The organism is Streptomyces calvus (assembly GCF_006782915.1).
In the GTDB taxonomy this organism is placed as follows: domain Bacteria; phylum Actinomycetota; class Actinomycetes; order Streptomycetales; family Streptomycetaceae; genus Streptomyces; species Streptomyces calvus.
Genome location: NZ_VCNP01000056.1, coordinates 111,355 through 1,034,100, shown reverse-complemented (window position 1 = coordinate 1,034,100; position 922,746 = coordinate 111,355). Strand labels below are relative to the sequence as shown.

The 922,746-nt window shown below is 73.0% G+C and carries 780 protein-coding genes, 1 tRNA gene, 3 rRNA genes, 12 pseudogenes and 6 riboswitches (2 of these 802 cut by a window edge); of the genes and pseudogenes, 340 read left to right on the top strand and 456 right to left on the bottom strand.

What is annotated here, in order from left to right; genetic code table 11:
* Nucleotides 1-737, top strand: partial view of a S1 family peptidase gene (locus FGW31_RS32915; RefSeq protein ID WP_182675005.1) — the 3' portion only. Its footprint begins 637 nt before the window's first position; 737 of the gene's 1,374 nt are visible here — the last part of the coding sequence; its start codon lies beyond the left edge, outside the window; the stop codon is at nt 735-737.
* Between the two features lie 75 nt (nt 738-812).
* On the opposite strand, the gene FGW31_RS32910 is transcribed toward FGW31_RS32915, so the two are convergent.
* The 5 genes from FGW31_RS32910 to FGW31_RS32890 form a co-directional block, all read right to left on the bottom strand.
* Complete coding sequence (locus FGW31_RS32910) at nt 813-998, bottom strand: hypothetical protein (protein WP_142197202.1); 186 nt, start codon at nt 996-998, stop codon at nt 813-815.
* 154 nt (nt 999-1,152) lie between these two features.
* Nucleotides 1,153-1,848, bottom strand: a complete 696-nt coding sequence (locus FGW31_RS32905; RefSeq protein WP_142197201.1) for a L,D-transpeptidase family protein — start codon at nt 1,846-1,848, stop codon at nt 1,153-1,155.
* Between the two features lie 146 nt (nt 1,849-1,994).
* Complete coding sequence (locus FGW31_RS32900) at nt 1,995-2,909, bottom strand: SDR family oxidoreductase (protein WP_142197200.1); 915 nt, start codon at nt 2,907-2,909, stop codon at nt 1,995-1,997.
* 101 nt (nt 2,910-3,010) lie between these two features.
* A complete protein-coding gene (locus FGW31_RS32895; RefSeq protein WP_142197199.1) occupies nt 3,011-3,640 on the bottom strand; it encodes an MBL fold metallo-hydrolase in 630 nt (209 codons plus the stop codon).
* Nucleotides 3,640-4,725, bottom strand: coding sequence for an S-(hydroxymethyl)mycothiol dehydrogenase (locus FGW31_RS32890; RefSeq protein WP_142197198.1), 1,086 nt, complete (start codon nt 4,723-4,725; stop codon nt 3,640-3,642). Before FGW31_RS32890 ends, FGW31_RS32895 begins: the two co-directional genes overlap by 1 nt.
* A 133-nt stretch (nt 4,726-4,858) precedes the next feature.
* Here FGW31_RS32890 and FGW31_RS32885 point away from each other — a divergent pair, with 133 nt between their 5' ends.
* Both FGW31_RS32885 and FGW31_RS32880 read left to right on the top strand, forming a co-directional pair.
* Nucleotides 4,859-6,613: an ABC transporter ATP-binding protein gene (locus tag FGW31_RS32885; protein WP_142197197.1), complete on the top strand. Its 1,755-nt coding sequence runs from the start codon at nt 4,859-4,861 to the stop codon at nt 6,611-6,613.
* 158 nt (nt 6,614-6,771) lie between these two features.
* On the top strand, nt 6,772-7,137 hold the full coding sequence (locus FGW31_RS32880; RefSeq protein ID WP_142197196.1) for a nuclear transport factor 2 family protein: 366 nt from the start codon (nt 6,772-6,774) through the stop codon (nt 7,135-7,137).
* On the opposite strand, the gene FGW31_RS32875 is transcribed toward FGW31_RS32880, so the two are convergent.
* Nucleotides 7,100-7,810 (bottom strand): TetR/AcrR family transcriptional regulator, encoded by a 711-nt coding sequence (locus FGW31_RS32875; protein ID WP_142197195.1) that lies wholly within the window; start codon nt 7,808-7,810, stop codon nt 7,100-7,102. The two genes, FGW31_RS32880 and FGW31_RS32875, sit on opposite strands and share 38 nt — an antisense overlap.
* A 184-nt stretch (nt 7,811-7,994) precedes the next feature.
* Between FGW31_RS32875 and FGW31_RS32870 the strand changes: the two genes are divergently transcribed.
* Nucleotides 7,995-9,257, top strand: a complete 1,263-nt coding sequence (locus tag FGW31_RS32870) for a YncE family protein (protein WP_142197194.1) — start codon at nt 7,995-7,997, stop codon at nt 9,255-9,257.
* Nucleotides 9,258-9,290: 33 nt separating this feature from the next.
* On the opposite strand, the gene FGW31_RS32865 is transcribed toward FGW31_RS32870, so the two are convergent.
* The 6 genes from FGW31_RS32865 to FGW31_RS32840 all read right to left on the bottom strand — a co-directional run bounded on the left by FGW31_RS32865 (nt 9,291) and on the right by FGW31_RS32840 (nt 16,446).
* A complete protein-coding gene (locus FGW31_RS32865; RefSeq protein WP_142197193.1) occupies nt 9,291-11,273 on the bottom strand; it encodes an elongation factor G in 1,983 nt (660 codons plus the stop codon).
* Nucleotides 11,274-11,564: 291 nt separating this feature from the next.
* Entirely contained in the window at nt 11,565-12,065 is a 501-nt protein-coding gene (locus FGW31_RS32860; RefSeq protein ID WP_142197324.1) for a metallophosphoesterase family protein, read from the bottom strand.
* A 26-nt stretch (nt 12,066-12,091) separates the two neighbouring features.
* Nucleotides 12,092-13,072, bottom strand: coding sequence for a dTDP-glucose 4,6-dehydratase (gene rfbB, locus FGW31_RS32855; protein ID WP_142197192.1), 981 nt, complete (start codon nt 13,070-13,072; stop codon nt 12,092-12,094).
* A 79-nt stretch (nt 13,073-13,151) separates the two neighbouring features.
* The gene (locus FGW31_RS32850; protein ID WP_142197191.1) at nt 13,152-13,331 is read right to left on the bottom strand and encodes a hypothetical protein; all 180 of its coding nucleotides are present in this window, start codon (nt 13,329-13,331) and stop codon (nt 13,152-13,154) included.
* Nucleotides 13,332-13,477: 146 nt separating this feature from the next.
* On the bottom strand, nt 13,478-13,897 hold the full coding sequence (locus FGW31_RS32845) for a CBS domain-containing protein (protein WP_142197190.1): 420 nt from the start codon (nt 13,895-13,897) through the stop codon (nt 13,478-13,480).
* 107 nt (nt 13,898-14,004) lie between these two features.
* Nucleotides 14,005-16,446, bottom strand: a complete 2,442-nt coding sequence (locus FGW31_RS32840; protein ID WP_142197189.1) for a SpoIIE family protein phosphatase — start codon at nt 16,444-16,446, stop codon at nt 14,005-14,007.
* 246 nt (nt 16,447-16,692) lie between these two features.
* Between FGW31_RS32840 and FGW31_RS32835 the strand changes: the two genes are divergently transcribed.
* A complete protein-coding gene (locus FGW31_RS32835; protein ID WP_142197188.1) occupies nt 16,693-18,837 on the top strand; it encodes a SpoIIE family protein phosphatase in 2,145 nt (714 codons plus the stop codon).
* 71 nt (nt 18,838-18,908) lie between these two features.
* On the opposite strand, the gene FGW31_RS32830 is transcribed toward FGW31_RS32835, so the two are convergent.
* Nucleotides 18,909-20,216: a S1 family peptidase gene (locus FGW31_RS32830; RefSeq protein WP_142197187.1), complete on the bottom strand. Its 1,308-nt coding sequence runs from the start codon at nt 20,214-20,216 to the stop codon at nt 18,909-18,911.
* Nucleotides 20,217-20,781: 565 nt separating this feature from the next.
* Here FGW31_RS32830 and FGW31_RS32825 point away from each other — a divergent pair.
* From FGW31_RS32825 to FGW31_RS32790, 9 genes are all read left to right on the top strand, one after another.
* The gene (locus FGW31_RS32825; RefSeq protein ID WP_142197186.1) at nt 20,782-20,997 is read left to right on the top strand and encodes a type A2 lantipeptide; all 216 of its coding nucleotides are present in this window, start codon (nt 20,782-20,784) and stop codon (nt 20,995-20,997) included.
* A gap of 111 nt (nt 20,998-21,108) precedes the next feature.
* Nucleotides 21,109-21,915, top strand: coding sequence for an HlyD family efflux transporter periplasmic adaptor subunit (locus tag FGW31_RS32820; RefSeq protein ID WP_142197185.1), 807 nt, complete (start codon nt 21,109-21,111; stop codon nt 21,913-21,915).
* Nucleotides 21,912-24,134 carry an NHLP family bacteriocin export ABC transporter peptidase/permease/ATPase subunit gene (locus tag FGW31_RS32815; RefSeq protein WP_142197184.1) on the top strand — a complete coding sequence of 741 codons (2,223 nt, stop codon included), beginning with the start codon at nt 21,912-21,914 and terminating at the stop codon, nt 24,132-24,134. Before FGW31_RS32820 ends, FGW31_RS32815 begins: the two co-directional genes overlap by 4 nt.
* Nucleotide 24,135: 1 nt before the next feature.
* The gene (locus tag FGW31_RS32810) at nt 24,136-26,961 is read left to right on the top strand and encodes an NHLP bacteriocin export ABC transporter permease/ATPase subunit (RefSeq protein ID WP_142197183.1); all 2,826 of its coding nucleotides are present in this window, start codon (nt 24,136-24,138) and stop codon (nt 26,959-26,961) included.
* A 201-nt stretch (nt 26,962-27,162) separates the two neighbouring features.
* The gene (locus FGW31_RS32805; protein ID WP_142197182.1) at nt 27,163-28,173 is read left to right on the top strand and encodes a Ppx/GppA family phosphatase; all 1,011 of its coding nucleotides are present in this window, start codon (nt 27,163-27,165) and stop codon (nt 28,171-28,173) included.
* 66 nt (nt 28,174-28,239) lie between these two features.
* Nucleotides 28,240-28,416: a hypothetical protein gene (locus FGW31_RS35195; RefSeq protein WP_167530159.1), complete on the top strand. Its 177-nt coding sequence runs from the start codon at nt 28,240-28,242 to the stop codon at nt 28,414-28,416.
* A 146-nt stretch (nt 28,417-28,562) separates the two neighbouring features.
* A complete protein-coding gene (locus FGW31_RS32800; RefSeq protein WP_142197181.1) occupies nt 28,563-29,570 on the top strand; it encodes an iron-containing redox enzyme family protein in 1,008 nt (335 codons plus the stop codon).
* Nucleotides 29,571-29,592: 22 nt separating this feature from the next.
* A complete protein-coding gene (locus tag FGW31_RS32795; protein WP_142197180.1) occupies nt 29,593-30,246 on the top strand; it encodes a HemK2/MTQ2 family protein methyltransferase in 654 nt (217 codons plus the stop codon).
* Entirely contained in the window at nt 30,227-30,424 is a 198-nt protein-coding gene (locus FGW31_RS32790; protein WP_142197179.1) for a CDGSH iron-sulfur domain-containing protein, read from the top strand. Before FGW31_RS32795 ends, FGW31_RS32790 begins: the two co-directional genes overlap by 20 nt.
* A 170-nt stretch (nt 30,425-30,594) precedes the next feature.
* On the opposite strand, the gene FGW31_RS32785 is transcribed toward FGW31_RS32790, so the two are convergent.
* Nucleotides 30,595-31,023, bottom strand: a complete 429-nt coding sequence (locus FGW31_RS32785) for a subtilase-type protease inhibitor (protein WP_142197178.1) — start codon at nt 31,021-31,023, stop codon at nt 30,595-30,597.
* A gap of 397 nt (nt 31,024-31,420) precedes the next feature.
* Here FGW31_RS32785 and FGW31_RS32780 point away from each other — a divergent pair, with 397 nt between their 5' ends.
* Nucleotides 31,421-32,116 (top strand): alpha/beta fold hydrolase, encoded by a 696-nt coding sequence (locus FGW31_RS32780; protein ID WP_142197177.1) that lies wholly within the window; start codon nt 31,421-31,423, stop codon nt 32,114-32,116.
* Between the two features lie 172 nt (nt 32,117-32,288).
* Nucleotides 32,289-33,470, top strand: coding sequence for a lactate 2-monooxygenase (locus FGW31_RS32775; protein WP_142197176.1), 1,182 nt, complete (start codon nt 32,289-32,291; stop codon nt 33,468-33,470).
* A 60-nt stretch (nt 33,471-33,530) separates the two neighbouring features.
* Here FGW31_RS32775 and FGW31_RS32770 read toward each other — a convergent pair whose 3' ends face one another.
* From FGW31_RS32770 to FGW31_RS32755, 4 genes are all read right to left on the bottom strand, one after another.
* Complete coding sequence (locus FGW31_RS32770; RefSeq protein ID WP_142197175.1) at nt 33,531-35,168, bottom strand: RICIN domain-containing protein; 1,638 nt, start codon at nt 35,166-35,168, stop codon at nt 33,531-33,533.
* 340 nt (nt 35,169-35,508) lie between these two features.
* Nucleotides 35,509-35,886 (bottom strand): toxin Doc, encoded by a 378-nt coding sequence (locus FGW31_RS32765; RefSeq protein WP_142197174.1) that lies wholly within the window; start codon nt 35,884-35,886, stop codon nt 35,509-35,511.
* 3 nt (nt 35,887-35,889) lie between these two features.
* Nucleotides 35,890-36,135 (bottom strand): hypothetical protein, encoded by a 246-nt coding sequence (locus FGW31_RS32760; RefSeq protein WP_142197173.1) that lies wholly within the window; start codon nt 36,133-36,135, stop codon nt 35,890-35,892.
* Nucleotides 36,136-36,408: 273 nt separating this feature from the next.
* Nucleotides 36,409-38,652 (bottom strand): glycoside hydrolase family 9 protein, encoded by a 2,244-nt coding sequence (locus tag FGW31_RS32755; protein WP_142197172.1) that lies wholly within the window; start codon nt 38,650-38,652, stop codon nt 36,409-36,411.
* Between the two features lie 350 nt (nt 38,653-39,002).
* Between FGW31_RS32755 and FGW31_RS32750 the strand changes: the two genes are divergently transcribed.
* On the top strand, nt 39,003-41,378 hold the full coding sequence (locus FGW31_RS32750) for a SpoIIE family protein phosphatase (RefSeq protein WP_142197171.1): 2,376 nt from the start codon (nt 39,003-39,005) through the stop codon (nt 41,376-41,378).
* A 13-nt stretch (nt 41,379-41,391) separates the two neighbouring features.
* The gene (locus FGW31_RS32745; protein ID WP_142197170.1) at nt 41,392-42,066 is read left to right on the top strand and encodes a DUF4232 domain-containing protein; all 675 of its coding nucleotides are present in this window, start codon (nt 41,392-41,394) and stop codon (nt 42,064-42,066) included.
* A gap of 75 nt (nt 42,067-42,141) precedes the next feature.
* Here the strand turns inward: FGW31_RS32745 and FGW31_RS32740 are convergent, their stop codons facing one another.
* Together FGW31_RS32740 and FGW31_RS32735 are read right to left on the bottom strand one after the other, a co-directional pair.
* On the bottom strand, nt 42,142-42,708 hold the full coding sequence (locus tag FGW31_RS32740) for a flavoprotein (protein ID WP_142197169.1): 567 nt from the start codon (nt 42,706-42,708) through the stop codon (nt 42,142-42,144).
* A gap of 187 nt (nt 42,709-42,895) precedes the next feature.
* Nucleotides 42,896-43,579 (bottom strand): thioesterase II family protein, encoded by a 684-nt coding sequence (locus FGW31_RS32735; protein ID WP_233452610.1) that lies wholly within the window; start codon nt 43,577-43,579, stop codon nt 42,896-42,898.
* 1,052 nt (nt 43,580-44,631) lie between these two features.
* Between FGW31_RS32735 and FGW31_RS32730 the strand changes: the two genes are divergently transcribed.
* A complete protein-coding gene (locus FGW31_RS32730; protein ID WP_182675009.1) occupies nt 44,632-59,046 on the top strand; it encodes a type I polyketide synthase in 14,415 nt (4,804 codons plus the stop codon).
* A 317-nt stretch (nt 59,047-59,363) separates the two neighbouring features.
* Here FGW31_RS32730 and FGW31_RS32725 read toward each other — a convergent pair whose 3' ends face one another.
* Entirely contained in the window at nt 59,364-60,635 is a 1,272-nt protein-coding gene (locus FGW31_RS32725; protein WP_142197166.1) for a PucR family transcriptional regulator, read from the bottom strand.
* Between the two features lie 451 nt (nt 60,636-61,086).
* On the opposite strand from FGW31_RS32725, the gene FGW31_RS32720 reads away from it, so the two are divergent.
* Nucleotides 61,087-61,719: a LysE family transporter gene (locus FGW31_RS32720; protein WP_142197165.1), complete on the top strand. Its 633-nt coding sequence runs from the start codon at nt 61,087-61,089 to the stop codon at nt 61,717-61,719.
* 469 nt (nt 61,720-62,188) lie between these two features.
* On the opposite strand, the gene FGW31_RS32715 is transcribed toward FGW31_RS32720, so the two are convergent.
* Nucleotides 62,189-63,145 (bottom strand): cation diffusion facilitator family transporter, encoded by a 957-nt coding sequence (locus FGW31_RS32715; RefSeq protein WP_233288753.1) that lies wholly within the window; start codon nt 63,143-63,145, stop codon nt 62,189-62,191.
* A 100-nt stretch (nt 63,146-63,245) separates the two neighbouring features.
* On the opposite strand from FGW31_RS32715, the gene FGW31_RS32710 reads away from it, so the two are divergent.
* On the top strand, nt 63,246-64,271 hold the full coding sequence (locus FGW31_RS32710) for a glutathione S-transferase family protein (protein ID WP_142197163.1): 1,026 nt from the start codon (nt 63,246-63,248) through the stop codon (nt 64,269-64,271).
* A gap of 126 nt (nt 64,272-64,397) precedes the next feature.
* Nucleotides 64,398-64,709: a DUF4235 domain-containing protein gene (locus FGW31_RS32705; RefSeq protein WP_142197162.1), complete on the top strand. Its 312-nt coding sequence runs from the start codon at nt 64,398-64,400 to the stop codon at nt 64,707-64,709.
* A gap of 70 nt (nt 64,710-64,779) precedes the next feature.
* On the opposite strand, the gene FGW31_RS32700 is transcribed toward FGW31_RS32705, so the two are convergent.
* Nucleotides 64,780-65,172, bottom strand: a complete 393-nt coding sequence (locus FGW31_RS32700) for a VOC family protein (protein ID WP_142197161.1) — start codon at nt 65,170-65,172, stop codon at nt 64,780-64,782.
* Between the two features lie 313 nt (nt 65,173-65,485).
* Here FGW31_RS32700 and FGW31_RS32695 point away from each other — a divergent pair, with 313 nt between their 5' ends.
* Nucleotides 65,486-66,517 carry a 7-epi-alpha-eudesmol synthase gene (locus FGW31_RS32695; RefSeq protein WP_142197160.1) on the top strand — a complete coding sequence of 344 codons (1,032 nt, stop codon included), beginning with the start codon at nt 65,486-65,488 and terminating at the stop codon, nt 66,515-66,517.
* A 45-nt stretch (nt 66,518-66,562) separates the two neighbouring features.
* Here FGW31_RS32695 and FGW31_RS32690 read toward each other — a convergent pair whose 3' ends face one another.
* Genes FGW31_RS32690 through FGW31_RS32670 form a run of 5 tightly spaced genes read right to left on the bottom strand, consistent with a single transcriptional unit; the run spans nt 66,563 to nt 70,892 of the window.
* Nucleotides 66,563-67,801, bottom strand: a complete 1,239-nt coding sequence (locus tag FGW31_RS32690; protein WP_142197159.1) for a cytochrome P450 — start codon at nt 67,799-67,801, stop codon at nt 66,563-66,565.
* Complete coding sequence (locus FGW31_RS32685; protein ID WP_233288752.1) at nt 67,798-68,403, bottom strand: GTP-binding protein; 606 nt, start codon at nt 68,401-68,403, stop codon at nt 67,798-67,800. The genes FGW31_RS32690 and FGW31_RS32685 overlap by 4 nt, the downstream gene beginning before the upstream one ends.
* Nucleotides 68,384-68,755: a DUF742 domain-containing protein gene (locus tag FGW31_RS32680; protein ID WP_142197157.1), complete on the bottom strand. Its 372-nt coding sequence runs from the start codon at nt 68,753-68,755 to the stop codon at nt 68,384-68,386. The genes FGW31_RS32685 and FGW31_RS32680 overlap by 20 nt, the downstream gene beginning before the upstream one ends.
* Entirely contained in the window at nt 68,752-69,162 is a 411-nt protein-coding gene (locus tag FGW31_RS32675; protein WP_142197156.1) for a roadblock/LC7 domain-containing protein, read from the bottom strand. The genes FGW31_RS32680 and FGW31_RS32675 overlap by 4 nt, the downstream gene beginning before the upstream one ends.
* Complete coding sequence (locus FGW31_RS32670; RefSeq protein WP_142197155.1) at nt 69,159-70,892, bottom strand: ATP-binding protein; 1,734 nt, start codon at nt 70,890-70,892, stop codon at nt 69,159-69,161. The genes FGW31_RS32675 and FGW31_RS32670 overlap by 4 nt, the downstream gene beginning before the upstream one ends.
* A 358-nt stretch (nt 70,893-71,250) precedes the next feature.
* Between FGW31_RS32670 and FGW31_RS32665 the strand changes: the two genes are divergently transcribed.
* The 3 genes from FGW31_RS32665 (at nt 71,251) to FGW31_RS32655 (ending at nt 72,980) form a co-directional block, all read left to right on the top strand.
* Nucleotides 71,251-71,625, top strand: a complete 375-nt coding sequence (locus tag FGW31_RS32665; protein WP_142197154.1) for an anti-sigma factor antagonist — start codon at nt 71,251-71,253, stop codon at nt 71,623-71,625.
* Nucleotides 71,626-71,756: 131 nt separating this feature from the next.
* A complete protein-coding gene (locus FGW31_RS32660) occupies nt 71,757-72,419 on the top strand; it encodes a DUF4230 domain-containing protein (RefSeq protein ID WP_142197153.1) in 663 nt (220 codons plus the stop codon).
* A gap of 84 nt (nt 72,420-72,503) precedes the next feature.
* On the top strand, nt 72,504-72,980 hold the full coding sequence (locus FGW31_RS32655; RefSeq protein WP_142197152.1) for a VanZ family protein: 477 nt from the start codon (nt 72,504-72,506) through the stop codon (nt 72,978-72,980).
* A gap of 36 nt (nt 72,981-73,016) precedes the next feature.
* On the opposite strand, the gene FGW31_RS32650 is transcribed toward FGW31_RS32655, so the two are convergent.
* Nucleotides 73,017-73,295: a hypothetical protein gene (locus FGW31_RS32650; protein ID WP_142197151.1), complete on the bottom strand. Its 279-nt coding sequence runs from the start codon at nt 73,293-73,295 to the stop codon at nt 73,017-73,019.
* A 76-nt stretch (nt 73,296-73,371) separates the two neighbouring features.
* The gene (locus FGW31_RS32645; RefSeq protein WP_142197150.1) at nt 73,372-74,181 is read right to left on the bottom strand and encodes an SDR family oxidoreductase; all 810 of its coding nucleotides are present in this window, start codon (nt 74,179-74,181) and stop codon (nt 73,372-73,374) included.
* Nucleotides 74,182-74,338: 157 nt separating this feature from the next.
* Between FGW31_RS32645 and FGW31_RS32640 the strand changes: the two genes are divergently transcribed.
* The 5 genes from FGW31_RS32640 (at nt 74,339) to FGW31_RS32620 (ending at nt 79,116) form a co-directional block, all read left to right on the top strand.
* A complete protein-coding gene (locus FGW31_RS32640) occupies nt 74,339-75,379 on the top strand; it encodes a PHP domain-containing protein (RefSeq protein WP_142197149.1) in 1,041 nt (346 codons plus the stop codon).
* A gap of 42 nt (nt 75,380-75,421) precedes the next feature.
* Nucleotides 75,422-76,078, top strand: coding sequence for an HAD family hydrolase (locus FGW31_RS32635; RefSeq protein WP_142197148.1), 657 nt, complete (start codon nt 75,422-75,424; stop codon nt 76,076-76,078).
* A gap of 46 nt (nt 76,079-76,124) precedes the next feature.
* The gene (locus FGW31_RS32630; RefSeq protein ID WP_142197147.1) at nt 76,125-77,339 is read left to right on the top strand and encodes an aromatic acid exporter family protein; all 1,215 of its coding nucleotides are present in this window, start codon (nt 76,125-76,127) and stop codon (nt 77,337-77,339) included.
* Nucleotides 77,340-77,721: 382 nt separating this feature from the next.
* Complete coding sequence (locus FGW31_RS32625) at nt 77,722-78,753, top strand: SDR family oxidoreductase (RefSeq protein WP_142197146.1); 1,032 nt, start codon at nt 77,722-77,724, stop codon at nt 78,751-78,753.
* A gap of 78 nt (nt 78,754-78,831) precedes the next feature.
* Nucleotides 78,832-79,116 (top strand): hypothetical protein, encoded by a 285-nt coding sequence (locus FGW31_RS32620; protein WP_142197145.1) that lies wholly within the window; start codon nt 78,832-78,834, stop codon nt 79,114-79,116.
* A gap of 15 nt (nt 79,117-79,131) precedes the next feature.
* Here the strand turns inward: FGW31_RS32620 and FGW31_RS32615 are convergent, their stop codons facing one another.
* Nucleotides 79,132-80,421: an ROK family transcriptional regulator gene (locus FGW31_RS32615; protein ID WP_142197144.1), complete on the bottom strand. Its 1,290-nt coding sequence runs from the start codon at nt 80,419-80,421 to the stop codon at nt 79,132-79,134.
* Nucleotides 80,422-80,731: 310 nt separating this feature from the next.
* Between FGW31_RS32615 and FGW31_RS32610 the strand changes: the two genes are divergently transcribed.
* The 3 genes from FGW31_RS32610 (at nt 80,732) to FGW31_RS32600 (ending at nt 83,873) form a co-directional block, all read left to right on the top strand.
* Complete coding sequence (locus FGW31_RS32610; protein ID WP_142197143.1) at nt 80,732-81,220, top strand: FBP domain-containing protein; 489 nt, start codon at nt 80,732-80,734, stop codon at nt 81,218-81,220.
* Nucleotides 81,221-81,317: 97 nt separating this feature from the next.
* Nucleotides 81,318-82,553, top strand: coding sequence for an aromatic acid exporter family protein (locus FGW31_RS32605; RefSeq protein ID WP_142197142.1), 1,236 nt, complete (start codon nt 81,318-81,320; stop codon nt 82,551-82,553).
* A gap of 123 nt (nt 82,554-82,676) precedes the next feature.
* A complete protein-coding gene (locus FGW31_RS32600; protein WP_142197141.1) occupies nt 82,677-83,873 on the top strand; it encodes a lactonase family protein in 1,197 nt (398 codons plus the stop codon).
* Here the strand turns inward: FGW31_RS32600 and FGW31_RS32595 are convergent.
* Both FGW31_RS32595 and FGW31_RS32590 read right to left on the bottom strand, forming a co-directional pair.
* A complete protein-coding gene (locus tag FGW31_RS32595; RefSeq protein WP_142197140.1) occupies nt 83,841-84,569 on the bottom strand; it encodes a DUF2470 domain-containing protein in 729 nt (242 codons plus the stop codon). The genes FGW31_RS32600 and FGW31_RS32595 overlap by 33 nt on opposite strands.
* Before the next feature lie 87 nt (nt 84,570-84,656).
* Complete coding sequence (locus FGW31_RS32590) at nt 84,657-85,265, bottom strand: TetR/AcrR family transcriptional regulator (protein WP_142197139.1); 609 nt, start codon at nt 85,263-85,265, stop codon at nt 84,657-84,659.
* A gap of 109 nt (nt 85,266-85,374) precedes the next feature.
* Between FGW31_RS32590 and FGW31_RS32585 the strand changes: the two genes are divergently transcribed.
* A complete protein-coding gene (locus FGW31_RS32585; protein WP_142197138.1) occupies nt 85,375-86,874 on the top strand; it encodes a cytochrome P450 in 1,500 nt (499 codons plus the stop codon).
* Between the two features lie 40 nt (nt 86,875-86,914).
* Here the strand turns inward: FGW31_RS32585 and FGW31_RS32580 are convergent, their stop codons facing one another.
* From FGW31_RS32580 to FGW31_RS32535, 10 genes are all read right to left on the bottom strand, one after another.
* Nucleotides 86,915-87,805 carry a sigma-70 family RNA polymerase sigma factor gene (locus tag FGW31_RS32580; protein WP_373303415.1) on the bottom strand — a complete coding sequence of 297 codons (891 nt, stop codon included), beginning with the start codon at nt 87,803-87,805 and terminating at the stop codon, nt 86,915-86,917.
* A gap of 5 nt (nt 87,806-87,810) precedes the next feature.
* Nucleotides 87,811-88,554, bottom strand: a complete 744-nt coding sequence (locus FGW31_RS32575; RefSeq protein WP_142197136.1) for a PIG-L deacetylase family protein — start codon at nt 88,552-88,554, stop codon at nt 87,811-87,813.
* A gap of 80 nt (nt 88,555-88,634) precedes the next feature.
* Entirely contained in the window at nt 88,635-89,936 is a 1,302-nt protein-coding gene (locus FGW31_RS32570; RefSeq protein ID WP_142197135.1) for an alpha/beta fold hydrolase, read from the bottom strand.
* 100 nt (nt 89,937-90,036) lie between these two features.
* Nucleotides 90,037-91,062, bottom strand: coding sequence for a LacI family DNA-binding transcriptional regulator (locus tag FGW31_RS32565; protein ID WP_142197134.1), 1,026 nt, complete (start codon nt 91,060-91,062; stop codon nt 90,037-90,039).
* Between the two features lie 80 nt (nt 91,063-91,142).
* Nucleotides 91,143-92,567 carry a BNR repeat-containing protein gene (locus FGW31_RS32560; protein WP_142197133.1) on the bottom strand — a complete coding sequence of 475 codons (1,425 nt, stop codon included), beginning with the start codon at nt 92,565-92,567 and terminating at the stop codon, nt 91,143-91,145.
* A 13-nt stretch (nt 92,568-92,580) separates the two neighbouring features.
* A complete protein-coding gene (locus tag FGW31_RS32555) occupies nt 92,581-92,901 on the bottom strand; it encodes an L-rhamnose mutarotase (protein WP_142197132.1) in 321 nt (106 codons plus the stop codon).
* 31 nt (nt 92,902-92,932) lie between these two features.
* Nucleotides 92,933-94,012, bottom strand: coding sequence for a rhamnose ABC transporter substrate-binding protein (gene rhaS / locus FGW31_RS32550; protein ID WP_142197131.1), 1,080 nt, complete (start codon nt 94,010-94,012; stop codon nt 92,933-92,935).
* A gap of 28 nt (nt 94,013-94,040) precedes the next feature.
* On the bottom strand, nt 94,041-95,054 hold the full coding sequence (locus FGW31_RS32545; RefSeq protein ID WP_142197130.1) for an ABC transporter permease: 1,014 nt from the start codon (nt 95,052-95,054) through the stop codon (nt 94,041-94,043).
* Entirely contained in the window at nt 95,047-96,087 is a 1,041-nt protein-coding gene (locus FGW31_RS32540) for an ABC transporter permease (RefSeq protein ID WP_142197129.1), read from the bottom strand. Before FGW31_RS32540 ends, FGW31_RS32545 begins: the two co-directional genes overlap by 8 nt.
* Nucleotides 96,084-97,601, bottom strand: coding sequence for a sugar ABC transporter ATP-binding protein (locus FGW31_RS32535; protein ID WP_142197128.1), 1,518 nt, complete (start codon nt 97,599-97,601; stop codon nt 96,084-96,086). Before FGW31_RS32535 ends, FGW31_RS32540 begins: the two co-directional genes overlap by 4 nt.
* Nucleotides 97,602-97,861: 260 nt before the next feature.
* Here FGW31_RS32535 and rhaI point away from each other — a divergent pair, with 260 nt between their 5' ends.
* The 10 genes from rhaI to FGW31_RS32485 all read left to right on the top strand — a co-directional run bounded on the left by rhaI (nt 97,862) and on the right by FGW31_RS32485 (nt 110,149).
* A complete protein-coding gene (gene rhaI / locus FGW31_RS32530; RefSeq protein ID WP_142197127.1) occupies nt 97,862-99,022 on the top strand; it encodes an L-rhamnose isomerase in 1,161 nt (386 codons plus the stop codon).
* A gap of 108 nt (nt 99,023-99,130) precedes the next feature.
* On the top strand, nt 99,131-101,170 hold the full coding sequence (locus FGW31_RS32525) for a bifunctional aldolase/short-chain dehydrogenase (RefSeq protein ID WP_142197126.1): 2,040 nt from the start codon (nt 99,131-99,133) through the stop codon (nt 101,168-101,170).
* Nucleotides 101,167-102,615: a rhamnulokinase gene (locus FGW31_RS32520; protein WP_142197125.1), complete on the top strand. Its 1,449-nt coding sequence runs from the start codon at nt 101,167-101,169 to the stop codon at nt 102,613-102,615. The genes FGW31_RS32525 and FGW31_RS32520 overlap by 4 nt, the downstream gene beginning before the upstream one ends.
* Nucleotides 102,616-102,739: 124 nt before the next feature.
* Nucleotides 102,740-103,495 (top strand): (Fe-S)-binding protein, encoded by a 756-nt coding sequence (locus tag FGW31_RS32515; protein ID WP_142197124.1) that lies wholly within the window; start codon nt 102,740-102,742, stop codon nt 103,493-103,495.
* Nucleotides 103,492-104,970 (top strand): LutB/LldF family L-lactate oxidation iron-sulfur protein, encoded by a 1,479-nt coding sequence (locus tag FGW31_RS32510; RefSeq protein ID WP_142197123.1) that lies wholly within the window; start codon nt 103,492-103,494, stop codon nt 104,968-104,970. Before FGW31_RS32515 ends, FGW31_RS32510 begins: the two co-directional genes overlap by 4 nt.
* Complete coding sequence (locus FGW31_RS32505) at nt 104,967-105,608, top strand: LutC/YkgG family protein (RefSeq protein ID WP_142197122.1); 642 nt, start codon at nt 104,967-104,969, stop codon at nt 105,606-105,608. The genes FGW31_RS32510 and FGW31_RS32505 overlap by 4 nt, the downstream gene beginning before the upstream one ends.
* Nucleotides 105,609-105,734: 126 nt before the next feature.
* Nucleotides 105,735-106,526, top strand: coding sequence for an ABC transporter ATP-binding protein (locus FGW31_RS32500; RefSeq protein ID WP_142197121.1), 792 nt, complete (start codon nt 105,735-105,737; stop codon nt 106,524-106,526).
* Nucleotides 106,527-106,529: 3 nt separating this feature from the next.
* Nucleotides 106,530-107,840 carry an FtsX-like permease family protein gene (locus tag FGW31_RS32495; RefSeq protein ID WP_142197120.1) on the top strand — a complete coding sequence of 437 codons (1,311 nt, stop codon included), beginning with the start codon at nt 106,530-106,532 and terminating at the stop codon, nt 107,838-107,840.
* 90 nt (nt 107,841-107,930) lie between these two features.
* Nucleotides 107,931-108,788 carry an AAA family ATPase gene (locus FGW31_RS32490; RefSeq protein ID WP_142197119.1) on the top strand — a complete coding sequence of 286 codons (858 nt, stop codon included), beginning with the start codon at nt 107,931-107,933 and terminating at the stop codon, nt 108,786-108,788.
* Nucleotides 108,785-110,149, top strand: a complete 1,365-nt coding sequence (locus FGW31_RS32485) for a vWA domain-containing protein (RefSeq protein ID WP_142197118.1) — start codon at nt 108,785-108,787, stop codon at nt 110,147-110,149. The genes FGW31_RS32490 and FGW31_RS32485 overlap by 4 nt, the downstream gene beginning before the upstream one ends.
* A gap of 184 nt (nt 110,150-110,333) precedes the next feature.
* Here the strand turns inward: FGW31_RS32485 and FGW31_RS32480 are convergent, their stop codons facing one another.
* The 8 genes from FGW31_RS32480 to FGW31_RS35185 form a co-directional block, all read right to left on the bottom strand.
* Entirely contained in the window at nt 110,334-110,693 is a 360-nt protein-coding gene (locus FGW31_RS32480; protein ID WP_142197117.1) for a cupin domain-containing protein, read from the bottom strand.
* Between the two features lie 158 nt (nt 110,694-110,851).
* Complete coding sequence (locus FGW31_RS32475) at nt 110,852-111,466, bottom strand: sigma-70 family RNA polymerase sigma factor (RefSeq protein ID WP_142197116.1); 615 nt, start codon at nt 111,464-111,466, stop codon at nt 110,852-110,854.
* A 153-nt stretch (nt 111,467-111,619) separates the two neighbouring features.
* Nucleotides 111,620-112,276, bottom strand: a complete 657-nt coding sequence (locus FGW31_RS32470; protein WP_142197115.1) for a hypothetical protein — start codon at nt 112,274-112,276, stop codon at nt 111,620-111,622.
* A 204-nt stretch (nt 112,277-112,480) separates the two neighbouring features.
* Complete coding sequence (locus tag FGW31_RS32465; RefSeq protein ID WP_233452609.1) at nt 112,481-114,607, bottom strand: DUF4185 domain-containing protein; 2,127 nt, start codon at nt 114,605-114,607, stop codon at nt 112,481-112,483.
* Nucleotides 114,608-114,638: 31 nt separating this feature from the next.
* Nucleotides 114,639-116,762 (bottom strand): N-acetylmuramoyl-L-alanine amidase, encoded by a 2,124-nt coding sequence (locus FGW31_RS36290; protein WP_373303414.1) that lies wholly within the window; start codon nt 116,760-116,762, stop codon nt 114,639-114,641.
* Nucleotides 116,763-116,817: 55 nt separating this feature from the next.
* A complete protein-coding gene (locus FGW31_RS32455; RefSeq protein ID WP_142197114.1) occupies nt 116,818-118,305 on the bottom strand; it encodes an FG-GAP repeat domain-containing protein in 1,488 nt (495 codons plus the stop codon).
* A 34-nt stretch (nt 118,306-118,339) separates the two neighbouring features.
* Nucleotides 118,340-119,830 (bottom strand): peptidoglycan DD-metalloendopeptidase family protein, encoded by a 1,491-nt coding sequence (locus FGW31_RS32450; protein WP_142197113.1) that lies wholly within the window; start codon nt 119,828-119,830, stop codon nt 118,340-118,342.
* Complete coding sequence (locus tag FGW31_RS35185) at nt 119,800-122,625, bottom strand: FG-GAP-like repeat-containing protein (RefSeq protein WP_182675017.1); 2,826 nt, start codon at nt 122,623-122,625, stop codon at nt 119,800-119,802. The genes FGW31_RS32450 and FGW31_RS35185 overlap by 31 nt, the downstream gene beginning before the upstream one ends.
* A 402-nt stretch (nt 122,626-123,027) precedes the next feature.
* Between FGW31_RS35185 and FGW31_RS32440 the strand changes: the two genes are divergently transcribed.
* Nucleotides 123,028-123,375: a tetratricopeptide repeat protein gene (locus FGW31_RS32440; RefSeq protein WP_142197112.1), complete on the top strand. Its 348-nt coding sequence runs from the start codon at nt 123,028-123,030 to the stop codon at nt 123,373-123,375.
* 69 nt (nt 123,376-123,444) lie between these two features.
* On the opposite strand, the gene FGW31_RS32435 is transcribed toward FGW31_RS32440, so the two are convergent.
* Nucleotides 123,445-124,854: a PepSY-associated TM helix domain-containing protein gene (locus FGW31_RS32435; protein ID WP_142197111.1), complete on the bottom strand. Its 1,410-nt coding sequence runs from the start codon at nt 124,852-124,854 to the stop codon at nt 123,445-123,447.
* Between the two features lie 129 nt (nt 124,855-124,983).
* On the opposite strand from FGW31_RS32435, the gene FGW31_RS32430 reads away from it, so the two are divergent.
* Nucleotides 124,984-125,628, top strand: coding sequence for a peptide deformylase (locus FGW31_RS32430; RefSeq protein WP_142197110.1), 645 nt, complete (start codon nt 124,984-124,986; stop codon nt 125,626-125,628).
* A 174-nt stretch (nt 125,629-125,802) separates the two neighbouring features.
* On the opposite strand, the gene FGW31_RS32425 is transcribed toward FGW31_RS32430, so the two are convergent.
* Entirely contained in the window at nt 125,803-127,248 is a 1,446-nt protein-coding gene (locus tag FGW31_RS32425) for a dihydrolipoyl dehydrogenase family protein (RefSeq protein ID WP_142197109.1), read from the bottom strand.
* Nucleotides 127,249-127,367: 119 nt separating this feature from the next.
* On the opposite strand from FGW31_RS32425, the gene trxA reads away from it, so the two are divergent.
* From trxA to FGW31_RS32410, 3 genes are all read left to right on the top strand, one after another.
* Nucleotides 127,368-127,775 (top strand): thioredoxin, encoded by a 408-nt coding sequence (trxA, locus tag FGW31_RS32420; RefSeq protein ID WP_142197108.1) that lies wholly within the window; start codon nt 127,368-127,370, stop codon nt 127,773-127,775.
* A gap of 193 nt (nt 127,776-127,968) precedes the next feature.
* A complete protein-coding gene (locus FGW31_RS32415) occupies nt 127,969-128,748 on the top strand; it encodes an alpha/beta fold hydrolase (RefSeq protein ID WP_142197107.1) in 780 nt (259 codons plus the stop codon).
* A gap of 101 nt (nt 128,749-128,849) precedes the next feature.
* Nucleotides 128,850-129,806 carry an IS481 family transposase gene (locus FGW31_RS32410; protein WP_142197106.1) on the top strand — a complete coding sequence of 319 codons (957 nt, stop codon included), beginning with the start codon at nt 128,850-128,852 and terminating at the stop codon, nt 129,804-129,806.
* Nucleotides 129,807-129,930: 124 nt separating this feature from the next.
* Here FGW31_RS32410 and FGW31_RS32405 read toward each other — a convergent pair whose 3' ends face one another.
* The 3 genes from FGW31_RS32405 to FGW31_RS32395 all read right to left on the bottom strand — a co-directional run bounded on the left by FGW31_RS32405 (nt 129,931) and on the right by FGW31_RS32395 (nt 133,300).
* The gene (locus tag FGW31_RS32405; protein ID WP_142197105.1) at nt 129,931-131,364 is read right to left on the bottom strand and encodes an aldehyde dehydrogenase family protein; all 1,434 of its coding nucleotides are present in this window, start codon (nt 131,362-131,364) and stop codon (nt 129,931-129,933) included.
* A 176-nt stretch (nt 131,365-131,540) separates the two neighbouring features.
* The gene (locus FGW31_RS32400) at nt 131,541-132,578 is read right to left on the bottom strand and encodes a LacI family DNA-binding transcriptional regulator (RefSeq protein ID WP_142197104.1); all 1,038 of its coding nucleotides are present in this window, start codon (nt 132,576-132,578) and stop codon (nt 131,541-131,543) included.
* 59 nt (nt 132,579-132,637) lie between these two features.
* On the bottom strand, nt 132,638-133,300 hold the full coding sequence (locus tag FGW31_RS32395; protein ID WP_142197103.1) for a TetR/AcrR family transcriptional regulator: 663 nt from the start codon (nt 133,298-133,300) through the stop codon (nt 132,638-132,640).
* A 122-nt stretch (nt 133,301-133,422) separates the two neighbouring features.
* On the opposite strand from FGW31_RS32395, the gene FGW31_RS32390 reads away from it, so the two are divergent.
* Nucleotides 133,423-133,986: an NAD(P)H-dependent oxidoreductase gene (locus tag FGW31_RS32390; RefSeq protein WP_142197102.1), complete on the top strand. Its 564-nt coding sequence runs from the start codon at nt 133,423-133,425 to the stop codon at nt 133,984-133,986.
* Between the two features lie 348 nt (nt 133,987-134,334).
* Here FGW31_RS32390 and FGW31_RS32385 read toward each other — a convergent pair whose 3' ends face one another.
* The 4 genes from FGW31_RS32385 to FGW31_RS32370 are packed head-to-tail and all read right to left on the bottom strand — an operon-like array spanning nt 134,335 to nt 139,157.
* A complete protein-coding gene (locus tag FGW31_RS32385; protein ID WP_142197101.1) occupies nt 134,335-135,474 on the bottom strand; it encodes an XdhC family protein in 1,140 nt (379 codons plus the stop codon).
* Nucleotides 135,467-137,602 (bottom strand): xanthine dehydrogenase family protein molybdopterin-binding subunit, encoded by a 2,136-nt coding sequence (locus FGW31_RS32380; RefSeq protein ID WP_142197100.1) that lies wholly within the window; start codon nt 137,600-137,602, stop codon nt 135,467-135,469. Before FGW31_RS32380 ends, FGW31_RS32385 begins: the two co-directional genes overlap by 8 nt.
* A complete protein-coding gene (locus FGW31_RS32375) occupies nt 137,599-138,591 on the bottom strand; it encodes an FAD binding domain-containing protein (RefSeq protein WP_142197099.1) in 993 nt (330 codons plus the stop codon). The genes FGW31_RS32380 and FGW31_RS32375 overlap by 4 nt, the downstream gene beginning before the upstream one ends.
* Nucleotides 138,588-139,157 (bottom strand): 2Fe-2S iron-sulfur cluster-binding protein, encoded by a 570-nt coding sequence (locus tag FGW31_RS32370; protein ID WP_142197098.1) that lies wholly within the window; start codon nt 139,155-139,157, stop codon nt 138,588-138,590. Before FGW31_RS32370 ends, FGW31_RS32375 begins: the two co-directional genes overlap by 4 nt.
* A gap of 266 nt (nt 139,158-139,423) precedes the next feature.
* Between FGW31_RS32370 and FGW31_RS32365 the strand changes: the two genes are divergently transcribed.
* Nucleotides 139,424-140,020: a TetR/AcrR family transcriptional regulator gene (locus FGW31_RS32365; RefSeq protein ID WP_142197097.1), complete on the top strand. Its 597-nt coding sequence runs from the start codon at nt 139,424-139,426 to the stop codon at nt 140,018-140,020.
* 25 nt (nt 140,021-140,045) lie between these two features.
* Here FGW31_RS32365 and FGW31_RS32360 read toward each other — a convergent pair whose 3' ends face one another.
* Nucleotides 140,046-140,951 carry a LysR family transcriptional regulator gene (locus FGW31_RS32360; RefSeq protein WP_142197096.1) on the bottom strand — a complete coding sequence of 302 codons (906 nt, stop codon included), beginning with the start codon at nt 140,949-140,951 and terminating at the stop codon, nt 140,046-140,048.
* 134 nt (nt 140,952-141,085) lie between these two features.
* Between FGW31_RS32360 and FGW31_RS32355 the strand changes: the two genes are divergently transcribed.
* Both FGW31_RS32355 and FGW31_RS32350 read left to right on the top strand, forming a co-directional pair.
* Nucleotides 141,086-141,322 carry a hypothetical protein gene (locus FGW31_RS32355; protein ID WP_142197095.1) on the top strand — a complete coding sequence of 79 codons (237 nt, stop codon included), beginning with the start codon at nt 141,086-141,088 and terminating at the stop codon, nt 141,320-141,322.
* A 78-nt stretch (nt 141,323-141,400) separates the two neighbouring features.
* The gene (locus FGW31_RS32350) at nt 141,401-142,591 is read left to right on the top strand and encodes a CaiB/BaiF CoA transferase family protein (protein WP_142197094.1); all 1,191 of its coding nucleotides are present in this window, start codon (nt 141,401-141,403) and stop codon (nt 142,589-142,591) included.
* Between the two features lie 8 nt (nt 142,592-142,599).
* Here FGW31_RS32350 and FGW31_RS32345 read toward each other — a convergent pair whose 3' ends face one another.
* Nucleotides 142,600-143,247: a phosphoribosyltransferase gene (locus tag FGW31_RS32345; protein ID WP_142197093.1), complete on the bottom strand. Its 648-nt coding sequence runs from the start codon at nt 143,245-143,247 to the stop codon at nt 142,600-142,602.
* Nucleotides 143,248-143,397: 150 nt separating this feature from the next.
* Between FGW31_RS32345 and FGW31_RS32340 the strand changes: the two genes are divergently transcribed.
* Together FGW31_RS32340 and FGW31_RS32335 are read left to right on the top strand one after the other, a co-directional pair.
* On the top strand, nt 143,398-143,850 hold the full coding sequence (locus FGW31_RS32340) for an archease (protein WP_142197092.1): 453 nt from the start codon (nt 143,398-143,400) through the stop codon (nt 143,848-143,850).
* Nucleotides 143,851-143,890: 40 nt separating this feature from the next.
* Nucleotides 143,891-144,343 (top strand): YbhB/YbcL family Raf kinase inhibitor-like protein, encoded by a 453-nt coding sequence (locus FGW31_RS32335; RefSeq protein WP_142197091.1) that lies wholly within the window; start codon nt 143,891-143,893, stop codon nt 144,341-144,343.
* Nucleotides 144,344-144,349: 6 nt separating this feature from the next.
* Here FGW31_RS32335 and FGW31_RS32330 read toward each other — a convergent pair whose 3' ends face one another.
* The 3 genes from FGW31_RS32330 to FGW31_RS32320 all read right to left on the bottom strand — a co-directional run bounded on the left by FGW31_RS32330 (nt 144,350) and on the right by FGW31_RS32320 (nt 146,690).
* Nucleotides 144,350-144,775: a CBS domain-containing protein gene (locus FGW31_RS32330; RefSeq protein ID WP_142197090.1), complete on the bottom strand. Its 426-nt coding sequence runs from the start codon at nt 144,773-144,775 to the stop codon at nt 144,350-144,352.
* Nucleotides 144,776-144,896: 121 nt separating this feature from the next.
* Nucleotides 144,897-145,325, bottom strand: a complete 429-nt coding sequence (locus FGW31_RS32325) for a VOC family protein (protein ID WP_142197321.1) — start codon at nt 145,323-145,325, stop codon at nt 144,897-144,899.
* Between the two features lie 558 nt (nt 145,326-145,883).
* Nucleotides 145,884-146,690 (bottom strand): nucleotidyltransferase domain-containing protein, encoded by an 807-nt coding sequence (locus tag FGW31_RS32320; protein ID WP_142197089.1) that lies wholly within the window; start codon nt 146,688-146,690, stop codon nt 145,884-145,886.
* 151 nt (nt 146,691-146,841) lie between these two features.
* Between FGW31_RS32320 and FGW31_RS32315 the strand changes: the two genes are divergently transcribed.
* Nucleotides 146,842-147,288: a type II toxin-antitoxin system PemK/MazF family toxin gene (locus FGW31_RS32315; protein WP_142197088.1), complete on the top strand. Its 447-nt coding sequence runs from the start codon at nt 146,842-146,844 to the stop codon at nt 147,286-147,288.
* Here the strand turns inward: FGW31_RS32315 and FGW31_RS32310 are convergent.
* Nucleotides 147,242-148,132, bottom strand: coding sequence for a TIGR02452 family protein (locus FGW31_RS32310; protein ID WP_161175033.1), 891 nt, complete (start codon nt 148,130-148,132; stop codon nt 147,242-147,244). The genes FGW31_RS32315 and FGW31_RS32310 overlap by 47 nt on opposite strands.
* Before the next feature lie 304 nt (nt 148,133-148,436).
* On the opposite strand from FGW31_RS32310, the gene egtA reads away from it, so the two are divergent.
* The 4 genes from egtA to egtD are packed head-to-tail and all read left to right on the top strand — an operon-like array spanning nt 148,437 to nt 152,876.
* Nucleotides 148,437-149,798, top strand: coding sequence for an ergothioneine biosynthesis glutamate--cysteine ligase EgtA (gene egtA, locus FGW31_RS32305; RefSeq protein ID WP_233288750.1), 1,362 nt, complete (start codon nt 148,437-148,439; stop codon nt 149,796-149,798).
* Entirely contained in the window at nt 149,795-151,111 is a 1,317-nt protein-coding gene (gene egtB, locus FGW31_RS32300) for an ergothioneine biosynthesis protein EgtB (protein ID WP_142197086.1), read from the top strand. The genes egtA and egtB overlap by 4 nt, the downstream gene beginning before the upstream one ends.
* The gene (egtC, locus tag FGW31_RS32295) at nt 151,111-151,917 is read left to right on the top strand and encodes an ergothioneine biosynthesis protein EgtC (protein ID WP_142197085.1); all 807 of its coding nucleotides are present in this window, start codon (nt 151,111-151,113) and stop codon (nt 151,915-151,917) included. Before egtB ends, egtC begins: the two co-directional genes overlap by 1 nt.
* Entirely contained in the window at nt 151,914-152,876 is a 963-nt protein-coding gene (gene egtD / locus FGW31_RS32290; protein ID WP_142197084.1) for an L-histidine N(alpha)-methyltransferase, read from the top strand. The genes egtC and egtD overlap by 4 nt, the downstream gene beginning before the upstream one ends.
* Before the next feature lie 28 nt (nt 152,877-152,904).
* Here egtD and FGW31_RS32285 read toward each other — a convergent pair whose 3' ends face one another.
* Complete coding sequence (locus FGW31_RS32285; RefSeq protein ID WP_142197083.1) at nt 152,905-154,158, bottom strand: extracellular solute-binding protein; 1,254 nt, start codon at nt 154,156-154,158, stop codon at nt 152,905-152,907.
* A 230-nt stretch (nt 154,159-154,388) separates the two neighbouring features.
* Between FGW31_RS32285 and FGW31_RS32280 the strand changes: the two genes are divergently transcribed.
* Nucleotides 154,389-154,604, top strand: coding sequence for a dodecin (locus FGW31_RS32280; RefSeq protein ID WP_142197082.1), 216 nt, complete (start codon nt 154,389-154,391; stop codon nt 154,602-154,604).
* A gap of 27 nt (nt 154,605-154,631) precedes the next feature.
* Here the strand turns inward: FGW31_RS32280 and FGW31_RS32275 are convergent, their stop codons facing one another.
* A complete protein-coding gene (locus FGW31_RS32275; RefSeq protein WP_142197081.1) occupies nt 154,632-155,123 on the bottom strand; it encodes a phosphatase domain-containing protein in 492 nt (163 codons plus the stop codon).
* Nucleotides 155,124-155,213: 90 nt separating this feature from the next.
* On the opposite strand from FGW31_RS32275, the gene FGW31_RS32270 reads away from it, so the two are divergent.
* A complete protein-coding gene (locus FGW31_RS32270) occupies nt 155,214-156,233 on the top strand; it encodes an LLM class flavin-dependent oxidoreductase (protein ID WP_142197080.1) in 1,020 nt (339 codons plus the stop codon).
* A gap of 56 nt (nt 156,234-156,289) precedes the next feature.
* Here the strand turns inward: FGW31_RS32270 and FGW31_RS32265 are convergent, their stop codons facing one another.
* From FGW31_RS32265 to FGW31_RS32240, 6 genes are all read right to left on the bottom strand, one after another.
* Nucleotides 156,290-157,339 (bottom strand): DUF2382 domain-containing protein, encoded by a 1,050-nt coding sequence (locus tag FGW31_RS32265; RefSeq protein WP_142197078.1) that lies wholly within the window; start codon nt 157,337-157,339, stop codon nt 156,290-156,292.
* Nucleotides 157,340-157,429: 90 nt separating this feature from the next.
* Nucleotides 157,430-158,242 carry a lysophospholipid acyltransferase family protein gene (locus FGW31_RS32260; RefSeq protein WP_142197077.1) on the bottom strand — a complete coding sequence of 271 codons (813 nt, stop codon included), beginning with the start codon at nt 158,240-158,242 and terminating at the stop codon, nt 157,430-157,432.
* Nucleotides 158,242-159,021 carry a GNAT family N-acetyltransferase gene (locus FGW31_RS32255; protein ID WP_142197076.1) on the bottom strand — a complete coding sequence of 260 codons (780 nt, stop codon included), beginning with the start codon at nt 159,019-159,021 and terminating at the stop codon, nt 158,242-158,244. The genes FGW31_RS32260 and FGW31_RS32255 overlap by 1 nt, the downstream gene beginning before the upstream one ends.
* A 227-nt stretch (nt 159,022-159,248) precedes the next feature.
* The gene (locus tag FGW31_RS32250; RefSeq protein WP_142197075.1) at nt 159,249-159,998 is read right to left on the bottom strand and encodes a succinate dehydrogenase/fumarate reductase iron-sulfur subunit; all 750 of its coding nucleotides are present in this window, start codon (nt 159,996-159,998) and stop codon (nt 159,249-159,251) included.
* On the bottom strand, nt 159,995-161,944 hold the full coding sequence (locus FGW31_RS32245) for a fumarate reductase/succinate dehydrogenase flavoprotein subunit (protein WP_142197074.1): 1,950 nt from the start codon (nt 161,942-161,944) through the stop codon (nt 159,995-159,997). The genes FGW31_RS32250 and FGW31_RS32245 overlap by 4 nt, the downstream gene beginning before the upstream one ends.
* Before the next feature lie 2 nt (nt 161,945-161,946).
* On the bottom strand, nt 161,947-162,618 hold the full coding sequence (locus tag FGW31_RS32240) for a succinate dehydrogenase (protein ID WP_142197320.1): 672 nt from the start codon (nt 162,616-162,618) through the stop codon (nt 161,947-161,949).
* Nucleotides 162,619-162,737: 119 nt separating this feature from the next.
* On the opposite strand from FGW31_RS32240, the gene FGW31_RS32235 reads away from it, so the two are divergent.
* Nucleotides 162,738-163,622 (top strand): LysR family transcriptional regulator, encoded by an 885-nt coding sequence (locus FGW31_RS32235; protein ID WP_142197073.1) that lies wholly within the window; start codon nt 162,738-162,740, stop codon nt 163,620-163,622.
* Between the two features lie 14 nt (nt 163,623-163,636).
* Here FGW31_RS32235 and FGW31_RS32230 read toward each other — a convergent pair whose 3' ends face one another.
* On the bottom strand, nt 163,637-164,527 hold the full coding sequence (locus FGW31_RS32230; RefSeq protein WP_142197072.1) for an NAD(P)H-binding protein: 891 nt from the start codon (nt 164,525-164,527) through the stop codon (nt 163,637-163,639).
* A gap of 166 nt (nt 164,528-164,693) precedes the next feature.
* On the opposite strand from FGW31_RS32230, the gene FGW31_RS32225 reads away from it, so the two are divergent.
* Nucleotides 164,694-165,554: a LysR family transcriptional regulator gene (locus tag FGW31_RS32225; protein WP_142197071.1), complete on the top strand. Its 861-nt coding sequence runs from the start codon at nt 164,694-164,696 to the stop codon at nt 165,552-165,554.
* A gap of 147 nt (nt 165,555-165,701) precedes the next feature.
* On the opposite strand, the gene FGW31_RS32220 is transcribed toward FGW31_RS32225, so the two are convergent.
* The 5 genes from FGW31_RS32220 to FGW31_RS35180 all read right to left on the bottom strand — a co-directional run bounded on the left by FGW31_RS32220 (nt 165,702) and on the right by FGW31_RS35180 (nt 170,951).
* Nucleotides 165,702-166,076 carry a nuclear transport factor 2 family protein gene (locus FGW31_RS32220; RefSeq protein WP_142197070.1) on the bottom strand — a complete coding sequence of 125 codons (375 nt, stop codon included), beginning with the start codon at nt 166,074-166,076 and terminating at the stop codon, nt 165,702-165,704.
* Nucleotides 166,077-166,280: 204 nt separating this feature from the next.
* Nucleotides 166,281-168,425, bottom strand: a complete 2,145-nt coding sequence (locus FGW31_RS32215) for a putative bifunctional diguanylate cyclase/phosphodiesterase (RefSeq protein WP_142197068.1) — start codon at nt 168,423-168,425, stop codon at nt 166,281-166,283.
* Nucleotides 168,422-169,234: an SAM-dependent methyltransferase gene (locus tag FGW31_RS32210; RefSeq protein WP_142197067.1), complete on the bottom strand. Its 813-nt coding sequence runs from the start codon at nt 169,232-169,234 to the stop codon at nt 168,422-168,424. The genes FGW31_RS32215 and FGW31_RS32210 overlap by 4 nt, the downstream gene beginning before the upstream one ends.
* 330 nt (nt 169,235-169,564) lie before the next feature.
* Nucleotides 169,565-170,500, bottom strand: a complete 936-nt coding sequence (locus tag FGW31_RS32205) for an SCO0930 family lipoprotein (protein ID WP_142197319.1) — start codon at nt 170,498-170,500, stop codon at nt 169,565-169,567.
* A 202-nt stretch (nt 170,501-170,702) separates the two neighbouring features.
* The gene (locus FGW31_RS35180; protein WP_182730487.1) at nt 170,703-170,951 is read right to left on the bottom strand and encodes a hypothetical protein; all 249 of its coding nucleotides are present in this window, start codon (nt 170,949-170,951) and stop codon (nt 170,703-170,705) included.
* A 217-nt stretch (nt 170,952-171,168) separates the two neighbouring features.
* Between FGW31_RS35180 and FGW31_RS35175 the strand changes: the two genes are divergently transcribed.
* Together FGW31_RS35175 and FGW31_RS32195 are read left to right on the top strand one after the other, a co-directional pair.
* Complete coding sequence (locus FGW31_RS35175; protein ID WP_182675065.1) at nt 171,169-171,306, top strand: hypothetical protein; 138 nt, start codon at nt 171,169-171,171, stop codon at nt 171,304-171,306.
* 25 nt (nt 171,307-171,331) lie between these two features.
* The gene (locus tag FGW31_RS32195) at nt 171,332-172,096 is read left to right on the top strand and encodes a bestrophin-like domain (protein WP_142197065.1); all 765 of its coding nucleotides are present in this window, start codon (nt 171,332-171,334) and stop codon (nt 172,094-172,096) included.
* A gap of 95 nt (nt 172,097-172,191) precedes the next feature.
* Here the strand turns inward: FGW31_RS32195 and FGW31_RS32190 are convergent, their stop codons facing one another.
* Nucleotides 172,192-172,689 (bottom strand): hypothetical protein, encoded by a 498-nt coding sequence (locus FGW31_RS32190; RefSeq protein ID WP_142197064.1) that lies wholly within the window; start codon nt 172,687-172,689, stop codon nt 172,192-172,194.
* A gap of 335 nt (nt 172,690-173,024) precedes the next feature.
* On the opposite strand from FGW31_RS32190, the gene FGW31_RS32185 reads away from it, so the two are divergent.
* Complete coding sequence (locus FGW31_RS32185) at nt 173,025-173,693, top strand: class F sortase (RefSeq protein ID WP_142197063.1); 669 nt, start codon at nt 173,025-173,027, stop codon at nt 173,691-173,693.
* 29 nt (nt 173,694-173,722) lie between these two features.
* Here the strand turns inward: FGW31_RS32185 and FGW31_RS32180 are convergent, their stop codons facing one another.
* Nucleotides 173,723-174,553, bottom strand: coding sequence for a polysaccharide deacetylase family protein (locus tag FGW31_RS32180; protein WP_182675024.1), 831 nt, complete (start codon nt 174,551-174,553; stop codon nt 173,723-173,725).
* Nucleotides 174,554-174,699: 146 nt separating this feature from the next.
* On the opposite strand from FGW31_RS32180, the gene FGW31_RS32175 reads away from it, so the two are divergent.
* Both FGW31_RS32175 and FGW31_RS32170 read left to right on the top strand, forming a co-directional pair.
* Nucleotides 174,700-175,161, top strand: a complete 462-nt coding sequence (locus FGW31_RS32175; RefSeq protein WP_142197062.1) for a universal stress protein — start codon at nt 174,700-174,702, stop codon at nt 175,159-175,161.
* 107 nt (nt 175,162-175,268) lie between these two features.
* A complete protein-coding gene (locus FGW31_RS32170) occupies nt 175,269-176,681 on the top strand; it encodes an amino acid permease (protein ID WP_142197061.1) in 1,413 nt (470 codons plus the stop codon).
* Here FGW31_RS32170 and FGW31_RS32165 read toward each other — a convergent pair.
* Complete coding sequence (locus FGW31_RS32165) at nt 176,678-177,493, bottom strand: alpha/beta fold hydrolase (protein WP_142197060.1); 816 nt, start codon at nt 177,491-177,493, stop codon at nt 176,678-176,680. The two genes, FGW31_RS32170 and FGW31_RS32165, sit on opposite strands and share 4 nt — an antisense overlap.
* Nucleotides 177,494-177,550: 57 nt before the next feature.
* Between FGW31_RS32165 and FGW31_RS32160 the strand changes: the two genes are divergently transcribed.
* From FGW31_RS32160 to FGW31_RS32145, 4 genes are all read left to right on the top strand, one after another.
* Nucleotides 177,551-178,027 (top strand): MarR family winged helix-turn-helix transcriptional regulator, encoded by a 477-nt coding sequence (locus FGW31_RS32160; protein WP_142197059.1) that lies wholly within the window; start codon nt 177,551-177,553, stop codon nt 178,025-178,027.
* A 186-nt stretch (nt 178,028-178,213) separates the two neighbouring features.
* On the top strand, nt 178,214-178,759 hold the full coding sequence (locus FGW31_RS32155; RefSeq protein WP_142197058.1) for a sigma-70 family RNA polymerase sigma factor: 546 nt from the start codon (nt 178,214-178,216) through the stop codon (nt 178,757-178,759).
* A 136-nt stretch (nt 178,760-178,895) separates the two neighbouring features.
* Nucleotides 178,896-179,417: a hypothetical protein gene (locus FGW31_RS32150; protein ID WP_142197057.1), complete on the top strand. Its 522-nt coding sequence runs from the start codon at nt 178,896-178,898 to the stop codon at nt 179,415-179,417.
* 173 nt (nt 179,418-179,590) lie between these two features.
* On the top strand, nt 179,591-180,244 hold the full coding sequence (locus FGW31_RS32145; RefSeq protein WP_142197056.1) for an anti-sigma factor family protein: 654 nt from the start codon (nt 179,591-179,593) through the stop codon (nt 180,242-180,244).
* 119 nt (nt 180,245-180,363) lie between these two features.
* Here the strand turns inward: FGW31_RS32145 and FGW31_RS32140 are convergent, their stop codons facing one another.
* Entirely contained in the window at nt 180,364-181,227 is an 864-nt protein-coding gene (locus FGW31_RS32140) for an Fpg/Nei family DNA glycosylase (protein ID WP_142197055.1), read from the bottom strand.
* 31 nt (nt 181,228-181,258) lie between these two features.
* Nucleotides 181,259-183,355 (bottom strand): SpoIIE family protein phosphatase, encoded by a 2,097-nt coding sequence (locus FGW31_RS32135; protein ID WP_142197054.1) that lies wholly within the window; start codon nt 183,353-183,355, stop codon nt 181,259-181,261.
* Nucleotides 183,356-183,495: 140 nt separating this feature from the next.
* On the opposite strand from FGW31_RS32135, the gene FGW31_RS32130 reads away from it, so the two are divergent.
* The gene (locus tag FGW31_RS32130) at nt 183,496-184,917 is read left to right on the top strand and encodes a lipase maturation factor family protein (protein WP_142197053.1); all 1,422 of its coding nucleotides are present in this window, start codon (nt 183,496-183,498) and stop codon (nt 184,915-184,917) included.
* Here the strand turns inward: FGW31_RS32130 and FGW31_RS32125 are convergent.
* The 4 genes from FGW31_RS32125 to FGW31_RS32110 are packed head-to-tail and all read right to left on the bottom strand — an operon-like array spanning nt 184,905 to nt 188,828.
* Entirely contained in the window at nt 184,905-185,744 is an 840-nt protein-coding gene (locus FGW31_RS32125) for an amidohydrolase family protein (protein WP_142197052.1), read from the bottom strand. The genes FGW31_RS32130 and FGW31_RS32125 overlap by 13 nt on opposite strands.
* Nucleotides 185,741-186,733 carry an aldo/keto reductase gene (locus FGW31_RS32120; protein WP_142197051.1) on the bottom strand — a complete coding sequence of 331 codons (993 nt, stop codon included), beginning with the start codon at nt 186,731-186,733 and terminating at the stop codon, nt 185,741-185,743. The genes FGW31_RS32125 and FGW31_RS32120 overlap by 4 nt, the downstream gene beginning before the upstream one ends.
* Nucleotides 186,730-187,485, bottom strand: coding sequence for an SDR family NAD(P)-dependent oxidoreductase (locus tag FGW31_RS32115; protein ID WP_142197050.1), 756 nt, complete (start codon nt 187,483-187,485; stop codon nt 186,730-186,732). Before FGW31_RS32115 ends, FGW31_RS32120 begins: the two co-directional genes overlap by 4 nt.
* A complete protein-coding gene (locus FGW31_RS32110; protein WP_142197049.1) occupies nt 187,482-188,828 on the bottom strand; it encodes an enolase C-terminal domain-like protein in 1,347 nt (448 codons plus the stop codon). Before FGW31_RS32110 ends, FGW31_RS32115 begins: the two co-directional genes overlap by 4 nt.
* A gap of 183 nt (nt 188,829-189,011) precedes the next feature.
* Here FGW31_RS32110 and FGW31_RS32105 point away from each other — a divergent pair, with 183 nt between their 5' ends.
* Nucleotides 189,012-189,713, top strand: a complete 702-nt coding sequence (locus FGW31_RS32105; protein ID WP_142197048.1) for a FadR/GntR family transcriptional regulator — start codon at nt 189,012-189,014, stop codon at nt 189,711-189,713.
* A gap of 4 nt (nt 189,714-189,717) precedes the next feature.
* On the opposite strand, the gene FGW31_RS32100 is transcribed toward FGW31_RS32105, so the two are convergent.
* On the bottom strand, nt 189,718-192,732 hold the full coding sequence (locus FGW31_RS32100) for an alpha-mannosidase (RefSeq protein ID WP_142197047.1): 3,015 nt from the start codon (nt 192,730-192,732) through the stop codon (nt 189,718-189,720).
* Nucleotides 192,733-193,264: 532 nt separating this feature from the next.
* Between FGW31_RS32100 and FGW31_RS32095 the strand changes: the two genes are divergently transcribed.
* Nucleotides 193,265-193,660: a VOC family protein gene (locus FGW31_RS32095; RefSeq protein WP_142197046.1), complete on the top strand. Its 396-nt coding sequence runs from the start codon at nt 193,265-193,267 to the stop codon at nt 193,658-193,660.
* 51 nt (nt 193,661-193,711) lie between these two features.
* Here the strand turns inward: FGW31_RS32095 and FGW31_RS32090 are convergent, their stop codons facing one another.
* The 7 genes from FGW31_RS32090 to FGW31_RS32060 form a co-directional block, all read right to left on the bottom strand.
* Nucleotides 193,712-194,194, bottom strand: coding sequence for a GNAT family N-acetyltransferase (locus FGW31_RS32090; protein WP_142197045.1), 483 nt, complete (start codon nt 194,192-194,194; stop codon nt 193,712-193,714).
* 30 nt (nt 194,195-194,224) lie between these two features.
* A complete protein-coding gene (trxB, locus tag FGW31_RS32085; RefSeq protein ID WP_142197044.1) occupies nt 194,225-195,196 on the bottom strand; it encodes a thioredoxin-disulfide reductase in 972 nt (323 codons plus the stop codon).
* Entirely contained in the window at nt 195,193-196,488 is a 1,296-nt protein-coding gene (locus FGW31_RS32080) for a S8 family peptidase (protein WP_142197043.1), read from the bottom strand. The genes trxB and FGW31_RS32080 overlap by 4 nt, the downstream gene beginning before the upstream one ends.
* Nucleotides 196,489-196,666: 178 nt before the next feature.
* On the bottom strand, nt 196,667-197,110 hold the full coding sequence (locus FGW31_RS32075; protein WP_142197042.1) for a thioredoxin family protein: 444 nt from the start codon (nt 197,108-197,110) through the stop codon (nt 196,667-196,669).
* Between the two features lie 70 nt (nt 197,111-197,180).
* Nucleotides 197,181-197,534, bottom strand: a complete 354-nt coding sequence (locus tag FGW31_RS32070; RefSeq protein WP_142197041.1) for a rhodanese-like domain-containing protein — start codon at nt 197,532-197,534, stop codon at nt 197,181-197,183.
* An 18-nt stretch (nt 197,535-197,552) separates the two neighbouring features.
* Nucleotides 197,553-198,944 (bottom strand): purine-cytosine permease family protein, encoded by a 1,392-nt coding sequence (locus FGW31_RS32065; protein WP_220450328.1) that lies wholly within the window; start codon nt 198,942-198,944, stop codon nt 197,553-197,555.
* Nucleotides 198,931-199,671 (bottom strand): tRNA-dependent cyclodipeptide synthase, encoded by a 741-nt coding sequence (locus FGW31_RS32060; protein WP_142197040.1) that lies wholly within the window; start codon nt 199,669-199,671, stop codon nt 198,931-198,933. The genes FGW31_RS32065 and FGW31_RS32060 overlap by 14 nt, the downstream gene beginning before the upstream one ends.
* 263 nt (nt 199,672-199,934) lie before the next feature.
* On the opposite strand from FGW31_RS32060, the gene FGW31_RS32055 reads away from it, so the two are divergent.
* A complete protein-coding gene (locus FGW31_RS32055) occupies nt 199,935-200,849 on the top strand; it encodes a LysR family transcriptional regulator (RefSeq protein WP_142197039.1) in 915 nt (304 codons plus the stop codon).
* Entirely contained in the window at nt 200,846-201,844 is a 999-nt protein-coding gene (locus tag FGW31_RS32050) for a LysR family transcriptional regulator (RefSeq protein WP_182675028.1), read from the top strand. Before FGW31_RS32055 ends, FGW31_RS32050 begins: the two co-directional genes overlap by 4 nt.
* 14 nt (nt 201,845-201,858) lie before the next feature.
* Here FGW31_RS32050 and FGW31_RS32045 read toward each other — a convergent pair.
* A tRNA-Cys gene (locus tag FGW31_RS32045) sits at nt 201,859-201,929 on the bottom strand.
* A 288-nt stretch (nt 201,930-202,217) separates the two neighbouring features.
* On the opposite strand from FGW31_RS32045, the gene FGW31_RS32040 reads away from it, so the two are divergent.
* On the top strand, nt 202,218-203,780 hold the full coding sequence (locus FGW31_RS32040; RefSeq protein WP_233452608.1) for an MFS transporter: 1,563 nt from the start codon (nt 202,218-202,220) through the stop codon (nt 203,778-203,780).
* Between the two features lie 39 nt (nt 203,781-203,819).
* Here the strand turns inward: FGW31_RS32040 and FGW31_RS32035 are convergent, their stop codons facing one another.
* Complete coding sequence (locus FGW31_RS32035; RefSeq protein WP_142197037.1) at nt 203,820-203,996, bottom strand: hypothetical protein; 177 nt, start codon at nt 203,994-203,996, stop codon at nt 203,820-203,822.
* A 470-nt stretch (nt 203,997-204,466) separates the two neighbouring features.
* Here FGW31_RS32035 and FGW31_RS32030 point away from each other — a divergent pair, with 470 nt between their 5' ends.
* Entirely contained in the window at nt 204,467-204,916 is a 450-nt protein-coding gene (locus FGW31_RS32030; protein WP_142197315.1) for a hypothetical protein, read from the top strand.
* Between the two features lie 22 nt (nt 204,917-204,938).
* On the opposite strand, the gene FGW31_RS32025 is transcribed toward FGW31_RS32030, so the two are convergent.
* The 6 genes from FGW31_RS32025 to FGW31_RS32000 all read right to left on the bottom strand — a co-directional run bounded on the left by FGW31_RS32025 (nt 204,939) and on the right by FGW31_RS32000 (nt 214,429).
* Entirely contained in the window at nt 204,939-206,432 is a 1,494-nt protein-coding gene (locus FGW31_RS32025) for an SDR family NAD(P)-dependent oxidoreductase (RefSeq protein WP_142197036.1), read from the bottom strand.
* A 72-nt stretch (nt 206,433-206,504) separates the two neighbouring features.
* Nucleotides 206,505-207,965 carry a wax ester/triacylglycerol synthase family O-acyltransferase gene (locus FGW31_RS32020; protein ID WP_142197035.1) on the bottom strand — a complete coding sequence of 487 codons (1,461 nt, stop codon included), beginning with the start codon at nt 207,963-207,965 and terminating at the stop codon, nt 206,505-206,507.
* A gap of 301 nt (nt 207,966-208,266) precedes the next feature.
* A complete protein-coding gene (locus tag FGW31_RS32015) occupies nt 208,267-210,897 on the bottom strand; it encodes a PA14 domain-containing protein (RefSeq protein WP_142197034.1) in 2,631 nt (876 codons plus the stop codon).
* 293 nt (nt 210,898-211,190) lie between these two features.
* Nucleotides 211,191-212,411 carry a glucose-1-phosphate adenylyltransferase gene (gene glgC / locus FGW31_RS32010; RefSeq protein ID WP_142197033.1) on the bottom strand — a complete coding sequence of 407 codons (1,221 nt, stop codon included), beginning with the start codon at nt 212,409-212,411 and terminating at the stop codon, nt 211,191-211,193.
* Nucleotides 212,412-212,462: 51 nt separating this feature from the next.
* Entirely contained in the window at nt 212,463-213,614 is a 1,152-nt protein-coding gene (gene glgA, locus FGW31_RS32005) for a glycogen synthase (RefSeq protein ID WP_142197032.1), read from the bottom strand.
* A 38-nt stretch (nt 213,615-213,652) separates the two neighbouring features.
* On the bottom strand, nt 213,653-214,429 hold the full coding sequence (locus FGW31_RS32000) for a (2Fe-2S)-binding protein (RefSeq protein WP_142197314.1): 777 nt from the start codon (nt 214,427-214,429) through the stop codon (nt 213,653-213,655).
* A 228-nt stretch (nt 214,430-214,657) separates the two neighbouring features.
* On the opposite strand from FGW31_RS32000, the gene FGW31_RS31995 reads away from it, so the two are divergent.
* Nucleotides 214,658-215,827 carry a DMT family transporter gene (locus tag FGW31_RS31995; protein WP_182675030.1) on the top strand — a complete coding sequence of 390 codons (1,170 nt, stop codon included), beginning with the start codon at nt 214,658-214,660 and terminating at the stop codon, nt 215,825-215,827.
* Here FGW31_RS31995 and FGW31_RS31990 read toward each other — a convergent pair.
* Complete coding sequence (locus tag FGW31_RS31990; RefSeq protein WP_142197030.1) at nt 215,817-217,139, bottom strand: transglycosylase family protein; 1,323 nt, start codon at nt 217,137-217,139, stop codon at nt 215,817-215,819. The two genes, FGW31_RS31995 and FGW31_RS31990, sit on opposite strands and share 11 nt — an antisense overlap.
* Before the next feature lie 724 nt (nt 217,140-217,863).
* On the opposite strand from FGW31_RS31990, the gene gndA reads away from it, so the two are divergent.
* Nucleotides 217,864-219,303 (top strand): NADP-dependent phosphogluconate dehydrogenase, encoded by a 1,440-nt coding sequence (gene gndA / locus FGW31_RS31985; protein ID WP_142197029.1) that lies wholly within the window; start codon nt 217,864-217,866, stop codon nt 219,301-219,303.
* 852 nt (nt 219,304-220,155) lie between these two features.
* On the opposite strand, the gene FGW31_RS31975 is transcribed toward gndA, so the two are convergent.
* From FGW31_RS31975 to panD, 3 genes are read right to left on the bottom strand one after another with little or no spacing between them, the layout of a single operon-like run.
* On the bottom strand, nt 220,156-220,794 hold the full coding sequence (locus FGW31_RS31975) for an aspartate/glutamate racemase family protein (RefSeq protein WP_142197027.1): 639 nt from the start codon (nt 220,792-220,794) through the stop codon (nt 220,156-220,158).
* Nucleotides 220,795-220,811: 17 nt separating this feature from the next.
* A complete protein-coding gene (locus FGW31_RS31970; RefSeq protein ID WP_161176052.1) occupies nt 220,812-221,156 on the bottom strand; it encodes a GNAT family N-acetyltransferase in 345 nt (114 codons plus the stop codon).
* A gap of 34 nt (nt 221,157-221,190) precedes the next feature.
* Entirely contained in the window at nt 221,191-221,610 is a 420-nt protein-coding gene (panD, locus tag FGW31_RS31965; RefSeq protein ID WP_142197025.1) for an aspartate 1-decarboxylase, read from the bottom strand.
* A 458-nt stretch (nt 221,611-222,068) separates the two neighbouring features.
* On the opposite strand from panD, the gene FGW31_RS31960 reads away from it, so the two are divergent.
* The gene (locus FGW31_RS31960; protein ID WP_142197024.1) at nt 222,069-223,469 is read left to right on the top strand and encodes a hypothetical protein; all 1,401 of its coding nucleotides are present in this window, start codon (nt 222,069-222,071) and stop codon (nt 223,467-223,469) included.
* Nucleotides 223,454-223,801, top strand: coding sequence for a PDDEXK family nuclease (locus FGW31_RS36285; RefSeq protein ID WP_373303353.1), 348 nt, complete (start codon nt 223,454-223,456; stop codon nt 223,799-223,801). Before FGW31_RS31960 ends, FGW31_RS36285 begins: the two co-directional genes overlap by 16 nt.
* 344 nt (nt 223,802-224,145) lie before the next feature.
* Here FGW31_RS36285 and FGW31_RS31950 read toward each other — a convergent pair whose 3' ends face one another.
* Nucleotides 224,146-224,694 carry a GNAT family N-acetyltransferase gene (locus FGW31_RS31950; RefSeq protein WP_142197023.1) on the bottom strand — a complete coding sequence of 183 codons (549 nt, stop codon included), beginning with the start codon at nt 224,692-224,694 and terminating at the stop codon, nt 224,146-224,148.
* Between the two features lie 94 nt (nt 224,695-224,788).
* Here FGW31_RS31950 and FGW31_RS31945 point away from each other — a divergent pair, with 94 nt between their 5' ends.
* Nucleotides 224,789-225,271 (top strand): hypothetical protein, encoded by a 483-nt coding sequence (locus FGW31_RS31945; protein WP_233452607.1) that lies wholly within the window; start codon nt 224,789-224,791, stop codon nt 225,269-225,271.
* On the opposite strand, the pseudogene FGW31_RS36280 reads toward FGW31_RS31945, so the two are convergent.
* Together FGW31_RS36280 and FGW31_RS36275 are read right to left on the bottom strand one after the other, a co-directional pair.
* Nucleotides 225,263-225,567 (bottom strand): annotated as a pseudogene (locus FGW31_RS36280) (transposase); the annotation flags it as partial. The gene FGW31_RS31945 and the pseudogene FGW31_RS36280 overlap by 9 nt on opposite strands.
* Nucleotides 225,547-226,041 (bottom strand): annotated as a pseudogene (locus tag FGW31_RS36275) (IS701 family transposase); the annotation flags it as partial. The pseudogenes FGW31_RS36280 and FGW31_RS36275, both read right to left, overlap by 21 nt.
* 391 nt (nt 226,042-226,432) lie before the next feature.
* On the opposite strand from FGW31_RS36275, the gene FGW31_RS31935 reads away from it, so the two are divergent.
* Complete coding sequence (locus FGW31_RS31935) at nt 226,433-227,749, top strand: hypothetical protein (protein ID WP_142197022.1); 1,317 nt, start codon at nt 226,433-226,435, stop codon at nt 227,747-227,749.
* Nucleotides 227,750-228,002: 253 nt separating this feature from the next.
* On the opposite strand, the gene FGW31_RS31930 is transcribed toward FGW31_RS31935, so the two are convergent.
* The 3 genes from FGW31_RS31930 to FGW31_RS35810 all read right to left on the bottom strand — a co-directional run bounded on the left by FGW31_RS31930 (nt 228,003) and on the right by FGW31_RS35810 (nt 229,951).
* A complete protein-coding gene (locus FGW31_RS31930) occupies nt 228,003-228,746 on the bottom strand; it encodes a hypothetical protein (RefSeq protein WP_142197021.1) in 744 nt (247 codons plus the stop codon).
* Between the two features lie 160 nt (nt 228,747-228,906).
* On the bottom strand, nt 228,907-229,071 hold the full coding sequence (locus FGW31_RS35160) for a hypothetical protein (protein WP_182675034.1): 165 nt from the start codon (nt 229,069-229,071) through the stop codon (nt 228,907-228,909).
* 454 nt (nt 229,072-229,525) lie between these two features.
* Nucleotides 229,526-229,951: a hypothetical protein gene (locus FGW31_RS35810; RefSeq protein WP_233452606.1), complete on the bottom strand. Its 426-nt coding sequence runs from the start codon at nt 229,949-229,951 to the stop codon at nt 229,526-229,528.
* Between the two features lie 126 nt (nt 229,952-230,077).
* Between FGW31_RS35810 and FGW31_RS31920 the strand changes: the two genes are divergently transcribed.
* Complete coding sequence (locus tag FGW31_RS31920) at nt 230,078-230,488, top strand: FKBP-type peptidyl-prolyl cis-trans isomerase (RefSeq protein WP_142197020.1); 411 nt, start codon at nt 230,078-230,080, stop codon at nt 230,486-230,488.
* 245 nt (nt 230,489-230,733) lie between these two features.
* On the opposite strand, the gene FGW31_RS31915 is transcribed toward FGW31_RS31920, so the two are convergent.
* From FGW31_RS31915 to FGW31_RS31900, 3 genes are all read right to left on the bottom strand, one after another.
* Nucleotides 230,734-232,464: an endo-1,4-beta-xylanase gene (locus tag FGW31_RS31915; RefSeq protein WP_182675036.1), complete on the bottom strand. Its 1,731-nt coding sequence runs from the start codon at nt 232,462-232,464 to the stop codon at nt 230,734-230,736.
* 135 nt (nt 232,465-232,599) lie between these two features.
* A complete protein-coding gene (locus tag FGW31_RS35155; RefSeq protein ID WP_182675038.1) occupies nt 232,600-233,112 on the bottom strand; it encodes a hypothetical protein in 513 nt (170 codons plus the stop codon).
* 630 nt (nt 233,113-233,742) lie between these two features.
* A complete protein-coding gene (locus FGW31_RS31900) occupies nt 233,743-234,360 on the bottom strand; it encodes a TetR/AcrR family transcriptional regulator (RefSeq protein WP_142197018.1) in 618 nt (205 codons plus the stop codon).
* A gap of 153 nt (nt 234,361-234,513) precedes the next feature.
* Here FGW31_RS31900 and FGW31_RS31895 point away from each other — a divergent pair, with 153 nt between their 5' ends.
* Nucleotides 234,514-235,374 (top strand): enoyl-CoA hydratase/isomerase family protein, encoded by an 861-nt coding sequence (locus FGW31_RS31895; protein ID WP_142197017.1) that lies wholly within the window; start codon nt 234,514-234,516, stop codon nt 235,372-235,374.
* Here the strand turns inward: FGW31_RS31895 and FGW31_RS31890 are convergent.
* Nucleotides 235,286-235,975, bottom strand: coding sequence for an ATP-binding cassette domain-containing protein (locus FGW31_RS31890; RefSeq protein WP_373303362.1), 690 nt, complete (start codon nt 235,973-235,975; stop codon nt 235,286-235,288). The two genes, FGW31_RS31895 and FGW31_RS31890, sit on opposite strands and share 89 nt — an antisense overlap.
* Before the next feature lie 325 nt (nt 235,976-236,300).
* The gene (locus FGW31_RS31885; protein WP_142197016.1) at nt 236,301-236,942 is read right to left on the bottom strand and encodes a superoxide dismutase; all 642 of its coding nucleotides are present in this window, start codon (nt 236,940-236,942) and stop codon (nt 236,301-236,303) included.
* 650 nt (nt 236,943-237,592) lie between these two features.
* Between FGW31_RS31885 and FGW31_RS31880 the strand changes: the two are divergent.
* The 4 genes and pseudogenes from FGW31_RS31880 to FGW31_RS31865 form a co-directional block, all read left to right on the top strand.
* A pseudogene (locus FGW31_RS31880) lies at nt 237,593-237,970 on the top strand (tRNA (adenosine(37)-N6)-threonylcarbamoyltransferase complex transferase subunit TsaD); the annotation flags it as partial.
* Nucleotides 237,970-238,542 carry a GNAT family N-acetyltransferase gene (locus FGW31_RS31875; protein WP_142197015.1) on the top strand — a complete coding sequence of 191 codons (573 nt, stop codon included), beginning with the start codon at nt 237,970-237,972 and terminating at the stop codon, nt 238,540-238,542. The pseudogene FGW31_RS31880 and the gene FGW31_RS31875, both read left to right, overlap by 1 nt.
* Before the next feature lie 93 nt (nt 238,543-238,635).
* Nucleotides 238,636-238,917 (top strand): hypothetical protein, encoded by a 282-nt coding sequence (locus FGW31_RS31870; RefSeq protein ID WP_142197014.1) that lies wholly within the window; start codon nt 238,636-238,638, stop codon nt 238,915-238,917.
* 691 nt (nt 238,918-239,608) lie between these two features.
* The gene (locus FGW31_RS31865) at nt 239,609-240,883 is read left to right on the top strand and encodes a hypothetical protein (RefSeq protein ID WP_142197013.1); all 1,275 of its coding nucleotides are present in this window, start codon (nt 239,609-239,611) and stop codon (nt 240,881-240,883) included.
* Between the two features lie 245 nt (nt 240,884-241,128).
* Here the strand turns inward: FGW31_RS31865 and FGW31_RS31860 are convergent, their stop codons facing one another.
* A complete protein-coding gene (locus FGW31_RS31860; protein ID WP_142197012.1) occupies nt 241,129-242,559 on the bottom strand; it encodes an endo-1,4-beta-xylanase in 1,431 nt (476 codons plus the stop codon).
* Between the two features lie 726 nt (nt 242,560-243,285).
* Between FGW31_RS31860 and FGW31_RS31855 the strand changes: the two genes are divergently transcribed.
* Nucleotides 243,286-244,752, top strand: a complete 1,467-nt coding sequence (locus FGW31_RS31855; RefSeq protein ID WP_142197011.1) for a non-reducing end alpha-L-arabinofuranosidase family hydrolase — start codon at nt 243,286-243,288, stop codon at nt 244,750-244,752.
* Nucleotides 244,753-245,257: 505 nt separating this feature from the next.
* On the opposite strand, the gene FGW31_RS31850 is transcribed toward FGW31_RS31855, so the two are convergent.
* Nucleotides 245,258-246,427, bottom strand: coding sequence for a cellulose-binding domain-containing protein (locus FGW31_RS31850; RefSeq protein WP_142197010.1), 1,170 nt, complete (start codon nt 246,425-246,427; stop codon nt 245,258-245,260).
* A 101-nt stretch (nt 246,428-246,528) separates the two neighbouring features.
* Nucleotides 246,529-247,887, bottom strand: a complete 1,359-nt coding sequence (locus tag FGW31_RS31845) for a cellulase family glycosylhydrolase (protein WP_233288745.1) — start codon at nt 247,885-247,887, stop codon at nt 246,529-246,531.
* 268 nt (nt 247,888-248,155) lie between these two features.
* Here FGW31_RS31845 and FGW31_RS31840 point away from each other — a divergent pair, with 268 nt between their 5' ends.
* The 4 genes from FGW31_RS31840 (at nt 248,156) to FGW31_RS31820 (ending at nt 250,680) form a co-directional block, all read left to right on the top strand.
* Nucleotides 248,156-248,647 carry an SRPBCC family protein gene (locus FGW31_RS31840; RefSeq protein WP_142197008.1) on the top strand — a complete coding sequence of 164 codons (492 nt, stop codon included), beginning with the start codon at nt 248,156-248,158 and terminating at the stop codon, nt 248,645-248,647.
* Complete coding sequence (locus tag FGW31_RS31835; protein WP_142197007.1) at nt 248,644-249,000, top strand: ArsR/SmtB family transcription factor; 357 nt, start codon at nt 248,644-248,646, stop codon at nt 248,998-249,000. Before FGW31_RS31840 ends, FGW31_RS31835 begins: the two co-directional genes overlap by 4 nt.
* 143 nt (nt 249,001-249,143) lie before the next feature.
* Nucleotides 249,144-249,908, top strand: coding sequence for a DUF899 family protein (locus tag FGW31_RS31825; protein ID WP_142197005.1), 765 nt, complete (start codon nt 249,144-249,146; stop codon nt 249,906-249,908).
* A 211-nt stretch (nt 249,909-250,119) separates the two neighbouring features.
* Complete coding sequence (locus FGW31_RS31820; protein WP_233452617.1) at nt 250,120-250,680, top strand: rhomboid family intramembrane serine protease; 561 nt, start codon at nt 250,120-250,122, stop codon at nt 250,678-250,680.
* Nucleotides 250,681-250,684: 4 nt separating this feature from the next.
* On the opposite strand, the gene FGW31_RS31815 is transcribed toward FGW31_RS31820, so the two are convergent.
* The gene (locus FGW31_RS31815; protein ID WP_142197003.1) at nt 250,685-251,593 is read right to left on the bottom strand and encodes a Vgb family protein; all 909 of its coding nucleotides are present in this window, start codon (nt 251,591-251,593) and stop codon (nt 250,685-250,687) included.
* A 392-nt stretch (nt 251,594-251,985) separates the two neighbouring features.
* On the opposite strand from FGW31_RS31815, the gene FGW31_RS31810 reads away from it, so the two are divergent.
* Complete coding sequence (locus tag FGW31_RS31810) at nt 251,986-252,366, top strand: hypothetical protein (protein WP_142197002.1); 381 nt, start codon at nt 251,986-251,988, stop codon at nt 252,364-252,366.
* Nucleotides 252,367-252,678: 312 nt separating this feature from the next.
* Entirely contained in the window at nt 252,679-254,568 is a 1,890-nt protein-coding gene (locus tag FGW31_RS31805; protein ID WP_182675040.1) for an ATP-binding cassette domain-containing protein, read from the top strand.
* Nucleotides 254,569-254,606: 38 nt separating this feature from the next.
* Here FGW31_RS31805 and FGW31_RS31800 read toward each other — a convergent pair whose 3' ends face one another.
* Together FGW31_RS31800 and FGW31_RS31795 are read right to left on the bottom strand one after the other, a co-directional pair.
* Nucleotides 254,607-255,020, bottom strand: coding sequence for a (2Fe-2S) ferredoxin domain-containing protein (locus FGW31_RS31800; protein WP_182675041.1), 414 nt, complete (start codon nt 255,018-255,020; stop codon nt 254,607-254,609).
* Between the two features lie 438 nt (nt 255,021-255,458).
* A riboswitch (cobalamin riboswitch) is annotated at nt 255,459-255,646 on the bottom strand.
* Between the two features lie 80 nt (nt 255,647-255,726).
* Nucleotides 255,727-256,809: a ferric reductase-like transmembrane domain-containing protein gene (locus FGW31_RS31795; protein ID WP_142197001.1), complete on the bottom strand. Its 1,083-nt coding sequence runs from the start codon at nt 256,807-256,809 to the stop codon at nt 255,727-255,729.
* 313 nt (nt 256,810-257,122) lie between these two features.
* Nucleotides 257,123-257,357: riboswitch (cobalamin riboswitch) on the top strand.
* A gap of 128 nt (nt 257,358-257,485) precedes the next feature.
* Between FGW31_RS31795 and FGW31_RS31790 the strand changes: the two genes are divergently transcribed.
* The 10 genes from FGW31_RS31790 to FGW31_RS31745 all read left to right on the top strand — a co-directional run bounded on the left by FGW31_RS31790 (nt 257,486) and on the right by FGW31_RS31745 (nt 267,694).
* Nucleotides 257,486-258,451 carry a GHMP family kinase ATP-binding protein gene (locus FGW31_RS31790; RefSeq protein ID WP_142197000.1) on the top strand — a complete coding sequence of 322 codons (966 nt, stop codon included), beginning with the start codon at nt 257,486-257,488 and terminating at the stop codon, nt 258,449-258,451.
* The gene (locus tag FGW31_RS31785; RefSeq protein ID WP_142196999.1) at nt 258,448-259,470 is read left to right on the top strand and encodes a cysteine synthase family protein; all 1,023 of its coding nucleotides are present in this window, start codon (nt 258,448-258,450) and stop codon (nt 259,468-259,470) included. Before FGW31_RS31790 ends, FGW31_RS31785 begins: the two co-directional genes overlap by 4 nt.
* Nucleotides 259,467-260,702 carry an ATP-grasp domain-containing protein gene (locus FGW31_RS31780; protein ID WP_142196998.1) on the top strand — a complete coding sequence of 412 codons (1,236 nt, stop codon included), beginning with the start codon at nt 259,467-259,469 and terminating at the stop codon, nt 260,700-260,702. Before FGW31_RS31785 ends, FGW31_RS31780 begins: the two co-directional genes overlap by 4 nt.
* Nucleotides 260,695-261,957, top strand: coding sequence for an MFS transporter (locus FGW31_RS31775; RefSeq protein WP_233288744.1), 1,263 nt, complete (start codon nt 260,695-260,697; stop codon nt 261,955-261,957). Before FGW31_RS31780 ends, FGW31_RS31775 begins: the two co-directional genes overlap by 8 nt.
* Nucleotides 261,926-262,675: a class I SAM-dependent methyltransferase gene (locus FGW31_RS31770; RefSeq protein ID WP_142196996.1), complete on the top strand. Its 750-nt coding sequence runs from the start codon at nt 261,926-261,928 to the stop codon at nt 262,673-262,675. Before FGW31_RS31775 ends, FGW31_RS31770 begins: the two co-directional genes overlap by 32 nt.
* Before the next feature lie 51 nt (nt 262,676-262,726).
* Nucleotides 262,727-262,909, top strand: a riboswitch (cobalamin riboswitch).
* Between the two features lie 28 nt (nt 262,910-262,937).
* Nucleotides 262,938-263,966 (top strand): ABC transporter substrate-binding protein, encoded by a 1,029-nt coding sequence (locus FGW31_RS31765; RefSeq protein WP_142196995.1) that lies wholly within the window; start codon nt 262,938-262,940, stop codon nt 263,964-263,966.
* Nucleotides 263,967-264,046: 80 nt separating this feature from the next.
* Nucleotides 264,047-265,078 (top strand): FecCD family ABC transporter permease, encoded by a 1,032-nt coding sequence (locus tag FGW31_RS31760; protein ID WP_202432142.1) that lies wholly within the window; start codon nt 264,047-264,049, stop codon nt 265,076-265,078.
* The gene (locus FGW31_RS31755; RefSeq protein ID WP_142196993.1) at nt 265,075-265,941 is read left to right on the top strand and encodes an ABC transporter ATP-binding protein; all 867 of its coding nucleotides are present in this window, start codon (nt 265,075-265,077) and stop codon (nt 265,939-265,941) included. Before FGW31_RS31760 ends, FGW31_RS31755 begins: the two co-directional genes overlap by 4 nt.
* A gap of 330 nt (nt 265,942-266,271) precedes the next feature.
* Entirely contained in the window at nt 266,272-266,790 is a 519-nt protein-coding gene (locus tag FGW31_RS31750; RefSeq protein ID WP_142196992.1) for a toxin-antitoxin system HicB family antitoxin, read from the top strand.
* A gap of 55 nt (nt 266,791-266,845) precedes the next feature.
* Nucleotides 266,846-267,694 carry a DUF4097 family beta strand repeat-containing protein gene (locus tag FGW31_RS31745; RefSeq protein WP_142196991.1) on the top strand — a complete coding sequence of 283 codons (849 nt, stop codon included), beginning with the start codon at nt 266,846-266,848 and terminating at the stop codon, nt 267,692-267,694.
* Here the strand turns inward: FGW31_RS31745 and FGW31_RS31740 are convergent.
* Nucleotides 267,658-268,584, bottom strand: a complete 927-nt coding sequence (locus tag FGW31_RS31740) for an alpha/beta fold hydrolase (RefSeq protein WP_233452605.1) — start codon at nt 268,582-268,584, stop codon at nt 267,658-267,660. The genes FGW31_RS31745 and FGW31_RS31740 overlap by 37 nt on opposite strands.
* Between FGW31_RS31740 and FGW31_RS35805 the strand changes: the two genes are divergently transcribed.
* From FGW31_RS35805 to FGW31_RS31710, 7 genes are all read left to right on the top strand, one after another.
* Nucleotides 268,513-268,671 carry a helix-turn-helix domain-containing protein gene (locus FGW31_RS35805; protein WP_233452604.1) on the top strand — a complete coding sequence of 53 codons (159 nt, stop codon included), beginning with the start codon at nt 268,513-268,515 and terminating at the stop codon, nt 268,669-268,671. The genes FGW31_RS31740 and FGW31_RS35805 overlap by 72 nt on opposite strands.
* Before the next feature lie 290 nt (nt 268,672-268,961).
* Complete coding sequence (locus tag FGW31_RS31735; RefSeq protein WP_142196989.1) at nt 268,962-269,519, top strand: winged helix-turn-helix domain-containing protein; 558 nt, start codon at nt 268,962-268,964, stop codon at nt 269,517-269,519.
* A gap of 12 nt (nt 269,520-269,531) precedes the next feature.
* Complete coding sequence (locus tag FGW31_RS31730) at nt 269,532-270,764, top strand: acyl-CoA dehydrogenase family protein (protein ID WP_142196988.1); 1,233 nt, start codon at nt 269,532-269,534, stop codon at nt 270,762-270,764.
* A 68-nt stretch (nt 270,765-270,832) separates the two neighbouring features.
* Nucleotides 270,833-271,291 (top strand): RrF2 family transcriptional regulator, encoded by a 459-nt coding sequence (locus FGW31_RS31725; protein ID WP_142196987.1) that lies wholly within the window; start codon nt 270,833-270,835, stop codon nt 271,289-271,291.
* Nucleotides 271,292-271,702: 411 nt separating this feature from the next.
* Nucleotides 271,703-272,806 carry an aliphatic sulfonate ABC transporter substrate-binding protein gene (locus tag FGW31_RS31720; protein WP_142196986.1) on the top strand — a complete coding sequence of 368 codons (1,104 nt, stop codon included), beginning with the start codon at nt 271,703-271,705 and terminating at the stop codon, nt 272,804-272,806.
* 43 nt (nt 272,807-272,849) lie between these two features.
* The gene (locus FGW31_RS31715; protein WP_142196985.1) at nt 272,850-273,656 is read left to right on the top strand and encodes an ABC transporter ATP-binding protein; all 807 of its coding nucleotides are present in this window, start codon (nt 272,850-272,852) and stop codon (nt 273,654-273,656) included.
* Nucleotides 273,643-274,581 carry an ABC transporter permease gene (locus FGW31_RS31710; RefSeq protein WP_142196984.1) on the top strand — a complete coding sequence of 313 codons (939 nt, stop codon included), beginning with the start codon at nt 273,643-273,645 and terminating at the stop codon, nt 274,579-274,581. Before FGW31_RS31715 ends, FGW31_RS31710 begins: the two co-directional genes overlap by 14 nt.
* Nucleotides 274,582-274,655: 74 nt before the next feature.
* Here FGW31_RS31710 and aztD read toward each other — a convergent pair whose 3' ends face one another.
* The 4 genes from aztD to aztB are packed head-to-tail and all read right to left on the bottom strand — an operon-like array spanning nt 274,656 to nt 278,962.
* Nucleotides 274,656-275,858, bottom strand: coding sequence for a zinc metallochaperone AztD (aztD, locus tag FGW31_RS31705; RefSeq protein ID WP_142196983.1), 1,203 nt, complete (start codon nt 275,856-275,858; stop codon nt 274,656-274,658).
* Between the two features lie 27 nt (nt 275,859-275,885).
* A complete protein-coding gene (gene aztC / locus FGW31_RS31700; RefSeq protein WP_142196982.1) occupies nt 275,886-276,845 on the bottom strand; it encodes a zinc ABC transporter substrate-binding protein AztC in 960 nt (319 codons plus the stop codon).
* Nucleotides 276,842-278,074, bottom strand: coding sequence for a hypothetical protein (locus FGW31_RS31695; RefSeq protein ID WP_182675063.1), 1,233 nt, complete (start codon nt 278,072-278,074; stop codon nt 276,842-276,844). The genes aztC and FGW31_RS31695 overlap by 4 nt, the downstream gene beginning before the upstream one ends.
* Before the next feature lie 33 nt (nt 278,075-278,107).
* Nucleotides 278,108-278,962, bottom strand: a complete 855-nt coding sequence (gene aztB, locus FGW31_RS31690; RefSeq protein WP_142196981.1) for a zinc ABC transporter permease AztB — start codon at nt 278,960-278,962, stop codon at nt 278,108-278,110.
* Nucleotides 278,963-278,976: 14 nt separating this feature from the next.
* Here aztB and aztA point away from each other — a divergent pair, with 14 nt between their 5' ends.
* From aztA to FGW31_RS31670, 4 genes are all read left to right on the top strand, one after another.
* Nucleotides 278,977-279,720: a zinc ABC transporter ATP-binding protein AztA gene (gene aztA, locus FGW31_RS31685; protein ID WP_142196980.1), complete on the top strand. Its 744-nt coding sequence runs from the start codon at nt 278,977-278,979 to the stop codon at nt 279,718-279,720.
* A 231-nt stretch (nt 279,721-279,951) separates the two neighbouring features.
* Nucleotides 279,952-280,122 (top strand): 50S ribosomal protein L32, encoded by a 171-nt coding sequence (gene rpmF / locus FGW31_RS31680; RefSeq protein ID WP_142196979.1) that lies wholly within the window; start codon nt 279,952-279,954, stop codon nt 280,120-280,122.
* Nucleotides 280,123-280,127: 5 nt separating this feature from the next.
* Nucleotides 280,128-281,297: a GTP-binding protein gene (locus FGW31_RS31675; RefSeq protein WP_142196978.1), complete on the top strand. Its 1,170-nt coding sequence runs from the start codon at nt 280,128-280,130 to the stop codon at nt 281,295-281,297.
* A gap of 44 nt (nt 281,298-281,341) precedes the next feature.
* Nucleotides 281,342-281,803: a Fur family transcriptional regulator gene (locus FGW31_RS31670; protein ID WP_142196977.1), complete on the top strand. Its 462-nt coding sequence runs from the start codon at nt 281,342-281,344 to the stop codon at nt 281,801-281,803.
* Between the two features lie 147 nt (nt 281,804-281,950).
* Here FGW31_RS31670 and FGW31_RS31665 read toward each other — a convergent pair whose 3' ends face one another.
* Complete coding sequence (locus FGW31_RS31665) at nt 281,951-282,253, bottom strand: hypothetical protein (RefSeq protein WP_142196976.1); 303 nt, start codon at nt 282,251-282,253, stop codon at nt 281,951-281,953.
* A 150-nt stretch (nt 282,254-282,403) separates the two neighbouring features.
* Between FGW31_RS31665 and FGW31_RS31660 the strand changes: the two genes are divergently transcribed.
* The gene (locus FGW31_RS31660) at nt 282,404-282,964 is read left to right on the top strand and encodes a GNAT family N-acetyltransferase (RefSeq protein WP_233288741.1); all 561 of its coding nucleotides are present in this window, start codon (nt 282,404-282,406) and stop codon (nt 282,962-282,964) included.
* A 15-nt stretch (nt 282,965-282,979) separates the two neighbouring features.
* On the opposite strand, the gene FGW31_RS31655 is transcribed toward FGW31_RS31660, so the two are convergent.
* The 15 genes from FGW31_RS31655 to FGW31_RS31590 form a co-directional block, all read right to left on the bottom strand.
* A complete protein-coding gene (locus tag FGW31_RS31655; protein ID WP_142196974.1) occupies nt 282,980-283,759 on the bottom strand; it encodes a class I SAM-dependent methyltransferase in 780 nt (259 codons plus the stop codon).
* Nucleotides 283,760-283,843: 84 nt separating this feature from the next.
* Nucleotides 283,844-285,064 (bottom strand): aminotransferase class V-fold PLP-dependent enzyme, encoded by a 1,221-nt coding sequence (locus FGW31_RS31650; RefSeq protein WP_142196973.1) that lies wholly within the window; start codon nt 285,062-285,064, stop codon nt 283,844-283,846.
* The gene (locus tag FGW31_RS31645; RefSeq protein ID WP_142196972.1) at nt 285,061-286,398 is read right to left on the bottom strand and encodes a pyridoxal-phosphate dependent enzyme; all 1,338 of its coding nucleotides are present in this window, start codon (nt 286,396-286,398) and stop codon (nt 285,061-285,063) included. Before FGW31_RS31645 ends, FGW31_RS31650 begins: the two co-directional genes overlap by 4 nt.
* Entirely contained in the window at nt 286,395-287,894 is a 1,500-nt protein-coding gene (locus FGW31_RS31640; RefSeq protein WP_233452602.1) for a Y4yA family PLP-dependent enzyme, read from the bottom strand. The genes FGW31_RS31645 and FGW31_RS31640 overlap by 4 nt, the downstream gene beginning before the upstream one ends.
* 109 nt (nt 287,895-288,003) lie before the next feature.
* Complete coding sequence (locus FGW31_RS31635) at nt 288,004-289,758, bottom strand: ABC transporter ATP-binding protein (protein WP_142196971.1); 1,755 nt, start codon at nt 289,756-289,758, stop codon at nt 288,004-288,006.
* Nucleotides 289,755-291,497 carry an ABC transporter ATP-binding protein/permease gene (locus tag FGW31_RS31630; protein WP_142196970.1) on the bottom strand — a complete coding sequence of 581 codons (1,743 nt, stop codon included), beginning with the start codon at nt 291,495-291,497 and terminating at the stop codon, nt 289,755-289,757. The genes FGW31_RS31635 and FGW31_RS31630 overlap by 4 nt, the downstream gene beginning before the upstream one ends.
* The gene (locus FGW31_RS31625) at nt 291,494-292,885 is read right to left on the bottom strand and encodes a nitroreductase family protein (protein ID WP_142196969.1); all 1,392 of its coding nucleotides are present in this window, start codon (nt 292,883-292,885) and stop codon (nt 291,494-291,496) included. Before FGW31_RS31625 ends, FGW31_RS31630 begins: the two co-directional genes overlap by 4 nt.
* 10 nt (nt 292,886-292,895) lie before the next feature.
* The gene (locus FGW31_RS31620) at nt 292,896-294,275 is read right to left on the bottom strand and encodes a YcaO-like family protein (RefSeq protein ID WP_142196968.1); all 1,380 of its coding nucleotides are present in this window, start codon (nt 294,273-294,275) and stop codon (nt 292,896-292,898) included.
* Nucleotides 294,272-295,753: a CocE/NonD family hydrolase gene (locus FGW31_RS31615; protein WP_142196967.1), complete on the bottom strand. Its 1,482-nt coding sequence runs from the start codon at nt 295,751-295,753 to the stop codon at nt 294,272-294,274. Before FGW31_RS31615 ends, FGW31_RS31620 begins: the two co-directional genes overlap by 4 nt.
* Nucleotides 295,750-296,586: a hypothetical protein gene (locus tag FGW31_RS31610; protein ID WP_142196966.1), complete on the bottom strand. Its 837-nt coding sequence runs from the start codon at nt 296,584-296,586 to the stop codon at nt 295,750-295,752. The genes FGW31_RS31615 and FGW31_RS31610 overlap by 4 nt, the downstream gene beginning before the upstream one ends.
* A 92-nt stretch (nt 296,587-296,678) precedes the next feature.
* Nucleotides 296,679-296,792 (bottom strand): streptamidine family RiPP, encoded by a 114-nt coding sequence (gene amiA, locus FGW31_RS36020; RefSeq protein WP_241270818.1) that lies wholly within the window; start codon nt 296,790-296,792, stop codon nt 296,679-296,681.
* A gap of 58 nt (nt 296,793-296,850) precedes the next feature.
* Entirely contained in the window at nt 296,851-297,672 is an 822-nt protein-coding gene (locus FGW31_RS31605; RefSeq protein ID WP_142196965.1) for an ABC transporter ATP-binding protein, read from the bottom strand.
* Between the two features lie 20 nt (nt 297,673-297,692).
* A complete protein-coding gene (locus FGW31_RS31600; protein WP_142196964.1) occupies nt 297,693-298,700 on the bottom strand; it encodes a FecCD family ABC transporter permease in 1,008 nt (335 codons plus the stop codon).
* On the bottom strand, nt 298,697-299,815 hold the full coding sequence (locus tag FGW31_RS31595; protein ID WP_233452615.1) for a FecCD family ABC transporter permease: 1,119 nt from the start codon (nt 299,813-299,815) through the stop codon (nt 298,697-298,699). Before FGW31_RS31595 ends, FGW31_RS31600 begins: the two co-directional genes overlap by 4 nt.
* Before the next feature lie 89 nt (nt 299,816-299,904).
* Complete coding sequence (locus tag FGW31_RS31590) at nt 299,905-300,885, bottom strand: ABC transporter substrate-binding protein (RefSeq protein ID WP_142196963.1); 981 nt, start codon at nt 300,883-300,885, stop codon at nt 299,905-299,907.
* Nucleotides 300,886-300,976: 91 nt separating this feature from the next.
* On the opposite strand from FGW31_RS31590, the gene FGW31_RS31585 reads away from it, so the two are divergent.
* The 3 genes from FGW31_RS31585 (at nt 300,977) to FGW31_RS31575 (ending at nt 304,492) form a co-directional block, all read left to right on the top strand.
* A complete protein-coding gene (locus FGW31_RS31585) occupies nt 300,977-302,194 on the top strand; it encodes a hypothetical protein (RefSeq protein ID WP_142196962.1) in 1,218 nt (405 codons plus the stop codon).
* A 64-nt stretch (nt 302,195-302,258) separates the two neighbouring features.
* Entirely contained in the window at nt 302,259-304,034 is a 1,776-nt protein-coding gene (gene polX / locus FGW31_RS31580; RefSeq protein WP_142196961.1) for a DNA polymerase/3'-5' exonuclease PolX, read from the top strand.
* Between the two features lie 26 nt (nt 304,035-304,060).
* A complete protein-coding gene (locus FGW31_RS31575) occupies nt 304,061-304,492 on the top strand; it encodes a DUF2267 domain-containing protein (protein WP_142196960.1) in 432 nt (143 codons plus the stop codon).
* Between the two features lie 101 nt (nt 304,493-304,593).
* Here the strand turns inward: FGW31_RS31575 and FGW31_RS31565 are convergent, their stop codons facing one another.
* Nucleotides 304,594-305,535 (bottom strand): RNA polymerase sigma-70 factor, encoded by a 942-nt coding sequence (locus tag FGW31_RS31565; RefSeq protein WP_267905363.1) that lies wholly within the window; start codon nt 305,533-305,535, stop codon nt 304,594-304,596.
* A gap of 180 nt (nt 305,536-305,715) precedes the next feature.
* On the opposite strand from FGW31_RS31565, the gene FGW31_RS31560 reads away from it, so the two are divergent.
* A complete protein-coding gene (locus FGW31_RS31560) occupies nt 305,716-306,204 on the top strand; it encodes a carboxymuconolactone decarboxylase family protein (RefSeq protein ID WP_142196957.1) in 489 nt (162 codons plus the stop codon).
* Nucleotides 306,205-306,397: 193 nt separating this feature from the next.
* Here FGW31_RS31560 and FGW31_RS31555 read toward each other — a convergent pair whose 3' ends face one another.
* Nucleotides 306,398-306,751, bottom strand: a complete 354-nt coding sequence (locus FGW31_RS31555) for a hypothetical protein (protein ID WP_142196956.1) — start codon at nt 306,749-306,751, stop codon at nt 306,398-306,400.
* A 993-nt stretch (nt 306,752-307,744) separates the two neighbouring features.
* On the opposite strand from FGW31_RS31555, the pseudogene FGW31_RS31550 reads away from it, so the two are divergent.
* Nucleotides 307,745-307,879: pseudogene (locus FGW31_RS31550) on the top strand (IS5/IS1182 family transposase); the annotation flags it as partial.
* Here FGW31_RS31550 and FGW31_RS31545 read toward each other — a convergent pair.
* Nucleotides 307,842-308,435, bottom strand: a complete 594-nt coding sequence (locus FGW31_RS31545; protein WP_142196955.1) for an SMI1/KNR4 family protein — start codon at nt 308,433-308,435, stop codon at nt 307,842-307,844. The pseudogene FGW31_RS31550 and the gene FGW31_RS31545 overlap by 38 nt on opposite strands.
* 279 nt (nt 308,436-308,714) lie before the next feature.
* Here FGW31_RS31545 and FGW31_RS31540 point away from each other — a divergent pair, with 279 nt between their 5' ends.
* The 3 genes from FGW31_RS31540 (at nt 308,715) to FGW31_RS31530 (ending at nt 310,979) form a co-directional block, all read left to right on the top strand.
* Complete coding sequence (locus tag FGW31_RS31540) at nt 308,715-309,173, top strand: hypothetical protein (protein WP_142196954.1); 459 nt, start codon at nt 308,715-308,717, stop codon at nt 309,171-309,173.
* Between the two features lie 727 nt (nt 309,174-309,900).
* Nucleotides 309,901-310,764 (top strand): helix-turn-helix domain-containing protein, encoded by an 864-nt coding sequence (locus FGW31_RS31535; RefSeq protein ID WP_142197306.1) that lies wholly within the window; start codon nt 309,901-309,903, stop codon nt 310,762-310,764.
* A gap of 2 nt (nt 310,765-310,766) precedes the next feature.
* Entirely contained in the window at nt 310,767-310,979 is a 213-nt protein-coding gene (locus FGW31_RS31530; RefSeq protein WP_142196953.1) for a DUF397 domain-containing protein, read from the top strand.
* A 54-nt stretch (nt 310,980-311,033) separates the two neighbouring features.
* On the opposite strand, the gene FGW31_RS31525 is transcribed toward FGW31_RS31530, so the two are convergent.
* Genes FGW31_RS31525 through FGW31_RS31510 form a run of 4 tightly spaced genes read right to left on the bottom strand, consistent with a single transcriptional unit; the run spans nt 311,034 to nt 316,501 of the window.
* Nucleotides 311,034-313,415 (bottom strand): beta-xylosidase/alpha-l-arabinosidase, encoded by a 2,382-nt coding sequence (locus FGW31_RS31525; protein ID WP_142196952.1) that lies wholly within the window; start codon nt 313,413-313,415, stop codon nt 311,034-311,036.
* Nucleotides 313,412-314,233 (bottom strand): carbohydrate ABC transporter permease, encoded by an 822-nt coding sequence (locus FGW31_RS31520; RefSeq protein WP_142196951.1) that lies wholly within the window; start codon nt 314,231-314,233, stop codon nt 313,412-313,414. Before FGW31_RS31520 ends, FGW31_RS31525 begins: the two co-directional genes overlap by 4 nt.
* The gene (locus tag FGW31_RS31515) at nt 314,230-315,186 is read right to left on the bottom strand and encodes a carbohydrate ABC transporter permease (RefSeq protein WP_142196950.1); all 957 of its coding nucleotides are present in this window, start codon (nt 315,184-315,186) and stop codon (nt 314,230-314,232) included. Before FGW31_RS31515 ends, FGW31_RS31520 begins: the two co-directional genes overlap by 4 nt.
* Before the next feature lie 10 nt (nt 315,187-315,196).
* Nucleotides 315,197-316,501 (bottom strand): ABC transporter substrate-binding protein, encoded by a 1,305-nt coding sequence (locus tag FGW31_RS31510; protein ID WP_142196949.1) that lies wholly within the window; start codon nt 316,499-316,501, stop codon nt 315,197-315,199.
* 138 nt (nt 316,502-316,639) lie between these two features.
* Between FGW31_RS31510 and FGW31_RS31505 the strand changes: the two genes are divergently transcribed.
* The 4 genes from FGW31_RS31505 (at nt 316,640) to FGW31_RS31490 (ending at nt 319,509) form a co-directional block, all read left to right on the top strand.
* On the top strand, nt 316,640-317,755 hold the full coding sequence (locus FGW31_RS31505) for a LacI family DNA-binding transcriptional regulator (protein WP_142196948.1): 1,116 nt from the start codon (nt 316,640-316,642) through the stop codon (nt 317,753-317,755).
* A gap of 215 nt (nt 317,756-317,970) precedes the next feature.
* Entirely contained in the window at nt 317,971-318,291 is a 321-nt protein-coding gene (locus tag FGW31_RS31500) for a DUF2795 domain-containing protein (RefSeq protein WP_142196947.1), read from the top strand.
* 125 nt (nt 318,292-318,416) lie between these two features.
* Entirely contained in the window at nt 318,417-318,842 is a 426-nt protein-coding gene (locus FGW31_RS31495) for a DUF2267 domain-containing protein (RefSeq protein ID WP_142196946.1), read from the top strand.
* Between the two features lie 13 nt (nt 318,843-318,855).
* Nucleotides 318,856-319,509 (top strand): dienelactone hydrolase family protein, encoded by a 654-nt coding sequence (locus FGW31_RS31490; RefSeq protein WP_142196945.1) that lies wholly within the window; start codon nt 318,856-318,858, stop codon nt 319,507-319,509.
* 211 nt (nt 319,510-319,720) lie between these two features.
* On the opposite strand, the gene FGW31_RS31485 is transcribed toward FGW31_RS31490, so the two are convergent.
* The 6 genes and pseudogenes from FGW31_RS31485 to FGW31_RS31460 form a co-directional block, all read right to left on the bottom strand.
* A complete protein-coding gene (locus FGW31_RS31485) occupies nt 319,721-320,713 on the bottom strand; it encodes a polysaccharide deacetylase family protein (protein WP_142196944.1) in 993 nt (330 codons plus the stop codon).
* 26 nt (nt 320,714-320,739) lie between these two features.
* A pseudogene (locus FGW31_RS31480) lies at nt 320,740-320,919 on the bottom strand (glycoside hydrolase family 11 protein); the annotation flags it as partial.
* Between the two features lie 396 nt (nt 320,920-321,315).
* Nucleotides 321,316-321,939, bottom strand: coding sequence for an Rv1733c family protein (locus FGW31_RS31475; protein ID WP_142196943.1), 624 nt, complete (start codon nt 321,937-321,939; stop codon nt 321,316-321,318).
* Between the two features lie 43 nt (nt 321,940-321,982).
* Nucleotides 321,983-322,786 (bottom strand): rod shape-determining protein, encoded by an 804-nt coding sequence (locus FGW31_RS31470; protein WP_142196942.1) that lies wholly within the window; start codon nt 322,784-322,786, stop codon nt 321,983-321,985.
* On the bottom strand, nt 322,783-323,157 hold the full coding sequence (locus FGW31_RS31465; protein WP_142196941.1) for a TraR/DksA family transcriptional regulator: 375 nt from the start codon (nt 323,155-323,157) through the stop codon (nt 322,783-322,785). The genes FGW31_RS31470 and FGW31_RS31465 overlap by 4 nt, the downstream gene beginning before the upstream one ends.
* 43 nt (nt 323,158-323,200) lie before the next feature.
* Complete coding sequence (locus tag FGW31_RS31460; RefSeq protein WP_142196940.1) at nt 323,201-323,545, bottom strand: TraR/DksA family transcriptional regulator; 345 nt, start codon at nt 323,543-323,545, stop codon at nt 323,201-323,203.
* A 280-nt stretch (nt 323,546-323,825) separates the two neighbouring features.
* Between FGW31_RS31460 and FGW31_RS31455 the strand changes: the two genes are divergently transcribed.
* The 4 genes from FGW31_RS31455 to secD (FGW31_RS31440) are packed head-to-tail and all read left to right on the top strand — an operon-like array spanning nt 323,826 to nt 328,424.
* Nucleotides 323,826-324,794 carry a HAMP domain-containing sensor histidine kinase gene (locus tag FGW31_RS31455; protein ID WP_142197305.1) on the top strand — a complete coding sequence of 323 codons (969 nt, stop codon included), beginning with the start codon at nt 323,826-323,828 and terminating at the stop codon, nt 324,792-324,794.
* Nucleotides 324,791-325,477 carry a response regulator gene (locus tag FGW31_RS31450; RefSeq protein WP_142196939.1) on the top strand — a complete coding sequence of 229 codons (687 nt, stop codon included), beginning with the start codon at nt 324,791-324,793 and terminating at the stop codon, nt 325,475-325,477. The genes FGW31_RS31455 and FGW31_RS31450 overlap by 4 nt, the downstream gene beginning before the upstream one ends.
* Nucleotides 325,474-326,070 carry a hypothetical protein gene (locus tag FGW31_RS35800; protein ID WP_233452601.1) on the top strand — a complete coding sequence of 199 codons (597 nt, stop codon included), beginning with the start codon at nt 325,474-325,476 and terminating at the stop codon, nt 326,068-326,070. The genes FGW31_RS31450 and FGW31_RS35800 overlap by 4 nt, the downstream gene beginning before the upstream one ends.
* A 59-nt stretch (nt 326,071-326,129) precedes the next feature.
* Nucleotides 326,130-328,424 carry a protein translocase subunit SecD gene (secD, locus tag FGW31_RS31440; RefSeq protein WP_182675047.1) on the top strand — a complete coding sequence of 765 codons (2,295 nt, stop codon included), beginning with the start codon at nt 326,130-326,132 and terminating at the stop codon, nt 328,422-328,424.
* A 77-nt stretch (nt 328,425-328,501) separates the two neighbouring features.
* Here secD (FGW31_RS31440) and FGW31_RS31435 read toward each other — a convergent pair whose 3' ends face one another.
* The gene (locus FGW31_RS31435) at nt 328,502-330,631 is read right to left on the bottom strand and encodes an ABC transporter ATP-binding protein (RefSeq protein ID WP_233452614.1); all 2,130 of its coding nucleotides are present in this window, start codon (nt 330,629-330,631) and stop codon (nt 328,502-328,504) included.
* A gap of 309 nt (nt 330,632-330,940) precedes the next feature.
* Here FGW31_RS31435 and FGW31_RS31430 point away from each other — a divergent pair, with 309 nt between their 5' ends.
* The 3 genes from FGW31_RS31430 to FGW31_RS31420 all read left to right on the top strand — a co-directional run bounded on the left by FGW31_RS31430 (nt 330,941) and on the right by FGW31_RS31420 (nt 335,881).
* The gene (locus tag FGW31_RS31430; protein ID WP_142197304.1) at nt 330,941-331,840 is read left to right on the top strand and encodes a lysylphosphatidylglycerol synthase transmembrane domain-containing protein; all 900 of its coding nucleotides are present in this window, start codon (nt 330,941-330,943) and stop codon (nt 331,838-331,840) included.
* Between the two features lie 369 nt (nt 331,841-332,209).
* Nucleotides 332,210-333,307, top strand: a complete 1,098-nt coding sequence (locus FGW31_RS31425) for a mechanosensitive ion channel family protein (RefSeq protein ID WP_142196937.1) — start codon at nt 332,210-332,212, stop codon at nt 333,305-333,307.
* 354 nt (nt 333,308-333,661) lie between these two features.
* The gene (locus FGW31_RS31420; protein ID WP_142196936.1) at nt 333,662-335,881 is read left to right on the top strand and encodes an NADP-dependent isocitrate dehydrogenase; all 2,220 of its coding nucleotides are present in this window, start codon (nt 333,662-333,664) and stop codon (nt 335,879-335,881) included.
* Nucleotides 335,882-336,005: 124 nt separating this feature from the next.
* Here the strand turns inward: FGW31_RS31420 and FGW31_RS31415 are convergent, their stop codons facing one another.
* Nucleotides 336,006-337,841, bottom strand: coding sequence for a flavin-containing monooxygenase (locus FGW31_RS31415; protein WP_142196935.1), 1,836 nt, complete (start codon nt 337,839-337,841; stop codon nt 336,006-336,008).
* Nucleotides 337,842-338,010: 169 nt separating this feature from the next.
* Between FGW31_RS31415 and FGW31_RS31410 the strand changes: the two genes are divergently transcribed.
* A complete protein-coding gene (locus FGW31_RS31410) occupies nt 338,011-339,048 on the top strand; it encodes an SMP-30/gluconolactonase/LRE family protein (RefSeq protein WP_142196934.1) in 1,038 nt (345 codons plus the stop codon).
* Nucleotides 339,049-339,060: 12 nt separating this feature from the next.
* Here FGW31_RS31410 and FGW31_RS31405 read toward each other — a convergent pair whose 3' ends face one another.
* The 9 genes from FGW31_RS31405 to gntD form a co-directional block, all read right to left on the bottom strand.
* The gene (locus FGW31_RS31405; protein ID WP_142196933.1) at nt 339,061-339,654 is read right to left on the bottom strand and encodes a TetR/AcrR family transcriptional regulator; all 594 of its coding nucleotides are present in this window, start codon (nt 339,652-339,654) and stop codon (nt 339,061-339,063) included.
* Between the two features lie 69 nt (nt 339,655-339,723).
* Nucleotides 339,724-341,046 carry a cytochrome P450 gene (locus tag FGW31_RS31400; RefSeq protein ID WP_142196932.1) on the bottom strand — a complete coding sequence of 441 codons (1,323 nt, stop codon included), beginning with the start codon at nt 341,044-341,046 and terminating at the stop codon, nt 339,724-339,726.
* Nucleotides 341,030-344,341: a non-ribosomal peptide synthetase gene (locus FGW31_RS31395; protein WP_142196931.1), complete on the bottom strand. Its 3,312-nt coding sequence runs from the start codon at nt 344,339-344,341 to the stop codon at nt 341,030-341,032. Before FGW31_RS31395 ends, FGW31_RS31400 begins: the two co-directional genes overlap by 17 nt.
* Nucleotides 344,338-345,480, bottom strand: a complete 1,143-nt coding sequence (gene vioD, locus FGW31_RS31390) for a capreomycidine synthase (protein WP_142196930.1) — start codon at nt 345,478-345,480, stop codon at nt 344,338-344,340. The genes FGW31_RS31395 and vioD overlap by 4 nt, the downstream gene beginning before the upstream one ends.
* A complete protein-coding gene (locus tag FGW31_RS31385) occupies nt 345,477-349,583 on the bottom strand; it encodes a non-ribosomal peptide synthetase (protein WP_142196929.1) in 4,107 nt (1,368 codons plus the stop codon). Before FGW31_RS31385 ends, vioD begins: the two co-directional genes overlap by 4 nt.
* 125 nt (nt 349,584-349,708) lie before the next feature.
* Nucleotides 349,709-352,984, bottom strand: coding sequence for a non-ribosomal peptide synthetase (locus tag FGW31_RS31380; RefSeq protein ID WP_142196928.1), 3,276 nt, complete (start codon nt 352,982-352,984; stop codon nt 349,709-349,711).
* Nucleotides 352,981-354,300 (bottom strand): MFS transporter, encoded by a 1,320-nt coding sequence (locus FGW31_RS31375; RefSeq protein ID WP_142196927.1) that lies wholly within the window; start codon nt 354,298-354,300, stop codon nt 352,981-352,983. The genes FGW31_RS31380 and FGW31_RS31375 overlap by 4 nt, the downstream gene beginning before the upstream one ends.
* Nucleotides 354,297-355,514: a pyridoxal-phosphate-dependent aminotransferase family protein gene (locus FGW31_RS31370; RefSeq protein ID WP_142196926.1), complete on the bottom strand. Its 1,218-nt coding sequence runs from the start codon at nt 355,512-355,514 to the stop codon at nt 354,297-354,299. Before FGW31_RS31370 ends, FGW31_RS31375 begins: the two co-directional genes overlap by 4 nt.
* An 86-nt stretch (nt 355,515-355,600) precedes the next feature.
* On the bottom strand, nt 355,601-356,623 hold the full coding sequence (gntD, locus tag FGW31_RS31365) for a guanitoxin biosynthesis L-enduracididine beta-hydroxylase GntD (protein WP_142196925.1): 1,023 nt from the start codon (nt 356,621-356,623) through the stop codon (nt 355,601-355,603).
* Nucleotides 356,624-356,923: 300 nt separating this feature from the next.
* Between gntD and FGW31_RS31360 the strand changes: the two genes are divergently transcribed.
* Both FGW31_RS31360 and FGW31_RS31355 read left to right on the top strand, forming a co-directional pair.
* Complete coding sequence (locus FGW31_RS31360; RefSeq protein ID WP_142196924.1) at nt 356,924-357,136, top strand: MbtH family protein; 213 nt, start codon at nt 356,924-356,926, stop codon at nt 357,134-357,136.
* A gap of 6 nt (nt 357,137-357,142) precedes the next feature.
* Nucleotides 357,143-358,111, top strand: coding sequence for a D-2-hydroxyacid dehydrogenase (locus FGW31_RS31355; protein WP_142196923.1), 969 nt, complete (start codon nt 357,143-357,145; stop codon nt 358,109-358,111).
* Between the two features lie 89 nt (nt 358,112-358,200).
* Here the strand turns inward: FGW31_RS31355 and FGW31_RS31350 are convergent, their stop codons facing one another.
* Complete coding sequence (locus tag FGW31_RS31350) at nt 358,201-359,196, bottom strand: TauD/TfdA family dioxygenase (RefSeq protein WP_142196922.1); 996 nt, start codon at nt 359,194-359,196, stop codon at nt 358,201-358,203.
* A 287-nt stretch (nt 359,197-359,483) separates the two neighbouring features.
* Between FGW31_RS31350 and sbnA the strand changes: the two genes are divergently transcribed.
* Nucleotides 359,484-360,500, top strand: a complete 1,017-nt coding sequence (gene sbnA / locus FGW31_RS31345; RefSeq protein WP_233452599.1) for a 2,3-diaminopropionate biosynthesis protein SbnA — start codon at nt 359,484-359,486, stop codon at nt 360,498-360,500.
* The gene (sbnB, locus tag FGW31_RS31340; protein WP_142196920.1) at nt 360,493-361,491 is read left to right on the top strand and encodes a 2,3-diaminopropionate biosynthesis protein SbnB; all 999 of its coding nucleotides are present in this window, start codon (nt 360,493-360,495) and stop codon (nt 361,489-361,491) included. The genes sbnA and sbnB overlap by 8 nt, the downstream gene beginning before the upstream one ends.
* A gap of 155 nt (nt 361,492-361,646) precedes the next feature.
* Here sbnB and FGW31_RS31335 read toward each other — a convergent pair whose 3' ends face one another.
* Nucleotides 361,647-362,342, bottom strand: coding sequence for a LuxR C-terminal-related transcriptional regulator (locus FGW31_RS31335; RefSeq protein ID WP_142196919.1), 696 nt, complete (start codon nt 362,340-362,342; stop codon nt 361,647-361,649).
* Nucleotides 362,343-362,513: 171 nt separating this feature from the next.
* On the opposite strand from FGW31_RS31335, the gene FGW31_RS31330 reads away from it, so the two are divergent.
* Both FGW31_RS31330 and FGW31_RS31325 read left to right on the top strand, forming a co-directional pair.
* Entirely contained in the window at nt 362,514-362,918 is a 405-nt protein-coding gene (locus tag FGW31_RS31330; protein WP_142196918.1) for a nuclear transport factor 2 family protein, read from the top strand.
* A gap of 114 nt (nt 362,919-363,032) precedes the next feature.
* Nucleotides 363,033-366,011 (top strand): AfsR/SARP family transcriptional regulator, encoded by a 2,979-nt coding sequence (locus FGW31_RS31325; protein WP_142196917.1) that lies wholly within the window; start codon nt 363,033-363,035, stop codon nt 366,009-366,011.
* Nucleotides 366,012-366,033: 22 nt separating this feature from the next.
* Here the strand turns inward: FGW31_RS31325 and FGW31_RS31320 are convergent, their stop codons facing one another.
* The 6 genes from FGW31_RS31320 to FGW31_RS31295 form a co-directional block, all read right to left on the bottom strand.
* The gene (locus tag FGW31_RS31320) at nt 366,034-366,228 is read right to left on the bottom strand and encodes a hypothetical protein (protein WP_142196916.1); all 195 of its coding nucleotides are present in this window, start codon (nt 366,226-366,228) and stop codon (nt 366,034-366,036) included.
* Between the two features lie 172 nt (nt 366,229-366,400).
* Nucleotides 366,401-367,183 (bottom strand): thioesterase II family protein, encoded by a 783-nt coding sequence (locus FGW31_RS31315; RefSeq protein WP_202431461.1) that lies wholly within the window; start codon nt 367,181-367,183, stop codon nt 366,401-366,403.
* A gap of 16 nt (nt 367,184-367,199) precedes the next feature.
* A complete protein-coding gene (locus tag FGW31_RS31310) occupies nt 367,200-367,961 on the bottom strand; it encodes a thioesterase II family protein (protein WP_142196915.1) in 762 nt (253 codons plus the stop codon).
* Between the two features lie 55 nt (nt 367,962-368,016).
* Nucleotides 368,017-369,342 (bottom strand): cytochrome P450, encoded by a 1,326-nt coding sequence (locus FGW31_RS31305; protein WP_142196914.1) that lies wholly within the window; start codon nt 369,340-369,342, stop codon nt 368,017-368,019.
* A gap of 2 nt (nt 369,343-369,344) precedes the next feature.
* Nucleotides 369,345-371,723, bottom strand: coding sequence for a non-ribosomal peptide synthetase (locus FGW31_RS31300; protein WP_233452598.1), 2,379 nt, complete (start codon nt 371,721-371,723; stop codon nt 369,345-369,347).
* A 362-nt stretch (nt 371,724-372,085) separates the two neighbouring features.
* Complete coding sequence (locus FGW31_RS31295; protein WP_142196913.1) at nt 372,086-375,859, bottom strand: non-ribosomal peptide synthetase; 3,774 nt, start codon at nt 375,857-375,859, stop codon at nt 372,086-372,088.
* 254 nt (nt 375,860-376,113) lie between these two features.
* Between FGW31_RS31295 and FGW31_RS31290 the strand changes: the two genes are divergently transcribed.
* Nucleotides 376,114-378,108: a carbamoyltransferase C-terminal domain-containing protein gene (locus FGW31_RS31290; RefSeq protein WP_142196912.1), complete on the top strand. Its 1,995-nt coding sequence runs from the start codon at nt 376,114-376,116 to the stop codon at nt 378,106-378,108.
* A gap of 265 nt (nt 378,109-378,373) precedes the next feature.
* On the opposite strand, the gene FGW31_RS31285 is transcribed toward FGW31_RS31290, so the two are convergent.
* The 4 genes from FGW31_RS31285 to FGW31_RS31270 form a co-directional block, all read right to left on the bottom strand.
* On the bottom strand, nt 378,374-379,228 hold the full coding sequence (locus FGW31_RS31285; RefSeq protein ID WP_142196911.1) for a cytochrome c oxidase assembly protein: 855 nt from the start codon (nt 379,226-379,228) through the stop codon (nt 378,374-378,376).
* The gene (locus FGW31_RS31280) at nt 379,225-379,635 is read right to left on the bottom strand and encodes a DUF2243 domain-containing protein (protein WP_233452597.1); all 411 of its coding nucleotides are present in this window, start codon (nt 379,633-379,635) and stop codon (nt 379,225-379,227) included. The genes FGW31_RS31285 and FGW31_RS31280 overlap by 4 nt, the downstream gene beginning before the upstream one ends.
* A gap of 307 nt (nt 379,636-379,942) precedes the next feature.
* The gene (locus FGW31_RS31275; protein ID WP_142196909.1) at nt 379,943-380,335 is read right to left on the bottom strand and encodes a hypothetical protein; all 393 of its coding nucleotides are present in this window, start codon (nt 380,333-380,335) and stop codon (nt 379,943-379,945) included.
* Nucleotides 380,336-380,442: 107 nt separating this feature from the next.
* Nucleotides 380,443-382,056 (bottom strand): caspase family protein, encoded by a 1,614-nt coding sequence (locus FGW31_RS31270; RefSeq protein ID WP_142196908.1) that lies wholly within the window; start codon nt 382,054-382,056, stop codon nt 380,443-380,445.
* A gap of 306 nt (nt 382,057-382,362) precedes the next feature.
* Here FGW31_RS31270 and FGW31_RS31265 point away from each other — a divergent pair, with 306 nt between their 5' ends.
* The 5 genes from FGW31_RS31265 (at nt 382,363) to FGW31_RS31245 (ending at nt 385,925) form a co-directional block, all read left to right on the top strand.
* The gene (locus FGW31_RS31265; protein WP_182675049.1) at nt 382,363-383,397 is read left to right on the top strand and encodes a transposase domain-containing protein; all 1,035 of its coding nucleotides are present in this window, start codon (nt 382,363-382,365) and stop codon (nt 383,395-383,397) included.
* A 219-nt stretch (nt 383,398-383,616) separates the two neighbouring features.
* The gene (locus FGW31_RS31260; RefSeq protein WP_142196906.1) at nt 383,617-384,492 is read left to right on the top strand and encodes a S8 family peptidase; all 876 of its coding nucleotides are present in this window, start codon (nt 383,617-383,619) and stop codon (nt 384,490-384,492) included.
* The gene (locus FGW31_RS31255) at nt 384,489-384,707 is read left to right on the top strand and encodes a hypothetical protein (RefSeq protein WP_142196905.1); all 219 of its coding nucleotides are present in this window, start codon (nt 384,489-384,491) and stop codon (nt 384,705-384,707) included. The genes FGW31_RS31260 and FGW31_RS31255 overlap by 4 nt, the downstream gene beginning before the upstream one ends.
* 24 nt (nt 384,708-384,731) lie before the next feature.
* On the top strand, nt 384,732-385,610 hold the full coding sequence (locus tag FGW31_RS31250) for a cyanobactin maturation protease PatG family protein (protein ID WP_167530143.1): 879 nt from the start codon (nt 384,732-384,734) through the stop codon (nt 385,608-385,610).
* A 33-nt stretch (nt 385,611-385,643) separates the two neighbouring features.
* Nucleotides 385,644-385,925, top strand: a complete 282-nt coding sequence (locus FGW31_RS31245; RefSeq protein ID WP_142196904.1) for a hypothetical protein — start codon at nt 385,644-385,646, stop codon at nt 385,923-385,925.
* Between the two features lie 334 nt (nt 385,926-386,259).
* Here the strand turns inward: FGW31_RS31245 and FGW31_RS31240 are convergent, their stop codons facing one another.
* Together FGW31_RS31240 and FGW31_RS31235 are read right to left on the bottom strand one after the other, a co-directional pair.
* Nucleotides 386,260-387,624 carry a hypothetical protein gene (locus tag FGW31_RS31240; RefSeq protein ID WP_142196903.1) on the bottom strand — a complete coding sequence of 455 codons (1,365 nt, stop codon included), beginning with the start codon at nt 387,622-387,624 and terminating at the stop codon, nt 386,260-386,262.
* Between the two features lie 14 nt (nt 387,625-387,638).
* Complete coding sequence (locus tag FGW31_RS31235; protein ID WP_220450330.1) at nt 387,639-389,261, bottom strand: S8 family peptidase; 1,623 nt, start codon at nt 389,259-389,261, stop codon at nt 387,639-387,641.
* A 295-nt stretch (nt 389,262-389,556) separates the two neighbouring features.
* Between FGW31_RS31235 and FGW31_RS35150 the strand changes: the two genes are divergently transcribed.
* Nucleotides 389,557-389,721 (top strand): hypothetical protein, encoded by a 165-nt coding sequence (locus tag FGW31_RS35150; RefSeq protein WP_161175499.1) that lies wholly within the window; start codon nt 389,557-389,559, stop codon nt 389,719-389,721.
* Nucleotides 389,722-390,512: 791 nt separating this feature from the next.
* Entirely contained in the window at nt 390,513-391,898 is a 1,386-nt protein-coding gene (locus FGW31_RS31230; RefSeq protein WP_142196902.1) for an MFS transporter, read from the top strand.
* A 128-nt stretch (nt 391,899-392,026) separates the two neighbouring features.
* On the opposite strand, the gene FGW31_RS31225 is transcribed toward FGW31_RS31230, so the two are convergent.
* The 4 genes from FGW31_RS31225 to lnt (FGW31_RS31210) all read right to left on the bottom strand — a co-directional run bounded on the left by FGW31_RS31225 (nt 392,027) and on the right by lnt (FGW31_RS31210) (nt 397,105).
* Nucleotides 392,027-394,015, bottom strand: coding sequence for a helix-turn-helix domain-containing protein (locus tag FGW31_RS31225; RefSeq protein WP_142196901.1), 1,989 nt, complete (start codon nt 394,013-394,015; stop codon nt 392,027-392,029).
* An 87-nt stretch (nt 394,016-394,102) separates the two neighbouring features.
* Nucleotides 394,103-394,903 (bottom strand): 3-hydroxybutyrate dehydrogenase, encoded by an 801-nt coding sequence (locus FGW31_RS31220; protein ID WP_142196900.1) that lies wholly within the window; start codon nt 394,901-394,903, stop codon nt 394,103-394,105.
* A gap of 55 nt (nt 394,904-394,958) precedes the next feature.
* Nucleotides 394,959-395,438, bottom strand: coding sequence for an NUDIX hydrolase (locus FGW31_RS31215; protein ID WP_142196899.1), 480 nt, complete (start codon nt 395,436-395,438; stop codon nt 394,959-394,961).
* A gap of 56 nt (nt 395,439-395,494) precedes the next feature.
* Nucleotides 395,495-397,105 carry an apolipoprotein N-acyltransferase gene (gene lnt, locus FGW31_RS31210; RefSeq protein WP_142196898.1) on the bottom strand — a complete coding sequence of 537 codons (1,611 nt, stop codon included), beginning with the start codon at nt 397,103-397,105 and terminating at the stop codon, nt 395,495-395,497.
* Nucleotides 397,106-397,471: 366 nt separating this feature from the next.
* Between lnt (FGW31_RS31210) and FGW31_RS31205 the strand changes: the two genes are divergently transcribed.
* On the top strand, nt 397,472-398,485 hold the full coding sequence (locus FGW31_RS31205; RefSeq protein WP_142196897.1) for an O-antigen ligase family protein: 1,014 nt from the start codon (nt 397,472-397,474) through the stop codon (nt 398,483-398,485).
* Between the two features lie 257 nt (nt 398,486-398,742).
* Here FGW31_RS31205 and FGW31_RS31200 read toward each other — a convergent pair whose 3' ends face one another.
* Nucleotides 398,743-399,288 carry a hypothetical protein gene (locus FGW31_RS31200; protein ID WP_142196896.1) on the bottom strand — a complete coding sequence of 182 codons (546 nt, stop codon included), beginning with the start codon at nt 399,286-399,288 and terminating at the stop codon, nt 398,743-398,745.
* A 50-nt stretch (nt 399,289-399,338) separates the two neighbouring features.
* A complete protein-coding gene (locus FGW31_RS31195; protein WP_182675051.1) occupies nt 399,339-400,133 on the bottom strand; it encodes a glutamate racemase in 795 nt (264 codons plus the stop codon).
* Nucleotides 400,134-400,149: 16 nt separating this feature from the next.
* Between FGW31_RS31195 and FGW31_RS31190 the strand changes: the two genes are divergently transcribed.
* Nucleotides 400,150-401,367: a glycosyltransferase gene (locus FGW31_RS31190; protein WP_142196894.1), complete on the top strand. Its 1,218-nt coding sequence runs from the start codon at nt 400,150-400,152 to the stop codon at nt 401,365-401,367.
* Between the two features lie 6 nt (nt 401,368-401,373).
* Here FGW31_RS31190 and FGW31_RS31185 read toward each other — a convergent pair whose 3' ends face one another.
* Nucleotides 401,374-402,699 carry a TerD family protein gene (locus tag FGW31_RS31185; protein ID WP_142197299.1) on the bottom strand — a complete coding sequence of 442 codons (1,326 nt, stop codon included), beginning with the start codon at nt 402,697-402,699 and terminating at the stop codon, nt 401,374-401,376.
* Nucleotides 402,700-402,995: 296 nt separating this feature from the next.
* Between FGW31_RS31185 and FGW31_RS31180 the strand changes: the two genes are divergently transcribed.
* The 4 genes from FGW31_RS31180 (at nt 402,996) to FGW31_RS31165 (ending at nt 407,572) form a co-directional block, all read left to right on the top strand.
* The gene (locus tag FGW31_RS31180; protein ID WP_142196893.1) at nt 402,996-403,424 is read left to right on the top strand and encodes a DUF6643 family protein; all 429 of its coding nucleotides are present in this window, start codon (nt 402,996-402,998) and stop codon (nt 403,422-403,424) included.
* Between the two features lie 41 nt (nt 403,425-403,465).
* Entirely contained in the window at nt 403,466-404,290 is an 825-nt protein-coding gene (locus FGW31_RS31175; RefSeq protein WP_142196892.1) for an MOSC domain-containing protein, read from the top strand.
* Nucleotides 404,291-404,386: 96 nt separating this feature from the next.
* On the top strand, nt 404,387-404,992 hold the full coding sequence (locus FGW31_RS31170) for an Rv1733c family protein (protein WP_142196891.1): 606 nt from the start codon (nt 404,387-404,389) through the stop codon (nt 404,990-404,992).
* Nucleotides 404,993-405,118: 126 nt separating this feature from the next.
* Nucleotides 405,119-407,572 (top strand): right-handed parallel beta-helix repeat-containing protein, encoded by a 2,454-nt coding sequence (locus tag FGW31_RS31165; protein ID WP_182675053.1) that lies wholly within the window; start codon nt 405,119-405,121, stop codon nt 407,570-407,572.
* Between the two features lie 188 nt (nt 407,573-407,760).
* Here FGW31_RS31165 and FGW31_RS31160 read toward each other — a convergent pair whose 3' ends face one another.
* Nucleotides 407,761-409,974 carry a lipase family protein gene (locus tag FGW31_RS31160; RefSeq protein WP_233452613.1) on the bottom strand — a complete coding sequence of 738 codons (2,214 nt, stop codon included), beginning with the start codon at nt 409,972-409,974 and terminating at the stop codon, nt 407,761-407,763.
* Nucleotides 409,975-410,385: 411 nt separating this feature from the next.
* Here FGW31_RS31160 and FGW31_RS31155 point away from each other — a divergent pair, with 411 nt between their 5' ends.
* A complete protein-coding gene (locus tag FGW31_RS31155) occupies nt 410,386-411,225 on the top strand; it encodes a DeoR/GlpR family DNA-binding transcription regulator (RefSeq protein ID WP_142196889.1) in 840 nt (279 codons plus the stop codon).
* A gap of 66 nt (nt 411,226-411,291) precedes the next feature.
* A complete protein-coding gene (locus tag FGW31_RS31150) occupies nt 411,292-411,762 on the top strand; it encodes an SRPBCC family protein (protein WP_142196888.1) in 471 nt (156 codons plus the stop codon).
* On the opposite strand, the gene cds1 is transcribed toward FGW31_RS31150, so the two are convergent.
* The gene (gene cds1 / locus FGW31_RS31145) at nt 411,763-412,890 is read right to left on the bottom strand and encodes an L-cysteine desulfhydrase Cds1 (RefSeq protein ID WP_142196887.1); all 1,128 of its coding nucleotides are present in this window, start codon (nt 412,888-412,890) and stop codon (nt 411,763-411,765) included. It abuts the gene before it with no gap.
* Nucleotides 412,891-413,212: 322 nt separating this feature from the next.
* Between cds1 and FGW31_RS31140 the strand changes: the two genes are divergently transcribed.
* On the top strand, nt 413,213-413,536 hold the full coding sequence (locus FGW31_RS31140; protein ID WP_142196886.1) for a hypothetical protein: 324 nt from the start codon (nt 413,213-413,215) through the stop codon (nt 413,534-413,536).
* A gap of 183 nt (nt 413,537-413,719) precedes the next feature.
* Entirely contained in the window at nt 413,720-414,265 is a 546-nt protein-coding gene (locus FGW31_RS31135; RefSeq protein ID WP_182675057.1) for an ATP-binding protein, read from the top strand.
* Between the two features lie 170 nt (nt 414,266-414,435).
* Here the strand turns inward: FGW31_RS31135 and FGW31_RS31130 are convergent, their stop codons facing one another.
* From FGW31_RS31130 to FGW31_RS31120, 3 genes are read right to left on the bottom strand one after another with little or no spacing between them, the layout of a single operon-like run.
* Nucleotides 414,436-416,997, bottom strand: coding sequence for an ABC transporter permease (locus FGW31_RS31130; RefSeq protein ID WP_142196884.1), 2,562 nt, complete (start codon nt 416,995-416,997; stop codon nt 414,436-414,438).
* Nucleotides 416,994-417,755 carry an ABC transporter ATP-binding protein gene (locus FGW31_RS31125; RefSeq protein WP_142196883.1) on the bottom strand — a complete coding sequence of 254 codons (762 nt, stop codon included), beginning with the start codon at nt 417,753-417,755 and terminating at the stop codon, nt 416,994-416,996. Before FGW31_RS31125 ends, FGW31_RS31130 begins: the two co-directional genes overlap by 4 nt.
* Complete coding sequence (locus FGW31_RS31120) at nt 417,752-418,033, bottom strand: SHOCT domain-containing protein (protein ID WP_142196882.1); 282 nt, start codon at nt 418,031-418,033, stop codon at nt 417,752-417,754. Before FGW31_RS31120 ends, FGW31_RS31125 begins: the two co-directional genes overlap by 4 nt.
* 184 nt (nt 418,034-418,217) lie before the next feature.
* Between FGW31_RS31120 and FGW31_RS31115 the strand changes: the two genes are divergently transcribed.
* Nucleotides 418,218-418,796, top strand: a complete 579-nt coding sequence (locus tag FGW31_RS31115; RefSeq protein WP_142196881.1) for a TetR/AcrR family transcriptional regulator — start codon at nt 418,218-418,220, stop codon at nt 418,794-418,796.
* Between the two features lie 40 nt (nt 418,797-418,836).
* Nucleotides 418,837-419,421, top strand: a complete 585-nt coding sequence (locus FGW31_RS31110) for a DUF4865 family protein (RefSeq protein ID WP_142196880.1) — start codon at nt 418,837-418,839, stop codon at nt 419,419-419,421.
* 93 nt (nt 419,422-419,514) lie between these two features.
* Here FGW31_RS31110 and FGW31_RS31105 read toward each other — a convergent pair whose 3' ends face one another.
* The 4 genes from FGW31_RS31105 to FGW31_RS31090 form a co-directional block, all read right to left on the bottom strand.
* Nucleotides 419,515-419,937 carry a PPOX class F420-dependent oxidoreductase gene (locus tag FGW31_RS31105; RefSeq protein WP_142196879.1) on the bottom strand — a complete coding sequence of 141 codons (423 nt, stop codon included), beginning with the start codon at nt 419,935-419,937 and terminating at the stop codon, nt 419,515-419,517.
* 41 nt (nt 419,938-419,978) lie between these two features.
* Nucleotides 419,979-420,869 (bottom strand): NAD(P)-dependent oxidoreductase, encoded by an 891-nt coding sequence (locus tag FGW31_RS31100; protein WP_142196878.1) that lies wholly within the window; start codon nt 420,867-420,869, stop codon nt 419,979-419,981.
* Entirely contained in the window at nt 420,866-422,140 is a 1,275-nt protein-coding gene (locus tag FGW31_RS31095) for an ROK family protein (protein WP_142196877.1), read from the bottom strand. Before FGW31_RS31095 ends, FGW31_RS31100 begins: the two co-directional genes overlap by 4 nt.
* A gap of 61 nt (nt 422,141-422,201) precedes the next feature.
* Complete coding sequence (locus FGW31_RS31090; protein WP_142196876.1) at nt 422,202-422,852, bottom strand: alpha-ketoglutarate-dependent dioxygenase AlkB family protein; 651 nt, start codon at nt 422,850-422,852, stop codon at nt 422,202-422,204.
* Between the two features lie 68 nt (nt 422,853-422,920).
* Between FGW31_RS31090 and FGW31_RS31085 the strand changes: the two genes are divergently transcribed.
* The gene (locus FGW31_RS31085) at nt 422,921-424,054 is read left to right on the top strand and encodes a methyltransferase (protein WP_142197297.1); all 1,134 of its coding nucleotides are present in this window, start codon (nt 422,921-422,923) and stop codon (nt 424,052-424,054) included.
* On the opposite strand, the gene FGW31_RS31080 is transcribed toward FGW31_RS31085, so the two are convergent.
* On the bottom strand, nt 424,044-424,919 hold the full coding sequence (locus tag FGW31_RS31080; RefSeq protein WP_142196875.1) for a class II fructose-bisphosphate aldolase: 876 nt from the start codon (nt 424,917-424,919) through the stop codon (nt 424,044-424,046). The two genes, FGW31_RS31085 and FGW31_RS31080, sit on opposite strands and share 11 nt — an antisense overlap.
* 20 nt (nt 424,920-424,939) lie before the next feature.
* On the bottom strand, nt 424,940-425,821 hold the full coding sequence (locus FGW31_RS31075; protein ID WP_142196874.1) for an SIS domain-containing protein: 882 nt from the start codon (nt 425,819-425,821) through the stop codon (nt 424,940-424,942).
* A 123-nt stretch (nt 425,822-425,944) separates the two neighbouring features.
* On the opposite strand from FGW31_RS31075, the gene FGW31_RS31070 reads away from it, so the two are divergent.
* The 3 genes from FGW31_RS31070 (at nt 425,945) to FGW31_RS31060 (ending at nt 429,517) form a co-directional block, all read left to right on the top strand.
* Nucleotides 425,945-426,724 (top strand): DeoR/GlpR family DNA-binding transcription regulator, encoded by a 780-nt coding sequence (locus tag FGW31_RS31070; RefSeq protein ID WP_142196873.1) that lies wholly within the window; start codon nt 425,945-425,947, stop codon nt 426,722-426,724.
* 157 nt (nt 426,725-426,881) lie between these two features.
* Nucleotides 426,882-428,717 (top strand): glycoside hydrolase family 15 protein, encoded by a 1,836-nt coding sequence (locus FGW31_RS31065; protein WP_142196872.1) that lies wholly within the window; start codon nt 426,882-426,884, stop codon nt 428,715-428,717.
* 137 nt (nt 428,718-428,854) lie between these two features.
* Entirely contained in the window at nt 428,855-429,517 is a 663-nt protein-coding gene (locus FGW31_RS31060) for a phosphatase PAP2 family protein (RefSeq protein WP_142196871.1), read from the top strand.
* 565 nt (nt 429,518-430,082) lie between these two features.
* On the opposite strand, the gene FGW31_RS31055 is transcribed toward FGW31_RS31060, so the two are convergent.
* The 4 genes from FGW31_RS31055 to FGW31_RS31040 form a co-directional block, all read right to left on the bottom strand.
* Complete coding sequence (locus tag FGW31_RS31055) at nt 430,083-430,838, bottom strand: cupin domain-containing protein (RefSeq protein WP_373303355.1); 756 nt, start codon at nt 430,836-430,838, stop codon at nt 430,083-430,085.
* Nucleotides 430,839-430,888: 50 nt separating this feature from the next.
* Entirely contained in the window at nt 430,889-431,821 is a 933-nt protein-coding gene (locus FGW31_RS31050; protein ID WP_142196869.1) for a DUF6807 domain-containing protein, read from the bottom strand.
* Nucleotides 431,818-432,945, bottom strand: a complete 1,128-nt coding sequence (locus tag FGW31_RS31045) for a Gfo/Idh/MocA family protein (protein ID WP_142196868.1) — start codon at nt 432,943-432,945, stop codon at nt 431,818-431,820. The genes FGW31_RS31050 and FGW31_RS31045 overlap by 4 nt, the downstream gene beginning before the upstream one ends.
* A gap of 140 nt (nt 432,946-433,085) precedes the next feature.
* Nucleotides 433,086-433,967 carry a response regulator gene (locus FGW31_RS31040; protein ID WP_142196867.1) on the bottom strand — a complete coding sequence of 294 codons (882 nt, stop codon included), beginning with the start codon at nt 433,965-433,967 and terminating at the stop codon, nt 433,086-433,088.
* Between the two features lie 318 nt (nt 433,968-434,285).
* Here FGW31_RS31040 and FGW31_RS31035 point away from each other — a divergent pair, with 318 nt between their 5' ends.
* The 5 genes from FGW31_RS31035 (at nt 434,286) to FGW31_RS31015 (ending at nt 440,668) form a co-directional block, all read left to right on the top strand.
* Nucleotides 434,286-435,269, top strand: a complete 984-nt coding sequence (locus FGW31_RS31035) for a Bug family tripartite tricarboxylate transporter substrate binding protein (RefSeq protein WP_161175987.1) — start codon at nt 434,286-434,288, stop codon at nt 435,267-435,269.
* On the top strand, nt 435,266-435,805 hold the full coding sequence (locus FGW31_RS31030; protein WP_142196865.1) for a tripartite tricarboxylate transporter TctB family protein: 540 nt from the start codon (nt 435,266-435,268) through the stop codon (nt 435,803-435,805). Before FGW31_RS31035 ends, FGW31_RS31030 begins: the two co-directional genes overlap by 4 nt.
* Nucleotide 435,806: 1 nt before the next feature.
* Nucleotides 435,807-437,300, top strand: a complete 1,494-nt coding sequence (locus tag FGW31_RS31025; protein ID WP_142196864.1) for a tripartite tricarboxylate transporter permease — start codon at nt 435,807-435,809, stop codon at nt 437,298-437,300.
* A 173-nt stretch (nt 437,301-437,473) separates the two neighbouring features.
* Nucleotides 437,474-438,586 carry a GDSL-type esterase/lipase family protein gene (locus FGW31_RS31020; protein WP_142196863.1) on the top strand — a complete coding sequence of 371 codons (1,113 nt, stop codon included), beginning with the start codon at nt 437,474-437,476 and terminating at the stop codon, nt 438,584-438,586.
* Nucleotides 438,587-439,024: 438 nt separating this feature from the next.
* Nucleotides 439,025-440,668: a cellulase family glycosylhydrolase gene (locus tag FGW31_RS31015; protein WP_142196862.1), complete on the top strand. Its 1,644-nt coding sequence runs from the start codon at nt 439,025-439,027 to the stop codon at nt 440,666-440,668.
* Between the two features lie 52 nt (nt 440,669-440,720).
* Here FGW31_RS31015 and FGW31_RS31010 read toward each other — a convergent pair whose 3' ends face one another.
* From FGW31_RS31010 to FGW31_RS30995, 4 genes are all read right to left on the bottom strand, one after another.
* On the bottom strand, nt 440,721-441,347 hold the full coding sequence (locus FGW31_RS31010; RefSeq protein ID WP_142197296.1) for a class F sortase: 627 nt from the start codon (nt 441,345-441,347) through the stop codon (nt 440,721-440,723).
* 213 nt (nt 441,348-441,560) lie between these two features.
* On the bottom strand, nt 441,561-442,022 hold the full coding sequence (locus tag FGW31_RS31005) for a hypothetical protein (protein WP_233288735.1): 462 nt from the start codon (nt 442,020-442,022) through the stop codon (nt 441,561-441,563).
* Nucleotides 442,023-442,547: 525 nt separating this feature from the next.
* On the bottom strand, nt 442,548-443,594 hold the full coding sequence (locus FGW31_RS31000) for an N-acetylmuramoyl-L-alanine amidase (RefSeq protein ID WP_142196861.1): 1,047 nt from the start codon (nt 443,592-443,594) through the stop codon (nt 442,548-442,550).
* Entirely contained in the window at nt 443,594-443,866 is a 273-nt protein-coding gene (locus FGW31_RS30995) for a hypothetical protein (RefSeq protein ID WP_142196860.1), read from the bottom strand. The genes FGW31_RS31000 and FGW31_RS30995 overlap by 1 nt, the downstream gene beginning before the upstream one ends.
* 705 nt (nt 443,867-444,571) lie before the next feature.
* Here FGW31_RS30995 and FGW31_RS30990 point away from each other — a divergent pair.
* Both FGW31_RS30990 and FGW31_RS30985 read left to right on the top strand, forming a co-directional pair.
* A complete protein-coding gene (locus tag FGW31_RS30990; RefSeq protein ID WP_142196859.1) occupies nt 444,572-445,450 on the top strand; it encodes an SDR family oxidoreductase in 879 nt (292 codons plus the stop codon).
* A gap of 69 nt (nt 445,451-445,519) precedes the next feature.
* Nucleotides 445,520-446,266, top strand: coding sequence for a maleylpyruvate isomerase family mycothiol-dependent enzyme (locus FGW31_RS30985; protein WP_142196858.1), 747 nt, complete (start codon nt 445,520-445,522; stop codon nt 446,264-446,266).
* An 18-nt stretch (nt 446,267-446,284) separates the two neighbouring features.
* On the opposite strand, the gene FGW31_RS30980 is transcribed toward FGW31_RS30985, so the two are convergent.
* The 4 genes from FGW31_RS30980 to FGW31_RS30965 form a co-directional block, all read right to left on the bottom strand.
* A complete protein-coding gene (locus FGW31_RS30980; protein ID WP_142196857.1) occupies nt 446,285-446,677 on the bottom strand; it encodes a MarR family winged helix-turn-helix transcriptional regulator in 393 nt (130 codons plus the stop codon).
* A gap of 128 nt (nt 446,678-446,805) precedes the next feature.
* Complete coding sequence (locus FGW31_RS30975) at nt 446,806-447,471, bottom strand: response regulator transcription factor (RefSeq protein WP_142196856.1); 666 nt, start codon at nt 447,469-447,471, stop codon at nt 446,806-446,808.
* Nucleotides 447,468-448,769: a sensor histidine kinase gene (locus FGW31_RS30970; protein ID WP_373303356.1), complete on the bottom strand. Its 1,302-nt coding sequence runs from the start codon at nt 448,767-448,769 to the stop codon at nt 447,468-447,470. The genes FGW31_RS30975 and FGW31_RS30970 overlap by 4 nt, the downstream gene beginning before the upstream one ends.
* A 257-nt stretch (nt 448,770-449,026) precedes the next feature.
* Nucleotides 449,027-450,265 carry a geranylgeranyl reductase family protein gene (locus FGW31_RS30965; protein WP_142196854.1) on the bottom strand — a complete coding sequence of 413 codons (1,239 nt, stop codon included), beginning with the start codon at nt 450,263-450,265 and terminating at the stop codon, nt 449,027-449,029.
* 194 nt (nt 450,266-450,459) lie between these two features.
* On the opposite strand from FGW31_RS30965, the gene FGW31_RS30960 reads away from it, so the two are divergent.
* Together FGW31_RS30960 and FGW31_RS30955 are read left to right on the top strand one after the other, a co-directional pair.
* Nucleotides 450,460-451,821 carry a dipeptidase gene (locus FGW31_RS30960; protein WP_142196853.1) on the top strand — a complete coding sequence of 454 codons (1,362 nt, stop codon included), beginning with the start codon at nt 450,460-450,462 and terminating at the stop codon, nt 451,819-451,821.
* Between the two features lie 75 nt (nt 451,822-451,896).
* Nucleotides 451,897-452,649, top strand: a complete 753-nt coding sequence (locus FGW31_RS30955) for an MBL fold metallo-hydrolase (RefSeq protein ID WP_142196852.1) — start codon at nt 451,897-451,899, stop codon at nt 452,647-452,649.
* Nucleotides 452,650-452,901: 252 nt separating this feature from the next.
* Here the strand turns inward: FGW31_RS30955 and FGW31_RS30950 are convergent, their stop codons facing one another.
* From FGW31_RS30950 to FGW31_RS30940, 3 genes are all read right to left on the bottom strand, one after another.
* Nucleotides 452,902-453,942: an NUDIX hydrolase gene (locus tag FGW31_RS30950; RefSeq protein WP_142196851.1), complete on the bottom strand. Its 1,041-nt coding sequence runs from the start codon at nt 453,940-453,942 to the stop codon at nt 452,902-452,904.
* Nucleotides 453,943-454,085: 143 nt separating this feature from the next.
* On the bottom strand, nt 454,086-454,277 hold the full coding sequence (locus FGW31_RS30945) for a hypothetical protein (protein ID WP_142196850.1): 192 nt from the start codon (nt 454,275-454,277) through the stop codon (nt 454,086-454,088).
* Nucleotides 454,278-454,906: 629 nt separating this feature from the next.
* Nucleotides 454,907-455,860: an ROK family protein gene (locus FGW31_RS30940; protein WP_142196849.1), complete on the bottom strand. Its 954-nt coding sequence runs from the start codon at nt 455,858-455,860 to the stop codon at nt 454,907-454,909.
* Nucleotides 455,861-456,073: 213 nt separating this feature from the next.
* Between FGW31_RS30940 and FGW31_RS30935 the strand changes: the two genes are divergently transcribed.
* Nucleotides 456,074-457,150, top strand: coding sequence for a LacI family DNA-binding transcriptional regulator (locus tag FGW31_RS30935; RefSeq protein ID WP_161175384.1), 1,077 nt, complete (start codon nt 456,074-456,076; stop codon nt 457,148-457,150).
* A 57-nt stretch (nt 457,151-457,207) separates the two neighbouring features.
* On the opposite strand, the gene FGW31_RS30930 is transcribed toward FGW31_RS30935, so the two are convergent.
* From FGW31_RS30930 to FGW31_RS30895, 8 genes are all read right to left on the bottom strand, one after another.
* Entirely contained in the window at nt 457,208-458,923 is a 1,716-nt protein-coding gene (locus FGW31_RS30930) for a serine/threonine-protein kinase (protein WP_142196847.1), read from the bottom strand.
* A gap of 50 nt (nt 458,924-458,973) precedes the next feature.
* The gene (locus FGW31_RS30925; protein ID WP_142196846.1) at nt 458,974-459,213 is read right to left on the bottom strand and encodes a helix-turn-helix domain-containing protein; all 240 of its coding nucleotides are present in this window, start codon (nt 459,211-459,213) and stop codon (nt 458,974-458,976) included.
* Entirely contained in the window at nt 459,213-459,710 is a 498-nt protein-coding gene (locus FGW31_RS30920) for a DUF2975 domain-containing protein (RefSeq protein ID WP_142196845.1), read from the bottom strand. Before FGW31_RS30920 ends, FGW31_RS30925 begins: the two co-directional genes overlap by 1 nt.
* A 92-nt stretch (nt 459,711-459,802) precedes the next feature.
* On the bottom strand, nt 459,803-461,107 hold the full coding sequence (locus FGW31_RS30915; RefSeq protein ID WP_142196844.1) for a DUF6986 family protein: 1,305 nt from the start codon (nt 461,105-461,107) through the stop codon (nt 459,803-459,805).
* Nucleotides 461,108-461,277: 170 nt separating this feature from the next.
* On the bottom strand, nt 461,278-462,240 hold the full coding sequence (locus tag FGW31_RS30910) for an electron transfer flavoprotein subunit alpha/FixB family protein (protein WP_142196843.1): 963 nt from the start codon (nt 462,238-462,240) through the stop codon (nt 461,278-461,280).
* 61 nt (nt 462,241-462,301) lie between these two features.
* Nucleotides 462,302-463,090 carry an electron transfer flavoprotein subunit beta/FixA family protein gene (locus FGW31_RS30905; protein WP_142196842.1) on the bottom strand — a complete coding sequence of 263 codons (789 nt, stop codon included), beginning with the start codon at nt 463,088-463,090 and terminating at the stop codon, nt 462,302-462,304.
* Between the two features lie 218 nt (nt 463,091-463,308).
* Complete coding sequence (locus tag FGW31_RS30900; RefSeq protein ID WP_142196841.1) at nt 463,309-463,818, bottom strand: flavin reductase family protein; 510 nt, start codon at nt 463,816-463,818, stop codon at nt 463,309-463,311.
* 217 nt (nt 463,819-464,035) lie between these two features.
* On the bottom strand, nt 464,036-464,434 hold the full coding sequence (locus FGW31_RS30895; protein WP_373303358.1) for a TlpA family protein disulfide reductase: 399 nt from the start codon (nt 464,432-464,434) through the stop codon (nt 464,036-464,038).
* Nucleotides 464,435-464,631: 197 nt separating this feature from the next.
* On the opposite strand from FGW31_RS30895, the gene FGW31_RS30890 reads away from it, so the two are divergent.
* Both FGW31_RS30890 and FGW31_RS30885 read left to right on the top strand, forming a co-directional pair.
* Nucleotides 464,632-465,360 (top strand): lysophospholipid acyltransferase family protein, encoded by a 729-nt coding sequence (locus FGW31_RS30890; protein WP_142196839.1) that lies wholly within the window; start codon nt 464,632-464,634, stop codon nt 465,358-465,360.
* A gap of 105 nt (nt 465,361-465,465) precedes the next feature.
* Nucleotides 465,466-466,485 (top strand): hypothetical protein, encoded by a 1,020-nt coding sequence (locus FGW31_RS30885; RefSeq protein ID WP_142196838.1) that lies wholly within the window; start codon nt 465,466-465,468, stop codon nt 466,483-466,485.
* A gap of 30 nt (nt 466,486-466,515) precedes the next feature.
* On the opposite strand, the gene FGW31_RS30880 is transcribed toward FGW31_RS30885, so the two are convergent.
* From FGW31_RS30880 to FGW31_RS30850, 6 genes and pseudogenes are all read right to left on the bottom strand, one after another.
* Nucleotides 466,516-467,688 (bottom strand): hypothetical protein, encoded by a 1,173-nt coding sequence (locus tag FGW31_RS30880; protein WP_142196837.1) that lies wholly within the window; start codon nt 467,686-467,688, stop codon nt 466,516-466,518.
* A 10-nt stretch (nt 467,689-467,698) separates the two neighbouring features.
* Nucleotides 467,699-468,412, bottom strand: coding sequence for a B3/B4 domain-containing protein (locus FGW31_RS30875; protein ID WP_142196836.1), 714 nt, complete (start codon nt 468,410-468,412; stop codon nt 467,699-467,701).
* Nucleotides 468,409-468,992 (bottom strand): annotated as a pseudogene (locus FGW31_RS30870) (transglutaminase domain-containing protein). Before FGW31_RS30870 ends, FGW31_RS30875 begins: the two are co-directional and overlap by 4 nt.
* 260 nt (nt 468,993-469,252) lie before the next feature.
* A complete protein-coding gene (locus FGW31_RS30860; RefSeq protein ID WP_142196834.1) occupies nt 469,253-470,323 on the bottom strand; it encodes a threonine aldolase family protein in 1,071 nt (356 codons plus the stop codon).
* Nucleotides 470,320-471,066: an SDR family NAD(P)-dependent oxidoreductase gene (locus FGW31_RS30855; protein WP_182674879.1), complete on the bottom strand. Its 747-nt coding sequence runs from the start codon at nt 471,064-471,066 to the stop codon at nt 470,320-470,322. The genes FGW31_RS30860 and FGW31_RS30855 overlap by 4 nt, the downstream gene beginning before the upstream one ends.
* Before the next feature lie 38 nt (nt 471,067-471,104).
* Nucleotides 471,105-472,502, bottom strand: a complete 1,398-nt coding sequence (locus FGW31_RS30850; protein WP_142196832.1) for a DUF6421 family protein — start codon at nt 472,500-472,502, stop codon at nt 471,105-471,107.
* A 253-nt stretch (nt 472,503-472,755) separates the two neighbouring features.
* On the opposite strand from FGW31_RS30850, the gene FGW31_RS30845 reads away from it, so the two are divergent.
* On the top strand, nt 472,756-473,439 hold the full coding sequence (locus tag FGW31_RS30845) for a glycerophosphodiester phosphodiesterase (RefSeq protein ID WP_142196831.1): 684 nt from the start codon (nt 472,756-472,758) through the stop codon (nt 473,437-473,439).
* Here FGW31_RS30845 and FGW31_RS30840 read toward each other — a convergent pair.
* Nucleotides 473,429-474,004, bottom strand: a complete 576-nt coding sequence (locus FGW31_RS30840; protein ID WP_142196830.1) for a GNAT family N-acetyltransferase — start codon at nt 474,002-474,004, stop codon at nt 473,429-473,431. The genes FGW31_RS30845 and FGW31_RS30840 overlap by 11 nt on opposite strands.
* A 91-nt stretch (nt 474,005-474,095) precedes the next feature.
* Here FGW31_RS30840 and FGW31_RS30835 point away from each other — a divergent pair, with 91 nt between their 5' ends.
* Both FGW31_RS30835 and FGW31_RS30830 read left to right on the top strand, forming a co-directional pair.
* Nucleotides 474,096-474,494, top strand: a complete 399-nt coding sequence (locus FGW31_RS30835; RefSeq protein ID WP_142196829.1) for a VOC family protein — start codon at nt 474,096-474,098, stop codon at nt 474,492-474,494.
* Nucleotides 474,495-474,594: 100 nt separating this feature from the next.
* Nucleotides 474,595-475,359, top strand: a complete 765-nt coding sequence (locus FGW31_RS30830) for a VOC family protein (RefSeq protein ID WP_142196828.1) — start codon at nt 474,595-474,597, stop codon at nt 475,357-475,359.
* A gap of 356 nt (nt 475,360-475,715) precedes the next feature.
* On the opposite strand, the gene FGW31_RS30825 is transcribed toward FGW31_RS30830, so the two are convergent.
* Both FGW31_RS30825 and FGW31_RS30820 read right to left on the bottom strand, forming a co-directional pair.
* On the bottom strand, nt 475,716-476,297 hold the full coding sequence (locus FGW31_RS30825) for a MarR family winged helix-turn-helix transcriptional regulator (protein ID WP_142196827.1): 582 nt from the start codon (nt 476,295-476,297) through the stop codon (nt 475,716-475,718).
* The gene (locus tag FGW31_RS30820) at nt 476,294-478,033 is read right to left on the bottom strand and encodes an FUSC family protein (protein WP_142196826.1); all 1,740 of its coding nucleotides are present in this window, start codon (nt 478,031-478,033) and stop codon (nt 476,294-476,296) included. Before FGW31_RS30820 ends, FGW31_RS30825 begins: the two co-directional genes overlap by 4 nt.
* Before the next feature lie 169 nt (nt 478,034-478,202).
* On the opposite strand from FGW31_RS30820, the gene FGW31_RS30815 reads away from it, so the two are divergent.
* The 4 genes from FGW31_RS30815 (at nt 478,203) to FGW31_RS30800 (ending at nt 481,493) form a co-directional block, all read left to right on the top strand.
* Nucleotides 478,203-478,757: a DUF5134 domain-containing protein gene (locus tag FGW31_RS30815; RefSeq protein ID WP_142196825.1), complete on the top strand. Its 555-nt coding sequence runs from the start codon at nt 478,203-478,205 to the stop codon at nt 478,755-478,757.
* A 95-nt stretch (nt 478,758-478,852) separates the two neighbouring features.
* A complete protein-coding gene (locus FGW31_RS30810; RefSeq protein WP_142196824.1) occupies nt 478,853-479,788 on the top strand; it encodes a M56 family metallopeptidase in 936 nt (311 codons plus the stop codon).
* 97 nt (nt 479,789-479,885) lie between these two features.
* Complete coding sequence (locus FGW31_RS30805; RefSeq protein ID WP_142196823.1) at nt 479,886-480,557, top strand: phosphatase PAP2 family protein; 672 nt, start codon at nt 479,886-479,888, stop codon at nt 480,555-480,557.
* Nucleotides 480,558-480,776: 219 nt separating this feature from the next.
* Complete coding sequence (locus tag FGW31_RS30800) at nt 480,777-481,493, top strand: TetR/AcrR family transcriptional regulator (RefSeq protein WP_142196822.1); 717 nt, start codon at nt 480,777-480,779, stop codon at nt 481,491-481,493.
* Here the strand turns inward: FGW31_RS30800 and FGW31_RS30795 are convergent.
* A complete protein-coding gene (locus tag FGW31_RS30795; RefSeq protein ID WP_142196821.1) occupies nt 481,481-482,983 on the bottom strand; it encodes an LVIVD repeat-containing protein in 1,503 nt (500 codons plus the stop codon). The two genes, FGW31_RS30800 and FGW31_RS30795, sit on opposite strands and share 13 nt — an antisense overlap.
* A gap of 192 nt (nt 482,984-483,175) precedes the next feature.
* Between FGW31_RS30795 and FGW31_RS30790 the strand changes: the two genes are divergently transcribed.
* Complete coding sequence (locus tag FGW31_RS30790; RefSeq protein WP_142196820.1) at nt 483,176-483,838, top strand: DUF305 domain-containing protein; 663 nt, start codon at nt 483,176-483,178, stop codon at nt 483,836-483,838.
* A 27-nt stretch (nt 483,839-483,865) separates the two neighbouring features.
* Here the strand turns inward: FGW31_RS30790 and FGW31_RS30785 are convergent, their stop codons facing one another.
* A complete protein-coding gene (locus FGW31_RS30785; RefSeq protein ID WP_142196819.1) occupies nt 483,866-484,330 on the bottom strand; it encodes a DUF6214 family protein in 465 nt (154 codons plus the stop codon).
* Nucleotides 484,331-484,531: 201 nt separating this feature from the next.
* Here FGW31_RS30785 and FGW31_RS30780 point away from each other — a divergent pair, with 201 nt between their 5' ends.
* Nucleotides 484,532-485,914, top strand: coding sequence for an FAD-dependent oxidoreductase (locus FGW31_RS30780; protein ID WP_142196818.1), 1,383 nt, complete (start codon nt 484,532-484,534; stop codon nt 485,912-485,914).
* Nucleotides 485,915-486,080: 166 nt separating this feature from the next.
* Here the strand turns inward: FGW31_RS30780 and FGW31_RS30775 are convergent, their stop codons facing one another.
* Nucleotides 486,081-486,440 (bottom strand): ArsR/SmtB family transcription factor, encoded by a 360-nt coding sequence (locus FGW31_RS30775; protein ID WP_142196817.1) that lies wholly within the window; start codon nt 486,438-486,440, stop codon nt 486,081-486,083.
* 125 nt (nt 486,441-486,565) lie between these two features.
* On the opposite strand from FGW31_RS30775, the gene FGW31_RS30770 reads away from it, so the two are divergent.
* From FGW31_RS30770 to FGW31_RS30740, 7 genes are all read left to right on the top strand, one after another.
* Nucleotides 486,566-487,645 (top strand): NADH:flavin oxidoreductase/NADH oxidase, encoded by a 1,080-nt coding sequence (locus FGW31_RS30770; RefSeq protein ID WP_142196816.1) that lies wholly within the window; start codon nt 486,566-486,568, stop codon nt 487,643-487,645.
* Nucleotides 487,646-487,924: 279 nt separating this feature from the next.
* Entirely contained in the window at nt 487,925-488,728 is an 804-nt protein-coding gene (locus FGW31_RS30765; RefSeq protein WP_142196815.1) for a pectate lyase, read from the top strand.
* A gap of 231 nt (nt 488,729-488,959) precedes the next feature.
* Complete coding sequence (locus tag FGW31_RS30760) at nt 488,960-491,068, top strand: HEAT repeat domain-containing protein (RefSeq protein WP_142196814.1); 2,109 nt, start codon at nt 488,960-488,962, stop codon at nt 491,066-491,068.
* A gap of 100 nt (nt 491,069-491,168) precedes the next feature.
* Entirely contained in the window at nt 491,169-492,323 is a 1,155-nt protein-coding gene (locus FGW31_RS30755) for a WD40/YVTN/BNR-like repeat-containing protein (RefSeq protein WP_142196813.1), read from the top strand.
* A gap of 73 nt (nt 492,324-492,396) precedes the next feature.
* A complete protein-coding gene (locus tag FGW31_RS30750; RefSeq protein WP_142196812.1) occupies nt 492,397-493,074 on the top strand; it encodes a uracil-DNA glycosylase in 678 nt (225 codons plus the stop codon).
* The gene (locus FGW31_RS30745; protein ID WP_142196811.1) at nt 493,071-494,078 is read left to right on the top strand and encodes an N-acetylglucosamine kinase; all 1,008 of its coding nucleotides are present in this window, start codon (nt 493,071-493,073) and stop codon (nt 494,076-494,078) included. The genes FGW31_RS30750 and FGW31_RS30745 overlap by 4 nt, the downstream gene beginning before the upstream one ends.
* Nucleotides 494,079-494,162: 84 nt before the next feature.
* A complete protein-coding gene (locus FGW31_RS30740; RefSeq protein ID WP_142196810.1) occupies nt 494,163-495,086 on the top strand; it encodes a sirohydrochlorin chelatase in 924 nt (307 codons plus the stop codon).
* Between the two features lie 289 nt (nt 495,087-495,375).
* On the opposite strand, the gene FGW31_RS30735 is transcribed toward FGW31_RS30740, so the two are convergent.
* Nucleotides 495,376-496,863 (bottom strand): FUSC family protein, encoded by a 1,488-nt coding sequence (locus FGW31_RS30735; protein ID WP_142196809.1) that lies wholly within the window; start codon nt 496,861-496,863, stop codon nt 495,376-495,378.
* Between the two features lie 205 nt (nt 496,864-497,068).
* Here FGW31_RS30735 and FGW31_RS30730 point away from each other — a divergent pair, with 205 nt between their 5' ends.
* The 4 genes from FGW31_RS30730 to FGW31_RS30715 all read left to right on the top strand — a co-directional run bounded on the left by FGW31_RS30730 (nt 497,069) and on the right by FGW31_RS30715 (nt 502,304).
* Nucleotides 497,069-497,548: an Lrp/AsnC family transcriptional regulator gene (locus FGW31_RS30730; protein WP_142196808.1), complete on the top strand. Its 480-nt coding sequence runs from the start codon at nt 497,069-497,071 to the stop codon at nt 497,546-497,548.
* A 20-nt stretch (nt 497,549-497,568) separates the two neighbouring features.
* Nucleotides 497,569-498,264 (top strand): HAD family hydrolase, encoded by a 696-nt coding sequence (locus FGW31_RS30725; RefSeq protein ID WP_142196807.1) that lies wholly within the window; start codon nt 497,569-497,571, stop codon nt 498,262-498,264.
* 182 nt (nt 498,265-498,446) lie between these two features.
* Nucleotides 498,447-501,284, top strand: a complete 2,838-nt coding sequence (locus tag FGW31_RS30720) for a beta-L-arabinofuranosidase domain-containing protein (RefSeq protein ID WP_142196806.1) — start codon at nt 498,447-498,449, stop codon at nt 501,282-501,284.
* Between the two features lie 270 nt (nt 501,285-501,554).
* On the top strand, nt 501,555-502,304 hold the full coding sequence (locus tag FGW31_RS30715; protein ID WP_142196805.1) for a DUF4142 domain-containing protein: 750 nt from the start codon (nt 501,555-501,557) through the stop codon (nt 502,302-502,304).
* 13 nt (nt 502,305-502,317) lie between these two features.
* Here the strand turns inward: FGW31_RS30715 and FGW31_RS30710 are convergent, their stop codons facing one another.
* Entirely contained in the window at nt 502,318-503,082 is a 765-nt protein-coding gene (locus FGW31_RS30710; RefSeq protein ID WP_142196804.1) for a LysR family transcriptional regulator substrate-binding protein, read from the bottom strand.
* A gap of 58 nt (nt 503,083-503,140) precedes the next feature.
* On the opposite strand from FGW31_RS30710, the gene FGW31_RS30705 reads away from it, so the two are divergent.
* The 3 genes from FGW31_RS30705 (at nt 503,141) to FGW31_RS30695 (ending at nt 505,390) form a co-directional block, all read left to right on the top strand.
* Nucleotides 503,141-503,533 carry a DUF5997 family protein gene (locus tag FGW31_RS30705; RefSeq protein WP_142196803.1) on the top strand — a complete coding sequence of 131 codons (393 nt, stop codon included), beginning with the start codon at nt 503,141-503,143 and terminating at the stop codon, nt 503,531-503,533.
* A 132-nt stretch (nt 503,534-503,665) separates the two neighbouring features.
* Nucleotides 503,666-504,154: a hypothetical protein gene (locus FGW31_RS30700; RefSeq protein WP_142196802.1), complete on the top strand. Its 489-nt coding sequence runs from the start codon at nt 503,666-503,668 to the stop codon at nt 504,152-504,154.
* Nucleotides 504,155-504,292: 138 nt separating this feature from the next.
* Nucleotides 504,293-505,390, top strand: coding sequence for a DNA polymerase III subunit beta family protein (locus tag FGW31_RS30695; RefSeq protein WP_233452596.1), 1,098 nt, complete (start codon nt 504,293-504,295; stop codon nt 505,388-505,390).
* A 98-nt stretch (nt 505,391-505,488) separates the two neighbouring features.
* Here the strand turns inward: FGW31_RS30695 and FGW31_RS30690 are convergent, their stop codons facing one another.
* Entirely contained in the window at nt 505,489-506,736 is a 1,248-nt protein-coding gene (locus FGW31_RS30690; protein WP_142196801.1) for a cation:proton antiporter, read from the bottom strand.
* Between the two features lie 4 nt (nt 506,737-506,740).
* A complete protein-coding gene (locus FGW31_RS30685) occupies nt 506,741-507,211 on the bottom strand; it encodes a cation:proton antiporter regulatory subunit (RefSeq protein WP_161174623.1) in 471 nt (156 codons plus the stop codon).
* A gap of 347 nt (nt 507,212-507,558) precedes the next feature.
* Here FGW31_RS30685 and FGW31_RS30680 point away from each other — a divergent pair, with 347 nt between their 5' ends.
* Nucleotides 507,559-508,395, top strand: coding sequence for a universal stress protein (locus FGW31_RS30680; RefSeq protein WP_182674882.1), 837 nt, complete (start codon nt 507,559-507,561; stop codon nt 508,393-508,395).
* Nucleotides 508,396-508,506: 111 nt separating this feature from the next.
* Here FGW31_RS30680 and FGW31_RS30675 read toward each other — a convergent pair whose 3' ends face one another.
* The gene (locus tag FGW31_RS30675; protein WP_233452595.1) at nt 508,507-508,995 is read right to left on the bottom strand and encodes an ATP-binding protein; all 489 of its coding nucleotides are present in this window, start codon (nt 508,993-508,995) and stop codon (nt 508,507-508,509) included.
* Nucleotides 508,996-509,344: 349 nt separating this feature from the next.
* Between FGW31_RS30675 and FGW31_RS30665 the strand changes: the two genes are divergently transcribed.
* Complete coding sequence (locus FGW31_RS30665; RefSeq protein ID WP_233452594.1) at nt 509,345-512,056, top strand: helix-turn-helix transcriptional regulator; 2,712 nt, start codon at nt 509,345-509,347, stop codon at nt 512,054-512,056.
* Nucleotides 512,057-512,113: 57 nt separating this feature from the next.
* Here FGW31_RS30665 and FGW31_RS30660 read toward each other — a convergent pair whose 3' ends face one another.
* Entirely contained in the window at nt 512,114-512,536 is a 423-nt protein-coding gene (locus FGW31_RS30660) for a YjbQ family protein (RefSeq protein ID WP_142196799.1), read from the bottom strand.
* A 158-nt stretch (nt 512,537-512,694) separates the two neighbouring features.
* Between FGW31_RS30660 and FGW31_RS30655 the strand changes: the two genes are divergently transcribed.
* Nucleotides 512,695-513,810: an NAD(P)-binding domain-containing protein gene (locus tag FGW31_RS30655; RefSeq protein ID WP_182674885.1), complete on the top strand. Its 1,116-nt coding sequence runs from the start codon at nt 512,695-512,697 to the stop codon at nt 513,808-513,810.
* Between the two features lie 84 nt (nt 513,811-513,894).
* On the opposite strand, the gene mltG (FGW31_RS30650) is transcribed toward FGW31_RS30655, so the two are convergent.
* Nucleotides 513,895-514,740 carry an endolytic transglycosylase MltG gene (gene mltG, locus FGW31_RS30650; RefSeq protein WP_142196797.1) on the bottom strand — a complete coding sequence of 282 codons (846 nt, stop codon included), beginning with the start codon at nt 514,738-514,740 and terminating at the stop codon, nt 513,895-513,897.
* 43 nt (nt 514,741-514,783) lie between these two features.
* A complete protein-coding gene (locus FGW31_RS30645; RefSeq protein WP_142196796.1) occupies nt 514,784-516,586 on the bottom strand; it encodes an ABC transporter ATP-binding protein in 1,803 nt (600 codons plus the stop codon).
* Nucleotides 516,587-516,695: 109 nt separating this feature from the next.
* Between FGW31_RS30645 and FGW31_RS30640 the strand changes: the two genes are divergently transcribed.
* From FGW31_RS30640 to FGW31_RS30620, 5 genes are all read left to right on the top strand, one after another.
* Nucleotides 516,696-517,169 carry a MarR family winged helix-turn-helix transcriptional regulator gene (locus FGW31_RS30640; protein ID WP_142196795.1) on the top strand — a complete coding sequence of 158 codons (474 nt, stop codon included), beginning with the start codon at nt 516,696-516,698 and terminating at the stop codon, nt 517,167-517,169.
* Nucleotides 517,170-517,396: 227 nt separating this feature from the next.
* Nucleotides 517,397-519,421, top strand: coding sequence for an ABC transporter transmembrane domain-containing protein (locus tag FGW31_RS30635; RefSeq protein ID WP_233452593.1), 2,025 nt, complete (start codon nt 517,397-517,399; stop codon nt 519,419-519,421).
* Complete coding sequence (locus tag FGW31_RS30630; RefSeq protein ID WP_142196794.1) at nt 519,418-521,199, top strand: ABC transporter ATP-binding protein; 1,782 nt, start codon at nt 519,418-519,420, stop codon at nt 521,197-521,199. The genes FGW31_RS30635 and FGW31_RS30630 overlap by 4 nt, the downstream gene beginning before the upstream one ends.
* A gap of 547 nt (nt 521,200-521,746) precedes the next feature.
* Complete coding sequence (locus FGW31_RS30625) at nt 521,747-522,217, top strand: DUF5709 domain-containing protein (RefSeq protein ID WP_142196793.1); 471 nt, start codon at nt 521,747-521,749, stop codon at nt 522,215-522,217.
* 51 nt (nt 522,218-522,268) lie between these two features.
* Nucleotides 522,269-522,523 carry a type B 50S ribosomal protein L31 gene (locus FGW31_RS30620; RefSeq protein WP_142196792.1) on the top strand — a complete coding sequence of 85 codons (255 nt, stop codon included), beginning with the start codon at nt 522,269-522,271 and terminating at the stop codon, nt 522,521-522,523.
* 20 nt (nt 522,524-522,543) lie between these two features.
* Here FGW31_RS30620 and FGW31_RS30615 read toward each other — a convergent pair whose 3' ends face one another.
* Complete coding sequence (locus tag FGW31_RS30615) at nt 522,544-523,338, bottom strand: metal-dependent hydrolase (RefSeq protein WP_142196791.1); 795 nt, start codon at nt 523,336-523,338, stop codon at nt 522,544-522,546.
* A gap of 145 nt (nt 523,339-523,483) precedes the next feature.
* Here FGW31_RS30615 and FGW31_RS30610 point away from each other — a divergent pair, with 145 nt between their 5' ends.
* Together FGW31_RS30610 and FGW31_RS30605 are read left to right on the top strand one after the other, a co-directional pair.
* Nucleotides 523,484-525,997: a DEAD/DEAH box helicase gene (locus FGW31_RS30610; RefSeq protein ID WP_161175865.1), complete on the top strand. Its 2,514-nt coding sequence runs from the start codon at nt 523,484-523,486 to the stop codon at nt 525,995-525,997.
* Between the two features lie 19 nt (nt 525,998-526,016).
* Entirely contained in the window at nt 526,017-526,883 is an 867-nt protein-coding gene (locus FGW31_RS30605) for an acyl-CoA thioesterase (RefSeq protein ID WP_142196790.1), read from the top strand.
* Nucleotides 526,884-527,028: 145 nt separating this feature from the next.
* Here the strand turns inward: FGW31_RS30605 and FGW31_RS30600 are convergent, their stop codons facing one another.
* Nucleotides 527,029-527,952, bottom strand: coding sequence for a DUF6397 family protein (locus tag FGW31_RS30600; RefSeq protein WP_220450331.1), 924 nt, complete (start codon nt 527,950-527,952; stop codon nt 527,029-527,031).
* 125 nt (nt 527,953-528,077) lie between these two features.
* Complete coding sequence (locus FGW31_RS30595; protein WP_142196789.1) at nt 528,078-528,485, bottom strand: roadblock/LC7 domain-containing protein; 408 nt, start codon at nt 528,483-528,485, stop codon at nt 528,078-528,080.
* A 211-nt stretch (nt 528,486-528,696) separates the two neighbouring features.
* Here FGW31_RS30595 and FGW31_RS30590 point away from each other — a divergent pair, with 211 nt between their 5' ends.
* The gene (locus FGW31_RS30590) at nt 528,697-529,296 is read left to right on the top strand and encodes a class I SAM-dependent methyltransferase (protein ID WP_142196788.1); all 600 of its coding nucleotides are present in this window, start codon (nt 528,697-528,699) and stop codon (nt 529,294-529,296) included.
* A 75-nt stretch (nt 529,297-529,371) separates the two neighbouring features.
* On the opposite strand, the gene FGW31_RS30585 is transcribed toward FGW31_RS30590, so the two are convergent.
* Nucleotides 529,372-530,253 (bottom strand): oxygenase MpaB family protein, encoded by an 882-nt coding sequence (locus FGW31_RS30585; protein WP_142196787.1) that lies wholly within the window; start codon nt 530,251-530,253, stop codon nt 529,372-529,374.
* Between the two features lie 96 nt (nt 530,254-530,349).
* Between FGW31_RS30585 and FGW31_RS30580 the strand changes: the two genes are divergently transcribed.
* The 3 genes from FGW31_RS30580 to FGW31_RS30570 all read left to right on the top strand — a co-directional run bounded on the left by FGW31_RS30580 (nt 530,350) and on the right by FGW31_RS30570 (nt 533,234).
* Nucleotides 530,350-530,667, top strand: a complete 318-nt coding sequence (locus FGW31_RS30580; protein WP_142196786.1) for a hypothetical protein — start codon at nt 530,350-530,352, stop codon at nt 530,665-530,667.
* Nucleotides 530,668-530,800: 133 nt separating this feature from the next.
* Complete coding sequence (locus FGW31_RS30575; protein ID WP_142196785.1) at nt 530,801-531,664, top strand: hypothetical protein; 864 nt, start codon at nt 530,801-530,803, stop codon at nt 531,662-531,664.
* 184 nt (nt 531,665-531,848) lie between these two features.
* Complete coding sequence (locus FGW31_RS30570; protein ID WP_142196784.1) at nt 531,849-533,234, top strand: tannase/feruloyl esterase family alpha/beta hydrolase; 1,386 nt, start codon at nt 531,849-531,851, stop codon at nt 533,232-533,234.
* Nucleotides 533,235-533,238: 4 nt separating this feature from the next.
* Here the strand turns inward: FGW31_RS30570 and FGW31_RS30565 are convergent, their stop codons facing one another.
* A complete protein-coding gene (locus FGW31_RS30565; RefSeq protein WP_142196783.1) occupies nt 533,239-533,421 on the bottom strand; it encodes a hypothetical protein in 183 nt (60 codons plus the stop codon).
* 536 nt (nt 533,422-533,957) lie between these two features.
* On the opposite strand from FGW31_RS30565, the gene FGW31_RS30560 reads away from it, so the two are divergent.
* Nucleotides 533,958-536,903: a DEAD/DEAH box helicase gene (locus FGW31_RS30560; protein ID WP_142197288.1), complete on the top strand. Its 2,946-nt coding sequence runs from the start codon at nt 533,958-533,960 to the stop codon at nt 536,901-536,903.
* Nucleotides 536,900-538,318: an SWIM zinc finger family protein gene (locus tag FGW31_RS30555; protein WP_142196782.1), complete on the top strand. Its 1,419-nt coding sequence runs from the start codon at nt 536,900-536,902 to the stop codon at nt 538,316-538,318. The genes FGW31_RS30560 and FGW31_RS30555 overlap by 4 nt, the downstream gene beginning before the upstream one ends.
* 34 nt (nt 538,319-538,352) lie before the next feature.
* Here the strand turns inward: FGW31_RS30555 and FGW31_RS30550 are convergent, their stop codons facing one another.
* Complete coding sequence (locus tag FGW31_RS30550; RefSeq protein ID WP_142196781.1) at nt 538,353-538,841, bottom strand: hypothetical protein; 489 nt, start codon at nt 538,839-538,841, stop codon at nt 538,353-538,355.
* Between the two features lie 429 nt (nt 538,842-539,270).
* The gene (gene xylA, locus FGW31_RS30545) at nt 539,271-540,437 is read right to left on the bottom strand and encodes a xylose isomerase (RefSeq protein WP_142196780.1); all 1,167 of its coding nucleotides are present in this window, start codon (nt 540,435-540,437) and stop codon (nt 539,271-539,273) included.
* Between the two features lie 113 nt (nt 540,438-540,550).
* Between xylA and xylB the strand changes: the two genes are divergently transcribed.
* Nucleotides 540,551-541,996 carry a xylulokinase gene (gene xylB / locus FGW31_RS30540; RefSeq protein WP_142196779.1) on the top strand — a complete coding sequence of 482 codons (1,446 nt, stop codon included), beginning with the start codon at nt 540,551-540,553 and terminating at the stop codon, nt 541,994-541,996.
* 68 nt (nt 541,997-542,064) lie between these two features.
* On the top strand, nt 542,065-543,273 hold the full coding sequence (locus FGW31_RS30535) for an ROK family transcriptional regulator (protein ID WP_142196778.1): 1,209 nt from the start codon (nt 542,065-542,067) through the stop codon (nt 543,271-543,273).
* 44 nt (nt 543,274-543,317) lie between these two features.
* Here FGW31_RS30535 and FGW31_RS30530 read toward each other — a convergent pair whose 3' ends face one another.
* Nucleotides 543,318-543,689, bottom strand: a complete 372-nt coding sequence (locus FGW31_RS30530; protein WP_142196777.1) for a DUF4180 domain-containing protein — start codon at nt 543,687-543,689, stop codon at nt 543,318-543,320.
* A gap of 115 nt (nt 543,690-543,804) precedes the next feature.
* Here FGW31_RS30530 and FGW31_RS30525 point away from each other — a divergent pair, with 115 nt between their 5' ends.
* Nucleotides 543,805-544,203, top strand: a complete 399-nt coding sequence (locus tag FGW31_RS30525; protein WP_142196776.1) for a luciferase domain-containing protein — start codon at nt 543,805-543,807, stop codon at nt 544,201-544,203.
* A 21-nt stretch (nt 544,204-544,224) separates the two neighbouring features.
* Here the strand turns inward: FGW31_RS30525 and FGW31_RS30520 are convergent, their stop codons facing one another.
* From FGW31_RS30520 to FGW31_RS30495, 6 genes are all read right to left on the bottom strand, one after another.
* Nucleotides 544,225-544,419, bottom strand: coding sequence for a hypothetical protein (locus FGW31_RS30520; RefSeq protein WP_030865562.1), 195 nt, complete (start codon nt 544,417-544,419; stop codon nt 544,225-544,227).
* Nucleotides 544,420-544,521: 102 nt separating this feature from the next.
* Nucleotides 544,522-545,385 (bottom strand): phosphatidylinositol-specific phospholipase C/glycerophosphodiester phosphodiesterase family protein, encoded by an 864-nt coding sequence (locus FGW31_RS30515; protein WP_142196775.1) that lies wholly within the window; start codon nt 545,383-545,385, stop codon nt 544,522-544,524.
* Between the two features lie 199 nt (nt 545,386-545,584).
* Nucleotides 545,585-546,679: an acyl-CoA dehydrogenase family protein gene (locus FGW31_RS30510; RefSeq protein WP_142196774.1), complete on the bottom strand. Its 1,095-nt coding sequence runs from the start codon at nt 546,677-546,679 to the stop codon at nt 545,585-545,587.
* On the bottom strand, nt 546,676-547,860 hold the full coding sequence (locus FGW31_RS30505; protein ID WP_142196773.1) for an acyl-CoA dehydrogenase family protein: 1,185 nt from the start codon (nt 547,858-547,860) through the stop codon (nt 546,676-546,678). Before FGW31_RS30505 ends, FGW31_RS30510 begins: the two co-directional genes overlap by 4 nt.
* Nucleotides 547,857-548,834, bottom strand: coding sequence for an NADPH:quinone oxidoreductase family protein (locus tag FGW31_RS30500; RefSeq protein ID WP_142196772.1), 978 nt, complete (start codon nt 548,832-548,834; stop codon nt 547,857-547,859). The genes FGW31_RS30505 and FGW31_RS30500 overlap by 4 nt, the downstream gene beginning before the upstream one ends.
* A gap of 115 nt (nt 548,835-548,949) precedes the next feature.
* Nucleotides 548,950-549,522 carry a helix-turn-helix domain-containing protein gene (locus tag FGW31_RS30495; protein WP_142196771.1) on the bottom strand — a complete coding sequence of 191 codons (573 nt, stop codon included), beginning with the start codon at nt 549,520-549,522 and terminating at the stop codon, nt 548,950-548,952.
* A 77-nt stretch (nt 549,523-549,599) separates the two neighbouring features.
* Here FGW31_RS30495 and FGW31_RS30490 point away from each other — a divergent pair, with 77 nt between their 5' ends.
* The 5 genes from FGW31_RS30490 (at nt 549,600) to FGW31_RS30470 (ending at nt 554,654) form a co-directional block, all read left to right on the top strand.
* On the top strand, nt 549,600-550,556 hold the full coding sequence (locus FGW31_RS30490; protein WP_142196770.1) for an NAD(P)/FAD-dependent oxidoreductase: 957 nt from the start codon (nt 549,600-549,602) through the stop codon (nt 550,554-550,556).
* Nucleotides 550,557-550,930: 374 nt separating this feature from the next.
* The gene (locus FGW31_RS30485; protein ID WP_142196769.1) at nt 550,931-552,469 is read left to right on the top strand and encodes an ATP-dependent DNA ligase; all 1,539 of its coding nucleotides are present in this window, start codon (nt 550,931-550,933) and stop codon (nt 552,467-552,469) included.
* The gene (locus tag FGW31_RS30480; protein WP_142196768.1) at nt 552,466-552,930 is read left to right on the top strand and encodes an NUDIX domain-containing protein; all 465 of its coding nucleotides are present in this window, start codon (nt 552,466-552,468) and stop codon (nt 552,928-552,930) included. Before FGW31_RS30485 ends, FGW31_RS30480 begins: the two co-directional genes overlap by 4 nt.
* Nucleotides 552,931-553,006: 76 nt before the next feature.
* Nucleotides 553,007-554,392: an NADP-dependent succinic semialdehyde dehydrogenase gene (locus FGW31_RS30475; protein ID WP_142196767.1), complete on the top strand. Its 1,386-nt coding sequence runs from the start codon at nt 553,007-553,009 to the stop codon at nt 554,390-554,392.
* A gap of 25 nt (nt 554,393-554,417) precedes the next feature.
* Complete coding sequence (locus tag FGW31_RS30470) at nt 554,418-554,654, top strand: DUF6213 family protein (RefSeq protein ID WP_142196766.1); 237 nt, start codon at nt 554,418-554,420, stop codon at nt 554,652-554,654.
* A gap of 350 nt (nt 554,655-555,004) precedes the next feature.
* Here the strand turns inward: FGW31_RS30470 and FGW31_RS35795 are convergent.
* Nucleotides 555,005-555,173 (bottom strand): annotated as a pseudogene (locus FGW31_RS35795) (maleylpyruvate isomerase N-terminal domain-containing protein); the annotation flags it as partial.
* Between the two features lie 152 nt (nt 555,174-555,325).
* On the opposite strand from FGW31_RS35795, the gene FGW31_RS30455 reads away from it, so the two are divergent.
* Nucleotides 555,326-556,228 (top strand): hypothetical protein, encoded by a 903-nt coding sequence (locus tag FGW31_RS30455; protein WP_233452592.1) that lies wholly within the window; start codon nt 555,326-555,328, stop codon nt 556,226-556,228.
* A 115-nt stretch (nt 556,229-556,343) separates the two neighbouring features.
* On the top strand, nt 556,344-556,997 hold the full coding sequence (locus FGW31_RS30450; protein WP_411757118.1) for a transposase: 654 nt from the start codon (nt 556,344-556,346) through the stop codon (nt 556,995-556,997).
* On the opposite strand, the gene FGW31_RS30445 is transcribed toward FGW31_RS30450, so the two are convergent.
* Nucleotides 556,952-557,617, bottom strand: coding sequence for a thiaminase II/PqqC family protein (locus tag FGW31_RS30445; protein ID WP_142196765.1), 666 nt, complete (start codon nt 557,615-557,617; stop codon nt 556,952-556,954). The genes FGW31_RS30450 and FGW31_RS30445 overlap by 46 nt on opposite strands.
* Before the next feature lie 107 nt (nt 557,618-557,724).
* Nucleotides 557,725-558,951, bottom strand: coding sequence for an acyl-CoA dehydrogenase family protein (locus tag FGW31_RS30440; protein WP_142196764.1), 1,227 nt, complete (start codon nt 558,949-558,951; stop codon nt 557,725-557,727).
* Between the two features lie 172 nt (nt 558,952-559,123).
* Here FGW31_RS30440 and FGW31_RS30435 point away from each other — a divergent pair, with 172 nt between their 5' ends.
* Entirely contained in the window at nt 559,124-559,765 is a 642-nt protein-coding gene (locus FGW31_RS30435) for a TetR family transcriptional regulator (protein ID WP_142196763.1), read from the top strand.
* Nucleotides 559,766-559,890: 125 nt separating this feature from the next.
* Here FGW31_RS30435 and def read toward each other — a convergent pair whose 3' ends face one another.
* The gene (gene def, locus FGW31_RS30430; protein WP_142196762.1) at nt 559,891-560,439 is read right to left on the bottom strand and encodes a peptide deformylase; all 549 of its coding nucleotides are present in this window, start codon (nt 560,437-560,439) and stop codon (nt 559,891-559,893) included.
* A 147-nt stretch (nt 560,440-560,586) separates the two neighbouring features.
* Here def and FGW31_RS30425 point away from each other — a divergent pair, with 147 nt between their 5' ends.
* The 5 genes and pseudogenes from FGW31_RS30425 to FGW31_RS35790 form a co-directional block, all read left to right on the top strand.
* On the top strand, nt 560,587-561,825 hold the full coding sequence (locus FGW31_RS30425; protein ID WP_142196761.1) for a Mur ligase family protein: 1,239 nt from the start codon (nt 560,587-560,589) through the stop codon (nt 561,823-561,825).
* A 23-nt stretch (nt 561,826-561,848) separates the two neighbouring features.
* Nucleotides 561,849-562,577 (top strand): type 1 glutamine amidotransferase, encoded by a 729-nt coding sequence (locus tag FGW31_RS30420; protein WP_142196760.1) that lies wholly within the window; start codon nt 561,849-561,851, stop codon nt 562,575-562,577.
* A gap of 244 nt (nt 562,578-562,821) precedes the next feature.
* Complete coding sequence (locus tag FGW31_RS30415) at nt 562,822-563,847, top strand: 6-phosphofructokinase (RefSeq protein WP_142196759.1); 1,026 nt, start codon at nt 562,822-562,824, stop codon at nt 563,845-563,847.
* A 168-nt stretch (nt 563,848-564,015) separates the two neighbouring features.
* Nucleotides 564,016-564,966, top strand: a complete 951-nt coding sequence (locus tag FGW31_RS30410; RefSeq protein ID WP_142196758.1) for a cytochrome c oxidase assembly protein — start codon at nt 564,016-564,018, stop codon at nt 564,964-564,966.
* Nucleotides 564,967-565,051: 85 nt separating this feature from the next.
* Nucleotides 565,052-565,993 (top strand): annotated as a pseudogene (locus FGW31_RS35790) (DUF6777 domain-containing protein); the annotation flags it as partial.
* A gap of 68 nt (nt 565,994-566,061) precedes the next feature.
* Here the strand turns inward: FGW31_RS35790 and FGW31_RS35785 are convergent.
* Nucleotides 566,062-566,319 carry a hypothetical protein gene (locus FGW31_RS35785; protein ID WP_233452620.1) on the bottom strand — a complete coding sequence of 86 codons (258 nt, stop codon included), beginning with the start codon at nt 566,317-566,319 and terminating at the stop codon, nt 566,062-566,064.
* A gap of 245 nt (nt 566,320-566,564) precedes the next feature.
* On the opposite strand from FGW31_RS35785, the gene FGW31_RS30400 reads away from it, so the two are divergent.
* Complete coding sequence (locus FGW31_RS30400) at nt 566,565-568,376, top strand: serine/threonine-protein kinase (RefSeq protein WP_142196756.1); 1,812 nt, start codon at nt 566,565-566,567, stop codon at nt 568,374-568,376.
* A 13-nt stretch (nt 568,377-568,389) separates the two neighbouring features.
* Nucleotides 568,390-568,566 (top strand): hypothetical protein, encoded by a 177-nt coding sequence (locus FGW31_RS30395; RefSeq protein ID WP_142196755.1) that lies wholly within the window; start codon nt 568,390-568,392, stop codon nt 568,564-568,566.
* 23 nt (nt 568,567-568,589) lie between these two features.
* Here the strand turns inward: FGW31_RS30395 and FGW31_RS30390 are convergent, their stop codons facing one another.
* From FGW31_RS30390 to FGW31_RS30375, 4 genes are read right to left on the bottom strand one after another with little or no spacing between them, the layout of a single operon-like run.
* Nucleotides 568,590-569,795, bottom strand: a complete 1,206-nt coding sequence (locus FGW31_RS30390; protein ID WP_142196754.1) for a sensor histidine kinase — start codon at nt 569,793-569,795, stop codon at nt 568,590-568,592.
* Nucleotides 569,792-571,504 (bottom strand): sodium/solute symporter, encoded by a 1,713-nt coding sequence (locus FGW31_RS30385; RefSeq protein ID WP_142196753.1) that lies wholly within the window; start codon nt 571,502-571,504, stop codon nt 569,792-569,794. The genes FGW31_RS30390 and FGW31_RS30385 overlap by 4 nt, the downstream gene beginning before the upstream one ends.
* A gap of 19 nt (nt 571,505-571,523) precedes the next feature.
* A complete protein-coding gene (locus FGW31_RS30380; protein WP_142196752.1) occupies nt 571,524-571,883 on the bottom strand; it encodes a hypothetical protein in 360 nt (119 codons plus the stop codon).
* A 10-nt stretch (nt 571,884-571,893) separates the two neighbouring features.
* Nucleotides 571,894-572,682, bottom strand: a complete 789-nt coding sequence (locus FGW31_RS30375) for a LytR/AlgR family response regulator transcription factor (protein WP_142196751.1) — start codon at nt 572,680-572,682, stop codon at nt 571,894-571,896.
* A 111-nt stretch (nt 572,683-572,793) separates the two neighbouring features.
* Between FGW31_RS30375 and FGW31_RS30370 the strand changes: the two genes are divergently transcribed.
* The 5 genes from FGW31_RS30370 (at nt 572,794) to FGW31_RS30350 (ending at nt 579,553) form a co-directional block, all read left to right on the top strand.
* Nucleotides 572,794-573,297, top strand: coding sequence for an Lrp/AsnC family transcriptional regulator (locus FGW31_RS30370; RefSeq protein WP_142196750.1), 504 nt, complete (start codon nt 572,794-572,796; stop codon nt 573,295-573,297).
* Between the two features lie 124 nt (nt 573,298-573,421).
* On the top strand, nt 573,422-574,234 hold the full coding sequence (gene ddaH / locus FGW31_RS30365; RefSeq protein WP_142196749.1) for a dimethylargininase: 813 nt from the start codon (nt 573,422-573,424) through the stop codon (nt 574,232-574,234).
* Nucleotides 574,231-575,457 carry an ornithine--oxo-acid transaminase gene (gene rocD, locus FGW31_RS30360; RefSeq protein WP_142196748.1) on the top strand — a complete coding sequence of 409 codons (1,227 nt, stop codon included), beginning with the start codon at nt 574,231-574,233 and terminating at the stop codon, nt 575,455-575,457. Before ddaH ends, rocD begins: the two co-directional genes overlap by 4 nt.
* 401 nt (nt 575,458-575,858) lie before the next feature.
* Complete coding sequence (locus FGW31_RS30355; protein ID WP_142196747.1) at nt 575,859-578,312, top strand: SpoIIE family protein phosphatase; 2,454 nt, start codon at nt 575,859-575,861, stop codon at nt 578,310-578,312.
* A gap of 11 nt (nt 578,313-578,323) precedes the next feature.
* On the top strand, nt 578,324-579,553 hold the full coding sequence (locus FGW31_RS30350; RefSeq protein WP_142196746.1) for a PP2C family protein-serine/threonine phosphatase: 1,230 nt from the start codon (nt 578,324-578,326) through the stop codon (nt 579,551-579,553).
* Nucleotides 579,554-579,576: 23 nt separating this feature from the next.
* On the opposite strand, the gene FGW31_RS30345 is transcribed toward FGW31_RS30350, so the two are convergent.
* Nucleotides 579,577-580,032, bottom strand: a complete 456-nt coding sequence (locus FGW31_RS30345; protein ID WP_142196745.1) for an RpiB/LacA/LacB family sugar-phosphate isomerase — start codon at nt 580,030-580,032, stop codon at nt 579,577-579,579.
* 193 nt (nt 580,033-580,225) lie between these two features.
* Between FGW31_RS30345 and FGW31_RS30340 the strand changes: the two genes are divergently transcribed.
* Complete coding sequence (locus tag FGW31_RS30340) at nt 580,226-580,951, top strand: lysophospholipid acyltransferase family protein (RefSeq protein WP_142196744.1); 726 nt, start codon at nt 580,226-580,228, stop codon at nt 580,949-580,951.
* A gap of 71 nt (nt 580,952-581,022) precedes the next feature.
* On the opposite strand, the gene FGW31_RS30335 is transcribed toward FGW31_RS30340, so the two are convergent.
* From FGW31_RS30335 to FGW31_RS30300, 8 genes are all read right to left on the bottom strand, one after another.
* Nucleotides 581,023-582,624, bottom strand: a complete 1,602-nt coding sequence (locus tag FGW31_RS30335) for an alpha/beta hydrolase (RefSeq protein ID WP_142196743.1) — start codon at nt 582,622-582,624, stop codon at nt 581,023-581,025.
* Between the two features lie 118 nt (nt 582,625-582,742).
* On the bottom strand, nt 582,743-583,522 hold the full coding sequence (locus tag FGW31_RS30330) for an urease accessory protein UreD (protein ID WP_142196742.1): 780 nt from the start codon (nt 583,520-583,522) through the stop codon (nt 582,743-582,745).
* Nucleotides 583,510-584,193 carry an urease accessory protein UreG gene (gene ureG, locus FGW31_RS30325; RefSeq protein WP_142196741.1) on the bottom strand — a complete coding sequence of 228 codons (684 nt, stop codon included), beginning with the start codon at nt 584,191-584,193 and terminating at the stop codon, nt 583,510-583,512. The genes FGW31_RS30330 and ureG overlap by 13 nt, the downstream gene beginning before the upstream one ends.
* A gap of 207 nt (nt 584,194-584,400) precedes the next feature.
* The gene (locus FGW31_RS30320; RefSeq protein WP_142196740.1) at nt 584,401-585,075 is read right to left on the bottom strand and encodes an urease accessory protein UreF; all 675 of its coding nucleotides are present in this window, start codon (nt 585,073-585,075) and stop codon (nt 584,401-584,403) included.
* Nucleotides 585,075-586,796, bottom strand: coding sequence for an urease subunit alpha (locus tag FGW31_RS30315; RefSeq protein ID WP_142196739.1), 1,722 nt, complete (start codon nt 586,794-586,796; stop codon nt 585,075-585,077). Before FGW31_RS30315 ends, FGW31_RS30320 begins: the two co-directional genes overlap by 1 nt.
* Nucleotides 586,789-587,100, bottom strand: a complete 312-nt coding sequence (locus FGW31_RS30310) for an urease subunit beta (protein WP_142196738.1) — start codon at nt 587,098-587,100, stop codon at nt 586,789-586,791. The genes FGW31_RS30315 and FGW31_RS30310 overlap by 8 nt, the downstream gene beginning before the upstream one ends.
* Before the next feature lie 15 nt (nt 587,101-587,115).
* The gene (locus FGW31_RS30305; protein ID WP_142196737.1) at nt 587,116-587,418 is read right to left on the bottom strand and encodes an urease subunit gamma; all 303 of its coding nucleotides are present in this window, start codon (nt 587,416-587,418) and stop codon (nt 587,116-587,118) included.
* Between the two features lie 166 nt (nt 587,419-587,584).
* The gene (locus FGW31_RS30300; protein ID WP_142196736.1) at nt 587,585-588,214 is read right to left on the bottom strand and encodes a TetR/AcrR family transcriptional regulator; all 630 of its coding nucleotides are present in this window, start codon (nt 588,212-588,214) and stop codon (nt 587,585-587,587) included.
* Nucleotides 588,215-588,320: 106 nt separating this feature from the next.
* On the opposite strand from FGW31_RS30300, the gene FGW31_RS30295 reads away from it, so the two are divergent.
* Complete coding sequence (locus FGW31_RS30295; RefSeq protein WP_142196735.1) at nt 588,321-589,331, top strand: ABC transporter permease; 1,011 nt, start codon at nt 588,321-588,323, stop codon at nt 589,329-589,331.
* An 88-nt stretch (nt 589,332-589,419) separates the two neighbouring features.
* On the opposite strand, the gene FGW31_RS30290 is transcribed toward FGW31_RS30295, so the two are convergent.
* A complete protein-coding gene (locus FGW31_RS30290) occupies nt 589,420-589,707 on the bottom strand; it encodes a type II toxin-antitoxin system Phd/YefM family antitoxin (RefSeq protein ID WP_142196734.1) in 288 nt (95 codons plus the stop codon).
* A gap of 67 nt (nt 589,708-589,774) precedes the next feature.
* Between FGW31_RS30290 and FGW31_RS30285 the strand changes: the two genes are divergently transcribed.
* The 3 genes from FGW31_RS30285 (at nt 589,775) to FGW31_RS30275 (ending at nt 591,739) form a co-directional block, all read left to right on the top strand.
* Nucleotides 589,775-590,410, top strand: a complete 636-nt coding sequence (locus FGW31_RS30285) for an ATP-dependent Clp protease proteolytic subunit (RefSeq protein ID WP_142196733.1) — start codon at nt 589,775-589,777, stop codon at nt 590,408-590,410.
* A 7-nt stretch (nt 590,411-590,417) separates the two neighbouring features.
* A complete protein-coding gene (locus tag FGW31_RS30280; protein WP_142196732.1) occupies nt 590,418-590,726 on the top strand; it encodes a hypothetical protein in 309 nt (102 codons plus the stop codon).
* A gap of 343 nt (nt 590,727-591,069) precedes the next feature.
* Nucleotides 591,070-591,261, top strand: a riboswitch (cyclic di-AMP (ydaO/yuaA leader).
* A gap of 4 nt (nt 591,262-591,265) precedes the next feature.
* Entirely contained in the window at nt 591,266-591,739 is a 474-nt protein-coding gene (locus FGW31_RS30275; protein WP_142196731.1) for a C40 family peptidase, read from the top strand.
* An 18-nt stretch (nt 591,740-591,757) separates the two neighbouring features.
* Here the strand turns inward: FGW31_RS30275 and FGW31_RS30270 are convergent, their stop codons facing one another.
* A complete protein-coding gene (locus FGW31_RS30270; RefSeq protein WP_142196730.1) occupies nt 591,758-592,252 on the bottom strand; it encodes an ATP-binding protein in 495 nt (164 codons plus the stop codon).
* 212 nt (nt 592,253-592,464) lie between these two features.
* On the opposite strand from FGW31_RS30270, the gene FGW31_RS30265 reads away from it, so the two are divergent.
* Together FGW31_RS30265 and FGW31_RS30260 are read left to right on the top strand one after the other, a co-directional pair.
* On the top strand, nt 592,465-593,325 hold the full coding sequence (locus FGW31_RS30265) for a helix-turn-helix domain-containing protein (protein WP_142196729.1): 861 nt from the start codon (nt 592,465-592,467) through the stop codon (nt 593,323-593,325).
* Between the two features lie 9 nt (nt 593,326-593,334).
* On the top strand, nt 593,335-593,559 hold the full coding sequence (locus tag FGW31_RS30260) for a DUF397 domain-containing protein (RefSeq protein ID WP_142196728.1): 225 nt from the start codon (nt 593,335-593,337) through the stop codon (nt 593,557-593,559).
* A gap of 180 nt (nt 593,560-593,739) precedes the next feature.
* Here FGW31_RS30260 and FGW31_RS30255 read toward each other — a convergent pair whose 3' ends face one another.
* The gene (locus FGW31_RS30255) at nt 593,740-594,867 is read right to left on the bottom strand and encodes an 8-amino-7-oxononanoate synthase (protein ID WP_142196727.1); all 1,128 of its coding nucleotides are present in this window, start codon (nt 594,865-594,867) and stop codon (nt 593,740-593,742) included.
* Between the two features lie 145 nt (nt 594,868-595,012).
* Here FGW31_RS30255 and bioB point away from each other — a divergent pair, with 145 nt between their 5' ends.
* The 4 genes from bioB to FGW31_RS30235 all read left to right on the top strand — a co-directional run bounded on the left by bioB (nt 595,013) and on the right by FGW31_RS30235 (nt 598,938).
* Nucleotides 595,013-596,179: a biotin synthase BioB gene (gene bioB, locus FGW31_RS30250; protein ID WP_142196726.1), complete on the top strand. Its 1,167-nt coding sequence runs from the start codon at nt 595,013-595,015 to the stop codon at nt 596,177-596,179.
* On the top strand, nt 596,172-597,452 hold the full coding sequence (locus tag FGW31_RS30245) for an adenosylmethionine--8-amino-7-oxononanoate transaminase (RefSeq protein ID WP_142196725.1): 1,281 nt from the start codon (nt 596,172-596,174) through the stop codon (nt 597,450-597,452). The genes bioB and FGW31_RS30245 overlap by 8 nt, the downstream gene beginning before the upstream one ends.
* A gap of 1 nt (nt 597,453) precedes the next feature.
* The gene (bioD, locus tag FGW31_RS30240) at nt 597,454-598,170 is read left to right on the top strand and encodes a dethiobiotin synthase (RefSeq protein ID WP_142196724.1); all 717 of its coding nucleotides are present in this window, start codon (nt 597,454-597,456) and stop codon (nt 598,168-598,170) included.
* 66 nt (nt 598,171-598,236) lie between these two features.
* Nucleotides 598,237-598,938, top strand: a complete 702-nt coding sequence (locus tag FGW31_RS30235; protein WP_142196723.1) for a class I SAM-dependent methyltransferase — start codon at nt 598,237-598,239, stop codon at nt 598,936-598,938.
* Here the strand turns inward: FGW31_RS30235 and FGW31_RS30230 are convergent, their stop codons facing one another.
* Both FGW31_RS30230 and FGW31_RS30225 read right to left on the bottom strand, forming a co-directional pair.
* Entirely contained in the window at nt 598,939-599,313 is a 375-nt protein-coding gene (locus FGW31_RS30230; protein WP_142196722.1) for a fic family toxin-antitoxin system, toxin component, read from the bottom strand.
* Between the two features lie 4 nt (nt 599,314-599,317).
* The gene (locus FGW31_RS30225) at nt 599,318-599,557 is read right to left on the bottom strand and encodes a toxin-antitoxin system HicB family antitoxin (protein ID WP_142196721.1); all 240 of its coding nucleotides are present in this window, start codon (nt 599,555-599,557) and stop codon (nt 599,318-599,320) included.
* 212 nt (nt 599,558-599,769) lie between these two features.
* Between FGW31_RS30225 and FGW31_RS30220 the strand changes: the two genes are divergently transcribed.
* The 8 genes from FGW31_RS30220 (at nt 599,770) to mug (ending at nt 609,214) form a co-directional block, all read left to right on the top strand.
* Nucleotides 599,770-600,582: an ABC transporter ATP-binding protein gene (locus FGW31_RS30220; protein WP_142196720.1), complete on the top strand. Its 813-nt coding sequence runs from the start codon at nt 599,770-599,772 to the stop codon at nt 600,580-600,582.
* Between the two features lie 4 nt (nt 600,583-600,586).
* A complete protein-coding gene (locus FGW31_RS30215) occupies nt 600,587-603,154 on the top strand; it encodes an ABC transporter permease (RefSeq protein WP_142196719.1) in 2,568 nt (855 codons plus the stop codon).
* Nucleotides 603,155-603,224: 70 nt separating this feature from the next.
* Complete coding sequence (locus FGW31_RS30210) at nt 603,225-603,650, top strand: GNAT family N-acetyltransferase (protein WP_142196718.1); 426 nt, start codon at nt 603,225-603,227, stop codon at nt 603,648-603,650.
* 158 nt (nt 603,651-603,808) lie between these two features.
* Nucleotides 603,809-605,176 (top strand): hemolysin family protein, encoded by a 1,368-nt coding sequence (locus tag FGW31_RS30205; protein ID WP_142196717.1) that lies wholly within the window; start codon nt 603,809-603,811, stop codon nt 605,174-605,176.
* Nucleotides 605,173-606,186, top strand: coding sequence for a hemolysin family protein (locus tag FGW31_RS30200; RefSeq protein WP_142196716.1), 1,014 nt, complete (start codon nt 605,173-605,175; stop codon nt 606,184-606,186). Before FGW31_RS30205 ends, FGW31_RS30200 begins: the two co-directional genes overlap by 4 nt.
* 174 nt (nt 606,187-606,360) lie before the next feature.
* Nucleotides 606,361-607,137 (top strand): SGNH/GDSL hydrolase family protein, encoded by a 777-nt coding sequence (locus tag FGW31_RS30195; RefSeq protein ID WP_142196715.1) that lies wholly within the window; start codon nt 606,361-606,363, stop codon nt 607,135-607,137.
* A gap of 92 nt (nt 607,138-607,229) precedes the next feature.
* The gene (gene purB, locus FGW31_RS30190; RefSeq protein WP_142196714.1) at nt 607,230-608,672 is read left to right on the top strand and encodes an adenylosuccinate lyase; all 1,443 of its coding nucleotides are present in this window, start codon (nt 607,230-607,232) and stop codon (nt 608,670-608,672) included.
* Between the two features lie 44 nt (nt 608,673-608,716).
* The gene (mug, locus tag FGW31_RS30185) at nt 608,717-609,214 is read left to right on the top strand and encodes a G/U mismatch-specific DNA glycosylase (RefSeq protein WP_233288727.1); all 498 of its coding nucleotides are present in this window, start codon (nt 608,717-608,719) and stop codon (nt 609,212-609,214) included.
* Between the two features lie 173 nt (nt 609,215-609,387).
* On the opposite strand, the gene FGW31_RS30180 is transcribed toward mug, so the two are convergent.
* The 3 genes from FGW31_RS30180 to FGW31_RS30170 are packed head-to-tail and all read right to left on the bottom strand — an operon-like array spanning nt 609,388 to nt 611,532.
* On the bottom strand, nt 609,388-609,828 hold the full coding sequence (locus FGW31_RS30180) for a hypothetical protein (RefSeq protein WP_142196712.1): 441 nt from the start codon (nt 609,826-609,828) through the stop codon (nt 609,388-609,390).
* A gap of 55 nt (nt 609,829-609,883) precedes the next feature.
* The gene (locus FGW31_RS30175; RefSeq protein WP_142196711.1) at nt 609,884-610,609 is read right to left on the bottom strand and encodes an ABC transporter permease; all 726 of its coding nucleotides are present in this window, start codon (nt 610,607-610,609) and stop codon (nt 609,884-609,886) included.
* Between the two features lie 2 nt (nt 610,610-610,611).
* Nucleotides 610,612-611,532 (bottom strand): ABC transporter ATP-binding protein, encoded by a 921-nt coding sequence (locus tag FGW31_RS30170; protein ID WP_142196710.1) that lies wholly within the window; start codon nt 611,530-611,532, stop codon nt 610,612-610,614.
* A 109-nt stretch (nt 611,533-611,641) separates the two neighbouring features.
* On the opposite strand from FGW31_RS30170, the gene FGW31_RS30165 reads away from it, so the two are divergent.
* From FGW31_RS30165 to FGW31_RS30155, 3 genes are all read left to right on the top strand, one after another.
* Nucleotides 611,642-612,796, top strand: a complete 1,155-nt coding sequence (locus FGW31_RS30165) for a sensor histidine kinase (protein WP_142196709.1) — start codon at nt 611,642-611,644, stop codon at nt 612,794-612,796.
* A gap of 83 nt (nt 612,797-612,879) precedes the next feature.
* Nucleotides 612,880-613,542, top strand: coding sequence for a response regulator transcription factor (locus tag FGW31_RS30160; RefSeq protein ID WP_142196708.1), 663 nt, complete (start codon nt 612,880-612,882; stop codon nt 613,540-613,542).
* 97 nt (nt 613,543-613,639) lie between these two features.
* On the top strand, nt 613,640-614,797 hold the full coding sequence (locus FGW31_RS30155; RefSeq protein ID WP_142196707.1) for an ROK family transcriptional regulator: 1,158 nt from the start codon (nt 613,640-613,642) through the stop codon (nt 614,795-614,797).
* A 308-nt stretch (nt 614,798-615,105) separates the two neighbouring features.
* On the opposite strand, the gene FGW31_RS30150 is transcribed toward FGW31_RS30155, so the two are convergent.
* Together FGW31_RS30150 and FGW31_RS30145 are read right to left on the bottom strand one after the other, a co-directional pair.
* Entirely contained in the window at nt 615,106-615,867 is a 762-nt protein-coding gene (locus FGW31_RS30150; protein WP_142196706.1) for a GntR family transcriptional regulator, read from the bottom strand.
* A 171-nt stretch (nt 615,868-616,038) separates the two neighbouring features.
* A complete protein-coding gene (locus FGW31_RS30145; RefSeq protein ID WP_142196705.1) occupies nt 616,039-616,926 on the bottom strand; it encodes an RNA polymerase sigma-70 factor in 888 nt (295 codons plus the stop codon).
* A 152-nt stretch (nt 616,927-617,078) separates the two neighbouring features.
* On the opposite strand from FGW31_RS30145, the gene FGW31_RS30140 reads away from it, so the two are divergent.
* From FGW31_RS30140 to FGW31_RS30130, 3 genes are all read left to right on the top strand, one after another.
* A complete protein-coding gene (locus FGW31_RS30140) occupies nt 617,079-617,909 on the top strand; it encodes an alpha/beta fold hydrolase (RefSeq protein WP_182674891.1) in 831 nt (276 codons plus the stop codon).
* 189 nt (nt 617,910-618,098) lie between these two features.
* Nucleotides 618,099-619,685: an alkaline phosphatase D family protein gene (locus tag FGW31_RS30135; protein ID WP_142196703.1), complete on the top strand. Its 1,587-nt coding sequence runs from the start codon at nt 618,099-618,101 to the stop codon at nt 619,683-619,685.
* A gap of 97 nt (nt 619,686-619,782) precedes the next feature.
* Nucleotides 619,783-621,036 carry a GNAT family N-acetyltransferase gene (locus tag FGW31_RS30130; protein ID WP_182674894.1) on the top strand — a complete coding sequence of 418 codons (1,254 nt, stop codon included), beginning with the start codon at nt 619,783-619,785 and terminating at the stop codon, nt 621,034-621,036.
* A gap of 272 nt (nt 621,037-621,308) precedes the next feature.
* On the opposite strand, the gene FGW31_RS30120 is transcribed toward FGW31_RS30130, so the two are convergent.
* A complete protein-coding gene (locus FGW31_RS30120) occupies nt 621,309-622,484 on the bottom strand; it encodes a trans-sulfuration enzyme family protein (RefSeq protein WP_233288726.1) in 1,176 nt (391 codons plus the stop codon).
* A 72-nt stretch (nt 622,485-622,556) separates the two neighbouring features.
* Between FGW31_RS30120 and FGW31_RS30115 the strand changes: the two genes are divergently transcribed.
* A complete protein-coding gene (locus FGW31_RS30115) occupies nt 622,557-623,048 on the top strand; it encodes an Lrp/AsnC family transcriptional regulator (protein WP_142196700.1) in 492 nt (163 codons plus the stop codon).
* A gap of 33 nt (nt 623,049-623,081) precedes the next feature.
* Nucleotides 623,082-624,770, top strand: coding sequence for a DUF885 domain-containing protein (locus FGW31_RS30110; RefSeq protein WP_142196699.1), 1,689 nt, complete (start codon nt 623,082-623,084; stop codon nt 624,768-624,770).
* 185 nt (nt 624,771-624,955) lie between these two features.
* Here FGW31_RS30110 and FGW31_RS30105 read toward each other — a convergent pair whose 3' ends face one another.
* On the bottom strand, nt 624,956-625,801 hold the full coding sequence (locus tag FGW31_RS30105) for an SDR family oxidoreductase (protein ID WP_142196698.1): 846 nt from the start codon (nt 625,799-625,801) through the stop codon (nt 624,956-624,958).
* Between the two features lie 150 nt (nt 625,802-625,951).
* A complete protein-coding gene (locus FGW31_RS30100) occupies nt 625,952-626,464 on the bottom strand; it encodes an immunity 21 family protein (protein WP_142196697.1) in 513 nt (170 codons plus the stop codon).
* Nucleotides 626,465-626,754: 290 nt separating this feature from the next.
* Here FGW31_RS30100 and FGW31_RS30090 point away from each other — a divergent pair, with 290 nt between their 5' ends.
* Both FGW31_RS30090 and FGW31_RS30085 read left to right on the top strand, forming a co-directional pair.
* On the top strand, nt 626,755-626,991 hold the full coding sequence (locus tag FGW31_RS30090) for a hypothetical protein (protein ID WP_142196695.1): 237 nt from the start codon (nt 626,755-626,757) through the stop codon (nt 626,989-626,991).
* Between the two features lie 79 nt (nt 626,992-627,070).
* Nucleotides 627,071-628,690 carry an ABC-F family ATP-binding cassette domain-containing protein gene (locus tag FGW31_RS30085; RefSeq protein WP_142196694.1) on the top strand — a complete coding sequence of 540 codons (1,620 nt, stop codon included), beginning with the start codon at nt 627,071-627,073 and terminating at the stop codon, nt 628,688-628,690.
* Between the two features lie 182 nt (nt 628,691-628,872).
* Here the strand turns inward: FGW31_RS30085 and FGW31_RS30080 are convergent, their stop codons facing one another.
* The 14 genes and pseudogenes from FGW31_RS30080 to FGW31_RS30015 all read right to left on the bottom strand — a co-directional run bounded on the left by FGW31_RS30080 (nt 628,873) and on the right by FGW31_RS30015 (nt 677,853).
* Nucleotides 628,873-629,673: a GNAT family N-acetyltransferase gene (locus FGW31_RS30080; protein ID WP_182674897.1), complete on the bottom strand. Its 801-nt coding sequence runs from the start codon at nt 629,671-629,673 to the stop codon at nt 628,873-628,875.
* Nucleotides 629,674-629,918: 245 nt separating this feature from the next.
* Nucleotides 629,919-632,912: an AAA family ATPase gene (locus FGW31_RS30075; RefSeq protein WP_142196693.1), complete on the bottom strand. Its 2,994-nt coding sequence runs from the start codon at nt 632,910-632,912 to the stop codon at nt 629,919-629,921.
* Entirely contained in the window at nt 632,909-634,072 is a 1,164-nt protein-coding gene (locus FGW31_RS30070) for an exonuclease SbcCD subunit D (RefSeq protein ID WP_142196692.1), read from the bottom strand. Before FGW31_RS30070 ends, FGW31_RS30075 begins: the two co-directional genes overlap by 4 nt.
* Before the next feature lie 653 nt (nt 634,073-634,725).
* Nucleotides 634,726-635,499 (bottom strand): helix-turn-helix transcriptional regulator, encoded by a 774-nt coding sequence (locus FGW31_RS30065; RefSeq protein WP_142196691.1) that lies wholly within the window; start codon nt 635,497-635,499, stop codon nt 634,726-634,728.
* 742 nt (nt 635,500-636,241) lie between these two features.
* On the bottom strand, nt 636,242-638,314 hold the full coding sequence (locus FGW31_RS30060) for a HelD family protein (RefSeq protein ID WP_182674900.1): 2,073 nt from the start codon (nt 638,312-638,314) through the stop codon (nt 636,242-636,244).
* 236 nt (nt 638,315-638,550) lie between these two features.
* Nucleotides 638,551-640,128, bottom strand: coding sequence for an MFS transporter (locus FGW31_RS30055; protein ID WP_142196690.1), 1,578 nt, complete (start codon nt 640,126-640,128; stop codon nt 638,551-638,553).
* Between the two features lie 464 nt (nt 640,129-640,592).
* Nucleotides 640,593-652,082 (bottom strand): annotated as a pseudogene (locus FGW31_RS30050) (type I polyketide synthase); the annotation flags it as partial.
* A gap of 26 nt (nt 652,083-652,108) precedes the next feature.
* A complete protein-coding gene (locus FGW31_RS30045; RefSeq protein ID WP_142196688.1) occupies nt 652,109-670,699 on the bottom strand; it encodes a type I polyketide synthase in 18,591 nt (6,196 codons plus the stop codon).
* A gap of 259 nt (nt 670,700-670,958) precedes the next feature.
* A complete protein-coding gene (locus tag FGW31_RS30040) occupies nt 670,959-672,500 on the bottom strand; it encodes a long-chain-fatty-acid--CoA ligase (RefSeq protein WP_142196687.1) in 1,542 nt (513 codons plus the stop codon).
* Nucleotides 672,497-673,786 carry a 5-aminolevulinate synthase gene (gene hemA / locus FGW31_RS30035; RefSeq protein WP_142196686.1) on the bottom strand — a complete coding sequence of 430 codons (1,290 nt, stop codon included), beginning with the start codon at nt 673,784-673,786 and terminating at the stop codon, nt 672,497-672,499. Before hemA ends, FGW31_RS30040 begins: the two co-directional genes overlap by 4 nt.
* Nucleotides 673,787-673,841: 55 nt before the next feature.
* Complete coding sequence (locus FGW31_RS30030; protein ID WP_142196685.1) at nt 673,842-675,410, bottom strand: class I adenylate-forming enzyme family protein; 1,569 nt, start codon at nt 675,408-675,410, stop codon at nt 673,842-673,844.
* A 497-nt stretch (nt 675,411-675,907) separates the two neighbouring features.
* On the bottom strand, nt 675,908-676,534 hold the full coding sequence (locus FGW31_RS30025; protein WP_142196684.1) for a YigZ family protein: 627 nt from the start codon (nt 676,532-676,534) through the stop codon (nt 675,908-675,910).
* Between the two features lie 54 nt (nt 676,535-676,588).
* Nucleotides 676,589-677,131 carry a SixA phosphatase family protein gene (locus FGW31_RS30020; RefSeq protein WP_142196683.1) on the bottom strand — a complete coding sequence of 181 codons (543 nt, stop codon included), beginning with the start codon at nt 677,129-677,131 and terminating at the stop codon, nt 676,589-676,591.
* Nucleotides 677,128-677,853 carry a hypothetical protein gene (locus FGW31_RS30015; RefSeq protein ID WP_233288725.1) on the bottom strand — a complete coding sequence of 242 codons (726 nt, stop codon included), beginning with the start codon at nt 677,851-677,853 and terminating at the stop codon, nt 677,128-677,130. The genes FGW31_RS30020 and FGW31_RS30015 overlap by 4 nt, the downstream gene beginning before the upstream one ends.
* A 204-nt stretch (nt 677,854-678,057) precedes the next feature.
* Here FGW31_RS30015 and FGW31_RS30010 point away from each other — a divergent pair, with 204 nt between their 5' ends.
* Together FGW31_RS30010 and FGW31_RS30005 are read left to right on the top strand one after the other, a co-directional pair.
* On the top strand, nt 678,058-678,465 hold the full coding sequence (locus FGW31_RS30010) for a CoA-binding protein (protein WP_142196682.1): 408 nt from the start codon (nt 678,058-678,060) through the stop codon (nt 678,463-678,465).
* A 60-nt stretch (nt 678,466-678,525) separates the two neighbouring features.
* Complete coding sequence (locus tag FGW31_RS30005) at nt 678,526-679,743, top strand: 4-hydroxybenzoate 3-monooxygenase (protein WP_142196681.1); 1,218 nt, start codon at nt 678,526-678,528, stop codon at nt 679,741-679,743.
* A 122-nt stretch (nt 679,744-679,865) separates the two neighbouring features.
* On the opposite strand, the gene FGW31_RS30000 is transcribed toward FGW31_RS30005, so the two are convergent.
* Nucleotides 679,866-680,225, bottom strand: a complete 360-nt coding sequence (locus tag FGW31_RS30000) for an ArsR/SmtB family transcription factor (protein ID WP_167530138.1) — start codon at nt 680,223-680,225, stop codon at nt 679,866-679,868.
* A 60-nt stretch (nt 680,226-680,285) separates the two neighbouring features.
* On the opposite strand from FGW31_RS30000, the gene FGW31_RS29995 reads away from it, so the two are divergent.
* Nucleotides 680,286-681,527, top strand: a complete 1,242-nt coding sequence (locus FGW31_RS29995) for a cation diffusion facilitator family transporter (protein WP_233452591.1) — start codon at nt 680,286-680,288, stop codon at nt 681,525-681,527.
* Between the two features lie 6 nt (nt 681,528-681,533).
* Here FGW31_RS29995 and FGW31_RS29990 read toward each other — a convergent pair whose 3' ends face one another.
* From FGW31_RS29990 to FGW31_RS29980, 3 genes are all read right to left on the bottom strand, one after another.
* Nucleotides 681,534-682,091 (bottom strand): YbaK/EbsC family protein, encoded by a 558-nt coding sequence (locus tag FGW31_RS29990; protein ID WP_142196679.1) that lies wholly within the window; start codon nt 682,089-682,091, stop codon nt 681,534-681,536.
* Between the two features lie 43 nt (nt 682,092-682,134).
* Nucleotides 682,135-682,707, bottom strand: a complete 573-nt coding sequence (locus FGW31_RS29985) for a helix-turn-helix domain-containing protein (RefSeq protein WP_142196678.1) — start codon at nt 682,705-682,707, stop codon at nt 682,135-682,137.
* Between the two features lie 127 nt (nt 682,708-682,834).
* Nucleotides 682,835-683,698, bottom strand: a complete 864-nt coding sequence (locus FGW31_RS29980) for an acyltransferase (protein ID WP_142196677.1) — start codon at nt 683,696-683,698, stop codon at nt 682,835-682,837.
* Between the two features lie 110 nt (nt 683,699-683,808).
* Between FGW31_RS29980 and FGW31_RS29975 the strand changes: the two genes are divergently transcribed.
* On the top strand, nt 683,809-684,339 hold the full coding sequence (locus FGW31_RS29975; protein WP_142196676.1) for a gamma carbonic anhydrase family protein: 531 nt from the start codon (nt 683,809-683,811) through the stop codon (nt 684,337-684,339).
* 24 nt (nt 684,340-684,363) lie between these two features.
* Here FGW31_RS29975 and FGW31_RS29970 read toward each other — a convergent pair whose 3' ends face one another.
* Together FGW31_RS29970 and FGW31_RS29965 are read right to left on the bottom strand one after the other, a co-directional pair.
* Nucleotides 684,364-685,002: a DedA family protein gene (locus FGW31_RS29970; protein WP_142197281.1), complete on the bottom strand. Its 639-nt coding sequence runs from the start codon at nt 685,000-685,002 to the stop codon at nt 684,364-684,366.
* 173 nt (nt 685,003-685,175) lie between these two features.
* The gene (locus FGW31_RS29965) at nt 685,176-685,613 is read right to left on the bottom strand and encodes a DUF4442 domain-containing protein (protein WP_142197280.1); all 438 of its coding nucleotides are present in this window, start codon (nt 685,611-685,613) and stop codon (nt 685,176-685,178) included.
* A gap of 137 nt (nt 685,614-685,750) precedes the next feature.
* On the opposite strand from FGW31_RS29965, the gene FGW31_RS29960 reads away from it, so the two are divergent.
* Entirely contained in the window at nt 685,751-686,761 is a 1,011-nt protein-coding gene (locus tag FGW31_RS29960; protein WP_142196675.1) for a hypothetical protein, read from the top strand.
* Nucleotides 686,762-686,779: 18 nt separating this feature from the next.
* Entirely contained in the window at nt 686,780-688,153 is a 1,374-nt protein-coding gene (locus FGW31_RS29955; RefSeq protein WP_233477927.1) for an MFS transporter, read from the top strand.
* A gap of 150 nt (nt 688,154-688,303) precedes the next feature.
* On the opposite strand, the gene FGW31_RS29950 is transcribed toward FGW31_RS29955, so the two are convergent.
* The 3 genes from FGW31_RS29950 to FGW31_RS29940 all read right to left on the bottom strand — a co-directional run bounded on the left by FGW31_RS29950 (nt 688,304) and on the right by FGW31_RS29940 (nt 691,620).
* Nucleotides 688,304-689,149, bottom strand: coding sequence for a spermidine synthase (locus tag FGW31_RS29950; RefSeq protein ID WP_142196673.1), 846 nt, complete (start codon nt 689,147-689,149; stop codon nt 688,304-688,306).
* Nucleotides 689,150-689,218: 69 nt separating this feature from the next.
* On the bottom strand, nt 689,219-690,388 hold the full coding sequence (tuf, locus tag FGW31_RS29945; RefSeq protein ID WP_142196672.1) for an elongation factor Tu: 1,170 nt from the start codon (nt 690,386-690,388) through the stop codon (nt 689,219-689,221).
* A 497-nt stretch (nt 690,389-690,885) separates the two neighbouring features.
* A complete protein-coding gene (locus tag FGW31_RS29940; RefSeq protein ID WP_142196671.1) occupies nt 690,886-691,620 on the bottom strand; it encodes a DNA alkylation repair protein in 735 nt (244 codons plus the stop codon).
* A 49-nt stretch (nt 691,621-691,669) separates the two neighbouring features.
* Between FGW31_RS29940 and FGW31_RS29935 the strand changes: the two genes are divergently transcribed.
* Nucleotides 691,670-692,455: a TVP38/TMEM64 family protein gene (locus FGW31_RS29935; protein ID WP_142196670.1), complete on the top strand. Its 786-nt coding sequence runs from the start codon at nt 691,670-691,672 to the stop codon at nt 692,453-692,455.
* A gap of 16 nt (nt 692,456-692,471) precedes the next feature.
* Here FGW31_RS29935 and FGW31_RS29930 read toward each other — a convergent pair.
* Nucleotides 692,472-693,640, bottom strand: a pseudogene (locus FGW31_RS29930) (thiolase family protein).
* 131 nt (nt 693,641-693,771) lie between these two features.
* Here FGW31_RS29930 and FGW31_RS29925 point away from each other — a divergent pair.
* The 3 genes from FGW31_RS29925 (at nt 693,772) to FGW31_RS29915 (ending at nt 695,579) form a co-directional block, all read left to right on the top strand.
* Entirely contained in the window at nt 693,772-694,242 is a 471-nt protein-coding gene (locus tag FGW31_RS29925) for a winged helix-turn-helix transcriptional regulator (RefSeq protein WP_142196669.1), read from the top strand.
* A gap of 185 nt (nt 694,243-694,427) precedes the next feature.
* The gene (locus FGW31_RS29920) at nt 694,428-695,303 is read left to right on the top strand and encodes an undecaprenyl-diphosphate phosphatase (RefSeq protein WP_142196668.1); all 876 of its coding nucleotides are present in this window, start codon (nt 694,428-694,430) and stop codon (nt 695,301-695,303) included.
* A 96-nt stretch (nt 695,304-695,399) separates the two neighbouring features.
* Nucleotides 695,400-695,579, top strand: coding sequence for a hypothetical protein (locus tag FGW31_RS29915; protein WP_142196667.1), 180 nt, complete (start codon nt 695,400-695,402; stop codon nt 695,577-695,579).
* A gap of 205 nt (nt 695,580-695,784) precedes the next feature.
* Here the strand turns inward: FGW31_RS29915 and FGW31_RS29910 are convergent, their stop codons facing one another.
* Both FGW31_RS29910 and FGW31_RS29905 read right to left on the bottom strand, forming a co-directional pair.
* The gene (locus tag FGW31_RS29910; RefSeq protein ID WP_142196666.1) at nt 695,785-696,525 is read right to left on the bottom strand and encodes an SDR family NAD(P)-dependent oxidoreductase; all 741 of its coding nucleotides are present in this window, start codon (nt 696,523-696,525) and stop codon (nt 695,785-695,787) included.
* Between the two features lie 381 nt (nt 696,526-696,906).
* Nucleotides 696,907-697,527 (bottom strand): dihydrofolate reductase family protein, encoded by a 621-nt coding sequence (locus tag FGW31_RS29905; RefSeq protein ID WP_142196665.1) that lies wholly within the window; start codon nt 697,525-697,527, stop codon nt 696,907-696,909.
* A 171-nt stretch (nt 697,528-697,698) separates the two neighbouring features.
* Between FGW31_RS29905 and lnt (FGW31_RS29900) the strand changes: the two genes are divergently transcribed.
* Complete coding sequence (gene lnt / locus FGW31_RS29900; protein ID WP_142196664.1) at nt 697,699-699,255, top strand: apolipoprotein N-acyltransferase; 1,557 nt, start codon at nt 697,699-697,701, stop codon at nt 699,253-699,255.
* Here the strand turns inward: lnt (FGW31_RS29900) and FGW31_RS29895 are convergent.
* Entirely contained in the window at nt 699,179-700,084 is a 906-nt protein-coding gene (locus FGW31_RS29895; protein WP_142196663.1) for a Gfo/Idh/MocA family protein, read from the bottom strand. The genes lnt (FGW31_RS29900) and FGW31_RS29895 overlap by 77 nt on opposite strands.
* Nucleotides 700,085-700,291: 207 nt before the next feature.
* Here FGW31_RS29895 and FGW31_RS29890 point away from each other — a divergent pair, with 207 nt between their 5' ends.
* Nucleotides 700,292-700,804, top strand: a complete 513-nt coding sequence (locus FGW31_RS29890) for a DinB family protein (protein ID WP_142196662.1) — start codon at nt 700,292-700,294, stop codon at nt 700,802-700,804.
* A 152-nt stretch (nt 700,805-700,956) separates the two neighbouring features.
* Nucleotides 700,957-701,400 (top strand): hypothetical protein, encoded by a 444-nt coding sequence (locus tag FGW31_RS29885; RefSeq protein ID WP_233452590.1) that lies wholly within the window; start codon nt 700,957-700,959, stop codon nt 701,398-701,400.
* 132 nt (nt 701,401-701,532) lie between these two features.
* On the opposite strand, the gene FGW31_RS29880 is transcribed toward FGW31_RS29885, so the two are convergent.
* From FGW31_RS29880 to FGW31_RS29870, 3 genes are all read right to left on the bottom strand, one after another.
* Entirely contained in the window at nt 701,533-702,048 is a 516-nt protein-coding gene (locus tag FGW31_RS29880) for a hypothetical protein (RefSeq protein WP_142196661.1), read from the bottom strand.
* Between the two features lie 237 nt (nt 702,049-702,285).
* Complete coding sequence (locus FGW31_RS29875; protein ID WP_142196660.1) at nt 702,286-703,062, bottom strand: hypothetical protein; 777 nt, start codon at nt 703,060-703,062, stop codon at nt 702,286-702,288.
* Between the two features lie 227 nt (nt 703,063-703,289).
* Nucleotides 703,290-704,024: an ALF repeat-containing protein gene (locus tag FGW31_RS29870; RefSeq protein WP_142196659.1), complete on the bottom strand. Its 735-nt coding sequence runs from the start codon at nt 704,022-704,024 to the stop codon at nt 703,290-703,292.
* A gap of 580 nt (nt 704,025-704,604) precedes the next feature.
* Here FGW31_RS29870 and FGW31_RS29860 point away from each other — a divergent pair.
* Nucleotides 704,605-705,006 (top strand): hypothetical protein, encoded by a 402-nt coding sequence (locus FGW31_RS29860; RefSeq protein ID WP_142196658.1) that lies wholly within the window; start codon nt 704,605-704,607, stop codon nt 705,004-705,006.
* A gap of 399 nt (nt 705,007-705,405) precedes the next feature.
* Here the strand turns inward: FGW31_RS29860 and ung are convergent, their stop codons facing one another.
* From ung to fabG, 4 genes are all read right to left on the bottom strand, one after another.
* Nucleotides 705,406-706,089, bottom strand: coding sequence for a uracil-DNA glycosylase (gene ung / locus FGW31_RS29850; RefSeq protein WP_142196656.1), 684 nt, complete (start codon nt 706,087-706,089; stop codon nt 705,406-705,408).
* 90 nt (nt 706,090-706,179) lie between these two features.
* Nucleotides 706,180-707,769, bottom strand: coding sequence for an ABC transporter substrate-binding protein (locus tag FGW31_RS29845; RefSeq protein WP_142196655.1), 1,590 nt, complete (start codon nt 707,767-707,769; stop codon nt 706,180-706,182).
* A 261-nt stretch (nt 707,770-708,030) separates the two neighbouring features.
* Nucleotides 708,031-708,789, bottom strand: coding sequence for an SDR family oxidoreductase (locus tag FGW31_RS29840; protein WP_142196654.1), 759 nt, complete (start codon nt 708,787-708,789; stop codon nt 708,031-708,033).
* A gap of 23 nt (nt 708,790-708,812) precedes the next feature.
* Nucleotides 708,813-709,574, bottom strand: coding sequence for a 3-oxoacyl-ACP reductase FabG (gene fabG, locus FGW31_RS29835; RefSeq protein WP_142196653.1), 762 nt, complete (start codon nt 709,572-709,574; stop codon nt 708,813-708,815).
* Between the two features lie 313 nt (nt 709,575-709,887).
* Between fabG and FGW31_RS29830 the strand changes: the two genes are divergently transcribed.
* The gene (locus FGW31_RS29830; protein ID WP_142196652.1) at nt 709,888-710,442 is read left to right on the top strand and encodes an excalibur calcium-binding protein; all 555 of its coding nucleotides are present in this window, start codon (nt 709,888-709,890) and stop codon (nt 710,440-710,442) included.
* Nucleotides 710,443-710,448: 6 nt separating this feature from the next.
* On the opposite strand, the gene FGW31_RS29825 is transcribed toward FGW31_RS29830, so the two are convergent.
* The gene (locus FGW31_RS29825) at nt 710,449-710,832 is read right to left on the bottom strand and encodes a DUF3037 domain-containing protein (RefSeq protein ID WP_142196651.1); all 384 of its coding nucleotides are present in this window, start codon (nt 710,830-710,832) and stop codon (nt 710,449-710,451) included.
* On the bottom strand, nt 710,829-711,593 hold the full coding sequence (locus tag FGW31_RS29820) for a HipA family kinase (RefSeq protein ID WP_142196650.1): 765 nt from the start codon (nt 711,591-711,593) through the stop codon (nt 710,829-710,831). Before FGW31_RS29820 ends, FGW31_RS29825 begins: the two co-directional genes overlap by 4 nt.
* 289 nt (nt 711,594-711,882) lie before the next feature.
* Here FGW31_RS29820 and FGW31_RS29815 point away from each other — a divergent pair, with 289 nt between their 5' ends.
* Together FGW31_RS29815 and FGW31_RS29810 are read left to right on the top strand one after the other, a co-directional pair.
* A complete protein-coding gene (locus FGW31_RS29815) occupies nt 711,883-712,377 on the top strand; it encodes a Rieske (2Fe-2S) protein (RefSeq protein WP_142196649.1) in 495 nt (164 codons plus the stop codon).
* Nucleotides 712,378-712,448: 71 nt separating this feature from the next.
* Entirely contained in the window at nt 712,449-712,919 is a 471-nt protein-coding gene (locus FGW31_RS29810) for a pyridoxamine 5'-phosphate oxidase family protein (RefSeq protein WP_142196648.1), read from the top strand.
* 115 nt (nt 712,920-713,034) lie between these two features.
* Here FGW31_RS29810 and FGW31_RS29805 read toward each other — a convergent pair whose 3' ends face one another.
* A complete protein-coding gene (locus FGW31_RS29805) occupies nt 713,035-713,988 on the bottom strand; it encodes a LysR family transcriptional regulator (protein WP_142196647.1) in 954 nt (317 codons plus the stop codon).
* A 75-nt stretch (nt 713,989-714,063) separates the two neighbouring features.
* On the opposite strand from FGW31_RS29805, the gene FGW31_RS29800 reads away from it, so the two are divergent.
* On the top strand, nt 714,064-715,011 hold the full coding sequence (locus FGW31_RS29800; protein ID WP_142196646.1) for a DMT family transporter: 948 nt from the start codon (nt 714,064-714,066) through the stop codon (nt 715,009-715,011).
* 60 nt (nt 715,012-715,071) lie between these two features.
* On the opposite strand, the gene FGW31_RS29795 is transcribed toward FGW31_RS29800, so the two are convergent.
* Complete coding sequence (locus FGW31_RS29795; RefSeq protein ID WP_142196645.1) at nt 715,072-716,409, bottom strand: aminotransferase class I/II-fold pyridoxal phosphate-dependent enzyme; 1,338 nt, start codon at nt 716,407-716,409, stop codon at nt 715,072-715,074.
* A gap of 35 nt (nt 716,410-716,444) precedes the next feature.
* Between FGW31_RS29795 and FGW31_RS29790 the strand changes: the two genes are divergently transcribed.
* Entirely contained in the window at nt 716,445-717,122 is a 678-nt protein-coding gene (locus tag FGW31_RS29790) for a pyridoxamine 5'-phosphate oxidase family protein (protein ID WP_142196644.1), read from the top strand.
* Nucleotides 717,123-717,478: 356 nt separating this feature from the next.
* Here FGW31_RS29790 and FGW31_RS29785 read toward each other — a convergent pair whose 3' ends face one another.
* From FGW31_RS29785 to paaA, 13 genes are all read right to left on the bottom strand, one after another.
* Nucleotides 717,479-718,432: a DMT family transporter gene (locus FGW31_RS29785; protein WP_142196643.1), complete on the bottom strand. Its 954-nt coding sequence runs from the start codon at nt 718,430-718,432 to the stop codon at nt 717,479-717,481.
* A gap of 221 nt (nt 718,433-718,653) precedes the next feature.
* On the bottom strand, nt 718,654-719,655 hold the full coding sequence (locus FGW31_RS29780; RefSeq protein WP_142196642.1) for an EamA family transporter: 1,002 nt from the start codon (nt 719,653-719,655) through the stop codon (nt 718,654-718,656).
* A gap of 46 nt (nt 719,656-719,701) precedes the next feature.
* Nucleotides 719,702-720,256 carry a Clp protease N-terminal domain-containing protein gene (locus FGW31_RS29775; protein ID WP_233288723.1) on the bottom strand — a complete coding sequence of 185 codons (555 nt, stop codon included), beginning with the start codon at nt 720,254-720,256 and terminating at the stop codon, nt 719,702-719,704.
* A 160-nt stretch (nt 720,257-720,416) separates the two neighbouring features.
* Nucleotides 720,417-721,055, bottom strand: coding sequence for a PadR family transcriptional regulator (locus FGW31_RS29770; protein WP_142196640.1), 639 nt, complete (start codon nt 721,053-721,055; stop codon nt 720,417-720,419).
* A 167-nt stretch (nt 721,056-721,222) separates the two neighbouring features.
* Nucleotides 721,223-722,509 carry a kynureninase gene (locus FGW31_RS29760; RefSeq protein WP_142196639.1) on the bottom strand — a complete coding sequence of 429 codons (1,287 nt, stop codon included), beginning with the start codon at nt 722,507-722,509 and terminating at the stop codon, nt 721,223-721,225.
* Complete coding sequence (locus FGW31_RS29755) at nt 722,506-723,351, bottom strand: alpha/beta hydrolase family protein (protein ID WP_142196638.1); 846 nt, start codon at nt 723,349-723,351, stop codon at nt 722,506-722,508. Before FGW31_RS29755 ends, FGW31_RS29760 begins: the two co-directional genes overlap by 4 nt.
* Entirely contained in the window at nt 723,341-724,189 is an 849-nt protein-coding gene (locus FGW31_RS29750; protein WP_142196637.1) for a tryptophan 2,3-dioxygenase, read from the bottom strand. The genes FGW31_RS29755 and FGW31_RS29750 overlap by 11 nt, the downstream gene beginning before the upstream one ends.
* Nucleotides 724,190-724,223: 34 nt before the next feature.
* Nucleotides 724,224-725,000 carry an SDR family oxidoreductase gene (locus FGW31_RS29745; RefSeq protein WP_142196636.1) on the bottom strand — a complete coding sequence of 259 codons (777 nt, stop codon included), beginning with the start codon at nt 724,998-725,000 and terminating at the stop codon, nt 724,224-724,226.
* Between the two features lie 69 nt (nt 725,001-725,069).
* Nucleotides 725,070-726,323: a ferredoxin--NADP reductase gene (locus FGW31_RS29740; protein ID WP_142196635.1), complete on the bottom strand. Its 1,254-nt coding sequence runs from the start codon at nt 726,321-726,323 to the stop codon at nt 725,070-725,072.
* A gap of 8 nt (nt 726,324-726,331) precedes the next feature.
* Nucleotides 726,332-726,865, bottom strand: a complete 534-nt coding sequence (paaD, locus tag FGW31_RS29735) for a 1,2-phenylacetyl-CoA epoxidase subunit PaaD (RefSeq protein ID WP_220511074.1) — start codon at nt 726,863-726,865, stop codon at nt 726,332-726,334.
* Nucleotides 726,859-727,668 carry a 1,2-phenylacetyl-CoA epoxidase subunit PaaC gene (gene paaC / locus FGW31_RS29730; RefSeq protein ID WP_142196634.1) on the bottom strand — a complete coding sequence of 270 codons (810 nt, stop codon included), beginning with the start codon at nt 727,666-727,668 and terminating at the stop codon, nt 726,859-726,861. Before paaC ends, paaD begins: the two co-directional genes overlap by 7 nt.
* Nucleotides 727,652-727,963, bottom strand: a complete 312-nt coding sequence (gene paaB / locus FGW31_RS29725) for a 1,2-phenylacetyl-CoA epoxidase subunit PaaB (RefSeq protein ID WP_142196633.1) — start codon at nt 727,961-727,963, stop codon at nt 727,652-727,654. The genes paaC and paaB overlap by 17 nt, the downstream gene beginning before the upstream one ends.
* Nucleotides 727,960-729,099, bottom strand: coding sequence for a 1,2-phenylacetyl-CoA epoxidase subunit PaaA (paaA, locus tag FGW31_RS29720; RefSeq protein ID WP_310740018.1), 1,140 nt, complete (start codon nt 729,097-729,099; stop codon nt 727,960-727,962). The genes paaB and paaA overlap by 4 nt, the downstream gene beginning before the upstream one ends.
* A 369-nt stretch (nt 729,100-729,468) precedes the next feature.
* Here paaA and FGW31_RS29715 point away from each other — a divergent pair, with 369 nt between their 5' ends.
* Both FGW31_RS29715 and FGW31_RS29710 read left to right on the top strand, forming a co-directional pair.
* Nucleotides 729,469-729,717 (top strand): acyl carrier protein, encoded by a 249-nt coding sequence (locus FGW31_RS29715; protein ID WP_142196632.1) that lies wholly within the window; start codon nt 729,469-729,471, stop codon nt 729,715-729,717.
* Nucleotides 729,717-731,201 carry a class I adenylate-forming enzyme family protein gene (locus tag FGW31_RS29710; RefSeq protein WP_142196631.1) on the top strand — a complete coding sequence of 495 codons (1,485 nt, stop codon included), beginning with the start codon at nt 729,717-729,719 and terminating at the stop codon, nt 731,199-731,201. The genes FGW31_RS29715 and FGW31_RS29710 overlap by 1 nt, the downstream gene beginning before the upstream one ends.
* Before the next feature lie 60 nt (nt 731,202-731,261).
* On the opposite strand, the gene ccrA is transcribed toward FGW31_RS29710, so the two are convergent.
* The 3 genes from ccrA to FGW31_RS29695 all read right to left on the bottom strand — a co-directional run bounded on the left by ccrA (nt 731,262) and on the right by FGW31_RS29695 (nt 745,126).
* A complete protein-coding gene (ccrA, locus tag FGW31_RS29705; RefSeq protein ID WP_142196630.1) occupies nt 731,262-732,491 on the bottom strand; it encodes a crotonyl-CoA carboxylase/reductase in 1,230 nt (409 codons plus the stop codon).
* A gap of 73 nt (nt 732,492-732,564) precedes the next feature.
* Nucleotides 732,565-736,368, bottom strand: coding sequence for a type I polyketide synthase (locus FGW31_RS29700; protein ID WP_142196629.1), 3,804 nt, complete (start codon nt 736,366-736,368; stop codon nt 732,565-732,567).
* Nucleotides 736,361-745,126: a non-ribosomal peptide synthetase gene (locus FGW31_RS29695; RefSeq protein WP_142196628.1), complete on the bottom strand. Its 8,766-nt coding sequence runs from the start codon at nt 745,124-745,126 to the stop codon at nt 736,361-736,363. The genes FGW31_RS29700 and FGW31_RS29695 overlap by 8 nt, the downstream gene beginning before the upstream one ends.
* 473 nt (nt 745,127-745,599) lie before the next feature.
* Between FGW31_RS29695 and FGW31_RS29690 the strand changes: the two genes are divergently transcribed.
* Complete coding sequence (locus FGW31_RS29690) at nt 745,600-746,937, top strand: phthiocerol/phthiodiolone dimycocerosyl transferase family protein (protein ID WP_142196627.1); 1,338 nt, start codon at nt 745,600-745,602, stop codon at nt 746,935-746,937.
* Between the two features lie 48 nt (nt 746,938-746,985).
* Nucleotides 746,986-747,504 (top strand): RNA polymerase sigma factor, encoded by a 519-nt coding sequence (locus FGW31_RS29685; RefSeq protein ID WP_142196626.1) that lies wholly within the window; start codon nt 746,986-746,988, stop codon nt 747,502-747,504.
* Between the two features lie 64 nt (nt 747,505-747,568).
* Here the strand turns inward: FGW31_RS29685 and FGW31_RS29680 are convergent, their stop codons facing one another.
* On the bottom strand, nt 747,569-748,288 hold the full coding sequence (locus FGW31_RS29680) for a helix-turn-helix transcriptional regulator (protein ID WP_142196625.1): 720 nt from the start codon (nt 748,286-748,288) through the stop codon (nt 747,569-747,571).
* 670 nt (nt 748,289-748,958) lie between these two features.
* On the opposite strand from FGW31_RS29680, the gene FGW31_RS29675 reads away from it, so the two are divergent.
* A complete protein-coding gene (locus FGW31_RS29675; RefSeq protein WP_142196624.1) occupies nt 748,959-750,254 on the top strand; it encodes a helix-turn-helix domain-containing protein in 1,296 nt (431 codons plus the stop codon).
* Nucleotides 750,255-750,329: 75 nt separating this feature from the next.
* On the top strand, nt 750,330-751,139 hold the full coding sequence (locus tag FGW31_RS29670) for a PhzF family phenazine biosynthesis protein (protein WP_142196623.1): 810 nt from the start codon (nt 750,330-750,332) through the stop codon (nt 751,137-751,139).
* A 50-nt stretch (nt 751,140-751,189) separates the two neighbouring features.
* Here the strand turns inward: FGW31_RS29670 and FGW31_RS29665 are convergent, their stop codons facing one another.
* A complete protein-coding gene (locus tag FGW31_RS29665; protein ID WP_142196622.1) occupies nt 751,190-751,987 on the bottom strand; it encodes a CPBP family intramembrane glutamic endopeptidase in 798 nt (265 codons plus the stop codon).
* 83 nt (nt 751,988-752,070) lie between these two features.
* On the bottom strand, nt 752,071-753,588 hold the full coding sequence (locus tag FGW31_RS29660) for a glutamate-cysteine ligase family protein (protein WP_142196621.1): 1,518 nt from the start codon (nt 753,586-753,588) through the stop codon (nt 752,071-752,073).
* 562 nt (nt 753,589-754,150) lie between these two features.
* Here FGW31_RS29660 and FGW31_RS29655 point away from each other — a divergent pair.
* From FGW31_RS29655 to FGW31_RS29625, 7 genes are all read left to right on the top strand, one after another.
* Nucleotides 754,151-754,738 (top strand): hypothetical protein, encoded by a 588-nt coding sequence (locus FGW31_RS29655; RefSeq protein ID WP_142196620.1) that lies wholly within the window; start codon nt 754,151-754,153, stop codon nt 754,736-754,738.
* Nucleotides 754,739-755,065: 327 nt separating this feature from the next.
* Nucleotides 755,066-755,266, top strand: coding sequence for a DUF5999 family protein (locus FGW31_RS29650; RefSeq protein ID WP_142196619.1), 201 nt, complete (start codon nt 755,066-755,068; stop codon nt 755,264-755,266).
* 238 nt (nt 755,267-755,504) lie between these two features.
* Nucleotides 755,505-756,539 carry a LacI family DNA-binding transcriptional regulator gene (locus FGW31_RS29645; RefSeq protein WP_142196618.1) on the top strand — a complete coding sequence of 345 codons (1,035 nt, stop codon included), beginning with the start codon at nt 755,505-755,507 and terminating at the stop codon, nt 756,537-756,539.
* A gap of 168 nt (nt 756,540-756,707) precedes the next feature.
* The gene (locus FGW31_RS29640) at nt 756,708-757,103 is read left to right on the top strand and encodes a TOBE domain-containing protein (protein WP_142196617.1); all 396 of its coding nucleotides are present in this window, start codon (nt 756,708-756,710) and stop codon (nt 757,101-757,103) included.
* Nucleotides 757,104-757,285: 182 nt separating this feature from the next.
* Nucleotides 757,286-758,080, top strand: coding sequence for a molybdate ABC transporter substrate-binding protein (modA, locus tag FGW31_RS29635; protein ID WP_142196616.1), 795 nt, complete (start codon nt 757,286-757,288; stop codon nt 758,078-758,080).
* Nucleotides 758,077-758,904, top strand: coding sequence for a molybdate ABC transporter permease subunit (modB, locus tag FGW31_RS29630; protein ID WP_142196615.1), 828 nt, complete (start codon nt 758,077-758,079; stop codon nt 758,902-758,904). Before modA ends, modB begins: the two co-directional genes overlap by 4 nt.
* A gap of 4 nt (nt 758,905-758,908) precedes the next feature.
* Complete coding sequence (locus FGW31_RS29625) at nt 758,909-760,000, top strand: ABC transporter ATP-binding protein (RefSeq protein ID WP_142196614.1); 1,092 nt, start codon at nt 758,909-758,911, stop codon at nt 759,998-760,000.
* Nucleotides 760,001-760,054: 54 nt separating this feature from the next.
* Here FGW31_RS29625 and gcvP read toward each other — a convergent pair whose 3' ends face one another.
* A complete protein-coding gene (gene gcvP, locus FGW31_RS29620; RefSeq protein WP_142196613.1) occupies nt 760,055-762,940 on the bottom strand; it encodes an aminomethyl-transferring glycine dehydrogenase in 2,886 nt (961 codons plus the stop codon).
* A gap of 173 nt (nt 762,941-763,113) precedes the next feature.
* Nucleotides 763,114-763,210, bottom strand: a riboswitch (glycine riboswitch).
* Between the two features lie 114 nt (nt 763,211-763,324).
* Between gcvP and FGW31_RS29615 the strand changes: the two genes are divergently transcribed.
* Entirely contained in the window at nt 763,325-763,699 is a 375-nt protein-coding gene (locus FGW31_RS29615; protein ID WP_142196612.1) for a PRC-barrel domain-containing protein, read from the top strand.
* Between the two features lie 21 nt (nt 763,700-763,720).
* Here the strand turns inward: FGW31_RS29615 and FGW31_RS29610 are convergent, their stop codons facing one another.
* The 13 genes from FGW31_RS29610 to FGW31_RS29550 all read right to left on the bottom strand — a co-directional run bounded on the left by FGW31_RS29610 (nt 763,721) and on the right by FGW31_RS29550 (nt 779,109).
* Complete coding sequence (locus tag FGW31_RS29610; protein WP_142196611.1) at nt 763,721-765,118, bottom strand: DNA polymerase IV; 1,398 nt, start codon at nt 765,116-765,118, stop codon at nt 763,721-763,723.
* 38 nt (nt 765,119-765,156) lie between these two features.
* Complete coding sequence (locus FGW31_RS29605; RefSeq protein ID WP_142196610.1) at nt 765,157-765,840, bottom strand: MerR family transcriptional regulator; 684 nt, start codon at nt 765,838-765,840, stop codon at nt 765,157-765,159.
* A gap of 191 nt (nt 765,841-766,031) precedes the next feature.
* Nucleotides 766,032-766,505 carry a bifunctional nuclease family protein gene (locus tag FGW31_RS29600; RefSeq protein ID WP_142196609.1) on the bottom strand — a complete coding sequence of 158 codons (474 nt, stop codon included), beginning with the start codon at nt 766,503-766,505 and terminating at the stop codon, nt 766,032-766,034.
* 85 nt (nt 766,506-766,590) lie between these two features.
* Nucleotides 766,591-767,325, bottom strand: coding sequence for a transcriptional regulator FtsR (gene ftsR, locus FGW31_RS29595; protein WP_142196608.1), 735 nt, complete (start codon nt 767,323-767,325; stop codon nt 766,591-766,593).
* A gap of 38 nt (nt 767,326-767,363) precedes the next feature.
* Nucleotides 767,364-768,323 (bottom strand): FHA domain-containing protein, encoded by a 960-nt coding sequence (locus tag FGW31_RS29590; RefSeq protein WP_161174116.1) that lies wholly within the window; start codon nt 768,321-768,323, stop codon nt 767,364-767,366.
* A 61-nt stretch (nt 768,324-768,384) separates the two neighbouring features.
* Entirely contained in the window at nt 768,385-769,278 is an 894-nt protein-coding gene (locus FGW31_RS29585) for a DUF881 domain-containing protein (protein ID WP_142197277.1), read from the bottom strand.
* A 5-nt stretch (nt 769,279-769,283) separates the two neighbouring features.
* On the bottom strand, nt 769,284-769,616 hold the full coding sequence (locus FGW31_RS29580; RefSeq protein WP_003988855.1) for a small basic family protein: 333 nt from the start codon (nt 769,614-769,616) through the stop codon (nt 769,284-769,286).
* A complete protein-coding gene (locus FGW31_RS29575) occupies nt 769,613-770,509 on the bottom strand; it encodes a DUF881 domain-containing protein (RefSeq protein ID WP_233452587.1) in 897 nt (298 codons plus the stop codon). Before FGW31_RS29575 ends, FGW31_RS29580 begins: the two co-directional genes overlap by 4 nt.
* Before the next feature lie 107 nt (nt 770,510-770,616).
* Complete coding sequence (locus FGW31_RS29570) at nt 770,617-773,112, bottom strand: mannose-1-phosphate guanyltransferase (RefSeq protein WP_142196605.1); 2,496 nt, start codon at nt 773,110-773,112, stop codon at nt 770,617-770,619.
* A 115-nt stretch (nt 773,113-773,227) separates the two neighbouring features.
* Nucleotides 773,228-773,836 carry a CDP-alcohol phosphatidyltransferase family protein gene (locus tag FGW31_RS29565; protein WP_142196604.1) on the bottom strand — a complete coding sequence of 203 codons (609 nt, stop codon included), beginning with the start codon at nt 773,834-773,836 and terminating at the stop codon, nt 773,228-773,230.
* A 109-nt stretch (nt 773,837-773,945) separates the two neighbouring features.
* Nucleotides 773,946-774,062: ribosomal RNA gene (rrf, locus tag FGW31_RS29560) — 5S ribosomal RNA — on the bottom strand.
* A gap of 84 nt (nt 774,063-774,146) precedes the next feature.
* A 23S ribosomal RNA gene (locus FGW31_RS29555) occupies nt 774,147-777,269 on the bottom strand.
* A 314-nt stretch (nt 777,270-777,583) separates the two neighbouring features.
* Nucleotides 777,584-779,109: ribosomal RNA gene (locus tag FGW31_RS29550) — 16S ribosomal RNA — on the bottom strand.
* Together the 16S, 23S and 5S rRNA genes form the textbook arrangement of a ribosomal RNA operon.
* Before the next feature lie 572 nt (nt 779,110-779,681).
* Between FGW31_RS29550 and FGW31_RS29540 the strand changes: the two genes are divergently transcribed.
* Both FGW31_RS29540 and ptsP read left to right on the top strand, forming a co-directional pair.
* A complete protein-coding gene (locus tag FGW31_RS29540) occupies nt 779,682-780,131 on the top strand; it encodes a PTS sugar transporter subunit IIA (protein ID WP_142196603.1) in 450 nt (149 codons plus the stop codon).
* A gap of 76 nt (nt 780,132-780,207) precedes the next feature.
* The gene (gene ptsP / locus FGW31_RS29535) at nt 780,208-781,878 is read left to right on the top strand and encodes a phosphoenolpyruvate--protein phosphotransferase (protein WP_142196602.1); all 1,671 of its coding nucleotides are present in this window, start codon (nt 780,208-780,210) and stop codon (nt 781,876-781,878) included.
* Between the two features lie 78 nt (nt 781,879-781,956).
* Here ptsP and FGW31_RS29530 read toward each other — a convergent pair whose 3' ends face one another.
* Nucleotides 781,957-782,847, bottom strand: coding sequence for a hypothetical protein (locus tag FGW31_RS29530; RefSeq protein ID WP_142196601.1), 891 nt, complete (start codon nt 782,845-782,847; stop codon nt 781,957-781,959).
* Nucleotides 782,848-782,953: 106 nt separating this feature from the next.
* Nucleotides 782,954-784,930, bottom strand: coding sequence for an acetoacetate--CoA ligase (locus tag FGW31_RS29525; protein WP_142196600.1), 1,977 nt, complete (start codon nt 784,928-784,930; stop codon nt 782,954-782,956).
* 213 nt (nt 784,931-785,143) lie between these two features.
* Here FGW31_RS29525 and FGW31_RS29520 point away from each other — a divergent pair, with 213 nt between their 5' ends.
* A complete protein-coding gene (locus tag FGW31_RS29520; protein ID WP_142196599.1) occupies nt 785,144-787,519 on the top strand; it encodes a glycoside hydrolase family 31 protein in 2,376 nt (791 codons plus the stop codon).
* On the opposite strand, the gene FGW31_RS29515 is transcribed toward FGW31_RS29520, so the two are convergent.
* A complete protein-coding gene (locus tag FGW31_RS29515; protein ID WP_142196598.1) occupies nt 787,513-788,046 on the bottom strand; it encodes an NUDIX domain-containing protein in 534 nt (177 codons plus the stop codon). The two genes, FGW31_RS29520 and FGW31_RS29515, sit on opposite strands and share 7 nt — an antisense overlap.
* Nucleotides 788,047-788,093: 47 nt before the next feature.
* Nucleotides 788,094-788,903, bottom strand: a complete 810-nt coding sequence (locus FGW31_RS29510) for a M15 family metallopeptidase (protein WP_142196597.1) — start codon at nt 788,901-788,903, stop codon at nt 788,094-788,096.
* 149 nt (nt 788,904-789,052) lie between these two features.
* Between FGW31_RS29510 and FGW31_RS29505 the strand changes: the two genes are divergently transcribed.
* The 3 genes and pseudogenes from FGW31_RS29505 to FGW31_RS29495 all read left to right on the top strand — a co-directional run.
* Nucleotides 789,053-790,678 (top strand): GGDEF domain-containing protein, encoded by a 1,626-nt coding sequence (locus FGW31_RS29505; protein WP_142196596.1) that lies wholly within the window; start codon nt 789,053-789,055, stop codon nt 790,676-790,678.
* A gap of 323 nt (nt 790,679-791,001) precedes the next feature.
* Nucleotides 791,002-791,193 (top strand): annotated as a pseudogene (locus FGW31_RS29500) (aquaporin); the annotation flags it as partial.
* A pseudogene (locus tag FGW31_RS29495) lies at nt 791,189-791,358 on the top strand (glycerol kinase); the annotation flags it as partial. The pseudogenes FGW31_RS29500 and FGW31_RS29495, both read left to right, overlap by 5 nt.
* A 78-nt stretch (nt 791,359-791,436) precedes the next feature.
* Here the strand turns inward: FGW31_RS29495 and FGW31_RS29490 are convergent.
* From FGW31_RS29490 to FGW31_RS29470, 5 genes are read right to left on the bottom strand one after another with little or no spacing between them, the layout of a single operon-like run.
* The gene (locus FGW31_RS29490) at nt 791,437-792,039 is read right to left on the bottom strand and encodes a GTP-binding protein (protein WP_142196595.1); all 603 of its coding nucleotides are present in this window, start codon (nt 792,037-792,039) and stop codon (nt 791,437-791,439) included.
* Nucleotides 792,020-795,700 (bottom strand): hydantoinase B/oxoprolinase family protein, encoded by a 3,681-nt coding sequence (locus FGW31_RS29485; protein WP_142196594.1) that lies wholly within the window; start codon nt 795,698-795,700, stop codon nt 792,020-792,022. The genes FGW31_RS29490 and FGW31_RS29485 overlap by 20 nt, the downstream gene beginning before the upstream one ends.
* Nucleotides 795,701-795,724: 24 nt before the next feature.
* Complete coding sequence (locus FGW31_RS29480) at nt 795,725-796,120, bottom strand: DUF742 domain-containing protein (protein WP_142196593.1); 396 nt, start codon at nt 796,118-796,120, stop codon at nt 795,725-795,727.
* A 9-nt stretch (nt 796,121-796,129) separates the two neighbouring features.
* Nucleotides 796,130-796,564 (bottom strand): roadblock/LC7 domain-containing protein, encoded by a 435-nt coding sequence (locus FGW31_RS29475; RefSeq protein ID WP_142196592.1) that lies wholly within the window; start codon nt 796,562-796,564, stop codon nt 796,130-796,132.
* A complete protein-coding gene (locus FGW31_RS29470; RefSeq protein ID WP_142196591.1) occupies nt 796,561-799,554 on the bottom strand; it encodes a sensor histidine kinase in 2,994 nt (997 codons plus the stop codon). The genes FGW31_RS29475 and FGW31_RS29470 overlap by 4 nt, the downstream gene beginning before the upstream one ends.
* A gap of 417 nt (nt 799,555-799,971) precedes the next feature.
* Here FGW31_RS29470 and FGW31_RS29465 point away from each other — a divergent pair, with 417 nt between their 5' ends.
* Together FGW31_RS29465 and FGW31_RS29460 are read left to right on the top strand one after the other, a co-directional pair.
* The gene (locus FGW31_RS29465; protein ID WP_142196590.1) at nt 799,972-800,595 is read left to right on the top strand and encodes a hypothetical protein; all 624 of its coding nucleotides are present in this window, start codon (nt 799,972-799,974) and stop codon (nt 800,593-800,595) included.
* A gap of 144 nt (nt 800,596-800,739) precedes the next feature.
* Nucleotides 800,740-801,537, top strand: coding sequence for an IclR family transcriptional regulator (locus tag FGW31_RS29460; RefSeq protein WP_182675271.1), 798 nt, complete (start codon nt 800,740-800,742; stop codon nt 801,535-801,537).
* A 159-nt stretch (nt 801,538-801,696) separates the two neighbouring features.
* Here the strand turns inward: FGW31_RS29460 and FGW31_RS29455 are convergent, their stop codons facing one another.
* From FGW31_RS29455 to FGW31_RS29440, 4 genes are all read right to left on the bottom strand, one after another.
* Nucleotides 801,697-806,385 carry a hypothetical protein gene (locus FGW31_RS29455; RefSeq protein WP_142196589.1) on the bottom strand — a complete coding sequence of 1,563 codons (4,689 nt, stop codon included), beginning with the start codon at nt 806,383-806,385 and terminating at the stop codon, nt 801,697-801,699.
* A 119-nt stretch (nt 806,386-806,504) separates the two neighbouring features.
* The gene (locus tag FGW31_RS29450) at nt 806,505-807,386 is read right to left on the bottom strand and encodes a hypothetical protein (RefSeq protein ID WP_142196588.1); all 882 of its coding nucleotides are present in this window, start codon (nt 807,384-807,386) and stop codon (nt 806,505-806,507) included.
* 337 nt (nt 807,387-807,723) lie between these two features.
* Nucleotides 807,724-809,250, bottom strand: coding sequence for a hypothetical protein (locus tag FGW31_RS29445; RefSeq protein ID WP_142196587.1), 1,527 nt, complete (start codon nt 809,248-809,250; stop codon nt 807,724-807,726).
* Nucleotides 809,251-809,354: 104 nt separating this feature from the next.
* The gene (locus FGW31_RS29440) at nt 809,355-810,059 is read right to left on the bottom strand and encodes a GntR family transcriptional regulator (protein ID WP_142196586.1); all 705 of its coding nucleotides are present in this window, start codon (nt 810,057-810,059) and stop codon (nt 809,355-809,357) included.
* 134 nt (nt 810,060-810,193) lie between these two features.
* On the opposite strand from FGW31_RS29440, the gene FGW31_RS29435 reads away from it, so the two are divergent.
* The 5 genes from FGW31_RS29435 to FGW31_RS29415 are packed head-to-tail and all read left to right on the top strand — an operon-like array spanning nt 810,194 to nt 814,641.
* On the top strand, nt 810,194-811,513 hold the full coding sequence (locus tag FGW31_RS29435; protein ID WP_142196585.1) for an MFS transporter: 1,320 nt from the start codon (nt 810,194-810,196) through the stop codon (nt 811,511-811,513).
* Entirely contained in the window at nt 811,510-812,355 is an 846-nt protein-coding gene (locus FGW31_RS29430; RefSeq protein WP_142196584.1) for a putative hydro-lyase, read from the top strand. Before FGW31_RS29435 ends, FGW31_RS29430 begins: the two co-directional genes overlap by 4 nt.
* A 35-nt stretch (nt 812,356-812,390) precedes the next feature.
* The gene (locus FGW31_RS29425; RefSeq protein WP_142196583.1) at nt 812,391-813,149 is read left to right on the top strand and encodes a LamB/YcsF family protein; all 759 of its coding nucleotides are present in this window, start codon (nt 812,391-812,393) and stop codon (nt 813,147-813,149) included.
* Entirely contained in the window at nt 813,146-813,775 is a 630-nt protein-coding gene (locus FGW31_RS29420; RefSeq protein ID WP_142196582.1) for a 5-oxoprolinase subunit B family protein, read from the top strand. The genes FGW31_RS29425 and FGW31_RS29420 overlap by 4 nt, the downstream gene beginning before the upstream one ends.
* Nucleotides 813,772-814,641, top strand: coding sequence for a 5-oxoprolinase subunit C family protein (locus FGW31_RS29415; protein ID WP_142196581.1), 870 nt, complete (start codon nt 813,772-813,774; stop codon nt 814,639-814,641). Before FGW31_RS29420 ends, FGW31_RS29415 begins: the two co-directional genes overlap by 4 nt.
* 176 nt (nt 814,642-814,817) lie before the next feature.
* On the opposite strand, the gene FGW31_RS29410 is transcribed toward FGW31_RS29415, so the two are convergent.
* The 5 genes from FGW31_RS29410 to FGW31_RS29390 form a co-directional block, all read right to left on the bottom strand.
* A complete protein-coding gene (locus tag FGW31_RS29410) occupies nt 814,818-815,669 on the bottom strand; it encodes an SGNH/GDSL hydrolase family protein (RefSeq protein WP_142196580.1) in 852 nt (283 codons plus the stop codon).
* Nucleotides 815,666-816,871, bottom strand: coding sequence for a glycosyltransferase (locus FGW31_RS29405; protein ID WP_142196579.1), 1,206 nt, complete (start codon nt 816,869-816,871; stop codon nt 815,666-815,668). Before FGW31_RS29405 ends, FGW31_RS29410 begins: the two co-directional genes overlap by 4 nt.
* Nucleotides 816,868-817,992, bottom strand: a complete 1,125-nt coding sequence (locus FGW31_RS29400; RefSeq protein ID WP_142196578.1) for a glycosyltransferase family 4 protein — start codon at nt 817,990-817,992, stop codon at nt 816,868-816,870. The genes FGW31_RS29405 and FGW31_RS29400 overlap by 4 nt, the downstream gene beginning before the upstream one ends.
* Nucleotides 817,993-818,154: 162 nt before the next feature.
* Nucleotides 818,155-819,573 carry a HEAT repeat domain-containing protein gene (locus FGW31_RS29395; protein ID WP_142196577.1) on the bottom strand — a complete coding sequence of 473 codons (1,419 nt, stop codon included), beginning with the start codon at nt 819,571-819,573 and terminating at the stop codon, nt 818,155-818,157.
* A gap of 299 nt (nt 819,574-819,872) precedes the next feature.
* On the bottom strand, nt 819,873-820,265 hold the full coding sequence (locus tag FGW31_RS29390; RefSeq protein ID WP_142196576.1) for an ankyrin repeat domain-containing protein: 393 nt from the start codon (nt 820,263-820,265) through the stop codon (nt 819,873-819,875).
* A gap of 270 nt (nt 820,266-820,535) precedes the next feature.
* On the opposite strand from FGW31_RS29390, the gene FGW31_RS29385 reads away from it, so the two are divergent.
* Both FGW31_RS29385 and FGW31_RS29380 read left to right on the top strand, forming a co-directional pair.
* Nucleotides 820,536-820,730 carry a hypothetical protein gene (locus FGW31_RS29385; protein WP_030867896.1) on the top strand — a complete coding sequence of 65 codons (195 nt, stop codon included), beginning with the start codon at nt 820,536-820,538 and terminating at the stop codon, nt 820,728-820,730.
* Between the two features lie 49 nt (nt 820,731-820,779).
* The gene (locus FGW31_RS29380) at nt 820,780-822,525 is read left to right on the top strand and encodes an ATP-binding cassette domain-containing protein (protein WP_142196575.1); all 1,746 of its coding nucleotides are present in this window, start codon (nt 820,780-820,782) and stop codon (nt 822,523-822,525) included.
* A 91-nt stretch (nt 822,526-822,616) separates the two neighbouring features.
* Here the strand turns inward: FGW31_RS29380 and FGW31_RS29375 are convergent, their stop codons facing one another.
* Nucleotides 822,617-824,116: an SCO1417 family PLP biosynthesis transcription factor gene (locus FGW31_RS29375; RefSeq protein WP_142196574.1), complete on the bottom strand. Its 1,500-nt coding sequence runs from the start codon at nt 824,114-824,116 to the stop codon at nt 822,617-822,619.
* A 100-nt stretch (nt 824,117-824,216) separates the two neighbouring features.
* On the opposite strand from FGW31_RS29375, the gene yczE reads away from it, so the two are divergent.
* From yczE to FGW31_RS29355, 4 genes are all read left to right on the top strand, one after another.
* Nucleotides 824,217-824,882 (top strand): membrane protein YczE, encoded by a 666-nt coding sequence (yczE, locus tag FGW31_RS29370; RefSeq protein WP_142196573.1) that lies wholly within the window; start codon nt 824,217-824,219, stop codon nt 824,880-824,882.
* The gene (locus tag FGW31_RS29365) at nt 824,879-825,646 is read left to right on the top strand and encodes a glycerophosphodiester phosphodiesterase (RefSeq protein WP_142196572.1); all 768 of its coding nucleotides are present in this window, start codon (nt 824,879-824,881) and stop codon (nt 825,644-825,646) included. The genes yczE and FGW31_RS29365 overlap by 4 nt, the downstream gene beginning before the upstream one ends.
* A gap of 49 nt (nt 825,647-825,695) precedes the next feature.
* Entirely contained in the window at nt 825,696-827,042 is a 1,347-nt protein-coding gene (locus FGW31_RS29360; protein WP_142196571.1) for an MFS transporter, read from the top strand.
* 277 nt (nt 827,043-827,319) lie between these two features.
* Nucleotides 827,320-827,694, top strand: a complete 375-nt coding sequence (locus FGW31_RS29355) for an RNA polymerase-binding protein RbpA (protein ID WP_003977404.1) — start codon at nt 827,320-827,322, stop codon at nt 827,692-827,694.
* A gap of 132 nt (nt 827,695-827,826) precedes the next feature.
* On the opposite strand, the gene fxsA is transcribed toward FGW31_RS29355, so the two are convergent.
* The 4 genes from fxsA to FGW31_RS29335 form a co-directional block, all read right to left on the bottom strand.
* Entirely contained in the window at nt 827,827-828,408 is a 582-nt protein-coding gene (gene fxsA / locus FGW31_RS29350) for an FxsA family membrane protein (RefSeq protein ID WP_142196570.1), read from the bottom strand.
* A 53-nt stretch (nt 828,409-828,461) separates the two neighbouring features.
* Nucleotides 828,462-829,268, bottom strand: a complete 807-nt coding sequence (locus FGW31_RS29345) for a polyprenol monophosphomannose synthase (protein WP_142196569.1) — start codon at nt 829,266-829,268, stop codon at nt 828,462-828,464.
* Nucleotides 829,269-829,983: 715 nt separating this feature from the next.
* Nucleotides 829,984-831,588, bottom strand: coding sequence for an amidohydrolase (locus FGW31_RS29340; protein WP_142196568.1), 1,605 nt, complete (start codon nt 831,586-831,588; stop codon nt 829,984-829,986).
* Between the two features lie 66 nt (nt 831,589-831,654).
* On the bottom strand, nt 831,655-832,095 hold the full coding sequence (locus FGW31_RS29335; protein WP_142196567.1) for an Lrp/AsnC family transcriptional regulator: 441 nt from the start codon (nt 832,093-832,095) through the stop codon (nt 831,655-831,657).
* Between the two features lie 288 nt (nt 832,096-832,383).
* Between FGW31_RS29335 and FGW31_RS29330 the strand changes: the two genes are divergently transcribed.
* Entirely contained in the window at nt 832,384-832,818 is a 435-nt protein-coding gene (locus FGW31_RS29330) for a hypothetical protein (protein ID WP_142196566.1), read from the top strand.
* 363 nt (nt 832,819-833,181) lie between these two features.
* Here FGW31_RS29330 and FGW31_RS29320 read toward each other — a convergent pair whose 3' ends face one another.
* Nucleotides 833,182-834,354, bottom strand: coding sequence for an acyl-CoA dehydrogenase family protein (locus FGW31_RS29320; RefSeq protein ID WP_142196564.1), 1,173 nt, complete (start codon nt 834,352-834,354; stop codon nt 833,182-833,184).
* Between the two features lie 340 nt (nt 834,355-834,694).
* Here FGW31_RS29320 and FGW31_RS29315 point away from each other — a divergent pair, with 340 nt between their 5' ends.
* Nucleotides 834,695-835,933 (top strand): glycoside hydrolase family 18 protein, encoded by a 1,239-nt coding sequence (locus FGW31_RS29315; RefSeq protein WP_142196563.1) that lies wholly within the window; start codon nt 834,695-834,697, stop codon nt 835,931-835,933.
* A gap of 69 nt (nt 835,934-836,002) precedes the next feature.
* Here the strand turns inward: FGW31_RS29315 and FGW31_RS29310 are convergent, their stop codons facing one another.
* The 4 genes from FGW31_RS29310 to FGW31_RS29295 all read right to left on the bottom strand — a co-directional run bounded on the left by FGW31_RS29310 (nt 836,003) and on the right by FGW31_RS29295 (nt 839,425).
* Complete coding sequence (locus FGW31_RS29310) at nt 836,003-836,656, bottom strand: TetR/AcrR family transcriptional regulator (RefSeq protein WP_142196562.1); 654 nt, start codon at nt 836,654-836,656, stop codon at nt 836,003-836,005.
* Nucleotides 836,657-836,744: 88 nt separating this feature from the next.
* Nucleotides 836,745-836,885: an SCO1431 family membrane protein gene (locus FGW31_RS29305; protein WP_142196561.1), complete on the bottom strand. Its 141-nt coding sequence runs from the start codon at nt 836,883-836,885 to the stop codon at nt 836,745-836,747.
* Between the two features lie 143 nt (nt 836,886-837,028).
* On the bottom strand, nt 837,029-838,390 hold the full coding sequence (locus FGW31_RS29300) for a peptidase C39 family protein (RefSeq protein ID WP_142196560.1): 1,362 nt from the start codon (nt 838,388-838,390) through the stop codon (nt 837,029-837,031).
* Nucleotides 838,391-838,651: 261 nt separating this feature from the next.
* The gene (locus FGW31_RS29295) at nt 838,652-839,425 is read right to left on the bottom strand and encodes a class I SAM-dependent methyltransferase (RefSeq protein ID WP_142196559.1); all 774 of its coding nucleotides are present in this window, start codon (nt 839,423-839,425) and stop codon (nt 838,652-838,654) included.
* A 130-nt stretch (nt 839,426-839,555) separates the two neighbouring features.
* Between FGW31_RS29295 and FGW31_RS29290 the strand changes: the two genes are divergently transcribed.
* Together FGW31_RS29290 and FGW31_RS29285 are read left to right on the top strand one after the other, a co-directional pair.
* A complete protein-coding gene (locus FGW31_RS29290; protein WP_142196558.1) occupies nt 839,556-840,176 on the top strand; it encodes a uridine kinase family protein in 621 nt (206 codons plus the stop codon).
* Nucleotides 840,177-840,608: 432 nt separating this feature from the next.
* Nucleotides 840,609-842,471, top strand: coding sequence for an AAA family ATPase (locus FGW31_RS29285; protein ID WP_142196557.1), 1,863 nt, complete (start codon nt 840,609-840,611; stop codon nt 842,469-842,471).
* Between the two features lie 118 nt (nt 842,472-842,589).
* Here FGW31_RS29285 and FGW31_RS29280 read toward each other — a convergent pair whose 3' ends face one another.
* The 9 genes from FGW31_RS29280 to FGW31_RS29240 all read right to left on the bottom strand — a co-directional run bounded on the left by FGW31_RS29280 (nt 842,590) and on the right by FGW31_RS29240 (nt 850,079).
* Nucleotides 842,590-843,669, bottom strand: a complete 1,080-nt coding sequence (locus tag FGW31_RS29280; protein WP_142196556.1) for a hemolysin family protein — start codon at nt 843,667-843,669, stop codon at nt 842,590-842,592.
* Nucleotides 843,666-844,997: a hemolysin family protein gene (locus FGW31_RS29275; RefSeq protein ID WP_142196555.1), complete on the bottom strand. Its 1,332-nt coding sequence runs from the start codon at nt 844,995-844,997 to the stop codon at nt 843,666-843,668. The genes FGW31_RS29280 and FGW31_RS29275 overlap by 4 nt, the downstream gene beginning before the upstream one ends.
* Nucleotides 844,998-845,278: 281 nt before the next feature.
* Nucleotides 845,279-845,749, bottom strand: coding sequence for a PH domain-containing protein (locus tag FGW31_RS29270; RefSeq protein ID WP_142196554.1), 471 nt, complete (start codon nt 845,747-845,749; stop codon nt 845,279-845,281).
* A gap of 20 nt (nt 845,750-845,769) precedes the next feature.
* Nucleotides 845,770-846,654 carry an ATP phosphoribosyltransferase gene (gene hisG / locus FGW31_RS29265; RefSeq protein ID WP_142196553.1) on the bottom strand — a complete coding sequence of 295 codons (885 nt, stop codon included), beginning with the start codon at nt 846,652-846,654 and terminating at the stop codon, nt 845,770-845,772.
* 47 nt (nt 846,655-846,701) lie between these two features.
* On the bottom strand, nt 846,702-846,974 hold the full coding sequence (locus FGW31_RS29260; RefSeq protein WP_004990764.1) for a phosphoribosyl-ATP diphosphatase: 273 nt from the start codon (nt 846,972-846,974) through the stop codon (nt 846,702-846,704).
* A 34-nt stretch (nt 846,975-847,008) separates the two neighbouring features.
* Nucleotides 847,009-847,494, bottom strand: coding sequence for a 6,7-dimethyl-8-ribityllumazine synthase (ribH, locus tag FGW31_RS29255; protein WP_142196552.1), 486 nt, complete (start codon nt 847,492-847,494; stop codon nt 847,009-847,011).
* Nucleotides 847,495-847,513: 19 nt separating this feature from the next.
* The gene (locus FGW31_RS29250; protein ID WP_142196551.1) at nt 847,514-848,830 is read right to left on the bottom strand and encodes a bifunctional 3,4-dihydroxy-2-butanone-4-phosphate synthase/GTP cyclohydrolase II; all 1,317 of its coding nucleotides are present in this window, start codon (nt 848,828-848,830) and stop codon (nt 847,514-847,516) included.
* A complete protein-coding gene (locus FGW31_RS29245; RefSeq protein ID WP_142196550.1) occupies nt 848,827-849,468 on the bottom strand; it encodes a nicotinamide mononucleotide transporter family protein in 642 nt (213 codons plus the stop codon). Before FGW31_RS29245 ends, FGW31_RS29250 begins: the two co-directional genes overlap by 4 nt.
* A complete protein-coding gene (locus tag FGW31_RS29240; protein ID WP_142196549.1) occupies nt 849,465-850,079 on the bottom strand; it encodes a riboflavin synthase in 615 nt (204 codons plus the stop codon). The genes FGW31_RS29245 and FGW31_RS29240 overlap by 4 nt, the downstream gene beginning before the upstream one ends.
* Nucleotides 850,080-850,224: 145 nt before the next feature.
* A riboswitch (FMN riboswitch) is annotated at nt 850,225-850,355 on the bottom strand.
* 616 nt (nt 850,356-850,971) lie between these two features.
* Here FGW31_RS29240 and FGW31_RS29235 point away from each other — a divergent pair.
* On the top strand, nt 850,972-851,721 hold the full coding sequence (locus FGW31_RS29235) for an SDR family oxidoreductase (protein WP_142196548.1): 750 nt from the start codon (nt 850,972-850,974) through the stop codon (nt 851,719-851,721).
* A gap of 58 nt (nt 851,722-851,779) precedes the next feature.
* On the opposite strand, the gene FGW31_RS29230 is transcribed toward FGW31_RS29235, so the two are convergent.
* Nucleotides 851,780-852,964 (bottom strand): ROK family transcriptional regulator, encoded by a 1,185-nt coding sequence (locus FGW31_RS29230; RefSeq protein WP_142196547.1) that lies wholly within the window; start codon nt 852,962-852,964, stop codon nt 851,780-851,782.
* A 152-nt stretch (nt 852,965-853,116) separates the two neighbouring features.
* Between FGW31_RS29230 and FGW31_RS29225 the strand changes: the two genes are divergently transcribed.
* Nucleotides 853,117-854,322 carry an MFS transporter gene (locus tag FGW31_RS29225; RefSeq protein WP_142196546.1) on the top strand — a complete coding sequence of 402 codons (1,206 nt, stop codon included), beginning with the start codon at nt 853,117-853,119 and terminating at the stop codon, nt 854,320-854,322.
* On the opposite strand, the gene FGW31_RS29220 is transcribed toward FGW31_RS29225, so the two are convergent.
* Entirely contained in the window at nt 854,282-854,740 is a 459-nt protein-coding gene (locus tag FGW31_RS29220; protein ID WP_142196545.1) for an acyl-CoA thioesterase, read from the bottom strand. The genes FGW31_RS29225 and FGW31_RS29220 overlap by 41 nt on opposite strands.
* Nucleotides 854,741-854,915: 175 nt before the next feature.
* Here FGW31_RS29220 and FGW31_RS29215 point away from each other — a divergent pair, with 175 nt between their 5' ends.
* Complete coding sequence (locus FGW31_RS29215; RefSeq protein WP_142196544.1) at nt 854,916-856,325, top strand: uracil-xanthine permease family protein; 1,410 nt, start codon at nt 854,916-854,918, stop codon at nt 856,323-856,325.
* Here FGW31_RS29215 and FGW31_RS29210 read toward each other — a convergent pair.
* Nucleotides 856,307-857,458: a glycoside hydrolase family 6 protein gene (locus FGW31_RS29210; protein WP_142197275.1), complete on the bottom strand. Its 1,152-nt coding sequence runs from the start codon at nt 857,456-857,458 to the stop codon at nt 856,307-856,309. The genes FGW31_RS29215 and FGW31_RS29210 overlap by 19 nt on opposite strands.
* Nucleotides 857,459-857,630: 172 nt before the next feature.
* Here FGW31_RS29210 and FGW31_RS29205 point away from each other — a divergent pair, with 172 nt between their 5' ends.
* The gene (locus tag FGW31_RS29205; RefSeq protein ID WP_142196543.1) at nt 857,631-858,317 is read left to right on the top strand and encodes a DUF5995 family protein; all 687 of its coding nucleotides are present in this window, start codon (nt 857,631-857,633) and stop codon (nt 858,315-858,317) included.
* A gap of 149 nt (nt 858,318-858,466) precedes the next feature.
* On the opposite strand, the gene FGW31_RS29200 is transcribed toward FGW31_RS29205, so the two are convergent.
* The 12 genes from FGW31_RS29200 to fmt form a co-directional block, all read right to left on the bottom strand.
* The gene (locus FGW31_RS29200; protein WP_142196542.1) at nt 858,467-860,164 is read right to left on the bottom strand and encodes a flavin monoamine oxidase family protein; all 1,698 of its coding nucleotides are present in this window, start codon (nt 860,162-860,164) and stop codon (nt 858,467-858,469) included.
* Between the two features lie 37 nt (nt 860,165-860,201).
* Complete coding sequence (locus FGW31_RS29195) at nt 860,202-860,990, bottom strand: carbon-nitrogen hydrolase family protein (RefSeq protein ID WP_142196541.1); 789 nt, start codon at nt 860,988-860,990, stop codon at nt 860,202-860,204.
* A gap of 231 nt (nt 860,991-861,221) precedes the next feature.
* A complete protein-coding gene (locus tag FGW31_RS29190) occupies nt 861,222-862,424 on the bottom strand; it encodes an MFS transporter (RefSeq protein ID WP_142196540.1) in 1,203 nt (400 codons plus the stop codon).
* Between the two features lie 161 nt (nt 862,425-862,585).
* Nucleotides 862,586-863,038 (bottom strand): Lrp/AsnC family transcriptional regulator, encoded by a 453-nt coding sequence (locus FGW31_RS29185; RefSeq protein WP_142196539.1) that lies wholly within the window; start codon nt 863,036-863,038, stop codon nt 862,586-862,588.
* 10 nt (nt 863,039-863,048) lie between these two features.
* The gene (locus tag FGW31_RS29180) at nt 863,049-864,527 is read right to left on the bottom strand and encodes an amino acid permease (RefSeq protein ID WP_142196538.1); all 1,479 of its coding nucleotides are present in this window, start codon (nt 864,525-864,527) and stop codon (nt 863,049-863,051) included.
* Nucleotides 864,528-864,849: 322 nt separating this feature from the next.
* The gene (locus FGW31_RS29175) at nt 864,850-866,292 is read right to left on the bottom strand and encodes a GuaB1 family IMP dehydrogenase-related protein (protein ID WP_161175415.1); all 1,443 of its coding nucleotides are present in this window, start codon (nt 866,290-866,292) and stop codon (nt 864,850-864,852) included.
* A gap of 107 nt (nt 866,293-866,399) precedes the next feature.
* The gene (locus FGW31_RS29170; RefSeq protein WP_142196536.1) at nt 866,400-866,753 is read right to left on the bottom strand and encodes a barstar family protein; all 354 of its coding nucleotides are present in this window, start codon (nt 866,751-866,753) and stop codon (nt 866,400-866,402) included.
* Nucleotides 866,750-867,136 (bottom strand): guanyl-specific ribonuclease, encoded by a 387-nt coding sequence (locus FGW31_RS29165; protein WP_142196535.1) that lies wholly within the window; start codon nt 867,134-867,136, stop codon nt 866,750-866,752. The genes FGW31_RS29170 and FGW31_RS29165 overlap by 4 nt, the downstream gene beginning before the upstream one ends.
* Nucleotides 867,137-867,176: 40 nt before the next feature.
* Entirely contained in the window at nt 867,177-868,220 is a 1,044-nt protein-coding gene (locus FGW31_RS29160) for a sugar-binding transcriptional regulator (RefSeq protein WP_142196534.1), read from the bottom strand.
* A 78-nt stretch (nt 868,221-868,298) separates the two neighbouring features.
* Complete coding sequence (rpe, locus tag FGW31_RS29155; protein ID WP_142196533.1) at nt 868,299-868,985, bottom strand: ribulose-phosphate 3-epimerase; 687 nt, start codon at nt 868,983-868,985, stop codon at nt 868,299-868,301.
* 117 nt (nt 868,986-869,102) lie between these two features.
* The gene (locus tag FGW31_RS29150; RefSeq protein WP_142196532.1) at nt 869,103-870,521 is read right to left on the bottom strand and encodes an RsmB/NOP family class I SAM-dependent RNA methyltransferase; all 1,419 of its coding nucleotides are present in this window, start codon (nt 870,519-870,521) and stop codon (nt 869,103-869,105) included.
* 75 nt (nt 870,522-870,596) lie between these two features.
* Nucleotides 870,597-871,529: a methionyl-tRNA formyltransferase gene (gene fmt / locus FGW31_RS29145; protein ID WP_142196531.1), complete on the bottom strand. Its 933-nt coding sequence runs from the start codon at nt 871,527-871,529 to the stop codon at nt 870,597-870,599.
* A gap of 229 nt (nt 871,530-871,758) precedes the next feature.
* Here fmt and FGW31_RS29140 point away from each other — a divergent pair, with 229 nt between their 5' ends.
* On the top strand, nt 871,759-872,307 hold the full coding sequence (locus FGW31_RS29140) for a hypothetical protein (protein ID WP_142196530.1): 549 nt from the start codon (nt 871,759-871,761) through the stop codon (nt 872,305-872,307).
* A gap of 285 nt (nt 872,308-872,592) precedes the next feature.
* Here the strand turns inward: FGW31_RS29140 and FGW31_RS29135 are convergent, their stop codons facing one another.
* The 14 genes from FGW31_RS29135 to pyrR form a co-directional block, all read right to left on the bottom strand.
* Nucleotides 872,593-874,740 carry a primosomal protein N' gene (locus tag FGW31_RS29135; RefSeq protein ID WP_142196529.1) on the bottom strand — a complete coding sequence of 716 codons (2,148 nt, stop codon included), beginning with the start codon at nt 874,738-874,740 and terminating at the stop codon, nt 872,593-872,595.
* A 111-nt stretch (nt 874,741-874,851) separates the two neighbouring features.
* Nucleotides 874,852-876,060, bottom strand: coding sequence for a methionine adenosyltransferase (gene metK, locus FGW31_RS29130; protein WP_142196528.1), 1,209 nt, complete (start codon nt 876,058-876,060; stop codon nt 874,852-874,854).
* 238 nt (nt 876,061-876,298) lie between these two features.
* Nucleotides 876,299-877,501 carry a bifunctional phosphopantothenoylcysteine decarboxylase/phosphopantothenate--cysteine ligase CoaBC gene (gene coaBC / locus FGW31_RS29125; RefSeq protein WP_142196527.1) on the bottom strand — a complete coding sequence of 401 codons (1,203 nt, stop codon included), beginning with the start codon at nt 877,499-877,501 and terminating at the stop codon, nt 876,299-876,301.
* Nucleotides 877,502-877,622: 121 nt separating this feature from the next.
* Nucleotides 877,623-877,895, bottom strand: coding sequence for a DNA-directed RNA polymerase subunit omega (gene rpoZ / locus FGW31_RS29120; RefSeq protein WP_004933985.1), 273 nt, complete (start codon nt 877,893-877,895; stop codon nt 877,623-877,625).
* Between the two features lie 62 nt (nt 877,896-877,957).
* Nucleotides 877,958-878,551 (bottom strand): guanylate kinase, encoded by a 594-nt coding sequence (gene gmk, locus FGW31_RS29115; protein ID WP_142196526.1) that lies wholly within the window; start codon nt 878,549-878,551, stop codon nt 877,958-877,960.
* A gap of 37 nt (nt 878,552-878,588) precedes the next feature.
* Entirely contained in the window at nt 878,589-878,912 is a 324-nt protein-coding gene (locus FGW31_RS29110; protein ID WP_003977346.1) for an integration host factor, read from the bottom strand.
* 256 nt (nt 878,913-879,168) lie between these two features.
* The gene (pyrF, locus tag FGW31_RS29105) at nt 879,169-880,014 is read right to left on the bottom strand and encodes an orotidine-5'-phosphate decarboxylase (RefSeq protein ID WP_142196525.1); all 846 of its coding nucleotides are present in this window, start codon (nt 880,012-880,014) and stop codon (nt 879,169-879,171) included.
* Entirely contained in the window at nt 880,011-881,117 is a 1,107-nt protein-coding gene (locus FGW31_RS29100; protein ID WP_142196524.1) for a quinone-dependent dihydroorotate dehydrogenase, read from the bottom strand. The genes pyrF and FGW31_RS29100 overlap by 4 nt, the downstream gene beginning before the upstream one ends.
* Nucleotides 881,118-881,167: 50 nt before the next feature.
* The gene (gene carB / locus FGW31_RS29095; protein ID WP_142196523.1) at nt 881,168-884,476 is read right to left on the bottom strand and encodes a carbamoyl-phosphate synthase large subunit; all 3,309 of its coding nucleotides are present in this window, start codon (nt 884,474-884,476) and stop codon (nt 881,168-881,170) included.
* Complete coding sequence (carA, locus tag FGW31_RS29090; protein WP_142196522.1) at nt 884,469-885,611, bottom strand: glutamine-hydrolyzing carbamoyl-phosphate synthase small subunit; 1,143 nt, start codon at nt 885,609-885,611, stop codon at nt 884,469-884,471. The genes carB and carA overlap by 8 nt, the downstream gene beginning before the upstream one ends.
* Nucleotides 885,608-886,168, bottom strand: coding sequence for a PH-like domain-containing protein (locus FGW31_RS29085; RefSeq protein ID WP_142196521.1), 561 nt, complete (start codon nt 886,166-886,168; stop codon nt 885,608-885,610). The genes carA and FGW31_RS29085 overlap by 4 nt, the downstream gene beginning before the upstream one ends.
* On the bottom strand, nt 886,165-887,451 hold the full coding sequence (locus FGW31_RS29080; protein WP_142196520.1) for a dihydroorotase: 1,287 nt from the start codon (nt 887,449-887,451) through the stop codon (nt 886,165-886,167). Before FGW31_RS29080 ends, FGW31_RS29085 begins: the two co-directional genes overlap by 4 nt.
* Before the next feature lie 5 nt (nt 887,452-887,456).
* Nucleotides 887,457-888,446 carry an aspartate carbamoyltransferase catalytic subunit gene (locus tag FGW31_RS29075; protein ID WP_142196519.1) on the bottom strand — a complete coding sequence of 330 codons (990 nt, stop codon included), beginning with the start codon at nt 888,444-888,446 and terminating at the stop codon, nt 887,457-887,459.
* A 103-nt stretch (nt 888,447-888,549) separates the two neighbouring features.
* On the bottom strand, nt 888,550-889,110 hold the full coding sequence (gene pyrR / locus FGW31_RS29070) for a bifunctional pyr operon transcriptional regulator/uracil phosphoribosyltransferase PyrR (protein WP_142196518.1): 561 nt from the start codon (nt 889,108-889,110) through the stop codon (nt 888,550-888,552).
* A 262-nt stretch (nt 889,111-889,372) separates the two neighbouring features.
* Between pyrR and bldD the strand changes: the two genes are divergently transcribed.
* A complete protein-coding gene (gene bldD / locus FGW31_RS29065; protein WP_142196517.1) occupies nt 889,373-889,876 on the top strand; it encodes a transcriptional regulator BldD in 504 nt (167 codons plus the stop codon).
* Between the two features lie 112 nt (nt 889,877-889,988).
* Here bldD and nusB read toward each other — a convergent pair whose 3' ends face one another.
* The 7 genes from nusB to aroC all read right to left on the bottom strand — a co-directional run bounded on the left by nusB (nt 889,989) and on the right by aroC (nt 896,180).
* Complete coding sequence (nusB, locus tag FGW31_RS29060; RefSeq protein ID WP_142196516.1) at nt 889,989-890,420, bottom strand: transcription antitermination factor NusB; 432 nt, start codon at nt 890,418-890,420, stop codon at nt 889,989-889,991.
* A 2-nt stretch (nt 890,421-890,422) separates the two neighbouring features.
* A complete protein-coding gene (efp, locus tag FGW31_RS29055; RefSeq protein ID WP_059420847.1) occupies nt 890,423-890,989 on the bottom strand; it encodes an elongation factor P in 567 nt (188 codons plus the stop codon).
* Between the two features lie 63 nt (nt 890,990-891,052).
* Nucleotides 891,053-892,159, bottom strand: coding sequence for an aminopeptidase P family protein (locus FGW31_RS29050; RefSeq protein ID WP_142196515.1), 1,107 nt, complete (start codon nt 892,157-892,159; stop codon nt 891,053-891,055).
* A gap of 79 nt (nt 892,160-892,238) precedes the next feature.
* Entirely contained in the window at nt 892,239-893,183 is a 945-nt protein-coding gene (locus FGW31_RS29045; RefSeq protein WP_142196514.1) for an AAA family ATPase, read from the bottom strand.
* A gap of 209 nt (nt 893,184-893,392) precedes the next feature.
* The gene (gene aroB, locus FGW31_RS29040) at nt 893,393-894,487 is read right to left on the bottom strand and encodes a 3-dehydroquinate synthase (protein WP_142196513.1); all 1,095 of its coding nucleotides are present in this window, start codon (nt 894,485-894,487) and stop codon (nt 893,393-893,395) included.
* The gene (locus tag FGW31_RS29035) at nt 894,484-894,999 is read right to left on the bottom strand and encodes a shikimate kinase (RefSeq protein WP_142196512.1); all 516 of its coding nucleotides are present in this window, start codon (nt 894,997-894,999) and stop codon (nt 894,484-894,486) included. Before FGW31_RS29035 ends, aroB begins: the two co-directional genes overlap by 4 nt.
* Complete coding sequence (aroC, locus tag FGW31_RS29030) at nt 894,996-896,180, bottom strand: chorismate synthase (protein ID WP_142196511.1); 1,185 nt, start codon at nt 896,178-896,180, stop codon at nt 894,996-894,998. The genes FGW31_RS29035 and aroC overlap by 4 nt, the downstream gene beginning before the upstream one ends.
* Nucleotides 896,181-896,530: 350 nt before the next feature.
* On the opposite strand from aroC, the gene FGW31_RS29025 reads away from it, so the two are divergent.
* Nucleotides 896,531-897,493: an IS481 family transposase gene (locus tag FGW31_RS29025; RefSeq protein WP_142196510.1), complete on the top strand. Its 963-nt coding sequence runs from the start codon at nt 896,531-896,533 to the stop codon at nt 897,491-897,493.
* Nucleotides 897,494-897,675: 182 nt separating this feature from the next.
* On the opposite strand, the gene FGW31_RS29020 is transcribed toward FGW31_RS29025, so the two are convergent.
* The 11 genes from FGW31_RS29020 to FGW31_RS28965 all read right to left on the bottom strand — a co-directional run bounded on the left by FGW31_RS29020 (nt 897,676) and on the right by FGW31_RS28965 (nt 909,716).
* Nucleotides 897,676-898,506 (bottom strand): shikimate dehydrogenase, encoded by an 831-nt coding sequence (locus tag FGW31_RS29020; protein WP_142196509.1) that lies wholly within the window; start codon nt 898,504-898,506, stop codon nt 897,676-897,678.
* Nucleotides 898,496-900,142, bottom strand: coding sequence for an endolytic transglycosylase MltG (gene mltG, locus FGW31_RS29015; protein ID WP_142196508.1), 1,647 nt, complete (start codon nt 900,140-900,142; stop codon nt 898,496-898,498). Before mltG (FGW31_RS29015) ends, FGW31_RS29020 begins: the two co-directional genes overlap by 11 nt.
* Before the next feature lie 125 nt (nt 900,143-900,267).
* Complete coding sequence (gene ruvX / locus FGW31_RS29005; RefSeq protein ID WP_142197274.1) at nt 900,268-900,732, bottom strand: Holliday junction resolvase RuvX; 465 nt, start codon at nt 900,730-900,732, stop codon at nt 900,268-900,270.
* A 35-nt stretch (nt 900,733-900,767) separates the two neighbouring features.
* Nucleotides 900,768-903,440, bottom strand: a complete 2,673-nt coding sequence (alaS, locus tag FGW31_RS29000) for an alanine--tRNA ligase (protein WP_142196507.1) — start codon at nt 903,438-903,440, stop codon at nt 900,768-900,770.
* Entirely contained in the window at nt 903,440-903,811 is a 372-nt protein-coding gene (locus tag FGW31_RS28995; protein WP_142196506.1) for a hypothetical protein, read from the bottom strand. Before FGW31_RS28995 ends, alaS begins: the two co-directional genes overlap by 1 nt.
* Nucleotides 903,812-903,818: 7 nt before the next feature.
* Nucleotides 903,819-904,262 (bottom strand): DUF948 domain-containing protein, encoded by a 444-nt coding sequence (locus tag FGW31_RS28990; RefSeq protein WP_142197273.1) that lies wholly within the window; start codon nt 904,260-904,262, stop codon nt 903,819-903,821.
* Between the two features lie 224 nt (nt 904,263-904,486).
* Nucleotides 904,487-905,101 carry a 30S ribosomal protein S4 gene (rpsD, locus tag FGW31_RS28985; RefSeq protein WP_142196505.1) on the bottom strand — a complete coding sequence of 205 codons (615 nt, stop codon included), beginning with the start codon at nt 905,099-905,101 and terminating at the stop codon, nt 904,487-904,489.
* Between the two features lie 300 nt (nt 905,102-905,401).
* Complete coding sequence (locus FGW31_RS28980; RefSeq protein ID WP_142196504.1) at nt 905,402-906,757, bottom strand: replication-associated recombination protein A; 1,356 nt, start codon at nt 906,755-906,757, stop codon at nt 905,402-905,404.
* Between the two features lie 44 nt (nt 906,758-906,801).
* Entirely contained in the window at nt 906,802-907,470 is a 669-nt protein-coding gene (locus FGW31_RS28975) for a vitamin K epoxide reductase family protein (protein WP_142196503.1), read from the bottom strand.
* Between the two features lie 265 nt (nt 907,471-907,735).
* Nucleotides 907,736-908,998, bottom strand: coding sequence for a histidine--tRNA ligase (hisS, locus tag FGW31_RS28970; RefSeq protein WP_142196502.1), 1,263 nt, complete (start codon nt 908,996-908,998; stop codon nt 907,736-907,738).
* A gap of 13 nt (nt 908,999-909,011) precedes the next feature.
* Nucleotides 909,012-909,716 carry an MBL fold metallo-hydrolase gene (locus tag FGW31_RS28965; RefSeq protein ID WP_142196501.1) on the bottom strand — a complete coding sequence of 235 codons (705 nt, stop codon included), beginning with the start codon at nt 909,714-909,716 and terminating at the stop codon, nt 909,012-909,014.
* Nucleotides 909,717-909,899: 183 nt separating this feature from the next.
* Between FGW31_RS28965 and FGW31_RS28960 the strand changes: the two genes are divergently transcribed.
* A complete protein-coding gene (locus FGW31_RS28960) occupies nt 909,900-910,721 on the top strand; it encodes a peptidylprolyl isomerase (RefSeq protein WP_142196500.1) in 822 nt (273 codons plus the stop codon).
* Between the two features lie 138 nt (nt 910,722-910,859).
* Nucleotides 910,860-912,089: a DUF349 domain-containing protein gene (locus tag FGW31_RS28955; protein ID WP_142196499.1), complete on the top strand. Its 1,230-nt coding sequence runs from the start codon at nt 910,860-910,862 to the stop codon at nt 912,087-912,089.
* Between the two features lie 67 nt (nt 912,090-912,156).
* On the opposite strand, the gene relA is transcribed toward FGW31_RS28955, so the two are convergent.
* The 10 genes from relA to pdxT form a co-directional block, all read right to left on the bottom strand.
* The gene (gene relA / locus FGW31_RS28950) at nt 912,157-914,679 is read right to left on the bottom strand and encodes a GTP pyrophosphokinase (RefSeq protein WP_142196498.1); all 2,523 of its coding nucleotides are present in this window, start codon (nt 914,677-914,679) and stop codon (nt 912,157-912,159) included.
* A 194-nt stretch (nt 914,680-914,873) separates the two neighbouring features.
* Complete coding sequence (locus FGW31_RS28940) at nt 914,874-915,422, bottom strand: adenine phosphoribosyltransferase (protein WP_142196497.1); 549 nt, start codon at nt 915,420-915,422, stop codon at nt 914,874-914,876.
* A complete protein-coding gene (gene secF / locus FGW31_RS28935) occupies nt 915,419-916,531 on the bottom strand; it encodes a protein translocase subunit SecF (RefSeq protein ID WP_142196496.1) in 1,113 nt (370 codons plus the stop codon). The genes FGW31_RS28940 and secF overlap by 4 nt, the downstream gene beginning before the upstream one ends.
* A 3-nt stretch (nt 916,532-916,534) precedes the next feature.
* A complete protein-coding gene (gene secD, locus FGW31_RS28930) occupies nt 916,535-918,325 on the bottom strand; it encodes a protein translocase subunit SecD (protein ID WP_142196495.1) in 1,791 nt (596 codons plus the stop codon).
* A 131-nt stretch (nt 918,326-918,456) separates the two neighbouring features.
* Complete coding sequence (yajC, locus tag FGW31_RS28925; protein WP_142196494.1) at nt 918,457-918,954, bottom strand: preprotein translocase subunit YajC; 498 nt, start codon at nt 918,952-918,954, stop codon at nt 918,457-918,459.
* A gap of 165 nt (nt 918,955-919,119) precedes the next feature.
* A complete protein-coding gene (ruvB, locus tag FGW31_RS28920) occupies nt 919,120-920,190 on the bottom strand; it encodes a Holliday junction branch migration DNA helicase RuvB (RefSeq protein ID WP_142196493.1) in 1,071 nt (356 codons plus the stop codon).
* Nucleotides 920,191-920,218: 28 nt separating this feature from the next.
* A complete protein-coding gene (gene ruvA, locus FGW31_RS28915; RefSeq protein ID WP_142196492.1) occupies nt 920,219-920,824 on the bottom strand; it encodes a Holliday junction branch migration protein RuvA in 606 nt (201 codons plus the stop codon).
* Nucleotides 920,821-921,387, bottom strand: a complete 567-nt coding sequence (gene ruvC, locus FGW31_RS28910) for a crossover junction endodeoxyribonuclease RuvC (protein WP_142196491.1) — start codon at nt 921,385-921,387, stop codon at nt 920,821-920,823. The genes ruvA and ruvC overlap by 4 nt, the downstream gene beginning before the upstream one ends.
* Nucleotides 921,388-921,494: 107 nt before the next feature.
* The gene (locus FGW31_RS28905) at nt 921,495-922,247 is read right to left on the bottom strand and encodes a YebC/PmpR family DNA-binding transcriptional regulator (RefSeq protein WP_142196490.1); all 753 of its coding nucleotides are present in this window, start codon (nt 922,245-922,247) and stop codon (nt 921,495-921,497) included.
* A 48-nt stretch (nt 922,248-922,295) separates the two neighbouring features.
* Nucleotides 922,296-922,746, bottom strand: partial view of a pyridoxal 5'-phosphate synthase glutaminase subunit PdxT gene (pdxT, locus tag FGW31_RS28900; RefSeq protein ID WP_142196489.1) — the 3' portion only. It continues 158 nt past the right edge of the window; 451 of the gene's 609 nt are visible here — the last part of the coding sequence; its start codon lies off the right edge, out of view — the gene reads right to left on this strand; it ends in the stop codon at nt 922,296-922,298.

Here is a 922,746-nt window from a genome sequence, read left to right as displayed (position 1 = left end):
CGGTGTGGTTCGCGGACGCCGCGGCCCGTCAGGAGGTCGGCACGACGGTCCGCGGCAGCTTCCCCGGTGACGACTACTCGCTGATCGCGTACGCGGACGGCCGGGCCGGCGAGGGCGCCGGTGTGGTGGCGGTCGGCGGCGGCAAGGGGGTGCGGATCACGGGGGTGGCGGATCCGAAGGTCGGCCAGCGGGTGTTCCGCAGCGGCAGCACCAGCGGGCTGCGCGACGGCGTGGTGACGGCGGTCGACGCGACGGTGAACTACCCGGAGGGCACGGTCAGTGGTCTCGTCGAGTCCGACGTGTGCGCCGAACCCGGGGACAGCGGCGGCCCGATGTTCTCCGAGGGCATCGCGCTCGGTGTCACCTCGGGCGGCAACGGCGACTGCCGCCGCGGAGGCACGACGTACTTCCAGCCGGTGACGGAGGCGCTGACGCGGCTCGGTGTGCGGCTGATCGTCGCGCCCGGCGACGACGGTGCCGCGGCGCCGCCGTCCCCGGCGCCGCCGCAGGCCCGGGACGCCGCTCCGGACGCGGCCTCACCGGGGTCGTCGACGCCGGTGCGCGGGATCCTGCCGGACCCGTCGACGCTGCTGTCCCGGCTGGCCGATCCGCGCAACGTCGGTCCCGGTCTGCTGGTGATCGCGGGCAGTCTGGTGGCCCTGGTGGCGACGCGCTGGATCCGGGCGGAGCAGGACCGCAGGGCGTACCGGCGGCGGTACTCGGCGACGTGGGGCTGAGGGAGAGGTGAGAGGGGGCACCCGCTGTGGGTCACGGGTGCCCGGTCGGCCGGAGCCGTGGAGTCGAGGCGGCGCTCAGGCCGCCCTGACCGGCTGCGTGAGGGCGGAGGCCCACTCCTGGACCAGGCGCTGGTACTCCTCGCGCTGTTCGACGCTGAGTGTCCCGCCCGACCGGAGCCACAGGGCCCGGATCTCCTCGTTGACCTCGGCAGCCGATCGCTCGGAGGAGGGTTCAACACTGGTGGACATGCTGTGAAGCATACGGCGCCGGACGTGAAGGCGCTGTGAGTAATCGCACGCTCATCGGACATTTCCGACAGTGTTGCTGATCACGTCCATCTGCCAAGCAACGTGGGCGAGTTCACACCCCGGCCGCTCCCGGGCCCCCGGTCCGCACCGGGGGCCCGGGAGGGGTTCAGGTGCCCGGCTTGCGGCCGTACACGTGGACGTCGTCACCGTTCTTCAGCAGCGACCAGTACTTCTTGGCGTCGGTCTTCGTCATGTTCACGCAGCCGTGCGAGCCGGGCGGGTTCCACATGCTCACGCCGGCCGAGTGGAAGGCCTGGCCGCCGTCGAAGAACTGACTGTAGGGCATCGGCACGTCGTAGATGGTCGAGACGTGGTCGATGTTGCGCCAGTAGATCTTCTTCGCCCCGGTGCGGGTCTCGTGGCCGTCACGGCCGGTACGGACGGGCACCGGCCCGTACACGAGCTTCTTGCCGTCCTGGATCCAGCTGAGTTGCAGCGTGAGGTCCACACAGGCGATGCGACCCTTGTTGACCGGGCACTTGCCCGACTTGTTGGGGTTCTTCCCGACGGCCTTCTGCTTGTTCATCAGGTTCATCACGCCCCAGGTGACGGGACCGGCGTACCCGATGTTCGGTGTGATGCCGTGCTTGGTCTGGAAGGCGCGGATGGCCTTGCAGTCGGCGGAGGACTGCTTGCCGTCGACCGGGCGGCCGAGGAACTTCTCCACCTGCTTCTGGTACGGGCCCGCGGTCGTGGTGCAGCTCGCGGCCTGCGCCGGGGCCGCGCCCAGCGCGAGTGTGAGCGGAGCCACCAGCGAGGTGACTCCGAGGGCGACGACACCGCGTCTACGTATGTCCCCCATGGTCCGTTTTGCCTTTCCCGTGGAAGTGAGCGCCGGCCTGCGCACTCTGCCAGGAAGACGGCTTGAGGGGAAGTTCGGTTGTACGGGCGGGCCGGCCGCGACGAAACGGTGACACGCGTCACGGCTCGGCCCGCCGCCGGCCGGGATCAGCGGTAGCCGGTGGTGTCCGCGGGCCGGCCCGCGTCCTGCACCTCCACGAGGTAGCGCCAGGCGTCCGGGCGGCTGCCGTCGAGGTCGGTGAAGCCGTACTCGCGGGCGAGGCCGCCGCTGGAGAGGGAGGTGCCGTTGAAGCGGGCCACGTCCGTGTCGGCGGCGAGGGCGGCGACGGCCCGTCCGACGTAGCGCGGGGTCTCCGAGATGGCGAAGTGCGGGACCTCCGCGAGGGCGTCGCGCCAGTTGTCCTCGCGCACCCCGAAGTGGTCGAGCATGATCTCCGAGCGCAGCCAGCCCGGGGTCAGGGCGAGGGCGGTGGCGCCGCGCGGCCCGAGTTCGTGGCCCAGGGCGAAGGCCATGCGCAGCACGGAGGACTTCGCGAGGTCGTAGAAGAAGGAGTTGCGGTAGTGGTCGCGGTTGTAGTCGTCGGTGCCGTCGGTCACCTCGACGACGAGACCACCGGGGTGGCGCAGCAGCAGGGGCAGCGCGTGGTGGCTGGTGACGGCGTGGGTCTCCACCGCCAGGCGCAGCAGCCGCAGCCCCTTGTCCAGGTCGTGCTCCCAGACCGGTGCCTCCCACTCGAAGAGCGTCTCGCCGCCCCAGATGTCGTTGACCAGGACGTCCAGCCGGCCCTGCTCGGCGGCGATGCGGTCGACCAGGGCCTTCACCTGGGAGGGCTCCAGGTGGTCGGTGGGTACGGCGATGCCCTCGCCGCCCGCCTCGGTGACCAGGTCGGCGGTGTCCTCGATGGTCTCGGGCCGGTTGTACTCGGAGCGGCGGGCGCGCGTGCTGCGGCCCGTGACGTACACGGTCGCGCCCGCCGCCCCCAGCTCCACGGCGATGCCCCGTCCGGCGCCCCGGGTCGCCCCGGCCACCAGCGCGACCCTGCCCTTCAACTGCTCCGACATGTACGGCCTCCCGTCACTCGCGATGTGCTGTCGTTACGAGAGTGACGGGTAAGCCGGACATCTTCTGTCACCTTTTCGCGCCGGTCACCCGGGCGGCGTGCTCAGTGGCCGCGGGCGATCCATTCCTCCAGGTGCGGGGCCTCCGCGCCGATCGTGGTCGGGTCGCCGTGGCCGGTGAGGACCTTCGTCCCGGGCGGCAGGGTCAGCAGCCGGTCCCGGATCGAGTCGATGATCGTCGGGAAGTGGGAGAAGGAGCGGCCGGTGGCGCCGGGACCGCCCTGGAAGAGGGTGTCGCCGGTGAACACGGTCGCGAGCCCCGGGTCGTACAGGCAGACGGCGCCCGGCGCGTGGCCGGGGGTGTGCAGCACCGTGAGGTCGGCGCCGCCCGCCTCGATCACCTGGCCGTCGACCAGCCAGGAGTCGGGGTCGCGGTCGGGATGGGTCTGCTTCCACAACGGCAGGTCGTCGGGGTGCAGCCAGATGGTGGCGCCGGTGCGCTCGGCGAGGGCGGGCGCGGCGTCGATGTGGTCGTTGTGGGCGTGGGTGCACACGATGGCGGTCAGGCGCCGGTCGCCGACGGCCTCGGCGATGGCGTCGGCGTCGTGCGCGGCGTCGATGACGACCGCCTCGTGGTCGTCGCCGACGATCCACACGTTGTTGTCGACGTCCCAGGTGCCGCCGTCGAGGCTGAACTGCCCGGAGGTGACGAGGCGTTCGATGCGGGCCGCCATCACAGCACCACCACCGAGCGCAGCACGTCGCCGCGGTGCATCCGCTCGAACGCCTTCTCCACCTCGTCCAGTTGGATGGTCTCGGTGACGAACGCGCCCAGGTCCAGGCGGCCCTGGAGGTGGAGGTCGATCAGCATCGGGAAGTCACGGGAGGGCAGGCAGTCGCCGTACCAGGAGGACTTCAGCGCGCCGCCGCGGCCGAAGACGTCGAGGAGCGGCAGTTCGAGCTTCATCTCGGGAGTGGGCACGCCCACCAGGACGACCGTGCCGGCCAGGTCGCGGGCGTAGAACGCCTGCCGGTAGGTCTCGGGGCGGCCGACGGCCTCGATGACGACGTCGGCGCCGAAGCCGCCGGTGAGTTCGCGGATCGCCTCGACGGGATCGGTCTCGCGCGAGTTGACGGTGTGGGTGGCGCCCATGGAGCGGGCGGTGTCGAGCTTGCGGTCGTCGATGTCCACGGCGATGATCTTCGCCGCTCCGGCGAGCCGGGCCCCGGCGACCGCCGCGTCCCCGACGCCGCCGCAGCCGATGACCGCGACCGAGTCGCCCCGGCCGACGCTGCCGGTGTTGATGGCGGCGCCGATGCCGGCCATCACGCCGCAGCCGAGGAGCCCGGCGACCTCGGGGGCGACGGCCGGGTCGACCTTGGTGCACTGCCCGGCGGCGACCAGCGTCTTCTCGGCGAAGGCGCCGATGCCCAGGGCCGGGGAGAGTTCGGTGCCGTCGGTGAGGGTCATCCGCTGCTTCGCGTTGTGGGTGTCGAAGCAGTACCAGGGGCGTCCGCGCAGACAGGCGCGGCACTTCCCGCACACCGCACGCCAGTTCAGGATCACGAAGTCACCGGGTGCGACGTCGGTGACGTCGTCGCCGACCGACTCCACGACGCCCGCCGCCTCGTGGCCGAGCAGGAAGGGGAAGTCGTCGTTGATGCCGCCCTGTTTGTAGTGCAGGTCCGTGTGGCACACACCGCACGCCTGGACCCGTACGACCGCCTCACCGGGGCCCGGGTCGGGTACGACGATCGTCTCGATCCGTACCGGCTCGTCCTTGCCGGGTGCGATCACACCGCGTACTTCCTGCGCCATCGCGCTGATCCCTTCGTCGGCCGGGGTCGGTCCGGGAACGACCCTACGCGCGAATGATCCATTGTGCCGCCCACCGTGCCGCGCGCCCACCCTCGCGACGTAGCCTGAACGCTCCGACCCGTGAAGGAGCGACGTGAGCATCGCAGCGCAGGAGCCCGTCCCGCCCGCCCGGCGGCTGCTTCTCGGATACGTCCGGCCGCACCGGTGGGCCCTGCTGGGCGGCGCCGGACTCTCCCTGCTGACCGGCGCGACCGGCCTGATGCTGCCGCTGGTGGCCCGGGACCTGATGGGCGACCTCTCCGACGACCGGGCCATCACCGGCGCGTTGCTGCTGATGTCGGCCCTCGTCGTCGCCAACGCCGTGCTGGGCGCGCTCGGTTCGTACGTGCTGCGGCGCACCGCCGAGTCGGTGGTGCTCGGGGCGCGGCGCTCGCTGACGTCGTACCTGCTGCGGCTGCGGATCACCGCCGTGGACCGCACCGAGCCCGGTGATCTGATGGCGCGCGTCACCTCCGACACGACGCTGCTGCGCGAGGTCACCACGGACTCGCTGGTGGGTCTCGGCACGGGTGGTCTCACGCTGGTGGCGACCGTGGCGCTGATGGGGTTCGTGGACCCGGTGCTGCTCGGTGTCACCCTCGCCGTGATCGCGCTCGCGGGCACGGTCCTCGGGGTGATCGTGCCGCGCATCAACCGGGCGTCGCGGCGGGCGCAGGACGCGGTCGGCGTGATGGGGGCCTCGCTGGAGCGAGTGCTGGGCGCGCTGCGCACGGTGAAGGCGTCGGGCGCCGAGCCCCGGGAGGAGCGCACGCTGCACGAGGCGGCGCAGGAGTCGTGGCGGCAGAGCGTGCGCGCCGCCAAGTGGTCGGCCGCGGCGGGCAACACGGCCGGGCTGGCCATGCAGATCGCGTTCATCACGGTGCTCGCGGTGGGCGGCGCGCGGGTGGCGACCGGCGCCATCGACATCGGGACGCTGGTGGCGTTCCTGCTGTTCGTCTTCTATTTGATGGCGCCGATCCAGCAGGTCGTCGGCGCGATCACGCAGTACCAGACGGGCAGTGCCGCCCTCGCCCGGATCCAGGAGGCGCTGCGGATGCCCGCCGAACCGGCCGCGCCTCCCGCGCCACTGCCCGCGCCCGGCACGGCGCCCGCCGCGCTCGCCTTCGAGGACGTCCGCTTCCGGTACGCCGACGACCTGCCGTACGTCCATCACGGGGTGACGTTCTCCGTGCCCGCGCAGGGCATGACCGCGTTCGTCGGCCCGTCCGGCGCGGGCAAGACCACCGTGTTCTCCCTCATCGAGCGGTTCTACGAACCCGACTCCGGGGTGATCACGCTCGACGGGCGGGATCTCGCCGACTGGGAGCTGCCGCGGCTGCGGGCCTCGATCGGCTACGTGGAGCAGGACGCGCCGGTGCTGTCGGGCTCCCTGCGGGACAACCTGCTGCTCGGCAACCCCGGGGCGGACGACGCGACGCTGGCACGGGTGCTGAAGACGACGCGGCTGGACGGCCTGGTGTCCAGGCTGCCGGACGGTCTGGACACCCTGGTCGGGCACCGCGGCACCAAGCTGTCCGGCGGCGAGCGCCAGCGGGTCGCCATCGCCCGCGCGCTGCTGCGCCGGCCCCGGCTGCTGCTGCTCGACGAGGCCACCTCGCAGCTCGACGCGGTGAACGAGGCGGCGCTGCGGGACACCGTCGCCGACGTGGCCCGTACGACGACGGTGCTGGTCGTGGCGCACCGGCTGTCCACGGTGACGGCGGCGGACCGGATCGTGGTGATGGACGCCGGGCGGGTCCGTGCGGTCGGTACGCACCGGGAGCTGGTGGCCGCCGATCCGCTGTACGCCGAGCTGGCGGCGACGCAGTTCCTCGCGACGGGTGAGTGAGCGGCGCGGCTGGGTGGGCGGCGCGGGGAGTGAGCGGCGTGGGCGGGGGTGTTCCGGTCCTGGCTTGCCGTGCCCGCACGGCCGGAGGAGTCTCGTAGGTGGGGCCGTGCCGGCCCGCCCGTGGACCGGGCCGCGGCCTCGTCAGGAGGTAGGTCATCATGGGAACCGCGGCACAACCGGTCTTCGGCACCGACACACTGCGCCGGGGCGTCGAGGCGGACACGTCGGCCATGCTGGTGTCGCTCTACGCGGACGACGCGGAACTGCTCATCGTGGACCGCAACACCCAGCCCAGCCATCCCAAGGTCCTGCGCGGCCGGGACGAGATCGCCGCCATGCTCGACGACGTCTACAGCCGCGACATGACGCACAAGCTCGAGGAGTGCGTGGTCCAGGGCGACCGGGCCGCCTACTGCGAGAGCTGTGTGTACCCGGACGGGGTGCGGGTGCTCTCGGAGTCGATGCTCACCCTGCGGGACGGCCGGATCACCGGGCAGACGATGATCCAGGCGTGGGACGAGTAGCCGGGCCCGGTCGGTTCGTCCGCCCGGTCCATCCCGGTGGGCGCAGGATGCCCAGTAGTTGGCGGACCAGTTCCTCCACGACCTCGTCCAGGGTGGCGTCCACCCATCCGGCGTTCCAGTCGTGGAGCAGTCCGTTGACGCTGCCGATGAATCCCGTCGCGGCGAGGCGGTAGTCGCGGGGCGCCGCCTCGCCGCGCTCGGCGGCCGCCCGCGCCTCGGCGCAGATCAGGTCGACCCAGTGGGCGCGGCGGGCGAGACGCTGTTCCTCCAGGCGCGCGCTGACGCCGATGATCTCCACGAAGGCGATGCGGATGCGCCGGGGGTCGCCGGTGACGTCGGCGGCGTAGGCGTGGAAGATCGCGCTCACGCGTTCGGTGAGCGGGGCGTGCGCCGTCTCGGCGGCGGCGGCCCGGACGGCCGCCGCGGCCCGGTCGTTGACCTGGAGGTGCAGCGCGGCCAGCACGTCCTCCAGGCTGCGGAACTCCTCGTAGAACTGACGGGTCGACAGTCCTGCGGCCTCGCTGAGGGCGGCGACGGTGGTGGCCCGGTAGCCGGGCCGTGCGCCGAAGAGTTCGAGCCCGGCGTCGAGGAAGCGCCGGCGCCGCTCGGCCTTCCGCTCCTCGGCCGTCTTCCCGGCGTAACGGCCGCTCGGTGCCCTCAGTCTGCCCGGCACCGGCCCTCCCCTCGTCGTACGCACCCGCAATTTTGGCGTGTCCACGGTCTTGTGGAGAAGGCCACCCGTCCTTACTTTTCAGTAAGTTGATTCTGAAAGCACGCGTGTTCAGATTCCCACCCCTCCCCTGCCTTGGCATGCCCAACTCACAACGCCGCCCCCACCCGCGAAGGAGTAAGCAGTCATGCCGACCCGCAGAACCAGGTCCCTGTGCGTCCTCGCCGCCGCCCTCGCCCTGACCGTCACCGCGCCCGCCGCCGTCGCCACCGCCGCCGGCCCCGCCCCGGGCTCCTCCGCCGCCCTGAACGAGGTGATGTTCGTCGGCAACAACTGGGACGGCACCGCCGATGTCATCGAGTCCACCGGCGACTTCGCGCGGATCGGCCGGATCGACGTCGTCCCCGACAAGGACGAGCGGATGGCCGAGATCAACGCCGACCCGATCCACTGGATCTACTTCATGGCCATCCGCAACAGCGTCGGCGAGGGCCACGACCAGTTCGTCGACGACATGTACTCCACACCGGACGGCACCTCCGTGGTGGTCTCCCGGCCGAGCTTCGCCGACGTGGTCTCCCTCGACCTCGCCACCGGCCGGATCAACTGGCGTTTCCCGGTGTCCGGTTACCGCTCCGACCACATGGCGGTCTCCCCCGACGGCCGGCGCGTCGCCGTCTCGGCCTCGACCTCGAACCGGGTGCACGTCCTCGACATCGGGACCGGCGAGGAACTCGGTTCGTTCGCCACGGGCGACAAGCCGCACGAGAACGTCTTCAGCAGCGACGGCAAGTACATCTGGAACATGGCCATCGGTGACGTCAACACCGCGCTGGACGCGACCTGGCTGGACTGGACGAAGGGCGACCGCCGCATCACCGTCGTCGACGCCACCACGTTCGAGCAGGTCAAGGTGATCGACATGCGCGAGCGGCTCGACGCCGTCGGCCTGAAGGACCACTCCGACGCGGTCCGCCCGGCCGCCTTCTCCCCGGACGAGTCGAAGCTGTACTTCCAGGTGTCGTTCTTCAACGGCTTCTTCGAGTACGACGTCGCCACCGACCGCATCACCCGCACCAAGACCCTGCCGAAGAACCCGGCCACCAGCGACGACCGCACCACCTGGGTCAACGACTCGCGCCACCACGGCATCACCATGAAGCCCGACGGCACCAAGCTCTGCGTCGCGGGCACCATGGACGACTACGCGACCGTCGTCGACCGCGCCACCCTTCAGGAGGGCCCGCTGGTCAGCGTCTCCAAGCCGTACTGGGCGACCGTCAGCGGTGACGGGAAGTCCTGCGTGGTCTCCGAGAGCGGCGCCGACCAGGTCACCGCCATCGACTTCAGGACCGGCGAGAAGACCGTCTCCGTGCCCGTCGGCGACCATCCGCAGCGGGTGCGCCTGGGGCACGTGGTGGCCGGCTGGACCGGCCCGTCCGCCGGATAGGCGCGCCGGGACGCGGAGAGCGGGCGGTGCCGGTCAACCGCCCGTTCTCCGCGCCACGTTGAGCAGGTACTCCTTCCGGTTCAGCGGATTGTGGTCGGTGCGCGGACGCTCCGGCACCGGACCGTGGGCGACCGGGGCGTAGTGCCCGAAGGCGCTCTCCAGTTCGCCCTCGCCGCGGGTCAGGCCCGGCAGCCGCTGCTCCAGGGCGTGCACCCGGGCCGCCGGCACCGAGCCCTCGAGCACACAGAGCGCACCGTGGGTGCGCGTGGTGTCCGGTACGGCCTCCAGCCCGGCCAGCACCGGCAGCAGGGCACCCAGGGTGTCCGCCGGGGCCTCGACGCGGAAGCGGTGCACGGGCTGGTGGACCACGGTGCCCGCCCGCCGCAGCGCCTCCACGAGGACCAGCGGCGTCAGCCCCCGGAAGTCGGCGCCGGTGCTCGACATGCTCTTGTCGAAGCCCTGGTGCGCGTGGCTCTGCCGGGGCGAGTAACCGCAGTGGGTCAGGGTGACCGTGCAGTCGGTGACTCGCCAGCCGCGCAGCCCCTGCTCCAGGGTCTCGCGCACGGTGTCCTCGACCGCCTTGAAGAACGCGTACGGCATCGAGCCCAGTTCCACCTCCAGCCGGAAGGCGACCCCGGATCCGGCCGGAGCCGGGTCCACCCGCAGACCGACCGTGGCGAGGAAGGGGTTGCCGTCCTTGCGGTTGAACTCCACGGCCGCCCCCGGCCCGGCCGGACGCTCCACGCACAGGGGCGTCGTCGCGCGGAAGGCGACGTCGAGCCCGTGCTCCTCGGCGAGGGTCGCCTGCAACACCTCCTTCTGCACCTCCCCGTAGAGCGACACGGAGATCTCGCGGCGCGCCTCGTCGTGGCGCAGGCCGATCAGCGGGTCCTGTTCGGCCAGCCGGGTGAGGGCGAGATGCAGCGCCCCCGGATCCGTTCCGGGTCCGGGAACGACGACGGTTTCCAGGGTGGGCGGGGCGAAGAACCGTTCGCCGGCCGTGCGCGGCTCGCCGATCACATCGCCGATCCGGACGTCGGCCAGCTCCCACAGCCGGGCGATCCGCCCCGCCGGCACGGCATCGGCGCGGGCGCCCGTCCCCCGGTCGAAGACGCTGATCCCGGTCACCCGGCCCTGCGCACGGCCCGGACCGCCGTCCGGGCCGAACGGGACCCGGTCGCGGACGCGCAGGGTGCCGGAGAACATCCGCGCGTACGCGATCTTCTCCCCGGTCCCGCCGCGCTCCACCTTGAACACGGTGGCACTGACCGGCCCGTCGGGGTCGCCGTCGGCCGGGGGCAGCAGGTCCCGGACGCCGGCCAGCAGCGCGTCGACGCCGGCGCCGGTGGCGGCGGAGCCGAAAAAAACGGGGTGCACCCGGGCCTGCCGGGTCCCCGCGGTGAGCGCCTCCCGCAGCCGGGACCGTGTGACGGTGCCCTCGACGTACGCGGCGAGCAGGTCGTCGTCCAGGGCGGTGAGGACGTCCGGCGCCGTCGGGGACAGGCCCGGCACGCAGCGGGCCCCGGGGGTGCCGAGGTCCTCGGTCGTCGCCATGGGCACGATCGCGGGGGTCAGCCGGGCCGAGATCTCCCGCAGCACGTCCGCCTCGCGGGCGCCGCGCCGGTCGATCTTGTTGACGAAGAGCAGGGTCGGCAGGGACAGCCGCCGCAGGGTCCGCATCAGCACCCTGGTCTGCGCCTGCACCCCCTCGACGGCGGAGACCACCAGCACGGCGCCGTCCAGCACGCCGAGCACCCGCTCCACCTCGGCGATGAAGTCGGGGTGGCCGGGGGTGTCGATCAGGTTGACCGTCACGCCGTCCAGCGGGAACGAGACGACGGCGGACTTGATGGTGATGCCGCGCCGCCGCTCCAGCGCGAGGGTGTCGGTGGTGGTGTTGCCGTCGTCGACGCGGCCGACCTCCTCGATCACCCCGGCGGAGTGCAGCAGCCGCTCGGTCAGGCTGGTCTTACCGGCGTCGACATGGGCGAGGATTCCCAGATTGAGCACGTGCACGAAGCGTCATGTCCTTCGGAGAGTGAGCCGTTTCTTCCTGGGGGGACATGAACGGTGCTCGCACTGCTGCTCCTCGGGACTCGACTGCGCCGTCCCGGGCAGTGCAGCAGAACCGCGCGGACGCCCGCAACGCATTAAGCCGCGTCCCGGGACCCTTCGGGCACGGGTGTGTGAGTCCGTGCGGAAGGGGTAGTCGCCCGATATCACCTCCGATCGTGGGAAGGAGGTCCGTGAAAGCGCACGTACTCACAGCGCCGGGCCGCTTCCGTCGGGAGGAAGCGGCCCGGACCGTCAGCGCGGGGGCAGCCGGTGGAGCACCACGTCCGACAGACCGCTCCCGGTGACCGTGGCGGTCATGTAGGTGCAGTGCGGCTGCCGGCGGCGGTCCGTCGGTGAGCCCGGATTGAGCAGACGCAGTCCCGTGGGAGCGGTGGTGTCCCACGGGATGTGACTGTGTCCGAACACGAGCACGTCGAGGCCGGGGAAGCGCGCGGCGCACCGGGCCTCGCGGCCCCGCGCCGGCCCCGTCTCGTGGATCACCGCGAAGCGCAGCCCGCCGAGGTCCGCGTACGCGATCTCCGGCAGCCGGGCGCGCAACTCGGGCCCGTCGTTGTTGCCGTACACCGCGACCAGCAGGCGGCTGCGGCTCTCCAGCAGGTCGAGGGTGGCGGTGTCGACCCAGTCCCCGGCGTGGACGACGACGTCCGCGTGCGGGAGTTCGTCGAGCAGCGGCGCGGGCAGCCGCTTGGCGCGGCGGGGCAGGTGGGTGTCGGACATCAGGAGCAGTCGCAGGCCGGCGGCCGGGCCGGCCGCGCCGGTCACGGCCGCTCCGCGTCGGTGCGCCGCTCGAGCGGTTCCCACCGGGCGCGGTGGTCGCGGTACCAGGCGACGGTCTCGGCGAGGCCGGTGTCGAAGTCGCGGCGCGGCCGGTAGCCGAGTTCGTCGCGGGCCTTGCTCCAGTCCACGGAGTAGCGCAGGTCGTGGCCCTTGCGGTCCTCGACGTGCACCACCCGGTCCCAGCCGGCGCCGCAGGCTTCGAGGAGGCGGCCGGTGAGCTCCCGGTTGGTGAGTTCGGTGCCGCCGCCGATGTTGTAGACCTCACCGGGGCGTCCCGCGGTGCGGACGAGATCGACACCGGCGCAGTGGTCGTCGACGTGGAGCCAGTCGCGGACGTTGAGTCCCTCGCCGTAGAGCGGGACCTTCCGCCCGTCGAGGAGGTGGGTGACGAAGAGCGGGACGATCTTCTCGGGGAACTGGTGCGGTCCGTAGTTGTTGGAGCAGCGGGTGACGCGGACGTCCAGGCCGTGGGTGCGGTGGTGGGCGAGCGCGAGCAGGTCGGCGGAGGCCTTGGACGCGGAGTACGGGGAGCTGGGCCGGAGCGGGTGCGTCTCGGTGGCCGAGCCCGAGGTGATCGATCCGTACACCTCGTCGGTGGAGACGTGCACGAAGGGCCCCACTGAGTGGCGCACGGCGGCGTCGAGCAGGACCTGGGTGCCGACGACGTTGGTGAGGACGAAGTCGGACGCGGCCCGGATGGAGCGGTCGACGTGGGACTCGGCGGCGAAGTGCACCACCTGGTCGGTGTCGGCCATCAGCTTGTCGACGAGTTCCGCGTCGCGTATGTCGCCGTGGACGAACTCCAGCCGCGGGTGGCCGGGTTCGAGGTTGCGGAGGCTTCCGGCGTAGGTGAGTGCGTCCAGCACGGTGATGCGCGGCGCGTCGGGCGCGTCGGAAGCGAGCAGCATGCGGACGTAGCGGGAGCCGATGAAGCCGGCGGCTCCGGTCACGAGGAGGTTCATGAGGGCCATCCGTACCTTGCCGTGGCCCGCCGGGGCGAACCGCACCGCGTGGCCGGGCGGTCCCGGTGCGGGGACGGTCCTAGTCCTCGCCCCGCACGATGTTGGCCTCCGCGCCCGGGGTCGGGGCGGGGTCACCGGTGCCGCGGTCCACGGCGGGCAGACAGGTCCGCAGCGCGTCCTTGCCGCGCAGCCGCCGGGCGCGGGCCCAGCCGGTCTCCGCCCGGCGGGGCCGGGGTTCGTCACTGATCTCCGAGGTCACGTCGCATCATCTTCCTTCTGCTGCGCTGCCGTCCGGGTCCCCGGCTCGCCGCGGGCCAAACACCCGCCCCCGTACGGCCGTCGGCGCGTGCGGACACCGCGGCCCGGCCGGGCGGTCGTCCGCCCGGCCGGAGTGCCCGGATGCGCTCAGGTGTTGGGCCGGGCCACGCTGATGTCGCCGAGCGCCGAGTCCGGGTCGCGTTCCATGGCGGCGTCGCCCAGCGAGAGGATCCCGACGGGGTGTCCGTCCTCGACGACGGGGACCCGCCGCACGGCGTGCTCGCGCATCAGCCGCACGGCCCGGTCCAGATCGTCGTCCGGTCCCACCGTCACCAGGTCCTCGCTGCACGCGTCCGCCACCGTGGTCTCCTCCGGGTCGCCGCCCCGGGCGACCGAACGCACCACGAGATCACGGTCGGTGACCAGCCCGCGCAGCCGGTCTCCGTCGGTCACCAGCACGGACCCGAGGTCCCGGTCCCGCATCACGCGGGCCACCTCCGCCACGGAGGTGTACGGTCCCACGGTCACCGGCGCGCCGGTCATGATGTCGCGGACGTGCTGCGGCATGGCGTCTCCTTCCTCCGTCCTGCGGCCGGTGCACCGGGTACCCGCCGGAGCCGGACGGTCACCGGGCGCGGGCCGGAAGGTGCGGGAACGGCGGCCGGGCGCGGCGGTCAGTGCCGCAGGACGAACTCGGCCCACACCTGTTTGCCGCCGCTGACCGGCAGGGTGCCCCAGGCCGCCGAGACGGCCTCGACCAGCAGGATGCCCCGGCCCCCGGTGGCCTCCCAGCCGATGCTGGTGGGTTTCACGGGCGTACGGGGCGAGGCGTCGGCGACGGCGAGGCGCAGCCGGCCGTTGACCAGGGTGAGGTCGAGGCGGACCTGGCCGTCGGTGTGCACCAGGGCGTTGGTGACCAGTTCGGAGACGACCAGCAGGGCGGCGTCGACGTTCTCGGAGACACCCCAGGAGCGCAGGGTGCGCCGGGTGAAGCGGCGGGCGTGCCCCACCGCCTGCGGCACCCGCCACACCGTCCAGCTCTCCCGCAGCGGGCGCGCGGCCATGCCGTCGTAGCGCACCAGCAGCAGGGCGACGTCGTCGCTGCGCGGGGCCTTGCCGAGCAGGGCGTCCGCGACCGGCTCGAGATGGGCGGGGTCGGCGGCGGCCAGTTGCCGCGCGAAGCGGTCCATGCCCTCGTCGATGTCGATGTCCGGGGACTCGACCAGTCCGTCCGTAGTGAGCGCGACCATGGTGCCGGGCTGCAGTCTGAGCGGGCTCATGGGGAAGTCGCTCTGCCGTATCACGCCCAGCGGCGGGCCGCCCTCGGCCTCCGCGATCTCGGTGCGGCCGTCCGGGTGGCGCAGCACCGGCGGGAGGTGGCCGGCCCGGACGCACCAGGCGAACCCCTCCTCCATGTCGATGTCGACATAGCAGCAGGTGGCGAACAGGTCGGTCTCCATGTCCATGAGCAGCCGGTTCGCGTGGGACACCACGACGTCCGGGGGGTGTCCCTCGACGGCGTAGGCGCGCAGCGCGGTGCGCATCTGGCCCATGAGGGTGGCGGCGCCGGCGCTGTGGCCCTGGACGTCGCCGATGACGAGGGCGACGTGGTTGTCCGGCAGCGGGATCACGTCGTACCAGTCGCCGCCGAGCTCCAGGCCGGCGGTGCTGGGCAGGTAGCGGGCGACGGCGACCGCGCCCGGCAGCCGGGGCAGGCGGCGCGGCAGCAGCTGGCGCTGGAGCATGCCGACCAGTTCGTGCTCGGCGTCGAAGGCGCGGGCGCGCATCAGGGCCTGTCCGGCGAGGCCGGCGGCCGCGGTGAGCAGGGCGCGTTCGTCGGCGCCGAAGTCGTGCGGGGTGTCCCAGCCGATCAGGCAGGCGCCGGCCATCCGGTTCCCGGCGGGCAGCGGCAGCATGGCCAGGCCGCCCGGGCCGACGTCGGCGAGGGTTTCCTCCAGCGAGGAGCCGGCGGGCCAGATCCGGGCGCGGCCCTCGCGCAGGGCGGCCGCGAGGGTGGGCATGGTGCGCACCGGCGCGTCGGGCCACTCGGTGCGCCACTCCGCGCGCCACAGCGCCGGCCAGGCGTCCGGTTCGGGCGGGTCGAGGACGGTGACGACGAGCCGGTCGCCCTCCAGCTCGGCGAGCGCGATCCGGTCGGCGCGCAACGGCCGGCGCAGCGCGGCGACCACGGCCTTGCCGACGTCACGGACGGTGACCGCGGTGGCGAGGGCCGCGGCGAGGCGCTGGACGCGGGCCACGTCCGTGATGTCGGAGCGCAGCGTGGAGGCGTCGGCGACGGTGCCGACGAGGCGGGCGGGACGTCCCTCGCCGCCGGGCACCAGGCGGCCGCTCAGCCGGAGCCACTTGGGCGGGCCGGTGGGCTGGAGCACCCGGAACTCCAGCTCGCGGTCGCCGATCGTCATGTGGTCGGCCTCGACGACGGACATCAGCGAGGGCAGGTCCTCGGGGACCGTCAGACCGAGCAGGGTCTCCACCCGCCCGTCGAAGTCGTCCGGGTCGAGCCCGAAGAGTTCCAGGATGTTCTCGTCGACCCGGACCCGGCCGGTGTCCATGGCGAGGCTGAAGCCGCCGTGCGGCAGGTCGGCGCCGTCGGTGGCGGCAGGCGGCTCGGGGAAGGCGACGGCGTCGGCGACGAGGCCCAGGCAGACCCGGTCGTCGGCGTCGAACCCGTGGGCGCGTTCACTGACCGCGAGCAGGCAGCCGCCGCCGCGCACGGGCAGCGCCGCGAGGAAGAAGGCGCGGCTGGGCACCCGCCGCGACTGGGCCTGCGCGGCGAGGTCCTCCGGCCCCAGCCACACCGGCCGTCCGCGGTGCGCCTCGGCCACCGGGGCCCGCCCGGCGACCGGATAGCTGTCCCGCACCCCGCACAGCGTCCTGGGCACGCCGGCGGACTCCGCCAGGTACAGCAGCTCACCGTCGGCGCTGGGGGCGTACAGGGCGGCGAAGGCGGCGCCGGCGAAGACGAGGGCCTGCTCCAGGGTTCTGCGCAGCCGTTCGGTGGACGCGCGGTCGGCCGCGATCGCCCTGAGGGCGCCTTGCGCACGCAGCGTCCTCGTGCTGCCTCCCGCAGCGCCCTCACCGACCACGTTGGCCATTACAGCGCTAATGGGACACCCGCGCAGCCCCTGTGAAGCGTCCGGCTGCGCCCGCGCGGGCCCCGGCGTGGGGGCCCGGGACGGGGGTAAACGGGAGGGGTGCGTGATGGGTCGGGCGGTGGCGCGTCCGCCGGGGCCCGGCGTCCCGTCCGGTCCTCCGCCGTCGGCTCGTCGTGCGCGAGGGCCGACGAGGGGGGAGATTGGGTCCCGGGGTCGGTGGCGCGGCCGTACGAGGAGGTGGTCGGCGTGTCGGAGGGGCAGTCGTCCGCGCAGGCGCCGTCGGGTGCGCGTCCCCGGGTCGGCCGTCCGATGCTGTCGCTGACGCTGGCCTCGATGATGGACGAGGTCCATGCCCACTCCGGCGCGGTGTACGTGCTCTCACCGGACCGGTCGGTGCTGGAGATGGCGGTGATGGCGGGGCTGCCGCGGGCCTTCGCGGCCCCGTGGGAGCGGGTGGGGCTGAGCGCGCCGATCCCGGTCTCCGACGCGGTGCGCGAGCGGCGGCTGGTGTGGGTGGGCGGCGAGGAGGAGATGGCCCGCCGCTACCCGCGCATCGCGATGGTGCTGCCGTATCCGTTCTCGCTGGCCGCGCTGCCGGTGGCGACCGCGACCAGGGCGTACGGCGCGGTCTTCGTGACCTGGCCCGGTACGCACCCGCCGGAGCTGTCCGACTGGGAGCGTGATCACCTCAGCGCCGCCTGCGACCGGCTGGCGGTGCGGCTGGAGCGGGCCGCCGAACAGAGCCTGCCGCTGCCGCCCGAGCCGGATCTCGTGGCCGCGCCGCTGGTGGGAGGCATGGCGGGCACGCTGGGCACGGTGGAGGCGGCGCGGCTGGTGTCGCGGCTGCCGTACGGCCTGTGCTCGCTGGATCTGCACGGGCGGGTCGGTTTCGCCAACGCCGCCGCGGCCGACCTGCTGGGCGTGCCGGTCAACCGGCTGCTCGGCGCCCAGCTGTGGGCGTCGGTGCCCTGGCTCAACGACCCGGTGTACGAGGACCGCTACCGGGCCGCCCTGTTCAGCCAGCACGTCACCTCGTTCGTGGCGCTGCGGCCGCCCGGCGAGTGGCTGTCGTTCCGGCTGTACCCGAGCACGACCGGTCTGAGCGTGCGCATCAGCCGGGCGCGCGCGGTGGCGGAGATGGACCGCGCCGCGCCGCGGCCCGGCCCCTCGGCGGCGCGGCTGGTCACCATCTCCCAGGTGCTGAGCCTGGCCGGGGCGCTGACCGAGGCGGTCGGCGTGGAGGACGTGGTGCAGCTGGTCGCGGACGAGATCGGGCCGGCCGTGGGCAGCCAGGGGGTGGTGCTCCTCGGTTCGCGGGCGGGCCGGCTCCAGGTGCTGGGCCACCACGGTTACGCCGATCCGCGGGTCGTGGAGCGGTTCGACGGCATGCCGCTGTCGCGGCAGATCCCCGGCGGCCAGGTGCTGCGCTCGGGTGTGCCCGCGTTCTTCGAGAGCCGTGCGGAGATCGAGCGCCTGTATCCGGTGCTGCTGGTGGACCCGTCGGAGTTCTCGGCGTGGGCGTATCTGCCGCTGATCGCGTCGGGGCGGCCGGTGGGGACGTGTGTGCTGTCGTACGCGGCGCCGCACCACTTCGCGACGGAGGAGCGGGCGGTGCTGACCAGTCTGGCGGGTCTGATCGCCCAGGCGCTGGAGCGGGCGCTGCTGTACGACGCCAAGCACCGGCTGGCGCACGGGTTGCAGGAGGCGCTGCTGCCGCACACGCTGCCGTCGATCGCCGGCATCGAGGCGGCGGCCCGCTATCTGCCGGCCACTCAGGGCATGGAGATAGGCGGCGACTTCTACGACCTGGTGGCGACCCGGGGGACGGCGGCGGCGGTGATCGGGGACGTGCAGGGGCACAACGTGACCGCGGCGGGCCTGATGGGTCAGGTGCGCACCGCGGTGCGCGCGTACACGACGGTGGGGCAGGCACCGGAGGAGGTCATGCGCAGCACCAACCGGCTGCTGGTGGACCTGGGTTCGGACCTGTTCGCGAGCTGTCTGTACCTGCGGCTCGATCCCGCGCACGGGCGGGCCGTGATGTCCCGTGCGGGTCATCCGCCGCCGCTGCTGCGCCGGCCGGACGGGCGGGTCCGGGTGCTGGACCTGGCGGGTGGTCCGCTGCTGGGCATCGACGCCTCGGCGACGTACCCGACGACCGAGGTCGACTTCTCCCCCGGTTCGCTGCTCGTCCTGTACACCGACGGGCTGGTCGAGTCCCCCGGCACCGACTTCGAGGACGCCCTCGCGGATCTCGGGCGGCGTCTGACCGAGCTGGGCGACCGGCCGCTGGACGACCTCGCCGACGCGCTGGTCCGGCCCCGCGCGGACGCGGAGGGCCGGCTGGACGACATCGCGCTGCTGCTGCTCAGGGCGCTTCCGGAGGGCTGAACCGGCGTGCGGCGGTCCGGTCCCGCCACGGTGGGTGACGGGGCCGGACCGGGGGCGGTGCTTCGGCGGTGTCAGTGGGTGCCGGCCGGGCCGGAGTCCTGACCCGTGCCCGCTCCGGGGTCCCGGCCGGCCCCGGTCTCCGCGCCGCCGGCCCGGTCGCCGGTGCCGTCGCCGCCGGGCTCCTGACCCGCGCCGGCTTCCCCGCCCGCTCCGGGAGCCTGCTCGCCGCCCGCCTGCTCGCCGCCCGCGTCGCCGAGGGTCGCGCCGACGGCCTCCAGGGCCGTGGTGACCGGCTGGAAGAACGTCTCGCCGCCGGAGGTGCAGTCGCCGCTGCCCCCGGAGGTCAGGCCGATGGCCAGCCCGTCCCGGGTGAACATCGCACCGCCGCTGTCCCCGGGCTCGGCGCAGACGTCGGTCTGGATGAGGCCGGTGACCGTGCCCTCGGGGTAGTTCACCGTGGCGTTCAGGCCGAGCACCTGCCCGTCGGCGAGCCCGGTGGTGCTGCCCATCCGGAACACCTCCTGGCCGACGGCCGCCTGAGCGGCCTGCGAGATCGCAAGGGTCGCCTCGCCGAGGTCCACCTCGCTCGGCGCCACGGTGGCGGGGTCGTCGTAGCGGACGAGCGCGAAGTCGCCCGCGCCGGGGAAGACCGCCTGGTCGACCGTGGCGATCGGCTGACCGCCCTGTGTGTCCGACCACTGCTCGGCCGCGACACCGCAGTGACCGGCCGTCAGGAACGCGGGGGTCCCGTCGCCCGCGGTGACGTTGAAGCCGAGCGAGCAGCGGGAGCCGCCGGCGAAGATGGCGTCGCCGCCGGACGCGAACGTCCTGAAGGTGCCCTGCGACTTCCTGATCGTCGCCAGGCCGGGGCCGAGGCCGCGCACGGTGGACTCCAGCCTGTTCCACCGGTCACCGGTCACCGTGCTGTCGGCGGTGACGAGGATCTTGTTGGTGCGCGGGTCGACGGCCCACGAGGTGCCCGGGACGGCCGCTTCCGCCGTCAGTGTCCGTGTCCCTGCGTCCAGTTCGGTCATGCTGTTGTCGACCTCGCGGACGACCGCGCCCGCCCGCTTCGCCCGCTCGGCCGCGGTGCCGTCGCCGTCCGGTACGACGTTGACGACGAGCCGCCGGCCGGCGCTGTCGTAGTAGGAGCCGGCGAACGCGTCGCCGAGCTGTCCGGCGAGTCGCGCGGCGAGGCCCGGCGCGTCCGTCGCGCCGAGGGTCCTCGGTGCCGTCGCGGCGCCCTGCGACGCGCCGTCCTGGGACGCGCCGTCCTGGGACGCGTTGGCGTGTGGGAGCAGGATCGCGGCGGCGCCGAGCGCCAGCACGCCGCCCGCCGCAAGAGCGGTCCTGCGCTTCGGAATTCGCTGGTGACTCAAACTTCTCGACCTCCTGGAGGGACCGGAGTGGTGCCGCCGTGCGGCGGCCGTCGGGGCGCCCGGATGGCTGGTGGTACGCGTGTGCCGCGGGAGGTGTTCAAACCGGACCGATCCTCACGCTCAGCAATCGGTCATGTGCGATCAGTTGTGATCACGCAGCGGAATTTCAGCTTCAGCGAATCTACACATCGAATGCTCAACCCGGTCACCGGATCGAAAACGCGTCCGACGATCGACGGTCCGCGGGAGACCCGTTTCCGGTGTGCAGGATGTTGCAACAGGGGCGTCAAGTGACCGGATGAGCCGATGCCGTGGGGCATGTGAAGAAGTCGCCGCCGAGCCGTGACCTCTTCTGCACGCTTGAACGCCTGCTGGACGCAAGTTGCCTGGTGAGGCGTTTGGTTGATTGGAAGCCCGCGCCCGCAGCGTGCTTTGATCCATCGCACCGCAAGGCCGTTCCGGGCTCCCGGCGACGGGCGTCCGGCGCCCGCGGTCGCGGCTTCATCTGTCCCCAGAGGGGGCCGCTCCCCCCTTGTGAAATATCCATACGAAGGGAAGTTCCATCATGAACTCCACCCCCCAGGTTGAGACCGTCGAGATCTCCGACGCCGACCTCGACAACGTCTCCGGCGGCCTGTCCGTGAACGCCGTGAACACCCTCACTGGCGCGGTGGACAGCATCGCCCCCGTCTCCGGCCTGGTCGACACGGCCGTCGGCACCGTCGAGGGTGTCACCGGCCTGAACACGGCCCCGGTCACCAGCCTGGTCGCCGGTCTCTGATCGCGCCCTTGTGTCACTGAGTCCCGGAGCCGCACCCCGGCTCCGGGACTCAGTGATGCGCCCACGGTCCCCGAGTTACGTCGCTCAGCTCACTCAGGTGAGGGAAGACACGTGCAGTTCCGTCAACAGGCCCTCGCCAAGCTCCAGTCACCGGAGGAGCTGGATCTCCCGGTGCGCTTCGCCCGACCCCAGGGCTGGCTCGTGCTGTCCGTGACGGTGATCGCGATGGCGGCCGCCTCGGTGTGGGCGGTGACCGGCTCCGTGGCCTCCACCGTCAGCGCGCCCGCCGTCCTCACCCACGGACAGGGCAGTTACATCCTGCAGAGCCCCGTCGCCGGCCAGGTCACCGCCGTGCTCGCCGAGGAGGGCGAGCAGGTGCCCGCCGGCTCCCCCGTCCTGAAGGTGCGCACCGAACAGGGCGAGAGCGTGGTGCGCTCCCTCGACGCCGGCCGGATCAGCGCGCTCGCCGCCACGGTCGGACAGATCATCCGGCCCGGTGCGAACGTCGCCGCCGTGGAGAAGGTCGCCCGCGCGAAGGCCCCCCTGTACGCGACGGTCTACGTCCCCGCCGAGAGCGCCGCCGGCATCCCCGCGCACGCCTCCGTCGACCTCACCGTGCAGTCGGTGCCCAGCCAGGAGTACGGGGTGCTGCACGGCGAGGTGAAGTCGGTGGACCGCTCGGCGCAGTCCGCCCAGCAGATCGCGGCGTTCCTCGGCGACAGCCAGCTCGGCGAGCAGTTCACGAAGGAAGGCAGGCCGGTGGCCGTCACGGTCGAGCTGAAGAAGTCGCCGACCACCGACAGCGGGTACGAGTGGTCCTCCGCGGACGGTCCGCCGTTCGCGCTCACCTCGATGACCCTGGCCACGGGTTCGATCCGGCTGGCCGACCGCCGCCCCGTCGACTGGCTGCTGCCGTGACCGCCGTCCAGGAGACCCGCGGCAGACGCCGTGCCGCGCCGCCCAAGCGCAAGGTGCCCAAGGCCCGCTCGAAGACCGTCCGTACGCCCACCGTGCTCCAGATGGAGGCCGTGGAGTGCGGCGCCGCCTCCCTGGCGATGGTGCTCGGCCATTACGGCCGGCACGTCCCGCTGGAGGAACTGCGCATCGCCTGCGGTGTCTCCCGCGACGGCTCGCGCGCCAGCAACCTGCTGAAGGCGGCCCGCAGTTACGGGCTGACCGCCAAGGGCATGCAGATGGACCTGGCGGCCCTCGCCGACGTGGCCGCGCCGGCCATCCTGTTCTGGGAGTTCAACCACTACGTCGTCTACGACGGCATGGGCCGCCGGTTCGGCCGCCGCGGCGTGTACATCAACGACCCCGGCAAGGGGCGGCGGTTCGTGCCGCTGGAGGAGTTCGACGGCAGCTTCACCGGTGTCGTCCTGGTGATGGAGCCCGGCCCGGACTTCAGCCGGGGCGGGCGCAGGCCGGGTGTGCTCGGCGCGATGCCCGCCCGGCTGCGCGGCACCGCGGGCACCATGCCCGCCGTGGTGCTCTCCAGCCTGCTGCTGGTCGCGGTCGGCGCGGCCGTGCCCGGACTCAGCCGGACCTTCATCGACGAGTTCCTGATCGGCGGCCGCACCTCCCTGCTCGGCGTGCTGTTCACGTCGATGGCCGCGTGCGTGCTGCTCACGCTGGTGCTGACCTGGCTCCAGCAGGCCAACCTGCTGCGCGGCCGGCTGATCTCCTCGACGCTGTCCAGCGCGCGCTTCCTGCGCCATCTGCTGCGCCTGCCGGTGACGTTCTTCTCCCAGCGCAGCCCGGCGGACCTGGTGCAGCGGCTGCAGTCCAACGACGCGGTGGCCGAGACCCTGGCCCGCGACCTGTCGGCGGCCGGCGTGGACGCGGTGGTGGTCGTGCTGTACGCGGTGCTGCTGTACACGTACGACCCGCAGCTGACGTTCATCGGCATCGGCGTGGCGCTGCTGAACATCGTGGCGATGCGGATCGTCATCCGGCTGCGCGCCACGCGTACGGCGAAGCTGCGCGCGGACTCCGCACGGCTCACCAACACGGCGTACACCGGACTGCAGCTGATCGAGACGCTGAAGGCGACCGGCGGGGAGGACGGCTACTTCCGCAAGTGGGCCGGTCAGCACGCCACCACCCTGGAGGAACAGCAGCGGCTCGGCGTGCCGAGCGCCTGGCTCGGCATCGTCGCGCCGACGCTCGCCACCCTCAACAGCGCGCTGATCCTGTGGATCGGCGGCATGCGGGCCGTCGAGGGGCACATCTCGGTCGGTCTGCTGGTCGCCTTCCAGGCGCTGGTCACCCGCTTCACCGCCCCGCTGACCCGGCTGAACGGCGTCGCGGGCCGGATCCAGGACTTCGCCGCGGACGTCGCCCGGCTGAAGGACGTGGAGAACTTCCGGGCGGACCCGCTCTACGGCCGTCCCGGAGCCGGTGAGTCGACCCGCCGCCTGCACGGGCACGTCGAGCTGCAGAACCTCACCTTCGGCTACAACCCGCTGGACAAGCCGCTGCTGACCGGCTTCGACCTGACCGTCGGCCCCGGCCGGCAGGTGGCGCTGGTCGGCGGCTCCGGCAGCGGCAAGTCCACGGTGTCCCGGCTGATCTCGGGCCTGTACACGCCGTGGGAGGGCGTGATCCGCATCGACGGGCAGCGCATCGAGGACATCCCGCGCGGCGCGCTGGCGGCCTCCGTCTCCTTCGTCGACCAGGACGTGTTCCTGTTCGAGGGCACGGTCCGCGACAACGTGGCGCTGTGGGACCCGTCGATCCCGGACGAGGCCGTGGTGGAGGCGCTGAAGGACGCGGCGCTGTACGACGTGATCACGCGCCGGCCGGGCGGCATCCACAGCCCGGTCGAGCAGGACGGCCGGAACTTCTCCGGCGGCCAGCGCCAGCGCCTGGAGATCGCGCGGGCGCTGGTGCGGCGGCCGAGCATCCTGGTGCTCGACGAGGTGACCAGCGCGCTGGACGCGGAGACGGAACTGGTCGTGATGGACAACCTGCGCCGCAGGGGCTGCGCCTGCGTGGTGATCGCGCACCGGCTGAGCACGGTCCGCGACAGCGACGAGATCGTCGTCCTGGACCACGGCACGGTCGTGGAGCGCGGACGGCACGAGGAGCTGGTGGCGCGCGGCGGCGCGTACGCGGCGCTGGTCAGGGAGCGATGAGATGACGACCGTGCACGACGGGCAGAGCGGTGACCTCGTCCTCGGCGCGCTCGGGTCGCTGGGCACGCCCATCGACTGTTCCGGGTTCGGCCGCCTGGACCTGGAGGGGCCGCAGGTGCTGTGGCTGATCGCGTCCGGTGCCGTGGACCTGTTCGCGGTCGACGCCGAGCAGCAGGGCCACTGGCACCACCTGGGCCGGCTGGAGGCGGGCTCGCTGGTGCTGGGCCCCGTCGCGGGTCCGGCCCACACGCTGGTGGCGCGCCCGCTGCGGGACTGCGTGGTGCACCGCATCGGCCTGCGCGAGCTGTACCAGCCGGCCGCCACCCAGACCTGGTCGTACGACGAGTACGGCAATCCGCAGTACGTGCCGCCGACGACGAGCCCGCTGGAGTACGCCCTCGCGCTCGGTGTGGGCCGCAGCCTCTCGGTGCTGTTCCAGGCGCCGATGGCCACCGACCGGGCCGCCGCGCCGTCGGACGACGACGTGTTCTGGATGCAGGTGCCGCCGGGCAGCGTGCAGTACGGCTCGCTGTACGGCGCGGACGCGGCGGCCGACCTGCTGATGGACCCGGCGCTGTGGCAGAGCATGGTCGACCAGCAGTACCGGCTGATGACGACGCTGGACCGGTGGATCGAGCAGCTGGAGCACACCCACGAGACGCGCACCGCCGAAGGCATCAAGGCCGGCGAGGCGGTGCGGGCGCAGGCCGACCGGACGCTGCTGGCCGCCATCGGCAAGCGGTCGGGGCAGCGCACCACGGCCGCCGACGCGGACGCCACGTACGCGGCGTGCAAGCTGGTGGCGCGGGAGGCCGGCATCACGCTCGCCGCGCCGGCGCAGTCCGGCACCGGCGGTGACCGGCTCGATCCGGTCGAGCAGGTCGCCCTGGCCTCGCGGGTCCGCACCCGTGTCGTCCGGCTGTCCGGCCGCTGGTGGCGCGACGACGTCGGCCCGCTGGTGGGCCACCGGGCCCTGTCGGGCGCGCCGGTGGCGTTGCTGTGGCGGCGCGGCGGCTACGCGGCGGTGCATCCCGCGACCGGCCGGGAGACCCCGGTCGAGAAGGCGAACGCGGAGGAGTTCGAGCCGCGCGCGGTGATGTTCTACCGCCCGCTGCCCGAGCGCCGCCTGAGCCCGCTGAGGCTGCTGCGGTTCTGCATGACGGGCACGCGCGGCGATCTGACCGGGCTGCTGCTGAGCGGTCTGGTGACGGTGGCGATCGGGGCCCTGGTGCCCCTGGCGACCGGCAAGGTCCTCGGCGAGTACGTGCCGAAGGCGCAGACCGAGCTGATCGTGCAGGTGTGTCTCGCGGTGATCCTCAGCAGTGTGGTGGCCGCCGCCTTCATGCTGCTGCAGAACCTCACCCTGCTGCGGCTGGAGGGCCGGGTGGAGGCGACGCTCCAGCCGGCCGTGTGGGACAGGCTGCTGCGGTTGCCGACCCGGTTCTTCACCGAGCGGTCCACGGGCGAGCTGGCGAGCGCCGCCATGGGTATCAGCGCGATCCGCCGGCTGCTGGCCGGGGTCGGGCCGACGGTGGCGCAGTCGGTCACCGTCGGCGCGATGAACCTGGGGCTGCTGCTGTGGTTCAGCGTGCCGATGGCACTGGCCGCGATCGGGATGCTGGTCGTCATCGCGGGCGTGTTCCTGGCGCTCGGGCTGTGGCAGGTGCGCTGGCAGCGACGGCTGGTGGTGCTCACCAACAAGCTGAACAACCAGGCCTTCCAGACGCTGCGCGGGCTGCCGAAGCTGCGGGTGGCGGCGGCGGAGAACTACGCGTACGCCGCGTGGGCGTCGGAGTTCGCCCGCAGCCGCGAGCTGCAGCAGAAGGCGGGCCGGATCAAGAACCTGACGGCGGTGCTGGGCGCGGTCTACCTGCCGGTGTGCACGCTGGCGATGTTCATGCTGCTGGCCGGGCCGGCCCGCGGCTCGATGACGGCGGCGGAGTTCCTCACCTTCAACACGTCGGTGACGATGGTGCTGACCTCGGTCACCCAGCTGACCGGCGCGTTCGTCTCGGGCGTGGCCGCGCTGCCGCTGTTCGAGCAGATCAAGCCGGTGCTGGACGCCACGCCCGAGGTGCGCACCGCGAGCACGCGGCCGGGCCCGCTGTCCGGCGCGATCGAGGCGCGGCGGCTGTCCTTCCGCTACTCCGACGACGGGCCGCTGGTCCTGGACGACGTGTCGTTCGAGGTGCGGCCGGGTGAGTTCGTGGCGATCGTCGGGCCGAGCGGCTGCGGCAAGTCCACGCTGCTGCGGCTGCTCATCGGCTTCGACAAGCCGGTCTCCGGCAGCGTGCTGTACGACGGGCAGGACCTGGCCGCGCTGGACCAGTCGGCGGTGCGCCGCCAGTGCGGTGTGGTGCTCCAGCACGCCCAGCCGTTCACGGGCTCGATCCTGGACGTCATCTGCGGATCGGAGCCGTACACGCCGGAGGAGGCGATGGCGGCGGCGGAGATGGCGGGGCTGGCCGAGGACATCAAGCGCATGCCGATGGGGCTGCACACGATCGTCTCCGGCAGCGGGGCGGTCTCGGGCGGCCAGCGGCAGCGGCTGATGATCGCCCAGGCGCTGATCCGCCGGCCGAGGATCCTCTTCTTCGACGAGGCGACCAGCGCCCTGGACAACGAGACGCAGCGCACGGTGATCGAGAGCACCAAGGCCCTCCAGGCGACCCGCATCGTCATCGCGCACCGGCTGTCGACGGTGCTGGACGCGGACCGGGTCGTGGTGATGGAGGGCGGCAAGGTGGTGCAGCAGGGTCCGCCGGCCCAGCTGCTCGCCGACACCGGCGGCCGGCTGCACGAACTGGTGCGGCGGCAGATGACCTGACGGGCCGGGCAGCGTCCGTGCCCGGGACCGGCGCCTGAGAGGGCACGCCCGCCGTAGCGCCCGCCGGGGCGTGGGCCGCGACGCGGAGTCCGGCCGACGGAAGTCAACGGAACGTTACCCTCCGGTCACACCTGGGTCGTGTCTTCGCCATCCTCCGTGCCCCGACCGTTGGCCCGGGCCGTAAGTGGGTACCCACCGGCCATGCGGACCAGCGTGGTGGATGTGGGATCGAAGACCGTCAGACTCGTCGTCTCGGACACGGAGGGCGGTGCGCCGCTGCCGGTGCACACGGCCAAGTGGCCGCTCCGGCTGTCCGAACAGGTCACCCCCGGCGCGCCGGTGCCGGAGCGGGCCGTGGAGGACCTGGTGGAGGCCGTGGCCGCGGCCAACCGCACCGCCGCGCGATGGGGCGCGTCGGGCCCGCTGGCCTTCGCGACCGCCGTGGTGCGCGGCGCCCCGAACCGGCAGGAGGTACTGCGCGCGGTGCGCGAGGGCACGGGCGTCGACCTGTGCACCCTGCCGGGCGACGTCGAGGCCGAGCTCACCTTCCTCGCGGCGCGCCGCTGGATGGGCTGGCGCTCCGGCCCGCTGGCGCTGCTCGACATCGGCGGCGGGTCGCTGGAGGCCGCGTTCGGGCGGGGCCGGCTGCCCGACTTCGCGGCCTCGCTGCCGCTGGGGGCGGCCCGCCTCACCCACGAGTACTTCGGCGACCAGGACCCGCCCACACCGGAGCAGATCCGGGCGCTGCGCCGCAGGGTGCGCCACCAGCTGCGGGACGTGGCGGCCCGCATCCGCTGGGAGGGTCCGCGCACGGCGGTCGCCACCTCGCGCACCTTCCAGCAGCTGGGACGGCTGTGCGGGGCGGCGCCCGGCCGGCACGGCCCGTTCACGGACCGGCAGCTGTCCAGCATCGACCTGCGCGGCGCGATCGACCGGCTGGCCGCGCTGCCCGCCGCCGAACGCGCCCGGCTGCCCGGCATCTCCGCCCCGCGGTCCGTGCAGAGCCTGGCGGGCGCGGTCGTGGCGCACACCGCCATGAAGCTGACCGGGTTGAAGACGGTGACCATCTGCCCGTGGGCGCTGCGCGAAGGGGTGCTGTTGCGCCACATCGAGGACGGCCCGTCCTGGTGGGCGGAGATCAGCCGGCTCAACGCCAAGGAGACGGACGCCACCGAGCCCGTCCCCCTGCGTGTGGCCGGCCCGCTCGGCTGACCGGGCCGGACGGGCCGCACGACGACGCAGAGACGTACCGGACGCAACGAAACGAAGGAGAGCCACGTGTCCGAGCGCGACGACCGCGACAAGAAGCCCGCGACGGCCGCCGAGGAGGTGCTGCGCGAGGTGGAGGAGGCCGCACGCCGCACCCGGGACTCCGACGAGCGCCACCACCGCGGCGAGGCCGGCGACACCGTCACCCCGAACACACACGCGCAGGAGCAGGCGAAGGGCGAGTAGAGCCCACGCCGAGCGGTCCCTGCTGCGTCGGCGGGCTCTCGCGGGTGCGGTCGTTCACCGGCGCCTTCAGGTCGTCATCGGGCAGCCCGAGGGCCCGGCGCCGCCGGTGCGGGGATGGCCCCGCACCGCCCGGGTACCCGGGGCGCATGGAAGACACCGGCAAGGAACCCCTGCTGCCCGCACCGCGCGGCCCCCTCAGCACCGCCGTGGCGAACCACCTGCGGGGCATCGGCCCCCTGCCCCACGACGAGGAGGTCGCCGCCGCACCCGTGTACGGCGACGACTTCCAGCTGGCTCTGTACCTCTGCTACGAGCTGCACTACCGCGGGTTCGCGGGCGTCCCCGCGGACCTCGAGTGGGACCCCGACCTGCTGCGCACCCGCGGCGCCCTGGAGCGCCGTTTCCTCGCCGCGCTCCGCGCGGACGCCCGGCGCCACGACCGTCTCGACGACGCGCTCGCCGGGCTCCTGGTCGAACCGGTGGACGGCACCGGCGTCAGCCACTTCCTGCGCGACAAGGGCGAGCTGTGGCACCTGCGCGAGTACGCCGCCCAGCGCTCCCTCTACCACCTCAAGGAGGCCGACCCGCACGCCTGGGTGCTGCCCCGGCTGTGGGGGCGGGCCAAGGCGGCGATGGCGGCCGTGGAGTTCGACGAGTACGGCGGCGGCCGGGGCGACCGGGTGCACGCCCGGCTGTTCGCCGACCTGATGCGTGACCTCGACCTGGACCCGACGTACGGGCGCTACCTGGACGCGGCCTGCGCCGAGCTGCTGGTCACGGTGAACCTGATGTCGCTCTTCGGGCTGCACCGCTCCCTCAGGGGCGCGCTGGTGGGTCACTTCGCGACGGTGGAGATCACCTCCTCGCCCGGTTCCCGGCGGCTCGCCGAGGCGATGCGCCGCACCGGCGCGGGTCCGGCCGCCGTGCACTTCTACGACGAGCACGTGGAGGCGGACGCCGTGCACGAGCAGGTGGTGCGCCACGACGTCATCGGCGGCCTGCTGGAGGAGGAGCCGCAGCTCGAGGCGGACATCGCCTTCGGCGTCGACGCCACGGTGTTCGTCGAGGACCGGCTCGGCGACCGGCTCCTCGCCGACTGGCGGGCGGGCCGGTCGTCCCTGCGCACGGCACGGGATCGTGAGTTCACGTCGTGATCCCCGGGGTACCCGGCGTTCCGTGAAATCGCTTGCACCACCGGGTGTGTACGCCCCCCAGGAAGACACCGAGCTGCTGGCCGGCGCGCTGTCCGAGGAGCCGGTCCCGCCGGGCGCCGACGTCCTCGATGTCGGCACCGGATCGGGCGCTCTCGCCGTGGCGGCCGCCCGGCGCGGCGCCCAGGTCACCGCCGTCGACGTCTCCCGCCGCGCGGTGTGCGCGGCCCGGCTGAACGCACTGCGGGCCGGGGTGTCCGTGCGCGTCCGGCGCGGCAATCTGTTCGCGCCGGTGCGGGGCCGGTCGTTCGATCTGATCCTGGCCAATCCCCCGTACGTTCCGGCGCCCGGGGAGCGTGGGCTGCCGCGCGGGCCGGCCCGGGCCTGGGACGCGGGCAGTGACGGACGGCTCGTCCTGGACCGGATCTGCCGGGAGGCTCCCGCGCTGCTGCGGCCCGGCGGTGTGCTGCTGCTGGTGCAGTCGGCGCTCAGCGACCCGGAGCTGACGCTCGCGCGGCTGCGGGAGGCGGGTCTGAAGGCCGCGGTGACGCGGCGCCGTCGGATCGCGTTCGGCCCGGTGCTGCGGGCCAGAGAGCACTGGCTGCGAGAGCGCGGGCTGCTGACCGCGACGGAGAACAGGGAAGAGCTGGTGGTGATCCGTGCCGAACTCCCCGTCTGACACGCCGCGCCGCGTGACCGTGCGGCGCAAGGGACCGCTGCTGGTCGAAGGGCCGGTGGAGGTGGAGCTGGAGGACGGCACCGTCGTGTCCTCCGACCGCTTCCGGGTGGCGCTGTGCACCTGTCGCCGCAGTCGCCGCTTCCCCTGGTGCGACACCAGCCACCGGGCCCGGTCGTGAGCCGGTGCCCCGTTCCGGTGCGGGCTGCGTAGAAGCCCCCCCGGGGGGCGGGGGGGCCCCCCCCCCCCCCCCGCCGGCCTCCTTGCGCGGGACCGCACGTTCCGCGTGGTGGCCACTCTCCCCAGATCCGCGAGCCACCGCGCGGTCACGGGAACCGTGCGATCCCGGTCTCAGAACGCGAAGACGCTCGAACCGTGAGCGTTCATCACGCAGGTGTTGGGGAAGATCCGCTCGTAGGAGACGCGCTGGCCCTGCCACACGCCGTCGACGGTGACCAGCACGGGGTCGTACTGCCTGGTGCAGTAGACGCCCTCTCTCATCGTCAGGGCGTCCAGGTCGCCGTCGATGCCGTTCAGCTCCGCGCAGGCGGAGGCGGCGGAGGGGTGGGTGCCTCCGGGGCCGGGGGCACAGCTCAGGGTGACCGCGCGTTCCGGTGTGGCGGTGGCGGTGCTGTCGCCGTGGCCCAGGGTGAGCACCAGGGCCGAGGGGGCGTAGAGGGCGGTGGTTCCGTCGGCGCCCGATGCGGCGCCGGCCAGGGGTGCGCAGACGGCTGCGGCCGTCAGGCCGAGGGTGGTGGCCCAGCGCGCGGTGTTCCGCATTGTGTGCATCCTTCCGCTCGTGTCGACGAGGTGCCGGCCCGTGCTCGGTCGGTGCCGAACCGGCGAGCGGGAGTCTGCCGAGTCCGCGGCGGAAACACACGTCGACCGTGCGGATTTCGGTAACCTTGCGTATTGAATCAGTGGCGCGAAGTAACAAGACCGGTGGGGCTCGGCCCGGCAATCGCACGGCCGCCGCATATGCGAAGTGGCCAGATGGCCGAAAACCCATCGCTCGGCAATCGGCCTGAAACATTCCGATTACGTCGGCGGAAGACCGTTCGACGCCGCCTTCCGTTCATGAAACGCACCGGCGCCGGTCACCGCCGCACCTGCCCACTCGGGCCCGGCGACGACGCCAGGAGGACGCGTTGTCAGTGGTGTTGGCTACGGTGCCGGCATGACTCGATTCGTTTTGGTGGCCGGGGCCTGGCTGGGCGCGTGGGCGTGGGACGAGGTCGCGGCCGAGCTGCGCGCGGCGGGGCACGCGGCGCATCCCCTGACGCTGTCCGGGCTCGCCGAGAAGCGGGATGCGCCGGCCGGGCAGCGGACCCACGTCCGGGACGTCGTGGACGAGGTGGAGCGCCTCGGCCTGCGGGACGTCGTGCTCGTCGGGCACAGCTACTCCGGCGTCCCGGTCGGCCAGGCGGCCGGACTGATCGGCGACCGGCTGCGGCGGATCGTGTTCGTCGACGCGAACGTGCCGGTCGACGGCGAGCCGGACCTCGCGGCCTGGCCCAGCGACCACGTCCGGCGCGCGATCGGGGCCAACGGCGGCTTCTGGCCGCCCCCGGAGGCGGACGACTTCGCGGGCCAGGACCTGACGGACGATCAGATCGGCCGTTTCACCGCCGGTGCGACCCCGCACCCGGGTGCCACGCTCACCGAACCGGCCGCGCTGAACCGGCCGTTGGGTGAGCTGCCCGGGACGTACGTCAAGTGTCTGCTGGACGGCGAGGAGCCGCCGCCGGCCGCGGCGGAGCTGCTGGAGAGCGGGAACTGGGAGCTGGTGACGATGGCCACCGGGCACTGGCCGATGTTCTCCCGGCCGCGCGAACTGGCCCGGATCCTGCACGAGGCGGCCACCGCCCGCTGACCCGGCCCGCTCCCCACCGGACGCGCCCCGGTCACCGCCCTTTCGTCGGTCGGCGCCGCTCCGGACGCTCCCCCGGTCACCACCCCCGGTTCCGCTCCGCGCTGGACGCGCCCGCACTTACTCGCCAGTATGCGTCGGGACGGCGCGGCTCGACGAGGAGAGGCGGGGACGGATGGCCAGGCACTGGGCCGACTTCCAGTACGAGATCTACCTGAACGGATTGACGGGCGCGGTGCCCCGGCTGCCGACCGATCTGACCCGGCTGGAGGAGCTGACCGAGCAGCGTCTCGGCCCCGGGCCCGTCGGGTACGTCGCGGGCAGCGCGGGTGACGGCAGCACGGCGCGCGCCAACCGGGCCGCGCTGGAACGCCGGAGGATCGTGCCGCGGATGCTGCGGGACGTGCACGAGCGTGACCTGTCGGTGGAGGTGCTGGGCCGGACCCTCCCGGCGCCGCTCGCGCTCGCTCCGGTCGGGGTGCTGTCGCTCATGCATCCGGACGCCGAGTCCGCCGCCGCCCGGGCGGCCGCCGCGCAGGGCGTGCCGTTCGTGCTGTCGTCGGCGTCCAGCACCCCGATGGAGCAGGTGGCGGAGGCGATGGGCGAGGGCGAGCGCTGGTTCCAGCTGTACTGGCCGAAGGACGTGGAGGTGGCCCGGAGCTTTCTGCAGCGGGCGCGGGCCGCCGGGTTCACGGCGCTCGTCGTCACGCTCGACACTCCCCTGCTGTCGTGGCGGCCGCGCGACCTCGACCAGGCGTTCCTGCCGTTCCTGCGCGGGGTGGGCACGGCCAACTACTTCTCCGACCCGGCCTTCCGGGCGGGACTGGCCAAGCCGGTGCACGAGGATCCCGACGCGGCGGTGATGCACTTCGTCTCGATGTTCGCCGATCCCGCGAAGACCTGGCCGGACCTGGCGTTCCTGCGGGAGAACTGGGACGGCCCGATCGTCCTCAAGGGCGTGCTCCACCCCGACGACGCCCGGCTCGCGGCGGACGCCGGCATGGACGGGGTGGTGGTGTCCAACCACGGGGGACGTCAGGTGGCCGGGGCGATCGCGGCGGCGGACGCGCTGCCGGGCGTGGCGGCGGCCGTCGGGGACCGGCTCACCGTGCTGTTCGACAGCGGCGTGCGCACCGGCGACGACGTCTTCAAGGCCCTCGCCCTGGGCGCGCGGGCGGTGCTGCTCGGGCGTCCCTACGTCTACGGGCTGGGCCTCGACGGCCGGGCGGGCGTGGAACACGTGATCCGGTGCCTGCTCGCCGAACTCGACCTCACCCTGGCGCTGTCGGGCCACGCCACACCGGCCACGGTCGGTCCCGGCGACCTCGTGGAGGGGCCCGCCCGACCGTCCTCGTGAAGGCCCCGGCCCGTCCGTCCGGCCGGGACGGGGCGACCGGTCCGTCCCGGCCGGGCGCGCTCACGTCACCGGCTCGGTGAGGTCCGCGTACCGGGCCGCGGGGGTCCCGGTGCCGCTGATGGAGAGCGAGCCCGTGGCCGTGCGGACCGGCTCGGCGCTCCAGCGCTGGTCCACGGTCCGGTCGCGCACCTTGACGACGATGTCGGCGTTCGCGTCGGGGGTGGCCGGAGCGAGGGCCAGCTGTCCGTCCCAGCGGGTCAGCAGTTCGCCGGGGGCGGTGAGGTCGTAGCGCACGTCGCCGCTGCGCGGGTCGCCGGCGTCGGCGCAGGTGCCGAGGACGACGACACCGGCGTCCTTGTGGGAGTCCAGGCACAGACCGGGGTCGGCGACGCTGCGCAGCAGCCCGTCGTCCTCGTACGTCCACTGCTGGGTCCACGCCGAGGAGCACTCGGCGAGCCGGGTGCCGGAGCCGTCCCGGGGCTCGCCGCGGGTGTCGAGGCACAGGCCGGAGGCGGCGTTGCGCAGCCGGGTCCGTCCCGGTACGGAGGGGACGGCCGCGGCGCCGGTCGGGGCGGCCGACGGCACGGAGGCGCGGCCGCCCGCCGCGCCGGTGGAGCCCGTCGGGTCGGCCCCGCCGTCCGGGCTGGAGGAACCGGCGATGAGCACGCTCATCAGGACGCCCGCCGAGACGGCCCCGAGTCCGGTGAGCAGGGTCCTGGTGGAGCGCACCGGGTCGGGCATCCGGAGGCCGGTGAGGCGGTCGGGGACGGGGATCCGGGACAGCAGGCGGTTCCGGCCGCTGCCGTGCCGTCCGTCGCCGCCCCGGCGCCGGCGGGCGGCACGGCCCGCGCGCGGGCCGCCCGCGGTGCGTCCCGGCCGCGAGTCGAGGTAGCGCCGGGCCCCCCACCCGAGCACCGCCTCGGCGATCAGCGTGTCCAGTCCGCTCTCGAAGTGGCCCAGTTGCTCCGCCGCGTGCCGGCAGTGACGGCACTCCGCCAGGTGCCGGCGGACGTCGGGCAGCAGGGCGCCGCCCCGGCGGATGGGCACGTCGAGGAGACGGTTGTGGAAGCGGCATTCCTTGGTCGGCGCCAGTTCCTGATGCGCTTGTACACATGCCTGACGGAATGCGGCACGCGCCTGTTCGAGTGCGCCCGATGCGATGTCCGGATCCATGCCGAGCAGTCCGGCCGGGACGGAAATCGGCTCGGCCTCGACCTCGGCGTGCCAGAGCAAACAGCGGGCGCGCGCGGGCAAGGAGCGGAATGCCCGACCGGCGAGTGCGCGGTTTTCCGGAGTCATGGTGGTCGCCGCGCGCATGCCGCGCCCGCCGGCCGGTTTCTGCAACTCCGGCAGAACCGCCGCTGTTCGGTCGTCGGCGGCCCACTCGCGGACCGTGTCCCGCACCCGCACCAGCAGCGCCGGCCGGAGCGCGACGGCCGGTTCGCCGACGGCGATCCGGTCCAGGACGTGGTGCAGGGCGGCCGCGGTGACCATGGCGGCGGCCTGCCCCGACGAGGCGAGGCAGACGGTCGCGTAGTCGTGGGCCGACCGCCAGTGCCGGGCCGTCAGCAGTGCGACGGCGTGGGCGGACTCGCCCTCCGGACGGCCCCGCAACCGGGCGGCGAGGAACTCGTCGGATTCCCCGGGGTCCCCGCCGGGCGGGGGATACGGGGGCCGAGGGGGGTGGGGGGTGTGCACTGAGACGGTTCCTTCCCACAGCGCATGTGCCATTCGAGCGTTCACGACGCCGAAAAGGAGCCCGGATTGGTGCATACCTCTTTGGCGTGGCGCGGGGTGTGAATTCACGTCGGCGGATCCGACCCGGTTCCTCAACTCGCGTGCGTTCCCGGCCTTTACCTCCCGCGCGGGTGGCTCACTCTCGCACAACCCGCGCGGGGCCAACAAGGCGCTTGGGCAAGTTCCGGGCATTGACAGAAAGTCAGAAAGGGAAGGCGGTCCGCGGCCCTCGCGCACGCCTTTCGGGCGCGGTTTTCCCGATGGTTCACATCGGATCGGTAAAGCAAGTGGCGGCGCCGTCTCAGATCTGCCAGGAGCGCAGGCGGTCGGCGGCGCCGTACACATCGGCCTCGCCGCTGATCAGGTCGCGGGCGAGGTCGACGAGGGCGCCGTAGGGCGGGTCGATGCCGACGCCGCTGACGAACATGTAGGCCACGGCCGTGGCGCAGGCGAACCGGGCGTTGGCCGCGGGCAGCGGACGGAGCACGGCCAGCGTGTGCAGGAGGGCCGCCGCCCGCCAGGCCGGGTCGGAGTCGACGCCCAGCCGGGGCGGGTCGACGCGGTGCCGGGCGACGGCGGCGACCAGGGCGGAGAAGTCGTTGATGGTGGGCTGGTCCGGGAGGACCTCCTCGTGCCGCTGGAGCAGCCAGGGCACGTCGATGTGCAGCACGGACGCCATCGGTCAGGCGGCCCGTCCCGCGCCCTTGCCGGAGGGTTCGTCGTCCGGGAAGGCGGCGGCGAACTCGTCGGCGTGCGTGGCGAAGAAATGCCGGAAGGCCTCCGCGCCCTCCTGCAGGGCCCGGTGGCGGGCGATGTCCGCCGCGGCCGCCTCCCGCACGAGCGCCTTCATGGACGTACCGCGTTCCCTGGCGATCTGCCTCAGGTCCTCGAGCTCGCGGTCGCTGAACTCCACGTTGAGAGCTGGCATGCCCTCACGGTACCGCTCGGGTACTTACTCGTAAATATCCGCAGGTCAGAGCAGGTGCTGCCGGGTACCTCCGAGCAGAACGCAGGCCGGTACGGATGAGACGTGGGTCACCTGCGGGCAGGCACTCGGGGGCCGTGGTGACGGGCCGGCGGCCGGTCGGCCGCCGGCCCGGCGGGGCGGTGACCAGGGCTCGCCATTCGGATCGTCCCGGTGTCGCGGGATCCGGCCGCGAGGCGTTCCACCTCGCAGCCGGGCCGATCCGAGCGACAGACCCTAACCCTGGTCGGCCACGAAGGAGGCCATCCGGGTCAGTGCGGCGTTCCAGTTGATCGTGTGCTCGTTGGTGGACCAGGACTGGATGTCGTCGATGAAGCAGAACTGGCCGACGCAGCCCTGGAGCTTCGACTGGGCGAACGGGTCCTGGATGCTGGAGTTGGGACCGCCGGAGAGCGTGCCGGCCGGCGGGTTCGGCAGGTTCGGGTCGAGCTGGCGGGCGTACCAGCGGCTGTGCTGGTTGTGCGCGTTGACCTCGCCGTAGCCGGTGACGTACGACATGTTCAGGGCGTTGCGGCCGAGGATGTAGTCCATGCTCTGCAGCGCGCCGTCACGGTACTTCGTGGCGCCCGTGAGGTCGTAGGCGGTGGCGAGGACGACCGCGTTGTTCAGCACCTGGTGGCTGGAACCCCAGTCGTAGACGTTGCCCTCGGGCGCGTACGGCATGCCGTAGGGGTGGGCCTTGAGGGTGGCCAGGTAGCGGTCGGCGCCCTTGACGACGGAGGCGCGCACCTTGTCCCGGCCCGGCAGCCCGTTCGGCACCGTCGCGAGGTCGAGGCGGCCGGCCGCGGCGGTGCGGGCCCAGTCGAAGCCGGTGGGGCCGAAGATGTCGGCGGTGTGCACCGGCGAGTTCAGGACGTGGTCCCTGAACTGCCGCTCCCCCGTGGTCAGGTACAGCTCGGCGGCCGCCCAGTAGAACTCGTCGGCGACGGTGTCGTCGGGGTAGGCGCCGCCGCCGATGCCGTCGTCCGGGTCGGCGAGGACGTCGGGATGGGCGAGGGCCGCCGTCCATGCCTTGCGCGCCGCCGCCAGGGTCCGGGCCGCGAACTCCTTGTCGTGGGAGCGGTACAGGCGTGCCGCCTGGGCGGCCGTGGCCGCGAGGTTCAGGGTGGCGGCGGTGGTCGGCGGGTGCAGTTCCCGCTTCTGCGGGTCGTCGCTCGGCAGCAGCGGCAGCCCGGTCCACTGCTCGTCGTGGATCTTGTGGTGGGCCATGCCGGCCAGCGGCTCACCGTCGGGGACCTGCATCTTCAGCAGGAACTCCACTTCCCAGCGGGCCTCGTCGAGGATGTCGGGGACGTTGTTGCCGCTCTCCGGGATGTCCAGCGTGCCGTCGCCGAGCTTGTCCGCCTCGCCGGTGCGGGCGTGCCGGGCGCGTTCGTAGGTGCTGAGCACCTCCCAGGTGCTGATGCCGCCGTTGACGACGTACTTGCCGTGGTCGCCGGCGTCGTACCAGCCGCCGCTGACGTCCAGCGTGTAGTCGCAGACGCCCGGCTGACAGGGCACCTCGCCGTCGCCCTGGTTCGGCGCCACGCCCACGTGTCCGGCCGGGCGGCCGTAGCCCGGCCGCAGGTCGTCGCGGATCTCGATGCCGCTGCGCTGGGTGTAGTAGTACTTCGCCGAGTCCAGCCGGAGCCGCTCGTAGGCGCTCGCGTCGATGTCGAAGGGCCGGCTGGTCTCGCCGTCCGCGACCAGGGTGTAGCCCGTGCCGCGGGTGCGGTGGGCGCCGAAGTCGATGGAGTGGACGTTCTGCCCGGAGGAGCCGTCGACGCCGCGCGGCACGGTCCAGCCCTGCCGGACCACCCGTCCGTCGGCGTCCTTCAGCTTCCAGGGCAGCCGCTCGGTGGCGTCGGTGACCACGGTGGCGTTCTTCGGCCCGGCGGGCAGGTAGCCGACCTGGTTGACGCGCACCCGGGGCCCGGTGTCGGGCACGTGCGGCTCGGGGGCGACGCCGCCCAGCAGGGACACGTCGTCCGTGCAGAACCGCCAGGGGTCGGCGCTGCCGCCGAGCTGGAAGCCGACCTGGGCACGGTCGGTGTCGACGGGCGAGGTGAAGGTGTACGCGTAGGTGTCCCCGGAGACGCTGAGCTGCGGGGACACCTCGTAGTAGGTGTCGTACGGCTCCACCTGGAGGCCGACGATCGCCCGCACGACATGGCCCGCGGGCGTGCCGGTCGCGCTGAAGGAGAAGCGGTACGACTCGCCCTTGACCAGGGTGATGTCGTTCTGGCCGACGGACGCGTCCCAGCGGTTGGTGGTGCCGCCGGGCACGTCGGCGCACAGGCGGCCGTCGGACGGGCCGGCGGTGACGTTGGCGGAGGCCCACCAGGAGTCGATGCCGGAGTCGAAGGTCCCGTTGCGGACCTGTTCGACCTCGTCCGCCCCGGCCTGCGCGGCGGGCAGCGCGGTGAGCGCCGTCGCCAGGAGGCCGGTCAGGGACAGCAGGGCGATGCTGCGTCTGTTCACGTCTGGGCTCCTCTTGGGGAGGTGCGGGGTGGTGTGAGCGGATATCGGAGATTTCATGGGAGCGCTCCCATTGACGTACGGGGACCATGGTTGTGGCACCTGTGACGGCGCGTCAACGGTTGGGACAGGACTGGCGGCGACCGGCCCTCAGGCCGCCGGCCCGCGTGCCCCTCCCCCGGCTGCCCGTGCGGTGGGCGGTCACCGGGTCGCGGCGGGTTCCGACCCACGGGCCCTGCCGTCACAGGACCGTCGTCCGTCCGAAGGGCGGGCGGGAACGTGACGACAGGGCCTAGGCTGGAACTCAGGCGATACACCGGTTAACGGTGAGTGTGCGCGATGGAGTGGCGACGATGAGGCCGGACGACCCGTTCGACGATGCCGTGACGGCCAGAGCCGTCATCGCCGCCGACGGCACGCTCGCGCGGTGGAGCGAGGGTGCGCGACTGCTGCTGGGCCACCGGGCCGAGGACGTCGTCGGCCGCCCGGCGGCCGACCTGCTGGCCGACGGCGCGGGCCCGCCCACGCTTCCGGCGGCCCGCTGGAGCGGCACGCTCGCGCTGCGCCACCGGGACGGCGGCACCGTCACGGCGTGGGTGCTCGCCCACCACCGGCAGCCCTCCGGCGACGGCCCGGGCGACTGGCTCGCCGTGACGCCGCTGGAGGCCACGGACCAGGAGCTGCCCGACGACCCGCTGGTCCGCACGGCCGTGTTCCAGTCGCCGTGCGCGGCGATGGTCTTCGACGAGGGGCTGCGGCTGCGCGGCGTCAACGACGCCATGGCCCACCTCCTCGGCCTGCCGGCCGGCCACCTGCGGGGACTGCGGCCGACGGACATCGGCGGCCGCCCGCAGCACGCCGAGCTGGAGCGGCAGTTGCGCCAGGTGCTGCGCACCGGCCGGCCGACCGAGATGCAGACGTGCATGAAGGCCACCGGCGAGAGCCGCGCGCACGCCTGGCTGGCCCGGCTCGCGCCGCTCACCGACCAGTCCGGCCGGGTGCGGGGCGTGTGCGCGACGGCCCACGACTTCACCGAGCAGTACCGGGCGCGGGAGCGGCTGCAGCTGGTCAACGAGGCCAGCATCCACATCGGCACCACGCTGGACGTCACCCGTACGGCGCAGGAGCTGGCCGAGGTGTGCGTGCCGGCGCTGGCCGACTTCGTCAGCGTGGACCTGCTGGAGCCCGACGAGCCCGGAGGAGAGCCCGCGGGGCCGCTGACCACGCCGGTCGCGCTGCGCCGGGTCGCCCACCAGTCCCTCCTGCCGGGCAGCCCCGAGTCGGTCGCCGAGGTGGGCGAGCTGGTCGTCTACCCGGCGGCCGCGCCGCAGGCCGACTCGCTGATGGCGGGCCACAGCATCGTCGCCTCGGTCCCCTCCGGGGATCTCGACCCGTGGCTCGCGGTGGACGAGGCGCGCGCCCGGCAGGTCCGCGAGTACGGCGTGCACTCCATGCTGTCCGTGCCGCTGCAGGCGCGCGGCGTCACCCTCGGCGTCGCCGCCTTCACCCGGTTCAGCCGCCCCGAGGCGTTCACCCACGACGACGTGCTGCTGGCCGAGGACGTCACCGCGCGCGCCGCCGTCTGCATCGACAACGCCCGCCGCTACTCCCGCGAACGCGAGACCACCCTCACCCTCCAGCGCAGCCTGCTCCCCCGCACCCTGCCGCGCACGGCCGCCGTGGAGGCGGCCACCCGCTATCTGCCCGCGGCGCGCTCCGGGGTCGGCGGCGACTGGTTCGACGTGATCCCGCTGTCCGGGATGCGGGTGGCCATGGTGGTGGGGGACGTCGTCGGGCACGGCATCCAGGCCTCGGCGACGATGGGCCGGCTGCGCACGGCGGTGCGCACCCTCGCCGACATCGACCTGGCCCCCGACGAACTGCTGACCCACCTGGACGACCTGGTGCTGCACCTGTCGCAGGAGTCCGGCGACAACGGTCCCGGCGAGGTCGGCGCGACCTGTCTGTACGCGGTGTACGACCCGGTGTCCCGGCGCTGCACGCTGGCCCGGGCCGGGCATCCGCCGCCGGTGCTGGTCACGCCGGGCGGCCCGGCCCGGCATCTGGACCTGCCGTCGGGGCCGCCGCTGGGCATGGGCGGGCTGCCGTTCGAGTCGGCCGAGCTGGAGCTGCCCGACGACGCGGTGCTGGCGTTCTACACCGACGGGCTCGTCGAGTCCCGCGGCCGGGACACGGAGGTGGGGCACGCCCTGCTCCGGGAGGCGCTGTCGCACTCCGACGGCCCGCTCGACGAGACCTGCGACCGTGTGCTGCACACCGTGCTCGTGCCGGGCGGCGCGACGGACGACGTGGCCCTGCTGCTGGCCCGTACCCGCGGGCTGCCGTCGGCGCAGGTCGCCACCTGGGACATCCCCGCCGATCCGGCGCTGGTCGCGCCGATCCGCAAGCAGGTGGTCGACCAGCTGGCCGCGTGGGCGCTGACGGAGGCGTCGTTCACGGCGGAGCTGGTGGTGAGCGAGCTGGTCACGAACGCCATCCGGTACGGCGCCCCGCCCATCCGGCTGCGGCTGATCCACGACGCCGCGACGCTGATCTGCGAGGTGTCCGACACCAGCCACACGGCCCCGCACCTGCGGCGGGCCAAGACGTGGGACGAGGGCGGGCGCGGTCTGCTGCTGGTCGCCCAGCTCACCCAGCGCTGGGGCAGCAGGCACACGGCCGACGGCAAGACGATCTGGGCGGAAATGTCACTGGTCGACGAGATGTGAGACGGGGTGGGCCATGGCGAACAGGGCACGGTACGCGGTCGCTTCGGTGACGGGTGCGCTGGTGGTACTCGGGACGCTGGCCTCCTGCGGCACGGGGGACGGCACCGCCGGCGCCTCGCCGCAGCCGCCGGCGAGCGCCGGCCGGACGGCCGGTGACTCCCCACCCCGCACCGCCACGTCGCCGGACGGCACGGTCGTCTCCCCGAGCGGGACGGCCGCTTCCCCGAGCGACCGCGCCCCGACGGCGCCCGGGCGGACGGACCGCCCCGGCACCCGGTGTCGCACCGCCGAACTGAGCGCCGCCGTCGGCCGCATGGACCCCGGTGCGGGGCAGCGCAACTTCCCGGTGGTCCTGACGAACGTCTCCTCCCGCACCTGCACCGTGTACGGCTATCCGGGCGCCGCCTTCGTGGACGCCGCCGGCGAGCAGCTGGGCCGGGATCCCGAGCGCACCGCCGGCGACGCGACGACCGTCACCCTGGCCCCGGGCGAGAGCGCCTGGTCGGGGCTGCGGTACGCGAGCCCCGGGGTGAGCGGCGCCCGCACGGCCACCCCGGCGACGCTCCTCGTCACCCCGCCGGACGAACGGCAGCCCCTCGAGGTGCCGTGGCGGTCCGGCCCGGTCCCGGTGTCCGGGAACGCGTCCTCGGTGTTCCTCACGGTGCTCCAGCCGGGCAGCGGCCCCTGACGTCACCGTCCGGGCGCGGCACCTCGGACGCCTCGGGAGGCCCGGCGGTGGTGCGCGCAGCCCGTGGGTGCACGGTCAGGGGCCCAGGAGGTCCAGGGCGCGCTCCCAGCGGAACTCGGGCCGTCCTCCGTCGGGGTCCGGCTCTCCCGCGTGCGGATCACCGAAGCGCACGCCCATGCCGCGCAGCCGCGTGAGGCTGTCGCGGTAGGCGGGATGGGCGGCCAACGCGTCGGCCACGCAGGGCAGTACGGCGATCGGGACGCCGAGACCGGCCACCTCGCACAGCGTGCCCAGGGCCAGGGTGTCCGCGATGCCGGCGGCCCACTTGTTGACGGTGTTGAAGGTGGCGGGCGCGACCACCACCGCGTCCGGCGGCGGGAAGGGCCGGGGTTCGCCCGGGGTGCGCCAGGCCGACCGGATCGGGCGGCCGGTCTGCGCCTCGACGGCGGCGGAGTCGAAGAAGCCGTTCATGGCGACCGGCGTCGCGATGACACCGACCTCCCAGTTCCGTTCCTGCGCGGCGGTGATGAGTTTGCTGACGCCCGTGGCGACACCGGCGGCGCAGACCACGACGTACAGGAAGGGGCTTCTGCGTGGCTCGTGCCGCGCGGCGTGCTCGTGCTTCTCGGCCTGTTGGGTCACCCCGGAAACCCTAGTGGGGCTCGGTCGGGTGGGCAGTGGTGCGGGCAGGTCGCGGGGTCAGGTGGGACAGGCGGCGGTCCAGGTGGTGAGGAGTGTCCGTAATCCGGGGCGACTTGGTGGAGGGCCGGCGCCGGAGGCCGGGTGGCGGCGTCGGTGTGCGGCCCGACTGTCCGCCGAGGCGGCCGGATCAGTGGGTCAGTGCGATGACGTGGTCGCGGACGACGGACGTCACGGCTTCGGAGTGGTCGGCCAGGTAGAAGTGACCGCCGGGGAAGCCGCGTACGTCGAACTGTGCCGATGTCCGGGCGGCCCAGTGGCGCATCTCCGCCGGGGACGCCACTGGATCGGCTTCGCCGGCCAGGGCCAGCACGGGGCAGGAGAGCCGCGGCCCCTCGGTGTGCCGGTAGGTCTCCACGGCCTGGTAGTCGGCACGGAGCGTCGGCAGCAGCAGGGCCCGCATGTCCGGGCTTTCGAACACGCGCATGTCCGTCCCGCCCAGTCTTCCGACCTCGGCCAGGAGACCGTCGTCGTCCCGCAGGTGCACCTCGTCGCTTCGCTCGTCACCCGGCGCGCGACGGCCGGAGACGACGAGAGTGACCGGCGGGCTGCCGGCCGCGGTGAGTCGTTTGGCCACCTCGTAGGCGACCACCGCTCCCATGCTGTGCCCGAACAGGGACAGCGGGCGGTGAGCCCACGGCTCCAGTGCCTCCAGGCTGTCGTCGACCAGGTGGTCGATGGTGCCGGCAAGGGGCTCGGTCCTGCGGTTCTGACGCCCGGGGTACTGGACCGCCAGGACGTCGATGTCAGGACTCAGCGCGGCGGAGAACGGCCGGTAGTAGCCCGCGGCGCCACCGGCGTGCGGAAAGCACACCAAGGTTGCTTTCGCGCCGGGCGACGGATGCAAGCGCTGTATTCCCTTGCTCGTGACGTGGTCGGCGTGGCTCACCATGGTTGCTCCTCGGCGGTAAGTCCGTACGGGCGGCACACCCGCCGGGGGATTCCTGACGGGAGGGCCGTCGGGGCGTTGCTGTGCCCCTCCGTCTTCAATCGGGCACCCGACGGGCAGCGAAATACCGAAAACGGGCCGGTGGCGGGCATGCTCGGCTTCTCGGCGAATCCGGTTGCGGGGGACGGGGGTTCGGGGCGCTGTCGCGGCCGGAAAGACGGGTTCGGACCGAATGGCCGGCGCCACTGACGTGGCCGGAACGGTCCGGTGAGGCGTGGACCGGGCCATTGTTCACTCGCCTCCGCCGATCTGTCCAATGGCCCCGGACGGGTGGAGACTCCCCCGGTGAGAAGTGCCCCGCAAAGTGCGGGGACGGGCCGGTGGTTCCGGCTTCGGAACACCGGACGAACCGTCCGGCCTCCACCCGCCGCGGCGGACCCGGCCGCATGGTGGCGGTGCGGGTCGCTCGTCCGCGAAAGCCGCATCGCACCGGGTCAGATGGTGGATGACACCACCGAGCGGTGTAGGCAGAGCCCCTTGATGACAGATCGACAGCACGCATAACGTGATCACGCACGCCGCTCGCACTAAGACCTGTGGGCGCCGACCGATTGTTCGCGGTGAGGCCGGTAAGCCGCCCGACGGCAGGACACCTGTAGACGGAAGCTCGCCTTTTCGGTGATACCTCGAAGTAATTCATTGACCGTTCGGAACTGTCTCTCCTTGCGGCACGGCCGTGAAGGGGTGTCCGTCCCCCCGCAGGGTGGTGTCTGTTTCCTGGTGACGTCGCCGTGAGCGCCCGGAATTCACACGCGGCCCGGTCGCTTCGTTTCCACGCCCCTCGCCCCTCTGCCCCCCTCGGCCCCTGTCCCTCCGCCACGCATTCCGCCTCCACATTCGTGTCCTCCTCGCACGGTGTGTGCCCCCATGCGCCCCCGCAGGATTCCGTACCGCAAGATGGGAACAGTGCAATGAGCATGTCTCCAGAAGCCCCCAGCTCTCGCGATGACATCGCGGTCATCGGACTGTCGTGCCGCCTGCCCGGCGCAACTGATCCCCATGCCTTCTGGCGCCTGCTCAGCGCCGGTGAGACCGCGGTCACCGACATGCCGGAAGAGCGGTGGGACACGGCGTCGCGCCACGACTCCGGCTCCACCGGCCCGAGGGGGAACGATGCGCGCCGGGGCGGTTTCCTGGAGGACGTCGGCCACTTCGACGCGGAGTTCTTCGGCATCTCCCCCCGTGAGGCCGCGGCCATGGACCCGCAGCAGCGGCTGATGCTCGAACTCGGCTGGGAGGCCCTGGAGAACGCCGGCGTGCTGCCCGACACGCTGCGCGGAGCACCCGTCGGCGTGTTCGCCGGCGCGATCGGCGCCGACTACGCGACGCTCAGCGGGCAGCAGGGACCGGAGGGCGTCGACCACCACACCATGGTCGGTCTGAGCCGTGGCCTCATCGCGAACCGCGTGTCCTACGCGCTGGGACTGCGGGGTCCCAGCTTCGTCGTGGACTCCGCCCAGTCCTCCTCGCTCGTCGCCGTGCACCTGGCCTGCGAGAGCCTGCGGTCGGGCGAATCCGAACTGGCGCTGGCCGGTGGCGTGCACCTGAACCTCGCGCCCGACAGCACCGTCGCCGCCTCGAAGTTCGGCGGGCTGTCGCCCGACGGGCGCTGTCACACCTTCGACGAGCGGGCCAATGGTTACGTCAGGGGCGAGGGCGGCGGCCTGGTCGTCCTGAAGCCCCTGCGGAAGGCACTGGCCGACGGCGACACGGTGTACTGCGTGATCCGCGGCAGCGCGGTGAACAACGACGGGGCGAGCGACGGTCTCACCACCCCCGACGTCTCGGCGCAGGAGTCCGTCCTGCGGACGGCGTACGAGCGGGCGGGCGTCGAGCCGAGCAGCGTGCAGTACGTCGAACTGCACGGAACCGGCACCAAGGTCGGCGACCCGATCGAGGCCGCCGCGCTGGGCGCGGTGACCGGCCCCGGGCGGGCGGACGACATGCCGCTCGCCGTGGGATCGGCCAAGACGAACGTCGGCCACCTGGAGGGCGCCGCGGGTGTCACCGGGCTGCTCAAGGCGGTGCTGGCGATCCGGTACGGCCAGCTGCCGCCGAGCCTGAACTTCGAACGGCCCAATCCCCGCATCCCCTTCGCGGAACTCGGGCTGCGCGTCCAGACGGACCTCGCAGACTGGGGCCGCCCGGCCCACGAGCGGCTGGCCGGCGTGAGTTCCTTCGGCATGGGCGGCGCCAACTGCCACGTCGTCCTGGCCGGCCCGCCCCGGACGACACCCACCGCCCCCGTCGAGGTGCCCGCCACCCCGGCGGTCCCCGGTGACACACCGGTGCCCTACGTGCTCAGCGCCAGGAGCGCGGCAGCCGTGCGCGGCCAGGCCGGGCGACTGCACGCGTTCCTGGCACGACGGCCCGACGCCGACCCCGTCGGCGCCGCCGTCACGCTGCTCGACTCCCGCACGCTCTTCGACCACCGGGCCGTCGTCCTGGCTCCGGACCGGGACGCGCTGCGGGCGAGTCTCGACCGGATCGCGCACGGTGTCCCCGGTGAGGGTGCCGTCGTGGGACGCGCGGACTCCTCGCGTGACACCCGCAATGTCTTCGTCTTCCCCGGCCAGGGCGCCCAATGGGTGGGCATGGGCAGGGAACTCCTCGTCTCCTCCCCCGTGTTCGCCGACTCCATGGCGCGCTGCGACCGGGCACTCGGCGCCCACGTGGACTGGTCGTTGACCGAAGTGCTGGCCAACGGGGAAGGACTGGAGCGGGTCGACATCGTCCAGCCCGTCTCGTGGGCCGTCATGGTGTCCCTGGCAGCCATGTGGGAGGCGGCAGGCGTGTCGCCCGACGCCGTGGTCGGTCACTCCCAGGGGGAGATCGCGGCGGCCGTCGTCGCGGGCGCGCTGTCCATGGAGGACGCCGCGAAGGTCGTGGTACTGCGCAGCAGGCTGATCGCCGACCGGCTGGCCGGGAAGGGAGCCATGACCTCGGTCGGCCTGCCGGCCGACGAGGTACGTGCGCGGATCCGGTCCCACCCCGGCGTCTCGGTGGCCGTGGTCAACGGCCCCAGGTCCACCGTGCTCTCCGGCGATCCGGAGGTTCTCGAGGGCCTGGAGGCCGAATGGGACCGGACCGGCGTCAAGGTCTGGCGCATCGCCGTGGACTACGCCTCGCACAGCCCGCAGGTGGACTCCCTGCGGGACGAACTCCTCGACGACCTGGCCGGCATCGCACCGGTCGCCGGGCGGGTGCCCCTGATGTCGACGGTGGAGTGTGCCTGGGTGGACGGTGACACCCTGGACGCCGAGTACTGGGCGCGCAATCTGCGCGAGCCGGTGCGCTTCAGCACGGCGGTCCAGGAGCTGCTGGCCGCGGGGCACACGCATTTCATCGAGTGCAGTCCGCACCCCGTTCTGACCGCGGCCGTCGCCGACATCGCCGACGAAGCAGCCGTGGCGGGCGTCTTCGCGACCGGTTCGCTGCGGCGCAACGAAGGGGGACTTGAGCGGTTCCTCACCTGCCTCGCGGACATGTACGTGCGCGGCGCTCGCGTCCGCTGGACCGAGTTCCTTCCCGACGGCATCGAGCCGTTGCCGGCGCACGAGCTTCCGACGTACGCGTTCCAGCGGCGGCGGCACTGGATGGACGCCGGGCCCTCACGCCCGAACGGCCCCGCGCCGGCCGTCACCGCGCCGTGGCAGGCGGACGCCGAGCCGAAGCGACAGGAGACCGACGCGCTGGTCCCCGCGCTCGACCTCGTCCGTGCGCAGACCGCCCTGGTCCTGCGCACCGATCCGGCGGACATCCAGGTCAACCGGTCGTTCAAGGACCATGGTTTCGACTCGGTCATGGCCGTGGAGCTGCGCAACCGGCTCAACGCCGCCACCGAACTCGCGCTGCCGTCCGGCGTCGTCTTCGACCACCCCACCCCTGAGCGCCTGGCCGGAGAGCTGGAGGCCCGCCACCGCGGTCCGGGCGGTGCTTCCGTGGCGGTGGTCGAGGCCGTGCGGGCCTCGACGATACCGGTCGAGGACGATCCCATCGCCATCGTCGGCATGAGCTGCCGGTTCCCCGGGGGCGTCCGGTCCCCGCAGGATCTGTGGCGACTGGTGGCTGACGCGGAGGAGGCCCTGGGCGACTGTCCCACCGACCGCCACTGGGACGTGCTGGATCCCCTCGTCGAGGGTGCGGCCGGTGAGGGACGTCCCCGCAAGGGCGGTTTCCTGTACGACGCCGCCGGGTTCGACGCCGAGTTCTTCGGCATCGCACCGCGCGAGGCACTCGCGATGGACCCCCAGCAGCGACTGCTGCTGGAGACGTCGTGGGAGGCTCTGGAGGCGGCTGGCATCGTGCCGGACACCCTTCGGGGCAGCCGTACGGGAGTCTTCGCCGGGGCCATGGCCGGGGACTACGGGACACGTCTGCACGAAAGCCCGGACCATGTCGCCGGGCATCTCCTGACCGGCCTGGCGAGCAGCGTGGTGTCCGGCCGGGTGGCGTACAGCCTCGGGCTCGAAGGGCCCGCGCTCACGGTGGACACGGCGTGCTCGTCGTCCCTCGTCGCGCTCCACCTCGCCGCCCACGCGCTGCGTCAGGGCGAGTGCTCCCTCGCGTTGGCCGCAGGCGTCACGGTGATGAGCACGCCCGGGATGTTCACCGAGTTCGGACGTCAGCGGGCACTTGCCGCGGACGGCCGCTGCAAGGCGTTCTCGGACGCGGCGGACGGCACCGGATGGGCGGAGGGCGTCGGTGTCCTCGTGGTGGAGAGGCTGTCCGACGCCCGGCGCAACGGTCACCGCGTCCTTGCGGTGCTGCGCGGGTCCGCGGTCAACCAGGACGGCGCCTCCAACGGCCTGACCGCGCCGAACGGAGTCTCGCAACAGCGGGTGATCCGGCAGGCGCTGGCCGGTGCCGGCCTGTCGGCGGCCGAGGTCGACGCGGTGGAGGCACACGGCACGGGTACCACGCTCGGCGACCCGATCGAGGCGCAGGCACTTCTGGCGACCTACGGACAGGAACGCGACGTCGAGCATCCCCTGTGGCTCGGCTCCCTGAAGTCGAACATCGGGCACACCCAGGCCGCGGCAGGCATCGCCGGCGTGATCAAGATGGTCATGGCCCTGCGACACGGCGTACTGCCCCGGACGCTGCACGTGCAGGAGCCCTCACGGAAGGTCGACTGGTCCGCCGGTTCCGTCGCGCTGCTCACCCAGGCACAGCCCTGGCCCGAGGGTGAGCGGGCCCGGCGTGCGGCTGTCTCCTCCTTCGGCATCAGCGGAACGAACGCCCACGTCATCATCGAGCAGGCGCCGTCGGACGAGCCGGTCGCCGGGCGGAGCGCGCAGCTCCCGACGACGGCGCGGACGGCCCTTCCGTGGGTGATCAGCGGGAAGTCGCCGGCCGCCGTGGCGGCCCAGGCGGAGCGGTTGCGCTCCTTCGTCGGGGCGCGGCCCGAACTGCGGCCGTCGGACGTCGCGTACTCACTGGCCACGACGCGTACCGCCTTCCCGCACCGCGCCGTCGTGGTCGGCCGCGACCACGAGGAGCTGCTGTCGGGCCTGGAGGCCCTGGCGGGCGGCCGCAGCGCTCCGGGCGTGGGCGAGGGACGCGTCGTGCCGGAGGGCGGACTGGCCTTCATGTTCACCGGTCAGGGTGCCGAGCGCCTGGGTATGGGCCGGGAACTGCACGCCGAGCACCCGGTGTTCGCCGCCGCGTTCAACGCCGTGGCGGACGAGCTGGACCGGCATCTGGACCGTTCGCTGCGCGAAGTCGTCTGGGGCACGGACAGGAAACTGCTCAACCGCACGGTCCACACCCAGGCGGCGTTGTTCGCCGTCGAGGTGGCGCTGTACCGGCTGTTGGAGGACTGGGGGATCCGGCCGGACTACGTCACCGGCCACTCGATCGGAGAACTGACGGCCGCCCATGTGTCCGGTGTGCTGTCCCTGCCGGACGCGGCGCTGCTGGTCGCGGAGCACGGCCGTCTGATGCGGCAACTGCCCGCGGACGGCGCCATGGTCGCCGTTCGGGCTCGCGAGGACGAGGTCCTGCCGCACCTCACCGACCGGGTGGGCGTCGCGGCCGTCAACGGCCCCGAGTCGGTCGTCCTGTCCGGTGACGAGAAAGCCGTACTCGCGCTCGCCGACGAGTGGGCGCGACGGGGCCGCAGGACGCGCAGGCTGGCGGTCGGCCACGCCTTCCACTCGCCCCTGACGGAGCCCATGCTGGAACGTTTCCGCAGCGTTGCGGAAGGTCTCACCTACGGCACCCCGGACATCCCCCTCGTGTCGAACCTCACCGGGCGCGGCGCCTCCGCACAGGAACTCGGTGACGCCGAACACTGGGTCAGGCACGCACGGGACACCGTGCGCTTCGCCGACGGCGTCCGCCACCTCAGGGAACAGGGCGTCACCCGCTTCCTCGAACTCGGCCCGGACGGCGTGCTGAGCGCGATGGCACAGGACTGCCTGGGCGACACCGACCAGCTGATCCTGCCGGTGCTCCGGGGGGACAGGCCCGAGCGGACAGCACTGGCCCTCGCCGTCGGCCAGTTGCACGCGTCGGGCACGGAGATCGACCGGACCGCCTGCTTCTCGGGCACGGACGCCCGCGTGGTGGAACTGCCGACGTACGCGTTCCAGCACGAGCGTTACTGGCTGGAACCGCTCGCCGGGGAGACGGACCTCGCGTCCGCCGGCCTGATCCCGATGGGGCACCCGCTGCTGGCGGCGGCCGTGCAGCTGGACGACGGAGCGGTGCTCACCGGCCGGCTCGGCACCCGGCGCCTCCCCTGGCTCGTCGACCACCGGGTGGGCGGTGCCCTCGTGGTGCCGGGTACGGCCCTGCTGGAGACGGCGGCGCGGGCCGCCGAGCAGACCGGCCACGGCGAGGTCACGGAACTGCTGCTGCACGCTCCGCTGGTCATCGCCGACGGTGAGGCGACCGACGTACAGGTGAGGATCGAGGCGACGGGCACCCCCGGTGTCTCCGCGCTCCACCTGCTCGCCCGGTGTGCCGGTGCCGACCGGTGGACCTCGCACGCCACGGGGACGCTGGGCGGGGAGCCGGCAGCCGCACCGGAGGGCGCGGAGTCCTTGACCGCGTGGCCTCCGGCGGGCGCCGTGGCAGTGGACGTCGGGCACCACTACGACGAACTGGCGGCACGCGGCCTCACGTACGGTCCGGCCTTCCGCGGCGTGCGGGCGGTCTGGCGCGACGACGACGAGCTGTTCGCCGAGGTGCGGCTGGCGGACGCCGACGCGGCGCAGTCCGGCGCGTACCTGCTGCACCCCGCGTTGCTGGACGCGGTGCTGCACCCGCTCGCCGCGGGTGAGCTGTTGCCCGACGCGCAGGGCGCGCGGCTGCCGTTCTCCTGGTCCGCCGTACGCCACCATGCCCGCGGAGCCTCGGCCCTGCGGGTGCGGATGCGGAGGGAAGGGCCCGACACGGTCCGCCTGACGGCCTGGGACACGCAGGGCGGCCCCGTCCTCGAGGCCGGTGTGGTGCTGCGGCCGGTGTCGGCGGAGAAACTTCGGCTGGCGCTGTCCGCCGGCCGCGAGGAGCCGCTGTACCGGATGGTGTGGGAACCGCTCGGGGCCGCGACCGCGGGCGGTGGGCAGGCTACGGCGGCGCAGCGATGCTTTCTGGTCGGCGACGGTCCCGGCGTCGAGGCGGCCCACGACCACCTGGCCGGTGCCGTCGCGGCGGTCGACCGCGTCGGCGGTTTCGCGGGGACGACACCCGAGCGGGTGCGCGCCGGGCTGACCGCGGTGCTGGAGCGGATCCAGGCGTGGCTCGCCGGGCCACGGCATGAGGGCGAGTGCCTGGTGGTGATCACCCGGCAGGCGTGTTCGACCGGTCCCGACGCGACGGTCGACCCGGTGCACGCGGCCGTCTGGGGACTGGTCCGGACGGTGCAGACCGAGCACCCCGGGCTGGTGCGGCTCATCGACACGGACGGGACGCCGGAGGTGCCCGAAGGGCTCTCCTCGGCCGTGGCCGCCGCGGCACCGCAGCTCGCGGTGCGGGGCGGTGAACTCCTCGTCCCGCGACTGGAGCACGTCGGGGCATCGGCCGGCGCACCGTCGCCGGCGGCCGACCCGGGCGGTGACGCCGGATCAGGGTGGGCGGACTCCTCGGTGCTGGTGACCGGGGCGGGAGGCGTGGTGGGTTCGGCGCTCACCCGTCATGTCGTAGCCACTCATGGGGTCGGCCATGTCGTCCTCATGAGCCGGCGTGGCGCGGCGGGACCGGGCGTGAGCGAACTCGCCGACGAGCTCCGGGAGCTGGGGGCCACGGTCACCGTCGCCGCCTGTGACGCGGCCGACCGCGGGCAGGTCTCCGCGGTCCTGGCGGACATCCCCGCCACGCACCCGCTGCGGGGCGTCATCCACGCCGCGGGAACGCTGGCGGACAACCTCGTCGACACTCTGACTCCCGACCGGTTGAACGCCGTGCTCGGCGCCAAGGTGGACGCGGTGCACGTGCTCGACGCGGCCACCCGGGAACTGGAGCTGGACTGGTTCGTGGCGTGCTCGTCCGTCGCCGGCTGGTGGGGAACCGCCGGACAGGCGAACTACGCGGCGGCGAACGCGTGTGTGGACGCGCTGATCGAGGACCGGCACCGTGCGGGTCACCGCGCGCTGTCGCTCGCCTGGGGGCTGTGGGAGGAGAAGAGCGAACTCTCCGGGCACCTGAGCGACGTGGACATCCGCAGGATGGCACGTGTGGGGATCGAGCCGCTGTCCACGGCGGACGCGCTGCGGGCGTTCGACCGTGCGCTGGCGCGGCGGGAACCGGTCCTCGCACCGGTCCGGCTGGGCCTGCCGGGTGCCGCCACGGAATCCCTTCCGCCCTTCCTCGCGGCGCCCGCCTCCGGTGCGCGCGTCCCGGCCCGTGTGCACGCGGCACAGCCGCAGCCGACGAGTACGGCCCCCGTCCCGGCCGACCCCTCGCCCATGGCACTGCCGCCCGTGGCGGAGCAGCGGCGCCGGACCCTGACGGACCTCGTCCGCACGAGCACCGCCGCGGTCCTCGGACGGCAGGACCTTCGTGAGGACCAGTGGGAAGCGTCGTTCTCGGAGCTGGGTGTGGACTCGCTGATGTCCCTCGAGCTGCGCAGGATCCTGAACGACGCCACGGGGCTCCGGCTGCCGCCCACCTTGCTGTTCGACCGGCCCACCCTCTCGTCGCTGGCCGATCACCTCGTGCAGGCCCTCGACGCAGGGGAGGAGCCGGCGGCGGCCCGGGTGCCGCAGACCGGTGCCGCCACGGCCGTGGAGGACGACCCGGTCGTCATCGTGGGCATGGCGTGCCACTACCCCGGAGGCGTCGATTCCCCCGACGACCTCTGGAACCTGGTGGTGAGCGGCTCCGACGGCGTGACGCCGTTCCCCACGGACCGCGGCTGGGACTTCGAGACACTGTTCGCCGACGATCCGGACCTGCCGGGCACCAGCCACACACGGTCCGGTGGATTCCTGCACGACGCCGCGATGTTCGACGCCAAGTTCTTCGGCATCTCCCCGCGTGAGGCGCTCGCCACCGACCCGCAGCAGCGACTTCTGCTGGAGACGTCCTGGGAGGCGCTGGAGCACGCGGGCATCAACCCGCAGACGCTCAAGGGCTCACCGACCGGCGTGTTCGCCGGCGTCATGTACCACGACTACGGCTCCCGCCTCCACGAGACCCCGGACGGCATGGAGGGCTACCTGATCAACGGCAGCCTGGGCAGCGTGGCGTCGGGCAGGGTCTCGTACGTCATGGGGCTGGAGGGTCCGGCGATGACGGTGGACACCGCGTGCTCGTCCTCCCTGGTCGCGTTGCACCTGGCGAGTCGGGCACTGCAGCAGGAGGAGTGCTCGCTGGCTCTCGTGGGCGGGGTGACCGTGATGTCCGTCCCCAGCACGTTCATCGACTTCAGCCGGCAGCGGGGGCTCGCCCCGGACGGACGCTGCAAGTCCTTCTCGGCCGACGCGAACGGCACCGGATGGGCCGAGGGCGTGGGTGTGCTCGTCGTCGAGAAGCTGTCGCAGGCCCGGCGCAACGGCCACCGGGTCATGGCCGTCGTGCGTGGTTCCGCAGTGAACCAGGATGGTTCCTCCAACGGTCTGACCGCCCCGAGCGGTCTCGCCCAGCAGCGCGTCATCCGGCAGGCCCTCGCCGACGCGGCGCTGTCCCCCGAGGACATCGACGTGGTCGAGGCGCACGGCACGGGCACCGTCCTGGGTGACCCGATCGAGGCCCAGGCACTCCTGTCGGCGTACGGACACGACCGTGAACGACCCCTGTGGCTGGGTACGCTGAAGTCCAACATCGGGCACAGCCAGGCGGCCGCCGGGGTGGGCGGCGTCATCAAGACCGTCATGGCGATGCAGCACGGTGTCATGCCGCAGACGCTGCACGTGAGTGAGCCCACACCGCACGTCGACTGGAGCTCCGGGGCGATCCGGCTGCTGACCGAGGAGCGGACGTGGCCGGCGGACCACGGCCCGCGGCGAGCGGCCGTCTCCTCCTTCGGCATCAGTGGCACCAACGCACACGTGATCCTGGAACACCCGGCGGACCCCGCTCCGGCGGACCCCGCCCCGCAGCGGCCCGCGACGAACGTGCTTCCCTGGGTGCTCAGCGGCACGACGCGCAATGCCCTCGTGGCCCAGGCGACCCATCTGCTCGATTTCGTCGACGGGCGGCCCGAGGCGGACAGCCGCGCGGTCGCCGCGACACTGGCCTCGGGGCGCGCGACCTTCAGGCACCGCGCCGTGATGCTCGGCACCGGTCACGAGGAGCTCGTCAGCGGACTGTCCGCCGCAGCGCGGAGGGAACCGCATCCGCACGCCGTTCTCGCCGACGACACCCGCGAGGCGGGCAAGACCGCGTTCCTGTTCTCCGGGCAGGGAAGTCAGCGGCCGGCGATGGGCCGCGAGCTGTACCGGGCGTTCCCCGCGTACGCCGAGGCGTTCGACGCGGTGAGCGCGGCCCTGGAGGTCCATCTGGACCGCCGGCTGTCGGACGTCGTCTTCGCGGACGCCGACGATCCCGAGGCGGCCGCGGTGCTGAACCGCACCGAGTACGCGCAGCCGTGCCTGTTCGCCCTGCAGGTCGCCCTCTTCCGGCTGGTCACCTCCTGGGGAGTCACTCCGGCGTACCTGGCCGGCCACTCCGTCGGCGAGATCGCGGCGGCGCACGTGTCCGGCGTCCTGTCGCTGCCGGACGCCGCCGCACTGGTCACGGCGCGTGGCCGTCTGATGCAGGGACTGCCCGACGGCGGCGCCATGGTCACGGTCCAGGCTCCGGAGGACGAGGTCAGGGCGCTGCTGGCGGGTCACGAGGCCGTCGGCGTCGCGGCGGTCAACGGGCCCGCCGCCACGGTCGTGTCGGGCGACAGCGAGCAGGTCGCGGACATCGTCGGACAACTGGAGCGGCGCGGTCGCAGGACCCGTGCGCTGCGGGTGAGCCACGCGTTCCACTCGCCGCTCATGGAGCCCGTGCTCGACGGCTTCCGCGCCGTCGTGTCCCGGCTCGACTTCGGCGAGCCGCAGATCCCGCTGGTCTCCACCCTCACCGGCGCGCAGGCCGGGCCCGGCGACTTCACCTCGGCCGAGTACTGGGTGACGCACGTGCGTGAGCCGGTCAGGTTCCACGACGGCGTGCGCGCGCTGGAAGCGCAGGGAGTGCGGACGCTCGTGGAGCTGGGTCCGGACGGAACGCTGTCCGCCCTGGCCGCGGGGTGCCTGCAGGACCCGTCCGGTGCCACGCTGGTCCCCCTGCTGCGCAAGGACCGGCCGGAGGACAGGGCGCTGCTCGAGGCGGTGGCCCGGCTGTTCGTGCAGGGCGCACCCGTGCAGTGGGGTGCGGTGCTCGGTGAGGCGGGGACGGCACAGCCGCCCCTGCAACTGCCCACGTACGCCTTCCAGCGTGAGCGGTACTGGCTCGACCCCTCTCCTGCCCCCGCCGCCCGCCGCGCCGCGGACCTGCCCGGTGAGCTGGGCCATCCGGTACTGGGGGCGGCGATCCGCCTCGCGGGCGGCGCGGTGGCCCTGACCGGCCGGCTGTCCACCGCGGACGCGAAGTGGCTGCCGGACCATCAGGTGGGCGGTGCCGTTGTCGCGCCGAGCACCGCGATCCTGGAGATGCTGGCCTCGGCCGGCCAGCAGGTCGGTGCCCCGCGGGTCGCCGAACTCGTCCTGCGCGCACCGATGGTGATACCCCCGGACGACGACCTGGACGTCCAGCTGTTCGTGTCGCCGTCCGACGGTCAGGGGCTGCGCGAGGTGAGCGTGCACTCCAGGCCCGCCGGGGCCGGGGACGACGCGCCGTGGACCGACAACGCGACGGCCCGGCTCACGGAGCAGGGCGCCGGGGCGACTCCGCAGGCCGAGCCGATGCCGGCGTGGCCGCCCGGCGGAACGGAGAGCCTCGACCTGGAGGGGGCGTTCGCCGACCTCGAATGGCAGGGCCTTCGCTACGGACCCGCTTTCCGGGGCGCCGGCGCCGTCTGGGGCCGGGACGGCGAGGTCTTCGCCGAGGTCGAACTGCCGGAGCAGGTGGCGCAGGAAGCGGGGACGTATCTGCTGCATCCGGCCCTGCTCGACGCGGCGCTCCATCCGCTGACGGCGCCCGGGGTGCTGCCGGACGCCGCAGGACTGCGGCTGCCGTTCTCCTGGACGGGTGCGCAGATCCACAAGCACGGCGCCACGCGCCTGCGCGTCCGGCTCGCACGGACCGGTGACACCACCGTGGCGTTCACCGCGTGGGACCCGGACGGCGATCCGGTGATGACGGCCGACGGCCTGACCCTGCGGGTGATGGGACCGGACGAACTCGGGGCTCTGCGGAGCACACCGCAGCAGAGCCTCTACGAGGTGCGGTGGACGCCGGTCCAGGCGGCCTCGCCGACGGCCGACGCCCCGGCACACCGGTACCTCGTGCTGACCGGGGACGCCGAGGCGGACACGGTGGCCGACCGTGTGGCGCGCGGTGGCGGCGACGTGCGCCGGCTGAGGTGCCTCGACGGTGACGCCCCGGTGCCCGCGCGGGTGCGGGCCGCGCTCTCCGGCGTCCTGGCGGAGGTGCAGGCGTGGCTGGCCGAGGAGCGGGATCCGCAGGAGCGTCTGGTCGTCGTCACGCAGTACGCGGTCGTGACGGACGGTCAGTCCCGGGGCGGTGACCCCGCGCAGGCCGCGGTCTGGGGCATGCTGCGCACGGCGCAGACCGAACACCCCGGACGTCTGCTGCTGGTCGACGTCGACGCGGATCCCGCGTCGGTCGACGGGCTCGCGGCGCTGCCGGCGGACGGTGAGCCGCAGATCGCCGTCCGGGCCGGGAGGGCGCACGCTCCGCGGCTGGTGACGGCGACCGCGGACGCTCCCGGACAGGCGACGGACGGCGCCCTTCCGGCGGACTCCGGCACGGCCTGGGCGACTGCCTCCCTGCTGGTGACGGGAGCGGGCGGCGTGGTGGGCTCGGCGCTCGCGCGGCACGCGGTCCGGTCGCACGGTGTGGGCCACGTGGTCCTGCTCAGCCGACGCGGCGAGCATGCCCCGGGCATGGCGGAGTTGGCGGACGACCTGCGCGGCCTCGGTACCACGGTCTCGGTCGAGGCATGTGACGTCGGTGATCGCGGCCGGCTCGAGAGCGTGCTGGCGCGCATTCCGGCGGACCGTCCGCTGCGCGGTGTCGTCCACGCGGCCGGCACGACCCGGGACGGCACCTTCCGCGCACTGGAGTGGGAGGCGCTGGAGGGACTGCTGCCGTCGAAGGTGGACGCCGTGCACCACCTCGACGAGCTGACCCGGCATCTCCCGCTGGACTGGTTCGTCGTGTGCTCGTCGGCCGCGGGCTGGTGGGGCAGCGCCGGACAGGCGAACTACGCGGCGAGCAACGCGTGCGTCGACGCCATCGTGCAGCGACGCCGTGCGGCGGGACACGCGGGGCTGTCCCTGGCCTGGGGGCTGTGGGCGCAGCGCAGCGAGCTGAGCGGTCATCTCGACCGTGGCGACCTGCGCCGGCTCGCCCGTCTCGGTATCGCTCCCCTCGCCACCGCCGACGCGCTGACGGCCTTCGACACGGCGCTGGGCGCGCAGAATCCGGTGCTGCTGCCGCTGCGGCTGGACACCCGGAACCTGTCCGACTCCGAGGCGTCGCCCCTCACGCCGCTGCTGCGCGACCACCTGCGTCCGGCGTCGAACGCGGCGGCGTCGACGGGCCGCACGGAGGCCGTGCCGCTCGAGGAGCTGCTGGCCCCTCTGGACGAGGACGGCCGGGCGAAGCTGCTGGAGTCGGTGGTGGCGGAGGAGGTCGCGGCGGTCCTCGGGTTCACCACCACGAAGGACGTCGAGGCGGACCGCAACTTCTTCGAGTTCGGGTTCGACTCGCTGACCGCTCTCGAACTGAGGAACCGCATCGAGAAGCTGATGGGACGGCCCCTCCCGGCCACCGTCGTCTTCGACCACCCCAGTCCGGCCGGCCTGGCCCGGTACCTGCACACGCAGATCACCGTCCCGGCCGAGGAACCGAGGCCGTCGGTGGAGGTCGTCGAGCGCCGGCACGCAACTCCTGCGGTGCCCGAGCCCGTGCTTCCTCTGAAGGGACGGACCGTCCTGCTGACGGGGGCCACCGGGGCGCTGGGGCAGCTGTTCGCGACGGCGATGGCGGACGCCGGGGCGAACCTGGTGGTCACCGGACGCGACGTGGACACGCTCGACCGTCTCTCGCACGAGCTGCGGGAACGGCAGGCCGAAGTCCTCGCGCTGCCGACGGACCTGGGTGATCGCGAGTCGATGCCGCGGCTGCTGGCGGCGGTCGGTGAGCGGTTCGACGCGGTCGACGTCCTGGTGAACAACGCGGGAGTGACCGGCCCGGCCGGCCCTCTGTGGGAGACGGACGACGACGCGTGGTGGCACGCCATGGAGGTCAACCTCCGCGGCAGCACCCGTGCCTGCCGGGCCGTCCTGCCGGGCATGATCGAGCGGCACGGCGGCCGTGTCGTCAACATCGTCAGCTCGGCGGGCAAGCACCGTTGGCCTCTGGTGTCCGGATACTCCGTCTCGAAGGCCGCGTTGATCAAGCTGGGTGAGAACCTGGCGCCCGAACTGGAGGGGACGGGTGTGACGGTGTTCAGCTACCACCCCGGCCTGGTCGACCTCGGCATCACCCACCGGCAGATCGAGGGCGGGATGACCGGGGAGCGGTGGAGCGACGAGGTCAGGGCGTGGCTGCTGGCCCAGCGCGAGAGCCGACGGCTCGTCGACCCCCGTCGTTCGGCGGAGATGCTCGTCCGCCTGGCCTCGGGTGAAGCCGATCCGCTGTCCGGCCGGTACCTCACCGTGGACGACGACATCGCCTCTCTGCTGCGGACCCGGCGGTCGGGCAGGTGAGCGGCACGGACATCGGTCAGGTGGTCACGGGAAGGTGACGGAGGCCGACCCGACGCAGTCGGCGCGCCGGCCGGTGATGCGGTTCCTCCTCATGGGGGTTCCGCGTCGCCGGCCGCGGCAATGCGGGCCTCGGCCCTGCGAGGAGCGCGCCCGACCGGCTGTGCGAGTGCGTGGGGCAGGTCGTGTACGGGGGACGGGTCAACGGCGAAAGGTTTCCCCTTCGGCCGACCAGGTGGAACGTGAGAAATTCCCCTCCGTGCGCCTGACGCTCAAGGGCTCGAGGCCTCGCCCGGCACGCCCCACCGTTCGTCAGCCGATCAGTGGCCTTCCTCGGGAAGCCCGCTCGCACCGTCTCCGTGATGACCCCTGGACAACTCGAAGGCGAAACGGAAGGCGAAGTCTCCGGCGTGCAGGGGCCGGGCCACTATGTCCGAAGCCCGATTGAGGCGCTTGACGAGGGTGTTGACGTGAACGTTGAGGCGTCGGGCGGCCCGGGTGGGGCTGCCGAGTTCTTCGAACCAGACACGCAGGGTCTCGCGCAGGACCGAGTGGCGCGGTTCGACGAGTTCCCCGAGCTGGCTCCGGACGAAGTGCCGCGCCAACTCCACGTCACGGTCGGCGAAGACCAGCGCGACGACGTCGCGGAAGGAGACGATGCTGTCGGCGACGGCCGGCCCGTCGGGGCGCACGGGCTGCGGTACGGCCCGATCGGCGAGGGACTGGGTCTCCAGCGCCTCACGGTGGGTGATCCGGAATCCGTCGCTGCCGTGGTGGGGCGCGCCGAGAGCGATGCGGACGCCGGCAGGCGGGGACAGGCGGGCACGCAGTGCGTCCACATCGGTTGCGTGCTGCGGGACGCCGAGCCATCCGTGCACGGCACGCCCGTCCGGCTGCACCACCAGGTCCTGATGTGCTCGCAGTTCGGTGCGCAACTGCGCCGCGACGTCCCGCAGAACGGCTTCGGCGACGTCATGGCCCCACACCACGAAACCCATGTGGCGTGCCTTCATCCGGTACCCCAGCCGCCGTTCCGCCTCGGCGTCGCCCAACTCGCCCGCCAGCACCTGCCGGACGGTGGCCGGCACGTCGGGGACCTCGCTGCGCCGCAGCAGCTTCTGCTCCTGGCGGTAGACCGCCATCGCCTGGGACAGCGCGGCCTGGCGGAACCGGAACAGCCGGCCCATCACCACCGACAGCATGTCGGCACGGTCGCTGTCCGACCAGCAGGAACTGACGCGCAGTTCCCTGCCGAAGCCGTCGAGCAGTTCGTTGCCCGCGACGTCGTAGGTGAGGACGAGGTCGACGAGCTTGATCCCGGCCGCGGGGAGCCGACGTGTCAGGTGCTCCGCCGCTGCGGGGAGCAGAGGCCCGGGGGCGAACTCTCCTGTGGACACCGCCCTGCTGACGCCCGGCAGGAACGAGAAGCACGTCGCACGGAATGCATGCTCGATCTCACGGCCGTTCGTCGTGAAGGAAGGAACGGCCGTGACGCAGGCTTGGAACACCCTGTCCGCGACCTCGTCCGCATGCTCGTCGATCCATTCGGCGAATGCGGTGACGCGGTGGATGTCAGGCGAGGTGGTACTCATGCGTAGGCAATCTACTACCGTGGGTATGCACGGTGGAGCGGTGGCCAGGTAACGGTGCGGTGAACTTTGTTGCGTATGCAACTATGCCCGGTGTGCCGCTGAACACCGCCAGGACACCGGCAGTTGGACACACCGCTCGGAGTAGGCCCCGCCCGCACCGATGCCCCGGCCGATCGGAACGCCGGGGTGGCGGCGACGCCGACCACACCGTTCCCGTCTGCGACGGTTACCGGCGGCCGGGTGGGCAGCGGGACCCACCGGTGAGCGCGGTATGGCCCGGGCGAGCCGCCCGGCGGTCACTCCCGGGAAAACCGATTGCCCGGCACGGCGCGAGGGCCCAGGATCCAGCCATGCGTACCCACTTCTTCCCGCTGCCGCCGTCCGTCACCGCGTCCGCCGCCGGACGACAGCAGCAGTCCGGACGGCGTGGAGCACCGACACCGCCACGCCCGTGACGGCGGCCCTGCTCGCCGGGCTGCTGGCCGGGTACGGCATCGCCGTCCCCGTGGGAGCGGTCGGCACGTACCTCGTCTCCCTCACCGCCCGCACCTCCCTGCGCACCGGCGTCTGCGCGGCGCTCGGCGTCGCCACGGCCGACGGGCTCTACGCGCTGGCGGCCACGGCCGGCGGGTCGGCCCTCGCCTCGGCGCTGCGGCCGGTGCTGGGGCCACTGCGCTGGATCTGCGTCCTGGTGCTGCTCGCGCTGGCGGCGTGGGGCGCGGCCACCGCCGTACGGCGCTACCGGGACCGCCGGCTCACCGGACGTGCGCAGGCCGCGCCGCCGAGCCCCGCCCGGGCGTTCCTGACGCTGCTCGGCATCACGCTGCTCAACCCGACCACCGTCGTCTACTTCGCGGCGCTCGTGCTCGGCTCGCAGGGCGGGGAGGCGGCGGGGCTGTCGGAGCGGGCCGTGTTCGTGACGGCCGCCTTCGCCGCGTCCGCGAGCTGGCAGGTGCTGCTCGCCGGGGGCGGCGCCCTGCTGGGCCGGACGCTGACCGGCCACCGGGGCCGGCTGGTGACCGCGCTGATCGCGAGTGGCGTGATGACGGCACTCGCGGTCCGCATGGCCCTGGCCCCGGCCTGACCGCGGCCGCGGCCCCGGGCAAACCGCCCCGGACTCGCGGGCGCGATCGGCCTCACGGACCCAGCCGGCCCGGCCGGGACCCGCGGACCCAGTCGGCGCGGTCGGACTCGCGGACACAGCCGGCGCGGCCGGACCCGCGAACCCAGCCGGACCCGCGGACCCAGCCGGCCCGATCGGACCCGCAAACCCAGCCGGCCCGGCCGGACCCGCGGACCCAGCCGGCCCGATCGGACCCATGAACCCAGCCGACCCAGCCGGAACCGCAAACCCAGCCGACCCAGCCGGACTCGCGGGCCTGATCGGCCGCGCGGGATTGAACGGACTTACAAGTCAAGGGAGTTCGTGGCTCCGGCGGTCCCGGGTCGGCCGGGGTGTTCCTGCGGCCCGGCGCCCATCACCCCGGGCACCATGCCGGGGTAAAAACTTCCGGCGGACGCGCATGAAGTGGTCGCCGGCGGGCAGCCGTGTGTCAGGCCCCGCCGCGTTCCCCCGTCGCGGCGGGGCTTTCCCATGCCTCGCGCGCCTCCGGGGCACCGCGCTCGGTGACGTCGAGGAAGATCTGGTCGGCCTCGGGAACCCCACGGGCGATGGACTGCTTGATGCGGACGGCGACCTGTTCGACCCGTTCGCTGTCCAGCCCGGGCACCAGGTCCACGCGGGCGGCGACCAGGGCGGTGTCCAGACCGGTCTTCATCGTGAACAGCGCCTCCACGCTGTCGATCTCGGGCTGTGCCCGCAGCAGTTCCCGGATCCGCCGGCTCGCCTCCGGGTCGGCGGCCTCGCCGATCAGCTGGTCGCGGGCGTCCCGTCCGAGCCGGTAGGCGACGTGCACCAGCAGCGCGCCGATGGCGAGCGAGGCGGCCGCCTCCCACACCACCTGCCCGGTGACCATGTGCAGCGCCATGCCCACCATGGCCAGAGTGACACCGACCACCGCCGTGCCGTCCTCGGCGACCACCGTGCGCAGGGCCGGGTCACGCAGTCCGCCGCCCTGACGGCGCACCTGGTACAGGGCCCGCAGCAGTGAGGCGCCCTCGGCGAGCAGGGCCACGGCGAGCACGATCAGCCCGGCCACGTAGCCCTCACGGTCCTCGCCGCCGCCCTCCACGAGGGCCTCGACGCCCTGGAAGAAGGAGAAGCAGCCGCCCATCACGAAGATCCCGACGGCGGCGAGCAGCGCCCAGAAGAACCGCTCCTTGCCGTAGCCGAAGGGGTGCCGCCGGTCGGCCGGGCGCCTGCTGCGCCGCAGCGCGGCCAGCAGGAACACCTCGTTGAGGCTGTCGGCCACCGAGTGGGCCGCCTCCGACAGCAGGGCCGGAGAGGACGCCACCACACCACCGACCGCCTTGGCGGCGGCGATCACCAGATTGGCTGCGAGCGCCACCAGCACGGTGACGCGGGTTCTGCGATCCGATCGTGTACTCACTCCCGGCGATTGCCCCGGTCGGCCTAGGTCACACCGTGCCGTCGGCGCAAAACGGGGAACGCGGTCACAGGAGTGTTCCGACGGCGACAAGGAGAGCACCATGGGCCGCGACGACGGGGCCGGCGGCAACGACGCCTACGGCAGGAAGGCGTTCAAGAGGTCGAAGGCGCACTTCGCGGACCGGATCACCGCGGACGGCCGGGACGGATGGCCGGTGGAGGCCGGCCGCTACCGGCTCGTGGTGAGCCGTGCCTGCCCGTGGGCGAGCCGGGCGCTGGTGTCGCGGCGGCTGCTCGGCCTGGAGGACGCGCTGTCGCTGGCCGTCGCCGATCCCGTGCAGGACGACCGCAGCTGGCGCTTCACCCTGGACCCGGACGGCCGTGACCCGGTGCTGGGCATCCGGTACCTGAGCGAGGCGTACGACCGGCGGGAGGCGGACTACCCGGGCGGGGTGAGCGTACCGGCGATCGTGGACGTGCCCAGCGGGAAGCTGGTCACCAACGACTACCAGCGCATCACCCTGGACTTCGCCACCGAGTGGACGGAGCTGCACCGGGACGGGGCGCCCGACCTGTATCCGGCGGCGCGCCGCGACGAGATCGACTCCATGACGGAGGACGTCTTCCAGGACGTCAACAACGGCGTGTACCGGGCCGGTTTCGCCACCGGGCAGGAGGAGTACGAGGCCGCGTGCACGGCGTTGTTCCGGCGTCTGGAGCTGCTCGCGCGGCGGCTGGAGAAGCAGCGGTACCTCGTCGGCGACACCATCACGGAGGCGGACGTCCGGCTGTTCACCACGCTGGTGCGGTTCGACGCGGTCTATCACGGCCACTTCAAGTGCAACCGCTGGAAACTGACGGAGAACCGGGTGCTGTGGGCGTACGCCCGCGATCTGTACCAGACGCCCGGCTTCGGCGACACCGTGGACTTCGACCACATCAAGCAGCACTACTACCGGGTGCACACCGGTATCAACCCGACCGGCATCGTGCCCCTCGGCCCCGACCTGTCCGGCTGGACGACGCCGCACCACCGCGAGGAGCTGGGCGGCCGGCCGTTCGGGGACGGCACTGCGCCGGGGCCGGTCCCGGCCGGTGAGGAGGTGCCGGCGCGGGGACGCCCCTGAGGGCGCTCCCGCGCGACCACCGGTCCGACGGTCCGTCCACCGACGACGGTCCCGCGTTCCGCCCGCGGAGCGCGGCCCCACGTTCCATCCGCTGACGACACGACGAAGCCGACCTAGGAGATCCACGTGGCGAAGAAGAGCAAGAAGGCGAAGAAGAAGCTGCCCATGGCGTACAAGCCCATCGGGTTCGCGCTGGGCTGGACGAGCGGCACCTTGGCGGGGATGGCCTTCCAGAAGACCTGGAAGGTGATCCGGCACGAGGACGACGCGCCGGACGCGCTGGACCGGGACCGCCGGTGGGGCGAGATCCTGCTGGCCGCGGCGATCCAGGGCGCCATCTTCGCGGTGGTGCGCAGCGCCGTGGACCGGGCGGGCGCCAAGGTGATCGAGCGTTCCACGGGCACCTGGCCGGTGCCCGAGAAGGGCGGCCGCGACTGACCCGCCGGTACGGACACCGCGCGCGGCCGCCGGTGTCCGTACCTCCGCCCCGCCGTCCCCGACGGCGGGCTCACCCCTGTTTGGGGGCCGTCGCGGTGCCGCGGCGGACGGTGAAGGAGTGGCCCGCCGGGTCCGCGTAGCCGCGCTCCTCGGTGGGGCCCGACGCGTCGCCCGTCTCCATCGGGCGGCCGCCGAGGCCGACGATCCGGCGTTCCACCTCGTCCAGGTCGTCGGCCTCGAACTCCAGGTGCGCCTGGAGGGAGTTCTCGGGGCGCGGCCAGCTCGGCGCGGTCGCGTTGACGTCGCGGCGCAGGGCGAGGCGGAAGCCGTCGGCGGACCGTATCTCCACCCGGTTGACGTGGGCGTCGACCTGCGTCGCCTCCAGCAACTCCGCGTAGAATCCGGCGAGTTTCTCGGGCTCGGCGCAGTCGAGCACCACGACTCCCCCGGTCACCAGTGCCATGTCTCCTCCTTGTGGTCCGCAGACGGGGCCCTGCTGCCCCGCCCGGTAGGTGACACCTGTCCCCGCTCGCCGGTTTCAGTCGGGGTACGGCGCGGTGGATGCCGGGCGTCGGGGCGGGTCCGTGACCCGGGCGGCCCGTGGAGTAACGGAGATCACGACGGAGCCGTCGCGTAGATCATTTACGCTCGGAGGAGCCTCGTTCCGCTTCTCAACTTCCGTTGTGGAAAGCGGAGTTCGAGTGCGCGGGTGGCCGTCACGACCGCTCGCCCGCAGGGCCGGGGGACTCTGCGTTCCGTCTCCCGAAAGGAAGCACATGCCTCAGGACGTCCGGTTCGACCTGCCCTTCGACACCCCCGTCAGCGGCCATCTGGAGTACGCCCGGGCGCGTCATCTGCGCTGGGTGTGGGAGATGGGTCTGGTCCGCAGCCGGGACGGGTTCGAGGAGTACCGGTCCTGGGACCTGCCGCAGGCCGCCGCCCGCACCTATCCGCACGCCTCGGCGCAGGACATGGTCGTCCTGATGAACTGGTTCTCCCTGGCCTTCCTCTTCGACGACCAGTTCGACGCCGGCCGGCCGGACCGCGCGGACCGGATAGCCGAGGTGGCGCGGGAACTCGTCGTGACCCCGCTGCGGCCGGCGGGGAGCCGTCCCCGGGTCGTCTGTCCCATCACGCTGGCCTGGACCCAGGTCTGGGAACACCTCTCCGACGGCATGTCCCTGACCTGGAGAACCCGGTTCGCCGCCTCCTGGGGCCGGTTTCTGGTGGCGCACTGCGAGGAGGTCGACCTGGCGGCCCGGGGACTGGCCGGAACGCTGGGCCTGGAGGAGTACACCGCGTTCCGGCGCCGTACCGTCGGCATCCACCACAGCATCGACGCCGGCGAGCGCAGCCGGGGCTTCGAGGTGCCGGCGCAGGCCATGGCGCATCCGCTGATGGAGCGCCTGCGCGATCTGGCCTCCGACACCATCGGGTTCATGAACGACATCCACTCCTTCGAGCGGGAGCGGCGCCGCGGCGACGGCCACAACCTCATCGCCGTGCTGCACCGCGAGCGCGGCTACTCCTGGCAGGAGGCCGCCGACGAGGCGTACGCCATGACGACCGCGTGCCTGGCGGAGTACGTGGAACTCGAGGCGCGGGTGCCCGCGATGTGCGACGAGCTCGGGCTCGACGCGGACGGGCGGGACCGGGTGCGCCGGGGAGTCGAGGCCATCCAGCACTGGATCAACGGCAACTACGAGTGGGCGCTGACCAGCGGCCGCTACGCGGCGTCCAAGGACGGGCCCGTCGCCACCGCCGAGCAGGCCGGGCGAGGCTCGGTGGACGATCTGCTGACGGTGTGAGACGGCGGTGCTGCCCGGCCGTCGGTGCCGTGCCGGGCAGCGGCGTCACACGCCGAACTCCACGGGCAGCGAGTCCAGCCGGGACTCCCAGGTCGAGGCGGTGGAGCTGAGGTCCTCCGGCGGCACCGCCAGCCGCAGCCCGGGCAGCCGGTGCAGCAGCACGTCGACGGCTGTCTGGATGACGGCCTGGCCGATGTTCTGCCCGGGACACTCGTGGGGTCCCGAACTGAACGCCAGATGCGCCTGGTTGCCGTGCACGGGCCCCCCGGTGTCCGGGCGGATCTCGGGGTCGAGGTTGCCCGCGGCCAGTCCCAGCACCAGCAGGTCGCCCTCCTGGATGCGGTGGCCGCCCAGTTCGAGGTCGCTGGCGGCGAAGCGGCCCGGCAGCACGGCCAGCGGCGGGCTGTCCCACATGACCTCCTCCACCACCTCGGAGACGTTCAGCTGACCGCTGATCAGCCCGGCGAGCCGGGAGGTCTCGGTGAGGACCAGTTGCAGCACGCGGGCCAGCAGGTTGCTGGTGGTGGTGTGGGCGGCGATCAGCACCAGGCGCAGATGGCTGACGATCTCGTCCTCGTCCAGCCCGGCGTGGTGCTCCAGCAGGGCGGTGGCGAGGTCGCCGCCGGGCTCGGAGCGCTTGCGCTCCACGAGCCGGGCGAGGATCTCCTGGATGCGCGCGTCGTGCGTGACGGCGTCCTCGCCGCCTCCGAGGACCTGGGCGCAGGACTCGACCAGGTCCCGTCCCTCCGCCTCGGGCAGTCCGAGGATGCGGCTGAGGACCAGCATCGGGAGGTACTCGGCGTAGTCGCCGACCAGGTCGGCGCGGCCGGCGTCCACGAAGGCGTCGATCTGCCGGTTGGCGTAGTGGGTGGCGTGGCGGCGGACACCGCGCCCGGCGGCCGCCCGGAGGCCGTCGGTGACGGCGGCGCGGAGCCGGCGGTGCGGTTCGCCGTCCTGCGAGACGCAGTCGGGCCGCCAGCCGAGCATCGGGATCAGCGGTGAGGTCTCCTCGACGAGTCCGTCGCGCCAGTCCCGCCAGATGCGGGCGTCCCGGGTGAACTGACGGGGGTTGTCCAGCACCCGCCGGGCGTCCCGGTAGCCGAGCACCAGCCAGGCCGGCACCTCGCCCTCCAGCAGCACCGGCGCCACCGATCCGTGCTCCTTGCGCAGCCGCTCGTAGATGCCGGCCGGGTCGGTGGCCGCCTCCGGCCCGTACAGCCTGGCGAGTTCCGCGCCGTGGTGGGCGACGGGGCAGCCGCGCGGGCTGTCGGAGGAGGCGCTCATCGGGACTCCACCGGCACGGCCGAGCGTTCCTTCAGGTGCCGGATGAGGGCGAGCAGGACGTCACGGCTGGCGGCGCGGTCGCGGGCGTCGAAGGAGACGACCGGGATGTGCGCGGGGATGTCCAGCGCGTCGCGGATCTCCTCCTCCGGGTAGTCCTTGGAGTCGGGGAAGACGTTGAGCGCGATGACGAACGGCACCTTCTGCCGTTCCATCTCCTCGATCGCCCGGAAGCTGGAGGCCAGCCGGCGGGTGTCGACCAGGACGACCGCGCCGAGCGCGCCCTTGAACAGGCCGTTCCACAGGAACCAGAACCGCTCCTGCCCGGGCGTGCCGAACAGGTACAGCACCAGGCTGTCGTTGAGGCCGATCTTGCCGAAGTCCAGGCTGACGGTGGTCTGCGACTTCTCGGCGACCCCGATGAGGTCGTCGACGCCGACGCTGGCCTGGGTGAGGGTCTCCTCCGTGGTGAGCGGCCTGATGTCGCTGACCGAGCGGACCATGGTGGTCTTCCCGGTGCCGAATCCGCCGGCGATCATCACCTTCACCGAGCGGATGTCCCCGCCGGCGTGCCGACCGGGTCGGTCAAAGCCTTTCAAGTCCACTGAGTACCTCCTCAAGGAGCGCGAGGTCGGGCCCGCGGCCGGCCACATGGGCCGGGATCGGGTCACGGGCTTCGACACGGCCTGCCTCCAGCAGGTCCGACAGCAGCACCGCGAGAATGTTGAACGGCAGTCCGAGGTGGGCGCCGAGTTCGGCGACCGAGAGCGGTTCCCGGCACCGCCGGATGATCTCCTCGTGCTCGTGCTGCAGGCCCGGGACGGGACCCGAGCGGGAGACGACGAGGGTGGCCACGTCGAGGCCGGCGGCCGCACCGCCCGGTCCGCTGCGCCCGCCGGTGAGGACGTAGTAGCGCTCGAGACCGGACGGGTCCGCCGGTCGGCGGGGAGCACTCATCCAGAGTGCTCCTCCAGGCGCGGAGTGGTGCCGAGGAGCTCGCCCATTCTGCGGGCGAGATCCCTCATCTGGTGTCCGAGCAGCCCTTGGTCCAGGCCCTCCCGCGCGAGGACGCCGAGATAGGTCTCCACTCCGGCGCGGACCACGAAGAGGTGGCCGCCGTCGACCTCGATCATCGCCAGCCGCAGCTGTCCCGCGTAGGCGGGGAACTGCTCGGCGACCGGCTGGGCCAGGGCCTGCAGTCCGGCCACGACGGCCGCGAAGCGGTCCACGTCGTCGGGGTCGTCGGCCCCGTAGGAGGTGATGGCCTTGCCGTCGCTGGAGGCCACGAGGGCGAATCGGATCTCCTTGATGCTCTCGACGAGATCGCGGAGCGCCCAGCTCACGTCGGTTCCCTGCTGCGTCATCTGGTCTGGTCGCTCTCTTCGGTGCGGTGCTCGGTGGACTCGCGTCCGGTGGGGGTGTGGGATTCGCCGCCGGTGCGGGGTGTCCGGTCGGCGGGACGTCCGGCGGCGGCGAAGGCGGCGAGGCCGGCGAAGGACGAGTCCGGCGGTACGGCGCAGACGCCGCCGTACTCGGCCGGTTCGGTCCGGGTGCCGTGCGGCGGGGTGTCCGCCGTGGTCCGCCGGCTGCCGCTGCGGCGCCGGGGCAGCCCGCCGGGGGTGGTGTCGGCCGGCTCCGCGTGGTCGTCGGCGGGCGGCGCGGTGGTGCCGGCGGCCGCCCGGCCGGGCTCGGTGGCGCCTGCTTCCGGTGCGGTGGTCGTGGCGGGCAGCGGACTGAAGTACTTGTGCGGCACGACGACCACCACGGAGGTGCCGAGCCACGGCGAGTCCGCGAAGGTGACGCGGATGCCGTAGCGGCGGGCGAGGATGCCGACGACCCTGAGTCCGATGTTCGCGTCCTCGCTGATGCCGCCGATGCCCGCACCGGGCGCGGTGCCGGCGAGGGCGTGCTCGGCCTCGCGCTTCTTCTCCTCGCTCAGGCCCTTGCCGGAGTCCTGGATCTCGATGCCGACGCCGTTGGGGACCTCCCGGCCGGAGACCACCACGGGCTCGGTGGGTGGCGAGTAGCGGGCCGCGTTGTCGAGGAGGTGGGCGAAGATCAGCGTGAGGTGGTCCACCAGGCCGCCGTCCACGCCGAGTTCGGGCAGCCGGCTCAGCTGGACGCGGTGGAAGTCCTTGATGCGGCCGATGCCGCCGCGGACGACGCTGAGCAGCCGCTGCGGTTCCTGCCACTGCCGGCCGGGCCGGTCCGAGCCGCCGAGCACGCCGATGCTGGCGGCCAGGCAGTCGGCGGGGCCGATCTGCTGGTCGAGTTCCATCAGCCCCCGGGCGACGACCGGAAGCCGGCCGTGTTCGCCCTGCATCTCGTGCAGCCGGCCGCGAAGCTTGCTGGTGAGGACGTGGATGCGGTTGCCGATGCTGATGACGGCCTGTTCGGCGGAGGTGGAGCGGTCGAACTCCTCCTCCAGGCCGCGCAGCGCGGTGCGCAGGATCTTGCGGAGTTCGGCCTGGAGGTCGGCGCCGACCTCGGCGCACTGCTCGACGCTCGGCAGCAGGTCGTCGATGGCGTCACCGGCGCGCAGCCGGCGGATCGCGGCGGGCAGTTGCTCGTCGGCGAGGCGGCTGATCGCGGCCACCTGGTGGGCCAGCCGTTCCTCCCACGCCCCGGTCTGTCCGGCGAGCTGCGCCTCGTGGGTGCGGGCCTGCTCGGCCAGCCGCTCCTCGAACGCCTCGGTGTGGTCCGCGAGCCGTGCCTCGTAGGTCGCGCCCTGTTCGGCGAGCCGGCGTTCGTAGGCGGCGGCCTGCTCGGTGAGGGCGTCCTCCCGCGCGGCGCGTTCGGCGGTGAGCCTGCGCTCCTGACCTGCCAGGTGCTGCTGCCACTGCTGGGTGTGCTCGGTCTGCGAGGTGCGGAACTCGGCCTGTGTGCGCAGCAGTTGGACCCGGCTGCGGAGCAGCAGCCGGACACACACGGCGCAGGCGGTCGTCGCGGCCGCGCCGAGGACGGCCGTGGTGATCCGGTCCGAACTCATCGACGCGGCGGCGATCGTCCCGCCACCGAGGCCGAGCGGCATCAGCCACCAGCTGCGCCAGGTGACAGGTGGCCGCGCCGCCGGTGGCGGAGTGGCGAGTTCCATCAGCATCCTTCGAAGACACGGTCGAAAGGGGGGGTGTGCAAGGGACCGCCCTCATGAGTACGCACCGTGGAGTGACCCGTCGCGATACGGGTCAACTCACGGCGCTTGCAAGGAGCTTAACCGGTCGGCGGCCTCGAGGATCAAGTTCGACCGCTGCCCGACGTGAGGATTCCGTCACGCTCCGAAGAGGGCCGTTCCGGCCGCCCGGAGCGATCCGAAAGAACTCGGTCGCAATTCGAAGACATATGACAAACGAACATGCTCAAATGCACTCGACCGAAGGTAACTTGCGGTGCGGGAAAGGGTGTTGAGCGCTTTCCCCACCCGTAGCACGGAGCGAGCTGGAGGCGATGGCGTCGTGCGGTACGGACCTGCACCGCTGACCCGGCATCTGCGCGTCCGCCAGGACCGGGGGCACACGGTGCTGGAGTTCCGCGGTGAGATCGACATCGCCGCGGCCGCGGAGATCGCCCCGCACCTGGACGCGGCGACCGCCGGGACGGACGCCCGGGTGGTGATCGACCTGACCCGTGTCGAGTTCTTCGACCTGTCCGGTCTGCGCCTGCTCTACCGCGCCCGGCACCGCGTCACGGAGGGCCCCGGCCGGCTGCTCCTCGTCTGTGCCCATCCGCTGACCCTGCGCATGCTGCGCATCACCGGCCTGTCCCGGCGGCTGCCCCCGTGGCCGACGCTCGACGCGGCCCTGGAGCAGCCCGGCCCCGCTCCGGAGTGACGGCACTCCCGCACGCCGGAGCACCCTCCGTGCGCCCCCGCGTGCTTCCGATGCGGCCGTCCGTTCCTCGACTCCCCTGCCTGTTCCCGGATTCGGCGGGCATCCGCTCCCGAGGAAGGAGGGCCGTCACCATGACCGCTCCCGTGAAGCGACTGCCCGCACGGCTGCCGGGCTGGGCGAAGGTGCTCGGCGCGGTGGTGCTGCTGTTCGCCGTGCTGTTCGCCGGGATCCGGCTGAGCGTGCTGCCGGGCCTGAAGGACGTGTTCGGCACCGAGACCCGGGACCGTTCCGGGCCCGCGCTCCTGGAGTCCGTCCGGGACATCAGCCGCTACGAGGCCGCCTCGGGCAGTTTCCAGGTGGTGGTGGACCTGGAGAAGGACACGAAGTTCCTGCCGGACGCGGTCCGCGGCAGCCGCACGCTGTACGTGGGCGCGGGCACCGTCGACGCCTACGTGGACCTCGGCTCGCTGGACGGGGACGACGTGCGCGTGGACGAGGACCGCACGTCCGCCACGCTGCGGCTGCCCCACGCCCGTCTCGGCACGCCCGCCCTGGACCCCGGGCGCTCCTACGCCGTCTCCAAGCAGCGCGGGCTGCTCGACCGGCTCGGTGACCTCTTCTCCGACAACCCCAACAGCGAACAGGCCGTGCAGCAGCTCGCGGTGCGCCACATCGGTGACGCGGCGAAGGAGAGCGGCCTCACCGCGCGGGCGGAGAGCAACACCACGGAGATGCTCGAAGGCCTGCTGCGCTCCCTGGGGTTCGAGCGGGTGCGGGTCACCTACGGCGACTGACCGGTACGGCGGCGGGCCGGAGTGAGGACCCGATGCGGGGGTAACCGGCCGTGCACACGCAGAAGTTGACGAACGGAGGATCACATGGCCCGCGCCGCCCCACGCCCCCTCCCCCTGCCCCTGCGGCTGCTGGCGATGGTGTGCGCCTTCGCCGTGATGGTGGTCTTCGCGGTGGTCCTGGCCCGGCTCACGCTGCAGCCCTCACCCGCCTCGGAGGCGCTGACCCACACCAATCTGCGGCCCGGCCGCTCCCTGCAGGCGTACCTGGACCAGCCCGCGCTGCGCGACGCCGTGCGCCAGATCGGCGGGAACATCCTGCTCGGCGTGCCCTTCGGCGTCCTCGCGCCGGTCGTCGCGCCGCGCACCCGCGGGTTCCTGCGGGTGCTGGTGCTCACGGCCGTCGTGATGCTGCTGGTGGAGGTGGCGCAGGGCCTGCTGGTGACCGGACGCGCCTTCGACATCGACGACGTCATCCTCAACACCGGCGGGGCACTGGCCGGTTACCTGCTCGTGGGCCGGCGCCTGGGCCGCACCGTGCACGCGCGCAGGCCGAAGACCTGACCGCCTCCGGCCACCCGCTCCGGCGCCGTACCGACGCTAGGTGCGCCGCCCGCTGCGCTCACGAGGAGGGCGTGGGCCGCGGCGTACGGTCCAGGTGAACTTGTCGCCGCCCACCCAGCGGATCACGTCCGGGTCGTCCAGGTCGTGGACCGTGATCCCGAACGCGGCGGCGGCGTGCAGGACGTCGGTGACGGTCCTGGCCTCGCCGACCACCTCGCCGTCGATCTCCACGATGCGGAACGGCGGAGTGCCGGGCTGGACCCCGAGCACCATGATCCGCGGGTGCGACATGTACGGGCTCGCGCTTTCGGTCATGCATCGAGGGTAGGCCGCAAACCGCTCGAACGCGGCAAAGAGGGCGTCCTCGGGTGCGTGACGGGAGCGCTCGGGCTCAGGGCCGGCGCCAGTCGTCGCTCGTCAGGTGGGAGCCGGCCTGCGGACCCATGCGGAGCATTCCGCCGTCCACGCTCCAGGAGGCGCCGGTGACGTACGAGGCGTCCGGCCCGGCGAGGAAGGCGATCACCGCCGCGACCTCGCGGGCGTCGCCGGGCCGCCCCAGCGGCACACCGGGGCGGCGCTCGGTGTGCGGATCGGTGTCCTCCTGGCCGGTCATGGGGGTGGCGATCTCACCCGGGGCGACCGCGTTGACGGTGATGCCGTGCTCGGCGAGTTCCAGCGCCATCACCTGGGTGAGCAGCCCGAGACCGCCCTTGGCGGCGCAGTACGGCGCTGCGCCCACCCGTGGCTGGTGCTCGTGCACGGACGTCACGTTCACGATGCGGCCGCCCTCGCCCTGGCGGATCATGTGCCGGGCCGCCTTCTGCCCGCACAGGAACGGCCCGACCAGGTCGACGTCCAGGACCTCGCGCACCGTGGGCAGGTCCAGGTCGAGGAACGGCGTCATGGTGCCCGTGCCGGCGTTGTTGACGAGCACGTCGAGGCGGCCGAGCCGGTCGCACAGCTCGTCGATCGTGTCCGCGGCCGCGGGCAGCCGGGTGAGGTCCATCGGGGCCACCTCGGCCCGCCTGCCGTGCGCCCGCACCTCCGCCGCCGTCTCCTCGGCGCCCTCCCGGTCGCTGTGCCAGGTGATGCCGACGTCCATGCCCGCGGCGGCCAGACGTACGGCGGTGGCCCGGCCGATGCCGGAGTCGGCGCCGGTGACCACGGCGGCCTTGCCGCCCGGTGCGGTGGGAACGGACATGCGGACCTCCTGGGTCGTACGCCGGAACGCCGGAGTGCCGGAGTACCGGACGGGAACGGAACGACGCATCGCAGTACCCCGGTGCGCACCGGGCCAACCCCCGCTTCCGCCGTGCGGCCGAACGCGCCCTGGGCAACTCTGGAGCGAGGAGGTGGCGATGGACCCCGTCGAGGCGCTGGACCGGATCGCCTTTCTGCTGGAGCGCTCACTGGCACCGACGTACCGCGTCCGTGCCTTCCGCACGGCGGCCCGGGCGCTGTCGGAGCTGGGCGAGGAGCAGGTGCGCGCGCGGGTGGAGGCCGGGACGCTGGAGGCGCTGCGGGGCGTCGGGCCGAAGACCGCCCAGGTGGTGGTGGAGGCGCTGGCCGGGGAGGTGCCCGGCTATCTGCGGCGGCTGGAGGACGAGGCCGGCGCGGCGCCCGCCGACCGGGACGGGCGGGAGCTGCGGGCGCTGCTGCGCGGGGACTGCCATCTGCACTCCGACTGGTCCGACGGGGGCAGCCCGATCGAGGAGATGGGCCGCACCGCGGCGCGGCTCGGCCACGAGTGGGCCGCCCTCACCGACCACTCGCCCCGGCTGACGGTGGCGCGCGGGCTGTCCGCCGACCGGCTGCGCGCGCAACTGGACGTGGTGGCGGAGCTCAACGAGACCTGGGCGCCGTTCCGGCTGCTCACCGGCATCGAGTGCGACATCCTCGAGGACGGATCCCTGGACCAGGACCCGGAACTCCTCGCACGGCTCGACGTCGTGGTGGTGTCCGTGCACTCGAAGCTGCGGATGGACGCCAGGTCCATGACCCGGCGCATGGTGGCCGCGGTGCGCGACCCGCACTCCGACGTGCTCGGGCACTGCACCGGGCGGCTGCTGACCGGGCGCGGGCGGCCGGAGTCGTCGTTCGACGCGGACGAGGTCTTCGCGGCGTGCGCCGAGACCGGCACCGCGCTGGAGATCAACAGCCGGCCCGAGCGGCTCGACCCGCCGCGCCGCCTGCTGCGCCGCGCGGTGGACGCGGGCGTGCTGTTCTCCGTCGACACCGACGCGCACGCGCCGGGCCAGCTGGACTGGCAGATCCTCGGCTGCGCCCGCGCGCAGGAGTGCGGCGTGCCGCCCGGGCGGGTGGTGACCACCTGGTCGCTGGAGCAGGTCCTGGCGTGGACGCGCGAGCGGAAGGTGCCCTCCGGAGTGACGGGCGCCTGACGTGGTACCCGGACCGTCCGCGAGGAGAGGAAGGGACCACCTGTGGAACGGGCGGCCGTGTTCGACGTCGACGGCACTCTGGTCGACACCAATCACCTGCATGTGACGGCCTGGTGGGAGGCGCTCCGGCAGGCGGGCCACCTGGTGCCGATGCACGCCGTGCACCGGGCCGTGGGCCTGCCCTCCACCGATCTGGTCGCCCATCTGCTGGGTGACGACCGGGACACCGGGCGCGACGCGGAGCTGAGCGCCGCGCACAAGGCGCTGTACGGGCAGTACTTCGACCGGCTGCCCGCGCTGCCGGACGCCGGGCGGCTGCTGAAGCGGCTGCACCGGGACGGCTGGACGGTGGTGCTGGCCACCTCGGCCGGGGGCGCGGAGCTGGAGGCGCTGCGCCGCGCGATCGACGCGGACGAGGCGATCGACGCGACGGCGAGCGCCGACGACGTCGATCAGGGCAAGCCCGCTGCGGAGCCCGTCGAGCACGCGCTGGAGCTGGCCGGGGTGCCCGCGGAGCGGGCGGTGTTCGTCGGTGACACGGTGTGGGACATGCGGGCGGGCAGCCGGGCCGGCGTGCGGTGTGTGGGGGTGCTGTGCGGCGGCATTCCGCGCCGCGATCTGGAGGAGGCAGGAGCGGACGCGGTCTACGACGACCCGGCGGCCCTCCTGGCGGCGCTGCCGCGGAGCCCTCTGGCATGAGCTTCCACCGGCATGGGACCCGGTGCGACCGGGAAACCCGCAGGTCATGGCGCGTATGACCGAGGAGGCGCGGCAGGAGCGTGCCGCGGAACGGGTGGGCCGGGCGGCCCGGGTGGCGGAAGCGGTACGGCGGGACGTGCGGTCCTGCGGCCGGGCGGCGCGGGCGGCGTGGCGGGGGCCCGGGCGGGAGCGGGATCTGCTGGTGCAGTCGCTGAAGGCGGCCGCGGCGGCGCTGCTGGCGTGGGTGGTGGCGCGGATCTGGCTCGACGACCCGATGGCCCTGATGGCGCCCTGGGTGGCGCTGGTCCTGGTGCAGGCGACCGTCTACAGCTCGCTGGTGCAGGGCGCGCGGCAGTTCACCGCCATCTGTGCCGGGGCGCTGGTGGCGTCGGGGGCGCAGGCGGTCACCGGCGACACGACGGGTGCGCTCGCGCTGTCGGTGCCGGTGCTGATGCTGCTGTCGAACTGGCCGCGCTTCGGTGACCAGGGCATCTACGCGGCCACCACGGCGGTGTTCACCATCGCCTCGGGCACGGTGAGCGCCGTCGCCGTGGGCCACCGGCTGGGACAGGCGGCGCTCGGCGCGGTCATCGGCGTCGCGGTGAACGCGCTCGTCCTGCCGCCGATCCACCTGCGGGACGTACGGGAGAACCTGGCGGCGCTGGCCCGGGAGGCCGGTGACGTGCTGCACGCCGTCGCGCGGGACCTGCGGGAGGGCGAGTGGGACGCGCAGACCTCCGCCCGCTGGCTGGACGCGTCGGCGCGGCTGCGGGACCGGGTGGACGCGCTGCGGTCGGCCCGCGGCTGGAGCCGGGAGAGCCTGCGCCTGACGTCCGGTGCCCTGCGCGCCCTGCACCGGGCGCCGACCGCGGCGGTCCCGCCGGAGGCGGAGGACGACCGGTTCGGGCAGGTGACGGGGCACGTCACCGCGCTGACCCGGACGCTGGCGGTGGCCGCCGACGAGGAGCGCACGCCGGCCGCGCCGGACGCGTCGGTGCTGCGCCGCTACGCGGAGCTGCTGGAGCTGATCGGCGACGCCTGCCACGGCGAGGCCGACCGGCTGCTGGACGGCGGTGCGCGGCCGGACCGCCTGCTGGACGGGCGGACGGAGGAGGTCATGCGGGAACTGCACACGGAGCTCCAGGAGGGGCTGCGGGAGCAGGCGGGGCAGGGGGCCGCGCGGGCGGCGGTCCTCGGCACGCTGCTGCTGCAGGCGGAGAACCTGTGGGCCGACCTCGACCCGGGTGCGCGGGGACGCTGACGGCCGGGCCCGCGCTCCGGCCGTTCCTCCGGTGACGCACCTCACCCGCGCGGCGCGGCGACGGCGGAACAGATGAGGACGCTCGTCCGTTGAAGAGGGTGTGGGTACGGACGGAACAGTGTCCCCGGGCCTCACCATCCGCCCACAGGGACGATCGTTCGGCTGAAGCCCTGTGGAGCCTTCCGCCGAGAGGCGACCGCCGTCCGTGCCCGCCCTCTGGCCGCCCCGGCCGTGATTCCCCCGTCGCGGTCGGGGCTTTTCCCTGCCCGCTCGTCCCTGCCCGCTCGTCCCTGCCGCTCGCGCGCGGCGCCGCCGGGGTCGGCCGCCGGAACCGGGGGTACCCGGTCCGCTCCGTGGAGCGTACGGCCGAGAGGAGCGGACGGTGAGCAGCACAGCGGGCAGGAGGATCGTCGTCACGGGCGCGACGGGCAATGCCGGGACGAGCGTGGTGCGGGTCCTCTCGGAGGATCCGGAGGTCGGGTCCGTGCGGGGTCTGGCCCGGCGGGTCCCTCGGTGGTCGCCGCCGAAGACCGAGTGGGCGGCGGTCGACGTGGCCTCGGGCCGGTTCGACCTGGCGGAGGAGTTCGCCGGTGCGGACGCGGTGATCCATCTGGCCTGGGCGTTCCAGCCGACGCACGACCCGGCGAGCACCTGGCGGACCAATGTGCTCGGCAGCCTGCGGGTGTTCGACGCGGTGGCCGCGGCCGAGGTGCCGGTGCTGGTGCACGCCTCGTCGGTCGGGGCGTACTCGCCGGGCCCGAAAGACCGGGCGGTGACCGAGTCGTGGCCGACGCACGGCTGGCCGGACGCCGCGTACTGCCGGGAGAAGGCCTATCTGGAGCGGGTCCTGGACACCTTCGAACGGGACCGTCCGGCGGTCCGGGTGGTGCGGATGCGGCCCGCGTTCCTGTTCAAGCGGGAGTCTGCGAGCGAGCAGCGCCGGATCTTCGGGGGCCGTCTGCTGCCGGGTCCGCTGGCGCGGCCCGATCTGCTGCCCTTCGTCCCCGACATTCCGGGACTGCGGGTGCAGGCGCTGCACACCGACGACGCCGCCCACGCCTACCGGCTGGCCGTGCTGTCCGCCGAGGCCCGCGGTGCGTTCAATCTCGCGGCCGAGCCGCCGCTCGACGCCGAGTGGCTCGGGGAGCTGCTGGGGACGCGCCGGGTGCGGGTGCCGCGCACGGCGGCCCGCTCCGCGGTCGCCGCGGCGTGGGGGCTGCGGCTGCTGCCCGCCTCGCCGCACCTGTTCGACGCCGTGCTGAGGCTGCCGCTGATGGACTGCACGCGGGCGCGCGTGGAACTCGGCTGGCGGCCGGTGCGCGACGCGACGCAGGTGATGGAGGAGTTCCTGCTGGGCCTGCGGGAGGGCGCGGGCGCGGACACGGAACCGCTGCGGGGCCGCAAGGTGGGCTGAGGCCCGGGTTTCGCCGCTTCCCGCGACGGTACTCGCGAGGGTCGGCGGAAAAACGCGTACGAGCGAAGGGAGAGCGCCGTGACCGACCACCGCGACGAAGGCCCCGGTGAGAACGGCGTCGGTGTGCCCCGGGACCTGCCCGACCAGCAGGCCGGGTCCGGCGAGGACCCCTGGGAGGTGGCGCCGCGCGCCGCCGAGCGGAAGAGCGAGGAGAAGGCGGGCGTGCCGGACGAGTCCGAGGAGACGTCCGGCGGGCAGGCCGACGTGCCCGACACGGACGAGGCGGGCACGGGCCGGCAAGGTGCTCCGCACTCGGCGTCGGGCAACCCCGAGCAGCCCGTGCCGGACGAGTCGTCCGCGTGAGGCGGGCCCGTGCGGTCAGCGCGGGGCGCGGTCCTGCAGCGCCGTGTGCCAGGCGGGCGGCGGGGACTGCGGGTCGGGGTCGGGGCGCCGGCCGCCGCGCGCGAAGAAGTCGGCGAGCGGCAGGATCGCGGCGCCGACGGTGACCGCGTCGGGGCCGAGGCGGCCCAGTTCGATGGTGACCTTCTCGGCCGGGTGGCGCAGCGCGTACGACAGGGCGTGCCGGCGTACGGCGGGCAGGAACCGGGAGCCGAGCTGGAGTCCGGCCCAGCCCCCCATGAGGATGCGTTCCGGCTGGAAGAGGTTGATGAGGTCGGACAGGCCCGCGCCCAGGTACTCGGCGGTCTCCTCCAGCACGGCGAGGGCGACCGGGTCGGCGGCGGCGCCGTCGGCCGGGTAGGCGGCGGCGAGCATCGTGGTGAGGGCCGTCTCCTCGTCGGTGTCCTCGGGCAGTCGGCCACCCTCCTCCCGCCACCGGGCGAGCAGCGACTCGGCGCCCGCGTACGCCTCCAGGCAGCCGAGGGCGCCGCAGCGGCAGCGGCGTCCCCTGACCCGTACGGTCAGGTGTCCCCATTCGACCGCCCGGCCGTGTTCCACCTCGGGCGTGACCAGGCAGGCGCCGACGCCGGAGCCGAAGAGGACCACGAGGGCGTTGCGGGCGCCGCGGCCGGCGCCGAACCACATCTCGGCCTGGCCGAGGGTCTTGGCGCCGTTGTCGATGAAGTAGGGCACCGTGTCGGGCAGGGGCGAGCCGGTGCGCAGCAGGGCCTCCAGCGGGATGGCGTCCCAGCCGATCGTCTGCCCGTGCACCACGGCGCCGCGGTCGGGGGTGCGTTCGACGATGCCGGGGACGCCGATGCCGACGCCGAGGAGCCGCTCGGGGGCGAGGCCGGCGCCGGCGAGCACCTCGGCGATGCCGGAGCGGATGTGGTCGACGATGACCTCGACCTCGTAGCGCTGCTGCTGGAGCGGGAGTTCGGCGCGGGCGAGTTCGGTGAGGGTCACGTCGAACAGTTCGACGCGCACCCGGGTCTCCCCCACGTCGACGCCGATCATGTGGCCGCTGGCCGGTGCCACGCGCAGCAGGGTGCGGGGCCGGCCGCCGTCGGAGTCGACGCTGCCGGCCTCCTCCACCAGGCCGTCGGCGACCAGGTCGGCGACGACGTTGCTCACGGAGCCGGAGCTGAGCCCGGTCGCGGGGCCGAGTTCGAAGCGGCTGAGCGGTCCGTCGAAGTACAGCCGTTGCAGCACGGCCGTGCGGTTGGCCCGCCTGAGGTCGCGCACCGTGCGCCCGTTCCGCCCCGCCATGTGGCTCCTTCCGGTACCCTGCCCGACCTGCAACATACCGTCGGGACGCGGCTCGGCGCGACTTCCGGCCTCCCTTATTTCATGCTGTGAACTAATAGCCGGCGGCGAGGTACCCACCGCGTCAGCTCCCGGCAGTCACCCGTAGCGGCCCGCCCCTCCCCCTCGGCGACGGCGGCGCAGCGCACTGCACGGCACGGAGGCGCGGGCCCCGGAGGAAAAACCGGTGGTCCACCGGCCCGCCCGGTCCCTACCCTGAACCCCGCGGAACCTAGACCCCCTAGGTTTGCCGCACCACGGCAGGAGACACCCCATGAAACCGCTCACCGAGCAGGACATCCGCACGTCGTTCATCAACTGCTCGAAGGGTGAGGCCAAGCGGCTCGCCGTCCCGCGCGACCTGGACGAACGCCCCTGGGACGACCTCGACTTCCTGGGCTGGCGCGATCCGGGCGCACCGGATCGCAGCTATCTCGTCACCGAGCGCGGGGACCGCCTCGTCGGGGTGGCCATGCGCTTCCAGCCCGGCCGGCGCGGCTTCCTGCACCGCAGCATGTGCACGCTGTGCCTGACGACCCATCCGCGCGGCGGCGTCTCGCTGATGACCGCCCGCAGGTCGGGCGCGGCCGGCCGGGAGGGCAACTCGGTGGGCGCCTACATGTGCACCGACCTGGCCTGCTCCCTCTACCTGCGCGGCCGCAAGGTCCCGGAGACCGGCGCCCGCTTCGAGGAGAGCCTCACCCTGGAGGAGCAGATCGACCGCACCCGCGGCAACCTGTTCGCCTTCCTCGACAAGCTCTGACCGCCCCCGGGCCCCGTACGTCCCGGTTTGTCCCCCGGCCGACTAGCGTCGCCTCCGGAAACGTTCGATGCACCGGGTGAAGGGGAACCGTCCGAGGATGCGAGAGGTACGTGAGTGGACGGCCCCGGCCGTGCAGTTCGTCAAGCGTCGCCGGGACCCGGTGGCCGTGCAGACCGTTCGGTCGGCGGCCGCGGCGACGGTCGCCTACGTCATCGCCCTGCGGCTGAGTCCCGAGGCCGCCCCGCTCACCGCGCCGCTGACCGCCCTGCTCGTCGTGCAGGTCACCCTGTACTCCACGCTCACCACGGGCGTGCGCCGGGTGAACTCGGTGGTGGCCGGGGTGGTCGTCGCCATCGCCTTCAGCCTCCTGGTGGGCCTGACCTGGTGGAGTCTGGGACTGCTGATCCTGGCCTCCCTGGTCGTGGGGCATGTCGTGCGGGTGCACGAGTTCGTGCCCGAGGTGGCGATCAGCGCGATGCTGGTGCTCGGGGTGACCACCGTCGGGGACACGGCCTGGGCGCGGATCCTGGAGACGCTGATCGGCGCGGTCGTGGGACTCGGCTTCAATCTGCTGCTGGCGCCGCCCGTGTGGGTGGAGGAGGCCGGCGAGTCGATCGAGGGAATGGCGCGCCGGGTGCGCCAGTTGATGCTGCGGATCGGTGAGCAGGCCGCGGTCCGCACGCCCGTGCACCACGCGGCGGCCCGGCTGCACGAGGCCCGCCGTCTGGACCACGACATCGTCGAGGTGGACGCGGCGCTCCGGCAGGCGGAGGACAGCCTGCGGCTCAATCCGCGGGTCCGCGAGGGCCTGCTGCACCGGGTGGTGCTGCGCACCGGCCTGGACACCCTGGAGATCTGCACGGTCGTGCTCAGAGTGCTGGCGCGCACGCTGACCGACCTCGCCAAGGAGCGCGAGTCGGAACCGCTGTTCGAACCGGAGGCGGGCGCCGCGCTGGAGCAGTTGCTGTCGGAGATCGCCGACGCGGTGGTGAGCTTCGCGGTGCTGGTGACGACGAGTGTGTCGACGAGCGCGGAGTCGGCGGAGGAACGTCTCGCCGCGGAGCTGCGGCAGGCGGCCACAACCCGCGACAAGCTGGCGCAGCTGCTGCTGGAAGGGGTGCAGCGGGACGCCCGGCAGTGGCAGCTGCACGGCGCGGTGCTGACCGAGGTCAACCGCATCCTGGACGAGATGGACACCGAGCACCGTTCGCGCCGGCTGCTGGAGGAGCTGGACGCGCACCCCCGTGAGCAGCGCGAGCGGCTGCCGAGGATCGGCAGGCTGTGGGAGCGGCTGCGGCGCAAGCGCCGTGAGGCACCGCACCGTTCCCGGTGACGCGGGCGGCCCCGGGACGGTGGCCGGTAGTCCGCCCGTGTTCCCGGGCATGCTTGCGCGCCGGGGGTGATCGGCGCCAAGGTGGCGTGGCGGCGGGGACGACAACGACCTTGGGATGCGTGGATGAACACAGGTGACTGGAGCAGGCGCCGTTTCGTGGGTGCCGCCGCGGGGACGGCCGCCGGAGTGGCGCTCCCGGCGTGCGCGGCCGACGCACCGCCGGAGGAGTCACCGTCCTCACGGGCCCCGGGCGCGGGCACGAGCCCGCAGGGCGAGCGCGGCCGTCCCGCCGGTCCGCGCCCGCTGTACCTGGGCACCTACACCTCGGTGGACGGCGGCGGCGAGGGCATCGGACTGGCCACGTACGACCCGGCCACGGGGCGGATCACCGGCACCGGGACACTCACCGGCGTCGCCGATCCGTCGTATCTGGCCGTGCACCCGGACGGCCGGACGCTGTACGCGGTGAACGAGCGCGAGGAAGGCGCCGTGACCGCCGTCCGGCTCTCCGACCGGAAGGTCCTGGGCAGCCGGAGCACGGGCGGCTCGAGCCCCTGCCATCTGTCGGTGCACCCGGACGGACGTCATCTGCTCAGCGCCGACTACGGCTCGGGCACGGTCGCGGTGCACCCGATCGACGCCTCGGGCGCGCTCGGCGAGCGCACCGCACTGGTCACGCACTCCAGTCCGCCGCCGGGTCCGGGCCAACAGGGGCCGCACGCGCACCAGTTCGTCACCAGCCCGGACGGCGGCCATGTCCTCGCCGTCGACCTGGGCACGGACACGGTCTACAGCTACCGGCTCGACCCGCAGGCCGGCACCCTCACCGAGGCGGCGCGGGCGAGCGCCCGGCCCGGCGCCGGACCGCGCCACCTCACCTTCCATCCCGGTGGCGCGTACGCCTATCTCGCCAACGAACTCGACAACACCGTCACGGTGTGCGCGTACGAACCGGACTCCGGGCGGCTGCGGATCGGCGAGCCGCAGCCCACGGGAACGGGTGCGGGCACCAGTTACCCGGCCCAGCTCCTCGTCACGGGCGACGGCCGGTACGCGTATCTCGCCAACCGCGGCCACAACAGCCTGACCCGGTACGCGGTCGAGGCGGACGGCGCCCGGCTGCGGCTGCTGGACACCGTGCCCGTCGGCGGCGACTTCCCGCGCCACATCGCCTTCTCGCCCGACGGCGCGCTGCTGTTCGCGGCGAACCAGCGGTCGGGCACGGTCAGCGTGTTCCGCGTGGACGGTGACAGCGGTGAACTGCGGTCGGCGGGCGAGTCGTTCGCCTCACCGGTCGCCGTCTGCGCGCTGCCGCTGTAGCGACCGCGGGCAGGAGGCGGCGGTCGCCTGGGAGAGCAGGACGTGCATGCGCTCGGTGAGCTGGCCGACGTCGTCCGCTGGCGCGTGGAACGGCAGCCGTACGTCGCCGCCCGCGCGGACGCGTTCGATGCGCAGGGTCAGTCCGTGCCGGTCCACGGCGAGCGGCCGGACCCGGACCGCGCCGTGCAGGCTGCCGACGTCGACCAGGCGGGTCAGCCGTTCGACGGCGTCGGCGTGGCAGTCGGCGAGGTGGGTCAGCAGCCGGGCCTCGGCGCCGGCGAGCGGGTCGGGCGCGGCAGCGGCGAAGTCGTCGAGGTCCACCACGACGGCTCCGGACGGCTGCCGCAGCACCACGCGGGTCGGCTGGAAGGCGAGGTGACCCTCCCGCACGGAGAACCAGCCGGCGAGCCACAGCCGGGCGCGGATCCGGCTGCGCACCGGGACGGGCGCGACGTCGGCGAACTCCAGCACGGCGGACGGCTCCCCGCGCGGCGCGCAGATCGCGGTGACGAGCAGGGGGCTGTCCTCGGGCACCTGAAGCAGCACCCGTCCGTCGTCGGTCACGCTGTGGGCGCCGACGAACTCCTCGCGGCTTCCCTCCGCGGTCACCGCGCAGGACCACGCGGTGGCGAGCATCGAGCGGGCCCGCTCCGCCGCGCCGGGCGCGGCCGTCCAGCCGTGCGTGTCGTCACCCATCCCGAACCTCCTCTTAGGTAAGCCTTGCCTAACCTATCGAAGATCCGGGTGTGCGCCAACCGGGTGGCGTGATCCTGACGAGACCTTTCAGGGCGTGAGGACGCCCAGCAGGGCGCGTGCGCACAGGTCGCGCACCTGCTCGCGCCCCAGCTCCGGGCCGCGCAGCCACTCCAGGCAGACCGCGGTGGTGAAGGCCAGCCAGCCCCGCACCGCGAGACGGGTGTCCGGCCGCGTCCCGACCTGCGGACCGAACTCGGGGTCCGCGGCGAGCGCGGCCAGGATCTGCCGCTCCTGCGCCGCCAGGGCCCGCTGATAGACCCGGCGCACCGCCTGGTCCCCCGCCGCGTCCGCGCGGTGGAAGGCGCGGTAGCCGTGCGCGTGCGCCTCGACGTACTCCAGGTACGCGTCGAGACCGGCCGTGAGCTGCTCACGGACCGGGACCCCGGGGACCGCCGCGGTCATGCGCAGCATCCGCTCGCTCTCGCGCTCCACGACGGCCGCGAAGAAGTCCCGTTTGGTCGGGAAGTAGTGGTAGAGCAGTCCGCGCGACACTCCGGCGATCTCTGCGACCTGCTCGATCCACACGTCGTCGTACGGATTCTCCGAGAACAGCCGCGCGCCCACCGACAGAAGCTGCTCGCGGCGCTCCTCGGTGCTGAGCCGGCGGCGCGTGCGCCCGCCCTGGTTCACGGCCATCCCCGCACTTTACTTGACGCCGGTTCAACAACCGGACCACACTGAGCCGCGTTATTGAACTCGCGTACAACACGCCGCACTCGCTCGCCGGGTCGAAGGAGATCGCGTCATGGCGGAGACGACGACCGGTTCCGGACAGCCGAAGGGTTTCCGCAGCGCGGAGCTGGGCTGGCCGGAACTCGACCGCATCCCCCACCCGCCGTACCGCCTGCCGCTGCTCGGGGACGTGCTCGGCGCGAGCAGGCGCACGCCCCTGCAGGACTCGCTGAAGTACGCCCGCACCCTGGGACCGATCTTCCGGCGCAACGCGTTCGGCAAGGAGTTCGTGTTCACGTGGGGCGCCGGGCTGGTGGCCGACCTGGCCGACGAGTCACGGTTCGCCAAGCACGTGGGGCTGGGCGTGGCCAATCTGCGGCCGGTCGCCGGGGACGGACTGTTCACGGCGTACAACCACGAGCCGAACTGGCAGCTCGCGCACGACGTGCTGGCCCCCGGGTTCAGCCGGGAGGCGATGGCCGGCTACCACTCGATGATGCTGGCCGTGGCGGAGCGGCTCACCGAGCACTGGGACCGTGCGGCGGCCGCGGGCCGGACCGTGGACGTGCCCGGCGACATGACCAAGCTGACGCTGGAGACGATCGCGCGGACCGGGTTCGGGCACGACTTCGGGTCGTTCGAACGGCCGCGCCCGCACCCCTTCGTCACGGCGATGGTCGGCACGCTCACCTACGCCCAGCGGCTGAACAGCGTGCCCGCTCCGCTGACCCCGCTGCTGCTGCGCCGGGCGAGCCGCCGCAACGCCGCCGACATCGCCCACCTCAACCGCATCGTCGACGAGGTGGTCCGCAGCCGGCGCGCCGAGGGCGGCGGCGACGGGGACCTGCTGGACCGGATGCTGGAGACCGCCCACCCCGACACCGGGGAACGGCTGTCGCCGGAGAACGTCCGCCGTCAGGTCATCACTTTCCTGGTGGCCGGTCACGAGACCACCTCGGGCGCGCTCTCCTTCGCGCTGCACTACCTCGCCCAGCACCCCGAGGTCGCCGCCCGCGCCCGCGCCGAGGTGGACCGCGTGTGGGACGGCACGGCGGCCCCCGGCTACGAGCAGGTCGCCAAACTGCGGTACGTCCGCCGGGTCCTCGACGAGTCGCTGCGGCTGTGGCCGACCGCGCCCGCCTTCGCCCGGGAGGCCCGCGAGGACACGGTGCTCGCCGGAGAGCACCCGATGCGGCGCGGTGCCTGGACGCTGGTGCTGACGCCGATGCTGCACCGGGACCCCGCGGTGTGGGGCGCGGACGCCGAGCGGTTCGACCCGGACCGCTTCGACGCCCGCGCGGTGCGCTCCCGGCCGCCGCACACCTTCAAACCGTTCGGGACGGGGGCGCGGGCCTGCATCGGACGGCAGTTCGCGCTGCACGAGGCCACGCTGGTGCTGGGCCTGCTGCTGCGCCGCTACGCACTGCGGCCCGACCCCGGCTACCGGCTGCGCGTGACCGAACGGCTCACGCTGATGCCGGAAGGGCTGCGGCTGCGGCCGGAGCGCCGGACACCGACGCCACCCGGCGCACCGTCCCTCCGAGCGGAGCCCGCGGACCCCGCGTCCTGCTGAGGCCTGCCGCCGCGCGGCGCCGGCGCTCACGGGGCCGGCGTCAGTCCTGCGGTATCTCCAGCCGGGCCAGCCGGTCCGGGTCGGCCAGGATGTACATGCCGGTGATGCGGCCGTCGACGACGGTGACGGACATGACCGACTGCACCCGGCCGTCCACCACGCTGAGCAGGCCCAGCGAGTCGTTGACCACCACCGTCCGGGCCGCCGCGGTGTAGCGGGCGAACATGAGCGCCGACTCGGCCACCGCCCGGGCTCCCTGCAGCGTCTTGGACGCCGCCAGGCCCCGCACCAGCGCGCCCGCGTCGGCGCGCAGCACCACATCGGGGTGGAGCACGGCCACCAGCGCCTCGAAGTCACCGCCGCGCGCGGCGGCCCTGAAGGCGTCGAGCGCCTTGCGCTGCCGCCCCGGGTCCGGATCGGACGACGGTGTCCGGTCCCGTACCCGGCGGCGGGCCCGGCTGGCCAGCTGGCGGGTCGCGGCGGTGCTGCGCTCCACCACCGCGGCGATGTCGTCGAACGGCACGGCGAACATGTCGTGCAGCACGAACGCCAGCCGCTCGTCGGGCTCCAGATGCTCCAGCACCACCAGCAGCGCGACGCCCACCGAGTCGGCGTGCAGCGCCTCCTGCTCGGGGTCCACCTGCGACAGGGGCCTGAGCACCGGGTCGGGGACGAACGTCTCGTCCATCGGCTGCTCGCGGCGCGCGGTCCGCGAGCGCAGCAGGTCCAGACAGATCCGGCCGGTCACGGTGGTCAGCCAGCCGCCGAGGTTGTCGATGCCGTCGGTGCCGGTGCGGCCCAGCCGCAGCCAGGCCTCCTGGACGGCGTCCTCCGCCTCGGTCAGGGAGCCGAGCATGCGGTAGGCGACCGCCCTGAGGTGCGGGCGGTGCTCCTCGAAGCGCCGCGCCAGCAGTTCCTTGTCGACGTCCACGGGGCTCACCGGGGGAACAGCTCGAAGGCGACCGCGGGCCGGCCCCCGAACCGCTGTCCCGTCTCCTCGGCGGTCCGCGTGAGGAAGCCGCGCGCGTAGGTCTCCGGGTCCTCGTCGGTCAACGCCTCGATGTAGGAGCGGTGTTCGAGCAGGGAGCGCACCGCCCGCTCCATGCCGTCCGTCGCGTCGACGGCGTGCGTGGGGCTGCTGGAGCCCGCGACGGCCACCCAGCGGACGCCGTCCCAGGGTTGCAGTCCGCGCTCGGTCAGCTCCGGGAAGATCCAGCGGTTGCCGGCGTCACCGGCCGCGTCGAGCGTGGCCCGCCCGACGGCCACGTGGTCCGGGGTGTTCCAGTAGGTGCCGCCCCAGGTGTCGCGGTGGTTGAGGGTGATCACCAGTTCCGGCCGGTACCGGCGGACGGCTGCGGCGATGTCCCGGCGCAGTGCGGGGCCGTACTCGACGACGCCGTCACGGTGGTCGAGGAAGTCGACCTGCGACACCCCGACCACGGCCGCGCTCGCCCGCTGCTCCCGCTCCCGCAGCGGGCCGCACGTCGCCGGTTCCAGGGTGTCGATGCCCGCCTCGCCGCGGGTCGCCAGCACGTAGACCACCTCGCGTCCGGCGTCGGTCCAGGCCGCGACGGCGGCCGAGCAGCCGTACTCGAGGTCGTCCGGGTGGGCGACCACGGCCAGGGCGCGCTGCCAGTCGTCGGGCATGGGCGCGAGGTGACGGGTCGTCGGCTCGGTCATGCCCGCAGACTAACCCGGAGCACCGACATCGCACCGGGAGATCGTCACCGCCGGGCCGGAGCGCGGCGGGGCGGACGTGGTCACGCGTCGTCGCGGGCCAGGGCGAGCAGCCGGTCCAGGACGCGGGGGCCGCCGGCCCGGACGCCGTCGTGCTCGAACTCGTCGGTGACCCAGGTGCGCAGGCCGCGGATCGCGCGTGCCGTCGCGAGGGAGTGGGCGGTGTCGACGTACATGTCGTCGTGGTAGACGGCGGCCGCGACCGGGACGTCGTTGACCGCGAGGCGCGCCGGGTCGTACAGGGGCGTCCAGTCGGTGCGGGCGGCGAGGAGTTCGGCGGTCTCGCGCAGCGGGCGCAGCGCGGGGTCGCAGTCGAACATCCACGGGTGGATCGTTTCTCCGGTGAACAGCAGCGGTTCGTCGCCGGCGAGGGTCTTGGCCGCGTCGAACCGGGGGAACTCGGCGCGCACGCGCTCGGCGGACCAGGCGGTGGGCCGGGCGTCCTGGGCGTAGATCGCCTCGTGGAGGAGCGCGTACAGGGGGTGGCCGGCGTACGACAGCAGGCTCTGGGCCTGCTCCTGGAAGGCGTCGGACAGTTCGGGGCCGCCCGGCGTGCGGACGAAGGCGTCCTCCAGGAGGTGGTGCAGCCGGTGGCTGCCCTCGCTGCCGCCGAGCATGATGCCGAGGGACTGGAACGCCTCGACGGTGAACCGGTAGCCGTTCGGCAGGACCACGTCGTGGGTGAGGAGGTGGTCGGCGATGCGGCGGGCGCGCTCGACGTCCTGCGGGTAGCGGGCGTAGTGCGCGGCGACCTTGCGTTCGATGCGCGGGTAGGCGGCCCGGTAGACGTCGTCGGCGTGGGCGTCCAGGGAGGGCAGTCCGCCGGTGACGAGGGCGGTGTCCAGGCCCTCGGGCGCGGTGGACAGGTAGGCGACGGTGCAGAAGCCGCCGAAGCTCTGGCCGAGCACGGTCCACGGGGCGCCGCCGGTCACCTCGGGCCGGATGGCCTCGCAGTCCCGGACGATCGAGTCGGCGCGGAAGCGGGTGAGGTGGTCGGCCTGTTCCGCCGGTCCGCCGCGCAGCGGCAGGGTCTGCCGGTTCGCAGGGGTGGAGGCGCCGGTTCCGCGCTGGTCGAGCAGGAGGACGCGGTAGTCCTGCACCGCGCGGCCGAGCCAGGCCTGCTTGCCGATGAAACGGTTCGCTCCGAAGCCGGGGCCGCCCTGGAGGTAGAGCAGCCAGGGCAGGTCCTGCCCGGCCTTGTCACGGGCGACGACCTCACGCGCGTACAGCTCGATCGTCTCCCCGGACGGGTCGTCGTGATCGAGGGGCACGGTGAACCGGCGGTCGGTGAGGACCAGTCCGGGCTGGCGGTAGCTGACGGTCAACGGGGCTCCTGAGGCGAACGGATTGTCGGGCTGTGACCCAGTTCAGCACATGTTCGTCCGGCCAACGAGGTCGGGATCATGACATTCTCGCCGTCGCCGGTCAGCGGGCGGAGAGGCTGGAGCGCCGCACCACCAGTTCGGGGCGCAGGACGACCCGGCGGTGGTCGTGCGGCTTCGCCGTGCTCTCGTTCTCGATCTCCTCCAGCAGCAGCTCCGCCGCCATGGCCCCCATGGTGACGGCGGGCTGCCGCACCGAGGTGAGCGGCACGGCCGCGGCGGCGGCGAACTCGATGTCGTCGTAGCCGACGATCGCGAGGTCGTCGGGGACGCCGACGCCGGCCGCGTACATCGCCTGGAGCACGCCGAGGGCGAGGAGGTCGTTGGCGCAGAACACGGCGGTGGGGCGGTCGGCGAGCCCGAGCAGACGGGCGCCCGCGTCGCGTCCGGCGGCCACGTCGAGCCGCTCGGTGGGCAGCTCCCGCAGGCGGTCGGGGCCCAGCCCGGCCTCCGCGAGGGCGTTCAGGGCGCCGGTGCGGCGGTCCCTGACCTGGTTCAGTCCGGGCGGGCCGCTGACGTACGCGATGGAGCGGTGCCCGGCGTCGACGAGGTGGCGCACCGCCAGCGCGCCGCCGGCCACGTCGTCCACGGAGACCGAGCACTCGGTGGTGCCCTCGGCGACCCGGTCGACCAGCACGAACGGGATGCCGTGCCGGCGGAACGCCTCGATGTTGCGGCCGGTGGCGTCGGCCGGGGTGAGCAGCACGCCCCGCACCCGCTGTTCGGCGAAGAGCGAGAGGTACTCGGCCTCCTCGCCCGGGTTCTGGGCGCTGTTGCAGACCATGACGCCGAGCCCGGCCTCCCGGGCGGCGCGCTCGGCGCCGCGCGCCACGTCCACGAAGAAGGGGTTGCCCATGTCCAGCACGAGCAGGCCCATGATGCGGCTGCGGCCCGCGCGCAGCTGCCGCGCCGACTCGCTGCGGACGTAGCCGAGCCGGTCTATGGCGGACAGCACCCGCGCCCGGGTCTCGGCGGCGACCGTGTCCGGGCGGTTGATCACGTTGGAGACCGTGCCGACGGAGACTCCGGCGACGCGGGCGACGTCCTTGATACCCACCGACTGGGCCATCGGGCGGGGACCTCCAGTGAGACGGGGGGTGGGCGGCGGGCCATCACATTACCGGCCCGCCGCCACCCGGACGGTCATGCTCAGGCGGGCAGCCGGAAGTCGACGACGTGCAGGGGCGAGGGTGTCGTACCGCTGGATCTCTCCTGGTACATCACCGACAGCACGCCGTCCTGGGCGATGCGCGTCTCGTCGACGACCACCTCGCCGAAGGCGTTCAGACCGGCGCCGTCGTACAGCAGCGTCCAGTCGGTGTGGTCCGAGGCCGCGGAGGCGCCCGCGATCCGGCCGTAGGGGAGGATTGCGTAGGCGTTGTCGTGGCGGTCCAGGACCAGCTTGGTGCGCTGGCTGGAGTTCAGCGGGACGGGGATCTCCGTCTTCCGCCAGGTGCCGGCGGCACTCCGGCGGACGTGGAAGGCGCGCCCGTGGGCGGTGCGGTCGGCGACGTAGTCCGTGGTGCACTGGCCGAAGCGGCCGGGGACGTAGGAGATGATCGCGTGCGGCCGGCCGGCCGAGTCGGTGAACTGGCTCTCCTGGTTCATCAGGGAGTGGTCCGGGTTCAGCGGGTCGACGACCAGTCCGGGGTCGGTGACGGACACCCGGTCGGCTCCCCCGGTCCGGCCGACGACGGTGCCCGCGTCGTTGCGCCAGGTGCGGCCGCGGTCGTCGGAGTACACGTAGCCGGTGTCGTGGTTGGTGATGCCGCCGCCGCTGCACATCACGGCGGCGTTCTGCTCGCGCCAGGTGAAGAAGGAGTGCAGGCGCCCGTTCCGGTCGTAGTCGATGCCGTGCAGGTACATGTTGCGGGCGGTGGAGGAGCCGTGCTCGCTGGTGTAGGTGCCGGTGGAGGCGCTCCACTCCCCCAGTGCCGTCCAGCGGGTGCCGTCGTACTCGGCGAGCGCGTTGCGGCCGTTGCCGGAGACGCCGGCCCGGTAGCTGAGCTGGAGCCGGCCCTCGGGGGTGGCGACGAACTGCGGGTAGGTGAACTGCGGGGTGAGGGCGAGGCCGTCGAGGGTGGACTGCGGGGCGCCGAAGCGGTTCGGGGTCCAGCTGGTGCCGGCCGGGTCGTCCAGGAGTCCGGCGACGGACTTGACGTAGGTGAAGCCGTCGCTGTGGGAGTCCATGTGGAGGTGGAGCCGGCCGTCGGTGCGGGAGACGCCCAGGGAGATGACGTTGTGGGAGTCGTCGTAGCGCAGGGTGTGGCCGACGCGCACGGTCTGCCAGGTGGTGTCGCCGAGGGCGCGGCGGGCGACGACGGCGTCCCGGTCGGCGGTGTACCAGGCCGCGTACTGGTGGCCCTTGTGGGTCAGCAGGCCGTTCTTCTGGAAGGAGTTGTTGTTGACCAGGCCGTCGTAGGACACGAAGTAGATCGCCCGGCTGTCGAGGGTGGTGCGGCCGGTGCGGGTGACCGACGGTCCGGGGGCGGCGGCCCGGGCGGTGCCGGAGGCGAGGGCGGGTGCCGCGGTGGTGCCGAGGAGTGCCCCGGCCAGCAGAGTGCGTCGTCTCATCTCGGGCTCCGGGTCAGGCGAGGTGGAAGACCTCGGTCAGCGGTTTCATCGCCTCGTCGGGGCGGGAGCCGTCGAGGGCTTCGAAGAAGGGTGCCATCTCGGCCTGCCAGCGGGCGTTGACGTCGGTGGCCTCCATGCCCGCCTTGGCGGCCTCGAAGTCCTCGGTCTCCAGGTAGCCGACGAGCAGGCCGTCGTCGCGCAGGAAGAGCGAGTAGTTGTGCCAGCCGGTGGCCGAGAGCGCCTCGCGCATCTCGGGCCACACGGCGGCATGGCGTTCGCGGTACTCGGCGATCCGGTCCTGACGGACCTTGAGCAGGAAACAGACGCGTTGCATGAAGTACCGCTCCTCAACCGGTCGGACGGGATCAGAAGTTGAACTGGTCGATGTTCTCGGCGTTGAAGACGGTGGGCTTGCCCAGGTTGATCACGCCGTCCTTGCCGATGGTGTACTCGCCCATCGCGCCGGCCGTGAAGGTCTCGCCCTCCTTGCCGGTGATCTGCCCGGAGGCGAGGGCGATCGCGGTGCGGGCCGCCAGTTCGCCGAGCTTGGCCGGGTCCCAGAGCTCGAACGCCTCGACGGTGCCGTTCTTGACGTACTTGCGCATGTCGTTGGGGGTGCCGAGGCCGGTCAGCTTGACCTTGCCCTTGTACTTGGAGCCGGACAGGTACTGGGCGGCGGCCTTGATGCCGACGGTGGTCGGGGAGATGATCCCCTTCAGGTTCGGGTACTCCTGGAGCAGGCCCTGGGTCTGCTGGAAGGACTGCTGGGCGTCGTCGTTGCCGTAGGCGACCTCGACCAGCTTCATGTCCTTGTACTCGGGCTTGTCGAGTTCGTCCTTCATGAACTCGATCCAGGCGTTCTGGTTGGTCGCGGTCTGCGCGGCGGACAGGATCGCGATCTCGCCCTTGTAGTCGATCTGTTCGGCGAGCAGCTGCACCTCGGTGCGGCCGAGGTCCTCGCCGCTGGCCTGCGAGACGAAGGCGTTGCGGCAGTCGGGAGTGGTGTCGGAGTCGTAGGTGACGACCTTGATGTCGTTCTTCATGGCCTGCTTGAGCGCGGTGCACAGGGCGCCGGGGTCCTGCGCGGACACGGCCATGGCGTCGACCTGCTGCTGGGTGAGGGTGTTGACGTAGGAGACCTGTCCGGCGGTGTCGGTGGCGCTGGACGGGCCGACCTCCTTGTAGGTGGAGCCCAGTTCCTTCACGGCCTTCTCGCCGCCCTTGTCGGCGGTGGTGAAGTAGGGGTTGTTGACCTGCTTCGGCAGGAAGCCGACGGTCAGGCCCTTCTTGGTGGCCGCGTTCGGGTCGGCCTTGCCGGCCGAGGCCGCGGCGCCGCCCTCGTTCTTCACGTCCTCCTTGGTGGTGCCGCCGCAGGCGGTGGCGGCCAGGGCGAGCGAGGTGACGGCGGCGAGGGCCGCGCAGGTGCGGCGGAGCGAGGTGCGCATGGCGGGTTCCTTAACGGAGGAGAGGGATTCAGGAGGTCGGGGTGGGCGTCTTGGCGGCGGGTGGTGAGGCGGCCGCCCGGCGTCCGGCCCGGGCGACGGCGATCTGCCGTGCCACGCGGGGGCCGAGGACGGACAGCACCAGCAGCACTCCGGTGACGACGATCTGCGACTGCGCGGAGACGTCCTTCAGGCTCATCACGTTCTGCAGCGCGCCGAGCAGGAACACTCCGGCGATCGCGCCGCCGAGGGTGCCCTTGCCGCCGTCGAAGTCGATGCCGCCGAGCAGGACGGCCGCGACGACGGACAGTTCCAGGCCGGTGGCGTTGTCGTAGCGGGCGCTGGCGTAGTGCAGGGCCCAGAAGACGCCGGTGAGGGAGGCCATCAGGCCGGTCAGGGTGAACAGGATCAGCTTCTGCCGCTTGACGCGGATGCCGGCGAAGCGGGCGGCCTCCTCGCTGGCGCCGATGGCGAACAGCGCCCGCCCGAACGGAGTGGCGTGCAGCGCGACCACGGCGATCGCGAGCAGCACCAGGAACGGCAGGAAGGCGTACGGGACGAACGTGTCGCCGATGCGTCCGGCGGCGAAGTCCAGGTACGGGGCGGGGAAGTCGGTCACCGCGTCGGAGCCGAGCACGATCTGCGCGATGCCGCGGTAGGCGGCGAGGGTGCCGATGGTGACGGCGAGGGACGGCAGGCCGAGCCGGGTCACCAGCAGGCCGTTGATCAGTCCGCAGACGACGCCGATGACGAGGCAGATCGGGATGATCGTCTCGATGGCCATGCCCTGGTTCCACAGGGCGCCCATCACCGCGCCGGACAGGCCTGCCGTGGAGGCCACGGACAGGTCGATCTCGCCGGAGACCACCAGCAGCGTCATGGGCAGCGCGATCAGGGCGATCGGCAGGGTGTTGCCGATCAGGAAGGACAGGTTGAGCGCGTTGCCGAAGCCGTCGACCGTGGCGAACGACAGCAGCAGGACGACGACGAGCAGGGCGCCGACAACCGTGTCCCAGCGGACGGCGCGCGTCAGGGACTCAGGCATGGCGGGCGTTCCTCTTCTTCAGGGCGGAGGCCACGCGCAGCGCGACGATCCGGTCGACGGCGATGGCGAGGATGAGCAGGATGCCGTTGATGGCGAGCACCCACACGGAGCTGACGCCGAGGGCGGGCAGGACGCTGTTGACGGAAGTGAGCAGGAGCGCGCCGAGGGCCGCGCCGTAGACGCTGCCGGATCCGCCGGTGAAGACGACGCCGCCGACCACGACGGCGCTGACGACGGTGAGTTCGTAGCCGTTGCCGGTGCCGGAGTCGACGTTGCCGAACCGGGCCAGGTACAGGGCGCCGGCGAGGCCGGCCAGGGCGCCGCAGAAGGTGTAGGCGGCGAGGATCCGCTTGCGCACGGGGATGCCGGCGAGCCGGGCGGCCTCCGGGTTGGAGCCGAGCGCGTACAGCTCGCGGCCGCTGCCGAAGTGCTTGAGGTAGTACGCCGTGGCCACGAGCACCGCGAGGGCGATGAGCGCCAGGTACGGCACCGCGGAGATGCCGCCGGAGCCGAAGTCGACGAATCCGCCGGGCAGGTCGGCCGCGGTGATCTGGCGGGAGCCGACCCAGATGGAGTCGATGCCGCGGATGATGTACAGGGTGCCGAGGGTGACCACGAGGGCGGGCACCTGGCCGAGGCTGACGAGCAGGCCGTTGAGCAGGCCGAAGGCGATGCCGAGCAGGACGGCCAGCGCGACGGCGACGACCGCGTTCCCGCCGTCCTGGAGGTAGGTGCCGGCGGCGAAGGCGCTGATGCCGAGGGTCGAGCCGACGGACAGGTCGACGTTGCGGGTGATGACGACCAGGGACTGTCCGGTGGCGACCAGGACCAGGATCGTCGCGTTGAGCAGCAGGTCCTTGATGCCCTGTTCGGACAGGAACTCGCTGTTGCCGGCCTGCGTGACGGCGATCATCGCCAGGAAGACGAGCAGGATGGCGAGTTCGCGCATCCTGAAGACGCGGTCCACCAGCCGGGTGGCACCGGCCTCGGGCACCTCGCCGACGGGGGCTTTCTCGGGAGCGGCGACCGTCATGCGGCGGCCCTCCCCGTGGCTGCGGCCATCACGGATTCCTCGGTGGCGTCGGAACGGGAGATCTCGGCGGTGATCCGGCCCTCGTGCATCACCAGCACGCGGTCGGCCATGCCGAGGACCTCGGGCAGGTCGGAGGAGATCATCAGGACGGCGACGCCGTCGGCGGCCAGCTGGGAGAGCAGGCGGTGCACCTCCGCCTTGGTGCCGACGTCGATGCCGCGCGTGGGCTCGTCCACGATCAGCACCTTCGGCCCGGTGGCGAGCCACTTGGCGAGGACGACCTTCTGCTGGTTGCCGCCGGACAGGGTGTTCACCGTGTCGGCGAGCCGGGCGTACTTGACCTGGAGTTTGACGGCCCAGTCGAGGGAGCGGCTGCGTTCGGCGCCGCGGTCCATCAGGCCGGCCCGCACGGTCGTACGGAGTCCGGTGAGGCCGATGTTGCGCTCGATGGACATGTCCATCACCAGGCCCTGGGCGCGGCGGTCCTCGGGGACCAGGGCGAGGCCCGCGGCCATCGCGGTGGACGGGGCGCCGTTGGTGAGTCCGCGTCCGTCGACCTCGACCTCGCCGGCGTCCCAGCGGTCGATGCCGAACACGGCGCGGGCCACCTCGGTGCGCCCGGCGCCGACCAGTCCGGCCAGGCCGACGATCTCGCCGCGCCGCACGTCGAAGGAGACGTCGGTGAAGACGCCCTCACGGGTCAGCCGGCGCACGCTGAGGGCGACCTCGCCGGGGGTCACGTCCTGCTTGGGGTAGAGCTCCTCCAGGTCGCGGCCGACCATGCGGCGCACCAGGTCGTCCTCGGTCATGCCCTCCAGCGGCTCGCTGGCGATCCAGGCGCCGTCCCGCAGGGTGGTGACCTTCTGGCAGATCTCGAAGATCTCCTCCAGGCGGTGGGAGATGAACAGCACCGCGGCGCCCTGTTCGCGCAGGGTGCGCACGACGCCGAAGAGGCGGGCGACCTCGCTGCCGGTGAGGGCGGCGGTCGGCTCGTCCATGATCAGGACGCGGGCGTCGAAGGAGAGCGCCTTGGCGATCTCCACGATCTGCTGGTCGGCGATGGACAGGCCGCGGGCCGGGCGGTCCGGGTCGAGTTCGACGCCGAGGCGCCGCATCAGGGCCGCGGTCGCGGCGTGCACCGCCTTGTGGTCGATGCGGCCGAGGGCGCGCCGGGGCTGCCGGCCCATGTAGATGTTCTCGGCGATCGACAGGTCGGGAAAGAGCGTGGGCTCCTGGTAGATCACGGCGATGCCGGCGTCGCGGGCGTCACCGGGCCCGTGGAAGACCACGGACGCGCCGTCGAGCAGCACCTGGCCGGCGTCCGGCCGGTGCACTCCGGCGAGCGTCTTGATGAGGGTCGACTTGCCGGCTCCGTTCTCGCCGGCGAGGGCGTGCACCTCCCCGGGGAAGAGCTCCAGGGAGACGTCCCGCAGGGCGCGGACCGCGCCGAAGGACTTGGAGACGTCCTTCAGCGCGAGGACCGGGGCCGGACCCGTGTCGGACGGGTGGGTCATGAGGGCTCCTCGACGACGCCGGGGGCTTGTCTCGCGACGTCATGAAAGGTTTCAACTGGGTTGCCGGGACGTTAGGCGCGCGTCGCATGTCACGTCAATGGGTCCCGGCCGAAAAACTTTCGACAGCTTCAGGTCACGCGCCGGACACGAAGGCCGGTCTTGGTCGCAGGGGTTGACACCCCTCCGGGGGGCCCATAGCTTCCCCTTCTGAATCGTTTCACTCCGTGGTCGTTACGACCCGATGTCACAGGAGCCCTGACGTGACCGAGCTCGCCGCGGTGAAAGCCGCTCTCAAGACACAGGCCGTCGAGACGCCGTCGTGGGCGTACGGGAACTCGGGGACCCGTTTCAAGGTGTTCGCGCAGCAGGGCGTTCCGCGCACCCCGCAGGAGAAGCTGGACGACGCCGCCAAGGTGCACGAGTTCACCGCGGTCGCGCCGACCGTGGCGCTGCACATCCCGTGGGACAAGGTCGCCGACTACGCGGCACTGGCGAAGCACGCCGAGGACCGCGGCGTGCGGCTCGGCGCGATCAACTCCAACACCTTCCAGGACGACGACTACCGGCTCGGCAGCATCTGCCACCCGGACGCCGCCGTGCGCCGGAAGGCCGTCGACCACCTGCTGGAGTGCGTCGACATCATGGACGCGACCGGCTCCACGGACCTCAAGCTGTGGTTCGCCGACGGGACGAACTATCCCGGGCAGGACGACATCCGGGCCCGGCAGGACCGGCTCGCCGAAGGGCTCGCCGAGGTGTACGAGCGGCTCGGCGAAGGACAGCGGATGCTGCTGGAGTACAAGCTGTTCGAGCCGGCGTTCTACACGACCGACGTGCCGGACTGGGGCACGGCGTACGCGCACTGCCTGAAGCTGGGCGAGAAGGCGCAGGTCGTGGTCGACACCGGCCACCACGCGCCGGGCACCAACATCGAGTTCATCGTCGCGACCCTGCTGCGGGAGGACAAGCTCGGCGGGTTCGACTTCAACTCGCGGTTCTACGCCGACGACGACCTGATGGTGGGCGCCGCCGACCCGTTCCAGCTGTTCCGGATCATGTACGAGGTGGTCCGCGGCGGCGGGTTCACGCCCGAGGTCGCGTTCATGCTGGACCAGTGCCACAACATCGAGGCGAAGATCCCGGCGATCATCCGTTCCGTGATGAACGTCCAGGAGGCGACGGCCAAGGCGCTGCTGGTCGACCGGGCGGCGCTGGCCGAGGCGCAGGCCGCGGGGGACGTGCTCGGGGCCAACGCCGTGCTGATGGACGCGTACAACACGGACGTGCGTCCGCTGCTGCGTGAGGTGCGGGAGGAGATGGGGCTGGACCCCGACCCCGTCGCCGCCTACCGGCGGTCCGGGTGGGCCGAGAGGATCGTGGCCGAGCGGGTCGGCGGGGAGCAGGCCGGCTGGGGGGCGTGAGCGTCCGCCCGTTACTTGATCGTTGCGGGCCGGCGGCCGCCTGTGGCCGGCCGCGCCGTTCCCCGCGCCCTTGTGTCCTCGACCTCTCTCGAGAAGGAACAGAAGTTCATGGCAACCCATCCCGAAGCCGCCGCTCTGCTCGCCCGTTCGCACCGGCTCGGCGCCGATCCCCGCAACACCAACTACGCCGGCGGCAACGCCTCCGCCAAGGGCACCGAGACCGATCCCGTCACCGGCGGCGACGTGGACCTGATGTGGGTCAAGGGGTCCGGCGGGGACCTCGGGACGCTCACCGAGGCGGGGCTGGCCGTGCTGCGGCTGGACCGGCTGCGGGCCCTGAAGGACGTCTACCCGGGTGTCGAGCGCGAGGACGAGATGGTCGCCGCTTTCGACTACTGCCTGCACGGCAAGGGCGGCGCCGCGCCCTCCATCGACACCGCCATGCACGGCCTGGTCGACGCCCCGCACGTGGACCACCTGCACCCCGACTCCGGTATCGCGCTCGCCTGCGCCGCCGACGGCGAGAAGCTGACCGCCGAGTGCTTCGGCGACACCGTGGTGTGGGTGCCCTGGCGGCGGCCCGGGTTCCAGCTGGGGCTGGACATCGCCGCCGTGAAGGAGGCCAACCCGCAGGCCGTCGGCTGTGTGCTCGGCGGGCACGGCATCACCGCGTGGGGTGACACCTCCGAGGAGTGCGAGCGCAACTCGCTGCACATCATCCGCACCGCCGAGCGGTTCCTCGCCGAGCGGGGCCGGCCGGAGCCCTTCGGGCCGGTGATCGACGGCTACGCCGCGCTGCCCGAGGACGAACGCCGGGAGCGCGCCGCCGCCCTGGCACCGTACGTGCGGGCCGTCGCCTCGCAGGACCGGCCGCAGGTCGGGCACTTCGACGACTCCGACGCCGTGCTGGACTTCCTGGCCCGCGCCGAGCACCCGCGGCTTGCCGCGCTGGGCACCTCCTGCCCGGACCACTTCCTGCGCACCAAGGTCCGCCCGCTCGTCCTCGACCTGCCGCCGGCCGCCCCGCTGGACGAGGCGGTCGCCCGGCTGAAGGAACTGCACACCGCCTACCGCGAGGAGTACGCCGCCTACTACCGGCGGCACGCCGAGCCCGACTCCCCCGCGATGCGCGGCGCCGACCCGGCGATCGTGCTGGTGCCGGGCGTGGGCATGTTCAGCTTCGGCAAGGACAAGCAGACCGCGCGCGTGGCCGGCGAGTTCTACCTCAACGCGATCAACGTGATGCGCGGCGCCGAGGCGGTCTCCACGTACGCGCCGATCGAGGAGTCGGAGAAGTTCCGCATCGAGTACTGGGCGCTGGAGGAGGCCAAGCTCCAGCGGATGCCGAAGCCGAAGCCGCTCGCCACCCGGGTGGCACTGGTGACCGGCGCCGGCAGCGGCATCGGGAAGGCGATCGCGCACCGGCTGGTCGCCGAGGGCGCCTGCGTCATGGTGGCCGACCTGAACGGGGAGAACGCCGCGCAGGTCGCCGAGGAGTTCGGCGGGCCCGACAAGGCGGTCGCGGTGACCGTGGACGTCACCCGTGAGGAGCAGATCGCCGGGGCGTTCCGGGCGGCGGCGCTGGCGTTCGGCGGGGTGGACCTGGTGGTGAACAACGCCGGGATCTCCATCTCCAAGCCGCTCCTGGAGACGTCCGCGAAGGACTGGGACCTCCAGCACGACATCATGGCCCGCGGTTCGTTCCTCGTCTCCCGCGAGGCGGCCCGGGTGATGATCGCGCAGGGGCTGGGCGGCGACATCGTCTACATCGCCTCCAAGAACGCCGTGTTCGCCGGCCCGAACAACATCGCCTACTCGGCGACCAAGGCCGACCAGGCCCACCAGGTGCGGCTGTTGGCGGCCGAGCTGGGCGAGCACGGCATCCGCGTCAACGGCGTCAACCCGGACGGCGTGGTGCGCGGTTCCGGGATCTTCGCGGGCGGCTGGGGCGCCAAGCGTGCCGCCGTGTACGGGGTGCCGGAGGAGAAGCTCGGCGAGTTCTACGCGCAGCGCACCCTGCTCAAGCGGGAGGTGCTGCCCGAGCACGTGGCGAACGCCGTGTTCGCGCTGACCGGCGGCGACCTCACCCACACCACCGGACTGCACGTCCCGGTCGACGCCGGCGTCGCCGCCGCGTTCCTGCGATGAGCGCCGCCGTGCAGTCGTACGCCGCGGTCGACCTCGGCGCGTCCAGCGGGCGCGTCATGGTCGGCCGCGTCGGCCCCGGCAGCCTCGAGGTGTCGGAGGTCCACCGCTTCCCCAACCGGCCGGTGCGCGTGCCGGAGGGGCTGCGCTGGGACGTCCTCGGGCTGTACGCCGGTGTGCTGCAGGGGCTGCGGGCGGCCGGCCCGGTGGACTCGGTGGGCATCGACAGCTGGGCCGTGGACTACGGGCTGCTGGACGCGGACGGGGCGCTGCTGGGCAATCCGGTGCACTACCGGGACAGCCGCACGGAGGGCGTCGCGGAGAAGGTGTGGGCGAGCGTGCCCGCGGACGAGCTGTACGCGGCGACCGGTCTGCAGTACGCGCCGTTCAACACGCTGTACCAGCTGACCGCGGCCCGCGACACGGCCCAACTGCGGTCGGCGCGGCGGCTGTTGATGATTCCCGACCTGCTGGCGTACTGGCTCACCGGTGAGCAGGGCACGGAACTGACCAACGCCTCGACCACCCAGCTGATCGACCCGCGCACGCGGGACTGGGCGCACGGGGTCGCCAAGCGGCTGGGCATCGACCTCGCCCTGTTCGCGCCGCTGCGGCGGCCCGGCGACCCGGCGGGTCTGCTGCGGCCCGAGGTGCTGGAGGAGACGGGACTGGCCGGCCCGGTGCCGGTGACCGCGGTCGGGTCGCACGACACCGCGTCCGCGGTGGCCGCGGTGCCCGCCGACGGCGAGCGGTTCGCCTACATCTGCACCGGCACCTGGTCGCTGGCCGGTCTGGAGCTGGACGCGCCGGTGCTGACCGAGGAGAGCCGGGCCGCCAACTTCACCAACGAACTGGGCCTGGACGGCACGGTCCGCTATCTGCGCAACATCATGGGCCTGTGGCTCCTCCAGGAGTGCCTGCGGGCCTGGGGCGAGCCGGATCTGGGCGCGCTGCTGGCCGAGGCGGCCGAGGTGCCGGCCCTGCGGTCGGTGGTGGACGCGGGGGACGCGGCGTTCCTCGCTCCGGGACGGATGCCGGAGCGGATCGCCGACGCCTGCCGGGCCTCGGGCCAGCCGGTGCCGGACTCGCCCGCCGAGGTCACCCGCTGCATCCTCGACTCGCTGGCGCTGGCCCACCGCAAGGCGGTCCAGGACGCGCAGCGGCTGGCCGGGCAGGGCGTCGACGTCGTGCACATCGTGGGCGGCGGCACCCGCAACGCGCTGCTGTGCCAGCTGACCGCCGACGCCTGCGGGCTCCCGGTGGTGGCCGGGCCGACGGAGGCGGCGGCGCTGGGCAACGTGCTGGTGCAGGCCCGGGCGCACGGGCTGGTCGGCGACCTTCCGGGGATGCGGCGGCTGCTCGCGCGCACCCAGCCGCTGACGCGGTACGAGCCGCGCGGCGGGACGCAGCGGTGGCGGGCGGCGCAGGCCCGCCTCGCCGGGACCTGACCGGCCCCGGCCACGACCGGGCCGCCCGCAGGGGGCCGCCACGCCCCGGCACGGGGTCTCCCCCGGGCACCCGGTCCCGCACTACCCTGCCCCTCACCCGATGATCGATTCACAAGGAGCCGCGATGCGTGTCGCACTGTTCCTGACCTGTGTCAACGACACGCTCTATCCGGACACCGGGCGCGCCGTGGTGAAGCTGCTGACCAGGCTGGGCGTCGAGGTCGACTTCCCGATGGCGCAGACCTGTTGCGGCCAGGCGCACTACAACACCGGCTACCGGCACGAGGCGGAGCCGCTGGCCCGGCACTTTGCCGAAGTCTTCGGCGACTACGAGGCGATCGTCACGCCGTCCGGGTCGTGCGGGGCGATGGTGCGGGAGCTGTATCCCCGGATGGGTGAGCGGGCCCGCGCGGAGGGACGCGGCGACACGCTCGCGGCGACGCTGGCACCGGTGGTGCCGAAGACGTACGAGCTCACGGAGTTCCTGGTGGACGTGCTCGGGGTGACGGACGTCGGGGCGTACTACCCGCACACGGTGACCTACCACCCGACCTGCCACGGGCTGCGCGGACTGGGCCTGGGCGAGCGGCCGACACGGCTGCTGCGGGCGGTGAAGGGGCTGGAGCTGGTGGAGCTGCCGGGCGCGGAGGAGTGCTGCGGCTTCGGCGGCACCTTCGCCCTGAAGAACGCCGACGTCTCGGCGGCGATGGGCGCCGACAAGGTGCGCAACGCCGAGTCGACGGGTGCCGAGGTGCTGTGCGCGGCGGACAACTCGTGTCTGATGCACCTCGGCGGGACGATGACCAGGCTGCGGACCGGCATGCGGCCGGTGCACATCGCGGAGATCCTGGCGAGCACCAAGGAGGAACCGGCCGTATGAGCGGAACGTTCGTGGGAATGCCGGCCTTTCCGAAGGCCGCGCACGAGGCCGTGCACGACCGGACCCTGCGCGGCAACCTGCGGCACGCCACGCACACCATCCGGGGCAAGCGCGCCAAGGCGGTCGCGGAACTGGCCGACTGGGCGGAGCTGCGGGAGGCGGGCAAGCGGATCAAGGACCACACGCTCCGTCACCTCGACCGGTACCTGGTGCAGTTGGAGGAGTCGGTGACGGCGGCGGGCGGCACCGTGCACTGGGCCGCCGACGCCGACGAGGCCAACCGGATCGTGGCCGATCTGGTCAAGGAGACCGGCGAGTCGGAGGTCGTCAAGGTCAAGTCGATGGCCACGCAGGAGATCGGGCTCAACGAGGCGCTGGAGGCGGAGGGCATCCGTGCCTACGAGACCGATCTCGCCGAGCTGATCGTGCAGTTGGGCAAGGACCGGCCCTCGCACATCCTGGTGCCGGCGATCCACCGCAACCGCGGGGAGATCCGGGAGATCTTCGCGCGGGAGATGAGCGAGTGGGGCCGTCCCGCGCCTGACGGTCTGACGGACACGCCGGCCGAACTCGCCGAGGCGGCACGGCTGCACCTGCGGGAGAAGTTCCTGCGCGCCAAGGTCGGCGTCTCCGGCGCCAACTTCATGGTCGCCGAGACCGGGACGCTGGTGGTGGTCGAGTCCGAGGGCAACGGACGGATGTGCCTGACGCTGCCCGAGACGCTGATCTCGGTCGTCGGCATCGAGAAGATCGTGCCGACCTGGCAGGACCTGGAGGTGTTCCTGCAGACCCTGCCCCGCTCCTCGACCGCCGAGCGGATGAACCCGTACACGAGCACCTGGACCGGCACGACGGACGAGGACGGACCCCGCCACTTCCACCTGGTGCTGCTGGACAACGGCCGTACCGACACCCTCGCCGACGAGGTGGGCCGCCAGGCCCTGCGCTGCATCCGCTGCTCGGCCTGCCTGAACGTGTGCCCGGTGTACGAGCGGGCCGGCGGCCACGCCTACGGCTCGGTCTACCCGGGCCCCATCGGCGCCATCCTCAGCCCCCAACTGCGCGGCACCGCCAGCGAGATCGACGCGTCCCTGCCGTACGCGTCGTCACTGTGCGGGGCCTGCTACGAGGTGTGCCCGGTCGCCATCGACATCCCCGAGGTGCTGGTGCACCTGCGGGAGCGGGTGGTGGAGGGCGGCCCGGTGACGCGGGCCGGCAACAAGGTGGTGCTGCAGCCCGCCAAGGGCCACGCCGCGGAGCGGGCCGCGATGCGCGCCGCGCGCTGGGCGTTCAGCCGGCCCGGTGTGCTGCGCACCGGGCAGCGCCTCGCCTCGCGCACCCGCCGCATCCATCCGCGCACCCTGCCGGGCCCCGGCCGGGCGTGGAGCGGGACCCGGGATCTGCCGCCGGTGCCGGCGGAGCCGTTCCGGGACTGGTGGCAGCGGACGCAGAACGCGAAGGGCGGTGCCGAGTGAGCGGCAGGGAACGGATCCTGGGCCGGGTGCGGCGCGCCCTGGCCGACGTACCGCGGGACGACACCCCCTACGAGCGGGCGGTCGTGCGGGACTATCTGCCGGAGCACGGGGAGCGCACCGTGGACGGGACGGTGGACCTGCTCGCGGAGAACCTGGCCGACTACCGGGCGGTCGTGCACCGCACCGACGCCGACGGGCTGCCGGGAGTGATCGCCGGGCTGCTCGCGGCGCGCGGCGCGTCGACGGTGCTGGTGCCGCCCGGACTGGACGAGGAGTGGCTCGCGGCGGCCGAGGTGACCCTGGTGGCGGACCGGGCCGAGAGCACCCCGGCGGAGCTGGACCGGGTCGACAGTGTGGTGACGGCGTGCGCGGTGGCCGTCGCCGAGACGGGCACGATCGTGCTGGACGGCTCCCCCGACCAGGGCCGGCGCCGCATCACCCTCGTCCCCGACCACCACATCTGTGTCGTCCGCGTCCCCGACCAGGTCGTCTCCTCGGTCCCGAAGGCGCTGCGGCGCCTGGATCCGGCCCGCCCGCTCACCTGGATCTCGGGTCCCTCGGCGACCAGCGACATCGAACTGGACCGGGTGGAGGGCGTGCACGGTCCGCGCACGCTGGAGGTCGTGCTGGTCGGCTGACCCGCGCCCGGGCCCCGTCGGGGGTGTCGGTGAGTACACCCCCGATACGGGTTCTGCGCCCCGTGTGCCGCGGCCGTCCGCTCCGTAGCGTCGTCCGCATGGCACAGGGTGTGCCGGACGGAGGGGATGACCATGGTGCGCAGCGGGGCACGCGGCGACCACGACACGGGGCCCGCCCCCGAGGCACTGCGGCTGGTGAAGGTCACCAAGACGTACGGCACCGGGGACGGCGCCGTGACGGCCCTGGACGGGGGGACGCTCGGCCTGGCGCGGGGCACGTTCACCGCCGTGATGGGGCCGTCGGGCTCGGGCAAGTCGACGCTGCTGCAGTGCGCGGCGGGTCTGGACCGGCCGGACAGCGGGATCGTGCGGGTCGACGGGAGGGAGCTGACCGGCGGCAGTGAGGCGGAGCTGACGAGGTTCCGGCGCGGGCGGATCGGGTTCGTCTTCCAGCAGTACAACCTGCTGGAGACGCTGACGGTCGCGCAGAACACGGTGCTGCCGCTGAAGCTGGCGGGCCGGCGCGTGGACCGCGGCCGGACCCGGGAGATCCTGACCGCCGTCGGGCTGGGCGACCGGCTCGGGCACCGGCCCGAGCAGTTGTCCGGCGGTCAGCGGCAGCGGGTGGCGATCGCCCGTGCGCTGGTCACCGAACCGCGGGTGATCTTCGCGGACGAGCCGACCGGTGCCCTGGACACGCGCAGCGCGCGGGAGGTCCTGACGCTGCTCCGGCAGGCGGTGCGGGTGCACGGGCGGACCGTGGTGATGGTGACGCACGATCCGGTCGCCGCCTCCTACGCCGACAGCGTGCTGTTCCTCGCGGACGGCCGGCTCGCGGGCCGGCTCCAGGCGCCCACGGCGGACGCGGTGGCCGAGCGGCTGGCCCACCTGGGCGACGACGTGACGGCGGGGGTGTGAGCGATGGTCGTACTGGCGATGCGGTCGGTCCGGCAGCGGCCCGGACGGTTCCTCGCGACGCTGCTGTCCGCCTTCCTGGGCGCGGCGATCGTCATGACGTTCCACTCGATGCACGACACCGCCGGGCAACCGGGCGTGGACCCGGTCAGCTCCGAGACCCTCACGACGGCGGCCGGCGTGGTCGGCGGATACGGCACGCTGCTGGTGTTCTTCGCCGTCGCCTCGACGCTGACGGTGAACGTGCGGCAGCGGGCGGCCGAGTTGGAGCTGCTGCGCTGCTCGGGGGCGACTCCGGCACAGCTGAGGCGGATGGTCGTGGGTGAGGCCGCGGTGGTGGCCCTGGTGGGCGCGGCGCTCGCGGTCCTCCCGGCGGTGCTCGGCGGGCGGCTGCTGCTGGAGGTGTTCCGGGACAGCGGGCAGGTCGCCCGGTCGGTCGACCACTCCTTCGGCGTCGTCGCGCTGGTGTCCGGCATCGGCATCACGCTGTTGACGGCGGCGGGCGCGGCGTTCCTCGCGCTGCGCCGGGCGGCGCGGGGACACCGGCGGCGCGGCGGGGCGCGCGCGTTCCTCACGTACGCGGCGCTGGTGGCCGGTGCCGTGGCGGTGTGCTCCACCTTCGCGTTCTCGGCGACGGACTCCGCGCTGATGGCGCCGCCCGCGTACGGGTCGATCCTGCTGTCGGTGGGGCTGGCGCTGATGGCGCCGCGGCTGCTGCAGGCCGTACTCGACCGGCTGTCGCCGGGCGGTGCGAGCGGATGGCTGGCGGTGCGGAACCTGCGGCAGCGGTTCGGGCAGCTCGCCGGGATCCTGATGTCGCTGATCCTGTTCACGGCGGTGTCCACGGCGACGCTGACCATGCAGGCGGTGGAGAGCGAGGCCGTCGCGGCGTCGGGGCTGGTGAAGTCGGTCGACGCGAAGAACCTGGAGACGCTGAACTTCACGGTGGTCGGCATCGTGGTGGTCTTCGTCTGCGTGATGCTGGTCAACTCTCTGTACGCGGCGACGAGTTACCGCGGCCGGGAGTTCGGGCAGCAGCGCCTCGCCGGGGCGACGCCCGGGCAGGTGCTGGGCGTGGTGGGGGCCGAAGGGCTGGTCCTGACGGTCACCGGGCTGCTGTTCGGCACGCCGGCGGCGCTGGCCGGGATCGTGCCGTTCACCGTGGTCCGCGGTGACGCGGTCCTGTCGGAGCAGCTGGTCGGCGTGTGGGCCGCGGTCGCCTCGATCGGCGCGGCGGCGACGCTGGGCACGAGTCTGGCCACGGCCCGGCGCGTCCTGCGCACACCGGTGGTGAGGGCGGTCGCGCCGGCCGCGTGACAGAGCGGTGAGCAAGCGCTTGGATAGGTGCACGGGCGTCCGACGGGTGCCCGGACACCGTCGTTCCCGCGCCCAGCCGGAGGATTTCCGTTGTTCACTTCCGTCGACGACGTCTCCGCACGCCTCGCCGCAACCGGCTATCTGGCGTCGCACGCGGTCGCCACGACCGTCTTCCTCGCCGACCGGCTCGGCAAGCCGCTGCTGGTGGAGGGCCCCGCCGGGGTCGGCAAGACCGAGCTGGCCAAGGCCGTGGCGCAGGTCGCCGGGGCCCGGCTGGTCCGGCTCCAGTGCTACGAGGGCGTCGACGAGTCGCGGGCGCTGTACGAGTGGAACCACGCCAAGCAGTTGCTGCGGATCAGCGCCGGCCGGGACGAGAGCTGGGAGGAGACCCGCGCGGACATCTTCGGCGAGGAGTTCCTGCTGCCCCGCCCGCTGCTGACCGCCATCCGCGGCGACGACCCCAAGGTGCTGCTGATCGACGAGACCGACAAGGCGGACGTCGAGGTGGAGGGCCTGCTCCTGGAGGTGCTCGGCGACTTCCAGGTGACCGTGCCCGAGCTGGGCACGATCACCGCGGCCCGCCGTCCGTTCGTCGTCCTCACCTCGAACGCCACCCGGGAGCTGTCCGAGGCGCTGCGCCGCCGCTGTCTGTTCCTGCACATCGGCTACCCCGACGCGGAACTGGAACGGCGGATCGTCCGGCTGAAGGTGCCGGGGATCGACGCGGCGCTCGCCGACTCCGTCGTACGGGTGGTCGGGGCGCTGCGCGCGATGGACCTGCGGAAGGCGCCGTCGGTCGCCGAGACCGTCGACTGGGCCCGCACCCTGCTCGCGCTGGGCGCCGGCACCCTGGACGAGACGGTCGTACGCGACAGCCTGGGCGTGGTCCTCAAGCACCAGGACGACGTCCTGAAGGCGGCGGCCAAGCTCGACCTGGACGCGGTGTGAACGCCGTCGCCGCCACGGACCTCGCGGAGCGGCTGACGGGGCTGGTCGACGCGCTCCGCTCGCACGGCCTGCGGATCGGCACCGGCGAGACCGTGGACGCGGCACGGGCGGTGGAGGCGCTCGGGCTCGCCGACCGGGAGCTGCTCCGGGAGGGCCTGGCGGCGACCCTGCTGCACGGCACCGCTCAACGCCCGGTGTTCGACGCGGTCTTCGACCTGTACTTCCCGCGCGCGGTCGGCGCGCCGGAGGGCGGGCCGGCGGACCGGGAGGGCCTGCGGGACCGGCTGGCGGCCGCCCTCGCCGACAACGACACGGCGCTGATGGGCCGGCTGGCGGTGGAGGCGGTCGACGGGTTCGGCGGGTACGGGAGTTCACCGGGATCGGACGGCTGGTCGTCGTACCAGGCACTGGACCGGCTGCGTCCGCAGACCCTGCTGGCGCGGGTGCGCAACGAGGTGCGCGGGCGGGACGGCGGCGCGGGCTTCGGCGACCGGCTCCTGGAGGACGAGATCCGGCGGCGCATCGAGGAGTTCCGGCGGCTGGTGGCCGCGGAGGCGCGGCGCCGGGTGGCCGAACGGCGGGGCCGCGACGAGATCGCCCGGCGCGCCGTGGCCCCGACCGCCGACCGCGTCGACTTCCTGTTCGCTGGGAAGGACCGGCTGGCCGAGCTGCGCCGGACGGTGCAGCCGCTGGCCAGGAAGCTCGCGACCCGGCTGGCCGCGCGCCGCCGCCGGGCCGCCCGCGGCAGCATCGACCTGCGGCGCACGGTGCGCGGTTCGCTGTCGACCGGCGGGGTGCCGATGCGGCCGGTGCTGCGCCGACGCCGGCCCGCCCGGCCCGAACTGGTGCTGCTGTGCGACGTGTCGGGGTCGGTGGCCGGGTTCTCCGACTTCACGATGCTGCTGGTGCAGGCCCTGCACGACCAGTTCGGCAGGGTGCGGGTGTTCGCCTTCGTCAACCGGGTCGACGAGGTGACCGGGCTGCTCGTGCACGGCGCCGCCGACCCGGAGGGCCTGGGCGCGCGGATCCGGGACGAGGCGGACCTCACCGGCTGGCACGGCGGCAGCGACTACGGCGCGGCACTGGGCGAGTTCATCGAGCGGTACGCGGCTGCCGTGGGCCCGCGCACCACGGTGTTCGTCCTCGGTGACGCCCGCACCAACATGGCCGACCCGAACCTCCCGGCCGTGCGCGAGCTGGTGCGGCACGCCCGGCGTGTCCACTGGCTGAACCCCGAACCGCGCTCCCACTGGGGGACGGGCGACTCCGCGGCACCCGAGTACGCGGAGCTGGTGGAGATGTACGAGTGCCGGAACGTACGGCAGTTGGACGCGCTGGTGGGACGACTGCTGCCGGTGTGACCGGGGCACCGGGCGGGGCCTGTGCCGTCCTGCTCGGCCGTCGTGCCGAGCAGGACGGCCGACCGGCGTCGTTCACGCCGCCGGGTCCGGTGCGGGCCGGGAGCCGGCCGAGGTACCGGCCGGCCCCTCGGCACCGCCGAGACCGGCCACGGCCCCGGCCGGCCCCGCCAGTACGTCGATCCGATCAGTCCGCCTTCGCGTACTCCTGTGCCATGCCGCCGGCGAAGTCGTACACCACGACCGGCTCGTCGCCGACGACCCAGGCGTCGTGTCCCGGCGAGCACACGAAGACGTCGCCGGGGCCGACCTCGCTCTCCCCTCCGTCGTCCATACGGATGTGCAGACGGCCCTGGACGACATAGCCGTTGTGGTGGATCTGGCAGCTCTCCGTGCCCGCGATGGGGCCGACGGACTCGGTCCAGCGCCACCCGGGTTCGAAGGTGGCCACGGCGAAGTCCAGCCCTGTCATGTGGACGGCTTCCAGGTGTCCCCGGGGGAAGTCGCGCCTCTCGTCCGGCTTGTCCAGCATCTTGATTTCGAGCATGATCCTTTTCCTTCCGACCGTCGCTCCGCGCGGTCGGGTCCGGTCTCCGTCTGCCCGGAACGGCACCGGCGGGGGCCGGGCCCCACCACTTCATCGTCCGCCTGTCCACTCGGGGGCGCCATTCGGGTGAGGGGGCACGGTGAGGTGGCCGGGGGCGCTCAGTCCGGACGCCGTCGTCGCACGACCGGGCCCGTCCGCTCGGCCTCGGTGACGAGGGCGGCGAGCGTCGTCCGCGCGCGGGCCACGCGGGAGCGGACCGTGCCGACCGGGCAGTCGCCGAGTGCGGCCGCCTCCGCGTACGGCAGGCCGAGCAGCTGGGTGAGGACGAACGCCTCGCGCCGCTCGTCCGGCAGCAGGTCCAGCAGGTCGAGCAGGGCGATCCCGTCGTCGAAGCCGGGCAGCCCGCGCGGCTGCGCCCGCTCCACGGACAGCTGCCAGTCGGGCACGTCGGCCGTCCGGGGCCGTGCGGCCGTGTGCCGGTGGCTGTCGGCCACCGCACGGCGGGCGATGGCGAGCAGCCAGGTGCGGGCCGAGGAACGGCCCTCGAACCGGTGCAGGCTGCCGAGTGCCCGCAGGAACGTGTCCTGCGTCAGATCGTCCACCGCCTGCGGGTCGGCGCCGAGATGGGCGACGTAGCGGATGACGTCGCGGTGCAGGGCGCGCACGAAGTGGTCGACGGCGTCGGCGTCGCCGCCGCGCGCGGCCAGCGCCCAGGCGGTCGCCGCGTCGTCGGTGGGTCTTCCGGGAGAAGCGGGCAGGGCAGAGGTGATCACCTGATGTCCTTCGCGGAGGAACCGAAGACCGCGGGTGTGCGCGGTCCGGTGAGCGGGGCTCGGCCGCGTGCGGTGCGCCGACGAACTGGGCGCACCGGTGCACGGCCGGTTTCCCGGGGCGCGCTGGGGCGGCCCGGGTGTCACCGGCTGCCGTCAGACGGCAGCGGCCCCGGCGGGTGGACCGCGAGAGGTGATTGCGTGGACGAGGAGGAGCAGGCGCGGCGCCCGGTCCGCGCGCTGTCGCCGGCGGACGCGGAGGGGCGGGCGGTGCGCCGGCGCGGGTGTGAGGAACAGCAGCCGCAGCGGAGCGGCCAGCCATCCGGCGACGGCCCGCAGCACCCGGAACACGGCCCGTTCCCCGTACCCCAGCCACAGGCCGCACAGCAGCGCGGCCAGCAGGTGGGCGGCGAGCATGCCGAGCGAGGTGTCGCCGGCGGGTGCCGGGTGCGTGTCCATGGCGTACCCGGCGTCCGTGGTGTGCGGCATCGACGTGGGCACGGGCATCGGCATGGGGTGCCGCATGCCGTGCGGCATCGTTCCCGCTGCCCCGTGGCCGGCGGGGCTCACGAGGGAGAAGGCGGAGTGCAGAGCCGTCTGGGCGGCGACGGCGACGGCGACGATCGGCAACAGCCCGCGCTCACGTCCCGCGAGTCCCCAGCCCACGAGGCCGGTCACGGCCCAGCCGGACGCGAGCGTCCACAGGGGGAGCCGGTCGCCGGACATCGTGACGTGCCCGAGGGCGGCGAGCACGACGCAGACGGCCGCGAACACCGCGGCCCGTCCCGTGCGAGCACCCCACCCAGCAGTCATGGCCCCTCATCGTCGCATCCGGGCACTCACCGGTCACCCGTTGGATACGGTTTCTCCCACGCCCGCAACTCATTCCCCGGCGTGTGATCCAGAACACGCGTCGAGGCGGCCGGAGTTGCGGAAGGACGGGAAGGCCCGGCCGGCCGTGGTCCCGTACGGGGAGCGGGAGCCGCGGCCGGCCGGGCCGGTCAGGGGCGGGTGGCGTCAGAGGCTGGTCTCTCCGGCGAGGCCGAAGAAGTCGTGCCACTTACTGCCGTCGACGAAGCCGTCCGTCCCGTTGGACAGGTTCACGTAGACGTCGGCCAGGTCGTTGTGGGTGAAGGTGACGATGTCGTCCAGGCCGTCGCCGTCGTAGTCGCCCAGGTACGGGAACTCGCCGTCCGGGGCGAAGTAGTCCGCCCACTTCAGGCCGGCGCCGAAGACCGCGCCGTCGGACAGGGCCACATGGACGTCGCTCGCCTCGCCACCGGTGAAGGTGACGATGTCGTCCTTCCCGTCCCCGTCGACATCACCGACGCGCGGCCGCTCGCCCTCGGGGGCGAAGTGGTCGTGCGCCTTGTACGGGGCGCCGAACTCTCCGCCCTCGTTCAGGGCGACCCACACCTCGTTGTTGTCGTCCTGGGTGAAGGCGATGATGTCGTCCAGGCCGTTCCCGTCGACGTCGCCGACGGCCGGGAACTGGGCCCACGGCGCGAAGTCGTCGTGCCATTTCAGGCCTGCGCCGAAGGTGCCGCCGTCCGAGAGGGCGACGTACACGTCGGCCGTGTCCTCGCGGGTGAAGGTGATGATGTCGTCCAGGCCGTCGCCGTCGAAGTCGCCGACCGCGGGCACCTCACGGCCGGGCGCGAAGTGGTCGTGCCATTTCCGGCCCGTCTCGAAGGAGGTGCCGGTGGAGGCGGCGACGTACACGTCCGCGTTCGTGCCGTGGGTGAAGGTGACCGCGTCGTCCTTGTCGTCGCCGTTGAAGTCACCGGTCAACGGCGTCTCCCCGCCCGGCGCGAAGTGGTCGTTCCACTTCACCTCCCGGCCGTCGAACCCGCTGCCCGTGGACCTCGCGACATAGGCGTCGGCCCGGTCGTCCTGGGTGAAGGTGACGATGTCGTCTTTCAGGTCGCCGTCGAAGTCGGCCGGGGAACCGCTCATCATGCCGCCGCCGGTGAGCCGCACCCGCATCAGGAACACGTTGTACGGCTGCCACTGCGACATCGCGAAGTAGAGATACGGGCTGTTGGAGTCGGCCGACCACGGGTGGATGAACGACCCGTACAGCTGCGGGTAGTCGGCGCCGGACGCGACCACCTGCTTGCCGCTCCACGGCCCCCACGGCGTCGCCGAGGTCCGCATCACGATCGCGCCGCCCGGGTCGTCCAGGTACATCATGACGAACCGGCCGAGATAGCGGCTGTACTGCACGGACAGTTCACCGACCGGTGCCCCGGCGATCGGCGTCGCGGCGTACGAGTCGGTCACCCAGTCGCCGCCCGTCCAGTACCGGTAGGCACCGGGTTCCAGGAGCTGCCCTTCGGGCACGCGGGACAGGAACGCCTCCCCGAAGCGCCCGTTCCTGGTGCCGTACAGGTAGACGTAGCCGCCCTGCTTGAGCATCGCCGCCATCTGGAACTTGTTGCCGAAGGACGCGTCGTTCTGCCAGCGGGCGTCGGCGTCCTTCACCCAGTTCTCGCCGTTGTCGTCCGAGTAGGCGATGCCCGAGTAGTTGGTGAACCACTCGCCGCCCTTCGAGCTCCAGCGGCGCACCGACATGTAGTGCATGTACTGCCGGTCGCCGACCGAGATGCCGGCGGTGGGGATGGTGGTCAGTTCGTCGTTGTCGACGCGCTTGCACGGCAGGACCTGCTTGGCGTGGCCCGGCCGGTCCGTCGCCATGCTGTCGATGTTCATGCCGTCGGCCAGGTTGTGGTCGGCGCTGCGCGCCACCAGGTTGCAGCGCCAGTCCAGGGTGGCCTGGTCGCCGACCGCGGCACCGGGCCCCGTCCAGCCGTTGCCGTACGAGTCGCCGAAGGCGGTGAGGATCTCGCCTTTGCCGTTGTCCCACATGACGCCGAGGTCGGTCGCCTTGACCTGCCAGCGGACGTCGGTCGCGCTGGTCGAGCCGGGCCCGGTCAGTTTGGCCACCCGCTCGGCGCGCGACAGCACTCCGGCGGCCTCGGCGTCCGCGGTGGCCACCGAACGCGTCGTGGTGGTCGCGCCCGGTGCCTTGTCGTGGCCGGGCGGGGAAGCGGACGCGGTGCCCGCGCCGGCGAACAGCGAGCCGATGACCAGCGAGGCCAGCGACAATGCGGCCGGGAGGAGCCTCCCGGGTCTGCGTTTCACCACAGGTTCCTTTCCTGCTGGAGGCCGGTTTCTAGAGGGTGGTTTCGCCGGGGGTGCCGAAGAAGTCGTGCCACTTGCGGCCGTTGATGAAGCCGTCGGTGCCGTTGGACGTGGCTACGTACACGTCGGCCTCGGCGTTGTGGGTGAACGTGACGATGTCGTCCTTGCCGTCACCGTCGTAGTCACCGACGTAGGGGAACTCACCGGAGGGCGAGAAGAACTCGTTCCAGCGAGCGCCGGGACCGAACCCGGAACCGTCGGACAAAGCCACGTACACATCGGATTCGGCGCCTTGCGTGAAGGCGATGATGTCGTCCTTCTTGTCACCGTTGACGTCACCGACACGCGGCTGCTCACCGGCCGGCGCGAAATGCTCGTGCACGAGCCTGCCCTCACCGAAGGCGTTGTCGCCGTTGGACAGAGCGACATACACGTCCGCGGTGGCGCCCTGAGTGAAAGTGATCAGATCGTCGTCACCGTCGCCGTCGACGTCACCGAGCGCCGGGAACTCACCCGCCGGCGCGAAGAAGTCGTGCCACACCGTCGCCGGACGGAAACCGTCACTGCCATTGGACAGCGCCACATACACCTTGGCATCGGCGTCATGGGTGAACGTGACGATGTCGTCGTAACCGTCGGCGTTCACATCACCCACCGCCGGCACCTCACCCCCCGGCGAGAAGTGGTCGTGCCAGACACTCGCGGGCCCGAAACCGCCACCATGGGACAGGGCCACATACACATCCGACTCCACACCCTTGGTGAAAGTGACCACATCGTCCCTGTCGTCACCGTTGAAATCACCCGTCAACGGCGTCTCCCCGCCCGGCGCGAAGAAGTCGTGCCAGATCGTCGCCTCACCGAACACCTCACGGGTGGAGGCAGCCACATAGACGTTCGCCTCCGGGTTCTGCGTGAAGGTGACGATGTCGTCCACCCCGTCCCCCGTGAAGTCCGTCGGCGAACCGGCCGTCATCGGGCTGCCGCCGCTGTTGACGAGCTGCATGTAGTAGTTCCAGTTCCAGTGCGGTCCCGGATCCGTGTGGTCGTTGTCCGGCAGCTCGTTGTGGCCCAGGATGTGCGCCCGGTCCTTGGGGATGCCGTGCAGGTCGCACAGGTGCCGGGTCAGTGCGGCGGACGAGCGGTACATGGCGTCCGTGAACCACGACGGGTTGTCCACGTACCCCTCGTGCTCGATCCCCAGCGACGACGGATTGGCGCTGCGCGCGTGGTACGCGGTGTCGGCGTCACGCACCATCTGGGTGACATCACCGTCCGAGGAACGGACCACATAGTGTGAGCTCACACCGGCCGAGCCGTTCTGGAACCAGCTGATGGAGCCCGCGTACGAGCCCTGCGTCACATGGATGACGACCTTGTCGATCCGTGCCGAACGCCCGGCCTGGTAGTTGTTCGGGTGTGCGGGCACCCAGTGCGCCGGCCCGTAGTCGGCGCTCAGGATCCCGACCTCGGACTGCGCGCCGTCGCCGGTGGAGGTTCCCGGCGGGAGCACCTTCGCGTACGCGCCGCGCTCCGGCGCCACCTTCCGCGGCTTCACCGTGACGCGCTCGCCGCGCTCGGCCCGCTGTACGACTCCCTCGGCCAGGAAGCCGTAGACGGTGTCGGCGTACAGCCGTGCCGTGCTCGCCTCGTCCGCGCCGCCGTACGCGGCGACGGCCGAGTACCACTCGTCGACACTGCTCCGCTCGGTGGCGCCGAGGCCGAGCCGGTCGGCGTGTGCCCGCAGGACGGCCGCGGCACCGCGGATGTTGGCCCGGCTGTCGCGCTTCAGCTCGCCGACCGGCAGGCCGGTGAGTTCGGCGGCCTGCTCGAGCGTCCGGTGCTCCGGGTTGCTGACGAGGTGCATCACGCCGTAGCCGTTGGCCGAACTCGGCTCGCCGTCATGGTCGTCGAGGTGGGTCTCGCCGTAACCGACCGCGACCAGGAGGTCGCGCGGGACGCCGAACTCCCTGCCCGCGGCGGCGAAGGCGTCGTTCAGTACGGACGCGGTCGACCGGGAGTCGCCCGAGGGCCGGTCGGCGGCGACGGCCCCGGTGTGCCCGGCCAGCGTCAGCGACGTCGCGAGGACGGCGCCGAGGACGGCCGCACGGGTTCCGGAGCGTCCGCGTGGGTGCGGACGTGCGTGTGGAGACACGAATTACCCCTGGATTCGGAGAACTTGACGGGAGAGGGAAGGAGGTGAGACCGGCTCACAGGGTGGTTTCGCCGGGGGTGCCGAAGAAGTCGTGCCACTTGCGGCCGTTGATGAAGCCGTCGGTGCCGTTGGACGTGGCTACGTAGACGTCGGCCTCGGCGTTGTGGGTGGAGGTGACGATGTCGTCCTTGCCGTCACCGTCGTAGTCACCGACATAGGGGAACTCACCGGAGGGCGAGAAGACCTCGTTCCAGAGCTGCCCGCCCCCGAACCCTGACCCGTCCGAAAGCGCCACGAAAACATCGGGGTTGGCGCCCTGTGTGAAGGCGACGATGTCGTCCTTCTTGTCACCGTTGACGTCACCCACACGAGGCTGCTGACCGGCCGGAGCGAAGTGCTCGTGGACGAGCTTGCCCCCCCCGAAACCGTTCTCCCCGTTCGACAGAGCCACATACACGTCCGCGGTACTGCCCTGAGTGAAGGTGATCAGATCGTCGTCACCGTCACCGTCCACGTCACCCAGAGCCGGGAACTCACCGGCCGGCGCGAAGAAGTCGTGCCACACCGTCGCAGGACGGAAACCACTGCTGCCGTTCGACAGGGCCACGTACACCTTGGCGTCGGCGTCGCGGGTGAACGTCACGATGTCGTCGTATCCGTCGGCGTTCACGTCACCGACGGCGGGAGTTTCGTGCCGCTGTGCGAAGAAGTCGTGCCAGATCGTCGCAGGGCCGAACCCGTCACCGTTGGAGAGCGACACGTACACGTCGGCTTCGGGACCGTGCGCGAAGGTGACGACGTCGGCCTTGTCGTCGCCGTTGAAGTCACCCGTCAGCGGGGTCTCACCGCCCGGCGCGAAGAAGTCGTGCCACACCTTCGCCCCGCCGAACTCGCCGCCCGTGGACGACGCGACGTAGGTGTCCGCCTCGGTGTTCTGGGTGAAGGTGATGATGTCGGCCTTGAGGTCACCGGTGAAGTCGGTGGGGCCTCCGCCGAAGACGGCCGTGCTGCGCTGCGCCTCGGCAAGCAGGGCGCGGGCCTTGGACTCGGCCTCGTCGTAGCGGGAGGGGAAGGCGGAGCCCTGGACGCTCTGGGCGAGCTGGCCGGCGGTGTAGCCGGGGTTCGCGCGGTCCTTGGCGATGGCACGGGTGACGAACTGCGTCGCCGCGTACCAGGGGTCCATGATCTGCTCGACGGTTCCCCAGCCATAGCTGGGCCGCTGCTGGAAGACCCCGATGGAGTCCTTGTCGCCGCAGGGCAGGTTGTTCATGTGGGACTCGACCCAGCCGGCCTCGAAGGCCGCCAGGGTCACCTTGGCGTTGGCGTTGTGGGTGCGGGCGACGCGCAGGACGTCCACGAGGATGTTCGGGTCGTGCGTCGGCGGCACGTAGCACGAGTCGTCCAGGATCTCGGCGTTGGCCAGGTTCTTGGGCGGCTTCGGCGACGGATCGGCGGCCTGGGCGGGGGTGGCACCGGCGGCTATCAGGAGACCCGCCGCCGCGAACCCGGCGGCGCAGGAGGACAGAAGTCTGGCACGGGGCATGGGTGTGCCCTTTCGGAGTCGGGGTGGGTGGTGGCTAGAGGGTGGTTTCGCCGGGGGTGCCGAAGAAGTCGTGCCACTTGCGGCCGTTGATGAAGCCGTCGGTGCCGTTGGACGTGGCTACGTAGACGTCGGCCTCGGCGTTGTGGGTGAAGGTGACGATGTCGTCCTTGCCGTCACCGTCGTAGTCACCGACATAGGGGAACTCACCGGAGGGCGAGAAGAACTCGTTCCAGAGCTGCCCGCCCCCGAACCCTGACCCGTCCGAAAGCGCCACGAAAACATCGGGGTTGGCGCCCTGTGTGAAGGCGACGATGTCGTCCTTCTTGTCACCGTTGACGTCACCCACACGAGGCTGCTCACCGGCCGGAGCGAAGTGCTCGTGGACGAGCTTGCCCACCCCGAAACCGTTCTCCCCGTTCGACAGAGCCACATACACGTCCGCGGTACTGCCCTGAGTGAAGGTGATCAGATCGTCGTCACCGTCACCGTCCACGTCACCCAGAGCCGGGAACTCACCGGCCGGCGCGAAGAAGTCGTGCCACACCGTCGCAGGACGGAAACCACTGCTGCCATTGGACAGGGCCACATACACATTGGCCTCGGCGTCATGCGTGAACGTCACGATGTCGTCGAAACCGTCACCGTTCACATCACCGACCGCGGGCACCTCACCACCCGGCGCGAAATGGTCGTGCCACACCGCCGCAGGACCGAACCCGTCACCATTCGACAACGCCACATACACATCCGAGTCGGCACCCTTGGTGAACGTCACGACGTCGTCCTTGTCGTCACCGTTGAAGTCACCCGTCAACGGCGTCTCCCCGCCCGGCGCGAAGAAGTCGTGCCACACCTTCGCCCCGCCGAACCCCTCACGCGTGGACGCGGCGACATACACATCCGCCTCCGGGTTCTGAGTGAACGTCACGATGTCGTCCACCCCGTCCCCCGTGAAGTCCGTCGGCGAACCGGCCATGATCGGCTGAGGGGTTCCGCAGTTGCCGCTGGTGTGGCGGGCGGCCGTGGCGCTGTAGCGCAGCGCCACCCCGTCGATGACGATGGGCTGGTTCTGGCCGTCTGCCTCCTGCTCGTAGTGCAGGTGGGCCCCGAACGACTCGCCCGTGTTGCCGACCTTGCCCAGTTCGTCACCGGTGCGGACGTACTGGCCCTTGGCGACGGAGATGCGGTCCAGGTGAGCGACCAGGCTGGTCCAGCCGCCACCGTGGTCGACGCGCACGTAGTTGCCGTACCCGGAGGAGTTGGGCATGGGCACCACGTCGATCACGGTGCCGGACGCCGAGGCCAGGGCCGGGGTGCCGAGGTCGGCGGAGCCCGCGATGTTGAAGTCCAGCGCGTTGTGGACCTCGGAGGAGTGGTGGTAGTAGTCCCGTCCCTCTCCGCACGGCCAGGGCGCGCGGAAGTCGGGGCGGGGGCCCGCGGCCGAGGCCGTCTGCGCGGGGACCAGGAGGGCGCTGGAGGCCAGTACGGTGCCGATCAGGCCCAGGGCGAGGTGCCGTCTTCGCACTTCGGTCTTCCTTCCATGGGGTCGGGAATCGCCGTCGGTGGGTTGGCGGCGCACGGCTGCCCGGGACGCGCGCCGATCGAGGGCGCGCGCCCGGATGCCAGGAGTGGAGAGGGTGGGGCGGGGGGCTCAGAGAGAGGTCTCGCCGGGCGTGCCGAAGAACTCGTTCCACTTCTTCGACCGAAGGCGGTGCCGGACGAGAGCGCCACGTGGACATCGGCGCCGGGGTTGTGGTCGAAGGAGACCACGTCGTCCCGGCCGTCCTCGTCGAAGTCACCGACGTACGGGAAGGCGCCGGGGCCCGAGAACGCGTCGTGCCAGACGCCCTTGGTGACGAAGCCCTCGCCGTCGGACAGGGCGACCCGGACCTCGGCGGCCGCGTCGGCGGTGAAGGAGGCGATGTCGTCGCGGCTGTCCCCGTCGAAGTCGCCCACGCGCGGCAGTTCGGCGCCGGGCGAGAAGCCGGTGAGGACCTTGCGCGCGGGCCCGAACGACGTGCCGTCGGAGAAGGCGACGTAGACGGCGGCCTCGGTGCCCTTGGTGAAGGTGATGATGTCGTCCTTCGTGTCGCCGTTCACGTCGCCCACGGCCGGGAACTCGCCGCGCGGCGCGAAGTGGTCGTGCCATTTCCCGCCGGTGGCGAAGGACTTGCCGCTGGAGAGGGACACGTAGACGTCGGCGGTGTCGTCCTGGGTGAAGGTGACGATGTCGTCGGTCCCGTCGCCGTCGAAGTCGCCCACGGCCGGGGCCTCGCCACCGGGCGCGAAGTGGTCGCTCCACTTCTCCCCGGCGCCGAACGAGGTGCCGGTGGAGGGCGCGACATGGACGTCGGCCGTCGCCCCCTGTGTGAAGGTGATCGCGTCGTCCTTGTCGTCCCCGTTGAAGTCACCGGTGAGCGGCGTCTCCCCGGCGGGGGCGAAGTGGTCGTTCCACTTGCCGCCGCCGGTGAACGCGGTGCCGTCCGAGGGCGCCGCGTAGACCTCGGCCGCGGTGCCGCGGGTGAACGTGACGATGTCGTCCTTGCCGTCACCGGTCACGTCCGTCGGTGAACCGCCGAGCATCAGGCCGCCCGCGTCGCCGTAGTGGACCTCGAGTTCCGCGATGGAGGTGAAGGTCTTCTCGCCGCCCGGCCGGCCGGTGATCCGCACGCCGTCGCCCGCCGTCGGGTCGAAGGAGAAGGTGTAGGTGCGGTGCGGGCCGGCGGAGCTGCCGTACGGGTAGTCGGGCCCCACGCGCTGGCCCGAGACGTCCACCCACCGGTTGTCGCGCCGCACCTGCACCCGCAGGTCACCGGCGAACCAGCCGCCGTCGGCGAACATGTCACCCGTCGTGTAGGTGACCTTGTTCATCATGTACTGGCGCGGCCAGGTGTAGCCCCACCAACTGGCGTCCTTGCGCTCGTCGTTCCAGTCGTCCTCGCTCTGGTCGCGGTTGCCGTCGGCGTAGAAGGAGTCCTTGCCGAAGTGGGTGGCGCGCTGGACGGGCACCGTGCCGGGCTCGCGGGCCAGGTTGCGGGCGGGGTCGGCGGCGTTGCCGGGAGTGGTGTCACGGCGCGGCTCCAGGCTCAGCTTCCGCAGGGAGAAGGTGTACGCCCAGTGGTCGCCGGCCGGGTAACCGCCGCCGCAGGGGCAGACGTTGGACTGGAGCCACATGGACTTGCCATCGGCGCTGATGTACTTCGACGGGATCGTCGTCGCGTAGCCGCCGTGCTTGGTGTGGGTCCAGGGGTAGCCGCCGAAGTCCTTGGTCGCGAAGTGCTTCCACGGCCCCCAGGGAGTCGGGGACTCGTAGAACTCGAAGGTGTACTCGGTCCACGAGGTGTAGATGTAGCGGTTCAGGGGCTTGTTGTGGACCACGCCGCCCTGGCCGAGGACCGTCATGTCGCGCGCCCGGCCGGCGGTGATGACGTTCTGGTAGATGCGCCGGTCGTCGTGGAGGACCGGCTGGCGCCGCGCGATGTCCGTGGACCAGACCGGGTTGCCCGAGGCGTCGGTGCCGGACATGTACTGCCAGGCGTTCTCGTCCATGACCGAGGTCCGGTGGACGCGCGCCAGGTACAGGTCGACGGGGTCGGGGACGGTGTTGTCGAAGGAGTCCCGCCAGTTGTGGTCCAGGCCGTACGCGTACACGTAGTCGTCGGGGGCGTTGGCGTAGTTCTTGCCGTAATCCAGGAACATCACCGTGGTGAAGACACCGCCGCCGAACATCGGCCGGCTGCGGTCCCAGGTCCAGGTGCGGCCCTTGTCGGTGGACTTGGCGATCGTCGCGGCCGGGGCGTCGTTGAAGTCCATCGCCAGGTCCTGCACCGCGAGGTACAGGTCACCGTTGACGCAGGCCATGCCGGTGGGCTTGCGGTTGTGGTCCGCGCTCCAGATCTGGCTGACGTCCGTGGAGAGCTGCGTTCCGCCGAGGCCGCCGGGCATGCCGGAGATGCGGGCGACGCCGATGTCGCTGTCGTCGGTGCCGAATCCGATGCCGTCGCCGTACGCGGCGTACACGTGGTCGTCGTCGGACCAGCAGTTCGGCCACAGGTCGCCGTGCGGTTTGTTGTCACCGACCGCGGGCGCGCCGACGGTGGCCGCGGGGTCCACGGCGACGGTCGAGAAGAAGTCGCTCGCCGGCGGCGAACCGGCGGCGGCCGCGGAGACTCCCGCCGGTTCGAGGGGCGCCGACGCCGTGCCGGCCGCGGCAGGGCCCGGCGGCAGGACGGTCAGCAGCGTGCCGAGTGCGAGGAAGGCCGTGGCCAGGGCACGGCCGGCGGTCGTGGCCGGTCTGAGAGGTGGTACGGCTCTGCGCATGGACGTGCTCCCGGTGAGGCTCGAGCCAGTCTCGAAATCGATTTCAGCGGACGGTACTAGGGGCGGCGCGAACACGTCAACGGGTGGAGCGGGCCGGCGCGTTCGGCAGGAGCGCGGCAAGAGGTCCTGTCCATAGGGTGGTTGACACTGGTTGACACACCGCACCGCACACCGAAGCCGCAGGACGAACAGGACAAGGACGCCCCGATCTGCAATCGATTGCACCGTGCACAGCGGGGTGGAGTTCACTCGCGGAAGAAATCCATTTCACACGAGGTCGGCCACCGGTCGCCCGGTCCGCGCGGCTGTCCCGCGACACGGAACCGGCCTCCGCCACCGGCACAGCCAGGTAGTGGAATATTGAACCAACCGGGTCCGTTGACGGCCTCGAAGGAGGTCAGAGTGGACATCACGTACTACGACCACGGAACGCCGGCCGAGCGCTGGGAGCGCGCCGGGATGTTCTTCGACGCCAAGGACTACGCCGCCGCCGCGCGCGTCCTCGGCCCGCTGGTCGAGGAGGTGCCGGAGCAGACGGGACCGCGCCTGCTGCTGGCGCGCGCCTACTACCACTCGGCCCAACTGCGCCGCGCGGAAGCCGAGTTGCGGGTCATCGTGGAGCGCGACCCGGTGGAGCACTACGCCCGGCTGATGCTCGGCCGCACCCTCCAGCGGCAGGGACGGGACGACGAGGCGCAGCCGCATCTGCGGCTGGCCGCCGCGCTCGGCGGCGAGCTCGCCGAGGAGTGACCCCGTCCGACGCCCGGCCGGTGCCCGGTTCCCCTTCGGGAGCCGGGCACCGGCACACGAGGGCCCGCGTCAGCGCGCCGTCGTACCGCTCGCGTTCGTCCGCAGGCCTCGGCGATGGGCGATCTCGCCGAGCACGATGTCGACGGCGAGGAACACCGCCAGCGGGATGCCGAGCAGCGGCACGAAGTAGCCCAGCACGGCGATCAGGGCCAGCAACGGGACCAGTACGTACGGCGGCACCTGCTGCCACGCCCCGCGCGGGATCGGCTTGCCGAAGCCGGAGCCGCGTCCTCGCTGCCACCACATGCGGTAGCCCCACAGGATCAGCAGGATCAGGGCCAGGGCGAGGGCCATCAGCGCGAGCTGGTTCACCAGCCCGAACAGGATGCCGGTGTGCAGGTCGATGCCCCAGCGGGTGAGCTTCGCCAGGACCGGATAGTCGGCGAAGCGCAGCACGTCGGTGACCTGGCCGGTCGCCGGGTCGACGGCGACCGAGTCCTGCTTCTCCGGCCAGCTGCGCTGGATCTGCTGGACGACATAGGCGGACCCGGCGTCGGCGGGCGGCACGATCTCCACCGGGTCGCCCAGCCCTTCCGCCCGTGCCGCCGCGAGGACCTTGTCGAGGCCGACGCCGTGCGCGGCGTCGCCCGCCGTCGCCGCGGCCGAGTCGTGGCCCGCGTGCTCACCGGTCGCCGCCGCCGACACCGACGGGGTCTCCTGGCCGAGGGCCGCCCGCAGGTCGCCGATGCTCGCGCCGGCGTGCGCGGACCAGGTCAGGCCGGTCGCCGACAGGAAGATGAAACCCGCCGCGGCCCAGGCGCCCACACCGCCGTGCAGGGCCAGCGTGCGGCGCCGCCCGCCGGTACCGCGCACCGTGCGCAGCGCGCGGCGCCGGGAGAACCACAGCACCAGTCCCCCACCGGCGATCACCCACAGCCAGCTCGCCGCGAACTCGCTGTACAGGCGGCCCGGTTCACCGAGGTGCAGATCGCGGTGGAACTCGTCGATCCAGGTGCGCAACGGCAACGCGCCCGTGGAACCGTACTGTTCCAGCGCGCCGCGCACCTCCCCGGTGTACGGGTCGACGAACACGGCCAGGGTGTGGCCCGGGTCCACGCCCGGCGTGCCGGACAGCATCACCCTGGTCGTGGCGTCCGGTTCGGGCGAGGGGCGTACGGCGGCGACCGTGCCCTCGGGGTGGGCCTTGCGGGCGGCGGCCACCTGCGCGGAGACGGGAAGCTCGCGCTCGCCCACGGGGACGGTCAGCTCACGGTCGTACACGATCTTCTCGGCCTGGAAGGAGGCCGCGTACAGCAGGCCCGTGACGGCGGCGACGAGGAGGAACGGTGCGACCAGCACTCCCGCGTAGAAGTGCAGACGCAGGACGAGCGGGCGCAGGCCGGCCCATGCGCTCTTCGCCGGTGCGGGAGCGGGTGGTCGGGGGGCCTCGTCCGTGGTGGTCGAGGGAGCGGTGGTCATCGGTGGGTTCTCCCGGGGACGTCGAGGCGAACGGGTGGTGGTGCAGTAGTCGGAGGGACGGAGCCTCGAGTTCCCGGCGAGCGCATGTGACCTGAGGCACACATGGGGGTGCCGTGCGATCCTGGCCGGATGGGAACTGCGAACGATCGTGCGCCGTTGGCCGAGCGGGTCGAGCAACTGCTCGCCGAGGGAGGGCCGTTGCCGCTCGTTACGGCAGGTGATCCGGTACTGCGGCGCGGCGGCGAGCCGTACGACGGCCAGTTGGGGCCGGCGCTGCTGGCCCGGTTCGTGGAGGCGCTGCGGGTCACCATGCGCGCGGCGCCGGGTGTCGGGCTGGCCGCGCCGCAGGTCGGGGTGGGTCTGCGGATCGCGGTGATCGAGGATCCCGCGCCCGTCCCGGAGGAGGTGCGCGTGGCGCGCGGGCGGGTGCCGCTGCCGTTCCGGGTCCTGGTGAATCCGGTGTACGAGCCGGTCGGCACCGCACGGGCCGCGTTCTACGAGGGGTGCCTGAGCGTGCCGGGCTACCAGGCGGTGGTGGCGCGGGCCGCCGAAGTGCGGCTGACCGGGCAGGACGAGCACGGGCGGGCGCTGGACGAGGTGTTCCACGGGTGGCCCGCACGGATCGTGCAGCACGAGACGGACCACCTGGACGGCACGCTGTACCTCGACCGCGCCGAGACACGCTCCCTCGCCACCCACCAGGCGGTGGCCGAACACTGGTCACAGCCGACCCCGGAACGGGCGGCCCGGTCACTGGGCTTCGACCTGCCGTAACCCCACCGCCGCCCGGCCGCCCGTTCAGGCCACCGCGCCGACGCCCCTTCCGCACCACGGCCCGGCCAACCCCTCCCAGCGGCCTCCGCGCCGCCGCCCGCTCGCACCGTCACCCGGCCGTCCGCCCCGCGCGCCGCTGCCCCGCGGGGCGGACGGATCCAGGGCGGCAGCCGGTCAGGCGTCCCGGTACGCCTCCAGGAGGCGCAGCCACACCTCGCTGATCGTCGGGTAGGACGGGACCGCGTGCCACAGGCGGCCGATCGGGACACGGGCGGCCACCGCGATCGTCGCCGAGTGGATGAGTTCGCCGACGCCGGGGCCGACGAGGGTGAGGCCGCGCAGGATCTCGTCCTCGACGTCGACGACCATGCGGGCGCGGCCCTTGTAGCCGTCGGCGTACAGGCCGGCGCCGGCGACGGAGGACAGGTCGACGTCGACGGCGCGGACGCGGTGGCCCTCCCGCTCGGCCTCGGCGAGCGACAGGCCGACGGAGGCCACCTCCGGGTCGGTGAAGACGACCTGCGGGACCGCGGCGTGGTCGGCGGTGGCGGCGTGGGCGCCCCAGTCCTCGGCGCGTACGGGCCCGCCCGCGGCCCGGGTGGCGATGGCGGCGCCCGCGATGCGGGCCTGGTACTTGCCCTGGTGGGTGAGCAGGGCGCGGTGGTTGACGTCGCCGACGGCGTACAGCCAGTCGTGGCCGGTCACGCGCAGGCTGTCGTCCACGCCGAGCCACCCGCCGGGCTCGAGGCCGATGGTCTCCAGGCCGATGTCGTCGGTGCGCGGGGCGCGTCCGGTGGCGAACAGGACCTCGTCGGCCTCGATCCGGTCACCGCCGTCGGTGACAACGAGGACGGTGCCGTTCTCCCTGGTCACCGACTTCACGGAGGTGCCGGTGCGGAGGTCCGCGCCGGCCTCGGTGAGGGCCTCGGCGACCAGTTCGCCGGCGAACGGCTCCATGCGGTTCAGCAGGCCCGAGCCGCGCACCAGGACCGTGACGCGGGAGCCGAGGGCCTGCCAGGCGCAGGCCATCTCGGTGGCGACGACACCGCCGCCGACCACGACGAGCCGCTCCGGCACGGACCGTGCGCTGGTGGCCTCCCGACTGGTCCACGGCCTGACCTCGGCGAGACCGGGCAGGTCGGGCAGCTGGGCGCGGCTGCCGGTGCAGACGGCGACGGCGTGCCGGGCGGTGAGCACCCGCCGGGTGCCGTCGGAGCCGGTGACGGTGACGGTACGCGGCCCGCTGATCCGCCCGTGGCCCCGGTACAGGTCGGCTCCGACGCCCTCCAGCCACCGGACCTGGCCGTCGTCCTTCCAGTGGGAGGTGTACTCGTCCCGGTGGGCGAGCACCGCGGCGGCGTCGAGCGGGCCCTGGACCGACTGGCGCAGGCCGGGGACGCGGCGGGCGTCGGCCCGGGCGATGACCGGGCGCAGCAGGGCCTTGCTGGGCATGCACGCCCAGTAGGAGCACTCGCCGCCCACGAGTTCGCTCTCCACGACCGCGGTGGTGAGGCCGGCGGCGCGGGTGCGGTCGGCCACGTTCTCCCCCACGGGTCCGGCGCCGAGCACCACGACGTCGTAGGCGGTGGGTTCCATGTGCGTCGATTGCGTTTCCGTCATGGCGTCAGTCTGGTGGGTGGTGTGCGGTGTGGCCACATGGGTAGGGGCGCGGAATACGTGACCGGCCGGCCGTGTTGTGCCGACGGCCCGACCCGACACCAGGAAGAGGGACACACGCCATGAGCAGCACCGTTGAGCTCACCAAGGAGAACTTCGACCAGACCGTCACGGACAACGAGTTCGTGCTGATCGACTTCTGGGCGGAGTGGTGCGGTCCGTGCCGTCAGTTCGCGCCCGTGTACGAGAAGGCGGCGGAGCAGAACCCGGACCTGGTTTTCGGCAAGGTGGACACCGAGGCGCAGCCGGAGCTGGCCGCGGCCTTCGGTATCCAGTCGATCCCCACTCTGATGATCGTGCGTGACCAGGTGGCCGTGTTCGCCCAGCCGGGTGCGCTGCCCGAGGCCGCGCTGACCGATGTCATCGGGCAGGCCCGCAAGCTGGACATGGACGAGGTCCGCAAGCAGATCGCCGCCCAGCAGGCGCAACAGGGACAGCAGGCGCAGCAGGGCGGAGCGGCGGAGGCCTGAGACCTACCCGGAAAACGGGGCAGCGCCGGGCTCCAGAGCGTCGTGACACGACTTCGGGTCGGGCTTCCCGACCGGGGCCGTGCCCGAGGCCGCCGGTGCCCGCGCGACGTCCAGTGCCGGGGCGGTGACGGCGCGCCCGGGCCCGGTGGCTACTCTCGTCTCTCCGTCGGTCCGAAGTGGAGGGAAGCAGACTGTGCGCGACGCCGCCGTGACGCCCGAGGGCGGCCGAATCCGCTGGGTGGAGCTGCCGGGCCGGGAGCCGTCCCGCGTCTACGTCCACGGTCTGGGCGCCACGTCGCCGGCCTACTTCGCGGAGGTCGCGGTGCATCCTCTGCTCGCCGGACGCCGTTCGCTGCTGATCGACCTGCTCGGGCACGGCATCAGTGACCGGCCGACGGGCTTCGACTACACCCTGGAATCCCACGCCGACGCCCTCGCCGCGGCCCTGACCGGCGCGGGGGTCGTGGGCGCCGAGCTGATCGCGCACAGCATGGGCGGCTCGGTGGCCGTCGTCCTGGCCGCCCGGCACCCCGAACTGGTCTCCCGTCTGGTCCTGGTCGACGCCAACCTCGACCCGATCCGGCCCGCACTCGGCTCAGCGGGCAGTGGCGGCATCGCCGCGTACTCCGAGGAGGAGTTCCTGGCGGGCGGCTGGGAGGAGATCCGGGACCGGGCCGGTTCCCACTGGTGGTCCACGATGCGGCTGGCGGGCCTGGAGGCCCTGCACCGCAGCGCGGTCCACCTCACCCGCGGCACCACCCCCACCCTGCGTGAGCTCCTGCTGGACCTGAAGATCCCCCGCACCTACCTGCTGCCCGAGGCCGACGGCCCGCTCCCGGGCGCCGAGGCGCTCACCGAGGCCGGGGTGGCCGTGGTCCCGGTTGCGGACTGCGGGCACAACATCATGTTGGACAACCCGGACGGCTTCGCCCGCGCCACCGCGGCGGCACTGTCGGACCACGCCCGGCACTAGCTGTATTGATCACGAGCGTTGTTAACGCCGGCTGGGCTTGATCATGGCGAAGGCCTCCGTGTGTGGTGGAGGTGTCGAATCTTCACCGCACGGAGGCCTTCGTGTCCCACCGTAATGCCCGGCTGACCCTTCACGGCAGGCGGCTGCTGGTTGAACGTGTCCGCACCGGACGCCCTGTCGCCCATGTTGCCGCCGAGATGGGCATCTCCCGCGTCACCGCTCACAAGTGGGTGCGTCGCTGGCGGGCCGAAGGCGAGAAGGGACTGCACGACCGGTCCAGCCGTCCGCGCACGACACCGCACCGCACGGCGGGGGCGATCGAGGCCCGCGTGTGCCGTCTTCGCCAGGACCGCAAGCTCGGCCCGGCCCGCATCGGTCCGATCCTGGGCCTGCCGGCCTCGACCGTGCACCGCGTCCTGGTCCGTCACGGCCTGAACCGCCTGTCCTTCCTGGACCGGCCCACCGGCCAGGTCATCCGACGCTACGAACGCGACCGCCCCGGCGAGCTGGTCCACGTGGACGTCAAGAAGCTCGGCCGCATCCCCGACGGCGGCGGCCACAGGGTCCTGGGCCGCCAGGCCGGCCGCGCCACACGCAACGGCATGGGCTTCGACTTCATCCACTCCGCGGTCGACGACCACAGCCGCCTCGCCTACAGCGAGGTCCACCCGGATGAGAAAGCCGCCACCTGCGCGGCCTTTCTGCGCCGGGCCGCCGCCTTCTTCGCAGCGTCGGGCATCGACCGCATCGAGCGGGTCCTGACCGACAACGCCTGGCCCTACCGCAAAAGCCTCGCCTGGCAGCAGGCCCTGGCCGACCTGGATGCGGCCGGCAAGCTCACTCGCGCATACCGGCCGCAGACCAATGGCAAGGTCGAGCGCTTCAACCGCACCCTGCTCGACGAATGGGCCTACCTGCGGCCCTACACCAGCAACACCGAACGCACCGACGCCCTGGCAGACTTCCTCCACACCTACAACCACCACCGCTGCCACACCGCACTCGGCGGCCAGCCACCCATCAGCCGCGTGAACAACGCTGCGGGTCGATACAACTAGCGCCGGACCGGACACCCACCGCGCCGTCGCCGGCCCGGTCTCCGACCGGCCGGACCCGCCCCGTACGGCCCCGCCCCGTACGCCCCCGGCTCGTACGCCCCCGGCTCGTTCGCTCGCGCCGCCGTCAGAAGGGGTAGCGGGCCACGTCCCCGCGCACGGTGGTCCACCGCAGGTCGGTGAACGCCTCCAGGTTGGCGTCGCCGCCGAAACGGGACCCGGTGCCGGACGCGGCGACCCCGCCGAAGGGGGCCACGGCCTCGTCGTTCACCGTCTGGTCGTTGATGTGGACGATGCCCGTGGGGACGCGTTCCGCGAGGTCCAGGCCGCGGGACGGGTCGCGGGTGACGATGCCCAGCGCGAGCCCGTAGGGTCCGGCCGAGGCCAGCGCGACGGCCTCGTCGGCGGTCGTGAAGGAGCGGACGGGAGCCACCGGGCCGAAGACCTCCTCGGCGTAGGCGGGAGTGCGGTCGTCCGTGTCGGCGAGCACCGTGGGCCGGTAGAACAGCCGGTCGTGGGTGCCGCCCGCGGCGAGCCGGGCACCGTGCGCGGTACTGGCCTCGACCAGGCCGTGCACCTTGGTGAGCTGGCCGTGGTCGATGAGCGGGCCCAGGTGGACGTCCTCGCGGTGCGGGTCGCCGACGGCGAGCGAGTCCGCCTTGGCGGCCAGCCGCTCCACGTACTCGTCGTACAGCGACGCGTGGACCAGGTGCCGTCCCGCCGTCATGCAGATCTGGCCCTGGTGGAAGAACGATCCCCAGGCGGCCGTGGAGATCACCGCGTCGAGGTCGGCGTCCTCCAGCACGATCAGCGCGGAGTTCCCGCCCAGTTCCAGGTGCGCCCGCTTCAGATGGCGGCCTGCGGCCTCGCCGACGGCACGGCCGGCCGCGGTGGAGCCGGTGAAGGAGACGACGGGGACCAGCGGGTCCGCGACCAGCGCCTGACCGGTCTGCGGGCCGCCCGGCAGCACGTGCAGCAGCCCTTCGGGCAGTCCCGCCTCCTCGAAGACGGCGGCGAGCGCCAGCCCGCCGCAGACCGCGGTGCGCGGGTCGGGTTTGAGGACGACCGCGTTGCCGAGCGCCAGGGCCGGGGCGACGGAGCGGATGGACAGGATCAGCGGCGCGTTGAACGGGGCGATCACCCCGACCACGCCGACCGGCACCCGCCGCGTGTACGACAGCCGGGGTTCGTCGGTGGGCAGTACCTGTCCGGCCGGGCGGGAGGCGAGGGCGGCGGCCTCGTAGCACTCCTGCGCGGCGACGTGGAGTTCGAAGTCGGCCTTGCCGGGGATGCTGCCGGCCTCACGGACCAGCCATTCGCGGAGCCCGGCGTGGCCGGCGAAGAGGTCGCCGGCCCTGCGGAGCACCGCGGCCCGGGTGAGGTGCGGGGCCCTCGCCCACGCGGTCTGCGCGGCGCTGCCGGTCCGGGCGGCGGCCGCGACGTCCTCGGCGGTGGCGAGGGTGACCGTGCCGAGGGCGTCACCGGTGGCGGGTTCGGTGACGGTGTGCTCGGGCCCGGTGAGGTGGTGGGACGGGCGGGTCGTGAGGTCGAGGAACGTCATGAGGCCTCTCCGATCGGCGATCGGTCACCGGCCCGCCGTGCGGTGGCGGCGGGCCCGGCCGCCCTTCGGCCTGGCCGTGTGCCTGCCGCCCGCATCACCGGGCTTCTGCCACCCGCGTCACCGGGCGGGGCGGGCGGCATCCGGCCGGGTGGGCCGGCCACCGCTCTTCCACGATGTCAGGTGGACTCGCGTCGCACCACCGACGCCCCCAGCGCCTTGTGGGCCTGGGGCGCGGCGGCCGGGTCGCGCACCGCGCGGTCGACCAGTTCGGCCAGCTCTCGGCCGGACGGCAGGTCCAGGTGGACGGTACTCAGCCGGGGCCGCAGCAGCCGGCCCAGCATCAGGTTGTCGGCGCCGATCACCGCGGCCTCCTCGGGGATGCGGACGCCCTCGTCCTGCAGCGCCCGCATCAGCAGCATCGCGTACTCGTCGTTGTAGGTGAACACCGCGTCGAGGCCGAGGTCGCGCCAGCGGGCGGCGAGCCGCGCGGCGGCCCCCTCGTCGTGGGCGAGCGGCAGTTCGGTGACCGTGGCGTCCGTGCCGTGCAGGGCGGCGCGCACGCCGGCCAGGCGGGGCGCCGAGAACGCCTCCAGGCCCGGCTCCCGCGGAACGACCACGCCGATCCGGCGGTGGCCCCGGTCGAAGAGGTGGGCGCCGGCGCTGTAACCGACGACGTCGTGGTCCATGAGCAGGGCGTGCGCGCCCTCGACGGCCTCGGGGCCGAGGGTGACGACGGCCCGGGCGCCGGAGCGTTTGAGGACCTCCACGCCGCGCGGGCCGAGACCGGAGCCGGGGACCAGGACCGCCACGGGCCGCAGTTCCGCCCAGGCGCGGGCGGCCTCGTCGTCGTGCACGCCGACGGTGCCGTACTGCACGACCGTGTAGTCGAGGCGGCCCAGCGCGCTCTGGAGGTCGTTGATGAACTGGCTGTAGAGCGGGCCGACCGGGAAGGCGGGCGCGGGCATCAGGACCGTGCGGCTGTGGCCGGCGCGCAGGCTGCGGGCCGCCGCGTGCGGCACGTACCCGAGTTCCCGGGCGGCCTCGCGGACCCGGCGCCGGGTGGGCTCGCTGATCCGGACGGCGCCGGCGTTGTTCAGGACGTAGGAGACGGTCGCGCGCGAGACTCCGGCCAGGCGGGCCACATCGGCGCTCGTGGGGACGGAGCGCACCGGGGCGGGCGGCACGGACGCGGGCGGGTTCGATATCTGCACCATGACGTACGGCATCCTTGCAGAAGCCGTAACGAGGCGTTACGCGGGGTGAGTTGAGACTCTCAGCGGGAGGTCGCGGTGCCCGTCACGCGGTCCACCAGGTCCACCCACGCGGCCTCCAGGCGCTGCGGCGGCATGCCGCACTGGCGGACGAGGTGGTGGACGAGGGCGGGGTCGAGCTGGGCCATGAGGGTGTGGGCGAGCAGCTCGCAGTCCGCGTCGGGGACCGCTTCGCGCAGCAGCAGCGTGACGTGGTGGCGGAGCACCCGGCGGGGCGGGCTGGTGAAGCGGCGGCCGGCCTGGGGTTCGGCGGCCAGCTGGAGTTCCAGTTCGTCGCCGGTGCGGCGGAGCATGGCGAGGCCGAAGGCGCGCAGCCGCTCGGCGGGCGGTGCGCCCGGCCCGAGCGGCGGGGGTCCGGTGAGGAAGGCGGCCTGGAACTTCTTCTCCGAGTGGTCGAGGAGCGCGGTGAGCAGTCCGGTGCGGTCGCCGAAGCGGCGGAAGACCGTGCCCTTGCCCACGCGGGCCGCCGCCGCGACCTCCTCCATCGTGATGGCGTCCGCCCCGCGCTCGGCGACGAGCAGCGCGGCCGCCTCCAGCAGCCGGGCCCGGTTGCGCGCGGCGTCTGCGCGCAGGCAGGGCTCGTCCGCCTCGGTGCCGAGTTGCAGCAACTCCTGCGGTTCGACGGGCTCCTGAGGCGTCGGGACGGGGGGCGGAACGGCGGGCATGAAGCCAGCGTAAAGCATCGGGAAGAAACTGGACCACGGTCCGGTTGTGGTGGTACAACAGTAAACGGACCCCGGTCCGGATTGTTAAGGCCATGTTTCAGCCCCCCTCCTGGAGTTCCGTCATGTCTGTTCGCATCCTCGCCCTCGTCGGCAGCCTCCGCGCCGGTTCGCACAACCGCCAGCTCGCCGAGGCCGCGGTCAAGCTCGCTCCCGAGGGCGCCGACGTGTCGCTCCTCGAGGGCCTCGCGGAGATCCCCTTCTACAACGAGGACATCGACGTCGAGGGCACCGTCCCGGCCGCGGCCGCCAAGCTGCGCGAGGCCGCGGCCGGCGCCGACGCGCTGCTGCTCTTCACGCCCGAGTACAACGGCACGATCCCGGCCGTCCTGAAGAACGCCATCGACTGGCTGTCCCGCCCGTACGGCGCCGGGGCCATCAGCGGCAAGCCGGTCGCCGTGATCGGCACCGCGTTCGGCCAGTACGGCGGCGTCTGGGCGCAGGACGAGGCCCGCAAGTCCGTCGGCATCGCCGGCGGCAAGGTGATCGAGGACATCAAGCTCTCCATCCCGGGCTCGATGACCCGCTTCGCCGAGACCCACCCGGCCGACGACAGCGAGATCGTCGAGCAGCTGACCGAGGTCGTCACCCGCCTGCACGGCCACGCGACGGAGCCGGCTGCCGCCTGACTCGGACGAGCCGAAGGGGGGCCGGAGCATCCGCTCCGGCCCCCCTTCGCCATGCCGTGCCGGCGCCGGCGCCGGCGCGGAGGACGGGAGCCGTCGTGTCGGCTCCGCCCTCGGCTTGGACAGTCGTGGTTCCAGTCCTTCGGGCCGCGATCCGGGCCCACGGCCCATGGCCACACCGCGCGGGCGTACGGACCGGCCCGTACGCCCGCTCACACCCCCGCGCACGCCCGCGACGCGCCTCCTGTGCCGCTCGGCCCGTGCGTGCGCGCCACCCGCCCCCGGGCCGCCCACGCACGGGCCGTGCGCATGCGCTGCGCGCACTCGGGACCGCACACGGCCCGCGTCCGCTCAGGCCGCCTCCGCCGTGCCGAGGGAGTCGTCGCGGTGGATCGGCGTGTCCGACGTCGTGAGCGGCACGCCCGTGCCGCCCCGGCGGAGCGCGACGATCTCCGCCGCGATGGACAGCGCCGTCTCCTCCGGCGTACGGGCACCGAGGTCGAGGCCGATCGGCGACCTGAGCCGGGCCAGCTCCCGCTCCCCCACGCCCGCCTCGCGCAACCGCCGCTCACGGTCGGCGTGGGTGCGGCGCGAGCCCATCGCGCCGACGAACGCCACCGGCAGGCCGAGGGCCACCTCCAGCAGCGGCACGTCGAACTTCGCGTCGTGGGTGAGCACGCACAGCACCGTCCGGGCATCGGTCCCGGTGCCGCGCAGATAGCGGTGCGGCCAGTCGACCACGATCTCGTCGGCCTCCGGGAAACGCGCCCGGGTGGCGAAGACCGGCCGGGCGTCGCACACCGTGACGTGATAGCCGAGGAACTTGCCCGCCCGGACCAGCGCCGCCGCGAAGTCGATCGCCCCGAAGACGATCATGCGGGGCGGCGGCACCGACGACTCCACCAGCAGGGTCAGACCGCCCGGGCAGGACGACCCGTCCGCCGCGAGCGCCACCGTGCCGGTGCGCCCGGCGTCCAGCAGCGCCCCGGCCTGAGCGGCCGCCGTCCGGTCCAGCTCGGGGACACCGCCGAGCCCGCCCTCGTACGAGCCGTCCGGACGGACGAGGAGCGTGCCGCCGAGCAGCTCCGGCGGGCCCTCCACCACCCGGGCCAGCGCGCCCGGCTCGCCCCGGACGACCGCCGACAGCGCCGTGTGCAGCACCTGCCGCACGGGGGCCTGCGCGCCGACCGGGGTCACCATGATGTCGATGACCCCGCCGCAGGTCAGGCCGACCGCGAAGGCGTCCTCGTCGCTGTAGCCGAACCGTTCGACGTGGATCTCGCCGTCCTCGAGCGCCCGGGCGCACAGGTCGTACACGGCGCCCTCCACGCAGCCACCGGAGACGGAGCCGATCGCCGTGCCGTCGCGGTCGACGGCGAGGGCGGCACCGGGTCCGCGCGGCGCGCTGCCGCCCACGGACACCACCGTGGCCACCGCGAACTCCCGGCCCTCGGCGAGCCAGCCGTGCAGCTCGCCGGCGATGTCAAACACGCGGCCCTCCCGCCCGCAGCACCCGGTCCGGCCGGATCGGCAGGTGGCGGTGGCGCACGCCGGTGGCGTGCCAGACCGCGTTGGCGATGGCCGCCGCGGCGCCCACGATGCCGATCTCGCCGACGCCCTTGATGCCGACCGGGTCGTCCGGGTCCGGTGTGCCCTCCAGCCAGTCCGCCTCGACCACCGGCACGTCGGCGTGGGTCGCGACGTGGTAGCCGGCCAGGTCGGGGCCGTAGAGGCCGCCCGAGGCGCCGTCGCGGACCGCCTCCTCGTGCAGCGCCATGGAGATGCCCCACACCATGCCGCCGACCAGCTGGCCGCGCGCGGTGAGCGGGTTGACGATCCGCCCCGCCGAGAAGATCCCCAGCATCCGCCGCACCCGCACCTCGCCGGTGGTGACGTCCACGGCGACCTCGGCGAACTGCGCGCCGAAGGAGTGCCGTTCCTTCTGCGCGAGTCCGGCGACGGCGGCGGTCGTGTCGGAACGCGCGGTGATGCCCTCCGGCGGCACGGGCGCCCCGGGGACGAGACGCTCCCGCAGCTCCTCGACGGCGGCCGTGACCGCCCAGGCCCAGGAGCGGGTGCCCATGGAGCCGCCGGCGATCCCCGCCGGGCCGAAGTCGCTGTCGCCGATGCGCACCCGGACCCGGTCGGGCTCCACCCGCAGCGCGTCGGCGGCGACCAGGGTGAGCGCGGTACGGGCGCCGGTGCCGATGTCGGCCGCCGCGATCCGCACGGTGAAGGTGCCGTCGGCCTCCGCGGTGACGGCTGCCGTCGACGGCAGGGCGCCCGCGGGGAAGGAGGCGGCGGCCGTGCCCGTGCCCAGCAGCCAGCGCCCCTCGCGGCGCACCCCGGGGCGCGGGTCGCGCTCGGCCCAGCCGAAGCGCCGGGCGCCCTCCCGGAAACAGGCGGCGACGTCCCGGCCCGCGAACGGCAGCCCGGAGACCGGGCCGCGGTCGGGGTCGTTGCGCAGCCGCAGCTCCACCGGGTCGACGCCGCAGCGCTCGGCCAGCTCGTCGAGCGCGGCCTCCAGCGCGAACGAGCCCGGCGCCTCGCCCGGCGCGCGCATCCACGTCGGGGACGGCACGTCGAGCCGGACGACTTCGTTCGCGGTGCGGTGGGCGTCGGCGTCGTACATCACCCGTGCCACGCCGGCGCTCGGCTCGACGAACTCCCACACCGTCGACGTCCGGCTCAGCGAGCGGTGGTCCAGGGCGCGCAGCCGGCCGTCGGCGTCGGCGCCGAGCCGGACGCGCTGGGTGGTGGGGCTGCGGTGGCCGGTGAGGGAGAACATCTGACGGCGGGTCAGGACGACCCGTACGGGACGCTGCAGAAGGGTCGCGGCCATGACGGCGGACACCTGGTGGGCCCGGACGCCCTTGCTGCCGAAGCCGCCGCCGACGTGCTCGGAGCGCACCCGCACCGCGGAGGGCTCCAGCTGGAACATCCGCACCAGTTCGTCGACGACCCAGGTGGTGCCCTGGTTGGAGTCGACGACCTCGAGCCGGCCGCCGTCCCACAGGGCGGTCGCCGCGTGCGGCTCCATCATGGCGTGGTGTTCCTCGGGCGTGGTGTACTCGGCGTCCACCACGTGGGCGGAGGCGGCGAACCCGGCCTCCAGGTCGCCCTTCTCCGTGACGCCGGGCATGTGTCCGTCCACCGGGTGGGCGTCGGGACGGCCCGCGTGGAACCCGATGTCGTGCGGCTCCTCCTCGTAGGTGACGACGAGCGCCTCGGCGGCCTCCCTGGCCTGCTCGGGCGTCTCGGCCACGACGAGCGCGACGGGCCAGCCGGCGTGCGGGACGCGGTCGTTCTGGAAGACCGCGGCCGTCGGGTCCGGCGGTACGCCCAGCATGCCGACGTAGTCGACGTCCAGGCGCGGGGCGTTGCCGTGGTGCAGCACGGCGAGGACGCCCGGCATGCCGAGCACGGAGGCGGTGTCGACGGAGAGGATCCGGCCGCGGGCGACGGTGGAGAGCACCAGCCAGCCGTGGGCGAGGTCGGCGAAGGGGATCTCACCGGCGTAGCGGGCGGCTCCGGTGACCTTGTCGCGGCCCTCGACGCGGGTGTGGGCGGTGCCGACGGCGCCGGTCACCGCCGTGGGACGGGTCGTGGCGGTGGTCATCGGGCGGCCTCCTCGGCGAGTTCGGACAGCACGGCCACCACGAGGTTGCGCATGAGTGTCACCTTGTATCCGTTGTCGGGCAGCGGCCTGGCGGCCGCGAGTTCGGCGTCCGCGGCCGCCGCGAAGTACTCCGCGGTGGCCGGCGCGCCGGTCAGGACGCGCTCGGCGGCACGGGCCCGCCAGGGCCGGGACGCGACGGCGCCGAAGGCGAGGCGGGCGTCGCGCACGACTCCGTCGGAGACGTCGAGGGCGGCGGCGACGGAGCCGATGGCGAAGGCGTACGAGGCGCGTTCGCGGACCTTGCGGTAGCGGGAGCGCGCGGCGACCGGCAGCGGCGGCAGGGTGACGCCGGTGACGAGCGCGCCGGGCGGCAGCGCGGTCTCCCGGTGCGGGGTGTCACCCACCGGGAGGTAGAAGTCGGCCAGTGCCAACTCCCCCGGTCCGTCGGCCGTTTCGTAGGAGACGACGGCGTCGAAGGCGGCCAGCGCCACCCCCATGTCGGAGGGGTGGACGGCGACGCAGTGGTCGGAGGCGCCCAGGACGGCGTGGTTGTGGTGCTCGCCGGTGAGGGCCGGGCAGCCGCTGCCGGGGACGCGCTTGTTGCAGGGCCGGGTCACGTCGGTGAAGTAGCCGCAGCGGGTGCGCTGGAGCAGGTTGCCGCCGACGGTGGCCATGTTGCGCAGCTGCCCGGAGGCGCCGGCGAGCACGGCCTGGGCGAGGGCCGGGTAGCGGTCGCGGACCAGGGGGTGCGCGGCGAGGTCGCTGTTGGTGACGGTGGCGCCGATGCGCAGCCCGCCGTCGTCGGCGGGCTCGATCCGGTCCAGGGGCAGGGTGCGGACGTCGACGAGACGGGCCGGGCGTTCGACGCCGGTCTTCATCAGGTCGACCAGGTTGGTGCCGCCGCCCAGGTAGCGGGCGTCGGGGTCGGCGCCGAGCAGCGCGACCGCGCCGGAGACGTCGTCGGCGCGCCGGTAGTCGAACTCCCTCATGCGGCGGCTCCCTCGGTCTCGTTGCGGTTCTCGCTGCGGGTCTCGGCGGCGGCGCGGGCGACCGCTTCGGCGATCTGCACGTAGGCGCCGCAGCGGCACAGGTTGCCGCTCATGCGTTCCTTGATCTCCTCGGGGGTCAGGGGCGGCGGTCCCGCGTCGGGCCGTACGTCCTCGGTGACGGCGCTGGGCCAGCCCGCGGCGTGCTCCTCGATGACGGCGATCGCCGAACAGATCTGGCCGGGCGTGCAGTAGCCGCACTGGAAGCCGTCCAGGTCGAGGAAGGCCTGCTGCACCGGGTGCAGCCGGTCCCCGTCGGCCACGCCCTCCACGGTGGTGATCTCGCGGCCGTCGGAGGCGACGGCCAGCTGCAGGCAGGACACGGAGCGGCGGCCGTCGACCAGGACCGTACAGGCGCCGCACTGTCCCTGGTCGCAGCCCTTCTTGGTGCCGGTCAGATCGAGTCGCTCGCGCAGGGCGTCGAGCAGGGTGGTGCGGTGGTCGACGGACAGCGTGTGCTTCTCGCCGTTGATGTTCAAGGTGACGGTGCTGGACGTCGAGGGGGCCATGAGCAGCCTTCTTTCACGGATCTGGAAGGCGGACGAGTCGGTCGCGTGAGGGGTGAGCTGTACGGAACGGGGCGCGTTCGGGAACATGTGGGGGAGACGGGCGCAGGAACATTCGCGCGAGGCATGCCGAGTGGCCGTCCCATGCCGTCCGCGTCCGCCGATACGATCGAACGAAACGGACAGCTGTCCGCTGACGCGAAAAAACGTAGTGGACAGTTGTCCGGTTAGCAAGGACGGGTTTCGGCCACGACCCGCGAGGAGGACGAGTGGGGTACCACAAGGACGCGCCCGGGCGCGCCGAACCGCCCCAGCGCGCGGACGCGCAGCGCAACCGCGAGCGCATCCTGGAGGTCGCCCTGACGGAGTTGACGCGCGCCGCGGACACGCCGTTGAGCGTGATCGCCAAGAAGGCGTGCGTCGGACAGGGCACGTTCTACCGGAACTTCCCCAGCCGCGAGGCACTCGTCCTGGAGATCTACCGCTACGAGATGCGGCAGGTCGCCGCCAGCGCGGCCCAGCTGCTCAGCACCCGGGAACCCGATCGCGCGCTGCGCGAGTGGATGGACCGCCTCGCCCGGTTCGCGATGGCCAAGGCGGGGCTCGCGGAGGCCATCCGGCAGGTCACCAGCGGTCCGGGGAGCCCCGCCAAACCGGGGCACAGCGCGGTGACCGACGCGGCCGAACTGCTGCTGAGGGCGTGCGAGGAGGCCGGAACCATCCGCCCCGGCGTCACCGCGGAGGACTTCTTCCTGGCCATCGGCGGCCTGTGGCAGATCGACCCGGCCGGCGACTGGCAGCCGCGCGCCGCCTGGCTGCTGGACCTCGTCATGGACGGACTGCGCGCCGGAGCCCCCGGTCGTTAGCGCGGGCTCGGGCGGCGGCGCGGGCTCAGGCGACCGCCGTGGGGGCCAGTTCCCGCAGCTCGCGCAGGGCCGCCGCCACCGCGGGGCGGGCGTGGCCGCCGCCGCGGGTGCAGGTCAGCAGCCTGCGGTGCGGGTTGCCGGCGCAGCGTACGCGGGTGATCGGCAGGTCCGGGGTGAGATGGGCGAGGCGCGGGATCAGGGCGACCCCGAGTCCGTGGGCGACGAGGTGGGCGGTGACGTTCCAGTCGAGGGCGTGGTGGACGACGTCCGGTGCGAAGCCGGCCGCGCCGCACGCGGCCATCACATGCGGCCGGCAGGGACTGGCGGGCACCGGCGCGATCCACGACTCGCGGGCCGCCTCGGCCAGGTCGACCCGCTCGTGCCCGGCCAGCGGGTGCCCGGCGGGGACCACCAGGTCGAACGGGTCGTCCAGCAGCGGCTGCTGGTCGAAACGCCCGTCGCCGAGCGGCGGGTTGTGCGGGGTGGACTCCACGACGGCCAGATCGGCGGTCCCTTCGAAGAGCAGGTCGAAGCTCTCCGGCACCCCGGCCTCCACGATCCGCACCGACAGCCGCGGATGGCGCTCGCCCAGCCGGGCGGCCATCGGCGCCAGCAGCACCGAGACCGCCACCGGGAACCCGGTCACGCGCAGCAATCCGGCCGGCGCGTCGTGGTCGGCCCGCAGGTCCCGTTCCGCCTGGTCCCAGCGGGCCTGGATGGCGTCGGCGTGCGCGAGCAGGCTCTCGGCGGCCGGGGTGAGCCGTACGCCGCGTCCCTGCGGCTCCAGCAGTTCGACGTCCAGGTCACGGGCGAGCTGACGGATCTGCTGGGAGGCGGCGGACGGGGTGAAGTGCAGGGCGCGGGCGGCCGCGGTGACCGTGCCGTAATGGGCGACCGCCCTGAGGACGTGCAGCCGGCGCAGGTCAATCATGAAGTCCACGCTTCACGGTGGCGTGCACAAAGTCAACCTGGACGTGTACGGACGACAGGCCGCACTCTTGCTGTGTCGCGACGTTCGACAGGTCCGAGGAATCCCGACGAACCCCGAGGAAACGAGGAGTCACCATGACCAGCACGACCGGCGCCGCGGGTGCGACCGGCACCTTCTGCCCGTACTGCGGGTGGCCGGACGACGCGGAGCCGTTCCAGGTGGTCTCCCGGCACTGCACCGCGGCGGGCAGCACCGTGTGGACCCGCTGCGGCTGCGGTTCGCTCCAGGTCCGTGCCGTCGACGAACGCGGCGCCCGCATCGTCTCCCGCAGCCGCCCGGCCGACGTGCCGTGGAGCCGGGCCGGTGAGTGAACCGGCGGGCGGCCGTTGACAGGCGGCCGGCCCCGCCGTACTAATCGAGGCCGGTGCTCCCCGGAGCCGGCAGGAGGCGTGGACGTGCAGAAACTCCCCTTGTCCGGGGTCACGGTGGTCAGCGTGGAGCAGGCGGTGGCCGCGCCCTACGCCACCCGGCAGCTGGCCGACCTCGGCGCCCGCGTGATCAAGGTGGAGCGGCCCGGCGAGGGCGACTTCGCCCGGCGCTACGACACCACCGTCCACGGCCACTCCAGCTACTTCGTGTGGATCAACCGCTCCAAGGAGTCCCTCACCCTCGACCTGAAGGACCCCAGGGGACGGGCGGTCCTGCACGGGCTCCTCCGGGACGCGGACGTGTTCGTGCAGAACCTCGCGCCGGGCGCCGCGGAACGGCTCGGCCTGGGCACCGAGGAGCTGACCCGCCGTTATCCGCGGCTGATCCCGTGCACGATCTCCGGCTACGGCACCGACGGCCCGTGGGCCGACCGCAAGGCCTACGACCTGCTGGTGCAGTGCCAGACGGGCCTGGTGTCGCTGACCGGGACGGCCGACGAGACCGCCCGCACCGGGATCTCCGTCGCCGACATCGCGGCGGGCATGTACGCCTACAGCGGTGTGCTCACCGCCCTGTACACGCGCGCCACCACCGGTACGGCCCACCCGGTGGAGGTGTCGTTGTTCGAGGCGCTGGCCGAGTGGATGGGCCAGCCCGCCTACTACACCGCGCACGGCGGCGAGCAGCCCCCGCGCCTGGGCACCCAGCACGCCACCATCGCCCCCTACGGCACGTATCGCGCCGCCGACGGCCGCGAGGTGCTGTTCTCCGTGCAGAACGAACGCGAGTGGGCGGCCCTGTGCGCCGGGTTCCTCGGGCGGCCGGAACTGACCGACGATCCCCGGTTCGCCACCGGATCCGACCGCGTGGCCCACCGCGAGGAGCTGAACGCGATCGTCGCCGGCCGCTGCGCCCGCGACGAGGCCGCGACGCTGCTGGCGGACCTGGAGGCGATCGGCATCGCGTGCGCCGGCGTCAACGACGTCGCCGCGTTCCTCGACCACCCGGTGCTCGCCGCCCGCGGCCGCTGGCGGGACGTGGCGGTACCGGGCGCGACGGTGCGGGCGCTACTGCCGCCCGCCGACCTCGCGGGCGTACCGGCCCGCATGGACCCGGTGCCCGCGGTGGGCGAGCACACCGAGGCGATCCTCAGGGAACTCGGGCACTCCGACGCGGAGATCGAGGCCCTGCGCGCGGACGGCGTGGTCTGACCCCGCCGTCACGCCTCCTGCCGGCCCAGGGCCCGCAGGACGTCGTCGTCCGTGAGCTGGTCGAACTCCTGGTACCACTGGCCCACCGCCATGAACGCGGCCGGCTCGTGCAGGCACACCACCTCGTCGGCCTCCTGGCGCATCAGCGCGGCGCCCTCGGGTGCGGCGACCGGGGCGGCCAGCACCAGCCGGCCGGGCGCCTGCGCACGCAGGGCGCGCAGGGCGGCGCGGGCGGTGGAGCCGGTCGCCAGCCCGTCGTCGACGACGATCACGGTGCGGTTGCGCAGGTCGGGCGCGGTCCGGCCGCGGCGGTAGAGCTGTTCGCGGCGGCGCAGTTCGGTGCGCTCGCGCTCGACCACGGGCGCCAGGTCGTCCTCGGTGAGGCCGAGCCGGCGCAACGATTCGGCGTCGAAGACCGGGACGCCGTCGCCGGCCATCGCGCCGACGCCGAACTCCTCGTGGAAGGGGGCGCCGACCTTCCGTACGACGAGGACGTCGAGCGGGGCGTCCAGGGCCCTGGCGACCTCGGCGGCGACGGCGACGCCGCCGCGCGGCAGGGCCAGCACCACCGGGTCGGGCAGCGCGCCCTCGTCCTGCCGCTGCCGCAGCCGGGCGGCCAGTTCCCGGCCCGCCTCCCGGCGATCTCGGAACAGCATGGGCGGATGCCCTCCCTCCACGGCGGACACGGCGTCCGAGGCACCCGGCGGCACCCCTGGGCACCCGGTCGGCACCCGCGTACCCGCTCTGGGGTCCGTGAAGCGCCCGCCGCCCGGCATGGCGGCGCCCGCCTCGGGCAGGCGTGTTGCATGGTCGGTGACACGGGCGACGACGAGCGGGCGCGGCCGGGCGCGAGCGGGCACCGGGCGGTGCCGGTGGGCGACGAGGTACGGATCGAGGCGTGGGCGGCCGGCCGGGAGAACTGCCTGGCGGAGGCGGCCCTGGCGATGGTGGAGTGCTTCGCCGACGTCTCCGGGGTGCGGCCGACCGGGGTGAGCCGCATCCGGCTGGACGAGGCCAGCGACGACGACCTGCTGGCCGCGCTGCTCGACGAGATCCTGTACCGGCTCCGGGCGCACGGGCAGGTGCCGGTCGACGTGGAGGCCGACGAGGCCGAGGGCGGACTCGACGTGCGGCTGGCGGTCGCGGGTCTGACGGACGTACGGGTCACCGGTGCGGTGCCGGCGGCCGTGGCCGCGGAGGAACTGCGCATCGGTCCCGGCCCGTACGGCTGGTCCTGTTCGGTGACCGTCGGCGGCTGAGCCGTCGCATGCCCGGGTGGCGCGGGGGCACCCGGGGCCCATGACCGGCATCGACATCGGCAGTGACGCCTTCAACGACCACTCGTTCCTCGCCCGCCGGTACGCGTACGAGGGGGCGAACGTGTCCCCGCCGCTGGCCTGGAGCGGCGTCCCGGACGACGCGGTGGAACTGGTACTGCTGTGCGAGGATCCGGACGCGCCGTCGGGGTCGTTCGTGCACTGGATCGTGGTGGGGATCGACCCGCACAGCGACGGGGTCGGCGCGGGGCAGAGTCCGCCGCGCGGCACCGAACTCGTCAACGGCTACGGCGAGCGGGGCTGGGGCGGGCCGCATCCGCCTCCCGGCGACGACGCGCACCACTACATGTTCCGGCTCTACGCGCTCGCCGAACCCTGTGTGCTGCCCGACGCGCCCCGCGCCGAGCAGGTGCACGAGGCGGTCGGGCGGACTCAGCTCGCGAGCGGCACGCTGGTGGGCCTCTACCAGCGCTGACGGAGCTCAGTGGGTGGCGGCGGCCCTGCTGATGTCCGCCAGGGCGGAGCGCGGGTCCTCGGTGGCGGCGAGGTCGCCGAGGCTGACCATGCCCACCGGGCAGCCGCCGTGTTCGACCACCGGGAGCCGGCGGACGGCGTAGCGCCGCATCAGTTCGACGGCGTGGTCGGTGGTGTCCTCGGGGTCGAGGGTCACCAGGGGCGGGCGGGTGCACAGCGAGCCGACGGTCGTGGCCTCGGGGTCGCTGCCCTCGGCGACGGCCCGCAGCACGATGTCGCGGTCGGTGAGGACACCGAACAGGTCGCAGTCGTAGGCGACGAGAACGTCGCCGATGTCCCGTTCACGCATCAGGCGCGCCGCCCGCGCCACCGTGGTCATGGGCTCGACGGACGCGGTGTCCGTGGACATCACGTCCCGGATACGGCGGGTCATGGGCGCCTCCCGGTCGGTCCGCGTGGTTTCCCCGTGCCCGCCGCGTAGCCCTCCGCGCGCCGTGTAAACCGGGGGCCGGCGGCGGACGGGTGGTGCCCGTCCGCCACCGGCCGGGTTCCGGTCAGACGGCCCCGGGGACCTCCTCGGTGACACCGTTCAGCGGTGAGGCGGGGTCGGTGCCGTAGGGGCGGGTGATGGCTTCCAGGCCGTGGCCGGCCGGGTCCCGGAAGTAGACGCCGCGTCCGCCGTCGTTGCGGTTGATGCGGCGCGGGTGGCGGCCGTGCGGATCGGCCTGGATGGCGATCCGGGCGTCCACCAGCCGGGTGAGGATCGCGTCGAACTCGTCCTCGGAGACGAGGAACGCGTAGTGCTGTGCCGGGATGTCGATGTCGACGGTCGCGAAGTCCAGGGTGACTCCGTTGGCGGTCGTCACCGGCAGGAACATCCCGGCCGGCTCCCCGACCTCCAGGCCGAGGACGTCGGCGAGGAAACGGGCGGACTTCTCCCGGTCACGGGTGAGAACGATGGTGTGGTTGAACTCGACTGACACGATGTCCATGCCTCCACGGGCATCCGCGGCACCTCCATGCCTCACCCAGCCGGTGACCGACACGCGATGCCGCGCCCAGCAGCCTAGACAGCGGCGGCGAGGGCTGTCGAGCGAATTCGGGCACCCCGCCGGACGCCCGGCCCGTCACCGGGCGGCGGAGCCACGCGGTGGCGGCGCGACCGACCGGTACGCCGTGCGGCGACGGAGCCAAGCGGTCGCAGAGCGACCGACTGGTGCGCCGTGCGGCGACGGAGCCGTGCGGTGCGGCGTGGAGTGCGGCATGCGGTGCCACGTGCGGCGTGCGGTGCGCCGTGCGATGCCGCGTGCGGCGTGCGGTGCGTCGTGCGGCGGAGCCGTGCGGTGCGGCATGCGGTGCCACGTGCGGCGTGCGGTGCGCCGTGCGATGCCGCGTGCGGTGCGGCGACGGAGCCGTTCGGTGCCGCGTGCGGCGTGCCGTGCGGCGTGCGGTCGTGGTACGCCCGCGTCGCCGCCGCCCCGGCCCTCCCGTGGCCCGCGGGGCCGTGACGGAGCGCCGCGTCGGCCGAGGGCCCCTCGCGTTCAGCCGGTGGGTGCGCCTCCCGTCCCGGCGGCGCGGGCCGCCTCGTCCACGCGTTCGGCCACCCAGGCCAGGAAGTCCCGCACCGCCGGCCGGGGCAGCGCGAGCGCCGACTCCCGGGGACGGGCGAAGCTGCGCAGCGCGTCGGCGACCAGCGGCCGGAAGGTCTCCTCGGAGGCGGCGACCGCCTCGGCCGCCGCGCGCTTGGCGACCCAGCGGCCCGTGCGGCAGTACACCACGGAGCGGCAGCCGTTGAGCACGCGGTTGTCGGCCACGTGCCCCTCGCCGTCGGCGTGTTCGCGCACGGAGGCGCGCAGCGCGGCGAGCACGTCGGCACGCTCCGGCGCGGCGACCACCTCCCGCACCGGCCCGCCGAACAGCGGCAGGCCGCACTGGTGGGCGAGGGAGCGGTCGAGGACGTACCAGAACGGCGGCGCGTCCCGCGGGTCGTAACTGATCCGCTCGGGCAGGGCCGGTCCGGTGTTGAGGTCCAGCAGGTATCCGGCCGCGCCGGACGGCCGGGCCGCGAAGTCGGCCGGGTAGACGACCAGTTCGAGGCCGGCGGCGGGACAGGGCAGTGCGGGGTGGGCCAGTGCTCCGGCCAGTTCGGGCAGCGCGGTCCGGGGCAGCGCGGGGTCCGTCACCACGGTCACGTCGACGTCGCTGCGGCCGTGCCGGTAGTCGCCGAGCGCGAGGGATCCGACGGCCAGGACGCCCACCAGGCGGGGCCCGCAGACGGCGCGGGTGCGGTGGACCAGCTCCTCCAGGTAGGAGCGCAGTTCTCGGGGCGGGAGGGCGGGACGGTTCATGGAACCAGTCTCGGCACCCGCGCCCGCCCGCGTCCCACCGGCCACCGCCACGTGCCGCGTCGTGTCCCGCCGCCCGTCCGCGGGCCCGTCGGCGGCCGGTGGCCGCCGACCGGGCGTCGGCCGGCGTCCAGGTGTGCCGTACGGTACGCCTGTGACCGCCTACAGTCCCGAGAACACCCCGGGCCGCCACGGCCCTTCCGCCACCGTCGAGGCCGCGCCCCGCGAGGTGGGCCGGGTGCGCACCGAGTACTCCCCCGCGCACGACGGCGACCCCGATCCCGGGGAGATCGTGTGGACGTGGGTTCCCTACGAGGAGAACGACGGCCGGGGCAAGGACCGTCCGGTGCTCGTGGTCGCCCGCGAGGCGGCCGGGACGTTCCTGGCGGTGCAGTTGACCAGCAAGCGGCACGACGGGCGCCGGGAGTGGGTGCCGATCGGCAGCGGGCCGTGGGACCGGTCGGGCCGGGATTCGTGGGTCGACGTGGACCGGGTGCTGCGGCTGCACGAGGAGGGCATGCGCCGGGAGGCGTGCGCGCTGGACCGGATGCGGTTCAACCTCGTGCGCCGGCGACTGCGGGAGCGGTACGGCTGGAGCTGAGCGCCGCCGCGTCCGGCGGCAGGTCCGCGAAGGCACGCTCGAAGGCGCCGCGGACCGCGCCGTCGCGGGTGCGGTCCAGGATGCCGAACACCACGTGCGCGAAGGCTCCGTCGAAGCGTCCGCCCGGCTCCAGGTGCGCCCGGAAGGCCGCCGCCACCTGGGCGGGGTCGTTGCGGAACACTCCGCAGCCCCAGGCGCCCAGCACCAGCCGACGGTAGCCGTGGGCGAGGGCGGTCTCCAGGACGCGTCCGGCCCGCAGCTCCAGCGCGCGGGGCAGCTCCCGCGCGCGCTCCGGCGTCCGGGAGACGATCACGCCGGCGTTGGGCGCGGGCGAGGTGAGGAAGCCGGCCGTGAACGGCCGGTCCAGCAGCTCGCCCCGGTCGTCGCGGAAGACGGGCACGGCGGGTGAGTGGATCACCCGGTCCGTGTAGAACGGGTCGCGGTGGGCCCGGTGGTGGTCGTAGAAGTCCCGGGCGCGCAGCAGGCAGGCGTACAGCGCGGAGGCGCGGCACAGGGCCTCTTCCTGGGCCTGGGCGCCGTTGAGGTAGCCGCCGCCCGGGTTGCGGGCGGAGGCGAAGTTCAGTACGGCCGGCGTGTCGTCCGCCGGTGCGTCGGCCAGGCGGCGCGCGGCCTCCAGGCTGCTCTCGCCGGTGACCTCGATGCGGGTCGGCACCGGGTGGAACGCCGGGACGTCGACCGGTTGCGGTCCGTGGGTCCGGGTGCCCTGCCGCGCGGCGTCGACCGCCGCCGCGAGGGAGACCTCGTGACCGCCGGGCGCGCGGTAGGTGCCCGCCGCCACGATCCGCTCGGTCTCCTGGGCGATACCGCGCAGGCGCGCGCTCACGGCGCCACCCCCGTAGCCGCCGTGACCGGGCGCCGCGCGATCCTTCTCGTCGTGCTCATGCAGGCATCGTGAGCGATGCTGGTGATGCGGCGCAACGGAGTTTCCGCCTCCCACAAGGCCGGGAGGACGGGCGGAAAAGCCCTCGGGAACAGTCCGGACGGGAAGGATGACGGACCCGGAACGCCCCGACAGGCACCCTTGTGTCCGGCGACGTGAAGGTTTTGGGTGGACGGGTTGGTGCCACGGCCGGGGCCGTCGAGGTCCCCGGCCCGGCGACATGGTGGAATCTCAGGAGGATCCCGACATGTCCGATTCGGCAGGTGGCTCCGTCGAGCCACGTACCGCCGTCACGGAAGCCGAGGTGGAAGCCCTGGTGCGGGGCATCTGCTTCAAGACCGGACCGCCGCGCCGCCTCGGGGTCGAGGTGGAATGGCTCGTCCACGAGGCGCGCGACCCCCGGTTGCCCGTCTCACCCGAACGACTCGAAGCGGCCTACGCCGCCCTGCGCACCGTGTCCCTGAGGTCGGCGCTCACCGTCGAGCCCGGCGGCCAGCTGGAACTGAGCTCGCCGCCCGCCGCCTCCCTGACGGAGTGCGTCACCACCGTCTCCGCCGACCTCGACGCCGTCCGCGCGGTACTGCGCCGGGACGGACTCGTCCTGGCCGGCCTCGGACACGACCCGTGGCACACGCCCCGCCGGTTCCTGCGCGAGCCGCGCTACGACGCCATGGAGGCCTGTCTCGACCGCACCGGCCCGGCCGGCCGGGCCATGATGTGCACCTCCGCCTCCGTGCAGGTGTGCCTGGACGCCGGGTACGAGGAACCCGGTCCTCTCGGGCACGTACGGCGCTGGTGGCTGGCGCACCAGCTGGGCGCGGTGCTGGTCGCCGTGTTCGCCAACTCCCCGGTCGCCGGTCACCGGGCCACCGGCTGGCTGTCCACGCGCCAGCTGCGGTGGGCGCAGATCGGCACCGGCCGGGCGGGCGGTCCCGTGCTGGATGCCGATCCGCGCGGCGCCTGGGCCCGGCACGTGCTGGACTCGCCGGTCATGTGCGTACGGCGCGACGGCGGACCGTGGCACGTGCCGCACGGGCTGACCTTCCGGGAGTGGACCAGGTCCGGCGCGCCCAGGCCTGCGACCCGGGAGGATCTCGACTACCACGTCACGACCCTGTTCCCGCCGGTCAGGCCGCGCGGCCATCTGGAGCTGCGGATGATCGACGCGCAGCCCGGCGACGACGGATGGATCGTGCCGCTGGCCGTGACGACGGCGCTGTTCGACGACCCGGAGGCCGCCGAGACCGCCTACCGGGCGGTGAAGCCGCTCGCCGAGCGCACCCACGGCCGGCCCGCGCCGCACAACCCGCTGTGGCGGGACGCGGCCCGTCACGGGCTGGCCGACCCGGAGCTGCGCGAGGTGGCCGCCGTCTGTTTCGCGGCGGCGCTGCGCGCCCTGCCGCGGCTCGGCGCCGGTACGCGGGTCGTCGACGCGGTCGCGGCGTACGGCGAGCGCCATGTCGCGCGGGGCCGCTGCCCGGCCGACGACCTGCTCGACGCGCTCCGCGCCGACCTGCGCCCCGCCCGCGTCCGCGCGCCGCAGGCACCCGGCGCCCGTTCCCACGCCCCGCACGGACCCGCCCCGCACGGGAAGGACACACCCTCATGACCGACCCCGCCCTCGACGCCGATGCCCTGCGCGAGCGCGCGGTCGCCTCGCTGATCACGGCGCGGGACCGCACCACGCTGCTCACCAGTTGCGTCGACGGACCCGATCTGACCGCCCAGCACTCGCCGTTGATGTCCCCGCTGGTGTGGGACCTGGCGCACATCGGCAACCAGGAGGAGCAGTGGCTGCTGCGGGCCGTCGCCGGGCAGGAGGCGATACGGCCCGAGATCGACAGCCTCTACGACGCCTTCGAGCACCCGCGCTCCGCCCGCCCGGGCCTGCCGCTGCTGCCGCCGGAGGAGGCCCGCCGGTACGCCGCCGACGTGCGCGGCCGGGCCCTGGACGTGCTGGAGGCAGCCGCGTTCCACGGGACGCGGCTGACGGAGTCGGGCTTCGCCTTCGGGATGATCGCGCAGCACGAACAGCAGCACGACGAGACCATGCTGATCACTCATCAGCTGCGCCGGGGCCCGCAGGTCCTGACCGCGCCCGACCCGGACCCGGTGCCGCTGTTCACCGGCGCGTCCGAAGTCCTCGTCCCCGGCGGCCCGTTCACCATGGGCACCTCCGACGAGCCGTGGGCCCTGGACAACGAACGCCCCGCGCACCGGCGCGAGGTGGCGTCCTTCTTCATCGACACCACCCCGGTGACGAACGCCGCCTACCAGGCGTTCATCGAGGACGGCGGCTACGACGAGTCACGCTGGTGGACCGCCGAGGGCTGGGCCCACATCCGCCGCAACTCCATCCGGGCGCCGCTGTTCTGGCGCCGTGACGGCCGGCAGTGGCTGCGGCGCCGGTTCGGTGTCACGGAGGTCGTGCCGCCGGACGAGCCGGTGCTGCACGTGTGCTGGTACGAGGCCGACGCCTACGCCCGCTGGGCCGGGCGCCGGCTGCCCACCGAGGCCGAGTGGGAGAAGGCCGCCCGTCACGACCCGGCCGGCGACCGTGCGATGCGCTACCCGTGGGGCGACGCCGACCCCGGTCCCGAGCACGCCAACCTCGGTCAGCGGCACCTGCGTCCGGCGCCCGCCGGAAGCTATCCGGCGGGCGAGTCGCCGCTCGGGGTGCGGCAGTTGATCGGCGACGTGTGGGAGTGGACGGCGAGCGACTTCCTGCCGTACCCGGGGTTCAGGGCGTTCCCGTACAAGGAGTACTCGGAGGTGTTCTTCGGGCCGGAGTACAAGGTGCTGCGCGGCGGTTCGTTCGCCGTGGATCCGGTGGCCTGCCGGGGGACGTTCCGCAACTGGGATCTGCCGATCCGGCGGCAGATCTTCTCCGGGTTCCGCACCGCACGCTCGGAGGACGTCTGATGTGCCGTCACGTGGCGTACGTGGGGCCCGAGGAGCCGCTCGGCGCGCTGCTCGTGGAGCCCGCGCACGGCCTGTACCGCCAGTCCTGGGCGCCGCGCCGGCAGCGGTACGGGACGGTCAACGCCGACGGTTTCGGCGTGGGCTGGTACGCGCAGGGCGATCCGGTGCCGGCCCGGTACCGCCGGGCGGGGCCGGTCTGGGCGGACCTGTCGTTCGCGGACCTGGCCCGGGTGGTGCGCACGCGGGCGCTGCTGGCCGCCGTACGGGACGCGACCCTGTCGGGTGCCGACGCGGAGGCCGCGGCGGCTCCGTTCGCCGCCGGGACGTGGCTGTTCAGCCACAACGGCGCGGTTCCGGGGTGGCCGGGCTCGCTCGCGCCGCTGGTGGGGGCCCTGTCCGCCGAGGACGTGCTGTCGCTGGAGGCCCGCAACGACTCCGCGTTCGTGTGGGCCCTGGTCCTCGCCCGGCTGCGGGCCGGCGACGGTGAGGGGCGGGCGCTCGCCGGCACGGTGCTGGAGGTCGCCGCGGCGGCTCCCGGCGCCCGGCTCAACCTGCTGCTCACCGACGGCGACACGGTCACCGCGACCGCCTGGGGCGACTCGCTGTGGTACCTCTCCCGGCCCGGCGGAGGCACCGTCGTGGCCTCCGAGCCCTACGACGACGATCCGCACTGGTGCGAGGTCCCCGACCGCACCCTGCTCACGGCGAGCCGTACGGACGTCCTGCTGACCCCGCTCGAGGAACCCGGCGACGTCCTGACGTCGGCCGGCGCACCCGCACCACGTTCGAAGGAGCCCCGTTCGTGAGTCCGTTCCTTCTCACCCGCACCCTGCCCGAGGACGCCACCGGCGCCGCGCTGCGCGCCGACGTCCGCGAGGGCCTGACCGGCAGCCCCAAGACGCTGCCGCCGAAGTGGTTCTACGACGCACACGGCAGCGAGCTGTTCGAGCGGATCACCACGCTGCCCGAGTACTACCCGACGCGCGCCGAACGCGAGATCCTGCTGGCCCGTGCCGGGGAGATCGCCGCGGTGTCCGGCGCCCGGACCCTGGTCGAACTGGGCTCCGGTTCCTCGGAGAAGACACGGCACCTGCTCGACGCCCTCACCGGGCTGCGCACGTACGTGCCCGTCGACGTCAGCGCCAGCGCGCTCACGCTCGCCGGGGAGGCGCTGGTCGCGGAGCGTCCCGGGCTCGAGGTGCACGCGCTGATCGCCGACTTCACGGCCCGGCTGACGCTGCCCGACACGCCGGGGCCGCGGCTGGTGGCGTTCCTCGGCGGGACCATCGGCAATCTGCTGCCGGCCGAGCGGGCCGCGTTCCTCGCCTCGGTCCGTTCGCTGCTCGCCCCTGGCGACGCCCTGCTGCTCGGCACGGACCTGGTGAAGGACGAGACGGTGCTGGTCCGGGCGTACGACGACGCGGCCGGTGTGACGGCGGCCTTCAACAAGAACGTGCTGAACGTCGTCAACCGGGAGCTGGACGCCGACTTCGACCCGGCCGCGTTCGAGCACGTGGCGCTCTGGGACGCCGAGCGGGAGTGGATCGAGATGCGGCTGCGTTCCCGCACCGCCCAGACGGTGAAGGTGCCGGCGCTGGAACTCGCCGTGGACTTCGCGGCGGGCGAGGAACTGCGCACCGAGGTGTCGGCGAAGTTCCGGCAGGAGGGGGTGCGTGCGGAACTGTCGGCCGCGGGGCTGGAGACGGTCCGGTGGTGGACGGATGCGCAGGGGAGGTTCGCGCTGTCGCTGAGCACGGCCCGCTGACCCACCGGGCCGTGCCCGGCTCGCCGGGTCAGTCGAAGGCCAGGGCCTCGGTGATGCGGCGTGCCGCGCGCCGTGCCTCCGTGGCCGGGTCGGCGCCGGTGAGCACCTTCGTCATGTACTCCTTGATGGGGTTGTCCGCCTCGACCGCGCCCCACCGGGGTGTACCGGGGGTCGCGCGTCCCTGTGCGGCTCCGGCCGCCATGGCCGCGACCCCCTCCTCCCCCGCCACCGAGCCGGCGAGGGAGGCCTTGTTGGGGACGTAGTTCATGGTGCGGGCCAGGTCGGTGTTCCAGCGGGCGCCGGTGAGGGCGGCGACGACCTCGACGGCGCCCTCCCTGACGTCGGTGTCGGCCGGGACGACGAGGTCGGAGCCGCCGGTGAACACGGCGCCGGGCCGGCCGGCGGACTTTCCGGGCACCGGGAAGTAGCCCAACCGGTCCTCCAGGTCCGGGTTCTGCCGGACGACGGCCCGCGCCAGCCCGGGCACGGCCACGATCTGGGCGACGCGGCCCTCGGCGAACACGCCCGCCTGCGGCGGGTGTTCCTCGTCGGCGTCGACGGGGCCGTCGCCGAGCGCCTGGAGCCGGCGGTAGAACTCCATGCCGCGCAGGGCGGCGGGGCTGTCGAGGGTGCCGCGCCAGACGCCGTCGTCCCCTTCGGCGAGTTCCCCGCCCTCCTCCCAGATGAATCCGGCGAGCGTGTACCAGTCCTGCCCGGCGAGGTAAATGCCCTGGTTGCCGCCGGTGTTGAGCTTCTCGGTGACGGTGAGCCACTCGTCGCGGGTCCTCGGCGGGGCGGTGATGCCGGCCCGGCGGAAGAGGTCCTTGCGGTAGATGACGACGCGGTTGGCGGCGTACCAGGGGATGCCGTACTGCTGGGAACCCCAGCGGCCGGGTTCGGCGAGGCCGGGCAGCCATGCGTCGCGGCCCCAGTCCCGCATCGACTCCAGGGTGAGGTCGAGCAGTCCGTCGCCCTCGGCGTACTGGGTGACCTGGGTGTTGCCGACCTCGATGACGTCGGGCCCGCCGGGCCCGCCCGTGTCCAGCGCCCGCTGCACCTTCTCGCCGATGCCGGTCCACTCCTGGATGCGGATGTCGAGGTCGAGTGCGGGATGCTCGCGCTCGAACTCCTCGGTGAAACGGCCGAGGAACTCCGGGGAGGCGCTGTGCTGCATCAGCCACACGGTGACCGTGCGCCGTTCGGCTGCGCGGTCGGGCAACAGCCCGCAGCCGCCGAGCAGGGAGGCGGACACGCAGACAAGGGCGAGCAGACGTCGTCTCACGAGGGGTCCTGTTTCTGTCTGGCGGACAGGGCGGGGCCCGACGTGGGGGGCGAGCGGAGGCTCGGGCGGGTGCCCAGCATCTTGGTATGGACCAATCGACAGGTCAAGCGGGTCAGGCGAACGGGGCCGACGCCTCGCGCCCGGCCGCCCGGTGGGGCACGGTGGAGTGACCTGTGGCACAGGCGGCGGCTCCGAGCCTGGGAGCGGCCGCCGGGAAGAGGAGTACGCGCATGTCGAACCACATCTACCGGGTCACGGAGATCGTCGGCACCTCGCCCGAGGGCGTCGACCAGGCCGTACGCAACGGCATCGAGCGCGCCTCACAGACGCTGCGGCATCTGGACTGGTTCGAGGTGACCCAGGTGCGCGGCCAGATCGAGGAGGGGCACATCGCGCACTGGCAGGTGGGCCTGAAGGTCGGCTTCCGCCTGGACGCGACCGACTGACGACTGGACGGAGCGGGATCCGCGGGCTCAGGTCCGCCCCTCACGCTCCTGCGCGTCCTTCAGCTCGCCGGACGGAGCCGCCCAGCGGGCGTGGACGACGGTGAAGCCCGCGCGTCGCGCGTCCAGGCAGACCAGTTCGTCGTCGTCGACCAGCATGCGCACCTGCCGGGTGCGGGCGAGGCGGCGCAGGATCGCCAGCTTGGTGTGGCGGGCGGGCCGGCGGTCGGCGTTGCCGCGCATGTGCAGGTCGCCCTCGGGCAGCCCCTGGGCGGCGAGCCAGTCCAGTGTGTCCCGGCGGCAGCGTTCGGGCCGCCCGGTGAGGTAGACGATCTCGCAGTCCCGCGCGCTGCGGAGCACCAGCGCGACGCCCTCGGCGAGCGGCGGGTCCTGCGGCGCGGCGGCGAAGAAGGCGTCCCAGTCGCGCGGTCTGCGCTCCAGGAACCGCTGCCGGTGCGCCGTGCCGGCGAGGGTGTTGTCGAGGTCGAACACGGCCAGCGGCCGCTCGTTGCGGTCGGTCACACCGCACAGCCTAGGGTCTTTCCGCCGGACGGACCCGGGGCGGGGCGCGGTGGTGCGGAATCCTGCCGGCCGCGGGGTGTTGAAGACGGTATGAGTTCCGTGATCGCCTCGGCCCGCTTCTCCGTACTCGACCGGTCCCGCACCCGTGAGGGGCACTCCGGCCCCGAGGCGCTGCGTGACACCGTGCGCCTGGCGCGGGAGGTGGAGCGGCTCGGCTACCACCGGTTCTGGGTGTCCGAGCACCACGGTGTGCCCGGGGTCGCCGGGTCGGCGCCGACCGTGCTGGCCGCCGCCGTCGCCGGGGCGACCCGGACGATCCGCGTCGGCACCGGCGGGGTCATGCTGCCCAACCACCGGCCGCTGGTGGTGGCCGAGCAGTTCGGGGTCCTGGAGTCGCTGTTCCCGGGACGGGTCGACATGGGCCTGGGCCGCTCGGTGGGGTTCACCGACGGGGTGCGCCGGGCGCTGGGACGCGGCAAGGGCGACGCGGAGGACTTCGCGGCCCAGCTCGAGGAGCTGCTGGGCTGGTTCCGGGGCACCTCGCCGACCGGTGTGCACGCCCGGCCGGCCGAGGGTCTGACCGTGCCGCCGTTCGTGCTGGCCATGGGTGAGGGCGCGGCGATCGCGGCCCGCGCGGGCCTGCCGATGGTCATCGGTGACCTGCGCCACCGTGACCGGATGCGGCGCGGCATCGACCGGTACCGGGAGCTGTTCCGCCCTTCGCAGTGGGCGAGCGAGCCGTACGTGGTGGTCTCCGGGACCGTCGCGGTGGCCGGCACGCCCGAGGAGGCGCGCCGCCTGCTGGTCCCGGAGGCCTGGTCGATGGCGTACTCGCGCACGCACGGCACCTTCCCGCCGTTGCCGCCCGCGGAGCGCGTCGAGGCGCTCGCCATGACCGCGAAGGAGCGCGATCTGTACGAGTCGGGGCTCGCCGGGCAGCTCGCCGGCACCGAGGAGGAGGTGGCGCACGGGCTGGAGGCGGTGCTGAAGGACACGGGGGCGCAGGAGGTGCTCGTCACCACCAGCACCCACGACCGGGAGGCGCTGCTGGACTCCTACCGGCGGCTCGCCGTGGTCGCGGGCCTGGACGGCAGCGCGCCGCGCCGGTGACGTCGTACCGGCGCGGCGTGCTGGGGTGAGAGAGGGTTCGGTCGGTCCGGACCGTCCTACGGGCGGCCCTTGCGGGGGACGTCGCGGCCCGGGGTGCCGCGGCCCGGGACGTCACGGCCGCGCTGCTTGGTCTCGTCGGTCATGTCGGTCTCGGCCTCGATGCGCTCCTTGCGGACCCGTCCGCGGACGACCTCGTCCGTGGTCTTCTCCTCGGTGGTCAGCCGCACCCGCTCGACGGGGACCGCCTCGGTCTCGACGACGGGGCGTTCCTCGTGCAGCGTGACCTCGTACTCGGACTCCGTGAAGTCCGGGCCCGACATGGCGGCACCGCGGTTGGCGTCCGTGATGGGCTCGCGCTCCACGCGGACCTCCTCGTGACGCAGCGGCACCGTCTGCTGCACCTCCTCGGTGACCACGTACTTGCGCAGCCTGGCCCGGCCGGACTCGTGCCGCTCGACGCCGACGTGCATCCGCTCCTCCGAGCGGGTCATGGCGTTGTCGTCGCGTGTGCCGGTGCGGGCTTCGCCCCGGCGGCCGGCCATGCCCGTGGTGTCGGCCGTACCGGCCCTGCCGGTGGTTCCGGGAGCGCCCGTGGTGCCCGGGGCACCGGTCGTTCCCGGCGCGCCCGTGCGCGTGGCGTCGCCCCGACGGCCCGCCATGCCCGCCGTGCCGGCGGCTCCGGCTGCTCCGGCTGCTCCGGCGGTCCCGGCGGTGCCCGCGGTGCCCGCGGTGCCGGCCGTGCCCATGCCGGGCGAGCGGCCTTCGCCGGGCTCCCTCATCACGGAACCCCAGTCGATGCCGTAGTAGTCGTAGAGGCGGTGTTCCTCGTCGACCGACAGATGTCCGCCCGCGTCGATGTCGACGTTGGGCGCACCCTTGATCTTGTCCTTGCGGTAGGGGACTTCGAGGTGGTCCTCCACCAGCGTGGCGTCGCGGATGGGCACGAACGACTCGTTGGAACCGAACATTCCTGTTTTGACGGTCACCCACTCGGGGCGTCCACTCGCGTCGTCGAGGAAGACGTGCTTCGCGTCGCCGATCTTGTTGCCGTCCCCGTCGTACACGGGGTGATCCAGCAGGATCGAGATCTCTTCGCGGGTGATCATCTTGCATCACCCTCCCTTCGGGTTCGCTCCTCTCCGGTTCTCCTGGATCAGCCCTACGGAAACTGATCAAAGCGGACAAATATCATCAATTCAGATGATTCTGTACTCAGGGTGGCCGTGTGCGTGCTCAGCGTCGGTCTCCGGCTGCGCCGCGAGCGCCAGGGACCGGCGGTCGGCGTGGCGGCCCGCCGGTATGGGCGCCACGACCTCGACCTCGGCGACGACCCCGCGCGCGGACGCCACCCGCCACAGGGACGCCAGGAGCGTGTCGTCGCCGACGAAGGCCGGCGCCGTGGCCGGCGTACCGCCCGCGCCGAGGTAGCGGATGCGGACCGGCTGCACCGGCACCCCGGCGTCCAGCGCCGCCTGGAAGACCGCGCGGCGGAACGTTCCCTGCGCCCGGCCGCACCAGGTGCTGCCCTCGGGGAACGCCGCGACGGCGGCGCCCGCGCGCAGCACGGCGGCGACGGCCGCGACCGTGCCGGGCAGGGCGCGCAGCCGGTCGCGGTCGATGAACAGCACCCCGCCGCGCGCGGCCAGCGCGCCCGCCACGGGCCACCGCCGTATCTCGGTCTTGGCCAGCATGCGTGCCGGACGGACGGCCGCGAGCAGCGGTACGTCCAGCCAGGAGATGTGGTTGGCGACGAGCAGCAGCCCGCCGGCGGGCGCGGCGGCTCCGGCGATGCGGACGCGGACCCCGGCGGCGCGCACGATCCACCGGGACCACCACCGCACCGGGCCCGCCGGGATCCGCCGCCCGAGCGGCAGCAGCACGATCCCGGCCAGCAGCAGCACGGCGACCGCCGTCAGCCGCAGCACCGCCAGCGGTACGGCCGCGGGGCGCGCCGTCGGCCGTACGCAGCCCCGCGGGGTGCAGGGCGCGCCGGGCAGCCAGACGCTCATCAGGCGGGGACGAGGGAGAGGAAGTGCCGCAGGTAGCGGGGGTTGACCCGGTCCATCGGCAGCAGCACGTAGAGGTCGGCGACGCCGAAGTCCACGTCGTGCGCGGGCTCGCCACAGACCCAGGCGCCGAGCCGGATGTAGCCGCGCAGCAGGGCGGGCAGTTCGGTGGCCGCGGCGGGCGCGGCGGGTTCGGCGGTCCTGGGCAGCCAGGGGTGCAGCGGGCGCACCCGGTACTCCTCGGGCGCCAGGTGCCGGTCGCGCACCCGGTCCCAGGTGGCGGAGGCCAGCGCGCCGCCGTCGGCGAGCGGGACGGAGCAGCAGCCGGCCAGCCAGGCGTGGCCGCGGTCGGTCATGTAGCGGGCGATGCCCGCCCAGATGAGGCCGATGACCGCGCCGTCGCGGTGGTCGGGGTGCACGCAGGAGCGGCCGACCTCGACGAGCGAGGAACGTATCGGGTCCAGCGGCGAGAGGTCGAACTCGCTCTCCGCGTACAGCCGGCCGGCGATCCCGGCGCGCTCCGGGGGCAGCAGGCGGTAGGTGCCGACGACCTGCCCGCTCACCTCCTCCCGGACGAGCAGGTGGTCGCAGTAGGCGTCGAACGGGTCGACGTCCAGCCCCGGCTGCGGAGTGGACAGCAGGGCGCCCATCTCACCGGCGAAGACGTCGTGGCGCAGCCGCTGCGCGGCACGCACGTCCTCCTCGTCGCGGGCGAGGGCGACGGTGTAGCGGGTGGGCGCCGAGGGCTGTGGGGGACGGTGGAGCGTGGTGACGGCGGTCATGGCTGACTCCTGGGCACGGGCCGGGGACGGCGGAGCGGGGGCGGCCCGTGGTCGTGCGGGCCGCCGCTCCTGTTCTTCCGATGCCGGTTGGCGCGCGCGTGACCTGTGCCGGGAGCGCGGATGTGGGGATGTTGAATGCCAGGGGCGGAAAGCGAGACGGGGCCGGGTCGATGAGCACCTGTCCCGGCCCCGTCCGTCCGCACCTCCGGCGAACGTCTGCGGGGCGGCTACCGCTTGGCCGCCTTGCGGGTGGCCCGCAGCCACTCCTTGTTCATGCCCGTGATGGAGGTGAGCGGGATGCCCTTCGGGCAGGCGGTGGCGCACTCGCCGGCGAGGGTGCAGCCGCCGAAGCCCTCCTCGTCCATCTGCGCCACCATGTCCAGCACGCGGGTCTCCCGCTCGGGCGCGCCCTGCGGCAGGACGTTGAGGTGGTTGACCTTGGCGGAGGTGAACAGCATCGCCGCGCCGTTGGGGCAGGCGGCGACGCAGGCACCGCAGCCGATGCACTCGGCGTGCTCGAAGGCGAAGTCCGCGTCCGGCTTGGGCACGGGCGTGGCGTGGGCCTCCGGCGCGGAGCCGGTCGGCGCGGTGATGTAGCCGCCGGCCTGGATGATGCGGTCGAAGGCGGAGCGGTCGACCACCAGGTCCTTGACGACCGGGAAGGCGGAGGCCCGCCACGGTTCGACGTCGATGGTGTCGCCGTCCCGGAAGGACCGCATGTGCAGCTGGCAGGTGGTGGTGCGCTCGGGGCCGTGCGCGTCGCCGTTGATCACCAGCGAGCAGGCGCCGCAGATGCCCTCGCGGCAGTCGTGGTCGAAGGCGACGGGGTCCTCGCCCTTGAGGATCAGCTCCTCGTTGAGGGTGTCGAGCATCTCCAGGAAGGACATGTCGGGTGAGATGCCGTCCACCTCGTACGTGGACATGGTGCCGTCGGCGTCGGCGTTCTTCTGCCGCCAGACGCGCAGGGTGAGCTTCATGCGTAGCTCCGCTGGGTGGGGTGGACGTACTCGAAGACCAGGTCTTCCTTGTGCAGGACGGGCGCCTCGCCGGTGCCGGTGAACTCCCAGGCGGCGGCGTAGGAGAACTCCTCGTCCCTGCGGGCGGCCTCGCCGTCCGGGGTCTGGGACTCCTCGCGGAAGTGTCCGCCGCAGGACTCGGCGCGGTGCAGCGCGTCGAGGCACATCAGCTCGGCGAGTTCCAGGTAGTCGACGATGCGGTTGGCCTTCTCCAGCGACTGGTTGAACTCCTCGCCGGTGCCGGGGACCTTGATGCGCCGCCAGAACTCCTCGCGGATCTGCGGGATCCGCTCCAGCGCCTTGCGCAGTCCGGAGTCGGTGCGGGCCATGCCGCAGAACTCCCACATGACTTCGCCGAGTTCGCGGTGGAAGGAGTCGGGGGTGCGGTCGCCGTCGACGGACAGCAGCAGGTTCAGCCGGTCCTGGGTCTCCGCCAGCACCTCCTGCACGACGGGGTGGTCCTCGGTCACCTCCTGCTGCTGCGGGGTGCGGGCCAGGTAGTCGTTGACGGTGGCCGGGACGACGAAGTAGCCGTCGGCCAGGCCCTGCATGAGCGCGGAGGCACCGAGCCGGTTGGCGCCGTGGTCGGAGAAGTTGGCCTCGCCGATCGCGAACAGGCCCGGCACGGTGGTCTGGAGGTCGTAGTCGACCCACAGGCCGCCCATCGTGTAGTGCACGGCGGGGTAGATCCGCATCGGCACCTCGTACGGATCCTCGTCGGTGATCCGCTGGTACATGTCGAAGAGGTTGCCGTACCTGGCCTCGACCGCCTTGCGGCCCATGCGCTTGATCGCGTCGGCGAAGTCCAGGTAGACGCCCTGGCCGCCGGGGCCGACGCCGCGGCCCTCGTCGCAGACGTTCTTCGCGGCGCGGGAGGCGATGTCGCGGGGGACGAGGTTGCCGAAGGAGGGGTAGATGCGCTCCAGGTAGTAGTCGCGCTCGTCCTCGGGGATCAGGTTCGGCGGGCGGGTGTCGCCCTTGGCCTTCGGCACCCAGATCCGGCCGTCGTTGCGCAGCGACTCGCTCATCAGCGTCAGCTTCGACTGGTGGTCGCCGGTGCGCGGGATGCAGGTCGGATGGATCTGCGTGAAGCAGGGGTTGGCGAAGTACGCGCCGCGCCGGTGCGCCCGCCACACGGCGGTCGCGTTGGAGTTCATCGCGTTCGTCGACAGGTAGAAGACGTTGCCGTAGCCACCGGTGGCGAGGACGACGGCGTCCGCGAAGTAGGTGTCGATCCTCCCGGTGACCAGGTCCCGGGCGACGATGCCGCGGGCCCGCCCGTCGATCACGATCAGGTCGAGCATCTCGGTGCGCGGGTGCAGTTCGACGTTGCCGGCGGCGATCTGCCGCGACAGCGCCTGGTAGGCGCCGAGGAGGAGCTGCTGGCCCGTCTGGCCGCGGGCGTAGAAGGTGCGGGAGACCTGGACGCCGCCGAAGGAGCGGGTGTCGAGCAGTCCGCCGTACTCGCGGGCGAAGGGCACGCCCTGCGCCACGCACTGGTCGATGATCTCGACGGAGATCTGCGCGAGGCGGTGCACGTTGGACTCGCGGGCGCGGAAGTCGCCGCCCTTGACGGTGTCGTAGAAGAGGCGGTGGATCGAGTCGCCGTCGTTGCGGTAGTTCTTCGCCGCGTTGATGCCGCCCTGCGCGGCGATGGAGTGGGCGCGGCGCGGGGAGTCCTGGTAGCAGAACTGGACGACGTGGTAGCCCTGTTCGGCGAGGGTGGCGCCGGCGGAGCCGCCCGCGAGGCCGGTGCCGACCACGATGACGGTGTGCTTGCGCCGGTTGGCGGGGTTGACCAGCTTGGCCTCGAAGCGGCGCCGGTCCCAGCGCTCGTGGACGGGGCCGGCGGGGGCCTTGGTGTCGGCGACCGGCTCGCCGGTCGCGTACGCGGTGTAGGAAGTCATGGTCAGCTCACCACTTGGGTCATGACGCCCACGGGTACGGCGAGGAAGCCGGCCGTGAGCAGCAGCGCGAGGACGTTGGCGACGGTCTTCAGGGCGCGGTCGCGGGTGCGGCTGCCGACGCCGAGGGTCTGGGCGGCGCTCCAGAAGCCGTGCCGGATGTGCAGGCCGACGGCGAGCATCGCGACGATGTAGACGGCGTTGCCGTACCAGGTGGAGAAGGTGTCCACGACGTTCTGGTAGGGCTTGCCGCTCTCGAAGCCGCCGGAGTGCACATGGCCGGTGGTCAGGTCCAGGACGTGCCAGACGATGAACAGCGCGAGGATGATGCCGCCCCAGCGCATGGTGCGCGTGGCGTAACTGGCGCGGGGCTTGCTGTGCACGTACTTGCTGGGGCGCGCCTTGATGTCGCGGCGGCTGAGCTGGTACGCGGAGACGGCGTGGGCGACGACCGCGACGACCAGCACGACCCGGACCAGCCACAGGGTCCACTCGTGGTGCATGAACGGCTCGCCCACGGTGCGCAGCCAGTGCGCGTAGTGGTTGAACTCGCCGGGCCCGAAGAAGATCTTCAGGTTTCCGATCATGTGGACGACCAGGTACAGCAGCATGATCAGGCCGCTGACCGCCATCACTGCCTTCTTGCCGACGGTCGAGTCCCACACGGTGCGTGCCATGGACGGCCGTCGGTCCGTCCGCGTTGCCAGAGCCATGTCACCGACGCTAGAGCCGGAGGACCCCATCGGTCCAAGACATGGAACGGCTGGATTCGATAGGAGACGCCTATGATGACTGGATGCAGTTCCAGCAGCTCCAGTACTTCGTGGCCGTCGCGGAGACCCGGCACTTCACCCGGGCCGCCGAGACGGTCCATGTCGCGCAGCCGTCCCTGTCGCAGCAGATCAAGGCGCTGGAACGGGAGCTGGGCGCGGACCTGTTCCGGCGGGCGCGTGGGAACATCACGCTGACCGACGCGGGCGAGGCGCTGCTGCCGCTGGCCCGGCGGATCCTCGCGGACGCGGACACCGCCCGGCACGAGGTGCAGGAGGTGGCGCAGCTGCGCAGCGGCCGGGTCCGGCTGGGCGCGACGCCGAGCCTGTGCACCGGTCTGCTGCCGGACGTGCTGCGCGCCTTCCACGACCGCTATCCGGGCGTCCGGCTGCTGGTCGAGGAGAGCGGCTCGCACGACCTGGTGCGGGAGCTGGCACGCGGCGCACTGGACCTCGCCCTGGTCGTGCTGCCGCTGCCGTCGCCCTCGCCCGCGCTGACCACGGTGGAACTGCTGCGCGAGGACCTGGTGGTGGTGTCCTCACCGGACGCCCCGTTCCCCGGACGCGGCAGGCGGGCCGTGCGCATCGCCGACCTGGAGGGCGAGCGCCTGGTGATGTTCCGGCACGGCTACGACCTGCGCGAACTGACTGTGGCCGCGTGCCGCGCGGAGGGCTTCGAGCCGGAGTTCGCGGTGGAGGGCGGCGAGATGGACGCCGTGCTGGGGTTCGTGCGGGCGGGGCTGGGCGTCGCCGTCGTACCGCGCATGGTGGCGGCGCGGTCGGGGCACGGGCTGCGGGTGACGCCGCTGGCCCGGCCGGGGCTGCACCGGACCATCGCGCTGGCGCACCGCAGCGACGTGGCTCCGCCCCGGGCGGCACGGGAGCTGCAGCGGATGCTGCTGGAGCGGTGAGGTGCTCAGGCCCGTCAGCCGAGGACGGCCGGCCTGAGCACCTCCTCGCACCAGCGGCGGAAGCTCGTGGGCGCGGTGTCCGGGGTGCTGGGCTCGCCCTTCCCGTAGAAGTCCTGGTCAGCCATCGCGGAGGCCATGTCGGCGAGCCCTTGGGCACCGCTCTCGCTCGCGCCGAAGCGCAGGGCCGAGGTCCGGTACTCCTCCGGGGTGCTTTCGATCATCCGTACCGGGCGGTCCAGTACCTCGGACAGGACCTCCGCCATGCCCTCGGGGGTGAGGTCGTCGGGTCCGACCAGCGGGACGTCGGCGCGGCCGGTCCAGGCGCCGTCGAGCAGCAGCCGGGCCGCCGTCGCCGCGATGTCGGCGGTGGCGCAGGTGCGCAGGACGCGGTCCGCGGGGTAGGCCATGCGGAAAGCGCCCGTGGCCCGCAGGGCGGCCGCCTGGCCGAGCAGGTTCTCCATCAGGAAGGGCGGGCACAGCGCCCGGTAGTGCGCTCCGGTGGCGGCGACGCGGTCGTCCATGGCGAGCGATGCGGAGATCGGCCCGGCGTTCTCCGCGACGCCTCGCCCGAGGGTGGAGACGGCGACGACGCGCTCGACACCCCGCCGCGCGATCACGTCGCACAGCGGGGTCGTGAAGTCACGGAAGTGGCCCTCGACGCTGTCGGCGCCGGGCGCGGGCGGTACCAGCCAGAACACCTGGTCGGCGCCGGTGCAGGCCGCGGCGAGGACGTCGGGGTCGGCGTGCGATCCCCGGAAGACCTCGGCCCGTGCGCGGGCCCGCGGAGTCAGCCGGGCGGGATCGCGGGCGATCACGCGGACCGCGGCCCCGTCGTCGAGGGTGTCGAGGACGTTGTCGAGGACCTGCCGGCCGATGCCGCCGGTGGGGGTGGTGATGACGATCACGAGGCACGACTCCGTAGCGTCGGGACGAAAGGGAGCGCGCCGGGGCCGGGGAGGCGTTCCGCTCGCGTCCCGGCGCCCCTCCATCCTGTGCCCGGGGCCCCTGCGGACTGAAGGACCGCCCGGGACCTGCTTGTTACCCTGAGGGCAATACGGAGGGAGGCGGAGCGTGGAGTCGCGTTCCCTGCGTTACTTCGTGGCGGTCGCCGAGGAGCTCAACTTCGCGCGGGCGGCCGAGCGGCTGGGCATCTCCCCGCCGCCCCTGTCCCGGGCGATCCGCCGGCTGGAGTCCGAGCTGGGCGTCGCCCTGTTCGAGCGGACCACCCACAGGGTGACCCGGACCCCGGCGGGAGACGTCCTGCTCGCCGAGGCCCGTATCGCGCTGGACGCTCTGGAGGCAGCCGGGCGGCGTGCCCGGCGCGCGGCGGGCGAACCGCAGCTGGTCCTCGCCGTGAAGGCCGACGGCGACGCGGGGCTGCTGGAGCCGATCCTGGCCAGTTACGCGCGCGAACCCGGGTCCGTCCCGGTCGCCGTCCGACTGTGCGGGTGGCAGGAACAGCCGGGGTTGCTGCGCACCGGCGAGGCGGACGCCGCCCTGGTGCACGCCCCGTTCGACGCCACCGGCCTCGACAGCGAGACGCTGGCCGTCGAGCCGCGCGTCGCCGTCCTCGCATCGAGCCACCCGCTCGCCGCCCGGGACCGGCTGGAGCTCGCCGACCTCGGCTGGACCACCGCCACCGTGGAGCACCGTATCGACGCGGCCCGGCGCGGCCGGGGTGATCTGGCCCAGGTCCTCACGGCCGTCTCGCTCGGCGAAGTGATCACCCTGCTGCCCGCCTCGGTCGCCGAACGCTACCCGCGGCCGGGAGTCGCGTACCGCCCGGTGTCCGACGCTCCCCCGGTGGTTCTCGCCGTCGCCTGGCCCCAGCAGTCCCGCTCGACGGCGACCGCGGCCCTCGTACGCGTGGCGGCGGAGGTCGCCGAGGCCGCCCTCGACGGTACGCGGGCGACTCCGGGGGCGGGCGCCTGAGGAGCTGCCTCAAGGACGGGCGGCGGAAAGGGGAGTTCAGAGTTCAGGACACGGGTGGCGCCGGTCCCGGTGAAGACGGCCTCCTGGACGGCGCTCGAGCCGCGGTACCACCCTCCCCGCCAGAGGGCTCACCGAGAGGGACGGCCTTCAGGGAACCGGTGTTCCCTGGTGGTAGTACATGCGCCAGTCGGTCGCGTCGTCGCGTCTGCGCCACAGGGAGCTGCGGCGGGCGTGGCGGCCCTCGAAGCGGGTCTCGTAGGTGAGGTGGACCAGGCCCGGGGCGAGGAGGACGCCGGTCATGGTGGACGGCTCGTAGCGCGGGCCGTCCGCCGAGCTGCCGGGGTGGTCGTGCAGCTCGGCGATCATCTCGGCGCGGGTGTAGCGCCGGCCGGAGGCGCCGACCTCGGTGAACTCGGGGTCGAGCAGGCGCTCGACCTCGGCCGGGCAGGAGCGGACCGCCGGGTCGAGGAGGCGCAGTTCGCCGTCGATCGCGGCCCGTACCGCGTCGTCTGCGTCGGTCATGCGCCCATGATCGCCGACCCGGGAGACTCCCGGCAGCCGGTTTTCCGCCGGCGGCCGCACGCCGCGGCGGCAGTCGCCGTACGCCCGTCGCCACCTGGCGTACGACCGCCCGGCGGCGGCCCCGCGCACCACCCCCGGGCGCCCGCGGTGTGGCTGCGCGCCCGGGATCGGTGAGCTGCCGTCGGCCCCGGGGCCCCTACGGCATCACGCCGTCGTGTCGGCCAGCGCCAGTTCGTGCAGCCGCTCGGGCGGGCCCGGGCGGGCGTAGTACCAGCCCTGGGCGGTGTCGCAGCCCAGCAGCCGCAGTTGCTCGGCCTGGGCGCCCGTCTCCACGCCCTCCACCGTGACCGCGAGGTCGAGGCTGTGGGCCAGGGAGACGATCCCCTCGACGATCTTCAGGTCGACGGGGTCGGCCGGGAACTGCTGCATGCTCTGGGTGAAGGAGCGGTCCAGCTTCAGGACGCTCACCGGGAGCCGGCGCAGGTTGGCGAGGTTGGAGTAGCCGGTGCCGAAGTCGTCCAGCGCGATGTCGACGCCCATCTCGGCCAGCCGCCGCAGCGGCTTCAGCAGGTCGTCGTCCGCGCCGATCAGCGCCGACTCGGTCACCTCCAGGCACAGCGCCTCCGGTGCCACGCCGGTGCGCTCCAGGATGTCGACGGTGTCCTGGACCAGCCCGGGGTGGGTGAGCTGGCACGGCGAGAGGTTCACGTTGATGCGCAGCGGGCCGAGCGCCTCCGCGCCCCCGTGGCGGTCCCGCCATTCGCGGGCCTGGCGCACCGACTGCTCCAGCACCCAGCGGCCCAGCGGAACGATCAGCCCGGTGTGCTCGGCGAGCGGGATGAACCGGTCCGGCGACAGCACGCCGTGCTGCGGGTGCAGCCAGCGCACCAGCGCCTCCGCGCCCCGGACGCTGCCGTCGCCGAGGTGGACCAGCGGCTGGTACTCGATGAAGAACTCGCCCCGGTCCAGGGCCGTCGGCAGCGCCGTGGTGAGCCCGTGCCGGGTGATGGCGCGGGCGTCGGCCTCCGGGTCGGCGAGCTCGAACCGGTTGCCGCCCGCCGACTTGGCCCGGTACATGGTGATGTCGGCGCTGCGCAGCACCTCCGCCGCGCTGCGTTCCCCGGCCGGCCCCTCGACGATGCCGATGCTGCCGCGCACGGTCAGCTCCCGGCCGTCGACGCTGATCGGGGCGAGCAGCGCGTTCATGATGCGGCCCGCGAGTTCGTCCACGGTGCGCTCGGTGTCGGGGCCGGTGGTCAGCGCCACGAACTCGTCACCGCCGAGCCGGGCCACCATCTCGCCGGGCGCGGTGGCGCAGGCCTGCAGCCGGTCGGCGACCTCGACCAGCAGCCGGTCGCCGGCCGCGTGCCCGAGACTGTCGTTGACGGTCTTGAAGCCGTCCAGGTCCAGGTAGCACAGGCCGAACCGCTGGCCCTCGCCGGCGCCCAGCGCCTTCTCCAGGCGTTCGAAGAAGAACGTGCGGTTGGGCAGGCCGGTGAGCGCGTCGTGAGTGGCCTCGTAGCGCAGCCGGAGGTTGAGCAGCCGCCGCTCGGTGGTGTCCTCCATGAGGGCGAGCTGGTACTGCGGGCCGCCGTCGGCGTCGCGCAGCAGGGACACCGTGAGATTGGTCCACAGGACCGTTCCGTCGGGCCGGTAGAACGCCTTTTCCAGGTGGTAGTGCTCGCGCTCGCCGCGGACCAGCTCGTCGTAGAGCCGCCATGTCTGGGGGGCGTCGTCGGGGTGGGTCCACTCCGTGACCCGGCGGCCGCGCAGCGCCTGTTCGGACAGTCCGAACATGCGCCGCAGCGCGCCGTTGACCTGGAGGACGTTGCCCTCCAGGTCGGCGATGCCGATCCCTATCGCCGCGCCCTCGAAGACGGCGCGGAAGCGGGCCTCGGTGGCGTGCAGCGCCCGCGCCACCGCGCCCTGCGCCTCCAGCGCGGCCCGCGCGATGGCCTCCTGCTCGGCGAGGGTGCGTTCGCGCAGCGCCTGCGCGAACCCGGCGGCCATCGCGTGCTGCAGCCGTGCGCTGCGCGCCCGCAGGTCCTCGCGGTCGCCGTCCTCACCGCAGTACAGGACGAGGTAGGCGTCCACGCAGTCCAGGGTCCGGCTCAGTGCCTCCGGGTCGGTGCAGTGCGCCTCCACCAGCGCGGCGCCGACCGCCCGGCCCGCGTCGGCGTCGAAGGCACGGGCCCGCAGCGCCTCGCTGAGCATCCGGGCCAGCGGCAGCAGCCTGTCCTCGAACTCCGTCCTGGTCGACGAGGTCGACGTCACGGCGAAGACGGCGCGGCTCCAGATCGTGGCGAACCGGCGCAGTCTGCCCTCCGGCCCGTCCGGCTCCGCGCTCACGCCGTACGCCCCACGCCCGCGAAACCGGAGAAGGCGTAGGGATCCTCGTCCTCCGGTGCGGTGTCCGGCCGCCACTGCGGCATCGGCACCAGTCCGGGTTCCACCATGTCGTACCCCTCGAAGAACCGCGCGATCTCCTCGCGCGTGCGCATGATCAGCGGGTTGCGAATGTCCTGGTACACGTCCACCGCCCCCTCGGCCCGCTCCGGCGGAAGCGGGATTCCCTCGTACGAGGCGTGGGTGAGCACGAGCATGCTGCCGGGCGCGAGGGCCTCGCGCAGTTCGGCCACCGCCGCGTACGGGTCGTCCGCGTCTTCCACAAAGTGCAGTATGGCAACGAGAAGCAGCGCCACTGGCCGATTCCGGTCGATCAGCCGCCGCGCTTCGGGACTGGTCAGGATGTCCTGCGGCTTCCGCAGGTCCGCGGCGAGGACGTCCGCGCCGTCATGGCCGGCGAGTACCGCCCGGCTGTGCGCGACGGCCACCGGGTCGTGGTCCACGTACAGCACGCGTGCGTCCGGGTTCGCCGCCCGGGCCACTTCGTGGACGTTGCCGAACGTCGGAATGCCGGAGCCGATGTCGAGGAACTGCGTGATGCCCTCGCCGGCCGCGAAACGCACCGCCCGCCGCATGAAGGCCCGGTTCGCCTGCACGATCTTGGGCAGTCCCGGCATGAACTCCATGGCCCTGCGGGCCGCTTCCCGGTCGACCTCGAAGTTGTGCGAACCGCCCAGGTAGTAGTCGTACATCCGGGAGACGCTGGGCACCGAGATGTCGACGCTCCGCGGGGCCCAGGCGGGACGCTCCATGTCTCTCTCCATCGCGTAGGCGATCCGGTGTTCGAGCAGAGGCTACTGATCGCCCGCCAATGGAGCGACCCCAAACGGAAATTGACCATCCGTTCCCGGTCACTGCCAGTGGCACGTGCCTAATTGACATACCCCGGAAACGGTCACGAAAAGTGTCCGCGGCATTCCGGAGAGTTCCGAAGAACACCGCGAACCGCATGACACTCAGGAACGAAGAGCGGCGACAATTCCTTGAGTTCCGGTGAATCACGGCAAAACGGTCCGCCCCTCCGCGAACCGCGGAGAGGCGGACCAGGCCGGTGCCGTCCGCGCGGACGGCACCCTGGGGGGTTATTTCCCGGACGCACCGACCGGTTTTCCGTCGGGCCGCACGGCGTACCAGGTGCCGCCGACGCCCTGACCGTTGGTGTCGCCGGGGGCCTTGTCGCCGGCGAAGGTGTAGATGGGCCAGCAGTCGATCGTCTGCTGGTCGGCGCCGTCCGGGCGGGTGAAGGTCATGTAGCCCTTCTTCCGGATGCCGTCGGTGTCCTCGAAGTCGACCGGCGACACCGCCGGCCACTTCTCCAGGCAGGCACCGGTGCAGGCGGAGACGGGTTTCGGCCAGGCCTCGTCCTTCATGAAGCGGTAGACGGTCCTGCCGTCGCCGTCGACGACGATCTCGCCGAGTTCCGGGTCCTGCCGGGTGGACAGCCCCGGCCGGTCGGCCGCCTGCGCCTTCTTGCCCTCGGGCGTCAGCGCGTACCAGGTGCCGCCCACTCCCTGGCCCTTGGCGTCGCCGGCGTTGACGTCCTTGGCGTAGCGGTAGGCCGGCCAGCCGCCGACGGTGAGCTGCTTGCTGCCGTCGGACCGGGTGACCTCCCCGAGCAGCGACTCGTCGATGCCCTCGCCGGCCGTGGCGTCGTCGGCGGGCACCGGGGGCCAGGTCTCGGCGCAGTCGCCGTCGCAGGTGGAGGCGGGCGGCTCGGCGGTGTCCTTGTCGAAGCGGTACAGGGTCAGACCGAGGCTGTCGGTCACCACCTTGCCGAGTTCGGCGTTGGCGGAGACATTCAGCTCGCCCGCCGCGTCGGAGGGGGCGGCCGACGCCTGCCCGCCCGCACCCGCTCCCGCGGTGCCGCTGCCGATCTCGCCGTAGTCGCCGGCCTCGGCCGTGGCGCCGACGTTCTGGCTGGAGGCGGGCGGCGGGGTGTCCTGACCGCAGGCCGTGGTCAGGGCCAGCACCGCCGCGGCGCTCGCCGCCAGCGAGGCGGTCCGCCAGGAGGTCTTCATCGTCAACTCCACATCGTCGCCAGGGTGTTTGCAGCGCCCTGCTGTGCCGCCGCTCGACGATGGGTACGCACGGGAGCACACCCGGTGTTCAACGGGGGCCCGGATTTCTTCGGTTAACTCCTTCGGGGCAATCACCCGGCCTCCGTGCGTGACGGGCCGGTCCGCGACCCATGATCCCCGTCGTGCACGCTCTCGTACCGACTCAAGCCCGCGGCCTCGCCCGCGTGTTGGCCGTGGGGACGCTGATCTGGGCGCTGGTCGGCGCACCCGGCGCGGCGACGGCCGACGCCTGTGCGTACGCCTCGACGGGACCGGACGGCACCGAGGCGGTCGCGGTCGCGGGAAGTGTCGAGTGGCCCTTCCCGCCGCCGTGCCCGCCTCCGCCGCCGCCCCCGACGCCCACGCCCACCCCGACACCGACGCCCACGCCGACGCCCACTCCCTCACCCACGCCCACTCCGCCACCGACGCCTCCGCCGGAGCCCGCGCCGACCACGCCGCGCCCGCCGAGGCCCAGCCCCACCCCCACCCCCGAGCCGGAGCGCCCGCCCGCCGCCCGCCCGGCTCCGCCCGCGGCCCGGCCGACCCCGGCGCCCACCCCGCCGCCCCCACCGTCCCCTCCCCCACCGCCCCCGTCGCCGTCGGCCACGCCCGAGCCGCGTCCGTCCGTGACGCCCGTGCGCTACCCGCGCCACCGCGCGGCCCCGGCGCGGCGCTCCTCCGGCGGGGCCATGTCGCCGCTCGTCTTCGTCCTGCTCATCACGGTGCCCGCGGTGGTCGCCGTCGCCGCGCTCCGTCCGCGCTGAACCTCGTTGCTTGTGGAGGCACATCTTGCCGGAATGGCTTGTTCTCACCCTCGCGATGCTGGCCGCCTGCGTCGTCGTGGTGGTGGTCACCCTCGTGCGGCACCGCAGGGCGTCCGACGACGAGGATCCCAGCGAGACACCGGACGTCATCGAGTACATGACGATGTGGATCGGCGTGGTGTACGCCATCGTCCTCGGTCTCGCCATCGCCGGCGTCTGGGAGGGGCGCAGCGCCGCCCAGGAGCACGTACGGGCGGAGGCGGTGGCCCTGCACGAGATCTCCGAGCGCGTACGGGTCTACCCGGCGGACGTGCGCGACCGCATCCGCGACGACGTCAACGCCTATGTCGGACACCTCGTGACGACCGAGTGGCGGGTCATGGCCGACGAGGGCCGGGTCACCGCGCGCGGCACCGCGCTGCTCGACCGCGTCCGCCACGACGTCACCGACTACGAGCCGCGCACGGACTTCGAGGCGCAGGCCTACCAGCCGCTCATGGACCAGGTGGCCGCCGCCGACCAGGCGCGCAGCGCGCGGGCCGAGTCGACCGGGGAGACCATGCCGGGCGTGGTGTGGTTCGGGCTGATCGCCGGGGCCGCCATCACCATCGGCATGATCTTCGCGCTGCAGATCCGGCGCACCGGGCGGGAGTTGGTGCTGGCCGGGCTGTTCTCCGCGCTGATCGCCTTCCTGCTCTTCCTGATCTGGGACTTCGACGCGCCCTACGGCCGGGGCATGGCCGCCTCGGCGGAGCCGTTCCTGCGGCTCTTCCCGCATCTGGCGGGCTGAGCCCGGCGGGCGCGGCGGCGCCCCGGATCCTCCGCGGATCCGGGGCGCCGTCCTGTCGGACACGTGCGGAACGGCAGTCGCGGGGGGACAGCTGCTCAGACCTGCTTCTCGGCGCGGCGGCGCATCCAGAAGAGGCCGCCGCCGACGACCGCGGCCGTCACCAGCGCGCCGCCGATGGCGATGTCCGTGGGCGTCGCGCCGCTGGTGCTGCTGCCGCCGATACCGCCCTGGACACCGCCGATGACGGTGAAGGCGGCCGGGCGGGTCAGGCTCTTGCCGGAGCAGTGGACGGTGATGTCGTAGGGGCCGGGACGGGCGTTGGCGTCGACGGTCGCGGTGCCCTTCGAGGTGTCGTTGGCCCCGTGGATGGGCGTGAGGTTGGTCTTGGGGAAGACCTTGGAGGTCGCGGTGCCGCCGTGCGGGCAGCCGTCGACCGTGATGGTCAGCTGGCCGCCGGCCGCGATGACGCTGGGCAGGGCGACGATGTTGGACGGGTTGGGCACCCGGCCGGAGTCCGCCACGGCCGCCGGTGCGGCGACCCCGAGGACGGCGACCGCGGCTCCGGCGGCCGCCAGGGCACGTGTGTTGCGCATGTGATCCTCCGCGGAAGGCGCCCCGGGTCCCGTCCCCGGTCGATCGGCGAGAAAGCGCCTCCCGGAAAGACCCTCAGTTGCCTTGAGCCGCACCGCATTTCGGGACTGGTCCGTACCGGTGAGGCGGTGGGCGCGCGGCCGGCCGCGCCGGGGGATATCGCCGCAGGTCACGGACCGTCAGAAGATCTTCGCCGGGTGCCGCCCCGGATGGCGCACCCGCCGCCGCCGGGGACCACCCGTTCGCCGCCGCCCCGTCGCCGGTTGCGCGCGCGCCACTTAGCGTTTTCGTCATGCGCGAGTGACACGGCGACGGCCGTGTCGAGAGGGGAAGGCGAATGTCTGCTTTCTGGCCGGCCGAAGCCGAAGAGGAGGCGCGGCCCAAGAAGCGCGCCCCGTGGGGCGTGATAGCGCTGGTCCTGCTCACCGGCCTCGCGCTCATCCGGAACGGTTCCGGGGAGTTCGACGTGGGCCCGCCGCAGCCGGCCGGGGCGGCCGCCGCCGACAGCCGGGTGCCCGGCGCCACCGTCGTCCCGTCGGCGGAGCCGCTGCCGTACTCGATGCCGGACCGGGTGCGGATCCCGGCGATCCAGGTGGACGCGCCGGTGATGCCGGTGGGGCTGGACGCGGAGGGCTGGGTGGACGCACCGCCGCCCGAGGACCCCAATCTGGCGGGCTGGTTCACCGGTGCCGTGACACCGGGCGAGAAGGGCACGGCGGTCGTCGTCGGTCATGTCGACAACGCACAGGGCCCGGCGGTGTTCTACGGGCTCGGGGCGATGAAGAAGGGCAACCGCGTCGAGATCCAGCGCAAGGACGGCAGGACCGCCGTGTTCGAGGTCTACGGCATCGAGGTCTTCGCGAAGAACGCCTTCCCCGGGAACCGGGTCTACTCCTCGAAGGGCACCGCGGAGCTGCGGGTGATCACCTGCGGCGGCGGTTTCTCCCAGCAGAACGGCTACGACGGGAACGTCGTCGCGTTCGCCCGCCTGGCCGAGGTCCGCTGACCGGACCCCGGCCGGGCCGGGGTCCGGGCTCAGGCGTACTGCCGGCGGGGCACCGTGAGGTGGTAGCCGTCGTCGAGGAGCGCCGGCAGGTAGCGGCGCAGGGCCCGTACGCTCTGTCCCCGGTCGCCCCCGGCGTCGTGCGAGAGCACCACGACGCCGGGGGCGGCGCCGTCCTCGACCCGGTCGACGATGGTGCGGGTGCCGGGGGTGGTCCAGTCGAGGGTGTCGACGGTCCAGGCCAGCGGCTCCATGCCCAGTTCGGCGCCGAGCTGGAAGGCGGCGCGGTTCCAGGCGCCGTAGGGTGCGCGGAACCACTCCGGGCGGTGCCCGTGGGCCTTCTCCACGATGTCGCTGGTGCGCTCCATCTCGGAGCGGATCCGGCTGCGGCGCAGTTCGGTGAGGAGCGGGTGGGACCAGGTGTGGTTGCCGACCACGTGCCCCTCGTCGGCCATCCGGGCCAGCAGGTCCGGATGGGTGGCGGCCATCTCGCCGCAGACGAAGAACATCGCCCGCACCTCGTAGCGGGCGAGGGTGTCCAGGATGTGCGGGGTGTAGCGGGGGTCGGGTCCGTCGTCGAAGGTCAGCACCATGGTGCGGCCGCGCCCGGACACCCGCAGCAGCGGTTCCGTGCGCACCGGGGTCCTGCCGGGCGTGGTGCGCGGCGGGCCGTAGCCGGTCAGGGGCCTGAGGCGGTACTCGGAGGGCTTGAGCGGGCGGCGGGCGGCCGGTGCGCCGGCGGCGGGCGGCGGGGCCTGCTTCCCGGCGCCCGGCGTGATCGCCGCGGCCACGGTGGCCGCACCGAGGGCGGCGGCGCCGGCGCACAGCGTCCGGCGCCGGGTGAGCAACTGATCCTTCTGCATGACTCATCAGTCGCCCCGCGGGGGGCCGACGCACCTCAGCGACACCGGTGCGGCGGCACGGATTCACCCGATCGACGCAGCGCGGGCCGGCGGATTCCCGCGGACGCCCCGCCGGACCCGGCGGACGGCTCCGATAGCCTCGGGCCGTGACGGAACAGCAGTCCCATCGGTTCGAACGGGGCACGGACGGCCCGAAGGTGATCGTGGTCGGCGTGGACGGCTCCGACTCCTCGCTGCGCGCGGCGGCGTACGCGTTCGGACTGGCGCGCCGCCAGGGGGCGTTGCTCGCCATCGTCTACGTGCAGCCGGTGCTGGCGGCGGGCGCGGCGCTCGGCGCGCCGGTGGCCGACGCCACGGAGGAGATCGCCGAGGGCCTGGTGGCGCAGGTGCGGGACGCGATGGAGCGGATCAAGGGGGTCTTCGACGTCCGCTGGGAGTTCCACACGTTCCGCGGCGACCCGTACAACGGCCTGGTGAAGGCGGCGGACGACCTCAAGGCGGACGCGGTGGTGGTGGGCGCCTCCGAGCAGGCGGGGCACCGGATCGTCGGGTCGGTCGCGGTGCGGCTGGTGAAGGCGGGGCGCTGGCCGGTGACGGTGGTGCCGTAGTTCCGCCGCCGTGGGCCCGGTGCGTGCGTGGTGTCTTCCGTCGGAGGTGTCGTGGGGGCATCATGATCCGCCGTCAGCCGTTTGCCGATCGCGAAGAGGTGAGGCGCATGGCCGGGCTCCGGATGGGTGAGGGCATTCTCCGCCGCAAACCCATCGAACACATCGAGGAGACGGAAGTCGGCGAGGGTGCGCGACTGGAGCGCACCCTCGGACTGGGGCAGCTCACCGCGATCGGCGTGGGCGGCATCATCGGCGCCGGCATCTTCACGCTGGCGGGAACGGTCGCCAACGGCACGGCGGGCCCGGCGGTGCTGTTGTCGTTCCTGGTCGCGGGGGTGGCCAGCGCCGCCGCCGCGCTGTCGTACGCGGAGTTCGCGGGGCTGATCCCGAAGGCCGGTTCGGCCTACACGTACGGGTACGCGGTGCTCGGGGAGCTCGCGGGCTGGTTCATCGGCTGGGACCTGCTGCTGGAGTACACGGCGATCGTGGCGGTGGTGGCGATCGGCATCTCCGGCTACTTCAGCTTCCTGGTGAACGAGATGGGCGCCGACCTGCCGAACTGGATGCTGGGTGCGCCCGGCACCGGTGACGGCCACCGCGTGGACCTGTTCGCGGCCCTGCTGTGTCTGCTGATCGCCTTCCTGCTGAACCTCGGCATCAAGAACGCGGCCCGGTTCGAGACGGTCGTGGTGGTGCTGAAGGTGCTGGTCGTGCTGCTGGTGATCGCGGTCGGCGTGTTCCACATCGACACCGCGAACTACAACCCGTTCTTCCCGTACGGGGTGGGCGGGGCGTTCACCGGTGCGGCGACGGTGTTCTTCGCGGTGTTCGGCTACGACGCGATGTCAACGGCGGCCGAGGAGTCCAAGGACGCCCAGCGGCACATGCCGAAGGCGATCATCTATTCACTGATCATCTCGATGGTCCTGTACGTGGCGGCCTGCCTGGTGCTGACGGGCATGCAGAACCACAAGGACATCGACCCGGAGAGCGGCTTCTCCACGGCGTTCAAGTCGGTGGGGCTGGGCGGGCTCGCGGACGTGATCGCGGTGGGCGCCATCATCGGCATCCTCACCGTGATGTTCACGTTCATGCTGGGTGTGACGCGGGTGTGGTTCGCGATGTCGCGGGACGGGCTGCTGCCGCGCTGGTTCGCCAAGACCCACCCGACCCGGCACGTGCCGACGCGGGTCACCTGGATCGTGGGGGTGGCGTCGGCCGCCATCGCCGGGTTCCTGCCGATCGGCGAGGCGGCCGAACTGACCAACATCGGGATCCTGCTGGCGTTCGTCGTGGTGTGCACGGCGGTGATCGTGCTGCGCTACCGGCAGCCGGACCTGCCGCGCACCTTCCGCACGCCGTGGATGCCGGTGGTGCCGGCGCTGGGCGTGGTCTTCTCGATCTGGCTGATCACGTTCCTGCAGTGGCAGACCTGGGCGCGGTTCGCGGTGTGGTTCGCGCTGGGTCTGGTGATCTACTTCGCCTACTCCTACCGGCGGTCGGAGCTGGCGCGGCGTTAGAGGGCGCGCAGGAAGTCCAGCAGGATCCGGTTGAAGAGCTCCGGCCGCTCCATGTTCGGGTAGTGGCCGGTGCCGCCCACGGTCACGGTCCGGCCGCCGGGGACGGCACCGGCGAGGCGCTCGGCCGCGGCGAGCACGTCGTCGGGTTCGAGGGCGCCGTTCACGGCGAGCAGCGGGACCTCGATCTTCGGTGCGCGCTCGAAGGAGCCGGTCACGGGAACGAGCCGGTTCCGCTCGCCGGGGGTGTGCTTGGAGATGGTGTGCAGCGCCATCTCCCGCAGCCGGCCGAGGATGCCGGGGTCGATGTCGTCGGCGGTGCGGTGGGGGCCGGGTACGACGCGGAGGAAGGCCGTGAGCCAGCCCTCGACGTCGCCGGCGGCCAGCGCCCGCGCGGTCTCGGCCTGCACCTCCTGGTGCCAGGGATCGGTGGACCGGAAGTCTCCGGTCGCGGCGCCGCAGGTGACCACGGCGCGGACGAGGCCGGGGTGTTCGAGCACGGTGTCGGTGGCGATGACGCCGCCCATCGACAGGCCGACGAGGACGGCCGGGCCCGCGTCGAGGTGGCGCAGCAGTCCGGCGAGGTCGTCGGCCCAGCGGAACGGCGCGGTGGCGTTGGCGGAGAGGCCGTGACCGCGTACGTCCGGGGCGATCACCCGGTGGTGGGCGGCGAGGGCGGGGATCTGGTCCTGCCAGACGCGGTGGTCGACGAATCCGGAGTGGATCAGGACGACCGGGTCGCCGGATCCGGTGTCGAGGTAGGCGAGATCGCCGTCGGCGGACGGGAAGAAGCGCAGGTCCGAAGCACCAATCATGACAACCAAGGTGTCATCTTCACGGGAGTTTGGCAACCAAGGTGTCATGATGAGGGGGTGAACGCGATGGACAAGCCCCTGCCCCCGGACGCACTCGGCCGCCGCCTCACCGAGGTGTACGACCTGGTCGGCCCCCTCTACCGGCGCGCCCAGCGCAGCGTGGAGCAGGGCCTCGCCACCGGCGACGGCCTGTCGCTCGGCGTGCGTGCCGTGCTGACGCTGCTGCACCGCAACGGGCCGATGACCGTGCCGCAGATGGGCCGGGCGCAGGCGATCAGCCGGCAGTTCGTGCAGCGCATGGTGAACGACGCGGCGGCGCAGGACCTGGTGGAGAGCGTCCCCAACCCCGCCCACCGGCGGTCCTCGCTCATCCGCCTCACGCAGCGGGGCTCCGCGGCGATCACCGCCGTCCTCGACCGCGAGCACCAGTTGCTGCGGGAGGTCGGCGGGGACCTCACGGACGCCGACGTCACGGCCTGCCTGCGGGTCCTCGGCGAACTGCTGAAGGCCCTCGACCACGTCGACCTCGGCTGACGCGGGGAACAGGCAGGGGCGCTCGCTCCGCGCCGTCACCGCTCCGACACGCCGGGTGGCGCGTCCGGCGGTCGCGGACCGCCGCCTCGACCGTTCGTCGGACCGTTCATCGACGCGATCGACCGTCCGCCGCACGCTCGTGTGCGCGCCCTGTCCACGGGTGACGCCGTGCGCTGCCATACGGCCATGACGGCCGGAATGACACTCACGAACGAGACGACCGCCGAGCACGAGCTCGCCGCACTGCAACGCGAGCACGGCCGGCCCCTCTTCGCGCTGCTGCTCCGGCTCTGCGACGGCGACCGGCAGCGCGCGGAGGACCTGGTCCAGGAGACCCTGGTACGCGCCTGGCAGCATCCCGAGGCCCTGCGCGCCGAGGACTTCGCCTCCGTGCGGCCCTGGCTGCTCACCGTGGGACGGCGGCTGGCGATCGACGCGCGACGGGCGCGGCAGGCACGGCCGGCCGAGGTCGGGGACGCCGTGCTGGAGAACGCGCGGGTGACCTCCGACCACGCCGAGCGGGCCGCGGCCATGCTCGACGTCCGTGAGGCTGTGAAGACACTCACTCCCGAGCACCGTGAAGTCCTGGTGCTCGTGTACTTCCAGGGGGCGAGTGTGGCGGAAGCGGCGTCGGCCCTCGGCATCCCGCCCGGTACCGTGAAGTCCCGCGCGTACTACGCGCTGCGCGCCCTGCGCCGGGTGCTTCCGGGATACGCCTCCGACATGCGGTGAAACCGGCGGTCGAGTCAAACCTCCGTAAAGCGCCTTGCCGATGACCCCGGATCAGTAATCGGCTGTCCTCATCCGTGTTCCGGACCGGGGGCCCGGGTTCGGGCGACGCGCACGCACCGGAGGAAGGCAGGAAGGGATGCTGCACAGAGGTCGAGAGAGCACGGACGGCACCGGTGACGGTGAACTGACCGTCCCCATGGCTTGGTTGTACGCCGAGTACATCGCCGACGAGCTGCTGCGCAGCGGCGATCTCATGCCGCCGACGTCCTTCGAGTTCCGCGCCGGCCGGGACGCGCTGGCGCTGACCGTCTTCCTGTCCGACACCGACGGCGAGCTGTCCGGCATCCGGGTGGTCACCCAGCTGGAGACCTGGCTGTCCCTGACCGCCTACGACCAGCCGTGGCAGGAGTGGGTACAGGAACGCCTGGCCGACCTGGAGGCGGCCGCCGGCGCGTCCGGCCGGACCGCTCCGGATCCCGCGCTGGAGCTGGCCCGGGCGGCCTGGCGCTGGCTCAGGGAGACGGAGCTGCTCGCGCCCGATCTCAACGCGGTCCCGGGCGGCGGCGCGGTGACCGGTGAGGACGAGGGCCCGAAGGTGTGGACGCCGGCCTGGCAGCTCGGGCTGCCGCTCGGCCACCTCGCGATCCACCTCTTCTAGGTCCCGGGATCCGGCGAGCCGGGTCACCGGGAGGACCGGCCGGTTGGTGGGCCACAGGGCTCCGCATCCCCGGGTCACGATTCGGCACGTGGCTTGAGTGATTCCGCTGCCCGGTGCGTACCGGTGGGAGCAAGGAGTGACCCCACTCCCACCCAACGGCACGAGGATTCGGCATGAGGTCCCTGGAGAGGCATCGCGATGTCGGCGCCTACGCGCTCGGCGTGCTGGACGAGGCGGACGCCTTCCGCTTCGAGGACCACCTCATGGAGTGCCCTCGCTGTGCCATCCAGGTGACCGAGTTCGGGCCCGCCGCACGGCAGTTGATGCTGTACCGGCAGTCCACTCCGCGGCTGGTGCACCCGTTGGCGAAGCCCGGGCCGAGGCTGCTGGACCGGCTGCTGTCGGAGGTGGCCGCGCGCCACCGCTCGGGCCGTCGCCGGCTGCTGCCGGCGCTGGCCGCCTCGGTGGTGTTCGCGGTGTCCGCACCGGCGATCGCGCTGGTGACCGAGGACGCCGGCCGGAGCGCCGTGAGCGTCGCGGCGACGGACGAACGGTCCGGGGTGTGGGCGCGGGTGACCACCGAGGAGCAGGTCTGGGGCAGTCACGTCGAGCTGAGGGTCAAGGACGGCGCGGGGCCGCGCGCCTGCCATCTGGTGGTGGTCGGCCGGGACGGCTCCGAGGAGACGGTGACCAGCTGGAGCATGCCCCGGCACGACGCCCGCCCCCACACGATGCTCGGCGGGGCCGCGCTGCACCCGGAGGAGATCGCCCGCTACGAGGTGCGCACGGCGGACGGGGAGCCACTGGTGACCCTGCGGCCCGGGTAAGACGGCCGGGGCCCCGGGTCCACCGCCGCGGCTTCCCCGCGCCGCAGGACTCCCTGCCGCGGCGTTCCAGCCGCCGGTTCACCGCCACGGGCTCACCACCCGGGTCCACCGCCGCGGGTTCACTTCAGCAGGCGGGAGAGCCTGCGGTCGGCCAAGGGCTTGCCGCCGGTCTGGCAGGTCGGGCAGTACTGCAGCGAGGAGTCGCTGAAGGACACCTCGCGGACGGTGTCCCCGCACACCGGGCAGGGCTCCCCGGTGCGGCCGTGCACCCTGAGCCCGCTCTTCTTCTCCGACTTCAGCCGTCCGGCCGCGACGCCGCGGGAGCGTTCCACCGCCTCGATGAGCGTGGTGCGCAGCGCCTCGTACAGCCGGGTGGTCTCCTGAGGGGTGAGGGAGGCGGCCAGTTTGTACGGGGACATGCGGGCCGCGTGCAGGATCTCGTCGCTGTAGGCGTTGCCGACGCCCGCGATCAGGCCCTGGTCCCGCAGCGCGCCCTTGAGCCGCCGGCGCTCCCCGGCCAGCAGGTCCGCCAGGCGCCGCTCGTCGAAGTCGTCGGCCAGCGGGTCCGGGCCGAGCCGGGCGACGCCCGGCACCTCCTGCGGGTCCGCGACGACGTACACGGCGAGCCGCTTCTGGGTACCGGCCTCGGTCAGGTCGAAGCCGGCGCCGTTCTCCAGCGCGACGCGCAGGGCGAGCGGGCCCTTGCCGGGCCGGGGCGGGCCGCTGGGCAGCCGGTCCTTCCACTGCAGCCAGCCGGCGCGGGCCAGATGGGTGACGAGGTGCGGGCCGCCGTCCGTCTCGAGGCCGAGGAACTTGCCGTACCGGCGCACGGCGGTGACCTCGCGGCCCTCGACGGCCGTGAGCGGCGGGTCGTAGGTCTTCAGGACGCTGATCGCCACGGGCAGCACCCGCACGATCTCGTGGCCGGCCAGGTGCTCGGTGAGGAAGTCCTTGAGCGCCTCGACCTCGGGGAGTTCCGGCATACGACAAGAGTGCCACCGGGGGCCGGTGCGGTCAGGTCGTGCCGGTCCCGTCCGCCACCACGAACTCGCTCCACACGCACTTGCCGCCGCCGCGCGCCTCCACGCCCCACGCGTCCGTGAGGACCTCGATGAGCTGCAGGCCCCGGCCCGAGACGCCCGCCTCCCCCGCCTCGCGGCGGCGCGGCAGGGCGCTGGAGGTGTCCTCCACCTCGACGCGGACGCGCCGCTCGCTGCCGGTGAGCATCCGCACGGTGACGGCCGCGGAGCCCTCGGTGTGCATCAGCACGTTGGTGATCATCTCGTCGGCGACCAGTTCGATCTCGTCGGCCCGGTCGCGCGCACCCCAGCCGGCGACCGCGGTGCGGATCAGACGCCGGGTCTCGGAGAGCGCCTCCGGGTCGCCGGGCGGCACGTCCTGCTTGAGCCGGCCGCCGGGGCGCGCGTGGTCCAGGACGCGGCGGCGCAGCAGGAGCAGCGCCACGTCGTCGTCGCCGCCGCGTTCCTCCGCCACGTCGATGAGCCGGTCGGCGAGCTCGCGCACGTCGTCGGGGCCGGCGGCGATCTGGGCGGCCAGGGCCTCCATGCCGTCGTCGAGGTCGGCGCCGGGCTGTTCGACCAGGCCGTCGGTGCACAGCAGCAGGGTGTCGCCGGGGTCGAGCTCGACCGTGGCGACCGGGTAGTCCAGCCGGCCGAAGTCCGCGGACAGGCCGAGCGGCAGTCCGCCGGGGACGAAGACACGGCGGCAGGAGCCGTCGGTGCGGCGCACCAGCGGGTCGATGTGCCCGGCCCGGACCACCTGGAGCACGCCGGTGGCCAGGTCGGCCTCGGCGTACAGGCAGGTCGCGGAGCGGTCGGTGTCGAGTTCGTTCAGGAACACCGAGGCGCGGGCCATCACGGTGGCGGGCGGGTGGCCCTCGGCGGCGTAGGCGCGCAGCACGATGCGCAGCTGGCCCATGACCGCGGCGGCGTGCGTGTCGTGGCCCTGGACGTCGCCGATGACGGCGCCGACCCTGCCGCCGGGCAGCGGGATGAGGTCGTACCAGTCGCCGCCGATGTCCCGGCCGACGGTGCCGCCGATGGTGGCGGCCCGGTAGCGCACGGCCAGGTCGGCGCCGGGCACGCTGGGGATGGTGCGCGGCAGCATGGCCTGCTGCAGGCCCTGGGCGAGGTCCATCTCCTGCTCGTAGAACATGGCGCGCTGCAGGCTCTGCGAGATGCTGCTGCCGAGGGCGACCAGGATGTTGCGCTCGTCGGCGGAGAAGCCGTGCCGGTCGCTGTAGAGCAGGCCCATGGCACCGATGGGGCGGGCCTGGACGATGAGCGGCAGATAGGCCGCCGAGGTGATCCTGAGGTCGGTGAGGCCCCGCCACAGCTTCGGGTAGCGCTCGGCGAACTCCTCCGGGGACTCGATGAAGCACGGGCTGAGGGTGCGCACCGCGTCGCTCATCGGGTACGGGTCGTCGATCCGGGTGATCTCGGTGCCCGGGACGAAGCTGCCCTCGGGGCCCTCGGCGATGAGCCGGATCCGGTCGGCCTCCAGCAGGCCCATGACCAGGCTGGTGGCGCCCAGGTGGGTGAGGCCGTGGGTGTCCTTGAGGACGTCGATGACGTCCTGCACGGTGCGGGCGTGGGCGAGGGCGGCGGTGGTGAGCTGGACGACGTTGGTCTGCCGGCGGCGGGCGTCCTGCTGGGCGGCCTGGTCGCGCCGGGCTGCGGCGTCGCCGAGTTCCTGGGTGGCGTCCCGGACGATGCCGATGATGCGGCGGGGCCTGCCCGTCCCGTCCCGGCGGATGTAGCCCTGGGTGTGGGTCCAGCGCAGGGAGCCGTCGCGGCAGCGGACACGGAAGTAGGCGCCGTAGTTCTCGCTGCCGTCCTTCAGCGCGTTCGAGACGACGGCGTCCAGGCGCCGGGCCTCGCCGGGCGGCACCCGCTTGCCCAGGCTCTCGGGGCGGTCGTCGTACTCGTCGGGGCGCACGTCGAAGATCTCGTGCGCCTGGGCGTCCATCTGCATCACCCCGGCGTCCAGGTCCCAGTCGAAACTGCCCATGCGGTTGAGCGCCAGGATCGGATCCGGGTGGTCCGGCCAGTCGTCCGGGAGTGACAGGGGGCTCGCTCCCCGATCAGCCATGGCTTCACCATGCCAGGGTTCCCCCGATTCTTCGACCGCTGGGACGGCTCGGTCGCCGTGGCCGCGCGGGTAGCCGCGCCCGCCCGGTGGTACACGGAGGGTCACGGGGCCGGCGGGCGCCGACGGAGGGAGCGAGGCCCGTGGAGTGGTTCACCGCAGCCGACTACTGGCTGAGCCGGACGGTCTTCCAGCGGGCACTGGCCGGCCTGTACCTGGTCGCGTTCCTGACGGCGGCGCTGCAGTTCCGGGCCCTGATCGGGGAGCGCGGGATGCTGCCGGTGCCGCGGTTTTTGGAGCGGGTGCCGCCGCGGCGGTCGCCGAGCCTGTTCCACCTGCACTACTCGGACCGGTTCTTCGCGCTCTGCGCCTGGGCGGGCTGCGCGGTGGCGGCGGCGCTGCTGGCGGGAGTGGACTCGCTGCTTCCGCTGTGGGGGGCGATGCTGCTGTGGCTGGTGCCGTGGGCGCTGTACCTGTCGATCGTGAACGTCGGGCAGACCTGGTACGCGTTCGGCTGGGAGTCGCTGCTCCTCGAGGTCGGCTTCCTCGCGGTGTTCCTCGGCAACGACGAGGTGGCGCCGCCGGTCGTGGTGCTGTTCCTGCTGTGGTGGGTCCTGTTCCGGGTGGAGTTCGGCGCCGGACTGATCAAGATGCGCGGCGACGAGTGCTGGCGGAAACTGACCTGCCTGGACCACCACCACGAGACGCAGCCCATGCCGGGTCCGCTGAGCTGGTTCTTCCACCATCTGCCCAAGCCGCTGCACCGGGTCGAGGTGGCCGCGAACCACGTCACCCAGCTCGTCGTGCCGTTCCTGCTGTTCACCCCGCAGCCGGTGGCCACCGCCGCCGCCTCGCTGATGATCGTCACCCAGCTGTGGCTGGTGCTCTCCGGCAACTTCGCCTGGCTGAACTGGATCACGATCGTGCTGGCCCTGTCGGCGGTCCGGTTCCCGTCCGATCCGCCCGCCGTGCCCGGCGCGCCGCTGTGGTTCGTGGTGGTCGTGCTCGCGGTGTCCGCGCTGCTGCTGGGACTGTCCTACCAGCCGGTCCGCAACATGCTCTCCCGCCGCCAGGTGATGAACCGCTCCTTCGACCCGCTGCACCTGGTGAACACCTACGGCGCGTTCGGCAGCGTCAGCCGGATCCGGTACGAGGTGGTCGTGGAGGGCACGGCCGACGAGGCACCGCGCCAGGACTCCGACTGGCGGGAGTACGAGTTCAAGGGCAAGCCGGGCGATCCGCGGCGCTGGCCGCGCCAGTTCGCGCCGTACCATCTGCGGCTGGACTGGCTGATGTGGTTCGCCGCGCTGTCGCCGGCGTACGCGGGGCCGTGGTTCGGCGCGTTGGTGGAGCGGCTGCTGGAGAACGACCGCGACACGCTGAGGCTGCTGCGCCGCTCCCCGTTCCCGGCGGACGCGCCGCCCCGGTACGTCCGCGCCCGCCTGTTCCGCTACCGCTACACGACCTGGCGGGAGCTGCGGGAGACGGGCGCCTGCTGGGAGCGGACGTACGTGCGGGAGTTCCTGCCGCCGACCCGGCTGGCGGGGGCGGTTCAGAGGTCGTAGACGCGCACGGCGGTGGTCTCGAAGACCTCACGGCGTCCGGCGTCGTCGAGGTGACCGGTCAGTGCCCGCGCGGTGGCCAGGACGTCGCCGTACGCGGCCTCCAGGGTGCACACCGGCCAGTCCGAGCCGAACATCGTGCGCCCGGGGCCGAAGGCGTCCAGGACGACGTCGGCGTACGGGCGCAGGTCCGCGTGGCTCCAGGATCCGGGGGCGGCCTCGGTGACCAGGCCGGAGAGCTTGCACACGGTGTGGGGCAGGTCGGCCAGGGCGCGGGCGCCGGACGCCCAGGGTTCGACGGCGCCGGAGGCGACGGGCGGTTTGCCGGCGTGGTCGAGGACGAAGGTGAGACCGGGCAGCGCGGCGGCCGCCCGGGCGCACGCCGGCAGCTGGTGCGGCAGCACCACCAGGTCGTACACGAGTCCCGCGGCGGCGACGGCGGCCAGTCCGCGCCGTACGTCGGCGCGCAGCAGCCACTCGGGGTCGGCCTCCGCCTGGACCTGGTGGCGGATGCCCTTCAGCAGGTCCCCACCGGGCAGGTCGCGCAGCCGGGCCAGTTCGTCGGTGATGTCGGGGCGGGTGAGGTCCGTCCAGCCGACGACGCCCGCGACCAGGGGGTGTGCGGCCGCGAGCGCGAGCAGTTCGGGCGTCTCCTCGGGGACCGTGACCGTCTGCACCAGGACGGTCCGGTCGACGCCGGCCGCGCTCGCCTCGGGCGCGAGGTCGGCCAGGGTGAAGTTCCGCCGCAGGGGCGCCCGTTCGGGTCCGGTGAGCCAGTCCTGGTCGCGGACGGTCAGGTCCCAGACGTGGTGGTGCGCGTCGACGGTCACGGCGGCTCCTCGGCGGGTACGGGGGCGTCGGGCGGCAGCAGGCCGGTGGCGCGCAGCTCCCGCCAGAGGGCGGCGGGCACGCGGGCGGCGAACCGGTCGGCGCAGTCGTGGACCTCGGCCGCCGAGCGGGCACCGACCAGGACGCTCGCGACGGCCGGGTGGGCGGCGCAGAAGGCCAGGGCGGCGGCGCGCAGGGTGGTGCCGTGGCGCTCGGCGGCCTCCTTCATCCGCAGCGCGCGCTGAAGCAACCCGGCCGGTGCGGGTGCGTAGTCGTACGTCGCGCCGGGTTTCGGGTCGGCGAGCAGGCCGGAGTTGAAGGCGCCGCCGACGACGACGGAGGTGCCGCGTTCCAGGGCGGCGGGCAGCAGGTCGGCCAGGGCGCTCTGGTCGAGGAGGGTGTGGCGGCCGGCGCACAGCACGACGTCGACGTCGGTGTCGCGGACGAAGCGGGTCAGCATCGCCGTTTGGTTCATGCCGGCGCCGATCGCACGCACGACGCCTTCCGAGCGGAGCCGTTCCAGGGCCGGATAGCCCTCGTGGAAGGCCTGCTCGGCGTGGTCGTCGGGGTCGTGCAGGTAGACGACGTCGACGTGGTCGAGGCCGAGGCGTTCCAGGCTCGCCTCCAGGGTGCGCCGTACGCCGTCGGCGGTGAAGTCCCAGACGCGGCGGTGGGTGGCGGGCACGGCGAAGCCGTGGGCGAGGTCGTCGCCGCCGGCGTCGGCGGGTTCCAGGCGGCGGCCCACCTTCGTGGACACCGTGTAGCGGTCCCGCGAGTGCTCGCGCAGGGCCGCGCCGAGGCGGCGTTCGGCGAGGCCGAGGCCGTAGTGCGGGGCGGTGTCGAAGTAGCGGATGCCGCGCCGCCAGGCGGCCCGCACCGCCTCGTACGCCTCCTCTTCGGCGACCTCGGTGTACAGGTTGCCGATGCCGGAGGCGCCGAAGGCCAGTCCGGTGACCTCGACGCCGGTGCGGCCGAGCCGGTGCCGGTTCACCGGCCCGCCGGGCGCGTCCGCAGTCCCTGCATGCCGCCGTCGACGGCGAGGGCGGTGCCGGTGGTGGCGGCGGACAGCGGACTCGCGAGGTGGGCGACGGCGGCCGCGACCTCGTCGGCCGTGACGAGGCGGCCGGTGGGCTGGCGGGCCTCGAGCGCGGCGCGTTCGGCGGCGGGGTCGTCGGCGGCGTCGAGCAGCCGGCCGACCCACGGGGTGTCGACCGTGCCCGGGTTGACGCAGTTGACGCGGATGCCCTCGCGGACGTGGTCGGCGGCCATGGCGAGGGTGAGGGAGTACACCGCGCCCTTGGTGGCGCTGTACAGGGCGCGCTGCGGCAGGCCGGCGGTGGCGGCGATGGAGCAGGTGTTGACGATCGCGGCGTGCGCGGAGGCGCGCAGGTGCGGCAGGCAGGCGCGGGCGGTGCGGACCATGCCGAACACGTTGACGTCGAAGACGTGGTGCCACTCCGCGTCGGAGTTGGTCTCCACGGTGCCCTGCGCGCCGATGCCGGCGTTGTTGACCAGTACGTCCAGGCCGCCCAGGTCGTGGACGGCGGCGGCGACCGCCGCGCGCACCGAGGCGTCGTCGGTGACGTCGGCGGCGTAGCCGGTGAGGGGGTCGCCGACCGGTGACGGGTCGAGGTCGAGGACGGCCACCTTTGCGCCGCGCCGGGCGAGGAGGCCGGCGGTGGCCCGGCCGATGCCGGAGGCGCCGCCGGTCACCAGGGCCGTCAGGCCCTCGAAGTCGCTCATGCCACCTGCTCCTTGTCCTTGTGCGGGTCCGGTCCGGCGGCCCAGTAGGAGCCGTCGGGATAGGTGTAGCGCGCCAGGGACTCCGGTCGCAGGGCGGCGGAGAAGCCCGGCGCGAGGGGTGCGGTGTAGTGGCCGTCGCGGATCACCACCGGGTCGAGGAAGTGGTCGTGCAGATGGTCGACGTACTCGATGACCCGGTCCTCGGTGGTGCCGGTCAGTGCCACGTAGTCGAACATCGACAAGTGCTGGACGAGTTCGCACAGGCCGACCCCGCCGGCGTGCGGGCACACCGGGACGCCGAACTTGGTGGCCAGCAGCAGGATCGCGAGGTTCTCGGGCACGCCGCCGACGCGGGCCGCGTCGATCTGGACGATGTCGAGGGCTCCGGCCTGGAGGAACTGTTTGAAGACGATCCGGTTCTGGGCGTGTTCGCCCGTGGCGACCTTCACCGGGGCGACGGCGCGGCGGACGGCCGCGTGGCCGAGGATGTCGTCGGGGCTGGTCGGCTCCTCGATCCAGTACGGGTCGAACTCGGCGAGCGCCCGGGTCCAGCGGATCGCCTCGGCCACGTCCCAGCGCTGGTTGGCGTCGATCGCCAGGCGCACGTCCGGTCCGACGGCGGCGCGGGCGGCCCGGCAGCGGCGGATGTCGTCGGCGAGGTCGGCGCCGACCTTGAGTTTGATCTGCCGGAAGCCGTCGGCGACCGCGCGGGTGGCGAGCCGGGTCAGCTTGTCGTCGTCGTAGCCGAGCCAGCCGGGCGAGGTGGTGTACGCGGGGTAGCCGCGCTCCAGCAGGCGGGCCGTGCGCGCCCCGGCGCCCTCGCGGCCGCGGCGCAGCAGGTCCAGGGCCTCCTCGGGGGTGAGGGCGTCGGTGAGGTAGCGGAAGTCGATCTGCCGTACCAGCCAGGCGGGTTCGGCCTCGGCGAGCAGCCGCCACAGGGGTGTGTCCGCGCGTTTGGCGGCCAGGTCCCAGACGGCGTTGACGACGGCCCCGACGGCCATGTGCATCACGCCCTTCTCGGGGCCGAGCCAGCGCAGTTGGCTGTCCCCGACGAGGTCGCGGTTGAGGACGGAGGGGTCGGCGCACAGCTCGTCGGCGGACCGGCCGAGCAGATGGCCGCGCAGCGCCTCGATCGCGGCGACCTGGACGTCGTTGCCCCGCCCGATGGTGAACGCGAAGCCGTGGCCCTCGTGTCCGTCGGCCGCGTCGGTGCGCAGGACGACGTAGGCCGCCGAGTAGTCGGGGTCCGGGTTCATCGCGTCGGAGCCGTCGAGGTCGCGCGAGGTGGGGAACCGGACGTCGTAGGTGTCGACGGCGGTGATGCGGGCGGGGTGCGGGGGCACGGAGGGCCTTTCGCCGGGGTACGGGGACGAGGCGGCGCGGTCGCGGACGACGACGGCATACTTATCAGACCACTCGCGGAGCCCGACACCCTCCGGACGGCGATTTCCCGGCTTTCCACCCGCAGTGGTCGGACCACTTTCGTCGTTAGACTGCGGCGGACCCGGGGTGAGTGGAGGAGTGGCGTGGAGGAGACGGGCCCGCGGAAGGGCACGGTGACGCAGCGCGCCATCGAGCGGATCACCGCGATGATCCGCGAGGGCGAGCTGAGGCCCGGCGGGCGGCTGCCCACCGAACGGGACCTCGCCGCCCGGCTGGGCATCTCCCGCAGTTCGATGCGGGAGGCGATCCGCGCGCTCACCGTGCTGGGCGTGCTGGAGGCCCGGCACGGCTCCGGCATCTACGTCACCCGGCTGGAGGCCGGGGACCTGCTGGAGACGTTCGGGGTCGTGGCCGATCTGTCCCGGGGGCAGCGGCTGGTGGAACTGCTCCAGGTGCGCCGCGCGCTGGAGTCGGCGGCGACCGCGACGGCCGCCGCGCGGATCACGGCCGACGGCCTGGCCGCCGTCGGGAAGCACCTGGCGGCGATGGACGCCACCGACGACCCGGAGGAGTTCCTCGCCCACGACCTGGCCTTCCACCGTGAGATCGTGGCCGCCGCCGGCAACGAGACGATGGCCGCCATCCTGGAGGGCCTGTCCTCGCGCACCGTCCGGGCCCGGGTCCGGCGCGGCCACCAGGAGGAGGACGCGTTCGCCCGCACCCGCAGCGAACACGCCGCGATCCACCGCGCCCTGGCCGCCCGCGACCCGGAGGCGGCGCGGGCGGCGGCGGCCGCGCACGTGGGCGCGGTGGAGGAGTGGCTGCGCGCCCGGCTGGAGGACTGAAACGTCAGGCGCGCTTCAGCCGCAGCGTCATCAGCTGGAACGGCCGCAGCCGTACGGTGATCCGGTCGCCGTCGAGCGGGGGTGCCTCCGTGTCCGCCAGCGGGCGTTCCAGCAGGTCGGTCACCTCCACGCCGGTGGCCGCGAAACCGGTGGTGAGGGTGGTCAGGGCACGGGCGCCGTGGGCCTCGTGGAAGCGCACGACGACGTCGCCGCTGCCGTCGTCGGCGAGCTTCACCGCCGTGACCACGACCGCGTCCCGGTCGACCGTCACCAGCGGGGCGACCTCGCCGGCTCCGGTCAGGTGCCGCTCGGGCAGGTTGATCCGCCAGCCCTCGCGCACCGCGTCGCCGACGGTCGCGCCGGGCACCAGCGCGTGCCGGAAGCGGTGCACGCCCTGGTCGGTCTCGGGGTCGGGGAAGCGCGGGGCGCGCAGCAGGGAGACCCGGACGGTCGTGGTCGTGCCGCCGTCGTCGCGGACCGTGCGCGTCACGTCGTGGCCGTACGTCGAGTCGTTGACGACGGCCACGCCCCAGTCGGGCTCCTGGAGGTGGACGAAGCGGTGGTTGCACGCCTCGAACTTGGCGGCCTCCCAGGAGGTGTTGGTGTGGGTGGGCCGGAAGAAGTGCCCGAACTGCGTCTCCGACGCGTACCGTTCGGCGTGCAGGTCGAGGGGGAAGGCGAGCTTGAGGAACTTCTCCGTCTCGTGCCAGTCGACCTCGGTGTCCACCACCAGCCGCCGCTCCCCCGGCGGCAGCGACAGCAACTGGGTGACGCGCGAGTTGCCGAAGGAGCGCACGATCCGCACCGAGGCGCCGTCCTCCCCTTCCGTGACCTCCTCCGCGTCGGTCAGGTCGGTGACCGTGTTGCGGTAGAACTCGTCGACGTCCCACGCGTCCCACATGTTCGGCAGGTCCGGGTGGAGCTGGAGCAGGTTGCCGGCCCGGCCGGGGGCGACAGTCTCGCGGCCGGCCTCCAGGTCGTGCGCGGAGACCAGCAGGCCGCGGGCGTCGATCTCGGTCCGCAGCAGGCCGTTGTCGAGGACGTAGCCGCCGCCGGGTCGTGCCGCGAGCGTCGTACGGCCCTCGGCCGCCGCCGTCCGGGCACCGCCCGCCGGGACGCCGGCGCGGGCGTGCGGGGCGGCGTTGAACACCAGCGGGACCGTCCCCTCGCCGGCCAGGGCGCGCTGCGCGGAGTCGATGACGGCGTTCAGTTCCGCGGCGATCCGCGCGTAGGTGGCGCGGGCCTCGCGGTGCACCCAGGCGATGGAGGAGCCGGGCAGGATGTCGTGGAACTGGTGCAGCAGCACCGTCTTCCAGATCCGGTCCAACTCCTCGTAGGGGTAGGCGAATCCGGTCCGTACGGCCGCCGTGGCCGCCCACAGCTCGGCCTCCCGCAGCAGGTGTTCGCTGCGCCGGTTGCCCTGCTTGGTGCCGGCCTGGCTGGTGAGGGTGGCGCGGTGCAGTTCGAGGTAGAGCTCGCCGACCCAGACGGGCGGTTCGGGGTACTCGGCCTCGGCCTTGGCGAAGAAGGCCGACGGCGTCTCCCAGGTGACCGTCGCCGAGCCCTCCAGGTTCCGCAGCCGGGCCGCCCTGGCGACCATCTCGCGGGTGGTGCCGCCGCCTCCGTCGCCCCACCCGGTGGGCGCGAGGGAGTGGCGGGCGACGCCCTTGTCCTTGAAGTTGCGGACCGCGTGGGCGATCTCGGAGCCCTTCATGGAGCAGTTGTAGGTGTCGACGGGCGGGAAGTGGGTGAAGATCCGGGTGCCGTCGACGCCCTCCCAGCGGAAGGTGTGGTGGGGGAAGCGGTTCGTCCGTGACCAGGAGATCTTCTGCGTCAGCAGGTACTTGGAGCCCGCGGCCTTGATGATCTGGGGCAGTCCGGCGGCGAAGCCGAACGTGTCGGGCAGCCATGCCTCGTCGTTCTCGATGCCGAACTCGTCGAGGAAGAACCGCTTCCCGTGCACGAACTGCCGGGCCATCGCCTCCGAGCCGGGCATGTTGGTGTCCGACTCCACCCACATGCCGCCGGCCGGCACGAACCGCCCGTCGGCCACCGCCTTCTTCACCCGCGCCCACACCTCGGGCCGGTGCTCCTTGACCCACGCCCACTGCTGCGCCTGCGACATGGCGAACACGAACTCGGGTTCGTCGTCCAGCAGCGCCGTCATGTTGGCCGTCGTGCGGGCGACCTTGCGCACGGTCTCACGCAGCGGCCACAGCCACGCCGAGTCGATGTGCGCGTGTCCGACGGCGCTGATGCGGTGCACGGAGGGCACGGCGGGTGCGGCGAGGACGTCGGCGAGCCGGGCGCGGGCCCGTTCCGCCGTGCCGCCCACGTCCTGGAGGTCGACGGCGTCCAGGGCCCGCTCCACCGCCCGCAGGATCTCCCAGCGGCGGGGCGAGTCGACCGGCAGCTCGGCCATCAGCTCACCGAGCACCTCCAGGTCGACGACCAGCTGCCACACGGTCTCGTCGAACACGGCGAGGTCCATGCGGGTCAGCGTGTACAGCGGCGCGCTGCCCGCGGTCTCCTTGTCGCCGAGCGGGGTCGGCGCGAAGGGGCGGTGGCCCATGATGACGGGGTTGGAGGCCGCCTCGATGTGCAGCCGCACCTCCTCCCCGCCCTCGACGGGCGCGCCGATGCGCACCCACTGGTTGCGCGGGTTGACGCCCTTGACGGGAGTGCCGTCGGGCCGGTACACCAGCCCCTCGCACTGGAAGCCCGGCATGTTCTCGTCGAAGCCGAGGTCGAGAACGGCCTCCACGGTCCGCCCGGCCCATTCCTCGGGGACGGTGCCGGTGACCCGGAACCAGCTGGTGCCCCAGGGCGCTCCCCAGCGGGCGCCCACCGCGACGGGCTCGGGTTCGGCGGCGAGGCCCTCGGCGACGGGGACGGGTTCTCCGGGCGCGTTCCACACCGCGACGTCGAGCGGTACGGACTCGGGGTACACGGCGGGGCGGATGCGCTCGTCGAGGACGCGCGCGAGGCGGGCTTCGACCAGGGTGCGGTCGTCATGCATGCGGGGCGCTCCAGGGTTGGGGGCGGGCGGTCACCAGGGGTACCACTCCCCCGCCGCGCACCTGTTGGAACCCTGCTCCCGGTCGGCGGGCGGCGCTGCGGCCGGCCGGGGCGCGGGCCGGCGCCCCGGCCTCGATGCGGTGCGTGACGTCGGAGCAGCCGCCGACGGCCGGTCGACGGGCCCGCCCCGGCAGGTGCGGATCCGGTCGCTCCGTCCTGCGCGGGCCGCTCGTCACGCTCGCTCGCGGCTACGGAGAGCCGACGTCACCCGGAGGGCGTGGCCGGTAAACGCCGTTGCCGCGTCCGGCAGTGAGCGCCTAGGGTCGGGCGGGTGACTGCCGGGTCGGCCATGGGCCATACACGTGAGGCGCTCCCGGCCTCGGAGTGAGGCCGGCGCGGGGCGCGCCCCCGTCCGCGCGGCGCCCGGCCGGTGCCCGCGGCCCGCCCTTCCTCTCCGCGTCCCTTCGCTCGCCGGCCGCGCCCCTTGGCGCGGCCCACCGTGGCCACCACCGACACCGGAGACGAATCCAGCCATGTCCGACGCCCAGCACGTCCAGTTGAACCACACCGCCGTCTACGCCAGTGACCGCAGTCGCTCCGCCGAGTTCCTCGCCGGGATCCTGGGGCTGGAGGTCGGCGCGCCCTTCGGGCCGTTCCTGCCCGTCGACCTCGGCAACGGCGTGACCCTCGACTACTACGAGAAGCGGGACGAGCCGATCCAGGGCCAGCACTACGCGTTCCTGGTGCCCGAGGAACGGTTCGACGCGATGATCACGCGCCTCGAGGAGGCCGGGGTCACCTACTTCGCGGACCCCTCCCACACCGAGCCGGGCCGGGTCAACGGCCTCTTCGGCGGCCGGGGCGCCTACTTCGACGACCCGGACGGCCACAACATGGAGATCATGACCCGGCCCTACGTCCGGCCCTGAGCGGCCGACGGCGGCGACCGGCACGGCCGCCCGCTCCCGGCCGTGCCCCGGTCACAGCGCCCGGTACATGATGTGCAGCCCGACCGGGCCGTGCCGGGGGTGGTCGAAGGCGCCGGGAACCGTACCGAGGACCGTGAAGCCCAGCGAGGTCCACAGCTGCACGGCCGGATTGGTCTCCACGACGGCGTTGAACACCATGCCCCGGTAGCCGGCCGCCCGCGCCTCGGCCAGGACGTGCTCGGCGAGCAGCCGGCCGAGGCCCCGGCCGGTGTGGTCGGGGTCGACCATGAAGCCCGCGTTGGCGATGCCGGCGGCGGGGCCGCCGTAGTTGGCGGTGAGGTAGGCGGAGGCGACGACGGCACCGCTGTCGTCCTCGACGACGTACACCCGCTTCGCCGGGTTCATCCACAGGTCCCGGGCGGCCTCCTCGGAGGTGCCCGGGTCCCAGGCGTAGGTCTCGCCCGCGGCGACGATGCGGTGCCAGAACGGCCAGATGCGCGGCCAGTCGTCCAAGGTCGCTTCCCTGATCGGCATGGCTGCGAGTCTGCCACGCCCCGCTGCCCTTCAGGATCCGGCGGGCTCCGCGCGGCGCCGGTCGTCCAGGCCGGCGAGGTACCGTTCGGCGTCGAGGGCGGCCAGGCATCCGGCGCCCGCCGCCGTCACGGCCTGCCGGTAGACGGGGTCGACCACGTCGCCCGCCGCGAACACCCCCGGCACACTGGTGCGGCTCGACGGCGCGTCCACCCGCACGTACCCGGCGTCGTCCAGGGCGAGCCGGCCGGCGAACAGGTCGGTGCGCGGGCGGTGGCCGATCGCGATGAACAGCCCGGTCACCTCCCGTTCCTCGGCCGCCCCGGTGCCCGTGTGCCGGAGCGTGAGGCCGGTCAGTCCCGAACCGGCGTCACCGTGCAGGGCCACCACCTGCCGTTCGAACGCGAAGGACACCTTGGGGTCGGCGAACGCCCGCCGCTGCAGGGCCTTGGAGGCCCGCAGGGTGTCCCGCCGGTGGATCACCGTGACCGAGCGGGCGTACCGGCTCAGGAAGGTGGCTTCCTGCAGAGCGGTGTCGCCGCCGCCGACCACGGCGATGTCGTGGTCGCGGAAGAAGTACCCGTCGCAGGTGGCGCACCAGGACACGCCCCGCCCCGACAGTTCGTCCTCCTTCGCCAGGCCGAGCCGGCGGTGCACCGAGCCGGTGGCCACGACGACGGCCCGCGCACGGTGTTCGCGGCCCACGCCGTCGGTGACCGTCTTCATCTCGCCGGCCAGGTCGACGCAGACGGCCTCCTCGTCCACCGGCTCGGCCCCGAACCGCTCCGCCTGCGCCGCCATGGCGTCCATCAGGTCCGGTCCCCGTACGCCCTTGGGGAAGCCCGGATAGTTCTCCACCTCGGTGGTGGTGACCAGGGAGCCGCCGATGAGGCCTTGGCCGCGCAGGATCACCGGGCGCAGGTCGGCCCGCGCGGCGTACAGGGCGGCGGTGCAGCCGGCCGGGCCCGCCCCGATGACGACCACCTCGCGTACGTCGCCGCTCACCGCTCGCCCCCGCCGCTCGTGCCGCGGGCCGGACCGGTGTGCAGCAGCAGGTCCGGCGAGTCGGGACCGGCGTCACCGACGTGCCCACGGGTCGCGGCGGCGGCGAGCGCCGCGTCCAGTTCGACGGGTGTGGCGTCGGGGTGGCGGGCCAGGTGCAGGGCGGCGGCGCCAGTGACCTCGGCCGTGGCCGCGGAGGTGCCGGTGAGCACCGCGTAGGCGCTGTCGCCGCGCGCGCCGGCGGTGGTGATGCCGGTGCCGGGCGCGAACAGGTGCACGCAGTGGCCGTGGTTGGACCAGGCGGGGCGCCTGTCGTCGCGGTCGGTGGCGGCGACGGTGATGGCGGTGGTCTGCCGGGCGGGCGTCGTCTCGCAGGACTCGACGCCCTGTCCCGAGGCGTCCCCGTTGCCGGCCGCCGCGGTGTACGCGATGCCCAGCTCGGTCATCCGGTACAGCTGGAGGTCCAGCACCGAGCCCGGCTCGCCGGAGAAGCCCAGGTTGACCACGGACGGGCCGTCGGCGTGGGCGGTGATCCAGTCGACGGCGGACATGATGTGCTCCAGCGTGCCGGTGCCGTCGCAGCCGAAGGCACGCACGGACCGCACGGTGGCCGCCTTGGCCACGCCCGTCCACCGTCCGGCGGCGGTGGCCGCGGAGGCGGTGCCGTGACCGTTGCAGTCGCTGTCGCCGCCGGGCCGCCGGGTGATGGCGTCGTACGCGCCGTGCGCCCGGCCGCCCCGGAACTCCTGGTGGCCGACCCGGACGCCGGTGTCGACGATGTAGGTGTCCACGCCGGCACCGCTCGTGGGGAAGGCGTAGACGTCGTCCAGCGGCAGGTCGCGCTGGTCGATGCGGTCCAGGCCCCACGAGGGCGGCGACCACTGGATGCCGCCGAGGGCCGGGCCCGCGGCGCCGGACGGCCGGAGCGCCCGCGGTTCCCCGGTGACCCGGCCCGCGACCCGGTACACGCGGTCGCTGGTGATCGAGTCGACCCGGGTGTCCGCGTAGTAGCGGTTCACCTGCTCCTCGGTGAGCGAGACGGAGAACGCCTGCGAGGCCGCGTGGTACACCCTGCGCAGCTCGCCGCCGTGACGGGTGATCAGCTCGGCGGCCCGCCGGGCGACCGCTTCCTCGGTCGGCTCGGTGCCGTTGACCTGGATGATGTGGACGGTGGTGGAGGCGGGCCGGACCGCCGCTACGGCCGGCGACGCGGGACCGGTGATCACGGCGGTGAGGGACAGGCCGGCTGCTGCCGAGGTGGCCGCGATGACGGCCTTCAACAGGGGTTTCTTCATGGGGGGTTCTGGCCTTTCGCCTGTGCTGCGGGGGGGCACCGTGCGCTGCGCCGGGGCGAGGGCCCGCGCGGCGGGCGGGCGGTGCGGGGAAGGGGGCGGGGGTGGTGCGCGGGAGGGGTGCCCGGGGACGGCGTCGAGTGGGGTGACGCCGTCCCCGGGCGGAGGCGGAACCGGCGGGTTACAGCCGGTTCAGCCAGGTGCGCAGCGAGGTCGGGCCGTCGAAGCCGACCAGACGGCTGCCGGCCTCCTGGCCGTTCTGGATGTTGAGCAGCGCCGGTATGCCCCGCACGCCGTACTTCCGGCTCAGGTCGGGGTTGTCGTCGACGTCGACCCTCGCCCACACCCAGGCGCCGTTGTCCTCGGTGTTGTACTTCTGGAGGTAGGGCTTCTGCTTCTGGCACCAGTAGCACCAGTCGGCGGTGAAGTCGAGCACCACCGGCTTGGTGTGCGACCACTGCATGACCTGCGCGTAGTTGGCCGATGTCACGTCGACGACGGAGGGGATGTCGGTGGTGGCGGCTGCGGACGCGGGGGCGGGCGCCGGTGCGGCGGCCGCCGGTACGGCGGCACCGCCGAGCAGCACCGCGACGGCCGTGGCCGCGACGGCCAGGGAGCGATTCATGGTCTGTTCCTCTCGTGGGGTGTGACGGGTGGATGCGCGCGTGCGGCGAGGGGTCGGGCGCCGGGCCCGTTCAGTCACCGGCGGTCTGCGTGGGCAGGCCGTGGGCGACCCAGTCCTCGATGCCCTCGCGGTACTTGCGCACGTCCGTGTAACCGAGCGACACCAGCCGCGCGCCGACGAGTTCACTGTTGCGGCACGGCACGTTCGCGCAGTACACGACGGTGGGGGCGGTGCGGTCCGGGAGTACGGTGGGCGCGAGTTCGTCGGTGCGGCGCGCCGCCTCCTCGTAGGGGAAGCCCGGGATGTTCACCGCACCGGGCAGATGCTCGCGTTCGTAGTAGGCCGTCGGCATCGTGTCGACCACGATCACCTTTCCGGCGTCCATCTCGGCCTTCAGTTGCTCGCGTGTCACCAGGGGCAGCACGTCGTCCTCCGGTTCTCTTCACGTGGTGCGGTCGGGAAGGGGGGTGGTCGCGGCGGGGCCGCCGCGCCGGGCCCGCAGCGCGCGGCCGGCCGTCGCGTAGAGGGCGAAGGCGGCCACGACGGCGTTGATGGGGGGGATGCCGGCGTCCACCTGGGCGCCGACGAACGCGCCGACGGCCCAGCAGATCAGGGACAGCGGCAGCCAGTCGGGGACCCGGTCGGGCAGCGCGCCCGTCCGGTGGGCGGCGTCCAGGACCGCGCGGTAGCGCCGCACCACGTAGTACTCGGCGATGATGATCCCGGCCACCGGAGGAGCGAGCACCCCGATGGTCTCCAGGAAACCGGTGAAGTCGTCGGTGACGCCGACGGCGGACAGCGCGGTGCCCGCCGCGCCGATGACCAGGGTGACGGGACGCCGGCCGACGCGGCGGCCGACGAGCACGTCGACGCTGTTGACGGTGGCCAGGGCGGACGAGTACAGGTTCCAGTCGTTGATCTTCAGGATCGCGGTCGCCAGGATCAGCGTGCCCAGCACTCCCGAGGAACTGGTGACGATGCCGACGACGTCGGCGGTGCGGGCCGCGTGGCCGAGGAGCACCGCGGTGAGCCCGATCAGGTACTCGCCGAGCGTCACGCCCAGCAGCGTCTGCTTGACGACGTCGGAGGGGCGGCGGTTGAAGCGCGTCATGTCCGGGGTCATCAGCGCACCGAGGATGAACGCGCCCGCCACCAGCGTCGTCCCTTCGGCCAGGGACATCACCGGGCCCGGCGGCGGCCCGGTCAGCAGGTCGGCCGGCGTATGACCGGCCAGCGTGTCGGCCACCGACCAGCCGGCCAGCACCAGGAACGCCGGCACGGTCAGGTACGCCGTCCACGCCATGGTGGTGAAGCCGTGGACGGAGACGGCGGTGACGACCGCGCCGCCCACCACGGCCCAGGCCCACTCCGGCGCCCAGCCGGCGAGATCGTGCATGCCCTGGGCGAACACGCCGTTCTGCACGCCGAACCAGCCGGCCAGGCTGAACGCCACCAGCATGCCGACGGCGGCTGAGCCCTTCCGGCCGAAGCCCGACCAGCGGGCCAGCACCGACGTGGACACCCCCTCCCGGACCCCCGCGACGCCCAGGAGGATCGTGACGACCTCCAGCATCACCGACCCGACGGTGATGGCGATCACCGCGTCGGTGAACGTCATCCCGTACCCCAGCACGGCGCCGACCATGAACTGCTGGAAGGAGGAGACCTGTCCGAAGCGCTGCACCGCCACGGAGAACCAGGAGTGGCGCGCCTCGTCGGGCACCGGGGTCAACGAGTAGTCGTCCAGGGCCTCCTTCCCGGCGGCGTCCACGGCGCCCGGCGGGCCGGTCCGGGCCGGCGCGGCACGTCCGGGCCCGGCGTCAGCCCGCGTCACGGGCCACCTCCCGCGGCTGGACGGGACCCTGCGCCGGCTCCGCTGCGGACCGTTGCTCCACCGGCTCACGGACCACCAGGAAGCCCTGTCCGTCCGTCGGCCGCCAGCTCAGCTCCCGGCGGTAGAAGCGCTCCAGGAAGGCGACGCGCTGGTGGTAGACGAAGAGCGACGGCCGGTGGCCGGTGATGCCTCCGGCGTCGGCGAAGAGCGGCAGTTCGGCGAGGAAGTAACGGGCGGCGCTGTGCAGTTGCTCCTCGCCGGGAGTCGCGCCCGGCGGCAGGTTCCGTTCCAGCACCCAGTGCGAGGCGCCCAGGCACGCGGTGCGGAAGTCCTCGTCCTCCTGGAAACACCGGTACGCCTCGTCCAGCAGCGTCAGGTAGCGGGGCGTGCCGTACAGGCGGTCCATCCCCAGGACGTGCCGGTCGGGGTTCGCCACGCCCAGGGTGTGCAGCGCCGTGGCGATCTTGTTGTGGACGTACTGCCCCTGCCGCCGGGCCTTGTGGCGGGCGCGGTCCGGCTCGTACCCCAGCGCCTCCAGGGTGTACGCCGCGACCGCGTCGGGCACGAAGAAGTGGACGTTCCCGAAACGCCTCAGGGCCCAGCCGGCCAGTCGCCGCAGTCGCGGCGTGCTGAAGTAGCTGTTGAAAGGGCTGACTCCGATGCACACATGAGTGGCCTCGGACAGGAGACCGCCGCAGCGCTCGGTAAGTGGTTCACATTCCAACATGTCGTGTCCTCGGACGGTAGGGGGACGAGCCTGCCCTCGCGCAGCCGGGTCCGGCCGGTCGAGCGATGACTGGAATGGTGACGACCCGTCGGAGGGCTGAATACTGCCGCCCGGTCATGCCATTTCCGCATCCCCTGAAAGGACAGCGGAGCGTGCCCGCCGACAAACGGGTCGTGACCATTCCGCGGGCGCAATTCCGGAAAATTGACCGCGTCGGGCGCCGACACTGGTGAAGGCCCCGCCGAAGGGCTTAACTCTTGGTCATGGACCTGCAACTCCGGCACTTACGTCAGCTGTGCCTCGTCTCCGACACCGGAAGCCTCAACAAGGCCGCGAAGGCCCTGGGACTCCCCCAGCCCGCACTGAGCCGGCAGATACGGCGGCTGGAGGAACTGTTCGGCGGGGCACTGTTCGAACGCGACCGGCACGGCACCCGCCCGACCCCGCTGGGCAGCGCGGTGCTGGCCGACGCGCAGGGCATCCTCCGCTCCTTCGACGCGTTCGCGCAGCAGTTGCGCGACTACCGCGCACTGCGCAGCCGGACGCTGCGGATCGGCTGGGCGCACAGCGTGCACTGCGTGGCCCTGCTGAACGCGCTGCGGCCACTGGCGTCCCACGAGCGCGTGCAGATCGTGGCCCCCAACTCCACCCGCGAACTGATGGATCTGCTGCGGGCGGGCGAGGTGGACATCGCCCTGCGGGACCACGCCTCCACCAGCGGCCCGCCGCCGGAGGGCGACGGCCGGATCGGCTACGTCGCCTGGGCCGAGTCCCCGATCCGGGTGGCGGTGGCCGCCGACCGCCCGCTGGCCGCCGCCGAGCGGCTCACCATGGCGGATCTCGCGGGCGAGGACTGGATCTCCTGCTCCGGCCCCGACGCCTGCGACGAGGAACTGCGCCGGCTGTGCGCCTCCTACGGGTTCGCCCCGCGCATCACCCACGACATCGTGATGTCCGGGCCCCGCGGCCAGGTGATCCGGCACCAGGGCTGCGTGGCGCTGACCCAGGCACGCCGCCCCGTGGATCCGGGCGTGGTGCAGCGTCCCGTGGCCGACCTGGACATGCGGGTCACCCATCTGGTGGCCTTCCGCGACTGGACCGCCCCGCTGATGCCGAAGCTGGTGGCGCTGCTGTCCGCCGCGCTGCGCGAGCGCACGCCCGCCGCCGAACTGTCGTGAACATAGAGATCCAGGACCTCCGGGTGCTGCGGGCCGTGGCCGACACCGGGACACTGGCCGGCGCCGCGCGCGCACTCGGCATCGACCAGGCCGGTGTGACGCGCCGCATCCAGCACCTCGAACGGGTCACCGGGCTGGTCGCGCTCCACCGCGACCACCAGGGGGCCCGGCTCACCGCCGCCGGACGGCTGCTGCTGCGGTGCGCCGACGAACTGCTGCCGCGGATCGACCACCTCCTGGCCGCCGGCAGCCGCCAGGACCCGCCCGACCCCTCGGCGGAGCGGCTGCGCATCGGCGCGGTCCCCACTCCCGCCCTTCCGCTGGTCACCGCCCACGCCCGGGCCCTGCGGCCGTCGGCGGTCGTCGAACCCCGCACCGTGCCGGACGTCTGCCGGGAGCCGGCCGACGGCGGGCACGGCGAGGACGGCGAGGACGGCGAGGACGGCGAGGACGGCGAGGACGGCGAGGACGGCGGGGAGACGCTGCCGGAGCTGTTCCGCGTCCACCGTCTCGATCTGGCCGTGATCCGGCACTCCGCCGTGCTCGACGCGCCCCTGCCGGAGCGCTTCGACTGCGCCGTGCTCGCCGAGGAGAACCTGCTCGTCGGCACCGCCACCGGTCACCGGCTGGCAGGCCGGCCCGGGCTCGCCCTCACCGACCTCGACGGGGAGACGTGCCTGCTCGTCGGCGGCCGCCGCCACGCCGGCCTGCGACGCCACTTCACGGCCGCCGTGCGCCGGGCCGGCGTGCGCGTCGCGCTGCACTGGGCATCCGACGAGCACGAGGCCGCGGCGCTGGCCTGCGCGGTCAACGGTGCGCTGCCCGCCTTTCCGTTCCCCGCGCCGGCGGCCGGTGTCGTCCACACGCCGCTGTCCGACGCCGTGACCCGCCATCGGCTGCTGCTGGTGTGGCGCTCGGACGGCGGGGCCGCGGCCTGGGCGCCCCGGCTGGCGGACCTGGTCCGCGAGGCCTACCGGGGCGCCGGGCCGGGCTGAACCGTACGCGGCAGAGGTGGAGACAGGATTCGAACCTGTGTGAACGGCTCTGCGGGCCGTCGCCTCGCCTCTCGGCCACTCCACCATGCGAGAAAGAACGTTTCCTCGTACACCGGCGTTTCTCGACGACCGCATCGACCGCACAGCGTTCCCCGATCGACGCATTGTCGCGCCGGCACCGAAAAAAGTAGCAGCCGCCGACCACTGCGGGAATACCCGGATTCAGACATCCCCGGGACGTCCGCATTCCGTACGCGCATTCTTCTGTGCCTTTTTGACAAGGGGTCATGCCTTCTTCTCATACCCGTCGACAAAGGGCGGCCGAGGAGTTTGACTGCACCGGACATCGAATCGCGATGAAATCGAGGACGGCGTGTCCGAGCAGACCTCCGGGAAGTCACGGAAGTGGTGGGCGTTCGCGGGCCTGGGAACGCTGAGTTTCCTCGGCTGCATCGACCTGACCATCGTCAGCACGGCGGCACCGGTCATCCAGGAGGAGCTCGGCGCGACGGTCACCGAACTCCAGTTGATCGTGAACGTCTTCGTGGTGGCCCTGTCCACCGGCATGGTGACCGCGGGCCGGCTCGCGGACAGCCACGGCCGGCGCAGGGTGCTCTACATCGGGGCCGTGATCTTCGGCCTGGCCTCGCTGGGCGCGGGCTTCGCCACCACGCCGGAGTGGCTCATCGCCTTCCGCTTCGTGCATGGGGCGGCCTGCGCGGCCCTCTACACCGCCACCGGGGCCCTCGTCTCCGCGATCTTCCCGCCGCAGGAGCGGGGCAGGGCCATCGGGTGCCTGTACGGGGTCAACGGTCTCGGCCTCGCGGCGGGACCGGTACTGGGCGGCGTGCTCGTCGGCTCGGCGGGCCGGCCGTGGGTCTTCTGGCTCAACGTCCCGCTCGTCCTGGCGGCGTTGGCGGTGTGCCTTCCGACGGTGCCCGAGTCCTACGGCGAGCGGCCGGCCGGCGGCATGGACCGGCGCGGGCCGGCGCTGCTGTGCACCTCCGTCCCGGCGCTCGTGCTGGGGCTGACGCTGGGGCACGTCCGAGGCTGGTCGTCCCCGGGCATCGTCGCCCTCCTCCTGTACGGATGCGCCGGCCTCGTCCTGTTCGGGCGGGTGGAACTGCGGGCGCCGAACCCGCTCATCCGGTTCCAGCTGTTCACCGGGCGGACCTTCCTCGGAGCCGTCACCGCGGATTTCGCGCTGGCCTTCTTCTACTGCGTCGCGCTCTTCTTGATGCCGCTGTACCTGCACACGGTGCGCGGCTTCGACGGGCACACCACCGGGCTGCTGATGCTGCCCTGCACGGCCGTCGTCGCGGCGCTCTCCCCGCTGGTCGGCCGGCTGGTCGACCGGTGGGGGCCACGCCGCCTGCTGTGCTCGGGCTTCCTCGCCCTCGCGGTCTCGGCGCTGGCCCAGACCCGCCTGACCCCGGCCACGGACATGCCCGCGCTCGTGGCGGCCTTCGCCACGATGGGGGTGGGCTGGGCCCTGGTGCTCGGTCCGGCCACCGTCGCCGCCCTGTCCGCGGTGCCGGGCCACCTGGCGGGAACCGCCGTCGGCGCCTCGTGGACGTGCCACAACCTGGGCGGCGCCCTCGGCCTGGCCGCCGGTATGGAGGTCTACCGGCTCGCGGCGCGGGACGCCCTCGCCGACCGGCTCGCCGCTCACGAAGTCGCCGCCGGCCCCTGGGCGGCGCGGGTCGTGGAGGACCCGCAGCAGGGCCCCGGCCTGCTGCGGCGCCACACGGACCTGACCGCGGCTCAGGCCCGTGACGCCTTCGACGCCATGTTCGTGGCCGGCAGCCGGGCCGCCATGTGGCTGCTGTTCGCAGTGGCCCTGGCGGCCCTGGCCGGCATCGCCGTCGGGCTCCGCCCCGCCCGGACCGCCGCCGGGGCCCGCGGGAAGGAGCGGGCCGGGGTGACGTCACCGTAGGAGCGGGAGCCGAAGGCGCGTGCGGCGTTCGCGAGACGGTCAGTCGACGCTGGGGAGGATGTGCGGCTCGGCGAGGTCGTCCTCGTAGCCGGCGAGGCGGATCGGGGCCGAACGGGCCCACACGTCGAGGCTGCCGAGTTCCCCGGGCCTGCGGGCGGCGCGCTCCGTGCGTTCCTCGGGGCGCTCTTCCCGTGTCTTCGTCTTCTCCGGTGTCACCGCGCACTCCTTATGTGTCGGTCACCCTCGGGACGCGCCGCGTCGGCCCTGTGCCTGGCGTCGGACGTCCGCTCGGGTCAAGTCGAATGCCGTTCGGACGCGGTGGCGCCGGTAACTCGAGGGAGAGCAGGCCGTTGTCGACCGGCCGGTCCCATGACGGACGTGGGTGCGGGTAGGACCCTGTGCTGCTGTCCGTCCGCATCAGAGTAACCAAATGAGCGGCCCCCCGCTCGATGGGGCTCGAAACCGCCGGTAACAATCACATGTCAGAGAGCGCTCAATCCACCCCGATATGCGGCTATTTACGGACACCTGGGACCTGCTCGGGTCACTCGTTCGGAGTACCAGGACGTCGGCGTCCGCGACAAGAGCGCGTGGTCATGGCGCAGTTCAAGTCCCGTTGGCCGGTACGCAAGCTCGCCATGGTCTGCTGCCGTACGGCAACGGCCTACTCCCGGGAGGACCGGCGCATGGAACTGCGCACCGTCGAGGAGCTGATGGACCTGCTGTACGCGTGCCGGGGCACGCGGGAGGTCCCGGACCGCGGCGAGGCCCCGGTCGACGCACACGACCACGCCCTGCGGACCGCCGCGCTGCTGCGCCGAGGGCGGCCCGCCGACAAGGAACTGCAGGTGGCGGGCCTGGTGCGGCCCGTCGGCCGACTGCTGTGGCCGGGCGAGCCGACGGCGCGCGCCGACCGCGCCGCGGACGCGGTTCGGGCGCTGCTCGGCGAGCGGGTGGCCGGGCTGGTCCGTCGCCGGCCCCGGCCCGACGTTCCGGCCGACGACGACCTGCTCGCCCTGCGCTCGGCGGACGAGGAGGCCCGCACCGCCTGCTTCGACGCGGGCGTCCTGGAGGACTGGCGGACCGTGCTGGAGCTGCTGGCGGCCCGCAACTCCCGCTTCGGCATGGTCGACTGACGGGCCGTGGGGCCGCCCGGCGTCACCACCGGCCGGGCGCGTAGTCCTTCAGGAAGACGCCGTACAGGTCCTCGCCCGCCTCGCCGCGCACGATGGGGTCGTAGACGCGGGCGGCACCGTCGACCAGGTCGAGCGGGGCGTGGAAGCCGGCCTCGGCCAGGCGCAGCTTGTCGTAGTGGGGACGCTCGTCGGTGATCCAGCCGGTGTCGACCGAGGTCATCAGGATGCGGTCGGTGTCGAACATCTCCTGCGCGCTGGTCCGCGTCACCATGTTCATGGCCGCCTTGGCGGCGTTGGTGTTCGGGTGGCCGGCGCCCTTGTAGCCGCGGGCGAAGACGCCTTCCATCGCGGAGACGTTGACGACGTACGCGCGCCCGGCGGACGCCCTGCGCGCGGCCTCGGCCATCGCCGGACGCAGCTTGCTGATCAGGATGAACGGCGCCGTGTAGTTGCACAGCTGGGTCTCCAGCAGCTCCACCGGGGAGATCTGGTCGATGCTCTGCACCCAGGTGTTGCTGTCCACGACGTCGGGGACCAGGCCGCCGGCGTCGATGGCGGTGCCGTCACGGTGCCGGGCCACGCTGGCGTTGCCCGCGACCAGCGCCAGGTCGGCCACCTTCTGCGCGTCGAGACCGCTCACGCCGACGGGCAGGGCGGCCAGGCCGTCGACGGCGCCGGAGTTGAAGGCGCCGATGACGTGGTGGGCGGGCAGCTCACCGGCCGGCAGCGGCGCGCTCTCGCCCTCGACGAGCGCGGCGTAGGCGGACGGCAGGCGGCGCACGGTCTGGGTGGCGTTGTTGATCAGGATGTCGAGCGGGCCCTGCTCGGCGACCTGTTCGGCCAGCGCGACGGCCTGGGCGGGGTCGCGCAGGTCGATGCCGACGACCTCCAGGCGGTGGATCCAGTCCGCGGAGTCGTCCATCGCCTTGAACCGGCGGATGGCGTCCTTCGGGAAGCGCGTGGTGATCGTGGTGTGGGCGCCGTCGCGCAGCAGCCGCAGCGCGATGTACATGCCGATCTTGGCGCGTCCGCCGGTGAGCAGGGCGCGCTTGCCGGTGAGGTCGGCGCGGGCGTCGCGCCGGGCCCGGTTCTCGGCGGCGCAGTTCTGGCACAGCTGGTGGTAGAAGTAGTCGACCTCGACGTAGCGGGTCTTGCACACGTAGCAGGAGCGGGGGCGCTGCAGTATCCCGGCGATCGCTCCGGGCTCGACGCGGGAGGACGGCAGGATGCCCTCCGTCTCGTCGTCGATGCGCTGGGCGGAGCCGGTGGCGGTGGCCTCGGTGACGGCCTTGTCGTGGGCGGTCTTGGCGGCCCGGCGTTCCTGACGGCGGCGCTGCTTGACCGTGCGGTAGATGTGCGAGGTGGCCCGGCGGACCGCGATCGCGTCCGGGTGGTCGACGTCGAGCTTGTCGAGTTCCTCCAGCACGCCGAGGCAGACCGCGAGCCGCTCCGGGTCGATACCGGGCCCGTGTGCCACCGCGTCCGCGGCCTGGGGGCCGTCCTCTGTCACCGTCATCGCCGCTGCCGTTTCCCGCTCTGCCGTCGGGGCGCCCGGACGGGCACCCGCTGTCGAACGGCGGATTTTACTTCAGCGCCGGGCCGCAGCACCAAACCGGCCCTGCCGGCCGTCGCAGGCGGTGATCAGCGTCTTCACCTCCTCGCTCACCGCGTGGGCCAGCCGGTCCAGGTCCGGGACGGCCGCGCCGTCGGCGACCAGCCCGTAGTGGACGCGTCCCCGGTACGTGGAGACGGCGACCGCCAGGGAGTGCCCGGGGGCCAGCGGGGCGAGCGGGAAGACGGCGTCGAGCGGGTCGCCGCCGAGCCGCAGGCCGAAGCCCGGCAGGGGCACGCTGGTGACCAGGACGTCGAACCAGAGCCGGGCCGCCTGGCCGAGCAGCGGTCCGCCGATCCGGTGTCCGAGCGGCGGCACGTGGTCGGCGAGCAGGGCGACGGCGCCCGCGCCCCGGTGGGGGCCGGCGTCCTTGTTGCGGTCCATGGCACCGCGCACGGCGCCGAGGCGGGCCAGCGGGTCCGGTTCGCCGACGGGGAGCCGTATCAGGTACCCGGAGAGCCGGTTGCCCTGCGGGTGGGCGGTGCGCGGGCGGCGCCGGGAGACGGGGACCAGGGCGCGGGGCGCGACGCCGTCGCTGCCGTCGCCGCGCTCGTCGAGCCAGCGGCGCAGCGCGCCGGCGACGACGGCGATCAGGACGTCGTTGACGGTGCCGCCGGCGCTCTTGCGGATCCGGTGCACGTCGTCCAGGTCGGCCACCGCGCCGGCGGTGCGGCGGGTGCCGCTGGGCGGGCAGGTCAGGGCGGGTGAGGAGCGCATGTCGAGGGTGGAGCGGGCGACGGCGGCGCCGATGTCCAGGGCGCGGCCCGCGTCCGACAGTGCGCCGCGCACCAGTCCCGGCACCTCGCGCACGTCCGGGAGCAGCCCGCGTGGGGGTGCGGCGGGCCGGGGCCGGGGGGTGGGCAGGTCGATGGGGTCCATCAGCGCGGCGGCGAGGGTGAGGGCCCGCAGCCCGTCGGCGAGGGCGTGGTGGAACTTGAACAGGACGGCGAAACGGGTGGCGTCCTCACCCGGCAGCACATGGGCCTCCCAGGGGGGCCGGGTGCGTTCCAGCGGGCGTCCCATGAGCTGTCCGGCCGCGGTGTGGAAGCAGGCGGTCGGCGGGTGCAGCCGGATGTGGTCCAGGGGGTCGAAGCCGGGGTCGGGTTCGCGGGTGGCGCCGCCGAAGGCGAGCGAGCGGCGCAGGGCGGAGACGAGCGGCCGGCCGAGCGCGGCGGTGAGGGGTTCGCCGGGGGCGGGAAAGGCGCGGCGGAGCGCCGCCAGGGACGGGCGCGGCGCGGGCGGCTGCCACACGTCGCGGATCCGCATGCGCAGTCCGGGTACGGCGGCGGTGCGGGCGGCCAGCAGGTCGGCGGCGTGGGCCGCCGCGGAGGGCGAGCGGGCCGCGAAGACGCCGAGTGCCGCGAGGTGCATGGGATGACCGGTGGACTCGATGTTCCAGAAGGCGAGGTCGAGGGGAGCGAGCGGGTCTTCGGTCATGGGCGGGGCCTCGCGTCGACGACGGGACGGGGAGAGATGGGGAGAGGTGGGAAGAGGTGGGAAGAGGTGGGAAGAGGTGGGGAGGGTGGAGTCGGGACGGATCAGCAGTCAATCGCTCCCGGCCGATTACGGTCAAGTACGATCCGGCTACTCATAGTTAACAACAGATGACGTGTCCGCCCCTTCCGCGGCTGCGGCGGAAGGGGCGGTACTGGTGGGCCCATGGGACTACAGGGGCCCGGTCACCGGTGTCACGGGCGGTGCACGCCACCCGGACGGGCGCGCCCGCCCGGGTAAGGGTTCACCGTGCGGCGCCCTCGGCGCCGGAGCAGCCCGCGGGCCGGTCGCGGGAGGCGTCCCGGATCAGGTCCTGGTGTGCGGCCCTCACCCGGGACACGTCCGGCTTCATGACGTGCCGGTCGTAGGTGAGTAGCCCGTTGAGCTCGCCCTCCACGTCCGAGATCTGGGTGTAGACGGCGCCGTTGCTGCCCCGGCACACCAGCGCGCGCACCTCGTCGAGCTTGGTGAGGTAGTCGTCGGTGTAGGTCGCCGGGTCGACGTCGACGTAGGACTGCTGCACCGGCCAGGCGTGGCCGGGCACGGCGAGGCCGAGGCCGCCGTACTCGCCACTGACCAGGGCGCGCCTGCCGTCCGGGCGGGGCGGGAGCGCCGGGCTGGGGTAGCCGTGCTCGTCCATGATGTCGCCGGCGTTGCCGTCGGCGCCGAGGTTGAGTCCGGACTGGTTGTTGACCAGCCGGGTCGGGTCCCAGGCCTTGGCCTGCTCGGCGATGCGGCCGATGTCGTACTGGCCCCAGCCCTCGTTGAAGGTGACCCACATGACGACCGACGGGCTGCTGATGTGCTCGTCGATCATCTGTTTCATCTCGCGCTCGTAGCGGGCGCGGGCCTCGGTGCTCGGGTTCACCCCGGCCGTCATGGCGGGCATGTCCTGCCACACCAGCAGGCCCAGCCGGTCGGCCCAGTAGAACCAGCGATCGGGTTCGACCTTGATGTGCTTGCGCACGGAGTTGAAGCCGAGTTCCTTGTGCGCCCGCAGGTCGTACGCGAGGGCCTCGTCGGTGGGCGCGGTGTGCAGGCCGTCGGGCCAGAAGCCCTGGTCGAGGGTGGCCATCAGGAAGATCGGTTCGCCGTTGAGGACCGTGCGGGGCACCCCGCCGATCTGCTCGACGGCGATGGAGCGCATCCCGAAGTAGCTGCCGACGTGGTCCGCGCCGACGGTCACCTTCAGCCGGTACAGGAACGGGTCGTCGGGCGACCACAGGTGCGGGTCGTCGATCCTCAGGGTGAGCGGCTGCCCGGTGCGGCCGGACGCCGTGGCGACCTTGCGGCGTCCGTCGTACGCGGTGGCCCGGACCGGTACGCCGTCGCGGACGCCCTTCGCCTCCACGGTGAGCCGCTCGCCCGGCACGTCCGGGACGAGTTCGAGGGAGTCGACGTGGTCGCGGGCGACCGGTTCCATCCACACGGTCTGCCAGATGCCGGAGCTGGGCGTGTACCAGATGCCGCTGGGGTCCAGGCGCTGCTTGCCGAGCGGCGGGTTCTCGCCGCCGGCCGCGTCGGTCGGGTCGTACACGCCGACGATGAGTTCCTGGGTGCGGCCGGGCTTCAGCGCGTCGGTGATGTCGGCGGCGAACTTGTCGTAGCCGCCCTCGTGCGCGGCGACCTTCGTGCCGTTGACGTACACCTCGGAGCGCCAGTCGACGGCGCCGAAGTTCAGCCTGAGCCGCTTGCCGGAGCCGATCTCCCAGTCGCGGGGCACGGTGAAGGTGCGGCGGTACCACATGCGGTCCTCGTGCCGCTGGATCCCGGAGAGCTGGGACTCCACCGGGTACGGGACGAGGATGCGCTCCTTCAGGGTCTTGCCCACGGGCGGCTGCTCGCCCTCCTCGGCGGCGGCGAACTCCCAGCGGCCGTTGAGGTTCTGCCAGTCGTCGCGGGTGAGCTGGGGGCGCGGGTACTCGGGCAGGGCGTTGTCCGGGCCCACCTGGTCGGCCCACTTCGTGCGCAGTTCGTGGGTGGAGCGGTTGGGGCCGCTGCTCAGGAACGCGTCGACCGGGTCGCCGTCGGCGGCGGTGAGGCCGCCCTGTCCGTCGTAGCGGATGTCGGCGCTGCCGCAGGCCGTGCCGGTCTTGTTGCCGACGACGGGCTCGGCGAGGGTGACGAGCAGTGCCTTGGGGTCGTCCGGGTCGGGCCGCGCCGCCGTCAGGGGCCAGTCGGCGCCGCCGATGACGGCGTCGAGGTGGTCGGTGAACCCGGCCGGTGGCGCGGCCAGGGGCCGGGGGAAGTCGAGCTTGAGGGTGCGGCCGGAGGCGAGGACGGTGGCGGCGAGGGCGCCGTCGTAGTCGAAGCCGTCGGGCAGGCGGAACGCCGACTGGGGCACGGGTTCCTTGGTGCCGCCGGGTTCGGTCCAGCGCAGGTGGAAGTTGGAGCCGCCGTAGTGCTCGAAGTACTCGACCTTGATGTCGTGGGCCGTGCCGGCGGTCAGGTCGATCGGGGCGGCGGTCTGTTCGCGGTCCCAGTCGTCGACCCAGTGGTCGATGGCGAGCCGGCCGTCGATCCACAGCCGGAAGCCGTTGTCGGCGGTGACCGAGAAGGTGTGGGCGCCGGTCGTCTCCGGGACGATCTTCCCGGTCCAGCGGACGCTGACGTCGTCCGAGCGGCCGGTGGTGAAGTTCAGCCGCGGCTCCAGGTTGTCGAAGTCCAGGTCGGAGTCGAAGGCGGTGGCCTTGAGTTCGTGGAAGTCGAAGGCGCCGGGGGCGGAGTGGGTGTAGTACTCGCCCTTCAGGCCGTGGATCTCCGCCGGGTCGTCCGCCGCGGCGGTCGGGGCCGGGCCGGCCGCGGTGAGCCCGGTGACGCCCAGGGCGGCGGCCAGCAGTAGCGCGAAACGGTCTCTGAGTCGTCTGATGCGCACGGATCCTCCGTCGGTGAGGAAGGTGACGGCTCTCTGCTCAGTGCCTGTCTCTGGTGCTGTTTCTGTTCTGTTCTGTGCGCTGCACCGCTGGTACAACGTTGTCAAAGAACAGTAGGTGGCATAACAGCACGGATTCCGCCATGCGTCCAGGGACATGACAAAGGCCCCGGCGGCCCCGGCCGACCGGGGCACCACCGCACGCACCGGATGCCGGCCCACCAGTCCCGCCACCGCCGCCGCGTCATGCCCCGGCGGCCCCGGCCGACCGGGGCCCGCGCACCGCCGACACGGGCTCAGGGCACCAGCTGTCCCTTCCCGAGCGCGATCACCCCGCCCTTGGACACCGTGTACAACTCCGCGTCCCGTCCCGGGTTGACGCCGATCGTCGCGCCCGGCGGCACCTCGACGTTCTTGTCGAGCACCGCGCCGCGCACCACCGCGCCCCGCCCGATGTGCACGTTGTCGTGCAGCACCGAGCCCTGCACCACCGCCCCCGGGTCGACCAGCACGCCCGGCGACAGCACGGACCGCGTGACCTGGCCCCGGATCAGGCACCCGGCACTGATGATCGACTCGCTCGCCATGCCGCCCGCGTTGAACCGGGCCGGCGAGAGCTGGCCGGAGTGCGTGTAGACGGGCCACTGCCGGTTGTACAGGTTGAACGCGGGGCGCTCGGCGATCAGGTCCATGTGCGCCTCGTAGTAGGCGTCCAGCGTGCCGACGTCCCGCCAGTAGCCCTGGTCGCGGCTGGTCTCACCGGGCACGTGGTTGGTGCTGAAGTCGTACAGGCACGCCTCGCCCCGTTCGGTGAGCTGCGGCAGGATCGAGCCGCCCATGTCGTGCACCGAGTTCTCGTCCTCGGCGTCCCGCTGGAGCGCCTCGATCAGGGTCTTGGTGGTGAAGACGTAGTTGCCCATCGAGGCGAACACGCGCTCGGGGTCGTCGGCGAGCCCGGGCGGATCGGTGGGCTTCTCCAGGAAGCGCTCCACGCTCCGCCCGTCCGAGCCCGGGGTGATCACGCCGAACGCGGAGGACTCCGAGCGCGGCACCCGGATGCCGGCCACGGTGACGCCGGCGCCGCTCTCGATGTGCTGGGCGAGCATCTGGCGCGGGTCCATGCGGTACACGTGGTCGGCGCCGAACACCGCCACGTACTCGGGCCGTTCGTCGTAGATCAGGTTCAGCGACTGGAGGATGGCGTCGGCGCTGCCGAGGTACCAGCGCGGGCCCAGGCGCTGCTGGGCGGGGACCGGCGTGACGTAGTTGCCGAGCAGGCTGGACATCCGCCAGGTGGTGGTGATGTGCCGGTCCAGCGAGTGCGACTTGTACTGGGTGAGCACGCAGATCCGCAGGATGTCGCCGTTGACCAGGTTGGACAGCACGAAGTCGACCAGGCGGTACGTCCCGCCGAAGGTGACCGCCGGTTTGGCGCGGTCCGCCGTGAGGGGCATCAGACGCTTTCCCTCGCCGCCCGCCAGCACGATTCCCAGGACCGAAGGACCTCCACGACGCATGGCCGCTCCCCTCACGCCGAATTTCCCCATGACTGCCCCGGACGGGCCGGGCTAAGCCTGTTCGAGGATCTCCCGGTACAGCAGGACCGTGCGGCGGGCCACGGCGTCCCAGCCGAACTCCGTCACCGCGCGCTCGCGTCCCGCCGCGCCCATCCGCCGTGCCGTCGCCGGGTCGCCGAGGACCGCGTCGAGGGCCCGTGCGAGGCCGGCCTCGAAGTCGTCGTCGAGGTCGACGAGTACCCCCGTCGAGCCGTCCGCCACGACCTCCGGGATGCCGCCCACCCGGGAGGCGACCACCGCGGTGCCGCACGCCATGGCCTCCAGGTTGACGATGCCGAGCGGCTCGTAGACCGACGGGCAGACGAAGACGGCCGCGTGCGTGAGCAGCTGGATCACCTCCGGGCGCGGCAGCATCCGCGGGATCCAGTGCACGCCCTCGCGGGCCCGGCTCAGCTCCCGGTACAGCTCGCGGAACTCCCGGTCGATCTCCGGTGTGTCCGGCGCGCCCGCACAGAGCACCACCTGCGCGGCCGGGTCGATGCCGCGCACCGCCCGCAGCAGGTGCGGCACGCCCTTCTGCCGGGTGATCCGGCCGACGAACAGCACGTACGGCCGGGAGGGGTCGATGCCGATCCGGTCCAGTGCGTCGGTTGCGGGGTCGGGGCGGTAGAGGTCCGTGTCGATGCCGTTGTGCACGATGTGCACCCGGCCGGGGTCGAGCGCCGGGTAGCAGCCGAGGATGTCGTCGCGCATGGCGCCGGAGACGGCGACCACCGCGTCGGCGGCCTCGACGGCGGTGCGCTCGGCCCAGCTCGACAGGGCGTAGCCGCCGCCGAGCTGCTCGGCCTTCCAGGGGCGCAGCGGCTCCAGCGAGTGGGCGGTCAGCACGTGCGGGACGCCGTACAGCAGCTTGGCGAGGTGGCCGCCGAGGTTGGCGTACCAGGTGTGGGAGTGGACGAGTTCGCGGCCCTGGAGGGCGGCGGCCATGGCGAGGTCCACGGAGAAGGTGCGCAGCGCGTCGTTGGCGCCGTCGAGCGCGGACCAGGGCCGGTGGCGCAGCACGCCGTCGGTGCGGCCCTCGCCCCAGCAGTGCACCTCCAGGTCCACCAGCGGCCGCAGTTCCCGGGCGAGGAACTCCACATGGACCCCGGCGCCGCCGTACACGTCCGGGGGGTACTCCCGGGTCAGCAGTCCCACTCGCACCCGTGAACCCCCTGTCTCGGCGGACGTTCCTTCCATGGTCACGCAGCGGGGCCGCGCGGGGAAGAGCGGGGCGGCCGCGGGAAGCAGCAGTCGCTGCAGACGCCACCGCCGGGCACCCGGTAGTACAGGCAGCAGCTGCGGCGCCGGAAGGCCGTGCCGGTGAGCGTTCCGGTGCCGGACAGCAGGGGGTGCGCGAGGAGTTCGCGGGCCAGCCCGGCGGCCCGGGCGGCGACGTCCGTACGGCCGTGCCCGCGCCCCCAGCGGTCCAGTTCCCGGGCGGCGCCCGCCAGCGCGGAGGCGGCGTTGCCGCGCAGCAGGCCGGGCGCGACGCGGTGCCGGGAGCGCAGGGCCTCGGTGAGCGGCCGGAGGTGGCCGTCCAGCACCAGTGCGGCGACGGTCGCGGCGTCGCCGGGCAGCGGGCGCACCGCGGTCAGCCACAGGTCGTCGGGGGCGCTGCCGCGCGGGTCCCACCGCAGCAGCGACGGGGACAGGTCGGGGACGGCGCCGTACAGGGCGGCGCTGCCGAGGGCCACGGACCACAGGCGGGCGGTGAGCCCCTGCTGGGCCACCGACGCGGCCACCCGCGTCTCGGGGGTGCCGAGGGCGTCGGCGACCCGGCGTACCCGCACGGACAGCGGGTCGTCCCGAACGTTCGGGCGGCCGGGGACGTATGCCTGGGCGAGGGTGGGCGGACGGTGGTCGGGAGCGTGTGCCCGGGCGGGGGTGCGCGGACGGTGGTCGGGCGGCGCCGTCGTGCGCAGGACGAAGAAGCCGCCGAGCCGGCCGAGCGCGGTGAGAGACGGGTCGAGGTCCACGAAGTGCAGTAGTACCAAGCCCCTTAGGGGGAGCAACCAGGGGCCCCGCGACGGCGGGTGCCCACCCTGGGGATGACGGGGCCGTCGTCGTACTCCATCGGCAGTAGGACGCATTGAATGCTCAGGGACGACGACGGGAACAAGTCGACACGGCATCGTGTTGGTCATGGAAGCCGACCCTTCGCCGCGCCGGGCCCACCGCCCCGGCCTCACGCAGAGGAGCAGCCGATGAGCGCCCTCGCGTTGTCCGTGTTGCTGTCGTTCGTGTCCGCCGTTGCCTACGCCGGCGGAGCGATCGTGCAGGAGCAGGTCGCGGTGTCCTCCCCCGGCGCGCAGCAGTACGCTCCGCTGCGCCGGCCGGCCTGGTGGGCGGCGGTCGGCCTGAACGGTCTCGGCGGACTGCTGCACGTGGTGGCGCTCGCCTACGGCCCGCTGAGCCTCGTCCAGCCGCTGGGTGCCCTGACCATCGTGTTCGCGCTGCCCATGGCCGCGCTGTTCGTGGGCCGCAGGGCCGGGGCGACCGCGTGGCGGGGCGCCGTCATGGCGACGGTCGGACTCGCCGGTCTGCTCTCCCTGGTCGGCGCGTCCGACGTGCAGTCGCTGGACACCCCGCAGCGGGTGGCGGCGGCGCTGGGAACGGCGGCGGCGGTCGTGGCGCTGATGGTCGCGGCCCGTGCCGTGCACCGTCATCCCGCGGTGCGCAGCATCCTGCTGGCCGTCGCCTCCGGTGTCGCGTTCGGCATGTCCTCGGTCTTCACGAAGACCGTCGCGGTCGACTGGACCGGCGGTGTCTCGGCGGCCGACCTGCCGTCCCTGACGGTGATCGGCGTCCTCGCCACGGCGGGCATGCTGCTGTCCCAGGCCTCCTACCGGGGCGCCGGACTCGCGGCCCCGCTGGCGACGCTGACCGTGGTCAACCCGGTGGTGGCGGCGGCGGTCGGCATCACGATGTTCGGTGAGACCTTCCGCTACGGCTCCACGGGCACCGCGCTCGCCCTGAGCTGCGGCGTGGTGGCGGCCGGCGGGCTGATCCTGCTCACCACGGAGCGGCTGGCCCGCGAACAGCGGGAGGCGGACCAGGCCGGCGGCGAGGCTCCCCTGCCGGTGCCGGGCCCCGCGGACGGGGAGGCGCCCGTACCGGTGCCGGGCCCCGCGGACGGGGCGGCCGCCGCCGGCGCCGGGTCCGCGCACGCCGAGGGGGCGCCCGCCGACCCCGCCGAGCGCCTGCTGTCCGAGCTGACGCTTCCCGACCTCGCCGAGGACGTACGGGTGCCGTCACCGGCCCCCGCCCGGGAGGACGCGGACGACGCGCCGCTGGTGTCGTACGCGCCGTTCTACGGCGGGCCGTACGTGCCGGTGGCGGTGGTGGACCGCCACCGGGTACGCGTCAAATCCTGACGCCGCCCGCCCTGAGGTAGGCGACCGGGTCGATGTCCGACCCGAACCCGGGCCCCGTCCGCACCTCGAAGTGCAGATGCGGGCCCGAGCTGTTCCCGGTGGACCCGGAACGGCCGATGCGCTGGCCCGCGTTGACGGACTGACCGCTCTTCACGGAGACCGCCGACAGGTGGGCGTACTGGCTGTAGCGGCCGTCGGTGTGCCGGACCACCACCTGGTAGCCGAACGAGCCCTCCCAGCCCGCGGCGACGACCGTGCCCGACGCCACGGACTTCACCGACGTGCCGGTCGGCACGGGGAAGTCGACGCCCGTGTGGTAGCCCTTCGACCACGCGGATCCGGCCTTGTGGTACGGCGTTCCGAGCCCGGCGCTGACGGGGGCCACCAGACCGGCGCCGGCCGGCGCGGAACGCTCGGGGCGGTCCGCGGCCCGCCGGGAGTCGCTCTTCTTCTCGGCCTTGCGGTCCGTCTTGCGGTCCGCCTGCCGGTCCGCCTTGCGGTCCGCCTGCCGGTCCGCCTTGCGGTCGGCCTGCTTCCGGCTCCCGCCGTCGGCTTCGCCACCGGTCTTCCCGTCCGCCCGCTCCTTCGCTTCCGGCTTCGACGTCCGCTCGGGCGCCTTCGGCGGCTTCGCGGACCGCTCGGGGGCCTTCGCCGTCCCGTCGGACAGGGCGAGGCGCTGGCCGGGCACGATGAGGTCCGGGTCGTCGCCGATGGTCGAACGGTTGGCGTCGTACAGGCGCTGCCAGCCGCCTCGCAGCCGCTCGTCCTCCGCGATGCCGGAGAGGGTGTCGCCGCGGACCACGGTGTACATCTCGGCGCGGCCCGCGCGGGACTGGGGCGTGGTGTGCGGTTTGACGTCCTCCACGGAGGTCCGTCGGTCCGCCTCGCGGGTGCCGGACCGCTCGGCGGCCGGACGGACGTCGGGGACGTCGCCGCCGCGGGTGAGTCCGGCCCGTACCGAGCAGGCCGGCCAGGCGCCGGGGCCCTGGCCGTCGAGGACCTTCTCGGCGACGGCGATCTGCTGGTCCCGGGTGGCCAGGTCGGCGCGCGGGGCGTACCGGGTGCCGCCGTACGCCTCCCAGGTGGACTGGGTGAACTGGAGTCCGCCGTAGTACCCGTTGCCGGTGTTGATGTTCCAGTCGCCGCTCGACTCGCAGGCGGCGACCTTCTCCCAGGTGTCCGCGTCGGCCGCCTGTGCGGCACCGGCGCCCATGAAGGGGAGCGCCATCCCGGCCCCGCCCGCGGTGACGGTCAGTGAGGCCCGGTTGATCCTGTTCGGCTGATACCGGCGGTGCCGGCCGCGCACGGCCATGGAATCCCCCTCGACAATGCGTCAGGAGGGGCAAAAGTAAGCGTTGCGAACTGGCCGTGACAAGACGCCTATCGGCCGCACGGATGCGCCAAATGGCCGGGAGTGACCGTCCGTTGCGCCCCCGCCGGCGCCCACCGGGAAGCGTGCGCGGGCGGGTGGGTCCGTCCGCGGGTGCGTGCGGGTGCGTGCGCCGGACCGGCGCGCGGCGACGACCGGCACCCGGGGACGCGGGCGACCTGCGGGGACGCGGCACAGGCATGCGGGGCGCATGGGCAGGCGTGCGGGGACGCGGGCGCAGACGTGCGGGGACGCGAGGGGGCACGCGCAGGCGTGCGCGAGGAAAAGGAGAGCCGCGTGAGTAGGGCGGGCGGCGGCGTGAGGACGCGTGGAGGGCGGCATGAGGACGGGCGGAGGGCGGCATGAGGACGGGTGGAGGGCGGCCCGAGGTGCGGCGGGCAGCGGCCTGAGGTGCGGTCGGCAGCGGCCCGAGGTGCGGCCGGCAGCGGCCCAAGGTGCGGTCGGCAGCGGCCCGAGGTGGGGCGGGCAGCGGCCTGAGTACGAAGGGTGCCGTCGCGCGTATGTGCCTGCGCAGGCCGTGACCGACCCGCGCGTGCGCACGCACGTGGGGCACGTCAGGATGGTCGACGGCAGGACTGGCGGGACGCCGGCGGCAGTGTCGCCGTCGTGCCACGAGTACCGATACCAGGTCACTAGGAGCCACCCAATGAGCAGTTCAGCGCAGATCGGCGTCACGGGGCTCGCGGTCATGGGCCGCAACCTCGCGCGCAACTTCGCCCGCAACGGCTACACGGTCGCCGTGCACAACCGGACGGCGGCCCGCACGCACGCGCTGGTGGAGGAGTTCGGGCACGAGGGCAGCTTCGTGGCGGCCGAGACGGCCAAGGAGTTCGTGGCGGCGCTGGAGCGGCCGCGGCGGCTGGTCGTCATGGTGAAGGCGGGTGAGCCGACGGACGCGGTGATCGAGGAGTTCGCGCCGCTGCTGGAGCCCGGCGACATGATCATCGACGGTGGCAACGCCCACTTCGCCGACACCCGGCGCCGGGAGCGCGAGCTGCGCCGGAAGGGCATCCACTTCGTCGGCGCGGGCATCTCCGGCGGCGAGGAGGGTGCGCTCAACGGGCCGAGCATCATGCCCGGCGGTCCCGCCGAGTCGTACGGGTCCCTCGGCCCGATGCTGGAGAAGATCTCCGCCAAGGCCGCCGACGGCGCGCCCTGCGTCACGCACGTCGGCCCGGACGGCGCCGGCCACTTCGTGAAGATGGTCCACAACGGCATCGAGTACGCCGACATGCAGTTGATCGGTGAGGCGTACCAGCTGCTGCGCGACGTCGCCGGGTACGCGCCCGCGCGGATCGCGGAGATCTTCCGCACCTGGAACACCGGCCGGCTGGACTCGTACCTGATCGAGATCACCGCCGAGGTGCTCTCCCACGTGGACGCGGCCACCGGCAAGCCGTTCGTGGACGTGGTGGTCGACCGGGCCGAGCAGAAGGGCACCGGCCGCTGGACCGTGCAGATCGCGCTCGACCTGGGCGTGCCCGTCTCCGGCATCGCCGAGGCGGTGTTCGCCCGTTCCCTGTCCGGCCACGCGGCGCTGCGCGAGGCCTCCCGGGGTCTGGCCGGGCCGAAGGCCGCGCCGCTCGGCGAGGCGGAGGCGGCGGCGTTCGCCGACCGGGTGGAGCAGGCGCTGTACGCGTCGAAGATCGTGTCGTACACGCAGGGCTTCCACGAGATCGCCGCGGGCAGCGCGGAGTACGGCTGGAACATCGACCTCGGCGCGGTCTCCGCGATCTGGCGCGGCGGCTGCATCATCCGGGCGGCGTTCCTCGACCGCATCCGCGCCGCCTACGACGCGCGGCCCGACCTGCCGAGCCTGCTGTCCGACGAGACGTTCGCGCGGGAGATCGCCGACGCGCAGGACGACTGGCGCGAGGTGCTGATCGCGGCGACCCGCCAGGGCGTGCCCACGCCCGGTTTCGGCGCGGCGCTCGCCTACTACGACGCCCTGCGCGCGGAGCGCCTGCCGGCCGCGCTGACCCAGGGCCAGCGGGACTACTTCGGCGCGCACACCTACCGGCGCACGGACCGCGACGGCTCGTTCCACACGCTGTGGGGCGGGGACCGGTCGGAGGTGTCGGCGTAGCGACGCGGTACGCCGGGAGCAGGTCCGCGACGGGCGCCCCTTGCGGTGCGTCCGGCTGTGCCCCGTTTAATCCCGTCAGGTCCGGTGATGTCCGCGCAGGCGGCGGGCGGGGCTCGTGGCCCCGTGACGACGTGCGCGCGCCGGGTCCGGGCGGGTGCGGCGGGGCGGACACGGCGCGACGGCGGCAGCGGCCGGCGGACGAACCACCGGCGTCGGCGGCAGCGGCGCGGCGGCGAGCCGCACGGTCTCTCGGTGGACCCGGTCGAAGGCGCGGGCGACCCTCGCCCGGGAACGCGTCGGGGCACCCGCCGTCCACCGGTCGTCCCGCGGGGCGGCGGACCGGACAGGCCCCGCAGGCCGGTCCGGTCCGCCGTCCCGCCGCCGTTCAGGGGGTGCCGTCGCCGGTCAGCTCAGCGGCGGGCCGGGCTCGGGATCGGGTGTCGGTTCCGGTCCCGGCGGGATCGGTGACGGCGACGGCTCCGGCGGTCCCGGCGCGGGGTGCGGCGGCGCCGGCGGAGGCGTGGGTTCGGGACCCGGCGGCGGCTGCGGCGGGCGCGCCGGGTCGGGGTAGGGCTCGGGATGTGCGGGGTCCGGGCCCGGCGCGGGTCCCGGGGTGGGGCCCGGCGGGACGGGATCCGGGTACGGGTTCGTCATGACGGGTGTCCTCCGGCCAGTCGGTCGACGTCGGCTCTGGACTACTCCCCCGCCTACCCGACCGCCGCATCTCCAGTCACCCGCCCGCGTGACGGCCCGGACCCGGGTGGCGCACGCACGACGGCAAGGTCCCGGGCCCCGGCGGTGCGTCCACCGGCGGACGCCCGCTCCCGCGCCGTCGGACAGCCACTGCCTCCGCTACCGGAGACCCGCAGCCGCCGCACCCGCGGCGAGTCCCGGGCGCGGGCTGGACAGCACCGGCAGCGCGGTCGTGGTGAGCCGTTCGGCGGGGGCCATCGACGCCTGGGCGAGGACGATCACGTCGGCGCCGGTGACGGCGTCGGCCGCGTCGGCGACCCGGCGCACGTACTCCGCCGTGTCGCCCGCCTCGAAGCGTTCCCACGCTCCCCGTACGACTGCGGTCCGCACCTCGACGGACCGGCCGGCCCGCGCGGCCTCGTCCCGGACCAGCGCCGCCGTCGGCCCGAGGGTGCTCTCCAGCGCGGCGAGGACGACGACGCGCGGTCCGGCGGCCACGGCCGCGCCCGCCATGGGCCGGTCGACGCGCAGCACGGGCACGCCGACCCCGTCGGCGGCCCGCTCCGCGAGGTCGCCGATGGTCGAGCAGGTGCACAGCACGGCCCGGGCACCGCCGTCGGCGGCCTCCCGCACCCGGCGCCGTACGTCGTCGGCAACGGCGCCGGGCCCGGCGGCACGGGCGCGATCCAGCAACTCCTCGACGACGACGTGCCGGAGTTCCAGTCCCGGGTGGTGCTCGTCGCACAGGGCGTCGAAGACGGGCACGTGCACCGGTGAGGTGTGCAGCAGGGCGAGCATGCGCGGCCGGCCCGGTCTCAGAACCGCTCGGGGTGCGCCGTCAGCCACTGCTTCGCCGCGCCGATCAGCTCCGGTCCGGCCGCGGGGGCCTGCTCGGGATGGCGTTCGGCCCACTTGGCGACGTACGGGCAGAGCGGTGCGACGGCACTGTCCTCGCGGGCGGCGAGGGCATACAGCTCGCGGGCGAGGGAGCCCGCGATGCCCTTGCCCTCGTGCGCGGGCTCCACGATGGTGTGCACCGGCACGACGGCGCGTTCGGGGGCGTCGAGGACGAAGTACTCGATCCGCCCGACGACCTCGCCGTCCGTCACCGCCTCGAGCCGGCCTGCCGCCCGGTCGTCCCGGATCTCCGTGTCACCCATGGCCACGTCACGCTCCTGCCTCGGTTGGCGCCGGTCAGGCCCTGACGGCCCCCGGGCTGCGCTCCTGGTCCGACCCCGGCACCGGCTCGGACGGGTCGGCACCCAGGGCCACGATGCGGTTGTCGCCGTCCACGTGCACGACCCGGGGTTCCAGCGCCCGCGCCTCCGCGTCGGTCACCTGAGCGTAGCTGATGATGATCACCAGATCACCGGGCTGCACGAGGTGGGCGGCGGCCCCGTTGATCCCGATCACCCCCGACCCGCGCTCCCCTTCGATGACGTACGTCTCCAGCCGGGACCCGTTGCTGATGTCGACGATGTGCACCAGCTCACCGGGCAGCAGATCGGCGGCGTCGAGCAGATCGGCGTCGATCGTCACGGATCCCACGTAGTGCAGGTCGGCCTGGGTGACGGTGGCACGGTGGATCTTGGACTTGAACAGAGTACGCAGCACTTAGGACTCCTGGAAGACGGCTCCCTGCCTGCTTTGTGCAGGTCAAGGGCGGTCTCGACCTTACACCGACATCTCCGTTCGATGTTTGTGAGGAACATCGCTCCGGTCAGGCGAGACGGCTTCCTACCTGGGCTTTCGCGCCGTCGCCGACACCTGTTCAGGCAATCCTCCGGGAACGCCCGGCGACTCATGCTGACCAAATGCTGACTTACCTGATGAGCCATCAAGCATGCAAGAGCCTCCTCTGCATACGGACGGCGTACGTCCACGCACCACCGCCCGCCCGAGGCCCCTCAGCAGCGTGGAACGCGCGAGCGAGGCGGGGCCAAGGCGCCCACACCGGCCCGCCCAGGCCGAAGTCCAGGTCACGCGCCCCTGCGCACTTGTGTGCGCCGCTCCTCCCTTCCGTACGGTCCGGCCGATGGTGAACCGCCCTCGCCCACTGTGAAGGAGAGCTGTTGAAGCCGACCGAGGAAGTGCTCCAGGACCTGACCCAGCCCTCGAATGTCTCCGTCCACTCCGACGACGCGCTCGTCGGGAAGGTGAAGGCCGCCATCGCGGCGGACGACGAGAAGCGGAAGGAGAACGAGGACGAGCCGCTCCGCCGGAAGCCCACCCTCGTCCCGATCCCGCAGACGGAGCTGCCCCGGCAGTTCGAAGTGACCCTCTGGGACGTGCTCCACACCCTCGCCCGGGCTACTGCCCTGTCGTGGCGCGGTGCGGGCCGGGGGCTGGCGGAGCACTGGGGCTCACTCAAGTACGCCCAGGCCCTGACCGGCGGTCGCGACTCCTTCCTCGGCCTCACCGACGAAGGCCACCGCATCGCGGACCACTACAAGTCGCTGCAGTCCAGCGAGCTCGGCATCGGCTTCGCCCTCACGCTCGCCGAGCACATGCTGCGCAGCCGTTTCCCCGAGCATTCGGTCACGATCGTCCCCGCCGACACGGCGTTACGCGCGGGCTGGGCCCTCACCAGCAGGGACAAGGGCGAGAAGGTGAAGTACCGCTACCGCCCCCAGTACTTCGCCGAGGTCTGGCGGCCGGGCGAGCCGTCACTCTCCATCCCCCTCGCCTGCAAGGGCAACCACGGCGACTCCGCCACCTCCGCCGAGCAGCTGGCCTCCGCCTCGGCCCACGCCGAAGCGGTCCACATCGGCGCGTGGAACGAGACCCCCGGCCTGCTGTTCAGCACACAACTCCCGACGGACGGCGGAACGATGACCGTCCACGCCCTCCAAGCACCCGGCAGCGGAGGTCGGCTGTCCCCGGCGGAAGGCCGTGAGCCGAACCTGAACGCCCCACCGTTCCAGGCGAACATGATGCCGGACATCCACCCGCCGGCCGAGGGCCTGGTGGCACCGGAGCCTGTACGGGGCTGCCACGTGCAGCCGAAGGACTACGCCTGGTTCCAGGAGTCCCTGGCCCACACCACCGCGGCGGGCCTCATGGCCTTCACCGGCTCCGGCCACGCCACCGCCCGCCACCTGACCGACCGGCAGGGCCGCAAACGCTTCACCGGCCTCGAACACGCGGCCAGCATGAGCATCCAGGACGCCGCCCACACCCTCCTCGGCAGCGAGTACGTCGGCACCGACCACGTCTTCCGCCTCAACGGCCCCCGCGTCGAGGCGTTCTCCGGCGTGGACAAGGAAGTCTTCCGACTCCTCACCAGAGGCGACATCGAGGAGTACCGCGATCTCGTCCACGCGAGCCGCGGCGTCCGCCCCCGCCTCACCTTCGATAAGAACTGGGGCGGCCCCGTCTCCGTCCACGCCGACGGCTCCGTCTTCGCCCTGCGACTGCTGCCGGGGCAGGACGAGGAGCCTCGCCCGGGCTCGGGCCGGTGGACCCGCCCCTGAGGACAAGGTCGTGGCCGGAGCTCGCCCTGCCAGGCGCCCTGCACGTATTGGGCCTCCGATACCGCGTGAACCTGCCCATTCCTGGAATGTCGCAGCGCCGTGCCGACGTCAGCTTCACTCGAAGGCGGACCGCGGTGTTCGTGGCCAAGGCTTTCTGGCACGCGTGCCAGAAACACCTACGCGCTCCGAAGCACAACGCCGAGTGGTGGAGCCAGATGCTCCGGGCAACACCTTCCGAAACGAGGAAACCGATGCACATCTCCTGCCCCTGGGTTGGCTGCCGCTGCGCATCCGGGAGCACGAAAGCGTGGATGGCGCCGTTGGCAAAGTAGCGGCAGCCCTTGCCACCCGTGACCATCCTCTGGCCCTGCGGCTGCAGAACCCGAAGCGCTCCAGGGAACCAGGCCCCTGAGCAATCCGATCGAACGGCCCGGATTCACTTGCGTGCTGTGAGCTCGGCGAGCAGGGCCACAACCGTGGCGGCTCCCACGACGGCGGCACCCGCTTCTGGTGCGTACAGAGCCAGGATGGTCACAAGCAAACCGACCAGCAGGTCGTCCCGGCGCCGGGTTGGCGCCCGGTGTGCGTCCCCGGACGGAGGCCCGGCCTGGCTGCTGACCGTCACGGTCGCGCCGGGCGCCGGGGCCACTCCGTCCGTGTGCCGTCTGCTGTCCGCTCAGGGGCAGGGCATGCTCATGTAGAGCGCCTGCTCGCCTTCGGAGGGGGTGCCGTCATAGAGGGCGGTGTCCAGCCCGCAGAAGGCGAAGCCCATCCGCCGGTACGCGTGAATCGCGGGTGCGTTGATGTTGGTGACCTCCAGCCAGAGGTGTCCGGCGCCCCGCTCGCGGGCGAACTCCACCGCGACCCCCATCAGCGCCCGGCCGACGCCCCGTTCCCGGTGCTCCGGGGCGATCTCGATGTCCTCCACGGTCAGCCGGCGGTTCCACCCGGAGTACGAGACGGTGACGAACCCGGCCAGGTCGCCGGCGGCTCCGTGGGCGACGAAGGTATGGGAGTCCGCGTCGTCGCCGTCGTACTCGTCCTCGGGAAACACCTTGGTCAGGGGCGGGTCCACCTTGACCTCCCGCAAGGCGAACCCGTCGTCGGCGACGGTCACCTGGAAGACCGTGCCGGTGGTGAAAGAGCCGTCCAGGGCCTCGATGGCCTCGGCGTCCCCGGGGACGGCGGTGCGGTACCGGTAAGCGGTGTTGTCAACGGTGGTCACGGCACGACGTTAGGGCCGCTCGGACCACGACAGGACGGCTTTGGACGTCGTTTCTTTTGGCGCTTCACAGGTCGAGCTATGCAGGGATACTGCTGTGGTGCTGTTGACGTGGATTGCTGAGGTGGCGGACGAGCCTCTGGTGCTGGAGTCGGCTGACCGGCGGGTGGAGTGGGAGACCAACTCCTGGTCACTGGGTGCGGCGGACGAGGACAGGAATTCGTTGTCCGTTGCCGAGGTGGTGGCTGCCTTCGAGCGGACTGCTGCTGCCATCCGGGAACGCATTCGCGATCTGGGGTTCTCCGGGGTGGCGACGTTCTACGTGTGGCACGACAAGCAGGCAGGACAGCTCCGGTGCTCGACCGGTTCTGTGCCCCCGGATGCATTGCCGTTCAGCGGTACCTATGTGGCTTCCGACGACCTCGGTCCGGTCATCGAGGGATTTCTGGCCGACAGCGAGCCAGGCTTCATCGCCTGGTCGGACCTGGACGACGCGCAGAGTCTCTCAGAGCTGACCGAGACCGAGCCGGAGATCAGGCCATTCGGTGTCTGGGTCAGCAGTGTCGGAACCTCACACTGACTGGTGAGGCCCGTCCACACGGACGAGCCTGCGGTGACAAATGAGGGCTGCGGCTATGCCGACGAAGGCGAGGAAATGTTCTGCCTTGCGTTCGTAGCGGCGGTGAAGCCGACGGCAGCCGGCGAGCCAGGACACGGTCCTCTCAACAACCCATCGGTGGCGGCCGAGCCGCTGGGAGGACTCGATCCCTTTGCGGCGATGCGGTGGCGGATACCCCGCTTGCGGAGCCAATGGCGCAGGTGGTCATATTCGTAGCCTTTGTCGGCGTGCAGCTTCGCCGCCCGGCAGCGGTCGCGGTCGGAGGTCCAGGCTTTGGGCAGGGAAAGCTCCCGGTCCACCAGGGCCCGGCCCGAGCTGGTGGCATAGGCGGCGAACACCCCGACCTGGTAGTTATCGATCTTTCCCGAGGTGCCGGTGCATTGTCGGCCGACCCCGGCCGAGGTGGTGCCCTTCTTGATGAACCCGGTGTCGTCGATGATCAGCACTCCGTTCGGTCCGAGCCGCTCGGCGACGTAGGCACGGACGTCGTCACGCAGGGCGTCCGCGTCCCAGACGCTGCTGTTCAGCAGCCGCTGAAAGCCGTCGGGGGTGCGGTGGCCTGCCCATTCCGCGAACTGCCGGCCGTTCTTCCGTGTCGCCCCTCCCAGCAGACCGCGGACGTAGTCCCGCATCCGCCACCGCAGATCCGCCCGAGTGAACCGGCCCGCCACCCGGGCGAACACCGAGTCCAACTCGTCAGCCCGACAACCGACTTCAGTTATGCCCTCCATGCCAGGACAACGACAATCTCCAGCTCAGAACACGAACCGCTGCCGGAGTATTAGGTGGGGGAACGGAAGAGGATCAGGCAACGCCAGGGTCGTCGACGTCCACACCCGACCAGCCGCAGGCCGGCGTCGGCTTCACGCGCGACCAGGCCGCGCCGGGCAACGAGGCGTTCCAGCGGCACACCGTGCGGGACGTCACACCGACGTGTAGGCGGCGGGCATCCGCCACGTGCCCGCCCACCGCGGCACGCTGCGCGCATCCTTGCCACGAGGGGTGAGCGTGAGCGTGCCGGCTGCCCCGGGCCTGCCGTGCGAGTCCCCCGCCGCTGCCCCGGGTCGTCGTCCTGCGGGGCCACCGCACCCGATGCCGGCCCGGCATGCCAACATCGTCCGCATGACCGACAGCTACTCACACGACAGCCATGAAGACGCCGTCCACACGGTGGCCGAACTACTGGAAGCCGACTTCGGAGACTGGGAGTTGGCCTCAGTGAAGGAATGGGCGGCTGCCCGCCCCGGCTGGGAGTGCGGCGGGGCAGGCGACGGCCGGGTGACGCTCGTCTCGGGCCGTGCGGGTATCTCGTTGGTCCTTGATGCGGGCAAGCTCGGCTTCGAGTCCACCCGGTACACCACCGGCCAGGTCCACCTGCTGACCCACGCCTACCGGTCCCGGCCGGGAGGCGCCGCCGGCGACCGGATAGCCGGGCTGGCTCGTGCCCTCGCCGCGGTTGGGAACCCGGTGCGCTACGAGGACTGCGGCGGCGCCCCCGGTCTGCGCTGGCGCGGCGAGCGCCACACCCTGATCTTCCAGAGCAGCCGACGTGCCAGCTGGCTGGCCCTGCATCCCGTCCCGCCCCGCCACGCCGACGCCGCGGACACGGCCGAGTCACTGCACGACACCGGCAAGCCCGGCGAGCGGGCACGGGTGCTGTCCTACGAGCCGGGAGCCACCCTCGCCCAGCGCAGGACCGCCTTCGGCGACCTCTTCGACGCCGTCGTCGGCCGCATCGGCAGCCCCACCCTGTTCGGCGGCTCCGCCGAAGGGCCGAACATCCGCTGGCGCAACGAGCGACGACTGCTGATCCTCAGCGGCGACCGCCACGGAGCCCTGCTCGAGGTGCACGACACCGGGGAACTGGAAGAAGAGGAACACCGCGACTTCAAGTGGGGCGGGTCGTGGAGTGCCGACGAGCCGTCGGACTTCCATTCTCTGCCCTACCTATGGCAGCTCGACCGCGGCGGTTCCGGCTGGGGGCCCGACGTATACCCCGGCGGTCGGCTGGCCCTGGGTCCGGACCACCTCCAGGACGCTCTCGGGCTGATGCTCCACTCGTTCGTGGAACACCTCCCCGCCCAGGTCGGCGAGAACTGGGCCGGCTTCGTGATCACCCACCGCGGCCGGGACACCGTGCAGATCGCCTTCGAGCCGGACAGCGGTCTGCGGCTCTTCCGTTACGACCGTGCCGAGCACGACTCCACCGAAAAGACCGCGGCGATGCACGAGATCGGCTGGCAGCAACGCGAACGCTGGCGGTGGGCGGCCGTGTTCCCTCAGAACGGCGAGGACTCCGCGGCACGGGCCGCCCGCCTCATCGTCACCCAACTGCGGTCGGACGGCGTGAACAACCCGGGCGAGGAGTGCGCCCTGCGCGACGTCACGTGCAACGACATGGGCACCTTCGACCTCTACGGGACGGGCATCGGCCGCTGAAGGCGGCAGGCGCCACTGCCGAGGCCGGGAGGGCAGGGCTGGGCGGTCCGAGGTCCAGGGGCGACGGAGCAGGGCCGTGGTGCCGGTACTCGGCCACCGCCTCTCCCCCTTCTCCGCTCCGTGTTCTACGGATGGGCCGCTTCGTCCAGGGGGCCGGGCGCTGCGGTGGCAGTTCCCATGCCGACGTGAACACGAGTATCTGGACCGGGACTTGACACCCCCTGAGCGGGGGCAGGCCGGGGGCCCGCCCTTCTCAGCGCCAGCGACGACTGGCGAGTACCGCGAGAGTGAGCATGCCCGTCACCACGGGTAGTCCGGCCAGCAGGGTGACGGGGTGAAGCACCGTATCGGCGTACGGGTTCGGCTCGGGGTCGAGGCGTGTCGGGATCTCGCCCATGGCCAGCGCGGTGAAGAAGATCACGACCCCCAGGAAGAAGCCCAGCAGCCCCACGAGAACGGCCATCTGCAGCATCGAGGCGAGTCCCTGCCACCTTCGGCCGTCCGTCCCACCCGTCTCGCCCTCGGCCCAGCGGACTTCGCGGACGGGTCTCCAGTACCTCCCGTACACGAAGAACAAGGTGAGCAGCAGGAAGAGGAGCCCCACGGAGACGATCATCCCGTAGAACCCGGCGTTCTCGTCCTCCCAGCCCACCGCGGCAACGACGTTGGGCCCGACCAGGGCGGCTGGCATGACGATCCACCAGGCCAGATAGGTCCGGACTGCCTCGGTCCAGCGGACCCTGGACCTGCCGACGATCTCGTAGTTGGTGGTCGTCCTGACGGAGAAGAGCCCACTCTCATCGCTGTACCCGGCTTGCCGCACGTAGTACCGACTGAGCGGAACAACCGGCAGGATGACCATGAACCAGCAGGTGGCGAAGAACCCGCCGCTCTCATCGGCACGGGAATTGTGGAGCAGCATCGTGCCGATCGCGTTGTAGGTCCCTAATTCGGGGAGGTCTTCGTCGTGGGCCAGGGGATACAGGGGGTCGGCCATGAGGAGCATGGTATTCGTCCCGCGTCAGTCGCCAAGTCCAAACGCTCCTGCCGCCGCCAACGCCGGCCCCTCACCCCATTCGCCGAAGGTCTGTGCGTCGCCGGGGAGTTGGGACCGCCTCAGCCGGATCAGGCGCGCCGGGTGACGCCGAAACGAGTCTTCATCCGGCGCAGCAGGAGGCGGCGACGGTGCCCTGCATCGTGCCGCCGATGTTGTTGAACGGCTGCCAGCCCGAGCCGGGCGGGGCGGTGGCGTGCTGGACCTGGTTGACGCTGTTCAGGCCGAACAGGTCGATGCGCTCTTCGCGGGCTGACGCCGCCGCCACGCCGCTGCGGATCTCGGTGGTCTCGTTGGTCTTGGACCAGCTGCCGTCCCGGCCGCTGCCGTTGATGCAGGACCTGCGGTAGACGGTGGATCCGCCCCCGACCCCGTAGACGGTGTGCCGGTCGGGCTTGCCGGAGATGATCGCCGGGTCGAGGACCAGGCCCCCGCCCAGGTCCCCCAGTCGCCCCAGCCGCTGGTCTCGTTCCAGGAGCGGTAGACGATCTGGTTCTTCGCCCCGCGCGCCACCACGGTGATACGGTCGCCCGTCCGTGATGCCGCGCTCGGCGCCGACAGGATCGTCCCGCCGACGTCCTCCCAGTCACTCCACGTCCCCATGGTGCGGTGCGCTCCCCTTCATGCCACGGCACCGTGTGCCGCCGGCGTCCCGGTCACGGACGCCGCCGCAAGCGATGCTGCGCCGCGCCGGGACACACCACGAAAACGGAGTGATCCATTCAGGCGAGGGCGCGGACGCGCCGGCGTTCCATCGGCTCCGTGTAGTAACCTCTCGGCCCCCGCGGCAGATACCCCTCCTTCGTCGTGCCGTGCTCCTCCTCATAGCGTTCGATCGCCTCCCGTACCGAGCGGGGCAGCGGCACCTCCCGGAACTCCCCAAGCTCGCGGTGCTTCAACTTCGCGGGCCGGTGCGTGTTGGAGTGGATCTGCTGGTGCACCCGGTACACGCCGTGACGCAGTCGACTGAACGGCGCGCGTCGGCCGTGCCCCTCCGCGCCGCTTCCCGCCCGGGCGGCTGCCGTGCAACCCGAGCCACCGCGTCCCGCCCGAGTGTGCGAGGGCTCGTGCGCGGCCGTGCGCTCGTGCGCGGCCGTGCGCTCGTGCGCGGCCGTGCGCTCGTGCGCGGCCGTGCGACGGACCGCCATGCGCGGCCACTGATCCGGTGCGCTCCGGAAACCGGCCTGCGCGTTAGCGTGATCCTCTGCCGCCTGGAGTGTCCATGGGCCGGTCGGCCCGCACGAGGGTCTGCGACGGAGAGTGACGGAACTGCGATGAGTGAACTGACGAAACCCGAGGTCGACGTCCCGGAGGGTGCTGCGCCTGCCGAACTAACCGTCCGGGACCTGGTCGTCGGGGACGGGGCCGAGGTGAAGCCGGGCACGGTGGTCAGGGTCCACTACATCGGGGTGACCTTCGAGACCGGGAAGGAGTTCGACTCCTCCTGGGACCGTGACCAGCCCTTCAAGTTCGCACTGGGCAGCGGCAGGGTCATCAAGGGCTGGGACCGGGGGTTGAGGGGGATGAAGGTCGGCGGTCGGCGCGAGATCGTCGTTCCCCCGCGTCTCGGCTACGGCAACCAGTCGCCCTCGCCGTTGATCCCGGCGGGCTCGACCCTGGTCTTCGTGGTGGACCTGCTCGACTCGTACTCCGCCGGCACAGGCGGCTGGAGCAACGCCCGCTGACCCAGACCGTTCCTGTTTCCGCGCCCTCGCCCCAGGCGTTCTCGTCATGGATCCGCGCACCCAGATCCTCCGCCCGCTCCGGCTCCCACGCCTTGAGTTCTTCGACCTGCCGGGAGGGTGAGCCCGTACGCGTCGGCCTCGCACTCCTCGCCGGTGTCCGGATCGGTGACGAGGAAACGGCAGCCCCACGAGCTGCGGAATCAGCATGAAACGAGCCCACTGGTCGTTCGCGGTGTTCGCCGTACCTATCCAGCACCTGAGCGGCGAGCGTCGTCCAGGACGTCGCGCAGTGCCCAGTAGGCGGGTTTCACCTCGTACGTCGCGTCCCAGGGAAGAGCGTTTCCCGGACTCGGGGGATAGTGTCGCAGGTCAGCCGTGGAGCCGTACTTGTCGGTGAAACCCCAGGTCGAGAACGAGGTGCAGTTGGGTTCTTCGCCACAGACTGCGAGTTTCCCCGCCAACTGGCGGGCCTGGATGTCCTCTTCGTCCTCGTCGACGAGGACGTCCGCCTCCGAGACCCGGGCCTTCAGGCCGAGCCCGGCCAACGCCCTGACCTTGCGTCGGAAGACCTCGGGGTCGGTACGGTCGCCGACGGCGTATTCGTGGTCCTGGAAACCGACACCATCGATCGGAACGCCCCGCTCCTTCAACCGGATCAGCAGCGCGTAGAGGGCATCCCAGCGTGGACCCTCCTCCTCCACCCCGTACTCGTTGAGGTACAGCACCGCGTGCGGGTCGGCCTCGCGGGCAGCATGGAAGGCGATGTCGATGTACTGCTCACCCATCGCGTCGAACCACAACTCTGGCCGCACGCCCCGGTTGCCGTTGACGTAGTCCTCATCCTCGTCGGACATGGGCTCGTTCACCACGTCCCATTCCGCCACCTTCCCCCGGAAGTGGCCCGCTACCGCGCGTATGTGCTCCACCATGACGCGCCTGCGTTGCTCGTACGTCATCTCGGCGCGCATCCATGCGGGCAGGGCTTCGAACCAGACGAGGGTGTGGCCGTGCACCTTCATCCTGTTGGCCTCGGCGAAGTCCACCAAGGTATCGCCTTCCGCGAACGCGAACACGCCGCGTCGAGGCTGGACGAACTGCGGCTTGAAGTCGTTCTCCGGCGTGAACATGGAGAACTCCTCACCCGCCGTCCGGCGGTAGGCGCTGTCAGTCAGCAAGGGGCCCGCGGCCAGGGCGGTTCCCATACGGATCGGGCGTGGGAGAACCGCCGCCAGATCACGCATCGCATCGCTGGACCGGGGCACTCGCAGGCCAGGCGCGTCCACGACGGACATCCGGCCCCGTCCCAGTGACCGCGCGTGAAGATCGGTGAGGGTCCAGCCTTTCCCGGGGGCTCCCGCATCCGCGCCGAACCAGATGCGGCCACTGGCGAAGACATCCCGCGCGGGAACGGTTCCCACGACCCTGCCGTCGGCCTCCAGCACAAGCCTGTTTGCGCGGACTTCGACGGCGAGGCGGACTTCGAGCCCCAGGCCGCTCCCGAAGGTCCGGGTCATCGCAGGCCTGTCGGAGTCCCCGTCCCAGCGGTCGATCCGGAGCCTCCCGCCGACCACGCCGACGCGCACGCTGCGCCGTTCGTAGCGCCATTCGTCGTACATGACCGGCGTCTCACCGTACAGATGCAGGTAGGCATCCGTGTCGTCCGTGCGCCGCAGGCCGGCTTCGATCCGGACATCCCCTCGGAACACCACGTGGGGACCGCGCAGGTTCACCGGTGGGTTCGGTTGTCCGCCGGTACCGTCCTGGCGTGTGATGCGCCGGTCGAGGGGTGTGACCCGTACCCCGGTGTGCGTGGGCTTCCCGCCGGCGAAGTGAGCCCAGTCCCTGCCGTTCAGGAGGTCCTCCACAGGTCCCCCCGCGGGCGCGGAGGTGCTGGCACGGTCCGCCGAGACACCAGCGGCCAAGGCACACACAACCGCGATGACAGCGCTCTTTCGAAACCGCATGAACAGCAGCACTCCGTATCCTCAGCCCGTCTTCCGACGGCATCGCCGCCCTCAAGCGACACCGTCGCCGAGCACCGTCCTCCCCGGCCGCGGCAAGAACGGTGCGCAACCGATCGCGCCGCCCCGCTGTGACTGATCGCCAGTGTTTCAGGTGCGCGTGAGGGACCGTCGGCCGAGGAACGTTCGGGAACGACGGCCGGAGAGCGGTCGGTACGGTCGGCGGTGGGCCGGTACGGCCGGCGATGGGATCGTTTCATGCTGATTCCGCAGCTCGTGGGGCTGGGGGTGGGGCTGGTGCGGTCCGGGAGTGACGGACTCCTGCCGGTCAGCATCATGATCACTGCGGGGGGGGGATCGTCGGTTCGCCTCTGCACCGGTGTTCGCGAGGACGAGGGCCCGCAGGAGGGTGGTCGCGTGGCGGGCGTGCGTGCGGATCTTGGTCAGGATGCGCCAGGACTTGTGGTGGGCGAACCCGTGCTCGCCGACGGCGCGTTCGCGGCTGATCAGCCGGTGTGCTTCCTTCTCGGCATCGGTGAGTCGGTGGTTCCGGGTGGCCTTGCGGCCGGTGATGATCACGGGGTCGTCGTCGGGCTGGTCGTCCAGGCCGAAGAAGCCGAGGTCGGCCAGGGTGCCGAGGCCGGCCTCGCGGGCCCGCGTCATGAGTGTGCACCAGGTGCCACCACAGCGCTTCACGCAGTCGGCACTGCCCGACACGGCCGATGCCGTCGGCCGCACCGCCCGACGACCGCCGACATCGGCGCCGGACCGCCTGGATCAAGGAGATGCGTCGATGCCGGTGATCATCGGGGCGGGAGCTGGAAGCTGTCGCACTTCGCGCGCCGAGCACGGTGGAGGGACCTCTCGGAACTCCCCGCCTTGCGGTGCTTCAGTTTCGCCGGTCGGTGCGTGTTCGAGTGGATCTGCCGGCGCACCCGGTGGACATGGTCGGCCATGTGGTTGACGTTCACCACCCGGACGGCGCCGGGCGGCGCGACAGGTCCCTGTGACGGTTGAAGGTCAGCATGCCGGACACCGTCCGGCCCGATGCCGACCGGTTGCTGACCCGAGCGCGGCCAAGACACCTCCGTCCTGCTCAAACGCGGGCGGGTCACTCCCCGAGAGCATCTAACACTCCAGCCGGAAGCAGCATTTGTCCTGGTCAGCGGCCTGGGGGTGGGGTTGACCGGGTCGGTGCACCGTCAGCGATCACCGACGACGCGATCACCGCCGCTGATCGACCACTCCTTTCGGACGCCTCGGCACCGCCGAGGAAGCCGCCGCCTCGGCCCTTTACGACGGAGCGTCGGTCTCTCGGCATGCCGGGGTCGAGAAGGCGGCGAACGCAGCGTCCAGCAGTTCGCCGAGGTCCGCTTCGCCGTCGCTCGCACTCCATTGCCCGAGGACGATCCACAGGCATTCGAGCGCCGCCGCTACGCGAACGTCGGCGATGACCGATGACCCGTCGGTCGAGGAGGTCGTCTCCTGCAGTCGGGCGACGATCCGTGGTCGCCATTCAGCCTGCTTCTCGCGGAGGCGTGCGCACAGGGCCGGGGTCTGCTCGATGAGGCCGAGGATCGTCACGAGTTCCTGGACGTCGCGCACGAGGAACGTCACGGCTGACTCCAGGGCGTTGCGCAGCCTGCTCCAGTCGTCCTGGTCGGCCCGGTCGGCGTCGAGCGCGTCAGCGATGACGTCGCCGACGGGGTCGAAGACGAACAGGACCACGTCTTCCTTGGTGCCGAAGTAGCGCAGGAAGGTACTCCGCGACACTCCGGCGGCTTTGGCGAGGTCGGCAAAGGTGACCTGGTTGAAGCCGGTGAGGCAGAACCGGTTGAACGCCACGCGGGCCAACTCTGCTCGCACCGCGTGGCGGCTGATCTCACGGGTACCGACTGGCGCTGCGCTCATGGGGACGAGTGTACTCCGACACACTCGTTTGCCTCTTTGGGTACAAGATTCTAACTTGATACTCAGTGTCAGCCGCGAAGCCGAGGTTCGCGACGCTGTCCCCATTCGGCGGCCCGGTCGCGGGCCGTCCCTTACCGCGAAATGAGCCACCTCATGAGCTACGCAGACCTTCCCGCCCTGACCATCGACGTCTCGGACGGGGTCGCGACGGTGACAATCGATCACCCGCCGCTCAATCTGATGGACGCGGTCCTCCTGCCGTCACTCCGGGCATTCGTCGCGCGTGTGCGGGACGACGCCGACGTCCGCGTCATCGTCTTCGAGAGTGCCGACCCGGAGTTCTTCATTGCGCACGGTGACATGGCCTACCTCACCGACCCCGACGCGCTGCCTGCGGCCACTCGCGCTGCGATCGCGGCCGCGCCGGGCTCGACCGTCCCGGAAGGCCTGAACATCCTCCAGGCGATGAGCGAAGAGGTCCGCTCGCTGCCGCAGGTCACCATCGGCAAACTGGCGGGCTTCGCGCGCGGCGCGGGCAACGAGTTCTTCATGTACCTGGACATGCGCTTCGCAGCGATCGGCACGTCGGGGCAGGGGCAGCCGGAGTCCTTGATGGGGATCCTGCCCGGAGGCGGCGGCACGGTGAACATGACGCGCCTGGCGGGCCGGGCCCGCGCGCTGGAACTCATCCTCGGCGCCGAACTCGTGGGCGCGGAGCTCGCGGAACGGTACGGCCTGATCAACCGTGCCCTGCCCGCCGCAGAACTCGATTCCTTCGTCGACACCCTCGCCCGACGGATCGCCGGCCTCCGGCCAGAGGTGATCTCCATCACGAAGGCTGCGGTCGACGCGGTCGCGCCTCCGATTCCGCGTGCGGCGTACGCCGTTGAGAACGAGGGCCTGTTCGCGGCGTTCGGCGATGAGGTCACCGAGCTCGCCCACAAGCTGCTCGCCGCTGGTATCCAGACCCGCGAGGGCGAACGGGACCACGAGCGCATCGCCAACAGCATCTGAGTGCCCGAGCTCCAGCCATCCGTGCGCAGAGGCTCCGTGGGACGAGTTCCTCAGCCACGACCACGACGGCTACCGGCAGGGAGACCAGTACGCCGGCCGCCTCCTCCCGCCCGGAGAAGTCGAGGGCGGCGGTCGGCTCGTCGGCGAGCAGGACGCCCGCACCGGCCGCCGCACAGCCGCCCGCCCTCGCCAGGTACATCCGCTGAAGCCGACCACCGGACAATGTGTGCAAGGGCCGGTCGGCGAGATGCCCGACCCCGAGCTTGTCGGCCGCCTCCGCCGCCTCGGCTCGCGCACCACCGCCGGCCTGCAACTCGCCTGCCAGCAAGGGAAGGCGGCCGGTGGCCGGTTTCTGCGGGATCCACGCGCCCGCCCGTCGCCGCCACGCCCACTCCGTAACGCTCCCCGTGTCCCGGCCACCCACCGGAATCCGGCCCGCGCCATGCCGACGCAGCACCGGAACGGTCCGCCGCAACGGGGTCTGGCCCGACCCGCGGGTACCGATCAGCGCCCACTCGCTGCCCGCGCACGATGCCGAGATCGACGTCGCGCACGGCCTCGTCCCGGCCGTGCCGGCACACTGCGCCGGACATCCGGACATCCAGCCCTTCCATGCCACCTCCCCGCCTCACAGCAGCCGGACGGAAGAGGCGGTCGGTTCCCGGAGAGGACGAAGGAGCCGCGACAGCACCGAACTTGACCTCCCGGGCGGGCCGCCGCGCGTTCGGCCCGCGATGACTGGGCACGGGAATCACGGCGCCATGGGCGCCGACCGGTTCGAGCGCGTCCAGGACCTGCAGGGGCAGACCCCGGACACGCCGCAAGGGCCTCCGGCCGGGTCGTCCCGGCCGGAGGCCCTTCCTTGTGCCGCCTGCAGGTGAAGGTGAGAAGACGATCACGAGCAGGACGTCATACGGCCCCCGCGGTCAGGGGTTCAGCAGCAGCACGTCGGTGCGGGACTTGGCAGCCTCGTAGCGCTTCGCCACGTCCTGCCAGTTGACGACGGCCCACATGGCGTCGATGAAGTCGACCTTCTGGTTCTTGTACTGCAGGTAGAAGGCGTGCTCCCAGGCGTCGAAGACCAGGATCGGGGTGGAACCCTGGCCGACGTTGCCCTGATGATCGTAGACCTGCTCGACGATCAGCCGACCGCTCAGCGGCTCGTACGCCAGGACGCCCCAGCCCGAACCCTGGGTGGTCGCGGCGGCCTTGGTGAGCTGAGCCTTGAAGCCGGCGAAGGAGCCGAAGGACTCGGTGATCGCGTCGGCGAGGTCACCGACACCGTCGGCGGCCAGGGGCTCGCCGCCGCCGTCACCGGTCATGTTGTGCCAGTAGATGGAGTGCAGGATGTGGCCGGAGAGGTGGAAGGCCAGGTTCTTCTCCAGGCCGTTGACCGAGCCCCACTGTTCCTTGTCCCGCGCCTCGGCGAGCTGCTCCAGCGTGTCGTTGGCGCCCTTGACGTACGCGGCGTGGTGCTTGTCGTGGTGCAGCTCGATGATCTGCGGGTTGATGACCGGCTCGAGCTCCGAGTAGTCGTAGGGAAGCTCCGGGAGCGTGTACACCGCCATGTTCGACATCCTCCGACATTATTGCAACCGATGTGCAGTTGCACGCTAGCAGCAGTAGCGGCAGTTATCGATCAGGCGATAGCCCTAGGACCGGTGTCGCCGGGACCCCGACCGGCGCCCAACGAACGACGGTGCGGCCGATATCGCGTGCGGCGCCCGGCCACATCTCTCTGCCGCGAACTCACTGACGACGGCGACCCGTTCGCAGCGTTCGGTACGGATGGCGGACGAGCGCCAGCCGGCACCTCCATCACCTGGACGCAGCACGCGGGCCCGCTCCTCCGCTCCGTCGGCCATGGCGCGATTGACGACGGGCTCGTCGCGGCCGAGGGCCTGGAGCGGGACCGACCGTGCGGCATCCGGCGGGCCCCAGCCGTCGGCGCCGGCCCGGACGACTTTCGCCGCGGCTGCCCACGGCAGCCGGGCCGGGGTCAAGGCTGCACGCCCCGGCGTCAGGCGCACGGCGTCGAAGGGGTCAAGGCCGCTCCCTCCAGGGCGGCTATGCGCGCGGAGCCGGTTCGTACATATCACCGGAGATTTTATTGCACACTACTTGCAACAACTTACTAGCGGCAGAAAGGTTGGCCATGAGGTCTGCGATGGCGCCGGGCGTCGAGTCGCCCTGCGACAAGACGGGAGCGGGCCCGGTCCGGGACCCGATCACGCACCTCGGGGGCACACTGGACGACGCGGTCGCGGCTTGCTTCGACAAGGCGGCGCGGGTCTTCGGGCTGCCGTATCCGGACGGTCCGGCCATCGAGGCGGTCACCGCCTGCGCCGAGCACGGCGTGGGCACCCTGGTCGTGGTCGGCGGTGCCGCCGCGAACTCGCGGGTCCGGTCGCCGGCCGAGGAGCGCTGTCCGGCGGCGGGCGTCGAACTGCAGGTGCCGCCGCTGCGGCTGTGCACCGACAACGGCGCGATGACCGCCCCCGTCGGCGACCTTCTCGTACGGGCGGGCGCCGCACCGGCACCGCTGGAGTACGCCGCACTGCATCCCGTCGCCGTGGGGAAGGCAGTGGCCGCCTGATGACCACAGACATCCGTGTGCACCGGGACGCCGGGATACTCACGCACACCGAGTCACTGCGTTCGGTGTACGTCGACGCCTTCTGCGCCCCGCCCTGGCACGAGGACGAGGCGCAGGCAACCGAGTTCGTCTCCCGGCTGCCGGCGAGCGTACGGCGTGCCGGGTTCACTGCCGCGACGGCCGTGCGCGACGGGGAGATCGTCGGCTTCGCCACCGCGTGGACCACTCCGGCCCCCTTCCCCACCGACCGCTGCTATCCCCAGGCGGCCGCCGGCCTCGGCAACGACCGCACCGCCGACTGGCTGTGCGGAGCCCGGGAGCTCGACGAACTCGCCGTCCGGCCCACCGCCCGCGGCACCGGTCTCGCCACCCGCCTCCTCGAAGCGGTGACCGCAGACGCGCCCGAGGGTCGGGCATGGCTGCTCACCTCGGTCCGGAACGGGCGAGCCATGGCCTTCTACCGCCGCCACGGCTGGACGCAGGCGACCCACCCGTCCCCCGACGGCAAGGGCATCGTCGTCTTCCTCGGCCCGCGCCACCCCGCCCGTTCCCTCGCCCCGCTCCCCCTGTGAGCCTTCGGGGCCCCGCCTTGGACTTCCAGTCGGGCAAGGCCAATCCAGCACACATGAAGTACCGCCACTACTACGTCATGAGGACCAACTGACATGCTCGACCCGGAAGAAGCCGAGCGCAGGGCCGCAGAGTTCCTTGCAGAGGAAAGCAGCACGTGGGGGCCGTCCTCCAACGTGAGGATCGTTCCCGAGTACTGCTTCACGGACAAGGAACGGCTCATCGCTCCCTACGACCATGTCGAGTACCTCGATCACGGACGTCAGGACATGCAACTCGGCGGGAACCTGCCCGTGGCCGTCGACCTGAACACCGGAGCGTGCTCCTTCATCACCTGGGAGGAAGCGGATGACCTGATGGAGCGTGAGCTGCTCTGAGTGTGAGCAAGCGGGTCACCCCAGTGAAACAGCGGATGTGTCGTGCCTTCTGGTCTGAGCGGCCGAGTGAGCACCACTGCAGGATCACTGGATGAGGCACGGCCGTTCGCGCGCACGCAGTCCGGCCCGGGGGGGGGCCGCGGGGGGCGGCCGTCGACCGGCAGGGAAGCCTTCTTCGCCTCCCTGCGGGAAGGCCGGCCCCGGATTTCTCAGGCCTCAGGCCGGCCAATTGGCGCCTTTTCTGACGCTCCGTCAGGCAATCGTGGGAGGGCTTCGCCCCCTCTCGCGGCCCCGCCGTGGCGACGGCTCAAGCCTACGCAGTGCCACCCGAAGGACGTCCGTGATCACCGTCACGCAGTCGCGCGCCGGCGGCGCTCCGTTCCCTGCTCGGTCCTTCGCCGTGCCGCCGAAGGGCGTCGGCGCAAGGCGTGGGACGGCGAGTGCGCGCCGGATCTTCCAGGTGTCGGCGTGTCCCGGCCGTACCGGACCGGGCGCCGGACAGCGATGTGCGGAGGTTGCGGCGGGTCGGTGTCCGGGCTTGGCCTTGGCCCCGGGCACCGTTCTGCGCCAGGGGAGGAATGAGCCCTTCCGTGATGTTTTATGGCTAGTTCGAGGCTCACGCCACCAACCTGCCTGGCCATTACATTCAGTTCCGACCGGCCCCACACCCGATCAGGGGAGACAGGCAACGATGCGCTCCACAGGACATGTCAGCCGCATCGGCAGATCGCTCATGGCGGTGACCGCTACGGCGGCCGCCTGGGCGGTCACCGCCGTGAGCCTTGCCGCCTCACCGGCTGCCGCGGCACCCACCGACACGACGACGCCCCAGCTCGGCGACACCTGTACGGCGGCCGACCTCGGCACACGCCACCCGTACATCAAAACCAGTGAAGTGTCCCCGACGATCACCCACTTCAAGGGCTGGTACGTCACCGAGGGCACGACCGGCAACCAGACCATCGACACCACCACCGAGACGACCATCTCGGTCTCCGTCGGCTTGGACGACAAGGTCGAGAGCAGTTTCTCCGCCGAGACGCTCGGCAAGGTCGGCGTGACCGTGGGCCTGAACGTGAAGGTCGACTACTCCTCCACCAGCAGCGTGTCGAATTCGGTCACGTGGGACTTCCACCAGCCCGGCTACTACGGCGTCTACAAGGGCACCAAAAAGGTCACCGGTACCTACGGAAGCCTCAACTGCAACCGCGTCCAACAGGACGACGGCAGCTGGGCGTTGGAGTGGATCGAGGGGTCCGGCAGCGGCAGCTTCACCACCTTCACCACCCTCGAGGAAGGCGCGGTGCGCTGCCAGGACAGCGTGCCCGCAGGCAGCATCATGGCCAGGGCCCAGGACCTCCTCGACTGCGGCCCGGCCGCCGTGAAGGCCCGGCATGCGGCGGGTGCGGTGGCGCCGACGGCAGAGCAGGAGCGGGACCGCCTCGTGCAGCGCCCGGCTCTCACCAGCGGCACGTCCACCGAACAGTCCGGGGCCGCCGGACGCGGCGTACAGGCCGCTCTCGACTGCGAAGAGGCCGTCTACAAGATCGCCGTACCCGGCAAGCCCCTGTCCTGGGGCGCGCCGCTCCTGGACGACGGTGTCCGGCTGCGGCCCTCGACGGTTTTCAGCGCCCATCTGGACCACTGGCGCCTGTGCAACGTGACGGAGCACAACGGGGTCCTCGAGGCGTCCCTGTGGAACTGGGGCAACGGCGAGTGCGCGACGATCGCCGAGCCGGACGCGGCCACCGAGCGGGCGGTCCTGCTGACGGCCGCCTGCGCGGAGGACGACCTCCAGCGGTTCTACATCTACCGCGACGTACCCGGCAGTTCGAAGATCGGTGTGCAGAACAAGTACACCGGCTTCATGACCGGTTACGACCGGTACGCGGACGGGGAGTTCATACGCCAGTACTCCAGCGGCAGGCAGGACGGTTCGGGGACGTACGCCCTGGTCGGGGTCTGACGGCCCGCACGCCGTGAGCGGCTCCGCACGTGCATCCCGGTGTCCGGGTCGCGGCGGGGCCCTTCGCGTTTCTTCTTCGGGTCAAGCGGTTTGCGGAGCGTGCGTCGCCGGGCATGTCCGGTCATCCGTCGCCGGGTGTCGAAGGACTCCCCGTCGTCACGCCCTACCGGGCCGTGCCGGTCGCGAGGGCCGCCGTCGGCGCGGTGGCCCTCGCGACATTCAGCGATGTTCTCGCGCAGGCCCTGTCAGGCGCGGGTCCAGCGTTGGTTGTTGCCGCCCGAGCAGGAGTAGAGCTGGATCAGGGTGCCGTTGGCGGTGCCGTTTCCGGCGGCGTCGAGGCAGAGGCCGGACTGGACGCCGACGATGGATCCGTCGGAGTTGAGGCGCCACTTCTGGTTGTCGCCGCCCCAGCAGCTGTAGATCTGGACCTTGGCGCCGTTGCCGGTGCCGGCGGCGTCCAGGCACTTGTTGCCGTAGACCCTGAGCTCACCGGCGTCGGTGTGGGTCCACTGCTGGTTGGTGCCGTTGTGGCAGTCCCACAGCTGGACCTGGGTGCCGTCGGTGGTGCTGCTGCTGGGCACGTCCAGGCAGCGGCCCGAACCGACGCCCTTGAGCGTTTCGCCGTCCGCGGGCGGTGTGGTGGAGCCACCGTTGAGCGCGTTGAGGACGGCGGTGTACGCGGGCTTCTTGCTGCCGTCGTTGTAGAACAGCAGCGGCGTCTGCTCCGCTCGCCAGGAGTCGCTGTCGCGCACACCCCAGACGGTCACGCCGAGGCAGCGCGAGACGGCCAGGCAGTCGTTGACCACGTTGGCGTAGGTCGAGGCCGGGGCGCCCTGGATGTCGAGTTCGGTGACGGCCACGTCGACGCCGAGCGCGGCGAAGTTCTGCAGGGTGGTGCGGAAGTTGCTGTTGTAGGGGCTGCCGCTGTTGAAGTGCGACTGGAAGCCGACGCAGTCGATCGGCACGCCGCGCTGCTTGAAGTCCTTCACCATGGCGTACATGGCCTGGGTCTTGGCCCAGGTCCAGTCCTCGACGTTGTAGTCGTTGTAGCAGAGCTTGGCGGACGGGTCGGCGGCGCGCGCGGTGCGGAAGGCGACCTCGATCCAGTCGTTGCCGGTGCGCTGCAGGTTGGAGTCGCGCCGTGCTCCCGAACTTCCGTCGGCGAAGGCCTCGTTGACGACGTCCCACTGCGCGATCTTGCCCTTGTAGTGGCCCATCACGCCGTTGATGTGGTCGATCATGGCCTGGCGCAGCGCGCTGCCGCTGAGGCTCTGCATCCAGCCGGGCTGCTGGGAGTGCCAGGCCAGGGTGTGGCCGCGCACCTCCTTGCCGTTCTGTACCGCCCAGTTGTAGACGCGGTCGGCGGCGGAGAAGTTGAACTGGCCCCGCTGCGGTTCGGTGGCGTCGATCTTCATCTCGTTCTCGGCCGTCACCGAGTTGAACTCACGGGCCGCGATCGTCGCGTACGTCGAGTCGCTCAGCCTGTTCCCGGCAATGGCGACGCCGAAGTAGCGGCCGCTCTGTGCCGCGGCGGCGCCGAGCGTGCTCTCGGCGGCCTGGGCGGACGGCGGCGCGACCAGCGCGGCCACCACGCCGAGGACGCCGGTCACCAGCGTCAACAGCAGAACGCGGATCTTCCGCCGGACATCGGGTCTGGGCAGGGCATAAGAGCCCATGGCTGTGCCTCCAAGGTAGAACTGACGGGATCACCGGGCACCGCGGTCATGGGGCCCGGAAGGATCTCAACCGGCTCGGAAGGGCCCGGTCGGCCGCCGAGTGACGTACGCCGGGCGGCAGCGGTCTTTCGGCACGGACACGGGGTACTCCATCGCGGCTCAGCCGGGAGGCCGTCACGCGGCGCCGCACACCTCTCCGACGGAACGGCGGGTCGGGGTGCGTCGGTGCGGGCCTCACCGGAACGAAAGGCGGGGTGGCGCGGGGGTGCTTCGGTGCACAGATCCGTCGTGCAGCTGTGCGCGGCTCTGCGGTGCGGCACAGTCTGCACGGGACCACAATGGTTCGAAATCTCGTCCTGCGGTCGGTCAACCAAACAGGATGATTGAGGGTTGACGGTTACTCGTCAACCCTCGCGGAAGGAAAAGTTTCCGCTTTCACTTCGAATCTTTCGACACCCGATCAAGGCGGCCGGATTCATGGACCGGCAAGACAAGTGGAGAACCACCTGTGGTTTTCCCGTCCCAGCCAGGACCTGCCACGCCCGGATGGGGAACTGTTTACGGACAGGGCGGCAACAAGCCTTGACCGGAGGGCGCCGGCTTCCTAGCTTGTGGCGTCACAGAACCGAGGATCACGTCGAAACTTTCGAATCATCTGCCCGCCCGGCTGCCGCTCCGCAGTGCATAGGCGGCACCCCCACCCCGCCCTCCTCAGGAGGCCCTCTGATGTGGTTCCGCCACCCGTCCCCCGTCCGTCCAAGACGCTTACTCGGCGTCCTTGCGCCGTTGCTGCTGCTGGCCACCTTCCTCGGGGCCCAGCCCGCCGAGGCCGCGACCGTGGACCCCAACGCCTCGTACGTGCTGGTCAACCGCAACAGCGGCAAGGCCCTGGACGTCTACAACATGGCGACCGGAGACGGCGCCCGCATCACCCAGTGGACCAGGAACGACCAGAATCAGCAGCAATGGCAGTTCGTCGATTCCGGAGGCGGCTACTACCGCATCAAGTCCCGCCATTCGGGAAAGGTGCTGGACGTCTACAACTGGTCCACCGCGAACGGCGGCTCGATCGTCCAGTGGGCCGATCTGAACGCCGCCAACCAGCAGTGGCGGCTGGCCGACAGTTCCGACGGCTACGTGAGGCTCATTTCGCGCCACAGCAACAAGGCCCTCGAAGTGCAGGGCGCCTCCACCGCCGACAACGCGAACATCGTCCAGTACGACGACTGGAGCGGCGCCAACCAGCAGTGGCGGCTCGTCGAAGTCGGCGCCGACACCCCCGGCTCGTGCGACCTTCCGTCGGCCTACCGCTGGACATCCACGGGTGCGCTGGCGCAGCCGAAGCAGGGGTGGGTCTCGCTCAAGGACTTCACCGTCGCCCCGTACAACGGCAGGCAACTCGTCTACGCGACCACGCACGACACGGGGACGAGGTGGGGTTCGATGAACTTCGGCCTGTTCACCACCTGGTCGGAGATGGCCTCGGCCGGCCAGAACGCGATGTCCCAAGCGACCGTCGCCCCCACGCTCTTCTACTTCGCGCCGAAGAACATCTGGGTGCTCGCCTACCAGTGGGGCGGGACCGCCTTCTCCTACCGGACGTCGAGCGACCCCACCAACCCGAACGGCTGGTCGTCCGAGCAGGTGCTCTTCTCCGGGAGCATCTCCGGCTCCGGCACGGGCCCCATCGACCAGGCGCTCATCGGTGACGGCACGAACATGTACCTGTTCTTCGCCGGCGACAACGGCAAGATCTACCGGACGAGCATGCCGATCGGGAACTTCCCGGGCAGCTTCGGCTCCACCTCGACAGTCATCATGAGCGACACGACGAACAACCTGTTCGAGGCCCCGCAGGTCTACAAGCTGCAGGGCCAGAACCGCTACCTCATGATCGTTGAGGCCATCGGCTCGCAGGGCCGCTACTTCCGCTCGTTCACGGCCACCAGTCTGAACGGCTCCTGGACGCCTCAGGCGGCGACCGAGAGCAATCCCTTCGCCGGCAAGGTCAACAGCGGCGCCACCTGGACCAACGACATCAGTCACGGCGAACTGCTCCGCACCGGCCCCGATCAGACCATGACCGTCGATCCCTGCCATCTGCAGTTGCTCTACCAGGGACGCAGTCCCAACTCCGGTGGCGACTACGGTCTCCTGCCCTACCGCCCGGGTCTGCTGACCCTGCAGCGCTGACGGCAGGCGACGGGGCCGGCTCCGAGGGGGAGCCGGTGTGGCGGGCCCGGCGGAAGGCCGGGCCCGCCACACCGTGATCGCAAACGGACCGGGCCCTTGGTCGAGCCGCGTCGCGTCTCGGCCGCCGTGGTGGGCACCGGCGTCCCGCCGTTCGCGGGGGACGCCGCGGCCCGGTTCTTCACCCGGCACCCGAGGTGAAGCCGGGCCGTCGGGCCGCCAGCAGACGGTAAGCCGCCCGTCCCGACCAGGATGCCGCTCGTCGTGCGAAGGGGCCCTGGCGTCGTCCGGCGGGTGCTGAAGGTCCACGGCCGCCTCGGCGACGGTCTCACCGGACCGGCCGGCGTCGAGCAGGAGCCGTGCCGGGCACAGCCGCAGGAGTACGTCAGGAGTACGTCATCCAGGCCGGCGGCACAGTGGCGGAATCGGCCGCTGTGCGCCCCGGCGTTCCGGCCGTGTTCCGGTCGGGACGCCGAGGCGGACGTCGGGCGTGCGGGGTGGTGGACTGTCAGCAGTCGATGGGGGCGGAGCCGACTGCCACGTCGTCGAACCACAGGGTGTCGTCGCCCGTCCCGTAGCTCTCCCAGCCCAGGCGCAGGGCGGTGGGCCTGGGCGGGGTGGTGCGGGTGAGCCACTGCTGGTCGATGTCCTGTGTGGGGACACCGTCGGCGTGCAGGCCCGGGACCTGCTCGTCGCCGAGCCACGTGTCGAGGCCGGGGGCCGTCGTGTCGACGGCGAACCGCAGGCACTGCCAACTGCCCGTCGGCAGCGGCCTGCTCAGCGCCACGCCGGCCGGGCTCTGCGCCGGCAGCGTGGCGTCGTCGCTCTCCCGGTTCCACTGCAGGGCACCGTTCTGGCCTCCGACGCGCAGGCTCCGCCCGCCCTGGGAGGCGTCGGGCAGGGAGACGAAGGTGACGTGGGCGGCGGGCAGCGCGGTGGTGTGGCGCACCCACATGCGTACGTGCATGACCGGGCCGACCGAGGACAGGTCCGCGGTGGAGGCGACGAAGGCGTGGTTGCAGTAGCCGGCCCGGCCGTCGACCCGCAGCGACCTGGTGCCGCTGTGCGCGACCGCGGTGTCCACGGCGGCCGTGCCGGTGCCCTGGCAGTCGGGTGCGGTGAAACGCCAGTCGCCGGACGGGGCGGGACCGGTCTGGTCCTCGAAGTCCGAGCAGATCACGGCGCCGTCGCAGTCCGCGCCGGACGGTGGGGTCGTCGGGGGCGGGGTGGTGGGGGGTGTGGTCGGGGGCGGGGTGGAGTCGCCGCCGCACTGCACGCCGTTGAGTGCGAAGTCACTGGGTGCGGGGTCGGCCGAACGCCAGGTTCCCTGCAGGCCGAACTCGGCGGTGCCTGAGGTGTCCAGCGCGCCGTTCCAGTTCGTGCTGGTGGCGACGACGGACCTGCCCGTCTGGGTGACGGTCGCGTTCCACGCCGAAGTCACCTGTTGGTCACCGGTGTACGTCCACGTCAGACGCCAACCGTCCAGTGCCGGACCGAGATTGGTGACCTTGATCTGGGCGGTGTAACCGTCGGCCCACTTGTTCACGGTGTAGTCGACCCGGCAGCCGGTCTCCGCACCGCGTGCGGGCGTCGCCGTGAAGGCGGCCGCCGACAGCGCGACAACGGTGAGGAGCGCAGTCCAGGGCCGGCGCAGTAATCGTGGGGCGGGGACACGCATGTGTGCCTCCTGGGTAGGGGGGTGGCGAGTGGCGAGAAAGGTTGGGAGCGCTCCCAACTGTGGGTGCGGGGGCGCCGGACCGGCCGGCGCCCCCGTCGGGGTCAGCTGGTCGGGAAGTTGTCGGCGGTGCTGATCCGGCTCTTGAGCAGGGCGCCGGACTCGGTCAGCACGCCGCTGCCGCTGTAGTCGCCGCCGTTGCAGGTGCCGGGCTTGAACGCGGCGCTGCCCTCATTGGCGTCGGAGTAGGTCCAGTTCGCGTAGCTGATCTTCAGCTGGTCGAGCAGATCCAGCCAGGCCGTGCTGCTCGCCCGGTCCACCGCCCCGCCGCCGGTGGCGGTCACCGTGCCGAACTCGGAGACGAAAAGCGGCAGTTGCGTGGCTGCTCGGCTCACCGCGGCGCGGTAGTTGTCCTTGTGGCTCGCGGCGTAGAAGTGGAACGCGTACATGATGTTGGTGGCGTTGACCGGGTTGTCGATCACCTCGCTCTCGTTGGAGCCGTCCGAGACTCCGAGCGAGGACCAGCCGCGGGTGCCGACGATGATCACGGCGTCCGGGTCGGCGGCCCGGATCACCGGTATGACCTGCTCGGCGTAGCTCTTGACGGCCGCCCAGCTCACGCCGTTGGGCTCGTTGGCGATCTCGTAGATGACGTTCTTCTTGTCGGCGTTGCGGGCGGCGACGGACGCGAAGAACGTCTTGGCGCGGTCGAGGTTGTAGTTCGGGTCGCCCGGCGTCAGCGTGTGGAAGTCGATCACCGCGTACATGCCGCGGGACTCGGCCATGTCGACGAGGCTGTTCACGCGGCCGGTGAAGCCGGCCGGGTCGGTCTCGTAGCCGTCCTCCTGCACGTACATGGCGATGCGGAACAGGTCCGACTTCCAGTCCTTCGCCAGCGCGTCCAGGGACGCGTTGTTGTAGCACTTGCTGAACCACTGGATGCCGTGCGTGCTCATGCCGCGCAGCTGGATGGGGCGGTCGTACTGGTTGCACAGGTGGACGCCGCAGACGTGGAGCTGTCCGTTGACGTCCACGGGTGTGCCGTCGCCCGGGGTGGGCGGGGGCTCCTCGGTGGAGCCCGTGCAGGCGACGCCGTTGAGCGTGAACGCGGTGGGTTTCGGGTTGGCGCCCGTGAAGGTGCCGGTGAATCCGACGTCGGCCGTCGCGCCGGTGGCCAGCGTGCGGTTCCAGTCGGCGCCGACGGCGGTGACCGCCGAGCCGGACTGCGACCAGGTGGCGTTCCAGCCCTGGACGAGCTTCTGCCCGGCGTCCGGCATGGCGAACCCGAGCTTCCAGCCGGTGACCGTGTCACCCAGGTTGGTGATCTTCACCGCGGCCTGGAACCCGCCCTGCCACTGATTCGTGACCGTGTAGTCGACCTTGCAGCCGGCGGCGGCCGCGGCCTGCGGGCCGGCCAGGGCCGTGAGGCCCAGGACCGTCGCACAGGTTGCCAGTAAAGCCATCAAGCGTCTCAAAGCGTTCCTCCTCGTGCGATGCGAGCACAGCATGATGGGAGCGCTCCCAAACCCATCGGCCCGAGACCGTACACCGACGCGTCGATGCGCGATAGACGTTCGACGGCGGACGGCGCGCGTCGGCCGAAAGAGCCGTGCGGGTGCGCTGTCGGCACCCGCCACCCGTCGAGGGCCGCCAGCAAGTGCAACCCTGGGGTTGCACCTGGCTAAAATGTGTGCAACCGTTCAATTGCACATTGTTCTCGAGGAGGTAGCCATGAACGACGCCACCGAAGCGGATCTCGCCGAACTGGACCGGATCTCCCGGCAGATCGACATCGACGCCCCGGCCGACCGGGTGTGGGAGCTGGTGGTACGGCCCGGCTGGTACATCAACGACGGCACGGTCGAGGCGGAGCCGGACCTGCGCTACGAGGGCGACGTGGCCGTCGTCCGCCATGCGACGCTGGGCGAGTTCCGGTTCCGGACGGTGGAGCTGGACAAACCGCGCTACGCGGCGTTCCGCTGGATCGGCACCCCGTTCCGGGACGAGGCGACGCCCTCCACCCTGGTGGAGTTCTGGATCGACGAGCGGGACGCCGGCGGGGTGACCCTGCGGGTGGTGGAGAGCGGGTTCTCGAGCCTCGCCGACGACCCGGCCGCGTGGCTGAAGGAACGCGAGGGCAACGACAAGGGCTGGCTGACCGAGCTGGCGGCCGCGAAGGAGTTCGTGGAGAAGAGCGCGCCGGCCCCGGAGAGGCACGCGTGACCGCCCCGGCCCTCCCTGTCGTGTGTGCCGCGCTCGGCGACGCGACGCGCTGGGAGATACTCACCCGGCTCGGTGAGGGCCCCATGTCGGCCTCCGCGCTGGCCAGGGTTCTGCCGGTGAGCCGGCAGGCGATCGGCAAGCACCTGGAGGTGCTGCGCGAGGTCGGGCTGGTCGAGTCCGAGCAGCGTGGGCGCGAGGTCGTTCACCTGGCCGTCGGGGCCCGGCTCGGCGCGCTGGCCCGCGAACTCGACCGGATCGGCCGCTCCTGGGAGTCCCGGCTGCTGCGGGTCAAGGAGCTGGCGGAGCGCCCGGAACCCGACACGGCGGAACGACGGAGTGCGTACGACACATGACGCGAGAAGCGTGAGGCGCGACGCGCCACGCAGGACGCGTCATGCAGGACACAGGACACAGGACACAGCACGCAAGACGCAGCACGCAGCACGCAGCACGCAGCACGCAGCACGCAGCACGCAGACGACGATGGGACACGATCATGGCTGATCAGGACCGTACGGCGCGGGGCCGTGCGCCGGCGCTGCCGCCGGTGACCGACCGGGCCGCCTTCCAGGCCGAGCTCGACCGGCTGCGCATCCGGGAGAAGGCGCACACCCGGGAAGGGGACGCGATCGCCGCCGCCCGCAGGCGCCTGCCCATGGTCGAGGTGGCCGCCGACCTGGAACTGACCGGTCCCGACGGGCCGGTCACCCTGCTCGACGCCTTCGAAGGGCGCCGGCAGCTCGTCGCCTACTACTTCATGTGGCACGACGGCCACGACGCGGCCGGGCAGTGCGAGGGCTGCACCTGGGTCACCAGTCAGGTCCAGGAGCTGTCGTACCTGCACTCGCGGGACATCACCTACGCGGTGTTCTGTCAGGGCCCGTACGGGGAAAGCCGCCGGTACCGCGACTTCATGGGCTGGGAGGTGCCCTGGTACTCGGCGCTCCCGTCACAGGACGAACTCCTGACCGGGCGCCGCGTCGGCATGATGCACATCGTGTGCTACCTGCGGGACGGCGACCGCGTCTTCGAGACGTACTGGACGACCCTGCGCGGCGTGGAGGCGATGGACTACAGCTATGCGCTCATGGACCTGACCGTGTACGGACGCCAGGAACTGTGGGAGGACTCGCCCTCCGGGTGGCCCGCCGTCCAGGGCACGCCCGTCGACGAGGTCCGGCTGCGGAGCGACGGGCGCCCCATCCCCCAGTGGTCGCGCCTCGCCGCCGGCCGCTCGGACGCCCTCACGCCGCGGCCCTGACACCCGGCGCGACGGGCGGGACCTGCCCGGCTCCGTGGAGAGCGGGGGAACCGGGCCTGCTCCTGTGGCGTTGAACGGTGTACGAGGAGAGCCGGGGAGGCCGACGATGCACGGATCGCAGTACGGCCCCGCGTCCCCGTACGAGTCGTACGGCGTCGGGCGCGAGGTGTCCCGGTCGCGCCGTGGGCGGGTCAGGAACGCCGGTGTGGTGATGGCCGGCTGGGTGGCTCTGCTGTGGGTGCTCGAGGCCGTCGACGCGGTGAGCGGCCACGCGCTGGACACCTTCGGTGTCAGCCCGCGGCAGGTGAGCGAACTGCGGGACGTCGTGCCCGCCGCCTTCGTCCACTTCGGTTTCGGCCACCTCGCCGCGAACAGCGTGCCGCTGCTGGTGCTCGGCTTCCTCGCCGCGGCGTCGGGCCTGCGCCGGTTCGTCGCAGTGGTCGTGCTGATCGTCGTCGTCGGTGGTCTGGGGGTGTGGCTGACGGCGCCCGCGTACTCCACGACCGGGGGTGCTTCCGGTGTCGTGTTCGGCCTCTTCGGTTATCTGCTGGTGCGCGGCTTCGTGGACCGCCGTGCCGGCGACGTCGCCGTGGGTGTCGCCGTCGCCGCGGTCTACGGGTCGCTCCTGTGGGGCGTCCTGCCGACGGACGCCGGAGTGAGCTGGCAGGGGCACCTCTTCGGGCTGCTGGGCGGGGTGGCTGCGGCCTTCGCGTTCCGCAGGCCACGCGGCGGGCGTGACACGATCACGGTGGCGGACGCGCGGAGGTCGTAGGCGTTCAGCGGCCCTCGGACTTCGGTGCCACCCGCGCGACACCGCCCGTCTCCAGGGCCGCCCAGAGGGCACCGTCGGGGCCGAGGGTGATGCCGTGCGGTTCGGACGACGGTGTCGGCAGGTCGTACTCGGTGATCTCGCCGCTCGCGGTGATGCGTCCGATGCGGTTGGCGCCCCATTCGGTGAACCAGCAGTCCCCGGTGGAGACCGCGACGACGGCATGCGGTCTGGCCGTGCGGTCGGGAAGCGGGAACTCGCCGATCACGCCGTCCGTCGAGATCCGGCCGATCCGGCCCGCCGCGATCTCGACGAACCACAGGTCCGTACCGTCGCTGGTGATGCCCACGGGTCCGGCGTCCGGGGTGGGCAGTGGGTGGATGACGGTGTCGCCGTCGGTGGTGATGCGGCCGATCGCGTTCGCCCGGTGGAGGGTGAACCACAGGGCTCCGTCGGGGCCGCTGGTGATCGCCGAGGGCATGGCGCCCTCGACGGGCAGGACGAACTCGGTGATGTCTCCGTCGCCGGTGATGCGGCCGACGCGGTCGGTGTTCATCTGCGTGAACCACACCGCGCCGTCGGGGCCGGCGGTGATACCGAACGGTCCGCTGTCGGGCGTCGGCAGGGCGAAGGCTTCCGTTTCGCCGAGTGTGGTGATCCGGCCGATGCGGTGGTCTCCGGAGCGGGTGAACCACAACGCCCCGTCGGGCCCGGGGGTGATGACCGTGGGACGGCAGTCGGGCGCGTCCAGGGAGTGTTCCCGGAGTCCGCCGTCGGGCGTGAGGCGCGCGATGCGGCCGCTGTGTACGAGGGTGAGCCACAGGGCACCGTCGGGGCCGGCCGCGATGCCGTACGGGCCGGCGTCCTTGTCCGCCACGGCGATCTCTTCGACGACCGGGGCATCGGAAGGGGGCACAGTCACTCCTCGTTCGAGTGGGGATCAACCAGATGTCCTGGCCGATGACTTGACTCGGTTCCGTGGCGGATCGCGAGCGGCCGCGACGGGTTTGCCGCGTCCGGTCCCGATCACCTTCGCACCCGGCCGACGAGCCCGCCAACCGCATTACGTGACGCCGCACCCGGACGGCCGGGCTCCGGGGCGGATGCGGTGGGGCCCGGACCTCGGGAAGTCCGCCGACAGTGCGTCCGTCCGGTACGGATGTGATTCAACCCGGCCCTGGTGTATGCCACTTGGGACCGTTCAAGTGCACCGTGAGGCCGGAATCTGACACTTGACGTTTCAACATCTTCGCTGCCAGCATGCATGCCCGTCTCGCCCGCACGCCACATCTCGAGAACGGAACCCCCATGCGTTTGAGGACCATCGCCCTCGCAGCGATACCCGCGGCCTTCCTCGGTGTCATGGCGTCCGCGCCCAGCGCTTCGGCGTGGGCTCCCGGCAACTGCCCCACCGGCTCGTTCTGCGTCTGGCCCGAGTGGTGGTACGGGGACACCGACGTGCCTCCGTCGCTGGCGACCGAGACGGAATGGTCCGGCAGCGCCCTCGGACACATCTTCTACAACAACACGTCCCAGGACGTCACGATGACGTACGTCGTCGTCGCGGACGAGGGGCAGGGACCCACGTACACGGCATGCGTCAGCAAGGGCAGCGGCAGTTACTTCACCCAGCCCATGCATGTCACGGACGTGGCCTGGCGCGAGGACGACGGCAGCCCCTGCTGGTGACCACCCCCGAGGAACCGTCCCCCGCGTCACCGCACACGGTGCGCGGTTCCTCGACCAGGACGCCGCGTCCCGGACGGTCCCGGACGCGGCCGCTCCCAATCCCTTGCGTCACAGGCGTCTCGACCATCCGCGTTTCGGTCAGTCCCGCGCGCGCCGGAAACGGCTCCAGCAACGAGCCGCCCGGTTCGGGCCCTTGTGCGGCAAGGGTCACAGCACGTCCGGAATCGAGCGTGTTCGATTCCGGTCCCTCCTCGTTGGGCCATGCAACGCCGAACCACCCAGGTGCGGCACCGGCCTCCAGGAGGGACGCGGATGACTGTGACCAACGCCTCGACCGCCGATGAGGAGACACCGCCCCCTCCCCCACCCGCGACCCTCACCTTCGGAGGGAAGCACGGCAAGAACCCGCTGGCCGACGCCAGTTTCGCGGCGATGTGCCGCCGTCTGCCGTCGGTCCTCGGGCACACCGCGCGCAGGGCGTGGGCCGTCGACCGGACCGGCGTGGTGCTGCTCCTGGTGTGCCAGCTCCTCACCGGCGCCGCGGCGGCCGTCGTCCTCGCGTTCACCGCGCAGGCCATGACGCACGTCCTCGGCGACGGCACCGTCTCCGAACGCCTGCACGGCGCGCTGCCCGCGCTGATCGTGGTGACCGCGGCCGCCGCGGTGGGCCGGGTCAGCGGCGCCCTGGCCTCCTACGCCGACGGCCGCATCACCCCGCTGCTGACGACCGAGGCGGACATCGCCCTGGTCGCCGCCGTGTGCCGGGTGGAGTCCTCCGCGTACGGCGAGGACGGGTTCGCCGACCGGCAGGAGGCCGCCGAGGTCGGCGTCACGCGCACCCGGCTGATGGTGCAGGACGCCCAGCGGTTCATGTCGGCGCTGATCCGCATGATCGCCGCGAGCGGCGTCGTCACGGCGCTGCATCCGCTGCTGCTGCCGCTGCTCCTGCTGGCCGTCCTCCCGGCCGGTGCCGGCGCCGTGCTGTCCGCGCGCGTCGACTACGAGACCCACTACCTCAACGTCGGCGACCGCAACGTGCGGCAGATGATGCGCTGGTGGGCCACCTACTCGCGCTTCGGCGACGAGGTCCGCGCCAACGGCATGACCGGCTACCTCATCTACTGGTACCGGGCCCTGTCCGACCGCATCGACCGGCGCACCCTCACCGCCGCGCCGCGCATGCTGCGCATCACCCTGGCGACCAGCGCGCTGGGCGGTCTCTTCCTGCTGTGCACCTGGGCGACCCTCGCCTGGCTGGCGTCGGCCGGCCGGATCGCGCTGCCGGTCGCCGCCACCGCCGTCGTCGCCGTACAGACCACGCTCGCCGCGCTCGGCCAGTTCGTCCTCCACGGCGCCGCGATGTTCCACACCTCGCTCTACCTGGCCGACATGCGGTCCTTCCTCGACATGGCCGCCGAACGGGCCCCGGCGCGCGGGCCGTTGACCATTCCGGAACGCGTGGACGAGATCCGCCTGGAGGAGGCCGTCTACCAGTACCCGGGCAAGGACGAACCGGCCGTCGCCGGCGTGTCGCTCACGCTCCGCCGCGGTGAGATCCTCGCCGTCGTCGGCGAGAACGGCTCCGGGAAGTCCACCCTCGTCAAGCTCCTCACCGGCATCCTCCTCGCGGACAAGGGGCGCGTGCTGTGGGACGGCGTCGACCTCGCGCACGCCGATCCCGACGCGGTGTGGAAACGGACCGCGCTCGTGCCGCAGAACTTCGCCTGCTGGCCGCTGCGCGCCCGCGAGAACATCACGCTCGGCCAGCCGAAGACCTTCGACGACGGGCCCGTCTGGGAGGTCGTCGACGCCGTCGGCATGCGCGAGGCGATCGAGAAACTGCCCCGGCAGCTCGACACCCTCCTCGCCAAGGAATTGTGGGGCGGTGCCGAACTGTCCGGGGGCCAGTGGCAGCGCCTGGTGTGCGGGCGCGCCCTGTACCGGCAGACACCGCTGCTCATCCTGGACGAGCCGACCTCCCAGATGGACGCCCGCGGTGAGCACGCCATCTTCCTGGAGATCAAGCGGATCGCCGCCCGGCGCATGACCGTCGTCGTCACCCACCAACTGGAGAACACCCGCCTGGCCGACCGCATCCTCGTCATGGACAAGGGCCGGGTCGTCGAGCACGGCGGGTACGAGGAACTGGTCAACGCGGGCGGCCTGTTCGCCGAACTCGTCGCACTGGCGCAGGACCGGTGACCCGGCGCCTGCGCTCTGCCGGCGTGCGGCCCGCGGAGTCAGTCCTCCGGGCCCTGCCCGGGCACCGCACACGCGGCGGTGCGGCGCTGGGCCGGTGACAGGGCGTAGAGGCCGAGGATGTCCGGCAGGGGTGCGATGCCGGGGCCTCCGGCGCGGACCCAGGCGGCGATGTCCTCGGTCGCGTCCGGGTCGTTGACCAGGCCCAGCCACACCGGCCGGCCGCCGGCGGCCCGGCCCTGCGCGGACGGCTGCACGACGACGACGTTGGCCTGGTCGCAGACGTCGAGGCAGTCGGAGACGCGCACCGGTGCCACCTCGCGCAGCCGGTCGGTCTGGGCGGAGTGGTCGACGCCGGTCACCTTGGACGTGCCGCAGCAGCAGTCGCGGCACACGACGATGCGGCACGGCAGCGCGCCGGACGCCACCGCGCCGGTGGCCGCTTCATCGGTCACCGGGTCGCCCGTCCCGCACGCGTCGGCCCGGCCACCGTCGGTCCCGCACCGGCCTGGCGTGGACGCGTGTGATGCGGACACGTGTGGCCCGGACCCATGCGGTGCCGACCCGTGTAGCGCAGACGCGTGTGGCGCGGACCCATGCGGTGCCGACCCGTGTGGCGCGGAGACGTGGGGCGCGGACCTGTGTGGCGCAGAGACGTGTGGCGCGGACGCGTGTGGTGCCGGCCCGTGTGGCGCGGAGACGTGTGGTGCGGAGACGTGGGGCGCGGAAACGTGTGGTGCCGACCCGTGTGATGCGGATCCGTCCCTCGCGGACGTGCCCGTCGGAACCGATGTGTCCGACGTGTCCGTCGGCGGCGAGGCGGTCGTCGTTCCGGTCGGTGTCGCGGGCACGGCGTGCCGCTCCTCTCTCCGGGGAGATCCGCCCCGGTGGTCCGTCGAGGAGGCGACCGCGTGAGTCTCCTGGCTCTCGGGTCGCTGCTCGTCCCGCCTTCCCGCCCGTGTCCGCGCGGTGGCGTGCCGGGATCCGCTCGCCGATCACAGTGGCGGGACCGCGCCGGATTCGCACCGGCTTCCTCGTTCCGCCGTCGCCCTGTCGTCGGACATCCTCGCATCGCGGACGCCGACCGCACCACCACGCCTCTCCGCCACCGCCACCGCCACCGCCGCCCCAGCCCGAGCCCTCGTCACCGTGCCGGGACCGTCATTCCGTCTCCGGTGCGTGCGGGGCGGTCGCGGGCGGTTCGGCCGGACGGTCCCGTCCGCCGTCCCTGCCGGACACCACCACGGCGAGGAGGCCTACGACGACGGCTGCCGCGGCGATCCGCCCCGCCGCCCGCAGCGCCCACACCGGCCGGGTGACGCCCTCCCCCGCCCCGGGCGGCCCCAGCCGTTCGGCTCTCCGGGCGGGCCTCAGCAGCCGCAGCAACAGCAGTACGGCGATCGGCAGTTGCAGCAGCCACAGCACCGTGCGCGGCCACTCCCCGTACCAGACGTTCGTCCCGTACAGGAGGGTGTGCCAGACGCTCAGCACGTAGACGACGATCACGAAGCGGTGCAGCCGGCGCCAGGTGGTGGCCCCGATGCGGTGCCGGACGTAGAAGAGCAGGCCCAGGGGGACCGCCAGGTACAGGGCCGCCTGGCCGATCGGGATGGCGATCCGGCCGGTCCCGGAGTCGTACCAGCCCGGCACGAAGGAGTCCGCGAAAGCCACCCACAACCGTCTCGCCCACGCCAACTGCGCCTCGTAGCGGACGAGTTCGGCGGCGAACATCAGCGCGTGCGCGAACATCAGGGCCGTGGTGGTCAGGCTGGTGGTGCGGTGCCAGCGCTCCAGCACCTGCCGCGGGACCGGCAGCGCGGCGGGGCGCGGCCCGGACAGCAGCAGGCCGAGTACGACCGTGCCCCAGGCCCACAGCAGTGCCGACCAGCCGAACGCCTGGCTGAGGAGATACATCCAGTAGGTGCCCGGGTCGTTCATGAACGGCATCACCGCGACCGTGTCCGAGGTCCCCGACTCCATCCGCGTGTACAGCAGCGCGAAGACGGCGGCGGTGACGACGACCGCCGCACTCGCGTCGGGCACCGCGGACCGCAGATCACGGCGCAGGGTGACGCGACCGGCCCTCCCGCCCTCCTCACCCGGCGGCCTCCCGCCCGACCTCCCACCCGAACTCCCGTCGGAACTTCCGTCGGAACTCCGGTCCGACCGACGGTCCGGCCTCCCGTCCGGCCGACGGTCCGGCCTCCCGTCCGGGCTCTCCTCAGGGCTCGCGTCTGGCAGCATCAAGGGCCTCCCGGCGCCGGTCTCGGTGGTGACGGTGGCACGTGTGTCGTGGGGCCACCAGTCTGGCCAGTGCGACAGCGGGTGACCGAGAGACAATTCGGCCACAGCACCAGCGGGACGCGAGAGCGCGTCGCACGGCGCGACGGCCTCCGGAAAACGCGGCCGAACCGAGCAGGCACCACGCGTTTCCCTCCGCCGCACCGCCCGCGTCCCTCCGTCACACGGCCCCCGCCGGGTCACTCCGGCGCCGTAAGCCCCACCCGTAATCAGGACAACCGCCCGTAGCCCCCTGTCGCGGCAGGCCCGCCGTCCCTACCCTGAGGTGAGCAGTCGGTTCGCGCCCGCCGTCCGACCGGACACCACAGGGCGCGACGCAAGAGGGAACCCGGTGCGAATCCGGGACTGTCCCGCAGCGGTGAGTGGGAACGAACGCCGTCGATGTCACTGGGCCCGCGTGAGAGCCCGGGAAGTGACGGTCAGTAGGTGTCCGCCGGTTCACGGCGGGCGGGGCCACGAGTCCGAAGACCTGCCACTGCGCCCGCGCCCTCCGGCGCGGGCTGTGCACGGTGACCTCGCGGACTGGGTCGGCGGTACGACGTTCGTACGCTCTCGCGCGTACGACCGCGCCTCCTTGCCCGGCCGGGTGGTTCTCAGGGTTCGGGACGGAGGACGACACATGCGTGACCCGGCCGGTTCTCACCGACCGCGCCCGCCCGAACCGCCGGGACGGGACGGACCACCACCGGACGGACGCGGCCGCGCGGGCCGGCCACCGCCGAAGGGCACCGTCTCCGGTGTCTGCCGCGGCACCCTCGGCGAGCTGTATCAGGGGCCGTTGCGGGCGGGCGGCGAGCCCGACATCGCGCTGGTGTCCTTTCCCGTCAACCGCCACTCCTGGGTGTACTTCACCCCGCGCGACGCCACCGGCCCGCCGCCGGCGTCCCCGCTCGGGAAGAAGGCGGCGACCGCGGCGCGCCTGTTCCTGCGGCACTACGGCCTGACCCTGCCGCCCGGTGTCTGGAGCACGCACTCCGAACTGCGGGTGGGCGTGGGGATGGCCAGCTCCACCGCGGACGTGGTGGCCACCCTGCGCTGCCTGTACCGGGTGTTCGGCCTGCCCTACGACCCGGACGTGGTGCTCGGTGTCCTGGCGGGCATCGAGCGGGCCGACAGCGTCTTCCTCGACGAGTTCGCCCTGCACCTGAGCGGCCGCCACCGGGTGGTGCGGCGGCTGGGCACGGACATCGGCTTCCACACCGCCTTCGTCACCGAGCCCGGGACCGTCGACACCCAGGCCGTCACCGGACGGCTGCTGGCGCACTACCGGCGGCGCGGAGAGGAGTACGAGCGGTGCCTCACGGACCTCCTCAAGGGCTTCGACTCCGGTGACGCCGCCGCCGTCGCCCGTGCCGCCACGCTCAGCGCGACACTGTCGCAGGAGGTGCTGCCCAAGGCGACGTTCGGTGAACTGCTCGCCCACCGGGAGCGGTTCGGGGCGGACGGTGTCTTCGTCGCCCACACCGGATGCCTGACCGGTTACCTCTTCACCCGCCGCCCGGACCCCGACCTCGCCTGCGACCTGTCCGCGTTCTTCCACTCGCTCGGCCACCAGTGCTCATTCGCCCAAGGAGGCTACGGGTGATCCACCCCCACATCGCCGACGCCCTGAAGGTCCCCGACCTGGTCGGGCTCACCGACGGCCTGGTCCTGCTGCGGTTCGAGTCGATGAAGATCTACTCGGCGCTCGCCGCCGTCCGCCACCTGCTCGACCGGGGCACGGTCCGCCCGGGCCAGACCCTGGTCGACAGTTCCAGTGGCATCTACGCCCAGGCCCTCGCGCTGGCCTGCCACCGGTACGGCATGCGCTGCCACATCGTCGCGTCGACCACCGTCGACGCCACCACACTCGCCCAGCTGGAGATCCTCGGCGCCACCGTGGACCGGATGCAGCCGTCGCGCAGCCTCCGGCTGGACCAGGAGGCGAGGGTGCGGCGGGTGCGGCAGATCCTCGCCGAGCGGCCCGACTGCCACTGGATGCGCCAGTACCACGACGACATCCACTACCTCGGCTACCGGGACGTCGCCGACCGGGTCCGCGCCGCGTTCCCCGACACGCCGCTGACCGTGGTCGGCGGCGTCGGATCCGGCGCCTCCACCGGCGGACTCGTCGAGCGCCTGCGGGCCTCGGACCCCTCGGTGCGCCTGGTCGGCGTGCAGCCCTTCGGCAGCGTCACCTTCGGCAGCCAGCACCACCACGACCCGGAGGCCATCATCGCCGGCATCGGGTCGTCGATCGTCTTCGACAACGTCCGCCACCACCTCTACGACGCCGTGCACTGGCTGGACTTCACGCACGCCATGTCCGGCGCGGTCGCCCTGCTGCGCGACCACGCGGTCTTCGCCGGGCTGTCCACCGGCGCCGGATACCTGGCCGCGACGTACGAGGCGCGCCTGCGGCCCGACCGGGTGCACCTGGTGATCGGCGCCGACACCGGACACCGGTACGTGGAGCGCGTCTTCGCCCGCCACGCGGAGGCCGCGGACCCCGCCGCGCTGAAACCCGTCGAGGTCCGCGAACCGGAGGAGATGACCATGCCCTGGTCGAGGATGGCCTGGCAGCGCGCCGCCTGCCCGGCCCACTGGAAGGAGCGGGCGGCATGACCGTTGCCTGTCTGGAATCGCTGACCTTCGGGCTCGGGCACCTGGTGCGCGCCGCCGACACGCTCGGCGAACGGCTGCTGCTGCTGACCGGCAACCCCGACTGGTACGCGCACGAACTGGACCGGCTGCCGGCCGGCGCGCTCGACGTGGTGGAGACCGACACCTTCGACACGGAGCGGGTCGCCGGCCTGCTCCACCACGTCCCGGACCTGCGCGGCCTGATCAGTTCCACCGACACCTGGACCCTGGCCGGCGCCGACCTCATCGCACGGCTCGGCCTGCCCGGACTCGACCCGGCCGTCCTGCGGCTGACCCGGGACAAGGCGGCCGTGCGCAACCGGCTGCACGGGGCCGGGCTCACCCGCGGACGGGCCGTGGAACCCGCCACCGGCTCGGGGCTGCGTGAGCTGCTGCTCAAGGACGTCGGGCTGCCCGCGATCCTGAAGGACACGGCGGGCACCGGCAGCCAGAACGTCTGGCTGATCCGCGACGAACCCGAACTCGACACGGCCCTGGAGGAGGCGGCGGGACGGGAACTGAAGGGTCGGCTGTTCGCCGAACCGTACTTCAGCGGCCCGGTGTACAGCGCCGAGACCCTCACCTGGGCGGGCCGCACCCGGCTGCTGGGCGTCTCCAGCCGGCTGATGTCGCCGGAGCCCCGGTTCCGGGAGGAGACGACCGCCTTCCCGGTGGCCTTCCCGGAACCCCGCCGGGCCTCCCTGGAACGGTGGCTCGGTGACGTGCTCGCCGCCATCGGCTACACCGACCGCTTCGCGCACGTGGAGTTCGTGCTGACCGCCACCGGCCAGGAGGTCGTGGAGGTCAACCCGCGGATCGGCGGCGCGCTGGTCGGTGAGGGGCTGTGCCGGGCGCTCGGCGTCAACGTGTACGAGGCGATGATCGAGACCGCGCTCGGCCGCCGTCCGCGTCTGATGGACGCCGAACCGCCCGGCGGGCCGGCCGTGGCGTTCGTCCTCGGCTACCCGGCGGCGCCCGGCGTGTTCACCGGGGTCGCCGGGCTCGACCGGCTGGCGGACATGCCCGGCGCGCCCGCCTGGTACCCGGTCAGGCGGCCCGGTGACCGCATCGAGCACCTGGACGACAGCCGCGGCTACGCGGGCATCGTCTATGCGGAGGCCGAGACCGCCGAACTCGCCACCCACCGCGCGGTGGCCGCCGCCAACGCCCTGCGGGTGCTCACCACACCCTTCCCGGACCCGTCCGGTGGGTGAACGCGGTGAGCGGCGGCAGGTGCGGGCCGGTCTCCTGCCGCTCGACGGTCCGCTGCGGTTCCTGCTGCTCAGCTCGTTCCTGATTCCGCTCGGCAGCTTCATGGTGCTGCCGTTCATGTCGGTCTTCCTGCACGAACGGCTCGGGATGGGGCTCGGCACGGTCGGCGTCGTGCTGGCTGTGGCGTCGCTGGTGCAGTTCTCCGGCGGCGTCGTCGGCGGGGCGCTGGCGGACCGGATCGGGCTGCGCCGCACCATGCTGTGGGCGCTCGTGGTGCGCACGGCCGGGTTCGTCGGGCTGCTGCTCGCGCTGCGCTGGCCGCCGCTGGCCGTCGGCGCGCTCGTGCTGACCTGCTGCGGCGCCGCCCTCTACCTGCCCGCCAACAAGGCGTACCTGGTGCACGGCGTGGACGAGGAGCGCCGCCCGGCGTTCCTGTCGGCGGGCAACGCGGCGCTCAACGCCGGCATGGCGCTCGGACCGCTGATCGCCGGACCGTTCGTGCTGTCTGCGCCCGGCCGGTTGTTCCTGGCGGTGACGGCACTGTTCGTGCTGGTCACCGCGGGCCACGCCCGGCTGCCCGACGCGGGCGGTAAGGACCGTCCGGTTCCGGGCCGGGCGCTCCCGGACCGGCCGGCCGGGGTGGCGCTGCTGCCGTTCGCCGCCAACGCGCTGGCGTTCTACCTGTACTTCCACTTCCAGCACTTCCTGGCGGTGTACGCCGTGGAGCGGGCGTCCGGCGCGTTCTACGGCATGGTGCTGCTGCTCTGCTTCACGCTGGTCGTCGTCGTGCAGCCGCTCACGGCCGGGATGATCCGGCGCATGCCGTACGCCCTCGCCCTCGCGGCCGGGTTCGCGGGGCTGGCGGCCGGGCTGGCCGTCCTGGCGATCGGCACGCGGACGGCGCTGCTGGCGGGCGGTGCGCTGATCACCCTGGGCGACATCGTGCTGTTCCTGAAGAACGACCTGGAGGCGCTGCGCCGCAGCACGTGCTCCGACGCGGTGGTCTTCGGCCGGCAGCGGCTGGCCGCGGGCCTGGGCGCATGCGCGAGCGGAGTGCTGGGCGGGCAGCTGTACGGCCTCGGTGAACGGGCCGGGAACACCGGCTGGTTCTGGCTGCTGGCCGCCGCCCAGTGCCTGTTGCTCCCTCCTCTTCTGCTGACCCTGCGCCGGCGCACGGACCGGCGTCCCACCCCGCACGGCGACGACGAAAGGGCACTGACGCGCGATGACACGGACGGGCGGGTTCCAGGACGATGACTTCTGGACCGAGTTCCACGACTTCCTCTTCTCCGAGCAACGCCACGAGCAGGCCGAGGAGTTGCTGGACTCCTCTCCTCTGCTGTCCTTCCCGGCCGGTTCGCGGGTGCTCGACCTGTGCTGCGGGCCGGGCGTGTTCACCGTGCCGCTGGCCCGCCGCGGCCACCGGGTGACGGGTGTGGACCTGAGTGCGCCGATGCTGGAGCGGGCACGCAAACGGTCGGCCGACGCCGGCGTCCCGGTCACCCACGTGCGGGCGGACGCGCGCACGTACACGGCACCGGCCGTCTTCGACGTCGTCCTCAACATGTTCACGTCGTTCGGCTACTTCGAGGACCCGGCCGACAACGAGCGCGTCCTGCGCACCATGTACGGCTGTCTGGCCCCGGGTGGCACCCTCGTGCTGGACCTCGCGGGCAAGGAACTGCTGGCCCGCAGGGTCACCCCGCCCAAGGTGGTGCGGCGCGGCGACGACCTGATGGTGCAGACCGACACCGTGCTGGACGACTGGGCGCGGCTGCGCAGCGACTGGGTGCTGGTGCGGGGCGAGCGGGTGACGCGGGCCACGCTGGTGTGGTTCGTGTACAGCGCGGTGGAGCTGCGGCGGATGGTCGAGGAGGCGGGCTTCGAACGCGTGGAGATCCACGGCGGTTTCGACGGCCGGCCCTACGACGAGAACGCCGAGCGTCTGGTGGTGCGGGCGGTGCGCGGCGGATGACGACGGCTGGGGCGTGCGGGAGTTCCGTGCGCCCTTTTGCCGCCGCCGCGGGGAAACGTAGTATCACCGGGTCAACGCCGCGACGGGAGACAGGAAGCCGGTGCGATTCCGGCACGGTCCCGCCACTGTGACCGGGGAGTGCACCCCCTCGACATGCCACTGCGCGCCGCGCGGGAAGGCCGGGGGGAGCGTTGATCCGGGAGTCAGGACACTGGCCTGTCGCGGGCCCGTTCCAAGGAGCGCGGACTCCAGGAGGCTTCACGTGTCCCCCTCGTTCCCCCCTGCCCGCACCCGCCGTTCGCCGCGCCTCGGGGCCGCTGCGGCCGTCCTGTCGGTGGTGCTGCTGGCCGCCGGCTGCGGCGCGTCCGCCGGCGGTGCCGCCCGGGACCCGAAGGCCGCCGCGGCGGCACACGAAGGTTTTCCCGTCACCGTCGACAACTGCGGTGTGAAGACGACGTACGAGGCGCCGCCTCGGCGGGTGGTGACCATCCACCAGCATCCCGCCGAGCTGATGCTCGCCCTCGGTCTGAAGGACCGCATGGTCGGCACCGCCTTCCCCGACTCCGACCCGCTGCCGGAACTGGCCGCGGACTTCGCGGCGATCCCGCAACTGGCCGAGCGGGAGCCGTCGTTCGAGACGGTCCTGGAGGCCGAGCCGGACCTCGTCTACGGCGGTTACGGCAGTGCGTTCGCCGAGAACGAGGGACGTTCCCGCGAGGCGTTCGCCGACGCCGGCATCGACACCCACCTCAACCGCGAGTACTGCGGCGGGAAGCGGGTGACGATGGAGGACACCTACGAGGAGATCCGCACCGTCGGCCGGATCTTCGGCGTGCCCGAGCGGGCCGAACGGCTGGTCGCCGACCTGGAGGGCCGGGTCGGCAAGGCGGTCTCGGCCGTGGCGGGCGAACCGGAGGTGCCGGTGTTCGTGTACGACAGCGGCGACAGGAGCGCGTTCACCGCGGGCGGCAGGAGCCTGGGCACCGAGCTGATCCGGCTGGCCGGCGGCCGCAACGTCTTCGCCGACCTGGACGACGTCTTCGGTGACGTTTCCTGGGAGCAGGTCGTCGCCCGCCGGCCCGAGGTGATCGCCGTCTACGACTACGCCGGTGCCGGAAGCGTCGAGCGGAAGAAGGAGTTCCTGCTGTCTCGACCGGCCCTCGCCGACGTGCCGGCGGTGAAGAACCGGCGGTTCGTCGTGCTGCCGCTGACGGCCACCCTGGTCGGCATCCGCTCGGCCCGCGCCGTGGACGGCCTGGCCCGCGGACTGCACCCGGAGAGCTTCCGGTGACCCCGCCCGCCACCCGGGCCCCCGCGGCGCCGGCCGCGGCACGGCAGGAACCGGCCGCACGGACGCCGGACCGCAGGGCCCTGCCGCTCACGCTGCTGGCCCTGACCGTTCTGCTCCTCGCGTCCGTCACGGCGGGCCTGGCCATCGGGTCGGTACGGGTGCCTCCCGGTGAGGTGTGGGGCATCGTCGCCCATGCGCTCGGCGTCGACCGGTCGCCGCCCGACTGGTCGCGGGCGCGCGAGACGATCGTGCTGGACGTACGGGCCCCGCGGGTCCTGCTCGGCGCGGTGACCGGCGCCGGTCTGGCGGTGGTGGGCACCGCGCTGCAGGCCCTCGTCCGCAACCCGCTCGCCGAGCCGTATCTGCTCGGCGTCTCCTCCGGGGCGTCCCTCGGCGCGGTCGCGGTGCTCGTGTTCGGGGTCGGCGTGTTCGGCCCCTTGTCGCTGCCGGCCGCCGCGTTCGCGGGGGCGCTGGGCGCGCTGCTGCTCGTGTACGCCACCGCCCGCACCGGCGGGCGCATCACCTCGGTGCGGCTGGTGCTGTCCGGGGTGGCGGTCGCCGCGGTGCTCACCGCCCTGCTCGACCTGCTGCTGCTCACCACCGACCGGGGCAACGAGACCCGCGCGGTCCTCGCCTGGACCCTCGGGGGTCTCGGCGGTGTCGACTGGGGGATGCTGTGGCTGCCGGGCCTGGCGCTGCTGCTCGGCATCGGTGTCCTGCTGGTGCAGGCCCGCAACCTGAACCTGCTGCTGGCCGGCGAGGAGGCGGCCACCACGATGGGGCTGGACGTGGCCCGGTTCCGCGCCCGGATGTTCGTCCTGGTCTCGCTGGTCACCGGGGTGCTGGTGGCGGCGGCCGGGCCGATCGGCTTCGTGGGGCTGATGATGCCGCACATCGTGCGCCTGTTCGTCGGCGGCGACCACCGGAGGGTGCTGCCGGCGGCCGCGCTCGGCGGAGCGGTGTTCCTCGTGTGGGCCGACATCGCGGCGCGGACGGTCGCCGCGCCGATGGAGATTCCCGTCGGTGTGCTCACGGCCCTGTGCGGCGGCCCGTTCTTCCTGTGGCTGATGCGGCGCGACGCCCGGCGCGGCAGCGAGGGAGGACCGGCATGAGCGCCGCCGAACTCGTCGTCGACCGGGTGACGCTCACCGCGGGTGCGCGCCGGCTGGTGGCGGACGTCTCCCTGACCGCCCGGCCGGGCGAGGTGATCGGACTGGTCGGGCCCAACGGCAGCGGCAAGTCCAGTCTGCTGCGCGCCGTGTACCGGGTGCTGCGCCCCGACACCGGCCGGGTCCGTGTCGACGGCGCGGACGCCTGGTCGCTGCCCGTGCGGCGGCTGGCCCGCACCGTCGCGGCGGTGGTGCAGGAGTCGGGTGCGGACCTCGACCTGACGGCCCGTGAGGTGGTCGCGATGGGCCGCACTCCGCACAAGCGGCTGCTCGCCGGTGACACCGCCGAGGACGCCGAGCTGATCGGCGCGGCCCTGGACGCGGTGGACGGTGCCGGGCTGGCCGACCGGCCCTTCGACCGTCTCTCCGGCGGTGAACGCCAGCGGGTGCTCATCGCCCGTGCCCTCGCCCAGCAGCCCGCGCTGCTGGTCCTCGACGAGCCCACCAACCACCTCGACATCCGGCACCAGTTGGACGTGCTCGGCGCACTGCGCCGCCTGCCCGCGACCGTGCTGGTCGCGCTGCACGACCTCAACCTCGCCGCGTCGTACTGCGACCGCCTGTACGTGCTGTGCGACGGGGAGGTCACCGCCTGCGGCCCGCCGGCCGAGGTCCTCACGCCGCGGTTGCTGGCCGAGGTGTACGGCGTCGACGCGGAGGTGGCCGTCCATCCGCGCACGGGCGCGCCGCAGGTGACGTTCCTGCCGGGACGGCCCGGGACGGACGCGGCGCCGGACCTGCCGGCCGGCCGGGCCGTCGCGTCGGCGGAGCCGGGCGGCGTCGGGGGACTCGGGCTCGGCAGGTGACGGCCGGGAGTGCGGGGTGCGGGATTTCCGGGGCGGAACCCGGGGGTGGGCGGGGCGAGGCCGCGGTGCGCCGGGCCGTCACGGTGACCGTGGCGCCCCTCTCCGTCCCCCGGTCGTCGTGTCGGCGTGGTGGCCGGCCGCGGGTCCCGGCCCCGGTGACGCCCGTCGCCTTCGGCGGTGTCACCTTCCGGCCCGGCGACATCCTGCACGCCGGCGACGACGGCATCGTCCCCCTGCCCGACCGCGGCTGATCCCCGGGGCCGGAGCGCTCAGCGGACCGGCATCACTCCGGGTTTGCCCGAGGTGCCATCGTGGCGCCATGATGGCGTCATGGATCTCACCCCGTATGTCGACACCCTCCGCCGCGAACTCGTGGTGGCCGCCGAGGCCGGCGGCGAGGAAGCCCGTGAGCTGGCCGAGCGGCTCACCGCCTCCCTGGAGTCGGTGACGCGGCTGACCATGCTCGGGGTGCTGTCCGCCGCGATGGACGAGATCACCCGCGAGCTCGCTCCGGGCGCGGTCGACGTGCGGCTGCGCGGGCTCGACCCCGACTTCGTGGTGACGCCGCCGCCCGCCGGCCGCGGCGCGCCCGTGGAGCCGGCCGCGCCCGTCGAAGCACCCCGGGCGCAGCCACCCGCGGACGGTGACGAGGGCGGCACGGCCCGGGTCAATCTGCGTCTGCCGGCCCACCTCAAGGCCCGCGCCGAGGAGGCCGCGTCCCGCGAGGGCCTGTCGGTGAACGCGTGGCTGGTGCGCGCCGTGTCGGCCGCGGTCGACGGCGGAGGCGCGGCACGTCCGGCGGAGCCGGCCCGCAGCATCGGGCAGAGCTTCACGGGCTGGGTGCGCTGACCGCGCCACCGCCCGCACCCCATCACGCCGGACGACCCACGAGGACGGACCAGCCATGCCCACGTTCGACACGCCCGCACCCCTCTCCGCCACGGTCCATGTGGACGCCGGTTCCGTGCAGTTCACCGCGGGCGACCGCCGCGACACCGTCGTGGAGGTGCGCCCGCGTGACCCGAAGAAGGAACTGGACGTCCGCACCGCCGACCAGACCCACATCACCTGCGCGAACGGCGTCCTGACCGTCCGCACGCCCAAGCCCGGCCTGTTCGGCCGCACCGGCACCGTCGACATCGCCGTCGCCCTGCCCACCGGCTCCGACGCCGACATCACCGGCGCCTGGACCCAGGTGTTCGGCGAAGGCCGCCTCGGCGAGGTCCACGTCAAGACCTCCGCCGGCGACGTCCGCCTCGATGCCACCGGCCCGCTGAAGCTCACCGCCTCCCACGGCTCCATCAGCGTCCAGCACGTCCACGGCCCCGCCGAGATCACCACCAGCTCCGGCAGCCTGCGCGCCGGCCGGCTCGACGGCCCCGCCGTCCTGAAGAACTCCCACGGCACCACCACCGTCGGCACCGCCACCGGCGAACTGCACGTCAGCGGCGCCAACGGCGACATCGACATCACCCGCGCCGAGGACTCCGTCACCGCCACCACCGCCCACGGCACCCTCCGCGTCGCCGCCCTCGCCCGCGGCACCGCCCGCCTGGAAACCTCCCACGGCGCCATCGACATCGGCATCCGCGAAGGCACCGCCGCCTGGCTCGACGCCGACTCCGGCTCCGGCCAGGTCCGCAACACCCTCACCCCCTCCCACGCCCCCCACGACGACGGCACCGGCGACACCGTCAAGATCCACGCCCGTACCCGCTACGGCAACATCGACATCCGCCGCGCCACCGCCTGACCACCGGCCAGGAAGGACGCCAGGGCCCGCTCCACGGCGTCCGGCGCCTCGACGGCCAGGTGCCCGCAGCCGACGGTCCGCAGTACGGCGCCGGGCACGAGTCCGGCGAGTTCCCGGGCGTGGCCGAGGGGGGTGGCCAGGTCGTGGGTGCCGCCGATGACGAGGGTGGGCGCTTGAACCGCGGGCAGTTCGGCACGTACGTCGTAGCCGGCCAGGGCGTCGCAGCAGGCCGCGTAGCCCGCGGGATCCACGGCGGCGAGGTCGTCCAGCAGTGCGCGTCCGACAGGGGTGCGTGCGGTGGCCGGGTCGGCGAACCACCGGCCCGGGCTGGTCTCCCGCAGCGGCGCCATGCCCTCCCGGCGCACCAGCTCCGCGCGCTCCCGCCAGGGCCTCTCCGCCCCGAACCGGGCGGAGCTGCAGACCAGGGCGAGCGCGGCCACCCGCCGCGGATGGCGCAGCGCGAGCCACGCGCCGACGGCACCGCCCAGGGAGATGCCCGCGCAGTGGAAGGCAGACGGCTCCTCGCCGCCGGTGACGTCGTCGACCAGGGCGAGGACCGCGTCGGCGAGGTCGTCGACGGTCGTCGCCCCCGGTGACGGGTCGCGCAGGGCCCCGGTCGGTGAACCTCCGTGGCCCGGCAGGTCGTAGCGCAGGACACGGAAGTCCTCGCCGAGGCGGGCACGTTGGGCCTGCCAGATGCGGGTCGTGGTGCCCAGCGAGGGGCCCAGGACGAGCAGCGGCGCATCCGGCGGGCCGGTGGGCGTGCCGCTCCGGGTCTGGCCCGGCTCACTGCGCAGGAGCGGGCGGTGGCCCGGCTGGTGGCGGCCGGTGCGACGAATCAGCAGGCGGCGCTGGAGCTGTTCATCTCGGTGAAGACCGTGCAGTACCACCTGACGCATGTCCACGCGAAGCTGGGCGTGCGCTCCCGCAGCGAACTCTCCGTCGGTTTCCGGGAGGATCCGGACGCCGAGGCCTGACGCCCGCGGCCGTCCGGGCACTCCTTCCCCATGTTTCCTATCGAATTACTAGGAAAGCCTTGACGGGCCGCGGCGGAGTGCGCAGGATGATGCCCATGTCCCGTACACAGCAGCGACTCGTTCGCCGTCGGCATGTCGACTTCGGTCACGTCGTCAGCGCCGCCTGCTGTCGCGCCTGAGGCACGCGGTCACACCTCCGCATCCGCCGCTCCGCCCCCGCACCTCCCGGTCGTCGGGCGCGCCCGCGCCTGCTTCCCGACGGCCCGACACGCTTCCGAGGGACATACGTCATGACCACGGCACTCTCCTCCCACTCCGCCCCGCACGATCCGCCGCCCGCCGAGTCGCGCCACCTCCGCCTGGTGGGCGACGGCACGCCGGACGGCACCGGCCCGGCCGCCTCCGCGCCGCTCGTCGGCTATCTGCTCCTCGTCCCCGAGGGCACCGACGTCACCGAACTGTTCGTCAAGGACCGGCCCCGTCCGCAGATCAGGCCGGTCCACCCCACGCCCCCCGCACCGGCCCCCGCCCGGCCCGCCGGGGACGACGTCGTACGGATCGATCCCACGCGTCACGTCGCCGAGCTGGACGGGCGCGAACTCGACCTCACCTACCTGGAGTTCGAGCTGCTCGCCCATCTCGTCAGCCATCCCCACCAGGTGCACTCGCGCGACCGGCTGGTGACCGCGGTCTGGGGCTACGACCACATCGGCGACGGCCGCACCGTGGACGTCCACATCGCCCGCCTGCGCCGCAAGCTGGGCCGGGCGCACCGGCAGCGGATCGTCACCGTGCGGCGGGTGGGCTACAAGTACGTGCCCGACACCGCGGCCTGCCACCGACCTTGAGGAGACCCCGCCATGGGCGTTGCCACCGCGCCGTCCGGTCCCGCCCCGCCGTCCGAACCGACAGGGCCCGGACGCGCGCACTGGCTGCGCGTGGCCCGCGACGTGGCGGACGACCTGGCCACCGACGCGGTGGCGCGGGAACAGGCGGGCAAGGTCCCCTCGGACGAGGTGGCCCGGCTGCGCGAGGCCGGACTGCTGACGCTCCTGGCACCGGCCGGTGTCGGGGGCGGCGGCGCCGACTGGCCGACGGCCTGTGCCGTGGTGCGCGAGATCGGCGCGGCCGACGGCGCGATCGGCCAACTGCTCGGCTCCCACTACTTCCTGTCGTGGAGCGCCGGTTTCCTCGCCGAACCGGCGCTCGCCGCGGGCGTGGTGCGGCGCTCCGCGGCGGAACAGTGGTACTGGGGCGGCGGTTTCACCGGCGGTGAACCGCTGCTGACGCTCACCGGGACGGCCGGCGGCCTGGTGCTCGACGGCCGGCAGAGCTACCCCACCGGGGTGCTGGTCGCCGACCGGATCGCCGTGCGGGCGGTCCGGGCCGGGACCGGCGAGACCGTCGGCGTCGTCGTGGACCCGGCCCGTCCCGGCATACGGATCGACGACGACACCGACACCTTCGGCCAGCGGCTCGCGGCGGGCGGCAGCGTGGAGTTCGACGCGGTCACGGTCACCGACGACGACGTGCTCGGCACCCTGCCGTCGGACGAGGACGCGCAGTCGCCCCGCACCGCCCTGGCGTCCCCGGCCGGCCGTCTGGTCTCCGTCCACCTGCTGCTCGGCATGGCCGAGGGCGTGCTCGCCGAGGCCCGCGAGTACAGCAGGGCCGGCCACGCGCCCCGGCACCTCGCCTGGCCGGCCGGCACACCGCACGACCCCCAGCTCCTGACCTCCTACGGCGAACTCACCCTCCTCACCCGTGCCGCGTCGGCCCTCACCGGCCAGGCGCTGGACGCGCTGCGGGGCGGGCTGCGGCGCGGCGAGGTCCTCACCCACGACGAGTACGCGGAGATCTCCGTCCTCGTCGCCCTGGCGGAGGCCGCCGCGTCCAGGGCGGCGCAGGAGTCCACCACCCGCGCGCTCGACATCGTCGGCCCCCGCTCCGCCGCCGCGCCGCTGGGCCTGGACCGCTTCTGGCGCAACGCTCGCACCCACACCCTGTACGAACCCGTCACCCACCGGCTCCGCGACGTCGGCGACTACTTCCTCAACGGCACACACCCTCCGTTCGGCCCCTCGCCGTCCTGACGCCGCGACCGCCTCCCCGGCGGCCGCCCGCTGCGGTGCCGTCCGCCCGGTTACGGGATAATGGGCACATGCGGATCTCAGCCAGGGCGGACTACGCGGTACGTGCCGCGCTGCAACTCGCCGCGTCAGGGGACGACGAGCCACTCAAGGCCGAGGCCATCGCCGACGCCCAGGACATCCCGCACAAGTTCCTCGAGAGCATCCTGAACGACATGCGCCGGGGCGGTCTCGTTCTCAGCCAGCGCGGCGGGAACGGCGGCTACCGGCTGGCCCGGCCCGCCGACTCCATCAGCATCGCCGACGTCATCCGCGTCGTGGACGGACCGCTGGTCTCGGTGCGCGGCGTCCGCCCGCCGGAGCTGTCCTACAGCGGCCCCGCGGAGTCGCTGCTCCCGCTGTGGATCGCGCTGCGGTCCAACGTCCGCGAAATCCTCGACGGCGTGTCGCTCGCCGACGTCGCGTCCGCCCGGCTGCCCGCGGGCGTGTCCGCGCTGACCGAGACGCCGGACGCCTGGGTCAACCCCTGATCCCAGCACTCGGAACGGCATTGTCCGGCATGTGAACACCCCCTTGGGGTGCGGGCCCTCTTCTGCCACGATCCCTAGCATCCAGGTAGGAAAACTAGGGATACAAGGGGGGGACGGCCATGCGCGCGCTCGACCGCACGGTCCGGCCGGGGCCCCTGCTGACCTCGCGCCGCCACATCGACTACGGCCGCACCTCCACCGCCCTCTGTCGGCCCGTCTGAGATCCCACCGCCGCACCGCCCGCACGCCGCCGGCATCCGCCCGGCATCCCGGCACGGCAACCCTCCGCCCGCCCGACGGCCGACGACGGCCGGCGAGCGCAGCACCGGTGCGCGCCCACGGGCCGCACGGCTCACCTCCGTGGCCCCGACCGCCCCCTCCCCGATCGCCCCTCCCCGAGAGGACACCTCCGTGTCTGCCGCAAGACCGCTCGCCGCCCTGCGCACCCTCGCCGCCCTCGCGGCGCTCCCCCTGCTGCTCACCGCCTGCGGATACGGCTCCCAGGCCACCGACGACGAGCGGCCCGCGGCCGCGGCGGGCGGCAAGAAGCTCTCCGCCGCCGAAGTGCGCATCGGCTACTTCCCCAACCTCACCCACGCCACCGCCCTGGTGGGCGTGCAGGAGGGCCTGTTCCAGAAGGAGCTCGGCGGCACCACCATCAAGACGTCCACGTTCAACGCCGGACCCTCCGAGATCGAGGCGCTGAACGCCGGGTCCATCGACATCGGCTGGATCGGCCCCTCCCCCGCCATCAACGGCTACACCAAGTCGGGCGGCAGGAACCTGCGCATCGTCGGCGGCTCCGCATCCGGCGGCGTGAAGCTCGTCGTCGACCCGGAGAAGATCAAGTCCCTGAAGGACGTCAAGGGCAAGAAGATCGCCACGCCTCAGCTCGGCAACACGCAGGACGTCGCGTTCCTCAACTGGATCGCCGACCAGGGCTGGAAGGTCGACGCGCAGAGCGGCAAGGGCGACGTCTCCGTCGTCCGCACCGACAACAAGGTCACCCCGGACGCCTACAGGTCCGGTTCCGTCGACGGCGCCTGGGTGCCGGAGCCGACCGCGTCCAAGCTGGTCGCCGAAGGCGCGAAGGTGCTGCTCGACGAGTCGACGCTGTGGCCCGACGACAAGTTCGTCATCACGAACATCATCGTGTCGCAGACGTTCCTCGAGGAGCACCCGGACGTGGTCGAGGCCGTGCTGCGCGGCTCGGTGCGGACCAACCGGTGGATCAACGCCAACCCGGAGCGGGCGAAGGCCTCCGCCAACACCGCGCTGAAGGAGCTGTCGGGCAAGGCGCTGCCCGCCGACGTCCTCGACCCGGCCTGGGCGTCCATCGCCTTCCTCGACGACCCGCTCGCCGCCACCCTCGACAGCCAGGCCGACCACGCGGTCAAGGCGGGCCTGCTGGAGCGGCCCGACCTGAAGGGCATCTACGACCTCGCACCCCTCAACAAGGTCCTGGAGGCCGAGGGCGAGAACCCGGTCGACGACGCCGGGCTCGGCACCTCCTAGCCGGCACGAGCAGCGCACACCGGACCCGACGAACTCCCAGGAGGTGACGACCGTGGCCACCACCATCACCCAGGCCACCGAGGACGCCACGGCGGTCACGTACGCCGCCCGTGTCGAGCACGTCTCGAAGTCCTTCCCCGCACCGGGCGCGCCCGGCGGACGACAACTCGTGCTGGACGACATCACCCTCGATGTCGCGCCCGGCGAGTTCGTCACCCTCCTGGGAGCCTCCGGGTGCGGCAAGTCCACCCTGCTCAACCTGGTCGCGGGGCTGGACCTGCCGTCGGCCGGCTCGATCCGCACCGACGGCCGGCCCGCCCTGATGTTCCAGGAGCACGCCCTGTTCCCGTGGCTGACCGCGGGCAGGAACATCGAACTCGCCCTGCGGCTGCGCGGGGTGGCCAGGCCGGACCGCCGGCCGGAGGCCGAACGGCTGCTGGAACTCGTACGGCTGAAGGGTGCGTACGGCAAGCGGGTGCACGAACTGTCGGGCGGAATGCGTCAGCGCGTCGCGCTGGCGCGGGCCCTGGCCCAGGACAGCCGGCTGCTGCTGATGGACGAGCCGTTCGCCGCGCTCGACGCCATCACCCGCGACGTGCTCCACGACGAACTGACCCGCGTCTGGCAGGAGACGGGACTGTCGGTGCTGTTCGTGACGCACAACGTGCGCGAGGCGGTCAAGCTCGCCCAGCGCGTCGTGCTGCTGTCGTCCCGGCCGGGACGGATCGCCCGGGAGTGGACGGTCGGCATCCCGCAGCCGCGCCGCATCGAGGACGGCGCGGTCGCCGAACTGTCCGCCGAGATCACCGAGGAACTGCGTGAGGAGATCCGCCGCCATGGCCGGCACTGACACCGACACCGACACCGCCTCCGGGCCCCCGAAGGACGCCTCCCCGGCGGCCGGGGAACCGCGCGACGAGCAGGCCCTGGCGGGTCTCGAGGCCGGGCTCGACGCGCTGGACGCGGTGCGGGTCCGCCGCACGCCGCTGCGCGAGACCCTGGTGCGCAAGGTGCTGCCGCCGGTCACCGCCGTCGCCCTGGTGCTGGTCGTCTGGCAGGTGCTGGTGTGGGCGGAGGTCGCCCCCGACTACAAGCTGCCCGCACCCTCCGCGGTGGCCGAGGAGGTGCGTGCCGCCTGGCTGCAGGGCACGCTGCTCGACTACATCTGGACCAGCGTCTCCCGCGGTCTGCTCGGCTTCCTGCTGGCACTCGCCATCGGCACACCGCTCGGCCTGCTCGTCGCGCGGATCGGATTCGTGCGGGCGGCCCTCGGCCCGATCCTGTCCGGACTGCAGTCCCTGCCGTCCGTGGCGTGGGTGCCGCCCGCCGTGATCTGGCTGGGCCTGAACGACTCGATGATGTACGCCGTGATCCTGCTCGGCGCGGTCCCCTCGATCGCGAACGGCCTGGTCGCGGGCATCGACCAGATCCCGCCGCTGTACCTGCGGGCCGGCCGGACGCTGGGGGCCACCGGGGTGCGCGGCGCCCGGTACATCGTGATGCCGGCCGCGCTGCCCGGCTATCTGGCGGGCCTGAAGCAGGGCTGGGCCTTTTCCTGGCGGTCGCTGATGGCCGCCGAGATCATCGCCTCCTCGCCCGATCTGGGCATCGGGCTCGGGCAGTTGCTGGAGAACGGGCGGAACAACTCGAGCATGTCCCAGGTGTTCCTGGCCATCTTCCTGATCCTGATCGTCGGCATCGCCGTCGACCTGCTGGTCTTCAGCCCACTGGAGCGGTGGGTGCTGCGCGGCCGGGGCCTGCTCGTCACCCGCTGAGCCCACGGACGCCGAGCCGAGGGACGGTGCACCCGGCCGCGCCGGACCGGCCGGGTGCACCGAGGGTCCGGTCGTCAGTGGCCCGCGACGACACCCGACAGTTCGTTGGTGCTCTTCGGGAGGGTCACGGACTTCAGCTTCTCACCGGACTCGATGTCGACGGCGTGCAGCATGCGCTTGCCCGGCTCGGAGACGTACGCGGTGTGGTCGCGGACGAACAGGGTGGGCCGGGGCTGCTGCCAGTCCAGGGGCTCCTGCCACTTCCCGACGACGGGGATCTTCTTCTCGATCGTGCCCGACTCGGGGTCGATGACGTGCAGGACGCCGTTGGTGCCGAGGACGAGCGCCTCGCCGTGCGGGCCGCGGCCGAGCGAGCGGAACGAGTAGCTGGTGCCCAGGTCGACCAGGCGCAGCTTCGCCGCCCCGGTGTCGATGAGGGAGATGCGCGTGGGCCGTTCCAACTCGGCCTCCGGGTCGGTCTTGTAGTCGCCGAGCAGGACCGGGGACTCCTCGCTGCCCGCCTGGTTGCCGATGCGGCCGTAGTCGTCGGGGGCGTCGACCTTGGTGAACTCGCCGTCCTTGTAGATGAGGACGCCGTCCTCGCAGCCGACGGCGACGGCCTCGCCCTTCGCCGCGGCCTCGCCGTGGACGCCGGGGCAGTTCTCGGCGCGCCCGATCTCCTTGTTGTCCTGGTCCAGGACGAGGGCGCCGGTGCGCTTCTCCTCGGTGCCCAGGGTGCTGAGGAGTTCGCCGTTGCTCAGTTCGATGGCGACGCCGTGGTGCGCCTCGGCGGAGGCGTAGGTGCGTCCCTTCGGCTTCGTGCCGCCGGCCAGGTCGTCGGGGTCGAAGACGTTGACCTCGCCGGTGCCGTCGGTGAACAGGATCGTCTTGCCGGCGTGGCGGACGACGTGGCCCGGCTTGGCGCCCGGGTACTCGACGCCGGTGAAGGCCTGCTCGGCGGCGTTCAGGATGCGGAACCCGGCGTCGGTGGAGACGACGACGTGCTCGTCGTCCCCGGCGGGGTTCACGCGGTTGAAGCCGGGCAGGTCGATGGTCCTGGCGACCTTCAGGCTCTCGCCGTCCAGGACGTACAGGCCGCCGTCGAAGGTGGCGACCAGGGGGTCCTTCACGGCGACGGCCTTGGCGGCGGGGGACTTCTCCGGCGCCTTCGCGTCGGACGGGGAGCTGTCTCCGCCGCCGCAGGCGGTCAGGACCGTGGCGACGGCCAGGGCGAGGGCCGTACCGGTGACGGCTCTGGTGCGGGTGGAGGTGTTCACTGGTGTTCCTCTTTCGTGGTCGGGGTTTCAGTCGCCGGTCAGGCCGTCGGTCATGGCCGTGGTGTTGGCGCGCATCATCTGCAGGTAGGTGGCGGCGCCCTTGCCCTGCTCGGTGAGGGACTCGGAGTAGAGCTCGACGACGCGCACCCGGCCGCCCAGCTCCTTGCGCAGGACCTCGGCCAGCCGCTTGGGCTGGGAGGAGTCCGCGAAGACGGTGCGCACGCCGGCGTCGCGCATGGCCTCGGTGAGCGAGCGCAGGTCGGAGGAGCTGGGCGAGGCAAGCGTCGTGCCGCTGGGGACGACCGCGCCGATCACGCGGAAGCCGAAGCGGTCGGCGAGGTAGCCGAAGACGTGGTGGTTGGTGACCAGGGCGCGCCGCTCCTCGGGGATGCGGTCGAAGGTCGTCTCCATCCACGTGGTGAGGTCGGCGAGTTGCCCGTCGTAGCGGTCGGCGTTGGCGCGGACGGTCTTCTCGTCGACGCCGGCGACGTGTTCGACGACCTGGTCGGCGATCAGTGCGGCGGCCTTGCGCACCCGGTCGGGGTCGGTCCAGAAGTGCGGGTCGGGCTGCCCGGCCCCGTCCTCGGGGCCGCCGTCGTCGTGCGCCCGGAAGGTGAGCGGGTCCACCGCCGCGCCGGCCTCGAAGGTGGCGACGCCGGACTCCCGGGCGGCCTCCACGTGCCGCAGCACGTTCTCCTCCAGGCCGAGCCCGTTGTGGACCACGAGGTCGGCCTGTTCGAGCTCGGCGGCCTGCACGGCCGACAGGCCGAAGGAGTGCGGGTCGGCGTTGGGTTTCATCAGCACGGTGACGTCGGCCTGGTCGCCGACGATCTCGCGGGTGATGTCGCCGAGGATGTTGGTCGTCACCACCACGCGGGCACGGTCGTCGCCGCCGGCGCAGGCGGTGGCGGTGCCGACGCAGGCGAAGGTGACGAGGGTGATCAGCAGGCGGCGCAGCCGCAGGGCGGTGCGCCCGGTCGTCGTCATCGTCCGGTCTCCACCATCAGGGCCGGTTCGATGTCCAGGTCGAAGGTGCGCGCGATGCGCAGGTCGTCGTTGTAGTCGATCTCGTACACGCGTCGCCCGTCGGGGTCGTTGAGGTAGGCGCGGCTGCGGTCGACCTCGATGACGGGGCCGGTTCCGTCCTGCGCGGTGGCGTGCGCGAGGAGCCGCTCGGTGCGGGTCAGGTGCTTGCCGGTGGCGATGTCGTAGCCGTGCAGGGATCCGTCGGTCTCCAGGACGAGCAGCGGTGAGCCCTCGCCCGCGGTGTTGGCGGCGACGACGGGCCCGGTGGGCACGCGCGTCCAGGTGCGGTCGGTGACGTCCAGGACCCACACGGCCCGGTCGCCGGCAGGCGCGGTGAGGGTGTCGCTGCCGGCCCGGTGGTGGAAGGCCGTGGCGCGTTCCTTCGCGGGCACGTCGCCGTCGTACGGGATGCGTTCGGCGGTGAACTCGCCGTCGTCCTCGCGGACGAGGAGGGCTCCGTCGGCGCAGCCGAGGACCACTCCGCGCCGGGTGACGGCGTCGCCGCGCGGGTCCTCGCACCGGGCGCCGGGGGTGGCGACGCGCTTGCCGTCGCGGTCGTACACCGTGAGTTCGGCGGGCCCCTTCCCGTCGTCCGTGAGGGCGAGGAGGTGCTCCGCGTACGGGACGACGGCCGCCGTGTGCGTTGCGGGCAGCGTGCTCGGGGAGCCGATCCGGCCCTTCTCCAGCTCGGTGCGGTCGTAGAGCGCGGTCCGGCCGTCCCCGTCCGTCACCGCGGTCACGGCGGCGTCGCTGCGGACCAGCGCGCCGGATCCGGCCGTCAGTTCACCGACGTCGCGTATCGCCGCGCGGTAGTAGTGCACGTGGTCGCCGTGGTCCACCATCCAGGCGCCGCCGTCGACGACGCGGGTGCCGTCGGCGGTGTGGAGGAAGCCGAACCGGCCGTCCGTGGTGAGGCCCGCGGTGTCCTTCGTCCCGGTCACCTTGTGCGTCGTGCCGGTGATGAGGTCCAGGACCCGGGTGTCCCCGCTGCCCGGGTCGTTGAGCAGCAGCCGGGACTGCTGCTCGGCGCTCTCCTTCGCGCCTTCGACGTACCCGTGCGGGGTGGTGGCGGAGGGGCTGCTCGCCGGTGCGGACGCGTCGTCGTCCTGGGCGGAGCAGCCGGTGACGAGCAGGGCGGCGGCCAGCAGCGCGGCCGGTGTGCGGGCGCCGGTGGCCCGGCGGGCGGGTATTCGGGCAGACAAGACGATCGCCTCGGATTTCGTTCAGTCGGTTGCCGCGGCGGGAGCGCCGCCGGGGCGCGCGCGGCGGTGGCGCAGTCCGGATGCCAGGTGGGAGAGGAAGAACAGGACCACGGCGAGGGCCGAGACCGTCGCGCCGGCGGCGGTGCCCAGGTGCCAGGACAGCAGCAGGCCGCCGAAGGTGGCGACGACGCCCAGCACCGCCGCGAGGACCATCACGCCCCGCACGCTGCGCGCCCAGGGCAGCGCGGCGGCGGGCGGCGCGATGAGCAGGCCCAGGACGAGCAGGGTGCCCACGATGTGGAAGGAGGCGACGATGGCCAGCGCGAGCAGGCCGAGCAGGACGGCGTGTGCGAGGCGGGGCCGCAGGCCGAGGGTGCCGGCCTTGCGCGGGTCGAACGCGAGGGCGAGGAAGGCCCGGTGGCCGAGGACCGAGACGGCGAGGGCCAGCACCAGCGCCCCGGCCAGCAGCACCAGGTCCTGTTCGCGGACGGCGAGGACGTCGCCGAAGAGGAAGCCGGTCAGGTCGACCGCGAAGGACTGCGAACGCGACACGATGATCACGCCCAGCGACAGCATTCCCACGAACAGCAGGCCGATGCCGGTGTCCTGGGACAGCCTCGGGGTCCGGCCGAGGGCGGTGACGCCCGCGGTCATGACGGCCGCGCTCAGCAGCGCCCCCACCAGCAGGTTGCCGCCGAACAGCGCGGCGAGCGCGACACCCGGCAGCAGTCCGTGGGACATGGCGTCGCCGAGGAAGGCCATCCCTCGGAGCACCACCCAGGTTCCGGCCAGGGCGCAGATCGCCGACACCAACATTCCGCCCCACAGGGCCCTTTGCACGAAGGTCACCTCGAAAGGGCCCGTCAACCACTCCATGCGAGCACACTACAATGAAAACCATGTTCAAAAAACCGCACCCCTCCCCCGCCCCCGCGGAGGACCGGACCGCCCGTGTCCGTTTCACCGGACTGTCCGCCGGCTATCCGGGCCGCCCGGTCCTGCGTCAACTCGACGCGGAAATACCGGCGTTGGCGGTCACCGCTCTCGTCGGCGCGAACGGAAGCGGGAAGTCCACCCTGCTCGGCGTGCTGGCCGGCGTGATCCGCCCCACAGCGGGCGAGGTCCACCACACCGGCGACCGGCCGCCCGCGTTCGCCCCGCAGCGCGGCGCCGTCGCAGACGCGCTGCCGCTGACGGTCCGGCAGGCGGTGGAGATGGGACGCTGGGGCGACCGCGGACCATGGCGCCGGCTGACCCGCCGGGACCACACGCTCGTGGAGACGGCCCTGGAGCGGCTGGGCATCGACCACCTCGCCGCACGTCAGCTCGGCGAGCTGTCGGGCGGACAGCGGCAGCGGGCACTGATCGCCCAGGGCCTCACCCAGCAGTCGGACCTGCTGCTCCTGGACGAGCCGACGACCGGACTCGACCCCGAGGCGCGCGAGCAGATCGCGGCCCTGCTGACGGAACTGGTGGCCGACGGCGTGACCGTCGTCCAGGCCACCCACGACCTGGAGGCGGCGCGCTCGGCGGACTCCTGCCTCCTGCTCCGCGACGGACGACTGGCCGGCCGGGGCCGTCCCGAACAGGTCATCACCACCGAGGCGCTCTCCCAGCTCTGGCAGCCCGCCTGAGGACGACCGGGCGGCCGGCCCGGGGGCCGGATCCGGTCACGACCCGCGCGCCAACGCCACGGCCCGCACCCGCCCGGCTACCGCAAATGAAAACCGTTGTCTTATGCTGGCCGGACGGACGCGAGGCCCGCACCCGTGCGGCACCCGGCCGCGTTCCCGCACGGGCTCTCCCGGCCCTCACCGGCCGTACGCCCCACCCCGACCGTTCACCCTTCCCGGAAGGAAACCGCCATGGCCGTACCCAAGCGCAAGATGTCCCGCAGCAACACCCGCCACCGCCGCGCGCAGTGGAAGGCGAACACACCGAACCTGGTCCCGGTCACCGTGGACGGCGTGACCCACCGCGTCCCGCAGCACCTCGTGCGCGCCTACCAGCGCGGCCTGCTGCGCCCCGAGGACTGACGCGGATGCTCTCCGAGCGGCTGCCCGTCACCGTGCTGTCGGGCTTCCTCGGCGCCGGCAAGACCACCCTGCTCAACCACGTCCTCGCCAACCGCGAAGGGCTGCGCGTCGCGGTGATCGTCAACGACATGAGCGAGGTCAACATCGACGCCGCCCTGGTGCGCGGGGGCGAGGCCGCCCTCTCCCGCACCGAGGAGCGCCTGGTGGAGATGACCAACGGCTGCATCTGCTGCACGCTGCGGGACGATCTGCTGGAGGAGGTCGAACGCCTGGCCCTGGAGGGCCGGTTCGACTACCTGCTCATCGAGTCCAGTGGCATCTCGGAGCCGATGCCGGTCGCCGCGACGTTCGCGTTCGCCCGCGACGACGGGGCCGTCCTCGGTGACGTGGCCCGCCTCGACACCATGGTCACCGTGGTCGACGCCGCGAACTTCCTCACCGAACTGGGCACCGGCGACGACCTCGCCGAACGCGGCCTGGCCCCGTACGAGGACGACGAACGGACCGTCAGCGACCTGCTGGTCGACCAGGTCGAGTTCGCCGACGTCCTGGTGCTCAACAAGCTGGACCTGGTCGGCGACGCCGAGGCCGACCGGCTGCGCGGAGTGCTCACCCGTCTGAACCCGGCGGCCCGTCTGGTCCCGGCGGTGCGGGGCCGCGTCCCGGCACGGGACGTCCTGGCCACCGGACGGTTCGACCTGGAACGCGCGCAGCAGGCGCCGGGCTGGGTGCGGGAGCTGAACGGCGACCACGTCCCGGAGACCGAGGAGTACGGCATCTCCTCGCTGGTGTTCCGCTCCCCCGCCGCGTTCCATCCCGGGCGGCTGTGGGACTTCGTCACCGGGGAGCTGGACAGCGGGCGGCACGGACGGGTGCTGCGCTCCAAGGGGTTCTTCACGCTGGCCGGACGCGCGGGAGTGACGGGCCTGTGGTCGCAGGCCGGTTCCGTCGGCCGGTTCGAGCCGTCCGGCGTGCGGGACACCGACGCGCCGCACGCCCAGGAACTCGTGTTCATCGGTGTCGGACTGCGCGCGGCGAGCCTGCGCGAGGCCCTGTCGCGCTGCCTGATGGCCGACGGCGAGCCGGTCCCGGCCGACGATCCCTTCCCCGCCTGGGACACCGGTGAGGCCTGCGACCTCGAGCACGACCACCGGAGCCCGGCACCAGTCCCCTGAGGGCTGTCCCCATGACGGTCCACCGGGCGACAGGAGGCACACTCATGCACGAGAGGACCCGGGCCGAGTGGCGCGCGACCCGGCAACGGGCCGCCGTCCTGCGGGCCCTGCACCTCCACGACACCTTCGTCTCGGCCCAGTCGCTGCACGCCGCGCTGGCGGCGGACGGCGTGACGGTGGGCCTGACCACCGTCTACCGCACCCTGCGCCTGCTGGCGGCCTCCGGCCACGTCGACGTGGTGCGGGACAGTGCCGGTGAACGTCTGTACCGGCCCAGGCCGGACGACGGTCACCGGCACTACGCCGTCTGCCGGGAATGCGGCCTCAGCCTGGCGGTCGACTCGGACGAGGTCGAGCGGTGGGTGGCGAGGATCGCGCGGGACATCGGGTTCCACGCGGTCGACCACACCGTCGAACTGACGGGCCTGTGCGAACGGTGCCGACCGCCGATGTCCCGCCCGGCGGCCGGTCCACCCGCACGCCGCCGCACTCCCTCCGCGGGATGATCCCGGTCCACGCCCCGTGGTGCGCGCGGCCACCGCGGGCCGCGGTGGCCCGGCGCCTCCGGTGACGCGTGGGAGCGGACGGCACCGCGCCCGCCGGGTTCGTCACGGCGGGCGCGGGGTGCGGAGGCGACGGCGGGGCCGCGTGGGTCAGTGGTCGTCCCAGTGGTCCTCGTGGGCGGCATGCCGATGGCCGTCGTGCACGTAGTCGACATGGTCGCCATGGGGCACGGCCACATGTCCGCAGCCCTCCTGGTGGCGGTGGTCATGGCCCGCGTGCGGCGCGTGACCGTCGGTGGTGCACTCGTCCACGTGACCGTCGTGAGCACGGTGGATGTGGCCGTCGTGCACGTAGTCGACATGGTCGCCGTGAGGGACGGCCACATGTCCGCAGCCTTCGTGGTGCTGGTGGTCGTGCCCCTCATGGGTACGGTGCTCGGTGGCGGACGTCATGGCGTACTCCCGGTGCGGTGGGGACGGGCGGCCGCCCGTCCGACGGCCACTGCCGCGTTACCGATTCACCGTAGAACGGGGCCCGTTCCCGCGCACGCGGAGCGCGGTCCGCGGCGACCGTCCGGCCGCGCGGATGGCAAGCTGCCGGACGTGACCACGCATGAGACAGTGCACGCGCCCGCCATCACGCAGCTCACCCGGACCGAGGACGCCACCGCCGCGATCCGCCGGGAGCTGACCGACTGCTGGGCCGGCGTCATCAACGCCGGCGGGGCCGTCGTCCCGATGGACTGCCCGCTGCCCCCGGTGACCCCGGCGACGCTCGAACCGGCGATGGAACGGATCGCGGCGCAGCTCTCCCCGCAGCGCCTCAGACTCCTGCGGGCGACCGTGGGCGGCTCGCTCGCGGGCTGGCTGCTGCTGCGCCGCGAACAGCACCCGCTCGTGGCGCACTGCGGTGTGGTGAACCACGTGCAGACCCATGTGGGCTTCCGGGGTCTGGGCGTCGGCACCGCGCTGATGCGGCGGGCCGCGCGAATCGCGCGGGAGGAGATGGGCCTGGAGCGGCTGCAGCTGACCGCGCGGGACGGCCTGGGCCTGGACGCCTTCTACCGCAGGGCCGGCTGGAGAGAGGTCGGCAGGTGGCCCGGCGCGCTGCGGGTGGCGCCCGGGGACGACCGCGACGAGATCCTCATGAGCCTGGAGCTGTAGCCGGCCCGCCCGCCCTCAGGCGCCGCCGTCCTCCTTGACCGCCACCAGGACGGCGCTGTCACCGAACTGCCAGACGGGCGTGACGTGGCGGAAGCCGGCCTGCCGCAGCAGCTCGGCATGGCGGCACGCCGCCAGCTCCTCGTCGCCCCCGCCGCCTCCCAGGGCGGCCAGGCGGCGCTCCCGCTCCGCGAACAGGTCGGCCAGCTCCGGGTCCCGGGCCGCCGCCGCCCACCAGGACCGCCAGTCCTCGTGGGCGTGGCCGCCCGTCCGCTCGGCGCGGCGGCGCCCCACGTACGCGGTGAGCCGCGCGCACGGCGCCTCCCGGGGCGGGAAGTGGTCGCCGTTGACGAGGACTCCGCCGGGGCGCAGCAGGGCCGCCAGACGGCGGTAGGTGTCCAGCAGCACCGGCTCGGGGAGGTAGTGCAGGGCCGTCGTCGAGACGGCGGCGTCCAGGGGGCGGTCCAGGCCGAGGGTGTCGGTCCAGCCGTCCGCGCCGATCACCGCGTCGACGTAGCGGGCGGTGTCGGCGTGGTGGGTGCGGCCCAGTTCCAGCAGCAGCGGATCCATGTCGACGGCGACGATCTCCGCGTCCGGAAGCCGGGCGGCGAGCCGGGCGGACAGGGAGCCGGGGCCGCAGCCGAGGTCGAGCAGGAGCGGCCGGGACCGGCCGGCGGTGGCGTGCTCCACGACGTCCGTGATGACCGTGAACCGCTCCTCGCGGTCCACCGCGTACCGCTGCTGCTGCCGCTCCCAGCGCGCCACCCACGCTTCGGCCGTCTCCATGCTCACGCCCATCGCTCGCGCACCTCTCCCGTCTGCCGTCCTCGTCTTTCCCGGTCACCTCCGAATCTACAGGTGGAAACGGTTATCAGTTGCCTCTCAGGTCAGTGACTCGAGTACGCCCAGCAACCGGTCGACCTCCTCCACGGTGTTGTACACGTGCAGGCTGACCCGCACCGATCCGTCCTTCTCGCCGGTCCCGGCCTGGCAGAGGCTGTCGGCACGCACCATGAAGCCGTGGCTGTAGAGGATGAACCCCAGGTCGTCCGAAGGGATGTCACGGTGCCGGAACGTGACGATGCCGTGCCGGCGCTGGGCCGCGGGCAGCGCGGAGTCGGCGGCCAGGCTGGCGGGACAGCCGAGGATCTCGTACGGGTCGAGGTGCCGCAGCCGGTCGGTCAGCCGGCCGGTGAGCGCCGTGGTCCAGCGCGCGATCCGGTCCGGTCCGGCGGCGTCCAGCCAGTCGAGCGCGGCCCTCAGCGAGACGATGCCCGCCGTGTTGGGCGTGCCCTGCCAGCCGCCCGGCCGGAACACCGGCCCCCGCCCGTTGCGCGCCCACACCGCTCCGGTCCCCGGCAGGGCCATCGCCTTGTGCCCGGAGAACACCACGAAGTCCACGTCGAGTTGTGCGACGTCGACGGGCAGGTGGCCGACGCTCTGCGCGGCGTCCAGGCAGATCGGCACGTCGGGGCCGACCGCCGCGCGGATGCGGTGCACGTTCATGTCGCCGCCGTAGACGTGGTGGACGTGCGTGGCGGCCACGAAACGCGTGCGCGGCCCCACCACCCCGTCGAGGGCGCGGTGGTCGTAGTCGCCGGAGACCTCCTGGTACGGCAGGGCCCGCACGCGGATGTCGACGCCGCGCTCGGCCAGCAGCAGCCGCGCCTCGAGCCAGGGGTCGAGGTTGGCCCGGTGGTCGGCGTGCGGCACCAGGATCTCGTCGCCGTCGGTGAGGTACGGGACGAGCCAGTCACGGGCGACGGTGCGCAGGCCCTCGGTGGTGCCGCTGGTGAAGTGCACGCCGGAGGTGTCGGGTTGCGGGTCGTGCAGGAACCGTTTGACCCGCTGCCGGGTCTCCTCGACCAGTTCCGTGGTCCGGTTGGCCCACGGGTAGGTGCCCCGGCCCGCGTTGGCGTTCGACGTGGTGAGGTAGTGCTGGACGGCGTCCAGGACCGCCCGCGGCTTCTGCGAGGTCGCCGCGCTGTCGAGGTACGCCGACTCCGGATGCTCCGCGACGATCGGGAACTGCTCCCGCAGCTGCCGCTGCCAGCGCGTCTCCTCGTCGTGCTCCGTCCCGGGGAGCGGGTCCACGGCGCTCATTCGCGCACCAGCGGCGCGCCCGCGTCCCGCCAGGCGACGATGCCGCCGGCCAGGCTGCGCACGTCGGGGTGGCCCATCCGGGTCAGCAGCGCGGCGTAGCGCAGGGACTTCTCACCGACGGGGCAGGCCAGCAGCACCGGGGTGCGCTTGCTGAACGGCAGGCCGCCCCGGACCAGCTCGTCGAACACCTCGTCGACGATGTTGACCGAGCCCTCGATGTGCAGGGCCGCGTAGGCGTGCGGGCTGCGCAGGTCCACGACGAGCGGGCGCGGGTCGCCCTCCGCCGTCCAGCGGCGGGCCTCGCCGACGTCGACCGCACGCGCCTCGGCCCGTGCCTCGGCGTCGGTGAGGGAGGCGGCGGAGTTGCCGCGGTCGGCCCGGCCGAGGAGTTCCGGGCGGCGCCGGCGCACGTAGCTGAGGTAGCTCTCGGCCCGGTCGCACACGATGAACACCGCCGTACGGCGCTCCCCCGTGCCGTCCAACTCGGCGTCGGCGTCCCGCAGATGACGTACGGCGCCCTGGTAGGCGGCGCCTCCGGTCGGGCCCGACAGCAGTCCGCAGCGGCGGATGAGGGTGACCATCCCGTCGATGGCCTCGCCGGAGGTCACCGACTCGATGGTGTCGTACGTCCCCGGGTCGAACAGGCCGACCTGGTGGACCTCGTCGATGGTGCGGATGCCGGGGATGAAGTCGGACTTGTGGGCGACGAGGCCGAGGACCCGCACGCCGGGATCGTGTTCGCGCAGCACGCGCGCGACGCCGGTGGACGAACCCGCCGTGCCCACACAGGCGATGAACCAGTCCGGCACCCGCCCGTCCAGGTCCTTCACGATCTCCGGTCCGGTGCCGGCCGCGTGCGCCTCGGTGTTGCGCGGGTTGAAGTACTGGTCGGTGTGGAGGTACGTGCTCGCCGGGTCGGAGAGCGCCCGGTGGAAGTGGGTCAGCGGATCGTCCGTGTCGGTCGGGTCGAGGCACTCGCTGCGGCCGGGCAGTTCCTCGATCTCGGCGCCGAGGAGCAGCAGCAGCTCCTTGATCTCCGGTACCCGCATCCGGTTGGTGACGCTCTTGAACTTCAGCCCGTGCATGCCCGCGAGCAGCGCGAGGGCCTTGGCCGTGTTGCCGCTGGAGAGTTCGACGACCGTGCCGTCGCCGTCGGCCGCCGCCTCCAGGTGGGGCCGGGCCATGTGCCAGGCGGGCCGGTCCTTGACCGACCCGAACGGGTTGAGCATCTCCAGCTTCGCGTAGAGGTCGATGTTGCGCAGCCCGTGCACGGCCGGGTCGATGCGGACCAGCGGTGTGTTCCCGATGGCCTCGGTGATGCTGTCGTACCTCATGCGGTCGTTCCCCCCGGGTGTGTGAGCGGCCAGTAGTCCTCGTCCGGGCACCAGCGCCAGGAGTCGCCGTCCGGCTCCACCGCGACGGTCCGCGCGAGCGGCTGCCGCTGCGCGTGGTGCGCGTGGAAGTCCATCGCGTACCCGGCGGTGTTGGCGAAGGCCAGCACGTCGCCCGCGCGGGGCAGCCGGGGCAGGTGGACCAGGCGTCGGGTGATCAGATCGGCCTCCAGGCACAGGTTGCCGGCGAGGTAGACGCCGACCGGTTCGTGCGCGTCCTCGTCCTCGGCCGGGCCGCCGCGCGGCAGCAGCACCGGGTCGACGAGGACGCCGTGTTCCTCCAGGCTCATGTCGCCCGCGTTCATGCCGAGGCGCACCAGGTGGTGGCCGGATCCCTCGCCCGCGGGACGCACGTCCAGCACCCGGGCCAGGGTCAGCCCGCACTGGTCGACCAGGGCGCGGCCGGGCTCGATGTGCAGGTCGTGGAGGTGTTCCAGCAGCAGGGTGGCCGCGGGACGACCGAGGACCGGCGCGGGCAGCGAGAGCAGTTCGTCGAGGTAGCCGGGGCCGGCGGTGGGGCGGTGCGCCGGATACAGGGCGGCGGTGCCGCGTACCGTGCCGCCCTCGTTGCGCAGCCCGTAGCCGTGGCCGCGCCAGGTCAGGGGCGGGCGGACGCCGAGCACCGCCTCGCTGAGCGCGGTGGTCCAGCGTTCCCACTCCTCGGCGTCGGCGACGTAGCCGACGCCGAATCCGCCGCCGATGTCGACGGCCCGCGGCGCCAGTTGGCGCTCCCGGCACTCGTCCATGAACAGCACGCACTGCTCCAGTGCCCGGGCCTTCTCCTCCACGCCGGTGGTGTCGAGGTGGTAGGCGACGCCGGTGAGGTCGACGGCGTCCGCGTGCCGTTCGAGCGCCGACAGCAGCTCCCGCGCCTCGCCGAGCGGGGTGCCGAAGCGGCTGCGCCGCGACAGCAGCCGGGTGCCGGTGGCGCCGCGCCCGGCGGCCGACTCGAAGCCGGACAGGCGGGCCAGGACGGCGACCCGGCCGAGTCCGTGCCGGCGCACCAGGTCCGCCAGGTGCTCCAGTTCGCCCGGTGAGTCCAGGTTCACCGTGGCGCCCACCCGCGCCGCCAGCCACAGGAACTCGGCGTCCTTGGGGCCGGTGGCCATGATGCGGTCGCCGGTGACGCCGCAGCCGAGCGCGTGCCGCAGTTCCGCGAGCGAGGCGACGTCCACGCCCACGGCGGCGTCCTCGGCCGCCAGCCGCCGCACCAGGGCGCTGGACCGGTTCGCCTTGTGGGCGAAGTATACGCGCCCCGAGAGGTGGTGGCGGCGGTAGACGGCGCGGAACCGTGCGGCGTTCTCGGCGACGACCTCGGGCAGCAGCACGTTGAGCGGCGATCCGAGGGCGTCGACGAGTGAGTGCAGGAACGTTTGGGCCCTCAGCAGCGAGGCGAGCGGCGGATCCACGCGCGGCCTCAGATACAAGGGCACGTCCACATGAGACCCCTCCCGTGTCGTCCGTCCGTCGGGGCGACGGCGGTTCGGGGGTAGTCGTTTCCAACTACACGCGTCGCTAAGCCTCGACGGGCGGTCGCGGGAAGGGAGTTCAGTGTTCGGCCGGTGTGGCGGCCAGGACGCGGTGGAGCGCGCTCGCGGGGTCGGCGGTCAGCTCCTCCCAGGTGCCCACCTCCGTGACGCGGCCGGCCTCCAGGACGGCGATGCGGTCGGCGCGGCGGACGGTGGCCCGGCGGTGCGCGATGACGATCGTGGTGCGGTCCTCGTCCTGGAGCGCGGCGGCGAGTTCGGCGTCACCGGCGTTGTCCAGGTGGGCGGTGGACTCGTCCAGGACGAGGATCCGCGGCCGGGCCAGGAGGGCGCGGGCGAGGGCGATGCGGGCGCGCTGGCCGCCGGAGAGGGTGGCGCCGCGTTCGCCGACCTGCGTGTCCATCGGCGCGATCCGGTCGACACCGCACCGCCGGGCCGCGGCGGCGAGCGCGGTGTCGTCCGCGTCGGGGGCCGCGAGCCGCAGGTTCTCGGCGAGGGTGCCGTGGAACAGCGGGGTGTCCTGGCCCACCAGCGCGAGCGCGCGCCGGAGTTCGCCGTCGTCCACCTCGCGCACGTCGACGGGACCGCCCTCGGCGGGCAGCAGCTGGACCGCGCCCTCGGACGGGTCCCAGAAGCGGGCCAGCAGGTGGGCGCAGGTCGACTTGCCGGCCCCGGAGGCGCCCACGAGTGCGAGGGTCTGTCCGGCCGGGACGGTCAGGTCGACGCCGTCCAGCACGGGGCCGCCGCCGTAGTCGAAGCGCACCCGGTGCAGCCGGACGCCCAGCGGGCCGGGCGGCAGGGGGCGCGGGGCGGTGGGCGGCGGGGCGAGCGCGGGGGCCCGGACGGCCGCGTCGACGCGGGCGGCGGCCGCGCGCAGGGCGACGGCCTGGCTGAGCGACCTGGCCGACTCCGCGACCGGGCCGAGGATCGCGAGGGCCAGGGCCATCGCCGCCGGGGCCCAGGCTCCGTGCAGGCGTCCGGCGGTCAGGGAGTGCGCCACCGCGGCCACCACGCCGAGGACCGCGACCACGATGAGGAGGTCGCGGACCGCGGCGGCGGCCGCCTCCCAGGTGGCCTCGGCGCGCTGGGCGGCGCCCACCTGCCGTCCCCGTTCGGCCAGCCGCCGGCGTCGTTCGGGCAGGCCGCCGAAGGCGAGCAGTTCGCGCAGCCCGTCGACGGTCTCCACGGTGTCGGCCGACAGCTTCGCGGTGGCCGTCCGGGTGCGGCTGCCGCGTTCGGCGCGCGGGCGGGCGTCGGCGAACGGGGCGGCGGCCAGCAGCGCCGCGACCGGCAGCACGGCGGCCGTCAGCCACGGTTCCACCACGGCCAGCACCACGGAGCCGCCGGTGAAGACCGTTCCCGCGGCGAGGAGTTGGGCGGTGGTGTGGGCGTAGAAGAACTCCAGCGCCTCCACGTCGGCCATGGCGGTGGCGGCGAGGTCGCCGCTGCGCCGGCCGGCGACCCGGGCGGGCGCGCTGCGGGCGAGCCCGTCGAAGACCCGCACCCGCAGCGCGGCGAGGACCCGGTAGGCCAGGTCGTGCGAGAGGTCCATCTCGCGCCAGGTCATCAGGGCGCGTACGACGACGAGGGCGACGAGCGCGGTGACGGTGGCGGCCGAGGGGGCGCGGTCCTCGATGACGGCGGTGCCCACGGTGTGCGCGGCGAGCGTCACCAGCGCGACCAGGGAGCCCTGTTCGAGGAGTGCGGCGGCGCAGGTGCGGGCCGTCATGGCGCGGTGCGCGGTGAGCGCGGGGAGCAGGGCGCGCAGCGAGCCCCTGGCGGGCGCGGCGGCTTCTGCGGCGTCGGTGCCGGTCATGCGGCGAGTCCTCCCGGGTGGGTGTGGCCGGCCGCGACGAGCCGCGCGTAGACGCCTCCGGCGTCGGCCAGGGCGGTGTGGTCGCCGACGGCGTCGACACGTCCGGCGTCCAGTACGACGATGCGGTCGGCGTGCCGGACGGCGGCGAGCCGGTGGGCGACGACCAGGACGGTCCGCCCGCCGGCGGCGCCCAGCAGTTCGCGGACGATGTCCGCCTCGCGGCGTTCGTCGACCGCGCTGGTCGCCTCGTCGAGGACGAGCACCGGAGCGTCCGCCAGCAGGGCGCGGGCGAGGGCGAGCCGCTGGCGCTGCCCGCCGGACAGGGTGGCGCCGCGTTCGCCGACGACGGTGGCGTAGCCGTCGGGCAGCGCGGCGATCTCGTCGTGGATGCCGGCGGTGCGGGCCGCGCGGGTCAGTTCGTCGTCGGTGGCGTCGGGGCGGGCCAGGCGCAGGTTGTCGGCGACGCTGGCGTGGAAGAGGTACGTCTCCTGCGACACGACGGCGATGCCCCGGCGCAGCGAGTCGAGGGCGTAGGCGGTCGTGGGGCGGCCGTCGAGGGTGACGGCGCCCTCCTGCGGGTCGTGGTGGCGCAGCAGCAGGGCGAGGAGGGTGGACTTGCCCGCGCCGGACGGGCCGACGATCGCGGTGGTGCGTCCCGCCTCGGCGGTGAAGGTGACGCCGTGCAGCGCGGGCGTGCCGGCGCCGTCGTAGGTGAACCGCACGTCCTCGAAGCGCACTTCGGGCGGGTGCGTCCAGCGGGCCGGTGCGCCGGCCGGGTCGGGGACGGCGGGTTCGGCGGTGCGCAGGGCCGCGATCCCGTCGGCGGCCGACGCCCCCAGGTAGCCGGCGTGCCACTCGCGGGCCAGGTCGCGGACCGGGCGGAAGCACTCGGAGGCCAGCAGCAGCACCAGGTAGGTGCCGGTGGCGGTGGTGGATCCGGTGACGGCCGACCAGCAGGCGAGGAGCGCTGCGGCCGCGGTGCCGCCCTGGACGGCGAGGTCGGTGATGCCGGTGTCGACCAGCGACACCCGCAGTTTGGCGACGGTCGCCCGGTGCAGGGCCGCCGAGCGCCGCTCCAGGCGTTCCCGGGTGCGGCCGACCGCGCCGGCGGCGCGCAGGGCGGGCATGCCCTGGAGCGCCTCCAGGTAGTCGGCGCCCAGCGCCTCGTAGGTGTCCCAGTGTTCCTTGCCGCGTTCGGCGAGGAGCCGGTCCCAGGCGCGCGGCCCGGCGAGCGCCAGCAGCAGGGCGGGGACCAGGCCGAGCAGGGCCGCCGGTTCGACCGCGGCCAGGCCGGCCAGGACCAGGGGCGGCACGGTCAGGGTGATCAGGAGCTGCGGCAGGTAGCGGGAGACGTAGGCGTCGACGCCCTCCACGCCGTCGACGAGGGTGGTGCGGACGGCTCCGGCGCGGGCGGTGGTCAGGTGGGCGGGGCCCAGCCGGCCGAGGTGGGCGACGAGTTCGTCCCGCAGGGCCACCCTGACCCGGGCACCGGCCCGGGTGGCGGTGCGCCGCTGCCAGGTGGTGAGCGCGGCGCGGGCGGCGACGACGGCGAGCACGGCGGCGAGCAGCCACGGCAGCCCGCCGGTGTCGCCGCGGGCCAGGCGGGCGAGGGCGACGGCCAGCAGCGCGGCCTGCGCCAGGTGGCTCAGGGTGCAGGCGCCTTGCAGGAGGGTGGCGGTGAGCAGGGGGCGCCGGGCGTGCCGGGAGGCGGCGCGGCGCAGTTCGGGATGGACGATCATGTGGTGTTCTCCTCGTCGGCGTGGCGGGTGCCGAGGGCCAGTCCGTGGACGACCCAGTCCCGGCCGGGTGGGGCGCCGAGGGCGGCGCCGAGGTCCGCCTGCTGCCAGGAGCCGACGGGCCGGGCGGTCAGGCCGTGGCGGCGGGCGGTGAGGTGGGCCAGGTGGACGGCGAAGCCGGCCCGCAGGTGGGTGCGGCGGACGAGGTCCGCGTCGGCGTCCGTCGGGCAGCCGTGGGCGAGGAGCACCGCGCCCGCGTCCGCGATCCACGCCTGCCCGGCGGCCCAGGCGGCGAGCGTCGGCCGGGCCTCGCCCGTTGCCCGCCGCCCGAGCGACGTGCCGTCACCGGCCGTCTCGACCAGGCCCGGCAGCGGTTCGCCGACGGCGGCGCACCAGCCCAGCTCCCCGGCCCCCGCCCGCCCCGCGGCGGCGAGCACCGCGGACAGCGCGTGCGCGGGCGGCGTTCCGTGCAGGGGCGGGGGGTCACTGCGGCGGGACAGCAGCTCGGCGGGCGAGGGCGGGCGGGCCGGCAGGCCCGGCACGCCGTGGTGGGGCGTCGGCTCACCGGGTGGGGGGACGGCGTGCGGGCACGGCGGCCGCCAGGACGGGGCCGTGCTTTCCGACGGTGAGCGGGTGCCGCGGCCTTCCGGCGGCTCACCGGGAGGGAGCGGACCGAACGGGAGCGGACCGGGCGGCTCGGCCGACGGTGACCGGGTGCCGCCGCCCGGCACGTCACCGGGCAGGGGGGCCGGCGGCCCTTCCGGTACGGGCCCGCAAGCTGTCGGCACGGTGTCGGGCCGTGCCGCCGCGGGGCGGCCGGTGGGCGGCGGAATGTGCACGGCGGCGAGCGGACGCTCGGTGCGGCCGTCCAGCCGGACCTCGGCCGCCGTCGAGCCCAGTGCGTGGGCCGCGAGGTACAGGGCCGCGGCGGCGTGCCCGGTGTCCAGGAGCAGCAGGGGCAGGGCGCGGTGGCCGTAGTGGGAGGCGGTGCGGCGCGCGGTGACGGAGAGTTCCGCGGTCACGCCCGGCGGTGTGCCGCCGGGTTGCCGGCCGAGCCGGTGGACGCGGTGGCGCAGCGGGTCGTAGCCGTAGCGGCCCGGCGGCAGGGAGCAGCCGTCGCCCACGACGAGTTCGGTGTCCACCGGGTGCAGCGCGCCCGCGGACGGTGCGGGCCGCAGACGGCCGGTGCCGTCGGCCGCCGCCAGGGACAGCCGCAGCAGCGTCCGCAGGTCGAGCCGGCCGGGGGCGGCCTGCGGGAGCGGCCGGGGCGGGCCCGGCCAGGCCCGCACGGCGGGCCCGGCGGGCGTGTCGGGGCCGGGACGCCGCGCGGAGCGGGCGTGGGCGAGAGCGGCGGCGAGGGTCGAGAGGCCCTCGCCGCGGGTGTGTTCCACTGCGGCGGCCTCACATGTGCGGCGGAGGTGCCAGGGTGAAGTCCTCCGGCGCGCCGGGCGGGGTGGTGCGCCAGCCGCGCCGTACGGCGGCGTCGGCGAGGCGGGGGCAGCCGAAGTAGCCGAAGGCGGCGGGGGCGTTGGGCAGCAGGCCGGAGACGAGGACGCGGGCGACGCGCAGGGGTGTCTCGGCCACGTCCTCCGTGGTGAGGTCGAACGTCATGACGCGGTGGCCGCCTTGGTGCAGGGCGCGTTCCAGTCGTTCCCGGCTGCCGGGTTCGACGGCGTCGAGGGGGACGGTGCCGAGCGCGGGCGCGGTGAAGCGGCGCGCCTCGGTGGCCATCCGCTCGTCCAGCCAGACCTGGACGTGCGCGCCGAGGTCGCGGACGTGCTCGAACTGTTCGCCGCACACGTCGAGGTAGCGGCGGTCGGCGCGGTGGTCGAGGTAGAGGCCGCGGGCGAGCAGTCCGGCCTCGACGGCCTGGAACACCCACCCGTCCGGGCCGGTCAGCCCCTGGGTGAAGACCCAGGTGTGGACGGCCTCCAGCACCGCCTTGCGGGCGGCCTCGGCGGGGTCGTACTTGCAGGCGAAGCCGGCGGCGTACAGGCCGAGCCGCCGGTCGTGCACGAGGGCCGCCATGCAGGGGGCGAACTCCGAGGGCATCTCGACCAGGTGGACGTCGAGGGCGGATCCGGCGAGGTCGTCGGCGAGTCCGGGCACGGTGTCCGGGTCGATGCCGCGGGCCGGGCCGTCGAGGTGCCACCACAGTTCCAGCGCGTCGCGTTCGACGATCTCCAGCAGGCCGCGTTCGACGGCGTCGTCGAGTCCCTGTCCGGTGGCGATGCCGGCGTAGTTGAGGTGATGGGTGCGGGGCAGCGAACGCAGCTCGCCCTGGCGCCAGTTGAGGTGGGTGAGGGCGACGGGCGCCCACACCTCGGCGGTTCCGCCGTCCGGCAGCCGCTCCGCGCCGCGCGTCCACAGGGCCGGGGTGTCGGCGGTGAGGGGCCGGTAGGGGAACTTCTCGCGGGCGTACTGCCACGGCGCGTAGGCGGGCAGGTCGCCGGGCCCGTACAACCGCAGCCCCTTGTCCGCCAGTTCGGCGGCGGTGGCGCGCAGCGGGGCGTCCGGGTGGCCGGCGGGCGGCACGCGGTTGCCGCAGTAGCGTTCGATGCCCTCGGCTATCGCCGCGACGCGGGCCTGGTCGGGGTCGCCGAAGGTGGTGCCGAGGGAGACCCGGTCGGCGGGCCACAGGCCGAGCCTGCGGGCGTCGGAGATCTCGGCGGTGAGCGCGGTGTAGCGGGGCGGTGCGCCCTCGGGGTGTTCGACGGGCTTGACCTTGCGGACGATGCCGCACAGCGGGTCGACCAGGGATTGCAGCGGCAGCGCCGTCATCGCAGGATCTCCTCGGCGGGCTCGGTGGGGGTGGGCGGGGACGTGAGCACGTGCAGCGTCAGTGCCACGCCGGCCGGGTCGACCGTCCGCCGGGAGGCGAGCAGCCGGTCCGCCGTCATCGGGTCGGCGCCGGTGTGGGGGTTGCGGGCGTGGGCCGGGAAGTGGTGCCCGGCGATCTCCAGGCGGAGCCGGGTGCCCTGCCGGAGCCGGCGCGCGAGCCGGCCGAGCTCCACCGTGAACGCGGTCTCCCGGCCGGCCGGTTCGGCGCGCCGGACGACGCCGACGGCGAGCCGTTCCGCCGTCCCCGCGGGGTCCAGGGCGACGAGCCGGGCGGCCCAGTCGGCGGACGGGGTGTCGGCGGCGGCCCGCAGCCGTACCCGCGCGGGTCCGAGCAGGTCGAGCGGGCGCGGCAGGGGCTCGGTGGCGAGCAGGCACCGGTCGGGCGGGTCCCCGGCGGGGACGGTGAGGTCGTCCGAGCGGGCGGGACGGCCGGGGTCGGCGGTGAAGACGGTGCCGTGCACGGGCCGCGGCCGCAGGGTGAGCGGTGCGGTGCGGGAGCGTGCGGGCAGCCACAGGTCGGCGTCGCCGAGTGCCAGCGCGCCGTGGTGCCCGGGCGCGAGGCGGCCGGTGAGGGCGCGGCGGGCCCAGTTCACGTACAGCTCGCCGAGGGCGGGACGGTGGGCGGGGCCCGCGCCGGGTCCGGGCGCGCCGGTCAGGCCGTGGCCCCAGGGGCCGAGCAGCAGTCGTGCCGAGGGTCCGCCCCAGGCGTGCCACAGGTCGACGGTGTCGTCGGTGAAGTGGTCGTGGTGGCCGCCCACCGCGAGCAGCGGCACCACGGCGTGCGCCGCCCGCGCGACGAGGCGGCCGCGGTCGCGGTGCCGCCACAGCCCGGGCCAGGAGGGCAGTGCGCGGCCGAGCCGCCGGGGCAGGTCGGTCAGCGGCAGGTGGGTGAGCAGTCCGGGGTCGGCGGTGAGGGCCCTGGTCAGGGCGGTGTCGTCCGAGTCGGGCCGGTCGCCGTGGGCGGCCCACCAGCCGGCGCGGGTGAACAGCCGTTCCACGCCGGAGGGTTCGCGCGCCGTCTCCGCGGCGCCGAGGGCCGGTACGGCGGCGAGGACGGCGTCGGGCCGGGCGTCGTCGGGTGCGTCCAGGGCGAGGACGAGGGCGCAGTGGGCGCCGTAGGAGGCGCCGGCGGCGACCAGCCGTCCGTCGCTCCAGGGCCGGCTGCGGATCCAGCGGGCCGTGGCCGCTCCGTCGGCGGCCTCGTCGCGGTACGGCCGCCACTCCCCCGGCGACCCGAAGCGGCCACGGACGTCCTGGACGACGGCGGCGAAGCCGCGGCGGGCCCAGCCGCGCGCCTCGTCCCGGTGGCGTGCGCGGTCGTAGGGGGTGCGGAGGAGGACGGTGGGGAACGGGCCGTCGCCGTCAGGGAGTCGGACGTCCGTGGCGAGACCCTCGACCGTCGCGGCGAGCGGCGTCATCCGTTCTTCTTCGGCATCGGGGCGACGTCGGGCACGGGCAGCACGGGGTGTTCGGTGACGGTCAGCGTGCCGAGGTCGACGCGGCGCAGCCGGCGGCGGGCGGGAAGGCCGGTGGTGTCCGGGGCGTCGGTGGCCCACCGGCTCAGGTCGTCGGCGAGCAGCGCGGCGATCAGTGCGGCGGCGGGCCCGGTCGCGCCGGACGGTGCGCCGGTCGTGCGGGGTCCGGCCCAGTAGGCGGCCAGTTCGCGGTGGGCCGGGGTGGCGGCGAGGCGCCGGGCGCGGACGTGGGCGGAGGTGACGTCCCCGGGCGCGACGGCCGGCGGCTCCACGTACGCCTGCCGGCCCTCCCGGTGGCAGCGCAGCCAGGCGACGCCGTGGCCGGGCAGCCGGTCGGCGGCGTCCCACAGCCCGTCCGGCACGGGCCCGTCGAGGCACCACACCACGGCGGCCGGGTCGTCGCGCAGCAGGTCGTCGAGGTGCCGCGGCTGCGCGTCGGAGGTGTGCGGTTCGGCGCCCAGGGCGGCGAGTTGTGCGGCGAGCGGGGCGGTCAGGACGCGGTCGCCGAGCAGCCGTACGCGCCGGCGGGCGGCGGGCCACTCGGGGCGCGGCGGTTCCTCCGTCAGGTAGCCGGCCTCCTCGAAGGCGGCCAGTACGCGCCCGAGTTCGCCGTCCGCCGGTGCCGGTGCGGCGCCGGAGAGCACGGCGAGCAGGGCGTCCTCGTCGGCGTCTTTGGTCCTGACGCCGAGGAACTCCCCCTCGGCGGTGCGCAGGGCGAGGCCCCGCCCGGGCACGGGGACGATCTCGACACCGGGTGCGAGCCGGCTGCGGGACACGGTGATCCTCCTGACGGGTGGGGCGGGTCGAAGGGTGTGGGCCCGCCCGGAAGGCAACGGGCGGGCCCACGGTCGAGGGGGTGAGCCCTCGCTTACTCCTCGGTGTCCTCGAAGGGGTTCTCGACGAGCGCGTTGGAGTGGGAGGCGGAGTCGTGGGCCAGCTGGCCCGGGTCGGCGATCGGCGCGAAGACCTGCTCGTTGTCCATGAACTCTCCTTGTACGTCGGGGAGATGCGGCCCTCGGGTGAACGCCGCAGTGACGACCTTAATGAATTTGATTTTCATATTCTAGGTCTGGCAGGGGGTGATCTGGATAACACACCGGCCAGCCGCCCTCGGGGTCCCGGCCGACCCTCCCGGCCACCCTGAGCACGTCCGCCAGCAGCCCCGGCGTGACCACGTCCTTCGGCGCGCCGTCGGCCACCACACGGCCGTCGCGCAGGGCCACGACACGTTCGGCGAACCGGGCGGCGTGGGCCAGGTCGTGCAGCACCATCACCACGGTGAGCCCGCGCTCCTGCCGCAGCCGCACCACCGTCTGCAGCACGTCGAGCTGGTGGTGCAGGTCCAGGTAGGTGGTCGGCTCGTCGAGCAGCAGGACGCCGGTGTCCTGGGCGAGCGCCATCGCGAGCCGTACGCGTTGCCGCTCGCCGCCGGACAGCGCGTCGACGTCCCGGTCGGCCCACGCCTCCACGCCGACGTCACGCAGCGCCCGGTGCACGACGGGATCGTCGCCCTCGCGCAGCATGCCCAGCGGGCCCCGGGCCGCGTACCGTCCCTGGCGTACCAGGTGACGCACCGTCATCCCGGGTACGGCGGGCGCCGACTGGTGCAGCAGCGCCACTCTGCGGGCCGTGGCGCGCCGGGAGAGGCGGGTGACGTCGTCCCCGCCGAGCAGCACCCGTCCCGCGTCCGGCCGCAGCAGCCCGGCGGCGAGCCGCAGCAGGGTCGACTTGCCGCAGCCGTTGAGGCCTATCAGGGCGGTCAGTTCGCCCGGCCGCACGGTCAGGTCGACGCCGCGCAGCACGGGTCGTGCGGGGTAGCCGAAGTGGACCCCCTCCACGTGGATCCCCACGGACTCGGTCATCTCTTGTCCTCAGGTCGACTTCAGAACGTACGGCTCGGCGTGCGGCGCACGACGACCAGCAGCAGGGCGGCGCCGAGGCAGGCGGTGAGCGCGCCGACCGGCAGGGTGAGCCGGTCGGCGTCCAGCCCCGCGGCGAGCAGCCGGGAGGACAGTTGCGCCGCCGCGTCCGCCCCGCACACCACGACCGCGCCCAGCAGTGCGGCGCCGGGAAGGCCGGCCCGCAGGTCCGCGCCGTGGACGGCGACGGCCAGGTGCGGGACGAGCAGTCCCACGAAGCCCAGCGCGCCGACGGCGGCCACCGCGCCCGCTGTGAGCGCCACCGCGCACAGCAGGGCGAGGGTGCGGGCGCGCCGGGCGGCGAGGCCCGCGGTGAGGGCGATGTCGTCGCCGCAGCGCAGCAGCGTCAGCGGCCCGGCCAGCAGCCAGGCCGCGGCCCCCCAGACCAGCGCCCACGGCCACAGCAGGTGCCAGTGCTCCCACACCCGGCCCTCCGTGGTGCCCACCAGCCACTGGACGACACTGCCCAGTTCGCCCGGCTCCACGAGCAGCACCATGGCGGTGAGGCCGCCCAGCACCGCGGAGACCAGGACGCCCTGCACGGCGGTCTGCGCCGGGTCGCCCCGGCCGCGGCCGGCGAGCAGCCACAGCAGCGCCGCTCCCGCGCATCCGCCGACGCAGGCGGCGAGCACCACGGCCAGCGGCGAGTCCCAGCCGGCGAGTCCCAGGGCCGTCGCGGTGACGGCGCCGAGCACCGCCCCGGGTGTCACGCCCGTCACCTCGGGGCCGGCGAGGGGGTTGCGCAGCGCGGACTGCAGGACCAGGCCCGCCACGGCGAGGCTGGCGCCCGCGCCGAGGGCGACGAGCATCCTGGGCAGGCGCAGTTGGAGCAGGATGTGCCGTTCCGTCGCGTCTCCGCCGCCGCCCAGGACGTCCCAGACGGCGCCCGGGGACATGCCGCGCCCGGCCACCAGCTCCACTCCGGCGCACACGACGGCCAGGGCCGCCGTCACCGCGAAACGCCGTTTCACCGTGCGTCCTCCGTTCCGTTCACCGCGCCCGGATCGGGCCGGGCGTTCCCGGGGGCGTCGCCCCTGGGGTCGTGCGCGGGGGCGAGGGCCCGGTCCGCTCCCGCGGAGGGCACCGTCTTCGCGTTCCCGGGGACGGTGCCGCTCGTGCCGGACGCCGCCGCGGCGCGCCGTACGCGTCCGCGGCCGCGGGACCGCATCAGGGCCACCCCGGCCGGCACGCCCAGCAGGGCCGTCCAGGCGCCGACCGGCGTCTCCACGGGCGCCAGCGCCAGCCGGGCCGGCACATCGGCGGCAGTCACCACGACGGCACCCCACACGGCGGACCAGCACAGCCAACGCACCGCGTCGGCACCGGGGTTGAACCACCGGGCCAGGTGCGGGGCGAGGAAGCCCACCCACGCGACGGGCCCGCACACGGCGGTCACGGGCGCGATCAGCACCACGGCGATGGCGAGCGCGGCCAGCCGTGCCCGCTGGGCGCGCACCCCGAGCGCCTCGGCGTCCTCGTCGCCCAGCCGCATCACCGACAGCACCGGCGCGCACAGCACCAGCGCGGGCACGGCGACGAGCAGCCACGGCCACAGACCCGTGACGTCGTCCCAGGTGCGCGCGGAGAGGGAGCCGAGCAGGTAGCGGTAGATCAGCTGGAGGTCCAACTGGTCGGCCATCACCATCAGGACGAGCAGCGCGGCCTGCAGCGCGGCCGCGACCGCCGCGCCGGTCAGCAGCACGGCGGACGGGCTGCGGCCGAGCCCGGCGGCGAGCAGGGTGAGCCCGCCGCCCAGGACGGCCCCGCCGATGGCCAGCAGCGGCTGCACGGCGGCCGGCAGGGACAGCGCCAGTACCAGGGGCGCGGCCACCCCGAGCGCCGCCCCGGACGACACGCCCAGCATCTCCGGCACGGCGAGGGGATTGCGCAACGCCTCCTGGAGGACGAGCCCGGCCGCGCCCAGGCAGGCACCGGCTACGAGCGCCAGCACCAGCCTCGGGACACGGAGTTCATTGACGACGATGCCCGCGAGCGTGGTGTCGCCCTCCAGCACCGCGCCGACGAGGCGGTGCGGCGGGACGGTCGGGGTGCCGAGGCTCAGGGCGCAGAGCGAGGAGAGCGCCAACAGGACCACGGCCAGGAGCGGTTGCCGTCCCGGTACGCGGAGCGCGGGCCGCCGAGCGCGCACCGCCGCCGGGCCCGGTTCGACCGTCCTCACCGCAGCGCGGCCGTGGCCTCGTCGAGGACGATGCCCAGCGAGCGGGTGCCGCGGCCCTTGGCCCACACCTCGGAGTTCACCTCGTGGACGTCGCCGTTGCGCACGGCCGGGATCTTGCTCCACAGCGGGTTCTCCGCCAGCTTCTCCGAGAGCTTGCCGTCGCTGTCGCCGAAGCTCATCGTCTCGACGAACAGCACGTCGACGTCGGCGGCGAGGATCTCCTCGAGACTGTAACTGCCTTCCACACCACGGGACTTCCACGGGTAGTCGGCGATCTTCGGGAACAGGCTGGCGGTCGCGTCGGCCTCCGGGGTGGCGACGCCGAAGTTCTCGTCGCTGCCGTAGATGACGAGGGCCGTCTTGTCGCTGGGGGCCTGTTCGGCGGCGGCGAGCTTGGTGCGGAAGGCCCGCTCGGCCTTCTCGCCCTCGGCGGTGCGGCCGGTGAGCGCGGCGACGTCGCGCAGGTAGCCCACGCTGTCCTCCCACGTCTCCGGCTGCATCGCCCAGAACGTGGTGGCGTCCTTCAGTGCCGGGGCGAGCTTGCCGTGGGTGTCGCCGAGGCCGATCACCAGGTCGGGCTTGTGGGAGAGGATCGCCTCCACCTCCGGGGCGATGAACCCGCCCGGGACGACGTCCACCTGCTTCGCCTTCTCCTCCCCCAGGAAGTCGGGGTGGGCGAGCAGGGCGCTGTTCGTGGCCGTCGGGACGATGCCCAGTTCGGTCAGGATGTCGTCGCAGAGCGCGAACAGGCAGACGATGCGCTCCGGTTCCTTCTTCAGGGTGACCTTGGTGCCGCCGGTGTCGGTCAACTCCGTGGTGGCCTTGATGGGTTCGACGGTGACCTCGGTCTTCGGGGCGGGCCGGGCCTTGTCGCTCGCGGGTCCGTCGTCGGACGACGTGCCGCAGCCGACCAGGAGTGCTCCCACGGCCGCCGCGGTGACGCACCCGCGGACGAGTCGCGACGGTGAACGCAGCATTGATGCCCTCGCTTCTTTTTTCTCAGGAACCCGGAACGCACCGAAGATACATGATAATCATTTTCACCAGGCCGTTTTCCGGAGGAATCCCATGCCCGACCCCGCGCCCGCGCCCGCCGACGCTCCCGTGCTGCTCGTCTCCGACCACGTGGAGGGAGCCGTCCACGTCCTGACCGTGCCGGACGGCACCGTGCGGGCCCGCCTGACCGGTCGTCATCTCTCGGAGCACGCGGGGTTCCTCGCGCTGCCGGGCGGGCGGGTGGCCTGTGTCGACGACCGCCGGGGCGAGCTGCTGGTCCTCGACCCGTTCGGCGACCGGCTCGTGGAACGCGCGGTGCCGGTCGCCGTACCGGCCGAGCACCTCGCCTGCGACCCGTCCGGCCGGCTGCTGGCCGTCACGACCGGCCTGGGCCGCAACGCCGAGCCGTGGTCGGACCTGCTGACGGTCGTCGACCTGGCCACGGGAGAGGCGGCCCGGGTGCGCACCCGCGTCGGCGAACCGGGCGTGACGGTGCTCGGCGGCGACGACCCGCTGGTGGTGCTGCGGCACCGGGAGCCCGGCGCGTTCGCCGCGCACCGCTTCGCCGACCTCCTCGCGGCGCCGCCCGGCTGTCCCGCCGTCACTGCGCTCGCGCTCCTCCCGCTGCCGGACGACGGGCACGGGGACGCGCAGGAACCCGGAACGGGAGAGGTGTTCGCGGCCACCGGCGAGGGAGTGCACCGGGCCCGCCGCGAGGGCGACGCGCTCGTGGCGGGCCCGCCGATCCCCTGGGACGCGCCGGCCCGGGGCTGGTACCTGCGGCTCGACCCGCGCCGGCCGGCGCTGTGGAGCACGCTGCGCGGCGGCGCCCCCGACCCGCTGCGCTGGCCGGAGTGGACCAACCAGGCGTGGCGCCACGACCTGGCGACGGGCCGCACGGTGCGCACCGAACTCGGCCCCGGCCTGGTGTTCCGGCTGGCCCTCGCCCGGCACCACACCGCCTTCACCCGCATCCACCCCGACGGCGACGAACTGGTCCTGCTCGGCGCCGACGACACCGTCCGCCGCGTCCCACTGCCCGCCATGGACGGCGCCCCTCGGCGCGGCGGCACCCCGTGGGAGGGCGTCCAGCGCCGCGCCGTCGCCGCATCGCCGGACTCCGGCTGGGTCGCCGTCACCCGCGGCGGCCACGGCGAGGTGCACCTGGTCGACGCCGCCACCGGCGAGGAGGCGGCCCGCCTGCGGCCGGGCACGCCGCTGATGCACGGCGGCCACCTGGCGCTGCGCACCCGCGGCGACGGCGCCGACGGCGATCCCGTGGGCCGGTGAGAGGCCTCCCGGGCCGCCGCGGCCGGGGAGGCATGAACGGCGCGGGTCTGTTCACCCGGAGCTCATGGTTCGGTCCAACGACGAGGTCGCCGCGCTGCTCGCCGAGTACGCGGACCTGATCTCGATCACCGGTGGAGAGGCGTACCGGGCGCGCGTCTACGAGAAGGCCGCCCGGGCCATCGGCGGCCACCACGCCGACGTCGCCACGCTCGACCTCAAGGGACTGCAGGAGATCCCCGGGGTCGGCAGGTCGATCGCCGAGAAGGTCACCGAGTACTTCCGCAGCGGCAGCGTGCAGGCGGTGGAGGAACTGCGCGCGAAGATCCCCGCCGGTGTGCGCCGGCTGACGGCCGTCCCCACCCTCGGCCCGAAGAAGGCCCACGTCCTGTACGAGCAGCTGGGCATCTCCTCGGTCGACGAGCTGGCGGACGCCGTCCACGCCGAGCGGCTCCGCGACCTGAAGGGCTTCGGACCCCGCACGGAGGAGAGGATCCTGCACGGCATCGAACTGTTGCGGTCGGCCGGTGACCGTGTGCTGCTGGACGTGGCGACGGAGCTCGCCGAGGATCTGGTGGCCCGGCTGTCCGAGGTGACGGGCTGCCTGCGCTGCGCGTACGCCGGGTCGCTGCGCCGGGTGCGGGAGACGATCGGCGACATCGACGTCCTCGCCGCGGCGCGGACGTCGGCACCGCTGATGCGCGCGTTCACCGGGCTGCCGTACGTCACCGAGGTCGTCGCGCACGGGACGACCAAGACCTCGGTCCGCACCGACCGCGGCCTCGCCGTCGACCTGCGGGTCGTCCCACCGGACTCCTGGGGTGCCGCGCTGCAGTACTTCACCGGCTCCAAGGCGCACAACATCCGCACCCGGGAGCTGGCCGTACGCCAGGGGCTCAAGCTCTCCGAGTACGGGCTGTTCGACGTCGAGAGCGGCGCGAGGATCGTCTCGGAGACCGAGGAGGAGGTGTACGCCCGGCTGGGCCTGCCCTGGATCCCGCCGACGCTGCGCGAGGACCGCGGGGAGATCGAGGCGGGGACGACCGGCGACCTGCCCGACCTCGTCCAGGAGTCCGACCTGCGCGGCGACCTGCACACGCACACCGACCTGACCGACGGCCTGGCTCCCCTGGAGAGCATGGTGGCCGCGGCCGCCGAGCGCGGCTACGCCTACTACGCGGTCACCGACCACGCCCCGGACCTGTCCATGCAGCGGATGACCGACGAGCGGATGCTGGCCCAGCGCGAGCAGGTGCGGAAACTGGACGGCGAGCGCGGCGGGCGCGGCAGGCGTGCGGGCATGCGGCTGCTGCACGGCACGGAACTCAACATCGGTCCCGACGGCGAGGTGGACTGGCCACCGGAGTTCCTCGCCGGGTTCGACCTGTGCGTGGCCTCCGTGCACTCGCACTTCGGGCAGAGCCGCGCGGAGATGACCCGCCGGATCGTCCGGGCCTGCGAGAACCCGTACGTCAACGTCATCGGCCACCCCACCGCCCGCGTCATCGGCAGGCGGCCGGGCATCGACGCCGACCTCGACGAGGTCTTCGCCGCGTGCGCGCGCACCGGTACCGCGCTGGAGATCAACGCGCACCCGAACCGGCTGGACCTGCGGGACGAGGACATCCTGCGGGCCCGGCGGCACGGGGTGAGGTTCGCCGTCGACAGCGACGCGCACTCCGTGCTGCACCTGGCCCACATCCGCTACGGCGTGGGGACGGCGCAGCGCGGCTGGCTCACGAAGGACGACGTGATCAACACCTGGCCGGAGACCCGGCTGCGGCGCTTCCTGCGCAAGGGGCGCACGGAGCGGACGCGGCGGGGCACCGGCGTACCACCGTAGGAACAGGCACGAGGAAAGGAGCGGCCATGCCCGCCACACACCCGCCCGACTTCGAGCACGCCATCCACACCACCAACATCTGGCTCAAGGCGGTGGCGCAGGCCCTGGGTTCGGAGGACCGGCACCTCGCGCACCGCGTCCTGCGCGCCTGGCTGCACACGTTCCGCGACCGGCTCACCGTCGACGTGGCCGCCCACGTCGCCGCACAACTCCCCGAACTGCTGCGCGGCGTCTACTACGACGGCTGGAACCCGAGCGCCGTGCCCATCAAGTACGACCGCGACGGCTACGTGAACCGCTTCGCGCAGGAAGCGAAGATCGCTCCCGAGGACGTCCCCCGCACCGCCGCCGCGGTCACCTCCGTCGTACGGGAGCACTTCTCGCCCGGTGCGCTGGAGTCGGCGGTGGAGCAGCTTCCGCGCGACATCCGCGACGTGCTGCTCCAGCCGGCCGCCTGACCGCGGGCGGAGTCGACGGGCGGACGGAGGCGACCCGCGGGCCGGCGACGCGCGGGCCGGCGACGCGCGGGCCGGCGACGCGCGGGCCGGCGACGCGCGGGTCAGCGACTGAGGGCGGTCTCGCGCAGCATGTACGACAGCTTCTCGGGGTTGCGGACCGCGTAGAGCCCGGTGACGAGACCGCCGTCGAGGCGCAGCGCCACCACGGTGTCGACCTCGCCGTCGACGCGGAGGACCAGCGCCGGGTGGCCGTTGACCTGCGCCGTGTGCATGGTCGTGCCGACGGGGATCCGGTCCCGGCCGGCGACCAGCAGCCGGGCGACCTTGTCGGATCCGACGACCGGCCGCAGGACGGCCTGCCTGATGCCGCCACCGTCGCCCAGCAGGACGACCTCCGGCGCGAGGATGTCGAGCAGGCCCTGCAGATCGCCGGTCTCCACGGCGCGCCGGAACGCGTCGAGCGCCTCCTCGGTCTCGGCCCGTGACACGGCACCGCGCGGGCGGCGTGCCGCGACGTGTGCCCGGGCGCGGTGGGCGATCTGGCGGACCGCGGCCGGGGTCTTGTCGACGGCTTCGGCGATCTCGTCGTAGTCGAGGTCGAACACCTCGCGCAGTACGAACACCGCCCGCTCGGTGGGCGTGAGCGTCTCCATCACCAGCATCATCGCCATCGAGACACTGTCGGCGAGTTCGACGTCCTCGGCCACGTCGGGCGCGGTCAGCAGCGGTTCGGGCAGCCAGGAACCGACGTAGGACTCCTTGCGGCGGCCGAGCGTGCGCAGCCGGGTCAGCGCCTGGCGGGTGGTGATCCGCACCAGGTAGGCGCGCCGGTCCCGCACGGTGTCGAGGTCGACGTCCGCCCACCGCAGCCACGTCTCCTGCAGGACGTCCTCCGCGTCGGCGGCCGAGCCGAGCATCTCGTAGGCGACGGTGAACAGCAGGTTGCGGTGGGTGATGAACGCCTCGGTGGCGGGTCCGGTGCGTCCGCCGCCCGTGTGCCGCCCCGCCGCGTCCCCGTCGCGCCCGCCGTACTCGCCGCTCACGGCTGCTCCCGCCTGTTCGTCGTCGAAGACTGTCACGCGCACAGGACGCCGGTCACCGCTCTTCTGTGACATCCCCGCGCCATGGCCCACGTCACACCGCCGGCCTGTCACAGGGGGCGGGCCGCCGGCATCTCGTGTCCGTCAGCGCACCACCACATGACCACACGTGAGGACGACGTCATGGACAGCCGATTCAACCTGTTCGAGAACGAAATCGCCGCCCGGTTCGCCAAGCGCTTCGCGGGGGCCGCCCTGGTGATCCACGACTCGCCGCTGCCGAAGTCCACGCAGGAGCTGGTGTCGCTGCGCGCCAGCCAGATCAACGGCTGCGGCCACTGCATCGACATGCACGTCAAGGAGGCCGCTGCCGCCGGTGAGAGCGCGGTGCGGCTCCACCTGGTCGCGGCGTGGCGCGAGTCCACCGTGTTCACGGAGGCCGAGCAGGCCGCTCTGGCCCTCGCCGAGGAGGGCACCCGGCTCGCCGACGCCCACCAGGGCGTGTCGGACGAGACCTGGGCCCGGGTCCGCAAGCACTACGACGACGACCAGCTCGCCGCGCTGGTCGCCCAGGTCGCCCTGATCAACGCCGCCAACCGGCTCGCCGTGATCGTGCACCAGAAGGGAGGCTCCTACGAGGCCGGCATGTTCGCCGCCGCCCTCGACGCCTGACCGACACCACACGCGGGCCCGCCCCGGGGAGCGCCCCATCCCCGGGACGGGCCCGATGTCGCGCCGACTCCACGCCGGCGTACGGCAAGGTGCCGTCCGCGAGCTGTCCAGGACGGCCCCGACGCCGTGATCACACCAGCCACGTCGGATCACCGCACCGGGCCGCCACGCACCGTCAGCAAGCTTCCCCGTCTCAGCGGAACTCGTGGACCACCTCGATCTCGCCCACGATGTGGGCATTGAAGTCGTCCAGCTCCTCGGCCGGAACCCACAGCTCGAGGATCGTCCGCCCGCCCGCCTGTTGGACGGGATACCGGCTCAAGAACTCCGACTCGACCTCGAAACGAGTGACGAAGCCGGCCCCGTCGTGCTTCACGTTCCAGTCCCGCGCGATCCTGATCGCATAGTCCTCGTCGAGGACCGGGTAGAAGATCGGCTGCTCGGGCAGCCGAGGCGGCCACGCACGCCAATCCAGCTCCCGAACCAGCTCCAGCTCCTTGGGACCGGTGGGACGCCACAGAGTCGTCGTTACGTGCCGGCTGCTCATGTACGTCTCTCTCTGAACGCAGGCCGCACCTGCAGCGGCTCGGAGGACCGGACGATACCGGCCCCGCGAACCCGCCAGCCAAGCAGTTTCCGCACCGCCCGGCTTCGTGACCGCCAGTCACCGGGACAGACGGCGTCGGATGTGGCGGCAGCGACATGGCGACGGCCGGCGAGCAGCGAGCAGCTCACCACCTGTCGCGGCCCGGACCAGGGAGCGAAGTCAGCCGGCGCCGCGTACCGGGCCGCGCCCTGAAGGAAGCAATGGTGAACACTGTGTTCACCGGTCCGCCCACAGTACGACCCCGCGGGCCGCTCGGATCCACTTCCCTACAGGAATGAGGAAAGGGCAATTCGCCTCCTGGATCCGAAGAGGAAGCTGATTGTTGGTGACGGAGGGCACTCACGTCCTTCCTGGTAGCGCGTGATTGGGTGTCACATGCCACATCGAAGCAACCTTGTGATGCGAACTCTGAGCAGATTCGGTGAGCTTGAATGGTTCGGGCTCTCCGCGGAGTCGAACCCCGTTCACGGTTACCTTCAGGTTCCGCACATGAAATGGCGATACAAGACGCCCGGTGAACGTACGGCGCGGCTCATCGAGGGCGCAGTGAGGTCTGCTCACACTCAGGTCGAGTGGACCCTCGACAGATCGAGGAAGAACTGGGTCCTTCTCCCCAGCAGAGTCATCATTGAAGCTCAGGGGCTCGCAGGTCCCGCTTTCGCGGATGTGGTCGAGCGCATCAACACTCAGGACCAGGATTTCTGCAGGCGGGCGCTTTCGGATTTCGATCTCATCATCGATCACCTACGCGAGGTCGCGCTCCCGGAAACATGGCGAAGTTCTGACAGCCAGCGATGAGGAAACAACCGTCACATCTCCCGGGACTCCGCCAACGTAAGTTGAAGTCGACCTTCACGACCACAACAAGTGATGGAGGTCGACGTCATGCGGCCCACTGCGCGGAACTCCTGCTGGTGGGCGTTCGCGCCAGCGCGCGCGACGGCGTGGCTCTCGGGATGCCGACGCCTGCACCGACGCTACGAACGCAAAGTCGAGCGCTTCCTCGCCTTCGCCGGCATTGCTGCGGCGCTCATCCGCTACCGCCGCCTGGTCGACCGATCCAGGTGATCTCAGGTCGGACTGTCGGCAGTGCCCAGGGCTCCAGGACACCGCTCACCAGATCGGCAAGGAACTGCACCGCCCCACCGGTGTAGTGCCACCTCGCACCATTGCGCGAGGCGACGGTGACCGTCCATTCCTGCGGCCCGGCGGGGCTGGTGGCCCACAGGAAGAAGTCCCCCTGGTTGGAGGAGGACCAGGGAAGCAGGCCGCCCGGTGCGGGGTACGGATGCATCGGGACGGGCAAGTCGGCGTCCTCCAACCACTCGGCCAGCACTTCCAGGTCCTCGGTGTCTTCGGCCCAGGCCGCTTCGGCACCCGGCGCCGGGCCTCCAACGCGCAGGAAGTCACTCAGCTCGAACGTCGGGTAGAGCTCACAGAGGAGCTTGTAGTCAGCAGGCAGAGCCGTACCCAACACGCTCTCCAGCCGTGGCCAGTCGACACTCGCCGGGGTCGGCAGACGGTGGGCCACAAGACCGGGCAGCACGCGTTCGAGTTCCGCGACTGACTCGGCGGGGTCGGTCGAACGGCAGCCCGGGGCCTGCGTACCAACGAGATCGTCCACGCGAGCAGACTGTCACAGCAGCACCCCACCTCACGCTCGCCCCCTGGACAGCCGGCAAAGGACGACTCGTACACAGCGGCCGTTCTCCTGGGCTTCGTGACTCGACATCTCGAAGCGTGGAGAACGGCCGCGTCGCTGTCCCGGGAAGAACCGCAGATCAGCAGGTCGAATGACAGACGAGGACAAACGCCAAGCTCAGTGAAGATGCACGCCAGAGGTGGTCGGCCTAGCCTGGAAGCAGATGTAAGTACGCACCGCTCCACCAGTATCACCTACTGCATGACCAGTGAACTGGGAGTGCTTGAGATGCGCGATCATAAGCCTGATGACTTTACGGCCAAGCTGTCGAAGGGTGAATTGCCCAACCCTGAGCAACTGACGGTCGTCGGCATGGTGAAAGCTGTTGAAGGGTCCTCGTCGACTGTGAGCTTCACGAATTCGCTCAAGTGTGAGCACTGGCTGCCGCTCCCGATCGACATAGTTGATTCTTTCACTCACCTGAAGAATGTTACCTGCAAAGATCACGAACACCCGCTTGTCAAGGTCAAGTTCAAGCGACCTGGCGATCTGTCGCCTGAGGTGGCGTTCTTTGCGGTTCTTTATGCGCGAATGAGCGCTCGGCTGGTCGCTCTGCTCACAGTTGACGGCGGCAGTACTACGTTGCAGGGTTGTGAAGTTCTGAAGTTCGATGGGGAAGCGTATATTTGCTGTGATGGCGAATGCGGGGGCCTCGTATAATCGCGACCGCCATGACGCCGGGACCATACCCACGCGGGTCCAAGCCCTCGACTGTCCTTGCGTGCAACGCAGGCACACGCTGGTGTGACGGCCGGTCAGAAACCAGCCCCACCCGTGTCAAGTCCCAACCAGGAGGAACCCAAGCTTGGCGTTAACGCTGATGACCGCGGTGTTCCCGGCCGCAATCAGTCAGGTCACCACCTCCCAGAGTTGTGGTGACCTGGGTAACGTCATCCGCCCGACCCAGACGCACACACATCGACGCGCAGACGCATGCGCAGCGGCCGTTCTCTCCTTCTTCGTGACTTGACATTTCGAAGCGTGAGGAATGGCCGCCTCCGCCGTCCCGAGAAGAGCCGCAGGTCAGCAGGACGAGTGACCCGCGATGTTGCACGCACAGCTCAGGCGGCGCGCTCCCCCGGCCCTGACCCGCATACACGCACCTCATCCGACGCGCTCGGCACCGTCCTGAACCGAGCCGCCTGCGTCGCCTCAGGTCGCGTCGGGCCCGGCCGTCGCGTTCGCCTGCGGTCGGGTAGGGGCAGGCCGGCCGCACGACCGGCGGCCTTCGTGGCACTCGCGGCGTACGGCTGTTGTACGGGTCCGGGGCCGTGCCCACGTCCGTGCGACACGCGTTGGACAAGGTCCCTGCGGCGGGCTGAGCGTCGCCGCGGTGCGGGTGAGCGGGGTGCGTTCCGGGACGGAAGGGCGTGAGGGCGTGAGCACGGTGCGGGACACGCGGAGCGGTCGGGCGGCGAAGGCCAAGGAGAAGGCCCAGGACGAGGGTGGGGGCGACCTGCCAGGGGCGTGGGCGGCGTACGGCAGGCTGCTTCAGCACCTGCGCAAGCGGGCCGGGTTGAACCAGCAGCAGCTCGGCGAGGCCATCGGCTACTCGCTGGAGCAGGTCGCCTCGGTCGAACAGGGCCGCCGCCCGGCGAAGGCCGCGTTCACGAGGGCGGCGGCCCGGGTGCTGGAGGCGGGCGGCGTTCTGGAGGTGCTCCAGGACGAGGTGGACCGGGCCAAACTGCCGCGCTTCTTCCGCAACTTCGCGCTGATCGAGGCGAACGTCGTCAGCCGCTTCTCGTACGATCCGCTGCTGGTACCGGGGCTGTTGCAGACGGAGGAGTACGCCCGGGCGGTGTTCGCGGGCCACTGCCCGCCGCTGAGCGAGGAGATCATCGACCAGCACACGGAGGCCCGGTTGAGCCAGCAGAAACTGCTGACCCGACTGCCGCTCGCGGAACTCTCGTTCATCGTGAGCGAGGAGGCGTTGCGCAACCCGGTGGGCGATGCGGAGGTCATGCGCGGGCAGTGGCAACGGCTGCTCGAAGTCGGCGCGTTGCGGAACGTCGAGGTTCAGGTCATGCCTGCCGCATCGGGGTTTCACTCCGGACTGAACGGGCCGTTCGTGATGATGGAAACCGGCGAGCACCATCACCTCGGGTACATCGAATCCCAGGAGGTCGGGTGCGTCGTCCACGATCCGGCGGAGGTCAGCGCCTTCGGGTTGCGGTATGGCAAGCTGCGATCACAGGCGCTGAACGGCGCGGAGTCTGCGCGGCTCATCGAACGGCTGGCGGGAGAGACGTGAGCATGGAGCAGGTGACCGAGGACATGGACGGGTTGCACTGGTTCAAGAGCAGCTACAGCGGATCGGGCGGCGGTGACTGCGTGGAGGTGGCTGCCGGTCTCGACGCCGTGTACGTGCGGGACTCCAAGAGCTCGGACGGCGGGCCGGTGCTGCGGGTCGGGCGGGGCGTGTGGGCGGCGTTCACGGCGCTCGCGGCGGGCGGGCCCGAGGCCTGACGACGCGCGTCGGGCCCGCACCGCGTGTGCGGTGCGGGCCGGGACGGGTCCGGTTCAGCCCTGTGACGCCGGCTCCCCGGTGAACGCCGCGTGGAAGCGGCGCGTGTGGTCGACCCGGCGTTCCGGGCCGGTCAGGGTGACCGTCGCCGTCAGGCGGGTGTCCGTGCTGGACGCGGCGAGCCGCAGCTCCAACCGGCCCGGCTCCACGATCCGGTGGCCGTCGCGGCCGGTGAAGGACGCCACGTCGGCGGGGACCGCGACGCGGATCCGGCGGGCCTCCCCCGGCTCCAGCGGCACCCGCGTGTAGCCGACGAGCCGCTGCACCGGCTGGACGACGGAGGCGACCGGGTCGTGCAGGTACAGCTGGACGACCTCGGTGCCGGCGCGGTCGCCGGTGTTGCGGACGGTCAGCGCCAGGCCGAACTCGCCGTCCGTGGCGGCCTCTTCGGCGTCCACGGCGAGGTCGCTCCAGGCGAACGTCGTGTACGTCAGACCGTGCCCGAAGCCGAACGCCGGGGTCGGGTCGATGTTGGACACCTCGCTGAGCTGGGCGAGCCGCGCACCGAGGTAGGTGGTCGGCTGGGCGCCCGGGCCGCTCGGCACACTGACCGGGAGCCGCCCGGACGGGGCGGTGCGGCCGCTGAGCACTCCGGCGATCGCCCCGGTGCCCGCGACGCCCGGGAAGAACGACTGCACGATCGCCGCGGACTCGGTGACGGCCCGGCCAAGCGCGTACGGCCGCCCGGAGAGCAGCACGGTCACCACCGGCCGGCCGGAGTCGAGCAGCGCGTCGAGGAGGTGCTGCTGGGCTCCGGGCAGGGCCAGGGACTCCGCGTCGCAGCCCTCGCCGCTGGTGCCGCGGCCGAACAGGCCCGCACGGTCGCCGAGGACGGCGACGACGACGTCCGCGTCCCGGGCCGCCGCCACCGCGTCGGCGATGCCGGCCGTGTCCCCGTCGTCGACGCCGGTGCCGCGCGCCACCGTGATCTCCGCGTCGGGGAACTCGGCGGCCAGGGTGTCGCGCAGCGTGGGCAGGTCGATGCCGACCGGGGTGCCGGGGTGGTGCACGCCGACGTGCAGCGGGAAGGAGTAGCAGCCCAGTACGGCGGTCGGCTCGTCGGCGTTGGGGCCGACCAGGGCGATGCGGCGGGGCCTGGTGAGGGGCAGGGTGCCGTCGTTGGTGAGCAGGACGACGGCCCGCTCGGCGATCTCGCGGGCCAGTTCCCGGTTCCCGGGCCGGTCCAGGTCGACCGTGCCGCGCAGCGCGTCCGGGTCGTCCAGGTCGGCTCCGTCGAGCGCCGGCGGCACCGGGCTCCAGTCCGGGTCGAGCAGGCCGAGCATCGCCTTCTGGCCGAGGACGCGGCGCAGGGCGCGGTCGATCACCGCCTCCGGGACGCGGCCCTCGGCGACGGCCTCGGCGAGCGGCGCGCCGAACGTCTTCACGGTGGGCAGTTCGATGTCGACGCCGGCCGTCAGCGCGGTGCCCGCGGCGCCGGCCCAGTCGCCGGCGACACCGTGCAGCGTCTTCAGGAAGGCGATGCCGAAGTAGTCGGCGACGACGGTGCCCTCGAAGCCCCACGTGTCGCGGAGCAGCCCGGTCAGCAGCGTCTCGTCGGCGGCCGCGGGCACGCCGTCGATGTCGTTGTAGGCGTGCATCACGGACCGGGCGCCGCCCTCGCGGACGGCCATCTCGAACGGCGGCAGCAGGACGTCGGCGCGCTCGCGGGCGCCCATGGGGGCGGGGGCGAGGTTGCGTCCGGCGCGGGAGGCGGAGTAGCCGACGAAGTGCTTGAGCGTGGCGACGATGCCCGCGGACTCCAGGCCCTGGACGTAGGCGGTGCCGATGGTGCCGACGAGGTAGGGGTCCTCGCCGATGGTCTCCTCCACCCGGCCCCAGCGGGCGTCGCGCACCACGTCGAGGACGGGCGCGAGACCCTGGTGGACGCCGACGGAGCGCATGTCGGCGCCGATGGCGGCGGCCATGCGGCGCACGAGCTCCGGGTCGAAGGTGGCGCCCCAGGACAGCGGGACGGGATAGGCGGTGGCGCCCCAGGCGGCGAAACCGGCCAGGCACTCCTCGTGGGCGACGGCGGGAATGCCGAAGCGGTTCGCGGAGGCGATGCGGGCCTGGGTGCGCATCAGGGACAGCGCGCCCAGCGCGGGGTCGACGGGTGCGGTGCCGAAGGGGCGGGTCAACTGGCCCAGCCCGTCCGGAAGGAGCGCGTCGAGGTCGACGGCCTCCTCCATGTCGTGCTGGTGCGGGGCGACCTCTCCGCCGTTGTCGGAGGCACCGACCCACACGCCGTACAGCTGGGCGATCTTCTCCTGAAGGGTCATCGCGCCGATCAGCGCGTCGACCCTGGCGGCGACGGGCTGGGCGGGGTCGTTCCAGAGGGGGGCTTCGGGGGTGGTCTCTACGGCCACGTTGGCGGTCACTTTCCTCCGACGCCCATCAGACCCTGGACCAGGGCGCGACGGGCGAACAGGTAGACGAGCAGGACGGGCACCATGGACAGCACCACGGCTCCCAGCAGGCCGGGGATGTCGATGCCGTGTTCGGTCTGGAAGTTGTACAGGCCCAGGGTGACGACCTTGGTGGAGTCGGACTGGGTCAGGACGAGCGGGAACAGGAAGCCGTTCCAGGCCTGCAGGGCGGAGAAGACGACGATCGTGGACAGTCCGCCCCGGGACAGCGGCAGCACCAGCTGGAAGAACATGCGGCGCGGGCTCGCGCCGTCCATGGCCATGGCCTCGTACAGCTCCGGGGAGATGTCGCGCATCGCGCCGCTGAGGATCAGCGCCGACATGGGCAGGCAGAACGCGGCCGTGGGCAGGATGACGCCCAGCAGGTTGTCGTACAGCCCGGCCTCGCTGATCAGGTAGAACATCGGCACGATCACCGCCTGGGCGGGGATGGCGAGGCCGAGCAGGAACAGCCGGAAGACCGCCGACGTGGCCCGGCCGCGGCTGCGGACGATGGCGTACGCGAGCGGCGGGACCAGCAGCAGCACGATGCCGATGACGCAGGCGGTGACGACCAGGGTGTTGACGAAGTACTGGCCGAAGCCGGAGTCGAAGGCGCTGGTGTAGTTGTCCAGGGTGAAGCTGTCCGGGATCGACACCGGGCCGTTGTCGGCGTAGTCCTGGCGGGTGCGCACGGTCGCGGCCAGCATCACGTACAGCGGCAGCCCGACCAGGAACAGCCAGACGAGCGAGCCCGCGCCGGCCAGGTAGTTGGGACGGCGCCGGCTCATGACACACCCTCCATGGTGCTGCGCATCTTGTCGTAGCCGGAGACCCGGACGACGATCAGCGAGATGATCGTGGCCGCGACGACCAGGGCCAGGGCGATGGCGGAGCCGACGCCGAAGTCGTAGCCCTTGAACGCCTTGTCGTACATGTAGTAGGCGCTGATGGTGGTGTCGGTGCCGGGGCCGCCCTGGGTCAGGATGAGGACCGTCTCGAACGTGGTGAGACCGCCGACGATCATCAGGATCATCGAGGTGATCATCGAGTTGCGCAGCTGCGGCAGGGTGATGTGGAAGAACTGCCGGTAGCGGCCCGCTCCGTCGATCTCCGCGGCCTGGTAGAGCACCGGGGGGACGGCCCGGGCGGCGCCCTGGTAGATCAGCGTGTGGAACGGGGTGAACTGCCAGGTGCTGACGAACGCCAGCACCCCGATGGCGGTGGCCTGTTCGCCGAACAGGTTGCCGTCGCCGAACAGCCAGGTGGCGTCGGCCGGGATGCCGAAGTTCGGATCGAGCAGCGCCCGCCACAGCACGGACACGGCCGTCGCCGACAGCAGCAGCGGGATGAAGTAGATGACGGACAGCACGGCCCGGTTGCGCTGGTAACCGGCCGCCCACACGCCGAGCACGATGCTCAGCGGCGTCTGCAGGACCACGCCGAGCACGGTCAGGAGCAGGGTCAGCCAGATGCTCTTGAGCATCACCGGGTCGTCCATGAGGCGCGACCAGTTGTCCGTGCCGACGAACTCGGGCGGGCTGATGCCGTCCCAGCTCATGAAGGACAGCACCGCCACCATGATCAGCGGGACGATCGCGAAGAGGGCGAAGAAGACTGCGGCGGGCAGCGCCCAGGCGAAGCCGGGGCGACCCACCTTCGTTGCGGACGAGGCGGGCGGCCGCCGCCCGGGCCCCTTGCGGGGGCCGGCGGCGGGCCGTGCGCTCGTGGTCTCTGTGGTCATGAGCCGTTCGTCACTCGGTCGGGAGGGCCTGCATGGCCTGGATGAAGCCGTCCGTGTCGAGCTGTCCGTTGAAGAACTGCTGGACGGCCTTGTGCAGGTCCGAGCTGGCCTTCTGCGGGTACGCCTGGTCCCAGGACAGCTGGAACGACGGGGCGTCGGCGACCAGGTCGTACTGGAAGCGCGAGTACTCGGGGCTGACCGCGCTGTCGATGAACTCGTCGGTGTTGGTCGTGGTCGGCAGGTTGCCGATGTCCAGCTGCGCCTTGACGAACTCGTCGGAGTACATGAGCTTCAGGAACTCGGCGACGGCCTCGGGATGCTTGGTCTTCTTCATCACCGAGTAGTAGTTGTTGGTGTTGCCGGCGACGTTCTTCGGGTCGCCCTTGCCGCCCTCGACGGTCGGGAAGGCGCTGTAACCGAGGTCCTTCTCGGCGAACTCCTTGTGGTCCGTCAGCTGCTGCGAGTAGTACCAGGAGCCCATCAGCTCGAAGCCCGCCTTGTCGGAGGCCAGCAGGGCGACCGAGCCGCCGTTGGTGTACTTGACGGAGTCGTAGTTCTTGCCGAAGGCGCCGGCGTCGACCAGCTCCCTGATCATGTTCAGGGCCTTCTTGCTCTCCGGGCTCTCCCAGGCGCTCTTGTCGCCGGCGAGGGCCTTCTTGAGGAGGTCCGGGCCCGCCACGCGGTCGAAGAGGTACTGGAACCACATCTGCGTCGGCCAGATGTCGCCGCCGCCGAGCGCGATCGGCGTGACGCCCTTGTCCTTGAGCCTGCCGACCGCGTCGACCAGTTCGTCCCAGGTCTTCGGCGGCGTGACGCCCGCCTCCTGGAGGACCTTCTTGTTGTGGAAGAGCAGGACCGGCTGGGTGCCGCGCATCGGGATGCCGTACGGCTTGCCGTCGACGACGGCGTTGTTGAAGACGGACGGCAGGAACTTGTTCTCCAGGTCCGGGTTCTTCTTGATGAAGTCGTCCAGCGGCAGCAGCAGGTCGGCCTTGACGAACGGCTTGATGCTGCCGCCGCCCCAGTTGAAGAAGATGTCCGGGGCCTGCGGGGTGCTGATGATGGTCTGGAGCTTCTGCTGGTAGTCCGCACCGGGAATGGTGTCCAGGACGACCTTGACGTCGGACGTCTTGTTGAACGTGTCGACGATTCGCTTCTCGACCTTGTTGGTGGCGTCCCCGTAGACCAGGACATGGATCTTGCCGTCGTCCGCCGACGCCCCGCCGTTCCCGTCACCGCAGGCCGTCAGGCTCAGTGCCAGGGCGAGCGTCGCACCGCAGGCGACCAGTCTGGGCAAGCGCGCACGTGTCTTCATCGTTCGCCTTTCGAAAGTTTCGGCATCATCACCGAAAGTCCATGCCGTGGGACAGTAGGTCAGACCGGAGTTTCGGTCAACGGTCGAGTCAGTAATCGCCCAAACCGTTATCGACGGACGGTGCCTTATCCTGCGGGTATGCACGATGACGACGAGGCGAGCGGCAGAGTCACCCTGGCCGCGGTCGCGAAAGAGGCCGGTGTTTCGATGCCGACAGTTTCGAAGGTCCTCAACGGCCGTTCGGATGTCTCCCGCGCGACCCGGGCCAAGGTGGAACGGCTTCTCGACGCCCACGGCTACCGTCGGCGCAGCCAGGCCGCTTCCCGCTCCCCGCTCATCGAACTCGTCTTCCACGAGCTGGACAGCATCTGGGCGATGGAGCTGATCCGGGGTGTGGAAAACGTTGCCAAGGACAACCGCGCCACGGTGGTGCTCACCGAGAGCGGCACCCGGCACCGGCCCGCGCCGGAATGGCTCCCGGGCGTGCTGCGGCGCCGGCCGCTGGGCGTCGTCCTGGTCTTCTCCGCGCTGCCGGAGGACATCAAGCGCCAACTCCGGGCGGCGGCCATCCCGTTCGTGGTCATCGACCCGGCGGGCGACCCCGACCCGGACGTGCCCTCGGTCGGCTCCGCGAACTGGGCCGGCGGACTCGCCGCCACCCGCCACCTCACCGACCTCGGCCACCGGCGGGTCGCGATCATCACCGGCCCGGAGGACATGCTCTGCTCGCTGGCCCGCCTGGACGGCTACCGCTCGGCCATGGCGATGGCCGGCCTGGCGGCCGACCCCCGCCTGACGCGCTTCGGCGACTTCCACGTGCAGGGCGGCTTCGACCACGCCATGGACCTGCTGGAGGGCCCGGACCGGCCGACGGCCGTCTTCGCGGGCAGCGACCTCCAGGCGCTCGGCGTACTGGAGGCGGCCCGCCTCAAGGGCCTGCGCGTGCCGCAGGACCTGTCGGTGGTGGGGTACGACGACGTGCCGCTGGCGCAGTGGTCGAGCCCGCCGCTCACCACGGTGCACCAGCCGCTGCGGCACATGGCCGAGGAGGCCGCCCGCATGCTGCTCCGCCCGGACGACCCCGGCACGGCCGCCCAGCGCATAGAACTGGCCACCCACCTGGTGCCCCGGCAGAGCACGGCCCGGCTGGAGAGCGGCGGCACGCCGGACCGGCCGGACAGCACGCCGGACCGACCGGACGGCACGACGGACCGGCCGGACGGCACGACGTCGGCGCTTCCCGGCGAGGGCTGAGGAGGGCGCGCGCCTCAGGAGAACCGTGCGCCTGTCCCGTTCGGAAAATCGCACGCAATTTTCGCTCAGGTGTTCCCGGGCTCGTTCCGGCCATGATCCGCCGCCCCTCGCGGAGGTCGCGGGCCGCGTCCTGGGAGCGGGCCGGCCGCGGTGTGAGGGACGGCCGATGGCGGTTACCCGGGTCGTGGCAGGAGTGCGACCAGGGAGAAGGAGTCATGGACCACAGGACGAGCACCCGGGACGTGGTGCACGCCCTCAGGGACGTCGACTTCCCGGCCGGCAAGGAGGAACTGGTCCAGGCGGCGAAGCGGGCCGGCGCCCATGAGGACATCGTCGAGGCGCTGCGCGGCATGCCCGCCGAGCGGTACGCCAACCGCGAGGAGGTGGCCCGGTCGGTGCGGCCGGAGCCCGGCTCCGATCCCGGTACCGGTCCCGCCCAGCGCGCCGAACAGGCCCGCGCGGGCGGCCGGCCCGGACAGTCCCAGCACCTGAGGGACGTGCCGAAACCACCGGTGGAGGACCGACTGGACCGTTGAGCCACGAGCGTCGTCAGGTCACGCGGACCGGAAGGTCGCGGGACCGTGAGGACGGTGAGCATCACGAGAATCGCGAGGGTCACGAGGATCGCGGATCACGAGGATCGCGAGGAAGGCTTCGCCCCATGCACCACGACGAGATCATCGGAAAAGTGCAGGCGCTGAGCGGGCTGCCGGACCGGGGCTCTGCCGAGCGGGCGACCCGGGCCGTCCTGAGCACGCTGGCCGAACGGCTGCCGACGGGACTGGCCGGACACGTCGCCGCCCAGTTGCCGCCGACCCTGGCCGGCCCCATACGGCAGGCCACCAACCTGGACACGGACGGACCCGTGAGCCCGGCGGGCGAGCGGTTCGGTCTGACCACGTTCGTCGGGCGGATCGCCGGGCGCGCGGAGACGGACGAGGACGGCGCCCTGCGCGAGGCCGCCGCCGTACTGGAGGTGCTCGACGCCGCGCTCTCACCGGAGCTGATGGAGAAGGTGGCCGGGGCGCTGCCCGCGGACATCCGCGGACTGCTGCCGGTCGCCCGTGCCGCCGAGGGCACCGAGTGAGGGGATGACCGGCATGGTCTCCGCATCGGTGACGGTCACGGCGGCCGGGGCGGCCCTGGCCGGCGACCTCGACGTGCCCGCCGGGGCGCGCGGAACGGTGCTGTTCGCGCACGGCTCCGGCAGTTCGCGGCTCAGTCCACGCAACCGGGCGGTCGCCGAGGTGCTGCGGGACGCGGGGTGCGGGACGCTGCTGCTGGACCTGCTGACCGGGGCGGAGGAGCGCGAGGACGAGGCGACCGGCGTGCACCGCTTCGACATCGGCCTGCTGGCCGGGCGGCTGGCGCACGCCGTCGACTGGCTGGAACAGCGGCCGGACACCGCGGACCTTCCGGTGGGTCTGTTCGGGGCGAGTACGGGGGCGGCGGCGGCCCTGGTGGCGGCCGCCGGACGTCCCCGCCGGGTGTCGGCGGTCGTCTCGCGCGGCGGACGCCCGGACCTCGCCGGTGACGCCCTGGCACAGGTCTCCTGCCCGGTGCTGCTCCTCGTGGGCGGCGACGACGTGACGGTGCTGGAGCTCAACCGCGCGGCCGCGGACCGGCTGTCGGCGCCGCACCACCTGCACGTCGTACCCGGCGCGACCCACCTCTTCCCGGAACCCGGGGCACTGGAGCAGGTCGCCGACCTCGCCGCCGACTGGTTCCGCCGGCACCTCGTCCCCGGCCCATGACGCCCGGGCCGGTCCCGCCGGGCCGCCCCCGTGCACAGCGCAGTGTGCACGACAGAGTTCTGTCGTAGCCCTCTCGGGGCGTGCGTCCCCGGGCTCGCCGGCTCCGCCTCGTGCCCGTCCTTCCGCTCCCCGCGTTCCGCGGGGAGACGGGCGGGCCCGGGGCGGCGGGGCGGTGGCGGGTCGCGGTGGGGCACCACGGCCCGCCGTGCGGTCAGCCCGTGCTGCAACTGACGGTCGGCCAGTTCCAGTTGCCGTTGCTCTGGATCGTCACTCCCCAGGTGTTGCCGCTGCCGTTGGGCCGGGCGACGAGGGTCTGGCCGTCGGGGTAGGACGCGCCGACGTTCCAGGTCGCGGCGACCTTGGCCGGGGACGGCACCTTCATCGTGACCGTCCAGTTGCTCGAACCGCTCACCGAGACGTTGAGGTTGTACCGGTCGCTCCAGCGGTTGCCCGCGGACAGGGTGGCCGTGCACGCGCTGCCGCCACCGCCGCCGCCTCCGCCGGATCCGTCGGGTGCCACCGCGCGGCCGGTCTGCGGCGAGATCATGCCCGCGCACAGGCCGCGGGAGGCCAGGTTCTGCGCGATGCGCGGGATCGCGGCGATGGTGTTGGCCGGCCAGTCGTGCATCAGCATGATCTGGCCGTCGGTGAGCCGGGACGCGGCCTGCACGATGGCGTCGGTGCTCGCGTTGTTCCAGTCCTGCGAGTCGACGTCCCAGATGATCTCGGTGAGGCCGTACTTGGCCGCGACCGTGCGCAGCGTCGCGTTGGTCTCCCCGTACGGCGGGCGGAACAGCTTCGGCGTGCCGCCGCCTGCGGCCGCGATCGCCTGCTGGGTGCGGGAGATCTCCGAGTCCATCTGCGCCTGGCTCAGCTGGGTCATGTGCGGGTGGGTGTAACTGTGGTTGGCGACCCACATCCCGGCGTCCACCTGGGCCTTGACCAGAGAGGGGTTGGCGGCGGCGTACTGGCCCTGGTTGAACATCGTGGCCCGCAGCCCGTTCTGCCGGAGTGCGCCGAGCAGGTTCTGGGTGGTGCTGGTGGAGGGGCCGTCGTCGAAGGTGAGGCCGACGTAGCCGTTGCAGGCGGCGGCCCGCGCGGGGGCGGCGCCGAGGGTCGAGGTCATGGTGCCCGCCAGGGTCAGTGCGGCGACGGCCAGGGCGGACACCAGGGTCCGGGCGGCCGGCTTGCGTGCGGTGGTCATGTGCGGTGGTCCTCCTCGTACGGTGGTCAGCCGGCGCTGCAGGTGACGGTCGGCCAGGTCCAGTTGCCGTCGGTCCGGATCGTGGTGCCCCGGTTGGTGCCGCTGCCGTCGGGCCTGGCGGCGAGGGCCTGGCTGTCGGGGCGGGACGCGCTGACGTTCCGGGTGGGGGAGACCTTCGCCGGGGAGGGGACCCGCATCGTGGAGGTCCGGACACTTCTGACGCCGGGCAGCGGGCGGCCGCGTCTGCGGCGGCTCGGGCGGACGGGCACGTTCATGTGGTGCGCCTCCTGTGACGGCTCGATGGGGAGGTCGATGCCGGACAGTGTTGGCCTGTGCGCGTCAACCGTCAACAGTTTCGATGAGGATTTCGAAAACTTCGAGTGATCATTGTCCGCCGCCGGACGTGATTGCCGCACGTCATCGCATACATCGAGAGGGAGTGCCTTCAAGCGGTCGGGAACGGCGGCAAGTCACCCTCGAAGGCAACTCCCCTCACCTCGAAAGTTTCGAGTGGTTGCGGTCCGGCCGGAGTGCACACGGCGGAGACGGTTCCCGTCCTGCGCCGGCCAACGCCGCCCCGACCGCGCCCGGAAGACACCCCGTCACGTCGGTGTCGTCCAGCGCGGTGCCGTCTCCGCCCAGGCGGTGCCCCAGGCGGACAGGTTGCGGCGGCGCAGGGCGAGGCCGGTCAGGGCGTGGACGGCGGCGCCGCTGAGGGCGACGCCGATGGCGGCGAGGAGCGCCCAGCCCATGGTGCGGCTGTGTATCTGCCGGGCGGTCAGCGGCCGGTCCGTCGCCTCGCCGTCGGCGGTGATCCAGAGGCGGACGGTACCGCCGGCGGGCAGCCCCGGCGGGACGTCCGTGCGGGTGGTGCGGGTGCGTCCCTCACGCGTGATGACACGGACCTCGACCGGGTAGCGGGTCTTCTTCTCCTCGTCCGAGCCCGGCTCCGGGTGGCGCGGTGCGTCCCGGGTGAGGGTCGCCGTCACCTCGTAGCGGGTCAGGTGCTGGTGGCGGGCGGTGTCCTCGTAGTGGCGGCGGGCGCTGTCGCCGACGAGGAGGGCGGCGAGGGGCGCCACGGCCAGGACGGCGATCAGCAGCCCGAGCCCGGCCCACGCCTCGATGGTGTCGGTGCGGCGGCGCAGCGGGTTGTGCCGCCAGCGCCACAGCAGCGGGCGCGGGGGCGGGCCGGGCGGTGTGCGTGCCGGGGGTTTCTCACCCGCCACGTCATGGCTCCTCTCGGTGTCGGGTCGGGACCGGCCGGGTGGGTCAGACGGTTCCGGTGAGCGAGGGGTGGTGGTGTGCCGCGGCGAGCAGGCCGGCGGCGCCGCGGACCGCGGCGGTGTGCGGGGACGGCACCGGCTGGACCGGGCAGCCCAGCCGGCCGGGCAGGTCGCGGGTGATGTCGGGGCGCAGCGCACCGCCGCCGGCCAGCAGCACGCCCCGGCGCAGGGCGGTGCGGGTGAGCGCGGTGCGGTCCTGGCGCAGCATGGCGGTCACCATCTCCACCACCGCGTCGGTGAGGTCGCCGGGCCGTGTGCCGCCGGTCAGGTCGGTGGTGCCGAGCGCGGTGCGCCGGGCGTCGGTCACCGCGCCGTCGGCGAGCAGCACCGCCTCGGTGAGGTGGGCGCCGATGTCCACGACCAGCAGCGGCCGTACGTGGTCGGCGCCCGCGGCGAGGGCCACCGCCCGCGCGCCCGGGACGGTGAGCACGGCGCGCGGACGGAGCACCTCGACGGCCGCACGGGCCGCGGTCCGGAAGGCGAGCCCGTCCAGGACCGGCGCCGCGACGACGACGAGCGGGCGGCCGATCCTGGGCAGCCGGTTGCCGAGCAGCCGTTCCAGCATGCGGGCCGTGCCCGCGGTGTCGACGATGGTGCCGCGCCGGACGGGATGGACGGCGCCGCTGCCGGGGAAGGTCACCGTCGGCACGTCGAGGACCATGCCCCGCCCGGCGATCCACGCGCGCGTGCGGGCGCTGCCCAGGTCCAGGGCGAGACCCGTGCAGCGCCGGCACGCCGGCCAGTGCCGGTGCCGTGCGGATGCCGGACGCAGGTGCCGGATCACGGTCACCGGCCGGCCTCCCTCACCTGCTGGCAGCGCCCGCAGTAGCGGGCCTGGGGGACGATCAGCAGACGGTGGCGTTCGACGGGACGGCGGCACAGGTGGCAGATGCCGTAGCGCCCGGCGTTCATCCGGGCGAGCGCCGCCTCGACGTCGGCGAGCACCATGCGGGCGGAGGCGGCCAGTTTGACGCCGACCTCGATGTGGGCGGCGTCCGCCCGCCCGCGCCGGTCGTCGGCGCGGGTCGTGGAGTCGGCGGCGAACTGCCGCAGCTGCTCCTGCCGGAACAGCCGCTGCTCGTTCAGGTTCTCGCGCAGCGCGGCGAGGTCCTCCGCGGTGAGGACCGTGTCGCGCTCGCCGATGGTCTGGTGGGACACCACTGCACCCCTTGGGCAGAGCGGGAGAGGACGGGATCGGCAGGGGTCAGTTCGCGCGCCGCTGGCAGGCGACGCAGTGCCGGGTGTGCGGGAGGATCTCCAGCCGCTCCGGCGGAACCGCCTTGCCGCAGCCCAGGCAGGCGCCGTAGGTGCCGTCGTCGACGCGGGCGAAGGCCTCGTCGATCTCCGCCAGGACGCGCTTGATGGCCTCCTTCTGCGTGGACGTCAGGTGGTCGTCGGAACTCTGCCCGCTCTCGTCGAGGGCCTTGAGCTGGGCCAGGCGGGTCGACCGGGCGTGTTCGAGGCGCTGCCTGATCTCGTCGGCGGCCGGGGACGCGGCGCGGCCCCTGGTCTCGGTACGGGCTTCGGTGCGGGGCAGGTCGAGCGACACGGGGTCCTCCCAGGGGATGTACGGGTGTTGCCCTTACCCTCGCCCGTTCTCCGCCCCGGGCCCATCGGGCGCGGTACCCATCTGTGCGGGGTCCGAGGACCCACCCCGGGCGGGATGGGTCCGGCGGGCGGCCGGAAATGGGGCGCGGGGCCCATCGACACGGTGCGCCCGCGCGGGGCACGCTGGCCGCTGTCCGCCCGGGACCAGGAGGCCGCTGCCCCGTCGGGGAGCGCGGTGACCGACAGTAGAGGCAGACGAGAAAGAGGAAGGCGTGACCTCCGTGTCCCTGTACTGGCGGATCTTCGGGCTCAACGCGGTGGTGCTGGGAACGGCCACCGCGCTGCTGCTGTGGGCTCCGGTGACCGTGTCGGTCCCGGTGCTGCTGACGGAGGCGGTGATCCTGGTCGCCGGACTCGGCGTCATGCTCGTCGCCAACGCGGCGCTGCTGCGCATCGGGCTGGCCCCGCTGGACCGGGTGACCCGGCTGATGACCACCGTCGACCTGCTGCACCCGGGTCAGCGGCTGCCGGTGGACGGCGGCGGCGAGGTCGCCGAGCTGGTCAGCACCTTCAACTCGATGCTGGAACGGCTGGAGGGCGAGCGCGTCGCGAGCAGCGCCCGCGCGATCCTCGCCCAGGAGGGCGAGCGGCGCCGCATCGCCCAGGAGCTGCACGACGAGGTCGGGCAGAGCATGACCGCCGTGCTGCTGGCCCTGAAGCGGGTCTCCGACGAGGCGTCCGAGCCGCTGCGCGGTGAGCTGCAGCAGGCGCAGGAGATCACCCGGGAGAGCCTCGACGAGGTCCGCCGGCTGGTGCGCAGGCTGCGCCCCGGCGTGCTGGACGATCTCGGCCTGGTCAGCGCGGTCACCTCGCTGGCCACCGAGTTCGCCACGCACACCGGGCTGCGCGTGGTGCGCCGCTTCGACCCGGCCCTGCCCGCCCTTGACCACGAGGCGGAACTGGTGATCTACCGTGTGGCGCAGGAGAGTCTGACCAACGCCGCCCGGCACGCCGAGGCCCGGTCCGTGGAGGTGAGCCTGCGCGCCGCCGGCACGGGCGTCGTCCTGGAGGTGGGCGACGACGGGCGCGGCATCGGTGCCGCCCGGGAGGGCGCCGGGCTCCGCGGGATGCGGGAGCGGGCCCTGCTCATCGGGGCCGCCCTGGACATCACGAGCCCGGACGAGACCTCCGCGACACCGACCGGCACCCGGATCCGGTTGACCGTGCCCGCCGTCAGGAAGCAGTCATGACCCACCAGGAAACCCGCGACGACCACCGGACGCTGCCGACGATCCGGATCCTGCTCGCCGACGACCACGCGCTGGTGCGGCGCGGCGTCCGGCTCATCCTCGACCGGGAGCCGGACCTGGAGGTGGTCGCCGAGGCCGGGGACGGCGCGGAGGCCATCGCGATGGCCCGCACCCACGACGTCGACCTGGCCGTCCTGGACATCGCCATGCCGCGGCTGACCGGGCTGCAGGCCGCGCGCGAGCTGGCCGCGCTGAAGCCGGGGCTGCGCATCCTGATGCTGACGATGCACGACAACGAGCAGTATCTGTTCCAGGCGCTGAAGGCGGGCGCCGGCGGCTATGTGCTGAAGTCCGTCGCCGACCGCGATCTGGTCGCCGCCTGCCGCGCCGCCATGCGCGACGAACCGTTCCTGTACCCGGGCGCGGTGACCGCGCTGATCCGCAACTACCTGGACCGGGTCCGGCACGGCGAGGAGGCGCCCGAGCAGCTGCTGACGCCGCGCGAGGAGGAGGTGCTGAAGCTCGTCGCCGAGGGCCACTCCTCGAAGGAGATCGCCGAGCTGCTGTTCATCAGCGTGAAGACGGTGCAGCGGCACCGCGAGAACCTGCTGCACAAGCTGGGGCTGCGGGACCGTCTCGAACTGACCCGTTACGCCATTCGCGCCGGGCTCGTGGAACCTTGACCGCCGACCGGCGGGGACGTGCCGCCCTCCTGCCGTGCCGCCTGCTCGCGGTCCTGACCGCGCTCGCGGCCGTCCTGCTGACCCTCGGCTCCGCCGGCGACGCCCGGCCCCTCCCCGCCGCCACCCACCTGGCGCCGTCCGTCCCGGCCACCACCGCCCACCCCTCGCCGTCCCTCTCCCCCGGCGACGCACACCTCTCGCCGTCCGGCTCTCCCGGCGACGCACACCTCTCGCCGTCCGGCTCTTCCACCGACGCACACCTCTCGCCGTCCGGCTCTCCCGGCGACGTACACGTCTCGCCGTCCGGCTCTTCCACCGACGCACACCTCCCGCCGTCCACCGCGCACGCGTACGACACCCGTCCGTACGGCGACGACGCCTACGTCGGTGCCCGTACGCTGCTCGTCCGGCCGGAGCGGGACGCCGGTGAGCGCACCCTGCCCGCCGGTCCGCAGCTCTTCACGGCGGCGCACACACCGCCGGTGCCGCCCCGGCCGGCACGACCGGCCCCGGCGGCCGGGCACGCCCCGCCCGCCGCCGCGCACGTGCCCTCCGACCTGGGACGGGCACCGCCCGCCGCCTCCAGCACCTGAGACTCGCCTTTTCTCACTTCTCTTCTTCTCTCTTTCCCGCGTGCCTGCTGGAGGCAGCTGTGAAACGTCCCGCCCGCGTCAGGGCGCTGTTCGCGTTCGCCGTGATCGCCGTGTCCGTGTTCGTCGCCGTCACCGTCCCGGTCCGTCTGGGCCTCGATCTGCGGGGCGGCACCCAGATCGTGCTGGAGACCCGTTCCACCGAAACCGTCGAGGCCGACAGCGAGGCCACCGACCGCACCCTGGAGGTCCTGCGCGGCCGCATCGACGCGCTCGGCGTCGCCGAACCCACCATCGTCCGCTCCGGTGACCACCGGATCATCGTCGAACTGCCCGGCGTCCAGGACCCGCGCAAGGCCGCCGACGTCCTCGGCCGCACCGCGCAGCTCTCCGTCCACCCCGTGCTCGCACCCGGCGCGGCACAGAAGGGCGAACGCACCCTGCCCGACGAGGAGGGCGAGCGGCTCCGGCTCGGCGGCGCCGCGCTCACCGGCCAGGACGTCAAGGGCGCCGAGGCCCTCTTCGACCAGCAGAGCGGCGCCGGCTGGCACGTCACCGTGGACTTCGAGGACGGCAAGGGCTGGGCCCGGCTGACCGGTGAGGCCGCCTGCCATCCCGCGGGCGACCCGCAGCGCCGGGTCGCCATCGTGCTGGACGACAAGATCATCTCCTCGCCGCAGGTCGACCCGTCGGTGGCCTGCGGTGCGGGCATCACCGGCGGGTCCACCCAGATCACCGGTTCCTTCACCGCCGAGGAGGCCAAGGAGCTGGCCCTGCTCGTCCACGGCGGTGCGCTGCCGGTGCCGGTGGAGACGGTGGAGCAGCGGACCGTGGGCCCGACGCTGGGCGCCGAGGCCATCGAGGCCAGTGCCTGGGCGGCCGTCGTCGGCACCGCGCTGACCGCGGTCTTCGTCATCGTCGTCTACCGGCTCATGGGCGTCCTCGCCACGCTGGCGCTGCTCTGCTACGGCGTGATCTCCTACGCCGGTCTGGCGGCCCTCGGCGCCACCCTGACCCTGCCCGGACTCGCCGGCTTCGTGCTGGCCATCGGCATGGCGGTGGACGCCAACGTGCTGGTCTTCGAACGGGCCCGGGAGGAGTACGGCGCCCGCAACCGGCCCAGTGGCCGCTCGGCCCTGACCGCCGGGTTCAAGGGCGCCTTCAGCGCCATCGCGGACTCCAACATCACCACGCTGATCGCCGCCGTGCTGCTGTTCCTGCTGGCGTCCGGCCCGGTCAAGGGCTTCGGCGTCACGCTGGGCATCGGCGTCCTGGCCTCCATGATCAGCGCGCTGGTGATCACCCGGGTGCTCGCCGAGTTCGCCGTCGCCCGCCGCTGGGTGCACCGGCGTCCCGGGGTCACCGGTCTGGCCTCCGTCGGCCGGGTCCGGGCGTACCTGACCCGCCGCGACCCCCAGCTGATGCGGCGCCCGCGCCGCTGGCTCGCGGTGTCCGCCGTCGTGCTCGCCGTCACCGGCGCGGGCATCGTGGTGCGGGGACTGGACTTCGGTGTGGAGTTCACCGGCGGCCGGCTCATCGAGTACTCCACCTCCACCGCCGTCGACCCCGACCGCGCCCGTGCCGCCCTGGCCGACGCCGGTTTCCCGCAGGCCGTCGTGCAGTCCTCCGGCGAGAACCGGCTGACGGTGCGCACCGAGGAGCTGACCAACGCGCAGGCCGTCGAGGTCGCCGACGCCGTGGGCAAGGTCGGCGGCGGGGCGGAGAAGGTACGGGACGAGCTGATCGGCCCGAGCCTCGGCGACGAGCTGCGCCGCAACGCGCTCATCGCGCTCTCTCTGGCCCTGGGAGCGCAACTGCTGTACCTGGCCGTGCGGTTCCGCTGGATGTTCGGGGCCGGCGCGGTGGGCGCGCTGGCCCACGACGTGGTCGTCCTCACGGGTGTCTTCGCCTGGCTGGGCAAGCCCGTCGACGGCGTGTTCCTGGCCGCGCTGCTCACCGTGATCGGCTACTCGGTGAACGACTCCGTCGTGGTCTTCGACCGGATCCGCGAGCTGTGGCGCAAGGACGGCAGGACACCGCTGGCCCGGGTCACCAACCGGGCGATCCTGCAGACGGTGCCCCGCACGGTCAACACCGGTATCGGCGTGTTCTTCATCCTGGCCGCGCTGGCCCTGCTGGGCGGCGAGTCGCTCACCGACTTCGCGCTCGCGCTGCTGATCGGCGTCGCCGTGGGCACGTACTCGTCGGTCCTGACCGCCGCACCGCTCGCCGTCGAGCTCGGCGGGCGCACCGGCGACCGCGACGGCGGCCGGGGCCGGCGCGGGTCCGCCGGGCGGGCCAGGACCGGCGCCGGTGAGCGTACGGAGCGGGCGGAGGCCGGCACCCGGGGACGGTGACACGGGGCCGCTCGCGGAAGGCGCCGCCGCCCGAGGTCGTCGGGCTGCGGCGCCTTCCGGGCACACGGCACCCGGGGCTACACGGGTGCCGGGGCTTCCCGGCCGTGGTCCGAGTCGCGGTCGTGACCCGAGTCCCGGTCACGGTCCAGGTCACGGTCCCGGCCGTTGTCGCGGTCCAGGTCCCGGCCGTTGTCACGCTCCAGGTCCCGGTCGGGGTCCGAGTCCCGGTCGCGGTCCAGGTCTCCTCCGTGGTGCAGGTTGCGGTCTCGGCCGTGGTGCAGGTCGCGGCCGCGGTCCGAGTCCTGGGCAGGGGTGTGGTCGTGGTCCAGGTCGCGGCCGTGGTCGTCGTCCGGGCGGGGTGCGAACTGGGTGCGGTGCAGTTCGGCGTAGCGGCCGTCCGCCGCCAGCAGTTCCTCGTGCGTGCCGCGTTCCACGATCCGGCCGGCCTCGACGACCAGGATGAGGTCCGCGGCGCGGACCGTGGACAGCCGGTGCGCGATCACGACCGCCGTCCTGCCCTCCAGGGCCTCCGCGAGCGCCTCCTGGACGGCGGCCTCGGAGGTGTTGTCCAGATGGGCGGTCGCCTCGTCGAGGATGACGACACGCTGCCGGGCCAGCAGCAGCCGGGCGATGGTCATCCGCTGGCGCTCCCCGCCGGAGAGCCGGTAGCCGCGTTCACCGACCACGGTGTCCAGGCCGTCGGGCAGGGCCCGGACGAGTGCGTCGAGGCGGGCCCGGCGCAGGGCGTCCCACAGGTCCTCCTCGCTCGCGTCCGGGCGGGCCAGCAGGAGGTTGGCGCGGACCGTGTCGTGGAACAGGTGCCCGTCCTGGGTGACCATGCCGAGGGTGGCGCGCAGCGTGGCGGCGCTCAGGTCGCGGACGTCGACGCCACCCACGCGCACGGCCCCGGAGTCGACGTCGTACAGCCGCGGCAGCAGCGCCGCGACGGTCGACTTGCCGGCGCCGGAGGAGCCGACCAGCGCGACGGTCCGGCCCGGTTCGGCGCGGAAGGAGATGCCGTGCAGGACCTCCTCGCCGCCGCGCGTGTCCAGGGAGGCGACCTCCTCCAGGGAGGCGAGGGAGACCTTGTCGGCGGACGGGTAGCCGAAGCGGACGTCGTCGAACTCGACGGAGACCGGGCCGTCGGGCACCTCGCGCGCGTCGGGCCGCTCCTCGATGAGCGGCTTGAGGTCCAGCACCTCGAAGACCCGCTCGAAGCTGACCAGCGCGCTCATCACCTCCACCCGCGCCCCGGCCAGCGAGGTGAGCGGCGCGTACAGCCGGGTCAGCAGCAGCGCCAGCGCCACCACGGCGCCCGGCTCCAGGACACCGCGCAGCGCGAGCAGACCGCCGAGGCCGTACACCAGGGCCAGGGCGAGCGCGGAGACCAGGGTGAGGGCGGTGATGAACACCGTCTGCGCCGTGGCCGTGCGCACGCCGATGTCCCGCACCCGGCGGGCCCGCACCGCGAACTCCTCCGACTCCTGCTCCGGGCGGCCGAACAGCTTCACCAGGGTGGCGCCGGGCGCCGAGAACCGCTCCGTCATCCGGGTGCCCATGGCGGCGTTCAGGGCGGCGGCCTCCCGCTGCATGCCGGCCATGCGGCGGCCCATGCGCCGGGCCGGGACCACGAACACCGGCAGCAGCACCAGCGCGAGCAGCGTGATCTGCCACGACAGGGTGAGCATCACGGCGAGCGTGAGCAGCAGGGTGACGACGTTGCCGACGACGGTCGCCAGGGTGTTGCTGAAGGCGCGCTGGGCGCCGATGACGTCGTTGTTGAGACGGGAGACGAGCGCTCCCGTGCGGGTGCGGGTGAAGAACGCGACCGGCATCCGCTGCACGTGGTCGAACACCGCCGTCCGCAGGTCCAGGATGAGTTCCTCGCCGAGGGCCGCGGACAGTCTCCGGCCGAGCACGCCGAGGACCGCCTCCACCACCGCGATCAGGGCGATGAGCAGGGCCAGGCGGACGACCGCGGCCTCGTCGCCGCCGGACACGATCGTGTCCACGACGCGCCCGGCGAGGACCGGCGTGGCGACGGCGAGTGCCGCGCCGGCCGTGCCGAGCAGCACGAACAGGGCCAGACGGCGGCGGTGCGGGCGGGCGAAGGCGCCGATGCGGCGCAACGTCGCCCGGGTGACGGGGCGGTGCTCGTCCTCGGCGGTCAGGACGCCGCGCAGCTGTGTCCACGCTGTGGTCTCCATGCTCATGCCGGAGAACCTAGGACCTCAACTTTGGTCGAGGTCAAGGACCGGCTCACGGCAGGCGTTCCGGCCACCGGCTGCTGCACGGCCTCGGCCCGGCGGCCACCGGCCGCGGTACGGCGGCCATCGGCCCCAGTACGGAGGCCATCGGCCGCGGTACGGAGGCCACCTGCCGCGGTACGGAGGCTGCCCGGCCGTGCCCGGCGGCCGCCCGGTCGTAAGCAGCCGTCCGGACAGCCGAAACCCGCCGTTGGCGCGCGCCGGACATGCTCGGTGGACGTGACGGGAACGATCCGCCGGGTCCTGTGTGTGCTGCCGCTGCTGCTGGTCACCGTGGTCGCGGTGCAGCACCGGTCGGTACTGGCCGAGGGCTTCGCCCGGCTGGGGACCGCCCGGTGGCCGTGGCTGCTGGCCGCGGCCGGCGCGACCTGCCTGACCTGGGTGGCGGCGGCGTGCACCCGGCAGGGCGCGGTTCCCGAGCGGCTGCCCGCGCGACGGCTGCTGATCACGCAGTTCGCGGCGGGCGCGGCCAACCATCTGCTGCCGACGGGGCTGGGCGCGAGCGCGGTCAATCTGCGGTTCATGACGGTGTGCGGGCTGCCGCCGGCCCGCTCCTCGGCCGCCCTGGCCCTGTATCTGCTGGCGGAGTCGGTCGCACGGGTGGGCCTGCTGGCCGCCCTGCTCCTCGCGTTCCCCGGCGCGCTGCGCTTCGGTGCGCTGCTGCCGGAGGGGTGGGCCGGGCCGCTGCTGCTGGCGGCCGGGGCGGTGCTGGTCGTCGCGGCGGGCGTGCTCGCGGCCGTACGACGGCTGCGGGCGGCGGCGCGGTCGTTCCTGCGGACGGCGCTGGGAGAGGCGCGGTCGGTGCACGCGCTGCCGTCCCGGGCGCTGGCGCTGTGGGGCGGGGCGCTGGCCTTCCCGGCGTTGCAGGCGGCGTCGCTGGTGCTGGTGGGGCTGGCGTTCGGCCTGTCGGTGCCGCCCGCCCACATGGCGCTGGCGTATCTGGCGGCGACGGTGGCGGTGGCGCTGGTGCCCACGCCGGGCGGTCTCGGCTCGGTGGAGGCGGCGCTGGTGCTGGCGCTGGTGGCGGTCGGCGGGCCCGCGGCGGCGGCCACGGCGGTCGTGCTGGTCTTCCGGGTGATCACGGTGTGGCTGCCGCTGCTGCCGGGGGCGCTGACGCTCGGCGCCCTGGTCCGGCTGAAGGTGATCTGACCGGCGGGGCGCGCGGAACGCCGCCGACCGGGCCGCACTCCCACCGCGTTTCCCCCTGCTGCCCCGCCCGGTTCCCACCGCTGTCCCGCCGCGTTTCCCACTGCTTTTCCGCCAGGTTCCCGCCGCTGTCCCACCGCGTTCCCGTGACGTTCCCGCGCGCTCGGTCAGGGCCCTCGTGCTCCCGTGCGCTCCCGCCGCGCGACGCGGGCGCGCGCGAACTGCCCTGCCAAATACGGCAGGATGAGCGATTGTGCAGGCCGCGGGTCGGGCGGCCGGCGAGACGTACATCCCGTAGCAATCGAGCAGGTGACGAGACGTGACACGACTTCCCATACGGCCTCCGGCCATGGTGTTCGCCGGGGGTGAGCGGTGACCCGCGCGCTCACCATGGACGACCTGGTGCTGGCCGGCATCGCCCTCGCCTCCGGACTGCTGGCGGCGTTCCTGCTGCGGATGCTGCTGCGCTGGCTGGGCCGGCACGCCGACCGCACCCGCTGGCGCGGCGACGACGTCGCCGTGGACGCGTTGCGCATGGTCGTGCCCTGGGCGGCGGTCGCTGCGGGCGCGGCCTCCGCGGCGGCGGCGCTGCCGCTGACCCGGACCGTGCAGCACAACGTCAACCAGACGCTGACGCTGCTGGTCATCTTCGCCGCGACGGTCGCTGCGGCCCGGGTGGTGGCGGGGCTGGTGCGCTCGGTCACCCAGTCCCGCTCCGGCGTCGCCGGGTCGGCCACGATCTTCATGAACATCACCCGGATCCTGGTCCTGGCGATCGGTTTCCTGGTGGGCCTGCAGACGCTGGGCATCTCCATCGCGCCCCTGCTCACCGCCCTCGGCGTCGGCGGTCTGGCGGTCGCGCTGGCCCTGCAGGACACGCTCGCCAACCTGTTCGCGGGCATCCACATCCTCGCCTCCAAGACCGTGCAGCCCGGCGACTACATCCGGCTGAGCAGCGGCGAGGAGGGCTACGTCGAGGACATCAACTGGCGTCAGACGACCGTGCGCGAGCTGTCCAACAACCTGGTGGTCATCCCGAACGGCCAGCTCGCCAAGACGAACATGACCAACTTCATGCGGCCCGAGCAGCAGCTCACCATCCTGGTGCAGGTCGGCGTGTCGTACGACAGCGACCTCGAGCACGTGGAGCGGGTGACGACGGAGGTCGTGGCCGAGGTGATGACCGAGATCACCGGTGCCGTGCCCGAGCACGAGCCGGCGGTGCGGTTCCACACCTTCGGCGACTCCCGCATCGGCTTCACCGTCATCCTGGGCGTCGGCGAGTTCAGCGACCAGTACCGGATCAAGCACGAGTTCATCAAGCGGCTGCACCGGCGCTACCGCGAGGAGGGCATCCGCATCCCGTCGCCGGCCCGGACCGTGGCGCTCCAGCAGGGCACGGTGGTGCTCCCGCAGCAGCGCGACACCGGCACCGCGCCGGACGACATGACCGCCTCCCGGCCGATCTGAGGCCGACGACCGGCCGGTCCGACCCCCGGCGACCGGCCGGCCCGAGCCCGACAACCGGCCGGTCCGGCCCCGGCGACCGGCCGGTCTGCCCGACGCCCGGCCGGGCGCACTCCGTGCGGTCGGCCCGGGCCCGCCGTACGGCCGGTCCGCGCACGCCACGCGGCCGACCGGTACACGCCACACGGCCGACTCCCGTACGCGCCACACGGCCCACGTCCGGTCGCGCCGTCCCGCCGGGCGTCCACCGTCCGGCAGGAGCTCGGCCGGAAGTCGGCGCGGACCCCTGTCGAGCCGAGGTCGATCACGAGATATCTTGATGTCGAGCAATGTTGCAGACGTGGAGCGGAGCACCCGGTGACTGACTCGACCATCATCTATACGCACACTGACGAGGCCCCGGCCCTGGCGACGTATTCCTTCCTGCCGGTGGTCCGGGCGTACGCCTCGCAGGCCGGTGTCGCCGTGGAGACGCGCGACATCTCGCTGGCCGGGCGCATCATCGCCGTGTTCCCGGAGTACCTCACCGAGGACCAGCGCATCCCGGACGCCCTCGCCGAGCTCGGTGAGCTGGCCAAGACGCCCGCGGCCAACATCATCAAGCTGCCGAACATCTCGGCGTCGATCCCGCAGCTCAAGGCCGCGATCGCCGAGCTGCAGGGCCAGGGCTACGCGCTGCCGGACTACCCGGACGACCCCAAGACCGACGAGGAGCGCGAGATCCGCGCCCGCTACGACAAGGTCAAGGGTTCCGCCGTGAACCCGGTCCTGCGCGAGGGCAACTCCGACCGCCGCGCCCCCGCCTCGGTGAAGAACTACGCCAAGACCCACCCGCACCGCATGGGCGCCTGGACCGCCGAGTCCAAGACCGACGTGGCGACCATGGGCGAGAACGACTTCCGGTCCACCGAGAAGTCGGTCGTCATCGCCGAGGACGGCGCGCTGCGCATCGAGCTGGTCGGCGACGACGGCACCACCACCGTGCTGCGCGAGTCCGTACCCGTCCAGAAGGGCGAGGTCGTCGACGCCTCCGTGATGCGCGTCGCCGCGCTGCGCGAGTTCCTGACCGCGCAGGTCGCCCGCGCCAAGGCCGAGGGCGTGCTGTTCTCGGTGCACCTGAAGGCCACGATGATGAAGGTCTCCGACCCGATCGTCTTCGGCCACGTGGTGCGCGCCTTCTTCCCGAAGACGTTCGCGCAGTACGGCGACAAGCTCGCCGCGGCCGGCCTGACCCCGAACGACGGTCTGGGCGGCATCTGGAAGGGCCTGGACGCCCTGCCGGAGGGCGCCGAGATCAAGGCCTCCTTCGACGCCGAGCTCGCCGAGGGCCCGGAGCTGGCGATGGTCGACTCCGACAAGGGCATCACCAACCTGCACGTCCCCTCGGACGTCATCATCGACGCCTCCATGCCTGCGATGATCCGCACCTCCGGCCACATGTGGGGCCCGGACGGCCAGGAGCACGACGCCCTCGCGGTGATCCCGGACTCCTCCTACGCGGGCGTCTACCAGGCCGTGATCGAGGACTGCAAGGCCAACGGCGCCTTCGACCCCTCGACCATGGGCACGGTGCCGAACGTCGGCCTCATGGCGCAGAAGGCCGAGGAGTACGGCAGCCACGACAAGACCTTCGAGATCGCCACCACGGGCACGGTCCGCCTGGTCGACCGGAACGGCACCGCGCTGATCGAGCAGGCCGTCGCGGCCGGCGACATCTTCCGCGCCTGCCAGACCAAGGACGCCCCGATCCGCGACTGGGTGAAGCTGGCCGTCACCCGCGCCCGCGCCACCGGCGACCCGGCGGTGTTCTGGCTGGACGCCACCCGCGCCCACGACGCCAACCTGATCGCCAAGGTCGAGCAGTACCTCACGGAGCACGACACCGAGGGCCTGGACATCCGGATCCTGTCCCCGGTGGAGGCGACGAAGCTGTCGGTGGAGCGCATCCGCCGCGGCGAGAACACCATCTCCGTCACCGGCAACGTGCTGCGCGACTACCTGACCGACCTGTTCCCCATCCTGGAGCTGGGCACCAGCGCCAAGATGCTGTCGGTCGTCCCGCTGATGGCGGGCGGCGGCCTGTTCGAGACGGGCGCCGGCGGCTCCGCGCCGAAGCACGTGCAGCAGCTGGTCAAGGAGAACTACCTGCGCTGGGACTCGCTCGGTGAGTTCTTCGCGCTGGTGCCGTCGCTGGAGCAGTACGCCACGGCCACCGGCAACACCCGCGCCAAGGTCCTCGCCGACGCCCTCGACCGCGCCACGGCGACCTTCCTCAACGAGGACAAGTCGCCGACCCGTCGCGTCGGCGGCATCGACAACCGCGGCAGCCACTTCTACCTGTCCCTGTACTGGGCGCAGGAGCTGGCCGCGCAGACCGACGACGCGGACCTGGCGAAGGCGTTCGCGCCGCTCGCCGAGACGCTCGCCGCGAACGAGCAGAAGATCGTCGACGAGCTGAACGCCGTCCAGGGCAAGCCGGCCGAGATCGGCGGCTACTACCAGCCCGACCCGGCCAAGGCCGCCGCGGTCATGCGTCCGTCCGCCACCTGGAACGAGGCGCTCGCGTCCCTGAGCTGACGCGGCGGGCCCGCCGAGGACCCTTCCACGAGGGCGCTCGGCGGGCGCACGCGCGCCGCGCCCCGGCCGGCATCCGCCCGGCCGGGGCGCGGTCGTCCTCCCGGCGGTCCCGGGGTGCGGCTGCTCAGCGGTCCGGGGACGCGTCGGCGCCGGTGGTCCCCTGCCGGTTCCGGGGGCGCAGGACCTCGCCGACGGACTCCTCGCGCCACCGCCTCAGCAGCTCGTGGAAGGCGTACGCGCCGTCGGGGTAGGCGTGCGGGCCGTTCGGCCGGCCGCTGCCCTCACGGTTGTAGTAGCCGGGAGTGCACTCGGCGTGGAACCACGCGTGGTCGGGGGCGCCCTCCGCGAGCACCGCGAGCCAGGCGTCCTCCGCCTCCCGGGAGGGCTCGACGAGGGCGTCCGCCGCCTCGGCCGCCGCGACCAGCGCCGCGGCGTGCACGGCGTGCTCGTCCAGTACGTGCGTGAAGTTGACGCTCGCGGCGCTCTGCTCGGCGCCCAGCCGGACGAGGTTCGGGAAGCCGTGGCTGGTGAAGCCGTGCAGGCTGCGCGGCCCGTGCCGCCGCCACGCGTCCAGCAGCTGGACGCCGTCCCGCCCGCGCACGGGCAGTCCGCCGGAGTGCAGGCCGGAGACGCCGACGGAGAAGCCGGTGGCGAAGATCAGGCAGTCGAGCGGGTACTCGGTGCCGCCGACCACGACGCCGTGCGCGGTCATCCGCTCGATGCCGTGGGTGTCCGCGGTGTCGACCAGGGTGACGTTGTCCCGGTTGAACGCCTCGTAGTACACGTCGGAGAAGGTGGGACGCTTGCAGGCGTACCGGTACCAGGGCTTGAGCTTCTCCGCCGTGTCCGGGTCGGTGACGATCCGCTCCACCCGGGCGCGGATCTCGTTCATCTTGACGGCGTCGGCGGCCTCGTAGGCCGCTTCGAAGGCCGCGCGGTCGCCGCGGCGGCGGAAACTCGGCAGGAGCTTCTCCAGGAGGACCGCCGAGGAGGTCCACCGGTCGGCCACCAGGTCCTCCTCGCACGGTTCGCCGGAGACGATGCGCAGGAAGTTGTCACGGCGCTCCCGCGCCCAGCCGTCGTGGTCGGCGCCCACGTCCCGGGCCGTGGTGCGGCAGTTGTCGCGTACGTCCACGGTGGAGGGGGTGCGCTGGAAGACGTAGAGGTGTCCGGCGTCCTCGGCCAGTTTCGGGATGACCTGCACGCCGGTGGCGCCGGTGCCGACCACGCCGACCCGCTTGCCCGCGAGGCCGGTCAGACCGCCGTCCGGGGTGCCGCCCGTGTAGGCGTAGTCCCAGCGCGAGGTGTGGAAGGTGTGCCCCTGGAAGTCCTCGATGCCGGGGATGCCGGGGAGCTTCAGCTCGGTCAGGGTGCCGGTGGCCGTGATGACGTACGTGGCCCGGAACGCGTCGCCCCGGTCGGTCGCGACGGTCCAGGTCCCGGACGGCTCGTCCCAGGTCAGCGAGGTGACCGCGGTGGAGAACAACGCGTCGTCGTACAGTGCGAACTTCTCGGCGATGCGCACCGCGTGACGGCGGATCTCCTCACCGGGCGCGTACTTCCACTCGGGCACGTACCCGGTCTCGTCGAGCATCGGCAGGTACACGTGCGACTCGACGTCGCAGTGGATGCCCGGGTAGCGGTTCCAGTACCAGGTGCCGCCGAAGTCGCCGCCCCGCTCGACGATCCGGACCCGCCCCACGCCCGCCTCGCGCAGCCGCGCCCCGGCGAGGATGCCGCCGAAGCCGCCGCCGACGACCGCGACGTCCACCCGGTCCCGCAGCGGCTCGCGCCGGACCCTCTCCCCCGCGTACGGGTCGGCGGCGTAGTAGCCGAACTCGGCGTCGGCGCCGACGTACTGCCGGGCGCCGTCGGGCCGTACGCGGCGCTCCCGTTCGAGGCGGTAGCGCCGCCTCAGGTCGGCGAGTGCCTCGGGGGACAAGGCGCGAGGAGTCGTCATGTGGGGGACCTCTTTCCGGTTCGCTGCCGTGAAGCCGTCCTGTCCGTGAACGGGCTTGCGGATCAGCGGACTTGGTCGGGGATGCACTACCGTAGCAACAACCGGACAATGCTGTCCGGTTGGGCGGAACGGATCCGCCCCACCGCGGAACAGGAAGAGTGACCCCCACATGCGACGACTGACGATCCGGCCCCTCGCCGCGCTCACCGCGCTCGCCGCGCTCGCCGCGCCGGCCCTCACCGGGTGCGGCACGCAGACCGGCGGCGGCCCCGCCGCCGACCCGGCGTCCGACGGCGGCACGGTACGGACCGTCCGCGCGCAGCATCTCCTGCGGCTGACGCAGACCCACGAGGAAACCGGCATGACCCTGCTGGAGGGCCCGACCTTCGGCGAGGACGGCAGGCTGGTCGTCGTCGACGTCACCGCGCCCGCCGGCGAGCCGAAGGTGTGGAGCGTCGACGTCCGCAGGAAGACCTCACGCGCGCTCCACACCGACGACCGCGGCGCCTACACCTCCGCCCAGTTCAGCCCGTACGACGGCCGCCTGTACCTGACCGACTTCGCCCACGGCGACATCGTGAGCCTGGCCCCGGACGGCGGCGACCCGCGGACCTTCTTCTCCGGCGAGGTCGACGGGACACCGATGAACCCCGACGACATCGCCTTCGACCGGGAGGGCAACCTGTACGTCAGCGACTCCCGCGGGCTGACCGAGGGAGTGTCGCAGGGGCGCGTGGTGCGGATCGACCGTGCGGGGAGGAAGGCCACCGTCCTGGCGGACGGGCTGGCCGCGACGAACGGCATCTCCTTCGACACCGGACACCGCGGGCTGTGGATCAGCGAGCTCACCGAGAACCGCGTCTCCTACCTGCGTCTGGACGGCGAGGGCCGGGTCACCTCCCGGCACACCGCCCTGCGCGTCGACGGCGGGATCGCGCAGACCGACTCGATCGCCGTGGACGCCGACGGCAACCTCTACCAGGCGCTGCACGGCCGGCCCGCGATGGCGGTGTACGACCGGCACGGTGAGCGCCTGGCCACCGTCGAGGTCCCCGCCCGGGACGCGAAGGGCCTCGAATCGGCGACCAACGTGGCCGTCACGCCCGGCGGGACCCGGGCGTACATGACGGTCAGCGGACCCGCCGGCGGCCATCTGTACACCTTCGACGCACTGGCGGAGGGCATCCGGCAGTCCAACGGCGGCTGACCGGGCCCGCGTTCAGCCCGGGTGGGGCCGCACCGGTCCCACCTCGACGCCGAGCAGCCGCCACGCGGCCAGCGCCCGGTCCTCCCGCTGCTCGCGGGTGGGGCCGGTGACGGCACCCGAGACCATGCCCACGGCGATCACCAGGTCCTCCCCCGCCCCGGCCAGCCGGTGACCGGGCGGCAGATGCGCCCGCAGGGCCCGCTCGACGCGCCGCGACAGCTCCACGGCGTACGCGGGCGGACCGGTACGGCTGCGCGCCCCCTCGGCGTGCAGCATGCCGATGAACGCCGCCGACTCCGTCAGGTGCCAGGTCAGCACGCCGAGCACGGTGGCCAGGTCCGCGTCCTCGGCGGCCGCCGCCCGCTCGACCTGCCGCACGTTCTCCTCCAGCACGGCGGTCAGCACGGCGGCCCGGTCGGGGAAGTGCCGGTACAGCACGCCCTGGCCGACGCCGGCCCGCCGCGCGATCGCGGACAGCGGGGCGTCCAGCCCCTGCTCCGCGCACACCTCCCGCGCGGAAGCGACCAGCGCGGCCCGGTTCCGCCCGGCCGCCTTCGGCCCGTCGTTCGCCCGGCCTCGCTCGACGGATGGGGTCTGCTGCGTCACCCGGAGAGGGTACCGAGCCTGCTTCTCGCACCGGCCGGCCGGTGGCCGGGTGGGGCGCAGCGCGACGGTTCAGCGGGTGCGGGCCGGGCCCGGCGGCCGGCCGTTCAGGTGCAGCGGCAGGGAGGTGATGCCGTAGAAGGAGCTGAGGTCCGGGAACCAGGTGATGGCGTCCTCGTCGGCGACCTCGTAGTCGGGGCGGCGGGTGAGCATCTCCTCCATCATCGCGGTGAACATGGCCCGGACGATGCCCGCGCCGACGCAGTAGTGCGGGCCGCCGCCGAAGGCGTGGTGCCGTTCGTCGGGACGGTCCAGGTCGATCTCGAAGGCGCGGGGGTACACGGACTCGTCCCGGTTGGCCGCCGCCCAGGACAGGAAGATCCGCTCCCCGGCGGCCAGTTGCCGTCCTCCGAGGCCGAAGTCCTCGCCGACGGTACGGCTGGTGCCCTGCACCGGTGACATCCAGCGCAGGTACTCGTCCGCGGCGCGCGGGATCAGCCGCGGGTCGTCGATCAACCGTCGCTTCAGGTCCGGGTGGTGGGACAGGTGCCACAGCGCGGTCGCGGTGAGCGTGGAGGTCGGGTCGATGCCCAGCAGGAGGAAGTACATCATCGAGACGATGTCCTCGTCCGGTACGGGCTCGCCGTCGACGGTGGTGCGCAGCAACTGCGCGATGAGCCCGCCGGCCGGCGCGTCCGGGTCCTCCTCCAGCAGCTCGCGGACGGCCTCCATCTCCTCGACGATCTCCAGCGTGATCAGCTGGGCGTAGTGGCGGGCGGCCGCCATGTCGTGCGGCGCGGACAGCAGCGCCCGGTGCAGCAGGGCGTCCACGTCGAACCAGCGGTCGTCCGGCAGGCCGATGTCGCGCATGGTGACGATGCCCGGTACGCGCAGGGTGAACGCCGGGACGATGTCGCAGGTGCCGGCGTCGATCGCCGCGTCGAGGCTCTCGCGTGCCAGGTCGCGCAGCTCCCGCTCGCGGGCGCGGACCCGGCCTGCGGAGTAGAAGGCGGCCAGCACCTTGCGGTACTTCAGCGACAGCGGCGCGTCCAGCTCCAGAGGTGCCATACGGCCCGTCTGGCCGAGAGGCGGGATGGTGACGCCCTGGACGGTGCCGTCGGGCAGGGTTCGGCCGGTCAGCAGCCGGCGGGAGCGGGCGGCGGCGGAGACCTCGGCGTGCCCGACGGCCACCCAGAAGCCGTCCCAGTTCCCGCTCCAGGTCACCGGCCCGGCGGCGCGCAGGCGTTCGTAGGCAGGGAACGGGTCCCGGGCGAGCGCCGGGTCGTGGCTGTCGAAGTCCGCGCCGCCGCCCGCCGCCTCCCCCGGCGCGCGGGACGCGGCGTACGGGCAGCCGGTGGCGGGCCGGGCGGTGTCCTGTTCAGCCGTCCTGTCCATGGTCGCCGGGTCCTTCCTGTGCGGTGGGTCCGCCGTCGAGGAGGCGGCCGGCCTCCTCGTCGGTGAGGTCGAGTACGGCGCGGACCGCGGCGCCGGTCGCCCGCAGCCGCTGCGGGTCGGTGGCGAGCCGTACCGTCTCGGCGGCCAGCAGGGCCGGGGTCGGGGCCCGGAACAGGGCGTGGACGCGCAGGTCCACGCCGAGGTGCTCGCGCAGGAACATCACGGCGCGGGTGGCGAGCAGGGAGTGTCCGCCGAGGTCGAAGAAGTCGTCGTGGACACCGGCCCGTCCGAGGCCGAGGACGTCGGCGAACGCCCAGGCGACCACGGCTTCGACGTCGTCGCGCGGCGCCGTGTACAGGCTGTCGCCCGGGCGGTCGCCGGCCGGGGCGGGCAGCGCGGCGCGGTCCAGCTTGCCGTTGCTGTTGAGCGGCAGGGCGTCCAGGAGGACGTAGTCGCCGGGGACCATGTAGGCGGGCAGGGTGCCGGCGAGGGCGGTGCGCAGGTCGGCGGGCCTGACGTCGGCGGCCGGTACGACGTAGGCGACGAGGCGCTTGTCGCCCGGGGTGTCCTCGCGGCACAGGACGGCCGCCTGGCGGACCTGCGGCAGCGCGGTGAGTGCGGCGTCGATCTCCTCCGGTTCGATGCGCACGCCCCGGATCTTGACCTGGTGGTCGGTGCGGCCGAGGTAGTCGAGCCGTCCGTCGGCCCGCCACCGGCACACGTCACCGGTGCGGTACAGGCGGGCGCCCGGCTCGGCGGAGAACGCGTCGGGCACGAAGCGCTCGGCGGTCAGCGCGGCCCTGCCGTGGTAACCGCGGCCGATCTGGCGTCCGGCGACGTGGAGTTCGCCGGGTACGCCGACGGGAACCGGGCGGCCGGTGGTGTCGAGGACGTAGACGCGGGTGTTGAGGACGGGGCCGCCGATCGGGACGGGACCCTCCGCGCCGGGCAGGCAGTCCCAGTGCGTGACGTCGATGGCGGCCTCGCAGGGCCCGTAGAGGTTGGTGAGCTCGGTGCCGGCGAAGGTGGCGAAGAAGCGCCGTTGCAGCTCCGGCAGCAGCGCCTCGCCGCTGCAGACGACCCGGCGCAGCGAGGCGCAGCGTGCGGTGTCGGCGGGGGACTCGACGAAGGCCTGGAGCAGGGACGGCACCACGTGCAGCACGGTGACCCGCTCGGCCTCGATGACGTCGGCGAGTGCGGTCGGGTCGCGGTGGGCGCCGGGCTCGGCCATGACCAGGCGGGCGCCGACGGCGAGCGGCCAGAACAGCTCGCGCAGCGAGTCGTCGAAGCCGACCGGGGTCTTCTGCAGCAGGACGTCGGCGGGGCCGAGCCCGTAGCGGTCCTGCACCCAGGTGAGCTGGTTGACGATGTTGCGGTGCTCGTTCATCGCTCCTTTCGGCCGGCCGGTGGAGCCCGAGGTGTAGACGATGTAGGCCAGGTGGCGTCCGGTGACGTCCGGCCGGGGCGCGGTGACGGGCTGCGCGTCGAAGAGGTGGCGGTCGGTGTCGAGGGCGGGCGCGTCGAGGTGGCCGGGCAGGCGCGGGCGCAGGGCCGACTCGGTCAGGACGGTGGTGATTCCGGCGTCGTCGACGACGTGGGCGAGGCGGTCGGGCGGGTAGCCGGGGTCGAGCGGCACGAACGCGGCGCCGGACCGGACGACCCCGTAGAGGGCCACGACGAGGTCGACGGAGCGTTCCAGGAAGACGCCGACGGTGCTTTCCGGGCCGTGGCCGCGGGAGCGCAGCAGGTGGGCCACCTGGGCGGCGCGGGCGTCGAGTTGTGCGTAGGTGAGGTGGCCGGAGGCGTCGCTGACGGCGACGGCGTCGGGTGTGCGGGCGGCCTGGGCGGCGAACAGGTCGCCGAGCGTGGTGTCGGGGACGGGGCCGTCGGTGCGGTTCCAGTCCCCGACGGTCAGTCGTTCCTCGTCCGAGGAGAGGAAACCGAGGCCGTCGACCGGGGTTTCGGGTGCGTCGGCGGCCGCGCCCAGCAGGAGCGCGTAGTGGCCGGTGAGGCGTTCGACGGTGGCGTGGTCGAAGAGGTCGGTGGCGTACTCGGCGGTCAGTTCGATGCCGGTGCCGTCGTCCACGGCGGTGAGGGACAGGTCGAACTTGGAGCGGCCCGCCTCGATGAAGCCGGCCGAGGTGAGCGTGGCGTCGCCGAACGTCCGTGTCCGATGGGCCGGTTCGTCCACGTGGGTGTCGAAGGTGACCTGGAACAGGGGGTTGTGGCTCAGCGAGCGGCCCGGCCGCAGCTCTTCCACCACCCGGTCGAAGGGCAGGGCCTGGTGGTCGTAGGCGCGCAGGCAGGTGGTGCGCACGGCGCGCAGGTGGTCGCGGAAGGACGGGTTGTCCTCGAGGCGGCCCCGCAGGACGACGGTGTTGACGAAGTAGCCGACGGATCCGGCGAGTTCGCTCAGCGGCCGGCCCGCGACGGTCGTGCCGACGCTGACGTCGCGCTGGCCGGACCAGCGGGCCAGCAGCACCTGGTAGGCGGCCAGCAGCAGCATGTGCAGGGTGACCCGTTCGGAGCGGGCGAGTGTGCGCAGCCGGTCGGTGAGCGCGGCGGGCAGGCGCACCCGGTGCTCGGCACCGGCGTGGGTCTGCTCGGCGGGTCGGGGACGGTCGGTGGGCAGGGTGAGGAGTTCGGGTGCACCGTCCAGTTCCCGGCGCCAGAAGCCGAGGAGGCGGTCCAGGCGCGGCCCGCTCAGCTCCGCCCGCTGGCGGTCGGCGAAGTCCGGGTACTGGCTCGCGGGCGGCGGCCGCCAGTCGGTGCCGGCGCGGGCGTGGCCGTAGGCGTCGGCGAGTTCGCGGACGACGGTCTCCATCGACACCGCGTCGAAGACGATGTGGTGGACGAGCAGCATGAGGGTGTGGCGGTGCTCCGCGGTGCGCAGCAGCCGGGTGCGGATCAGCGGACCGGCCAGGAGGTCGAAGCCGGTGGCGGCTTCGGCGGCGCAGGCGTCGGCCGCGGCCCGTTCGCGCCGCTCGGCGGGGAGCGGGCGCAGGTCGGTGACGGGCAGGCCGATGGTGAGGCGGTCGGTGACGATCTGCACCAGCCGGCCGTCGCCGGAGCGGTCGAAGCGGGTGCGCAGGGCGTCGTGGCGGGCGACGACGGCGTCGACGGCGTGGCGCAGGGCGGCGGTGTCCAGCGGTCCTTCGAGTTCGAGGCGCCAGGCCAGCGTGTAGAGCGGGTCGCCCGGGTTGATCTGGTCGAGGAACCACAGGCCGTGCTGGGTGACGGAGACGTCGTGGGTGCGGGTGCGCGGCGCGGTGGCCGGGGCCGTGGCGCTGGTCATCGGTGCGCTCCTTCGGGTCGGCGGGCCGCGGCCCGCTGTTCCAGCACGGTCTGCAGCCGGTGCAGCCCGGTCGCGAAGTCCTTCTCGTCGCCGCCGAAGCCGAGCCGCACCCGGTCGGGGTGGCCGAAGCCGCTGCCGGGGACGAGCAGGACGTCGTGGTCGCGGCCGAGTTCGCGGCACAGGTCCTCGGTGTCGGTGACGCCGTGGAAGGACGGGAAGGCGGTGACGCCGCCGTCCGGCGGAGTCAGGGAGACCAGGGCCGCGTTCGCGTCGGCCCACGCGGTGAGCGTGTCCAGGTTGCGGCGGGCCTGGGCGCGGCGGATGCCGAGGATGCGGTCGGCGTGCACGACGGCGCGTTCGGCGAGGAACTCGGTCAGCGGCGACAGGCAGATGGTGAGCGCGTCCCGCAACGGCAGGAAGCGGGCGAGCAGGTCGGGCGCGCCCAGGCACCAGCCGACGCGGGTGCCGGGCAGGCCGTACGCCTTGGACATGGTGCCGAGGGAGAGGCAGCGCTCGTAGCGCAGTGACGGCTCGGGCAGCGGCGGGCCGGTGTGGGTGAGTTCGGTGAAGGCGCCGTCCCAGACGAGGTAGGCACCGCTGTCGGCGACGAGGCCGAGGAAGGCGTCGAAGAGGCCGGCGGGCAGCGAGGCGCCGGTCGGGTTGTTCGGGAGGTTGACGACGACCATGCGGGTCCGAGGCGTGATCCGGGCGCGCAGGGCGTCGAGGTCGGGCGTGAAGCCGTCTTCGGGCCGCAGCCGCCACCGCCGGAGGCGGCAGCCGATGGACTCGGCGATCGACCACAGCGAGTGGTAGCCCGGGTCGATGACGACGACCTCGTCGCCGGGTTCCAGCAGGGCGTTCATGGCCAGGAAGATCGCCTCGGTGGAGCCGTGGGTGGCCATCACGCGGGCCGGGTCGCCGTCGGCGAAGCGCTGCGCGAGTGCGCGGCGCAGCGCCTCGCTGCCGTAGGAGGGGCTGTCGTCGAGGGCGATGGCGTCCAGGTCGTCGTGGCCGATGGCGAGCAGGGCGCGCAGTTCGGCGAGGGTCCAGCACTGCACTCCGCTGCTGCCGAGGTCGATGGTGGTGTCGAAGTAGAAGTCGCGCATCCAGTCTTCGAGCGGCGCTCGGCGCAGCTTCATGTCGGGCTCCCGTCGAGGAAGGGCCGCAGTTCGGCCGCGATTCGGGTGAGGTTCGGTTCGCGCAGGAGGCTGTAGTGGTCGCCGGGCACCGGGCGCACGTCCACCGGTCCGGTGGTCCAGTGCCGCCAGCCGCGGTCGGCGTCGCCGTCGGTGCCGGCGGCGGACAGGACGAGGAGCCGTCCGTGGTGCGGGCCGTCGGGCCGGTAGCGTTCCAGGGCGGCGCGGTTGGCGCCGTACAGGTCGAGCAGGCGGGCCAGATGGGCTGGGCCGTCCTCGGCGTCCAGCAGTCCGGCGGTGCGGGCGCCGTCCAGCAGGCGGGTGCGGCACTCCTGTGCGGTCGTGGCCGCCGGTACGGCGAGGCGGGTGCCGGTGGACCGCTCCCAGTCCGCGGCGAAGTCCGCGATCAGCTCCGCCTCGTTCCGCGCGGCACCGGCCGGCCCGTACCGTCCCGGCGCGTGACTGTCGATCAGGACGACCGGCGGGGTGCGGCCGTCGCGCAGGGCCGCCTGGCGGGCCATCTCGAAGGCGACGACTCCGCCGAGCGACCAGCCGCCGAGGAGCAGCGGACCGTCGTGCCCCGCCTCGGCGATGGCGTCGAGGTAGTCGGCGGCCATGTCCTCGATCCGTGCGGCGGGCCGTTCGCCCTCCCGCATGCCGCGGGCGACCAGCGCGTGCACGGGCCGGCCGGGCGGGAGAGCGGCCGCCAGGGAGGCGTAGCACAGGACGTGGCCGCCGACCGGGTGGACCAGGAACAGCGGGGGGAGTTCGCCGGTGGCGCGCAGCGGGACCAGCGGTGACGGTGCCGGTGCCGGCGGGCGCTCGTCCAGCCAGGCGGCCAGCGCGCGCAGCGTCGGCGCGGAGAACACGGTCGCCGTGGGCACGGTGACGTCCCAGGTGCTCTCCATGCGGCCGATGAGCCGCAGCGCGGCGAAGGAATGCCCTCCGAGGTCGAAGAAGTCGTCGTCGGCGCCGATCCGCTCCACGGGCACGCCCAGCACCTCCGACCACATCTCGGCCAGCAGCCGTTCGCTGTCCCCGCGCGGCGGCTCGTAGGCGGCCGCCGCGCGCTGGGCGGCCGTGGGGGCGGGCAGCGCGGCGCGGTCGAGCTTGCCGTTGCCGGTGAGCGGCAGCGCGGGCACGACGACGTACGCTCCGGGCACCATGTACGACGGCAGGAGCGCGCCGAGGTGGGCGCGCAGGGAGACGGCGTCGGGCGGTCCTTCGGCGGTCGGGACGACGTAGCCGACGAGGCAGGGGTCGCCGGCCGGGTCGGTGCGGGCCAGCACCGCGGCCCGGGCGACCCGCGGGTGCTCGGCGAGCGCCGCCTCGATCTCGCCCGGCTCGATGCGGAATCCGCGGATCTTGACCTGCTGGTCGCCGCGTCCGAGGTACTCCAGTTCGCCGTCCGCGCGCCAGCGGCACAGGTCGCCGGAGCGGTACAGCCGGGCGCCCGGCGGGCCGAACGGGTCGGGCACGAAGCGCTCGGCGGTCAGCGCGGGGCGGTGCAGGTAGCCGCGGGCCACTCCGGGGCCGCCGACGTGGAGTTCACCGGCCGCTCCGCGGGGCACCGGACGGCCGTGCGCGTCCAGCAGGTGCAGTCGCAGATCGGCCAGCGCGTGCCCGACCGGACTGCGCACCGGGCCGTCCACGTCGGCCCGCCGGATGCGGCGGTGGGTGACGTGCACGGTGGTCTCGGTGATGCCGTACATGTTCACCATGTCCGGGCACCGGTCGCCGAAGCGGTCGAACCACGGTGCCAGGTCGTCCACCGCCAGCGCCTCACCGCCGAGGACGACGGTCCGCAGCGCGAGGTGCGGCGGCTCGGGGCGGGCCATGACCTCGGCGGTCAGCTCCCGGAAGGCGGACGGGGTCTGGTTGAGGACCGTGACCCGGTGGGTGAGGAGGAAGCCGAGGAACTCGCGCGGTGAGCGGGTGACCCGGGCCGGCACCACGGCGAGCGTGCCGCCGTGCGCGAGCGGTCCCCAGATCTCCCACACCGAGAAGTCGAAGGCGCAGGAGTGGAACAGGCTCCACGTGTCGTCGGCGCCGAAGCCGAAGTCCTCGGCGGCGGCGGTGAGCAGGCGGACCACCTGGCGGTGCGCCACTGCGACGCCTTTGGGCCGGCCGGTGGAACCGGAGGTGTAGATGACGTAGGCCAGGTGGTCGGGGTGCTGGGCGGCGCCGCGTTCGGCGTCGGTGAGGGCGTGGTCGCCGGGCGGGGGTGCGCCGGTCGTGGTGGCGGGTGCGGCCCGGTCCGTGACGGTGTGGTCGTCCGGCGCGGGCGCGGCCGGGTCGGTGAGGAGGACGGTCGTGGTGCCGTCCGGGAACAGGCGGGCCGCGGTCTCCGCCGTGGTCAGCACGCAGGAGGGAGCGGCGTCGGTCATGATGTGCCGGACGCGCTCGGCCGGGGCGGTGGAGTCGACGGGCAGGTAGGCGGCTCCGGCCTTGAGGACGCCGAGGATCGCGACGATCAGCTCCGTGGAGCGTGGCAGGGCCAGCGCCACCAGCCGGTCCGGGCCAGCGCCCGACCGCAGCAGTCGGCGGGCGAGGCGGTTGGCCCGCCGGTCGAGTTCGGCGTACGACAGCCGGTCGGTGCCGGCGACGACCGCGGTGGCGTCGGGTGTCCGCGCGGCCTGCCGCTCGAACAGGCCGGTCAGTGTGGCGGGTCCGGCCGGGCCGGCCGGCGCACCGGTCCGGGCGCGGGGGTGCGGGGCGACGGAGTCGGCGCGGTGGTCCTCGGCGACGAGCCGGAGGTCGCTGAGCGCGGTGTCCGGCTCGGTGACGGCGTGTTCCAGGAGCAGCAGGAACGACTCGGCCAGCGAGGCGGCCGTACCGGCGTCGAACAGGTCGGTGGCGTACTCCAGCACACCGGTGAAGCCGCCGTCGCCGGTGTCCTCCAGGGCCAGGGTGAGGTCGAACTTGGCGGTGCGGGCGGCCGGTTCGCCGACCGTGCAGCGCAGGCCGGGCAGATGGAGCCGGGCCGGTTCGGCGTTCTGGAGCACGAACGCCGCCTGGAACAGCGGGTGGTGGCCGAGGTCGCGGTCCGGCCGCAGCTCCTCCACCAGGCGCTCGAACGGCACGTCCTGGTGGGCGAGGTCGGCGAGTACGGTGCGCCGGGTCCGGTCGAGCAGGCCGCGGAAGGTCATGTCCGCGGCCGGCCGGGCACGCAGCACGACGGTGTTGGCGAAGTAGCCGATCAGCGGCTCCAGTTCCGGCCGGTCACGGCCGGCGACCGGTGAGCCGACGCAGACGTCCGACTGGCCGGACCAGCGGGCGAGCGTGACCTGCCAGGCGGCCAGCAGCAGCATGAACGGGGTGCAGCGGCCGGCGCGCGCCAGGTCCCGCAGCTTCGAGGCAGCCGTTTCGGACACGGTGAGCGGCACTTCGGCGCCGCGGTGCGTGGCGACGGCGGGCCGGGGCCGGTCGGTCGGCAGGGTGAGGAGGGCCGGTGCGTCGGCAAGTCGTTCGCGCCAGTGGGCGAGGTGGCCGTCGAGGGAGGCGGACTCCAGGCGTTCGCGCTGCCACACCGCGTAGTCCGCGTACTGGATCGCCAGGTCGGGCAGTGGCGAGGCGAGGCCCAGGACGTGCGCCTGGTAGAGGGTGCCGAGTTCGCGGCAGAACACGCCGAGGGACCAGCCGTCGCACACGGTGTGGTGGAAGGTGACGACGAGCAGGTGCTCGGCGGGGCCGGTGCGCAGCAGCAGTGCGCGCAGCAGCGGGCCGGTGGTCAGGTCGAAGGGGCGGGCGGCCTCGTCGGCCGCGGCCCGTTCCGCCTCGTCGGCGGTGACGTCGCGCACCTCCAGCCGTACCGCCGGAGCCGGCCGGACGATCTGCAGCGGGCCGTCCTCGCCCTCGGCGAAGGTGGTGCGCAGCACTTCGTGGCGTCGGGCGAGGGCGGTCAGGCAGTCCGCGAGCAGCGCGGCGTCCAGCGGCCCGGACAGGCCGATCACGAGCGGCACGTTGTAGACGGCGCCGCCCGGGGCGAGCCGGTCCATGAACCACAGTCGGGACTGGGTGAAGGAGGCCGGGAAGACGAGGACGTCCTCCGTCTCGGCGGGCGGTGCGTCCATGGCCCCTTGGGCGTCGTCCTGGGCGGCTGGCATGGGCTGTCCTACCTTTCCGGGTGGGGTCGCGATCCGGCCGTCGCCGCGTCGGGGCCCAGGGGTCGGGGTGGGTCCGGGCCGGCCGGGCCCGGTGGGCGGCGCGGGCGGCGGACCGGTGTCGGGGGTTACCGGCGGTCTTCGTGACCGGCCGGTCGCTGCCGGCCCCGGGCGCGGTAGCGGGTGCGGTCGAGGCTGCGGATGGCCAGTTCCCCGGTCGTACGGCCGCGGGCGTCGATGTCGGCGGCCAGTTCCGCGACGGTCGGCGCGGTGAACACGGCGGCCAGCGGCAGTTCGGTGCCGGTGCGGGCCCGGATGCGGGCGGCGGCGGTGGCCGCGTGCAGCGAGTGCCCGCCCAGGTCGAAGAAGTCGTCGTGCCGTCCGGCCCGTTCGATCCCGAGGACCTGCGCCCAGACCTCCGCGACCACGGATTCGGTGCCGGGCCGCGGCGGTTCGTGGGCGGCAGCCGTACGGGAACCGCCGGGGTGCGGTGCGGGCAGCGCGGCGCGGTCGAGTTTGCCGTTGGCGGTCAGCGGCAGCGAGTCGAGCGCGACGAACGCCGACGGCACCATGTACGCCGGCAGCGTCCCGCCGAGGTGCGCGCGCAGTTCGGCGGCGGACGGAAGCGGGCCGGGCGCGGCCGGTACGGCGTAGGCGACCAGCCGCCGGTCTCCCGGTGCGTCCTCGCGGACCACGACCACCGCGCCGTCCACCCGCTCGTGCGCGCACAGCGCCGTCTCGATCTCACCGGGCTCGATGCGGAATCCGCGCACCTTGACCTGGTCGTCGGCGCGGCCGACGTAGACCAGGCCGCCGTCCGGTCGCCAGCGCACCAGGTCGCCGGTGCGGTACATGCGCGCGCCGGGCACGCCGTACGGGTCGGGCAGGAACCGGTCGGCGGTCAGGGCCGGCCGGCGCAGGTAGCCGCGGGCCACGCCGGCGCCGCCGAGGTACAGCTCGCCGACGCAGTTGGCCGGGACCGGCCGCAGCGCGGCGTCGAGGACCTGAGCGCTGGTGCCGGGCAGGGCGGTGCCGATCGGGGGCGTGCCGTCGCGGGCGTCCGTGCCCGCCCACCAGGCGGTGGCGTAGACGGTGGCCTCGGTGGGGCCGTAGGCGTTGATCACCTCCGCGTCGGGGACGGTCTCGCGCAGCCGTCGCAGCAGCGCCCGCGGCAGCGCCTCGCCGGCGAGGACGACCGTGCGGGTGCCGTCCGGGATCCGGCCGTGGTCGAGTACGCCGGCCAGCGCGGACGGGACGGTGCTGACGAGGGTCGCGGTGCCCGCGGGTGCGGGCCGTTCGGTCAGCGCGAGCGCGTCGCGCACGATCTCGACCCGGCCGCCGCAGGCCAGCGGCCCGAACAGTTCGAACATGGAGACGTCGAAGGTGAAGGAGGTGCTGCACACCGTACGGGCCAGGCGCTCGGCGCCGAGCGTGTCGACGGCCCAGCGGACCAGTGCCACGGCGTCGGCGTGCTCGACGACCACGCCCTTGGGCCGGCCGGTGGAGCCGGAGGTGTGGATGACGTAGGCCGGATGCCGCGGGCCCGCCGTCCGTCCGGTCCCCGTCGCGGCACCGGCGTGGTCGGTGTCCTCGGGGCCGTCGGGCGTGAGGTCGCGCAGGACCAGGGCGGGACGGGCGTCGGCGAGGACCGCCGCCGTGCGCGCGGGCGGATGGGTCGGGTCCACCGGCAGGTAGGCGGCGCCGGCCTTGAGGACGCCGAGCAGGGCGACGACGGTGTCGGCCGACCGCTCCACGGCCACGGCGACGATGTGTTCCGGCCCGATGCCGCGGGCCCTGAGGCGGCGGGCCAGTGCCTCGGCGCGGGCGTCCAGTTCGGCGTAGGTCAGCTCGGTTCCGGCGCAGGCCACGGCGGGGGCGCCGGGCGTGCGCCGCGCCTGTTCCTCGATCAGCGCGTGCAGCGTGGTGGCGGGCGCCGGTGCGGGGTCGGGGCCGCGGCCCCGGGCCAGCAGTCGGTCCGCCTCGCCGGGCAGCAGCAGTTCCAGCGCGCCGACCCGGGTGGACGGGTCGGCCGCCACCTGGGCCAGCACCCGCACGAAGCGGTCGGCCAGGCCGGCCGCGGTCGCCGCGTCGAAGAGGTCGGTGCGGAAGCCGAGCGATCCCTCGACGGTGTCCGGGCCCTCGACGAGCTCCAGCGTGAGGTCGAACTTGGCGTCCGTCCCGGTGACCGGACGGTCCTCGACGGTCAGTCCGTGCGGCAGCCGCACGGGTGCGGTGGCGTCGTCGCTCCGGAAGGACAGCATCGTCTGGAACACCGGGTGGTGGCTCAGGCTCCGGTCCGGTGCGAGGTCGTCGACGAGACGCTCGAAGGGCACGTCCTGGTGGGCGAAGGCCTCCAGCGTCGTCTCCCGGACCGCGTCCATCACCTGATGGAACGTCAGGTCGTCCGTGATCCGTCCGCGCAGTACGACCGTGTTGACGAAGTAGCCGATGAGCCGGTCGAGTTCGCTGCGGGTCCGGCCGGAGACGGGTGTGCCCACGCAGATGTCGGACTGCCCGGACCAGCGGGCGAGCAGGACCTGCCAGGCGGCGGTCAGCAGCATGAACGGCGTGCAGTGCGCGGCGCGCGCCAGCTCGCGCAGGCGGGCCGTGAGTCGCGGGCCGACCGTGAACCGGTGGGTGCCGCCGGTGTGCGAGGCCACCGCCGGACGCGGCCGGTCCGTCGGCAGTTCCAGCAGGGCCGGCGCGCCGGCGAGGCGCTGCCGCCAGTACTCCCGGCCGGCGTCGGTGTCCTTCGCCGGACGCGCGCGCTCCCACAGCGCGTAGTCGGCGTACTGGACGGGCAGGTCGGGCAGCGGTGAGGGACGGCCGGTGGCGAAGGCCGTGTAGAGCGCGGTGAGTTCCTCGCGCAGCACACCGGTCGAGGTGCCGTCGCCGACCGTGTGGTGGCAACTGATCACCAGGACGTGCTCCTCGGCGCCGAGGCGCAGCAGCAGGGCGCGCAGGAGCGGGCCGGCGGCGAGGTCGAAGGGCTCGGCGAGGTGCGCGGCGACCACCGCGTCCGTCTCGTCGGCGGTGACGGTGCGCACGGGCAGCGGGAGCCGTGCGGCCGGGTCGACGATCTGCACGGGGACGGGTTCGGCGGCGGCGAACCGGGTGCGCAGCACCTCGTGCCGCCGCACGATCTCCGTCAGCGCCGCGCGCAGCACTCCGGCGTCGAGCGGCCCGGTGAACCGCAGGGCCCAGCCCATGGTGTACGCGGTCCGGTCCGCACCGGTGAGGATCTGGTCGAGCAGCCACAGCCCCTGCTGGGCGGTGGAGACCGGCACCGGGCCGGAGTCCGTGCGCGGACGCGGCGCGTCGTCGGTCGCCGGTGCCGGGTCGTCGGCGGACGGTGTGCCGCGCAGCCGTTCGAGCAGGCGCAGTTTCTGCGGGGACAGGGTCATCGCGCGTACTCCCTCGACGGTTCCGGGCGGGCCGGGCGGGTGTCGGGCCGACGGGTCGACAGCAGGGCGGGTGCCGCGGCGAGCGTCAGGACGGCGGTGGCGCCGCCGAGCAGCAGCATCTGGTCCACGGGCAGGACGGACAGCAGTCCGCCGGCCAGTGCGAAGCCGATGCTCTGCGCGGACACCAGGGTGCTGAAGGCCTCGGTCATCCGGTTCTCCGGCACGAGGTGTCCCGGTGCCTCGTTCATCACGGTGTTCAGCGGTGCCGTGCACAGGCCGAGCGCGACGAAGGCGACGACGAGGGCCGCGTAACCGTCGACGAGCGCGATGGCCAGACTGCTGGCGATCATCATCAGCAGCAGGACGACGGCCTGCCGGACGAATCCCATCCGGATGCGGTGGGCGTACCAGGCGTAGGCGAGGCCGGTGACGGCGCTGGCGGCGCCGAGCACGCCGGTGAGGACCGCCGCCCGGGTGGTGCCGCCGCCGTCCTCGGCGACGCGCGGCAGGACACCGATGTCGGCGGTGCCGAGCAGATGGCCGAAGGCCAGCGTGACCAGCACCCAGAACAGGAACGGGCGGTTGCGCCACAGGCTGCCGGCGGCCGGCGCCACGGCCGGTTCTGCGGCCACGGGCGCGGCGGAGCCGGACGGGACGGCGGGCGGCACCGGCACCGCGGCCGCGGGTGCGGCGTGGTCTTCGGGCGTGGCGGTCGCCGAGGCCCGGGAGCGGGGGTGCAGCAGCGCCGCGCCGATGAGCGTGGCCACGCCCATGGCGATCAGGGCGTAGAGGGGATCGGCGACGGCGCTGAGCGCCACCAGGAACGGCGCGCTGATGACGACCAGCTCCACGGCGATGGAGTCCAGCGACAGCGCCGGGCCGATCAGGTGCGGAGGCACGGTCTTGTTGAGCAGGGTCCGGGTCGCTCCGCTGACGCCGGAGGTGATGACCGTGCCGACCAGCACGCAGAGGAGCAGGATCCAGTCGGGCGCGTCCTGGAGGAAGGCGACGGCCAGCAGCAGCCGGGCCACGGCGCCGAGCACCAGGACGCGAGGCGTCCACACCTCCGTGCCGAGGCGGTCCAGGAGGCGGCCGCAGACGGGTCCGGCCACGACGCCGGGCAGCAGCGCGGCACCCACCAGGAGCCCGCCGAGCGCCGGGCCGCCGCGGTACTCCATGCTCACCAGCACGAACGCCATCGGGGCCATGATGGGCGGCAGCCGCAGCATCATCGTGGCCAGCACCCAGCGCCAGTACGGTGCGCTGCGCACGAGGACCAGCACGGGCCGGTCCGCCGCCTTGACGGTCCCCGTCATGACGCCTCCGACACGCTCAGGGCGCGGACGGCGGGGCCGGTCGGCACCGGCGCGTCCACGTTGGCGGGTGCCGGGCCGTCGGCGGCGCGTGCGCGCAGGGCGGCCGTGACGGCGCTGCCCGGCGGGACGCGGTGGCCGAAGTCGGCCAGGCCGAGTTCCAGCGCCGACAGCGCGGTCAGCACGTCGAACTCGTCGACGTAGCCGCAGTGCCCGATGCGCAGGACGCGTCCGGCGAGCGGGCCCTGCGCGCCGGTGAGCTGGATGCCGTAGCGCTCCAGGAGGTGGTCGACGAGCGCGCCGCCGTCGACGCCGTCGGGCAGCCGGGCGGCGGTCGCGGAGGCGTGGCGGTCCTCGTCCGGGGAGAACAGGTCGAGTCCGAGGCCCCTCACGCCCGCACGGGCCAGCCGTCCCAGGCGTGCGTGGCGGGCGAACACCTGCGGCATGCCCTCCTCGTGGATCAGCCGCAGCGCCACGTCGAGTTGGTTGATGAGGCTGACGGCCGGCGTCCACGGGGTGCGCGGGATGTCGGCGCGCAGCGCGTCGCGTGCCTCGTCCCAGTCGAAGTAGTAGCGCGGCAGCCGGGCCGTCCGGTGCAACTGCCAGGCGCGCGGGCCGACACTGGTGAAGGCGAGTCCCGGCGGTGTCATCAGCGCCTTCTGGCAGCCGCCCACCACCACGTCCAGGCCCCAGTCGTCGGTGCGCAGTTCGCATGCGCCGACGCCGGAGGCGGAGTCGACCACGGTGACGAGCGGTGCGACGGCGGCGGCGAAGCCGCGCATGTCGTTGACGACGGCGGTGGAGGTCTCGCAGTGCACCGCGATCGCGGCCACCAGGCCCGGCGTGCGCGCGGCCTCGGCGATCCGCTCCAGGTCCAGCGGCCGGCCCCACTCGTGCGCCACCTCGGTCACCCGGAGGCCGAACCGCTCGGCCATGTCCACCCACCGGGCGCCGAACGCGCCGTTGACGGCGACCAGGACTCGGTCTCCGGGCGAGAAGAGGTTCTGCATCGCCCCTTCGAACGCGCCGGTCATGCTGGAGGCCGACAGCAGGACGTCGTTGCGGGTGAACAGGGCCCGCCGGAGGTTGTCGACGACGCGGGTGAAGACCCGGGCGTAGTCGGCGGTGCGCTCGTCCTCGACGGGCAGCACGGCGGCCGCGGTGACCTCCGGTGGTGTCGGTGTCGGGCCCGGGACCATCAGCCGGTATTTCCTCATGGCTCGTCAGCTCGCAATCGGTGTCGGTGGCTGGTGCGTGGGCTGGATGTTCCCGGCCGGCGGCCGGGCCGCGGTGCGGGAGCCGGTCAGTGGATGACGCGGGCGCCGGCGGCGACGCGGGTGGCGCGGGAGGAGCGCAGGTCCCGGGTGACGTTGACGCGGCGGAGCCAGCGGTCGCGGCCGTCGTAGCGGGCCGCGTACGGCTTCCTGCCGTGCACGGACTTGTAGTTGTCGATGAACAGGGCGTCACCGGGTTTCAGCACGACCGAGGTGAGCTTGTCGTCGATCTCCTTGACGAACCGGTCGAAGGCGGCCATCGCCTCGGGGTCGTCGTCCCGGCGGTCCATGAAGTACGGGTCGAGCCGGCCGTACGGGGCTTTCGGGTCGCCGAACAGGACGGGGATCAGCGGCGGGTTGCTGTTCATCTCCGCGACCCAGGAGAAGCTGCGCTCCATCAGTTCGCGCGGCGCGTCGCCGTCCTGTCCGCCCCGGTTCTTCGGCAGGTGGGACTCGTCGGGCCGGATCACGTAGCGCGGTTCCATCAGCGTGCGCACCGTCTCCTCGTCGAGGTCGAGGTCGTCGAAGACGGCGTACGTCGTCTCCACGGCGTCGGGGTTGCGCAGGCACAGCAGGCCGACGTAGTGGGCGCGGCAGGGGTGGAAGGCGTCCTCGGTGTGCCACCACAGCGGCGCCGACGTCGAGGAGTTGATCTGCTCCGACTCGTGTCCCTTGATCGGCATGACGTCGTGCAGCAGCCGCCCGCCCTGCTGGGTGGCCCAGGCGATCGGGTCGCCGAGCAGTGAGGCGCACAGCAGCAGGAACAGGTCCTCGCGGGCCGTGCCGTTCGCACGCGCGCCGCCCCAGTGCGCCGGGGTGTCGCCGATCGCGTCGTCGTCGACGCGGAATCCGGTGAACAGGCAGCCGCCGGCCGGTTCGTGCAGCCGGAAGTGGTTGGCCGCGGTCCGCACCGCGCGCGGCATGTCCTGTGCCCAGACGGTGATGCGGTCCAGCAGCTCCGGAGCGTCCGGGCGGCCGTGGCCGTCGAGGATCTCGGCGACGAGGTCGTCGATCCGGCGGCGGTCGTCCTCGCTCAGCTCAATGGTGAACATCTCGCTCCTCGGTTGGCGCCCGCCGGTGCGGGCCGGATCTCACCTGGTGGCAGGTTCCCGCTTTTCCCGACGACCGTATGGATCGGCGACCGTGCCGGTCAATGAGCGTTTCTCCGATCGTGTCACCACACGTCGCGCAACGGTTTCAACGCGGTGTGCAGAACGCCTCAACAAAACAGGCAGACGGCGCTGCACCGGGCACGGTCGACGGTTTCTCCTCCGCCATTAGGCTCGATCCGAGGAAAATGCCCGAGAGTTGAGTACGCACCAGAGGGACAGCCCGCAGGAAAGGAAACCGACGTGTCCGAGAACCAGCAGACCCCGGAATTCCACGTGGTGGTCAACGACGAGGAGCAGTACTCGATCTGGCCCGCCGACCGCGACCTGCCGGCGGGCTGGCGCTCCGGCGGCCCGTCCGGCAGCCGTGAGGCGTGCCTGGAGCACATCGAGCGGGTGTGGACGGACATGCGGCCGCTGAGCGTGCGCCGGCACGCCGACGCGGCGGCCGGCTGACCGGCCGTGGACAGGCGCGTCCGCGTCCGGACGTTCGGCATGCCGGCCGGCCGCGCGGCCGAGGACGTCTCGGCCGCCTGGCCGGAGGCCGAGCTCACCGAGGCCCCGGCCCACGGCGACCCGGAGGCCGACGAGGACGGCGACTGCACGGCGGCGCTCGTCTGGGACTGCGCACCGGACCGGCTGGCCCGGTTCGTCGCCGCGCAGCCGTCGCTGCGCTGGCTGCACACCACGTCGTCCGGACTGCCGCCCGAGGTGCTCGCCGCGCTGGCCGCGCGCGGCGACGTCACCGTCACCAACGGTGCCGGCACGCACGGGCGGGCGGTGGCCGAGCACGTCGTCGCGGTGACACTGGCCCATCTCAAGCGGCTGCCCGGCCTGATGGCCGCGCAGCGCACCGCCGACTGGCGGCCCGAGACCGCCCGGGAGCTGGGCGGACTGCGGGCCGGCGTCGTCGGGCTCGGCGACCTGGGCCGGCACACGGCACGGCTGCTCGGCGCGTTCGGCACCGAGGTCGTCGGGCTGCGGCGCGGCACGGCACCGGTGCCGGAGGTCGGCGAGACCTACGGGCCGCGGGAGTGGAAGCGGTTCTACGACGGGCTGGACCTGCTGGTGGTCTGCGCCCCGCTCACCGGCCTGACCCGCGGCATGGTCGGCCGCCGCCAGCTGGCGCTGCTGCGGCCGGGTGCGTTCCTGGTCAACGTCGGGCGCGGTCCGGTGGTCGACGAACAGGCGCTGATCGAGGCGCTGCCCGGCGGCCGGCCCGCCGGCGCGGCGCTCGACGTGTTCGCCACCGAGCCGCTGCCGGCCTCCTCACCGCTGTGGTCGACGCCCGGCGTGCTGGTCACGCCGCACTGCGCCGACACCACCGCGGAAACCGCCCGGCGCTGCCTGCGGCTGGTGCTGGACAACATCGCCCGCCACCGCTCCGGCCTCGCGCTGCGCAACGTCGTGGACCTCGCCCGGGGTTACTGAGCCAGCCGTGGCGCCGCCGCGGCGGTGGCACGCGCGAGGGGGCCGTCGCACGGTGCACGCCGTGCGACGGCCCCTCGCGCGTTCGGTCGTCACACCCGCAGCACCGGCCGGCCGCCGTGGGCGTCCACCTGCCGCTGCCCGTAGCCGTGTTCCAGGCTTTCGCGGGCCGGCCGCTGCCGTGGCGAGCGCACCAGGATCCGCTTGAGCCACCGGTCGGTGCCGTCGTAGCGCGGCCGGAAGGCGGTACGGCCGTGGACGGCGGCGTCGTTGTCGATGACGACGAGGTCGCCCGGCGCGAGCGGCACGCCGAAACTTCCGGCCTCCAGCGCCCTGCCCAGCCGCCCGTAGGCGTCCCGGAACTCCTCGTCGTCGGTGAGCAGCCGGGAGTAGGACGGGTCGTAGCGGAGCCCGAGACTGCCCTCGCGCTCCCACAGCGTCGCCATGCCGACGGGTTCACGCGCGGCGGCGGTGTCGTCCTCGTAGCTGTCGTCGGGCAGGATCGCCACCTCCGGCCGGAGCAGGTGCCGGATGTCGCGTTCGTCGAGTCCGGCGCTGGAGACGGTGGACAGGCGGCTTCCGATGCCGTCGGGGTTGCGGACGCAGACCAGCAGCAGGAGGTCGGCGCGGTCCGGGTGGAAGGCGTCCTCGGTGTGCCAGGCCAGCTCGGTGGTGCTGCTGGAGCCGATCTGCATCGCCTCGCAGCCGGGGCTCGGCACGATGTTGTGCACGATCCGTCCGTCCTGCTGGTCGGTCCAGCCGAAGACGCGCCCGAACCGGGCCGCGACCAGCACCAGCGCGATGTCGAGCGCCGCGCACCGCTCGCGGTCGGTCTCACGCCAGTGCAGCGGAGTGGGTCCGGGATCGGTGAAACCGGCGAAGAGGCCGCGCACGACGCGGTGGCCGACGCCGGGCGCCGGCGGCCGCAGCACGTCGGCCAGCCGCTCGGCGAGCGGTTCGGGCAGCCGGGCGGCCGGGTCGGCGAGCACCGAGTCGCCGAGCAGACCGCCGGCGGCGAGCTCCTCGGCCGCCGTCACGAGCGCTCGGCGGCTTTCGACGTCCACGTCGTGGGAATCCAGCACAGGCATGAGAAGACCTTTCGGGCACGTGGCAGCGGGATGCATGGCAGCGGCCCAGCCTTTTCGGCGCCGCGCGGAAAGGTCAAGGTTTTCGCCACACCGTCGCGATAAATCAGCGCATCGCTGAGGAATTCGACGGAGGTACTCAACGAATGACGCACAGGTCGGTGCACCGGGCCGCTGATGCCACGGCCGGGGGCCGCCTTCTATCGTCTTTTCCGCACCGTCCCGCGTTCGCCGATTCCACCGCGCACGAACGCACCCTCCTGACCGGCGCGCGGGTCGAAAGGAATGCAGTGATAGCCGACCACGCTTTCGAGCTGTTCAGTGAACACGCCTTCCTCTCACTGCCGGACTTCGCGGGCGCGTTCGCCACGACCGTGAAGATCGAGGGCATGAACGCGGCCGGCTCGATCAAGCTGAAGACCGCCCGGGGTCTCGTCGAGGCGCTGGAGCGCAGCGGCCGGCTGGGGCCCGGCAGCGCGCTGATCGAGTCGACGTCCGGAAACCTCGGCATCGCGCTGGCGTCGGTGTGCGCCGCGAAGGGCTATCCGCTGACCCTGGTCACCGACCCCAACGCCAACGACGCCGGCGTCCGCGCGATGCGGGCCCTGGGCGCCGAGGTGGTCGTCGTGACCGAACGGGACGCCAACGGCGGCTATCTGCAGACGCGCATCGAGTGCGTGCGGCGCATGCTGGCGGCCGACCCGGCGCTGGTGTGGACCGACCAGTACGCGCATCCCGCGAACCCGGCGACGCACCGGCACACCACCGCCGTGGAGATCATCACCGGATTCGGCCTGCCGGACTGGCTGTTCGTCGGCACCGGCACGGCCGGGACGCTGATGGGCTGTGTGCAGGCCTTCCAGGCGCTCGGTGCGCCGACCCGGATCGTGGCGGTCGACACGGTCGGCTCGGTCACCTTCCACTCGGCGCCCGCCGTACGGCACATCCCGGGCCTGGGCAGCAGCCGGCCGTCCCGACTGCTGCGCGACGACGGCAGTTTCACCAAGGTGGTGATACCGGAGACCGACACGGTGCGCACCTGCCGGCGGGTCGCCCGGCGCTACGGGCTGCTGGTCGGCGGATCCACCGGCACGGTCCTGTCGGCGGTCGCACGGCTCGCTCCGGCGATCGCGGCCGGCAGCCGGGTCCTGGCCCTCTCGCCGGATTTCGGCGACCGCTATCTCGACACCATCTACAACGACGACTGGGTGACGGACCGCTACGGTCCCGAGGTGCTCGACGACGCGCCCGCCGCCGACCGGCCGCTGCCCGCACTCCGGAAGGACGAGCTGATCAACCATGCCTGAGTTCTCCGTGATCACCGGACCGCAGGTCGCCCAGGTCCTGGACGGCCGGGAGGCGCGCGTCGTCGACCTGGTGCGGGAGGCCTACCTGGCCCACCACGACGGCGACAGCGTCAACCCGGACAGCTACTTCCTGCGGTTCCCGCAGAAGCCGGAGGCGCGCATCATCGCGCTCCCCGCCTACCTGGGCGGCAAGGCGGGCGTCGCCGGCATCAAGTGGATCGCGAGCTTCCCGCACAATGTGCGCTCGGGGCTGCAGCGTGCCTCCGCCGTCCTGGTCCTCAACGACTTCGAGACCGGATTCCCGCTGGTTCTGCTGGAGTCGGCCGCCATCAGCGCCGCGCGGACGGCGGCCTCCGCGGCGCTGGCGGCGGCCGCGCTGGGCCCGGACACGGTGCGGCGCGTCGGCGTGGTCGGCGCCGGTCCCATCGCCCGCACGGTGTGCCGCTACCTCGCCGCCACCCGCGGCGGGCTGCCCGAGGTGCGCTGCCACGATCTCGACGCTGCCTCCGCCGACCGTCTCGTGGACCACCTGCGGCGCACGCACGGCGGCGACGCCCGCACCGGCACGCTGTCCGACGCGCTGGACTGCGACCTGGTCGTGCTCGCCACCACCGCTCCGGCGCCGTACATCCACGCCCCGGAGCACGCGCTGCGCGCCGGGCAGCTGGTGCTCAACCTGTCGCTGCGCGACCTGGCCCCCGAGTTGCTCCTCGGGGCGGACAACGTCCTCGACGACGTCGAGCACTGCCTGAAGGCGGCGACCTCTCCGCACCTGGCCGAACAGCTCACCGGCGGACGCGACTTCGTCACCGGCACGCTGGCCGGGGTGCTGCGCGGCGAGGTGCGGCTCGACGCGGGCCGGCCCACGGTGTTCTCTCCGTTCGGCCTCGGCGTGCTGGACCTGGCCGTCGGGCATCACGTGTACCGCACGGCGGCCGAGGACGGACTGCTCCTGACGCTGCCCGACTTCTTCGGCGACACGGCCCGGTGAGCGGCCGGACGCGGCGGCGGTGAAGGGGCGCCGCCAAGGAGACGGGCGCCGAGGAAGCCGGGGCCGGCCGGAGAAACGTGCGCCACGGCGGCCGGGCCCGGCGCAGAGGCGGGCGGCACGGGCGGGCGGCCGCGTGCGGGCGGGCGGCCGCCGGCTCACCGCCAGTCCGGGCCGAGACCGTGACCGAGCAGCACGGCCTCGGTCCGGGTGCCGAGGCCGAGCTTGGTCAGGATGTGGTAGACGTGGCTGCGCACGGTCGCTTCCTGGATGTAGAGCCGCCGGGCGATCTGCGCGTTGGTGATCCCCTCCCCCAGTGCCACCAGCACCTCGCGCTCACGCGCGGTCAGCTCCTCCAGCGCCTCCGACGGGCTGACGCGCTGCCGGGTCAGCCGGGAGGCGGCCCAGCCGACGAGGACCTCGGCGATCGAGGAGGACAGGAAGGTCCGGCCGCGCGAGGCCGCCAGCACGGCGGCACCGATGTCCTGCTCGCCGGTGCTCGGATCGACGTACCCGTGGACGGTCTGCATCACGGCGCTGCGCAGCGCCGTGGTGTCGTCCGGCCGCATCACGACCACCACGGCCGGCGTCCGTGCCTGCCCGGTCCGGCCCGCGGCCGGGGTGACGGCCTCCGGCCGGTCGGGCAACTGCCGCGCGCCCACCAGCAGGACGTCGGGCCGCCGTATCCCGCCGGTGAAGGCGTGCACCGATCCGTAGTCGCCCACGACATCGATGACGGACGAAGCCTGTGCCAGCGAGCGGATGCCGGCGCGTTGCAGCGGATCGTCGTGGATGATCACCGTACGCACCAGGTCGGAGACGGGGTGCGCCTCGGCCACCTGTTGGTTCGCCATGTCTGTACCGACTCCCTCTGAGTTGGAGGTCTTCGACGCCGGTCAGCATCCGTGGCCCCGCTATCGCGGCGCCATCGGCCGGGACTGCAGCGCGGCGATAGCGGGCCGATAGCGGCCGGTAAGGGGCCGGCGCCACGCTGGCGGGGGCAGCGACGGAAGAGAGGAAGCGCCATGCCAGTGGAGGACCCGTACCGACCGGCGCCACCGCCCGCGGGCCTGCCGGCCGCCGGAGTGGACCATGTGCGGTTGCAGTACGCGTACCTGGCCGCGCGCGACATCGACGGCTACCTGTCCCTCCTGGACGGTGACATGAGCGTCGACGGCCCGGGCGGCACGGTGCGCGGCCGGGAGGCGGTCGGGGCGCTGCGCGGCCGGCAGCTCAGCGGCGGCAGCATGTCCTGCGCGGTGGCGCAGGTCGTCGCGTCGGGCAACACGGTGGCCGCCGTGGGCCGTTACCGGGGCGACGCGCTGCACGGGCGGTGGGTGGACGCGGAGTTCTGCGAGGTGTTCGCCCTGGCGCCCAGTGGACTGCTGCTGTCTCAGAAGACCTACTACCGGGTCGACCCGCCCACGTAGACTGGCCCGGCTGCCGCACGACGCCGTACTGCGGCCGGTTCCGGTACCGGTGCATGCCGCCGTGTCGCCGGACGGCTCCGGCGCTCCGACGGATGAAGGGTCAACGGATCGCCCATGTCGCAGACGAGCCTCCGGACGTCGTGCCTCGTGTACGGACTTCTCGGCCCGCTGGAGGTCCGCGATGCGCAGGGCGGCACCCTGCGCATTCCACCGGGCCGGCAGCAGACGGTCCTGGGCGCCCTGCTCCTGGAGGCGAACCGGGTCGTCTCGGTGGACCGGCTGATCGACATCGTCTGGGAGGACGAACCGCCGCGCACGGCCCGGACGCAGATCCAGATCTGTGTGTCCCAACTGCGTGCGGGACTCGACCGCGCACGTGGTGAAGAAACGATTCAAACGCAGGCGCCCGGCTACCGGTTGCGCGTCGCGGACCACCAGCTCGACCTGACCGCCTTCACCGCGGCGCGCGCCGCGGCCGACGCCGCGGTCGCACGGTGCGACGACCTGGAGGCCTCGAGGCTGCTGGGCGAAGCGCTCGCGCTGTGGCGCGGACCCGCGCTGAGCGGCACCACCAGCCGGGTGCTGCAGACGGCCGCGGCCCAGCTGGACGAGGCCCGGCTGAGCGCCCGCGAGGCCCTGGCCGACGTCGGCCTGCGGCTCGGCCGGCACCACGCGCTGATAGGCGAGCTGACACTGCTGGTCGACGAGCACCCGCTGCGCGAACGCCTGCGCGGTCAGCTGATGCTCGCGCTGTACCGGTCCGGCCGCCAGTCGGAGGCGCTGGAGGTCTACCGCCGAGGACGCGAGACGCTGGTGGAGGAACTGGGCCTGGACCCGGGCAACGACCTGCAAGAGCTGGAATCGGCCATTCTCTCCGCCGATCCCCGGCTGCTGCTGCCGGACAGCTCGTCCGCGCCGCCGGCACCGAAGGACGACGACCCGGCCCGGGCGGCCCTGGCGCCCTTCCAGCTCCCGCGCGACATCGCCGACTTCACCGGCCGCACCCGCGAGATCGAGGAGATCGGCGCGCTCCTGTCGGCGGACGGCGGCACCGCGACCCGGATCGTGGTGCTCTCCGGCGCGGCGGGCGCCGGCAAGAGCGCACTCGCCGTGCACGTGGCGCACCAGCTGGCGGAATCGGCCTTCCCGGACGGCCAGCTCTACCGCGACCTGGGCGCGTCCGGCGCCGCACCGGCCACCGCCGAGGACGTGCTCGGCCGCTTCCTGCGGGCGCTCGGCGTGCCGGGCGAGGCGGTGCCGGAGACGCTGGACGAACGGGCCGAGCTGTACCGGCAGTCACTGGCCGGACGGCGGGCGCTGGTCATCCTGGACGACGCCGTCGACGGCCGCGACCTGAACGCGCTGCTGCCCGGATCCTCCAGCAGCGCGGTCCTGGTCACCAGCCGGTCCCGGCTGGCCGGACTGGCCGGTGCCCGGGTCATCGAGGTCGAGGCGTTCGACGCCGCGCAGGCCGTCGCCATGCTCCGCGAGGTCATCGGCCGGGACCGGGTGGAGGCCGAACCGGAGGCGGCGCGGGCACTGGTGCGGCTGGTGGGCGGTCTGCCGCTGGCGCTGCGGATCGTCGCCGCGCGTCTGGCGGCACGCCGGCACTGGTCGCTCGGGTGGATGCTGGAGCGGCTCTCCGACGAACGGCGCCGTCTGGACGAACTGGCCCACGGCGAGATGATGGTGCGGGCCTCCCTCGCCATGACCTACGACGGCCTCGACCCCGACGCCCGCCGGCTGCTGCGCCTGCTCAGCCTGATCGACGGCCCCGCCTTCCCGACCTGGACGGCCGCCGCGCTGCTGGACATGGACGTCTACGGCGCCGGCGACCTGCTGGAGCAGTTGGTGGACACACAGATGCTGGAGATCTCCGGCATCGACGCCGACTCCAGTCCGCGCTACCGCTTCCACGGACTGATCAAGCTCTTCGCCCGTGAGCGGCTCGAGCACGAGGACGCCGACGAGGACCGCCGCGCCGCCGTGGAACGGCTCACCGGCGGCTGGCTGGCCCTGACCGCCGAGGCCCACCGCCGCCTGTACGGCGGTGACTTCACCGTGCTGCACGGCACCGGCACACGGTGGCCGCTGCCGGAGCGGCACACGCAGGGACTGCTCGCCGACCCGCTGCGGTGGCTGGAGGCCGAGCACGGCCACCTCGTCTCGGCGGTGTCCGCGGCAGCAGCCGCCGAACTGCCGGAGACGTGCTGGGACCTCGCGGTGTCCCTGGTGACGCTGTTCGAGGCCCGCTGCTACTTCGACGACTGGGAGCGCACGCACGACATCGCGCTGGAGGCGGTGCGCCGGGCGGGCCTGCGGCGCGGCGAGGCGGCCCTGCAGTGCTCGCTCGGTTCGCTGCATTTGAGCCGGTCCCGGCTGCCGCAGGCCCGGGCCCGTCTGGAGCCCGCCGCGGCGGCCTTCGAGGAGCTCGGTGACCTGCACGGTCTGGCGCTCGCCCGTCGCAACCTGGCGCTGCTCGACCACATCGGCGGCGATGTCGCGGCTGCCGCCGAGCTCTACGGCCAGGCGCTGGAGGGCTTCCGCGCGCACGGCGACCTCACCGGTCAGGCGCACGTCCTGGGCCAGCTCGGCCACATCGCGCTGGTGCACGGCGACGAGGACGAGGCCGGCCGGCGGATCAAGGCGGCGCTGGAGGTGTGCCGCGCCGCGGGCGGCGGCCGGATCGAGGTGCAACTGCGCTACCGGCTGGGTGAGTTGCTGCTGCGTCAGGGCCGGCTGGAGGAGGCGCAGGCCACGCTGGGGGAACTGCTGGAGCGGGTGCGGGCCGTCCAGGACATCAACGGCCGGGCCCGGATCGCCCACCGCCTCGGCGTCGTGGAGCACCGCCTCGGCCGTACCGAGGCGGCCCGCGAGCGGCTGCTGGAGGCGCTGGAGTGCCACGAGCGGCTGCGGGACGAGCGCACCGGGGCACAGGCGCGGCTCGATCTGGCGGAGGTGCTGGTGGAGCTGGGCGACCGGCACCAGGCGGCACGTCATCTGGGCCGGGCGCTGCCCTCGTTCGAGGAGTTCGGCATGACCGGGGCGGCCGGGCGCGCCCGCGAGCTGCTGCGGACCGTCGGCCCGGTGTGACGCCGGGCGCGGGCCGCGGCGGTCACGGTCCCCACGGTGTGTCCGAGTCGGTCGGCGCGGCGGCCTGCCGCACGGCCGTCGCCGCTCTGTCCTGCGGGGCGGTGACCGCCACGACGGTCCTGTCCCGGTCCTCCTGCGCCGTACCGGTCCCGAGGACCGGTGCGAGGAGCAGAAGCAGTACGAAACAACCGGTGTGCCGCCTGTGTGCTGCCTTCATGGCCTTCTCCCCGTTCGTCGATGTCACCGCCGGTTCCGTCCGACCGGTGACACCGACGTTAGGAGTGACCGCCATCACGCCACTATCGCGTGCGTCCCGGCCGCTATCACGGCCCGGCCGGGCCGGCTCCGGCCCGCGATGACCTGCACCGTTGCCCGTCGTTGCCGGTCCCTCACACCGCGGTGAGCTCCCGCAGGCGGTCGTGGACGGCACCGGCCACGGCGGGCAGGTGGTCGTTGAGGAAGAAGTGGCCGCCCGGCAGGACGGTCAGCCGGAACGCCGCGTCCGTCTCCCGCTGCCAGGCCCGCATCCGCTCCGGCGACGCCGACGGGTCGTCCTGTCCGGCGAAGGCGTGCACGGGCATGCCGAGGGCCGGGCGCGGCGTGTACGGGCAGGTCGCGACCGTGGTGAGGTCGGCGCGCAGGGTGGGCAGCATGAGGGCCAGCAGATCGGGGTCGTCCAGTACGTGCTGCGGCGTGCCGCCCATGTCCCGCAGGTAGGCGACCAGGTGCTCGTCCGACTGGTCCCAGGCCGGCACCTCGCGCTGCAGGAACGGTCCGGGACTGGCCCCGACGAACAGCGCCCGGGCCTGCGGCAGTCCGGAGTTGCGCAGCGCGTGCGCCACGTGGAAGGCGACCTGTGCGCCCATGCTGTAGCCGAACAGCGCGTACGGGCGGTCGAGGCGCGGTCCGAGCGCCTCGGCGACGGCCTCGGCGAGGGGTTCCATGCGGTCGAACGGCGGTTCCCTGAACCGGGCGTCGCGGCCGGGCAGCAGCACCGGCTCCACGCTGACGCCCTGCGGCATCAGCGGCGGCCAGGTGCGGAACATGCTGGGACTGCCGCCGGCGTAGTGGAAGCAGAACAGCCGCAGCCGGACCGCGGCCGGTTCGGGACCGGTCCGCCTGATCCAGCGGTCCGCCGCGCCCGGGCGGACCGGGCCCGCGAAGGTGCTCACGTCGCTGTCCTCCCTCTCACGCGGCCGGTACGGCACCGGTGCGTGCCAGTCCGGCGGCCAGGACCTGCCGCAGCGGTTCGGGCGCGCCGGTGAACGTGTAGTGCCGGCCGTCCAGCAGCACGTCGGTGGTGTCCCCGCACACCGGCCAGCCACCCATCGTGGTGTACGGGACCTCGTCGTCCTGCCGCCAGCCGATGGCGGTGATCGGGCAGGGCAGCCGTGTCGGCTCGGCGACGTGGTACAGCTTGTTGGCCTCGATGTCGGCGCGCAGCACACCGAGGGACAGCTCCAGCAGGCTGCGCACGGGCTTGCCGCCGAGTTCCACGACGAGCCGGCCGAGTTCGTCGAGGAGCTCCTCGTCGGTCATGCCGAGGAACCGGCCGCACGGTCCGTCCTGCGGCGCGACCTGCGAGGAGACGAACAGCCTGGCCGGGGCCGGGTGGCCGCGCTCCACGATGCGCACGGCCGTCTCGTACGCGCCGAGCGCCGAGCCGCAGTGCCCGAACAGGCCGTAGGGACGGTCCAGGTACGGCAGCAGCGCCTCGGCGAGGTCGTCGGCCATCGCCTCGTAGGTGGCGTGCGGTTGCTCGCGCAGCCGGTTCTCGCGGCCCGGCAGCTGCACCGCGCAGACCTCGACGCCGTCGTCGAGGAACTCCGGCCACTGCCGGTACATGCTGGCGCCGCATCCGGAGTACGGGACGACGAAGAGGCGGGCCCGGGCACGCGGTGCGGGTTCGCGCAGGAACCACTTGGTGCGCGGGCGGGCGGAGGTGGGCATCGGTCGGTCTCCTCGGGAAGTCGGGGCGGCGCCGGTGTGCGGGCCGGCGCGCGGGTCAGTAGCCGACGGGGCCGGGCTCGCGGCGGCGGCGGGCGGTGACCGGCAGATGGCTGTAGCCGGCGACGAAGTTGGAGCGCAGCCGCCGTGCCGGGCCCGCCGGCCGGAAGTCCTCGAACCGGCTCAGCATTTCCGTGAACATCAGCCGCAGCGAGACCTTGGCGACGGTGTGGCCGACGCAGAAGTGGGAGCCGACGCCGAAGGCGACGTGCCGGTTGGGCCGGCGGCGGATGTCGAAGGTGTCCGGATCGGCGAAGGCGTCCTCGTCGCGGTTGGCGGAGCCCAGCCACACGACGACGGCGTCGCCGGCCGCGATGCGCGCGCCGCGCAGTTCCACGTCGCGGACCGCGTAGCGCATGAAGTGGTTGGCGGGCGAGGCCCAGCGCAGGGCCTCCTCGGTGCCGCGCACCGCGAGGTCGGGGTGGGCGGCCCAGTCCTCCAGGACTCCGGTGCCGGCCTGGGTGGCCATGGCCGCGCTGGCGACGTGCGGTGTGGTGACGTTCGCGCCGAGCAGCAGGCTGTAGCAGTTGGACATGATCTCGCCGAGCGACATGCGCCGGCCGTTCAGGTCGATGGACATCAGGAAGCTGATCAGGTCGTCGCCGGTCTGCTTCTGCCGTGCGTGGACGATGTCCTGGAAGTAGGCGAACAGTTCGCGGTGCGCGGTGTCGAGGGTGGCCTCGGGGCTGTCGGCGAGCTGGAACTCCGGGTCGTCCGGTGCGATCGCGGCCGTGGTCAGCCGGGTCAGCTGCGCCCAGTCGGCGGCCGGCAGGCCCATCAGGGTGCCGGTGACCGCCATGGGCAGGTCGGCCATGGCCTCCGCGAAGTCGAAGACGCCGTCGCCCATCGGCTCGATCAGCCGGACGACGACCTCGCGGATCGCCTCGCGGTGGGCCTCGACCGCCTTGATGGACAGGGCGCGTTGCAGCGGTTCGCGCATCCGGGCGTGGCGCGGCGGGTCGGTGACCGCCATCTGCTTGCCGCCGGCCGGGTCGTCGGTGCCGAGGATGTTCAGCAGGGTGCCGCGCTCGGAGGTGAACAAGGTGTGGTCGCGCAACACGATCTGGGCGTCGTCGTACTTGGTCACCGACCAGTACGGGTGGCCGGACGGCGCTGTGCGGCGGCTCACCGGGTCGTGGCGGCGCATCGCCCGCCAGACGGCGTGCGCGTCACCGTCGCTGTGCAGCAGCGGGTCGGTGAGGTCGATGCCGCCGCCGTGGCCGACCGGGCAGCCGCCGGCGGCCGGGGGCGTCACGGCGTGGGCGACCGGGCATCGCGGGGCGGCCGGCGGTGCGTCGGCGGGGACGCCGGTTGCGGTGGTCATCGTCAGTCTCCTATCTGGCCGGCGAGGTCCGCGATGGTCGGCTGGAGGTAGAGGACACGGGCGGGCACTTCGACCTCGAAGGCGTCCTTGAGCGTGCCGAGCAGTTCGGCGACGAGCAGGGAGTGGCCGCCGAGGTCGAAGAAGTCGTCCTCCACGCCGACGGGTTCGACGCCCAGCACCTCGCCCCACAGGTCGGCCAGCCGTTGCTCGGTGGCGGTGCGCGGGGCGACGAACGGGTTCCACACGTTGCGCGGGACGCGGGTGGCGGCGGGCAGGGCCCGGCGGTCCACCTTGCCGTTCTTGTTCAACGGCAGTTCGGAGCGGATCAGGACGGCCCAGGGGAGCATGGCGGCCGGGAGGGTCGCGCGCAGCTGCTCGCGCAGCCGCGCCCCGGCCGCGTCGGGACCGGACGCCTGCCCGTCGAGGACGACGTAGGCGAGGAGGCGCTTGCCGCCGGTGTCGTCGGGCTGGCCGATGACGACCGCGTCCCGCACTCCGTCCAGCCGGGTCAGCTCCGCCTCGACGAATCCGGGCTCGACCCGGAATCCCTGCACCTTCAGCTGCTGGTCGGCCCGGCCGAGGAACTCCAGCGTGCCGTCGGGGCGCCAGCGGGCGAGGTCGCCGGTGCGGTACATCCGGCCGCCCGGGGCGCCGGTGACGGCGTCGGGCAGGAACCGCTCCGCACTCGCGCCGGGCCGGCCGGCGTAGCCGCGGGCCAGGCCCTCGCCGGCCGCGTACAGTTCGCCGGCGACGCCGGGCGGCACGGCGCGCAGCCGGCTGTCCAGGACGGCGACGTGGGTGCCGGGGACGGGACGGCCGATGGGCACCGTCTCGCCGTCGGGAGCCGTGCCGGTGGTCCAGCAGGCGGTGAAGGTGGTGTTCTCGGTGGGGCCGTAGCCGTTGCTGAACAGCAGGTGCGGATGGGAGGCCAGCAGGTCCGCGACGCGGCCGGGCGAGACCACGTCGCCGCCGGCCACGACGTGCCGCAGCCCGGCGAAGGCGTCCGGGTGCGTGCCGGCCATCCGGTGGAACAGCCCGGCCGTCAGCCACGCCACGGTCACGCCCTCGGTCCGCAGCGTGCCGGCCAGCGCGTCGAGTTCGACGGCTCCGGCGGGCGCCACGGCCAGGCGGGCGCCGTGCGCCAGTGGCGTCCAGATCTCCCACGTGGAGGCGTCGAAGGCGACCGGTGCCAGGTGCAGGAAGACGTCGTCGGCCGACACGTCGATCCAGTCGGGGTCGGTGACCAGCCGGGACACGGCGCGGTGCGGCACGGCGACGCCGCGCGGCTCTCCGGTGGATCCGGAGGTGTAGCTGATGTAGGCCAGGGCGTCGGGACCGGCCGGGTCCGGCGGGACTGGCACGGGGGCGGCAGCGGCGGTGGGTGGGGCGGTGGGGTCGAGGACGGGCAGCGTGTCGGGGACGACGATGGTCAGGGCCGGGTCGGCGACGAGGAGGCGGGCCCGGGAGTCCGCCAGGACGCGCAGGTGCCGTTCGGCGGGGTCCTCGGGGTCGAGCGCGAGGTAGGCGCCGCCGGCCTTGAGGACGGCGAGCAAGGTCACGACCAGCCGGACGGAGCGCGGCATGAGCACCGCGACGACGGCGTCCCGGTCGACGCCGCGTGCGCGCAGCCGGCCGGCGAGCGCGGTGGCCTCCTCCTCCAGCCGGCGGTACGTCAGCCGCTCGCCGTCGCCGGTGACGGCGAGCGCGTCGGGCGTGCGGGCGGCCTGCGCGGCGACCAGGTCGTCGATGCGGCGGGCCGGGGGCGCCGGGCGGCCGGGGCGGCCCAGGCCGAGCCATCGTGCGCACTGCGCCTCGTCACCGAGCGGGAGTTCGGCGACCGGGGTGTGCGGTGCGGTCAGGGCGGCCCGGTACGCGGCGAGGAGCGCCGCCTCCCAGCCGGTCCTGTCCGGCTCGGCGAGCCGGCTGCCGCTTCCGGCGCGGAGGGCGAGGGCCGGGCCGTCGGCGGCGTCGGCGGTGACGGCGGCGACCGGACCCGGCAGCGTGCCGTCGGGTCCCGCGCCGCCGGTGAGGACTTCGAAGGCGCCGTCGACCGCGGCCGGCGGCTCCGCCTCCTCCTCCGGCAGGAGCGCGGCCAGTCCGGTAGCCGCCTGCTGGACGACCTCGCCGATGGTGGGGCCGTCGGCGAAGGAGACGCCGACCTCGCCGGCGCGGTCCTCGTCGGATCCTGCCCACCGGCAGTGCACGGTGACCCGTTCCTGCAGGGAGCGCCGGTGCAGGAGGGTCAGGTGGGCGGCGAGCGCGGCCGCCACCGGTGCGTGCGGGTCGGCCGGTGTGCCGTGCGGTTCGGGTGCGGTGTCGGCCGGTGCGTTGTCCAGGGCGGCGACCTGTTCCTCGGTCGGCCGGGAAGCCAGCTTGATCATCTGCGTCCTTCCACGGATCGCTGTCATCGGTGGGGCACCGACGGACGGATGGGGCCGGGTGGCGGGTGCGGCATCGGGAGCCGGCGGGCGTACGGCGTGGCCGCCGCGGTGCCCGGGCCGGACGGGGCCGTCGGGCCGGACCGGAGTCGGTGGACGTGCGGCGTGGCCGGGTCCTGCCGGGAGGGCCGGGGCCGCGGGCCGGGTCCTGCCGGGAGGGCCGGGGCCGCGGGCCGGGCGGCCGGTGCGGGCCGACCGGCCGGGACCACGCGGGAGCCGCCGGCCGGACGGCGGTGTCCCGGCCCGGCCCGAGCGGGGACAGCGGCGCGTCGGCGGCGCGGACCGGTGCGGCGCGCGCCCGGCCGTCAGTCGCTGAAGGCGTCGGCGAGCATGTCGTCCAGGCTGGGCCCGCCGCCCTGCTCCGGCCGGCCGCCGAAGTCGCCCGCGGGTGTCAGGGGCGCGGCGTCGGTGACGAGCCGGGCGACGCCGTTGACGGTCGACGCCTCGAAGAAGTCGGTGAAGGAGATCTCCACGCCGAACTCCTCCTGGATCGTGTTGACCAGTTGCATCGCCAGCATCGAGTAGCCGCCGAGTTCGAAGAAGTCGTCGTCGGCTCCGATGTCCTGCTGGTCGAAGGCGTCGCGCCACACGGCGAGCAGGCGTTCGGCGACCGGTGCGGCCTCGCGTGCGGCGGTGTCGGCGGCCGCGGCGAGGGCGGCTCCCGGTTCGTTCACGATGTCCTCCACGATCGTGCGGTACTCGTCCGCGAGGGCGCGGACGGCGGTCCGGTCGAACAGGCTGCTGCGGTAGAGCAGCGACAGCACGAGGTCATGGCCGCGGTCGACGACGATCCAGCTGAGGTCCGTCTTCGACATGCCGCTGGACAGGCCGGTGGTCATGCCCTGGAAGTCCGAGAAGGACACTCCGGCGCTCTCGCGGGGCAGCACGGTCTCGTCCTCGGTGGCGAACCACACCTGGAAGTAGGGGCTGTGGCCGGGCCGGCGCGGCGGACGCAGGGCCTGCACCAGCCGGTCGAACGGCAGCGCCTGGTGCTCCAGGGCGCCGAGGCAGGTGGTCCTGACCTCGTGCAGCAGTTCCCGCCGGGTCATGCCGGGGGTCAGCCGTACGCGCAGGGGCAGGGAGTTGATGAAGCAGCCGATCAGCCCGTCGACGCCGGACCGCAGCCGGTTGGCGGCGGGAGTGCCGACGCACAGGTCGTCCCGGCCGCTGTGCCGGTGCAACTGCACGGCCAGCGCGGCGAGCAGCACCATGTAGGGCGTGACCCGTTCGTCGCGGGCGAGGGCGTGGACCTGCTCCCGCAGGCGGGGACCGAGCGGCAGCAGGACCTTGTCGCCGCGCGGGTCCTCGGCGGCGTGCTCCGGACGGTCCGCGGGCCAGTCGAGCGGCGGCGGAGCGGGCTCCAGCCGGCCGCGCCAGTACTCCACCAGTTCCTCCAGCCGCCCGGCGCGCAGATGGCCGCGCTGCCACAGCGCGAAGTCGCCGTACTGGAAGGACAGTTCACGCAGGTCCGCCGGCCGGCCGGTGCGCCGGGCCCGGTACAGCTCGGCGAGGTCGTCGAGGAAGACCTCCTTGGAGACGCCGTCGAACACCAGGTGGTGCACGTGGACCAGCAGCAGGTGCTCGGCGGCGTCCAGGCGGAAGAGGTGAACGGTGAACAGCGGTCCCCGGGCCGGGTCCAGCGGCACGCGGACGATGTCGTCGCGCAGCGCCGCCGCCCGTTGCCGTCCGCCGGACGGCTCGCCGGTCAGGTCGTGGTGGACGAGCGGGACCTCACCGGGCTCGTCGACGTACTGGACGGCGTTGCCGTCCAGCATGCCGAACCGGGTGCGCAGCGGCTCGTGACGGCGCACCAGGTCGGCGAGGGCCTCCTCGAAGGCCGTGCGGTCGAGCGGCCCGGTCAGGCGGCACTGCCACGACTCGTTGTACAGCGGGACGTCCGGTGCGGCACGGCTGAGCATCCACAGGTTCTGCTGGGAGAGCGCGACGGGTGCGGTGCGCGTCCGGCCGGTGCGTCCGGCCAGGGCCTCCTCGATGCTCCGCCGTTTGGCGCTCCAGCGGCGGCGGTCCTCCGCCTCGGCCGCCTCGACGGCTTCGGCGGTGCCGGCCGCGGCCGTCGCGGAGCCGTCTCCGGGACCGTCCGCCGGTCGGCGCAGCGCGTCGACCTTGGCGGCGAGGGCGCGTACGGTGCCGCCGTCGAGCAGGTCGGAGAGGACCACGTCGACGCCGAACCGGCGGCGGGTGCGGGCGACGATCCGGGCGGCCTGCAGGGAGTTGCCGCCGAGGCCGAGGAAGTCGTCGGTGGCGCCGACGGCGTCCCGCTTCAGCACGGCGGCCCACAGTGCGGCCACCTCGGCCTCGGTGCCCGGTGCCGCGGGCACCCCTTCCCCGCCCTCGGCGGGCTGCTCGGCGGCCAGCCGCTCCAGCGCGGCGTAGTCGACCTTGCCGTGTCCGGTGAGCGGGACGGCTTCGAGGTGGACGAAGCGGGCCGGGACCATGTGGGCGGGCAGCGCCGCGGCGAGGTGGGCGCGCAGGTCCGCCTCGTCGGGCCGGGCACCGTCGGCCGGACGGACGTACGCCACCAGCTGTTTGTCGGCGTCTGCCGCGTCCGTCGCGGTCACCAGGGCCCGGCCGACGTCCCGGTGCCGCTGCAAGACGGCCTCGATCTCGCCCGGTTCGACCCGGAACCCGCGGATCTTGATCTGGCTGTCGACACGGCCGAGGAACTCGAACTGCCCGTCGGGCAGCCTGCGTCCCACGTCTCCGGTGCGGTACAGGCGCCCGCCGTCGCCGGTGAACGGATCGGGCACGAAGCGGTCGGCGGTCTGTGCGGGCGCGCCGTGGTAGCCGCGGGCGAGTGCGGCGCCGCCGATGCAGATCTCGCCGGTGCCGCCGTCGGGCACCGGGCGCATGCGGTCGTCGAGGAGGTGCAGGCGGGTGTGCGCGATGGCGCGGCCGATGGGCAGCCGGCCGGCCGGGTCGGCGTGCTCCTTGGCCGTGTGGTGGTAGCTGCCGGTGGCCGTGGCCTCGGTCGGGCCGTAGACGTGGACCAGCGGGATGCCGGTGGTGCGCCAGGCCCGTACCGCGTCCGGCCGGGTGCGGTCGCCGCCCATGACGACGAACCGGACGGACTCGGGCAGTCGTTCGCCGGTCTCGGTGAGTTCGTCCACGAGCTGGTGCCAGTACGAGGTGGTGATCTCGAAGCCGGTGACGTGCTCGCGCCGCAGCAGGTCCAGGAAGTGCGGAATGCTGGGCAGGGCACGTCGGTAGCCGACGGGCAGCAGGGCGGCGCCGCTGAGCAGGGCGGGGAAGACCTCCTCCAGGGCGGCGGAGAAACCGATGGAGGCCAGGTGGAGGAAGCGGTCGTCGCTCCGCAGTCCGAACTCGTCGGCGGCCGCGGCGGCCAGGTTCGCCAGTCCGCGATGGGTGATGACCACGCCCTTGGGGACGCCGGTGGAGCCGGAGGTGTAGATCATGCAGGCGGCGCCGTCGGCGGGTACGTCGGCCGGTGGCTGTCCGTCCGGCAGCCCGGCGAGGTCCTGCTCCGGCGTGTCGAGGCAGATCCGGCGCACGTCGGACGGGCCCAGGCGCGGGGTGAGGTGACGCCGGGTCAGGACGATGCCGGTGCCGGAGTCCCGCAGCAGGTGGGCGATGCGGTCCGGCGGGTAGTCCGGGTCGAGCGGCACGTAGGCGGCGCCGGCCTTGAGGATGCCGAGCAGGGCCACGACGAGCTCGGTCGACGGCTCCAGCAGGACGCCGACGCGCGCCTCGGCGCCGACGCCCAGCGACCTCAGGCGGTGCGCCAGCCGGTTCGCCAGCCGGTCGGTCTCGCCGTACGTCAGCCGGACTCCGTCGCCGTCGACGGCGACGGAGTCCGGGGACGCGAGGACCCGCTGCTCGAAGACGCCGTGCACGGTGACCGGTGCGGTGTCGTTCGCGGTGGCCGCCGTGAGGTCGGGCGCGGTGACCGGCGTGAGGTCGGGCGCGGTGGCCGCCGTGAGGTCGGGCGCGGTGACCGGCGTGGCGTCGTGCGCGAGGGCCTTCGTGCCCGCGGCGGCGGCCGGCTGCCGTGGCGGCGCGGTGCCGGACGCCGCGTTCTTCGTCTCGCTGGGGATGACCATGTGTGCCAACCGTTTCGTGTCGTGGCCTCACGCATTTCTCCGAGGCACTTGGCCGGACGTGTCGAGGAGTATGTGCAGGTGGCGGAACCCGCGTCATCAGCGGCCCACAGGACAACGCGCTGCACACATCACGCACGGCATTCCACGTTCCGCTGAGCGGCGTGCACCGGATCTACGGTCGACCCGCCGCGGCGGCGTTTCCTACATTCGCAGTCACCGAACCGGCCAGAACGCCGACCGAGACGAGGTAAACCATGGTGGACGGACCTGCCGTCGAATACTCGCTGTCGTGCTACCTGAGTCCGCCGGGAGACCTCGCCGTACTCGCGCCGCGCCATGACCAGGCGGTCGCGCTCTGGCGCCACCGGGACCGGCGGGTGGAACTGGTGCGGCTGTGGGAACTGGAACGGCTGAGCGGCCAAAAGCACCACGCCTGGCCGCTGTTCACCCCGGAAAGGGCCACCGAGTTCCTCGACGGAATCCTCGCGGAGGAGAACCTCTCGGTCTCCGACATCAGCCGCACCTGGGGAACTCCGGGACTTCCCGGCAGTGTTCCGCTGGACCTTCCGCCGGGTACCGAGGAATTCCCGGTGCACAGCCTCGCCCATCTCTTCAGCGGCCTGCTGCTGGACACCGGGATATTCAGGAACGAGTCGATATTCGGTCTGGCGATGGATTCCGCGCCGGACGCGGTGCTGGACCGGCGCAGCCCGAAGCACTGGTACGCGGGCGCACTGTCGGTACGCGGTGACCTGCGCTTCGCCCCGGTGGAGTCCCCGGCCCCGCTGTACCACGCGGCGTCCACGCTGTTCCGGCTGGAACCCGGCTCACTGATGGCGCTGGCCAGCGCCTGCCGCACGTCCATCCGCTTCGACATCGAGACGGCGACGGAACGGCTGCGGCTGTTCGGCGGCCGGGTCACGCCGTGGGCCGCCGCGTTCGCACTGGTCGAGGAGCTGATCGCGGAGGCCGGGGATCAGTTGCGGCACGCCGAGCCGGACAGCGGCTTCACGCCGGAGGAGAACCTGCGCAGCGCGGTGATGAAGCACGTGCAGCGGGCGTGCGACCTGATCGCGGTGCGCAACGTCGAGCTGCTCAGGACGCTCGGTGACGTCCGCACCGAGGACTCCTACCTGTCGACCAGCGGCGGTTTCGGCCTCAACTGCCCGACGAACACGCTGCTGCTGGACCGGTTCGGCTTCCGCGGGCTGCTGACGCCGCCGTCCGCGAACGACTCCGGGCAGGCGCTCGGGCTCGGCATGCTCGGCCTGTACACGAGCGGTGCGCTCGACGACGCGGACCTGGTGATCGGGTCGGCGTACCACGGCTCGGGGATCGGTGACGTGGACGAGGCGCTGGAGGAGTTCGCGCCGTGGATCGCACAGGTGTCGCCGTTCGACGAGGACACCTTCGTGGCCGACCTGTCCGACGGCGTGCTGGCGTGGGTGGACGGGGCGGCGGAGATGGGGCCGCGGGCCCTCGGTCACCGGAGTCTGCTCGGCGACCCGCGGTCGGCGAAGGTGAAGGACCTCCTCAACGAGTACAAGCAGCGCCAGTGGTGGCGGCCCGTGGCGCCGATCGTCCTCGCGGAGCACACCGGGGAGTGGTTCGTGGCGGACCGGTCGTCGCCGTACATGCTGGAGGCCGTGCGGGTGCGGCCGGAGGTCGCCGACCGGGTGCCGGCGATCCTCCACCTGGACGGCACGGCGCGCCACCAGACGCTGGACGCCTCGGTCAATCCGCTGCTGCACCGCGCCGTCAGCGCCTTCCACCGGCACACCGGTGTGCCGATCGTCTGCAACACGTCGCTGAACGACAAGGCCGAACCGGTGGTCAACACCGCGGCGGAGGCGCTGACCTTCTGCGTCACCAAGGGCGTCCCGCTGGCGTACGTGGCCGGCCGTCGGATCGAGCTGCGTCCCCGGCCGGAGCCCGGCGCCGAGCGCCCGCCGGGCCCGCGGCCCCGCCGGACCGACTGGTTCACCGGTCAGGAGGAGGCACGCGACGCGCTGTGGCAGCGGTGGCGGGACCGCGGGTACACGGATGCGGGCATCTTCCTGCTGACGTGGTCGCCCAGTATCCGCCTGAACGGCTCCGCGCCGGCCATGGTGAACAAGCTGGCCGAGCACTACATGGCGAACGACGACTCCTTCGCGCACCTGTTCAAGACCTTCCAGAACGACAACGGCCCCGGCTCCCACTTCATCCGCCCCGGCGACCGGCTGCCGCGCCCGGTGATCGTCGAGTAGTCCGGGCCGCCGGACCGTCCGGCTGCCGGGCCCTTGGATGCCGGCGGCAATCCCCTCCCCCGTCGTCGGCCGCCGTGCCCCCACGGCGGCCGACCACGGGTCCGTGTTCCACCCCGCTGCGTCCCTCGCCTCCAACGGTGAGGGAACGGCCCACTGCTGTCGAGCGAGGTGCCGCGCCCCAGAGGGCCCCGCAGTCGAACGTCCCGGGACGAGCCGAACATGAGCAGCCCGCACGACAGTGAACCGGCCTGCCGTACCGGACGGGTCACGGACGCGACCGCGTCGTTTCCCTCAGCCGTCGGCCTCCGCTCCCGGCCGGCCCGGCACCGTACCCGGACCGTGCCGTGGTCCGGGCGTGGCGTCGGCCGGTGGCCGCGTACCACTGGACGGCGAGCACCAGCGCCAGCGCGACATCGACCGCGTCCCCGCCGTAGTACATGACCTGGGCGCCGAGGCGCAGGTCGTGCGCCTCGAACCGGGTACCGGGCGGGCCGGTGGCGTACAGGCTCTTCGCGAGGACGGCGTGGGCCGCTCCCGCCGCGAGCAGGGTCGCCGCACGCAGAGGAAGGCCCCATCCGCGGCGCACCGGGTCCATCTGGCAGACGGCGAAGGAGAAGAGCAGGCCCGCGGCCGGCATGTGCAGGTCGACGGCGCCGCTCAGTGCGGGGTGGTGGTGCGCGTGGGACAGCAGCTCGGTGCGGTACAGCAGCCACAGGCCGCCGATGTCCACGACCGCGGCCACCGGCGGACACAGCAGCCACCGCACCGGGGCCGAGTGCGCCGCGCGCAGCACGCCTCGGCGCGGGCCGCCCGGCGGCAGGGCGCGCAGGGCGAGGGTGAGCGGGCGCGCGACGACCAGCAGGACGGGGCCGGCCATGGCCACGAGCAGGTGCCGGACGGAGTGGGCGGTGAACGGCCCGCCCGGCACCCACCCGCACCACCCCCAGACCAATACCGCGCCCCCGGCGACGAAGGCGCAGTCCCGTCGCCACGGCCAGTCGTCGCCGCGCCGCCTCAGCCTCGCGGCGGCGGACAGGTACGCCGCGCACGCCGCCACGCACACCGCCACGCACACGGCGACGACCGCCGGCACGGTGCCCGGAACCGGGTGGACCGTCATGACCGCCGACGGCCCCGTCGTCCGGCCCGCACGACGATGCCCACGCCCACCAGGAGCAGCGCGAGGCCCGCCAGATTCCACGCCCAGTCGTACGGGGTGACGTCGACGCCGTAACGGATCTGGTGCACGCGCAGCAGCTTGTGGTCGACGACCCCGTCGAACAGCTGGAAGGCACCGAGCCCCAGGAAGAAGCCTCCTCGGGCATGGGCGGGCGACAGCACCCGGCGGCGCCGCAGGTCGGAGAAGAGGACGGCGCCGGCGACCAGCGCCAGCAGCTCGGCGGTGTGCAGCAGGCCGTCGGAGACCAGTGCCGCGCCGGAGGTGGACCGGTCGTAGAAGTGGTGCCAGTGCAGGATCTGGTGGAAGACGATCTCGTCCACGGCCGCCATGACGGCGGCACCGATCATCGCGCACACGAGCAACGACCGACGCGGCTCGCTCCGTCCCGCCTCCGCCCCCTGACCTGGCATCCTCACGGTTCCGCGTCCGCCTTTCCGCACGGGCCGGTGTGACCTCACCTTCACCGTCTACCCCACCGGCCGCACAACGTCTCACCGCACACGCGTGCCCCTACCCGCTCCCGGACCCTGGCACGGAGGCTGCGCACGCACCTCGCCCGGAAAGCGCAGCCCTGGGTGTCGAGATCGCCGAGCCGGTCGGCATCGCCGGCTCCCGCAGGGCGACCGAGGAGTGCTTCGAGCAGTACCGGAGGCACTAACAAGGGCGGGGGCCACCGGTGGTGTCGTCTCCGCCCGGCGCGGTCGCCGTGAACTGGAAGGGCGGCTCGAACGGGCCCATGACCAGGAGTTGTACCGTGCCGGCTCGGCTGTCGACCAGCCGCTGGTAGGAGGCCGCGGGACTCTTCACGCGGGGAGGCGGTACCGCCTGGGGATCGACGCCTTCCAGGGTTACGCGGCCGGCACTCTCGTCGTGAATCCGGCGGCGGAACTCCGTCAGCCACTCCTCCTTGGGCCCGGTGGGTCCGAAGGCCTTGAGCATGGCGAGCGTGGTTTGCGCCGAAGGGAGTTCGGACAGGTCCGGCTGCCGCATGCGCGCCAGGTCCGCGGCAGCCATGTGGTAGACCGCTTCATCCTCGGCTGTGGACATCGGCTGTCCTCCATCGGTGCGGCCGCGGTGGCGGCACGGCGTCCGAGACCGCCACTGTGGTGGCTGCGCCGGTGTGCGCAGCCACCACAGTGTGGCTCTCGGCCGGGTCAGGACAGGGCCCTGATGAGAGGCGGCAGGCAGTCGGCGGCCACGTCAAGCGCGGCGCTGAGCCAGTTCTTGCGCTCCTCCTGGCTCAGTCCGGCGGGCAGCGGCAGCTCGATCTGCTGATCGGTGCCGGGCCGGTAGTCCTTCTTGAAGGGGGTGTAGTCCTTGCTGAATGCCTCGATGGCCAGCGGCACCGCGACCGACACCAGCGTCTCGACGAGGCCGAAGAACTTGTCGTTGCCGCGGAACTCCGACGGGATCCTCTGCGCGATCTCCGCGTGGACGCCGGCGCCGTCCGCCTGCGGCGCCTTGCCCCCGCCAACGGACCCACCGCTCTTGGTCAGCTCGTCGATCACGGCCGGGATGAGAACGCGGCCGGCGTCGAAGATCGCGTCCCAGAACTTCGGGTTGCCGAGGTTCTCCGGGTTCTCCAGCGGCTGACGGATCACTGGCGCCTTCCCGGAGGGCGGCATGGCCGCGGCGAAGGCGGGGGCCAGGATGGCACTGCAGCGCTGCACGTCGGCGAGCCAGCCGTCGCCGGACACGAAGTCCTTCCCGCTGGTCTTGGTGCTCGCCTTCTTCAGTTCGTCGAGGAAGGAGTCGACAGCCTTCTCGACGGTCGGAGTCGTGGTCATCGTGGATGTTCCTTTCGTTGCGCTTCCTCCGGACCCGGAGGAAGGAGACTTCACCGATGCGGCCGATGCGGATTTGAGGAGGTCCTCGACCTTCGCGATCATTTCCTTGCTCACCCCGTTCATGGAGATGAGCGTGCGGGCGAGCTGCTCTTCCCGGCCGGACGGTGCGAAGATGCACGGCGTTTGACTCATGTTGAGTGACGCCAGACGATCCGCCGCCCGGGAGACCACGTCGGCGACCGGCGTTGTGTCGCTCACGTCACGCAGGAAGGCGTAGGTGAACGCCGAGAGCCACCCGGTCACGGCGCTGCCCGCGGCGGCGGTCTGGTCCGCCCGGCACGCCGTGATCAAAATGCCGTTGAGTTCGCCGGTCCCGGGCACGACACCCTTGGGCACGAAAGCCTTGCCCGGCGAGTTCGCGAAGTTGAACACCAGGGACGACTCGTCACGCAGCGCGGGCCGGCCGAAAGGCTTCACCGCACGACAGGCCGTCAGTGCGTTCGCCTTGGAGAGAGCCTTCTCCGGCGGTGGCGTGAACACCTTGGCCCGGACGAGACGGGGCGCAGCGTCAACGAAGAAGGTCTTCTCCATGCCCCCGGAGTGGCAGGCGTCGAGTATGACCGTGAGCACTCCGGGCGGCAGCCCGGCGGTGCGTCGGACGAGTTCTCCGTCTTCCAGGAAGTCGTCGTAACAGCAGAGGACTTCCGTCATCACGTCACCCTTGAGATAACGGTAGCCGTGGGACGACTGGAAGAAGACCCGGCGATCGTCCGGGTGCGCTCCTTGGCAGAGCCAGTCCAGGCCTTCCCGGGTTCGATCCAAAGTGGCATCGGCGTCGTGCAGGACGCGGATCTCCGAGTCGTCGAAGCCGAGCTCGCCCAGCAGCTGCTTGAAGGCCGCCGTGTCGGCGATACAGCTGTTCAGGCGGTTCGCGGGATCCGGATATTCATCGATTCCGACGAGCAGTGCGCGATGGGTCATTGCTGCTCCTTTTCACCTCGGACGGGTTGTCGCAAATTCAATTGAAGAGAGAATCACTCAATCACCCCGAGAGAGTGCGGAATCGATTCTCCCGCGCAACGGAGGAGCATCTCCCCGCCCGGGTCCAAGACCAGGGATCTCGAGCGCAACTTCATGCTTCGCCGCCTTCCGGCCCCCTGGCAACATGAAGCGATCGGCAACCGCTGACTTAAGAAGGACGTTGGCCAGTTCCAGGGAGGTGACCGGGTGCCACGGGCGGGACAGTCCAGGAAAGCACCGGACGACTCACTCACCGATCGCATTTCCGTGGGTCTGATCCTCCGGACGTTTCCCCCGCACCTGGTGGACGCGGTGGTCGCCTCGTGCGGGCGCACCGAACACCGCCAACGACTTCTGCCGTCGCGGACCACCGTCTACTTCGTCCTGGCAATATGCCTGTTCACACAAGAAAGCTATGCGCGCGTCGCTGAACTCCTCGCCGACGGATCCCTCTGGGCCGGGGCGGAGCACGCAGCGGGCCGGCCGCCGACCACGGCCGCCATCTCACGGGCCCGAGCCCGGCTGGGCCCGGAGCCGCTGGCAGGCCTGTTTGCCGAGGTCACCCGTTCATCTCTCGCACGGACGGCGCCCGGTGACCGGTACGGCCGCTGGCGGGTGGTGTCCGCCGACGCAGCGGCGGTCGCGGTCCCGGAGAGCGAGGAGAACCGCTCCTGTTACGGACTCCGGCCTGCCGTCGTACCCGCTCAGGGCCGGTTTTCGAACTCAACCCGGGGTGCCCTGCCCCGAGTGCACGTCCTCGCCCTGGGCGACCGCAGCAGCCTCGCCGTCCGGCACGCAGTGCTGGAACGACCGCCCGACCACTCGCCCGGGTTCCTTGCCCAGGAACTGTGCGCTGTCCTGGGCCCGGGTGACCTGCTGCTGGCCGGCGACGAATTCGACGATCCCGTCGCACTGGCAGCCGCCTGCGCCTCGGGCGCGGACCTGCTCTGGCAGACGAGTTCCCGTACACCCCTGCACACCCATGCCGTGCTCCCCGACGGCTCCCGCATCGGCGAGTTGGCCGGTTCGCCCTGCACCGTCCGGGTGATCGGGGCAGGGACGTCGATCGCCTCGCTCGCCACCACCGTCCTCGACGCTCAGGCTGCCCCTGCCTCGGAGCTGGTCGCGCTTCACCGCCACCGATGGCGGCTTCTCGCTTCACTCGCTTCCTCCGGCACCCTGTCACCCGGCAGGCCGCAAGTGCTGCGTTCCCGCTGGCCCGACGGCGTCGAACAGGAACTCTGGGGTCATTTCCTGATTCACCACATACTCTGCGGCCTGCGACATCTCACCGGGTCGTGAGGACTGCTTCCCCCGCACATCCGCCGCCTGGGAATTCGCTCGTTGTCAATTCGCTCCTCAGCCTTAAGTCAGCGGTACCACGCCCACGACGAACGCCGCCCGGAGAAAGAACTGCCTCTTCGTCAATTCGGCGGCCGTCGACCCTTATCGACAAAACTGGCGAACCGTGCAATGGTGGAGAGGCGAGGGTGTAGTGGCCCCTCGGTCGGGAGGTCTCCCATGAATCCCTTGGATCTGGTCGGACTCTCCCCGCTGATGAAACTCACGAGCGGCGAGTCCGAAGTCACGATCGGGCTGGTCGACGGCCCCGTAGCCGTGGACCACCCCGAACTGAACGCCGAGAGCATTCGGCTGTCCGGCGACACGCCGTGCCTCCCGAAACGGAGCACGGCATGCCGACACGGCACGTTCGTCGCCGGAATTCTCGTGGCTCGCCGCGGCGGAATGGCCCCGGCCATCTGCCCAGGTTGCACCGTCCTCTCGCGCCCCGTATTCACCGAGACGGCGCCCGACGAGGAGCACTCTTTGTCCGTAAGCGTTCAGCGCCTGGCCACGGCCGTCCGCGAGTGCGTCGACGCGGGCGCGCGAGTGCTGAACGTGAGTGCGGGGACGGCGCAGCCCTCGACCAGGCAGGAACGAGAGCTTCATGCGGCCCTCGACCACGCGGCCGCGCACGGTGCACTCGTGGTCGTGGCCGCGGGCAACCAGGGCACTCTCGGCAGCAGCGCTCTGACGCGTCATCCTTGGGTGATCCCCGTCGTGGGATACGACTCGGAGGGCCGGCCCTCGGCGCACTCGAACCTGGGCAGCTCGATGGGGAGGCTCGGGTTGGGAGCACCGGGTGAGAACGTCGTCAGCCTCAGTGACCATGGCGGGGTCCGGACCCAGCACGGAACCAGCGTCGCGACCGCTTTCGTGACAGGCGCGATCGGTCTGCTGTGGTCACGCTTCCCACAGGCGGACGTCGCCGAAGTCAAAAACGCCTTGACGGGCTGTCATGGGAGGCGGCGCACCAGTGTCGTCCCACCCCTGCTCGATGCCTGGAAGGCACATCGGATGTTGTCGGCCACCCAGTCAGGGAGGGCAGCAGAATGAGCGAACACGTGGAAACGCCTCCTTCCGGGCGCCGCAGGAAGCCGCACAAGGTGTACCTGCCCGGATTCATCGACGAAGAAGACATCGGCCTCGGGGACGTCATCCGCAAGGCGACCTCAATGGCGGGGGTACGGCCGTGCGGTGGCTGCAACGAGCGCGCCGAACGCCTCAACGACTGGATGGTCTTCTCCACGCGACCTTCAGCCGATTCCTGAAGCAATGGCACGAGGAGGTTCGACATGGCACAGACACCAGAGCCCGTAAGCCCGCCTGAACAGTCCACATCGTCTCCGGCTCAGTCCCCGGCGAACCGCTGTCCCTCGTCCGGGACGGCCTCCCCTTCGGCACCCCCTGCGTTCGTCTACGCGGTCGGCCAGGTGGAGCCTCGGTTTCCAGGGCTGGCGGCGGAGAAGGAATTCGCGCAGGCGATGAGCCGGGTCGACACCGCGGGACAAACAGACCGGCAGGCGCTTCGGTCGGTGCTGGACGAGCGGGCCGGCAGGTACCTCGCCCGACAGATCTGCTGGGTGTTCACGATCGAGGGACTGGAGACCTACATCCTTGTTCCTCGCGATCCCACGGATTTCGATCTCCTGATCGAGGCCGTGCGACCTGATCCCGGCCGACACGACGTGGATGTGGTCATAGGGTTGCGTGGCTCCAACGCCCCGCCCGACCGATGCAACGGGCTGATGGTGCCCATTGTGGCGTTCGATCAGCTGTACTCGTTCGACCGGGACACACTCATCAGTGCCATCCCACGACCGCAGGACCAGCCCGAGGACAAGTTCCAGGCAACCGCTGCCGAACTCTTCGACCGGATCGGGCAGGTGGCGGACAACGCGGGGGCGACCGACGAGCACAGGGCCCTCAACTACCTGGCAGTTCGCTACCACGCGATTTACACCAGGGCAGCCCAGTCCCATGCCGCGGAAGCAACTCTCAGCGAGGTGGAGGTCCGGCGCTCGCGCCTGAGCGGCGCCCGGAACATCGTGGACGTCATCTTCTCCTACACGCATCGGCGCAACGATACGACCGAGAGGTACTTCGTCCGCGTGGACGTGACCGAGGAATTCCCCTTCCTGGTCACCAAATTGTCGCCGTTCTACGAGCGCTGACAGTTCCGCTCCTCACCTGAAAAGGAGGCAAAGATGACGAATCCTCAATTCTCCGCAGAGGCAACACTCGACCGGGGACTGCCAGTTCACGTCAGCCCGCGGTTCGAGGTCGGACCGAGGGAAGCCGAAGGCGGCATCGTCCCGCAGTCGTATCCGGCCCAGTGCCAGGGCGCGCAGGGATTCACCAAGACCGAGTGCTACGGCGTGGTGGAGATGTGCCAGGACTGCTGCCAACGGTATGACTTCGGTTCGGGCTACCACGATGTCTGCGGCACCCCGTACGTCTGCGGGGCATGCATCGGCCTGCCCTTCTAGACGCGCGCAGACAGCTCGGAAGCACGCCCGCCCGCCGACCTCCACGGCCGGCGGGCGGGCGTGCGATCGGCGCGCCGACGAGGTCGTCCGAGTACAGGGCCAGCAGCCCGGCGGCCGGACAGTCGGCCGCCGGTGCACGCCTCCGCTGCAACCCATCGCCGACAACTGGTGCGGCTTCGGGCGCCGGGCTCGCCGACAACTGGTGCGGCTTCGGGCGCCGGGCTCGCCGACAACTGGTGCGGCTTCGGGCGCCGGGCGGGGTGGGTGAAGATGCCTGAGCGGCTCCGGGCGGAGACATTCACCGGACTGTGGTGCTCAGTTCTGCCTTGCTGCTTCAGGCGTGCGCTGCGGCGGCTTCCGCGGCGAGCGCGGCCACCGGGCCCTTGCGGATGTCGGAGTGCGCGCCGGCGAAGGGCTGTCCCTCCACGTCGTTGATGACGCGGGCGGCGTTGACCCGGTAGAAGGTGCCGGGGACGAATCCGTAGTCGGTGTGGCCGTCGGCCGGCATCAGGCGGTCCTCCAACGGTTTCACTGCCTGGTACCCGTCGAAGCCCATGCCACCCCATCGTCCCGCGGCCTGAGCCTGCGAGTCCTGGCCGGCCAGGAAGGAAGCCCTCGGATACCACACGCCGACCGCCCAGTCGTGGACGCTGAACGTGGCCACCAGGGGGCCGTGCACCCGGTTCACGAAGGCATTCAAGGCGCCGGCACTGCCGAAGGGGTTGTCCTGCGCGTGAGCGAACGACCAGTGAGAGAACGCGCCCTGCAGGAGCAGCAGTGACGCGACCGGGCTCTTCTCCCGCGCGCTGATGCCGGACAAGGCGAAGGAAACCAGCCGGGCGCCGAAGCTGTGGCCCATCAGGTGCACCCGCACGGAGGGCGACCGGCCGTGCAGGGTTTCGAGCAGCGGTCCCAGTCCGCCGCGCCCGATGTCGCCGGCGCGTGCCTTCATGATCGTGTACGAGAGCACGCGCATGGCGTCCTTGGCGCCGTTGACGGCGCGGTTGAACCAGTCGCCGATGCCTTGCGTTGCGGACCCCGGTGGAGCGCTGCCGAAGGCCTCGGCAGCCGCTTGGTAACCCCTCTTCGGGTCCGTGGTCAGCAACAGCGCGGTTTCGCCCGAGTCCTCGAACTCGCCCTGGGGCGCCGGTGGTACCAGCGACTTCAGCCGCTGATGGATCTGCCGCAGCCGCTCCTCCTTCTGCGCGTCGGACGTGAGCGAGCCGACCGCTTCCTCTCCCTCGTCGATGAGCCGACCGATTTCCCTCACGGTCTTCTGCTGCGCCGGGTCGGCGAATCCTGGCATGAGGGAGTCGGCGATCTCTCTGCCTGTCAGTGCTGTCGTCCCTGCGTCGAGGTCCACTACGGCACGGCTCCCGGACTGTGGGGCGCCAGCCGCTGATGGAGGGGTCGCCGGTGTGGGCGGGAACCACAGCGAAGGCCAGTACACGCCGACGAACCCCAGGTTGCCGATGCCCGTGAGGCCGGTGGCGGCTTCCCGGATCCTCGGAAACATGTCGTCGTACAGCTCGCCGGCCATGTTCTCCGACGTGCCCCACCCGTGGCTGAACATGAAGAGGTCCTCCACGCCTTCGGCGATCACCTGGTCGAGGAAGGCTGCCTCGGCGGGCGCCGTCAGGCGGCCCTTCTCGTCGAATCGGAGGTCCCACACCGGCTCATTGGTCGTCAGTCGCGTCATGCCGTGCCCCTTCGTCAGACGTTGGCGAGCATTCGCATCAGGTCGACCAGGCCCGCTCCCTGGGCGTAGCGTTCGCGGCCGAGGTCGGTGGCGCTGGCGGTGAGCATGCGCTTGATCTGCCGCGGTCGGCCGATGAACTCCGGGCGGGCGGAGAGAAAGGCCGCGATGACGCCGGAGACGTGAGGTGCCGCCATCGATGTGCCCGACTGTTCGGCGTACGTGAGCAAGCTCTGCGGGAGAGGAGCCCCTGGAACCGGGGTCAGCCCGGCCGCTGCCCGGACCTGGCCGGTGGCGGCGGAGGAGATCCACTCACCGGGCGCCACGACGTCCGGTTTCATCCGTCCATCGAGTGTCGGCCCCTTGCCCGACGTCCAGGTGACACCGAAGGCGTGCGGCGCGTCCCGGTGCGTGGAGCCGACCGCTATGCAGTCCTCGGCATGCGCCGGTTCGGTGATCGAGCCCAGGACGGCGGAGGTGTTGGCCGACTCTCCGGTGGCGGTGCGGGCACCGAAATTGCCCGCGGAGACGACCACGACCACACCGGATGCGACGAGCTGGTTCACGGCCTGGCAGAGCGGTGACTGGCCTGCGGCGTACTGATCGGGTCTCCACTCGGAGCCGAGGCTCATGTTGACTCCGTGAACGCGCAGAATCCCCGGGTCCACATTGACCTCGGTCCGCAGGTACGTCAGAGCACGGATGACCGCACTGGAGGACGTCACCCATGTGCCCTGACGGCTGCGCCGCATGACCTTGATGCTCACCAGTTCGCACGCCGGCGCCATACCGGACAGCTTGTCCACATGGGCCCGCTGAACGTACCCGGCTTCCCCGGGGTCGTTGGACTCTGCCACAAGCGGCTTCATGTCGTCCGGCGTGCAGCCCGAAATGATGCCGGCGACGTGAGTGCCGTGTCCGTTCTCGTCCACCAGAGGCTGCATCGTGTGATCGCCCGGCCCGTCGGACGCGCCGTGGCCGACCGTCTCCGCCGGGTCGTCGGGGTTCACGAGGAAGCTGAAGTCGCGGTGCAATTGACTGGTCCGCCCCTGCAACTGGTCCTCCCCTCGGCCGGCGGCTGCAAGTTCCAGCTGGGAGAAGTGCGGGTGAGAAGCATCGATTCCACTGTCGACGACGGCCCAGACGATTCCGTGACCACGTGCGTCGTACGAGCGCCAGGCGGCGTTGGCCTTCACGGTGGGTGCGGAACGGTCGATCTGCGGAGTGAGCCGGTAGTCCGGCCACACCCGGAAGATGGTCGGTGGCCGGTGGTTGCGTTCGGCGAGAGAGCGGTCCTCCGCCACCAGGTCGCGCACGACGGCGCGGGAGAGCACGCACTGATACAGCTTCGGCGCGATAGGAGCGAGTCCCTGCGGAACAGGCGGCTGAACGGGGCTTTCTGACGTGAATTGCTCGGGCCACCTGCCGCCGGCCATCGCCGCGTAACTCTGCCAGATACCGTAGAAGGCCTCCCGGACCGCCAGCAGGCCTCCCGGATAGAGCACGTTCAGTTCGATCAGCATCGGGACCCGCTGTTGCGGTGCTTCCGAGGCGGGCCCCTTGTCGGAAGTACCGTCCGGCGGCAGATTCAGATCACCGACGATGGGAGACCGGAAGGGTCCCTCGGGCTCGTGCATCATGACAGTGCCCTTTTTCTGCCACCAGAAGCGGGCGGGGTACCGAATGCGGGGCACCGATCACATACCCGCACATGTGGCGCTCTGCTCCGACGGCAACTGAGGCCGTGAGAGAGGGTTCGGCCAGTGATGCCCAGGCAGACGGTGAATCCCTACGGTCTGCCTACCAGAACTGCAGCACGGGCAGTGGTGGCATTCTGGCTGTTCTACGCTGAAGGCGCGCCTGCTGTTTACAGTTTCAGCCGGAGTCGTGAACATCGCAAGTCGGCCGGAGCAATACCGGCGGCCTCATTCCGAGTTGGCACCGATCACGCGTTCCACCATCCAGGACATCGCCCGCTCCGGCTTCCACCACTGGTACTACCGCACCGCCACGCAACAGCTGGTGGCTGGACGGCATTCCGTCGCGCGGGAGATCCTCATCGAGGAGAGCGGCGGCGGACACGGCGGAGGTCGCGGGTGACCGCTGGGCCGACTTCGCCCGGAACGGCCTCGGCTGCAACCAGCGGAAACCGTTGTCGTCCGGCGCGGACGGCCTGCTCCTCCCCTCGCTCAGCCAGTGGCGACTGGGCGCGGGAACCGGCAGATGGGAGGTGGGCCGCGGCAACAACCACCTCCTCAACCCGGAGTTCGCGGCGGACCGGATGCCGGTGGCCCGGTCCACCGGGTGGATCGTCACGGTCGACGACGACTCCGCGTCCCGGACCGTCGTGTCGAACGCCTTCCCCCCGGCGCCGACAGGTTCCGGATCGCCATCACGCTCGGCGCCGCGTCGGCGTTCTCCGGGGCGCTGTCACAGACCGTGGAGTGCCGCGCGGCACACACCGTCCCGCGCCAGAATCAGGTCGACCGAAGGCCTCGCCCACGCCCGCACAAAGGTCACCGCTCTCGGGCGGGAGAAGGCTCCTACGTCATCGACCTCAAGCGGACGACCGACGGGTGGCAGGCCATCGCCCTCGACGGCCTGCGCCCGACCTCGGGGAAAGTCACCGTCAGCCTCGAGGACCGCAGCCCCGGCGGAACCCGGGCCCTCTCCGCCGACTCACCGTCACTGGTCCGCGAGCGGCTGACGGAAACGCCCGGCTCCTTTGAGCCCGTCCGATCCCTGACCGCCCTTCCGTACGCCAGCATGGTGGGGGCGCGCATACCCAGCCCTCGAACTATGGTGTCCCACCACATGTGCCCTTGACCTGCGGCTTCCCTACCGTGTGCCGACACCTACCCGTCCCCACCGCACACGAGGAAGTGGCGCACATGGCCTCCGCAGCATCCGCTCCCCCGGCACCCGGCAACCTCAAACGCATCGTCGCCGCGTCCCTCATCGGCACCACCATCGAGTGGTACGACTTCTTCCTCTACGGTTCCGCCGCCGCGCTCGTCTTCAATGAGCTGTTCTTCCCGGAGTCCGACCCGCTCGTCGGCACGCTCCTGTCGTTCCTCACCTACGCCGTCGGGTTCGCCGCACGGCCGCTTGGCGCGCTGGTGTTCGGGCACTACGGGGACCGGCTCGGACGCAAGAAGCTGCTGGTGCTGAGCCTGCTGATGATGGGCGGGGCCACCTTCGCGATCGGGCTGCTGCCCACGCACGCCACCATCGGCAGCCTCGCGCCCGTGCTGCTCACCGTGCTGCGGCTGGTGCAGGGGTTCGCGCTGGGCGGTGAGTGGGGCGGTGCGGTGCTGCTGGTGTCCGAGCACGGGGACGCGCGGCGGCGCGGGTTCTGGGCGTCGTGGCCGCAGACCGGCGCGCCGGCGGGGCAGTTGCTGGCGACCGGTGTGCTGTCGCTGCTGACCGCCCTGTTGTCGGACGCCGCCTTCGGATCGTGGGGCTGGCGGATCCCGTTCCTGCTGTCCGGGGTGCTGGTGATCGTCGGTCTGTGGATTCGTCTGTCCGTCGACGAGTCGCCGGTGTTCAAGCAGGCGCTGGAGCAGGCCGAGGCCCGCAAGGCGGACACCGCCGCCGAGCGGATGCCGATCGTGGCGGTGCTGCGGCACCACTGGCGCGACGTGCTGGTGGCGATGGGCGCGCGGATGGCGGAGAACATCAGCTACTACGTGATCACCGCCTTCATCCTGGTGTACGCCACCACCTCGGCCGGCGTGTCGAAGCAGACGGCGCTCAACGCGGTGCTCATCGCCTCCGCGGTCCACTTCGTGGTCATCCCGGCCTGGGGCGCGCTGTCGGACCGGCTCGGACGGCGTCCGGTGTACCTGATCGGCGCGGCCGGTGTGGGGCTGTGGATGTTCCCGTTCTTCGCGCTGATCGACACCGGCGGCTTCGCCAACCTGCTCCTCGCGGTGACCGTCGGCCTGGTGCTGCACGGGGCCATGTACGCGCCGCAGGCCGCCTTCTTCTCCGAGATGTTCGCGACCCGCATGCGTTACTCCGGTGCCTCCATCGGCGCGCAGTTCTCCTCGGTCGCGGCCGGTGCCCCGGCGCCGCTGATCGCCACCGCCCTGCTCTCGGCGTACGGCAGCTCCACCCCGATCGCGCTGTACGTGATCGCGGCGAGCCTGCTGACGGTGGTCGCCGTGGCGTTGGCCAAGGAGACCCGCCACCGCGACCTGGCCGACGTGGACCCGTCGGGCGGCGCGGCACGACCGGTCGAGGCCCCGGCCGCACAGGACGCACGCCCCGTCTGATCCGGAGCACGGTCCCGGCCCCCGTACGCGCGAGGCGTACGGGGGTCGGGGCTGTGCGCCGTCACCGTTGCGCCGGGCCGGGGCGCCATGGGCCGGGTGGACGCCCGGATGTGGCGGGGTGGCGGGGGTCAGTGCCGTGCGGGGCGTACCGGGCCCGCCGCCAGCCGGTGCAGGCGCAGCGCGAGCTGGATCTCCAGCACCCGGGCCGGGCTCTGCCAGTCGTCGCCGAGGAGGCGGCCGACGCGTTCCAGGCGTTGCGCGACCGTGTTGACGTGGACGTGGAGCTCGTCCTTGGTACGGGCGGGGCTCATGCCGCAGGCGAAGTAGGCGTCGAGGGTGCGCAGCAGTTCCGTGCCGCGACGCTCGTCGTACGCGACGACCTGGCCGATGGTGCGGTCGACGAAGCCCGCGATGTCGCGTTCGCCGGCCAGCAGCAGCCCCAGAAAACCGAAGTCCTCGGCGGCGGAGCCGTCGCCGGAGCGGCCGAGCAGCCGCAGCGCGTCGAGGCAGCGCCGGGCCTCCGCGTAGGCGGCCGCCACGGTGTCGGGGCGGGCCGTGAGGTGTTCGACCGGGGCGGACGCGCCGACGGTGACCGGTTCGTGGACGGCCGTTCCGAGCTGGCGGGCGGTGCGGCGGGCCAGGTCGGTGGCGGTGTCGCCGGGGGCCAGGGGCAGCAGCAGGACCGTGCCGCCGTCGCGTGCCGCGGCGAGTCCCTGCCCGGTGGCGGCGAGGTGCGAGGCCGCGGCCCACAGCCGCCTGCGCGCGTCGGCCTCCGCGTCGGCGTCGACGGTGCCGCCGTCCAGGCGGGCGGCGAGCACGGCGTGCGTGGCGTCGAGGTCGGCCCGCAGCCGGGCCGCCCGCTCGCGCAGCAGCCGCGGGTCCCGGTCACGGGCGTCGAGCAGGTCGTCGAGCAGCTCACCGCGGACACGCTGCTCGGCCTCGGCGGCGGAACGGCGGGCGAGCAGCAGCAGCGAGGTGACCATGGCGGCGCGCTCCAGTGTGCGCTGGTCGACCGGGTCGAGGCCGGGGTGGCCGCGCAGGACCAGCGCGCCGAGCAGTTCGTCACCGGCGGCGACGGCGGCGATCCAGTCGTCACGGTGCCGTACCGCGTGGCCCTCCGCCCGTGAGGACTCCAGGGCCTGGGCGGGCGCGGCCGTGGTGTCGGTGAACTCGACCGTGCCGTCCAGGACCTGCGAGACGGCGGCCGCCACGTCGTGCACCCCGCCGCCGCGCAGCACCAGCTCGGCGAGGCGGTCGTGGACGTCCGAGGCGCGCTCGATTACGGCGCTGCGGTCCCGGATGATCTCGTTGGCCCGCTCCAGGCCGGCGACGGCCGAACGGGTCTCGGCGAGCAGGTTGGCGGTGTCGATGGCGGCCGCGGCGAGGGCGGCGAAGGAACCGAGCAGGGCGATCTGCTCCCGTTCGAAGACCCGGGCCCGCCGGTCCGCGGCGAACAGGACGCCGATGACGTGGTGTCCGAGCATCAGGGGCACGCCGAGGATGGCGACGAGTCCCTCGTCCCGCACACCGGTGTCGATGGAGCGGGTGTGCCGGAAACGGTCGTCGCGGAAGTAGTCCTCGGTGACGTAGGGGCGGGCGGTCTGCGCGACCAGGCCGCCGAGGCCCTCCCCCATGCCGAGCCGCAGCTGCTGGAAGCGGGCGGCGACCGAGCCCTCGGTGACCCGCATGTACGTGTCGCCCCTGGCCGGGTCGTTCAGGCTCAGGTAGGCGACGTCGGTGCCGAGCAGCGAACGGGCGCGCTGCACGATGGCCCGCAGCACGGCGTCCAGGTCGCGCAGTCCCGCGAGGTCGTGCGCGGTCTCGAAGAGGGCGGACAGCTCGGCCTCGCGGCGGCGCCGCTCCTCCAGCTCGGACCGCACGCGCAGGGCGAGCAGCTTGGCCTGTTCGAGCGCGGCGATCCGCTCGGCGGGCCGTGCCTCGGCGCGCGCGAGCAGGACCGGCTGCTCGTAGGCCTCGGCGGAGGCGCCGCGGGCCAGCAGCTCCAGGAACGGCGTCTCGGCACTGCCGGGGCCCGGGCCGGTGTCGGGGTGCGACCGGCCCGGCAATGCGGCAGCGGGGGACGGTCGCTCGGCGGACTGCACGTGATCGCGGGACATGCTCACAGGATTCCCCATACCGCGGCTGGCCCGGCAGGCCTGTGGAAAACTCCGCCGGCCGGGGTCCGGCCGCTGACGGCCGATGCCTCAGTGCGCGGTCCAGCCGCCGTCCAGGACCAGTGAGGTGCCGGTGACGAAGGACGCCTGCGGGCCGCACAGGTAGGCGACCGCCTCGGCGACCTCCGCCGGTTCGATGAGCCGCTTGACGGCGCTGTCCTGCAGCAGCACCTCGGACAGGACACGTTCCTCGGGGATGGAGTGGGCGCGCGCCTGGTCGGCGATCTGCTTCTCGACCAGTGGGGTGCGCACATAGCCGGGGTTCACACAGTTGGAGGTGACACCGTGGGGCGCTCCCTCGAGGGCCGCTGTCTTGGACAGTCCTTCGAGGCCGTGTTTGGCGGCCACATAGGCGGACTTGTAGGCGGAGGCCCGCAGGCCGTGCACCGAGGACACGTTGACGATGCGGCCCCAGCCCTGGCCGTACATGTGGGGCAGGGCGCCCCGGATGAGCCGGAAGGGCGCCTCCAGCATCACGGTGAGCACGGTGTGGAAGACGTCGGGCGGGAATTCCTCGAGGGGGCGCACCAACTGGAGTCCGGCGTTGTTGACCAGGACGTCGGTGCCGGCGGCAGCGAGTTCGGCGGCGTCCAGGTCGGTGAGGTCGAGGACGTGCGGCTCCACGGTGCCGGCCAGGTCCCGGGCCGCGCCGGCGAGCGCCTCGAGGCCCGCGGCGTCCCGGTCGACGGCTCTGACCTTGGCCCCGGCGGCCGCCAGCCGCAGCGCGCAGGCGCGGCCGATGCCGCCGGCGGCGCCGGTGACGAGGGCGGTGCGGCCTCCGAGGTCGAGCGAGGGGGCGTGGGGAGCCGGAAGGGCACGGGGCGCGGTCATGGATGCGACCCTAGGCAGCACTCCCCACTCACCCCATGTGGTCGAGCCCTACAGTTCAGCCGATTCCAGTGGTGTCAAACCATGTGGGTGCCTCCGCCACGGCCTGCTTGATCCGGAAGTGCGCGAACTCGCTCAGCTCCGGCAGTGCGTCCACGGCGAACCAGCCGACCTCCAGCGACTCGTCGTCGTTGACCTTCGCCTCGCCCCCGACCGCACGGCAGCGCAGGGTGATGTCCATGAACTGGCAGACGTCCCCGTTGTCGTACGTCACCGGGCTGAGCGCCTGCACCAGGACGACGCGCTCGACCACGCAGCGCACCGCGGTCTCCTCCTCGACCTCCCGGACGGCGCAGGCGGCGGGCTGCTCCCCGGGCTCGGGGATGCCTCCGATGACCGCCCACTTGCGGGTGTCGGACCGGCGGTTCAACAGCACGCGCCCTTCGTCGTCGAAGACGAGCGCGGTGATCCCGGGGAGCCACAGCAGCTGATGACCGGCCGAGGCACGCAGCGTGCGGATGAAGTCAGGAGTAGCCATGGCCCGACCTTAACCGTCCCGTCGGCGCGCTTCCCCGCACGTCGCGGGGCGCACGGCTACACGTCACCGGCGCGTCGCCCGCGCACCCCGCTGGCGACGGCCCACCCGAGACCGCCCGCGGCGACGAGCACCAGGGCGGTCTCCGGGAGGACGCCGAGACGGGTCGCCGGGGTCTGCGAGGAGCGCAGCGGCACCTCCTGCACCAGCGAGTCGGCGACGAACATGCCCGTCCGCTGCGTGATCCGCCCGTCGGGCGCGATGATCGCGCTGACCCCGCTGGTGACCGGCACGGTGACGGCACGGCTGTGCTCCACGGCCCGGACCCGGGACATGGCGAGCTGCTGGTAGGTCATCTCGCTGCGGCCGAAGGTGGCGTTGTTGCTGGGCACCGAGATCAGCTGGGCGCCGGCGGTGACCGTGTCGCGCACCGCCCAGTCGAAGGCGGCCTCGTAGCAGGTGACCAGGCCGACTCCGGCGCCGTCCATGCGGAACACGCCGGGCTCGCCGCCCCGGCTGAAGTCCTGGCGGACCATCGACGTCCAGTTCTCGTTGACCGCCCCCACCAGCGAACGCAGCGGCAGGTACTCGCCGAAGGGCTGGATCTGCCGTTTGTCGTAGGTGTCGACGGGGCCCTTCACCGGGTCCCACAGGATCTGCTCGTTGAGCAGTCTGCCGTCCCTGGCGACCACGCCGCCGACCGAGATCGGCGCGTCGATCGCCTTGGCCGCACCGTCGATGACGGCACGCGCGTCGTCGTTGACGAAGGGGTCGATGTCGGAGGAGTTCTCCGGCCACAGCACGATGTCCGGCTGCTCGGCCGTGCCGGCCGCGACCTCGGCCGCCAGCCGCTCCGTCTCCCGCGCGTGGTGGTCGAGGACGGCGCGCCGCTGCGAGTTGAAGTCGAGCCCCAGGCGCGGCACGTTGCCCTGGATGACCGCGACGGTCACGGTGCCGTCCTCGGCCTTGTCGCTGACCAGCGCACGGGTCGCGACGGCCGCCACCACGGGGACGACGACGCTCAGCACACCGACCACCGCCGCGGCGCGCCGCACGGTACCGGTGCGGCGGGCCGACACGGACGTCCGGACCACCTCGTACAGGCCGAAGCCGCACAGCACGACGGCGAATCCCAGGACCGGGGTGCCGCCCAGCGCGGCGAGCGGCAGGAACACGCCGTCCGCCTGACCGAACGCGACCTTTCCCCAGGGGAAGCCGTGGAACGGCACGCGCGCGCGGGCCGCCTCGCCGGCGATCCACAGTGCCGCCGCCCACACCGGCCATCCCGGCAGTTTCGACACCGCGGCGACACCCGCGCCGACCAGGGCGACGAACACCGCCTCGATCACCACCAGGGCGAGCCACGGCCCCGGGCCGACCTCCACACCGGTCCACACCAGCAGCGGCAGCAGGAAACCCAGGCCGAAGAGATAGCCGAGGCCGAATCCCGCCTTCCAGCTCCGGCCGCGCAGCACCAGGCCGAGAACGGCGAACGCGGGCAGCGCCAGCCACCACAGGGTGCGCGGCGGGAAGCTGACGTAGAGCAGCAGGCCCGAGGAAGCGGCTGCGGCGGCCGGGAGGAGCCGGGCGAGCCGCCCGCGCCACGCCGAGGGCGCGGTCTGCGGCGGCACCGGGGCGGACTCGCCGACGGAGGTTGCGGTGACGGTCACTCCGGGAGTCTACGGCGCGTGACCTGGCAGCCGACAGCACGGCCGGACGGGGGCCGGGAGGGCGGGGCCACGGGGGCAGGGGGTGAAGCGGAACAGGCTGCGGCGGGGAGGGCCGTAGGGGTAACACTCATATGGCGCGGCCACCGCGCCGGATCGTTTCCGCGTGACTTGTCACCACACATCCCCAAACCGGCCACCAGCCGTTACGGTGTGCCGGTGCCCCGGTCGTACCGCCGGTCACGGCGTCGGCGCCCGGGGCCCGTCACAGGCCGGGGGCTACGCGGGGGCGGGGTGCGGGGTGTGGATTCCACCGGAAGAGCGGGCGCCGGACCGGATGCGGACGGCGGGAGACGGACCGGCCCTGACATGGCGGGCGTCGTGGTGCTGGGGGCCTGCGCGGCCTGGTCGCTGATCACGGCGGCGGCCGGCGACGGCCGGCCCGAGGGCGTGCTGCTGGCGGTCCTGGCCGTCGCCGCGGGCTACGCGGCGGGCCGGATCGGCGGGGCGCTGCTGCCGGTGGCCGCGCCCTGTGCGGCCGCCCTGGCCGGCATCTGCCTGACGGTGACGGTGCCGCGGCTCACGCCGGGCCCGCCGATCGGCCCGCCGCTGGGGCACGCGGGGGCGACGACCGCCGTGCTCGCGCTGTCGGCCGGCGCCGCGTGCTGCGCGGCCCGGGCGGCCGTCACCCCGGCCGTGCGGTGCGCGCTCTGGCTGCCGGCCACGGCGGCCGTGGTGACCGCGGCCGCCCTGGGCTCGGTCACGGGGTGCGTGGCCGTCGCGGTGGTACTGCTGTGTTCCGTGGCCGCGGGCCGCATACGGCGCCGCGGGCCCGCGCTCGCGGGGCTGGCCGCCACCGCCGCCGCCGTGACGGGACTGACCTGGGCGGTCGCCGCGAACGCCGTGCCCGGGAGGACGGCCGCCTCGCTGGAGGAGCGGCTCACCGCGCACCGCGTGGGTCTGTGGCGGGACGCGCTCGGCATGGCCGGCGACCACGCGGGTCCGGGCGTGGGGCCGGGTCGTTTCGGCGAGCTGAGTACGGTGTCCGCGCAGTCGCCGCTGTCCACCGGCAAGCCCCACTCCGCGCCGCTGCAGCTGGCGGCCGAGCAGGGTGTGACCGGGGTGGCGCTGCTCGCGCTGGTCTTTGCCTGGCTCCTGTACGCCCTGTGGCGCAGCCCGCGCGCCACGCCGGTGGTGCTCACCGCGGGTGCCGCTCTGACCGTCCTCGCCGCCGTCGCCGCGGTGGGCAACGCCCTGAGTTTCACCGCGGTGTCCGTGGGCGGCGGCCTGCTGGCGGGACTCGCCACGGCCCGCCCCTACCCGGACGAGACCACACGCCACACGGCCGACGCCGGTCCGCACGGTGACCGAGCCACACGCTGAGCGGCTCGTACGGAGCCCTGCTCGTGCGGCACCGTGCTCGTACGGAGCCCTGCTCGTGCGGCGCCGTGCTCACAAGGTGAGCGTCTCGTACGAGGCCGAAACGCGTGCGCTGCGGTGCTCACACGCTGAGCGGCTCGTACGGAGCCCTGCTCGTGCGGCACCGTGCTCGTACGGAGCCCTGCTCGTGCGGCGCGCCGTGCCCGTACGCTGCCGTACCTGTGCGGTGGACACGTGTCGCGCACCGCTACGTGGCCGGCTCAGCGTGTCGGACCCGGCCTGCCCGGGCGGAGGCGGTCGCGGATGACATGTACCGCCGCCTCCGCGTCGTCCACGGTGACGGTGAAGGTGTGGCCGTCCCACAGCCTCAGCACGACGCCCTCACCGCGACGTACGACGACCGCCGTGCCCTTCTCGGGCCGCCACCGGTACCCCCAGCCGCCCCAGTGGCGCGGCGTGACGTGCGGGGCGAACTCCGCTCCGGCGACGTGCGACAGCGGGATGCGGCGGCGCGGCACACCCATGTGGCCGCAGCGCACCTCCAGGTGGTCCTCGTCGACCCGCAGCGCGACATGGACGAAGGCGAGGGTGCCGAACAGGACCAGCAGCCCGGCGGCGATGCAGCCGACGACGGCCATCACCAGCGGCGCGACGCCCGTGGTCCACGCCGAGTCGACAGCCAGCGCGATGCCGAGCGCCATGCAGGCGGCGCCGATCAGCGCCAGCAGCCACTGGAAGCGGTTGGTCGCACGCCCGGTCCACACCTCGGAATGCGGGGTGCGCCCGCCGTGGCGGTGGTCCCTCATACCGTCGAGGTTACTCAGGATCCGCCCGGCGGGTACCGTCCGATGCCGTGCTACTGCGCCGTCCGGGCGGGAGCGGCCTCCCGCAGCAGCCTGCCCTCGGCGTAGGTGAGCGCGGCCGTGGGCAGCGGGCCCTGCCGTCCGCTCAGCAGCACCGTCAGGGTGCCGCTCGCCGGGGCGTCCGGGGCGGGCTGCTCACCGAGGCGGCGCAGGGCCTGGGCGGCCACGGCTCCGGCGGATCCGTGCAGGGCGAGGGGTGGCCGGCCGGGGCGCTGCACGGCGGAGCGGATGCGCTCGGCGACCAGTTCGTAGTGGGTGCAGCCGAGGACGACGGTCGTCACGTCGTGCGGGGTGAGTTCGGCGGCCGCGGCGACCGCGGCGTCGATCGCCGTCTCGTCGGCCCTCTCCACGGCCTCGGCGAGCCCCCAGCACGGCACCTCGGTCACGGTCACGCCGCCGGCGAAGTTCCGGATCAGGTCGCGCTGGTAGGGGCTGCCGGTCGTGGCGGGTGTGGCCCAGATCGCCAGCGGTCCGCCGCCGGCCGCGGCCGGTTTGATCGCCGGTACGGTGCCGACGACCGGCAGCCGCGGCTCCAGACGGGCGCGCAGGGCGGTGAGGGCGTGCACCGTGGCGGTGTTGCAGCCGACGATCAGCGCGTCGGGGCGGTGCGCGGCCGCCGCCTCGGCGACGGCGAGGGCGCGCTCGGTGAGGTCCTGCGGAGTCCTGGGTCCCCAGGGCATCCCGTCGGGGTCGAGGGAGAGGACGAGATCGGCGTCGGGGCGCAGACGCCGCACCGCGGCGGTGGCCGCCAGCAGTCCGATTCCGGAGTCCATGAGCGCGATCTTCACCCGGCCACGATAGACGATGAGCCGCCGCGGGCCCTTCCCGTGGGGCACACTGCGGCAGGTGAGCGCCATTGTGTGGAGTGCCGCCGGATCTCTCGCCGCCTGGGGGTGGCTGCTGCTCTGCCAGGGCTGGTTCTGGCGTACGGACGTCCGGCTCCCACCGTCGCGGGAGCCGGAGGCGTGGCCGCCGGTGTGTGTCGTGGTCCCGGCGCGGGACGAGGCGGCCGTGCTGCCCGCGAGTCTGCCGTCGGTGCTCGCCCAGGACTATCCGGGGCGGGCCGAGGTGTTCCTCGTCGACGACAGCAGTACGGACGGCACGGGCGAGGTGGCGCGTGCGCTGGCGCGGCGGCACGGCGGGCTGCCGCTGACGGTGGTCTCCCCCGGCGAGCCGCCGGCCGGCTGGACCGGCAAGCTGTGGGCGGTGCGGCACGGCATCGCGTCGGCCCGCGCGCGGGACCCGGAGTACCTGCTGCTGACCGACGCCGACATCGCGCACGCCCCGGACAGCCTGCGCCGGCTGGTGGCGGCGGCCCGCAGCGGCGGGTTCGACGTCGTGTCGCAGATGGCCCGGCTGCGGGTGGTCAGCCTCTGGGAACGGCTGGTGGTGCCGGCGTTCGTCTACTTCTTCGCCCAGCTGTACCCGTTCCGCCGGATCGCGCGTCCCGGGACGCGCACGGCCGCCGCGGCCGGCGGGTGTGTGCTGCTGCGCGCCGAGGCCGCCGCGCGGGCGCGGATCCCGGACGCCATCCGGCACGCCGTCATCGACGACGTGGCGCTGGCCCGCGCGGTCAAGCGCGGCGGCGGACGCGTCTGGCTGGGCCTGGCGGACCGGGTGGACAGCGTGCGCCCGTACCCGGCGCTGCGCGATCTATGGCGGATGGTGTCGCGCAGCGCGTACACGCAGCTGCGGCACAGCCCGGTGCTGCTGGCCGGCACGGTCGCCGGGCTGGCGATGGTGTACCTGGTGCCGCCGGTCGCGGTGGTGGCGGGCGCGGCGGCGGGCAACGCGGTCGCGGGCGGGCTCGGGGCCGCGGCGTGGCTCGTGATGGCGGGTACGTACCTGCCGATGCTCCGCTACTACCGGCAGCCGCCGTGGCTCGCGCCGCTGCTGCCGTTCACCGCGTTCCTGTACCTCCTCATGACGGTGGACTCGGCCGTGCGGCACCACCGGGGGCGCGGTGCGGCCTGGAAGGGCCGCACCTACGCCCGGCCGGACGCCGTGCCGGAGGAGGGCTGACGGTGCTCACTTGCGGCCGGGCGTCCAGTTCATGCCCCAGCCGTACGCGTAGTCGACGGTGCGCTGCGGGCTCACTCCCCGCTCCGGGACCAGGTAGCGGGCCTCGCGCTGGACGACGAGCTCGCCGCCGCCGGTGTTGGTGATCAGGGCGAGCGCGCACACCGTCGAGGGGACGGTGCACTCGTCGAGGGAGAAGTCGATCGGCGCGCCGAACTGCGGCTGGAGGGTGACCGTGGCGTGCAGGTCGGCGAAGGAGCGGGCGCCCTCGTAGATGGTGACGAAGACCAGGATGCGCCGGAACTGCTGCTTGTGGTCGAGGTTGACGGTGAGGTTCTCACCGGTCGACACGGCGCCGGTGCGGTCGTCGCCGTCGAGGTGGATGTACGGCGGCTGGTGCAGCGCGCCGAAGGCGTTGCCGAGCGCCTGGACGACGCCCTTCCTGCCGTCGGCGAGTTCGTACAGGGCGCACAGGTCCAGGTCGAGGTCGGAGTGCATGGCGACCGGACGGCCCAGTTTCCCGGCCCAGCCCGAGAACTGCTTGCGCACCTGCCAGTTGAGGTTCACGTGCAGGGTGCCGGAGGTGCCGCCCTGCTTGGTCAGGGAGACGGAGGGGGCCGCCTTGGTGAGCGTCACCTTCGTCAGCCGGACCGGCGCGGGAGGTGCGGGAGGTGCGGCCGGCGCGGGCGGGGCGGCCGGGGGCGGGGGCACGGTGACCGGCGGTGCGGTGACCGGCGGTGCGGCGGGCGGCGGTGCGGTGACCGGCGGTGCGGCGGGCGGCGGTGCGGCGGGCGGGGCCGTGGGGGCGGCCTGCCGCGGTTCGTCGACGGTGATGCCGTAGTCGGTGGCGAGGCCCTCGAGGCCGCTGCTGTAGCCCTGGCCGACGGCGCGGAACTTCCAGGCGCCCTGGCGCCGGTAGAACTCGCCGAGCACGAACGCCGTCTCGCTGGTCGCGCCGGCGCTGTCGAAGCGGGCCGCCACGGTGCCGGTGCCGGCGTCCTCGACCTCGATATACAGGTCCGGGACCTGTCCGAACGTGCCGCCGTCGCAGGAGGCCGCGAGGATCACCGTCTCGATGCCGGGCTCCACCCGCGTGAGGTCGACCAGGAGGGTGTCGGTGACCCTGCCGCCGGCGTCCCGCTTGCCCTCGTGCCGGACGGCACCGGAGGCGTGCGCGGGCTGGTTGTAGAAGACGAAGTCGTCGTCGGAGCGGACCTTTCCGCCGGTCAGCAGCAGCGCCGAGGCGTCCGTGTCGGGCACGCCGGGGCCGGAACGCCAGCCCACCTCCACCCGCAGTGCCGTGGCCGGCACCGGTGTGTTCGATCCCTTCGGCATTGACATGTCCGCCCCCATCACGGGTCGCCGCGCCAGGCAGGGTCCCGGCGTCCGTCGGTATTCGTCCGCACAACTTATTCCCCCGGGCCCGCGAGGCCCACGGGACGGTGGCGGGGAACGGGCGGTCAACCGCCGGTAACCCGCCCGGTACTAGGCCTTTACACGAAATACGCACGGCAAAGTGACCGTTTTTGCCGTGTTCGCTCGCATTGGGGATCCCGGGTCACGGCGGGCACGGAAAACAACCCTCTTATCGGTCTCCCCAACCAACACATCGTGGGCTTAACTTATGTGCCATGACCTCCCCCCGCTCCAGCTATGGCGGCGGCTACTACTCCGCCTCCTTCCCGGACACCCCGATCTACGACTCGCTCGTGGCCGAGCGGGGCACCCCGCAGATCGCCCCGATCCGGGTCCCCGCCGCGTACGACGCACCGGCCGCCCATCTGCCCGCACTTCCCTCGGCGTTGCCGGCCCTCCCGGCGGCTCCGTCCCAGCCCGCCTACGGCTACCCGCAGGCGCCGCAGCCCGCCCCGCTCCAGCAGGCGCCCGCGGCGTACATCCCGCAGCAGGCCACCGCGCCGCGCGGCTACCCGGGACCCCAGCCGCAGCCGCCGCGTCCGGCGCCGCCCGCCGGTTACGAGGCGATGCGCCCCGCGGCTCCCCGGCCGGGTCCCGCTCCCTACCAGGACCCGTACAACAACCAGCAGTACCGCGGGTACTGAGCCGACCCGGGGTCGTCACCGCCGGATGGCACGATGACCCCATGGGGAAAGCTCGACTGCACTCGATCCACATTCACCCGGTCAAGGCGTTCCGGAGCCTGTCGCTCCGGGAGGTCGACGTGGAGCCCTGGGGGCCGGCCGGGGACCGGCGCTGGATGCTGATCGACGACGGGGGAAAGGTCGTCACCCAGCGCCGACACCCGAGCCTGGCACTGGCCGCCGCCGAGCTTCTGCCCGGCGGCGGCCTCCGGCTGTCCGCACCCGGGTCGGAGCCGGTGACGGTGGCCGTGCCGGCGCCCGGCGGGACGGTCCCGGCGGACCTCTTCGGCACCAAGGTCGAGGTGGTCCCGGCCGAGGACGAGGCCGTGCACGCCTGGTGCAGCGCCCGCCTCGGCGTCGCGGTGCGCCTCGTGCACCTGGACGAGCCCGCCGCCCGGCGGCCGGTCGACCCCGCGTTCGCCCTGGCGGGCGAGACGGTCTCCTTCGCCGACGGCTATCCGCTGCTGCTCACCACGACCGCCTCCCTGGACCACCTCAACTCCCTGATCGCACAAGGCGAACACCACGGCGAGGGTCCGCTGCCGATGAGCCGCTTCCGGCCGAACGTGGTGGTGCGGGGCACCGAGGCCTGGGCGGAGGACCGGTGGACGCGCGTCACCATCGGCGAGGTCGTCTTCCGCGTCGCCAAGCCGAGCGGCCGGTGCGTGGTGACCACCACCGACCAGGACACCGCCCGGCGCGGCCGCGAGCCCCTGCACACCCTGGCCGCCCACCGCCGGACCGGTGGACGGCTCCTCTTCGGACAGAACCTCGTACCCCTGTCGAGGGGCACCGTCCGGGTCGGCGACCCCGTCGAGGCCGTGTAGCGGAGGCCACAGCGGACCCGGGAACCGGACCCGCCGCGGCGCGCGTTGGCTTTCGTGAGAAGTTCGTGAGAGCCCTCGAGGGGAGGGGTTCGGACGGTGCGAGCGATCGGCGGACTCCGGCGTTGGCGGCACAACCCGCTGTGCCGCAGAACCGACCTGGCCGAGGCGTGGTTGGCGCTCGCGGCACTGCTGCTCGTCCTCGTCGCCGCCCCGCTGACCGGCCTGCTCGTCGGGCGCGCCGCCGACGGCGCCCTGCAGCGGTCCGTCCGCGCGCAGCACCAGGCCCGGCACCCGGTACCGGCCACGGTGGTGCGGCGGCTCGCCCCCTCCCCGCTGGAGACCGACCCGGAGACGGCCTCGGGCCTCGAGGCGCGCCACCGCGTCCAGGCCCGGTGGACCGCGCCCGACGGCACCGAGCGGACCGGTCCCGCGCCGACCCGTCTGACGGACCCCCGGCCGGGAGACCGCTTCCGCCTGTGGACCGACCGGCAGGGACGGCTGGTGGCCCGCCCGCTGGACGCCGCCACGGCCACGACGCACGCCGTGCTCGCCGGCGTCGGCGCCGCCCTGGTGACCGCCGGCCTCGTCGAGTGCGGCCGGCGCCTGATCGTCTGGCGCATGGTCCTGCGCCGGTACGCGCGTTGGGACCAGGCGTGGGGCAGGGCGGGTCCGGACTGGGGCCGGACCGGCACCGGCAGCTGATCCGGTTCCGCCTCTGGTCAACCGGGTGCCCTCGCGCACGCTACGGTGGTCCGGCCGAACCGATCGGCGGCGACACGCGCGCGCGAACGAGCCACAGGTACGACGAGGTGGGGGCACAGCTACGCCATGGCACAGGGCACGGTCCAGGTGACGCACACCGGAACATCGAGGTGGCGACGCCGCACGGGTGAGTACGCATCGCTCGCCGCCGCCCTGGAGGCCGCGGCCGAAGGGGACGTCCTCACCGTCGCTCCCGGCACGTACCGGGAGAACCTCGTCGTCCAGCGGGCGGTGACGCTGCGCGGGCCCGAGGGCTCACCCGGCTCCGTGCGCATCGCGCCCGTGGACGGCGTCCCGCTGACCGTGCGCGCCTCGGCGGTGGTCATGGACCTCCACGTCGAGGGCCAGGACGCCACCGCCCCGGCCGTGCTGGTCGAGGAGGGCACACCGGAGCTGCGGGACGTCCGGGTGGTCAGCCGGTCCGCGGCCGGCATAGAGGTGCGCGGGCGCGACGCCCGGCCCACGGTGCGCCGCTGCACGGTCGACAACCCGGCGGGCGTGGGCATCGCCGTACTGGACGGCGGGGGCGGGGTGTTCGAGGAGTGCGAGGTGCTCGCCGCGGGTCAGGCGGGCATCGCCGTGCGCGGCGGGGCCCGTCCCCGTCTGGAGCGCTGCCGGGTGCACCACGCCTCGGGCTCGGGACTGACGGCGAGCGGGGAGAACTCGGCGCTGGAGGCGGTGGGTTGCGAGGTCTACGAGGTGCGGGGCAGCGGCGTGCAGGTGACCGACCGCGCCACCGCCCACCTCACCGACTGCGACGTGCACCGGACCACCGGGGACGGGGTCACGCTCGACACGGACGCCGTGCTGACCCTGGCCGACTGCCGGATACATGACATCCCGGAGAACGCGGTCGACCTGCGCTCCCGCTCGGTCCTCACCCTGACCCGCACACGGGTGCGCCAGTTCGGCCGCAACGGCCTGTCGGTGTGGGACCCGGGCACACGCGTGGACGCCAACCAGTGCGAGATCTCCGACAGCACCGGCGACTACCCGGCGGTGTGGGTGAGCGACGGCGCCACGGCCGTCCTGGACTCCTGCCGGGTGCACGACGTGCCGGACGCCCTGTTCGTCCTCGACCGCGGCTCCCGCGCCGACGTCGTCGACAGCGATCTGTCGCAGGTGCGCAACACGGCCGTGTCGGTGAGCGACGGCGCCACCGCGCAGCTGGACGACTGCCGCATCCGGGAGGCGGCGACGGGCGCCTGGTTCCGGGACCACGGCAGCGGCGGCACCCTCGGCAACTGCACGCTGGACGGCGTGCAGACCGGCGTGATCGTCACCAAGGGCGCCGACCCGACCGTGGAGCGCTGCACCATCGACTCGCCCGCGGAGGCGGGCGTCTACGTGTCGGCGGGCGGCCGCGGCACCTTCGAGAACTGCCGGGTCACGGGCAGCGGCGGGTATGGCTTCCATGTGATCGACGGCAGCCGTACGACGCTGCGGAAGTGCCGCACGGAGCGCTGCGCGCGCGGCGGTTACGAGTTCGCCGAGGGCGGCCCGGACGCCGCGTCCGGGCCGGGCGGGCCGGTCGTGGAGGACTGCACCAGCGACGAGAGCGGCAGCCTGCGCCCGCCCGCGGCACCCGAGCCGGCGGTGCAGACGACGGGCCACTCCACCCGCCTGCTGAGCACCGTGCCGGCCGGACGCACCGAGCAGGCACCGCCCGCACCGGCGTCCCTACCGGCCGCCGAACCGGTGCGGGAGGCCCGCACGTCGAAGGCCGTGCTCGGCGAACTCGACGCGCTGGTGGGCCTGGAGAGCGTCAAGCGCGAGGTGCGCGCCCTCACCGACATGATCGAGGTGGGCCGGCGCCGGCAGCAGGCCGGCCTGAAGGCGGCGTCGGTCAAGCGGCACCTGGTCTTCACCGGCGCCCCCGGCACCGGCAAGACCACCGTCGCCCGCCTGTACGGCGAGATCCTCGCCTCGCTCGGTGTCCTGGAGCAGGGGCATCTGGTCGAGGTGTCCCGGGTGGACCTGGTCGGCGAGCACATCGGCTCCACGGCGATCCGCACCCAGGAGGCGTTCGAGAAGGCGCGCGGCGGTGTGCTGTTCATCGACGAGGCGTACGCGCTCTCCCCGGAGGACGCGGGCCGCGACTTCGGCAAGGAGGCCATCGACACCCTGGTGAAGCTGATGGAGGACCAGCGGGACGCGGTGGTGGTGATCGTCGCCGGGTACACGGCCGAGATGGAGCGGTTCCTGTCGGTCAACCCCGGTGTCGCCTCCCGTTTCTCACGGACCATCACCTTCGGCGACTACGGGCCCGAGGAGCTGCTGCGGATCGTGCGCCAGCAGGCCGAGGAGCACGAGTACCGGCTGGCTCCCGGCGCCGAGGAGGCCCTGCTGACGTACTTCACCGACATCCCCAAGGGGCCCGCGTTCGGCAACGGGCGCACCGCGCGGCAGACCTTCGAGGCGATGGTCGAGCGGCACGCGAGCCGGGTCGCCCAGCTCGACGAGCCCACCACCGACGACCTGACCCTCCTGTACGCCGAGGACCTGCCCACGCTGCCCTAGGGTCTGCCGTCCGGATCGTCCCGGGGTCGCGGGGCCCGGCACGCGCAGCTGCGGCGTCGTCGTCGGGCCCCTGCTCCGCCTCGCCGTTGCACGCACCGGGCCCGCTCGGGCCGGTCCGCGAGGCACCGCACCTCACGGCCCGGGCCGACCCGGCCGGGCAACCCTCAGGTTCCGTCGGCCGGGTCCGGTCACCGGCCTGTCGGCGGCTCGTCCGTGTTCCGCGGTGCCGGCACCTCCGGGCGCAGGCGGGCGAGCAGCCGGCGGCGTTCCTCGGCGAACGCCGGGTCGGCCCGGTAGTCGGAGTGGCCGAGGATCGGGGCGGGCAGCGGATGCGTCGCGGTGCGGCCGTGCGCGAGCGGGTCCCTGAGGGCGGGACGGTCCACGTCGGGGCCGTCGTCGCCGGGCAGCCGCACCGGCCCGCCGATGGGGTCGGTGAGCCGGTAGAGGTTGCGCCAGCAGTCGACCTCCTGGTGCAGGGAGCCCAGCGCCTCCGGTCCGAAGTGGGCCGGGAACCAGCGGCCGTACAGGCGCTCCAGCGGGGAGCCGTAGGTCAGCAGGGCGACGCGGCGGCGGGTGGACGGCGGGAGCTGCCAGGCCGCCGCGGCGGCGAGGACACTGCCCTGGGAGTGGCCGGAGATCACCAGCCGGCCGCCGGTGGCGCGGGTCCAGGTGGCGATCCGCCAGGTCAGGTCGGGCACCGCGCGCTCGGCGTAGCAGGGCGGGGCGAAGGGGTGCGCGGCGCGCGGCCAGAAGGTGCCGACGTCCCAGAGGATGCCGATGGTGCGCCGGGCGGAGGCGTCCTTGTAGGCGCGGCGGCCGCCGGCGACCAGGACGATGAAGCCGAACCCGATCAGCCAGGAGCCCAGCGCCTGCGCGGTCTCGGCCGCGCCGTGGACGACGGCGTAGGAGCCGCGGGTCGCCTCGCCGGGCGTCCTGTCGGTGGCCAGGGCGCCGGCGAGGGCGCCGGCGCCCAGCAGCAGGGTCGCGGCGGAGAGGGCGGCGAGGATGCGCGGTCCGCGGTCGGTGAGCGCGGCCATGGCGCGCACGGAGGCGATGCGGCGGGTGCGGCCGGGGTCTGCGGCCTCGTCGGCGTACTCGCGTGCCACGGCGGCGCGTTCCGTGCGGGCGATGTGCCAGGCGCGCCGGGCCAGCCAGGCGGCCAGGCCCAGCAGCAGGACGAGCAGCGGCGGGATCACGGACGCCTGCCAGGTGAGCAGGACGGGCGGACCGGGCATCGAGGTCCCGGTGCCGTCCAGCCAGTCGGACACCCGCTGGGAGACGCCGCCGGACATCACACCGCCCAGGGCGCAGGCGAGCATGGCGACCGCGGGCCCCGCCAGGCCCCGGATGGCGGCGCGCCGGTCGGGGTCGCTGCGGTGCAGGGTGTGGGCGACGCCGGCGAGGACGATCACCAGCAGGCCCTGCGCGAGGGTGAGGGCGCCGAAGGCGGCGTCGCCGGGCAGCCGGCCGGCCGACTTCCATCCGGGGCGCTCCCAGCCGGCGTACAGCAGCGTGAGGGCGAGCACGACGAGCGCGGCGAGCGGCAGGTACCGCACCAGGTGCCGGTCGAGTGTGCCGTCCACGCGGCGTTCGGTGCGGCCGCGGCGGCAGACCACCCACACCACGACGCACGCCCCGGCGGCCAGCACCGCCTCCAGGAGGACGCCGAGGACGGCGAGGACGGCCGGTCCGCCCGGCTCGCGGTCCTGGCGGGCGGCGGCGGAGCCGACGGCGGCCGCGACCGTGAGCAGTCCGGCGGCGGTGTGGGCGGCGCGCAGCCGGGCGACCAGGCGCCGGCCGTACCAGAAGCCGGGGCGGTTCAGCGCGGTGCGGCCGGTGTCCTCCTCGGGTTCGTGGGACATCGGCTGCTGGGACTCGTACGCGTTCCAGGTGCGCAGGGACAGCAGCCACAGCAGGCCGGTGACGGCGGTGGGCACCAGGGCGGCGAGCGCGAGCCTGCGGCCGGGCGCGCTCCACCAGCCGTCGCCGGAGATCGCGGGCGAGAGGAAGCCGAGCCAGGAGTGCCGCTCGGCGCACGCGTACGTGCCGGCGCACTGCCAGGCGGCCAGGTCGAGGGCGACCTCGCAGGCGGCCGCGACGAACAGGACCGTCAGGCTCAGTCCGGCCAGCCGCACCAGCAGCCCGTACAGCCGGACCGTGCGCCTGCGGCCGCGGGCGGTGGGGCGCATCCAGTGCGCGAGGTTGACGACCATGAAGGGGAGCAGCAGCAGCCACAGGGCGCGGGTGCCGTTGCCGGAGGTGAGGTTGCACCAGACGTAGGCCTCGGGGACGGGTCCCTCGCGGCGTCCCGGTTCGCGTTCGGCGTCGGCGTCGTCGGCGCGGCGGAACACGGCGGCGGTGTCGTCGCCGGTGATCCGGACCGTGCGCGGGTCGTCGAGCATCTCCTGCGGTGTGGTGCCGCCCACTCCGTGGATCAGGAGTTCCAGAGCCGTTCCGGTGCCGGGCCGGTCGTCCGGCTCCGTGGCCGCTCCGGCCGTACTGCGTCGCTGCGTGTTCTCCACTGATGCGCACTTCCCCCGTGACGCGCCGTCGGTTCCGTCCGTGCGGGCTCAGGATCTCCCGTGGCGGGGCGGGCCCGCACCCCTCGTCACTCAATCTCCCCGATCCTGGTGACGGGCAAGCAACATACGGGACACCACTGACATGTGCGCGACGAACCACCGGTGGCGCCGCCGTGGGCCCGGCATGCGAGGATGGGACGTCCGCGCACCGGTGACGGGCGCGAACCTGCTCGGCGCGGCGGGCGCGCGGGGCGTGTGGGACGACTGTGCGGCGAAAGGACCGGAGCGTACGTGAGCGAGAATCAGAACCTCCTCGCGGAGCAGCGGCGCACCCTCATCCTGGACGAGGTCCGGCGCCGGGGCGGGGTCCGGGTCAACGAGCTGACCCGCAAGCTCGGCGTGTCGGACATGACGGTCCGCCGCGACCTCGACGCGCTGGCCCGCCAGGGCGTGCTGGAGAAGGTGCACGGCGGTGCGGTCCCGGTGGTCGAGGCGAGCACGCACGAGCCCGGTTTCGAGGCCAAGTCCGGCCTGGAGCTGAGCGCCAAGGAGGACATCGCGCGGGCGGCGGCCGAACTGGTCTCCCCCGGCGCGGCGATCGCACTCTCGGGCGGGACGACGACGTTCGCGCTGGCCCACCGCCTGCTCGACGTCCCCGATCTCACGGTGGTCACCAACTCGGTGCGGGTGGCCGACGTCTTCCACGCGGCGCAGCGCACCTCGGGCCCCCGGCAGGGCGCGGCCACGGTCGTGCTGACGGGTGGCGTGCGCACGCCGTCGGACTCGCTGGTGGGGCCGGTGGCCGACCAGGCGATCGCGGCGCTCCACTTCGACCTGCTGTTCCTCGGGGTGCACGGGATATCGGTGGAGGCGGGGCTGTCGACGCCGAACCTCGCGGAGGCCGAGACCAACCGGCGGCTGGTGCAGTCGGCGCGCCGCGTGGTGGTGGTGGCCGACCACACCAAGTGGGGCACGGTGGGCCTGAGTTCGTTCGCCTCGCTCGACCAGGTGGACACCCTCGTCACCGACTCCGGGCTGTCCGGGGACGCCCGCGCGCAGGTGGCCGAGCACCTGCGGCAGCTGGTGGTCGCGGGCGAGCCGGACAACTCCGCCGACACCGAAGACATCTGACGGCGCGTCGGCTACGGTCGCTGCCCGGCCGCCGCACCGCAGAACCGTCGTCGAAGGGGTTGTCCCATGGCTCACCGTCTGCGCCCCGTGGAACACGGGTTCACCAGGACCGCGCCCGTACGTCTGGTGTTCGGCCGGGAGGTCTCCGCCGCGCCGGAGCCGGTGTTCCGGGCGCTCGCCGAGGACGTGGCCGGCTGGAGTGACTGGTTCGGCGCGGTCACCCTCGCCCGCCCCCTCGACGGCGGTGCGGCGCGGGAGATCCGGCTCCGCGGCGGCAGCCGGTTCCGCGAGACGGTCCTCGTGACGCGGCCGCCCGAGGTGTACGCCTACCGCGTCGACCTGACCAACGCGCCCGGCGCCCGCGCCCTGGCCGAGGAGTGGGTGCTCGCGCCGGCCGGTACGGGCACGCGGGTGCGGTGGACGATCGCGGCCGACGGCACGGCGGCGTTCCGGCTCGCGCTGCGGGCCGCCCGGCCGGGCCTCGGCCTGGCCTTCCGCAACGCGGTGACCGCACTGGACCGCCGGCTCGCCCGGTGACTACCGGTCGGGCCACACACCGGTGTGCAGCAGGGATTCGATGGCCGCCGTGTAGGGCGCGATGTCCAGGCCCTGCTCGGCCAGCCAGGCGTCCGAGTAGTACTTGTCCAGGTACCGGTCCCCGGGGTCGCACAGCAGACTGACCACGCTGCCCCGCCGCCCCTCGGCCACCATCTCCGCGACGAGTTTCAGCGCGCTCCACAGTCCGGTGCCGGTGGAGCCGCCCGCCTTGCGGCCGATGGCCCGCTCCAGTGCCCGCACCGCCGCCACGCTCGCCGCGTCGGGCACCTTCATCATCCGGTCGATGGCGCCCGGCACGAAGCTGGGCTCCATCCGGGGCCGTCCGATGCCCTCGATCCGCGAACCGCGGTCGCAGGCGACGTCCGTGTCGCCGGTGGTCCAGCCCTGGAAGAAGCACGAGTTCTCCGGGTCGGCGACGCAGATGCGGGTGTCGTACTGCATGTAGTGGACGTAGCGGGCGAGGGTCGCCGAGGTGCCGCCGGTGCCGGCCGTGGCGACGATCCACGCCGGCTCGGGGAACCGCTCCAACTCCAGCTGGCGGAAGATCGATTCGGCGATGTTGTTGTTGCCGCGCCAGTCCGTGGCCCGCTCGGCGTAGGTGAACTGGTCCATGTAGTGGCCGCCGGTCTCCACCGCGAGGCGGGCGGACTCCTCGTACATCTTCCGTGAGTCGTCCACGAAGTGGCACTGCCCTCCGTGGAACTCGATCAGGCGGCACTTCTCGGCGCTCGTCGTGCGCGGCATGACGGCGATGAAGGGCACGCCGATCAGCTTGGCGAAGTACGCCTCGGACACGGCCGTGGAGCCGCTGGACGCCTCGATGACCGGGCGGCCGGGGCGGATCCAGCCGTTGCACAGCCCGTACAGGAACAGCGAGCGGGCCAGCCGGTGCTTGAGGCTGCCGGTCGGGTGCGTCGACTCGTCCTTGAGGTAGAGGTCGATGCCCCACCGCTCGGGCAGCGGGAAGAGCAGCAGGTGGGTGTCGGCCGAGCGGTTGGCGTCGGCCTGCACCCGGCGCACGGCCTCTTTCAGCCAGGCCCGGTAGGCCGGGTCGCTGCGGTCGACGTCGAGGGTGGCGCCGGTCAGGGTCTGTTCGGGAGTGCTCACGGAACGGCTCCTTACGCTGAGCGCCGACGGCGTCTCCCGCGGCCGGCACTCCGATCATAAGCACCATTGGCACCACCTCCCACCTGCATAAACACACCTTTGAGCCACCCCAAGGCGCTCCTGGGGGCCGGGGGCGCGGGGGCGCAGGGGCGCATTGGCGCGAGTGCTTCTCGCGCCCCGGGGAACGGGGGCGCGTGTACTGGTGCTCGACGGCGGGTGCGGGCAGACTGCACCGGCGGGAGCAAGGGCACACTGGATCTGGACAGGAGCCGGCCCGCGTCGCGCGGTCCGGCACACCGAAGCGCACAAGGGGGCGGGTGGCATGGCGGAGCCGGAGTTCACGGCCACGGGCGTGCGGATCGGCAAGCGGCTGCGTTCGCTCACCCGGGCCGGTCAGGTCCGGATCAGCGGCGGCCGGCTGGAGTTGCTCACCAGCTACGGCAGTGAGATCGACAGCGCGCCGGTGCAGGCGGTCCGTGCGTCACGGCCCTGGTTCGCGCCCGAGGACCGGGCGCTGGCCGACCTCAACGGCAAGCGGTACCTGCTGACCCTCGGCGACCACGACCCCGCGCCGGGGGAACCGGGCCCGCCCGCGGCCCGCCGTTTCATCGAGGCCGTCCGCCGGGCGTCGGGGCGCGGCGCCTGAGATGCCCGCGAGTTGCGCCACCCCACCCCCTGCGTCACTCTGGTCTCACGTCACTCTGGGTTTACCGGCGATAACGCTGCGAACCAGCCCGCCGGCCACGACAGCAGGCGGCAGTGTCACGCAGGCGCCCTGCTGGATCCGTACTCCGTGTTCTTCCGGACCTCACGTCGGGGAGTCGCAGCCGTGATCACTTACCCAAGCAGGCACTGCACCGTGGAGCTCCAAGCCCTGCCGTCGCGGATCGGCCAGATCCGCAGAATCGTATCTGCGCAGTTGCGCTACTGGCACATGGATTCGCTGATAGACCGGGCCTCGCTCGGTGTGACGGAGCTGTTGTCCAACGTCCACCGGCACGCCCGGCCCGACAAGACGTGCACCGTCGAGATGGAGCTGCAGCTCGACCGGCTCAAGGTCTCGGTGCGCGACCACGACCCCCGACTGCCGGTCGTGGAGGAAGCCGGTCCGCTCGCCACGTGCGGACGCGGGCTGGCGATGGTGGCCGCGATGAGCGAGAGCTGGGGCGTGGTGCCGGACGGCGAGTCGGGCAAGACCGTCTGGTTCACCCTGCCGACGCCGGCCGCGGTCGCCCCGGTGACCCGGGACCGGCTCCCGCGGCTCACCGGCGGCGAACTCGCCGACCACCGCTTCGCGGAGGTCGCCCTCGTCGACGCCGCCACCGAGGGCCACCGGCCCGAACCCGCTCCCGCCCGGTCGGCCGTTGTCGGCTGACCGGGCGGTGACACACCCTGTTCCCGGCTCGGCCCCCAGGGGCCGCCGGGCCGGTGTCGGGACGGTGAGCGCGCTCGGCCCTTTCCGGACCGGTGCGCGCTCACCGTCCCGACACCGGCGGGCCCTTCGGACTTCCGCACCGCCGGCATGGGGACACGTGATGCGGGTCCTCACTCCGTGGCGACGGCGCGCAGCACGTCGAGGCGGGCCGCTCGGCGGGCCGGGCGCACACCGGCGAGGGCGCCGGCCGCCAGGCCGACCAGCGCGACCACGGCGAGTTGCAGGGGCGGCAGCGCGAAGGCGAAGGCACTGTCGCTCGCTCCGTCCGACGCGGCCACCAGGACCCAGCCGAGGAAGGCGCCCAGGACGAGTCCGCCCGCGGTGCCGAACGCGGCGACCAGGACCGACTCCCAGCGGACCATGGCCCGCAGCTGGGAGCGGGTCTGGCCGACGGCCCTGAGCAGTCCCAGCTCACGGGTGCGTTCGTGGACCGCCAGGGTGAGGGTGTTGGCGATGCCGAGCAGCGCGATGAGCACGGCCAGCGCGAGCAGCGCGTAGACCAGGGTCAGCATCATGTCGATGCCGCCGGCCGAGGACTCGGCGTACTCCTGACGCGTCTGCACCTCGGGGTTGCCGTAATCGTCGGCGACCCGCTGCACGGCGGCCGCGCCCGCGGCGGTGTCCACGCCGTCGGCGAAGGTGACCGCGACGAGGGTGTCGGCGTCCTGCGTGCGGTGCGGGGCCCAGGCCGCGCGCGTGATGACGTAGTCGCCGGCGAGTTCCGACTGCCCGTAGACGGCACGGACCGTGAACGCCTTCTCCTCGCCGTCGGTGAAGGTGAGCCGGGTGGTGTCGCCGGGGCTGACACCGAGCCGGTCGGCCTCCTGCCGGATGACCGCGATGCCGTCGGTGCCGAGCGCGTCCAGGGAGCCGTCGATCTCGCCGAGGTCGAAGGTGCGTTGCAGGGCGACCGGGTCGGTGACGGTCAACGCCCGTCCGTCGCCGTCGACTTCGGCGACGCCCCGGCCGAGCCCGACGGCGGTGTCCACCTCGGGCAGCTCGGCGACGGCGCCGGCCAGCCGCGGGCTCAGTCCGCTGCCGCCCGCGCCGAACGACGGCGCGCTGACGGCGACGTCGCCCGCGAAGGACCGGGAGACCGTCCGGTCCATGGTCGCCTTCAGCGACGCCCCGAACACCGTGAACAGCGACACCACGGCCACGCCGATCATCAGGGCGCTCGCGGTGGCGGCCGTGCGCTTCGGGCTGCGCAGCGCGTTGCGCCGGGCGAGGGAGCCGGTGACGCCGCGCAGCCGGTCCAGCGGGCTGCCGAGGACACGTACGGCGGCGGACGAGGCCACGGGCCCGAGGACCACGAAGGCGACCAGGGCCAGGACGGCGCCGGTTCCGGCCAGCCAGACGGACGGGGTCACCAGGACACCGGTGAGCGTGATGGCGAGGGCCAGCGCCGCGAGGCCGGTGCCGGCGACCGCGCGGGTGCGGGAGGCGCCGGAGGCGTCGACGGCCGTCTCGCGCAGCGCCGCCAGCGGCGCGGTGCGCCCGGCGCGCACGGCCGGCAGCAGGGCCGAGCCCAGGCAGACCACGACGCCGACGGCGAGCGGCAGCAGCAGCGACACCGGGCCGACCACCAGCGCGCCCTCCGGGAAGGGGAAGCCGATCGCCGGGAACAGCGCCTGGAGTCCCGCCGCGATGCCGATGCCGCCCGCCAGTCCGGCCGCCGAGGCGGTCAGGGCCACCGCGCTCGCCTCCGTCAGGGTGGCGGCGGTGACCTGGCGGCGCGAGGCACCCAGCGCCCGCAGCAGGGCGTTCTCGCGGGTGCGCTGCGCGACGACGATCGCGAAGGTGTTGTGGATGGAGAACGTCGCCACCAGCAGGGCGACACCGGAGAACACCAGCAGGAACAGCGTGAACAGGTCCAGGAACTGGCCGGAGATCATCTCGTTGTTCTCCTCGGCCGACTCCTGGCCGGTGACGGCCTCGACGCCCTCGGGCAGCACCGGGGCGAGCCGGTCGACCAGTTCCTCCTGGCTCACGCCGGGTCCGGCCCGCACCAGGATGCTCGCCGCCCGACCGGGCCCGGCCGTGAGGTACCTCTCGGCGTCGGCCCGGGTCATGCCGGTGTAGGTCACCTGGGCCATGCCGTCCTCGCCGCCGAAGGTCGCGAGGCCGACGACGGTCACCTCGACCGGGTCCGGGGTGCGCAGCACGGTGGTGTCGCCGACGGCCAGGCCGCCCCGCTCGGCCGTGCCGCGGTTCACCACGACCTCGCCGGACTTCTGCGGGGCGCGGCCCTCGGCGAGGCGGTAGGGGTTCAGTTCGGGGTCGGTGATCCAGTTGCCGGCGACGGTGGGCGGTCCCTGGCCGCCGATCGGCTCGCCGTCCGCGCCGACGAGCTGCCCGGCGCCCTGGATGTCGGGGGCGGCCGCGGCGACGCCCGGGACCCGCTCGACGGTGCGCGTCAGGTCCGCGGCCACCGGCTGCCGTACGCCCTGGCTCTCGCCGGGGGTGGTGATGGCGTCGGCGCTGCGGACGACGGCGTCGGTGCCGGCGGCCGCGTTGCCGAACATGGAGTCGAAGCTCGCGCGGAGCGTGTCGCCCATGACGAGGGTGCCGGCCAGGAAGGCCACGCCCAGGAACACGGCGAGGAACGTCCCGGCGAAGCGGCGCCTGTGGGCGCGCAGGGAGGACGCGCTCAGACGTACGGAGGTGTTCATGAGGGCACCTCGAAGGCTTTCATCCGGTCCAGGACCGCGTCGGCGGTCGGGGCTTCCATCCGGTCGACCAGGCGCCCGTCGGCGAGGAAGACCACCTCGTCGGCGTGGGCGGCGGCGACCGGGTCGTGGGTGACCATGACGACGGTGCGGCCGGTCTGCCGGACGGTGCGGCCGAGCAGCCCGAGCACCTCCTCGCCGGAGCGGGAGTCGAGGTTGCCGGTCGGCTCGTCGGCGAAGACCACGTCGGGCCGGCCGGCGAACGCCCGGGCCACCGCGACGCGTTGCTGCTGCCCGCCGGACAGTTCCGCGGGCCGGTGCCGCAGCCGGTCGCGCAGGCCGACGACGTCGATCAGGGCGTCGATCCACTCGGCGTCCGACCCGCCGCCCCCGCCCGCGAGATCGAGCGGCAGGGTGATGTTCTCCGCGACGGTGAGCGTGGGCACCAGGTTGAACGCCTGGAACACGAAGCCCACGCGGTCGCGGCGCAGCAGGGTGAGGCGGCGGTCGTCGAGGCCGCCCAGTTCCGTGTCGCCGATCCAGGCGGCTCCGGAGGTGAGGGTGTCCAGTCCGGCCGCGCAGTGCATCAGGGTGGACTTGCCGGAGCCCGAGGGCCCCATGATCGCGGTGAACCGGCCCGCCGGGAACGTCACGGACACGCCGTCCAGGGCCCGTACGGCGGTGTCGCCGGCCCCGTACACCTTGACGGCGTCGACGACCCGCGCGGCGGAGCGGGTGGCGGTGGTGGTCGTGGTGCTCATGCCGCACCGCCCTTTCCGGGCCGGCCGAACTGCTCGTCCAGGACGGACAGCCGGCGCCAGTACTCGTCCTCGTCGATCTCACCGGAGGCGAAGCGGTGGCCGAGCACCGTGATGGGCGAGTGGTCGTCGGGCGCGGGCCGTCCGGGTCCGCCGCGTCCGCGCCACCCGGTGCGGCGCAGCAGTGCGATGCCGCCGCCGATGACCAGGGCCCAGATCACGGGGAGGAACAGGATCCACGGGCCGGGCCCGCCGTCGCCGAAGTGCGCCAGGGTCTGCATGATCGTCAACTCCTCGGGTGCGGTGTCTCGTCGCTCCGTCGCGACACCTCGAGCGTCGTCCCGCGAGGGGGTCCGGGTCGTCGTACGGCCAGCGGCAGTGCGCGTACCTCCCGGGGAGTACGCGGGCGGCCGGCGGCTGCTCCCGCCTCCGGGCGGACGCCGATCGACGACTGTACCTACTGGTATGTACAGTGGCGGGATGAGCACCTCGGAGCGACTCATCGAGTCCACCCGCGCGCTGCTGTGGGAGCGCGGTTACGTGGGCACCAGCCCCAAGGCGATCCTGGAACGCGCGGGCGCGGGCCAGGGCAGCATGTACCACCACTTCAAGGGGAAACCGGATCTCGCGCTGGCCGCGATCCGGCGCACCGCCGAGGAGATGGTGGCCACGACCACGGCCGTGCTCGACGGGCCGGGAACACCGTACGAGCGCATCGAGGCGTATCTGCTGCGCGAGCGGGAGGTGCTGCGCGGCTGCCCGGTCGGACGGCTCACCATGGACCCGGAGGTCGTCGCCGACGACGCGTTGCGCGCCCCGGTGGACGAGACCCTGGACCGGCTGCGCGCCCGGCTGGCGGAGGTCGTCGAAGAGGGCAAGGGGCAGGGCGAGTTGGCGCCGGGCCTGGACAGCGCGGAGATCGCCGCGACCGTCGTCGCGACCGTCCAGGGCGGCTACGTCCTGGCCCGTGCCTCCGGTTCCCCGGCCGCCTTCGACGCGGGCGTGCGCGGTCTGCTCGCGCTGCTCGCGCCGCGGCACCGATAGCCCGCCCCCTTCTCGTCGACTCCGCACCGGGAGGCCCTGGTTGCACGCCCTGCAGTACGAACTGACGCTGCCCGCCGACTACGACATGCGGATCGTCCGGGACCGGGTGGCCCGGCGCGGGCATCTGCTCGACGCCTGGCCGGGCCTCGGCGTCAAGGCGTACCTGGTGCGCGAGCGCGGGGTGCACGGCTCGCCGGTCAACCAGTACGCGCCGTTCTACCTGTGGAACACGGTGGAGGGCATGAACGCCTTCCTCTGGGGCGGCGGCTTCCAGGGCATCGCCGACGACTTCGGACGGCCCCCGGCGCGGCAGTGGACGGGCCTGGCGTACGAGGAGGGCGTGGCCGCGGACGCCCCGGCCGTCGTCGCCGTACGGCACCGGCGTCCCGTGCCGGACGGGGTGCCGGTGGGCGAGGTGGCCGAGGAGGCGGTCCGGGAGTGCGGGCGGCCGGCCGCGGCGGACGGTGCGGTCCTCGCGGCGGCGGCCGTGGACACCGCCCGCTGGGAGCTGGTGCACGTCTCGCTCTGGCGGCACGACGCGCCGGAGGCGGACGGCGAGGTCTTCCAGGTGCTGCACCTGTCGGCACCCGAGCGTGACCGGCTCCCGCGGGGACGCCAGTGGTGAACCGCGTATGCGGTGCCGCATCGCGGCCTCGCCGTGCGTCCCGGCCGGGCCTTCCGCCGTGGACCGGCGCCGAGCCCGGCCGGACGTCCGGGGTCAGCCGCCCGACTGGTCGCTGTCCTTCATCGCGCCCCAGCCGTGCCAGCGCTCCACCTCGATCCAGGCGCTGACCCGGGCCCGCTTGCGCTCCGGGTACGGGTTGCCGGTGTAGTGCCGGGCGAGGCGGTCGATGTCGGCCAGGCCCTCGTCGTCGTACAGCTCGACGACGCGGCCGATCAGGGTGACGTGGGTGTACCAGTCGTCGCCGGCCAGGACCGTGAGGGTGACGCGCGGGTCGCGGCGCAGGTGCTTCAGGCGCACCCGGCCCTCGTCGAGGTTGATCAGCACACGGCCGTTCTCCCACAGGTACCAGGTGGCGGTGGAGACGGGCGCTCCGTCGGAGCGGAGCGTGGCCATGACGCAGGGGTTGGGGCGGCGCAGCAGGGCGTCGGCCTCGGGCGGCAGCGGGGGCTCGGACACTACGGACTCCTCGGTGTGCTCGGCAGCGGGGGGCGTCGGGGTCAGGCGGTGGGGCCGTCGTCGAAGCTGGCGTAGTAGGCGGCGGCCATGTCCTCGTCGCCGTGGCCCAGGCCTGCGGCGCGCTCCAGCCGTTCGGCGCTCGCGGCGGCCACGTCCAGGCGGACGCCGTGCCGTTCGCCGGCCTGCTCGATCAGCCTGGCGTCCTTGGCGGCGGTGGTCACGGCGAACTGGGCCGGGGAGAGCCGCCCGTCGAGGATGAGGCCGGCCTTCGCCCGCAGGTAACCCATGTCGAGCGGGCCGCCGGCGATGAGGTCGAAGAAGGCGTCCGGTGCGACGTCCAGGGCTTTGGCCAGGGCGAGCGTCTCGCCGGTGGCGGCGGTGGCCGCGAGGACCCAGCTGTTGGCGACCAGCTTCAGACGGGTGGCGCTGCCGGCCGCGCCGTCCTCGCCGGTCCACACCGTGCGGGCGCCCACGGCGTCGAACACCGGGGTCACCGTGTCCCGGCCCCCGGCGGGCCCGGCGGCGAGCACGGTCAGCTGCCCGGCCTCGGCGGGCTGGCGGGTGCCGAGGACCGGGGCGTCGTAGAAGAGCAGGCCGTGCCCGTCGGCGAAGGCGGCCAGTTCGGCGACGCCGTCGAGGCCCGCGGTGGTGGACTGCACCCAGACGGTTCCGGGACGCAGCGCGGGTGCCGCCCGGCGCATCGTCTCCAGGGTGGCGGCACCGTCGTGCAGCATCGTCAGGACGACGTCGGCGGACCCGACCGCCTCGGCGGGCTCGTCGGCGAGGTGCGCGCCGTCGGCGGCGAGCGGCTCGGCCTTGGCGCGGGTGCGGTTCCAGACGTGGACGGTGTGGCCCGCGCGGAGGAGGTTGCGGGCCATCGCGGCGCCCATGATGCCGGTGCCCAGGACGCTGACGGTGAGCTGGTCGGTCATGACGTCGGCTTTCTGTCGGTCGGTCGGTCTTCGGGGACCAGTGCCCCGAGCGGGTCGTCCAGCACCGGCTGCCAGGCGAGTTCGCCCGCACCGACCAGGCTGTTGTGGTCCAGGGTGCAGGGCAGGATCGGGACGCCGCCGCTGCGGCCCCACAGGCTGCGGTCGGCGACGACGGCGCGGAGCCGGTCCGGGTCGGCCTCCAGCAGGGTGCGGTGCAGGCCGCCGAGGATGATGCGGTCCGGGTTGAGGATGTTCACCAGTCCCGCGAGCCCCAGACCGAGCCGGTCGATGAGCGCCTCCGTGGCGGTACGGACGTCCGGTTGGTGGTACTGGCCGCGGATCAGGTCCTCCGCCTGCTTCAGCAGGGACATCTCGGGGCCCGGTGCGCGTCCCGCCGCGGTCAGCAGGGCCAGCGGGTCCGCCTCCACGTCGAGGCAGCCGCGACTGCCGCAGTGGCAGGGGCGGCCCTCGGGGTTGACGGTGAGGTGGCCGACCTCCAGGGCGAGTCCCGAACTGCCGGAGTGCAGGCGGCCGTCGAGGACCAGCGCGCCGCCCACCCCGCGGTGGCCGGTGGCCACGCACAGCAGGTCGCGGGAGCCGCGCCCGGCGCCGTGCCGGTGCTCGGCGAGGGCGATGAGGTTGACGTCGTTGGCCGCGAACGCGGGCCCCTGGAGTCCAGCCGCACGCACCTGCTCGGCGAAGATCTCCCGCACCGGCGCGCCCGCGGGCCAGGCCAGGTGCAGCGGGTTGAGGGCCAGGCCCTCCGGTTCGGCCACGGCCGACGGCACCGCGAGCCCGGCGCCCACGCACCGCCGTCCGGTCTCCCGCAGCAGTTCGGCGCCGGCCGCGACGACGGAGCCGAGGACCTTCGCCGGGTCGGCGTCGACGACCTCGCAGCCGGGCGCGGTGGCGACGATCCGGCCGCCGAGCCCGACCAGCGCGGCGCGGAAACCGTCGGCGTGCACCTGCGCGGCGAGCGCCACCGGGCCGTCCTCGGCGACGGACAGCCGGTGCGAGGGGCGGCCCTGCGAACCGGCCGCCGCGCCGGGCCGGGCGTCCACCCGGATCAGGCCCAGTGCCTCCAGTTCGGCGGCCACCGCTCCGGCCGTCGCGCGGGTCACCCCGAGTTCGGCGGTGAGCACCGCGCGGGTGGGGGCGCGTCCGGTGTGGACGAGCTCCAGCGCGGGGCCGAGCGCGCCGCGCCCCCGGTCCAGCCGCGTCCTCGAGGTGGTCCCTTCCCCCGCCGGCCGGGGGTCCGCCTTCCCGCTCATGAGGGCGAGTCTCCCATGATCCGCGGCCCGGCCGCTCCGGCGGTGACACGCCGCAGGCGCCCTACAGTCCGCTGACCCGCAGCGTGATGTTGAGCCGTCCAACCAGCCCCAACTCGGGCGGTGCCGTGCCCGGCAGCACCCGGGGGACGCCGTGGTGGGCGAAGCGGGAGGGGCCGCCGAACACGAACAGGTCGCCGCTGCGCAGCTCGACGTCCGTCCAGGGGCGGGTGCGGGTCTCGGTGTTGCCGAAGCGGAACACGCACGTGTCGCCGAGGCTCAGCGACACCACGGGCGCGTCCGCCTTCTCGTCGCTGTCGCGGTGCATGCCCATGCGGGCGTCGCCGTCGTAGAAGTTGACGAGCGCGATGTCGTACGCCGCCTCCCGCGCGGCCCCGGCTCCCAGTGCGTCGGCCACCGCACGGCGGGCCAGCGCGCCGAGGTGGGCGGGGAAGGGTTTCACGGGTGCGCCGTCGCCGTCGACGACGGTGCGGGCGTAGCCGTACGGGTACCAGTGCCATCCGAGGCACACCTGCCGGGCGGTCATGGTGCCGCCGCCGGGCGTGCGGACGGTGCGCAGTCCGGCGGGCGGCCCGGCCCACTCCCGGCAGGCGGCGAGCAGCTTGCGCTGCTCGCGCGCATCCAGCCAGTCCGGTACGTGCACCGCGCCGGGCGCGATCTCGGCCCGGGCCCTGGGGAACAGCTCGGCGTCCATGCCTCCCATCCTGCCGGACGCGGCCCGCGCCGGGGCTCGGCTAGCCTGGCAGCACGATGAACGACCGCATGACGACTCCGTGGGGCGAGCTCGCGCTGGCCCGGTTTCCCGAGGACCCGCGCGACCGGCTGCGTGCCTGGGACGCCTCCGACGCGTATCTGCTGCGGCATCTCGCCGAGCGGCCGGTCGCGCCGTCGGGCACGGTCGTGGTCCTCGGCGACCGCTGGGGCGCGCTGGTCACGGCGCTCGCGGCGCACCGGCCGACGCAGATCACCGACTCCTGGCTCGGTCAGGAGGCGACCCGCGCCAACCTGGCCCGCAACGGCGTCGAGGCGGGCACGGTGCGGCTGCTCACCACGCAGGACCCGCCGCCGGACCGGATCGACGTGCTGCTGGTGCGGGTGCCGAAGAGCCTGGCGCTGCTGGAGGACCAGTTGCTGCGGCTGGCGCCCGCGGTGCACGCGGACACGGTCGTCGTCGGCACCGGCATGGTGAAGGAGATCCACACCTCGACGCTGGCGACGTTCGAGCGGATCCTCGGCCCGACCCGCACCTCGCTCGCCGAGCAGAAGGCCCGTCTGATCTTCTGCACGCCGGATCCCGCGCTGGAGCGTCCCGCCAACCCCTGGCCGTACCGCTACACGCTGCCCGACGGGATCGGCCCCGTCTCCGGCCGGACCGTCGTCAACCACGCGGGTGTCTTCTGCGCCGACCGCCTCGACATCGGCACCCGCTTCTTCCTCGGACACCTGCCCGCCGGGAGGAGCGGCGGACGGGTGGTGGACCTGGGCTGCGGCAACGGTGTGGTCGGTACGGCTACGGCACTGGCGGACCCGCGGGCCGAGGTGCTGTTCGTGGACGAGTCGTTCCAGGCGGTGGCGTCCGCCGAGGCCACGTACCGGGCGAACGGGCTGTCCGGGCCGGCCGAGTTCCGGGTCGGTGACGGCCTGGCGGGCGTGCCGGCGGGCAGTGCCGGCCTGGTGCTGAACAATCCGCCGTTCCACTCCCACCAGGCGACCACCGACGCCACCGCCTGGCGCATGTTCACCGGCGCCCGGCGCGCGCTGCGCCCGGGTGGCGAGCTGTGGGTGGTCGGCAACCGGCACCTCGGCTACCACGTGAAGCTGCGGCGGTTGTTCGGCAACAGCGAAGTGGTGGCGTCCGACCGGAAGTTCGTGGTGCTGAGGGCGGTCAAGCGGTAGCGCGCGGCGCCGGGAGCGGGCGCAGCGCCGTGATGACGTCCGCGACCGCCCGGGTCATCGCCTCCCGTCCCACCGTGAGGTAGTCGCGGGAGTCGACCGCTTCCGGATGCGCGGTGAGGTACTTCCTGACGGCGCCGGTCATCGCGATGTTCAGGGCGGTGCCGATGTTGACCTTGGTGATGCCGCCGGTGACCGCGGCGGCGAGTTCCTCGTCGGGCAGGCCGGAGGAGCCGTGCAGGACGAGGGGGACGTCCAGGGCGGCGGACAGCCGTTCGAGCAGGGCGTGGTCTAGGGCCGCGGTGCGGGTGGTCATGGCGTGGGTGGTGCCGACGGCGACGGCCAGCGCGTCCACGCCGGAGTCCGCGACGAACGCGCGGGCCTGGTCGGGATCGGTACGGGCGCCGGGGGCGTGGGCGTCCAGCGGGCCCTGACCGTCCTTCCCGCCGATCTCTCCCAACTCGGCCTCGATCCACAGCCCGTGGGCGTGGGCCCAGTCGGCGGCGGCGCGGGTCGCGGCGAGGTTGTCGGCGTACGGCAGCCGGGCCGCGTCGTACATCACCGACCCGAACCCGGCGTCTGGTGCCTGCCGCAGCAGGGTGTCGCTGCGGACGTGGTCGAGGTGCAGCGCGACGGGTACGGCGGCGTGTTCGGCGGCGGCGACGGCGGCACGGGCGAGCGGCAGCAGCCGTCCCCGGCGGAACGCGACGGCGTTCTCGCTGACCTGGAGGACGACGGGGGCGTCGACCGACTCGGCGCCGGCGACGACGGCCTCGATGTGTTCGAGGGTGATGATGTTGAAGGAGGCGACCGCGGAGCGGTCGGCGGCGGCACGGGCGACGAGTTCGCCGGTGGTGGTGAGGGGCACGGCCGGTCCTTTCCGACGGGTCAGGGCGCGAGGACGACCGAGCGGGTGAGGTGGCGGGGCCGGTCGGGGTCGAGGCCGCGGGCGGCGGCGACGGCGACGGCGAGCCGCTGGACGCGGACGAGTTCGGCGAGCGGGTCGAGGGTGCCGCCGATCCACCGTCCGCCGGTGGCGCGGACCTGCGCGTCCAGCCCGTCGGGGGCGGTCCCGAGCATCCAGGTGGCCCGGCCGGGGGCCGTGATGCTGATGGGGCCGTGCCGGTACTCCATCGCCGGGTAGGACTCGGTCCAGGCCAGTGCGGCCTCGCGCATCTTCAGCCCGGCCTCGTGGGCCAGTCCGACGCTCCAGCCGCGGCCGAGGAAGGTGAACTGCTCGCACTCCACGAGCCCTTCGGGCAGCGGCGCCTCGAGGGCGGTGCGGGCGTCGTCCTCGACGGCCCCGGTGTGCAGGCCGAGGTGGGCGCGGAGCAGGGTGAGGGCCGTGGTGGCGAACCGGGTCTGGACGACGGAGCGTTCGTCGGCGTAGTCGAGGACGACGGTGTCGTGGGCGAGCGACATGACGGGGGTGGCCGGGTCGGCGGTGACCGCGGTGGTGCGCACGCCGTCCCGCAACCGGCCGAGCAGGTCCAGGACTTCGGTGGTGGTGCCGGAGCGGGTGAGGGCGACGACGCGGTCGTAGGCCCGTCCGTGCGGGAACTCCGAGGCGGCGAAGGCGTCGGTCTCGCCCCGGCCCGCGCCCTCGCGCAGGGCGGCGACGGCCTGCGCCATGAAGTACGAGGTGCCGCAGCCGACCACGGCGACCCGCTCCCCGGGCGCCGGCAGCGCGGCGGTGTGCGCGGCGGCCTGCGCGGCGGCGCGCCGCCAGCACTCGGGCTGGCTGGTGAGTTCGTCCTCGACATGCGTCATGCCGCACCCCCAGGGCTAGGTGATTGTTCTTGCAAGATAGAGCCACCTTTCGAGCAGAATCAAGCATCCTGCGGTGGGCGGGGTGCGTTAGGGTCGCCGGAGAACGAGGGAACGGGAGGGGCGATGTCGCGGGACGCCCGCTGGAAGGCGCTGCTGGAGCTGCTCGTGGAGCGCGGCCGGCTGGACGTCGAGGAGGCGGCCGGCGAGCTGGCGGTGTCGGCGGCGACGATCCGGCGCGACTTCGACCAGCTGGCCGAGCAGCAGATGCTGGTGCGCACCCGGGGCGGCGCGGTGGTGCACGGGGTGTCGTACGAGCTGCCGTTGCGCTACAAGACCGCGCGGCACGCCCCGCAGAAGCAGCGGATCGCCGCGGCGGTGGCGGAGCTGGTCGCGCCCGGCGAGGCGGTCGGCCTGACCGGCGGCACGACCACCACGGAGGTGGCGCGGGCGCTGGCCGTCCGCGCCGACCTGGCCTCCGGCTCGCCCGCGCTGACCGTCGTGACCAACGCGCTGAACATCGCCAACGAGCTGGCCGTACGGCCGCAGTTCAAGATCGTGCTGACCGGCGGGGTGGCGCGGGCGCAGTCGTACGAGCTGGTGGGACCGCTCGCGGACGGGGTGCTGGGGCAGATCACCCTGGATGTGGCGGTGCTCGGTGTCGTGGCCTTCGACGCCGGGCACGGTGCGGCGGCCCATGACGAGGCGGAGGCCGCGACCAACCGGCTGCTGTGCGAGCGGGCCGCGCGGGTGGTGGTGGCCGCCGACTCCAGCAAGCTGGGCCGGCGGGCGTTCGCCCGGATCTGCGCGGCCACTGCGGTGGACACCCTGGTCACGGACGCGGCGGCGGATCCGGCGGAGGTGCGCCGGTTCGAGGAGGCGGGGCTGCGGGTCGTCGTGGTCTGAGCGGCTGCGGCCGTACGGGCGGCCCGGGGTCCGTCGTTCGGATCGGCCCGGCTGCGGGGCGCGGTGCCTTCCGGCCGGCCGGACCCCGCGACACCGGGATGATCCGGACGACAGGGCCTAAGCTGGCGGTGAGGCGTGCCGGGCCAGGGAGGCTGCGATGGACGGGACGACCGGACAGTGGGACGCGCCCGGCACCGGCCGGTACGTGCCGATCGCGGATCACGGGCTGATCGGCGATCTGCGCACCGTGGCCTTGGTCGGCACCGACGGCACCATCGACTGGTACTGCTGTCCGGCCTTCGACGCGCCGAGCGTCTTCGCCGCGATCCTGGACGCGGAACGCGGCGGCTGCTTCGAACTGGCGACGGCCGTACCGGCGCGCACCAAGCAGTTCTACTTCCCCGACACCAACGTCCTGATCACCCGGTTCTTCACCGAGGAAGGCGTCGGCGAGGTGCAGGACTTCATGCCCGTCGCCGACGGGCCGGCCGAGGAGGAACGGCACCGGCTGATCCGGCGGGTGCTGTGCGTGCGCGGCTCGGTGTCGTTCCGGGCGCGGGTGGCGCCGCGGTTCGAGTACGGCTCCCGGCCGCACACGCTGCGGCCGGCCGACGACGTCGCGGTCTTCGACTCCGGCGATCTGTCCCTGGCGCTCACCTCGACCGTGCCGCTGGAGGCCGACGGTGCGGAGGTGCGGGCCGGTTTCAAGCTGGCCGAGGGGGAGACGGCGGTGCTGGCCCTGGACCGGGTCGGCGGGGAGGTGTTCCCGAGCCGGTGCGAGTGCGGTGAGGCGGAGCGGCAGTTCGCCGCGACGGTGGCGTACTGGCGGCGCTGGCTGTCGTCGTCCCGCTACCGGGGCCGCTGGCGGGAGATGGTGCACCGCTCGGCGCTCACCCTGAAGCTCCTCACGTACGCGCCGACGGGGGCGATCGTGGCGGCGCCGACGACGAGCCTGCCCGAGGAGATCGGCGGGGAACGCAACTGGGACTACCGGTACGTGTGGGTGCGCGACGCGGCGTTCTGCGTGTACGCGCTGCTGCGGCTGGGTTTCACCGAGGAGGCGAAGGCCTTCATGGGGTTCGTCTCCCGGCACATCAGCCCGGGCGACGGCAGCCCGTCCGGCCCGCTGCAGGTCATGTACGGCATCGACGGCCGCACCGGTCTGCCCGAGCGCGTACTGCCCCATCTGGAGGGCCACCGCGGCTCGGCACCGGTGCGCGTCGGCAACGCCGCGGCCGACCAGCTGCAACTCGACGTCTACGGGGCGCTGATCGACTCCGTCTACCTGTACGACAAGTGGGCCGAGCCCGTCTCCAGCGAGCAGTGGGACCATGTCACGGCGCTGGTGGACTGGGTGTGCGCGCACTGGGACCAGCCCGACGAGGGCATCTGGGAGACGCGCGGCGGGCGGAAGAACTTCCTGTACTCGCGGCTGATGTGCTGGGTGGCGATCGAGCGGGCCATCAGGATGGCCAACCGGCGCGGCCTGCCGGCCGACCTGCCCCGCTGGCAGTCGAGCCGTGACGCCGTCTACCGGCGGATCATGAGCCACGGCTGGTCCGCGTCCCGAGGGGCGTTCGTGCAGCACGAGGACTCGGACGTGCTGGACGCCGCGGTCCTGATGATGCCGCTGGCGAAGTTCATCGCGCCGACCGACCCCAAGTGGCTGTCCACGCTGGACTCGCTCACCGAGGACCTGGTGTCCGACTCGCTGGTCTACCGCTACGACCCGCAGGTCAGCCCCGACGGCCTGCACGGCGACGAGGGCACGTTCTCCATCTGCTCGTTCTGGTACGTCGAGGCGCTGACCCGGGCCGGACGGCTCGACGAGGCGTCCCTCGCCTTCGAGAAGATGCTCACCTACGGCAACCATCTCGGCCTGTACGCCGAGGAGATCAGCCACACCGGTGAGCAACAGGGCAACTTCCCGCAGGCGTTCACGCATCTCGCGCTGATCAGCGCGGCGTTCAACCTGGACCGTGCGCTCGGCTGAGCCCCGGCCGCCCGCCTGCCGGCCAGCCTGAACGGACGGGGCGGGCGGGCCGTCGGCGTGACTCATGCGTACCGTGGGCACCTGGTGATTCCCGCACCTCGGTGCGGGACCTCCACGATGCAACCGCAGGAGAGACGATGAGCGAGCCGCCCACCACCGACCAGGACGTCACCCGTCCGCTCACCAGGCCCGTACCGCCCGCCGACGGGCTGCGCAGGGTCGCCGCCGCAGTGTTCGGCGACCTCAGGGCCGTGGACGGCGCCCTGTACGCGGCGGTCGCGGCCACGCCCACCCCGACCCTGGACCGGGCCCTGCGCCGCCTCTCCCACACGGCCGACCACTCCAAGATCTCGTTCGCCATCGCCGGTGCCCTGGCGCTGGCCGGGTCACGGCCGCGCCGGGCGGCGCTCGCCGGGGTCGGCGCCGTCGCCGTGGCCTCGGCGTCGGCGAACCTGCTGGGCAAGCGTCTGGTCCGCAGGGCCCGCCCGGACCGGGAGGCGGCCCGGGTCACCGTGGACCGGCACGTCCCCATGCCGACGTCGGCGTCGTTCCCGTCCGGGCACACCGCGTCGGCGGTCGCGTTCGCCACCGCGGTCGGTACGGTCCTGCCCGCCGCGTCGGTCCCGCTCGGGGCGCTGGCCGGGGCGGTCGCCTACTCCCGCGTCCACACGGGCGTGCACTACCCGGGCGACGTGGCGGCGGGCGCGGTCCTCGGCATCGCGAGCGCGGCCACGGCACTGGCGGTGGCCTCGGCATACCTGCCGGCCTCGTACACCCCCACCCGCACACGCTGCACCTGACCCCACACCGAGGCCCCCCGGCCCGGCAACGACGCCGCCCGACCCACCACCACGAGGCACCGGCAACGACGAAGATCCCACGCACGACGCCGAACCCGCGCACGGCGCGGCACCGGTGCACGACACCCAACCCGCGCACGACACGAAACCGGTGCACGACGCGGCACCGGTGACGGCGCGGAACCCGCGCACGGCGCGGAGGGGGTGGGGCGGGGGTGCCCGCCCGCAGCGACTGGCGCGTCAACGCCCCCGCCCCTCAAACACCCCATTCCGCGCCGGTCCGAGGACGGGCACCCCCCCCCCCCCCCCCCCCCCCCCCCCCCCCCCCCCCCCCCCCCCCCCCCCCCCCGACCCACCCGTCGGCCCCCGGGCGCCACCCGCCACCTGCAACCCGACACCCGACACCCGACACCCGACACCCGACAGCAGGTACTCGTCCCGCCACCCACCACCCACCGGCAGCACGTACCCGCCCCGCCACCCACCACCCACCGGCAGCACGGACCCGCCCCCCCCCCCCCCCCGGCAGCACGTCCCCGCCCCGCCACCCACCACCCACCGGGCGCTACGCGCCACCCCCCGGCAGCACGTACTCGTCCCGCCACCCACACATCCCGTACCCGCCCCGCCGACTCGGCGCGGCCTCGTACACCGCCGCCTCCCCGAGATGCGCGAGGTCCCCGCCCGCCAGCGCGTCCAACTGCGCCCCCGTCCGCTCGGCGGCGGCCAGCGCACCGCCCCGCCACAGCTCCCGCCACCGCGGCACCCGCTCACGCACCAGCGCGGCAGCGGCCCGCTGGAACTCCCGCAGCGGCCCCACGTCCCCGGCGACCAGCGCCTCCCGCAGCACCAGGTACCCCTCGACGGCGAGGTCCCGCCTCCCCCGCGCGGCCGCCTCCACCTCCGCCCCCGTTCCCGCCGGAAGCGTCGCGGCCTCGGCGTACCGTCCGGGATCGGCCAGCACCTCGCCCGGAAAGGTGAACACCGCGTCCCCGGCCTCGGGTAGTCCGCCGTTCTGCATCAGCACGGTGACCCGCAGATCCCCGCCCTGCACCATCCGGTGCACGGTCCCCGGCGTGAACCACACCACCGCGCCCGCCCGCAACGCGATGTCCCGGTACCCCTCGGGACTCAGTGTCTGCACGGCCCCTTGTCCCCCGGTGACGACGTACGCCTCCGTACACACCAGATGCATGTGCGGACTGCCGCCGCACACACCGTCGGCGGCCTCCCACTCGTACGCGCTCAGGTGCGACAGCCCGACCCCACCGGGCAACGGAGCAACCCCCACCCCACCGCCCCCGCTCCCGCCCCCACCCACACTCCCACTCCCGCCCCCGCCCCCACTCCCGTTCCCGCCCCCGATCCCGCTCACCAGGGCACCCCTTCCAGGAACGCCCCCACCCGCTCCCGGTCCCACGCCCCGTCCGCGACCACGATCCGGTACCGGTACGCGAACGACTCCCCCGGCGGCAGCGCGAACTCCTCGAAGAACGCCCAGGAGAACGCGACCGACGGAATCGGCTCGGCGCGCACGAACCAGTGCGACGGGTGGATCGCGCTCCCGTCCAGGTTCTCCGGCGCGTGTGCGAACACCAGCGTCGAGTACCCGTCGTACTCGTCGTGTTCGGCTCGGAACCCGAGCCAGGCGCTCTGCGCGCCCATGAGTGTCCCGGCGTCGGCACCCGGGTCCGGCGCGAAGACCGTACCGCCGGTGAAGTCGCGCGGGCCGCGCCAGTTCAGCCCGGTGTAGCCGGCCATCTCGCGCCCGGCGGTGGTGGGCGAGCCGAATTCCAGTGGCGTGTCACGGAGGTTGGTGAGCCGGATCGACCAGTCGAGCACCCATGCACCGGCCTCCTCGTCGACGGTGTGGACGCCCAGTCCCCGCTGCTCCCGCGCCCATTCCTCCCCGCCGTGTGCCACCCAGGTCAGGTCCTCCGTGCAGTCGAACCGCTCCTCCCCCGCCGTGAACGACGAGAACCCGTCGTGCCGCATCGATCCGACCCGTTCGGGGATCGGAAGGTAACCACGGCCGTGCACATAGGAGTTGCCGCCCCAGAAGTTCTGCCCCGACAGATGACTGGCCGTCATCTGCAGTCCCTTGTGCCAGCGGTGGTCGTTCGGCCGGTATCCGGTCACCGTGCGCCCGCCGAGGGTGCGCATCGGGTGGGCGTACGGCTTGCGGGACTCGAAGCGTTCGGGGTCCGGTCGGTAGACGTAGCGGAGGATCTCCGTGCCGTCCGGAGCCGTCACCGTGACGGCCTCACCGTGCGTGTGGGTGACGCGTATGCCGCGGCTGTTCATGCCGGCTCCTCCGTCCGTGCGGTGAGGACCCCGTCGGGGTGCCCGCCGTGCATGGCCGTGTGGAAGGGGTCGCCGGGCGTGATCTCACCCGCACGCACCGGACGGCCGGTGAACGCCGCCTTGTACAGCGCGGCGGCGAACTCGAGGGTGCCGCGGGCCTCCGGCCCGCTCCCCGGCGGTCGTGTGCCCGCGTCCTGGGCGTCGAGGAAGGCACCGAGCTGTGCGGTGTGCGAACTCGGTACGTTGCGTGCCGGGGTCCGCCAGGCGTCGGCGCGCGCGGCGGGGACGTGCCGCGCCGGGGTGTAGGTCCAGTCGTCGTTGACGTGCCCGTACAGGTGGGTGAGTTCGACCGTGGCGTCGGCGCAGTCGACGCGGATGCGGCTCACCTCGTCCGGGGAGAGGACGCTGTTGACGACGGTCGCGAGCGCGCCGTTGCGGAAGCGCACCAGGGCGGTGGAGACGTCCTCGCTCTCGGTGTCGTGCACGAGCCGTGCCGCCATGGCCCGTATCTCCTCCCATTCGCCGAGGAGGTGGAGGAGCAGGTCGTACTGGTGGATGCCGTGTCCCATGGTCGGCCCGCCGCCTTCGGTGGCCCACCGGCCGCGCCAGGGCACGGAGTAGTAGTCGGCGTCCCGGTGCCAGGTGGTCTGGCAGTGGGCGACCAGCGGCGCGCCCAGCTCGCCCCGGGCGATCAGCTCGCGTGCGTGCTCGGCGCCGGAGCCGTACCGGTGCTGGAAGATCACGGACGCGTACGCGCCGGACGCCTGCTCGGCGGCGGCGATCTCGTCGTACTCGGCGAGCGAGAGGCACAGCGGCTTCTCGCACAGCACCCAGGCGCCCGCCTCCAGCGCGGCCACCGTCTGTTCGCGGTGGAGCGACGGCGGCGTCCCGATCAGCACCAGGTCGGGCCGTACGGCGTCCAGCATCGCGCTCATCGTGGTGAACCCGGCGACCTGTTCCCCGGCCTCGGCCCGGAAGGCGTCGAGCCGGCTCCGGTCCACGTCGACGGCGGCGACCAGTTCGGTGCGGTCGGCGTGGGCGCGCAGCGCGGGCAGGTGCCCGCCGCTGACGATGGCACCGGTGCCGACGACGGCGACACGGCGGCGGACGGGGGACACGGGCATGCGGCGCTCCTCGTGACGACCAAGGGAAAGAAAGCGCTTTCCCATCCGAAGACCCTAGGCCCGGCCGCAGCCTGAGACAACCCCCGCACCCACCACCACCCACCTCCCCGCACGCCCCCTACGCGCGAGCCGCCCCTCCCCTACGCCCGGGCTTCCCCTCCCGACCGGAACCCGCCGGCACGCCCTCCGACCACACCGCCACCCCCGACGACACCGCCGCCCCCAACCACACCGCCACCCCCGACGACACCGCGGCCCCCGACGACGCCGCCACCCCGGACCACGCCGCCACCTCCGACTCCCACATACCGGTACCGCCGTTCCGGCCGCCCCGTGGCCCCGTACCGCAGCGACACCTCCACGGTGCCGACGGTGTGGAAGTGCTCCAGGTACCGGCGTGCGCTGACCCGTGAGACCCCGGTGAGGCCGGCGCACTCGGTCGCCGACAGCGTGCCGTCGGCCTCCCGCAGGACCCGCTCGATCAGCCCGGCGGTCTCCGCGCTCATCCCCTTGGGCGGCACGGGCGCCACCGGCCCCGCCACCCCCGCCGCCGCGGCCAGCACCCGGTCGACGTCGGCCTGCCCGTGGACGACGGTGTCGAGGAGCCGGCCCCGCTGGACGGCGTACCGCTCCAGCCGGCCCCGCAGGTCCTCGAAGTCGAACGGCTTGAGCAGGTAGTCGACCACCCCGTGCCGTACGGCCGCGCGTACCGCGTCCGCCTCCCGGGCCGCGCTGATGACCATCACGTCGCAGTCGTGCCCGGCGGTGCGCAGCCGGGGGATGACGTCGAGGCCGAACACGTCGGGCAGGTACAGGTCGAGCAGCACCAGGTCGGGGTGGAGTTCGTCGACGGCGGCGAGGGCCTGCTCGCCGGTCCCGGCCACGCCGACGACCCGGAACACGTCGAGGCGTTCGACGTAGGCGCGGTGCACCCGGGCCACCCTGAAGTCGTCGTCGACCACGAGTACGTCGATCGTGTCGCCGCTCGCGGGCGTGGTGTGCGCGCCCCGCGTGCTGGTCATCGGTTCTGCTCCTTCCGCCACCGCGTCACTGAGGTGGCCGGCGGTCGTACGGGCGGACGGTCCGCCCCCGGGCCCGCGCGACACGCCGCCACACGGGTGGATCCGACACTGCCGGAGCCGCCATCATGGCGCTCACCTGCGGTCGGGGAAAGAGATGTGCGCCACTGACACCTCCGCGCTGACGCAATGACCACAACCTCCATTGGTTCCGCAAGGGCGACAGCCGGGCTGTGCGCGGGCACCATGTGGCCCGCGTCACCCTCCCCCCACAGGGCATGGCGTGATCCCCAGACGACCGACCGACAGGTGGTGGCACTCGTGCGCCTGCGCACACCCCTCGCCCTGCTCGGGGCCGCCGTGCTCGTACTCGTGGGCCCTCCGCTGCTCACGACCGGCAGCGGCGCCGAGAGCGGCACACAGATCCCGGGCCTGCGTTTCATGGTCCCCAACACACCCGGGGGCGGCTACGACATCACGGCCCGTACGGCCGCGAAGAACGCCGAGGACGCCGGGCTCACCCACACCGTCGAGGTGTTCAACCTGCCCGGCGCCGGCGGCACCGTCGGCCTGAGCCGGCTGGTGAGCGAGCACGGCAACGGCAAGCTCGCCATGTCGATGGGCCTGGGCGTGGTCGGCGCCGTCCGCTCCAACGACGCGCCCAAGACCCTCGCGGACACCACCCCGATCGCCCGGCTCACCGAGGAGCAGGACGTCGTGGTGGTCGGCAAGGACTCCCCGTACAAGACCATCGACGACCTGATCGGCGCCTGGAAGGAGAACCCGGGCAAGCTCCCGGTGGGCGGCGGCTCCTCGCCCGGCGGGCCCGACCACCTGGCGCCCATGCTGATGGCGCGGGCCGCCGGCATCCCGCCGAAGCAGGTGAACTACATCCCCTTCGACGGCGGCGGCGAGCTGCTCGCCTCGATCCTCGGCGGCAAGGTCGCCTTCGGTGTCTCCGGTGTGGGCGAGTACCTCGACCAGATCAAGTCGGGCGAGCTGCGGCTGCTCGCGGTCACCGGGCCGGAGCGGGTCGCCGGGCTGGACGCGCCCACCCTCCAGGAGTCGGGCTACGACGTGAACTTCACCAACTGGCGCGGTGTCGTCGCCCCGCCCGGCCTCAGCGACACCGAGCGCGACAAGCTCGTGCGCCTGCTGGAGGAACTGCACGACTCCAAGGAGTGGCAGGAGTCGATGGAGCGCAACGGCTGGGACGACGCCTTCCTGACCGGTGAGAAGTTCGGCGCGTTCCTGGACGCCGAGGACAAGCGTGTGGTCTCCGTGCTGAAGGAGCTGGGACTGTGACGACCCCGACCACCGACACCACTGCGGCGCCCGCGCCCGCGCGGCGCTCCTGGCTGCGCGACCACTCCGAACTCGGCGTCTGCGTCCTGCTGCTGGCTCTCGGCGTGCTGGTGCTGACCGACGCGCTCACCATGGACGTCGACATCGCCCAGCGCGGGCCCGTCGGCCCGAAGACCGTGCCGGTCGTCGTCGGCGCCGGCCTGCTCGTCGTGGCCGCGTTGCTCGCGGTCGACGTGCTGCGCGGCGGCCGGGGCCAGGCCGAGTCCGGCGAGGACGTCGATCTGTCCGAACCCGCCGACTGGCGCACGGTGCTGCTGCTGACGGGGGTGTTCCTCGGCGCGGCCGTGCTGATCGAGCCGCTCGGCTTCCCGGTGGCGGGCGCGCTGCTCTTCTGGGGCGCGGCCTACGCGCTCGGCAGCCGCAGCTTCCACCGCGATCCGCTCATCGCGGCGGTGCTGTCCCTCGTCACCTACGCCGTGTTCAACAACCTGCTCGGAGTGCCGCTTCCCGGCGGTCCGCTGATGGGAGTGCTGTGACATGAACGCCCTCAACTCCCTCATGGACGGCTTCGGTACGGCCCTGACTCCGCTCAACCTGCTGTGGGCCGCCGTGGGCGTGCTGCTCGGCACGGCGATCGGTGTCCTGCCGGGCATCGGCCCGGCCATGGCGGTGGCGCTGCTGCTGCCGGTGACGTACGGGCTCGACCCGGTCGGCGCGTTCATCATGTTCGCCGGCATCTACTACGGCGCGATGTTCGGCGGTTCGACCACCTCCATCCTGCTGAACACGCCCGGTGAGAGCGCCGCCGTGGTCGCGGCCATGGAGGGCAACCCCATGGCCAAGTCGGGGCGCGGCGCCCAGGCGCTCGCGGCGGCCGCCGTCGGGCACTTCGCGGGCGGCATGGTCGGCACGATCCTGCTGGTGGCGCTGGCACCGACGGTGGCCGACCTGGCGGTGGACATCGGCGCGCCGGACTACTTCGCCATCATGGTGCTGGCGTTCATCGCGGTGACGTCGGTGCTCGGTTCGTCGCGGATCCGGGGCATGGCCTCGCTGCTGATCGGCCTGACGATCGGCCTGGTGGGCCTGGACCAGATGACCGGCCAGCAGCGGCTGACGTTCGGTTCGCTGCAACTCGCCGACGGCATCGACGTGGTGATCGTCGCGGTGGGTCTGTTCGCCATCGGCGAGGCGCTGTGGGTGGCGGCGCACCTGCGGCGCAGGCCGGCGGAGCCGATCCCGGTGGGCCGGCCGTGGCTGGGCCGCGGCGATCTGAAGCGCACCTGGAAGTCCTGGGCGCGCGGCCCGTTCATCGGCTTCCCGTTCGGCGCGATCCCGGCGGGCGGGGCGGAGATCCCGACGTTCCTGTCGTACGTGACGGAGAAGCGGCTGTCGAAGCACAAGGACGAGTGGGGCAAGGGCGCCATTGAGGGCGTCGCGGGTCCGGAGTCGGCCGCGTCGGCGTCGGCGGCGGGCACGCTGGTGTCGATGCTGACGCTCGGCCTGCCGACCACGGCGGTCGCGGCGGTGATGCTGGCCGCGTTCCAGCAGTACGGCATCCAGCCCGGCCCGCTGCTCTTCGAGCGCGAACCCGAGCTGGTGTGGGGCCTGATCGCCTCGCTGTTCGTCGGCATGGTGCTGCTGCTCGCGCTGAACCTGCCGCTGGCTCCGGTGTGGGCGAAGCTGCTGCGCATCCCGCGGCCGTACCTGTACGCCGGGATCCTGTTCTTCGCGGCGGTGGGCGCGTACGCGGTCGGCGGTGAGGTGATCGACCTGGTGATCCTGCTGATCATCGGTCTGATCGGTTTCGGCATGCGGCGTTACGGACTGCCGGTGCTGCCGGCCGTCATCGGGGTCATCCTCGGCCCGGCCGCCGAACAGCAGCTCCGCCGCGCCCTGCAGATCAGCGACGGCAGCGTCACGGGCCTGGTCGACACGCCGTTCTCGGTGATCGTCTACGCGGTCGTCGTGCTGCTCCTCGCGTGGCCCCTGGTGCGCAGGGCGCTGCCCCGCAAGGGCGCCCGGACCTGATCGAACGCGCGATTCGCCTGTCGGGGCGCGGCACACCGGTGCCGCGCCCCGACGGCGTACCGGCGGTACGGCGCCCGGCCGGATTCCCGTCCCACCCCTTGACGCGTCAAAGACAACAGTGGCTTGATGTCCGGCATGGGAGCGCTCCCACCTCCTCCAGGGAAGGGACAACCATGCGCGGCACCCGCCTTCTCCGCTTACGCACCGTTCCGCTCCTCGGCCTGCTGGCCGCCCTGCTCCTCCCGCTCGGCGTGACCTTCGCGCCGGACGCGACCGCCGCACCGGCGGCGACCGCACCCGTGCGCATCATGCCGCTGGGTGACTCCATCACCGGCTCTCCGGGCTGCTGGCGGGCCCTGCTGTGGAACCGGCTGCTGGACGCCGGACACACGGACATCGACTTCGTCGGCACCCTGCCCGCACAGGGCTGCGGCGTGGAACACGACGGGGACAACGAAGGACACGGCGGCGAGCTGGTCACCAACGTCGCCGACCAGAACCTGCTTCCGGCACGGCTGGCGGCCGGCCAGCCGGACATCGTTGTCATGCACTTCGGCACGAACGACGTGTGGAGCGGCATCTCTCCCGATCGCATCCTCGCCGCCTACACCCGGCTGGTGACGCAGATGCGGGAGTCCGACCCGAACATGCGGGTCCTGGTCGCCCAGATCATCCCCATGAACCCCAGCACCTGCGCCGCCTGCGCACAGCGCGTGGCCGACCTCAACGCCCGCATCCCCGCGTGGGCCGCGACGACGACCACCAGCCGCTCCCCGGTGACGGTGGTCGACCAGTGGACCGGCTTCGACACGGCCACCGACACCTACGACGGCGTGCATCCGAACGCCGCGGGCAACGAGAAGATCGCCGCCCGCTGGTTCCCGGCCCTGGACGCGGTGCTGACGGAAGGCGTACCGGGCGATCCCGAGGATCCGGGCGACCCGGGCGACCCCGGTGACCCGGGCTCCGTCTGCACCGCGTCCTTCCGGGCCGTCAACGGCTGGCAGGGCGGCTACCAGGCCGAGGTGACGGTGCGCAACGCCTCCGCCGCCCCCGTCTCCGGCTGGACGGTGCGGATCACGCCGTCCGACGGTGCCCGCGTCACCCAGGTCTGGAACGGCACCCTCGGCGCCACCGCCGACGGCACCGCCACCGTCACCGACGCCGGCTGGAACGGCGCCCTCGCACCCGGTGCGAGCGCCACCTTCGGCCTCATCGCCAGCACCCCCGCGACCGCCGGCACTCCGTCCGCGACCGTCACCTGCACGGCCACACCGGCCTCCTGACGGACCACACCGCACGACACCACACAGGGCCGGACCGCACGACCGCACGACCGCACGACAGGGCCGGACCGGACCACGCGGCCGCACGCAGGGCCGCACTGCACCGCACGACAGCAGACAGGGCGGAACTGGACCGCACGACCGCACACAGGGCCGGACCACACAGCACGACGCCACACAGCGCCGGTCGCCACAGCACCGCATCACAACCACCCCGCCCCACCCCCACACCGCCCCACCCTCACACCAACCACGCCACACAGAACTCGGCCACGTAGCACCGCATCACACAGCGCCACGCCGCACGTCACCTTCACCCGACCACCGACCACCGACCACCGACCACCGACCACCGAGCGCCGACCACCCAGCACCCAGCACCGCAACCAACACCGACCACCGCGACAACCAACTCCCCCTCCACCCACTGGAGCCGCCATGAGATTCCGTGAACATCCACTTCACTTGCCCCGGGTGGTCGGCCTCGTCGCCGCCCTGCTCGGACTCCTCCTGCCGCTCGTCGCCTTCACGACGCCGGCCCACGCGGCGCCCACCGGTTTCCGCGTCGTCAACGGCCGGCTGCTCGAGGCGTCCGGGAACGACTTCGTGATGCGCGGCGTCAACCACGCGCACACCTGGTATGCCGACCGGATCGACTCGCTGGCGCACATCAAGGCCAAGGGCGCCAACACCGTGCGCGTGGTGCTCTCCAACGGCGACCGGTGGACCCGCAACGACGCCTCCGACGTGGCGAACGTCGTCGCGCAGTGCAAGCAGAACCGGCTGATCTGCGTCCTGGAGGTGCACGACACCACCGGTTACGGCGAGCAGAGCGGAGCGACGACGCTCTCCCGCGCCGCCGACTACTGGATCAGTGTCCGAAGCGCCCTGGCCGGCCAGGAGGACTACGTCATCGTCAACATCGGCAATGAGCCGTACGGCAACACCAACTACACCAACTGGACCGCCGACACCAAGGCGGCCATCCAGAAGCTGCGCGGCGCCGGGTTCGACCACACCCTGATGGTCGACGCACCCAACTGGGGCCAGGACTGGGCGTTCACCATGCGCGACAACGCGGCCTCGGTGTTCGCCGCCGACCCGGACGCCAACACCGTGTTCTCCATCCACATGTACGGCGTCTTCGACACCGCTGCCGAGATCAGCGACTACCTGGGCCGCTTCGTCGCCGCGAAACTTCCCATCGTGGTGGGCGAGTTCGGTCACGACCACTCCGACGGCAACCCGGACGAGGACACCATCCTGGCGGTCGCCCAGCAGCTCCGCCTCGGCTACCTCGGCTGGTCGTGGAGCGGGAACGGCGGCGGGGTCGAGTACCTCGACATGGTCACGAACTTCGACCCGAACCGGCTGACGAGCTGGGGCGAGCGTCTCTTCAACGGTGCCAACGGCATCGCCGCCACGTCCGAGGAGGCCGCCGTCTACGGTTCCGCCTCCGGCGGCGACACCACGGCGCCGACCGCCCCGACCGCGCCCACCGCCTCGTCGGTGACCGCGTCGTCGGTCGCCCTTAGCTGGGGCGCCGCCACCGACGCGGTGGGTGTCACGGGCTACGACGTGGTGCGGATCAGCGGGGGCACGGAGTCCGTGGCCACCACGACGACCGGTACCACCGCCACCGTCACCGGCCTCGCGGCGAACACTTCCTACACGTTCGCCGTGTACGCCCGGGACGCGGCCGGCAACCGCTCGCAGCGCTCCGCCACGGTGACCGTCACCACGTCCTCGGGCGGCACCACGGGCGCCTGCGCGGTGGGCTACCGGGTGACGGGCGAGTGGCCGGGCGGCTTCCAGGGCGAGGTCACGGTCCGCAACACCGGCGGTTCGGCGGTGAACGGGTGGACGCTGCGCTGGACGTTCCCCGCCGGGCAGCGCATCACCGCCATGTGGGGCGGTACGCCGGCCCAGAGCGGTGCGGAGGTCACCGTCACCTCCGCCGCGTACACGGCGGCGATTCCGGCGTCCGGTTCGGTCACCCTCGGCTTCACGGGCACCCGGTCCGGTTCCAATCCCAGCCCGACGGTGTTCAGCCTGAACGGCGCGGAGTGCTCCGTGGCCTGACGGACCGCTGCCCGGGAGGTCCCTCCCCCTCCCGGGCAGCCGATCGGCCGGTTCACACGAGGTGGGCGAAGACCACCAGGTTCTCGGTGTAGTCCCGGGCGTCCCGGTCGTACTCCCCCGCGCAGGTGATCAGCCGGACCTGGGCGTCGGGGGTGTCGGCGTACACCCGGTCGTCGGGGAAGTCGTCCTTGTCGAAGGATTCCGTCTCGTCGACCACGAACGTTGCCTTGCTGCCGTCGGCGCGCAGCACCCGGAAGCGGTCGCCCTTCTCCAGCTCGCCCAGGCGTGCGAAGACCGCCGGGGAGGTCGTGGTGTCCACGTGCCCGGCGATGATCGACGTGCCGGGTTCGCCCGGGGAGACGCCCTTGGCGTACCAGCCGACCAGGTTGGTGTTGTGCGGTGGCGGGGCCTCGAGCTGGCCCTTGCCGTTGAGGTCGAGGTCGGTGAAGGGGGCGTCGACGTCGATGGCGGGGATGAGCAGCCGGGTCGGCTCGGACCGTGGCAGCCGGCGGGTCGCCGTCTCGCCCGCGGTCGGGCCGCCGGCGGCGGGGTCGGACGGCGATGCGGACACCGCGGCGGGGGCCTGCGGCGCGTGGGCGTCGTCGGAGGACTGTCCGGTGCCGCCCAGCAGCGTGGTGGCCAGCACCAGGCCGACCCCGCTCCAGAAGACGGCCGTCATCACGGCACGCAGTCTCCGCCTCGTCGGCGACGCCGGGTCGGTCTCGGGAGGGGAAGCCGGGTCGGTCTCGGGAGGGGAAGGGGGGCTGGCTGCCATCGGGGGAACCACCTCATTCGGGTGCGGCAGCGGGTACGGCGGGTGGCGGAGCGGGCGGGGCCGTCGTCACGCGCGAGGGCGTACGACGGCCCCGGCCGGTATGGCGCCGGGCACGGCTCAGGCCATGTCCCCGGAGGCCTTCTTGCGGCGCAGCGCGTAGGCGCCGGTGCCGAGGACCGCGAGTGCCGCCAGGCCGCCCGCGGTGACATCGGAGTCGGCCAGACCGCCGCCGCCGGTGTGCATCCCGCCGCGCGGCTTCTCGTGCTTCCACTCCTTGTCCTGCTTGCCGCTCCAGGACTCCTCGCTGTCGGAGTCGCCCTTGTCCTTGTAGGTCTCGGGGTCGTACTTGGGGTCCTTGGAGGAGCCGTAGTCCTCCTCGGAGGCGGCGGTCAGGGCCCCGCCGCCCGTGTGCATCCCGCCGTGCGGCTTGTCGTGCTTGCCGTGCTTGTCGTGCTCCTTGCTGTAGGAAGAGTCGTCGTGGCCGCCGTCGCCCGTGTGGTCGGCGTAGGCTGCGGGGGCGGCGATGGCGAGGGCCGCCGTGGCCGTCGCGGTGGCGAGCACCATGCGGGCAGAGCGCATTTGAGAGTCCTTCCGCTGGAGGCCGGGCGGCTGACTCCGCGTCAGCACGGTGGTCCCGTTCTCCGGCGTGATCCACCGTTAGTCATGGCGTCCGGTCCCACCATCCGGGACGTTCACACGGGTTACGACGCCACTCGCACGGAGGTGCGCGGAGTTCCACCGCGGCCCCTTCCGAGCCCGTCCGAGGTCTCTCGTCCCTGACCGGACGTCTGCCGAAGCCCCACTTTGTGCCGCTCGTGAACAAAACCTGGTCCCGCAGCGCCGGCCCGGGTCCCGGCCTCGTCCCTGGGGCTCGCGGGTTCGGCGCCGCCCGGGTGACGCGGAGGATACCGAGGGCGGCCGGGGCAGCCGTGCCGTCCCGGCGGTCGTGTGCCGTCCCGGCGGTCGTGTGCCGTCCCGGCAGTCGTGTGCCGTCCCGGCGGTCGTGTGCCGTCCGGCACGGCGACGGCCGGAGCCGCCGCTCCGACCGCCGCGGCGGCGACGCCGACCTTGCGCACCGTCGGCACCGTCGAGATGTGGGTCGGCTCAGGACTCCTTCCACACGAGCACGGTGAGGACCGCGCTGTCGACGGTGACCGGGACGTCGGCGAGGTTCAGCAACCGGATGCGCATGTTGCGGCCGGAGGCGAGCCGCTTGGTCACCGGCACCACGGCGAAGGAGTCGCCCTCGGAGCCGTGGATCTCGTGGATCGGGTGGTCCGCGCGGTGCTCGGAGCCCTCGTACTCGCTCATCCTCACCTGCACCACGGCGCCGGCCGGCAGTCCGTCGATACGCAGGCTGACCGATCCGGTGAAGCGGCAGGCGCCGCGCGCCCACACGGTGCCGTCGGTCGCGTGGTCGCCGGTCTCGTCCGTCCACTCCCTCGTGAACTCGAGCGAATCCCAGGCGCCCGGGTTGAGGGTGAACGCTCGGGCGGTGCCGAGATTGACGTACTGGGGCATGGGGTCGTCCTCCTGGTCGTCCCGGTTCCATCCGGCGGGGTGGGTGAGGCGTTCGGCGACGCGGGCCCGCATCGACGCCATGGTGAAGCCGCGCGGGTCGACTTTGCCGGGCTGCCACTCCAGGTGCCCGATCACGGACCGCTCGTTCCAGTCGTGCACGCGGCACACGGCGGCGGCCGCGCGCTCGATCGCGTCCAACTGCGCTGACGGCCAGGGGTCTTCGCCGTCGCCGAGGTTCTCGCACTCGAAGCCGTAGAAGTGCCGGTTGCCGTCGGTGTTCGACTCGTTGTCCGCCGGCAGGGCCTGCTCGGCGATGACGGCGCGCAGTACGTCGTCGTCGCCCAGGCCCGCGTGGTTCGCGCGGCCGTAGCCCACGAGGTGGACCCGGCCGTCCTTGGTGATGACTCCGTGGCACAGCGGGCCCGGCAGGCTCGCGTAACCGGTGCGGCAGATCTCCACGGTGCGGGCGCTGCCCTGGGTGACCGTGTGGTGGATCATGACGCCGTGCACCGGCCCCCAGGGGCCCTTGTGGTTGCGGTTGTGGTGGCGCCAGTCGCCGACCTCGACGACGTCCAGGCCCTCGGCGCGCAGGGCGGCCAGGAATGCGGTCGCGGTTGCCGGTGATGCCATCACACACGCTCCGGCCGGGACCGGGTGCCGGGTTCGCTGCACCGGTGGCGGGACGCCGTCCACGGCGGCGGCTCCTGGCCGTCCGCGGGCACGCGCAGGTCGACAGTGTCGGTCGGGTTCGCCGGGAGCGTCTGCGTGACGGTCCCCGGGTGGCGGTCGCTCTCCCGTTCGTGGTTGCGGCTGGGGCCGGACTGCACGCGCCGGTGGGTGGTGCGGCGGGTGTCGTCCTCGGTCGGGCGGTGGGGGACGCTGCGGCCCGGGGCGGGCGCCATGGCGGCCTCCTTCCTTCTCGGACGGTGCGGATGGCGGGCTCGGAATGTGCGTACGTGATGCGCCTGGGTGCCTCGTCGTCGTGGCGGACCCTGCCCTCGAGCGGCACGCCGTGCGGGACGGGGACGGAGGGGCGGCCGGTGGTCGACGGCTGTGGTGCCGGGGGCGCCGAGGGGGTCCCGGACGCATGGGTCGCGCGGTTCGTCGTACGAGAACGCGGTGGCCGTGTCGTACGACTCCACTGCCATGTCGGGGCTCCCTGTCGACGACGGTCTGTGTGGCGGCCGGGACAGTGGCGTGCACCGACACCGAGCGCGGCCGTGTGGTGGGGCCGACGGACAGGGTCACGTCCTCCGCACCGGACCCGAACCATGCCCACCGTCGCTGTCGTTATGCCCACGGGACGCCGGCCAACCGCATACCGCGGACGATTCGTTCCGCGGCCGGGCCTGCCGGAGCGGGATGCGACCGGACGAGGGGACGAGGCCGGCACGCGCCTGTGCGGGGAGCGGCGTGGTCGGTGCGGGGCCGGGCGCATCGGGTGTCGCGACCCGCTGTGTGGACGCCGGCTGTGCCGCCCGTCCGTGTGGTCCTCCCCGGTGGTCCGGATCATTCGCCGCGGACCGGGGTACCCGGTGCCCGCGTCCACCGGCCGTCCGCCGGGCGGCGCGGCGACCGACAGGCACCACAAAATCCCGGGAGAGACCGTGACCGAGCAGCAGAACCCCGCCGAGCGGCATCCGACGCCCGACTTCCCGGCGCAGGACCAGCCGCATCCCGGGTGGACCGGGCCCATGGACCCACCGCCGGACCACGGCGAGGACACCTACCGGGGCAGCGGCCGGCTGGCGGACCGCAAGGCACTGATCACCGGCGGTGACTCCGGGATCGGCCGGGCGGTGGCGCTGGCCTTCGCGCGGGAGGGCGCGGACGTGCTCTTCACGCACCTGGACAGCGAGAAGGACGAGGCGGCGGAGACCGCCCGGTGGGTGGAGGAGGCGGGCCGGCGGGCCGTTGCCGTCGAGTGCGACGTGCGGGAGGAGGACAACTGCCGGGCGCTGGTCGACCGCGCGGTCGCGGAGTTCGGCCGGATCGACATCCTGGTGAACAACGCGGCGTACCAGATGTCGCAGCCGGACGGGATCGAGGCGATCTCGACCGAGCAGTTCGACCGGGTGATGCGCACCAACCTGTACGGCATGTTCTGGCTGTGCAAGCTGGCCCTGCCGCACATGCCGGAGGGCGGCAGCATCATCAACTCGGCGTCCGTGCAGGCGTACAAGCCGAGCCCGCACCTGCTGGACTACGCGACCACGAAGGGTGCCATCGTCACCTTCACCCAGGGGCTGGCGCAGATGCTGATCGGGCGGGGCATCCGGGTCAACGCCGTGGCGCCGGGCCCGGTGTGGACGCCGTTGATCCCGGCGACGCTGCCGGACACCACGGAGTTCGGCAAGCAGGCGCCCATCGGACGTCCGGCGCAGCCGGCCGAGATGGCTCCGGCGTACGTCTTCCTCGCCTCGCAGGAGGCGTCGTACATCACCGCCGAGATCGTCAACGCGACGGGCGGGACTCCGCTGCCGTAGTCCGGCGCGGGGACTCCGCTGCCGTAGTCCGGCGCGGGCAGGCTGCAGGCCGTGCGGCAGACTGCTTGCATGGACACTGCCTCGTTCGTGGGAATCCTGGAGAAGGAGGGCCAGTTGCTGGCGGACGCCGCGCAGGTGGCCGGGCCGGACGCGGTGGTCCCGGCCTGCCCGGGGTGGCGGACCCGGGACCTGCTCCGGCACACCGGCGTGGTGCACCGCTGGGCCGCGGCCTTCGTCGCGGACCGGCACACCGCGCCCCGTCCGATGGATCCGCATCCCGAGCTGGACGGGCCCGACCTCGTGGCCTGGTACCGCGACAGCCACCGCCGGCTGGTGGACACGCTGGCCGGTGCGGCGCCCGACGTGGAGTGCTTCACCTTCCTGCCCGGGCCGCCCTCCGCGCTCGCGTTCTGGGCCCGCCGGCAGGCCCACGAGACGACCGTCCACCGGTACGACGCGGAGTCGGCGCGCGGCGGCAGCCCGGCCCCGGTGACCGTGGAGTTCGCGGTGGACGGCGTGGACGAACTGCTGCGCGGCTTCCACGCGCGGCCGAAGAGCCGGGTGCGCACCGCGTCGCCGCGGGTCCTGCGGGTGCGGGCGACGGACGCGGACGCGGACGCGGACGCGGTGTGGACCGTACGGCTGTCGCAGGAGCCGCCGGTGACCGTGCGGGACGCGGACGGGGACGCGGAGTGCGAACTGGCCGGTCCGGCGGAGGAGTTGTACCTCGCGCTGTGGAACCGGCGGCCGCTTCCGGCGGTGTCGGGCGATGCGGAACTGGCCGCGTTGTGGCGGGACACCTCCGCCGTGGTGTGAGGCCCCGCCGGCCGCCGGTCAGCCGTCGGCGAGCATCCGGGCCAGCACCGCGCGCTGCACCGGCAGCATCTCGCCGTGCAGCGCGCGCCCCTTCCCCGTGAGCGAGACGCGCACGCCCCTGCGGTCCTCCGGGCACATTCCGCGCTCGACGAGTCCTTCCTTCTCCAGCCGTGCGATCAGCCGGGACAGCGCGCTCTGGCTGAGGTGGACGGACTCGGAGATCTCCTGGACGCGGTAGGAGCAGCCGCCCGAGCCGGTCCCTTCGGCGAGGATGTCGAGGACTTCGAAGTCGCTGGCGCACAGGCCGTGTCCGTGCAGGGCGCGGTCGATCTCGCACTGGGTGCGCGCGTGCAGCGCGCGCACTGCCCGCCACCGGTCCACGAGCGCCTGTTCGGCCTGCTTCGCCGCCATGGGCGCACGGTAGCACTCGGTGCGCCGCCGTCGTCGAGGACGTGACGGCCGGCGGCGGGGCCGTGCTCGCGGCTGTGCTGTTCGCGGTGCGGACGGCGGCCGTGCCGGTGCGTCCGCCGACGGACGGCTCAGCCCAGCCAGCCCGGCCGCACCAGCCCCGACTCGTAGGCGAGCACGACGAGTTGGGCCCGGTCGCGGGCGCCCAGCTTCACCATGGTGCGGCTGACGTGGGTCTTGGCCGTGAGCGGGCTGACGACGAGCCGACGGGCGATCTCCTCGTTGGACAGGCCGATGCCGACCAGCGCCATGACCTCCCGCTCCCGCTCGGTGAGCCCGGCCAGCGCACCGGCCGCGGCCGGTTCCTTGGAACGCGCGGCGAACTCGGCGATCAGCCGCCGGGTCACCCCGGGCGAGAGCAGCGCGTCGCCTTCCACCACCGCCCGTACCGCGCGCAGCAGTTCGTCGGGCTCGGTGTCCTTGACCAGGAAGCCCGAGGCCCCCGAGCGGATCGCCTCGAAGACGTACTCGTCCAGTTCGAAGGTGGTGAGCATGACCACCTTCACGTCGCCCAGTTCCGCGTTCCCGGTGACCCGGCGGGTCGCGGCCAGGCCGTCGAGACCGGGCATGCGGATGTCCATCAGCACCACGTCGGGGCGGAGTTCGCCGACGAGGCGCACGGCCTCCTCGCCGTCGGACGCCTCGCCCGCCACCTCGATGTCCGGCTGCGCGTCCAGCAGCGCGCGGAACCCTGCGCGGACCAGTGACTGGTCGTCGGCGAGCAGTACGCGGATCACCGGTCCTCCTTGACCTCGAGCGGCAGTACGGCGAGCACCCGGAACCCGCCGTCGGGGCGCGGACCCGCCTCGATGGTGCCATCCAGCGCGGCGGCGCGCTCCCGCATCCCGGCGAGCCCGTTGCCGCTGCCTCCCGCGTCGGCTCCGGTGGCGGGCCCGTCGTCGTCGATGCGCAGCCGCAGCCGGCCCCCGGTCCGCTCGATGCGCACGCGCGCCTCACGGGAACCGGAGTGCCGTACGACGTTGGTGAGGGCCTCCTGCACGATGCGGAAGGCGGCCAGGTCGGCGCCCGGCGGCAGGTGCGGGGCCTCGCCCTCGACCGTCACCGTGAGTCCGGCGCCGGCGGCCTGCTCCACCAGTTCCGGCAGCCGGTCCAGGCCGGGTGCCGGGGAGCGCGGAGCGGCGCCGGGCGCGCGGAGCGTGTCGAGCACCTGGCGGACCTCGCCGAGGGCTTCCTTGCTCTTGGCCTTGATGGTGGTGAGCGCGGTGCGCGCCTGTTCCGGGTCGTTGTCGAGGAGGGCGAGTCCGACGCCCGCCTGCACGTTGATGACGGAGATGCTGTGGGCGAGCACGTCGTGCAGTTCGCGGGCGATCCGCAGCCGCTCCTCGTCGGCGCGCCGGCGCGCGGCCTGGGCCCGCTCGGCGCGTTCCCGGGCCCACTGCTCGTGGCGGGCGCGGGCCAGTTCCGACACGGCCACGAGCGCCACCGCCCAGGCGGCGGTCACCAGTTCCTGGTTCCACGAGGCGGCCCGGTCACCTGACGGCGGCAGCCAGCGGTAGAGCAGGTGGGCGAGGAGCATGTGCCCCGCCCAGAGCGTTCCCACCGCCGTCCAGGCGGCACGCCGGTGACCCGAGACGACGGCGTTGAAGCAGGCCACGGCGACGACGAGGAACAGCGGCCCGTACGGGTATCCGGCGCCCAGGTACAGCAGGACGGCGGCGACCGTGCCGAACACCACGGGCACCGGGTGCCGTTTGCGCCACAGCAGCATCGCGCCCGACGCGAGCAGCAGTGCCCGTGCGAACGGGTCGAGGGCGATCCGTTCGCCCGCCTGGCCCTCCTGTGCGAAGTGGGAGCCGATCAGCACGAACGCCGTGAGCAGCGCGGTGGACCGCCAGGGCCATCGGGGGCGGTGCTCCTCGCCGTGCTCGCCGTCGCCGTCGTGGGCGTCGGCGGGCTCGTCGGCGGGGCGGGCCCATCCGGGTGGGCCGTACCGCCACCACCGGGGCGGTTGCCCGTGCCGCCACCACCGCGGCGGGCCGTCGCCGGGTCCACGCTGCTCGTCCATGTCCGCCACGCTAGACGCCGGACGCCCCGGGCGACGTCACCCGGACGTGGTGACCGCGCGTACTCCCGCGGAAGTACGTCCGTCAGCGGCGCCCCCGGCCGCAGCGGCCGGCCGCGCGCCGGCCCGACCGCGACCGAGCGGGACCGGACGGGGTCGGCCGGGGTCGGACGGGGTCGGCTGGGACCGGACGGGATCGGCCAGGGTCGGACGGGATCAGCCAGGGTCGGCCGGGACCGGACGGGATCGGCCGGTCCTGCGGCGGGCGGTCAGGAGCCGGTTTCCTCCGGCGCGTCGGCGGGACGCCGGTCCAGCGCCATCAGCGCACGGTGGGCCAGCGGGTGGGTGCGGACCAGCTCACCGAGCGTGGTCGAGCCGCGGGTGATGTCCCGGAAGGCGTTCCAGGCCGGGCGGAAACCGGTGAGCACCGCGTGGAACACCCCGGGGCGCCGCTCGAACGCCGCCAGCATGCGCTTGCCGACGCTCATCTCCACGCCGAGGCCCGCCTTGACGGCGAAGGCGTAGTTCAGTGCCTGCCGGCGGGTGTCCACCGCGTCGTGCGCCTCGGCGATGCGCACCGCCCACTCCCCCGCCAGCCGGCCCGAGCGCAGCGCGAAGGAGATGCCCTCACGGGTCCACGGCTCCAGCAGCCCGGCCGCGTCCCCGCACACCAGCACCCGGCCGCGCGACAGCGGCGAGTCGTCGGCGCGGCAGCGGGTCAGGTGGCCGGAGGAGATGCTCGGTTCGAACCCGGCGAGGCCGAGCCGCCCGATGAAGTCCTCCAAGTACCGCTTGGTGGCGGCGCCTTCGCCGCGCCGCGAGATCACGCCGACGGTGAGGGTGTCGCCCTTGGGGAAGACCCAGCCGTAACTGCCGGGCATCGGGCCCCAGTCGATGAGCACCCGCCCCTTCCAGTCCTCGGCGACCGTCTCCGGCACCGGGATCTCCGCCTCCAGGCCCAGGTCGACCTGGTCGACCTTGACCCCGACGTGCGCGCCTATCCGGCCCGCGCTGCCGTCCGCGCCGACCACGGCCCGCGCCAGCACCGTCTCGCCGCCCTGGAGGACCAGGGCGACCGTGCGCCGGTCCGGGACCGCCGAGCCGTGCTGCTCCACCCGCTGCACGGCGACGCCGGTGCGCAGTTCGGCGCCCGCCTTCTGCGCGTGCTCCACCAGCTGCTGGTCGAACTCGGGCCGGTTGACCAGCCCGAACATCATCTGCCGGGAACGGCGGGTGCGGCTGAAGCGGCCGTTGTGGGAGAAGGTCACCGCGTGCACCCGGTCCTTGAGCGGAAGCTCGAAGCCGGGCGGCAGCGCGTCGCGCGAGGGACCGATGATGCCGCCGCCGCAGGTTTTGTAGCGTGGCAGCTCCGCCTTCTCCAGCAACAGCACGCGCCGCCCCGCGACCGCCGCCGCGTAGGCGGCCGAAGCCCCCGCGGGTCCCGCGCCCACCACGACGACGTCCCACACCTGTCGCACGTCGTCCGCCGAAGAGTTCTCGCTGCTCACGATGGTCTACTGCTCCCGATCCAGCCGCCTGCCGCTGATGTCCCCCCGCATCCTACGGCGGCGGTTGCCGTGGACCCCTGTGGGAGGATCGGCGGCGTGAGTGCCTCGTACACGGGTCCTCACGCGCACCGCACGAACATCTCGTACAAAGAAGTACGCAGAAGGACAACGTCGCACCCACAAGGAGCGTGCCCATGTCGTCGAATCCGGTCGCCGCGACCGTCGCCTCGCTGATGCCCAGGGCGAAGGAGGAGCTCACCGAGCTGGTGGCCTTCAAGTCGGTGGCGGACTTCGACCAGTTCCCGCGCGAGGAGAGCGAGGGCGCCGCGCGCTGGATCGCGGACGCGCTCACCGCCGAGGGCTTCGAGGACGTGGCCCTGCTCGACACACCGGACGGCACGCAGTCGGTGTACGGCCATCTCCCGGGCCCGGAGGGTGCGAAGACGGTGCTGCTGTACGCCCACTACGACGTGCAGCCGCCGCTGGACGAGGCCGGCTGGGCGACGCCGCCCTTCAAGCTGACCGAGCGGGACGGCCGCTGGTACGGGCGCGGCTCGGCCGACTGCAAGGGCGGCGTGGTGATGCATCTGCTGGCGCTGCGCGCGCTGAAGGCCAACGGCGGCGTCCCGGTGCACGTCAAGATGATCGTGGAGGGCTCGGAGGAGCAGGGCACGGGCGGTCTGGAGCGGTACGCCGAGGACCACCCGGAGCTGCTCCAGGCCGACACGATCGTGATCGGCGACGCGGGCAACTTCCGCGTCGGCCTGCCGACGGTCACCTCGACGCTGCGCGGCATGACGCTGGTGCGGGTGCGCGTCGACACCCTGGAGGGCAATCTGCACTCCGGTCAGTTCGGCGGGGCCGCACCCGACGCGCTGGCGGCGCTCGTCCGGGTCCTGGACTCGCTGCGCGCCGAGGACGGCTCCACCACCGTCGACGGGCTGACCGTCGACAGCGCCTGGGACGGGCTGCAGTACGACGAGGAGCAGTTCCGCAAGGACGCCAAGGTGCTCGACGGTGTGCAGCTGATCGGGTCCGGCACCGTCGCGGACCGCATCTGGGCGCGCCCGGCGGTCACCGTGCTCGGCATCGACTGCCCGCCGGTGGTCGGCGCCACGCCGTCGGTGCAGGCGGGCGCCCGCGCGCTGATCAGCCTGCGGGTGCCGCCGGGCGTGGACGCCGCCGAGGCGACCAGGCTGCTCCGGGCGCACCTGGAGTCCCGCACGCCGTGGGGCGCCCGGGTGAGCACCGAGCAGATCGGTCAGGGCCAGGCGTTCCGCGCGGACACCACCAGCCCCGCCTACCGGGCCATGGCCGAGGCGATGGCGGTCGCCTACCCGGGCCAGGAGATGCAGTACGCCGGTCAGGGCGGCTCGATCCCGCTGTGCAACACGCTGGCCTCGCTCTATCCGAAGGCGGAGATCCTGCTCATCGGGCTGAGCGAGCCGGAGGCGCAGATCCACGCGGTGAACGAGAGCGTCTCCCCCGAGGAGCTGGAGCGGCTGTCGGTCGCGGAGGCGCTGTTCCTGCGCAACTACGCGTCCGGCGCGAACTGACCGTCACGCGGCGGGTCGCTCTGCCCTCGGCAGAGCGGGCGTCCACGGGCGGGGGTGCGGCCCTACGGTCGGGCCATGGACGTCATCGAACTGCTCCCCCGTCTGCACCTGCTGCGCTTCCCGGTCGGCCAGGCCTACCTGTGGCGCGACGGCCGCGCCGGGACCGACAGCGGGCTGACGCTGATCGACGCGGGCCCCGCGGGTTCCGGCACGCCGATCGCCGAGGCCCTGGCCGCTCTCGGCCACCGTCCGCGGGACGTACGCCGCGTCGTCCTCACGCACTTCCACGAGGACCACGCGGGCGGCGCCGCCGAGGTGGCCGCGCTCACCGGGGCGGAGGTGCTGGCCCACCGGCTGGACGCGCCGCATGTGCGCGGTGAGGTGCCCGGTCCGCAGCCGGTGTTCGAGGACTGGGAGCGCCCGCTGCACGAGCGGGCGGTGCGTCTGCTGCCGCCGCCGGACTTCGGGCACCCCGCCGAGGTCACCGAGCTGGCCGACGGCGACGTCCTCGACGTCGGCGGCGGAGCGCACGTGGTGCACGTCCCGGGACACACGCACGGCAGCATCGCGCTCCATCTGCCCCGGCACGGCGTGCTGTTCACCGGGGACACGGTGGCCGCCTCGCCGGTGGACGGCACCGTGATGCCGGGCGTGTTCAACCTCGACCGGCGCCAGGTCCTCAGCGCCTGCCGCCGGCTGGCCGCGCTCGACGCGGACGTGGCCTGTTTCGGTCACGGCGACCCGGTGACCACGGGTGCGGGCCGGGCCATGCGCGCGGCCGCGGAGGCTGCGCTACGAGCCGAGGGGGACGGGACGACGGGACACTGACCGACGGGACGACGGGACGACGGGACGACGGGACGGCATCACGGCGGATCGCCGACCGGTGCGCACCGGTCCGGTACACGCCGGTCCGGTACACGCCGCCCCGGTCCACCCGGCCGGCGTTGCGGCCCCCGCGGGCCCCGCACTTCGGCCCCACGGGTCCCCGCAGTCACGCGCTCTCGGTCCTCGTCGGGCCCCGTACTCCCGCCTCACCCGGGCCCATCCGGCTCGGTCCGCCCACTCTCGGGCGGTGCCTCACCCGACGGGCACTCCGGCCTCCAGGTACATCGCCTTGCCGCGCTCCCGTGCCCGGAGCGCCCTGCGCAGGCGTTCGTAGCGGACGGGCGGCAACAGGTCGGCGGCCTCGGCCTCGGACGCGAAGCGCCAGCCGCGCAGTTCGGGACCGGGCAGCAGCAGGCGTTGGGCCTCCGCGGAGTCGAGCCGGCCGCCGTCGAAGAGCAGCCGCAGACCGCCGAAGCCGGGCGGCGCGGGCGGTTCCCAGTCGACGACGAGCAGCGCGGGCACGTCGGCGAGGCGGATGCCGGTCTCCTCGGCGACCTCGCGCATGCCCGCACGCGCGGGGGCCTCACCGCGTTCCACGATCCCGCCGGGGAACTCCCAGCCGGCCTTGTAGGTCGGGTCGACCAGCAGCACCCGGTCCTGCTCGTCGAAGAGGAGCACACCGGCCGCGACCGTCTCTGCGGTGGGCTCGGGCGTCTGCACGATGTCGCAGGCGGGCGCCTGTCCGCTGCCGACCGCCTCGGCGATCCGCAGGGCGGCGGCGTAGGGGGTGAGCGCTCCGGTGTCGATCGGGTAGGCGTCGGCGGTGAGCCACGAGGCGAGCGCCGTTTTGTACGGCTCGATCTGGTCGTACGACCACTGCCGGACGCGTATCTCGCCGTCGGGGAGGTCGGCCGGGACCTCCCGGCCGGCTATTCGCTCCCGCAGGATCGTTTCCGCCGGTGCCAGGAGGACATGTCTGACCGGAATCCGGCGGGCGGCGAGGCCACCGAAGATCTCGTCGCGGTGTTCCTGGCGCAGCAGTGTCATGGGGACCACGAGGGTCCCGCCCAGTTCGGCGAGCATCGCGGCCGCCGTGTCGATCACCAGTCGTCGCCAGATCGGGAGGTCCTGGAAGTCGCCGACCTCGGCGAGGCGCTTGGGCGGAAGCAGGCGCTCCAGTGCTCCGCCGATGACCTCGGGGTCGAAGAGTGTGCTGTTCGGGATCAGCTCGATCAGTTCGCGCGCGGTGGTGGTCTTTCCCGCACCGAACGCGCCGTTGATCCAGACGATCACGGTTCCCCCTCTTCTGTTGGCCCCCTGTGGCTTGCCCGCTCCACCCTGCCACGGAAACCAGATCATGTTGAGAACGCATGAGAGCGGCGCCGGAGCCCTCCGGTCGAGGGCTCCGGCGCCGCGTGGCTCCGTGCGGGGGCGCGTCAGTCCCGGTCGTCCCGGTCGACGTCCAGGTCCAGGGTGTTGTCCTCGGCGACCGTCCGGTCGAGGGTGTCCAGGGTGTCGTCGACGCTGACACCGCCGATGCTCTCACCGACGGCGTGGGACGGGGTGATCGCCGCGACGACGAAACCGGTGGCGAGGGAGGCGATGGCGAGCATGCTGCGCTTCTTCATGCCCGGCTCAACTGCCGAACCGGCCGCGGGGTCACGCACACGTTCCGGAAACCGCCCGGCAGCGGGCGACGGTGCGGCACCCGCATACGTGTCCCCGGCGGCATACGGCCGTGCGGCGCCCGCACATGTGCCCCGGCAGCGGGCAACGCTGTGACTCCGACATGTGCCCCGACGGCGGGCGTCGGTGTGGCACCCACACATGTGCCCCGACGGCGGGCGGCGGTGTGCACCCGCACATGCGCGCCCCGGCGGCAGGCGACCGTGCGGCACCCACACATGTGCCCCAGCAGCGGGCGACGGTGTGGCACCCACATGTGCCCCGACGGCGGGCGACGCTGCGGCGCCCACATACGTGTCCCAGTAACAGGCAGCAGGCAGCAGGCAGCAGGCAGCAGGCAGCAGTGTGGCACCCATACATGTGCTCCATCAGCGGGCGACGGTGTAACTCCCACATGTGCCCGACAACGGGCGACGCTGCGGCCCCCGCATACGTGTCCCGGTAGCAGGCGACGGTGTGGCACCCACACATGTGCTCCAGCAGCAGGCGACGGTGGCGCCCACATGTGCCCCGGTGTCGTCGTCGAGGACGGGCCGGGCACCAGCGGCACGTCGCAGTGCCCGGCTGCCGCTCACACTCCGGCGACCGCCGGGTCCTCGCTGCGGGCCAGCGCTGCCGCGGCGGCGCCCACGAGGCCCGCGTCGGTGCCCATCTGCGCCGGTGCCACCGCCAGACGCCGGACGAAGGAGAGGGTGGCGTACTCGGTCAGCGCGCGGCGCAGCGGGGCGAAGAGGACCTCGCCGGCCTTGCCCACGCCGCCGCCGATCACGGCGATGTCGATCTCGACGAGGGTCGCGGTGGCCGCGATGCCGGCGGCCAGTGCCCTCGCCGCCCGTTCGAAGGACGCCACGGCCACCGGGTCCCCGGCACGGGCCGCGGCGGCCACCGCGGCGGCGGAGGTGTCGCCGTCGGGGCCGGGCCGCCAGCCGTTGTCCAGGGCCCGCCGGGCGATGTTGGGGCCGCTGGCGATGCGCTCCACGCAGCCGCGGGTTCCGCACGGGCACCGGTCGCCGTCGAGGTCCACGCTGATGTGGCCGATGTGACCGGCGTTGCCGGTGGGGCCGGGGTGGAGCCTGCCGCCGAGGACGAGACCGCCGCCGACGCCGGTCGAGACGACCATGCACAGCGCGTTGTCGTGGCCGCGGGCGGCGCCCTGCCAGTGTTCGGCGGCCGTGATGGCGACACCGTCGCCGATGAGTTCGACGGGCAGTCCGCCGGTCGCGGCGCGGACCCGGGCGACGAGCGGGTAGTCGCGCCAGCCGGGCACGTTCACCGGGCTCACGGTGCCCGCGGAGGCGTCCACGGGTCCGGCGCTGCCGATGCCCACCGCGCCGACCCGCTGCCACAGCGGGGAGGCGGAGAGCGCACCGAGCACCGCGTCGACCGCGCCCATCACGGTGTCGCCGTCCTCCTGGGCCGGGGTCGGCCGCTGGGCACGGTCCAGGATTCGGCCCTGGCGGTCCACCAGGGCGCCGGCGATCTTGGTGCCTCCGATGTCCAGCGCGGCCACGAGGTCGGTGTGCATCTGTGTCGGATCTCCCCGTCAAGCATCTGAAAAACGCCGAGAACGACCATGCGCGACCAGGAGGCAACACATGGGGCGCGACCACGGCCCGATCGAGCGCAGATGTGCAGGCCGGAGTGCGCGTGGGACAGTGTCCCCCGGCCTGACAACGTTGTCCAGGCTCTATGCTCGACGCCACATCCTCATACAACCCCATGGACCTTCACAGTCCCCGTGGCCGACAGGACAGGACAACGCACCGTGCCGGAGACGACCCGCCGCACCGACCGCCTCCCCGGGAACCGCTACGGCAACCGTCCGACGATGAAGGACGTGGCCGCCCGCGCGGGGGTCGGACTCAAGACGGTTTCGCGGGTGGTCAACGGCGAGCCCGGGGTCACGCCGGAGACGGAGCGCCGCGTCCAGGAGGCGATCGAGGCCCTGGGCTTCCGCCGCAACGACAGTGCCCGGGTGCTGCGCAAGGGCCGCACCGCCAGCATCGGGCTGGTCCTGGAGGACCTCGCGGACCCCTTCTACGGGCCGTTGAGCCGCGCGGTCGAGGAGGTGGCCCGCGCGCACGGCGCCCTGCTGATCAACGGCTCCAGCGCGGAGGACGCGGACCGGGAGCAGGAGCTGGTGCTGGCGCTGTGCGCCCGTCGGGTGGACGGGCTGGTGGTCATCCCGGCCGGCGACGACCACCGCTATCTGGAGCCGGAGGTCAAGGCGGGTGTCGCCACCGTCTTCGTGGACCGGCCGGCCGGGCACATCAAGGCGGACGTCGTGGTGTCGGACAACTTCGGCGGCGCCCGCGACGGCGTGCGCCACCTCATCGCGCACGGTCACCGCAGGATCGGCTTCATCGGCGACATGCCGCGCATCCACACCGCGGCCGAGCGGCTGCGCGGCTACCGCACCGCCATGGAGGACGCGGGCATACCGGTCGCGGACTCCTGGATGTCCTTGGGCGCCACCACGCCCGAGCGGGTGCGGCGCGCGGCGGAGGAGATGCTGTCCGGGCCGGAGCCGGTCACCGCGATCTTCACGGGCAACAACCGGGTGACGGTCACGGTCATCCGGGTGCTGGCCGGGCACGCGCGCCGGGTCGCCCTCGTGGGCTTCGACGACATCGAGCTCGCCGATCTGCTGGAGCCGGGGCTCACGGTGGTGGCGCAGGACGCGGCGGCTCTCGGCCGCACCGCCGCCGAGCGTCTGTTCCGCCAGTTGGACGGCACCCTGCTCACACCGGAGCGCATCGAGATCCCCACCCGGCTGATCGCCCGCGGTTCCGGCGAACTGCCCCCGGCGGACTGAGCGGGCGGTGGTTCCGCGGGCGCCCGCCGTCCCGCCCCGGCGCGGGTGCACGGGGCGTCAGCAGTTCGGCAGTCCGGGCACCGGTGCGTCGTTGCTGCCGCCCTGGATGTAGACGTCGCTGACCCACACGCCGGTGTTCCCGCTGTCGTCGTCGGTGCGGGCCCACCAGACGTTGGTCCACTCGCCGTGCGTCTCGCGACGGCCGAGGTTCTGCTGGCAGTAGAAGTAGTTGGTGCCCGCGTTGAGCACGCCGGCCTCGGTGCCGGAGGCGGTGTAGGAGGTGGCGGTGCGCCAGACCTGGCAGTTGTACGTGCCGTCGCCGACGGGGTGACAGGCCGGGGTCTCGCTGGTCGCGCCGCCGTCCGGGACGCTGCCGGCGCCGTCGCCGTCCTCGCCGGAGGTGCCGCTGTCCGGGGTCTTCCGGGCGGGGGGCGTGGTGCGGCCGTCGCCCGGGGTGTCGTCGGCGTCCTGCTTGCCGCCCGCCTTCTCCGACGGCGCTCCGCCGTCGTCCGTGCCGGGTGCGGGGCTCATGCGGCGGCCGGCGTCCGTGTCGCCGGACGACGTGGGAGCGGCCGGCGTGTCGGTCCGGGTGCCGTCGGCGTCGGTGCGGGTGCCGTCCGAGTCGAGGACGGCGACCGCGACCCCGGCGCCGGCGAGGACCGCGGTGACGGCCAGGGCGGCGAGCAGCGCACGGCCCTTGCGGCGGGAACGCGGGCGCGTGCTCATCGGACCGGTAGGGGCGGAAGCGGCGTCGGGGGCCGGGTGCGCGTCGGGGCCCGCGGAGCCGAGCCCTGCTCCGGACTGTTCCGGCCGTTGCGGCGGGCCGAAGCCGGGCGGCACCGCGGGCACACCGAGTTCGGTCTCCGTGCGGCCGGGCGGGGGCACGGGCCGGCGCAGGGTGGTGGTCGGGGTGTCCACGCCGGCGGCGACGGCCGCCAGCAGTGCGTGGGCCTCCGCCGCCTCGGGGCGGGACTCGGGCCGTTTGTCCATCAGCCGTCCGAGGACGGGCGCGAGCGGGCCGGCGCGGCGTGACTCGGGGAGCGGCTCGGTGACGATCGCGGTGAGGGTGGAGAACGTCGACGTGCGGCGGAACGGCGAGGCGCCTGCCACGGCGGCGTAGAGGGTGGCGCCCAGGGCCCACACGTCGGAGGCGGGTCCGGGGACGGCGCCCTGGGCGCGTTCGGGGGCGAGGTAGTCGAGGGAGCCGACGATCTCGCCGCTGCGGGTGAGGTGGGTCGCCGAGCCGTCGCCGGGGTCCTCCATGGTGGCGATGCCGAAGTCGGTGAGGACGATCCGGCCCGAACGGTCGAGCAGGATGTTGCCGGGCTTCACGTCGCGGTGCAGCACCCCGGCCCGGTGGGCGGCGGCCAGCGCGTCCATCACCTCGGCGCCGACGCGGGCGGCCTCGACGGGATCGAGGGTGCCGCGGTCGCGGAGCACGTCGTCCAGGGACGGCCCGTCGATCAGCTCCATGACGATCAGCGGGCGGCCGTCCACCTCGGCGATGTCGTGGACGGCGATGACGCCGGGGTGGCGCACCCTGGCCGCCGCGCGTGCCTCGCGCTGCATCCGCAGTCCCAGGTCGGCCAGTTCGGGACCGGCCGCGTCGGTGTAGGTGCGCAGTTCCTTGACGGCCACCTCGCGGCCCAGGACCTCGTCCACCGCTTTCCAGACGACGCCCATGCCGCCGCGCCCGAGCTGCGCGGTGATCCGGTAGCGGCCGGCCAGCAGCCGCCCGGCCCCGTCCGGCTGTCCGTACTCCCCCGTCGTCACCGTTGCCCCGTTCCTGTGACACCACTCACCGACCGTGTGTGGCGTACAGCCTAAGGGGCGTCGGTGACGGGTCCGGGCGGGGCGTCGTCGGGCTCCCAGCGCAGCAGGTCTCCGGGCTGGCAGTCGAGGACTTCGCAGAGCGCGGCGAGGGTGGTGAAGCGGACCGCCTTGGCGCGGCCGTTCTTGAGCACCGCCAGGTTGGCCGGTGTGATCCCGACGCGTTCGGCGAGTTCGCCCACGGACATCTTCCGCTTGGCGAGCATCACGTCGATGTCGACGGCGATCGGCATCAGACCACCCCGGCCAGTTCGTCCTGCATCCGTGAGGCCTCGGCGTCGCGGTCGACGGCCTGGGCCAGCAGCATCCGCAGGACGAGTACGACGAGTGCGATGCCCAGCGCGGCCAGGCCGGCCCCGCCGAGCAGCAGTACGACGCCCGGGGCCACGGCCTCGCCGGGGGCGAGGAGCGTGCCGAGGGCGAAGACCAGCAGGGCGGCGGCGACGAAGGCGCCGATGACGATGTGCACGTAGCGGAAGGCGGCGTGGGAGAAGACGGTCCCGCGCCGCACCATCGTCACCAGTCGCCAGACGCAGACGAGGACCGTCTGCGCGGCCAGTACGACGAGTACCACGACGAGCAGGATCGGCACGCGCAGCGAGGAGTGGGCGGCGTCCAGCCCTTCGAGGTCCCGCGCGAGCAGGGGCACCATCACGCCCTGTACCGCGAGGGAGCCCGCCAGCAACGCCACGATCACGGCGCGCAGTGCGAGCACGGTCAGTTGTCCCATCGCCCCTCCTTCTCCCGAAGCACGATGGAAATCTATCGACATTCGATAGGTGAGGCAAGCCGGGGCGGGCGCGGTCCGTGGCCGGCCCCCGGCTACCGCGCCGTGGCCGTCAGGTCGCCGCGCCGGGGCGAGGCGAAGCCCTCCAGGTCGGCCCGGGTCAGGCCGGTCTGCCGGGCCACCTCGGCGGGGTCCAGGGCGCCGCAGTCCAGGCCGCGCAGCAGGTATCCGGCGAGGGCCTTGGCGGTGGCGGGCTCGTCCATGACGTCGCCGCCGGCCCGGTCGACGTACCGGGCGAGACGGGCGGCCGCCCGCTCGAAGCCCTCGCGGTAGAAGGCGAAGACGGCCGCGTAGCGGGTGGGCAGGTGGCCGGGGTGCATGTCCCAGCCCTGGTAGTAGGCGCGGGCCAGGGCGCGGCGGGTGAGTCCGTAGTGCAGGCGCCAGGCGTCGTGCACCTTCTCGGTCGGCCCGACGGGCAGGACGTTGGTGGAGCCGTCGCAGACCCGTACCCCGGTGCCCGCCGCGGCGACCTGCATGACGGCCTTGGCGTGGTCGGCGGCCGGGTGGTCGCTGGCCTGGTGTGCGGCGGAGACGCCGAGGCAGGCGCTGTAGTCGAAGGTGCCGTAGTGCAGTCCGGTGGCGCGGCCCTCGGCGGCCTGGATCATGCGGGCGACGGTGGCGGTGCCGTCGGTGGCGAGGATGGACTGGCTGGTCTCGACCTGGATCTCGAAGCCGATGCGGCCCGGCTCGAGGCCGCGGGTCTTCTCGAAGGCGTCGAGCAGCCGGGCCATGGCGGTGACCTGCTCGGCGTAGGTGACCTTGGGCAGGGTGAGCACCAGTCCGTCGGGCAGGGCGCCGGCCTCCAGCAGTCCGGTGAGGAAGATGTCGAGGGTGCGGATGCCGCGGTCGCGTACGGCGGCCTCCATGCACTTCATCCGGATGCCCATGTACGGGGCCGCGGTGCCGTCGGCGTACGCCTCGGCGATCAGCCGTGCGGCGCGGGCGGCGGCCTCGTCCTCCTCGGCGTCGGGCCGGCTGCCGTAGCCGTCCTCGAAGTCGACGCGCAGGTCTTCGACCGGTTCGCGCTCCAGCTTGGCGCGGACGCGGGCGTAGACGTCGTCGGCCAGCGTCTCGTCCAGGCCGAGGGCGGCGGCGAAGGCCGGGGCGTCGGGGGCGTGTTCGTCCAGCGCGGCGAGCGCCCGGTCGCCCCAGTCGCGGAGGGTGTCGGCGGTGAAGGCGTCGCCGGGGACGTAGACGGTGTGGACGGGCTGGCGGGTGCCCGGGTCGCCGGGGTAGCGGCGCTCCAGCTCGGCGTCGACCGGCGCGAGGGACGCGCCGATCTCCTCGGCGACGGCGCCCGCGAGACTCGTCGTCACCCGCTCCTGCTGCCCCTGGCCCATTCCACACCCTCCAAATTCCACGATACGAAATCAATCTTTCGTTGAAATGAAGTTATCGGGCGTCTCCCCGCAGGTCAACACCCCCAGTGTCCCGCCGCGACCGGCCCCGGCGACGGACGAGGCCCCCGCGACCGGTGCGGTCGCGGGGGCCTCGTACGGGCGGGGAGGGATCAGCCCTTGCGGGCCTTGATCTCCTCGGTGAGCTGCGGGACGACGTCGAACAGGTCGCCGACGACGCCGTAGTCGACCAGCTCGAAGATCGGGGCCTCGGCGTCCTTGTTGACGGCCACGATGGTCTTCGAGGTCTGCATGCCCGCGCGGTGCTGGATCGCGCCGGAGATGCCGGAGGCGATGTACAGCTGAGGCGAGACGGACTTGCCGGTCTGGCCGACCTGGTTGGTGTGCGGGTACCAGCCGGCGTCCACGGCGGCGCGCGAGGCACCCACGGCGGCACCGAGCGAGTCGGCGAGCGCCTCGATGATCGCGAAGTTCTCCGCGCCGTTGACACCGCGGCCACCGGAGACCACGATCGCGGCCTCGGTCAGCTCCGGACGGCCCGTCGACTCGCGCGGCGTGCGGCCGGTGACCTTGGTGCCGGTCGCCTGCGCGGAGAACGTCACCGACAGGGCCTCGACCGCACCGGCGGCCGGAGCGGCCTCCACGGCGGCCGAGTTCGGCTTGACCGTGATGACCGGGGTGCCCTTGGAGACACGGGACTTGGTGGTGTAGGACGCGGCGAACACCGACTGCGTGGCCACCGGGCCCTCGTCGCCGGCCTCCAGGTCGACGGCGTCGGTGATGATGCCGGAGCCCAGGCGCAGCGCCAGACGGGCGGCGATCTCCTTGCCCTCGGCGGAGGACGGGACCAGCACGGCGGCCGGGGAGACGGCCTCGTGGGCGGCCTGGAGGGCGTCGACCTTCGGCACGACCAGGTAGTCGGCGTACTCGGCGGCCTCGTGGGTGAGGACCTTCACCGCACCGTGCTCGGCCAGCGTGGCGGCGGTGTCGCCGGCGCCGTTGCCCAGCGCGACGGCGACCGGCTCGCCGATGCGGCGGGCCAGGGTCAGCAGCTCCAGCGTGGGCTTGCGGACGGCGCCGTCCACGTGGTCGACGTAGACGAGAACTTCAGCCATGGGACTTCTTCTCTCCTGCTTGCGAAGTATGAGGGGCGGGAAGCGAGTTGAGCCTCGTGGCTCAGATGAACTTCTGGCTCGCGAGGAACTCGGCGAGCTGCTTGCCGCCCTCGCCCTCGTCCTTGACGATCGTGCCCGCCGTACGGGCCGGACGCTCGGTCGCGGCGTCGACCGTGGTGTAGGAGCCCTCCAGGCCGACCTCCTCCGCCTCCAGGTCGAGGTCGGACAGGTCCCAGGACTCCACCGGCTTCTTCTTGGCCGCCATGATGCCCTTGAAGGACGGGTAACGGGCCTCGCCCGACTGGTCGGTCACCGACACGACCGCCGGCAGGGACGCCTCCAGCTGCTCGCTGGCCGCGTCGCCGTCACGGCGGCCCTTGACCGTGCCGTCCTCGACGGAGACCTCGGACAGGAGGGTCACCTGCGGTACGCCCAGACGCTCCGCGAGCAGTGCCGGAACGACGCCCATGGTGCCGTCGGTGGAGGCCATGCCGGAAATGACCAGGTCGTAGCCGGCCTTCTCGATGGCCTTGGCGAGGACCAGGGAGGTACCGATGGCGTCGGTGCCGTGCAGGTCGTCGTCCTCGACGTGGATCGCCTTGTCCGCGCCCATGGACAGCGCCTTGCGCAGGGCGTCCTTGGCGTCCTCCGGACCCACCGTGAGAACGGTGATCTCCACGTCGTCGTCGGAGTTCTCCGAGATCTGCAGCGCCTGCTCGACCGCGTACTCGTCCAGTTCGGAGAGCAGACCGTCCACGTCGTCGCGGTCGACGGTCAGGTCATCGGCGAAGTGCCGGTCGCCAGTGGCGTCGGGCACGTACTTCACGGTGACAACGATCCTCAAGCTCACGCCGGCTCTCCTACTGCATCGTCATTTCTGGCTGCCTGCCTCCAGGCAGCATAGGCGCCTGAAGCAGGCGGTCCCGGTCGGGGCGACCCACGCTCCGACCGAAATATTACTCGTCAGTACATCCAGTTCCTGCCCGCTAAGCAAGCGCTTTGAACTGTGACCTTCGCAACGCAGCGTAACCGGAACTCGACGGTGCCGCGAGCAGGGACGAGCCGGGCTCAGTCGCGCAGACCGCTGAAGCGCCCCTGGTGGTAGACGAGCGGGCGGCCGTGACCGGTGGGGTCGCCGGCCAGGAGCTCGGCGACCACGATCCGGTGATCGCCGGCCGGCACCCGGGCCACCACCTTGCACACGGTCCAGGCGGGCACGCCGTCCAGCACGGGGACGCCCTCGGGCCCCTCCCGCCAGGCGGTGCCCGGGCCGAAGCGGTCGGCGCCGCTGCGCGCGAACGTCGCCGCCAGCTCCCGCTGGTGCTCGCCGAGGACGTGCACGCCGACGTGGTCGCCCGCCGCGATGGCCGGCCAGGTGGAGCTGTGGGTGCCCACCGCGAAGGACAGCATCGGGGGTTCGGCGGAGACGGAGGCGAGGGAAGTGGCGGTGAAGCCGACCGGACCGGCCTCGCCGCGCGCGGTGATCACGGCGACGCCCGCCGCGTGCTTGCGGAAGACGGAGCGCAGCAGCTCGGGCGAGGCGAGGCGGGCGGTGCCGAGGTCGGACGTGGCCGTCATGGAACTGTCCTTCTGCGGGAGGCGACGAGCGGGTTCGCGGCTGCTCACCGGCCCGGCCGGCGCACGCGCGCGGCGGGCGCGACGGCCGCCGGGCGGCCGGGTACCCACCGGGGGCGAAGGGGTTCCGAAGGCATGGGGCCAGGCTGACGACGTGCGACCCGCGCAGTCAAGTCGGTCCCGTGAGGTGGGAGATGCCTCACCGCGACCCCGGCCGCCCTCACACGGCCTCCCCGAGCGCGGCGATCACATCGGCCTTGCGGGGCTGTCCGGTCGCGCGCCGTACGATCCGGCCGGCGGCGTCGAGGACCAGTACGGTCGGGGTCTTCACGACGTCCAGCCGGCGTACCAGGTCCAGCCGGGCCTCGGCGTCGATCTCCACGTGGGCGACGCCCGGGACCAGTGCGGCCACCTCGCCGAGCACCCGCCGGGTGGCCCGGCAGGGCGCGCAGAAGGCGGTGGAGAACTGCACCAGCGTGGCGCGTTCCCCGAGCGGGACGCCCAGATCGGCCCACGCCCCGCCCGCCGCCGCCGAGACCTCGCCCTCGTGTCCTCGCACCCGTCTCTCCCGCCGTGGACCTGTGTCAACGTCCTGCAGCGTGCCACGGCCCGGGAACATTCCCCGCTCCCGCGCGCAAAGGGCGAGGTGGGCCAGGGGGGCGGGACGTGACGAGAATCTCGCCGTCGGCGGGCGCCAGGGCTGGTTCACCGGCCGTTCTTCGGGCACCATCTGCGACAAGCCGTAAAACCTACGGCTGCGTAACTTCGACTGGGAGCCGCCTTCCCAGGCAGAGAAGGAAGGGTTCCACCCCGCCCATGGCAGAACTCGTCTACCGGCCCGTCGTCGGTTTCGCCCGCACGCTGTTCAAGGTGTGGGACCTCAAGATCGACTGCCGGGGTTCGGAGAATATCCCGCGCACGGGCGGCGCCGTGCTGGTGAGCAACCACATCAGCTACCTGGACTTCGTGTTCAACGGCCTCGCGGCGCTGCCGCAGAAGCGACTGGTGCGCTTCATGGCGAAGGAGTCGGTCTTCCGGCACCGCGTCTCCGGCCCGCTGATGCGCGGCATGAAGCACATCCCGGTGGACCGCGCCCAGGGCGAGGCGGCGTACGAGCACGCGCTGCGGTCGCTGCGGTCGGGCGAGATCGTGGGTGTCTTCCCGGAGGCGACGATCTCGCAGTCGTTCACGCTGAAGAGCTTCAAGTCGGGTGCCGCGCGCCTGGCGCAGGAGGCGGGCGTGCCGCTGATCCCGATGGCGGTGTGGGGCACGCAGCGGCTGTGGACCAAGGGTCATCCGCGCAACTTCAAGCGCAGCCACATCCCGGTCACCATCCGCGTCGGCGAGGCGATCGAGGCGTCCAAGGACAAGTACGCGGGTGCGATCACCCGGCAGCTGCGCGAGCGGGTGCAGGAGCTGCTGGAGGCGGCGCAGCGTGCCTACCCGGTGCGGCCCAAGGGCCCGGACGACACCTGGTGGATGCCGGCCCACCTCGGCGGTACGGCTCCGACGCCGGAGCAGGTCCGCGAGGCCGAGGCCCACTGACACCCGCCGGACGGCCGCCCCCGCGCCCTCGATAGGGTCCCCGTAACCAGGAACCGGCGTCCCGCACGCCGGTTCCGTACGTCGGCTGCGCTACGGGGGCGAAGGATGCGGCGCTGGATCGGGGTTGCGGCGGCGGCCGCGGCGGTCGTGGGACTGGGCGGCTGGATCGCCGAACCGTTCGCCCGGGACTGGTGGCTGGTGCGCACCGCCTGCGACGGTGCCCTGCCTGGGGACGCGGTGCGGCAACTCGCCGAGAACGGGTCGCACTTCGAGGACGCCGAGTCGACGACGTTCCGGGAGCTCGGCGAGTACCGGTGCAGGCTGTCCTTCGAGGGAGACGAACTCCGCAGCGACCTGGTGCTGCGGGTGGAGGCCCACACCGGGCGGGACCAGCAGGACCATGAGCTCCTGACGGCCCTGGGTGACAAGGGGCTCGCACCGCAGGCTCCGGCCCCCGCCGGACTGCCCGCGTTCGTCGACCGGTTCGGGTCCCTGCGGTTCCTGCTGCCCTGCCCGGCCCTGGGGAAGGACGACGACGGCCGCCGCCGCAAGCTGCTGGTGCGCACGCAGTTCGGGCAGGACGCGCTCTGGGGGCATCCGGCCGCGTACGAGACGGCCGTGGGCGTCGTCAACGGCGTGTCGAAGCGGCTGGGTTGCGGCGCCGAACCGCTGACCGCGCCCGGCGGTGACGCCGGACTCGCCGAACCGCAGGACGACCCGAAGACGGTCCCGCTCGCCGAGGCGGGCGGCACCGGCTGCGGCTGGCTGACCCGGGCGGGCCTTGCGGACGGGGCCGGCTGGCGGGTCGCGGACGGCGTCAACGACGCGGCTCCGACGGGCCGTTGCCTGGTGTACGACGAGTCGGCGGCGGACGGCGGCAGCGGTCACCGGATGACGTTCGTCGCCTGGTACGGCGACTGGAGCCGCCGTTTCGCCGCCGACGACAGCGGGCGGCCCCTCTCCCTGACGGCGACCGCCCGTTGCGACGGCGAGGCCGCGCAGTTCGCCGTGGACGCGTCGGACGGCATCCCGGGTGTGGGGCAGGAACGCAAGCGGGAGCTGCTGGAGGCGTTCGCCCGCGACCAGGTGGAGCGCCGGGACTGCTCCGGCCCCAAGGTGAGGTGAGCGGTCTCCCGCCGGAGTCCGCCCGGCTGTTCAGCCGGCCGCCCGCACATATGCGTTGTCGACGACCAGTTCCATCGCCGCCGCTCGTTCTGCGGGCACCTGCCGTGCCTCGGCCCACGCGTCGAGGACCGTGAGCAACTGGTGCCGCCCGTCGGTGAGTTCGCCGCTCAGCGGCCCGGACACCGGGCGGTCGGCGATGTCGCCCATGGGCGGGCGGGTGGTCAGGCGCTGCCCGGCCGGCCGGTAGGCGCCACGGGTGTGCTTGCGTACGGCCCGGTCGAAGGCGGCGAGGTCGGGGATCTCACCGTTCCGGGTGTGGACGACGCGGTGGCTCATCAGGGCGCCGATCCGCTCGGCGATGTCCTCGAGGTCGTTGTCGGGCCAGACGGTGTCCGGGGTGTCGTCGCGGTGACCGTCCGCGGGGCGGTCGTCGGGGTCGCCGCCTCGGGAGGTGAGGCGCTCGAGGTAGTGGGCGAAGTAGGCGCGCGCGGCGTCGTAGAGGATCGCGAACGCCTCGGGGTTCCTGGCCACCTTCCCGATCAGCCGGTCCGGGTCCGGTTCCGCGCCCGAGACGGGATCGGCGTACTCGAAGTCGGCGTGCGCCTCACCCGGGGCGAGGAAACGGCCGTACGGGGTGTGGCCGCTCTTGTCGGGTGCGGCCTGTGCGGAGGTCACGGCCGGGCCCGCGGCGTCCGTGGAAGGAGAGAGGTAGCGGATCTCGTCCACCACGTAGTCGGCGAGCATCCGTGCCAGGCCCGGCGCCATGCCGTCGGGCACCTCGGCCGACTCCAGGGCCGCGACGACGGCGTGGGCGGCACGCGCCTGCGCCAGCGTGTGCGCGGTGCCCGGGCGGTCGGCGCGGGTGGCGGCCTCGATGACCGCGCCCAGGGTCCGGGCGCCGTCGCCGCACGGGTTCTCGTGCGCGATCAGCTTGCGCACGGCCGGGAAGCGGGACAGGTCGGCGCCCGGGTCGAGGGCGCGGGTGGCGGCGGCCGGGTCCTCGGCGAGTGCGCGGGTGGAGGCGGGGACGTCCTGGCAGGGGGTGTCGTCGCCGGAGTCGGCCAGGACGAGGGGCACCGCGGTCGCGGTGGCGACCAGGGCCAGTGCCACGGCCGAGGCGAGCGGCCAGTGCCGTCTCGGCCGGGCGGACCTGCCCGGTCGGGTCTCCGGTCCGGCCTGCGCGCTCATGTCCCCGTCCCCCATGGTGGGCAGACTAGCGACCGTCCGGGACGGCGGGTTCGGCGGGGTGGACGGCGACCGATGCGCCGGGGCTGAACTTCTCCAGCAGGTCCGCGAGTTCGGCGGCCGCCTGCGTCACGTCGGCGACCGGCATCGGCGCCAGGCTCTCCAGCAGGAAGATGCCGGAGACCGTCTCCTCGGTGAGGCGGGTGCGCGGGCCCTGGCGCCAGTTCCAGCGGCGGCAGGTCACACCGGCGTCGTCGCGCCACACCACTTCGCCGGCGTCGGGGTGCTCTACGGTCTCCTCGCCGTCCGCGACGGTCACGAAGTCCTCCCGGCCGGTGGCGCGTACGAGCCGCATGCCGCCCTGGATGCGGTCGATGTCCTCGCCGCCCACCGGGATCAGGTGGGCGACGCTGATGGCGTTGTAGAGGTCGACGAGGAGGTTGATCCGGGGCAGGCCGGCCGGGGAGAGGGCCCGCTTGGCCAGCGCCTCGGCCGAGTTGCGGGTGCGGGACGGCTTCGAGCCGAACGCCGTGTAGGTCTCGCGCCAGGCCGCCATGTGCGGGTCCTCGTGCGGGGGCCGGCCGTCCAGCCGGGCGGCGAGGCGGCGGGCCGCGTCGTCGAGGAGGGCGGAACTCGCCTCCGTGCTCGGCCCGTTGACCAGGTCGTGGGCCTCGACGGCGACATGGGTGAAGCCGGGCGCGAGGGCGCGTACCTCGTCGGCCACGGTCAGGGTGAAGGTCATCGTCCGCCTTGGTCCGGGAGTGCGGTGGGGAGCGTCCGCCACAGGTGCGGCCGGTCGGCGGCGGCCCTGAGGGCGTGCAGTACGACCGGATGGGGTTCAGCATACAGGACCGGGTAGTCCATCTCATTGGACGACGGATCGGGGATGAAGGCCAGCCGCTCGCCCTGGAGGGAGAACCGCGCGTCCATTTGTTGCCGCGGGGGTCCTGCCGGTGCCAGGCCCCGCGGAACCGTACGGCGACCAGGCCGTGCACGACGCCGAGGTTCTGGTAGCAGAACGCGGTCGGGATGTCCTCGGCCCGCAGCAGCGCGGCCAGTGCGTGGGCCTTGGCGTAGCAGATGCCGGTGCCCTGTTCCAGGACGTCGGAGGCGCGCCAGGTCACGCGGAGATCGCCCGAGTCCTGCGAGTGGGCGATGGTGTCGCGCACGAACTCGAACGCCGCCCGCGCATACTCATACGAGTCGTTCACCTCTGCGGCGAGGCGCGCCGCCGTCTCGCGGACCCGGGGATGGTGATGGTCGATCACCTCGTTGGCGGCCAAATACGCGGAGAGGTCCGGAGTTTCCTGGATCAGCTGCATGACGCCAGAGCATAGGTATGGGTCGACCGGAGATCAATGAAATTCCGGTCGACCGCATAGCTATGCACTTGGTTCTAGGGTCTGTCGTTTGGATCAGGTCGGCTGGGAGACGCAGCGCTTCTCAGCCCACCCGAGCGGGGCGTGGTGCGTGCAGCTGCAAGGCGGAGGAGGGCGGCGACGCGGAGCGTCGACAACCGACGACAACGCAGCAGATGTGCGTGCCACGCCCCGCGAAACCGACATGATCCAAACGACAGGCCCTAGCGTGCCGACTCCTCCTTGAGGGCCGCGACGAACGCGTCCACGTCGTCCTCGGTGGTGTCGAAGGCGCACATCCAGCGGACGTCGCCGGCCGCCTCGTCCCAGAAGTAGAACCGGAACCGCTTCTGCAGGCGCTCGGCCACGTCGTGCGGCAGGCGTGCGAAGACGGCGTTGGCCTGCACCGGGTGGAGGATCTCCACGCCGTGCACGGCGCGCACGCCCTCGGCCAGGCGCTGGGCCATCTCGTTGGCGTGCCGGGCGTTGCGCAGCCACAGGTCCCGGGCGAACAGGGCCTCCAGTTGCACGGAGACGAAGCGCATCTTGGACGCCAGCTGCATGGACTGCTTGCGCAGGTGCTTCATCTGACGCACGGCGTCCTGGTTGATCACCACGACGGCCTCGCCGAACAGGGCACCGTTCTTGGTGCCGCCCAGGGACAGCAGGTCGACGCCCACCCCGTTGGTGAAGGCACGCATCGGCACGTTCAGCGCGGCGGCGGCGTTCGCCAGCCGGGAGCCGTCGACGTGCACCCGCATGCCGTGCGCGTGGGCGTGCTCGCAGATGGCGCGGATCTCGTCCGGGGTGTAGACCGTGCCCAGCTCGGTGGCCTGGGCTATGGAGACCACCTGCGGCATCGCCCGGTGCTCGTCGTCCCAGCCGTACGCCTGCCGGTCGATCAGCTCCGGGGTGAGCTTGCCGTCCGGCGTGGGCACGGTGAGCAGCTTGATGCCGCCGACCCGCTCCGGCGCCCCGCCCTCGTCCACGTTGATGTGGGCGCTCTCGGCGCAGATCACCGCGCCCCAGCGGTCGGTGACCGCCTGGAGCGCGACGACGTTGGCGCCGGTCCCGTTGAAGACCGGGAACGCCTCGGCGGTGGGCCCGAAGTGGCTGCGGATCACCCGCTGGAGGTTCTCGGTGTACGCGTCCTCGCCGTAGGCGATCTGGTGCCCGCCGTTGGCCAGGGCCAGGGCGGCGAGCACCTCCGGGTGGGCCCCGGCGTAGTTGTCGCTGGCGAAACCGCGGACGTCCGGGTCGTGATGACGACGCGCGTCGGTCCTCGGTGGGTTCACGGCTTCTCGGTCAGCCACAGACGGTTTCCGTTCACTTCCGCGGCGGGCTTCTCCCAGACTCCGGTGATGGCCTCGGCCAGGTCCTTGACGTCCGTGAAGCCCGCGAACTTCGCGTTGGGCCGCTCCGCGCGCATCGCGTCGTGCACCAACGCCTTCACCACCAGGATCGCAGCCGCCGACGTCGGCCCCTGCTCGCCCCCGGCCTTGCGGAAGTAGTCGGCCATGGCCAGCGTCCACGCCTCGGCGGCGGCCTTGGCCGCCGAGTAGGCGGCGTTGCCCGCGGTGGGCTTGCTGGCGCCGGCCGCGCTGATCAGGACGTACCGGCCGCGGTCGCTGCGCTGGAGCGCCTCGTGGAAGGCGAGGGAGGTGTGCTGGACGGTGCGCACCAGCAGCAGCTCCAGCAGGTCCCAGTCGTCCAGGTTGGTCTTGGTGAAGGTCTCGCTGCCGCGCCACCCGCCGACCAGGTGGACCAGGCCGTCGACCCGGCCGAAGTCCTTCTCGACCCGGGCGGCCCACTCACGGGTCGAGTTCAGGTCGAGCAGGTCGACCGTCTCGCCGGTGACGGTGGCGCCGCCGTGCGCGTAGCGCGCGGCGTCGACCGCTTCCGCCAGCCGCTCCAGGTCGTTGTCGGAGCCGACGACGGTCGCCCCCGCCTCGGCCAGCCTGAGCAGCGCCGCCCGTCCCGCGGGTCCTCCCGCGCCGGCCACCGCGATCACCGCACCGTCGAGCGCCCCGTTCCCCATGTTCCTCGCCTCCTGAGCAGTTGTGGATTCGCGATCGCTCACGCGGCGACCCGCCCGGCACCGTCCGCAGTGATGCCCTTGGTGGAGGCGATCACGCTCTTCAGCTTCTTGGACAGTGCCTCATAGAACATGCTCAGCGGAAACTCGTCCGGAAGCACGTCATCGACGAGTTTGCGCGGCGGCTGCGTCAGGTCGAGGGCGTCGGGGCCCTTGGCCCACTTGGAGCCCGGGTGCGGGGAGAGGTAGGTGGAGACCAGCTCGTAGCCGGCGAACCAGTGGACGAGCTTGGGACGGTCGATGCCGTCGCGGTACAGCTTCTCGATCTCGGCGCACAGCTGGTTGGTGACCTGCGGGGCGCGCTCCCAGTCGATGGAGAGCTTGTTGTCGGTCCAGCGGACGACGTCGTGCTTGTGCAGGTAGGCGAAGAGCAGCTGGCCGCCGAGGCCGTCGTAGTTGCGGACCCGCTCGCCGGTGACCGGGAAGCGGAACATCCGGTCGAAGAGCACCGCGACCTGGACGTCACGGGCCTGCGGGACGCCGTCGCCGGCGAGCTTCACGGCCTCCTTGAAGGCGGTGAGGTCGCAGCGCAGCTCCTCCAGGCCGTACATCCAGAACGGCTGGCGCTGCTTGATCATGAACGGGTCGAAGGGCAGGTCGCCGTGGCTGTGGGTGCGGTCGTGGACCATGTCCCAGAGCACGAACGCCTCTTCGCAGCGCTTCTGGTCGTGGACCATCGCGGCGACGTCCTCGGGCAACTGGAGGCCGAGGATGTCGACGGCGGCCTCGGTGACCCGGCGGAAGCGGGCGGCCTCGCGGTCGCAGAAGATGCCGCCCCAGGTGAACCGCTCGGGGGCCTCGCGCACGGCGATGGTCTCGGGGAAGAGGACCGCGGAGTTGGTGTCGTAGCCCGCGGTGAAGTCCTCGAAGGTGATGCCGCAGAACAGCGGGTTGTCGTAGCGGGTGCGCTCCAGCTCGGCCAGCCACTCCGGCCAGACCATGCGCAGCACGACCGCCTCGAGGTTGCGGTCCGGGTTGCCGTTCTGCGTGTACATCGGGAAGACGACCAGGTGCTGGAGGCCGTCCTCGCGGTGCGCGGCCGGCTGGAAGGCCAGCAGCGAGTCGAGGAAGTCGGGCACCTCGAAGCCGCCCTCGGCCCACCGGGCCAGGTCCTTCACCAGGGCCTCGTGGTAGGCGCGGTCGTGCGGGAGCAGCGGGGAGAGCCGCTCGACGGCCTCGGTGACCTCGCGCACCGCACGCTCGGCGTCGGTGCGCAAGGGGGCGCCCTCGGCGTCGAAGTCGATGGAACCGTCCTTGGACTGCCAGGGCCGGATCCGCTCCACGGCATCCTTGAGCACGGGCCATGCCGGGTGCTCCACCACCCTGCTCACCGAAGGAACCTGCCCCTCAGTACCCACCTGCACAAGAATTTCCGTCATAACCCATCCTTCACGGGAGAACCTCGCGTAAGGAGACCGTATACATACGGGGTTTCTCCCAGCAAGGGGAGTCTCGGGAAATTATCCTGCCCCACCCCCGGCTTCACCGCATTTTTTCCTGCGGGACACCCGTCCGGGCGATGCCGTGGGCGATCGATGTTCAGCCTCTGGACGCGGCGGGCACAGGCGATACGGTCCCAGAGGGCCGTAGGGACGCGGCCCCCCGCCGCCGTCGACGGAAGCGAGTCGCACCTTGAACTTCCTCACCATCGGTCACCGCGGAGTCATGGGTGTCGCCCCCGAGAACACCCTCCGGTCCTTCGTCGCCGCCCAGGAAGCCGGCCTCGACGTCATCGAACTCGATCTGCACCTGAGCAAGGACGGCGCGCTCGTCGTCATGCACGACGCGGAGGTGGACCGCACCACGGACGGGACCGGCGCCATCGCCGACAAGACCCTCGCCGAGCTGCGCGCCCTGGACGCCGGGGGCGGCGAGCGCGTCCCCGTCTTCGAGGAGGTGCTGGACGCCGTCCGCGCGCCGCTCCAGGCCGAGATCAAGGACGTGCAGGCGGCCCGGAGACTGGCCGAGGTGATGAACGCGCGGGACCTGGCCGCCCGGGTCGAGGTGTCGTCGTTCCACGACGAGGCGATCGCGGAGATCGCCCGGCTGGTGCCGGGGGTGCGCACGGCGCTCGTGGCCAGCCGCTACGACACCGGCGTGGTGGACCGGGCGGTCGCGGCCGGCGCCTCGACCCTCTGCCTCGACATCCGCCGGCTGACCCTGGAGATCGTGGAGCGCGCGCGGAAGGCGGACCTGGCGGTCCTCGGCTGGGTGGTCAACACCCAGGATCACCTCAGGCTGGTGCGGGCGCTGGGTCTGGACGGTGCGACCACCGACTTCCCGGAGATCAAGCGCACCGGGCGTTTCACGGCGTGACGGACGCGCCCGTGGGCGAGGGGCCGGTCAGCTCCTTGACGAGCAGCTCGAACTGCAGGTCGTCGCGCTGCGGAATGCCGAAGCGCTCGTCGCCGTACGGGAACGGCGTCATCCGTCCCGTACGGCGGTAGCCGCGCCGCTCGTACCAGGCGATCAGGTCCTCCCGCACGGAGATCACCGTCATGTGCATCTCGTCCACGCCCCACACCTCGCGGACCTGGCGCTCCGCCTCGGCGATGATCGTCCGGCCGAGTCCGGCGCCCTGCAGGGCGGGGCTGACCGCGAACATCCCGAAGTAGGCGTGGGCGCCGCGGTGTTCGAGCTGGCAGCAGGCGACGATCCGGCCCTCGCGCTCCACCGTCAGCAGCCTGCTGTCCGGCGACTTGACGACGTCCAGGACGCCCTCCGGGTCGGTGCGCTGCCCGTGCAGGAGGTCCGCCTCGCTGGTCCACCCGGCCCGGCTGCTGTCTCCCCGGTACGCCGACTCGATCAGCGCGACGAGGGCGTCCACGTCGGCCTCGGTGGCGTCCCGGAAGGTCAGTGCGGTGTCCGTGGCGGATTCCATGGCGCGTCTCCGATTCCTGTGCGCGGGCCTTCGGCGTGGCTGAGCCGGGGAAGAGACTAACGCGGCGCGACCCGCCGCTACCCTCGGCCGCATGGTGCACGTACTGGGCAGCCGCGTCCTGCTCCGCCCCACCGACCCCGACCGCTCCCGCGCCTTCTACGGCGAACAGCTGGGCCTCGCCGTCCACCGCGAGTTCGGCACGGGCCCCGGGCGCGGCACGGTCTACTTCCTCGGCGGCGGGTTCCTGGAACTCTCCGGGCACGCGGACGCGCCGCCGGCAGGGTCCCCGGCCGTGCGGCTGTGGCTCCAGGTCGAGGACGTCACGGCGGCACGCGACGAGCTGACCGCGAAGGGCGTCGAGATCGTCCGCCCGCCGGTGAAGGAGCCGTGGGGCCTGATCGAGATGTGGATCGCGGACCCGGACGGCACGCCGATCGTGCTGGTCGAGATCCCGGCCGACCATCCGCTGCGGTACCGGCCGGGGATCTGACGGCGGCGGCCCGCACGTGGCGGCGCGCCGGCCGGTCGGTGCCGGATGGCCGGGGCCGCAGGCGGGGCTTAGCGTGCTGGGAGGGACCGAAGGGAGCGCCATGAGGCTGTCCGCACCGGTGCGCGGCGGGCCCTGCTGGGCCGAGCTGGGCACCAGCGACCCGGAGTCCGCGCAGCGCTTCTACACGCGCCTGTTCGGCTGGCGTCACGAGACCGATCCGCGCGCCGAGGCGGAGGGCTACACGGTCGCTCACCTGGGTGACGCGGCGGTCGCCGCGGTGACTCCGCTGTACCAGGAGGCGCAGCCGGTCGCCTGGAACGTCTCGTTCGCGGTGGCCGACGCCGATGCGGCCCTCGGGCAGGTGGAGGCGGCGGGCGGGCGGACGCTGGCGGGCCCGACGGACGTGTTCGACCTGGGCCGGTTCGCGGTGGCCTCCGATCCGGGCGGCGCCGTCTTCCAGCTGTGGCAGGCCGGTTCCTTCCCGGGCGCCGGGGTGTTCAACGTGCCCGGGGCGCTGGGCTGGGTGGAGCTGCTGACCCGCGCGCCGCAGCAGGCCGTGGCCTTCTACACCACGGTGTTCGGCTGGAGCGTGACGCCGTCCCGGCGCTACCCGCAGTGGGGGCTCGACGGCGCGGACTTCGGGGGCATGGTGACGATGGACGACAAGTTCCCGCACGAGGTGCCCTCGCACTGGCTGCCGTACTTCGCCGTCGCGGACGTGGACGACGCGGCGGCGACGGCGACCCGGGCGCGGGGCACCGTGCTGATGGAGCCCGTCTCCCCTCCGGAGGGCCCGCGCATCGCGGTGCTCCGCGACCCGCAGGGCGCGATGTTCGGCGTGCACCGGGCGGCCGACGAGGCGTGAGCGCGGGCCGCGCCCGGACCGGTCGGCTGCGCCGGGCGCCGACGCGCCTCGAAGCCACCGGCGAGCCCGGACGCGGAGGCGGACGCGATCCCGGACGCGGACGGGGGTGCGTACGGTGCGGGCCGGACACGGGAGGGTGCGTACGGTGCGGGCCGGACACGGGAGAGGCGCCCGCTGTCCACTGGACGCGGGAGGGTCGCCTGGTTGCGGGCCGGACACGGGAGGGCCGCCCGGTGCCGACCGGACAACGGGAGAGTCACCCGGTGCCGACCGGGCACGGGAAGGTCGCCCGGTGCCGACCGGACACGGGAAGGTGCGGTCGGTGCGGGCGCACGTGCGGGTGAGTGCGGCGGGCGTCAGGCGCGCAGTGCGCCGAGGCGTCCTTCCAGTTGGCCGAGCAGCGTGCCGAGCAGCGCCGCCAGTTCGCCGAGTTCCGGGCCATCCAGGCCGGACAGCGCGGCCGTCTCGTAGGCGAGCTGTGCGGGCAGGATGCCGTCGACCAGCTCGCGTCCCGCGTCGGTGAGGCGCACGTGCGCCACCCGCCGGTCGCGGGTGTCGCCGCGGCGTTCGACCAGCCCGCGCTCGGTGAGCTGCTTGAGGCGTTTGGTGACGGCAGCGCCCGAGGAGAACGTCTCCCGGGCCAGCTCGCTCGGCGTCAGCTCGTGGCCGGTGCGGCGCAGTGCGCCCAGCAGGTCGAACTCGGGGCGGGTCAGGCCCGCCCGGCGCAGCGGGGCGTCCTCCGCCTGCTGGAGCAGTGCGGCGCAGCGGTTGATGCGGCCGATGACCTCCATGGGGCTGGTGTCGAGGCCGGGGTGGACGGCCCGCCACTGCTGGACGACCGCGGCCACGGTGTCACCCCGCGCGTGGCCGGCCGGGCCGCCGCCGGGCGCGGACGGTTCCCCGGTGCCGGTCGCCGATGGTCCTTCGGTCGCCGTCATGGCCGTACGTCCTCCGTGTCCGTGTCCGTGCCCGTGCCGGGGCTGGTCGGAAGCAGCCCCTGGCGTCGTACCGTCGCCGCGAGCGTACGGTGTCCGGACTGCTCGGCGAGCACGACCCGCTCCTCGGGCAGTGCGCGCTGCCACCACTCGCCGGACGCGGCGTCGGCGGCGGCCCGCAGGTCGACCAGGGCGGCGGCGAGGTCGCGGCGCGCGGCCTCCAGGACGGCGGGCGCGGCCTGCGGGTCGGCCAGGGCGCGCGCGGCGGCTTCCCGGGCCCGGTCGATGGCGGTGAGGCACCGGGCGACGCGGTCGCCCGCCCGCCGGTTGGTGACGGCCAGCGCGGCGACGAATCCGACCAGCGCGCCGACGAGGGTGTCCGCCGCGCGCTCGGTGACCAGCGCGCCGGTCCGCTGCGGGCCGGCGAACTCGGTGACGAGCAGCGCCAGCGGGGTGACGCAGACGCTGCCGAGCCAGTAGTTGCGGCTGATGAGCGCCTCGGCGCCGAAGCTGAAGGCCAGGCAGCACAGGACGAGGGCGAGCGGGCCGAGGTGGGCGACCGGGGCGACGGCGGCGAAGAGCAGGACGCCGGCCAGGTTGCCGACGACGCGCTGCACGGCCCGGCTCCAGGTGAGGGTGAGGTTGGCCTGGTACAGCGCGGCCGCGGTGACCAGGGCCCAGTAGGGGCGTCCTATGCCGAGGGCGAGGGAGGCGTAGCCGGCGAGCGCGCAGCCGAGGGCGGTGCGCACGGCGAGCGGGGTGAGCGGGGCGAGGGCGCCCCACAGGGTGCGGCGCGGGGTGGCGCGCTCGGCGGCCGGACCGAGGAGGTCCGAGGCGTCCGTGCGGGGGTCGTCGACGGCGGGGACGGGGCCGGTGCCGCGCAGGGTGCGGGCCCAGGCGCGCAGCCGCTCGGGGTCGGCCTCGGCGGGTGCGGCGAGGGCGACCTCGGCGCGGACGACGAGCCGGTCCAGGGCGCGACGCCCGTCCGAGGGCCGGTTGCCGGTGGAGAGCAGGGACTGCCACGCGGACTGCACGGCGGCGTAGCCGACGGAGCGGGCCCCGGTGTTGCCGTCATCGGTGCCGGGTCCGGTGTGGCCGTCGTCGTCGGCGCCGGGTCCGGTGCGCGCGGCGGCGGTCGCGGCGTACGCGGCAGCGGCGTCCAGGGCGTGGGCGGTGGCGCGGCGTTCGGGGCCGTGCGGCCTGATCAGGGCGGGCGCCATGCCCACCAGCCAGGCCCACGCGCCGGCCGCGGCGGCCGGCGCCAGATGCCCGGGGACCTGGCCGAGGGTCTGCGGCGCGAACAGCGAGGCGGAGCTGACGAAGGTGAGGACCACGTTGCCGGGCGGTCCGATCCGGGTGGCGTCGCACAGCGCCTTCTGCACGGCCGCGAGGACGGCGCCGACGGTGACCAGGACGACGGCGTTCCCGGTGAGGGAGGCGGCGACCAGGGCGACGGCGAGCCCGCCGAGCATGCCGAGCACCACTCCGGCCAGTGCCCGGGCGCGGGCGGCGTAGGGGCGGTTGTGGGCGTACAGGGCGCACAGGGAGCCGGCCATGGTGTACAGCGCGAGGTCGAGCCGGCCGAGCGCGACCAGGAGCAGGCCGGGCGGCGCGACCGAGGCCACCACGCTGAGGGCCGGCTTGAACCAGATGTCCGAGGGGCGGCCGAGGCGCAGCGCGCCGGCGAGCGGCAGACGTCGGGCGGTCCGGACGGAGGGGACGGGGGTGGCACTGCTCATGACGAACGACCTTAGCAGGTAATTTACTCGTGAATCATATGTGCTGAGCTGCCCCTCTCCCCCGTACGCTCCCCGTGCGCAACCCGTGCACCCCCGTGCGCTCGCGTGCCCGCCGCCCGGGTTGGGCATCCCCTGACCGACCGGTGAACGGGTCGAGGGGGAGGTTCGGGTGCACGGACCGGCGTCGTCCGGCTGGCTGCTCGTCGCGCTCTGCGCGGCGACCGGCACCTACTGCCTGCTGCGAATGCGCAGCCGCCTGGAGGAGCAGCGCCGCGCCGCGGGCGGTGAGGCGCTGATGGGCTTCGGCATGGCCGCGATGGCGGTTCCGGCGGCGGTGTTCACCCCGCCCGGCTGGGCCTGGGCGGCCGGTGCCGTGGTGTTCGGCGCGGCCGGTCTGCACGCGCTCCGGACGGTCCGCGCGGGCGCCTGCCACCTGCACCATCTGATAGGCACGGGGGCGATGGTCCACATGGCGCTGACCATGACCACCGCCCCCGCACACGGACACGCGCACGGGCCGGGCGGCTGGGGCACACCGCTGTTGACCGGTGCCCTGCTGCTCTACTTCGTCGCGTACGTGCTCGTCACCGGCGTGCGGCTGGTGCCCGCGGCCGCCGCGGAGGGGAGCGGCCGGGACCTCGGCTGGCGCGACCGGCCGGAGCTCGCGCGGGCGTGCCGGCTGTCGATGGCCCTCGCGATGGTGGCGATGCTCCCGGCGATGTGAACCCGCCGCACGGGTACGGGCACGGGACCGTTGTCTGCGTCACTTCGGCCCACTGGTCCCTGCCGCCGGGGCGGCCGCGCTCATAGGCTGCTCGCATGATCCTCCCCGCGGTCCTGCTGCTGCTCGGCGTCCTGACCGCCGTCGTCGGCCCCCGGCTCCTCGCCCGGGCCGACTGGCCGGACCGCGAGCCGGTGGTGGCGCTGTGGACATGGCAGTGCGTGATCGCCGCGGTGCTGCTGTGCTGCGCCCTGTCGATGACCTTCAGCGCGGCCGCAGCCTGGCGGGCGGTGGGCGGTCACGTGTTCGCCACCGCGCCGCGAGCGGTCGTCGAGGCGTACGCGCTCGGTACGGCCGGTCTCTGGGCCGGGACGACGGCGGTGGCGCTGGCGTGCGGCGGGCTGTGGAGCGTGGCGATGCTGGTCCGGGAGGTCGTGCGGGCCCGTGCGCGGCGCCGGGCGCGCCGGGCCGAACTGCGGCTGCGGGCACCGCTGCTGCCCGGGGAGGAGCCGGGCGCCGACCGGCTCGTGGTCCTGGAGGGCGAGCGGCCCGACGCCTGGTGGCTGCCCGGCACCCCGCCCCAACTGGTCGTGACGACGGCCGCGTTGCGCCGGCTGAAGGGCAGGCAGCTGGACGCCGTCCTGGCGCACGAGCGGGGGCACGCGCAGGCCCGGCACGCCTGGCTGCTGCACTGCTCGGCCGCGCTGGCGGGCGGATTCCCGCAGGTGCCGGTGTTCGCGGCGTTCCGTCGCGAGATGCACCGGCTGGTCGAACTGGCCGCCGACGACATGGCGTCCCGTCGTTTCGGCCGGCTGACCACGGCCCTGGCGCTGGTGGAACTCAACGAGCACCGCGGGGTGTTCGGCCCCTGCCCCACTCCGCAGGCCCGTGTCCCGGCCCGTGTGCACCGCCTGCTCACTCCGCCGGACCGGCTGACCGCGGGACGGCGGCTGCGGCTGACCGCGGTGGCGTCGCTGGTGCCGGTGGTGCCCGTACTGGTGGCGTTCGTACCGGGGTTGCGGGCGCTGGGGTAGTTCCCGGAGCCGCGGCACACCGCGCGGCGGGGCCCGGTGAGGGGCCTGCGGGGCGGGGAGACTGGCCCGTGCGGCGCCGGTCGGCGAGGATCGCACCATGCACACCTCCCACGTCGATTCCCCGCCCTCGCCCCCGCAGCACCGTCCCGCCACCCTGTCCACCGTTGTGCCGGCGCTGTGCTCGGCGCTGCTGCTGGCGCTGGTCGCCGTCGAGTGGCGCCCGCTGCTCGACCTGGACGGCGACATCTCCCGCACCACGCACCGCTGGGCGGTCGCGGAACCGGGCCTGACGCAGACGGCCCGCATCCTGACGGACTGGGTCTGGGACCCGTGGACGATGCGGGTGCTGGTCGCCGTGGCGGCGGCGCTGCTGGCGTGGCGGTACGCGGCGCGGTGGACGGCGGCGTGGCTGGTGGTGACCGTGGCCGTGGGGACGGCCGTGCAGCAGGGCCTGAAGGCCGCGCTGGACCGGGCCCGTCCGGTCTGGCCCGACCCGGTCGACTCCGCGCACTACGCGGCCTTCCCGTCGGGCCACGCCATGACCGCGACGGTCGTGTGCGGACTTCTGCTGTGGCTGCTGCACCGGCACGGGGTGAGCGCCGGGGTGCGGCGTGCGGCGCTGGTGCTGGCGGTCGTCTCGGTGGCCGGCGTCGGTCTCACCCGTGTCTGGCTGGGCGTGCACTGGCCCACCGACGTCCTCGGCGGCTGGCTGCTCGGCGCCACGGTGGTGGCCGCGGCGGTGGCGGTCCACAAGCGGCTGCGCCCGTGAGCCCGGATGCGCGTGCCGGGCGGCGCTTCGGCACTCCACAGGCAGCACTGCACCCACATCACTAGCCCAAGGCAACCTTCGCCTCGGTTGAGACCGTTCACCTCGGACGATCCCCCGTGTCGCCCGAGGTGAACGGCAGCCCGGATCAGGACCCACTACGGGCCCGACCGGACGCGTTGAGTATAGTTGGCTGGCAGCCAGTCAACGCAGGAGTCCAGCATGTCCCCGCGCAGCGCCCTGGTCAATGAAGAGTTGCGGAGGCGTTCGAAGGAGCGGCTTCTGCAGGCCGCCGTCGAGTTGGTGAGCGAGCACGGCTACGACGCCACCACGCTCGGTGACATCGCCGATCGCGCCGGCTCCGCGCGAGGTCTGGTCTCGTACTACTTCCCGGGCAAGCGCCACCTCGTGCAGTCGGCGGTGCACCGGCTGATGCACCGCACCCTGGAGGAGGCTCTGGAGCGCGAGCCGCGCACGGAGGACGGCCGGGAGCGGATGGCACGGGCCATCGACGCGATCCTGGGCCTGGCCCGGGACCGTCCGGTGCTGATGCGCCAGCACATGGCCGGGCTGCTGCAGGCCGAGGGCTTCCTGCCCTGCCCGGAGCAGCGGCGCCTGGCGGAACTGCTGAGCGACACCGTCGCCCGGCACGGCTCCCACGACGTGGAGGCCGACTACCCGATGCTGCGCGCCCTGCTGATGGGTGCCGTCTACGCGGCGCTGATGCCGGGCGCGCCGATGCCCGTCCCGGCGCTGCGGGAGGAGCTCTTCAAGCGCTACGGGCTCGACTGGGAGCTGGGCGTCCCGCCGGACACCGAGGCGTCCGGCGGGACGTGCGGGACGGACGGGACGGACCTGACCCGGTTCTTCGCGACCGGGCCGGCCGCCGACTGCCCGGCCCCGGCCCCCCGGCCGGAGCCGGACGCTCAGCCGAAGTAGTCCGGCTGCGTCTGCACGTTCAGCTCACGCATCGTCACCCAGCGGGCCGGGTCCGTGCGCCGGTCGTCGATCTGCAGGACGTCGAAGCCCTTGGCCATGTCGTTCGAGTAGATGTAGCCGTTGTAGTAGTACGCCGACCAGGAGCCGCCCGTGACGATGCTGTCGGTGCTCAGCGGGCCGCGCTCGAAGTAGGCGATCTCCTTGGGCTTCGAGGAGTTGGTGAAGTCCCAGACGGAGACGCCGCCCTGGTACCAGGCCTGCACCATCAGGTCCCGGCCCTTGACCGGGATCAGCGAGCCGTTGTGGGCCACGCAGTTCTCGGTGTCCGCCTGGTGACGGGGGATCTTGAAGTAGCTGCGGAAGACCAGTTCGCGCTGGTCGCCCCGGCCGACGACGTCGTAGATGCCGTCCGCGCCGCGGTTCGGGCCGATCTCCGCGTTGCAGGTGGCGGCGCCACCGCCGCCCAGTTCGTCGGTGAAGACGACCTTGTTGGCCTTCTGGTTGAAGGTCGCCGAGTGCCAGAACGCGAAGTTGACGTTGTCCTGCACCCGGTCGATCACCTTCGGGTGCTCGGGGTCCTTGATGGAGAACAGGATGCCGTCACCCATGCAGGCACCGGCGGCCAGGTCCTTGGACGGCAGCACGGTGATGTCGTGGCAGCCGGTCGTCTTGGAGACACCCGGGTTGGTGGGCGCGCCCGGGTTGCCGCCGCCGTCCGCGCCCTCGCCCGGGAACAGCACCGGGAAGCCGACGAGCGCGGCCTTCTCCGGGGCCTCGCGCGGCACCTTGATCACGGAGATGCCGTCGTGCGGCGGCTGGCAGTCCGGGTAGGCCGCGTTCGGCGAGTACGAGGAGACGTAGACGTAAACGTTTTTGCGCTCGGGCACCAGCGTGTGGGTGTGCGAACCGCAGGCGGTCTCGACGGCGGCGACGTAGCGCGGGTTGCTCTTGTCGCTGATGTCGAAGACCTTCATGCCCTCCCAGGAGGACTTCTCGGTCGCCGGCTGGGTGGTGCTGTTGCAACTGCTGTCGCTGCGCGAGGAGTCCGTCGACAGGAACAGCAGGTCACCGGAGACGGAGATGTCGTTCTGCGAGCCGGGGCAGAGAACCTGCGCCACCGTCTTCGGCGCCTTCGGGTTGCTGATGTCGAAGATGCGGAAGCCGTCGTAGTTGCCGGCGAAGGCGTAACGGCCCTGGAAGGCCAGGTCCGAGTTGGTGCCGGGCAGCGCGTCCTTGGGGACGTGCGCCACGTGCCGGATGTTGTCCGAGTGGACGACCTCGTCCTGCCCGGGGATCTCGCCGCTCTCGATGGCCTCGCGGGCCTCGGCCTGGTCGCTGCGCGAGACCTCCTTCCGGTCGGCCGGCGGGTCCCCGGGGTCGGGAATCGCCGCGGCGGGCGCGGCGGTGAGCAGCGCGGCCAGCAGCCCGCCCGCCGCCGCGGCAACACCCAGCCGTCTGCGCCGGGTTCGGGAAACGCTCAACAGGATCACTGTTTTCCTCCCTGGTTCCGTTCACTGGTGAACGGGTTTCGCACCGGCAGTATCGTCGTGTACATGCACACACCAACAGAGGGCGACGCCCTTTGCAATGAAGTTTTTTGATCAAAGTTGCACGGAAGCGTGCTAGGACGGTCGTCGACACTCACGAGGTGTCGTCGAACCCGCCTGCCTCAGGAGGTCCCTGTGCACTACCGCCGTCCGTCTCGCGTGTCCGTCGTCGCGGCCGGGCTGACCGCCCTGGCCGTACTCGGGCTCGTGGGCTGCGACTCCGACACGGACGCCGCCGAGTCGGCCGCCTCGAGCGGCCCTTCGGTCATCGCGCCCGGTGAGCCGGGAGAGGCCAACCGGACCCTGTCGGCCGAGGAGGCCGAACAGCGGCGCGCGGAGGACGACTCCCCCAACTCCGCCGACGTGGACTACGCGCGGATGATGATCGAGCACCACGCGCAGGCCCTGGAGATGACCGATCTGGTGCCGGACCGCGCCGAGTCCCCGAAGATCGTCAAGCTGGCCGAGCGCATCGCCGCCGCGCAGGACCCGGAGATCAAGGCGATGAAGGGCTGGCTGAAGAGCCACGGCAAGGCGGAACGGGACCACGGGCACGGACACGACCACGCGACGATGCCCGGCATGGCCACGCAGGCCCAGCTGAAGCAGCTGCGCGCGGCCGACGGCAAGGCCTTCGACCAGCTCTTCCTCACCCTGATGATCACCCATCACCAGGGGGCGATCACCATGGCCACCGAGGTGAAGGGCGAGGGCAACAACATCCGCATCGAGGAGATGGCGGACGACGTGGTCGCCCAGCAGACGAGCGAGATCAACCGCATGCGCAACCTGCTGTGACGGCACGCCCCGTGGCCACCGATCCGCTCAGCGCCGGGCGTGCCGCGGGGAGAGCAGCCCCGCGTCGCGGGTCCGGCCGATGAGTCTGAGCGCCCCGCGGCGGCTGTAGCCGGTCTCGTCCATCACGGCGAGCACCGGGTCGGCGCCCCGCTCCTGAGCGGTGCGGTACGCCCGCGCCACGTGCCGCCACTCGGGCGCCCGCGGGCCGTCGGCGCCGTCCCGGTGCGCGCCCGGACCGGCGCCGTCACCGGGTTCCGGCCCGGCCCCGGCCTCGCAGGCGCGCGCCAGCGGCCCCTCGATCCAGTCGGCGAACACGGCCAGGTCCTCCAGCGCCAGCGCCGGCTGCGCCCGTACGTCCTCGACGCAGACCCACCCCTCGGACACCGTCGCGAGCGCGTCGATCCGCGCCCCGTCGCCGAAGGCCAGCCGCACATGGAGCCACCGGGTGGCCCGATCCCCCTCCCGCACCTCCCACGCGGGCCACACGGACACCGCACCCTCCGCCGGAGAGCGATCGGAAAGATGAAGAAAAGATGCCTCAAGCACACGCGCAACGTAACGGTGTGATCAGTTTCCCTCCGTAGGAACACGCACCCCGGACGGCGGACGGCACCCTGTCAGCGGAGTGCGGGCGGTGCGATGCTGGAGACAGCAGCGATCTCCTGGCGATCCCCCGGGGTGAGGAGTTCCGCCGTGTTGCGTGTCGCCGTAGTCGGTTCCGGGCCGAGCGGGTGCTACACCGCCCAGAGCCTCGTCCAGCTGGATCCCGAGGTGCGCGTCGACGTGCTGGACCGGCTGCCGTGCCCGTACGGCCTGGTCCGCTACGGTGTGGCGCCGGACCACGAGAAGATCAAGTCCCTGCAGAACACCCTCCGCGCGGTGCTCGAGCACGAGCGCGTGCGCTTCCTCGGCGGGGTGCCGGTCGGGCCGGACGGGGTGCCGGTGACGCGGCTGCGGGAGCTGTACCACGCGGTGGTGTACTGCGTCGGCGCGGCCACGGACCGCCGGCTGGGCATCCCGGGTGAGGACCTCCCGGGCAGCTGGTCGGCGACCGAGTTCGTGTCCTGGTACAGCGCGCATCCGGACTCCGCCGGGTTCTCCGGCCGCCCCGGTCCGGAAGGCGCCGGCACCGACGGCGGTTTCCTGCACGGAGTGCGGTCGGCGGTGGTCGTCGGCGTGGGCAACGTCGCCGTGGACGTCACCCGCATGCTGTCCCGGGGCGCGGCGGAGCTCACCCCGACCGACATGCCGCACGCCGCCTTGAACGCGTTCGCGGCGAGCCGGGTGGACCTCGTCCACATGGTGGGCCGGCGCGGTCCGTCCCAGGCCCGGTTCACCACCAAGGAGCTGCGCGAACTGGGCTCGCTGCCGGACACCGCCGTCGCCGTGGACCCCGTCGAGGCGGCGCTGGACCCGGCGTACACGGACCCCTCCGCGCTGCCCGCGCCGCAGCGGCGGAACGTCGAGGTGCTGCGTGCCTGGACCGGGGCGCCCGCGCCGGGCGCGCGCCGTCTGATCCGCCTGCGTTTCTTCCTGCGCCCCGTCGAACTGGTCGCCCGGGACGGACGCGTGGGCGCGGTGCGCTTCGAACGGACGGCGCCGGACGGGCACGGGGGCGTGCGGGGCACGGGCCGGTTCGAGGAGATCGAGGCGCAGCTGGTGCTGCGTTCGGTGGGGTACCGCGGGGTGCCGTTGGAAGGGCTGCCGTTCGACCCGGTCACCGGTACGGTGCCGCACGCGGCCGGGCGGGTGCTGCGCGGGGGTGCCGTCGCGCCGGGCGAGTACGTGGCGGGCTGGATCAAGCGCGGCCCGACGGGTGTGATCGGCACCAACCGGCCGTGCGCGAAGGAGACGGTGATGTCGCTGCTGGACGACGCGCCACTGCTCCAGGCACGCGATCTGCCGACCGACGCGTCGGCGGCCCTGCGGGCGGAGGGCGTCGAACCGGTCGAGTGGACGGGCTGGCGGGCGATCGAACGCGCCGAGGCGGAACTGGGCGCCTCGCTGGGCCGGAGCACGGTCAAGCTCCCCGACTGGGAGTCCCTCATGGCGGCGGCCCGGGCGGCCGACGCCTGACATCGGCGCGCACGGGGCGTGAACGGCCTCGCGGTTCAGTTCCGGCTGCCCGTCCTCCGGTCGGCTCGCCGCCGGCGTCGGAGGCCACGTCGTGCGCGACAGGGTGCGGGCGGACGACCTGACGCCGTCGCGGTGACCGGTCCCGCGTCGGCGTCGGCGGGCCGGTTCAGGCCCCGCGGTGGCGGTCGGCCTGCCGGGCGGCGGCGGTGAGCAGGCAGTCGAGCAGGCCGGGGAAGAGGTCGTCCAGGTCGTCCCGGCGCAGGCCGTTCATCTTGGCGGTGCCCTCGTAGGTCTGCCGGATCACGCCGCTCTCGCGCAGCACCCGGAAGTGGTGCGTGGTGGTGGACTTGGTGACCGGCAGGTCGAAGTGCGAGCAGGACAGCCGCACCTCCTCGTCCGCGAGTTCCCGGACGATGCGCAGCCGCACCGGGTCGGAGAGCGCGTGCAGCACGCCCTCCAGCCGGATCTCCTCGCGCGCCGGGTGCGGCAGGTCGCGGCTGCTGGGGGCGGGTGCGGCGGTCGTCACGGCGGCTCCACATTCGGTCCGGGAGCCCTCATTGTACGAGAGTCATCGTAGTTTGACATCCCCCGTACTACGATGCTTATCGTACGAAGCGCAACCGCCCTCTGGCCCACCGAATGGAGCCCGCCGTGAGCACGCTGTTCGAGCCGTACACCTTGCGCGACGTGACGATCCCGAACCGGGTGTGGATGCCGCCGATGTGCCAGTACTCGGCCGCACCCGACGGCCCGGAGGCCGGCGCGCCCGTCGACTGGCACTTCGCGCACTACGCGGCCCGCGCGGCCGGCGGCACCGGACTGATCGTCGTGGAGGCCACCGCGGTCTCGCCCGAGGGCCGCATCTCGCCGTACGACCTCGGCATCTGGAACGACACCCAGGTCGAGGCCTTCCGCCGGATCACCCGCTTCCTCGTCTCGCAGGGCACCGTCCCGGCCATCCAGCTCGCGCACGCCGGACGCAAGGCGTCGACGGACCGGCCCTGGAAGGGCGGCGCGCCGGTCGGGCCGGAGGCGCACGGCTGGCAGCCGGTCGCCCCGAGCCCGCTCGCCTTCGACGAGCGGCACCCGACCCCGGACGAGTTGTCCGTCGAGCGGATCCACGAGATCGTCGGCGAGTTCCGCGCCGCCGCACGCCGGGCGCTCGCCGCCGGCTTCGAGATCGCCGAGATCCACGGCGCCCACGGCTACCTGATCAACGAGTTCCTCTCCCCGCACTCCAACCACCGCACCGACGCCTACGGCGGCTCGTACGAGAACCGGACGCGCTTCGCGCTCGAGGTGGTCGACGCCGTGCGCGAGGAGTGGCCGGACGACAAGCCGCTGTTCTTCCGCATTTCGGCCACCGACTGGCTGGACGGGTCCGGCTGGACGCCGGACGACACCGTGCGCTTCGCCGGTGAGCTGCACGCCCACGGCATCGACCTGCTCGACGTCTCCACCGGCGGCAACGCCTCCGGCGTCCGCATCCCGACCGGCCCCGGCTACCAGGTCCCCTTCGCCGCGCGGGTGCGCAACGAGACGCCGATGCCGGTCGCCGCGGTGGGTCTGATCACCGACGCCGAGCAGGCGGAGAAGATCGTGGCCAACGGCGAGGCGGACGCGGTGCTCCTCGGCCGCGAACTGCTCCGCAACCCCTCCTGGGCCCGGCACGCGGCGCGTGAGCTGGGCGGCGAGGTCCACGTGCCGGACCAGTACCACCGCTCGGTCTGACCTCCGCCCGACACCGGTGCCGGTGGCCGGGGACGCCCTCCGCGTCCCCGGCCACCGGCATTCGTCGTTCCTGGCCGAATGTCATCCGCGCGAGGCGTTGACTAGAAAGCGCTTACCCCATACGTTCCGTTCAGCAGCGTGACCGGTGCACGTCACTTTGGCGGGACGGCCGGGCTCGCTGGGCACCATGCAGAACGTCGTTCATGTACATGACCTTCGGGCGTTCGACAGCGGGACGCCCGAGGGTCCGCGACCCCCACATCCGACAGAAGGAACGACATGACTTCCGCGACACGACCGCGCGCCCGCAGGCGCGCACTGACGGGCGCACTGGCCACCCTGGGCCTCTCGGTTGGCATGATCATGACCACCGGGGCGTCTCCGGCGAACGCCGCCACCTGGCCGACCCCGAACGGCAGCGAGGGCGTCTCCTCGACCATCTCCGTGTCCGGCACCAAGGACTACGGGATGAAGCGGCTGTACGGCACCGGCGACCTGGGCTCGGGCGGCCAGGACGAGGACCAGGGCCCGATCCTGCAACTGGCCGACGGCGCGGTCCTGAAGAACGTCATCCTCGGCGCCCCCGCCGCCGACGGCATCCACTGCCAGGGCTCCTGCACGCTGCAGAACGTCTGGTGGGAGGACGTCGGCGAGGACGCCGCCACGTTCAAGGGCAAGTCGTCGGGCGCGGTCTACACCGTCAGCGGCGGCGGCGCCAAGGAAGCCAGCGACAAGGTGTTCCAGTTCAACGGGGCCGGGACGCTGAACGTGTCGAACTTCGCCGTCAAGAACTTCGGCACCTTCGTCCGCTCCTGCGGCAACTGCTCCACGCAGTACAAGCGGACGATCAACCTCAACACCATCGAGGTGACCTACAAGGGCAGCCGCATCGCCGGCATCAACACCAACTACGGCGACAGCGCGACCCTGCGGAACATCACGATCATCGGGGACAGCAGCAGGAAGATCGTCCCCTGCCAGAAGTACATCGGCAACGACGACGGCGACGAGCCGGACTCCAACGGCTCGGGCCCCGACGGCACGTACTGCAAGTACTCCTCGTCCGACATCACCTACCGGTAGCCCCCCACGGGCGGCGGCCGTACGAGACGTCCCGCGCGGCGTCCCGTACGGCCCGCTCCCCTGCACAGGCCGCCCGCTCCCTTCCGCGGGCCGCGCGTTCCCGGCCGCGGGCGGCCCCTGATCGAGCCAACCGTGCGCAGGGCTCGCGCACAGTCGCCTCCCGGCTGCGCTCGGTTGTCAGTGCCGTGGTGCAGACTCGCGGGAGTCGGCACTGGGCAGGGGGAGGACACGGTGTTCACCGGGATCGACGAGGTCGACTGGGCCTCGATGCGGCATGCGTACGGCAGCGCGGAGGACGTGCCCCGGCTGCTCAGAGGGCTGGCCTCCCCGGACGCCGCCGAGCGGGAGACCGCGCTCGACGGGATGTACGGCGCCGTGCACCACCAGGGCGATGTGTACGACTCCACCCTCGCCTGCGTGCCGTTCCTCTTCGCGCTCGCCGTCCGCGAAGAGGTGCCCGACCGGGCGGGCATCGTCGAACTGCTCGTCAGCATCGGCGGCGCGGACGAAGAAGCGGAGTCGGAAGCCGAGGCCGATGAAGAAGCGGAGTCGGAAGCCGGGGCCGACGGAGTGCCGGACGCCGCGGTGGGCGGCGAGGCGGAGGGCGGCGACGCGGACGGACACGGGCCGCACGCGATGGCGAGGACCGCCGTCCGGGTGGGAGCCGGCGTGTTCGCCCTGCTGCTGGGCGACGCGGACCCCGCGGTGCGCAGGGCGGCGCCGGGCGCGCTGGTGCGGTTCCTCGACCAGCCGGAGCGGGTGCTCGGCCTGCTCCGGGAGCGGATCACCATGGAGCGCGACGACCGGGTGCTGCTCGCGCTGACCGAGAGCCTGGGCCGGTTCGCCCGGCGGCACCCGCACCTGGCCGCCGGAGCCGTGGACCTGCTGGTGGAGCGGAGCGCTCCGCCGCACGGGCCGGGGCTGCGGCTCGCCGCGCTGGGCCAGCTCGCCGGGTGTGCTCCCGAGCGGCTCCCGGCCGATCCGGTGCCGGTCGTCCTGCGGCTGCTCGACGAGCGGGCGGCGCTGCGGCCCGCCGACCCCGAGGAGCCCGGCGGGCCGGACCCGGACACCCTCGTCGGCAGGCTGCGGCGGCTGCGCCCCTCCGACGAGGAGGGCTCCCGGCTGCTGCGCACCCTGCACACCGCCCTCGACGACCGGGTCGCCGACCGGATCGCCCTGCTGTCCGGTCAGCTGGGCCGCCCGGACCCGGTCGACCGGTGCAACGCGGTGTGGATGTCGGCCGGGCTGTTCCGCACCTGGCGCGCCGACTACACCGAGCCGGTCGGCCTGGTCGGCGCCCAGCTGACCGGCGGGGACGACCGGCTGCGCGACGCCGCGGTCGCCGTCCTGGAGGACCTCTTCGAGCTGGCCCTCCCGGCCGCCGGCCACCTGCACGCCCTGCTGACCGACCGCCCCGAGCTGCGCGTGCACACCTGGGAGCGCGGCGTGCCGACCCTGGGCCGTCCGCTCAGGGCGCTGGCCAGGACCGGGGATCCGCGGGCCGTCGGGCTGCTGGCCGAGGTGCTGGCGGGCCCGGTCGTGCCCGACGACCTCGGCCACGTGGTGCCCGCTCTGGGCCGGGCCGCGGCGCCCCTCGCGCCGGCGCTGCGGCAGCACCTCGCCGGGCTTCCGCTCGATGCGGACGACCTGTACGAGCGGGCCGGTTCCACGCTCCGCGCGCTGGCGGCGATCGGTGACGCCGAGGCGGTGCCGGTGGTCCTGCGGATGCCGGCCGGCATGCCGGCGGGCCTCCGGCTGCGGGACTCCCTGGTGGCGGCCGCGTTCCGGGCGCTCGGCGCGGCCGGCGCCGGCGCGCGCGAGGCGATACCCGCGCTGCGTGCCGCGCTGCGCGGCGGGCAGGGTGTCGTGGCGGCGGAGGCGCTGTGGGCCGTGGAGGGTGACCCGGAGGCGGTACTGCCCGTGCTGCTCGGGGAGTTGGACGCCGGCTCGGGCGGTTCGCGCCGGGCGGCGGCCGAGGTGCTGGGGCGGCTGGGTCCCGCGGCCCGTGCCGCGCTGCCCGGACTGCGGCGGCTGACGCAATCCGGTGACCTGTGGGAGCGGACGGCCGCGGCGCACGCCCTGTGGCGGGTCGCCGGTGAGCCGGAGACGGCGGCGGACGTGCTGCGCGCGGCCTGGGCCGAAAGCCCGTACACCCGCGTGCCGACCGCGGACCTCGCGGCGCGGCTCGGCCCCGCGGCGGCACCGCTGCACGACCTCCTCCGGGCGGAGCTCGCCGCGCCCCGCCGGCACCGGGCCGGCCCCGGGGGCCACGGCAGCCACGACGTCCACGAGGACGAGCGGCTGCTGCGGAGTTGCCGGCGTGCGCTGGCCGGCGGATGACGCAGGCCGAGCGGGTGTGCGCCGCGCCGCCGACGAGCGGGCCGCAGGGCCGCCGCACCGTCGCGACCTGCGGCGGGACCTGATCCACAGGTGACTGTCAGTGGTCGGGTGCAGACTGGCCCGTGTCCGGAACGAGGACGTCGACGAGGACGTCGCGGAGGTGATCGGCATGACCGAGGTACTGCTCGCCGTGGGCACCCGCAAGGGCCTTTTCATCGGGCGCCGCCGGGGAGGCACCTGGGAGTTCGACGAGAGTCCCTACTTCAACGCACAGGCCGTGTACTCGGTCGCCGTCGACACCCGCGGCGCCCGCCCGCGGCTCCTCGTCGGCGGTGACAGCGCGCACTGGGGCCCGTCGGTGTTCCACTCCGACGACCTGGGCCGCACCTGGACCGAACCGGCCCGGCCCGCCGTCAAGTTCCCCAAGGACACCGGGGCTTCGCTGGAGCGGGTGTGGCAGCTGCACCCGGCCGCGGCCGAACCGGACGTGGTGTACGCGGGCACGGAACCGGCCGCGCTGTACCGCTCGGAGGACCGCGGGGAGAGCTTCGAGCTGGTCCGGCCGCTATGGGAGCACCCCACGCGGTCCCGGTGGATGCCGGGCGGCGGCGGTGAGGGCCTGCACACCGTGCTCACCGACGCGCGCGATCCGCGGGCCGTGACGGTGGCCGTCTCCACGGCCGGCGTGTTCCGCACGCTGGACGGCGGGGCCAGTTGGGCGCCGTCCAACTCCGGGGTGTCCGCGGTGTTCCTGCCCGATCCCGACCCGGAGTTCGGGCAGTGCGTGCACAAGGTCGCCCGGGACGCGGCGGATCCGGACCGGCTGTACCTGCAGAACCACTGGGGTGTGTACCGCAGCGACGACGCGGGCGGGCACTGGACGGACATCGGCGAGGGACTGCCGTCGACGTTCGGGTTCACCGTGGTCACCCATCCCCGCCGCGGGGACACGGCGTACGTGTTCCCGATCAACGCCGACTCCGACCGGGTGCCGGCCGGGCGGCGCTGCCGGGTCTACCGGACGGCGGACGCCGGCCGCAGCTGGGAGCCGCTCGCGGCGGGACTCCCGCAGGAGGACCACTACGGCACGGTCCTGCGCGACGCGATGTGCCACGACGGCGTGGATCCGGCGGGCCTCTACTTCGGCAACCGCAACGGCGAGGTGTACGCGTCGGCCGACGACGGCGACAGCTGGCGGCAGTTGGCGTCGCACCTGCCGGACGTGCTGTGCGTGCGGGCCGCGGTCGTCGGATGAGCCGCAGCGGTGTTCCGTCGGGCCGTGGCCACTGGTTGATCTCCGCTGCCGCCACGGCAGTAGGGTGACGCCCGTGGCACCACAACCCTTGAACGAAATCGTCGAAGCAGGCTGGGCGCAGGCCCTGGAACCGGTGGCCGGCCGGATCTCCGCGATGGGGGACTTCCTGCGTGCGGAGATCGCCGCGGGACGCACCTACCTCCCGGCCGGAGCGAACGTCCTGCGCGCCTTCCAGCAGCCGTTCGACGAGGTGCGCGTCCTGATCGTCGGACAGGACCCGTACCCGACACCGGGACACGCGGTGGGCCTGTCGTTCTCGGTCGCGCCCGAGGTGCGGCCGCTGCCCGGCAGTCTCATCAACATCTTCCGGGAGCTGACCACCGACCTGGGCCTGCCCCAGCCGTCCAACGGCGATCTCACCCCGTGGACCGAGCAGGGCGTGCTGCTGCTCAACAGGGCGCTCACCACGGCCCCGCGCAAGCCGGGCGCCCACCGCGGCAAGGGCTGGGAGGAGGTCACCGAGCAGGCGATACGGGCGCTGGCCGGGCGGGGCAAGCCGCTGGTCTCCATCCTGTGGGGCCGCGACGCCCGCAACTGCCGTCCGCTGCTCGGGGATCTGCCGGCGGTGGAGTCGGCCCACCCCTCCCCGATGTCCGCCGACCGGGGCTTCTTCGGCTCCCGCCCGTTCAGCCGCGCCAACGACCTGCTGATCCGTCAGGGCGGCCAGCCGGTGGACTGGCGTCTGCCGTGACCGGCACCGGTTACCTCGCCGTGGACTCCGGGGGCTCCGGAGTGCGGTTCGTCGTCGGGGCGGCCGGGCGCGGTCCGCTGGCCCGGGGCGCCTTGGAGGAACCGGTACGGACGGGGCCCCGGGGCCTGGACCCGGATCACCTCATGGAGCAACTCGTGCCGATGGCACGGTCGTTGTGCGCGGAGGCCGGGGTCGGGCGGCTGGCGACGGCGGTCGTCGGGGCGGCCGGTCTGGCCAGCCTGGGCGACGCGCTGCGCGCGGAGCTGCCGGGCATGCTGCGGAGCGAACTGGGCGTGCACCGGGTCGCGTTGGCCGCCGACGCCGTCACCGCGTACGTCGGCGCCCTCGGACCGCGGCCCGGTGCGGTGATCGCGGCGGGCACGGGGCTGATCGCGGTCGGGACCGATCTGACCGGCTGGCGCCGGGCGGACGGCTGGGGGCACCTGCTGGGCGACTGCGGCGGCGGTGCCTGGATCGGACGGGCCGGACTGGAGGCGGCGATGCGCGCCCACGACGGACGGGCGGGCGGCTCCGCGCCGCTGCTGGCGAGCGCCGAGGACCTGTTCGGACCGGCGGCCGGACTGCCCGGCCGGCTGTATCCGCGGACCGACCGGCCGGCGGTGCTCGCCTCCTTCGCGCCCCGGGTGGGCGCGTGTGCGGCCGGGGGCGATCCGGTCGCCGTGCGGATCCTGCGGGCGGCGGCCCGGCACATGGCGGACTCCGCCGCCGCGGTGTGTCCGGCGGCGGGCGAGCCGGTGGTCGGACTCACCGGCGGACTGTTCGAACTGGGCGCCGTCCTGCTCGCACCGCTGGACGAGGAGCTGGCCGAGCGGCTGCCGCGGGCCCGGCGGGTCATGGCCGAGGGGGACCCGTTGCACGGGGCGGTGCGCGTCGCGGAGGACCTCGCCCGTGACTCCCTCACCCTTCCGTGTGACGAAAAGATGCTGTGCGTGACGAGCCCGGCAGGTGAGGCCGTCACCTCCGCGACCGACGCCCGTACGTGACTCATCAGACAAAACCGGACGGATACCGCTCACCTGCACCCTCCCCGAACAGGGGAGCCCAGGAAGCCACTAACATGCCGCAACATGAGCACCCCCACTGGGCCCGCGTCCGGCCTGCCAGTACGAATGCCGCGCCCCCGCCAGCCCGGGCGGCACCGCCGTCCCGAACCCCTGGTGGCTCCCGAGGGCGCGCCCGCGCTCGTCCTCGCCGTGCCGGGTACGCCCAGTAGTGCCACCCGCTCACTGGCCGACGAGGTCGTGAGCATCGCCCGCTCCGAGCTGCCCGGCCTCGACGCCCGGATCGGCTACGTCGACGGCGACGACGAGGAATTCCCCACACTCCAGTCCGTCCTCTCGCACGCCGCCGAGGAGCGCACCGCCCGCTTCGAGCAGGCCCGTGCCGCCGGCATGGACGTCAAGGAGCCGGACGGCCCCGTCGCCGTCGTCGTTCCGCTGCTCGCCGGCCCGGACAGCGCGCTGCTGCGGCAGGTCCGCCAGGCCGTGATGGACAGCCGTGTCGCCGCCGAGCTGACCGATGTGCTGGGCCCGCACCCGCTGCTCGCCGAGGCGCTGCACGTGCGGCTGTCCGAGGCCGGTCTGGCCCGCGCCGACCGCGCCCGTCTGTTCACCGTGGCGACCGCCGCGGACGGCATCATCCTGGCCTCCGTGGGCGGTGACGAGGCCGTGCAGGCGGCCGGCATCACCGGCATGCTGCTCGCCGCGCGCCTCGCCGTGCCGGTGATGGCGGCGGCCCTGGACCAGGAGGGCTCCATCGCCTCCGTGGCGGAGCAGCTGCGCAGCGCCGGTTCGCAGCAGCTGGCCCTCGCGCCGTACCTGATCGGGCCCGAGATCGACGCGAGCCTGATCGAGGAGGCCGCGAAGGAGGCGGACTGCTCCGCCTCCGAGGCGCTCGGCCCGTACCCGGCGATCGGCAAGCTGGCGCTGGCCAAGTACACGACGGCCCTGGGCATCGCCCCGCAGCAGGCGCAGGGCACTCCGGCGCGCTGACACGGCAGGCCCCGAACGACGCCGAACGGGCCCGCTCCGGTTCTCCGGGGCGGGCCCTTCGGCATGCCGGGCGGTCCCGGTCGGCCGTGATCACGGGAGGCAGGCCGACGACCGGGACGGCCGCTGGCGGCGCAGCACGCAACGTCGCGGCGGCCACCGGGAGCAGCCGCCGCGGCCCGGCACTGCGGTGTCCGGCGCGGGCGCCGACCAGGTCACGTCGCCGTACGGCGTGGGCCGCGCTCGCGTCCGCGCGGCCCGGGCCGGGCGGTGCCCTGCGTGTCCGGGCGGGTCAGGCGCCGACCAGTGGCGAGCCGGACCGTGCCCGCAGGGGCGCGGCGAGTTCGGCGAGGGCGCGTTCCAGTCCGTGGAGGTGCGCCAGGGCGGGCTCCGTAGCGGCCGGCGCGGTGTGTACGGCGATGTCCCGGCCCTCGGTGAGCGCCTCGACCGCGACCTCGACGCGTCGGCAGGCGGCGGCGAGCCGGTCGTCGTGCGAGGCCTCCGGGTCGGCGGCGACCGCGACCAGGCCGCGGATCTCCCGGGCGCAGTCGTCGAGCAGGTCGAGCACCCGGCGGGCGCGCCGCTTGCGGCCGAGCGCGGGGTGCAGGGGGTGCACCAGCGGAGCGACGGAGAGCCGTACCCGCGCCAGCAGCTGTTCCAGTTCCGCCACCAGCGGCGTCGGGTCGGCGTCCGCCTTCCCGGCCAGGCGTGCCGCGGTCTCGGCGGTGCACGCGTGGACGCAGCGCAGGGCCCGCTGGATCCAGGCGTCGGTGACGCTGTGGGTGGTCACGGGCAGGACGAAGGCCACCGCGAGCGCCGCGCCGAGCGCGCCGACGCCGGTCTCCACCAGCCGCAGCGCCAGCAGGCCGGGAGTGAGGACGCCCAGCAGGCCGTAGAGCATGGCGGCGAGCACCGTCACCCAGAGCATCATCCAGGTGTAGGAGACGGCGGCGGTGTAGAAGATGCCGAAGACGGAGAGGGCGACGACCAGGGCGGTCAGGGGTCCGTCACCGTGGGCGGGGACGGCGACGAACAGGGCGATCCCGATGCCGATGACCGTGCCCAGCACCCGCCGGAAGCCGCGCACCAGTGTCTCGCCGCGCGAGGTGGTGTTGACGAACACCCACCAGGTGGCGCCGACGGCCCAGTACCAGCGCTGGCCGGACACCAGCTGGCCCACGACCAGGGCGAAGCCGGCGCCGGCGGTCGCCTGGATCGCCTGGCGGGTGGTCACCCGGGCGAGCCCGGTGCCGCCCGGCGGCGCCGGCACGACGGCCGGGGGCAGGCGGCGCTCGTAGCACCAGATCCCGAAGCGCACCGTGGCCGCGGCGAGCACGGAGAGCACGACGGAGGCGTACAGCTCGGGGAGCTGGTGCGTGCGCGTGTGCAGGAACTGCGCCACGAAGTACGTCATGAACGCGAAGACACCGAGGCTGTGACCGCGCGGTCCCCAGCGCCGCGCGTACACGCCCAGTCCGACGACGGCGAGGAAGACGAGGTCCCGCGCCACCGGGTGGTCGTGGAGCACGGCGGCGACGGCGAGCACCGGCAGGCCGACGGCGGGCAGCAGCGCCGTGGTGAGGGCCTGGGCGCGGACGGTGGCGTCGGTGACGGTGAACAGGGCGAGCAGCGCGGCGAGCCCGCCGGTGACGGCACCGGTGAGCGTGTGTCCGGCCAGGCCGCAGACGACGACGGCCACGGAGATGCCGAGCACGGCCCGCGCCGCGAAACGCAGCCGGGTCCGGCCCGGGTCCGGAGCCATGAACACCCTCTTCAGCACCGCTTATCGCCCCCTGGGAATGGTGGTGTGCACCGTGGCATGAGAAAGGCGCCGCGGGGTCCGCAGCGCCATCGACTCGTCCATATCAGCATCTCTTCCACCAGTGGCTCAACAGGCGTCCACTGAAGTGGTCCATTGGTACAGTGGCTGTGGCTTTTCTCTGGCCATGTAGGTGCCAATGGCCGACCCGGGGACGTGGGGCGTCATGACCGTGGACGAACTCGACACGCGCATCCTGCGGCTGCTGCTGGAGCGGCCGCGCACCAGCGTGCGGGAGTACGCGCGGATCCTCGGGGTGGCCCGCGGCACTCTTCAGGCGCGCCTGGACCGCCTGGAGCGCGACGGTGTGATCACCGGTACCGGCCCGGCCCTCTCCCCCGCCGCGCTGGGCCATCCGGTGCTGGCGTTCGTGCACATCGAGGTCACCCAGGGCCATCTGGACGAGGTGGGGGACGCGCTGGCCGCCGTACCGGAGATCGTCGAGGCGTTCTCCATCACGGGCGGCGGCGATCTGCTGACGCGGGTGGTGGCACGCGACGCCGGGCACCTGGAGGACGTGATCCAGCAGCTGATCAGCCTGCCCGGCGTGGTGCGCACCCGCACCGAGGTGGCCCTGCGCGAGCGCGTCCCGCACCGGCTGCTGCCGCTGGTGGAGTCGGTCGGCCGGTCGGCGGCGCGGAAGTGAGCCCTGGCATCCTGGACCCCATGAGCACCCTCGGTCCCCTCTCGGTCCTCTTCGACCTCGACGGAACGCTCGTGGACAGCGAGCCCGCCTACTACGAGGCGGGCCGGCGGACCCTCGCCGCGTACGGGGTCCCGGACTTCTCCTGGGCGGAGCACGAGCGCTACGTCGGCATCAGCACCCGGGAGACGATCGCCGACTGGCGGGCGAGGTACGGCATCACCGCCCCGGTCGAGGAGCTGCTCGCGGTCAAGAACCGCCACTATCTCGAGCTGGCCGCCGCCGGCATGCGGGCCTATCCGGAGATGCGCGCGTTCGTCGAGCTGCTGGCCGCCGAGGGCGTGCCGATGGCCGTGGCCTCCGGTTCGTCCCGTGAGGCCATCGCCGCGGTCCTGGCCGGCACGGGTCTGGACGCACGGCTGCGCACGGTGGTCTCGGCCGACGAGGTCGCGCGCGGCAAGCCGGCTCCCGACGTCTTCCTGGAGGCGGCCCGCCGGCTGGGCGTGGCTCCGTCCGACTGCGTGGTGGTCGAGGACGCGGCGCCGGGTGCGGCCGCCGCGCACGCCGCGGGGATGCGCTGCATCGCGGTTCCGTACGTGGCCGCGCAGGCCGGTGCCGCCGAGTTCGCCACCGCGGGTCTGCTGCTGCGCGGCGGGCAGGCCGAGTTCACGGCCCGGGCGGCGTTCGCGTGGCTGACGGACGGCGCCCGGGGCGCCTGAGCGGAGCGGACCGTCTCCCGTGTGCCCGCCGTTCCCGGCCACCGTCCGGAACTGATCGCTCCCGAACCGTTGACGCCCCACCGCGCCGTCCCTATCGTCTGGGCGACTCTTCGAACGACGTTCGCAATACCGAACACGCAGGTGTGCCGGACGCCGTCGAGCCCACGAACAGAGGAGCATCCATGGCACGGCCCCTCTCCCGACGCACCCTCTTCCGGGCCGCCGCGGTGACGGCGACGGCCACCGCGGTCTCCGCCGCCGCCACCGGACGTGCCGCGGCCACCGGACGCGCCGCCGCACCCGGTGCACCTGCCGCCGCCTCCGGTGTCCCGGCGGCGTGGACGGTACGGCCGTTCCAGGCGTCGGACGTCACGCTCGGACCGGGCGTCTTCGCCGACAAACAGCGGCTGATGCTCGACCACGCCCGCGGCTACGACGTGCACCGGCTGCTCCAGGTCTTCCGCGCCAACGCCGGCCTGTCCACCGGCGGCGCGGTCGCACCCGGCGGCTGGGAGGGACTGGACGGGGAGGCCAACGGCAATCTGCGCGGCCACTACACCGGCCACTTCCTGACCATGCTGGCGCAGGCGTACCTCGGCACCGGCGAGCAGCTCTTCGCGGACCGGATCGACACCGTGGTCGGCGCCCTGACCGAGGTGCGGGAAGCGCTGCGCCGCGGCCCGCGGGTGCTCAGCGTCGAGGGACGGTTCGGGCGTGCGGCGGAGAACGTACGCGGCTCCCACCAGTACGCCGACCTTCCGTCCGCCGTCCTCGGCGCAGCCCCGGCGCTCACCCTGTCCACGTGGGTGCGCCCCGCGCACGACGCCGCCTGGGCGCGGATCTTCGACTTCGGCGACGACACCACCCGCTATCTGTACCTGGCCGCCCGCAACGCCGACGGGGTGCCGCGGTTCGCCGTCAGCACGTCGGGGCCGGGCGGCGAACAGGGCCTCGACGGCACCGCGCCGCTGCCGCTCGGCGAGTGGAGCCATCTGGCGGTGACCCTCGCCGACGGCACCGGCACCCTCTACGTCAACGGCACCGCCGTCGCCCGCAGCACCGGCATCACCCTGACCCCGGCCGCGCTCGGCCCGCTCGCGCACCACTGGCTGGGCCGTTCCCACTTCCCCGCCGACCCGGTCTTCGCGGGCGCCTTCGAGGACGTCAACGTCTTCTCCCGGGCCCTGACCGCCGCCGAGATCGGCGCGTTGCAGAGCCGGCGGGCCGCCGACACACCGGCCGGCCGGGGCGACCTCGCGTCGTACGCCTTCGACGAGACGTCCGGCGGGACCTTCGCGGACGGCTCGGGGCGCGGGCTCGACGCCACCCTGCGCCGCACCTGGGGCGCGCCCAGCCACCCGGGGTTCCTCGCCGCCTACCCGGAGACGCAGTTCATCGAGCTGGAGTCGATGACCCGCAGCGACTACACCCGGGTGTGGGCGCCGTACTACACCGCCCACAAGATCCTCCGCGGCCTGCTCGACGCGCACCTCGCCACCGGGGACGAGCGGGCGCTCGACCTGGCGTCCGGCATGTGCGACTGGATGTACGCGCGGCTGTCCGCGCTGCCGGCGGCCACCCTGCAGCGGATGTGGGGGCTGTTCTCCAGCGGGGAGTTCGGCGGCATCGCCGAGGCCGTGTGCGACCTGCACGCCGTCACCGGGCGGGCCGAACACCTCGCGCTGGCGCGGCTGTTCGACCTGGACCGGCTCATCGACGCCTGCGCCGCGAACACCGACGTCCTCGACGGGCTGCACGCCAACCAGCACATCCCGATCTTCACGGGTCTGGTGCGGCTGCACGACGAGACGGGCGAGGAGCGCTACCTGACGGCGGCGAAGAACTTCTGGCGCATGGTCGTACCGCACCGCATGTACGCCATCGGCGGCACCAGCAGCGGCGAGTTCTGGAAGGCCCGCGGCGTGATCGCGGGCACGATCGGCGACACCACCGCCGAGACCTGCTGCGCGTACAACATGCTCAAGCTGAGCCGGACCCTGTTCTTCCACGAGCAGGACCCGGCCTACATGGACTACTACGAACGGGCCCTGTACAACCAGGTGCTCGGCTCCAAGCGGGACGCGCCGGACGCGGAGAAACCGCTCGTCACCTACTTCATCGGCCTGACGCCCGGCCATGTGCGCGACTACACGCCCAAGCAGGGCACCACCTGCTGCGAGGGCACCGGCATGGAGAGCGCCACGAAGTACCAGGACTCGGTGTACTTCGCGAAGGCCGACGGCAGCGCCCTGTACGTCAATCTGTACAGCGCGTCCCGGCTGACCTGGGCCGAGAAGGGCGTCACGGTCACGCAGACCACCCGCTACCCGCAGGAGCAGGGCAGCACGCTCACCGTCGGTGGCGGCCCGGCCTCCTTCACCCTGCTGCTGCGCGTGCCGTCCTGGGCGAACGACGGCTTCCGGGTGACCGTCAACGGACGTGCCGTGCCCGGTGACCCGGCTCCCGGCAGCTACTTCGCCGTCTCCCGGACCTGGCGCGCCGGCGACACCGTGCGGATCTCCGTGCCCTTCCGGCTGCGAGTGGAGCGCGCCCTCGACGACCCGGGCCTGCAGGCCCTGTTCCTCGGCCCGGTCAACCTGGTCGCCCGTGCCCCGGGTCCCGACGCCGTGCGGTTCGGGCTGTACGGCCGCGCCGCCCTCTCCGGCGATCTGCTGCCCTCCCTCACGCCGGTCCCGGACAAGCCGCTGCACTACACGCTGGACGGCATCGAACTGGCGCCCTTCTCCGAAGGGACCGAGGATCCGACGCACGCCTACTTCCGCCGCCGGGAACCGCGAGTGGTCTTCGGCGGGTCCGACTCCGGCGTCGCCAACCCCTCCCGCGACGACGGCACGACCCTGCTCGACGAGATCTGGGCCGGGGCGCCCTTCGCCGGGAAGGGCGCGCTGGTCGCGCGGGTACGCTCCACCGTGGACGCGTGGGTGTCCGCCGGGCTGCTCGACCGCGCCGACGGCGACCGGGTGGTGCGGACGGCGCGGGAGGCGACGTACGTGTCCTGAGCCGGGCCCGCCCTCGAAGGACGGGGCCGTCCCGGGAGACGGCCCGTCCCCGAGGGCGGGTCACCTGCTCGAAGGCCCGCTCCTCCAAGGCGGGCCGCTCCTCCAAGGCGGGCCGCTCCTCCAAGGCGGGCCGCTCTTCCGAGGCGGGCCGCTCTTCCCAGACAGGTCGCTCTTCCGAGGCGGGTCGAAAATTCTTTCCGGAACGCTGATTGCCCCGCCCCCGCCGTCCGTACTTCCTGCTGTTGGGCCGTTCACATCCCAGGAGGCACGATGCGCATCTCGCGCAGCACGGCAGGAACCGCGTTCGTGGGCGGAGCCATGATCCTCACCCTCACCGCGCTCGCCTATCCCACCATGCTGGGCGTACAGAACACATCGACCAAGCAGGACCGGGTGATCGCCAACACCAACTACGGTCCGCTCACCGAGGCCGACCGTGACTTCGTGGTGAAGGTGCGCGCGGCGGGGCTGTGGGAGCACCCGCTGGGGCTGCTGGCGATGGAGCGGGGCACGACGCCCGAGATGAAGGAGGCGGGCGAGCACCTGGTCGTCGGTCACGGCCGGCTCGACGACACCTGCCGCAGGATCGCCATCGAACTCGGCATCACGCTGCCGAACCAGGCCTCGCCCCAGCAGCAGGGCTTCGTGGCGACCGTCCAGTCCTCCACCGGAAAGGAGTTCGACTCCACGGCGGTGAACATCATGCGGGTGACCCACGGCCAGATCTTCCCGGCCATCGCCAAGATCCGGGCCAACACCAGGAACACCCTGGTGCGGCAGCTCGCCGACCAGGCCAACGACACGGTGCTCGACCACATCACGGTGCTGGAGAAGACCGGGCTGGTCAATCACGAGCAGGTCAACTTCCAGCAGACCAGCCCGCCCAAGATGCCCCTGGAGCAGGTGACCCCACCGGCGCCGCAGGCGGGCGCGCCGGTCCTGGTACTGAAGATCCCCAAGAGCCTGGAGGACCTGAACACGGCCTCTCCGGCGCCGGCACCGTCACCGACCGTCGGCTAGGTAGGCCGCACGGTCACGACCTGCGGCGGGGCTTGCCCTTCCCCCGGCTGCCTGAGGCGCCGCCGGACGATCCCCGGCGGCCGCGGCCGGCCGGCTGCTGCTTGCGGGCACCGCCGGACCGGTCCGCCCGCCCGTCCCGCTCGCGCCTGTCCTGCGCCGGGGGCTGCTTGCGTCCGCGGGTGCTGTTGACGGTGCGGCCGCGGACGATGCCGATGAAGTCCTCGACCCGGTCCGTCGTCGCCGCCTCGGGCCAGGCGAGGGCGACGCTCGACTCGGGGGCCTCCTCCAGCGGGCGGTGGGTGAGGTCCTTGCGGTGGTGCAGCCGCGCCAGGGACAGCGGCACCACCAGCACACCGATCCCGGCCGCGACCAGCTCGACCGCGTCGGCGGTGGTGGCGGGGCGCTCCAGGGCGGGCCGCCCGGGCAGGGTCTCCCAGGCCAGCACGTCGTCGAGGGGGTGCAGCACGATGTCGTCGGACAGATCGTCCGGGGTGACCGTGTCGGCCGCCGTGACGAGATGGTCGCGGGGCACCACGACGACGGTCTGCTCGGTGTAGAGCGGGATGGCGCTGAGGACCGTACGGTCCACGGGCAGCCGGACCAGTCCCGCGTCGGCCTCACCGCCCAGCAGCAGGTCCTGCGCGGTCCCGGCGGGCACCTGGGTGAGGGCCAGCGGGACGTCGGGCAGCCGCTCCTTCCAGATGCGCACCCACTTGTCGGGCATCACGCCGGGGACGTACACCAGCCGGAACGGGGAAGGGACTGCCGAGCCTGTCACCGGGCCAGATTACCGGCCGTGGTCGGCGGTCGCGCACACGCTCGATACCCTGGACGCCATGACGTCGCACCAGAGCACCCAGACGATGAAGCCCGCGACCGCGGCGAAGAAGCTGGGTGTGTACCTCGAGGCCACCCCCGCCGAGTTCCGGGAGGGTGTCGTCTCACGGGCCGAGCTGAACGCGCTCCAGGCGGATCCCCCGCAGTGGCTGCGGGACCTGCGGCGCGACGGCCCGCACCCGCGGCCGGTGGTCGCGGCGAAGCTGGGCGTCTCCATCGCCGGCCTGGCGCGCGGCGGGGTCACCGAGCCGCTCACCACCGAGCAGATCGAGGCGCTGAAGCAGGAGCGGCCCGAATGGCTGGAGCGGGAGCGCGCCACCCAGGCCGAGGTGCGCAAGGAGGCGGCCCGCCTCAAGGAGCGCGACGCGGAGCGCGCGCAGCAGGGCGACTGACCCGGCGCGGAGCCCGAGCACCGCGATCGCCAGCCCGCGCCACCCTTCCGGCGGATAGAAATATCCACCAGCATGTCCGTACAGCACGCGCCGCTCCCGCGGCGGCGCGGCCGACGTGCCCGGGGATGGGACATGCACAGCTCCATGTGGAAGCAGGCCGTCGAGTGGCTGGCCGCGGCGGCCACGGACCCGCAGCAGTGCAAGCGCGAATGGGACCACGGCCGGGGAACGGCACTGCTCGCGGCCGGCCGGTACTGGGACGTGCTCAGCGTTCCCGACCGCCTCGGACTGCTCGCCCTGGACGTCCTGTGGCACGACCCGCTGAAGGCGCCCGGACCCACCCTGGTGGATGTCACGGCCCGCAGAGTGGGGTTCTTCCTGCCGCCCGACCCGGCCAGCGAGTGGGTCGGGTGCGGGGTGCGGCACGTCGGCCGGGGCTCCTGGGTCGCGGTGCCGCCGCCGTACCGGCCCGCCGGCCGCCTGGAGTGGCTGGTCCCGCCGGACGGCACCGGCACCCTGCACGCCCCGGGGCCGCTCGAACTGGCCCTGCGCAAGGCCACCGGGACGCTCGCCGTACTGGCCCCGGTCAGCGCGGAACCGGCCGGACCGGACGGCTGGTGAGCCCGCTCCGGCGGCGCACCGCGGCCACCGTCCCGCTGCCCGGCGCGGCCTCCCACCGCACCGCCGTCACCGCCCGGGGCCGCTGGTCGGCCCGCGCTGTTTGACCCTCGACCTTGTCGAGGGACCAGGGTCGGGGACGTGGAGAACGAGATGCGCAGCATCGGTGAGACGGCCCGGGACAGCGGGCTGAGCGTGAGCGCCCTGCGGTTCTACGACCGTGCCGGAGTCCTGGTCCCCGACCGGGTGGACCCGGTCAGCGGCTACCGCTGGTACGGCCCCGGGCAGCTCGACGAGGCCCGGCTGCTGGCCCGGCTGCGCCGGGCAGGGATGCCGCTGGCGGACGTCCGGCTGGTCCTGGCCGGCTGGTCGGGACCCGACACCGATCTGGTACGGCAGCTCCTTGAGGCGCATCTGCGCCGACTGGAGCAGGGCCTGTCGGCCGCCCGCACCGAGTTCTCCGCGCTTCGAGACCTGCTCGACCACAGGGAGAACCCCATGACGCCACCCCGTACCACCGTGCCCGTCCGGCTGACCGTGTCCGCCCCCGCGCTGGCCGCCGCGCTGGACGCGGTCCGCTTCGCGGCCGGCGCCGACCCGCAGCTGCCGATGCTCGGCGGGATCCTGTTCGACGTGGAGGACGGCGCGCTGCGCCTGGTGGCCACCGACCGGTACCGGATGGCGGTCGCGCGTGCCGACGCCGACGGGCACGACGGGCCGCGCCTCCAGGTCACCGTGCCGACGGCCCTCGCCGACGCGATGGGGGCGCTGCTCGACGGCGAGGAGCAGGCCCGGCTGGTCGTGGACGGTGACCGCGTCACCCTGGAGGCCGGGGACCGGCAGGCGGCGGGGCGGTGCCTCGGCCACGACTTCCCGGACTACCGGCGTCTCGTCCGGCTCCCGGCGGGACGGCGCGCCGAGGTGGACGTGCCGGCGTTCCGGGAGGCGGTGCTCACGGGACCCGTCCGTGCGGGCGAGGTACGCGAGCAGGACGGCGCGCCGTGCGACCTCAGCGTGCTGGAGGTGTCGGAGGACGGCTCGGTCACCGTGGCCGGCGAGGGGGCCGAGGTCCGGGACCCGGTCGTCGTGAACCGGGCGTACCTGCTGGACGCGCTCGCGGCCGGGGCCCGGGAGCGGCTGGTGCTGGAGCTCGGCGCACCCACGGCGCCCCTGGCGGTCCGCCGCCCGGACGACGAGCACACGTTCTCTCTTCTCATGCCGGTGCGGCTGGACGGTTAGCCCGGTCCGCAGCCGTCGGCCCCCACGGCCACCGCCGGTACGGGGCCGGGTGGCGGCGCTGCGCCCGGGCAGCCGTCGGTGCGGCTGCCCGGGCCGGTTCAGCGTTCGGAACCGCTGTCGTCCACCGGCTCCAGCGTCTTCGCCGTCGGCGCCGTGTCGTGGACGGGCGCGACGTCCGCGGTCGCGGTGCGGCGGCGGGTCAGCCACAGGGCGACGGGCTCGGTGTAGCGGGCCGTGAGCGGTCCGAGGACGACCAGGACCAGGACGTACGCCGTGGCCAGCGGGCCGAGCTCCGGTTCGATGCCGGCGGTGACCGCGAGCCCGGCGATGACGATGGAGAACTCGCCGCGGGCGACCAGGGTGCCGCCCGCGCGCCAGCGGCCCTTGGGGGAGATACCGGCGCGGTGGGCGGCCCAGTAGCCGGTGGCGATCTTCGTCAGCGCGGTGACGACGGCCAGCGCGAGGGCGGGCAGGATCACCGGCGGGATCGACTCGGGGTCGGTGTGCAGGCCGAAGAAGACGAAGAACACGGCGGCGAACAGGTCCCGCAGCGGCGCCAGCAGATTGTGCGCGCCCTCGGCGACCTCCCCGGACAGGGCGATGCCGACGAGGAACGCGCCGACGGCCGCCGACACCTGCAACTGCTGGGCCAGCCCGGCGACCAGCAGGGTCAGGCCGAGCACGACCAGCAGCAGCTTCTCCGGGTCGTCACTGGAGACGAAGCGGGAGATCACCCGTCCGAAGCGGACGGCGACGAACAGCACCAGCCCGGCGACGCCCAGCGCGATGGCCAGGGTGACACTGCCCGCGGCGAGGCTGACCCCGGCCAGCAGGGCGGTGATGATCGGCAGGTAGACCGCCATCGCCAGGTCCTCGAGCACGAGGATGCTGAGGATGACCGGCGTCTCGCGGTTGCCGAGCCGTCCCAGGTCGCCGAGGACCTTGGCGATGACTCCGGAGGAGGAGATCCAGGTGACGCCTGCCAGCACCACGGCGGCGACCGGGCCCCAGCCCAGCAGCAGGGCCAGGGCGGCGCCGGGCAGGGCGTTGAGCGCCATGTCGACGAGGCCGGCCGGGTACTGGGTCTTGAGGTTGGAGACGAGGTCGCTGGCGGTGTACTCCAGGCCGAGCATGAGCAGCAGCAGGATGACGCCGATCTCGGCGCCGATCGCCACGAACTCCTCGCTCGCGCCGAGCGGCAGCAGACCGCCCTCGCCGAAGGCCAGACCGGCCAGCAGGTAGAGGGGGATCGGGGAGAACTGGAGGCGCCCGGCGAGGCGTCCCAGCAGGCCGAGGCCCAGGATGATCGCGCCGAACTCGATCAGGAAGGTCGCGGAGGAGTGCACGCGCTCACTCCCGCCCGAGTATCTGGGCGGCGGCCTCGATGCCCTCACGGGTGCCGATCACGATCAGAGTGTCGCCGCCGGCGAGCCGGAAGTCCGGCGCCGGGGACGGGATGGCCTCCGCGCGCCGCAGCACGGCCACGATCGACGCGCCGGTCTCGGTGCGCATCCGGGTCTCGCCGAGCAGGCGGCCGTTCCAGTGGGAGACCGTGGACAGCTCGATGCGCTCGGCGACCAGGCCCAGGTCGGTGGTGTGCAGCAGGTTGGGGCTGTGGTGGGCGGGCATCAGCGCGTCGATCAGCGCGGCCGACTCGGCGACCGTCAGGCGCAGCGAATGGGCGCAGGCGTCCGGGTCGTCGGAGCGGTACACGTTGACCGTGCGGGCTCCGTCCCGGTGTGCGATCACGGACAGGTGCTCGTGCTCACGCGTGGTGAGGTCGTATTTCACGCCGATGCCCGGCAGCGGCGTCGCGCTCATCCGTGGAGCAGGCACAGCCTGTCCCCTTCCAGGTTGTTCCGATGTCGTCCGGTGCGTGCTCGCCGACGGCCGAAGTGGTCGCCCGGTGATCCACACCCACAGCGCCCATGGTGCCATCCCGCCATTCGGCCGGAACATGGGTGCTGTCACGGATGGACAGGGGCCGCGCGGGGCGCCGAGGATGACCGGGGAGACCGTACAGCCGCAGGTCGGAGCCCGTCCGGGGGGTGAGTGGCACGATCGGGCGGGGGCGGGTAGGGGTCGCTCTTCACGGGTACTCGGACGGGCCGCCGGGTGGTCGCGCGTTGCCGGAGGCGGTCGTGCGCCGCCGGGGACGGGAGGGTGCAGTGGACGACACGGTGATCGTCGGAGTGGACGGTTCGCCGTCCAGCCTCGCCGCGGTCGACGTCGCGGCCCGGGAGGCCCGGCTGCGCGGCGCGACGCTGCGGATCGTGCACGCCTTCAGCCGGCCCGCCGACCTGGACCCGATGATCCACGGCGTACTGGCCGCGGCCGAGCGGCGCGCCCACGAGCTGGAGCCGGGCCTGGAGATCCAGCGGACCGTGGCGTCCGGCGAGACGCTGACGGTGCTGCAGAGCGAGTCGCGGCACGCGGTGCTCACGGTGGTCGGCGGGCGGGGCCGCAGCGGGTTCGGGGACCTGCTGCTGGGCTCGACGGTGGTGCAGCTGGCCGCGCACGGGCACGGTCCGCTGATGGTGGTGCGCGGCCGGCCGGAACCGCGGGGGCCGTTGCTGCTCGCCGTGGACGGCTCGCCGGCCGGGGACGCGGCGGCCGCCTTCGCCTTCGCGGAGGCCACACTGCGCGGGGTGCCCCTGGTCGCGATGCACGTGTGGAACACCTGGAGCGAGCCGACACCGTACGAGGGCCCGGCCGATCCGTTGAACGTGGTCGTCGACCTCGACCGGCTGCGTCAGCGGCACCGCAGGCTGCTGGAGGAGGCGGTGGCTCCCTGGCGGGCCGCCCGGCCCGAGGTGGCCGTCGAACTCCGGCTGGAGCGGGCCCGGGTCCGTCACGCGCTGCTCGACGCCAGCCGCGAGGCCCAACTGGTGGTGGCCGGGGCGCGGGGTCACGGCGGCTTCACGGGCATGCTGCTCGGATCGGTCAGCCAGGCGCTGCTGTACCACGCCGACTGCCCGGTCACCGTGGTGCGCGCCGAAGGATGAGCGGTGGTGTTCCGGTGCCCGCCGCGGGGAGCGCGGCGGAGGCTCGTCGGACGGAGCCGGGCCGGGAGCCGTCCGGGTACGGCGGCACGGCCCCACGGGCCCGCGGGTGACTCACAGGGCGATCACGGACCGCACCAGCGTGCCCTCGGCGGACCGCAGCACCGTGGTCTCCACCGAGTAGGCGTCGACCAGGGCGAGGCCGCGGCCGAACGCGGCGTCCATGTCGGCCGACTCGCAGCGCGGCGCGGGACGCTGCCGCCAGTGGCCGCAGTCGCGCACCCCCACGGTCAGACAGGTGGCGTCGATCTCGAACATCACCTGCATCTCGGTGCTGCCGCTGTGCAGGACGACGTTCGTCCCCAGTTCGCTGACGATCACGGTGAGCGCTTCCTCCGCCGCCTCCGACAGCCGGTGGCCGCGGGCCACCTCGCGTGCCAGCCGCCGCAGCCGCGGCACCGCCCGCGGGGTGGCCGGGAGGGCCACCACGACCAGGAAGCCCCGGTTCCGCGGTGACACCTGCGCGTGGGGCCGCGCGGACCCCGCCGGCCCGGCCGTCCCGAGGCACGCCCCCGCCGCACTCGGATCAGTCACGTTGCTCACGCCGGACTCCTAGGGCCTGTCGTTTGGATCATCCCGGGGTCGCGGGGTCCGGCACGCGCATCTGCGGCGTTGTCGTCGGTTGCCAACGCTCCGCGTTGTCGCCCTCCTCCGCCTTGCAGCTGCACGCACCGGACCCCGCTCGGGCCCGTCGAAAGGGCACCGCACCTCACAGCCGCGCTGATCCAAACGACAGACCCTAGGGGGCCTGTCGTTCGGATCGCCCCGGGGTGGCGGAGCCCGCCGATCCACCGGGATCGCCGGGCCTTACGGGCTCTACGCTGCCTCCTCTCCGCAGGGCCCGGCAATCAGGGCAGACTGAGTACGGATACGCAAACAACCGGAGACGCGCGTGGAACGGGATGACGACACCATGCCGGACGGAGGCGGGACGGCGGACGAAGCCGAGGTTGCGCTGCGCCGACGACTCGCCGCGGCACTCGACCCGAAGGGACCGGGACGGCCCGTACTACTGCTGATCGAGGGCGCGGCCGGCACCGGCAAGAGCCGTCTGGTGGCCCGCCTCACCGCCGCGCCGACCGGCTCCGCCCGTCGTACGGTCCCGGGCGATCCGCCGGCGGCCGCCGGGCCGGAACTCCTCGTCGCCGAGGACGTGCACCGGGCGCCGGCCGACGACCTCGCCCGGCTGCGCGCCCTGCTCGCCGCCCCGCCCGCCCGCCTCGCGTGCGTCCTGAGCTACCGGCCCGAGGAACTGGCGGTTCCGGGCCTGGTCCTCGGGCCCGACACCGACCTCCCGGCCGCACTCACCGTGGTGCGGCACGTCGTGGGGCCGCTGGACGTCGCCGAGGTGCACCGGATGGCTGTCGCGGCGCTGGGCGCGGACCGCTGCCCGCCGGGACTGGCCGCCGTCCTGCACCGGGTCAGCGGTGGTGTCGCGCAGACCGTCGCGGACCTGCTGGACCGGCCGGACCTGCCGGACCTGCTGCCCCCGGGCCCCGCGGCCGCGGGTCAGCCGCTCGCCGCGGCCCTCGACCGGATCGGACCGCCGCCCCGGCTGGAGATGCTGCTCCGGCGGCGCACGGCCGCCGTGCCCGAGGAGCACCGGCCGATCGTCTTCGCCGCGGCCGTCCTCGACGAGCCCGCCACGTCCCGGGACCTCGCCGCCGTGGCCGGCCTCTCCGGGCCACGCAGCACCGACGCACTGTCCGCCGCGCTGCGGGCCGCCGCGCTCGAGGAACGCGGCGACGGCCGGTACGGCTTCGGCTCACCGCTCGCCGCGGCCGCCGGCCGTCGTACGGCGACGGGCCCGGACCGCGAGGTGCTGCACCGGCGGGCCGCGCGGCTGCTCGTGCGACGCCAGCCGGTGCCGTGGGAACGCGTGGCCGGCCACCGCCGCGCCTGCGGCGACGAACGGGGCTGGCTGCACGCCGTCGAGCGGGCGGCCCGGCAGTTCGAGGACTCCGGTGAGCAGCAGCGTGCGGTCGGCCTGCTGGAGTCGGCGCTGGCCACCGGGCCCGTCCCGGAGCAGGCCCGCTCCCGGCTGGCCCGGCTGCTGGCCCGCTCTGCCGTGATGGGCCTGCGCTCCGACGAGACGCTGAAGGTGCTCCGGCACATCGTCGCCGACCCGGGTCTGCCCCCGGCGGTGCGCGGGGAGATCCGGCTCGACCTCGGGCTGCTGCTGTGCAATCAGATGGGCGACGTGATGGAGGGGCGGGACGAACTCGCGCGCGCGGTCGACGAGTTGACCGGCCGGCCCGTTCCGCTGGCCCGGGCGATGTCCGCGCTGGCGATGCCGTACGGGCCGGACGCGTCGTTCGCCGAGAACGTCGCCTGGATCGAACGGGCCGTGACGGTGGCCGAGGAGTCGGGCGACCCGGTGGTGCAGGCGGCGGTGGCGGCGAACCGGGTGAGCGTCCTGCTCAACGGCGGCGACCCGGCGGCCTGGCCGCTCATCGAGCGGCTGCCCCGCGACAGCGACCTGATCGGCTGCCGCCAGCAGACCTCCCGGGGCCTGTGCAACGCGGCGGACGCGGCGGTGTGGCTCGGTCACTACGACAGCTCGCGCGCCCTGCTCGCCGAAGGCGTCGAACTGGCCGCGCGCAGCGGCGCCGCGTACGCCGAGCAGACCGGCCGCGGCTGCGCGCTCGTCGTCGACTGGGCGACCGGCCGCTGGTCCGGCCTCGCCGAACGGTGCCGGGCCTTCGTCGACGAGTCCGGCGACATGCCCTACCTCGCCTCCGACGCCCGGATGGTGCTCGGACTGCTCGCCCTGGCCCGCGGCGAGTGGGCCGACACCCTCGACCACCTCACCGGGCCCGACGCGGCCGGCCTGGACACCGGCCCGGTGCCGATCTCGGCGACCGCCTCGGGTGCCCTGGTGCGGCTGGCCCTCGCCCACGACGACGTCGCCGGCGCGGCCACCGAGGCAGCCGCCGCGTGGCAGCGGCTGCGTGCGAAGGGGATCTGGGCCTGGGCCGCCGAGCTCGCGCCGTGGGCGGTGGAGGCGACACTGCGGGCCGGTGACCCGTCCACGGCGGGCGCGATGACGGAGGAGTTCGCCGTCGGCCTGGACGGACGCGACGCGCCGTCGGCCGACGCCGCCCTCGAATGGACCCGGGCCGTCCTCGCCGAGCACACGGGCGAGACCGACCGGGCCGCCGCGCACTACGAGCGGAGCGCCGCCGCCTACCGTGCGCTTCCCCGGCCCTACCACGCGGCCCTCACCTCCGCGGGCGCCGCCCGCTGCACCCTCGCTGCCGACGCGGACAGCGGGCCCGCACTCGCCGCGCTCGCCGACTGCGCCACGGCCTTCGACACGCTCGGCGCGACCTGGGACGCCGCACGCACCCGCGCCGACCTGCGCCACCACCGGCCCTCGACGGAACGCCGCCCGCCGGGCCGCCCCCGCTACGGCGACGTGCTCTCCCCGCGCGAGGAGGAGGTGGCGGAGCTCGCCGCGGCGGGCATGTCCAACCGCGAGATCGCCGCGACGCTGCACCTGTCGCCGCGCACGGTGGAACAGCACGTCGCCCGGGCCCTGCAGAAGACCGGCGTGCACTCCCGCCAGCAACTGGGCCGGGTGCTGGGCACGGCGACGCAGTGATGACGCGCCCGCTACCCTCCCCGGCCGCCGCACGGGGCCCGGGCCGTCCGGCGCGCGTCAGCCGAGAAAGCTGAGGCGCACCTGGCGGTGGGGGTTGTCCTTGTTGGTGTCGACCAGGCACACCGACTGCCAGGTGCCCAGTTCCAGTCGTCCGCCCACCACCGGCAGGGTGGCGTGCGGCGGGACGAAGGCGGGCAGGACGTGGTCGCGGCCGTGGCCGGGGCTGCCGTGCCGGTGCTGCCAGCGGTCGTCGGCGGGCAGCAGGGTGTGCAGCGCGGCCAGGAGGTCGTCGTCGCTGCCCGCGCCGGTCTCGATGACGGCGACACCGGCGGTGGCGTGCGGCACGAACACGTTCAGCAGGCCGTCGCGGCCGCCCGCCGCCTGGCGCAGGAAGGCCGCGCAGTCGCCGGTGATGTCGACGACCCGCTCGTCGGAGCCGGTGGTGACGTCGAGGACTCGGGTGGTGAAGGAATCGGACATGCGCTCCATCCTCGCCCATGGGCCGGGCCGGACGCGGGAACGCCGGGCGGAACACGGGCACATGGGGCCGTGGGGACATGGGGACATGGGGACATGGGTGGGGCGCGCGTGTGATCACGGGCGGGAAGATCGACGGCCTCCGCCGTGTTCGTAGAAACGTGAACGACATGCGCGAGGTCGAGGTGGTCGTCATAGGCGCCGGGCAGGCCGGACTGTCCAGCGCCCATCATCTACGGCGGACCGGCTTCGAGCCGGAACGCGACTTTGTGGTGCTGGACCACTCCCCCGGCCCCGGCGGCGCCTGGCAGTTCCGCTGGCCCTCGCTGACGTACGGCAAGGTGCACGGGATGCACGCGCTGCCCGGCATGGAGCTCACGGACGCCGATCCGGCGCGGGCCTCCTCCGAGGTGATCGGCGAGTACTTCGCGCGCTACGAGCGCGCCTTCGACCTGCGGGTGCGGCGTCCGGTGGACGTGCGGGCCGTACGGGAGGGGCCGGGCGGGCGGCTGCTGGTGGAGACCTCGGACGGCACCTGGGCGACACGGGCGCTGATCAACGCCACCGGCACCTGGGACCGGCCGTTCTGGCCGCGCTACCCGGGCCAGGAGACCTTCCGCGGGCGGCAGCTCCACACCGCGCAATACCCGGGGCCGGAGGCGTTCGCCGGGCAGCGGGTGATCGTGGTGGGCGGAGGCGCCTCGGGCACCCAGCACCTGCTGGAGATCGCTCCGTACGCGGCGGCCACCACCTGGGTGACCCGGCGGCCCCCGGTCTTCCGTGAGGGGCCCTTCGACGAGGAGGCGGGGCGGGCGGCCGTGGCGCTCGTCGAGGAGCGGGTGCGGCAGGGGCTGCCGCCGCGCAGTGTCGTCTCGGTGACGGGACTGCCGCTCAACGACGCGATCCGGCAAGGGCTCGCGGACGGCGTGCTCGACCGGCAGCCCATGTTCGACCGGATCACTCCGGACGGTGTGGAGTGGGCATGGGGCTCCCTCCTGCCCGAGCGCGGCCGGGAGCTTGAGGGCGGGCGGCAGGTGGCGGCCGATGTCATCCTGTGGGCCACCGGTTTCCGGCCCGCCGTCGACCATCTCGCGCCGCTGCGGCTGCGGGAGCCCGGCGGCGGGATCCGGGTCGAGGGCACCCGGGCGGTCGCCGACCCGCGCGTCCACCTCGTCGGCTACGGCCCCTCGGCCAGCACCATCGGCGCCAACCGGGCGGGGCGTGCGGCGGTGCGGGACATCCGGCGGTTGCTGGAGCGGGAGCCGGTGGCCGCGTGACGGCCGGTGGCGGCGTGACGGCCGGGGCGGGCCGCGGGGTCGTGGCTGCCGGGGCCGGCCGCGGGGTCGTGGCGGGCCGTCGGCTCAGCCGTTCCGCTGTTCCGCCGGCTTCTGCTGCTGGGCGTTGAACTCGGCGACGTTGCGCTGGTGTTCGGCGTAGTCGGCCGTGAAGCGGGTGTCTCCCGGCTTGACCGTGACGAAGTAGAGCCAGTCACCAGGGGTGGGGTTGATCGCCGCGCGTACCGCGTCCTCACCCGGGTTGTCGATCGGCGTGGGCGGCAGTCCCATGCGCTCGTAGGAGTTGTAGGGGCTGTCGGCCCTGGTGTCGGTGACGGTGGTGCGCAGCGTCGAGCGGCCGAGCGCGTAGTTCAGGGTGGAGTCCATCTGGAGCGGCATCCCGCGCTCCAGCCGGTTGAAGATCACCCGGGCCACCTTGCCCATGTCGGCCTTGTCGGCCGCCTCCGCCTGCACGATGCTCGCGACGGTGACCGCCTGGTAGACGTTCATCGCGTTGCGCTGCGCTCCGGCGGCGATCGGCGCGCCGTTGAACTTCTGGTTGGCGGTGTCGACCATCCGGGACAGCAGCTTCTCGGGAGTCGACGTGTCGTCCAGTGGATAGGTCGCCGGGAAGAGATAGCCCTCCGGGTTGCCCTCGGCCTCGTTCGGCAGCTTGAGCTGCGCCTTGGTCAGGGACTTCTTGGTGGTGCCGGCGGGCAGGGCGAGGACCTTGTCCACGGCGGCGTACACCTGGCTCGCCCGCCAGCCCTCCGGGACCACCAGGGTGGTGGGGCGGGACTCGCCGTCGTCGCTCATGATCAGCAGCGGCACCGCCACGGCGGTGCCGGCCACGGCGGCCCCCAGCGCCGCGAGGGCGAAGCGGCCCCGGCGCGTCAGTCGGATCGTGCTCCGTGACGGAGTGTTCGTCTGCATGCGGGCACGGTAACCCGTATATCGCCATAAACCCGGCATATCTTCATTTTGTCGGCTCCAGTCGGGCGTCCCTGAGTACCAGGGCCGCATAGCGCCCGCCGCGCTCCAACAGCTCGTCGTGCGTGCCCCGTTCGACCGCGCGGCCGGAGTCCAGCACCACGATCTGGTCGGCACCCCGAATGGTGGACAGCCGATGGGCGATGGTCAGTGTGGTGCGGTTGGCGGACAGCGCGTCGATGGCCTCCTGCACGGCGGCCTCGGTACGGGTGTCCAGGGCGCTGGTGGCCTCGTCGAGCACCAGGACCGGCGGGTCGCGCAGGATGGTGCGGGCGATCGCCAGTCGCTGCTTCTCCCCGCCGGAGAAGCGGTGGCCGCGCTCGCCGACCACCGTGTCGTACCCGTCGGGCAGGGCGGCGATGTGGTCGTGGATCTGCGCCGCACGCGCCGCCGCGTGCAGTTCCTCGTCGGTGGCGTCGGGCTTGGCGAAGCGCAGGTTGTCGGCGACCGTGGCGTGGAAGAGGTACGTCTCCTGGGAGACGACGCCGACCGCGCGGGCCAGCGTGTCGAAGTCGAGGTCGCGCACGTCGACCCCGTCGAGGGTGACCCGGCCGCCGGTGACGTCGTAGAGCCGCGGCACGAGGTGGCCCAGGGTGGACTTGCCGGCTCCGGTGGGTCCGACGACGGCGAGGCTGCCGCCCGGCGGAACGGTGATGTCGATGCCGTCGAGTACGGGGCCGCTCTTCCCGTCGTAGCGGAAGGTGACGTTCTCGAAGCGGACCTCGCCCTTGATCCGGTCGAGGTGCACGGCGTCCTCGCGCTCGGTGATGTCGATCGGGAGGTCCAGGTACTCGAAAATGCGCTGGAACAGCGCGAGCGAGGTCTGGATCTGCACGCCGGTGGACAGCAGGCTCACGGCCGGGCGGAACAGGCCCTGCTGGAGCGAGACGAAGGCGACGATCGTCCCGATGGAGACCTCCGGGCCGCCGGTCTGCAGGGCGATGCCGGCCGTCCAGTAGATGACGGCCGGCATGGCGGCCATGACGATCGTGATGACCGCCATGCGCCAGCGGCCGGCCATGTTCGACCGCACCTCCAGGTCGACCAGCCGTTCGGACTCGTCCGCGAAGGCAGCCGTCAGGGAGTCCGAGCGGCCCATGGTGCGGCCGAGCAGGATGCCGCTGACCGAGAGCGACTCGGTGACCGTGGCGGCCATCGCGGCCATCTGCTTCTGGCGCCGGGTGGTGATCTTCTTGCGTTCGTCGCCGACACGGCGGCTGATCCAGACGAACACCGGCAGCAGGACCAGCGAGACGACCGTCAGCCGCCAGTCGAGCGCGAGCATCGCGACGATCGTGGCGACCACGCTGGTGAGGTTGGAGACCAGGGAGGTCGCCGTGGAGGTCACGGTGGCCTGCATGCCGCCGATGTCGTTGGCGATGCGGGACTGCACCTCGCCGGTGCGGGTGCGGGTGAAGAAGGCGAGCGACATGCGCTGGAGCCGGCCGTAGACGGCGGTGCGCAGGTCGTGCATGACGCGCTGGCCGACGGTCGTCGAGATCAGCGTCTGGAGCACGCCGAAGACACTGGTGAGGACCGCACTGAGGATCATGCCCAGCGCGAGCAGGCTGAGCAGGCCGGTGCGGCCCTCGGGGATCGCGACGTCGAGGATCGCCTTCAGCAGGAACGGTGTGGCGACCGAGACCAGCGAGGCCGCGCCGACGAGCAGTCCGACGATCGCGAGGCGGCCGCGGTAGGGGCGGAAGAGCTTCAGGATGCGCCGCACCTGCCGGGGCTGCTCCGGCGCTCCGGCGGGCGGGGTCCAGTCGGGTTCGTGAGGGGGATGCATGGTCTCCTTCGGGACGGATGCGCGCCGGGCGGCTGCCCGGGGCGAGCACAGCTGCTCAGCCCATTGTTACCTATGCTCACAATGAACGGCATCCTGATATTGTTCCCGTATGACCGCTCCCGATCCCGAAGGCCTGCTGGCCGAGCAGTTGCTCCGGCTCACTCGCCGGGTGCATCGCATCCAGAAGCGCCATCTGGAGCGGCGCGAACTCGGCATCACCCCCGCTCAGTCACGGCTGCTGCGCACGCTGGCGCACTACGGCTCGCCGCCCCGGATGGCCGATCTGGCGCAGCGGCTCGAGGTGGTCCCCCGGGCCGTGACCACGCTGGTCGACGGGCTGGAGGCGAACGGCAAGGTGCGGCGGGTGCCGGATCCCGCCAATCGACGGGTGATCCGGATCGAGCTCACCGACGACGGGCGCGCGGCACTGCGCGAACTGCGCGCCGCGCGCCGTTCGGCCGCGGAGGAGATCCTGGCCCCGCTGGACGGCCAACAGCGCGAGGCGCTGGGCGAGTTGTTGGACACCCTGGTCGACGGGGCGGTCAGCAGCGGGTGTGGCGGGCCGGCCGGCCGACCCGGGTGACGACGGACCGGCGGCACGTCCCGCCGGTTCCGGTTCCGTGCGGTGGTGCGGAAAACCGGTTGCCTCCCCCTACGTAGCGGCGTCAACCTGTCACGGTTTGCTGCGTCCGTCCGCGGGCGGACGCAGGTATGCCCGCACACCTTCCGCACCCACGCGCGCCCTTCTCCGCACACCTGCTCCCGCGCTCTTCCGCTTCCGCCCTCCCTGATCCGAGCCACTGGGACGTCATGCAGATTCAAGACCTTCCGTTTCCCGACCCCGGGGTGCCCGACGCCCGCTCGGGTCCCCGATTCCTGTGGTGGCTCTTCCGCAACCAACTGCCGGGCCAGCTCAAGTCGTTGGCCTGGGGCCTGCTGCACTTCGCCTCCGTCGCCTCGCTGCCGTTCAGCGTCGGGCTCGCCGTGCAGGCGGCGCTCGACCGCTCCGGCGGCCGGCTGGCGCTGGCGGGCGGTCTGATGGCGCTGGCCTGTGCCGGCAACGCGGTCGGTGACACGTTCCTGCACCGCGCCGCCGTCACCAACTGGATCACCGCCGCCGCACGCGTCCAGCAACTGCTGTCGCGCAAGGCCGCGGCGCTCGGCTCCGCGCTGACCCGGCGGGTCGCCGCCGGCGAGGTCGTGGCCGTCTCGACCGGCGACGTCGAGAAGATCGGCTGGTTCGTGGAGGCCCTGTCCCGGTTCACCGCGGCGGCCGTCACCATCGTGGCTGTCTGCGTCGGCCTGGTCGTCTACCAGCCGGACCTCGGTGTCGTCGTCGCGGTGGGACTCCCCCTGCTGGCCGTGGCGGTGCTGCCGCTGCTGCCCCGGGCCACCCGGCGGGCGGACGTCCAGCGGGAGAAGGCCGGGCGGGCCACCGAACTCGCCTCCGACACCGTCGCGGGGCTGCGCGTGCTGCGCGGCATCGGCGGAGAGGAACTGTTCCTCGACCGCTACCGCCGCGCCTCCCAGGAGGTCCGGCGCGCCGCCGTGCGCAGCGCCCGGATGTGGTCCCTGATCGCCGCCATCCAGGTGCTGCTGCCGGGCCTGCTGCTGATCACGGTGGTCTGGTACGGCGTCCACCTCGCCCGCGACGGCCGGATCGCCGTGGGTGAACTGGTCACCGTCTACAGCTCGGTCATGGTGCTGACGTACCCGCTGCGGCACTTCGAGGAGATCGCGATGGCGTACTCCTTCTCGAGGCCGTCGGCCAAGCGGGCCGCGCGGGTCCTGTCGCTGGACCGGGCCACGGACACCGCGGGCACCCGCGACGCCGAGGCGCCGTCCGGCGACCTGTACGACCCGGCGACCGGTCTGCTCGCGCCCGCGGGACGGCTCACCGCCGTGGTGTGCGGGGACCCGGACGCGGCGGGACGGCTGGCCGAGCGCCTGGGCGGACATGCCGCGGAACAGGGCACGTCGGTGCTGCTGGGCGGGGTGCCCCTGGACGAACTGCCGCTGGAATGCGCCCGCACCGCCGTCCTCGTGCAGGACAAGGATCCGGTGCTGCTGTCGGGAACCCTGCGCGAACTGCTCGACGTGCCCGCGTCCGGTGCGGTCGATCCGCGCGACGCACTGGACGCCGCCCAGTGCGGGGACGTGCTGGCGGCACTGGTGCAGGGCTCCCTCGGCGCCGACGACCCGATGGACGCCCGGATCACCGAGCGCGGGCGGTCCCTGTCCGGTGGCCAGCGCCAGCGGCTCGCGCTGGCCCGGTCGCTGGTCACGGACCCCGAGGTGCTGGTCCTGGACGAGCCGACGTCGGCCGTCGACTCGCACACCGAGGCCCGTATCGCCCAGGGTGTGCGCGCGTTGCGTGCGCGGCGGACCACGGTGGTGTTCACCTCCTCCCCGCTGTTGCTGGACCGGGCCGACCGGGTGGTGTTCCTGCACGGCGACACGGTCGCGGCGGTCGGCGGCCATCGCGAACTGGTGCGCACCGAGCCCCGGTACCGGGCGGTGGTGACGCGCGAGACCGAAGCCGAGGCGGAGGCCCAGTCGGCGGAGGTCCGGAGCGAGGACGCCGGGCTGCCCGGCGGCGCGGCCCGGGACAAGGACGGCGCACTGTCCGGGGGCGTGACCCGGAAGCCCGGGGACGTGACCCGGAAGAAGGACGGCGCGCTGCCCGGCGGCGAGGGACCGAAGCGTCGGGACGCGGCGCCGGGCCGTCTCGAACAGCTCGAAGAGATCGAAGAGTTCGAAGAGTTCGAAGAGCTGCAAGAGATCGAAGAGCTGGAAGAGCTGGACGAGCTGGAAGAGATCGAGGAGACAGCATGATCGGCGTGGCGCCACCGGCCTACGACCCGGCGGCCCCGACCGCGGCCGGCACCCTGCCCGTGGGAGCGCCCGCGACCGTGCGCGCCTACGTGGCGGAGCTGCTGCGCCGGCACCGCCGGGCCTTCCTGCTGCTGATCACCGTGAACACGGTCGCCGTGGTCGCCTCCATGGTGGGCCCGTACCTGCTGGGCGGGCTGGTCGAACGGGTCTCGGACCGGGAGCGGGAGCTGCATCTGGGCCTGACGGCCGCGCTGTTCGTGCTGGCGCTCGCCGTCCAGGCGACGTTCGTGCGGCAGGTGCGGCTGCGCGGGGCGATGCTCGGCGAGCGGATGCTGGCCGATCTGCGCGAGGACTTCCTGGTGCGGTCGGTCGGGCTGCCGCCGGGCGTGCTGGAGCGGGCGGGCACCGGCGATCTGCTGTCGCGGATCACCACCGACATCGACCGGCTCGGCAACGCGATGCGCGAGGCCGTGCCTCAGCTGGCCATCGGCGTGGTGTGGGCCGTGCTGCTGCTGGGCGGCCTGGTCGTCACGGCACCCGAACTGGCCCCGGCCGTGCTGGTCGCCGTGCCGCTGCTGGTGGTCTGCTGCCGCTGGTACTTCCGGCGGGCGCCCGCCGCCTACCGTTCGGAGGCCGCCGGGTACGCGGCGGTGGCCGCCGCACTCGCCGAGACGGTGGACGCGGGCCGGACCGTGGAGGCGCACCGCCTCGGCGCGCGCCGCGTGGCCCTGTCGGACCAGCGGGTCCGGGAGTGGACGGCCTGGGAGCGCTACACGCTGTGGCTGCGGTCGGTGCTGATCCCCGTCATCAACATCACCCATGTCACCGTGCTCGGCTCGGTGCTGCTGATCGGCGGTGTGTTCGTCCTGCAGGGCTGGACCGGTGTGGGCCAGCTGACGACGGCGGCACTGATCGCGCAGATGCTCGTGGACCCGGTGGGGCTGATCCTGCGCTGGTACGACGAGCTGCAGGTGGCGCAGGTGTCGCTGGCCCGGCTGGTCGGTGTCCGGGACATCGAGCCCGACGCCGGTGACGCCGAGCTGACTCCCGAAGGCCGCAGGGTGCACGCGGACGAGGTGCGTTTCGGATACCGCGAGGGCGTGGACGTCCTGCGCAAGGTGTCCCTCGAGGTCGCACCGGGGACGAGGATGGCGCTGGTCGGCCCGTCGGGTGCGGGCAAGTCCACTCTGGGCCGGCTGCTCGCCGGTATCTACGCGCCCCGGGACGGCCGGGTCACCCTGGGCGACGCCGAACTGTCCCGGATGACCGCGGAACGGGTCCGCACGCACGTGGCCCTGGTCAACCAGGAGCACCACGTCTTCGTGGGCTCCCTCCGCGACAACCTGCGGCTCGCCCGGACGGACGCCGAGGACGCGGAGCTGTGGGCCGCGCTCGGCGCGGTCGACGCGGACGGCTGGGCCCGTGCGCTGGACGACGGCCTGGACACCGAGGTCGGCTCGGGCGGGTTCACGCTCACCCCGGCGCAGGCGCAGCAGATCGCGCTGGCCCGGCTGGTGCTGGCCGACCCGCACACGCTGGTCCTGGACGAGGCGACGTCGCTGCTCGACCCGCGCGCCGCGCGTCACCTGGAACGCTCCCTGGCGCGCGTCCTGGACGGCCGGACCGTCGTCGCCATCGCCCACCGGCTGCACACCGCCCACGACGCGGACGTGATCGCCGTGGTGGAGGACGGCCGCATCAGCGAACTGGGCAGCCACGACGAACTGGTCGCGGCGGACGGCGCGTACGCGGCCCTGTGGCGATCCTGGCACGGCTGACGAGCGGGCCCGGAGCCGCGTGACGCGGGTTCCCGCAGCGTGCGGGGCCGAGGCGCGCCATGCAGGGCGCAGGGCCGTAGCACCGTGCAGGGCGCAGGCACAGGGGCAGAGCGGGGGCCGCGGGCTCGGGTCCTGGTGGAGCGCGGGGACCGTAACGCCGCAGGGCGCGGGTCCCCGTGCGTGGGGTCGCAGGCCGGGGGCCGGGGCCGCGGCGTCGCGGGCGACCGGCGCGGAACTCGGGGGTTTTGGCGCGGTGCGGGTGCCCCGGCCCGGCGAGCGGTGCCCGGTTTCCCTCGGGGCGGAGGGCCGGGGACGGCGGCCGGCCGGCTGTGGGGCGGGCCCGTGCCGTGCTGCCCGCCGGGGCCGTGGCGTTGCGCTGCGGGGAGCTCGGGTGAAGGCTGGAGTCAGGAACCGGCTCGGGGAGCACTCGGGAGCCCGGCGGACCGGAGCCCGGCGGACCGGACACGGGTGGCGCCGGTACCCCGTGCGGACGGCCCGGCACGCTCCACGGCGGGAACGGGCCCGGCCCCACCCTCTGGAGGTACCCGTGAACAGCGCCGACGGTTGGGGAGACGACGTCTACCAGCCCGACGCGTCCGAGATCCAGGACGACGCCGGACTGCTCGACGCCGAGGACACCCTGGAGAACGACGGCGTCGCCGACCCCCTCGACCGGGGCTGGTCCCCTCCGGAACGGCCCTGGGCCGTGGAGCACTACGGCGTGACGGCGGCCGAGCGCCACGAGGGCGAGAGCCTGGACCAGCGGCTCGCCGAGGAGCTGCCGGATCCCCCCGCCTCCGACGGCGACGGTCTCGGCGATTCCTCCGGCACGGACGGGGAACTCCTGGACAACGAGGTCGGCGCGGCACGCTCCGGCCGGCTCGTGGCCCCGGACGAAGGGGCGCACGAGGACGAGGAGGAGGCGCTGGTCGCCATGGACGTCGGCATCGACGGCGGGGCCGCCTCCGCCGAGGAGGCCGCCATGCACGTCGTCGACGAGGACACCCTGCCCGGCTGAACCCGCCGCTCCCCCGCCGCGGGGCCCGCCCGAGCCGCCCGAGGAGCATTCATGCAGCAGGACAAGCACCCCGACTACCACCCCGTCGTCTTCCGAGACCGGGCCGCCGGCTACGCCTTCCTCACCCGGTCCACCGCGACCAGCGACCAGACCATCGAGTGGGACGACGGCGAGTCCTACCCGGTGGTGGACGTGGAGATCTCCTCGGAGAGCCACCCGTTCTACACGGGCAAGGCCCGCACCGTGGACACCGAGGGCCGCGTGGCGCGCTTCGAGCGCCGGTACGGCGGTGAGGGTTCCGGCTGAGCCGTGGGGCCACGCGTCCCTCAGATCACGTTGAGCGCCGCCGCGCCGCCCACCCCGCCCAGCAGCATGAACACGGGCATCAGCACCTTCAGTTCCACCCAGCTGCCGGCCCGGAACCGCATGGCCTTCGGCGGGCCGACCGGGTACCAGCGCTTGCGGCCCACCGGTATCGGCCACAGGATCGGACAGCCCGACACGGTCAGCGCGTCCCCGATGTCGTGCACCAGGGCGCCCAGCACGATCGGCAGCCCGAGCCACAGGTACTCCTGTCCCGGCTCGGTGAACAGCCAGTCGGAGCCGTTGCCCGGCTGGTCCAGCACGCCCGCGAGGATCCACGCGCTGGTCGCCGCCAGCAGCCACACCAGGACGTCGCTGCTGGAGCCGCGGGTCGCCCGCCACAGCAGGCCCTCGATGGCCAGCACCATGTGCACGAACAGGAGCGCCAGGACCGCCCAGCGTCCGCCGGTGACCGCCAGGGCCGCGGAGCCGGCTCCGATCAGGACCGCCCACAGCCAGGTGTGCGTCAGTGTGCGGTGCCCGCCGGAGCGGCGCGGGTCGCCCTGCTTCCTGGTGGCCTTGTAGACGGCGTAGGAGAGCTTGTCGACGATCTCGCACAGCCAGCGCGACAGGGGGCCGAAGGCCCGCGAGATGGTGGCGGCCTTGTGGTCCAGGTCCGGGGCCAGGGCGGCGCCGGCGCAGATCAGGGCTCCGGCCAGGAGGACCGGCCAGGGCATCGGGTGTCCGGCCGCGGCCGTCGCCGCTCCGACTCCGAGCCAGGCCGCGGCGCCCGACAGTGAGTGTGCTGGTCCCATCATCGCCGTTGCCCGCCCCATTCCTCGTTCGCCGCTGTCCAGTTGACCGTGCGCGTTGACGCCCCGCCGGCGACACAGCGTAGCGTTCGCGATCTTCACGGCCGTAGCCGATTCCCGCATCGGGTCGGCATGCAGGCAAGATGGGGGCGTGACCCTCATCGATCAGCTGCCGCCGACCGCCGACCCCGACGCCCTGTACGAAGCCTTCGAGTCGTGGGCCCAGGAACGCGGTCTCACCCTCTATCCGCATCAGGAGGAGGCGCTGATCGAGGTGGTTTCCGGAGCGAACGTGATCGTGTCGACGCCCACGGGCTCCGGCAAGAGCATGATCGCGGCGGGCGCGCACTTCGCCGCCCTGGCGCGCGACGAGGTCACCTTCTACACGGCGCCGATCAAGGCTCTGGTGTCGGAGAAGTTCTTCGAACTGTGCAAGATCTTCGGCACGGAGAACGTGGGCATGCTCACCGGTGATGCGTCCGTCAACGCGGACGCCCCGGTCATCTGCTGCACCGCGGAGGTCCTGGCGTCGATCGCGCTGCGCGACGGCAGGAACGCCGACGTGGGGCAGGTCGTGATGGACGAGTTCCACTTCTACGCCGAGGGCGACCGCGGCTGGGCCTGGCAGATCCCGATCCTGGAGCTGCCGCAGGCGCAGTTCGTGCTGATGTCGGCGACGCTCGGCGACGTCTCCTTCTTCGAGAAGGACCTCACCCGCCGCACCGGCCGCCCAACGGCGGTGGTCCGCTCGGCGACCCGCCCGGTGCCGCTGTCCTACGAGTACCGCTACACGCCGCTCACGGAGACGCTGACCGACCTGCTGCAGGCCCGGCAGGCGCCCGTCTACATCGTGCACTTCACGCAGGCGCAGGCCGTGGAGCGGGCGCAGGCGCTGATGAGCATCAACATGTGCTCGAAGGAGGAGAAGGAGCAGATCGCCGACCTGATCGGCAACTTCCGCTTCACCACCAAGTTCGGCCGCAACCTCTCCCGCTACGTCCGGCACGGCATCGGCGTCCACCACGCCGGCATGCTGCCCAAGTACCGGCGGCTGGTGGAGAAGCTCGCGCAGGCGGGTCTGCTGAAGGTCATCTGCGGCACGGACACCCTCGGCGTGGGGGTCAACGTGCCGATCCGCACGGTGCTGTTCACGGCGCTGACCAAGTACGACGGCAGCCGTGTGCGCACGCTGCGGGCGCGTGAGTTCCACCAGATCGCGGGCCGCGCCGGACGCGCCGGCTTCGACACCGAGGGTTTCGTGGTGGCCCAGGCCCCCGAGCACGTCATCGAGAACGAGAAGGCCCTGGCGAAGGCCGGTGACGACCCGAAGAAGCGCCGCAAGGTCGTGCGGAAGAAGGCGCCGGAGGGTTTCGTCGGCTGGACCGAGCAGACCTTCGAGAAGCTGATCGCCTCCGAGCCGGAGCCGTTGACCTCGCGCTTCCGGGTCACCCACACGATGCTGCTGTCGGTGATCGCCCGGCCGGGCAACGCCTTCGAGGCGATGCGGCGGCTGCTGGAGGACAACCACGAGCCGCGCAAGCAGCAGTTGCGGCACATCAGGCGGGCGATCGCCATCCACCGTTCGCTGCTGGACGGCGGCATCGTCGAGAAGCTGGACCGGCCGGACGCCGAGGGCCGCATCGTCCGCCTCACCGTGGACCTCCAGCAGGACTTCGCGCTGAACCAGCCGCTGTCCACGTTCGCGCTGGCCGCGTTCGAGCTGCTGGATCCCGAGTCGCCGTCGTACGCGCTGGACATGGTGTCGGTGGTGGAGTCCACTCTGGACGATCCGCGTCAGATCCTCGCCGCGCAGCAGAACAAGGCGCGGGGCGAGGCGGTCGCGGCGATGAAGGCCGACGGGGTGGAGTACGAGGAGCGCATGGAGCGCCTCCAGGACATCACCTACCCGAAGCCGCTGGAGGAGCTGCTCTTCCACGCGTACAACACCTACCGCAAGAGCCACCCGTGGGTCGGCGACCATCCGCTGTCGCCGAAGTCCGTGGTCCGGGACATGTACGAGCGGGCGATGTCCTTCACGGAGTTGGTGTCCCACTACGAACTGGCCCGCACCGAGGGCATCGTGCTGCGGTACCTCGCCTCCGCCTACAAGGCGCTGGAGCACACCGTCCCGGACGACCTCAAGTCGGAGGACCTGGAGGACCTGATCGCCTGGCTGGGCGAGATGGTGCGCCAGGTCGACTCCAGCCTGCTCGACGAGTGGGAGCAGCTCGCCAACCCGGAGGAGATGACCGCCGAGGAGGCTCAGGAGAAGGCCGACCAGGTCAAACCGGTCACCGCCAACGCCCGTGCCTTCCGCGTGCTGGTCCGCAACGCCATGTTCCGCCGGGTCGAGCTCGCCGCCCTCGACCAGGTGGAGGAACTGGGCGAACTGGACGCCGAGTCGGGCTGGGACGCCGACGCCTGGGGCGAGGCGATGGACAGGTACTGGGACGAGTACGAGGAGCTCGGCACCGGTCCCGACGCCCGCGGACCGAAGCTGCTGCTGATCGAGGAGCAGCCGGAGAACGGTCTGTGGCGGGTGCGGCAGATCTTCGACGACCCGAACGGCGACCACGACTGGGGCATCAGTGCCGAGGTCGACCTGACCGCCTCCGACGCGGAGGGCCGTGCGGTCGTCCGCGTCACCGATGTCGGCCAGTTGTGAGCACAGGAGAATCCCACCCATGACGAATCCGGCCGAGCGCCTCGTCGATCTGCTCGACCTGGAGCAGATCGAGGTCAACATCTTCCGTGGCCGCAGCCCGCAGGAGTCCCTCCAGCGGGTCTTCGGCGGCCAGGTGGCCGGCCAGGCCCTGGTCGCCGCCGGCCGCACCACCGAGGGCGACCGTCCCGTGCACTCGCTGCACGCGTACTTCCTGCGCCCGGGCAGGCCCGGGGTGCCGATCGTGTACCAGGTGGAACGAGTGCGGGACGGCCGGTCGTTCACGACCCGCCGGGTCACCGCGGTGCAGCAGGGCCGCACGATCTTCAATCTCACCGCCTCCTTCCACAAGCCTGAACAGGGGAGTTTCGAGCATCAGCTGCCGCCGGCCCGCGAGGTGCCGGACCCGGAGTCGCTGCCCACGGTCGCGGACGAGATTCGCGAGCATCTGGGCGCGCTGCCGGAACAGTTGGAGCGGATGGCGCGACGCCAGCCCTTCGACATCCGCTACGTCGACCGGCTGCGCTGGAACCCGGACGAGGTGAAGGGCGCCGAGCCGCGCAGCGCGGTGTGGATGCGCGCCGTCGGCCCGCTGGGTGACGATCCGCTCGTCCACACCTGCGCCCTGACCTACGCCAGTGACATGACCCTCCTGGACGCCGTGCGGATCCCGGTGGAGCCGCTGTGGGGGCCGCGTGGTTTCGACATGGCGTCGCTGGACCACGCCATGTGGTTCCACCGTCCGTTCCGGGCGGACGAGTGGTTCCTGTACGACCAGGAGTCGCCGATCGCGACGGGTGGCCGGGGTCTGGCGCGCGGGCGGATCTACGACCGGGAGGGCCGGATGCTGGTGTCCGTCGTCCAGGAGGGGTTGTTCCGGGCGCTGTAGGTCACCGGGCACCTCGGGTCACCCGGATCGGTCGATCACCGGGTGCGGTGGACCACCGGAAGTCCAAGCCTGTGGAGCCGACGTGCCTCGTGGGTGGCTGTGGTCCGTGGGCACCGGGCGCCGCGGGGTCACTGTGTGCAGCGGGTCACCGGGTGCAGCGGCGCCATCTGCCGAGCAGGCCGCGGGATGCGGGACGGGCCGGTCCGGTGTCCCGGGGTGTCCGGTGCGCGGGTCCGGGGCGGTGGCGGGCGGGACGGGGCGCGGGCCGGTGGTTCCGTGCCCGGGCCGTGAGCCGGGTCAGCTCGGACTGCAGCCAGGCGATCTCGTCGGCGTCCTGTGCGGTCATCAGCTCCTCGGTGATGCGGGCGGCCGGCGATCCGGGGTCCGCGTGGCCGGGTGACGGCGGGCGGAACCGGTTCAGGTGGGACCGCTCGTAGGGGTCCTTGACGGCCTGTGCCACATGGAGCGGATCGAGCAGTGAGGCGACGGCGCCGGCGCGCGCCCAGGGGTCGTCGGCCAGGCGGAGCAGGAAGCCCAGCCGACGGCCGCGCCAGTTGCGGGGGCGCAGGTCCACGCCCGCGTCGAGCTGGCTCCTGAGTCCTTCGGGTGTGCGTCCCGTCAGCAGCGGCGCGTTCCGGTCGTCGGCCGCGAACCGCTCCAGTTCCTCGGCCGGATAGAGCCAGACCACGGCGCGGTGGCGGTTCAGGTGGAACGTCACCGGCACCAGCACCCCCAGCCTCGCCAGGCGGGTGAAACGGGCACCGGTCACCTGCATGAGGGCAGCGCCTTCCGCGGTGCCCACGGCCTTGACGCTCCGGCGCAGCGCCTCGGGAAATCCCGGCCCGGCACGCAACCGCTCGATCTCCGCCCGGGCAACCCGTCGGCGTCCGCCGTCGCCGGGAGACGTACGGATGCGGCCCAACTGCACGGCGAGATCGAACTCGCTCGGCTTCAGGCCCAGTTCGCGTGCCGCGCGGCCCGCCGGGACCGTGGTGTCCCGCTCCCCCGCGACGCTCCCGCCGTCGGCCGTGACGGTGGTGTCGTACGTCATGGTGTGCTGTCCGGACATGGGTGCTCCCCCGTGGAGTGTGGACGGCCGGCGCCGGGTGCGCCTGCCGGAAAAAACCGTAGCCGCTCCGTCACACTCCGCGTCGACCCTGTGGACAACCGCGCAGGGCCGGACGAACACGCAGGTCAGGCGTCTGTTCCGGGTTTCGGTCTGCGGGCGTCGACGTCCAGGTGCTCACCGACCCGGTTGACCAGGAGCGTCATCTCGTAGGCGATCTGGCCGATGTCGGCCTCCGCGCCGCTGAGCACGCACAGGCAGCTGCCGGTGCCGGCCGCGGTGACGAACAGCACCGCGTCGTCGAACTCGATCATCGTCTGGCGCACCCCGCCCGCCCCGAAGTGCCGCCCCGAGCCCTTGGCGAGGCTGTGCAGTCCGGACGACACGGCGGCGAGGTGGTCGGCGTCCTCACGGCGCAGGCCGGTGCTCGCGCCCGTCACCAGACCGTCGTTGGACAGGACCAGTGCGTGCCGTACGTGTTCGACGCGTTGTGTCAGGTCGTCCAGCAGCCAGTCGAGTCCCTGGTTCTGCCCCATGTGACGTGTCTCCCCCTGATCTTCCCCGTGTGGTGCCCCGTGTCGTGCCCTTCTGGCGGAAGGGCCCCCGCGCCAGCCTTCACCACGACCGGGCGCCGGGCAAGGAGGTCGGAGGCCAAGCGGCGAAAGATGACCGAGGAAGGTCCGAGGAGGAACGGTGCGGACGTCGTCACGAGGGCATCACCCGCCCCGGTGGGGGATCATGCGGAGCATGAGCGATGACCACACACGCGTCCAGGAGTTCTTCGCCGCGCGTGCCGCCGACTGGGACAGCCGCTTCCCCGACGACGGCCCGGCCTACGCGGCGGCGGTCGCCGCACTCGGGCTGCGCGAGGGTGACCGGGTGCTCGACGCCGGATGCGGAACCGCGCGGGCACTGCCTCCGCTGCGTGCGGCCGTGGGGCCCTCGGGCACGGTGCTCGGCGCGGATCTGACGCCTGCCATGCTGCACGCGGCGGTACGGGCCGGCCGGGACCGCGACGGGACACTGCTGCTGGCCGATGCCGCCGCGCTGCCGCTGCGCACGGCCTGTCTGGACGCCGTGTTCGCGGCGGGTCTGATCGCGCACCTGCCCGATCCGGAGGAGAACCTGCGGGAGATCGCGCGGGTGGTGCGGCCCGGTGGTTCGCTCGCGTTGTTCCATCCGGTCGGCCGGGCGGCGCTGGCCGCACGGCAGGGCCGCACGATCACGCCGGACGATCTGCGCGCGGAGCCCAACCTCCGTGCGCTGTTGGCCCGTTCCGGGTGGCGCATGACGTCGTACGTCGACGAGGACGCCCGGTTCCTGGCCCTGGCGGTGCACGAGGACTGAGCCCGCTCCGCCGCACCCGGCGGCCGCGCGGCAGGGGCCGCCCGGCCGGCTCGGGGCCCGTGGGGCGCCTTGCCTTCAGTCCGTGGGCCGCACGGGGCAGCCGCGCAGGCCCGGGACCGGGTGGGTGCCGAGGTCCTGGAGCCGGTATCCGTTCGGGTAGCTCTTGATCTCCCGGTTCTGCCGGGCGAAGTGCGGGGCGCGGCGGGGCGGCAGTAGGCGTACGGCACGCCCCCGCAGGCGCACGCCACGGTGTACCCAGGCGCGTGTGGCGGCGCCGGGCGGGGCGTAGCGGAAGGCGCGCAGCAGCGGTTCGTCGAGCAGGGCGAGCGTGGCGGTGCGCAGCAGGGGGGCGAGCGGGCGCGGATACCAGGAGGCCATGAGGTCGAGGGTGGCGTCCGAGACGCGCCGCGCGTCCTCGTCCCAGGCGAAGTGGGCCTCTTCGTAGGCGTCCAGGCAGGCTTCGAACTCCTCGTAGGAGCCCGGGATGTCCTTGATGCCCATGTGCCGTCCGAGGGTCCGGTAGTGCACGGCACTGGCGACGATCTCGTGCCGCGACAGTCTGCGCCACCCGTAGGCGTCGATCCACCGCCGCGGCATCACCACGAAGGTGCACAGGACGTACCGCATGTCGTCGTCGGGGATGTCGTAGGCGTGGTGCATCCGGTTGACGCGGCGGATCGCGGTCCTGCCCCGGTCACTGCCGAATCCGTGCTCGACGACGGCGTCCAGGAGGAGTGAGGTGTCGTCGTAGCGCTTCTGGGAGCGGTCCGTGAGCTCGGCGGTCTCGGCGAGCAGCCGCCCGATGCGGGGAACGGCGTAGGTGCGGTAGAGAGCCAGTTCGAGGGAGCGGGTGAAGTCCCAGGGGAACTCGTAGGCCGAGCTGAGCCGGTAGATCTCCGTGGCCTGCCGGTAGGGGTCCATGCGCCGGATCCGTTCCAGCCGTTCGTAGCGCCGCATGAGCCGCCCCCTTCTGTCGCCGACGCCGCAACTCTACGTTGGGCAGTGGGAGATGAACGGTCGGTGAGGACAACACGCCAGGGGCAGGTGGACCGCATGTGGACGAGCGTTCGCGGGATCGGCAGCAGGATGGCCGACGGGCTGCGCGCCGGACGGGCCGGGCGGAAGGAGCGGGAGCCCGAACGGCCGAGGGAGCGTCCGCACAATCTCTTCGAGGCCGCGGCGGTCTATGTCTCGGCCTGTGCGGAGGACGACCGGGAACGGATGGACGAGGCGGCCGGCTGGGTGTCGCCGGAGGCGTTGTCGTTCGGGGTGAACGAACTGGCGTGCCGGGCGGTGGTCGCGCTGGCCCGGGAGCGCGACGAGTCGCCGGGGAAGGTCGCGCGGGCGCTGCTGGGACTGCCGGCCGCCTGAACCGCCGACCGGGTGGCCGTTTCGCCCCGTCGGGCCGGAAACCTGCAGCTTGGGGGCGGGTCCGGGGTCGTGACAAGCGGCTCGGCGTCGGCATAGGGTGCGCGCCGATGGACGAACCGATGGGGAGGCTGGGATGGCCGGGACGGACGAGGAAGCCGTCGCCGCCGCGGACGACGCGCTCTATGTGCTGACGGCGACGCTGCTGACGCCGGCACAGTTCCCGAGCGTGCTGGGCGACGACTATCCGGAGGCCTGCGCGGCGCTCGGTCTTCCGCCGGTCGCCGACGGGTACGGCCTGGTGCTCGGCCAGGACGGCGAGGGCGCCCGGTGGACCGTCGTCGTGGACGACGTCTCGCTGGTCGCCGTCGCGATCGCGTCCTGGGACTGCGGCATGGAGCACGATCTGTCGCCGGACGAGCGGACGGTCGTCGCGGCGCTGCCCGGCTGGCCGCTCGCGGTGGCCGTCGCCGCGCCGAACGTTCCCGCGCCGCACGATCCCGGCCCCGAAGCCGCCGACGGACCTCCGCTGGCACCGCCGGACACCGATGGCTGGGGGCCGGCCCAGCGCCGTCTGGGCGCCGACGAGATCGCACTCCAGTGGGCAGTCTGGCGGGAGCAGATCGACGACAGCGCGTTCCGGACGCCGGAGGGCCCCGCGGAGGCGGCGGAAGGGGCCGGCGGCGGCGCGCCGGAGGACGGCGCCGGACAGGCGGACGGGCCGTCGGGCGGCCCCAGCAAGATCCGGCGGGTGCTGGCGGAGGCCCGCGCCTACCTCGACTCGCCGCCCCCGCTCGGCCGGGTCCGCTCGTCCTTCGCGCCGGGCGGCGCGCGCACCCTGCGGGCCGACGGTCCGGGCTGGTCGCTGGTGGCCCGGACGGACGACATCGCGTTCGTCCTGCTCGACGACGAGCCCGGCGAAGTCCTGCCGGTGGGCCGGGGGCCCGAACTCCCGGGCCTGCTCGAGGCGCTCGACCAGATGGCCGTACGGCCGCTCTGAGCACGCGCCGCCTTCGGCGATGACAGCGGTAATGGGACTTAGCGTGTGCTGAGAGCCCACGTGCGGGTGCTGTTCCGTATGGCGCCAACCCATCGATGACGGCGGGGACAGGCCCCCACCATGGGGCAGTTCCGCGCTCGTTCCCGTTGCCCGTCATCCGCTGTCCGTCCTTCCGGAGGCCGTCATGCGCCCCTCCCGTGGCGTTCCCCTGCTCGTCGCCGTCCTCGCCGCGGCCGCCCTGTCCGCTCCGACTCCGGCCGGTGCGGCCGGGGACGGTCACTGCGCACGCCAGGACCGGGTGCGCGTGCCGGGCGCCGCACACCAGCGCAGTGCCTGTCTGCCCGACCTGACCACCACGGGCCTGGCCGGCACTCCCTACACCGACCCGACCGACCAGGCGGGACTGACCGCCGCGGACACCCGGTCGCCGTCGGGCGTGCCCGGCGTGCAGATCGACGGCTACTTCCCGGACTCCTCCCGCTTCAACACCACGCACGGCTGGCAGCACGACGCGCAGTTCGTCATCCGGCTGCCCGACCGCTGGAACGGCGGGCTGGTCGTCACCGGCGCGCCCGGCAACCGCAAGCAGTACGCGACCGACAAGGCGATCTCCGACCAGGTGCTGGCGCAGGGCTACGCCTATGCGGCGACCGACAAGGGCAACAACGGTGTCGACTTCTACCTCGACGGTGACCGGCCCGGTGACGCGGTCGCAGAGTGGCACACGCGAACCACACAGCTCACCCGCGCGGCACAGCGCGTGGTGGCGCAGCGCTACGGGCACGCCCCGCGCCGCACGTACATGACGGGTGTCTCCAACGGCGGTTACCTCACCCGCTGGCAGTTGGAGAACCATCCGGAGCTGTACGACGGCGGGGTGGACTGGGAGGGCACCCTGTGGGCCGCGGAGGGACGTCATCCGATGCTGTCGCTGCCGGTGGCGGTGGCCCGCATGTTCGGCGAGGCGACCGACGAGGACATGTACGCGGCGGGCTTCGCGCGCGGTTCCGAGTTCCTGTGGCCGTACCACGAGAAGGCCTACTGGGGGGTCACGCAGAAGATCTACCGTGCCGAGTTCGACCCGGCCTACGACCCCGGGTGCCCGGGCCCGTCCGCGGGCTCGACGACGGAGCAGATCCTGGCCCCGTGCCGCTCCGACGCCGCCTACGACTACGCCTCGCGTCCCGCATCCGTGCACCGGGCCGTGGAGCGGGTGGCGCTCACCGGGCGCATCGGGCGGCCGATGATCACCCTGCACGGCGATCTGGACGCGCTGCTGCCCAAGGCCGCCGACTCGGACGTGTACGACCGCATGATCGAGGCGAGCGGGCGCGGTCAGCTGCACCGCTACTACACGGTGCAGGGCGGCACGCACGTCGACGGACTGTACGACTCCTTTCCGGACCGGCTGCGGCCGATCCTGCCCTGTTACCGCTCGGCGTTCGACGCCCTGGTCGCATGGGTGGAGCGCGGAGTGGCCCCGCCGGCGGACCGCACGATCGGCAGGCCCGTCGGCGGCGACGTGGTCAACTCCTGCGCGCTGGACTCGGGTGAGGCGGTGACGCGGTAGCGCCTCAGCGGCCCAGCTCCTTGCGCTGGACGCGGCGCAGCCGGCGCCGCTGTGCGGGGTCGAGGGCGAGGTAGGCGGCGGCCGGGACTCCGAGGACTATCAGCAGCGCGGCCCACCAGGGCAGCCAGATGAGCAGGATGAGTCCGGCCGCCACGCCGCCCGCGGCGATCTTGGCGTTGTTCGACATGGGTGTCGCCTCCTTCGCGGCCACTGCCGCTCTCTGTCGTGGAAACGGGTCCGCGCCCGCGGCGGTTCCGGACCGCGACCCTGAGACGCCCCTGAGCCGAGCCCTTAGGGTCTGCCGGACCACCGAGGGGGCGCCTCCGCCCTGCCGTCTGCCGTCTGCCGTCTGCCGTCTGCCGTCTGCCGTCTGCCGTCTGCCGTCTGCCGCGAGGAGGATGCACCGCGCCACTCCCCATGGTGACCCGGATCACTTCCTCGGCGCACCCGCCGGAGCGGTTCATCCTGTACCCTCGGCGACTCCGACTCACTAGTCAAGTTTGAGGACTTGTCATCGCTGAGCAGACTCCTCCCCCGGCACCCTCCTCCGCGCCTCCGACACCGACCCGCTCTTCCGCACCACGCGCACCCCAGGCACCCTCCGTACCCTCCGTACCCTCCGCATCGGAACGTTCCTCCGCACAGCTCACGCGGCCCGCACAGCCCGCACAACTCACGCGGCCCGCGCAGCCCGCACCAGCCGGCCATCCCGCGCACGCCGTGCTGACCCGCTGTCCGGCCGTCTTCGTTCCCGGCGACCCCGCACGCACCGGCCGGGTCGCCTTCTGGCACCCCGACGGCTCCGCTCTCCCCGGCCCGGACACGGCACCGCCCGGCCGTCTGACCGTCGTCGTGCCCGGCGACGACGGGATCGAGGCCGTGCGCGTACCCGCCACCCTGCTGCCGCTGAGCGCCGCGCTCCCGCTCCTCGCGCGCGCCCGGACCGACGCCGACGGGCACCGCGCGGCGCGGTTCTGGGGCGCGGCGACCGTGCAGGCGCTGCACCTGGTCGCGCGCGGTCTGCTGCTGCCCGGTCTGTCCTCCGCCGACCACGACGCCTGGCGCGTCGGCCCGCTCGACGCGGAGGACACCGAGGCGGTCCGCCGGCTCGCCGCCGCCATGCCGCCGGAGGCACACGCCGTGCCGCTGGAGGGCACCGAGCCGCCGCGCCTGCCCGACCCCGAACGGCTGCTGCGGGCCTTCCTCGACGCGGTCGCCGACACGCTGCCCCGCTCCCCCGCCGCCACCCTCGTGACGGGCACCCCGGCCTACGCGGGAGCCGAACCGCGGCGACTGCCCGAACTACGGCCCTGGGCCGCCGACATCGCCGCGGGCCACGACGCGGGCGTACGGCTGTCCCTGCGGATCGAGGTGCGCGGACTGACGGACCCGGCGCACATCACGGACCCCACGCACGTGGCCGACGAGGCCGACACCGCACAGGAGGCGAACGAGGCGAGGAACGGGACGGCCGAGACGGCCGAGACCGCGGACGGCACGAACCAGACGGCCGAGACCGCGGACGGCACGGACGTGACGTTCCGTGCCGTGCTCCAGGTGCACGCCGTGAGCGACCCCGCGCTCGTCGCGGACGCCGCCGACGCGTGGGCCGGCACCCCGGACCCCGCCTTCGGCCCCCGCGCGCGGATGGACGCCCTGCTCGCCCTGCGCCGCGCGGCACGCGCCTGGGCGCCGCTCACGCCCCTGCTGTCGGCGACCGTGCCGGACGCGGTCGACCTCGCGCAGGACGACGTCGCCGAACTCCTCGGTGAGGGCGGCCGGGCCCTCGCCGGCGCGGGCGTCGACGTCCACTGGCCCAAGGAGCTGGTCCGCGGACTGACCACCCGCGCGGAGGTCGGTCCCGCCGCCGACGCGCCGGGGCCGCGCCGGGACGGCTTCGCGGACGGGCGGCCGTCGTTCCTGTCCGCCGACGCACTGCTCGCCTTCGACTGGTCGTTCGCCCTGGGCGAGCGGCGTCTGACGCGCGAGGAACTGGACCGGCTGGCCGAGGCGAACCGTCCCCTCGTGCGGCTGCGCGACCAGTGGGTGCTGGTCGATCCCCGGGAACTGGCCCGGGCCCGGGCGCGCCAGGACCGCAAGGTCACGCCCGTGGACGCCCTGGCCGCCGCCCTGACGGGCTCCGTGGAGGTCGACGGCGGCCGGTTCGAGGTCCGGCCCACCGGCTGGCTGGCGGCCCTGCGGGACCGGCTCGCCGACCCGGAGGGCCAGGAGCCGGTCGGGCAGCCGGCCGCCCTCGCCGCCACCCTGCGCGACTACCAGCGCCGCGGCCTGACCTGGCTGGCCCGCATGACGTCCCTCGGCCTCGGCTGCTGTCTGGCCGACGACATGGGCCTGGGCAAGACGATCACGCTGATCGCCCTGCATCTGCACCGGCAGACGGATCCGGCGTCGGCCGGCCCCACCCTGGTGGTCTGCCCGACCTCCCTGATGGGCAACTGGCAGCGGGAGATCGAACGGTTCGCGCCCGGCACCCCGGTGCGCCGCTTCCACGGCGGGCGGCGCACGCTGGACGACCTCGCCGACGGGGAGTTCGTGCTCACCACGTACGGCACCATGCGGCTGGACGCCTCCCGGCTCGCCGAGGTCCCCTGGGGCATGGTCGTCACGGACGAGGCCCAGCACGTGAAGAACCCCTACTCGTCGACGGCCCGGCAGCTGCGCACCATCGGCGCCCGCGCCCGCGTGGCGCTCACCGGCACACCGGTGGAGAACAACCTGTCCGAACTGTGGGCGATCCTCGACTGGACGACGCCCGGGCTGCTGGGCCGGCTCGGCACCTTCCGCAGGCGGTACGCGGACGCCGTCGAGGGCGGCCGGGACCCGGCCGCGGCGGACCGCCTGGCCCGGCTGGTACGGCCGTTCCTGCTGCGCCGCCGCAAGTCGGACCCGGGGATCGCGCCCGAGCTGCCGCCGAAGACGGAGACCGATCACGCCGTGTCGCTCACCGCGGAGCAGACGGCGCTGTACGAGGCGGTGGTGCGCGAGGCGCTGGCGGAGATCTCCGGCGCGGACAGCATGGCGCGGCGCGGGCTGATCGTGAAGCTGCTGACCGGCCTGAAGCAGATCTGCAACCACCCGGCGCAGTTCCTCAAGGAGGAGCGGCCGGTGGTGGCCGGTCGCTCCGGGAAGCTGGAGCTGCTGGACGAACTGCTCGACACGGTGCTCACCGAACGGGCCGGAGTCCTGGTCTTCACGCAGTACGTGCGGATGGCCCGGCTGCTGGAACGGCATCTGGCCGCGCGGGGCGTGCCGACGCAGTTCCTGCACGGCGGCACGCCGGTCGCGGAACGCGAGGCGATGGTGCGCCGCTTCCAGGACGGCGAGGTTCCGGTGTTCCTGCTGTCGCTGAAGGCGGCGGGCACCGGCCTGAACCTCACCCGCGCGGAGCACGTCGTGCACTACGACCGCTGGTGGAACCCCGCCGTCGAGGCACAGGCGACCGACCGTGCCCACCGCATCGGCCAGACCCGGCCGGTCCAGGTGCACCGCATCGTCGCCGAGGGGACCATCGAGGACCGCATCGCCGCACTGCTGGTCCGCAAGCGGGAGCTGGCCGACGCGGTGCTGGGCTCGGGCGAGGCCGCGCTCACCGAACTGACGGACGCGGAACTGGCCGACCTGGTCGAGCTGCGAGGGGGACTGCGATGAACCGGTACCACGGAGACAAGGCCGACACGGAGCGCATCTTCGCCGCGCTGCCGCCCGCACGGGGCCGCGGTTTCGCGCAGACCTGGTGGGGCCGGGCGTGGCTCACGACGCTGGAGGGCACGGCGCTGGACTCCGGGCAGCTCAAGGCGGGCCGCGGGCTCGCCCGCGCGGGAGCGGTCGGAGCGGTGTCCGTCCGGCCGGGGCGCATCACGGCGGTCGTGAAGGACCGGGACGGTACGGCGCACCGGGCGGACGTGCTGGTGCAGGAGCTGTCCGGACAGCAGTGGGACCGGTTCCTGGCGATGGCCGGTGAGCGGGCCGGTCACGTCGCGGCGCTGCTCGACCGCGAGATGCCGACGCATCTGGTCGAGGACGCGGAGCTGGCCGGCGTGGAACTGCTGCCTGGGCCGGGTGATCTGGAGCCGGAGTGCGACTGCGGGACGTGGGACCACTGCGCTCACACCGCGTCGCTCTGCTACCAGGTGGCCCGACTCCTTGACCAGGACCCGTTCGTGCTGCTGCTGATGCGGGGACGCAGCGAACAGGCCCTGCTGGACGCGCTCCACGGGCGCGGTGACGGGTCGGCCGGGCGGCCCGGCGCCCGGGTCCCGGAGGGTGTGGACGCGGCGGAGGCGTACGCGGCCGGGGACATCCTGCCGTCGCTGCCGGCCGCTCCCGCACTGCCTACGGAGCCGGCAATTCCGCCGTCATTGGACACGGAGACGGCACCGCCAGCCGGAATCGATCCGTCTGCGCTGGAGTTCCTGGCCGCCCGGACCGCCGCGCGAGCCTACGACCTGCTGGCGCAGGCACTGCGGCACGAGCACGAACGGCACCCCGTGGACCCCGCGCACCCCAGCACTCCCGTGGCGGCCGTGCACTCCCTCGGCCCCACTGCTCCCCTCGACCCGCTGCGCCCCGCTGCCCCCGTCCATCCCTTCGGCCCCGTCGATCCCTTTGGCCCGGTGGACATGACCGATCTCCCGGCCCCCGAGCCGTCGGTGGCGGTGGACGCGGTGCGCCTCGCCGCCGGCGCGCCAGGTCGGGCGGTGGCGGACCGGCTCGCCGAGGGGTCGGGGCGCGGCCGGGAAGGGCTGGCCGCGGCCGTACGGGCCTGGGAGGTGGGCGGTGCGGCGGCGCTGGCCGTGCTCGACGAGGAGTGGACGGTGCGGGGCGCGGACCTCGCACGCGCGCGTGCCGCCCTGGAGTCGGCCTGGGCGGAGGACGAGCGGCCGGCGCTGCGGGCCCGCGCCAACCGCTGGACGGTCGTCGACGCGCCGTTCCAGCTGCGGCTGGGCCGCGACGGACGCTGGTGGCCGTACCGCGAGGAACGCGGCCGCTGGCTCCCCGCCGGTGGCCCCGCCCAGGATCCGGCGACGGCCCTGGCCACGGCGGAGCGCGCCTGCGGAGAGTAGCCCCGGCCGCCCGGTGCGCCGGCACCGTGCCGGGTCAAGACAGGTCGACGTCCTCGAGCGAGGGCAGCAGCGATTCCAGGCCGCTGGGAAGGTGGCTGGGCAGCCCGCTCGGCAGGTCGGTCGGGAAACCCGACGGGAGTTCGGACGGGAGTTCCGTCGGGAAGCCGGACGGCAGTCGGCTCGGCAGCCCGCTGGGCAGCTCGGAGGGGATGCCCAGGGACGGATCGGGGGACACGCCCGTGCCGGTGGCCGTCTCGGTGGGCTCCTTGCCCGGGCCGTCGCCGTCGCGTGTGGCCCACAGCACCAGGAGGGAGACGGCGACGACGGCCGTGATCACGGCGAGCAGGACGAGCAGGAGCCGGCGCCCGCCCGGCCCGCGCCCCGGGGCGCCTCGGTCGTCGGGCGGGCCGGACGGTGGCGGCGGCGCGCCTCCCGAGGAGGGCGGCCCGGAGGGGCCGCCCGGGGGCGGGGTGTCGCCGGGCGGGCCGGCCGGTGGCTGCGGCGGTACGGGTGGCATGGCCATGGCTCCATGGTCGCCGCGAACCGGACCCGACGCGAGGACGCCGGGCGGAAGGTGATACGCAGTCAGGGCACGGAGACCGTGATCCCGACCACCCGCACCCGGACGTACGCCCCGGCGCGACGGCCGGCGCGAGCCCGGAGCGCATACGCCCGCACCGGCGCGTACGGCGAACTAACGCGCGCCGGTTCGCCGTAGGCGCGCCGAGAACAGGCGTTTCGCGGTACGCACTGCGACAAGCCGTACGCGTCCGTGCTGCGAGCAGTCCCGGATCCGCAGGCGCCGCGGACGCGTGGCCCGCGCTCCCCGGCCCGCACGGCCGGATCCGCCGTGGTCCGTGCGCGTGTCGACGCCCACCGGCCCCAGCCGGTGGACGCCCGACGCGGCCGGCCGGCGGTGTCACCGGCCGGCCGCGTCCTGGGCGTCCGGACCTCAGCCGCGAGCCCGCAGCAGGTGGTCCATCGCCAGCTGGTCGAGGCGCTCGAAGGCCATGCCCCGCGCGGCGGCCGCGTCGACGTCGAAGTCCTCGAACGCGGACCGGTCGTCCAGCAGGGCCTGGAGGCCGTCGGCCGCCGTGGGCTGGGCCAGCTGGTCCAGTCGGGCCGCGCGCAGCGCCTCCTGCACCTCCGGGTCGGCGCGGAAGGCGGCCGCGCGGTCCTTGAGGATCAGGTAGTTGCGCATGCAGCCCGCCGCCGACTCCCACACGCCGTCGAGGTCCTCGGTCCGCGGCGGCTTGAAGTCGAAGTGCCGCGGACCCTCGTAACCGGCCGACTCCAGCAGGTCCACCAGCCAGAACGCGGCCCGCAGATCGCCCGCGCCGAAGCGGAGGTCCTGGTCGTACTTGATGCCGTTCTGGCCGTTGAGGTCGATGTGGAACAGCTTGCCCGCCCACAGCGCCTGGGCGATGCCGTGCGGGAAGTTCAGCCCGGCCATCTGCTCGTGGCCGACCTCGGGGTTCACGCCGTACAGCTCGGGGCGCTCCAGGCGCTCGATGAACGCCAGGGCGTGGCCGACGGTCGGCAGGAGGATGTCGCCGCGCGGCTCGTTCGGCTTGGGCTCGATGGCGAAGCGGATGTCGTAGCCCTGGGAGGTGACGTACTCGCCGAGCAGGTCGAAGGCCTCCTTCATGCGGTCGAGGGCGTCCCGCACGTCCTTGGCGCCGCCGGACTCGGCACCCTCACGGCCGCCCCAGGCCACGTAGGTCTCGGCGCCGAGCTCGACCGCGAGGTCGATGTTGCGGATGGTCTTGCGCAGTGCGTAGCGGCGCACGTCACGGTCGTTCGCCGTGAAGCCGCCGTCCTTGAACACCGGGTGGGTGAACAGGTTGGTGGTCGCCATCGGCACCTTCATGCCGGTGTCGTCCAGCGCCTGCCGGAACCGCTTGATGTGCTCCTCGCGCTCGCTGTCGCTCGAGCCGAAGGGGATGAGGTCGTCGTCGTGGAAGGTGACGCCGTGGGCGCCCAGCTCGGCCAGGCGGCGCACCGACTCCGCCGGGTCGAGGGCGCGCCGGGTGGCGTCACCGAAGGGGTCCCGTCCCTGCCAGCCGACGGTCCACAGTCCGAAGGTGAACTTGTCCTCGGGGGTGGGCTGGTAGTTCATGCCGCGGCTCCTTGCTCGCTGAGACTATTTCGTCATGGCGCTTTACAAATTAGTATGCAGGAGCATTTCAGGGAAGAGACACATCCCGCGAGCCGCGGAAGAGGGAGCAACCGATGTCAGCAGCCGAGGGTCCGCTCGTCGTCGGCGTGGACACATCCACCCAGTCCACCAAGGCGCTGGTGGTCGACGTGGCCACCGGCCGGGTCGTCGCCAGTGGCCAGGCACCGCACACGGTGACCTCGGGCGCGGGCCGGGAGAGCGATCCGCGCCAGTGGTGGGACGCCCTGCTGGAGGCGCTGCGGCAGTGCGGCGAGCCGGCGCACGAGGCCGCCGCCGTGTCGATCGGCGGCCAGCAGCACGGCCTGGTCACGCTGGACGGGCACGGCGAGCCGGTGCGCCCGGCGCTGCTGTGGAACGACGTGCGCTCCGCGCCGCAGACCCGCCGGCTGACCGAGGAGCTGGGCGGCGCCAAGGCCTGGGCCGAGCGGACCGGAAGCGTGCCCGCCACCTCCTTCACGGTGACCAAGTGGGCCTGGCTGGCCGAGCACGAGCCGGAGGCGGTCCGCGCCACCAAGGCCGTCCGGCTCCCCCACGACTACCTCACCGAGCGGCTCACCGGACAGGGCACGACCGACCGCGGCGACGCCTCCGGCACCGGCTGGTGGGCGTCCGGGACGGAGGCGTACGACGAGGAGATCCTCGCGCACGTGGGGCTCGACCCGGCGCTGCTGCCCCGGGTGGTGCGGCCCGGCGAGGTGGCCGGGACCGTGCGCGACAGCCACGACCTGCCGTTCTCCAAGGGCACCCTGGTCGCGTGCGGCACCGGTGACAACGCCGCCGCCGCACTGGGCCTCGGCGTGCGTCCCGGCACGCCGGTGATGAGCCTCGGCACCTCGGGCACCGTGTACGCGGTGTCGCGGCACAGGCCGGCCGACCCGACCGGCACGGTGGCCGGCTTCGCCGACGCGCGCGGCGACTGGCTGCCGCTGGCCTGCACCCTCAACTGCACCCTCGCCGTCGACCGGGTCGCGACCCTGCTCGGGCTGGACCGCGAGGCCGTCGAGCCCGGCCGGGGCATCACGCTGCTGCCCTTCCTGGACGGCGAGCGCACACCGAGCCTGCCCCACTCCTCCGGCCTGCTGCACGGCCTGCGCCACGACACCACCGGCGGCCAGCTGCTCCAGGCCGCCTACGACGGTGCCGTGTACTCGCTGCTGGCCGCGCTGGACCTCGTCGTCGACGAGGACGCCGACCCGTCGGCCCCGCTGCTGCTGATCGGCGGTGGCTCCCGGGGAACGGCCTGGCAGCAGACCGTACGGCGGCTGTCGGGTCGGCCCGTGCAGGTGCCGGAGGCCAAGGAGTTGGTGGCGCTCGGCGCGGCGGCGCAGGCGGCCGGGCTGCTCACCGGGGAGGACCCGGCGGCGGTCGCCCGGCGCTGGAACACGGCGGCCGGTCCGGTGCTGGACGCCGTGGAGCGGGACGAGGAGACGCTGGCCAGGCTCGCCGGGGTACTCTCCGACGCGGCCCCGCTGCTGGAACGCGGCACGCACAACGCCTGACGGCGGGGCACGCACCGGCGGTGACCGGCAGCAGCCGGCACCGACCCAGACCGAGGATTGACGGAGGAATGAGCACACCGCTGCACAAGGCCCGCCCGGCCGGTCCGGGGCGCGCGCTGCCCGACAACCAGCAGGGCATGCGCCGCCGCAACCTCTCGCGCGTGATGCACGCCGTCAGCGCCGAGGGGCCGCTGTCCCGGGCCGCCGTCGCCTCACGCATCGGTCTGACCCGCGCGGCGGTGTCCACACTGGTCGACGAACTCATCCGCGCGGGCCTGCTGGAGGAACTGGGGCCGGAGCGGCCCGGACGGGTGGGCCGTCCCGGTTCGGCGCTGGCGGTCAGCGGTCAGGGCCCGGCCGGAATCGGCGCCGAGGTCGGGGTCGACCACCTCGCGGTCTGCGCGGTCGACCTGCGCGGACGGGTCCGCGCGCGGGCGGTGCGGCACGTCGCCAACCGGGACCGGGCCCCGGAGCCGGTGCTCCGGGAACTGACCGCGCTGACGGACCGGGTCGTCGCCGAGGCGGAGGGCGAGGGCCTGTGGCCGGCGGGCCTCGCCGTGGCCGTCCCGGGTCTGGTGGCGCGCGACGCCCGGACCGTCGTGCACGCCCCGAACCTCGGCTGGCAGGACACCGATCTGGGCGAGCTGCTCCCGGAGCGGTTCCCGCTCACCGTGGCCAACGAGGCCAACTTCGGTGCCCTGGCCGAACTCTGGCTCGGCGAGGGCACCCCGCGCGACTTCCTCCATGTGTCGGCGGAGATCGGCATCGGTGCCGCGGTCGTCGTGGACGGGCGGCTGCTGCACGGCAACCGCGGTTTCGCGGGCGAGCTGGGCCATGTTCCGGTGCACCCCGACGGACCTGCCTGCGCGTGCGGCGGACGGGGCTGCCTGGAGCAGTACGCCGGTGAGGAGGCGGTACTGCGGGCGGCCGGACTGGAACCGGGCGAGGACCGTGTCGGCCTCCTCGCGGGCCGCGCCGAACAGGGCGACGCCGACGTACGACGTGCCCTGCACGACGCCGGAACGGCGCTCGGGATCGCTCTGACCGGGGCGGTGAACCTGCTGGACCCGGAGAGTGTGGTGCTGGGCGGCGCGCTGTCCGGGCTCGCGCCCTGGCTGCTGCCCTCGCTCCGCTCCGAACTGGCCCGGCGCACGGCGGGACCGGCCTGTCCCGTCTCCGTGTCGGCGCTGGGCCCCGAGGGGCCGCTGCTGGGCGCGGCGCACTCGGTGGTCCGGGGAGTCCTGGACGACCCGGCGGCCGTGGCCGGCCGGGCCTGACCCGGCGGGCGCGGCCCGGCGGCCCGCTGGTGCGGGCCGTCGGTTCAGGCCCGCGCCAGCCGCTCCTCGAGTTCCGTCCGGTCGGCGACGAAGCACACCTGCCGGCCGCGGTTCGCCTCGCGCACGAAGTCGCGCAGGGCGTCGCTGGCCGCCACCCGGTCGCCGATGTCGCCGACGACCGCCAGACGGATCCGGTAGTTGACGAACTTCTGCACCACGTCCCCGGCGACACCCGAGCTCAGTGCGAAGAACTCGTCGGCCAGCCGCTCCACCGGGACTGCGACCACGTCCGCCCGACAGCCCATGGCGTCACCGATCAGGTCGAGGGCGGTGTCGCCGCCGCTCACCTTCGCTCCGTCCGCGTCGCACACCAGGACGGTCACGCCGTTCGAGGTCATCACACCATCGGCTGCCATGACATGATCGTACGTCAGGAGTGGTGACGAGTTACCTGTACCGGGCAACCTCACCGCTCGATTACAAATCGTCCAACTCCTGGTGGCGACGGGGTGAGCAGGCGACGATGGGGGCATGACACCCGCGCAGCGAGCCATGGAGCGACTGCTCACGTGGCCCGATCTCACGGCCTGTTCGGCCGATTGCGGTACGGGGCAGGCGCTCCGCACCACCCGTGACGAGATCGTCCACTTCCATTCCGCGCGGGACGTGGACCTCCACCTCACGCACCGCGCAATCCAGCGTTTCCACTACGACCTGGTGGGGTCGAGCGCCATCCAACTGGTCCCCGGCTCCTGCTGGGTGACGGTGCACCTGGACTGCGCCACGGACGTGGACCTGCTGCTGAGCCTGGTGAGCGTCGCTCTCAAGGCGCACCAGAACCGGCCCCCGTCCGTGGCCCCGCCGGCCGTGTCCGGGTGCAACTACCACCGCGTGACGGTGCTGCCGCGCGACGCGGTCGGCGACCGCTGAGCCGCGGTCGGCGGCACGGCCTCACGGCCGCAGACCGCCGACGATGTCGGCGGTCGCCGTGAGGCCGCTGTGGATCGTGGGCGCGATGCTCGTGCTGGCCAGGTAGAAGCCGAGCAGCAGGCAGACCAGCGCGTGGGAGATCTTCAGCCCGCCGTTGCGCAGGAAGATCACCGCCAGGACCGCGAGCAGCAGCACCACAGAGATGGAAATGGCCATCGTCGTCCTCCTCCGCCACATCCGTTTCGCGGCGTTCGGCCGCAAGTGTGGCGCAGTGGAGGCTTCGTCCGTGCTGCTGAGCTGTCCGCCGAACGTGTGGTGTCACGCCCGCCGGTGGGAGTCGAGGAAGGATTCCAGCCCGGCGAGGTCGTCGGTGTTGAGGTGGTCGACGTCCGCCGCGACCAGTTCGCCCCACAGGGCGTCGCGCTCGGGACCCGGCTGGTCCGGGGTGGCCCAGAACCGGACCCGCTGCCCGCGCGCGTGCGCGGTGGACACGATGTCGCGCAGCTTGCGGCGCTCGGCGTCCGGGAAGGCGCCGGCGCCCCGCCAGGTGAAGTTGAGCGTCCAGTTGTCGCTGATCAGCGGGACGAAGGAGGCGGGCGCGGGGCCGCCGAGGTCGGCGAGGCGGCCGTCGTAGAAGGCGCGGCGCACCTGCTGCGCCTCCATGGGCACACGGGCGGCACGGTCCCCGGAGACGACCACGGTGACGGGTCCAGGCCGCACCCTGCCGTACGCACAGCTGGTGAACAGGCCCGGGTAGCGGCGCAGATGGCGGTCCAGTTCGAGGTAGGTGGACGCGCCCTCGGTCTTGAGGTCGACCAGGAGCTGGAGCGGCCTGCGGTCGCCGCGGTGGACGGAGCCGTGGTGGGCGCGGACCCGGGCGGCGAGCGGGTCGAGGTACAGCGACTCCAGGGTGCGGGACGGGTCGAGGTCCTCGGGGTCGTGGGCGACGAGGAGTTGGTCGCCCACCAGGAAGATGTCCGCCTCGACGCTGCCGAAGCGGTGGTCGAGGGCGTCGAGGAGGGGGCGGGGGTGCTCGTAGTCGTTGTGGGCGTGGGCGCGCCACAACGGGCGCGGGCGGTGCTTCCGTTCGCCGGCCAGCGCCTGGGTCGCGGGCAGGGCGACGGAACCGGCGAGGGCGGCGCCGAGGGTGGTGAGGGCTCTGCGACGGGTGGTGAGGGCCATGCGCTGCCTCCCTGGATGTGCCGTACGGGGACCTCAGCGAGTATGAGGTGCGCAGGGGGCCGAGGAGCAGGGGGCGTACGGGGAGTTGGCCGAGCTGCCGACGGGCGTTCACTTCCCCGGTGCGGGGCACAGGAAAAGGCCCGCCCCTGGAGGGCGGGCTTCTCCGGGTGTTCGTCCGGGTGTGTGCCGGGGTTGGGCGTCAGGGTGCCCGCAGGTCCACCAGGTCCGCCAGCTTCTCGCGGTGGGCGCCGGCCGTGCCGTGGGCGATCGAGTCGGCCTTGGCGCGCTTGAGGCGGAGGTGCACCGGGTGTTCCCAGGTCATGCCGATGCCGCCGTGCAGTTGCACCGCCTCCTCGGCGGCGCGGACCGCGACGGGCGAGGCGTGGGCCTGGGCGACGGTGACGGTGACGTCGGTGTCGACGCCCGTCGCCAGGGCGTCGGCGGCGGCCCGCGCGGCCGCCCGGAGGCCGGCCACCTCCAGCCACAGCTGGGCGAGGCGGTGCTTGAGTGCCTGGAAGCCGCCGACGGGGCGGTTGAACTGCTTGCGGTCCTTCAGGTGGCGGACGGTCTCGGTCAGGCACCAGTCGGCCACGCCGAGCTGCTCGGAGGCGAGGAGTCCGGCGCCGGCCCGCAGGGCGCGCCGCACGGCCGGACCGGCCTCGCCCAGCCGGCGTCCCGGCGCCCCGTCGAGGACGACCCGGGCGAGGGGCCGGGTGAGGTCCAGGGACGTCTGCGGGACGACGGTGGCGGCGCCGGCCTCCACGGCGTACAGACCGCCGTCGTCCGCCGGGACGAGCAGGACGTCGGCGACGGCGGCGTCCGCGATGCCGGTGAGTTCGCCGTGCAGCGTGCCGTCCTCCAGCCGTACGGCGGGGAACGCGGCGCCGGGTGCGGTGTGCAGCCCGACGGCGAGGACGCCGATGCCGCGCCCGGACGCCAGTTCCTCGACCAGCTCACCGGCGTCCGCGCAGGCCAGCAGGGCTTCGGTGGCGACCACGGCGCTGGTCAGATAGGGCACGGGAGCGACCGCGCGCCCCAACTCCTCCAGGACGACGGCGGCTTCGCGGTGCGTGGCGCCCTGGCCGCCGCGGTCCTCCGGGACCAGCAGTCCGGCCAGGCCCATGCCGTCGGCGAGCATCTTCCACAGCGCCAGGTCGTGGGGCGCGTCCGTCTCGACGCGGGCGATCACCCCGGCCGCGTCGCAGTGGTCGGTGAGCAGGTCCCGGACGGCGGCGCGCAGCGCCTCTTCCTCCTGCGAGTACAGCAGGTCGGGCTGGGTGCTCGTCGGGCTCATCGGGCGAGGTCCTTCCAGGCGACGTCCTTGTCGGTGCGCGGCTCGGCCGGCAGGCCCAGGACGCGCTCGGCGACGATGTTCAGCAGGACCTCGCTGGTCCCGCCCTCGATGCTGTTGCCCTTGGAGCGCAGGTAGCGGTAGCCGGCGTCGCGGCCGGTGAAGTCGACCAGTTCGGGGCGGCGCATGGTCCAGTCGTCGTACAACAGGCCCTCCTCGCCGCGGAGTTCCACTTCCAGGCCGCTGATCTCCTGGTTGAGGCGGGCGAAGGCGAGCTTCATGCCGGCGCCCTCGGGGCCGGGCTGTCCGGCGACGAGCTGCTGGCGCAGGCGTTCGCCGGTGAGGCGGGCGACCTCGGCCTCCACCCACAGCGTCAGCAGCCGCTGGTGCAGGTCGTGGGTGCGCAGTTCGGGGCGGTCGCGCCAGGTCCTGGCGACCGGGCCGATCATGCCGCCCTCGCGGGGCAGCCGCATGCCGCCGATGGCGACGCGTTCGTTGTTGAGCGTGGTCTGGGCGACCCGCCAGCCGTCGCCGACCTCGCCGAGGCGGTGGGTGTCGGGGATGCGGACGTCGGTGAGGAACACCTCGTTGAACTCGGCCTCGCCGGTGATCTGGCGCAGCGGCCGCACTTCGACACCCGGGTCGGTCATGTCGCAGACGAAGTAGGTGATGCCCCGGTGCTTGGGCACGTCCGGGTCGGTGCGGGCGATGAGGATGGCCCAGCGGGCGAGGTGGGCGCTGGAGGTCCACACCTTCTGCCCGTTGACCACCCAGTCTCCCCCGCTCTCCCGGACGGCGCGGGTGCCGAGCGCGGCCAGGTCGGAGCCGGCGCCCGGCTCGCTGAACAGCTGGCACCAGACCTCCTCGCCGGTCCACAGGGGTCGCAGGAAGCGCCGCTTCTGCTCCTCGGTGCCGTACTGCAGGATGGTCGGCGCGGCCATGCCCAGGCCGATGCCGATGCGCCTCGGGTCGTTGTCGGGGGCGCCGGCGGCCTCCAACTCGGCGTCCACGACGGCCTGGAGGGAGCGCGGGGCGTCCAGGCCGCCGAGCCCCTGCGGGAAGTGCACCCAGGCGAGTCCGGCGTCGAAGCGTGCGCGCAGGAAGTCCAGGCGGTCGGTGGTGGCGGGCGGGTGCGCGGCCAGGAACTCCTCGGTGCGGCGGCGCAGTTCGGCGGCGTCGGTCATGCGGCGGCTCCGTTCTCCGGGGCGGGCAGCACGGCCACGCGGCCGGTGGTGACGCCGTCGGCGACCCGCTGGACGGCGGCCGCGGCACCGTCGAGCGGTACGCGCTCGCTCACCAGCGGCTTGATCGCGCCGCGGGCGGCCAGCTCGGTGAGCTGTTCGTGGCAGTGCTGGACCAGCTTCGGGTTCTTCGTGTTGTACAGGCCCCAGTGCAGGCCGAGGATCGAGTAGTTCTTCACCAGGGCGTGGTTCAGCGCCGGGCTGGGGATGGAACCGCTGGCGAAGCCGACGACGACGATCCGGCCCTCGAAGGCGACGGCCTTGGCGGACTGGGCGTAGGCCTGGCCGCCGACGGGGTCGTAGATCACGTCGGCGCCGCGGCCGCCGGTGGCTTCCTTGACGGCGCCGACGACGTCCTGTTCGCGCCGGTCGATGACCAGGTCGCAGCCCAGTTCGCGGGCGACGGCGGCCTTCTCGGCGCCGCCGACGACGCCGATGACGGTGGCGCCGGCCGCCTTGCCGAGCTGGACGGCCGCGCTGCCGACGCCGCCCGCGGCGGCGTGCACGAGCAGGGTCTCGCCGGCTTCGAGCGCGGCCCGGCGGTGCAGTCCGAACCAGCCGGTCTGGTAGCCGATGTGCAGGGCGGCGGCCTCGGCGTCGTCGAGTGCGTCCGGGGCGGGCAGCAGCGCGGCGGCGTCGGCAACGGCGTACTCGGCGAAACCGCCGTGCGGCAGCACGGGGTTGGCGATCACACGGCGCCCGTCCTCGGTCTCGCCGCAGATCTCCACGCCCGGCGTGAACGGCAGCGGCGGCCTGACCTGGTACTGGCCCCGGCACATCAGCGCGTCCGGGAAGTTGATGTTGGCGGCGCGCACCTTCAGCAGGACCTGCCCGTCACCGGGTGTCGGCCGTGCCACCTCCGCGCGGCGCATCACCTCGCCCGGTTCGCCGAGCTCGTGTACTTGCCATGCCTGCATGCGGGGCCTCCACGGGGCTGTGAACGTCGTGTTCGCCTGACCGGGTCCACCGCATACTAAGCGGTCGCTTGCCGTTCAGGGAACCGTCTCGCCCCGGTCCGCCGGCAGGCCGCCGTCACGCCTGCTTGGGCCGCGCCCGCACGTGCATCCGTTCACCCTGGGGTCCGAACAGGCTGAGGAACTCCACCGGGCCCTCCCCCGTCGACCCGAACCAGTGCGGCACGCGCGTGTCGAACTCGGCGGCCTCGCCCGCCGTCAGCACCACGTCGTGCTCGCCGAGCACCAGGCGCAGCTTCCCGGACAGCACGTACAGCCACTCGTAGCCCTCGTGGACGCGCGGTTCGGGCTCCAGCTTCCGCTGCGGTTCGAGCACCTTGAACGCCTGGAGGCCGCCGGGCTGCCGGGTGAGCGGCCAGTGGGTGCGGCCGTACCGCCGGATCGGCTCGGCGCGCACGCGCGGGTCGCCGACCGGCGGCGCGCCGACCAGTTCGTCCAGCGCCACCTGGTGGGCCCGGGCGATCGGCAGCAGCAGCTCCAGGCTCGGCCTGCGCAGCCCCGACTCCAGCCGCGAGAGGGTGCTGACGGAGATGCCGGTCGCCTCCGACAGCGCCGAGAGGGTCACCTCCCGCTCCTTCCTGATCCGCCTGAGCCGGGGGCCCACTTCCGCGAGAACGTCGTCCGTCGTCATACCGATATTGCAGAACCAGCAAAGTCATTTGTCAATACGGCAGGGGATCGGCGACTGTCGTCGTGGAGGTGGTCACGATGAACCGCACACACAGCAACGACAGCAGCGCCGAGACCTACGACGTGGTGGTCGTCGGAGGCGGCGCGGCGGGACTCTCCGCCGCCCTGGTGCTCGGCCGGGCCCGGCGCCGCACCCTGGTCGTCGACGCGGGAGAGCCGCGCAACGCACCCTCGTCCCACATGCAGGGCTACCTGTCCCGGGACGGGATGGCTCCCGCCGAGTTCCTGGCGCTCGGCCGCGAGGAGATCGCCCGGTACGGCGTCGGACTGGTCCGGGACCGGGTCACGGACGTCACGCGGGACGGGGACTTCGCCGTCGTCCTGGAGTCGGGCGGGACCGTGCGCGCACGGCGGCTGGTCGTCGCCACCGGGCTGCGGGACGAGCTGCCCGAGGTGCCCGGGGTCGCCGACCGGTTCGGCCGGGACGTGCTGCACTGCCCGTTCTGCCACGGCTGGGAGGTGCGCGACGAGCCCTTCGGTGTGCTCGCGTCGAGCGCGATGAGCGTGCACCAGGCACTGATGGTGTCCCAGTGGTCGAAGAACGTCACCCTCTTCCTGCACCGGGTCGCCGAGGAGGAGCTGTCCGACCAGGACCTGCGCCGGCTGGCCGCCGCCGGGGTCGACGTGGTGCCCGGGGAGGTCGCGGAGCTGGTGGTCGAGGACGACCGGCTCGCCGGGGTGCGGCTGGCCGACGGCACCACGCACGCCCGCTCGGTGCTGTTCGTGGGACCGCGCCCGGTGCCGCAGACGGGCCTGGTGGAGCGGCTGGGCGCGGAGATGAACGAGACCCCGTTCGGCGCGTACCCGGTCGTCGACCCGACCGGGCTGACCACGGTGCCCGGCGTCTGGGCCGCGGGCAACGCGATCGGCTTCGCCGAGCAGGTCGTGCACGCGGCCAGCGGCGGCTACCGCGCGGCCGCCGCGATCGTCGGGGACCTGCTGATGAGCGAACTGGACGCCACGATCACCGGCTGAGCGGCGCTGGTCGGGGTGGCGGCACGGGCCGGTCGGTGCGGCGCGGGCCGGGGTGGCGGCGCTGGTCGGGATGTACGTCGGCCGGTAGGCGCGGCACAGGCCAGGGTGACGGCGCTGGTCGGGGTGTGCGGCGCAGGCCGGGATGTACGGCGGCCGGTAGCCGCGGCACAGGCCAGGGTGACGGCGCAGGCCGGGATGTGCGGCAACCGGTAAGTGCGGCACAGGCCAGGGTGACGGCGCAGGCCGGGATGTGCAGCGCGGGCCGGGATGTGCGGCAACCGGTAGGCGCGGCACAGGCCAGGGTGACGGCGCAGGCCGGGATGTGCGGCGCGGGCCGGGATGTGCGGTGTCCTGGTGCGTAGGACCATGGCTGCATGCTGCTGTCCCGGCTGGCCCGTGTGTCCCAGGAGGTCGCCGCCACCTCGGCGCGGACCCGGAAGATCGAGCTGCTCGCCGAGCTGTTCCGGGAGGCGGAGCCGGACGACGTGCCGATCGTCATCCCGTACCTGGCGGGCCGGCTGCCGCAGGGCCGGCTCGGCGTGGGCTGGAAGGTGCTGGGCCGTCCGGTCGCGCCGGCCGCCGCGCCGACCCTGACCGTGCGCGAGGTCGACGCGCTGCTCACCGAACTCGGCAAGGTGTCCGGTCCCGGATCACAGGCCGAGCGCGCCCGGCTGGTCGGCGCGCTGCTGGGCGCGTCCACCGAGGACGAGCAACGGTTCCTCTTCGGGCTGCTCACCGGCGAGGTCCGGCAGGGCGCGCTGGACGCGGTCGCGGTGGAGGGCCTGGCCCGGGCGACGGAAGCGCCGCCGGCCGAGGTGCGCCGGGCGGTGATGCTGGCCGGTTCCCTGCAGACGGTGGCCGGGGCGCTGCTCGCGGACGGCCCCGGGGCGCTGGAGCGGTTCCGGCTCACCGTCGGCCGCCCGGTGCTGCCGATGCTGGCGCACAGCGCCTCCTCGGTCGCCGAGGCGGTCGAGAAGCTGGGGGCCTGCGCGGTCGAGGAGAAGCTCGACGGCATCCGGGTCCAGGTGCACCGCGACGGCGACACGGTGCGCGTGCACACCCGCACCCTCGACGACATCACCGACCGGCTGCCGGAGGTGACGGCGGCGGCGCGCGGGCTGGAGGGCGAGCGGTTCATCCTGGACGGGGAGGTCATCTCCTTCGACGACGAGGGCCGCCCCCGCTCCTTCCAGGAGACCGCCGGACGGGTCGGTTCCCGCGTCGACGTGGCCACGGCGGCACGCGAGGTGCCCGTCTCGCCCGTCTTCTTCGACGTGCTGTCCGTGGACGGCCGCGACCTGCTGGACCTGCCGCTCACCGAGCGGCACGCGGAACTGGCCCGGCTGGTGCCGGAACCGATGCGGGTGCGTCGCACCCTGGTGTCGGGACCCGGGGACGTCGGCGCCGCGGAGGCGTTCCTCGCCGAGACGCTGGAGCGCGGCCACGAGGGCGTCGTGGTGAAGGGCCTGGACGCCGCCTACAGCGCGGGCCGGCGCGGCGCCTCCTGGCTGAAGGTCAAGCCGGTGCACACGCTCGACCTGGTGGTGCTGGCCGCCGAGTGGGGCCACGGCCGCCGCACCGGGAAGCTCTCCAACCTGCATCTGGGCGCCCGCACCGCCGACGGCGGTTTCGCGATGCTCGGCAAGACGTTCAAGGGCCTGACCGACGCGATGCTCACCTGGCAGACGGGACGGCTGCGGGAGCTCGCGGTGGACGAGAGCGGACACGTCGTCACCGTGCGCCCCGAACTCGTGGTGGAGATCGCCTACGACGGCCTCCAACGCTCCACCCGCTACCCGGCCGGTGTCACCCTGCGCTTCGCCCGCGTGGTCCGCTACCGCGAGGACAAGCGGCCCGAGGAGGCGGACACCGTGGAGACCCTGCTCGCGGCGCACCCCGGAGTACGGCCGTGAGGACCACCCGGAGCGCCGGGCTGTTGTTGTACCGGCACACCGGTCGGGGACTGGAGGTATTGCTCGGTCATATGGGCGGCCCGTTCTTCGCCCGCCGGGAGACCGGCGCGTGGACCGTGCCGAAGGGCGAGTACGACGCCGGTGAGCCGGCCTGGGAGGCGGCGCGCCGGGAGTTCCGGGAGGAGCTGGGGGTGCCGCCGCCGGACGGGGAGGCGGTGCCGCTCGGGGAGGTCCGGCAGTCGGGCGGGAAGACCGTCACGGCCTGGGCGGTCGAGGCCGACCTGGACCCGGCGGCGGTGGTTCCCGGCACGTTCGAGATGGAGTGGCCGCCGCGGTCCGGGCGGATGCAGGAGTTCCCCGAGCTCGACCGGGTCGCGTGGTTCACCCTGGACCGGGCCCGCGAGGTGATCGTCACCGCGCAGAGCGCGTTTCTCGACCGCCTGGCGGAGCACTCGCCCTGAGGAGGCCTCCCGCGTTGCGCCGCCCACCGCCGCGCGGGAAGGTCGAGAGGCAGGAGCCCGTCCCAGGAGGTCAGCGATGCACATCGCCACGGTCAATCCGGCGAACGGCGAGACGGTCAAGACGTATCACCCCATGGGCGAGGACGAGATCGAACGCCGGCTGCAGCTCGCGGTGGCCACGTTCCGTACGTACCGGAAGACCGGTTTCGACGAGCGCGCCCGGCTGCTGCACCGGGCCGCCGATCTGCTCCTGGAGGACCGGGACGACATCGCCCGGGTGATCACCACGGAGATGGGCAAGCCGGTGACGCAGGCCCGCGCCGAGGCGGCCAAGTGCGCCAAGGCGATGCACTGGTACGCCGACCACGCGGCGGAGCTGCTCGCCGACGAGGAGCCGGACGCCTCCGACGTGAAGGACTCCGGTGCCTCCCGGGTCCTGGTGCGCTACCGGCCGCTGGGCCCGGTGCTCGCCGTGATGCCCTGGAACTTCCCGCTGTGGCAGGTGGTGCGGTTCGCGGCGCCCGCGCTGATGGCGGGCAACGTGGGCCTGCTCAAGCACGCCTCGAACGTGCCGCAGACCGCCCTGTACCTGGAGGACCTGTTCCACCGCGCGGGCTTCACCGAGGGCACCTTCCAGACCCTGCTCATCGGCTCGGCGGCGGTCGACGACATCCTCCGGGACGAGCGGGTGAAGGCGGCCACGCTCACCGGCAGCGAGCCGGCGGGCCGCGCGGTCGCCTCCACCGCCGGCGAGATGATCAAGAAGACGGTGCTGGAACTGGGCGGCAGCGACCCCTACGTGGTCATGCCGTCCGCCGATCTGGACCGGGCCGCCGAGGTCGCGGTGACGGCGCGGGTCCAGAACACCGGGCAGTCCTGCATCGCCGCCAAGCGGTTCATCGTGCACGCGGACGTCTACGACGCGTTCGCCGAGCGGTTCACGGCGGGCATGAAGGCGCTGAAGGTCGGCGACCCGATGGACGAGGAGACGGACGTCGGCCCGCTCTCCAGCGAACAGGGCCGCACGGACCTGGAGGAACTGGTCGACGACGCCGTGCGCGCCGGCGCCACGGTGCTGTGCGGCGGGGAGCGCCCGGACGGGCCCGGCTGGTTCTACCCGCCGACCGTGCTGACCGGGATCAGCCGCGAGATGCGCATCCACCGCGAGGAGGCCTTCGGCCCGGTCGCCACGCTGTACCGGGCGGCGGACCTGGACGAGGCGGTGCTGATCGCCAACGACAGCTCGTTCGGCCTGAGTTCCAACGTCTGGACCCGCGAGGAGGCCGAGGTCGACCGGTTCGTCCGGGATCTGGAGGCGGGCAGCGTGTACGTGAACGGCATGACGGCCTCCCATCCGGCGTTCCCGTTCGGCGGGGTCAAGCGGTCCGGGTACGGGCGTGAGCTGTCCGGGCACGGAATCCGCGAGTTCTGCAACATCACCACGGTTTGGCACGGTGCGTGATGTCCGCGCGGCTACGATCCCGATTGTGAACCGCGAAGTGACTCTCCCTCTGATCGTCGACGACCGCGGGACCCTTCAGGTGGCCGCCGCCGATGTCAGCAAGCTGCTGCGCACGGTGGGCGGGCGGTGGGTCCGGCTCGTCGAGGCCGGGGAGGAAGGGCTCGACGAGGACACGGTGGCCGCGCTGACGATCGAGCTGGCGAAGCTCGCCGACCGGATCGACGTCGCGTGCATCGCCCACAGCAGCGGCGGCGCGCCCTAGAGGTTCGCGGCGTACGCCGGATGCGGGTGGTGTCCGCCTTGACCGCGCCCACGCGGCGGAGCCGCCTGTCGCGTGCGGCCCGGCGCTTCTGGTGTCCCGGTTGGGAGATCCCGTCGCAGTAGCGGCAGACGCGGTCGAGGATCCGGTCGGCGGTCTTGGTCCATGTGAAGGTCCATGTGAAGGGCCTGGCATCGTCGTTCCAGACCTTGATCCACTCTTCGAGTGCGGTCTTGAGGTCGTCGAGTGAGCAGAACACCCCGCGTGTGAGGCAGCGTCGTTCCGGCTCCGCGAACCACCGCTCGACGCGCGCGTAGTTCGCGTGTGCCGAGGCAGGTCCCGGCGTAGCGGTCCTCCTCGGCACCGTCGTCGACGAAGGAGCCCGGCGACACCAGCGCCTTCTCCACCAGGACGTGGAAGGCGTCCGTGTCGGTCGCGGCCGGCAGCGCCGAATGGGTCCGTCCAGGCGAGATGCGCGATCTGGTGGGCGACGCTCCAGCCGAGCGCCGGGGTGGCGAGCGCAGGGCAGCGCCGAATGAAACAAGCAAGCATGCTTGCCCAATTGCGGCCGTTCGGTGCACGACCCGGGGCGAGGGCTGCGCGAACCCTGTGCACTCAATACACTCGGCGATCGCGCCCATCGCGGCGCACATTCGCATATCGGGGGACGAACGATGAGCAACTGGAACCCGGGCGGACAACCGCCCGAGGGGCCGCAGCCCTACCAGCCGCAGCCACCTCAGCCCTATCCGCCCCAGCCCTACGTGCCGCCCCAGCCCCAGCCGCCCTACCCGGGGCCGCCGGTGCCACCGCCGGGCGGGCCGGTCACCCGGCTGCGGCGGCGGATCGGCCCCATCCACACCGCGCGCAGGGTCTTCACCCCGTCACGGCCGGGCATCGTCTCGGATCCTGAGGTGGCGCGGATGCGGAAGATCAGGACCCTGGTCGGCGTGGGCGCGTTCCTGTGGATGTCCTACGCCTACAAGCTCGCCCCCGAGCTCAGCGATGCGGCGGACGAGCAGGTCGACAAGTCGTGGACCAGCGCCCTCGTGCTGGCGGCGACCCTCCCGGTCGTCGTCGGTGTCCTGTACGGCCTGGCCGCTCCGGCGGCGCGACGGGACCTGCTGCGCCGGGCGGGGCGGTGCTTCGGCGCGATCGTGGCCATGATGGCGGCGGCCTCCGTCTTCCCGATCATCGTGCTCTCAGGGTTCTTCGAGGGCCAGGAACCCCTCGTGGAGGGCGACTTCACCGTGACGAAGGGCCTCATCCTCGCGTTCACCCTCTTCGTCCTCTTCTGGGTGACGCCGTTCGTCGTCTGGGGCGTGGGACTCGCCGTCCAGCACGTGTTCCGCACCGCGGACATCCACGAGACGGTACCGCCGCTGCTGATCATGGCGTTGGCGTGGGAGATGGCACTGATCGACATGTTCACCGGCGCCCACGAGGGCGTGCCGACGGTGATCCGGTACGTGTTCGTCCTGGGCTCCCCGCTCTCCGTCACGGCGGTGGGCCTGTGGGAGCTGCACCGGCTGCGCGTGCACTACGGGCTGGGGATGCGGGGACTGCTGATGCGCTAGGAGCGGCGCCTCGCAGGACGTACCAGTGCTCTGGTGTTGAGGTCATGGGTTCCACGTGAGGCGTGCCCTCTTTCGGGTTGCGGCGTTCTGCTGCGGCGGGTAGCGCGCTCGCGCTGTGCCGCGTGGACGGGCGATACCCGGCTGGAACCTGTCGTGTTGTCGCCAGGCCGAGGGGCTGACGCTGGAGAGCTGGGCCGAGCGCCGCTCGACCGCCCAGGGACGGGCCGTTCGCGCACGCACCGTGCCGGCGTGCGCGAACGGCTGGAACAACACCGTGGTCGCCGCGCGACTCGGTGTCGGCACAGATACCGTGCGCCGCCGGCGCACACGGTTCCTTGCCCGGCGACCGGACGGACTCGCCGACGAGCCGCGGCCCGGGGACCGCCAGACCGATCCCGGCCCGGCGGTCCACGTCATCTGCGACAACCTCTCCGCCCACGAGGCGCCCGTGGTGCACACGTGGCTGCTCGCGCACCCCCGCTTCCAGCTCCACTTCACCCCGACCTGCTCGTCCTGGATCAACCAGGTCGAGCGGTGGTTCGCGGAGCCGGAACGACGCTGCCTCACACGCGGGGTGTTCTGCTCACTCGACGACCTCAAGACCGCACTCGAAGAGTGGATCAAGGTCTGGAACGACGATGCCGGGCCCTTCGAATGGACCAAGACCGCCGACCGGATCCTCGACCGCATCTGCCACTACTGCGACAGGATCTCCGAACCGGATCACTGGGCCTGTTCCGCCAGCGCCGTCCAGAACTGGGCCTCGTAGGTCTGGAGCAGGCGGGCGTGATCGCGCGCCCGGGTCTCGTCCAGGTCTCCCGCGTCCAGAGCCGTCCGGACCGCCGTCGTCGCGGCCTCGTCCAGCGCCGGGGCCGGCTCGGCGAAGAAGTCGAAGAACGCGCAGGCTTCCTCCGCGAAGCCGTAGTGGGTGCGCAGGGCCTCGGCGATCGTCGCGCAGTAGCCGCCCCAGGCGGAGAAGTTGGCGGTCAGCGCGAGGACGGTGTCGGCGGGTTCGGCGTTGAGGGCCAGCCAGGCGACGTACGCGGGGTAGGACTGGCAGCCGGGCAGGGGCTCGTGGGCCCGTGCGCGGGCGTCGTCCACGCCGCACGCCGCCGCGAACACCTCCAGGTGCTCCGCCGCCAGCGCCTCGCCGTCGGCCAGGGCGGTGAAGTACGCGGCGGTCTCCGGCCGGGCCGTCGACCGTTCGGCCAGGTGCAGGAAGGCGGTCCGGTCCGCCGGGATCACCCGGCGCTGTTCCAGGGCGAGCGCGGCCAGGACGGCCGGGTCCGCCTCGCCGCGGGCGATCCGCGGTACGAGGGGGTTGGAGCGCGGATCGGGCGCGAGGTCCCTGGTGGTCGTCTCCAGCAGTTCCCGGGCGGTGCGTGTCATCGCGTCCTCCGTCGCGTCGGTCACCCACCAGCGTTCCCCGGGAGCCGGGCGCGGGTAACCCGGCGGTGCCGCCCGCACCGCCGGGTCGTCGTGTGGCCGCCGCCGCGTCAGCGGATGGGCATGCCCGACAGGGTGCGGGCGATCACCAGGCGCTGGATCTCGCTCGTGCCCTCGAAGATCGTGTAGATCGCGGCGTCGCGGTGCATCCGCTCCACCGGGTACTCGCGGGTGTAGCCGTTGCCGCCGAGGATCTGGATGGCCTGGGCGGTGACCTTCTTGGCCGTCTCGCTGGCGAACAGCTTGGACATCGAGCCCTCGGCGGCCGTGAACGGCTTGCCGTTGATCGCCATCCAGGAGGCACGCCACACCAGCAGGCGGGCGGCGTCGATCTGGGTGCGCATGTCGGCGAGCTGGAAGGCGACGCCCTGGTTGTCGATGATCGGGCGCCCGAACTGCTCCCGCGTCTGGGCGTACTCCAGGGCCACCTCGTACGCGGCGCGGGCGGTGCCCACCGCCATGGCGCCGACGGCCGGGCGGGAGGCCTCGAAGGTGGCCATGGCGGCGTTCTTGACGCGCTCGCCGCCCTTCTTGGCGCGCTCGCGGGCGCGGGCCAGGCGCTCGTCCAGCTTCTCCTTGCCGCCGAGCAGGCAGGAGCCGGGGACGCGCACGTTGTCGAGGATGACCTCGGCGGTGTGCGAGGCGCGGATGCCGTGCTTCTTGAACTTCTGGCCCTGGGAGAGGCCGGGGGTGCCCGGCGGAACGATGAAGGAGGCGTGGCCCTTGGAGCCGAGCTCCGGGTCGACGACCGCGACGACGACGTGGACGTTGGCGATGCCGCCGTTGGTCGCCCAGGTCTTGGTGCCGTTGATCACCCACTCGTCCTTGGCCTCGTCGTACACCGCGCGGGTGCGCATGGAGGCCACGTCGGAGCCGGCGTCGGGCTCGGAGGAGCAGAACGCGGCGACCTTGACGTCGTTGGCGTCGCCGTACATCTGCGGGATCCAGGTGCCGATCTGCTCCTCGGTGCCGTTGGCGAGGACGCCGACGGCAGCGAGGCCGGTGCCGACGATCGACAGGGCGATGCCCGCGTCGCCCCAGAACAGCTCCTCCATCGCCATGGGTATGCCGAGGCCGGTGGCGTCGAAGTACTGCTGGGCGTAGAAGTCCAGGGAGTAGATGCCGACCTTGGCGGCCTCCTGGATGACCGGCCAGGGAGTCTCCTCACGCTCGTCCCATTCGGCGGCCGCGGGGCGGATCACATCGGCGGCGAAACCGTGCAGCCAGTCCCGGACCTCCTTCTGTTCGTCGTTGAGCTCCATGGTGAACTCGGCCATGTCCCCTCCAGCGGCGACGCACGTGCATGTTACTTGCGGTAACCCGAGTCTGTTACCGACGGGTAGGAAAAGTCAACTCCCTCGGAGGGGTCGGCATCCCGTTCGATGGGCCGGGCGACTTCAGTGTTAGTTTGCGCAGGCGTCACCGAACCAGCACGGGTGGGGAGAGCTCATGGACACCACACAGCGAACCGACCAGCAGCGGTCCGCCGACCGACGCCGGCGTGAGCTGCTGGAGGCCGCCGACCGCGTGGTGCTGCGCGACGGCCCGGGGGCTTCGATGAACGCGATCGCCGCCGAGGCCGGCATCACCAAGCCGATCCTCTACCGGCACTTCGGTGACAAGGGAGGACTCTACGCCGCTCTGGCCAAGCGGCACACCGACGCGTTGCTGGATTCGCTGCGGGCCGCGCTGGACGCCCCGGCGGACCGGCGCGAGCGGGTCGAGGCGACCCTGGACACCTACCTGTCGGCGATCGAGGCGCGCCCGCAGGTGTACCGCTTCCTGATGCACCCGGCGGAGGGATCGCCGGGCGACCAGGGCTTCGACGTCGGCAAGCACTCCGCACCGCTGCTGCGCCGGATGGGCGAGGAACTGGCCCAGGTGATCGAGGACCGGCTCGACCTCGGGCCGGGCAGCCAGCAGCTGGCCCGGGTCTGGGGGCACGGCATCGTCGGCATGATGCACGCGGCCGGCGACTGGTGGCTCGGCGAGCGGCCCTGCTCACGGGCGGAACTGGTGCGCAGCCTGGCCGACCTGCTGTGGGGCCGCCTGGCGGCGGCGGGCGACAAGGTGGGCGGGCCGGGGTTCTGAGGGCCGAGGTTCTGAGGTCCAGGGCTCCGAGGCCGGGGTTCTGGCGCCGAGGGTTCCGGCGGTGGGAGTCCGGCGGTGGGAGTCCGAGTAGCGTGACGCCGCGCCCGCGGCGGGGGCCGGGGGCCTCAGTCCTGCTGCCGGTTCCAGGAGGCGCGGCCCGCCCGGCGCATCAGCCTGCGGTGCCGCCACCCCGTCAGCCGGTCGGCGTAGATCCGGCCCTCCAGGTGGTCGCACTCGTGCTGCAGGCACCGGGCGAAGAACCCGGTGCCGTGGACGGTGACCGGTTCGCCGGTCACCGTGAAACCCTCGACGACCGCGTGGTCGTGGCGCTCCGTGCCCGCCTCCAGCCCGGGCAGCGACAGACAGCCCTCCGGGCCGCGCACCACCACCCCGTCCGCCTCGACCAGCCTCGGGTTCACCACATGGCCCAGGTGCCGGACGTCCTCGTCGTCCGGGCAGTCGTAGACGAACACCCGGAGCGGCTCGCCGATCTGGTTCGCCGCCAGTCCCACCCCCTGGGCCGCGTACATCGTCGCGAACAAGTCCTCGACCAGGCGGGCCAGTTCGGGACCGAACTCGGTGACCTCCCGGCAGGGTGCGTGCAGCACCGGGTCGCCGAGCAGGGTGAGGGGCCGCACACGTCCGTGGACGCCGGGGATGGAGCCGTGTCGCATGGCGGCAAGAGTACGGTCCCTCCGGAGAACGCCCGTCCACGACGGTGCCGCGGTTCTGGAGTGCGAACGGATCTCGATAGGCTGAGGTCCACACCACGTGGCCGTCAGGCACAGACGCGGCGCGTACGCAAGGAGGATCGAGACTTGATGGCAGGCAACTCGGACCCGCTCACGCCGCGGGCCAAGCTGGCCGTGACCGCCGGCAAGGCGGTCGCGGCGGCATCCCGCGCCGCCGGGCGCGGCAGCGGTTCGGTGATCGGCGGCCGGGTCGCGCTGAAACTCGACCCCGATCTCCTCGCCCGGCTGGCGCAGAACCTGGACTGCGTCCTGGTCTCGGCGACCAACGGCAAGACGACGACCACCCGGCTCATCGCCGAGGCGCTGCGGGCCGCGGGCCCCGTCGTCTCCAACGCCCTCGGCGCCAACATGCCGGCCGGCATCACCTCGGCGCTGGCCGGCGGCTCGGACGCGAAGTTCGGCGTCATCGAGGTCGACGAGAAGTACCTCGCGGGCGTGGCCCGGGACACCGACCCGAAGTGCATCGCGCTGCTGAACCTCTCCCGCGACCAGCTGGACCGTGCCGCCGAGACCCGCATGCTCGCCGAGAACTGGCGCGAGGGCCTGGCCGGCTCCAAGGCGGTCGTCGTCGCCAACGCCGACGACCCGCTGGTGGTGTGGGCCGCGTCGTCCTCGCCGAACGTGATCTGGGTCGCCGCCGGGCAGATGTGGAAGGACGACGCCTGGTCCTGCCCGTCGTGCGGCGGCGTGATGCAGCGCCCCGGCGACGACTGGTTCTGCGGCGAGTGCGGCTTCCGCCGGCCGACCCCGAGCTGGGCGCTCTCCGGCGACCACGTGATCGACCCGCACGGCTCCGCCTGGCCGATCCACCTGCAGCTGCCGGGCCGCGCCAACAAGGCCAACGCGGCGAGTTCCGCCGCCGTCGCCGCCGTCTTCGGCGTGCCGCCCCAGGTGGCCCTGGAGCGCATGTACCAGGTGCAGGCCGTGGCCGGCCGCTACGACGTCGTCCAGTTCGAGGGCCGTGACCTGCGCCTGCTGCTCGCCAAGAACCCGGCGGGCTGGCTGGAGACGTTCTCGCTGATCGACCCGCCGCCGACCCCGGTGATCCTGTCGGTGAACGCCCGCTCCGCCGACGGCACCGACACCTCCTGGCTGTGGGACGTCGACTACACGCGGCTGACCGGCCACCCGATCTGCGTCATCGGCGACCGCAAGCTGGACCTCGCGGTGCGCCTGGAGGTCGCCAACCAGCAGTTCCAGGTCTGCGAGGACCTCGACCAGGCGGTGCAGCTGTGCCCGCCGGGCCGCATCGAGGTCATCGCCAACTACACCGCCTTCCAGGATCTGCGCCGCCGCGTCGGCAACTGACCACGACACTCAGGGGACTTGAAGTGAGCGACAACCAGCTGCGGGTCGTGTGGATCTACCCGGACCTGCTCAGCACCTACGGCGACCAGGGCAACGTGCTCGTCGTGGAGCGCCGGGCGCGGCAGCGCGGCCTGGACGTGGCACGGCTCGACGTGCGCAGCGACCAGCCGATCCCCACCTCCGGCGACATCTACCTGATCGGCGGCGGCGAGGACCGTCCGCAGCGGCTGGCCGCCGAGCGGCTGCGCCGGGACGGCGGACTGCACCGCGCGGTGGGCAACGGAGCGATCGTGTTCTCCGTGTGCGCCGGCTACCAGATCCTCGGCCACGAGTTCATCAACGACCTCGGCCAGCGCGAGCCCGGCCTCGGCCTGCTCGACGTGGTGTCGGTGCGCGGCGAGGGCGCCCGGTGCGTGGGCGACGTACTGGCGGACATCAACCCGCAGCTCGGCCTGCCGCCGCTGACCGGGTTCGAGAACCACCAGGGCGTCACCCATCTGGGCCCCACCGCCCGCCCGTTCGCCCAGGTCCGCTTCGGCAACGGCAACGGCACCGGGGACGGCACGGAGGGCGCGTTCAACGACACCGTCTTCGGCACCTATATGCACGGCCCCGTACTCGCCCGCAACCCGCTGATCGCGGACCTGCTGCTGAAGCTGGCGCTCGACGTCAACGCGCTGCCGCCGACCGACGACCGTTGGTACGAGGCCCTGCGCAACGAGCGGATCGCGGCGGCGCAGCAGCCCGCCTGAGACGTCCGCGGCACCGCCGGCACCGCAGCGTCGGACGGGCCGTTCGAGCCCGGCCGGCCCGTCCGACGCCACCTCCGGCCGGGCTCGAACGGCCCGTCTGACGCCTCCTCCGCACAGGTGAGCGGGGTCGTCCAGCAGGCGGACGCGAGGTGCGGCGCGCCCCCCGAATGCCGCTAGGGTGGCGGGGATCGAGCCGGACAGTGCGGTCCGGTCCCGGCCCACATCGAGAAGGTTGTTTCGGGCTATGCGCATTGGTGTCCTCACGTCCGGCGGCGACTGCCCCGGCCTGAACGCCGTCATCCGGTCCGTCGTGCACCGTGCCGTCGTCGACCACGGCGACGAGGTCATCGGCTTCCGGGACGGCTGGAAGGGCCTCCTGGAGTGCGACTACCTCAAGCTCGACCTCGACGCGGTGAGCGGCATCCTCGCCCGCGGCGGCACCATCCTCGGCTCCTCCCGGGTACGTCCCGAGCACCTGCGGGACGGTGTGGAGCGGGCCAAGGGACACGTGGCGGAACTCGGCCTCGACGCGATCATCCCGATCGGCGGTGAGGGCACGCTCAAGGCGGCCCGGCTGCTGTCGGACAACGGCCTGCCGATAGTGGGCGTGCCGAAGACCATCGACAACGACATCGCCGTCACGGACGTCACCTTCGGCTTCGACACGGCCGTCGGGGTGGCGACCGAGGCGCTGGACCGGCTGAAGACCACCGCCGAGTCCCACCAGCGTGTGCTGATCGTCGAGGTCATGGGCCGGCACACCGGCTGGATCGCGCTGCACTCCGGCATGGCGGCCGGCGCGCACGCCGTGGTCGTGCCCGAGCGGCCCTTCGACATCGACGAGCTGACCGCGAAGGTCGGCGAGCGGTTCTCGGCCGGCAAGCGGTTCGCGATCGTGGTCGCCGCCGAGGGCGCCAAGCCGAAGCCCGGCACGATGGACTTCGACGAGGGCGGCAAGGACGTCTACGGCCACGAGCGGTTCGCCGGCATCGCCCGCCAGCTCTCGATCGAGCTGGAGTCGCGGCTCGGCAAGGAGGCCCGGCCGGTGATCCTCGGGCACGTGCAGCGCGGGGGGACGCCGACGGCGTACGACCGGGTGCTGGCCACGCGGTTCGGGTGGCATGCGGTGGAGGCCGTGCACCGGGGCGACTTCGGGAAGATGACGGCGCTGCGCGGGACGGACATCGTCATGGTGTCGTTGGCCCAGGCCGTGGAGACGCTGAAGACGGTGCCCGAGGCACGGTACGCGGAGGCGGAGTGCGTGCTGTGAGCCCGCGCCGCCGGTAGCGGCGCGGCAGGTCACGAGCCGTCCGCGGCGGCTCACGCAGTCCCCGCGCCCCTTCGGGACGCTTACCGCCCCCGGTGACGGATGTCGCCGGGGGCGGTTCTACCCTGGTGCGGACGGATTGCGGACAACCTGCACGAACTGGAGCCGTTGATGGATCACAGCGGGCACGGCATGACGATGGATCTGCCGCCGTTCACGCTGGGGCGAGGACTCGCCTGGTCGGCGGACCCGTTCTTCCTCATCGCCTGTCTGCTGGGCCTGGCCCTGTACGGCTGGGGCGTGGCACGCCTGGTGCGGCGCGGCGACAAGTGGCCGGTGGGACGCACCGTCGGGTTCGTCACCGGTGTGCTGAGCATCGGGCTGATGATGTGCACCAAGCTGAACGACTACGGCATGGTCATGTTCAGCGTGCACATGGTGCAGCACATGGTCATCAGCATGGTGTCGCCGATCCTGATCCTGCTCGGCGCCCCGATCACCCTGGCCCTGCGCGCACTCCCGCCGGCCGGGCGGGGGCGCAAGGGACCGCGCGAACTGCTGCTGATGCTGCTGCACAGCCGCTACATGCGGATCGTCACCCACCCGGTGTTCACCATTCCGCTGTTCATCGCGAGCCTGTACGGCCTGTACTTCACCCCGCTGTTCGACTTCCTGATGGGCTCCAGGACCGGGCACGTCGCGATGATGGTGCACTTCCTCGCCGTCGGCCTGGTCTTCTTCTGGCCGATCATGGGCGTGGACCCGGGCCCGCACCGGCCGGGCCACCTGATGCGGATGCTGGAGCTGTTCGCGGGCATGCCGTTCCACGCGTTCTTCGGCATCGCGCTGATGATGGCGTCGACCCCGATGGTCACGACCTTCCGGAACCCGCCCGCCTCGCTGGGCATCGAGGCGCTGTCCGACCAGAACGCGGCGGGCGGCATCGCCTGGGCGTTCAGCGAGATCCCCTCCGTGCTGGTGCTGCTCGCGCTGCTGTTCCAGTGGTACGCCTCGGACCAGCGGCAGGCGCGGCGCAAGGACCGCGCCGCCGACCGGGACGGTGACCGGGAACTCGAGGCGTACAACGCCTACCTGGCCTCACTGCACGCACGCGGAAACTGAATTCACGTTTTCCCGGGCCCCCTTGAACGGGCTATTCCTCCCGTAGCATGATGCGTCGGGGGAACCGCCGCCGGGGGGAGCGGTCATGGAGCGTCGCACATTCGTGCACCGGGCAGGAAAATCGGTGATTCGGAAGATCGCCGTCCTGTCGTTGTTGATTCCGATTGCCATCGGATGCGATACGGCCACACCTTTGTCCGAGGTGAAGTCGGTCGCCGCGGGGGCCGCTTCACTCGCGCCGTTCTTCGCGGAGAGCAGCGGCCTCGGACGGGACGCCGACGTGCGGTCCCGGCCGGCCCACGGCGGGCTGCAGCAAGGGGACACGCCCGGCCTGTACGGCGGAACCGGGGAGGCGAAGGCCTGTGACGTGGAGCGGCTGAAGCGGTATCTCACCGAGCCGCGCAACGGCCGCACGGCACGGGCCTGGGCCGCGGCACTCGATCTCCGCACGGATCGGATACCGGAGTTTCTCGACGGGCTCACCCCCGTTCTCCTGCGTCACGACACACTCGTGAGGAATCACGACTACAAAAAGGGAAAGGCCGTTCCCTTCAATGCGCTGCTCCAGGCGGGAAACGCGATTCTGGTCGACGAGCACGGACTTCCGGCCGTGAAGTGCTCGTGCGGAAATCCACTGCGGCCCTTCGAAGGGGACGAGCACCGGATTTCCGTGACGTTCGACGACGCGAACGAGAAGTGGAAGGGCTACGACCGTGACGAGGTCGTGGTGGTGCGGCCCGCCTCCCGGGAACTGGAGCGCATCGCACTCGTCGACGTCGACCGTCCCGGCCGGGGTCTCGAACGGCCCGTGGGGACGTCCGGTGAGCGGGACTCCGCCTTCGACACACGGAAGCGACGGACCGTGCCGAGCCTCACCGGGGCCACCTTCGGTGAGGCGAGCCGGCTGCTGACCGGGCGGGGTCTGGCGGTCGCTCACGACGGCCCGGAGCCGCCTCCGGCCGGCGCCCGGGTCACCGCGTCCGATCCGGCGGCCGGGGCCGCGCTGCCGTTCGGGGCGTACGTGAGGCTGAGCGTGGCGGAGGAGACGGACGCGGGCGGAGACACCTCCCGTCCCGTCGGGACCACTCCCCCGGCTCACCCGGACCCGCCGCGAGCGACGCGGACGCCGTCCTCACCGGACCCGTCCTCGGAGCGCCCGTCGTCCCCGTCCGGCCCCTCGTCGCCGTCGGACCGGTGGGGCCCGTCGGACCCGGCGGACCCGTCGTCGGGCCCGGACGCGCCGTCCACGCCGCCCCGGTCGCCGTCCCCGGGCTCCCCGACGTCCCCCTCACCCTCGTCCCCCTCGTCCCCCTCGTCGTCCTCGTCGTCCTCGTCGTCCTCTTCTTCGTCCACTGCCTCTTCTCCCGCCTCCACCTCCGCCTCGCCGCCGAGCGGAACCCAGGCGCCCCCGTCCACGCCCCCGCGCCCGACACCCCCACCACGCCCTTCCCACACCGGCACCGGCACCGGAGCCACACCGCCCCCGGGCGGCCCTCCGGCCGCCACCACCGCCTCGGCCACCGTCCCGGCCACCGGTGCCGCCACCACCGACGGCGGGCCGGCCGGGCGCGCCGGCCACCGGACCCAGGAGTGACCGGATGTCCTCGGAATCACCGATGTCGGGGGTGGGCCGGGTCGTCGCCGACCGCTATCTGCTGCTGAACCGGCTCGGCGGTGGCGGCATGGGACACGTCTGGCTCGCCCACGACCAGCGGCTCGCCTGCGAGGTCGCGCTCAAGGAGATCGTGTTCGGCGACCCGGCCGAGCCCGGCCAGGAACGGGAGGCCCGGGTCGCCCGGGCGCGCGCCGAGGCCCGGCACGCGGCCGGTCTGCGCGGCCATCCGCACGTGGTGACCGTGCACGACGTGCTGGAGCACGAAGGGCTGCCGTGGATCGTCATGGAGTACCTCGCGGGCGCCGTCGACCTGCGGGAACTGCTCGCCCGCGACGGTCCGCGCGCCCCCGCCGAGTGCGCCCGGATCGGACTCGCGGTGCTGGACGCGCTGACCGCGGGACACGAGCGGGGCGTGCTGCACCGGGACGTGAAGCCGGCGAACATCCTCCTCGCGCCGGACCGCACCGGCGCCCCGTACGGGCGGATCCTGCTCACCGACTACGGCATCTCCGTACGGCCCGACGCCGGCGAGACCCGCCACACCCTGGCGTCCGCGCTGGTGGGAACCGCCGGCTATCTGGCGCCGGAGCGGGCCACCGGCGGCCCGCCCACGCCCGCGGCCGACCTGTTCTCGCTCGGCTGCACCCTGTACCGGGCGGTGGAGGGCCGGGGCCCGTTCGAGCGCGAGAACCCGCTGGCGTCCCTCACCGCGGCGGTCATGGAGGACCCGCGCCCTCCGGTGCGCGCCGGAGCGCTGGAGCCGGTGCTGCGCGGGCTGCTCGCCAAGGACCCGGACCGGCGCATGACGGCGCGGGAGGCGGAGGCGGAGCTGGCCCGGATCATCACACCCCAGTCGGAGGCGTACGCGCGGCCGGAGAGCGACCTCGGGTCCGCGCCGCCCTGGGCGTCCTCCGCGCGCCCCGGGCGCCTGGCGGACACCCGCGCCGCGCCCGCCGCCGGCGCCCCGCACCGCCGTCACCGCCCGCACGCCCTGCGTGCCGCGCTCGCCGGCGGGCTGGGCCTGGTGCTGGCCCTGGGCGGTGCCTGGTACGCGCTGGCGGACCGGGAGACGGGGACCGGCACGGCGGCGGCGCCCTACGGCGAGGCCGTCGGACTGGTGACACCGCTGAGGACGGGCGACTGCGTGCTCGCGGACTGGCCCGGCGCCACCCGGTTCACCGGCACGCCCCGGCTGACCCTCGACCCGACCTGCGCCGACAAGGTGCCGGACGGGCAGGTCGTGGCGTTCGTCGGGGCCGCCTCCCCGCAGGAGGCGCGGAAGGAGGGGCCGGCCCGCTGCGAGGAGCGCACCCGCGAGCTGCGCGGCCGGCTGGCCGACGTGCGGTCGCTGGCCGTCGTACCCGCGCCGGACGGGTTCGAGGCGGCCGGGCGGCGGACCGCCTGCCTGGTGCTGGGGGCGCACGGACCGGTGTACGGGCCGCTCGGCGACCGGCGGCGGTTCGGGACGGCGTTCGCCGACACCGCGACGATGCAGCGGCGGGACTGTCTTGACGTGCGGTCCCGGCGGGAGGTGCGGCTGGTGCCGTGCGACGGCCGCTACGACGAGCAGGTGCTCGGGTTCACCCGGCTGGGCCGGGACGTCACGCTCGCCGAGGCGCGCACCGCGTCCGACGCGGCGTGCGCGCGCAAGGTGCCGCCGCGGGACTACGGCTTCGACCCGTCGGTCCACGAGGCCGGGTCGTGGACGAGCGAGGGCCCCTGGAAATCGGGCACACATGTCGTCGTGTGCACCGTAAGGAGGCAGAACGGGGGCACCATGGAGGGAGCCGAATGAGGAGGGTGTTGCGATGCCCGGTTCCACGAACGGTTCCACGTCCACGAAGACCATGGGAGGGCTCACCGTCGGCGGCCTCGTCGTCGTGACGGCCTACACGGTGGCGCTCGGCAGCAACGGCTGGCTGTGGTTCGGCTGGGTCGTGCTGGGCCTGATCACCCTCGGGATGGTCGCCACCCGCAGCACCTGAGGAGCGTTTCGGGGCGGCGGACCTCACTTCGGGGTCAGCCGCCCCGCCAGGTGCACGCCCGGCTGGTACTTCGGCAGCCGCACGGTGATCTTCATGCCCGCTCCCACGGCCGTCTCGATGACGAGGCCGTGGTCGTCGCCGTAGACCTGGCGGAGCCGGTCGTCCACGTTGGACAGTCCGATGCCGCCGGTCGGGCTGACCTCGCGGGCCAGGATGCGGCGGAGCAGGTCGGGGTCCATCCCGGCGCCGTCGTCCTCGATCACCACGAGGGCCTCCGCGCCGGTGTCCTGCGCGGTGATCTGGATGTGGCACGTGTCGGCCTTGCCCTCCAGGCCGTGCTTGACGGCGTTCTCCACCAGCGGCTGGAGGCACAGGAAGGGCAGGGCGACCGGCAGCACCTCGGGCGCGATCTGCAGGGTCACGGCGAGGCGGTCGCCGAAGCGTGCCCGTACCAGCGCCAGATAGTGGTCGATGGCGTGGAGTTCGTCGGCGAGCGTGGTGAAGTCGCCGTGCCGGCGGAACGAGTAGCGGGTGAAATCGGCGAACTCCAGCAGCAGTTCGCGGGCCCGCTCGGGGTCGGTGCGCACGAACGACGCGATCACGGCGAGCGAGTTGAAGATGAAGTGCGGGGAGATCTGCGCCCGCAGTGCCCTGATCTCCGCCTCGATGAGACGGGTGCGGGACTGGTCGAGGTCGGCGAGTTCGAGCTGGACGGAGACCCAGCGGGCCACCTCGCCCGCGGCCCGCACCAGGACCGCCGACTCACGGGGCGCGCAGGCCACGAGCGCACCGTGCACCCGGTCGTCGACGGTGAGCGGGGCCACCACGGCCCAGCGGACCGTGCAGTCGGGAGTGTCGCAGGTCAGCGGGAAGGCCTCGCCGCGGCCGGTGTCGAGGGGACCCGCAAGGCGTTCCATGATCTCGGCGCGGTGGTGGGCGCCGGCGCCGTCCCAGGCGAGGACCTGGGCGCGGTCGGTGAGGCACAGGGCGTCCGTGCCCAGCAGGGAGCGCAGTTTGCGGGCGGACTTCCCGGCGGCCTCCTCGGTGAGGCCGGCCCGCAGCGGAGGCGTGGCCAGGGAGGCGGTGTGCAGGGTCTCGAAGGTGGCGTGCTCGACGGGGCTGCCGAGCCCGGCGAGACCGGCGGGCCGGGCGGTGCGCCGGCCCAGCCAGAACCCGGCGCCCAGCAGCGGCAGTACGGCGACGAGCAGACCGGCGAGGAAACCGCTCACGTGGACACCTCCGTGCGCAGTTCCTCCGGCAGATGGAAACGGGCCAGCACCGCGGCCGTCCCGGGCGGCACCCGGCCGGGAGTGGCCAGCGACACCACGATCATGGTGAGGAAGCCCAGCGGCACCGACCACAGCGCCGGCCAGGCGAGCAGGGCGTGCAGCGGGCCCTCGCCCGGATAGCCGGTCATGGTCGCGGCGACGGCGACGAAGGCGCAGCCGCCGCCGACCAGCATCCCGGCCGCCGCGCCCGGCGGGGTGAGCCGGCGCCACCAGATGCCGAGGACGAGCAGCGGGCAGAACGACGAGGCCGACACGGCGAAGGCGAGCCCCACGGCGTCGGCCACCGCCAGACCCCCGACCAGGACGCTCGCCCCGAGCGGAACGGCCATCGCCAGCACGGTGCCGAGCCGGAAGTGCCGCACCCCGCGCGAGGGGAGCACGTCCTGGGTGAGCACGCCGGCGACGGCCATGGTGAGCCCGGAGGCCGTCGACAGGAACGCGGCGAACGCCCCGCCCGCGACCAGCGCGCCGAGCAGGTCGCCGCCCGGGCCGGCGATCATCCGGCCGGGCAGCAGCAGGACGGCGGCGTCCGCGTCCCCGGTGAGGGTCAGCTCGGGGGCGTACAGGCGGCCCAGGGCGCCGTAGACGGGCGGGAGGAGGTAGAAGGCGCCGACCAGTCCGAGGACGGCGACGGTGGTGCGGCGGGCGGCGACGCCGTGCGGGCTGGTGTAGAAGCGCACCACGACGTGCGGCAGGCCCATGGTGCCGAGGAAGGTGGCGAGGATCAGCCCGTACGTGGCGTACAGCGGGCGTTCCTCGCGGGACTCGGCCGAGGACGGCGACAGCGCGTCGGCACTGCCGCGACCGGCGGCGGGCACCTCGGCGCCCTCGGCGAACGTCAGCCGGGTGCCGCCCTCGATGCGGTGCGTGCCGGCGGGAAGTGCGAGCGCGGTGCCGTCGTGGGCGCGGCCGTCGACGGTGCCGTGCACCGTCACGGTGAGCGGGCGTTCGAGCCGCAGGTCGAGGGTGTCGTCGACGCGGACCGCCCGCTGTTCGCGGAAGGAGGCCGGCTCGTCGAAGGCGTGGCCGGGCGCGCCGTCGCTCTGCCAGGCGAGGACCAGGAAGAGGGCGGGCACGAGCAGCGCGGTGAGTTTCAGCCAGTACTGGAAGGCCTGGACGAAGGTGATGCTGCGCATGCCGCCCGCGGCGACGATGACGGTCACCACGACGGCGACGATCACCCCGCCGAGCCAGTCGGGCGCGCCGGTGAGCACCGTCAGGGTGAGGCCGGCGCCCTGCAGCTGCGGCAGCAGGTACAGCCAGCCGACGCCGACGACGAAGGCGCCCGCGAGGCGCCGCACCGCGTGCGAGGCGAGCCGCGCCTCGGCGAAGTCGGGCAGCGTGTAGGCGCCGGAGCGGCGCAGCGGGGCGGCGACGAACACCAGCAGGACCAGGTAGCCGGCGGTGTAGCCGACCGGGTACCAGAGCATGTCCGGGCCCTGGACCAGCACCAGTCCGGCGATGCCCAGGAACGAGGCGGCGGACAGGTACTCGCCGCTGATGGCGGCGGCGTTGAGGCGGGGGCCGACGGTGCGGGAGGCGACGTAGAAGTCGGAGGTGGTGCGGGAGATGCGCAGCCCGAAGGCGCCGACGAGGACGGTCGCCAGGACGACGAGCGCGACGGCGGGTACGGCGTAGCCGGAGTTCACGGTGCTGGACGTCCCCGGCTCAGCGGTCCTCGACGAGCCGCACGAAGTCGCGTTCGTTGCGTTCGGCGCGGCGCACGTACCAGCGGGCGAGCAGGACCATCGGGGGGTAGAGGCAGAAGCCGAGCACGGTCCACTCCAGGCGGCGGGCGTCCGGTGCGGCGGCGAAGACCAGGGGCAGCGGCCCGATCAGCAGCGCGAGGACGGCGAAGGCGGTGAGTCCGGTGCGCAGCTGGATGCGCATCAGGGAGCGGACGTAGGTGTGCCCGAGGGTGGTCTGCTCGTCGATCTCGGTGCGTGGCCGGTAGTAGCCGGAGGTGCGGCCGGCGCGGCGGGGCGGGCCGGTGACGATCACGCGGCGTTCGGTCGGGTCCTGGGGCATGTGTGCTCCCCTAGCTCGTGGTCCGGCGCATCAGCAGGTCCCGCAGTTCCCGCGCGTGCCGCCTGCTGACCTGGAGTTCCTCGGCGCCGACCAGGACGCTGACGGTGCCGGCGCCGAGCCGGAGTTCGCCGATGTGGCGCAGCGCGACCAGGTGGCGGCGGTGGATGCGGACGAAGCCGCGGGAGCGCCAGCGTTCCTCGAGGGTGGACAGCGGGATGCGGACCAGGTGGCTGCCACGGTCGGTGTGCAGGCGGGCGTAGTCGCCCTGGGCCTCGACGTGGGTGATGTCGTCGACGGGGACGAAGCGGGTCACGCCGCCGAGTTCGACGGGGATGTGGTCGGGGTCGGGTTCGTGCACGGGGATGCGCGGGGCGGTGGTGCCGCGCTGCGCGGCGGCGCGCTGTTCGGCGGCGCGCTGTTCGGCGGCGCGCCGGACCGCTTCGGCCAGCCGCTCCTTGCGGACGGGTTTGAGCACGTAGTCGACGGCCTTGAGGTCGAAGGCCTGGACGGCGAAGTCCTCGTGGGCGGTGACGAACACGATGAGCGGCGGCCGGGCGAAGCCGCCGAGCAGCCGGGCCAGGTCGAGGCCGTCCAGTCCCGGCATCTGGATGTCGAGGAAGACGACGTCGATGGCCTCCGGCCCGTCCGGGCCCGACTCCAGGGCGCGGTTGATGCGGCGCAGTGCCTCGGTGGCGTCGCCGGCGCCCTCGGCACCGGCGACGCGCGGGTCCGCGTTCAGCAGGTACAGCAGTTCCTCCAGCGAGGGACGTTCGTCGTCGACGGCGAGGGCGCGCAGCATGAAGGTGGAGTGTAGGGGTGTTTTCCGCGTCTGGACACGTGCCGGACAGCGGACGTTCCCGCCGGGGCCGTGGCCGGCCGCCGGGGCGTCGCCGCTGGATACAGTGCCCGCATGAACAGCAGGCAGGCCCCGTTCGACGAGCTCGACCGGAAGATCGTCACGGCTCTGATGGCGAACGCCAGGACGTCCTTCGCGGAGATCGGCGCGGCCATCGGACTGTCGTCGACGGCGGTCAAGCGCCGGGTGGACCGGCTGCGCGAGACCGGCGTGATCACCGGGTTCACGGCGACGGTCAAGCCGTCCGCGCTGGGCTGGCGCACGGAGGCGTACGTCGAGGTGTACTGCGAGGGCGCGGCGCCGCCGCGGCGGCTGGCGGAGGTGGTGCGCAACCATCCGGAGATCGCCGCGGCGATGACGGTGACCGGGGGCGCGGACGCGCTGCTGCACGTGCGGGCGCGGGACGTGGAGCACTTCGAGGAGGTGCTGGAGCGGATCCGCCAGGAGCCGTTCATCCGCAAGACGATCAGCGTGATGGTGCTGTCCCATCTGCTGCCCGACAGTCCTGAGGCGGGAGTGAGCCAGCCCGCGCCCGAGGGCGCATCAGACGTGCGCTGAACGGGCTGAACGCGCAGCGATCCTGCGTGAACACGCAGCTTCCGTTCCTTGTCGGGCGTCTCGGTCGGTTCCTACCGTGTAGGCACCCCCTGTAGGCACCGCATGGAAGCGGAGGAACCCCTCTGTGCCCGACTCCCGTGTGGCGTCCCTGCGGCGATACCTCGTCTGCGAACCCAGACACTTCGCCGTGCGGTACGCGATCAATCCGTGGATGCGTCCCGACCGACCCGTGGACGTCCTGCTCGCCCAGCGGCAGTGGCAGACGCTGGTCGACACCTACCGTGACCACGGTCATACCGTGGAGAACGTGAAGCCGGAGCCCGGACTGCCCGACATGGTGTTCGCCGCGAACGCGGCGGTCGTCGTGGAGGGCCGCGTCTTCGGCTCCCTGTTCCACGCGCCCGAGCGGCGCCCGGAGTCCGTGCCGTACGAGGCCTGGTTCAAGGCCGAGGGGTACGAGGTCCACCATCCCGAGTCGGTGTGCGAGGGCGAGGGCGACCTGGTGCCGGCCGGGCGCTGGATCCTCGCCGGGACCGGATTCCGCACCACCCGTGAGGCGCACCGCGAGGTGCAGGAGTACTTCGGGGTGCCGGTGATCGGCCTGACGCTGGTGGATCCGTACTTCTACCACCTGGACACGGCGCTGTTCGTGCTGGACGAGGAGAACATCGCGTACTACCCGGAGGCGTTCTCGCCGGGGAGCCGCGAGGTGCTCGCCCGGCTGTACCCGGACGCGGTGCTCGCGACCCGCGAGGACGCCATGGCGTTCGGCCTGAACTCCGTGTCCGACGGCCGCCACGTGTTCATCTCGCCGGGGGCCACGGCCCTCGCCGCCCAGCTCGCCGACCGCGGCTACGTCCCCGTCCCCGTCGACCTGTCCGAGTTCCAGAAGGCGGGCGGGGGCATCAAGTGCTGCACTCAGGAGATCCGCTCATGACCTCTGTCGTCCGTACGCGTTCGTCCGCCGAGCTGATCGGTGCGGAGGAGCCCGTCCTGGCCCACAACTACCATCCGCTGCCCGTGGTCGTCGCCCGCGCGGAGGGCACCTGGGTGGAGGACGTGGAGGGCCGGCGCTACCTCGACATGCTGGCCGGCTACTCGGCGCTGAACTTCGGGCACCGGCACCCCGCGCTGGTCGAGGCGGCGCACCGCCAGCTGGACCGGCTGACGCTCACCTCGCGCGCGTTCCACAACGACCGGCTCGCCGAGTTCGCGGAGCGGCTGGCCGCGCTGACCGGGCTGGACATGGTGCTGCCCATGAACACCGGCGCGGAGGCGGTGGAGAGCGGTGTGAAGGTGGCCCGCAAGTGGGCCTACGACGTCAAGGGCGTCCCGGCCGACCGGGCGACGATCGTGGTGGCGGCGGACAACTTTCACGGCCGGACGACGACGATCGTGAGCTTCTCCACGGACGAGGTCGCGCGTGCCGGGTTCGGCCCGTTCACGCCGGGCTTCCGGGTGGTCCCGTACAACGATCTCGCGGCGCTGGAGGCGGCGGTCGACGAGACGACGGCGGCGGTGCTGATCGAGCCGATCCAGGGCGAGGCCGGTGTGATCGTGCCGGACGACGGCTATCTGGCCGGCGTGCGGGAGCTGACGCGCCGCGAGGGCTGCCTGTTCGTCGCCGACGAGATCCAGTCGGGTCTGGGGCGCACCGGCCGCACGCTCGCGGTGGAGCACGAGTCGGTCGTGCCGGACGTGGTGCTGCTCGGCAAGGCGCTGGGCGGCGGCATCGTCCCGGTGTCGGCGGTGGTGGCCCGGCGTGAGGTGCTGGAGGTGCTGCACCCCGGTGAGCACGGCTCGACGTTCGGCGGCAATCCGCTGGCCGCGGCGGTCGGCACGGCCGTGGTGGAGCTGCTGGAGACGGGTGAGTTCCAGCGCCGGGCGGCGGAGCTGGGCGGGATCCTGCACGAGGGCCTGGAGTCGCTCGTCGGCAAGGGCGTCGCCGGCTTCCGCTGCCGTGGCCTGTGGGCGGGCGTGGACGTCGACCCCGCACTCGGCACCGGCCGGGAGATCAGTGAGCGGCTGATGCGGGAGGGCATCCTGGTCAAGGACACCCACGGCTCCACCATCCGCCTGGCCCCGCCGCTGACCATCACGGCGGAGGAGCTCCAGGGTGCCCTGCGCACGCTGGAGAAGGTCCTCCTCCAGCAGGGCTGAGGCGCGGACCGCCGCCTTGGCGGACCCGTCGGCACCCGTCGGCACCCGTCGGTCCGTCCGCCGGCGGGCGTGGCGCCGGCCTTCGTGCCCCTTGCGGGTCGTGAGGGCCGGCACCGGCCGGCCTTCGTGCCTGCGGGATCGTGAAGGCCGGCACCGGCCGGCCTTCGTCCTTCCGGGACCGTGAAGGCCGGCACCGGCCGGAACAGAATCGTTCGGCCGGTCGCACCGATCCGGCGCGCCGGGGCCGCCGCCGCGGTACCGGGTCGCGCGGCCCGTCACCCGGGTGCGGGCCGAGCGGCCGTTCACCGCCGGCGCACCTCCGGGGAGCCCTCGACGGCCTTCCCGGGTGAAGATGGACGAGAAGGTGGTGGACCACTCTCAGCGACAGAGAGGTCGGCTCGGTGGGCGGACACGAGGAGCGGGACGCAGCCCGGCAGAGGTTCGATGTGGCCGACGCCGTACCCCTGCTGCTCGATCCGCACGGCATGGTGAGCGGCTGGACCGTCCGGGCCGAGCGGCTGCTCGGGCACCGGGCGTCCGAGGCGGTGGGCCGGAAGTTCGCCGAGCTGCTGGTTCCCGAGGACGCGGAGCGGGTGCCCGACCTGGTCGAGCGGTGCCGGTCGGACGGCGACTGGGCCGGCCTGATGACGGCCCGGCACCGGGACGGGCGGCCGGTGCCCGTGATGGTGCGGATCACCCCGGCCGTGGAGCCGCGGGGCCGCTCGTCGCTGCTGGTGCTGCTGTCGGAGCTGGCGGGGGCGGCCGGCTGGGACATGAGCCGCGGCGTGCTGGAACAGATGGTCGCGGGCTCGTCCATCGGCATCGCCGTCGTGGACACCGATCTGCGCTACGTGTGGTCGAACGCCGCCCTGGAGCAGTTCGGCGGCGGCCCGCCGCCGCGGCGCCTGGGCCTGCGGTTCGCGGACGTCCAGCCGGGCCTGGACGCCGCGGCGGTGGAGACGCAGATGCGGTACGTGCTGGACACCGGCCGTCAGGTCGTCGGCTACGAGCACGTCGGCCGGGCGCGTTCCGCGCCGCTGCGCGAGACGGCGCACATGATGTCGTTCACCCGGCTGGACGACGAGCGGGGCCGGCCGATGGGCGTGTACTACACCGTCGTGGACGTCACCGAGCGGCACCGGGCCCGGCAGCGCCTCGCCCTGCTCGACCGGGCGGGCGAGCGCATCGGCCGCACCCTGGACGTCATGGTCACCGCGCAGGAACTGGCGGACGTCGCGGTGCCCGGACTCGCGGACTTCGTGGTCGTGGATCTGCTGGAGACGGTGCTGCGGGGTGCCGAGCTGCGGCCCGGACCGCTCACCGACTCCGACCGGGTGGTGCTGCTGCGCGCCGGCCACCGGTCGCTGTACGAGGACCTGCCGCGCAGGGCCGTGGAGTCCGGTGCGGTGGTGGCCTACCTGGCGGGCTCCCCGCCGGTGCGCTGCCTGACCACGGGCCGGGCCTGGCGGCAGGAGCTCGACCCGCTCGCCGAGGAGTGGGCCGTGACGGGCCCGGGCGACCGCGGGTCCACGTTCCTGGAGCTGGGCCTGCAGAGCGTGATGATCGTCCCGGTGCGGGCCCGTGGCACCACGCTCGGCATCACCACGTTCTTCCGCCGCCGCCGTGAGAACCCCTTCGACCAGGACGACCTCAGTCTGGCCGAGGACGTCGTCTCCCGGGCCGCCGTCTGCGTCGACAACGCCCGGCGCTACACCCGCGAACGGGACGCCGCGCTCGTCCTGCAGCGCAGCCTGCTGCCCCGCCGGCTGCCCGAGCTGGACGCCGTCGAGGTGTCCGCGTGCTACCGCCCGGCCGACGAGCTGACCGGGCTGGGCGGCGACTGGTACGACCTGATCCCGCTGTCCGGGGCCCGCGTCGCCCTGGTCGTCGGCGAGGTGCCGGGCCACGGCATCGACGCCGCCGCGGCGATGGGGCGGCTGCGGACCGCCGTGCGGACGCTGGCCGCCATCGATCTGCCGCCCGAGGAGGTGCTCGCCCACCTGGACGACCTGGTGGGCCGGTCGGCGCGGGACGAGGGCGACGGGCGGCAGTCCCGGGACGACGCCGGGCAGTCCGTCGGGGCCGACTGCCTGTACGTGGTCTACGACCCGGTGGACGGCCGGTGCGCGATGGCCGCGGCCGGCCATCCCGCGCCCGCCGTCGTGGCGCCCGACGGCACGGTCACCTTCGTGGAGCTGCCGCAGGGCCCGGCGCTCGGCGTGGGCGGGCCGCCGTTCGAGGCGGTGGAACTGACCCTGGCCGAGGGCAGCACGCTCGCCCTGCACACCGACGGTCTGCTCGGCGCCGGCGGTATGTCGCCCGCCGGCGCGGACCGGGAGCTGCTGCGGCGGGCGCTGGAGGGGGCCGGCCCCGCGCTGGAGCCGAGCTGCCGTGCCGTGGTCGACATGCTGGTCCCGGCCCGGCCCTACGACGACGTGGCCCTGCTGATGGCCCGTACCCGGCGGCTGGATCCGGCGCAGGTCGCGGTCAAGGACCTGCCGGTGGAGCCGTCCGTGGTGGCGGAGGCCCGCAGGGCCGCCACCCGGCAGCTGGCCCACTGGGGCCTGGAGGAGCTGGTCTTCACCACCGAGCTGATCGTCAGCGAACTGGTCACCAACGCCATCCGGCACGCCGCCGGCCCGGTCCGGCTGCGGCTGGTCCGGGAGCGGGCACTGGTGTGCGAGGTGTTCGACGGCGGGGCCTCCGCGCCCCATCTGCGTCATCCGCGCGCGACGGACGAGGGCGGGCGCGGGCTGCTGCTGGTCTCCCAGCTGGCCCAGCGGTGGGGCACCCGGTTCGTCCCCGAAGGGAAGATCATCTGGGCGGAGCAGTCGCTGACCGCACCGCCGCCGTAGGGATGTGGCCAATGGCGGAGACGTCGATCGACTACGCGGCGGTCTACCAGGCCCTGCCCGGCATGGTGGCGCTGCTCACCCCGGAGCTGGTCCTCGCGGACGTCAACGAGGCGTTCGTGCGCGGGTCGGGACGCCCGCGGGAGGCTCTGGTGGGCCGTTTCGTGTTCGACGTCTTCCCGGACAACCCGAACGACCGCGAGTCCAGGGGCGCGGACAGTCTGCGGGCCTCACTGCACCGGGTGCTGGCCACCGGTGAGCGCGACACCATGGCCGTGCAGCGCTACGACGTCGAGAGCACCGAGCGCCCCGGCGAGTGGGAGGAGCGCTACTGGAGCCCGGTGAACACGCCGGTGTTCGGGCCCGACGGGAACGTCGTCCTGATCGTGCACCGCATCGAGGAGGTCACCGAGCTGCTCCGGGTGAGCGGCCGCGCTGGCACCGGTCCCGAGCGGGTGCGGGAGGCCGAGCTGTACGCCCGCGCGCGGGAGCTGCAGGAGCTCAACAACCGGCTGCGCCAGGCGCACGCGCGGGAGCGGGAGGTGGCGCCGGCGCTGCAGGAGGCGATGCTGCCCGCGCGCCGGCCGACCCTCCACGAGCGGGTCGCCGTACGCTACCGGCCCGCGATGGGCGCGCTCACCGTGTGCGGCGACTGGTACGACCTGGTCGACCTGGTGGGCGGGCACCGCCTCGGCGTGTCCGTGGGCGACGTGGTGGGTCACGGTCTGGCGGCGGCCTGCGTCATGGGGCAGCTGCGCAGCGCGCTGAGCGCGGCCTCCCGGGTGGCGGACGGGCCGGCGCAGGCGCTGAACGTGGTGGGCCGCTACGCGCACGTGGTGGACGGCGCGGAGTCCGCGACCGCGGTGACGACGTTCGTCGACTTCGACCGGAACACCGTCACCTACAGCAGTGCCGGGCATCCGCCGCCGGTGCTGGTCCACCACGACGGACGGGTGGAGTTCCTCGACCGGGCCACCGACCCGCCGCTGGACGCCCGGCCCGACCCGGTGCCGAGGCCCGAGGCGGTGACGGCGTTCGAGCCGGGTGCCACCCTGGTGCTCTACACCGACGGTCTGGTCGAACGGCGCCGGGAGGACATCGACACCGGGCTGACGCGGCTCGCCGATTCGCTGCACCGGCACCGGACACGGGACCCCGAGGCGCTCGCCGACATCGTGCTGCTGGAGCTGCTGCCGCCGGGCGGCGCCACCGACGACACGGCGCTGGTCGTCGTACGGCTGTGACCGTCCGGCGGACTCGTCGCGGGTCAGGAGCCGGTGCGGGCCTGATCGAGGCGTGCCGTGCGCTCCACGTTGCGCCGGTCCTCCGGGTCGTCGCTGGGCGCACCGGCGAACCAGGCGTCGAGGATCTCTTTCAGCAGCGGCCCGGAGGTCAGCCGCAGGCTGAGCGCCAGCACGTTGGCGTCGTTCCAGCGGCGGGCGCCGTCGGCGGTGTAGGCGTCGGTGCACAGGGCGGCGCGGACGCCGGGCACCTTGTTCGCGGCGATCGAGGCGCCCGTGCCGGTCCAGCAGCACACCACCGCCTGGTCGGCGGTGCCGTCGGCGACCTCGCGGGCGGCGGCCTCCGTGCAGAACGCCCACTGCGGGTCGTCACCGGGGCTGAGGGCGCCGTGCGCGCGTACGTCGTGGCCGCGCTCGCGCAGCTCGTCGAGGAGCGCGCGGGCGACGGGTTCGTCCATGTCGGAGGAGACGGCGATCCGCATGCTTCGGAGCCTACTCCCCGCGGTGCGCGCCCGCTGACGGGCGTTCAGCCGTCCGGCACAGTACGGTGTCCCCGCGTCCGACGCGGTGGTGCCGCGGCGGGCGGCCCGGACCTAGACTGGCGGCCCACGACGTGCCGGATGGCCTGCTGGAACGCGGCGGCACCGCCCGTCCGCCGGAGTGAGGAGCGTGCCCTTGTTCTACTACCTGCTCAAGTACGTGCTGCTGGGCCCGCTGCTGAAACTGGTCTTCCGGCCGCGAATAGAGGGTCTCGAGCACGTTCCGTCGTCCGGTGCCGCCATCGTGGCGGGCAACCACCTGTCGTTCTCGGACCACTTCCTGATGCCGGCCGTGCTGAAGCGGCGCATCACGTTCCTCGCCAAGGCCGAGTACTTCACCGGGCCCGGCCTCAAGGGCAGGCTGACGGCCTTCTTCTTCCACAGCGCCGGGCAGATCCCGGTCGACCGGTCCGGCAAGGACGCCGGGCAGGCCGCGATCCGGGAGGGGCTGGGGGTGCTGGGCCGGGGGGAACTGCTCGGCATCTACCCGGAGGGCACCCGTTCGCACGACGGCCGCCTCTACAAGGGCAAGGTCGGGGTCGCGGTGATGGCGCTCAAGGCGGGCGTCCCGGTGATTCCGTGCGCGATGATCGGCACGTTCGAGGCGCAGCCGCCCGGCAAGGTGATCCCCCGGATCCATCCGGTGGTGATCCGCTTCGGTGCCCCGCTGGACTTCTCGCGCTATGCGGGCATGGAGGGTGAGAAGGCGGTCCTGCGCGCCGTCACCGACGAGATCATGTACTCCATCCTGAGCCTGTCCGAGCAGGAGTACGTCGACCAGTACGCGGCCGTCGCCAAGGCCGAGGAGGCCGAGCGCAGGGCGCAGGACAAGCGCCGGTTCCCGAGGATGCCGTCGGGCTGACCCGCCGGTGGCGCGGCGACGAGGGGCGGCCGGTGGTACCGGCCGCCCCTCGTGCCGTACGGCGTCGGAGGTTACGGCTTCGGCGTGGCGTGCGGCGCGCACGTCACGTCGGTCCGGTCCAGCCGGCCGGTGAGCAGGTAGGTGTCGACCCGGTCGTTGACGCAGGGGTTGACCAGGCCGGTGACGCCGTGGGATCCGGCGTCCCGCTCGGTGACGAGGCGGGAGCCCTTGAGCCGCCGGTGCAGTTCGAGGGCGCCGCCGTAGGGGGTGGCCGCGTCCCGTTCGGCCTGCACGATCAGCACGGGCGGCAGGCCCTTGCCGGACGTGACGTCCACCGGGGTCCGCTGCTTGACCGGCCAGGTGGCGCAGGGCAGGTTCATCCAGGCGTTGGCCCAGGTCATGAACGGGTGGTCGCGGTGCAGCCGGGTGTTGTCGCGGTCCCATGTCCGCCAGTTGGTGGGCCACTTGGCGTCGGTGCACTCCACGGCCGTGTAGACGGCGTTGCCGTTCTCGGAGGCGGCGTTGCCCGCGGTGTCGGAGAGGTCGGGTGCGGCGGCGTCGACGAGGGCCTGGGTGTCGCCGGCGACGTACTTGCCGAAGACGGTGGCGACCGGGATCCAGGCGGAGTCGTAGTACGGGGCGCTCTGGAAGAAGCCGGTCAGCTCGGCCGGTCCGACGACGCCGCCGATCGGGTCCTTCGCGGCGGTGGCGCGCAGTTTCAGCCACTGGGCCTGGACGGCTTCCCGGGTGGTGCCGAGGTGGAAGGTGGCGTCGTTGCTCGCCACCCAGTCCTGCCAGTCCTTCCAGCGGCCCTCGAAGGCGACGTCCTGGTCCAGGTTGGCCTGGTACCAGATCTTCTCCCGGGAGGGGTTGACGACGCTGTCCACGACCATGCGGCGGACGTGGCCCGGGAAGAGGGTGGCGTAGACGGCGCCGAGGTAGGTGCCGTAGGAGACGCCGAGGAAGTTGAGCTTCTTCTCGCCGAGGGCGGCGCGGATGACGTCGAGGTCGCGCGCGGTGTTCGGCGTGGTCATGTGCGCCAGCATCTCGCCGCTGCGCTCGTAGCAGCCCTCGGCGTACTCGCGGGCGAGCTTTCGCTGGGCGAGCTTGTCGGCCTCGGAGCCGGGCACCGGGTCCATCTTGGGCGCCTTGACGAACTCCTGCGGGTCGGCGCAGGAGATGGGCGCGGACCTGCCGACGCCGCGCGGGTCGAAGCCGACGAAGTCGTACGCCTCGGCCGTCTTGGCCCAGACCGGGTTCTTGCCGGTGACCCGGGCCGGGAAGCGCAGGCCGGAGCCGCCGGGACCGCCGGGGTTGTACAGGAGCGCGCCCTGGCGCTCGTCGGCGGTGCCGGTGTTGCCGATGCGGTCGACGGCGAGCTTGATCTGCTTGCCGTGCGGCTCGGCGTAGTCGAGCGGGACCGAGACCCAGCCGCACTGGATGGGCTTGGGCAGGTTCCAGTCGGCGGGGCAGTCCCGCCAGTCGATGCCGGCCCTCGCGGCCCGGGCGGCGGCGACGGCGACGCCCCTGGCCTCGCGGTCGCCGCCGTGTCGCGCGTCCGCCGTCGCGTTCGCCGTGGGCGCCGCGACGGCGCCGGCTATGAGCGTCGCCGTGACGAGCGCTCCGGCCGAACCGAGCGCCGTCCGCCGTCTCTTCGCTCTGCTGTCCCTCACGTGGGCCTCTTTCCGCCTCGTCCCGATGGGTACGGGGGATCCTCGCCGCTGCGGGGCCCGCGGGGACAGGGGCGTCGGCCCTTCTTTGCCAATCCGATAACCGGGTAAAGGAGTTCCGTCAAACGGACGGGGCGGCGAGGCGGTCCTGGGCTTCGTCCAGGAGGCGCCGCAGGCGCAGCGCGTCGGTCGCCACGGCGCTCACCAGCACGGCGGGACCGGCGAGCGGCAGGACGGCCGCATCCTCCCCCAGCGGCCCCGCGCCGACCGGTCTTACTTCGAACTCCGGTCCCACCAGCACGAGTTGGCCGACCGCGCGGCGTCCCGCGAGCACGGCAGGACCGTCCCAGCCGCCCGTGGCTCCGGGTCCGCAGGCCAGTTCCTGGTCGAGGACGGTGCGCCCGCCGATCCGTACCGTCAGACGGGACAGCAGCCGTCCCGGTTGCTCCGCGGCCCGCCCGAGGATCTGCTCCTCGCGCAGCACGAGCCGGGCGCCGGGGGCGAGGTCGGCTCGGGTGGTGACGGTCAGGTCACTGCCCTGGGCGCAGATCAACTGCTCGGGCAGCCAGTGCAGTTCGCCGCCGTCGGCGACGGTGAGCGTGACGTCCTGGCGTGCCCCGCCCGGGTGCCGGCCGGGCAGGGCGATGGTGGCGGCGGCCGAGCCGACGCGGAGCCGGGCGCCCGGTTCCACGTCCGCCCGCACCGTGAGGTGGTCCCCGCCGAGCGGTCCGCTCATGGCGCCGACCAGCACGACGTGCGCCTCACCGCCGCTTCCTCGCGTGCGCCGCGGCGCGAGCGGCCCGTCGCCGTCCAGCACGGGCAGACAGGTCCCGCCGCGGCCGTCGGCGCGGGCGTGGATCCGGGCGAGGGCCCGTACGCCGGCGGTTCTCACGCCGTCCACGCGGTGAGCCGTTCGCGCACCCAGCCGGCGACGTCCCGCACCCCGGCCCCGTCGCGCAGCGACTGGAACACCACGGGGAGGTGGGCCCGTTGGGTGCGGGCGTCGGCGGCCATGCGGCCGAGGTCGGCGCCGACGTACGGGGCGAGGTCCGTCTTGTTGACGACCAGGAGGTCGGCGGTGGTCACGCCGGGGCCGCCCTTGCGCGGGATGTCGTCCCCGCCGGCCACGTCGATGACGAAGATCTGCGCGTCCACGAGCCCCTTGGAGAAGGTGGCGGTGAGGTTGTCGCCGCCGGACTCGACGAGGATCAGGTCCAGCGGTCCGACGCCGTCCTCCAGGTCCTCCACCGCTTCCAGGTTGGCGGAGATGTCGTCGCGGATCGCGGTGTGCGGGCACGCCCCGGTCTCCACGGCGGTGATCCGCTCGGGCGGCAGCACGGCCTCGCGGCGCAGGAACTCGGCGTCCTCGCGGGTGTAGATGTCGTTGGTGACGACGGCGAGGGACACCTCGTCCCGCAGGGCCCGGCACAGGGCGGCGACGGTGGCGGTCTTCCCGGACCCGACGGGCCCGCCGAGACCGATCCGCAGCGCCCGCCGCGCCCCGTCGGGCCGTGTGACGTCGGCACTCACGGCGGCGGGGCCGTGGTGGGCCGGGGCGTGGTCGAGATGCATGGCGGCTCCGGTTTCCGTCCCGTCCGGCGTTCGAGGACGGGGCCGTTCAGGTCGATGGGGTTCGAGGGCCGAGGGGGTTCGAGATGGTCCGAGGGGTTCGGATGGTCCGAGGGGTTCGAGATGGTCCGAGGGGATGTCCGCGGGACGGGGACCGTAGACGGGCGGCCGGTGCCCCCGGTCGGCTGCCCGTGCGAGGCGACCCCGCCCCTACGAGGCGAAGAGCCGCACCGACCACCCCGCATGCGCCTCCGCGAGGATCTCCAGCAGCGGAGCCGACGCCGCGGGCAGCGCGTCGACCCCTTCGCCTGCCACCCTGCGCGCCGCGTCCACCGCCCGCTCCACCACCCGGTCCGCTTCCGGCGCCAGCCGCGCCGACACGGCCGTCGCGTCGAACGGGTCGAGGCCCAGCAGCCGTACCGTCGCGGTCGCCGGTCCGCTCACGCTCTCGTGGACCGCGCAGTGCGCCGCGTCGGCGGGCCCCAGTCCGGCGGCCCGTGCGGTGAGGCCCAGGACCACCGGCTGGTGCGCTCCCTTGGGGAACCGCCGCGCCAGGCCGTCGAGTTCGTCCGACGGCCAGGTCGCGCGGGCCGCCCGCAGCAGTTGCCGGCCCAGTCGGCGCGCGGCGGTGCGCAGGGCGGGCGAGGGCGTGCGGGCGTCGGCGGCCGCGTCCAGTTCCGCCGGGTCCGCGCCCAGCGCAGCGGAGGCGGCGAGGGCCGCCGACACCAGTCCCGTGGTGTGCAGCCGTCCGCGGCAGAAGTCCTCCAGGCTCGCGGCGTCCGTGATCCGCCCGGCGGCCACGGCCGCCTCGGCCCCGCCGGAGTGCGCGTGCCCTCCGGCCGGGAACCGTCCGTCGGCCAGGACGAGCAGCGCCGACCGGGACATCAGAAGAGAAAGTACCGCTGGGCCAGCGGCAGTTCGGTGGCAGGAGTCGTCTCGACGAGGTCGCCGTCGAGGTAGACGGCGAAGCTGTCGGGGTCGACGCGCACGTCCGGCCGGGCGTCGTTCTCCCGCATGTCCGCCTTGGTCACCGCGCGGGTCGAGTCGATGGCCACGAACCGCTTGCCCAGCCCGAGCCGGTCCGGCAGACCGGCCTCGACCGCCGCCTGGGCGACGAAGTTGACGGAGTTGGCGGCGGGCGCCCGCCCGATCGCCCCGTACATCGGGCGCGGGAGGACCGGCTGCGGCGTCGGGATGGAGGCGTTGGCGTCGCCCATCTGCGCGTGGGCGATCTGACCTCCCTTGAGGACGAGGAGGGGCTTGACGCCGAAGAACGCCGGTTCCCACAGCACGAGATCGGCCAGCTTGCCGCTCTCCACGGAGCCGATCTCGCGGGCCATGCCCTGGGCGAGCGCCGGATTGATCGTGTACTTGGCGACGTAGCGGCGCACCCGGTGGTTGTCGGCGCGTCCGTCGCCCGGGAGCGCGCCGCGCCGCCGCTTCATCACATGCGCGGTCTGCCAGGTCCGCAGGATCACCTCGCCCACGCGCCCCATGGCCTGGGAGTCGGAGGAGATGATGGAGATGGCGCCGAGGTCGTGCAGCACGTCCTCGGCGCCGATGGTGGACGGCCGGATCCGGGACTCGGCGAAGGCCAGGTCTTCTGGCACCGCCGGGTTCAGGTGGTGGCACACCATCAGCATGTCGAGGTGCTCCTCGACGGTGTTGACGGTGAACGGCCGGGTCGGGTTGGTGGAGCTGGGCAGCACGTGCGGCTCGGAGACCACGGTGATGATGTCGGGCGCGTGTCCGCCGCCGGCGCCCTCGGTGTGGTACGCGTGGATGCCGCGCCCGGCGATCGCGGCGAGCGTGTCGCCCACGAAACCGGCCTCGTTGAGGGTGTCCGTGTGGATGGCGACCTGGATGCCGGTGCGTCCGGCGACGGTCAGCGCGGCGTCGATGACGGCCGGGGTGGATCCCCAGTCCTCGTGCAGCTTCAGCCCGACCGCGCCGCCCCTGATCTGCGAGAGCATCGCCTCCTCGGAGACGGTGTTGCCCTTGCCGAGCAGCCCGATGTTCAGCGGGTGGGCCTCCATCGCGGCCAGCATCCGCGCCAGGTGCCAGGGGCCCGGCGTGACGGTGGTGGCCTTGGAGCCCTCGGCGGGGCCGGTGCCGCCGCCGACCAGCGTGGTGATGCCGGAGGCCAGCGCCTCGTCGGCGATCTGCGGGCAGATGAAGTGGACGTGGGCGTCGACGGCTCCGGCGGTCAGGATCCGGCCGTTGCCTGCGATGATCTCGGTCTCGGGGCCGATGACCAGGTCCGGGTGGACGCCGTCCATGGTGTCGGGGTTGCCCGCCTTGCCGATGCCGGTGATCCGTCCGTCGCGGATGCCGACGTCGGCCTTGACGACACCCCAGTGGTCGACGATCACGGCGCCGGTGACGACCGTGTCCGGGGCGCCGTCCGCGCGGGTGGCGAGGGACTGGCCCATGGACTCGCGGACGACCTTGCCGCCGCCGAACACGGCCTCGTCACCGGCGCGTCCGGGACCGCCGGAGCGGTCCTCCTCGATCTCGACGAGCAGGTCGGTGTCGGCGAGCCGGATGCGGTCGCCGGTCGTCGGGCCGAACAGGTCGGCGTAGGCGGCGCGGGAGATCTCACGCATCGAGCGCTCCTCGGGTCTCGCCGCGCAGTCCGGGCACGACCCGGGCCCCGGCCAGCGGGACGAGACCGACCTCGACGGGGATGCCGGGTTCGAAGCGCACGGCGGTTCCGGCGGCGACGTCCAGCCGCTTGCCGCGGGCGGCGGCGCGGTCGAACTGCAGGCCGGGGTTGGCCTCGGCGAAGTGGTAGTGGGAACCGATCTGGACGGGCCGGTCCGCGGTGTTGAGGACGGTGAGCCGGGTGACCTCGCGGCCCTCGTTGCACAGCACCGGGTCGTCGGCGAACAGGAACTCTCCGGGAATCACGGCGGCCTCTCCCGGTCAGACGATCGGGTCGTGGACGGTGACGAGCTTGGTGCCGTCCGGGAACGTGGCCTCCACCTGGACGTCGTGGATCATCTCCGGCACGCCCTCCATGACGTCCGCCCGGGTGAGCAACCCGCGCCCGGAGGACATGAGTTCGGCGACGGTGCGGCCGTCCCGGGCGCCTTCGAGGACGTGCGAGGTGATGAGGGCCACCGCCTCGGGGTGGTTCAGCCTCAGTCCGCGCGCCCGGCGTTTGCCCGCCACGTCGGCCGCGACGTGGATCAGCAGCCTCTCCTGCTCGTGCGGGGTCAGGTGCACGGCGTCCCACCTCACAGTTCTCGCTCCGGACCGTGCGGGATCCGGAGGCCGCGGCCACGGGCCGGCGTGCCCGGTGGCGTGGGTGGGCAGGCTAACCGGGCGTCGTTTCACGCGCGTTAACCGCGGCAGGGCGCGGCGGACGCTCCGCGGAGCGCCGGCCGTGCGGTCAGGCGTCCTGTCCGGGCGGACGCACCGCCATCAGCGCCCGCAGCCCGTCGCCGACCGACTCCTCGAACGTCCCGCCGAACAGCGCGATCTGGGCCGCGAAGCCCTGCACGACCGCGATCATCGCCCGCGCCATCGCGTCCGCGTCGGCGTCCCTGGGCATCATGCCGGCGTCCTTGTAGCCCTCGACGATCCTCGCCCAGCCCGCACGGACGTTCTGGTACCCCTCGCTCAGGGTGGCCGCCATTTCGGGACTGCGGGTCGTCTCGGTCCACACCTGGATCATCAGCCGCGGGAACATCCACTCACCGTTGTCCAGGGTTGCCGGCCGTGCTTCCCGCATCCGGGCCAGGGTGCGCGGGATGAGGACGTCCGGGGTGGGCGGCGGCGTCTCCCGGGCGGCCTGCTCGTAGATGCCGCGCACCGTGTCGAGGACTTCCGTGACGATCGCGGCGATCAGCTCCTCCTTCCCGCCGAAGTACCGGTAGACGGCGCCCGCGGAGAGGTCCACCTCCTTCAGCACGTCCTGCATCGAGGTCGCGTGGAAGCCGTTGCGGGCGAAGCAGAGCGCGGCACCGTCGAGGATCTGGCGGCGGCGGGCGTCGAGGTGTTCCTGGGATACGCGAGCCATGACCGAAACCTAAAACGAACGTTCCTTCTTGACAAGCGGGACCGACGGCGGGACGGTGGAGACGAAGTCAAAACGAACGATCCTTCTTTTTGACGTGGGAGCCCTCATGTCCCCCTCATCACCCTCCTCACCGCCGACGCACCGCCGTATCGCCGCCGTGGTGGTGCTGGTCCCCGTGCTGGTGGCGCTGGCGCTCTGGGCGTTCGCCTGGCCCGCGGCGCGCACCGCACCCCGTGACCTGCCGCTCGGCGTGGCCGGCCCCGCCGCCGCGGCCGCACCGCTGGAGCAGCGACTGGAGCGGCAGCAGGGCGCGTTCGAGCTCCACCGCTACGCCGACGAGACCGCCGCCCGCGAGGCCGTCGAGGAGCGCGAGGTGTACGGCGCGGTCGTCGCCGCGGAGCGGGGCCCGAAGCTGCTCGTCGCGACCGCCGCGAGCCCGGTCGTGGCCCAGCTGCTTCAGCAGGCGGTGACGCGGCAGGCGGAAGCCTCCGGGTCCCGGGTGAGGACCGTGGACGTGGTGCCCGCCGCCGAACGGGACCCACGCGGCGCGATCATGAACGCGAGCGTGCTGCCGCTGGCGCTGGCCGGCATCGGGGCCGGTACCGCGGTGACGATGCTGGGTTTGCGCGGCGTCCGCGCGGTCGTCGCACTGACCGGCTCGGCGGCCCTGGTCGGCGCGGTGGCCGCGGCGCTGACGCACAGCTGGCTGGAGGCGGTTCCCGGGAACTGGTGGGCGCTGGCCGGGACCTTCGCGCTGGCGGCGCTGGCCGTGGGCGCGGCCGTCTCCGGACTCGCGGCACTGCTGGGGCAGGCGGGCATCGCACTGGGCGGGCTCGTGATCATGCTCCTCGGCAACCCGTTCTCGGGGGCGTCCTCGGCGCCGGAGCTGCTGCCCGAGCCCGCCGGGGCGATCGGCCAGTGGCTGCCGCCGGGTGCGGGCGTGTCCCTGCTGCGCTCGGTGTCGTTCTTCGACGGCGCGGCGGTCACGGGCCCCGCCCTGACGCTGGCCTGGTGGGCGGCGCTCGGTCTGGGGGCCGTCCTCCTCGCCGATGCGCTGAAGGAGCACGCGCGGAAGGCCGAGCCCGCGGCCGACCGCGACCCGGCCCTCGCCGGCTGACGGCCCTCGTCCCCCGCAGCGCGACAGGGCCGTGCGCCCCGCCACCGTCGGCAGGTGTGCACGGCCCTGTCGCGCTGCGGTGCGACGGCTACGAGGCGGCCGTCCCGCGGTGTTCCGCGGCGATGCCGAAACGCTGTTGTTCGCCCCCGGCGGAAGCGACCCCGCGGACGCCGGAGACCGTGCTGATCACCTGCTCCTCCGCGGGCTCCGCAACCTCCTGGACTTCCTCGAGTCGTCGCAGGTCATCGGCGGACACGAGGGCGACGAGGGGTTTCCCGTGCCGGGTCACGACGACGCGCTCACCGCCGTACACCACGCGGTTGATCAGGTCGGCAAGCTCAGCCCGGGCTTGGGTCACCGGAATCTCGTAGGCCATGTGCCCATCATAACGGCACGTACGTCCTGTACATTTTTTACAGAGACGACCGACAGGAGGGGCCCTCATGACCCGACCGTCCGCCCGCCACGTGCTGCCCGAGTTCACCGAACGCACGGCGTCCGGGAACCGGACCACGGACCCCTACTCGAAGCTGCTCGAGGAGCGCATCGTCATCCTCGGCACACCCATCGACGAGACCTCCGCCAATGACGTGATGGCCCAGTTCATGTACCTGGAGCACCACTCCCCCGACCGGGACATCTCGCTCTACGTCAACTCCCCCGGCGGCTCCTTCCACGCCATGTCGGCGATCTACGACACGCTGCGCTACGTCACCTGCGACGTGGAGACGATCTGTCTGGGCCAGGCCGAGGGTGCCGCCGCGCTGCTGCTGGCCGCAGGCACACCGGGCAAGCGGTTCGCGCTGCCCGGGGCGCGCCTGGTGCTCCGTCAGCCCGCCCTGCAGGAGCCCGTCGAGGGCCAGGCCGGCGATCTGGCCATCCAGGCGGAGGAGTTGATGCGCATCCGCGCCCGGATGGAGGACATGCTGGTCCGTCACACCGGCCGGAGCGCCGAGCAGGTCAGGGCGGACATCGAGCGGGACAAGGTCCTCGACGCGCAGGCCGCGGTGGACTACGGCCTGGTGGACCGGATCGTGCCGCACCGCCGGAGCGCGTACCCCGCGCCGGCCGCGAAGTGAGCCGCCGATGCTGCCACCCGAACTGCCGCCACTGCCCGCGCTGACCCGCGCCGAGGCGGAGTTGATCGACCGTTACCTCGACGTCGTGGATCTGCTCGGCCGGGTCAATCCGGCCCTGGGCGGCGACACCTACCGCGGGCTGCGCGCGGCCCAGGCACTGGTCGGCAAGGCCGTCGCCCTGCGCGACGCGCTGACCCTGATGCACCGGCGCGGCGAGAGCGAACTGCACTCCGCCACGCTGGCCCGGGCCCTGCGGGTGCTGGACGGCGAACGGCGTACGGCCCGCCTCACACTGCCGCCGGACACCGGCAGTTGACGTCCGGACCGCCCCCGGACGAGGTCCGGCGGGCGGTGCGCCCCGGCCGGGCTTGAAACGGACCAAACGGCGTACCCCCATCCGGCGTAGACGAACCTCCTGTTTTCGAGCCGCCGGAGTTGCGCAGACCGCCTGCCGCCGGACGACCGCGGGCATTTCCTCGCTGGTCCGCGGCTCATCGCCGGACGGGAGGACCGCCCGAACAGGGAGGTGTCCACCCGAACGGATGAGTGGTGAGTAACAACACAAACCACCCGTTCCGTTGGGTTTTCGATCGCGCGATGAGCCAAGATCCCTGACTGACGACAAGACCCCGCCGCCGCGGCGGGGCGATCCGGGCGGACGCCGAGTCCTGCCGCCGCCCGGATGACCGGTCGACAGGAGTGGATCGGCAGGAGTGGAGGACCCGAGCACGACGGGCCGCCGGTACGTCAGTTCCGAGCGGTCCTTGGGGTGAAGCCGCACAGGTGCGGCCGGGCAACTTCGCCAGCCCGAATCCGACAGGTCATCCTTCACAGGCGGCTGACGAAGGGTTGCGCATGACTGCGCTCAATCGTGTCCCGTCTCTCATGGCCCGCGCCGGAACCGCCTCGGCTCTCACCCTCGCCGCCGTGGGCGGCACCATCGCCGTCCCCGGAGCCGCCTCGGAGGCGGCCGCCGCGGGCCCGGCCACCAAGGCCCTGCGGATCGCCGCGTCCAAGAAGGGCTCGCCCTACCAGTGGGGCGCCACCGGGCCGCACAGGTTCGACTGCTCGGGTCTGACGCTGTACTCGTTCAAGAAGGCGGGCAAGAAACTGCCACGCACCGCCGCCCAGCAGTACAACAAGACCCGCCACGTCTCCGCCGGCAACCGCAGGGCGGGAGACCTGGTCTTCTTCCATTCGGGCGGCTACGTCTACCACGTCGGCATCTACGCGGGTAAGGGCAAGATCTGGCACGCCCCGAAGACCGGGGACGTGGTGCGTCTGCAGAAGATCTGGACGCGCAGCGTCTCCTACGGTCGGGTGAGGTGATCCGCGGGGCGGCGGCGTTCACCGCACCGCGGCGCCGCCGCCCCGCCGGGCCTCCTGCTCCTGCTGTCCCGCCGCCGTGACCGCTTCGGCGGCCTGGACGGTCCACGGGAGTTCCACCGAGACGGTCTTGCCGCCCTCACGCGTGGGGCGGATCCTGAGCCTGCCTCCGCACTCGGCGGTCAGGCAGCGGATGATGACCAGTCCGCGGCCGTTGTCCTGCTGCACCGCGGCGGGCAGCCGCTTGGGGAAACGGGGATGGCTGTCCGTGACGCCGATGTGCACCCGTTCGTCGCGGACGAGCACGACGTCCACGGTGAACGTGGGTGACTGTCCGAACGTGTGCTGCACCGCGTTGGTGGCGAGTTCGGACACGATCAGCCGGACGGTGTCGGACAGGTCCGCGTCCTCCGGCATGCCCCACTCCGCCAGCGTGCCCACCACATGGGCACGCGCGGCCGAGACCGAGGCGGGATCGCTCGGCAGAGTGACGGATGCTTCCAGATGGTCTGCCATGGCGACGTCGTCCCTTTCCCACGGGACCGCAGTCCGACACGGAGCGGTTGGTTCGAGTACGGTCCCGCACTGGTGCTTCGTCGCCAGACTGCCATTACCGCAGGGCGTTGGGCGGCGATCGACCAAGATATGCATATATCTGTCGCTCAAAGCGGTGAACTCTGCGACGGGAGACCGTATAGGGGCGGCTCGGAAGGAGTAAGGAGAAGCCCATGCAGCACGGTCCCGCGGTGCGCCGCCGGAAGCTGGGCGCGGAACTGCGCGCGTTGCGCAACTCGGCCGGACTCACCAGTGGCGAGGCGGCCCGGCTGGCGGGCTGGCACCAGTCGAAGGTGAGCCGGATCGAGACCGGCACGAGCGGAGTGAAACCGGCCGATGTCCGGTTACTGCTCGATGTCTACGGCGTGGGCGACGCCCAGCTGCGGGAGCTGCTCCTGGTGCTCTCGGGCGCGGGCGACGGCACCGGCCGGCACCACTGGTGGCACGCCTACCGCGGGGTGCTGCCGCCCACCTACCGGGACTTCATCAGTCTGGAGTCGCAGGCCAGCGCGATGCGCACCCTGGAGACCACGGTGATCCCCGGGCTGCTGCAGACCCCGGAGTACGCGCGCGCCGTGACGAAGGCGGCCCTGGAGGGCGCGTCGGAGGAACGGCTCGACGCCCTGGTGGAGGTCCGGCTGGCCCGGCAGGACGTGCTGCGGGCGGATCCGCCGCTGGAGCTGAGCGCGGTCCTGGACGAGGCGGTGCTGCGCCGCGAGGTGGGCGGTCCCGGTGTGATGGCCCGGCAGCTGACCCGGCTGGTGGAGGCGGCCCGGCTCCCTCAAGTGCGCTTGCAGGTACTGCCGTTCAGCGCGGGGGCGCACATCGGCGTGACCGGTCCTTTCGTCATCTTTTCGTTTTCGCGCACTTCTGATCTGGACGTGGTTGTTCTCGACCACTTGACGAGTAGCCTCCATCTGGAGCGGAAAGAAGACCTCAGGGCGTACCTGGAGGCCTTCAACGCCCTTTCGGTCCACGCCCTTTCACCAGAGGACTCGTTGGATTTCATCGCCGGCGCGGCAGCCGGCGCGTAAGGAGGCATCATGCCCACACCGCCTCGGACCATCACCTCCAGCCTCGCACTGCACGGTGCGCGATGGCTGCGCAGCAGCTACAGCACGGGTGCGAACAACTGTGTGGAGACGGCCCGGCCGGCCGCCGGCCCCCTGGCCGGACTGCTCGCGGTGCGCGACTCCAAGGCCCCGGCCGGGCCCGCCCTGCTCTTCTCCCCCGAGAGCTGGACGGAGTTCGTCACCGCGGTCCGATGACCGGCCTCGCAACGACCGGCGGGACGTCCCGTCCGCCGCTGCGACGCCACCTCCACTGACCGACCTCACCGACCACTGACCGACCTCACCGATCAACCGACCGACCTCACCGACCAACCGACCAACCGACCCGAACGAACCGTCACGTCATCGAGCGACGCACGGCCGTGCCCCGCCGACTCATGGTCGCGTTTCGCCGATCACCCGTACAGCGCGTTCGATCTCCGCCCCGGACAGGTCCGCGCGGGCGGTCAGCCTGAGCCGTGGGATGCCGTCGGGCACGGAAGGAGGACGGAAACAGCCCACGGACAGGCCGGCCGCCCGGCAGTCGGCCGCCCATCGCACGGCCTGCTCCGGGGACGGTGCGCGCACGGAGACGACCGCGGCGTCCGGACGCACCGCTTCCAGACCCGCGGCCGTCAGCCGGGTGTGCAGCTCCCGCGCCACCGCGCGGGCCCGCGCCGCACGCCCCGGTTCCCGGCGCAGCAGCCGGAGCGCCGCCAGCGCGGCGCCCGCCGCCGCCGGGGCGAGCCCGGTGTCGAAGATGAACGTCCGTGCCGCGTTGACCAGATGGTCGATCACCCGGGACGGGCCGAGCACCGCCCCGCCCTGGCTGCCCAGCGACTTGGACAGCGTCACCGTCACGACGACGTCGTCGGCGCCCGCGAGTCCCGCCGCGTGCGGGGCGCCCCGGCCGCCGTCGCCGAGCACGCCGAGGCCGTGCGCGTCGTCGAGCACCAGACCCGCACCGTGCTCCCGGCACGCCCCGGCCAGCCCGGCGAGCGGCGCGGCGTCGCCGTCCACCGAGAACACCGTGTCGGACACCGCGACGGCCGGGCCGTCGTGCCCGCTCAGCGCCTTGCGCACGGCGTCGGGGTCGGCGTGCGCGGCCACCTGGGTGGTTCCGCGGGCCAGTCGGCAGCCGTCGATCAGCGAGGCGTGGTTGCCCGCGTCGGAGACGACCAGCGAGCCGTGCGGGGCCAGCGCGGTGACGGCGGCGAGGTTGGCGGCGTAGCCGGAGGAGAAGACCAGGGCCGCCTCGAAGCCGCAGAAACCGGCCAGCTCGCGCTCCAGCTCGGCGTGGAGTTCGGTGGTGCCGGTGACGAGCCGGGACCCGGTCGAACCGCCGCCCCAGGTCCGCGCGGCGCGGGCCGCGCCCTCGACGACCTCCGGATGGCGGGTCAGGCCCAGGTAGTCGTTGCTCGCCAGATCGAGGAGCGGTGTGCCGGCGGCCCGCGGGCGCAGCGTGCGGACGAGTCCGGCCCGGCGCCGCGACTCGGCCTGTCCGTCGATCCAGCCGAACGCCATGGCTCCTCCGGGATTTGTAGGCAGTGCACAGACACTAGCGGGCGGACAGCCGGACCACCGTGTGGCAATACCCACACCTCGAAGCGCCTCTGTTGTACGAACTCTCCTTGGCCGGAGCGGGTCCGGTAGGACAGGATCGGCTCTCATGGACCTGCTGAACACGCTGGTGGACAAGGGGCTTCGGCGCGAGACGCCGACCCGCGCGGAAGCACTGGCCGTCCTCGCGACGTCCGACGACGACCTGCTCGATGTGGTGGCCGCGGCCGGAAAGGTGCGCCGGCACTGGTTCGGCCGACGGGTGAAACTCAACTATCTCGTCAATCTCAAGTCCGGCCTGTGCCCGGAGGACTGCTCCTACTGCTCCCAGCGGCTCGGCTCGAAGGCCGACATCCTGAAGTACACCTGGCTGAAGCCTGACGAGGCGTCGCAGGCGGCGGCCGCCGGGCTCGCGGGCGGCGCCAAGCGGGTGTGCCTGGTGGCCAGCGGCCGCGGTCCGACCGACCGCGACGTGGACCGGGTCTCCGACACCATCAGGGCCATCAAGGAGCAGAACGAGGGCGTCGAGGTGTGCGCCTGCCTCGGACTGCTCTCCGAGGGCCAGGCGGAGCGGCTGCGCGAGGCGGGCGCGGACGCCTACAACCACAACCTCAACACGTCGGAGTCGACGTACGGGGACATCACGACCACGCACACCTACGCCGACCGCGTGGACACGGTGCAGAAGGCGCACGCGGCCGGGCTGTCCGCCTGCTCGGGTCTGATCGCGGGCATGGGCGAGAGCGACGAGGACCTGGTCGACGTGGTCTTCTCGCTGCGCGAGCTGGACCCGGACTCGGTGCCGGTCAACTTCCTGATCCCGTTCGAGGGGACACCGCTCGCCAAGGAGTGGAACCTGACCCCGCAGCGGTGCCTGCGCATCCTGGCGATGGTGCGGTTCGTCTGCCCGGACGTCGAGGTGCGGATCGCGGGCGGCCGCGAGGTGCACCTGCGCACGATGCAGCCGCTCGCCCTGCACCTGGCCAACTCGATCTTCCTCGGTGACTACCTCACCAGCGAGGGCCAGGCGGGCAGGGCCGACCTGGAGATGATCGCGGACGCCGGTTTCGAGGTGGAGGGCGCCGAGCAGGTGACGCTGCCCGAGCACCGGACGGGCGGCGGATGCGGGTCGCACGGAGGCGGCGGGACGTGCGGTTCCGCGCCGGCGGCCGGGGAGTCCGCAGGGGAGTCGGCGCACCCGGCCGACGGGCCGCGCACCGATCTGGTCGCCGTGCGCCGCCGCGGCGCGGGAACGGATCTCGCCCCCAATGCCTGAGCTGTCGGTCGCCGGGCTGCTGGAACTCGACCGGCGGCACGTCTGGCACCCGTACGGGCCCATGCCGGGCCGGCAGGAACCGCTCGTCGTGGAGTCGGCGAGCGGGGTGCGGCTGAAGCTCGCCGACGGCTCGGGCGAACTCGTCGACGGGATGTCGTCCTGGTGGTCGGCCGTCCACGGCTACAACCACCCGGTGCTCAACGAGGCGGCCGCGGAGCAGCTGTCCCGGATGAGCCATGTGATGTTCGGCGGGCTCACGCACGAGCCCGCCGTGCGGCTGGCGAAGCTCCTCGTCGACATGACGCCGGAAGGTCTGGAGCACGTGTTCCTGGCCGACTCCGGGTCGGTGTCGGTCGAGGTCGCGGTCAAGATGTGCCTGCAGTACTGGCGTTCGCTGGGCAGGCCGCACAAGCGGCGGCTGCTGACCTGGCGGGGCGGCTACCACGGCGACACCTGGCAGCCGATGTCGGTGTGCGACCCCGAGGGCGGCATGCACGAGCTGTGGTCGGGCGTGCTGCCCCGTCAGGTGTTCGCCGACGCCCCGCCCGAGCGGTACGAGGAGTCGTACGCCGGCCATCTGCGGGAGCTGATCGGGCGGCACGCGGACGAACTGGCCGCGGTGATCGTGGAGCCGGTGGTGCAGGGCGCGGGCGGGATGCGGTTCCACTCCCCCGCGTACCTGCGGGTGCTGCGCGAGGCCTGCGACGAGCACGACGTGCTGCTGGTGTTCGACGAGATCGCGACCGGGTTCGGCCGCACCGGCGCGCTGTTCGCCGCGGACCACGCGGCGGTGACGCCCGATGTGATGTGCCTGGGCAAGGCGCTGACCGGCGGATATCTGACCATGGCGGCGACGCTGTGCACCGCGCGGGTGGCCGAGGGCATCTCGCGCGGTGACGTTCCGGTGCTGGCGCACGGCCCGACGTTCATGGGCAATCCGCTGGCGGCGGCCGTGGCCTGCGCCTCCGTCGAGCTGCTGCTCGGGCAGGACTGGCTCGCCGAGGTCAAGCGGATCGAGGCGGGACTGCGCGCGGGCCTGGCCCCGGCGGCGGATCTGCCGGGGGTCCGCGAGGTGCGGGTGCTGGGCGCGATCGGTGTCGTGCAGCTCGACCACCCGGTCGACATGGCGGCGGCCACGGCGGCGGCGGTGCGTGAGGGCGTGTGGCTGCGGCCGTTCCGGGATCTCGTGTACACCATGCCGCCGTACGTGACGGGTGACGCGGACGTGGCGCGCATCGCGCGTGCGGTGTGCGCTGCGGCGAAGGAGGGATGACATGCCGGTGATGGTGGTCACGGGCACGGACACCGAGGTCGGCAAGACGGTGGTGACGGCCGCGGTCGCCGCGGCGGCGCTGGCGGCCGGCCGCTCGGTGGCCGTGCTGAAGGCGGCGCAGACGGGCGTCGGGCCGGACGAGCCCGGGGACGCCGAGGAGGTCGCGCGGCTGGCGGGAGCGGTGACGGCGGCCGAAGTCGCCCGTTATCCGGACCCGTTGGCGCCGGCCACGGCGTCGCGGCGGGCCGGGCGGGCGCCCGTGCATCCGCACGAGGTCGCGGAGCGGGCCGCCAAGCTGGCCACCGAGCACGATCTGGTGCTGGTGGAGGGCGCGGGCGGGCTGCTGGTGCGGTTCGACGCGGCGGGCGGGACGCTGGCGGACGCGGCGGAGCTGCTGTCCGCACCGGTGCTGGTGGTGGCCCGGGCGGGGCTCGGCACCCTGAACACCACGGAGCTGACGGTCCGCGAACTGCGCGGGCGGGGTCTGGACCCGGCGGGTGTGGTGGTCGGCAGCTGGCCGGCGGAGCCGGATCTGGCGGCGCGCTGCAACCTGCTGGACCTGCCGGACGTGACGGGGGTTCCGCTGCTGGGGGCCGTGCCGGCCGGGGCGGGGCTGCTCGACCCCGCCGTGTTCCGGGCGGCGGCGCCGCACTGGCTGGCGCCCCGGCTGGAGGGCACCTGGGACGCGGAGGCGTTCCGGGTGCGTGAGGCGCCCTGACCGCAGCGGGGGTGCGGGCAGCCCGTCCGGGGGAGAATCGCCGTAGTCGCTCCTGGGGAGGTCCACATGCAGCCTCGGTCCGGCCGCTCCGCGAAGACGGCGCGCGATCCCGTGCACCATCCGCTGTTCGCCCGCTGCTACGCCCGGGTGAGTGTGGCCGCGGAGACCCGCGCGGGCATGGCGACGGTGCGGCGCAGACTGCTCGGCGGGCTGTCCGGCCGGGTGATCGAGATCGGCGCGGGCAACGGCCTGAACTTCGCGCACTACCCGGACACGGTCTCGGAGATCGTCGCCATCGAACCGGAACGGGACCTGCGCACCCTGGCCGTGGAGGCCGCGCTGCGCGCGGAGGTGCCGGTGGACGTGGCGCCGGGTGTGGCGGAGGCGCTGCCGGTCAAGAGCGAGGCGTTCGACGCGGCGGTGCTCTCGCTGGTGCTGTGCAGCGTGCGGGACGTGCCGCGGGCGCTGGCCGAGGTCAGGCGGGTGCTGCGGCCGGGTGGCGAGGTGCGGTTCTTCGAACACGGGCTGGGCGGCGGCCGGCTCATGAACCTCACCCAGCGGGCGCTGGACCGGACGGTGTGGCCGCCGCTGGCCGGCGGCTGCCATGTCGCGCGGGAACCGGTCGCCGCGCTGCGCGAGGCGGGGTTCGAACTCGGGCCCTACCGGCGGACGCTGATGCCGGAGAAGGGGCCGGTCCTGCCCACCTCGTACTGCGTGATCGGGACGGCGTGGCGGCCGGTGGACGACGCGGCGGCCGACGGGAGCTGATCACTCGCTCCAGCGGCGCAGCTCGGCGGCGATGTCCGCCACGGTCGCCTCGCCGCTCTTGACCAGCCGGGCCAGGTCGCGCACCTGCTCCGGCGTGGTGACGACCTTCAGACCGCCGGCCACGAGGTAGGCGTAGGCGACCGCGGAGGCGAACAGGGCGTTGGAGCGTTCCAGCGCCGGGACGTGGATCAGCAGTTGGAGGAGGGCGGCGGCGCGGGCGTGCGGGCTGTCGTAGACGGGGACGTCGAAGATCTCGGCCTCGTGGCGTGCGACGGCGGCGACCAGGGCGCCCCAGTCGGTGACCTGGGGGTCGCCCGGGGTCTGCTGCTCGGCGAGCATGAGCAGCCAGGCGAGGTCGATGCGCAGGTGGTCCAAGGGGTCAGCGGCCGCCTTCGCGTGCGCCCTCGCGGTCCTTGCCGAACTCCTCGGCGAAGACGCTCTCGTACTGCTTCATGAAGTCGGCGGCGGCGTCGACGAACGCGCGGCCGGCCTCGCCGGTGTCCTGCCGCACCAGTTCCTCGATGTAGCGGTTGACGCTCATGCCGCGGGCCAGGGCCCGCTCTCGGGCCGCGCGGGCGGTTCCCTCGTCCACGCGCACGTTCAGCTGGGTCTTCGCCATACCTTGAAGCTAGCGCCGGAATGCTAGCAACGGCAAGTGCCGTCGGCCGGGCGAAAAAGGGTGCCCCTTACACCGCCATCGGGGATCGGACCCGGAAACCGGACCTGAGGTGGAGACCGACCCGCACCCATGGGGGATACCGAGTGTGGGCCGGATCACATTACGCTCGGGCGCGACCGGTACGGCCCGACATCCACCCGGAGGAGGCGGCCATGCCCACACCTGCCGCGGAGCACGCCCCCGGCCTCGCGCCGGCCGACGGGATCGCGGCCCGCGCCCGCGGTCTCACCAAGGCGTACGGCTCCGGCGAGACGACCGTGCTCGCCCTGGACCGTGTCGACGTGGACATCGTGCGCGGGCGGTTCACCGCGGTGATGGGGCCGTCCGGGTCCGGGAAGTCGACGCTCATGCACTGCCTGGCGGGACTGGACACCGTTTCCGCCGGACAGGTGTGGCTGGGCGACACCGAGATCACGGGTCTGAAGGACGGTGAACTGACCCGGCTGCGACGCGACCGGATCGGGTTCATGTTCCAGTCGTTCAACCTCGTCCCGACGCTGAACGCGCGGGAGAACATCACGCTGCCGCTCGACATCGCCGGCCGGCGGCCCGACGAGCAGTGGCTGGACCAGGTGATCGACACGCTCGGCCTGCGGGACCGGCTCCGGCACCGCCCGGCGCAGCTGTCCGGCGGTCAGCAGCAGCGCGTGGCCTGCGCCCGCGCGCTGGCCTCCCGGCCCGAGCTGATCTTCGCGGACGAGCCGACCGGCAACCTCGACTCCCGATCCGGCCTGGAGGTGCTCGGCTTTCTGCGCGAGGCCGTGGACCGGCTCGACCAGACCGTCGTGATGGTGACGCACGACCCGGGCGCCGCCGCCCACTCCGACCTGGTGCTCTTCCTCGCCGACGGCCGGATCGTGGACGAGATGCGGCAGCCGACCGCGGAGTCGGTGCTGGAGAGGATGAAGCGCTTCGACGTGATCCGCGCCCCCGTGGACGACGCCGACCGCTCCGGGAGGAAGTGAGGCCGTGCTCAGGGCGACGCTGCGGAGTTTCCTCGCGCACCGGGGCCGCCTGCTGCTGTCCGCGCTGGCCGTGGTGTTGTCCGTGGCGTTCGTCGCGGGCAGCCTGATCTTCTCCGACACCGTCGACCGCACCTTCGACCGGCTGTTCGCCTCCCGCTCCGCCGACGTGACGGTGGAGCCCCGGGGGGACCTGGAGTCGTCGGTGCCCTCGGGCGCGGTCCAGACCCTGCCGGCCTCGCTCGCCCGGGAACTGGCCCGCGTCGACGGCGTCGCGGCCGCCCACGCGGACGTCGAGGTCGGGGACATCACGGTCGTCGACAGCGGCAACGAGTCGGTGGGGCCGACCACGGGCGCGCCCACCCTCGCGCGGGACTGGCACGCCGGCGAACGCAGCGTGGTGGAGCTGGCCTCCGGCCGCGCACCGCGCGGCGACGGCGAGGCCGTGCTCGACGCGGACACCGCCGACGCCAAGGGCGTCGGCATCGGGGACACGCTGTCCGTGCAGGCGCAGCCGGGCAGCTTCCGCGTCGAGGTCGTCGGCATCGCCGCGTTCACCACCACCAATCCCGGCGCGGCCCGGATCTTCCTCGATCCGGCGGTCGCGGCCGGCCGGCTGCTCGGCTCGCCGGACCGCGCCACGAGCGTCTCCCTCGACGCGGCGCCCGGCGTGACGGACGCCGAGCTGAAGCGCCGGGTCACCGCCGGGCTCGGCGGCGGCGCCTACGAGATCCGCACCGCCGGCGAACAGGCCGAGACGGCCGCGGACGAACTCGGCGCGTTCCTCGACGTGATCAAGTACGTGATGCTCGGCTTCGCCGGGATCGCGGTCCTCGTCGGCGTGTTCCTGATCGTCAACACCTTCTCCATGCTGATCGCCCAGCGCACCCGCGAACTGGGCCTGCTGCGGGCGCTGGGCGCCAACCGGCGGCAGGTGCGCCGGTCGGTGCTCACCGAGGCGCTGCTGCTCGGCCTGGCCGGCTCCACGCTGGGCCTCGTGGCGGGCATCGGGCTGGCGGTCGGGCTGATCCGGCTGATGAGCGCCTTCGGCATGCGTCTCGAGACCGCGGAGATGGTCATCCGCTGGGCCACGCCCGTCACCGCGTACGCCGTCGGCACGGGCGTCACCTTCGTCGCGGCCTTCCTGCCGGCCCGCCGGGCGGCGGCCGTGTCGCCGATGGCCGCGCTGGCCGACGCGGAGATCGCCGGGGCGGGACGGCCGCTGCGCGTCCGCGCCGCGGCCGGGTCGGTGGTGGGCGCGCTCGGCGCGGCCGCGCTGGCCGGCTGCGCGGCCGCGGACGAGACCTCGTCGGCGGCGTCGCTGCTCGGGCTCGGCGTGGTCCTCACGCTCGTCGCGACCGTCGTCGCCGGGCCGCTGCTGGTGCGGCCGGTGATCCGGGTGCTCGGTGCGGGCTTCCCCGCGCTGTTCGGCGCGGTCGGCCTGATGAGCCGGCGCAACGCGCTGCGCAATCCGCGCCGTACGGGCGCGACCGCCGCCGCGCTGATGGTGGGCCTCGCCCTGGTCACCGGCATGTCGGTGGCCGGCGCCTCGATGTCGCGCTCCTTCGACGAGCAGATCGACAGGACGCTGGGCGCCGACTTCGTGATCCAGAACGCCAACTTCAAGCCGTTCCCGCAGGAGGTCACCGACCGGGTGCGGGACACGGAGGGCACGGGACTGGTGGTGCGGCAGCGGTTCGCGCCGGTGGCGGTGCGGCTGCCGGACGGGCAGCGGGTCGAGACCACGGCCGCCGGGTACGACGACCGGGTCGACGACGTCGCGCGGGTGACGTACGCGCGCGGCGGCACGGCCGCGGCCCTGGCGGACGGCGGCATGGCCATGGACGCCGGTTTCGCCGCGGAGCACGGCGTGCGGACCGGCAGCACACTTCCCGTCGAGTTCCCGGGCGGCCGGCGCACCGAGCTGACCGTGGCCGCCCTCACCGACATGGCGGGCGGTGACGGCTTCGGGATGCGGGGCGGGCTGTTCTTCGGCATCGCGACCGTCGAGGCGTACGTGCCGGGCGGGCAGGATTCCGCGCTCTACGTGAACGCCGCCGCCGGGACGAGCACGGCCGAGCTGCGCGACCGGCTGGAGTCGGCGCTGGATGCGTACCCGCAGGTGCAGGTCCGCGACCAGGCCGACTACAAGGACCTGGTGCACGACCAGATCGCCGTCCTGCTGTACCTGGTCTACGCCCTGCTGGGGCTGGCGATCGTCATCGCGGTGCTGGGCGTGGTCAACACGCTGGCCCTGTCGGTGGTGGAACGCACCCGGGAGATCGGTCTGCTGCGCGCGATCGGCCTGGCCCGGCGGCAGCTGCGCCGGATGATCCGGCTGGAGTCGGTGGTGATCGCGGTCTTCGGCGCGATGCTGGGACTCGGGCTGGGGCTGGTGTGGGGTCTGTGCACGCAACAGGTCCTGGCGCTGGAGGGCATGACCGCGCTCGCCGTTCCCTGGAGCACCGTCGCGGCGGTGGTCGTCGGCTCGGTGGTGGTCGGCATCGTGGCGGCGCTGCTGCCGGCGCTGCGGGCGTCGCGGATGAACGTCCTGGAGGCCATCGCGTACGAGTGAGCGCGGTGCCGCACGGTCCGCATCGTGGAAATGCCGGTCCATCGGACGACCGGCGTGCTGGGATCGCCGCATGAGCGAACTGCGTGTGCGGGCCGCCGGGCCCGACGATCTGGACGGTGTGCTGGCCTTCTGGAAGACGGCCGCCGAGGGGACGAGCATCAGCGACGACCGCGACGGCGTGGAGCGGCTGGTCGCCCGCGACCCCGAGGCGCTCATCCTCGGCGAGCTGGACGGCGAACTGGTCGGGACGGTCGTCGCGGGCTTCGACGGCTGGCGGTGCCACCTGTACCGGCTTGCCGTCCACCCGGACCACCGCCGCCGGGGCATCGCCTCCGCGCTGCTGGCGGCCGCGGAGGAACGGTTCGTACGGCTCGGCGGGCGCCGCGCGGACGCGATGGTGCTCCAGCGCAACGAGACCGCGCACCGTGCGTGGGGCGCCGCGGGGTACGCGCCGGAGGAACGCTGGCGGCGCTGGGTGAAGCCCCTCACCGGCTGATCCACGGCCGCACCCGCACTTCTTTTGCCGGTCCTTTGCTCTCGGAGGGCCACTCGGTCCTCCGTGAAAGGTCGTTCCACCGCCCGCGGGCGAGCCTCCCGGTCGGCACACCGCGCATCCGTCCCGGTCCTGTCCCACCATGGGACGGAGGTGACCCGATGACCGAAGTGCTCCTCCTCCTGGCGGCGATCCTGCTCTCCCTCGCCTGCGGCGCCTTCGTCGCGGCCGAGTTCTCCCTCACCACGGTCGAGCGGGCCGACCTGGCGCGGGCCGCCGAACGCGGCGAGCGGGGCGCGGCGGGCGCCCTGAAGGCCGTACGCAGTCTCACCTTCCAGCTGTCCGGCGCGCAGCTCGGCATCACCGTCACCAACCTGGTGGTCGGCATGCTCGCCGAGCCGTCCATCGCGGCACTGATCTCGGGACCGCTGCGGGACCTCGGCGCCTCCGACTCGGTGGCACGCTCCTTCGCGCTGGTGATCGGCACGGCCCTGTCGACGGTCTTCCTGATGGTGGTCGGCGAGCTGGTGCCGAAGAACTGGGCGATCTCCTCGCCGCTCGCCGTCGCCAAGCGGGTGGGCAACGCCCAGCGCCTCTTCAGCGCCGCCTTCCGTCCCTTCATCACCCATCTGAACAACACGGCCAACCGCATCGTGCGGCGCATCGGCGTGGAACCCGCCGAGGAACTGGCGTCCGCGCGCGGGCCCCAGGAACTCGCGGCGCTCGCGCGGCACTCCGCCCGCCAGGGCGCCCTGGAGGCGGACACCGCCGAGCTGTTCGTCCGCACGCTGAACCTCGCCGACCTCACCGCGGAGAACGTGATGACACCGCGCGTCCAGGTCATCGCCCTGGAGGTCAGCGCGACCTGCGAGGACGTGGCGAACGTGACCCGGGCGACCGGGCTGTCCCGGTTCCCCGTCTACCGCGACACCCTCGACGCGGTCGTCGGCACCGCGCACGTCAAGGACGTCGTGGCGCTGCCCGCCGACCGCCGGGCGCAGGTGCCGGTGTCGGAGCTGATGCGCGAGCCGCTGCTGGTTCCCGAGTCGCTCACCGTCGACCGGCTGCTGGACCGGCTCTCCGGGCGGCGCACCATGGCCGTGGTGATCGACGAGTACGGCGGCACCGCCGGAGTGGCGACGCTGGAGGACATCGTCGAGGAGGTCGTCGGCGAGGTGCGCGACGAGCACGACCCGCACGAGACGCCCGACCTGGCCCGGGCCGGCGCCGACGCGGAGGGCCGCGCGCTGTTCTCGGCCGACGGCTCGGCCCGCCTGGACCAGCTCGCCCGGGTCGGCCTGCGCGCCCCCGAAGGACCGTACGAGACGCTCGCCGGGCTGGTCGCGACCGCACTGGGCCGGATACCGGCCGTCGGCGACCTGCTGGAGGTCGCCGGCTGGCGGCTGGAGGTACGGGACGCCACAGGTCACCGCGCGGCACGCGTGCTGCTGCACGCGCCCCTCGGCGGTTCGCGGACGACGGAGAACGGGACGGGTGCGACGACGGACGAGGAGGGGACCCGGCGATGACCGCGGTACAGCTGCTGATCGGCCTGGCGACCCTGGTCGTCAACGCCTTCTTCGTGGGCGCCGAGTTCGCCCTGATCTCGGTGCGCCGCAGCCAGGTCGAGCCCCACGCCGACCGGGGCGACCGGCGTGCCAGGAGCGTGCTGTGGGGGCTGGAGCACGTGTCCGCGCTGATGGCGGCCGCCCAGCTCGGCATCACGCTGTGCACGCTGATCCTGGGTGTCGTCGCCGAGCCGGCCATCGAGCACCTGCTGGAACCGGTGTTCCACGCGGTCGGCCTCCCCGAGGGCGCGGGCCACGCGGTGTCCTTCGTGATCGCGCTGACGCTCGCGACGTATCTGCACATGCTGCTGGGCGAGATGGTGCCGAAGAACATCGCGCTCGCCGAGCCGGTGCGCAGCGCGCTGATGCTGGGTCCGCCGCTGGTGGCGCTGGCCCGGGCGCTGCGCCCGGTGATCTTCACGGTCAACGCCTTCGCCAACGCACTGCTGACGCTGCTGCGGGTGCAGACGCGCAACGAGGTCGTCGCGTCCTACTCGGACGCCGAGCTGGCGCAGATCGTGAAGGACTCCGGCGAGGCGGGCCTCATCGACGACCGCGCGCGGGAACGGCTGCACGACGCGCTGGAGCTGGGCCGGCGGCCGGTGCGGGACGTGGTGGTGCCGCTGGAGCGGGTCGTCTACGCGCGCACGGGCGTCACCCCGGAAGGGCTGGAGCGGCTGTCGGCACAGTCCGGTTTCTCCCGCTTCCCGGTGGTCGACGGTCAGCGGCGGATCGTGGGCTACCTGCACGTGAAGGACGCCCTCGACGCCTCCCCGCGGGACCTGCCGTTCCGGCTGCGGGACATGCGGCCCGTCGCGCGGGTGCGCGAGAGCACGCCGATGGACGACGTCCTCACCGCCATGCGGGGCAGCCGTACGCATCTGGCGGCCGTCCTCGGCGCCGACGGGCGGCTGGCCGGGCTGGTGACGATGGAGGACGTCCTCCAGGAACTGTTCGGGCAGCGGGCCTGAGCAGCGCCGGAGCGGAGGAGGCGAGCGGGCAGGGGCCGCGCGGGACGGGGCCGCCGGAGGAACCGCGCGGGAGGGCCCGAGATCCGTCGGGGCGGGCGGTCCGGACGGAGGCGGCCGCGACGGGGAGGCCGACCGACCGACGGGTATGTGCCGCGGGATACCATCTCTGTCGCCATGCAGACGAATCCCACCCACACCAGCCTGGTCGCCGTCGGCGACTCCTTCACCGAGGGCATGTCGGACCTGCTCCCGGACGGCACGTACCGCGGCTGGGCCGACCTCCTCGCCGCCCGGATGGCGGCCACCGCCCCCGGCTTCCGCTACGCCAATCTGGCCGTGCGCGGCAAGCTGATCCGGCAGATCGTCGACGAGCAGGTGGACGTCGCCGCGGCCATGCGACCCGACGTCGTCACCCTGGTCGGCGGCCTCAACGACACCCTGCGGCCCAAGTGCGACATGGGCCTGGTGCGGGATCTGCTGACCGAGGCCGTGGAGCGGCTGGCCCCGCACTGCGGGCAACTGGTGCTCATGCGCAGCCCGGGCCGCCGGGGCCCGGTGCTCGAACGCTTCCGGCCGCGCATGGAGGCGCTGTTCGCCTGTGTCGACGAACTCGCCGAGCGGCACGGCGCGCTCGTCGTCGACCTGTACGGCGCTCCCGCGCTCGCCGACCCCCGGCTGTGGGACGTGGACCGGCTGCACCTGACGGCGGAGGGGCACCGCAGGGTCGCGGAGGCCGTGTGGCAGGCCCTCGGCTACCCGCCCGAGGACCCCGAGTGGCACGTGCCTCTGGAGGCGACGCTGCCGCCGCGCTGGGTGGCCCGCCGGGTCGCGGACGCGCGGTTCGCCCGGCAGCACCTGCTGCCGTGGATAGGCCGCCGCCTCACCGGCCGCTCCTCCGGCGACGGGCTGCCGCCCAAGCGACCCGAGCTGCTGCCGTACGAGATCCGTTAGCGGCGCGGAGCCCCGCAGCCGGGCCGTTTGTAGGTTCCGCCGAACGACCCCGTGGCGTCGGCCTGCACGATTCGCCAGTAGAATCCGGTCACGTGACTTCTGCGCCCGCCAAGCCCCGCATCCCGAACGTCCTCGCCGGACGCTACGCCTCCGCCGAGCTCGCCACGCTCTGGTCCCCCGAGCAGAAGGTGAAGCTGGAGCGGCAGCTCTGGCTCGCCGTGCTGCGCGCCCAGAAGGACCTCGGGATCGACGTGCCGGACGCGGCGATCGCCGACTACGAGCGCGTCCTCGACACCGTCGACCTGGCCTCGATCGCCGAGCGCGAGAAGGTCACCCGGCACGACGTGAAGGCGCGGATCGAGGAGTTCAACGACCTCGCCGGGCACGAGCACGTGCACAAGGGCATGACCTCCCGCGACCTCACCGAGAACGTCGAGCAGCTGCAGATCCGGCTCTCGCTGGAGCTGATGCGCGACCGCACCGTGGCCGTGCTGGCCCGTCTGGGCAGGCTGGCCGGCGAGTACGGCGAGCTGGTCATGGCCGGCCGTTCGCACAACGTGGCCGCGCAGGCCACCACCCTCGGCAAGCGGTTCGCGACCGCCGCCGACGAGCTGCTGGTCGCCCACGGCCGGGTGGAGGAGCTGCTGGGCCGCTACCCGCTGCGCGGCATCAAGGGCCCGGTCGGCACGGCGCAGGACATGCTGGACCTGCTCGGCGGCGACGCGGGCAGGCTCGCGGAGCTGGAGCAGCGGATCGCCGGGCACCTGGGCTTCTCGCAGGCGTTCACCTCCGTCGGCCAGGTCTACCCGCGCTCGCTGGACTACGAGGTCGTCACCGCGCTGGTGCAGCTCGCCGCGGCGCCGTCGTCGCTGGCCAGGACGATCCGGCTGATGGCCGGGCACGAGCTGGTCACCGAGGGCTTCAAGCCGGGCCAGGTCGGCTCGTCCGCGATGCCGCACAAGATGAACACCCGCTCCTGCGAGCGCGTCAACGGCCTGATGGTGATCCTGCGCGGCTACGCGTCGATGACCGGCGAGCTGGCCGGCGACCAGTGGAACGAGGGCGACGTGTCCTGCTCGGTGGTGCGCCGGGTCGCGCTGCCGGACGCGTTCTTCGCGCTGGACGGCCTGCTGGAGACGTTCCTGACGGTGCTCGACGAGTTCGGTGCCTTCCCGGCGGTCGTCGCCCGCGAACTGGACCGCTACCTGCCGTTCCTGGCCACCACCAAGGTGCTGATGGGCGCGGTGCGGGCCGGTGTCGGCCGTGAGGTCGCGCACGAGGCGATCAAGGAGAACGCGGTCGCCACCGCGCTGGCGATGCGCGAGCAGGGCGCCGAGCGCAACGACCTGCTCGACAAGCTGGCCGCCGACGAGCGGCTGCCGCTGGACCGGGCCGAGCTGGAGGCGCTGATGGCGGACAAGCTGTCCTTCACCGGCGCCGCGGGCGACCAGGTCACCGCCGTCGTCGGCCGGATCGACGAGATCGTCAAGCGGCACCCGGAGGCCGCCGGATACACCCCCGGAGCGATCCTCTGACCCGCTTCACCCCGGAGCAGCTGGAGGCCGCCCGCGACCGGCTGGTGCCGGACGTCGTCGCGGACGGCCTGCGGGTGCTGTTCTGCGGCATCAACCCCGGTCTGATGACGGCCGCGACGGGCCACCACTTCGCCCGTCCCGGCAACCGCTTCTGGCCGGCGCTGCACCGCTCCGGCTTCACGCCGCGGCTGCTGCTGCCGTCCGAGCAGCAGGAGTTGCTGTCGTACGGGCTCGGCATCACCAACGTGGTGGCGCGGGCGACCGCGCGGGCCGACGAGCTGAGCGCCGAGGAGTACCGCGAGGGCGGACGGCTGCTGACGCTGAAGGTGGCCCGGCTGCGCCCGAAGTGGCTGGCCGTGGTGGGGGTCACCGCCTACCGGGCGGCGTTCGACGACCGCCGGGCGGTCGTCGGGCCGCAGGCGCGGACCGTCGGCGGCGCGCGGGTGTGGGTGCTGCCCAACCCCAGTGGGCTGAACGCGCATTGGACGCCGGCGGCGCTGGCCGAGGAGTTCGGACGGCTGCGGGAGGCCGCGGCCGAGTGACGGCGAGGGTTTTCGCGGTGACGGCCGTGAGTGACGGCGACGGTCCTCGCGGTGACGGCCGTGCGTGACGGCGACGGTCCTCGCGGTGACGGCCGTGCGTGACAGCGACGGTCCTCGCGGTGACGGCCGTGCGTGGCGACGGCGGCGCGTGACGGCGGTGGAGGCGCGGGTGGTCAGGGCGGGGCTGTCTGCGTGACCACCGCCACCAGCCGCGGATCGTCGCCCGGGTCCCGGTCGGCGACCGCGAGCGCCACCCACCGGCCCGTGCCCTGGACCTCCCACAGCCAGGCCACCGACGCCTGGGCGGCGAGCCACGCCCAGGGCTCGGGGATCTCCTCCCGCTCGGTGCGCAGCAGCACCGTCTGCAGGTTCCACGGCGGGACGTCGCCCCAACGCGACGCCAGCACCTCGTACGCGGCGTCGCGGTCCTTCTCCAACTGGTCCACCGCCACCGCCCATTCGGCCGGGTCCCCGGCGCGCGGACCGGGACCGCTCTCCAGGACCGCCACGTGGTGGCCCGGTCCCGCGAAGCCGACGTCCGACGGACCGTGCTCCGCCGGGAAGGGGCGGAAGCACAGCTCGTCGATGAGGGCGATGTGCTGTGCGATGTTCATGGCTCCAGTAAACCCGCCGCCACTGACAGTTGGCGGGGCGTCAGCCGACTTGCGGTCAGGCGTCCCGGCGGCGCAGGCTCCACGCACCGGCCAGCAGGGCCGCCGCCGTCCACAGCGCGGTCACCCCGAGACCCGACCAGGGGCCCAGGATCCCCTCGTGGGTCCGTTGCAGGACCAGCTGTCCGGCCCGGTCGGGCATGAACTCGACGGCCGTGCCGGCCGCGTCGCCGATCACGAACGACACCACGAGGATGAACGGGATGATCAGGGAGAGGGTGGCCACTCCGCTGCGCAGCAGGGTCGCCAGGCCCGCCGCGAGCAGGGCCGTCAGCGTCAGGTAGACGGAGCAGCCGGCCACCGCGCGCACCTGTTCGCCGACGGAGAGTCCGTCCGCCGCGGAACCGAGCCCCGCGCGTGCCGCGATCAGCGAGGCGAGCGCGGTCGCCGACGCCACGAGGAACACCGGCACGGCGATCGCCGTCGCCTTGGCCGCGTACCAGCCCAGCCGTCGCGGCACCGCTGTCAGGGAGAGGCGCAGGGCGCCGTTGTGGAACTCCTGCGACACGGCCATCGCGCCGAAGGAGATCGCGGCGATCTGGCCGGGCAGGACGCCGGACTGCGTGGTGAACAAGGGGTCGAAGTCGGGGTCCTGGGTGGTCGACGCGCCGGCGATCGCGGAGAACGCGGTGGTCGCCGCGAACAGCGCGAGGAGTGTCCCGAGGAGCGACGGGAGCGTGCGGATCTTCCGCCACTCGGACCGGAGAACGGGTGCGAACTGCATGGTCAGGCCTCCTGGAGCGGTGCGGTGAACTCGGTCTCGGCCGCGGTCAGATCCAGATAGGCCTGCTCCAGCGTGCCCTGGTCCGCCGTGAGTTCGAGGATCGGCACGCCCGCGGCCGAGGCGAGGCGCCCGATGTCGTCCACCCGCGCGTCCGGCACCATCCAGTGTCCGTCGGGGTGTTCGGCCACGTCGTGGCCGGCCCGGGCGAGGGCGGCCCCGAGGGCGGTCGGGGCGGAGGTGCGGACGCGCACGGCGGGCCGCACCCGGGCGTCGATGAACTGCCGCATCGGGGTGTCGGCCAGCAGGCGGCCGCGGCCGAGGACGACGAGGTGGTCGGCGAAGGCGGCGGTCTCGTTCATCAGATGGCTGGAGACCAGCACGGTGCGCCCCTCGTCCGCGAGGCGCCGCAGCAGGGTGCGCACCCACACGATGCCTTCCGGGTCGAGGCCGTTGGCGGGCTCGTCGAGCATGATCACTTCCGGGTCGCCGAGCAGGGCGGCGGCGATGCCCAGCCGCTGCCGCATGCCCAGGGAGTACGTCCGCACCCGGCGGCGCGCCACCGCGGCGAGGCCCGTCTCCTCCAGCACCTCGCCGACCCGGCGGTCCGGGACGCGGTTGCTCGCGGCGAGGACGCGGAGGTGGTCGCGGCCGGTGCGGGAGCCGTGCGCGGCCTGCGCGTCGAGCAGGGCGCCGACATGGCGCAGCGGCTCGCGGAGGGTGGCGTAGGCGCGTCCGCCGAGGGTGGCGGAGCCGGACGTCGGACGGTCGAGGCCGAGTATCAGGCGCATGGTGGTGGACTTGCCGGCGCCGTTGGGGCCGAGGAAGCCGGTGACGCGGCCGGGCCGGACGCGGAACGTTACGTGGTCGACGGCTCGCCGGGTGCCGTACTCCTTGGTGAGGTCCTGGACGTCGATGCTGGTCATGCCGTTCAGACTGGCCGTCCGGGCCGGTGCGGGTCCTCCCCCGGCCGGGGAGATCGTCTCCCCCCTGCGGGGGAGGCCGGGTGTCGGTGGCGGCTGGCACGATGACGCCATGGCCACCGTCCTGCGTCCGCTCCTGCGCGGGAGGACGTACACACGTCTGCTGCACCTGTGGGTGCCGGCGCTGCCGTTCAGCGTGTGGATCTTCATCCACCCGCCGACGCCGTGGATGCCCGCGCTGGTGCTGGTGCCGCTCGGGCTGATCCCGGCGGTCCGCACCGGCGAGGGCATACAGGCCCGGCTGATGCTGATGCCCGGCGAGGCGGAGCCGGGCATCTCCGAGGAGCCTTCGGCGACCTGGCGCGACCGGCTGCGCACCGCGCTGTGGCTGGCGGTGCGGGTGGCGCTGTCCGGGGTGACGACGGTCGTCACGGTGTGGCTGCCGCTGCTCGCCTACTCGCTGGGCGAGCTCGCCGCGGGAGGTTCGCCCGGGGGCGTGCCGGTGCTGGAGGACGCGCGGCCGCACTGGGCGTACGCGCTGCTGGTGCCGGTCCCGCTGGTCGTGCTGTACGCCGTCGTGGTGGGCCTGGGCGCGCTGGTCACCGCCGTCGCACGCCGGCTGCTCGGCCCCTCCCCCGCCGAACGCCTTGCGGCCCTGGAGGCCAGGACCGAACAACTCCTGGAGCGCACCCGCATCGCGCGCGAACTGCACGACTCGATCGGGCACGCGCTGACCGTCGCCGTGGTGCAGGCGGGCGCCGCGCGGACGGCGGGCGATCCCGCCTTCACCGAGCGGGCGTTGGACGCCATCGAGGAGACCGGCCGGGCCGCGCTGGAGGACCTGGAACGGGTCCTCGGCGTGCTGCGCGAGCCCCGCAGGCCGGTGAGCAGCCGGCCGACGCTCGGGGACGCCGACCGGCTGCTGGAGTCCGCGCGTGCCTCCGGGGCGACGGTCGACGCGGAGGTGACCGGCCCGCTGGAGACGGTGCCCGGCCCGGTGTCCCGCGAGGGCTACCGGATCCTTCAGGAGGCGCTGACCAACGCGCTGCGGCACGCGGGCGGCGTCCCCGTACGGGTCCGCGTCCGCGTCGCCGACGGCACGCTGCTGCTGGACGTCCGCAACCCGCTCCCCGAGGAGGCACCGGGCCCCGGGCGCGGCAGTGGCCTGCGCGGCATACGCGAGCGGGCCGCGCTGCTGGGCGGCCGGGCGCACACCGGGCCCGACGGGGGCGACTGGCGGGTGCGCGTCGACCTGCCGGTCGACTGACCGGCGCGGGGCGGGCGGCAGGGCCCGCCCGCCAGGAGGTCCGGGCGGGACGGGGACGGTCGGACAGGCCCTAAGCTGGCCGGATGCCGGTGACCGTACTGCTCGTCGACGACGAACCTCTGGTGCGCGCGGGCCTGCGGGCCGTGCTGGAGGCACAGCCGGACATCGAGGTCGTCGGTGAGGCCGCCGACGGGGCGGCGGTGATCCCGCTGGTGCGCCGGCTGCGGCCGGACGTGGTCGCCATGGACGTGCGGATGCCGCTGCTGGACGGCATCGAGGCAACGCGGGCGCTGCTGCGGACGGTCGACGCGCCGCCGAAGATCCTCGTCGTGACGACGTTCGAGAACGACGAGTACGTGTACGGGGCGCTGCGCGCGGGCGCCGACGGGTTCCTGCTGAAGCGGGCCCGGCCCGCGGAGATCGTGCACGCGGTGCGGCTGGTCGCCGAGGGCGAGTCGCTGCTGTTCCCCGCCTCCGTGCGCCGGCTGGCGGCCGAGTACGCCGACGGCGACGGCAACCGTGCCGCCCGGGACGTGCTGGCGCGGGCGCGGCTCACCGAACGCGAGGGCGAGGTGCTCCGGTTGATGGCGCGGGGCCTGACGAACGCGGAGATCGCGGCCCGGTTGGTGGTGGGAACGGAGACCGTGAAGTCGCATGTGAGCGCCGTCCTGGCGAAGCTCGGGGCACGCGACCGCACCCAGGCGGTCATCGCGGCCTACGAGTCGGGCTTCGTGACCCCGGGGTGACCGTGTCCGTACGGGGCGGGCCCGCCCGGAGGTCGCCGGGCTGCGCCGCGCCGAGTACGATCCGCCCCAACACGCGCACGAGCTGGGAGGACGGGTGGTGGCTCGGCTGACCGGCGGGGACCCCTCGCTGCTGCGAAGGATCAACTCCGCCGTGGTGCTGCACGCGTTGCGGGCCACGGACTGCGCGACGCTGACCGAGGTCTCCAGGGTGACGGGGCTGTCCCGCCCGACCGTCGAAGGTGTCGTGGAGGGACTGATCGAGGCGGGCCTCGTCGTGGAGACGGCGGCCGGGGAGGGCACCGCACGCCGACAGGGCAGACCGGCGCGGAGGTTCCGGTTCCGGGCGGAGGCCGGGCATCTGCTCGGCCTGGAGATCGGCGTGCACCGGGTGGCCGCGCTGCTGGCGGATCTGGACGGGCGGGTGATCGGCGCCGAGGCCGCGGACGCCGACGAGACGGTCGACGCCGACGAGCGGCTGGAACGGCTGGACGCGGCCGTCTCCCGGCTGCTGGACCGGGCCGGTGTGCCGCGCGGCTCACTGCGCGCCGTCGGCGTGGGCACGCCCGGGATCGTCGAGGCCGACGGCACGGTGCGGCTGGGCACGGCGCTGCCCGGCTGGACGGGCCTCGGGCTCGGGGAGCTGCTGGGCCGGCGCTTCAAGTGCCCGGTGCTGGTGGAGAACGACGCCAACGCGGCCGTGGTGGCCGAGCACTGGAAGGGCGCCGCCCGGGAGACCGACGACGTGGTGTTCGTGCTGGCGGGGCTCAGCCCGGGCGCCGGGTCGCTGATCGGCGGGCGGCTGCACCGGGGGTACGGCGGGGCGGCCGGTGAGATCGGGGCGCTGCACCTGCTGGGCCGGGAGGCCACGCCGGAGACGCTGCTGTCCACCACGGACGAGCCGCTGCACCCGCTGGACGAGCAGGCGGTCGCCGAGGTGTTCGCGCAGGCCCGCGAGGGCGACAAGCGGGCGCTGGCGGCCATGGACCGGTTCATCCGGCGCCTGGTGCACGACGTGGCGGCGCTGGTGCTGGCCCTCGACCCGGAACTGGTCGTGATCGGCGGCTGGGCGGCCGGCCTGGACGGGGTCCTGGAGCCGCTGCGCCGCGAACTGGCCCGCTACTGCCTGCGTCCGCCGAAGGTCGCCCTGTCCCACCTGGGCGAGGCGGCCGTCGCCACCGGCGCGGTCCGGCTCGCCCTCGACCACGTGGAGGAGCAACTCTTCGCGGTGGAGGGCACGGTGACGACCCGCCGCTGAGAGATCTGTCCGGCCCTTCCCGTCCGCCCGGGAACGTCTCGTCATCCGCCGGGAACCGGGCACGCCGGCGGCTCACCGGGGCACGGGGTCACCGAGGCAGGGGGCATGGAGTCGCGGAGTCGCGCAGCCGTCGGCGTAACGGAGCCCCGGGGCAACGGGCGGTCCCGGCGGCCCTGTTGCGACGCAACCGAGGGATTGAGTGAGCCGCGACGGAGCGGGCCGGGGGCCCGGACGCACGCCGGGCCGACCCAAACCCCAGCCCCTGACCCGGTGTCGCGCCCCGGGCCGTCCCGGCCCGTCGACCGGACTCAGGAGGCGTGGCGCTCCGGGCCGTGGTGGATCTCCACGCCGCCGGAGTCGCCGAACGTCAGCCGGCAGGTGTCCGCGCGGTAGGTGGCCACCGAGAGCGCGGCGGTGCGCCCGCGGGAGAGGAAACGGGTGGTGACGACGAGGACGGGCGCACCGGGCAGGCGGTCCAGTTCCTTGGCGTCGTCCGCGCGGGCGGAGCCGAGCTCCACCGCGTTCTCCTGCCGCTCCAGCTCCAGGCGCTGCAGTTCGCGCAGGACCGCACGCGCGCGGGCGGTGCCGGACGGGGCGTCGATGGCGGTGAGGTCGGGAACCGAGCCGGCCGGGATGTACAGCAGTTCGGCGGCGACGGGCTGGCCGCGGGAGACGCGCGAGCGCCGCACGACGTGCACGGGTTCGTCGCGGCCGGTGACCAGGGTCTCGGCGACGGCGGCGGGCGGCACCTCGAGCGCGCAGTCGTGGGCCTGCCAGGCGTCGCTCGGACCGCCGGGCCACGCGTGACGTGCCGTGCCGACGGAGACGCCCATGCGCGGCGGCGCCACGGTCGTGCCCACCCCGCGCCTGCGCTGCAGCCGGCCTTCCAGCTCCAACTGCTCCAGGGCCTGCCGGAGCGTGGCGCGGGCGACACCGAAGCGGGCGGCGAGGTCGCGTTCGTTGGGCAGGATCTCGCCCACCGAGAACTCCGAGTCCAGCGCCTCGCTGAGCACGGTCCTGAGGTGCCAGTACTTCGGTTCCGGCACCGTTTCCAGCTGCGTGGTCCCCACCCTGTCCTCCACGATCGCCGTGTCCGGCGGCGTTTTAAGCGCCCTTGTTTATTAAAGGTTGTTTCACTTGTCTGCGACCATAAGGCGGCCCCCACCCTTGGTCAATACCAATCGGCGCGACAACGGGGCCTCCGCCGCGGCGGAGGCCCCGTGCGGGAGTGCGGGACGCCGCTACCCGAGCGCGGCGAGCGAGCGCAGCTTGTCGGGGTTGCGGACGACGTACACGGTCTGCACACGGCCGTCGGCCACGTCCAGTTGGAAGACCGAGTCGGGCCGGCCGCCGGCCAGGACGAGCACCGCGGGCCCGCCGTTGACCTCCAGGAAACGCAGGGAGAGGTCGGGCACGCTCTTGCGGGCGGCTCCGAGGAGGAAGCGCCCGACGTGGTCGGCGCTCTCCAGGACCCGCAGCGGGGCGCGGGACTTGCCGCCGCTGTCGCCGACCAGGCGCACGTCCGGGGCGAGCAGTTCCAGCAGGCCCTCCAGGTCGCCGTCGGCCGCGGCGGCCAGGAAGCGCTCGGTGAGGTCGCGGCGCTGGACGGGGTCGACGGCGTAGCGCGGGCGCCGTTCCTCGACGTGCTTGCGGGCGCGGCCGGCGAGTTGGCGCACGGCCGGTTCGCCGCGGTCGAGCATGGCCGCGATGTCGGCGTACGGGTAGCCGAACGCCTCCCGCAGCACGAACACCGCGCGCTCCAGCGGCGACAGCGTCTCCAGGACGACGAGGACGGCGAGCGAGACCGAGTCGGCGAGCACGGCCCGCTCGGCGGTGTCGGGGGCGGTGTCGCCGAAGTCGGTGACGTACGGCTCCGGCAGCCAGGGGCCGACGTAGGTCTCGCCGCTTGCCTTGATCCGGCGCAGCCGGTCGATGGCGAGGCGGGTGGTGACGCGCACCAGGTAGGCGCGCGGCTCGCGGACCCCGGACCGGTTCGCGCCCGACCAGCGCAGCCACGCGTCCTGCACCACGTCCTCCGCGTCGGCCACCCGGCCCAGCATGCGGTAGGCGACTCCCAGGAGGACGGGGCGGTGCTCTTCGAAGACGTCGGTCACGGTGTCGGTGGTCACGGGCACCATCCCAACCGACCCGGGCGGCGGTGTCCAGGCGGCACCGGCGTCGGCACACACCGGGGTCTACCCGTCGGTAGCAATTGCTGACAAGCTGTCTACGGCGTCAGGCGGCGTCCGTCGTCCGCGAGTCCCAGACGAGGAGCACCCTCATGTCCGCGACCGTCTCCTTCGAGGTCACCTCTCCCCTCGGCCCGCAGGCCGTCACCCTGTCCTACGCGCGCGTGGGCCGCGGCGAACCGCTGCTCCTGCTGCACGGCATCGGGCACCACCAGCAGGCCTGGGACCCGGTGGTGGACATCCTCGCCACCGAGCGCGAGGTGATCGCCGTGGACCTGCCCGGCTTCGGCGCCTCCCCGTCGCTGCCCGGCGGCCTCCCCCACGACCTGCCCACCATGAGCGCCGCGCTCGGCGCCCTGTGCGAGGCGCTGGACCTGGACCGGCCGCATGTGGCGGGCAACTCGCTCGGCGGTCTCCTCGCCCTGGAGATGGGCCGGGCGAAGCTCGTACGCTCCGTCACCGCCCTGTCCCCGGCCGGGTTCTGGACGCAGGCCGAGCGGCGGTACGCCTTCGCCGTGCTGCTCGGCATGCGGCGGATCGCGGAGCGCCTGCCGCTGCCGCTGGTCGAGCGCCTGTCCCGTTCCGCGGCCGGCCGGACGGCGCTGACCAGCACCATCTACGCCCGCCCCGGGCGCCGTTCGCCCGAGGCGGTGGTCGCCGAGACGCTGGCGCTGGCCGGGGCCACCGGCTTCACCGAGACCCTCCGGGCGGGCGCCACCGTACGGTTCACCGACGACGTGCCCGGCGTCCCCGTGACCATCGCCTGGGGCGCCCGGGACCGCCTGCTGATCCCCCGGCAGGGCGTCCGCGCCAAGCGGACCATCCCGCGGGCCCGGCTGGTGCGGCTGCCCGGCTGCGGTCACGTCCCGATGAACGACGACCCGGCGCTGGTCGCGCGCGTCCTGCTGGACGGCAGCCGCTGACCGGGGCGCGGCGGACGGGAGCCGCGGGCCGGTCCCGCGCGCGGTCCGCGCCCGGGTGCCGCGGCGGGCCCGGTGCGCGCCCGCGGGCTCGGCCGATCAGTTGTTCACCTGCGGTTTGCGCGCGAGCCGCGCCGCCCGAGTAGGTGTGGCTGCGCACACTGGCCGGATCCCGTCCCTGGAGGCGCCTCCATGTCACACCGTTCGTTCCCGGGCCGTCGCGCCGTTCTGCGCGGCTCGCTCGCGGCCTCGGCGGCCCTGACCCTGCCCACCGCGCTCGGCGCGGCGCCCGCGTTCGCACGGTCCGGGCGTCCGCTGGCGCGCTGGGGCGTGCAGACCGGCGACGTGACGCGTGACTCCGGACTGGTGTGGGTGCGTTCGGACCGGCCGGCCCGGATGATCGTCGAGACGTCGGCGACCGAGTCGTTCCGCAATCCGCGCAGATGGCACGGTCCGCTGCTCGGCCCGGACACCGACTTCACCGGCACCACCCGGCTGCGCGGGCTGCCGCCCGGCGAGCAGATCCACTACCGCGTGCTGCTCACCGACCCCGACGACCCGCGCCGCACCGGCGAGCCGGTCGACGGCACCTTCCGCACCGTGCCGGCCCGGCGGCGCGACGGCGTGCGGTTCGTGTGGTCGGGCGACCTGGCCGGCCAGGGCTGGGGCATCAACCCCGACATCGGCGGCTACCGCATCTTCGACGCGATGGCCCGGCTCGACCCGGACTTCTTCCTGTTCAGCGGCGACACGATCTACGCCGACGGCCCCATTCCGGAGACCGCCGCGCTGCCGGACGGCAGTGTCTGGCGGAACATCACCACCGAGGAGAAGTCCAAGGTGGCCGAGACCCTCGCCGAGTTCCGCGGGAACTTCCGCTACAACCTGCTCGACGAGAACCTGCGCCGGTTCAACGCCCAGGTGCCCTCCATCGTGCAGTGGGACGACCACGAGGTGCGCAACAACTGGTACCCGGGCCAGCGGATCGCCGACACCGACACCCGGTACACGGAGAAGAGCGTCGACGTGCTGGCGGCCCGTGCCCGGCGGGCGTTCGGCGAGTACTTCCCGATGTCGACGCTGCGGCCGGGCGAGAGCGAGGGCCGGGTGCACCGGGTGCTGCGGCAGGGCCCGCTGCTCGACGTGTTCGTGCTGGACATGCGGACCTACCGCAACGCCAACTCCGCCGGCGACCAGACCGTGGACCCGCAGGGCATCCTCGGCCGCGAGCAGCTGGAGTGGCTCAAGCGGGAGCTGGCCCGGTCGCGGGCGGTGTGGAAGGTGATCGCCGCCGACATGCCGATCGGCCTGGTCGTGCCGGACACCACGGAGGGCCGCCAGAACGTCGAGGCGGTCGCCCAGGGCGACCCGGGCGCGCCGCTGGGACGGGAGTTGCAGATCGCGGAACTGCTGCGGTTCGTCAAGCACCGGCGGATCACCGGCACCGTGTGGCTGACGGCCGACGTGCACCACACCTCGGCCCAGCACTACCAGCCCTCGCGGGCCGCGTTCGGCGACTTCGAGCCGTTCTGGGAGTTCGTCTCCGGTCCGCTCAACGCGGGTGCCTTCCCGGCCAGCGCGCTCGACGACACGTTCGGCCCGGAGCGGGTGTGGGTGAAGGCACCGACCGCCTCGAACGTCTCGCCCGCCGGCGGCTACCAGTTCTTCGGCGAGGTCGACATCGACGGCGACAGCGGTGAGCTGACGGTGCGGATGCGGGAGCAGGACGGCACGGTGCTGTTCACGAAGACGCTGCAGCCGGGCCTGGTCGGCCAGTAACGCAGCAAAACGGACAGAAGATGGCTTTACCCGTCAGTCACAGTGCGTTCGTGATCACGAAACACATTTCCTTCACAGTGACTGTATGACTCGAGACATGTCCGAAGTGACCAACAGTCGGCACGGCGGTCCCGTGCACCGCCGCTGGATCCCGGTCGGGCTCGCCGCGCGCTGCTCGGCCGGCTTCCACGCGTGGTGGGCACGCCGCCACGGCAGCGCACCGCCGGCGCACGATACCGGCGGTGCCCCGCCGCCCTCCGCCGCGGCCGGGGAGAGCGAGCTGTGGCGGATGCGGACCACGGTGAAGGACGAACCGGGCGCGCTGGCCGCCCTGTGCACGGAACTGGCCGGGCTGCGGGTCGACATCCTGACCCTGCAGACGCACCCGCTGGGCGCCGACACCGTCGACGAGTTCCTGCTGCGGGCCCCGGCCGGCACGGACCTCACCGCGGCCGTCGGGCGCGCCGGGGGCACGGCCACCTGGATCGAGCGGGCCGACGCCCACGACCTGGTGGACGCACCCACCCGGGTCCTCGGGCTGGCCGCCCGCACCGCTCAGGACGCCTCCGAACTGCCGCTCGCGCTGCGCCAGTTGCTGGGACGGTGCACGATCCGCTCCCTTCCCGCCGACGGACCGGGACCGCACGGCACCGTGCCGGCGGAGGGCTCCCTGGAGGACACCGTCATCCGGCTGCGCGCCCCGGAGGGCGGCGTGATCACGGTGGAGCGGCCCCATCTGCCGTTCACACCCACCGAGTTCGCCCGCGCCCGGGCCCTGGTGGAACTGGACGCGCGGCTCGGTCCGCGCCTGCCGCGCGGCCGGGACGTGCTCCGGCTGCCCGAGGGCGGTGACATCTCCGTGCGCCGGGCGGACACCGGCGACCTGGCCGCCGCGCGGGCGATGCACGAGCGCTGCTCCGCGCACACCCTGCGCATGCGGTACCACGGCCCGGTGGGCGACGCGGACCGCTACCTCAACCACCTGCTCAGCCCCCGCTTCGGCCGCACCCTCGCGGTGCAGACCGCCTCCGGCCGCATCGTCGGCCTCGGCCATCTGCTGTGGGACGGCGACGAGACCGAGGTGGCGCTGATCGTGGAGGACGCCTGGCAGCGCCGGGGCATCGGCGGCGCGCTCCTCGCGCGGCTGGTGGCCATGGCCGCCGAGGCGGACTGCGCCCATGTGTACGCCGTGACGCAGGCGGCCAACACCGGCATGGTCGCCGCGATGCGCGGACTGGGCCTGCCCCTCGACTACCAGATCGAGGAGGGCACCCTGGTCGTCACGGCCCGGCTGGACGCCGTACCGTCCCGCAACGCGCCGGAGCACGGCGAGCGGATCGGCCGGTCCTAGGGTCTGTCGTTTGGATCAGGTCGGCTGGGAGACGCAGCGCTTCTCAGCCCACCCGAGCGGGGCGTGGTGCGTGCAGCTGCAAGGCGGAGGAGGGCGGCGACGCGGAGCGTCGACAACCGACGACAACGCAGCAGATGTGCGTGCCACGCCCCGCGAAACCGACATGATCCAAACGACAGGCCCTAGGATCCGTCCGACCCGGGGCCACCGTGCCCGCACGCGGCGATCGGCCCGGCGCGACCCGCCGGGCCGATCGCGGTGTGCGCCGGGCCTCAGCCCTGGGCCAGCGCCTCCGGGTGTGCGGGCGTCCCGGCCCGCTCCCCCAGGGCCGCGTCCAGGTCGGCCCACAGGTCCTCGACGTCCTCCAGGCCGACCGAGAGCCGCAGCAGCCGGTCGCTCACCCCGGCGTCCCTGCGGTCGTCGGCGTCGACGATGCGGTGGCTGATGGACGCCGGGTGCTGGATGAGGGAGTCCACGCTGCCGAGGCTGACGGCCGGAGTGATCAGCCGTACGCCGGCGATCACCTCGTGCGGGTCGCCGTGCACCTCGAAGGAGACCATCGCCCCGCCGATGCGCGGGTAGTGGACGCGGGCCACGCGCGGGTCGGCGGCGAGCCGCCCGGCGAGTTCGGCGGCGCTCGCGGACGCGGCCCGCACCCGGACCGGCAGCGTCGACAGACCGCGCAGCAGCAGGTAGCCGGCCAGCGGGTGCAGCACGCCGCCGGTGGCGAAGCGCACCTGGCGCAGCCGTCCGGCGAACTCCTCGTCGCAGGCCACCACGCCGGCCAGCACGTCCCCGTGCCCGCCGAGGTACTTGGTGGCGCTGTGCAGCACCAGCCGCGCCCCCTGCTCGGCCGGACGCTGCAGGACGGGGGTGGCGAAGGTGTTGTCGACGAGCAGCGGCACGGAGCCGCAGGCGTGGGCGACGGCCCGCAGGTCGATCTCGGCGAGCGTCGGGTTGGCCGGCGACTCCACCAGCACCAGTCCGGTGTCCGGGCGCAGCGCGTCGGCGACCCCGGCCGGGTCGGTCCAGGTCACCTCGGAGCCGAGCAGTCCGGCGGTCAGCAGATGGTCGCTGCACCCGTACAGCGGGCGTACGGCGACGACGTGCCGCAGTCCCATGGAGCCGCGGACCAGCAGGACGGCGCTGAGCGCGGCCATGCCGCTGGCGAACGCGACCGCCGACTCGGTGCCCTCCAGCCGGGCCAGGGCGGTCTCGAAGCGCGCGACGGTCGGGTTGCCGAGCCGTCCGTACACGGGCGGTCCGTCCGGGTCGGCGCCGGTGGTGGCGAAGGCGTCGATGCGGGCGGCCTCGGCGCGGCTGTCGTAGGAGGGGTAGGTGGTGGACAGGTCGATCGGCGGGGCGTGCAGTCCGAGGCCGGCGAGGTCGTCCCGGCCCGCGTGCACGGCTTCGGTGGCGAGTGCTCTCGTGGTGCGTCGCGTTTCCATGCCCATGTCCATGGACGGAAGGGTGAACACAGAACGGTTCATCCGGTCCGGAGCCCGTGCTACGTTCGGCGGGTGGCCGAATCCGTCGTACTCGATCCGGTCGACCTTCATCTGCTGCGGCTGTTGCAGAACGACGCCCGGACGACGTACCGGGATCTCGCCGCGCAGGTCGGGGTCGCGCCGTCGACCTGTCTGGACCGGGTGACCCGGCTGCGCCGCTCCGGCGTGATCCTCGGGCACCGGCTGAAGCTGGATCCGGCCAAGCTGGGCCGGGGACTCCAGGCGCTGCTGTCGGTGCAGGTCAGGCCGCACCGGCGGGAGCTGGTCGGCCCGTTCGTGGAGCGGATCAGGGCGCTGCCGGAGTCGCTGACTGTGTTCCACCTGACCGGCCCCGACGACTATCTGGTGCATGTCGCGGTCGCGGACATGGCCGATCTGCAACGGCTGGTGCTGGACGAGTTCACGGCCCGCCGCGAGGTGGCGCGCGTGGAGACCCGGCTGATCTTCCAGCAGTGGGACTGCGGTCCGGTGCTGCCGTCTTCGCCCTCGGCTCAAACCGGGTGACGCACGGCGGGAGCGCGTACCAGGATGGTGCGCATGTCACAGACCAACAGCGCGCTTCCCCGTCAGGTCGCCGACGCCTACGTCGACCAGCTCATCGCCCTCGACCCGGTCACCGGGACGTTCCTCGGTGTGAAGGAGAGCTCCTCCCGGCTGCCCGATCTCTCGCCCGCCGGCCAGGCCGCGCTCGCCGATCTGCAGCGGGCCACGCTCGCCCGGCTCGACGAGGCGGAGCGGCTGCCCGGCGCGGACAGCGGCATCGAGCGCCGCTGCGCCCGGCTGCTGCGTGAGCGGCTCACCGCGGAACTGGCCGTGCACGAGGCCGACGAAGGGCTCCGCTCGGTCGGCAACCTCGGCACGGTGGCGCACTCGGTGCGCGAGGTGTTCACGGTGACACCGGCGGAGACCGAGGAGGACTGGGCGGCGATCGCCCGGCGGCTGCGCGCGGTCCCGGCCGCGCTTGCGGGCTACCGGGAGTCCCTGGCGCTCGGCCTGGAACGCAAGCTGTACGCGGCTCCGCGCCCGACGCGGACGTTCGTCGGGCAGCTCACCGAGTGGGCGGACACCGGCGAGGGCCGCGGCTGGTTCGAGGACTTCGCCGCCGCGGGCCCGGACGCGCTGCGCGCGGAGCTGGACGAGGGCGCCCGCGCGGCGACCGCGGCCGTGGTGGAGCTGCGGGACTGGATGCGCGACGTGTACGCGCCGGCCGTCGAGGACGCCCCGAACACCGTGGGCCGGGAGCGCTACGCCCGCTGGGCCCGCTACTTCAACGGCACCGATCTCGATCTGGACGAGGCGTACGCGTACGGCTGGTCGGAGTACCACCGGCTGCTCGGCGAGATGCGGAAGGAGGCCGAGAAGATCCTGCCCGGCGCCGAGACGCCCTGGGTGGCGCTGGCGCACCTCGACGAGCACGGCCGGCACATCGAGGGCGTCGACGAGGTCCGTGAATGGCTCCAGGGCGTGATGGACCGGGCGATCGAGTCGCTCGACGGCACCCACTTCGACCTCGCCGAACGGGTGCGCCGGGTGGAGTCGCGGATCGCCCCGCCGGGCAGCGCGGCGGCGCCGTACTACACGCCTCCGTCGGAGGACTTCTCGCGTCCGGGATGCACCTGGCTGCCCACGATGGGCCTGACCCGCTTCCCGGTCTACGACCTGGTCTCCACCTGGTACCACGAGGGCGTTCCGGGCCATCACCTCCAGCTGGCGCAGTGGGTGCACGTCTCCGCGGACCTCTCCCGCTACCAGGCCTCGGTGGGCATGGTCAGCGCCAACGCCGAGGGCTGGGCACTGTACGCGGAGCGGCTGATGGACGAGCTCGGGTTCCTCGCGGACGCGGAGGAGCGGCTCGGCTACCTGGACGCGCAGATGATGCGGGCGGCCCGGGTGATCGTCGACATCGGCATGCACCTGGAGCTGGAGATCCCCGCGGACTCGCCGTTCCACCCGGGTGAGCGCTGGACGCCGGAGCTGGCCGAGGAGTTCTTCGGCGCCCACAGCAGCCGCCCGGCGGACTTCGTGGAGAGCGAGCTGACCCGCTATCTGACGATCCCGGGCCAGGCGATCGGCTACAAGCTCGGCGAGCGGGCGTGGCTGCTGGGCCGGGAGAACGCCCGCAAGCGGCACGGCGACGCGTTCGACCTGAAGGCCTGGCACATGGCCGCGCTGTCCCAGGGCTCCCTGGGCCTGGACGACCTGGTGGACGAACTGTCGGCACTGTGAGCCGGGCCGACGCTGTGGGCGGGGCCGGCACTGCGGGCCGGGCCGGCACTGTGGGCCGGGCCGACGCTGCGGACCGGGCCGGCACTGCGGACCGGCCGGCACTGCGGACCGGGCCGGCACTGCGGACCGGGCCGGCACTGTGGACCGGGCCGACGCTGCGGACCGGGCCGGCGCGTTCGGTGCGGTCAGCGCCGGAAGCCGCCCTCGGAGTCGATGACCTGACCGGTGATCCAGTCCGCCTCGTCCGTGGCCAGCCACGCGATGAGGCGGGCCGGGTCGTCGGGCATGCCCCAGCGTCCGGCGGGGAAGCGGGCGGCGACGGCCTCGTAGGCGTCGCCGGTGAGGTAGTCGGTGTCCACGGGGCCGGGGTTGACGGTGTTCACGGTCACCGCGTGTTCGGCCAGCGCGGTCGCCAGGGAGCGGGTGATCGAGGCGAGCGCGCCCTTCTGGAGGGCGTAGGCGATCTCGCCGGGCATCCCGCCGGCGATGTCCTGCCCGGAGGTCATCATCACCACGCGCCCGCCCGGGGTGCGGGGCGGCAGGGCGGCCCGGTGCCGGGCGTGGGCCTGCACGAGCAGCAGCACCGAGCGGGTGTCGACGGCCCAGTGCGCGTCGAGCATGGCGGCGTCGATCGTGTCGAGGTCGCCGTCGGAGCCGCTGAGGGCGTGGTTGGCGACGAGGATGTCGAGCCGTCCGCCGAGCGCCTCGGCCGCCCGGGCGTGCAGGGCGGCGGGCGCCGCCGGGTCGGACAGGTCGCCCGGGCCGGCCACCACCTGCGCGCCGGGGTCGGCGAGCGCGGCACGCACGGAGGCCGTCACCTCCTCGACGCTGTCGGCGCCCCACGGCATGGCGGCGTCGTGCGGCACGTGGTGGTGCAGATAGACGCCGGCGCCGTGGGCGGCGAGACGCCGCGCGACGGCGTGCCCGATGCCGCCGCGCCGGCTGGCGCCGGTGACCAGCGCCGTCCGGCCGCGCAGCGGCAGGGGGTCACGGCGGAGCTCTTCGGGGGCGGGGTGCGGGTACTTGGGCATGATCGCCCATGATGGGCTTCCGGCGCAGGCCGCGCACCCGAATTTCCCGGACGTCCCGGCTCCCCCGGCCGCGCACCCGAATGTCCCCGACGTCCCGGCTCCCTCCGGTCGTGCACGAATGTCCCCGACGTCCCGGCTCCCCGCCCGGGTTCAGGTCAGCGGCCGGAACTGGACGAGGACCAGCCAGGTCTCCGGGCCCGGCTGCACGTGGGCCGCGCGGACCGCGTAACGGCCGGGCGCGAGGGCGAGCCGTACGTGGTCGGTGCCGGTGGACCGGGCGCCGGGCCAGGCCGCGTCGAACAGCACGAGCTCGCCCGGTACCTTCCACTGCACCTCGGGCTGCCACTGCGCGGTGTGCAGCGCCTCCGGGACGCTCGCCAGCACCTCCGCCTCGGAGTGCGCGGCGACGCACCGGACGAGGGTGCCGTGCTCGGGCAGGAACGCGGTGGCGGCGGGCTCGTCGCCCAGGACGAGGGCCGTGGCGTCACCGACCGGGAGGAGGCCGACGAGTCCGTCCACCTCGCAGGCCCGGTCGTAGTCGGAGGCCGTCTCCTCGCCGTCGGCGCCGGTCCAGAACGGCAGCACCGTCTCCGGCACCGCGATGAGCGGCCCGCCGCCCGACTCCACCCATTCGACCGTGCCCGGCTCCGCGTATCGCACCATGCGCAGAACCTATCGGGTCGACTCCCTTACCGGAGCCGGGGGTTCAGCAACCGGAGCGCAACGGCGCCGTCCCGGCCCGCCTGCTAGGCTCCGAGCGGCGTTGACCGTGTAGCGAGGAGTCGCAGACGTGGTGGGTGAAGACGACATCTCCGGGTGAGACCCGGATCTGACGGCCACCGGCCGGCGCCCAGGAGCGCTGCCGAGGTGGCCCGTTTCGTCGTACCCCGTTTTCCACGTCTGCCCGGGGCAGAGGTCTGTTCCCTGCCCTCAAGCCTCCCGAGGTCGTTCCCGTGTCCCACGCGCCCGTCGTCTGCCCGGCCCTCTCCTTCGCCCGGCCCGACGACCCCGCGGCCTTCCACGGCCTGTCCCGCACCGTGACCACCGGCCCGGTCGCCCCCGACCGCACCGGACAAGCCACTCCGTCGGGTCCGGTCACCGGCGAACCCGCCCCGGACCGCACCGTGGTGGAGAACGTCACCGCGCCCGCCCCCACGCGCGCCGAGGAGACGAGCGCCCCCGCGGTGTGAGCCGCCGCCGAGTCAAGTGGCCCGCGCCCGAGGCCGTGCGCCCCGCGGGCCGAACACCGATCATGTTGGACGGTCCCCCATGCCCCAGCCCGCTCTGCTCGCCCACGACCTCGTCCGCAACCTCGGCGGGCGTCGCGTCCTCGACGGCATCTCCCTGACCGCCTCCCCCGGCCACCGCATCGGCCTGATCGGGGAGAACGGTGCGGGCAAGTCCACCTTGCTGCGCGTGCTCGCCGGCGTGGACGAACCCGATGCCGGACGCGTCACCCGCCCCGCCGATCTGGGCTTCCTCCACCAGGAAATGCCCTACGACGCCGACTCCACCATCGCCGCGGTGCTGCACGAGGCGCTGCGCGAGACCCGCGAGGTCCTCGCCGAGCTGGACCGGCTCGGCGAGGAACTCGCCCGCGTGCCGGAGGACGACCCCGGACACCGGGAACTCCTCGACGCCTACGGCAAGCGTCTGGAACAGGCCCAGCACCGGGAGGCCTGGGACGCCGGGCGACGCGCGGCCCTGGTCCTGGACGGCCTGGGCCTCGGCGCCTTCGATCAGGACCGCACGCTCGGCTCGCTCTCCGGCGGGCAGCGCGGCCGGCTGGCCCTGGCCGCCCTGCTCGTACGGCGGCCGTCGGCGCTGCTGCTGGACGAGCCGACCAACCACCTCGACGACGGCGCCGCCGCCTTCCTGGAGGAGCAGATCCGCGGCCTGCCCGGGGCCGTGGTCGTCGCCGGCCACGACCGGGCGTTCCTCGACGCCGTCTGCACCGACCTGATCGACCTCGACCCGGCGGTGGAGGGCCCGGTCCGCTACGGAGGCAACTACAGCGCCTACCTGGCCTGGAAGCGGGCCGAACGGGAGCGGTGGGAACGGCGGTACGCCGAGGAACAGGAGGAACTGGCCCAGCTCACGCACGCGGTGGGCGTGACCGCGCACCGGGTCGCGCCGGACCGGGGCCGCACCGACAACGAGAAGATGGGCTACGACCGCCGGGCCGGCCGGGTGCAGAACCAGATCTCCCGCCGGGTCCGCAACGCCGCCCGGCGGCTGGAGGAACTGGAGCGTACGCAGGTCGGCGAGCCGCCGCGGCCGCTGCGGTTCGAAGCCGGGGAACTGGCCGCGCGCAGCGAGGAGGGCCCGCGTCCCCTGGTGTCGCTGCACGACGTGCGGGTGCCCGGCCGGCTCGCGCCGGTCGGGCTGGAGGTGTCGGTGACCGACCGGCTGCTGGTCACCGGCGGGAACGGGGCGGGCAAGTCGACCCTGCTCGCGGTGCTCGCCGGACGTCTGCCGGCCGACGGCGAGTTGTACCGTCGGCGCGGGCTCACGGTGGGGCTGCTCACCCAGGACACGGTGTTCGAGCGGGCCGACCGCACGGTCCGGGACACGTATGAGATGTCGCTGGGCCCGGCACGCGCCGAGAAGGTGCCGCTGGACTCGCTCGGCCTGCTGCACCGGGCGGACCTGGACAAGCCGGTCGGCCGGCTGTCGGTGGGCCAGCGGAGGCGGCTGGCCCTGGCACTGCTGGTGGCCCATCCGCCCCAGCTGCTGCTGCTCGACGAGCCGACGAACCACCTCTCGCCCGCCCTGTGCGACGAGTTGGAGGCCGCACTGGGTCCGGGCCCCGGCGCGGTCGTCGTGGCGAGCCACGACCGCTGGCTGCGGCGCCGCTGGCAAGGCCGGGAGTACCGCCTGGAGCGGTGACGCTCCGTGCCGCCGCCCGGCGTCACCGGCCGGCATTCGTGCGCACCGACGGCGTGGTGGCGCGGACCGGGCCGGCCGGCTGTCGGAGCGGTTCGCGCCGCCCGCGGCACCCGCCGAGCCACCGAACTGCCGCACCGCGCGCCGCCGTTCCTCCGCGGCCGGTCTGCTCAGTCCTTGGGCGCTCAGCTCTTGAGGCCGTAGAAGTGCATCGGGGAGTTCGGTTCGAAGCCGATCCGGGGGTACACCGGTGCCCCGGCGACGGTGGCGTGCAGGGTGGCGCGGGTCAGGCCGGTGGCGCGGCCGCCCTCGTACAGCGCCTTGCGCGTCACCGCCTCGCCGTAGCCCCGGCGCTGGTGGTCGGGGTCGGTGGCGACGAGCACCACGAAGAGACGGCCCTGCGCCTCGACCGTCGCGGCGCAGGCGACGGGGACGCCGTCCCGCAGGGCCAGGTAGGCGTACACGTCCCGCTTCCACAGCGTGGAGCCGACCAGTCCGTCGCGGCCGTCGCCCAGCGGGAAGCCGTAGGCACGGGAGTTGAGGTCCGCGTAGGCCGTGAGCTGTTCGTCGGTGGTGACCCGCTCGAACGTCAGGTCGGCGTGGTGGGGTTCGGGGACGGGCAGCAGGTCGCCGGCCATGCCGGTGCCGGGGAAGGCGTGGACGAGGCCGGCGCGTTCCGCCGCCTCCGCGAGTGCCGCGCGTGCGTCGTCCGCGAGCAGGTCCTCGAAGAGCCACAGGAAGCCCGGCTGCTTCTTGGCGCGCATGATGCCGGCCGCCTCGTGCAGCCGCTTCTCCAGGAGCGCGGCGCCGGTCCCGGCCTCGGTCAGGGTGACCGCGTTCCAGAAGGCGAAGCGGCAGTCGGCCCAGCGCACGGCGACGCCCGGCAGATCCCGCACATCGGCGTCCTCGTCCCGGTCCAGCACCATGGCGCGCCAGACCGTGGAGAGCTGTGCCACGGATTCGACCGCGGCCGCGAGATCCGTCACGGCAACCCCTTACGTGTCGTGTGTGCATCCGGTGCGCGGTCGTCGTGTGTGCGACATGTCCGGCGTCCCGGTACAACGATCGTCGCCCGTCGAGGTGTTCGTGCACAGCGCGCCATCGCGCCAGGTTCGCGGACCGGCCCGGGTGTGCGGCGGCGTTCGCCTCTCGGTCGTCGGGCACGCCACGGCACACCGGCGTCGTGCGTTCCCCGCCGCTGCCGTGCCGCGCGCCGGGACGGTGGCCGCCGTCACCCGGTGCCGCGCTGCCGCAGCACGGAGCCGGTCCGGCCCTTGACGACCTCCAGCTGGGCGTGGATCCGCCGCCGCAGATCGGCGACATGGCTGACGATGCCGACGCTGCGGTCGCGTTCGCGCAGCGAGTCCAGCACGTCCAGGACCTCGTCGAGGGTCTGGTCGTCGAGGCTGCCGAAGCCCTCGTCGATGAAGAGGGTGTCCAGCCGGACCCCGCCCGCCTCGTCGGTGACGACGTCCGCGAGTCCGAGCGCGAGGGCGAGCGAGGCGAAGAAGGTCTCGCCGCCCGAGAGGGTCGCCGTGTCCCGCTCCCGGCCGGTCCACGCGTCCACGACGTGCAGCCCGAGGCCGCTGCGGCCGCGGCCGGTGCGGTCGTCGGAGTGGACGAGGGTGTAGCGGCCGGACGACATGCGGTGCAGCCGTACGGTGGCGGCGGCGGCCACCTGCTCCAGGCGGGCGGCGAGGACGTAGGACTCCAGGCGCATCCTGCGCTCGTTGTCCGCCGAGGTGCCGGCGGTGAGCCCGGCCATGCGGGCCACCCGGTCGTACTCCTCGCGCAGCGGGCCGAGCCGGCGCACGGCTGCGGCGGCCCGCGCGGACAGCCGGTCGAGTTCGGCGCAGCGCCGGGCGGCGGCGTCCCGCGCCGAGGCCGCCTCGCGCACCCGCCGGGCCGCGTCCTCGGCGGCCCGCTGCGCGTCGGCGAGGTCGGCGGGCGGAAGGTGTGCGGCGGCCGCGGTCTCCGCCTCGGCGAGCACGGCCCGTACGGCGGCCTCCTCGTGCTGCCAGGCGTCCAGGCGCCGCTGGAGTTCGCGGTGGCCGGCGTCGTCCAGCAGGGCGTCGGCGGCGGCCTGCGGCGTGTCGAAGCCGGCGCGGAAGGCCGCGTCGGCGAGCCGGGCGTCGGCGTCCTTGAGGCGCTGGGCGGCGTCCTCGGCGGCGCGGACGGCGTCGGCGGCGTCCGTGAGCCGGGCGGCCCGCTGCTCCAGCTGCCCGGCGCGCGCGGCCACGCTGCCCGCGTCGCCGCGGGCCGCGGTCAGCTCCTCCTCCAGCGCGGCGTGTTCCCGGTCCAGGCGCTCGCGGTGGCCGACGCGGGCGGCGGCCCGGACCGCCGCGTCCCGCTGGGCGGCGGTGCGCAGTTCGTGTTCGTGCTCGGCGCGGCGCAGTTGCTCCTGGGCGGAGTGCAGCGCGGAGGCGGCGTCCCGGGCCCGCGCGTGCTCCCGCTCCAGTTCCTCGACGGCGTGGGCGAGCCGGTCCGTCGGGGTGTCGCCGGCCTCGGCCCTCGCGGCGGCCAGCGCCTCCCGCAGCGCGCCGAGCCGCCGCTCCGCCTCGGCGCGCCGGTCGTCGGCCCGCTGGTGGTCGGCGAGTGCGCGCTCCTCCGTCTCGCGGTCGACGTGCCCGTCGACCTTGCGGGCGGGGGCGGGGTGTTCGGTGGCGCCGCAGACCGCGCAGGGCTCGCCGTCGGTGAGGCCGGCGGCCAGTTCGGCGGCGATGCCGTTCAGGCGCTGCTCCTTGAGGTCGAGCCAGCGCTGCTTGGCCGTGAGGGCCTCGTCCCGGGCGGTGCGGGCCTGTTCGGCGGCCGCCTCGGTGTCCTCGGCCAGCCGGTCGCGGGTGCGGGCGGCGTTCAGTCGCTGCCGCGCGGGTTCGCGCTGCACGGCGAGTTCACCGGCGCGGCCGGCGGCCTGCTGCGCGGACTCGATGCGGGCCTGGAGCCCGGTGCGGGTCTCCTCCCAGCCGGCGAGCCAGGTCTCCGCGTCCTGCCGTGCCTCCTCGTCGGCGCGTTCCTGGCGGTCCAGGCCGGCGCGCTCGTCGAGGAGTTCCGTCAGCCGCCGCTCGGCGCGGCGGGCCGACTCCAGCCCGCCCAGTTCCTCGGCGGCGCGGCGGGCGGCGGCCGCGAGCCCGGCGGCGCCCGCGTCGGCCAGGGACGCCGGGAGCAGCGCTCGGGCGCGCAGTTCGGCGTGGGCCGCCCGCCGGTGCTCGGCCTCGGCGGCGTCCCGCAGTTCCAGCGCGGGTGCGACGGTCTCGGCCTTGCGGGCCCGCTCCATGCGGGTCTGCGCCTCTCGGTGGGCGGCGGCGCTCTCCTGGAGTCGTGCCGCGCGTTCCCGTGCCTCGGCGAAGCGCCGTTGCAGCCGGGCCCGTTCACGGGTGTCGTCCACGGCACGGTCGGCGGCGGCCTGGGCGGACTCGGCGGCGGCGAGACGGCAGTGTGCGGCGGTGAGGTGTTCGCGTGCGGTGCTGCGGGCGACGGCGGCGGCGGTCAGCACCGCCTCGGCCAAGCCCGGTTCGCCGGGCGTCAGTTCGGGCAGTTCCATGGCGTCGCCGGCGGCCTGCTGCATGCGGTGGGCGTCGGCCAGCAGGTCGGCGTCGCCGTCGCGGACCCGGGCCTCGGCGGCCCTGCGCTGCTCCGCCAGGCGCTTCTCCACGTCCGCGAAGCGGCGGGTGTCGAAGAGGCGGCCCAGCAGTCTGCCGCGGGCCTCGGCGTCGGCGCGCAGGAACCGCGCGAAGTCGCCCTGGGGCAGCAGCACGACCTGGCAGAACTGCTCCCGGCTCATGCCGAGGAGCTGGGTGATCTCCTCACCGATCTCCTGGTGCGAGCGGCTGAGGTCCTTCCAGTTGCCGGAGGCCGCGTCGCGTTCGCGCAGCCAGGTCTGGGCCTTGTCCTGTGTGGTGCCGGTGCCGCGTTTCTTGGGCCGCTCCCAGGGCGGCTGCCGGGTGATCTCCAGGCGGCGTCCGGCGACGGTGAGTTCGAGGGTGACCGCGGTGCGGGTGCCCGGGGCGGCGTGGTCGCTGCGCAGCGTCGTGCCCTGGCCGCTCTGCCGGGCCCCGGGCACGGAGCCGTACAGCGCGTAGCAGACGGCGTCCAGCACGGAGGTCTTGCCGGCGCCGGTGGGGCCGTGCAGCAGGAACAGCCCGGCGGAGGACAGTTCGTCGAAGTCGACGCTCTGGGTGCCGCCGAAGGGCCCGAAGGCGGTGATGTCCAGCCGGTGCAGCCTCACCGTGCCACCTCTCGTACGGCGTCGTCCGCGCGGACCGCGTCGAAGGCGTCCCGCAGGACGTCGCGTTCGTACGGGTCGGGGCCGGTGCCGCGGACGTGGGCGACGAAGTCCTCGGCGATCTGCTGGTCGTCGCGGCCGGCGAGGCGGCGGGCGTAGGAGGCCTGCGGGTCCTGCGGGGCCCGCGCCGGGTCGAAGACGAGGCTGAGGGTGTGCGGGAAGCGCTCGGTGAGCCGCGCCATGGGCTCGGCGGGGCGGACCGGGTCGGTGAGCGTCGCCTCGACCCACGCCTCCTCGTGCCGGGTCAGGCCGGGGTCGGCGAGCAGCTCCTCGAGGGTGCCGCGGATCCGGGCGAGCGCGCGCGGCACGGGGCAGTCGACGCGTTCGGCGGTGACGGTGCCGTCGGCGGCCAGGTCGACCAGCCACATGGTCTTGCGGTGGCCGGCCTCGGAGAAGGAGTACGGCAGCGGGGAGCCGGAGTAGCGCACGCGGTCGGTGAGGGTCTGGCAGCCGTGGAGGTGTCCGAGCGCCACGTAGTCGACGCCGTCGAACACCCCGGTGGGTACGGCGGCCACCCCGCCGACGGTGATGTCCCGCTCGCTGTCGCTGGGTTCGCCGCCGGTGACGAAGGCGTGCGCGAGGACGACGGACCGGGTGCCGGGCGGGCGGGCGGCGAGGTCGGCGCGGACCCGGTCCATGGCGGCGGCCAGCACCGCCTCGTGACCGGCCTTCTCCACCCCGAACTCGTTCTTCACCAGGGCGGGTTCGAGGTACGGGAGTCCGTAGAAGGCGACGTCGCCGTGGTCGTCGGACAGCACCACGGGCGTGCCGCACGCGGACGGTTCGGTGCGCAGGTGGATGCCCGCGCGTCCCATGAGCCCGGCGCCGACGCCGAGCCGGCGGGCCGAGTCGTGGTTGCCGGAGATCATCACCGTCGGCACGCCGTGAGCGGCGAGGCGGTGCAGCGCGTCGTCGAACAGTTCGACCGCGGCGAGCGGCGGCACGGCCCGGTCGTACACGTCTCCGGACACGACCACGACGTCCACGTCGCGCTCGCGCACGGTGGTGACGAGGTGTCCGATGAAGTCGGCCTGGGCACCGAGCATGCCGACCCGGTGGAAGGAGCGGCCGAGGTGCCAGTCGGATGTGTGCAGCAATCTCATGAAACCGCTCGAAACTGCATGTTTACCCCTATTGCGCCTCACGAACCAGCACGAACCAGCACGGGCTCGCCACCACCGCCCATCACGCTATCGCCAGTCGCCCTTCGATCTGCCACCGACCTCGGAAGAAGCGACCGGAGCAGGCCCGTCCCGCCCGTCCCCTCACCTCCCGCTCGCGGTTCCCCCGCATGCTCCGTTACGCGGCCGCCCCGACCCTGCCTCCGGTCCGCTACGGGCCCTTGGCCCGGTCGGTGCCGAAAGCTCGGCGCCCGGCGTCACGGGCTGACGGACAACGTCGGCCGACGGACCTGGCCGCCGCAGCCGACTCATCGCCTCGGGTCGGCCCTTTCGGCCCTCGTCGGCGCCCAGCGCTCCGGGAGACCGGGCGGCGTGACTCAGAGGTGACCGCGCCGCCGGAAGGCTATTCCCCCTCTGCATTCGATAACCCGAGGGAGAAGTTCTGGGCTGCGATGCACAGATACAAGGGCTGCGATGCGCGCATTAAAGGGTCGGGACATTGTCGTTCAAGGGCCGGGACATGCTCGGATGTCCCGGCCCTTGGCGGTTTGCTCGTCACGCAGCGGCAGGCCGCGACCGAGGAAGGAAAGCACCAGCCGTGCCGACGGACAGCGTTTCGCCCATCGGTCGACACCTCACATGACGAGGAGCCCCGACTCCATGGCCCGAACAACCGCAAGGGTCCGATTGGGACAGTTCAGCTTGGCCAAAATGATGCCGACCGTGCGTTTGACTCCGTGTTCGGAGATACTCAGCGATCGAGCGACTTGTCGGTTGCTCAGGCCTTCGGCGATCAGGCGCAGCACCTGGTGTTCACGTGCCGTCAGAGCAATCATCGACGCGCGCCTCGAAGTGATGTCGTCGCCGGCTTGATCGGGTGTCGCCACGGATCGGCGCGCCAGGGTCGGCGACACATGAAATCGTCCGGCCTTCACGTCGACGATCGCTTCACGCAGGGTCTCGGGGCGGAGATCCGACCAGTCCAGGAAGCCCTTCGCATGATCGACCCAGGATTGCTCGACAACGTCCGCCGAATCCACCAGGATCAGTACCTGCACGTTCTGGACGCGCAGCTTTTCGGCGATCTCGCCAGGAACGGACCCCAGAGCATCGCTGTCCGAAATGACCAGTCGGCCGTTGCAGAACGCCGGGAGATCCTCGATGTCCGTGATGGATTGCGCCGTCAACTGGATGTCGAGCGAACGAAGCATTCCCTCGATACTGTATCGACGAATGTCGTCTTCGATTATCAGCGCTATCTCGGTCTGCAACAGGGATGGCCCAGCCTGCGAGGAAACTCGTCTGCCAAGAACATCGGGCGTCGAGCAGTCCGACCGACTGCCATACTTTTCGCGATTTCCGCTGCTCGGATTCGGTTGCCAGATTAACCTGTCCTTCACGCTACCCATACCAGCGATCCCCCGTTGCCCATATCAGTGGTCCCCCATTTTCGCATGTCGATATACGGAAGGTCCAAGTCCTGATAGCTGAGGATGGCACGGAGTGACGGGCACTGTCCACCCCGAACTCGCCGCCCCGTGATGGGCTTCACTGGCGCGAGTAGCGAGAGGTGCCTGCGCTTCCGCCACGCTCGATCGGCAAGGCATCTCCGAAGTGAAATCTCAAGTAAAAATTCCGCATAGGCCCGCATATTTTTGTGCCACGTTCAACGACTCCGACCTGACGCGTATGCCGGGTTCATCCCGACGATCCGATCGACCGGGCAGTGCGCACTGCCCGCCCTGGTGGCCGAGAAGGTGAATCTCGTCGGCGTGGCCGGCAGGGGCGGAGCGGGCGCCGACGTGACGGTGCCGTCGATCTCGGAGGGACGGCGGCTGGGGCGGACGGCCTCGACGGCCTGGACACGCTGCGCCACGGTGGCCTGTCGCGGCGACGGACCGTACCGCCGCTCGGCGGCGGACGAAGATCCGCCGGCGGGTGGGGACGACGCACCCGTGGGCCCGGGCCCGGCAGATCGCGGAGGCGGCGAACCGCCGTGAGAAGACGCGGAAAAAACCGGCCGGCCGACCTGATCAATATCACACTGGAAAAGACGGTCGCCGCTGGGCCGGTCGACGCGCACGCCCGCCTCGACATCCCCCAGGCATGGGGCGACGGCGCCCGCGGCAACGAGTCGCGGGCGCCGAATCGTCAGGCGGGCTGGACGGTGACGGTGCAAAGACGCTTGGTGGCCCGGGTCAGGGCTACGTACAAGTCCCTTTCCCCACCGGGGCGGGCCGTGATGATGTCCTCGGGGTTCATGACGACGACCCCGTCGAATTCCAGGCCGCGCGCTTCGGACGCCGGCACGATGCGTGCCTGGTCGGCGATCCCACGAGCCGTCAGCTCGCTCACCCTGGAGTCGGCGCAGACCACTCCCAGAAGCTCGCCCGGGTGCGCGGCGCTCTGGGCGCGAAGCTCCTCGACCACGGCCGCGACCAACCCGTCCGCAGGTGCGGTCACCGTGCGAGGACGCTCACCGCTTCGCAGTGACCGCGTGGGCTTCTGGTCCGGAGCGATCCGCATGAGCAGGTCCCGGACGCTCTCCAGGATCTCCTGCGTGGTGCGGTAACTCACGGTCAGGTTGTGCAGCTTGAACCGCGGCCCGACGTGCGGGCTCAGTGCTTCCTTCCAGTCGCAAGCCGTCGCGGCCGGGCCCGCCTGGGCGAAGTCACCCACCAGCGTCATCGCCCGTGCCGGACAGCGGCGGACGATCATCCGCCACTGCATGGCCGTCAGTTCCTGCGCCTCGTCGACGACGACGTGCCCGTACGTCCGCTCGGGAGGACCGTCGACCAGGCTCGCCGCCTCGTCCAGCAACGGCACATCGGCATCGGTCCACGGATCCTCCGGACCGCGCAGCAGAAGGGACCGCTCCTGCGCGGTCAGGCGCGGCAGGTGCTCGGCGAGAGCGTCGGCGTTCGTCAGGAGCGCCTTCACGAGGTCACCGGGCACCAGCCGCGGCCACAACGCCTCGACCGCTCGGTCCACGGCGGCGTCGTCGAGGAGATCGGCCCGGATGGCGTCCAGGTCCAGCTCGTGGACCGGACCCGGGTCGGCCGCACCTTCGGCACGGCGCTGGGCGACTCCCGTGAACCGGTCGAGGTTCAGACCGGTCATCCTTTCGGCGTCGGCGTCGATCTGCTCCAGGACGTCGCCCATGTCCCGCTGCATCGCGTCGGTGACGGCGTCGACCAGCAGCTCCTTGAACACCTGGCGCGCGGGATTGTGCCCCGGCACGGCCGACAGGGCGGCGTCGCGTGCCCGGGCGACCTCCCCGCCGGAGAGGTGCACCAGTTCCTGCCCGACCCGCACGGTGAAGTCACCGGCAGGCGCTTGGTAGACGCGCAGCAGACCGGCCAAGGCGTCGGCGAGATCGGTGCTGCCCTTCAGGCGCATCGTCTCGAGCGGGCCCGCCGTGTCCGTGGACACTCCGGCCAGTTCCTGGCAGGTCGCCAGAACGACGTCGTTCTCACCGAGCGACGGAAGGACCTGGGAGATGTAGTCGAGGAACCGGGCGTTCGGGCCCACCACCAGGACACCCTCCTCCGCGGCGCGCGGGAAGGCGTACAGGACGTAGGCCGCCCGGTGCAGGGCGACCACCGTCTTGCCGGTGCCCGGCCCGCCCTGCACCACGGTCACCCCGCGGTGGGCGGAGCGGACGATCTCGTCCTGCTCGGCCTGCAGCGTCGCGACGGCCGCGTGCATCCTGCCCGTACGCCGGGCCGCCAGAGCCTCGGTCAACGGGCCGTCCCCCACGACGTCCTCGTCGGTCGGCGCGGAGCCGTCCAGCAGTTCGTCGCTCACCGAGACGACCGTGCGCTCCTCGAGACGCAGGTGCCGGCGCCGACGCAGGCCCATCGGGTGGACCGGTGTCGCCTCGTAGAAAGGCCGCGCCGCGTTCGCCCGCCAGTCCACGAGCAGAGGCAGCTCGTCCTCCTCCCGCTGCAGTCCGATCCGCCCGATGCGCAGGACCATGCCGTCCGACCAGTCGATGCGCCCGAAAACCAGCCCCTTTTCGGCGCCCTCCAGCCGGCCGATCTCCTTGGTCAGACGCTCGGCGGCCATTTCCCTCTCGTACGCCTCACCGGCGCTTTCCGACGGAGCCTTCAGCACACTCGCTCGATGCGCTCGCGCCTCGGAAAGCCGCTCGGTGAGCAGGTCGTACAGGGAGGACACATACTCCTGCTCCGATGCAACCGCACGCACAGCCGGATCATTCATTTCCGACAACTCCGACAATGGGGAGTCTCCTTCGATTCGAGCCACACCAACATGTGTCAAGTCGACGCTCATTCGATACTCGGCGGGCCCTCCGACTGAATGCATGACGACCGACCGCTTGGCGTATCACGCATTCCGTCGTTCCGTATATCGCTGGTCGCGCTCCCGACGCCCGCCTGCCTCATGGGTGAGCCCGCCTCGGCATGCCGGGGATGTCGTGCCGCGCGGACAGCGCGTCACACGGCGGTTCGAGGCTCGACGCCGCGGGCCTCTTCGTGGTCCGGCTCCGGCGCCGGCCCCTTCTTCTTTCCGCCGGCGGACAAGGCGAACAGCAGCACAGCTGCTCCGAAGAGCGCGATGAGCATGATCCAGACCGCGCCGACGTGCATGGCGTGGATGAACGCGTGATCGGCGGCCTGCGCGAGAGCGGGCTGGTCGACCGTGGTGGCGACATGCCGAGCCTGCTCGGCGGACACCAGGGCGCTGTCCTGTTGCGCCGGAGGGAGATCGCTCAGCGAGGGTTCGATCGCGCCTCGATAGGCGATCGACATGATCGTGCCGCCCACCGCGATTCCGATCACACTGCCGACCTGTCGCGCCGTGTTGGTGACGGCCGACCCGGCGCCGGACCGCTCCAGCGGCAGGCTGCTGATCAGGGCTCCGGTCACCGGGGCCATCACCATACCGACGGCAAGGCCCTGCACCAGCAACAGGATCTCGATCCAGACGAGCGGGGTGTGCAGGTCGAGGAACCCGACCGCGCCGAAGCTGAGCGCCGCCACGGTGATCGACGGCACGGCGACCGGGCGCAGCGACCATCGGCTGACCAGACGTGCGCCCAGCGGCGCCCCGACGACGGCGCCGATCGCGGTCGGCAGATTGGCCAAGCCGGCCTTCATCGGCGAGTAGCCCAGTGCGCCCTGCATGTAGAAGGCGTTGTAGAAGGTGACGGCGGCCACCGAAAAGAGCAGCAACGCCATGGACGCGTTGCCACCGCCGAACACCCGCTGCGCAAGCATCCGGGGATCGAAGCTCGGGTCCTTGACACGCAGTTCGACGAGCACGAAGGCGATCAGCAGGACGATCCCGGCCGCGATCGGCGCCCAGACGTCCGAACGGCTCCAGCCGTCCACCTGCCCCGCGCGGATCAGGCCGTAGGTCAACGCCGCAAGTCCGCTGATCGACAGCAGCATCCCGGCCGGGTCCATCGGCCGCACGACAGGGCTGCGGAAATTGGGGACCAACAGGATGATTCCGGCCAGCGCCACCACGACGATCGGGACGTTGACGAGGAAGACCGAACCCCACCAGAAATTGCTGAGCAGGGCTCCCGCCAGCACCGGGCCCGCCGCCATTCCGACACCGGTGGATGTCGAGGAAATGGCGATCGCGGTTGCCCGCGCGGGGCCGGTGAAGGTCCACAACAGCATGGCGAAGTTGGCCGGCATGATCAGTGCGGCGCCGACTCCCATCGCGGCGCGGGCGGCGATCAGCTGGCCCGCATCGCCTGCGTACGCCGCCCAGATCGAGGCCGCGGCAAAGATCACCAGGCCGACCGCGAGCACATTCCGGTGGCCGAAACTGTCGCCCAGTGCGCCGGCGGTGAACATCAAGGTCGCGAAGACCAGGGTGTATGCGCCTGTGGCCCATTGCAGCTCGGCCGGGCTGGCACCCAGCCCATCGACCGGGTCGGCGAGGGTTTCCAGGAGAATACTGAGGACGGTGTTGTCCAGCCAAATAAGAAGCGAACACACCATGAGAACGGCAAGAATCAACCGCTGCCTGGACTTCGGCAACGTCGGAGGCGCTGTCATGACCACCTTCGAATATCGATCGGCGGAAGCTTGAACGGACGGGACTATAAGCAAACAGCACAACGCTGTCAATCTTGAAATCCCTCGCCAAAACTGTTGCGACCGAACGAACTCTATGCCTCTGCCGGATTTGCGGACCGAGTAATTCTGTGCCTCTTCCTGATTTGCAAACTCAGCAGTTTTGTGGCTGCGGCGGATTTGCGAGTCGACGGATTTCATGCCTCCGGTGAGCTGTCGTGCCGCGCCGCCCGTGGGCGTCTCGGGCGGGCACGACGTCGACCACGGCGATGTTCTTCCCGCCATCCGGTGCGTCCGTCGGCCCTTCGGATCCGTCGAAGGGTCTCGACGGGTCCGAAGGGCCGGGTCGCTCACGCCTACATGGGTCCGAAGGGGCGGACGCTCAAGCCGACATGGGTCCGAAGGGGCGGACCCTCAAGCCGGCATGGGTCCGAAGGGCCGGGCCCTCATGCCGACATGGGGTCGAGCCAGCGCCGGAGGCGCGCGGCGGTCTCTGCCACCTGTTCCTCGATGATCGAGAAGTGATCCGCCTCGACGTGCTCGACCGGTCCACGGTGTTGCCAGTCGGGGACGGGGTCGACGCCTCCGAAGCCGGTCAGCGTCACGGTGGCCCGTAGATTCAGCGTCGGCGCGGCGATCGGCTCGGCCTCGCGCTCGGGGTATATCCGCACATAGCCACCCATGGCGACCAGGCCGTGGTCGTCGACGGGGGTCAGTGCGTTGTCCCGCGACAGGATCTGCCCCAGCGCATCGGTGAGCACGTGGCGGTTGAGTTCGAGGTCTTCCGGAGAGTAGGTGTCGATCATCGCCACGCCCGCGAGCCTGCCGCCGTCGTCCTCGATCCGCCGGGCGACCGCATGGGCGATCGCGCCACCTGCCGAATAGCCGATGAGCGCCACCGGGCTTCGGTCGAGTTCCGCTGCGACGGTCGCGGCGAGGCTCTCGATCGCCGCCGCCCACGTCGCCGGCAGGTCGTCGCCTGCGCGCATACCGGGCAGCCGCAACGCGCTGACCCGCCGCTCGCCACCCAGTTCACGGGCAAGGCGGGCGAACTGGTGAGGGCCCGATCCCGCCAGGAACGAGGGGATGCAGACCAGGGCCGGTGCCGCGTCGCCGCGCGCCAGGAGCTGCGCGGCCGGGCGCCGAGCGGCGGCCTCCTCGGCGGCGTACGTGGTCGTCAGGGCCGAACCCGCGGTCAGCAGGGGCATCGCCGCTGCCAGTTCACCGCGGCGATGCGCCGCCGACACCAGGTCGGTGATCGTGCCGCGCACGCCGGCCGGAGCCTGCTCGACCACGCCGGTGCCGGATTCCTCGATCTGCGACCGCACCAGTTTCGCCACGTCGACGGCGGTCGGATGGTCGAAGATCAGCGTCGACGGCAACGTCAGCTCGGTCAGCTGTACCAGCCGGTTCCGGAATTCGACGGCGCCGAGGGAGTCGAAACCGACTTCGGTGAACGGCGCGTTCGGGTCGATCGCGTCGCCGGACAGGTGGCCGAGGACCGCCGCGGCGACGTGGCGCACCTCTCGCAGGATCACGGCGTCTCGGTCGGCGTCGGGCACTGCGGCCAGCCGCCGCGCAAGGCCGACGCCGGCACTCGCGGTGGCCCGGGGAACCCGGATCATGCCGCGCAGCACCGCGGGCAGGGTGCCGCCGCGCGCCAGGGCGGTGAGTGCCGCCGTGTCCAGCAGTGCCGTCGTCGGGGTCGCCCGGTCGGTCGCGAGTGCGTTGTCGAACAGCGCCATCCCGGCGTCCGGGTCGATCGGGATCAGGCCCAGCCTGGCCCGGATCTGGCGGGCGTACTGCTCGGCACCGTCCTCGCTGAGTACCCCGGCCATGCCGACGGTCCACAGTCCCCAGGCCAGTGAGTGCGCGGGCAGCCCCGCGCTGCGCCGCAGGCGTGCCAGCGCGTCCAGCGCGCTGTTCGCGGCGGCGTAGTTGCCCTGGCCCTGTCCGCCGAGCAACGGCGCCGCGGACGAGAACAGCACGAACGCCGACAGGTCCAGGTCGCGGGTCAGCTCGTGCAGGTGCAGTGCCGCATCGACTTTCGGCGCCAGCACCCGTGTCGTCTGCTCGGCGGTCAGGGTGTCGAGCGTGCCGTCGTCCAGCACGCCCGCCGCATGGACGACGGCGGTCAGCGGGGCGTCGGTGCCGATGTCGGCCAGCAGGGCCCGGACCGCGCTGCGTTCGGTGACATCGCACGCCACGACCCGGACGTGGGCGCCGAGGTCGGTCAGCTCGGCGGTCAGTTCGGCGGCGCCGTCCGCGGCGGCACCGCGCCGCGACACCAGCAGCAGCCGTCGTGCGCCGTGCTCCGTGACCAGATGCCGGGCGACGATCGCGCCGATGCCACCGGTGCCGCCGGTGATGAGCACGGTGCCTCGGTCGAACGACGGCAACGCGCCCGGTTCGGTGGCGGGCAGCGGCTGCAGTCGCGGCGCCAGGAGCCGGCCCTCGCGAACGGCCAGGTGCGGTTCGTCCCGGGCCACGGCGTCGGCGAGCGACGTGATCGGCAGGGCGTCGCCGTCGTGGTCGATGAGCAGGAACCGGCCCGGGTGCTCGGCCTGTGCGCTGCGCACCAGGCCCGCCACGGCGGCTCCGACCAGATCGGGTTCCTCGCCGGGCAGCCCGGCGGCCGTGCGCGTCACGATCGCGAGCCGGCCGCGGTGACCGGCGCCTGTCCAGTCCTGCAACAGGGCGAGCGTCGTCAGCACGCCGGCGTGGACGTCCGCGGCACCGGTTCCGCGGGGCGCCGGCCATACCACCGTGTCGGGAACGTCCTGCAGCGCGGCGAGTTCCGCGAGATCGACACAGCGTGCCGGGGGCTCGGGGGCCTCGACGGTCGACGGGTCGCCGAGCACGACGACGCGCCCGGCGTCCCCCTCTGCGGCGGCAGGCACGGCGACCCACTCGAGGTCGAACAGCGGTGCCGCGCCGCGCAGCCGGGCCAGCGTCTGCGGCTCGATCGAGCGGGACCGCACCGACTCCATGCTCAGCACGAGGGCACCGGTCGCGTCGACCGCGTCCACGCGCAAGGTGTCCGGTGCCGTGCGGGCGATGCGGACGCGCAGGGCATCCGCGCCGGACCGTGCCAGCTGGACACCGTCGAAGGCGAAGGGCAGGGGCACCCGGCCGTCGGGCCCGCCCTCGACGAGATGGCCGACAGCCGCGTGGAACACCGCGTCCAGCAGCGCCGGATGCAGTCCGAAGTCGGTGGCGCGTGCCGCCGTGTCGGTGTCGAGCGCCAGGTCGGCGAAGACCTCCTCCCCACGCGACCACGCGGCGCGAACACCCCGGAACACCGGGCCGTACCCGAAGCCCAGGTCGCCGAGCGCGCGGTACACCTGCTGTCCGTCGACCGGCTCGCCCGCGACCGGAGGCCACACCTGGGACCAGTCCGGCGCCGAGGTCGGCGCGGCGGGCGTGAGCAGGCCACGGGCGTGCAGCACCCAGGTGTCGGCGACGCGGGCGTGGACGGCCACGGTCCGGTGCCCGTCGGCGTCGGGTTCGCCCACGGCGAGCTGGACGTCCGCGGTGCCGTCGGTCGGGAGGATCAGCGGCGCCTCGAGCACCAGTTCCGCCAGGCGCGGCACGTCGAGCCGGGCGCCGGCGGCCAGTGCGAGTTCCACGAATCCGGTGCCCGGCATCACGACCGTGCCGAAGACGGCGTGGTCGGCGAGCCAGGGGTGCGTGCGCAGCGAGAGCCTGCCGGTGAACAGCCACTCGTCCGTGCCGGCGAGCTGCACCCGGGCGTGCAGCAGCGGATGGTCGGCGGAGTCGGCGCCGGCGAGCGGCGCGGTGGTCTCCGCGGGCAGGAGCCAGAATCGTTCGTGCTCGAAGGGATAGGTGGGCAAGGTGGTCCGTGCCTGCGGCCGGCCGCCGAAGTAGGCCTCCCACCGCACCGGCCGGCCCGCGCAGTGCACGGTGGCCAGCGCGGCGACCAGCTGCTCGGGTTCGGCGACCGTGCGACGGGATCCCGCGGCCACCGACGCGCGCGCTGCGACGTCCGTCGCCGAAGTGGCGCGGGTCATGGCCGTCAGCACCGCGTCCGGGCCCAGTTCGAGGAACAGGCGCGCACCCGCATCGAGCAGTGACCGCACCGCCGGGGCGAAGCGCACTGCCTCGCGCACCTGCCGTACCCAGTACTCGGGCGTGCGCACCGCGGCGTCGGCGAAGGCGCCGGACACCGTGGAGCACACAGGGATGCGTGGCTCGTGGTACGTCAGGCCGGCGGCGATCTCCGCGAAGTCGGCCAGCATCGGATCCATCAGGGCGGAGTGGAACGCGTGGCTCACCCGCAGCCTGCTGGTCCTGACGCCCTCGTCCACCAGCCTCGACCCGAGCGCCGACACCGCCTCGGTGCTGCCGGAGAAGACGACCGCGTCGGGAGCGTTCACGGCGGCCAGCGAGACCGCGGCAGTCGCCGGATCGGCGTGAGCCTCCGCCAGCAGCTCCAGGGCCCGCTCCTCCGGCACCGCGGCGGCCAGCATGCTCCCGCCCGCCGGCAGGGCCCCCATCAACCGGCCGCGCGCCGCAACGAGCCGGCACGCGTCGGGCAACGACCACACACCGGCCACGTACGCCGCGGCCAGCTCGCCGATCGAATGCCCGGCCACCGCGTCCGGCGTCACGCCCAGCGACTCGACGAGGCGGTACATCGCCACCTCGAACGCGAACAGCGCGGGCTGGGTGTACTCGGTGCGGTCCAGCAGGGTCTCGGCGCTCGCGCCGCTCGTGGCGGCCGGCGCGTCGAGCCCGCCCGGTTCCTGTCCGCTGCCGGTGCCCTGCGCGCCGAACATCACATCCCGCAGCGAGTGCTCCAGGTGTGCGTCGAATTCCGCGCACACCTCGTCGAGCGCGGCGGCGAACGCCGGGAACGCACGGTACAGCCCGGCGCCCATCCCGATCCGCTGCGCGCCCTGACCGGTGAACAGGAACGCCGTGGTGCCTGTCCGGGCGGCGCCGTGGACGATGCCCGGTCCCGGTTCGCCGGCTGCCAGGCGTTCCAGGGCCGCCAGCAGCGACTCCCGGTCCGTGCCCACGACGGCGGCGCGCTGGTCGAACCGCGCGCGGTGCAGCGCCAGCGTCACCGCGACGTCGGTCGGGTCGAGCTCCGGGCGCTCGCGCAGCGCGTCGTGCAGACGGCGCGCCTGGGTCCGCAGCGCGTCGGTCGTCCGTGCGGACAGCAGCAACGGCAAGGCCTCCGGGCGCGGCGGATCGACCGGTCGCGGCGGGACGGCGGGTGCCTCTTCGAGGATCACGTGCGCGTTGGTGCCGCTGAGCCCGAACGACGACACTCCCGCCCGGCGCGGACGCTCGCCGGCCGGCCACGGCTCGGCCTCGGTCAGGATCCGTACCGCGCCCGCCGACCACTCCACGTGCGGCGACGGCGCGTCGACGTGCAAGGTGGGCGGCAGCACCTCGTGCCGCAGCGCCTGCACCATCTTGATCACACCGCCGATGCCGGCAGCCGCCTGCGTGTGCCCGATGTTCGACTTCAACGACCCGATGCGCAGCGGCTCGGCGCGGTCCTGTCCGTAGGCGTTGATCAGCGCCTGCGCCTCGATCGGGTCGCCCAGGGTGGTGCCGGTGCCGTGCGCCTCCACCGCGTCCACCTCGGCCGCGGTCACCCCTGCGTTGACCAGTGCCTGCGCGATGACCCGCTCCTGGGACGGACCGTTCGGCGCGGTCAGGCCGTTGCTCGCACCGTCCTGGTTGATCGCGCTGCCGCGGATCACGGCCAGCACCGGGCGCCCGCTGCGCTGCGCGTCGGACAACCGCTCGAGGGCGAGCACGCCGACGCCCTCCGCCCACGAGACACCGTCCGCAGCACTCGAGAACGGCTTGCAGCGCCCGTCCGGTGACAGCGCCCGCTGCCGGGAGAACTCCACGAACAGCAGCGGAGTCGACATGACGGTCACGCCGCCGACCAGCACCAGCGACGTCTCCCCGGCGCGCAGGGCCTGCACCGCCTGGTGCAGCGCCACCAGCGACGACGAACATGCCGTGTCCACCGTCAGCGCGGGTCCTTCCAGACCGAGGGTGTAGGACACCCGGCCGGAGACGATGCTGCCGGCCGATCCGGTCGCCAGATAGCCTTCCGCGGCACCGTCGGCGGCCTCGCGCGCCGAGTAGCCGTAGTCCTGGTACATGACGCCCGCGTACACCCCGGTGTCGCTGCCCCGCAGTGAGGTCGGATCGATACCGGCGTCTTCGAGCGCCTCCCAGGACGCCTCCAGCATCAACCGCTGCTGCGGGTCCATCGCCGCTGCCTCACGGGGCCCGATGCCGAAGAAGGCGGCGTCGAAGTCACCCGCGTCGTGCAGGAATCCGCCGTCTCGGGTGTAGATCTTGCCCGGTTTGCCGGGGTCGGCGTCGTACAGGTCGTCGAGGTTCCAGCCGCGGTCGCCCGGGATCGGGGTGATCGCGTCGACGCGCCCGGTGATCAGTTCCCAGAGCTGGCCCGGGTTTTCGACGCCGCCGGGATACCGGCAGCTCATGCCGACGATCGCGATCGGTTCGTCGGCCCCTGTCCCGGTCCTGGCCCCGGTCGAGGCGGGACGCGGTCGCGCCGGCTCCGACCCGTCGACCCGGGTGCGCAGGAAGCCCGCGACAGCGGCGGCGGTCGGATAGTCGAACACCAGCGTGGACGGAAGCTGGACACCGGTGGCGGCGGTCACCTTGTTGCGGAATTCGACTCCGCCGAGCGAGTCGAAGCCCAGTGCCGTGAACGGTGTTTCGGGGTCGATGGCGTCGGCCGACTCGTGGCCGAGGACCGCGGCGGCGATCGCGCGGACCTCATCGCGGATCAGCGCCTCCCACTGATCGCCGGGGGCGTCGAGGAGCCGCCGGCGCAACGGGCTGTCGGCGATCCGGCCGCGCGCCGGTACGTGGATCAGGCCGCGCAGCAGCGCGGGCAGCGTGCCGAGCCGGCCCAGCGCGGTGAGGGCGGGTGTGTCGAGCAGCGCGGTCATCAGCATCGGTTCGCCGGTGGTCAACGCGTTGTCGAACATCTGCATGCCGGTGTCCGGCTCGATCGGGGACAGACCGAGACGCGCACGGATCTGACGCACCAGATGCTCGGCGCCCGGGTCGTTCAACGCCTCGGCCATGCCGCGCTTCCACAGCCCCCAGGCCAGCGAGTGCGCGGGCAGACCGGCGCTGCGGCGCGCCTGGGCGAGCGCGTCCATCGCCGCGTTCGCGGCCGCGTAGTTGCCCTGGCCCTGCCCGCCGAGCAGCGGTCCGGCGGAGGAGAACAGCACGAACGCCGACAGGTCCATGTCGCGGGTGAGTTCGTGCAGGTGCCAGGCGGCATCGGCCTTCGGGGCGAGCACCCGGTCCACCTGCTCGGCGGTCAGGGTTTCGACGGTGCCGTCGTCGGCCACGCCCGCGGTGTGCACGACGGCGGTCACCGGTTCGTGCGCCGGTACGGACTCCAGCAGCGCCGCGACCGCGGCGCGATCGCTGACATCGCACGCGGCGACGCGTACGTCGGCGCCCAGCTCGGTCAGCTCGGTGACCAGCTCCGCGACACCCGGCGCGGCGGAGCCGCGGCGCGAGGCGAGCAGCAGTCTGCGCACCCCGTGCCGGGCGACCAGGTGGCGTGCGGTGACGGCACCCAGTCCGCCTGCGCCGCCGGTGATCAGGACCGTGCCGTCACCGAAGTGCCCGCCGGTCGAGGCGACGGTGGTCGCACGGATCAGCCGCGGTGCCAGCGTGGCGCCGTCGCGGATCGCGAGCTGTGGTTCGTCCATGGCGGGCGCGGCGGCAATCCGCCGGTGGATGTCCGCGAGGTCGTTGTCGTCGACGTCGATGTCGATGTCGATGTCGATGTCGACCTGCACGATGCGCCCAGGGTGTTCCGATTGCGCACTGCGTACCAGGCCGCGGACGGCCGCTGCCGCGGGGTCCGGCGTCTCACCGGGCAGACCTGCTCCGTTGCGGGTCAGCACGATCATCGTCGAGTCGGCGCAGCCCGGTTCGGCGAGCCAGTCGCGCAGCACCGCGAGGGCGTTGTGCACGGCCGCGCGGATGGTCTCGGGGACGTCGCCGCCGTCCGCCGGCGCCGTTTCGGGCGCCCAGACGACAGCCGCGCCGGTGTGGCCCCCGCCTGCCGCGAACGCCGCGACGTCCTCGAACGTCCCGGTGCAGCCTGCGACGGGCCGGCCCAGTGCGACCAGGTGCCGGTCCGACACCGCCGGTGCCGTCACCGGCGTCCAGTCGAGAGCGTAGAGCGGGCTGCGGGCACCGGCGAGAGCGTTCGCGTCCGCGGGGCGAGCGAGCACGGCGTCGATCGACAGCACCGCGGCGCCGGTGGCGTCGCAGGCGTCGATGCGCACCTTCTCGGGGCCCGAACGGACGATGCGGGCGCGGACCGCGGCGGCGCCGCGCCGGTACACACGGACGCCGCCGAAGGAGAACGGAAGCGGCAGCCTGCCGTCGGGCAGGTCGCCGGCGAGTGCGTCGATCGCAGCGTGGAAGGTCGCGTCCAGCAGCGCCGGATGCACCCCGAAGCCCGCCGCCCGGCCCGCTGCCGTCTCGTCCAGGGCCACCTCGGCGAACACGTCGTCACCGCTGGTCCAGGCGGCGCGCACGCCGTGGAAGCTCGGTCCGTAGCCGAATCCCAGGTCGGCGAGCCGGTCGTACAGACGCGTGCCGTCGACGGGCGTGCCGGCGGCCGGCGGCCAGTCGGGGTCGGTCCAGGCCGCCGTCACGCCGTCGTCGGGGGCGAGGACACCGGTGGCGTGCAGTGTCCACTCCGGCCCGCCCGGGTCGGACGGCGCGGTGCCGGTGACGGCGCGCGAGTGGATCGACAGGCGTCGACGGCCGGTGTGGTCGGGCTCGGCCACCGAGACCTGCACGTCCACGGCAGCGGCACCGTCGAACAGCAGCGGCGTCGACAGGACGAGCTCGTCCACGACGGGCAGTTCCAGGCGGCGGCCCGCGGTCAACGCGAGATCCACGAACCCGGTGCCGGGCAGCAGCACCGTTCCGAAGGCCGTGTGGTCGGCGATCCACGGCTGGTCGGTGGTGGAAAGCCTGCCGCTGAAGAGCCATTCGTCGCGTCCGGCCAGCGGCGCGGCGACGCGCAGCATCGGATGGTCGAGCGCGGAGAGACCGGCGCGGCCCATGTCGCCGAGCGCGTCGTCGTCGGGCTGCACCCAGTAGCGGCGATGCTGGAAGGCGTAGACGGGAAGGTCGAGGTGGGGGACCTGTTTGCCGGGCGACAGCGGCGCCCAGTCGACGGCAACGCCCGAGCAGTGGGCGGCGGCGAGCAAGCGCAGGAACTGGTCGACCTCGTCGACGCCGCGCCGTGAGGCCGCCGCGACCAGCGAGCGGGACGCCACCTCGTCGGTCACGGTGTGGCGGGTCAGCGCCGCCAGCACCGCGTCCGGACCCACCTCGACGAACCGGCGCACGCCGGCGTCGACGAGTGACCGCACCGCCGGGGCGAACCGCACGGCCTCGCGCACCTGCCGCACCCAGTACTCCGGTGTCAGCAGTTCGGGACCGGCCGGCGCACCGGACACCGTGGAGCACACGGCCATGCGTGGCGCCCGATACTCCACCGACCTGGCGACCTGCTCGTACTCGGCGAGCATCGGCTCCATCAGCGCCGAATGGAAGGCGTGACTGACCGTCAGCCGGGTCGTCTTCACCCCCTCGTCCGCCAGCCGGTCCTCCAGTGCGGCGATCGCCGCCGCCTCGCCCGAGAACACCGTCGCCTCGGGCGCGTTCACGGCCGCCAACGAGACCGTCCCGGCCGCGAGCAGCTCCGGCGCCCGTTCCTCCGGCACCGCGGCGGCGAGCATGGCTCCGCCGGCCGGCAGCGCGCCCATCAACCGGCCACGGGCGGCGACGAGCCGGCAGGCGGCGGCGAGCGACCACACCCCGGCCACATGGGCCGCGGCCAGCTCACCGATCGAATGACCGACCACGACGTCCGGGGTCACGCCGAACGACTCCAGAAGGCGATACAGCGCCACCTCGAACGCGAACAGCGCAGGCTGCGTGTATTCCGTCCGGTCGAGCCGGGCCGTGCGCGCGGTGTCGCCGTCGCCGGTCCCGGCACCACCGGTCCGGCCGAACATGACCTCGCGCAGCGACGTCCCCAGCAGGGCGTCGAACTCCGCGCACACCTCGTCGAGGGCGGCGGAGAACACGGGGAACGCGGCAGCCAACTCCGCGCCCATGCCGACGCGTTGCGCGCCCTGACCGGTGAACAGGAAGGCCGTCTCGCCGGCGGTGGCGACACCCGACACGACCTGCGGGGACGGCGAACCCGCGGCCAGGGCCGTGAGGCCGGCGAGCAGACCGGCCCGGTCGGCGCCGAGCACCGCGCCGCGCCGGCCCAGCTGAGCGCGCGAGGCGGTCAGGGCGGCGGCGACCTCGGCGTCATCCACCTCGGGGTGGTCGGCGAGCCAGGCCAGCAGCCGGCCCGCCTGTGCCCGCAGCGCGGTCTCCGACTTGGCCGACAGCACCCACGGTGCCCGCAGCGCCGACGAGCCCGGCTCCGCCTCCCGTACAGCGGCATCCGGTCCGGTGACCGGATCGACGGCACGGTCGCGCGGCGCCTCTTCGAGGATCACGTGAGCGTTGGTCCCGCTGATGCCGAAGGACGACACACCCGCCCGACGCGGCCGGTCGAGCTCCGGCCACTGCCGAGCCCGCGTCAGCAGTTTCACCGCGCCCGCCGACCAGTCGACCTCCGGGGTCGGCTCGTCCACGTGCAGGGTCGACGGCATGACGCCCTTGCGCATCGCCATGACCATCTTGATCACGCCGGCGACACCCGCCGCGGCCTGCGTGTGACCGATGTTCGACTTGACGGAGCCCAGCCACAACGGGTGGTCGTCCCCACGGGCCCGGCCGTACGTGGACAGCAGCGCCTGCGCCTCGATCGGATCGCCCAGCCGCGTGCCCGTACCGTGCGCCTCCACGGCGTCCACCTCGGACGCCGACAGCCGCGCGTTGGCCAGCGCAGCCCGGATGACCCGCTCCTGCGACGGCCCGTTCGGCGCGGTCAGCTGGCTGCTCGCACCGTCCTGGTTCACCGCGGAACCACGCATCACCGCCAGCACCCGGTGCCCGCTGCGCTCCGCGTCCGACAGCCGCTCCAGCACCAGCACGCCCACGCCCTCGGCCCAGCCCGTGCCGTCCGCCGACGACGAGAACGCCCGGCACCGTCCATCCGGCGACAACCCGCGCTGCCGGGAGAACTCCACGAACGTGCCCGGTGTCGCCATCACCGTCACACCACCGGCCAGCGCCATCGAACACTCGCCCTGGCGCAGCGACTGGGCGGCGAGGTGAAGCGCGACGAGCGAGGACGAACACGCGGTGTCGACCGTCACCGCCGGCCCTTCGAGACCGAAGGTGTAGGCCACACGGCCCGACGCGACGCTGCCCGCGCTGCCGGTCAGCAGGTAGCCCTCGAAGCCCTCGGGCGCTTGGGGGATCCGGGAGCCGTAGTCGTCGTACATGACGCCCATGTACACCCCGGTACGAGTGCCCCTGAGCGCGGTCGGTGCGATGCCCGCGTGCTCGAAGGCCTCCCAGCCCGTCTCCAGGAGCAGCCGCTGCTGGGGATCCATCGCCGCGGCCTCGCGAGGACCGATGCCGAAGAACTCGGCGTCGAACCGGTCCGCATCGTACAGAAAGCCGCCTTCGCGGGTGTACGAGGTCCCGAGGTGGTCGGGGTCCGGGTGGTACAGGTTCTCCAGGTCCCAGCCGCGGCCCTCCGGGAAGGGACCGACCGCGTCACGTCCGGCGCTCAGCAGCTCCCACAGGTCGTCCGGGGAGGCGATACCGCCGGGGAGCCGGCATGCCATGCCCACGATCGCGATCGGCTCGTGTGCGCGCTCCTCCAGGTCCTGCACACGCTGTCGGCTCTCCCGCAGGTCGACCGTCGCCCGCTTGAGGTAGTCGCGAAGTTTCTGCTCGTTGCTCATGATTACCTGCTCTACCTGCCGAGTTCGTTGTCGAGTGCTGCGAAGAGGTCGTCGTCGGTTGCCAGGTCGAGGTCGGCGCCGCCGGTGCCGCCGTCCACCCTCCGGAGCAGGCCGCGCAGCCGGGCCGCGTACGTTCCTGCCGTTCCGTCGCCGTCCGACGGGCCGGCGGCCGAGAGGGCGGCCTCGAGTGCGTCCAGGGCTGCCTGGACCGGGTCTGCCGCTTCACCGACCAGCTCGCCCCGCAGGTATTCGGCGACGGCTTCGGTGGTCGGGTGGTCGAAGACGAGCGTGCTGGGCAACCGCAGTCCGGTGGCGGCGCTCAGCCTGTTCCGCAGTTCGACCGCGGTGAGGGAGTCGAAGCCCAGGTCCAGCAGTCCGCGCTGGACGTCGATCGTCCGCGGGGCCGGGTGGGCCAGGACGATGCCGACCTGTTCCCTGACGAGGTCGAGCAGTTGCTGCCGCTGCTCCTCCACGTCCAGGCCCGTGAGCCGCTGCGCCGGCGGGATCGCCGCGGGAGCGGAGGTGGGCCGGCCGGCTCGGCGCTCGGTACGCACCAGGCCCCGGTACGGCTCGGGCAGTGCCTCCCCGAGGTTCCGCAGTACCGCGAGGTCGAGTGCCACCGGCGCGAGCACCGGCGGGATCCCCGGCTCGCCGTCGGCTCGTGGCGCCGTGGCTCCGGCCAGGGCCGCGTCGAGGGCCGCGAGTGCCCGGTCGGCCGGCATCGGCAGGATCCCGTTGCGGGCGAGCCTGGCCCGGTCGGCACGGTCGAGGTCGCTCGCCATCCCGTCCTGCCACATGCCCCAGGCGAGGGACACGGCGGGCAGGCCCCGGGCGCGCCGGTGCTCGGCGAGCGCGTCCAGGAAGGTGTTGCCGGCGGCGTAGTTGGCCTGTCCTGCGTTGCCCACCAGACCGGCGACGGAAGAGAAGAGGACGAAGTCCGTCAGCTGAAGTCCGGCGGTCAGCTCGTGCAGGTTCCAGGCGGCGTCCACCTTCGGCCGCAGGACCCGGGAGAGGCTCTCCGGGCTCATGGCCTCCAGCGTGGCGTCCTCGACGACTCCGGCCGCGTGCACGACCGCGGTGAGCGGGTGCTCGTCCGGGATCGAGGCGAGCAGCCCGGCCAGCGCGTCGCGGTCGGCCGCGTCGCATGCCGCGACCCGTACGTCCGCGCCGAGCGCCGTCAGTTCGGCGACCAGGTCCTCCGCCCCGCCGCGTCGGCTGGTGAGCAGCAGGCGCCGGGCGCCGCGGCCGGTCACCAGGTGCCGGGCGACCTGGGCCCCGAGTGCGCCCGTGCCGCCGGTGATCAGCACCGTGTGCTCCGGGTCGAACGCGTCGTCGGCGTCCGGGGTCCGGACCGGGTACGGGGCCTTGGCGAGCCGGGTCACATAGGCCCGTCCCTCGTGCAGTTCGAGCTGCGGCCGGGGATCGGACAGGGCCGCGGCAAGCAGTTCACCGCGGGCCGGCGCGCCGTCCGTGATCACGTGCTGGAAACGTCCCGGGTGTTCCGACGCGGCGGTCCGCATCAGCCCGGAGAGTGCGCTGTGCGCCAGTTCCCCGGTGCTGAGCACGGCGAGCCGCGCTCCGGCCGGCGCGTCGCCGGCGAGCCACTGCCGCAGTACCGCCAGCACCTCCTCCGTGATCCGGCCGGTCTCCTGCACCGTGGCCGGGCGTACCGGAAGGACGACCACGTCGGGGGCGTCCGCGCCGTCCGCCGACGAGGCGGCCAGGCCGGCCAGGTCGGCGTGGTGCTCGGCGGCGAGTCCGAGGTCGGCCTCGCCGAGGACCACGATGGACGCGTTGCCACCGGTGGGAAGTTCCACACCGGCGCGCTCCACCGCGTACGCGTGCCGGTCGGCAGAGCGGGTCGGCACCGTCCCCGCCGGCAGGGCCCGCAGGGCGAGCGAGGCGACGGTGGCGACCGGCGCGCCCGTCTCGTCGGCGATGCCGACCGCGACCGTTCCGTCCGGGCCGGCCGACAGCTTGACCCGCAGGGTGTCGGTTCGGGACGCGGTCAGCTGGACGCCGCCGAAGGAGAAGGGCAGCCGCAGTCCGGCCGACTCCTCCAGGAGCAGGGCGTGCAGCGCGGCGTCGAACAGTGCCGGGTGCAGGGCGAATCCGTCGGGGTCGACGGGCAGCCGCACCTCGGCGTAGAGGTCCTCGCCCGAACGCCATGCCGCCTGAAGGCCCTGGAAGGCGGGGCCGTAGTCGTAGCCCCGGCCGGCGAGGCGGTCGTACAGGTCCTCGACCGGCTGGGGTTCGGCGCCGGCCGGAGGCCAGGACGCGAGGTCGGGTTCGGGGCCGCCGGGAAGGGCGAGGGCCACGGTCCCGGTGGCGTGCCGGTTCCAGGCCTCGCCCTCCTGGTCCCCGCGCGAGTGGACGGCGACGGGCCTGCGGCCTTCTCCGTCGGGGCCGCCGACGGTGATCTGCAGCTGGAGCGCACCCTCGTCGGGAAGGACCAGGGGTGACTGGAGGGCGAGTTCCTCCAGCCGCTCGCAGCCGAGTGCGGCGCCCGCGTGGAGCGCGAGCTCCACCAGGGCCGTGCCCGGGACCAGCAGGGCCCCGGCGACGGCGTGGTCGGCGAACCAGGGGTGGGTGCGGGCCGATATCCGGCCGGTGAACAGGACACCGTCGGAGTCGGCGAGCGGAACCGCGGCCCCGAGCAGCGGGTGCCGTGCGGAGTCGAGTCCGGCCGAGGTGACGTCGCCGCCGGGCCCCTCCGTGAGCCAGTAGCGCCGGCGCTGGAAGGGGTAGGTCGGCAGGTCCGCGGCCGGTCCGGTGTTCCCGCCGAACACTGCGCGCCAGTCCACCGGCACGCCCCGTACGTGGGCGTGGGCCAGGGCGGTGACGGCGGTGTGCGGCTCGTGGCGCCCGCCGCGCACCACCGGGACCAGGAGCGATCCCGCGTCGAGGAAGTCCTGTCCCAGCGCGCTGAGCACGCCGTCCGGGCCGAGTTCCAGGAAGGTGCGTACGCCTTCGGCTTCCAGGGCGCGTGCCGCGTCCAGGAAGCGCACGGGCCGGCGGACGTGCCGGACCCAGTACTCGGGCGTGGTCAGTTCCTCGGCGTCGGCCGGCTGTCCGGTCAGGGTGGAGACGATCGGGATGGTGGGCTCGGCGAACGTGAGCCCCTTCGCGACCGTCTGGAACTCGTCCAGCATCGCGTCCATGTGCGGGGAGTGGAAGGCGTGGCTGACGCGCAGTCGCCTGGTCCTGCGTCCCCGCGCGGCGAGTTCGGCCCCGACGGCCTCGACGGCTTCCGCGTCGCCCGAGAGCACCACGGAGGCGGGGCCGTTGACGGCGGCGATGCCCAGTTGGTCCTCCCGTCCGGCGAGCAGCGGCAGTACCTCCTGCTCCTCGGCCTGCACGGCGAGCATCGCGCCGCCGCCGGGCAGTGCCTGCATCAGCCGGCCGCGGGCCGCGACGAGCTGCGCCGCGTCCGCCAACGACAGGACGCCGGCGACGTGCGCGGCGGCCAGCTCGCCGATGGAGTGGCCCGCGAGGTAGTCCGGCCGTACGCCCCAGCCTTCGAGGAGCCGGAAGAGCGCGACCTCGGTGGCGAACAGGGCGGCCTGTGTGAAGCCGGTCCGGTCCAGCGGCGCCGGGTCCTCACCGAAGAGGACGTCGAGCAGCGGCGTTTCCAGCCACGGGTCGAGCTCTTCGCAGACGGCGTCCAGGGCCTCGGCGTAGGCGGGGTAGGCGGTGTACAGCTCCCGGCCCATGCCGAGTCGCTGGCTGCCCTGTCCGGTGAAGAGGAAGGCCGTACGGCCGTCCACGGGTGTACCCCGCACGGTCAGTGCCGCGCACTCGTCGACCGCTTCGGCGGCGGTGGCGGCCACCACCACGGCGCGGTGCGGCAGGGCGGCCCGTCCGACGGCCAGGGTCCGGCCCGTCGATGCCAGGTCCTGCCGGCCGGCGTCGGCGAGGGCGGCGCCCACCCGGTCGGCCTGCGCCAGCAGGGCCGCGTCGTTGTGCGCGGACAGCAGCAGCGGCACGACCGGCATCGGCTCGGCCTGCGGGAGGGGCTCCTCGGTCGGCGGCTGCTCCACGATGACGTGGGCATTGGTACCGCTGATGCCGAAGGAGGACACGCCTGCCCGGCGCGGCCGCCCGGACTCGGGCCACGGCACCGTCTCGGTGAGCAGTTCCACCTCGCCGGCGGACCAGTCCACGTGCGGGCTGGGCTCGTCGATGTGGAGGCTCTTGGGGAGCGTCCCGTGCTGCATCGCCATGACCATCTTGATGACGCCGGCCACACCGGCGGCGGCCTGGGAGTGTCCGATGTTGGACTTCAGGGAGCCCATCAGGAGGGGCGACGGGCGCTCCTGCCCGTAGGTGGCGAGTACGGCGTGGGCCTCGATCGGGTCGCCCAGTGTGGTGCCGGTGCCGTGGGCCTCCAGCGCGTCCACGTCCGCGGTGGTCAGGCCCGCGTTGGTCAGGGCCTGTCGGATCACCCGCTCCTGGGAGGGGCCGTTGGGGGCGGTGAGGCCGTTGCTCGCGCCGTCCTGGTTGACGGCGGTTCCGCGGATCACGCCGAGGATCCGGCGTCCGTTGCGCCGGGCGTCGGAGAGCCGCTCCAGCAGGAGGATCCCGGCGCCTTCGGCCCAGGCCGCCCCGTCCGCCCGCGCGGAGAAGGACTTGCAGCGGCCGTCCGGTGCCAGGCCGCGCTGCCGGCTGAACTCCACGAACAGGGTGGGCGAGGCCATGACGGTCACGCCGCCGGCCAGGGCCAGCCCGCATTCGCCGTTCCGCAGCGCCTGCGCGGCGAGGTGGACCGCGACGAGCGAGGAGGAGCAGGCGGTGTCGACGGTGATCGCCGGTCCCTGCAGGCCGAAGGTGTAGGCGACGCGGCCGGAGGCGACACTGACGGTGCTGCCGACGGCCAGGTAGCCCTCCAGGGCCTCGGGGGCGTCCTTCAGGCGGGCCGCGTAGTCGTTGGCCATGACACCGGCGAACACACCGGTCTGGCTGCCCTTCAGCGAGGTCGGGTCGATGCCCGCGCGCTCGAAGGCCTCCCAGCAGATCTCCAGCAGCAGGCGCTGCTGCGGGTCGACGGCCATGGCCTCCCGATCGCTCACCCCGAAGAGTTCGGGGTCGAACTGCGGGGCGTCGTAGAGGAATCCGCCGTGCCGGGTGTACGAGGTGCCCGCGTGGTCGGGGTCCGTGTCGTACAGGCCGTCCAGGTCCCAGCCGCGGTCGTTCGGGAACGGGCCGATGGCGTCCCGCTCGTCGGACAGCAGCGCCCACAGCTCCTCCGGGGAGCCGGCCTCGCCCGGGTAGCGGCAGGCCATCGCGACGATCGCGATCGGCTCGTCGACGGCGCCGACGACCGGCTCGGCCTCGGCCACCGCGGCGGCGGAGCCGAGCAGTTCGGTCCGCAGGAAGCCGGCCAGCTCGACCGTGCTCGGGTGGTCGAACACCAGCGTCGCGGGCAGCTTCAGACCTGCGGCCGCGTTCAGCCGGTTGCGCAGTTCCACTGCCTTGAGCGAGTCGAAGCCCAGCTCGCTGAAGGCCCGGTCGGGCGCGACCTGGTCGGCGTCGGTGTGCCCCAGCACGGAGGCCACCACGCCGCGGACCAGTTCGAGGAGCGCGCGTTCCTGGTCCTGCAGGGCCAGGGGCGCCAGGCGTTCCCCAAGGGAGTTCCCGCCCGCCTGCTCGCCGACGGCGGCGCGCCGCGCCGGACGCACCAGGTGGTGGAAGAGCGCGGGCAGCGTGCCGTCCTCGCTCTGTGCCCGCAGTCCGGAGTGGTCGAGCAGCGCCGGCACGAGCACCGGCCGACGGGTCGCGAGGGCCGCGTCGAACAGCGCCAGCCCTTGCTCGCTGCCGATCGGGGCGATGCCGCCCCGGGACATGCGGGCGAGGTCGGCGTCGGTCAGGTGACCGGTCATCCCGCTGCCCTCGGCCCACAGGCCCCAGGCCAGTGACGTGCCGGGCAGGCCCAGGGCCCGGCGGTGGTGTGCGAGGGCGTCCAGATAGGTGTTGGCCGCGGCGTAGTTGGCCTGTCCCGCGGTGCCGACCGTACCGGCCAGCGAGGAGAACAGGACGAACGCGTCCAGGTGCAGGCCGGCCGTCAGCTCGTGCAGGTGCCGGGCGGCATCGACCTTGGGGCGCAGGACGGTGTCGAGCTGCTCGGCCGTCAGGGCGTGCAGCGTGCCGTCGTCGAGGACGCCGGCGGTGTGCACGACCGCGGTGAGCGGGTGCTCCGAGGGGATCGCGTCGAGCATCGCGGCGAGCGCCGTGCGGTCGGCCGTGTCACAGGCGACCACGGACACGTCGGCTCCACGAGCCGTGAGTTCGGCCTCCAGCTCCGGCATGTCCGCCGCGTCCCGGCCGCGGCGGCTCGCCAGCAGCAGGTGCCGTACGCCGTGTTCGGCGACGAGGTGGCGGGCGAACAGCCGGCCCAGGGTGCCGGTGGCGCCCGTGATGAGCACGGTGCCCTCGGGGTTCAGGGCGGGCACGGTGTCGTCCGTCGTGGGCGCCTTGACGAGCCGCGGTACGAGCAGCGCCCCGTCCCGCAGGCTCACCTGCGCGTCCGGCACGGCCAGCGCACGGCCGAGCTCGGCCTCGGAGACGTCCCAGTCGGTCAGGTCCAGCAGGCCGAACCGGCCGGGGTTCTCGGCCATGGCGGTGCGCACCAGCCCCCAGACGGGAGTCGCGCCGAGTCCGGCCTCCGTGCGGGCGGTGGTGGCGTCACGGGTCACGAAGACCAGGCGCGAGTCGGCGAACCGCTCCTCGGCGAGCCACTCCTGGGCGAGCCGCAGGGCCCGGTGGGCCACGGCGCCGGGGCCGTCCTCGCCGGGGAAGGGGACCACGACGAGCGGCGGGGTTCCGACGATGCCGGCGAGGTCGGAGGAGCTGCCCAGCGGGGCGGGCAGCGGCCGCCGGCCGCTGTCGGAGTCGTCGAGGACGGCCCATCCGGCGGCCGGGGCGGCCTCCGGGGCGGTCGTCCACTCCACCTGGAGCAGCGGCGGGCGGGGAGTGGCCGAGCCGGCCAGCTGCGCGGGGTCCACGGCCCGCAGGCCGAGCGTCTCCACCGACGCGATCGGCGCACCGCTCGCGTCGGCGAGCGACAGGGCGGCGCCCGAGCCCTCCGGGGTGATCCGTACGCGCAGCACGCCGGCGTTGACCGCGTGCAGCCGAACGCCGGTCCAGGCGAACGGCAGCGCCAGGCGGCCGTCCTGCGCGAGCGCCAGCGGGTGCAGGGCGGCGTCGAGGAGGGCCGGGTGGATCCCGAACTCGCCCGGGGGGACGTCCTGCGGGAGCGCGACCTCGGCGAACATCTCCCGGCCGGCGCGCCACAGCGCCCGCAGGCCCTGGAAGGCGGGTCCGTACTGGAAGCCCCGCTCGGCGAGCGTGTCGTACGCCGCGGTCAGGTCGACCGGCTCGGCGCCGGCCGGGGGCCAGGCGGTGTCGGCCGGTACGCTCGCACGTCCGTCGGCGTGCGCCAGTACGCCGGTGGCGTGCAGGGTCCACGGGTGGATCGTGGCGTCGTCGGACTCGGGCTCCGGGCGCGAGTGGACCGACAGCGCGCGCCGGCCCTCCTCGTCCGGGGCGTCGACCACGACCTGGAGCTGCACTCCGCCGCGGCCGGCCAGCACCAGCGGTGCCTGGAGGGTCAGCTCGTCGAGCCGGTCGAGGCCCGTGTGGTCACCCGCCCGGATGGCGAGGTCCACGAAGGCGGTACCGGGGAGCAGCACGGTGCCGGCCACGGCGTGGTCCGCCAGCCAGGGCTGCGTGCTGAGGGCGATCCTGCTGCTCAGGACCAGCTTGTCCGCGTCGGCCAGCCAGAGCGCGGCGCCGATGAGCGGGTGCCGCTCGGCGGCCATGCCGAGCCCGCCCGCGTCCCCGGTCTGCGCCGGGCCCTCCAGCCAGTAGCGCCGGCGCTGGAAAGGGTAGGTGGGCAGGTCGACGACAGCGCCGGGTCCGCCGGCCACGGCGGCCCAGTCGAGCGGGGCGCCCGAGACGTGGGCCTGCGCCGCGGAGGCGAGGAAGTCGTCGAGTCCTCCCTCGTCACGGTGGAGCGAGGGCACGGTGACGGCGCTGTCGTACGACGTGTCGTCGATCGTCTCCTGCAGCGCGACGGTCAGCACCGGGTGCGCGCTGGCCTCGATGAAGACGCGGTGGCCCTGGTCGAGCAGGGTCCGGGTGGCCTCTTCCAGCTGGACGGTCCGGCGGAGGTTGCGGAACCAGTACGAGCCGTCGAGCTCCGTGCCGTCGAGCGGCTGCCCGGTGACGGTGGAGAGGAAGGGCACCTCGACGGCGCGCGGGGTGAGCGAGGACAGCGCGTCGAGAAGTTCGTCCCGCAGGCTTTCGACGTGCGCGGAATGGGAGGCGTAGTCGACCGGGATGCGCTTGGCGCGGATCCCGTTGTCCTTGCAGTGGGCGACCAGCTCCTCGAGGGCGGTCACCTCTCCGGCGACCACCACGGAACGCGGGCCGTTGTGTGCGGCGATGTCGACGGCGCCGTCCCAGCGGGTGATGAGGTCGCGGACCTCGTCGGCCGGCAGGGCCACCGAGACCATGCCGCCCGTACCCGCCAGCTTCACGATCGCCCGGCTGCGCAACGCCACGACCTTCGCCGCGTCGTCCAGCGACAGCGCCCCCGACACCGCGGCCGCCGCGATCTCACCCTGCGAGTGGCCGATCACCGCATCCGGCTCGACACCCACCGAACGCCACAACGCGGCCAGGGACACCATCACCGCCCACAGCGCCGGCTGCACCACGTCCACCCGGTCGAACCCGGGCGCGCCCTCCGCACCGCGCAGGACGTCCAGCAGCGACCAGTCCGTGAACGGCGCCAGGGCACGCTCGCACTCCACCAGCCGGGCGGCGAACACCGGGGAGGAGTCGAGGAGTTCCAGGGCCATGCCCTGCCACTGCGAGCCCTGCCCCGGGAACACGAACACCGTCCTGCCCGCGCCGGTGACCGCGCCCCGTACCAGGTTCGGCGCGGACCCACCCGAGGCCAGCGCCTCGAGACCCGCCAGCAGCCCGTCCCGGCCGGCGCTCGCAACCGCCGCCCGGAAGGGGAGGTGCGGGACGCGGGTCGCGAGAGCCGACGCCACCCGCGCCGGGTCGACGGTCCCCGAGGCCAGCAGGTCACGCACCTGGCCGGCGCGCGCCGCCAGGGCCGCCTCGCTCTTCGCCGAGACCACCAGCGGAAGCCCCGCCACCGCCGGCTCGCCGGCCGCGACCGGCTCCGGGCCCTGCTCCAGGACCACGTGCGCGTTCGTGCCGCTGATACCGAACGAGGACACGGCCGAGCGACGCGGACGCGTCACCTCCGGCCACGCCCGACGCTCGGTGACCAGCTCCACCGCACCCGTCGACCAGTCGACGTGCGGCGTCGGCTCGTCCACGTGCAGCGTCGCCGGAAGCTCCCCGTTGCGCATCGCCATCAGCATCTTGATGATGCCCGCGACGCCCGCGGCAGCCTGTGTGTGACCGATGTTCGACTTGATCGATCCCAGACGCAGCGGCTCCTCGCGGTCCTGGCCGTAGGTGGCCAGCAGCGCGTTGGCCTCGATCGGGTCACCGAGCCGGGTACCGGTGCCGTGCGCCTCGACCGCGTCCACCTCGTGCGGAGCGAGGCGGGCGTTGGCGAGGGCCTGGCGGATGACGCGTTCCTGCGAGGGCCCGTTGGGCGCGGTGAGGCCGTTGCTCGCGCCGTCCTGGTTGACCGCGGAACCACGGATCACACCGAGGACGTGGTGTCCGAGCCGCTGGGCGTCCGACAGGCGCTCCAGGACCAGCACGCCCGCGCCCTCGGCCCAGCCGGTACCGTCCGCCGAAGCCGCGAACGACTTGCACGTCCCGTCCGGCGACAGACCACGCTGACGTGAGAACTCGACGAAGGTCGTGGGCGTGGACATCACGGTGACACCGCCGGCGAGTGCCATCGAGCACTCGCCCTGCCGCAGCGCCTGAGCGGCCAGGTGCACCGCCACCAGCGAAGAGGAACAGGCCGTGTCCAGCGTCACCGCCGGCCCCTCGAGACCGAACGTGTAAGCCACCCGGCCCGACAGGACACTGCCGATCGTGCCCGTCAGCATGTGCCCCTCGAAGCCCTCCGGAGCACTTCCGAGCCGCGACCCGTAGTCGTTGTACATCACACCCGTGTAGACACCGGTCGAGGAACCGCGCAGCGCGGCGGGGTCGACTCCCGCACGCTCCAGCGCCTCCCACGCGACCTCCAGCAGCACGCGCTGCTGCGGGTCGGTCGCGATCGCCTCACGCGGACTCAGACCGAAGAACTCGGCGTCGAACTCCGCGGCGTCGTAGAGGAATCCGCCCTTGCGCGTGTACGACGTGCCGGTCTTCTCGGGGTCCGGGTCGAAGAGGTTCTCCACGTCCCAGCCGCGGTCGGACGGGAACTCGTCGATCGCGTCCCGGCCCTCCGCCACGAGCCGCCACAGGTCCTCGGGCGAGAAGACCCCGCCCGGGTAGCGGCATCCCATGCCGACCACGGCGATCGGTTCGTCCGCTCCCGCGGCGTGGGCGGCCACCGACGGGACGCCGGCCGTTCCGGTCGCGTCGAGCCGGTCCAGCAGGAGGTCGGCCACCGCCTGGGGCGACGGGTGGTCGAACACGAGGGTGGTGGGCAGTCGCAGCCCGGTCACCGAGCCCAGCCGGTTGCGCAGTTCGACGCCCGTGAGGGAGTCGAAGCCGGTGTCCTTGAAGGCCTTGGCCGGGTCGATGTCGGCGTCGGCACCGTGCCCGAGGACCAGGCCCACGGCCTCCCGTACGGTCTGGAGTACGGCCTGCGCCCGCTCCTGTGCGGCCAGCGCGGTCAGCCGCTGGACCCACGACGAGTCGGCGCCGTGGGCGGTGCCGGCCGCCTGCCGGCGGCGGACGCGGACCAGGCCGGTGAACAGCTCGGGGAGCACGTTCTCCGCGGCCCGGGCACGCAGGGCGCCCAGGTCGAGTTCGGCGGGCACCAGCAGGGGCTCCGCCGAGGCGAGCGCCGCGTCGAACAGGTCGAGACCCAGTTCCGGGGTCAGCGGGACGATTCCGCTCCGCTTCCACCGCGCGACATCGGCGTCGGCGAGGGTTCCGGCCATGCCGTCGGCGCTGTCCCACAGGCTCCACGCGAGGGAGGTGGCGGGCAGGTCCTGGGCGCGGCGGTGCTGCGCGAGAGCGTCGAGGAAGGTGTTGGCGGCCGCGTAGTTGGCCTGGCCGGCGTTGCCCATGAGGCCCGCGACGGACGAGAACATGACGAACGAGGCGAGGCCGAGGGACTCGGTGAGGCGGTGGAGGTTCCAGGCCGCGTCCACCTTCGGACGCATCACCCGCTCCAGCCGGCCGGCCGACAGCGAGGCGACCGTCGCGTCGTCCAGGACACCCGCCGTGTGCACCACGGCGGTCAGCGGACGCTCGGCCGTGGCCTCGTCCAGCAGACCCGCCAGCGCGTCGAAGTCCGACACGTCGCACGCCGCCACCCGGGCCCGTGCGCCCAGCTCCGCCAGCTCCGCCACGAACTCGGCGGCACCCGGGGTCTCACCGCCCCGACGCGACACCAGCAGCAGGTGTCGCGCGCCGTGATGCGTCACCAACCGACGCGCCACCAGACGGCCCAACGTCCCCAGAGCACCGGTCACCAGGACCGTGCCCTCCGGATCCGGCCCCTCCACCGCGCCCGCCACGGCACCCGCGGCACGCGCCAGACGCGGCACGAACAACTCGCCGTCCCGCACCGCCACCTCGGGCTCGCCCGTGGCCAGCACGGCAGGCAGCAGCTCTGGACCGTCCTCGTCGACGTGGGCGAGGACCAGTCGGCCGGGCTGTTCGGTCTGCGCGGTCCGGATCAGGCCCACGAGCGGGGCCGTGTGCAGCGCGCCGTCCGGCACGGCGAGGACGAGGCGGCTCTCCGCGAACTGCGGGGCGGCCAGCCAGTCCCGCACCGCCTCCAGCCCGCGCGCCGCCGTGGCGTGGGTCCGGTCGAGCACATCACCGGTGGTGCCTGCGACGAGCTCCTGCTCGCCGATCACCACGAACTCCGGTACGGCGGTTCCGGCGTCGACCGCGGCGCGGAGCGCGGCGATGTCGGCGTGGGGCGTCTCGCCCAGCCGGATCCACCGCCGGCCGGCGACCGGCTCGGGCGTCGCAACGGCCTCCCAGTCCACCCGGTACAGGGACTCCACGGCCGGGCCGGCGACGGCGAGCCGTTCACGGGCGATCGGTCGCAGGGCGACCGACTCGATCGCCGCCACCGGGGCGCCGGCGCCGTCGGCGAGAACGAGCCGGGCCGTGTCCTGGCCGGTACGGGTCCAGCGGACGCGCAGCACCGTGGCACCCACCGCGTGCAGCACGAAGCCCGAGAACGAGAACGGCAGACGGATCGTGCTGTCGTCCTGCGCGGGGGCCGTGTCCTCCAGCACGAGCACGAGCGGGTGCAGCACCGCGTCGAGGGCGGCGGGGTGCACGCCGAAGCGCGCGGCGTCGGTGTGGAGCCGGTCGGGCAGGGCGACCTCGGCGAAGAGGTCGTCGCCGGCCCGCCAGGCGGCGCGCAGGCCGTGGAAGGCCGGCCCGTAGCCGTAGCCCAGTTCGGCGAGGCGGTCGTAGACGCCGTCCAGCGGGATGGGGGTGCCATCGGCGGGGGGCCACTGGTCCAGGGACACGCCCGGCGCGGGGACGGCGGTGGTGAGCAGACCGGTCGCGTGGGCGGTCCACTGCTCTTCGCCGGTCCGCGAGAACACGGTGAACCGACGGTCGCCGCGCGCGTCGGCCCGGTCGACGGTCAGCCGCAGCTGCGCGCCCGTCCTCTCCGAGAGGATCAGGGGTGTGCGGAGGGTGAGTTCCTCGACGGTGGTGTGGCCCAGCTGCTCGGCCGCGGTGCCCGCGAGCTCCAGGAACGCCGTCCCCGGAACCAGGACCGTCCCACCGATCGTGTGATCGGCCAGCCACGGGTGCGAAGACAACGACATCGAAGCGGAGAACTGCACCGCATCGCCGTCGGGCTCCGTGATCACCGCGGCCAGCAGCGGATGGTCCACAGCCGTCAGGCCGAGACCCGCCGCATCACCTGGCCGCGGCGCGTCCAGCCAGAATCGCTCACGCTGGAACGCGTACGTGGGCAGCTCCACCACACCGGAACCCGGCAGGAACCGCTCCCAGTCCACGTCCACACCATGGGCGTGCACGGCGCCCAGGGCGGCGAGGAGGGAACGCTTCTCGGCCCGGTCCTTGCGCAGCAGCGGAACCACGACGGTGCCCTCGGTGTCGGCCAGGCACTCGCCCGTCAGACCCGCGAGCGCCCCGTCGGGACCCAGTTCCACGAACGCCGTCACGCCGAGACCGGCGAGCGTGGTGATGCCGTCGGCGAAGCGAACCGCGGAACGGGCCTGAACTGCCCAGTACTCGGCGGTGAACTCCTCGACCACCTCGCCGGTGACATTCGAGACGACCGGGATCCGGGGGTGCGCATGGGTCAGGGTCCGGGCGACCTCGGTGAGCTCCGCGAGCATTCCGTCCAGGTGCGCGGAGTGGAAGGCGTGGCTCACCTTCAGCCGCGTCGCCTTCACGCCCTCCGCGCGAGCCAGTTCCAGGACGTCGAGCACCGCCGTCTCGTCACCGGAAATCACGGTGCCGGCCGGGCTGTTGACCCCGGCCACGTCCACACCGGAACGACCCTCGAGCCACCCGGCGACGCGCGCTTCACCCGCGTTCAGGGCAACCATCGCCCCGCCCTCGGCGACGCCCTCCATCAAGCGCGCCCGCGCACAGACCAGACGCGCCGCGTCCTCGAGGGACAGCACGCCCGCCACATGGGCCGCCGCCAGCTCACCGACCGAGTGACCCGCCAGATAGTCCGGGGTCACGCCGTAATGGGACAGCAGACGGAACAGGGCCACCTCGATCGCGAACAACGCCGGCTGGGTGAACACCGTCCGCCGGAGCAGCTCCGGCTCGTTCTCGATCACCCCGGCGAGCGAGCGGTCGAGGTGGGCGTCCAACGCCTCGACGACCTCGTCGAACGCTGCCGCGAACACCGGCTCGGCCGCGTACAGTTCACGGCCCATGCCCACGCGCTGGCTGCCCTGCCCGGAGAACAGGAACGCCACCGAACCCGCCGAGACGGCCGCGCCCGGGGTCAGCGCCCGCAGGGCGTCCAGGAGTTCCTCACGGGTCTCCCCCACGACCACCGCACGGTGATCGAAACGAGCACGCGACACGGCCAGCGAACGGCCCACGGCCACGACGTCCAGCTCCGGCCGCTCCTCCAGGAACGACACCAGCCGATCCGCCTGCTCCGACAGAGCGGCCCCGGACGTGCCCGACACCACCCACGGGACCGGGCCCGGCACCGACGGCTCCTCCACCGGTTCCTCGGTCTGCGCGGCCTGCTCGACGATGAGGTGTGCGTTGGTGCCGCTGATGCCGAAGGACGAGATGCCCGCCCGGCGCGGGCGGTCGAGCTCCGGCCACTTCCGGGCCTGCGTCAGCAGCTCCACCGTGCCGGCCGACCAGTCGACGTGCGGGGTCGGCTCGTCCACGTGCAGCGTCGCCGGGAGAACGCCGTGACGCATGGCCATGACCATCTTGATCACGCCTGCGACACCCGCCGCGGCCTGGGTGTGACCGATGTTCGACTTCAGCGAGCCGAGTCGGAGCGGTTCTTCGCGGTCCCGGCCGTAGGTGGCCAGCAGCGCGTGGGCCTCGATCGGGTCGCCGAGCCTGGTGCCCGTGCCGTGCGCCTCGACGGCGTCCACCTCGGACGCGGACAGGCGGGCGTCGGCCAGCGCGGCGCGGATGACCCGCTCCTGCGAAGGCCCGTTGGGGGCCGTCAGACCGTTGCTCGCACCGTCCTGGTTCACGGCGGAGCCGCGGATCACCGCGAGCACCCGGTGGCCGTTGCGCTCCGCGTCCGACAGCCGCTCGAGGACCAGCAGACCCACGCCCTCGGCCCAGCCCGTGCCGTCCGCCGACGAGGAGAACGCCTTGCAACGCCCGTCCGGCGACAGCCCGCGCTGCCGGGCGAACTCCACGAACATGCCGGGCGTGGCCATGACGGACACACCGCCGGCGACGGCCATGGAGGACTCGCCCCGGCGCAGCGACTGCGCGGCGAGGTGGAGCGCGACGAGCGAGGACGAGCAGGCGGTGTCGACCGTCACCGCCGGGCCCTCGAGACCGAAGGTGTAGGCCAGCCGGCCGGAGGCCACACTGGCGGTGTTGCCCGTCAGCAGGTAGCCGTCGGATCCACCGGACGACTCGTGCAGCCGCGGCCCGTACTCCTGCGCCATCGCGCCGACGTACACGCCGGTGCGGGTGCCGCGCAGCACGGCGGGGTCGATGCCCGCCTGCTCGAAGGCCTCCCAGGCCGTCTCCAGCAGCAGCCGCTGCTGGGGCTCCATCGCCGCCGCCTCGCGGGGACTGATGCCGAAGAACCCGGCGTCGAACCGGTCCGCGTCGTGCAGGAAGCCACCCTTGGTGGCGTAGGTCCTGCCGGGGCTGTCCGGATCGGGGGCGAAGAGCGCGTCGAGGTCCCAGCCCCGGTTGGTCGGGAAGCCGTCGACCGCGTCGGCCTCGCTGCTCACCAAACGCCACAGGTCCTCCGGAGAGGCGACTCCACCCGGCAGCCGACATGCCATGCCGACGATCGCGATCGGCTCGTCGAGGGCCGTGGCCTCGTACGCGTCGTCGTCCTGGCCCCGTTCCGTGCCGAGGAGCTGATCACTGAGGTGTTCGGCGAGTGCGGCCGGGGTCGGGTGGTTGAAGAGGAGGCCGGAGGGCAGCGAGAGCCCGGTGGCCGTGTTCAGCGCGTTCCTGAGTTCGACGGACGAGACGGAGTCGAAGCCCAGGTCCTTGAAGGGCGTGTCGATGTCCACGTCGCGCGCCGATCCGTGGCCGAGCACCGCCGCCACGTGTGCGCGCACCAGCGCCAGCTCGTCGCCTCGCGGCGCGGGCCGCTTCGGACCGCTCCGCCGTGCCGCGACGGTCCGGCCCCGGGCCGGCTCGATCGCCGAACCGTCCAGCCAGAAGTGCTCCCGCTGGAAGGCGTACGTGGGCAGCTCCACCAGGCCCGAACCCGGCAGGAACTGCTGCCAGTCCACGCCGGTACCGCCGGCGTGCGCCGCCGCGACCGAGGCCAGGAAACGATCCCATCCGCCGTCGTCGCGCCGCAGCGATCCGACGACGACGGTGCCGCCGACGCCGGCTCGGTCGGCCGTGTCGCCGAGGGCCGAGGTGAGCACCGGGTGGGCACTGACCTCGATGAAGACGCGATGCCCGGCGTCGAGCAGAGCACGGGTGGTCTCTTCCAGCTGGACGGTCCGGCGCAGGTTGCGGAACCAGTACGCCCCGTCGAGCTCCTCACCGTTCAGCGGCTGCCCGGTGACGGTGGAGAAGAACCTCATGTCACCGGTACGCGGCGTGACGCCGGCCAGCAGCTGTCGAAGTTCGTCCTCCAGCAGGTCGACGTGGGCGGAGTGGGAGGCGTAGTCGACCGCTATGGTGCGGGCCCGGTGTCCCTCGGCCTCGCTTTGCGCGACGAGGTCGGCCAGGGCCTCCGGGTCGCCGGAGACGACCGTGCTCACGGGGCCGTTGTGTGCGGCGATGTCGATCGCGCCGTCCCAGGGGGCGATGAGCTCGCGGACCTCGTCGGCCGGCAGGGCCACCGACACCATCCCGCCGGTACCGGCCAGCTTCGCGATCGCCCGGCTGCGCAGCGCGACGACCTTCGCCGCGTCCTCGAGCGACAACGCCCCGGCGACCACGGCCGCCGCGATCTCGCCCTGCGAGTGACCGACCACCGCGTCCGGCTCGATGCCCACCGAACGCCACAGCGCCGCCAACGACACCATCACCGCCCACAACGCGGGCTGCACCACATCCACCCGGTCGAACCCGGGCGCACCGTCCGCACCGCGCAGCACATCCAGCAGCGACCAGTCCGTGTACGGCGCCAGAGCCTGCCCGCACTCCACCAGCCGCCCGGCGAACACCGGGGAGGAGTCGAGGAGTTCGAGCGCCATGCCCTGCCACTGCGACCCCTGGCCGGGGAAGACGAACACCGTCCCGCCCCCGCCACCCGGCACCGCACGACCCGACACCACGCCGGCCGCAGGCACGCCCGCAGCCAACGCCCGGACACCCGCCAGAAGCTCCTCGCGGGTCTCCCCCAGGACCACCGCACGATGGTCGAAGCGGGCACGCGACACCGCGAGCGAACGGCCTACCGCCGCGGCGTCCCACTCCGGACGCTCCTCCAGGAACGACACCAGCCGCTCCGCCTGTCCGGCCACGGCCTCGGCCGACTTGCCCGACACCACCCACGGCACCACACCCGGGCCGGACTCGGCGCCGGGCGACTCCTGTGCCGGCGCCGGCTCGGTGCGCCAGTCCGAGAGCACGACGTGGCAGTTCGTGCCGCCCACACCGAACGAGCTGACACCTGCGTAGAGCGGCTCGTCCGGCCGCGGCCACGGCTCGACGCCTCGCTGCACGGCGAGCTTCAACTCGTCGAACGGGATGTCCGGGTTGGGGGTTTCGAAGTTCAGGCTCGGCACGAGCTCGCGGTGACGGATGCAGAGCGCCGCTTTGAGCAGGCCGGCGATGCCGGCGGCACCCTCGAGGTGTCCGACGTTGGTCTTCACCGATCCGACCCGCAGCTCGGCTCCGTCGACGCGGCCGTCACCGAGCACCGCGCCCAGAGCCGACGCCTCGATCGGGTCGCCCAGCTTGGTGCCCGTGCCGTGCAGTTCGACGTACTGCACCTGCTCCGCGGACACCTTGGCCCGCTCGTACGCCTGCCGCAGGACGTCCTGCTGGCCGGCCGGGCTCGGTGCGGTGAGCCCTTCGGTCGTCCCGTCGTTGTTCATCGCGCTGCCGTGCAGCACGCAGTAGACCGGGTCGCCGTCCGCCAGGGCGGCGTGCAGCGGCTTGAGCACCACGAACCCGCCGCCCTCGCCGCGGACGTATCCGTTCGCCCTCGCGTCGAAGGTGAAGCTGAGACCGTCCGGTGAGAGTGCGCCGAGCCGCTCCGCGACGACGGTGCTGTCCGGCACCAGATGGAGGTTGACACCGCCGGCGATGGCCATGGCGGACTCGCCGCGGCGCAGGCTCTCGACCGCCAGGTGCACGGCGACCAGCGACGAGGACTGGCCGGTGTCCACGGCCGCGCTCGGTCCGTGCAGACCCAGGGTGTAGGAGATCCGGTTGGCGACGACACCGCGGTTGAGACCGGTCAGGGTGTGGCGGGTGATGCTTTCGGCTCCGTGCCGATGCGTGAGGGCCGCGTAGTCGTCGGCGATGACGCCGACGAAGACACCGGTCCGGCTGTCGGCCAGATCGGACGGGACGATCCTGGCGTCCTCCAGTGCCTCCCAGGCGAGTTCGAGCATCAGCCGCTGCTGCGGATCCATCGACGACGCCTCACGCGGACTGATGCCGAAGAAGCCCGCGTCGAAGCCGCTGACGTCCTCGAGATAGCCCCCCGGCCGGGAGGGCAGTTCGGGCCGGCCCGCCGGGGGCGCGCCGATCGCGCTGCGGCCATCGCGCAGCAGTTGCCACAGCTGTGCGGGGTTGTCCGCGTGCGGCAGTCGGCAGGACATACCGACGATGGCGATCGCCTCGGTCGATGTCGACGTGTCAGCTCGGAATTCCACCATGGTCGAGTCGCCCCACCTGTTGTCACGTACGTGAATGCCTGAGCGGACGCGTAGCAGCCGCAGTCGTGTTGCGGCTGCTACGTGCCCGTTTGATGCAGTGGCGGCCGGTCAGCCGCATCGGGAACCGGACGGTCCGGAGCCGGCGCCGAGATCGGGGGCCGGTCGCACGTGGCCCGGACAACTCGCCGGGCATTCCTGATCGCGAACGGTTCGATTCACCTGGGCAGCCGCTCGCTGCTCAGGGCGCTTTCGCGTGCAGCTACGCGCCGGCGGCCGGCTCGTACTTCGAGACGAGCATCCGCTTGAGTACTTTTCCGCTGCTCCCGATCGGGAGGGCGTCGATGAACTCGACGCGGCGAGGATATTTGTACGCGGCGAGACGCTGCTTGCCCCATTCGATGATCTCTTGGTCCGATCCGGGGGTGATGTCCTCCGGCCGGGCCGGCACGACGACCGCCCAGGGCTCCTCACCGAGCTCGGGGTGCGGAACGCCGATGACCGCCACCTGCGCCACGGCCGGATGCCGGACGAGGATCTCCTCGATCTCGCGCGGATAGACGTTGTAGCCGCCTCGGAGAATCAGGTCCTTCTTGCGGCCCACGACCGAAAGGTAGCCGTCGGCGTCCAGTCTGCCGAGATCGCCGGTGAGGAACCAGCCGTCGATCAGGACCTCGGCGGTGACGTCCGGGCGGCCGAGGTATCCGGCCATGACGTTCGGACCGCGCACCACGATCTCGCCCACCTCACCGACGGGCAGGAGGTCGATTCCGTCGGCATGCGGACGAGCTATGCCGACGGTGATGCCTGTGATCGGAACACCGACCGTTCCGGACCGGAACGTCAGACCGGGATAGTGATAGGCGACGCTGCAGGAGGTCTCGGTCATTCCGTAGCCCTCGTACACCGGGCATCCGAACGTGCTGCGGACGTCGTCGAGGGTCTTGACCGGAAGCGCCGATCCCCCGCTGTACACGCGGTCGAGCCGAGGAATCGGCTCTCCCTGGGCCACCGCGTCGAGCAACTTGACGTACATGGTCGGCACACCCATGAACACCGTGCACCGGTGTTCCCTCATGAGCGCGAGGGCCTCGCGCCCCGAGAACCTCGGCATCATGACGATGGAAATGCCGGCGCGGAAGCCGGTCAGCATGCCGCAGATCTGGCCGAAGCCGTGTGACAGCGGCAGACACCCGAGCAGTACGTCGTCACTCCGGAACGCGTACGGAGTGGTGACCATCCTCTCGACGTTGTACAGGATGTTCCGGTGGGTGAGCATCACGCCTTTCGGCTCACCCGTCGTACCGGACGTGTAGAACACGACCGCGACGTCGTCGGGTTCCCGCTCTGCGCAGTCGTCGATCGGCGCCGCGTCCTGGGCCGCGTTCTCCAGGTCGACCGTGCCCGCGGGGCCCGGTCCGACGGTGAGGAGCACCGTGCCGAGCGGCTCCGCCGCCTCTCTCGCCCGGGCGAGCAAGGAGGCGGCGCACACCAGGAAACGGGCGTCCGCATCGGTGAGTACGTGATCGATCTCCGACGCGGTCGACATGACGTTCAGCGGAACCGCGACGGCGCCGGCCGCCAGCACCCCGAAGTACACGACGGGGAAGTGCGGGGTGTCGACCAGGAGCAGAGCGACCCGGTCTCCCGGTCGTACCCCGTTGGCCCGCAGCACGGAGGCGTAGCGGCACGACTGTTCCCACAGCCATCCGTAAGTGACATGCTCGGAGTCGTGGATCAGGGCAGAGTGGTCGGGTCGCTGCGCCGCCGTGTCAGCCAGCACGTCGGCAACTGACTTGGTCATGAAGACAGCCGTCCGTCTTTCGCTGCGGTGCCGACACGGCCCTCGCGGAGCCCGGACGTGGACCAGTCCCGGGCGCTCGCGGTCGGGATGTCCAGGTCCTTCCAGATCTCCTGCAGGGCCTGGGCGAAGTTCTCGACGTCGCTCTGGTCGTGCACGGCGGACGGGGCGATCCGCAGGATCTCCTCGCCCGCGGGCACGCTGGGGGCGTTGATGGACTGGACGTAGATCCCGTGCCGTTCGAACAGCAGCTGGGACGCCCGCTTGCACATGTCGTCGTCGCCGACGAAGGCGGAAACGATGTGGGAGTCCGTCGAAAGGAACGGGATGTCGGCCGCGATCAGCAGGCTGTGCAGGAGCCGCGAGTTCTCCGAGAGGGCCTTCCGCTCGACATCACTGGAGCGCAGGTACCGGACCGACGCCAGCGCAGCGGCCGCGACCGCCGGCGGCAGCGAGGTCGTGAAGACGAACGACCGCGCATAGGTGCGCACCGCGTCCACGAGGGCCGCCGGTCCCGCTATGTAGCCGCCGACCGTTCCGAAGCCCTTGGCCAGCGTGCCCATCACGACCGTGAACCGGTCGGCGATGCCTTCCTGCGCGGCGATGCCGGCGCCCTGCGGGCCGTACATGCCGACCGCGTGGACCTCGTCGATGAAGGTCGTGGCACCGTACTTGTCCGCGATGTCGGCGATCTCGGCGAGCGGTGCGACGTTGCCCGACATGGAATAGACCGATTCCACGACGATGAGCTTCGGGCAGTCGGCGGGAGCGGCCGCGATCAGTTCCTCGAGGTGGGCGACGTCGTTGTGCCTGAAGACGTGCTTCTTCGCGCCGCTGTGCCGGAGGCCGTCGATGATCGAGGCGTGGTTCTTCGCGTCGGAGAAGACGACGGTGTCCTTCGGGAGCCCGGCCAGCACGGTGAGGGATCCCTCGTTGGCCGTGTATCCCGAGGTGAAGAGGAGGGCGGCTTCCTTGCCGTGCAGATCCGCCAGCTCGTTTTCGAGCAGGACGTGATAGTGGTTGGTTCCACCGATGTTCCGGGAACCTCCGGAGCCTACGCCATGGGTGTCGATCGCGGCGTGCATGGCCGCGCCGACCTGGCGGTTCTGGCCCATTCCCAGATAGTCGTTGCTGCACCAGACACTTACTTCCGAATCCACCCCGTCGCGCCGCGCACTGGCCATGGGGTAATGGCCGGAACGACGGCCGATCTCCAGGAACTCGCGCTTGCTTTCAGCAAGATCTTCAGCGGTGTTCCCACTCAGGTACGATGCCAGATGGACGTTCATTCACTCGCCTTCTCGACGTAGCGGTTGGATTGACCTGCGAACCGAAAGGTCCACGCTAGGCGAACTTCGATTTCAGAAGCACCTTGTCGGGCTTGCCGTTGCTGTTCATCGGCAGCTCGCTCAATACGTGTATCTTCTCGGGCACGTGAATCGGAGACAGCGCCTCGGAAATGCTTGCGCAAATGTCTTCCACCTCGACGACCTCAGCCGGATCGCATTCGATGGCGGCGTGGATGTGCTCGCTTCCGTCCTCGTCCTGCACGCCGTAGACGGCGGCGTGCCGGACACCCGGGTGGGCGAGGATCTCCGCCTCGAGAACGATGGGATGGACCTTGACGCCGCCGACCTTGATGACGTGGGCCACCCGACCCAAGAGGGTCAGATAGCCTCGCTCGTCGAGGCAGCCGATGTCTCCGGTGAAGTACCAGCCGTCCCGCATGACTTGGGCAGTCAATTCCGGGTTGCCGTTGTAGCCGTCCATCATCTGGGGCGAACGGACGCGGACCTCGCCGACTTCGCCCGCCGCCAGCTGCGCACCCGAGTCCGAGTTGCAGACGGCGATCTCCACCTCGGGGAAGGGCCGGCCGACGGTGGCCGCGAGCTCCGGGTCGCCGTGCTCCTCAGGAGTCAGGATCGTGATCCGACCGCTCTCACTCGTGGCATAACCCTGCGCGAGCCTGGGGCCGAAGAGCTGGAAGGCCTGTGCGATTCTGGCGGGTGCCGCGGGGCTGCCACCGTAGACGATCCGCTTCAGCGAGGACAGGCCCGCAGCTTCCACCGCGTCCCTGTCGCGAATTCCCCGCTCGAGCAGATGGTCGATGACGTGGAACACGTGATTCGTCGCCATGAACGTCCACGAGATGTCCTTCTCCGCGGAGACGGTGTCCACGAACTTCTCGGCGTCGAAGCTCTCATGGAGGTAGAGGGCTCCGCCCAGGGCGAAGACCGCGTCCACCATCGCGGCCACGCCATGGCTCAGCGGGGTCGACACCAGGATCGACGAGCAGTCGTATTCACGACCGACCCCCATCCACGCGCGGATGGTGGCGTCCCATGCGCGACCCGACAGGCGGATGCCCTTGGGCCGTCCCGTGCTGCCGCTCGTGAAGCCGATGAAGGCCGTCGCATCCGGATCCCACGACACGGCGTCCGGGATGTCGGCGACACCGTCCCGGCCGGCCTCGTGACGTCGCGTCACCGGGATCCCACTGCCGTCGGAGAGCTCCGTCGCGCGCTCCGAACCTTCGGCATCGGTGAAGATGGTCACGGCTTCGGTTTCGCGCAGGATCTGGATCTGGTGATCCAGCGGAAGGACCGTCGTCCTGGTACCGGGATTGGTGGTGCGCAAATAGCACACGGCGCCGCCGAGCAGATGTGTCGCGTACCGCACGGTGAGCATGTCGGGGCTGTTGGGTGCGACCAGAATCGCTACTACATCTCCCTTGCCCACTCCGCGGTTGCGCAGCGCAAGGAACGTCTCGGTCACGGACCGCATCAGGTCGCCACCGGAGAAGGATTCGCCGCGCCAGTGGACGACATCTCGATCGGGCGCGGCTGCGAACAGCGAGAGGATCTCCGAGACGTAACTCCGACTTGCACGCCACCAAGGCTCGGGCAGGCTCATGGGACTTCCTTTGATTTGCCAACCATCACGACGTATCCATTTGGGCGGTTCGATCTTCGCCGTGCGACGGAAGTAAGCGGTAGATCGTTCGACTGGCTATAACGGGGTGCCGGAAGGCATCACGATGCGGGCAACAAGGGGGCATGACGATCCGGGCAGCCAGGAGGGCATCACGATCCGGGCAGCCGGGAGGGCATCACGATCGGGGTAGCCGTTCGGCGCACGCGCCGTACGGCTACCCGGGTGCCGGCGTCAGGGGCGGTGCCGGTGGGGTCGTCGTTCGATGTGGACCGGGCCGAGGAGACCCGGATCCGGGAGCGTGTGGAAACTCGAGCCGCGGGCGGCCGGGTTGGCCGTGCGGCCGGAGGCCGAGCGTGAACGGCTGTCTCGGCTGTCCGAGCACGCGGAAGCCGCCGCCGGCGGCGGCAGACCTGGACGGCCTCGTGGGAGAAGTACGCGGCGCGGACGATGATCAGGGCGGCGATGGCGCCCTTGCCTCACGCGTCGCCGTAGGCCTCCCCGCCCGGTTCGAAGCGGGCGGTGCCCGCCGTGGCGTCGGCGAGCCAGGCGCGGAAGGCGTCCACGTCGGCGTCCGGGAGGCCGATCTCGAGGGTGACCTCCTCGTCGTAGCGGACGTCCCGCACCGTGCGGCCGGTGGCGCGCAGGTCGTTCTGGAGCTTGCCGGCCCGCTGGTGGTCGACGGTCACGGTGGCCAGCCGGAAGCGGCGCCGGGTGAGGGTGCCGAGGGCGTCCAGCGCCTCGCCGACGGCGCCGCCGTAGGCGCGGATGAGGCCGCCCGCACCGAGTTTGACGCCGCCGTAGTAGCGGGTGACGACGGCGACGACGTACCGCATGTCGCGGCGGAGCAGCATCTGGAGCATGGGGACGCCGGCGGTGCCGCCGGGCTCGCCGTCGTCGCTGGCCTTCTGGGTGGAGGCGTCGGCGCCGATGACGTAGGCCCAGCAGTTGTGGGTGGCGTCGGCGTGCTCCTTGCGCACGGCGGCGATGAACTCCTGCGCCTCCCGCTCGGTGGCCGCCGGGGCGAGGGCGCACAGGAAGCGTGAGCGGTTGATCTCGGTCTCGTGCACACCCGCGCGCGCGACGGTGCGGTACTCGTCCTGCATCCGGCCAGCCTATGCGGCGCCGCGCGGACACCTCCGAGGGGCGCTCGGACGGGCCTATCGGCGGGCGCCCCGGGGCACGGTCAGGGAGGTCAGCAGGGCGCCGGCGGGGGCGAGGTCGCGCCAGGCGGGGCCGTGCCAGGACAGGACGGCGATCGCGGAGGTCGGGAACTTGGTGCGCAGCCGGTCCAGGGTGTCGTCCAGGCCGTCGGCGGCGAGCGTCAGGACGAGGTCCTCCAGGCCCGGGTTGTGGCCGACGAGCAGCAGCGTCTCGATCTCGGCGGGCGTCTCGCGGACCACGGCCAGGAGTCCGGGGACGTCGCCGTGGTAGAGGCGCGCGTCGTACCGGACCGGAGGCGGCGTGCCCCACTGCGCGGCGGCCAGCTCCCAGGTGTGGCGGGCCCGGACCGCGGTGGAGCACAGCGCGAGGTCCGGCAGGCAGTCCGCCTCGGCGAGCGCACGTCCGGCGGCGGGTGCGTCGGCGCGGCCGCGGCGGGCGAGGGGGCGTTCGTGGTCGGTGACGCCCTGTGGCCGGGCCGACTTGGCGTGGCGCAGGACGACCAGGCGGCGCAGCGGTCCCGCCCCGGCGCGTTCGATCATGCCGGGGTTCCCAGGCCGCGGGTGAGGTCGAGGCCGAGCAGCCGGTCGGCGTAGGCGTAGGTCTCGAAGCGGGCGCCGTCCGCGAGGGCCGGGTCGGTCTCCGCCGCGCGGAGGACGGTCAGCACTCCGGGTGCGTCCAGGTCGTCCTCCCACGCGGCGCGCAGGTCCGCGCGGACGGCGTCGGGGACGGGGCGCGAGGGCCGCTGCGCCCAGTCGGCGACCGCGCGCCGCCAGTGCCCGAGGGTGTCCGCGGCGTCGGCGAGGACGTCCGGGCCGATGTGCACGGGCGTGTTCCTGGGCCGGGTGAGCAGGGCCAGTCGCAGGGCGGTGGGGTCGGCGCCGTCCGGCGGGCCGGGGTCGTCCCCGTGCACGGGGGCCACGGCGACGGTCACGCCGTCGGGTGCCGCGCCGCCCTCGCTGACCACGTGCAGGACCTGGGCCTCGCCCAGTCCGGTCCCGGCGTCCCGGCCCTCCTCGAAGGGCCGCACGCCGAGAGCGGCGCCCGCCGCGCGGAGTTCGGCCTGCTGCCGTGCGCCGGTGTGCAGCGCCCACACCGGCGTGCCGCCGAGTTCCAGGGCCCGCACGAGCAGGTCGGCGACGAGCAGGACACGCAGGTTCGACCGGTCGAACCCCTGGGTGTGGGCCTGGACACGGGTCAGGCCCCGGCGGGCCGGGGCGGCGTCCACGGGCCGGCCGGTTCGGGCGTCGGTGATGCGCAGCACGAGGCGAGCGTAGGCGCGCGAGCGGGCGTACGCAGGTATCTCGCACGCCTTTCGGGTCGCGGTCGTCGGTTCCCGGCGCCGGACGCCCCGGCGGCCGGTACAGTCCACCGCCCGCCGGGTGGACGGCCGGTCGCCGGGAATCACCGTGCGCGTCGCTTCGTTGTGCGCGGTGACAGCTCCTTCACGACTCCCGGGAGGCCGGCGGTGTACGGCGACGAGGCAACGGTCCGCAAGATCCTCACCGAACTCGGTGACACCTGGGCCGTGGTGGGCCTGTCCACGAACCGGCAGCGCCCCGCGTACGGCGTCGCCCAGGTGCTCCAGCGGTTCGGCAAGCGCGTGGTGCCGGTGCACCCGAAGGCGGAGACCGTGCACGGCGAGCGGGGCTACGCCTCGCTCGCGGACATCCCCTTCGAGGTGGACGTCGTCGACGTGTTCGTCAACAGCTCGCTGGCCGGGGCGGTGGCGGACGAGGCGGTGGCCAAGGGCGCGAAGGCGGTGTGGTTCCAGCTCGACGTGATCGACGAGGCGGCCTACGACCGGACCCGCGCCGCGGGTCTGGACATGGTGATGAACCGCTGCCCCGCGATCGAGATACCCCTGCTCGGCTGAGGAGCGACCCGGCCCGTCACGGGCGGTGACCCGGCGGTGCCGCGCCGCCATAATGGCCCGATGCAGCAGAGGGTGCGCCACCCCGACCCGCCGTCACGCGTTCCGGTCGTCGTCGTGGGCGCCGGACCCGCCGGGCTCACCGTCGGCAACATCCTGCGGGCGGCCGGTGTGGACTGTCTCGTCCTGGAGACCGAGACCCGCGAGTTCATCGAACGGCGGCCCCGGGCCGGGGTGATCGAGGAGTGGGCGGTCCGCGGTCTGGAGCGGCGGGGCCTGGCGGGGAACCTGCTGGAGCGGGCCGGGCGCCACACCGCGTGCGAGTTCCGCTTCGACGGCGAGCGGTACCGGTTCCGGTACCAGGAGCTGACGGGCCGTCACCACTGGGTGTATCCGCAGCCACTGCTCGTGACGGACCTGGTGCGGGAGTACGCGGACGTACGCGGCGGCCGCATCCGGTTCGGCGTGCGCGACGTACGGCTGCACGACCTGGACGGCGACCGTCCGTCGGTGTCGTACCGCTGCCCGGAGAGCGGCGAACGGGAGGTCGTCGCCTGCGACTTCGTGGCCGGCTGCGACGGTGCGCGCGGGGTGACGAGGGCGTCCCTCGCGCCGGGGCGCGCCCGGGTGGCGCGGCACGACTACGGCATCGGCTGGCTGGCGCTGCTCGCCGAGGCGCCGCCGTCCGCGGACTGCGTCCTGTTCGGCTGCCATCCGGACGGGTTCGCCGGCCAGATGCCCCGCAGCCCGGAGGTGACCCGCTACTACCTCCAGTGCCCGCCCGGCGACGACCCGGCGAACTGGCCGCACGAGCGGGTCTGGGCGGAGCTGCGGCGCCGGCTCGGGGCGGCCGGAGCGGCCCCGCCGGCCGAGGGCCGGCTGATCGAGAAGCGCGTGCTGGACATGCACGACTACGTCACCGAGCCGATGGTGTCCGGGCGGCTCTTCCTGGCCGGGGACGCGGCGCACCTGGTCGCCCCGATCGCCGCCAAGGGCCTGAACCTGGCCCTGCACGACGCGTTCCTGCTCGGCGACGCCCTGGTGGCGTGGCTCACCGGGGACGACGACAGCGGGCTGGCCGGCTACTCGCGGGCGTGTCTGCGGCGCGTGTGGGACTACCAGGAGTTCTCGCAGTGGCTGTCCGAGCTGTACCACGGCACGGCGGCGGGTGACTCCTTCCGCGCGGGCACCACGCTCGCCCGGCTGCGCCGGCTGTTCCCCTCCCCCGCCGCCGCTGCCGCCTTCGCGGAGCAGTACCTGGGCACGGCGGCACGGTACTGAACGACACCCCGGCCGGCCGGTCGTACGCGGGCGGCCGGTCGTACGCGGGCGGTCGGGCGTGCCGGGCCGTCGGGCGTGCCGGAGCGGGCAGCCGTACGGAGGCAGTCAGCCCTGCGGGCCGGTCAGTCGTGCGGGGGCCGGTCGGCGATGCGGTGGTCGGCCACGCTGAGCGCCTCGTCCACCAGGCGCCGCAGATGGCCGTCGCTCAGGGAGTAGATCACCCGGCGGCCGTCCTTGCGGGTGTCCACCAGCCCGGCGAGGCGCAGCCGGGCCAGGTGCTGGCTGACCGCGGGCCGGGCCGCTCCGCACGCCTCGGTGAGCGTGGTGACGTCGGCCTCGCCGCGGGTCAGGGCGTGCAGCAGGGCCAGCCGGGTGCGGTCGCCGAGCAGCGCCAGCAGTTCCGCCGCGAGCGCGAACTGCTCCTCGCCGGGCGTGCGTGGGTGCGCATCGTGCGCAGGTGATAGGTGCATGCGTGCGCTCATACGCACATAATGGCGTCGTGGACGTCACCCGTCCACCTCGCGCACCGGAAGGGGACGATCGTGAGCGACCGGCACCGGCACGGCCACGAGGACGCGGGCCACGACGGCCACGGCCCCGGGCAGCACGGCGCGCCCGGCGACCACCGGCACACACACCTCCACCACCAGGACCACGGCGGACCCGGGCACCAGCACCACGCCCCGCACCCGCACCCGCACCCGCACCCGCACGACCACGACCACGACCACGACCACGACGCACACAACCACGCCCAGGACCACCACCACGACGGGCACGGGCACCGTCACCACCGGGCGTCCCCGCTGCACCGCCTCACCCATCTCCTCACTCCCCACTCGCACGAGACCGCCGACAAGCTCGACCGCGCCCTGGAGGCCTCCGCCCGGGGCATGCGCGCGCTGTGGGTCTCGCTCGCCGTGCTCGGCGTGACGGCACTGGCGCAGGCGGTCGTGGTGGCCCTCTCCGGGTCGGTGGCGCTGCTCGGCGACACGGTGCACAACGCCGCGGACGCGCTGACCGCCGTACCGCTGGGCATCGCCTTCCTGCTGGGCCGGCGCGCCGCCACCCGCCGCTTCACCTACGGCTACGGGCGCGCGGAGGACCTGGCGGGCATCGCGATCGTGCTGACGATCGCCGCGTCCGCCGCCTTCGCCGGCTGGACCGCGCTGGACCGGCTGCTGGACCCGCGCCCCGTCGAGCACGTCCCGGTGGTCGCCGTCGCGGCGCTGGTCGGGTTCGCGGGCAACGAGTGGGTGGCGCGCTACCGCATCCGGGTCGGGCGGGCCATCGGCTCGGCCGCGCTGGTCGCCGACGGGCTGCACGCCCGCACCGACGGGTTCACGTCGCTGGCGGTGCTGCTGGGCGCCGGCGGTGCGGCCCTGGGCTGGCGGTTCGCGGACCCGGTGGTGGGGCTGGCGATCACGGCGGCGATCCTCCTGGTCCTGCGGGACGCCGCTCGGGAGGTGTTCCGGCGGGTGATGGACGCCGTGGACCCGGCACTGGTGGACCGCGCCGAGCGGGCACTGACGGGGGTGCCGGGCGTGCGCGGGGTGGGCGAGCTGCGGTTGCGCTGGATCGGGCACCGGCTGCGCGCGGAGGTGGCCGTCGTGGTGGACGGCGAGGCGACGGTGCGCGAGGCCCACCGTGTCGCCGTCGAGGCGGAGCACGCGCTGCTGCACGCCGTTCCCCGGCTGACCGCCGCCCTGGTGCACGCCGATCCGGAACCGGTGCCCGGCGCGGCGGACCCGCACCTGCCGCTGGCGCACCACGCGGGGCGGTGAGCCCGCTCAGGCCGCTCCGAGGCCCTCGAGCACGGCCGCGCCGGGAAGTTCGGCGAACGCCTTGCCCGGCACCAGCAGCTTTCCGCGCCGCCTGCCGCTGCCGACGAGCACGTACGGGAGGTCCACGACGGCGGCGTCCACCAGCACCGGCCAGCCGGCGGGCAGTCCGACCGGGGTGATGCCGCCGTACTCCATGCCGGTCTCGCCCGTCGCGGTGTCCATCGGGGCGAAGGACGCCTTGCGGGCGCCGAGGTGGCGGCGGACGACCCCGTTGACGTCGAGGCGGGTGGTGGACAGCACGACGCACGCGGCGAGCGTGGTCTCCCCGCCCCGCTTGCCCGCCACCACCACGCAGTTGGCCGACTGCTCCAGCAGGTCCCGGCCGTAGTGCTCGACGAAGACGGCGGTGTCGGCCCAGCGCGGGTCGGTGTCGACGTAGAGGATCCGGTCGGCGGGGACGCTGCCGTTCCAGGCGCGTACGGCGGCGGCGACCGGGCCGGTGAGCTCGTCGAGGCAGTCGGGGACGGGGGTGGCGTGGTCGAAGTCTCCGATGGGTGCGCGCATGGCCGCACCGTAACAGCCGTCCGGCGGGCCCTTCGACGCCGTCTCAGTGCACGGGCGGCACCGACACGGTCATGATCATCTCCATCGGGGTGTCGCCCTGGTTGCCGTAGGTGTGCGGCGTGTTGGCCTCGAAGGAGGCGCTGGCGCCGGCCGGCACCCGATGCTCGACGCCGTCGACGGTGAGCGTCAGTTCGCCGGCGGTGACGTGGACGAGTTCGACCGTGCCGGCGGGGTGGGGGTCGGAGTCGCTGCTCTCGCCGGGCATCAGCCGCCAGTCCCACATCTCCAGCGGGCCGGGGGCCTCGGTGCCCGCGAGCAGCCGGTTGTAGCTGCCGCCCTCGGTGTGCCAGAGCCGTACGGCCTGGTCGGCGGGGACGATGCGGACCTTGGGGCCCCGCTCGTAGTCGAGCAGGGTGGGGACGCTGACGCCCAGCGCGTCGCCGATCTTGACGACCGTGCCGATGCTCGGGTTGGTGCGGGCCTGCTCGATCTGGATGAGCATGCCGCGGCTGACGCCCGCCCGGGCCGCGAGCGCGTCCAGGGTGAAGCCGCGCTCGGTGCGCCACCGCCTGACGTTGCGCGCCAGGGACTGGGTCAGCAGGTCGAGGTCCGACACGTTCCATCCCGTTGGAAATGCTGGAAGACGGCGTTGTTTCTGTAAGTCGTTGTCCCGGTTCGACCAGGGTGTGGTGGACCCGGTCGTCCACCGCACTGTACTGCGACCGCGGGTGGGCGAAGGCGGCTCAGCCGCCGGGTTCCAGTCCGGCCAGCCGGGCCCCGCCGTCCCCGTCCGGTTCCGCGAGCCGGGCCGCGCCCGCCCTGTCCAGCTCCGCGAGCCGGGCCGCGCTCTCCTCGTCCAACTCCGCGAGCCGCGCCACGCTTTCCTCGTCCAGCCCCGACAGCGCCCGCAACTGCTCGGGGGTGACACCCTCCGGGATCGGTACGGGCGCCGGGGTGCGCAGCGGCGGCTGCCAGCCGTCGGCCGGGGTCCAGCGGCGGACGACACGCGCCGGTGCGCCCGCGACCACGGCGTGGTCGGGCACCGTGCCGCGGACCACCGCGCCCGCGGCCACCACCACGTTCCGTCCGATGCGCGCCCCGGGCAGGATCACCGCGCCGGTGCCGATCCAGCAGCCGGGGCCGATCTCGACCGGCTCCATCCGCGGCCACTGCTTGCCGATGGGCTGGTGCGGGTCGTCGTAGGAGTGGTTGGTGGAGGTGACGTAGACGTACGGGCCGAAGTAGCAGTCGCTGCCGATGGTGACGGTCGTGTCGGCGATGACGTGGCTGCCGCGGCCGAGGACGACCCCGTCGCCGATGCGCAGGATCGGATCGGGCCCGAGGTCGAGGCCGGGCATCAGTCCGGCGGTGAGCGTGACCTGCTCGCCGACGATGCAGTGCGCGCCGATCCGGATCCACGGTTCGCCGAAGACCGTGCCGAGCGGGAAGGCGAGCCTGGTACCCGTTCCCATCGCCCCGAAGCGGAAGCGGCCGGGGTGCTCGGCGGTGACCGAGCCCGTGCGCTGCACCCAGGCCCAGGCCGCGTGGACCGCGCGCTGGGCGAGCCCGCGCGGCCAGGACGAGAACGTGTTCTTGCGCTTCGGCACCCGCTCACCGTAGTCGGCGGGAACCGGCCACACGGTCCGACGCCCCTGTGATCTTCACCCCACCGGGTTGGGCTACGGTGCCTGGTGTCTACCACGTGGAGGAGAGGGCGATGACGCACCGCGCGCTGATCACGGGCATCGGGGGCAGGGAGCCGAAGATCGACGGAGACGTGTTCGTGGCGCCCACGGCGTCGGTGGTCGGCGACGTGACGCTGCACGCCGGTGCGAGCGTCTGGTACGGGGCGGTGCTGCGCGGCGACGTCGAGCGGATCACCGTCGGGGCGCGCAGCAACGTGCAGGACAACTGCACGCTGCACGCCGACCCCGGCTTCCCCGTCACCGTGGGCGAGCGGGTCTCCATCGGGCACAACGCCGTGGTGCACGGCGCGACGGTCGGGGACGACTGCCTGATCGGCATGGGGGCCACGGTGCTCAACGGCGCGGTGATCGGGGCGGGTTCGCTGGTCGCCGCGCAGGCGCTGGTGCCGCAGGGGATGCAGGTGCCGCCGGGGTCCCTCGTGGCGGGCGTGCCGGCGAAGGTCAGGCGGGAGCTGACCGAAGAGGAACGCGAAGGGCTCACGCTCAACGGCACCCTGTACGCGGATCTGGCGCGGACCCACCGCCAGGAGCACGGGGCGTAGCGGCCGCGCCGCGCCCGGCGTGTCCTACTCCGCGGCGGCGACGGGCTCGGGGGTCCGGGCCGCCGCCTTCTTCGCCTTGCGCCTGAGCACCAGCATCGACGTCACGCCGATCAGCACGGCGGCCACCAGCCCCAGCCACGAGAACCGCTTCAGCCAGGACTCGGCGACGACACCGACGTAGTAGATGACGGCGGTGGTGCCGCCCGCCCACACGATGCCACCGAGGACGTTGGCGGTGAGGAACTTCCAGTACGGCATCCGCAGCACCCCCGCGAGCGGGCCGGCGAAGATCCGCAGCAGGGCCACGAAGCGGCCGAAGAACACCGCCCACATGCCCCACTTCTGGAAGGACCGCTCGGCGGTGGCGATGTGCCCCTCGCTGAAGTGCCGGGGGAATCTGGCGCCCAGCCAGGCCAGCAGGGGCCGTCCGCCCTTGCGGCCGATGGCGTAGCCGATGGAGTCGCCGATGATCGCGCCGGCGGTGGCACAGGCGCCGAGGACCACCGGGTCGATGTCGCCGTGCTGGGAGGCGAGCAGCGCGGAGGAGACCAGGATGATCTCGCCCGGCAGCGGGATGCCCAGGCTCTCGAGCCCGATCACGACTCCCACCAGCGCGTAGACGGCGACCGCGGGTACGGTCTCGAGCCATTCCTGGACGTGCAACGCCGCTTCCTCCCGGTCCGCCGAGCCCGCGGTCGCGGCCGCGGTCTTCTCCGTGCGCCCGAGCACGGCGCACGGGCGGGAAGCCTACCGGGTCACGGGACGGCGGCCGGTGCCCGTGTGCCCCGGCTCCGCCGTCCGTGCTCCCGGTGTCCGGTGCGGGGGCCGGCCGGGTGTCAGCCGTTGGGGCGGAGGGTCCACACGACGGTCATCTCGCCGGTGACCGCTCCGTCCTCGCGGCGGATGGCGACGGAGACGGGGAACTCGGGGCGCCGGCCCTCGTCCAGTTCGGCGACGACCTCGGCGGCCGGGCGGCCGAGGGTCGCGGTGGCGGTGACCGGGCCCATCGCCAGCTTCTTGTAGGCGATCTCGGCGCGGACGGCCAGCGGAACGGCGCGGGCGAGCTGGTCCCCGAACGCGGCGAGCACGATCGCGCCGCTCGCCGACTCGCCGAGGGTGAACATCGCGCCGGCGTGCGGCCCGCCCACGTGGTTGTGGTACTCCCCCTGGTCCGGCAGGGCCACGACGGCCCGCTCGGCCGTGGTCTCCAGGAACTGCAGGCTGAGGGTTCGGGCCATGGGCACCGTGGCGGCGAGCATGTCGCCGACGGACATGTGGTCTGCGGTCATGCCCCGAATGTTACCCACGGGTAGCCTCGGCTGGCCATGCCGGACGGCGACCGGCTTTTGCTACGTCCCCGTCAAAGGGCAGTGACCCAATCGTGTCCCGCGCGCGGATAGGGTTGCTGCCCATGTGGCCAGGACAGCAGCCGCCCGGGGGCGAGCAGAACCCGCAGTCGAACAACCCGTACCAGCAGCCGGGGTACCAACAGCCGAATCCGTACCAGCAGCCCGGCTACCAGCAGCCGAACCCGTACCAGCAGCAGCCGCAGTGGGGGACGCCCGCGCCGGCGGGCGCGCCGCAGCCGCCGCAGGGCGGGGGCGGCGGCAACCGGACGAAGCTGGTGGCCGTCGTGGCCGCGACGGCCGTCGTCGTGGCCGCGGGTGTGACCGGCTTCCTGGTGCTCGGCGGCGACAAGGAGGACACGGCGGACGGCGGCAAGGACGGCAAGCCAACCCCGACCGTCTCCAAGGACACCTCCGCCGAGCCGAGCACCTCCGCGTCCGAGGACAACCCGCGCGGCGGCGGCGAGGAGAAGGCGACCGTCCCGGGCTGGCAGGTCGTCGTCAACACCCGCTTCGGCACGAAGTTCGACGTCCCGGCCGACTGGGAGATCGAGAGCCCGGGCACCAGCGTGGGCTTCGAGTGGGAGGAGAAGGACGGCGAGCTGGACCGCACCACCGTCACCGCCCCGGCCTACCTGAAGTCCAAGTGGTGCACGAGCGACGACGACAAGGACGGCCGCGAGGAGGACACCGCCCTCGTCACCGCCGGAACCCGCGGCGAGAACGGCGCCAAGAACACCGACGAGGCGGCCGAGACGCGCGTGCCATGGTGGATCTACGGCGGTTACACCCAGCCCGACAAGAAGAGCGTCAAGTACGAGAAGCCCAAGGCGTACACCACGAAGTCGGGCATCAAGGGCAGCGTCGCCACCGCGCACTCGGAGAACACGCCGCAGAACGGCAAGTGCGACAGCGAGGGCAAGGCGATCACCTTCGCGTTCAAGAACGGCGCCGGCGACTTCGTCACCTGGAACCTGTACGGCGCCAAGGGCGTCAAGGACGAGATCCCGGACGCGACCGTGCAGAAGATCCTCAGCACGGTGCGCCTCACCGAGGAGCCTCCGACGGAGTCGTAGCAGGTCCGGGGGCCGACAATGCATTTGGCAAGTCGGCCCCCGCCCGGCGATAGTCACCGGGTGCCGACCACCGTCCTCCGCCGCCGCCCCGACTGGGCCGGCCGCAACTACTCCCTGCTGACCGCCGCCGCCGTGGTGACCAACCTGGGCAGCCACGGCGCGCTGATCGCCGCCGCGTTCGCCGTGCTGGGCGCGGGCGGCGACGGCGGAGACGTGGGCCTGGTGGCCGCCGCCCGCACCCTGCCGCTGGTGCTGTTCCTGCTGATCGGCGGCGCGGTCGCGGACCGGCTGCCGCGCCACCGGGTGATGGTCGCGGCCAACGCCCTGAACTGCCTCTCGCAGGCCGCGTTCGCGGCGCTGGTCCTGGCGGGCGAGGCGCAACTGTGGCAGATGATGCTGCTCAGCGCGCTGGGCGGCACCGGACAGGCGTTCTTCAACCCGGCCGCCGAGGGCATGCTGCTGTCGTCCGTCGAGGGCGAGCAGGCGGGCCGCGCGTTCGCGGTGTTCCGGATGGCGATGCACGGGGCGACGCTCGGCGGTGCCGCGCTCGGCGGCGCCATGGTCGCCGCGATCGGGCCGGGCTGGGTGCTGGCGGCGGACGCCGTGGCGTTCGCGGTCGCGGCGGCCCTGCGGGCCTTCCTCGACGTGAAGCACGTCCCGCCGCGCACTCCCGGTGGCGGCATGCTCGCCGATCTGCGGGAGGGCTGGCGGGAGTTCGCCGGCAGGCCCTGGCTGTGGGGCATCGTCGTCCAGTTCTCCGTCGCCAACGCCGTGGTCGGCGCGGCCGACGCCGTCTACGGACCGCTCGTCGCGCGGGACCACCTCGGCGGTGCCGCGCCGTGGGGCGTGGCGCTGGCCTTCTTCGGCGGGGGCACGGTGGTGGGCGCGCTGCTGATGACCCGCTGGCAGCCGCGCCGGATGCTGTTCGTCGGCACGCTGTGCGTCTTCCCGCTGGCCCTGCCGTCCGCCGCGCTGGCCGTGCCGGTGCCGGCCGCCGTGCTGTGCGCGGTGATGTTCGTGACCGGCGTGTGCCTGGAGGTGTTCGGCGTCTCCTGGATGACCGCGCTCCACCAGGAGATCCCGGAGGAGAAGCTGTCCCGGGTCTCGGCGTACGACTGGTTCGGCTCCGTCGCGCTGGTGCCGGCCGCGATGGCGCTGGCGGGCCCGGCGGAGACGGCGTTCGGGCGCGCGGAGGCGCTGTGGGGCTGTGCCGCGCTGGTGGTGGTCGTCACGGCGGCGGTCCTGTGCGTGCCGGACGTACGCGACCTGCGGCGCCGCACCCGCCACGTCACCGGCGCGGCCCCGGACCCGGCCGGCACGACGGCCGAGCCCGAGCGCTCGTCGGGGCCTGACGGCACGACAGCCGAGCCGGAGCGTCCCGTCGGAGCCTGACGGCACGACAGCCGAGCCCGAGCGTCCCGTCACAGCCTGACGACACGGCGGCCCGCGCCCAAGCATCCCGTCGGAGCCCGACAGCACAGCGGCCCGCGCCCAAGCGCTCGTCGCAGCCCGACAGCACAGCGGCCCGCGCCCGGACGCTGTTCAGCCGATGCCGAAGGCACCCTCGGGCGGCTCGGGTGAGGGGACCGCGTCCTCGTCCCGCACCGGGCGGGCGCCGTCGATGAAGTCCCGCAGGGCCGCGCCGTGTTCGACCCGGGCCGGGAAGGCGTCGGCGGCGGTGCGGCGGGACAGCGCGGCGATGTCCAGCGGGTGGTGTGCGGCGGCCAGCACCGTGTTGCCGAAGCGCCGACCGCGCAGCACGCCCGGTTCGGCGATCAGCACCAGCTCCTCGAACTGCGTGGCCAGGGTGGCCAGTTGGGACCGCAGGAAGGCGAACGGCGCCGCGTCCGCGAGGTTGGCGAGGTAGACCCCGCCGGGCCGCAGCACGCGCGCCGCCTCCCGGACGTAAACCACGGAGGTCAGATGCGCCGGGACCCGTGAACCGCCGAAGACGTCGGCGACGAGGACGTCCGCGCCGGCGTCGGGCGCCGCCTCCAGCCATGCCCGGGCGTCCGCCGCGTGCAGCGCGACACGGGAGCCGGTCGGCAGCGGCAGCTGTTCGGCGACCAGGTCGAGCAGCCGGCCGTCGGCCTCGACGACGTGCTGCCGGGAGCCCGGCCGGGTGGCGGCCAGGTAGCGGGGCAGGGTCAGCGCACCGCCGCCGAGGTGCAGCGCGTCCAGCGGCCGTCCGGGCTCGGCGACGATGTCGAGGAGGTGCCCGAGCCGCCGGGCGTACTCGAACTCCAGGTGCGTCGGCTCGTCCAGGTCGACGTACGACTGCGGCGCCCCGTCCACGGTCAGCAGCCAGGCGCGCTCCCGGTCGACGTCGGGCATCAGCTTGGCGGTGCCGTGATCGACGACACGGGTCACGGGGATGGGCTCGCTCACCGTCACATTGTGCCGCCGCCCGTGCGTGCGGCTGCCCGCCCCCTCACCGGGAGCGGGCAGCCGCGCCGTTCAGCCGACCTCCGTCACCGTGCCGGCGCCGACCGTGCGGCCGCCCTCACGGATCGCGAAGCCGAGGCCCGGCTCCAGCGGCACCTCGCGGCCCAGCTCCACGGTCATCGTGACCGTGTCCCCGGGCCTGGCGACGGCCGCCTCGCCGAGGTCGACGTCGCCGACCACGTCCGCGGTGCGGATGTAGAACTGCGGCCGGTACCCGGTCGACACCGGTGTCGTACGGCCGCCCTCGCGGGCCGACAGCACGTACACCTGCGCGGTGAAGCGCCGGCTCGGCACCACGCTGCCCGGCGCGGCCACCACGTGCCCGCGCCGCACCGCGTCGCGCGGCACCCCGCGCAGCAGCAGGGCCACGTTGTCCCCGGCCTGCGCCTCCGCCATGGGCTTGCCGAAGGTCTCCAGGCCGGTCACCACGGTCTCCACCTCGGCGCCGAGCACCTGGACCCGCTCGCCGACGCGGATCGTGCCGCGCTCCACGGCGCCGGTGACGACGGTGCCCCGGCCGGTGATGGTGAGCACGTTCTCCACCGGCAGCAGGAACGGCGCGTCCAGGTACCGCTCGGGCATGGGCACATAGGTGTCCACCGCGTCGAGCAGCGCGTCGATCGAGGCCGTCCAGCGCGGGTCGCCCTCCAGCGCCTTCAGCCCGGAGACCCGGACGACGGGCGCGGAGTCACCGCCGTAGCCGTGCGCGGAGAGCAGGTCGCGGACCTCCAGCTCGACCAGGTCGGTCAGCTCCTCGTCCCCGGCGTCGGCCTTGTTGATCGCGATCACGATGTGGTTCACGCCCACCTGCCGGGCGAGCAGCACGTGCTCGGCGGTCTGCGGCATGATCCCGTCGAGCGCGGAGACGACGAGGATCGCCCCGTCGAGCTGCGCGGCGCCGGTGACCATGTTCTTGACGTAGTCGGCGTGGCCGGGCATGTCGACGTGCGCGTAGTGCCGGGTGTCCGTCTCGTACTCGACGTGCGCGATGTTGATGGTGATGCCGCGCGCCGCCTCCTCCGGGGCCCGGTCGATGCGGTCGAACGGGACGAAGCTGCCGGAGCCGCGCTCGGCGAGGACCTTGGTGATGGCGGCGGTCAGGGTGGTCTTGCCGTGGTCGACATGGCCCATCGTGCCGATGTTCAGATGCGGTTTGGTGCGGACGTACGCCGTCTTGGACATGGCGGTACCTCGAAGCCTCTCGGTGATGACGCGTGAGCGTCCCGGCGCGCGGCGGATGCGGCGGGCGGCGGGACGGGGACCCCCGGAAGGTGCCGACCCTCCCCCTGCGGGGTCCGCCGGACGATCCGGGGAGGGTCAGCTTCGGGCGCCGTCGACGGCGGCCAGGAGAGCGGGAACGGCAGCCTTCGGGGCATCCGCGACCGCGGATGCTGCGAGGTGGAAGGCGTACCGGAACATGACGTCGATCATTGCCGACGACGCCCGCCGCGTCGAATGGTTTTCCGCGGCGGGCCGTTGCGCACGGTGGCCGGCTAGGGTCTGTCGTTTGGATCATGTCGGTTTCGCGGGGCGTGGCACGCACATCTGCAGCGTTGTCGTCGGTTGTCGACGCTCCGCGTCGCCGCCCTCCTCCGCCTTGCAGCTGCACGCACCACGCCCCGCTCGGGTGGGCTGAGAAGCGCTGCGTCTCCCAGCCGACCTGATCCAAACGACAGACCCTAGGCGCCGATGTTCCTCAGCGCCTCCCGGACCGACAGCGGCGCGAACCGCTGCTGCTCGCGCGCCAGGAACGCGCGGACGGCGTCCGGGTCGGTCTTGGCGTACTCGCGCAGGGACCAGCCGATCGCCTTGCGGACGAAGAAGTCCGGGTGGCCGGACCGGCGCAGGCAGTAGTCGAACAGGCGCCGGGTGTCGGTGCGCTCCTTGAAGCGCAGCTGGTGCAGCAGGGCGGTGCGGGCGAGCCAGAGGTCGTCGTCGCCGATCCAGTCGTCCATCTCGGCGGCGAGCGCGGGGTCGGCGGCGACCAGCGCCCCGACGACGTGCGCGGCGAGCAGGTCGACGGTGTCCCACCACGGGACGGTGGTGACCAGGTGCCGGGCGACGGGCAGGAAGCCGGACGAGCAGTGCCGTACGTGACGGCGCAGGTAGTCCACGGCGAAGTAGTGGTACTCGCGCTCGGGCAGCTCCCAGCAGCGCAGGGCGACGGCGGCGCAGTCGTTCTCGCCGGGCCGGGGCAGCCCTTCCAGGACGGTGCGGGACAGGCTGCGGCGGTCCGGGGTGGCCAGACCGAGGAAGGGCGCGACGTCCTTCATGTACGCGCGCATCGCCACGGCGCGTTCCGGGTCGGCCGCGGCGCCGTACACGGCGGTGAGCCGCTCCAGCACGGTGTCGGCGAGCCCGCTGTCCGGTACGCGCGGAGTCCGGGCCGTTGTTCCTTCCCCTGTTACGCCCATGAGACGAACACTACGGCGATCACACACATATGTCGGTTAGTGTCACCGGATGCTCGATGCCACCACCCGCTCTGGGGGCACCGCCACGGCCTCTCCCCGGGCCACCACCGACCTCACGGCCGCCGTCCCCGCGGCCGCTCCCACGCTCGTCACCGCCACGGGCCCCGCCGCCCGCTGCGCCAGAGTCCTGTTGTCGCCGTGGGCGCGGCTGTCGCTGCTCGTCGTGCTGCTCGCCGCCGCGGCGTCGCTGGTGCTGGCCTTCCAGCCGCAGCGGCTGCTGACCGACGGCTGGCCGGCGCACCTCGGCGGGACCGCGGCGGTGGTGGCGTACGCGGTGGCCTACGGCGTGTGCACGGTGGCGTTCGTGCCGCGCCCGCTGCTGAACCTCGCCGCGGGCGCGCTGTTCGGGACGCAGCTGGGGCTGGTTGCCGCGCTGGGCGGCACGGTGTTCGGCGCGGGGCTGGCGTTCTGTCTGGGGCGGGGGCTCGGCCAGGACGCGCTGCGTCCGCTGCTGCGCGGACGCTGGCTGAAGGCGGCGGACCACCAGCTGAGCCGGCACGGCTTCCGCTCGATGCTGGCGGCCCGGCTCTTCCCGGGCGTCCCGTTCGCCGCCTCGAACTACTGCGCGGCCGTCTCGCGCATGCGCCTGCTGCCGTTCCTGCTGGCGACGGCGCTCGGCTCCATCCCGAACACCGCCGCCTACGTGGTGGCCGGCGCCCGCGCCTCCACGCCGACGTCCCCGGCCTTCCTGATCGCGCTGGCCTGCATCGCCGTGCCGGGCCTGGCGGGGGCTGCGGTGGCGTGGCGCAAGCGGCACCGGCTGCGCGGACGGTGAACCGGCCGGTACCGCGTCAGACCCGTTCGAGGACCATGGCGTTGGCGAGCCCGCCGGCCTCGCACATGGTCTGCAGGGCGTAGCGGGCGCCGCGTTCGCGCATCGCGTGGACCAGGGTGGTGGTCAGCCGGGTGCCGCTGGCGCCGAGCGGGTGGCCGAGGGCGATGGCGCCGCCGTGCACATTGACCTTGGCGGGGTCGGCGCCGGTCTCCTGCTGCCAGGCCAGCACCACGCTGGAGAACGCCTCGTTGACCTCGAACAGGTCGATGTCGTCGAGCGACAGGGAGGCGCGGCGCAGCACCTTCTCGGTGGCCGGGACGACGCCGGTGAGCATCAGCAGCGGGTCGGAGCCGGTGACGGCGAAGCTGTGCAGCCGGGCGAGCGGACGCAGGCCGAGGCGGGCGGCTATCTCGCTCGACGTGATCAGGACGGCGGAGGCGCCGTCGTTGATCGGGCTGGCGTTGCCTGCGGTGACGTTCCACTCGATCTGTGGGAAGCGTTCGGCGAAGGCCGCGTCGTGGTAGGCGGGGCGGAGGCCGGCCAGGGTGTCGACGGTGCTGTCCGGCCGTACGCACTCGTCGCGCGTGACGCCGTCCAGGGGCGCCACCTCGGCGTCGAACAGGCCCGCGTCCCAGGCCGCGGCGGCCTTGCGGTGCGAGGAGACGGCGAAGGTGTCCAGCTGCTCGCGGCCGAGCGACCACTTGGCGGCGATGAGTTCGGCGCTGATGCCCTGCGGGACGAGACCCTCGGGGTAGCGCGCGGCGACGCCGGGGCCGAAGGGGTCCTTGCGGCCGGCACGTTGGACCACATCGGCACGCGGCTCATGGACTCGACCCCGCAGGCCACGACCAGGTCGTACGCGCCGGAGAGGACGCCCTGCGCGGCGAAGTGCACGGCCTGCTGGGAGGAGCCGCACTGGCGGTCCACGGTGGTGGCCGGGACGGACTCGGGCAGTCCGGCGGACAGGACGGCGTAGCGGGTGGTGTTCATGGCCTGCTCACCGACCTGGTCGACGGTGCCGCCGATGACGTCGTCGATCAGTTCCGGGTCGACACCGGAACGCTCGACGAGGGTGCGCAGGGTGTGGGCGAGGAGTTCGACGGGGTGGACGTGGGCGAGGGCGCCGTTCGGCTTGCCCTTGCCGATCGGGGTGCGTACGGCTTCGACGACGACTGCGTCACGCATGGTGCGGGCCTCCTCGACCGCCCGGGCGGTCGCGTCCGGACGGATCAGCATCGACTACCGGTGAGTAGGAAATCCGAACTCACCATAGCCCTGTCAGTTTGAAATTCCAACCCTCACCTAGAATGGGCCGCATGGCCGTTTCCAAGGACCCGCGCCCCTGCTCGATCGCCGATGCGCTCGCCCTGGTCGGCGAGAAGTACTCCCTGCTGGTCCTGCGCGAGGTGTGCCTCGGCAACGGCCGTTTCGACCAGCTGGTGCGCAACATCGGAGCGCCGCGCGACATCCTGGCGACGCGGCTGAAGCGGCTGGTCGAGGCCGGGATCCTGACCAAGTCCCCGTACAGCGAGCGCCCGCGGCGCTTCGAGTACCGGCCCACCCGGGCGGGCCTGGAGCTGGAGCCCGTGCTGCTGACCCTGAAGGAGTGGGGCGACCGGCATCTGCACCGGGACGGCGACCTGCCGATGGTGATGGAGCACGTCTGCGGCCACGAGTTCGTGCCGGTCGTCACGTGCCGGGCCTGCGGCGACGAGGTGCGCCACGAGGACCTCACCGCGCACCCGCAGGCCTCCGGCTGGACGACGACCGGCCCGACGGCGGCCTGAGCCGCCGCGCCCGGGCGGGACGCCCCCGCCGGTGCGGCCCACCGGCCGGCGGCCCTGTTGTCGGGCCTTCATCTTGGGGCGCTACGCTTCCCCCTCGACACACCTGATCATCGATCACCGCACACGGCGGTGCGGTGGGTGTGCCCTTCGTCCGTTCCACGTCGGCACTTGGACTCCGCTACCTCATGTCTTGGTTTGAATCACTCATCCTCGGACTCGTCCAGGGGCTGACCGAGTTCCTTCCCGTCTCCTCCAGCGCGCACCTGCGGCTGACCGCGGCCTTCTCCGGCTGGGAGGACCCGGGCGCGGCCTTCACCGCGATCACCCAGATCGGCACGGAGGCCGCGGTGCTGATCTACTTCCGCAAGGACATCGGACGCATCCTGTCCGCCTGGACCCGCTCGCTGACGAACAAGGAGATGCGGCAGGACCACGACGCCCGCATGGGCTGGCTCGTCATCGTCGGCTCGATCCCGATCGGTGTGCTCGGCGTGACGCTCAAGGAGCAGATCGAGGGGCCGTTCCGTGATCTGCGGCTCACCGCGGCGATGCTGATCGGCATGGGCATCGTGCTGGGTGTCGCGGACCGTCTGGCGGCGCGCGACGAGAGCGGCGGCCGGCACCGGGTCGCCAAGCAGCGCAAGGAGCTCGGCGACCTGACCGTCAAGGACGGACTGATCTACGGCGTCTGCCAGGCCATGGCCCTCATCCCGGGTGTCTCCCGCTCCGGCGCCACCATCAGCGGCGGCCTCTTCATGGGCTACCGGCGCGAGGCCGCGGCCCGCTACTCCTTCCTGCTGGCGATCCCGGCGGTGCTCGCCTCCGGCCTGTTCGAGCTGAAGGACGCGGCGGAGGGCGGGCACGTCTCCTGGGGGCCGACGGCGTTCGCCACGGTGATCGCCTTCGTGACCGGCTACGCGGTGATCGCCTGGTTCATGAAGTTCATCTCGACCAAGAGCTTCATGCCGTTCGTCTGGTACCGCATCGCGCTCGGCGTCGTCATCATCGTCCTGGTCTCCCTGGGCGTCCTCAGCCCGCACGCGGCGGAGTCGGCGGGCTGAGCCGGGAGCACGTGTCCCGGGCACGTGACCGAGGACATACGTGACGCGTAGCCGTCCGGTAGCGCGCTGTCAGTCGTTGGCCCTAGGCTTGTGGGCATGTCCCCCGATTTAATGACCCCTGGTTCCGTGCGGTCCGCCGCGGAGGTCAATGAGCAGATCCGCGCGCTGTGGCGGCGCTCGGGCGGCTCCCTGTCCGCCCAGGAGCGCGCGGAGTACGAGTTGCTCGTGGTGGAGTGGGCGGCGGCGATCAACGGACAGGTCGTCGAGGCGGCCTGACACCTCGCGGCCGGACAACCGGGCCCGCACGGCCCGCACCGACAGAGCCCGCTCGGCCGGGCCCGCCCGCACGATCGAGCCCGTTCGGCCCCGCCCGCACTGCCGGGCCGGTCCCGCCCGCACTGCCCGGGCCGGCTCGGTCCGGCCCTCCACTCCGGTCGGCGCACGCAACCCGGCTGCCCGGCCGGCACCCCGGCGGCCCGCCTCAGCGTCCGCCCGCGACCCGCAGCACCGCGCCCGTCGTGTACGACGCGTCCGGTGACATCAGCCAGGCCACGGCCGCCGCGATCTCCTCGGCCCGCCCCGCACGCCCCAGCGGCACCGCCCCGCCCATCTGCCGGGCCCGGTCCGGCGCGCCCATGGCGGCGTGCATCTCGGTGTCGACGACTCCCGGCGCGACCGCGTTGACGCGGATCCCGTCCGGGCCCAGTTCCTTGGCCAGCCCGAGCGTCAGGGCGTCGACGGCGGCCTTGGTCGCCGCGTAGTGGACGTACTCGCCGGGGCTGCCGAGGGTCGCGGCGCCCGAGGAGACGTTCACGATCACGCCGCCGCCCCGGGGCGTCATCAGCTGCGCCGCCCGCCGCGTACACAGCAGCGTGCCCATGAGGTTGACGTCCACGACGCGTCGCAGGGTGTCGGTCGTGACGTCGGTGAACCGCCCGAGCGGCCCGGTCACCGCCGCGTTGTTCACCAGCCCGGTGAGCGGCCCGAGTTCCCGCTCCGCGACGTCGAAGAGCCGCTCCACGTCCGCCTCGACGGAGACGTCCGCGCGCACGGTGATCGCGCGCGCCCCGGCGGCCCGCACCCCCTGCGCCACCGCCTCGGCGGCGTCGGAGTCGCGGACGTGGTTCACGACGACGTCATGGCCCTGCGCGGCGAGCCGCAGACAGGTCGCGGCCCCGATTCCCCGGCCGCCGCCGGTGACCACGGTGACCAGACGCTTCATGAGGACCTCCTGGCATCTTGCGCGGGACGAAGATCCTCAGATTCGCAGACGCACGGAGCCGCCGTCGCCGCGGGGCCCGGCCACCCGCATCCGGTCACGCGCCGCCGCGGTGGGATCGGCCGTCGTCCGGTACGCGCGTCCGCAGGGGGACGCTGGAGCCCGTCGCCGTCGCGGCGACGGGCCCGGAGGCCGGGGAGCCGGCTGCCGCGCGGGTGCGCCGGGCGGAGTGGGCACGGGCTTCCGTGACCGGCCCGTGCGCCGACCGCCCCGCGGAAACCACCCGGCAGAGCCGACACGGACCTCCGTGACCGGCCCGGACCCCGACCACCCCGCGGAAACCACCCGGCAGAGCCGGCGCGAGCTTTCGTGACCGGCCCGGGGTCAGTGCAGTACGCGGTAGGTCACGTGGGTGACCAGCGTGGCCGGGCGGGCGCTCAGCTGTTCCAGGCGCAGCGGCGGGACGCCGTCGAACAGCCGCGTGCCCGCGCCGAGCGTGAGCGGCACGATGTGCAGCCGCAGTTCGTCGACCAGGCCGGCCGAGAGGTACTGGTTGATGGTGGTGGCGCCGCCGAGGACCGTGACGTCGCCCGCGCCGTCCACCGCGCGGGCCCGGGCCGCCGCGGACGCGATGCCGTCGGTGACGAAGTGGTAGGTCGTGCCGCCGTCCATCGGCTGCGGCTCGCGCGCGTGGTGGGTGAGGACGAACACCGGTGCGTGGAACGGCGGATCGTCTCCCCACCAGCCGTTCCACGGCCGGTCCCACGCACCGCGCACCGGGCCGAACATGTTGCGCCCCATGATGAACGCCTTGGCGTCCAGCACCCGGTCGGCCTCGGCCCGGTTCTCGTCGGGCGTGTCGAACATCCAGGCGTGCAGAGCGCTGCCCGTGCCGTCGCCCCCGTCGTCGCCGAACGGGCGCTCCTCGCTCTGGTGGAGGCCGGCCGCGTACCCGTCGGCCGAGACCGTGATGTCGCAGACCACCCTGCCCGTTCCCGCCGTCATCGCGCGCTCCCTGTGCCGCCCGTGCCGGGACGGCCGCGTGCCGGTCCCGGCGCCACCGTAGCGCCAGGTCCCGCCCAGGCGGCGGACGCCGTGGCCGGCCGGACCGGCGTGCCCTGGCCCGGATCACCTCCGGGACGCACACTGGAGGCACCACGGGGTAGGGAGGGGCGTATGAAGACGCTCGGCCACTGGCTCACCTCCCCGTGGCGGCGCTCGGCCGTCGCCGCGGCCGCGGGCGCCCTGCCCGTCCTGGCCTTCCCCGCCCCGTCCCTGTGGTGGTTCGCCCCCGTCGCCCTGGTGCCGTGGATCCTGGTGGTCCGTGCCGCTCCGACGGGGAAGCGGGCGGGCCGCGACGGCTGGTGGGGCGGGTTCGGCTTCATGCTGGCCATGCACCACTGGCTGCTGCCGAATCTGCACGTCTTCACGTTCGTCATCGCCGCCCTGCTGGGGCTGCTGTGGGCGCCGTGGGGCCGGCTGGTGCGGCGGCTGCTCGGCGGGGAGCCGTCGGGCGGGCGGGTCGTGGCCGCGCTCCTCGTCGTGCCCTCGGGCTGGGCGGTGATCGAACTGGTCCGCTCCTGGGAGGGGCTCGGCGGCCCCTGGGGCGTGCTCGGCGCGAGCCAGTGGGAGGTGGAGGCCGCGCTGCGGCTGGCGTCGGTGGGCGGAGTGTGGCTGCCGAGCTTCCTGGTGGTGGTCGTGAACGTCGCCGTGGCCGTACTCGTCGCGCTCCCCCGCTGCCGGGTGCCGGCCGTGGCCGGGCTGGTCGCCACGGCCGCCGCCACCTCCGCCGCCTGGGCACTCCCGTCCCGTCCCGGCATCGACGACCGGGTGCGGATCGCGCTCGTGCAGCCGGGTGTCGTCGTCGGCCCGGAACGCCGCTTCGACCGCGAGGAGCAGCTCACGCGTGAGCTGGTGGGGCAGGACCTCGACCTGATCGTCTGGGGCGAGAGCAGTGTCGGCTTCGACCTGCGGTCGCGGCCCGACCTCGCACGGCGGCTCGCCGCGCTCTCCCGCGAGACGGGCGCCGAGATCCTGGTCAACGTGGACGCCCGGCGCTCGGACCGGCCCGGCATCTACAAGAGCTCGGTGCTGATCGGCCCGGACGGCCCGACCGGCGACCGGTACGACAAGATGCGGCTGGTGCCGTTCGGCGAGTACGTGCCCGCCCGCTCCCTGCTGGGCTGGGCGACGTCCGTGGGCGAGGCCGCCGGCGAGGACCGCATGCGGGGCTCGCGCCAGGTGGTGATGGACACCGGGAACGGGCCGGTCGTCGGACCCATGGTGTGCTTCGAGTCCGCGTTCCCCGACATGAGCCGGCATCTGGCCGAGGACGGCGCCGACGTCCTGCTCGCGCAGTCCTCCACCTCGACGTTCCAGCAGAGCTGGGCGCCCGCGCAGCACGCCTCGCTCGCCGCGCTGCGCGCCGCCGAGACGGGCCGCCCGATGGTGCACGCGACTCTGACGGGCGTGTCGGCCGTGTACGGGCCGAGCGGTGAGCGCGTCGGCCCGCGGATCGGCACGGACACCAGCGCCGCCCAGGTGTACGAGGTCCCGCTGGCGCACGGCAGCACGCTCTACGTCCGCTTCGGTGACTGGCCGCTGTACGCGGCGCTGCTGATCCTCGCCCTCTGGGGCGCCGGCGAGGCGGTGCGCGTCAGGCGGACCGCTCGTGAACGGCCCGTACCACCCGCTCGCACAGCTCATGGGTCGCCAACGCGTCCCGCGCGCTGAGCACCCGGCCGGCGCGCACCGCGTCCAGGAAGGCGAGCACCGCCTGCTCGATGCCGCGCTGCCGGGACACCGGCACCCAGTCGCCGCGCCGCCGCACGGTCGGCTGCCCCTTGTGGTCGATCACCTCGGCGAGGTTGACCACCTGGCGCTTGGTGTCCTGCCCGGAGACCTCGAGGATCTCCTCCGCCGAACCGCTGAGCCGGTTCATCACGCCGAGCGCGGTGAAGCCGTCCCCGGCGAGCTGGAGCACCACGTGGTGCAGCAGTCCGCCCTCGGTGCGGGCGCGCACGGTCACGTCGTCGACCGGTCCGGGCACCAGGAAGCGCAGGGTGTCGACGACGTGGATGAAGTCGTCGAGGATCATCGTGCGCGGGTCCTCGGGCAGCCCGACACGGTTCTTCTGCATCAGGATCAGTTCGCGCGGATGGTCGGCGCACTGCACGTAGCCGGGGGCGAAGCGCCGGTTGAAGCCGACGGCGAGGCTGGTGGCCCGCTCCTCGGCGAGCGTCACCAGGCGCGTGGAGTCGGCGAGTTCGTAGGCGAGCGGTTTGTCGACGTACGTCGGTACGCCCGCGTCGAGGAGCCGGGTCACGATCTGCGGGTGGACGTCCGTCGGCGCGTGCACGAAGGCCGCGTCGAGGTCCTGCGCGAGCAGGGCGTCGAGGTCGGCGTGGCGTCGCCCGGGCGGCAGGTGGAGGCTGTCGGCGACCCGGTCGAGGGTGGCCGGGGTGCGGGTCTGCAGGTGCAGTTCGACCTCCGGCCGGACGGCGAGCACCGGGAGGTAGGCCTTCTGCGCGATGTCGCCGAGTCCGATGCAGCCGACCTTCACCTGGAGTGCTCCTTCAACCTTGCCTGCCGCGGTCCGCTGGGAAGCATACGGCGGCCGGTCGTCGCGGTGGGGCGGGCCCCGGCGCCCGCTTCCGTGACCGGCTCACCGCCCTGGCGAGCGGCCCGGGACCGGCGGGCGGTGCCGGCCGGGCCGCTCGCTGGGGAAAACGCCTGGTGAGGGTGGGCGGCGCTGGGCGAGGATGGCCGTATGACGACCGAGCGCAGGGAACCCGCGACCGATGCCGACGAGCGCACCATGCTGGACGGCTGGCTCGACTACCACCGCAGCACCCTGGCCCGGAAGTGCGAGGGACTCACCGACGAGCAGCTGCGCACCGCGTCGGTGCCGCCGTCCGAGCTGTCGCTGATGGGCCTGGTGCGGCACATGGCGGAGGTGGAGCGCAACTGGTTCCGCCGGGTGCTCGCGGACGAGGACGCCGGTCCTCTCTACTACTCCGAGGAGGACCCGGACGGCGAGTTCCACCTCACCGGGGCGGACAACTGGCCGGAGGCGTACGCCACCTGGCAGGCCGAGATCGACGCGGCACGGCGCCATGCCGCCGGTTTCGCCCTGGACGACCTGTCGCGGGGCCGCAGCAGGCACACCGGTGAGGCGTTCAGTCTGCGCTGGATCGTCACCCACATGATCGAGGAGTACGCGCGGCACAACGGCCACGCCGATCTGCTGCGCGAGCGGATCGACGGCGCGACCGGCGACTGACGTCACCCGCGGGTGCGCGAGGGGCCTCCGTACGGGGATGGACATCACCCGTGCGGGGCATGCCGCGCCTGTCCGCCCGCGCGGGGGCGGGCCGAGCCAGCAGAGTGGCGCGGGTGCAGCGAACGACGACCACAGCAACGCTTCTGGTGACCGTGGCTGTCTCCGCCCTCACGGGCTGTGTGACGGTCCAGCGTCCCCTCTCACCCGGCCCGGCGGCCCACCCGTCCCCGTCGGCCGAGCCGCGTCCGGTCGGGCAGGGCGAGACGCAGGTGGTGCAGGCACCGGCACGCGAGGCGCTGGAGATGATCGGCCCCTCCCGGCGCTCGAAGGCGTCGGCGTCGCCGTCGCGTCGCGCCGATCCGGGGACGCGCACGCCGCAGCGGCGCACTCCGGCCGACGACGACGCGCGCAACGGGCGGCCTGGGACGGCCGTACCCGACCAGGACACCCCGCGACGCCCTCCGGTGGACCTGCCGGTTCCCGACGGGTCGACAGGCTCCGGCGACTCGGACGTGTGCGCGCTGGGACGGCAGTACGGCGGCTGGCGTGCGGACAGCCCGGAGGCGGCCGTCTGCCGCCAGATGTACGGCGGCTGAGCCGACGGGCTTCCTTCCGCGCTCCGGCGGCCTCTTCCGGTGCGGACGCACCCTGCCGGTCCCCCGTGCGGACCCGGCCCGCCGGTCCCCCGCCTCGCGCCCACGCGCCCGCTCACGGACGCCCCGCGACCGCTACGGCCGCTGTCGCGGCGGTCCCCAGCCGCCCGGCGTTCCGTCCTCGCCCAGCCGGGTCTCCAGCCGCCGGATGGCGGCCCGCACGCCCTCGCCGTAGCGGTCGTCGGCCAGGGTGCGGGCCGCGTCCCTGGCCCGGCGCAGATGGACGCGGGCGGCGTCGGGGCGGTCGAGGCGGGCGTAGTCGGCGGCCAGGCTCAGCTGGAGCGACGGGTAGAGGGCACGCACGGCGAGCGAGCCCTCGTACTCCGCGAGCCGGTCGCCGGCGACCTCCTCGGCCGCGGCCAGGGCCCGCAGGTCCCAGGCCAGTTCGTCCTCGGGCTCGTCCTGGGTGTCGGCGAGGTAGTGGGCCAGAGTGCAGCGGTGCAGCGGGTCGCCGCTCTCGCCGATCTCGGCCCACAGGCCGAGGAACCGCTGCCGGGCCTCCTCCCGGTCCCCCGCGTGGTGCAGCATCACCACCTGGCCGATCCGCGTCGGCACCGCGTCCGGCGCCGTCTGCTCCTGTCGCTCCGCCACCACGCCCTCCGCACCGCTCGCCGGCTGTCGCTCCCGACGCTAACCGCAGCCGGGCGCGATGGCGGACAGGCCGCTCCGTGGCACGTCGAACGGTCGGACACGCGAGCCGGACGCGCAGTGGGTGCACGGTCCGGACACGCGGACCCGGTGCGTGGGCCGGGTGCGCAGTGGACGCCTCGCCGCATCTGGAGGTGCCGGGAACCGTGCGCAGTGGGCAGAGCGCAGGGGCGGGCCCGATCAGTTGGCCGACGTGTTCCGTATCATCTCGGCTGCTTCGGTGATGGCGCGTTGTCTGAGATCGCCGAACAGCTGCATCGTGACGGCGGCCAGGACGTCGTCCCCGCCAACAGTCCGCCCGTCCCCGCGGCGGGTGGACAGGGCGAGGAGGGGATCCTTGAGCAGCGGGGCCGGGGCCGGCTCGCCCGGCACCACCAGACTGACCGTCCCGAACCGCTTGACCCCGCCCTCGCGGACGACCTTGGCCGCGTCCCGGGCCAGGGCCGTCAGGAACACGCTCGCGATTCCGTCCAGGTCGCGGACCATCGCCGGGACCGCCCTCACCCCCCGGCTCCCCAGCAGCCTTCTCATTCCGGCCTCGAACCGGTGGGCGCCAGCCACACCACTCGGTGTACGCGCCCCGCGGCGCTCACGAAGAGACACGAGCACACCATCGGCGTTGCGCAATTCGCCCATCAGGCCGTGGAAGGTCGGGCTGTGCAGGTACCACTCCGATCCCACCTCCACCTCGACATCCCGGTCGATTGCCGAGATGAGGTCCTTGGGAATCAGCCTCTTCCTGTCCTCCTCGGCCGCCGCGCTTCTCGCGCCGTCGATGATCTCCGTCAGCACGGTCCGCGTCACCGACGCGGCGGCCCACGCGGCCGGCCGGGAGACGTGCAACGAGGTCACGTCCCTGAACACCGCTTTGACGAGCTGAGACTTGAACGGCAGGTCGGTCACGACGGAAGCGGTCTGCGGACCGCTGCGCTCGGTGCGTAGGGGTTGTGTGGTCATCGAAGTATGTGCTTTCTGCTGTCGGAGGTGTGAGTGGCCCATGCCGCACCGGGCGGCGAGACCACAAAGCTGTGCGGAGGGCGGCGAGCCGACACAGGGCCTGCCGGGCGAGGCCGCCGGCACACAAAGGTGCAGGTGGCCCCGCCCGGATGCTCGGCGTTCCGGCGACCGGGCGTGCGGCAGGGTGTGCCACCCGGGCGACGCGCTGTGGTGCGGCGCCGTGCCGGTCAGGCGACCTGGTACCTGCCGACTTCCAGGAAGTGGCGCAGCGTTTCGGGTGTGTTGTCGTCGAGGGCGGCGTTGGCCGCCGCGCACAGGGCCGGGCTGATGGACGGGTCAGCGAGGATGCGGGCGATGGCGACGCGGTCGTCCTCGGCCTGGGCGATCCGGTAGCCGGTCTCCAGCCAGGCGCGCATCGCCTCGGGGTCGTTGGCGTCCAAGAGGGCGTTGACCTCGGCGGTGACGCGCCGGCCGCTGTCGGGGGCGGCGAGCAGGCGCGTGATGGCGACGCGGTCGTCCGCGGCCTGGGCGATCCGGTAGCCGGTCTCCAGCCAGGCGCGCATCGCCTCGGGGTCGTTGGCGTCCAAGAGAGCGTTGGCTTCTCGTGTCACACGCCGGCCGCTGTCGGGGTCGGCGAGCAGGCGCGTGATGGCGACGCGGTCGTCCTCGGCCTGGGCGATCCGGTAGCCGGTCTCCAGCCAGGCGCGCATCGCCTCGGGGTCGTTGGCGTCCAAGAGGGCGTTGGCTTCTCGTGTCACACGGCGGCCGCTGTCCGGGTCGGTGAGGATCCGGACTATGGCCGCCCTCAGGTCGTCGGCGTCCGGATCGTCCGCGGACGAGGACACCGCGGGCACCGTCACCGCGGTCGGTGCCGCCGCGGCGGCGAAGGACGGGGTGGCGAGCAGGAGGGCCGGGGCGACGATGCCCGCGGCGATGCCGGGCGCTACGCGATGCAGGCGCAAGGGGAATACTCCTCTACGTTTGCTACAGAGGTGAGTTGAGGACGCCTCAGGGCGTTCACTCGGTGATGCTGCCACCTGGGTCTGACAGTGGCGGTTGCCCCGCTGCGGTCGCAGGACATCTTCGCCGCGGACGTGGCCGGTGTTTCATGGCGGCGCGCCTTGCAGACGGGCGGCCTTGAGCGCGGCTCGTGGCTGTCGGGGCATGGTCGGGGCGAGACCATGCCTGGGGGCGGGCGATCGTGGTGCGTCCGAGCGTGTGGTGCTGCGCGACGGGGTTCGGTTTGTCCGCCGGGACCGGGGCGGGCCGGGGGAGCCGGCCGTGCCGCTGCGCGGCTCGGCCGGTCATGCGGGTGAGTGGGAGGTGGTGGCCTCGCGGCTGATTGGCCGGTATTGGGTTGTCGCGGTCGATCGGCGCGGGCACGGCACGAGCGAGCGTCATCCGTATGCGCGGACATCCACCTCAGCCTGCTCCGACTCGCCTGGAGCATCATCTGCTTGAGACGACTCCGAACTTCATCCTGAAATGATCAGTGAGCTGCACCCTTGATCTCAACCTTGGTTGAGGCGCAACACTCGGCGCATGGAGATCGCAAAGAGCAGCACCATTCTCTTCCGTAACACCATGCGCATCACGGACGGTCACCTCGACGGCTTCCGGCGCGCCATCGCGCAGGCGGTGGCATTCGCTCAGGAGCACGGCCCTCAGCTCATGGTCGAGGTCTTCATCGACGAGGAGCGGATGCTGGCGCACAGCTTCCAGCTCTACCGCGACTCCGATGCCATCCGCGCCCACTGGCGGCTGTCGGATCCGTACATCCGCGAGGTGATGGAGCACTGCACCGTGCAGCACTTCGAGATTTTCGGTGCACCGGACCATGACATCGTGGCGGCCCTCAAGACCCCCGGTGGCGAATCCTTCCCCTTCGTCGTCTCGCCGCGCCTCGCCGGCTTCAACCGTCTTGAGGCACCCGGCTTGGGGTGAACTGCACCCTTAGGGGTCGGCCGTACCCGAGTGACTTGCCGGACGAGCAGTGGTCGTTGATCGAGCCGGTGATCACAGCGTGGAAGGACCGGCACCGGATATCACCACACGAACCGCCCTCTCCGGTGTTCTCGTGGCGCCGGGCGCCGGGGACGGTGCCGGGCATCCGGCCAGGACCCGGGTGGCGGACCGGACACCCGGGGCCGGGGCGCGGACGCCGAGGCCGGGGCGCGGACGCCGAGGCCGGGGGACGGACGCCATGTCCGGGGGACGGACGCCATGTCCGGGGGACGGACGCCTGGGCCGGGAGGCGCGGATCGGACACGCGGATCGGGTGCGTGGGCCGACCGCACCACCGGACGCGCGGCCCGCGCCCGGTGTCGCCGTCGGCCGATGCCGTCAGCCGAGGTTCGGCACGGTCCAGTCGATCGGCTCGTGCCCCTGCGCCGCCACCGCCTCGTTGATCTGCGTGAACGGACGGGAACCGAAGAACTTCTTCGCCGACAGCGGCGAGGGGTGCGCGCCCTTGACCACCACGTGCCGGTTCTCGTCGATCAGCGGCAGCTTCTTCTGCGCGTAGTTCCCCCACAGCACGAACACGGCCGGGTCGGGGCGGTCGGCCACCGCGCGGATGACCGCGTCGGTGAACCGCTCCCAGCCCCGCCCCTTGTGCGAGTTCGCCTCGCCGGCGCGGACCGTGAGCACCGCGTTGAGCAGCAGCACGCCCTGCCGGGCCCACGGCATCAGATAGCCGTTGTCCGGGACGGGCGTGCCCAGCTCGGCGTGCATCTCCTTGTAGATGTTCCGCAGCGACGGCGGGATCCGCACGCCCGGCCGGACCGAGAAGCACAGTCCGTGGCCCTGGCCCTCGCCGTGGTACGGGTCCTGCCCGAGGATCAGGACCTTCACCTTGTCGTACGGGGTGGCGTCCAGCGCCGCGAAGACCTCCTCGCGCGGCGGGTAGACGGGGCCCTTCGCCCGCTCCTCCTCGACGAACTCGGTCAGCTCCTTGAAATAGGGCTGCTGCAGTTCGTCGCCCAGCACCCCGCGCCAGGACTCGGGCAGCATGGCGGTGTCGGTCACGTCAATGTCCTTACGTGTGCGGTCGCTTCCAGGCCACAGAACCTACAGGCGACCACTGACAACCGGCCCGCCGGACGGCCGTACCCCGCGCTACCAGCTGGTCTTGCGGGACAGCTCCCACATCATCATGATCGTCGACGGGTCCAGGGCCCGCTCCGCGCCCGAGATGTCCCGGCTCGCCGCCACGTACTGCCGGCCCTGCCACAGCGGCAGCAGCCGCACGTCGTCGACGAGGATCTGCTGGGCCTCCTCGAACTGCTTCACCACGTTGCCACGATCGGACTCGCGGCGGGAACTGGGCAGCAGGTCGTTCGTGATCCTGCTCGCGTCGTAGGGCGTGCCGAGCGCGTTCTGCTCGCCGACGAACGGGGCGATGAAGTTGTCCGCGTCCGGGAAGTCGGGGAACCAGCCGCGCCCGAACACCGGGTACTCGCCCTTCTGGTAGCCCTCGACGTACGTCTTCCAGGGGCGACTCTTGAGCGTGATGTCGAACAGCCCGGACTTCTCCAGCTGCCGCTCCAGCTCCTTGAACTCGTGCGCGGTCTCGGAGCCGTAGCGGTCCGTGGTGTACCAGAAGGTGAGCGGGACCGGTTCGGTGATGCCCGCCTCGGTGAGGATCTGCCGGGCCTTGGCGGCGCTGGGCTCGCCGTAGTCGTCGAAGAAGCCGGTGGTATGTCCGGTGAGGCCCTTGGGGACCATGGAGTAGAGCGGGTCGACGGTGTCCTTGTAGACCTTGTGCGCGATCGCCGCGCGGTCGACGATCTGGGCGACGGCCCGGCGCACCGCCTTCTTCCCCGCCCAGGGGTCCTTCGGGTTGAACACCAGGTAGGAGATGTCGGTCCCGGTGCCGTCGATCAGCTGGACGTCCTCCTCCTTGGCGGCCCGGCCCTCGAAGTCGATGATGTCGTCGGCTGCCATGCCGCGGTAGGTCAGGTCGACCTGCTCGTCGCGCAGCGCCTCGACCATGCCGGCGGAGTCCTGGAAGTAGCGGATGGTGACCGCGCCGTTCTTGCGCTCCGCGAAGCCCTTGTAGCGGTCGTTGCGGACGAGCTCGGCCTGCTCGCCCTCCTCGTAGGAGGAGAGGGTGTACGGGCCCGAACCGACGACGGAGCCGTCGTCCTGGCGCAGGGCGTCGGCCGGGTAGGCGTCGGGGTCGACGATCGACATCGCGGGGGTGGCGAGCACGAACGGGAAGGTGGCGTCCGGCTTGTTGAGGTAGAAGACGATCTCGCGTTCGTTCGGCGCCTGGACCCGTTCCAGGCTGCCCAGCAGACCGGCCGGGCCGCCGTTGACGTTGATCGTCCGGATCCGGTCGATCGAGTGCTTGACCGCCTTCGCGTCGAGCGTGCCGCCGTCGGAGAACGTCAGGCCCTCGCGCAGCTCACAGCGGAAGACCTGGTTGGAGCTGTCGGAGAACCCGCAGCTCTTCGCGGCGTCCGGCTGCGGGGTGGTCGCGCCGACCGGGTAGCTCAGCAGGGTCTGGTAGATGTTGCGGAACAGCTCCCAGGAGCTGTCCCAGGAGGCGGCGGGGTCCAGCGTGCTCGGCGAGCTGGTGCTTCCGACGACGATGGGTCCCTCGTCGTCCGCGGAATCGGACGCCAGGACACCGCATCCGGTCACCAGAGACGTTATGGACGCGATGGCCGCCACCCGCCGCAGGCATCGGTTCCGGTTGAACACGCGAACGCTCCTCGATCTGCCGTCCCAGGGGTCGGCAGACCTTACCGCAGTGTTTGCCCGTTTGACCCTCCCTCGTGCGGCCCATGTGATCGACTTTTCGATGACTACGTTGTCACGGATCGTTGCGATTCCGGGGCGCGAACGCGGGCGCCGTCCTGTCGACGGCGCCCGCGTCCCGTGCCCGGAAAACGGTCACACCCGGGCGCCCGGCGCCTCCGAACGGGCACGGACCGTGCCCGCTCGACGCTTCCGGAGCACGGCTCAGCCCACGCCGGCGTTGAGGAAGACGCCGCCGTCGACGACGAGCGTCTGGCCGGTGACCCAGTCCGACTGGTCGGAGGTCAGGAACGCGGCGGCGCCGCCGATGTCGGAGGGCACGCCGAGGCGGCCCAGCGGGTAGGCAGCGGCGGCCTCCTCCTCGCGGCCCTCGTACAGGGCCTGGGCGAACTTGGTCTTCACCACGGCCGGGGCGATGGCGTTGACCCGCACCCCGGGCGCGAACTCGTGCGCGAGCTGCTGGGTGAGGTTGATCAGCGCGGCCTTGCTGACGCCGTAGGCGGCGATGAAGGGCGAGGGCGACAGGCCCGCGATGGAGGCGATGTTGACGATCGCGCCGCCGTTGTCCTTCTGCCAGGCGTGCCAGGTGCGCTGGGCGAAGCCGAGCGCCGAGATCACGTTGGTCTCGAAGACCTTGCGCGCGACGTTCAGGTCGAGGTCGGCGATCGGCCCGAAGACCGGGTTCGTGCCGGCGTTGTTGACCAGGTAGTCGACGCGGCCGAAGGCCTCCATCGTGCGCTCGACGGCGACGGCCTGGTGGGCCTCGTCGTGCGCCTTCCCGGCGACGCCGATGGCCCGGTCGGCGCCGAGCTTCTCGACGGCCTCCTTGAGGGCGTCCTCGTTGCGGCCGGTGATGCAGACCCGGTCGCCGCGCGCCACCAGCGCCTCGGCGATGCCGTAGCCGATGCCGCGGCTGGCGCCGGTGACCAGGGCGACCTTGCCGGAGAGTTCCACTGACGTCATGTTCCCGTGTTCCTCAGTCATTGCTAGTCGAGCGGTCCGCCGGCGACGTACAGGACCTGGCCGGAGACGAAGCCGGCCGCCTCGCCGGTGAAGAAGGCGATGGCGTTGGCGATGTCCTCGGGCTCACCGACGCGGGCGACCGGGATCTGGGTGGCGGCCGCGGCCTTGAAGTCCTCGAAGCCCATGCCGACGCGGTCGGCGGTGGCCTTGGTCATCTCGGTGGCGATGAAGCCGGGGGCGACGGCGTTGGCGGTGATGCCGAACTTGCCGAGCTCCTTGGCGAGGGTCTTGGTGAAGCCCTGGAGGCCGGCCTTGGCGGCCGAGTAGTTGACCTGGCCGCGGTTGCCGAGCGCGGAGGAGGAGGACAGGTTGACGATCCGGCCGAAGCCGGCGTCCACCATGTGCTTCTGGCAGGCGCGGGACATCAGGAAGGCGCCGCGCAGGTGCACGTTCATGACGGTGTCCCAGTCCGCGACGCTCATCTTGAACAGCAGGTTGTCGCGCAGCACGCCCGCGTTGTTGACGAGGACGGTCGGCGCGCCGAGCTCCTCGACGATCCGCGCGACGGCGGCCTCGACCTGCGCCTCGTCGGAGACGTCGCAGCCGATCGCGACGGCCTTGCCGCCGGCGGCGGTGATCTTCTCGACGGTGTCCTTGCAGGCGGCCTCGTCGAGGTCGAGCACCGCGACCGCGCGGCCCTCGGCGGCCAGTCGTACGGCGGTGGCGGCGCCGATGCCGCGCGCGGCGCCGGTGACGACCGCGACCCGCTGCTCAGTGGTGGACATTGCTGCTTCTCCTCGCCCTTGGGATGCGGCTCCTGCGGCCGGACCCACCTCGGTGAGCGACCGCTTAGTACCTTCAGCAGACGAGACGCTAGAAGCCCTGGCACCCGGTGTCAACGGCACGCCGCGCCTGTGTGATCCATTCCCCCGCGCGAGGACTCCCTCCCCGCCTCCGCGTCCGGCCGCCGCCGTCCCGCCCTCGGCGTCCCACCCCGGCTCGGCCCGGCACCCGATCGGCCTACGGCTGCGCGCCCTCGCGCCGGGCGGCCCCTAGCGTCGGGAAGCGAGCCATCCGTGGCAGGAAAGGAGGCGCTCCATGCGCCGTCGCACGGGTGCCATAGGCACGCTGATCGCGTTCACCGCGATCGCGCCGTTGGCCGGAACCGCGCACGCCCAGGACCTGGACTGCAGCGACTTCACCTACCAGGAGGACGCGCAGAACTTCTTCAACACCGACCGGAGCGATCCGCACCGGCTCGACGAGGACTCGGGCCCGGACGACGGAGTGGCCTGCGAGGCCCTTCCGCGGCGCGGCCTCACCTCGTCCACCTTCAGGCCCGCACCGGACACGCCGAGGCCCACGCAGAGCCCGTCCGCGCCCACCCGGTCGGCGACCCCGACGGCCACGGCCACTGCCACGCCCACGCGCACCGCGACCCGCACCGCCGTGCCGACCCGGACGGCGCCGCGCACCACCGCGCCCGCCACTCCCACGGCTCCCGCCTCCGTGACGCCGACCCGGGGTGTGCGCGGCGGCCTGGGCGGCGCGGCGGACTCGGGGCCCAGCGGCTGGGACGTCGGCATCGGCGCCACGTTCGTCACGGGTGCCGTCCTGGCGGTCGGCCACGTGGTGAGGCGCCGCCGGAGCTGACCGCCGTCAGCGCACGAGCAGGTCGAGCAGCCGCTCCACCTCGGCCGCCGGGTCGGCGGTCAGCCCCGTGTGCACGGGGCCGGGCTGGACGACGGTCGACCTGGGCGCGATCAGCCAGCGGAAGCGCCGCCCGGCGTCGTCGCCCGCCGCCTGCCCCGCCGCGTCCCCGCCCGCGCAGACGCCTTCCACGGCGCGCAGCGCGGCCCGTACGCCCGGAACGTCGGCCGCCGGGTCGAGCGCGAGCAGCCGCGCCTCGTCGAGGTGGGTGCGGGCCGCGACGAACGACAGGGGGCGGCAGTAGACGAGCACACCGGCGTTGACGCACTCGCCGCGCTCGATGCGCGGGACGACCCGCAGCAGCGCGTACTCGAAGACGTGGCGGTCGTTCACCGGTCCCCCTCGAGGCCGTGGACGCGCTGGTGGACGGTGGCGGCGCGGGCGATCAGCGGCCGCGCGTAGGCCAGCCGGAGTTCGTCCGGGTCGGCGAAGCCGGGCTCGCCGGTCAGCCAGCTGTCCGGGATCTCGGCGGTGACCTCGGCGAGCAGGTCCTCGGTGATCCGCGGCGCGAGGTCGGCGGCGGCGGAGGCGAGGTCGGGCGCGCTGGACCGCAGGGCGTGGTCGGAGGCGTCGTACGGGCGGGCGGCGGACGCGTCGGCGCCGGGCCAGTTGTGGTGCCAGATCATCGTCGCGCCGTGGTCGATGAGCCACAGCTCGCCGCGCCAGCGCAGCAGGTTGGGGTTGCGCCAGGAGCGGTCGACGTTGTTCACCAGCGCGTCGAACCAGACGATCCGGCCCGCCTCCTCGGGGCCGACCTCGAAGGCGAGCGGGTCGAAGCCGAGGGCGCCGGAGAGGAAGCGCATGCCGAGGTTGGTGCCGCCGCTGGACTTCAGCAGCTGCTGGATCTCCTGGTCGGGCTCGGCGAGGCCGAGCACGGGGTCGAGGTCGACGGTGACCAGGCGCGGCACCCTCAGTCCGAGCCGGCGGGCGAGTTCGCCGCAGACGACCTCGGCGACCAGTGTCTTGCGTCCCTGTCCGGCGCCGGTGAACTTCAGGACGTAGGTGCCGAGGTCGTCGGCCTCGACGAGTCCCGGCAGCGAGCCGCCCTCGCGCAGGGGCGTGATGTAGCGGGTGGCGGTGACCTCGGTCAGCATTTCCCCAGGCTACGCGATCTTCCTGCGGTGCCGTCCGGGGCCTTCCGGGGCGCCGCGCGGGTCGACGGGCGCCCCGGAAGGCATGCGCCGGCGTCCCAACTGCGGTGCGACGGCGGCCCTGTCCAGCGGATCCGGGACGCGGGAGGAGAACCGACAGCGAAACGACAGCTGTGGTTTACGCCCGTCCGACCGGGGACAGGCCAAGCTCTCGGCACTGCCTGAACGTCGTGGGCCCGCGGACCGTACCTCCGTGCAGATCAGGATTCCTCCCCGGAAGGACACCATCGGCATGAGCAGCGCATCGTTCCAGCCCGCATCGGGGCCCGCCCGTCGCACCGTCGTGGCGGCGGCCGGAGCGGCGGGCCTCGCCGTCGCGCTGACCGCGTGCGGCTCCGACGACGAGGCGTCGGACGCCCCCGCGGGCTCCGGCCCGGCCGGCGGCTCGCCGGACGACGGCGGCGCGGGCGGAGGCGGTGAGTCCGGCTCCGGTGCGGCCGGTGCCGCGCTCGCCTCGACGGCCGACATCCCCGAGGGCGGCGGGAAGGTCTTCGCCGACCGCAAGGTGGTGGTCACCCAGCCGACGGCCGGCGAGTTCAAGGCGTTCTCGGCGACCTGCACCCACCAGGGGTGCGCGGTGAAGAGCATCGCCGACGGCCTCATCAACTGCCCGTGCCACAACAGTAACTTCTCCATCGCCGACGGCAGTGTGAAGGGCGGACCGGCGACCCGGCCGCTGCCCTCCGTGGAGATCACCGTCAGCGGGGACTCGATCACCCTCGCCTGAGCCGTCGGAGCCGGATGTCCCTGGTGGGACGTGAGATACCACCGGTGGGACGGGAGAGAGGAGCGCGCCGGATGGCCGCCACGCAGCGCCGGGGCCGCAGGATCATGATGACGCCCGGAGAGCTGGACGACTTCCTCACCGCGCAGCGCACCTGCCGGGTCGCCACGGTGTCCGCCGACGGCGCGCCGCACGTCAGCGCCCTCTGGTTCGCCTGGGACGGCACCTCGCTGTGGCTGTACTCCGTGGTGCGCAGCAAGCGCTGGGCCGATCTGCGCCGGGACCCGCGGGTGGCGGTCGTGGTCGACACGGGTGAGGAGTACGGCGAGCTGCGCGGCGTGGAGCTGGCCGGGCGGGTGGAGTTCGTGGGCGAGGTTCCGCGCACGGGTGAGCTGTGCGCGGAACTCGACGTCCCCGAGACGCTGTTCGCCCGCAAGTACTTCGACCTGGACGAGATGCCGCACGACGGCCGGCACGCCTGGCTGCGTCTGACGCCGGAGAAGACCGTGTCCTGGGACTTCAGGAAGCTCTCGGCGCAGGCCTAGGCGGGGGCCGTCGTGGCCGGGGCCGTCATGGCCGGGGGCGTCGCAGCCCGGACCGGCGTGCGGGCGGCCCGGCCCGTGCCCGGTCCTGGCGCCGTGCGCGGCACGCCCCGGCGCGCTACCCGGCCGTCTCCGCGTTCCGCGCGGCCGTCGCGGTGCTCTCCCCCGCCGCCCCGACACGCTCCCCGGCCGTCCGGAGCGCGCGGACGGCCGCCCGGATCGACGGGCGGCGGTCGGCGTCCGCGCGCCAGACGACGAACACGTGCCGGCGTACGCGCGGCGTCAGCGGGACGGTGACCACTCCGGCGGGCACCGGGTTGCGGCCCAGCAGCGGTGCCACGCAGACGCCGAGCCCTGCGGCGACCAGGGCGAGCTGGGTGTGGCTCTCGGCGGCGCGGTGGCCGATGACGGGCTCGACGCCCTTGGAGCGCAGCGTGAACAGCAGCCACTCGTGGCAGAACTCGCCCTCGCCCCAGGTGATCCACTCGTCCTCGGCCAGTTCGGCGAGGTCGACCTCGTCACGGCCGGCGAGCCGGTGGCCGGCCGGCAGGGCCACATCGGCCGGGTCGTCCAGCAGCGGCGCCTTGACCAGTCCGTCGGGCAGCGGCATCGGCTTGTTGTACCAGTCGAGCAGCACCGCGAGATCCAGGTCTCCGCGCACCACTGCCCGGATCGCGTGCTCCGGTTCCAGTTCACGGGAGCGCACGCGCAGCGCGGGGTGCCGCTCGCGCAGCTCCGCGACGGCCGTCGGGAACAGTCCCCGCGCGGCGGTCGGAAACGCCGAGACGCGCAGCTCGCCGACGACCTGGCCGCGCTGTGCCTCCAGGTCGGACTGGGCGAGTTCGACCTGGGAGAGGATGCGCGCGGCGTGCTCGGCGAGCAGCCGGCCCGCGTCGGTGAGCCGGACGCCGCGCCCGTTCCTGGCGAGCAGTTGCCGGCCGACCTCGCGTTCCAGCTTGGCCATCTGCTGCGAGACGGCCGAGGTGGTGATGTGCAGGCCCTGCGCGGCCCCGCTGACCGAGCCGTGCCGGGCGATGGCGTCGAGGGTGCGCAGGCGCTCCAGGTTCAACATATAAGCGATGCTACGAAATACCGCGTGCGAAATCTCGATTGTGCTACGAGATGACCGTCCACGATCGTTGCCTGCATGAGCAGCGTCACCGCGACCTCCACCACGTCGGACCCGGCCCGTCCTGCCGCGCCGCGCACCCGCCCCCGCACGGACTGGCGGCTGCGTTTCGCGGCCCTGTCCCTGATCTGGGGCTTCAGCTTCCTGCTGATCAAGGTGGGCACCCAGGGCTACGCCCCCTTCCAGGTCACCCTCGGCCGGCTGGCCTTCGGGACCGCCGTCCTCGCGGTCGCGATGGCGGTACGGCGGGAGGGGCTGCCGCGGGGTGTGCGCACGTGGGGCCATCTCGCGGTGGCCGGGTTCCTGCTCAACGCGCTGCCGTTCTCGTTGTTCGCCTTCGCGGAGCTGACCATTCCGTCGACGCTGGCCGGCATCTGCAACGCGACCTCACCGCTGTGGGGCATGGCGCTGTCGCTGGTCGCCCTGTCCGAGGACCGCCCGACCCGGGTCCGGGTGGCGGGGCTCGGGGTGGGCTTCCTGGGTGTGCTGACGGTGCTGGGCGCCTGGCAGGGTTTCGAGGGCCTGGACGCGCGCGGCACCGCGCTGGCCCTGCTGGCCTCGCTGAGCTATCCCGTCGGCTGGATCTACGTCCGCCGCACCCTGGCGGGCAGCAGCCATTCCAACCTGTCCCTGACGGGCGGCCAGTTGCTGCTCGCCACGCTCCAACTGGCCGTGGTGACGCCACTGTTCACCACGCTGCCGACCGCCTTCGCGGTGGGGCCGCTGCTGGCGGTCGCCGCGCTGGGCACGCTGGGCACCGGGTTCGCCGTGCTCGTCCAGTACGGCCTGGTCGCCGAGGTCGGCCCGACGACCGGCCAGATGGTGACCTACTTCGTCCCGGTGATCGCCGCCGCGGCCGGCATCGTGCTCCTCGGCGAGACGCTGACCTGGTCGACGCCGGTGGGCGCGGTGATCGTGCTGGCGGGCGCGGCACTCACCCAGGTACGGCCGAGGAAGACGGAGTAGCGGCCGTCGCCGGTACGACGAGGAAGGCGGAGTAGCGGCCGTCGCCGTCCCGGGGCGCCCTCAGACGTACGTCCTCGACGGCTGCCCCGCGGGTCCCAGCGCCGCGGCGACCGCCTCGGCCAGCGGCTCGGTCTCGTCCGGGCCGAGCGCCGAGACGGTGATGCGGATGCCCGGCGGCGCGCTCATCCGGAAGCGGGCGCCGGGGGCCACCGCCCAGCCCGCGTGCAGCAGCCGGGCGACGGCGCCGGTCTCGTCCGGGACCGGCACCCACACGTTCATGCCGCTGCGCCCGTGCGCCTCGATCCCGTGCCGGGCCAGCGCCCCGATCAGCGCGTCCCGGCGCCGGCCGTACTGTCCCGCCACGGCCGCCGGGTCCACGGCGCCGTCGCTCCACAGCCGGGCCACCGCGCGCTGGACGATCCTGCTGACCCAGCCGGGCCCGAGCCGCTGCCGTCCGCGCACCCGGTCGAGGGTGACCGGGTCGCCGGTGAGCACCGCGAGCCGCAGGTCGGGGCCGTAGGCCTTGGCCGCCGAGCGCACGAAGGCCCAGTGGCGGGTGATGCCCGCGAGGGGGTGCAGCGGGAGGTCGACGATGTGGTGCCCGTGGTCGTCCTCGATCAGCAGCGTCTCCGGGTGAGCGGCGAGCACCGAGCGCAGGGCCCGCGCGCGGGCGGCGCTCAGCGCGGCACCGGTCGGGTTCTGCGCGCGGTCGGTGACGATCAGTGCCCGCGCGCCGCCCTCCAGCGCGGCGCGCACGCCGTCGGGGAGCGGGCCCTCGTCGTCGACGCCGACGGGGACGGTGCGCAGGCCGAGCGCCGGGACCAGGTCGAGCAGGCTTCCCCACCCGGGGTCCTCCACCGCGACCGCGTCCCCCGGTTTCAGGTGCGCCATGAGGACCCGCTCCACGGCGTCCAGCGCGCCCGAGGTCACGGCGAGGGGCCCGGCCGGCACGCCGTCGGCGTCCAGTCCGGCGCGGGCCAGGCGCTCCAGCGCGGGCTCGACGGGCGCGTGCCCGTAGAGCACCGGCTCCCGGTCGCCCTGTCCGGCCGCCGCCGCGAAGGCTCCGGCCAGCGCGGGCAGCAGCGCCGGGTCCGGGTTGCCCTCGGACAGGTTCCGCACACCCGGCGGGACCTCCACACGGATGAGGTCCCGCGCGGTGGTGGCCGGTTTGGGCCGCACGCGGCTGCCGCGGCGGCCCGCGGTTTCGATGACCCCGCGTTCGCGCAGGGTCCGGTACGCGGCCGCGACGGTGTTCGGGTTCACTCCGAGCCGGTCCGCCAACTCCCGCATGGGTGGCAGCAGTTCACCCGGCCGCAGCTCGCCTTTCGCCACCGCTCGCTCCACGCTCGCGGAAATCTCCGCTGCGCGCCGCCCACTGATCGGATACTCTCCTAGCACAAAGCCAATTATGCACTAGTGCAATGGAGAGCGCCATGCAGGGCACCCGGCCGCAGCCCGCCGACACCTATCCGCCCACCGAGCGGACCGTCCCCACCCGCTCCCCCGACCGCGCCGCCTACGACAAGGAACTGGTGCACGCGATACTCGACGAGGGCTACGTCTGCCATCTCGGCTTCGTCCGGGACGGCGCCCCGGTGGTGCTGCCCACGCTGTACGGCCGGGTCGGCGAGGTCCTCTACGTCCACGGCTCGACCGGCTCGCGCCCGCTGCGCGCGGCGGGAGGGACCGCCGCGGGCCTGCCGGTCTGCCTGACCGTCACCCATGTCGACGGTCTGGTGCTGGCCCGCTCGGCCTTCCACCACTCGATCAACTACCGCTCCGTGGTGGTGCACGGCCCGGCGTACGACGTGACCGACCCCGAGGAGAAGCGGCAGGCGCTGGACGCCCTGGTCGACCATGTCGTCCCGGGCCGTGCCGCCGATTCCCGCCCGGCCAACAAGAAGGAGCTGGCCGCGACCGCGGTGATCCGCCTGAACCTGAACGAGGTCTCCGCCAAGCTCCGCACCGGCGGCGTCAACGACGAGCCCGAGGACCTGGCCCTGCCGCACTGGGCCGGTGTCGTCCCGCTGCGCAAGGGCTACGACACCCCGCTCGCCGATCCCGGCCTCGCGCCCGGCACCCCACTGCCCGACTATCTCGCGGCCCGCTGACGCCGAGCGCCCCCTGGGACGCGCCCCACGACCACGACGCACGGCACCGGTGACCGGCCGGGCACGACACTCCGGCCGCCTCGCAGTCGAACGGCCCACCCGACCGGCCACCCCTGGCCCGGCCACCGCACTGCGCCCACGACGCCGACCACGTCAGGGGCGGCCGCCCACGGCTGCGCCTCGAACCAGCCGACGTACACCCGGCGCTCGCACACGCGGGCCGGCGGCCGAAGGCGGTACGGACGCACGGCCGAAGGCACGCGCCCCGCGCGACGGCGAGTGGCACCCGCCGCGCGTGAAGCGGATCGCGGCCGGGCCGGTGCGGCGGGGGGGGGGGGGGGCGCCCCCCCGCTCCGTCACGCCGGCACCACACGCCCGTCGTCCTCGCGGACCCGCGCGCCCCGCGCCTCACCGACCGCGAGCCCCGCGACCGAGCCCAGCATCAGCAGGGTGCCGGCCAGCGTGGCGGCGGTGAGCCGCTCGCCGAGCAGGGCGACGGCGAGCACGGCCGCGCTCACCGGCTCCAGCAGCATGATCACGGACACGGTGGCCGACCGGACCACGGCGGCGCCGGCGAAGTAGAGGCCGTACGCGAGGGCCGTCGGCACGGAGGCGATGTACGCCACCAGCAACAGCAGCGCACCGGGTGCCTCGGTGTGCGGCAGCAGGCCCTCTACGGCGGCGAACGGCAGCAGCACCGCGGTGGTGACGGCGAACGCGGCCACGGTCGTACCGGCGGAGTCCGTGCCGCCGTCGCGTCCCCACCAACGGGTGAGCAGGGTCATCGCCGAGTATCCGGCGGCGGACAGCAGGGCGAGCAGCACGCCCCAGGGATCCACGGTCGCCTCGCCGTCGCCGAGGACCAGCACGACGAGTCCGGCGAGCGCGCCCACGACGGCGGCCAGTCCGCCGCGCCCGAGGCGCTCGCCCAGGGTCAGGCGGGCGCCGAGGGCGATCAGCACGGGTCCGGCGCCGAGGGTGACGACGGTGGCCACGGCGAGTCCCGTGGCGGAGACGGCCGCGAAGTAGGCGGTCTGGAAGACCGCGAGTCCGAGTCCGGTGGCCGTGGCCCGCAGCAGCCGGCGGCCGGGCGGCACGGACACGGCGGGCCGGGCGGGCCGCAGCAGCCGGGCGGCGAGCAGCAGCACCAGGCCGGCCGCGCAGCGCCAGAAGGACAGTGCGACCGGGCCCATGTCGCTGGTCCGGTAGACCAGGGAGGCGGCCGCGCCCGCGGTGCCCCAGGCGGCGCCGGCGACGATCAGATAGAGGAGGCCTCGCCCGACGGGCAGGCCGGAGACGGCGTTCGACACGTGTTCTCTCCGCAGATGCACGCTCCGCGCGCGTCGGCGCGGGCGTGGAAGTTTCGGGATGGGATCCCGGGCCGGGCCCCGAGGGGCCGGTTCGACGGGATCCGCGGACTTCGTCTGCGGGCAGCACCGTTACGCCCGGCGTGGTGCCGGGCGGATGTACGGGAGGGCCCGCCTCAGGCGGCCGGAGGCGGAAGAACGAGTGCGCGAGCGTGATCAGCACCTTATGCCGTGGTTCCCGGCGCCGACAACTCCCGTTCGGGTCCGCCGCCGGCCACCGGCTCCCCGGAGCTTTTGGCGGGGGCCGACGACTGGGCGATGAAGGCGCCGGTCAGGACGACCGCGCCGCCGACGATCTGCGGCGCCGACAGGTGCTCGCCGAGCAGGACCCAGGCCAGCACGGTGGCGATGACCGCTTCGAGGCAGGCCACGACACCGGCGACCTGCGGGGAGAGACGGCGCACCGAGACCACGCCGGTGACGTAGGCGGCGACGGTGGCGACGAGCACGATCCAGGCGAGCAGCACGAAGGCGGCGACCGGGGTGCCGTCCATCCGCGCGGTGCCCGTGAGCACGGACCAGTCCATGGTCCAGGGGCGGGCGACGACGGTCAGCACGGCGGCGCCGACCAGCAGCCCGTAGGCGATCACGCCGAGCGGGTCGGCCGCCTCGTCTCCGTCGCCGCCGTGGTCGGAGAGGACGAAGTAGCCCACCTGGCAGCAGGCGGCGCCGAGCGCGAGCAGCAGTCCGAGGGCGTCGAAGCCGAGCCCCGACCACACCTCGACGACGCAGGCGAGCCCGCCCACCGCCAGCACGACACCGACCGCGGCGGCACGGGTCACCGGCCGCCGCTGCACGAACCGCACCCAGCCGAGGACGAGCGCGGGCGCCAGGTACTCCACGAGCAGGGCGACTCCGACGGGGATGCGGGAGATCGCGGCGAAGTAGCAGGCCTGGACGCCGGCCACGGCGAGCAGCCCGAACCCGGCGAGCAGCCCGGGCCTGCGGCGCAGCAGGTCCCGGTGGCGCACCGCCAGCGGCAGCATGACCAGCGCCGCGCCCGCGACGCGCAGCCACACCACGTGGAGCGGGTCGAGACCCGCCTCGATCAGCGGCTTGGCCGCAACTCCGGAACCCCCGAAGGCGATCGCGGACAGCAGCGCCAGACCGAGTCCGACGCCCTTTCCGCGGCTGCTCCGGGTACTGGCAGACGTAGGCACCGGCACATGATGACAGGCACCGACAGGAGCGTCATCCCCTGTGGCACCTGTCTCAACCGCTGGACTCCCCGGGGCCGGTGCCGGCCGGGGCGTCGAGCCGGCCGTGCAGTTCGAGGTGGTCGATTCCGGCGCGGGCCAGCACCTCGACGGCGCGCGCCTGCGGGTCCACGAGGAGCGCCGCGAGCAGGTCCGTTCCGCGTGCCGGTGCCCGGCCGTCGCGGGCGGCGCGCTCCCGGGCGTACTCCATGCAGCTCGCGGCCAGCGGCGAGAAGCCGGCTACCTCGGCCACCGCGGGGACCAGGCCGGAGTCCTCCACCGCGCTCTGCCAGCGCAGGCCGTAGCCGATGCTGCGCTGAACGAGGTAGCCGAGCAGCCGCGCGGTGCGCGGCCCCTCGCCGAAGAGGGCCCTCACCTCGGCGTCCGACTCCAGCAGCGAGTGCAGCAGGTGGGCGGTGTCGATCTGGCGGTCCCCGTCGCGGACCGCCCGCCGCCGGGCACCGGCCACCACCGCTGCCAGTTCGTCGCTGAACACGGCACCGCTGTCCGCGCGCCGGCTTCCCTGCTCCGGGAGTTGCCGGGCCGGCTGCCGGGGGTTACGGGATTGCACATCCTCCACCCCATCAGCCCCCGGGGCCCGGGACATCCCCGGCGGGAAGCATCTTGGCGTCCCACAGGAAGTGGACATCCCGGGCCGGAATCTCCTCCTTGGGAAGGAGATCTGGGCGTTGTGCACCGAGCGGCGCGCGCCGCTTTGCCCCGCGCCCCGCTCAGTCCTCGTCGGCGAGGATCAGGTACAGCTTCTTGCGGGCCTCGTTGATGACGGCGAGGGCCTTGTCCCGCTGGTCCTTGCTGCCGGTCTTCCAGACCTGGCCGAAGGCCTCCATCAGCCCGAACCCGGCCTGCCGGATCTCGCTCAGCGCCTCCCAGTCGACCCCGCGCGAGGCCTCCTCCCAGGGGGCCTCGGGACCTTCCCCGGCCGCGTCGCGGCCGGCCGCGGTGAGGGAGAACAGCTTCTTGCCGCCCTCGGACGCGCTGGCGATCAGCCCTTCGTCCTCCAGCAACTGGAGGGTGGGGTACACCGATCCGGGGCTGGGCTTCCACGCCCCGCCGCTGCGTTCGGCGATCTCCTGGATCATCTCGTAGCCGTGCATGGGCCGTTCCTTCAGCAGGGCCAGGATCGAGGCCCGTACGTCACCGCGCCGCGCCCTCCCCCTCGGTCCGCCGCGTCCTCGCCCGCCCCAGGGCCCGCCGTGGCCGAACCCCGGGCCGAAGGGCCCGCCGGGCCCGCCGGGGCCACCGGGACCGAACGGCCCGAAGGCGGCCCGCAGGCGCTCGAAGTCGCCCCGGCCGCCTCGCGGACCGCCGTGACCGTGTCCGTGCTCGTGCTCGAAACCGTGCGTGTGCATCGCCACCACTCCATTCCATCGTTGATCTGTCGCGATGCTTCAACGATATATCGGAATGTGTCGTACGACAAGGCCCTGCCCCGGCCCGGCAACGACGGGGCCGTCAGGGCGTCCCGGGCCGGTGGAGTGGTCGTCCGTTGCGTTGCGCGGCGGTGGTCGGCGCCGGTTCAGGTCACCGTTCCGGCGGCGGGGGGCGTCGGGTCGTAGGCGCCCTCCCGGGCGATGTCGCGCAGGTGCGCCGCGGCGGTGAGCACGTCCCGGTGGCTGGTGTAGAGGGCATTGACGCCGAAACGCAGCAGGTCGGGTGCGCGCATGTCCGCGAGCACACCGCGCTCGGCGAGGGCCCGCACGAGTCCGTGGGCGTGCGGGTGGCTCAGGGCGACCTGGCTGGCGCGCCGGTCCGGATCGGCGGGTGTCACCGGCGTGAAGCCGAGCGGCGTGAGGAGTTCGTCGGCGCACCGCAGGAAGAAGGAGGTCAGGGAGAGGCTCTTGGCCCGGACCCGGGTGAGGTCCACACCGTCGAAGGCGGTGAGTGCCGCTTCGAGGGCGAGCAGGGACAGGACGGGCGGGGTGCCGATGCGGGCGCGGGAGATGCCCGGGGCCGGTGTGTAGTCGCGGCTCAGGCCGAACGGGTCGGCGTGGCCGTTCCAGCCGGTGAGCGGGGTCTCCAGCGCGGCGTGGTGACGCCGGGCCGCGTACAGGTAGGCGGGGGCGCCGGGCCCGCCGGAGAGGAACTTGTAGCCGCAGCCGACCGCCAGGTCCACGCCGAGGTCGTCGACGCGCAGGGGCAGCGCACCGGCGGCGTGGCACAGGTCCCACAGGACGAGGGCGCCCGCGTCGTGGGCGGCCCGCGTCAGCGCCTCCATGTCGTACAGCTCGCCGGTGCGGAAGTCGACGGGCGAGTAGCTGACCACGGCGACCCGGTGGCCCTCGGCCCCGAGGAACGCCGCCAGGTCGTGCGGGGGCACCCGCCGCACCTGAAGGCCCCGCTGCCCGGCGACCGCGTCCGCCAGGTAGCGGTCGGTGGGGAAGTGCCCGGGGTCGGTGACCAGCAGCGGCCGGTCCGGGCGGAGCGCGGCGGCGGCGCTGAGCGCGGTGTACAGCTGCACGCTGGTGGAGTCCCCCGCGACCGTCTGCCCCGGCGCGGCCCCGATGAGCGCGCCGACGGCGTCGCCGACCCGCAGCGGAGCCTCCCACCAGCCGTTGGTGTTCCACGATCCGATCAGGTCGGTGCCCCACTGGCGGGTCACCGCGTCGGTGAGGGCCGGCGGCACGGCGGCGGGCAGCGGGCCGAGGGAGTTGCCGTCGAGGTGGACGACGCCCTCCGGGAGCAGGAAGCGGTCCCGCAGGTGGGCCAGCGCGTCGTCGGCGTCCAGCCGTGCGGCCGACTCCCGCAGTGCGCTCGGTGCGCCGTCCGCGCGGCTCGCGGTCCGCGGTGAGGGTGTGGTGGTCATCGGCGCGCGGCCTCCTCGTCCGGCCGGCCGGGCCGCGCCGCGGCGGCGGCCGACATCTCCCGGAGGGTCTCGGCGACCGCGCGGGCGCCGGGCGCCTCCGGTTCGATCAGGGTGTAGTGGCCGGTGCCGGGCAGGACGACCGTCCTGAGGTCCCGGTGGACGGCCGCGTAGTCGCTGAACTGGGTGAGCGGGACCTCCTCGTCGGCCGCGCCGTGCAGCAGCACCGTGGGCACCCCGGTGGTGCCGGCGTCACGCAGCAGGGTGAGCGGGTCGACCTCGGGCAACCGTTGGTCGAACAGCTGCGCTCCGCCGAGGAGTTGGAGGGCCGCGCCGTTGCTGAGGTCGTCCCGCCGGGTGGCGGTGAGGTCGGTGATCGGCGCGAGGGCGAGCACGCCCGTCGGCAGGGTGCGGGTGTGCCAGCGGGAGCCGGACGGCAGCAGGGCCCGGGCGGCGCACCACAGCGCCAGATGGCCTCCGGAGCAGTGGCCCGCCAGCACGTGGGGCCGGCCCTCGGGCAGGGTGTCGACGATCCGGGCGACGTCGTCGAAGGTCTCCGGGTAGCCGCCGGCGCCGCCGGAACGGCGGAAGCCGGGCAGCAGGACGTCGAAGCCCTGCCGGGAGAGCCAGGCGGCGAACGGCGTCAGGTGCATCCGGTCGTAGCGCCAGTAGCCGCCGTGCAGCAGGATCACCAGCGGGGCGCCGGGCTCATCGGCCGGCCAGGCGTCGTAGACCTGGTGGGGGTGGTCCCCGTAGCGGCCGTGCACCGGTGCGAGCACCGGCTTCAGGCTCAGGACGCGCCGCTCCTCCTCGGCGGCGAACGCCGAGACGACCCTAGACGTCACCGCGCACCTCCCACAGCTCGGGGAAGACCGGGCGTGCGGCGCGCTGTTCGAGCCAGGCGAGCCCCGCCGAGCCCGCGCTGCCGGGTTTGGAGCCCATGGCCCGGCGCACCACCAGGACGTGCTCGAAGCGCCAGCGGGCGACGAGTTCGGCGATGTCGGTGAGCAGTTCGCCGAGCGCCAGGTGCGCATGGTGCTGCGGCCCGGCGTAGACCTGCCGCCACATCTCCACCACGCCGGGGTCGGAGGTGTACGGAGTCGTGACGTCCCGTTCCCGAACGTGCCGCGGGACGGGCAGGCCCTGCCGGTGCAGATGTGCCAGCACCTCGTCGTACAGGCAGGGTTCGCGGTAGGTCTCGGCGAGCGCCTCGTGGACGGCCGGGTCGCCCCGGTGGGCGCGCAGCAGCCCGGCGGACTTGTCGCCGAGCAGGAACTCCAGGTGCCGGTACATCGCCGACTGGAAGCCCGACGCCCGGCCGAACGCGGCCCGGAAACCGTTGAACTGGGCGGGTGTCAGCGCGGCGATGGGCGCCCAGGCGCCGTTGAGCGCGGTCAGCGCGCGGCGGCTGCGGACCAGCGCGTCCGTCGCCGCGTGCGGCTCGTCCTTCACGAACGCCGTTCGCGCCGTGCGCCATTCGTGCACGATCAGGGTGAACCACAGCTCCATCACCTGGGTGGTGACGAGGAAGCCCATCTCGTCCGATGACTCGGTGAGCGGGTGCTGCAGGGAGTTGAGGACGGACGCGTGCACGTACGTGTCGTAGGGGCTCGCGCCCTCGAAGGGCTGGGTCAGGGAGTCGTCCGTCACCGGATCGGCGAGAGCGGACGTGCTGTTGTTCATCGCATCTCCTAGTGCTGCGGCCGGGCGGCGGGCGTCACACGCCGAGGTGGACACCGCCGGAGGCGTCGATCCACTGGCCGGTCGTCCAGCGCGCGTCGTCGCTCGCGAGGAAGGAGACGACGTCGGCGATGTCCGACGGGGCGCCGAGCCGGCCGAACACGGAGGCCTCGGAGTACCTCCGGCGGATCTCCGGGACGGCGAGGGTGGGGTTGATCTCCGTCTCGGTGTAGCCGGGCGCGACGGCGTTCACCGTGATGCCGCGGGGGCCCAGTTCCTGGGCGAGGGCCAGGGTGAGGTAGTCGAGGGCGGCCTTGGTCATGGTGTACGACACCAGCGCCGGGAAGGCGACGCGGGTCGCGACGGAGGAGATGTTGACGATCCTGCCGCCGTCGCGCAGCCGGTCCAGGCCGCGCTGGACGATGAAGAACGGCGCCTTGGTGTTGATCGCGAACACCCGGTCGTAGTCGGCCTCGGTCACGTCGGCGATGCGGCGCGGGACGGTGATGCCCGCGTTGTTGACGAGGACGTCCAGGCCGGGTTCGGCGTCCCGGGCGGCCAGGGCCCGGTCGAAGGCCGACCACAGGGTGTCGGCGTCGCCGGGCACACCGAGTTCGGCGTGGACGGGGAACGCCCGGCCGCCGTCGGCCTCGATCTCCTTGACCGTGCGCTCGGCCGCCGCCTCGTCGTGCCCGTAGTGGACGGCCACCAGGGCGCCCTCACGGGCGAGTCGGTGGCAGATGGCCCTGCCGATGCCCCGGCTGCCTCCGGTGACCAGGGCGGTCTTTCCCTCGTGGCGGGCGGTGGTGGTCAACGTCTGTCTCCTTACACGGGATCGCTGCTGCGGTGGGTGGGTGTGGCGTGGCCGCGGGTGCGGCGCGGGTCACGCGTCGAAGTCGAGGGTGAGCTCGGCGGAGCGCGGCCGGGCCCGGCAGACGAGGGTGTAGCCGGCGGCGCGGTCGCGTTCGTCCAGCGCGTGCTGTCCGCGGGCCGCCACCTGCCCGGAGAGGACCTTGGCGCGGCAACTGCCGCACACACCCTCCCGGCAGGCGTACGGCACGTCGGGGTCGGCCCGCAGCAGCGCGTCGAGGACGGCCGTGTCCTGCGGCAGGACCGTGGCGTACCGGCGGCGGCCGCCGAGCAGCACGGTGATGCGGGTGGTTCGGGCGGGCGGGGAGGTTTCGGTGAGTGGGGAGGGTGCGGCGGTCGGCGAAGCGCCGGAGGACGGGGACGGGTCGGCGGGCGGGGACGGGTCGGCGGACGGGGACGGGTCGGCGGGCGGGGACGGGTCGGCGGACGGGGATGCGTCCGTGGATTCCCCTGGTGCGGCGGCCGTGGTGAACAGTTCCCGGCGGACCAGCGCCGGATCCGCTCCGGCGTCCGCCAGGACCCGCCGCGCGGTGGCGACCAGTCCGGGCGGGCCGCACAGGGCGTGGGCGGTGTCCGGTGCGGGCCGGGCGTCCAGGGCGGTGAGCAGGCGGTCCAGACCCGCGCCGTCGAGCCGCCCGCCGAGCGGCCCGCCCCCGTGGGCGGTGTCCTCACCCGTGACCACGTACAGGACGGTGAACCGGTCGACGAACGCGTCCTTCAGTTCGGCCAGTTCGTCGGCCAGCAGCGCGTCGCAGGAGGTGCGCACCGAGTGGACCAGGGAGACCCGGCAGGCCGGGTCCCGGCGCAGCACGTCGGCGGCCATCGCGGCGAGCGGTGTGATGCCGGAGCCGCCCGCGAGCAGGACGTGGTGGCCGCCGGGCAGGTCCGGGAGGGCGAACGTGCCGGTGGGGGGTGAGAGTTCGAGGTGGTTGCCGGGCGCGAGGCGGGTCGTGGCGTGGGCGCCGAAACCGTCGGGCGAGCCGCGTTCGATCACCAGGCGCAGTGCCGTCGGGTCGTGCGGCGGCGGGCACACCGAGTAGCTGCGGCGCAGTTCCCCGCCGGGGCGGCGGTGCCGGACGACGACGTGCTGGCCGGGCCGGTGCGCGAAGACCGCGCGCAGCCCGGCGGGCACCTCCAGGGCGACGGCCACCGCGTCGGCGGTGAGGCGGCGCACCTCGGTGACCTCCAGCGCGTGCCAGCCGGTCCGCCGGGCAGGGCCGGTGCGTGGCTCGGAGCGGGCGGTGGGCGGGATGGCTGCGGTGTTCACGGTCTGCCTCACAGCGCGGTCAGGTGGGGGAAGGGCTCGCGGCACGCCGTGCACCACAGCACCGACTGGCAGCGGGACGGGCCGAAGGGGCTGTGCGGCCGGGTGGCGCGCGAACCGCAGCGCGGGCAGGGCACCGCGCCCAGCTCCACGGCGACCGGACCGTCCGGCGCGGATGACGCGGATGACGCGAGTGACGCGGGCGGGGCGATGCCGTGGGCGGTGAGTCTGCGCCGGCCCTCGGGCGTGATGCGGTCGGTCGTCCAGGGCGGGGAGAGGACCTGCCGTACGCGGCCGTCGGGATGGCCGCAGGCGGCCAGCACGTCCCGTACCGCCGCGGTGATCGCGGGCATGGCGGGGCAGCCCAGATAGGTGGGGGTGATCTCCACCTCGAGGACGCCGTCGGCGGCCGGGGCGACCGAGCGCACCACGCCGAGGTCGCCGAGGCCGATCACCGGCAGCTCCGGGTCGGGGACGGCCTCCACCCGTTCCCGCACCTCGCGCACGGAACGGCGGGCCGTGGCCGGCGCGGGCCCGGTCACCAGGTGCCTCCGGGGAACCGGCGGTGCACCGACTGCAGTTCGGCGACCAGCAGGCCGAACTCCTCGGTGTGCAGGCCGTCCCGGCCGCCGCGCGCCCGCCAGGAACCGGCGGGCACGGTGAGCCCGGCGCGCGTCACCACCTCGGTGACCCGCCGCTCCCACTCCGGGCGCAGCGGCGCCGGCGAGGGCACCGCGCCCGACGCGGCCAGGCGCCGCACCACGTCGTCCTCGTCGAACAGTTCACCGGTGTACGGCCACACCCGCTCCAGGCCCTGCCGCATCCGGCGGGCGCTCTCCGGCGTGCCGCGGCCCAGCCGCAGGGTCCAGCGGTCCGCGTGCAGCCGGTGGAAGGCGACCTCCTTGGCGGCGCGTGCCCCGAAGGCGGCGAGTTCGGCGTCGGCGCAGCCGGCCAGCGCCTCGTAGTACAGGACCGCGTAGTGCGTGTAGGCGAGTTGCCGGGCGACGGTCACCGCGAAGTCGCCGTTGTGCAGTTCGGTCAGCAGGGCGTTGGTGAACTCGCGTTCGGAGCGGGTGAAGGCGAGGTCGTCCTCGGTGCGGCCGGTCCCGTCGAGCCGCCCGGCGCGGGTGAGCAGGACCCGGGCGTGGCCGATGAGGTCGAGGGCGATGTTGGACAGCGCCAGGTCCTCCTCGATGGTCGGCGCGCGCGTGATCCACTGGCACAGGCGCTGCCCGAGGACGAGGGCGTCGTCCCCGAGGCGCAGCAGGTGCACGGCGAGGTCGGCGCCGTCCGGTGCGGGCGGCGTGCCCGCCGCGGTGCGGGCCGGGGCGTCACTCGTGGTCGTCACCTTCGGGGCCTTTCTCGGTCAGCGGTGCGAAGTGCTCCGGGTACCGGTACGGCTTGTGGCGGGCGCCCGCGAAGTACGGGTCGCGTTCGTCCGGGGAGGCCGCGTGCACGGCGTCCGAGCGGACCACCCACAGCGACAGCGGGTCGCCGCGGCGCGTGTACAGGTCGCGGGCCAGGGCCAGCGCGGCGTCCGGGTCGGCCGCGCGCACCGACCCGACGTGCTGGTGGGCCAGGCCGCGGCGGGCCCGCAGGAAGACCTCCCAGGACGCCGGCGCGCCCTCCCGTGCCCGGCTCACGCGTCCTCCCCCGCAACCCCGCCGGCACGGACGGCGCACGCGCCGGTCTCCCCCGTGCCCTCCTCCGCACCGCCGACGAACACGGCCCCCTCCCCCGCACCGACGGCGACCGCGGCTTCGTCCTCCGCTTCCTCCGCCGCGCCGTCGTCCGCACGGGCGGCGTACGCGGCGGCCGCCTCCCGCACCCAGGCGCCGTCCTCGTGCGCGGCCCGGCGGTGCGCGATCCGCTGCCGCGCCCAGACCGTGTCGTCGCCCAGCGCCTCGCGGTAGACGTCCCAGTCGACCGGGGTGAAGTCGTAGTGGCCGCGTTCCTCGTTCCAGCGGATGGCCGGGTCGGGCAGCGTCAGGCCGAGGCGTTCGGCCTGCGGCACGCACTGGTCGACGAAGCGCTGGCGCAGCTCGTCGTTGGTGTGGCGCTTGATGCCCCAGGCCATCGCGCGGCGGGAGACGGCGGCGCCCAGTGCGGCGGTCCGCGCGTCGGCGCCGCCCGCCTCGGTGTCCGGCGGGCCGAACATCAGCGCCACGGCCGGCAGCCACCAGCGGTCCACCGCGTCCTGCGCCATCTCCTTCTGCTCCGGCGTGCCCTCGCACAGCGCGCGCATCAGGTCGTAGCCCTGCCGCACGTGGAAGGCCTCCTCCTGGCAGACGCGGCGCATCGCGCGGGCGTACGGACCGTAGGAGGTGCGGCACAGCGGCGCCTGGTTGATGACGGCGGCGCCGTCCGTGAGCCAGGCGATGGCGCCGGTGTCCGCCCAGGTCAGCGCGGGATGGTTGAAGGTGGCCGAGGCGCGCTGCTGTCCCCGGTGCAGGGCGTCCAGCAGGTCCGCGCGGTCCACGCCGAGCGTCTCGGCGGCGGAGTACAGGTACAGGCCGTGGCCCGCCTCGTCCTGGACCTTGGCGATGAGCACCGACTTGCGGTGCAGGGAGGGGGCCCGGGTGAGCCAGGCGCCCTCCGGCTGCATGCCGATGATCTCGGAGTGGGCGTGCTGGGCGATCTGACGGATCAGCATGCGCCGGTACCCGTCGGGCATCCAGTCGCGCGGTTCGACCGTCCCGCCCTCGGCGAGGAGCGCGTCGAAGTGCGCGAGCAGCTCGTCGTCGTCCACGGCCGCGGCCGTACCGGCCGGCGCGTTCACGCGGCACCGCCCGCACGCACGGGGTCGGCCGCGGTGGTGCGGTCGGCCGGGCACCGTCCGGCGGCCCGGACCCGTACCGGTACCGGATGCCTGGGCACTCGCATCACTCCTTCGGGTTCGGCCCGCCCGCCCGCTGCCGGCCCGGGAGCGGGCGGGCGCGGGACGGGGCGGAGGAAGGTGGGGTGGGGGGAATCTCGTGCGGTAAGAGGCCCGGCGCGGGCCCCCGCTATCCCCGCCGTCGCGGTCCGGACGCGTGACAAAGCTCACGCAGTGCCGTGGGGAGTGGGAGCGGCGCGGTCCTCCTCTTGTGGAGGTGACAGTCGACACCCGCACGGCGGCCGGCACGCGCCGGGGCGAAAGGGGAGAACCATGAGCACCATCAGGGAGTTGCTGGTCGAACTCACCGGCACGACCGAGTACGCGGACACCGTCGGCGACGACGTCGACCTCGCCGCCAGCGGTATCGACTCCGGCGATCTGGTGCGGCTCGTCCTGCTCGTGGAGCAGCGGCTCGGCGTGGAGATCACCGCCGAGGACATGGAGCGGCTGCGCACCATCGCCGACTACGAGCGCTTCGTGGCCGAGCACTCGGTGGCCGGGGCCACCGGTGGTGCCTGATGTGGCTGACCCAGCTGCTGGAACGCAACCGCCAGTGCTTCCCCGGCCGGACCGCGCTGGTGGACGAGGAACGGTCCGTCACCTGGGCGGAGTTCCACGACCGCACGGTGGAACTGGCGCGAGGACTGGCGGAGCTGGGCATCGGGCGCGGTGACCGGGTCGCCGTGCTCTCCAAGGACCGCATCGAGGTGCTGGAGACCTACTTCGCGCTGGCCCGGCTCGGCGCGCTGTTCGTGCCGCTGAACCACAGCCTGGCCGTGCCCGAGGTGGCCGGCCTCGTCGGGCGGGTCGGCGCGGTGGCCGTCCTCGGCGAGTCGGAACTGCTGGACCGGCACACCGAGTTGCCGCCTCCGGTGCGGATCCGGATGGCCTTCGACAAGCCCGCCTTCGCGGCGCTCGGCACGGTGGCCCGCGAGCGGGAGCTGCCGCACGTGGCGGACACCGACCCGATCGCCGTGCTGCACACCTCGGCGACCACCGGGCAGGCCAAGGGCGTCACCGTGGACAGCGGGTCGTTCCGGGCCATCGCCCTCGGCTGGCTGGTCATGGCCCGGCCCACCGACGACATCGTCCTGGTGAACTGCTGCCCGCTGTACCACGGCAGCATGGTGGTGTCGCTGACCTACATGGCGGCGGGCGCCACCGTGGTGCTGATGCCGGGCTTCACCCCGCAGCGGGCGCTGTCCGCGGTGGCACGGCACCGCGCCACGCACCTGTGGATGGTGCCGCAGATGCTGCGGTTCATGCTCCAGGCCAAGGGCTCGCACAGCACCGACCTGTCCTCGCTGCGGGAGGTCCTGTACGGCGCCGCCCCGATGCCGCTCGACGTGTACGCCGAGGCGGTGCGGCGGCTCGGCTGCGGCTTCCGTCAGGTGTACGGGATGACCGAGGTCGGCGGTCCCTTCGTCACGCTCGGCCCCGACGAGCACCCCGCCCCCGGGGACGTCACCGCCCGCATCCCCTGCGGGCGCGTGGTGCCGGGCATGTCCGCCCGCGCGGTGGACGAGGCGGGCCGGGAGGTGCCGTGCGGCGGCATCGGCGAGATCGTGGTGCGCGGGCCGGGCGTCATGCAGGGCTACTGGAACGACCCGGAGGCCACCCGCGAGATCACCCTCGACGGCTGGATCAGGACGGGCGACCTGGGGTTCGTCGACGACGAGGGGCGCATCCACCTGGTGGACCGCACCAAGGACGTCATCATCCGCGCCGGTCAGAACGTGTACCCGTCGGAGATCGAGCGCGCCCTGATGACCCATCCGGCGGTCCGGGACGCCGCGGTCGTCGCCCTGCCCGACGAGGACTACGGCGAGGTGCCCCTGGCGTACGTCGTCGTGGACCCGGACGCCGGCACGCGCCCGGCGGAGCTGCTGGGGCACGTCGCGGGTCTGCTCGCGCCGTACAAGCGGCCGCGCCGGGTGGAGTTCATCGATCAGGTGCCGCGCAACCCGGCCGGCAAGATCCTCAAGAAGCTGCTGCGGGCCTGACGGCGCGTGCGACGAGGGGCGGGGTGGTGCTCACCCCGCCCCTCGTCGATGTCTGCGTTCTCACGCAGGCGCGTTGACCAGCGCCGCCATGTTGCCCGCCGGGTGGCGGTTGTCGTGGATGAGCTGGTGGGCCAGGCCGATCTCGTCGAAACCGAAGGTGCGCGACAGGCACGGGTCGAGGAAGCCCTGGTCGATCAGACGGGTCACCTCCCGCGCCTCGCGGGCGGAGGCGACGTGCGAGCCCTGCAGGCGCTTCTGCCGCATCCACAAGAACCGCAGGTCCACGTCGCCGTTGTAGCCGGTGGTGCCGCCGCAGATGACGACCATGCCGCCGTTGTCGCACAGGTACATCGAGGTCGGGACGGTGTCCGCGCCCGAGTGCTCCAGCACGATGCGCGGGCTGCGCCGCTCGCCGAGCACCTCCCAGAAGCGCCGGCCGAAGGCGCGGGCGCCGGCCAGCCAGCGGCGCATCGCCTCGTCGTCGGACGTGTCCGGCATGCGTCCCCAGTGGTCGAACTCGCGCCGGTCGATCCAGCCCTCGGCGCCGAGCTTGAGGCAGAACTCGCCGCGTTCCTCGCTGGAGACGACCGCCACCGGGATGCCGCCGACGTGCCGGACCAGCTGGATGGCGATGCAGCCCAGCCCGCCGGCGCCGCCCCAGATCAGCACCGGGTCGCCGGGGCGCACCGTGTGCGGCTCCCAGCCGAACAGCTGCCGGTAGGCGGTGGCCGCGGTCGCCATGTAGCAGGCCGCCTCGGCCCACGACAGCCGGGCCGGCTTCGGGTGGAGCATGTAGTCGTCGACGACGGCGAACTGGGCGAAGGAGCCGTAGTTCTCCTCGTAGCCCCACACCCGCTGGGTGGTGGAGAAGGCGGGGTCGGCGCCGAGACGGATGTCCTCGGCCTTCTCGTCCCAGCGGCTGGCGAGGACGACGACCTCGTCGCCGAGCCGCACCCCGCGCACGTCCTCGCCGAGCGCCCACACGATGCCGGACAGGTCGGAGCCGCCGATGTGGAAGTCCTCGGTGGCGCCCGCCTTCTGACGCGCGGCGATCACGTCGAGCGGCGAACCCAGCGCCGCCCACACGTTGTTGTAGTTGATGCCGGCCGCCATCACCTTCACCAGCACCTGGCCGCGGCCGACGGGCGGCACGTCCACGACCTCGGTGCGGAAGGCGTCGACGGGTTGCCCGTAGCGCTCGCGGCGGATGAGCGAGGCGTACATCTTCCTGGGGACGGTGCCGATCTCGGGCGCGTCGCCGAGTTCGTAGAGGTCCTGGGTCGCGGTCACATGGGTCTCCTGAACGGTCGGGGCGTGAGTCGGTGGGCCGGGGCCACGGAACGGGGCGGCGCGCCGGGCGGCATCAGCCGGTGATCCCGCGCAGGGCCTTGGCGACCGCCGCGCCGATGCGGGCGATCGGCTCCGGTTCGGTCATCTCGTAGTGGCCGCACGGCACTTGGTGGTCGTGCAGGGTGCCGTCGACGTGGGGCCGCCAGGCGTCGGCCTTGCCGGCCGCCACCGCCAGGTCGCCCGGGACGTCCGCGGCCCGCTCCTCGGCGGCGCTGAAGAACAGCACGTCGCCGTGGAAGACGCCCGGGGCGAACTGCGGTGCGATGCGCAGGTTGTTGCGCATGACGGAGGCGATCGCGGCCGCCTCCTCGCGGGTCACCGGAGAGGCGGCGGGGTCGGCGGCGACGCGGGCGCCGATGCGGTCGAGGACGGAGTCCACGTCCGGCACGCCGGCCTCCGGCGGCAGCCCGGCGACCCGTGACAGCAGGGCCGCCACCTGGCGTTCGGCCGCGTCGGGGTCGTGGCGGGTGCCGTGCGGCTGGGGGGCGTCGAGCAGGGCGAGGAGTTCGACCCGTTCGCCGCGCTCCTGGAGCGCGCAGGCCATGGCGTGCGCCACGAACCCGCCGTACGACCAGCCCAGCAGCCGGTACGGCCCGTGCGGCTGCACCTGCCGCACCAGCTCCAGGTACGCGGTGACCATGGCGTCGGCGTCCGGCACGGGCGGGCGGGTGCCGTCGAGGCCGGTGGCCTGGATGCCGTACACGGGCTGGTCGCCGCCCAGGTGGGGCAGCAGGCCGGTGTACCGCCACGACACGCCCGCCCCGGGGTGGACGCAGAACAGGGGCGTGGCGGTGCCCTCGGCGCGCAGCGGCAGCAGCGGGCCCAGCGCGGCGCCGCCCGGCGCCTGTGCCGTCTCCTCCTCGGCCGCCGCGAGGACTCCGGCCACCGTGGGCGCGGCCATCAGCTTCGCGGCCGGTACGTCGAGGACTCCGGCCCGGCGCAGCCGGCCGGCCAGCAGCACGGCCCGCATCGAGTCGCCGCCGAGGTCGAAGAAGTTGTCGTGGACGCCGATGCCGCCGATGCCGAGGGTCTCCTCCCACAGCCGGGCCACCGCACGTTCGCCTTCGGTGCGCGGCGGCACGTGCTCCGTGGTCAGCCGGGGCCGCGGGGCGAGGGCCGGGCCCCGGTCCGCCGCGGCCGGGATGTCGGGCGCGGCGGGGCCGGTGCGGGCGCCGGGGGCGTCGATCCAGTGACGCTGCCGCTCGAAGGCGTACGGGGGCAGCGGGACCCGGCGCGGGGTGCCCGGCACCGGCGGGAGGGCGGTGTCCACGCCCGCGCTCCACAGCCGGCCCAGGGCCTCCGCGAGGACGAAGCCGTCGGACGCCTCGGCCTTGGCGTGCCGCATCGTGGTCACGGTCACCGGCGCCTCGTCGGTGAGCCGGGCGGCGGCCAGCTTGGTGAGCGTGTCCCCGGGCCCGATCTCCACGAGGACGGGACGCAGCCGCTCCCACAGGGCGGCGATGCCGTCGGCGAACCGCACGGTGTTCCTGGTGTGGTCGACCCAGTGCCGTACGGAGGTGGCCTGCGCGTCGGTGGCCCAGGTGCCGGTGACGTTGGTGACGTACGGGATGCGCGGCGGGCGCAGCGTCACCGTGCGCAGATGGTCCTCGAAGGTCCCGAGGACCGGGTCGAGGACGTGGGAGTGCGCGGCGACCGGGATGCGCAGCCGGCGGAACGGGACGCCCCGGCGGGCCAGTTCGGCCTCCAGGCGTTCGACCGCGTCGAGGTGTCCGGCGACGGTGCAGGCGCCGGGGCCGTTGACCGCGGCCAGCGACAGCTCGTCGTCGAGCAGCGGCGTCACGTCCTGCGCGGGAGCGGCCACGCCGACGGTGGCGCCGCCCGCGGAGGCGATCAGCCGGATGCGTTCGGTGACCAGGGGCAGCATGTCCTCCAGGTCGATGACGCCGGCCAGGCAGGCCGCCGTGTACTCGCCGAGCGAGTGGCCGATGAGCGCGTCGGGGCGCACGCCCGCCTCCATGAGCGTGCGGGCCAGGGCGTACTCGGTGACCACCAGTCCGAGGAACGCGGCGGTGTCGCCGGGGTGCTGCTGCTCGAAGAGGGCCGTGCGCAGGTCGGTGCCGAGCGCGGGCCGCAGGATGCGGGCGCACTCGTCGACGGTGTCCCGGTAGACCGCGTGGTCGCGGTAGAGCCCGGCGCCCATGCCGGCGTACTGGGTGCCGCCGCCCGGCAGCAGGAACGCGACGCGGGCCGGTTCGTCACCGGTCGGCGGGGTGGCGGGGGCGGCGGCGCGCAGGGCGTCCAGGGCCTCCTCGCGCGAGGCCGCGGTCACGGTGAGGCGGTGGCGCAGCGCGGGCCGGTCCGCGCGCAGGGAGTGTGCGACGTCGTCCAGGCGCAGGTCCGGCCGCCGGTCCAGGTGGCGGGCGAGGGCGTCCGCCTGGCCGCGCAGGGCGGCGGCGGTGCGCGCGGACAGCGGCAGCACCAGACGCCGGTCCTGCGGTGCCGGGCGCGGTGCGGCGGGTGCGGCGGGCGGCGCCTCCTCCAGGACGACGTGGGCGTTGGTGCCGCCGATGCCGAAGGCGCTGACGGCGGCCCTGCGGGGGTGGCCGTCGGCGGGCCAGTCCTCCAGTGCGGTGGGCACGCGGAACGGTCCGGAGGCGAAGTCGATGAGCGGGTTGGGCCGGTCGAAGTGGAGGCTCGGCGGGATCTGCCGGTGCTCCAGGGCGAGGACGGCCTTGATGAGTCCGGCGATGCCGGCGGCCGCTCCCAGGTGGCCGATGTTGGTCTTCACCGAGCCGAGCGCGCAGAAGCCGGTCCGGTCGGTGCTCTGCCGGAACGCCTCGGTGAGCGCGGCCACTTCGATGGGGTCGCCGAGGCGGGTGGCGGTCCCGTGCGCCTCGATCAGCCCGATGGTGCCGGCGTCGACCTCCGCCTGGGCCTGCGCGGCGAGGACGACCTCGGTCTGTCCGGCGGCGCTGGGCGCGCTGAAGCCGACCTTGCGGCGCCCGTCGTTGTTGACGGCGCTGCCGCGGACGACGGCGCGGATGCGGTCGCCGTCGGCGAGGGCGTCCTCCAGGCGCTTGAGCACCACGGCCCCGACGCCGTCGCCTGAGGAGGTGCCGGCGGCGTCGGCGGCGAAGGCACGGCAGTGGCCGTCGGGCGAGAAGGGGCCGTCGGGCACGTGCCGGTAGCCGAGCATCGCGGAGGGGTTGAGGGAGACGGCGGCGGCGAGCGCGGTGTCGCACCGGTGGTCGAGCAGGTCCTGGCAGGCGGTGTGCACGGCGACGAGTGCGGTGGAGCAGGCCGTCTGCAGGGACACGCTGGGGCCGGTGAGGCCCAGTTCGTAGGAGACGCGGGTGGCGAGCGTGCCGAGGGAGTTGGCGGTGGCCGCGTGGACGAGTTCCACCGAGCCGGGCTGCCCGGCGTGGTGCGGGTACACGTGGGCGGGGTAGTAGCGGCTGTCGCCGCTGCCCGCGTACACGCCGAACGTGCCGTTGGTGCGGGACCGGCCGAGGCAGCCGGCGTCCTCCAGGGCGTGGTAGGCCGTCTCCAGCAGCAGCCGCTGCTGCGGGTCGACGACGGCGGCCTCGGCGGGGCTGTAGCCGAAGAAGTCCGCGTCGAAGCGGTCCATGCCGTCGACGACCGAGGCCATGCGGACCAGCGAGGGGTCGTCGAGGTCGCGGCGGTCGCCGCCCGCGGCGAGGAACTCCTCGTCGGTGACGGGCCGTACCGATTCCCGGCCGGCCGCCAGGTTGTCCCAGAAGGCGTCCAGGTCGTCGGCGCCGGGGAAGCGGCCCGCCATGCCGATCACGGCGACGGCGGGTGCCTGCTCGTCCAGCGGGTCGGTGGTGTCATGCATGGCCTCGGCCCCTCTCCTGCCGTGCCGCGCGGCGGGCACGGGCCGCGCGTTGCCGTTGTGCTTGTTCCTTGGCGCGGTCCAGGCCGCTCGGCGCGGGCGCGGCGGCCTTCGGTGCGGGGTGCGGGCCCGGGGACGCCGGGGCCGGTTCCCGGTCGTCCGGTGCCTGCGCCGGCTGCGCGCCCGTGGTGGGGCCGGTCCGGGCCGCCAGGTGGCGGGCGAGGTCCCGCACGGTGGGGTGCGCGAACAGGTCGACGACCGAGAGGTCCGACTTGAAGGCGCGGTTGACGGCGCTCTGCGCGGTGACCAGCAGCAGCGAGTTGCCGCCCAGGTCGAAGAAGTTCTCGTCCCGGCCCACCCGGTCGCGTCCCAGGACCTCGCACCACACCTCGGCGAGACGGCTCTCCAGCCGCCGCGCCTCCTCGCCCGCGTCGGCCCGGCCCCGGCTCTCGGTGGCCCCGGCCGAGCGCAGCACCCGCTCGCCGGTCAGGCCCGCCGCGCGGGCCGCCTCCTCGGCCGCGCGGCACAGGGCGCCCAGGTCCGTGCCGTCCGCCAGACCGACGCGTGCGGCCAGGCGCCGCACGGGGCGGGCGGGGGCGTCGACGTGGCTGCGTACCCACGGGGCGGTGCGGTCGGCGCCGATGAGCAGGTGCGGCTCGTCCAGGGTGCGGGCCAGGTCGAGGGAGCGCAGCGCGGCGGTGGTGTCGAGCAGCCGGTAGCCGCGCGCCTCGGTGAGCGCGGTGAGGCCGTAGCCGCGGCTCATGCCGCGGTCGCGCCACATGCTCCAGGCCAGGCTCTGCGCGGGCAGGCCGAGGCGGCGGCGGTGCAGCGCGAGGGCGTCCAGGTAGGCGTTGGCGGCGGCGTAGGCGGCGTTCAGGGCGCCGCCGAACCAGCCGTTCACCGAGGAGAAGGTGAGGAACGAGTCGACCGGGTGGTGCTCGGTGAGGCGGTGCAGCGTCCACGCGCCGTCCGCCTTGGCCCGCAGGGCCCGGCGCCAGGTGGCGGGGTCGAGTTCGCCGACGGGGCGTTCCACGAGGGTTCCGGCCAGGTGCAGCACCGATGTCAGGGGCACTCCCCACGCTTCGGCGGCGGCGTCCACCGCGGCCCGCACCTGCGCCAGGTCGGTGACGTCGGCGCAGGCGTAGCGGACCTCACCCAGCTCGCGCAGCCGCCGCAGGGCCGCGCCGCGCGCGGACGCGGTTGCCGGGACGTCCGGTTCGGGCAGCGGGGTGCGTCCCAGGATCAGCAGCCGGGTGCCGGTGGTGCGCAGCAGATGGGCCGCGACCTCGCCGCCGACACCGCCCAGCCCGCCGCTGACCAGCGTGAACCCGTCGCGCGCCGGTGGCTGGGTGCGGGGCGGGGTGTCCGGCAGCGGGGCCAGGCGGCGCACGTAGCGGTGTCCGCCGCGGTGGGCGACCTCCGTGTCGGACGGGGCGGTCGCCGTCTCGGCGAGCAGGACGGGCAGCGGGTCGCCGTCGTCCGCCGCCAGGTCGAGGTGGGTGCAGCGCAGCCCGCCGATCTCCTCGGCCAGTGACTTCAGCAGGGCGCCCGCCATGGCGTGCGCGGGTGACGGACGGTCGTCGGGGTGGACGGCGAGGGCGCCCGCCGTCACGTGCACCAGGTCGACGGTGCGGGGCCGGCCGGTCCGGGCGGCGAGGGCCCGGGCGAACGCGAGCAGGCGGGCCGTGCCGGTGTCGTCCGCCGGTGCCGCCTGCGGTGCCCGGCCGGTGCTCAGGCCGTCGAGGTGGAGGACGGCGTCGACCGGTCGCAGGTCCTGCTCCAACCGCTCCAGCAGCGCGCTGTGGTCGGCCTCCTCGGCGGGCCGGACCCGGTGGCGGGCGGCGTCGAGCCGGGCGTACCGCGTCCCGTCGGTGACCACGGTGCACAGCCCGCCGGCGGACCGCAGCGCGTCGGCGACCTGCCCGGCGAGCCGGTGGACGCGCGGGTCGCCGCCCGCGAGGACGAGGGTGTGCCGGCCGGGCGGGACGGTGGCGGGCCGGTGCGCGCGGGCGCGCCGCCACACCGGCCGCAGGAACCAGTCGGGCACGGTGGCGGCGGTGCCCAGCAGCAGCTGGGTCCGCCGGACCTCCTCGTCGAAGGCGCCCGCCTCGAAGCTCTTGCGCATTTTGGTGCGCTGGATCTTGCCGATCTCGGTCTTCGGGACGGCGTCGGCCTCCACCGGGATCAGGTAGGCGGGGCTGACGCCGATCTCCCGGGTCACCTTGCCGGCGATCTCCCGCAGGGCGGTGGCCGTGTCACCCGCGCCGGCGTCGGAGAACTCGGGGGCGAGGTGGAAGAACAGGGCCAGTTCGTCGGTGGGCGCGGACGGGTCGGAGCGCACCGCGACCGCGGCGGTGAAACTGCGCACGACGTGCGGGAGTTCCTCGACGCAGGCCTCGATCTCGTGGCTGTAGTGGTTGACGCCGTTGACGATGATGACGTCCTTGGCGCGGCCGGTGATGTACAGCTCGCCGTCGCGCAGGAACGCCAGGTCGCCGGTGTCGAACCAGCCGTCCTCGGTGAACGCCTCCGCGTTGGCGCCCGGGTTGTCGTGGTAGCCGCCGGTCACGGAGGTGCCGCGGACCTGGAGCCGGCCGGCGTCGCCCTCGGCGCGCACCGTGCCGGTGTCGTCGACGATCCGCATGGCGAACCCGGGGTAGGGGCGGCCGCAGCTGACGAACGGCCCCTCGGCACCGTCGGGTTCGCCGGGCAGCACGGCGTCGGTGACGACCGAGCAGGTCTCGGACATGCCCCAGCCGGGGTGCATCACGTCCTGCGGCAGGCCGAACGGCTTGAGCGCGTGCAGGAAGCGGCGGGCCGCGGCGGCCACGACGACCTCGCCGGCGTTCATCACCAGCCGCATCGGCGACAGGTCCCAGCCGCGGTCGGCGAAGCGGTCGGCGTGCTCGGCGAGCAGCCCGAACGCGAAGTTGGGCGCCCAGGTGACGGTGACCCGGTGCCGGTCGGCGAGGTCCATCCAGCGCGGCGGGTCCTGGAGGATCCAGGAGGTGGGCGCGTGGATCTGACGGCAGCCCAGGTACACGTCGCGCAGGTGGAACATCACCACGCCGGTGACGTGGTCGAGCGGGATCCAGTTCAGGGAGACGTCGGCCGCGCCGAGTTTGTTCAGCTGCTCGGTGGCGGCGGACCGGGTCAGCACGTTGCGGTGGGTGAGCCGCACCGCCTTGGGCAGTCCCGTGCTGCCGGACGTCATCAGCATCAGCATCAGGTCGTCGGGCCTGGCGGGGTGCCAGTCGTGGTCCTCGGGCGCCTCGCGCAGCGCGTCGGCCGTGGTCAGCCGCAGCCCGGGCCAGTCCTGCCGGGCGGCGAGGGAACGCAGAGCGGACTCGCGGCCGGCGGAGCACACGATCCAGGGGCGGCCGAGCATCCGCCAGATGCCCTCCAGCTTGGTCAGGGCCGCCGAGGCCGTGTCGTAGGAGGCGGGGACGGTCAGCGGGACGGCGACGAAGCCGCCGAGGACGCAGCCCCACAGCACGGCGAGGAAGTCCTCGGTCGCGTCGCACTGGAGGATCACCTGGTCGCCGGGGCGCAGTCCGGCCCGCCGCAGTCCGGCCAGCACGCGTGAGGCCTCCGGTACGAGGGAGGCGTAGCTGCGCCGGTGCTCGCTGCCGTCGGCGTGGACGTGGACGATGTCGCCCTCGGCGCGTTCCGCGGCGCGCCGCAGGGCCTGCGCCCAGCTCGCCACCGACGGTTCGGTGAGGGCGGGGCCCTCGCTGAGTGCCGGGACGGTGGACGCCGGGCCGGTGCCGGTGGCCCGGGCGGGCGGTTCGGGGCGTTCGGGCAGGCCGGCGTGGCGGCGGCCGAGTTCCTCGGGGACGTTCTCCGCCGACACCTCGGCGCCGGTGACGCCGGGGAGGCGGGCCAGCCGGTCGCGCCAGGCTTCGGCGGCGGTGCGGTCGGCCGTGGGCAGGGCGCGCAGCGCGTCGGTGTCGACGGCTCCGTCGTCGCGCAGGGGCAGGGTGCTGACGGCCGTGACGCGTGCCGTGCCGTGCCCTGTCCGGTGCAGGACCTCCTCGACGCGTTCCGCGGCGTCGGCGCGTCCCGGCACGACGTACAGGTGCGGCGGGCCGCCGTCGGCACCTGCAAGGGCGCGGGCGTCGCGGATGCCGGGCACGGACAGCGCGGCGGCCTCCAGTTGCGCGGTGCCGGGCGCGGTCGGTGCGGGAGTGCGCTGCGGAAGGGCCGGCAGGTCCGCGACGCGGACGCCGGGATCGGCGCCCACGGTGCGCAGCACGTCGTGCAGGGCGCGCGCGAACGCCTCGGCGGTGCCCGCGTCGTACAGGTCCGTGGCGAACTCGACGTGGAGCGCGAGGCCGTCGGGGGCGCCCTCGGGTGTGCGGTGTTCCAGGACGTCGACGAAGAGGTCGAACTTGGCGGTGCCGGTGGCGGTCGGCCGCAGCCGCGTCCGCCGGCCGTCCAGCCGCAGTTCGGCGGGCTCGTTGTTCTGCAGGGCCAGCATCACCTGGAACAGCGGGTGCCGGCCGGGCGTGCGGGGCGGGTTGAGTTCCTCGACTAGGCGGTCGAAGGGCAGGTCCTGGTGGTCGAGGGCGGCCAGGTCGGCCGTGCGCAGCCGGGCGAGGAGGTCCGCGAAGGCGGGGTCGCCGGAGGTGTCGGCCCGCAGGACCAGGGTGTTGGTGACCAGCCCGATCAGCTGGTCGAGGGCGGGGTCGGTGCGGCCCGCGACGGGGGTGCCGACGACGATGTCCTCGCCGGCGCCGCAGCGGGTGAGCAGGGCGCTCAGCGCGGCGTGCAGCACCATGAACAGGCTGGCGCCCGCCCGGTCGGCCAGGCCCAGCAGGTCCCGGTGCACGGCGGCGTCGACGTCGGCCGCCACGTGGGCGCCGCCGCCGAGCGGGGCGGCGGGACGGGGCCGGTCGCCGGGCAGCGTGCACTCCTCGGGCAGGCCGGCGAGCGCCGTGCGCCAGTGGCCGGTCAGCCGTTCCAGCCGGCCCGGTCCGTCCGGTGCGGGTGCCAGCAGGGCGCGCTGCCACAGCGCGTAGTCGGCGTACTGCACCGGCAGCGGCTCCCAGTCGGGTGCCCGGCCGGCGCGGCGGGCCGCGTAGGCGGTGCTCAGGTCCTCGGCGAAGGGCCGCAGCGACCAGCCGTCGGCGGCGCTGTGGTGCAGCACGAACAGCAGCGTGCGGTCGGTGCCGGTGCCCAGCAGCCACGCGACGAGGGGACTGTCCGCGGTCAGGTCGAAGCGGTGCCGCAGGGCGGCCGTGACATGGGCGGCGGTCTCCGCGGCGGGGCAGTCGACCTGGCGCAGCCGCGGGCGCGTCCCGCCGGGCGGCAGGACGCGCTGGTACGGGACGCCGTCGTGCTCGGCGACGACCGTGCGCAGGATCTCGTGGCGGTCGGCCAGGTCGCCGAGGGCCGCGCCGAGCGCCTCGGTGTCGAGGTCGGCGGGTGCCGGGACGAGGAGGGGGATGTTGTAGGTCGCCGCCGCGTCGTCGAGCCGGTTGAGGAACCACATGCGTTCCTGCGCGAAGGACAGCGGCACGCGTTCGGGACGTACGGCGCCGCCCGGCGCGGGGCGCGGGAGGGTGACCGTGGTGCCCGCCATGCCCGTGGTGTCCGTGGTGCTCGCGGTGATCCGGCGGGCGAGGGCGGCCGGGGTCGGCGCGTCGAACAGCGCGGTGATGGGCACCTCGACGCCGGTGTCGTGCCGCAGGCGGGCCAGCAGCCGGGTGGCGAGCAGGGAGTCGCCGCCGACGTCGAAGAAGTTCACGTCGGTGCCGACGCTGTGCCGCGGCAGCCGCAGCACGTCCTCGAACAGGGCGCAGACCAGGGCTTGTTCGGGGGTGTCGGGGCGGGCGCCGGACGCGGCGGCGGCGAAGTCGGGGGCGGGCAGGGCGGCGGTGTCCAGCTTGCCGTTGGCGGTCAGCGGCAGGGCGTCCACGGTGACGCAGGCGGCCGGCACCATGTGCTCGGGCAGGCGGGCCGCGGCGTGGGCGCGCAGGTCGGCGGGGTGCGGCGGTTCACCGCCGACGGGCACGGTGTAGGCGACGAGGTGCTGTGCGCCGTTGGCGGCGCGGCGGACCACGACGGCGGCCCGGGTGACGCCGGGGTGGGTGGCGAGGACGGCCTCGATCTCGCCCGGTTCGACGCGGAAGCCGCGGATCTGCACCTGGGCGTCGGCCCGGCCGAGGTAGTCGAGGGTGCCGTCCGCGCGGCGCCGGGCCAGGTCGCCCGAGCGGTACATGCGGGTGCCGGGCGGACCGTGGGGGTCGTCGAGGAAGCGTTCGGCGGTCAGGTCGGGCCGGTTCAGGTATCCGTCGGCGACCCCGGCGCCGGAGACGTACATCTCACCGGTCGCGCCGGGCGGCACCGGGCGCCCGTCCGCGTCGAGCAGGTGCACGCGCAGGTCGGCGAGCGGGCGGCCGATGACGGCGGCGCGGCGCGGGTCGTCCAGGTCGGCGCGGGTGAGGCGGTGGTGGGTGACGTGCACGGTGGTCTCGGTGATGCCGTACATGTTGGCCAGCGCCGGGCGGTCCAGGCCGTGCCGGTCGGCCCAGGGGCGCAGGCGCTCCGGGCGCAGGGTCTCGCCGCCGAACACCACGTGGCGCAACGCGCCGGTCCCGCCGCCCCGTTCGAGGTCGGCGTCGATCAGCTGCTCGAAGGCGGAGGGCGTCTGGTTGAGGACGGTCACGCCCTCCCGGTGCAGCAGTTCCAGGAAGTCGCGGGGCGAGCGGCTGACGGCGTACGGGACGACGACGAGCCGGCCGCCGTGCAGCAGGGCGCCCCAGATCTCCCAGACGGAGAAGTCGAAGGCGTAGGAGTGGAACAGCGTCCACACGTCGTCCGCGCCGAAGTCGAAGTGGTCCGCGGCGGCCAGGAAGAGGCGGACGACGTTCGCGTGCGGCACCGGTACGCCCTTCGGGCGGCCGGTGGAGCCGGAGGTGTGGATGATGTAGGCGGTGTCGGACGGGCTCGTCGGCCCGTGCCGGTCGGCGTCGGTGAGGTCGGCGGCGGACCTGCGGGCGAGGCCGGCGGCCGTCTCCGGGTCGTCCAGCACGACGACGGGGCAGGCGGTTCCGTCGGCCGTGGCGGCGTGGGCCCGTTCGGTGACGAGTACGACGGGTGCCGCGTCCTCGGCGACCAGCCGCAGCCGCTGCGCCGGGTGGCCGGGGTCCAGGGGCAGGTAGGCGGCGCCGGTCTTGAGCACGGCCAGCAGGGCGGGCAGCAGCCGCGCGCCGCGGTCCAGGGCCAGCGCCACCACGCGGCCCGGTCCCGCGCCGTGCTCGGTCAGCAGCCGGGCCAGGCGGTTGGCCTCGGCGTTGAGTTCGGCGTACGTGAGGTGTTCGTCGCCGCAGGTGACGGCGGTGCGCCCGGGGACGGCGGCCGCCTGCCGCTCGAACAGCTCGGTGAGGGTGTGCTCGACCGGGTGGGTGCGCACCGGTTGGTCACGGGGGTGCTCGCCCGGCAGCAGCAGGTCCAGGTCCCGCAGCGGTGTCGTGGGCGGGGCCTCGGCCAGCCGGCGCAGCAGGGTGAGGAACCGCTCGCGGTGCAGGGCGAGTTCGTCCTCGTCGTAGAGGGCGGGGTTGGCGTCGAGGGCCAGCCACAGGCCGCCGGGCCGGGCTCCGGGCCGTACCGATATCTGCAGGTCGTCGACGGCTCCGCCGGACAGGTGGTGCCAGGTGGTGGGGTGTCCGTCGAAGACCGGTGACTCGTCGAACGGGACGATGTTGAGCACCGGCCCGTACAGCCGGCGTCCGGTGCCCAGCAGGCCGAGGTCGCGGCGCAGGAACTCGCCCCGGTACTGCTGGTGCCGGCGCAGGGCCTTCAGTTCGTCGGCGACGGCGCGCACCAGGTCCGCGACGGGCGTGTCCGGGGCGGCGGCCACGCGCAGCGGGAGGACGTCGGAGGCGGTGCCGGGGGTGCGCAGGGCGGCGCTGCCGAGCCGGCTCATGGTGGCCAGGCCGAGCACCAGGTCCTCGGCGGCGGTCATCCGGTGCAGGTAGGCGGCGGTGGCGGCGGTCAGCAGGTCGGTGCGCGAGACGCCGAGCCGGGTCGCGGCCGTGTCGAGCGCGGCGGTCTCGGCGGGCTCCAGTTCGGCGGTGCGGCGCAGGAAGGGCGCGGTGGGTGCGGCGCTGCGGGAGGTGAGCCGGGCGGGCTCGGGCAGGCCGGCCAGCCGCTCGGTCCAGTGGGCGCGGTCGCGGGCGTACCGCTCGGACGCGCGGTAGGCCGCCTCCTCCGCCTGGAGCCGGCTCACCGGGGCGAATCCGGCGGGTTGCGGTTCGCGTCCCTCGGCGAGCGCGTTGTACGTCTCGGCGAGCCGGCGGCCGAGGAGCTTGTAGCTGTAGCCGTCGAGCAGGATGTGATGTGCCCTCAGCAGCCAGATGTGCCGGTCGGCGGCCAGGGTCAGCAGGGCGTGCGCGAACAGCGGGCCCTTCTCGAGGTCCACGGGGGTGGTGAGGTCCGCGCGGATCCACTCCCGGGCGGCGGCCTCGGGGTCCGCCGCGTCCCGGACGTCGACGCGGTGCAGCGGCCAGTGCTCCGCGTCCGGTGCGCGGTGGCAGCGGGGACCGTCGTCGGTGTCGACGAAGCGCAGGGCGAACGTGTCGGCCTCGGCGACGGTGCGGCGCAGCGCGGTCTCGAAGCGGCCGGTGTCGAGGGGGCCGTGGATCTCGACCGCCTCGGCGGTGTTGTACGCGGCGCTGTCCGGCGCGAGCCGTTGGGCGTACCAGAGCCCTTCCTGGGCCCCGGACAGCGGTCGACGTTCGTCGTCCTGGAGTGGCATGAGCACAACCCTCACGTGGCAGCCGTGGTGTCCCGGCCGGCGAGGGCCGGCCGGTTCGGGCGGGTGCGGCCATCGCCCCGTACCGCCCGCGCGTCGTCGTACGCGCCGGGCCGGGTCGAGGGGGGAATACGGGGTCGCACGCCGGGGCCGTGGGGGTTCGCGTCGCCCCACCGCCGGTTCTACGGCCCCTCACGGTGCGGCAGGCAAGCCGAAAGGGTCAAGGCCGCAACGGGTCCGCGGACGCCAATTCAGGTATTCCCCTGAAGAATTCACGGCGAGGGAGTGCGCGCTACGGGGGCGGCTTTTAGGGAAATCACGAGACTTCCCTCTCCGGTGCGCTCACGGGTGGATCCGGGCGGGACGCGTGGTGCACCCTCGGAGGCATCCCCGAATTCCCCGGCCGGCCGACGGCTGTGAACCGGTGCGTGACCGCGGGGCACGAAATGACGAGCGAGCGAAAGTGGGCTGACGGCATGCTCCGTGCACTGTGTCCGGTCGAGACGCTCTACGTGGGCCAGAGAAGCAGGGCCGTCCTCTCCTGCACCCTGCGCGGGCGGGTCGACGCCGAGGCGCTGTCGGCCGCGTTCGACGCGGTGACCGAGGAGAACCCGACGCTGCGGTCGTGCATCGTGCCGGACGGCGCGGGGTACGCGCTGCGCCTGCTCGGCGAGGACGAACGGCCGCGGCTGGTCGTCCGCACCGGCGACCCGGACGAGGCCTACGCCGCCGAGCTGAACAGGGCCCTGCCGGTGGGCGGGCCGCTGACCCGCGCCGTGCTGGTCGGCTCGCCGGACGGCGAACGGCACCTGTTCGTGCTGCTGGTGGACCACACCGTGACGGACGGCCACAGCAGCATCGCCCTGCACAACGCGCTGTGGGACCGCTACGGGGCACTGGTCCGCGGGGAGGCCGCCGCGCCCGCGGCGGGCTCCGTGCCTGCGGAGCCGCACTGGCCCGAGCCGGTGAGCCGGCTGCTGCCTCCCACCGACGAGGCCGACACGGCCACGTACCTGGACGGCCGCGTCGACCGGGCGCGGCAGCACCCGGTGGAGCTCGTGCCGTACGACGTGCCGCGGCCGTCCGCCGGCGGTGCGGCGCCGGGCGGGGACGGCGCCGGCGAGGGGCGCATCGAGGTGTGCCGGCTGACGCTGGACGCGGAGCGCACCGCCCTGCTGCGCCGCACGGCACGCGGGTCCGGCGTCTCCGTGCACGCGCTGGTCGCGGCGGCGCTGCTGACGGCGGCGCGCCGGCGCCTGGACGGTGACGGCCCCCGCACCCTGGGCTGCCTGTCCCCCGTCGACCTGCGTTCGCGGCTGTCCCCGCCGCTGCCCGCGTCCGTGATGGTGCCGGCGGTCACCACCCACCTGCAGACGCTGGAGGTGTCCGCGGACGCCGATCCGCTGGACCTGGCCCGGACCGTCCACGCCCGCCTGAACGACTTCATCGCCCGCGGCGACCACGTCCACGAGATGCGCATCACCCCGGAGATTCCCGCGAACCCGGCGCTGCAGCTGGCCACGGTGATCGCCACCAACATGGGCGTCGTCCCCGGCCCCCGGCTGCCCGACGGGCTGCGGGCGGTCGACGTCCGGCTCGTGCCCGCCCGCGAGCAGTACTTCCCGCAGGCGGGACGCAGTCCCGTCATGGCCTGCGTGGTGTCCTTCGAGGGCCGGCTGTCCATCGAGTTCCCGCACTACACGGCCTGTTTCAGCCCGTCCTTCGCAGAAACGTTCCGTGACGACGTCCTCGACGGCCTCCTCGCCTTCGCGCGCCAGGCCCGGCCCGAGCACGCCCTCGCGGACCCGACCTGAGGGCCGCCCCGGCTCACGCACCCCGGCCGCCGTGAGGAGTCACCCCCCATGACCACCGTCAGCGAACTCCCCTCCCCCCTGACCCTCCTCCCCGGGGCCCAGGCGGGCGACGAGCACGCGATGAACCACCTGCTGACCGGCATCACTCCGTACGTCGCCCGCATCTGCCGGTCCATCACCCACGACGACGGCGCCGACGCCACGCAGGAGGCCCTGCTCGCCATCTACCGGGGCCTGGGCACCCTGCGCGAACCGGCGGCGTTCTACGGCTGGGTGCGCTCGGTGACGGTCCGCGAGGCCGTCCGCACGGCGAAACGGTACGGCGAGGAACGCACCTGCTCCGAGGTGGAGTCCGGGCAGGAGACCAACCCGCTGGACGCGGTGCACATCAGCGACGTGCTGGAGCGCCTGTCCCGGGCCCACCGTCAGGTGCTCACCCTGCGCGCCTACGGGCTCAACGAGGAGGAGATGGCCGAGGTGCTGTCCCTGCCGGTGGGCACCGTGCGCTCCCGGCTGTTCCGCGCCCGCCGCCGGTTCCAGGAGGCGTGGCAGCCCTCGGCCGCCTGACGCGGACGCCGCGCTCCGGTCCGGCGCCCCCGGTGGCCGGGGGACGCCGGGCCGGGACCCGGGGTCACTCGACGCGTTCCGGCAGGACCCGGGGCGGCCACTGCCGCGTGGCGAACATCCCGAGCGCGTGGGCGCGGGCCACCAGCGCGGCACGGTTCGGGGCGTCGAACCTGCGCAGCATCTGCCCGACGCGGTACTCGATCCCCTGACGGCTCAGATACAGACGGGAGGCCAACTGCACCGTGGACTCACCCCTCGCCACTCCCTCCAGCACCTGCGCGTCGAGGGAACTGATCACCGGACCGCCCGGTTCCGCGGTTCCGGCGGGTTTTTCCGGGCGGTGGACCTGGCCGGCGGGACGGAGAATGACGAACAGGGCGAGTGTTTTACCCGAAGGGCTCCGGACGGCGGTGGCGGTCAATTCGGCGGAGAATATCCGGCCCTTTCCGTCGCGGCCCGTCACGCTTTCCGTGAAGCAACGGCTCCGTCCTGTACCGAGCGCATGGAACTGGCCCTGCAGCCGGTCCGGTTCCCGTGCACGAAGGAGCTGGAGGATTCCGCGCCCGTGGATTCCGGACGCACTCAGACCGAATTGGCGGGCGAAATCGGGGTCCGCGTCCGTGACGGCCAGGTCGCCTGGCGACACATGGGCCGTGCGGACCGTCTCGGGCGGGGCACCGGCCGGTGGGCGGTGCCCGTCGGGGTGCCGTCGGGCGGAGGGAGCCGGGTGTACGGCGTTCCTGCCCTGGCGGGGCGAAGCGTCGGGCGCGCTGATGGTCACCACGGACGTACCGTCCTTCTTCCTGGCGTGGGGGGCTGGGAAGTACTGCTGTGCGCGCGGCCGTTGCGACGGGCCGGAGCCGGAGGGCCGGCCGGCGGCCCGGTCACGGTGCGCGTCACCTTCTCGGCGGCTCGGATCAGGTGGCCGCCGTCGCCCGGGAAGTCGCCGGGCTCGTCGACGGGCCGTGCGGCGCACGGAGGCGGGTTCGGGCCCACGACCGGGTGGACAACGTTGTCAGGGCCACTCGATCTCGCCGGTTGTCGGCCGACCGCAGGCGGGCGGGCAGGGCGGGAGGGCGTCCGAGGCGCCGGCCGGTCTCCGCGGCGGGCCCGGTCGGACATGACGGAACACGGATACCTCCTCAGGACGGAATGAACGATCGCGCCAGGACGGCACCTTTGAGATTAAGGTGCGGCAACCCCAGTGACAAGGGTTTGCCAGGTGACTTGTACGACGTGGCAACTCCTTTGCCAAACAGTCGTGTTCGACGTCCGGCCGCGTCCGCCGGGGACCGTCCGGAACCTCGAACATGCCTCCTGAGCTGGGGAGTTGGTCAGGTCATACGGACTTGCCGCCCCTACGGGCGCTCTTTAAGGTGTTGCCGACCCGTGACCGTCCGACCGGGCCGGCCGGGCACGGGGACACGGACGGCGACAGCGGACAGAGGGGGGAGATGCTCGAGCAGCCGCACTTCGGCCGTCGGTTGAGAAGGCTCCGGCTGGAGCGGGGCATGAGCCAGGCATGCCTCGTCGGTGAAGGCATGTCGACGGGATACCTCTCCCGCCTGGAGTCCGGTGAACGCCGCCCCACGGAACGCGCGGTGGCCTACCTCGCGGGGCGCCTGGGCGTGGACGCGTCGGCGCTGACCCGGGCCTCGGACGACCGGTCCCTGCCCCACGTCCTGGCCGCCGTGGCGTCGGCGCCGCACGGCACCGAGGACACCGCGGCCCTCAGCCGCGCGGTCGACCAGGACACCTCGGACGACCCCGCCGTCCGCTGGCAGGCCCTGTGGCTGCTGAGCCGCGCCGCCGGCCGGGACGGCGACTACCGGGGCCAGTGCGCGCGGCTGCCGGAACTCGTCGAGCTGAGCGACCGGCTGGGAGCCGCGGACCTGCGGGTGCGCTCCCGCGTGCAGTACGCCCGCGGTCTGCGCGCCCTGGGCGACCTGCGGACGGCGGAGCCGACGGCCGGGGAGGCCGTGTCGATCGCGCGCACCGGCGACCTCCCGGTGGCCGACACCACGGCCGCCCTGATGGTGCTGATCAGCATCGAGACGGAGCTCGGCAGGCTGGACGAGGCCCAGCGGCACGTCGACGAGCTGGAGCGGGACCTGCTGCCCTCGGCCACGTCGACGCAGGCGGCCGAGGCGCTGTGGACGGCCGCCGTGGTCAGCAACCGCCAGGGCGACCACGCCGCCGCCCGGGACCGGCTGGAAAGGGCCCTGGGACTCGTCCGGGGCGAGGACGACCTCGTGCTGTGGACGCGGCTGCGCGCGGCCGCCACCGCCGCCGCGCTCCGGATGTCGCCGCCCCGGGTGGCCGCGGCCGGCCGCTGGCTGAGCGAGGCGGCGGCCGTCCTCGACCTGGTCGGCACGCCGCTGCAGGTGCAGGAACTGCGCGCGCTCCAGGCACAACTCGCTTTCCACGAAGGCAGGTTGGAAGAGGCCGGGGAACTCAGCCGGACCCTGCTGGCCGAGCCGGACCTGCGGCTGTCCTACCGCGACCGGGTGGGCCTGTCGGTCCTCGACGGCCGGCTGAGGATCCTGTCCGGCCACGTCGACGAGGGCATCGCCGCGCTCCAGGACCTCGGCCGGCAGGCGACCGAGTGCCGTAACTTCGACCTGGCCACCCACATCTGGCAGACGCTGGCGACGACCCTGGCCGACATCCGCTCCCCCGGCGACGGGACACCGGGAACGGAGGCGACGGACGGCGGCGGAAGCGGCCCGGCCGGACCGCGCACCGGCTGAGGCCGTACGGCGACCGGTCCAGTCACCGCTGATTGGACTTGGCCCGCCGCCGCGCGCGGCCCGTACGGTCGGGCCATGCGGATTCGAATCGTCGACGCCTTCACCGACCGGCCCTTCGCCGGCAACCCCGCCGGAGTGCTGCTCCTGGACACCTTCCCGGACGACGGGCGGCTGCAGAACATCGCCCTGGAGGTCAACCACGCCGAGACGGCCTTCGCCCACCCGCTTCCCGGCGGCGGGGAGGCCGACTGGGCGCTGCGCTGGTTCACGCCCGCCGTCGAGGTCGCGATGTGCGGTCACGCCACGCTGGCCACCGCGCACGTGCTGCACTCCACCGGGGCGCACCGCGGCCCGGTCCGGTTCGCCACCCGCAGCGGCGTCCTGGTCGCCACCCCCGGCGAGGACGGCGAAATCACGCTGGACTTCCCCACGGCCCCGCTCACGCCGGTCGACGTCCCGGAGGGTGTCGCCGAAGCCCTGGGCGCCGTGCCGCTCACGGCGTTCGACACCGGCCCGAACATCGGTGACCTGCTGCTGGAGGTGGCCGACGAGCAAACCGTGCACGCCCTGCGGCCCGACATCGAGGCCCTGGCCGCCCACTCCGAACGCGGCGTCATCGCCACCGCCCGCGCCGAGAACCCCGCCCTGGGCTACGACTTCGTCTCCCGTTGCTTCTTCCCCAACGTCGGCATCGACGAGGACCCGGTCACCGGCAGCGCGCACACCGCGCTGGCGCCGTACTGGTCCGAGCGGCTCGGCCGCTCCGCCCTCACCGGCCTCCAGGCCTCACCGCGCTCCGGCCGGGTGCGCACGGAGGTGCGCGGCGAGCGCACCCTGCTGGCCGGGCGGGCCGTGACGGTCATCGAGGGCGACCTCCTGGTCTGAGCCCGGCAGGGGGCGTCCGGCCGTGCCGCACGCCCCCTCGTCCGGCCGGGTCAGGCCGTCGGCAGCCAGCCGACCTTGCCGGCCAGCAGCGCGTATCCCACGAACGCCCCGATGTCGAGCAGGGTGTGGGCGACCACCAGTGGTCCGACGCGGCCCCAGCGCCGGTACAGGTACACGAACACCACGCCCATGACCATGTTCCCGATGAAGCCGCCGATCCCCTGGTAGAGGTGGTACGAGCCGCGCAGCACCGAACTGCCCGCCAGCGCGGCGGCCGGGCTCCAGCCCAACTGGTCGAGCCGGCGCAGGAGATAGCCCACGACGATGACCTCTTCGAGGATCGAGTTCTGCATCGCCGAGAGGATCAGCACGGGGAACTTCCACCACACCTGCGGCAGTGCCTCGGGCACCACGGTGAGGTTGAAGCCGAATCCGCGCGCGGCCAGGTAGAAGGCGATGCCGCTGCTGCCGATGACCGCCGCGACCACCGCCCCGCGGCCGAGGTCGGGCCAGGGGCGGGTGCGGTCGAAGCCGAGGGCGCGCAGTCCCGCGCCCTCGCGCAGCAGCAGGTGCGCCACCAGCGCGACCGGGACGAGCGCCGTGGTGATCCCGAAGAGCTGCCAGGCCAGGTCGAGCCAGGGGCGGCCCGGCGCGGCCGAGGCGTTGAGGGTGGCCGCCTGGTCCTTCAGACCGCCCGGTTCGGTGACCGAGCCGACGAAGCTGATCAGCGCGGACACTCCGCTCGCGCCCAGCGACAGCGCCAGCACGAGCAGTGTCTCGTCGCGCAGCCTCGTCCGCGTGAGCTTCCGCTCGCGGTCATCGGCCCTCGGGCCCGCCTCCGCCTGCACACCTGCCTCCACATCACCGGTCGTCCGGATCAGTATGAGGGCACCGGCTGTGCGCCAGGACGGGGGCGGGAGGAGGTGCGGGCTCAGCCCGTCGGCACCCGCTCGGGCAGCCCCACCGGCCAGGTGTGCACCGGGTCGCCCTGCGCCGTCAGCTCGCGGTACCGGCGGGTGGTGGCGGCCAGCGCGGCCTCGCGGCCCAGGCCGAGGTCGAGGGCGCGGTGGAAGGTGGCCGCCTGCCAGGTCGCGCCGTTGACGCGGCGCCGGCACCGCTCCTCGATCACCCCGAGGTACAGGTCCCGGTCCGCGGGCTCGATCCCCCACGCGTCCAGCCCGGCCTCGGCCAGCGGCAGCAGCTCGTCGCGTACGAGGGTGACCGCGTCGACCTCGCCGAGGCCGCCGAGGCGACCGCGCCGGGGCCAGACCAGACGGGCGTCGATGCCGTGCTTGCAGGCGGCGTCGAAGTTGGCGGCGGCGGCCTCGAAGGGCAGCCGGGACCAGACCGGCCGGCTGTCCTCGGCGAGGGCGCGGACCACGCCGTAGTAGAAGGCCGCGTTGGCGACGACATCGGTGACGGTGGGGCCGGCGGGCAGTACGCGGTTCTCCACGCGCAGGTGCGGGACGCCGTCGGCGATGCCGTAGACGGGGCGGTTCCAGCGGTAGACGGTGCCGTTGTGCAGGACGAGTTCGGCGAGCGTGGGGATGCCGCCGCCGTCCAGCACCTCGAGCGGGTCCTCGTCGTCGCAGATGGGCAGCAGGGCGGGGTAGTAGCGCAGGTTCTCCTCGAACAGGTCGAAGGCCGAGGTGATCCAGCGCTCGCCGAACCAGGTCCGCGGCCGCACCCCCTGGGCCTGCAGCTCCGGCGGACGGGTGTCGGTGGACTGCTGGAACAGCGGCGGCCGGGACTCGCGCCACAGCTCGCGGCCGAACAGGAAGGGCGAGTTGGCGCCCACGGCGATCTGCGCGGCGGCGACGGCCTGGGCCGCGTTCCACACGCCGGCGAAGCGCTCCGGGGTGACCTGCAGATGCAGCTGCACCGAGGTGCAGGCGGCCTCCGGCGCGATCGACTTGGAGGTGCAGTTGAGGCGTTCCACGCCGTCGATGTCCAGCGTGAAGTCCTCACCGCGCGCGGCCACGATCTGCTCGTTGAGCAATGCGTAGCGGTCGACGTCGGAAAGGTTCGAGGAGACCAGGTCGTCCCGGTCCAGCGTCGGCAGGATGCCGATCATCACGATGCCCGCGTCGACCTCGCCGGCTTTCCGGTCGGCGTACGCGAGCGAGGTCCGCAGTTCCTCGTCGAGCCGGTCGAATACCCTCCCGCTCAATCGGTGGGGCGCGATGTTCACTTCGAGATTGAACATCGCGAGTTCCGTTTGGAAGTCCCGGCTGGCGATGCGTTCGAGGACTTGCGCATTCAACATTTTCGGCATGCCGTCGGCGCCCGCGAGATTCAATTCGATCTCCAGCCCCATGAGGTTCTTGGGGCGGTCGAACCGCTTCTCCGCCAGGAGTCGCTCCAGCCCCGTCAGGCAGCTGCGGAGCTTCTCGCGGTAGCGCTGGCGATCGGACAGGTCGAACTGGCCTGCCACGACCTTCTCCCCCATCGAAGCGTCCCTCCTCGGATGGGCGGACCGAAGATCGGCCGCCGGGGTCCCGGTCCACAAGGGAGGATGCCCCGCGGATGCGAGGGATAACGTCCCGGACGGACCCGGCTGCCGCTACTCTGGTCGAAGGTGTCCAGTGGCACATTCACGGGGCATGACGGAGGGCCCCCGGGCGGGGCGCGCCAGGAACTCGTGAAAAACGCCGACAGGAATTGGCCGACCGCCGCGCCTCTGTTATCCGAGGTCATCGACGTGCGCCCGGCACGAAATCGGGATTATTTTCGCGTTTCACCGACCCGAAGTACCCTTGCTTCGCCGGTCGAAAACGGCTACACGAAACGTAGTCCGAACACGCGTCGTATAAACTTCGCTCACAAGGCAGAAGGTTGGCGCCCACGGTCGAGCGATCCAGCCGAGAGACGGCGTGCGACTGTCCTCACCCGCGTCTCCCGCGCTCCGACCCCGGCCCCTGCCTCCCTGGCCTTCGCGAGCTGACAGCGCCGTCCGCCACGCCACGCCCCGCCCTCGTGCCACTGTGCCTTCGAATGAGAGGCGACCCACCATGCCGCTGCATGTCCTCCCGGCTCCCGCGCCCGCCCTGCGTTCCGTCCTGACCGCGCTCTCCTCACCGACCGCGGTCAGCGAGGCCCGAACGCCCTCGCTGCTCGGTGCCCAGGGACCCGTCTCACCCGAGTTGCCCCTGCCCGTGCACGTCCTGGACCGGGTCACCGCCGACGGCACCACCGCCACCCGGCTGGCCGGCTGGCGCTTCCTGATCCGCGCCGGCGACCGTGCGGTGGCCGCCGCGGAGAGCGTGCCCACCGCCGACGGCTGGGCCTTCTCCCGCTTCTTCGAGGGGCCCTACATCCCGTCCACCGAACTCGCACTGCGCCAGGCCGAGGGCATGACCCAGCCGTACCAGCCCCGGCTGCTGTCGGTGCCCGGCCTGTACATGCTCGCCCTCTGGCTGCACGGCGATCCGACGGCGGACGGCGCCACCGGCCACCCGGGCGCCGCCGACCTGCTCGTCCCGCTCGCCCCGGCACCGCCCGGCATCGCCGCCCACCGCCCGTACCGGGTCGCCGAACTGCTGCCGGTACTGACCCACCGGGTGACGCCGCCCACCCCGCTGATGGGCTCCCCCGCCTGACCGTCCACCGCCGTGTGCCCCGTCGTCCGCTCCCCGGTCGGCGGGGCACACCGCTGCCCGCCCGGGCGACAGGGACTGACTAGCCCCATCCGGCCACGCCGAACCCCCCGAAGGGACGGTGCAGTTGGGCTGAACCGTCCGCGCGGGTGATGCGTCATCAACCTGTGAGGAGCGGTGCCGCGAAATCCCTGCGGATCGGTGTCCGTGGGGCAACACTGGTTTCCGACCGACTTATCACAACGGGGGGCGGTCATGAACGAAGGTTCACACCGCGGAACTGTCACGACAGCCGACTCACAGGTCACCACTGAGCGAAAGAACCCACCCATGTGCCAGCACCAGCCGCCGTGCCCCTCAGCCGACTCCGCCGACCGGGAATCCGCCCGTCTCGTGGCGCACCACCCGGAGCAGGGCTGGAGCCTGCTGTGCAACGGTGTCGTGCTCTTCGAGGACACCGGTGAACTCCTGCCCGACGGCAGCGTCATCGCCCCGCAGCGTCCTCGGAGCGCCAGCCTGACCACCGCCTGAGCACGGCCGGGCGCCACGGGCAGCCCGGGAACACCAGGGGCCGGACCGCGGGCACCGCCCGCGAACCGGCCCCGACGCGTGTCCGGAGCCGATCACGCACCGTAGTCCGGCGCACGGCAACGGTGACCGGCCCCTCCCCGGAAACGGCAGCCGGTGCAGGGGCGCCTTCCCACGGGCGCCCGCCGTCCGGAAGACTCCTGGAAGTTTCGCGGGGCAACCGTCACGGAGGTGGGGCACAGTGGCAGCACACGGGGCCGGCGCCGGGGGCAGAGTCACCATCACGGAGATCGCCCGGCGGGCCGGCGTCTCCGTGCCGACCGTCTCCCGCGTGGTCAACGGCCGCTCCGACGTCTCCCCGGGGACCCGCGCCCGGGTCGAGGACCTGCTGCGCCGGCACGGTTACCGCAAGCGCCCCACCACCCCGCCCTCCCGCGCCGCACTGCTCGACCTGGTCTTCAACGACCTCGACAGCCCCTGGGCGGTGGAGATCATCCGCGGAGTGGAGGAGGCCGCCCACGCAGCCGGAGTGGGCGCCGTGGTCTCGGCGATCCACGGCCGCTCCGGCGACGCCCGGGAGTGGATGCGCAACCTGCGGGCGCGGGCGTCCGCCGGCGTCGTCCTCGTGACCTCGACGCTCGAACCGGTGCTGCTCGAGGAACTGCGGATCCTCGGCGTGCCCCTGGTGCTGGTGGACCCCGCCGGCTCTCCCGCGCTGGACGTGCCCACCATCGGCGCCGCCAACTGGTCGGGCGGCATGGCCGCGACCGCACACCTGCTGTCCCTGGGGCACCGCAGGATCGGCATGATCGCCGGCCCGCCGCGCCTGCTCTGCTCACGGGCCCGGCTCGACGGCTACCGGGCGGCGCTGGAGAATGCCGGTGTGCCCGCCGACGACTCCCTGGTCGTCCCCGGCGACTTCCGCCCGGAGTCCGGCTTCGCCGGCTGCAACACGCTGCTCGACCTGCCGGACCCGCCGACCGCGGTGTTCGCGGCCGGCGACCGGATGGCGCTCGGCGCGATCGAGGCGCTGCGCGGCCGGGGCCTGAGGGTGCCGGACCACATCAGCGTGGTCGGTTTCGACGACCTCCCGGAGGTCCGCTGGTCGGCCCCGCCCCTGACCACGGTCCGCCAGCCGCTCGCCGACATGGGCAGGCTCGCCGCGCGCACCGTCCTGCGCCTCACCCGCGGCGAACAGCCCGACTCCCCCCGCGTGGAACTGGGCACGGAGCTGGTCGTCCGGGCGAGCACGGCGGCCCCCGCGCTGCCCGACTGACCCGCCCGGCAAGCCCTCCGTACCGGGCCCGCGCGGGGGCCGTCCGCGTCCTCGCCGCGCGGCTGACCCGCCCGGAGCGGCCACCGGCCCGGCCCGCGCGGTCCGTCCGCCCCGTGTCCGCGGGGCCCGGGCCCGCCGCTCGCCGCGGTGCGCCCTATCGTGACCGGCATGCAGTCCTACACGATCGGCCAGGCAGCGAGGCTGCTCGGAGTGAGCCCGGACACCGCCCGCCGCTGGGCGGACGCCGGGCGCATCGCCACGCACCGCGACGACGGCGGCCGGCGGGTCGTCGACGGACGGGACCTGGCCGCGTTCTCCGTCGAACTCGCCAGGGCGGGCACCGCCGAGGAGGACACCCCGTACACCTCCGCGCGCAACGCCTTCCCCGGCATCGTCACCGCGATCAAGCTGGGCGACGTCGCCGCCCAGGTGGAGATCCAGGCCGGCCCGCACCGCCTGGTCTCCCTGCTCACCCGGGAGGCCGTGGAGGAACTGGGCCTGGAGGTCGGCATGGAGGCGACCGCCCGGGTGAAGTCGACCAACGTCCACATCGACCGCACCTGACCCGACGGGCAACCCCGGTCGGCGACCCCGACTCGTACGACCGCACATGCGGGCTCTCCGGCCGGCATTCCTCGCTCGTGCGATACGACGATGCCCTCCTTCCTGGCAGATGCGTCAGTATGATCGGCGTATCGGGAGGGCCCTCGCGGGCCGTTCCTCCGCCCGTCGAGGAGTGCCACGAGATGATCCGTTCCGCTCACCGGACCCGCCGGTCCCGTCGGGCCGCCGGCGCCGCGGCCGTCGTCGTACTGGCGCTGGGCGGCTGCTCCGCGTCCGGGACGGACTCCGCCGGTGACGCGCCTTCGGGCACGCTCACCGTGTTCGCGGCGGCCTCGCTCAAGGAGAGCTTCACGGCCCTGGGCGAACGGTTCGAGAAGGAGCATCCGGGCACCGAGGTCACCTTCAACTTCGGGGGCAGCGACGCACTGGCCGCGGGCATCACCAACGGCGCACCGGCCGACGTGTTCGCCGCGGCGAGCACGAGGACGATGCGACTCGTCACCGACGCGGGGGACACGGCCGGCGAGCCGAGCACGTTCGCCCGCAACCGGCTGGAGATCGCCACCGTTCCCGGCAACCCGCACCGCATCGGCTCCCTCCGGGACCTGGCGGCGCCCGGCCTGAAGGTCGTGCTCTGCGACCGGGCGGTGCCCTGCGGCGCGGCCGCGCGGACGGCCCTCACCGCCGACGGCGTCGACCTGACCCCCGTCTCCTACGAGCAGGACGTCAAGAGCGCCCTGACGAAGGTCGCCCTGAGGGAGGCGGACGCCGCCGTCGTGTACCGGACGGATGTGAGGGCGGCCGGTGACAAGGTGCAGGGCGTGCAGTTCCCGGAATCCGCCGAGGCCGTCAACGCCTACCCGATCGCCCGGCTCGACAACGCCCCGAACCCGGCGGCAGCGAAGGCGTTCGTGGCGCTGGTGCGCTCGCCCGAGGGCCGGGCGGTCCTGAGCGAGGCGGGGTTCTCGGCACCATGACCTCCGGCCCGGCAGCTCCCCGCACGGCGCGCCCGCGCCCCCCGGGCCGCGGCGTCCCCCTCGCCCTCCTCGCCCCCGCCCTGCTGGGTCTGGCGTTCCTGCTGGTCCCGCTGCTCGCCCTGCTGGTCCGCGCCCCGTGGCGCAGCCTGCCCGAGCAACTGACCAGTCCCGAGGTGTGGCAGGCGCTGCGCCTGTCGCTGTTCTGCGCCACGGCGGCGACCGCGCTGAGCCTGGTCGTCGGCGTCCCGCTGGCCTGGCTGCTGGCCCGCACCGAATTCCGCGGCCGCGGCCTGGTCCGCGCCCTGGTGACGCTCCCCCTGGTGCTGCCGCCGGTGGTGGGCGGTGTGGCCCTGCTGCTCGCCCTGGGCCGCAACGGCGTCGTCGGCCAGTACCTGGACGCGTGGTTCGGCATCAGCCTGCCCTTCACCACCGCGGGCGTCGTCCTCGCGGAGACGTTCGTGGCGATGCCGTTCCTCGTCATCAGCGTCGAGGGCACGCTGCGGGCCGCCGACCCGCGCTTCGAGGAGGCCGCCGCCACCCTGGGCGCCTCCCGCTTCACCGCGTTCCGCCGGGTCACCCTGCCGCTGATCGCGCCCGGCGTCGCGGCCGGCGCCGTGCTGGCCTGGGCCCGGGCGCTCGGGGAGTTCGGCGCGACGATCACCTTCGCCGGCAACTTCCCCGGGCGCACCCAGACCATGCCGCTCGCGGTCTACCTCGCCCTGCAGAACGACCCGGCCGCCGCGATCGCCCTCAGCCTGGTACTGCTGGCGGTCTCCGTCGCCGTACTGGCCGGGCTGCGGGACCGCTGGATGAGGACGGCCTGACGCCATGACCGAGAGCACCGTGCCGCACGACGCCGGACAGCCCGGCCGGACCGCCGCGCCGGGCCTGGACGCCCGGCTCGTCGTGGACCGCGGCGCGTTCCGCCTGGACATCGCGCTGACCGCCGCGCCCGGCGACGTCGTCGCCCTGCTCGGCCCGAACGGCGCCGGCAAGACCACCGCCCTGCGCGCCCTCGCCGGCCTCACCCCCCTCACGGCCGGCCACCTGCGGCTGGACGGCGCCGAGCTGCACCGCACACCGCCCGAGGCGCGCCCGGTCGGTGTCGTCTTCCAGGACTACCTGCTCTTCCCGCACCTGACCGCCCTCGACAACGTGGCCTTCGGACCGCGCTGCCGGGGCGCCGGCAAGGCCGAGGCGCGCGCCCGGGCCGCCGAGTGGCTGGACCGCATGGGCCTGGCCGGGCACGCCGGAGCCAGGCCCCGGCACCTGTCCGGCGGGCAGGCGCAGCGCGTGGCCCTCGCCCGCGCCCTGGCCATCGACCCCCGTCTGCTGCTCCTGGACGAGCCCCTCGCCGCCCTGGACGCCCGCACCCGGCTGGAGGTGCGCGCCCGGCTCCGCCGGCACCTGGCCGCCTTCGAGGCCGTCGCCGTCCTGGTCACCCACGACCCGCTGGACGCGATGGTGCTGGCCGACCGGCTGGTGGTCGTGGAGCACGGCCGGATCGTGCAGGAGGGCGCGCCCACCGACATCGCCCGCCACCCGCGCACCGAGTACATCGCCCAGCTGGTCGGGCTCAACCTGTACCGGGGGCACGCCGACGGGCACACCGTACGGCTCGACGCGGGCCCCGCCGTCAGCACCACCGAGGACCTCTCCGGTCCCGCCTTCGTGGCGTTCCCGCCCGGCGCCGTGACCCTGTACCGCGACCGGCCCACCGGCTCCAGCGCCCGCAACCTCTGGCGCTGCCGGGTCGCCGGCCTGGAAACGCACGGGGACCAGATCCGGGCGGAGCTGACCGGCGAGCTGTCACTGGCCGCCGACCTCACCACGGTCGCCGCGGCAGAACTCGACCTGCACCCGGGCGCCCCGGTCTGGGCGGCGGTCAAGGCCGCCCAGACGCACGCCTACCCGGCGTAGCCGGACACGGCGAAGGGCCCCGCCCACCTCGGAGCGGGGCCCTTCGGCCGTGTGTCAGTCCTCGTACGCGTCCAGCGGCGGGCAGGAGCAGACCAGGTTCCGGTCGCCGAAGGCCTGGTCGATGCGGCGCACCGGCGGCCAGTACTTGTCGGCGGCGCTCACCCCGGCCGGGAAGACCGCCTCCTCGCGGCCGTACGCGTGGTCCCAGTCGCCGCCGAGCGCGGCGGCGGTGTGCGGGGCGTTGCGCAGCGGGTTGTCGTCCGCGGGCCACGTGCCCGAGCCGACCTTCTCGATCTCCGCACGGATGGCGATCATCGCGTCGCAGAACCGGTCCAGTTCGGTCAGGTCCTCGGACTCGGTCGGCTCGATCATCAGCGTGCCGGCCACCGGGAAGGACATCGTCGGCGCGTGGAAGCCGTAGTCGATCAGCCGCTTGGCCACGTCGTCGACGCTGACGCCGGTCGCCTTGGTCAGCGGGCGCAGGTCGATGATGCACTCGTGCGCGACCAGGCCGCCGGGGCCGGTGTAGAGCACCGGGTAGTGCGGTTCGAGGCGCTTGGCGACGTAGTTGGCGCTGAGCACCGCGACCTGCGTGGCGCGCTTCAGTCCCTCGCCGCCCATCAGGCGGACGTACGCCCAGGAGATGGGCAGGATGCCCGCCGAACCCCACGGCGCCGCCGAGATCGGCCCGACGCCCGTCTCCGGGCCCGCCTCCGGCTGGAGGGGGTGGTTCGGCAGGTACGGGGCGAGGTGCGCCCGCACGCCGACCGGGCCGACACCGGGGCCGCCGCCGCCGTGCGGGATGCAGAAGGTCTTGTGCAGGTTCAGGTGCGAGACGTCGCCGCCGAAGTGGCCCGGCTTGGCGAGGCCCACCAGCGCGTTGAGGTTCGCGCCGTCGACGTACACCTGGCCGCCGGCCTCGTGCACCTCGGCGCAGATGTCGGCGACGTGCTCCTCGAACACACCGTGCGTCGACGGGTAGGTGATCATGAGCACGGACAGCTCGTCGCGGTACTGCGCGATCTTCGCCCGCAGGTCCGCGACGTCGATCTCGCCGTCGTCGGCGGTCTTGACGACGACGACCTTCATGCCGGCCATCACGGCGCTGGCGGCGTTGGTGCCGTGCGCGGAGGAGGGGATCAGGCAGACGGTGCGCTGCTCGTCGCCGTTGGCCCGGTGATAGCCGCGCACGGCCAGTAGACCGGCCAGCTCGCCCTGGGAGCCGGCGTTGGGCTGGAGGGACACCTTGTCGTAGCCGGTGACCTCGGCGAGACGTTCCTCCAGCTCGTGGATGAGCGTGAGGTAGCCCTCGGCCTGCTCGGCCGGCGCGAACGGGTGCAGCTGCCCGAACTCCGGCCAGGTGACCGGCTCCATCTCGGTGGTCGCGTTGAGCTTCATGGTGCAGGAGCCCAGCGGGATCATGCCGCGGTCCAGCGCGTAGTCGCGGTCGGCGAGCCGGCGCAGGTAGCGCAGCATCGCCGTCTCGGAGCGGTACTGCTGGAAGACCGGGTGGGTCAGGTACTCGTCGTTGCGCAGCAGGGTGTCCGGCAGCGTGTCCCGGGCGGCCGCGTCCAGCGCCTCGACGTCGCCGTCGACGCCGAAGGCGTTCCACACGGCGGTCAGCCGGTCCCGGGTGGTGGTCTCGTCGCAGGCGATCGAGACGTGGTCGGCGTCGACCAGGCGCAGGTTGACGCCGTTGTCGCGGGCGGCGGCGACGATGTCGGCGGCCCGGCCCGCGACCCGCACGGTCAGCGTGTCGAAGTAGGAGTCGTGCACGATCTCCGCGCCGCCGGTCCTGAGCCCCTCGGCGAGGACCGTGGCGTAGCGGTGGGTGCGCCGGGCGATCAGCCGCAGGCCCTCCGGACCGTGGTAGACGGCGTACATCCCGGCCATGACGGCGAGCAGCACCTGGGCGGTGCAGATGTTGCTGGTGGCCTTCTCGCGGCGGATGTGCTGCTCACGGGTCTGCAGCGCGAGCCGGTAGGCCTTGTGTCCGTCGGCGTCGACGGACACGCCGACGAGCCGCCCGGGCAGGCTGCGCGCCATCTTCTCCTGCACGGCCATGTAGCCGGCGTGCGGTCCGCCGAAGCCCATGGGCACGCCGAAGCGCTGCGTGGTGCCGACGGTGATGTCCGCGCCGAGCTCGCCGGGCGACTTCAGCAGGGTCAGGGCGAGCAGGTCGGCGGCGACGGTGACGAGCGCGCCGAGCTCGTGCGCCTGGTCGATGACCGGCTTGATGTCGCGCACGGCACCGGAGGCGCCCGGGTACTGGATCAGTACACCGTTGATCTCGCGGGCGGCGACCTCGGCGGGGATGCCGTCGCTCAGGTCGGCGACGACGACCTCGACGCCGGTCGGTTCGGCGCGGGTCTCGATGACGGCGATGGTCTGCGGCAGGGCGTCCGCGTCGACCAGGAACAGGCCCTTCTTGTTCTTGCCCATGCGCCGCGAGAGCGCCATCGCCTCGGCGGCGGCGGTGCCCTCGTCGAGCAGGGAGGCGCCGGAGGTCGGCAGGCCGGTGAGCTCGGCGACCACGGTCTGGAAGTTCAGCAGCGCCTCGAGGCGTCCCTGCGAGATCTCCGGCTGGTACGGCGTGTAGGCCGTGTACCAGGCGGGGGTCTCCATGACGTTGCGCAGGATGACGGGCGGGGTGAAGGTGCCGTAGTAGCCGAGCCCGATCATGGAGCCGAGCACCGCGTTGCGGTCGGCCAGCGCACGCAACTCGGCCAGCACCTCGGCCTCGCTCCGGGCACCCGGCAGGTCCAGCGCGTCGGCGTTCTTGATCACGTCGGGCACCGCGGCGGCGGTCAGTTCGTCGAGCGAGCCGTAGCCGACCTGCGCGAGCATCTTGGCCCGGGCCTCGTGGTCGGGGCCGATGTGGCGCTGCTCGAAGGTGATTCCCTGTTCGAGCTCGGAGAGCGGGGTGCGAGGGGCGGTCATTGCGGAGGCCTCCTGGTCTGACGACCTTCGAGGGGCACCACGGCGCGGGTGCCCGGACGGCCTCCCCCTCTGTCATCTCGACCTGAGAGCTTCACCGGAACGCACGGGGCGTCCGGCTTTCACCGTCGGTGAGAGCGGAAGCCGTCGACACCCGCCCTGCTTTCCAGAGTGACCTCGTCCGTGCGGTACGTGTGCCTGAGAGATTCCGGGGAGGATTTGCTCCTTCGGCGCCTCCGGCGGTTGTCCGGAGGGCTCTCCCGCACGGGGTCAGCGGCCGTTAGCCAGCCTACCAGCGCGCACAAGACCGGAACTTTCGAGTGGCCGTTGAGCGGATTGTGCCGTTGTGTAGTGCTTACGGATGAGTGTGCGACGAGTGGAGGGCCCGTGCAGACCGACATCGATCCGCGTCACCTGATCGGCCGCAAGGCGTTCGACCGCAACGGAACCCGGATCGGCACGATCGACGAGATCTACCTCGACGACGCCACCGGCGTGCCCGAGTGGGCGGCCATACGCACCGGGCTGTTCAGCAGGGACGCCTTCGTCCCCCTGGAGCCCAGCGAAGTGATCGACGGCGCCCTCCACGTGCCCTTCGAACGCGCCCTCATCAAGGACGCCCCCGACTTCGGCGTGGGCCGCCACCTCTCGCCGGAGCAGGAGTTGCAGCTCTACCACCACTACGGCCTGGACGTCGCGGCCCCGCCTCCGCTGCCGGACCACGACTTCGGCAAGCTCGCGGGCCGGGACGATCCCGCCTGACCCGCTCTCCGCCCACCCCGCTCACGCCTCCTCCGACGGCGGCCCGTCGGCCCCCGCGCCTCCGGCCCGCTCCTCTCCCACCGGTGCCGCCGGCACCAGGGGAAGCGGTTCCGCCGGTTCCAGGGCAGGGTCGTCGACCCGGAAGGTCCGCACCCGGCCCGGCTCCGAGTCGGGCGTCTCGAAGCGCACGGTGACCCGGCCCAGCCCGCTGCCCTGCACCCATCCGTGCCCGTACGCCGTGTGCCGCACGTCGTGGCCGGCCGGCCAGCGTCGATCGGCCGGTGTCTGCCGCTCGGGCGCGGGTGCCGTCTCGGGTTCCTCGTGGGTCGGGTCGTCCTCGCGCACCTCCGCCGCCTGGGCGAACAGGTCCTCCTGCGTGTAGTCGGCCAGACCACTGACCCCCACCCCGAGCAGTCGCACCCCGCCCGTGGTGTCGACCGAGTCCAGCAGCCGCGCGGCGGCCTCCCGCACGACCGCCGGGTCGTCCGTGGGCCCTCTGAGCGTCTCCGACCGGGTGAGGGTCGAGAAGTCGTACCGCCGCACCTTCAGCACGATGGTCCGTCCCGACAGCCCGGCCTCCCGCAGCCTGCGCACGCAGCGGTCCGCGAGCCGCTGGACCTCCGTGCCGACCCGCACCCGGTCGTGGATGTCGACGTCGTAGGTGTCCTCGACCGAGACGGACTTGGTCTCCCGCTCGGCCACGACGGGCCGCTCGTCGCGGGCCAGCGCCATGGCGTACAGCGCCTGCCCGTGGGCCCGGCCCAGCAGCCGTACCAGCTCGTCCTCGCCCGCCTCGGCGAGTTCGTCCACCGTGTGGATCCCCGCCCGCCGCAGATGGTCACCGGTCGCCGGGCCCACGCCCGGCAGGGTCCGCACGGACAGCGGCCCCAGCAGCGCCCGCTCCGTACCCGGCTCGATCAGCACCAGCCCGTCCGGCTTGGCCCGCTCCGAAGCGATCTTCGCCAGCATCTTGGAGGCCGCGAGCCCCACCGAACCGGTGAGCCCCGTGACCGCCCGTATGTCGGCGCGCAGCTTCGTCCCGGCCAGGCGTGCCGACCGGTCGTCCCAGGCCGTGCCGCCGGCCTCCAGGTCCACGAACGCCTCGTCCAGGCTGAGCGGCTCCACCAGGGGCGACAGGGCCCGCAGCAGGCCCATCACCTGCTCGCTGATCGACCGGTAGAGGGCGAACCGCGGCACCAGGTAGGCGGCGTTCGGTGCGAGTCTGCGGGCCTGTGCCATGGGCATCGCCGAGTGGACGCCGAAGACCCGGGCCTCGTAGGAGGCGGTGGCGACCACGCCACGCGGACCGAGTCCGCCCACGACGACGGCCTTCCCGCGCAGGCTCGGCTTGGAGGCCTGCTCCACCGAGGCGAAGAAGGCATCCATGTCGAGATGCAGGATCGTGGGCGCGGATCTCACATCTCCGATGCTGCCCTACGCCACTGACAATGCCGTGCTCAGACGGCCTTGTTCCGCCGTCGCGCCAGCTCGTCCATCGGGTTGTGGCCGACCAGGGTCTCCCCGGTGTCGACGCGCTCGCCGTGCAGCTGCGACAGCGCGCTCTCCACGTCCCGCCACACCACGCCCACGGCGATCCCGAAGACGCCCTGACCGCCCTGGAGCAGGGCGTGCACCTCGTCGGGCGAGGTGCACTCGTAGACCGTGGCGCCGTCGCTCATCAGCGTCATCCGCTCCAGGTCGCTGAAGCCGCGCTCGCGCAGGTGCTGCACGGCGGTGCGGATGTTCTGCAGGGACACACCCGTGTCGAGGAACCGCTTGACGATCTTCAGTACGACGACGTCGCGGAAGCTGTACAGCCGCTGCGTCCCCGATCCGTGGGCCGGGCGCACGCTGGGCTCGACCAGCCCCGTGCGGGCCCAGTAGTCGAGCTGCCGGTAGGTGATGCCGGCGGCGGCGCAGGCCGTGGGGCCGCGGTAACCGATCTGCTCGGACGCCATGGACGTCGCCCCTCCAGTGCTCGGCACAGCCGCCGGTCGCCGCTGGGCATGGTCGACGGCACCACCGGGCACGGGGAACCCTCCGTTCGAGCGGAACCGGGAGCTCTGGGGAGGGTACGGCTCGCTCGCCCCGACACCGCGTCCGGGGGCGCCCCCGACCGTACCGTCGCCGCTGCTTCTCACGCCGACCTCCGTCCTTGACCTGCCTCCTCGACGGTAGGCAGTCACCAAGGGTGCGTCAACGATCGCCACACTCGGCACGCCGAGTGATAATCACCCTAAGAGTGGTTTCCCGTGCCCCACCGCGGGGAAAGGCTAGCCGAATGCCCTCATGACGGGCCCTGGCCCGGCCGAGGCGGCGGCCCCTCCCTCACTCACTGGTTGCTGGTCCCGAAGTCCTCCGGCGAGATCTGGTCGAGGAACTCGCGGAACTTCTCCACCTCGTCCTCCTGCTCGTCCGGGATGGCGATGCCGGCGTCGTCGAGCACGGTGTCACTGCCGTAGATCGGCGTCCCCGTGCGCAGGGCCAGCGCTATGGCGTCGGAGGGGCGGGCACTGACCTCGACCCCGCTGGCGAAGACCAGCTCCGCGTAGAAGACGCCCTCGCGCAGATCGGTGATGCGCACTTCCGTGAGCTCCTGGCCGACGGCCTCCAGCACGTCCTTGAAAAGGTCGTGGGTCAGCGGCCGTGCGGGGGCCATGCCCTGCTGGGCGAAGGCGATGGCCGTCGCCTCCCCCGGTCCGATCCAGATGGGGAGGAAGCGGTCGCCGCCCACTTCACGCAACAGCACGATCGGTTGGTTGGAGGGCATCTCGACCCGGACACCTACGACATCGAGCTCGTTCACACAGCAACCCTAGGCCGTGCCCGGGACGTTTGGGTAGTCGGGCAGGGAACGGGTGGCCGATCGGGCACTCCCGGTGCCCGACGGCTCAGGGCAGCCGCACCCCGAGAGCCGTGCGCACCAGCGCCGCGTGCAGCTTCACCGTGAGCGCCACCAGCTCCTTCGTACGGGCCTCGGCGTGCGCCCTGGTCTGGGGGTTGCGGTGGCGTTTGAGAGGGGCGACGACCTGGTCCACCAGGCCCGCCTCGCGGTCGGCTGCGGCCTTCATCGCCCTGAGGTGCCGCGGCTCGATCCCGAACCGCCCGAGCTCCGTGAGGAGACCGGCGACGGTGACCGCCTCGGCGTCGTACACCCCGTCCTCGACGGGTGCGAGCAGCCCGTACGACTCCCACTCGGCGAGCGTGCGCTCGTCGACGCCGGCCGCCGTGAGCAGCCGGCTCCGCCCGATGCGCGCCGCCGTGGGCGCCTCCGGGACCGGCTCCGGGACGTCGCCGTCACCCTGACGGCTCAGCACGGGCAGCGGAAGGGCGTCGCCGCGCTCGACGGCCTCGAGGTGCTCACGGATCACCTTGAGCGGCAGGTAGTGGTCCCGCTGCATCCTCAGCACCTGGCCGAGGCGCTCGACGTCCCCGGCGCTGAACTTGCGGTACCCCGAGGGGGTCCGCTGCGGCTCGATGAGCCCCTCCGACTCCAGGAAGCGGATCTTGGAGATGGTGACTTCGGGGAACTCCTCACGCAGCACGTTCAGCACCGCGCCGATGCTCATCAGTCCGGGGTCGGCGGCGGCGCCGTTCCCGGCACCGCCGCTCGGTGTCTGACGCATGGACCTTCCCTGGTTCCCCCGGACGGGTCCGGGGGAGGTCAGTAGCCCTGCTGGCTCGCGTAGAAGACCAGCCGGTACTTGCCGATCTGCACCTCGTCGCCGTTGGACAGGGCGACCTGGTCGATCCGCTCGCGGTTGACGTAGGTGCCGTTCAGGCTGCCGACGTCGGCCACCGTGAACGAGCCGTCCGGGCTGCGGCGGAACTCCACGTGCCGACGGGAGACCGTCACGTCGTCCAGGAAGATGTCGCTCTGCGGGTGGCGCCCGGCGGTGGTCAGGTCGCCGTCCAGCAGGAAGCGGCTGCCCGAGTTCGGACCGCGGCGCACCACCAGGAGCGCGGAGCCCATCGGGAGGGCGTCGACGGCCGCCTGCGCCTCCGGAGAGAGCGCCGGCATCTGCGTCTGGCCGGTGGCCTCGGCGTCGTACGCCTCCAGACCGGAGATGGAGATCGTGGACGTCGTCTCGGAGGGGCGCTCCGGGGCGACTCCGGGCCTGAGCGGCGCGCCGCAGTGGGAGCAGAAGCGACTGTTCTCCGCGTTGCGGTTGCCGCACCTCGTACAGACCAGGGCCGACATGGACGGATCCTCCTGCCGCGGCTGCCCGCCGGGAGCGTGGGACGCGTACGGGTCGGAAGACCCTCCACCCGTACCTGAGGTCGACGGTTGCCCGAAACCTATGCCGCCCGACTGCGCAGGGTCAACGGACGGCGCGCCCTGGCTGCCGGCGGCGTCGGCCCCCGGACCGGCGACCTGGTCCCGGAACAGCGGACGCTGACCTTCCGCATCAGGCTGTGCGCGATGACGAGCGGTCGCGTTGTCGCTGCCCTCTCGCCGCGCGTTCTTGCCGAACAACTTCGCAAACAACTTCACGGGCGATTCCCCTTGACCGAAACAGACCCGCCCGTGGGGCAGGACGAACCCTGATTGAACACGTTGGCCGACCCGGACATCTTCACAACGTCCGCCTCCGCCAGACAGTTTCCACCACGCACCACCCATTCGGTGCGCCGACCCCCCGCAACCTCATGCCCTCGCCGGACGTCCCCCATGCACCCCCGGTTCACTGGGAGGACGACCGAGCGTAGTCAGGCCGCTTCGCCGCTCGCAAGGCATCCACAACGATCTTGGTGGACCGCTCCACGGTAACGGTGGCCTGTTCCTTCTCGAGAGTCTGCACCACGCCTCCGGGGATGTTGAGCGCCGGTTCGAGGTCCTGCGGCTTGCCGATGACCTTGAAACGATAGGGCGCGGTGATCTTGTTCCCGTCCACGCCGACCCCGTTCCCGGAATCCGTCAGATAGGTCTCCGCGACCACGCGCACGCCGTTGACCTGGATCGCCTCCGCGCCGGCCGCGCGCAGCTCCTGGATGGCGTCGAGCAGCATGTCCGCCTCCACCGTCCCCTTCGCGTCCTCGATGGTCATCGTGATGCCGGGACCCTCGGCGGCCACGGTGCCCGCCAGGATGCCGAGTCGCCGTGCCTTCTCGAGGGTCTGCTTGCGGGCCTCCTCGGCCTGGTCGGAGCTGTTCTCCAGCTCGTCCCGCTGCTTCTCGAGCCCCTGCTTCTCGTCCTCAAGACGCTCTGTGCGGTCGTCGAGTTCATCGAGGATGCGCACAAGATCTTCCTGCCGTGCCCCGCGCAGCGCGCTGTCGCTCTCGCTGGTCGACGCCACCTGGACCGCCAGGCCGAAGCCGAGGCCGAACAGCAGGACGGCGACGATGAGTTGGGCCCGGGTCACCCGTGGCGGCCACAGCCCCGCCACCAGCCGCTGACGGCCCGTCGGGCCGGGCTCGGGCCGTTCCTGCGGAACAACCTCTTCCGCGGGCTCTGAGGCGCTCACAGGGACTTCTGCGGGCAGTTCCTTGCGCAGGCCGGTCGCAGGCGCGGTGTCGGGGGCCGGCCGGGGCCGGGACACGGCCGGGCGTGTCGTCTCGTCGTGCTCTCGCTCACTCATCGGCCTCACGCCCGGAACACGTGCCGGCGGATCGCCGCGGCGTTGGAGAAGATGCGGATGCCGAGGACGACCACGACGCCGGTGGACAGCTGGGCGCCCACGCCGAGCTTGTCGCCGAGGAACACGATCAGCGCGGCGACGACCACGTTGGACAGGAAGGACACCACGAAGACCTTGTCGTCGAAGATGCCGTCGAGCATGGCCCGCAGTCCCCCGAACACGGCGTCGAGCGCCGCGACGACGGCGATCGGCAGATACGGCTCGACGACCGCCGGAACCTCGGGCCGGACCAACAGTCCGGCCACGACTCCCACGACGAGGCCCAGTACGGCGATCACGATGTGCCCTTCTCGGTTATCGGCTGTGCGGTACGTACGATCAGACTCGGTGCTGCGGGCAGCCGGACGTCGTCCTCCACGGAGATCGCCGTCCTGATGCCGTAGTTCTCCTGCAGGGCGTGCAGATACAGCCCGTCGGCGCTGTTCTGGAACCGGTCGCTCAGCTGTTTGCCGTCCCCCACCGCGAGCACCGTGTACGGCGGCACCAGCGGCCTGTTGTCGACCAGTATCGCGTCTCCGGCGGCCCTGATCGCCGACAGGGCGGTCAGCCGCTGTCCGTTGATGGAGACGGCCTCGGCGCCGGACTCCCACAGGCCGTTGACCACGCGCTGCATGTCCCGGTCGCGGACCCGCCCGGTGTCGGAGAACCCGGAGGTGGACCGCGGGTCGCCGTCGCCGCCGCCGCTCGCGTCCTTGGCGTCGTTCACCACCAGGCGCACGCCGGGACCGTGCACCGCGACGGCGCCGGACAGGATGCCCACGAGGACGGACCGGTCGCCTCCGCCGCTGTGCCGGAGCGCCTCGCGCTGCCGTGCGCTCACGTCGGCGCGCAGGGCGTCCACGCTGTCCTCGAGTTCGTCCGCGGCGTCGGTCTCCTGATCGATCCGGTCGATCAGTTCCTCGCGTTCCTTGGCGACGACGGGTGCGGCGACCCGGGCCTGTGCGGCCCCGACGGTGACGATGAGAGCGGCGAGCACCAGGCCGGCGGCGAGTCCGAGCTTCGCCCTGAGGGTCTTCGGCATGCCGCCCTCGCCGTCGGCCTTCTTCCGCGCGGCGGCCTCGGCGTATCCGTCGTCGAGGCTGTGGTCCATGACGTTGGTGATCAACGACATGGAGGCGTCCGGGCGCGCGGGCCGCGTGGGTGTGCTCCGAACGGGGGGTTGCTGCGGCATGCCGCACATCGTCGCACGTCGCGGCCACTACCTCCGAACGGACCTACGGGCATGCCGGACAGGCCCCGTTGGGGGCACTTGTCCGGCACGCGCGCCTACCGTTCGTTTTACCTTCCGGCGCTGTCCACGACCGCCGACCACTCGTCGAGCAGGGCCTGTGCGGAGGCGTCGTCGGGGCCTTCGGCCCACAGGTGGGTGACCGCTTCGGCCGGGTCGGGCAGCACCATCACCCAGCGGCCGTCGGTCTCCACCACGCGCACCCCGTCGGTGGTGTCGACGAAGCGGTCTCCGGCCGCCTCGACGACCCTGCGCATGACGAGGCCCTTGACGGCCCACGGGGTCGCCAGGTCCCGCTTGAGCACGTGGGCGCGCGGGATGCGGGCGTCGATCTGGCTGAGGGTGAGCTGGGTCCGCGCCACGAGTCCGATGAGCCGTACGAAGGCGGCGGTGCCGTCGTAGACGCTGCTGAACTCGGGGACGATGAAGCCGCCCTTGCCGTCGCCGCCGAAGATTGTGCCTTCCTCGCCGCCGACGCGTGTGAGGTCGTCGGGCGAGGTGGTCGTCCATTCGACCTGGGTGCCGTGGTAGGCGGCCACCTGCTCGGCGATCCTGGTGGTGGTGACCGGGAGTGCGACGCGGCCGCTGCGCCGCTCGGAGGCGATGAGGTCGAGCATGACGAGCAGCGCCCGGTCGTCCTCGATGATCCGCCCCTTCTCGTCGACGAGGGACAGGCGCTCGCCGACGGGGTCGAAGCGCACGCCGAACGCGGCGCCGGAGGACGCCACGATCTCGCCGAGCCTGACCAGTCCGGAGCGCCGCATGTCGGCGGTCTCGGTCGGCCTGGACTCGTCGAGACCGGGGTTGATGGTCAGGGAGTCGACGCCGAGTTTGCCGAGCAGGCTGGGCAGGACCAGGCCGGCGCTGCCGTTGGAGGCGTCCACGACGACCTTGAGTCCGGATTCGGCGATGCCGGTGGTGTCGACGTTCCGCAGCAGGGATCCGGTGTAGGAGTCGAAGACGCTCGCGGGGAAGTGCAGGTCGCCGATCTCTCCGGGGAAGGCGCGCCGGTACTCCTGCCGCGCGAACACCCGGTCGAGCTTGCGCTGGCTGCCCTGTGAGAGGTCGGCGCCCTGTCCGTCGAAGAACATGATGTCGACCGAGTCGGGCACTCCGGGTGTGGTGCGGATCATGATGCCGCCGGCGCTGCCTCGCGCGGTCTGCTGCCGCGCCACGGGCAGCGGCACGTTCTCCAGGTCCCGTACGTCGATGGCGCTGGCCTGGAGCGCGGAGATGACCGCCCGCTTCAGTGCCCGGGCGCCGCGGGAGTGGTCGCGGGCCGTGGTGACGGTCGAGCCCTTCTTCAGGGTCGTCGCGTACGCGCCGGCCAGTCGCACCGCGAGTTCGGGTGTGATCTCGACGTTGAGGATGCCGGACACGCCGCGGGCCCCGAAGAGGTGTGCCTGGCCCCTGGATTCCCAGATGACCGAGGTGTTGACGAACGCGCCGGCCTCGATGGTCTTGAACGGGTAGACCCGGACGTTCCCCTGGACGATCGATTCTTCACCGATCAGGCATTCGTCGCCGATGACGGCGCCGTCCTCGATGCGTGCGGCGCGCATGATGTCGGTGTTCTTTCCGACGACGCAGCCGCGCAGATTGCTGTGCGGGCCGACGTAGACGTTGTCGTGGACGACGGCCTTGTGCATGAAGGCGCCGCTCTTCACGACGACGTTGGATCCCACGACGGTGTGTTCGCGGATCTCCGCGCCGGCTTCGACCTTGGCGTAGTCGCCGATGTAGAGGGGTCCGCGGAGCACGGCGTCGGGGTGCACTTCGGCGCCCTCGGCGACCCATACGCCGGGGGAGATCTCGAAGCCGTCGATGTCGACGTCGACCTTGCCCTCCAGGACGTCGGCCTGGGCCTTCACATAGCTTTCGTGGGTGCCGACGTCCTCCCAGTAGCCCTCGGCGACGTAGCCGTAGACGGGCTTGCCTTCCTTCATCAGCTGCGGGAAGACGTCGCCGGACCAGTCGACGGGCACATCGGGTTCGACGTAGTCGAAGACCTCGGGCTCCATGACGTAGATGCCGGTGTTCACCGTGTCGGAGAAGACCTGTCCCCAGGTCGGCTTCTCGAGGAAGCGTTCGACCTTGCCTTCCTCGTCGACGATGGTGATGCCGAATTCCAGCGGATTGGGGACACGGGTCAGGCAGACCGTGACCAGGGCGCCCTTTTCCTTGTGGAAATTGATCAGCTCGGTGAGGTCGAAGTCGGTGAGGGCGTCACCGGAGATGACGAGAAAGGCATCGTCCTTCAGTGCCTCCTCGGCGTTCTTCACGCTCCCGGCGGTACCGAGTGGCTTCTCCTCGTTGGCATAGGTGAGCTCCATTCCGAGCTCTTCGCCGTCACCGAAGTAGTTCTTGACGAGCGACGCAAGGAACTGGACGGTCACAACGGTTTCGTTGAGCCCATGCCTTTTGAGCAGCCGCAGAACATGCTCCATGATGGGCCGATTGGCTACCGGCAGGAGCGGCTTGGGCATGCTTGAGGTCATGGGGCGAAGACGTGTGCCTTCGCCTCCGGCCATCACGACGGCCTTCATGTCGGAAGCGTCCTCCTCGAAGAGACGACGGTCTGGCCGACTTCACCCGCCGGGGCTGTACCGCACCATTTCCCTGCGCGTCATTGCGCAGGCATGAGCGTGGCAATCAGCGAGTTCAATCGGCCACGGCGTCCGCACGGACCAGGCGGCGGACTTGTACTACGTAGAGCACTCCTGCCCACCAATACAGGGTTGTACCCCATCCGGCGAACGCCCAGCCGAAAATAGCAGCGAGTGACGAGATCCAGCCAGTTCCGTCACTGAGCAGGAGCAGTGGGAAGGCGTACATGAGGTTGAAGGTGGCGGCCTTCCCCAGGAAGTTCACCTGGGGCGGCGGATAGCCGTGGCGCCTGAGGATGCCCACCATGACGAGGAGAACCAGCTCACGGGCCAGCAGTACGGCGGTCAGCCAGAGAGGCAGGATCTCGCGCCAGGTGAGGCCGACCAGGGTGGAGAGAATGTAGAGCCGGTCGGCGGCCGGGTCGAGGAGCCGGCCGAGGCTGCTGATCTGGTTCCAGCGTCGTGCGAGCTTGCCGTCGAGGTAGTCGCTGACACCGCTGAGGGCCAGCACCAGGAGTGCCCAGCCGTCGCTCTTGGGCCCTCCGAACTCGGGCCTGAGGATCAGCCACAGGAACAGGGGTACGCCAACGAGCCGCGCCATGCTGAGCATGTTCGGGATGGTGAGGACGCGGTCTGTCTGGACCCGCGTCTCCTGGACCTCCACCCGGGATCCTCCTGTGGGAAACGTGTCGACGATGCTCCCCGACCCTACCTCAACGCAAAAAAGCTCTGGCTCTCGGGCTGTACGCCCAAGAGCCAGAGCTCTAAAAGGAGTTCGGCGGCGTCCTACTCTCCCACAGGGTCCCCCCTGCAGTACCATCGGCGCTGTAAGGCTTAGCTTCCGGGTTCGGAATGTAACCGGGCGTTTCCCCTACGCTATGACCACCGAAACACTATGAAACTGACAACCGCACCATGCATGACACATGGGGTTGTTCGTGGTTTCAGAACCAACACAGTGGACGCGAGCAACTGAGGACAAGCCCTCGGCCTATTAGTACCGGTCAACTCCACACGTTACCGTGCTTCCATATCCGGCCTATCAACCCAGTCGTCTACTGGGAGCCTTACCCCATCAAGTGGGTGGGAGTCCTCATCTCGAAGCAGGCTTCCCGCTTAGATGCTTTCAGCGGTTATCCCTCCCGAACGTAGCCAACCAGCCATGCCCTTGGCAGAACAACTGGCACACCAGAGGTTCGTCCGTCCCGGTCCTCTCGTACTAGGGACAGCCCTTCTCAAGACTCCTACGCGCACAGCGGATAGGGACCGAACTGTCTCACGACGTTCTAAACCCAGCTCGCGTACCGCTTTAATGGGCGAACAGCCCAACCCTTGGGACCGACTCCAGCCCCAGGATGCGACGAGCCGACATCGAGGTGCCAAACCATCCCGTCGATATGGACTCTTGGGGAAGATCAGCCTGTTATCCCCGGGGTACCTTTTATCCGTTGAGCGACGGCGCTTCCACAAGCCACCGCCGGATCACTAGTCCCGACTTTCGTCCCTGCTCGACCCGTCGGTCTCACAGTCAAGCTCCCTTGTGCACTTACACTCAACACCTGATTGCCAACCAGGCTGAGGGAACCTTTGGGCGCCTCCGTTACCCTTTAGGAGGCAACCGCCCCAGTTAAACTACCCATCAGACACTGTCCCTGATCCGGATCACGGACCCAGGTTAGACATCCAGCACGACCAGACTGGTATTTCAACGACGACTCCACCCGAACTGGCGTCCGAGTTTCAAAGTCTCCCAGCTATCCTACACAAGCCGAACCGAACACCAATATCAAACTGTAGTAAAGGTCCCGGGGTCTTTCCGTCCTGCTGCGCGAAACGAGCATCTTTACTCGTAGTGCAATTTCACCGGGCCTATGGTTGAGACAGTCGAGAAGTCGTTACGCCATTCGTGCAGGTCGGAACTTACCCGACAAGGAATTTCGCTACCTTAGGATGGTTATAGTTACCACCGCCGTTTACTGGCGCTTAAGTTCTCAGCTTCGCCGGCCCGAAAGCCAGCTAACCGGTCCCCTTAACGTTCCAGCACCGGGCAGGCGTCAGTCCGTATACATCGCCTTACGGCTTCGCACGGACCTGTGTTTTTAGTAAACAGTCGCTTCTCGCTGGTCTCTGCGGCCACCCCCAGCTCAGACCGAAAAGATCATCACCAGGAATGGCCCCCCTTCTCCCGAAGTTACGGGGGCATTTTGCCGAGTTCCTTAACCATAGTTCACCCGAACGCCTCGGTATTCTCTACCTGACCACCTGAGTCGGTTTAGGGTACGGGCCGCCATGAAACTCGCTAGAGGCTTTTCTCGACAGCATAGGATCATCCACTTCACCACAATCGGCTCGGCATCAGGTCTCAGACTATGTGCCAGGCGGATTTACCTACCTGACGTCCTACACCCTTACCCCGGGACAACCACCGCCCGGGATGGACTACCTTCCTGCGTCACCCCATCACTCACCTACTACCAGCTCGGGTCACCGGCTCCACCACTCCGACCTCGTCCGAAGACTCAGCCGACGGCTTCACGGGCTTAGCATCACTGGATTCGATGTTTGACGCTTCACAGCGGGTACCGGAATATCAACCGGTTATCCATCGACTACGCCTGTCGGCCTCGCCTTAGGTCCCGACTTACCCTGGGCAGATCAGCTTGACCCAGGAACCCTTAGTCAATCGGCGCAAACGTTTCTCACGTTTGTATCGCTACTCATGCCTGCATTCTCACTCGTGAACCGTCCACAACTACCTTCCGGTGCTGCTTCACCCGGCACACGACGCTCCCCTACCCATCCATACACCCGTTGGGGCTGTTGTATGAATGACACGACTTCGGCGGTACGCTTGAGCCCCGCTACATTGTCGGCGCGGAATCACTAGACCAGTGAGCTATTACGCACTCTTTCAAGGGTGGCTGCTTCTAAGCCAACCTCCTGGTTGTCTCTGCGACTCCACATCCTTTCCCACTTAGCGTACGCTTAGGGGCCTTAGTCGATGCTCTGGGCTGTTTCCCTCTCGACCATGGAGCTTATCCCCCACAGTCTCACTGCCGCGCTCTCACTTACCGGCATTCGGAGTTTGGCTAAGGTCAGTAACCCGGTAGGGCCCATCGCCTATCCAGTGCTCTACCTCCGGCAAGAAACACACGACGCTGCACCTAAATGCATTTCGGGGAGAACCAGCTATCACGGAGTTTGATTGGCCTTTCACCCCTAACCACAGGTCATCCCCCAGGTTTTCAACCCTGGTGGGTTCGGTCCTCCACGAAGTCTTACCTCCGCTTCAACCTGCCCATGGCTAGATCACTCCGCTTCGGGTCTTGAGCGTGCTACTAAAACGCCCTATTCGGACTCGCTTTCGCTACGGCTACCCCACCCGGGTTAACCTCGCAACACACCGCAAACTCGCAGGCTCATTCTTCAAAAGGCACGCAGTCACGAGAATGAGGCAAGCCTTGTTCCGACGCTCCCACGGCTTGTAGGCACACGGTTTCAGGTACTATTTCACTCCCCTCCCGGGGTACTTTTCACCATTCCCTCACGGTACTATCCGCTATCGGTCACCAGGGAATATTTAGGCTTAGCGGGTGGTCCCGCCAGATTCACACGGGATTTCTCGGGCCCCGTGCTACTTGGGTGTCTCTCAAACGAGCCGCTGACGTTTCGACTACGGGGGTCTTACCCTCTACGCCGGACCTTTCGCATGTCCTTCGCCTACATCAACGGTTTCTGACTCGTCCTGTTGCCGGCAGACAACAGAAGAGAGATCCCACAACCCCCACGACGCAACCCCTGCCGGGTCTCACACGTCGTAGGTTTAGCCTCATCCGGTTTCGCTCGCCACTACTCCCGGAATCACGGTTGTTTTCTCTTCCTGCGGGTACTGAGATGTTTCACTTCCCCGCGTTCCCTCCACTTGCCCTATGTGTTCAGGCAAGGGTGACAGCCCATGACGACTGCCGGGTTTCCCCATTCGGACACCCCCGGATCAAAGCCTGGTTGACGACTCCCCGGGGCCTATCGTGGCCTCCCACGTCCTTCATCGGTTCCTGGTGCCAAGGCATCCACCGTGCGCCCTTAAAAACTTGGCCACAGATGCTCGCGTCCACTGTGCAGTTCTCAAACAACGACCAACCACCCATCACCCCGAGCAAACAGCTCGAGTGCACTGGGGCCGGCATCGAAGGCACCCGACCTTGCGGCCGTACCTTCAGATACCCAACAGCGTGCCCGACACGCTTCCGTCCGGAGATCATGCGTTCCACGCTCTGACGAGCAGTACTAGCAGCCTCCGGCCCAGACACCGGCCGAGTAGTCAACGTTCCACCCATGAGCAACCAGCATCAGACGTTCGCTGATGTACTGGCCTCTGACCAACCAGAGGTTGGTAAGAAGTGCTCCTTAGAAAGGAGGTGATCCAGCCGCACCTTCCGGTACGGCTACCTTGTTACGACTTCGTCCCAATCGCCAGTCCCACCTTCGACAGCTCCCTCCCACAAGGGGTTGGGCCACCGGCTTCGGGTGTTACCGACTTTCGTGACGTGACGGGCGGTGTGTACAAGGCCCGGGAACGTATTCACCGCAGCAATGCTGATCTGCGATTACTAGCGACTCCGACTTCATGGGGTCGAGTTGCAGACCCCAATCCGAACTGAGACCGGCTTTTTGAGATTCGCTCCACCTCGCGGTATCGCAGCTCATTGTACCGGCCATTGTAGCACGTGTGCAGCCCAAGACATAAGGGGCATGATGACTTGACGTCGTCCCCACCTTCCTCCGAGTTGACCCCGGCGGTCTCCCGTGAGTCCCCAGCACCACAAGGGCCTGCTGGCAACACGGGACAAGGGTTGCGCTCGTTGCGGGACTTAACCCAACATCTCACGACACGAGCTGACGACAGCCATGCACCACCTGTACACCGACCACAAGGGGGACCCTGTCTCCAGAGTTTTCCGGTGTATGTCAAGCCTTGGTAAGGTTCTTCGCGTTGCGTCGAATTAAGCCACATGCTCCGCCGCTTGTGCGGGCCCCCGTCAATTCCTTTGAGTTTTAGCCTTGCGGCCGTACTCCCCAGGCGGGGCACTTAATGCGTTAGCTGCGGCACGGACAACGTGGAATGTTGCCCACACCTAGTGCCCACCGTTTACGGCGTGGACTACCAGGGTATCTAATCCTGTTCGCTCCCCACGCTTTCGCTCCTCAGCGTCAGTATCGGCCCAGAGATCCGCCTTCGCCACCGGTGTTCCTCCTGATATCTGCGCATTTCACCGCTACACCAGGAATTCCGATCTCCCCTACCGAACTCTAGCCTGCCCGTATCGACTGCAGACCCGGGGTTAAGCCCCGGGCTTTCACAACCGACGCGACAAGCCGCCTACGAGCTCTTTACGCCCAATAATTCCGGACAACGCTCGCGCCCTACGTATTACCGCGGCTGCTGGCACGTAGTTAGCCGGCGCTTCTTCTGCAGGTACCGTCACTTTCGCTTCTTCCCTGCTGAAAGAGGTTTACAACCCGAAGGCCGTCATCCCTCACGCGGCGTCGCTGCATCAGGCTTTCGCCCATTGTGCAATATTCCCCACTGCTGCCTCCCGTAGGAGTCTGGGCCGTGTCTCAGTCCCAGTGTGGCCGGTCGCCCTCTCAGGCCGGCTACCCGTCGTCGCCTTGGTGAGCCGTTACCTCACCAACAAGCTGATAGGCCGCGGGCTCATCCTGCACCGCCGGAGCTTTCCACGCGCATCAGATGCCTGAGCGCGTCGTATCCGGTATTAGACCCCGTTTCCAGGGCTTGTCCCAGAGTGCAGGGCAGATTGCCCACGTGTTACTCACCCGTTCGCCACTAATCCCCACCGAAGTGGTTCATCGTTCGACTTGCATGTGTTAAGCACGCCGCCAGCGTTCGTCCTGAGCCAGGATCAAACTCTCCGTGAATGCTTCCCCGTGATCGGGGCGAACACATCACGAGAGCGGAACCGCAAGGAGGAATAGTCCTCACGGTTCACAGCGTCCTCGCTGTGTTTTTTCAAAGGAACCTCGACCGTCGAAGTATTCCGACGGACGGGGTATCAACATATCTGGCGTTGACTTTTGGCACGCTGTTGAGTTCTCAAGGAACGGACGCTTCCTTCGTACTAACCCTCTCGGGCTTTCCTCCGGGCGCTTCCCTTCGGTGTTTCCGACTCTATCAGGGTTTTTCCGGCCCTCTGACCACCGTCCTGCAGGCATGCAGAAAGTGATCCAGAGTTAGGATCTGACGAGTTGGATTTGCTGTCGGGTGAGGACACTTGATGGCGTCGCTCATCCCCGAGCAGGAGTAAGACTCTACACGGGGTCGCGGAGCCCATGCAAATCGATTAGGGTGTGGTGGTCTAGACCTCTTGTCCAGGCCGGCGTCAGGACCTGTCCCCCGGAACCGGTACGTCATATGACATACCCTGCTGAACAGCACGCCGGAGGCAGGCAGTGACGGCGCCCGTACAGATCTCCACCCTGGGAGGCTTCCCATGACCACCGTGACGTCCCCGCTTGCAGGACGGGCCATCGGACTCTCGTCCGTTCCCGATCCGGTCTTCTCCGGGGCCATGGTCGGCCCGGGCACCGCGATCGACCCCGTGCGCGAACCGTCCGAGGCCGTCTCCCCCGTCGACGGCGTGATCGTCTCTCTGCACCCGCACGCGTTCGTCGTCGTCGACGAGAGCGGGCACGGCGTGCTCACCCACCTCGGTATCGACACCGTGCAGCTCAACGGCGAAGGATTCGAGCTGCTCGTGAACAAGGGGGACACCGTGACGCGCGGGCAGAGCATCGTGCGCTGGGACCCGGCCGCCGTGGAGGCCGCCGGCAAGTCCCCGGTGTGCCCGGTCGTGGCGCTCGAGGCCACGGCGGACTCCCTCTCGGAACTCCGCGAGGACGGCGACGTGAAGGCCGGCGAGAACCTCTTCCTCTGGAAGTGACCCGGCGCCGTCCGTGACGGCCACCAGGACAACCACCACGGCGGCTGGGCCCGCCGCACTATCGGAGACGGGTGAGATGGAGACAACGCTGCGAGGCGTCGGCGTCAGCCACGGAGTGGCGATCGGCGAGGTACGGCACATGGGCACGGCGGTGCTCGAACCGCCGGCCAAGCAGATCCCGGCGGAAGAGGCGGGACGCGAACAGGGGCGGGCCCGCAAGGCCGTGGAGGCCGTGGCGGCCGATCTGACCGCCCGCGGCAACCTGGCCGGCGGCGAGGCCCAGGCGGTGCTCGAGGCACAGGCCCTGATGGCGCAGGACCCCGAGCTGATGGCGGACGTGGAGCGGCGCATCGCCGTCGGCAGCACCGCCGAGCGCGCGGTGTACGACGCCTTCGCCGCCTACCGCGAACTGCTGGCGAACGCCGGTGAGTACCTCGCCGGCCGGGTCGCCGACCTCGACGACGTGCGGAACCGCATCGTCGCGCGGCTGCTCGGGGTGCCGATGCCCGGCGTACCCGACAGCGACGAGCCGTACGTGCTGGTGGCCCGCGATCTGGCGCCGGCGGACACGGCGCTGCTCGACCCGGCACTCGTCCTCGGTTTCGTGACCGAGGAAGGCGGGCCCACGAGCCACAGCGCGATCCTGGCCCGTGCGCTCGGCGTCCCGGCCGTCGTCGCCCTGCCCGGTGCCGGCGAGATCGCCGAAGGCACGCTGATAGCGGTCGACGGCAGCACCGGCGAGATCTTCGTGGACCCGAGCGAGGAGCAGAAGGCCCGGCTCGAGGCGGCCGCGGCGGAGCGCAGGGCGGCGCTGGCGGCGTCGACCGGGCCCGGTGCCACCGCCGACGGTCACAAGGTGCCGCTGCTGGCCAACATCGGCGGTCCGGCGGACGTGGCGGCCGCCGTCGAGGCGGGTGCCGAGGGCGTCGGTCTCTTCCGTACCGAGTTCCTGTTCCTGGACGACGACAAGAAGGCTCCTTCCGAGGAGAAGCAGGTCGCGGCCTACCGTCAGGTGCTCGAGGCGTTCCCCGAGGGCCGTGTGGTCGTACGGGTGCTGGACGCGGGCGCGGACAAGCCGCTGGACTTCCTCACCCCGGCGGACGAGCCGAACCCGGCGCTCGGCGTGCGCGGCCTGCGCACCCTGCTGGACCACCCGGAGGTGCTGCGGACGCAGCTGACCGCGCTGGCGAAGGCGGCCGAAGGGCTGCCCGTGTACCTCGAGGTCATGGCCCCGATGGTGGCGGACCGGGCCGATGCGAAGGCGTTCGCGGACGCCTGCCGGGAGGCGGGGCTGCAGGCGAAGTTCGGCGCGATGGTGGAGATCCCGTCGGCCGCCCTGCGGGCGCGCTCGGTCCTGCAGGAGGTGGAGTTCCTGTCCCTGGGCACGAACGACCTCGCGCAGTACACCTTCGCCGCCGACCGTCAGGTCGGTGCGGTCTCCCGGCTGCAGGACCCGTGGCAGCCCGCGCTGCTCGACCTCGTGGCGATGGCCGCCGAGGCGGCGAAGGCCGAGGGCAAGAGCTGCGGCGTCTGCGGTGAGGCCGCCTCCGACCCGCTGCTGGCGTGTGTGCTGACCGGTCTGGGTGTCACCTCCCTCTCCATGGGTGCGGCGTCCCTTCCCTATGTGCGGGCGGCGCTGGCGAAGTTCACGCTCGCGCAGTGCGAGCGGGCCGCGGCGGCGGCCCGGGCGGCGGACAGCGCCGCGGACGCCCGTAACGCCGCCCAGGCCGTGCTGTCGGGCGAGTAGCCGGACCCGGCGGTCGCTGATCGGCCGTCCCGAGGGGCGCTCCACCACGGGTGGGGCGCCCCTCGCGCGCTGTCCGGCTCAGTGGCGGTGGGCCGGGTCCGGTCCTTCCTCGCCCAGGTCGGGTGGTGCGCAGTAGTCGACGTTGGACTCCGGGGCGATGAGGTCCCCGGATTCGGCGTCGGTGCAGTAGGCGTTGAAGACCTCGCCCGCGGTGAGGGGCTGGAGGCCGTGGGCGCGCAGCCGCCAGCCGTGCACGCGGTCGGGGCTGCCGGGTGCGGTGATCCGCATGACGAGCCCGCCGGGGCGCTCGGTGGCGAGGCCGAGGGCCAGGACGGTGGTGAACTCCAGGGCCTCGGTCTCGTCCAGGTCCGTGCGGCCTTCGACGTCGTCGGCGTGCAGGACCGCCACGAGTGCCTCGGGCGGGCCGGAGAGGCTGCACACGAGGTGCCGTTCACCGGGCGGCGAGGTGTCGAGGATCCGGGCGAGGAGGTGGGAGGCGCGGGTGAAGGCGGCGCGTCCGAGGTCCTCCCCGCAGGCGGCGCAGGGGCCGAGGCGGGCGAGGAGCGTGGTCGCGTACTCCCAGGTCGCCTGGCGTACGGCCTCGTCGACGAGGGTGGGCAGGAGGTCCGCCAGCGGCTGGCCCTCGTAGAGGACGGTGGGGCCGGTGGCCGCCAGCCGGGCGGTGAAACGCGCGCGGCTGGCGTGGTGGTCGGGGTCCAGGCCGGTGTTCGCGCAGAACTCGGCGTAGTCCTCCGGGTCGAAGAGCGCCACCGTGGTGTGGCCGCCCTGCAGGGCACGCGCCCTGAGGACGGCTTCCACGTGTTTGAGGTAGGTGCTGTGGTCGTCGAAGAGGAAGCTGTCGTAGCGGCGCATGGCACGGAAGTCGTGCTCGTCGGTCAGCAGGCCGATGGTGCCGGTGATCTCGCGGCGCAGGACGCGTCGCAGGGTTCGGTGGTCGGTGTTCGTCATGTCTCCCCCGTCCGCACGGTCGATCAATGCTCACTCACAGTAATCGGCGGCACTGACAATCGGGGGCGGAGGAGACGGCGGCGACCGGAGCGGGCCGGGAGCCGGCTCAGGCGCGCTTGCGGGCGAGTTCCTCGTAGAAGGCGAGCAGGCCGAGGTTGTCGATGGATCCCGGGTTGACCGCCTTCTCCAGCGGGGTGCCCTGGAGGAGGCGCTTGACCGGGACCTCGATGCGCTTGCCGGTGAGGGTGTGCGGGATGCCGGGCACCTCGATGACCTCGTCCGGGACGTGCCGGGGTGACAGCTGCTCGCGGATGGTCCGCTTGATGCGGTTGAGCAGGTCCTCGTCCAGGGTGGCTCCTGGTGCCAGGTGGACGAACAGGGGCATCCAGTAGCCGCCGTCGGGCTGTTCGATGCCGATGACTAGGGATTCCCTGATCTCGGGGAGGCGTTCCACGGCCTCGTAGATGTCGGCGGAGCCCATGCGGACGCCCTGGCGGTTGAGCGTGGAGTCGGAGCGGCCGTGGATGACGACGGAGCCGCGGGAGGTGATGGTGATCCAGTCGCCGTGCCGCCAGACGCCGGGGTAGGTGTCGAAGTAGCTGTCGTGGTAGCGGGTGCCGTCGGGGTCGTTCCAGAAGCGGATGGGCATGGACGGCATCGGGTTGGTGACCACGAGTTCGCCGACCTCGTCGGTGAGGGGCTTGCCGCTGGGGTCCCAGGACTGGAGGTCGGTGCCGAGTCCGGGCGCCTGGAGCTCGCCGATGTGGACCGGGAGCGTCGGGACGGCTCCGGCGAAGCAGGAGCACACGTCGGTGCCGCCGCTGACGGAGGCGATCCACAGGTCGGCGCCGCTCTCGGCGAACTCGTCGTGCAGCCAGCGGAAGCCGTCGGGAGGCAGGGGGGATCCGGTGGTGGCGACGCACTTGACGGCGGAGAGGTCGTGGTCGCGCGTGGGGTGCACGCCGGCCTTGCGGCAGGCCATGACGTAGGCGGCGGAGGTGCCGTAGAGGGTGGCGCCGGTGCGTTCGGCGATGCGCCACTGGGCGCCGGTGTCGGGGTGGCCCGGGCTGCCGTCGTACAGGACGACCGTCGTGCCGGTGAGGAGGCCGGAGACGAGGAAGTTCCACATCATCCAGCCGGTCGAGGTGTACCAGAAGAAGCGGTCCTCGGGTCCGAGGTCGCAGTGGAGTCCGAGCTGCTTGAGGTGTTCGACGAGGATGCCGCCCTGGGACTGGACGATCGCCTTGGGCAGTCCGGTGGTGCCGGAGGAGTAGAGCACCCACAGCGGGTGGTCGAAGGGCACCTGCTCGAAGACCGGTTCCGTGTCGGCGGAGGTGAGGGCGGACCAGTCGAGCGCGCCGTCGGGCGCTTCGGTGCCGAGCAGCGGGACGTGCACGACGGCGCGCAGGGTGGGCAGTTCGCGGCGCAGTTCGGCGACGGTCTCGCGGCGGTCGTGCTCCTTGCCGCCGTAGCGGTAGCCGTCGACGGTGAACAGGACGACGGGTTCGACCTGCTGGAAGCGGTCCAGGACGCTGCGGGCGCCGAAGTCGGGTGCGCAGGAGGTCCACACTCCGCCCACGGCCGCCGTGGCGAGGAGGGCGACGACGGCCTCGGGGATGTTGGGCAGGTAGCCGCTGACGCGGTCGCCCGGGCGCACGCCCAGGGAGCGCAGCTCGGCCGCCAGGGAGCCCACCTGCCGGCGCAGCTCGGCCCAGGTGACGGGACGGGGGTCGTGGGTCTCGTCGACGTGCAGGAGGGCCGGTTCGTCCGCGCGGGACGCCGTCGCGCGCAGGGCGTGCTCGGCGTAGTTGAGGGTCGCGCCGGGGAACCACTGGGCTCCGGGCATCGAGCGGTCGGCCAGCACCTGCGTGTACGGCGTCGAGAAGCGGACGTCGAACCATTCCGTGACGGCTTTCCAGAAGGTGTCCAGTTCCTCCACGGACCAGCGGTGCAGGGCCGCGTAGCCGCCGTCGGAGGGGGCGCCGTGGTGTTCGGCGGCCCATGCCTGGAACGCGGTGATCCGCGCCTGGGCGATACGTTCCGGATCCGGCTGCCAGAGCGGCTGGGGGTTCACGGTCGACATGGGGCGGCTCCCGGACTGTGCGCGTCGTGTGCGTCCTCCGCGCACGGGCTGGGGTGTGCGCGTGACGCGGCTGACAGGGACGATGCCACGTGATCGACTTCTGCACCAGGGTGCGCCCCACATAGTCCGTGTCGTGAAGATGTGGCCCGGTCATGGGTGAACGGCAGTTGAACGACACGCCTGGGGCGCGCGGTCAGTGGCAGGGTGAGCAGCATGGACGGTCGTGACCTGGTGCGTTCGGTGAAATCGGTCGGTTCGGTGGGGGCGGCCCAGGGGTTGCGTGCCGTACGGGCAGCGTGGCGGAGGCGGCGGGCGGACGCCACCGGGCTGCCGCCGCGCGGGGCGGAGCGGGCCCGGGTGCCCGGGACGATGCGGGAGGTGACGCCGGGGCTCGGTGGCGGGCTGATCCGGTTCGACCGGTCGGAGCTGCGGATCTTCGTGGCGGTGAACGGTGCCGTCTTCTGGGGCTGGGACGGGGCGTCGCCGGAGCCGTCGTACGCGCTGGCCGGCCGTTGTCCCGATCCGGATCCGCGGGCGGCGCTGGAGCCGGACAAGGACGGTGGCTGGCGGGTGGTGGCCGAGCGGGTGACGGTGGTCGTCTCGCGGCACGGCGCGGTGCAGGTGCTCACTCCCGGCGGTGTGCGGCTGCGGCGGGATGTGCCGCCGCGGTGGTGGGAGCCGGTCGGGGGCGGTGCCGCGCGCTGGATGCAGCGGTCCGAGGTGCCGGCGGACGCCCGTTTCTTCGGTCTGGGCGGGCAGGTGTCGGGTCCCCGGCTGCGGGACGGCACGTACCGGCTGTGGCACTCGGGCCCCGAGCATGCCGTCGGGCCGGGTGAGGACGCGCCGCGCATGGCGATGCCGGTGCAGCTGGTGGTGGCCGACGCGGGCACGCATCTGGTGTTCCACGACAGTTCCTGGGACGGCACGGTGACGCTGCGGGAGGGCGAGGAGGGCGCCGGTTCCGGGCACGACCGGGCGGGGACGAGCGAGCTGCGGATGGACGGCGGCCCGCTGCGCTGCTGGGTGGCGGTCGGTACTCCGGCGCGTGTGCTGCTCGCCTGGGCCTCGCTGACGGGCGCGCCGGCGCTGCCGCCCGCGTGGGCGCTCGGTCACCAGCACGTGCTGGCGGGGTCCGGTGGTGAGGATGAGGTGCGCAGGGTCGTCGCGGCCCACGTGGAGCAGGGGCTTCCGCTGGACGCCGTGCACCTGGGCCGGGACCACCTGGAGGACCGTCGGGTGTTCACCGTCGACCAGGACCGGTTCCCGAAGCTGCCGGTGCTCGCGGAGGAGCTGCGGCGCGAGAAGGTCAGGCTGGTGTCGGTCGTCGGTCCCGCGGTCGGCGCGGCGCCCGGTGAGGCGGTGTATGACGGCGGGGCGGGCCGGGACGCGTTCGTGCGGGACGCCGCCGGTGAGGTCGTGGAGGGGGTCGGGTGGCCCGGGGAGGCGGTGTTCCCGGACTTCACGGACGCGCGGGTGCGCGCGTGGTGGGGCGGACTGTACGCGGAGCGGCTGGCGCAGGGGTTCTCCGGCGTCTGGCACACCCTGGACGAGCCGACGTCGTTCACGGCGTTCGGGGAGCCGACGCTGCCGCGGTCGGCCCGGCACGCCCTGGACGGGCGGGGCGGTGACCATCGCGAGGCGCACAACGTGTACGGGCTGTGCATGGCGGGGGCCGCGTACGAGGGGCTGCGCGAACTGGCGCCGCAGGAGCGGCCGATGGTGCTGTCGCGTTCCGGTTGGGCCGGTGTGCAGCGCTACGGCGGAGTGTGGTCGGGCGACGCGGTGAAGGGCTGGGCCGGGTTGCGGGCGTCGCTCGCGCTGGTGCTGGGGCTCGGGCTGTGCGGGGTGCCCTGCTCGGGGCCCGACGTCCGCGGCCCGGGCGGGGCGGTGTCGGGCGAACTGTATGTGCGGCGGCTGCAGTTGGCGGCGTACCTGCCGCTGTTCCGTACGCGTGCCGGGTCGCGCGCGGGACGCGGGGAGTCGTGGGAGGCCGGCGCCGAGGTGGTGCGGCACACGCGGACGGCGCTCGTGGAACGGGCGCGGCTGCTGCCGTACTTCGTGACCCTGGCGCATCTCGCGCGCCGGACCGGTGCGCCCGTCGTGCGGCCGCTGTGGTGGTCGGCGCCCGAGGAGCGTGCCCTGCGCGACTGCGAGGACGCCTTCCTGCTCGGCGACTGTCTGCTGGTGGCGCCGGTGCTCGACCCGGGCACGGAGCGCAGGACCGTCCGGCTGCCGCGCGGGCGGTGGTACGACACGGCGACGGGACGGGCGTACGAGGGGTCGGCGCAGGTGGTGGTGGACACGCCGATGGAGCGGATACCGGTGTTCGCCCGCGCGGGAGCGGTTCTCCCGGTGGTGGGCGAGGACGGCGGTGTGGAGCTGGAGGTGTGGGCGCCCGCCCGGGGACGGACCGGGGGCGGGCTGGTGGTGCCGGATGCCGGCGACGGGTGGGACGAGCCGGAGATCGAGCGGTACACGGTGCGCTGGTCGGGCCCGCGGATCGTCGTGGAACGGGAGTGCGGGGACGGGGTCGGTGAGCCGTCCCGCCCGGTGCGCGTCCGCGGGCTGGGCGACGCCGTGGGTCAGTAGCGGCCCTCGAACCAGGCCCGTACGGCCAGGGTGTGCAGCGGGAAGGCGAGTTCTTCGGGGCGGCGCAGCAGGTGCCGTCCCGACGTCTCGTCGGTGGGCGCGGACGGCGGCAGGTCGTCCGCGGGGCGCTCCGGGAGGAGCCCGAAGAGGAGCAGGTGTCCGTCCGGTGAGCTCATGGCGTCGGCGAGCCGCACGTCACGGCTCGCCGCCTCGATGCCGGTCTCTTCCTCGAGTTCGCGGACGACGGCGTGGCGCCAGTCCTCCCGCTCGTCGATGTAGCCGCCGGGCAGGGCGGTGCCGCCGCGCGCGGGCTCGATCGTGCGGGTGATGACGACCAGGGCGGTGCCCTGTGTGTCGTACACGGGCTGGAGGGCCACGGCGACGGGGAGCGGGTTGCGGTACGCCGTGGTGCCGCAGGCCGGGCAGGTGCGGGGCCGGCCGGAGACGCCCTCTCCGAAGGGCGTGCCGCAGCTCGAACAGTGGCTGTTCGGGCCGGAGTTGGGAGCGAACGCTTGAGTTTCGGACACGCGCGCGACTGTATCCGATCCCTCGGGGGGCGTCTCCGTCAGGTCGTTCAGCGGCGGCCGGTGAGGGATGCGGCGGACACCGGGAAGTCGAAGTAGGTGTCGGGGTACGCCTCGGGCTTGAAGGTGTAGTGCCACCACTCCTCGGCGAGGTTCACGTAGCCGAGGTCCTCCAGCGTGGTCTTGAGCAGCAGCCGGTGGGCGCGCTGTTCGCCCTGGACGCGGGGGTCGAGGGTGTGGCTGAGGCTGTCGAAGCAGTCGTAGCCGGTGCCCATGTCGACGGAGTTGTCGGGGAACCGCTGGTCCTGCGGGGCGAAGCAGGGGGTGAGGGGCCGGCCGGGGCGGTAGGGGCGGGTGGGCTTCGCGGGGAGTTCCACGAGGGTGAGGTCCACGGTCGAGCCGCGGCTGTGGCCGGACTTCTCCGCGATGTAGCCGTCGGCGAACAGCCGGCTCTTGTCGACGTTCGGGTAGAACTCTGCCTTCATGGCCTGGTCGTCGAGGTCCTTGGCCCAGCGCACGAAGTGGTCCACCGCGCGCTGCGGCCGGTAGCAGTCGTACACCTTGAGCGAGTAGCCCTGGCGCAGCAGCTTCTGCTGCGCGGCGTGCAGGGCCTCGGCGGCGGGGCGGGTGAGGATGCACAGCGGCTGCCGGTAGCCGTCGATGCGCTCGCCCACGAAGTTGTGCGGGGTGAAGTAGCGCATCTCCTGGATGATGGTCCGGTCCACGCTGTGCAGCGCCACGAAGTCCTCGGGCGCCTTGGGCTCGGGCTTGGCGTGGGCGGGTGCGGACGCGGCGGTCGCGGTGAGCAGGGCGGCGACAGCGGTGATCAGAGCGCGTACCGCGAGGGAGAGTCGTGTCATGTCTCCTGCATCTATCAGGAGTCGGCTGTTCCGGGGAAGCACCGCGACGGCGCGGGCCGGTGGTGCCCGCGTGGCGATTCCTCCGGAATTCCACGTGAACGTCGCATGAACTGCGCCCGGGTGGCACCGGACGGCGCCATCATGCTCCCGTGAGCTCCTGGACGGACAGTCTCCGCTTCGCTTTCCAGCCGGTGGTCAACCTGACGACCGGCACGGTGGCGGGGCTGGAGATACTGGCCCGCCCCGAGACCGGCGACGTCCTGGCCGAGGCCCGCCGCGACCCCGAACTGGACCTGGGACTTGCGGTGTCGGCGGTGCGGGCGGCGGAACGCAAGGAGACCCTGCTGCCGCTGCACGTGAACGTGTTCGCGGGCACGCTGGCGGACCTCGGTGGCCTGAACCCGCTGCACGACGCGGTGCGCCAGGCGGGGCGGCTGCCGTGGGAGGTGACGATCGACATCGTGCCGCCCTACACGCACGTGCCGTGGCGGGCGCTGCTGGACGCGGTCGCCGGGCTGCGCGAGCAGGGTTTCCGCGTGTGCGCGGACGGCGTCGGGGACGGGGACATTCCGCTGCGGCTGCTCGCGGACCTCGCGCCGGACCTGATGAAGCTGGACGCGGTGCTGCTGGAACGGCCCGCGGTGGTGCGGTCCATGCGGACGCTGTGCGAGGAACTGGGGGCGCTGCTGGCCGTCGAGGGCGTGGAGACCGAGGGTCAGTGCGCGACCGCGCTGGCGGCCGGTGCCCAACTGGCCCAAGGCGAACTGTTCGCGCCGCCGGCCCGGCTGCCCGCCGCGGAAGTGTTCGTTCCGCCTCCGTCGCCCGGCGCGGTGGCCGTGACCCGGCCGGGGCCGTCGGTGCGGGAGTTCGTCCGGCCCGCCGCGCTGCTGCCCGCCGCCGCGTCCGCCGGTCAGGTACGGGCCCTGCTGACCGGCTCTCCCGACGTGTCCGGGGTGCTGCTGGTGGACCGGGCAGGGGTCCCGGTGCGCTCGGTGCACCGCTCCCGCTTCCTGCTGTCGATGTCGGGGCGCTACGGGCACGCCCTGTACGCCGACCGGCCCGCCGCCAAACTCGGCGACCCGCCGCGGACGGTGGGCGTCGACGCCACCGCCTGGGAGGTGCTGGAGGTGGTGGCGGTCGGAGACCGCGGCCGTACGTCGGACGACGTGGCCGTGGTCGACGCGCAGGGCCGGTGCGTGGGCGTCGTACGCCTCGCCGACCTGGTGCGCGCTCTCGCCGAGACCCGGGTGGAGGAGGCGGCGGGGCTCAATCCGCTCACCCGGCTGCCCGGTTCGGACGCGATCACCGCCGAGGTGGACCGGCGGATCGCGGCCGGCCGGGCCTTCGCCCTGAGCTGGCTGGACGTGGACCACTTCAAGCAGGTGAACGACGGGGCGGGCTTCGCTGCGGGCGACGAGCTCATCCGCGCGGTGGGCCGGGCACTGCAGCAGGCCGCGTCGGGCGGCACGCGCGTGGGGCACATCGGCGGGGACGACTTCCTGGTACTGGCCGATCCGGAGGCCCTGGACGCCCTGGTGTCGTCGGTCCTGGACGCGCCCTGGGAGGCGGGCGACCGCCCGGTCACGCTGTCGCTGGCCACGGTCCTGTGCCCGCCGGGCGGGGTCACGGACCACCGGCAGGCCGCCGCGTGCCTGGCGCCCCTGAAGAAGGCGGCCAAGGCGCTGCACGGCAGCAGTTGGGTGCTGGCCCGTGCGGGCACCGCCGGGCACGAGGTGCGCCGCGGCAGCGAGCGGGCCCCGGCGCCGGCGGGCTGAGTCCGGGAGCCGCTCGTGCGGCAGGCGGCCGGGAACGGTCGCTGCCGGCGACCTTGACGACCCTTCAGCGCCGGTGAACACTTCCGGTGTCAGTCGACATCGCCGTACATCTCGGTGCATTCCGGCACGCCTCCGGCGGGCCCTGTCCGCCGGGACCGGTGAGCCGCCCGTCCCCACGGGTGATCCGGCTGTGACGGCACGCTCGTCACGGACGCCGGGCGGGGCGCGGGTTCTCCCTGCCTACGGCCGACGCCGCCAAGGGAAGGCGCACCCCGCACGTGAGGTCCGGGCGGGTCGTCCCGGGCCGGGGCACAGGAGCCGCCATGAGCAGCGCAGACATCGTCGTCGGGGAAGGCATCGGCACCGCGATCCTGATCCCGTTCGGCGCCGGTGTGGTCGCCGCGGTCGTGCTGAACCACTCGAAGGCCAAGGACGCCGGCTGGGTCGTCATCGCGCCGGGCTGGGGTTTCGGCGTGATGGCCGGGGCGTACACCGCCGCCCCGCTGTCCGGCGGGGCCCGCCACCGGTGTGTGGAGCGGCCTCGACGAGCTGAAGTCCCACTGGCAGAAGGACGCCGAGTGGCGCCTGCCATGGAGGCGTCGGTCCGGGGCCGCGCGTACCGCAACTGGCGCCGGGCGGTGGACAAGAGCCTCGGCTGGACGCAGGACGGTGACGGCTGACGCACGCGGCGGTGCGTCCTCGACGCCGCGGCCCGTGCTCCTGTCGGCGGGAGCACGGGCCGCGGGCGGGTCACCGCCTCAGGTGGTGACCGCGCGGCGCTGCGCGGCCTGCGCCATGGCGTGCTGCACGACGCCGATGAGGACCTCCTTGACCGACTCGCGGTCGCGGGCGTCGCACATCGTCAGCGGCACGTGGTCGTCGAGGTCGAGGGCCCGGCGGACGTCCTCCGCCGGGTAACGCGCCGCCCCCTCGAAGCAGTTGACGCCGACGTGGAACGGGATGGCGCGCCGCTCGAAGTAGTCGATGGCCGCGAAGGAGTCCTCCAGGCGCCGGGTGTCGGCGAGGACGACGGCTCCGAGGGCGCCCTCGGACAGTTCGTCCCACATGAACCAGAACCGCTCCTGGCCGGGCGTTCCGAAGAGGTAGAGCACCAGGTCCTCGCGGAGCGTGATGCGCCCGAAGTCCATGGCCACGGTCGTGGTGTGCTTCCCTTCCACACCGCGGGTGTCGTCGACCGGGCGCCCGGCCTCGGTCAGGAGTTCCTCGGTGCGCAGCGGCCTGATTTCGCTGACCGCGCCGACGAGCGTGGTCTTGCCCACGCCGAAGCCGCCGGCCACCAGGATCTTGAGCGTGACGGGCTCGACCGGAGGCTTGCCGCGCTCAGAACGCCCGAAGATCATCGATCACTTCTCCTGCTTGATGGGAATCGGGCGGCGGGCCGTATCCCCCGCCGCCGGGGGTTTCGATGACGAACACGTCGCCGGGGCCGACGTCCACGGAGTCGCTTCCGCCGAGTGCGGTGACCGTACCGTCCGCGCGTTCGACGCGGTGGGCGCCGAGCGCTCCCGGCCGGCCGCCGGCCATGCCGTACGGGGGCACCCTGCGGTGCTGGGACAGCGTGGAGACGGTCATGGGCTCCAGGAAGCGGATGCGGCGCACGGCACCGTCCCCGCCGCGCCACCGTCCGGCGCCGCCGCTGCCGCGGCGCACCGCGAACTCCTCCAGCCGGACGGGCAGCCGCCATTCCAGGATCTCGGGGTCGGTGAGCCGCGAGTTGGTCATGTGCGTCTGCACGACCGACGCGCCGTGGAAGCCCTCGCCCGCGCCCGAACCGGAGGCGACGGTCTCGTAGTACTGGTGGCGTGCGTTGCCGAAGGTGACGTTGTTCATGGTGCCGGACCCCTCGGCCTGGACGCCGAGGGCCGCGTAGAGGGCCCCGGTGATGGCCTGGGAGGTCTCCACGTTGCCCGCGACGACGGCGGCGGGCGGCTCGGGCGCCAGCATGGAGCCCGGCGGGACGACGATCCGCAGCGGGCGCAGACAGCCGTCGTTCAGCGGGATGTCGTCGGCGACGAGGGTGCGGAAGACGTACAGGACGGCCGCGTCGACGACCGAGCGGGGGGCGTTGAAGTTGGTCGGCAGCTGGGCGGAGGTGCCGGTGAAGTCGATGGTCGCGGAGCGGTTCGCGCGGTCCACGCGCACGCGGACGCGGATGACGGCGCCCGCGTCGGTCTCGTAGGCGCAGTCGCCGTCGTCGAGGGCGTCGATCACCCGGCGGACCGCTTCCTCGGCGTTGTCCTGGACGTGCTTCATGTACGCCTGCACGACGTCGAGGCCGAAGTCCTCGATCATGCGGCCGACCTCCTCGACGCCCTTGTGGTTGGCGGCGATCTGGGCGCGCAGGTCGGCCAGGTTGGTCTGCGGGTTGCGGGACGGGTGGGGTGCCTCGGTGAGGAGCCGGAGGGTCTCCTCCTCGCGGAAGCGGCCGTTCTCGGCGAGCAGCCAGTTGTCGAAGAGGACGCCCTCCTCGTCGATGGTGCGGCTGTGGGCCGGCATGGAGCCGGGCGCGATGCCGCCGATCTCGGCGTGGTGGCCGCGCGAGGCGACGTGGAAGAGCACCTCCGGGTCACTCTCCGTGTCGTCTGCCGGCCGGGTGCCGAAGACCGGGGTGATCACGGTGACGTCGGGCAGATGGGTGCCGCCGTGGTACGGGTCGTTGACGGCGTAGGTGTCGCCGGGGCGCATGGCCGGGCCGCGGCGCCGGACGACCTCCTTGACGCCGGTGCCCATCGAGCCCAGGTGGACGGGGATGTGCGGGGCGTTGGCCACCAGGTTTCCGTCCGGGTCGAACAGGGCGCAGGAGAAGTCCAGGCGTTCCTTGATGTTGACGGACTGGGCGGTGGACTCCAGGCGGGCGCCCATCTGTTCGGCGATGGACATGAAGAGGTTGTTGAAGACCTCGAGCAGGACCGGGTCGACTTCTGTGCCGACTTCGGAACTCTGCGTAACCGTCACGCGTTCCATGACCAGATGCCCGTCGTCGGTCGCCGCGGCCCGCCAGCCGTCGTCTACGACGGTCGTCGCACCGGATTCGGCGATGATCGCCGGGCCGGTGACGGTTGCGCCGGGGGGAAGGTCCTCCCGGTGGTGCAGGGGTACGTCGCGCCAGGTGCCGCCGGTGTGGAGACGGACGGTCGGCGGCTCGGCGGCGCTGTGCCGAGGGGTGCCTTCGCGGGGAGCGAGGGCGGACAGATCGGGGGGTTCGGTGAGGCCGGTGGCTTCCACGGAGAGGGCTTCGACGACGATCGGGCGGTCGAGCGTGAAGGAGTACGTGGCGCGATGACGTTCCTCGAAGGCGCGGCGCATCGTCTCCGGCTCGGTGAGCTCGACGGCGAGGGTGGTGTCGGTGCCGTCGTAGCGCAGGTGGGCGCGGCGGGTGACCTCGATGCGTTCCTCGGGGACGTCCTCGGCGAGGAGTTCGGCGCGGGCCGCCGCCTCCAGGTCGTCGGCGGTGCCGTGGACGCGGGGCATCGCGGCGGGCTCCAGTGGTGCCTCCACGGAGTGTTCCCGCATGGCCGTGGTGTCGGCGAGGCCGATGCCGAGCGCGGACAGGACGCCCGCCATCGGCGGGACGAGGACGGTGCGGATGCCGAGGGAGTCGGCGACCATGCACGCGTGCTGCCCGCCCGCTCCACCGAAGGTGGTGAGCGCGTAGCGGGTGACGTCGTGGCCCTTCTGCACGGAGATCCGCTTCACGGCGCCCGCGATGTTGGCGACGGCGATCCGCAAGTAGCCCTCGGCGACCTGCTCGGGCGTGCGGTCGTCGCCCGTCCGCTCGTGGATCTCGCGGGCGAGCGCGGTGAAACGGTCGCGGACCAGTGCCGCGTCGAGGGTCAGGTCGCCGTCCGGGCCGAACACGGCGGGGAAGTGGTCGGGCTGGATGCGGCCGAGCATGACGTTGGCGTCGGTGACGGCGAGCGGGCCGCCGCGCCGGTAGCAGGCGGGGCCGGGGTCCGCGCCGGCCGAGTCCGGACCCACCCGGTAGCGGGAGCCGTCGAAGTGGAGGACCGAGCCGCCGCCGGCGGCGACGGTGTGGATGTCCAGCATGGGGGCGCGCAGCCGGACTCCGGCGATGTGCGTGGTGAGGACGCGTTCGTACGCGCCGGCGAAGTGGGAGACGTCGGTGGAGGTGCCGCCCATGTCGAAGCCGATGACGCGGTCGTGGCCGGCGCGTTGCGACATGCGTGCCATGCCGACGATGCCGCCGGCCGGCCCGGACAGGACGGCGTCCTTGCCGCGGAACTGCCCGGCCTGCGCGAGTCCGCCGTTGGACTGCATGAACATCAGCCGTACGCCGTTCAGTTCGTCGGCGATGTGCCGGACGTGGCGGCGCAGCACGGGCGAGAGGTAGGCGTCGGCCACGGCGGTGTCCCCGCGCGGGACCAGCTTCATCAGCGGGCTGACCTCGCTGGACAGCGAGATCTGCGGGAAGCCGGTGCGGGCGGCGAGTTCCCCGACCGCCTGTTCGTGGGCGGGCTGGAGATGGCTGTGCAGGCAGACCACGGCGACCGCCCGGATCCCGTCGTCGTACGCCTGCCGCAGCGGTCCGGCGAGGGCGTCCAGGTCCGGGGCGCGCAGGACGGTGCCGTCGGCGGCGATGCGCTCGTCCACCTCGACGACCCGTTCGTACAGCGGCTCGGGCAGGTCGATGCGGCGGGCGAAGATGTGCGGGCGGTTCTGGTAGGCGATGCGCAGGGCGTCGCCGAAGCCCCGGGTGACGACCAGCAGGGTGCGCTCGCCCGTGCGCTCGAGGAGGGCGTTGGTGGCGACCGTGGTGCCCATGCGCACGGAGTCGACGGGAGCGTCGGATCCGGCCAGCAGCTCCCGGATGCCCCGGACCGCCGCGTCGGTGCCGGCGCTCCCCCGGCCCTCGGGCCCGGAGCGGTGCGTGGCGGGCCGGTCGGACAGCACCTTCCGGGTGAGCAGCCGGCCGTCGGGGCGCCGCGCGACGATGTCGGTGAAGGTGCCGCCCCGGTCGACCCAGAACTGCCAGCCAGTCACGTCAGTACCCCGCTTCCGCGCCGGTCACAGCGCCCGCAGGCCGTTGATCACGTCGCGCAGAATACTCTCGTCGACCAGTTCCGCCGGGGGTACGGGCCGGTTCACGTGGACGAGTTCGCTGTCCACGAGGTCCCCGACGAGGACCCGGACGACTCCGATCGGCAGGTCGAGTTCGGCGGAGAGTTCCGCAACCGTCTGCGGGGTGTCACGGCACAGTTCGACGATGTCCACATGCTCCGGGGAGAGTGTGGGATCGGACTCGGGGTCGTCCGCGTGCGGCTCCGTGACGACCACCGCGATCAGGTCGAGGCGGTGCTGGGCCGTGCTGGTGGTACGGCCCCGCGTCATGGCGTACGGGCGGACGACCGGTCCGGCCTCGTCGTCGAACCAGTGGCTTCTGCCCTGACCGTCAGCGCTCATGTCATCCCACTACCCGCCCGCGGGCAGATCGGTGCGCGGGGCCGAGCCCAGATGCGCCCCGACCCGCTTCACCAGCAGCGTCATCTCGTAGGCGACCTGTCCGACGTCCGAGTCGGCGTCGGACAGGACGGCGAGGCAGCTGCCGTCACCGGCGGCGGTGACGAACAGGAACGCCTCGTCGAGTTCCACGACGGTCTGGCGGACGTCGCCGGCCTCGAAGTGCCGGCCCACGCCCTTGGCGAGGCTGTGGAAGCCGGAGGCGACGGCCGCCAGGTGCTCGCTGTCCTCCCGGGTCAGGTCCTTCGACGCGCCCGTGGCCAGGCCGTCGCCGGAGAGCACGATCGCCTTGCGGATGCTGGCGACGCGGTCCACGAGGTCGTCGAGGAGCCAGTTCAGCTCCCCCTTGTCCGTCGTGCTGTGGCCGGTGCCCTTCGGTGCGGTCATCGACCGTCCCCCTTTGTCGTTCGTCGTGGTGCTGTGCCGCTGCCGGCGTCCTCGCCCGCGGCGTTCTCCTCACGGCCGCGCTGCCAGCCGCGCTGGAGCGAGGCCATACGGCTGCGTACTTCGTCGGCATCCCGTTCAACGGGCCGGGCGCTGTCGTCGTTCCTGCGCCCGGCGGCGCGCTTGAGCTGCGGGGCGAGGCTGGCCTGCCGTACGCGCCGGGGCAGTGATCCGCCGCCGGGCGGTGCGGCACCGGTGTCCGTCGCGTTCGCGTCCGGTGCGGAGTCGTCGGGGCCGTCGCCGCTCGCCGTGCCGGCGGGGCGGCGGATCCGCTGGGGAAGTCCGGCGGGCGGACCGGACCGGTCCTCGCGTGCGGGGCCGGCGGGTGACGGGGACGCTCCCCGTTCCCCCGCGCTGCCCACGGGGCGGGCGGGTTCGGCGCCCCGGCGCCGGGACGGCAGTGCGGGCGGCGTCTCCGCGTCCCGCGGGTCGTGCTCGCTGTCGGCGGGAAGCCGCTCGGCCCGGCGGCGGGCCGGGAGCGGGGACAGGGGTTCCGGGCCCGTGCGGCCGGTGGTCCAGCGCCGTGCGGGCTCCTCACCCCGGCGGCGGGTGGGCAGCGGGGGTGCCGTATCCGGCGCGGGGCGGCCCGAGGGTGCGGCGGCGTCGTCCGCGTCCGACCGTTCGCCCCGCGTGCGCTGGTCGCGCACCGGGCGCCCGTGGGAGCTGACCAGCTTGGGGGTCGACCTGCGGGCCGGCGGGACCGGGGCGCCCGTCCGGTCGTCCGGGTCCGTGTCGTCGCGGAGGTCCGGCTGCTCGGCGTCGCCGCCGTGGCCGGGCCGCTCGTCGGTGCCGCCGGTGAGGGAGCGGCGCGGACGGAAGAGTCCGCCGTGTCCGCCGTCCTCGTCACCCAGCTCGGGGAAGCCGTCGAGGGAGTCCAGGTCGACGGGTGCCTCCAGCTCGATGGGGCCGTCCAGCAGCGAGGCGGGCAGCCGGGGCAGCTGCACGGGCACCTGGGAGAGCGCGGCGCGGCGGCTCTCCTCGGTGTCCCGCTCGTCGGGGCGCTTGGGCCGGTCCAGACGGAAGCCGACACCGTTGGTGTCCGGGATGTCGTCCGTCAGTAGGGCGTCGGGAAGGAACACGACCGCGGTGGTGCCGCCGTACGGGGAGGGTTGCAGGGAGACCCGCACGTTCTGGCGCTTGGCGAGCCGGCTGACCACGAACAGGCCGAGCCGGTCGGTGTCGGAGAGTTCGAACTCCGGGGTCTCGGCGAGGCGGAGGTTGGCGTCGAGGAGCGCGTCGGCGGCCATGCCGAGCCCGCGGTCGTGGATCTCCAGGGTGAAGCCGTTGGCCACGCGCTCGCCGAGGACCTGGACGGCGGTGTGCGGCGGGGAGAAGACCGTGGCGTTCTCCAGCAGTTCGGCCACCAGATGGGTGAGGTCGGCGACGGCCGGTCCGGTGACCGCGACCCTCGGCAGCCGACGGACCTCGATGCGCTCGTAGTCCTCCACCTCGGCGACGGCCGCGCGGACGACGTCCATGAGCTGGACGGGCTTGCGCCACTGCCGGGAGGGCGCGGCACCGGAGAGGATCACCAGGCCCTCGGCGTGCCGGCGCATCCGGGTGGTGAGGTGGTCCAGCCGGAACAGGTCGGCGAGTTCCTCGGTGTCGTCGGTCCTGCGCTCCATGGTGTCCAGCAGGGTGAGCTGCTTGTGCAGCAGCACCTGGCTGCGGCGGGCGAGGTTGACGAACACCTCGGAGACACCGGCGCGCAGTTCGGCCTGCCTGACGGCGGCCTCCACGGCGGCGCGCTGGAGGGTGTTGAGGGCCTGGCCGACCTCGCCCAACTCGTTCTTGTCGTACTCCAGGCGCGGCACTTCGGTCTCGACGTCGACCTGTTCGCCCGCCGAGAGGCGGCGCATCACGCTGGGCAGCCGCACGCCGGACGCCTCGTGGGCCTCCAGGCGCAGCTGCCGGAGGTCGCGGACGAGGCCGCGGCCGACGCGTACGGAGAGGAAGAGGGAGACCAGCAGGGCGATCAGGCCGAGGCTGCCGGCGATGACGGCCTGCGCGATGACGCCGAGGGCGACGGGGCGGACGCGGTCCTGGTAGCGGTCGGTGGCCTGGTCGTTGAGGGTGGCGAGCTCGGCGAGCACGTTGCCGGCGGCGATGTCCCAGCCCTTCGCGGTGATCCCGCGGGGCGTTCCGGTGCCGGAGGAGATCGCGGCTTCCTCACCCACGCGCAGCGGTGCGGAGGCGGCGTTCTTCCAGAAGGTCTCGTAGCGGTCGCGTTCGGCGGCGGGCAGCTGCGGCAGACCGGCGTCGTACAGCAGCGTGCGCTGCGCCACGAGGTCGGAGAGGTCCCGCACCTCGTCCCGGGAGAGCGTGCCGACGAGCAGGGCGGAGCCGAGCAGGGCGTCCTCGCGGGAGAGCAGTTCGCGGGCGCGGGCGAGGCTGACGAGGGCGCGGTACTGCTTGTCGAGCTCGACGTCCTCGACCACATGGAGTTCGGCCAGCAGCACGTAGCACGGGTCGACCAGCCGGTTGTAGAGGTCGAGGGCCTGCGAGCGGTCGACGGTGCCGTCCTCGACGCTGCGGCGCAGGGAGTCGATGCCCTCGAAGGAGTCCAGTACGGCGGTCAGTTCACCGCTGTCGCCGTGCATGGCCTCGTGCACGTCGGAGTTCGCGGCGCTGCTGCGCACGATCGCCACGGCCCGGTCGGTGGCGGCGCGGCTGCGGCGGAGCGCGGCGAGGGCGTTCGAGGCGCGCGGGTCGGCGAGGTAGACGAGGGTCTGCCGGCGCTCCTGCTGAAGGACACGGACGGTGTCCTCGACGGGGTAGCCGACCTCCTCCATCACCGACGAGACGTCGAACAGATGGCTTGCCTCGCGGCCCGTGATCGCCGTGGTGAAGGCCCAGATCGTGGTCAGGGACAACAGCGGCACGAGAAGCAGCGCCACGATCTTCCGGCGGACGGACTTCCCGCGAAAGCGCATGGCCTCCCCCAGCTCGGCCCCCGACCGGCCGGGGGTACACAGTGCGTCAACAAACGGCGCGAGCCTACTACCGCCCTGGGGTGAACTCGAAGAGCCGTCCGGAACCTGTGGTTCCGTACTGGCGTCCGGAGATGGTGAGTTGTCCGGGCATTGGGGGAGATTGCCTCCCGGAATCCGGGGCGCTTCCCGGAGGTGAATTTCACGAACAGGAAGCGACGGTTGGCCGAATCCTTTCCCGGTCGGGAATCTTCGCGGCGTGCTGTTCGTCCTTCTCTGTGGGAAATGGGGGCGGAATCGGTCACAGGAGCCGTGTCCCGCACCTGGGCGGCGTAGACGAGCGCAAGCCGGGCAGCCAATGGAGAACCGGGTCTTCGGACACGAGCGGGCTGTCTGCCGGCGGTGGGGAGTGACACGTTGATGGGCACGGCGGAGCGGCGCGGGGCGCCCGAGGGCGGCGCGGCGCGGACGACGGCACGGCCGGATACCGGGGCGCGGGGGTCCGGTACGGCCGCGGTCGAGGGCGGGACGGCCGACGGGCGCGGCCGTGCGGCGCCCGGGCACGACACGTCACGCGCGGCGCGCGCGGTCGGTGCGGAACGCGCGGCCGTGGACGACGCCGGTGCGTCCGGCATGGCGGGGCGGCGGGCCGGCCACCGGCCGTTGTGGGTCGAGGAGCCCGCGCGGCGGCGCCGGCTTCCGGATCCGGTGCGGACGGCGGCCGTGCGGGCGGTGCTGGTCATCTCCGTGACGCTGATTCAGGCCATGGTGGCCGTGCTGTGCACGCTGGCCGAGTCCTGGCTGGCGTTTCCCATGGTCATCAGCAGTGTCGTCAGTACCGTCCTGGCCACCTGGGCGGTGCTGGACGTATGGGTGACCCGCCAGGTCTGGAACCAGCGCAACGGTGTGGTGTCCGCCCCCAGCAGCACCGCGCGGGCCCTGCGGCGGGAGCGGCGGCGGGCCCGCCGTCAGCAGCGCGCCGCAGCGCGGGCGGAGGGCCGGATACGCCGGCGGGGTGCGGCCCGGCGGCTGTCGCACTCCTGAATCCCGGCCCGGGGGTCCCGATAGCATGGTGTTCCGCGGAGCGCACCGAAAGGCGCCCTGCGCAACAGATCCCGGGCGGACGACCGTCCCACCGAAGCCGGAAGGCGGCGGCCCGCAGCGGACCGACAGGCGGTGAGTCGAGCCATGACCGACGCCCAGCAGGGGCCCGGGCGCACCGGGGCGGGCGCGACCAGTGCGGTGCAGTCGGTGGACCGTGCCGTGAGCGTGCTGGAGATCCTCGCCCGGCTCGGGGAGGCGGGCGTCACGGAGATCGCGGGCGAACTGGGCGTGCACAAGTCCACGGCGTTCCGCCTGCTCGGTGTGCTGGAGAACCGCGGCCTGGTCGCCCAGGCCAAGGACCGCGGGAAGTACTACCTGGGGGCCGGTGTGCTGCGCCTCGCCGGTGCCGCGGCCGTGCGGCTGGACATCTCGCAGGAGGGCGTCCCGGTGTGCCGGGAACTCGCCGACGAACTGGGCGAGACGGTCAACCTGGCGGTGCCGGACGACGACGCGGCCGTCAACATCATGCAGGCCCGCGGCACGGCGGCGGTGACGGCACAGGACTGGCTGGGCCGGCGCACTCCCCTGCATGCCACCGCCGGCGGGAAGGTGTTCCTGGCCCACATGGCGCCCGCTCTTCGCGAGGGTCATCTCTCCCGTCCGCTGCGGCGGTTCACGGAGCACACGATCACCCGGGCGTCCGCGCTGCGCGGTGAGCTGGAGGCGGTGGCCGACCGGGGATTCGCCGCCACGCTGGAGGAACTGGAGCTGGGCCTCGCCGCCGTCGCCGCGCCGGTCCGCTCGCACGACGGCGCGGTGATCGCGGCGCTCAGCGTCTCGGGGCCGGTGTACCGGATGAAGGCGGACCGGCTGCCCGCGCTGGGCAGCCGGACGGCGACGGCGGCTGCCGAGCTGTCCCGGCGCATGGGCTACGGATTCTGAACCCCCGGCGGCACCAGCGGCCCGGCGACCCCGGCCGCCCCGGCCGCCCTGGCGGCTCAGCGACCCCGGCCGCCCCGGCGACCCCGGGGCCGCCGGCCTTCGGCGGGCGGCCTTTGGCGGGCAGCCTTGGCCGGCAGTCTTGGCGGGCGGCCGTCCCGGTCAGCCGTTCGCCGTGGCGGGCCGCTTGAACATGCGGGTCGCCGTGATCTCGCTGTGCGCCTCCTCGGCCGGGTCCTGCTGCGGGAGCCCCGGCCGCAGGTGTTCCTCCACGCTGATGTACTTCAGGCCGGCCCGCAGGTCGGCGTCGTTGCGCAGCCGGATGACCAGCGGGAACTCCGCGAGTGCCGTCGTGTCGAACAGGCCGGTGGTGTACAGCAGCTGCACGCCGAGCGCGTCGGCGACCGCCCGCTGGAGCTCCAGCAGATAGGTGGCGTTGGCGCGGCCGATGGGGTTGTCCAGGAACAGGGTTCCGGCGTGCCGGTGCTTGTCCCGTCCCCGGTCGTTGGAGCGCAGGGCGGCCATCGTGCAGTACAGGGCGATGGCGGCGGTGAGCAGCTGGCCGCCGGAGAACACGTCGCCCATCTGGCCGACGGGCACCCGCTCGGCGCGCAGCACCGCGTCGGGCTTGAGGATCTCCACGGCGACGCCCTTCGGCTGGAGGGCGGCGGCGACCCCGCGCAGCAGCAGGGACATGCCGTCGCGCCGCAGATCGGAGTTCTTCTTCACGGCCGCCCGGGTCGCCTCGTCGATGACCTCGCCGAGACGCTCGGTGAGCGTCGCCTGGTCGGGCTCCTCGAAGCGGATCCGCAGGAACTCCTGTCCCGACCACTCGCCGAGGCCCTCCGGCAGCCGGGACAGCCGCTGCGCCGAGCGGAGGGTGGCGAGGGCCGACTCGACCAGTCCGCGCAGCCGGTCCACGATCGAGTCGCGGTTGCGCTCCAGCTGCTCCAGCTCGTCGGTGAGGACCCGCAGCCGGGGGGCGAAGGCGTCCGCCCACTTGTGGGCGTGCTCGGGCAGCGCGGAGGCGGGCAGTTCGCGGATCTGCTGGCGCGCGGGGGTGCGGACCTGCTCGTAGCGGGTGGAGTTGGCGTGCCGGACGAGGACGTCGCTCGCCTCGCGCACGGCGGACTCGGCTGCGGACAGGTCGGCGGCGCAGCCGCGCAGCGAGCGGCGGGCCTCGGCGGCGGACTGCCGGGCCTCCTCCAGTCCGCCCGGGTAGGGCTCGGGCTGCTCCTGCTCCTCCTCGGGAACGTGTTCGCGCAGCAGGTCGCGGAGCATGGCGGCGATCTCGTCGAAGCCGCCGGCCGCGTCCTCGGCGGCGCGGTGCGCGTCGAGCAGTTCGGCGTGCGCCTCCCGCGCCTGGTTCAACGCCTCGGTGCGGGAGGCGAGTTCTGCCGTGGCGGTGCGCAGCAGCGCCTGGGCGTGCTCGGCGTCGCGCGGCAGCAGCTCCTCGGGGAGTTCGGTGTGCGCCTCGCCGTCCTGCGGTGCGAGTCGTTCGGCCTCGCCGCGCAGCCGCCCCAGCTGCTCGCTCGCGCTGGACATCCGGGTCTCCAGGAGCTGCACCAGTTCCTCGGCACGGGCGGCGGCGGCCTGCCGGCTGGGCCCGTCGGAGCCGTCGGGCGACTCGAGGAGCTGCTCGGCGCGGGTGCGGACCTTGTTGCTGAGGCGGTCCAGTTCCGCGCGGGCGGCGCTCTCGTCGCTCTCCGCGCGGGCCTGTTCGGCACGCAGGTCGGCTCCGACGCCGACCTTCTCGTACACCTGGGAGGCGGCCCGGTACGCCTCGCGCAGGGCGGGCAGGGAGGCCCCCGGCGCTGCGGTGCCGTCCTCGGGCAGGTCGTCGGGGGCGCCCGCGATCTCGGAACGCTCGGCGCGCAGCGCACGCGCGGTGCGGCGGGCGTCGTCGGCGGCGCGCTGGGCGCCGCGCCGGTCCTCGTCGGCGGCGCGCGCCCGTTCCAGGCAGGCCTGGGCGCGTGCTTCGGCCTCGGCCGCGTCGTCGGCCAGTTCCCGCAGCTTGACCTGCCAGCCGGCCCGTTCCCGCAGCCGGAACGCGAGTCCGGCGAGGGCGTCGGCCGCGCGCCGGGCCTTCTGCGCGGCCTCCTGCCGCTCGTCACGGACCCGGGTGGCCTCGTTGGCGGCCTCCTCCGCTTCGGCCCGTAGGGTGCGCGCCTCGGCCAGTTCGGCCTCGGACTCATCGGCGAATGCGCGCGCCTGCCGGGCCGCCGTGGCCAGTTCGGTGAGCCGGCCGGCCGGGCAGCCGGTGCGCCAGGAGGCGAGCCGGGCGGCCAGTTCACGGTCCTTGCCGAGCCGGGCGGCGAGCGCGCGGATCTCCTCGTCGCGTTCGGTCGCCCGTGCGCGCAGCGCCTGCCGTTCCTCGTCGGCGGCGTGTTCGTCGTGCATGGCCGGGTTCGGCGGTACGAGGAAGACGTCGCCGGTGTCGGTGCCGGGCGCCGGGGTGGGGGCGAGCAGGGCGGCGGCCGTGCCGACCGCGACGGCGGAGCGGGGCAGCAGGGCGGCGTCGCTCAGCGCCTCGCGGGCGCGCAGGTGGGAGTCGGGGTCGGTGATGATGACGCCGTCGACCAGTTCGGGGCGGGCGGCCAGGACCCGGGCGTGGTCGGCGGGGTCGACGGCCTGCGCGAGGTAGCGCCACCCGGGCAGGGCGGGGATGCCGTGCTCGCCGAGGAACTCGACGGTCGCCAGCACGTCCGGGCCGGGTGGCAGCAGCCCGCCGTCGCCGAGGGCGCCGAGGATCCGGGCGTCGTCGGCGGCGGCGGTGCGCAGGTCGAACAGCTGTCGTTCGGCGGAGGTGACGGCGTCGTCGAGGAGTTCACGCAGGTCGTCGGCGAACCGGTCGAGGTCCTCGGCGGTCAGGGTGCCGTCGGCGGCGGGCCGGGCCGCCGGCGTGCGCCGGTCGCCGGCCGGGCGGGCCGCGTCGCCGCGGTTCCCGTCGTTGCCGTCCCCGTCGGTGCGGGGGTTCGGCACACCGGCCCGTGCGCCGCGGGTGGCCGCCGGCAGGCTCAGCAGCTCGGCGAGGCGTTCCTCGGCGGCGAGGGCCTCGGCGGTGCGGCGCTCGCTCTCGTGGGCGCGTTCGGCGGCGGTGGCCGCGTCGGCGGCGCGGGCGGCGGTGAGTTCCGCGCGGCTCTCGGCGGCCGCGGCCTCGCGCGCGTGCTCCAGGGCCTTGCGGGCCGTCTCGCGGGCGGCGTCCCAGGCGGCGACGGTCGTCTTCTCGGCGTCGCTGGCGGCGAGGGCGGCCCGGGCGGGGTCGGCGTCGGGGGCGCTGTCGTCGAGCCAGCCGGCCCGGACGGCCTCGGCGGTCTCCTGCTCGACCTCGGTGAGCCGCTGCCGCAGGTGTCCGATCTCGCTGCGGGCCCGCTGTGCCTCGGTGGCCGCGGCGGTGGAGTCGCGGTAGGCGGTGTCGCTGACCTCCTGGAGGGCGGCGGAGCGCTCCTCCTCCTCGTTGGCGAGGTGCTCGGCGTTGCGTGCGGCGGCGTGCAGGGCCCGCACCAGGTCGACGGCGGCCTTGGCGCGTGCGGCCAGCGCGGGGGCGGCGTCCCGTTCGGCCTCCTGGATGGCGGCGGAGACGCGCGCGACCCGGTCGGCGGCGGCACGGTGGCGCAGCGCGGACTCGGCGGCCTGCCAGGCCGCGTACAGCGTGCGCGCGTCGGCGAGTTCACGCTTCTGCGCGGCGGCGGACTTCTCGGCGGCGGCGAGGGCCAGCGAGGCGTGGCGGTAGGCGAGTTCGGCGGAGACCAGCGCGCTGTGCTCGCGCGCGGACTCGGCGTGGGTGACGGCGTAGGCGGCGGCGGTGACCCGCCCGGCCAGGTCGGCGGCGCGGAGGCGTTCCTGCGCGCCGCGCGCGGAGAGTCGCCGGGCCAGGGTGCGGGTGCGGCGCTCGGCTGCGGTGTGGATCTCCCGCGCCCGGGTGCGGGCCTCGGCGGCCTCGACGATCCGGCCCAGCAGGTCGACGGAGCCGGCGGTGAAGTCCCGTTCGGCGATCAGTTCGGCCCGTCGGCCGAGCTTGTTGCCGAAGCCGCTGACCAGGTCGGCGAGTCCGTCGGTGTCGCGGGTGTCGGTGACGGCGCGCAGCAGCAGGTCGGTGAAGTCGGAGTCCTTCTTCACCGCGAAGAGACCGGCGGCCTCGCCCTCGTCGGCGTTCATCTCGCGCTGGTAGCGGAAGAGTTCGGGGTCGAGGCCCAGGTCGCCGAGGTGCTCGGTCCAGCGTTCGTGGATCTCCTCCCAGTGCACTTCGAGGTGCGGGTAGTTCTTGCCCGCGTCGGTGAGGGCGTCCCGGAAGCCCTTCATGGTGCGGCGCCGCCCGCGCGCGCCGGACTGGCCCTCGGCGGGCGGCCGTACGGCCGTGGACTCGGCGACGGGCAGGTTGTCCAGGCTGAGTCCGGGGCCGGGGCGGAAGGAGTACCAGGCCTCGGCGAACTTGCGCGGATCGTTGGAGACCTGGCGGCCCCGCCACTCGCTGACCTTGCCGACGACGACGCACTCGCCGGTCTGCACGTGCTGCCACTCCAGCGCGACGTGGCCGCAGTCGTCGGCGAGGAGGAACTTGCGCAGCACGCCGGAGCTGGCGCCGCCGAGGGTGTTGCGGTGGCCCGGGAGCATCACCGAGAAGATCAGCTTGAGCAGGACCGACTTGCCGCCGCCGTTCTCCAGGAACAGCACGCCGGCGGGCGCGGGGCGGCGCGGCGGGCCGACGGGCTCCTCCTCGAAGAACTCCGCCTGGGTCGGGGCGGGGTCGGGCACGGCCCCGCCGACGCCGCGCAGGTCGAGCACGGTGTCGGCGTAGCGCGCACCGGCCGGCCCGATGGAGTAGAGGCGGACCCGGGACAGCTCGTACATGGCGGACTCTCGTGAGGCTTCGTGAGGTGGAGGGTTGAGGGGGCTGGGGGTGAAGGACGGGAGGGACCAGAAGGACCGACGGACCAGAAGGGCCGGGCGGACCTGGCGGACCGGGTGGGTCAGACCGAGTGGAACGGCAGGCCGGCGTCGGCGACCAGGTCGAGGTCGTCGGTGTCGTCGGGCGGCAGCAGGGTGGGTGTGCCGTCGGTGACCGGGACGACGCCCAGTTCCAGCAGTTCGGCCAGGGCGGCGCTGCCCGCCATGTCGCGCACCTGGAGCTGGTAGCGGGCGGTGGTGCGGTAGGTGCCGCCGTTGTCGTCGCCGGTGCGCTGGAGGAAGCCGGAGTCGGTGAGGAAGGTGACGGCCTTGGCGACGATGCCGGTGGTGGAGCCGGCGAGGCGGCGGGCGTCCTTGGTGGCGCCGGTCGCGCTGCGTCTGGCCCAGATCCGCCAGGCGGCCTCCAGGCCGGGCGCGTCGCTGGCCGGGTCGGTGTTCTCGCCCTGTTCGGCGGCGCGCTGCTCCAGGCGGTTGCAGGCCTGCCGGACGAAGGCGTCGACGCCGTTGACCGTGACGCGTCCGATGTAGCCGTCGTCGGCGAGGTCCTCGGGGCGGGGGAAGGCCATGGCGGCGACGGCGAGGTGGGCGAGTCCGTGCAGGAAGCGGTCGCCGCCGTCGGCGGAGGTGCGGCGGGCGTAGTCGCCCATGCGGACGGCGAAGACGGAGTCCTCGGAGGCGGTGACGGCCATGCCCGCGCGCGGGGACACCTCCAGCACGATCAGTCCGAGGCCGGTGGCGACGGCGTCGGCGAGCCGCGCGAACGGCGGGTCCTCGCGGTAGCGGCGCAGCAGGTCGGCGTACTCCTGGTCGCGGGCGGGCTGGAGCTTGGGCTGGAGGCCGAAGGCGACGAGCCGGGCCGCGTCGGCGGCGTCGGCCGGCGTGACGGAGGTGCTCGCCGGTGCGGCCGCGGCCTCCGGCTCACTCCACTCGACGTGCTCGGTCACGGTCGGGGCTCCTTGCTCTGGGGAACATCGGTGCGGGCGGCTCCCGCGCGGGTGCGGACGGCTGCGGCGCGGGTGCGGACGGTGCGGACGGCTGCCGCGCCGGTGCGGACAGTGCGGGCGGCAGCCGCGCCGGTGCGGACAGTGCGGACGACTCCCGCACAGGGGCCGACGGTACGGACGACTCCCGCACAGGGGCCGACGGTACGGACGACTCCCGCCCGGGGGCGGACAGTGCGGGCGGCTCCCGCACAAGTGCGGACGGTGCGGGCGGCTGCCGCACATGGGCGGGCGGGGGCGGAGTCGGCCGTGGGGGCGTGGCCGGCCGTCGGTGGGACGGTCATGCCGCCTCCGTCCGGTCCGCGGCCATGCCGGCCGCGTCGAGCAGGGCCGTGCCGACGATGAGGTCGGCCCCGCCGAACTCCGGGTCGTCGAGCTCGGTGCCGTCGTCCACGGCGAACAGCAGTGTGCGCTCGCCCTGGCGGTAGGCGGTGCCGACCGGCGGGCTGGCGGCGTGAATGGCCAGCAGGGCGACCAGGTAGGGCAGTTCGGGGTCCTGGCGGCGGGCGTCGGCGAGCAGTCCGGAGAGGCGGCGCGGCGCGTCGGCCGGCAGGTCGAGCAGTTCCCTGGCGGCCGCCAGCTGCTCCTCGCTGAAGCGGCTGTCGTCGGGCGTGGCGATCAGGTCGGGTTCCGGCATCTCGGCGCCGAGGTGTTCGCGCTCCACGGGCGGTGTCAGCAGTATCTCGACGAGGTCGGCGACCCGGACGGACACCGGGGTGCGCAGTCCGGTGCCGTGGGCGAAGAAGGCGTCGGTGACCCGGGCCGCCCGCTCGACGGGCAGGGGCAGCAGGGGCGCCAGCAGGTGGCCGTAGAGGTCCGTCCCGGAGGTGGCGGCCGGGGTGGCGAAGGCCTGCCGGTCCTGTTCGGCGCGGAACAGCGGGCCGGCCTCCAGCAGCCGGGACTGCAGCTGGGTGTGGCGCCGGATGCAGTCCTTGACGATGTCGACCAGCTCGGCGGCCCGGCGCTTGTGCTCGGGGTCCTCGGACTCGTCGCGGGCCTTGCGGATGTTGGTGAGGATGGCGTTCTCGTGGCGGTAGCGGTCCGCGACGTGGTCCAGTGCCTCGGCGATCATGTCGGGCACGGCGCTCAGCCAGTCCACCGCGCGGACGTTGCGGCGGGTGGCGTCCAGGGCCCGGCGCAGGGTCTCGGAGTACTGCACGGTCCGGTAGCGGGCCTGCTCGGCGGCGAGCTGGGCGTCGGCGAGCCGGCCCCTGCTGATCAGCACCTCCAGCTTGACCTCGGCGGCGATCTGCGCGCTGGTGACATCGGTGTCCAGGGCGCCGACGAGGACGTTGACCGCTTCGTCGGTGGTGCGCAGGTACACCGTGCCGCCGGGGCCGGGGACCTCTTCGATGAGCTTGAAGTCGTAGTCGCGGCGCACATAGGTGCCGTCGGCGCCGAACACGCCGTAAACCGCGCGGAAGCCGCGGTCGACGCTGCCGACGTTGATCAGGTTCTCCAGGACCCAGCGGGCCACCCGCTCGTGCTCGGCGGCGGGACGGCGCGGGGCCTGGGCAGCGATGCGCGGGACGAGCCGGGCGACGATCTGGTCGTGGTCGGCGCCCGTGTCGAAGTCCATGTTCAGGGTGACCAGGTCGATGGCCGCGAGGGCGATCTCCGCCATGCCGTACACCGAGTACTCACCGGCCAGGTTGGCCTTGCGCGCGTCCAGGTCGTGCAGCGGAGCGGTGCACGCGAGCGCGCGCAGCCGCCGCGCCAGGCCCTCGTCGGCGGCCGGGCCCGGCGCGGGCCGCGGTCCGGCGCTGAGCTGGGGCGGAGGGCTCTCCGGTGATGCTGGTGAAGTCACGGTGCACAGACTAGGTCCTCGGTCTGACAACAGCCCAAACGAGGCAGATGGGCCCCGCCGTCACGGTTGTCGCACCGCCGCCGCGCGCCCGCTCCCAAGGGCCGTCAGCCGCCGGGCGCGTCCTCCCCGACGCGGCGCCGGTACACCTCCACCACCCGTTCCAGCGAGACGTCGAGGTAGGCGGCGAGCAGCTGTTCGGCCTGCTCCCGGTCGCCGGCCTGGAGAGCCTGGAGAATAGCGACATTTCGTGCGATATACGGTTCGTGCAGCCGTCGGGGCTCGTCCACCACGTGGAAGGCGAGCCGCAGTTCGGCGAAGACGCTGCGCATCAGTTCGTCGGTCCGCTCGCTGGCGGCGAGGGCCACCAGCTCCCGGTGGAAGTGGATGTTGGCCGTGCCCACGCCTTTCCAGTCACCTTCGCGGGCCGCCGCACGCCCCTGCTCCACCACGTCGGCGAGCGCGCCGAGCGCGTAGGGCGGCTCGCCCAGTCCGCGCACGACGGCGCACTCCACCAGGCGGCGGGTGCGGTAGATGTCCTCGACGTCCTCGACGGTCAGCACCCGGACGAACACGCCCCGGTTCAGCTCGTGGACGAGCAGCCGTTCGTGCGTGAGCAGCCGGAACGCCTCGCGCAGCGTGTTGCGCGAGACCCCGAGCGCGCCGCCGATGCTGTCCTCCGACAGCCGGGTCCCGGGCGGGAAGTACCCCTCCGCGATCCGGCTCCTGAGGATGTCCGCCACCCGCTCGGCGGTGCTGGTGCGACCCAACAGGGCACGGTCGTCGACCAGTCCGCTCAGCTGCTCCGTCATGCCCGGAATTCAATCGCACGACGAAGAACGAAACAACAGGGGTATTGAAGGATCGTTCAACGATCCTCTACCTTGCTGGGCACGACACGGCTCATCCCTGCCCGCACCCTCCGTCCTCCCTCTGCGAGGTGCCCATGAGCACAACCCCTCCACCACAGGCACTGACCGACGCACCACAGCCCGCGGCGTCCGAACGCACCTCCGACGACGGGGCGTTGGGCTGGCTGCGCGCGCTGGGGCCGCGCGGGCGGCGCGCCTTCGGCGGCGCGTTCGGCGGCTACGCCCTGGACTCGTACGACTACTTCACGCTGCCGCTGACCATGGTCACGCTCTCCGCGTACTTCGGTCTGAACAGCGGCCAGACCGGTCTGCTCACGACCGTCACCCTGGTGGTCTCCGCGGTCGGCGGCGCCCTCGCCGGCGTGCTGGCGGACCGCATCGGCCGGGTGAAGGCGCTGCTGCTGACCGTCATCACCTACGCGGTGTTCACCGTGGCCTGCGGTTTCGCGCCCAACTACGAGACGCTGCTGGTGTTCCGCGCGCTCCAGGGCCTCGGCTTCGGCGGCGAGTGGGCGGTCGGCGCGATCCTGGTCGCCGAGTACGCGAGCGCCAAGCACCGAGGCCGTACCCTCGGCGCGGTCCAGAGTTCGTGGGCCGTGGGCTGGGCGCTGGCCGTCATCGTGTACACGGCGGTCTTCTCGCTGGTCGACGACGACCTGGCGTGGCGCGTGATGTTCTGGACCGGTGCGCTGCCGGCGCTGCTCGTCGTGTGGGTGCGGCGCAGCGTGCGGGACGCGCCCGAGGCGGCCGCCGCGCGGGAGAAGTCCGCCCGGAAGGGTTCGTTCGCGGTGATCTTCCGGCCGGGCCGGGCGGGATCGCCGGGTCTGCTGCGCACCACGGTCTTCGCCGTGCTGCTGTCCACCGGTGTCCAGGGCGGCTACTACACGCTCGCCACCTGGGTGCCGACGTACCTGAAGTCGGAGCGCGACCTGTCGGTCGTGGGCACCGGCGGCTATCTGACGTTCCTGATCTCGGGCGCCTTCGTCGGCTATCTGACCGGCGGCTACCTCACCGACCGGCTGGGCCGCCGGCGCAACATCTGGCTGTTCGCCCTGCTGTCGGCGGTCTGCATCCTGGCGTACACGAACATCCCGAACGGCGCCAACGGCCTGATCCTCGTGCTCGGTTTCCCGCTCGGGTTCTGCATGTCGGCCATCTTCAGCGGTTTCGGCTCCTACCTGAGCGAGCTGTACCCGACGGCGGTGCGGGGCACCGGGCAGGGCTTCACGTACAACACGGGACGCGCTGTCGGCGCCGTCTTCCCGACGACGGTCGGCTTCCTGGCCGACAGCTGGGGCGTGGGCGGGGCGCTGGTCTTCGGCGCGATCGGGTACGGCCTGGCGGCGCTGGCGCTGCTGGGACTGCCGGAGACGCGCGGGAAGGAACTGGAGTGAAGCCCGTAGACGACCTCACCCCCGCCGCCGTGGACGACCGCCCGGTGACCCTCGTCGCCGAGGACGCGCACGCCTGGAGCCCGCGCACGGCCCGCGCCCGCTTCCGGGACGGGCTGGCGGGCCCCACGGCGGGCGTGGCCGCGGGCCACACCCAGGCCAACCTGATCGCGGTGCCCGCCGACTGGGCGTACGACATGCTGCTGTTCTGCCAGCGCAATCCGAAGCCGTGTCCGGTCCTGGACGTCACCGACGCCGGGTCGGTCACCACCGTCCTCGCCGCGGACGCGGACCTGCGCACGGACCTGCCGCGCTACCGGGTGTGGGAGCACGGCGAGTTGGTGGACGAGCCGACGGACGTGCGCGCGTACTGGCGTGACGACCTGGTGTCGTTCCTGATCGGGTGCAGCTTCACGTTCGAGTGGGCGCTGACGGCGGCGGGTGTTCCGGTGCGGCACGTCGAGCAGGGCCGCAACGTTCCCATGTACGTGACGAGTTGGCAGTGCCGTCCGGCGGGGCGGCTGCGCGGGCCGATGGTGGTGTCCATGCGGCCGGTGCCGCCCGGGCACCTGTCCGCGGCGATCCGGGAGAGCAGTCTGCTGCCGGCGGTGCACGGCGGTCCGGTGCACTGCGGCGATCCCTCCGTGCTGGGCATCGCCGACCTCGGCCGGCCCGACTTCGGTGACCCGGTGGACCCCGCACCGGACGACATCCCGGTGTTCTGGGCCTGCGGGGTGACTCCGCAGGCGGCGGTCATGGCCTCCCGGCCGCCGTTCGCCCTCACGCACGCACCGGGGCAGATGTTCCTCAGCGACGCCCGCGACGAGCAGTTCCGCGTGGCCTGACGGCCGTGCGGTACGAGCAGGAGAGACGAAGGACCATGACGTCGATCGATCTGAACGCCGACCTCGGCGAGGGTTTCGGCCGCTGGCGGCTCACCGACGACGAACAGCTGCTGTCCGTCGTCACCAGCGCCAACGTGGCCTGCGGCTTCCACGCCGGGGACGCGGCCACCATGCGCCGGGTCTGCGAACTGGCGGCCGCACGCGGCGTACGGATCGGCGCCCAGGTCTCCTACCGGGACCTGGCCGGCTTCGGGCGGCGCGCGATGGACGTGCCGCCCGCCGAGCTGGCGGCCGAGGTGGCCTACCAGATCGGCGCCCTGGAGGTGTTCGCGCGCGCGGCCGGCGCACGCGTGGCGTACGTCAAGCCGCACGGGGCCCTGTACAACCGGGTCGTGCACGACGAGGAGCAGGCCGGCGCGGTCGTCGAGGGCGTGCTGCTCGCCGACGCCGAGCTGCCCGTGCTCGGCCTGCCCGGTTCGCGGCTGCTGGAGCTGGCCGGAAAGGCAGATCTTCCGGTGGTGACGGAGGCGTTCGCCGACCGGGCCTACACCGACGAGGGCACGCTGGTGCCGCGCGGTCGGGAAGGCGCCGTGGTCACCGACCCCGGGACCGTCGTGACCCGGTCGGTGGACCTGGCCCGCCACGGGCAGGTCGACGCACGGTCGGGGCGGCGCATCGCGGTGCGGGCGCGTTCCCTGTGCCTGCACGGCGACACGCCCGGCGCGGTGGAGCTGGCGCGCCGGGTGCGCGGCGCGCTGGAGGACGCCGGTGTCCGGGTGGAGGCCTTCGCATGAGGGTGCTGCCCGTCGGCGAGGACGCCCTGCTCGTCGAGGTCGCCTCCGGCGAGGAGGCGCAGGCGCTGCACGCGGAGTTGCTGCGCCGCCGCGCGGAGGGCTCCCTGCCGGCCGCCGAGATCGTCCCGGCGGCGCGCACGGTGCTGCTCGACGGCCTGTCCGACCCGGCCCGGCTCGCGGCCGACCTGACCGCGCGCGACCTGCCGCCCGCCGCCCCTCGGGCGCAGGGGACGGTGGAGATCCCGGTGCGCTACGACGGCCCGGACCTCGCCGAGGTGGCGGCGCACTGGGGTGTTTGCGCGCGGGAGGTGGCCCGCATCCACGCGGACGCCGAGTTCCGGGTGGCGTTCTGCGGGTTCGCGCCCGGATTCGGCTACCTCACCGGTCTGCCGTCGCGCTACGACGTGCCGCGCCGGCCGACACCGCGCACGGCGGTCCCCGCCGGTTCGGTGGCGCTGGCCGGGCCGTACACGGGCGTGTATCCGCGTTCCTCGCCGGGCGGCTGGCAGCTCATCGGCACCACCGACCTCGTGCTGTGGGACCACACGCGCGAGCCCGCGGCGCTGCTCTCCCCCGGCACGCGGGTGCGCTTCGTCCCGGTGGACGCGGCAGGGAGCGCCCCATGACGGACCGTGCGCTCGCCGTCGTCCGCGCCGGAGCGCTGACCACCGTGCAGGACAGGGGCCGTGCCGGGCACGCCCACCTCGGTGTGCCGCGCTCGGGTGCGCTGGACGGGCCGGCGGCGGCGCTCGCCAACCGGCTGGCCGGCAACCCGCCGGACGCGGCGCTCCTGGAGACGACGCTCGACGGCTGCTCCGTGCGGCCCCGTTCGACGGTCACCGTGGCGGTCACCGGGGCCCCCTGCCCGGTCGCCGTGGACGGCCGCCCGGCCGCCTGGGGCGCGCCGGTGCGCGTGCGGGCCGGCTCCGTCGTGGACGTCGGCGCGGCGCGGCGCGGCGTACGGTCCTATCTGGCCGTCTCCGGCGGCATCGCCGTCGATCCGGTGCTCGGCAGCCGCTCCACGGACCTGCTCTCCGGGCTCGGCCCGGCGCCCCTCACCGACGGCGCGGTGCTGCCCCTCGGCCCTCCGCCCGTACGCCACACGCACGTCGACGTCGCCCCGCAGCCGGCGCCCCCGGAGGAACTGGTGCTGCGGGTGACCCTCGGCCCGCGCCACGACTGGTTCACACCGGCCGCGGTGCGGACGTTCACCTCCCGTGCGTACCGGGTGTCGCCCGCGAGCAACCGGATCGGGCTGCGCACCACCGGGCCGGCGCTGGAGCGGGCCACGCACCGGGAACTGCCCAGCGAGGGCATGGTGCTGGGCGCCGTGCAGGTGCCGCCGGACGGCACGCCGGTGGTGTTCCTGGCCGACCACCCGACCACCGGCGGCTACCCGGTGATCGCGGTCGTCCGCCCCGCCGACCTCCCGGCCGCGGCACAGGCGGTCCCCGGCACCCCGGTCCGCTTCGTCGCCGTACGCCGCCGCTGAACCTCCCCGTGCCTTCCGGCCCGGTCGGGAGCGGATCGGCGCACGCACTCCCGCCGTGCCGGGCCCCGACCCACGTACGGTCCGGTACGGGGTTCGGGGCCCGGCACGCCGGGAGCACGCGCCCGACGCCGCGAGGCCCGCCCTCGGGGGGGACGACGGGAAGGTGACGACAGACGTTAGGCGGCTCCCGGGCGCTGTTCCCCCGTGGAGAGTGCGGCGAGGGCCGCCGAGACGGCGGCGGAGGCGCGCAGGTCGAGGCGGATGCTCGTGCCCCGCGCCCGGTGGCGCATTTCGTCGGCGGCCAGCGCGAGCAGCTGCGGCAGCAGATCGGTGCACCGGCGGGCCACCCAGCCGGTGCCGGCCGTCGCCAGCCACCACAGGCTCGCGCGCACGGTGGGTGCCGGGGTGTCGGGCTCCGGCGACGGGGCCGGACCGGTCGCGAGACCGCGTTCGGCCAGCAACCGGTGGAAGCGCACCGCCAGTTGGCGGTGTCCGGGCTCGCCGGGGTGCAGCCGGTCGGCGCTCCACATCGTCCGGTCGCCGACCCACTCGCCCTCGCCGGCGTGCAGATGGACCGCGCCGTACCGCTCGGACAGCACGTGGACGACGGTGTTCACGGCCCGTTGCCGCCGGGCGAGCGGGCGGGCCAGGGCCCCGGGCAGCCCGAGCATCGTGCCGGGGTCGGGCAGGCACGCGGTGAGCAGTACGGCGCCCTGTGCCGTGCAGGCCGCGTACACCCGGTCCAGGCGGGCCGCGACCTCACGGATGTCGAAGGTGCGGCGCAGCGTGTCGTTGACGCCGACGACGACGGAGACCAGCTCGGGACGGAGCGCCAGCGCGGCGGGCAGCTGGCGTTCGAGCACGTCGTGGGTCTGCGCCCCGCTCACCGCGAGGTTGGTGAACCGGACCGGTCCCGGGCTCAGCGACGGCGCGAGCAGCGCGGCCCAGCCCCGCCAGCGGCCGTCGACCCGGTCCCCGACCCCCTCGGTCAGTGAGTCCCCGAGGGCCACGAACCGCGGAGATCTCACGACAGCCCCCCGGACACGACCGGCCGTGCCCCGGCCACGCCGCCGTCGAACGGGGCCGCCGCGGCCCGTGCGGTGTCCGGGGCGTCGTGGGCCGCGAGGAACGCCGCCACCGCCGTCCCCCAGCCGAAGCACTCCGCACGCGCGCGTGCCGTCGCACGCCGGTCCGGCTCGGCACGGTCCAGCAGCAGTTCGACGGCGTCCGCGAAGGCCGCTCCCCGGTCCTCCGCGACCGCGCCGGCCGCGCCGATCACCTCCGGGAGCGCGGACGACGCGCTCGCCACCACGGGCGTGCCGCATGCCATCGCCTCGAGGGCGGCGAGTCCGAAGGTCTCGGCGGGCCCGGGCGCCAGGCAGACGTCGGCGGACGCCTGGAGCGAGCCCAGCAGCCGCCGGTCGCGCACATGGCCGAGGAAGGTCACCGGCAGGTTCCGCTCGCGTGCGCGCTGTTCGAGCCGCGCCCGCAGCGGTCCGTCGCCGGCCACCACGAGCACCGCCCGCCGGCCGCGCAGGCGCAGTGCCTCCAGCGCGTCCAGCGCGGTCCCCGGCCGCTTCTCCAGGGACAGCCGGGAGCACATCACGAGCAGTGTCCCGTCCTCGCCCGCGTGGTGGGCCCGCAGCCCCGCGTCGTGCAGCGCCGGGTGCCGTTCCACCAGGTCGACGCCGAGCGGGGCCCGTACGACGTTGCGGGCGCCGATGCGCACGAACTCCCGTTCCGCGAACTCGGTGGTGCACACCACGCGCGCGTAGGTGCGGGCGGTGCGGACGTTGAGCGCGTCGGCGGCGCGCCGGGCGGCCGGCTCCGGCAGCCCCCAGGTGCGCAGCACGCCGTCGGCGGTCTCGTGGGAGACCATGACCGCCGGGACGCGGGCCCGCCTGGCCCAGCGGCCGGTCCAGCGCAGGGTGGTGCGGTCGGACACCTCGAGGCGGTCGGGGGCCAGGTCGTGCAGCAGGGCGGCGACCCGCCGCCGGTCGGTCAGGACGCGGTAGCCGCCGGTGCCGGGCAGCAGCGGGCCCGGCAGCGTGATCACCCGTCCCTGCTCGGTCTCCTCGTCGCTCTCCCGTTCTCCGGGGACGATCAGCACGGGCCGGTGTCCCGCCGCACGGTAGCCCTTGCCCAGCTCCCGCAGCGCCGTGCGCAGCCCGCCGGAGGCGGGCGCGACGAAGTTGGCCAGGCGCACGATCCGCAGTGACGCGTCGTTCATGCCGCCACCGCCGTCCGGCGCCCGGCGAGCACGTCCGCGTAGTGGCCGATCAGCTGGTCGCCGACGGCCGCCCAGGTGCGGCCCTCGACCATCGCGCGGCCGGCGGAGCCGTAGGCGGCGCGCAGCGCGGGGTCGGCGGCCAGCGACCACACCGCGTCGCGTACGGCGTCGGCGTCGCGCGGCGGGACGAGCACTCCGGTGCGCCCGTGCGCGACCAGGTCCAGCGGACCGCCCACGGCGGGCGCGACCACGGGCACGCCGCTCGCCATGGCCTCCTGCACGGTCTGGCAGAAGGTCTCGAACGGTCCGGTGTGCACGAAGACGTCCAGCGAGGCGAAGATCCGCGCGAGGTCGTCTCCGGTGCGGCGGCCGAGGAAGACCGCGCCGGGCAGCGCCTGTTGGAGTCCGGGCCGGCTGGGTCCGTCGCCGACGACCACGACCCGGACGCCGGGCAGGGCGGCGGCACCGGCGAGCAGTTCGACCTGCTTCTCGGGGGCGAGCCGGCCGACGTAGCCGACGACGGTCTCGCCGTTCGGGGCGAGGCTGCGGCGCAGTGCCTCGTCGCGCAGGTCGGGCCGGAAGCGGACGGTGTCGACACCGCGGGGCCACAGTTTGACCCGGGGCACGCCGTGCGCCTCCAGGTCGCGCCGGGCGGCGCCGGAGGGTGCCAGGGTGAGGTCGGCGGCCGCGTGCACGGAGCGGATGCGCCGCCAGGCCGCCGCCTCGCCGGCGCCCATGTAGGTGCGGGCGTAGCCGGCGAGGTCGGTCTGGTAGACGGCGACGGCGGGCCGGCCGAGGCGGGCGGCGGCGGCCATTCCGCGCACCCCGAGGACGAAGGGGCTGGCGAGGTGGACGACATCGGCCCGGTGGTCGGCGATCGCGGCGGTCAGGCGTCGGCTGGGGAGGGCGACGCGGACCTGCGGGTAGCCGGGGAGCGGGAGGGAGGGGACACGGATGACGGGGCAGGGGGCTCCGTCGTCGGGTTCGTCGCCCGCGGTGGTGGGGGCGACGACGACGGGGTCGTGGCCGCGCGCGACGAGGTGCCGGGCGGTCTGGAACGCGCAGTGGGCCACGCCGTTCACATCGGGGGGGAAGGATTCGGTCACGATGACGACACGCATACCGGTGTTGTCTCCGCGCCGGACGTGGCCACGTCAACGTGGATCTTTCCTGGCGGGGAACGTGCCGTGAGCGTTGCGCTCCTTACCCGGGCAGGTCAGGCGGCATCCACGCACACCTGACCCGCGGGTCATCCGCCGTTCACGCCGCCGTGCGCGGGCGCGTCACACAGCGGTCTCCTCGGGGCCGATGCGGCTGCGCACGGCGGTCTGCACCTCGGCCTCCTCGGCCGGGTCGGCGGCGAGCCGGCGCAGCCGCTCGACGACGCGGGTGTCCCCGGTCTCGGCGTGCCGGGCGGCGATCTCGCGGGTGGTCTCCTCGCAGTCCCACAGGCATTCGACGGCGAAGCCGGTGCCGAAGGAGGGGTCGGTGGCGGCGAGCGCGCGGGCGGCGCGGCCCCGCAGGTGGGAGGAGGCGGTCTCGCGGTAGACGTGGCGGAGCACGGGGGCGGCGCAGGCGATGCCGAGGCGCCCGGCGCCGTCGACCAGGGTCCACAGGGTGGGCGCGTCGGGCCCTTCGCCGCGTACGGCCTCCCGGAGCGCCGCGAGGACCGCGTCCCGGTCCTGGATGCCGCCCCGGCAGGCGAGGACGCGGCCGGCGGCGGCGCCCAGCGGGTCGGGGCGGCGGGCCCAGCCGCGCGCCCGGTCGACGGCGGCGAGAGTGCGCATCCGCTCGAAGGCGTCGACGGCGGCGTCCACGACGCCGGACGTGCCGGTGGCCACGGCGGCCTCGATCAGCTCCAGGGCGTCGGGATCGTTGCTGTCGGCGAGGTAGCGCAGGGCGGTGCACCGGGCTCCCTCGGTGCCGTCCTGCGCGGCGCGGACGATCTCGGCGCGGTCCTCGGGGCCCGCCACGGCGGTGAGACATCGGGCGGCGGGGACGTGCAGGGCGGCGCCGCGTTCGACGCCCTGCTGGGCCCACTCGAAGACGGCTTGGACGCTCCAGCCGGGGCGGGGGCCGCCGGGGCGCATCTGCCGCTGCCAGCGGTCGAAGCTGCCGGCCTCCTGGGCGGCGCGGACGCGGGCGGCGACGGACTCGCGGGGATCGTCGGCCCACAGCCGCCAGGGGCGTGGTTCGAAGGCGTCGCGGACGGTGGCGGCCAGTTCCGCTTCGCCTTCGGCGTCGGTGGCGAACCGCGCGAGGACCGGGGTGGCGAGGGCGCGCAGGCCCGCGTCGTCGTCCCGGAGGGCGAGCTCGTCGAGGGCCCAGGCCCAGTTGGTGCCGTGGGCGGCGTACCGGCGCAGCAGGGCGAGGGCGTCCCGCCTGCCGTAGGAGGCGAGGTGTCCGAGGACGGCGAGGGCGAGCCCGGTGCGTGACTCGTCGGTGTCGAGCACGTCCTCGGGGTCGAAGAGGTGCGCCTCGATGGCGTCGAGTCCGCCGTGCAGGTCGAGGTAGAGGCGGGCGTAGTAGAGGGAGCGGTTCTCCAGCTGCCAGTCGTGGCGCGGATCGCGGAGCACGCAGTGGTTGAGCGCCGCGAGCGCCTCTGCCCGCGGGGCGGTGAGCGCGTGCAGCGTACCGTCGCCGCGGCCCCGCTGGAGCAGGCCGAGCAGCGTGCCGCTGGGCGCTATGACCGGATCGAACATGGGAAACAGCCTCACATCAAGCGTCGACGCAACCGGGGACGTGCATTACCTGGCCGCGTGACGACACGTCGGTGCGCCCGCCGTTTCCTGCTTGCTGTAGACCATCTCACTCTGCCTCTCGTCGGTGGCCCATGCGGACCGATCACGGCCCGCGCGGTGCGGCAACACCTGCCCAGCCATCGCGTCCGTGAATCACTTCGTCATGATGACCCGCCGGTCACTTCTCCCGCGACCGAAATTTCGGCGGCCCGGTACCGCCTCCCCCGTTTTCCGTGTCTTCGCTGGTCAGAGCGTGTCGCTCAGTGCTCGCCGAAGAGCTCGAGCAGTTCCGCCCGACCGAACATCCGGGCCGTGTCGACGGCCGAGGGAGTGCCGGCGGACGGATCGGCGCCGCCTTTCAGGAGGGCCTTGATCACTTCGGTCTCGCCCTTGAAGACCGCTCCGGCGAGTGGTGTCTGGCCGCGGTCGTTGACGCGGTCGGCGTCGGCGCCGCGCTCCAGCAGCGCGCGCACCGCGTCGGCGTGGCCGTGGTAGGCGGCGAGCATCACGAGCGAGTCGCCGCGGTCGTTGGTGAGGTCGGCCGGCACGCCCGCGTCGACATAGGCCACGAGCTCGTCGGTCCGGCCGCGCCGGGCCAGATCGAAGATCTTGGTCGCCAGCTCCACGACCTCGGGGTCGGGGGCGTCAGTCATCGGCCGGACCACCTCTCACTTCACATGCACCTGCCGGGTGCACCGGGGGACGGGACGTACGTCTGCGAGCGGTGCAGATCCGTACGGGTGAATCGCCAGCGTACTGGCTCGCGCGGCACATGACCCGATGCGCCCGAGGTAAGGATCACGGCAGGCCCGTCCGAGGGGAAATGCCGAGAAAACACCCAGTTGCACCTTTTATCGTATAGATACATTCTGTGAGCCTGGAAGTACTCATGGTGACTGTCCCCGCGAACCAGGAGAACTCACATGATCGTCTCGATCTCATGCGTGGTGCTGCTCGGCATCGTCGTCTTCATCTTCTTCCGCAAGGACGGGCTGAAGGCGTCGCACGCCCTGGTGGCGATGCTGTTCGGCTTCTATCTGGCCAGCACGGCCATCGCACCCAGCATCAAGGCGGGCGGCGAGAGCCTGGCCGGCCTGCTGGGCGGGTTCAAGTTCTGATCCGCCCGACCCCGCCCCGCCCGCCCGTACGCACCACCAGGAGGCAGCAGTGGCCCGGCGCCCTCTCCCCCGCATTCTGAGCAACGGCAGCGCACAGCTCGCCCGGAGCCGGGAGCTGGCCAGGACGGCGGCCGACAGCGCCACGGATGTCCTCCACCCGCTGATCACCATAACGCGTGGACTGCGCCGGCTGGCCTCGGCCGGGCGGCGCAGATGGGCCGCCACGCCCAAGGACCGGCGCGGCACGCTGCTCTTCGCGATGGCCTCGCTCGTGCTGGTCGTGGCGCTGGCGCCGTACGGTCCGCTGCTCGCCGTCGTCACGCTGATGGCGGCGGCGGCGTGGCAGGGCCGGGACCGCACCCCGCGGGCGCCCGAGGGGCCCGACGGGCCGCAGGCCGAGCGGCTGAAGTCGCTCTACGAGGCGCTGGTGCCGTACTTCTCGACCGCCGAGGACCCCGAACCGCTCTTCGCCCACGGCGGCGACTGGCAGAAGGCCTTCTCGGAGTACGCGTTCGACGACACGGGCCGCATCACGGAGCTGGTGATCCGCTACCCCGCCTACTTCACCGACGGCGAACCGGAGTCCCGGGCCCGGATCGAGCACCTGCTCAGCGCGAAGTCGGGACGCGGCCGCGAGTACCACTTCGGGTGGGACGAGGAGGGCAACCGGCTCACGGTGCGGGTCCTCGCCCCGCTGCCCACCGACATCGCCGCCCAGCCGTTCGTCACGGCCCCCGGCGAGACGGTCCTCGGCTTCACCGACCCCACCCGGGTGCAGCGGACGCTGCCGCTCACCCACGGCGCCCACGGCGAGGAGCGGCGCGACGTCCCGCCGGTGGTCTGGCGCACCGGCGTCCGCTCGACCGAGCCGCATCTGCTGGTGCTCGGGCAGCCGGGCAGCGGCACCTCGACGCTGCTGCGTTCCATCGCCCTGCAGGCCCTCCACCACGGCGACGTGGTGATCGTCGACGGCGGCGACACCGGCGAGTACGCCTGCCTGACCGGCCGGGACGGGGTGCTCGCCGTCGAGTGCGGGCTGACCGGGGCGACGACGAGCCTGGAGTGGGCGGCGCACGAGACGGAGCGGCGGCTGATCGCCGCCAACCGCGCCCATCAGGCGGGCGATCCGCCGCCGGAGGACACCAGGCGCCCGCTGTGGCTCCTGCTGGACCGGCCCACCGCGTTCACGCACCTGGCCGCGGCGGACGGGCGCAAGGACCCGCAGTCGCTGCTCCAGGTGCCGCTGCGGCACGGCCGCCCGGCGAACGTGACGGTGGTCGTCGCCGATCAGCTCGACTGCTTCGAGGCCCTCGCCGAACCGGTGCGGCAGCACACGCGCGCGCGGGTCGTCCTCGGCGCCGCGACGGCGGAGCAGCTGACGGCGGTGCTGGGGGCTCCGCCGCACACCACGCCCGTCGACCAGGTGCCGCCGGGCCGCGGCTACGCCCGGCTGGGCGCGGGTCCCGTGCACCGCCTCCAGGTGCCGGCGACGCCGGACCCGTACGACGACGCGACCAGCGACGCCCACCGGCAGGCGGTCCTGGACCTGCTGCCGCCGCGGACGACACCGGCGGACGAGGAGCCGCAGCGGCTGGAGCCGGAACCGGCGGAGCCGGTGACGCGCCCGGTGTTCGTCAGCCTGGACAAGGCGTCGACACGGAAGGCGCCCGTGGTGCCGGTGGCCGCAGGGACCGAGGCGCCCGCCGAAGAGGGACCCGCGGACGAGGTCTCCGCGACGGCCGCGTCCAAGGAGCCCGTGCCCGCGGAGGCCGCGGTCGCGGAGTCCTCCTCCTAGCTGCATCGATCCCGCACGACCGGCGCAGCGCCGCACAGCCGGCCCCGCACGGACGGCGCCGCGCCGCACAGCCGGCCCCGGACGGCCGGCGCTAGGCCACGAAGGTCCGCGGCGCCTCCGCCCCCGACGTCCCGCCGGTCTCCACCAGCCGGGCCGCCGCGGCCAGCCGCACCGCCGCCTCCTCGGCCACGGCACCACCCACGGTGAACGGCAGCCGCACATACCCCTCGAACGCCCCGTCGACCCCGAAGCGCGGCCCGGACGGCACCCGTACGCCGACCCGCTCGCCCGCCTCGGCGAGCCGCGAGCCGGAGAGGCCCCCGGTGCGCACCCACAGCGTGAGCCCGCCGCGCGGTACCTCGAACTCCCAGTCGGGCAGCTCCCGCCGCACGGCGCGCACCAGCTCGTCCCGGTTCTGCCGGGCCTGGGTGCGCCGCACCTCCACCGCCTGCTCCCAGCCGCCGGTGCCGAACAGCCAGTTCACGGCGAGCTGCTCCAGTACGGGCGTGCCCAGGTCGGCGTACGCGCGTGCGGCGACGAGGCTGCGGATCACGTCCGGTGCCGCGCGCACCCAGCCGATGCGCATCCCGGCCCAGAACGCCTTGCTGGCCGAGCCGACCGTGACCACGGTGGAGCCGGCCGGGTCGAAGGCGCACACCGGGCGCGGCATCCGCACGTCGGGGTCGAGCCACAGCTCGCTCATGGTCTCGTCGGCGACCAGCACCGTGCCCGCCGAGCGCGCCGCGTCGACCAGGCGGCGCCGCTGGTCGTCGTCGGCGAGGGCGCCGGTCGGGTTGTGGAAGTCGGCCACTACGTAGGCGATGCGCGGCGCCGCCTCGCGCAGCACCTGGCGCCAGCGGTCCAGGTCCCAGCCGGACAGCCCCTCCGCCATGGCCACGGGCACCAGCCGGGCCCCGGCCTCCCGCATCAGCTGGAGGATGTTGGCGTAGGAGGGCGACTCGACGGCGATGCGCTCCCCGCGCCCGCCGAAGAGGTGGCAGATGGCGTCGATGGCGCCCATGGCGCCCGTCGTCACCATGATCTGCTCGGGCATGGTCGGTATGCCCCGCGCGGTGTAGCGCTCGGCGATCATCGAGCGCAGCGCGGGCAGCCCGGCGGGATAGTCGCCGTGGGTGTGCGCGTACGGCGGCAGCTCCTCCAGGGCGCCCTGGACGGCACGGGTCAGCCAGGGCTCGGGCGCGGGCAGGGCGGCGCAGCCGAGATCGATCAGCGAGCCGAGGGCCTCGGGCGGCAGCGGTTCCAGCCCGCGTGCGGGCAGCGGATTGCCGGCCGGGACCGCGGTCCAGCTGCCGGCGCCGCGCCGCGACTCCAGGAACCCCTCGGTGCGCAGCGCCTCGTAGGCGGCGGCGACGGTGGTGCGGCTCACGGACAGCGACAGGGCCAGTTCGCGCTCGGCGGGCAGCCGCGCGGCGACCGGCACCCGTCCTTCGAGCACGAGCAGGCGGATGCCGTCGGCGAGGGCGCGGTAGGCGGGCGGGCGGCGGGTGCCGGGGCCGGCGGGCCGGTCCTGCTGGGACTTGAGCAGCCGGGCGAGCTGCGCCGCGCCCACCGCGGAGGTCCACTGCGCCATGAGAATCAGTCCACCTTCCCCTGATTGGCCATGGATGACATCGGCGGCCAAGCCACAGGGTGTCATGCATCGGTCCACTTCCACCACCAGGGGGCACTCCATGGCCAGGTTCTCGTCCCGGCACGACCGTCTCGCGCGGCGGCTGTTCCAGCTGTACGCCGGACTGGTGCTGTACGGCGCGAGCTCGGCGCTGCTCGTGCGGTCGGGCCTCGGACTGGAGCCGTGGAACGTGCTGCACCAGGGCCTGTCCGAGCGGACGGGGCTGTCGATGGGGGTGGTGCTGACCGTGGTGGGCGCGGTGGTGCTGCTGCTGTGGATCCCGCTGCGTCAGCGCCCGGGGCTGGGCACGGTCTCCAACGTCCTGGTGATCGGCGCGGCGATGGACGCGACGCTCGCCGTGGTGCCGGACGCGCACGCTCCCGCCGTCCGCGTCCTGGCGATGGCGGCGGGGATCGTGCTGAACGGCGCGGCGACCGGGCTGTACATCGCGGCCCGCTTCGGAGCGGGGCCGCGCGACGGCCTGATGACGGGACTGAACCGGCGCACGGGCGTGTCGATCCGGCTGGTCCGTACCGCCATCGAGATCACGGTGGTGGTCACGGGCTTCCTCCTGGGCGGCACGGTCGGCATCGGCACCCTGCTGTACGCGGTGACGATCGGCCCGCTCGCGCAGCTGTTCCTGCGCATGTTCGCCGTTCGCCCGGCATCCGACGGCAGCACGGTCGTTGCCACCGGTCAACCCCGCCGGGCCATACTGCGTCCGTGACCTCGCGGATACGCCACCCCTACCTCGACCACCCCGGCCCGATCCCCTTCGCCCACCGGGGCGGGGCGGCGGACGGTCTGGAGAACACCGTCCGGCAGTTCCGGCGCGCCGTGGAGACCGGCTACCGGTACATCGAGACCGACGTCCACGCCACCCGCGACGGACGGCTGGTCGCCTTCCACGACGCGACCCTGGACCGGGTGACGGACGGCGCCGGCCGGATCGCCGACCTGCCGTGGCGTGAGGTGGCGCAGGCCCGCGTGGCGGGCGAGGAACCGGTCCCGCTGTTCGAGGAGCTCCTGGAGACCTTCCCCGAGGTCCGCTGGAACGTCGACGTGAAGGCCGAACCGGCCCTGCTGCCCTTCCTCGACCTCGTCGAGCGCACCGACTGCTGGGACCGGATCTGCCTCGGCTCGTTCTCCGAGGCCCGCATCGTGCGCGCGCAGCGGCTGGCGGGCCCCCGCCTGGCGACCTCGTACGGCACCCGGGGCGTGCTGAACCTGCGGCTGCGGTCCTGGGGGCTGCCCGCCACGGTGCGCCGGTCGGCCGTCGCCGCCCAGGTCCCTCAGGAGCAGTCCGGCATCCAGGTGGTGGACCACCGCTTCGTGCGGGCCGCGCACGCGCGCGGGCTGCAGGTACATGTATGGACGATCAACGAGGCGGATCGGATGCACCGGCTCCTGGACCTCGGTGTGGATGGCATCATGACCGATCACATCGACACACTGCGCAAGGTCATGGAGGACCGCGGCACCTGGGTCTGACGGCCCCTGCCCGTGCCCTGGCGCGATCACGGGGAAGCGAGGGGCACGGGTGGACACCGACACCGTGCGGTCGCCTGCGGGGGACGAGGCCGCCGAACGGCGGCGCGAGCAGCGCGGCTGGTACTTCTACGACTGGGCGTGCTCGGTGTACTCCACGAGCGTGCTCACCGTGTTCCTCGGCCCCTATCTGACGTCCGTGGCCGAGGCGGCGGCGGACGCGGACGGCTTCGTCCACCCGCTGGGCATACCCGTGCGGGCGGGGTCCTTCTTCGCGTACACGGTCTCCCTGTCGGTGGTGCTGGCCGTGCTGGTGATGCCGCTGGTGGGGGCCGCCGCCGACCGCACCGGGCGCAAGAAGCCGCTGCTCGCGGCCGCCGCCTACACCGGCGCCGCGGCCACGGCGGGGATGTTCTTCCTCGACGGCGAGCGCTATCTGCTGGGCGGGGCGCTGCTGGTGGTGGCCAACGCGGCGCAGTCCGTCGCGATGATGCTCTACAACTCCTACCTGCCGCAGATCGCCCCGCCCGAGGAGCGCGACGCGGTGTCCTCGCGCGGGTGGGCGTTCGGGTACGCGGCCGGGGCGCTGGTCCTGGTCGTGAACCTCGTCCTCTACACGGGCCACGACGACTTCGGCCTCTCCGAGGGCATGGCGGTGCGCATCTGCCTGGCCTCGGCCGGACTGTGGTGGGGCGCCTTCGCCCTGGTGCCGCTGCGCAGGCTGCGCGACCGCCGGGCCCCGGCGCGGGAGGCGGCCCTGCCGGGGTTCCGGCAGCTCGCGGCGACCGTCCGCGACATGCGCGGGCACCCGCTGACGCTCGCGTTCCTGCTCGCGTACCTGGTCTACAACGACGGCATCCAGACGGTGATCTCCCAGGCGTCGGTGTACGGCTCGGAGGAACTGGGGCTCGGGCAGTCGACGCTCATCGTCGCCGTGCTGCTGGTGCAGGTACTTGCGGTGGCGGGCGCGCTGGCCCTGGGCCGGCTGGCCCGGCGCTTCGGGGCCAAGCGCGCGATCCTCGGCTCCCTGGTGGCCTGGACCGTGACGCTGGCCGCCGGGTACTTCCTGCCCGCCGGGGCCCCGGTGTGGTTCTTCGTGCTGGCCGGCGGGATCGGCCTGGTCCTCGGCGGCAGCCAGGCGCTGTCCCGCTCGCTCTTCTCCCACCTCGTCCCGCCCGGCAAGGAGGCCGAGTACTTCGCGGCGTACGAGCTGAGCGACCGCGGGATGAGCTGGCTGGGACCGCTGCTGTTCGGCCTCACCTACCAGCTGACGGGCAGCTACCGGGACGCGATCATTTCCCTGGTGGGCTTCTTCGTGCTGGGATTCGTCCTGCTCGCGCGGGTGCCGGTGCGGCGGGCCGTGGCCGACGCGGGCAACCCGGTTCCCGAGCGGATTTAGCGCTCGGCACGAAAGGGCTGTAGTGTACGCGTTTGGCCTGCCAGGCGTACCGTTACTGCGCGTCAAAGATGCCGAAACGCTGTGCCATATCTGGGAGCAGATGTGACAAACCGGGCGCCGGTGGGTACTGCACTGGTTGACAAGGCTGCGGCTACGACGGCGCGCATGACCCGGAACGGGACACGGAACGGGAATCTTTACCGCCGACCGGACGTTGACCGGATGACGACGACAGCGACACCTGTCCTGTGGGCGACAAGCCCGGGAGGCACGATTCATGAGTGAGCGAGCTCTTCGCGGCACGCGCCTCGTGGTGACCAGCTACGAGACGGACCGCGGCATCGACCTGGCTCCGCGCCAGGCCGTGGAGTACGCATGCGAGAAGGGGCACCGCTTCGAGATGCCCTTCTCGGTCGAGGCGGAGATCCCGCCGGAGTGGGAGTGCAAGGTCTGCGGTGCCCAGGCACTCCTGGTGGACGGCGACGGCCCCGAGGAGAAGAAGGCCAAGCCCGCGCGTACGCATTGGGACATGCTGATGGAGCGGCGCACCCGAGAGGAACTCGAAGAGGTCCTCGAGGAGCGTCTCGCCGTTCTGCGCTCCGGTGCGATGAACATCGCGGTTCACCCCCGGGACAGCCGAAAGTCGGCTTGATCCCCGCGGGGACCTGGGCAGTACCACCACGCACAGCGGCAAGGACCGCGGGCGCCGTACACATGCGGCGCCCGCGGTCCTTGCCTTTTCCGTTGTCCGTGCGCCTTTTCCGGCGCCTCGTTCCGTAGCGTCTCAGCGCGTCAGCGGCGGGCGGGGATCCTGCGGGGCGTCGTCCGGCGCGCCCGAGGGTTCGTCCCGGACGACCTCGCCCTGGACGACCTTGCCGTCGGGCCGGCGGATGCGGGCCTGCTGGAAGGCGTCCCCGAGGGAGCCCTGCGCGGCCTCGCGCAGCTTGCGCTCGAAGGTCCGCTCGGCGTAGCGGCTCACGGCCTTCTGGACCGGCGGCACCAGCAGGAGCAGCCCCAGCGCGTCGGAGACGAGCCCGGGGATGATCAGCAGCAGCCCGCCCAGCATCGTCAGGCCGTTGCCCTCGCTGTTCGGCCGGGCCGCGGCGGTCACGCCGCCCTGCTGCTGTTGCAGCGTCTCGGTCAGGTTCCCGAAGGCCCGCCGGCCGGCCCGCTTGACGACCAGCGAGCCGAGGACCAGGCCGCCCACCAGGACCAGGAAGACCACCAGCCCGTTCGACGCCCCGGCGACCAGCGTGAGGAGCCAGATCTCCAGGACGAGCCACGCGGCGAAACCCAGCGGCAGGACGGTGCGCAGCCGGGAGCGCCGGGGCCGGACGGGGTGAGGGGTCTGAGCGCCAGTCGTCATGCTCCCAGTGTGCCTGGGCCCGGCTCAGCGGGGCATAAGGGGTGAGGCGGCGGTCAGGCCCCGGCCTGTTTGTCGTCGCCGCGGCCGAGGACCTTGCCGACCCGCTCCCCCACGCCCCACGCGGTCACCCGCCACAGCGCCTCCACGAGGATGTCGCGGCTCATCTTGGAGTCGCCGAGTTCGCGCTCGACGAAGGTGATGGGCACCTCGACGACGTGGTAGCCGGCCTTGACCGCACGGCGGGCCAGGTCGACCTGGAAGCAGTAGCCCTGCGAGGCCACGTCGTCCAGGCCGAGGCCCTCCAGGGTCTCGCGGCGGAAGGCCCGGAAGCCGCCGGTGATGTCGCGCAGCGGCAGGTCGAGGGCGACGCGCGAGTAGAGGCTGCCGCCGCGCGAGATGAACTCCCGGGACTTCGGCCAGTTCACCACCCGGCCGCCCGGCACCCAGCGCGAGCCGAGCACCAGGTCGGCGCCCTTGAGGGCGGTCAGCAGACGGGGCAGTTCCTCGGGCTGGTGGGAGCCGTCGGCGTCCATCTCGATCAGTACGCCGTAGCCGTGCTCCATGCCCCAGCGGAAGCCGGCGAGATAGGCCGCGCCCAGGCCCTCCTTGCCCTTGCGGTGCAGCACCTGGACGTGGTCGTCCACGGCGGCCAGTTCGTCGGCGAGCTTGCCGGTGCCGTCGGGGCTGTTGTCGTCGGCCACGAGGACGTGCGCCTCGGGAACGGCCTCGCGCACCCGGCCGACGATCGCCCCGATGTTCTCCGCCTCGTTGTAGGTCGGAATGATCACCAGAGCCGTGCCGAGCGGGCCGAAGTTCCTTCCCTGGGATCCTGCCGCGAGGGTCCCGTCGCCGTCGTTCACTGCTGCCCCTTCATGTCCTGTGCACAGGGTCCCACCATAGTGCTCCGGGCCTGCGATGACGTGACAGGACCTTCATATGGTGGTGTCGTTTCCCGAAGATCGGGTAGGAACAGGCCCCTTTCGGCGCGCGGCCCGGGCGGGCACCCCGGCGAAAGCCCCAACGGGCGGCTCCGGCCCGCGAGTTCACGGCGACGGGCTGCGAAACGGGCCGCGGCGCGAAACGCCGGGACTCAGGAGCTGACGTCGTGCGGCGGCGCCCCCCCGCCGGTGGACGCGTGCGGCCGGGGCGCCGGCGGGACGGCGCGCCGCAGCGGATGGGGGCCCGGCGCCCTTCGGGCCGGCCCGGGATCCGCCGGCTGCGGATCGACCTGAAGCCGTTGTCTACTGAGCGCCCGGGCCCCACCCGGGGTCGCACCTCCCCGACCGGCTGGAACGTCCCCCCGGTACCGCGCGGGCGCTGAGCCTGGCTCCCAGTGGCGGTGCCCCGGTGCGGCACACCGTCCCTGACCCAGCGGCGCCGACACGAGCGGCCGAAGGTTCTGCCCCGGTCGGGCGTCCGGTGGTGGACCCGGCCGAACCTACCGGCCCCCGGCGGCCGCCTGTCAACAGTCGTTTGACCTGCGTAATGTGGTTCGAATGCCTGGTCAGCGCGGAGGATCCGCAGGTCGCGAGACGGGGACGCGGCACCCGACCGGCACCGCGCCGCCCTCGTAGATCACTCGCCCGGCCGTACGAAGACGGTGCGGCCGCCGACCACGGTGCGCAGGCAGACGGGCAGGTCACGGCCCGGTGTGAGGTCGGGCAGGCCGGGGGTGCCGGAGCGGGGGTCGGTGGACCAGCGGGCCACCCGGTCGTCGGGGGCCTGGACGACGAGTTCACCGGCGCGCCAGACGGCGTAGTCCGCGGGTGCGCCGGGCACCAGGACGCCCGCGTCGTCGCGTCCGACCGCCCGCCAGCCGCCGCGCGTGTGCGCGGTGAACGCGGCCCGCACGGAGACGCGGTGCTCCGGGGTGCGGTGGAAGGCGGCGGCCCGGACCGTGCCCCAGGGGTCGAGGGGGGTGACGGGGCTGTCGGAGCCGAAGGCGAGCGGGACACCGGCGCGCAGCAGCGCCGCGAACGGGTTGAGCGAGCGGGCGCGCTCCGGGCCGAGGCGACGCGCGTACATACCGTCCTCGCCGCCCCACAGGGCGTCGAAGGCGGGCTGGACGGAGGCCGTCAGGCCGAGTTCGGCGAAGGCGGCGACGGTCTCGGGGGTGAGCATCTCGGCGTGCTCGACGCGGTGCCGGGCGGCGCGTACGCGGGCGAGGCCGACCTTCTCGGCGGCGGCGCGGATGCCGTCCACGACGGTGCTCACCGCGGCGTCGCCGATGGCGTGGAAGCCGGCCTGGAGACCGGCCTCGGTGCAGTTCACGACGTGGGCGGCGACGGCCGCGGCGTCCAGGTGCGCGGTGCCGGTGTGGCCGGCGTCGGCGTACGGCTCGTGCAGGCAGGCGGTGTGCGAGCCGAGGGCGCCGTCGGCGAACAGGTCCCCGGCGGCGCCGGCCGCGCCCAGTTCCCGTGCCTTGGCGACGTCCTGCTCGGCCCAGTAGCCGACGACGCGCGGGCCGGTCTCCTCGGCGGCGAGCCGCAGCAGGCCGGTGAAGTCGTCCTCGGAGGAGATCTCCGGTCCGCCGCACTCGTGGACCGTGCCGATGCCGAGGGAGGCGGCGTGGGCGAGGGCGGCGCGCTGGGCCTCGGTGCGCTGGGCCGGGGTGACGGCGGCGAGGGCGGCGGCGCGCACCGCGTGGTGGGCGTCGCCGGTGAGCGGGCCGTCGTCGCGGGCGTCCCGGTCCCCGACGAGGTCGAGCAGCGCGGTGGTGACGACCGCGGAGTGGACGTCGATCCGGCTGAGGTAGAGGGGGCGTCCGCCGGTGGCCTCGTCCAGTTCGGCGCGGGTCGGGGGGCGGCCGCCGGGCCAGCGGGCGGCGTCCCAGCCGTGCCCGAGCAGCACCCGGTCGCCGGGGCGGGCGGCGGCGAACTCCCGGACGCGGGCCAGCGCGGCCTCGAGCGAGGGCGCGGTGGACAGGTCCAGGCCGGTGAGGGCGAGGCCCGTGGCCGTGGTGTGCACGTGGGCGTCGGTGAAGGCCGGGGTGACCAGCGCCCCGTCGAGGTCGATCACCTCGTCCACGCCGTCCGCGAAGGCGTCGGCGGCACCCTCGGAGCCCACCCAGGCGACCTGGCCGCGCTCGACGACCATGGCGGTCGCGAAGGGGTCGGCGGGACTGTGGACCTCGCCGCGACGGAGCAGGACGGTGTGGGACGGGACGGCGCGTTCACTCATGTCCACAGTTTCGCGCGCCGCCCGGGCCGCCCCGCACCCAGGTCCGGCTCCGGCGCCGTCCCGGTGTCAGATGCGCGGCGGACGGGACTCGTACGGGGTGGACAGGACCACCGTCGTGCGGGTGGAGACGCCGGCCAGGGAGCGGACGCGGGCGAGGAGTTCCTCCAGTTCGTGCGGTGTGGACACGCGCACCTTGAGGATGTAGTTCTCGTCGCCCGCGACGCTGTGGCAGGCCTCGATCTCGGGGACGCCGGCGAGGCGGTCCGCGATGTCGTCGGGAGCGCTGGGGTCGAAGGGTTTGACCGAGATGAAGGCGGTCATGGGCAGACCGACGGCCTCCGGGTCGACGACCGCGGCATAGCCGCGGATGACGCCGCGCTGTTCCAGCCGGCGCACCCGCTGGTGCACGGCCGACGTGGACAGGCCCGTGGCCTTGCCCAGGTCGGTGTAGCTCATCCGCCCGTCCTTGACGAGCAGCTGCACGATCTGTCGGTCCAGCTCCTCCATGGCAAGAACCTACCGTGCGTGTGATCTCCGCGGATACCTGAGCCGCCCAGGTCATTCCCGGTTCGTGACGTACCGGGCCCGGTGCCCGGTTCGTCGCGTCCGGGTCCGCGGCGCCCGGCCCGGGCCCGCGCCCGCCCGCAGGGCACCTGCGGACGGCATGTGACGAACGCCACAAGCTTTGGGCGGTCTCCGTGATGTTCTCGTGATTACCCCGGATTGGGGACGGGAAGTGCTTGCTGTGGTCGAGGCCGCAGTGCCTTCACGGCCCAGCCCGAGGGGGAGAACCCAATGCAGAGTCTTAAGCGCCTTGGTCGTACCACGTCCAAGCGGCAGCAGCCGGTCGTCGAGTCCGAGCCGGAGTACGTCGAACCCGACGTTCCGGACGAGGAGTTGGACGCGTACGACACCTTCGAGATGTACCGGGTCGTGTGCCCGGACTGCGCGCAGCCCATCGCCCTGCTGGCGGACGAGGACGTCCTGCCGGAGCACGCGCTGTGCGCCTCGCCGTGGAACCCGTTCGGGCTCACCGTCTGCGCCGGCACCGGCCGCCGGGCCGCCGAGGCGCGGCCCGCGGACGAGTCCTTCACGCCCCAGGAGCAGGACACAGCCCTGCTGTTGACGCTCCCTCAGGGACTCGACTGGCGCACGCAGCCGTTCTCGCACGTCGGCGGTCCGGGCTCGCGCCCGATCAGGGTCCCGGTGATGCGGCGGCACGCCGCCTGAGCGGTCGCCGCCGCGCAGGCCCGGACGAGGGCGGCGTCCCGCGCCGCCCTCTCCTTCGTCGCCGTGGGTCCGCCGTACGGGACGGCCGCGAACGCACGGCCTATTCCGGCGGTCGGTGACCCGCCCGGCCGCTTCCGCGTTGCCCGGGTATGACGACCCCCACGTACTCGACGACCGGGCGTCAGCGCCGAGTCCTCGTGCCGCCTCCGGTGGAGGTGGCCGTACCCGTGTCGCCCCCGCCCCCGGACCCGCCCATCTACCGCGACCTGATGCGGACCTGGGCCGACCGGGGCCGCACCCTGCCCGGCCGCCACGACCCGGAGTGGACGCGGCTCGCGGCACCCTGGCGCGGACTGGGCCAGTTCAGCGTGTCTCCGGCCCCGCGAGGTGGCGGGCGATGACCATGCGCTGGATCTGATTGGTGCCCTCGACGATCTGCAGGACCTTGGCCTCGCGCATGTAGCGCTCGGCGGGGAAGTCGGCGGTGTAGCCGTAGCCGCCGAGGATCTGCACGGCGTCGGTGGTGACCCGCATCGCGGTGTCGGTGCAGTGCAGCTTCGCCATGGCCGCCTGCCGGGCGAACGGGCGTCCCGCGTCGCGCAGTCGGGCCGCCGCCAGGTACAGCGCGCGTCCGGCCTCGATCTGCGTGGCCATGTCGGCGAGCATGAAGCGCAGCCCCTGGAAGTCGGCGATCGGCCGGCCGAACTGCCGCCGCTCGACCGCGTATCCGACCGCCTGGTCGAGTGCAGCCTGGGCCAGGCCGATCGCGCAGGCGGCGATGCCGAGCCGGCCGCCGTCCAGTGCCGACAGGGCGATCGCGAAGCCCTGCCCCTCCTCGCCGATGCGCCGCGCGTCGGGCACCCGGACGCCGTCGAAGTGGACCTGGGCGGTGGGCGAGCCCTTCATGCCCATCTTCTTCTCCGGCGCGGCGGCGCTCAGGCCCTCCGCGTCCGCGGGCACGAGGAACGCGGTGATGCCGCGCGGGCCTTCCACGCCGGTGCGGGCCATCACGGTGTAGAAGTCGGCGACGCCGCCGTGGGTGATCCAGGCCTTGGTGCCGGTGATCACCCAGTCGTCGCCGTCCCGCACCGCCCTGGTGCGCAGGGATGCGGCGTCCGAGCCGGAGGACGGCTCCGAGAGGCAGTAGGCGCCGAGCAGGCCGCCGCCGAGCATCGCGGGCAGGTGCTCGGCCTGCTGTTCCTTGGACCCGTGGGTGGCGAGGGCGTAGGAGGCGAGGGTGTGCACGCTGACGCCGAGGCCGACGGTGAGGCGGGCCGCGGCGAGCTCTTCGAGGACCTGGAGGTAGACCTCGTACGGCTGGTCGCCGCCGCCGTACTCGGCGTCGTAGGGCAGCCCGAGGAGGCCTGACTCGGAGAGGAGGGTGAACAGTTCGCGCGGGAAGCGTCCGGCGTCCTCCTCCTCGGCCGCCCCGGGGGCGATCTCGCGCTGCGCGATGTCGCGGACGAGCGAGATCAGGTCCCGGGCCTCGTCCGTGGGCAGTTGCCGGTCCACCGGCTGCGGGGCGCGGTCGGGCATGGCGCGCTCTCCTCCCTGTTCGGGCACATCGGCGTGCGCCTTGGGTGGGGGCTGCTCCGCCGGGGTCGTGTCGGTGCGTGGCCGATGCTCGCACTTCCGGGTCTCGGAAGCTGCTGACCAGCGGCTGTGCGCTGTGAGTATGCCCGATCGGCGGCACCGCGTCACCAGTTAACGACCGCTTACTTCAAGAAACCTGCCGCGGGCCGGACGAGGGCCCTCTCCGCCAGATTGGTCCGCACCATTGACCAACTGGTCTAGTCCTCCTAATCTTTCGCTCCACCGCGTCATCGCGTTCATGCCAAGCGACTCGCACTCCCCTCCCCCCACGAGGAGACACTGCATGCCATCCCCCCACCGTTCCCGCACCTGGCGGGCCCTCGTCTCCGCCGCCTGCACCGCCGTGCTCGGTGCCGGGCTGCTCGCCGGCGCGGGCGCGCCGACCGCCACGGCCGCGGCCCCCGCCGAGGAGACCGCCGCCGGTTCCAAGGTCATCGGGTACTTCACCGAATGGGGCACCTACGACCGCAAGTACTACGTCAAGAACATCGAGACCTCCGGCTCGGCCGACAGGCTCACGCACATCAACTACGCCTTCGGCAACGTCACCGGCGGCAAGTGCGCGATGGGCGACTCCTACGCGGCCACCGAGCGCACCTACACCGCCGACGAGTCCGTCGACGGCGTCGCGGACACCTGGGACCAGCCGCTGCGCGGCACCTTCAACCAGCTGCTCGAGCTGAAGAAGAAGCACCCGGACCTCAAGGTCCTCTGGTCGTTCGGCGGCTGGACCTGGTCCGCCGGTTTCGGCGAGGCCGCGAAGGACCCGGCCGCGTTCGCCCGGTCCTGCTACGACCTCGTCGAGAACTCCAAGTGGGCCGACGTCTTCGACGGCATCGACATCGACTGGGAGTACCCGAACGCCTGCGGCGCCACCTGCGACACCAGCGGCCGGGACGCCTTCCGGGAGCTGATGTCGGCGCTGCGCGCCACGTTCGGCTCCGACAACCTGGTCACCGCGGCGATCACCGCGGACGCCACGGCGGGCGGCAAGATCGACGCGGCGGACTACGCGGGCGCCGCCCAGTACGTCGACTGGTACAACCCGATGACGTACGACTTCTTCGGCGCCTGGGACGCGGCCGGTCCGACCGCCCCGCACTCGGCGCTGACCTCGTACGACGGCATCCCGAAGGCCGACTTCCACTCCTCGGCGACCATCGCGAAGCTCAAGGGCCTCGGCATCCCGGCCGAGAAGCTGCTGCTCGGCATCGGCTTCTACGGCCGCGGCTGGACCGGTGTCACGCAGGCCGAGCCCGGCGGCACCGCCACCGGCCCGGCGGCCGGCACGTACGAGCAGGGCATCGAGGACTACAAGGTGCTCAGGACCAAGTGCCCGGCGACCGGCACGGTGGCCGGCACCGCCTACGCCAAGTGCGGCAACGACTGGTGGAGTTACGACACCCCGGCCACCGTCGCGACGAAGATGGCGTACAAGGACGAACAGGGCCTCGGCGGCACCTTCTTCTGGGAGCTGAGCGGCGACACCTCCGACGGGGAGCTGATCAAGGCCATCCGGTAGGTCCGGCGGACGCGCGGGGGCGGGGTTCCACGGGGGGACTCCCGCCCCCGCCGTCGTTCCCGGTGCGGCTCAGTCCGCGCGGTGGGCGGGCGCCGGGGCCGGGTGGGCGGGGTCGAGCTCCTCGATGGCGCGCAGGGCCCCGCCGAGCGTCTTCACCAGCAGCTCGCACATGGTTTCGCGGGTCGGTTCGCCCCGGTCGATCCAGTCGAGCGCGGCTCCCTCCACGCTGCACACCCACGCCAGCAGCCCCATCCGCGCCACCGGCGCGATGTCCCTGCGGCCCCAGGCGCCCTCGGCGATGGTCGTGACGATCGCCTCGCGCACCCCGTCCCGGACCGCGTGCACCTCGGCGTCGGACCCGACGCCGCCGCTGACGATCGCGCGGTAGGCGGCCTGGTTGTGTTCCGCGTAGCGCAGACAGCTGTCGACGGTGCGGTGCACCCGCTCCGCGGGCGGCAGTTCGCTGCCGCTCGCCGCCAGGGCCACCAGCCCGGCCACCGAGTCCTCGATGATCGCCAGGTAGTAACCGCGCTTGGAGCGGAAGTAGTAGTAGATGAGCCCCTTGGCGACCCGCGCCTGACGCGCGATGTCGTCCATGGAGAGCGCGTCGTAGGACGTGTCGGCGAACAGCCGCCGTCCGATGGCGATGAGTTCGGCGCGGCGCACCGAGGAGCGCGCGGTGCCGCGCGCCGCGGGACGCACGGCAGGCTGCGGGATGTTCACTGACGACCCAGGTCTTTCGCGGGCGGCGGGACTGGGCGGCAGTATGGCAGGTCGGCCGGCGGGCCGGGTCACACCCGGCCGGATCCGGTCACAGCAGTCCGAGCTGGGTCACGAACATGGCGACGACCACGACGAGGGTCCATCCCATGACGTGCTCGAGGATCTTCGGGCCGTCCTCCCCGGGGCCGCCGGTGCGGACACGGGTGACGGTGGCTGCGTTCGCGGTCATGGCTTCTCGCTGGTGTCGGTGGTGCGGTGGACTCCCCCTGCGGCTCTGTCCACCTTGCCACCGTGGGCGGCCCGTGCGGCCGAGACGTTCCTCACAGGCCCGGCGGGCACCGGGACGTCCCGGTGCCCGCGGCCCGCGGCCCTTCAGCGCACGCCCACCGCCGCGAGCGCCTTGCGCTGGCGCGGGGTCGGACGGGCCGGGAAGTAGAGGTAGCAGACCCCTCCGGTGCCGGAGACGACCTTGCCGGAGGCGTTGTACCGCTTGGTCCGCAGCCAGATGTTCTCCCACTCGCGCCGCTTGTAGACCCGGCGCACGGCCTCGTTGTCGTCCGAGGCGGGGTCGTTGGCGATCACGTCGCCGTCGGCGGTGAAGCCGATGACCGTCATCAGGTGCCCGGACGTGCCGTACCCGGCCCCGGTCAGCTCCTCCTCGCGGAAGGACTGCGAGGTGATGGCCGGGATACCGGCCGCGATCAGCGTCTCCAGGTCGGTGAGGGAGCCGAGGCGGGTCACCACGCCCTGGAGGTCCCGGAACGTCGCGGCGTACGCGGCGTTGAACGGCCAGTTGCCGCAGCCGGCGTACTGGTAGTCGTAGGTGTGGCGGGCGGCGTGGCAGACCTGCGGGTCGGCGTACGACGGGTCGACCCAGGACAGCTGCTCCTCGGTGAGCCGGCCGCCCCAGTACTCGATGATCATCTGCGAGGAGGTGGGGCTGCACCAGGCCTCGCCGCCGTTGTCGTACTCCGGGTACTGGCCCTTGTGGATCTCCTGCGAGTAGCGCGGGACGATCAGTTCCCTGGCGAGGCCCGGCTCGGAGGCGGGGACGGTGAACCGGTCGGGGATGTCGGAGCCCATCGCGCCGACCCTCCACACGGTCGGGGTGAGGTCAGTGCCGGGACGGCGGTGGAGGGTCAGGCGCAGGCGGTAGGAGACGATGCGCAGGCCGGAGGCCGCGTCGTCGACGGCGAGGGTGTCGGTCCACACGCTGCTCCTGCCGTCGCCCTGGTCGTCCACCGAGGTGCGCCGGATGTCCTGGTCGCCGGCCGCCCAGCGGCCCATGACGTACCAGGGGGTGTCCGTGCCGTCCGAGTACGTGCCCTTCAGCTCGACCTGGAGCCAGGTGCCCTCCGGCGTGCGCGCGTTCCAGGAGGCGATCGCCTCCGTCGCGGGAACGGCGAGGCGGTGCACCGGCGAGGTCCAGGTCGCGTACTCCCAGGCGGCCGTGCGTCCCGTGTGCGGGTCGGTGTACTCCGTGGTGCCGGCGGCCTTCGCGATCACCAGGCCGGGGCGGGCGCCGGCGACGGCACGGGTCCCGTCGGCCGCACCGCCGCGCCAGTCGGCGTACGAGGTCCAGGCCCGGTTGTCGACGGCGCGGGCGGCGTCGGTGGCGTCGGTGCGGCCGCGGGCCGCGGTGCCTGCGGCGGCCGGGCCGGCGCTCCCGGCGACGGCGGCGACGACCGCCGCGGCCAGGAGGGTTCTGCGGGAGGGCAGTTCGGCTCTGCTCATGGGTGGCGGACCCCCAGGTGTCGGAGTCGGGACAGGACCGGTGCGCGTTCGGCCGGACGGCGTGCGCCGGCCGGATGGTGCGGGTGTGCGCCAACTATGGACACAGCCGGGCGGTTCCTGCCAGCACCCGGGCCGTGCCACCGCCGAGCAACATGGGACTCGACCAATGACGGCACCGGCCGTCCCCGCGTACCGCTCCCGTCGGCTCGGCGGCGGGCGGGCGATCCGGGTCCGGCCCGCCCGTGCTCGAACTCCTGTCCTTCAGTGGTCCGGTGCTCCGGCCGACGACGGCACCTCGAGGACGAAGAAGAGGAAGGTGGTTCTCGTCGACAGGTCGCGGAAGCCGTCGGGGAACAGCTCACGGGCCGCCGGGTCGGGCTGCGGCTCGCCGAGGGACACAAGGCGGAAGCCGGCGGTGGTGAAGGCGTCGGTCATCGCGTGCAGCGGCCTGCGCCAGAACCGCATCGGATGGGACCGCCCGTCGAACGTCCAGGGGAAGGTGTAGCTGGTGGTCGCGAAGTAGTCGGGCCGGGCCTCGTGGATCGTGTAGGCCACGAAGGGGTGGTCCACCGACGCGATCAGCCGGCCGCCGGGCCGCAGCACGCGCCGCATCTCGGCCAGCGTCGGCCCCCAGTCCTCCAGGTAGTGCAGCACCAGCGAGGCGACCACGTCGTCGAACACTGCGTCGTCGAACGGCAGGCGGTCGGCCAGGTCGGCCCGGTGCAGGTCCGCGTCCTCGCCGAGCCGGCGCCTGGCCAGCGCCAGCATCGCGGCGCTGGCGTCGACGCCGGTGACGAGGGCGCCGCGCTCGCGCAGGGCGGCGGACAGCGGGCCCGAGCCGCAGCCGGCGTCCAGGATCCGGCGGCCGGCCACCTCCCCGGCGAGGGCCAGCATGGCGGGCCGCTCGTAGTACGCGTTCACGAGGCCGTTCTCGGTCTCCGCCGCATACGCCTCGGCGAAGCTGTCGTAGTCGTTCCAACGGGCCGGATCGGCCGGCCGGGCGGGCTGCTCGGGCACATCGGTCACGCGGTCCATCGTCGCAGCGTAGTGGTCGCGTGATCCGCCGGACGGAACCTACAGTGCTCCCGTCGGTCCCCGCGGATCGCCGCCTGCGCACCGACGCCCATCACGGCCACCGCCACCGCAACCGCCACCGGGAACAGCCATGCACGATCTCGCCGCCCGCGTCCGCCGGCTCGGCCCGTCCTGCGGGCCCGTCCGGCTCGTCGCTGTGGACGGGCACGCCGGTTCCGGCAAGTCGACGTTCGCGGGACGGCTGGCGCAGGAGCTGGACGACGCCCCGGTGCTGCGGCTCGACGACATCGCCAGCCACGAGGAACTGTTCGACTGGACCGGGCGGCTGCTGCGCCAGGTGATCGAACCGCTCGGCCGCGGCCGGACGGCGCGCTACGCCCCCTACGACTGGCGGACCCGGCGCTTCGGACCGCCCCGCCCGCTGCCGCCCGCCCCGGTGGTCGTCGTGGAGGGGGTCGGCGCGGGACGCCGGGCGCTGCGCCCGCACCTGGCGCTGCTGCTGTGGATGGACCTGCCCCGGGAGGAGTCCTGGGCGCGGGGGCGGGCCCGGGACGGCGCGGAGCAGCGGGATTTCTGGGACGGCTGGGTCCGCGCGGAGCGCGCACACTTCGCCGACGACCCCTCACGCCCCTTCGCCGACCTCCTGGTGCGGCAGCGGCCAGGGGGATACGAGGTTCTTCCGGGGCCTTCCGGGACGGGTGTTGCGACGACCTTGCTCACACACGGTGACGAGCCATCCTCGTTGTGGTGAACCTGTGAAGAGCGGTCCCGGACAAGTTGCCGGAGTACCCCAACTCGGCTTGACCTGGGGCCCGTACAGGTCTTACGTTCTCAATGTGCGGCCCCTTCGGAGCCGCCGGCAGACGCGAAGCCCCCGGTTGTTCCCCCGTGATCGGGGGCTTCGTTCTGTCCTCTTCACGTTTTGCGACCGCCCAGTGGCATATGACGATCACCGTCGGTCACCGGGACCCGTCCACGACCTCCCGCCCCACCTCGCCCTTCGACGTGCGCGGCACCCTACGGACGTGACGCCGCCGCAGGTACGATGCCCTCGGTGCGACCTACGGACGTTGCTTCGCGCACCTTGCAACTCCGGTCCGCGGCACAGCGGTTCGGCCTAGGGAAGCCGACGGCGGAGTGGCCGGCCGGCATACCGACGGGGGCACGGTTTGTGGGGGACGTGATGGACTTCGGCACGCAGGGCCCGCAGGCCCCGGCCGACCTCGCCTGGCTGCGGGGCGTGGACGCCTACACGATGGGCGCCTACCCGCAGGCCGAGGAGGAGTTCCGCACCGCGGTGCGGATCGACCCGGGGATGGCCGACGGCTGGCTCGGACTGCACGCGCTGCGCGTCGACACGACGACCGCGCTGCTGCGGATGTTCCGGCACCGGGAACGCTTCGGCGAACAGCGCACCCGGCACCGGCGCACCCTCAACTCCTGGTACTGGCTGGGCTGGTGGGTCCAACCGGTGCTGGAGAGCCCCCGGGACCTGCTGCTCGCCCACGCCTCCCACTGGCTGGACGGCCGCCATGTGCCCGAGCTGGACCGGGCGCTCGCCGGGCTGCCGCCGGTGGACGCCGATCCGCAGGTCCGCTTCCTGCACGCCTGCCGCGCCTACCTGGTCAAGGACTGGGAGCAACTGGTCCGGCACACCGACCCCCTGGTCGAGGACCCGATGCTGGGCATCGAGGCGGGACTGTTCGGCGGCATGGCCCGGGTGCGGCTGGAGATGTACGGGCAGGCCGAACCGCTGCTGTCCGCCGCGCTGATGCGGTGCCGCAGCGAACAGCCGCAGCGCAAGGAACTGCGCTACTGGCTGGCCCGCGCCCACGAGGGCACCGGCCGCAGCGCCGCCGCACTCCCCCTGTACCGGGCCGTGCACCGGGTCGACCCGGCCTTCATGGACACCTCGGCCCGGCTCGCCGCGATCTCCGAGGGCGACGGCTACGACGACGCCGCGGACCTCGCCGCCATCACCCTCACCGGCGCCGGCCAGGACATCGTGGACGGCCCCGACGTGCTCGACCCGCTCTTCGGCACCGAGGGCCGCGACCTCAGGCTGTCCGACGCCGAGCCGCCGCCCGCTCCCCCGCCACCGCCCGGCCGCCCCGCGGTCCGCGAGCGGGCCGGCGGCCCGGCGTCACCGCTGCCGACCGGCCCCACCGACCCCGCGTTACTGGAGGAGGCGCTCGCCGAACTCGAACGCATGGTCGGCCTGGAGCCGGTGAAGCGCCAGGTCAAGGCGTTGTCGGCGCAGCTGAACATGGCCCGGCTGAGGGCCGGGCAGGGGCTTCCGGTGCAGCCGCCGAAACGCCACTTCGTCTTCTCCGGCCCCTCTGGCACCGGCAAGACCACGGTGGCCCGCATCCTGGGCCGCGTCTTCTACGCCCTCGGCCTGCTCGGCGGCGACCACCTGGTGGAGGCCCAGCGGGCGGACCTGGTCGGCGAGTACCTCGGGCAGACCGCGGTGAAGGCCAACGAACTGATCGACTCCGCGCTCGGCGGCGTCCTCTTCGTCGACGAGGCCTACTCGCTGTCCAACTCCGGCTACGGCAAGGGCGACGCGTACGGCGACGAGGCGCTCCAGGTGCTGCTGAAACGGGCCGAGGACAACCGCGACCACCTGGTGGTGATCCTGGCCGGCTATCCGGAGGGCATGGACCGGCTGCTGGCCGCCAACCCGGGCCTGTCCTCCCGGTTCACCACCCGCGTCGACTTCCCGTCCTACCGCCCCCTCGAACTTACCGAGATCGGCAAGGTGCTGGCCGCCGAGAACGGCGACCAGTGGGACGAGGAGGCGCTGGACGAGCTGCGCTCGATCGCCGGGCACGTGGTGGACCAGGGCTGGATCGACGAGCTGGGCAACGGGCGGTTCCTGCGCACGCTGTACGAGAAGAGCTGCGCCTACCGGGACCTGCGGTTGTCGGTGTACCCCGGGACGCTGACGCGGGAGGACCTGGCGACGCTGCGGCTGGCGGACCTGATGCAGGCGTACGGGGAGGTCCTGTCGGGGCGGGGGCCGCAGGATCCGTCGCCGATGTGAGACACCGGCGACGAGCCGGGCCGGCGCACGCGGGACGCCACCGCGCCCGGCACGTGCCGCCCCCGGCCGGCCGGCGCATGCCGGACCCCGCGACCCCGGGGTGACCCGGACAGCACACCTAGCCCTGGGCCATGGCCTCCTCCGGTGTTCCGCCCGCCCGCTGGGCCGTCACCGTCACCTCGCGGTGGGCCGGGTCGCGCACCTCGCCGACGAGGAGTTCCAGTACGTCCTCCAGGGCGACCAGGCCGAGCACCCGGCCGGAGGCGTCGGCCACCTGGGCGAGATGCGTCGCGGCGCGGCGCATCACCGTCAGGGCGTCGTCCAGCGGGAGTTCGGGCCGCAGGGTCGTCATGGGCCGCCACAGGCGCTGCGGGACGGCCCGGTCGGAGTCCTCCAGGTCCAGTACGTCCTTCACGTGCAGGTAGCCCATGAAGGCGCCGCCGTCCGCGGTCACCGGGAAACGCGAGTACCCGGTGCGGGCGGTGAGCGCGACGATCTCCGCCGGGGTGACCGCGGGGCTGACCGTCACCAGCGACCCGTGGTCCAGCAGGACGTCCGTCACCGGGCGGGAGCCCAGCTCCAGGGCGTCCTCCAGGCGCTCGGCGTCCTCGGGGTCGAGAAGGCCCGCCTGGCCGGCGTCCTCCACCAGCCGGTTGAGCTGTTCGCTGGTGAAGACGGCCTCGATCTCGTCCTTCGGCTCCACGCGGAAGAGCCGCAGGACGGCCCGGGCGCAGGCGCCGAGCCCGACCGTGACCGGCTTGCACAGACGGGCGAACCACACCAGTCCGGGACTCAGCCACAGCGCGGCCTTCTCGGGCGCCGCCATCGCCAGGTTCTTCGGGACCATCTCGCCGACGACGAGGTGGAAGAAGACGACGACGGCGAGCGCGATGACATAGCCGAGCGGGTGGATCATGCCGTGCGGCAGGTGCATCCACGCGAAGACCGGCTCCAGCAGACGGGCGACCGTCGGTTCGGCGACCGCGCCGAGCGTCAACGAGCAGACGGTGATGCCGAACTGGGCGGCCGCCATCATCTGCGGCAGGTGCTCCAGGCCGTACAGCACCCGGCGGGCGCGGGCGGTGCCGAGCGGTTCGATCTGGCTGCGGCGGACCGACACGAGCGCGAACTCGGCGCCCACGAAGAAGCCGTTGGCGAGCACGAGCAGCGCGGCGAACAGGAGGTGCAGCACGCTCATCCGGCCGCCTCCACCAGGAGCAGCGGGGCCGTCCTGACGAGGCGGACCCGTTCGGCGCGGTAGTGGCCGACCCGGCGCACCGACAGCCGCCAGCCGGGCAGCTCCGCGCGGTCGCCGACGGCCGGGATCCGGCCGAGCAGGTCGGCGACCAGGCCGGCCACCGTCTCGTACGGTCCCTCGGGCACCTCCAGGCCGATGCGCCGCAGGGTGTCGACGCGGACGCCGCCGTCGACGTCCCAGGCCGGGTTGCCGTCCTCGGGCGGGGCGGCGGCGAGCTCGGGGACGTCCTGCCCGTCGTGTTCGTCGCGCACCTCGCCGACGATCTCCTCGACGATGTCCTCCAGCGTGACGACCCCGGCCGTGCCGCCGTACTCGTCGACGACGACCGCGATGGGCTGTTCGCTGCGCAGCCGCTTCAGCAGCGGCCGTACGGGCAGGGTCTCGGGAATCAGCAGCGCCGGGCGGGCGATGCGGGCCACGGGGGTGCGCAGCCGGTCGTGCACGGACACCGCGAGGGCGTCCTTGAGGTGCACCATGCCGACGATCTCGTCGATCCGCTCCCGGTAGACGGGGAAGCGGGACAGACCGGTGGCCCGGGTCAGGTTGACCACGTCCTCGGCGGTCGCCGAGGACTGCAGGGCGCTGACCCTCACGCGGGGTGTCATGACGTGCTGCGCGGTCAGTTCGCCGAGGGACAGGGTGCGCACGAAGAGGTCCGCCGTGTCCTGTTCCAGGGCGCCGGCCCGGGCGGAGTGCCGGGCCAGGGAGACCAGTTCGCCGGGGGTGCGGGCGGAGGCCAGCTCCTCGGCGGGTTCGAGGCCCAGGGACCGCACCAGGCGGTTGGCCACGGCGTTCAGCCCGGCGATGACCGGGCGGAACAGGCGGGCGAACGCGTGCTGCGGGCCGGCGACGAAGCGTGCGACCTGGAGCGGGCGGGACACCGCCCAGTTCTTGGGCACGAGTTCGCCGATCACCATCTGCACGGCCGACGCCAGCAGCATGCCGACGACGACGGCGACGCCCGGGACCGCGCCCTCGGGTATGCCGATGCCGGTGAAGGGGCCGTGCAGCAGTGCGGCGAGCGCGGGCTCGGCCAGCATGCCGACGACGAGGGAGGTGATGGTGATGCCGAGCTGGGTGCCGGAGAGCTGGAAGGAGAGTTCCTTCAGGGACTCGACGACCCGGCGGGCGCGCCGGTCGCCGTCGGCGGCGGCCTGTTCGGCGTCCGGACGCTCGACGGTGACGAGTCCGAACTCGGCGGCCACGAAGAAGCCGTTGGCGAGAATCAGCAGGAATGCGGCTGCGAGGAGCAGCAGGGGGGTGGTCATGATGCCGCCGCCTCCGCATGCGCGCGCGCCGTGGGCAACGGGTGCGCGCTATGTCGGCAGGGGGCGGCGCAGGTACTGCAGGACGATCCGTCCATCGCCGGAGGGGGTCACTCCTCGGGTAGTCAGGGGCCCCTGGGCACCGGGCGGGGCGACAGGGGCGGAGGCGCTGTCGGCGCGCCTCCGCCCACCAGATTAATCAAGACAGGGGCGGCCGCGTCAGATGGACGTCCCCGGTACATCCCGCAGGTGTCCCCGACGCACCCCCGAGGGCCGGCCCGGTGTCAGCCCCGGGACGGGCCGGGGCCGGCGGTGGAACGCGCCTCGGTGAGTGCCCGCAGGGCGCGCGCGTCGGCGATGGCGCGCTGCCTGGCGATGCCGGGCTGGATGCCGAGCGCGGGCAGGCTGGTGCCGTCACTGAGGTCGAGGAAGACCCAGGGGTCGCCGGGGCGGAGGTTCACCTGAAGGATCTCCGCCCATTCCAGACGGCGGCGGCTCACGATGTTGACGACGGTGACGCCGTCCTCGTCGGCGACGACCTTCGGCCGGGCCAGCAGGAACAGCACACCGGCCAGCAGCGCGGCGGTGAACACGAAACTGACCCGCTCACCCGGGCTGAGCTGCCGGAGCATCAGCGCGATCAGCGTGATGACCGCGAACAGGGCGACGCCGGCGGTGAGCAGCACCGTGCGGGTGCGGGCCGGACGGAAGGTGACGGGCAGTGCGGGCGGCTGCTCCGGGAGGCTGTCGGACATGGTGCGGCTCCGGGGCCCGGTCAGAGGCGGCAGGCGTGGATGGCCGTGGTGAGGATGGCGCGGGCGCCGATGTCGTACAGGTCGTCCATGATGCGCTGCGCCTCCTTGGAGGGGACCATCGCGCGGACGGCGACCCAGCCCTCGTTGTGCAGCGGGGACACGGTCGGGGACTCCAGGCCGGGGGTGAGCGCGACGGCCTTCTCGAGCTGCTCGACGCGGCAGTCGTAGTCCATCATCACGTAGGTCCGGGCGACCAGGACGCCCTGGAGGCGGCGCAGGAACTGCTGCACCTTGGGCTCCTCGCCGTCCGCGCCGGTGGTGGGGGTCCCCCCGGGCGAGTGTGTTCGAGCCCGGGGGAGGATGACGACGGCCTCGGACTGCATGATCGGCTCGCCGACGACCTCCAGGCCGGCGTTGCGCAGGGAGGTGCCGGTCTCGACGACGTCGGCGATGACCTGGGCGACGCCGAGCTGGATGGCGGTCTCGACGGCACCGTCGAGGTGGACGACGGAGGCGTCGATGCCGTGCTCGGCGAGGTGTCCCGCGACGATGCCCTCGTAGGAGGTGGCGACCGTCTTGCCCGTCAGGTCCGCCAGGTCGGCGACGGTGCCGGGCTTGGTGGCGTAGCGGAAGGTGGAGCGGGCGAAGCCGAGCGGCAGGATCTCCTCGGCGTCGGCGCCGGAGTCGATGAGCAGGTCGCGGCCGGTGATGCCGATGTCGAGCTGCCCGGAGGCGACGTAGATGGCGATGTCGCGGGGGCGGAGGTAGAAGAACTCGACGTCGTTGACCGGGTCGACGATGCGCAGTTCCTTGGACTCGCGGCGCTGCTGGTAGCCGGCCTCATGCAGCATCTCCGCCGCAGGGCCGGAGAGTGAACCCTTGTTGGGGACGGCGATGCGCAGCATGAGGTCGGCTTCCTTCGTGTGGAGGGGTGGTGTGCGGGGGCGTGCGGTCACAGGTGGGCGTAGACGTCGTCGAGGGAGATGCCGCGGGCGACCATCATCACCTGGACGTGGTACAGCAGCTGGGAGATCTCCTCGGCGGCCGCTTCCTTGCCCTCGTACTCGGCGGCCATCCAGACCTCGGCGGCCTCCTCGACGACCTTCTTGCCGATGGCATGGACGCCCTTGTCCACCAGTTCGGCGGTGCGGGAGGTGGCGGGGTCGCCGTGTGCGGCCTTGTGCTGGAGCTCGGTGAAGAGCTCCTCGAACGTCTTCTTGGACATGGTGGTCCTTACCCTACGCGGTGACGGGGGCTGCTCACCGCCAGGGTTCGGATACTGAACGCAAGCAGGCCGCGGTCGCCACCGCCGCGGTGACCGCCTCGTGGCCCTTGTCCTCGCTGGAGCCGGGCAGGCCGGCGCGGTCGAGGGCCTGCTCCTCGTTGTCACAGGTGAGCAGACCGAAGCCGACGGGCACGCCGGTGTCGACCGAGACCTGGGTGAGGCCCTGGGTGACGCCCTGGCACACGTAGTCGAAGTGGGGCGTGCCGCCCCGGATGACGACGCCGAGGGCGACGACCGCGTCGTAGCCCCGGCCGGCCAGGACCTTGGCGACGACCGGGAGCTCCCAGCTGCCGGGGACCCTGAGCAGGGTCGGCTCGTCGATGCCGAGGTCGTGCAGGGCGCGCAGGGCGCCGTCGACCAGTCCGTCCATCACCTTCTCGTGCCACTGTGCCGCGACGACGGCGACCCTGAGGTCCCCCACGTCGCGTACGGACAGTTCCGGTGCACCCTTGCCGCTCACGTTGCTCCTCGTGGTTCTGTTACTGGTTGCCGCAGGCGGGCACGGTCGGCGTGTCCAGCCAGGGCAGGTCGTGGCCCATCCGGTCCCGCTTGGTGCGCAAGTACCGGAGGTTGTGCTCGCCCGCCGTGACGGGCATCGGCTCGCGGCCGGTGACCTCGATGCCGTGGCGGGCGAGCGCGTCGGACTTGTCGGGGTTGTTGGTCAGCAGGCGGACGCCGCGGACGCCGAGGTCGGCGAGGATCTGCGCGCCGGCGCCGTAGTCGCGGGCGTCGGCGGGCAGGCCGAGTTCGAGGTTGGCGTCGAGGGTGTCGCGGCCGCGTTCCTGGAGTTCGTAGGCGCGCAGCTTGGACATCAGGCCGATGCCGCGGCCCTCGTGTCCGCGCAGGTAGACCACGACGCCGCGGCCCTCGTCGCGGATGCGGTCCAGGGAGGCGTCCAGCTGGGGGCCGCAGTCGCAGCGCAGGGAGCCGAAGACGTCGCCGGTGAGGCATTCGGAGTGGACGCGCACGAGGACGTCCTCGCCGTCGCCGAGGTCGCCGTGGACGAGGGCGACGTGCTCGACGCCGTCGACGGTGGAGCGGTAGCCGTACGCGGTGAAGGTGCCGTGGGAGGTGGGCAGGTGCACCTCGGCCTCGCGGCGGACGGTGGGTTCGGCGGAGCGGCGGTAGGCGATCAGGTCCTCGATGGAGATGATCGTCAGGCCGTGCTTGCGGGCGAACGGGATCAGCTCGGGCAGCCGCAGCATGCGGCCGTCCTCGCCGGCGATCTCGACGATGGCGCCGGCCGGGCGCAGTCCGGCGAGGCGGGCGAGGTCGACGGCGGCCTCGGTGTGGCCGTTGCGGGCGAGCACGCCGCCGGGGCGGGCGCGCAGCGGGAAGACGTGGCCGGGCCGGACGAAGTCGTCGGGTCCCGTGGTGCCGCCGGCCAGCAGCCGGAGGGTGGTCGCGCGGTCGGCGGCGGAGATGCCGGTGGTCACGCCGTGGTCGGCGGAGGCGTCGACGGAGACGGTGAACGCGGTCTTCATCGACTCGGTGTTGTCCTGGACCATCTGCGGGAGCCGCAGCCGGTCCAGTTCCTCGCCCTCCATGGGCGCGCAGATCAGGCCGCGGCACTCGCTCATCATGAAGGCGACGATCTCCTCGGTCGCCTTCTCCGCGGCGATGACGAGGTCGCCCTCGTTCTCGCGGTTCTCGTCGTCGACGACCACGACGGGGCGGCCGGCCGCCATGTCGGCGACGGCCTGCTGGACGGGGTCGAGCACGAAGTCCTCGACGGCGTCGAGGTCGCCGAGATGGTCGAGGTTGTCCGTGCCGTAGGCGGTGGGTGCCGCGTTCATGCCGGCGCTCCTTCCAGGGCGGGCCGCGCGTCGCGGGAGCGCAGCCACCAGTCGCGCAGTCCCCACAGGACGAGCGCGCCGTAGATGACGTAGACGAAGCCGGAGAAGGCGAACCCGTTGGCGAAGTTCAGCGGGACGCCGACCAGGTCGACCAGCAGCCAGGCGAACCAGAACTCGACCATGCCGCGGGCCTGGGCGTACATGGCGACGATCGTGCCGACGAAGATGTAGGCGTCCGGCCAGGGGTCCCAGGACAGGGACGGGTAGGCGGTGAACAGTCCGCCGACGGCGAGGGTGCCGAGGACGGCCCCGCCGAGCAGGGCGGCCCGCTCGCGCCAGGTGGCGAACCGTACGGCGATCGAGCCGTCCTGGGCCTGCTGCCGGCCGCGGTTCCACTGCCAAAAGCCCCAGGCGGCGACGAGCATGACGACGATCTGCTTGCCGGCGCTGCCGGAGAGGTGGGCGGTGGCGAAGGCGGCGAAGAGGATCAGGCCGGAGACGAACTGGGCGGGCCAGGTCCAGATGGAGCGCCGCCAGCCGAGGGCGAGGGCGATCAGTCCGACCACGTTGCCGATCATGTCCGACCACTTGATGTGCTGGTCGAAGAGGGTGAACGCCTCGGAGTTCAGCCAGTTCACCGGGCCGCCCCCTCGCCGACGACGCGGTCGCCGAGCATCCGCTCGACGTACTTGGCGATGACGTCGACCTCGAGGTTGACCGGGTCGCCGGGCTGCTTGGTGCCGAGCGTGGTCAGGGCGAGGGTGGTGGGGATGAGGCTGACGGTGAAGTAGTCGGGTCCGGCGTCGACGACGGTGAGGCTGATGCCGTCGACGGTGATGGAGCCCTTCTCCACGACGTAGCGGGAGAGGTCCGCGGGGAGGGAGATCTTCACGATCTCCCAGTTCTCGGACGGTGTGCGCTCGATGATCTCGCCGGTGCCGTCGACGTGGCCCTGCACGATGTGGCCGCCGAGGCGTCCGCCCACGGCGGTGGGCCGTTCGAGGTTGACGCGGGAGCCGACGGTGAGGGCGCCGAGGCTGGAGCGGTTCAGGGTCTCCGCCATGACGTCGGCGGTGAACTCGTCGCCGTCGTGGTCGACGACGGTGAGGCAGACGCCGTTGACGGCGATGGAGTCGCCGTGCCGGGCACCTTCGGTGACTACGGGTCCGCGCAGCCGGAAGCGACAGGCGTCGTCGAGGGTTTCGACGGCGGCGATCTCGCCCAGCTCTTCGACGATTCCGGTGAACACTTCCCGGGTCCTCCTGCCTCTTCGGGCACGGACTCCGGGGCTGTCGATGACGACAGAGATCACGGACGACAACAACCGGGGCGACGCCGGACAGGGCTCGCCGCAGGGGCGAACCGGTACGGCGGCGCGCATGGATGCTCGCCCGCCGCGCACTGCCTCCCATCCGGACTTTAACCGTCGGTCCAGGAATTTCACCTGGTCAACCGGTCGCTGGAGGCGACCGGGTCGCGGACTGTAACCGCCGGTTCGGACTTTCACCGACCCCGGAGTGCGCTGCTACTGGTACAGGGCCAGTGTGCCACGGCCGGACGTCACCCATGCGGGCGAGGGGTGTGGGGTGCCTCACAGCGGGTGACCCGAGGACTGCCGAGCGTCGCACGAGAGACAACTCCCCTGCTTCCGCGACCTCTTGACACCCACCCAAGTGGTCCATACCTATTGACGCTCTGGTCTAGTCCTCTTAGGGTCTGCGCATCGCCTCCGGCGGCCGGGCGGGCGCCGCCCACCGGCGGCGCGTGATCGGCCCCTTCACCGGACGGCGCACCGGCAAGGACGTCAAGGCGCCGGTCCCGGTGGGCGGTTGCCACGTCGACGACAGCGGCGCCCGCGTCGACTCCGTGGCCACGCGGGAGGCGTCCGGACGGCGCGGCGGTGGACGCGGGGCGAGGAAGCCCGGCGCCACCGGCGCATGGGGGTGCGGCGCGACCGGGGCGCCTGCCGACCCCCTCGCAGAACCGGCCCGGCGGCGGTGACGACGGCCCTTGCCCGCCGCCGGGCCTCACCATGACGCTCCCGGTCGCGCGGGTGCGGGCCGCACCGAACCCGGGAAAGCTGGAAGCCCGGCAGGCGCCGGCCGACGCGGGCGCACGGTGGCGGAAAGGGCTGAACGCGGATGAGCACGATCCTGGTGACGGGCGGGACCGGAACCCTCGGCCGGCACGTCGGCGAGCGGCTGCGCACGGACGGGCACGACGTGCGGGTGCTCAGCCGGCACGCGGTGCCGTACGCCGTCGACCTGCGCCAGGGCGGCAGCGCGCTGGACGCGGCCGTCACGGGCGCGGACACGGTCGTGCACTGCGCCACCTCGCCGCGCGGCGGCGACGAGAAGGCCGCGCGCAACCTGCTCACGGCGGCGCGGCGGGCCGGGGTGGCCCACCTGGTGTACATCTCGATCGTCGGCGTCGACCGGGTGCCGTTCGGCTACTACCGGTCCAAGCTCGCCGTGGAGCGGATGTTCGAGGACTCCGGGCTCGCCTGGACGGTGCTGCGCACCACCCAGTTCCACGACCTGCTCCTCACGCTCTTCGACGGGATGGCCAGGCTGCCGGTGCTCCTGCTGCCGGCCCGGGTGAAGGACCAGCCGATCGAGGTCACCGAGGTCGCCGGCCGCCTGGCCGACCTGGCCGGGGCCGAGCCGGCCGGCCGGGTCGACGACATGGGCGGTCCGGAGGTGCGTACGTTCGACTCGCTGGCCCGCGCCTACCTCCGGGCGACGGGCCGCCGGCGCGCGGTGGCGAAGGTCCCGCTGCGCGGCGCGGCCTACCACGCCTTCCGCGAGGGCGGCCATCTCGCCCCGGCGCAGGCGGTGGGCAGGACCACGTTCGACGAGTTCCTGGCGCAGCGGTTCCCGGGCCGGACCTAGGGTCCGTCGTCGCATCCTCCCGGGGACGCGTGCCGGACCCTGCGCGTACGGGCCGGCTTCAGGGTGTCCCGAAGAGTTCCTCCTGGGCTCGGTCGCGGGCGGTGAGCAGGGCGCCGCGCAGGACGGCGGTGCCGCCCAGCGTGCTGGGGCGGACCTCGGCGGGCAGCGGGGAGACGACGGCGAGGCGGGACCGGACCCGCGCGGCGAGCGTTTCGCCGCCGGCCCGGCCGACCTCGCCACCGAGCACCACGCATCCCGGGTCGAGCAGGGCGACCACCGAGGCGACGCCCACCGTGACCCGGTCGGCCAGGGTGTCGAGGAACCGGGCGTGCGCGCTCCCCGGCGGGGCGGCGGCGACCGCGGCGCGCACCGCGCCCGCCGCCTCCGACGCGCTCCCGGCCGGCGGGGCGACACCGTGCCTCGCCGCCAGTTCCGCCACCGCCGGCGCGCCCACCAGGGAGTGGAAGCCGCCCTCGCAGTCGGTCGCCGACGGCATGCCGCGCGTGCCGGGGACCGGGAGGAAACCGATCTCGCCGGTGCCGCCGGACGCGCCCCGGCGCAGCGTGCCGTCGAGGATCACGGCCGCGCCGGTGCCGTGCCCCAGCCACAGCAGGACGAAGGTGTCCCGGTCGCGGGCGGCGCCGTCGCGCTGCTCGGCCAGCGCGGCGAGGTTGGTCTCGTTCTCCACGCTGACCCGGGCCTCGGGCAGCCGTTCCTGGAGCGCGGCGACCAGCCGGCGGTGCCACTCGGGCAGGCTGATGGAGTCGCGCAGTTCGCCGCTGGCGGGGTCGATCAGCCCTGGTGCGCCGATCCCGACGGTGTGCAGCCGGTCCGCGCCCGCCTCCTTGGCGGTCCGCTCGACCAGCGCCACCGCCTGTTCCACCGCGGGCCCCGTCCCGGCGTCCCCGGTGATGGGCAAGGCGGCCTCGGCCAGCACCGTCCCGACGAGGTCGGACACGACGACGGTGACGCCCTCGGTGCGCACGTCCAGCGCGGCCAGGTGCGCCCGGTCGGCGACGATGCCGTACAGCTTGGCGTTGGGTCCGCGGCGCTGCTCGCCCGCCTCGCCGACCACCGCGATCAGGCCGGCCGCGGTGAGGCGCTCCACGAGGTCGGCGACGGAGGGCCGGGACAGACCGGTGAGTTGCTTCAACTGCCCTGCGGTCAGCGGGCCTTCCTGCTGCAGCAGGCGCAGGGCGAGCCGGTCGTTGAGGGCTCTGGCGGTGCTGGGGGATGCGGCCATGCCGGGATCCTTCCAGATCGGCGGGGCCGGTCGGACAGGGAGGACCGGCGGCGCGGGACGGGGGCTGCGGCCCCGAAAAGCCCTTATCTTTCAGGCAGGGTTCCTGATAGTTTACGGCGGCGCGTACGGGAACGGACCGGGAGGGGCGGGACATGGGTGCAGCGGTGTACGCACTGCGTGAGGTGAGGCGGGCGCGGTACGCCGTGGCCGCCGTGTTCGCGGTGCACGGCGCCGTCACCGGGTCGTTCGCCACCCGGGTCCCGTGGATCCAGGACCACGCCGGGGTGAGCGCCGGGCAGTTGGGGCTCGCGCTGGCCTTCCCCGCGCTCGGCGCCTCCGTCGCGATGCCGCTCGCGAGCCGGATCGCTCACCGTTTCGGCGCGCGCACCGCGCTGCGCGGGCTGATCGCGCTGTGGACGCTCTCCCTCGTCCTGCCGTCGATCGCGCCGAACCTGCTCACGCTCTGCCTGGCCCTGTTCGTCTACGGCGCCACGGCGGGCATGTCGGACGTGGCGATGAACGCGCTGGGCGTGGAGGTGGAGAACCGCCTGGACAAGTCGATCATGTCGGGGCTGCACGGCATGTGGAGCGCCGGTGCCCTGATCGGCTCGGCGGCCGGCACGCTCGCCGCGCACCTGGGCTCGGACGCCCGGCTGCACCACGCGCTCGCCTCCGCCGTCCTGACGGTGGCGGGCGTCACCGCCTGCGCCTGGGTGCTCGACCTGCAGCCCGCCGAGGACGAGGAGCCGCCGCCGCGGTTCGCGCTGCCGCCCCGCTCCGCGCTGCTCATCGGCGCGATCGGGTTCTGCGCGGTGTTCGCCGAGGGCGCGAGCCTGGACTGGTCGGCGGTCTATCTGCGGGACCGGTTGGACGCCTCGCCCGGTCTCGCGGCGGCCTGCACGACCGGCTTCACCCTCACCATGGCGGTGGCCCGGATCGCCGGGGACCACGTGGTGGACCGCTACGGCGCCGTGCGCACGGTCCGCGCGAGCGGTGTCGTCGCGGTCCTGGGCGGGCTGCTGATCGTCCTCGCGGAGCACCCGGCGGCGGCGATGGCCGGCTTCGCGCTGATGGGGCTCGGCATCGCGGTGGTCGTGCCGCTGTGCTTCGCCGCCGCCGGACGCAGCGGCTCCAACCCGAGCCTGGCCATCGCGGGCGTCGCGACCATCACCTACACCTCGGGGCTCATCGCCCCGAGCGCGATCGGCCTGCTGGCCCAGGCGACCAGCCTGATGGTGTCGTTCGTCCTGGTGACGCTGCTGTCGTGCGGCATCGCCGGCTTCGCGGGCGTGCTGCGCGCGGGCGACCGCGCGAAGATCACGCGTCCGGACGCAGCAGTTCCCGACCGGCGGCCCTGAACTCCTCGCTCCAGGGCGCCGGGCGCAGCGTGGCGGCGTCCAGCCGCACCAGCACCCGGCTGCCGCGGGCGTAGGTGACCGTGCCGTCCGCCGAGCAGAAGCGGAAGCCGTAGGTGAGCCCGGTGGTGCCCAGCCGGTCCAGCCAGAGGTGGACGGCGTAGCCGCCGGGCCGGGTGACCGGCGCCTCGTAGCCGATCCGGAACTCCTTGACCGCGTTGCAGGCGTCTCCCGCCGCGGCCCAGTCACCCTCGAAGCGGACGCCCTTGTCCTGCCACAGTTCCGTCCAGGCGCGCTCGACCAGCAGCGGGTAGCGGGCGTTGTGCAGCAGGCCCAGCGCGTCGAGGTCGTCGAAGTGGACGGTCACGGGGATCAGCCGGCCGTACGACAGTGCGGGGGCGAGCGGGGCTTCGGCGGTCACGGTGCGGTGCTCCTGGGACGTACGGGAAAGGTGCCGCCTACATCCAGCGGCGGCGCGCCCTCATCCTAAGCAGACGCTCAGCGGGCCCGGCGCACTCGGTCGGGTGTACGAAGCACTGCTGCTCAGCCCTCACAATGGTCCGGACACGCTGCACGTACGACGAAAGCGACACCCCATGGATCTCGGCGTCCGGTGGACACTGCACGGCGACGGGCGCACCCCGGCCCCCGGCGCGGTGGTCCGCCCCGACGAACGGCTCTCCTGGCCCCGCACCGCGGGCCTGGGCGCCCAGCACGTCGTGGCGATGTTCGGGGCGTCCTTCGTCGCCCCGGTGCTCATGGGCCTGGACCCCAACCTGGCGATCATGATGTCGGGCGTCGCGACCGTCGTGTTCCTGCTGGCCACGCGCGGCCGGGTACCGAGCTACCTGGGCTGCTCGCTCTCCTTCGTCGGTGTCGCCGCGGTCATCCGGGCGGACGGCGGGTCCAGCGCCACCGTGACCGGCGCGGTCCTCGTGGTCGGGGCGGCGCTGTTCCTGGTGGGGCTCGCGGTGCGGCGCTTCGGGGCGCGGATCATCCACGCCGCGATGCCGCCGATCGTCACCGGCGCGGTCGTCATGCTGATCGGTTTCAACCTGGCGCCGGTGACGGCCGCCACGTACTGGCCGCAGGACCAGTGGACGGCCCTGTTCGTGATGCTGTTCACCGGTCTGGCCGTGGTCTGCCTGCGCGGCTTCTGGTCCCGGATCGCGATCTTCCTCGGTCTGGTCTTCGGGTACGCCCTGTCCTGGGCGCTGGACCGGGTCTTCGGGCAGATCCACTCGGCCGACGCGAGCGGCAAGGTCACCGACCACTGGCGACTGGACCTGTCCGGTGTCGGTCAGGCCGACTGGATCGGTCTGCCGAGCCTGCACGCGCCCTCCTTCGAGTGGTCCGCGATCCTCGTCGCCCTGCCGGTGGTCATCGCGCTGATCGCGGAGAACGCCGGGCACGTCAAGGCGGTCGGCGAGATGACCGGCGACAACCTCGACGACAAGCTGGGCACCGCGATCTCCGCCGACGGCGTCGGCTCGATGCTGTCCACCGCGGTCGGCGGCCCGCCCAACACCACGTACTCCGAGAACATCGGCGTGATGGCCGCGACCCGCGTCTACTCGACCGCCGCCTACTGGGCCGCCGCCGGCTTCGCCCTGCTGTTCGGCCTCTGCCCGAAGTTCGGCGCGGTCGTGGCGGCCATCCCCGGCGGGGTGCTCGGCGGGATCACCGTCATCCTGTACGGCATGATCGGTCTGCTCGGCGCCCAGATCTGGATCAACGCCAAGGTGGACCTGCGCAATCCGCTGAACCTGGTGCCGGCCGCCGCGGGCATCATCATCGGCGTCGGCAACGTGACGATGGAGTTCACCGACACGTTCTCGCTCAGCGGGATCGCGCTCGGCACGCTGGTCGTCATCACCGGCTACCACGCGCTGCGCGCCTTCGCGCCCGCCCACCTCAAGACGCAGGAACCGCTGCTGGACGAGGGCACCTCGTCGTACGACACGGACGAGGCCGGCCGCGAGGACGCTCAGCGCGCCAAGTCGTAGGCGTAGGACGGGGTGAAGGTGCCCGGGGCTCCCGCGCAGCCGTCCGACTCACCGGGCAGTTTGACCCACAGGTAGCCGTCGATCCGTGCCTCGCCGGTGCGGAGCGTCGGCGGCCGGCCGAGCTTGCGGCCGGCCGGGTCGCACCACGCGCCGTCGGCCGGGGCGCCGGCGCCGTTGCGGCTGGTGTCGATCACCGCGCCGAGGCCCGGCGGGCCGCCGAGCACGTCGAGCACGGCCCGCACGTAGCCGATCTCGTCGTCCGTGGCGTGGAAGTTGGAGACGTTGCTGAAGACGCCGTCGGAGGAGGCGGCCGAGGCGGCCCCGGCCTGCCGCAGCCAGTCGGCCTGTTGCGCGGGTGCGTTCCAGCCGGAGTGCCCGGCGTCGTAGTAGACCCGCGCCCGCGGATCGGCCTCCTTCAGCACCCGCCCGGCGCGGGCCAGCGAGGCGAACCGGTCGGCACGTTCACCGGCGCTCAGGCACCCGGACTGGGCGATCGAGTCGGGCTCCAGGATCACGATGACCTCGCCGTCGCCCAGCCCGGCGGCGAACCGGTCGATCCAGGCGTCGTAGGCGTCCAGGTCGGGTGTCCCGCCCCGGGAGTGCCCGCCGCAGTCCCGGCCGGGTATCGCGTACGGCACGAGCACGGGCACCCGGCCCTGCGCCGCGCCGCCGGCCGTCACGGCACGCACCCGGGAGGTGAGGGTGTCCGGGTCCCGGTCGGTGAACCACACGGCCGCCGGCCGGCCGGCGATCCGGGACGCGATGACCGCGTTGCGCGGGTCGTCCGGGTTGGCGCGCACCCAGTCCAGGACCCGGGACTCGGGGTGGAGGTAGAGGCCGGTGGGCGCGGGGGCGGGCCGCCGGGGCCCGGTCGTCCGGGACACGGACGGGCCCGGGCCCGGACTCGCCCCGGCGGAGGGCGGCCTCGCCCCGGCGGAGGGCGGCCTCGCCCCTGACGGCGACGAGGACGGCGACGGCACGGCGGGCGACGACGGCGCCGCGGGCGGCGGTTCGGGACGCGGCGAGGCGGTCGCCACGGGACGCGCCCGGTCCGGGCCGGCTTCCCCGCCGGCCGCCGACATCGTCCCGGTCACGGCGCCGACCGCGACCACCACCGAGGCCACCGCGACCATCGCGCCGCGCCGGGCGGCGCGTCTGCGCTCGGCCCTCCGCGCGGCCAGCCGCCGGGCACGCGAGCCTGACACGGTCCGCTCCCCCTCCCCCGCGGCGGGCGCGTTCCCCCGTTCCGGGGAAGCGCCGGGCCCGCCGCCACGCGTACCAGGCTAAAGGTGTCACTCTTCGCTCATGCCGCAATGCGAACACGTCCTCACGCCCGTGGACGAGATCGTCTCCCGGATGCGCGCGCTCGCCGCGACCCTGCCCGAGCGGGACGGGGTGGCCGTCTTCAACCGTGTCTACCTCACCGTCACCGAGGCCGTGGACCGGCACATCGACGCCGGCCTGTTCGCCGACGCCCGAGCCGCGATCACGCTGGACGTACGGTTCGCGGAGCGCTATCTGACCGCCGTCGCGGCGGAGTCGCAGGGGCGCCGGGCACCGGCCTGCTGGCGTCCGCTGTTCCAGTTCCGCCGCCATCCGGGAGTACGTCCCCTGCAGTTCGCCCTCGCGGGCATCAACGCGCACATCGGGCACGACCTCGCGCTCGCCGTCGTGGACAGCTGCCGTACGCTCGGCTGCGAACCGGCCGCTCTGGAGGACGAGTTCGACCGGGTGGGCGAACTCCTCGTATCGCTGGAGGAGCGCATCCGCGAGGAGCTGATGCCGGGGCCCGATCTGCTGCGGATCGCCGACCCGCTGACCCATCTGCTCGGCGCGTGGAGCCTGGAGCGCGCCCGGGACGCCGCCTGGACGGCGGCCCGCGCCCTGTGGGCGCTGCGCGGACTGCCGGACGTCGCCGGGGAGTTCACCGAACGCCTGGACACCGCGGTGGGCTTCGCCGGGCGCATGCTGCTCACCCCGCTGCCGGACTGACCCGGCCGCCGGTCCGCCCGCGCGGGCGTCGTCCCCGAGAACTCCCCGGGGGACCGACGTGCGCGGTTCCGCGCGCGACGCCCGGGAACGCGAGGACGTCGTCGGCGCGGTGTCCGAGCAGGCGCGGGCCGCCGGGATCCGGGCGCCGCTCAGTCCTCGGGCAGTTCCACCGGGGCGATCTCGTCGTAGACGTCGCCGGGGCCCGGGTTGGTGGGGTCGGTCTCGCCGCCGAGGTGACGCATCACGCCCCAAACCGCGTTCAGCGCGGTCTGGACGGCGCCCTCGGCCCACCCGGCCGTCCAGGAGATGTCGTCACCGGCCAGGAAGATGCCCCGCTTGTCCTCGGGCAGCCGGTCCTGCATGAAGTGGGTGAACAGGCGCCGCTGGTAGCGGTAGTGGCCGGGCAGGTTGGCCTTGAACGCGCCCATGAAGTAGGGCTCGTTCTCCCAGGACACGGTCACCGGGTTGCCGATGATGTGCTTCCTGATGTCGACGTTCGGATAGATCTCGCCGAGCGACTTCAGCATGACCTCCATCCGCTCGTTCGCGGACAGCGGCAGCCACTTCAGACTGTCGTCGCACCAGGTGTACGACAGGCAGATCACGGCCGGCCGGTCCGGGCCGTCGTCGAGCAGGTAGGTGCCGCGGGTCATGCGGTCGGTGAGCGTCATCGACATGACGTCCCGCCCGGTCCGCTCGTCCTTGTCCAGCCAGAAGGGGCGGTCCACCGGCACGAACAGCTTGGAGCTCTCCATGTAGTGGGTGCGCTCGATCGCGGTCCAGTGGTCGATCGGGAAGAGCGAGTCGTCGCAGGCGATCTTCGACAGCAGCATCCAGGACTGGGCCGTGAAGATCGCCGCCCGGTAGGTGCGGATGTCGCCGTCGGCGTCCGTCACGGTGATCCGGTTGCCCGCGGTGCGGTGCAGCCGGGTCACGGCCGGGCGCGGTTCGCCGTCCACGTGCAGGGACTTCAGCGACGTGCCGTACGGCCAGTGGACGATCTTCTCCGGCTCGCGCTCCCACAGCCTGAGCGGCAGCTGCTGGGAGCCGCCGACGATGCCGCGGTGGTGGTCGTCGGCCTCGGTGTAGACGACCCGCAGGATCTCCAGGATGGAGTTGGGGAAGTCGGTGTCCCAGCCGCCGGTGCCGAAGCCGACCTGGCCGAAGATCTCGCGGTGCCGGAAGGACCGGAACGCCTCCGACTCGCAGAGGAAGCCGTAGAAGGTCTGGTTGTCGAGCTTCTCGACCAGCTTCGCCCAGATCTCGCGGATGCGCGGCACATCCCGCTCGCGCATGGCGCGGTTCATGTCGGAGAAGTCGGCGCCCTCTTCGAGGCACGTGTTCCAGGCGTTCGCCACGTCCCGGTAGACCTGCGGCAGGTCGTCGATCGTCTCGGCGTAGTGGGTCTCGCCCTTGAGGTCGACGACCGTCGAGGGCGTCGCCTCGGCCAGCGGGTTCGGGAACGGCCTGGTCTGCAGGCCGACCAGGTCGATGTAGTGCTGGAGCGCCGTGGAGGACGGCGGGAAGCGCATCGCGCCCATCTCGGCGGTCAGCGACGGGTCGCAGCCGTCGAAGCCCACGGTCCGCAGCCGGCCGCCGATCCGGTCGGCCTCGTAGACGACCGGCTTGAGGCCCATCTTCATCAGCTCGTAGGCGGCGACGATGCCGGACAGGCCGCCGCCGATGACCGCGACCTCGGTGCCGTGCTCGGTCGCCGGTACCTGTCCGAGGCCCGCCGGGTGGGCGAGGAAGTCGTCGTACGCGTAGGGGAAGTCCGGGCCGAACATGGTGATCGGCGGCTGCTGCGCGTCGGTGTGCTCGACGGCGTTGGGCACCGTGGACGTCATGGGGTACGGACTCCTTGCAGGGGTGGAACGAGGGAGATCAGACGAGGGACCCGTAGAGGCCGGGGCGGCGGTCCCGCAGGTACGGGTTGTTCTCGCGGGACGCGGCCAGCAGGACGGGGTCGGCGTCGGCGAGGACGAGTTCCTCCGCGCGGCCGGCCCGGGCGCGGGCGACCCCGTCGGGGCCGGCCAGCGTGGACAGTCCGACGAACTCGAACTCGCCCTCCTGGCCGACCCGGTTGACGTACGCGACGTACATCTGGTTCTCGAAGGCGCGCACCGGGACGACGGACTCGGCGACGAACTGGAACGGGTGCATCTGCGCGGTGGGCACCAGGAGGAGGTCGGTGCCGGCCAGCGCGTGGGCGCGCACGTTCTCCGGGAACTCGACGTCGTAGCAGATCATCAGGCCGACGGTCAGTCCGCCGAGTCCGGCCTGGGTGACGGGCCGGTCGCCCGGGGTGAAGTGGTCCCGCTCGAAGCAGCCGAAGAGGTGCGTCTTGCGGTGGTTCGCGAGGCGGGTGCCGTCGGCGGAGACGAGCTGGACGGAGTTGTACACCGCGTCGCCGTCGCGCTCCGGGTAGCCGTAGGCGACGGCGAGGCCGTGCCGGGTGGCGGTCTCGGCGATCGCGTCGGCGGCGTCGCCGTCGGCGGGCTCGGCGAGCCGGGCGAGGTCGTCGCCGATCGCGTACCCGGTCAGGAACAGCTCCGAGGTCACCAGCAGGGCCGCGCCCGCGGCGGCGGCACGGCCGGCCGCCTCGTCGAGGACCTTCAGGTTCTCGGCGACGGATCCGGGCCGTCCGGAGCTCTGGAGCAGGGCGGTGCGCATGCGTGTTCCTCACCGGTACGCGGGGGTTTCGGGGGCCGGATAGACGGTACGGTCGGCCGGCTCGGGCGGACAAGGAGCAGCCGTTGCGCACCGGTGAGCGGTTCGTTGCGTCTCGGCGGGGGCCGGCGGCGATTCGTTGCGCACACCGGGCGCGCCCCGCGCCCGCGGTGAAACCGCAGGTCGGCGGGGCGTGCCCGGAGGGCTCCATGCGTTGTCCGTGGCGCCGCGGCGTCACGCTCCGGCCGTGGCGCTGCGGCTGCGCGCGACCGCGTACAGCACCGCCGCCGTCGCCAGGTACGGCACGGCGAACACCGCGAAGGCGGTGCCGTGGGCGTGGCCCGAGGCGATCAGCGCGTAGCCGCCGTAGACCGAGACGGTCGCCAGCTCGGTGCCCAGGCCCGCCACCGAGGTCAGGGTGGCCCGCCCGCCGTTGTCGATGCGCCGCTGGAGCCGGGCGTCGGCCAGCACGGTCGCCGCCTGGAAACCGCCGAAGGCGAGGGCGACGAGGAGCAGTCCCGCCGGAGTGCCGCCGGCCGCGCCGACGGCCAGGGCGAGTCCGGCGCCGGCCAGCAGGGCGGCCAGTCCGGTCGTGCCGAGCCGCTCGCCCTCCCCCGCCAGCAGGCTTCCGGCGGTGGCTCCGGCCCAGATCAGCAGGAGCAGATACGGAACCGTCCAGTCGGCGACGCCGGTCCCGCGGACCAGCAGCGGCGTGTACTCGTCGAGGGCGCCCCACACGGCGCTCACCGCCGGGACGAGCAGCAGCGCGCCGCGCACGGACCGGTCGGCGCGGGCCTCGGCGAGGCCGGCCCGCAGGGTCGCCGTCCAGTTGTCGTGTCCGGCCGCCGGGGTGCGGTGTTCGGGGAACCGGAGTGCCGTGGCCGACGCCAGCAGGCACACCAGCACGCTGGCGGCGCCGACGGCGGTGTGACCGCCCTGGGCGAACACGGGGCCGGCGAGTCCCATGGCCGCCATGACGGCGACCAGTCCGGCCGCGCGGGCACGGCCCATGACCCGGGCGTAGCGGTCGGCCGCGCCGAGCCGCTCCAGTTCGTCGTGGACCAGCGCCTCCAGCGCGCCGGAGCCGAGCGCTCCGCCGGCGCCCCACAGCACGAAGCCGACGGCGAAGGCGCCGTACGACGGCAGGAGCACCCACAGCGCGAAGCCGGCCGCGGTGAGCAGCGGACCGAGCCACAGCGACAGCCGGCGCGAGACGGTGTCGGCCCAGGCCCCGGAGGGGACCTCCAGGAGGACGCCGGTCACCGACCAGAGGGCGAACAGGGACGAGATTTGCCAGACGGTGAGCCCGGTGTCGCTGAACAGCAGCGCGTACACCGGATAGAGCAGGATGAAGTCTTCGAGGAACGCGTAGCCGTACAGCGTGGAGGTCAGCCGTCGTACGCGGGCGTCGGACACACGCGGTGGCGTGGTGGTCATGAGGCCTTCCCAGGAGGGCGGTTCGGACACCGGACGTGGAGGACGTACGGCGTCCGAGGCGGTCCTCGGGAGGCGCGGCTGGTGGATCAATGTCGCCAGGTCATGACACCGATGGTAGACGGACCGGGGCGGGTCCGGCCCGTCGTTTCCCATGACGGGTGCTACGTGGGCGATCCCGACGAGAACCGCCGCAGCAGCGGGGAGAGCACCAGCACGGACTTGGTCCGCTCGACGAACGGCTCACCTGCGATGCGTTCCAGGACGCGTTCGAAGTGGCGCATGTCGGAGGCGAAGACCTGGGCGACCGCGTCGGCGTCGCCGGTGACGGTGGAGGCGGCCACGACCTCCTGGTAGCGCTCCAGGCCGCGCTGGATGGTCTCCGGGGAGGTGTTGCCGCGGCAGTAGATCTCGACGAACCCCTCCGTCTCCCAGCCGAGGGCGGCGGGGTCCACCCGCACGGTGAACCCGGTGATGGCGCCGGTGGCCCGCAGCCGGTCCACCCGCCGTTTCACGGCGGGCGCGGACAGGCCGACCATCTGGCCGATGTCGGCGTAGGAGCGGCGGGCGTCCTCGGCGAGGGCGTGCACGATGCGTTCGTCGAGATCGTTCAGCACTGCGGGTGGTTCACTTCGCTTCTGACGGGACCGGGGCGGCGAGCCGGGAGCGGCGGTGGCCGTAACCGAAGTAGACCACGAGGCCGACGGCCATCCAGACACCGAAGACCACCCAGGTGATCGCGGACAGGCTGCCCATCATCCACAGGCAGAAGGCGAAGCCGAGGGCGGGCAGGACCGGCGACAGCGGCACCCGGAAGGTGCGGGGCATGTCCGGGCGGCTCCGGCGCAGCACCACGACGGCCACGTTGACCAGCGCGAAGGCGAACAGGGTGCCGATGCTGGTGGCGTCGGCGAGCCGGCCGAGCGGGACGGCGGCGGCGAGCACACCGCAGAACAGGGAGACGATCAGGGTGTTGGCGCGGGGCGTGCCGGTCTTCGGGTGGACCCTGGCGAACAGCTTGGGCACGAGTCCGTCGCGGGACATGGCGAACAGGATGCGGGTCTGGCCGTAGAGCACGGTCAGGACGACGCTGGCGATGGCGATGACGGCGCAGAACGCCAGCAGGGTGCCCCAGAACGTCTGGCCGGTGACCTCGCGCATGATCTGGGCGAGCGCGGCCTCGGAGTCGGTGAAGTGCCGCCAGGGCTTGGCGCCGACGGCGACGGCGGCGACGAGGACGTACAGCGCGGTGATGATGACGAGGGACAGCAGGATCGCGCGGGGCAGGTCGCGCTGGGCGTTCTTCGCTTCCTCACCGGCGGTGGAGGCGGCGTCGAAGCCGATGTAGGAGAAGAAGAGCGTGGCCCCGGCGGCGCTGACGCCGGCCATGCCGAGCGGCATGAAGTTCTCGTAGTTGCCGGAGCGGAAGCCCTGGACGCCGATGGCGCAGAACAGCACCAGCGCGCCGATCTTCACGACGACCATGATCGTGTTGGCGCGGGCGGACTCGCGGGCGCCGCCCATGAGGAACGCCATGGCGAGCAGCACGACGATCAGCGCGGGCAGGTTGAAGACGCCGCCGTCGCCCGGCGGGGCGGACAGCGCGGCGGGGATGGTGACGCCGATGGTGCCGTCGAGGAGTTCGTTGAGGTACTCGCCCCAGCCGACGGCGACGGCGGCGACCGACACGCCGTACTCCAGGACCAGGCACCAGCCGCAGACCCAGGCGACCAGCTCGCCCATCGTTGCGTACGCATACGAGTAGGAGGAGCCGGAGACGGGGATCGTGCCGGCGAGTTCGGCGTAGGACAGCGCGGAGAACAGCGCCGTCAGACCGGCTATGACGAAGGACAGCGTGACCGCCGGACCGGCCTTGGGGACGGCCTCGCCGAGGACCACGAAGATGCCGGTGCCGAGCGTGGCACCGATGCTGATCATGGTGAGCTGCCACAGTCCGAGGGAGCGGCGCAGCGAGCCGCCCTCGCCCTGGCCACCCTCTGCGACCAGGCGTTCCACGGGCTTGCGACGCATCAGGCGCGCGCCGGGGCCCGGGGACGGCGGGGCGGCGGGACTGCCGTTGTGCGGGGGTGCGCCTTGGTCGAGCACGCGCTGACTCCTTCGTCGCTGCCGGTCTGTCGCGGCAGGGACCGACGGCGTCCCGCGACAGCCGGGACCCGTCGAGCGGGGTCCCCGCCGCACCACGTACAGCGCGTAACCCTACGAGGTCGGACGTTGCTGCTGAAATGCAGCAACCTTGCGCACAGCCGCAAGATCATTGCGTTCCTCGCGGTGCGGCGGGTGTTCGTTGCGCGAGGGTTGTCGACCTTTGCGTGTCGCACCCGTCGTGACCAGCGGGTCCCGGGCGCGCCGCGGCCCCCGGTTCTCCCGGCGGGCGGGGTCCTCGGGGGCCGTGGGCTGGCTCGGGGCGTCAGTTCCAGCTGGCGTGCAGCGGCTTGCCCTCGGCGTAGCCGGCGGCGCTCTGGATGCCGACGACGGCCTTCTCGGCGAACTCCTCCAGGGAGCCGGCACCCGAGTAGGTGCAGGAGGAGCGGACGCCCGCGATGATCGAGTCGATCAGGTCCTCGACGCCGGGCCGGACCGGGTCGAGGAACATGCGGGAGGTGGAGATGCCCTCCTCGAAGAGCGCCTTGCGGGCGCGGTCGTAGGCGGACTCCTCCGAGGTGCGGTTGCGCACGGCACGCGCGGAGGCCATGCCGAAGGACTCCTTGTAGGGGCGGCCGTTCGCGTCGTGCTGGAGGTCGCCCGGGGACTCGTAGGTCCCGGCGAACCAGGAGCCGATCATCACGTTGGAGGCGCCGGCGGCGAGGGCCATCGCCACGTCGCGCGGGTGGCGGACACCGCCGTCGGCCCACACGTGCTTGCCGTACTTCCTCGCCTCGGCGGCGCACTCCAGGACGGCGGAGAACTGCGGGCGGCCGACGCCGGTCATCATGCGGGTGGTGCACATGGCGCCGGGGCCGACACCGACCTTGACGATGTCCGCGCCGGCCTCGATGAGGTCGCGGACGCCCGCGGCGGCGACCACGTTGCCCGCGACGACCGGCACCTGCGGGTCGAGGTCGCGGACCAGCTTCAGTGCGTTGATCATCGACTCCTGGTGGCCGTGGGCCGTGTCGATGACGAGGGTGTCGACGCCCGCGTCGAGCAGCTGCCGGGCCTTGCCCGCGACGTCGCCGTTGATGCCGACGGCGGCGGCGATGCGCAGCCGCCCGGCGGCGTCGGTGGCCGGCGTGTACAGGGTGGCGCGCAGGGCGCCCTTGCGGGTGAGGATGCCGGCGAGGCGGCCGTCCTTGTCCACGGCGGGCGCGTAGCGCCGGTTGGCGCCGTCCAGGGTGTGGAAGGCCTCGCGCGGGTCCATGTCGGCGTCGATGAGGAGCAGGTCCTTGGACATGACCTCTTCGAGCTGGGTGAAGCGGTCTACGCCGGACAGGTCGGTGTCGGTGACCACGCCGATCGGCCGGTGCCCGTCGTCGACGACGACGCCCGCGTTGTGCGCGCGCTTGGGCAGCAGCGAGAGCGCGTCGGCGACGGTCTGGTGCGGGGCCAGCACGATCGGGGTGTCGAGGACCAGGTGGCGGCCCTTCACCCAGGAGACGACCTCGGTGACGACCTCGATCGGGATGTCCTGCGGGATGACCACGAGTCCGCCGCGCCGGGCCACGGTCTCGGCCATGCGGCGTCCGGCGATGGCCGTCATGTTGGCGACGACGAGCGGAATGGTGGTGCCGGTGCCGTCCGGGGAGCTGAGGTCCACGCCCTGCCGCGAGCCGACCGCGGAGCGGCTCGGCACCATGAAGACGTCGTCGTACGTCAGGTCGTACGCGGGCTGGATGTCGTTGAGGAAACGCACGTGCTGCACATCCCAGTCGATCAGAGGTGGCCCCCGGACAGGTCAGCCAGGGGGAAGAGCACGTACTTCATTGTCCCATGGCGCCCCGTACGTCCGTCCCCGGCGGATCATCCAGGCTGGTCAGAGGCCTGTTCGGAGGATCCTCCGAGGGCGAGTGCCACGGTGAGCGAAGGGGTGCGGTCCGCCGCTTCGGCGAACACCTCACGGGCGGTCGCCCACTCCTCGCTCCGGGCCGTCGCGTACGCCTGCCAGCCGCGTACGACGACCAGCAGCCCGCGCTCGACGGCGCCGTCGGGCCAGACGGTGTGGTCGGCGAGACAGTCCACGAGGGCGTCCCAGTTGCGGCCGAACCAGTCGGGCAGCTCCAGCGCGCGGGCGCACCGGTCCATCAGTCCCGCCTTGTCGGTGACCCCGTCGAGGTCGACGGTGACCACGAGCGGGCCGGTCGGGTCGTACGTCATCTCAGTACCGCCGTGAACGATGCGTAGTGGTCGTCGGTGTAGTAGGTCTCGCCGCCCCGCCCGGTGACGATGCGCCGGGCCCCGCGGTCGGGCGAGCCCGGCGTCCGGACCGTGTACTCGTGGTAGTAGCCGCGTTGCCGCCGGGGCAGCAGGCCCTCGAAGTTGCCGAAGACGGCGCCGTCCCGCTCGTACGGGAAGGGGCCGCCCGCGTCGATGAGGTCCAGGGTGTCCCTGGCCTCGCCGGGCAGGTCGGCCTCCCGGACGGTGGGCATGCCCTCGGCCCACGCGGGCGCCGCGGTGTCCTCGCCGGCCGGGGAGCAGCCGGTGAGCAGGACGAGCAGGCAGGCCAGGAGGCGGAGGACGAGGGTCCGGCGCAGCGGCATGCGGCCGATGCTGCCAGTCCCGTCCCCGCCTCACCCGCCGTCAGGGGCCATCCGGGTCTGCACGGTTGAGGGCGGACCTCGGGGCGGGACCGGCCGTCATCAGGTAGTCCGCGGCCGACGTGTCCGTCACCAGGCTGGTGACCAGCCCGGAGCGCAGCACGGCGTCGATCGCGGGACCCTTGCGCTGCCCACCGGCGATGGCGACGACCTCGGGGACCCGGCGCAGCTGGTCGGTCTTGACCGTGATGCACCGCTCCCCCAGGTCCCGGCCGACCCGGCGGCCCTCGGCGTCGAAGAGGTGCGCGGACATCTCCGCGGCGACGCCGAGGGAGGCGTAGTGCGCCCGCTCCTCGTCGCTGAGCATGTCGTGCACCGTGGAGATGCCCGGCTCCCAGGAGCCGATGGAGACGCAGGCGACCGTGACCTTGTCGAAGTACTCGAAGGCCCGCGCGATGCCCGTCTGGTGGCGCAGCGCCTCCGCGGTGGCCGCGTCCGGCAGCAGCATCGGCGCGTAGATGGGGTGGGCGTCGCCGCCCGACACCTGCGCGGCGCGCCGCACGGCCTCCACCGAGCCGCGTTCGGCGGTCCCGGCGTCGTACACCCCGGTCAGCTGCACGACCGTGCAGGGCGGCAGCCGGTCCAGGGCCGCCGCCATGTGGATGGTGGACCGGCCCCAGGCCAGGCCCAGCACGTCCCCCTCGTTGACCAGCTCGCCGAGCAGGTCGGCGGCCACCTCTCCCAGGTTCTCGGGGTCGGGCGTCTCCTCGGCCTCGGCCGGGGACTCGACCACGACGGCGTGCCTGAGGCCGTAGCGGGCGCGGAGCGCGTCGGAGCGCTCGGCGTCCAGTTCGGCCGGCACGCGGATCTCGATCCGTACGAGATCCCGCTCGAGGGCGGTCTCCAGGACCCGGGCCACCTTGAAGCGGCTGACGCCGAACTCCTCGGCGATCTGGATCTTCGATTTCCCCTCGAGGTAGAAGCGGCGGGCCATGGCCGCCGCCTGCACCAGCTCAGCGGGTCCCATCCGCATGGCTGACCGGCCCGCCGACATACCCGACACGGCGATCTCCTCACTGCTGTTCACACTCTGGATTCGCCGTTCATCCTTGCAGATCCGGCGCTGTCGATCAGCCCTGCTGGGCGCCGTTCATGTTCCTGACGCTCAGTGGTCGCATGCCCACGAGGCCTTGCCGGTGGCGGCCTCGGCCTGGTAGCGCAGTGCGCGGACCGCCTCGGCCGGGTCGTCCGCCCCGTACACGGCGGAACCCGCGACGAAGACGTCGGCGCCGGCCTCGGCGCAGCGCTCGATGGTGGAAGCCGACACTCCGCCGTCGACCTGGAGCCACAGCTGCAGACCGTGCTTCTTGATCAGCTCTCGGGTGCGACGGATCTTCGGCAGCATGATGTCGAGGAACGCCTGCCCGCCGAAGCCCGGTTCAACCGTCATGATCAGCAGCATGTCGAGTTCGGGGAGCAGGTCCTCGTAGGGCTCGACCGGCGTCGCCGGGCGCAGCGCCATGGAGGCGCGGGCGCCCTTGGCCCGGATCTCGCGGGCGAGCCGCACCGGGGCGGTGGCCGCCTCGGCGTGGAAGGTGACGGACCCGGCCCCCGCCTCCACGTACTGGGGCGCCCACCGGTCGGGGGCCTCGATCATCAGGTGGCAGTCCAGCGGGGTGTCCGTCGCGCGGGCGAGCGACTCCACGACCGGCACGCCGAGGGTGAGGTTCGGGACGAAGTGGTTGTCCATGACGTCGACGTGGAGCCAGTCGGCGCCTTCGACCGCCTTCGCCTCGTCCGCGAGACGGGCGAAGTCGGCGGACAGGATGCTGGGGTTGATCTGCACGGCCATGCAGCAAGACTGCCATGCCCGCCGGGCCCCACCCTCATCGGTACCGCACCTCGACGGGCGGGCGGCGGGGACCGAGCGCGCCTTGAGTCGGGCTCCGGTCCCCGCGGGCCGCGGGTGTCAGCCGGTGCGGCGGATCAGCGCCAGGTACATCGCGTCGGTCCCGTGCAGATGCGGCCACAGCTGTACGTCGGGCCCCTCACCCAGGTCCGGTACGCCCGGCAGCAGCGGACGGGCGTCGATCAGGTCGGCGTCCGGGAACTGCTTGAGGAGGTCGGCGACCACGGCCCGGGTCTCCGCGAGGTGCGGCGAGCAGGTGGCGTAGCCGACGACACCGCCGACGCGCACGGACTCCAGGGCGGTGCGCAGCAGCCCGCGCTGGAGCGGGGCGAAGCCGTCGAGGTCCTCGGGGCGGCGCCGCCAGCGCGCCTCGGGGCGGCGGCGCAGGGCGCCCAGACCGGTGCACGGCACGTCGACCAGCACCCGGTCGAAGCTGCCGGGCCGCCACGGCGGCCGCGTCCCGTCGGCGGCGACGACCTGGTACGGCCCCGGGTTCCCGGCCAGCGCCCTCGCCACCAGCCCGGCCCGGTGCGGCTGCTTCTCCGAGGCGAGCAGCACGGCGCCGCGCTCGGCGGCGAGCGCCCCGAGCAGGGCGGCCTTCCCGCCGGGGCCCGCGCACCCGTCCAGCCACAGCCGGTCGGGCCCGTCGACGGGCGCGTTCGCGAGGGCCAGGGCGACCAGTTGGCTGCCCTCGTCCTGCACCCCGGACCGGCCCTCGGCGACCGCCGCGATGGCGCCGGGCTCCCCGCCCTCGGTGAGCCGTACCGCGTGGGGCGACCAGCGTCCCGGGACGGCGGCCTCCTCGGTGAGCAGTTCGGCGGTGGTGGCCCGGCCGGGACGGGCGACGAGCGTGACCTCGGGGCGTTCGTTGTCGGCCCGCAGCAGGTCCTCGATGCCGGCGCGGCCGCCGCCGAGGGAGTCCCACAGCGCGGAGACGACCCAGCGCGGGTGGGAGTGCACGACGGCGAGGTGGTCCTCGGGGTCCTCGTCGTAGGGCGGCGCGACCCGCTCCAGCCAGCCGTCGAGGTCGTGCTGGGCGACCTTGCGCAGCACGGCGTTGACGAACTTGGCCCGTCCGTCGCCCAGCACCACCCGGGCCAGCTCCACGGAGGCGGACACGGCGGCGTGCGTCGGGATGCGGGTGCCCAGCAGTTGGTGCGCACCGAGGCTCAGCACGTCCAGCACCGGCGGGTCCACCTCGCGCAGCGGCCGGTCCACACAGGCCGCGACGACCGCGTCGTACGTGCCCTGGCGGCGCAGCGTGCCGTACACCAGCTCGGTGGCGAGCGCCGCGTCACGCGCGTCGAAGTCCCCCTTCTCACGCGCCTTGCGCAGCAGCGGGGGCAGGACGAGGTTGGCGTAGGCGTCCCGTTCGTCCACGGCCCGCAGGGCCTCGAAGGCGAGGATGCGGACGGGGTCCTTCTGGGGCCGGCGGTACGGCTTGGCCGGCTTGCGGGGCCGACGGGGCTGGTCGCTCACGAAAAAGGTGCTCCGGACGTGGGGTGAAGTGCGCACTCCAGCCTACGTCGTCGGGCGTGCCGGGGAGCCCGCGCGTCAGGCGCCGACGGTCTCGCCCGGCGCGATCCGCACCCCGCGCGCCCAGTCCGCCGCCCGCATCGGCTTCTTGCCCTGGGCCTGCACCCACAGCAGCTCCACGGCGTACGAACCGGTGCCCACGTACACGTTGTTCTTGCCGGCGGACAGCTGCCCGGGCGCGAGGTCGGTCAGCTCCGGCACGGGCGCGGCCTGGACGATCTTGAGGCGCTCGCCGCGGAAGGTGGTCCAGGCGCCGGGGGCGGGGGTGCAGCCGCGCACCACGCGGTCGACGCGCAGCGCCGGGGTGCGCCAGTCGACGCGGGCGTCCTCGACGGTGACCTTGGGGGCGAGGCTGATGCCGTCGGCGGGCTGCGGCACGGCCTTCAGGGTGCCGTCCTCGATGCCGTCCATGGTCGCGGCGAGCAGGCCTGCGCCGGCGAAGGCGAGCCGGGTGAGCAGGTCGCCGCTGGTGTCGGTGGGGCGGATCTCCTCGGTGACGGTGCCGTAGACGGGGCCGGAGTCGAGGCCCTCCTCGATGAGGAAGGTGGCGGCGCCGGTGATCTCGTCACCGGCCATGATGGCGTGCTGCACGGGCGCGGCGCCGCGCCAGGCGGGCAGCAGCGAGAAGTGCAGGTTGACCCAGCCGCGGGCGGGGATGTCGAGGGCCTCCTTGGGCAGCAGCGCGCCGTAGGCGACGACCGGGCAGCAGTCGGGGGCGATCTCCTTGAGCCGCTCCAGGAATTCGGGGTCCCTGGGCCTGGCCGGTTTCAGCACCTCGATCCCGGCCTCCTCCGCGCGCTCGGCGACCGGGGAGGCGACCAGCCTGCGCCCGCGCCCCGCGGGCGCGTCGGGCCGCGTGACGACGGCGGCCACCTCGTGCCGCCCGGCGGCGAGAAGAGCGTCCAGTGCGGGAACGGCGACCTCGGGGGTACCTGCGAAGACGAGCTTCATGGGGTGCTTGGGGCCTCTCGGGCGGGGGCAGTGGGGCAGCGCACCAGTCTATGGGGCCGCATGCGCGGGCGACGGCCGAGGCGCGGAGCCCCGCACGGGGGCGTACGCATATGCCGCCACGCCCCCACCCCGTGACCCGTAGGGCTGATTCGCGTTGGTCAAGAAAGAGTTGACCACGGGCCCCGAGACGGGCTCATTCCCTTCCAACGCCGGTTCGAGAGGCTTGTTCATGGCCGACCACGCAACCCACGACGCCCAGGCTCGGGCCAGCCTTCACCTGCTGGTGCGGGACATCGAGCGGGTCCGCCGGCAGGTGGACGCGCTGCGCACGCTCACCGCCCAGTTGGGCAATGTCTACCGCCCACGGCGCTCCGGCCCCTCCACGGGCTTCGTCGTCTACGGACGCGCCCCCGCCCCGACGGTCCGCCTCGCCCAGGAGCTGCGGGACAGCGTGGAGACCCTGGTGACGGCGGCCGTGGACTTCGACCGCTCCCTGGGCTTCTCGTGGGACGCGGTGGGCTCCGCGCTCGGAGTCACCAAGCAGGCGGTGCACCGCCGTTACGGCGCCCGTCGTGCCGCCGCGCAGCCGCCGGCGCCGACGGAGGCCGAGCGGGCCGCGGAGGCGTCGGGCAGCCGCCCGGTCAACGTCGGCGCCGGTGTCTCCGCGGTGCCGACGGTCCCGGCGGCCCGCACCATGCCGACCCAGCCCACGGCCGGCAGCCCGTCCCTGCGCGAGGAGCCCCGCCCGACGGCCCTCCCCGCCCCGCGCAACGGCTGAGCCCTGCCCGCCCCGTTCGCCTCGCCCTCCCGGCCGCACCGCCCCGGGAGGGCGAGGCCATAGCGGGCCCGCCCCGGGCCGGTCGGGGGCGCGTCTCGGCGTGGGCGCGTCTCCGCAGGGGCACGTCTCTGCCAGGTCGCGGGCTGCGCGCGCGGACGGCAGCCCCCGGATCCTGGCGTCGGTGCGGCGAGCGGCCCAGAACGCAATCCCGGCGACCTGGGCGTCGCGGCAGCGGGCGCCCGCGGGACGGCAGTCCCGGGGGCTCTGGGCGGGGCGTGGCGGCTCTCAGCCGATGTCCGGCGGGTCGATGCGCACCCACACCGGTTCGTCCCCGCCACGGGCCGTACGGGCCGCCTGGGCGGCCTTCAGCGCGCCCGCCAGGGCGGCGCCGGTGCCCGGCGGGACCCGGATCAGGGCGCGCTCCCACTCCTCGCCCGGAGGCGGCGCCCCCGGCCGGCGCGGGCGGCCCGCCGGGGTGACCGGCAGCGGGACCGGCCCCAGCACCTCCGCGCTCGGGGGCAGGGCCACAGCGCGGAGGAACGCGGCCACCGCCGGCCCGGGCCCCGACACCGACGCCATCCGCGACACCGGCGGGAAGCCCAGTTCGCCGCGCTCCGCCAGCTCCCGCACCGCGTGCCCGACCGGATCCCACCGCACCAGCGCCTGCACCGGCCGCAGGGTCGGCTCGGCGACCACCACCACCGTGCCTCCCGCCGACTGCGGCCGGACCAGTGCCGCCGCGGCGATCCAGCGGCGCAACGCGTCCTCCCCGGCCCGCAGGTCGGGGCGGCCCAGCATGGCCCAGCCGTCCAGCAGCAGCGCCGCCGCGTAGCCGCCCTCGGCCACCGGTTCCGCGCCCGGTGTGCTCACCACCAGCGCCGGCGCCCCCGGCACCGTGTCCAGCACCTGCTCGCGCCCCGAGGTGCGCACCGGAACGGCCGGGAACGCCCGGCCCAGTTCCTCGGCGGTGCGCCGCGCCCCCACCACCTGGGCCCGCAGCCGGAACCCGCCGCACTCGGGACAGTGCCAGCCGCTCTCCTCGCGCCCGCACCAGCCGCACCGCAGGTCGTCGGCACCCCGCGCCTCCAACGGCCCCGAGCAGTGCCGGCACCGCGCCGGCTCCCGGCAGGCGGCACACGCCATCCGCGGCACATAGCCCCGGCGGGGCACCTGCACGAGCACCGGACCGTGCCGCAGGCCCTCCCTGACGGCCTGCCAGGCGAGCGTCGGCAGACGCGCCGCACGGGCGGCCTCGTCGCGGGCCAGGTCCTGATCGCCCACGGTCCGCACCAGCGGCGCGGCCGCCCGCACCCGTTCCCGGGTGGCGACCAGCGGTCTGGCCCACCCGGTGTCCACCAGTTGCGCCGCCTCCACGGTGCAGCTCCAACCGCCCAGCAGGAAGCCGCACTTGTCCTGCGCCGCGCGCAGCAGCAGCACCTCGCGGGCGTGCGGCTGCGGGGCGTGCTGCTCGCTGTGGCTGTCGTCCCCGTCGTCCCAGACGGCGACCAGTCCGAGGTCCCGCACCGGCGCGAACATCGCGGCCCGGGTGCCGACGACGGCCCGCACGGATCCCCGCCGCACCGCGAGCCACTGCGCGTACCGCTTCTCCGGCCCGGCGTCCGCGGTGAGCACCGCGTGCCGTCCCCGGCCGAGCAGTTCGGTGAGTGCGGCGTCGACGCGGGCCACGGCCCGCCCGTCCGGCACGACCACCAGCGCGCCGCGCCCGGAGGCGAGGGTCGCCGCGACGGCCCGGGCCAGTTCCTCGCTCCACAGCGGTCCGGGCAGCGCGTTCCACACCGCCCGCGGTGCCCCGCCGGTGGCCAGCGACTCCAGGAACGCCGGCCCCTGCTCGTACCGCTCCCAGGGACCGGGGGCCGGTGCCGGGGGCGGGGGCAGCGGGTCGGGCGAGGGCCGCTTCTCGGCGCGGGCGTTGCGGGGCGGCACGGCGAGCTGGAGGACGTCGGCGAGACTGCCCGCGTACCGGTCGGCGACGGCCCGGGCGAGCCCCAGCAGTTCCTCGCTGAGCACCCGCTCGGGCGAGACGACCTGGGCCAGCGCCGCCAGGGGCCCCGAGTAGTCGGACTCGGCGAGCCGCTCGACGAGGAACCCGTCGATCAGTCCCCCGCCCTCGCGCCGCCCCTCGCGCACCCGGTGCCGCCCGGCGCCGAACCGCACCCGCACCCGCACGCCCGGCTGCGCGTCGGCGTCCAGTTCCTCGGGGACGGCGTAGTCGAAGTAGCGGTCCAGGTGGAGCACGCCCTTGTCGACGAGGACCCGGGCGACGGGCAGGTTCCCGGCGAGGGCGGCACCGCGCCAGGTGCGCGGTTTGGCCCGGGGCGCCTTGGCCCGGCGCACGCTCTCCCGGATGAGCGCGAGCTGCTCCGGCGGCGCGCCCTGCGCACCGCCGTCCCGCTGTCCGTTCTCGCTGCTCACGCTTGCATTCTTACCAAACGCGACTGACAGCGGCGCCGCTCCCGCCGCACCCACGAAGGCCCGGCTCCCCGCTCAGGGGTGCCGGGCCTCGGTACGACGTGGGGGTGGGGCCTACAGCCCCGCCGCCTTGCGCAGCGCGTCGACGCGGTCGGTGCGCTCCCAGGTGAAGTCGGGCAGCTCACGGCCGAAGTGGCCGTAGGCGGCGGTCTGGGCGTAGATCGGGCGCAGCAGGTCCAGGTCGCGGATGATGGCGGCCGGGCGGAGGTCGAAGACTTCGTCGATCGCGGCCTCGATCTTCTCCGTGTCGACCTTGGCGGTGCCGAAGGTCTCCACGAAGAGGCCGACGGGCTCGGCCTTGCCGATCGCGTACGCGACCTGCACCTCGCAGCGGGAGGCCAGGCCCGCGGCGACGACGTTCTTGGCGACCCAGCGCATGGCGTAGGCGGCCGAGCGGTCCACCTTGGACGGGTCCTTGCCCGAGAAGGCGCCGCCGCCGTGGCGTGCCATGCCGCCGTAGGTGTCGATGATGATCTTCCGGCCGGTGAGGCCGGCGTCGCCCATCGGGCCGCCGATCTCGAACCGTCCGGTCGGGTTCACCAGCAGCCGGTAGTTCTCCGTGTCGAGCTTGATGCCCTCGTCCAGCAGCGCCTTCAGCTCCGGCTCGACCACGAACTCGCGGATGTCGGGGGCCAGCAGCGACTCCAGGTCGATGTCGGAGGCGTGCTGGGAGGAGACGACCACGGTGTCCAGGCGGACCGCCTTGTCGCCGTCGTACTCGATGGTGACCTGTGTCTTGCCGTCCGGGCGCAGGTAGGGGATCGTGCCGTTCTTGCGGACGTCCGACAGGCGCTTGGACAGGCGGTGCGCCAGGAAGATCGGGAGCGGCATCAGCGTCGGCGTCTCGTCCGTGGCGTAGCCGAACATCAGGCCCTGGTCGCCGGCGCCCTGCCGGTCCAGTTCGTCGTCGTCGCCCTCGACCCGCGCCTCGTAGGCGGCGTCCACGCCCTGCGCGATGTCCGGCGACTGCGCGCCGATCGACACCGAGACACCGCAGGAGGCGCCGTCGAAGCCCTTCTTGGAGGAGTCGTAGCCGATCTCGAGGATCTTGCCGCGAACCAGGTTCGCGATGTCCGCGTAGGTCTTGGTGGTGACCTCGCCGGCCACGTGCACCAGGCCGGTGGTGATCAGGGTCTCGACCGCGACGCGGGAGGTCGGGTCCTCGCGCAGGAGCGCGTCGAGGATGGTGTCGCTGATCTGGTCAGCGATCTTGTCGGGGTGACCTTCGGTCACGGACTCCGAGGTGAACAGACGACGGGACACAATGCTCCCTGGGGTTGCAGCGGCTGCTGGCTGATCATTGGCGGACGGCGGGGGCTGCACCCGGCGCCGTCCGTGGAACAGTTTATCGGTCGCGCTCCGCCACGGGGCATCCTGTCTCGCCTCGCGAGAGCGCTGTGACCTGCGGCACGGGCATTGTGCCCATGCCGAGCGGGGATGGCCAGAGGCGCCACGCCCCGGTGGGCGGAGTTTCGCCGGAACCGGACGGCGGCCGTGACACTCAGCCGAGGCGTTCGGCGACGAGGTCCCACACGGTTTCGGCCAGGGCCTCCTTCGGGCCGTGGGGCACGGGTGTCTCGCTGCCGTCGGCGCCCAGCACCACGGCCTCGTTCTCCTCGGAGCCGAAGGTCTTGCGCTCCCCCACCTCGTTCACGACGAGCAGGTCGCATCCCTTGCGCTTCAGCTTGGCGCGGCCGTTGGCCAGCACGTCGTCGGTCTCGGCGGCGAAGCCGACGATCACCTGTCCGGCGCGCACCCGGTCGCCGGAGATCTCGGCGAGGATGTCGGGGTTGCGCACCAGGGCGACGGGCTCGGGCTCCTGGCCGTCCTTCTTCTTGATCTTCCCGGTGGCGTAGACGGCGGGGCGGAAGTCGGCCACGGCGGCCGCCATGACCACCGCGTCGGCGTCGGCCGCGGCGGCGAGTACCGCTTGGCGCAGTTCCACGGCCGTCCCCACTTGAACAACGTCCACGCCGGCGGGGTCGGGCAGCAGGGCGTTGGCCGCGATGAGGGTGACGCGGGCGCCGCGGGCGGCGGCGGTGCGGGCGAGGGCGTAGCCCTGCTTGCCGGAGGAGCGGTTGCCGAGGAAGCGGACGGGGTCGAGGGGTTCGCGGGTGCCGCCGGCGCTGACGACGACGTGCCGGCCCCGGAGGTCGGGCTCGGTGACGCCGCGGGCCAGCACCCGGCGGCAGACCTCGAAGATCTCGCCCGGGTCGGGCAGCCGGCCCTTGCCGGTGTCGACGCCGGTGAGGCGGCCGACGGCCGGTTCGATGACGACGGCGCCGCGTGCGCGCAGCGTCGCCACGTTCTCCTGGGTGGCCGGGTGCTCCCACATCTCGGTGTGCATGGCCGGTGCGAAGACCACGGGGCAGCGGGCGGTGAGGAGGGTGTTGGTGAGGAGGTCGTCGGCCAGGCCGTGGGCCGCCTTGGCCAGCATGTCGGCGGTGGCGGGGGCGACGACCACCAGGTCGGCGTGCTGCCCGATCCGCACGTGCGGCACCTCGTGGACGTCGTCCCACACCTCGGTGGAGACGGGGTGGCCGGAGAGCGCGGACCAGGTGGCGGCGCCGACGAAGTGCAGCGCGGAGGCGGTGGGGACGACACGCACGTCGTGCCCCGACTCCGTCAGCCGCCGGAGCAGCTCGCACGCCTTGTAGGCGGCGATGCCGCCGCTGACCCCCAGAACGACCTTGGGCTTGTCCACCGTCTCTCCCCGGACCTCGGAAAACGTGCAACCAACCCCATGAGACACCACAGGCCCGGCAGACGTACTGCCGGGCCTGTGGAAAAGTCAGCTGCAAGTTGCTGATATGACGAACTGCCGATTACTGGCCGGGGCCTTCGACGGCCTCGGAGGTCAGCAGTCCCGCGTTGATCTCGCGCAGGGCGATCGAGAGCGGCTTCTCGTGGACGTGGGTGTCGACGAGGGGACCGACGTACTCGAGCAGACCCTCGCCGAGCTGCGAGTAGTACGCGTTGATCTGGCGGGCCCGCTTGGCCGCGTAGATCACGAGGCTGTACTTCGAGTCCGTGGCCTCGAGGAGCTCGTCGATCGGCGGGTTGATGATGCCCTCGGGCGCGGAGATGGAAGAGGACACGCTCTACCTTCCGATGGATGGGAAAGATTCAGTCCGGATGATCGCTGGACGATCGCTCACGATCACACGACGTTCATCAAGGCTAGCAGCTCGCGGGCGACGTCCTCGACGGAGGTGTTGACCAGGGTGGTGTCGAACTCGGGTTCGGCCGCCAGCTCGGTCTTCGCGGCGTCCAGACGGCGCTCGATGACCTCGGCCGATTCCGTGCCCCGGCCCGTGAGCCGGCGCACGAGCTCCTCCCAGGAGGGAGGGGCCAGGAAGACCAGCTGGGCCTCGGCCATGGACTCGCGGACCTGCCGGGCGCCCTGGAGGTCGATCTCCAGGAGCACGGGCACGCCCGCCTCCAGGTGCTCCAGCACCGCCGCGCGGGGGGTGCCGTAGCGGTTGCCCGCGAACTCGGCCCACTCCAGCAGCTCGCCGTTGGCGATCAGCTTGTCCATCTCGTCGTCGGTGACGAAGAAGTAGTGGACGCCGTGCTGCTCACCCGGGCGGGGCTTGCGGGTCGTCGCCGAGACCGAGAGCCAGACCTCGGGGTGTTCCTTGCGCATATGAGCGACGACCGTGCTCTTGCCGACCCCGGAGGGGCCGGAGAGCACGGTCAGCCGCGGACGTACGTCCGGGGGTACGGGGGACGTCCCCCGGGGTGTTGCAGCCATGCGGCGATTATTCCAGGAATCCCGCACTGCTCGGGACTCAGGAGCCGGTGCTGCCGAACTCGCGCTCCAGGGAGGCGATCTGGTTGGAACCGAGACCGCGCACACGGCGGCTTTCGGAGATGCCGAGTCGCTCCATGATCTGCTTGGCGCGGACCTTGCCCACGCCCGGCAGCGACTCGAGCAGGGCGGAGACCTTCATCTTGCCGATGACGTCGTTCTCCTGGCCCTGCTTGATGACCTCGTGCAGGGAGGCGCCGGAGTGCTTGAGTCGATTCTTGACCTCGGCCCGCTCCCGGCGAGCCGCGGCGGCCTTTTCGAGCGCGGCTGCGCGCTGTTCAGGGGTAAGGGGCGGAAGAGCCACGCCTACGTCACCTCGGATGTCGAACTGTCGGATACGGACCGGTGAGGAACCTAGTCGCCCCACACCTGGGGAGCCACGAGCAACACGCTTGCCCGTTCACTCTCCGTCGGAGACTAGCGGCCAACTCCGCCGGAGTCAGCGAGAACAGCGGAAAAGTCCTGGTCAGCCTCCGTCAGGCCGGACATTTAAGACATACTGCCCCTGATTTGAGGATGTATCCAGAGTCCGGCGACCACGGGATTGCCCGTCGGCCGGTTCAGCCGGACGTCACCGCGGCCCGGATCTCCTCCGCGAACCGCTCCGCGGCGTCACGCAGAGCGACCGCGTCGGGACCGTGGCGCAACACCGACCGGCTGACGTTCGGCACGACGTTGCGCACCGCGCTGCCGAACACCGCCGGCAGATCGGCCGCCGTGGCACCCTGCGCGCCGATCCCGGGCGCCAGGATCGGCCCGCCCATGTCCAGGTCGTACGACGACAGGTCGCCCAGCGTCGCGCCGACCACGGCGCCGAAGGACCCCAGGGGCTCCTCACCGGCGTTCTCCAGCGCCAGGTGGCCCAGCATGGTCGCGCCGACCGTGCGCCCGTCGGCGCGGACCGCGTGCTGCACCTCGCCGCCCTCCGGGTTGGAGGTCAGCGCCAGCACGAACAGCCCGGTGCCCGACTCACGGGCCAGCGCGACGGCCGGGCTCAGCGAGCCGTACCCGAGGTACGGCGAGACGGTGAGCGCGTCGGAGAACAGGGGCGCGTCCTCGTGCAGGAACGACTCGGCGTAGGCGGCCATGGTGGAGCCGATGTCGCCGCGCTTGGCGTCCATGACGACCAGCGCGCCGGCCGCCCGCGCCTCCTGGACCGTCCGCTCCAGGACCGCGACGCCGCGGGAGCCGAAGCGCTCGAAGAAGGCGCTCTGCGGCTTGAGCACGGCGACCCGGTCGGCCACCGCCTCCACCACGGTGCGGCTGAACCGCTCCAGGCCCGCCACGTCGTCGTTCAGGCCCCACTCGGCGAGCAGGGAGGCGTGCGGGTCGATGCCCACGCACAGCGGGCCCCGCTCGTCCATCGCGCGGCGCAGACGCGCGCCGAAGGGTTCCAGACCACTCATGCCGTTGTCCTCACGTCGGCGCCCACCGCGTCGGCGAGCGTGGCGTAGGGGCTGGTGCGCAGCCGCGCGGCGAGCCCCTTGTGCATGGCGCGGCCCCAGAAGGGGCCCTCGTAGATGAACGCGCTGTAGCCCTGCACCAGCGTGGCACCGGCCAGGATGCGCTGCCAGGCGTCCTCGGCGTTCTCGATGCCGCCGACGCCCACCAGGGTGATCCGGTCGCCCACGCGCGCGTAGAGGCGGCGCAGGACCTCCAGGGAGCGTTCCTTGAGGGGGGCGCCGGACAGGCCGCCGGTCTCCGCGACGAGCGCCGGGTCGGAGCGCAGGCCGAGCCCTTCGCGGGCGATGGTGGTGTTGGTCGCGATGATGCCGTCCAGGCCGAGCTCCACGGCCAGGTCGGCGACCGCGTCGACGTCCTCGTCGGCGAGGTCGGGCGCGATCTTCACCAGCAGCGGCACCCGGCGGGCGGTGACCGTGCGGTCGGCGGCCTCGCGGACGGCGGCGAGCAGCGGGCGCAGGTGGTCCACGGCCTGGAGGTTGCGCAGTCCGGGGGTGTTCGGCGAGGAGACGTTGACGACCAGGTAGTCCGCGTACGGGGCCAGCCGCTCGGCGGACTTCACGTAGTCCGCGACCGCCTCGGACTCCGGTACGGCCTTGGTCTTGCCGATGTTGACGCCGACGACGGTCCTGAACACGGGCGTACGGGCGGCCAGGCGGGCGGCGACGGCGAGCGAGCCCTCGTTGTTGAAGCCCATGCGGTTGATCAGCGCGCGGTCCGCGACCAGGCGGAACAGCCGCTTCCGGGGGTTGCCGGGCTGCGGCTCGCCGGTCACGGTGCCGATCTCGACGTGGTCGAAGCCGAGCATCGCCAGGCCGTCGATGCCGACGGCGTTCTTGTCGAAGCCGGCGGCCAGGCCGAACGGGCTGTGCAGGCGCAGTCCGAGGGCCTCGGTGCGCAGTTCCTCGTGGCGGGGGGCGAGCACGGCGGCGACGAAGGTGCGCAGCACGGGCACCCGCGCGACCCGGCGGATCCAGCGGAAGGCCAGGTGGTGGGCCTGCTCGGGGTCCATCCGCCGGAAGAGCAGGGTGAAGAGAATCGTGTACATGGTGTCCTCATGAAGAGGGGGACACCGTTTCCGGTGTCCCCCTCGGGGTGCTAGTCGCGGGCCGCGGTCAGGTGTTGCGCGTGTTCCTGGAGCGAGCGGACGCCGACATCCCCCCGGTGGAGCGCGTCGATGCCCTGGACGGCGGCGGCGAGCGCCTGGACCGTCGTCAGGCACGGCACGGAGCGGGCCACGGCCGCCGTACGGATGTCGTAGCCGTCGAGGCGGCCGCCGGTGCCGTACGGGGTGTTGACGATGAGGTCGACCTCGCCGTCGTGGATGAGCTGGACGATGGTCTTCTCGCCGTTGGGGCCGGTGCCCTCGGAGTGCTTGCGCACGACGGTGGCGTTGATGCCGTTGCGCTTGAGGACCTCGGCGGTGCCGGAGGTGGCGAGCAGCTCGAAGCCGTGCGCCACCAGCTCGCGCGCCGGGAAGATCATCGAGCGCTTGTCGCGGTTGGCGACCGAGATGAACGCGCGGCCCTTCGTGGGCAGCGGCCCGTAGGCGCCGGCCTGCGACTTGGCGTACGCGGTGCCGAAGACGGAGTCGATGCCCATGACCTCGCCGGTGGAGCGCATCTCCGGGCCGAGGACGGTGTCGACGCCGCGGCCGTGGATGTCGCGGAAGCGCGACCACGGCATCACGGCCTCCTTGACGGAGATCGGCGCGTCCAGCGGCAGCTCGCCGCCGTCGCCGTTGGCCGGGAGCAGGCCCTCGGCGCGCAGCTCGGCGACGGTGGCGCCCAGCGAGATGCGGGCGGCGGCCTTCGCCAGCGGCACGGCGGTCGCCTTCGAGGTGAAGGGGACGGTGCGCGAGGCGCGCGGGTTGGCCTCCAGGACGTAGAGGATGTCCCCGGCCAGCGCGAACTGGATGTTGATCAGGCCGCGTACGCCGACACCGCGTGCGATGGCCTCGGTGGAGGCGCGCAGCCGCTTGATGTCGAAGCCGCCGAGGGTGATCGGGGGCAGGGCGCACGCGGAGTCGCCGGAGTGGATGCCGGCCTCCTCGATGTGCTCCATGACGCCGCCGAGGTACAGCTCCTCGCCGTCGTACAGGGCGTCGACGTCGATCTCGATGGCGTCGTCGAGGAAGCGGTCGACCAGGACCGGCCGGGAGGGGCTGATCTCGGTCGACTCGGCGATGTAGGACTCCAGCCGGGTCTCGTCGTAGACGATCTCCATGCCGCGTCCGCCGAGCACGTAGGACGGGCGGACCAGGACCGGGTAGCCGATCTCGTCGGCGATGGCCTTGGCCTCGGCGAAGGTGGTGGCGGTGCCGTGCTTGGGGGCCGGCAGGCCGGCCTCCTTGAGGACCTGGCCGAAGGCACCGCGGTCCTCGGCGGCGTGGATGGCCTCCGGGGAGGTGCCGACGATCGGTACGCCGTTGTCCTTGAGCGCCTGCGACAGGCCGAGCGGGGTCTGGCCGCCGAGCTGGACGACGACGCCGGCGACCGGTCCGGCCTGCTGCTCGGCGTGGACGATCTCCAGGACGTCCTCCAGGGTGAGCGGCTCGAAGTAGAGCCGGTCGGAGGTGTCGTAGTCGGTGGAGACGGTCTCCGGGTTGCAGTTGACCATCACGGTCTCGTACCCGGCGTCGCTCAGCGCGAAGGAGGCGTGCACGCAGGAGTAGTCGAACTCGATGCCCTGACCGATGCGGTTGGGGCCGGAGCCCAGGATGATCACCGCGGGCTTCTCGCGGGGCGCGACCTCGCTCTCCTCGTCGTAGGAGGAGTAGAAGTACGGCGTCTTCGCGGCGAACTCGGCGGCGCAGGTGTCGACCGTCTTGTAGACCGGGCGGATGCCGAGCGCGTGCCGGACCTCGCGGACGACGTCCTCGCGCAGACCGCGGATCTCGCCGATCTGCTGGTCGGAGAAGCCGTGCCGCTTGGCCTCGGCGAGCAGGTCGGCGGTCAGCTCGGGCGCCTCGGACAGCTCGTCGGCGATCTCCTTGATCAGGAAGAGCTGGTCGACGAACCACGGGTCGATCTTCGTGTACTCGAAGACCTCCTCCGGCGTGGCGCCCGCGCGGATGGCCTGCATGACCGTGTTGATGCGGCCGTCGGTCGGGCGGACGGAGGCCTGGAGCAGCTCCCGCTTGTCGCCGGGCTCGCCGACGAAGGTGAACTGGCTGCCCTTCTTCTCCAGCGAGCGCAGCGCCTTCTGGAACGCCTCGGTGAAGTTGCGGCCGATGGCCATGGCCTCGCCGACCGACTTCATGGTGGTGGTGAGGGTGGAGTCGGCGCTCGGGAACTTCTCGAAGGCGAAGCGCGGGGCCTTGACGACCACGTAGTCGAGCGTGGGCTCGAAGGAGGCAGGCGTCTCCTGCGTGATGTCGTTCGGGATCTCGTCGAGGGTGTAGCCGACGGCGAGCTTGGCGGCGATCTTGGCGATCGGGAAGCCGGTCGCCTTGGAGGCGAGCGCCGAGGAACGCGACACGCGCGGGTTCATCTCGATGACGATGACGCGGCCGTCGGCCGGGTTCACCGCGAACTGGATGTTGCAGCCGCCGGTGTCCACGCCGACCTCGCGGATGATCGCGATGCCGACGTCGCGCAGCACCTGGTACTCGCGGTCGGTCAGCGTCATCGCGGGCGCGACGGTGATCGAGTCGCCGGTGTGCACGCCCATCGGGTCGAAGTTCTCGATGGAGCAGACGACCACGACGTTGTCGTTCTTGTCGCGCATCAGCTCCAGCTCGTACTCCTTCCAGCCGAGGATGGACTCCTCCAGGAGCACCTCGGTGGTCGGCGAGAGGGTCAGGCCCTGGCCGGCGATGCGGCGCAGCTCCTCCTCGTCGTGCGCGAAGCCGGAGCCGGCGCCGCCCATGGTGAAGGAGGGGCGGACGACGACCGGGTAGCCGCCGAGCTCGTCGACTCCCTTGAGGACGTCGTCCATGGAGTGGCAGATGTAGGAGCGGGCGGACTCGCCGTGACCGATCTTCTTGCGGACCTCCTCGACGACCTCCTTGAACAGGTCGCGGTCCTCGCCCTTGTGGATCGCCTGCACGTTGGCGCCGATCAGCTCGACGCCGTACTTCTCCAGGACGCCGTTCTCGTGCAGCGAGATGGCGGTGTTGAGCGCCGTCTGGCCGCCCAGGGTGGGCAGCAGCGCGTCGGGGCGCTCCTTGGCGATGATCTTCTCGACGAACTCGGGGGTGATCGGCTCGACGTAGGTGGCGTCGGCGATCTCCGGGTCGGTCATGATCGTCGCCGGGTTGGAGTTCACGAGGACGACCCGCAGGCCCTCGGCCTTGAGGACCCGGCACGCCTGGGTGCCGGAGTAGTCGAACTCGGCGGCCTGGCCGATGACGATCGGGCCGGAGCCGATGACCAGGACGGACTGGATATCGGTGCGCTTAGGCACGCTGGCCCTCCATCAGGGAAACGAAGCGGTCGAACAGGTAGGCGGCGTCGTGCGGGCCGGCTGCCGCTTCGGGGTGGTACTGGACGCTGAAGGCCGGCCGGTCGAGCAACTGGAGGCCCTCCACCACGTTGTCGTTCAGGCAGACGTGGGACACCTCGGCGCGGCCGAACGGGGTGTCGGAGACCTTGTCGAGGGGGGCGTCGACGGCGAAGCCGTGGTTGTGCGCGGTGACCTCGACCTTGCCGGTCGTACGGTCCTGCACGGGCTGGTTGATGCCGCGGTGGCCGTACTTCAGCTTGAAGGTGCCGAAGCCGAGGGCGCGGCCGAGGATCTGGTTGCCGAAGCAGATGCCGAACAGCGGCGTGCCGCGCTCCAGGACGCCCCGCATCACGGAGACCGGGTGGTCGGCGGTGGCGGGGTCGCCGGGGCCGTTGGAGAAGAACACGCCGTCGGGGTTGACGGCGTAGACGTCGTCCACGGTGGCCGTGGCCGGCAGCACGTGCACCTCGATGCCGCGCTCGGCCATGCGCTGCGGGGTCATGCCCTTGATGCCGAGGTCGACCGCGGCGACGGTGAACTTCTTCTCGCCGATCGCGGGGACGACGTACGGCTCGGTGGTGGCGACCTCGGCGGACAGGTCGGCGCCCTTCATCTGGGGCGCCTCCTGGACGCGGGCCAGCAGCGCGGCGTCGTCGCGCACGGCGTCGCCGCTGAAGATGCCGACGCGCATGGCGCCGCGCTCGCGCAGGTGCCGGGTGAGGGCGCGGGTGTCGATGCCGCTGATGCCGACGACGCCCTGGGCGGCGAGCTCGTCGTCCAGGGAGCGCCGCGAGCGCCAGTTGGACGGCACGCGCGCGGGGTCGCGCACCACGTAGCCGGAGACCCAGATGCGCTGGGACTCGGCGTCCTCGTCGTTGACGCCGGTGTTGCCGACGTGCGGGGCGGTCATCACCACGACCTGGCGGTGGTACGACGGGTCGGTGAGGGTCTCCTGGTAGCCGGTCATGCCGGTGGAGAACACCGCTTCGCCGAAGGTCTCCCCCACCGCCCCGTAGGCACGGCCGCGGAAGATCCGGCCGTCCTCCAGGACGAGAACGGCGGGAACCTTGGTGGCTCCCCTGGTGGAGGTTGTCATCGTGCGCCTTCCGTCTTGTTGATCATTTGGTTGAGGGTCTCGACCCACTCGTTGTGCTCGGCCGCGCGGTCGGAGCGGAAGCCGGAGTCGATCAGCCGCTCGCCGTGCGCCCACGTGACCACCAGCAGCCCGCCCTCGGTGAGGACCTTGCCGGCGATGCCCTTGTCGAGCCGGGCGCCGCGCAGCGCGTCGGCCGGGACGAAGAAGTCGTCCGCGCCGGGGCGTACGACGTCCAGTCCCGCGTCGGTGAGCGTCAGCTCGGCCCGGCTGCGGGTGCCCAGGCCGCGCGCCACGATGCGGTCCAGCCACTGGCCGGCCGTGGTGGAGCCGTGGTAGCGGCCGCTCAGGGTCAGTTTCGCCGGGCCGGGGTCGTCCGGCGCGGTATGCAGCTCGGGCAGGTCGCCCTGGAGGGTGCCGCGCCACTTCCATCCCTCGCGCATCAGCCAGTAGACGAGCGCGACGAACAGGGCGAGTCCGACGACCCAGCCGATGCGGGCGGCCCAGTCGGTCACTTCCGCCGATTCCTTCTCGGCGGCCAGCAGGATTACAGGTGTCACGTGAGCTTCCCGTCGACGAGCGTGGCCTTGCCCCGGAGCCAGGTGTGCGTGACACGGCCCGGCAGCTCGCGGCCCTCGTACGGGGTGTTGCGGCTGCGCGAGGCGAAGCCCGCGGGGTCCACGGAGCCACGGTATGCCGTGTCGACGAGGGTGAGGTTGGCGGGCTCACCTGCCGAGACGGGACGGCCGTGGCCGGTGGCCTGTCCGATCTGCGCGGGCTTGAAGGACATCCGGTCGGCGACGCCGGCCCAGTCCAGCAGGCCCGTGTCGACCATGGTCTCCTGGACCACCGACAGCGCGGTCTCCAGGCCGACCATGCCCATGGCGGCGGCGGCCCACTCGCAGTCCTTGTCCTCGTGCGGATGCGGGGCGTGGTCGGTGGCGACGATGTCGATCGTGCCGTCGGCGAGCGCCTCGCGCAGCGCCATGACGTCCCGCTCGGTGCGCAGCGGCGGGTTGACCTTGTAGACCGGGTTGTAGGTGCGCACCAGCTCGTCGGTGAGGAGCAGGTGGTGCGGGGTGACCTCGGCGGTGACGCGGATGCCGCGGGACTTGGCCCAGCGGACGATCTCGACGCTGCCGGCGGTCGACAGGTGGCAGATGTGCACGCGGGAGCCGACGTGCTCGGCGAGCAGCACGTCCCGGGCGATGATCGACTCCTCGGCGACGGCCGGCCAGCCGCCGAGGCCCAGCTCGGCGGAGACGACGCCCTCGTTCATCTCGGCGCCCTCGGTCAGCCGCGGCTCCTGCGCGTGCTGGGCGACGACCCCGTCGAAGGCCTTCACGTACTCCAGGGCACGGCGCATGATCACGGCGTCGTGGACGCACTTGCCGTCGTCGGAGAAGACGGTGACGCCGGCCGCGGACTCGTGCATGGCGCCGAGTTCGGCGAGCTTGCTGCCCTCCAGGCCGACGGTGACGGCGCCGATCGGCCGTACGTCGCAGTAGCCGTGCTCCCGGCCGAGCCGCCAGACCTGCTCGACCACGCCGGCGGTGTCGGCGACCGGGAAGGTGTTGGCCATGGCGAACACGGCGGTGTAGCCGCCGCTCGCCGCCGCGCGGGTGCCGGTGAGCACGGTCTCGGAGTCCTCGCGGCCCGGCTCGCGCAGATGGGTGTGCAGGTCGACCAGGCCCGGCAGGAGCACCTTGCCGTCGGCCTCGACGACCTCGGCGCCGTCGGCCGGCAGGCCGGTGCCGACCTGCGTGATCGTTTCGCCGTCGATCAGGACGTCCTGCGGCTGCCCGCCGAGCACCTTCGCACCGCGGATAAGGATCTTGCTCATGGTTCTTACTTCTCCTCGGTGGTGCCGGTGGAACGGGCGGGGGTGAGGGCGGGTTCGTTGCCGCCGAGCAGCAGGTACAGGACGGCCATCCGGATGGAGACGCCGTTGGCGACCTGCTCGATCACGGTGCAGCGGTCGGAGTCGGCGACCTCGGCGGTGATCTCCATGCCGCGGACCATCGGGCCGGGGTGCATCACGATGGCGTGCTCGGGCATCCGGGCCATGCGGTCGCCGTCGAGTCCGTAGCGCCGCGAGTACTCGCGCTCGGTGGGGAAGAAGGCGGCGTTCATGCGCTCGCGCTGGACGCGCAGCATCATCACCGCGTCCGACTTGGTCAGCGTGGAGTCGAGGTCGTACGACACCTCGCAGGGCCAGGTGCCGACGCCGACCGGCAGCAGGGTCGGCGGGGCGACGAGGGTGACCTCGGCGCCGAGGGTGTGCAGCAGGTCGACGTTGGAGCGGGCGACCCGGCTGTGCAGGACGTCGCCGACGATGGTGATGCGCCGGCCGGAGAGGTCCTGGCCGAGCCCGGCGTCCCGGCCGACGAGCCGGCGCCGCATGGTGAAGGCGTCGAGCAGCGCCTGGGTGGGGGGCTGGTGGGTGCCGTCGCCGGCGTTGATGACGTGGGCGTCGATCCAGCCGGAGGTGGCCAGGCGGTAGGGGGCGCCGGAGGCGCCGTGCCGGATGACGACGGCGTCGACGCCCATGGCCTCCAGGGTCTGGGCGGTGTCCTTCAGGGACTCGCCCTTGGAGACGCTGGAGCCCTTGGCGGAGAAGTTGATGACGTCCGCGGAGAGCCGCTTCTCGGCGGCCTCGAAGGAGATGCGGGTGCGCGTGGAGTCCTCGAAGAAGAGGTTGACGACGGTGCGGCCGCGCAGGGTGGGCAGTTTCTTGATCGGCCGGTCCGCCACCCGGGCCATCTCCTCGGCGGTGTCGAGGATGAGGACGGCGTCGTCGCGGGTGAGGTCGGCGGCCGAGATGAGATGACGCTGCATCTGTCAGGCTCCGTAAGGCAGTTCATTCAGGCGAAATCGGGCAGCCGGGTACGCGCGAGGGCGTGCCGAAGCCGGCGCACGCCGTCGGCGTACGCCCGATGTGCTACTGGGGGGTCTGCTTGGCGCCGAGCAGCACGGTGTCGCGACCGTCCTCCTCGGCGAGCAGGACCTTGACCGTCTCCCGCAGCGACGTGGGGAGGTTCTTACCGACGTAGTCGGCGCGGATGGGCAGTTCGCGGTGGCCGCGGTCGACGAGGACGGCGAGCTGCACCGCGCGGGGGCGCCCGATGTCGTTCAGCGCGTCGAGGGCGGCGCGGATGGTGCGGCCGGAGAAGAGCACGTCGTCGACGAGGACGACGAGGCGGCCGTCGATGCCGTCACCGGGGATCTCGGTGCGGGCCAGCGCACGCGGCGGGTGCATGCGCAGGTCGTCGCGGTACATGGTGATGTCGAGCGAGCCGACCGGAACCTTGCGCTCGGTGATCTGCTCGAGCTTGGCGGCGAGCCGCTGGGCGAGGAAGACGCCTCGGGTCGGGATGCCGAGGAGCACCACGTCGTCGGCGCCCTTGGCGCGTTCGACGATCTCGTGGGCGATGCGGGTCAGTACCCGCGCGATGTCGGGGCCCTCGAGGACCGGCCGCGCATCGGACTGCTGCGTGTCCATGTGAAACGGACCTCCTTCTCCGCCTCACGGGACGGACCTTAAAGGACGTCGGATTGCGTCGTTCAGGCTACCAGGTCCGCATCGGGGCGCAGCGACGCCCCCGGTCACTCCGATGGAGCAACCGATCGCCGCTACCACGGAAGAGTCGGTGTGGACCATTCGGCTTGACGCACGAGAGTAACGCTGCGTAACCTCACAGTGAGTTACCAGCCGCGCGGTATGGAAACCAGCCAACCGCGTCGACACAGTGCCGGGGAGCTATATGTCCAGCGAATACGCCAAACAGCTCGGGGCCAAGCTCCGGGCGATCCGCACCCAGCAGGGCCTTTCCCTCCACGGTGTCGAGGAGAAGTCCCAGGGCCGCTGGAAGGCGGTGGTGGTCGGTTCGTACGAGCGTGGCGACCGCGCCGTGACCGTGCAGCGCCTCGCGGAGCTGGCGGACTTCTACGGCGTTCCGGTGCAGGAGCTGCTGCCGGGCACCACCCCGGGCGGCGCCGCCGAGCCGCCGCCGAAGCTGGTCCTGGACCTGGAGCGGCTGGCCACGGTGCCGGCCGAGAAGGCGGGCCCGCTGCAGCGCTACGCGGCGACGATCCAGTCCCAGCGCGGTGACTACAACGGCAAGGTGCTCTCGATCCGCCAGGACGACCTGCGCACCCTCGCCGTCATCTACGACCAGTCGCCCTCGGTCCTCACCGAGCAGCTGATCAGCTGGGGCGTCCTGGACGCGGACGCGCGGCGCGCGGTCGCCACGCACGAGGACGTCTGACCGCTCCGCGGGTTCACGCAGAAACGTACCGCCGGGGGCGCGGCGAACTGCGCGACCAGCCGCAGAGGAGGCGGAGCCGTCGCACTGCCGCACCCTTACGGCGCAGGGGCAGTCACGCCTCGCGGCGCAGCGACGGCTTCAGCTCCTTGAGCCGGCCGAGCAGCCCGTTCACGAAGGAGGGCGACTCGTCCGTGGAGAACTCCTTGGCCAGCTGCACCATCTCGTCGAGGACGACGGCGTCCGGGGTCTCGTCGACCCAGATCAGCTCGTAGGCGCCGAGACGCAGGATGCTGCGGTCCACGACCGGCATCCGGTCGAGCGTCCAGCCGACCGAGTACTGGGCGATCAGCTCGTCGATGCGCTCCGCGTGCTCCGCGTAGCCCTCGACCAGCTGCATCGTGTACTCGCTCACCGGCGGCTGCCGGGTGTCGGTCCGGGAGTGCCGGATCCAGTCCGCGAGGACCGTCAGGACGTCGGCGCCGCGCTGGTCACCCTCGAAGAGGATCTGGAAGGCGCGTTTGCGGGCCGTGTTGCGGGCAGCCACGGTTAGCTGTTCACCCGGCCGAGGTAGTCGCTGGTGCGGGTGTCGACCTTGATCTTCTCACCGGTGGTGATGAAGAGCGGGACCTGGATCTGGTGGCCGGTCTCCAGGGTGGCGGGCTTGGTGCCGCCGGTGGAGCGGTCGCCCTGGACGCCCGGCTCGGTCTCCTGGACGGTCAGCTCGACGGCGGCCGGCAGCTCGACGAAGAGCACCTCGCCCTCGTGCTGCGCGACGGTGGCCGTGAAGCCCTCGACGAGGAAGTTGGCGGCGTCGCCGACGGCCTTGCGGTCGACCATCAGCTGGTCGTAGGTCTCCATGTCCATGAAGACGAAGTAGTCTCCGTCCATGTAGGAGAACTGCATGTCGCGCTTGTCGACGGTGGCCGTTTCGACCTTGACGCCGGCGTTGAAGGTCTTGTCGACGACCTTGCCGGAGAGCACGTTCTTGAGCTTGGTGCGCACGAAGGCCGGGCCCTTGCCGGGCTTGACGTGCTGGAACTCGACGACGGACCAGAGCTGGCCGCCTTCGAGCTTGAGCACCATGCCGTTCTTGAGGTCGTTCGTGGAAGCCACGGTTGCGGAATCTCCTGGACTGGACTGACGTGGACGACCCCGGGGCGAGCGCACAGCGCGAGGCTAGAGCGCGAGCAGCTCCTTGGTCGTGATGGTGAGTAGCTCGGGTCCGCCGTCCGCCTCGGGGCGCACGACGAGCGTGTCATCGATCCGGACTCCGCCCCGTCCCGGGAGGTGGACCCCCGGTTCGACGGTGACCGGCACGCAAGCGTCCAGTTTACCCATGGCCGCGGGGGTCAATTGAGGGTCCTCGTCGATTTCGAGTCCGACACCGTGCCCGGTGAGCACCGGAAGGGCCTCGGCGTACCCGGCGGAGTCCAGTACCTGGCGGGCCGCGCGGTCCACGTCGCGGCAGGCTGCGCCGGGGACGAGGGACTCGCGTCCGGCGCGCTGGGCGGAGAAGACGAGGTCGTACAGCTCGATCTGCCAGTCCGCGGGGGCCGTGCCGATGACGAAGGTGCGGCCGATCTCGCAGCGGTAGCCGCGGTAGGTGGCGCCGAGGCAGACGGAGAGGAAGTCCCCTTCCTCGACGCGCCGGTCGGTGGGCCGGTGACCGGGCCGACCGGCGTGCGGGCCGGTGGCGACGGAGGTGGGGAAGGCGGGGCCGTCCGCGCCGTGGTCCACCAGGCGCCGTTCGAGTTCGAGCGCCAAGTGCCGTTCGGTGCGCCCGACGAGGATGGACTCCAGGAGTTCACCGAGGGCCTGGTCGGCGATCTCCGCGCCGATCCGCAGACAGGAGATCTCCTCCTCGTCCTTGACCACCCGCAACTGCTCGACGGCCCCGGCGATGCCGGCCAGGCGCAGCCGGGGCGCCACCGATCCGATCTCCCGGTGCCGGGCCACGGTCAGATGGTGCTCCTCGACGGCGAGGGAGTCGGCGCCCTGGCCGGCGGCGAGTCCGGCGGCGGCGACGGCCGGGTCACCGCCGATGCCGGGCATCACGTGCAGGCGCAGCGCCTCGTCGGGGCGGTTGTGGGGTGCGCGGTCGTCGGGCGGGCCTGCGCACACCAGCAGGTCCTCGGTCCGGCCGAGCAGCAGCACGGCGCCCTCGGGCGCGGGACCGGCGAGGTAGCGCACATTGGCGGGCTGGGACACCAGCGCCGCCGCGCTGCCGCCCGCGTTGCAGCATTCCCTCAGCCGCGTCCGGCGGACCGCGTAGACCTCTGACATGGTTCGAGCCTAGGAGCGGCGGCCGGATGCCGCCGGTCGAGAGGGCCGAGTGGGCGGCGGCCCCGGGACGGGGGCGGTGTCACCACGCCGGAGGGCTGGCGATGGAGCGGGCCAGGACGTCGTCCAGGATCCGGGCCGTCTCGGCTATGCCGATCTGGGAGTTGTCGATGATCGGCAGACCCGATCCGTACCAGCCGGCCATACGGCCGTGGATGCGGGCCACTTCCTCGTCGCTGAGGCGGCGGTTGCCGGAGCGCTCCGCGTTGCGCTCCAGCACGATGTCCAGGCCCGGCAGCAGGACGACCGGCAGCAGACCGGGGCCCACGTGGCGCTTCCAGCCGCCGAGGCCGACCACCGGCCGGTCGGGGAAGACGGCGTCGTCGAGGATGCACGAGATGCCGTTGGCGAGGAAGTTGCGCGCGGCGAAGCCGCAGGTGCGGCGGGCCAGTCGGTACTGCGCCTCGGAGTTGTCGTTCCACCCGGACTGCGGGTCGGCGAATCCGGAGCGGACCCACTCGCGGACGTCGTCGAGGCTGATGTGGGCGGTCGGCACCCGCCGGTGGTCCGCCCAGTACTTGGCGACGCTGGTCTTGCCGGCGCCCGCGGGCCCGATGAGCAGCACGGCGATGGTCGTGCCGGCCGGGTCGGGGTGGGCGGCGGCCTGCGGTGCGCTGGGCACGGCGACGGGGCCGCCGGGCGGCAGCGGGACGTGGCCCGTGGTGTCGGGCGGCGGCGGGACCGGGCCCTGCTGTGCCGGGGGCGGCGGAGGAACCGGGCCCTGCTGTGCCGGGGCGGGCGGGGGCACCGGTGCCTGCTGCGCCGGGGGCGGCGGAGGGGCCGGGCGGTGCTGCGCCGGGGGCGGCGCGGGATAGCCCGGTGCCGAAGGGGGCACGGGCGCGGGGCCCTGGTGCGCTCCCGCTCCGGGAGGCGGACCCGGGTGGTGTGCGGCCGGTGACCAGCCCGCGGCCGGTCCCTGCCCCCGCTGGTGGGGCGGCGGCAGCGGAGAACCCACTGCGTGCTGCATCCGGTGCCACTCCGTCTCGTGCTTCTGGGCTCGGCTCGCCCGCGGGCGCTTCGGCCGGTGTACGCCTCCGGCTCGTTCAGCGCGGGCGATGGGCGGGCGGGTACCCGCTCTTCCGGACAGCCTAAAGGGCGTGGTGCGCCCGCCGTCCGGACGGTACCGTCCCCGGCCGTCGTTCGGTCAACGGCCGGGGGCGGCCCGAAGTGCCCGTCCTACTGCGCGACTTCACCGTACGCGGCGAGCAGCACGGCCGGGTCGGGTCCTTCCAGCACGGTGGGCTTGGCGAGGCCGTCGAGGACGATGAAGCGCAGCAGGTCGCCGCGCGACTTCTTGTCGACCTTCATGGCCTCCAGCAGCTTGGGCCACTGGTCGTAGCGGTAGTGCAGGGGCAGTCCGACCGATTCGAGGATCGTGCGGTGGCGGTCGGCGGTGGCGTCGTCGAGGCGGCCCGCCAGGCGGCCCAGTTCGGCGGCGAAGTGCATGCCCACCGACACCGCAGCGCCGTGGCGCCACTTGTAGCGCTCGTTCTTCTCGATGGCGTGGCCGAGGGTGTGGCCGTAGTTGAGGATCTCCCGCAGGCCCGACTCCTTCAGGTCGGACGACACGACGTCGGCCTTGACCCGGATGGAACGCTCGATCAGCTCCGCGGTGTGCGGTCCGGCCGGGGTGCGGGCGGCCTGCGGGTCGGACTCGATCAGGTCCAGGATCACCGGGTCGGCGATGAAGCCGGCCTTGATGACCTCGGCGAGCCCCGACACGTAGTCGTTCACGGGCAGGGAGTCCAGCGCGGCGAGGTCGCACAGCACGCCGGCGGGCGGGTGGAAGGCGCCCACCAGGTTCTTGCCCTCGGCGGTGTTGATGCCGGTCTTGCCGCCGACGGCGGCGTCCACCATGGCGAGCACGGTGGTCGGGACGGCGATCCAGCGCACGCCGCGCAGCCAGGTGGCGGCGACGAACCCGGCCAGGTCGGTGGTGGCTCCGCCGCCGACGCCGACGATGACGTCGGTGCGGGTGAAGCCGGACTGGCCGAGCGCCTTCCAGCAGTAGGCGGCGACCTCGGCGGTCTTGGCCTCCTCGGCGTTGGGCACCTGGACGGCGATCGCCTCGTAGCCCTGCTCGGCCAGGTCGGCGCGGAGCGCGTCACCGGTCTCGGCCAGCGACTCCGGATGCACGACGGCGACCCGCCTGGCCCGGTTGCCGATCAGTCCGGCGAGTTCGCCGAGGAGCTGACGGCCCACCAGGACGTCGTACGGGTCGGTGCCCGCGGTGCCGCCGATGTGGATCCTTGTCACTGCCTCGCTGCTCATGCTTCCTTCAACTCCAGTGCGTCCAGGGCGGCTTCGGTGACCTCTTCGGGTGTGCGGCCGTCCGTGGGCACGACGGCCGTGGCGACCTCCTCGTACAGGTGCCGGCGGGCCTCCATCAGCTCGCGCCACTGCTTGCGCGGGTTGACCGCGAGCAGCGGCCGGGCGGTGTTGAGCCCGGTGCGCCTGACCGCCTCCTCGACGTCCATGGACAGGTAGACGACCCGCTGTCCGGCGAGCAGCGCGCGCGTGTCGGCGTCGAGGACCGCGCCGCCGCCGAGGGCGAGGACGCCGTCGTGCTCGCCGAGCGCGGTGTGCACCGCCCGCTTCTCGATCGCGCGGAAGGCGGGTTCGCCGTCGTCGACGAAGATGTCGGCGATGCTGCGGCCCTCACCGGCGACGATGTCGTCGTCGGTGTCGCGGTAGCCGACGCCGAGCCGGTCGGCGAGCAGTTGCCCGACGGTGGACTTGCCCACGCCCATCGGGCCGACGAGCACGATCACCGGTGAGCTCATCGGATGGCCAGGTGGTCGAGGTACGAGGTGACGTTGCGGCGGGTCTCGGTGACGCTGTCACCGCCGAACTTCTCCGCGACCGCGTCCGCGAGCACGAGAGCGACCATCGCCTCCGCGACGATGCCGGCGGCCGGCACGGCGCACACGTCGGACCGCTGGTGGTGGGCGGCGGCCTCCTCACCGGTGACGACGTCCACCGTCCTCAGCGCCCGCGGCACGGTGGCGATGGGCTTCATCGCCGCCCGGACCCGCAGCAGCTCACCGGTGGTCAGTCCGCCCTCGGTACCACCGGAACGCCCGGAGGCCCGCCGGATGCCGTCGTCGGTGACGAGGATCTCGTCGTGCGCCTTGGAACCCGGCACCCGCGCCAGGTCGAACCCGTCGCCGACCTCCACGCCCTTGATCGCCTGGATGCCCATGAGCGCACCGGCCAGCCGGGCGTCGAGCCGCCGGTCCCAGTGCACGTGCGAGCCCAGCCCCACCGGCACGCCGTACGCCAGCACCTCGACCACACCGCCGAGGGTGTCACCGTCCTTGTGGGCCTGGTCGATCTCCGCGACCATCGCCTTCGAGGCGTCCGCGTCCAGGCAGCGCACCGGGTCGGCGTCCAGCCGCTCCACGTCGGCCGGCGTCGGGTACACGCCGTACGGCGCCTTGGCCGCGGCCAGCTCGACGACATGGCTGACGATCTCGATGCCGGCCGTCTCCTTGAGGTACGACCGTGCCACCGCGCCCAGCGCCACACGGGCCGCGGTCTCCCGCGCGGAGGCCCGCTCCAGGATGGGCCGGGCCTCGTCGAAGCCGTACTTCTGCATGCCGGCCAGGTCGGCGTGGCCGGGGCGGGGGCGGGTCAGCGGGGCGTTGCGGGCCAGACCGGCCAGGACCTCCGGGTCGACCGGGTCGGCCGCCATGACCTGCTCCCACTTCGGCCACTCGGTGTTGCCCACCATGACGGCGACCGGGGAGCCGAGGGTCAGGCCGTGCCGGACACCGCCGAGGAAGGTGACCTCGTCCCGCTCGAACTTCATCCGCGCGCCGCGACCGTAGCCCAGCCGCCGCCTCGCGAGGTGGTCCGCCACCATGTCGGTGGTGATCGGCACGCCGGCGGGAAGTCCCTCCAGCGTCGCGACGAGTGCGGGTCCGTGGGACTCCCCCGCGGTCAGCCAGCGCAACCTGCTCAACGGTGCTCCTCAATGCTCGCGCCCCGGTACTGCCCTGCGCACACGTGTCCTCGCGTACGGCTGCGGCGGGACGGGGTGCGCGGCCCCGGTCCGCCACCTCCGATCCTCCCACGTCCGGGCCGGGGGCCCGGCCGCCGGTCCATCTGGCGGACGCCCCGGACCACCGGCCGGGCGGCGGTGGGACCGGGCCGCAAGGCACCGCACCTCACGGCCGGGCGGCTCCGGACGACGGGCCCTAGGTGTGCTGTCCCGGGACGTTGGTGACACGCGTGCTGGGTGCTTGAACAGGTGAGGGCCTTCTGGGTTCGGTGTGGATTGCGACATCTACCGCCGAAGCTCAGGAGGCCCTCGTGTCCCACCGTAATGCCCCGCTGACGCCGACCGGGAGGCTGCGTCTGGCCCGGTGTGTCGTGGACGACGGGTGGCCGCTGCGGCGGGCCGCGGAACGCTTCCAGGTCAGCCACACCACCGCCGCACGCTGGGCGAGCCGCTACCGGCAGCTGGGCGCGGCCGGCATGCACGACCGCTCCAGCCGCCCGCACCACAGCCCACGCCAGACGCCCGCCCGGGTCGAACAGCAAGTCCTGCGGCTGCGGCGCGAGCACCGCATCGGTCCGCTGCGTCTGGCCGCCCGTGCCGGTATCGCCGCCTCCACCGCCCACCGCATCCTCGTCCGCCACGGCCTGCCGCAACTGGCCGCCACCGACCGCGCCACCGGCGAACCCGTACGCCGCTACGAACGCACCCGGCCCGGCGAACTGGTCCACATCGACGTCAAGAAGCTCGGCCGCATCCCCGACGGCGGCGGCCACAAGGCCCTCGGCCGCGCAGCCGGCCGGGCCAACCAGAACCGCCGCACCGGCACCGGATACGCCTACCTGCACACCGCCCTGGACGACCACACCCGCCTCGCCTACACCGAGGACCTCCCCGACGAGAAGGCCTCCACCTGCGCAGCCTTCCTACGACGAGCAACCGCCTGGTTCGCCGCACGCGGCATCACCATTGAGCGGGTCCTGACCGACAACGCCTGGGCCTACACCAAGAACACCTGGCGCCAGACCTGCCACGAGCTGGGCATCAGCCCCCGCTGGACGAGGCCCTGGCGGCCGCAGACCAACGGCAAAGTCGAACGCTTCCACCGCACCCTGCTCGAGGAGTGGGCCTACCAGCGGCCCTACACCTCAGACCGCGAACGCCAGGCCACGTTTCCCGACTGGCTGGACTGGTACAACTACCACCGACCCCACACCGGCATCGACGGCCAGACACCCGCCAGCCGCGTCACCAACCTGTCCGGACAGCACACCTAGGGTCTGTCGTTTGGATCAGGTCGGCTGGGAGACGCAGCGCTTCTCAGCCCACCCGAGCGGGGCGTGGTGCGTGCAACTGCAAGGCGGAGGAGGGCGGCGACGCGGAGCGTCGACAACCGACGACAACGCAGCAGATGTGCGTGCCACGCCCCGCGAAACCGACCTGATCCAAACGACAGACCCTAACGGGCCGCGAGGGCCCGCTCGCCCGCTTTTCGCATGGCGTCCAGCGGCGCCGGCGAGCACCCCGTCATCTGCTCCACCTGGAGCGCCGCCTGGTGCACCAGCAGGTCGAGCCCGCTGACCACGGCCCCGCCGTACGCGGACCAGCGCGCGGCGAGGACGGTCGGCCACGGGTCGTAGAGCACGTCGAACAGGGTCGTCGGGCGTTCCGGTACGGCCTTGGCGAGCACGTCGGTGACGCCGGCCGGGGTGGTGCTGACGACCAGCGGGGCGTGCAGGGCCTGCTCGGCGTCGTCCCAGTCGGCGATCCGCACGGTGACGTCGAGCCGCTCCGCCCACTGCCGCATCTGAGCGGCGCGCGCCTCGCTGCGGACGTGCACGGTGACCTCGCCGGTGCAGATCCGGGCCAGCGCGGCGAGCGCGGACGAGGCGGTGGCGCCCGCGCCGAGGACGGCGGCGGACTCCACCTTCTCGATGCCGTGCTCGCGCAGCGCGGCGACCATGCCGGGGATGTCGGTGTTGTCGCCGGTGCGGCGGCCGTCCTCGGTGACGACGACGGTGTTGACCGCGTCGACGGAGGCCGCCGTCTCGCTGATCCCGTCGAGCAGCGGGATGACGGCCCGCTTGAGCGGCATGGTCAGCGACAGTCCCGCCCACTGCGGGCCCAGCGTCTCGAAGAAGCCGGGCAGCGCCTTCTCGTCGACCTCGAAACGGTCGTAGGTCCAGCCGTCGAGGCCCAGCTCCGCGTAGGCGGTGCGGTGCAGCACCGGGGAGAGGGAGTGGGCGATCGGTGAGCCGAGCACGGCCGCCCGCCGGGCCCTAACTGCCATTGAACTTGTCCTTCAGCTTGAGGAACTCGTCGTGTGTCTTGGCGAATTCCGTCTTGTCCACGCCGTCGGTGGCCACGAAGTAGATCCAGCCCTCGTCCGTGGGGTTCACCGCCGCCTCGAGTGCCTCCTGCCCCGGGTTCCCGATGGGTCCGGGCGGCAGCCCCTTGTTGGTGTAGGTGTTGTACGGGTCCTGATTGCTGTTGATCTCGGACTCGCTGATGTGGATGTTGCTCTCGCCCTTCAGGTAGTTGAAGGTCGAGTCGAACTGGAGCAGCTGATTGGTCTCGGTGTTGGTGGGCTTGAGACGGTTGTAGACGACCTCGGCCATCCTGCGGAAGTCGTCGTGCGTCTTGCCCTCGGCCTGGACGAGGCTGGCGACCGTGACGAGCTGCCAGGGGCTCTCCAGACCGAGGCTCTTCGCCTTCTGCTCGACGCCGAGCTTCTCGTACCTCTCGGTGGCCTGCGCCACCATGCGCCTGAGCACGTCCTCGGGCTTCTGGCCCTTGGAGACGCCGTAGCTGGAGGGGAAGAGGAAGCCTTCCAGCGGGTCCTTGACGTTCTGGTGGTTCTGGGCCCACTCGGGCAGTCCGAGCTTCTCCCAGTCCTCCTTGGCGACCTCGGCCGTGGTGCCCTTCTCCACCTCGAGCCGTGCGTCGATGAGCTCGTAGACGGCGGCGTTGCGCTTGCCCTCGGCGATGATGAGGTTGTTGCGGCTCTTCGGGCTGAGCATCAGGTCGACCGCGCTCGCGGCCGACATCTGCTTCTCCAGCGTGTACACGCCGTCCTGGATGGTCTTGCCCTGCGGGTTGCTCTGCTGGGCGGCGACGAAGGCGTCGACGCTCTTCACCACGCCCGCGTCCTTGAGCACCTGGCCGATCTTGTAGCCGAGCGCGCCCTTGGGGATCTCGACGGAGACCTGCTGGCCGTTGCCGTCGCCCGCGAAGTCCGGGGCACTGCCGAAACGATCCTGGTAGAACTGGTACCCGAAGTACCCGATTCCGGCGAGACCGCCACCGAGCACCAGAACCACCACGAGACAGGCGGCGCCGCTGCGCCCCTTCTTCTCCTTGCCGCCGCGGCCCCGGCGCTCGCCGCGCCCTCGGCGGTCGCCCGCGTCGTCGTCGCCGTCGTCGCCACCCGCGAAGAAGGCGTGTTCGCCCTGGTCGGGGCCCGGGTCCCAGTCGGTCTCCGGCTCGGGGGCGGGTTCGGCGCGGCGGCCCGGCGGCTCGGGCGGCGGGTAGGCGTCGGGGCCGTCGTAGTAGTCGGCCTGCTGCCCGCCGTAGGTCCCGGTCTGCTGCCCGTACGGGTCCGCCGGGACGGCGGCGTACGGGTCCTGCGGGTGCGTGCCGGTGGGCCAGCCGTTCTGGTCGTACTGCGGCTGGGGGTTCTGGGGCTGCTGGTGCGACTGCTGGGGCGCGTACTGCTGGTCGTACTGCGGGTACTGCTGACCGTCGTACGCGTGCTGCTCACCGGTGCCCCAGTCCGCGTACTGCTGCTGCGGATGGGACTGCTGCTGGCCGTCGTAGGGGGCCTGCGGACCCGGGTGGGTCTGCTGCCCTCTCCATCCGCCGTCCCCGTACAACGGGTCGTCCGGATGCCACGGATCGGAGCCTTGGCCCCGGCCATACTCAGTCATCGATCCCCTAGAGCCGCGAGGCGACGGTCGCCCGGCCACCTGGAATCCCGGCTGCCGTTCCGCCTCTTGCTGTGCGGTGGCTGTTCGAACACCATCGCATCGCGCGGAACGTTACCGTATCGCGATCAGATGACCACTTCGACGCCCTCGCCGGGTGGCTCGCCTGACACCCGTTCGGATTCCAGTGCCTGCTGGAGGATGATCACAGCGGCCGCCTGGTCGATGACGGAGCGTCCCTTCTTGGACTTCACGCCCGAGGCCCGCAGCCCCTGGCTCGCCGTCACCGTCGTCATGCGCTCGTCGACGAGCCTCACCGGAACCGGCGCGATCACGCGGGCCAGCTCCCCGGCGAAACCGCGGACCTTCACCGCGGCCGGGCCCTCGCCCCCCTTGAGGGAGCGAGGGAGACCGACGACGACCTCGATCGGCTCGTACTCCTCGACGAGTTGCCGCAACCTGCGGTGGGCCGCTGGGACGTCCCGGCCGGGGACGGTCTCGACCGGCGTGGCGAGGATCCCGTCGGGGTCGCACGAGGCGACCCCGATCCGGGCGTCCCCGACGTCGATCGCGAGACGGCGGCCGCGGCGCAGCACCGGCCCGTCCACGGCACCGTCCTCGCGCGCGTTCACTTGGCCGTGTCCGCCACGAGCCGCTCGACGGCGTCGACGGCCTCGCCGACGGCGGCCGGGTTCTGGCCGCCGCCCTGGGCGACGTCCGGCTTGCCGCCACCGCCGCCGCCGAGCGTCTTGGCGGCCGTGCGGACCAGGTCGCCGGCCTTGAGGCCGCGCTCGCGGGCGGCCTCGTTGGTGGCAATGACCGTCAGCGGCTTGCCGTTGTTCACGGTGAACAGGGCGACGACGGCGGCCCGGCCGCCCTGGATGCGGCCGCGCACGTCGAGGACCAGCTTGCGCAGGTCGTCGGCGCCCGTGCCGTCGGGGACCTGACCGGTGACCAGGGCGACGCCGTGGACGTCCTTGGCGGACTCGGCGAGACCGGCGGCGGCCTGCAGCACCTTCTCGGCGCGGAACTTCTCGATCTCCTTCTCGGCGTCCTTCAGCTTGGCGAGCATCGCGGAGACCTTCTCCGGCAGCTCCTCGGAGCGGCCCTTGAGCAGCTCGGTGAGCTGGTTGACCACCGTGTGCTCGCGGGCGAGGAAGGAGTAGGCGTCGACGCCGACCAGGGCCTCGATACGGCGCACGCCGGAGCCGATGGAGGACTCGCCGAGCAGCTTCACCAGGCCGAGCTGGGCGGTGTTGTGCACGTGGGTGCCGCCGCACAGCTCCTTGGAGAAGTCGCCGATGGTCACGACGCGGACGCGCTCGCCGTACTTCTCGCCGAACTCGGCGATGGCGCCCTGCTTCCTGGCCTCGTCGATGCCCATGACGTCGGCGCGCACGTCGAGGTCGCGGGCGAGCACCTCGTTGATCTTCTGCTCGACGTCGAGCATGACCGTCTGCGGCACGGCGGACGGGGAGCCGAAGTCGAAGCGGAAGCGGCCGGGCTGGTTCTCCGAGCCGGCCTGGGCGGCCGTCGGGCCGAGGGCATCGCGCAGCGCCTGGTGGGTCAGGTGCGTGGCCGAGTGGGCGCGGGCGATGGCCTTGCGGCGGCGGGCGTCGATGGAGGCGTGGGCCTTGGCGCCGACGGTGACCTCACCGACCTGCACGACGCCCTTGTGGACGTAGACGCCGGGGACCGGCTTCTGGCAGTCGCGGACCTCGATGACGGCGCCGGAGTCGGCCTTGATGCGGCCGGTGTCGCCGATCTGGCCGCCGCCCTCGGCGTAGAACGGGGTGCGGTCGAGGACGATCTCGACCTCGTCGCCCTCGGTGGCGGCCGGCGAGGAGACGCCGTCGACGAGGATGCCGACGACGGTGGACTCGCCCTCGGTGTCGGTGTAGCCGATGAAGTCGGTGGCACCGGCCCGGTCGGCGATCTCGCGGTAGGCGCCGAGGTCGGCGTGGCCGGTCTTCTTGGCCTGGGCGTCGGCCTTGGCGCGCTCCCGCTGCTCCTTCATCAGGCGGCGGAAGCCCTCCTCGTCCACGGTCAGGCCCTGCTCGGCGGCCATCTCGAGGGTGAGGTCGATCGGGAAGCCCCAGGTGTCGTGGAGCAGGAAGGCCTTGTCGCCGGGCAGCACGGAGGAGCCGGCGGCCTTGGTGTCGCTGACGGCGGTGTCGAGGATGTTGGTGCCGGCCTTCAGCGTCTTCAGGAAGGCGTTCTCCTCGGCGACGGCCACCTTCTCGATCCGCTCGCGGTCGGTGATCAGCTCCGGGTACTGCTGGCCCATCATGCCGATCACGACGTCGACGAGGTCCTTGACGACCGGACCGGTGGCGCCGAGCAGCCGCATGTTGCGGATGGCGCGGCGCATGATGCGGCGCAGCACGTACCCGCGGCCCTCGTTGCCCGGGGTCACGCCGTCACCGATGAGCATGGTGGCGGTGCGCATGTGGTCGGTGACCACGCGCAGGGAGACGTCCGAGGCCGGGGCGTCGCCGTAGCGGACGCCGGTCAGCTCCGTGACCTTGTTGATCACGGCCATGGAGGTGTCGATCTCGTACAGGTTCTGCACGCCCTGCAGGATCATGGCGAGACGCTCGAGGCCGAGGCCGGTGTCGATGTTCTTGCTCGGCAGCTCGCCGAGGATCTCGAAGTTGTCCTTGCCGATGCCCTCGCCGCGCTCGTACTGCATGAAGACGAGGTTCCAGATCTCCACGTACCGCTCGTCGTTGACGGCGGGGCCGCCCTCGACGCCGAACTCGGGGCCGCGGTCGTAGTTGATCTCGGAGCAGGGGCCGCAGGGGCCGGGCACGCCCATGGACCAGTAGTTGTCCTTCATGCCCAGGCGCTGGATGCGCTCCTTGGGCACACCGACGACCTCGTGCCAGATCCGCTCGGCCTCGTCGTCGTCCTTGTAGACGGTGATCCACAGGCGCTCGGGGTCGAGGCCGTAACCGCCCTTGTCCTGAGGGCTGGTCAGCAGCTCCCAGGCCAGCTTGATGGCGCCTTCCTTGAAGTAGTCGCCGAAGGAGAAGTTGCCGCACATCTGGAAGAACGTGCCGTGCCGGGTGGTCTTGCCGACCTCTTCGATGTCCGGCGTGCGGACGCACTTCTGCACGCTGGTGGCGCGGTCGAAGGGCGGCTTGACCTCGCCCAGGAAGTAGGGCTTGAAGGGCACCATGCCGGCCGGGACGAGCAGCAGAGTCGGGTCGTCCGCGATCAGCGACGCCGAAGGGACGACGGTGTGCCCGCGCTCCTCGAAGAAGCTCAGCCAGCGGCGGCGGATCTCGGCCGACTCCATCAGTGGTCCTCATTCCGGTTGTACGGGTACGTGGGGTACGTCGACTTCCGCACCGGGCCCTCGACGTACTTGGGGCTGTTGCGGTTCTCGATGACGGCGTAGTGCCGGGGCGGGGGGAGTTCGCGGTCGACGGGGGCGTTGAGCCCGAGCGCGTCGCCGAGTTCGGCCTCCCGCTGGGCCATGTTGTCGCGGACCTCGAGCGCGAAGTCGACCGCGCGGTCCTTCAGGCGGCCACCGGCCTCGATCGCCTTGTTCGCCGCGGTCACGGCGAGGTGCTCGGGCGTCAGTTGCTTGAGCTTACGGTTGACCTTGGTGGTGGCCCACACACCGGCGGCCACGCCGGTGGTGAACCAGAACGTTCGGCGGAACATCGCTGGGTCAGTCCCTCTTTCCCCGGGTGCGCTTTTCCCTCCGAGTGCCCGGGACGGTGCGGCCCACGATCACGGTACGCCTCGGCGCCTTCGGCGGAGTGTCCTCCTTGCGGCCGCTGACGGCCCGGCGCACGCCGTAACCGAAGGCGGCGACCTTGACGAGCGGGCCGCCGAAGGTCGAGGCCACGGTGGTCGACAGCGCGGAGGCGTTGGACGTCACCTCCTGGACGTCGGAGGCGATCGCGTCGACCCGTTCGATCTGGGTCTGCGCGGAGCGCACCGCCGCGGAGGCGTCGGCCAGCAGCGGGACGGCCTGGTCGGTCACGTCCGCCACCAGCTTGGTGGTCGCCCGGAGCGTCTGGGCCAGCCTCGCCAGTGCCACGGCGAGGAAGGAGACCAGGATCGCCCAGAAGACGGCCACCAGGATTCCGGCCACCTCGCCACCGGACACTGTGTGCACCCGCTCCCTTGAAACGCGCCTGAACATCGAGAAAGTCGTGTGACCGAGCCTATCGCGCCGGTGAGGGCACTCCGTACCGGATTACCGTCCGCCCCCGCCCGAATCGCCACGGGCGCGGGCGGGGCGGTGCGGGCCCGGGAGAAGAAGAACCCGCCGCCTCGCCCGCCCTCACGGACGGGGAGACGGCGGGCCGGGAGACCGCGCGCCTGCTGGGATCAGCGGGCGTAGTACTCGACGACGAGCTGCTCGTCGCAGATCACCGGGATCTCCTTGCGGTTCGGCTCGCGGTCCAGGCGGAACGCCAGGGCCTTGAGGTTCACCTGGAGGTAGCGCGGGGTCTCACCGTCGGGAGCGAAGCCGCCCTCACGGGCGATCGTGAAGAGGGTCTTCTCCTTGCTGCGGTCGCGGACCTGCACGACGTCGTCCGGGCGGACACGGAAGGAGGGCTTGTCGACCTTCTTGCCGTTGACCTGGATGTGGCCGTGCGTGACCATCTGGCGGGCCTGGTAGATCGTGCGGGCGATGCCCGAACGCAGCACCAGCGCGTCGAGACGACGCTCCAGCTCGATGATCAGGGCCTCGCCGGTCTTGCCCTGGACCTTGGAAGCACGCTCGTAGGCACGGACGAGCTGACGCTCGGACACGTCGTACTGCGCGCGCAGACGCTGCTTCTCGAGCAGACGGACCTTGTAGTCCGAGTTCTGCTTGCGGCCGCGGCCGTGCTCACCCGGCGGGTAGGGGCGGGCCTCGAAGTACTTGACGGCCTTCGGGGTCAGCGCGATGCCGAGGGCACGCGACTTCTTGACCTTGGGGCGGGACTGGTTCGCCACTTTTCTTCCTTTTCCTTTTCGGCTGCCTCAGGGTTACGGGAGGTCGCATCCGCAGCCGGGGAATTCCCGACAGGTCCGCGCGGGACTTGCCGGGCAGCCGCTCCCTGGTCTGGGCACATACGTGCAGCACACGAACGGCCCACCGACCGGTCCCGGAACTCACGGGTGGTGGTGGGCTGCCCGCGACACCTACGACGGTGCGCGACGCTCCTGGATCGAAGGATCCGGCTGGATGTCCCGCCTGAGGCGCCGACCGGAGCCGGACACGGGACGCAGCACTGCGGAAAGTGTACAGGGCGGTCAGGGCCGCTTCCGACCGAGGTGTTTCCTGGTCCACTCCACCGCGTCCGCGTACCGCGCCTCCGCGCCGTGCCGGGTGGGCTCGTAGTACGTGCGGTCCTTCAGGGCGTCCGGCGCGTACTGCTGTTCGGCGATGCCCTCGGGCAGGTCGTGCGGGTACACGTAGCCCTTGCCGTGGCCGAGCTTGGTCGCGCCCTTGTAGTGGCTGTCCCGCAGATGGGACGGCACCGGTCCGGCCAGCCCCTTGCGCACGTCGTCCAGGGCGGCGCCGATCGCGGTGGTGGCCGCGTTGGACTTGGGGGCGAGGGCGAGGGCGATGGTGGCGTGGCTGAGGGTGAGGGCGGCCTCCGGGAAGCCGATCATGGCGACGGCCTGCGCGGCGGCGACCGCGATGGGCAGCGCGTTCGGATCGGCGAGGCCGATGTCCTCGCTGGCCGAGATCATCAGGCGGCGGGCGATGAAGCGGGGGTCCTCACCGGCCTCGATCATGCGGGCCAGGTAGTGCAGGGCGGCGTCGACGTCGGAGCCGCGGATGGACTTGATCAGGGCGCTGGCGACGTCGTAGTGCTGGTCGCCGTCGCGGTCGTACTTCACGGCCGCCCGGTCGACCGTCTCCTCCAGCGTGGCCAGGGCGATCTCCGTCTCGCCCTTGTCGAGGGCGGCTCCGGCGGCGGCCTCCAGCGCGGTCAGTGCGCGGCGGGCGTCGCCGCCGGCGATGCGCAGGAGGTGGTCCTCGGTGTCCTCGGGGAGGGTGACGGCGCTCTTCAGGCCGCGGTCGTCGGTGAGGGCGCGCCTGAGCAGGTTCCTGATGTCGTCGTCGGTGAGCGGTTCGAGGGTGAGGAGCAGGGAGCGGGAGAGCAGTGGCGAGATGACCGAGAAGTAGGGGTTCTCGGTGGTCGCGGCGATCAGGGTGACCCAGCGGTTCTCCACGGCCGGGAGCAGGGAGTCCTGCTGGGCCTTGCTGAAGCGGTGGATCTCGTCGAGGAAGAGGACGGTCTCCTGGCCGTAGCCGCCGGAGGCGCGGCGGGCGCCGTCGATGACCGCGCGGACCTCCTTGACGCCGGCGGTGATCGCGGACAGTTCCACGAAGCGCTTGTTGGTGGCCTTGGAGACGACGTAGGCCAGCGTCGTCTTCCCGGTGCCGGGCGGCCCCCACAGGAAGACCGAGGAGGGCCCGGCGGGGCCGGCGGCTCCCTCCCCGACCAGTCTGCGCAGGGGGGAGCCGGGCTTCAGCAGGTGTTGCTGGCCCACCACCTCGTCGAGGGTGCGCGGGCGCATCCGGACCGCCAGGGGGCTGCCGGTCGGGTCCTTCTCCTGGCGTTCTTCTGCTGCGGCGGTGAACAGGTCGGGCTCCACGCTGAAACCCTAAGGCACCGCACCGACAGTCCCGCCGGGGGTGTTCAGCCGGTCCAGAAGTCCCACCAGCGGGTCAGCACCAGCATGCCGATGATGCCGGTGTGCAGGACCGGCAGGACCCAGGTGAACTCGTCGAAGAAGCTCTTCAGCCAGCCCGGGGCGGGCAGAAAGCCCTGGCGGACGTTGAACGAGGTCACGTACCAGAACATGACGATCGTGGCGACCCAGGCCAGGCAGCACCACAGGCACAGGGCGTTGATCCGGTACAGCGACTGGTACATCAGCCAGGTGCAGAAGGCGACACCGAAGAGCGTGCCGGCGTTGAAGGTGAGCCAGTACCAGCGCGGGAAGCGGGCCCGGGCCAGCAGGCTCATGCCGACGCACACGACGATGCCGTAGGTGACCAGGCCCAGCATGGGGTTCGGGAAGCCGAACACGGCGGCCTGGTCGCTCTCCATCACGCTGCCGCAGGAGACCACGGGGTTGAGGCTGCATCCCGGGACGAACGTCTCGCCCTTGACCTTGGCCTCGAGCAGCTTGAACTTGTCGAGCGTGATCACCCAGGCGGCGAGCACACCGGCGGCGCCGGTGATCACCATGAGCAGGGCGAACGCGCGGCTCGCGCCCTCTGTGCGCGGCGCGGCGCCGGAGCGCTGCGGCGAGGGCGAGGGTTCGGACTCCATGTCGACGTCCCTGACTGTCGTCTTGCTCATCACGCCGATTCCGTCACGAGAGAGGGTGGACCTGCTTCGGGCAGGGCCATTGTGCCGTACGAGGCTGTGGATGCGCCGTCGTGCGGGCGGACGGAACGGCCGGCCGCGGCCCGTGGGCGCGCGGTTTCGGCCGTTGTGCGGGCGACGGCCGCGCGGACGCTCCGCCCGAGGACCATCCGACCGGGGGACGACGGGCGTGCGCGTTGACGGCGAGGGCGCCGGTGCCCGCGAAGGGCACCGGCGCCTTCCGTGACGCGGGGCGGGATCAGCCGAGCCGCGACTCCAGCTCCGCCACGATCTCGTTGACGCCGACCGCCGTCTGCTCGCCGGACTCCATGTCCTTGAGCTGGACGACGCCCTCGGCGAGGTCGCGTTCGCCGGCCACGATCGTGTAGCGGGCGCCGCTGCGGTTGGCGTTCTTCATGGCGCCCTTGAGGCCCTTGCCGCCGTAGGCGAAGTCCGCGGCGACGCCGTTCTTGCGCAGCTCGGTGACCTTGGCGAACAGCACCCGGCGGGCCTCCTCGCCGAGCGGGACCGCGAACACGCTGGTGGTGGCGGGCAGTTCGAGCTCGACGCCCTCCGCCTCCAGGGCGAGCACGGTGCGGTCCACGCCGAGGGCCCAGCCGACGGACGGCAGCGCGGGGCCGCCGATCATCTCGGACAGGCCGTCGTAGCGGCCGCCGCCGCCCACCGCGGACTGCGAGCCGAGGCCGTCGTGGACGAACTCGAAGGTGGTGCGCGTGTAGTAGTCCAGGCCGCGCACCAGCTTGGCGTCGTCCTCGAAGGCCACGCCCGCGGCCGTGATCAGCTCGCGGACCTCCTCGTGGTACGCCTTGCAGGCGTCGCAGAGGTAGTCGCGCAGCAGCGGGGCGCCGGTCAGCTGCTTCTGCACCGACTCGCGCTTGTCGTCCAGCACGCGCAGCGGGTTGATCTCCGCGCGGCGCAGGGTGTCCTCGTCCAGGTCCAGGCCGCGCAGGAAGTCCTGCAGCGCGGCCCGGTAGACCGGGCGGCACTCCTTGTCGCCGAGGCTGTTGAGCAGGATGCGGAAGTCGCTCAGGCCCAGCGAGCGGTACGCCTGGTCGGCCAGGATGATCAGTTCGGCGTCGAGCGCCGGGTCCTCGGCGCCGATCGCCTCGGCGCCGACCTGGGAGAAGTGGCGGTAACGGCCCTTCTGGGGGCGCTCGTAGCGGTAGTACGAGCCGGAGTACCAGAGCTTGACGGGGAGGTTGCCCGCCTTGTGCAGGTTGGCCTCCAGGGCCGCGCGCAGCACGGAGGCGGTGCCCTCGGGCCGCAGGGCAAGCCGGTCGCCGCCCTTGGTCTCGAAGGCGTACATCTCCTTGGTGACGATGTCGGTGGACTCGCCGACACCGCGCGCGAACAGCTCGACGTTCTCGAAGCCGGGGGTCTCGATGTAGCCGTAGCCGGAGCCGCGCAGCGGGGCGGCGATGGCCTCGCGGACGGCGAGGTACTTGGCGCTGTCCGGCGGGATCAGGTCGTACGTGCCCTTGGGGGCCTTGAAGGTGCTCACGGGAGTTCTCTCGTCACATTCCTCGTCGGGGAGCGTCGGCTCCCTGGCCGGCCGCCACCTGCCGCAGATACGGGTTGGTGGCGCGCTCCTGGCCGATGGTCGTGTACTCGTTGTGACCGGGCAGCACCACGGTTGCGTCGTCGAGCGGCAGGACCACGCGGGCCAGGGACTCGAGCATGTCGTCCATGGAGCCACCGGGGAAGTCGGTGCGTCCGATGGAGCCGGCGAACAGCAGGTCGCCCGAGAAGAGGACCGGCGGGACGTCCGCCGCCTCGGGCAGGCCGAAGGTCACCGACCCCTTGGTATGGCCCGGCGCGTGCGCGACCGTCAGTTCCAGGCCGGCCAGCTCCAGCTTGGTGCCGTCGGCCAGTTCGCGGACGTCGTCCGGCTCCCCGACGGTCAGCTCGCCCATGAGCGGCATGCCGATGGTGCGGCCGATCGCCTTCTCGGGGTCGCTCATCATGTACCGGTCCTCGGGGTGGATCCAGGCCGGTACCTCGTGCGCCCCGCAGACCGGGACGACCGAGGCGACGTGGTCGATGTGTCCGTGGGTGAGGACGACGGCGACGGGCTTGAGCCGGTGCTTGCGGACCGCCTCCTCGACTCCGGGGGCGGCCTGGTGGCCGGGGTCGATGATCACGCACTCCTCACCGGCGGCGGGGGCGACGAGATAACAGTTCGTCCCCCAGGCCCCGGCGGGGAACCCGGCAATGAGCACGATCGTCCTTCGTTGTGTCGATACGGGAGGCTTGCGACGGGGCTGCGCCCGTGGTCAGAGCCTACCGGCGCTGCCGATTCCTCAGCGAACCCATATACGGTACGGGGCACACGCAGGCGGTCGGCTCACCGCACGCACGCACGCGTACCGGCCGGCACACGAGACGCATGAGGAGAGAACCCGGTGGTCAGCCAGGAACAGCGGCGGCGTCAGCTCGCCCGGGAGAAGTTCTTGCGGCAGCAGCAGCGGCGCACCGAAGCGCGGCGCAAGTCGCGGATCCGCAACTCGGTGATCGCGTCCGTGCTCGGTGTCGTCCTCGTGGGCAGCCTCGCGCTGTACACGACCGGGACGCTCAAGCAGGACGACGACAAGACCAACGCGAACGCGGAGGTCTCGCCGAGCGCGTCGGCGACGAGCAAGGCTCCGGACCCGTGCGACAAGCCCGCGAAGGGCAAGGTCAAGTCGGAGACCTGGAAGAAGGAGCCGGCGATGTCCATCGACAAGTCGGCGAAGTACACCCTGAAGCTCGACACGACCTGTGGCGCGATAGACGTGGCGCTGAAGGCGTCGGCGGCGCCGCACACCGTCAACTCCTTCGACTTCCTCGCGAAGAAGGGCTACTTCGACCACAGCAAGTGCCACCGGCTCACCACGAACGGCATCTACGTGCTGCAGTGCGGTGACCCGACGGGCACCGGCACCGGCGGTCCCGGCTACACGATCCCGGACGAGAACCTGAAGGACAAAAGCCTGAAGGACAACATCTATCCGGCGGGCACGGTCGCGATGGCCAACACCGGGCAGAAGGACAGCGGCGGCAGCCAGTTCTTCCTGGTCTACCAGGACAGCCAGCTCCCGCCCAGCTACACACCGTTCGGTACCGTCTCGGAGGCGGGCATGAAGGTGCTGAAGAAGATCGCCGACGCCGGCGAGAGCACCGGAGCCGGTGACGGGGCGCCCAACGCGACGGTCGTGATCGACAAGGCGACCGTCACCCAATCCTGAGCCCCAACTGCGAAATTTCGGTCGCGCGGGATGCGGACAGGCATCCCGTCGGTCGCCTATGTTGGCCGTGACGAAACTGTGGACGATGCCCGGGGGAGCTTCGAGGCCCCCTCGACGGCATCATGTGGAGGAGGCGCTGTGAGCAGCGACCCGTGGGGCCGCGTCGACGAGACGGGGACCGTGTACGTGCGTACGGCCGACGGCGAGAAGGTCGTCGGTTCCTGGCAGGCCGGCTCTCCCGATGAGGCGCTGGCCTACTTCGAGCGCAAGTACGAGGGCCTGGTTGTCGAGATCGGCCTCCTCGAGAAGCGAGTCAGGACCACCGACCTGTCGTCCAAGGACGCACTGACCGCGATCGAGCACCTGCGGGAGCAGGTCGACGCCCATCACGCGGTCGGTGACCTGGACGCCCTCAGGGCCCGGCTGGACAAGCTCGTGGAGCTGGTGGAGGCGCGTCGCGAGGAGCGCAAGGCGCAGCGGGCCAAGCAGTCCGACGAGGCCCGTCAGGCCAAGGAGGCGCTGGTCGCCGAGGCGGAGCAGCTGGCGCAGTCCGACCAGTGGCGGGCGGCCGGTGAGCGGCTGCGGGCGCTGGTGGACACCTGGAAGGGTCTGCCGCGGCTGGACCGCAAGTCCGACGACGAGCTGTGGCACCGGTTCTCGCACGCGCGCTCGGCGTTCTCCAAGCGGCGCAAGCAGCACTTCGCGCAGCTGGACGCGCAGCGCGAGGAGGCCCGCCGGACCAAGGAGCGGCTGGTCGCCGAGGCCGAGTCGCTGTCGGGCTCGACGGACTGGGGGCCGACGGCGGCCCGCTACCGGGAGCTGATGTCGGAGTGGAAGGCCGCGGGCCGCGCCCAGCGCGAGCACGAGGAGGATCTGTGGAACCGCTTCCGCGGCGCCCAGGACGTCTTCTTCGCCGCCCGCAGCTCCGTCTTCGCCGAGCGTGACGCGGAGCAGGCCGAGAACCTCAAGCTCAAGGAGGAGCTGGCCGGGGAGGCCGAGAAGCTCCTGCCGATCACGGATCTGAAGGCCGCGCGGGCGGCGTTCCGGGCGATCAACGAGCGCTGGGAAGCCATCGGCCACGTGCCGCGGGACTCCCGCCCGAAGGTCGAGGGCCGGATGCACGCCGTGGAGCGGGCCCTGCAGGAGGCCGAGGAGGCCGAGTGGCGCCGGACGAACCCGGAGGCACGCGCGCGTGCCGAGGGTCTGACCGGCCAGCTCCAGGCCGCCGTGGACAAGCTGAAGGGCCAGATCGAGCAGGCTCGCGCGCAGGGCAACACCGCGAAGGCGGAGAAGCTGGAGCGGGAGCTGGAGGGCCGCCAGGCCCTGCTGGACCAGGCGCTGAGGGGCCTGCAGGAGTTCGGCGGCTGACGGCACGGCCGACGGCGAAGGGGCTCCCGTACGCGCGTACGGGAGCCCCTTCGCCGTCGGTGGGCTGCTACGAGCGGTTGCGGGCGGACGTCACGCGGTAGACGTCGTAGACGCCCTCCACGCCCCGTACGGCCTTCAGGACGTGGCCGAGGTGCTTCGGGTCGCCCATCTCGAAGGTGAACCGGGAGGTGGCCACACGGTCGCGGGAGGTCTGGACGGCCGCGGAGAGGATGTTGACGTGCTGGTCGGACAGCACGCGGGTGACGTCCGACAGCAGGCGTGAGCGGTCCAGTGCCTCCACCTGGATGGCGACCAGGAACACCGAGGACTGGGTGGGCGCCCACTCGACCTCGAGGATGCGTTCGGGCTCGCGGGACAGCGAGTCGACGTTGACGCAGTCGCTGCGGTGAACCGATACGCCACTGCCGCGGGTCACGAAGCCGATGATCGGGTCGCCGGGCACCGGCGTGCAGCAGCGGGCCAGCTTCACCCACACGTCCTCGACGCCCTTGACGATGACGCCCGGGTCGGCGCTGGCGCGGCGCTTGCGGCTGCGGCCGCGGGCCGGCGGGACCGTCTCGTCGATCTCCTCGGTGGCCGCTTCCTCGCCGCCGAGCGCCTGGACCAGCTTCTGCACGATGTTCTGCGCGGAGACATGGCCCTCGCCGATCGCCGCGTACAGCGCGGAGATGTCGGAGTAGCGCATCTCGTGCGCCAGCGTGACCAGGGAGTCGCCGGTGAGGATCCGCTGGATCGGCAGGTTCTGCTTGCGCATCGCGCGGACGATGGCGTCCTTGCCCTGCTCGATCGCCTCGTCGCGGCGCTCCTTGGAGAACCAGGCGCGGATCTTGTTGCGGGCGCGCGGCGACTTGACGAAGCCCAGCCAGTCCCGGGAGGGGCCGGCGCCGGCCGCCTTGGAGGTGAAGACCTCCACCAGGTCGCCGTTGTCGAGGGTGGATTCGAGCGGTACGAGGCGGCCGTTGACGCGGGCCCCTATGGTGCGGTGGCCGACCTCGGTGTGCACCGCGTACGCGAAGTCGACCGGGGTGGCACCCGCGGGGAGCGCTATGACGTCGCCCTTGGGGGTGAAGACGAAGACCTCGTTGCGGGACAGGTCGAAGCGCAGCGACTCCAGGAACTCGCCCGGGTCCTCGGTCTCCTTCTGCCAGTCCAGCAACTGCCGCAGCCACGCCATGTCGTTGATGGCGTCCTTGTCCTTGCCGGACGACTTGGGGGCGTCCGTGCGGATCTTGGACGCGCCGGCGACGGCCTCCTGCTTGTACTTCCAGTGCGCGGCGATGCCGTACTCGGCGCGGCGGTGCATGTCGAACGTGCGGATCTGCAGTTCGACGGGCTTGCCGCCGGGGCCGATGACCGTCGTGTGCAGCGACTGGTACATGTTGAACTTGGGCATCGCGATGTAGTCCTTGAACCGGCCGGGGACCGGGTTCCATCGCGCGTGCACCGTGCCGAGGGCCGCGTAGCAGTCGCGGACGGTGTCCACCAGGACGCGGATGCCCACCAGGTCGTAGATCTCCGCGAAGTCACGGCCGCGGACGATCATCTTCTGGTAGACGCTGTAGTAGTGCTTCGGGCGGCCGGTGACGGTCGCCTTGATGCGGGCCGCCCGCAGGTCCTGCTGCACCTCGTCGGTGACGATGGCGAGGTACTCGTCGCGCTTGGGGGCGCGCTCGGCGACCAGGCGGACGATCTCGTCGTACATCTTGGGGTAGAGGATCGCGAAGGCGAGGTCCTCCAGCTCCCACTTGATGGTGTTCATGCCCAGGCGGTGGGCGAGCGGCGCGTAGATCTCCAGGGTCTCGCGCGCCTTCTTCTCCTGCTTCTCCCGCTTGAGGTAGCGCATGGTGCGCATGTTGTGCAGGCGGTCGGCGAGCTTGATGACCAGGACGCGCGGGTCCTTGGCCATGGCGACGACCATCTTGCGCACGGTCTCGGCCTGCGCGGCCTCGCCGAACTTGACCTTGTCGAGCTTGGTGACGCCGTCGACGAGGAGGGCGACGGTGTCGCCGAAGTCGCGGCGGAGCTGCTCCAGGCCGTACTCGGTGTCCTCCACCGTGTCGTGCAGCAGCCCGGCCATCAGCGTGGCCGGGTCCATGCCGAGCTCGGCGAGGATGGTGGTGACGGCGAGCGGGTGCGTGATGTACGGGTCGCCGCTCTTGCGCTTCTGGCCGCGGTGCCAGCGCTCGGCGACCTGGTAGGCGCTCTCGATCTGGCGCAGCGTGGCGTTCTCGATCTTGGGGTCGTTGCTGCGCACGATCCGCAGCAGCGGCTCCAGCACCGGGTTGTACGGGTTCGCGCGCTGGACGCCGAGACGGGCGAGGCGGGCGCGGACGCGGTTGGAGGAGCCGGAGCGGGCGGGCTGTCCGGTGTTCGGGCGGACGGGGTTGCCGCGCTCGGGCGGGACGGGCTTGGGGCGCGGCTGCTCGGGCTTGTCGACGGGGGCGGCCTGGGCGTGCTGGACCGGCCCGCGGGTGTCGTTCTTCGCCTGGGGCGCGGTCGGCGCTGGCTTCGCCGCCGCCGAGGCGGACTCGGGCTTGGCGGCGGTCAGGTGCTGGGCCTCGTCTGGCAAGAGGGCTCCTCGTGCGCGATCCGGGTCCCCCGGTCAGGCTCCGGAGAACCCATGGTAGCGATCCCCCGCCCGCGCATCGCCTCCGGAGCGGTGTGAGGACCGTCTACCCGCGAAACGCACGAGGCGGACACCGGATTCCTCCGGGTCCGCCCGCGTGGTGCGGCAGAGGGGCTTCGCGCCCGTGCCGCGGCCGGTCAGATGGTGAGCAGCGCCTTGAGCGGGGCCCCGGCGAGGGCCGGTTCGAGACGGGCCCGGCCGCCGAGGAAGCCGAGTTCCATCAGCACGGCGAGGCCCGCGACCTGGGCGCCCGCCCTGCGGATGAGCTGGAGGGACGCCTCGGCGGTGCCACCGGTGGCGAGGACGTCGTCGACGACCAGGACGCGGTCGCCGGCGCTCAGATCCTCCGCGTGCACCTCGATCTCGGCGGAGCCGTACTCCAGGTCGTAGGCCTGGCTGAGGGTCGCTCCGGGGAGCTTGCCCGCCTTGCGTACCGGGATGAAGCCGACGCCCGCGCGGACGGCGGCCGGGGCGCCGAGGATGAAGCCCCGGGCCTCCAGGCCGACGACCTTGGTGGCGCCGGTGTCCCGGGCGATGTCGGCCAGTGCGTCGCTGAGCGCGGAGAACGCCGCGGGGTCGGCCAGGAGCGGGGTGATGTCCTTGAACATCACGCCCGGCTCCGGGTGGTCCGCCACGTCCCGGATGCGGCTGAGCAGCAGGGTCGAGAGGTCGGTCAGCTCGGTCATCGGCGCTTCCCGGAGGGACGGCCGCGGCCGCGGGAGGTCTGCCGGTCGCGCGGTCCGACGACCGCGGGCGCCGCGTCCTCGGGCTCGTCGCCGTACTCCTCGTCGGAGACCGCGACGTCCTCGGACTCGCCCGTGGTGCCCGTCTGGGCCCGCTTGGCCAGCACGCGCTTCTTCAGCGACTTCATCGCCGGCTCGCGCTCCTTGAGGTCGGCGACGAGCGGGGTGGCGATGAAGATCGAGGAGTACGCGCCGGCGGCGAGGCCGACGAACAGCGACAGCGAGATGTCGTTGAGCATGCCGGCGCCGAGCACACCGCCACCGATGAACAGCAGGCCCGCCACGGGCAGCAGCGCGACCACCGTGGTGTTGATGGAGCGGACCAGGGTGCTGTTGATGGAGCGGTTGGCGATCTCGCTGTAGGTCCAGCGGGTCTGCTTGGTGATGTCTCTCGTCTGTTCCTTGAGGCTGTCGAAGACGACGACCGTGTCGTACAGCGAGTAGCCGAGGATGGTGAGCAGACCGATCACCGTGCCCGGGGTGACCTCGAAGCCGACGAGGGCGTAGATGCCGACGGTGATGGTGATGTCGTGGATCAGCGCGACGAACGCGGCGAGCGCCATGCGCCACTCGAAGGCGATCGCCAGGTAGATCACGACCAGGATGAGGAAGATGCCGAGGCCCTGCCAGGCCTTGTTGGCGATCTGCTCACCCCAACTGGGCCCGACCAGTTCGGCGTTGATCTGCTCGGCGTCGACCTTGAGGTCCTCGGCGAGCGTGTCCTTGATCTTGTCCGAGGTGTTGGTGTCGATGCCCGCGACCTGGATGCGCATGCTGCCGTCGCCCAGCTTCTGGACGATGGCGTCGTGACCGGAGGCTTCCTCCGCGTACTCCTCGGCCTTGGCGACCGAGACGCTCATGTTCTTCGGGGTGGTGAAGACCGCTCCGCCCTGGAACTCGATGCCCATGTGCAGGCCGCGCACCGCCAGGCCGACGATGGCCGTGATGGTGATCAGGATGGAGATGCCGTACCAGATCTTGCGGTTCTTGACGAAGTCGTAGCCGACCTCGCCGTGGTGCAGTCGGGCGCCGAGGCTGCCGAGTTTCGACATCTCTCACGCCTCCTTCGTCTGGGCAGGGGCGGAGGGACGACGGGTGCGGCGCAGCGGCGGCTTGGCGCCCAGGGCCTTCGGGTCGAGACCGGACCACTTGTGGCCGCTCGCGAAGAACTTCCGGCGGGCCATCAGCGTCAGCAGCGGCTTGGTGAACAGGAACACCACGACGACGTCGAGCACGGTGGTCAGGCCGAGCGTGAACGCGAAGCCCTGAACCTTGCCGACGGTGACGACGAAGAGCACGGCGGCGGCGAGGAACGACACGAAGTCCGACACCAGGATGGTGCGCCGGGCGCGGGGCCAGGCCCGCTCCACGGCGGGACGCAGGGTGCGGCCCTCGCGGATCTCGTCCCGGACCCGCTCGAAGTACACGATGAACGAGTCCGCCGTGATGCCGATCGCGACGATGGCACCGCAGACGGCCGGCAGGTTCAGCGCGAAGCCGATGGTCGGGCCGAGCAGCGACATGATCACGTAGGTGAGGGCGGCGGACACCAGCAGCGACAGGACCGCGATGAAGGACAGGCCGCGGTAGTAGACCAGCAGGTAGAGGACGACGAGCGCGAGGCCGATGGCACCGGCGATCAGGCCGGCCTCCAGCTGCTCGCCGCCGAGCGCGGCGGTGACGGTGGTGACGCTGTCCTCGCGGAAGGTCAGCGGCAGCGCGCCGTAGGACAGCATGTTGGACAGTTCCTGCGCCGACTGCTGGGTGAAGTTGCCGGAGATCTCGGCGTTGCCGCCGGTCAGCGCCTGGCTGACGTACGGGTCGGAGACGACCTCGCCGTCCAGGACGATGGCGAACTGGTTCTGCGGGGACTGCTTCTGCGCGAGCTGGCCGGTGATGTCCGCGAACTTCTTGGCGCCCTTGTCCGTGAAGTCCATGGTGACGGTCCAGCCGGCACCGGTCTGCGTGTTCAGGACGGCCTGGGCCTTGTCGACGTCGGTGCCGTCGACGGCGGCCGGGCCGAGGATGTACTTCTGCCACTGGCCCTGGGAGTTCTGGCCGCAGGCCACGGTCGACTCGCTGGACTTGGCGCCGTCGCCGGCCGTGGCGCGGACGCTCTCCTTGGTGCAGTCGAGCGCGGCGTACTGGGCCTGGAGTTCGCTCTCCGAGTCGCCGGAGGTGCCACCGGTCGCGGAGGGGGAAGGGCTCGCCTTGTCGTCGGCCGCGCCGCTCGGGGAGCCGGTCGGCGTCTCGTCGGCCTTCAGGGCGTCGGTGACCGCGCGGCCCTGGGTGGTGGCGCTCGCCGAGGGGCTGCCGGAGGCGGACGGGGAGGCGCCGTCGGTGGCCTTCTCCGTGTCCTTGTCGGTCGCCTTGTCCTTGCCGGAGTCCTGCTCCGAGCCGTCACCGGTGGCGCTGGGCGTGGGAGCGGCGCCGCCACCGGCGAGTTCGGTGGCGATGACGGGACGGAAGTACAGCTTCGCGGTGGTGCCTACCTGTTCCCGGGCCTGCTTGGAGTTCGTGCCCTTGGGAATGTTGACGATGATGTTGCGGGTGCCCTGTGTCTGGACCTCGGCCTCGGAGACGCCAAGACCGTTGACGCGGCGCTCCATGATGGAGACGGCCGTGTCCATGTTGGTCTTGTTGATCGCGGACTCCTGGCCGGCCTCGGGGACCGCTGCCAGCGTGATGCTCGTACCACCGGCCAGGTCGATGCCGAGACGCGGAGTGGTGTGCCCGGACGCGAACATGCCGCCGGTGAGCGCCACGATGGCGATCAGAATCAGGGCAAGCGAGCGCCAGGGCTTGCTCTGGACGCTCGCGTTCTTGCCCTTTTTAGGTGCTGCCACCTTCTCGTACTCCCTCTCGGGCCGCCTCGCGCCGGGTCACGGGCGGGCGGCCATGACATGGTGTCGGGATTCCGTGCGAGCTGGGCATGTCCCGGGGCGCGCGGGCAGCACCCGCGCGCCCCGGGACACGACTACTTCGCCTCGGAGTCGCCGTCGGACTTCTTCGGCTGTGCGTCCGCCTTCGCCCCGTCGGTGTCGGCGTCGGCCGGCTCGTCGGCCGCGTCCTTCTTGCCGAGGTCGACAGGCGTGTCGTCGGAGGCGGCGGCAGCGTCGGAGGAGTCGTCGGTCTCGGTGAGGGAGGAGGCGTCGTCGGGAACGACGTCGGCGTCGGACTTCAGATCGTGCTCGATGCCGTGGACGATGCGGTTGTACTCGTCGTCGGTCAGGACGGCACCGATCGAGTTCTTGGCGAACAGCAGCTCCACACCCGGGCCGGCGTCGAGGAGGACCGTGTCCTCGTTGACCTCCTTGACCGTGGCGTACATGCCCCCGATGGTGCGGACGCCGGAACCGGGCTGCATCTGGTTCCGCATCTGGATGGCCTCTTGCTGCTTCTTCTTGGCCGACCGGGTCATCAGGAACATGGCCCCGATGAGCACAATGAACGGGAGGAGGGTCAGGAGACTCACGGGTCGGAACTTCCTTCACACGACCGCGATGGTGAACGGCCTGATGGTTGGGGGTATGTGATGCCGCCGACAACGGTGGCATCGGCGGAGTCTAAGCGAGTCCGCGCGCAGGGAACAACGCTCAGCATGGCACCGGGGTTCCTGCCCGGGCCATCGTCCTCGCCGTCACGCCCCGAACAAGTCCCCTTGTCCGTTTCCGGCGGACTGCGGTCGGGGCGGGGTCAGGTCCAGGTGCGCCCATGCCGCCGGGGTGGCGACCCGGCCGCGCGGGGTGCGGGCGAGCAGGCCCTCCCGGACCAGGAACGGCTCGGCGACCTCCTCCACGGTCTCACGCTCCTCCCCCACCGCGACAGCGAGCGTGGACAGGCCGACCGGACCGCCGCCGAACAGCTTGAGCAGCGCCTCCAGCACCGCCCGGTCCAGCCGGTCCAGGCCGCGGGCGTCGACCTCGTAGACCGCGAGCGCCGCCGCCGCGATGTCCCTGGTGATCCGGCCGTCGGCCTTGACCTGCGCGTAGTCGCGGACGCGGCGCAGCAGGCGGTTGGCGATGCGGGGGGTGCCGCGGGAGCGGCCGGCGATCTCGGCGGCGCCGGCCGGGTCGATCTCCACGTCGAGCAGGCTCGCCGAGCGGTGCACGACCCGCTCCAGCTCGGCCGGCTCGTAGAACTCCATGTGCGCGGTGAAGCCGAAGCGGTCGCGCAGCGGGGGCGGCAGCAGACCGGCCCGCGTGGTGGCGCCGACCAGGGTGAACGGCGGCAGCTCGAGGGGGATGGCGGTGGCGCCGGGGCCCTTGCCGACGATGACGTCGACGCGGAAGTCCTCCATCGCCATGTAGAGCATCTCCTCGGCGGGCCGGGACATGCGGTGGATCTCGTCGAGGAAGAGGACCTCGCCCTCCTGGAGGGAGGAGAGGATCGCCGCGAGGTCGCCGGCGTGCTGGATGGCCGGGCCGGAGGTGATGCGGATCGGGGCTTCCATCTCGGCCGCGATGATCATCGACAGGGTGGTCTTGCCGAGGCCGGGGGCTCCGGAGAGCAGCACGTGGTCGGCGGTGGCGCCGCGCGCCCGGGCGGCGCGCAGCACCAGGTCGAGCTGCTCGCGGACCTTCTCCTGACCGATGAACTCGCCGAGGTCCTTGGGACGCAGAGCGGCCTCCACGGCCTGGTCCTCGCGGTCGGCGACGGAGCCCACCAGCCGCTCGGCGGCGGACGTGTCGGTCTCGTCGTCCCAGTTCATGTGCGTATGCCTCAGCTCTCCGTACGGGCTATCGGGCGCGGTTCAGCGTCTGCAGGGCCGCCTTCAGCAGGTGGCCCACCTGGGGGGTGCCCTCGGCGGCCTCCGCCTGGGGCGCCACGGCGGACACGGCCTCGTCGGCCTCGCGGGTCGCGTACCCGAGGCCGATCAGGGCCGCGTGCAGCTGGTCGCGCCAGCCGGTGGTGACCGGCCGGCCGACGGCGGGTGCGCCGACGGGCTCGCCGAGGCGGTCCTTCAGTTCGAGGAGCAGCTTCTGGGCGCCCTTCTTGCCGATGCCGGGGACGGCGGTCAGCGCCTTCTCGTCCCCGGCGGAGACGGCTCGGCGCAGGGCGTCGGGGGTGTGCACGGCGAGCATCGCCTGAGCGAGCCGGGGTCCGACGCCGCTGGCGGTCTGCAGGAGCTCGAAGACCTGGCGTTCGTCGTCGTCGGCGAAGCCGTACAGGGTCAGGGAGTCCTCGCGCACCACGAGGGAGGTGGCGAGCTTGGCGGGCTGTCCGACGCGGAGCGTGGAGAGGGTGTTCGGCGTGCACTGGACGGCCATGCCGACCCCGCCGACCTCGATCACCGCGGCGTCGGGAGCGAGGGCGGCGACCGTGCCGCTGACGAAGGCGATCATGCCGTACGGCCTTTCGATGCGTGCGGGGCGTTCGGTGACTGGGGTGCTTTCGCGGTGTGCAGGGCGACGGCCCGCTGGAGCCGGTTCTGGGCGGGGGCGCGCCAGATGTGGCAGATGGCGAGGGCGAGGGCGTCGGCGGCGTCGGCCGGTTTCGGTGGCGCGTCCAGCCGCAGCAGGCGGGTGACCATGGCGCCGACCTGCACCTTGTCGGCGCGGCCCGAGCCGGTGACGGCGGCCTTGACCTCGCTCGGGGTGTGCAGGGCGACGGGGATGCCGCGGCGGGAGGCGCACAGGATGGCGACGGCGCTGGCCTGGGCGGTGCCCATCACCGTGCGGACGTTGTGCTGGCTGAAGACGCGCTCCACGGCGACGAACTCGGGCCGGTGCTCGTCCAGCCACTGTTCGAGGCCCTGTTCGACGGCGACGAGGCGGTGGCCGAGGTCGGCGTCCGCCGGTGTGCGCACCACTCCCACGCCGAGCATGGTGAGCGGTCTGCCCGCGACACCCTCCACGACTCCCACGCCGCAGCGGGTCAGCCCCGGGTCCACCCCCAGTACGCGCACGCGCCGCCCCCTTCCTCGATCACCTGTTTGTGCAGGCTATCGGGTGCCACTGACAAAGCGGCGGGCCGACGGGGTGTGTCCCGCCGGCCCGCCGAGCAGAGGGCGCGCTACGCGTCGACCTTCTCCATGATCTCGTCGCTGACGTCGAAGTTGGCGAAGACGTTCTGCACGTCGTCGCTGTCCTCCAGGGCGTCGATCAGCTTGAAGATCTTCTTGGCGCCCTCCTCGTCCAGCTCGACCTGCATGGTCGGGACGAAGTTGGCGTCGGCGGACTCGTAGTCGATGCCGGCGTCCTGGAGGGCGGTGCGGACCGCGACCAGGTCGGTGGCCTCGCTGATGACCTCGAAGTTCTCGCCGAGGTCGTTGACCTCCTCGGCGCCCGCGTCCAGGACGGCGGTGAGAACGTCGTCCTCGGTCAGCTCGCCCTTGGGGACGATCACCACGCCCTTGCGGTTGAACAGGTACGACACCGAGCCCGGGTCGGCCATGGAGCCGCCGTTGCGGGTCATCGCGACACGGACGTCGGAGGCGGCGCGGTTGCGGTTGTCGGTGAGGCACTCGATGAGCACCGCGACACCGTTCGGACCGTAGCCCTCGTACATGATCGTCTCGTAGTCGGCGCCGCCGGCCTCCAGGCCCGCGCCGCGCTTGACCGCGGAGTCGATGTTCTTGTTCGGGACCGACTGCTTCTTGGCCTTCTGGATGGCGTCGTACAGCGTCGGGTTGCCGTCGGGGTCGGCGCCGCCCATGCGGGCCGCGACCTCGATGTTCTTGATGAGCTTCGCGAAGAGCTTGCCGCGCTTGGCGTCGATCACGGCCTTCTTGTGCTTCGTCGTGGCCCATTTAGAGTGGCCGGACATCTGCCTGTCTCCTTCGCGTAACCCATCTCTGCAACGAACGCAGGAATCCTACAAGGACTCGGCTGCCCGGTTCGCGCGCACCATGTCGACGAACAGACCGTGCACCCGGTGGTCGCCGGTCAGTTCCGGGTGGAACGACGTGGCCAGCGCGTTGCCCTGGCGGACCGCGACGATGTGGCCGTCGTGCTCGGCGAGCACCTCGGCCCCCGCGCCGACGGACTCGACCCAGGGGGCGCGGATGAAGACGCCCTCCACCGGGTCGCCGGTGACGCCCTTGACGTCGACCGCCGCCTCGAAGGACTCGTTCTGCCGTCCGAAGGCGTTGCGGCGCACGATCATGTCGATGCCGCCGATGGTCTCCTGCCCGGAGCGCGGGTCGAGGATCTTGTCGGCGAGCATGATCAGGCCGGCGCAGGTGCCGTAGACGGGCATGCCCTCGCGTACGCGTGTGCGGAGGGGTTCCATCAGGCCGAACAGGACGGCCAGCTTGGAGATCGTG

Coding starts and splice junctions, on each gene's coding strand:
- FGW31_RS32910 (WP_142197202.1), bottom strand. CDS start 998: ATGCTTCACAGCATGTCCACCAGTGTTGAACCCTCCTCCGAGCGATCG.
- FGW31_RS32905 (WP_142197201.1), bottom strand. CDS start 1,848: ATGGGGGACATACGTAGACGCGGTGTCGTCGCCCTCGGAGTCACCTCG.
- FGW31_RS32900 (WP_142197200.1), bottom strand. CDS start 2,909: ATGTCGGAGCAGTTGAAGGGCAGGGTCGCGCTGGTGGCCGGGGCGACC.
- FGW31_RS32895 (WP_142197199.1), bottom strand. CDS start 3,640: ATGGCGGCCCGCATCGAACGCCTCGTCACCTCCGGGCAGTTCAGCCTC.
- FGW31_RS32890 (WP_142197198.1), bottom strand. CDS start 4,725: ATGGCGCAGGAAGTACGCGGTGTGATCGCACCCGGCAAGGACGAGCCG.
- FGW31_RS32880 (WP_142197196.1), top strand. CDS start 6,772: ATGGGAACCGCGGCACAACCGGTCTTCGGCACCGACACACTGCGCCGG.
- FGW31_RS32870 (WP_142197194.1), top strand. CDS start 7,995: ATGCCGACCCGCAGAACCAGGTCCCTGTGCGTCCTCGCCGCCGCCCTC.
- rfbB (WP_142197192.1), bottom strand. CDS start 13,072: ATGAACCTCCTCGTGACCGGAGCCGCCGGCTTCATCGGCTCCCGCTAC.
- FGW31_RS32845 (WP_142197190.1), bottom strand. CDS start 13,897: ATGCCGCAGCACGTCCGCGACATCATGACCGGCGCGCCGGTGACCGTG.
- FGW31_RS32840 (WP_142197189.1), bottom strand. CDS start 16,446: ATGGCCAACGTGGTCGGTGAGGGCGCTGCGGGAGGCAGCACGAGGACG.
- FGW31_RS32825 (WP_142197186.1), top strand. CDS start 20,782: ATGAACTCCACCCCCCAGGTTGAGACCGTCGAGATCTCCGACGCCGAC.
- FGW31_RS32810 (WP_142197183.1), top strand. CDS start 24,136: ATGACGACCGTGCACGACGGGCAGAGCGGTGACCTCGTCCTCGGCGCG.
- FGW31_RS32805 (WP_142197182.1), top strand. CDS start 27,163: ATGCGGACCAGCGTGGTGGATGTGGGATCGAAGACCGTCAGACTCGTC.
- FGW31_RS32800 (WP_142197181.1), top strand. CDS start 28,563: ATGGAAGACACCGGCAAGGAACCCCTGCTGCCCGCACCGCGCGGCCCC.
- FGW31_RS32785 (WP_142197178.1), bottom strand. CDS start 31,023: ATGCGGAACACCGCGCGCTGGGCCACCACCCTCGGCCTGACGGCCGCA.
- FGW31_RS32780 (WP_142197177.1), top strand. CDS start 31,421: ATGACTCGATTCGTTTTGGTGGCCGGGGCCTGGCTGGGCGCGTGGGCG.
- FGW31_RS32775 (WP_142197176.1), top strand. CDS start 32,289: ATGGCCAGGCACTGGGCCGACTTCCAGTACGAGATCTACCTGAACGGA.
- FGW31_RS32765 (WP_142197174.1), bottom strand. CDS start 35,886: ATGGCGTCCGTGCTGCACATCGACGTGCCCTGGCTGCTCCAGCGGCAC.
- FGW31_RS32760 (WP_142197173.1), bottom strand. CDS start 36,135: ATGCCAGCTCTCAACGTGGAGTTCAGCGACCGCGAGCTCGAGGACCTG.
- FGW31_RS32750 (WP_142197171.1), top strand. CDS start 39,003: ATGAGGCCGGACGACCCGTTCGACGATGCCGTGACGGCCAGAGCCGTC.
- FGW31_RS32745 (WP_142197170.1), top strand. CDS start 41,392: ATGGCGAACAGGGCACGGTACGCGGTCGCTTCGGTGACGGGTGCGCTG.
- FGW31_RS32730 (WP_182675009.1), top strand. CDS start 44,632: ATGTCTCCAGAAGCCCCCAGCTCTCGCGATGACATCGCGGTCATCGGA.
- FGW31_RS32725 (WP_142197166.1), bottom strand. CDS start 60,635: ATGAGTACCACCTCGCCTGACATCCACCGCGTCACCGCATTCGCCGAA.
- FGW31_RS32710 (WP_142197163.1), top strand. CDS start 63,246: ATGGGCCGCGACGACGGGGCCGGCGGCAACGACGCCTACGGCAGGAAG.
- FGW31_RS32700 (WP_142197161.1), bottom strand. CDS start 65,172: ATGGCACTGGTGACCGGGGGAGTCGTGGTGCTCGACTGCGCCGAGCCC.
- FGW31_RS32695 (WP_142197160.1), top strand. CDS start 65,486: ATGCCTCAGGACGTCCGGTTCGACCTGCCCTTCGACACCCCCGTCAGC.
- FGW31_RS32690 (WP_142197159.1), bottom strand. CDS start 67,801: ATGAGCGCCTCCTCCGACAGCCCGCGCGGCTGCCCCGTCGCCCACCAC.
- FGW31_RS32680 (WP_142197157.1), bottom strand. CDS start 68,755: ATGAGTGCTCCCCGCCGACCGGCGGACCCGTCCGGTCTCGAGCGCTAC.
- FGW31_RS32675 (WP_142197156.1), bottom strand. CDS start 69,162: ATGACGCAGCAGGGAACCGACGTGAGCTGGGCGCTCCGCGATCTCGTC.
- FGW31_RS32670 (WP_142197155.1), bottom strand. CDS start 70,892: ATGGAACTCGCCACTCCGCCACCGGCGGCGCGGCCACCTGTCACCTGG.
- FGW31_RS32660 (WP_142197153.1), top strand. CDS start 71,757: ATGACCGCTCCCGTGAAGCGACTGCCCGCACGGCTGCCGGGCTGGGCG.
- FGW31_RS32655 (WP_142197152.1), top strand. CDS start 72,504: ATGGCCCGCGCCGCCCCACGCCCCCTCCCCCTGCCCCTGCGGCTGCTG.
- FGW31_RS32650 (WP_142197151.1), bottom strand. CDS start 73,295: ATGACCGAAAGCGCGAGCCCGTACATGTCGCACCCGCGGATCATGGTG.
- FGW31_RS32645 (WP_142197150.1), bottom strand. CDS start 74,181: ATGTCCGTTCCCACCGCACCGGGCGGCAAGGCCGCCGTGGTCACCGGC.
- FGW31_RS32640 (WP_142197149.1), top strand. CDS start 74,339: ATGGACCCCGTCGAGGCGCTGGACCGGATCGCCTTTCTGCTGGAGCGC.
- FGW31_RS32630 (WP_142197147.1), top strand. CDS start 76,125: ATGGCGCGTATGACCGAGGAGGCGCGGCAGGAGCGTGCCGCGGAACGG.
- FGW31_RS32615 (WP_142197144.1), bottom strand. CDS start 80,421: ATGGCGGGGCGGAACGGGCGCACGGTGCGCGACCTCAGGCGGGCCAAC.
- FGW31_RS32610 (WP_142197143.1), top strand. CDS start 80,732: ATGAAACCGCTCACCGAGCAGGACATCCGCACGTCGTTCATCAACTGC.
- FGW31_RS32605 (WP_142197142.1), top strand. CDS start 81,318: ATGCGAGAGGTACGTGAGTGGACGGCCCCGGCCGTGCAGTTCGTCAAG.
- FGW31_RS32600 (WP_142197141.1), top strand. CDS start 82,677: ATGAACACAGGTGACTGGAGCAGGCGCCGTTTCGTGGGTGCCGCCGCG.
- FGW31_RS32595 (WP_142197140.1), bottom strand. CDS start 84,569: ATGGGTGACGACACGCACGGCTGGACGGCCGCGCCCGGCGCGGCGGAG.
- FGW31_RS32590 (WP_142197139.1), bottom strand. CDS start 85,265: ATGGCCGTGAACCAGGGCGGGCGCACGCGCCGCCGGCTCAGCACCGAG.
- FGW31_RS32585 (WP_142197138.1), top strand. CDS start 85,375: ATGGCGGAGACGACGACCGGTTCCGGACAGCCGAAGGGTTTCCGCAGC.
- FGW31_RS32575 (WP_142197136.1), bottom strand. CDS start 88,554: ATGACCGAGCCGACGACCCGTCACCTCGCGCCCATGCCCGACGACTGG.
- FGW31_RS32565 (WP_142197134.1), bottom strand. CDS start 91,062: ATGGCCCAGTCGGTGGGTATCAAGGACGTCGCCCGCGTCGCCGGAGTC.
- FGW31_RS32560 (WP_142197133.1), bottom strand. CDS start 92,567: ATGAGACGACGCACTCTGCTGGCCGGGGCACTCCTCGGCACCACCGCG.
- FGW31_RS32555 (WP_142197132.1), bottom strand. CDS start 92,901: ATGCAACGCGTCTGTTTCCTGCTCAAGGTCCGTCAGGACCGGATCGCC.
- rhaS (WP_142197131.1), bottom strand. CDS start 94,012: ATGCGCACCTCGCTCCGCCGCACCTGCGCGGCCCTCGCCGCCGTCACC.
- FGW31_RS32545 (WP_142197130.1), bottom strand. CDS start 95,054: ATGCCTGAGTCCCTGACGCGCGCCGTCCGCTGGGACACGGTTGTCGGC.
- FGW31_RS32540 (WP_142197129.1), bottom strand. CDS start 96,087: ATGACGGTCGCCGCTCCCGAGAAAGCCCCCGTCGGCGAGGTGCCCGAG.
- FGW31_RS32535 (WP_142197128.1), bottom strand. CDS start 97,601: ATGACCCACCCGTCCGACACGGGTCCGGCCCCGGTCCTCGCGCTGAAG.
- FGW31_RS32525 (WP_142197126.1), top strand. CDS start 99,131: ATGGCAACCCATCCCGAAGCCGCCGCTCTGCTCGCCCGTTCGCACCGG.
- FGW31_RS32520 (WP_142197125.1), top strand. CDS start 101,167: ATGAGCGCCGCCGTGCAGTCGTACGCCGCGGTCGACCTCGGCGCGTCC.
- FGW31_RS32515 (WP_142197124.1), top strand. CDS start 102,740: ATGCGTGTCGCACTGTTCCTGACCTGTGTCAACGACACGCTCTATCCG.
- FGW31_RS32510 (WP_142197123.1), top strand. CDS start 103,492: ATGAGCGGAACGTTCGTGGGAATGCCGGCCTTTCCGAAGGCCGCGCAC.
- FGW31_RS32500 (WP_142197121.1), top strand. CDS start 105,735: ATGACCATGGTGCGCAGCGGGGCACGCGGCGACCACGACACGGGGCCC.
- FGW31_RS32495 (WP_142197120.1), top strand. CDS start 106,530: ATGGTCGTACTGGCGATGCGGTCGGTCCGGCAGCGGCCCGGACGGTTC.
- FGW31_RS32480 (WP_142197117.1), bottom strand. CDS start 110,693: ATGCTCGAAATCAAGATGCTGGACAAGCCGGACGAGAGGCGCGACTTC.
- FGW31_RS32470 (WP_142197115.1), bottom strand. CDS start 112,276: ATGACTGCTGGGTGGGGTGCTCGCACGGGACGGGCCGCGGTGTTCGCG.
- FGW31_RS32455 (WP_142197114.1), bottom strand. CDS start 118,305: ATGCCCCGTGCCAGACTTCTGTCCTCCTGCGCCGCCGGGTTCGCGGCG.
- FGW31_RS35185 (WP_182675017.1), bottom strand. CDS start 122,625: ATGCGCAGAGCCGTACCACCTCTCAGACCGGCCACGACCGCCGGCCGT.
- FGW31_RS32435 (WP_142197111.1), bottom strand. CDS start 124,854: ATGACCACCGCTCCCTCGACCACCACGGACGAGGCCCCCCGACCACCC.
- FGW31_RS32430 (WP_142197110.1), top strand. CDS start 124,984: ATGGGAACTGCGAACGATCGTGCGCCGTTGGCCGAGCGGGTCGAGCAA.
- FGW31_RS32425 (WP_142197109.1), bottom strand. CDS start 127,248: ATGACGGAAACGCAATCGACGCACATGGAACCCACCGCCTACGACGTC.
- trxA (WP_142197108.1), top strand. CDS start 127,368: ATGAGCAGCACCGTTGAGCTCACCAAGGAGAACTTCGACCAGACCGTC.
- FGW31_RS32405 (WP_142197105.1), bottom strand. CDS start 131,364: ATGACGTTCCTCGACCTCACGACCCGCCCGTCCCACCACCTCACCGGG.
- FGW31_RS32400 (WP_142197104.1), bottom strand. CDS start 132,578: ATGGTGCAGATATCGAACCCGCCCGCGTCCGTGCCGCCCGCCCCGGTG.
- FGW31_RS32395 (WP_142197103.1), bottom strand. CDS start 133,300: ATGCCCGCCGTTCCGCCCCCCGTCCCGACGCCTCAGGAGCCCGTCGAA.
- FGW31_RS32390 (WP_142197102.1), top strand. CDS start 133,423: ATGTCTGTTCGCATCCTCGCCCTCGTCGGCAGCCTCCGCGCCGGTTCG.
- FGW31_RS32380 (WP_142197100.1), bottom strand. CDS start 137,602: ATGACCACCGCCACGACCCGTCCCACGGCGGTGACCGGCGCCGTCGGC.
- FGW31_RS32375 (WP_142197099.1), bottom strand. CDS start 138,591: ATGAGGGAGTTCGACTACCGGCGCGCCGACGACGTCTCCGGCGCGGTC.
- FGW31_RS32370 (WP_142197098.1), bottom strand. CDS start 139,157: ATGGCCCCCTCGACGTCCAGCACCGTCACCTTGAACATCAACGGCGAG.
- FGW31_RS32360 (WP_142197096.1), bottom strand. CDS start 140,951: ATGATTGACCTGCGCCGGCTGCACGTCCTCAGGGCGGTCGCCCATTAC.
- FGW31_RS32355 (WP_142197095.1), top strand. CDS start 141,086: ATGACCAGCACGACCGGCGCCGCGGGTGCGACCGGCACCTTCTGCCCG.
- FGW31_RS32345 (WP_142197093.1), bottom strand. CDS start 143,247: ATGCTGTTCCGAGATCGCCGGGAGGCGGGCCGGGAACTGGCCGCCCGG.
- FGW31_RS32340 (WP_142197092.1), top strand. CDS start 143,398: ATGGTCGGTGACACGGGCGACGACGAGCGGGCGCGGCCGGGCGCGAGC.
- FGW31_RS32335 (WP_142197091.1), top strand. CDS start 143,891: ATGACCGGCATCGACATCGGCAGTGACGCCTTCAACGACCACTCGTTC.
- FGW31_RS32330 (WP_142197090.1), bottom strand. CDS start 144,775: ATGACCCGCCGTATCCGGGACGTGATGTCCACGGACACCGCGTCCGTC.
- FGW31_RS32320 (WP_142197089.1), bottom strand. CDS start 146,690: ATGAACCGTCCCGCCCTCCCGCCCCGAGAACTGCGCTCCTACCTGGAG.
- egtA (WP_233288750.1), top strand. CDS start 148,437: ATGTCCGATTCGGCAGGTGGCTCCGTCGAGCCACGTACCGCCGTCACG.
- egtB (WP_142197086.1), top strand. CDS start 149,795: ATGACCGACCCCGCCCTCGACGCCGATGCCCTGCGCGAGCGCGCGGTC.
- egtC (WP_142197085.1), top strand. CDS start 151,111: ATGTGCCGTCACGTGGCGTACGTGGGGCCCGAGGAGCCGCTCGGCGCG.
- FGW31_RS32280 (WP_142197082.1), top strand. CDS start 154,389: ATGTCGAACCACATCTACCGGGTCACGGAGATCGTCGGCACCTCGCCC.
- FGW31_RS32270 (WP_142197080.1), top strand. CDS start 155,214: ATGAGTTCCGTGATCGCCTCGGCCCGCTTCTCCGTACTCGACCGGTCC.
- FGW31_RS32265 (WP_142197078.1), bottom strand. CDS start 157,339: ATGATCACCCGCGAAGAGATCTCGATCCTGCTGGATCACCCCGTGTAC.
- FGW31_RS32260 (WP_142197077.1), bottom strand. CDS start 158,242: ATGAGCGTCTGGCTGCCCGGCGCGCCCTGCACCCCGCGGGGCTGCGTA.
- FGW31_RS32255 (WP_142197076.1), bottom strand. CDS start 159,021: ATGACCGCCGTCACCACGCTCCACCGTCCCCCACAGCCCTCGGCGCCC.
- FGW31_RS32250 (WP_142197075.1), bottom strand. CDS start 159,998: ATGAAGCTCACCCTGCGCGTCTGGCGGCAGAAGAACGCCGACGCCGAC.
- FGW31_RS32245 (WP_142197074.1), bottom strand. CDS start 161,944: ATGACTTCCTACACCGCGTACGCGACCGGCGAGCCGGTCGCCGACACC.
- FGW31_RS32240 (WP_142197320.1), bottom strand. CDS start 162,618: ATGGCACGCACCGTGTGGGACTCGACCGTCGGCAAGAAGGCAGTGATG.
- FGW31_RS32235 (WP_142197073.1), top strand. CDS start 162,738: ATGCAGTTCCAGCAGCTCCAGTACTTCGTGGCCGTCGCGGAGACCCGG.
- FGW31_RS32220 (WP_142197070.1), bottom strand. CDS start 166,076: ATGACCGACGCAGACGACGCGGTACGGGCCGCGATCGACGGCGAACTG.
- FGW31_RS32210 (WP_142197067.1), bottom strand. CDS start 169,234: ATGGAGCGTCCCGCCTGGGCCCCGCGGAGCGTCGACATCTCGGTGCCC.
- FGW31_RS32205 (WP_142197319.1), bottom strand. CDS start 170,500: ATGAAGACCTCCTGGCGGACCGCCTCGCTGGCGGCGAGCGCCGCGGCG.
- FGW31_RS32190 (WP_142197064.1), bottom strand. CDS start 172,689: ATGCGCAACACACGTGCCCTGGCGGCCGCCGGAGCCGCGGTCGCCGTC.
- FGW31_RS32185 (WP_142197063.1), top strand. CDS start 173,025: ATGTCTGCTTTCTGGCCGGCCGAAGCCGAAGAGGAGGCGCGGCCCAAG.
- FGW31_RS32180 (WP_182675024.1), bottom strand. CDS start 174,553: ATGCAGAAGGATCAGTTGCTCACCCGGCGCCGGACGCTGTGCGCCGGC.
- FGW31_RS32170 (WP_142197061.1), top strand. CDS start 175,269: ATGGCCGGGCTCCGGATGGGTGAGGGCATTCTCCGCCGCAAACCCATC.
- FGW31_RS32165 (WP_142197060.1), bottom strand. CDS start 177,493: ATGATTGGTGCTTCGGACCTGCGCTTCTTCCCGTCCGCCGACGGCGAT.
- FGW31_RS32155 (WP_142197058.1), top strand. CDS start 178,214: ATGACGGCCGGAATGACACTCACGAACGAGACGACCGCCGAGCACGAG.
- FGW31_RS32150 (WP_142197057.1), top strand. CDS start 178,896: ATGCTGCACAGAGGTCGAGAGAGCACGGACGGCACCGGTGACGGTGAA.
- FGW31_RS32145 (WP_142197056.1), top strand. CDS start 179,591: ATGAGGTCCCTGGAGAGGCATCGCGATGTCGGCGCCTACGCGCTCGGC.
- FGW31_RS32140 (WP_142197055.1), bottom strand. CDS start 181,227: ATGCCGGAACTCCCCGAGGTCGAGGCGCTCAAGGACTTCCTCACCGAG.
- FGW31_RS32135 (WP_142197054.1), bottom strand. CDS start 183,355: ATGGCTGATCGGGGAGCGAGCCCCCTGTCACTCCCGGACGACTGGCCG.
- FGW31_RS32115 (WP_142197050.1), bottom strand. CDS start 187,485: ATGAGCGACTTCGAGGGCCTGACGGCCCTGGTGACCGGCGGCGCCTCC.
- FGW31_RS32100 (WP_142197047.1), bottom strand. CDS start 192,732: ATGCATGACGACCGCACCCTGGTCGAAGCCCGCCTCGCGCGCGTCCTC.
- FGW31_RS32095 (WP_142197046.1), top strand. CDS start 193,265: ATGTCCGACGCCCAGCACGTCCAGTTGAACCACACCGCCGTCTACGCC.
- FGW31_RS32090 (WP_142197045.1), bottom strand. CDS start 194,194: ATGCCGATCAGGGAAGCGACCTTGGACGACTGGCCGCGCATCTGGCCG.
- FGW31_RS32080 (WP_142197043.1), bottom strand. CDS start 196,488: ATGAAGAAACCCCTGTTGAAGGCCGTCATCGCGGCCACCTCGGCAGCA.
- FGW31_RS32075 (WP_142197042.1), bottom strand. CDS start 197,110: ATGAATCGCTCCCTGGCCGTCGCGGCCACGGCCGTCGCGGTGCTGCTC.
- FGW31_RS32060 (WP_142197040.1), bottom strand. CDS start 199,671: ATGTTGGAATGTGAACCACTTACCGAGCGCTGCGGCGGTCTCCTGTCC.
- FGW31_RS32055 (WP_142197039.1), top strand. CDS start 199,935: ATGGACCTGCAACTCCGGCACTTACGTCAGCTGTGCCTCGTCTCCGAC.
- FGW31_RS32030 (WP_142197315.1), top strand. CDS start 204,467: ATGGAACTGCGCACCGTCGAGGAGCTGATGGACCTGCTGTACGCGTGC.
- FGW31_RS32025 (WP_142197036.1), bottom strand. CDS start 206,432: ATGACGGTGACAGAGGACGGCCCCCAGGCCGCGGACGCGGTGGCACAC.
- FGW31_RS32020 (WP_142197035.1), bottom strand. CDS start 207,965: ATGACCGAAGACCCGCTCGCTCCCCTCGACCTCGCCTTCTGGAACATC.
- glgC (WP_142197033.1), bottom strand. CDS start 212,411: ATGCGTCGTGGAGGTCCTTCGGTCCTGGGAATCGTGCTGGCGGGCGGC.
- FGW31_RS31995 (WP_182675030.1), top strand. CDS start 214,658: ATGAGCGCCCTCGCGTTGTCCGTGTTGCTGTCGTTCGTGTCCGCCGTT.
- FGW31_RS31990 (WP_142197030.1), bottom strand. CDS start 217,139: ATGGCCGTGCGCGGCCGGCACCGCCGGTATCAGCCGAACAGGATCAAC.
- gndA (WP_142197029.1), top strand. CDS start 217,864: ATGAGCAGTTCAGCGCAGATCGGCGTCACGGGGCTCGCGGTCATGGGC.
- FGW31_RS31975 (WP_142197027.1), bottom strand. CDS start 220,794: ATGCTCGCCCTGCTGCACACCTCACCGGTGCACGTGCCCGTCTTCGAC.
- FGW31_RS31970 (WP_161176052.1), bottom strand. CDS start 221,156: ATGGGTGACACGGAGATCCGGGACGACCGGGCGGCAGGCCGGCTCGAG.
- FGW31_RS31935 (WP_142197022.1), top strand. CDS start 226,433: ATGACCGACAGCTACTCACACGACAGCCATGAAGACGCCGTCCACACG.
- FGW31_RS31930 (WP_142197021.1), bottom strand. CDS start 228,746: ATGGCCGACCCCCTGTATCCCCTGGCCCACGACGAAGACCTCCCCGAA.
- FGW31_RS35810 (WP_233452606.1), bottom strand. CDS start 229,951: ATGGCGGTCCGTCGCACGGCCGCGCACGAGCGCACGGCCGCGCACGAG.
- FGW31_RS31920 (WP_142197020.1), top strand. CDS start 230,078: ATGAGTGAACTGACGAAACCCGAGGTCGACGTCCCGGAGGGTGCTGCG.
- FGW31_RS35155 (WP_182675038.1), bottom strand. CDS start 233,112: ATGACGCGGGCCCGCGAGGCCGGCCTCGGCACCCTGGCCGACCTCGGC.
- FGW31_RS31900 (WP_142197018.1), bottom strand. CDS start 234,360: ATGAGCGCAGCGCCAGTCGGTACCCGTGAGATCAGCCGCCACGCGGTG.
- FGW31_RS31895 (WP_142197017.1), top strand. CDS start 234,514: ATGAGCTACGCAGACCTTCCCGCCCTGACCATCGACGTCTCGGACGGG.
- FGW31_RS31890 (WP_373303362.1), bottom strand. CDS start 235,975: ATGTCCGGATGTCCGGCGCAGTGTGCCGGCACGGCCGGGACGAGGCCG.
- FGW31_RS31885 (WP_142197016.1), bottom strand. CDS start 236,942: ATGGCGGTGTACACGCTCCCGGAGCTTCCCTACGACTACTCGGAGCTC.
- FGW31_RS31875 (WP_142197015.1), top strand. CDS start 237,970: ATGACCACAGACATCCGTGTGCACCGGGACGCCGGGATACTCACGCAC.
- FGW31_RS31870 (WP_142197014.1), top strand. CDS start 238,636: ATGCTCGACCCGGAAGAAGCCGAGCGCAGGGCCGCAGAGTTCCTTGCA.
- FGW31_RS31865 (WP_142197013.1), top strand. CDS start 239,609: ATGCGCTCCACAGGACATGTCAGCCGCATCGGCAGATCGCTCATGGCG.
- FGW31_RS31860 (WP_142197012.1), bottom strand. CDS start 242,559: ATGGGCTCTTATGCCCTGCCCAGACCCGATGTCCGGCGGAAGATCCGC.
- FGW31_RS31855 (WP_142197011.1), top strand. CDS start 243,286: ATGTGGTTCCGCCACCCGTCCCCCGTCCGTCCAAGACGCTTACTCGGC.
- FGW31_RS31850 (WP_142197010.1), bottom strand. CDS start 246,427: ATGCGTGTCCCCGCCCCACGATTACTGCGCCGGCCCTGGACTGCGCTC.
- FGW31_RS31845 (WP_233288745.1), bottom strand. CDS start 247,887: ATGGCTTTACTGGCAACCTGTGCGACGGTCCTGGGCCTCACGGCCCTG.
- FGW31_RS31840 (WP_142197008.1), top strand. CDS start 248,156: ATGAACGACGCCACCGAAGCGGATCTCGCCGAACTGGACCGGATCTCC.
- FGW31_RS31825 (WP_142197005.1), top strand. CDS start 249,144: ATGGCTGATCAGGACCGTACGGCGCGGGGCCGTGCGCCGGCGCTGCCG.
- FGW31_RS31820 (WP_233452617.1), top strand. CDS start 250,120: ATGGCCGGCTGGGTGGCTCTGCTGTGGGTGCTCGAGGCCGTCGACGCG.
- FGW31_RS31810 (WP_142197002.1), top strand. CDS start 251,986: ATGCGTTTGAGGACCATCGCCCTCGCAGCGATACCCGCGGCCTTCCTC.
- FGW31_RS31805 (WP_182675040.1), top strand. CDS start 252,679: ATGACTGTGACCAACGCCTCGACCGCCGATGAGGAGACACCGCCCCCT.
- FGW31_RS31795 (WP_142197001.1), bottom strand. CDS start 256,809: ATGCTGCCAGACGCGAGCCCTGAGGAGAGCCCGGACGGGAGGCCGGAC.
- FGW31_RS31790 (WP_142197000.1), top strand. CDS start 257,486: ATGCGTGACCCGGCCGGTTCTCACCGACCGCGCCCGCCCGAACCGCCG.
- FGW31_RS31780 (WP_142196998.1), top strand. CDS start 259,467: ATGACCGTTGCCTGTCTGGAATCGCTGACCTTCGGGCTCGGGCACCTG.
- FGW31_RS31770 (WP_142196996.1), top strand. CDS start 261,926: ATGACACGGACGGGCGGGTTCCAGGACGATGACTTCTGGACCGAGTTC.
- FGW31_RS31755 (WP_142196993.1), top strand. CDS start 265,075: ATGAGCGCCGCCGAACTCGTCGTCGACCGGGTGACGCTCACCGCGGGT.
- FGW31_RS31750 (WP_142196992.1), top strand. CDS start 266,272: ATGGATCTCACCCCGTATGTCGACACCCTCCGCCGCGAACTCGTGGTG.
- FGW31_RS31745 (WP_142196991.1), top strand. CDS start 266,846: ATGCCCACGTTCGACACGCCCGCACCCCTCTCCGCCACGGTCCATGTG.
- FGW31_RS31735 (WP_142196989.1), top strand. CDS start 268,962: ATGACCACGGCACTCTCCTCCCACTCCGCCCCGCACGATCCGCCGCCC.
- FGW31_RS31730 (WP_142196988.1), top strand. CDS start 269,532: ATGGGCGTTGCCACCGCGCCGTCCGGTCCCGCCCCGCCGTCCGAACCG.
- FGW31_RS31725 (WP_142196987.1), top strand. CDS start 270,833: ATGCGGATCTCAGCCAGGGCGGACTACGCGGTACGTGCCGCGCTGCAA.
- FGW31_RS31710 (WP_142196984.1), top strand. CDS start 273,643: ATGGCCGGCACTGACACCGACACCGACACCGCCTCCGGGCCCCCGAAG.
- aztC (WP_142196982.1), bottom strand. CDS start 276,845: ATGACGACGACCGGGCGCACCGCCCTGCGGCTGCGCCGCCTGCTGATC.
- aztB (WP_142196981.1), bottom strand. CDS start 278,962: ATGGAGTGGTTGACGGGCCCTTTCGAGGTGACCTTCGTGCAAAGGGCC.
- aztA (WP_142196980.1), top strand. CDS start 278,977: ATGAAAACCATGTTCAAAAAACCGCACCCCTCCCCCGCCCCCGCGGAG.
- rpmF (WP_142196979.1), top strand. CDS start 279,952: ATGGCCGTACCCAAGCGCAAGATGTCCCGCAGCAACACCCGCCACCGC.
- FGW31_RS31675 (WP_142196978.1), top strand. CDS start 280,128: ATGCTCTCCGAGCGGCTGCCCGTCACCGTGCTGTCGGGCTTCCTCGGC.
- FGW31_RS31670 (WP_142196977.1), top strand. CDS start 281,342: ATGCACGAGAGGACCCGGGCCGAGTGGCGCGCGACCCGGCAACGGGCC.
- FGW31_RS31665 (WP_142196976.1), bottom strand. CDS start 282,253: ATGACGTCCGCCACCGAGCACCGTACCCATGAGGGGCACGACCACCAG.
- FGW31_RS31655 (WP_142196974.1), bottom strand. CDS start 283,759: ATGGGCGTGAGCATGGAGACGGCCGAAGCGTGGGTGGCGCGCTGGGAG.
- FGW31_RS31650 (WP_142196973.1), bottom strand. CDS start 285,064: ATGAGCGCCGTGGACCCGCTCCCCGGGACGGAGCACGACGAGGAGACG.
- FGW31_RS31645 (WP_142196972.1), bottom strand. CDS start 286,398: ATGAGGTACGACAGCATCACCGAGGCCATCGGGAACACACCGCTGGTC.
- FGW31_RS31635 (WP_142196971.1), bottom strand. CDS start 289,758: ATGACCGGCACCGACGCCGCAGAAGCCGCCGCGCCCGCCAGGGGCTCG.
- FGW31_RS31630 (WP_142196970.1), bottom strand. CDS start 291,497: ATGATCGTCCATCCCGAACTGCGCCGCGCCGCCTCCCGGCACGCCCGG.
- FGW31_RS31620 (WP_142196968.1), bottom strand. CDS start 294,275: ATGACGGCGCTGCCGCTGCAATCCCTGGTCGACCCGCTGTGCGGCATC.
- FGW31_RS31615 (WP_142196967.1), bottom strand. CDS start 295,753: ATGACGCCGCTCGCCGCGACGGTCGAGGGTCTCGCCACGGACGTCCGA.
- amiA (WP_241270818.1), bottom strand. CDS start 296,792: ATGGACAACGAGCAGGTCTTCGCGCCGATCGCCGACCCGGGCCAGCTG.
- FGW31_RS31605 (WP_142196965.1), bottom strand. CDS start 297,672: ATGACCGAGTCCGTGGGGATCCACGTGGAGGGGGTCCACTTCGGCTAC.
- FGW31_RS31590 (WP_142196963.1), bottom strand. CDS start 300,885: ATGCTGCGTTCACCGTCGCGACTCGTCCGCGGGTGCGTCACCGCGGCG.
- FGW31_RS31585 (WP_142196962.1), top strand. CDS start 300,977: ATGCCCGACCCCGCGCCCGCGCCCGCCGACGCTCCCGTGCTGCTCGTC.
- polX (WP_142196961.1), top strand. CDS start 302,259: ATGGTTCGGTCCAACGACGAGGTCGCCGCGCTGCTCGCCGAGTACGCG.
- FGW31_RS31575 (WP_142196960.1), top strand. CDS start 304,061: ATGCCCGCCACACACCCGCCCGACTTCGAGCACGCCATCCACACCACC.
- FGW31_RS31560 (WP_142196957.1), top strand. CDS start 305,716: ATGGACAGCCGATTCAACCTGTTCGAGAACGAAATCGCCGCCCGGTTC.
- FGW31_RS31555 (WP_142196956.1), bottom strand. CDS start 306,751: ATGAGCAGCCGGCACGTAACGACGACTCTGTGGCGTCCCACCGGTCCC.
- FGW31_RS31540 (WP_142196954.1), top strand. CDS start 308,715: ATGACCAGTGAACTGGGAGTGCTTGAGATGCGCGATCATAAGCCTGAT.
- FGW31_RS31530 (WP_142196953.1), top strand. CDS start 310,767: ATGGAGCAGGTGACCGAGGACATGGACGGGTTGCACTGGTTCAAGAGC.
- FGW31_RS31520 (WP_142196951.1), bottom strand. CDS start 314,233: ATGAGCCGGCGCCGTCCCAACTACCTGGCCGGCGCGGGCTCGCTCGTC.
- FGW31_RS31515 (WP_142196950.1), bottom strand. CDS start 315,186: ATGACCACAGAGACCACGAGCGCACGGCCCGCCGCCGGCCCCCGCAAG.
- FGW31_RS31510 (WP_142196949.1), bottom strand. CDS start 316,501: ATGAAGACACGTGCGCGCTTGCCCAGACTGGTCGCCTGCGGTGCGACG.
- FGW31_RS31505 (WP_142196948.1), top strand. CDS start 316,640: ATGCACGATGACGACGAGGCGAGCGGCAGAGTCACCCTGGCCGCGGTC.
- FGW31_RS31500 (WP_142196947.1), top strand. CDS start 317,971: ATGGACCACAGGACGAGCACCCGGGACGTGGTGCACGCCCTCAGGGAC.
- FGW31_RS31495 (WP_142196946.1), top strand. CDS start 318,417: ATGCACCACGACGAGATCATCGGAAAAGTGCAGGCGCTGAGCGGGCTG.
- FGW31_RS31490 (WP_142196945.1), top strand. CDS start 318,856: ATGGTCTCCGCATCGGTGACGGTCACGGCGGCCGGGGCGGCCCTGGCC.
- FGW31_RS31485 (WP_142196944.1), bottom strand. CDS start 320,713: ATGACCACCGCACGCAAGCCGGCCGCCCGGACCCTGGTGTCCGCCCTG.
- FGW31_RS31450 (WP_142196939.1), top strand. CDS start 324,791: ATGACCCACCAGGAAACCCGCGACGACCACCGGACGCTGCCGACGATC.
- FGW31_RS31435 (WP_233452614.1), bottom strand. CDS start 330,631: ATGGAGACCACAGCGTGGACACAGCTGCGCGGCGTCCTGACCGCCGAG.
- FGW31_RS31415 (WP_142196935.1), bottom strand. CDS start 337,841: ATGACGACTCCTCGCGCCTTGTCCCCCGAGGCACTCGCCGACCTGAGG.
- FGW31_RS31410 (WP_142196934.1), top strand. CDS start 338,011: ATGCGACGACTGACGATCCGGCCCCTCGCCGCGCTCACCGCGCTCGCC.
- FGW31_RS31400 (WP_142196932.1), bottom strand. CDS start 341,046: ATGGACAGGACGGCTGAACAGGACACCGCCCGGCCCGCCACCGGCTGC.
- FGW31_RS31395 (WP_142196931.1), bottom strand. CDS start 344,341: ATGACCAGCGCCACGGCCCCGGCCACCGCGCCGCGCACCCGCACCCAC.
- vioD (WP_142196930.1), bottom strand. CDS start 345,480: ATGAAGCTGCGCCGAGCGCCGCTCGAAGACTGGATGCGCGACTTCTAC.
- FGW31_RS31385 (WP_142196929.1), bottom strand. CDS start 349,583: ATGCCAGCCGCCCAGGACGACGCCCAAGGGGCCATGGACGCACCGCCC.
- FGW31_RS31380 (WP_142196928.1), bottom strand. CDS start 352,984: ATGACCCTGTCCCCGCAGAAACTGCGCCTGCTCGAACGGCTGCGCGGC.
- FGW31_RS31375 (WP_142196927.1), bottom strand. CDS start 354,300: ATGACGGGGACCGTCAAGGCGGCGGACCGGCCCGTGCTGGTCCTCGTG.
- FGW31_RS31370 (WP_142196926.1), bottom strand. CDS start 355,514: ATGAGGAAATACCGGCTGATGGTCCCGGGCCCGACACCGACACCACCG.
- gntD (WP_142196925.1), bottom strand. CDS start 356,623: ATGTTCACCATTGAGCTGAGCGAGGACGACCGCCGCCGGATCGACGAC.
- FGW31_RS31350 (WP_142196922.1), bottom strand. CDS start 359,196: ATGCCTGTGCTGGATTCCCACGACGTGGACGTCGAAAGCCGCCGAGCG.
- sbnB (WP_142196920.1), top strand. CDS start 360,493: ATGCCTGAGTTCTCCGTGATCACCGGACCGCAGGTCGCCCAGGTCCTG.
- FGW31_RS31335 (WP_142196919.1), bottom strand. CDS start 362,342: ATGGCGAACCAACAGGTGGCCGAGGCGCACCCCGTCTCCGACCTGGTG.
- FGW31_RS31330 (WP_142196918.1), top strand. CDS start 362,514: ATGCCAGTGGAGGACCCGTACCGACCGGCGCCACCGCCCGCGGGCCTG.
- FGW31_RS31325 (WP_142196917.1), top strand. CDS start 363,033: ATGTCGCAGACGAGCCTCCGGACGTCGTGCCTCGTGTACGGACTTCTC.
- FGW31_RS31320 (WP_142196916.1), bottom strand. CDS start 366,228: ATGAAGGCAGCACACAGGCGGCACACCGGTTGTTTCGTACTGCTTCTG.
- FGW31_RS31310 (WP_142196915.1), bottom strand. CDS start 367,961: ATGCCCACCTCCGCCCGCCCGCGCACCAAGTGGTTCCTGCGCGAACCC.
- FGW31_RS31305 (WP_142196914.1), bottom strand. CDS start 369,342: ATGACCACCGCAACCGGCGTCCCCGCCGACGCACCGCCGGCCGCCCCG.
- FGW31_RS31300 (WP_233452598.1), bottom strand. CDS start 371,723: ATGATCAAGCTGGCTTCCCGGCCGACCGAGGAACAGGTCGCCGCCCTG.
- FGW31_RS31295 (WP_142196913.1), bottom strand. CDS start 375,859: ATGGTCATCCCCAGCGAGACGAAGAACGCGGCGTCCGGCACCGCGCCG.
- FGW31_RS31290 (WP_142196912.1), top strand. CDS start 376,114: ATGGTGGACGGACCTGCCGTCGAATACTCGCTGTCGTGCTACCTGAGT.
- FGW31_RS31285 (WP_142196911.1), bottom strand. CDS start 379,228: ATGACGGTCCACCCGGTTCCGGGCACCGTGCCGGCGGTCGTCGCCGTG.
- FGW31_RS31280 (WP_233452597.1), bottom strand. CDS start 379,635: ATGATCGGTGCCGCCGTCATGGCGGCCGTGGACGAGATCGTCTTCCAC.
- FGW31_RS31275 (WP_142196909.1), bottom strand. CDS start 380,335: ATGTCCACAGCCGAGGATGAAGCGGTCTACCACATGGCTGCCGCGGAC.
- FGW31_RS31270 (WP_142196908.1), bottom strand. CDS start 382,056: ATGACCCATCGCGCACTGCTCGTCGGAATCGATGAATATCCGGATCCC.
- FGW31_RS31260 (WP_142196906.1), top strand. CDS start 383,617: ATGAATCCCTTGGATCTGGTCGGACTCTCCCCGCTGATGAAACTCACG.
- FGW31_RS31255 (WP_142196905.1), top strand. CDS start 384,489: ATGAGCGAACACGTGGAAACGCCTCCTTCCGGGCGCCGCAGGAAGCCG.
- FGW31_RS31250 (WP_167530143.1), top strand. CDS start 384,732: ATGGCACAGACACCAGAGCCCGTAAGCCCGCCTGAACAGTCCACATCG.
- FGW31_RS31245 (WP_142196904.1), top strand. CDS start 385,644: ATGACGAATCCTCAATTCTCCGCAGAGGCAACACTCGACCGGGGACTG.
- FGW31_RS31240 (WP_142196903.1), bottom strand. CDS start 387,624: ATGACGCGACTGACGACCAATGAGCCGGTGTGGGACCTCCGATTCGAC.
- FGW31_RS31235 (WP_220450330.1), bottom strand. CDS start 389,261: ATGATGCACGAGCCCGAGGGACCCTTCCGGTCTCCCATCGTCGGTGAT.
- FGW31_RS31230 (WP_142196902.1), top strand. CDS start 390,513: ATGGCCTCCGCAGCATCCGCTCCCCCGGCACCCGGCAACCTCAAACGC.
- FGW31_RS31225 (WP_142196901.1), bottom strand. CDS start 394,015: ATGTCCCGCGATCACGTGCAGTCCGCCGAGCGACCGTCCCCCGCTGCC.
- FGW31_RS31220 (WP_142196900.1), bottom strand. CDS start 394,903: ATGACCGCGCCCCGTGCCCTTCCGGCTCCCCACGCCCCCTCGCTCGAC.
- FGW31_RS31215 (WP_142196899.1), bottom strand. CDS start 395,438: ATGGCTACTCCTGACTTCATCCGCACGCTGCGTGCCTCGGCCGGTCAT.
- FGW31_RS31205 (WP_142196897.1), top strand. CDS start 397,472: ATGGCGGGCGTCGTGGTGCTGGGGGCCTGCGCGGCCTGGTCGCTGATC.
- FGW31_RS31200 (WP_142196896.1), bottom strand. CDS start 399,288: ATGAGGGACCACCGCCACGGCGGGCGCACCCCGCATTCCGAGGTGTGG.
- FGW31_RS31190 (WP_142196894.1), top strand. CDS start 400,150: ATGAGCCGCCGCGGGCCCTTCCCGTGGGGCACACTGCGGCAGGTGAGC.
- FGW31_RS31185 (WP_142197299.1), bottom strand. CDS start 402,699: ATGCCGAAGGGATCGAACACACCGGTGCCGGCCACGGCACTGCGGGTG.
- FGW31_RS31180 (WP_142196893.1), top strand. CDS start 402,996: ATGACCTCCCCCCGCTCCAGCTATGGCGGCGGCTACTACTCCGCCTCC.
- FGW31_RS31175 (WP_142196892.1), top strand. CDS start 403,466: ATGGGGAAAGCTCGACTGCACTCGATCCACATTCACCCGGTCAAGGCG.
- FGW31_RS31165 (WP_182675053.1), top strand. CDS start 405,119: ATGGCACAGGGCACGGTCCAGGTGACGCACACCGGAACATCGAGGTGG.
- FGW31_RS31160 (WP_233452613.1), bottom strand. CDS start 409,974: ATGCTCGACGACCCGCGCACGGTCCGGATCACCGGCGACGACACCGCC.
- FGW31_RS31150 (WP_142196888.1), top strand. CDS start 411,292: ATGGCTCACCGTCTGCGCCCCGTGGAACACGGGTTCACCAGGACCGCG.
- FGW31_RS31140 (WP_142196886.1), top strand. CDS start 413,213: ATGGCGGAGCCGGAGTTCACGGCCACGGGCGTGCGGATCGGCAAGCGG.
- FGW31_RS31130 (WP_142196884.1), bottom strand. CDS start 416,997: ATGAACACCTCCGTACGTCTGAGCGCGTCCTCCCTGCGCGCCCACAGG.
- FGW31_RS31125 (WP_142196883.1), bottom strand. CDS start 417,755: ATGAGCACCACGACCACCACCGCCACCCGCTCCGCCGCGCGGGTCGTC.
- FGW31_RS31120 (WP_142196882.1), bottom strand. CDS start 418,033: ATGCAGACCCTGGCGCACTTCGGCGACGGCGGGCCCGGCCCGTGGATC.
- FGW31_RS31115 (WP_142196881.1), top strand. CDS start 418,218: ATGTACAGTGGCGGGATGAGCACCTCGGAGCGACTCATCGAGTCCACC.
- FGW31_RS31100 (WP_142196878.1), bottom strand. CDS start 420,869: ATGACCGACCAGCTCACCGTCAGCGTCCTGGGCACCGGCATCATGGGC.
- FGW31_RS31095 (WP_142196877.1), bottom strand. CDS start 422,140: ATGAGCGGGAAGGCGGACCCCCGGCCGGCGGGGGAAGGGACCACCTCG.
- FGW31_RS31090 (WP_142196876.1), bottom strand. CDS start 422,852: ATGGACGCCGAGCTGTTCCCCAGGGCCCGGGCCGAGATCGCGCCCGGC.
- FGW31_RS31085 (WP_142197297.1), top strand. CDS start 422,921: ATGACGACTCCGTGGGGCGAGCTCGCGCTGGCCCGGTTTCCCGAGGAC.
- FGW31_RS31075 (WP_142196874.1), bottom strand. CDS start 425,821: ATGACGCATGTCGAGGACGAACTCACCAGCCAGCCCGAGTGCTGGCGG.
- FGW31_RS31070 (WP_142196873.1), top strand. CDS start 425,945: ATGTCGCGGGACGCCCGCTGGAAGGCGCTGCTGGAGCTGCTCGTGGAG.
- FGW31_RS31065 (WP_142196872.1), top strand. CDS start 426,882: ATGGACGGGACGACCGGACAGTGGGACGCGCCCGGCACCGGCCGGTAC.
- FGW31_RS31060 (WP_142196871.1), top strand. CDS start 428,855: ATGAGCGAGCCGCCCACCACCGACCAGGACGTCACCCGTCCGCTCACC.
- FGW31_RS31050 (WP_142196869.1), bottom strand. CDS start 431,821: ATGAACAGCCGCGGCATACGCGTCACCCACACGCACGGTGAGGCCGTC.
- FGW31_RS31045 (WP_142196868.1), bottom strand. CDS start 432,945: ATGCCCGTGTCCCCCGTCCGCCGCCGTGTCGCCGTCGTCGGCACCGGT.
- FGW31_RS31040 (WP_142196867.1), bottom strand. CDS start 433,967: ATGACCAGCACGCGGGGCGCGCACACCACGCCCGCGAGCGGCGACACG.
- FGW31_RS31025 (WP_142196864.1), top strand. CDS start 435,807: ATGAACGCCCTCAACTCCCTCATGGACGGCTTCGGTACGGCCCTGACT.
- FGW31_RS31020 (WP_142196863.1), top strand. CDS start 437,474: ATGCGCGGCACCCGCCTTCTCCGCTTACGCACCGTTCCGCTCCTCGGC.
- FGW31_RS31015 (WP_142196862.1), top strand. CDS start 439,025: ATGAGATTCCGTGAACATCCACTTCACTTGCCCCGGGTGGTCGGCCTC.
- FGW31_RS31010 (WP_142197296.1), bottom strand. CDS start 441,347: ATGACGGCCGTCTTCTGGAGCGGGGTCGGCCTGGTGCTGGCCACCACG.
- FGW31_RS31005 (WP_233288735.1), bottom strand. CDS start 442,022: ATGCGCTCTGCCCGCATGGTGCTCGCCACCGCGACGGCCACGGCGGCC.
- FGW31_RS31000 (WP_142196861.1), bottom strand. CDS start 443,594: ATGGCATCACCGGCAACCGCGACCGCATTCCTGGCCGCCCTGCGCGCC.
- FGW31_RS30995 (WP_142196860.1), bottom strand. CDS start 443,866: ATGGCGCCCGCCCCGGGCCGCAGCGTCCCCCACCGCCCGACCGAGGAC.
- FGW31_RS30985 (WP_142196858.1), top strand. CDS start 445,520: ATGGACACTGCCTCGTTCGTGGGAATCCTGGAGAAGGAGGGCCAGTTG.
- FGW31_RS30980 (WP_142196857.1), bottom strand. CDS start 446,677: ATGGCGGCGAAGCAGGCCGAACAGGCGCTCGTGGACCGGTGGCGGGCA.
- FGW31_RS30960 (WP_142196853.1), top strand. CDS start 450,460: ATGTCGTCGAATCCGGTCGCCGCGACCGTCGCCTCGCTGATGCCCAGG.
- FGW31_RS30955 (WP_142196852.1), top strand. CDS start 451,897: ATGGACGTCATCGAACTGCTCCCCCGTCTGCACCTGCTGCGCTTCCCG.
- FGW31_RS30945 (WP_142196850.1), bottom strand. CDS start 454,277: ATGAAGAAGCGCAGCATGCTCGCCATCGCCTCCCTCGCCACCGGTTTC.
- FGW31_RS30940 (WP_142196849.1), bottom strand. CDS start 455,860: ATGCACACCGACCTCGTGGCCGCGCTGGACATCGGAGGCACCAAGATC.
- FGW31_RS30925 (WP_142196846.1), bottom strand. CDS start 459,213: ATGCCGATCGCCGTCGACATCGACGTGATGCTCGCCAAGCGGAAGATG.
- FGW31_RS30920 (WP_142196845.1), bottom strand. CDS start 459,710: ATGGGACAACTGACCGTGCTCGCACTGCGCGCCGTGATCGTGGCGTTG.
- FGW31_RS30915 (WP_142196844.1), bottom strand. CDS start 461,107: ATGGGCCAGGGGCAGCAGGAGCGGGTGACGACGAGTCTCGCGGGCGCC.
- FGW31_RS30910 (WP_142196843.1), bottom strand. CDS start 462,240: ATGGCTGAAGTTCTCGTCTACGTCGACCACGTGGACGGCGCCGTCCGC.
- FGW31_RS30900 (WP_142196841.1), bottom strand. CDS start 463,818: ATGACGGCCACGTCCGACCTCGGCACCGCCCGCCTCGCCTCGCCCGAG.
- FGW31_RS30895 (WP_373303358.1), bottom strand. CDS start 464,434: ATGTTCCCGGGCCGTGGCACGCTGCAGGACGTTGACACAGGTCCACGG.
- FGW31_RS30890 (WP_142196839.1), top strand. CDS start 464,632: ATGGCAGAACTCGTCTACCGGCCCGTCGTCGGTTTCGCCCGCACGCTG.
- FGW31_RS30885 (WP_142196838.1), top strand. CDS start 465,466: ATGCGGCGCTGGATCGGGGTTGCGGCGGCGGCCGCGGCGGTCGTGGGA.
- FGW31_RS30880 (WP_142196837.1), bottom strand. CDS start 467,688: ATGGGGGACGGGGACATGAGCGCGCAGGCCGGACCGGAGACCCGACCG.
- FGW31_RS30875 (WP_142196836.1), bottom strand. CDS start 468,412: ATGACCTTCACCCTGACCGTGGCCGACGAGGTACGCGCCCTCGCGCCC.
- FGW31_RS30855 (WP_182674879.1), bottom strand. CDS start 471,066: ATGGGGAACGGGGCGCTCGACGGTGCGGTGATCGCGGTGGCCGGCGCG.
- FGW31_RS30850 (WP_142196832.1), bottom strand. CDS start 472,502: ATGACGGAAATTCTTGTGCAGGTGGGTACTGAGGGGCAGGTTCCTTCG.
- FGW31_RS30840 (WP_142196830.1), bottom strand. CDS start 474,004: ATGGAATCCGCCACGGACACCGCACTGACCTTCCGGGACGCCACCGAG.
- FGW31_RS30835 (WP_142196829.1), top strand. CDS start 474,096: ATGGTGCACGTACTGGGCAGCCGCGTCCTGCTCCGCCCCACCGACCCC.
- FGW31_RS30830 (WP_142196828.1), top strand. CDS start 474,595: ATGAGGCTGTCCGCACCGGTGCGCGGCGGGCCCTGCTGGGCCGAGCTG.
- FGW31_RS30825 (WP_142196827.1), bottom strand. CDS start 476,297: ATGACGGCGACCGAAGGACCATCGGCGACCGGCACCGGGGAACCGTCC.
- FGW31_RS30820 (WP_142196826.1), bottom strand. CDS start 478,033: ATGAGCAGTGCCACCCCCGTCCCCTCCGTCCGGACCGCCCGACGTCTG.
- FGW31_RS30810 (WP_142196824.1), top strand. CDS start 478,853: ATGATCCTCCCCGCGGTCCTGCTGCTGCTCGGCGTCCTGACCGCCGTC.
- FGW31_RS30805 (WP_142196823.1), top strand. CDS start 479,886: ATGCACACCTCCCACGTCGATTCCCCGCCCTCGCCCCCGCAGCACCGT.
- FGW31_RS30800 (WP_142196822.1), top strand. CDS start 480,777: ATGTCCCCGCGCAGCGCCCTGGTCAATGAAGAGTTGCGGAGGCGTTCG.
- FGW31_RS30765 (WP_142196815.1), top strand. CDS start 487,925: ATGACTTCCGCGACACGACCGCGCGCCCGCAGGCGCGCACTGACGGGC.
- FGW31_RS30740 (WP_142196810.1), top strand. CDS start 494,163: ATGAGCACCCCCACTGGGCCCGCGTCCGGCCTGCCAGTACGAATGCCG.
- FGW31_RS30730 (WP_142196808.1), top strand. CDS start 497,069: ATGACCGTGGACGAACTCGACACGCGCATCCTGCGGCTGCTGCTGGAG.
- FGW31_RS30725 (WP_142196807.1), top strand. CDS start 497,569: ATGAGCACCCTCGGTCCCCTCTCGGTCCTCTTCGACCTCGACGGAACG.
- FGW31_RS30720 (WP_142196806.1), top strand. CDS start 498,447: ATGGCACGGCCCCTCTCCCGACGCACCCTCTTCCGGGCCGCCGCGGTG.
- FGW31_RS30715 (WP_142196805.1), top strand. CDS start 501,555: ATGCGCATCTCGCGCAGCACGGCAGGAACCGCGTTCGTGGGCGGAGCC.
- FGW31_RS30705 (WP_142196803.1), top strand. CDS start 503,141: ATGACGTCGCACCAGAGCACCCAGACGATGAAGCCCGCGACCGCGGCG.
- FGW31_RS30700 (WP_142196802.1), top strand. CDS start 503,666: ATGCACAGCTCCATGTGGAAGCAGGCCGTCGAGTGGCTGGCCGCGGCG.
- FGW31_RS30685 (WP_161174623.1), bottom strand. CDS start 507,211: ATGAGCGCGACGCCGCTGCCGGGCATCGGCGTGAAATACGACCTCACC.
- FGW31_RS30660 (WP_142196799.1), bottom strand. CDS start 512,536: ATGTCCGATTCCTTCACCACCCGAGTCCTCGACGTCACCACCGGCTCC.
- mltG (WP_142196797.1), bottom strand. CDS start 514,740: ATGCAGACGAACACTCCGTCACGGAGCACGATCCGACTGACGCGCCGG.
- FGW31_RS30645 (WP_142196796.1), bottom strand. CDS start 516,586: ATGCATCCCCCTCACGAACCCGACTGGACCCCGCCCGCCGGAGCGCCG.
- FGW31_RS30640 (WP_142196795.1), top strand. CDS start 516,696: ATGACCGCTCCCGATCCCGAAGGCCTGCTGGCCGAGCAGTTGCTCCGG.
- FGW31_RS30635 (WP_233452593.1), top strand. CDS start 517,397: ATGCAGATTCAAGACCTTCCGTTTCCCGACCCCGGGGTGCCCGACGCC.
- FGW31_RS30630 (WP_142196794.1), top strand. CDS start 519,418: ATGATCGGCGTGGCGCCACCGGCCTACGACCCGGCGGCCCCGACCGCG.
- FGW31_RS30620 (WP_142196792.1), top strand. CDS start 522,269: ATGCAGCAGGACAAGCACCCCGACTACCACCCCGTCGTCTTCCGAGAC.
- FGW31_RS30615 (WP_142196791.1), bottom strand. CDS start 523,338: ATGATGGGACCAGCACACTCACTGTCGGGCGCCGCGGCCTGGCTCGGA.
- FGW31_RS30605 (WP_142196790.1), top strand. CDS start 526,017: ATGACGAATCCGGCCGAGCGCCTCGTCGATCTGCTCGACCTGGAGCAG.
- FGW31_RS30600 (WP_220450331.1), bottom strand. CDS start 527,952: ATGTCCGGACAGCACACCATGACGTACGACACCACCGTCACGGCCGAC.
- FGW31_RS30595 (WP_142196789.1), bottom strand. CDS start 528,485: ATGGGGCAGAACCAGGGACTCGACTGGCTGCTGGACGACCTGACACAA.
- FGW31_RS30590 (WP_142196788.1), top strand. CDS start 528,697: ATGAGCGATGACCACACACGCGTCCAGGAGTTCTTCGCCGCGCGTGCC.
- FGW31_RS30585 (WP_142196787.1), bottom strand. CDS start 530,253: ATGCGGCGCTACGAACGGCTGGAACGGATCCGGCGCATGGACCCCTAC.
- FGW31_RS30580 (WP_142196786.1), top strand. CDS start 530,350: ATGTGGACGAGCGTTCGCGGGATCGGCAGCAGGATGGCCGACGGGCTG.
- FGW31_RS30575 (WP_142196785.1), top strand. CDS start 530,801: ATGGCCGGGACGGACGAGGAAGCCGTCGCCGCCGCGGACGACGCGCTC.
- FGW31_RS30570 (WP_142196784.1), top strand. CDS start 531,849: ATGCGCCCCTCCCGTGGCGTTCCCCTGCTCGTCGCCGTCCTCGCCGCG.
- FGW31_RS30565 (WP_142196783.1), bottom strand. CDS start 533,421: ATGTCGAACAACGCCAAGATCGCCGCGGGCGGCGTGGCGGCCGGACTC.
- FGW31_RS30555 (WP_142196782.1), top strand. CDS start 536,900: ATGAACCGGTACCACGGAGACAAGGCCGACACGGAGCGCATCTTCGCC.
- FGW31_RS30550 (WP_142196781.1), bottom strand. CDS start 538,841: ATGGCCATGCCACCCGTACCGCCGCAGCCACCGGCCGGCCCGCCCGGC.
- xylA (WP_142196780.1), bottom strand. CDS start 540,437: ATGAACTACCAGCCCACCCCCGAGGACAAGTTCACCTTCGGACTGTGG.
- xylB (WP_142196779.1), top strand. CDS start 540,551: ATGTCAGCAGCCGAGGGTCCGCTCGTCGTCGGCGTGGACACATCCACC.
- FGW31_RS30535 (WP_142196778.1), top strand. CDS start 542,065: ATGAGCACACCGCTGCACAAGGCCCGCCCGGCCGGTCCGGGGCGCGCG.
- FGW31_RS30530 (WP_142196777.1), bottom strand. CDS start 543,689: ATGGCAGCCGATGGTGTGATGACCTCGAACGGCGTGACCGTCCTGGTG.
- FGW31_RS30525 (WP_142196776.1), top strand. CDS start 543,805: ATGACACCCGCGCAGCGAGCCATGGAGCGACTGCTCACGTGGCCCGAT.
- FGW31_RS30520 (WP_030865562.1), bottom strand. CDS start 544,419: ATGGCCATTTCCATCTCTGTGGTGCTGCTGCTCGCGGTCCTGGCGGTG.
- FGW31_RS30515 (WP_142196775.1), bottom strand. CDS start 545,385: ATGGCCCTCACCACCCGTCGCAGAGCCCTCACCACCCTCGGCGCCGCC.
- FGW31_RS30510 (WP_142196774.1), bottom strand. CDS start 546,679: ATGAGCCCGACGAGCACCCAGCCCGACCTGCTGTACTCGCAGGAGGAA.
- FGW31_RS30505 (WP_142196773.1), bottom strand. CDS start 547,860: ATGACCGACGCCGCCGAACTGCGCCGCCGCACCGAGGAGTTCCTGGCC.
- FGW31_RS30500 (WP_142196772.1), bottom strand. CDS start 548,834: ATGCAGGCATGGCAAGTACACGAGCTCGGCGAACCGGGCGAGGTGATG.
- FGW31_RS30495 (WP_142196771.1), bottom strand. CDS start 549,522: ATGACGACGGACGACGTTCTCGCGGAAGTGGGCCCCCGGCTCAGGCGG.
- FGW31_RS30490 (WP_142196770.1), top strand. CDS start 549,600: ATGAACCGCACACACAGCAACGACAGCAGCGCCGAGACCTACGACGTG.
- FGW31_RS30485 (WP_142196769.1), top strand. CDS start 550,931: ATGCTGCTGTCCCGGCTGGCCCGTGTGTCCCAGGAGGTCGCCGCCACC.
- FGW31_RS30475 (WP_142196767.1), top strand. CDS start 553,007: ATGCACATCGCCACGGTCAATCCGGCGAACGGCGAGACGGTCAAGACG.
- FGW31_RS30455 (WP_233452592.1), top strand. CDS start 555,326: ATGAGCAACTGGAACCCGGGCGGACAACCGCCCGAGGGGCCGCAGCCC.
- FGW31_RS30445 (WP_142196765.1), bottom strand. CDS start 557,617: ATGACACGCACCGCCCGGGAACTGCTGGAGACGACCACCAGGGACCTC.
- FGW31_RS30440 (WP_142196764.1), bottom strand. CDS start 558,951: ATGGCCGAGTTCACCATGGAGCTCAACGACGAACAGAAGGAGGTCCGG.
- FGW31_RS30435 (WP_142196763.1), top strand. CDS start 559,124: ATGGACACCACACAGCGAACCGACCAGCAGCGGTCCGCCGACCGACGC.
- def (WP_142196762.1), bottom strand. CDS start 560,439: ATGCGACACGGCTCCATCCCCGGCGTCCACGGACGTGTGCGGCCCCTC.
- FGW31_RS30425 (WP_142196761.1), top strand. CDS start 560,587: ATGGCAGGCAACTCGGACCCGCTCACGCCGCGGGCCAAGCTGGCCGTG.
- FGW31_RS30415 (WP_142196759.1), top strand. CDS start 562,822: ATGCGCATTGGTGTCCTCACGTCCGGCGGCGACTGCCCCGGCCTGAAC.
- FGW31_RS30410 (WP_142196758.1), top strand. CDS start 564,016: ATGGATCACAGCGGGCACGGCATGACGATGGATCTGCCGCCGTTCACG.
- FGW31_RS30400 (WP_142196756.1), top strand. CDS start 566,565: ATGTCCTCGGAATCACCGATGTCGGGGGTGGGCCGGGTCGTCGCCGAC.
- FGW31_RS30395 (WP_142196755.1), top strand. CDS start 568,390: ATGCCCGGTTCCACGAACGGTTCCACGTCCACGAAGACCATGGGAGGG.
- FGW31_RS30380 (WP_142196752.1), bottom strand. CDS start 571,883: ATGCCCCAGGACCCGACCGAACGCCGCGTGATCGTCACCGGCCCGCCC.
- FGW31_RS30375 (WP_142196751.1), bottom strand. CDS start 572,682: ATGCTGCGCGCCCTCGCCGTCGACGACGAACGTCCCTCGCTGGAGGAA.
- FGW31_RS30370 (WP_142196750.1), top strand. CDS start 572,794: ATGAACAGCAGGCAGGCCCCGTTCGACGAGCTCGACCGGAAGATCGTC.
- rocD (WP_142196748.1), top strand. CDS start 574,231: ATGACCTCTGTCGTCCGTACGCGTTCGTCCGCCGAGCTGATCGGTGCG.
- FGW31_RS30350 (WP_142196746.1), top strand. CDS start 578,324: ATGGCGGAGACGTCGATCGACTACGCGGCGGTCTACCAGGCCCTGCCC.
- FGW31_RS30345 (WP_142196745.1), bottom strand. CDS start 580,032: ATGCGGATCGCCGTCTCCTCCGACATGGACGAACCCGTCGCCCGCGCG.
- ureG (WP_142196741.1), bottom strand. CDS start 584,193: ATGCATCTCGACCACGCCCCGGCCCACCACGGCCCCGCCGCCGTGAGT.
- FGW31_RS30320 (WP_142196740.1), bottom strand. CDS start 585,075: ATGTCCCGGTCGGCGCTGCTCGTCCTGGCCGACGGACGGTTCCCGGCC.
- FGW31_RS30315 (WP_142196739.1), bottom strand. CDS start 586,796: ATGCGTGAGATCTCCCGCGCCGCCTACGCCGACCTGTTCGGCCCGACG.
- FGW31_RS30300 (WP_142196736.1), bottom strand. CDS start 588,214: ATGGCTCGCGTATCCCAGGAACACCTCGACGCCCGCCGCCGCCAGATC.
- FGW31_RS30295 (WP_142196735.1), top strand. CDS start 588,321: ATGTCCCCCTCATCACCCTCCTCACCGCCGACGCACCGCCGTATCGCC.
- FGW31_RS30290 (WP_142196734.1), bottom strand. CDS start 589,707: ATGGCCTACGAGATTCCGGTGACCCAAGCCCGGGCTGAGCTTGCCGAC.
- FGW31_RS30285 (WP_142196733.1), top strand. CDS start 589,775: ATGACCCGACCGTCCGCCCGCCACGTGCTGCCCGAGTTCACCGAACGC.
- FGW31_RS30280 (WP_142196732.1), top strand. CDS start 590,418: ATGCTGCCACCCGAACTGCCGCCACTGCCCGCGCTGACCCGCGCCGAG.
- FGW31_RS30275 (WP_142196731.1), top strand. CDS start 591,266: ATGACTGCGCTCAATCGTGTCCCGTCTCTCATGGCCCGCGCCGGAACC.
- FGW31_RS30270 (WP_142196730.1), bottom strand. CDS start 592,252: ATGGCAGACCATCTGGAAGCATCCGTCACTCTGCCGAGCGATCCCGCC.
- FGW31_RS30265 (WP_142196729.1), top strand. CDS start 592,465: ATGCAGCACGGTCCCGCGGTGCGCCGCCGGAAGCTGGGCGCGGAACTG.
- FGW31_RS30260 (WP_142196728.1), top strand. CDS start 593,335: ATGCCCACACCGCCTCGGACCATCACCTCCAGCCTCGCACTGCACGGT.
- FGW31_RS30255 (WP_142196727.1), bottom strand. CDS start 594,867: ATGGCGTTCGGCTGGATCGACGGACAGGCCGAGTCGCGGCGCCGGGCC.
- bioB (WP_142196726.1), top strand. CDS start 595,013: ATGGACCTGCTGAACACGCTGGTGGACAAGGGGCTTCGGCGCGAGACG.
- FGW31_RS30245 (WP_142196725.1), top strand. CDS start 596,172: ATGCCTGAGCTGTCGGTCGCCGGGCTGCTGGAACTCGACCGGCGGCAC.
- bioD (WP_142196724.1), top strand. CDS start 597,454: ATGCCGGTGATGGTGGTCACGGGCACGGACACCGAGGTCGGCAAGACG.
- FGW31_RS30235 (WP_142196723.1), top strand. CDS start 598,237: ATGCAGCCTCGGTCCGGCCGCTCCGCGAAGACGGCGCGCGATCCCGTG.
- FGW31_RS30225 (WP_142196721.1), bottom strand. CDS start 599,557: ATGGCGAAGACCCAGCTGAACGTGCGCGTGGACGAGGGAACCGCCCGC.
- FGW31_RS30220 (WP_142196720.1), top strand. CDS start 599,770: ATGCCCACACCTGCCGCGGAGCACGCCCCCGGCCTCGCGCCGGCCGAC.
- FGW31_RS30210 (WP_142196718.1), top strand. CDS start 603,225: ATGAGCGAACTGCGTGTGCGGGCCGCCGGGCCCGACGATCTGGACGGT.
- FGW31_RS30205 (WP_142196717.1), top strand. CDS start 603,809: ATGACCGAAGTGCTCCTCCTCCTGGCGGCGATCCTGCTCTCCCTCGCC.
- FGW31_RS30200 (WP_142196716.1), top strand. CDS start 605,173: ATGACCGCGGTACAGCTGCTGATCGGCCTGGCGACCCTGGTCGTCAAC.
- FGW31_RS30195 (WP_142196715.1), top strand. CDS start 606,361: ATGCAGACGAATCCCACCCACACCAGCCTGGTCGCCGTCGGCGACTCC.
- FGW31_RS30180 (WP_142196712.1), bottom strand. CDS start 609,828: ATGAACATCGCACAGCACATCGCCCTCATCGACGAGCTGTGCTTCCGC.
- FGW31_RS30175 (WP_142196711.1), bottom strand. CDS start 610,609: ATGCAGTTCGCACCCGTTCTCCGGTCCGAGTGGCGGAAGATCCGCACG.
- FGW31_RS30170 (WP_142196710.1), bottom strand. CDS start 611,532: ATGACCAGCATCGACGTCCAGGACCTCACCAAGGAGTACGGCACCCGG.
- FGW31_RS30165 (WP_142196709.1), top strand. CDS start 611,642: ATGGCCACCGTCCTGCGTCCGCTCCTGCGCGGGAGGACGTACACACGT.
- FGW31_RS30160 (WP_142196708.1), top strand. CDS start 612,880: ATGCCGGTGACCGTACTGCTCGTCGACGACGAACCTCTGGTGCGCGCG.
- FGW31_RS30140 (WP_182674891.1), top strand. CDS start 617,079: ATGTCCGCGACCGTCTCCTTCGAGGTCACCTCTCCCCTCGGCCCGCAG.
- FGW31_RS30135 (WP_142196703.1), top strand. CDS start 618,099: ATGTCACACCGTTCGTTCCCGGGCCGTCGCGCCGTTCTGCGCGGCTCG.
- FGW31_RS30130 (WP_182674894.1), top strand. CDS start 619,783: ATGTCCGAAGTGACCAACAGTCGGCACGGCGGTCCCGTGCACCGCCGC.
- FGW31_RS30120 (WP_233288726.1), bottom strand. CDS start 622,484: ATGGAAACGCGACGCACCACGAGAGCACTCGCCACCGAAGCCGTGCAC.
- FGW31_RS30110 (WP_142196699.1), top strand. CDS start 623,082: ATGTCACAGACCAACAGCGCGCTTCCCCGTCAGGTCGCCGACGCCTAC.
- FGW31_RS30105 (WP_142196698.1), bottom strand. CDS start 625,801: ATGCCCAAGTACCCGCACCCCGCCCCCGAAGAGCTCCGCCGTGACCCC.
- FGW31_RS30100 (WP_142196697.1), bottom strand. CDS start 626,464: ATGGTGCGATACGCGGAGCCGGGCACGGTCGAATGGGTGGAGTCGGGC.
- FGW31_RS30085 (WP_142196694.1), top strand. CDS start 627,071: ATGCCCCAGCCCGCTCTGCTCGCCCACGACCTCGTCCGCAACCTCGGC.
- FGW31_RS30070 (WP_142196692.1), bottom strand. CDS start 634,072: ATGAGATTGCTGCACACATCCGACTGGCACCTCGGCCGCTCCTTCCAC.
- FGW31_RS30065 (WP_142196691.1), bottom strand. CDS start 635,499: ATGGGTAGCGTGAAGGACAGGTTAATCTGGCAACCGAATCCGAGCAGC.
- FGW31_RS30060 (WP_182674900.1), bottom strand. CDS start 638,314: ATGAATGATCCGGCTGTGCGTGCGGTTGCATCGGAGCAGGAGTATGTG.
- FGW31_RS30055 (WP_142196690.1), bottom strand. CDS start 640,128: ATGACAGCGCCTCCGACGTTGCCGAAGTCCAGGCAGCGGTTGATTCTT.
- FGW31_RS30045 (WP_142196688.1), bottom strand. CDS start 670,699: ATGGTGGAATTCCGAGCTGACACGTCGACATCGACCGAGGCGATCGCC.
- FGW31_RS30040 (WP_142196687.1), bottom strand. CDS start 672,500: ATGACCAAGTCAGTTGCCGACGTGCTGGCTGACACGGCGGCGCAGCGA.
- hemA (WP_142196686.1), bottom strand. CDS start 673,786: ATGAACGTCCATCTGGCATCGTACCTGAGTGGGAACACCGCTGAAGAT.
- FGW31_RS30030 (WP_142196685.1), bottom strand. CDS start 675,410: ATGAGCCTGCCCGAGCCTTGGTGGCGTGCAAGTCGGAGTTACGTCTCG.
- FGW31_RS30025 (WP_142196684.1), bottom strand. CDS start 676,534: ATGCAGGACGAGTACCGCACCGTCGCGCGCGCGGGTGTGCACGAGACC.
- FGW31_RS30020 (WP_142196683.1), bottom strand. CDS start 677,131: ATGATCGAACGCGCCGGGGCGGGACCGCTGCGCCGCCTGGTCGTCCTG.
- FGW31_RS30005 (WP_142196681.1), top strand. CDS start 678,526: ATGCAGCAGAGGGTGCGCCACCCCGACCCGCCGTCACGCGTTCCGGTC.
- FGW31_RS30000 (WP_167530138.1), bottom strand. CDS start 680,225: ATGAGCGCACGCATGCACCTATCACCTGCGCACGATGCGCACCCACGC.
- FGW31_RS29990 (WP_142196679.1), bottom strand. CDS start 682,091: ATGCGCGCACCCATCGGAGACTTCGACCACGCCACCCCCGTCCCCGAC.
- FGW31_RS29975 (WP_142196676.1), top strand. CDS start 683,809: ATGACGCACCGCGCGCTGATCACGGGCATCGGGGGCAGGGAGCCGAAG.
- FGW31_RS29965 (WP_142197280.1), bottom strand. CDS start 685,613: ATGTCCGTCGGCGACATGCTCGCCGCCACGGTGCCCATGGCCCGAACC.
- FGW31_RS29960 (WP_142196675.1), top strand. CDS start 685,751: ATGTGGCCAGGACAGCAGCCGCCCGGGGGCGAGCAGAACCCGCAGTCG.
- FGW31_RS29955 (WP_233477927.1), top strand. CDS start 686,780: ATGCATTTGGCAAGTCGGCCCCCGCCCGGCGATAGTCACCGGGTGCCG.
- tuf (WP_142196672.1), bottom strand. CDS start 690,388: ATGTCCAAGACGGCGTACGTCCGCACCAAACCGCATCTGAACATCGGC.
- FGW31_RS29940 (WP_142196671.1), bottom strand. CDS start 691,620: ATGGGCGTAACAGGGGAAGGAACAACGGCCCGGACTCCGCGCGTACCG.
- FGW31_RS29935 (WP_142196670.1), top strand. CDS start 691,670: ATGCTCGATGCCACCACCCGCTCTGGGGGCACCGCCACGGCCTCTCCC.
- FGW31_RS29925 (WP_142196669.1), top strand. CDS start 693,772: ATGGCCGTTTCCAAGGACCCGCGCCCCTGCTCGATCGCCGATGCGCTC.
- FGW31_RS29920 (WP_142196668.1), top strand. CDS start 694,428: ATGTCTTGGTTTGAATCACTCATCCTCGGACTCGTCCAGGGGCTGACC.
- FGW31_RS29915 (WP_142196667.1), top strand. CDS start 695,400: ATGTCCCCCGATTTAATGACCCCTGGTTCCGTGCGGTCCGCCGCGGAG.
- FGW31_RS29910 (WP_142196666.1), bottom strand. CDS start 696,525: ATGAAGCGTCTGGTCACCGTGGTCACCGGCGGCGGCCGGGGAATCGGG.
- FGW31_RS29905 (WP_142196665.1), bottom strand. CDS start 697,527: ATGACGGCGGGAACGGGCAGGGTGGTCTGCGACATCACGGTCTCGGCC.
- lnt (WP_142196664.1), top strand. CDS start 697,699: ATGAAGACGCTCGGCCACTGGCTCACCTCCCCGTGGCGGCGCTCGGCC.
- FGW31_RS29890 (WP_142196662.1), top strand. CDS start 700,292: ATGACGACCGAGCGCAGGGAACCCGCGACCGATGCCGACGAGCGCACC.
- FGW31_RS29875 (WP_142196660.1), bottom strand. CDS start 703,062: ATGACCACACAACCCCTACGCACCGAGCGCAGCGGTCCGCAGACCGCT.
- FGW31_RS29860 (WP_142196658.1), top strand. CDS start 704,605: ATGGAGATCGCAAAGAGCAGCACCATTCTCTTCCGTAACACCATGCGC.
- FGW31_RS29840 (WP_142196654.1), bottom strand. CDS start 708,789: ATGACGTCAGTGGAACTCTCCGGCAAGGTCGCCCTGGTCACCGGCGCC.
- fabG (WP_142196653.1), bottom strand. CDS start 709,574: ATGTCCACCACTGAGCAGCGGGTCGCGGTCGTCACCGGCGCCGCGCGC.
- FGW31_RS29830 (WP_142196652.1), top strand. CDS start 709,888: ATGCGCCGTCGCACGGGTGCCATAGGCACGCTGATCGCGTTCACCGCG.
- FGW31_RS29820 (WP_142196650.1), bottom strand. CDS start 711,593: ATGCTGACCGAGGTCACCGCCACCCGCTACATCACGCCCCTGCGCGAG.
- FGW31_RS29815 (WP_142196649.1), top strand. CDS start 711,883: ATGAGCAGCGCATCGTTCCAGCCCGCATCGGGGCCCGCCCGTCGCACC.
- FGW31_RS29810 (WP_142196648.1), top strand. CDS start 712,449: ATGGCCGCCACGCAGCGCCGGGGCCGCAGGATCATGATGACGCCCGGA.
- FGW31_RS29805 (WP_142196647.1), bottom strand. CDS start 713,988: ATGTTGAACCTGGAGCGCCTGCGCACCCTCGACGCCATCGCCCGGCAC.
- FGW31_RS29800 (WP_142196646.1), top strand. CDS start 714,064: ATGAGCAGCGTCACCGCGACCTCCACCACGTCGGACCCGGCCCGTCCT.
- FGW31_RS29790 (WP_142196644.1), top strand. CDS start 716,445: ATGCAGGGCACCCGGCCGCAGCCCGCCGACACCTATCCGCCCACCGAG.
- FGW31_RS29770 (WP_142196640.1), bottom strand. CDS start 721,055: ATGCACACGCACGGTTTCGAGCACGAGCACGGACACGGTCACGGCGGT.
- FGW31_RS29760 (WP_142196639.1), bottom strand. CDS start 722,509: ATGACCACCACACCCTCACCGCGGACCGCGAGCCGCGCGGACGGCGCA.
- FGW31_RS29750 (WP_142196637.1), bottom strand. CDS start 724,189: ATGAACAACAGCACGTCCGCTCTCGCCGATCCGGTGACGGACGACTCC.
- FGW31_RS29715 (WP_142196632.1), top strand. CDS start 729,469: ATGAGCACCATCAGGGAGTTGCTGGTCGAACTCACCGGCACGACCGAG.
- FGW31_RS29710 (WP_142196631.1), top strand. CDS start 729,717: ATGTGGCTGACCCAGCTGCTGGAACGCAACCGCCAGTGCTTCCCCGGC.
- FGW31_RS29700 (WP_142196629.1), bottom strand. CDS start 736,368: ATGCATGACACCACCGACCCGCTGGACGAGCAGGCACCCGCCGTCGCC.
- FGW31_RS29695 (WP_142196628.1), bottom strand. CDS start 745,126: ATGCCACTCCAGGACGACGAACGTCGACCGCTGTCCGGGGCCCAGGAA.
- FGW31_RS29690 (WP_142196627.1), top strand. CDS start 745,600: ATGCTCCGTGCACTGTGTCCGGTCGAGACGCTCTACGTGGGCCAGAGA.
- FGW31_RS29685 (WP_142196626.1), top strand. CDS start 746,986: ATGACCACCGTCAGCGAACTCCCCTCCCCCCTGACCCTCCTCCCCGGG.
- FGW31_RS29675 (WP_142196624.1), top strand. CDS start 748,959: ATGCTCGAGCAGCCGCACTTCGGCCGTCGGTTGAGAAGGCTCCGGCTG.
- FGW31_RS29670 (WP_142196623.1), top strand. CDS start 750,330: ATGCGGATTCGAATCGTCGACGCCTTCACCGACCGGCCCTTCGCCGGC.
- FGW31_RS29660 (WP_142196621.1), bottom strand. CDS start 753,588: ATGGGGGAGAAGGTCGTGGCAGGCCAGTTCGACCTGTCCGATCGCCAG.
- FGW31_RS29655 (WP_142196620.1), top strand. CDS start 754,151: ATGCCGCTGCATGTCCTCCCGGCTCCCGCGCCCGCCCTGCGTTCCGTC.
- FGW31_RS29650 (WP_142196619.1), top strand. CDS start 755,066: ATGTGCCAGCACCAGCCGCCGTGCCCCTCAGCCGACTCCGCCGACCGG.
- FGW31_RS29640 (WP_142196617.1), top strand. CDS start 756,708: ATGCAGTCCTACACGATCGGCCAGGCAGCGAGGCTGCTCGGAGTGAGC.
- modA (WP_142196616.1), top strand. CDS start 757,286: ATGATCCGTTCCGCTCACCGGACCCGCCGGTCCCGTCGGGCCGCCGGC.
- modB (WP_142196615.1), top strand. CDS start 758,077: ATGACCTCCGGCCCGGCAGCTCCCCGCACGGCGCGCCCGCGCCCCCCG.
- FGW31_RS29625 (WP_142196614.1), top strand. CDS start 758,909: ATGACCGAGAGCACCGTGCCGCACGACGCCGGACAGCCCGGCCGGACC.
- gcvP (WP_142196613.1), bottom strand. CDS start 762,940: ATGACCGCCCCTCGCACCCCGCTCTCCGAGCTCGAACAGGGAATCACC.
- ftsR (WP_142196608.1), bottom strand. CDS start 767,325: ATGCGTCAGACACCGAGCGGCGGTGCCGGGAACGGCGCCGCCGCCGAC.
- FGW31_RS29590 (WP_161174116.1), bottom strand. CDS start 768,323: ATGGGTGGTGCGTGGTGGAAACTGTCTGGCGGAGGCGGACGTTGTGAA.
- FGW31_RS29585 (WP_142197277.1), bottom strand. CDS start 769,278: ATGAGTGAGCGAGAGCACGACGAGACGACACGCCCGGCCGTGTCCCGG.
- FGW31_RS29575 (WP_233452587.1), bottom strand. CDS start 770,509: ATGCCGCAGCAACCCCCCGTTCGGAGCACACCCACGCGGCCCGCGCGC.
- FGW31_RS29570 (WP_142196605.1), bottom strand. CDS start 773,112: ATGAAGGCCGTCGTGATGGCCGGAGGCGAAGGCACACGTCTTCGCCCC.
- FGW31_RS29540 (WP_142196603.1), top strand. CDS start 779,682: ATGACCACCGTGACGTCCCCGCTTGCAGGACGGGCCATCGGACTCTCG.
- ptsP (WP_142196602.1), top strand. CDS start 780,208: ATGGAGACAACGCTGCGAGGCGTCGGCGTCAGCCACGGAGTGGCGATC.
- FGW31_RS29530 (WP_142196601.1), bottom strand. CDS start 782,847: ATGACGAACACCGACCACCGAACCCTGCGACGCGTCCTGCGCCGCGAG.
- FGW31_RS29525 (WP_142196600.1), bottom strand. CDS start 784,930: ATGTCGACCGTGAACCCCCAGCCGCTCTGGCAGCCGGATCCGGAACGT.
- FGW31_RS29520 (WP_142196599.1), top strand. CDS start 785,144: ATGGACGGTCGTGACCTGGTGCGTTCGGTGAAATCGGTCGGTTCGGTG.
- FGW31_RS29510 (WP_142196597.1), bottom strand. CDS start 788,903: ATGACACGACTCTCCCTCGCGGTACGCGCTCTGATCACCGCTGTCGCC.
- FGW31_RS29490 (WP_142196595.1), bottom strand. CDS start 792,039: ATGATCTTCGGGCGTTCTGAGCGCGGCAAGCCTCCGGTCGAGCCCGTC.
- FGW31_RS29480 (WP_142196593.1), bottom strand. CDS start 796,120: ATGAGCGCTGACGGTCAGGGCAGAAGCCACTGGTTCGACGACGAGGCC.
- FGW31_RS29475 (WP_142196592.1), bottom strand. CDS start 796,564: ATGACCGCACCGAAGGGCACCGGCCACAGCACGACGGACAAGGGGGAG.
- FGW31_RS29470 (WP_142196591.1), bottom strand. CDS start 799,554: ATGCGCTTTCGCGGGAAGTCCGTCCGCCGGAAGATCGTGGCGCTGCTT.
- FGW31_RS29465 (WP_142196590.1), top strand. CDS start 799,972: ATGGGCACGGCGGAGCGGCGCGGGGCGCCCGAGGGCGGCGCGGCGCGG.
- FGW31_RS29460 (WP_182675271.1), top strand. CDS start 800,740: ATGACCGACGCCCAGCAGGGGCCCGGGCGCACCGGGGCGGGCGCGACC.
- FGW31_RS29455 (WP_142196589.1), bottom strand. CDS start 806,385: ATGTACGAGCTGTCCCGGGTCCGCCTCTACTCCATCGGGCCGGCCGGT.
- FGW31_RS29440 (WP_142196586.1), bottom strand. CDS start 810,059: ATGACGGAGCAGCTGAGCGGACTGGTCGACGACCGTGCCCTGTTGGGT.
- FGW31_RS29435 (WP_142196585.1), top strand. CDS start 810,194: ATGAGCACAACCCCTCCACCACAGGCACTGACCGACGCACCACAGCCC.
- FGW31_RS29425 (WP_142196583.1), top strand. CDS start 812,391: ATGACGTCGATCGATCTGAACGCCGACCTCGGCGAGGGTTTCGGCCGC.
- FGW31_RS29420 (WP_142196582.1), top strand. CDS start 813,146: ATGAGGGTGCTGCCCGTCGGCGAGGACGCCCTGCTCGTCGAGGTCGCC.
- FGW31_RS29415 (WP_142196581.1), top strand. CDS start 813,772: ATGACGGACCGTGCGCTCGCCGTCGTCCGCGCCGGAGCGCTGACCACC.
- FGW31_RS29405 (WP_142196579.1), bottom strand. CDS start 816,871: ATGAACGACGCGTCACTGCGGATCGTGCGCCTGGCCAACTTCGTCGCG.
- FGW31_RS29400 (WP_142196578.1), bottom strand. CDS start 817,992: ATGCGTGTCGTCATCGTGACCGAATCCTTCCCCCCCGATGTGAACGGC.
- FGW31_RS29395 (WP_142196577.1), bottom strand. CDS start 819,573: ATGTTCGATCCGGTCATAGCGCCCAGCGGCACGCTGCTCGGCCTGCTC.
- FGW31_RS29390 (WP_142196576.1), bottom strand. CDS start 820,265: ATGACTGACGCCCCCGACCCCGAGGTCGTGGAGCTGGCGACCAAGATC.
- FGW31_RS29385 (WP_030867896.1), top strand. CDS start 820,536: ATGATCGTCTCGATCTCATGCGTGGTGCTGCTCGGCATCGTCGTCTTC.
- FGW31_RS29375 (WP_142196574.1), bottom strand. CDS start 824,116: ATGGCGCAGTGGACCTCCGCGGTGGGCGCGGCGCAGCTCGCCCGGCTG.
- yczE (WP_142196573.1), top strand. CDS start 824,217: ATGGCCAGGTTCTCGTCCCGGCACGACCGTCTCGCGCGGCGGCTGTTC.
- FGW31_RS29355 (WP_003977404.1), top strand. CDS start 827,320: ATGAGTGAGCGAGCTCTTCGCGGCACGCGCCTCGTGGTGACCAGCTAC.
- fxsA (WP_142196570.1), bottom strand. CDS start 828,408: ATGACGACTGGCGCTCAGACCCCTCACCCCGTCCGGCCCCGGCGCTCC.
- FGW31_RS29340 (WP_142196568.1), bottom strand. CDS start 831,588: ATGAGTGAACGCGCCGTCCCGTCCCACACCGTCCTGCTCCGTCGCGGC.
- FGW31_RS29335 (WP_142196567.1), bottom strand. CDS start 832,095: ATGGAGGAGCTGGACCGACAGATCGTGCAGCTGCTCGTCAAGGACGGG.
- FGW31_RS29330 (WP_142196566.1), top strand. CDS start 832,384: ATGCAGAGTCTTAAGCGCCTTGGTCGTACCACGTCCAAGCGGCAGCAG.
- FGW31_RS29320 (WP_142196564.1), bottom strand. CDS start 834,354: ATGCCCGACCGCGCCCCGCAGCCGGTGGACCGGCAACTGCCCACGGAC.
- FGW31_RS29315 (WP_142196563.1), top strand. CDS start 834,695: ATGCCATCCCCCCACCGTTCCCGCACCTGGCGGGCCCTCGTCTCCGCC.
- FGW31_RS29305 (WP_142196561.1), bottom strand. CDS start 836,885: ATGACCGCGAACGCAGCCACCGTCACCCGTGTCCGCACCGGCGGCCCC.
- FGW31_RS29300 (WP_142196560.1), bottom strand. CDS start 838,390: ATGAGCAGAGCCGAACTGCCCTCCCGCAGAACCCTCCTGGCCGCGGCG.
- FGW31_RS29295 (WP_142196559.1), bottom strand. CDS start 839,425: ATGGACCGCGTGACCGATGTGCCCGAGCAGCCCGCCCGGCCGGCCGAT.
- FGW31_RS29290 (WP_142196558.1), top strand. CDS start 839,556: ATGCACGATCTCGCCGCCCGCGTCCGCCGGCTCGGCCCGTCCTGCGGG.
- FGW31_RS29285 (WP_142196557.1), top strand. CDS start 840,609: ATGGACTTCGGCACGCAGGGCCCGCAGGCCCCGGCCGACCTCGCCTGG.
- FGW31_RS29280 (WP_142196556.1), bottom strand. CDS start 843,669: ATGAGCGTGCTGCACCTCCTGTTCGCCGCGCTGCTCGTGCTCGCCAAC.
- FGW31_RS29275 (WP_142196555.1), bottom strand. CDS start 844,997: ATGACCACCCCCCTGCTGCTCCTCGCAGCCGCATTCCTGCTGATTCTC.
- FGW31_RS29270 (WP_142196554.1), bottom strand. CDS start 845,749: ATGTCCGACAGCCTCCCGGAGCAGCCGCCCGCACTGCCCGTCACCTTC.
- hisG (WP_142196553.1), bottom strand. CDS start 846,654: ATGCTGCGCATCGCCGTCCCCAACAAGGGTTCACTCTCCGGCCCTGCG.
- FGW31_RS29260 (WP_004990764.1), bottom strand. CDS start 846,974: ATGTCCAAGAAGACGTTCGAGGAGCTCTTCACCGAGCTCCAGCACAAG.
- FGW31_RS29250 (WP_142196551.1), bottom strand. CDS start 848,830: ATGAACGCGGCACCCACCGCCTACGGCACGGACAACCTCGACCATCTC.
- FGW31_RS29235 (WP_142196548.1), top strand. CDS start 850,972: ATGAGCACGATCCTGGTGACGGGCGGGACCGGAACCCTCGGCCGGCAC.
- FGW31_RS29230 (WP_142196547.1), bottom strand. CDS start 852,964: ATGGCCGCATCCCCCAGCACCGCCAGAGCCCTCAACGACCGGCTCGCC.
- FGW31_RS29225 (WP_142196546.1), top strand. CDS start 853,117: ATGGGTGCAGCGGTGTACGCACTGCGTGAGGTGAGGCGGGCGCGGTAC.
- FGW31_RS29215 (WP_142196544.1), top strand. CDS start 854,916: ATGGATCTCGGCGTCCGGTGGACACTGCACGGCGACGGGCGCACCCCG.
- FGW31_RS29210 (WP_142197275.1), bottom strand. CDS start 857,458: ATGGTCGCGGTGGCCTCGGTGGTGGTCGCGGTCGGCGCCGTGACCGGG.
- FGW31_RS29205 (WP_142196543.1), top strand. CDS start 857,631: ATGCCGCAATGCGAACACGTCCTCACGCCCGTGGACGAGATCGTCTCC.
- FGW31_RS29200 (WP_142196542.1), bottom strand. CDS start 860,164: ATGACGTCCACGGTGCCCAACGCCGTCGAGCACACCGACGCGCAGCAG.
- FGW31_RS29195 (WP_142196541.1), bottom strand. CDS start 860,990: ATGCGCACCGCCCTGCTCCAGAGCTCCGGACGGCCCGGATCCGTCGCC.
- FGW31_RS29190 (WP_142196540.1), bottom strand. CDS start 862,424: ATGACCACCACGCCACCGCGTGTGTCCGACGCCCGCGTACGACGGCTG.
- FGW31_RS29170 (WP_142196536.1), bottom strand. CDS start 866,753: ATGACGTACGACCCGACCGGCCCGCTCGTGGTCACCGTCGACCTCGAC.
- FGW31_RS29165 (WP_142196535.1), bottom strand. CDS start 867,136: ATGCCGCTGCGCCGGACCCTCGTCCTCCGCCTCCTGGCCTGCCTGCTC.
- rpe (WP_142196533.1), bottom strand. CDS start 868,985: ATGGCCGTGCAGATCAACCCCAGCATCCTGTCCGCCGACTTCGCCCGT.
- fmt (WP_142196531.1), bottom strand. CDS start 871,529: ATGAAGCTCGTCTTCGCAGGTACCCCCGAGGTCGCCGTTCCCGCACTG.
- FGW31_RS29140 (WP_142196530.1), top strand. CDS start 871,759: ATGGCCGACCACGCAACCCACGACGCCCAGGCTCGGGCCAGCCTTCAC.
- gmk (WP_142196526.1), bottom strand. CDS start 878,551: ATGGCTGCAACACCCCGGGGGACGTCCCCCGTACCCCCGGACGTACGT.
- pyrF (WP_142196525.1), bottom strand. CDS start 880,014: ATGAGTGGTCTGGAACCCTTCGGCGCGCGTCTGCGCCGCGCGATGGAC.
- FGW31_RS29100 (WP_142196524.1), bottom strand. CDS start 881,117: ATGTACACGATTCTCTTCACCCTGCTCTTCCGGCGGATGGACCCCGAG.
- carA (WP_142196522.1), bottom strand. CDS start 885,611: ATGACAACCTCCACCAGGGGAGCCACCAAGGTTCCCGCCGTTCTCGTC.
- FGW31_RS29080 (WP_142196520.1), bottom strand. CDS start 887,451: ATGAGCAAGATCCTTATCCGCGGTGCGAAGGTGCTCGGCGGGCAGCCG.
- FGW31_RS29075 (WP_142196519.1), bottom strand. CDS start 888,446: ATGCAGCGTCATCTCATCTCGGCCGCCGACCTCACCCGCGACGACGCC.
- pyrR (WP_142196518.1), bottom strand. CDS start 889,110: ATGGACACGCAGCAGTCCGATGCGCGGCCGGTCCTCGAGGGCCCCGAC.
- bldD (WP_142196517.1), top strand. CDS start 889,373: ATGTCCAGCGAATACGCCAAACAGCTCGGGGCCAAGCTCCGGGCGATC.
- FGW31_RS29050 (WP_142196515.1), bottom strand. CDS start 892,159: ATGTCAGAGGTCTACGCGGTCCGCCGGACGCGGCTGAGGGAATGCTGC.
- FGW31_RS29045 (WP_142196514.1), bottom strand. CDS start 893,183: ATGCAGCACGCAGTGGGTTCTCCGCTGCCGCCGCCCCACCAGCGGGGG.
- aroB (WP_142196513.1), bottom strand. CDS start 894,487: ATGAGCAGCGAGGCAGTGACAAGGATCCACATCGGCGGCACCGCGGGC.
- FGW31_RS29035 (WP_142196512.1), bottom strand. CDS start 894,999: ATGAGCTCACCGGTGATCGTGCTCGTCGGCCCGATGGGCGTGGGCAAG.
- FGW31_RS29020 (WP_142196509.1), bottom strand. CDS start 898,506: ATGGCAGTTAGGGCCCGGCGGGCGGCCGTGCTCGGCTCACCGATCGCC.
- mltG (WP_142196508.1), bottom strand. CDS start 900,142: ATGACTGAGTATGGCCGGGGCCAAGGCTCCGATCCGTGGCATCCGGAC.
- alaS (WP_142196507.1), bottom strand. CDS start 903,440: ATGGAGTCGGCCGAGATCCGCCGCCGCTGGCTGAGCTTCTTCGAGGAG.
- FGW31_RS28995 (WP_142196506.1), bottom strand. CDS start 903,811: ATGTTCCGCCGAACGTTCTGGTTCACCACCGGCGTGGCCGCCGGTGTG.
- FGW31_RS28975 (WP_142196503.1), bottom strand. CDS start 907,470: ATGAGCAAGACGACAGTCAGGGACGTCGACATGGAGTCCGAACCCTCG.
- FGW31_RS28940 (WP_142196497.1), bottom strand. CDS start 915,422: ATGACCGAGCTGACCGACCTCTCGACCCTGCTGCTCAGCCGCATCCGG.
- secF (WP_142196496.1), bottom strand. CDS start 916,531: ATGTCGAAACTCGGCAGCCTCGGCGCCCGACTGCACCACGGCGAGGTC.
- ruvB (WP_142196493.1), bottom strand. CDS start 920,190: ATGAACTGGGACGACGAGACCGACACGTCCGCCGCCGAGCGGCTGGTG.
- ruvA (WP_142196492.1), bottom strand. CDS start 920,824: ATGATCGCCTTCGTCAGCGGCACGGTCGCCGCCCTCGCTCCCGACGCC.
- FGW31_RS28905 (WP_142196490.1), bottom strand. CDS start 922,247: ATGTCCGGCCACTCTAAATGGGCCACGACGAAGCACAAGAAGGCCGTG.